The sequence below is a fragment of the Methylobacterium sp. 391_Methyba4 genome, from assembly GCF_029691625.1.
Lineage (GTDB): Bacteria > Pseudomonadota > Alphaproteobacteria > Rhizobiales > Beijerinckiaceae > Methylobacterium > Methylobacterium fujisawaense.
Genome location: NZ_CP121475.1, coordinates 3484181 through 4310000, shown reverse-complemented (window position 1 = coordinate 4310000; position 825820 = coordinate 3484181). Strand labels below are relative to the sequence as shown.

At 68.1% G+C, this 825820-nt stretch carries 762 protein-coding genes, 2 tRNA genes, 1 other RNA gene, 19 pseudogenes, 4 riboswitches and 2 other annotated features (1 of these 790 only partly in view); of the genes and pseudogenes, 386 read left to right on the top strand and 398 right to left on the bottom strand.

What is annotated here, in order from left to right:
* Positions 1–267: 267 nt before the first annotated feature.
* From P9K36_RS20255 to P9K36_RS20245, 3 genes are all read left to right on the top strand, one after another.
* Positions 268–963, top strand: a complete 696-nt coding sequence (locus P9K36_RS20255; RefSeq protein WP_043354572.1) for a response regulator transcription factor — start codon at positions 268–270, stop codon at positions 961–963.
* Positions 960–2468, top strand: coding sequence for an ATP-binding protein (locus P9K36_RS20250; RefSeq protein ID WP_278305876.1), 1509 nt, complete (start codon positions 960–962; stop codon positions 2466–2468). The genes P9K36_RS20255 and P9K36_RS20250 overlap by 4 nt, the downstream gene beginning before the upstream one ends.
* 74 nt (positions 2469–2542) lie before the next feature.
* A complete protein-coding gene (locus tag P9K36_RS20245; protein WP_043758827.1) occupies positions 2543–3328 on the top strand; it encodes a 3-hydroxybutyrate dehydrogenase in 786 nt (261 codons plus the stop codon).
* 173 nt (positions 3329–3501) lie between these two features.
* Here P9K36_RS20245 and P9K36_RS20240 read toward each other — a convergent pair whose 3' ends face one another.
* Together P9K36_RS20240 and meaB are read right to left on the bottom strand one after the other, a co-directional pair.
* On the bottom strand, positions 3502–3879 hold the full coding sequence (locus P9K36_RS20240) for a CsbD family protein (RefSeq protein ID WP_043354576.1): 378 nt from the start codon (positions 3877–3879) through the stop codon (positions 3502–3504).
* Positions 3880–4023: 144 nt separating this feature from the next.
* Positions 4024–5010 carry a methylmalonyl Co-A mutase-associated GTPase MeaB gene (meaB, locus tag P9K36_RS20235; protein WP_043387707.1) on the bottom strand — a complete coding sequence of 329 codons (987 nt, stop codon included), beginning with the start codon at positions 5008–5010 and terminating at the stop codon, positions 4024–4026.
* 190 nt (positions 5011–5200) lie between these two features.
* Here meaB and P9K36_RS20230 point away from each other — a divergent pair, with 190 nt between their 5' ends.
* Positions 5201–6229, top strand: a complete 1029-nt coding sequence (locus tag P9K36_RS20230) for an alpha/beta hydrolase (protein ID WP_043354580.1) — start codon at positions 5201–5203, stop codon at positions 6227–6229.
* An 11-nt stretch (positions 6230–6240) separates the two neighbouring features.
* Here the strand turns inward: P9K36_RS20230 and P9K36_RS20225 are convergent, their stop codons facing one another.
* Positions 6241–7125 (bottom strand): transglutaminase family protein, encoded by an 885-nt coding sequence (locus tag P9K36_RS20225; protein WP_278305875.1) that lies wholly within the window; start codon positions 7123–7125, stop codon positions 6241–6243.
* 250 nt (positions 7126–7375) lie between these two features.
* Here P9K36_RS20225 and P9K36_RS20220 point away from each other — a divergent pair, with 250 nt between their 5' ends.
* The 3 genes from P9K36_RS20220 to P9K36_RS20210 all read left to right on the top strand — a co-directional run bounded on the left by P9K36_RS20220 (position 7376) and on the right by P9K36_RS20210 (position 9466).
* The gene (locus tag P9K36_RS20220; protein ID WP_043387705.1) at positions 7376–7711 is read left to right on the top strand and encodes a hypothetical protein; all 336 of its coding nucleotides are present in this window, start codon (positions 7376–7378) and stop codon (positions 7709–7711) included.
* Positions 7712–7780: 69 nt separating this feature from the next.
* The gene (locus P9K36_RS20215) at positions 7781–8293 is read left to right on the top strand and encodes a DUF533 domain-containing protein (protein ID WP_043387704.1); all 513 of its coding nucleotides are present in this window, start codon (positions 7781–7783) and stop codon (positions 8291–8293) included.
* Positions 8294–8455: 162 nt separating this feature from the next.
* Positions 8456–9466: an esterase gene (locus tag P9K36_RS20210; protein WP_278305874.1), complete on the top strand. Its 1011-nt coding sequence runs from the start codon at positions 8456–8458 to the stop codon at positions 9464–9466.
* A 174-nt stretch (positions 9467–9640) separates the two neighbouring features.
* Here P9K36_RS20210 and P9K36_RS20205 read toward each other — a convergent pair whose 3' ends face one another.
* On the bottom strand, positions 9641–10822 hold the full coding sequence (locus P9K36_RS20205) for a pyridoxal phosphate-dependent aminotransferase (RefSeq protein WP_043354409.1): 1182 nt from the start codon (positions 10820–10822) through the stop codon (positions 9641–9643).
* A gap of 23 nt (positions 10823–10845) precedes the next feature.
* Positions 10846–11037: a hypothetical protein gene (locus P9K36_RS20200; RefSeq protein WP_043354407.1), complete on the bottom strand. Its 192-nt coding sequence runs from the start codon at positions 11035–11037 to the stop codon at positions 10846–10848.
* 249 nt (positions 11038–11286) lie between these two features.
* On the opposite strand from P9K36_RS20200, the gene P9K36_RS20195 reads away from it, so the two are divergent.
* Positions 11287–11520, top strand: coding sequence for a hypothetical protein (locus tag P9K36_RS20195; protein WP_236952712.1), 234 nt, complete (start codon positions 11287–11289; stop codon positions 11518–11520).
* Between the two features lie 6 nt (positions 11521–11526).
* Here the strand turns inward: P9K36_RS20195 and P9K36_RS20190 are convergent, their stop codons facing one another.
* Positions 11527–12924: an ATP-binding protein gene (locus P9K36_RS20190; protein WP_043354403.1), complete on the bottom strand. Its 1398-nt coding sequence runs from the start codon at positions 12922–12924 to the stop codon at positions 11527–11529.
* A 279-nt stretch (positions 12925–13203) separates the two neighbouring features.
* Here P9K36_RS20190 and P9K36_RS20185 point away from each other — a divergent pair, with 279 nt between their 5' ends.
* From P9K36_RS20185 to P9K36_RS20170, 4 genes are read left to right on the top strand one after another with little or no spacing between them, the layout of a single operon-like run.
* The gene (locus tag P9K36_RS20185) at positions 13204–13527 is read left to right on the top strand and encodes an XdhC family protein (RefSeq protein ID WP_043354401.1); all 324 of its coding nucleotides are present in this window, start codon (positions 13204–13206) and stop codon (positions 13525–13527) included.
* Positions 13527–14228: an XdhC family protein gene (locus P9K36_RS20180; RefSeq protein ID WP_043354399.1), complete on the top strand. Its 702-nt coding sequence runs from the start codon at positions 13527–13529 to the stop codon at positions 14226–14228. The genes P9K36_RS20185 and P9K36_RS20180 overlap by 1 nt, the downstream gene beginning before the upstream one ends.
* Complete coding sequence (locus P9K36_RS20175) at positions 14225–15268, top strand: molybdopterin-binding protein (protein ID WP_278305873.1); 1044 nt, start codon at positions 14225–14227, stop codon at positions 15266–15268. The genes P9K36_RS20180 and P9K36_RS20175 overlap by 4 nt, the downstream gene beginning before the upstream one ends.
* Positions 15269–15288: 20 nt before the next feature.
* Positions 15289–15888, top strand: coding sequence for a nucleotidyltransferase family protein (locus P9K36_RS20170; protein WP_278305872.1), 600 nt, complete (start codon positions 15289–15291; stop codon positions 15886–15888).
* A 76-nt stretch (positions 15889–15964) separates the two neighbouring features.
* Here P9K36_RS20170 and P9K36_RS20165 read toward each other — a convergent pair whose 3' ends face one another.
* Both P9K36_RS20165 and P9K36_RS20160 read right to left on the bottom strand, forming a co-directional pair.
* Positions 15965–16171 (bottom strand): DUF2256 domain-containing protein, encoded by a 207-nt coding sequence (locus P9K36_RS20165; RefSeq protein WP_278305871.1) that lies wholly within the window; start codon positions 16169–16171, stop codon positions 15965–15967.
* 16 nt (positions 16172–16187) lie between these two features.
* A complete protein-coding gene (locus tag P9K36_RS20160; RefSeq protein WP_278305870.1) occupies positions 16188–17381 on the bottom strand; it encodes an OpgC domain-containing protein in 1194 nt (397 codons plus the stop codon).
* A gap of 284 nt (positions 17382–17665) precedes the next feature.
* Between P9K36_RS20160 and P9K36_RS20155 the strand changes: the two genes are divergently transcribed.
* Positions 17666–18613, top strand: coding sequence for an NAD(P)-dependent oxidoreductase (locus tag P9K36_RS20155; RefSeq protein ID WP_278305869.1), 948 nt, complete (start codon positions 17666–17668; stop codon positions 18611–18613).
* A gap of 325 nt (positions 18614–18938) precedes the next feature.
* Here the strand turns inward: P9K36_RS20155 and ettA are convergent, their stop codons facing one another.
* From ettA to P9K36_RS20135, 4 genes are all read right to left on the bottom strand, one after another.
* Entirely contained in the window at positions 18939–20591 is a 1653-nt protein-coding gene (gene ettA, locus P9K36_RS20150) for an energy-dependent translational throttle protein EttA (protein WP_043354390.1), read from the bottom strand.
* A 182-nt stretch (positions 20592–20773) separates the two neighbouring features.
* A complete protein-coding gene (locus P9K36_RS20145) occupies positions 20774–21076 on the bottom strand; it encodes a hypothetical protein (RefSeq protein ID WP_278305868.1) in 303 nt (100 codons plus the stop codon).
* An 8-nt stretch (positions 21077–21084) separates the two neighbouring features.
* The gene (locus P9K36_RS20140; RefSeq protein WP_078947301.1) at positions 21085–21966 is read right to left on the bottom strand and encodes a DNA/RNA non-specific endonuclease; all 882 of its coding nucleotides are present in this window, start codon (positions 21964–21966) and stop codon (positions 21085–21087) included.
* Positions 21966–22220 (bottom strand): hypothetical protein, encoded by a 255-nt coding sequence (locus tag P9K36_RS20135; protein ID WP_043387694.1) that lies wholly within the window; start codon positions 22218–22220, stop codon positions 21966–21968. Before P9K36_RS20135 ends, P9K36_RS20140 begins: the two co-directional genes overlap by 1 nt.
* Before the next feature lie 202 nt (positions 22221–22422).
* Here P9K36_RS20135 and dxs point away from each other — a divergent pair, with 202 nt between their 5' ends.
* From dxs to dxr, 15 genes are all read left to right on the top strand, one after another.
* A complete protein-coding gene (gene dxs / locus P9K36_RS20130; protein WP_278305867.1) occupies positions 22423–24402 on the top strand; it encodes a 1-deoxy-D-xylulose-5-phosphate synthase in 1980 nt (659 codons plus the stop codon).
* 312 nt (positions 24403–24714) lie between these two features.
* The gene (locus P9K36_RS20125; protein ID WP_043382776.1) at positions 24715–25464 is read left to right on the top strand and encodes a pyridoxine 5'-phosphate synthase; all 750 of its coding nucleotides are present in this window, start codon (positions 24715–24717) and stop codon (positions 25462–25464) included.
* Positions 25461–25871 (top strand): holo-ACP synthase, encoded by a 411-nt coding sequence (gene acpS, locus P9K36_RS20120; RefSeq protein ID WP_043382779.1) that lies wholly within the window; start codon positions 25461–25463, stop codon positions 25869–25871. The genes P9K36_RS20125 and acpS overlap by 4 nt, the downstream gene beginning before the upstream one ends.
* 191 nt (positions 25872–26062) lie before the next feature.
* Positions 26063–26848: a signal peptidase I gene (gene lepB / locus P9K36_RS20115; protein WP_091955302.1), complete on the top strand. Its 786-nt coding sequence runs from the start codon at positions 26063–26065 to the stop codon at positions 26846–26848.
* Entirely contained in the window at positions 26845–27624 is a 780-nt protein-coding gene (gene rnc / locus P9K36_RS20110) for a ribonuclease III (RefSeq protein WP_078947126.1), read from the top strand. Before lepB ends, rnc begins: the two co-directional genes overlap by 4 nt.
* 47 nt (positions 27625–27671) lie before the next feature.
* Positions 27672–28619: a GTPase Era gene (gene era, locus P9K36_RS20105; RefSeq protein ID WP_085987654.1), complete on the top strand. Its 948-nt coding sequence runs from the start codon at positions 27672–27674 to the stop codon at positions 28617–28619.
* A 149-nt stretch (positions 28620–28768) separates the two neighbouring features.
* The gene (locus P9K36_RS20100; RefSeq protein ID WP_043351191.1) at positions 28769–29674 is read left to right on the top strand and encodes a class I SAM-dependent methyltransferase; all 906 of its coding nucleotides are present in this window, start codon (positions 28769–28771) and stop codon (positions 29672–29674) included.
* Complete coding sequence (locus P9K36_RS20095; protein ID WP_278305866.1) at positions 29671–30411, top strand: 16S rRNA pseudouridine(516) synthase; 741 nt, start codon at positions 29671–29673, stop codon at positions 30409–30411. The genes P9K36_RS20100 and P9K36_RS20095 overlap by 4 nt, the downstream gene beginning before the upstream one ends.
* Positions 30412–30676: 265 nt before the next feature.
* Positions 30677–31744 (top strand): 30S ribosomal protein S2, encoded by a 1068-nt coding sequence (locus P9K36_RS20090; protein WP_012320390.1) that lies wholly within the window; start codon positions 30677–30679, stop codon positions 31742–31744.
* Positions 31745–31862: 118 nt separating this feature from the next.
* Complete coding sequence (tsf, locus tag P9K36_RS20085; RefSeq protein WP_043382788.1) at positions 31863–32789, top strand: translation elongation factor Ts; 927 nt, start codon at positions 31863–31865, stop codon at positions 32787–32789.
* 115 nt (positions 32790–32904) lie between these two features.
* Positions 32905–33048, top strand: coding sequence for a hypothetical protein (locus P9K36_RS20080; RefSeq protein WP_158498464.1), 144 nt, complete (start codon positions 32905–32907; stop codon positions 33046–33048).
* 198 nt (positions 33049–33246) lie between these two features.
* Positions 33247–33969 (top strand): UMP kinase, encoded by a 723-nt coding sequence (pyrH, locus tag P9K36_RS20075; RefSeq protein ID WP_043351203.1) that lies wholly within the window; start codon positions 33247–33249, stop codon positions 33967–33969.
* Positions 33970–34084: 115 nt separating this feature from the next.
* Positions 34085–34648, top strand: coding sequence for a ribosome recycling factor (frr, locus tag P9K36_RS20070; protein WP_043351205.1), 564 nt, complete (start codon positions 34085–34087; stop codon positions 34646–34648).
* Between the two features lie 20 nt (positions 34649–34668).
* The gene (locus P9K36_RS20065; protein ID WP_278305865.1) at positions 34669–35526 is read left to right on the top strand and encodes a phosphatidate cytidylyltransferase; all 858 of its coding nucleotides are present in this window, start codon (positions 34669–34671) and stop codon (positions 35524–35526) included.
* Positions 35527–35545: 19 nt separating this feature from the next.
* Positions 35546–36724 carry a 1-deoxy-D-xylulose-5-phosphate reductoisomerase gene (gene dxr, locus P9K36_RS20060; protein ID WP_278305864.1) on the top strand — a complete coding sequence of 393 codons (1179 nt, stop codon included), beginning with the start codon at positions 35546–35548 and terminating at the stop codon, positions 36722–36724.
* Between the two features lie 9 nt (positions 36725–36733).
* On the opposite strand, the gene P9K36_RS20055 is transcribed toward dxr, so the two are convergent.
* Positions 36734–37372, bottom strand: coding sequence for a TetR/AcrR family transcriptional regulator (locus tag P9K36_RS20055; RefSeq protein WP_278305863.1), 639 nt, complete (start codon positions 37370–37372; stop codon positions 36734–36736).
* A gap of 138 nt (positions 37373–37510) precedes the next feature.
* Between P9K36_RS20055 and P9K36_RS20050 the strand changes: the two genes are divergently transcribed.
* The 9 genes from P9K36_RS20050 (at position 37511) to lpxB (ending at position 49246) form a co-directional block, all read left to right on the top strand.
* Positions 37511–38752: an HlyD family secretion protein gene (locus P9K36_RS20050; protein ID WP_278305862.1), complete on the top strand. Its 1242-nt coding sequence runs from the start codon at positions 37511–37513 to the stop codon at positions 38750–38752.
* 8 nt (positions 38753–38760) lie between these two features.
* Positions 38761–40371, top strand: a complete 1611-nt coding sequence (locus P9K36_RS20045) for a DHA2 family efflux MFS transporter permease subunit (RefSeq protein ID WP_043758796.1) — start codon at positions 38761–38763, stop codon at positions 40369–40371.
* Between the two features lie 166 nt (positions 40372–40537).
* Entirely contained in the window at positions 40538–41692 is a 1155-nt protein-coding gene (locus P9K36_RS20040) for an RIP metalloprotease (RefSeq protein WP_278305861.1), read from the top strand.
* Positions 41693–42112: 420 nt separating this feature from the next.
* A complete protein-coding gene (gene bamA / locus P9K36_RS20035; RefSeq protein ID WP_053609505.1) occupies positions 42113–44683 on the top strand; it encodes an outer membrane protein assembly factor BamA in 2571 nt (856 codons plus the stop codon).
* Positions 44684–44733: 50 nt separating this feature from the next.
* Positions 44734–45795, top strand: a complete 1062-nt coding sequence (gene lpxD / locus P9K36_RS20030; RefSeq protein ID WP_278305860.1) for a UDP-3-O-(3-hydroxymyristoyl)glucosamine N-acyltransferase — start codon at positions 44734–44736, stop codon at positions 45793–45795.
* A 109-nt stretch (positions 45796–45904) separates the two neighbouring features.
* Positions 45905–46381, top strand: a complete 477-nt coding sequence (gene fabZ, locus P9K36_RS20025) for a 3-hydroxyacyl-ACP dehydratase FabZ (protein ID WP_043351216.1) — start codon at positions 45905–45907, stop codon at positions 46379–46381.
* On the top strand, positions 46378–47196 hold the full coding sequence (lpxA, locus tag P9K36_RS20020; protein ID WP_043351218.1) for an acyl-ACP--UDP-N-acetylglucosamine O-acyltransferase: 819 nt from the start codon (positions 46378–46380) through the stop codon (positions 47194–47196). Before fabZ ends, lpxA begins: the two co-directional genes overlap by 4 nt.
* An 11-nt stretch (positions 47197–47207) precedes the next feature.
* Positions 47208–48071, top strand: a complete 864-nt coding sequence (lpxI, locus tag P9K36_RS20015; protein ID WP_278305859.1) for a UDP-2,3-diacylglucosamine diphosphatase LpxI — start codon at positions 47208–47210, stop codon at positions 48069–48071.
* Positions 48068–49246 (top strand): lipid-A-disaccharide synthase, encoded by a 1179-nt coding sequence (gene lpxB, locus P9K36_RS20010; RefSeq protein WP_278305858.1) that lies wholly within the window; start codon positions 48068–48070, stop codon positions 49244–49246. Before lpxI ends, lpxB begins: the two co-directional genes overlap by 4 nt.
* 9 nt (positions 49247–49255) lie before the next feature.
* On the opposite strand, the gene P9K36_RS20005 is transcribed toward lpxB, so the two are convergent.
* Both P9K36_RS20005 and P9K36_RS20000 read right to left on the bottom strand, forming a co-directional pair.
* Positions 49256–49930: a peptidase inhibitor family I36 protein gene (locus P9K36_RS20005; RefSeq protein ID WP_278305857.1), complete on the bottom strand. Its 675-nt coding sequence runs from the start codon at positions 49928–49930 to the stop codon at positions 49256–49258.
* Positions 49931–49952: 22 nt separating this feature from the next.
* Positions 49953–50585 (bottom strand): 2OG-Fe(II) oxygenase, encoded by a 633-nt coding sequence (locus tag P9K36_RS20000; RefSeq protein ID WP_043382815.1) that lies wholly within the window; start codon positions 50583–50585, stop codon positions 49953–49955.
* Positions 50586–50875: 290 nt separating this feature from the next.
* Here P9K36_RS20000 and P9K36_RS19995 point away from each other — a divergent pair, with 290 nt between their 5' ends.
* Both P9K36_RS19995 and P9K36_RS19990 read left to right on the top strand, forming a co-directional pair.
* Positions 50876–51193: a hypothetical protein gene (locus P9K36_RS19995; RefSeq protein WP_043758785.1), complete on the top strand. Its 318-nt coding sequence runs from the start codon at positions 50876–50878 to the stop codon at positions 51191–51193.
* 149 nt (positions 51194–51342) lie between these two features.
* Complete coding sequence (locus tag P9K36_RS19990; RefSeq protein WP_278305856.1) at positions 51343–53454, top strand: ABC transporter ATP-binding protein/permease; 2112 nt, start codon at positions 51343–51345, stop codon at positions 53452–53454.
* Positions 53455–53659: 205 nt separating this feature from the next.
* Here P9K36_RS19990 and eda read toward each other — a convergent pair whose 3' ends face one another.
* The 3 genes from eda to P9K36_RS19975 form a co-directional block, all read right to left on the bottom strand.
* Positions 53660–54295, bottom strand: coding sequence for a bifunctional 4-hydroxy-2-oxoglutarate aldolase/2-dehydro-3-deoxy-phosphogluconate aldolase (eda, locus tag P9K36_RS19985; protein WP_187294345.1), 636 nt, complete (start codon positions 54293–54295; stop codon positions 53660–53662).
* Positions 54296–54317: 22 nt separating this feature from the next.
* Positions 54318–56144, bottom strand: a complete 1827-nt coding sequence (gene edd / locus P9K36_RS19980; protein WP_278305855.1) for a phosphogluconate dehydratase — start codon at positions 56142–56144, stop codon at positions 54318–54320.
* Positions 56145–56483: 339 nt separating this feature from the next.
* On the bottom strand, positions 56484–57605 hold the full coding sequence (locus tag P9K36_RS19975; protein WP_278305854.1) for a type II asparaginase: 1122 nt from the start codon (positions 57603–57605) through the stop codon (positions 56484–56486).
* Between the two features lie 170 nt (positions 57606–57775).
* Between P9K36_RS19975 and P9K36_RS19970 the strand changes: the two genes are divergently transcribed.
* Positions 57776–57994: a hypothetical protein gene (locus P9K36_RS19970; RefSeq protein ID WP_043350951.1), complete on the top strand. Its 219-nt coding sequence runs from the start codon at positions 57776–57778 to the stop codon at positions 57992–57994.
* A 103-nt stretch (positions 57995–58097) separates the two neighbouring features.
* Here the strand turns inward: P9K36_RS19970 and P9K36_RS19965 are convergent, their stop codons facing one another.
* From P9K36_RS19965 to P9K36_RS19935, 7 genes are all read right to left on the bottom strand, one after another.
* The gene (locus P9K36_RS19965; RefSeq protein ID WP_278305853.1) at positions 58098–59417 is read right to left on the bottom strand and encodes an MFS transporter; all 1320 of its coding nucleotides are present in this window, start codon (positions 59415–59417) and stop codon (positions 58098–58100) included.
* A 147-nt stretch (positions 59418–59564) separates the two neighbouring features.
* A complete protein-coding gene (locus P9K36_RS19960) occupies positions 59565–60965 on the bottom strand; it encodes a sigma-54 dependent transcriptional regulator (RefSeq protein ID WP_043758779.1) in 1401 nt (466 codons plus the stop codon).
* Complete coding sequence (locus P9K36_RS19955) at positions 60950–62413, bottom strand: ATP-binding protein (protein WP_278305852.1); 1464 nt, start codon at positions 62411–62413, stop codon at positions 60950–60952. The genes P9K36_RS19960 and P9K36_RS19955 overlap by 16 nt, the downstream gene beginning before the upstream one ends.
* A gap of 590 nt (positions 62414–63003) precedes the next feature.
* The gene (locus P9K36_RS19950) at positions 63004–63357 is read right to left on the bottom strand and encodes a hypothetical protein (RefSeq protein ID WP_278305851.1); all 354 of its coding nucleotides are present in this window, start codon (positions 63355–63357) and stop codon (positions 63004–63006) included.
* A 72-nt stretch (positions 63358–63429) separates the two neighbouring features.
* The gene (locus P9K36_RS19945; RefSeq protein ID WP_182591793.1) at positions 63430–64215 is read right to left on the bottom strand and encodes a YfdX family protein; all 786 of its coding nucleotides are present in this window, start codon (positions 64213–64215) and stop codon (positions 63430–63432) included.
* Positions 64216–64406: 191 nt separating this feature from the next.
* Positions 64407–64730 carry a phosphotyrosine protein phosphatase gene (locus P9K36_RS19940; RefSeq protein ID WP_278305849.1) on the bottom strand — a complete coding sequence of 108 codons (324 nt, stop codon included), beginning with the start codon at positions 64728–64730 and terminating at the stop codon, positions 64407–64409.
* Entirely contained in the window at positions 64727–65704 is a 978-nt protein-coding gene (locus P9K36_RS19935; protein ID WP_278305848.1) for an ATP-binding cassette domain-containing protein, read from the bottom strand. The genes P9K36_RS19940 and P9K36_RS19935 overlap by 4 nt, the downstream gene beginning before the upstream one ends.
* Before the next feature lie 509 nt (positions 65705–66213).
* Between P9K36_RS19935 and P9K36_RS19930 the strand changes: the two genes are divergently transcribed.
* Positions 66214–66555, top strand: coding sequence for an Hpt domain-containing protein (locus P9K36_RS19930; protein WP_043354763.1), 342 nt, complete (start codon positions 66214–66216; stop codon positions 66553–66555).
* 21 nt (positions 66556–66576) lie between these two features.
* Here P9K36_RS19930 and P9K36_RS19925 read toward each other — a convergent pair whose 3' ends face one another.
* The 5 genes from P9K36_RS19925 to P9K36_RS19905 form a co-directional block, all read right to left on the bottom strand.
* Positions 66577–67818, bottom strand: coding sequence for a PAS domain-containing sensor histidine kinase (locus P9K36_RS19925; RefSeq protein WP_053609494.1), 1242 nt, complete (start codon positions 67816–67818; stop codon positions 66577–66579).
* A gap of 265 nt (positions 67819–68083) precedes the next feature.
* Positions 68084–69715, bottom strand: coding sequence for an AarF/UbiB family protein (locus P9K36_RS19920; RefSeq protein WP_043382852.1), 1632 nt, complete (start codon positions 69713–69715; stop codon positions 68084–68086).
* Between the two features lie 543 nt (positions 69716–70258).
* Entirely contained in the window at positions 70259–70960 is a 702-nt protein-coding gene (locus tag P9K36_RS19915; protein ID WP_278305847.1) for a substrate-binding domain-containing protein, read from the bottom strand.
* Between the two features lie 134 nt (positions 70961–71094).
* A complete protein-coding gene (locus P9K36_RS19910; protein WP_278305846.1) occupies positions 71095–71925 on the bottom strand; it encodes an NAD(P)-dependent oxidoreductase in 831 nt (276 codons plus the stop codon).
* A 355-nt stretch (positions 71926–72280) separates the two neighbouring features.
* Positions 72281–73588, bottom strand: a complete 1308-nt coding sequence (locus P9K36_RS19905) for an alpha-hydroxy acid oxidase (RefSeq protein ID WP_278305845.1) — start codon at positions 73586–73588, stop codon at positions 72281–72283.
* Positions 73589–73811: 223 nt separating this feature from the next.
* On the opposite strand from P9K36_RS19905, the gene P9K36_RS19900 reads away from it, so the two are divergent.
* From P9K36_RS19900 to P9K36_RS19890, 3 genes are all read left to right on the top strand, one after another.
* Positions 73812–74852, top strand: a complete 1041-nt coding sequence (locus P9K36_RS19900) for a LacI family DNA-binding transcriptional regulator (RefSeq protein WP_278305844.1) — start codon at positions 73812–73814, stop codon at positions 74850–74852.
* A gap of 86 nt (positions 74853–74938) precedes the next feature.
* Entirely contained in the window at positions 74939–75610 is a 672-nt protein-coding gene (locus tag P9K36_RS19895) for an aspartate/glutamate racemase family protein (RefSeq protein WP_278305843.1), read from the top strand.
* Positions 75611–75613: 3 nt separating this feature from the next.
* Positions 75614–76411, top strand: coding sequence for a TIM barrel protein (locus P9K36_RS19890; protein ID WP_278305842.1), 798 nt, complete (start codon positions 75614–75616; stop codon positions 76409–76411).
* Positions 76412–76427: 16 nt separating this feature from the next.
* Here the strand turns inward: P9K36_RS19890 and P9K36_RS19885 are convergent, their stop codons facing one another.
* The 3 genes from P9K36_RS19885 to P9K36_RS19875 all read right to left on the bottom strand — a co-directional run bounded on the left by P9K36_RS19885 (position 76428) and on the right by P9K36_RS19875 (position 81297).
* Positions 76428–78431: a TonB-dependent siderophore receptor gene (locus P9K36_RS19885; RefSeq protein WP_278305841.1), complete on the bottom strand. Its 2004-nt coding sequence runs from the start codon at positions 78429–78431 to the stop codon at positions 76428–76430.
* Between the two features lie 618 nt (positions 78432–79049).
* On the bottom strand, positions 79050–80087 hold the full coding sequence (locus P9K36_RS19880) for a hydroxyacid dehydrogenase (RefSeq protein WP_278305839.1): 1038 nt from the start codon (positions 80085–80087) through the stop codon (positions 79050–79052).
* 4 nt (positions 80088–80091) lie between these two features.
* Positions 80092–81297 carry an amino acid aminotransferase gene (locus P9K36_RS19875; protein WP_043761359.1) on the bottom strand — a complete coding sequence of 402 codons (1206 nt, stop codon included), beginning with the start codon at positions 81295–81297 and terminating at the stop codon, positions 80092–80094.
* A gap of 202 nt (positions 81298–81499) precedes the next feature.
* Here P9K36_RS19875 and P9K36_RS19870 point away from each other — a divergent pair, with 202 nt between their 5' ends.
* The 3 genes from P9K36_RS19870 to P9K36_RS19860 all read left to right on the top strand — a co-directional run bounded on the left by P9K36_RS19870 (position 81500) and on the right by P9K36_RS19860 (position 84101).
* Positions 81500–82636 carry a branched-chain amino acid ABC transporter substrate-binding protein gene (locus P9K36_RS19870; protein ID WP_278305838.1) on the top strand — a complete coding sequence of 379 codons (1137 nt, stop codon included), beginning with the start codon at positions 81500–81502 and terminating at the stop codon, positions 82634–82636.
* A gap of 224 nt (positions 82637–82860) precedes the next feature.
* Positions 82861–83136, top strand: a complete 276-nt coding sequence (gene infA / locus P9K36_RS19865; protein ID WP_012320343.1) for a translation initiation factor IF-1 — start codon at positions 82861–82863, stop codon at positions 83134–83136.
* Positions 83133–84101: a DMT family transporter gene (locus P9K36_RS19860; protein WP_052083654.1), complete on the top strand. Its 969-nt coding sequence runs from the start codon at positions 83133–83135 to the stop codon at positions 84099–84101. Before infA ends, P9K36_RS19860 begins: the two co-directional genes overlap by 4 nt.
* Here the strand turns inward: P9K36_RS19860 and P9K36_RS19855 are convergent.
* Positions 84071–84373, bottom strand: a complete 303-nt coding sequence (locus P9K36_RS19855) for a hypothetical protein (protein ID WP_043382873.1) — start codon at positions 84371–84373, stop codon at positions 84071–84073. The two genes, P9K36_RS19860 and P9K36_RS19855, sit on opposite strands and share 31 nt — an antisense overlap.
* A gap of 159 nt (positions 84374–84532) precedes the next feature.
* Between P9K36_RS19855 and P9K36_RS19850 the strand changes: the two genes are divergently transcribed.
* Entirely contained in the window at positions 84533–85138 is a 606-nt protein-coding gene (locus P9K36_RS19850; RefSeq protein WP_043758763.1) for a sulfite oxidase-like oxidoreductase, read from the top strand.
* Entirely contained in the window at positions 85113–85862 is a 750-nt protein-coding gene (locus P9K36_RS19845) for an FAD-binding oxidoreductase (RefSeq protein WP_278305836.1), read from the top strand. The genes P9K36_RS19850 and P9K36_RS19845 overlap by 26 nt, the downstream gene beginning before the upstream one ends.
* Positions 85863–85994: 132 nt before the next feature.
* Here the strand turns inward: P9K36_RS19845 and P9K36_RS19840 are convergent, their stop codons facing one another.
* Complete coding sequence (locus P9K36_RS19840; protein WP_043346728.1) at positions 85995–87092, bottom strand: calcium:proton antiporter; 1098 nt, start codon at positions 87090–87092, stop codon at positions 85995–85997.
* A gap of 349 nt (positions 87093–87441) precedes the next feature.
* Between P9K36_RS19840 and P9K36_RS19835 the strand changes: the two genes are divergently transcribed.
* Positions 87442–89193, top strand: a complete 1752-nt coding sequence (locus P9K36_RS19835) for a DEAD/DEAH box helicase (RefSeq protein WP_043382876.1) — start codon at positions 87442–87444, stop codon at positions 89191–89193.
* Positions 89194–89246: 53 nt separating this feature from the next.
* Here P9K36_RS19835 and P9K36_RS19830 read toward each other — a convergent pair whose 3' ends face one another.
* Positions 89247–90134: a hypothetical protein gene (locus P9K36_RS19830; protein WP_043382878.1), complete on the bottom strand. Its 888-nt coding sequence runs from the start codon at positions 90132–90134 to the stop codon at positions 89247–89249.
* 277 nt (positions 90135–90411) lie between these two features.
* Here P9K36_RS19830 and P9K36_RS19825 point away from each other — a divergent pair, with 277 nt between their 5' ends.
* The 7 genes from P9K36_RS19825 (at position 90412) to P9K36_RS19795 (ending at position 95808) form a co-directional block, all read left to right on the top strand.
* Positions 90412–91893, top strand: coding sequence for an ATP-binding protein (locus P9K36_RS19825; protein WP_278307311.1), 1482 nt, complete (start codon positions 90412–90414; stop codon positions 91891–91893).
* Positions 91890–92564: a response regulator transcription factor gene (locus P9K36_RS19820; RefSeq protein WP_043346723.1), complete on the top strand. Its 675-nt coding sequence runs from the start codon at positions 91890–91892 to the stop codon at positions 92562–92564. The genes P9K36_RS19825 and P9K36_RS19820 overlap by 4 nt, the downstream gene beginning before the upstream one ends.
* Before the next feature lie 3 nt (positions 92565–92567).
* Positions 92568–93266, top strand: a complete 699-nt coding sequence (locus tag P9K36_RS19815) for a TenA family protein (RefSeq protein ID WP_170861868.1) — start codon at positions 92568–92570, stop codon at positions 93264–93266.
* 16 nt (positions 93267–93282) lie between these two features.
* A complete protein-coding gene (locus P9K36_RS19810) occupies positions 93283–94092 on the top strand; it encodes a DJ-1/PfpI family protein (protein WP_278305835.1) in 810 nt (269 codons plus the stop codon).
* Between the two features lie 114 nt (positions 94093–94206).
* The gene (locus P9K36_RS19805) at positions 94207–94668 is read left to right on the top strand and encodes a TerB family tellurite resistance protein (protein WP_043346719.1); all 462 of its coding nucleotides are present in this window, start codon (positions 94207–94209) and stop codon (positions 94666–94668) included.
* Between the two features lie 15 nt (positions 94669–94683).
* On the top strand, positions 94684–95088 hold the full coding sequence (locus P9K36_RS19800; RefSeq protein ID WP_278305834.1) for a CidA/LrgA family protein: 405 nt from the start codon (positions 94684–94686) through the stop codon (positions 95086–95088).
* A 3-nt stretch (positions 95089–95091) separates the two neighbouring features.
* Positions 95092–95808, top strand: a complete 717-nt coding sequence (locus tag P9K36_RS19795) for an LrgB family protein (RefSeq protein WP_278305833.1) — start codon at positions 95092–95094, stop codon at positions 95806–95808.
* Between the two features lie 4 nt (positions 95809–95812).
* Here P9K36_RS19795 and P9K36_RS19790 read toward each other — a convergent pair whose 3' ends face one another.
* Positions 95813–96910, bottom strand: coding sequence for an NAD(P)/FAD-dependent oxidoreductase (locus P9K36_RS19790; RefSeq protein ID WP_043346712.1), 1098 nt, complete (start codon positions 96908–96910; stop codon positions 95813–95815).
* A 312-nt stretch (positions 96911–97222) separates the two neighbouring features.
* On the opposite strand from P9K36_RS19790, the gene P9K36_RS19785 reads away from it, so the two are divergent.
* Positions 97223–97630, top strand: a complete 408-nt coding sequence (locus P9K36_RS19785; protein ID WP_043346732.1) for a MucR family transcriptional regulator — start codon at positions 97223–97225, stop codon at positions 97628–97630.
* Between the two features lie 39 nt (positions 97631–97669).
* Here the strand turns inward: P9K36_RS19785 and P9K36_RS19780 are convergent, their stop codons facing one another.
* The 3 genes from P9K36_RS19780 to P9K36_RS19770 all read right to left on the bottom strand — a co-directional run bounded on the left by P9K36_RS19780 (position 97670) and on the right by P9K36_RS19770 (position 102003).
* Entirely contained in the window at positions 97670–100342 is a 2673-nt protein-coding gene (locus P9K36_RS19780) for a glucosidase (protein ID WP_278305832.1), read from the bottom strand.
* A gap of 103 nt (positions 100343–100445) precedes the next feature.
* Positions 100446–101228: a fumarylacetoacetate hydrolase family protein gene (locus P9K36_RS19775; protein WP_278305831.1), complete on the bottom strand. Its 783-nt coding sequence runs from the start codon at positions 101226–101228 to the stop codon at positions 100446–100448.
* Positions 101229–101337: 109 nt separating this feature from the next.
* Positions 101338–102003 (bottom strand): HAD-IA family hydrolase, encoded by a 666-nt coding sequence (locus tag P9K36_RS19770; RefSeq protein ID WP_278305830.1) that lies wholly within the window; start codon positions 102001–102003, stop codon positions 101338–101340.
* 210 nt (positions 102004–102213) lie between these two features.
* On the opposite strand from P9K36_RS19770, the gene trpA reads away from it, so the two are divergent.
* From trpA to P9K36_RS19750, 4 genes are all read left to right on the top strand, one after another.
* Complete coding sequence (gene trpA / locus P9K36_RS19765; protein WP_278305829.1) at positions 102214–103053, top strand: tryptophan synthase subunit alpha; 840 nt, start codon at positions 102214–102216, stop codon at positions 103051–103053.
* A gap of 80 nt (positions 103054–103133) precedes the next feature.
* On the top strand, positions 103134–104030 hold the full coding sequence (accD, locus tag P9K36_RS19760; protein WP_043346702.1) for an acetyl-CoA carboxylase, carboxyltransferase subunit beta: 897 nt from the start codon (positions 103134–103136) through the stop codon (positions 104028–104030).
* A 7-nt stretch (positions 104031–104037) separates the two neighbouring features.
* A complete protein-coding gene (locus P9K36_RS19755; protein ID WP_278305828.1) occupies positions 104038–105363 on the top strand; it encodes a folylpolyglutamate synthase/dihydrofolate synthase family protein in 1326 nt (441 codons plus the stop codon).
* A gap of 233 nt (positions 105364–105596) precedes the next feature.
* Entirely contained in the window at positions 105597–106496 is a 900-nt protein-coding gene (locus P9K36_RS19750; RefSeq protein WP_043346698.1) for an outer membrane beta-barrel protein, read from the top strand.
* Positions 106497–106616: 120 nt separating this feature from the next.
* On the opposite strand, the gene trxA is transcribed toward P9K36_RS19750, so the two are convergent.
* Together trxA and addA are read right to left on the bottom strand one after the other, a co-directional pair.
* On the bottom strand, positions 106617–106940 hold the full coding sequence (gene trxA / locus P9K36_RS19745; protein WP_010682902.1) for a thioredoxin: 324 nt from the start codon (positions 106938–106940) through the stop codon (positions 106617–106619).
* A 204-nt stretch (positions 106941–107144) separates the two neighbouring features.
* Positions 107145–110642, bottom strand: a complete 3498-nt coding sequence (gene addA / locus P9K36_RS19740) for a double-strand break repair helicase AddA (protein ID WP_278305827.1) — start codon at positions 110640–110642, stop codon at positions 107145–107147.
* Between the two features lie 115 nt (positions 110643–110757).
* Here addA and minC (P9K36_RS19735) point away from each other — a divergent pair, with 115 nt between their 5' ends.
* The 5 genes from minC (P9K36_RS19735) to P9K36_RS19715 all read left to right on the top strand — a co-directional run bounded on the left by minC (P9K36_RS19735) (position 110758) and on the right by P9K36_RS19715 (position 114669).
* Complete coding sequence (gene minC / locus P9K36_RS19735) at positions 110758–111522, top strand: septum site-determining protein MinC (protein WP_278305826.1); 765 nt, start codon at positions 110758–110760, stop codon at positions 111520–111522.
* A 198-nt stretch (positions 111523–111720) separates the two neighbouring features.
* Positions 111721–112449 carry a septum site-determining protein MinC gene (gene minC, locus P9K36_RS19730; protein WP_043382925.1) on the top strand — a complete coding sequence of 243 codons (729 nt, stop codon included), beginning with the start codon at positions 111721–111723 and terminating at the stop codon, positions 112447–112449.
* Between the two features lie 13 nt (positions 112450–112462).
* Entirely contained in the window at positions 112463–113278 is an 816-nt protein-coding gene (gene minD, locus P9K36_RS19725) for a septum site-determining protein MinD (RefSeq protein ID WP_043346690.1), read from the top strand.
* Positions 113275–113616, top strand: coding sequence for a cell division topological specificity factor MinE (gene minE, locus P9K36_RS19720; protein WP_043346685.1), 342 nt, complete (start codon positions 113275–113277; stop codon positions 113614–113616). The genes minD and minE overlap by 4 nt, the downstream gene beginning before the upstream one ends.
* 168 nt (positions 113617–113784) lie before the next feature.
* Positions 113785–114669, top strand: a complete 885-nt coding sequence (locus tag P9K36_RS19715) for an alpha/beta hydrolase (RefSeq protein WP_043382924.1) — start codon at positions 113785–113787, stop codon at positions 114667–114669.
* Here P9K36_RS19715 and P9K36_RS19710 read toward each other — a convergent pair.
* Both P9K36_RS19710 and P9K36_RS19705 read right to left on the bottom strand, forming a co-directional pair.
* Entirely contained in the window at positions 114659–116095 is a 1437-nt protein-coding gene (locus tag P9K36_RS19710) for a cytochrome P450 (RefSeq protein ID WP_278305825.1), read from the bottom strand. The genes P9K36_RS19715 and P9K36_RS19710 overlap by 11 nt on opposite strands.
* A gap of 77 nt (positions 116096–116172) precedes the next feature.
* Entirely contained in the window at positions 116173–118821 is a 2649-nt protein-coding gene (locus P9K36_RS19705; RefSeq protein WP_043758745.1) for an ABC transporter ATP-binding protein, read from the bottom strand.
* Between the two features lie 429 nt (positions 118822–119250).
* On the opposite strand from P9K36_RS19705, the gene typA reads away from it, so the two are divergent.
* Positions 119251–121074 (top strand): translational GTPase TypA, encoded by a 1824-nt coding sequence (gene typA / locus P9K36_RS19700; RefSeq protein WP_043346753.1) that lies wholly within the window; start codon positions 119251–119253, stop codon positions 121072–121074.
* A gap of 422 nt (positions 121075–121496) precedes the next feature.
* Here the strand turns inward: typA and P9K36_RS19695 are convergent, their stop codons facing one another.
* From P9K36_RS19695 to cysK, 5 genes are all read right to left on the bottom strand, one after another.
* Entirely contained in the window at positions 121497–121655 is a 159-nt protein-coding gene (locus P9K36_RS19695; protein ID WP_164706369.1) for a hypothetical protein, read from the bottom strand.
* Positions 121652–121966 (bottom strand): hypothetical protein, encoded by a 315-nt coding sequence (locus P9K36_RS19690; RefSeq protein ID WP_043346756.1) that lies wholly within the window; start codon positions 121964–121966, stop codon positions 121652–121654. Before P9K36_RS19690 ends, P9K36_RS19695 begins: the two co-directional genes overlap by 4 nt.
* Positions 121966–122145 (bottom strand): hypothetical protein, encoded by a 180-nt coding sequence (locus P9K36_RS19685; RefSeq protein WP_053609473.1) that lies wholly within the window; start codon positions 122143–122145, stop codon positions 121966–121968. The genes P9K36_RS19690 and P9K36_RS19685 overlap by 1 nt, the downstream gene beginning before the upstream one ends.
* Before the next feature lie 91 nt (positions 122146–122236).
* The gene (locus P9K36_RS19680; protein WP_278305824.1) at positions 122237–122734 is read right to left on the bottom strand and encodes a hypothetical protein; all 498 of its coding nucleotides are present in this window, start codon (positions 122732–122734) and stop codon (positions 122237–122239) included.
* Positions 122735–123038: 304 nt separating this feature from the next.
* Positions 123039–124013 (bottom strand): cysteine synthase A, encoded by a 975-nt coding sequence (cysK, locus tag P9K36_RS19675; protein ID WP_278305823.1) that lies wholly within the window; start codon positions 124011–124013, stop codon positions 123039–123041.
* A 338-nt stretch (positions 124014–124351) separates the two neighbouring features.
* On the opposite strand from cysK, the gene P9K36_RS19670 reads away from it, so the two are divergent.
* Positions 124352–125242, top strand: coding sequence for a TAXI family TRAP transporter solute-binding subunit (locus P9K36_RS19670; RefSeq protein ID WP_278305822.1), 891 nt, complete (start codon positions 124352–124354; stop codon positions 125240–125242).
* A 12-nt stretch (positions 125243–125254) separates the two neighbouring features.
* Here the strand turns inward: P9K36_RS19670 and P9K36_RS19665 are convergent, their stop codons facing one another.
* Positions 125255–125788: a GcrA family cell cycle regulator gene (locus P9K36_RS19665; protein ID WP_083683818.1), complete on the bottom strand. Its 534-nt coding sequence runs from the start codon at positions 125786–125788 to the stop codon at positions 125255–125257.
* 438 nt (positions 125789–126226) lie between these two features.
* Between P9K36_RS19665 and P9K36_RS19660 the strand changes: the two genes are divergently transcribed.
* Positions 126227–127414, top strand: coding sequence for a patatin-like phospholipase family protein (locus P9K36_RS19660; RefSeq protein ID WP_043382908.1), 1188 nt, complete (start codon positions 126227–126229; stop codon positions 127412–127414).
* A 97-nt stretch (positions 127415–127511) separates the two neighbouring features.
* Here P9K36_RS19660 and P9K36_RS19655 read toward each other — a convergent pair whose 3' ends face one another.
* The 3 genes from P9K36_RS19655 to P9K36_RS19640 all read right to left on the bottom strand — a co-directional run bounded on the left by P9K36_RS19655 (position 127512) and on the right by P9K36_RS19640 (position 129780).
* Positions 127512–127640, bottom strand: coding sequence for a hypothetical protein (locus P9K36_RS19655; RefSeq protein WP_043354815.1), 129 nt, complete (start codon positions 127638–127640; stop codon positions 127512–127514).
* 95 nt (positions 127641–127735) lie between these two features.
* Positions 127736–129148, bottom strand: a complete 1413-nt coding sequence (pyk, locus tag P9K36_RS19650; RefSeq protein ID WP_278305821.1) for a pyruvate kinase — start codon at positions 129146–129148, stop codon at positions 127736–127738.
* A gap of 296 nt (positions 129149–129444) precedes the next feature.
* On the bottom strand, positions 129445–129780 hold the full coding sequence (locus P9K36_RS19640) for an SRPBCC family protein (RefSeq protein ID WP_278305819.1): 336 nt from the start codon (positions 129778–129780) through the stop codon (positions 129445–129447).
* Positions 129781–129914: 134 nt separating this feature from the next.
* Here P9K36_RS19640 and P9K36_RS19635 point away from each other — a divergent pair, with 134 nt between their 5' ends.
* On the top strand, positions 129915–131210 hold the full coding sequence (locus P9K36_RS19635) for a lytic murein transglycosylase (protein ID WP_278305818.1): 1296 nt from the start codon (positions 129915–129917) through the stop codon (positions 131208–131210).
* Between the two features lie 7 nt (positions 131211–131217).
* Here the strand turns inward: P9K36_RS19635 and P9K36_RS19630 are convergent, their stop codons facing one another.
* The 9 genes from P9K36_RS19630 to P9K36_RS19590 all read right to left on the bottom strand — a co-directional run bounded on the left by P9K36_RS19630 (position 131218) and on the right by P9K36_RS19590 (position 140342).
* Positions 131218–132006 carry an aldolase gene (locus P9K36_RS19630; RefSeq protein ID WP_075380688.1) on the bottom strand — a complete coding sequence of 263 codons (789 nt, stop codon included), beginning with the start codon at positions 132004–132006 and terminating at the stop codon, positions 131218–131220.
* A gap of 94 nt (positions 132007–132100) precedes the next feature.
* Complete coding sequence (locus P9K36_RS19625; RefSeq protein WP_278305817.1) at positions 132101–133117, bottom strand: biotin-dependent carboxyltransferase family protein; 1017 nt, start codon at positions 133115–133117, stop codon at positions 132101–132103.
* Complete coding sequence (locus tag P9K36_RS19620) at positions 133117–133848, bottom strand: allophanate hydrolase subunit 1 (RefSeq protein ID WP_043354799.1); 732 nt, start codon at positions 133846–133848, stop codon at positions 133117–133119. The genes P9K36_RS19625 and P9K36_RS19620 overlap by 1 nt, the downstream gene beginning before the upstream one ends.
* Complete coding sequence (locus tag P9K36_RS19615; protein ID WP_278305816.1) at positions 133845–134606, bottom strand: 5-oxoprolinase subunit PxpA; 762 nt, start codon at positions 134604–134606, stop codon at positions 133845–133847. Before P9K36_RS19615 ends, P9K36_RS19620 begins: the two co-directional genes overlap by 4 nt.
* A 28-nt stretch (positions 134607–134634) precedes the next feature.
* Positions 134635–135906 carry an MFS transporter gene (locus P9K36_RS19610; protein WP_053609469.1) on the bottom strand — a complete coding sequence of 424 codons (1272 nt, stop codon included), beginning with the start codon at positions 135904–135906 and terminating at the stop codon, positions 134635–134637.
* Between the two features lie 43 nt (positions 135907–135949).
* On the bottom strand, positions 135950–136765 hold the full coding sequence (locus P9K36_RS19605; RefSeq protein ID WP_179697003.1) for a putative hydro-lyase: 816 nt from the start codon (positions 136763–136765) through the stop codon (positions 135950–135952).
* 165 nt (positions 136766–136930) lie between these two features.
* On the bottom strand, positions 136931–137824 hold the full coding sequence (locus tag P9K36_RS19600; protein ID WP_043382889.1) for a LysR family transcriptional regulator: 894 nt from the start codon (positions 137822–137824) through the stop codon (positions 136931–136933).
* Between the two features lie 504 nt (positions 137825–138328).
* The gene (locus tag P9K36_RS19595; protein WP_043758726.1) at positions 138329–139195 is read right to left on the bottom strand and encodes a porin family protein; all 867 of its coding nucleotides are present in this window, start codon (positions 139193–139195) and stop codon (positions 138329–138331) included.
* A 586-nt stretch (positions 139196–139781) separates the two neighbouring features.
* The gene (locus P9K36_RS19590; protein WP_278305815.1) at positions 139782–140342 is read right to left on the bottom strand and encodes a hypothetical protein; all 561 of its coding nucleotides are present in this window, start codon (positions 140340–140342) and stop codon (positions 139782–139784) included.
* 466 nt (positions 140343–140808) lie between these two features.
* Here P9K36_RS19590 and P9K36_RS19585 point away from each other — a divergent pair, with 466 nt between their 5' ends.
* Positions 140809–141510, top strand: coding sequence for a GntR family transcriptional regulator (locus tag P9K36_RS19585; RefSeq protein ID WP_043389194.1), 702 nt, complete (start codon positions 140809–140811; stop codon positions 141508–141510).
* 10 nt (positions 141511–141520) lie between these two features.
* Here P9K36_RS19585 and P9K36_RS19580 read toward each other — a convergent pair whose 3' ends face one another.
* On the bottom strand, positions 141521–141937 hold the full coding sequence (locus tag P9K36_RS19580; protein ID WP_043389197.1) for a nuclear transport factor 2 family protein: 417 nt from the start codon (positions 141935–141937) through the stop codon (positions 141521–141523).
* 197 nt (positions 141938–142134) lie between these two features.
* On the opposite strand from P9K36_RS19580, the gene P9K36_RS19575 reads away from it, so the two are divergent.
* Genes P9K36_RS19575 through P9K36_RS19560 form a run of 4 tightly spaced genes read left to right on the top strand, consistent with a single transcriptional unit; the run spans position 142135 to position 147570 of the window.
* Positions 142135–143316, top strand: a complete 1182-nt coding sequence (locus P9K36_RS19575) for an ABC transporter substrate-binding protein (RefSeq protein WP_278305814.1) — start codon at positions 142135–142137, stop codon at positions 143314–143316.
* Positions 143317–143324: 8 nt separating this feature from the next.
* The gene (locus P9K36_RS19570) at positions 143325–144194 is read left to right on the top strand and encodes a branched-chain amino acid ABC transporter permease (protein ID WP_043348786.1); all 870 of its coding nucleotides are present in this window, start codon (positions 143325–143327) and stop codon (positions 144192–144194) included.
* 4 nt (positions 144195–144198) lie between these two features.
* Entirely contained in the window at positions 144199–146667 is a 2469-nt protein-coding gene (locus tag P9K36_RS19565) for a branched-chain amino acid ABC transporter ATP-binding protein/permease (RefSeq protein WP_278305813.1), read from the top strand.
* A 12-nt stretch (positions 146668–146679) separates the two neighbouring features.
* Complete coding sequence (locus P9K36_RS19560; RefSeq protein ID WP_278305812.1) at positions 146680–147570, top strand: polysaccharide deacetylase family protein; 891 nt, start codon at positions 146680–146682, stop codon at positions 147568–147570.
* A 27-nt stretch (positions 147571–147597) separates the two neighbouring features.
* On the opposite strand, the gene P9K36_RS19555 is transcribed toward P9K36_RS19560, so the two are convergent.
* From P9K36_RS19555 to solA, 5 genes are all read right to left on the bottom strand, one after another.
* A complete protein-coding gene (locus P9K36_RS19555) occupies positions 147598–148377 on the bottom strand; it encodes an amino acid ABC transporter ATP-binding protein (RefSeq protein WP_274926905.1) in 780 nt (259 codons plus the stop codon).
* A 4-nt stretch (positions 148378–148381) separates the two neighbouring features.
* Complete coding sequence (locus P9K36_RS19550; protein ID WP_043389208.1) at positions 148382–149233, bottom strand: amino acid ABC transporter permease; 852 nt, start codon at positions 149231–149233, stop codon at positions 148382–148384.
* Entirely contained in the window at positions 149230–149979 is a 750-nt protein-coding gene (locus tag P9K36_RS19545; protein WP_278305811.1) for an amino acid ABC transporter permease, read from the bottom strand. The genes P9K36_RS19550 and P9K36_RS19545 overlap by 4 nt, the downstream gene beginning before the upstream one ends.
* Positions 149980–150016: 37 nt before the next feature.
* Positions 150017–150859 (bottom strand): transporter substrate-binding domain-containing protein, encoded by an 843-nt coding sequence (locus P9K36_RS19540; RefSeq protein WP_043348808.1) that lies wholly within the window; start codon positions 150857–150859, stop codon positions 150017–150019.
* A gap of 71 nt (positions 150860–150930) precedes the next feature.
* Positions 150931–152094, bottom strand: a complete 1164-nt coding sequence (gene solA, locus P9K36_RS19535; protein ID WP_278305810.1) for an N-methyl-L-tryptophan oxidase — start codon at positions 152092–152094, stop codon at positions 150931–150933.
* Between the two features lie 203 nt (positions 152095–152297).
* Here solA and P9K36_RS19530 point away from each other — a divergent pair, with 203 nt between their 5' ends.
* On the top strand, positions 152298–153254 hold the full coding sequence (locus P9K36_RS19530; protein ID WP_278305809.1) for a GlxA family transcriptional regulator: 957 nt from the start codon (positions 152298–152300) through the stop codon (positions 153252–153254).
* Positions 153255–153278: 24 nt separating this feature from the next.
* Here the strand turns inward: P9K36_RS19530 and eutC are convergent, their stop codons facing one another.
* The 13 genes from eutC to uraH all read right to left on the bottom strand — a co-directional run bounded on the left by eutC (position 153279) and on the right by uraH (position 165569).
* A complete protein-coding gene (gene eutC / locus P9K36_RS19525) occupies positions 153279–154064 on the bottom strand; it encodes an ethanolamine ammonia-lyase subunit EutC (protein ID WP_278307310.1) in 786 nt (261 codons plus the stop codon).
* 5 nt (positions 154065–154069) lie between these two features.
* A complete protein-coding gene (locus P9K36_RS19520) occupies positions 154070–155473 on the bottom strand; it encodes an ethanolamine ammonia-lyase subunit EutB (protein WP_278305808.1) in 1404 nt (467 codons plus the stop codon).
* 140 nt (positions 155474–155613) lie between these two features.
* Entirely contained in the window at positions 155614–156318 is a 705-nt protein-coding gene (locus tag P9K36_RS19515) for a L,D-transpeptidase (RefSeq protein ID WP_043385757.1), read from the bottom strand.
* Positions 156319–156633: 315 nt separating this feature from the next.
* Complete coding sequence (locus P9K36_RS19510; RefSeq protein ID WP_278305807.1) at positions 156634–157395, bottom strand: SDR family NAD(P)-dependent oxidoreductase; 762 nt, start codon at positions 157393–157395, stop codon at positions 156634–156636.
* Between the two features lie 21 nt (positions 157396–157416).
* A complete protein-coding gene (locus tag P9K36_RS19505; RefSeq protein WP_053610608.1) occupies positions 157417–158409 on the bottom strand; it encodes an acetamidase/formamidase family protein in 993 nt (330 codons plus the stop codon).
* 33 nt (positions 158410–158442) lie between these two features.
* On the bottom strand, positions 158443–159153 hold the full coding sequence (locus P9K36_RS19500; protein WP_043385765.1) for an ABC transporter ATP-binding protein: 711 nt from the start codon (positions 159151–159153) through the stop codon (positions 158443–158445).
* The gene (locus P9K36_RS19495; protein ID WP_278305805.1) at positions 159146–159892 is read right to left on the bottom strand and encodes an ABC transporter ATP-binding protein; all 747 of its coding nucleotides are present in this window, start codon (positions 159890–159892) and stop codon (positions 159146–159148) included. The genes P9K36_RS19500 and P9K36_RS19495 overlap by 8 nt, the downstream gene beginning before the upstream one ends.
* Entirely contained in the window at positions 159889–160947 is a 1059-nt protein-coding gene (locus P9K36_RS19490; RefSeq protein WP_043385856.1) for a branched-chain amino acid ABC transporter permease, read from the bottom strand. Before P9K36_RS19490 ends, P9K36_RS19495 begins: the two co-directional genes overlap by 4 nt.
* 10 nt (positions 160948–160957) lie before the next feature.
* Complete coding sequence (locus P9K36_RS19485) at positions 160958–161830, bottom strand: branched-chain amino acid ABC transporter permease (protein WP_043356373.1); 873 nt, start codon at positions 161828–161830, stop codon at positions 160958–160960.
* Between the two features lie 62 nt (positions 161831–161892).
* Positions 161893–163140, bottom strand: coding sequence for an urea ABC transporter substrate-binding protein (locus P9K36_RS19480; protein ID WP_278305804.1), 1248 nt, complete (start codon positions 163138–163140; stop codon positions 161893–161895).
* A gap of 34 nt (positions 163141–163174) precedes the next feature.
* On the bottom strand, positions 163175–163816 hold the full coding sequence (locus tag P9K36_RS19475) for an ANTAR domain-containing protein (protein ID WP_278305803.1): 642 nt from the start codon (positions 163814–163816) through the stop codon (positions 163175–163177).
* A complete protein-coding gene (locus P9K36_RS19470; protein WP_278305802.1) occupies positions 163813–164967 on the bottom strand; it encodes a transporter substrate-binding domain-containing protein in 1155 nt (384 codons plus the stop codon). The genes P9K36_RS19475 and P9K36_RS19470 overlap by 4 nt, the downstream gene beginning before the upstream one ends.
* Before the next feature lie 248 nt (positions 164968–165215).
* The gene (gene uraH / locus P9K36_RS19465) at positions 165216–165569 is read right to left on the bottom strand and encodes a hydroxyisourate hydrolase (RefSeq protein WP_053610606.1); all 354 of its coding nucleotides are present in this window, start codon (positions 165567–165569) and stop codon (positions 165216–165218) included.
* 339 nt (positions 165570–165908) lie between these two features.
* Between uraH and P9K36_RS19460 the strand changes: the two genes are divergently transcribed.
* The 6 genes from P9K36_RS19460 to P9K36_RS19435 all read left to right on the top strand — a co-directional run bounded on the left by P9K36_RS19460 (position 165909) and on the right by P9K36_RS19435 (position 172194).
* Entirely contained in the window at positions 165909–166526 is a 618-nt protein-coding gene (locus P9K36_RS19460) for a glutathione S-transferase (RefSeq protein WP_278305801.1), read from the top strand.
* Between the two features lie 56 nt (positions 166527–166582).
* Entirely contained in the window at positions 166583–168646 is a 2064-nt protein-coding gene (locus P9K36_RS19455) for a pyridoxamine 5'-phosphate oxidase family protein (RefSeq protein ID WP_278305800.1), read from the top strand.
* Positions 168647–168767: 121 nt separating this feature from the next.
* The gene (locus tag P9K36_RS19450) at positions 168768–169232 is read left to right on the top strand and encodes a nuclear transport factor 2 family protein (protein WP_278305799.1); all 465 of its coding nucleotides are present in this window, start codon (positions 168768–168770) and stop codon (positions 169230–169232) included.
* A gap of 79 nt (positions 169233–169311) precedes the next feature.
* Positions 169312–170202 carry a LysR family transcriptional regulator gene (locus tag P9K36_RS19445; RefSeq protein WP_043356396.1) on the top strand — a complete coding sequence of 297 codons (891 nt, stop codon included), beginning with the start codon at positions 169312–169314 and terminating at the stop codon, positions 170200–170202.
* 280 nt (positions 170203–170482) lie between these two features.
* A complete protein-coding gene (locus tag P9K36_RS19440) occupies positions 170483–171631 on the top strand; it encodes an acyl-CoA dehydrogenase family protein (protein ID WP_278305798.1) in 1149 nt (382 codons plus the stop codon).
* Between the two features lie 8 nt (positions 171632–171639).
* Positions 171640–172194: a cytochrome b gene (locus P9K36_RS19435; RefSeq protein ID WP_278307309.1), complete on the top strand. Its 555-nt coding sequence runs from the start codon at positions 171640–171642 to the stop codon at positions 172192–172194.
* Positions 172195–172221: 27 nt separating this feature from the next.
* Here P9K36_RS19435 and P9K36_RS19430 read toward each other — a convergent pair whose 3' ends face one another.
* The 3 genes from P9K36_RS19430 to P9K36_RS19420 form a co-directional block, all read right to left on the bottom strand.
* The gene (locus tag P9K36_RS19430; RefSeq protein WP_278305797.1) at positions 172222–173712 is read right to left on the bottom strand and encodes an HWE histidine kinase domain-containing protein; all 1491 of its coding nucleotides are present in this window, start codon (positions 173710–173712) and stop codon (positions 172222–172224) included.
* A gap of 147 nt (positions 173713–173859) precedes the next feature.
* Positions 173860–175200 carry an LLM class flavin-dependent oxidoreductase gene (locus P9K36_RS19425; protein ID WP_075381964.1) on the bottom strand — a complete coding sequence of 447 codons (1341 nt, stop codon included), beginning with the start codon at positions 175198–175200 and terminating at the stop codon, positions 173860–173862.
* A gap of 162 nt (positions 175201–175362) precedes the next feature.
* On the bottom strand, positions 175363–175890 hold the full coding sequence (locus P9K36_RS19420; protein ID WP_236952971.1) for a DUF4188 domain-containing protein: 528 nt from the start codon (positions 175888–175890) through the stop codon (positions 175363–175365).
* A gap of 848 nt (positions 175891–176738) precedes the next feature.
* On the opposite strand from P9K36_RS19420, the gene P9K36_RS19415 reads away from it, so the two are divergent.
* From P9K36_RS19415 to P9K36_RS19405, 3 genes are all read left to right on the top strand, one after another.
* Positions 176739–177719: an aliphatic sulfonate ABC transporter substrate-binding protein gene (locus P9K36_RS19415; protein ID WP_278305796.1), complete on the top strand. Its 981-nt coding sequence runs from the start codon at positions 176739–176741 to the stop codon at positions 177717–177719.
* 8 nt (positions 177720–177727) lie between these two features.
* Positions 177728–178507 (top strand): ABC transporter permease, encoded by a 780-nt coding sequence (locus P9K36_RS19410; protein WP_236952970.1) that lies wholly within the window; start codon positions 177728–177730, stop codon positions 178505–178507.
* Positions 178508–178604: 97 nt separating this feature from the next.
* Positions 178605–179387, top strand: a complete 783-nt coding sequence (locus tag P9K36_RS19405; protein ID WP_075380667.1) for an ABC transporter ATP-binding protein — start codon at positions 178605–178607, stop codon at positions 179385–179387.
* A 42-nt stretch (positions 179388–179429) separates the two neighbouring features.
* On the opposite strand, the gene P9K36_RS19400 is transcribed toward P9K36_RS19405, so the two are convergent.
* From P9K36_RS19400 to P9K36_RS19390, 3 genes are all read right to left on the bottom strand, one after another.
* Positions 179430–182600, bottom strand: coding sequence for an efflux RND transporter permease subunit (locus tag P9K36_RS19400; RefSeq protein WP_278305795.1), 3171 nt, complete (start codon positions 182598–182600; stop codon positions 179430–179432).
* A complete protein-coding gene (locus tag P9K36_RS19395) occupies positions 182593–183702 on the bottom strand; it encodes an efflux RND transporter periplasmic adaptor subunit (protein WP_278305794.1) in 1110 nt (369 codons plus the stop codon). Before P9K36_RS19395 ends, P9K36_RS19400 begins: the two co-directional genes overlap by 8 nt.
* Positions 183703–183895: 193 nt before the next feature.
* The gene (locus P9K36_RS19390; protein ID WP_043351879.1) at positions 183896–184294 is read right to left on the bottom strand and encodes a hypothetical protein; all 399 of its coding nucleotides are present in this window, start codon (positions 184292–184294) and stop codon (positions 183896–183898) included.
* A 436-nt stretch (positions 184295–184730) separates the two neighbouring features.
* Between P9K36_RS19390 and P9K36_RS19385 the strand changes: the two genes are divergently transcribed.
* Together P9K36_RS19385 and P9K36_RS19380 are read left to right on the top strand one after the other, a co-directional pair.
* Positions 184731–186062, top strand: coding sequence for an O-antigen ligase family protein (locus tag P9K36_RS19385; RefSeq protein ID WP_278305793.1), 1332 nt, complete (start codon positions 184731–184733; stop codon positions 186060–186062).
* A 276-nt stretch (positions 186063–186338) separates the two neighbouring features.
* Positions 186339–186893: a glycosyl transferase gene (locus tag P9K36_RS19380; protein ID WP_278305792.1), complete on the top strand. Its 555-nt coding sequence runs from the start codon at positions 186339–186341 to the stop codon at positions 186891–186893.
* A 336-nt stretch (positions 186894–187229) separates the two neighbouring features.
* Here the strand turns inward: P9K36_RS19380 and P9K36_RS19375 are convergent, their stop codons facing one another.
* Positions 187230–187757 carry a hypothetical protein gene (locus P9K36_RS19375; protein WP_278305791.1) on the bottom strand — a complete coding sequence of 176 codons (528 nt, stop codon included), beginning with the start codon at positions 187755–187757 and terminating at the stop codon, positions 187230–187232.
* The gene (locus P9K36_RS19370; RefSeq protein ID WP_278305790.1) at positions 187754–189898 is read right to left on the bottom strand and encodes a M48 family metallopeptidase; all 2145 of its coding nucleotides are present in this window, start codon (positions 189896–189898) and stop codon (positions 187754–187756) included. The genes P9K36_RS19375 and P9K36_RS19370 overlap by 4 nt, the downstream gene beginning before the upstream one ends.
* 1101 nt (positions 189899–190999) lie before the next feature.
* Between P9K36_RS19370 and P9K36_RS19365 the strand changes: the two genes are divergently transcribed.
* The gene (locus P9K36_RS19365; RefSeq protein ID WP_124262975.1) at positions 191000–191332 is read left to right on the top strand and encodes a hypothetical protein; all 333 of its coding nucleotides are present in this window, start codon (positions 191000–191002) and stop codon (positions 191330–191332) included.
* Between the two features lie 770 nt (positions 191333–192102).
* Here the strand turns inward: P9K36_RS19365 and P9K36_RS19360 are convergent.
* Complete coding sequence (locus P9K36_RS19360; protein ID WP_278305789.1) at positions 192103–192336, bottom strand: hypothetical protein; 234 nt, start codon at positions 192334–192336, stop codon at positions 192103–192105.
* Between the two features lie 264 nt (positions 192337–192600).
* The gene (locus tag P9K36_RS19355; RefSeq protein ID WP_043350348.1) at positions 192601–192966 is read right to left on the bottom strand and encodes a hypothetical protein; all 366 of its coding nucleotides are present in this window, start codon (positions 192964–192966) and stop codon (positions 192601–192603) included.
* A gap of 444 nt (positions 192967–193410) precedes the next feature.
* On the opposite strand from P9K36_RS19355, the gene P9K36_RS19350 reads away from it, so the two are divergent.
* The 4 genes from P9K36_RS19350 to P9K36_RS19335 all read left to right on the top strand — a co-directional run bounded on the left by P9K36_RS19350 (position 193411) and on the right by P9K36_RS19335 (position 196760).
* Positions 193411–194730, top strand: a complete 1320-nt coding sequence (locus tag P9K36_RS19350; RefSeq protein ID WP_278305788.1) for a cation:proton antiporter — start codon at positions 193411–193413, stop codon at positions 194728–194730.
* A 109-nt stretch (positions 194731–194839) separates the two neighbouring features.
* Entirely contained in the window at positions 194840–195019 is a 180-nt protein-coding gene (locus P9K36_RS19345) for a hypothetical protein (RefSeq protein WP_043758682.1), read from the top strand.
* A gap of 3 nt (positions 195020–195022) precedes the next feature.
* Entirely contained in the window at positions 195023–196240 is a 1218-nt protein-coding gene (locus P9K36_RS19340) for an acetate/propionate family kinase (RefSeq protein ID WP_278305787.1), read from the top strand.
* Between the two features lie 16 nt (positions 196241–196256).
* Positions 196257–196760: a hypothetical protein gene (locus P9K36_RS19335; protein WP_075380660.1), complete on the top strand. Its 504-nt coding sequence runs from the start codon at positions 196257–196259 to the stop codon at positions 196758–196760.
* A gap of 334 nt (positions 196761–197094) precedes the next feature.
* Here P9K36_RS19335 and ppk2 read toward each other — a convergent pair whose 3' ends face one another.
* From ppk2 to P9K36_RS19315, 4 genes are all read right to left on the bottom strand, one after another.
* Positions 197095–197937 (bottom strand): polyphosphate kinase 2, encoded by an 843-nt coding sequence (gene ppk2, locus P9K36_RS19330; RefSeq protein ID WP_278305786.1) that lies wholly within the window; start codon positions 197935–197937, stop codon positions 197095–197097.
* Positions 197938–197980: 43 nt separating this feature from the next.
* A complete protein-coding gene (locus P9K36_RS19325) occupies positions 197981–201163 on the bottom strand; it encodes a multidrug efflux RND transporter permease subunit (RefSeq protein WP_278305785.1) in 3183 nt (1060 codons plus the stop codon).
* 4 nt (positions 201164–201167) lie between these two features.
* Positions 201168–202286: an efflux RND transporter periplasmic adaptor subunit gene (locus tag P9K36_RS19320; protein WP_043385813.1), complete on the bottom strand. Its 1119-nt coding sequence runs from the start codon at positions 202284–202286 to the stop codon at positions 201168–201170.
* A 216-nt stretch (positions 202287–202502) separates the two neighbouring features.
* Positions 202503–203117, bottom strand: a complete 615-nt coding sequence (locus tag P9K36_RS19315; protein ID WP_347568042.1) for a hypothetical protein — start codon at positions 203115–203117, stop codon at positions 202503–202505.
* A 611-nt stretch (positions 203118–203728) separates the two neighbouring features.
* Between P9K36_RS19315 and P9K36_RS19310 the strand changes: the two genes are divergently transcribed.
* Positions 203729–204118 (top strand): hypothetical protein, encoded by a 390-nt coding sequence (locus P9K36_RS19310; RefSeq protein WP_274926927.1) that lies wholly within the window; start codon positions 203729–203731, stop codon positions 204116–204118.
* 339 nt (positions 204119–204457) lie between these two features.
* Here P9K36_RS19310 and P9K36_RS19305 read toward each other — a convergent pair whose 3' ends face one another.
* Positions 204458–204733 (bottom strand): hypothetical protein, encoded by a 276-nt coding sequence (locus tag P9K36_RS19305; RefSeq protein ID WP_179696978.1) that lies wholly within the window; start codon positions 204731–204733, stop codon positions 204458–204460.
* A 312-nt stretch (positions 204734–205045) separates the two neighbouring features.
* Positions 205046–205720 (bottom strand): Crp/Fnr family transcriptional regulator, encoded by a 675-nt coding sequence (locus tag P9K36_RS19300; protein ID WP_043350376.1) that lies wholly within the window; start codon positions 205718–205720, stop codon positions 205046–205048.
* Between the two features lie 185 nt (positions 205721–205905).
* Here P9K36_RS19300 and P9K36_RS19295 point away from each other — a divergent pair, with 185 nt between their 5' ends.
* Positions 205906–206706: a pentapeptide repeat-containing protein gene (locus P9K36_RS19295; RefSeq protein WP_278305784.1), complete on the top strand. Its 801-nt coding sequence runs from the start codon at positions 205906–205908 to the stop codon at positions 206704–206706.
* Between the two features lie 88 nt (positions 206707–206794).
* Here P9K36_RS19295 and P9K36_RS19290 read toward each other — a convergent pair whose 3' ends face one another.
* Positions 206795–207679 carry an MBL fold metallo-hydrolase gene (locus P9K36_RS19290; protein ID WP_278305783.1) on the bottom strand — a complete coding sequence of 295 codons (885 nt, stop codon included), beginning with the start codon at positions 207677–207679 and terminating at the stop codon, positions 206795–206797.
* A 140-nt stretch (positions 207680–207819) separates the two neighbouring features.
* The gene (locus tag P9K36_RS19285; RefSeq protein ID WP_278307308.1) at positions 207820–208605 is read right to left on the bottom strand and encodes a sulfite exporter TauE/SafE family protein; all 786 of its coding nucleotides are present in this window, start codon (positions 208603–208605) and stop codon (positions 207820–207822) included.
* Positions 208606–208820: 215 nt separating this feature from the next.
* Here P9K36_RS19285 and P9K36_RS19280 point away from each other — a divergent pair, with 215 nt between their 5' ends.
* Positions 208821–210503 carry a bifunctional protein tyrosine phosphatase family protein/NAD(P)/FAD-dependent oxidoreductase gene (locus P9K36_RS19280; RefSeq protein WP_278307307.1) on the top strand — a complete coding sequence of 561 codons (1683 nt, stop codon included), beginning with the start codon at positions 208821–208823 and terminating at the stop codon, positions 210501–210503.
* A 42-nt stretch (positions 210504–210545) separates the two neighbouring features.
* Here the strand turns inward: P9K36_RS19280 and P9K36_RS19275 are convergent, their stop codons facing one another.
* The 4 genes and pseudogenes from P9K36_RS19275 to P9K36_RS19260 form a co-directional block, all read right to left on the bottom strand.
* Complete coding sequence (locus P9K36_RS19275; protein ID WP_278305782.1) at positions 210546–210992, bottom strand: YeeE/YedE family protein; 447 nt, start codon at positions 210990–210992, stop codon at positions 210546–210548.
* Positions 210989–211408 carry a YeeE/YedE thiosulfate transporter family protein gene (locus tag P9K36_RS19270; protein ID WP_278305781.1) on the bottom strand — a complete coding sequence of 140 codons (420 nt, stop codon included), beginning with the start codon at positions 211406–211408 and terminating at the stop codon, positions 210989–210991. The genes P9K36_RS19275 and P9K36_RS19270 overlap by 4 nt, the downstream gene beginning before the upstream one ends.
* Positions 211409–211521: 113 nt before the next feature.
* Positions 211522–211794, bottom strand: a pseudogene (locus P9K36_RS19265) (metalloregulator ArsR/SmtB family transcription factor); the annotation flags it as partial.
* Positions 211794–212447 (bottom strand): peroxiredoxin, encoded by a 654-nt coding sequence (locus P9K36_RS19260; RefSeq protein WP_278305780.1) that lies wholly within the window; start codon positions 212445–212447, stop codon positions 211794–211796. The pseudogene P9K36_RS19265 and the gene P9K36_RS19260, both read right to left, overlap by 1 nt.
* 420 nt (positions 212448–212867) lie before the next feature.
* Between P9K36_RS19260 and P9K36_RS19255 the strand changes: the two genes are divergently transcribed.
* On the top strand, positions 212868–213419 hold the full coding sequence (locus P9K36_RS19255; protein WP_081948727.1) for a sigma-70 family RNA polymerase sigma factor: 552 nt from the start codon (positions 212868–212870) through the stop codon (positions 213417–213419).
* Positions 213416–214111: an anti-sigma factor gene (locus P9K36_RS19250; RefSeq protein ID WP_278305779.1), complete on the top strand. Its 696-nt coding sequence runs from the start codon at positions 213416–213418 to the stop codon at positions 214109–214111. Before P9K36_RS19255 ends, P9K36_RS19250 begins: the two co-directional genes overlap by 4 nt.
* Positions 214112–214202: 91 nt before the next feature.
* On the opposite strand, the gene P9K36_RS19245 is transcribed toward P9K36_RS19250, so the two are convergent.
* The 6 genes from P9K36_RS19245 to P9K36_RS19220 form a co-directional block, all read right to left on the bottom strand.
* Positions 214203–214742 carry a fasciclin domain-containing protein gene (locus P9K36_RS19245; RefSeq protein WP_085987645.1) on the bottom strand — a complete coding sequence of 180 codons (540 nt, stop codon included), beginning with the start codon at positions 214740–214742 and terminating at the stop codon, positions 214203–214205.
* A 344-nt stretch (positions 214743–215086) separates the two neighbouring features.
* Positions 215087–215395 carry an SCP2 sterol-binding domain-containing protein gene (locus P9K36_RS19240; RefSeq protein ID WP_051044774.1) on the bottom strand — a complete coding sequence of 103 codons (309 nt, stop codon included), beginning with the start codon at positions 215393–215395 and terminating at the stop codon, positions 215087–215089.
* A 49-nt stretch (positions 215396–215444) separates the two neighbouring features.
* Positions 215445–217235, bottom strand: a complete 1791-nt coding sequence (locus tag P9K36_RS19235; RefSeq protein WP_278305778.1) for an acyl-CoA dehydrogenase C-terminal domain-containing protein — start codon at positions 217233–217235, stop codon at positions 215445–215447.
* Between the two features lie 5 nt (positions 217236–217240).
* Positions 217241–219562, bottom strand: coding sequence for a 3-hydroxyacyl-CoA dehydrogenase/enoyl-CoA hydratase family protein (locus P9K36_RS19230; protein WP_278305777.1), 2322 nt, complete (start codon positions 219560–219562; stop codon positions 217241–217243).
* Positions 219562–220698 (bottom strand): thiolase family protein, encoded by a 1137-nt coding sequence (locus tag P9K36_RS19225; RefSeq protein ID WP_278305776.1) that lies wholly within the window; start codon positions 220696–220698, stop codon positions 219562–219564. The genes P9K36_RS19230 and P9K36_RS19225 overlap by 1 nt, the downstream gene beginning before the upstream one ends.
* Positions 220699–220894: 196 nt before the next feature.
* On the bottom strand, positions 220895–221311 hold the full coding sequence (locus tag P9K36_RS19220; protein ID WP_078947327.1) for a MerR family DNA-binding transcriptional regulator: 417 nt from the start codon (positions 221309–221311) through the stop codon (positions 220895–220897).
* Between the two features lie 821 nt (positions 221312–222132).
* On the opposite strand from P9K36_RS19220, the gene P9K36_RS19215 reads away from it, so the two are divergent.
* The gene (locus tag P9K36_RS19215; protein WP_278305775.1) at positions 222133–223452 is read left to right on the top strand and encodes an outer membrane protein transport protein; all 1320 of its coding nucleotides are present in this window, start codon (positions 222133–222135) and stop codon (positions 223450–223452) included.
* Between the two features lie 794 nt (positions 223453–224246).
* On the top strand, positions 224247–224531 hold the full coding sequence (locus P9K36_RS19210) for a hypothetical protein (protein ID WP_278305774.1): 285 nt from the start codon (positions 224247–224249) through the stop codon (positions 224529–224531).
* A gap of 119 nt (positions 224532–224650) precedes the next feature.
* Here the strand turns inward: P9K36_RS19210 and P9K36_RS19205 are convergent, their stop codons facing one another.
* From P9K36_RS19205 to P9K36_RS19190, 4 genes are all read right to left on the bottom strand, one after another.
* Entirely contained in the window at positions 224651–224854 is a 204-nt protein-coding gene (locus P9K36_RS19205; RefSeq protein ID WP_278305773.1) for a hypothetical protein, read from the bottom strand.
* An 894-nt stretch (positions 224855–225748) separates the two neighbouring features.
* Complete coding sequence (locus P9K36_RS19200; protein WP_215490494.1) at positions 225749–225904, bottom strand: hypothetical protein; 156 nt, start codon at positions 225902–225904, stop codon at positions 225749–225751.
* A 470-nt stretch (positions 225905–226374) separates the two neighbouring features.
* A complete protein-coding gene (locus tag P9K36_RS19195) occupies positions 226375–228360 on the bottom strand; it encodes a hypothetical protein (protein ID WP_278305772.1) in 1986 nt (661 codons plus the stop codon).
* Between the two features lie 870 nt (positions 228361–229230).
* Entirely contained in the window at positions 229231–230490 is a 1260-nt protein-coding gene (locus P9K36_RS19190; RefSeq protein ID WP_278305771.1) for an O-antigen ligase family protein, read from the bottom strand.
* Between the two features lie 2632 nt (positions 230491–233122).
* Here P9K36_RS19190 and P9K36_RS19185 point away from each other — a divergent pair.
* From P9K36_RS19185 to P9K36_RS31045, 4 genes and pseudogenes are all read left to right on the top strand, one after another.
* The gene (locus P9K36_RS19185) at positions 233123–233875 is read left to right on the top strand and encodes an IS5 family transposase (RefSeq protein WP_278307306.1); all 753 of its coding nucleotides are present in this window, start codon (positions 233123–233125) and stop codon (positions 233873–233875) included.
* A 167-nt stretch (positions 233876–234042) separates the two neighbouring features.
* Positions 234043–234779, top strand: a pseudogene (locus P9K36_RS19180) (IS5 family transposase).
* 95 nt (positions 234780–234874) lie between these two features.
* A complete protein-coding gene (locus tag P9K36_RS31050; RefSeq protein WP_347568041.1) occupies positions 234875–235300 on the top strand; it encodes an IS5 family transposase in 426 nt (141 codons plus the stop codon).
* Positions 235204–235629: pseudogene (locus P9K36_RS31045) on the top strand (IS5 family transposase); the annotation flags it as partial. The gene P9K36_RS31050 and the pseudogene P9K36_RS31045, both read left to right, overlap by 97 nt.
* 168 nt (positions 235630–235797) lie before the next feature.
* Here P9K36_RS31045 and P9K36_RS19170 read toward each other — a convergent pair.
* Both P9K36_RS19170 and P9K36_RS19165 read right to left on the bottom strand, forming a co-directional pair.
* The gene (locus tag P9K36_RS19170; protein ID WP_278305769.1) at positions 235798–236877 is read right to left on the bottom strand and encodes an SDR family oxidoreductase; all 1080 of its coding nucleotides are present in this window, start codon (positions 236875–236877) and stop codon (positions 235798–235800) included.
* A gap of 136 nt (positions 236878–237013) precedes the next feature.
* Positions 237014–237682 carry a sugar transferase gene (locus P9K36_RS19165; protein ID WP_278305768.1) on the bottom strand — a complete coding sequence of 223 codons (669 nt, stop codon included), beginning with the start codon at positions 237680–237682 and terminating at the stop codon, positions 237014–237016.
* A gap of 1292 nt (positions 237683–238974) precedes the next feature.
* Here P9K36_RS19165 and P9K36_RS19160 point away from each other — a divergent pair.
* From P9K36_RS19160 to P9K36_RS19135, 6 genes are all read left to right on the top strand, one after another.
* Positions 238975–239937, top strand: a complete 963-nt coding sequence (locus P9K36_RS19160; protein WP_278305767.1) for a WecB/TagA/CpsF family glycosyltransferase — start codon at positions 238975–238977, stop codon at positions 239935–239937.
* A gap of 117 nt (positions 239938–240054) precedes the next feature.
* Positions 240055–241218, top strand: coding sequence for a glycosyltransferase (locus P9K36_RS19155; protein ID WP_278305766.1), 1164 nt, complete (start codon positions 240055–240057; stop codon positions 241216–241218).
* Between the two features lie 65 nt (positions 241219–241283).
* Positions 241284–242282 (top strand): glycosyltransferase family 2 protein, encoded by a 999-nt coding sequence (locus P9K36_RS19150; RefSeq protein WP_278305765.1) that lies wholly within the window; start codon positions 241284–241286, stop codon positions 242280–242282.
* Positions 242283–242647: 365 nt separating this feature from the next.
* A complete protein-coding gene (locus tag P9K36_RS19145; protein ID WP_278305764.1) occupies positions 242648–245071 on the top strand; it encodes a sialidase family protein in 2424 nt (807 codons plus the stop codon).
* 271 nt (positions 245072–245342) lie between these two features.
* Entirely contained in the window at positions 245343–246836 is a 1494-nt protein-coding gene (locus tag P9K36_RS19140; protein ID WP_347568058.1) for a UbiA family prenyltransferase, read from the top strand.
* A 1-nt stretch (position 246837) separates the two neighbouring features.
* Entirely contained in the window at positions 246838–247260 is a 423-nt protein-coding gene (locus tag P9K36_RS19135; RefSeq protein WP_179696963.1) for a GtrA family protein, read from the top strand.
* 429 nt (positions 247261–247689) lie between these two features.
* On the opposite strand, the gene P9K36_RS19130 is transcribed toward P9K36_RS19135, so the two are convergent.
* Positions 247690–247851 (bottom strand): hypothetical protein, encoded by a 162-nt coding sequence (locus P9K36_RS19130; RefSeq protein ID WP_159020337.1) that lies wholly within the window; start codon positions 247849–247851, stop codon positions 247690–247692.
* A gap of 623 nt (positions 247852–248474) precedes the next feature.
* Here P9K36_RS19130 and P9K36_RS19125 point away from each other — a divergent pair.
* Positions 248475–249632: a DegT/DnrJ/EryC1/StrS aminotransferase family protein gene (locus P9K36_RS19125; RefSeq protein WP_278305763.1), complete on the top strand. Its 1158-nt coding sequence runs from the start codon at positions 248475–248477 to the stop codon at positions 249630–249632.
* A 352-nt stretch (positions 249633–249984) separates the two neighbouring features.
* On the opposite strand, the gene P9K36_RS19120 is transcribed toward P9K36_RS19125, so the two are convergent.
* Positions 249985–251502 carry a GNVR domain-containing protein gene (locus P9K36_RS19120; RefSeq protein WP_179696961.1) on the bottom strand — a complete coding sequence of 506 codons (1518 nt, stop codon included), beginning with the start codon at positions 251500–251502 and terminating at the stop codon, positions 249985–249987.
* Positions 251503–251792: 290 nt separating this feature from the next.
* On the opposite strand from P9K36_RS19120, the gene P9K36_RS19115 reads away from it, so the two are divergent.
* Positions 251793–253079, top strand: a complete 1287-nt coding sequence (locus P9K36_RS19115) for a hypothetical protein (RefSeq protein WP_278305762.1) — start codon at positions 251793–251795, stop codon at positions 253077–253079.
* A gap of 245 nt (positions 253080–253324) precedes the next feature.
* A pseudogene (locus P9K36_RS19110) lies at positions 253325–253519 on the top strand (IS3 family transposase); the annotation flags it as partial.
* Between the two features lie 13 nt (positions 253520–253532).
* Here the strand turns inward: P9K36_RS19110 and P9K36_RS19105 are convergent.
* The 11 genes from P9K36_RS19105 to P9K36_RS19055 form a co-directional block, all read right to left on the bottom strand.
* On the bottom strand, positions 253533–253790 hold the full coding sequence (locus P9K36_RS19105) for a Rieske (2Fe-2S) protein (protein WP_347568057.1): 258 nt from the start codon (positions 253788–253790) through the stop codon (positions 253533–253535).
* Positions 253791–253851: 61 nt separating this feature from the next.
* Entirely contained in the window at positions 253852–254556 is a 705-nt protein-coding gene (locus tag P9K36_RS19100) for an ABC transporter ATP-binding protein (protein ID WP_278305761.1), read from the bottom strand.
* A complete protein-coding gene (locus P9K36_RS19095; RefSeq protein ID WP_278305760.1) occupies positions 254549–255370 on the bottom strand; it encodes an ABC transporter ATP-binding protein in 822 nt (273 codons plus the stop codon). The genes P9K36_RS19100 and P9K36_RS19095 overlap by 8 nt, the downstream gene beginning before the upstream one ends.
* Positions 255367–256401 (bottom strand): branched-chain amino acid ABC transporter permease, encoded by a 1035-nt coding sequence (locus tag P9K36_RS19090; RefSeq protein WP_278305759.1) that lies wholly within the window; start codon positions 256399–256401, stop codon positions 255367–255369. Before P9K36_RS19090 ends, P9K36_RS19095 begins: the two co-directional genes overlap by 4 nt.
* On the bottom strand, positions 256398–257270 hold the full coding sequence (locus tag P9K36_RS19085; protein ID WP_278305758.1) for a branched-chain amino acid ABC transporter permease: 873 nt from the start codon (positions 257268–257270) through the stop codon (positions 256398–256400). The genes P9K36_RS19090 and P9K36_RS19085 overlap by 4 nt, the downstream gene beginning before the upstream one ends.
* A gap of 397 nt (positions 257271–257667) precedes the next feature.
* Positions 257668–258816, bottom strand: coding sequence for an ABC transporter substrate-binding protein (locus tag P9K36_RS19080; RefSeq protein ID WP_278305757.1), 1149 nt, complete (start codon positions 258814–258816; stop codon positions 257668–257670).
* 34 nt (positions 258817–258850) lie between these two features.
* Positions 258851–260050 (bottom strand): 2Fe-2S iron-sulfur cluster-binding protein, encoded by a 1200-nt coding sequence (locus tag P9K36_RS19075; RefSeq protein ID WP_278305756.1) that lies wholly within the window; start codon positions 260048–260050, stop codon positions 258851–258853.
* The gene (locus P9K36_RS19070) at positions 260047–260916 is read right to left on the bottom strand and encodes an FAD binding domain-containing protein (protein WP_278305755.1); all 870 of its coding nucleotides are present in this window, start codon (positions 260914–260916) and stop codon (positions 260047–260049) included. The genes P9K36_RS19075 and P9K36_RS19070 overlap by 4 nt, the downstream gene beginning before the upstream one ends.
* Complete coding sequence (locus P9K36_RS19065) at positions 260913–263267, bottom strand: xanthine dehydrogenase family protein molybdopterin-binding subunit (RefSeq protein WP_278305754.1); 2355 nt, start codon at positions 263265–263267, stop codon at positions 260913–260915. The genes P9K36_RS19070 and P9K36_RS19065 overlap by 4 nt, the downstream gene beginning before the upstream one ends.
* The gene (locus P9K36_RS19060) at positions 263264–264133 is read right to left on the bottom strand and encodes an alpha/beta hydrolase (RefSeq protein WP_278305753.1); all 870 of its coding nucleotides are present in this window, start codon (positions 264131–264133) and stop codon (positions 263264–263266) included. The genes P9K36_RS19065 and P9K36_RS19060 overlap by 4 nt, the downstream gene beginning before the upstream one ends.
* Before the next feature lie 10 nt (positions 264134–264143).
* The gene (locus tag P9K36_RS19055; RefSeq protein WP_278305752.1) at positions 264144–265427 is read right to left on the bottom strand and encodes an amidohydrolase/deacetylase family metallohydrolase; all 1284 of its coding nucleotides are present in this window, start codon (positions 265425–265427) and stop codon (positions 264144–264146) included.
* Between the two features lie 121 nt (positions 265428–265548).
* Between P9K36_RS19055 and P9K36_RS19050 the strand changes: the two genes are divergently transcribed.
* The 10 genes from P9K36_RS19050 (at position 265549) to P9K36_RS19005 (ending at position 275382) form a co-directional block, all read left to right on the top strand.
* Positions 265549–266067, top strand: coding sequence for a MarR family transcriptional regulator (locus P9K36_RS19050; protein WP_053610081.1), 519 nt, complete (start codon positions 265549–265551; stop codon positions 266065–266067).
* 343 nt (positions 266068–266410) lie between these two features.
* Positions 266411–267175, top strand: coding sequence for a GntR family transcriptional regulator (locus tag P9K36_RS19045; protein ID WP_278305751.1), 765 nt, complete (start codon positions 266411–266413; stop codon positions 267173–267175).
* Positions 267172–267942, top strand: a complete 771-nt coding sequence (locus tag P9K36_RS19040) for an ABC transporter ATP-binding protein (protein ID WP_278305750.1) — start codon at positions 267172–267174, stop codon at positions 267940–267942. The genes P9K36_RS19045 and P9K36_RS19040 overlap by 4 nt, the downstream gene beginning before the upstream one ends.
* Positions 267933–268748, top strand: a complete 816-nt coding sequence (locus tag P9K36_RS19035) for an ABC transporter permease (RefSeq protein ID WP_053610078.1) — start codon at positions 267933–267935, stop codon at positions 268746–268748. The genes P9K36_RS19040 and P9K36_RS19035 overlap by 10 nt, the downstream gene beginning before the upstream one ends.
* Positions 268749–268812: 64 nt before the next feature.
* Positions 268813–269793: an ABC transporter substrate-binding protein gene (locus P9K36_RS19030; protein WP_043354698.1), complete on the top strand. Its 981-nt coding sequence runs from the start codon at positions 268813–268815 to the stop codon at positions 269791–269793.
* Between the two features lie 31 nt (positions 269794–269824).
* Positions 269825–270841: a zinc-binding dehydrogenase gene (locus tag P9K36_RS19025; protein ID WP_053610076.1), complete on the top strand. Its 1017-nt coding sequence runs from the start codon at positions 269825–269827 to the stop codon at positions 270839–270841.
* 65 nt (positions 270842–270906) lie between these two features.
* The gene (locus P9K36_RS19020; RefSeq protein WP_278305749.1) at positions 270907–271326 is read left to right on the top strand and encodes a PaaI family thioesterase; all 420 of its coding nucleotides are present in this window, start codon (positions 270907–270909) and stop codon (positions 271324–271326) included.
* Complete coding sequence (locus tag P9K36_RS19015; RefSeq protein ID WP_278305748.1) at positions 271323–272135, top strand: VOC family protein; 813 nt, start codon at positions 271323–271325, stop codon at positions 272133–272135. Before P9K36_RS19020 ends, P9K36_RS19015 begins: the two co-directional genes overlap by 4 nt.
* Positions 272132–273655: a class I adenylate-forming enzyme family protein gene (locus P9K36_RS19010; RefSeq protein WP_278305747.1), complete on the top strand. Its 1524-nt coding sequence runs from the start codon at positions 272132–272134 to the stop codon at positions 273653–273655. The genes P9K36_RS19015 and P9K36_RS19010 overlap by 4 nt, the downstream gene beginning before the upstream one ends.
* A 131-nt stretch (positions 273656–273786) precedes the next feature.
* On the top strand, positions 273787–275382 hold the full coding sequence (locus P9K36_RS19005; RefSeq protein WP_278305746.1) for an ABC transporter substrate-binding protein: 1596 nt from the start codon (positions 273787–273789) through the stop codon (positions 275380–275382).
* 71 nt (positions 275383–275453) lie between these two features.
* Here the strand turns inward: P9K36_RS19005 and P9K36_RS19000 are convergent, their stop codons facing one another.
* From P9K36_RS19000 to P9K36_RS18980, 5 genes are read right to left on the bottom strand one after another with little or no spacing between them, the layout of a single operon-like run.
* On the bottom strand, positions 275454–275867 hold the full coding sequence (locus P9K36_RS19000) for a VOC family protein (RefSeq protein ID WP_043357614.1): 414 nt from the start codon (positions 275865–275867) through the stop codon (positions 275454–275456).
* 38 nt (positions 275868–275905) lie between these two features.
* On the bottom strand, positions 275906–276940 hold the full coding sequence (locus tag P9K36_RS18995; protein ID WP_278305745.1) for a biotin-dependent carboxyltransferase family protein: 1035 nt from the start codon (positions 276938–276940) through the stop codon (positions 275906–275908).
* The gene (gene pxpB / locus P9K36_RS18990; protein WP_278305744.1) at positions 276933–277667 is read right to left on the bottom strand and encodes a 5-oxoprolinase subunit PxpB; all 735 of its coding nucleotides are present in this window, start codon (positions 277665–277667) and stop codon (positions 276933–276935) included. Before pxpB ends, P9K36_RS18995 begins: the two co-directional genes overlap by 8 nt.
* Entirely contained in the window at positions 277660–278433 is a 774-nt protein-coding gene (locus P9K36_RS18985) for a 5-oxoprolinase subunit PxpA (RefSeq protein WP_278305743.1), read from the bottom strand. The genes pxpB and P9K36_RS18985 overlap by 8 nt, the downstream gene beginning before the upstream one ends.
* 27 nt (positions 278434–278460) lie before the next feature.
* On the bottom strand, positions 278461–279717 hold the full coding sequence (locus P9K36_RS18980) for a Zn-dependent hydrolase (protein ID WP_278305742.1): 1257 nt from the start codon (positions 279715–279717) through the stop codon (positions 278461–278463).
* A 428-nt stretch (positions 279718–280145) separates the two neighbouring features.
* On the opposite strand from P9K36_RS18980, the gene P9K36_RS18975 reads away from it, so the two are divergent.
* The 6 genes from P9K36_RS18975 (at position 280146) to P9K36_RS18950 (ending at position 285183) form a co-directional block, all read left to right on the top strand.
* A complete protein-coding gene (locus P9K36_RS18975; protein ID WP_043357597.1) occupies positions 280146–280952 on the top strand; it encodes an amino acid ABC transporter ATP-binding protein in 807 nt (268 codons plus the stop codon).
* Between the two features lie 34 nt (positions 280953–280986).
* On the top strand, positions 280987–281670 hold the full coding sequence (locus tag P9K36_RS18970) for an amino acid ABC transporter permease (protein ID WP_043758610.1): 684 nt from the start codon (positions 280987–280989) through the stop codon (positions 281668–281670).
* A gap of 66 nt (positions 281671–281736) precedes the next feature.
* The gene (locus P9K36_RS18965; RefSeq protein WP_043758608.1) at positions 281737–282546 is read left to right on the top strand and encodes a transporter substrate-binding domain-containing protein; all 810 of its coding nucleotides are present in this window, start codon (positions 281737–281739) and stop codon (positions 282544–282546) included.
* Positions 282547–282617: 71 nt separating this feature from the next.
* Positions 282618–283298, top strand: coding sequence for a GntR family transcriptional regulator (locus tag P9K36_RS18960; RefSeq protein WP_075380619.1), 681 nt, complete (start codon positions 282618–282620; stop codon positions 283296–283298).
* A 37-nt stretch (positions 283299–283335) separates the two neighbouring features.
* Positions 283336–284502, top strand: a complete 1167-nt coding sequence (locus P9K36_RS18955; protein ID WP_278305741.1) for a Xaa-Pro peptidase family protein — start codon at positions 283336–283338, stop codon at positions 284500–284502.
* 543 nt (positions 284503–285045) lie between these two features.
* Positions 285046–285183: a hypothetical protein gene (locus tag P9K36_RS18950; RefSeq protein ID WP_170867468.1), complete on the top strand. Its 138-nt coding sequence runs from the start codon at positions 285046–285048 to the stop codon at positions 285181–285183.
* Positions 285184–285578: 395 nt separating this feature from the next.
* On the opposite strand, the gene P9K36_RS18945 is transcribed toward P9K36_RS18950, so the two are convergent.
* From P9K36_RS18945 to P9K36_RS18930, 4 genes and pseudogenes are all read right to left on the bottom strand, one after another.
* Complete coding sequence (locus tag P9K36_RS18945; RefSeq protein WP_043347259.1) at positions 285579–285761, bottom strand: hypothetical protein; 183 nt, start codon at positions 285759–285761, stop codon at positions 285579–285581.
* Between the two features lie 27 nt (positions 285762–285788).
* Positions 285789–286490 (bottom strand): GntR family transcriptional regulator, encoded by a 702-nt coding sequence (locus P9K36_RS18940; RefSeq protein WP_051044669.1) that lies wholly within the window; start codon positions 286488–286490, stop codon positions 285789–285791.
* A gap of 287 nt (positions 286491–286777) precedes the next feature.
* Positions 286778–287998: an oxalate/formate MFS antiporter gene (gene oxlT / locus P9K36_RS18935; protein ID WP_043347292.1), complete on the bottom strand. Its 1221-nt coding sequence runs from the start codon at positions 287996–287998 to the stop codon at positions 286778–286780.
* 349 nt (positions 287999–288347) lie between these two features.
* Positions 288348–288746: pseudogene (locus tag P9K36_RS18930) on the bottom strand (pirin family protein); the annotation flags it as partial.
* Between the two features lie 214 nt (positions 288747–288960).
* On the opposite strand from P9K36_RS18930, the gene P9K36_RS18925 reads away from it, so the two are divergent.
* Together P9K36_RS18925 and P9K36_RS18920 are read left to right on the top strand one after the other, a co-directional pair.
* The gene (locus P9K36_RS18925) at positions 288961–289596 is read left to right on the top strand and encodes an NAD(P)H-binding protein (protein WP_278305740.1); all 636 of its coding nucleotides are present in this window, start codon (positions 288961–288963) and stop codon (positions 289594–289596) included.
* A 99-nt stretch (positions 289597–289695) separates the two neighbouring features.
* Positions 289696–291126 (top strand): carotenoid oxygenase family protein, encoded by a 1431-nt coding sequence (locus P9K36_RS18920; RefSeq protein ID WP_278305739.1) that lies wholly within the window; start codon positions 289696–289698, stop codon positions 291124–291126.
* A gap of 253 nt (positions 291127–291379) precedes the next feature.
* On the opposite strand, the gene P9K36_RS18915 is transcribed toward P9K36_RS18920, so the two are convergent.
* Together P9K36_RS18915 and P9K36_RS18910 are read right to left on the bottom strand one after the other, a co-directional pair.
* Entirely contained in the window at positions 291380–292108 is a 729-nt protein-coding gene (locus P9K36_RS18915; protein WP_278305738.1) for an SDR family NAD(P)-dependent oxidoreductase, read from the bottom strand.
* A complete protein-coding gene (locus P9K36_RS18910) occupies positions 292105–292740 on the bottom strand; it encodes a DUF938 domain-containing protein (RefSeq protein WP_278305737.1) in 636 nt (211 codons plus the stop codon). The genes P9K36_RS18915 and P9K36_RS18910 overlap by 4 nt, the downstream gene beginning before the upstream one ends.
* Positions 292741–293229: 489 nt before the next feature.
* Between P9K36_RS18910 and P9K36_RS18905 the strand changes: the two genes are divergently transcribed.
* Entirely contained in the window at positions 293230–294204 is a 975-nt protein-coding gene (locus P9K36_RS18905; protein ID WP_278305736.1) for a formylglycine-generating enzyme family protein, read from the top strand.
* Positions 294201–295685: pseudogene (locus tag P9K36_RS18900) on the top strand (sulfatase-like hydrolase/transferase); the annotation flags it as partial. The gene P9K36_RS18905 and the pseudogene P9K36_RS18900, both read left to right, overlap by 4 nt.
* 1029 nt (positions 295686–296714) lie before the next feature.
* Here P9K36_RS18900 and P9K36_RS18895 read toward each other — a convergent pair.
* Positions 296715–297880 (bottom strand): IS3 family transposase gene (locus P9K36_RS18895; RefSeq protein WP_089231777.1). Its coding sequence is split into 2 segments (ribosomal slippage): positions 296715–297616 and positions 297616–297880, totalling 1167 coding nucleotides; the frame shifts between segments, so codons are not numbered across the junction.
* A 389-nt stretch (positions 297881–298269) separates the two neighbouring features.
* Between P9K36_RS18895 and P9K36_RS18890 the strand changes: the two genes are divergently transcribed.
* Positions 298270–298830, top strand: coding sequence for a metallophosphoesterase family protein (locus tag P9K36_RS18890; protein WP_278305735.1), 561 nt, complete (start codon positions 298270–298272; stop codon positions 298828–298830).
* Positions 298817–299098 (top strand): hypothetical protein, encoded by a 282-nt coding sequence (locus tag P9K36_RS18885; RefSeq protein ID WP_278305734.1) that lies wholly within the window; start codon positions 298817–298819, stop codon positions 299096–299098. Before P9K36_RS18890 ends, P9K36_RS18885 begins: the two co-directional genes overlap by 14 nt.
* A gap of 41 nt (positions 299099–299139) precedes the next feature.
* Here the strand turns inward: P9K36_RS18885 and P9K36_RS18880 are convergent, their stop codons facing one another.
* The 8 genes from P9K36_RS18880 to P9K36_RS18845 all read right to left on the bottom strand — a co-directional run bounded on the left by P9K36_RS18880 (position 299140) and on the right by P9K36_RS18845 (position 303698).
* Positions 299140–299622 carry a hypothetical protein gene (locus tag P9K36_RS18880; RefSeq protein ID WP_278305733.1) on the bottom strand — a complete coding sequence of 161 codons (483 nt, stop codon included), beginning with the start codon at positions 299620–299622 and terminating at the stop codon, positions 299140–299142.
* A 101-nt stretch (positions 299623–299723) separates the two neighbouring features.
* Positions 299724–300233: a hypothetical protein gene (locus tag P9K36_RS18875; RefSeq protein ID WP_278305732.1), complete on the bottom strand. Its 510-nt coding sequence runs from the start codon at positions 300231–300233 to the stop codon at positions 299724–299726.
* Positions 300234–300470: 237 nt separating this feature from the next.
* Positions 300471–301127, bottom strand: coding sequence for a hypothetical protein (locus P9K36_RS18870; protein ID WP_278305731.1), 657 nt, complete (start codon positions 301125–301127; stop codon positions 300471–300473).
* A gap of 66 nt (positions 301128–301193) precedes the next feature.
* A complete protein-coding gene (locus P9K36_RS18865) occupies positions 301194–301385 on the bottom strand; it encodes a hypothetical protein (protein WP_278305730.1) in 192 nt (63 codons plus the stop codon).
* On the bottom strand, positions 301369–302235 hold the full coding sequence (locus P9K36_RS18860; RefSeq protein WP_278305729.1) for an HIRAN domain-containing protein: 867 nt from the start codon (positions 302233–302235) through the stop codon (positions 301369–301371). The genes P9K36_RS18865 and P9K36_RS18860 overlap by 17 nt, the downstream gene beginning before the upstream one ends.
* Positions 302232–302471, bottom strand: a complete 240-nt coding sequence (locus P9K36_RS18855) for a hypothetical protein (RefSeq protein WP_278305728.1) — start codon at positions 302469–302471, stop codon at positions 302232–302234. Before P9K36_RS18855 ends, P9K36_RS18860 begins: the two co-directional genes overlap by 4 nt.
* A complete protein-coding gene (locus P9K36_RS18850) occupies positions 302468–303325 on the bottom strand; it encodes a hypothetical protein (protein ID WP_278305727.1) in 858 nt (285 codons plus the stop codon). Before P9K36_RS18850 ends, P9K36_RS18855 begins: the two co-directional genes overlap by 4 nt.
* A 91-nt stretch (positions 303326–303416) precedes the next feature.
* Positions 303417–303698, bottom strand: coding sequence for a hypothetical protein (locus P9K36_RS18845; protein ID WP_278305726.1), 282 nt, complete (start codon positions 303696–303698; stop codon positions 303417–303419).
* 215 nt (positions 303699–303913) lie between these two features.
* Here P9K36_RS18845 and P9K36_RS18840 point away from each other — a divergent pair, with 215 nt between their 5' ends.
* The 3 genes from P9K36_RS18840 (at position 303914) to P9K36_RS18830 (ending at position 305518) form a co-directional block, all read left to right on the top strand.
* The gene (locus P9K36_RS18840) at positions 303914–304135 is read left to right on the top strand and encodes a hypothetical protein (protein WP_278305725.1); all 222 of its coding nucleotides are present in this window, start codon (positions 303914–303916) and stop codon (positions 304133–304135) included.
* A gap of 39 nt (positions 304136–304174) precedes the next feature.
* Positions 304175–304798: a hypothetical protein gene (locus P9K36_RS18835; protein ID WP_278305724.1), complete on the top strand. Its 624-nt coding sequence runs from the start codon at positions 304175–304177 to the stop codon at positions 304796–304798.
* Between the two features lie 72 nt (positions 304799–304870).
* Complete coding sequence (locus P9K36_RS18830; protein WP_278305723.1) at positions 304871–305518, top strand: hypothetical protein; 648 nt, start codon at positions 304871–304873, stop codon at positions 305516–305518.
* Positions 305519–305657: 139 nt separating this feature from the next.
* Here the strand turns inward: P9K36_RS18830 and P9K36_RS18825 are convergent, their stop codons facing one another.
* Both P9K36_RS18825 and P9K36_RS18820 read right to left on the bottom strand, forming a co-directional pair.
* Positions 305658–306011, bottom strand: coding sequence for a response regulator receiver protein (locus P9K36_RS18825; RefSeq protein ID WP_278305722.1), 354 nt, complete (start codon positions 306009–306011; stop codon positions 305658–305660).
* 176 nt (positions 306012–306187) lie between these two features.
* Complete coding sequence (locus tag P9K36_RS18820; protein ID WP_278305721.1) at positions 306188–306538, bottom strand: hypothetical protein; 351 nt, start codon at positions 306536–306538, stop codon at positions 306188–306190.
* A gap of 119 nt (positions 306539–306657) precedes the next feature.
* Between P9K36_RS18820 and P9K36_RS18815 the strand changes: the two genes are divergently transcribed.
* From P9K36_RS18815 to P9K36_RS18765, 11 genes are all read left to right on the top strand, one after another.
* On the top strand, positions 306658–306792 hold the full coding sequence (locus P9K36_RS18815) for a hypothetical protein (RefSeq protein ID WP_278305720.1): 135 nt from the start codon (positions 306658–306660) through the stop codon (positions 306790–306792).
* A gap of 6 nt (positions 306793–306798) precedes the next feature.
* On the top strand, positions 306799–306954 hold the full coding sequence (locus P9K36_RS18810; RefSeq protein ID WP_278305719.1) for a hypothetical protein: 156 nt from the start codon (positions 306799–306801) through the stop codon (positions 306952–306954).
* 670 nt (positions 306955–307624) lie between these two features.
* Positions 307625–309016 carry a sodium:solute symporter family protein gene (locus P9K36_RS18805; RefSeq protein WP_278305718.1) on the top strand — a complete coding sequence of 464 codons (1392 nt, stop codon included), beginning with the start codon at positions 307625–307627 and terminating at the stop codon, positions 309014–309016.
* A 60-nt stretch (positions 309017–309076) separates the two neighbouring features.
* Positions 309077–309934, top strand: coding sequence for an AraC family transcriptional regulator (locus P9K36_RS18800; RefSeq protein ID WP_029357547.1), 858 nt, complete (start codon positions 309077–309079; stop codon positions 309932–309934).
* A 128-nt stretch (positions 309935–310062) separates the two neighbouring features.
* A complete protein-coding gene (locus tag P9K36_RS18795) occupies positions 310063–313038 on the top strand; it encodes a molybdopterin cofactor-binding domain-containing protein (RefSeq protein ID WP_278305717.1) in 2976 nt (991 codons plus the stop codon).
* Positions 313035–313898, top strand: coding sequence for an FAD binding domain-containing protein (locus P9K36_RS18790; RefSeq protein WP_070999602.1), 864 nt, complete (start codon positions 313035–313037; stop codon positions 313896–313898). Before P9K36_RS18795 ends, P9K36_RS18790 begins: the two co-directional genes overlap by 4 nt.
* The gene (locus P9K36_RS18785; protein ID WP_278305716.1) at positions 313886–314419 is read left to right on the top strand and encodes a (2Fe-2S)-binding protein; all 534 of its coding nucleotides are present in this window, start codon (positions 313886–313888) and stop codon (positions 314417–314419) included. The genes P9K36_RS18790 and P9K36_RS18785 overlap by 13 nt, the downstream gene beginning before the upstream one ends.
* Positions 314412–315971 (top strand): AMP-binding protein, encoded by a 1560-nt coding sequence (locus P9K36_RS18780; protein WP_029357552.1) that lies wholly within the window; start codon positions 314412–314414, stop codon positions 315969–315971. The genes P9K36_RS18785 and P9K36_RS18780 overlap by 8 nt, the downstream gene beginning before the upstream one ends.
* A 35-nt stretch (positions 315972–316006) precedes the next feature.
* Positions 316007–316813, top strand: a complete 807-nt coding sequence (locus P9K36_RS18775) for an enoyl-CoA hydratase-related protein (RefSeq protein WP_029357553.1) — start codon at positions 316007–316009, stop codon at positions 316811–316813.
* Between the two features lie 175 nt (positions 316814–316988).
* Positions 316989–318338 carry an MFS transporter gene (locus P9K36_RS18770; protein WP_091861417.1) on the top strand — a complete coding sequence of 450 codons (1350 nt, stop codon included), beginning with the start codon at positions 316989–316991 and terminating at the stop codon, positions 318336–318338.
* A 31-nt stretch (positions 318339–318369) separates the two neighbouring features.
* Positions 318370–318837: a TIGR02444 family protein gene (locus P9K36_RS18765; RefSeq protein WP_029357555.1), complete on the top strand. Its 468-nt coding sequence runs from the start codon at positions 318370–318372 to the stop codon at positions 318835–318837.
* 7 nt (positions 318838–318844) lie between these two features.
* On the opposite strand, the gene P9K36_RS18760 is transcribed toward P9K36_RS18765, so the two are convergent.
* Positions 318845–319417 carry a UbiX family flavin prenyltransferase gene (locus P9K36_RS18760; RefSeq protein ID WP_029357556.1) on the bottom strand — a complete coding sequence of 191 codons (573 nt, stop codon included), beginning with the start codon at positions 319415–319417 and terminating at the stop codon, positions 318845–318847.
* 108 nt (positions 319418–319525) lie between these two features.
* Positions 319526–320449, bottom strand: coding sequence for a LysR family transcriptional regulator (locus P9K36_RS18755; protein ID WP_278305715.1), 924 nt, complete (start codon positions 320447–320449; stop codon positions 319526–319528).
* 176 nt (positions 320450–320625) lie between these two features.
* On the opposite strand from P9K36_RS18755, the gene P9K36_RS18750 reads away from it, so the two are divergent.
* The 7 genes from P9K36_RS18750 (at position 320626) to P9K36_RS18720 (ending at position 328423) form a co-directional block, all read left to right on the top strand.
* Complete coding sequence (locus tag P9K36_RS18750; RefSeq protein WP_029357558.1) at positions 320626–322011, top strand: UbiD family decarboxylase; 1386 nt, start codon at positions 320626–320628, stop codon at positions 322009–322011.
* 4 nt (positions 322012–322015) lie between these two features.
* The gene (locus P9K36_RS18745) at positions 322016–323722 is read left to right on the top strand and encodes a GMC oxidoreductase (protein ID WP_029357559.1); all 1707 of its coding nucleotides are present in this window, start codon (positions 322016–322018) and stop codon (positions 323720–323722) included.
* Positions 323719–324513: an alpha/beta hydrolase gene (locus P9K36_RS18740; protein ID WP_179698146.1), complete on the top strand. Its 795-nt coding sequence runs from the start codon at positions 323719–323721 to the stop codon at positions 324511–324513. Before P9K36_RS18745 ends, P9K36_RS18740 begins: the two co-directional genes overlap by 4 nt.
* 815 nt (positions 324514–325328) lie before the next feature.
* Positions 325329–326177: a metal-dependent phosphohydrolase gene (locus P9K36_RS18735; protein ID WP_278305713.1), complete on the top strand. Its 849-nt coding sequence runs from the start codon at positions 325329–325331 to the stop codon at positions 326175–326177.
* A 265-nt stretch (positions 326178–326442) separates the two neighbouring features.
* Positions 326443–327321, top strand: a complete 879-nt coding sequence (locus tag P9K36_RS18730; RefSeq protein ID WP_278305712.1) for a universal stress protein — start codon at positions 326443–326445, stop codon at positions 327319–327321.
* A 413-nt stretch (positions 327322–327734) separates the two neighbouring features.
* Positions 327735–328151 (top strand): BA14K family protein, encoded by a 417-nt coding sequence (locus P9K36_RS18725; protein WP_172685424.1) that lies wholly within the window; start codon positions 327735–327737, stop codon positions 328149–328151.
* Positions 328152–328234: 83 nt separating this feature from the next.
* Positions 328235–328423 (top strand): hypothetical protein, encoded by a 189-nt coding sequence (locus P9K36_RS18720; protein WP_278305711.1) that lies wholly within the window; start codon positions 328235–328237, stop codon positions 328421–328423.
* 71 nt (positions 328424–328494) lie between these two features.
* Here the strand turns inward: P9K36_RS18720 and P9K36_RS18715 are convergent, their stop codons facing one another.
* Positions 328495–328674 carry a hypothetical protein gene (locus P9K36_RS18715; RefSeq protein WP_172685422.1) on the bottom strand — a complete coding sequence of 60 codons (180 nt, stop codon included), beginning with the start codon at positions 328672–328674 and terminating at the stop codon, positions 328495–328497.
* Between the two features lie 544 nt (positions 328675–329218).
* On the opposite strand from P9K36_RS18715, the gene P9K36_RS18710 reads away from it, so the two are divergent.
* From P9K36_RS18710 to P9K36_RS18650, 13 genes are all read left to right on the top strand, one after another.
* Positions 329219–330447, top strand: a protein-coding gene (locus P9K36_RS18710; protein ID WP_278305710.1) for an IS3 family transposase whose coding sequence is annotated in 2 segments (ribosomal slippage) — positions 329219–329507 and positions 329507–330447 — 1230 coding nt in all. Because the reading frame shifts where the segments join, the coding sequence is not laid out codon by codon here.
* Positions 329500–329616 (top strand) — a sequence feature (AL1L pseudoknot). (Overlaps the previous gene by 117 nt.)
* Positions 330448–330964: 517 nt before the next feature.
* Positions 330965–331408, top strand: coding sequence for a hypothetical protein (locus P9K36_RS18705; RefSeq protein WP_172685421.1), 444 nt, complete (start codon positions 330965–330967; stop codon positions 331406–331408).
* 138 nt (positions 331409–331546) lie between these two features.
* Positions 331547–332065 (top strand): PRC-barrel domain-containing protein, encoded by a 519-nt coding sequence (locus tag P9K36_RS18700; RefSeq protein ID WP_172685420.1) that lies wholly within the window; start codon positions 331547–331549, stop codon positions 332063–332065.
* A 242-nt stretch (positions 332066–332307) separates the two neighbouring features.
* Positions 332308–332544, top strand: coding sequence for an Rmf/CrpP family protein (locus P9K36_RS18695; RefSeq protein WP_244619851.1), 237 nt, complete (start codon positions 332308–332310; stop codon positions 332542–332544).
* A 207-nt stretch (positions 332545–332751) separates the two neighbouring features.
* Entirely contained in the window at positions 332752–333051 is a 300-nt protein-coding gene (locus P9K36_RS18690; protein WP_278305709.1) for a hypothetical protein, read from the top strand.
* Between the two features lie 118 nt (positions 333052–333169).
* Entirely contained in the window at positions 333170–335233 is a 2064-nt protein-coding gene (locus tag P9K36_RS18685; protein WP_278305708.1) for an ATP-binding protein, read from the top strand.
* Between the two features lie 17 nt (positions 335234–335250).
* Positions 335251–335916: a response regulator transcription factor gene (locus P9K36_RS18680; RefSeq protein ID WP_278305707.1), complete on the top strand. Its 666-nt coding sequence runs from the start codon at positions 335251–335253 to the stop codon at positions 335914–335916.
* Between the two features lie 95 nt (positions 335917–336011).
* On the top strand, positions 336012–336233 hold the full coding sequence (locus P9K36_RS18675) for a hypothetical protein (protein ID WP_053611008.1): 222 nt from the start codon (positions 336012–336014) through the stop codon (positions 336231–336233).
* Positions 336234–336762: 529 nt separating this feature from the next.
* Entirely contained in the window at positions 336763–337962 is a 1200-nt protein-coding gene (gene nhaA, locus P9K36_RS18670) for a Na+/H+ antiporter NhaA (protein WP_278305706.1), read from the top strand.
* A gap of 66 nt (positions 337963–338028) precedes the next feature.
* Positions 338029–338205 carry a hypothetical protein gene (locus P9K36_RS18665; RefSeq protein WP_278305705.1) on the top strand — a complete coding sequence of 59 codons (177 nt, stop codon included), beginning with the start codon at positions 338029–338031 and terminating at the stop codon, positions 338203–338205.
* Between the two features lie 28 nt (positions 338206–338233).
* Complete coding sequence (locus tag P9K36_RS18660) at positions 338234–339004, top strand: potassium channel family protein (RefSeq protein ID WP_278305704.1); 771 nt, start codon at positions 338234–338236, stop codon at positions 339002–339004.
* A 480-nt stretch (positions 339005–339484) separates the two neighbouring features.
* A complete protein-coding gene (locus tag P9K36_RS18655; RefSeq protein WP_172685415.1) occupies positions 339485–339919 on the top strand; it encodes a BA14K family protein in 435 nt (144 codons plus the stop codon).
* Between the two features lie 112 nt (positions 339920–340031).
* A complete protein-coding gene (locus P9K36_RS18650; RefSeq protein ID WP_172685414.1) occupies positions 340032–341237 on the top strand; it encodes a DUF2252 family protein in 1206 nt (401 codons plus the stop codon).
* Between the two features lie 111 nt (positions 341238–341348).
* Here P9K36_RS18650 and P9K36_RS18645 read toward each other — a convergent pair whose 3' ends face one another.
* The 4 genes from P9K36_RS18645 to P9K36_RS18630 all read right to left on the bottom strand — a co-directional run bounded on the left by P9K36_RS18645 (position 341349) and on the right by P9K36_RS18630 (position 344454).
* Positions 341349–342647, bottom strand: coding sequence for a DUF2254 domain-containing protein (locus P9K36_RS18645; protein ID WP_278305703.1), 1299 nt, complete (start codon positions 342645–342647; stop codon positions 341349–341351).
* The gene (locus tag P9K36_RS18640) at positions 342644–343609 is read right to left on the bottom strand and encodes a mechanosensitive ion channel family protein (protein WP_172685412.1); all 966 of its coding nucleotides are present in this window, start codon (positions 343607–343609) and stop codon (positions 342644–342646) included. The genes P9K36_RS18645 and P9K36_RS18640 overlap by 4 nt, the downstream gene beginning before the upstream one ends.
* A 108-nt stretch (positions 343610–343717) precedes the next feature.
* The gene (locus tag P9K36_RS18635; protein ID WP_172685411.1) at positions 343718–343969 is read right to left on the bottom strand and encodes a hypothetical protein; all 252 of its coding nucleotides are present in this window, start codon (positions 343967–343969) and stop codon (positions 343718–343720) included.
* A gap of 26 nt (positions 343970–343995) precedes the next feature.
* Positions 343996–344454 (bottom strand): PRC-barrel domain-containing protein, encoded by a 459-nt coding sequence (locus P9K36_RS18630; RefSeq protein WP_244619850.1) that lies wholly within the window; start codon positions 344452–344454, stop codon positions 343996–343998.
* A 381-nt stretch (positions 344455–344835) separates the two neighbouring features.
* Here P9K36_RS18630 and P9K36_RS18625 point away from each other — a divergent pair, with 381 nt between their 5' ends.
* From P9K36_RS18625 to P9K36_RS18590, 8 genes are all read left to right on the top strand, one after another.
* A complete protein-coding gene (locus tag P9K36_RS18625; protein ID WP_244537393.1) occupies positions 344836–345390 on the top strand; it encodes a fasciclin domain-containing protein in 555 nt (184 codons plus the stop codon).
* A 193-nt stretch (positions 345391–345583) separates the two neighbouring features.
* Entirely contained in the window at positions 345584–345919 is a 336-nt protein-coding gene (locus tag P9K36_RS18620; RefSeq protein ID WP_278305702.1) for a hypothetical protein, read from the top strand.
* 95 nt (positions 345920–346014) lie between these two features.
* Entirely contained in the window at positions 346015–346548 is a 534-nt protein-coding gene (locus P9K36_RS18615) for a YetF domain-containing protein (protein ID WP_172685410.1), read from the top strand.
* Positions 346548–347615 carry an endonuclease/exonuclease/phosphatase family protein gene (locus P9K36_RS18610; protein ID WP_278305701.1) on the top strand — a complete coding sequence of 356 codons (1068 nt, stop codon included), beginning with the start codon at positions 346548–346550 and terminating at the stop codon, positions 347613–347615. Before P9K36_RS18615 ends, P9K36_RS18610 begins: the two co-directional genes overlap by 1 nt.
* 55 nt (positions 347616–347670) lie before the next feature.
* Positions 347671–348942: a sodium:proton antiporter gene (locus P9K36_RS18605; RefSeq protein ID WP_172685408.1), complete on the top strand. Its 1272-nt coding sequence runs from the start codon at positions 347671–347673 to the stop codon at positions 348940–348942.
* A gap of 57 nt (positions 348943–348999) precedes the next feature.
* Positions 349000–349911 carry a cation diffusion facilitator family transporter gene (locus tag P9K36_RS18600; protein ID WP_172685407.1) on the top strand — a complete coding sequence of 304 codons (912 nt, stop codon included), beginning with the start codon at positions 349000–349002 and terminating at the stop codon, positions 349909–349911.
* Positions 349908–350783 carry a YihY/virulence factor BrkB family protein gene (locus tag P9K36_RS18595; protein ID WP_172685406.1) on the top strand — a complete coding sequence of 292 codons (876 nt, stop codon included), beginning with the start codon at positions 349908–349910 and terminating at the stop codon, positions 350781–350783. Before P9K36_RS18600 ends, P9K36_RS18595 begins: the two co-directional genes overlap by 4 nt.
* Positions 350784–351721: 938 nt before the next feature.
* On the top strand, positions 351722–352723 hold the full coding sequence (locus tag P9K36_RS18590; protein WP_278305700.1) for an HWE histidine kinase domain-containing protein: 1002 nt from the start codon (positions 351722–351724) through the stop codon (positions 352721–352723).
* Positions 352724–353068: 345 nt separating this feature from the next.
* Here P9K36_RS18590 and P9K36_RS18585 read toward each other — a convergent pair whose 3' ends face one another.
* Positions 353069–353704 (bottom strand): glutathione S-transferase N-terminal domain-containing protein, encoded by a 636-nt coding sequence (locus P9K36_RS18585; protein ID WP_172685405.1) that lies wholly within the window; start codon positions 353702–353704, stop codon positions 353069–353071.
* A gap of 41 nt (positions 353705–353745) precedes the next feature.
* On the bottom strand, positions 353746–353955 hold the full coding sequence (locus P9K36_RS18580; RefSeq protein ID WP_092045644.1) for a hypothetical protein: 210 nt from the start codon (positions 353953–353955) through the stop codon (positions 353746–353748).
* 218 nt (positions 353956–354173) lie between these two features.
* Between P9K36_RS18580 and P9K36_RS18575 the strand changes: the two genes are divergently transcribed.
* From P9K36_RS18575 to P9K36_RS18565, 3 genes are read left to right on the top strand one after another with little or no spacing between them, the layout of a single operon-like run.
* Entirely contained in the window at positions 354174–355298 is a 1125-nt protein-coding gene (locus P9K36_RS18575) for an ATP-binding protein (RefSeq protein WP_172685404.1), read from the top strand.
* The gene (locus P9K36_RS18570) at positions 355282–355707 is read left to right on the top strand and encodes a response regulator (RefSeq protein ID WP_092045648.1); all 426 of its coding nucleotides are present in this window, start codon (positions 355282–355284) and stop codon (positions 355705–355707) included. The genes P9K36_RS18575 and P9K36_RS18570 overlap by 17 nt, the downstream gene beginning before the upstream one ends.
* 8 nt (positions 355708–355715) lie before the next feature.
* The gene (locus P9K36_RS18565) at positions 355716–356882 is read left to right on the top strand and encodes a hybrid sensor histidine kinase/response regulator (RefSeq protein WP_172685403.1); all 1167 of its coding nucleotides are present in this window, start codon (positions 355716–355718) and stop codon (positions 356880–356882) included.
* Positions 356883–357326: 444 nt separating this feature from the next.
* On the opposite strand, the gene P9K36_RS18560 is transcribed toward P9K36_RS18565, so the two are convergent.
* Positions 357327–357557 (bottom strand): hypothetical protein, encoded by a 231-nt coding sequence (locus P9K36_RS18560; RefSeq protein WP_172685402.1) that lies wholly within the window; start codon positions 357555–357557, stop codon positions 357327–357329.
* A 271-nt stretch (positions 357558–357828) separates the two neighbouring features.
* Between P9K36_RS18560 and P9K36_RS18555 the strand changes: the two genes are divergently transcribed.
* From P9K36_RS18555 to P9K36_RS18540, 4 genes are all read left to right on the top strand, one after another.
* Positions 357829–357966: a hypothetical protein gene (locus tag P9K36_RS18555; protein ID WP_172685401.1), complete on the top strand. Its 138-nt coding sequence runs from the start codon at positions 357829–357831 to the stop codon at positions 357964–357966.
* 237 nt (positions 357967–358203) lie between these two features.
* Positions 358204–359025, top strand: coding sequence for a helix-turn-helix domain-containing protein (locus P9K36_RS18550; protein ID WP_172685400.1), 822 nt, complete (start codon positions 358204–358206; stop codon positions 359023–359025).
* Positions 359022–362207 carry a PAS domain S-box protein gene (locus P9K36_RS18545; RefSeq protein ID WP_278305699.1) on the top strand — a complete coding sequence of 1062 codons (3186 nt, stop codon included), beginning with the start codon at positions 359022–359024 and terminating at the stop codon, positions 362205–362207. The genes P9K36_RS18550 and P9K36_RS18545 overlap by 4 nt, the downstream gene beginning before the upstream one ends.
* A 72-nt stretch (positions 362208–362279) precedes the next feature.
* Positions 362280–364721, top strand: coding sequence for a PAS domain-containing protein (locus P9K36_RS18540; protein ID WP_278305698.1), 2442 nt, complete (start codon positions 362280–362282; stop codon positions 364719–364721).
* 173 nt (positions 364722–364894) lie between these two features.
* On the opposite strand, the gene P9K36_RS18535 is transcribed toward P9K36_RS18540, so the two are convergent.
* From P9K36_RS18535 to P9K36_RS18480, 12 genes and pseudogenes are all read right to left on the bottom strand, one after another.
* A complete protein-coding gene (locus P9K36_RS18535) occupies positions 364895–365326 on the bottom strand; it encodes a hypothetical protein (RefSeq protein WP_172685397.1) in 432 nt (143 codons plus the stop codon).
* Between the two features lie 371 nt (positions 365327–365697).
* Positions 365698–366228 carry an AAA family ATPase gene (locus P9K36_RS18530; protein ID WP_278305697.1) on the bottom strand — a complete coding sequence of 177 codons (531 nt, stop codon included), beginning with the start codon at positions 366226–366228 and terminating at the stop codon, positions 365698–365700.
* Between the two features lie 11 nt (positions 366229–366239).
* A pseudogene (locus tag P9K36_RS18525) lies at positions 366240–367205 on the bottom strand (hypothetical protein).
* Entirely contained in the window at positions 367183–367998 is an 816-nt protein-coding gene (locus P9K36_RS18520; RefSeq protein ID WP_278305696.1) for an ABC transporter ATP-binding protein, read from the bottom strand. Before P9K36_RS18520 ends, P9K36_RS18525 begins: the two are co-directional and overlap by 23 nt.
* Complete coding sequence (locus P9K36_RS18515) at positions 367995–369041, bottom strand: iron ABC transporter permease (protein WP_278305695.1); 1047 nt, start codon at positions 369039–369041, stop codon at positions 367995–367997. Before P9K36_RS18515 ends, P9K36_RS18520 begins: the two co-directional genes overlap by 4 nt.
* Entirely contained in the window at positions 369038–369871 is an 834-nt protein-coding gene (locus P9K36_RS18510) for an ABC transporter substrate-binding protein (protein WP_278305694.1), read from the bottom strand. Before P9K36_RS18510 ends, P9K36_RS18515 begins: the two co-directional genes overlap by 4 nt.
* Before the next feature lie 8 nt (positions 369872–369879).
* Positions 369880–371850, bottom strand: coding sequence for a TonB-dependent receptor (locus tag P9K36_RS18505; protein ID WP_278305693.1), 1971 nt, complete (start codon positions 371848–371850; stop codon positions 369880–369882).
* 118 nt (positions 371851–371968) lie between these two features.
* Positions 371969–372178, bottom strand: a riboswitch (cobalamin riboswitch).
* A 97-nt stretch (positions 372179–372275) separates the two neighbouring features.
* A complete protein-coding gene (locus P9K36_RS18500) occupies positions 372276–373340 on the bottom strand; it encodes a HoxN/HupN/NixA family nickel/cobalt transporter (RefSeq protein ID WP_278305692.1) in 1065 nt (354 codons plus the stop codon).
* A gap of 348 nt (positions 373341–373688) precedes the next feature.
* Positions 373689–375815, bottom strand: a complete 2127-nt coding sequence (locus P9K36_RS18495) for a TonB-dependent receptor (RefSeq protein WP_278305691.1) — start codon at positions 375813–375815, stop codon at positions 373689–373691.
* A gap of 137 nt (positions 375816–375952) precedes the next feature.
* Positions 375953–376152, bottom strand: a riboswitch (cobalamin riboswitch).
* 210 nt (positions 376153–376362) lie between these two features.
* Complete coding sequence (locus tag P9K36_RS18490; protein ID WP_278307303.1) at positions 376363–377082, bottom strand: cytochrome c biogenesis protein CcdA; 720 nt, start codon at positions 377080–377082, stop codon at positions 376363–376365.
* A 7-nt stretch (positions 377083–377089) separates the two neighbouring features.
* Entirely contained in the window at positions 377090–377479 is a 390-nt protein-coding gene (locus P9K36_RS18485; protein WP_278305690.1) for a thioredoxin family protein, read from the bottom strand.
* Positions 377480–377522: 43 nt separating this feature from the next.
* Positions 377523–378323, bottom strand: coding sequence for a pentapeptide repeat-containing protein (locus tag P9K36_RS18480; protein WP_278307302.1), 801 nt, complete (start codon positions 378321–378323; stop codon positions 377523–377525).
* 186 nt (positions 378324–378509) lie between these two features.
* On the opposite strand from P9K36_RS18480, the gene P9K36_RS18475 reads away from it, so the two are divergent.
* Positions 378510–379184, top strand: a complete 675-nt coding sequence (locus P9K36_RS18475; protein ID WP_278305689.1) for a Crp/Fnr family transcriptional regulator — start codon at positions 378510–378512, stop codon at positions 379182–379184.
* 443 nt (positions 379185–379627) lie between these two features.
* On the opposite strand, the gene P9K36_RS18470 is transcribed toward P9K36_RS18475, so the two are convergent.
* Complete coding sequence (locus P9K36_RS18470; protein ID WP_043388075.1) at positions 379628–380821, bottom strand: IS91 family transposase; 1194 nt, start codon at positions 380819–380821, stop codon at positions 379628–379630.
* 4 nt (positions 380822–380825) lie between these two features.
* On the bottom strand, positions 380826–381731 hold the full coding sequence (locus P9K36_RS18465; RefSeq protein ID WP_179696864.1) for a tyrosine-type recombinase/integrase: 906 nt from the start codon (positions 381729–381731) through the stop codon (positions 380826–380828).
* A gap of 328 nt (positions 381732–382059) precedes the next feature.
* Between P9K36_RS18465 and P9K36_RS18460 the strand changes: the two genes are divergently transcribed.
* The gene (locus P9K36_RS18460) at positions 382060–382545 is read left to right on the top strand and encodes a GNAT family N-acetyltransferase (RefSeq protein ID WP_278305688.1); all 486 of its coding nucleotides are present in this window, start codon (positions 382060–382062) and stop codon (positions 382543–382545) included.
* A gap of 275 nt (positions 382546–382820) precedes the next feature.
* Positions 382821–383474, top strand: a complete 654-nt coding sequence (locus tag P9K36_RS18455) for a hypothetical protein (protein WP_278305687.1) — start codon at positions 382821–382823, stop codon at positions 383472–383474.
* Between the two features lie 273 nt (positions 383475–383747).
* Here the strand turns inward: P9K36_RS18455 and P9K36_RS18450 are convergent.
* The 3 genes and pseudogenes from P9K36_RS18450 to P9K36_RS18440 form a co-directional block, all read right to left on the bottom strand.
* Positions 383748–383861 (bottom strand): annotated as a pseudogene (locus P9K36_RS18450) (short-chain dehydrogenase/reductase); the annotation flags it as partial.
* A 1131-nt stretch (positions 383862–384992) separates the two neighbouring features.
* Positions 384993–385349, bottom strand: coding sequence for a hypothetical protein (locus P9K36_RS18445; protein WP_278305686.1), 357 nt, complete (start codon positions 385347–385349; stop codon positions 384993–384995).
* 683 nt (positions 385350–386032) lie between these two features.
* Positions 386033–387466 carry a hypothetical protein gene (locus P9K36_RS18440; RefSeq protein ID WP_278305685.1) on the bottom strand — a complete coding sequence of 478 codons (1434 nt, stop codon included), beginning with the start codon at positions 387464–387466 and terminating at the stop codon, positions 386033–386035.
* 597 nt (positions 387467–388063) lie between these two features.
* On the opposite strand from P9K36_RS18440, the gene P9K36_RS18435 reads away from it, so the two are divergent.
* Entirely contained in the window at positions 388064–388387 is a 324-nt protein-coding gene (locus tag P9K36_RS18435; RefSeq protein ID WP_063111186.1) for a metalloregulator ArsR/SmtB family transcription factor, read from the top strand.
* Positions 388388–388392: 5 nt separating this feature from the next.
* On the opposite strand, the gene P9K36_RS18430 is transcribed toward P9K36_RS18435, so the two are convergent.
* Entirely contained in the window at positions 388393–389709 is a 1317-nt protein-coding gene (locus P9K36_RS18430; protein WP_278305684.1) for an ATP-binding protein, read from the bottom strand.
* On the bottom strand, positions 389706–390368 hold the full coding sequence (locus P9K36_RS18425) for a response regulator (RefSeq protein WP_278305683.1): 663 nt from the start codon (positions 390366–390368) through the stop codon (positions 389706–389708). Before P9K36_RS18425 ends, P9K36_RS18430 begins: the two co-directional genes overlap by 4 nt.
* Positions 390369–390465: 97 nt before the next feature.
* Between P9K36_RS18425 and dsbD the strand changes: the two genes are divergently transcribed.
* From dsbD to P9K36_RS18380, 9 genes are all read left to right on the top strand, one after another.
* Positions 390466–392247 (top strand): protein-disulfide reductase DsbD, encoded by a 1782-nt coding sequence (dsbD, locus tag P9K36_RS18420; protein WP_278305682.1) that lies wholly within the window; start codon positions 390466–390468, stop codon positions 392245–392247.
* A 34-nt stretch (positions 392248–392281) separates the two neighbouring features.
* Positions 392282–392899, top strand: a complete 618-nt coding sequence (locus tag P9K36_RS18415; RefSeq protein ID WP_278305681.1) for a DsbA family protein — start codon at positions 392282–392284, stop codon at positions 392897–392899.
* A complete protein-coding gene (locus P9K36_RS18410; RefSeq protein ID WP_278305680.1) occupies positions 392899–393705 on the top strand; it encodes a L,D-transpeptidase in 807 nt (268 codons plus the stop codon). Before P9K36_RS18415 ends, P9K36_RS18410 begins: the two co-directional genes overlap by 1 nt.
* Complete coding sequence (locus P9K36_RS18405; RefSeq protein ID WP_278305679.1) at positions 393689–394156, top strand: DsrE family protein; 468 nt, start codon at positions 393689–393691, stop codon at positions 394154–394156. Before P9K36_RS18410 ends, P9K36_RS18405 begins: the two co-directional genes overlap by 17 nt.
* A gap of 207 nt (positions 394157–394363) precedes the next feature.
* Positions 394364–394789 carry a YeeE/YedE family protein gene (locus P9K36_RS18400; protein ID WP_278305678.1) on the top strand — a complete coding sequence of 142 codons (426 nt, stop codon included), beginning with the start codon at positions 394364–394366 and terminating at the stop codon, positions 394787–394789.
* Between the two features lie 3 nt (positions 394790–394792).
* The gene (locus tag P9K36_RS18395; protein ID WP_278305677.1) at positions 394793–395242 is read left to right on the top strand and encodes a DUF6691 family protein; all 450 of its coding nucleotides are present in this window, start codon (positions 394793–394795) and stop codon (positions 395240–395242) included.
* Complete coding sequence (locus P9K36_RS18390) at positions 395239–396048, top strand: sulfite exporter TauE/SafE family protein (protein ID WP_278305676.1); 810 nt, start codon at positions 395239–395241, stop codon at positions 396046–396048. The genes P9K36_RS18395 and P9K36_RS18390 overlap by 4 nt, the downstream gene beginning before the upstream one ends.
* Positions 396049–396068: 20 nt before the next feature.
* Positions 396069–396980: an MBL fold metallo-hydrolase gene (locus P9K36_RS18385; RefSeq protein ID WP_278305675.1), complete on the top strand. Its 912-nt coding sequence runs from the start codon at positions 396069–396071 to the stop codon at positions 396978–396980.
* Positions 396977–397378, top strand: a complete 402-nt coding sequence (locus tag P9K36_RS18380) for a rhodanese-like domain-containing protein (RefSeq protein WP_278305674.1) — start codon at positions 396977–396979, stop codon at positions 397376–397378. The genes P9K36_RS18385 and P9K36_RS18380 overlap by 4 nt, the downstream gene beginning before the upstream one ends.
* Positions 397379–397482: 104 nt before the next feature.
* Here the strand turns inward: P9K36_RS18380 and P9K36_RS18375 are convergent.
* A pseudogene (locus P9K36_RS18375) lies at positions 397483–397668 on the bottom strand (helix-turn-helix domain-containing protein); the annotation flags it as partial.
* A 600-nt stretch (positions 397669–398268) separates the two neighbouring features.
* On the opposite strand from P9K36_RS18375, the gene P9K36_RS18370 reads away from it, so the two are divergent.
* The 4 genes from P9K36_RS18370 to P9K36_RS18355 are packed head-to-tail and all read left to right on the top strand — an operon-like array spanning position 398269 to position 400826.
* Complete coding sequence (locus P9K36_RS18370) at positions 398269–399069, top strand: pentapeptide repeat-containing protein (protein WP_278305673.1); 801 nt, start codon at positions 398269–398271, stop codon at positions 399067–399069.
* Positions 399070–399113: 44 nt separating this feature from the next.
* Positions 399114–399503, top strand: a complete 390-nt coding sequence (locus P9K36_RS18365; protein ID WP_278305672.1) for a thioredoxin family protein — start codon at positions 399114–399116, stop codon at positions 399501–399503.
* A gap of 7 nt (positions 399504–399510) precedes the next feature.
* Positions 399511–400230: a cytochrome c biogenesis protein CcdA gene (locus P9K36_RS18360; protein WP_278305671.1), complete on the top strand. Its 720-nt coding sequence runs from the start codon at positions 399511–399513 to the stop codon at positions 400228–400230.
* Positions 400231–400262: 32 nt separating this feature from the next.
* Positions 400263–400826, top strand: coding sequence for a hypothetical protein (locus P9K36_RS18355; protein WP_278305669.1), 564 nt, complete (start codon positions 400263–400265; stop codon positions 400824–400826).
* Positions 400827–400854: 28 nt separating this feature from the next.
* Here P9K36_RS18355 and P9K36_RS18350 read toward each other — a convergent pair whose 3' ends face one another.
* The 10 genes from P9K36_RS18350 to P9K36_RS18305 form a co-directional block, all read right to left on the bottom strand.
* Positions 400855–401316, bottom strand: coding sequence for a DsrE family protein (locus tag P9K36_RS18350; RefSeq protein WP_278305668.1), 462 nt, complete (start codon positions 401314–401316; stop codon positions 400855–400857).
* Between the two features lie 63 nt (positions 401317–401379).
* Positions 401380–402330, bottom strand: a complete 951-nt coding sequence (locus P9K36_RS18345) for an MBL fold metallo-hydrolase (protein WP_347568040.1) — start codon at positions 402328–402330, stop codon at positions 401380–401382.
* Entirely contained in the window at positions 402327–403004 is a 678-nt protein-coding gene (locus tag P9K36_RS18340) for a cytochrome c (protein ID WP_278305666.1), read from the bottom strand. The genes P9K36_RS18345 and P9K36_RS18340 overlap by 4 nt, the downstream gene beginning before the upstream one ends.
* Positions 402988–404295, bottom strand: a complete 1308-nt coding sequence (soxC, locus tag P9K36_RS18335; protein ID WP_278305665.1) for a sulfite dehydrogenase — start codon at positions 404293–404295, stop codon at positions 402988–402990. Before soxC ends, P9K36_RS18340 begins: the two co-directional genes overlap by 17 nt.
* A 53-nt stretch (positions 404296–404348) precedes the next feature.
* On the bottom strand, positions 404349–406028 hold the full coding sequence (gene soxB / locus P9K36_RS18330; protein WP_278305664.1) for a thiosulfohydrolase SoxB: 1680 nt from the start codon (positions 406026–406028) through the stop codon (positions 404349–404351).
* A 15-nt stretch (positions 406029–406043) separates the two neighbouring features.
* Positions 406044–406907 carry a sulfur oxidation c-type cytochrome SoxA gene (gene soxA / locus P9K36_RS18325; protein WP_043378806.1) on the bottom strand — a complete coding sequence of 288 codons (864 nt, stop codon included), beginning with the start codon at positions 406905–406907 and terminating at the stop codon, positions 406044–406046.
* 59 nt (positions 406908–406966) lie between these two features.
* On the bottom strand, positions 406967–407296 hold the full coding sequence (soxZ, locus tag P9K36_RS18320) for a thiosulfate oxidation carrier complex protein SoxZ (RefSeq protein ID WP_043378809.1): 330 nt from the start codon (positions 407294–407296) through the stop codon (positions 406967–406969).
* A gap of 39 nt (positions 407297–407335) precedes the next feature.
* The gene (soxY, locus tag P9K36_RS18315; protein WP_010682138.1) at positions 407336–407806 is read right to left on the bottom strand and encodes a thiosulfate oxidation carrier protein SoxY; all 471 of its coding nucleotides are present in this window, start codon (positions 407804–407806) and stop codon (positions 407336–407338) included.
* A gap of 27 nt (positions 407807–407833) precedes the next feature.
* Complete coding sequence (gene soxX, locus P9K36_RS18310; protein ID WP_278305663.1) at positions 407834–408310, bottom strand: sulfur oxidation c-type cytochrome SoxX; 477 nt, start codon at positions 408308–408310, stop codon at positions 407834–407836.
* Positions 408311–408477: 167 nt separating this feature from the next.
* Entirely contained in the window at positions 408478–409053 is a 576-nt protein-coding gene (locus P9K36_RS18305) for a thioredoxin family protein (RefSeq protein WP_278305662.1), read from the bottom strand.
* 241 nt (positions 409054–409294) lie between these two features.
* Here P9K36_RS18305 and P9K36_RS18300 point away from each other — a divergent pair, with 241 nt between their 5' ends.
* Together P9K36_RS18300 and P9K36_RS18295 are read left to right on the top strand one after the other, a co-directional pair.
* Positions 409295–409636, top strand: coding sequence for a thioredoxin family protein (locus P9K36_RS18300; RefSeq protein WP_278305661.1), 342 nt, complete (start codon positions 409295–409297; stop codon positions 409634–409636).
* A gap of 33 nt (positions 409637–409669) precedes the next feature.
* Positions 409670–410026: a metalloregulator ArsR/SmtB family transcription factor gene (locus tag P9K36_RS18295; protein ID WP_043379005.1), complete on the top strand. Its 357-nt coding sequence runs from the start codon at positions 409670–409672 to the stop codon at positions 410024–410026.
* 13 nt (positions 410027–410039) lie between these two features.
* Here the strand turns inward: P9K36_RS18295 and P9K36_RS18290 are convergent, their stop codons facing one another.
* From P9K36_RS18290 to P9K36_RS18275, 4 genes are all read right to left on the bottom strand, one after another.
* A complete protein-coding gene (locus P9K36_RS18290; RefSeq protein WP_278305660.1) occupies positions 410040–411083 on the bottom strand; it encodes a YeeE/YedE family protein in 1044 nt (347 codons plus the stop codon).
* Positions 411084–411116: 33 nt separating this feature from the next.
* On the bottom strand, positions 411117–412016 hold the full coding sequence (locus tag P9K36_RS18285) for an MBL fold metallo-hydrolase (protein WP_278305659.1): 900 nt from the start codon (positions 412014–412016) through the stop codon (positions 411117–411119).
* Between the two features lie 37 nt (positions 412017–412053).
* The gene (locus P9K36_RS18280) at positions 412054–412266 is read right to left on the bottom strand and encodes a DUF2892 domain-containing protein (protein WP_278305658.1); all 213 of its coding nucleotides are present in this window, start codon (positions 412264–412266) and stop codon (positions 412054–412056) included.
* Between the two features lie 74 nt (positions 412267–412340).
* Positions 412341–413126 carry a sulfite exporter TauE/SafE family protein gene (locus P9K36_RS18275; RefSeq protein ID WP_278305657.1) on the bottom strand — a complete coding sequence of 262 codons (786 nt, stop codon included), beginning with the start codon at positions 413124–413126 and terminating at the stop codon, positions 412341–412343.
* 211 nt (positions 413127–413337) lie between these two features.
* Here P9K36_RS18275 and P9K36_RS18270 point away from each other — a divergent pair, with 211 nt between their 5' ends.
* Positions 413338–415014, top strand: a complete 1677-nt coding sequence (locus tag P9K36_RS18270) for a bifunctional protein tyrosine phosphatase family protein/NAD(P)/FAD-dependent oxidoreductase (RefSeq protein ID WP_278305656.1) — start codon at positions 413338–413340, stop codon at positions 415012–415014.
* Positions 415015–415266: 252 nt separating this feature from the next.
* Here the strand turns inward: P9K36_RS18270 and P9K36_RS18265 are convergent.
* The 3 genes and pseudogenes from P9K36_RS18265 to P9K36_RS18255 all read right to left on the bottom strand — a co-directional run.
* Positions 415267–415365, bottom strand: a pseudogene (locus P9K36_RS18265) (YeeE/YedE family protein); the annotation flags it as partial.
* A 61-nt stretch (positions 415366–415426) separates the two neighbouring features.
* On the bottom strand, positions 415427–415813 hold the full coding sequence (locus tag P9K36_RS18260; protein ID WP_278305655.1) for a metalloregulator ArsR/SmtB family transcription factor: 387 nt from the start codon (positions 415811–415813) through the stop codon (positions 415427–415429).
* Positions 415813–416376, bottom strand: coding sequence for a peroxiredoxin (locus P9K36_RS18255; protein WP_278307301.1), 564 nt, complete (start codon positions 416374–416376; stop codon positions 415813–415815). Before P9K36_RS18255 ends, P9K36_RS18260 begins: the two co-directional genes overlap by 1 nt.
* A gap of 325 nt (positions 416377–416701) precedes the next feature.
* On the opposite strand from P9K36_RS18255, the gene P9K36_RS18250 reads away from it, so the two are divergent.
* The 8 genes and pseudogenes from P9K36_RS18250 to P9K36_RS18215 all read left to right on the top strand — a co-directional run.
* Entirely contained in the window at positions 416702–418126 is a 1425-nt protein-coding gene (locus tag P9K36_RS18250) for a cytochrome ubiquinol oxidase subunit I (protein ID WP_278305654.1), read from the top strand.
* 12 nt (positions 418127–418138) lie between these two features.
* The gene (gene cydB, locus P9K36_RS18245) at positions 418139–419149 is read left to right on the top strand and encodes a cytochrome d ubiquinol oxidase subunit II (RefSeq protein WP_278305653.1); all 1011 of its coding nucleotides are present in this window, start codon (positions 418139–418141) and stop codon (positions 419147–419149) included.
* Positions 419149–419247, top strand: coding sequence for a DUF2474 family protein (locus tag P9K36_RS18240; protein ID WP_278305652.1), 99 nt, complete (start codon positions 419149–419151; stop codon positions 419245–419247). Before cydB ends, P9K36_RS18240 begins: the two co-directional genes overlap by 1 nt.
* A gap of 345 nt (positions 419248–419592) precedes the next feature.
* The gene (locus P9K36_RS18235) at positions 419593–420339 is read left to right on the top strand and encodes a c-type cytochrome (protein ID WP_278305651.1); all 747 of its coding nucleotides are present in this window, start codon (positions 419593–419595) and stop codon (positions 420337–420339) included.
* Positions 420336–421268 carry a c-type cytochrome gene (locus P9K36_RS18230; protein ID WP_278305650.1) on the top strand — a complete coding sequence of 311 codons (933 nt, stop codon included), beginning with the start codon at positions 420336–420338 and terminating at the stop codon, positions 421266–421268. The genes P9K36_RS18235 and P9K36_RS18230 overlap by 4 nt, the downstream gene beginning before the upstream one ends.
* Before the next feature lie 30 nt (positions 421269–421298).
* A complete protein-coding gene (locus P9K36_RS18225; protein WP_278305649.1) occupies positions 421299–422069 on the top strand; it encodes a transcriptional initiation protein Tat in 771 nt (256 codons plus the stop codon).
* A 17-nt stretch (positions 422070–422086) separates the two neighbouring features.
* Positions 422087–422290, top strand: coding sequence for a hypothetical protein (locus P9K36_RS18220; protein ID WP_278305648.1), 204 nt, complete (start codon positions 422087–422089; stop codon positions 422288–422290).
* A 213-nt stretch (positions 422291–422503) separates the two neighbouring features.
* Positions 422504–423076: pseudogene (locus tag P9K36_RS18215) on the top strand (DUF4113 domain-containing protein); the annotation flags it as partial.
* 188 nt (positions 423077–423264) lie between these two features.
* Here the strand turns inward: P9K36_RS18215 and P9K36_RS18210 are convergent.
* Entirely contained in the window at positions 423265–423678 is a 414-nt protein-coding gene (locus P9K36_RS18210) for a hypothetical protein (protein ID WP_278305647.1), read from the bottom strand.
* Between the two features lie 663 nt (positions 423679–424341).
* Here P9K36_RS18210 and P9K36_RS18205 point away from each other — a divergent pair.
* Positions 424342–425223: a hypothetical protein gene (locus P9K36_RS18205; RefSeq protein ID WP_278305646.1), complete on the top strand. Its 882-nt coding sequence runs from the start codon at positions 424342–424344 to the stop codon at positions 425221–425223.
* Positions 425178–425738: a hypothetical protein gene (locus P9K36_RS18200; RefSeq protein WP_278307337.1), complete on the top strand. Its 561-nt coding sequence runs from the start codon at positions 425178–425180 to the stop codon at positions 425736–425738. Before P9K36_RS18205 ends, P9K36_RS18200 begins: the two co-directional genes overlap by 46 nt.
* Positions 425739–425746: 8 nt before the next feature.
* Here the strand turns inward: P9K36_RS18200 and P9K36_RS18195 are convergent, their stop codons facing one another.
* From P9K36_RS18195 to P9K36_RS18175, 5 genes are all read right to left on the bottom strand, one after another.
* A complete protein-coding gene (locus tag P9K36_RS18195) occupies positions 425747–426169 on the bottom strand; it encodes a hypothetical protein (protein WP_278305645.1) in 423 nt (140 codons plus the stop codon).
* 351 nt (positions 426170–426520) lie between these two features.
* Positions 426521–426763, bottom strand: a complete 243-nt coding sequence (locus tag P9K36_RS18190) for a hypothetical protein (protein ID WP_278305644.1) — start codon at positions 426761–426763, stop codon at positions 426521–426523.
* A gap of 11 nt (positions 426764–426774) precedes the next feature.
* On the bottom strand, positions 426775–428427 hold the full coding sequence (locus tag P9K36_RS18185) for an AAA family ATPase (protein ID WP_278305643.1): 1653 nt from the start codon (positions 428425–428427) through the stop codon (positions 426775–426777).
* A gap of 82 nt (positions 428428–428509) precedes the next feature.
* Positions 428510–429046 carry a hypothetical protein gene (locus P9K36_RS18180; RefSeq protein ID WP_278305642.1) on the bottom strand — a complete coding sequence of 179 codons (537 nt, stop codon included), beginning with the start codon at positions 429044–429046 and terminating at the stop codon, positions 428510–428512.
* 79 nt (positions 429047–429125) lie between these two features.
* Positions 429126–429722 (bottom strand): hypothetical protein, encoded by a 597-nt coding sequence (locus tag P9K36_RS18175; RefSeq protein ID WP_278305641.1) that lies wholly within the window; start codon positions 429720–429722, stop codon positions 429126–429128.
* A 502-nt stretch (positions 429723–430224) separates the two neighbouring features.
* Here P9K36_RS18175 and P9K36_RS18170 point away from each other — a divergent pair.
* From P9K36_RS18170 to P9K36_RS18140, 7 genes are all read left to right on the top strand, one after another.
* Positions 430225–430845: a hypothetical protein gene (locus P9K36_RS18170; RefSeq protein WP_278305640.1), complete on the top strand. Its 621-nt coding sequence runs from the start codon at positions 430225–430227 to the stop codon at positions 430843–430845.
* Positions 430838–431131, top strand: a complete 294-nt coding sequence (locus tag P9K36_RS18165) for a hypothetical protein (RefSeq protein ID WP_278305639.1) — start codon at positions 430838–430840, stop codon at positions 431129–431131. The genes P9K36_RS18170 and P9K36_RS18165 overlap by 8 nt, the downstream gene beginning before the upstream one ends.
* Before the next feature lie 11 nt (positions 431132–431142).
* Entirely contained in the window at positions 431143–431463 is a 321-nt protein-coding gene (locus P9K36_RS18160) for a hypothetical protein (protein WP_278305638.1), read from the top strand.
* Entirely contained in the window at positions 431460–431801 is a 342-nt protein-coding gene (locus tag P9K36_RS18155; protein ID WP_278305637.1) for a hypothetical protein, read from the top strand. The genes P9K36_RS18160 and P9K36_RS18155 overlap by 4 nt, the downstream gene beginning before the upstream one ends.
* A gap of 104 nt (positions 431802–431905) precedes the next feature.
* Entirely contained in the window at positions 431906–432169 is a 264-nt protein-coding gene (locus tag P9K36_RS18150; protein WP_278305636.1) for a hypothetical protein, read from the top strand.
* Positions 432166–432360 carry a hypothetical protein gene (locus P9K36_RS18145; protein WP_278305635.1) on the top strand — a complete coding sequence of 65 codons (195 nt, stop codon included), beginning with the start codon at positions 432166–432168 and terminating at the stop codon, positions 432358–432360. Before P9K36_RS18150 ends, P9K36_RS18145 begins: the two co-directional genes overlap by 4 nt.
* Positions 432360–432572: a hypothetical protein gene (locus P9K36_RS18140; RefSeq protein WP_278305634.1), complete on the top strand. Its 213-nt coding sequence runs from the start codon at positions 432360–432362 to the stop codon at positions 432570–432572. The genes P9K36_RS18145 and P9K36_RS18140 overlap by 1 nt, the downstream gene beginning before the upstream one ends.
* 90 nt (positions 432573–432662) lie before the next feature.
* On the opposite strand, the gene P9K36_RS18135 is transcribed toward P9K36_RS18140, so the two are convergent.
* A complete protein-coding gene (locus P9K36_RS18135) occupies positions 432663–433076 on the bottom strand; it encodes a hypothetical protein (protein ID WP_278305633.1) in 414 nt (137 codons plus the stop codon).
* A 223-nt stretch (positions 433077–433299) separates the two neighbouring features.
* On the opposite strand from P9K36_RS18135, the gene P9K36_RS18130 reads away from it, so the two are divergent.
* Both P9K36_RS18130 and P9K36_RS18125 read left to right on the top strand, forming a co-directional pair.
* Positions 433300–433785 carry a hypothetical protein gene (locus tag P9K36_RS18130; protein ID WP_278305632.1) on the top strand — a complete coding sequence of 162 codons (486 nt, stop codon included), beginning with the start codon at positions 433300–433302 and terminating at the stop codon, positions 433783–433785.
* Between the two features lie 402 nt (positions 433786–434187).
* Positions 434188–434349: a hypothetical protein gene (locus P9K36_RS18125; protein WP_278305631.1), complete on the top strand. Its 162-nt coding sequence runs from the start codon at positions 434188–434190 to the stop codon at positions 434347–434349.
* 429 nt (positions 434350–434778) lie between these two features.
* On the opposite strand, the gene P9K36_RS18120 is transcribed toward P9K36_RS18125, so the two are convergent.
* The 3 genes from P9K36_RS18120 to thiC form a co-directional block, all read right to left on the bottom strand.
* Positions 434779–434853 (bottom strand) — tRNA-Gly (locus tag P9K36_RS18120).
* Between the two features lie 527 nt (positions 434854–435380).
* Positions 435381–435719: a hypothetical protein gene (locus tag P9K36_RS18115; protein WP_043758460.1), complete on the bottom strand. Its 339-nt coding sequence runs from the start codon at positions 435717–435719 to the stop codon at positions 435381–435383.
* A gap of 764 nt (positions 435720–436483) precedes the next feature.
* Positions 436484–438370 carry a phosphomethylpyrimidine synthase ThiC gene (gene thiC / locus P9K36_RS18110; RefSeq protein ID WP_043352437.1) on the bottom strand — a complete coding sequence of 629 codons (1887 nt, stop codon included), beginning with the start codon at positions 438368–438370 and terminating at the stop codon, positions 436484–436486.
* Between the two features lie 71 nt (positions 438371–438441).
* Positions 438442–438547, bottom strand: a riboswitch (TPP riboswitch).
* Positions 438548–438666: 119 nt separating this feature from the next.
* Between thiC and P9K36_RS18105 the strand changes: the two genes are divergently transcribed.
* The 3 genes and pseudogenes from P9K36_RS18105 (at position 438667) to P9K36_RS18095 (ending at position 441067) form a co-directional block, all read left to right on the top strand.
* Positions 438667–439497, top strand: a complete 831-nt coding sequence (locus P9K36_RS18105) for an alpha/beta hydrolase (RefSeq protein ID WP_043378682.1) — start codon at positions 438667–438669, stop codon at positions 439495–439497.
* A 13-nt stretch (positions 439498–439510) separates the two neighbouring features.
* Positions 439511–439889: pseudogene (locus tag P9K36_RS18100) on the top strand (restriction endonuclease).
* 107 nt (positions 439890–439996) lie between these two features.
* On the top strand, positions 439997–441067 hold the full coding sequence (locus P9K36_RS18095; RefSeq protein WP_278305630.1) for an acyltransferase family protein: 1071 nt from the start codon (positions 439997–439999) through the stop codon (positions 441065–441067).
* Between the two features lie 11 nt (positions 441068–441078).
* On the opposite strand, the gene P9K36_RS18090 is transcribed toward P9K36_RS18095, so the two are convergent.
* Positions 441079–441588: a hypothetical protein gene (locus P9K36_RS18090; RefSeq protein WP_278305629.1), complete on the bottom strand. Its 510-nt coding sequence runs from the start codon at positions 441586–441588 to the stop codon at positions 441079–441081.
* A gap of 64 nt (positions 441589–441652) precedes the next feature.
* On the bottom strand, positions 441653–441922 hold the full coding sequence (locus P9K36_RS18085) for a hypothetical protein (protein ID WP_278305628.1): 270 nt from the start codon (positions 441920–441922) through the stop codon (positions 441653–441655).
* 184 nt (positions 441923–442106) lie between these two features.
* On the opposite strand from P9K36_RS18085, the gene P9K36_RS18080 reads away from it, so the two are divergent.
* The 3 genes from P9K36_RS18080 (at position 442107) to P9K36_RS18070 (ending at position 446626) form a co-directional block, all read left to right on the top strand.
* A complete protein-coding gene (locus P9K36_RS18080; RefSeq protein WP_043378674.1) occupies positions 442107–442490 on the top strand; it encodes a hypothetical protein in 384 nt (127 codons plus the stop codon).
* 140 nt (positions 442491–442630) lie between these two features.
* Positions 442631–444823: a transglycosylase domain-containing protein gene (locus P9K36_RS18075; RefSeq protein ID WP_278305627.1), complete on the top strand. Its 2193-nt coding sequence runs from the start codon at positions 442631–442633 to the stop codon at positions 444821–444823.
* 252 nt (positions 444824–445075) lie between these two features.
* The gene (locus tag P9K36_RS18070; RefSeq protein WP_075380536.1) at positions 445076–446626 is read left to right on the top strand and encodes a sensor domain-containing diguanylate cyclase; all 1551 of its coding nucleotides are present in this window, start codon (positions 445076–445078) and stop codon (positions 446624–446626) included.
* 13 nt (positions 446627–446639) lie between these two features.
* Here P9K36_RS18070 and P9K36_RS18065 read toward each other — a convergent pair whose 3' ends face one another.
* Positions 446640–447479 (bottom strand): aldo/keto reductase, encoded by an 840-nt coding sequence (locus P9K36_RS18065; RefSeq protein ID WP_075380535.1) that lies wholly within the window; start codon positions 447477–447479, stop codon positions 446640–446642.
* 281 nt (positions 447480–447760) lie between these two features.
* Between P9K36_RS18065 and P9K36_RS18060 the strand changes: the two genes are divergently transcribed.
* From P9K36_RS18060 to P9K36_RS18050, 3 genes are read left to right on the top strand one after another with little or no spacing between them, the layout of a single operon-like run.
* Complete coding sequence (locus P9K36_RS18060) at positions 447761–448834, top strand: adenylate/guanylate cyclase domain-containing protein (RefSeq protein ID WP_043378663.1); 1074 nt, start codon at positions 447761–447763, stop codon at positions 448832–448834.
* Positions 448834–449037 carry a hypothetical protein gene (locus tag P9K36_RS18055; protein ID WP_043378658.1) on the top strand — a complete coding sequence of 68 codons (204 nt, stop codon included), beginning with the start codon at positions 448834–448836 and terminating at the stop codon, positions 449035–449037. Before P9K36_RS18060 ends, P9K36_RS18055 begins: the two co-directional genes overlap by 1 nt.
* Positions 449034–449540 carry a YaiI/YqxD family protein gene (locus P9K36_RS18050; RefSeq protein ID WP_278305626.1) on the top strand — a complete coding sequence of 169 codons (507 nt, stop codon included), beginning with the start codon at positions 449034–449036 and terminating at the stop codon, positions 449538–449540. The genes P9K36_RS18055 and P9K36_RS18050 overlap by 4 nt, the downstream gene beginning before the upstream one ends.
* A gap of 31 nt (positions 449541–449571) precedes the next feature.
* On the opposite strand, the gene P9K36_RS18045 is transcribed toward P9K36_RS18050, so the two are convergent.
* The 7 genes from P9K36_RS18045 to P9K36_RS18015 all read right to left on the bottom strand — a co-directional run bounded on the left by P9K36_RS18045 (position 449572) and on the right by P9K36_RS18015 (position 453864).
* A complete protein-coding gene (locus P9K36_RS18045) occupies positions 449572–449832 on the bottom strand; it encodes a BrnA antitoxin family protein (protein WP_043378655.1) in 261 nt (86 codons plus the stop codon).
* A gap of 6 nt (positions 449833–449838) precedes the next feature.
* The gene (locus tag P9K36_RS18040; RefSeq protein WP_278305625.1) at positions 449839–450168 is read right to left on the bottom strand and encodes a hypothetical protein; all 330 of its coding nucleotides are present in this window, start codon (positions 450166–450168) and stop codon (positions 449839–449841) included.
* Between the two features lie 299 nt (positions 450169–450467).
* On the bottom strand, positions 450468–451463 hold the full coding sequence (locus P9K36_RS18035; protein ID WP_043354908.1) for an energy transducer TonB: 996 nt from the start codon (positions 451461–451463) through the stop codon (positions 450468–450470).
* 4 nt (positions 451464–451467) lie between these two features.
* Entirely contained in the window at positions 451468–451950 is a 483-nt protein-coding gene (locus tag P9K36_RS18030) for an ExbD/TolR family protein (protein ID WP_278305624.1), read from the bottom strand.
* A gap of 53 nt (positions 451951–452003) precedes the next feature.
* Positions 452004–452693 (bottom strand): MotA/TolQ/ExbB proton channel family protein, encoded by a 690-nt coding sequence (locus P9K36_RS18025; protein WP_043354911.1) that lies wholly within the window; start codon positions 452691–452693, stop codon positions 452004–452006.
* Between the two features lie 132 nt (positions 452694–452825).
* Positions 452826–453299 carry a hypothetical protein gene (locus P9K36_RS18020; RefSeq protein ID WP_043354914.1) on the bottom strand — a complete coding sequence of 158 codons (474 nt, stop codon included), beginning with the start codon at positions 453297–453299 and terminating at the stop codon, positions 452826–452828.
* 73 nt (positions 453300–453372) lie between these two features.
* A complete protein-coding gene (locus tag P9K36_RS18015; RefSeq protein ID WP_170861845.1) occupies positions 453373–453864 on the bottom strand; it encodes a hypothetical protein in 492 nt (163 codons plus the stop codon).
* A 407-nt stretch (positions 453865–454271) separates the two neighbouring features.
* Between P9K36_RS18015 and P9K36_RS18010 the strand changes: the two genes are divergently transcribed.
* Both P9K36_RS18010 and P9K36_RS18005 read left to right on the top strand, forming a co-directional pair.
* Positions 454272–454700 (top strand): Hsp20 family protein, encoded by a 429-nt coding sequence (locus tag P9K36_RS18010; protein ID WP_012320108.1) that lies wholly within the window; start codon positions 454272–454274, stop codon positions 454698–454700.
* 98 nt (positions 454701–454798) lie between these two features.
* A complete protein-coding gene (locus tag P9K36_RS18005; RefSeq protein WP_043354930.1) occupies positions 454799–455083 on the top strand; it encodes a DUF1150 domain-containing protein in 285 nt (94 codons plus the stop codon).
* 21 nt (positions 455084–455104) lie between these two features.
* Here the strand turns inward: P9K36_RS18005 and P9K36_RS18000 are convergent, their stop codons facing one another.
* Positions 455105–455872, bottom strand: a complete 768-nt coding sequence (locus tag P9K36_RS18000; RefSeq protein ID WP_278305623.1) for an alpha/beta hydrolase — start codon at positions 455870–455872, stop codon at positions 455105–455107.
* A gap of 107 nt (positions 455873–455979) precedes the next feature.
* On the opposite strand from P9K36_RS18000, the gene P9K36_RS17995 reads away from it, so the two are divergent.
* The 3 genes from P9K36_RS17995 to moeB all read left to right on the top strand — a co-directional run bounded on the left by P9K36_RS17995 (position 455980) and on the right by moeB (position 458885).
* The gene (locus P9K36_RS17995) at positions 455980–457266 is read left to right on the top strand and encodes a glycosyltransferase family 4 protein (protein ID WP_236961350.1); all 1287 of its coding nucleotides are present in this window, start codon (positions 455980–455982) and stop codon (positions 457264–457266) included.
* 208 nt (positions 457267–457474) lie between these two features.
* Positions 457475–457996: a translation initiation factor IF-3 gene (gene infC, locus P9K36_RS17990; protein ID WP_020092802.1), complete on the top strand. Its 522-nt coding sequence runs from the start codon at positions 457475–457477 to the stop codon at positions 457994–457996.
* Positions 457997–458099: 103 nt separating this feature from the next.
* On the top strand, positions 458100–458885 hold the full coding sequence (gene moeB / locus P9K36_RS17985; protein ID WP_278305622.1) for a molybdopterin-synthase adenylyltransferase MoeB: 786 nt from the start codon (positions 458100–458102) through the stop codon (positions 458883–458885).
* On the opposite strand, the gene P9K36_RS17980 is transcribed toward moeB, so the two are convergent.
* From P9K36_RS17980 to rpmI, 5 genes are all read right to left on the bottom strand, one after another.
* A complete protein-coding gene (locus P9K36_RS17980) occupies positions 458874–459755 on the bottom strand; it encodes a DUF1186 domain-containing protein (protein WP_278305621.1) in 882 nt (293 codons plus the stop codon). The genes moeB and P9K36_RS17980 overlap by 12 nt on opposite strands.
* Before the next feature lie 9 nt (positions 459756–459764).
* The gene (gene pheT, locus P9K36_RS17975) at positions 459765–462185 is read right to left on the bottom strand and encodes a phenylalanine--tRNA ligase subunit beta (protein WP_278305620.1); all 2421 of its coding nucleotides are present in this window, start codon (positions 462183–462185) and stop codon (positions 459765–459767) included.
* Positions 462186–462283: 98 nt separating this feature from the next.
* Positions 462284–463366 carry a phenylalanine--tRNA ligase subunit alpha gene (pheS, locus tag P9K36_RS17970; protein WP_043355813.1) on the bottom strand — a complete coding sequence of 361 codons (1083 nt, stop codon included), beginning with the start codon at positions 463364–463366 and terminating at the stop codon, positions 462284–462286.
* Positions 463367–463522: 156 nt separating this feature from the next.
* Positions 463523–463900, bottom strand: coding sequence for a 50S ribosomal protein L20 (rplT, locus tag P9K36_RS17965; RefSeq protein WP_043355811.1), 378 nt, complete (start codon positions 463898–463900; stop codon positions 463523–463525).
* Positions 463901–463951: 51 nt separating this feature from the next.
* Positions 463952–464155 (bottom strand): 50S ribosomal protein L35, encoded by a 204-nt coding sequence (gene rpmI / locus P9K36_RS17960; protein WP_007561407.1) that lies wholly within the window; start codon positions 464153–464155, stop codon positions 463952–463954.
* Between the two features lie 645 nt (positions 464156–464800).
* Between rpmI and P9K36_RS17955 the strand changes: the two genes are divergently transcribed.
* From P9K36_RS17955 to dapE, 3 genes are all read left to right on the top strand, one after another.
* Entirely contained in the window at positions 464801–465931 is a 1131-nt protein-coding gene (locus P9K36_RS17955) for a glycosyltransferase family 4 protein (protein ID WP_043378628.1), read from the top strand.
* 148 nt (positions 465932–466079) lie between these two features.
* A complete protein-coding gene (locus P9K36_RS17950) occupies positions 466080–468425 on the top strand; it encodes an amylo-alpha-1,6-glucosidase (RefSeq protein WP_278305619.1) in 2346 nt (781 codons plus the stop codon).
* An 82-nt stretch (positions 468426–468507) separates the two neighbouring features.
* Positions 468508–469686: a succinyl-diaminopimelate desuccinylase gene (gene dapE, locus P9K36_RS17945; RefSeq protein WP_278305618.1), complete on the top strand. Its 1179-nt coding sequence runs from the start codon at positions 468508–468510 to the stop codon at positions 469684–469686.
* Here dapE and truA read toward each other — a convergent pair.
* From truA to recR, 4 genes are all read right to left on the bottom strand, one after another.
* Positions 469668–470429: a tRNA pseudouridine(38-40) synthase TruA gene (truA, locus tag P9K36_RS17940; RefSeq protein WP_043758419.1), complete on the bottom strand. Its 762-nt coding sequence runs from the start codon at positions 470427–470429 to the stop codon at positions 469668–469670. The two genes, dapE and truA, sit on opposite strands and share 19 nt — an antisense overlap.
* Positions 470429–471358, bottom strand: coding sequence for a methionyl-tRNA formyltransferase (gene fmt / locus P9K36_RS17935; protein ID WP_278305616.1), 930 nt, complete (start codon positions 471356–471358; stop codon positions 470429–470431). Before fmt ends, truA begins: the two co-directional genes overlap by 1 nt.
* A gap of 7 nt (positions 471359–471365) precedes the next feature.
* Positions 471366–471881 (bottom strand): peptide deformylase, encoded by a 516-nt coding sequence (gene def / locus P9K36_RS17930; RefSeq protein WP_278305615.1) that lies wholly within the window; start codon positions 471879–471881, stop codon positions 471366–471368.
* 104 nt (positions 471882–471985) lie between these two features.
* Complete coding sequence (gene recR, locus P9K36_RS17925; protein WP_053611458.1) at positions 471986–472591, bottom strand: recombination mediator RecR; 606 nt, start codon at positions 472589–472591, stop codon at positions 471986–471988.
* 403 nt (positions 472592–472994) lie between these two features.
* On the opposite strand from recR, the gene P9K36_RS17920 reads away from it, so the two are divergent.
* Positions 472995–474614, top strand: coding sequence for a phosphoenolpyruvate carboxykinase (locus P9K36_RS17920; RefSeq protein ID WP_043378606.1), 1620 nt, complete (start codon positions 472995–472997; stop codon positions 474612–474614).
* Between the two features lie 214 nt (positions 474615–474828).
* On the opposite strand, the gene P9K36_RS17915 is transcribed toward P9K36_RS17920, so the two are convergent.
* From P9K36_RS17915 to P9K36_RS17900, 4 genes are all read right to left on the bottom strand, one after another.
* On the bottom strand, positions 474829–475152 hold the full coding sequence (locus tag P9K36_RS17915) for a YbaB/EbfC family nucleoid-associated protein (RefSeq protein ID WP_043347589.1): 324 nt from the start codon (positions 475150–475152) through the stop codon (positions 474829–474831).
* A gap of 73 nt (positions 475153–475225) precedes the next feature.
* Positions 475226–477091, bottom strand: coding sequence for a DNA polymerase III subunit gamma/tau (locus P9K36_RS17910; RefSeq protein WP_053611459.1), 1866 nt, complete (start codon positions 477089–477091; stop codon positions 475226–475228).
* 35 nt (positions 477092–477126) lie between these two features.
* Positions 477127–477225: signal recognition particle sRNA small type (gene ffs, locus P9K36_RS17905), an RNA gene on the bottom strand.
* 41 nt (positions 477226–477266) lie between these two features.
* Positions 477267–477527: a PepSY domain-containing protein gene (locus P9K36_RS17900; protein WP_043347585.1), complete on the bottom strand. Its 261-nt coding sequence runs from the start codon at positions 477525–477527 to the stop codon at positions 477267–477269.
* A 146-nt stretch (positions 477528–477673) separates the two neighbouring features.
* On the opposite strand from P9K36_RS17900, the gene P9K36_RS17895 reads away from it, so the two are divergent.
* Together P9K36_RS17895 and P9K36_RS17890 are read left to right on the top strand one after the other, a co-directional pair.
* A complete protein-coding gene (locus tag P9K36_RS17895; protein WP_278305614.1) occupies positions 477674–479212 on the top strand; it encodes a YifB family Mg chelatase-like AAA ATPase in 1539 nt (512 codons plus the stop codon).
* The gene (locus P9K36_RS17890) at positions 479209–480966 is read left to right on the top strand and encodes a bifunctional protein-serine/threonine kinase/phosphatase (protein ID WP_278305613.1); all 1758 of its coding nucleotides are present in this window, start codon (positions 479209–479211) and stop codon (positions 480964–480966) included. The genes P9K36_RS17895 and P9K36_RS17890 overlap by 4 nt, the downstream gene beginning before the upstream one ends.
* Before the next feature lie 10 nt (positions 480967–480976).
* On the opposite strand, the gene P9K36_RS17885 is transcribed toward P9K36_RS17890, so the two are convergent.
* From P9K36_RS17885 to P9K36_RS17865, 5 genes are all read right to left on the bottom strand, one after another.
* Positions 480977–481696, bottom strand: coding sequence for a glutathione S-transferase (locus tag P9K36_RS17885; protein ID WP_043347579.1), 720 nt, complete (start codon positions 481694–481696; stop codon positions 480977–480979).
* Positions 481697–481743: 47 nt separating this feature from the next.
* A complete protein-coding gene (locus P9K36_RS17880; RefSeq protein ID WP_043347577.1) occupies positions 481744–482193 on the bottom strand; it encodes a hypothetical protein in 450 nt (149 codons plus the stop codon).
* A 135-nt stretch (positions 482194–482328) separates the two neighbouring features.
* Positions 482329–482703 carry a hypothetical protein gene (locus P9K36_RS17875; protein WP_043378588.1) on the bottom strand — a complete coding sequence of 125 codons (375 nt, stop codon included), beginning with the start codon at positions 482701–482703 and terminating at the stop codon, positions 482329–482331.
* Positions 482704–482743: 40 nt separating this feature from the next.
* Complete coding sequence (locus P9K36_RS17870) at positions 482744–484633, bottom strand: methylmalonyl-CoA mutase family protein (RefSeq protein ID WP_278305611.1); 1890 nt, start codon at positions 484631–484633, stop codon at positions 482744–482746.
* Between the two features lie 303 nt (positions 484634–484936).
* Positions 484937–485740, bottom strand: coding sequence for an undecaprenyl-diphosphate phosphatase (locus tag P9K36_RS17865; protein WP_274927026.1), 804 nt, complete (start codon positions 485738–485740; stop codon positions 484937–484939).
* A 253-nt stretch (positions 485741–485993) separates the two neighbouring features.
* Between P9K36_RS17865 and P9K36_RS17860 the strand changes: the two genes are divergently transcribed.
* From P9K36_RS17860 to P9K36_RS17850, 3 genes are all read left to right on the top strand, one after another.
* Positions 485994–486686: a glutathione S-transferase family protein gene (locus tag P9K36_RS17860; protein ID WP_043347569.1), complete on the top strand. Its 693-nt coding sequence runs from the start codon at positions 485994–485996 to the stop codon at positions 486684–486686.
* A gap of 77 nt (positions 486687–486763) precedes the next feature.
* Positions 486764–487861, top strand: a complete 1098-nt coding sequence (gene queG / locus P9K36_RS17855; RefSeq protein ID WP_278307300.1) for a tRNA epoxyqueuosine(34) reductase QueG — start codon at positions 486764–486766, stop codon at positions 487859–487861.
* Positions 487858–488721: an SDR family oxidoreductase gene (locus P9K36_RS17850; RefSeq protein ID WP_043378582.1), complete on the top strand. Its 864-nt coding sequence runs from the start codon at positions 487858–487860 to the stop codon at positions 488719–488721. Before queG ends, P9K36_RS17850 begins: the two co-directional genes overlap by 4 nt.
* Here the strand turns inward: P9K36_RS17850 and P9K36_RS17845 are convergent, their stop codons facing one another.
* Genes P9K36_RS17845 through P9K36_RS17835 form a run of 3 tightly spaced genes read right to left on the bottom strand, consistent with a single transcriptional unit; the run spans position 488722 to position 490525 of the window.
* The gene (locus P9K36_RS17845; protein ID WP_051044682.1) at positions 488722–489546 is read right to left on the bottom strand and encodes a metal ABC transporter permease; all 825 of its coding nucleotides are present in this window, start codon (positions 489544–489546) and stop codon (positions 488722–488724) included.
* A 47-nt stretch (positions 489547–489593) separates the two neighbouring features.
* The gene (locus P9K36_RS17840; RefSeq protein WP_043378579.1) at positions 489594–490394 is read right to left on the bottom strand and encodes an ABC transporter ATP-binding protein; all 801 of its coding nucleotides are present in this window, start codon (positions 490392–490394) and stop codon (positions 489594–489596) included.
* Positions 490391–490525: a hypothetical protein gene (locus P9K36_RS17835; protein ID WP_278305610.1), complete on the bottom strand. Its 135-nt coding sequence runs from the start codon at positions 490523–490525 to the stop codon at positions 490391–490393. The genes P9K36_RS17840 and P9K36_RS17835 overlap by 4 nt, the downstream gene beginning before the upstream one ends.
* Positions 490526–490649: 124 nt before the next feature.
* Between P9K36_RS17835 and P9K36_RS17830 the strand changes: the two genes are divergently transcribed.
* Positions 490650–491135 carry a transcriptional repressor gene (locus tag P9K36_RS17830; RefSeq protein WP_043347562.1) on the top strand — a complete coding sequence of 162 codons (486 nt, stop codon included), beginning with the start codon at positions 490650–490652 and terminating at the stop codon, positions 491133–491135.
* A gap of 112 nt (positions 491136–491247) precedes the next feature.
* Here the strand turns inward: P9K36_RS17830 and P9K36_RS17825 are convergent, their stop codons facing one another.
* Both P9K36_RS17825 and P9K36_RS17820 read right to left on the bottom strand, forming a co-directional pair.
* Entirely contained in the window at positions 491248–492753 is a 1506-nt protein-coding gene (locus P9K36_RS17825) for an undecaprenyl-phosphate glucose phosphotransferase (protein WP_043378576.1), read from the bottom strand.
* 334 nt (positions 492754–493087) lie between these two features.
* Entirely contained in the window at positions 493088–493438 is a 351-nt protein-coding gene (locus tag P9K36_RS17820) for an antibiotic biosynthesis monooxygenase (protein ID WP_179696906.1), read from the bottom strand.
* A 383-nt stretch (positions 493439–493821) separates the two neighbouring features.
* Here P9K36_RS17820 and P9K36_RS17815 point away from each other — a divergent pair, with 383 nt between their 5' ends.
* On the top strand, positions 493822–494229 hold the full coding sequence (locus P9K36_RS17815; RefSeq protein WP_043345276.1) for a helix-turn-helix transcriptional regulator: 408 nt from the start codon (positions 493822–493824) through the stop codon (positions 494227–494229).
* A gap of 59 nt (positions 494230–494288) precedes the next feature.
* On the opposite strand, the gene P9K36_RS17810 is transcribed toward P9K36_RS17815, so the two are convergent.
* Genes P9K36_RS17810 through cbiE form a run of 4 tightly spaced genes read right to left on the bottom strand, consistent with a single transcriptional unit; the run spans position 494289 to position 497999 of the window.
* A complete protein-coding gene (locus P9K36_RS17810) occupies positions 494289–495608 on the bottom strand; it encodes a cobyrinate a,c-diamide synthase (RefSeq protein WP_278305608.1) in 1320 nt (439 codons plus the stop codon).
* A complete protein-coding gene (gene cobM / locus P9K36_RS17805) occupies positions 495605–496381 on the bottom strand; it encodes a precorrin-4 C(11)-methyltransferase (protein WP_179696904.1) in 777 nt (258 codons plus the stop codon). The genes P9K36_RS17810 and cobM overlap by 4 nt, the downstream gene beginning before the upstream one ends.
* A complete protein-coding gene (locus P9K36_RS17800) occupies positions 496378–496800 on the bottom strand; it encodes a cobalamin biosynthesis protein (protein WP_278305607.1) in 423 nt (140 codons plus the stop codon). The genes cobM and P9K36_RS17800 overlap by 4 nt, the downstream gene beginning before the upstream one ends.
* Positions 496779–497999: a precorrin-6y C5,15-methyltransferase (decarboxylating) subunit CbiE gene (gene cbiE / locus P9K36_RS17795; RefSeq protein WP_278307299.1), complete on the bottom strand. Its 1221-nt coding sequence runs from the start codon at positions 497997–497999 to the stop codon at positions 496779–496781. Before cbiE ends, P9K36_RS17800 begins: the two co-directional genes overlap by 22 nt.
* Before the next feature lie 43 nt (positions 498000–498042).
* Here cbiE and P9K36_RS17790 point away from each other — a divergent pair, with 43 nt between their 5' ends.
* On the top strand, positions 498043–498810 hold the full coding sequence (locus P9K36_RS17790; RefSeq protein WP_278305606.1) for a cobalt-precorrin-6A reductase: 768 nt from the start codon (positions 498043–498045) through the stop codon (positions 498808–498810).
* On the opposite strand, the gene cobJ is transcribed toward P9K36_RS17790, so the two are convergent.
* From cobJ to P9K36_RS17745, 9 genes are all read right to left on the bottom strand, one after another.
* Positions 498777–499538, bottom strand: a complete 762-nt coding sequence (gene cobJ / locus P9K36_RS17785) for a precorrin-3B C(17)-methyltransferase (protein ID WP_043345289.1) — start codon at positions 499536–499538, stop codon at positions 498777–498779. The genes P9K36_RS17790 and cobJ overlap by 34 nt on opposite strands.
* Positions 499535–500314: a precorrin-2 C(20)-methyltransferase gene (locus P9K36_RS17780; RefSeq protein WP_043758383.1), complete on the bottom strand. Its 780-nt coding sequence runs from the start codon at positions 500312–500314 to the stop codon at positions 499535–499537. The genes cobJ and P9K36_RS17780 overlap by 4 nt, the downstream gene beginning before the upstream one ends.
* Positions 500314–500886 carry a precorrin-8X methylmutase gene (locus P9K36_RS17775; RefSeq protein WP_278307298.1) on the bottom strand — a complete coding sequence of 191 codons (573 nt, stop codon included), beginning with the start codon at positions 500884–500886 and terminating at the stop codon, positions 500314–500316. The genes P9K36_RS17780 and P9K36_RS17775 overlap by 1 nt, the downstream gene beginning before the upstream one ends.
* Before the next feature lie 116 nt (positions 500887–501002).
* Positions 501003–502343, bottom strand: coding sequence for a precorrin-3B synthase (gene cobG / locus P9K36_RS17770; RefSeq protein WP_278305605.1), 1341 nt, complete (start codon positions 502341–502343; stop codon positions 501003–501005).
* The gene (cobN, locus tag P9K36_RS17765; protein ID WP_278305604.1) at positions 502340–505732 is read right to left on the bottom strand and encodes a cobaltochelatase subunit CobN; all 3393 of its coding nucleotides are present in this window, start codon (positions 505730–505732) and stop codon (positions 502340–502342) included. The genes cobG and cobN overlap by 4 nt, the downstream gene beginning before the upstream one ends.
* A gap of 71 nt (positions 505733–505803) precedes the next feature.
* Positions 505804–506838, bottom strand: a complete 1035-nt coding sequence (gene cobW, locus P9K36_RS17760) for a cobalamin biosynthesis protein CobW (RefSeq protein ID WP_278305603.1) — start codon at positions 506836–506838, stop codon at positions 505804–505806.
* Complete coding sequence (locus P9K36_RS17755) at positions 506835–507236, bottom strand: DUF1636 domain-containing protein (RefSeq protein ID WP_278305602.1); 402 nt, start codon at positions 507234–507236, stop codon at positions 506835–506837. Before P9K36_RS17755 ends, cobW begins: the two co-directional genes overlap by 4 nt.
* Positions 507229–507966, bottom strand: coding sequence for a CbtA family protein (locus P9K36_RS17750; protein ID WP_278305601.1), 738 nt, complete (start codon positions 507964–507966; stop codon positions 507229–507231). Before P9K36_RS17750 ends, P9K36_RS17755 begins: the two co-directional genes overlap by 8 nt.
* 16 nt (positions 507967–507982) lie before the next feature.
* Positions 507983–508165: a CbtB domain-containing protein gene (locus P9K36_RS17745; protein WP_278305600.1), complete on the bottom strand. Its 183-nt coding sequence runs from the start codon at positions 508163–508165 to the stop codon at positions 507983–507985.
* Positions 508166–508200: 35 nt separating this feature from the next.
* Positions 508201–508394: riboswitch (cobalamin riboswitch) on the bottom strand.
* Between the two features lie 166 nt (positions 508395–508560).
* Here P9K36_RS17745 and P9K36_RS17740 point away from each other — a divergent pair.
* A complete protein-coding gene (locus P9K36_RS17740) occupies positions 508561–509919 on the top strand; it encodes a discoidin domain-containing protein (protein WP_278305599.1) in 1359 nt (452 codons plus the stop codon).
* 63 nt (positions 509920–509982) lie between these two features.
* On the opposite strand, the gene P9K36_RS17735 is transcribed toward P9K36_RS17740, so the two are convergent.
* From P9K36_RS17735 to secG, 4 genes are all read right to left on the bottom strand, one after another.
* Positions 509983–511530 carry a peptidase S10 gene (locus P9K36_RS17735; protein ID WP_278307297.1) on the bottom strand — a complete coding sequence of 516 codons (1548 nt, stop codon included), beginning with the start codon at positions 511528–511530 and terminating at the stop codon, positions 509983–509985.
* Between the two features lie 47 nt (positions 511531–511577).
* Complete coding sequence (locus tag P9K36_RS17730) at positions 511578–512030, bottom strand: DNA polymerase III subunit chi (protein ID WP_043758368.1); 453 nt, start codon at positions 512028–512030, stop codon at positions 511578–511580.
* A gap of 57 nt (positions 512031–512087) precedes the next feature.
* Positions 512088–513716 (bottom strand): CTP synthase, encoded by a 1629-nt coding sequence (locus tag P9K36_RS17725; RefSeq protein WP_043348836.1) that lies wholly within the window; start codon positions 513714–513716, stop codon positions 512088–512090.
* 156 nt (positions 513717–513872) lie between these two features.
* A complete protein-coding gene (gene secG, locus P9K36_RS17720; protein WP_043348833.1) occupies positions 513873–514292 on the bottom strand; it encodes a preprotein translocase subunit SecG in 420 nt (139 codons plus the stop codon).
* A 308-nt stretch (positions 514293–514600) separates the two neighbouring features.
* On the opposite strand from secG, the gene P9K36_RS17715 reads away from it, so the two are divergent.
* Positions 514601–515047: a nuclear transport factor 2 family protein gene (locus P9K36_RS17715; RefSeq protein ID WP_278305598.1), complete on the top strand. Its 447-nt coding sequence runs from the start codon at positions 514601–514603 to the stop codon at positions 515045–515047.
* A gap of 144 nt (positions 515048–515191) precedes the next feature.
* Here P9K36_RS17715 and tpiA read toward each other — a convergent pair whose 3' ends face one another.
* Positions 515192–515953 (bottom strand): triose-phosphate isomerase, encoded by a 762-nt coding sequence (gene tpiA / locus P9K36_RS17710; protein WP_043348827.1) that lies wholly within the window; start codon positions 515951–515953, stop codon positions 515192–515194.
* A 187-nt stretch (positions 515954–516140) separates the two neighbouring features.
* Here tpiA and P9K36_RS17705 point away from each other — a divergent pair, with 187 nt between their 5' ends.
* The 7 genes from P9K36_RS17705 (at position 516141) to glp (ending at position 523972) form a co-directional block, all read left to right on the top strand.
* Entirely contained in the window at positions 516141–518042 is a 1902-nt protein-coding gene (locus P9K36_RS17705) for a peptidylprolyl isomerase (RefSeq protein ID WP_278305597.1), read from the top strand.
* Between the two features lie 3 nt (positions 518043–518045).
* Positions 518046–519569 (top strand): anthranilate synthase component I, encoded by a 1524-nt coding sequence (gene trpE / locus P9K36_RS17700; RefSeq protein WP_043758359.1) that lies wholly within the window; start codon positions 518046–518048, stop codon positions 519567–519569.
* Between the two features lie 110 nt (positions 519570–519679).
* Complete coding sequence (locus tag P9K36_RS17695; protein WP_043761266.1) at positions 519680–520294, top strand: aminodeoxychorismate/anthranilate synthase component II; 615 nt, start codon at positions 519680–519682, stop codon at positions 520292–520294.
* A gap of 35 nt (positions 520295–520329) precedes the next feature.
* Positions 520330–521367, top strand: a complete 1038-nt coding sequence (gene trpD, locus P9K36_RS17690; RefSeq protein WP_043378524.1) for an anthranilate phosphoribosyltransferase — start codon at positions 520330–520332, stop codon at positions 521365–521367.
* Positions 521364–522251, top strand: coding sequence for an indole-3-glycerol phosphate synthase TrpC (trpC, locus tag P9K36_RS17685; RefSeq protein ID WP_043378522.1), 888 nt, complete (start codon positions 521364–521366; stop codon positions 522249–522251). Before trpD ends, trpC begins: the two co-directional genes overlap by 4 nt.
* Before the next feature lie 3 nt (positions 522252–522254).
* Entirely contained in the window at positions 522255–522746 is a 492-nt protein-coding gene (gene moaC, locus P9K36_RS17680) for a cyclic pyranopterin monophosphate synthase MoaC (protein WP_043351646.1), read from the top strand.
* Positions 522743–523972 carry a gephyrin-like molybdotransferase Glp gene (gene glp, locus P9K36_RS17675; RefSeq protein ID WP_075380510.1) on the top strand — a complete coding sequence of 410 codons (1230 nt, stop codon included), beginning with the start codon at positions 522743–522745 and terminating at the stop codon, positions 523970–523972. Before moaC ends, glp begins: the two co-directional genes overlap by 4 nt.
* 3 nt (positions 523973–523975) lie before the next feature.
* Here glp and P9K36_RS17670 read toward each other — a convergent pair whose 3' ends face one another.
* Entirely contained in the window at positions 523976–525763 is a 1788-nt protein-coding gene (locus P9K36_RS17670; protein ID WP_278305596.1) for a hypothetical protein, read from the bottom strand.
* A 191-nt stretch (positions 525764–525954) separates the two neighbouring features.
* Between P9K36_RS17670 and P9K36_RS17665 the strand changes: the two genes are divergently transcribed.
* The 3 genes from P9K36_RS17665 (at position 525955) to P9K36_RS17655 (ending at position 529396) form a co-directional block, all read left to right on the top strand.
* Complete coding sequence (locus P9K36_RS17665) at positions 525955–527457, top strand: NAD(P)/FAD-dependent oxidoreductase (RefSeq protein ID WP_278305595.1); 1503 nt, start codon at positions 525955–525957, stop codon at positions 527455–527457.
* Positions 527458–527571: 114 nt separating this feature from the next.
* The gene (locus tag P9K36_RS17660) at positions 527572–528855 is read left to right on the top strand and encodes a PQQ-dependent sugar dehydrogenase (protein WP_278305594.1); all 1284 of its coding nucleotides are present in this window, start codon (positions 527572–527574) and stop codon (positions 528853–528855) included.
* Between the two features lie 223 nt (positions 528856–529078).
* Positions 529079–529396, top strand: coding sequence for a cytochrome c (locus tag P9K36_RS17655; RefSeq protein WP_043351655.1), 318 nt, complete (start codon positions 529079–529081; stop codon positions 529394–529396).
* A gap of 158 nt (positions 529397–529554) precedes the next feature.
* On the opposite strand, the gene lepA is transcribed toward P9K36_RS17655, so the two are convergent.
* The 3 genes from lepA to P9K36_RS17640 form a co-directional block, all read right to left on the bottom strand.
* On the bottom strand, positions 529555–531357 hold the full coding sequence (gene lepA, locus P9K36_RS17650; protein WP_278305593.1) for a translation elongation factor 4: 1803 nt from the start codon (positions 531355–531357) through the stop codon (positions 529555–529557).
* Between the two features lie 373 nt (positions 531358–531730).
* A complete protein-coding gene (locus P9K36_RS17645; RefSeq protein ID WP_236952957.1) occupies positions 531731–531967 on the bottom strand; it encodes a hypothetical protein in 237 nt (78 codons plus the stop codon).
* Between the two features lie 25 nt (positions 531968–531992).
* The gene (locus P9K36_RS17640) at positions 531993–532778 is read right to left on the bottom strand and encodes a DUF2470 domain-containing protein (RefSeq protein WP_278305592.1); all 786 of its coding nucleotides are present in this window, start codon (positions 532776–532778) and stop codon (positions 531993–531995) included.
* Positions 532779–533082: 304 nt separating this feature from the next.
* Here P9K36_RS17640 and P9K36_RS17635 point away from each other — a divergent pair, with 304 nt between their 5' ends.
* From P9K36_RS17635 to P9K36_RS17620, 4 genes are all read left to right on the top strand, one after another.
* Positions 533083–533793, top strand: coding sequence for a response regulator transcription factor (locus P9K36_RS17635; RefSeq protein ID WP_020094607.1), 711 nt, complete (start codon positions 533083–533085; stop codon positions 533791–533793).
* 71 nt (positions 533794–533864) lie between these two features.
* Positions 533865–535619, top strand: coding sequence for a sensor histidine kinase (locus P9K36_RS17630; RefSeq protein WP_051975922.1), 1755 nt, complete (start codon positions 533865–533867; stop codon positions 535617–535619).
* Entirely contained in the window at positions 535619–536059 is a 441-nt protein-coding gene (locus P9K36_RS17625) for an aldolase (RefSeq protein WP_182591691.1), read from the top strand. The genes P9K36_RS17630 and P9K36_RS17625 overlap by 1 nt, the downstream gene beginning before the upstream one ends.
* Before the next feature lie 175 nt (positions 536060–536234).
* Entirely contained in the window at positions 536235–536636 is a 402-nt protein-coding gene (locus P9K36_RS17620) for a PTS sugar transporter subunit IIA (RefSeq protein ID WP_043351658.1), read from the top strand.
* Positions 536637–536645: 9 nt separating this feature from the next.
* Here the strand turns inward: P9K36_RS17620 and P9K36_RS17615 are convergent, their stop codons facing one another.
* The 7 genes from P9K36_RS17615 to P9K36_RS17585 all read right to left on the bottom strand — a co-directional run bounded on the left by P9K36_RS17615 (position 536646) and on the right by P9K36_RS17585 (position 546296).
* Positions 536646–537533: a DMT family transporter gene (locus tag P9K36_RS17615; protein WP_278305591.1), complete on the bottom strand. Its 888-nt coding sequence runs from the start codon at positions 537531–537533 to the stop codon at positions 536646–536648.
* Positions 537534–537747: 214 nt separating this feature from the next.
* Entirely contained in the window at positions 537748–539061 is a 1314-nt protein-coding gene (gene hslU, locus P9K36_RS17610) for an ATP-dependent protease ATPase subunit HslU (protein ID WP_043351661.1), read from the bottom strand.
* Positions 539062–539162: 101 nt separating this feature from the next.
* Positions 539163–540659 carry a SulP family inorganic anion transporter gene (locus P9K36_RS17605; protein WP_278305590.1) on the bottom strand — a complete coding sequence of 499 codons (1497 nt, stop codon included), beginning with the start codon at positions 540657–540659 and terminating at the stop codon, positions 539163–539165.
* A 60-nt stretch (positions 540660–540719) separates the two neighbouring features.
* Positions 540720–540775 (bottom strand) — a sequence feature (sul1 is cis-regulatory element that is thought to sense ions involved in sulfur or methionine metabolism; They are found in Alphaproteobacteria).
* Positions 540776–540839: 64 nt separating this feature from the next.
* Complete coding sequence (locus P9K36_RS17600) at positions 540840–542510, bottom strand: methyl-accepting chemotaxis protein (protein WP_278305589.1); 1671 nt, start codon at positions 542508–542510, stop codon at positions 540840–540842.
* 135 nt (positions 542511–542645) lie between these two features.
* Positions 542646–544334: a CHASE3 domain-containing protein gene (locus tag P9K36_RS17595; RefSeq protein ID WP_091994680.1), complete on the bottom strand. Its 1689-nt coding sequence runs from the start codon at positions 544332–544334 to the stop codon at positions 542646–542648.
* Between the two features lie 496 nt (positions 544335–544830).
* Positions 544831–545358: an ATP-dependent protease subunit HslV gene (hslV, locus tag P9K36_RS17590; RefSeq protein ID WP_043351688.1), complete on the bottom strand. Its 528-nt coding sequence runs from the start codon at positions 545356–545358 to the stop codon at positions 544831–544833.
* Between the two features lie 128 nt (positions 545359–545486).
* The gene (locus P9K36_RS17585) at positions 545487–546296 is read right to left on the bottom strand and encodes a GDSL-type esterase/lipase family protein (protein WP_043378491.1); all 810 of its coding nucleotides are present in this window, start codon (positions 546294–546296) and stop codon (positions 545487–545489) included.
* A gap of 289 nt (positions 546297–546585) precedes the next feature.
* Between P9K36_RS17585 and P9K36_RS17580 the strand changes: the two genes are divergently transcribed.
* The 3 genes from P9K36_RS17580 to P9K36_RS17570 all read left to right on the top strand — a co-directional run bounded on the left by P9K36_RS17580 (position 546586) and on the right by P9K36_RS17570 (position 548551).
* Positions 546586–547824: an MSMEG_0565 family glycosyltransferase gene (locus P9K36_RS17580; protein WP_043351689.1), complete on the top strand. Its 1239-nt coding sequence runs from the start codon at positions 546586–546588 to the stop codon at positions 547822–547824.
* Positions 547817–548095 carry an MSMEG_0570 family nitrogen starvation response protein gene (locus tag P9K36_RS17575; protein WP_278305588.1) on the top strand — a complete coding sequence of 93 codons (279 nt, stop codon included), beginning with the start codon at positions 547817–547819 and terminating at the stop codon, positions 548093–548095. The genes P9K36_RS17580 and P9K36_RS17575 overlap by 8 nt, the downstream gene beginning before the upstream one ends.
* A 156-nt stretch (positions 548096–548251) precedes the next feature.
* Positions 548252–548551, top strand: coding sequence for a hypothetical protein (locus P9K36_RS17570; RefSeq protein ID WP_078947409.1), 300 nt, complete (start codon positions 548252–548254; stop codon positions 548549–548551).
* A gap of 260 nt (positions 548552–548811) precedes the next feature.
* On the opposite strand, the gene P9K36_RS17565 is transcribed toward P9K36_RS17570, so the two are convergent.
* Both P9K36_RS17565 and selB read right to left on the bottom strand, forming a co-directional pair.
* Positions 548812–549840, bottom strand: coding sequence for an IS110-like element ISMmg2 family transposase (locus P9K36_RS17565; RefSeq protein WP_043758515.1), 1029 nt, complete (start codon positions 549838–549840; stop codon positions 548812–548814).
* A 139-nt stretch (positions 549841–549979) separates the two neighbouring features.
* On the bottom strand, positions 549980–551917 hold the full coding sequence (selB, locus tag P9K36_RS17560) for a selenocysteine-specific translation elongation factor (RefSeq protein WP_278307296.1): 1938 nt from the start codon (positions 551915–551917) through the stop codon (positions 549980–549982).
* Positions 551918–552277: 360 nt separating this feature from the next.
* Here selB and P9K36_RS17555 point away from each other — a divergent pair, with 360 nt between their 5' ends.
* From P9K36_RS17555 to P9K36_RS17515, 9 genes are all read left to right on the top strand, one after another.
* The gene (locus P9K36_RS17555) at positions 552278–553795 is read left to right on the top strand and encodes a CYTH and CHAD domain-containing protein (protein WP_278305587.1); all 1518 of its coding nucleotides are present in this window, start codon (positions 552278–552280) and stop codon (positions 553793–553795) included.
* Positions 553796–554462: 667 nt separating this feature from the next.
* Entirely contained in the window at positions 554463–554924 is a 462-nt protein-coding gene (locus tag P9K36_RS17550) for a tellurite resistance TerB family protein (RefSeq protein WP_278305586.1), read from the top strand.
* A 116-nt stretch (positions 554925–555040) separates the two neighbouring features.
* On the top strand, positions 555041–556297 hold the full coding sequence (locus P9K36_RS17545) for a Zn-dependent hydrolase (RefSeq protein WP_278307295.1): 1257 nt from the start codon (positions 555041–555043) through the stop codon (positions 556295–556297).
* Positions 556298–556484: 187 nt separating this feature from the next.
* A complete protein-coding gene (locus P9K36_RS17540; RefSeq protein WP_043378480.1) occupies positions 556485–557768 on the top strand; it encodes a beta-ketoacyl-ACP synthase in 1284 nt (427 codons plus the stop codon).
* Positions 557765–558532, top strand: a complete 768-nt coding sequence (locus tag P9K36_RS17535; RefSeq protein ID WP_111473831.1) for an SDR family NAD(P)-dependent oxidoreductase — start codon at positions 557765–557767, stop codon at positions 558530–558532. The genes P9K36_RS17540 and P9K36_RS17535 overlap by 4 nt, the downstream gene beginning before the upstream one ends.
* Positions 558533–558535: 3 nt before the next feature.
* Complete coding sequence (locus P9K36_RS17530) at positions 558536–558853, top strand: SH3 domain-containing protein (protein ID WP_278305585.1); 318 nt, start codon at positions 558536–558538, stop codon at positions 558851–558853.
* An 11-nt stretch (positions 558854–558864) separates the two neighbouring features.
* Complete coding sequence (locus tag P9K36_RS17525; RefSeq protein WP_043352778.1) at positions 558865–559887, top strand: zinc-binding dehydrogenase; 1023 nt, start codon at positions 558865–558867, stop codon at positions 559885–559887.
* Positions 559888–560026: 139 nt separating this feature from the next.
* On the top strand, positions 560027–561043 hold the full coding sequence (locus tag P9K36_RS17520; protein WP_278305584.1) for a lipid A biosynthesis lauroyl acyltransferase: 1017 nt from the start codon (positions 560027–560029) through the stop codon (positions 561041–561043).
* A 7-nt stretch (positions 561044–561050) separates the two neighbouring features.
* A complete protein-coding gene (locus P9K36_RS17515) occupies positions 561051–561818 on the top strand; it encodes a DUF1223 domain-containing protein (protein WP_051975901.1) in 768 nt (255 codons plus the stop codon).
* 20 nt (positions 561819–561838) lie between these two features.
* Here P9K36_RS17515 and P9K36_RS17510 read toward each other — a convergent pair whose 3' ends face one another.
* Positions 561839–562060: a hypothetical protein gene (locus P9K36_RS17510; protein ID WP_075380498.1), complete on the bottom strand. Its 222-nt coding sequence runs from the start codon at positions 562058–562060 to the stop codon at positions 561839–561841.
* Positions 562061–562303: 243 nt separating this feature from the next.
* Here P9K36_RS17510 and P9K36_RS17505 point away from each other — a divergent pair, with 243 nt between their 5' ends.
* The 5 genes from P9K36_RS17505 (at position 562304) to P9K36_RS17485 (ending at position 568729) form a co-directional block, all read left to right on the top strand.
* The gene (locus P9K36_RS17505; protein ID WP_043352785.1) at positions 562304–563020 is read left to right on the top strand and encodes a DUF1194 domain-containing protein; all 717 of its coding nucleotides are present in this window, start codon (positions 562304–562306) and stop codon (positions 563018–563020) included.
* Between the two features lie 32 nt (positions 563021–563052).
* A complete protein-coding gene (locus tag P9K36_RS17500) occupies positions 563053–564561 on the top strand; it encodes a M81 family metallopeptidase (protein WP_278305583.1) in 1509 nt (502 codons plus the stop codon).
* A gap of 120 nt (positions 564562–564681) precedes the next feature.
* Positions 564682–565752 carry a malate/lactate/ureidoglycolate dehydrogenase gene (locus P9K36_RS17495; RefSeq protein WP_043758305.1) on the top strand — a complete coding sequence of 357 codons (1071 nt, stop codon included), beginning with the start codon at positions 564682–564684 and terminating at the stop codon, positions 565750–565752.
* A gap of 107 nt (positions 565753–565859) precedes the next feature.
* Complete coding sequence (locus P9K36_RS17490; protein ID WP_278305582.1) at positions 565860–567170, top strand: MFS transporter; 1311 nt, start codon at positions 565860–565862, stop codon at positions 567168–567170.
* 35 nt (positions 567171–567205) lie between these two features.
* Positions 567206–568729 (top strand): altronate dehydratase family protein, encoded by a 1524-nt coding sequence (locus P9K36_RS17485; protein ID WP_278305581.1) that lies wholly within the window; start codon positions 567206–567208, stop codon positions 568727–568729.
* Positions 568730–568780: 51 nt separating this feature from the next.
* Here the strand turns inward: P9K36_RS17485 and P9K36_RS17480 are convergent, their stop codons facing one another.
* Positions 568781–569827, bottom strand: a complete 1047-nt coding sequence (locus P9K36_RS17480) for a saccharopine dehydrogenase NADP-binding domain-containing protein (protein WP_278305580.1) — start codon at positions 569825–569827, stop codon at positions 568781–568783.
* Positions 569828–569968: 141 nt separating this feature from the next.
* Between P9K36_RS17480 and P9K36_RS17475 the strand changes: the two genes are divergently transcribed.
* Positions 569969–570781: a hypothetical protein gene (locus P9K36_RS17475; protein WP_278305579.1), complete on the top strand. Its 813-nt coding sequence runs from the start codon at positions 569969–569971 to the stop codon at positions 570779–570781.
* A gap of 37 nt (positions 570782–570818) precedes the next feature.
* Here the strand turns inward: P9K36_RS17475 and P9K36_RS17470 are convergent, their stop codons facing one another.
* Positions 570819–572738, bottom strand: coding sequence for a hypothetical protein (locus P9K36_RS17470; protein WP_278305578.1), 1920 nt, complete (start codon positions 572736–572738; stop codon positions 570819–570821).
* A 405-nt stretch (positions 572739–573143) separates the two neighbouring features.
* Between P9K36_RS17470 and putA the strand changes: the two genes are divergently transcribed.
* Positions 573144–576830 carry a trifunctional transcriptional regulator/proline dehydrogenase/L-glutamate gamma-semialdehyde dehydrogenase gene (putA, locus tag P9K36_RS17465; RefSeq protein WP_278305577.1) on the top strand — a complete coding sequence of 1229 codons (3687 nt, stop codon included), beginning with the start codon at positions 573144–573146 and terminating at the stop codon, positions 576828–576830.
* Positions 576831–576846: 16 nt separating this feature from the next.
* Here putA and P9K36_RS17460 read toward each other — a convergent pair whose 3' ends face one another.
* The 3 genes from P9K36_RS17460 to P9K36_RS17450 form a co-directional block, all read right to left on the bottom strand.
* Positions 576847–578439: an ABC transporter substrate-binding protein gene (locus tag P9K36_RS17460; protein ID WP_278305575.1), complete on the bottom strand. Its 1593-nt coding sequence runs from the start codon at positions 578437–578439 to the stop codon at positions 576847–576849.
* Positions 578440–578601: 162 nt separating this feature from the next.
* A complete protein-coding gene (locus P9K36_RS17455; protein ID WP_043352813.1) occupies positions 578602–578895 on the bottom strand; it encodes a DUF2218 domain-containing protein in 294 nt (97 codons plus the stop codon).
* Between the two features lie 258 nt (positions 578896–579153).
* Positions 579154–580602 carry an FAD-binding oxidoreductase gene (locus tag P9K36_RS17450; protein WP_278305574.1) on the bottom strand — a complete coding sequence of 483 codons (1449 nt, stop codon included), beginning with the start codon at positions 580600–580602 and terminating at the stop codon, positions 579154–579156.
* Positions 580603–580739: 137 nt separating this feature from the next.
* On the opposite strand from P9K36_RS17450, the gene P9K36_RS17445 reads away from it, so the two are divergent.
* The 8 genes from P9K36_RS17445 (at position 580740) to P9K36_RS17410 (ending at position 586415) form a co-directional block, all read left to right on the top strand.
* Positions 580740–581435, top strand: coding sequence for a fumarylacetoacetate hydrolase family protein (locus P9K36_RS17445; RefSeq protein ID WP_278305573.1), 696 nt, complete (start codon positions 580740–580742; stop codon positions 581433–581435).
* A 13-nt stretch (positions 581436–581448) separates the two neighbouring features.
* On the top strand, positions 581449–581913 hold the full coding sequence (locus P9K36_RS17440; protein ID WP_043378448.1) for an NUDIX domain-containing protein: 465 nt from the start codon (positions 581449–581451) through the stop codon (positions 581911–581913).
* A gap of 108 nt (positions 581914–582021) precedes the next feature.
* A tRNA-Gly gene (locus tag P9K36_RS17435) sits at positions 582022–582096 on the top strand.
* A gap of 1155 nt (positions 582097–583251) precedes the next feature.
* Positions 583252–583590, top strand: a complete 339-nt coding sequence (locus P9K36_RS17430) for a hypothetical protein (protein ID WP_051975900.1) — start codon at positions 583252–583254, stop codon at positions 583588–583590.
* Positions 583587–583961 (top strand): helix-turn-helix transcriptional regulator, encoded by a 375-nt coding sequence (locus P9K36_RS17425; protein ID WP_043378444.1) that lies wholly within the window; start codon positions 583587–583589, stop codon positions 583959–583961. Before P9K36_RS17430 ends, P9K36_RS17425 begins: the two co-directional genes overlap by 4 nt.
* A gap of 3 nt (positions 583962–583964) precedes the next feature.
* Positions 583965–584978, top strand: a complete 1014-nt coding sequence (locus P9K36_RS17420; protein WP_081948541.1) for an ImmA/IrrE family metallo-endopeptidase — start codon at positions 583965–583967, stop codon at positions 584976–584978.
* A complete protein-coding gene (locus P9K36_RS17415; RefSeq protein ID WP_043378441.1) occupies positions 584975–585661 on the top strand; it encodes a C1 family peptidase in 687 nt (228 codons plus the stop codon). The genes P9K36_RS17420 and P9K36_RS17415 overlap by 4 nt, the downstream gene beginning before the upstream one ends.
* Entirely contained in the window at positions 585633–586415 is a 783-nt protein-coding gene (locus P9K36_RS17410; protein WP_043378438.1) for a hypothetical protein, read from the top strand. The genes P9K36_RS17415 and P9K36_RS17410 overlap by 29 nt, the downstream gene beginning before the upstream one ends.
* Positions 586416–586517: 102 nt before the next feature.
* Here the strand turns inward: P9K36_RS17410 and P9K36_RS17405 are convergent, their stop codons facing one another.
* From P9K36_RS17405 to P9K36_RS17395, 3 genes are all read right to left on the bottom strand, one after another.
* The gene (locus P9K36_RS17405; protein WP_230365902.1) at positions 586518–587084 is read right to left on the bottom strand and encodes a uracil-DNA glycosylase; all 567 of its coding nucleotides are present in this window, start codon (positions 587082–587084) and stop codon (positions 586518–586520) included.
* Between the two features lie 107 nt (positions 587085–587191).
* The gene (locus P9K36_RS17400) at positions 587192–588346 is read right to left on the bottom strand and encodes a nucleoside triphosphate pyrophosphohydrolase family protein (RefSeq protein ID WP_230365903.1); all 1155 of its coding nucleotides are present in this window, start codon (positions 588344–588346) and stop codon (positions 587192–587194) included.
* A gap of 173 nt (positions 588347–588519) precedes the next feature.
* Positions 588520–588762 carry a helix-turn-helix transcriptional regulator gene (locus tag P9K36_RS17395; RefSeq protein ID WP_043378430.1) on the bottom strand — a complete coding sequence of 81 codons (243 nt, stop codon included), beginning with the start codon at positions 588760–588762 and terminating at the stop codon, positions 588520–588522.
* A 122-nt stretch (positions 588763–588884) separates the two neighbouring features.
* Between P9K36_RS17395 and P9K36_RS17390 the strand changes: the two genes are divergently transcribed.
* The 5 genes from P9K36_RS17390 (at position 588885) to P9K36_RS17370 (ending at position 596169) form a co-directional block, all read left to right on the top strand.
* On the top strand, positions 588885–589400 hold the full coding sequence (locus tag P9K36_RS17390) for a metallophosphoesterase family protein (protein ID WP_043378427.1): 516 nt from the start codon (positions 588885–588887) through the stop codon (positions 589398–589400).
* Between the two features lie 149 nt (positions 589401–589549).
* Positions 589550–590572 carry an IS110 family transposase gene (locus P9K36_RS17385; RefSeq protein ID WP_043378424.1) on the top strand — a complete coding sequence of 341 codons (1023 nt, stop codon included), beginning with the start codon at positions 589550–589552 and terminating at the stop codon, positions 590570–590572.
* 1043 nt (positions 590573–591615) lie between these two features.
* Positions 591616–592536: a restriction endonuclease gene (locus P9K36_RS17380; protein WP_043378421.1), complete on the top strand. Its 921-nt coding sequence runs from the start codon at positions 591616–591618 to the stop codon at positions 592534–592536.
* Positions 592537–592589: 53 nt separating this feature from the next.
* On the top strand, positions 592590–594374 hold the full coding sequence (locus P9K36_RS17375) for an AAA family ATPase (protein WP_043378416.1): 1785 nt from the start codon (positions 592590–592592) through the stop codon (positions 594372–594374).
* The gene (locus tag P9K36_RS17370) at positions 594340–596169 is read left to right on the top strand and encodes an ATP-dependent helicase (RefSeq protein ID WP_043378413.1); all 1830 of its coding nucleotides are present in this window, start codon (positions 594340–594342) and stop codon (positions 596167–596169) included. Before P9K36_RS17375 ends, P9K36_RS17370 begins: the two co-directional genes overlap by 35 nt.
* Positions 596170–596495: 326 nt before the next feature.
* Here the strand turns inward: P9K36_RS17370 and P9K36_RS17365 are convergent, their stop codons facing one another.
* Together P9K36_RS17365 and P9K36_RS17360 are read right to left on the bottom strand one after the other, a co-directional pair.
* The gene (locus tag P9K36_RS17365; RefSeq protein WP_230365904.1) at positions 596496–596900 is read right to left on the bottom strand and encodes a TetR/AcrR family transcriptional regulator C-terminal domain-containing protein; all 405 of its coding nucleotides are present in this window, start codon (positions 596898–596900) and stop codon (positions 596496–596498) included.
* Between the two features lie 509 nt (positions 596901–597409).
* On the bottom strand, positions 597410–597988 hold the full coding sequence (locus P9K36_RS17360) for a helix-turn-helix transcriptional regulator (RefSeq protein ID WP_179239979.1): 579 nt from the start codon (positions 597986–597988) through the stop codon (positions 597410–597412).
* Between P9K36_RS17360 and P9K36_RS17355 the strand changes: the two genes are divergently transcribed.
* From P9K36_RS17355 to P9K36_RS17320, 8 genes are all read left to right on the top strand, one after another.
* Positions 597972–598400 (top strand): hypothetical protein, encoded by a 429-nt coding sequence (locus P9K36_RS17355; RefSeq protein WP_043378410.1) that lies wholly within the window; start codon positions 597972–597974, stop codon positions 598398–598400. The genes P9K36_RS17360 and P9K36_RS17355 overlap by 17 nt on opposite strands.
* Before the next feature lie 163 nt (positions 598401–598563).
* Positions 598564–599298 (top strand): hypothetical protein, encoded by a 735-nt coding sequence (locus P9K36_RS17350; RefSeq protein ID WP_043378406.1) that lies wholly within the window; start codon positions 598564–598566, stop codon positions 599296–599298.
* The gene (locus tag P9K36_RS17345; RefSeq protein ID WP_051975897.1) at positions 599295–601340 is read left to right on the top strand and encodes an AAA family ATPase; all 2046 of its coding nucleotides are present in this window, start codon (positions 599295–599297) and stop codon (positions 601338–601340) included. The genes P9K36_RS17350 and P9K36_RS17345 overlap by 4 nt, the downstream gene beginning before the upstream one ends.
* Positions 601341–601612: 272 nt before the next feature.
* Positions 601613–602380, top strand: a complete 768-nt coding sequence (locus P9K36_RS17340) for a hypothetical protein (RefSeq protein ID WP_139239451.1) — start codon at positions 601613–601615, stop codon at positions 602378–602380.
* Between the two features lie 166 nt (positions 602381–602546).
* Positions 602547–602849, top strand: a complete 303-nt coding sequence (locus P9K36_RS17335; RefSeq protein ID WP_139239450.1) for a hypothetical protein — start codon at positions 602547–602549, stop codon at positions 602847–602849.
* A gap of 161 nt (positions 602850–603010) precedes the next feature.
* On the top strand, positions 603011–604417 hold the full coding sequence (locus P9K36_RS17330; RefSeq protein ID WP_081948537.1) for a tyrosine-type recombinase/integrase: 1407 nt from the start codon (positions 603011–603013) through the stop codon (positions 604415–604417).
* Positions 604414–605169 (top strand): tyrosine-type recombinase/integrase, encoded by a 756-nt coding sequence (locus P9K36_RS17325; protein WP_158713260.1) that lies wholly within the window; start codon positions 604414–604416, stop codon positions 605167–605169. Before P9K36_RS17330 ends, P9K36_RS17325 begins: the two co-directional genes overlap by 4 nt.
* A gap of 328 nt (positions 605170–605497) precedes the next feature.
* The gene (locus P9K36_RS17320) at positions 605498–605818 is read left to right on the top strand and encodes a DUF6634 family protein (RefSeq protein ID WP_081948535.1); all 321 of its coding nucleotides are present in this window, start codon (positions 605498–605500) and stop codon (positions 605816–605818) included.
* A 1417-nt stretch (positions 605819–607235) separates the two neighbouring features.
* On the opposite strand, the gene P9K36_RS17315 is transcribed toward P9K36_RS17320, so the two are convergent.
* Together P9K36_RS17315 and P9K36_RS17310 are read right to left on the bottom strand one after the other, a co-directional pair.
* Positions 607236–607622: a hypothetical protein gene (locus tag P9K36_RS17315; RefSeq protein ID WP_043378397.1), complete on the bottom strand. Its 387-nt coding sequence runs from the start codon at positions 607620–607622 to the stop codon at positions 607236–607238.
* 107 nt (positions 607623–607729) lie between these two features.
* Positions 607730–608275 (bottom strand): peroxidase-related enzyme, encoded by a 546-nt coding sequence (locus P9K36_RS17310; protein ID WP_043378394.1) that lies wholly within the window; start codon positions 608273–608275, stop codon positions 607730–607732.
* Positions 608276–608371: 96 nt separating this feature from the next.
* Here P9K36_RS17310 and P9K36_RS17305 point away from each other — a divergent pair, with 96 nt between their 5' ends.
* Positions 608372–609190, top strand: a complete 819-nt coding sequence (locus P9K36_RS17305) for an AraC family transcriptional regulator (protein ID WP_043378391.1) — start codon at positions 608372–608374, stop codon at positions 609188–609190.
* A 205-nt stretch (positions 609191–609395) separates the two neighbouring features.
* Here P9K36_RS17305 and P9K36_RS17300 read toward each other — a convergent pair whose 3' ends face one another.
* The 10 genes and pseudogenes from P9K36_RS17300 to P9K36_RS17255 form a co-directional block, all read right to left on the bottom strand.
* Complete coding sequence (locus P9K36_RS17300) at positions 609396–609950, bottom strand: GNAT family N-acetyltransferase (RefSeq protein WP_051975895.1); 555 nt, start codon at positions 609948–609950, stop codon at positions 609396–609398.
* Between the two features lie 599 nt (positions 609951–610549).
* On the bottom strand, positions 610550–611221 hold the full coding sequence (locus tag P9K36_RS17295) for a helix-turn-helix domain-containing protein (protein WP_081948533.1): 672 nt from the start codon (positions 611219–611221) through the stop codon (positions 610550–610552).
* Positions 611222–611554: 333 nt separating this feature from the next.
* A complete protein-coding gene (locus P9K36_RS17290; protein ID WP_043378388.1) occupies positions 611555–612055 on the bottom strand; it encodes a hypothetical protein in 501 nt (166 codons plus the stop codon).
* 201 nt (positions 612056–612256) lie between these two features.
* Positions 612257–613425 (bottom strand): IS3 family transposase gene (locus tag P9K36_RS17285; RefSeq protein ID WP_089231281.1). Its coding sequence is split into 2 segments (ribosomal slippage): positions 612257–613158 and positions 613158–613425, totalling 1170 coding nucleotides; the frame shifts between segments, so codons are not numbered across the junction.
* A complete protein-coding gene (locus P9K36_RS17280) occupies positions 613394–613747 on the bottom strand; it encodes an ABC transporter substrate-binding protein (protein ID WP_043378379.1) in 354 nt (117 codons plus the stop codon). Before P9K36_RS17280 ends, P9K36_RS17285 begins: the two co-directional genes overlap by 32 nt.
* A 53-nt stretch (positions 613748–613800) precedes the next feature.
* Positions 613801–614496: pseudogene (locus tag P9K36_RS17275) on the bottom strand (glutathione binding-like protein).
* Positions 614493–615215 (bottom strand): glutathione S-transferase family protein, encoded by a 723-nt coding sequence (locus tag P9K36_RS17270; protein WP_051975893.1) that lies wholly within the window; start codon positions 615213–615215, stop codon positions 614493–614495. The pseudogene P9K36_RS17275 and the gene P9K36_RS17270 overlap by 4 nt, the downstream one beginning before the upstream one ends.
* Before the next feature lie 22 nt (positions 615216–615237).
* Positions 615238–615813, bottom strand: a complete 576-nt coding sequence (locus P9K36_RS17265) for a carboxymuconolactone decarboxylase family protein (RefSeq protein WP_043378376.1) — start codon at positions 615811–615813, stop codon at positions 615238–615240.
* 18 nt (positions 615814–615831) lie between these two features.
* Complete coding sequence (locus P9K36_RS17260) at positions 615832–616764, bottom strand: C-terminal binding protein (protein WP_043378923.1); 933 nt, start codon at positions 616762–616764, stop codon at positions 615832–615834.
* 2 nt (positions 616765–616766) lie between these two features.
* Positions 616767–617633, bottom strand: a complete 867-nt coding sequence (locus P9K36_RS17255; RefSeq protein WP_043378372.1) for an alpha/beta hydrolase — start codon at positions 617631–617633, stop codon at positions 616767–616769.
* 306 nt (positions 617634–617939) lie between these two features.
* Between P9K36_RS17255 and P9K36_RS17250 the strand changes: the two genes are divergently transcribed.
* The 3 genes from P9K36_RS17250 (at position 617940) to P9K36_RS17240 (ending at position 621008) form a co-directional block, all read left to right on the top strand.
* On the top strand, positions 617940–618851 hold the full coding sequence (locus P9K36_RS17250; protein WP_043378370.1) for a LysR family transcriptional regulator: 912 nt from the start codon (positions 617940–617942) through the stop codon (positions 618849–618851).
* 1061 nt (positions 618852–619912) lie between these two features.
* A complete protein-coding gene (locus tag P9K36_RS17245; protein ID WP_230365928.1) occupies positions 619913–620359 on the top strand; it encodes a chlorite dismutase family protein in 447 nt (148 codons plus the stop codon).
* Positions 620346–621008 carry a sigma-70 family RNA polymerase sigma factor gene (locus P9K36_RS17240; protein WP_230365905.1) on the top strand — a complete coding sequence of 221 codons (663 nt, stop codon included), beginning with the start codon at positions 620346–620348 and terminating at the stop codon, positions 621006–621008. The genes P9K36_RS17245 and P9K36_RS17240 overlap by 14 nt, the downstream gene beginning before the upstream one ends.
* 261 nt (positions 621009–621269) lie before the next feature.
* Here P9K36_RS17240 and P9K36_RS17235 read toward each other — a convergent pair whose 3' ends face one another.
* Positions 621270–621533: a hypothetical protein gene (locus P9K36_RS17235; RefSeq protein ID WP_043378358.1), complete on the bottom strand. Its 264-nt coding sequence runs from the start codon at positions 621531–621533 to the stop codon at positions 621270–621272.
* 232 nt (positions 621534–621765) lie between these two features.
* On the opposite strand from P9K36_RS17235, the gene P9K36_RS17230 reads away from it, so the two are divergent.
* Both P9K36_RS17230 and P9K36_RS17225 read left to right on the top strand, forming a co-directional pair.
* Positions 621766–623703 carry an amylo-alpha-1,6-glucosidase gene (locus P9K36_RS17230; RefSeq protein ID WP_051975920.1) on the top strand — a complete coding sequence of 646 codons (1938 nt, stop codon included), beginning with the start codon at positions 621766–621768 and terminating at the stop codon, positions 623701–623703.
* Between the two features lie 11 nt (positions 623704–623714).
* The gene (locus P9K36_RS17225) at positions 623715–626426 is read left to right on the top strand and encodes a glucosidase (RefSeq protein ID WP_043378355.1); all 2712 of its coding nucleotides are present in this window, start codon (positions 623715–623717) and stop codon (positions 626424–626426) included.
* Positions 626427–626664: 238 nt separating this feature from the next.
* Here the strand turns inward: P9K36_RS17225 and P9K36_RS17220 are convergent, their stop codons facing one another.
* From P9K36_RS17220 to P9K36_RS17165, 12 genes are all read right to left on the bottom strand, one after another.
* The gene (locus P9K36_RS17220; protein ID WP_043378352.1) at positions 626665–627906 is read right to left on the bottom strand and encodes a cytochrome P450; all 1242 of its coding nucleotides are present in this window, start codon (positions 627904–627906) and stop codon (positions 626665–626667) included.
* The gene (locus tag P9K36_RS17215; RefSeq protein ID WP_043378349.1) at positions 627899–629224 is read right to left on the bottom strand and encodes an FAD-dependent oxidoreductase; all 1326 of its coding nucleotides are present in this window, start codon (positions 629222–629224) and stop codon (positions 627899–627901) included. Before P9K36_RS17215 ends, P9K36_RS17220 begins: the two co-directional genes overlap by 8 nt.
* Positions 629221–629436 carry a ferredoxin gene (locus P9K36_RS17210; protein ID WP_043378346.1) on the bottom strand — a complete coding sequence of 72 codons (216 nt, stop codon included), beginning with the start codon at positions 629434–629436 and terminating at the stop codon, positions 629221–629223. The genes P9K36_RS17215 and P9K36_RS17210 overlap by 4 nt, the downstream gene beginning before the upstream one ends.
* A gap of 71 nt (positions 629437–629507) precedes the next feature.
* Positions 629508–631163 (bottom strand): patatin-like phospholipase family protein, encoded by a 1656-nt coding sequence (locus tag P9K36_RS17205; protein WP_210274612.1) that lies wholly within the window; start codon positions 631161–631163, stop codon positions 629508–629510.
* Positions 631164–631402: 239 nt separating this feature from the next.
* Positions 631403–632635 (bottom strand): pyridoxal phosphate-dependent aminotransferase, encoded by a 1233-nt coding sequence (locus tag P9K36_RS17200; protein WP_230365906.1) that lies wholly within the window; start codon positions 632633–632635, stop codon positions 631403–631405.
* Positions 632632–633330, bottom strand: a complete 699-nt coding sequence (locus P9K36_RS17195; RefSeq protein WP_043378343.1) for a glycosyltransferase family 2 protein — start codon at positions 633328–633330, stop codon at positions 632632–632634. The genes P9K36_RS17200 and P9K36_RS17195 overlap by 4 nt, the downstream gene beginning before the upstream one ends.
* Positions 633331–633333: 3 nt before the next feature.
* A complete protein-coding gene (locus P9K36_RS17190) occupies positions 633334–634386 on the bottom strand; it encodes a radical SAM protein (RefSeq protein ID WP_043378338.1) in 1053 nt (350 codons plus the stop codon).
* Positions 634383–635741 (bottom strand): glycosyltransferase 87 family protein, encoded by a 1359-nt coding sequence (locus P9K36_RS17185; RefSeq protein ID WP_043378335.1) that lies wholly within the window; start codon positions 635739–635741, stop codon positions 634383–634385. The genes P9K36_RS17190 and P9K36_RS17185 overlap by 4 nt, the downstream gene beginning before the upstream one ends.
* Positions 635738–636481, bottom strand: coding sequence for a DUF2064 domain-containing protein (locus P9K36_RS17180; protein WP_043378332.1), 744 nt, complete (start codon positions 636479–636481; stop codon positions 635738–635740). Before P9K36_RS17180 ends, P9K36_RS17185 begins: the two co-directional genes overlap by 4 nt.
* Positions 636482–636500: 19 nt before the next feature.
* Positions 636501–637031, bottom strand: coding sequence for a hypothetical protein (locus P9K36_RS17175; protein ID WP_043378331.1), 531 nt, complete (start codon positions 637029–637031; stop codon positions 636501–636503).
* A complete protein-coding gene (locus P9K36_RS17170; RefSeq protein ID WP_043378328.1) occupies positions 637028–637801 on the bottom strand; it encodes a molybdopterin-dependent oxidoreductase in 774 nt (257 codons plus the stop codon). The genes P9K36_RS17175 and P9K36_RS17170 overlap by 4 nt, the downstream gene beginning before the upstream one ends.
* Positions 637798–638400, bottom strand: coding sequence for a cytochrome b/b6 domain-containing protein (locus tag P9K36_RS17165; protein WP_230365908.1), 603 nt, complete (start codon positions 638398–638400; stop codon positions 637798–637800). Before P9K36_RS17165 ends, P9K36_RS17170 begins: the two co-directional genes overlap by 4 nt.
* A gap of 249 nt (positions 638401–638649) precedes the next feature.
* On the opposite strand from P9K36_RS17165, the gene P9K36_RS17160 reads away from it, so the two are divergent.
* Both P9K36_RS17160 and P9K36_RS17155 read left to right on the top strand, forming a co-directional pair.
* A complete protein-coding gene (locus tag P9K36_RS17160; protein ID WP_043378325.1) occupies positions 638650–639636 on the top strand; it encodes a helix-turn-helix domain-containing protein in 987 nt (328 codons plus the stop codon).
* 485 nt (positions 639637–640121) lie between these two features.
* Entirely contained in the window at positions 640122–641393 is a 1272-nt protein-coding gene (locus P9K36_RS17155) for a nucleotide disphospho-sugar-binding domain-containing protein (protein WP_043378323.1), read from the top strand.
* An 88-nt stretch (positions 641394–641481) separates the two neighbouring features.
* On the opposite strand, the gene tnpA is transcribed toward P9K36_RS17155, so the two are convergent.
* Entirely contained in the window at positions 641482–641889 is a 408-nt protein-coding gene (tnpA, locus tag P9K36_RS17150; protein ID WP_043378321.1) for an IS200/IS605 family transposase, read from the bottom strand.
* Between tnpA and P9K36_RS17145 the strand changes: the two genes are divergently transcribed.
* Both P9K36_RS17145 and P9K36_RS17140 read left to right on the top strand, forming a co-directional pair.
* Positions 641842–642999, top strand: a complete 1158-nt coding sequence (locus tag P9K36_RS17145) for a transposase (protein WP_308445284.1) — start codon at positions 641842–641844, stop codon at positions 642997–642999. The genes tnpA and P9K36_RS17145 overlap by 48 nt on opposite strands.
* A gap of 362 nt (positions 643000–643361) precedes the next feature.
* Entirely contained in the window at positions 643362–646373 is a 3012-nt protein-coding gene (locus P9K36_RS17140; protein ID WP_143739264.1) for a bifunctional diguanylate cyclase/phosphodiesterase, read from the top strand.
* A 66-nt stretch (positions 646374–646439) separates the two neighbouring features.
* On the opposite strand, the gene P9K36_RS17135 is transcribed toward P9K36_RS17140, so the two are convergent.
* Entirely contained in the window at positions 646440–646772 is a 333-nt protein-coding gene (locus P9K36_RS17135) for a hypothetical protein (RefSeq protein WP_043378319.1), read from the bottom strand.
* A gap of 226 nt (positions 646773–646998) precedes the next feature.
* On the opposite strand from P9K36_RS17135, the gene P9K36_RS17130 reads away from it, so the two are divergent.
* A complete protein-coding gene (locus P9K36_RS17130) occupies positions 646999–647874 on the top strand; it encodes a cytochrome P460 family protein (protein WP_051975888.1) in 876 nt (291 codons plus the stop codon).
* 36 nt (positions 647875–647910) lie between these two features.
* A complete protein-coding gene (locus P9K36_RS17125; protein ID WP_051975887.1) occupies positions 647911–648507 on the top strand; it encodes a cytochrome P460 family protein in 597 nt (198 codons plus the stop codon).
* 473 nt (positions 648508–648980) lie between these two features.
* Here P9K36_RS17125 and P9K36_RS17120 read toward each other — a convergent pair whose 3' ends face one another.
* The 5 genes from P9K36_RS17120 to P9K36_RS17100 form a co-directional block, all read right to left on the bottom strand.
* On the bottom strand, positions 648981–649892 hold the full coding sequence (locus P9K36_RS17120) for an AraC family transcriptional regulator (protein ID WP_139239449.1): 912 nt from the start codon (positions 649890–649892) through the stop codon (positions 648981–648983).
* Entirely contained in the window at positions 649889–650029 is a 141-nt protein-coding gene (locus P9K36_RS17115) for a hypothetical protein (RefSeq protein WP_158713259.1), read from the bottom strand. The genes P9K36_RS17120 and P9K36_RS17115 overlap by 4 nt, the downstream gene beginning before the upstream one ends.
* Positions 650030–650372: 343 nt before the next feature.
* Complete coding sequence (locus tag P9K36_RS17110) at positions 650373–650924, bottom strand: peroxidase-related enzyme (RefSeq protein ID WP_043378316.1); 552 nt, start codon at positions 650922–650924, stop codon at positions 650373–650375.
* Positions 650925–650969: 45 nt separating this feature from the next.
* The gene (locus P9K36_RS17105) at positions 650970–651497 is read right to left on the bottom strand and encodes a DUF417 family protein (RefSeq protein WP_043378313.1); all 528 of its coding nucleotides are present in this window, start codon (positions 651495–651497) and stop codon (positions 650970–650972) included.
* 79 nt (positions 651498–651576) lie between these two features.
* Complete coding sequence (locus tag P9K36_RS17100; RefSeq protein WP_043378310.1) at positions 651577–651885, bottom strand: hypothetical protein; 309 nt, start codon at positions 651883–651885, stop codon at positions 651577–651579.
* A 168-nt stretch (positions 651886–652053) separates the two neighbouring features.
* On the opposite strand from P9K36_RS17100, the gene P9K36_RS17095 reads away from it, so the two are divergent.
* Positions 652054–652569: a MarR family winged helix-turn-helix transcriptional regulator gene (locus P9K36_RS17095; RefSeq protein ID WP_081948528.1), complete on the top strand. Its 516-nt coding sequence runs from the start codon at positions 652054–652056 to the stop codon at positions 652567–652569.
* A 450-nt stretch (positions 652570–653019) separates the two neighbouring features.
* On the opposite strand, the gene P9K36_RS17090 is transcribed toward P9K36_RS17095, so the two are convergent.
* The 11 genes from P9K36_RS17090 to P9K36_RS17040 form a co-directional block, all read right to left on the bottom strand.
* Complete coding sequence (locus P9K36_RS17090) at positions 653020–653379, bottom strand: hypothetical protein (RefSeq protein WP_179696548.1); 360 nt, start codon at positions 653377–653379, stop codon at positions 653020–653022.
* 488 nt (positions 653380–653867) lie between these two features.
* Positions 653868–654236, bottom strand: a complete 369-nt coding sequence (locus P9K36_RS17085; RefSeq protein WP_059408428.1) for a cupin domain-containing protein — start codon at positions 654234–654236, stop codon at positions 653868–653870.
* 1070 nt (positions 654237–655306) lie between these two features.
* Positions 655307–656398 carry a hypothetical protein gene (locus P9K36_RS17080; protein WP_139239620.1) on the bottom strand — a complete coding sequence of 364 codons (1092 nt, stop codon included), beginning with the start codon at positions 656396–656398 and terminating at the stop codon, positions 655307–655309.
* Entirely contained in the window at positions 656391–657443 is a 1053-nt protein-coding gene (locus P9K36_RS17075; protein ID WP_179696867.1) for an AAA family ATPase, read from the bottom strand. Before P9K36_RS17075 ends, P9K36_RS17080 begins: the two co-directional genes overlap by 8 nt.
* Before the next feature lies 1 nt (position 657444).
* Entirely contained in the window at positions 657445–659679 is a 2235-nt protein-coding gene (locus tag P9K36_RS17070) for a DDE-type integrase/transposase/recombinase (protein WP_081948797.1), read from the bottom strand.
* Complete coding sequence (locus P9K36_RS17065) at positions 659676–660491, bottom strand: hypothetical protein (protein ID WP_139239581.1); 816 nt, start codon at positions 660489–660491, stop codon at positions 659676–659678. Before P9K36_RS17065 ends, P9K36_RS17070 begins: the two co-directional genes overlap by 4 nt.
* A 700-nt stretch (positions 660492–661191) precedes the next feature.
* Positions 661192–661770 (bottom strand): ABC transporter C-terminal domain-containing protein, encoded by a 579-nt coding sequence (locus tag P9K36_RS17060; RefSeq protein WP_139239580.1) that lies wholly within the window; start codon positions 661768–661770, stop codon positions 661192–661194.
* A 1862-nt stretch (positions 661771–663632) separates the two neighbouring features.
* Positions 663633–664103, bottom strand: coding sequence for a hypothetical protein (locus P9K36_RS17055; RefSeq protein ID WP_139239579.1), 471 nt, complete (start codon positions 664101–664103; stop codon positions 663633–663635).
* Between the two features lie 236 nt (positions 664104–664339).
* A protein-coding gene (locus tag P9K36_RS17050; protein ID WP_089231740.1) for an IS3-like element ISMex11 family transposase occupies positions 664340–665439 on the bottom strand; the annotation gives its coding sequence in 2 pieces (ribosomal slippage) (positions 664340–665187 and positions 665187–665439; 1101 coding nt in all).
* A gap of 130 nt (positions 665440–665569) precedes the next feature.
* Entirely contained in the window at positions 665570–668698 is a 3129-nt protein-coding gene (locus P9K36_RS17045; protein ID WP_043387813.1) for a multidrug efflux RND transporter permease subunit, read from the bottom strand.
* A 41-nt stretch (positions 668699–668739) separates the two neighbouring features.
* Positions 668740–669039: an HlyD family secretion protein gene (locus P9K36_RS17040; RefSeq protein ID WP_278305571.1), complete on the bottom strand. Its 300-nt coding sequence runs from the start codon at positions 669037–669039 to the stop codon at positions 668740–668742.
* 117 nt (positions 669040–669156) lie between these two features.
* Between P9K36_RS17040 and istA the strand changes: the two genes are divergently transcribed.
* The 6 genes and pseudogenes from istA to P9K36_RS17010 all read left to right on the top strand — a co-directional run.
* The gene (gene istA, locus P9K36_RS17035; RefSeq protein ID WP_278305570.1) at positions 669157–670656 is read left to right on the top strand and encodes an IS21-like element ISMdi27 family transposase; all 1500 of its coding nucleotides are present in this window, start codon (positions 669157–669159) and stop codon (positions 670654–670656) included.
* Positions 670653–671387 (top strand): IS21-like element ISMdi27 family helper ATPase IstB, encoded by a 735-nt coding sequence (gene istB, locus P9K36_RS17030; protein ID WP_278305569.1) that lies wholly within the window; start codon positions 670653–670655, stop codon positions 671385–671387. The genes istA and istB overlap by 4 nt, the downstream gene beginning before the upstream one ends.
* 148 nt (positions 671388–671535) lie before the next feature.
* Positions 671536–672303 carry a hypothetical protein gene (locus P9K36_RS17025; RefSeq protein WP_278305568.1) on the top strand — a complete coding sequence of 256 codons (768 nt, stop codon included), beginning with the start codon at positions 671536–671538 and terminating at the stop codon, positions 672301–672303.
* Positions 672304–672350: 47 nt separating this feature from the next.
* A pseudogene (locus tag P9K36_RS17020) lies at positions 672351–672656 on the top strand (helix-turn-helix domain-containing protein); the annotation flags it as partial.
* A gap of 62 nt (positions 672657–672718) precedes the next feature.
* A protein-coding gene (locus P9K36_RS17015; RefSeq protein WP_089231777.1) for an IS3 family transposase occupies positions 672719–673884 on the top strand; the annotation gives its coding sequence in 2 pieces (ribosomal slippage) (positions 672719–672983 and positions 672983–673884; 1167 coding nt in all).
* Between the two features lie 34 nt (positions 673885–673918).
* Positions 673919–674959: pseudogene (locus P9K36_RS17010) on the top strand (DUF3734 domain-containing protein); the annotation flags it as partial.
* Positions 674960–675146: 187 nt separating this feature from the next.
* On the opposite strand, the gene P9K36_RS17005 reads toward P9K36_RS17010, so the two are convergent.
* The 4 genes from P9K36_RS17005 to P9K36_RS16990 form a co-directional block, all read right to left on the bottom strand.
* On the bottom strand, positions 675147–675539 hold the full coding sequence (locus P9K36_RS17005; protein WP_043388069.1) for a HepT-like ribonuclease domain-containing protein: 393 nt from the start codon (positions 675537–675539) through the stop codon (positions 675147–675149).
* Complete coding sequence (locus P9K36_RS17000) at positions 675539–675763, bottom strand: nucleotidyltransferase domain-containing protein (RefSeq protein ID WP_051976313.1); 225 nt, start codon at positions 675761–675763, stop codon at positions 675539–675541. Before P9K36_RS17000 ends, P9K36_RS17005 begins: the two co-directional genes overlap by 1 nt.
* Positions 675764–676015: 252 nt before the next feature.
* On the bottom strand, positions 676016–676273 hold the full coding sequence (locus P9K36_RS16995; protein ID WP_043388070.1) for a hypothetical protein: 258 nt from the start codon (positions 676271–676273) through the stop codon (positions 676016–676018).
* Between the two features lie 37 nt (positions 676274–676310).
* Complete coding sequence (locus P9K36_RS16990) at positions 676311–676472, bottom strand: hypothetical protein (RefSeq protein WP_158713320.1); 162 nt, start codon at positions 676470–676472, stop codon at positions 676311–676313.
* 343 nt (positions 676473–676815) lie between these two features.
* On the opposite strand from P9K36_RS16990, the gene P9K36_RS16985 reads away from it, so the two are divergent.
* The 7 genes from P9K36_RS16985 to P9K36_RS16955 all read left to right on the top strand — a co-directional run bounded on the left by P9K36_RS16985 (position 676816) and on the right by P9K36_RS16955 (position 682539).
* On the top strand, positions 676816–677493 hold the full coding sequence (locus P9K36_RS16985; RefSeq protein WP_043388071.1) for a glutathione S-transferase N-terminal domain-containing protein: 678 nt from the start codon (positions 676816–676818) through the stop codon (positions 677491–677493).
* A 276-nt stretch (positions 677494–677769) separates the two neighbouring features.
* The gene (locus P9K36_RS16980; protein WP_043388072.1) at positions 677770–678450 is read left to right on the top strand and encodes a DUF1223 domain-containing protein; all 681 of its coding nucleotides are present in this window, start codon (positions 677770–677772) and stop codon (positions 678448–678450) included.
* A gap of 146 nt (positions 678451–678596) precedes the next feature.
* The gene (locus P9K36_RS16975) at positions 678597–678722 is read left to right on the top strand and encodes a hypothetical protein (RefSeq protein WP_278305567.1); all 126 of its coding nucleotides are present in this window, start codon (positions 678597–678599) and stop codon (positions 678720–678722) included.
* An 11-nt stretch (positions 678723–678733) separates the two neighbouring features.
* Positions 678734–679153, top strand: coding sequence for a sigma-70 family RNA polymerase sigma factor (locus tag P9K36_RS16970; RefSeq protein WP_238232137.1), 420 nt, complete (start codon positions 678734–678736; stop codon positions 679151–679153).
* Entirely contained in the window at positions 679153–679806 is a 654-nt protein-coding gene (locus tag P9K36_RS16965; RefSeq protein ID WP_043388073.1) for an NrsF family protein, read from the top strand. Before P9K36_RS16970 ends, P9K36_RS16965 begins: the two co-directional genes overlap by 1 nt.
* Before the next feature lie 629 nt (positions 679807–680435).
* Positions 680436–681341 carry a tyrosine-type recombinase/integrase gene (locus tag P9K36_RS16960; RefSeq protein ID WP_043388074.1) on the top strand — a complete coding sequence of 302 codons (906 nt, stop codon included), beginning with the start codon at positions 680436–680438 and terminating at the stop codon, positions 681339–681341.
* 4 nt (positions 681342–681345) lie between these two features.
* Positions 681346–682539 (top strand): IS91 family transposase, encoded by a 1194-nt coding sequence (locus tag P9K36_RS16955; protein ID WP_043388075.1) that lies wholly within the window; start codon positions 681346–681348, stop codon positions 682537–682539.
* Between the two features lie 650 nt (positions 682540–683189).
* Here P9K36_RS16955 and P9K36_RS16950 read toward each other — a convergent pair.
* Together P9K36_RS16950 and P9K36_RS16945 are read right to left on the bottom strand one after the other, a co-directional pair.
* Positions 683190–684650 carry a M48 family metalloprotease gene (locus tag P9K36_RS16950; protein ID WP_059410299.1) on the bottom strand — a complete coding sequence of 487 codons (1461 nt, stop codon included), beginning with the start codon at positions 684648–684650 and terminating at the stop codon, positions 683190–683192.
* Positions 684651–684668: 18 nt separating this feature from the next.
* Complete coding sequence (locus P9K36_RS16945) at positions 684669–685238, bottom strand: LemA family protein (protein WP_059410300.1); 570 nt, start codon at positions 685236–685238, stop codon at positions 684669–684671.
* 147 nt (positions 685239–685385) lie between these two features.
* Between P9K36_RS16945 and P9K36_RS16940 the strand changes: the two genes are divergently transcribed.
* From P9K36_RS16940 to P9K36_RS16920, 5 genes are all read left to right on the top strand, one after another.
* Positions 685386–686054 (top strand): PspA/IM30 family protein, encoded by a 669-nt coding sequence (locus tag P9K36_RS16940; protein WP_059410301.1) that lies wholly within the window; start codon positions 685386–685388, stop codon positions 686052–686054.
* Positions 686054–686323: a hypothetical protein gene (locus P9K36_RS16935; RefSeq protein WP_143739342.1), complete on the top strand. Its 270-nt coding sequence runs from the start codon at positions 686054–686056 to the stop codon at positions 686321–686323. The genes P9K36_RS16940 and P9K36_RS16935 overlap by 1 nt, the downstream gene beginning before the upstream one ends.
* Before the next feature lie 80 nt (positions 686324–686403).
* Positions 686404–686928: a hypothetical protein gene (locus P9K36_RS16930; protein WP_059410302.1), complete on the top strand. Its 525-nt coding sequence runs from the start codon at positions 686404–686406 to the stop codon at positions 686926–686928.
* A gap of 486 nt (positions 686929–687414) precedes the next feature.
* A protein-coding gene (locus P9K36_RS16925) for an IS3 family transposase (RefSeq protein ID WP_089231777.1) occupies positions 687415–688580 on the top strand; the annotation gives its coding sequence in 2 pieces (ribosomal slippage) (positions 687415–687679 and positions 687679–688580; 1167 coding nt in all).
* A gap of 148 nt (positions 688581–688728) precedes the next feature.
* Entirely contained in the window at positions 688729–689235 is a 507-nt protein-coding gene (locus P9K36_RS16920; protein ID WP_043388180.1) for a DUF417 family protein, read from the top strand.
* A gap of 109 nt (positions 689236–689344) precedes the next feature.
* On the opposite strand, the gene P9K36_RS16915 is transcribed toward P9K36_RS16920, so the two are convergent.
* Entirely contained in the window at positions 689345–690319 is a 975-nt protein-coding gene (locus tag P9K36_RS16915) for a helix-turn-helix domain-containing protein (protein ID WP_043388181.1), read from the bottom strand.
* Between the two features lie 367 nt (positions 690320–690686).
* On the opposite strand from P9K36_RS16915, the gene P9K36_RS16910 reads away from it, so the two are divergent.
* The 4 genes from P9K36_RS16910 to P9K36_RS16895 all read left to right on the top strand — a co-directional run bounded on the left by P9K36_RS16910 (position 690687) and on the right by P9K36_RS16895 (position 694909).
* Complete coding sequence (locus P9K36_RS16910) at positions 690687–691274, top strand: cytochrome P460 family protein (protein ID WP_081948857.1); 588 nt, start codon at positions 690687–690689, stop codon at positions 691272–691274.
* A gap of 29 nt (positions 691275–691303) precedes the next feature.
* On the top strand, positions 691304–691879 hold the full coding sequence (locus tag P9K36_RS16905) for a cytochrome P460 family protein (RefSeq protein WP_081948859.1): 576 nt from the start codon (positions 691304–691306) through the stop codon (positions 691877–691879).
* Between the two features lie 335 nt (positions 691880–692214).
* Positions 692215–693087 carry an alpha/beta hydrolase gene (locus tag P9K36_RS16900; RefSeq protein WP_230367017.1) on the top strand — a complete coding sequence of 291 codons (873 nt, stop codon included), beginning with the start codon at positions 692215–692217 and terminating at the stop codon, positions 693085–693087.
* 505 nt (positions 693088–693592) lie between these two features.
* Positions 693593–694909, top strand: coding sequence for a nucleotide disphospho-sugar-binding domain-containing protein (locus P9K36_RS16895; RefSeq protein WP_043388184.1), 1317 nt, complete (start codon positions 693593–693595; stop codon positions 694907–694909).
* A 650-nt stretch (positions 694910–695559) separates the two neighbouring features.
* On the opposite strand, the gene P9K36_RS16890 is transcribed toward P9K36_RS16895, so the two are convergent.
* Positions 695560–696725 (bottom strand): IS3 family transposase gene (locus P9K36_RS16890; RefSeq protein WP_089231777.1). Its coding sequence is split into 2 segments (ribosomal slippage): positions 695560–696461 and positions 696461–696725, totalling 1167 coding nucleotides; the frame shifts between segments, so codons are not numbered across the junction.
* 355 nt (positions 696726–697080) lie between these two features.
* On the opposite strand from P9K36_RS16890, the gene P9K36_RS16885 reads away from it, so the two are divergent.
* Positions 697081–698361 (top strand): IS66 family transposase, encoded by a 1281-nt coding sequence (locus tag P9K36_RS16885; protein ID WP_043387809.1) that lies wholly within the window; start codon positions 697081–697083, stop codon positions 698359–698361.
* Between the two features lie 25 nt (positions 698362–698386).
* On the opposite strand, the gene P9K36_RS16880 is transcribed toward P9K36_RS16885, so the two are convergent.
* Positions 698387–699646, bottom strand: coding sequence for a GGDEF domain-containing protein (locus P9K36_RS16880; protein ID WP_081948803.1), 1260 nt, complete (start codon positions 699644–699646; stop codon positions 698387–698389).
* A gap of 442 nt (positions 699647–700088) precedes the next feature.
* Between P9K36_RS16880 and P9K36_RS16875 the strand changes: the two genes are divergently transcribed.
* Complete coding sequence (locus P9K36_RS16875) at positions 700089–701816, top strand: methyl-accepting chemotaxis protein (protein ID WP_230366879.1); 1728 nt, start codon at positions 700089–700091, stop codon at positions 701814–701816.
* Between the two features lie 67 nt (positions 701817–701883).
* On the opposite strand, the gene P9K36_RS16870 is transcribed toward P9K36_RS16875, so the two are convergent.
* Complete coding sequence (locus P9K36_RS16870) at positions 701884–702231, bottom strand: hypothetical protein (RefSeq protein WP_051976286.1); 348 nt, start codon at positions 702229–702231, stop codon at positions 701884–701886.
* 732 nt (positions 702232–702963) lie between these two features.
* Between P9K36_RS16870 and P9K36_RS16865 the strand changes: the two genes are divergently transcribed.
* Positions 702964–705729, top strand: a complete 2766-nt coding sequence (locus tag P9K36_RS16865) for an EAL domain-containing protein (RefSeq protein ID WP_179240068.1) — start codon at positions 702964–702966, stop codon at positions 705727–705729.
* Between the two features lie 363 nt (positions 705730–706092).
* Here P9K36_RS16865 and P9K36_RS16860 read toward each other — a convergent pair whose 3' ends face one another.
* Together P9K36_RS16860 and P9K36_RS16855 are read right to left on the bottom strand one after the other, a co-directional pair.
* Positions 706093–706410 (bottom strand): hypothetical protein, encoded by a 318-nt coding sequence (locus tag P9K36_RS16860; RefSeq protein ID WP_139239583.1) that lies wholly within the window; start codon positions 706408–706410, stop codon positions 706093–706095.
* Positions 706411–706618: 208 nt separating this feature from the next.
* Positions 706619–706780, bottom strand: a complete 162-nt coding sequence (locus P9K36_RS16855) for a hypothetical protein (RefSeq protein WP_158713310.1) — start codon at positions 706778–706780, stop codon at positions 706619–706621.
* Between the two features lie 443 nt (positions 706781–707223).
* Here P9K36_RS16855 and P9K36_RS16850 point away from each other — a divergent pair, with 443 nt between their 5' ends.
* Entirely contained in the window at positions 707224–707496 is a 273-nt protein-coding gene (locus P9K36_RS16850; protein ID WP_139239584.1) for a hypothetical protein, read from the top strand.
* Between the two features lie 1378 nt (positions 707497–708874).
* Positions 708875–709333: a MucR family transcriptional regulator gene (locus tag P9K36_RS16845; RefSeq protein WP_230366880.1), complete on the top strand. Its 459-nt coding sequence runs from the start codon at positions 708875–708877 to the stop codon at positions 709331–709333.
* 450 nt (positions 709334–709783) lie between these two features.
* On the opposite strand, the pseudogene P9K36_RS16840 reads toward P9K36_RS16845, so the two are convergent.
* Positions 709784–710124, bottom strand: a pseudogene (locus P9K36_RS16840) (transposase); the annotation flags it as partial.
* A gap of 183 nt (positions 710125–710307) precedes the next feature.
* On the opposite strand from P9K36_RS16840, the gene P9K36_RS16835 reads away from it, so the two are divergent.
* Entirely contained in the window at positions 710308–710601 is a 294-nt protein-coding gene (locus P9K36_RS16835) for a hypothetical protein (RefSeq protein ID WP_043387824.1), read from the top strand.
* 327 nt (positions 710602–710928) lie between these two features.
* Here the strand turns inward: P9K36_RS16835 and P9K36_RS16830 are convergent, their stop codons facing one another.
* Positions 710929–711861 (bottom strand): AraC family transcriptional regulator, encoded by a 933-nt coding sequence (locus P9K36_RS16830; RefSeq protein WP_230366881.1) that lies wholly within the window; start codon positions 711859–711861, stop codon positions 710929–710931.
* 6 nt (positions 711862–711867) lie between these two features.
* Here P9K36_RS16830 and P9K36_RS16825 point away from each other — a divergent pair, with 6 nt between their 5' ends.
* The 3 genes and pseudogenes from P9K36_RS16825 (at position 711868) to P9K36_RS16815 (ending at position 713019) form a co-directional block, all read left to right on the top strand.
* Positions 711868–712413, top strand: a complete 546-nt coding sequence (locus tag P9K36_RS16825) for a peroxidase-related enzyme (protein ID WP_043387826.1) — start codon at positions 711868–711870, stop codon at positions 712411–712413.
* A gap of 166 nt (positions 712414–712579) precedes the next feature.
* Positions 712580–712726, top strand: a pseudogene (locus P9K36_RS16820) (MarR family transcriptional regulator); the annotation flags it as partial.
* Between the two features lie 152 nt (positions 712727–712878).
* Positions 712879–713019, top strand: coding sequence for a hypothetical protein (locus P9K36_RS16815; RefSeq protein WP_158713311.1), 141 nt, complete (start codon positions 712879–712881; stop codon positions 713017–713019).
* A gap of 759 nt (positions 713020–713778) precedes the next feature.
* On the opposite strand, the gene P9K36_RS16810 is transcribed toward P9K36_RS16815, so the two are convergent.
* Entirely contained in the window at positions 713779–714849 is a 1071-nt protein-coding gene (locus tag P9K36_RS16810) for an IS630 family transposase (RefSeq protein WP_170867530.1), read from the bottom strand.
* A 32-nt stretch (positions 714850–714881) separates the two neighbouring features.
* On the opposite strand from P9K36_RS16810, the pseudogene P9K36_RS16805 reads away from it, so the two are divergent.
* Positions 714882–715237: pseudogene (locus P9K36_RS16805) on the top strand (hypothetical protein); the annotation flags it as partial.
* An 87-nt stretch (positions 715238–715324) separates the two neighbouring features.
* On the opposite strand, the gene P9K36_RS16800 reads toward P9K36_RS16805, so the two are convergent.
* From P9K36_RS16800 to P9K36_RS16790, 3 genes are all read right to left on the bottom strand, one after another.
* A complete protein-coding gene (locus P9K36_RS16800; RefSeq protein ID WP_043388257.1) occupies positions 715325–715651 on the bottom strand; it encodes a DUF6634 family protein in 327 nt (108 codons plus the stop codon).
* A gap of 139 nt (positions 715652–715790) precedes the next feature.
* Positions 715791–715997 carry a hypothetical protein gene (locus P9K36_RS16795; protein WP_043388259.1) on the bottom strand — a complete coding sequence of 69 codons (207 nt, stop codon included), beginning with the start codon at positions 715995–715997 and terminating at the stop codon, positions 715791–715793.
* Positions 715997–718147 carry an AAA family ATPase gene (locus tag P9K36_RS16790; RefSeq protein WP_051976328.1) on the bottom strand — a complete coding sequence of 717 codons (2151 nt, stop codon included), beginning with the start codon at positions 718145–718147 and terminating at the stop codon, positions 715997–715999. Before P9K36_RS16790 ends, P9K36_RS16795 begins: the two co-directional genes overlap by 1 nt.
* A gap of 859 nt (positions 718148–719006) precedes the next feature.
* On the opposite strand from P9K36_RS16790, the gene P9K36_RS16785 reads away from it, so the two are divergent.
* Positions 719007–719336 carry a hypothetical protein gene (locus P9K36_RS16785; protein WP_139239616.1) on the top strand — a complete coding sequence of 110 codons (330 nt, stop codon included), beginning with the start codon at positions 719007–719009 and terminating at the stop codon, positions 719334–719336.
* A 911-nt stretch (positions 719337–720247) separates the two neighbouring features.
* Here the strand turns inward: P9K36_RS16785 and P9K36_RS16780 are convergent.
* On the bottom strand, positions 720248–720457 hold the full coding sequence (locus tag P9K36_RS16780; protein WP_043388260.1) for a hypothetical protein: 210 nt from the start codon (positions 720455–720457) through the stop codon (positions 720248–720250).
* 1063 nt (positions 720458–721520) lie between these two features.
* Here P9K36_RS16780 and P9K36_RS16775 point away from each other — a divergent pair.
* From P9K36_RS16775 to P9K36_RS16760, 4 genes are read left to right on the top strand one after another with little or no spacing between them, the layout of a single operon-like run.
* On the top strand, positions 721521–722237 hold the full coding sequence (locus tag P9K36_RS16775; RefSeq protein WP_206407131.1) for a hypothetical protein: 717 nt from the start codon (positions 721521–721523) through the stop codon (positions 722235–722237).
* Positions 722234–724444 carry a hypothetical protein gene (locus tag P9K36_RS16770; RefSeq protein ID WP_278305564.1) on the top strand — a complete coding sequence of 737 codons (2211 nt, stop codon included), beginning with the start codon at positions 722234–722236 and terminating at the stop codon, positions 724442–724444. Before P9K36_RS16775 ends, P9K36_RS16770 begins: the two co-directional genes overlap by 4 nt.
* The gene (locus P9K36_RS16765; protein WP_278305563.1) at positions 724441–725547 is read left to right on the top strand and encodes a TniB family NTP-binding protein; all 1107 of its coding nucleotides are present in this window, start codon (positions 724441–724443) and stop codon (positions 725545–725547) included. Before P9K36_RS16770 ends, P9K36_RS16765 begins: the two co-directional genes overlap by 4 nt.
* Complete coding sequence (locus P9K36_RS16760) at positions 725544–727433, top strand: TniQ family protein (RefSeq protein WP_278305562.1); 1890 nt, start codon at positions 725544–725546, stop codon at positions 727431–727433. Before P9K36_RS16765 ends, P9K36_RS16760 begins: the two co-directional genes overlap by 4 nt.
* A gap of 30 nt (positions 727434–727463) precedes the next feature.
* On the opposite strand, the gene P9K36_RS16755 is transcribed toward P9K36_RS16760, so the two are convergent.
* Both P9K36_RS16755 and P9K36_RS16750 read right to left on the bottom strand, forming a co-directional pair.
* On the bottom strand, positions 727464–729953 hold the full coding sequence (locus tag P9K36_RS16755) for an ATP-binding protein (RefSeq protein ID WP_278305561.1): 2490 nt from the start codon (positions 729951–729953) through the stop codon (positions 727464–727466).
* 221 nt (positions 729954–730174) lie between these two features.
* Positions 730175–730735 (bottom strand): hypothetical protein, encoded by a 561-nt coding sequence (locus P9K36_RS16750; RefSeq protein ID WP_278305560.1) that lies wholly within the window; start codon positions 730733–730735, stop codon positions 730175–730177.
* A 1552-nt stretch (positions 730736–732287) separates the two neighbouring features.
* On the opposite strand from P9K36_RS16750, the pseudogene P9K36_RS16745 reads away from it, so the two are divergent.
* Together P9K36_RS16745 and P9K36_RS16740 are read left to right on the top strand one after the other, a co-directional pair.
* Positions 732288–732479 (top strand): annotated as a pseudogene (locus P9K36_RS16745) (cytochrome b); the annotation flags it as partial.
* A 146-nt stretch (positions 732480–732625) separates the two neighbouring features.
* The gene (locus P9K36_RS16740; protein ID WP_278307336.1) at positions 732626–732757 is read left to right on the top strand and encodes a hypothetical protein; all 132 of its coding nucleotides are present in this window, start codon (positions 732626–732628) and stop codon (positions 732755–732757) included.
* 204 nt (positions 732758–732961) lie between these two features.
* On the opposite strand, the gene P9K36_RS16735 is transcribed toward P9K36_RS16740, so the two are convergent.
* From P9K36_RS16735 to P9K36_RS16705, 7 genes are all read right to left on the bottom strand, one after another.
* The gene (locus P9K36_RS16735; RefSeq protein ID WP_278305559.1) at positions 732962–734659 is read right to left on the bottom strand and encodes a methyl-accepting chemotaxis protein; all 1698 of its coding nucleotides are present in this window, start codon (positions 734657–734659) and stop codon (positions 732962–732964) included.
* A gap of 423 nt (positions 734660–735082) precedes the next feature.
* Positions 735083–735697: a glutathione S-transferase N-terminal domain-containing protein gene (locus tag P9K36_RS16730; RefSeq protein ID WP_278305558.1), complete on the bottom strand. Its 615-nt coding sequence runs from the start codon at positions 735695–735697 to the stop codon at positions 735083–735085.
* Between the two features lie 43 nt (positions 735698–735740).
* Entirely contained in the window at positions 735741–736412 is a 672-nt protein-coding gene (locus tag P9K36_RS16725) for an SDR family oxidoreductase (RefSeq protein WP_278305557.1), read from the bottom strand.
* 27 nt (positions 736413–736439) lie between these two features.
* The gene (locus tag P9K36_RS16720; protein WP_278305556.1) at positions 736440–737156 is read right to left on the bottom strand and encodes an SDR family oxidoreductase; all 717 of its coding nucleotides are present in this window, start codon (positions 737154–737156) and stop codon (positions 736440–736442) included.
* A gap of 14 nt (positions 737157–737170) precedes the next feature.
* On the bottom strand, positions 737171–737845 hold the full coding sequence (locus P9K36_RS16715; protein ID WP_278305555.1) for a peroxiredoxin-like family protein: 675 nt from the start codon (positions 737843–737845) through the stop codon (positions 737171–737173).
* Positions 737846–737946: 101 nt separating this feature from the next.
* Positions 737947–738519 (bottom strand): carboxymuconolactone decarboxylase family protein, encoded by a 573-nt coding sequence (locus P9K36_RS16710; protein ID WP_278305554.1) that lies wholly within the window; start codon positions 738517–738519, stop codon positions 737947–737949.
* Between the two features lie 131 nt (positions 738520–738650).
* Positions 738651–739556 (bottom strand): LysR family transcriptional regulator, encoded by a 906-nt coding sequence (locus P9K36_RS16705; protein ID WP_278305553.1) that lies wholly within the window; start codon positions 739554–739556, stop codon positions 738651–738653.
* A 100-nt stretch (positions 739557–739656) separates the two neighbouring features.
* On the opposite strand from P9K36_RS16705, the gene P9K36_RS16700 reads away from it, so the two are divergent.
* The 5 genes from P9K36_RS16700 (at position 739657) to P9K36_RS16680 (ending at position 749087) form a co-directional block, all read left to right on the top strand.
* Entirely contained in the window at positions 739657–740760 is a 1104-nt protein-coding gene (locus P9K36_RS16700; protein WP_278307294.1) for an alkene reductase, read from the top strand.
* A 3263-nt stretch (positions 740761–744023) separates the two neighbouring features.
* On the top strand, positions 744024–745343 hold the full coding sequence (locus P9K36_RS16695) for a hypothetical protein (RefSeq protein ID WP_043388023.1): 1320 nt from the start codon (positions 744024–744026) through the stop codon (positions 745341–745343).
* 10 nt (positions 745344–745353) lie between these two features.
* On the top strand, positions 745354–746832 hold the full coding sequence (locus P9K36_RS16690) for a hypothetical protein (protein ID WP_051976312.1): 1479 nt from the start codon (positions 745354–745356) through the stop codon (positions 746830–746832).
* Between the two features lie 83 nt (positions 746833–746915).
* On the top strand, positions 746916–748406 hold the full coding sequence (locus tag P9K36_RS16685) for a glycosyltransferase (protein WP_043388022.1): 1491 nt from the start codon (positions 746916–746918) through the stop codon (positions 748404–748406).
* Between the two features lie 9 nt (positions 748407–748415).
* On the top strand, positions 748416–749087 hold the full coding sequence (locus tag P9K36_RS16680) for a hypothetical protein (protein ID WP_043388021.1): 672 nt from the start codon (positions 748416–748418) through the stop codon (positions 749085–749087).
* On the opposite strand, the gene P9K36_RS16675 is transcribed toward P9K36_RS16680, so the two are convergent.
* From P9K36_RS16675 to P9K36_RS16630, 10 genes are all read right to left on the bottom strand, one after another.
* Positions 749077–750876 carry a CHAT domain-containing protein gene (locus tag P9K36_RS16675; protein ID WP_278305552.1) on the bottom strand — a complete coding sequence of 600 codons (1800 nt, stop codon included), beginning with the start codon at positions 750874–750876 and terminating at the stop codon, positions 749077–749079. The two genes, P9K36_RS16680 and P9K36_RS16675, sit on opposite strands and share 11 nt — an antisense overlap.
* Positions 750877–750880: 4 nt before the next feature.
* Positions 750881–751198, bottom strand: a complete 318-nt coding sequence (locus P9K36_RS16670) for a hypothetical protein (protein ID WP_170867536.1) — start codon at positions 751196–751198, stop codon at positions 750881–750883.
* 1100 nt (positions 751199–752298) lie between these two features.
* Entirely contained in the window at positions 752299–753123 is an 825-nt protein-coding gene (locus P9K36_RS16665; RefSeq protein WP_043388016.1) for a helix-turn-helix domain-containing protein, read from the bottom strand.
* Entirely contained in the window at positions 753120–754436 is a 1317-nt protein-coding gene (locus tag P9K36_RS16660; RefSeq protein ID WP_059409799.1) for a site-specific integrase, read from the bottom strand. Before P9K36_RS16660 ends, P9K36_RS16665 begins: the two co-directional genes overlap by 4 nt.
* A 376-nt stretch (positions 754437–754812) precedes the next feature.
* Positions 754813–755805: a DUF808 domain-containing protein gene (locus P9K36_RS16655; protein WP_278305551.1), complete on the bottom strand. Its 993-nt coding sequence runs from the start codon at positions 755803–755805 to the stop codon at positions 754813–754815.
* Between the two features lie 84 nt (positions 755806–755889).
* Positions 755890–756555: a response regulator transcription factor gene (locus tag P9K36_RS16650; protein WP_043346486.1), complete on the bottom strand. Its 666-nt coding sequence runs from the start codon at positions 756553–756555 to the stop codon at positions 755890–755892.
* Positions 756556–756568: 13 nt separating this feature from the next.
* A complete protein-coding gene (locus P9K36_RS16645; RefSeq protein ID WP_278305550.1) occupies positions 756569–758647 on the bottom strand; it encodes an ATP-binding protein in 2079 nt (692 codons plus the stop codon).
* Positions 758648–758811: 164 nt separating this feature from the next.
* The gene (locus P9K36_RS16640; protein ID WP_278305549.1) at positions 758812–759036 is read right to left on the bottom strand and encodes an Rmf/CrpP family protein; all 225 of its coding nucleotides are present in this window, start codon (positions 759034–759036) and stop codon (positions 758812–758814) included.
* Positions 759037–759365: 329 nt separating this feature from the next.
* Entirely contained in the window at positions 759366–759563 is a 198-nt protein-coding gene (locus P9K36_RS16635; protein ID WP_278305548.1) for a hypothetical protein, read from the bottom strand.
* A 986-nt stretch (positions 759564–760549) separates the two neighbouring features.
* Complete coding sequence (locus P9K36_RS16630; protein WP_278305547.1) at positions 760550–760870, bottom strand: hypothetical protein; 321 nt, start codon at positions 760868–760870, stop codon at positions 760550–760552.
* Between the two features lie 624 nt (positions 760871–761494).
* Here P9K36_RS16630 and P9K36_RS16625 point away from each other — a divergent pair.
* Entirely contained in the window at positions 761495–762637 is a 1143-nt protein-coding gene (locus tag P9K36_RS16625; RefSeq protein ID WP_278305546.1) for a hypothetical protein, read from the top strand.
* A gap of 554 nt (positions 762638–763191) precedes the next feature.
* Here the strand turns inward: P9K36_RS16625 and P9K36_RS16620 are convergent.
* The 3 genes from P9K36_RS16620 to P9K36_RS16610 form a co-directional block, all read right to left on the bottom strand.
* Entirely contained in the window at positions 763192–764409 is a 1218-nt protein-coding gene (locus P9K36_RS16620; RefSeq protein ID WP_043346491.1) for a flagellin, read from the bottom strand.
* 259 nt (positions 764410–764668) lie between these two features.
* Positions 764669–766096 (bottom strand): hypothetical protein, encoded by a 1428-nt coding sequence (locus P9K36_RS16615; RefSeq protein ID WP_278305544.1) that lies wholly within the window; start codon positions 766094–766096, stop codon positions 764669–764671.
* Between the two features lie 147 nt (positions 766097–766243).
* Positions 766244–767521 carry a hypothetical protein gene (locus tag P9K36_RS16610; RefSeq protein WP_278305543.1) on the bottom strand — a complete coding sequence of 426 codons (1278 nt, stop codon included), beginning with the start codon at positions 767519–767521 and terminating at the stop codon, positions 766244–766246.
* Positions 767522–767782: 261 nt separating this feature from the next.
* Here P9K36_RS16610 and P9K36_RS16605 point away from each other — a divergent pair, with 261 nt between their 5' ends.
* Both P9K36_RS16605 and P9K36_RS16600 read left to right on the top strand, forming a co-directional pair.
* Positions 767783–768733 carry an SGNH/GDSL hydrolase family protein gene (locus P9K36_RS16605; RefSeq protein ID WP_278305542.1) on the top strand — a complete coding sequence of 317 codons (951 nt, stop codon included), beginning with the start codon at positions 767783–767785 and terminating at the stop codon, positions 768731–768733.
* Positions 768734–768816: 83 nt separating this feature from the next.
* A complete protein-coding gene (locus tag P9K36_RS16600) occupies positions 768817–769074 on the top strand; it encodes a hypothetical protein (protein WP_278305541.1) in 258 nt (85 codons plus the stop codon).
* Between the two features lie 101 nt (positions 769075–769175).
* Here the strand turns inward: P9K36_RS16600 and P9K36_RS16595 are convergent, their stop codons facing one another.
* Positions 769176–770795 carry a methyl-accepting chemotaxis protein gene (locus P9K36_RS16595; protein WP_278305540.1) on the bottom strand — a complete coding sequence of 540 codons (1620 nt, stop codon included), beginning with the start codon at positions 770793–770795 and terminating at the stop codon, positions 769176–769178.
* 336 nt (positions 770796–771131) lie between these two features.
* Between P9K36_RS16595 and P9K36_RS16590 the strand changes: the two genes are divergently transcribed.
* Entirely contained in the window at positions 771132–773465 is a 2334-nt protein-coding gene (locus P9K36_RS16590; protein WP_179696851.1) for an EAL domain-containing protein, read from the top strand.
* Positions 773466–773472: 7 nt separating this feature from the next.
* Here P9K36_RS16590 and P9K36_RS16585 read toward each other — a convergent pair whose 3' ends face one another.
* Together P9K36_RS16585 and P9K36_RS16580 are read right to left on the bottom strand one after the other, a co-directional pair.
* Complete coding sequence (locus P9K36_RS16585) at positions 773473–775239, bottom strand: thioesterase family protein (RefSeq protein ID WP_347568039.1); 1767 nt, start codon at positions 775237–775239, stop codon at positions 773473–773475.
* A 281-nt stretch (positions 775240–775520) separates the two neighbouring features.
* Complete coding sequence (locus tag P9K36_RS16580) at positions 775521–776402, bottom strand: LysR family transcriptional regulator (protein WP_278305538.1); 882 nt, start codon at positions 776400–776402, stop codon at positions 775521–775523.
* Between the two features lie 173 nt (positions 776403–776575).
* Between P9K36_RS16580 and P9K36_RS16575 the strand changes: the two genes are divergently transcribed.
* From P9K36_RS16575 to P9K36_RS16550, 6 genes are all read left to right on the top strand, one after another.
* Entirely contained in the window at positions 776576–777886 is a 1311-nt protein-coding gene (locus P9K36_RS16575) for a dicarboxylate/amino acid:cation symporter (RefSeq protein WP_043758232.1), read from the top strand.
* A 51-nt stretch (positions 777887–777937) separates the two neighbouring features.
* Positions 777938–778777: a bifunctional allantoicase/(S)-ureidoglycine aminohydrolase gene (locus tag P9K36_RS16570; protein WP_278305537.1), complete on the top strand. Its 840-nt coding sequence runs from the start codon at positions 777938–777940 to the stop codon at positions 778775–778777.
* Entirely contained in the window at positions 778774–779286 is a 513-nt protein-coding gene (locus tag P9K36_RS16565) for an ureidoglycolate lyase (protein ID WP_278305536.1), read from the top strand. The genes P9K36_RS16570 and P9K36_RS16565 overlap by 4 nt, the downstream gene beginning before the upstream one ends.
* A 257-nt stretch (positions 779287–779543) precedes the next feature.
* Positions 779544–780578: a TRAP transporter substrate-binding protein gene (locus tag P9K36_RS16560; protein WP_053610830.1), complete on the top strand. Its 1035-nt coding sequence runs from the start codon at positions 779544–779546 to the stop codon at positions 780576–780578.
* A complete protein-coding gene (locus P9K36_RS16555; protein ID WP_278305535.1) occupies positions 780578–782215 on the top strand; it encodes an acyl-CoA synthetase in 1638 nt (545 codons plus the stop codon). Before P9K36_RS16560 ends, P9K36_RS16555 begins: the two co-directional genes overlap by 1 nt.
* 348 nt (positions 782216–782563) lie before the next feature.
* The gene (locus P9K36_RS16550) at positions 782564–782728 is read left to right on the top strand and encodes a hypothetical protein (protein ID WP_167337807.1); all 165 of its coding nucleotides are present in this window, start codon (positions 782564–782566) and stop codon (positions 782726–782728) included.
* 15 nt (positions 782729–782743) lie between these two features.
* Here P9K36_RS16550 and tkt read toward each other — a convergent pair whose 3' ends face one another.
* From tkt to P9K36_RS16495, 11 genes are all read right to left on the bottom strand, one after another.
* Positions 782744–784738 carry a transketolase gene (tkt, locus tag P9K36_RS16545; protein WP_278305533.1) on the bottom strand — a complete coding sequence of 665 codons (1995 nt, stop codon included), beginning with the start codon at positions 784736–784738 and terminating at the stop codon, positions 782744–782746.
* Positions 784739–784895: 157 nt separating this feature from the next.
* Positions 784896–786788 (bottom strand): TRAP transporter large permease subunit, encoded by a 1893-nt coding sequence (locus P9K36_RS16540; RefSeq protein ID WP_278305532.1) that lies wholly within the window; start codon positions 786786–786788, stop codon positions 784896–784898.
* Positions 786789–786925: 137 nt separating this feature from the next.
* Entirely contained in the window at positions 786926–787942 is a 1017-nt protein-coding gene (locus P9K36_RS16535; RefSeq protein WP_043353067.1) for a TRAP transporter substrate-binding protein, read from the bottom strand.
* A 131-nt stretch (positions 787943–788073) separates the two neighbouring features.
* Entirely contained in the window at positions 788074–788961 is an 888-nt protein-coding gene (locus P9K36_RS16530; protein ID WP_278305531.1) for an NAD(P)-dependent oxidoreductase, read from the bottom strand.
* The gene (locus P9K36_RS16525) at positions 788952–789974 is read right to left on the bottom strand and encodes a transketolase family protein (protein WP_278305530.1); all 1023 of its coding nucleotides are present in this window, start codon (positions 789972–789974) and stop codon (positions 788952–788954) included. Before P9K36_RS16525 ends, P9K36_RS16530 begins: the two co-directional genes overlap by 10 nt.
* A complete protein-coding gene (locus tag P9K36_RS16520) occupies positions 789971–790834 on the bottom strand; it encodes a transketolase (protein ID WP_051044879.1) in 864 nt (287 codons plus the stop codon). Before P9K36_RS16520 ends, P9K36_RS16525 begins: the two co-directional genes overlap by 4 nt.
* Before the next feature lie 10 nt (positions 790835–790844).
* Positions 790845–791594, bottom strand: a complete 750-nt coding sequence (locus P9K36_RS16515; RefSeq protein ID WP_043387592.1) for a glucose 1-dehydrogenase — start codon at positions 791592–791594, stop codon at positions 790845–790847.
* 225 nt (positions 791595–791819) lie between these two features.
* Positions 791820–792716 (bottom strand): LysR substrate-binding domain-containing protein, encoded by an 897-nt coding sequence (locus P9K36_RS16510; RefSeq protein ID WP_278305529.1) that lies wholly within the window; start codon positions 792714–792716, stop codon positions 791820–791822.
* A gap of 108 nt (positions 792717–792824) precedes the next feature.
* Positions 792825–793055, bottom strand: a complete 231-nt coding sequence (locus P9K36_RS16505) for a hypothetical protein (protein ID WP_043387596.1) — start codon at positions 793053–793055, stop codon at positions 792825–792827.
* Between the two features lie 398 nt (positions 793056–793453).
* A complete protein-coding gene (locus P9K36_RS16500; protein ID WP_164706378.1) occupies positions 793454–793594 on the bottom strand; it encodes a hypothetical protein in 141 nt (46 codons plus the stop codon).
* A gap of 660 nt (positions 793595–794254) precedes the next feature.
* A complete protein-coding gene (locus P9K36_RS16495) occupies positions 794255–795472 on the bottom strand; it encodes a flagellin (protein ID WP_278305528.1) in 1218 nt (405 codons plus the stop codon).
* 220 nt (positions 795473–795692) lie between these two features.
* Between P9K36_RS16495 and P9K36_RS16490 the strand changes: the two genes are divergently transcribed.
* Both P9K36_RS16490 and P9K36_RS16485 read left to right on the top strand, forming a co-directional pair.
* A complete protein-coding gene (locus P9K36_RS16490) occupies positions 795693–796403 on the top strand; it encodes a hypothetical protein (protein WP_236952954.1) in 711 nt (236 codons plus the stop codon).
* 83 nt (positions 796404–796486) lie between these two features.
* Positions 796487–797284: a glycosyltransferase family A protein gene (locus P9K36_RS16485; protein ID WP_043758202.1), complete on the top strand. Its 798-nt coding sequence runs from the start codon at positions 796487–796489 to the stop codon at positions 797282–797284.
* A 93-nt stretch (positions 797285–797377) separates the two neighbouring features.
* Here the strand turns inward: P9K36_RS16485 and P9K36_RS16480 are convergent, their stop codons facing one another.
* Both P9K36_RS16480 and P9K36_RS16475 read right to left on the bottom strand, forming a co-directional pair.
* The gene (locus P9K36_RS16480) at positions 797378–798589 is read right to left on the bottom strand and encodes a hypothetical protein (RefSeq protein ID WP_278305527.1); all 1212 of its coding nucleotides are present in this window, start codon (positions 798587–798589) and stop codon (positions 797378–797380) included.
* 197 nt (positions 798590–798786) lie between these two features.
* Entirely contained in the window at positions 798787–801105 is a 2319-nt protein-coding gene (locus P9K36_RS16475; RefSeq protein ID WP_278305526.1) for a Tex family protein, read from the bottom strand.
* A 285-nt stretch (positions 801106–801390) separates the two neighbouring features.
* On the opposite strand from P9K36_RS16475, the gene P9K36_RS16470 reads away from it, so the two are divergent.
* Positions 801391–801591, top strand: coding sequence for a hypothetical protein (locus P9K36_RS16470; protein ID WP_043352604.1), 201 nt, complete (start codon positions 801391–801393; stop codon positions 801589–801591).
* Positions 801592–801630: 39 nt separating this feature from the next.
* Here P9K36_RS16470 and P9K36_RS16465 read toward each other — a convergent pair whose 3' ends face one another.
* The 3 genes from P9K36_RS16465 to P9K36_RS16455 all read right to left on the bottom strand — a co-directional run bounded on the left by P9K36_RS16465 (position 801631) and on the right by P9K36_RS16455 (position 805741).
* Entirely contained in the window at positions 801631–801798 is a 168-nt protein-coding gene (locus P9K36_RS16465; RefSeq protein WP_278305525.1) for a hypothetical protein, read from the bottom strand.
* Positions 801799–801956: 158 nt separating this feature from the next.
* A complete protein-coding gene (gene mdoH / locus P9K36_RS16460) occupies positions 801957–804050 on the bottom strand; it encodes a glucans biosynthesis glucosyltransferase MdoH (protein ID WP_278307293.1) in 2094 nt (697 codons plus the stop codon).
* A 122-nt stretch (positions 804051–804172) separates the two neighbouring features.
* On the bottom strand, positions 804173–805741 hold the full coding sequence (locus P9K36_RS16455; RefSeq protein WP_278305524.1) for a glucan biosynthesis protein D: 1569 nt from the start codon (positions 805739–805741) through the stop codon (positions 804173–804175).
* Positions 805742–805896: 155 nt separating this feature from the next.
* Here P9K36_RS16455 and P9K36_RS16450 point away from each other — a divergent pair, with 155 nt between their 5' ends.
* The 3 genes from P9K36_RS16450 (at position 805897) to P9K36_RS16440 (ending at position 807433) form a co-directional block, all read left to right on the top strand.
* A complete protein-coding gene (locus P9K36_RS16450; protein ID WP_043380150.1) occupies positions 805897–806493 on the top strand; it encodes an HPF/RaiA family ribosome-associated protein in 597 nt (198 codons plus the stop codon).
* Between the two features lie 143 nt (positions 806494–806636).
* The gene (ptsN, locus tag P9K36_RS16445) at positions 806637–807104 is read left to right on the top strand and encodes a PTS IIA-like nitrogen regulatory protein PtsN (protein ID WP_043351295.1); all 468 of its coding nucleotides are present in this window, start codon (positions 806637–806639) and stop codon (positions 807102–807104) included.
* 2 nt (positions 807105–807106) lie between these two features.
* Positions 807107–807433 (top strand): hypothetical protein, encoded by a 327-nt coding sequence (locus tag P9K36_RS16440; protein WP_043351297.1) that lies wholly within the window; start codon positions 807107–807109, stop codon positions 807431–807433.
* Positions 807434–807536: 103 nt separating this feature from the next.
* On the opposite strand, the gene P9K36_RS16435 is transcribed toward P9K36_RS16440, so the two are convergent.
* The 3 genes from P9K36_RS16435 to ftsE all read right to left on the bottom strand — a co-directional run bounded on the left by P9K36_RS16435 (position 807537) and on the right by ftsE (position 810123).
* The gene (locus P9K36_RS16435) at positions 807537–808313 is read right to left on the bottom strand and encodes a YdcF family protein (RefSeq protein ID WP_278307292.1); all 777 of its coding nucleotides are present in this window, start codon (positions 808311–808313) and stop codon (positions 807537–807539) included.
* Between the two features lie 152 nt (positions 808314–808465).
* The gene (locus tag P9K36_RS16430) at positions 808466–809434 is read right to left on the bottom strand and encodes an ABC transporter permease (protein ID WP_278305523.1); all 969 of its coding nucleotides are present in this window, start codon (positions 809432–809434) and stop codon (positions 808466–808468) included.
* Complete coding sequence (gene ftsE / locus P9K36_RS16425) at positions 809431–810123, bottom strand: cell division ATP-binding protein FtsE (RefSeq protein WP_043380143.1); 693 nt, start codon at positions 810121–810123, stop codon at positions 809431–809433. Before ftsE ends, P9K36_RS16430 begins: the two co-directional genes overlap by 4 nt.
* A 182-nt stretch (positions 810124–810305) precedes the next feature.
* Here ftsE and P9K36_RS16420 point away from each other — a divergent pair, with 182 nt between their 5' ends.
* The gene (locus P9K36_RS16420) at positions 810306–811073 is read left to right on the top strand and encodes a zinc-ribbon domain-containing protein (protein WP_278307291.1); all 768 of its coding nucleotides are present in this window, start codon (positions 810306–810308) and stop codon (positions 811071–811073) included.
* Positions 811074–811226: 153 nt separating this feature from the next.
* Entirely contained in the window at positions 811227–812177 is a 951-nt protein-coding gene (locus P9K36_RS16415) for a helix-turn-helix domain-containing protein (protein ID WP_043380137.1), read from the top strand.
* 5 nt (positions 812178–812182) lie between these two features.
* Here the strand turns inward: P9K36_RS16415 and P9K36_RS16410 are convergent, their stop codons facing one another.
* The 3 genes from P9K36_RS16410 to P9K36_RS16400 form a co-directional block, all read right to left on the bottom strand.
* Positions 812183–813355, bottom strand: a complete 1173-nt coding sequence (locus P9K36_RS16410) for a glycosyltransferase (RefSeq protein ID WP_081948580.1) — start codon at positions 813353–813355, stop codon at positions 812183–812185.
* Positions 813356–813458: 103 nt separating this feature from the next.
* Entirely contained in the window at positions 813459–813866 is a 408-nt protein-coding gene (locus P9K36_RS16405; protein ID WP_043380135.1) for a thioredoxin family protein, read from the bottom strand.
* A gap of 122 nt (positions 813867–813988) precedes the next feature.
* Positions 813989–814303: a hypothetical protein gene (locus P9K36_RS16400; protein ID WP_278305522.1), complete on the bottom strand. Its 315-nt coding sequence runs from the start codon at positions 814301–814303 to the stop codon at positions 813989–813991.
* A 263-nt stretch (positions 814304–814566) separates the two neighbouring features.
* Here P9K36_RS16400 and P9K36_RS16395 point away from each other — a divergent pair, with 263 nt between their 5' ends.
* Together P9K36_RS16395 and P9K36_RS16390 are read left to right on the top strand one after the other, a co-directional pair.
* Complete coding sequence (locus P9K36_RS16395) at positions 814567–815241, top strand: TetR/AcrR family transcriptional regulator (protein ID WP_043380129.1); 675 nt, start codon at positions 814567–814569, stop codon at positions 815239–815241.
* Positions 815242–815298: 57 nt separating this feature from the next.
* On the top strand, positions 815299–815760 hold the full coding sequence (locus tag P9K36_RS16390; protein ID WP_043351315.1) for a DUF2852 domain-containing protein: 462 nt from the start codon (positions 815299–815301) through the stop codon (positions 815758–815760).
* Between the two features lie 85 nt (positions 815761–815845).
* On the opposite strand, the gene P9K36_RS16385 is transcribed toward P9K36_RS16390, so the two are convergent.
* Positions 815846–817537 carry a methyl-accepting chemotaxis protein gene (locus P9K36_RS16385; protein WP_278305521.1) on the bottom strand — a complete coding sequence of 564 codons (1692 nt, stop codon included), beginning with the start codon at positions 817535–817537 and terminating at the stop codon, positions 815846–815848.
* A 522-nt stretch (positions 817538–818059) separates the two neighbouring features.
* Between P9K36_RS16385 and upp the strand changes: the two genes are divergently transcribed.
* The 4 genes from upp (at position 818060) to P9K36_RS16365 (ending at position 821681) form a co-directional block, all read left to right on the top strand.
* A complete protein-coding gene (upp, locus tag P9K36_RS16380) occupies positions 818060–818695 on the top strand; it encodes a uracil phosphoribosyltransferase (RefSeq protein WP_043351319.1) in 636 nt (211 codons plus the stop codon).
* Between the two features lie 177 nt (positions 818696–818872).
* Entirely contained in the window at positions 818873–820114 is a 1242-nt protein-coding gene (locus tag P9K36_RS16375; RefSeq protein WP_278305520.1) for an ABC transporter substrate-binding protein, read from the top strand.
* 132 nt (positions 820115–820246) lie between these two features.
* Positions 820247–821260 carry an NAD(P)H-quinone oxidoreductase gene (locus tag P9K36_RS16370; RefSeq protein WP_278305519.1) on the top strand — a complete coding sequence of 338 codons (1014 nt, stop codon included), beginning with the start codon at positions 820247–820249 and terminating at the stop codon, positions 821258–821260.
* A 115-nt stretch (positions 821261–821375) separates the two neighbouring features.
* Positions 821376–821681 carry a hypothetical protein gene (locus P9K36_RS16365; protein ID WP_043351325.1) on the top strand — a complete coding sequence of 102 codons (306 nt, stop codon included), beginning with the start codon at positions 821376–821378 and terminating at the stop codon, positions 821679–821681.
* A 45-nt stretch (positions 821682–821726) separates the two neighbouring features.
* On the opposite strand, the gene P9K36_RS16360 is transcribed toward P9K36_RS16365, so the two are convergent.
* The 5 genes from P9K36_RS16360 to P9K36_RS16340 form a co-directional block, all read right to left on the bottom strand.
* A complete protein-coding gene (locus P9K36_RS16360; RefSeq protein ID WP_278305518.1) occupies positions 821727–822608 on the bottom strand; it encodes a 3-hydroxybutyryl-CoA dehydrogenase in 882 nt (293 codons plus the stop codon).
* Positions 822609–822791: 183 nt separating this feature from the next.
* Complete coding sequence (locus tag P9K36_RS16355; RefSeq protein WP_043351329.1) at positions 822792–823745, bottom strand: FAD-binding protein; 954 nt, start codon at positions 823743–823745, stop codon at positions 822792–822794.
* Between the two features lie 67 nt (positions 823746–823812).
* On the bottom strand, positions 823813–824562 hold the full coding sequence (locus P9K36_RS16350; protein WP_278307290.1) for an electron transfer flavoprotein subunit beta/FixA family protein: 750 nt from the start codon (positions 824560–824562) through the stop codon (positions 823813–823815).
* A 169-nt stretch (positions 824563–824731) separates the two neighbouring features.
* Positions 824732–825304, bottom strand: coding sequence for a cob(I)yrinic acid a,c-diamide adenosyltransferase (locus P9K36_RS16345; RefSeq protein WP_274927076.1), 573 nt, complete (start codon positions 825302–825304; stop codon positions 824732–824734).
* 13 nt (positions 825305–825317) lie between these two features.
* Positions 825318–825820: the 3' portion of an acyloxyacyl hydrolase gene (locus tag P9K36_RS16340; protein WP_244447782.1), read on the bottom strand. The gene runs 73 nt beyond the window's last position; 503 of the gene's 576 nt are visible here — the last part of the coding sequence; the start codon falls outside the window, past its right edge — the gene reads right to left on this strand; the stop codon is at positions 825318–825320.

Sequence of the window (825820 nt, the reverse complement as noted above, 5' to 3'; positions counted from 1 at the left end):
CCGACGACGCCTTACCGCGAAGTCATCTCCCCGCGATCATCCGGTAATCGATCGCCTGCAATCATCCTCACACCGCGCATGGTCCACGGCCCACGCGGACGAAGCCGGTGACGGATCTCGCGCCCTCCGAGTCGTCCGCGCCCCGCTTCGGAACGGGCCGAGGTCCGCGACCTCGGCCCGTTCAGCCCGAGAGGGGAGGGGAGCGACTTGACCATGTTGATGGAGATACGTTCCCCCGACCCACGCGGCGCGCTATGGAACGGGGCCATGCGACTGCTCATCATCGAGGACGATCAGGAGGCTGCGGCCTATCTCGTCAAGGCCTTCCGTGAGACCGGCCATGTCGCCGACAGCGCGCATGACGGCCTCGACGGTTACGCGCTGGCCCGCGAGGGTGACTACGACGTGCTGATCGTCGACCGGATGCTGCCGAAGCTCGATGGCCTGTCGCTGATCCGGTCGTTGCGCGAGCAGAACGTCGCGACCCCGACGCTGATCCTGTCGGCACTCGGGCAGGTCGACGACCGGGTGAAGGGGCTGCGCGCCGGGGGCGACGATTATCTGCCGAAGCCCTATGCCTTCTCGGAACTGCTGGCTCGCACCGAGGCGCTGGCCCGGCGGCAGGCCGGCTCGGGAGCCGCCGAGGAGACGCGCTACCGGATCGGCGACCTAGAACTCGACCGTCTGTCCCATCGGGTGACCCGGGCCGGCCGCGAGATCCCGTTGCAGCCCCGCGAATTCCGTCTTCTCGAATACCTGATGCGGCATGCGGGCCAGGTCGTGACACGCACGATGCTGCTGGAGCATGTCTGGGACTATCACTTCGATCCGCAGACCAACGTCATCGACGTTCACGTCTCGCGCCTGCGCAGCAAGCTCGACAAGGGGTTCGCGTCCCCGATCATCCATACGGTTCGGGGTGCCGGCTATGTCCTGCGCTTCGAGGAGGGCGCCTCCGGGTGAGCGCGGTTCCGGCTGACGCGCTGGTCGCCCGCGAGACGGGGGCTGCGCGCTTCCAGAAGCTGTTCCGCACCACCGCCTTCAAGCTGTCGCTGGCCTATCTGGCGATCTTCGCCCTCTGCGCATTCCTGGCGCTGGGCTACGTCGCTTGGAATGCCCGCGCGGTACTCGACGACCAGATCGTCTCGACGATCGATGCCGAGATCAACGGCCTGTCGGAACAATACAATGCCGGCGGTCTACGGCGGCTGATCAGCGTGGTGGAGCGGCGCTCGCGCGAGCCGGGGGCCTCGCTCTACCTCGTGACGACGGCCGGCGGCGACCATGTGGTCGGCAATGTCGGCTACGTGCCCGCCGCCGTGCTGGCGACCCCAGGTCAGACCGAAACGCGCTACGGCCGCAACGAGTCCGATGCCGAGGCGCATCAGGCGATCGTGCGGGTCTTCACCCTGCCGGGCGGATTCCGGCTGCTCGTCGGGCGCGACACCGAAGAGCGCGACCGTCTGCGGGCGGTGATCGGGCGCGCCTTCCTCACCTCGCTCGCCGCCGTCGTGCTCCTCGGCGTGATCGGCGGCTGGCTGGCAGCGAGCCGGGTGCTGCGCCGGGTCGATGCCATGACCCAGACCACCCGCGCGATCATGGCGGGCGATCTCGACGACCGGCTCCCTGTGGCGGGAAACGGCGACGAACTCGACCGCCTCGCGTCGAGCCTCAACCTGATGCTGGAGCGGATCGGCGAGCTGATGCGCGGCATGCGGGAGGTCTCCGACAACATCGCCCACGACCTCAAGACGCCGTTGACCCGCCTGCGCAACCGCGCCGACGAGGCCCTGCGCCGGGCCTCGACGACGGAGGAATTGCGCGCGGCGCTGGAAGCCGTGATCGACGAAGGCGACGGATTGATCCGGGTGTTCAATGCCCTTCTGATGATCGCGCGGCTCGAAGCCGGGTCTGCCCGGGAGATGCTGGGACCGCTGGATATCGGCCAGACGGTGCGGAGCGTCGGCGAACTCTACGAGGCGGTCGCCGAGGATCAGGGGCTGACGCTCGCGGTGCGCGCGCAGGACGCCCTCACCATCGCGGGCAACCGCGAGCTGATCGGGCAAGCCCTCGCCAACCTCATCGACAACGCCCTGAAATACGGGGCCGAATCCGCCGGAGCGGAGGCCAGCGTGACGCTGGAGGCATGGCGCGACGGCGAGACGATCCGCCTTGCCGTGTCCGATCATGGACCGGGCATCCCCGAAGCGGAGCGGGCCCGCGTCCTCGGTCGCTTCGTGCGCCTGGAGGATGCCCGTTCGCGACCGGGCTTCGGGCTGGGCCTCAGCCTCGTCAACGCCGTGGTGCGCCTGCATCACGGGACCCTGCGGCTCTTCGACAACGCCCCAGGGCTGCGGGTCGAGATCGGCCTTCCGGCTTCACCGCGCCCGCAGACGGAAGCCGGTGACATCCTGCCCGCACCGGCATCGGGCGACCCTGTGCCGGCGTCCCCGTCCCGCGCTAGTTAGGTCGCGACCTGTCCCGCTGCGACCGCGCCGTCTTCCCATTCGCTCGGCAGCGCGCCCGAGTTCCAGGAGGCTCCATGACCCTCAAGACCAAGACCGCCCTCGTCACCGGCTCGACCAGCGGCATCGGACTTGCCATCGCGCGCGCCCTTGCGGCCGAGGGAGCCAACGTCGTGCTCAACGGGTTCGGGGACGCGACCGCCATCGAGGAAACGCGGGCCGGGATCGAAAGCGCCTACGGGGTCAAGGTCCACTATTCGTCCGCCGACATGAGCAAGCCCGAGGCGATCAACGCCATGGTGCGCGAGGCGGAGGGCGCTTTCGGATCCGTCGACGTGCTGGTCAACAATGCCGGGATCCAGTTCGTATCGCCGATCGAGGACTTTCCGGCCGACAAGTGGGAGCAGATCATCGCGATCAACCTGTCCTCGGCCTTCCACACGATGCATGCGGCAATTCCCGGGATGAAGGCACGCGGCTGGGGCCGGATCATCAACACCGCTTCGGCCCATTCGCTGGTGGCCTCGCCGTTCAAGTCGGCCTACGTGGCGGCCAAGCACGGGATCGCGGGCCTGAGCAAGGCGGCGGCATTGGAACTCGCGCCCCACAAGATCACGGTGAACTGCATTTCGCCCGGTTACGTCTGGACGCCCCTCGTGGAGTCGCAGATTCCCGACACGATGAAGGCCCGCGGTCTGACCAAGGAGCAGGTGATCGAAGACGTGATGCTGAAGGCGCAGCCGACCAAGGAATTCGTCACCGTTGATCAGGTCGCCGCACTGGCGGTGTTCCTGTGCTCCGATGCGGCGAGCCAGATCACCGGCGCCAATATCAGCATGGATGGCGGCTGGACCGCGCAGTAGCGGCGTCCACTGCTGCGTTCCGGAAGGCAGGGCCCGTCACCCGGGGGCTGACACCTTCCGTATCGACACCCTCGGTATCATGGGCGTTCCGCAGCCGTCAGATCAGCCGCGACGATCGGGCGGAGCCTGTGGGATGGCGGCCCCGCCCGGCTTCAGGTGGGGCCGCTCCTCGGTCAGCGGCGGCCGTGGACCAGCAGGGCGAGGCCGTAGCCCACCGCGCCGGCGATCAGCAGGGCGACCAGGGGATTCTCTTCCACGCGGGCGCCGACGGCGGCACGCCCGTCGCGGAGGTAGGAACCGCTCCGCTCATAGGCCTCACCCGCGATGTCGCCGGCGCGGTCATACGCGTCGCTGGCGACGTCGCCGGCCCGGTCGGCGATGTCGCGCGCCTTGTCCTTCACCTGGCCGTAGACGTTCTGCGCCTCGCCCTGGGCCTCGCGGAACCGACCCTCGACCGAGTCGCGGTTCGAGCCCGCGAAATCTCCGGCCGCGCCCTGAACCTTGCCGACGGCCTCCTTGGCGCCGCCGACGATCCGATCCGTATCCACCATGGCACTCTCCTGGACGTGAGCGCGGCGCCGCGACGCGGGCGTCGCTCGTTACGCCGTCGTCCACCGAACGCGCGAGATGGCGTTTGTGCCCCCGGCCGCCATGAAATTATGCGCGGCCAGCGTTTCCGCGGTAGACGGGATAGGTCAGAGGCCGATCAGCTCGGCGATGGCCGCGGCGCCGGCGGCGGGGGATGTCTCGCCCCGCGCCACACCCGCCTCCGCCTCGGCCGTGCGGCGCCGGACCTCCGGGGACCCGACGAGGCGCTGGTGCAGACGCTCGTCCACTAGCGCCCACATCCACTTCACGTCCTGGGTCCGGCGCTTCGCCTGGATCTCTCCGGTGGCGGTGAGCTTCTCCCGGTGGTCGACGATCTTCGCCCACAGCGCGTCGAGACGCAGATTGTGGAAGCCCGAGATCGTCACCACCGGCGGCGTCCAGGTGGCGGAGGCCGGGGTGAGGATGTGCAACGCCGCACGGTATTCCGAAGCCGCTGCATTGGCCCGCTGCTCGGCCTCGCCAACATCGGCCTTGTTGACCGCGATCATGTCGGCGAGTTCGAGGATGCCCTTCTTGATGCCCTGGAGCTCGTCGCCCGCTCCGGGCAGCATCAGCACCAGGAAGAAGTCGGTCAGGTCGGCCACCGCCGTCTCCGACTGGCCAACGCCGACCGTCTCGACGAGGATCACGTCGAAGCCCGCGGCCTCGCAGAGAAGCATGGTCTCGCGAGTCTTGGCCGCCACGCCGCCGAGCGTTCCGGAGGACGGGGAGGGGCGGATGAAGGCGTTGGGATCGTGCGACAGCCGCGCCATCCGGGTCTTGTCGCCCAGGATCGAGCCGCCGGTCCGGGAAGAGGACGGATCGACCGCCAGCACCGCCACCTTGTGGCCGGCCTCGGTCAGGTTCGAGCCCAGGGCGTCGATGGTGGTCGACTTGCCGACGCCGGGCACGCCGGTGATCCCGACGCGGATCGCCCGACCGGTTTCGGGCAGAACCGAATCGATGAGATCCGCCGCCAGGGCCCGGTGATCGGCACGCTTGGACTCGGCCAGCGTGATGGCCCGGGCCAGCGCGGCGCGGTCGCCGCGCAGCAGGCGCTCGCGAAGGCTCTGAATGTCGATGGACGGCGTCATGGTCCCTTCATGGCTGCGGCGACGGCTGCCGTCGAGGGGGAGGGCACCGGCACCGGGGGATGGGCCGGCTGTGGCCCGTCCACCACAAGCCCGGTCATGCCCGCTATTCACGCCGACCTGCCGTGATCGTGCCCCGCGATGGTCACGATCCTGGGCGACGGAGGGCACCCCGCCCGAGCGCAACCGGATCATGTCGAGCCAGATCGTCTCACGTCGCGTCCTTCTCCGGTTCGGAGCTCTCGCGGGCGCCGCGGGTCTCGCCCCGTCGCTCGGCGCCTGCGTCACCGACGATCTCGGGACCGGCGCGGCCTTGCCCGAAAAGCAATCGGCCCTCGACGTCATGCCGGTGTTGCTGGTCGCCACGACCCGCAAGCCCGTGGGCAATCCGCCCCGGCCGCCGTATTTCAGCAGCGACCGCGGCCGCGGCCTGAGCTTCGCGGAGGTGCGCCTGTCGCCGCCCGACCGCTCGCTCCTCGGCAAGGTCTCGTCCGTCATCACCGGCGACTGGACGATCGGCGCGGTGCCGAAATTCGAGACGGGATCCGGTGCCGCCACAGCCTTCTCGCAGGCGGCCCTCGGGCGGGACGTGCTGATCTACGTCCACGGCTACCGCGAATCGTTCGAATCGGCCGCGATCAGCGCGGCCAGGCTCTCGGACGGCATCCGCTTCGGCGGCGTCTCCGGCCTGTTCACGTGGCCGTCGGCGGCTGCGACCCTCGATTACAATTACGATCGCGAGAGCGCCCTCTGGTCGCGCGACGCCTTCGAGGACCTGCTCAAGGCGCTGGCCGCCTCGCCGAGCGGCGGCCGCATCAACATCGTCGCGCACTCGATGGGCACGCTCCTCACGCTCGAGACCCTGCGCTTGCTCCGCGCCGAGGCCGGCGAGGCCGCGATGGCGCGGATCGGAGCCGTGGTGCTGGCCGCACCCGACATCGATTTCGACCTGTTCTCCAACGGCGTCGCCCGCCTTGGACCCGATGTCTCGAAGATCACGGTGATCTCCTCCACCAACGACCGGGCGCTCGAACTCTCCGCCGCCCTGGCGGGGGGCGTGCGGGCGGGCGCGGCCGATCGCGCCAAGCTCGAGGCACTCGGCGTGCGCGTCGCCGACGCCTCCGATTACGGCGGCGGCCTGATCAACCACGACCTGTTCCTCTCGAATCCGGATGTGCAGGGGGTGGTCAAGCGCGCCATAGCCCGGGGCGCCGGGGTGTAGGCGCGCCGCGCTCACCCCATCCGGGTCGTCATGCTCTGCGGCGGCAGGGGTTCCTCCGGCAGGATCGGCGCGTCGCCGGAGGCGTCCAGATGGTCGATCCGGTCGGCCCAGACCCGGAAGCCCACGAGGGGATTCGGTCCGAACGTGTGGGTCAGCGGCACATCCGCGGCGTCGCGGCCGTAGGCGACCATGACCCGGCCGATCCGCGGGGCGTTGTTGCGCGGGTCGAACACGTGCCAGCGCCCGCCGAGATAGACCTCCATCCAGGCGGCGAAATCGCCCGTCGGGTGCGGCTCGGGCTCGCCGATGAAGCTGACATAACCGGTGCAGTAGCGGGTCGGGATGTTCAGCGCGCGACAGAAGGCCACGGCCAGGTGGGTGAAGTCCCGGCAGACGCCGCGGCGACCCGCATAGGCATCCTGCGCCGTGCGGTCGCCGTGAGCGAATTCGTAGCCGAACGCGATGTGGTCGTGCACGAAATCGCAGACCGCCTGCACCCGGCTCCAGCCGGGCTCGGTATGGCCGAACAAGCGCCACGCCTCGTCGGCCAGCAGATCCGATTCGCAGTACCGGCTGGGCAGCAGGAACACGATGGTTTCGGCCGGCAGGTCCTCGATCGCGTGCTGCTTGGCCTCCGGGTGCACCGGGTCCGGGCGCCCGTCATCGTCGATCACTGCGTCCGTGCCGATCGTGAAGCTCCCGGCCGGCGCGCTCAGCCGCGCGCACAGGTTGCCGAAACCGTCGCGATAGAGGTCGACCGGCACGGGCGGCTCGGTGCGCAGCGTGTCGGGGGCCTCCAGGGCGCCCGCCCGGGTGGGATGCACGTTCAGCATGACCACCATCGGTACGGGATAGGGGAAGGCGTAGCGCATCTCGCAGCCGAGCCTGATCCGCATCCGCGGTGATCCTTCTTCGCGTCCGAGTTTCATCGCCACCGCTGCCCCGCAGGATCCGCGCCATGGCTTTCGGGCCGGTGGAGGCGGGATGGGCTTGGCGGCCGTCCGGTTCACCCCTACAGCATCCGCGCGCGGCGCTCATGGCTGCCGGGGGGAGCATCCGTGGTTCTTCCCGGGGCAGCGCGTCGCACCCGTGGGTCAGCCTGCTGAATGGGCGCGCCTGAGGACGGTTACGAGAAGGATGCCGGCCATGTTCACGCTCGAGATCGACGGCACCGCCGTTGCGGTGATCAACAGCGACGAGGCGTCCGCCAAGGACCTCTTCACCTGTGACGGATTCAAGGAAGACATCCGGACCATGACGACGGGCGGCAAGCCGCTCTGGAACGGCACGTCGCCGCTCAAGGTCCGGGCGGCCACCGAGGACGAGGTCGAGATCTTCGAGGACGCGCTGGCAGAGGACGACGGCGAGGGCGATTTCGTCGACGATCCCCATCACACCGAGACCGATTCGGACGACGCCGATGAGGCCGACATCGTCTTCTTGGTGGATATCGACGAGGACGAGGATGAGGCCGATGCCTGAGCGCGGCTGAACCCGAGCGCCTCCCGGGTTGTTTCCGATCCGAATCGGATTCAATCCCGGGAGGTTGGCATGGCTGACAGCAGACGGATCGTCGACGCACTGGTGCGTTCCAGGAGCGGCGGTCTAGCCGCCGGCGCGGCCCTCGGAGGCTTGGCGCTGATCGGCAGCCTCGCCTACCGGGCCTTGCGCGGTGCCCCACCGCCCGAGTCGGGCGGCCCGGACTTCACCGAGATCGATGAGGACGAAGCCCGGCTGATGCTGCGAGCCATGGTGGCGGCCACGACGGCCGACGGCATGGTCGACGCGGCCGAGCGGAAGCGCCTCGATACGGCCGTCGCGGATGCGGGCCTCGATCCCGACGGGCGATCCTGGCTCGATCGGGAGCTCGCGGATCCCGCCGACGTCGACGAGATCGCCGAGCGGGTCGCAAGCCCCGATGCGGCGGCGCGGATCTTCGCGGCGGCGCGGCTCGCCATCGATCCCGATACGCTCCAGGAGCGTCAATTCCTGAAGATGCTGGCCGAGGCCCTCGATCTTCCCGCCGACGCGATCGACCGGGTCGAGCGCAACATCGCGGCCTGACCGGCAACCGGACGGGCGCGGGGAACTCCCATTGCCGCCGAGCTTCATGCTAGGCTTCCGGTCGGGAACGGGTCCGGACTGGCCCTTCGCGGGAGGACGGGACATTTCATGTCGGGACTGTCAGTGCCTGCGCGCGGGCGCGTCTGGCGGAGCGCCTGTGCCTTGGTCGGTGCGATGCTGATCGGCGGCGGAATCGCCCGTGCCGCCGAACCGGCCGCCGGCCCCCTGACCATTGCCGAGCAGGGCAGTTTCTTCGTCGGCGGCCGTGACGTTCAGTCCGACACGCTGTCGACGCTGCCGGCCTACGCACCCTCCGGCACGATCAGCGTCGACCAGATCTATGTCCGCTATCAGGTTCCGGTGACGACCGGACGGCCGCCTCTGGTGCTGATCCACGGCTGCTGCCTCACCGGCAAGACCTGGGAGACGACGCCGGACGGACGCATGGGCTGGGACGAGTACTTCGTCCGGCGCGGCTTCCCGACCTACGTGATCGATCAGGCCTGGCGCGGTCGCTCGGCGGCGAGCCCGGCCCAGATCAACGCGGTGAAGATGGGGCGGGCCGACCCGAACGCGCTGCCGCCGGTCTTCTTGGCCGGGCGCGAGCCGGCCTGGGCGATCTTCCGGTTCGGGCCGGAATACCCGAAGGTGTTTCCCGACATGCAGTTCCCCCTGGAGGCCCAGGGCGAGTTCTGGAAGCAGATGGTCCCGGACTGGTCGGCCGCCCTCCCGGTGCCGAACCCCACTGTGCCGGCCCTGTCGGAACTGGCCAAGAAGCTCAAAGGTGCGGTGCTGATCTCCCACTCTCAATCGGGGATCTACCCGTTCCAGACCGCGTCCCTCGACCGGTCGGGCATCCGCGCCATCGTCGCCATCGAGCCGGCCGCGTGCCCGGACCCGGCGAAGGACGATCTCGCGCCCTACAGGGACCTGCCGATCCTCGTCCTCTTCGGCGATTACGTCGACGCCTCGCCCCGCTGGGCGCCGCGGCTCAAGCAGTGCCGCAGCTTCGTGGCGGCGGCGAATGCCGCGGGCGGCCGGGCGGAGCTGATCCTGCTGCCGGAGATCGGCATCCACGGCAATTCGCACATGCTGATGCAGGACAAGAACAGCCTCGATATCGCCGATTGGCTGGCGGGCTGGATCGACAAGCGGGCCCCCGGCAAGTCGTAGGGAAGCCCGGTCGGACACCCGGTCGATCCTACCCGTCGCCGCGCCTGCGGCAGCGGGCCTCGAAGGCGGGTTTCAGGAATCATCGAGGGATCCGGAAGCGCCTTCGGGCCTCCCCCGCGCTCCGGCACCTCAGGGTGAGGGCGCGACGAAGGGCTTTTCCGACCCGACGGAAAGTCAGGCCGGCTTCTGCTCGCTGAGGAACGTGCCCATCCGGTCCAATGCACGTCGGATGTTCTCGGCCGAGTTGGCATAGGACAGACGGATGTAGCCCTCGCCGTGGACGCCGAAATCCGGGCCGCCGATCACCGCGACGCCCGCTTCTTCCAGAAGGGCCGACGCCAGCGCCTTCGCCTTCCAGCCGGTCCGGGAGATATTCGGGAAGGCGTAGAACGCGCCCTTGGGCGCGATGCACGACACGCCCGGCAAGGCGTTCAGACCGTCCACCACGATCGTCCGGCGCCGGTCGAATTCGGCGACCATCTCGGTCACGCAGTCCTGGGGGCCGTCCAGCGCCGCGATGCCGGCCCACTGGGTCGCCGCGTTGACGCAGGAATGCGCGTTGACGGCGAGCTTGCGGGCCGCGTCGTAGAGCGGCTTCGGCCAGACCGACCAGCCGAGGCGCCAACCGGTCATCGCGTAGGTCTTCGACGCGCCGTCGAGGTAGACGAGCCGGTCGCGGATCTCGGGATACTTGAGCAGCGAGTGATGGGTCTCGCCGTCGTAGGTCATGGTGCCGTAGATCTCGTCCGACAGCACGGCGACGTCGGGGTGCTCGGCCAGGCCCTTCACCAGGGCGTCGATCTCGGCTTTCGGTGTCACGCCGCCCGTCGGGTTGGCGGGTGAGTTGACGATCAGCAGCCGGGTCTTCGGCGTGATCAGCGCCAGGGTCTCGGTCGCCGAGAAGGCGAAACCGTTCTCCTCGCGGATCGGCACGGGGACCGGCGTCGCGCCCGTGAACTCGATCATCGAGCGGTAGATCGGGAAGCCGGGGTCCGGATACAGGATCTCGGTTCCGGGCGCGCCGAACATCAGGATCGCCATGAACATGGTGACCTTGCCGCCGGGCACGATCATCACGGATTCGGGGGAGACCTCGACGCCGTGGCGGCGATGGATGTCGCGGGCCACCGCCTCGCGCAGCGGCGGAATGCCCACCGCCGGCGTGTAGCCGTGGTGGCCGTCGCGCAGGGCCTTGATGCCCGCCTCGACCACGTGCGCGGGGGTCGGCATGTCCGGCTGGCCGATACCGAGGTTGATCACGTCCCGGCCCTGCGCGGCGAGGGCTTGGGCGCGGGCCAGCACCGCGAAGGCGTTTTCCTCGCCGATACGCGAGAAGGCCGGAACCACCTGCAGCATCGCGCCCTCCGGGCGGTGGGATCTCAGTGCTTGGACCGCTCGGAGAGCTTCATCGCACCGAACGACATCGCCACCGCGATCGCGCCCAGGATCACGAAGGTCTTCACGGAGGCGTAGAACAGGTCCGGGTTGATGCCTTCGTCGGTGTAGAGCACGAGCCCGATGGCCGCGAGCGGCAGCGAGAGCAGGATGAAGAGCGGGACGAGCGGGTTCATGTGCGGCACTCGAAATCCGGCGCGCGGCTGACCGCGGCCCTGGGAAAACGACCCTGCATATCACCGTGCTGCGAAGGTTGGGACCCCGGAATCGGCAGTTTTTCGCCGGCTCGTCCGAACGCTCATGGATGTGCAATCATTTGGCGCGAGAGTATCGCCTCTCAAAGGCGGGCATGTATGCGTCGGGCATCGGTCAGTGGGAATGGGAAGGGCACGGGGGCTTCGGACCCCGCGACCTCCGGCGTCGACATGCTGGTCCTCCATATCGGGAAGCTGCTGCGCCACCCCGCCTACCGGCGTGAATCGATCGTGAGCGCCCTCCTGCTGCGCCACTTGCCGCACGATGCCGGCTACGCGTGGCACGGCGAGGCGAGCCTGCGCACCCGGCTCGTCGGCGCCGGCCTCGACGAGGCCAGCCTCGATCATCTCATCCGGAATGTGCAGGCCGAGCACCTGCGCCTGCGCCGGCCCGCCGATGCCTGATCCGGCCTAGGCCGGAACCCGGACGGTGGCCCGCAGACCCCCCAGGGGGCTGTCGTGCAGGGTGATGTCGCCGCCATGGGCGCGGGCGATGTCCCGCGCGATCGAGAGGCCCAGCCCGGAGCCGCCGGCGTCCTGGCGGGCGTCGTCGAGCCGCAGGAACGGCTTGAACACGTCCTCGCGGCTCTCGGCCGGAATGCCCGGCCCGTCGTCGTCGATGGAGACGAAGAAGGTCCGGGCCTCCAGTCGGCCGGAGATCGCCACCGTCTCGCCGTAGCGCACGGCGTTGGCCGCGAGGTTGAACAGGCAACGCCGGAAGGCGCCCGGACGGACCGTGACCTCGGGCGTGCCGACGAGCTCCACGGCGGAGACATGGGCGCCGAGGCGCTCCACGTCGGTCCGCAGGTCCTCCAGCAGGGCGCGCATGTCCGTGGGCGTCGCGGGCTCGGCCGAGTCGCCCCGCGCGAAGGCGAGGTAGCCCTCCAGCATCCGGCTCATCTCATCCACGTCGCGGCTGAGATCCTCGATCTCGCTGGTCTGCTCGACCAGTGCCAGGGACAGGCGGAAGCGGGTGAGGATGGTGCGCAGGTCGTGGCTGACGCCGTTCAGCATCGTCGTGCGCTGCTCCATCGCCCGCTCGATCCGCCGCTTCATCTCGATGAAGGCGTGACCGGCTTGGCGCACCTCGCGGGCGCCGCGCGGGCGGAACTCGATCTCCCGGCCCTTGCCGAAGCCCTCCGCCACCGCGGCGAGGCGGAGGATGGGCTTGATCTGGTTGCGCAGGAACAGGATCGCGACGCCGAGCAGCACCAGCGATGAGCCGATCATCCAGACGAGGAAGATGTGCGAATTCGACGCGTAGGCTTGGCTGCGCCGCGCGGTGATGCGCATCACGCCGTCGGGAATTGCCACCCGGATCTCGATCAGGTTGGAGCGGCCGACCGTGTCGATCCAGAAGGGCCGGCGGATCTGGCGCTTGATCTCGTCCGAGAGGGCCTCGTCGAGGATCGAGAAGAACGGGCGCGGGCCCGGCGGCGGGAGCTTGGCCCCCTTGAGGATGTCGAGGTCGAGGTTCAGCCGTTCCCCGGCGATGCGCGAGAGGGTCTCGGCATCCTTGTCCTGCGGGTAGCTCTCGTAGATGTCGATCAAGGCGGCCACGTCTGCGGTCACCGCCGCCGACAGGCGCTTGGTCACGAGCTGCCAGTGCCGCTCCATGAAGGTGTAGGCGATCACCGACTGGAGCAGGACGACCGGCGCGATGATGATGATCAGCGAACGGGCGTAGAGGCCTTTCGGCAGGACGTCGCCGATCGCCCGGCTGATGCGCCGCCACAGGCGGTGCGGCGCGGAGCGCGGCGGCGGATCCTTGCGCAGCCTGCGCGCCAGAGCGGGATCGGGGGCGTTCACGTCACCCGGAGCACGCGCCGCTCCCTCCCGCGAAAGCAGGGACGGGTCGTCTGGCATGAACTCCGTTCGACGGTGGCGGACATGGTCTGAGCGGGGACGCTTGGCCGGCCTGTTATCGCATCCGCGCCGGGATCGGCCAAGGCGCGCGCACGACGGCCACAGGCCCGGTGCCCCGGGCGGTGGGCATGGTGTGCGAGTCGGAGGGCGCCTTGCACGGCGGCGCGTGGGCCATACCTGTGGGAAGCGGGGGCCACCCGCCGGCCGAAAGTCCACGAGGCCATGCTCAGCACCGATACAGACATCCTCTCCGCCGCCCAGTCCTGGCGGCGCGACGGTCGCGCCGTGGCGCTTGCCACCGTGATCGAGACCTGGGGCTCGGCGCCCCGGCCCGTGGGCAGCCACCTCGCGGTCGACGGCGACGGCAACTTCCTCGGCTCCGTCTCGGGAGGCTGCGTCGAGGGCGCGGTCATCACCGAGGCCCTCGAGGTGATCGAGGCCGGCACGCCGCGCGTCCTCGAATTCGGCGTCGCGGACGAGACGGCCTGGCGGGCCGGCCTGTCCTGCGGCGGGCGGATCCGGGTCTTCGTCGAGCGGGTCGACTGATGCGCAGCGACATCCTTGCGGCGCTGAACGACGAGCGCGCGGCCCGCCGCGCCGCGATCCTCGTCACCGACATCGCCGACGGCGCGCAGCGCCTCGTGCGCGAGTCGGACCTCGCCGTCGACCCCCTGGCCGACGTCCTGGCGAAACACCTTGCGTCCGGCAAGAGCGGCCTCGTCGAGGCTGACGGGCGGACCCTGTTCCTCACCGTGCAGGTGCCGCCGGTGCGGCTCGTGGTCGTCGGCGCCGTCCACATTTCGCAGGCCATGGCGCCGATGGCGGCCGGGCTCGACCTCGCGCTCACGGTGATCGACCCCCGCACCGCATTCGCCACGCCGGAGCGTTTCCCGGGCATCGCGCTGGTCGCCGAGTGGCCGGACGCCGCCCTCGGCACAACCGTCCCGGTGCTGGATCGCTACTGCGCCCTCGCAGCCCTGACCCACGATCCCAAGATCGACGATCCTGCGCTGAAGGCGGCCCTGGCGGCCGAGTGCTTCTACGTGGGCGCCCTCGGCTCCCGGAAGACCCACGCGGCCCGCGTCGCGCGGCTCACCGAGGCGGGGTTCACGCCCGCGCAGATCGGCCGGATCCACGCGCCGATCGGGCTCCCGATCGGCGCCGTCAGTCCCGCCGAGATCGCGCTGGCCGTGCTCGCCGAGGTGGTGGCGTGCCTGCGCCGCGCGCCCCGTCCGGAGGTCGCGTGAGGTTCGGGACCGTCCCGCTCGCCGAGGCGGGCGGACTGATCAGCGCGCATACGGTCCGGCGGGCTGACATCACCCTGCGCAAGGGGGCGGTGATCGGCCCGGAGGAGGCCGCCGGTCTCGCGCGGACCGGCCTCTCGGAGATCGTGGTGGCCGCCCTCGATCCAGGCGATGTCGGCGAGGACGACGCGGCCGCGCGGCTCGCCGGCTGTCTTCGCGGGGCGAACCTGCGTGTCGAGTCGCCGTTCACCGGCCGCTGCAACCTGTTCGCCGAGAGGCCCGGGGTGCTGACGCTCGACCCGACCCGGATCGAGGCCGTCAACGCCGTCGACGAGGCGGTGACGGTGGCGACGCTGCCGCGCTTCCGGCCGGTGATCGAGGGCGAAATGATCGCCACCGTGAAGATCATCCCCTACGCCGTGCCGGGCGCCGTGCTGGCCCGCGCCTGTGCAGCGGCCGGAGCCGACGCGCTGGCGGTGGCGACCTATCGCCGCCGCCGTGTGGGCGTGGTCTCGACGCGGCTGCCGAGCCTCAAGGAGGCCACCATCGACAAGACGCTCCGGGTTCTGGCCGAGCGTCTCGCCCCCACGGGCGCCGCGATCGTCGCCGAAGCCCGGATCCCCCACACCGACGACGCCGTGGCCGCTGCGGTGACCAATCTCATCGACGGAGCCGGGGCGGACCTCGTGGTTGTGTTCGGTGCCTCGGCCATCGCCGACCGCCGCGACGTCATCCCGGCCGGAATCGAGGCGGCCGGCGGGCATGTCGCCCACCTCGGCATGCCGGTCGATCCCGGCAACTTGCTCCTTGTCGGTGCCCGGGGCGACGTGCCGGTGGTCGGCGCCCCGGGCTGCGCGCGCTCGCCGAAGGAGAACGGATTCGACTGGATTCTGCACCGTCTGCTCGCAGATCTGGCCGTAACCCGCGCCGACATCGTCGCCCTCGGTGTCGGCGGTCTGTTGATGGAGATCGTCTCGCGTCCGCAGCCCCGCGCCGGCGGCGCGGTGACGGGGGACGCGCGCGATCCGGCGACAGACGATTGAGGCGGGAGAGGATCTCGGGGATGTCGGAGGTCGGCACGGTTCTGCTCGCCGCGGGCCTCGGCAGCCGGTTCGGCTCCGCGCCGAAGCTGCTCGCCCCCCTCGACGGCAAGCCGCTGGTGCGCCACGCGGCGGAGGCCGCCCTCGAGGCTGGTCCCCGCCCTGTGGTGGTCGTGCTGGGCGCCCACGCGGAGGCGGTCCGCGCGACGCTGGTCGGGCTGGACCTGATCCGGATCGACAATCCGGATTACCGTACCGGCTTGGCATCCTCGCTGCGCGCCGGTCTCGCGGCGTTGCCACCCCGCTGCATGGGCGCCGTGATCGTGCTGGGCGACATGCCGCGGGTCACGGCCGCCCATATCGACCGTCTCGTGAGCGCCTTCACGGAGGCCGCGGCGACTCCTGCTGCCGTGGTGCCGGTGCAGGACGGGCGGCGCGGCAATCCCGTCCTGCTCAACCTGCGTCGTCTCGGGGAGGAGATCGGCCGCCTCGCCGGCGACCACGGGGCCGGACCGCTGCTCAGGGGGCGGCCCGACGTGCTGGAGATCCCAGGCGATACGGCCACCGCCCTCGACATCGACACGCCGGCCGGGCTTGCCGCCCTGAGCCGTGGTCCGGCCTGAGCCATCGGTGCCCTCGGTGTGGGACGGATCGCGCCGACGGCCGTCCGTGCCTGCGGTCGATCCGGCGGCGCGCCGCCTATCCCTGTCGCGCGGTCGTGGGTCGGGTTTCTGCGCTCGCCCCGACGGTGCGCCCGCGCCCTGCCTTGGCCTCGGCCCGGCATCGGTCGGAGCAGTAGAGGACCTCGTCCCAGACGCGCGCCCACTTCTTGCGCCACGCGAACGGGCGGCCGCACTGGGCACAGACCTTCTCGGGCAGGTCACCCTTGCGGCGCATCGGCGGCATCGTCTCTCCTCGCGTCCTATCCCGGCCGGCGCAGGTCCTGGCCCGGAGCGGCGGCACCGCGGCGGCGCGCATCCAGGAGGTGCGCCAATCCGAGCATGACCGCGAGCCCGCCGAGATTGACCGCGATCTGCAGCGGCCATGTGGCGTCGAAGGTCCGATAGAGAATGCGGCCGATGAGCGCCGCCAGGCATCCGGCTGCGAAGATCTCGAGCGAGTGCCGGCCGCAGGCATCGATCAGGCGCAGCCGCCGCCACCGGCTGAGACGCGCCACCGCGGGTATGCTGAACAGCAGGTAGGCCAGGGCCAGCATGTTGATCAGGCGCAGGGGGCCGACATGGCTCTTGTCGGGGGCCCCGATCGACAGCGGCCGGAGGTCCGGCAGCCCCCATTCCGCCCAGGAGCCGCCCTGGAAGAAGGCGAAGGCGAGATAGGCCGAGGCCATGGCGACGGCCCAGCCACGCCACGGCAGCAATCCGTCCTGGCCCTGGACCCAGACGGCGAGGGCCGCTCCGAGCACGAACAGGAATTGCCACGCGAAGGGATTGAAGTACCAGCCCTCATCGACCGCCGCGGCGTTCGGCAGGTTCAGCTGATGATCGACGTTGGCGGCAATCCACAGGGTCGCCGACAGCGCCAGGACGCTCCAGATCCCGCGCCGCATCCCGAGATAGATCAGCGGAAATAGCGCCAGAAGGAGAATGTAGAGCGGCAGAATATCGAGGTAATTCGGGAGCGCGTTCAGCGCGAGGCCGCGCAGCAGGCCCGGCAGCAGCCCCATCTGCAGCAGGGGCGCGACGCCGAACCGCGGCGTGAGACCGGTGATGTCCATCCAGATCCGGACGATGACCAGGGTCGCCAAAAGCAGCCCCGCCTGGAACAGGTAGATGCGCAGACAGCGCTGCGCGATGCGCACCAGCGCCGTCCGGACGCCGGCTCGGCGGAAGAGTCCGCCATAGGCGATCATCGAGGAATAGCCGGCGAGCAGAACGAAGATCTCGGCCGCATCCGAGAATCCGAAATTGTGCAGCGTCAGCAGGGCCGGCGCGTTGCGCGGGATGTGGTCGACGAAGATCGTCAGCAGCGCCAGCCCGCGCACCACGTCGACCCGCGCGTCACGGACGGGCTTCGTGGGCCGCGTTCCGGCTTCCGGCGCGGGGATCGTCCGCTGCTTCGTGGCAGCGGGCCGCTCAAGATCGTCGACGCGCGTCACTCAGTTCATCACCGCGGCGGTCTCCGACCGGATGTGGGATACGGCAGAGTCCGCAGTGCAACAATAGCGCGCCTGCGGTGCGCGGCTGCGCCGATCACGCGCCTGTGTTCGGCCCGGCGCAGGGATCCGTCGCCCTGATGGTCCGACGCTCCGCGGAGCGCCTCGAGCCTCTCGCATCGCGGCTGAGCCCGGTATAGAGGCGGTGGGCGATCCCGGCTTCTCGCCCGCCATCGGGAGGGCCAAGGCCCGGGGCGCGCTATAGGGCAAGGTTCAGGGCAACGGCCATGCGCGTCCTCGTCACCGGAGCCGGAGACTATCTCGGCCGCCGCCTGCTCGAGGCGCTGCACAGGGGACTCCCGCCCGGCAGCTCCATCCTCGGCCTGGATCGGGCTCTGCAACCGCCCCTCGGCGGCGTGTCGCTGAGAGCCGTCGATCCGTTCGATGCCCACGAACTCGCCGAGACGATCGCCGCCTTCGACCCCACCATCGTGTTCCACTTGGCGGCGCTGGCGTCCGTGGCCCAGTCGAGCGAGACACCGTCCTATGCCTGGCGGGCCGAACTGCTCGGCACGCTGAACCTGGCCGAGGCGGTGGCGAAGACCCGCGCGGCCCTGGTGTTCCTCAGCTCGACCGTCGTCTACGGGGAGGCGTTCCGCGAGCAGGCACGTCCGGACGAGACCGTGACGCCGCGTCCCGACACCATCGCGGGCCGAACCAAGAACGCCTGCGAGTACATCCTGCGCGATGTCCTGGCGAATGCCGGCGTCAAGCATCTGGTGCTGCGACCATCGAACTACATCGGTGCGGGTCAGAGTGAGACGTTCGTGGTCGCCTCCTTCGCGGGGCAGATCGCCCGTATCGAGCGAGGCTTGGTGCCCCCGAGCCTGGAGGTTGGCGACCTCTCCGCCGGGCGCGATTTCGTCGACGTGGCCGATGTCACCGCGGCGTGCCTGCGCGTGATCGGACAGATCGACGACCTTCCGAATGGCGGAATCTTCAACGTGGGATCGGGGGTCGTGACGCCGGTCGCCGAGATCCTGGAGATGTTCCGCGGCATGACGGGCGCGCGCTTCACCCTTTGGGTCTCGCCCGATCGGGTCCGGGCGGCGGGCGTGCGCAGCGAGGGCTGTGATTCCACGGCCTTCGCAACCGCCACCGGATGGACTCCAGCCATCCCGCTCTCGCGGAGCCTGTCCACCATTCTGTCGGAGGCCCGGGCTCAACTCGGATGAGGGCATATCGGGCGGCCGTCGATGCCGTCCCGGTCCCCGGGGTGGCACGCTCCGGCTCTGCAAGCGCTCCGGGAGCCCGCGCATCCGCCTTTCCCCCCGGGCGCAGGGGGGCACGACATCCGATCTCCCGGTCGCTCCGGCAATCTGCATCGCCGGAGCGCCGCAGAGGCTTTGAACCGAGGTCAGGGACCGCGCGACCGGCCGATGGATTCCTCTTGGCCGTGTTCAGAGCGTACCCGGGCGAGGTCCAGGGCTGGACCTCGCCCGTCAACGGCTATTCGGTTCCGGTCTCGCCGTTACGGCCCCGGAACGACGGGGCCGGTCCTCAGCGCGAGAACCGCTTGTACTTGATCTTCTTCGGCATGATCGAATCCGCTCCGAGTCGGCGCACCTTGTCGGCTTCGTATTCGGAGAAGTTGCCCTCGAACCATTCCACGTGGCTGTCGCCCTCGAAGGCGAGGATGTGCGTCGCGATGCGGTTCAGGAACCAGCGATCGTGGCTGATGATGACGGCGCAGCCGGCGTAGTCCTCCAGCGCGTCTTCGAGGGCGCGCAGGGTCTCCATGTCGAGGTCGTTGGTCGGCTCGTCGAGGAGCAGCACATTGGCGCCGCCCTTCAGGGTCCGCGCGAGGTGCACCCGGTTGCGCTCGCCGCCCGAGAGCGTGCCGACCTTCTTCTGCTGGTCGGGCCCCTTGAAGGCGAAGGCCGCGCAATAGGCACGCGAATTGATTTCGCGCTTGTTGAAATAGATGATGTCGTTGCCGCCCGAGACCTCCTGCCAGACCGTGGCGTTCGGATCGAGGGCGTCGCGGGACTGGTCGACGTAGCCGAGCTTCACCGTCTCGCCGATGTCGATCTTCCCGTTGTCGGGCTTCTCCTGGCCGGTGATCATCTTGAACAGCGTGGTCTTGCCGGCGCCGTTCGGGCCGATCACCCCGACGATGCCGCCCGGCGGCAGCTTGAATGACAGATCCTCGATCAGCAGCCGGTCGCCGAACGCCTTGCTGAGATGCTCGAACTCGATGACGTTGTTGCCGAGCCGCTCGTCGATCGGAATGACGATCTGGGCCGCGGCATCGATCTTCTGCGCCTGCTTGGCCACCAGCTCCTCGTAGCGGGTGATGCGGGCCTTCGACTTGGACTGGCGCGCCTTCGGGGAGGCAGCGATCCACTCCTGCTCGCGGGCGATGGAGCGCTGCCGGGCCATGTCCTCACGGCCCTCCTGCTCCAGGCGCTTCTGCTTCTGGACCAGCCACGCCGAATAGTTGCCCTCGTACGGGATGCCCTTTCCGCGATCGAGCTCCAGGATCCAGCTCGTGACGTTGTCGAGGAAGTAGCGATCGTGGGTCACGATCAGGATCGCGCCGGGATACTGGCGCAGGTGGCCCTCCAGCCAGTTCACCGTCTCGGCGTCGAGGTGGTTGGTCGGCTCGTCGAGGAGGAGCAGTTCCGGCTCCCACAGGAGGAGGCGGCACAGGGCGATGCGGCGCCGCTCGCCGCCCGACAGGGTGGCCACCGGCTGCTCGTCGCTCGGGCAGCCCAGGGCCTCCATGGCCTGATCGACCTTCGAATCGAGCTCCCAGAGGCCCAGCGACTCGATCCGGTCCTGGAGCTCGGTCATCTCGTCGGCCGTCTCCTCCGAGTAGTTCATGGCGAGTTCGTTGTAGCGGTCGAGCATGGCCTGCTTCTCGGCCACGCCCTCCATCACGTTCTCGCGGACGGTCTTGTTCGGATCGAGCTGGGGCTCCTGCGGCAGATAGCCGACGCGCGCACCCTGCGCGACCCAGCCGTCACCGGTGTATTCCTTGTCGAGGCCCGCCATGATCTTGAGCAGCGTCGACTTGCCGGCGCCGTTGATGCCCAGGACGCCGATCTTGGCGTCCGGGTAGAACGACAGGTTGACGTTATCCAGGACCTTCTTGCCGCCGGTATAGGCCTTGGTCAGGCCCCGCATGTGGTAGATAAATTCGCGAGCCATCGCGGATCGTCCTCGGCGCGTTGTTCGGGACTGCGCGGATCGTGCCAGCGGCACGGGTCAGGCACGGGGCATCAGTCCCCGTCCTGGACGCGCGTCCCTAAAATATAGGAATGACCCTGTCGGAGTATCAGGCCCGCCGGGAAGCGGCAAGGACGGCCCGGCCGTCGCGGGGTGCCGATCTCTCAGGCGAACGGGTTCATCACCGATCGCGGCGGCGCGTCCGGCGCCTCCGCCACCGCTTCGGGCAGATCGGAGGCCTCCAGGGTCTTCACGATCGCGTCCAGCGTCTTCCGGAGAAGCCGGGCCTGCTCCAGCCCGGCCCTGTCGCGGGTGATGTCGAGGGATCCGTGCAGGGCGATCCGGTCCGTGCCGTTCTCGAAGCTCAAGCTGCCGATGGTGCGCACGCCGGCATCGTCCGCGAAGGGCGTGAAGGCTTTCGGATCTTCCGTCGCGCCTCCGGAGGCGCGTTGCGTGTCCTTGGGCATGGGTCCTCTCAGAAGAACGAACGCAGCAGGTCGCGCAGGAATTTCCGCGCCGCTCGGGCCAGCTCGCGCTCCAGCCATTCCTGCCAGGTCTGCTCGTGCCGGGGCCGGCGCTCGTCCGCGCGGGCGGAGGCCTGGGGATCCGGGAGGCTCATCGCGGTCGCGCGAGCCGCTTGCGGCAGGCCGGGAAAGACGTCGATGCCGGATTCCCGGCGCAGATCGTCGATCGACAGCACGCGCCAATCCTTCGAATCGTCGTTCCGGGCGAGGTATGCTCCGGCCTCGCCGCTGGCCGGATCGTAGAGGGCCTTGAACAAGTGGGTCGGGACGAGCACGCCGCCCTTGATCTGCTGCACCGCGTCGCCGGAGAAGATCACCCCGGTGACCACGAAGAGCGCACCGCGCCGGCTGGTCAGGCGCCGGGTGCCTTCCTCGATATCGGCCCAGAGCCCCCGGTTCAGGACCCGGTTCTGCGGCGTGATGTTGGCGAGGCTGAACGACTCGGCCTGGGCGCTTGCCGTCGGCATGTCGCCGGCCGGCGCGAGATGGCCCCGGTCGAACCCACTGCGGACATAATCCTCAAGGGCGGCGCGCTGGTCTTCCGGCAGGCGCGCCTCTTCGTGGAAGGAATCGTCGCGTGCCACCGCGCGGGCCGCGGCGATGCTGGCGCGGGTGAGGTGCTCGGCGGCGTAGAGGGGCGTGCGGGTCACGCCGGAATGCAGCACCGCGAAGGCCTCGAAGCACAGGGGGGTCGCCCGAACGGCGAGCTTCGGATTGGTGAGGACGGGCATCCGCCCATCGGCGAACAGCCCCGGACAGGCATCCTGGGCGCCGACCGGAACCGATCCGAGCGCGAGAACCAGGGCCGTGGCGATGAGAGCCGGCGCGCGCATCACCAGCAGACGCGGACCCGGCGCACACCCTCCGGGGTCGGGCGATCCCGCCAGGCGCAGGGCCGGCCGAGGGTGCCGTTGAACGGGCGGACATCGCGGTCCGGGCCGCCCGGGGCGACCCGGGCCGGGCACTTGCCCAGGAAGTTGCACGCGAAGTCGAGATTGCCGTCCAGCGGCCGCGCCGCGGCGTAAGCTTGGCCGTAAACCGTAATCGCGAGCGCGAGCAGGATTGTGCACAGACGAGCCGGATTCAAAGGCGAACCTCTTGTGGCGTTAAGGGCACGTGATTCAAAAAAGCGACGGCCCGACATTGATCGCGCCGCCGTTCATCCGTACCTGGCACTATCATGACAGCGGCGGACGGGCGGGTTCTAGCATGAACGCGTGCTCCCGGGGTGCTGGCGTTGCGGTTGCCACGGGCCCGTGACGGAGCCGTCGCCATATTCGAACGAACGGATGCGACCATTGGCACTCTCCCCTGAGCAATCGGCGTTGCTGGACCGTGTCCCGAATCCTGCGGCGCTGCGGCGTCTTCCGGAATCGGATCTTCCGGCTGTTGCGGAGGCGGTGCGCGCCGAGATGATCGACGCGGTGTCGATCACCGGCGGCCATCTGGGCTCGGGGCTCGGCGTGGTCGAGCTGACGGTGGCGCTGCACCACGTGTTCGACACCCCCGACGACCGCATCGTCTGGGACGTCGGCCACCAGTGCTACCCGCACAAGATCCTGACCGAGCGCCGCGACCGCATCCGGACCCTGCGCCAGGGCGGGGGGCTGTCGGGCTTCACCAAGCGCAGCGAGAGCGTCTACGACCCGTTCGGCGCCGCCCATTCCTCGACCTCGATCTCGGCGGCGCTGGGCATGGCGGTCGCGCGCGACCTCGACAACGCCACCGCCAAGGTGAAGGGCCGCCCGCAGAAGCGCCGCAACGCCATCGCGGTGATCGGCGACGGCTCGATGTCGGCCGGCATGGCCTACGAGGCGCTCAACAATGCCGGCGCCCTGCACTCGCGCCTGATCGTCATCCTCAACGACAACGACATGTCGATCGCCCCGCCGGTGGGCGCCATGTCGGCCTATCTGGCGCGGCTGGCCTCGGGGGGCGCCTACCAGTCCCTGCGCGAGACCGCCAAGCAGCTCGGCAAGCTGCTGCCGAAGGCGCTCTACCAGCGCGCCGCGGCGGCCGAGGAATACGCCCGCTCGCTGGTGGTCGGCGGCGGCACGATGTTCGAGGAGATGGGCTTCCACTATGTCGGCCCGGTGGACGGGCACAATCTCGACCACCTGCTGCCGGTGCTCAAGAACGTCCGCGACGCCGAGCACGGCCCGATCCTGCTGCACGTCGTCACCCAGAAGGGCAAGGGCTACGCGCCGGCCGAGGCGAGCGCCGACCGCTACCACGGCGTGGTCAAGTTCGACGTGATCTCGGGCGTGCAGGCCAAGGCCAAGCCGAACGCGCCGGCCTACACGCGGGTGTTCGGCGAGAGCCTGATCAAGGCGGCGGATGCCGACGACAAGGTGGTGGCGATCACCGCCGCCATGCCGGGCGGCACGGGCATCGATCTTTTTGGGAAAGCCCACCCCGAAAAAACCTTCGACGTGGGCATCGCCGAGCAGCACGCGGTGACGTTCGCGGGCGGGCTGGCCACCGAGGGCTACCGGCCGTTCGTGGCGATCTACTCGACGTTCCTGCAGCGGGCCTACGACCAGGTGGTGCACGACGTGGCGCTGCAGAACCTGCCGGTGCGGTTCTGCCTGGACCGGGCGGGTCTGGTGGGCGCGGACGGGGCGACGCATGCCGGCGCGTTCGACCTGGCGTATCTGTGCTGCCTGCCGAACATGACCGTGATGGCGGCCTCCGACGAGGCCGAGCTGGTGCACATGGTGGCCACCGCCCACGCGCATGATTCGGGCCCGATCGCCCTGCGCTACCCGCGCGGCGAGGGCGTGGGCGTCGAGCTGCCGGAGCGGGGCGAGGTGCTGGCGATCGGCAAGGGCCGGGTGGTGCGCCGGGACGCGGAGGCGCGGGTGGCGATCCTCAGCCTGGGCACGCGGCTGGCCGAGGCCTCGAAGGCGGCGGACACGCTGTCCGAGCAGGGCGTGGCGGTGACGGTGGCGGATGCGCGGTTCGCCAAGCCGCTGGACGAGGCGCTGATCCTGGATCTGGCGCGGGACCACGAGGTCCTGCTGACGATCGAGGAGGGCTCGCGGGGCGGGTTCGGCGCGATGGTGCTGCACCTGCTGTCGGAGACGGGCGCGCTGGACGCGGGCGGGGTCCGGGTGCGGACGCTGACGCTGCCGGACACCTACCAGGACCACGACAGCCCCGAGAAGATGTACGCCGAGGCCGGCCTCGACGCCAAAGCCATCGTCAAGGCCGCCCTCGATGCCCTGCCCGAGCGGAAGGACGGCCGGTCGCGCCTGCGCCTCGCCTGAGCGGGAGGGCCCTTCGGCCCCTTCGATGACCGGGCGGGACGCCTGTCGGGAAGGCCCGCCCAGGGATCTTGGTCCCTCGGCGCCGCCAATCCCGGCGGCGCCAGATCCCCGGAGTGACGATCCTCGTCCCCCGGATCGCCGTCTTCCGCGATGACGGGCGCGCCAGCCGATCGGTAAGTGTCGCGGCCCCGGCCGTCTTGCCGGCGCGCGCGATCCTCCGCATATCGCCGGCACGGGGTGAGGGCGCGCCGCGCCTTCCGAACCCTGCCGGTAAGCCTGTCGCATCGCGCCGACACGGGGACGAACGAGCGGATGACCTCCGAAAAGCTGCGCCTCGGCGTCAACATCGATCACGTCGCGACCGTCCGCAACGCCCGCGGCGGCGATTACCCGGACCCGGTGCGGGCGGCGCTGCTCGCCGTCGAGGCGGGCGCCGACGGCATCACCGCGCATCTGCGCGAGGACCGGCGCCATATCCGCGACACCGACATCGCCGCGCTGAAGCGCGGACTGTCCGTGCCGCTCAATTTCGAGATGGCGGCCACCGACGAAATGGTGGCGATCGCGCTGGCCACGCGGCCCCATGCCGCCTGCCTCGTCCCGGAGAAGCGCGAGGAGCGCACCACCGAGGGCGGGCTCGACATCGTCGGCGGCCGGGAGCACCTCGCGCCGCGCATCCGGACCCTCGCGGAAGCCGGTATCCGCGTCTCGCTGTTCGTCGAGCCGGAGCCCGCGGTGATGGACGCCGCCCATGCCCTGGGGGCGCCGGTGGTCGAGTTGCACACGGGCAGCTACTGCGAGGCCGCGCTTGAGGACGATGACGGCCGCACGGCCCACGAACTCGCCCGCCTCCGGCGCGCAGCCGAGCACGGGGCCGGCCTCGGCTTGGAGATCCATGCGGGTCACGGGCTGACCCTCGGCAGCGTCGGGCCGGTGGCGGCGCTGCCGCAGATCCGGGAGCTCAATATCGGCCATTCGCTGATCGCCGACGCGATCTTCGTGGGGCTCGACCAAGCGGTGCGCGACATGCGGGCCGCCATGGATCGGGCCCGGCTCGCATGATCGTCGGGATTGGGTCGGATCTCTGCGACATCCGTCGGATCGCCCGGACCCTGGAGCGGCACGGCGCGCGCTTCACCCACCGGGTCTTCACCGAGGGCGAGCGGGCCCGCTGCGACCGGCGGGCCGCCCGTGCCGAGGGCTACGCCCGGCGCTTCGCCGCCAAGGAGGCCTGCGCCAAGGCGCTGGGGACGGGTTTCAGCGCCGGCGTGTTCTGGCGTGACATGGAGGTGGTGAACCTGCCCTCCGGACAGCCGACCCTCCGGCTGGCGGGCGGTGCGGCCGCGCGGCTCGCGGACCTTCTGCCGGCCGGACACGCGGCGCGCCTGCATGTGAGCCTCACGGACGATCCACCGATGGCACAAGCCTTCGTGATCATTGAAGCCCTGCCGGTCTCTGTCGCCGGTTGAGGCGGCCATCGCGGATTAGCCGGCCCCGGTCGCGCGTTGCGGGGGGCTCGCGCATGGTCTAGACCGCCGCTCACAGCGGACACGATTGCGGCGCATTCCTCGGGCCAACCGCACATCAGCAAGCCGCGCGCGGCGGGGCTGCGCCCCGCTGGCGGCAGGTGACGAACCTCAACCAAAGACGGAACGCGCGCGTGGATTACGACGGCAAGCCGCTCAGGAAACCCGCCGAGACCGGCACCTGGGCCAGCATCCGCGAGACGCTGAAGGTCGGCATCCAGGCGCTGCTGATCGCCCTGGTGGTGCGGACGCTGCTGTTCCAGCCGTTCAACATCCCCTCAGGGTCGCTGGTGCCGACCCTGCTGATCGGCGATTACCTGTTCGTATCGAAATATTCCTACGGATACTCCAAGTACTCGCTGCCGCTGTCGGAATACATTCCGATTCAGGCCGAGGGCCGGATCTGGGGCGCCGATCCGAAGCGCGGCGACATCGCGGTGTTCAAGCTGCCCAAGGACAATTCGACCGACTACATCAAGCGCGTGATCGGCCTGCCGGGCGACAAGATCCAGATGATCGACGGCGTGCTCAACATCAACGGCAAGGCGGTCAAGCGCGAGCGGATCGCCGATTACGAGACGACCGATCCCTACGGGCAGCCCACCAAGGTGCCGCAATATATGGAGACCCTGCCCAATGGCGTGGCCCACCGGGTGATCGAGCGCGACGGCGACAATGGTTTCTGGGACAAGACCGAGCTGTACACGGTCCCGCCCGGTCACTTTTTCATGATGGGCGACAACCGCGACAACTCCACCGATTCGCGCGACCTCGCCAATGTCGGCTACGTGCCCTTCGCCAATCTGGTCGGTCGCGCCGAGATGATCTTCTTCTCGATCGACGAGGGGACCCCGGCGTGGCAGGTCTGGAACTGGCCGGCCCACGTGCGCTGGTCGCGCCTGTTCACGACGATCCATTGACCGGTTCGGACTTGGACGACGCCGCGCAGCCCCGGGCCAACGCCCGATCCCGTCGGGCCCACAAGCCGCGGCCGCCCCTGAACGCGCTCGAGGAGCGGATCGGGCACAGCTTCGCCGATCAGGACCTGCTCACCCGTGCCCTGACCCATACCAGCAAGTCCAGCGGTCGGGGCGGCAGCTACCAGCGCCTGGAATTCCTCGGCGACCGGGTGCTCGGGCTCGCGGTCGCCGATCGCCTTTACGGCGCCTTTCCGGAGGCCGATGAGGGCGATCTCTCCCGGCGGCTCGCCGCCCTGGTCCGACGTGAGACCTGCGCGGTTGTGGCCGCGTCCTGGGAGGTCGGACCGCACCTGATCCTCGGCCAGGGCGAGGTGATGGGTGGCGGCCGGCGCAATCAGACGATCCTCGCCGACGTCTGCGAGGCGATCCTGGGGGCGATCTACCTCGACGCCGGCTTCGACGCCGCCCGGGCGGTGGTCGAGGCGCATTTCCGCCCGGGCGAGCCGACGGCTGCGGCACGGGGCCGTGACGCCAAATCGGCCTTGCAAGAATGGGCGATGGGCCGCAGCCTGCCGATCCCCACCTATGCGGTGGTCGAACGCACGGGTCCCGACCACGCGCCCCGGTTCCGCATCGCCGTCCAGGTCGAGGGCCTCGAGCCCGGCCTCGGCGACGGCACCTCGAAGCGGATCGCCGAGCAGGCCGCCGCCCGGGCGCTGATGGAGCGAGAGGGAATCGGAGCCTCCGCGGATGCGGGGCCGACGGAGACAGCATGAACACGCACGAACCGGACGATCACGACGCGCAGGACGGCCCCGGCGCCATGCCGGGCCAGGAGCCCGCGCGCGATCCGTCCATGCTCCCGGGCACGCCCGCCGACGCCCGGGCCGGATTCGTCGCGCTGATCGGCGTGCCGAATGCCGGCAAGTCGACCCTGCTCAACAACCTCGTCGGTACCAAGGTCTCGATCGTCTCCCGGAAGGTGCAGACGACCCGGGCGCTGGTGCGGGGCATCCTCATCGAGGGCTCGGCCCAGGTCGTGCTCGTCGACACCCCCGGCATCTTCGCGCCCAAGCGCCGCCTCGACCGGGCGATGGTGCATTCGGCCTGGAGCGGCGCCGCCGATGCCGACGCGGTCTGCCTGCTGGTCGATGCGCGCAAGGGCGTCGATGCGGAGGTGGAGGCCGTGCTCGGGCGGCTCGGCGAGGTGAAGCGCGAGAAGCTGCTGATCCTCAACAAGATCGACCTGATCCCGCGCGAGCGCCTGCTCGACCTTGCCGCCAAGCTCAACGCCGCGGCGCCCTTCGCCGAGACCTTCATGATCTCGGCGCTGAACGGCGACGGCGTGGACGATCTGCGCCGCGCTCTCGCGGCCCGGATGCCGCCGGGCCCCTGGCTCTATCCGGAGGATCAGGTCTCGGACGCGCCGCTGCGCATGCTCGCCGCCGAGATCACCCGCGAGAAGATCTACGACCGGCTTCACGAGGAACTGCCCTATCGCTCGACGGTGGAAACCGACCAGTGGCAGATCCGGCCCGACGGGTCGGTTCGGATCGAGCAGACGATCTTCGTCGAGCGGGAGAGCCAGCGCTCCATCGTGCTCGGCAAGGGCGGCCAGACCATCCGGTCGATCGGGCAGGCGGCCCGCGTCGAGATCGCCGAGGCGGCCGACGCCAAGGTCCATCTGTTCCTGCACGTGAAGGTGCGGGAGAACTGGGCCGACGATCCGGCCCGCTACCGCGAGATGGGCCTCGAATTCCCGCGCGGCTGACGACGGGGCCGCGCCCGGGAGGCTGGGCTTCCCGGCCGGTTCCGGTATAAACGCGGTGTTCCCCCGGATGAACCGAGTCGGGCGCGGGCTTGCCCCGCTCCGCCGCGGATTCGCGTTCCGGCGTTGGCTCTCCAGATCCCGAACCGTTCATGCGCCATGCCGTCTACGGCCTGCCGCCGGCCGACCTCGCTGAGGTTCCCGGCGACGCCGTCCAGCTTTCCCCCATGATCCCCGGCGCCGCACGGCTTGAGGATCTGTCCGAGAACAGCCTCGACGCGGCCACGGTGCTCGCGCCGCCCGGAACGGTCGAGCGGCGCTACGTGCTGGCCCAGGTGCTGCGCGCCCTCGGGCCGGGCGGGCGCATGGTCGCCCTGGCCCCGAAGGACCGGGGCGGCACCCGTCTCGCCAAGGAACTCACGACCTTCGGCTGCGCCGCCGCCGACCAGCCGCGCCGGCATCACCGGATCTGCACGGCGGAGCGCCCGACAGAGCCGGCCGGACTCGCCGAGGCGATCGACGAGGGCGGTCCGCGCCATGTCGACAACCTCGCCCTGTGCACGCAGCCCGGAATCTTCTCGTGGGACCGGCTGGATGCCGGCACGGCGCTGCTCCTGGCGAATCTGCCGGCCTTCAAGGGCCGCGGCGCCGATTTCGGCTGCGGCCTCGGGATCCTGTCCCGAGCGGTGCTGGGCTCGGACGCGGTCACCGCCCTGACGCTGGTAGAGATCGACCGCCGGGCCGTCGAGATGGCCCGGCGCAACGTCGCCGACCCGCGGGCCACGATCCACTGGGCGGATGTCCGGACGCCCGGCGTGGTGCCGGACCAGCTCGACTTCATCGTCACCAATCCGCCGTTTCACGAGGCCGGAACCGAGGACCCGTCCCTCGGCCGCGCATTCATCGCCCGGGCATCCGAGGTTCTGCGGCCGGGCGGCACGCTCTGGCTCGTGGCCAACGCGCATCTGCCTTACGAGGCGCCCCTGCGCGCGGCGTTCCGGAGCGTCTCCGTCGCCGTGCAGGCGAACGGCTTCCGCGTCTACGAGGCGCGCCGGTGAGCGCAGCCAAGTCCGTCCGGCTCGACAAGCTCCTCGCCAATCTCGGCTACGGCTCGCGCCGCGAGATCCAGACCCTCGCCCGCGCCGGCGCGATCCGCCTCGATGGCGCGGATCTGGACGATGCCGGCGACCGGATCGCCCTCGACCCGGATCTGCCGGACCGGCTGACGATCGACGGCGCGCCCGTCGATCCGCTGCCCGGCCTGTGTCTGATGCTGCACAAGCCGCTCGGCGTGACCTGCTCGCACAAGGAGGCCGGTCCGCTGGTCTACGGGCTTCTGCCGGAGCGCTGGCGCCGCCGTGACCCGCCGCTCTCGACCGTCGGGCGGCTCGACAAGGAGACCTCGGGCCTCCTGCTGCTGACCGACGATGGCGCTCTGCTGCACCGGATCATCAGCCCGAAGGCGCAGGTGGCCAAGCGCTACCGTGTCACCCTCGACCGGCCGCTGAGCGGCGGGGAGGCGGCGGTCTTCGCCGCCGGCACGCTGATGCTCGAGGGTGAGGACCGCCCGCTGCTGCCGGTGCACCTCGACGTCGCCGATACCACGCATTGTGCGGTGACGCTGACGGAGGGCCGCTACCATCAGGTCCGCCGGATGTTCGCCGCCGTCGGCAACCACGTCACGGCCCTGCACCGGGATCGGGTCGGCGGCCTCGACCTGCCGGCGGATCTGGCGGCGGGGGATTACCGGGTGATGACCGCCGGGGACGTGGCGGCGGTGTTTGCGGCTGCGTGAGCCGTCCCGTGTTCGAGGGCGACCAGCGCGGCGACCGGGCAAGATTGACGCAAGACTGACGATTGCGCCGACGACGGCCGGGGCCTGGATGCCGATCGCGCGGCCCCCGTTCCGCGCCTTGCCTTCGCACCCGGCCTCTGCTAAGCGCCGGCCCATCCCACACGCGGAGCCGGCCTCATGCCTGAATGAGGCGTTTCCGGTGGTCGTCCGAGATCTCGGACGGCCGCATCCCTCCGCGGCGGATATAACCGGAGAGTACACAGACATGGCCGTCGATTTCTCTATGCGTCAGCTCCTCGAGGCGGGGGCGCATTTCGGTCACCAGGCGCACCGCTGGAACCCGAAGATGCAGCCCTACATCTTCGGAACGCGCAACAACATCCACATCATCGATCTGGCCCAGACCGTGCCGGCGATGCACCAGGCGCTGCAGGCGGTGAGCGACACCGTCGCCAAGGGCGGCCGCGTGCTGTTCGTCGGCACCAAGCGCCAGGCGGCCGACACGATCGCCGAGGCGGCCAAGCGCTCGGCCCAGTACTACGTCAACTCCCGCTGGCTGGGCGGCATGCTCACCAACTGGAAGACGATCTCGGGTTCGATCTCGCGCCTGCGCAAGGTCACCGAGACGCTGGAGACCGGCGGCCCGGGCCTGACCAAGAAGGAGCGCCTGATGCTCTCCCGTGAGAAGGAGAAGCTCGAGAAGGCGCTCGGCGGCATCAAGGACATGGGCGGCGTCCCCGACCTGCTGTTCGTGATCGACACCAACAAGGAGCAGCTGGCGATCAAGGAGGCGAACCGCCTCGGCATCCCGGTGGCCGCCATCGTCGACACGAACTGCAACCCGGACGGCATCAGCTACATCGTCCCGGCCAACGACGATGCGGGCCGCGCCATCGCGCTCTACTGCGACCTGATCGCCAAGGCCGCCATCGACGGCATCTCGCGCGCCCAGGGCTCGTCGGGCATGGATCTCGGCGCCTCCGAGGAGCCGATGGCCGAGGAGCTGCCCGCCAACGACGACGCGGCCGTCACGGTCGAGTCCGACGCCCTCGACCCGGCCGACGTGGCGATGCTCGCCGAGTCGACCGAGCATTTCGAGCTGCTCGCCGCCCCGCGCGGCGCGCCGGACGACCTGACCAAGCTCAACGGCGCCGGCCCGCAGATCGTCCAGAAGCTGAACGACGCCGGCATCTACCACTACTGGCAGCTCGCCGCGATGACCCCCGAGGACGTTGCCAAGGTCGACGCCGACCTGAAGCTCAACGGCCGCATCGACCGCGATTCGTGGGTCTCGCAGGCCCGTGGCTTCGTCGAGGCCGCCGCCGCAGCCTGATCCATCGGGACTCCGCGGCGGCACCGTCATCGGGCCGTCGCGGTTCCAGGCATACCGGGCCCGGCCGCTCACCCGCGCGCCGGGCCTCTCGCATCCAGACCACACGAAAGGGACCGCCATGGCCAACATCACCGCCGCGATGGTGAAGGAGCTCCGGGAGAAGACCGGCGCCGGCATGATGGACTGCAAGGGCGCGCTCAACGAGACGCAGGGCGACATCGAGGCCGCCGTCGACTGGCTGCGCAAGAAGGGTCTCGCCAAGGCCGCCAAGAAGGCCGGCCGCGTCGCCGCCGAGGGCCTCGTGGCCGTCGAGTCCGCCGGCCACCACGCCGCCGTGGTCGAGGTGAACTCCGAGACCGACTTCGTCGCCCGCAACGACGCCTTCCAGGCCTTCGTCCGCGAGGCCGCCAAGATCGCGCTCAACACCGACGGCACGCTGGAGGGTCTGCAGGCCGCCCATTTCCCGGGCGCCACCGAGACCGTCTCCGAGAAGCTGCAGAACCTGATCGCCACGATCGGCGAGAACATGAACCTGCGGCGCGTGGCCAAGCTCGAGGTCAAGAAGGGCGTGATCGCCTCCTACGTGCACAACCAGATCTCCGAGGGGCTCGGCAAGATCGGTGTGCTCGTGGCTCTCGAGTCCGAGGGCGACGTCGAGGCGCTCTCGGCCCTCGGTCGCCAGATCGCCATGCATGTCGCGGCGACCAACCCGGTGGCGCTCGACGCCTCGGGCGTCGACACCGCCACGGTGGAGCGCGAGTCGAACATCCTGCGCGAGAAGAACGCCGGCAAGCCGGACCACGTCCTCGCCAAGATCATCGAGAGCGGCCTGAAGAGCTACTACAAGGAGGTCACCCTCCTGGAGCAGCCCTTCGTGCACGACGGCTCGAAGACGGTGAGCCAGGTTCTCAAGGAGGCCGGCTCGAAGGTCGGCGGTCCGGTCACCCTGACGGGCTTCGTGCGCTACGCCCTCGGCGAGGGCATCGAGAAGGAAGAGGGGCCGGACTTCGCCACCGAGGTCGCCCAGCAGGCCGGCCGCGCCTGATCATCGTCCGCGATCGCCCGGCGCGCCGGGCCGCAGAGAGACGAGCCCCGTCCGGCGCGAGCCGGGCGGGGCTTCGCATTTTCGGGCGCGCCAAAGCGTTCCACGCCGGACCGTGTTGCGGCGCACACGCCGTTTCGCGGCGCTGCGCTATGTCGTGCCCATGCCTTTGAAACCCTTCTCCTACCTGATGATCGGCGTGTTCGCCTCAGGTCTCGTTATGACCGTTCTCGGCGCCGTCGGCGTCCTGACCGGCAGCTGAAAACCGGGTGCCGGCCTGATCCACGATCAGGCCGGCGCCTCGCCCGTTGACGGATGGTCCTACCGGGATTGGGCCATCTCTCCCGTATGATTCGACCGATGTGCCCCGCCGGATCGGCCCGAACCCCTCGACGTAACTCCCGCGCCTGACGTAGAAGCCTCCCGGTTTGCGCGACGCGGGATGGAGCCGGGAAACCCGATGCCGGATACGACGCCGTTTCGCCGGATATTGCTGAAGCTATCGGGCGAGGCCCTTGCAGCCCCTGACGGGTACTGGTTGCATCCGCCGACCCTGGCGGGGCTCGCCGAGGACATCGCCCGTACCATCGAGGCCGGCGCCGAGATCGCCATCGTGGTCGGCGGCGGCAACATGATCCGCGGAGCGCGGATCTCGGCGGCCGGCTGGATCGATCGGGCCACCGGGGATTCGCTGGGGATGATGGCCACCGTCATGAATTCCCTGGCTATCGAGACCGCCCTGAACGCCGCGGGCGTCCAGGCCCGCACCATGTCGGCGGTGTCGATGCCGACCATCTGCGAGACCTACGCCCGCCAGCCGGCCTTGCACCACCTCGACAAGGGGCAGGTGGTCGTCCTCGCGGGCGGCACCGGGAACCCGTTCTTCACCACCGACACCGCCGCCGTCCTGCGCGCCGCCGAATTGCGCTGCGACGCGGTTCTGAAGGCGACGCAGGTCGACGGCGTTTACACGGCCGATCCCAAGAAGGATCCGAGCGCGACCCGCTACGACCGCATCACCCATGACGAGGCCATCGCCCGCGATCTCAAGGTGATGGACACGGCGGCCTTCGCGCTGGCCCGGGAGAGCCGGCTGTCGATCCTCGTCGGATCGCTCCATCCGCCGAGCTCGATTGCCGGCATCCTGTCGGGCGAGGCCCCCTCGACCCTCGTGGCTCCCTGACGACGCGGCTGTGATGCCGCCGCGACCGTTTGCGGCCCTGAAAAAATTCGTCCATTGAGGCCGCGATTGCCCGCGCCGGGCTCAAGATACCGTCAGACGTCTCGGGACGACCACCATGGCCACACCGGAATTCGATCTCAACGACCTCAAGCGCCGGATGCAGGGCGCCGTGTCCTCGCTCTCGAAGGATCTCGGCTCGCTGCGCACCGGGCGCGCCACGCCGTCGCTCCTGGATCCGATCCAGGTGGATGCCTACGGATCGATGATGCCGATGGCGCAGGTCGCCACCGTCAGCGTGCCGGAGCCCCGGCTCCTGTCGATCTCGGTCTGGGACCGCAGCATGGTCACCGCCGTCGAGAAGGCGATCCGCGAATCCGATCTCGGACTCAACCCGCAGACCGAGGGGCAGACCATCCGGCTCCGCATCCCCGAGATGAACGAGCAGCGCCGCAAGGAGATGGTCAAGGTCGCCCACAAGTACACTGAGGAGGCCCGCGTCGCCGTGCGCCACGTCCGCCGGGACGGCCTCGATCATCTGAAGAAGCTCCTGAAGGACAGCGCCATCTCGGAGGACGACGAGAAGCGCCAGGCCGCCGACGTGCAGAAGGCGACCGACCAGTTCATCGCCGAGATCGACGGCGTGCTGGCCTCCAAGGAGAAGGAGATCATGCAGGTCTGAGGCGAAGGGACGGGACGCGCGTGACCGCCGCCGCCGCACCGGCCGCGCGTCCCTCGGGACGGCGCGAGCTGTGGCTGCGCGTCGCCTCGGGCCTCGTGCTCGGGGCCGGCGTGCTGGCCGCACTCGTCTATGGGGGCTGGCCCTTCGCGGGGATCTGGCTCGCCGCCGGCATCATCGGATTCGGCGAGTGGATGGTGATGAGCCGCACCGAGCCCCGCGAGGTTCTGATCGCATTGGGCGCTGCGACGCTGGGCGCCCTGCTGCTCTGCCAGCGCGGCGGTGCCCCGACACCGGCCTGCATCGCTGTCCTTGTACTCGGCGCCGCGGCTTGCGCCACGGTGGCGCGGACGCCTGGGGGCCGGTTCCGCGCGTTCGCCGGTGTGCTCGGCGCGGCGGCGATCGCGGCGGTGCCCGTGGCCCTGCGCGACGATCCCGCCATCGGTCTCGTCGGTCCGGCCTGGATGTTTGCGGTGGTCTGGTCCACCGACATTGCTGCCTATTTTGCCGGCCGGAAGATCGGCGGCCCGAAGCTGATGCCCCGGGTCTCGCCCAACAAGACGTGGTCGGGGGCCCTCGGCGGCCTGGTCGGCGCGGTCGCGGCCGGGACGCTGGTCCCGGTGGTCGCCGACCTTGCCGGGATGCCTCTGCCCAGCGCCGCCTCCCTGCCGGTTGTGGCAGGCGTCAGCGCGCTCGCCTCCGTCCTGAGTCAGGCGGGGGACCTGATCGAATCCGGTCTCAAGCGCCATTTCGGCGTGAAGGATTCCGGAAAGATCATCCCGGGCCATGGTGGCGTCATGGACCGGCTCGACGGATTCTTCGCGGTCGCCGTGCTGGCGGCCCTCTATCTCGCCCTGCGCGGGGGCGGTCTGATCGCGTGACGATGAGGGAGTTGAACCCGTGACCCAGGTCGTCACCGTCTTCGGCGCCACCGGCTCGATCGGCCGTTCCACCGCCGACCTCCTCGCCCAGCATGCCGACCGGTTCCGGGCCGGCGCCCTGGTGGGGGGCAAGGATCCCGTCGCCCTGGCCAAGGTCGCGCGGGAGCTGAATGCGTCCTTCGCGGCACTGGCCGATGAATCCGCCGGCCCGGCCCTCGCCGAGGCCCTGTCGGGCTCCGGCATCCCGAGCGGGGCGGGGGAGGCCGCCGTCATGGAGGCGGCCGCCCGCGACGCCGACATCGTCGTGGCGGCGGTGAGCGGGGCGGCGGGGCTGAAATCGACCCACGCCGCCCTTCGGCTGGGCCGCAAGGTCGCGCTCGCCAACAAGGAAAGCCTCGTCTGCGCCGGCGACGCCTTCATGCGCGACGCTGCCCGCTACGGCGCCACGATCCTGCCGATGGATTCCGAGCACGACGCCCTGAGCCAGGCGCTGGCCGGCCGGCCGCTCGCCGACGTCCGCACCATGATGATCACGGCCTCGGGCGGCCCGTTCCGGACCTGGACCCGCGAGCGCATCGCCGCCGCCTCCGCGGCCGAAGCGGCCGCTCATCCGACCTGGTCGATGGGCATGAAGATCAACATCGATTCGGCGAGCCTGATGAACAAGGGCCTCGAACTGATCGAGGCGCACCATCTGTTCGGGATCGAGCCCGAGCGCCTGGACGTCGTGGTGCATCCGCAATCGGTGATCCACGGCCTGGTCTACTGGCTCGACGGGGCGGTGACCGCCGAGCTGGCGCTGCCCGACATGCGCGTGCCGATCTCGCACTGCCTCGGGCTCGGGAACCGGCTCGCCATCGAGCGCGGTCGGCCCCTCGACCTCGTGACGCTGGGCTCGCTCACCTTCGAGGCGGCGGACGAGGCGCGTTTCCCCTGCCTGCGGATCGCCCGGGCGGCGCTGGCCGCCGGCGGCGCGGCGCCGACCGTGATGAACGCGGCCAACGAGATCGCGGTGGCGGCCTTCATTGCCGGCCGGATCGGCTTCTACGGGATCAGCGATCTGGTCGAGCGCGCCTGCACGCACTTCGCCGGCTCATACCGCACCGCGCCGGCCGACGTGGACGAGGCGCTCGCCATCGACGCCCACGTCCGGATCTGGAGCGCCGAGGCCCTGCCGGAGCTGCGCGCCGCCGGCTGAACCTTCGCCTCAGCGCGCCGGGCCGTAGCCGGCCAGGAACACCCGCACCGCCTCGTCGATCTGATGGCGCATCTCGGCCTCGCCGGCGATGCCGCCTGCCGCGAACAGCAGGCGCGTCAGCAGACCGGCCTGGCAGAGGTGCAGGAAGTGTCGGGCCGCGAGTTCGGTGTCGGCGATGGTCAGGCGTCCCGCCTGGACCTGCGCGTCGAGATAGCGGGAGAGGCGGTCGACGCCGCAGGCCGGACCGGCCTGATAATAGACCTGCCCGAAGCGGGGAAACTTCTCGCTCGCACCGATCACCATGCGGACCAGCGAGACATGCTCCGGCCGGCACATCTCGGTCAGGAAGCTCACCCCCAGCCGCGTGAGCACGCCCGGCACGTCGGGATCATCCGCATCGAGCGTGAACAGGGCTTCGGCGAGGCTGGCCTTCTCCTGCGTCGTCAGCGCCTCGAACAGCCCCTCCTTGCTCTCGAAATAGACGTAGAGCGTGCCCTTCGAGACGCCGGCCGCGCGGGCAATCTCGCCCATGCTGGCACCGTCGAACCCCGCCGACAGGAACACAATCCGCGCACCCTCGAGGATCTGCTGCCGCTTGTCGCCCTCGTGCTGGGCCTGACCTCGCTCCAGAACCGCACCCTGAGCCATCGTCCCGCTCCGCGCCCGTGGCGCCGCCACGCTTGACCGAACCGTTCGGTCAACATAATCTGCGGCTTCTGCGGAGGCACGTCAAGCCGTGCCTCGTTATTGACCGAACCGTTCGGTCATTGAGGTCGAGGCGCTGATATGTCCCTTCGCGAGGACGCGGATCGGCTCAATTCCAGTCTCGAGGCCGGAATCGAGGCCAGAGACGAGGAGCGCGCGGAGCACCCTGCGCAGGCCTCAGTCACGGCACCTCTGCCGAAGCCCGTGCCGGACGAGGCGGTCCCGGCGCGCAAGCGTCCCGTCAGGCGGCTCCTCCTGCTCGGCCTCCTGACGGCCGCCCTGGGCGGCGGAGCCTATGAAGGGTGGCAGTGGTGGACCGTCGGGCGGTTCTTCGTCTCCACCGACGATGCCTACGTCCAGGCCGACATCTCCGTCCTCGCGGCCAAGATCCCGGGCTACCTCCAGTCGGTCCCGGTGGTGAACGGCCTCGCGGTGAAGAAGGGCGACGTCATCGCCCAACTCGACGACGGCGACTATCGCCTCGCGCTCCAGGCCGCGCAGGACAAGCTCGCCACGCAGGAGAGCACCATCGCGCGGATCGCCCGGCAAGCCGAGGCGGCCCAGGCGCAGGTCGCACAGGCCGCCGCGCAGCTCGACGCGAGCCGCGCCGACGCCGTTCGCGCCCAGGCCGATTTCACCCGGTCGATGCAGATGCAGGCGGATTACGTCGCCAAGTCGCGCATCGACCAGACGCGCGCCGACCGCGACCGCACCGAGGCCTCCGTCAAGGCCATGGAGGCCGGCCTCGTCGCGGCCCGCGCCAATGTCGACGTCCTCCACGCGCAGAAGCGCGAGGCGGAGAGCCTCGCGGCGGAACTCCGCACCACCGTCGACCGGGCCCGCCGCGACCTCGACTTCACGGTGATCCGCGCGCCCTTCGACGGGGTCGTCGGCAACAAGGCCGTGGAGGCCGGCGCCTATGTCGGGCCCGGCACGCGGATCGCCGCGCTCGTCCCGCTCCAGAGCGTCCGGATCGACGCGAACTTCAAGGAGACCCAGGTCGAGCGCATGCGTCCCGGCCAGCCCGTGACCGTCACGGTCGACGCCTATCCGGACCGCGAGATCCACGCCGTGGTGGAATCGTTCTCGCCGGCCTCCGGCTCGGTGTTCAGCCTGCTGCCGCCCGACAACGCCACGGGCAACTTCACCAAGATCGTTCAGCGCCTGCCCGTCCGGGTGAGGGTGCCCGAGGAGGTCGCCCGCGAGGGCCTGCTGCGGCCGGGCCTGTCGGCGGTGGTGCGGGTCGATACCCGCACCGGCGCGGACCGCTCCGTCCTCGACCGCGCCTCCGCGCCGCGGCCGGTCAACACCGCGAGCCGCTGAGACCCGCGATGGCCGCCAGTGCCGCCACCTCCGCGGGCGATGCCGCCGCCCCGACGCGCGGCGTGACGGCCCGCGCCGCCGAGCCGCCCCTCGACCGCCGCCGCATGGTGGCGTTCGTCTGCATGGTCTTCGGGATGTTCATGGCGATCCTGGACATCCAGATCGTCTCGGCCTCCCTGAACGAGATCCAGGCCGGCCTCTCGGCCTCCGGCGACGAGATCCCCTGGGTCCAGACCAGCTACCTGATCGCCGAGGTCATCTCGATCCCGCTCTCCGGCACCCTGTCACGGGTGCTCTCGACGCGCTGGATGTTCGCCATCTCGGCGGGCGGCTTCACCCTGATGAGCCTGATGTGCGCCACCTCCTCGTCGATCGGCGAGATGATCGTCTGGCGGGCGCTCCAGGGCTTCATAGGCGGCGGCATGATCCCCACCGTGTTCGCGGCGGCCTTCACGATCTTCCCGCCCTCGAAGCGGACCATCGTGTCGCCGATGATCGGGCTCGTGGCGACGCTGGCGCCGACGATCGGCCCGACGGTGGGCGGCTATCTCACCGATCTCATGTCGTGGCACTGGCTGTTCCTGATCAACGTCGTGCCGGGCATCTTCGTGACCGTCTCGACCTGGATCCTGGTCGATTTCGACGAGCCGAATTACGGCCTGATCAAATCGTTCGACTGGGCCGGTCTCGCCTTCATGGCCGGCTTCCTCGGCTGCCTGGAATACGTGCTGGAGGAGGGGCCGAACCACGATTGGCTGCAGGACGAGGCGGTGTTCGCCTGCGCGGTCATCTGCGGGACGTCGGCGCTGCTGTTCTTCTGGCGGGTCTTCACGGCGAAGCAGCCGATCGTCGATCTGAGGGCCTTCTCGGACCGGAACTTCGCCAGCGGGTGCGTGGCGAGCTTCGTGCTGGGCATCGGGCTCTACGGGCTGACCTACATCTATCCGGTCTATCTGGCCCGGGTGCGCGGCTACTCGGCGCTGATGATCGGCGAGACGATGTTCGTCTCAGGCCTGTGCATGTTCGCCACCGCCCCCATCGCCGGCCGGCTTTCGGGCAAGGTCGATCCCCGCATCATGATGGGCATCGGCTTCGTCGGCTTCGCCTGCGGCACGTGGATCGTCACCGGCCTGACCAAGGACTGGGACTTCTACGAGCTGCTCCTGCCCCAGATCCTGCGTGGCTGCTCGCTGATGCTGTGCATGATCCCGATCAACAACATCGCGCTCGGAACGCTGCCGCCGGCGCGGATGAAGAACGCGTCGGGGCTGTTCAACCTGACCCGTAACCTCGGTGGCGCGGTCGGCCTCGCGCTGATCAACACGATCCTCAATGACCGGTGGGACCTCCATCTCGCGCGGCTGCACGAGCGCTTCACCTGGGCGAACACGGCCGCCCTGGAGCGCCTTGACACGATGCAGCGCGGCTTCGAGGCCTATGGAAGCGCCGCGTCGGGCATGGCGCTGAAGGCGATGACCAACACCGTGCGGATCCAGGGCCTGGTCATGGCCTTCGAGGATGTATTCCTGGCGCTGACGGTCCTGTTCCTGGCGATGGCCTGCGCCGTTCCCATGATCCGGCGGCCCCAGGCCGGTGCGGGCGGCGGGGCCGGCCACTGACGGGCTGCTCCGATCCCGGGCGGTCGGCGGGTGCGGAATCTGACCGCGCGTGCGACCTTCCGCAGCCGCCCCGCAGGATTGCGTTGGCGGTCGGACCCGCCGATCTGCTAGACAGGGCGGATGGCCGGCCCGAGAAGCCGGCGCCGAGACGGCCAGGATACGGCGTATGGACTTCCTCAACGCGATGGGCGGAACCGCCGGCGGCTTCTTCGGCGCAGTGATTCCGTTCCTATTCGTGCTCACCGTCGTGGTGTTCGTGCACGAGATGGGCCACTTCCTGGTCGGGCGCTGGTGCGGGGTCGGGGTTCACGCCTTCTCGCTCGGCTTCGGCCCCGAGCTGTTCGGCTTCAACGACCGCCGCGGCACCCGCTGGAAGCTCTGCGCCATCCCCCTCGGCGGCTACGTGAAGTTCCACGGCGACGTGAACGGCGCCAGCATGCCCGATCCCGAGGCCGTCGCCCGGATGAGCCCGCAGGAGCGGGCGATCAGCTTCCCGACCCAGCCCGTGTCCAAGCGCGCGGCGATCGTCGCCGCCGGCCCTGTGGCGAACTTCATCCTGGCGATCCTGCTCTTCGCCGGCGCGATCTGGCTGGGCGGCCGCTACGAGTTGCCCGCCCGGGTCTCGTCGGTGGAGCCGAACAGCGTCGCCGCCCAGGCCGGCTTCCAGCCCGGCGACGTGATCACCGCCATCGACGGCGAGAAGATCGGCGACTTCAACGCCATGTACCGCACGGTGACCGGCAGCGCCGGGACGCCGCTGACCTTCACGGTGGAGCGCAACGACCAGCCCATCACGATCCACGCGACGCCCGCCACCTTCGAGGAGAAGACGCCGTTCGGCCGCCACCGGATCGGCCGGCTCGGCATCCGGTCGCCCGCGGGCTCGGAGGCCCGCCTCGTGACTTACGGGGCGCTCGATTCGCTCAATCTCGGCGTGAAGGAGACCTACTTCGTCGTCGAGCGCACCTTCTCGTATCTCGGCAAGCTCGTCACCGGCCGGGAATCCGCCGACCAGCTCTCGGGTCCGATCGGCATCGCCCGCGTCTCCGGCGAGGTCGCCAAGACCGGCGGCGTCGGCGGTCTGGTCGGGCTCATCGCGCTGCTCTCCGTCTCGATCGGCCTGCTCAACCTGTTCCCCGTGCCGTTGCTCGATGGCGGACACCTGCTGTTCTACGCCTTCGAGGTGGTGCGCGGCCGTCCGCTCAGCGAGCGGGCCCAGGAGATCGGATTCCGTATCGGTCTCGCCCTGGTGCTGATGCTGATGCTGTTCGCCGCCTGGAACGACATCCTCAATCTCGGCGCCTCCTGGCGGAACACCTGATTGGGGGCCGGCGGGATCCTGTGATTCCGCCGGATCTCCACCGGAAAGGCTGCCCCAATCCCGCCGCGGTCTCGCCCGGACGCCGCCCGGATGGCACCGCTCCGACGGGGTGAAACCGGGTTAAGATCCTGTTCACGGGATCGCGATCGGGTCTGAAAACCTCCGACAGTCCAGACATTTACGTGGCGTTCACCACGATCTGCGGTTTGTCTTCATGCTGACCGCACCGTTAAGTGGCGCGAAGGCCACGACCCCCCAAAATCCCCTGACGATGGCCTCCCGCGCGTTTGCTTGGCTGGGGAATCCCGGTAAGAGCTACGCTTGGACCGAAGCCACGCTTGGACCAGGTGACGGGACGGCCGATCAACGGTCGCCTGTGACGGGCTAACCCCCGCGACCAGAACAGAAACGGGCGATTGCATGATGTCGTTGACGGGGAAGCCCCGACGTAAGTCGGTGCGGAAAACCATCGTCCTAGTCACTGCGGGTCTTGGCGTTGTCCTGAGCGGGGCCGCCCAGGCGCAGCAGATCGTCGTCCAGGGCAACCAGCGCGTCGATGCCGACACGATCCGGTCCTACGTGACCGGGACGGCGTCCGGCTCCGCCGAGGAGGCCCGCCGCAACCTGCTCGCGAGCGGGATGTTCTCCGACGTGAAGGTCGCCCAGTCGGGTGGCCGCACGGTGGTGACGGTCCGCGAGAACAACCTGATCAACCGCGTTGTCTTCGAGGGCAACAAGAAGGTCGAGAAGGCGACCCTTGAGGGGATCGTCGAGGCCAAGGCCCGCGGCCCGTACAGCGAGGCGATCATCAACGCCGACCTCGCCCGCATCCGCGACGTCTACAAGCGCTTCGGGCGCGGCACCGCCAAGGTGACCTACCGGACGGTCGACCTGCCCAACGGCCGCGTCGACGTGATCTACCAGATCGACGAGGGCGATAAGACCGGCATCCTCTCGATCAACTTCGTCGGCAACAACGCCTACTCGGAGCGGACGCTGAAGGGGCTGATGAGCTCCTCGGAGATGAACTTCCTGTCGTTCATCAAGACCTCCGACGTCTACGATCCCGACCGCATCACCAACGACCTCGACCAGGTCCGCCGCTACTACCTGAAGAACGGCTACGCCGACTTCCAGGTGGTCAGCGCCGACGCGCGCTACGTCGAGGGCGACAAGTCCGGCTACGTCATCACCATCACGGTGAACGAGGGCGAGCAGTACAAGGTCGGCGCGGTCCAGGTGGATTCGCGTCTGCCGGGCCTCGACACCACGAAGCTCGACACCGACATCGCCACCTCCGTGGGCGACATCTACAACGCCGACGACGTCGAGAAGACGCTCAACAACGTCACCCGCGAGGTCAATCGCGCCGGCTATCCGTTCGCGCAGGTCCGCCCGACCGGCCAGCGCGATCCGGCCAGCCATCAGGTCTCCCTGGGCTTCGTGGTCGAGGACGGCCCGCACGTCTACGTCGAGCGCATCAACATCCGCGGCAACACCCGCACCCGCGACTACGTCATCCGTCGCGAACTCGATATCGCCGAGGGCGACGCCTACAACCGCGTGCTGACCGACCGCGCCGAGCGGCGCCTGAACGGTCTCGGCTTCTTCAAGAAGGTCCGCTTCTCCAACGAGCCGGGCTCGGCCCCGGACCGCGTGGTCATCAACATCGACGTTGAGGATCAGCCCACGGGTTCGTTCTCGGTGGCGGGCGGCTACTCCACCCAGGACGGCATCATCGGCGAGGTCTCGGTCTCCGAGTCGAACTTCCTCGGCCGCGGCCAGTACGTCCGCTTGGCCGGTACGGGTGGCCAGTACTCGCGCGGCGTCGACTTCTCGTTCACCGAGCCGTACTTCCTCGGCTACCGGCTGGCAGCGGGCTTCGACGCCTTCTACAAGTACTCCGACCTGACCCGGTACTCGCGCTACGAGACCACGGTGTATGGCGGCCAGCTCCGCCTCGGCCTGCCGATCACCGAGGAGTTCGGCATCACGCTGCGCTACTCGCTGTACAACACCGAGCTGAAGGTCCCGAACACCCTCAAGCGGCCGTACAACGACTGCTCGATCCCGATCCCGGGCTACACCGCCACCTACGCGGCGGGCACGATCGACCCGAATACGGGCCGGAACATCGGCGGCCAGTCGATCTACCCGAACTGCGCGTATGACGGCGAAGCCTCGATCGCCATCAAGGGTTCGCAGGGCAACACGCTGACCTCGCTGGCCGGCCTGACGCTCGCCTACTCGACCCTCGACGTGATCGGCGCGCCCCGCAACGGCCTCTACGCCGAGCTGAAGCCCGACGTCGCCGGCCTGGGTGGCGACTCCAAGTTCTTCCGCGTGACGGCCGATGCGCGGTACTACAAGGAGATCTTCGAGGACGTCGTCGGCTTCATCCGCTTCCAGGGCGGCCACATCTCGTCGCTCAACAACGACCCGCTGCGGGTGACCGACCAGTTCTTCCTCGGCCCGTCGCTGGTCCGCGGCTTCGCACCGAACGGCATTGGTCCGCGCGACGTCGGCATCGCCGATGCCCGTTCGAACGCGATCGGCGGCTCGACCTATGTGGGCGGTACCCTCGAGGTGCAGTTCCCGCTGCCGGCCGTGCCGCGCGATCTGGGTCTGAAGGGCGCTCTGTTCGCCGATGCCGGCACGCTGTTCGGCTATCACGGCCAGCGGAACTTCAACGTGAACGGCGACGCCTTCATCAACGGCATCTCGCCGACGACCGGGAAGTGCAACTTCAACGCCTTCACGATCGGCGTGGAGCCGGAATGCGTGAACGTCCGCGACACGGCGGCGATCCGCTCCTCGATCGGTGCGTCCATCCTGTGGAACTCGCCGCTCGGCCCGATCCGGTTCGACTACGCCTACGCTCTGACGAAGGACGAGGGTGAGAAGGTGTTCGTCCCGGCCCTCGGGAAGTACGGCCATATCGGCAAGGATCAGACCCAGGCGTTCCGCTTCTCCGGCGGCTCGCGCTTCTGATAAAAATTGCACGCGCCGGCCGGATTGTCCCGGCCGGCGCGTTATTGAGCATGTCAGATCCCATCTTCTTCACCGCCGCCGCCGATGGCCTCACCCTGGCCGAGATCGCGGCAGCCGCCGGCGCCAGCCTCCCCGACGGAGCGGATCCGGAACGCCGGTTCAGCGGCGCGGCCTCCCTGGAGAGCGCCGGTCCGGAGCACCTCGCCTACATGGACAATGCCCGCTACGGCGACGCGCTCGCCGCGACGCGGGCGGGGGTGTGTCTGGTCTCCCCCCGGTTCGCGGCGCGTTGTCCCGCGACCACCGTCGCCCTCGTCAGCCGCGATCCCTACCGCGCCTATGCGGCCCTGCTCGGCCGTCTGCATCCCGATGCCCTGCGTCCCGGCTCCCAGTTCGCCGTCCGCGGCGTCGCGTCCGGCGCCCATGTCCATCCGGAAGCCCGGCTCGAGGACGGCGTCACGGTCGATCCCGGCGCGGTCGTCGGGCCGGGTGCCGAGATCGGCGCAGGAACGGTGATCGGACCGAATGCCGTGATCGGTCCCGGCGTCCGCGTCGGGCGGGACTGTGCGATCGGCGCCGGCACCACGCTCAGCCACGCCCTCCTCGGGAACCGGGTGATCATCCACCCGGGTGCGCGCCTCGGGCAGGACGGGTTCGGCTTCGCCATGGGCGCCAGCCACCTCAAGGTCCCGCAGGTCGGGCGGGTGATCGTTCAGGACGATGTCGAGATCGGCGCCAACACCACGATCGACCGGGGCGCCTCGCGCGACACGGTGATCGGGGAGGGGACCAAGATCGATAATCTCGTGCAGATCGCCCACAACGTCGTGATCGGGCGGCACTGCGTCATCGTGTCGGGCGTCGGCATCTCGGGCTCGACCACCCTGGAGGATTACGTCGTCCTCGGCGGTCAGGTCGGCGTCGTCGGCCACTTGCGCATCGGCCGCGGTGCGCAGATCGCCGGCTCGTCCAACGTCAACCGCGACGTGCCGCCGGGCAGCCGCTGGGGCGGAACGCCCGCCAAGCCGGTCCGGGCCTGGTTCCGGGAGTTGACGACGCTGGCCCGCCTCGCCGAGCGCGGCGGCAAGGACCTGAGCGGCGAGGACACCTGACCGGGAAGGCCTTGCGCTTCCGGCGATTTCTTCCGAAGAGGGCGTTCGGCCCGCCAAGGGCGGCCGGATTGCAAGCCGCCCCGGGCGGCAAGTCGAGGTGCGGATTTCGATGAGTGAGGCGGCGCGCGAGACCGGCACCGAGCTGGGCATAGCCGATATCCAGACGTTGCTGGAATTGCTGCCACACCGTTACCCGTTCCTGATGGTGGATCGCATCGTCGAGATCGACCGGGACGAGTCCTGTGTCGGCATCAAGAACGTCACGGCGAACGAGCCGCAGTTCATGGGACACTTCCCGGACATGCCGGTCTTCCCGGGCGTGCTCCTGATCGAGGGCATGGCGCAGACGGCGGGCGCGATCTGCTGCCGCCACATCCGGGCGGACGGACGGAACACCAAGCAGGTGTTCTTCATGACCATCGACAAGTGCAAGTTCCGCAAGCCCGTCACCCCCGGCGACCAGGTGCGCTTCCACATGACGAAGCTGAATCAGCGCCGGACCATGTGGTGGTTCCGCGGCGAGGCCCGGGTCGACGGCAACCTCGTCGCCGAGGCCGAGATCAGCGCCATGCTGGTGACGGAGTGACCGCGCCGTTCATCCATGCGAGCGCCGTGATCGAGTCCGGCGCCCGGATCGGCGACGGGGCCCGGATCGGCCCCTTCTGCCATGTCGGCCCCGAGGTCGTGCTCGGGCCGGATTGCGAACTCATCAGTCACGTCGTCCTGGCGGGCCGCACCACGATCGGCCCCCGCACCCGGATCTTCCCCTTCGCGTCGATCGGCCACCAGCCGCAGGACCTGAAGTACCGGGGCGAGGCCTCGACCCTGACGATCGGCGCCGATTGCCTGATCCGCGAGGGCGTCACGATGAACCCGGGCACCAGCGGCGGCGGCCTGGAGACCGTGGTCGGCGATCACTGCACCTTCCTGGCGAATTCGCATGTCGGCCACGACTGCCGGGTCGGCGCGCATGTGATCTTCTCCAACAACGTGATGCTGGCGGGCCATTGCAGCGTCGGCGACTACGCGATCCTGGGTGGCGGCGCCGCCGTGATCCAGTTCGCGCGCGTCGGTGCGCACGCCTTCGTGGGCGGCCTGTCGGGCCTGGAGAACGACTGCATCCCGTACGGTATGGTGCTCGGCAACCGGGCCTACCTGTCGGGGCTCAACATCATCGGGCTGCAGCGCCGCGGCTTCGCCCGCGACGACATCCACGCCCTGCGGCGCGCCTACCGCCTGCTCTTCGCGCCCGAGGGCACGCTGATGGAGCGGGTGGAGGACGTGGCCGCGACCTTCGAATCCCACGCGGCGGTCCGCGAGATCCTCGACTTCATCCGCCTCGGCGGCAAGCGCTCGATCTGCACGCCGCGCGAGATCCCGACGCCCATCAGCGCCGCCTGAGCGGCCGGGCCGTGACCGAGGCCGATCCGCACCCCGAGGGGGCCCTGGTCCTGATCGCCGGGGCCGGCCGGCTGCCGGAACTCGTCGCCGAGTCGCTGCGCCGGGCGCGCCGGCCCTTCCGCGTGATCGCCCTGCGCGGTTTCACGGGGGCGACCCTGCGGGCCAGTGCCGACGCCACGGTCGACCTGCTCGACCTCGCCGCCACCCTGAAGCTTCTGCGGCGCTGGGGGCCGGCGGTCGTGGTACCGGCCGGCGGCGTCTCACGGCCGAGCCCGGCCGCGATCCTCAATGCCGGAGCCGCCCTGCGCAACCGGGAGGCCCTGCGGGCGATCGCCGGCGGGGGCGACGACCGCCTCCTGCGCGCCGCCGTCACGCTGGTGGAAGAGGATGGCCACAGGGTCGTGGGCGTCCACGAGGCCGCGCCGGACCTGCTCTGCCCGGAGGGCCCCATCGGGCGCCAGATTCCGGATGCCGAGGCGGCCGCCTCGATCCGCGCCGGGCGCGGGGTCCTCGACGCCCTCTCGCCCTACGATCTGGGACAGGCTGTGGCCCTGGCCGGCGACCGGATCCTGGCCGTGGAGGGGCCGGAGGGCACCGATCGCATGCTGGCACGGGCGCGGGCCCTGGGGCGCCGTCCGTTCGGGTTCGGCCGGGCGATGCCCGCCACCGTGCTGGTGAAGGCCCCCAAGGTCGGCCAGGACCGCCGCATCGATCTCCCGGCCATCGGACCGCGCACCGTGCGCAACGCGGCCCAGGCAGGCTGCGTCGGCCTGGCGCTGGAGGCCGGCGGGACCCTGGTCATCGACCGGGTGGCCACGGCCGCGGAAGCCGACCGCCTCGGTCTCTTCGTCGTCGGCTACGGAGGGACGGCGTGACCGGCCGGCCCCGGACCATCTGGCTCGTGGCCGGCGAGGATTCCGGCGATCAGCTCGGCGTCAAGCTGATGCGGGCCCTGCGCGAGGCGGCGCCCGACGTGGTCTTCGGCGGCGTCGGCGGCGAGGCCATGGCAGAGGCGGGGTTCGCATCCCTGTTCCCCATCGATGACGTGGCGGTGATGGGCTATCTGCCGGTCCTCGCCCGGGCCCGGACCCTGCTCCGGCGCATCCGCGAAACCGTCTCGGCGGCGGTCGACGCCCGGCCGGACGTGCTGGTGATCATCGACAGTCCGGGTTTCACCCACGCGGTGGCGCGGCGGGTGCGCAAGGTGGCCCCCGGCATCCCGATCATCGATTACGTGTCGCCGAGCGTCTGGGCGTGGCGGCCCTGGCGGGCGAAGGGGATGCGACCGTTCATCGACCACGTTCTGGCCCTGCTGCCCTTCGAGCCGGACGCGCATCTGCGGCTCGGCGGGCCGCCCTGCACCTATGTCGGACACCCGCTGATCGAGCGCCTTCCGGAACTTCGGCCCACCGCATCCGAGCAGCAGCGGCGCGAGTCCGTTCCCTACAGCCTCGTGCTGCTGCCGGGGTCCCGCCGGTCCGAGATCGAGCGGCTGATGCCGGTCTTCGGTGCGGCGCTGGCGCGGGTGGCGGAAGGCCTCGCGGTCGAGGCGGTGCTGCCCGCCGTGACGCGTCACAGGGCGCTGATCGAGCGGTTTTCCGCGGACTGGACGGTGCCCGTCCGCATCGTCACCGGCGAGGCGCCGAAATACGCCGCCTTCCGGGAGGCCCGGGCGGCGCTCGCCGCCTCCGGCACGGTCACGCTGGAACTCGCCCTCGCGGGCGTCCCGATGGTCGTCGCCTACAAGGTCTCGCGGGCGGAGGAATTCATCGCCCGCCGGCTGATCCAGGTCCCGAGCATCGTGCTGCCGAACCTGATCCTGGCCGAGAACGCCATGCCGGAATTCGTCCAGGCCGAGTGCACGCCGGAGCGCCTGGCAGGCGCCGTGCGGTCGCTCCTGGCAGGCGGTGCGGGCCGCGACGCACAGCTCGCTGCCCTCGCCCGGATCGACGGGCTGATGCGGCTCGCCGCGAATGACACGCCGAGCCGGGCCGCCGCGCGCATCGTCCTGCGCGCCGCAGAGCGCCACGCGTCCGATCCGAGGGCGTGACGGGGCCGCTCAGCCGGCGCGGCGACTGCAGCGGGTGTAGGTCGATGTCCCGCGATTACTCGACCACGTCAGGTGCTCGCCATCCACCAGCAGGCGGACCTGCGACGACCAGCGCCGGCCACGGTCGCTGCACTCGGCGGCGGCGACCCAGGCGCTGCCGACCCGTCGCATGTCGTGGAAGAGGCAGATCGTGCGGCCGGCGCGGGCGCGATCCTGCGTGATCGTGGCCGGGATGTAGCCCCGGCGCCGGGATCGGGTCCCGCAGGCTTCGGGGGTCGGCCCCCAGACGCCGACATACTCGGCCGCCACGGGGGCCGGGGCGGGGTGCGGCGCCGGACGGGCATTCGCCGCGGCGCCCGGCATCGCGGTGGCCGCCTGGGGCGGCGGCGGCGCCGTGGGCGCCGCCATGGCGGTCTGGCCGGGCGGATCTTCCGCAGGAACAACCGGGTCGGGCGCGTCGAGCATCACGACCCGCCGCGCCGTGGCGCGCGGACCGGCGGCGCCCCCCGCGGAGGGGCTGGCCTCCGGCGCCGTCGGGCGAAACGGCAGGTCCTCGGTCAGGTAGGCCGCGCTGTAGGCGAACAGGCCGACCCAGCCGAGGACGAGGAGCGCCGGCAGGGCGAAGCGACGCCAGGAGCCGGAACGCGCCCCGCCGCCCGGATCCGCCAGCACGACCGCACCCATGGTCCGCCCCCTTCTCGTTCGATCAGCGGCCGAAGATACCCTTCAGGAACTGCGCCGTACGGTTGCGCTTGCGCTTGCGCTCCAATTCCGATGCGTCCCTGAGCCACGCGACCTGCACGACCCGACGCTCGCCCTCGAAGGGCTCGTGGCCGTGCCAGGAATTCTCCGCCCGCAGGAAGGCGAACATCGTGCCCATGGTGGGCGGCACCTCGACCGCGAAGGGCTCGTAGTTGCGCCCGTCGTAGAGCACCCGCAGGCGCCCCGCGGCCGGGGCGTCCCAGGCGTCGTTCATGTAGACGAGCAGCGTCAGCACCTTCGACGGCCCGTCGGTGTGGATCGAGCCGTATTTGAGCTGGCTGCGCCGCATGATCGTGGTCAGACGCGGGCAGGAGACGAGGTCGATGCCGAACTTCTCCCCGAGGATCTTGGAGAAGGCGTCGCTCTCCAGCTCGTCGATCAGCGCCTTGAACCGGCCCTTCAGGGCGACCTCGTCGACCGTGAGGTAGCCGGGCTTGGCGATCTCGGGGAAGTCGCGGCGGATGTCGTCGATCGCGTCGGGCTTCAGGACGTTGCTGCCGAGCGTGTAGGCGTAGGGCTCGTGGGAAACGGGCGCGGCGCGCACGGCGGAAATGTCGAGGATCGAGAGAGCGGACATCGCTGGGTCCCTTGACTCCGGCGCCGGTCGGCCGGCACGCCGGGCGCCGGAGACGCGTGCCGGAGGGCCGGTCGAGCCATCGTGCCCGGGTCGCCGCGCAGGCGTCCACGATCACAAATCTAAAGCGGCTTTCGGCAATCCCGGAATCTCCTAATCCGCCGATTGCGGCGGTCCGACGGCGAAAGCGGCCCGGTGGCGCATTCCGGTGACAGTCTCGGGCGGTCCGCTTGTGCAGGATGGTGCCAGACCCGCGGGCTTTCTTCCCGGGTGCGTACCGGAACCCGTTCCCGATGAGGCCGTGGGCCCTCGCCTTGCTGTTCAGCCACCTCGCCGTCGTTGCGGTCGGGTTGGAGGCCCGTGCGCAGTCGCGGCCGCCCCGCGGCTCGATGACGGCTCGCATGACCTGCTCCGAGGCCATGGCCCTGGTGAGGAACGAGGGTGACGTCATCATCGCCGCCGGGTCGGCCCCGGAGCGTTTCGTGAGCAATCCCGGCCAATGCAGCGCCTCCGAGATCGCCGAGCTGCGCTTCGCCCCCACGCGCGACAACCCGCAATGCCCGATCGGCTATCATTGCCGCGAGCCGGGCTTCGAGGAGTGGAACTGGTAGCCGCGCCGACCGCGTAAATCGCCGCACCGTCGGAACGTGACCAAAGTTTCACGCGACAGCCTGGGGCAAGTGCCACTATCTGGCCATCAGCCGGGGTCAAGGCCGCCGGTGGCGTCCCCAGTGGGCGCGCACGGATGGGGGATCGACGCGTGGCAGCACTCAGGACCGGACTGGGAATCCAGGCCGTGCTCACGGCTCTGGCCGCGCTGATCCTGCTGGCATTTCCCGGTATTCCGAGCCCGCCGCTCTATGTCTCGCTCGCCGGCTTCGCCATGGCGGGCATCCTGATCGCCGCGAACGGCATCTCGGCCTACCTGAAGGTCTTCGTCTCGGTTTACGGCGTCGGCTACCTGCTGCTGGCCGGATCGAAGACGATCGCCGCCATGGGCCTGCTGCCGCCGGTGATCGCGGCGCTTCTGCCGCCCGCCTTCGCCGCCACCGGTGCGGTGGTCTTCGCCGCCATCGTGCTCGGCATCTCGCATCTCGAGCCGATCCGGGCGATCACCAACATCGCCGACCCGTATTTCGCCAACCGCGACAAGCCCACCAAGGAGATCGGCCTGTTCCGCTGGTTCGGCACCACGGAGGGCCGGATCGGCCGCAACCTCGTGGCCCTGTCGATCTTCGTGAACTTCGCCGACGTTGCGCTGACGTTGCGGTTCAACTTCTTCTACCGCGACATCTACAACTCGCTTCAGGAATACGACGCGAACGCCTTCTGGTATCAGCTGCTCTGGGTGTTCGTGCCGCTGGCCACGCTGAACATCGCCATCGGCATGTTCGACCTGTTCGTGGATTCCTCGCTGCTGATCCGCTGGCGCACGTGGCTGACGCACAGCCTGTACGAGCGCTGGCTCGGCAACGGCACCCATTACCGGATCCCGTTCACCGACGAGGAGGCCGACAACCCGGACCAGCGCATCCAGGCCGACGTCAACAGCTTCATCGTGCAGACCACGACGCTGTCGATCCGGTTGCTGAGCCAGGCCGCGCAGCTCGTCTCGTTCATCGTGATCCTCTGGACCCTGTCGCGGGACTTCGTGGTGCCGTTCACCGACACGGTGATCCCGGGCTTCCTGGTCTGGCTGGTGATCGCCTACGCGGTGGTCGGCACGTGGCTCACCCACCTCATCGGCCGGCCGCTCATCGGGCTCGACTTCCGGCAGGAGCGGGTCGAGGCCGATTTCCGCTTCGCGCTGGCCCGTAACCGCATCTACTCCGAGCAGATCGCCCTGCTGCGCGGCGAGCGGGCGGAGGCCTCGCGGCTCTCGACGCTCTTCCACAGCGTCATCGACAACTACGTCGGGATCATCTTCCGCCGCATCAAGCTGATCGCCTTCACGTTCAGCTACCGGCAGGCGAGCGTGATCTTCCCGATGGTGCTGGCGGCCCCGTCCTTCTTCGCCAAGAAGATCACGCTGGGCGCCCTCCAGCAGACCTCGCAGGCCTTCAGCCAGGTGCAGAGTTCGCTGTCGTTCTTCGTGGATTCCTACACGACGCTGGCCGCCTACAAGGCCAACACCAACCGTCTCGGATCCTTCCGCCGGGCCATGACCAAGGCCGAGGCCCTCGAGGCCGCAGGCTACGGCTTGATCCAGGGCAACGAGAGCACGGGCGACGTCACCGCGCGCGGACTCGTCCTCGCCCTGCCGGACGGGCGCCCGATCGTGACCGCTGAAACGCTGACCCTGCCGCGGGGCGGCGCGACCCTGGTCACGGGTCCCTCCGGCTCGGGCAAGTCGACCCTGTTCCGCGCGATCGCGGGGATCTGGCCGTTCGGCAAGGGCCGGGTCGACGTGCCCGCCGGGCAGTCGGCGCTGGTGCTGCCGCAGCGGCCTTACATCCCCCAGGGGACACTGCGTGGCGCCGTGGTCTACCCGAACACGACCGATCAGTTCTCGGACGTGGCGATCAAGGATGCGCTGACGGCCGCCCAGCTGCCGCACTTGGTCGACCACCTCGACCAGACCGACACCTGGGAGCGGCGGCTGTCGGGGGGCGAGCAGCAGCGGCTGGCCATCGCCCGTGCGCTTCTGTCCAAGCCGGAATGGCTGTTCCTCGACGAGGCGACGGCCTCGCTCGACGAACCCTCCGAGGCGGCCCTCTACCGGATGCTGCGCGAGCGCCTGCCCGGGACGACGATCGTGTCGATCGGCCACCGCTCGACGCTGGACGCGTTCCACGAGCGGCGCATCACGCTGGAGCCGGAGGGCGGTGTGTTCGTGCCGCGGGCGCGGCGGGAGGCGTTGCCGGCGGAGTAGCGGGCGGCGCCGCAGCGCGCCTTCGGCGGCAGAGGGCTGCGAGCCTAAACGTCGCCGCCGGACGCCAGCGTCTCCGGGACAAGCGCGATCTTCATCCGCCGCACCGGCTGGCGGCGACATCTATCGGGATCGGCAGGAGACGCCGTATACGCCGCGGCTCTCCCTCCCCCGCGAGGGAGGAGGGACGCCCTTCGGATGCGGCGATTTAGCGGTGAGTTCCTGTCCGCAGCCCCGCAGCGGCCCGGGCTGCCTGCTCGATCGCCGCCGGATCGGGCGTGCCGGGCTTCACCACCCAGCTGCCGCCGACGCAGAGCACGGACGGGAGCGCCAGCCAGTCGGGGGCGGTCGCCTCGGTGATCCCACCCGTCGGGCAGAACCGCACCGCGCCGAACACCGCCGCGTGCGCCTTCAGCGCCTTGATCCCGCCCGCGGCCTCGGCCGGGAAGAACTTGAACCGGTCGAGCCCGTGATCGAGCCCGCGCATGATGTCGGCCGCCGTGGCGACGCCCGGCAGATAGGGGACGCCGTTGGCCTTGGCGGCGTCGGTCAGCGGGTCGGTGAGCCCCGGCGAGACGATGAACTCCGCCCCCGCCCCCAGGGCGTTCTCCAGGTCGCGGGGGTTGAGCACCGTCCCGGCGCCCACAACCGCGCCCTCGACCCGGGTCATCTCCCGGATGATATCGAGGGCGGCCGGAGTGCGCAGGGTGACCTCCAGGGCGGTCAGGCCGCCCTTCACCAGGGCTTCGGCGATGGGCCGGGCCTGAGCCACGTCGTCGATCACCAGGACCGGAATGACGGGCACGGAGCGCATCAGCGCGTCGATGCTGGTCAGATCATTCATGGTCGGCACCTCCTCTACGAACTCAGAGACCGGCGGCGGCGAGCATCGCCGAGGCGCCCCGCTCCGCCGTATCGGCCCCCTGGCGCATGAACGCGAACAATTCCCGACCGGTGCCCTGCGCCGGCTCCGGAGCCTCGGCCTCCGGCCGGGCGGCCAGCTCTGCCTCGTCGACCAGCACCTCCAGCAGCCCGTCCGCCGCGCTCAAGCGGACGATGTCGCCGTCGCGGATCCGCCCGATCGGACCGCCGCCCAGCGCCTCGGGGCTCAGGTGGATCGCGGCCGGAACCTTGCCCGAAGCCCCCGACATGCGCCCGTCGGTCACCAGCGCGACCTTGTGGCCGCGGTCCTGCAGCACGCCCAGCGGCGGGGTGAGCTTGTGCAGCTCCGGCATGCCGTTGGCCTTCGGGCCCTGGAAGCGGACCACCACCACGACGTCCCGCTCCAGCTCGCCGGCCTTGAAGGCTTTGAGCACATCGTCCTGGTCCGAAAAGACCCGGGCCGGTGCCTCGATGGTCCGGCGGTGCTCCTCCACGGCGCTGGTCTTGAACGTCGCCCGGCCGAGATTGCCCTTCACCAGCCGCATGCCGCCATCCGGCTGGAACGGGTTCGCGGGCCGGCGGAGCATCGCGTCGTCGAGGCTCTCCGGCACGGCGTCCTCGAAGACCAACTCCTCGCCGGCGAGCTTCGGGTCGCGGGCGTGGTCGCGCAGCGACTGGCCCGCCACTGTGAGGATGTCGTCGTGCAGCAGGCCGGCATCTAGCAGCGCGGCCATGACGAAGCTCATGCCGCCGGCCGCGTGGAAGTGGTTCACGTCGCCGGAGCCGTTCGGATAGACGCGGGCGATCAGCGGAACCGCGCTGGAGAGGCGATCGATATCCGCCCAGTCGATCACGATGCCGGCGGCGCGGGCGATGGCCGGCAGATGGATCGCGTGGTTGGTCGAGCCGCCGGTGGCGAGCAGGCCGACCGCGGCGTTCACGATCGCCTTCTCGTCGACGCACAGGCCGAGCGGCCGGTAATCGTTGCCGGCTGCGCCGATCTCGGTGAGCCGGTGGATCGCCGCCCGGGTCACGGCCTGGCGCAGCTTGGTGCCGGGATTGATGAAGGACGCGCCGGGCATGTGCAGGCCCATCATGTCCATCATCATCTGGTTCGAGTTGGCGGTGCCGTAGAACGTGCAGGTCCCGGCGCCGTGGTAGGAGGCCGACTCGGATTCGAGCAGTTCCGCGCGGCCGACCTTGCCCTCGGCGTAGAGCTGGCGGATCCGCTGCTTCTCCTTGTTGGCGAGGCCGGAGGGCATGGGCCCGGCCGGGATCAGGATCGTCGGCAGGTGGCCGAAGCGCAACGCGCCGATCAGCAGGCCCGGCACGATCTTGTCGCAGATGCCGAGGAGCGCAGCGCCGTCGAACATGCCGTGGCTCAGGGCCACCGCGGTGGACAGGGCGATCGTATCCCGGGAGAACAGCGACAGCTCCATGCCGGTCTGCCCCTGGGTGACGCCATCGCACATGGCCGGCGTCCCACCCGCCACCTGCGCGGTGGCCCCGCGCTCCCGGGCGAACAGCTTGATCTGGTCCGGATAGCGCCCGTAGGGCTGATGAGCCGAGAGCATGTCGTTGTAGGCGGTGACGATGCCGATGTTCATCACCGTCCGCTCGTCGCGGATCGCCGCCTTGTCCTCGCCGGAGGCCGCGAAGCCGTGGGCGAGGTTGCCGCAGGCGAGCTTGCCGCGCCGGACCCCCGAATCGCGCTCACGGGCGATCAGGTCGAGATAGGCGCGCCGGGTCTCGCGGGAGCGCGCCACGACGCGCTCGGTGACCGCCGCGACCTCGGGATGAAGCTCGGTCATTCTCGTTCCTCCAGGCTCGGTGCCGACGGGCGCGGGGCTGAGGCCGTGATTCGGGCTCGGTCCGGCGGCCGCGTCGGTGGCTGGTATCTAAGGAGTGCACCGCGGGATGTAACCCGGGCGGCGCGCGGGAGCGCCCGGCCATTTCGCGAGCCGGCGTCCGATTCCCGGCCTCATCCTGAGGCGCCGGGGCGCTCCAGGCATCGGGCGGCTCGCCGGAGCGCTCCTGCGAGGCGACGTCGCCGCACCTCAGAATGAGGCGCGGCTGATGGGACCGCCCGGGTTGCAGCGGCGCCGGAATCCGCGCCTGCGACCCGGGCGGCACGCGTCCGTCGCCGACCCTCAATACTCCCAGAAGATGCGCTGCAACTCCTTGGTGTCGGTCGTCTTGGTAAGCGCCACGGCCGCCAGGACCTTGGCCTTGGCGGGGTTCAGGTCGTGGGCGACCACCCAGTCGTACTTGTCGTCGGGCTGCTCGGCGTTGCGCAGGACGAATCCGTCCGGCACCCGTGAGGAACGGATCACGAGCGTCCCCTTGGAGCGGATGTCCTTGAGCTTGTCGACGAGGTAGCCGGGGACCGAGCCGTTGCCGGTGCCGGCGTTGACGATCGCCTTGGCGCCCGCCTGGACCTCGGCATCGTAAACGCCCGGGATCATGTTGCCCGAGCCGTAGACGATGCCGACCAGCGGCAGGCTGTCGATCTGGTCGATGTCGAATTCGGAGCTCATGTTGTGCCGCTTCGTGAGCGAGCGGAAGAAGTAGGTCTTGCCCTCGACGACCATGCCGAGCGGGCCCCATTGGCTGTAGAAGGCGCTGGGCACGATGTTGGTCCGCTTGTTCACGTCGCGGCCGGACTGGATGTAGTCGTTCATCGTCACGGTGACGCCCTGGCCGACCGCCTCCTTGCTGGCGGCGACCGTGACGGCGTCGAGCAGGTTGAGGGCACCGTCCGCCGAAATCGCCGTGCCCGGCCGCATCGAGCCGACCACCACGATCGGCTTGTCGCTCTTCACCACGAGGTCGAGGAAGAACGCGGTCTCCTCCAGGGTGTCGGTCCCGTGGGTGATGACGACGCCGTCGACGTCATCCTGCTTCAGAAGCTGGGACACGCGCTTGCCGAGCTGGACGAGCTGGGCGTCGGTGAAGCTCTCGGAGGCGATCTGGAAGACCTGCTCGCCGCGGACATTGGCGATGGTGTTCACCTGCGGCACGGCCGCGATCAGCTTGTCGACCGGCACCTTCGCGGCCGTGTACGTGGCGCTGTTGGCGGCATCGGCGCCGGCGCCGGCGATCGTGCCGCCGGTGGCGAGGATCACGACGTTCGGCTTCTTCACCGCTGCGGCGGTGCCGGACTCGGGCATCTCGCGGGCGCCGAGGGGAGCCGCCCCGAATCCGCCGGCCAGGGCCAGGGCGAAGATCGCTCCGCACAGGGGTAGGGCCGCACCGCTTCGGCAGGAGAACATCGGAAATCCTCGATGGTGGACGGGAGGACGAGTCGGACTCGACGCGGGGATGGTAGCCGCGCCTCGGTCCGAGGCAAGGATCATGCAGGGCTCGGAGATGCAGGGCGCGGCGGATCGTTACGCCCGCTCGGGCGTTAGTCGGGGTTGTTGTCCGCTCGGAGGTAAGCCCCATGCTGAATCTCGCCGGCCTGCTCGAGGAACTCGAGCGGAGCGAGCCCGCACGGGCCGCGATGTCGATCCTTGAGGCGTCCCTCGCCCGCCGCTCGGTAGAAGAGCAGGGGGCCTTCTGGCGCGCCGTCGACATCTACTACGTCTCGCGGAAGGCCCCGCCGGAGGCGACCGACCCGGCTACGGCGACGGCTGCGCCGGAGCTGGCCGCGGTGTCGTAAGGCCCGGCCGACAGGAACGGCGCCGCTTCGGGCTTCGCCTGCGGCGCCAGGCATCGACACGGACGGTAGAAGCCGTCGTGGCTTCGGGGGCGAAGCGCCGCGTTCAGGCGCGCACCGGCACAGCCGGGGTCCTGTCCCCGCCGCTCTCGGGCTCGCTGCCCGCGCGCACCGCGCCACGGGTCTCGGGCATCAGTGCGAAGTACAGGACGAAGCCGAGCGCCGCGATGGCCGCCAGCGCCAGGAAGGCGGTGGAATAGCCGGCGGACACGATGATGACGCCGGCGAGCGTGGCGCTCAACGAGGCGCCAATTCCCTGAGCCGTGGCCACGGCGCCCTGGGCCGCGTTGAACCGGCCGCCGCCGCGGGTCAGGTCGGCCACCACGATCGGGAACAGCGCGCCGTAGACGCCGGCGCCGATCCCGTCGAGGAGCTGCACGCCCACCAGCCAGAACGGGTTGTCCGACAGGGTGTAGAGCACGCCGCGCAGCGCCAGGATCCCGAAAGCGGTCAGGAAGATCGGCTTTCGGCCGATCACGTCGGCCTTGGCGCCCACGAAGATCGCCACCGGCACCATCACGCATTGCGCCGCTACGATGCAGACCGCGATCAGCGACGTCGCGTGGTCCTTGCCCGACAGGTGCGTCAGGAGCTGGCCCACCGAGGTCAGCATTGCCGCGTTGGCGAGGTGGAAGATCGCGCAAAGCACCGCGAACAGGAGCAGCGCCCGGTTCTGCAGCAGGGTGGCGAGGCCCGAGGGCTTCTCCTGCGCCTGCTCCTCCTCCTCGGTCATGCCCCGGGCGAGGTCGTTGTCGATGGCGTCGGCCGGCACCATCAGCATGGCGCCGATCGAGAGCGCCGCCAGGATGCCCATCAGCCAGAACACGACCACGGGCCCGAAGAAATAGGCCAGTCCGCCCGCCAGCGCCGCGGAGACCGCGTTGCCGGCGTGGTTGAAGCCTTCGTTGCGGCCGATCCGCTTGGCGAACATTTTCGGGCCGACGAGGCCGAGGGTGATCGCGGCGAGCGCCGGAGGGAAGATCGTGCCGGCGACGTGGGCGATCGATTGGGTGGCGGTGACGAGGTAGAAGTTGGTGATGAACGGCAGGACGAGGCAGCTTGCCGTCACTGCGATGGCACCGCCGATCACCACCGCGCGCTTGTGGTTGGTGGCGTCGATCAGCGCCCCGGCCGGCGTCTGCGCTACGAGGCCAAGGATCCCCGCAATGGTCATCACGAGGCCGGTGGTGGCCTCGTTCCAGCCCTGGTCGGGACCGCGCACGGCGATCAGGTAGATGGCGAGGTAGGGGCCGAGGCCGTCACGCACGTCCGCGAGGAAAAAGTTGAGCGCGTCGAGGCCGCGCAAAGCCTTCGCGGAGGTGGTCCGGCTGCCGCGCGCGCCCGCGCCTGTCTCGATCCTGTCCATCCCGCCGCGATCCCCCGATCGACGAATGGCCCGGTCCCCATCCGGGCCGCGCCGTCGCATGCGGGGCTCGACGCCCGCGCGTGCCAACGGTTCCCGGCCGCGGCAGTCCTCACGCCGGATGTGAACGCTTCTCCGGTCCCAGAGGCGTCAGCTCGGGTCGATGTCCCGCGCAGCGTCCGGATTCCCGACAGCTTCTGTCGTCTCTTCCGACAGATCAGCCCCTGGCGCAGCGAGGCCATAGCGCTCGATCTTGGCGTAGAGGAGCTGCCGCTGGATGCCGAGGCGGCGGGCGGCGCGGGCGCGGTTGCCGTCGGCTTCGCGGAGCGCGGCGGCGATCATGGTCCGCTCCAGGCGGGCGACGGCGCCGGGCAGATCCCCGGCCAGCCAGCTGTCCGCCGTATCGCCGCCACGCCGGTCGGTCCGCATCGCCGGCAGGTCGATCGCCTCGGCCGCGATGGCGCCACCGCGCACCAGCATGGCCGCCCGCTCCACGACGTTGCGCAACTCCCGGACGTTGCCGGGCCATTCGTAGGCCAGCAGGCGCGAGGCGGCTCCACCGCTGAGGCGCTTGCCCGAGGGCACGAGGAAATGCTCGGCCAGGGGCACGATGTCGGCGAGGCGCTCACGCAGGGGCGGCAGGGTGATCGGCACGACGTTCAGCCGGTAGAACAGGTCGGCCCGGAACCGACCCTCGGCGACCAGCTGCGGCAGATCGCGATGCGTCGCCGCCACGAGGCGGACATCGACCCGGGTGGACCGACCCCCCAGCGGGGTCACGACGCAATCCTGGATCACCCGCAGGATCTTGGCCTGCATCGCCGCCGGCATGTCGCCGATCTCATCCAGGAACAGGGTGCCGCCCTCGGCCTCGTGGAAGGCGCCGGCGCGGTCCGCGATCGCGCCCGCGAAGGCCCCCCGGACATGGCCGAACAGCGCGCTCTCCAGGGCATCGGCCGGGATCGCCGCGCAGTTCACCGGGATGAACGGCCGCGCGCGGCGCCGCGAGAAGGCGTGCAGGGCCCGGGCGACCTCTTCCTTGCCGGTGCCGGTCTCGCCCTGGATCAGGATCGTCGACGCGCTGTCGGCGACGAGGCCGATGGTCTTCTGGATCTTCCGCATGCCCGCGCTCGATCCGATCAGAACCGGATGCTCCGGCGGCGGGGCGGCGCTGCCCGGATCGAACCGGGCCTCGCGCAGCATCGCGTCGAGCACCGCGGCGAGGTCCGCGCGGCCGATCGGCTTGGTGAGGTGGTCGTGCGCGCCGAGGCGCATCGCCTCGATGGTGTTGGCCGGGCTCGCGAAGGCGGTCAGCACCGTCACGGGCGGGGGCTCCGGCAGGGCACGGATCCGCTCCAGCGTGGCCATGCCGTCGAGGTCGCCGGGCATGCGCAGGTCGAGGAGCACCGCCGCCACCGGCCCCTCGTGCAGCCGCGCCAGCGCCTCCGAGCCGGACGCGACCGGGACCGGTGTATGTCCGAGATCGGTCACCGTCTCGGCGAGCCCGTCGCGCAGGGCTCTATCGTCGTCGACGATCAGGATGGTTGCCATGGCAGATCCAGGACAAAGGTGGTCTCGGGGGCGTCCGCGACCAGCCTGGCCTCGCCGCGATGCGCCAGGGCGATCTCGCGGACGATCGCGAGGCCGAGGCCGGTGCCGTCGGGCCGGCTGGTGACGAAGGGCTCGAACAGGCTGGCGCGAATCGCCGGATCGATGCCGGCGCCGGTATCGGCGACGCTGAGGCGCAGCCGCAAGGCGCCGTCGGCCGTGAGCCGTTCGGCCCCGAGGCGGATCCGGCCGCCCGGCGGCGCGTGCTGCAGGGCGTTTAGCAGCAGGTTGTCGAGGGCCCGGGCGATCTGCGCCCGGTCGAGATGCGGATGGTCCGTGGCGGGCAGTCCGTCGGCGGCGATCGCGATCCGAACGGAGCGCGCGTGCGCCAGATCCTCGTGCAGGTGCGCGCATTCCGCCAGGAGGGGCGCCACCGGCGTGGGAGTCCGGTTGAGCGCCCGCGCCTGCGTCAGGTTGAGGAGGTCGCGCAGCAAAGTGTCGACCCGGGCGATCTGGCCGAGCACCGTCTCGAGGGCGGAGGCGGCGCGGTGCGGATCGCCGCTGACCAGGGCGTTCTCGGCCTTCAGCCGCATCGCCGCGATGGGATTGCGGATCTCATGGGCGATGCTCGCTGCCAGCCGGCCGACCGCAGCCAAGCGCTCGGTCGCCACGATGCGGGATTGCGCCTCCCGCAGCCGACCGCCTGCGGCGTTGAGGGCGTCCACCAGCCGGTCGAGCTCCCGCTCGCCGGTGCGGTCGAGATGCGGCAGATCCTCGCCGTCCGGGCGCGGCGCTGCGAGTGCCGCTTCCAGGCGGGCGATCCGCCCGGAGAAGCCGTACAGGAACCAGCCCAGGAAGGCCGCCGATCCGAGCACGGTCGCGGCCAGGAAGCCGAGCCCGGCGAGGAAGCGCGTGTAGGTCGGGCCGTCGTTGACATGCGCCCGCGCCATCGCCCACGCGGTGAGGCCGGCCTCCGGCCCGTGAAGAGGGCAGGCCTGAAGCATCAGCACCTGGGTCCGGCTCGGCCGGCGGTCCGAGACCGCGTGGTCGACGCGCAGGGCCTGGGCGTTCAATGCCGCGATGGCGTCGTGCTCGGCCGCCGGAAGGTCGGTCTTCGGTCCGGTCCCCTCGTAGGTCGGATAGGCGTAGGCCACGGACTTGCCCGAGGCGCTCCAGATCCCGCCCTCGATGCCGGGGAAGCGCGCCAGCGCGGCGGACACGGTGCCGACGCGGTCGCCCTCTGTGATTCCGCGGCCGCGGGCGCGGACCAGGGCGGCGTAGCGGTCGATGATCTCGCGGCAGGCGCGCCCGACCGCGAGATCGGCCTGCGCCACCTGGACGCCGGTCGATTGATTGTACACGCCGAACATCAGGTAGGCGGTCGCAGCCGCGGAGGCGAGCAGCAGGACCCAGAGCGCGAGCAGCCGGGCGCGCAGGCTGTAGGCCGTCACGACGAAGTCCGACCGGGCATGGCGCTGGCTCCTGCGGCGGCGCCGTGCGCGCCCGGACCCATCCCTAAGCCAAGGCCCGGCCCGGTGACCACTCGAAGACCGCACGCGGGCCGCGATGCCGAGTGCCCCCGCGCGCGAGCCGTCCCGAGCCAGGCCCGGGACCGCCGGGAGAGGAGCACCGCGTCCGGTGTTCCTCTCGGTAGCAAGACAGTCAGTCGTCGACGGGAACGCGACCGCTCACTTGCGGTTCGTGATCAGGCTGTCGACGTTCTTGTTGGCTTCCTTATTCTCCTTCCGCTGCATCGCCACCTCGTGCTTGGTGTCCTTCATCGAAATCTCATCACGCTTGCCCTGGGGCATCTCCTTCGGGGCCGCCAGAGCGGGCGTGATAGACCAGATGCAAGCCAGGCAAAGAGCAGCGCGTGCCCTAGTCTTGAACATGATGCCTCCTCCATTCAATCGATAGCGAAGGACGTCTTGGTGATGTCGCTGGTTCCTCAAGCGTGGATCACGGACGTGCGATCCGTTGCGGCGTCCGTAGCAGCGTCGACCTGGCGCGTGCAGGCGGGCGTCGCGCGGATGCCGTCGTCTCAGGGCGGACCCGACGGGTTGACCGGCAGCGCGTCGCTTCCGAGCTGCAGGCAGGTCAGCATCGCCACGTAGGATGGGGCGCCGCCGATCTGGCTCTCCACGGCACAGGTCCGGCGCTCCGCCACGTCGAACGTGGCCCAGCGCCTGATCAGGGTGCGCCGCGCGGCAGCCTCGTCGGACAGGCAACCCCGGTAGCTTGCCCGATCGACGGCGCTGGATCCCGCCCGGTGCTCCGGCGCGCAGATCGCCCGGATATTGAAGTCCGGAACCCCCGACGCCCGCGCGGACGCCGTCAGGGTTCCGCCGAGGAGCAGTTCGAGTCCCAGGACGGCCGAGATCCAGAATCGCCGCACGCGACCCTCCCGTGTTCGTGCCGACCGGGCCGCGCCTGAGATCCATCGGGCGCGGCCGTCCTCAGCGGTCGGTCACTGGCCGGTCTTGGCACCCGCGGTCGTGCCGGTGGCCTGCGGCACGCCCTTGTCGGCCGCGGCGGCGGTCGCCTTCTGGGGCACCGCGACCGCATCGATGACGTCGAAGCGCATGTTGTCCTGGGCTGTCTTCAGAGCCGCATTCGCTTCGTAATACTTGCCCTGTCCGATCAGCGCCGCCGCCTGGTCGACATTTGCGATGGTCGTGTTCAGCGGCAGGACTGCCATCGTGAAATTGACGTCGACATGGGCGAGCTTGAGCTTCTCCAAGGCGCCTTTCTGGTCACCCTGTGCGAGGTTCTTGTTCGCCTCGGTCACCGCCGAGGCCTTGGTGGGCGTGGCCACGAAATCGTCGCCCAAGGTCAGCTGCGCGTCGACAGGCACCCAGGCGACCTGCTCCTTGGAAGCCGGCTTGGCTCCGGCCTTGTCCCCCGGCGCGGTCGCCTTGTGAGCGGCCATGTCGGCCGGCGACTTGAGCTCGGCCTCGGCCTTGGTGAACACCGCGTCGTCGGACTTGGCCTTCGCGAAGGCCGCCTGAGCCTTGGCGATCATGTCCTTGGCCTGGCCGGGATTGGCCTCGAAGATCGCGAGGCGGGTAAGCTGGAGATCCCTGAAGCCCTGCGCGCCGTCCTTCGAGAGCTTGCCGACATCCTTGTCGATCGCGGTCTGGCTCGCGCTGACCTGCGTGCCGTTGTGCTGGGCCGCCTGCTCCGCCGCGTAGGCCGTTCCGCCGACGATTGTGGTGAGCACGAGGGCCGCAACCATGGATTTATGGTAGGACATAATGAAATATCCCTCTATTGCCGGAGACAAGGCCTTCATCTGCATTGGCCTTATTCATTCCGTGTTCAGATAATAGACCGGCGATGATTTGGTGGCATGTCCGCAAGATTAAAAAACGGCAATGCGGCTGCCGGCATCGGACGGCGATGGCGATCCCTCGGCGGCGTCGCGGGTTCCTCCGCGGCGCGCGCTCAGCGCGGCAGGAAGCGGCCCGCGCGCGCTTCCAGCAGGCGGACCAACGCGGGCGCCATGAACGCGTAGGCGTCGGGGATATCGAGGCAGACGAGGCGGACCCCGCGCAGATGTGCCCCGAAGGGCCGCATCAGCTTGCGCCGGTGCGCGGGCTCCATGACGACGACGATCTCGGCCCAGGCAAGATGGTCGACGTCCACCGGCTCGTCGGCGTCGGGCGACACGCCGGCGCTGGCCGTCTCGATCCCAGGGACGCGCGCGAAGATCTGCTCTGCAGTCGGGCTGCGGGCGCGCGCCCGGCCACAGACGAACAGGATCCTCACACGCCCTCCGCCAGGACGGATTGCCGCTCGAACAGGGCCCGATACGCCCCGTTCGGGCGACGCTTCAGGGTGGCGTGGGGGCCGTCCTCGACGATGCGGCCGCGGTCGAAGACGAGGATGCGGTCGAGGGCCCGCACCGTCGACAGCCGATGGGCGATGACGATGGCGGTGCGCCCGCGCATCAGTCGGATCATGGCCTCCTGCACCAGCGCCTCGGATACCAAATCCAAACTCGAGGTCGCCTCGTCGAGGATCAGGATCGGCGCATCCGCCAGGAAGGCGCGGGTGAGCGCCACGCGCTGGCGCTCGCCGCCCGAGAGCTTGACCCCGCGCTCGCCTGCCAGCGTGGCGTAGCCCTTGGGCAGCCGCCCGATGAAGGCGTGCGCGTTCGCGAGATGCGCCGCCCGCTCGATCTCCTGCGCCGAGGTGCCGGGGCGGGCATAGGCGATGTTCTCGGCCAGGGAGCGGTGGAACAGCACCGGTTCCTGGGGCACGATGGCGACCTGAGCCCGCAGGCTCGCTTGGCTCGCCGACGCCACGTCCTGTCCGTCGATCGCCCACATGCCGCGGGAGATCTTCCGGACCGTGGAGCCCGAGAAGGTGTTGGCGTGCCACTCCGGGGAGAAGCGCTGGACCCGGCCGAAGCCGTTGCGGACGATGTCGCTCATGGTGTGCAGCGAGAGCGGCACCACCAGGCTCCACGCGACGTGCCGCAGCACCGCGGTGGCGAGGCCGAGCCCGGTCATCGCCAGGAAGGCGGGCCACGCCGCCTCCAGTGCTGCGCGGCGCTCGCTTCCGGAAAGGGCATCGACCAAGCGGCCGGCGTAGAGCGGCAGCAACACTTCCGCCAGGGTGGCGAGCGTGATCGCGCCGGTGAGATCGGCGACGAGGGGCCAGCGCCTGTGCCAGCTGCGGACGACGAAGGCCAGGACGCGACGGACCGCGTCCGCCTGCCGGGGCGAGGACAGAGACATGCATGTGCCCGACGCGGGCAGGCGTCGGCTCCGAGCGACGCGGGCGCACCCTCGCGAAGGATGCGCGCCGGCGAAATGAGACGGTCGTGTATTCAGGAGCGCCGGGCAGCGTGGCCGGGCGAAAGCCGGAAGCGGCTAGCCGACCCGCACGGGGGCGCGGTCAAGTCCTGCGGGGAGGACGGCAAACACAGCACTCATGCAGCTCCCTCCCGATGCCAGCGCGACAGTCTCCCGAGGCTAGGAGAGCCCGAACTGATTCGCAACGCGCGGCGCACGGTCGTGCCAATGTGGGTTGCGCCGCGCCCGGAGCGCTTCTCAGTCGACTGGGCGGCCGCCTCGCGCCGACCGGCGCGCCGGGACCCGTCCCGATGAGGGCGCCAACCGGTCACGCTTTGTTGAAAAGCTGACGCAGGCCGGTGTAAACATGTCTGTGCAAGTCTGGCCTCTGGCCAACGACCTGGTTGCGCGCTTCTTGATTGCTGCGACGCATCCGCAATTGGAGACGGACGGTGTCGCACTCCCTGGTGGACCGGGACGCGCTCGATGAACTCACGGCCGTCATCGGCGCGGAGAAGCTCGTCGGCCTCCTCGACCGGTTCGTCGTCAGTCTCACCACCGCCTTCGAGGGGCCGGATCGCGCCAATGACGATTACGGCCGCGAGGCGCATACGCTGGTCTCGATGTCGGGCATGCTCGGCTGCGCCGAGCTGTCCCGGGCCTGCCGCGGCCTCGAGGAATCCGCCAAGGCCGGCGACGATCTGACAGGATCGCTGATCGACCTCAGAACCCTGCGCGACCGGACGATCGCGGCCCTCCGGGACCTGCGGGCGCAGACCCGGCTCAGCGCCTAGCGCCGGGCACCAAAGTCCGGATCAGGCCGCCATCACGGCGTCGAGGGGCGCCTCGAAGGTCAGCACCGCGCCCTCGCGGGGATAGCTCAGGTGGGCGGTCCCGCCGAAGCTGTGGGCGAGGCTGCGGGCGATGAGCCGGGTGCCGAAGCCCGTCCGGGTCGGAGGCGTGACGGGCGGTCCGCCGCTCTCCTCCCACCGGAACCGGAGCGTCTGTCCGCCCGCCGCCTCCGCGACGTTCCAGGTGATGCGGACCCAGCCTGCGGCCACCGACAGCGCGCCGTACTTGGCCGCGTTGGTCCCGAGCTCGTGCAGCATCAGCGCCAGGGTCATGCCGTGCCGCGGGCCGAGCGTCAGATCGGGGCCGGCGATGCGGAAGCGGCCCGCCACGCCGTCCCCGTGGAGGGACACGGCCCCCTCGACCAGGCCCGTCAATGAAGCCCGGGCGAAGGAGCCCTGCAGCAGGACGTCGTGGGCCTTGGCCAGGGCCAGAAGCCGCGCGGCCAAGGCCTCGCCGGCCGCCTCCAGCGAGGGCGCGTTGCGCATCGTCTGCGTGGCAACGGCCTGGACCATGGCCATCGTGTTCTTCATCCGATGGGCGAGTTCCTGCATCAGCAGCGTCTGGTTCGCCTCGGTCAGCTTCAACTCGGTGATATCGCGTGACACGGCCAGGATGCGCTCGGGCCGGTCCGGTGCCGCGCCGATCGGCGTGACGGCCACGTCCCACCACCGGATCGTGCCGCCGGTCTCCGACTGGGCCTGAAACCGGCTCGGGCGTCCGATCCGCGCCCGGTCCAGGGCCGCGGCCACGGCCTCCCGATCCTCGGCGCGCGTCCAGGCCTCGATCCAGGGCCGGCCGATCGCCTCCGCTTCGTCCGCGGCGGCGGACAGGGCCGGGCCGTCCTCGCTGGCGGTGATCAGGCACCCGTCACGATCCAGCAGTTCCAGGAAATCGTTTGTGGCTTGCTGTGACCCCGACGGGAGCAGCCGGTCGGTGGCGCGTGGTGCCATCGCCGAGCCGAGCCCGGAAGATCCCCGGAATGTCGGCCTGTGCGGCGTCGCAATCCATTCGGCCGCCAGGCGCCCGGCTTCGACACGGCTCGCCGCTTCGACGATCCGACCGAGCCGCCGGCTCCTCTGCCGTTCCCGGTCCGCCTGCGTTGTGGCCTGGGAGAGCAAGTGGCGCAGGCGGATGTTCTCCGCTTCGAGCGTCTCGACGTGGCACTCCACCCCGTCGATCCGCGGCCGTACGATGTCCGCATCCATCGCCCGCCTTCCCCCCTCGTCGTCGCGACGGGGCGCCCGTGCAAGGCGCACCGCCGGAGGTCTCCCGATCACGCGGCGCGGCGACGCGAAGTCGGAGCCTGAGCGGCACTGGCGGTCTGAACCGCTTCTGGTGCCGTCTGGCCACTCGCAGCCAAGCGAATCGCTGGACGTGTCACGCTAGCATGGCGCGCGGGATAATCAAACGAGTACGGTATTCGGTCGCAGGTGAGACGGTTTTGATCGCCGAGTGCAGGCGCGAAGACGGTTACTTATTTCGCATCAGCAGCACGAGCCAGCCGATCCCCAGGATGAAAATAATTAATCCGATCGAGACGAAGACGGGGGTGCCGAGGTCGATCAGCCGGGGCGCGAGCTGGGTGGCGAAGGCCGCCACCACCAGGGCCACGGCGACCCGCGCGGCGGCGCGCTCGATGCCGCGGGTGACCTTGTCGAGGCCCTTCACCTCGATCTCGACGGTGACGCGCCCCTGCTTGAGGCGCACCAGCATCAGGTGGATCAGGGTCGGCAGCTCCGAGGCGGCGCCATACAGACCCACGCCCAGAGCCTCGGCCTTCTGCTTGAGGGCCGAGAGCGAGAACTGCGTCTGCATGCTGGCGCGCACCGTGGGACCGGCGGCGGCGAACAGGTCGAAGTTCGGGTCGAGGTGGCGCATCACGCCGTCGGCGGTCACCAGCCCCTTGAACAGGATGGCGAGGTCGGTGGGCATGGCGAGGTCGTTCTCGCGGGCCATGTTCATGAAGTCGGTGAGCACCAGTCCGAGATTCAGCGGAATTGATGAGTGGCTCTCCACGAAGGACTGGGCCGAGACCTGGAGGCGGGTCAGGTCCGGGTTGCTGGTGCCGGTCCAGTCGAGGAGCACGGCCATGAGGCCGTCGGCATCCTGCTTGAGCATGGCGCCGATCAGCACGAGCAGCTGCGAGCGCCGCCGCTGCGACAGCCGGCCGATGATGCCGAAATCGATGAAGCCGATCTTGTTGCCGGGCAGGGCCAGCATATTGCCGGGGTGCGGATCGGCGTGGAACACGCCCTCGATCAGTGCCATCTGCAGGAACGCGTCGGTGCCCTTCTGGGCGAGCAGCTTCTTGTCGATGCCCGCCGCGCGCAGGGCCGCCTCGTCGTTGGGCGGGATGCCGTGGATGAAGTCCTGCACCAGCACGCGCTCGGAGCAGTATTCCCAGTGGATCTTCGGGAAGACGATGTCGTCGCGGTCCTCGAAGATCTGGGCCAGCAGCTCGCAGTTGCGGGCCTCGTTCAAGAGATCGAGCTCGCCGTTCAGCCCGTCGGCCAAATGGCGCATCTGCTCCCGCGGCTGGTAGCGGGCCATGTCGGGCCACTCGTTCTCGACGATGCGGGCGCCGTGCGCCATCAGACGCAGGTCCGCCTCGATGATCTTGCGCAGGTTCGGTCGCAGCACCTTGACGATCACGTCCTCGCCGGAGTGCAGCCGCGCCCGGTAGACCTGGGCGATCGAGGCCGAGGCGATGGGGTTGGTGTCGAACTCGGCGAAGACCTCGAAGGGCGAGCCGCCGAGATCGAGTTCGAGCTGCGGGCCGATCTGCTCCCACGTCACCGGGACGACCTGGCTGTGGAGCTTCTGCAGTTCCTCGGTCCAGGCCGGCGACAGGAGATCCGGCCGGCTGGCGAGGACCTGCCCGAACTTGATGAAGGTCGGCCCGAGCGCCTCGATCGCCCGGCGCAGCCGCTCGGGCTCGGACAGGCGGGTGACGTCGACCCGGGGCTGACGGCGCGGCACCAGCGGCAGGTAGCGCAGGCCGAGCCGGTCCACGACGCGGGTGACGCCGAAGCCGATCAGGATCGTGGCGATCTCGGACAGCCGCTGACGGTCGCGGGCGGCAACGAAGGCTGTCTTCAGCATGAGTGGGGCGATCCGGTCGGACGGGATTGGGCGTCCGGACAGCACGAGCATAAGGACTTTTTTGCGGTCGCGAACCCCGGGAAGCCCGTCGCGGCCGAGAGAGCCGTCGCCGCAGGCGTCAGGCGGGGGCGCGTTCCCGAACCTGCCGCCCGTGCCGGATGCGGACGATCAGGAGAGCCGCGCCGTCCGCGACAGGGTCGATCCCGTGCGCGTGCGAGTGGGGGCGCACGGGCGGTCCGACGTCCCACTGTCCAGGCGCCGTTCGGGGATGGGATGCCGGCATCCGGAACGCGTCGAACAGGCCGTCGCGGTGGCGCCCGCCGCGCAGGCCTCGGCGACGCTGTCCTGATCGCGTCGGACCGGGTCGCGCGCGCAGTCACTCGCATGCCTTTCGCGGCCCGTATCGGCTGCGCTTCGGTTCCAGGCTCCATGGCCTCGGGATGGCCCCGGGCAGCGAGACGTTCATCCGGCCCCCCTGCGCTCCGGGGCAGGGTGTGCCGACAATGATCAAGAGCTTGACCGGATCCGGCCGCGTCGTGTGTTTCAGAAGGCGGGCTCCAGCCCGCTCGCCCGGTACGCCGCAGCCGCCGCCGGCGTCGTCAGGCCGGCCAGGAACCGGGCGGCGCCGGCCCGGTCGGTCGCATCGCGCAGGATCGCGGCCGCGAAGGTCGTCACCTCCTGCACCGGCTCGGGGAAGGGGCCGACCACCACGATCCCCGGCACCACCATCAGCTCGCTGATCTGCTGGACCGCGATGTCCGCCTCACCGGAGACGAGCTTCTCGGCGGTGAACCCCTGCGGGATGATGGTCGCCCGAGCGTTGACCGCGTCGGCGAGGCCGAGCCGCGGCAGCAGGCCGGCGAAGTAGATCCCGCTGGCCCCCGCACGGGAATAAGCCACGGACCGCGCCTCCACGAGGGTGCGTTTCAGCGCCTCGACGCTCGTGATGTCCGGATGAGGAGCGCCCGCCTTGACGGCGATGCCGTAACGCGAGCGCACGACATCGACCCGACTCTCCGGCTCCACGCGGCCTTCCGCGATCAGCCGGTCCATGGCGTCCGACAGAACCACCACCGCGTCGGCCGCCTCACCCTCGGCGAGCGCCTTCATGATCACGGTGGTCGGCGCCCAGTGGATCGCCGTCCGGCCACCCGCAGCCTCGCAGGCCGGGATGACATGCGCGTCGAAGGCGCCGCGCACCACCAGGGCGCATTTCAGCCGTGTCACCGTCTGCGCGTCTGCCATGTCGTGTTCCATCGGGTTGCGTGGGCGACTGTCGATCCATCGATCGGATGGCCGCTCCCGGACGCTCCGCGCCCGGACTTCATCAGGATGCGGCGTCCGGATGGGCGTGCCGTCGCCCGGAAGCCTGGGCGCCGTCACCGTGGTGGCGCCGCCCGTGAATAATCGATCCCCGCGAACCCGCCACCCTGGTAGCGCTCGACCACCGGGTCGCCGCTGGTCTTGCCTTCCAGGGCCGCGGCGTAGGAATCCGCGCTGTCTTGCGGGGTCCAGCCGATCACGGCGCGCCCGTCCCGCCGCCACCATGTCATGCGGCTGTTGTTGGACGCGGCCCAGATCACCACCGAACCGGCCGGTCCGAGGCTCGGCGCCAGGGTGGCGCGGGCGATCAGCCGGGTCAGGTCGGCGTAGGACAGCCAGGTCGCCAGCATCCTGGCGTCTGTGGGCTCCGGGAAGCACGAGCCGATCCGCAGGAAGACGCTCTCCACCCCGTGCTTGTCGCGGTAGAGGCCGCCCATCAGCTCGCCGTAGGCCTTGGACAGGCCGTAGAAGCCGTCCGGCGCGAGACTGCAATCGTCGTCCAGCACCGCGGAGCGCGGGTGGAACCCGATGGCGTGGTTCGAGGAGGCGAAGATCATCCGCGCGCCCTCGCGGCGGGCCGCCTCGTAGACGTGGTAGAGGCCGCGGATATTGGGGCCGATCACCGTCTCGAACGGATGCTCCACCGAGATCCCCCCAAAGTGGAGGATCGTGCCGCAGCCCTCGGCCAGCCGCAGGATCGCCGGCCCGTCTTCCAGGTCGGCAAGCTGGAAGCGCGCCCCCGCGGGCAGGGAGTCGGGGAAGGGGGCGCGGTCGGTAAGCCGGAGGGCCCACCCCTGTTCGCCGAGGGCGCGGGTCAGCACGCGCCCGAGCGCGCCCGAAGCTCCGGTCAGGAGGACGGGTTTCTGCGGGACGGTCTCGGTGGTCATGGGATGCGGCTCCGGAGAGCGCTCTCGGCCGACGGTGTCCCCGGTGCGGCGTGGGAGAACGCGCGATCGATAGGGATAGACAGCTGCGCGCGGTGGCGGGGCCACGATACACGGCAGCGATCCTGTTCTCACCTCGCGACGCGCAGCGCCCCTCTCCCGTGCGGGAAAGCAGATCCGCGCGCCGCTCGGAGCCCGTCCGGTCACGCGGCCCGTTCGGAGCGGACCGTGTCCCGGATGTAGGGTTTTGTCCCGCACGCCGTGACGGTCGGCTGCAATCGGGTACGGCGATGCGAGCGGCGAGGGTGGCGGTGAGCCCCGCGGCTGCACGACGCTCATGGCCAACGGCGCCCCTGCCTCAGCCCCGCCGCGGGACGCGGCGGAGGAAATCGGGGTTGAGCTCCGACAGGCGGTTCACGCCGATCAGCGCCATGTCGCGGTCGAGCTCCTCCTTGAGGATCCGCATGGCGAGTTCGACGCCCGCCACCCCGCCCAGCGCCGCGGCGAACATGAAGGGCCGGCCGAGCAGGACGAAGTCGGCGCCGAGCGCCAGGGCCTTCATCACGTCGGTGCCCCGGCGGATGCCGCTGTCGACGATGATCTTCAGGCCGCCTTTCCGGGCGGCGATCTCCGGCAGCACGTCGAGGGGGGCTACGGCGTAGTCGAGCTGGCGGCCGCCATGGGTCGAGAGGATCACGCCGTCGACGCCGCACGACCGGGCGATCTCGACATCCTCCGGCGCCAGGAGCCCCTTCACCAGCAGGTTGCCGGACCAGCGCTTGCGGATCGCCTCCAGGTTCTTCCACGAGAGCTGGTCGCGGGCGATGGTGTTGCGCACCGCCCCCTGCGACATCATCGGCGGTCCGCGCGTCGCCTCGGTGTTCTCGAAATGCGGCGCCCCGTGCTGAAGGAAGGTCCGGGCGACGGTGCCCAGGAGCCAGCGCGGGTGCGTGGCGCTCTGCCACGCCACCTTGGGCGTCACCTTGATCGGCATGGAGAAGCCGCTGCGGGTGTTGTGCTCCCGGTTGCCCAGCGTCGGCGTATCGGCGGTGACCACGAAGGTCCGGTAGCCCGTGGCCTCGACCCGGTCGAGCAGACGGTCGATCCGGTTCTGATCCCCCGGCAGGTAGCCCTGGAACCAAGCCTGCGGGTTCTGGGCGTACACGTCCTCCAGCTTGATCAGCGAGGACGCGCTCAGACACATCGGCAGGTTCATCCGCCGCGCCGCCTCGGCCAGGACGAGGTCGCCCCGGTAGGCGATGAAGGCGGCGCCACCCAGCGGACCGATGCCGAAGGGCGCCGCGTAGGTCTGGCCGAACAGCGTCGTGGCGGTGTCGCGCCCAGAGGTGTCCCGCATCAGCCGGGGCAGAAGGGCGTAATCGGCATAGGCACCGCGGCTCTGCGCCAGGGCCGATCCGGTCTCGACCCCGCCGGCCACGTATTGAAAGATCATCGGCGGCAGGCGTTTGCGTGCGTGCCGCTCGAAATCGTCGAGGGCCAGCAGGTCGCGGAACCGGTAGGGCGTGGCCGCGTCGCTGCGCTTCAGGCTGGTGACGATCGCCTGCGGGGCGGCGATGCCCGCCGCCGTCGCGTCGGCGCCGCCGATGGTTGGCGCCGCGCGCTCGGGCGTTCTTAACTCGGACGCTGGCCGGTCGAGCGTCGCCATCGGATCCTCCTCCGGGCCGCCCCGATACACGGCTGTCTTGAAAGCGCTTTCAGATAGTCAGGAGGCAAGAGGGGTGTCAATATACTGCCGGTTTGCGGGTCCGGCCGCGTCACGCATCGACGCGATGCGGATATGCCGTCGATCCGGGACGATGCGCATCGCGCTGACCGTCGATGCTGGCTGAGGGAAGCAGACGATTTCGACGCGGGAGCTGACCGGGGCTTTGCCTGGAGACATTCTCGACCCGCCATCCCGGGGCCCGGTGGCGCGGGATGTCGCCCGCCGCGCCGGTGTTTCCACTGCCACCGTCTCCCGGGTGCTCAACGGCTTCGCCGGGGTCCGGGCCGACAAGCGGGAGGCCGTGATACGCGCCGCGCAGGACCTCGGCTTCGTCGCCAACGGGGCGGCCCGGGCGCTCTCGACGCGCCGGTTCATGGCGGTCGGCGCCGTCGTGCCCAACATCGAGAACGAAGCCTTCGTGCGTGTCCTGTCGAGCTTCCAGGACCGGCTGCGGCAGGCGGGCTACACCCTGGTCGCCGCCAATGCCGGCTACGACCTGGAGGACGAGTTGCGGGAGGCGACCTTCCTGCTGGAGCGCGGCGTCGACGGGCTGATGCTGGTCGGCGACATCCACCATCCGGACCTCCATGCCCGGATTGCCCGCGCCGGGATCCCGATGGTGCAGACCTTCAGCCTGTCCCGGGAGCGCCCCTGCGTGGGCTTCGACAACGCCGCCCCGGCGGCCCGGGCGGCCAACTACCTGATGGATCTCGGGCATCGCCGGATCGGGGTGATCTCGGGCTTGCGCAAGGACAACGATCGCGGCGGCGCCCGGGTGACGGGCATCGCGGCGGCGCTCGCTGCCCGCGGCCTCGGTCTCGCACCGGAGCACGACATCGAGATCTCCTACGGGATCGGCGGCGGCCGCGACGGATTCCGCCAGATGCTGGCCGGCGGAGAGCCGCCGACCGCGATCATCTGCGGCACCGACCAGATCGCCTTTGGGGCGATGATCGAGGCCCGGGCGCGGGGGCTCTCCATCCCCGGAGACCTGTCGGTGATCGGCCACAACGATTCCGACTTCGCGCCCTTCCTGGACCCGCCGCTCACGACGATCCGCATCCACTCCGCCGAGATCGGGCACGCCGCCGGCGACCACCTGATCGCTCGGATCCAGGGCAAGCCGGTGGTGCGCCTCACCGAGATCGACGCCGCGTTGATCCTGCGCGCCAGCACCGCTCCGCCCGGGCGTCGCGGAACCTGACCTGCGCTATCTTGCTACCCATTTGAAATCGCTTACAACACCACGACCGGCCGCGGGCCGGCGCTTCGACCAGCCCGGGACACGGCATGGCTCCCCGCATCGTTCTCCTGCACGCGACACCGGTCGCCATGGCACCGATCCAGACCGCCTTCGCGGAGAACTGGCCGGAGGCCGAGACGGTCAATCTGCTCGACGATGGTCTCTCGCTGGATCGGGCGAAGGAGCCGGCCGCGATCTCGGAGGCCATGATCGAGCGCTTCGTGCGGTTCGGCCGCTACGGCCACGACATGGGCGCCGACGGCATCCTGATCACCTGCTCGGCTTTCGGGCCGGCCATCGACCGGCTGATGGAGGCCGTGCCGGTGCCGGTGCTCAAGCCGAACGAGGCGATGTTCCGTGCCGCCATCGCCCGGGGCGAGCGCATCGGCATGCTGGCGACCTTCGGCCCCTCGGTCGGCACGATGACGGACGAGTTCGAGGAATTCGTTGCCGAGACCGGACGTCCGGCGAGCCTGCGGACGATCCTGGTGGACGACGCGATGGCGCGTCTGCGCGCCGGTGACTCCGAGACCCACAACCGTCTGGTCGCCGAGCGGGCACCGGAGCTTGCCGATTGCGACGCGCTCATGCTGGCGCATTTCTCCACCTCCCGGGCGGCCGAGGCGGTGCGCAAGGCCGTGGACGTCCCGGTCCTGACCGCGCCCCATGCCGCGGTGGACCGGATGCGGGCGATGGTCGAGACCGGCGGGAGCGCCTGAACCATGAAGCTCGGTGCCTTCCAGGACCGTCTCAGCGGCCATTGCGGTTTCCTGTTCACGGAGCTGCCGCTCTCCGAACGCTTCGCGGCGGCGGCCCGGGCGGGGTTCCGTGCCGTCGAGCATCCCAACCTGTTCGCGACGCCGGCCCGGGAGGTCGCGGACTGGCTGGAGCGGGCGGGCGTGCCGCTGGTCCAGACCGGCTTCCCGGCGGGGGACGCCGCCAAGGGCGAGAAGGGCTTCGCGGCGCTGCCCGACCGGGTCGCGTACTACCGCTCCACCATCGAGCCGACCCTCGACTACGTCGCGCAGATCGGCTGCCGGATGGTCCACCCGATGGCGGGCGTCCGTCCCGCGGGGGTCGAGCGGGCGCGGCTCTGGGACACCTACCTCGACAACCTCGCCTTCGCGGCCGATGCCGCCGGGGCGCGCGGCATGACGGTGATCGTGGAGCCGATCGGCCCCGGCTCGATCGCCGACTACGTGATCGACGACCCGCTGGTGGCGGTCGAGGCGATCCGGGCGATCGGCCGCGACAACGTCAAGCTGCTGTTCGACGCCTATCACTGCGCCTGCCTGGGCCACGATCCGGCGGCGCTGATCCGGGCGCACGCGCCGCTCATCGCCCATGTCCAGATCGCCGACGATCCCGGGCGGCACGAGCCCGGGACCGGCACGATCGCCTTCGACCCGATCTTCGCCGCGCTGGAGGCGGTCGGCTATTCCGGCTTCGTCGGCTGCGAGTACCACCCCGCCGCCGGCACCGAGGCGGGGCTCGGCTGGATGCGGGCGGCGGCGGTCTAGGGTTCGGGCCGGATCCTCAGAACCGGGCGGCGACGCCGCCGATGATCGTGCGGGGCTGCCCCGGCGTCGCGTAGCGGTTCTGGAACGCGCGGTCGTAGAACGTCGCGTCGAACACGTTGTCGATGTTGAGGTAGATCCGTACGCCCGGCGCGATCTGATAGTACGAGATCAGGTTGACCAGCGTGTATTGCGGCAGGTTGAAGGTCGAAAGCGCCGTTCCCGCGGCGCGCCGGCCGACGAAGTCGAGGCCGCCGCCGAGCCCGAGCCCCTTCAGGTCGCCGCTCTGGAACTCGTAGACGGTCTGGAACGCGAGGCTGTTGGCGGGCACGTTGGCGATGCGCGTGCCGACCGGCAGGGTGTTGTCGCGGGCGACGGTGGCGTCGACCCGCGTGTAGGTCCCGATCACGCGCCAGCCCGGGGCCAGGTAGCCGGCGGCGGTCAGGTCGAAGCCGCGGCTGCGGACCGTGCCGGTGGCCACGCTGAAATTCGGGTCGACCGGATCGGTGCTCAGGATGTTGGAGCGCCGGATCTCGAACAGGGCGGCGGTGGCATCGAGACGGCCGTCGAGGAGGCTGACCTTCGCGCCGGCCTCGTAGCCCTCGCCCGCCTCGAACGCGAAGGGCCGGCCGCTGCGATCCGTGCCGATATTGGGCCGGAAGGAGCGCGCGTAGTTGCCGTAGACCGCCACCGTGTCGGTCAGGTCGTAGAGCAGGCCGAAGCGCGGCGTCGCCACCAGGCCCTGCAGGCCGGTGGTGACCTTGGTCAGGTTGTTCGTCGAGACCAGCCCGAGGTCCTCGACCCTGACGCCCACCAGGGCGTGGAGACGGGGCGTGAGGTCGATCTGGTCCTGCACGTAGCCGGCGTAGCTCTCGGTCTTCTGCAGGAAATTCGTGACCCGCGCGGTGATCGGCGGCAGCGGCTGGCCGTAACGGGGCGCGAGCAGATCGAGGAGGAACGGGTTCGTCGCCACATTCGAGCGGTCGAACACCTCGCGATAGCGATAGAGCTCGTATTCCAGCCCGAGCAGAAGCGTGTGGCGGAACGGGCCGGTGTCGAACTTGCCCGCGAGGTTCACCTGCAGGTCGAGGTCGGACCACGTCAGGTCCCGCCATTCCAGCGTCCGCCGCTGGGTCCGGCCATCCGGTAGCAGGCCGATGGCGCCGACGCCGTAGCCCGACAGGTTCCCGCCGAGCACCTGGGCCCCGGCATTCAGCACCCAGTCCTGGTCGAACCGGTGCTCGACCCGCAGCTGGCCGAGGGCGTTGTCGACATGGGCCGGGGGCAGGCCCGGCTCGCCGATGAAGCGGCTGCGCGGCAGGGCGCGCAGGTTGCCCCCCAACGGGACGACGCCGCGGTCGAAAGTCTGCGCCGTGCTGATGAAGTCACCCTCCAGGGTGATGGTCGTGTCCGCGTTCGGCTTCCAGGCGATGACCGGGGCGAGGGCGTAGCGGTCGCTGGTGACGAAGTCCCGGAAGCTGCCGTTGTCCTCGACGGCGCCGGTGACGCGCGCCAGAACCTGCCCGCTCTCGTCGAGGGCGCCCGTGGCGTCGAAGGTGCTCCGCTTTGCGCCGAAGCTGCCGTACTGCGTGCCGACCGTGAGGGAGCGCGCCGCGAGGGGTTGCTTGGTCACGATGTTGAAGGTGCCGCCGGGGTCGCCGCGGCCGTACAGGAAGGCCGACGGTCCTTTCAGCACCTCGATGCGCTCGATGGAGACGATGTCGGGGCTGTTCGGGTAGCCGCGGTTGATCGGGAACCCGTTGCGGTAATACTCGCCGGTGGCCAAACCGCGGATCGTGAATTCGGTCAGGCCGAGGCCGCCGAAATTGTTGCCGCGGCCGACGCCCGCGAGGTCGAGGGCCGTGTCGATCCGCGTGGCCGCCGCGTCCTCCAGCACCTCCTGCGGCACCGCCACGATGGTCTGGGGCACCTCGCGCACGGGCGTGTCGGTCCGCGTGGCGCTCACCGCCCGCGTGGCCCGGTAGCCGTCGATGCGGGACGGCCCGTCGCCGGTCCCGGCCACCGAGAGTTCCTCGAGCTGGACCTCCTGGGAGTTGTCAACGATAGGTTGTGCCCAGCCGGAAGTCGGAAGAAATACTGGAGCGAGGAGGAGAGAGATTCGGGCCGCGTGCCTGGAAACGCCGCGCGATGCCCGCGTGCAAGATCTTGCACAGTTACGCCATACCACGATGTCGACCGTTCTGTTTCGAATGGCGCCAGATACGGTGCAGAAACATTCACGGTCAAGCTTGATTGCGAAAGGTTTCGCAAAGCTAGATTTCGAATAATTACAATCTGAGCGGGATCGACAGTTCGGCCGGGCTGGCGGAGCGCACGGCGTACGGTTGAGCAGCTCCGTTGTTGCCTCGAACTTCCGGTGCTCGTGTGTGGACGAGCGAGCGGTGGATGTATCGGAGCCGTTCGGCCCCATCATCTCGGGCCGCTTCGCCGAGCCCGGGATCCAGCCCCATCGAGGCGAGAAGATCTCGCACGGACCCCGGCTTCGGATCGCCCGCCTCCCGCATGCCCCTGCGGCGCCGGGATCGCCTTCGACCCGGGATGACGGCGCGACGCCGCGGCTGAGCCGGCGTCCAACATCGACGCGGAGGCGAAGCCTCTTCAGCCCCGCACCGGCTCGCGGTCAGGCGCCGCCGAGCAGCCGCGCCCGACGCTCCAGCACGGCGGGCCAGATCTCCGGGTTGACGAGCCGCGGCGGCGTCTCGCCCCGGAGCAGGCCGATGATCTGCTCCGCGCCCCAGGCCGCTACGGTGCGCCGCGCCTCGTGGGTGACGCCGGCGGTGTGGTAGGTCGCCACCACGGTGTCGAGCTGCAGCAGGACCGAATCGAGGGGCGGCGGCTCCGGCGTCCAGACATCGAGGCCCGCCCCCGCGAGGTGTCCGGCGGTGAGCGCTGCGGCGAGCGCCGCCTCGTTATGGATACCGCCCCGGGCCGTGGTGATGAACAGCGCCCCCGGCTTCATCGCCGCGAAGGCCCGGGCGTCGAAGCTGCCCCGGGTCGTGTCGTCGAGGGGGCAGTGCAGGGAGACGATGTCGGACTCGGCGAGCAGCCGCGCCCGGTCCACCGGCTCTGCGCCGCGGGACCGGATCTCGGCGTCCGGGAGCAGGGGATCGTGGGCGAGGACCCGCATGTCGAAGCCGCGGGCCAGCTTGGCGACCGCCCGGCCGGTATGCCCGATCCCGATCAGGCCCAGGGTCGCGCCGCCGATCTCGTGGCCCATGAGCGATTCGCGGGTGAAGCCGCGCGCGGTCCGGAGCAGGCGGTCCGAGACGCAGATCTTGCGCGAGACGGCGAGCATCAGGCCGATCGCCAGCTCCGCCACCGAGCGGGCATTGCCGCCCACTTGGTTGACCACCGCGACGCCGGCCCGGGTGCAGGCGGCGGCATCCACCGTGTCGAAGCCCGCCCCGCCCGACGAGACCGCCAGAAGGTTCGGGCATTCGGCCAGCAGGGCGTCGCTCACGTGCCAGCGGAGCGGCAGCTCGTTCCGCGCCGGAGAGACGTGGAAGACGTGGGCCTGCGCCAGAAGCGTCCGGAGCTTGTCCTCCGGGCCCTGCAGGTCGCCCACCTGCAGGTCGATATCGGGCTCGGCCCTCAGGCGTTCGTCGAAGGCCGGATCGATCCAGACGTTGAACCGGAAAACGCGCTTGAGGGCCGCCACATGTTCAGCCCTTCACCACCGCGTCGATCGCATCGATGACGTGGTCGATGTTATGGGTGTTGACCGCGGCCACGCAGATCCGGCCCGTCTCCAGGGCGTAGACCTCGTGCTCCTCGCGCAGGCGGGTGGCCTCCGCGGGGCTGAGACCCGTGTAGGAGAACATGCCCTTCTGCGTCTTGATGGCGTCGAAGCCGCGCTCGGGGTGGCGCTGCTGCAGGCTGTCGGCCATCCGCTCACGCATGGCGCGGATCCGGTCCCGCATCTCGCCGAGCTCCCGCTCCCAGTCGGCGCGCAGCTCCGGATCGGTGAGCACGATCTCGACGATCGCGGCGCCGTGGGTGTGCGGGTTCGAGTAGCTCGCCCGGACGAGGCGCTTGGCGAAGGACTCGACCTTGGCCTTCGCGGCCGGATTCTCCGCCACGATGGTGAGCGCACCGACGCGCTCGCCGTAGAGCGAGAACGACTTCGAGAACGAGGAGGCGACGAGGAACTCCTGGCCCGACTCGGCGAAGAGGCGCACCGGCTCGGCATCGGCATCGAGGCCGTTGCCGAAGCCCTGATAGGCGATGTCGAGGAACGGGATCAGGCCGCGCTCCGCCATCAGGGGCACGAGGTCGCGCCACTCGTCGAGGCTGAGATCGGCGCCGGTCGGGTTGTGGCAGCAGGCGTGCAGCACCACGATCGACCCCTTCGGCAGATCCTGGAGATAGGCCTTCATGGCCGGATAGTCGGCGCCGCCGGTCTCGGCCGAGAAGTAGGGATAGTCGACCACGGTGAAGCCGGCCTGGGTGAACAGGGCCTTGTGGTTCTCCCAGCTCGGGTTGCTCACCGCCACGGTGGCGTTCGGGAAGAGCTTGGCCAGAACGTCCGCGCCGGTCTTCAGGGCGCCGGTGCCGCCGATGCTCTGGAGCGTCGCCGCCCGGTTCTGGGACAGGATCGGGGCGCCCTTCCCGAACAGCAGCTCCTGGACCGCGTCGCGGAACGGCTTGGTGCCCTCGATCGGACGATAGGTCTTCGGCAGGCCCTTCTCGATCCAGCGCTTCTCGGCGGTCTGCACGGCGCGCAGGCGCGGCACCTTGCCGTCCGCATCCGTGTACACGCCGACGACGAGGTTGAGCTTCTTCGGGCTCGGGTCGGCGTTGAAGGCCTCGAACAGGCGCATGATCGGGTCGAGCGGCGCGTCCTGGATGCCGGCGAACAGCGAGGTCATGATCGTCAATCGTCCCAGAGGGTCTCGGCCGGCGACGCGTGGAGGGGCGCCGGCACGCCCGGCGACGGGCCGGGCCGACGCCCTTATTCCGCACATCGCGCCCGCCCGCCAGCGCTTCTGCGCGCATCAGCGTCCCGATCCGTTCAACGATCCGGTGACGCTGCTCTTCCGGATGGGGCTCCGACGGCCCTAGAGTGCCGCCATGATGCGTCGCCTCATCCCGATCCTCGCCGGTCTCCTCGCGGCTAGCCCGGTCGTCGCGCAGGCTCCGGTCCGGATCGGGCTTTCGGCCCCGCTGACCGGGCCGGACGCCGCCTTCGGCCAGGGACTGCGGCAGGGGGCCGAGCAGGCGGTGGCCGATCTCAATCGCGCCGCCGGCGGGCGCCCGCGCTGGGTCCTGGTCCCCGCCGACGACGGCGGCGAGGCCCGGCAGGCCGCCGCGAACGCCAGGAAGTTCGCCGCCGACGGCGTGCGCCTCGTGGTCGGGCCGCTCGAATCCGGGGCGGTCGCGGCCGCGGCGCCCGTCTACGAGGAGGCCGGGGCCGTCATGGTGGCGCCCGCGGCGGCCTACGGGCCGCTCACCGGCCGGGGCCTGTGGAACCTGTTCCGCCTGGGCCCGAGCGACGCCCAGCAGGGCCGGGCGGCCGGAGCCTACCTGGCGAAGGCCTTCGCGGGGCGCCGGGTCGGGATCCTCAGCGACCGCTCCACCTTCGGCCGGGGCCTCGCCGACGCGGTGGCGGCGCGTCTGAAGGAGGCCGGCACGCCGGAGGTGCTGTTCGACGGCTTCGCCCGGGGCAGCCGCGATCTCTCCGACCTCGTCGCCCGGCTGAGGGCGGCGCGGCTCGATGCGGTGTATTTCGGCGGGCTCGCGCCCGATGCCGCCACCCTGCTCCGCGCTTTGCGCGCGGCCGGCCTCGGCACGACCCTGGTGGCGAGCGATGGCATCCTCGACCCGAGCTTCGCCGCGGCGGCCGGCGCAGACGGGGACGGGACCGTGATGACCCTGGCGCCCGATCCACCGCGCCTGCCCGAACCGCGCGGCGCCCGCCCGGCGCCGCGGAGTCCCGAGGCCGAGAGCGTCGCGGCTGGGGCCTACGCGGCCGTGGAGCTCCTGACCCAGGCGACCGAGCGCGCCCGGGCGGCCGATCCGAAGACTGGCCGCATCGCCGACGGCCGCAAAGTGGCCGAGGCCCTACGGGCGGGGCCGTCGCGGACGCTGCTCGGATCGGTGGCCTTCGATGCCCGGGGCGACCGCTCCGCAGCGCCGATCGCCCTCCGGATCTGGCGCCGGACCGCGGATGGGCGCCTCGACTATGCCGGCAACGACGCGGAGCCCTGAAAGCCGGCGATGAAAACCGGCGAAACGTGTCGATGACGGAACGGGTTCGGCGTCCGTGACTTGCGGCGGGTTCCCGCGGGGACTACATGCGGGCGGTGCTGCTGAGCTGGCGCGGGCGGTCCACCGGATCGGATCCGCGCCCTGCGGCGTTTCCCGAGCTCGATGACAGCTGAACACGCATTGCCGGAACGCCTGCTGCCGGACGGTCCGACTGGAGAAGGTGCATGGCGAAAGAAGAATTGATGCAGTTCGACGGTCTCGTGATCGAGATCCTGCCGGACGCACGCTACCGCGTGCAGCTCGACCAGGGCCACGAGATCGTGGCCTACACGGCCGGCAAGATGAAGAAGAACCGCATCAAGACGCTGGCCGGCGACCGGGTCACGGTCGAGATGTCGCCCTACGACCTCGAGAAGGGGCGCCTCGTGTTCCGCCACAAGGATGAGCGCTCGTCCGGCCCCCGTCCGCCCGTGCGGGGCGGCCAGTTCCGCCGCCGGTGAGGATCCGGGGCGCGAGCCGGGCTTCCCCGGCCGCGTCCGCCTACCTGCTGCTGACCGTCACGGCGCTCCTCTGGGCCGGCAACGCCGTCACCAGCCGCTGGGCGCCCGGCCACGTCTCGCCCCAGGTCATCACGACGCTTCGCTGGGCGGTCGCCTGCCTGGTCCTCATGCCCTTGGCCGGCACCCGGCTCCTGGCCGCTTGGCCGGAGCTTCGGCCCCACTGGCTGCGCATCCTGCTGATGGGCGGCCTGGGCTACACGGCCTTCAACTGTCTGTTCTATGCGGCCGGCGTTCATACCGGCGCGATCAACCTCGCCCTGTTCCAGGGGTCGATCCCGGTCCTGGTGATCGTCCTGAACCGGCTCGCCTACCGGGTGCCGGTCACGCCTGGGCAGGTGCTCGGCGTCGTTCTGACGCTGATCGGCGCGGGACTCGCCGCCACCCATGGCGATTGGTCGGTGCTGACGAACCTCGCCTTCAACCGCGGCGACGTGCTCGTCTTCGCGGCCTGCCTGCTCTACGCGGGCTACACGGTCGTCCTGCCGACGCGCCCGAAGGTGCCGGCGCTCGTGTTCTTCGCCGCGATGGCCATCGCGGCGTTCGTCACATCCCTGCCGCCCCTGGCCGTCGAGTGGGCGACGGGGCACGCCGTCTGGCCCAACCGCGCGGGCTGGATCATGGTCGCCTTCGTCGGCCTCGGGCCGTCGCTTCTGGCGCAGCTCTTCTTCATGCGCGGCGTCGAGCAGATCGGCCCGAACCGCGCCGGCCTGTTCGTCAACCTCGTGCCGATCTTCGGCGCGATCTTCGCCGTCCTGCTGGTCGGCGAGCCGTTCGGGGCGACGCAAGCGCTCGCCCTGGCCCTGGTGTTGGCCGGGATCGCCTGCGCCGAGCGCCTGAAACCGGCGCTCGCCGCGGAGGCGACTCCGGAAGCCGCTTATTCGCAGACGCGGACGCGGCGGATGTAGACGTCGCCGTAGGGATCGATGGTCCGGCGGCGCTCGAAGTGGCAGACCGGGCCGTAATCCTCCTCGACGTAGACCGGCGGCGGGGCGCGGTAGACCGGGCGGCCCGGATAGTAGCCGTTGTTGGCCGACGCGATGGCGCCGCCGACCGCCAGGCCGCCGAGCACGCCGAGGGCGGCCGCGCCGCCGGCACCGATCCCGTCGCGGGCCTGGGCGGCCGGTGCGAGGGTGGCGAGGCTCCCGACGACCAGGCTCGTCGCGAGAAGGTACTTCATGACATCCCCCTGAAAGCAGGCGATTCGCGCCGATCGATCGGCACAGTCCTGCTAGCACACCCGAGCTTTGGGGCGTTTGTTCGGCCGCACATGCCGGCTTGACGCGAGGTGCTCCGCCGCACCAAACCCGGGGGGAGAGCGAGAGGGGCGGCGACCGGCATGGTGACACGGGGCTTCGTCGGACGCAGGCAGCCGCCGGAAACGGGCGCGCGCCTGCCGCCGGGTCAGTATCTCACCGAGGATTTCCCGATCCTCCAGATCGGCCCCAACCCGACCGTTGACCTGGCCACCTGGACGTTCACGCTGCGCGCGGGGTCGCGGCCGATCAAGGCGTGGAGCTGGGCGGAATTCGAGGCGCTGCCTCGCACCACCTGGAAGGGCGACATCCACTGCGTCACCAAGTGGTCGAAGTTCGACACGACCTGGGAAGGCGTCAGCTTCGACGACCTGCTGGCGGATGCCGGGATCGAGGCGCCGACGAACTTCCTGCTCGCGGAATCCCACGACGACTACACCACGAACGTGCCGGTGGCCGACCTCGTGGGCGGTCGCGCCCTGGTGGCGACGCGCTACGAGGGCCAGCCGATCCATCCCGATCACGGCGGCCCGGCGCGGCTTTTCGTGCCGCACCTCTACTTCTGGAAGAGTGCCAAATGGGTGAAGGGCCTGCGCTTCACCCAGGTGGACACGGCCGGCTTCTGGGAGCTGCGCGGCTACCACATGTACGGGGATCCTTGGCGTGAGCAGCGCTACATCGGTGATTGAGTCGGTGATCGAGCCCGTCGTCTTCCGCTGGCACGAGGCGGAGATCACCGCGCTCTCGCCGGTCACGCCGCACGTGAGGAGCGTCCGTCTGCGCTGCAGCCTCGCCGAGGCTTACCGGGCCGGGCAGCACGTCGATGTCCGCCTCACCGCCGAGGACGGCTACCAGGCGCAGCGCAGCTACTCCATCGCCTCGGCCCAGGACGGCAGCGGCACACTGGAGCTGATGATCGAGGCCCTGCCGGACGGCGAAGTCTCGGGCTGGTTCTCGCACTTGGCCGAAGTCGGCGACCGGGTCGAGCTGCGCGGGCCGATCGGCGGCTCGTTCTCCTGGGACGGCCCCGATGGCGGGCCGCTGCTCCTGGGCGGCGGCGGGTCGGGCGTGGTGCCGCTCCTGGCGATGCTGCGGCGGCGGGCGCAGGGCTGGCGGCAGATCCCGGCGGCGCTGATCTATTCGGCCCGCACCCGGGCGGAGGCCATCGCGGTGGCCGAGCTGGAGCGGCTCGCGGAAGCCGATCCCAACTTCTCCCTGCATCTTGCGACGACGCGCGAGCCCGGCGGCAAGCGGATCGACGCGCCCCTCGTCGCCGATGCCCTCGCGCGGATCGGGGCGCCCGGGAAGGTCTTCCTCTGCGGCTCCAACCGGTTCGTGGCCGCAGCCTCGGACCTGATCCTGGCGGGGGGCGTCGCGCCGGGCCTGATCCGCACCGAGCGCTTCGGCGCCTGAGCGCCGGGGGCCCGCGCCGGCATGGCGGGCGAAGGCGGAGTCGATCGGGTCCCCGTCTTCAGGACCTGACGGAGCCCGTCACGGAGTGCGTAGAGGAAAGGCCGTCGGTGACGAACCCGATCCCCGCGAGGATCACGGGCTGAAGATCAGCACGAGGTAGACGAAGAACAGCACGAGATGCACCGCGCCCTCCAGCACGGTGGTGCGCGAACCCGAGAAGGTCTGCGCGCTGAGGATCAGCGTGACGGCGAGGAGGGTCATCTCGGTGGGCTTGAGGCCAAGCACCACGGTCTGGCCGGTGAGCAGCCCGATGGTCAGGATCGCCGGCACGGTGAGGCCCACCGTCGAGGTGGCCGCGCCGAGGCACAGATTGATCGCCCGCTGGAGTTCGTTGCGGGCCACCGCCTTCAACGCCGAGATCCCCTCCGGGGTGAAGACGATGGCGGCGATCAGCACGCCGCCCAGCGCCGAGGGCGCGCCGAGGGCCGCGATGCCGTGGTCGAGGATCACCGCGAGGCTCTTGGCGAGGATCACGATCGGCAGGACGTTGGCGAGCAGCAGCCCGATATGCTTGGCGATGCCGCCCCCCGAGATCGAGTCGGCGCCGTGGGGCGCCTCGGCGCTCTCGCGGGCTTCCGCATCGATGAAGAAGTCGCTGTGACGGCCGGTCTGGATCAGCAGAAACACGCCGTAGAGCGCGAGGGTGAACACCGAGAACGTCACCGCCTGCAGGATCGTCAGGGTGCCGTCGCTGGTGGAGCTGGTGAAGTTCGGGATGATCAGCGCGATGGTGGTGAGCGGGATGATCACCGACAGGAAGGCCGAGGCGCCCTGAAGGTTGTAGCGCTGCTGGTGATGGCGCAGGCCGCCGACCAGGAGGCCCAGCCCGACCACGCCGTTCAGCACGATCATCAGGACCGCGAACATCGTATCGCGCCCCAGCGTCGGCGCGTCCTTGGCCGACAGCATCACGGCGGAGATCAGCGCCACCTCGATGATGACGATCGAGAGGGTCAGCACCAGGGTGCCCAGGGGCTCGCCCAGACGGTGGGCCAGCTCCTCGGCCTCGTGCACCACCCCGAAGGCCGCCCAGACGATCACCGCGAGCAGCCACGCGAACAGGCCGCCGGCGAAGAGCGGCCGCGACAGGTCTCCGAGCCAGTCCTTGCCGAACCACGCGAAGGCCAGAACCGTCGCCCAGGCTACCGCCACCCGCAGGGCTGCCATCATGATGAACGTGTACTCCGGTCGGGGCGCGTCGCGGCTGCGACAGGCGAAACTTGACCGTGCCTTAGCAGGTCGCCGCACCAGAGTCGGCCCTTCGTCCCGGCCTCGTCACGGCTTCGCACCGCTCGCAAGGACGCGGTCCACGGCAAGTCGTCCGGTGGAAGGTTCGAGCACCCCGCAACCGGCGCGTCCCGGATTGAGCGCCTGCAACCGCCCCATGCTGCGGCGGGAGTGGTCAGGCGGCTCGCGACGCGTTACCGTCTCGACACCCGAATAAAGTCCGGCGCCTGATTCCCCCGCCGCGCGATGGCGCGCTGCCGGGCGCGGCACGGCCGTTGAGAGTTTCCGAAGCTTGCCTTTCCCGACCCTGCCCGCCCCCCTCGCGCGGGCCCTGAGCGACCGCGGCTATGCCGATCCGACCCCGGTCCAGGCCGCCGTGCTTGAGGCCGCCGCCGGCTCCCGCGACCTCCTCGTCTCGGCCCAGACCGGCTCCGGCAAGACCGTGGCCTACGGCCTCGCCATGGCCAGTATCCTAATTGGGGAGGCCGACCAGCTGCCACCTCCGGCGGCGCCCCTGGCCCTCGTGATCGCCCCGACCCGGGAACTCGCCCTGCAGGTGCAGCGCGAGCTGTCCTGGCTGTACGGACCCGCCGGCGGCCGCGTCGCGGCCTGCGTCGGCGGTATGGACCCGCGCCGGGAAAGCCGGATGCTGGCGGAGGGCACCCACATCGTGGTGGGCACGCCGGGGCGCCTGCGCGATCACCTCGAGCGCCGCAACCTCGACCCGACGGCCCTGCGGGCCGTGGTCCTCGACGAGGCCGACGAGATGCTCGATCTCGGCTTCCGGGAGGATATCGAGTTCATCCTCTCGGCGACGCCGCCGGAGCGGGCCACCTACCTGTTCTCCGCGACCCTGCCGAAGGCGATCGAGACGCTGGCCGAGCGCTACCAGCACGGCGCGCTCCGTCTGGCGATCAAGGGCGAAACCAAGGGACATGCCGACATCGCCTACCGGGCGGTGCGGATCATGCCGCGGGAGACCGAGCACGTCGTGCTCAACCTCCTGCGCGAGGCCGATGCCGCGACCGCGATCGTCTTCTGCAACACCCGCAACGCCGTCCGCCATCTCCAGGCCAGCCTGACCGAGCGGGGTTTCTCCGTGGTGGCGCTGTCGGGCGAACTTGGCCAGGGCGAGCGCAATGCCGCGCTCCAGGCCCTGCGCGACGGCCGCGCCCGGGTCTGCGTCGCCACCGACGTGGCCGCCCGCGGCATCGACCTGCCGTCCCTGAGCCTCGTCATCCACGCGGACCTGCCGCACGATGCCGAGGTGCTCCAGCACCGCAGCGGCCGTACCGGTCGCGCCGGCCGCAAAGGCACCTCGGTGCTGCTCATCCCCAATTCCCGGCGACGCCGCGCCGAGCAGATGTTCGCCATTGCCAAGGTGAGCCCCGAATGGTCGGGGCCGCCCTCGGCCGACGAGATCCGGCGCCTCGACGGCGAGCGCATGCTCTCGGATCCGCTCTTCGCCGAGCCGCCCGCCGAGGAGGATGTCGCGCTCGCCGAGACGCTGCTCGCCGGCAAGAGCCCGGAGGAACTGGCTGCCCTGCTGGCCCGCGTCTACCGCACCCGCCTGCCGGCTCCCGAAGAGGTCAGCGATCCCGGAGAGGGCCGCGCTCCCCGGGGCGAGCGGCCGCCCTACGACCCGATGGATCCGGAGCGGATCGCCGCCATGGGGCCGGCCGTCTGGTTCCGCCTCAACCTCGGCCGCCGCGACAACGCCGACCCGCGCCGTCTGCTGCCGATGCTGACCCGGCGGGGCGGCATCGGGCGCCAGGAGATCGGTGCGATCCGGATCTTCGACCGCGAGACCAAGTTCGAGGTGCGGGGCAACGCGGCGGCACGCTTTGCCGAAGCGTTCGCCCGGAACGGCTCGCCGGATATCCAGGTCGAGGCGCTGGTGGGCGATGCGGGGCCGGATGAGCGCAGGGACCGACCGGGTGGTCCGAAGGGTTTTGCGAGCCCGCGCGCCGGGAAGCACCAGCGCAAGGTGGATCGCACCGGGCCGAAGAGCGATAAGGCCGGGCGCCATTCCGGACGGGCCTGAGCGCCGGATCGGAAGACTTGTCCGGCCCCCATGCGCGGGGCCGGAGCCTCGGGTCAGAACACGTTCTTCACGGCGTTGCCGAGAGCGTCGACGCTTTCCTTCAGCTTCCGACCGGCCGGTGCGAGGGACGGGAGCTTGATCCCGAGCACCTCGGTGTCCTCCGCCTCGGCGGGTTCTGCCTGAGCCACGGTCGCGGGCGCAGTGCCGGTGGCCTTCTCGGCCGCCCGCGCCGGCGCAGGCGCCTTGCGGGTCGCCACCGCCTTCGAGGCGGGCTTCTCGGGGCGCTCGATCTTCTGGGCGCGCTCGACCTTCTCGGCGCGCTCGACCGGCGCCGGGCGCTCGGTCCGCTCGGTCGCGGGAGCCGGATTCGGCACGGCCGGTTCAACGAGTTCGCGGGCCCGGACCGTCTCGGACGCGCGGGGCGTCTGGAGCGATGCCGTGCGGGTCGACGCCAGCGGCGCGACCTCCCGCGTGGCCGCCACCGGCATAACGGGGGTCGGGACCGGGATGCGCTGCGTCGGCGGGACCGGTGCCGCGGCGACCTTGGCGGGCTGTGAGGCGGCCGAGGGCGGGGCGGCGGGGGCCTTCGCGGGCGTCACGATGGGCGAGAAGGCCTCGGGCAGCGCGACCATCCGCAGGGCCGGCGCCTCGGGCTTGGCGGGCACCGCCGCCGCCGGCGCTGCCTGGACGGAGCCCTTGATCACGGGCAGCCCGTCCTTCAGCTCTGGCCAATCGGCGGCCTGCTTGGACGCGACGATCCGCACCGGCGTCGGCGCCGCGAGGCCGGCCATCACCGTCGAGGCGGCAACGCCGAAGCCCACCAGCGCGCCCGCGCCGGCTACGCCGAACAGCACGACCTTGAGGTTCAGCGACGGCCCGGGCTTGGCCGACGGCCTCCGGTCGGGCCGGGTCTCGGACGGGTCGAGGTTGAGATCGATCATGGTCCGGGGTCTCTGACTCGATACACGCCGCGCGCGACCGGGCTCCCCATGACCGGCCGCCACTCTTCGAGGATTCGAAGCTGGTTCGACTCTGTTGGCGATAGAGAAGCTGCAATACGGCGCAATGATGTCGGCCCGAATTGCCAGCCCAGCCAGTCGTGATCCGGCTATCCACAACATAACGCGCCGCCGCTTAAGAATCGGTATTCGGACCGCCCGTGCCGATGCGCGCGTCGGGGTCCGCGCGGCCATGGCCCGGTCGGCCGCGGGGCGCGGCATGGACTTCGCCGGCACGGTCGCTATGCGTCACGGTGTGGATACGAGCCCGACCCTGACCCCGAGAACCGCGGTACCCGCCGCGCCGATCAGACCCCGCGCCGGCCTTTGGCCCTGGTCCGGCTGGTCGACGCGCGCGCGGCTCGTCGCGGTGGTGCTGCTCATCGATGCCTTCGCGGCTTTGATCTCCTGCGCGGTCATCGTGCTGAACGCCCGGTCGGCGGTGCGCGTCGAGACCCGCGCCTCCCTCGCCACCGTCGAGTCGCTGGTGGCCGACACGATCCGCCTGTCCGACACGGCCTCCCCCGACACGCTGCTCCAGACGCTCGACCTCCGCTTCAAGGTCCTGCGGCATGTCCGGGTCGCGGTGCTCGATGCGGATGGCGACCAGATCGGCCGGCCGTTGCCGCCGACCCGCGCGGACCGGGAGGCACCCCACTGGTTCGCCGACCTGATCATGCCGCCGATCGAGCGCCACGCCCTGCCGATCGTCGTCGACGGGCGTCGCCTCGGGACGGCGCAGATCACCACGCAGCCGATGGACGAGATCGACGAGATCTGGGGCTATGCCCGTGCGCTCTCGCTGACCACCCTGGCGATCAACGCCGCGATGCTGATCGCCCTCTACATCGCCCTGGGCCGGATCCTCGCGCCGCTGCGGCGGCTCGGCGCCGGCCTGACCCAGCTGGAGCATCACGACTACACGGCCCGCCTGGAGCCGCCCGGTGCCCGGGAGCTGGCGGTGATCGCCGAGCGGTTCAACAAGGTCGCCGAGGCCCTGGGCGAGGTCCGGGCCGCCAACGGCCGCCTCAACCGCCAGCTTCTGACCGCCCAGGACGACGAGCGCCGCCGGACAGCCCTGGAGCTGCACGACGAGTTCGGCCCCTGCCTGTTCGCCCTGGAGGCCAACGCCGCCTCGATCGGCCGTATCGCCTCCGGCTCCGCCGAGCCCAGCCGCGAGAAGCTCGCCGCCCGGGCGGCCGAAATCAGCGCCATCGTCGGCCAGGTCCAGACGGTCAACCGGGAGCTTCTGAACCGCCTGCGGCCGCACGGACTCGGGCAGGCGCCGCTCGCGACTTGCCTGGACCTGCTCCTGCGCGGCTTCGGGCAGCGCCACCCCGGCCTCAGCTTCGTGGGCCGGTTCGACGGTCTGGCCAAGGGCTACGGCGACCTCGTGGACCTCACGGTGTTCCGCTGCGTGCAGGAGAGCGCCACCAACGCCGTGCGGCACGGCGCCGCGACCCGGGTGGAGGCCGAGGCGACCGAGGCCGAGGGCCGGCTCGACCTCACCATCCGCGACAACGGCACCGGAATCCCCCCGGAACACGGCACCGGGCTCGGTCTGTCGGGGATGCGCGAGCGCGTGGAGGCCCTCGGCGGCACCTTCGCCCTTGACAATGCCGGCCCCGGGGCGATCGTCCGGATCATGATCCCCGTTCCGCCTGACCGGGGCGACGAGACCAGCACCGCGCCGAGCGCATGAACGCCATCGCATCCCAGATCGACGCCGCCGCCACGCGCCTGCCGGTTCTCGTCATCGATGATCACCCCATCGTCCTGCAGGGCTGTCGACGCGTCCTGGAGGATTCCGGCGTGGAGACCATCGCGGAGGCGACCACCGTCGTCGGCGGCTACCGGATCTTCCACCGGCTCCGTCCGCCGGTGGTGATCTGCGACCTGACCTTCCAGGGCAGCGGCATGGCTGGCCTCGGCCTGATCCGGCGCATCCGGGCGGTGGCGCCCGAGACGCGCATCCTCGTCTTCAGCATGCACAACGACCCGGTGATCGTCGCCCGCGCCCTCGAGGCGGGGGCCCTCGGCTACGTCCTCAAGGATCACGCCTCCGCCGAACTGTTCGAGGCCTTCGCCAAGGTGCGTATCGGCGAGGTCTACCTCGACCGGCGGCTGGCCACCGAGGTGGCGATGCTGCGCGCCGACGCCCGCCGCGCACCGGAATCGCAGCTGACCCCCCGCGAGCAGCAGATCCTGGCGCGCCTCGCCCAGGGCCGCTCCTACGGCGCCATCGCGGCCGACCTGTCGGTGAGCTACAAGACCGTGACGAATGCCTGCTCGCAGATGCGCCAGAAGCTCGGCGTGCGCACCCTCGCCGAGCTGATCCACGTCGCCGTCACCCACGCGCAGCGGCAGGGCTAGGGCGTGGCGTCTCTCGGACTGGCCGAGGCGGGCGCGCCGGTCTCGTTCTCGCAGGAGGCCTGGGCGCGCAACGCCGCCGCCTACGAGACCATCCGGTCGATGCCGTTCAATGCCGAGCTCGCCGCCGGCACGCTGCCGCAGGGTCGGTTCCGGCACTACATCGTGCAGGACGCGCACTACCTGATCGGCTTCGGCCGGGCGCTGAGCCTCGCCGCCGCGAAGGCGCCGGATCCCGACGCGATCGTGCAGTTCTCCCGGGCCGCGCAGGAAGCGATCGTCGTCGAGCGCGCGCTCCATGGCGGCTTCTTCCGCGACTACGGCATCGGCCCGGAGACCTTCGCGGCCACGCCCCTGACGCCGGCCTGCGATCATTACGTCTGCTACCTGCTCGCCACCGCCTATGCCGAGCCCTTCGCGGTGGTCTGTGCCGCGCTGCTGCCCTGCTTCTGGATCTACAAGGCGGTGGGCGACGACATCTTCGCCCGCGCCGCGCCCGGCAACCCGTACCGCGCCTGGATCGACACCTATGCGGGGGCTGACTTTGCCGAGGCGGTGGCGGCCATGATCGCCGCCACGGATCGGGCCGCGCGGGACGCGTCGGCGGCCGAGCGCGCGCGGATGCATCAGGCCTTCACGCAGGCCACCCGGCTGGAATGGCAGTTCTGGGACAGCGCCTACCGCGACGCGGCCTGGTCCCTGTGACCGGCCCGGCGCGCCCGTGACCGCGCCGGAGGCTCGCCGCCGGGATCTCGTCGCCGCGGCACTCGCCGCCGCCCTGGTCTGGCCGCTCCGTCCGGCGCAGGCCGCCGGCTCTGCAGACGCGCCGGACCCGATTTCGCCGGAGCCGATCCCGCTGGACCGCCCCGTCCGGATCGCCATGCTGCTCTATCCGGGCCTGACCGCCCTCGATCTCGTGGGCCCGCAGACCTTCCTGGCCGGCCTCGCTCCGGGCAGCCTCCACCTCGTCGGTGCGGAGACCGGTCCCGTCACGAGCGATACCGGCCTCGCCCTGGTGGCGACCCACAGCTTCGCGACCTGCCCGGCGGATCTCGACGTCCTGTTCGTGCCCGGAGGCGACGGCACGCCCGCCCAGATGGGCCATGCGGCGCTCCTCGCCTTCCTGCGCGACCGCGCCGCCCGGGCCGGCTGGGTCGTCAGCGTCTGCACCGGATCGCTGATCCTGGGGGCGGCCGGCCTCCTGCGGGGCTACCGCGCGACGTCGCACTGGAGCGTGCGCGACGCTGTGCTGCCGCTCCTCGGCGCCGAACCGGTGGCGGAGCGCGTCGTGTTCGACCGCAACCGCGTCACCGCGGCCGGGGTCTCGGCGGGGCTCGACCTCGGGCTGGCGCTCGCCGCCCGCCTGCGCGGGGCCGACTACGCCCGCACCGCGCAGCTCGTCGCCGAATACGCTCCGGCACCGCCGTTCCGGGCCGGCACACCGGCGGAGGCCGGTCCGGCCGTGGTCCGGGCCGCCGAGTCGATTCTCGCGCCGCTGGTGACGGGGGCCGAGGCCGTGGCGCGCCGTTGAGGGCCGCGCTGGCGATGCAACTTCGCCACGGTCGGGCGCCACGTGCGGCGCCGTGCTTGACGGAGCGACGCCGGGGACCGAACTGTTGCGCTGCACGATCCCCCCGGAGCCGCCATGTCCCTGATCGCACGCCTGCGCGCCTACGCGGCCGAGGCTCTCGGCGTCGGCAACCCCGAGACCGTGGACGAGACGCATCTCGCGGCCACGGCGCTCCTCGTCCACGTCGCCCGCGTCGACGGCATTCTGGCGCCGGCCGAGAGCGAGCGTCTGTCGCGCCTCGTCCAGGGTCATTACGCCGACGGGCCGGATGCGGCACGGGCCCTGATCGAGCGGGCCGCCGCCATGGACTCGGAGGTGCGCGACGTGGCGAGCCTCGTGGAGATGATCCCCCACGAGGCCGACCGGGCCGAGCGCGAAGAGCTGCTGACCATGGCGTGGTCGGTCGCTGCGGCGGACGGCAACGTTGACGAGTTCGAGGAGGCCCTGGTCGAGCGCCTCGGCCGCCTGCTCGGCTTCGACGAGGCCGCCATCTCGGCCGCCCGGCGGAGCGGTCAGCAGGGTGTCGCGGCCGCCTAGCCCTCGCGTCCCGCCATGATCGCCAGTCTGGCGCTGATCCTGCTCGCCCATCTGCTGGGCGAGGTCCTGGCGCGCGGCGCGGGCGTGCCGGTGCCGGGGCCGGTGATCGGCATGGGCTTGATGTTCGCGTTCCTGCTGCTGCGCGACAGCGCGGGGCTCGGCCTGTCGCGCTTCCTGCCGAAGCCGCTCACCGATGGGACGCTCGAAACGACGGCGCGCGGCCTGCTGATGAACCTGTCGCTCCTGTTCGTTCCGGCGGGGGTCGGCGTCGTCGGCCGCCTCGACCTGCTCCGGGCCCAGGGTGCCAAGCTCGCCCTCGTGCTGATCGTCTCGACGGCGCTGTCGCTGCTGGTGACCGTCCTGGTCTTCCGTGCCGTGGCCGCCCGGGTCGAACGGCGTCGACCCGACGGAGAGCCCTGACGCATGGGCGGCGATTTCTCGCTCTGGGTCTATCTCGCCAAGACGCCGCTCCTGTGGCTGACGGTGACGCTGACCGCCTACGTCCTGGCGGACCGGATCGCCGCGGCCACGGGCCGGCACCCGATCGCCAACCCCGTGCTCATCACCGTGGCCCTGGTCGGTGCGGTCCTGGCCATCACGGACACGCCCTACGGGACCTATTTCGAGGGCGCGCAATTCGTCCACTTCCTGCTCGGACCCGCCACCGTGGTTCTGGCCATGCCCCTCTACGAGCGGCGTGCCACGGTCCTGCGCGCCCTCGCGCCGATGCTCGCGGCCCTCGCCGCCGGCTCGGCCACCACGCTCGCCGTGGTCATCGCCCTCGCGCGGCTCCTCGACATCCCGCAGCCGGTCCTCGTCTCGCTGGCCCCGAAATCCGTGACGTCGGGGGTGGCGATGGGTATCGCGGAAGCGCTGGGCGGCGATCCGACGCTCACGGCCATCCTGGTGATCCTCACCGGCATCATCGGGGCGATCCTGGTCACGCCGATGATGAACCTCCTGCGCATCCGCGACATGCGCGCCCGCGGCTTCGCGGCCGGGCTCGCGGCCCACGGCATCGGAACGGCGCGCGCCTTCCAGGTCAGCGAGGTGGCCGGGACCTTCGCGGGCATCGCCATGGGGCTCAACGCCTTCGTGACGGCGATCCTCGCCCCCCTGGCGCTGCACCTGCTGTTCTGAGGCCTCAGGCGTCCAGACGGTCGGCCACCGCCTCGGCGAGCGAGAGGCTGGAGGTCAGCCCCGGGCTCTCGATCCCGAACAGGTGCACGATCCCGGGCAATCCGTGCTCCGCCGGGCCGTCGATCCGGAAGTCGGCCGCCGCCTCGCCCGGCCCCGTCAGCTTGGGGCGCAGGCCCGCATAGTCCGGATACAGCGCCCCGTCCGGCAGACCGGGCCAGTACCGCCGGATCGCGCCGTAGAAGGCCTCGGCGCGCCGGGGATCGACCCGGTAATCGAACCCGTCCACCCATTCCACGTCGGGCCCGAAGCGGGTGCGTCCGGCGAGGTCGAGGGTCAGGTGGATGCCGAGGCCGCCGTCGATCCGCGGCGCCGGGTAGATCAGCCGCGAGAAGGCCGGCTTGCCGGTGCAGCCGAAATAGTTGCCGCGGGCGAGGCGCAGCCTCGGGACGCGCTCGGCCGGGTAGCCCTCCGTGCGGGCGGCCAGGGCCGGGGCGCCGAAGCTCGCGGCATTGACGACCGCGTCGAAGGCCATCGTCCCCGGCTCGGCACCGCCGAACGCGGCCTGCCACTGCCCGTCCCGCTGCGTCAGGCCCTCCACCGGGGTGCGCAGGGCGAGGGCGCCGCCGTGGTCCTCGATCTCGCCGAGCAGGGCGAGCATCAGCGCATGGCTGTCCACGATGCCGGTGCGCGGCGAATGCAGCGCCACCGTGCAGGTGAGATTGGGCTCCAGGCGCCGGGCCGCATCGCCGTCGAGCAGCTCCAGGCCCGCCACGCCGTTGGCCTCGCCCTGCCGGCGGATCGCCGCGATGGTCTCGGCCTCGGCATCGTCGGACGCGACGATCAGCTTGCCGCAGGCGCGATGCGGGACACCATGACTCGCGCAAAAGTTGTATAGTCGATGCGAGCCCGCGACGCAGTGATGCGCGCGTTCCGAGCCGCTTGGATAGTACATGCCCGCATGGATCACCTCTGAGCTTCGGGCCGACACGCCGGTTCCGAAGGCCTCCTCGGCTTCCGCCACCACGATGGCGTGTCCGCGCAGCGCGAGCGCCCGCCCGATGGCGAGACCGACGACGCCGGCTCCGACGACCAGGACCTCCATGTTTTCGGGCTCTCCATCGCGCCCCGACGGGCAGGTGAGTCTTCAATACCGCACTTCAATCGGAACCACGACGCGTCCGTTGATTCGTCATTGACCCTAAATCTCAATCCTAAGTAGAAATATCGGCGTCATCAATGCGCGTCTCGGTTGTGGTGACGGTGATCTGGCGCATAATGGGTCACTCACCGCCTCCGGCCGGGGCCGAAACCGTCTCACGAACATAGATCCGGCCGTCGGCGGCGAAGCATCCGACGGAAGCCACGAGAGCTACAACCGAACACAACCGAACAACGTCGAACCGAGGTGATGACCATGCCGACGACATCGCCGAGCGTCGAACTCGCCGCAAAGATCCTGAGCGCCTACGTCACGCGCAACAGCGTCCCGGCGGGAACGCTCCCCGACCTGCTCTCCGAGGTTCACCGCTCCATCACCGCCCTGGACCAGCCGGTCGAGCCGCAGGTGAAGCGCCCGACCGAAGCACAGATCCGCGCCTCGATCCGGCCGGACACGCTCATCAGCTTCGAGGACGGCAAGCCCTACAAGGCCCTGCGGCGGCATCTGACGATGCGCGGCCTCACGCCCGAGGCCTACAGGGCCAAGTGGGGCCTGCCGGTCGATTACCCGCTGGTCTCGGCGGTCTACAGCGCTCGCCGCTCGACGATCTCCCGCCAGATCGGGCAGGGGCAGCGCCTGCGGATGCAGCAGGCCGCGGAATAGCCGGCGCGATCCCTCGCCGGTGCCGGCGAGGGGCGACCGTCACGTCCAGTCCGGGGCCGGGACCTCGGCGCCCGCGGTCGCCACCTCCTGGATCAGCAGGGCCACGAGCCCCGACCATCCGGTCTGGTGCGCGGCGCCGACCCCGCGACCCGTGTCGCCGTGGTAATATTCGTAGAACAGGACCAGATCGCGGAAATGCGGATCCTCCTGTTCGATCCGGCTGTCCCCGTAGACGGGCCGTCGCCCGTCCGGGCCGCGGGTCGAGAGTCCGATCAGACGCCGTGACAGGTGGGCGGCGATCTCGCGCAGCGAATAGGTCCGTCCGGAACCGGTCGGTGCCTCGACCCGGAAATCCGGGCCGTAATAGTCGTGGAAGCGGTTCAACCCGGCGATCAGCAGGTAATTGACCGGCATCCAGACCGGGCCCCGCCAGTTCGAGTTGCCGCCGAACAGGCGCGAGCGCGACTCCGCCGGCTCGTAGGCGAGGCCCAGGTCGCTGCCGTTCCAGGCGAAGCAGAACGGCGCGTCCGCATAGACGCGGGAGACGGCCCGCAACCCGTGCTTCGAGAGGAACTCGTTCGGATCGAGGGCGCGCTGCAGCAATGCCTTCAGCCGGTGCCCGCGCAGCAGCGACAGCAGCGCGGTCTGGCCCTCGCCGGGTTCGTTCCAGCGCGAGACCAGGGTCGCAAGGTCCGGGCGGTTCTTCAGGAAGAACAGCATCCGGTCGCGCAGCGATGGAAGCCGCTCCAGATCGCAGGCATTGATGACCGCCACCGCGAAGATCGGGATCAGACCGACCATGGTCCGGGCCCGGATCGGGAGGCGCTGTCCGTCACGGGTCTCGATCACGTCGTAGAAGAAGCCGTCCGGCTCGTCCCAGACACCGGCGCCGGTGGCAGCCGCGATGAGGAGGAAGTGCTCGAAGAACTTCTCGGCCATGTCCTCGTAGGTCGGGTCCTCGAGGGCCAGCTCGATGGCGATCCGCATCAGGTTGAGAGCGTAGGTCGCCATCCAGGCCGTCGCGTCGGACTGGGTCAGCGAGGCGCCGTCGCCCACCGGCTTCGACCGGTCGAAGATGCCGATGTTGTCGAGGCCGAGGAAGCCGCCCTGGAACAGGTTGCGGTCGTCGGAATCCTTGCGGTTCACCCACCACGTGAAGTTCAGGGTGAGCTTGTTGAAGATCCGCTTCAGGAAAGCGTGGTCCGGCGTGCCGGTCAGCGCCCGGTCCAGCTCGAAGACCCGCCAGGCGGCCAGCGCGTGGACCGGCGGATTGGCGTCTCCGAAGCCCCATTCGTAAGCCGGCAGCGCGGCGTTCGGATGGGTGTAGGCCTCGTCGACCAGGAGCAGGAGCTGGTTCTTCGCGAAATCGGGATCGATCAGCCCGAACACGATCGCCTGGAGGGCCAGATCCCAGGAGGCGAACCACGGATACTCCCAGGCATCCGGCATCGAGATGATGTCGTTGGCCCGCAGATGGGCCCAGTCGCTGTTGCGGCCGTGCCGCCGCTCCGGCGCCGGTGCGGGCTGCGCCGGGTCGCCGGTGAGCCATTCGCGCACGTCGTAGTGGTAGAGCTGCTTCGACCAGAGCATGCCGGCGAGGGCCTGCCGTTGCACGAGCCGCATCTCGGGATCGGCGATCGGCGCCTGAAGCGCCCCGTAGAAGTCGTCGGCCTCCGCCTCCCGGTCGGCGAAGACGGCGTCGAAATCCGCGAAGGGCTCGCCCGGCGCGGTCTCGGGGCGCAGGCGCAGGCGCAGGATCCGCGTCTCCCCGGGGCCGAGATGGAGATCGTAGCGGACGGCGCACTTGGTGCCCGACAGGGCGTTGGCGGCGGCCCGGTTTCCGCCCGCGACGCATCGGTCGATCCCGTCCTTGTAGAAGCCCTCGGCCGAACCGGTGCCGAACAGCCGATGCGTGTTCGTCTCGTTCTCGGTGAACAGCAACTCGCCCGCGCCCTCGGCGAAGAAGCGCAGGCCCGGCATCTCGGGATGGCGCGCCCAGACCGAGCCATCCGAACCGGCCATCAGCTCCGGCTTCTGGACGCCCTGCTTCCAGGACCATGTGTTGCGGGCCCAGAGCTGAGGCAGGAGCGTCAGGTCGGCGGGGTCCGGACCGCGATTGGTGGCGGTGACCCGCATCAGGATGTCGTCCGGCGACGCCTTGGCGTAGGCGATCGCGACGTCGAAATAGCGGCCGGCGTCGAACAGGCCGGTGTCGAGGAGCTCGTATTCCGGGTCGTCGAGACCGCGCCGCGCATTCTCCTCGACCAGCCGCTCATACGGAAAGGCCGCCTGCGGGTACTTGTACAGCATCCGCATGAAGGCGTGGGTCGGGATACCGTCGAGGTAATAGTAGAGTTCCTTGACGTCCTCGCCGTGGTTGCCTTCCTGATTGGTCAGGCCGAACAGGCGTTCCTTGAGGATCGGGTCCCGCCCGTTCCACAGGGCGAGGGACAGGCACCAGTTCAGATGCCGGTCGCCGAAGCCGCCGATCCCGTCCTCGCCCCAGCGGTAGGCGCGGGATCGGGCGTGGTCGTGGGGCAGGTAGTCCCAGGCGTCGCCGCCCGGGCTGTAATCCTCCCGCACGGTGCCCCATTGCCGGTCGCTGAGATACGGTCCCCAGCGGCGCCAGGCCGGATCGGAGCGGGCCTCCACGAGACGGCGTCCCTCGGCGGTCTCGAAAAGGTTGCGCGGCACGCCGTTGGGCTTGGTCATAGGCTCGCTGCTCCTGCCCCCGCGGTCGCATCAACCGATAGTGCCGCGCCGCCGGCAGAGAAAGTCCGGGCCCGCGCCGCGGCCCGATCCGCGCGGGATCGGGTCACACGATGCGGATCGACAGGTCCGGCAGGCCCTCGATCGAGCCCGCGAGCATGTCTCCCCGCACCACCGGCCCGACATTCTCGGGCGTGCCGGAATAGACGATGTCGCCGGCCTTGAGCTCGAAGGCCTTCGACAGTTCGGCGATCTGCTCGGCCACCGACCAGATCATATCCGACAGGTCCGCGTCCTGCCGGAGCGTGCCGTTGACGGAAAGCCGGATGCGCCCGCGCCCCGGATGCCCGACCCGTGCGACGGGCAGGATCGGCGTGATCGGCGCGGAGTGGTCGAAGCTCTTGCCGATCTCCCAGGGCTTCTTCTGGTTGCCCATGCCGCGCTGGAGATCCCGGCGGGTCATGTCGAGGCCGGTGGCGTAGCCGTAGACGTGATCGAGCGCCTGTCCGACAGGGATGTCCCGGCCGCCCGATTTCAGCACGGCGACCAGCTCGATCTCGTGGTGATAGTTCTGCGTCAGCGACGGATAGGGATGGTCGGCCAGGCCGTTCGCGACCACCTGCACGGCGTCTGCGGGCTTCTGGAAGAAGAATGGCGGCTCGCGGGACGGGTCGGAGCCCATCTCGCGGGCATGGGCCGCGTAGTTGCGGCCGATGCAGTAGATCCGCCGGACCGGGAAGACCTGCGCCTCGCCCAGGATCGGAATGGTGACCTGTGGCAGCGCGAACAGCGTGCCCGGCTGCGCCTCCCCTGCAGCGGCCTGACCGAGGGTCCCGGCACCGCCCACGGCGACCGCCCCGAGCACGTGACGCCTGTTGATCGTGGCCATGACCTTCGTCCTTCTGCCCGGCTGCGTGCTGCCGCGGACCGCACAATTCGGTCGGCGATACGATGGGGCTGCCCCGGCCGCCAGCGGATGCGGGCCTGGTCGGGGATCCTCAGCCGGCCCGTGTCACCCGGATCCCGCTCCGGTCTGCCGCGACGCGTAGCTGGGTGTAGTCCGCGATCGCGGGATGGCCGGTCGTCACCGGCTCGTGATGGGTCGCGGTGACCACCACGATGCCTGCGCCCGCGGCTTCGGCCGCCCGGATGCCGGCCGGGGCGTCCTCGAAGACGAGGCACTCCGACGCCGCGGCACCGAGGCGTTCGGCCCCCAGCAGAAAGCAATCCGGCGCGGGCTTGCCCTGCGCCACGTCCTCGGCGGCGACCAGGAGGTCGGGGACCGGCATGCCGGCCGCCGCGAGCCGGCGCTCGGCGAGCCGCCTGGGCGCCGATGTGACGATCGCCCAGCGCTCGCGCGGCAGCGCCTCCAGGAACGACCGCGCGCCCGGGATCGCGATGATGTCGCCGACATCCTCCATCTCGGCCTCGGTGATCGCGGCGGCCTCGGCTTCGGGATCGACGCCGGGCAGGTTCAGCCGCCGGATCGTCTCCACCGAGCGCACCCCGTGGATCGTCGGCAGGAAGGCGGCCACGTTGAGGCCGTGCGCCTCGGCCCAGCGCGACCAGATCCGCTCCGCCGACGCAATCGAGCTGATGATCGTCCCGTCCATGTCGAACAGGAGCGCGGCCAGGGGACGGGTCGGGAAAAATGTCTCGGGCATGGGGGACCGCTAGGCCGCCGCCGCCGCCCCGGCAACCGACCCGCGCGCATGGCCGCGTCACGCGGGCTGGCGAGCCTCCGGGGCCGACTCGGCGCGCGAGCGGCGCGCTGTCGCGGGAGCCCGGCCCGCTTCACGGGCCGATGCCTTTGGTGTAGCGCGGGTGCAACCCCGGGCCGTCGGCGGCCCTGCAACCGCGAATATCATCCGACCATGCCGAGCCGCATCGACGCCACCTTTGCCCGCGCCCGCGCGGAGAACCGGTCCGTCCTCGTCACCTACGTGATGTCGGGCGATCCCGATCCCGAGACCTCGCTGGAGGTGCTGTCGGCGCTCCCGGGTGCCGGCGCCGACATCCTGGAATTCGGCCTGCCGTTCACCGACCCGATGGCGGACGGCCCTGCGATCCAGGCCGCCGGCCTGCGGGCCCTGAAGGCGGGCCAGACGCTCGCGGGCACCCTCGACCTCGTGCGCCGCTTCCGCGCGGGCAACGACACCACGCCGATCGTGCTGATGGGCTACTACAACCCGATCCACACCTACGGCGTCGACCGCTTCCTCGACGACGCGGTGGCGGCCGGCGTCGACGGGCTCATCGTCGTCGATCTCCCGCCCGAGGAAGATTCCGAGCTGTGCCTGCCGGCCCTCGGCAAGGGCCTCGCCTTCATCCGGCTCGCCACGCCCACCACCGACGAGCGGCGCCTGCCGGCGGTCCTCGCGAACACGGCGGGCTTCGTCTACTACGTGTCCATCACCGGCATCACCGGCACGGCGACGCCGGATTTCGGCAAGGTCTCCGAGGCGGTCGCCCGCATCCGCCGCCACACCGAGCTGCCCGTGGTCGTCGGCTTCGGCGTCAGGACCGGCGCCCATGCGACGGCGATCGCCAAGGGCGCGGACGGCGTCGTGGTCGGCTCCGCCCTCGTGGACGCCCTGGTGCGCTCCCTCGACGGCGAGGGCCGGCCTCAAGCCGGAACCGTTGTGGCGGTGACGGAGCTGGTGCGGGAACTCGCCGCGGGCGTGCGGGCGGCGGGCGTCGGACGGGCCACCTGACGGCCGGATCGGGGACCCCTGGCGGCGGCGTGCGCCGCACCTGATATCTGCGCGGGCTTGAAGCGGACGGACGCAAGTCGATGGTCGAACCGATGAACTGGATCTCGGAGGTGGTGCGCCCCCGGATCAAGACCCTGTTCAAGCGCGAGACGCCCGAGAACCTCTGGGTCAAGTGCCCAGATACGGGGCAGATGGTGTTCCACAAGGAGGTGGAGGCCAACCACTGGGTCATTCCCGGCTCCGAGCATCACCTGAAGATGGGCGCCCAGGCGCGCCTGAAGATGATGTTCGACGAGGGCACCTGGATCGACGTGGCGCTGCCGGAGGTCGCCACGGACCCGCTGAAGTTCCGCGACGAGAAGCGTTACGTTGACCGGCTCAAGGAAGCCCGGGCCAAGACCGGCCTGCAGGATGCGTTCAAGATCGGGTTCGGCCGGGTCGGCGGCCTGCCGATGACGCTCGCGGCGCAGGAATTCGGCTTCATGGCGGGCTCCCTCGGCATGGCGGCGGGCGAGGCCTTCGTGCGCGGCGCCGAGACGGCGCTGGAGAAGCGCACGCCCTACGTGCTGTTCGCGGCGTCGGGCGGTGCGCGGATGCAGGAGGGAATCCTGTCCCTGATGCAGATGCCGCGGACCACGGTGGCGGTGCGCCGGCTCAACGCGGCGCGGCTCCCCTACATCGTGGTGCTGACGAACCCGACCACCGGCGGCGTCACCGCCTCCTACGCCATGCTGGGCGACGTCCACCTCGCCGAGCCGGGCGCCCTGATCTGCTTCGCGGGACCCCGGGTGATCGAGCAGACCATCCGGGAGAAGCTGCCGGACGGCTTCCAGCGGGCGGAGTACCTGCGCGAGCACGGCATGGTCGATCAGGTGGTCCACCGGCACCAGCTCAAGGAGACGATCACGCGTCTCTGCAGCCTCCTGACCCAAGCGCCCCAGGCCGCCGCGCCGGCGGCACCCTCCGAGGCGGCCTGACCCGGCGATGGCCTCGTCCGATGCCCTGATGGCGCGTTTCCTGGCGCTCCACCCCCGCACCATCGACCTGTCCCTGGGCCGGATCGAGCGGCTGCTCGCGCGGCTCAACCATCCCGAGCATCGCCTGCCGCCGGTGATCCACGTCGCCGGGACCAACGGCAAGGGCTCGACCATCGCGTTCATGCGGTCGATCCTGGAAGCCGGCGGGCTGGCTGCGCATGTCTACACCTCGCCGCACCTCGTCCGTTTCCACGAACGGATACGCATCGGCGGGATCGGCGGCGGCCACTTCGTGGACGAGGATCGTCTCGCCGACGCGTTCGCCCGCTGCGAGACGGCCAATGCCGGCGAGCCGATCACGATGTTCGAGATCACCACGGCCGCGGCCTTCCTGCTGTTCTCCGAGAGCCCGGCCGACGTGCTGCTCCTGGAGGTCGGCCTCGGCGGCCGGCTCGACGCCACCAACGTGATCGACCGGCCGGCCTGCGCGGTGGTCACGCCGATCGGCCGCGACCACGCCGAGTATCTCGGCGACACGGTCGAATCGGTCGCGACCGAGAAGGCCGGGATCTTCAAGCGCGGCTGCCCGGCGGTGATCGCCGCCCAGGATTACGCCGAGGCCGATGCCGTCCTCTGCCGGCGTGCGGAAGCCGTCGGCGCCGGGCCGGTGTTCGTCGGCAACCAGGACTTCTCCGTGCACGAGGAGCGCGGCCGCCTCGTCTATCAGGACGAGACCGACCTGTTCGATCTGCCGCGGCCGCGCCTCGCCGGGCGCCACCAGCTGGTCAATGCCGGCACGGCGATCACCGCGCTGCGCGCCGCCGGATTCGGCGATATCGGCACGGCGGCCCTGGAGCGGGGCCTCACCGAAGTCGATTGGCCGGGGCGTCTGCAGCGTCTCGGCCGCGGCCGTCTGGCCGCCCAGCTCGATCCCGGCACCGAGCTGTGGCTCGATGGCGGCCACAACATCGACGGCGGCCGGATCCTCGCGGCCGCCATGGCGGATCTCGGCGAGAAGAGCGACGTGCCGCTCGTCCTCGTGGTCGGCCTCCTCGGCACGAAGGACGCCGACGGGTTCCTGCGCAATTTCGTCGGACTCGCCCGCGCCCTCGTGGCCGTCCCGATCACTGGGACCATGGCCGCGCGCCCGGCCGAAGAGGTCGCGCGGATCGGCGAGGAGGTGGGTCTCTCCACCTACGCGGCGCCGAGCATCGAGGCAGCCCTCGCCCTGGTGCGGGACATCGCCTTCGAGCGCCCCCCGCGAATCCTGATCTGCGGATCCCTCTACTTGGCCGGCATGGTTCTCGCCGCCAACGACACGCCGCCGGTCTGAGTCGTCTCCAGTGCGGCCGACCTGCGCGCGGCCGCCGTATCAAGTGGCGGGAACGCCGGACATCTGTGAAGTCCGGATTTTGCATTCGAAAATCCGTCGAATCGCCGCAATCGCGCGGACGGAAACCCGTCCACGGCCACGCTTTCCTCCCGCTGTGGCAGCTAAGCTACATCCTCCCGGGGCTCGATCGCATAATTTCATCGGCGATCGGGCTTATGCTGGGGATCACAGTAATGAAGAAGCTTCTCACGTCTCTCGCGGCTTTCACCGCACTCACCGCTGCCGCTTCGGCCGCCGACCTGCCGCGCCGCGCTGCGCCGCCGCCGGTGTTCACGCCCGTTCCGGTGTTCACCTGGACCGGTGCCTACTTCGGTATCAACGCCGGCTACGCGTTCGACGCCAGCAGCAACTCGACCCGCGGCTTCGTGCAGACGCCCGGCAACCCGGTCGCTCTCGTCCCGGGCGGTCTCGTTCCCTACCAGGCCCTGCTGCCGAACGGCTCGTCGCTGATCTACAGCAACGACAGCCGCGAAGGTTTCTCGGGCGGTGGCCAGATCGGCTACAACTGGCAGCTGACCCCGGGCTCCGGCGCCGTGATCGGCTTCGAGGCTGACGCCCAGTACCTCGACTTCGGCCGTCGCGCTCGCTTCGCCACCAATGCCGTGGCGATCAATCCGGGCTTCATCCCGGTCAACGGCACGCTCAACACCATCGACTTCTTCGGCACCGTCCGCGGTCGTCTCGGTTGGGCCTTCGACCGGACCCTGGTGTACGCCACCGGCGGTTTCGCCTACGCCACCGGCACGGATGACGGCGCTCGCGTCGGCCTGCAGAACTTCGCTGGCCGCCGGAACGACTTCAAGACCGGCTGGACCGTCGGCGGCGGTGTCGAGTACGCCCTGCCCACCGACTCGTTCCTGAACTTCTTCCGCTCCTCGGCCGTCACGCTGAAGGTCGAAGGTCTGTACGTGAACCTCGACAACAACAACGGCCGCGCCCAGGCGCCGCTGGTTGGTGCTGCGATCTCCCCGGTCGGCCTCGTGCCGGTGTACTCGCTCTCCGGCATCAGCCGGAACGAGAACGCCTTCGCCGTCGTCCGCGCCGGCCTGAACTACAAGTTCGGCTCGTACTAAGACCTGATACCGGATCCCGGGCTCGACCCCGGGATCCACCAACAATCTTGGGCTCGAAACCGAGAAAGCCCGGCCTCGCGGCCGGGCTTTCTTTTTTATCGTCTAGGTCTTGGGAGTGGCTCAGGCGGTCTGGGCGCCGATCCAGCGCGACAGGTCGCCCTTCGGGGCCGCGCCGACCTTCTGGTCCACACGCTCGCCGTTCTTGAACAGCAGCAGCGTCGGGATCGAGCGGATGCCGTACTGGGCGGCGATCTGCGGATTCTCGTCGACATTGACCTTGGCGATCTTCACCTTGCCCTGCAGGTCGGTGGCGATCTCCTCGAGCGCCGGACCGATCTGACGGCACGGGCCGCACCACTCCGCCCAGAAATCCACCACGACGGGCTCGGCGGACTTGAGAACGTCCTGCTCGAAGCTCGCGTCGGTTACCTTCACCGTCGCCATAACGTTACCTTTCGGAAGCCGCCGTCCGTCGGACGGCGTCGAACGGGCAGGGGCCCGTGCGGTCCCGCCAGAATTGGCGACGCCCCGGCGCGCGGTCAAGAAGTCCGGCTGCCCCGGCCCGGCGGCCGTCGCGGTGGGCGCACCACAGATGTGCGGTGCCGCATGCCGGTCGCCGTGTTCGCCCGGACGGCCGGAACGGACCATTCACGCCTCGATGCCGACCCGGTCCAGTGCCGCCGCAACGTCGTCGGGGCCGAGGGTGCGGATCACCGGGCCCGAGGTCCAGACGAGGATCGGCTGGATCGTCCGGCCCGGATAGATCTGCGCGAGAAGGCGCGCATAGAGGGCGATCTGGCCGGCCTCCGCCGCGGGGAGGGGGGCGTCGGGTTCGGGCGGGCGGCCGGTCTTGAAATCCGCGATGCGGACGACGTCCGCCGTCACCGCGAGGCGATCGACGCGTCCCTGAACCGCGCGCTCCGCGCCGGCCGCCCGGACACGCCCCGACAGGGCCACCTCGGCGCGGGCATCCGGACTGAAGAGAGGCGCGAGATCCGGGTCATCGATGATTCGAAGGACCGACCGGACGATCGCGTGCGGGGCCGCGCGCGGGAGGCCGGGCGCCCGGGACCGCACGAAGGCGAGCCCGGCCGCTTCCCGGCGGGCGGGCTCCACGCGGGGCAGGTGCTGGAGCAGGGCGTGGATCAGGATCCCGCGCCGCCGGGCCTGCGCGTCCGCGAGGCGCGGCGGCGGTACGCGCGCGCCGTCCGCCGCCTGGAGTGCGCCGGACGGGCTCAGGGCCTCGACCTCCGGTTCCGGCGGGACCGGGCTGCGCAGCCAGTCCGGCTCCGGCTCCGGAGACCGCGTAGCTGCGGAGGCCGCCGCCGCCGGGGCCGGCATCTGCGGGGCGCCATCCTGCCAGAACGTCGCGGGTCCGTAGGACAGGTCCAGCGTCCGGCCGGCCCCGAGCGCCGCTTGCAGGCCGGCATGGATCATCCGGCACCACGCCGCCTCGCTCTCGCGCTCGTGGCCGCGGAAGGGCGCGACGATGAGGCGGTCGGCGGCGCGGGTCATGGCGACGTAGAGCAGGCGGTTGTGCTCCTGCCGGGCCTTCGCGAGCAGGGCCGCCCGCGCGGCGTCGGTGGCGGCGCAATCCTGGGTCCGCCCGCCCGACCAGACCGGCGGCAGGGCGATCTCCGTCGCCGGGAGCGGCAGGAGGGGCGGATCGTTGCGGCCCAGGGGCTCGCAGCCGTCGAGGATCACCACGACCGGCGCCTCCAGACCCTTCGCGCCGTGGACCGTCATCACCCGGACCTCGTCGCGGCCCGATTCGAGGTCGCGTTTGACGGTGTGACCGGCCTCGGCACCGACGTAGCGGGCGAGGAAGCCGCCGAGGGACGGCGCGTCCTCGCCGGTCTCGGCCTGGGCGGCGGCTGCGAGGAACACGTCGATGGCGTCCCCCGCCTCGCCGCCGAGACGGGCCACAAGCTTCGCCCGGCCCCCCTGCGGCCCGAGAAGCCGCGCGTAGAAGCCGAACGGGCCGTGGAGCCCGGCCAGCGCGATCCACCCCGACAGGGCCTCGAGCCCGCGCCTTGCGGCCGGGTCGCCGGACGCGGCATGGCGGTGCAGGGCGTCCTCCAGAGTCTCTGCGAGGTCGCGGCGGGTGGCGATCCGCACGAGGTCGTCGTCGGTCAGCCCGACGAGCGGCGTCTTGAGGGCGGTGGCGAGGGTCAGGTCGTCGGCCGGCAGGAGACCCGCCCGCCCGGCGGCGACCAGATCGGCGACCGCGATATGGGCGGAGACCTCCAGCCGGTCCTGCCCGGCGACCGGAACGCCCAGTCCCTTCAGGGCGCGGATCACCTCCTCGAAGGCGGGCCCGCGCTTCCGGACCAGGATCAGGACGTCCCCGGGGCGCCAGATCCGACCGGTGGCGTCCCCCGTCGCGGTCCAAGTCCGCACCGCCTGCGCAACCCGGCGGGCTGTGACGATCGCCGGGGCGCTGGTCTCCGGCGCGTCGACGGGAGCGGTCCAGGCATCCGGCTCGGCGGCGGGCTCCGGCTCGGCGATCGGCCACAGCTCCACGGCGCCGTGCGCCCCGGGCCGGGCGCTGGCATGCACGGTCGTGCGCACCGTGTCCTCGAAGGACAGGCCGTCATTGTGCGCATCGATGGCGAAGACCGCGTCGACGGCGCGCAGCACGAGGTCGGTCGAGCGGAACGACAGGGTGAGCGGCACGTCCTCGAAAGTCAGCCCGGCCGAGCGCGATTCCGCGATCCAGGATGCGCGGGTCAGGGCGAATTCCCGCGGCTCCGCACCCTGGAAGCCGTAGATCGACTGCTTGGGATCGCCCACCGCGAAGCGCGTGCGGCTGCCGGTCCGAGCGCCCTCGCCGGCGGCGAATTCCTGCGTGATCGCCCGCAGGATCGCCCATTGCTCCGGATTCGTATCCTGCGCCTCGTCGACCAGGACGTGGTCGATCCCGCGATCGAGCTTGTAGAGGACCCATCCGGCCCCGACCCGCCCGAGCAGATCCAGCGCCTTGTGGATCAGGTCGTCGAAATCGAGGGCGCCGAGGCGCGCCTTCTGGGCCTCCACGCGGCGGTGGATCTCGGCGGCGATCCGGAACAGGGCCTGCGTCCGGGCATGGGCCCGGGCGGCGCGCAGGCGGTCGAACAGCGGCTCCAGCCGATCCCGCTCGGCGAGCAACGCCGCCTTGGCATCGGCCGGCACGCTCTTGGTCCCGAGGCTGCTGTCGGCCTTGGGCTCGTCCTTCTGGGTGAAGAAGACTGCGCGGTAGAGGGCCAGCGCCTCGGACCGGTCGGGAAGATCCGCGGAGCCGGCCCGTTCGGCCTCGGCGGCCGCCAGGGCGTCGGCGAGCTTCTCGTCGTTGGCCTTGCCGGTGCGGAGTGCCGCGATCAGCGCTTCCCGATCCTCCGGACGGCACCCGGGGCCGCCGTCCAGGATCCCGGCCTCGATCCGTTCGGCGGAATCCTCCGGCGCCAGGCCCAGCGCCCCGTGCAGCCGCCCGAAGGCCTTCTCGAGGCCTGCCGCGTCGCCGATGAAGCTCCGGGCCCGCATGGCCGACCGGATCGCGGACCGCAGGGTGTCGCCCGTCGCCTCGGGGGTGATCCGCGCCAGGGCGGCGCTGAGGGGCGTGTCGCCGTTCGCCACGGCATCGGCCAGCACGTTGGCCATCTCGATGTCGAACAGCTCCTGGGCCTTGGTCTCGTCGAGCACCACGAAGCGGGCCGGCACGTTCGCCTCGAAGGGGAACATGTGCAGCAGCCGCTCGCACAGGGCGTGCAGGGTCTCGATCTTGAGGCCGCCCGGCGTCTCCACCGCCCGGGCGAAGAGGCGGCGCGCCAGCCGCAGGCGATCGGGCCCGGCGCGCTCGCCGGTGAGGTCCACGAGTTCGGCGGCGAGGGTCTCGTCGTCGAGCGTCACCCAGCGGCCGAGGAGCCGGAAGACGCGGATCGCCATGTTGGCCGCGGCGGCCTTGGTGAAGGTCAGGCAGAGGATCCGCCCGGGCGGGGCACCGTCGAGGAGCAGCCGCACCACCCGGTCGGTGAGGACCTTGGTCTTGCCGGCGCCGGCATTGGCCGAGACCCAGGCGGAGGCGCGCGGATCGGCCGCCCGCCGCTGGTTGGCGCGAGTGAGGTCATCGACGACGAAAGGGGCGGGGGCGTGCGAAGTGGCGCTGCTCAACGGTCCGGTCCGGCTCGGCTGCCGGGTCTCTCTACAACAGAAACGCGCTCGCGGGCCCGCCAAGGCGTCACAGCAGGCATTGCGGGATTGCCCCCGGCGCGGCGGCGTCCCATGGATGCGGACGATCCTGTCCGCGACACCGAACACGCCCGTGACCCAGCCGACATCCGAGCCGGCGCGCCCGCCGATCCGCTTCCGCGGCCGCTCCTTCATGGCCACCGTCCTGGCGCCGATACCCCCGGTGGCCGAGTGGTTCGGCGACCTGGACGCCCTCAATCGCCGCGCCCCGAACTTCTTCGCCGGCCGGCCCGTGATCCTCGACCTGTCCGGATTGCGGCTCACCCGCGAGGATCTCGACGGGCTGCTCGCCGAACTGGCTGCGCGCAACATCGCCGTCCTGGGGATCGAGGGCGCGGCGCCGTCGCTCCTGGGGGCGGGCGCCCCGCCGGCCCTCGCGGGTGGCCGGCCCGCGGGCGAGGTCGCCACGCCGGACGAATCCGCCTCGGACGCGTCCGCGTCGACCGAGCCCCAGCCCAAGGAGACGGCCCGCTCGCTGATCCTCGACGCCCCCGTGCGCTCCGGCCAGACCGTGCTGAATCTCGAGGGCGACGTCACGGTCCTGGGCGCCGTCGCCTCGGGCGCCGAGGTCATCGCTGGCGGCTCGATCCACGTCTACGGCGCCCTGCGCGGCCGCGCGATCGCCGGCGCGGCCGGAAACCCGACGGCGCGGATCTGGTGCCGCCGGTTCGAGCCGGAGCTGGTGGCGATCGACGGCCTCTACCGCGCCGCGGACGACCTCGACCCGGCCTTCAGAGGGCAGGCCGTCGAGGTGCGGCTGCTGGAGGATGCGATCAAGCTCAACCTGTTCGAGCGGGGTTGAGCGGCGTTTCCCCGCCGACGTTCGGGCCGTCGGTCGAAGGACGGGGCGCCTGACTCCGCTCGCGGTCGGGCCGTGAAAGCGTCCTCCGCTGCTCCGATACAAGGATCCCGGCAGAATTTGCCGACCGGATCAGAAACTTAACCCTTCGGTAACCATACCCGCCGTCAATGGTCCGGTAAGGACTCTTAACGGGCGGACATGAGCGAGACCCACCCCGAGCCGATCGATCCGGAGACCGCCCCCGCGGCGGCTCCTTCCGCGCCCCGGCCGCTCAGCCTGCGCGGACGGGCCTTCAAGGCCCTGGCCCTCTCCCCCGAGCCGCCGCTTCCCGAGTGGCTCGCGGGCCTCGACGCGGCGCTCAAGCGCTCGCCGACCCTGCTGAAAGGCCGGGCCGTCATCCTGGATTGCGCCCAGCTCAAGCCCGAGCCGGACGCCCTCGAAATGTTAATGAACGAACTCAAGGCCCGCGGCATCGCGGTCCTGGGCATCGAGGGCGCCGACACGGTCCTGGACGGCCTGCCGCCGCTTCTCGTCAAGGGACACCCGTCCGAGAAGGTCGAGATCCCGAGCGTCCCGGCCGAGCCGGAGCCGCAGGTGGTCACCTCGATCACCGTCGAGGGCTCTGTCCGCTCCGGCCAGAGCGTCATCAATCCCACCGGCGACGTGACCGTGATGGGTTCGGTCTCCTCGGGGGCCGAGATCCTGGCCGGTGGTTCCATCCACGTCTACGGCGCCCTGCGCGGTCGCGCGATCGCCGGAGCCGCGCGCAACCCGCGCGCACGAATCTACTGCCGCAAATTCGAACCCGAGTTGCTGGGGATCGACCGCCTCGTGCGGACGGCGGAGGACATGGGCACGGCCCTGCGCGGCAAGGCCGCCCAGGTCTGGCTCGATGGCGGCAACATCCGAATGGCAAGCCTGGATTAAGGGAGATCGACGCGTGGCAAAGGTTCTCGTCGTCACATCGGGCAAGGGCGGCGTCGGCAAGACGACGACGACCGCAGCCCTCGGAGCGGCCCTCGCCCAGGGCGGGCAGAGCGTGTGCGTCGTCGACTTCGACGTCGGCCTGCGCAACCTCGACCTCGTCATGGGCGCCGAGCGCCGGGTCGTCTACGACCTCATCAACGTGGTCAACGGCGACGCCAAGCTCCCGCAGGCGCTCATCAAGGACAAGCGGCTGGAGACCCTGCACCTGCTGCCGGCCTCCCAGACCCGCGACAAGGACGCGCTCACCGACGCGGGCGTCGCCCGGGTGATGGACGAGCTGCGCGACAAGTTCGACTGGGTCATCTGCGACTCCCCGGCCGGCATCGAGCGCGGCGCCCAGCTCGCCATGCACCACGCCGACGTGGCGGTGGTCGTGACCAACCCCGAGGTCTCCTCGGTGCGCGACTCCGACCGGATCATCGGCCTCCTCGATTCCAAGACCGCCAAGGCGGAGAAGGGCGAGGACATGGAGAAGCACCTGATCCTCACCCGCTACGACCCGATGCGGGCCGACCGCGGCGACATGCTCAAGACCGAGGACGTGCTCGACATCCTGTCGATCCCGCTGCTCGCGATCATCCCGGAGAGCCAGGAGGTGCTGCGCGCCTCGAACCTCGGCTGCCCGGTGACCCTCAACAACCCGCTCTGCGCCCCGGCGCGGGCCTATGCCGATGCGGCCCGCCGGCTCAAGGGCGAGACCGTTCCGATGAGCCTGCCGGTCGAGCGCAAGTCCTTCCTCGACAAGCTGTTCATGCGGAGGGCGGCGTGAGCATCCTCGGACTGTTCCAGAAGCGCAGCTCCGGCGCGGTCGCCCGCGACCGCCTGCAGCTGATCCTCGCCCACGAGCGCGCGGAGTCGGGTCGCCCCGACCTCGTGATCCAGCTCCGGGAGGAGATCCTGGCGGTGATCGCCAACCATGTCGCGGTCGAGCCCGACAAGGTGAAGGTCACCCTGGAGCGCGGCGAGGGCGTCTCGACCCTCGGCCTCGACATCGAGCTTCCGCTCGGTGCCTCGGCCAAGCTCGACGCCAAGCTGGCGGCCAAGCTCGCCGAGGTCGCGGCCAACAAGGGGTCGGCCAAGCCGGCCTCCTCCAAGAAGGCCGCTTGAGCCGGGCGGGGACCATCCCCGCCGGCACGGTAGACCGCAAGCCGCGCCCGGCCCGCCGGGTGCGGCTTCGTCGTGCCGGTCCCCTGTCGATCCGCGACCTCGGCTCTCGACCGGGCGCGCCGTCGCACCATGTCGCAAATCTCGGGGGAGATTGGTGAAAGGGTAGCCATGCCGAGCGCCGCGACGGATGACGGGATCCGGCTCCACTACGAGGAGAGCGGTCGGGGTACGCCGCTGATCTTCGTGCATGAATTCGCCGGCGACCATCGCAGCTACGAGGCGCAACTGCGCCATTTCGGAAGGCGCTACCACGCGATCGCGTTCAACGCCCGCGGCTACCCGCCTTCCGACGTCCCGGAGGCCGTCTCCGCCTACTCGCAGGCCCGTGCCGCCGACGACATCCTGGCCATCCTCGACCATCTCGGCGCGCCGAAGGCCCATGTCGCCGGCATCTCGATGGGCGCCTTCGCAACCCTGCATTTCGGCCTCCGGCATCCCGACCGCGCGCTGTCGCTCTGTCTCGGCGGCTGTGGCTACGGCGCCGAACCCGAGCGGCAGGCGATGTTCCGCGCCGAGGCCGACGCCACCGCGGCGATGCTGCGTCGCGACGGCATGGCCGCTTTCGCCGAGCGCTACGCCGTCGGGCCGACGCGGGTGCAGTTCGAGGCCAAGGATCCGCGCGGACATGCCGAATTCAAGCGGATGCTCGCAGAACACTCGGCCCTCGGCTCGGCCAACACCCAGGCCGGCGTGCAGAAGGGCCGCCCGTCGCTCTACGATCTCACGGACGCCTTGCGCCGCATGACCGTTCCAACCCTGATCGTCGCCGGCGACGAGGACTGGCCCTGCCTCGCCCCGAGCCTCATGCTGAAGCAGGTGATCCCGTCGGCGGCCCTCGCGGTCCTGCCCAATACCGGCCACGCCCTCTCCGTCGAGGAGCCGGATGCCTACAACCGACTCCTCGACGAATTCCTGGCGCAGGTGGAGAGCGGCCGCTGGCCGATGCGCGATCCCCGGGCGATCTCGGCGACGATCACCGGGATCAAGGGCTGACCGGATCCCGGGGGATCAGACGGAATCGCGTCGGCCGGTCCGGCTGCGTCGTCACCACCGCCTGGGGCAGGACCGGTTCGCGCTCGTCGAGCACGAGCCGGAACCGCGCCAGCAGACGCGCCAGGGACAGGACGGCCTCGCTCAGGGCGAACTGCGCGCCGATGCAGACCCGGGGGCCTGCTCCGAAGGGCAGGTAGGCGAAGCGCCGCGGCGCGGGGGCGCCCGGCAGGAAGCGGCCCGGATCGAACGCGTCCGGATCCGACCACAGCGTCCGGTGCCGATGGAGCACCCAGGGGCTGACCATGACGATGTCGCTCGCCTTCACCGCATGCCCGGCAACCGAATCGGGACCGAGCGCCCGCCGGACGACCACGAACGCCGCGGGATACAGGCGCAGCGTCTCGTCGATCACCGCGCGGGTGAGCGGCAGGCGCCCGTCGCTCTGGCAGCCGGTGGGATCGGTCAGGTCGGCGCTGCGCGCCTCGGCGGCGACCCGCTCCTGCATCTCCGGGGCGAGGGCCAGCAGGTAGGCCGCCCAGAACAGCGTGCCGGCCGTGGTCTCGTGGCCGGCCAGGATCATGGTGGCGACCTGGTCGCGCAATTCGTCGGCGGTGAAGGCGGCCCCCGTATCCGGATTGCGCGCCGCCGCGAGCAGGTCGAGGAGGTCGCCCGCGTGCGGCCTGTCCCGCTCGGCGTCCCGGCGCGCCGCGATGATCCGGTCGAGGAACGGGATCCAGCGGCGGCGGAACCGCGCGCGGGACCAGTCGAGGGGCACCGGCCAGCCCGGGGGGATCACGATGTCGAGGAGATGCGGCCGGCCCATCCGCTCGGCATATTCGGCGATGAACCGGCGCAGCTCCGCGCCGTGCTCGTCCATGCCCACCGAGAACATGGCGCGCCCGGCGATCTCGAGGGCGAGCCTGTAGAACGACGTGAACAGATCGACCGGCCCCGTCGCAGCCTCGGCGGCGATCCGATCCATCCCGTCCGCCACGGCGGCGTCGATATGGGGCACCAGCCCGTCGATGGCCCGTGGCGTGAAGGCGGGCGCAAGGGTCCGACGCTGGTGCCGCCAGGCCGAACCCTCGCTGATCAGGAGTCCGTCGCCGAGGATCGGGCGCAGGATGCGGGTCGTTCCGGTGGTGCGGGCGTAGTTCGCCTGATTCTCGACCAGAACCCGCCGGATCGCCTCCGGGTCGCTCAGGACGAAGCTCGACCGTCCGAGAAGCCCCCGGCGGGTGACCGGCTCCTCGAAGGCGCGCCGGGGGAACCCCTCCAGCGCGTTGTCGCGAATCGAGCGCAGGTAGGCGGCGAGCGGCAGCTCCCGCTCCGGTGGCGCACGGTGCGGCGGCACCACGCGCGGCAGGCCGGCAAGGCTCGGGGTCGTCCGGTCCGGTCTCGCGCTCGCGTCCGAAAGTATGGGCATGTGGCGCCATCCTGTGCCGAAGACGGGCAAGCCTGTAAACCGCCGCCCGCACGCCGCGCGGACCGGTCACGCCTACGTCATTCCGCGGCCGTCCGCAGGCGCGTTTCGGCACTTCCGAGCGCCAATCGCGCGGGGAAGCGGGCCGGATCCGAGTCCGTCGAGAGGCTGGCCACCAGGCTGGCCCGGGGCAGGGTGGCCTCCGTCACGTCGAGCAGCGTCCCGACGCCGCGCTCCAGATGCTCGTCCACCCGGTCGACCACGAGGATCTCCGGCTCGCGCAGGATCGCCCGGGCGAGGCCAATTCGCACCCGGACCCGCTCCGGCAGGAGCTGCCCGCGATTTCCGACCTCCTTCTCGAGGCCGCGCCGCTGGATCGGCCGCTCCAGGTCGAATTCCCGGAACACCGCGCGGGCTTCCCGCTGGATCAGCGTCTCGCCGTGCATCCGCACCGTGTCGATGCGGCCGAACAACAGGTTGTCCAGCACGGTGCTGCGCGGGTTGATCCGGTTCGGATCGTAGGATTCGACGTCGTATCCGTCGTCGCCGTGCATGAAGCCCTGCACGACACCCCGTGCGCCGACGATCCGCTTGGTCAGCGGTTGATTGAGGAGGCCGAAGCGCATCCGCGGCTCGACATAGGCCAGGGCCAGCGCCAGGAAGGCCACGCTGTCGGCTTCGCTGAGGCGCCCCGCCGCGGGCAGGCGACCGAGGCGGCGCAGGTAATCCGGCAGCGCGTCCGGGGTGATCAGCGAGAACCGCCGGAACAGCGGGTGGCCCGGCGGCACGTCGGCGAAAATGTCCTTCAGGTTGCTGGCGATGGCGACGCCCATCCGGTCGAGTTCGTCGAGGAGCTTCACCTTCTCCAGCGCCTCGCGGAACATGGGCACGCCGGCGAGACGGCGCGGATCCGTCAGCGACGTATCCCGGGGGACGCCGAACAGCAGGTTCTCCGCCACGGTCGCCTGATCGTTGTAGCGGCCCCGGGCGAACGGGATCACGAGGTCGGCGAGGCCCTTCTGGGCGAAATGCTCCCGTAGGTGCTCCCGCGCCGCGATCATCCGCTGGCCCACCGGCGTGTCGTGGGCCACCGAACTGAGGGCGCCGAGCCCGAACCTGTAGAGATCGTCGCCGAGGTCGAGCCGGCCGAGCAGGTCGAGCAGACGATCGTCGAGATCCAGGGCGTCGCGAACCCCGAGGCGTCCGAAATCGATCCAGGGATCGTCGACGCTGTCGCAGGGATTGCCGGTCTTCACCGCCTCGTTGATCCGCGTCTTGCTGAGATCGAGGACGTGCGTGCGCAGCGGCTGGACGCGCAGCCCGTACAGGACATTGTCGCGCAGCGTTCCCGGGAACAGCACGGGTTGGATGCCGGCATACGCGATGCGGTGCGCGTGATCCCGTCGCGGCAGGGTGGACAGGTCGTGATCGCCGATCCGGATCGTGCCCCCGGGCGGTAGCTGCAGCCCGGCCAGGACCCGGGCGAATTCCTGCGCCACCGGGCCGGCCGGCACCAGGGCAAGCCGCCCCGGCAGGCGGATCTCGGCGTCGCCGACCTCGATCGGGGCCCCCCCCTGCGGATCGCGCAGGGACAGGCCTTCGAGACGCAGCGGGCTGCCGAGGCGTGGCGGCGGCAGCTCGGCTTCGCGCTCCACCGGCCGCAGGCGGTGCGGGCCGAAATGGGCCGCCACGGTCTCGTACTTGACCTCGACGTCGAGGCGCTGCTGATCCCAGTCGATCAGCTCCTTGAGGGGCGGGGGCAGATCGCGATAGGCGGCGAGCACCGCCACGAGCTGGCCGATGTCGAGCTCTCCCTTCAGGGCGAAGTACCCGCCGATCGCGTAAAACAGGAACGGCGTCACCTGCGCGAGCAGGTTGTTGAGGTACTTTACCGCGAACTTGCGGCGGTAGATTTTCAGCCGCAGGTCGTAGAGGTCGTAGAGCCGTCCGCCGATCTCGGCCCGCTCCCAGCGGCCGGTGTCGTTGAGCATCACCGCCTGCAGCCCGTCGAGCACTTCGGCGACGCGTCCGGCCAGGGCCCGGGAGGCGATCTGGCGCTGCCGGCTCAGGCGGATGATCTCCCGTCGCAGCCGCGGAATCACGATCATCTGCACGGCGACCATGCCGCCGGCCGCGATGCCGAGCCAGATGTTCTGCATCATGATGAAGGCCAGCGCGGTGGCGGCCTGGCAGCCCTGGAACACCGGCACCACGATGGCGTCGCCGATGAAGGCGCCGATCGGCTCGACCTCGTCGCGAATGATCGTCGCCGTCTCGGAGGATTTCACCTCCCGCTGCGTCTCCGGCGAGAAGCGCAGCATCAGCGCGAAGAGCTGGAAGCGCAGGCGGCGCAGCATCCGCTCGCCGAGCATGCCCTTCTGCAGGTTGATCCAGAACTTGAACGCGCCGTTGATCAGGACGAGGCCGAGGAACAGGCTCGACAGGCTCAGGAGCAGCTCGAAGCGGTCGAGCTGGAAGCCCTCGAACAGGTGCGTCGTGCCGCCGCCGAGCGCCGCGGGCCAGTCCACGGTGAGTTCGAGGAATGGGGCGGTCGCCTCGCCATGCGCGTAGGCCTTGCCGGTGATCGCGTCGTTGACGATGCGCTTCGGCAGGTCGAGGGAGGCGAAGTAGAACGGGAGCGACGCCAGCACGACGGCGCAGATCCTGAGCTGATTGCCCTTCGAATAGCGCCAGATGTACGGGAACAGCCGCGGCTCAAGCGCGCGCATCGTGTCCTTCCGACGAAAGCCCGCCCTGGCGGCCCGAGGGCCGAATCGCCGCAGTCGGACGCTTGACCCTGGTCGATACGCTACCCGAGGGATCCGGTTTCATCCAATACACCCCGATACGGACGGCGGCGCGCCGGTCGCGGCGTGATCGCGCCGTCATATAGGGTATCCTGCGATGCGGGGGGCATGCAGATCTGCCCTGCAACGGCGGCTCGCGCCGGGCCCAGCCGCAGGCGTGGCGTCGGTGCCGCAGTCGGGAGCCGCCCCCAGCAATCCGGCCCGCGCGGTGCGCCCATGACGTCAGCGGCCTTGCTCAAGAGCGCGCGTCCTTATATTGCGACGCAACCACCACGACTCCGTACCTGAACCGGCGCGGACGGCCGCGCCGCGCGGCCGCCAGGGAGCCGGCACAACCCGTTTCGGGCCGCCATGAATCTGCGCAACATCGCCATCATCGCTCACGTCGACCACGGCAAGACGACGCTCGTCGACAAGCTGCTGGCCCAGTCCGGCACCTTCCGCGAGAATCAGCGGGTCGAGGAGCGGGCGATGGACTCGAACGACCTCGAGAAGGAGCGTGGCATCACGATCCTCGCCAAGGCGACGTCGGTCGTCTGGAAGGACACCCGCGTCAATATCGTCGACACCCCCGGCCACGCCGATTTCGGCGGCGAGGTCGAGCGTATCCTGTCGATGGTCGACGGCGTGATCGTGCTGGTGGATGCGGCCGAAGGGCCGATGCCGCAGACCAAGTTCGTGGTCGGCAAGGCGCTCAAGATCGGCCTGCGTCCGATCGTGGCGATCAACAAGGTCGACCGGCCGGACGCCCGGATCAACGAGGTGGTGAACGAGGTGTTCGACCTGTTCGCGGCCCTCGACGCCACCGACGAACAGCTCGACTTCCCGATCCTCTACGGGTCGGGCCGTAACGGCTGGATGGCCGACAGCCCGGAGGCCGACCCGTCGGTCGGCCTGGAGCCGCTGTTCGACCTCGTGCTGAAGCACGTGCCGCCGGCCAAGACCGAGGATGGGCCGTTCCGGATGCTCGGCACCCTGCTGGAGGCCAACCCGTTCCTCGGCCGGATCATCACCGGCCGGATCGCCTCGGGCTCGGTGAAGCCGAACCAGTCGATCAAGGTCCTCGACCGCACCGGCAAGGTCGTCGAGACCGGCCGCGTGTCGAAGATCCTCGCCTTCCGCGGCCTTGAGCGTGCGCCCATCGACGTGGGCGAGGCGGGCGACATCGTGTCGATCGCCGGCCTCATGAAGGGCACCGTGGCCGATACCTTCTGCGACCCGCAGGTCGACACCCCGATCCAGGCGCAGCCGATCGATCCGCCGACGGTGACGATGTCGTTCATCGTCAACGACAGCCCGCTCGCGGGCACCGAGGGCGACAAGGTCACGAGCCGCATGATCCGCGACCGCCTGTTCAAGGAGGCCGAGGGCAACGTCACGCTCAAGATCGAGGAGGCGGCCGACAAGGACTCGTTCTACGTCTCGGGCCGCGGCGAGCTGCAGCTCTCGATCCTGATCGAGACCATGCGCCGCGAGGGCTTCGAGATCGCCGTCTCGCGGCCGCGCGTCGTGTTCGAGCGCGACGAGGCCGGCGGGCTCCTGGAGCCGATCGAGGAGGTCGTGATCGACGTCGACGAGGAGCATTCCGGCGTCGTCGTGCAGAAGATGTCCGAGCGGAAGGCCGAGATGCTGGAGATGCGGCCGTCGGGCGGCAATCGCCTGCGCCTCGTCTTCCACGCCCCGACCCGTGGCCTGATCGGCTACCAGGGCGAGCTGCTCACCGACACCCGCGGCACCGCGATCATGAACCGGCTGTTCAAGGCCTACGAGCCCTACAAGGGCGAGATGCCGGGCCGGCGCAACGGCGTGCTGATCTCCAACGACCAGGGCGAGGCTGTCGCCTACGCGATGTGGAATCTGGAGGACCGCGGCCCGATGATGATCGAGCCGGGCTGGAAGGTGTACCAGGGCATGATCGTCGGCGAGCACAACCGCGAGAACGACCTCGAGGTGAACGTGCTCAAGGGCAAGAAGCTCACCAACATCCGCACCACGTCGAAGGACGAGGCCGTGCGCCTCACCCCGCCGATCCGTATGACCCTGGAGCGCTCGCTGGCCTGGATCCAGGACGACGAACTCGTCGAGGTGACGCCGAAGTCGATCCGCCTGCGTAAGGCGATCCTCGACCCGAACGACCGCAAGCGGGCGGAGCGCTCCAAGGAAAACGCCGCCTGAGCTGAACGACCGGCAACCGGGCACTCAGGCCCGGTTGCTGATGCAGCCCTTATGTCCGGCTGATCTCGGGCCCATCGAACCCTTATGCCGGGGACAATACCTCGGTGCGGCGGACCCGAGAGGCCCGCGTGAACCCCGTGACACCGATGTCCGTCGCGTTGAATCCAATCCCGTCGCTCCCGCCTGCCGCTTCTGCGCCGCCCTCCTATCTCGTCGGTCAAGACGGCGAGGGGCATTGGGTGGCCGTGGAGGCTGGTGGGCGTGCCGGAGGCATCTTCCGCAGCCGTCAGGATGCGATCCGCTACGCCTGCCTCGAGACCGGCTGCCGCCCCGGCGACGTGCCGCTGGCGGCCGGACCGATCCCTCTCCGCCTTTCCTGAGCCGCGAGCAGCCGCACCGCGTCGCGGTGCGGCTCTGTCGCGTCAGCTGCCGCCGGGATCGGTCTCGTCGTTCTGCGTGCCTCCGGAGGGCGTGCCCAGGCCGGGCTTGCCCTCGGTCTTCTCGTTCGGGTCCTTCACCGCGTCGGGGGCGACGTTCTTCGGCTTCTCCGGCTGCGGATCGGTCTCGCGGCGCTCGGTCATTCCTGGGTCTCCTGCTCGGCGCGTGAATGGCCGCCCGCGACTTTGGTGCCGGCGGCCGGGCCCCGCGAGGCTTTCTGGTCCGAATGGCCGCCGGAAGAACCGCCGATGGCGGGCGGCGCGCGTCCGGGCTCGCCGGTCGAACCCCAGCCCTCCTTCGGCTCGCTCCGTGGCGTTCCACCGGATCCCATGTCGGTGATCGCCGCCTGCTCGGGTGTTTGGTGACCACCCCCGGCCGGCGGGGTTCCGCGCGACCCGACCGCGTCGTCAGGCTTGCGGGTGACCGTCTCGGACTCGCTCGTCGCTCGGCTCATCAGCGCTTCCCGTCGTCCTGACCGACGGCGGCGGTGGCACGGTCGATGGCTTCGCCAAGGTCGGTGCCGCTCCTGGCCTGGTCTTCCATCTGGCCGAGCTTCTCGCGCGAGGTCCCGATCTCACTGGCCTTGTCGGCTTCAGGACTTTCCCGCGGCGTCTGTCCGGTCTGCTCTGTCATGGCTCGCCTCGCTGCCTCTTCGAGGGACAACGGAGGCGGCGCAGGAGAGTTGCGGGGGCCGAGGCGATCGACCGCCGGCGGTCCCCTGATGTCAGGGGCCGACGATCCGCGGCAGGACGGCCTCAGTCAGGCGACGCACGGAATCCTCGGCAGCCCCGCGATCCGCCGCGCGGGCCTCGATCGTCAGCAGATCGCCACCCCGGAGGATGACGGCGGTCGCGCCCGCACCGCGTTCCAGCGCGTAGACACTCAGCCAGCCGATCGCCGGGCCGGCCGGCAGGGCCGAGAGTCGGCAATCCGGGTTCCGCCGAACGCAGAGCGTTTCGAGCGCGCCGAGGGACGTCCTGCCGGAGCGCACCCGCTCTTCCGTCCCGTCGGTCAGGCGCCCGAGCTGCAGCTCGATCGTCGGCGCACCCCTGCAGGACGAACAATTCACGCCGAGATGAAGCGGTGCCGCCTGCGCGGCGGCCTCCGGCCCGAGGGCGGTTCTGGAAGCTTCGGCCAGCCCGGTCAGGTCATGCAGCGCGAAGCCCTGCGCGAGCGCGGCCTGAGCCCAGAGGCTGAGCATAAGAATAAGGAGACCGCGCATCAGAGAATCGCCACCCGATCGACGGGTCTGGCGTTACCGGAAAGGCTTTTCCGGATCTAGATGCGGCGCTTTTCGGAGCGGCGCGAACTATACCAATTGATCTGTAGTGTTTATAGGCAAAATGGCCTGAAATGAATCTTACAAAGATCAGTTTCACTATTCGAGAGTTCTCTTGGTGTGGTGGTCCCATTCAGGCGGTGCGCCAAATCCGGCCTCTGTGGGGTATATGTCTCGCGCCGAACGGTGCCGGCGCGATTCCCGGGACACCCGTGTTGGAGCGGCCCGAGGGCCGCTCCGATAGCGCCTAACCGATGCCGTCGAACAGGGCCGACGAGATGTAGCGCTCGGCGAAGGAGCAGGCGACGGTCACGATGCGCTTGCCCTGGAATTCGGGCCGCTTGGCCAGCTCCAGCGCCGCGGCGACGTTGCCGCCGGTGGAGATGCCGCCGGGGATGCCTTCCAGGCGGGCGAGGGCCCGGGCGGTCTCGAAGGCGGCCTGATTGGTGACCTTCAGGACGCCGTCGAGGATGTCGGTGTGAAGGTTGTCCGGAATGAAGCCGGCGCCGATACCCTGGATCTTGTGCGGGCCGGGCTGGCCGCCGGAGATCACCGGGGAATCCTCCGGCTCCACGGCGAAGACCTTCAGGTTCGGCAGGCGCGGCTTCAGCACCTCGCCGACGCCCGTCACGGTACCGCCGGTGCCGACGCCGGCCACGAACGCGTCGAGCTGGCCGCCGGTGTCGCTCCAGATCTCCTCGGCGGTGGTCTTCCGGTGAATCTCGGGGTTGGCGGGGTTCGAGAATTGCTGTGGCATCACGGCGCCCGGGATCTCCTTCAGGAGTTCCTCGGCCTTCGCGATCGCGCCCTTCATGCCCTGTGCGCCGGGGGTGAGCGCCAGCTCCGCTCCCAGGAAGGCGAGCATCTTGCGCCGCTCCAGCGACATGGTCTCGGGCATCACCAGGATGAGCCGGTAGCCGCGGGCGGCGGCCGTGAAGGCGAGGGCGATGCCGGTGTTGCCCGAGGTCGGCTCGACCAGCGTGCCGCCAGGCTGGAGCTTGCCGGAGGTCTCCAGCGCGTCGATCATGTTGACGCCGATGCGGTCCTTGACGCTGGCGATCGGGTTGAAGAATTCGAGCTTGAGCAGGATCTCGGCATCGACCCCGTGCTCCTTGGGCAGCCGGTTGAGGCGCACCAGCGGGGTGTTTCCGATCGTCTCGGTGATCGAGCCGTAGACCCGGCCGTGGCCGACCTTCGCCGGTGCGTTGATGGTATCGGCCATCGGGGAACTCCTGCGCGTGTTGAGGGATCTGACAGATCTCGGGTCCGGGACGGGCCGCGCCAAGGGATCGCTCACGCGAGGCCGGCCCGGCCGGTTCCGGACGGGAGGCTGCGATATCGCGTTGCCGCGGCCGGAGCAATCGGGCTAAGTGCCCTTACCGAAAGTTCTTTTCATTATTTCCAAGGCATTCGGCCCCGGATGGAAGGCGTTTATCGATTGGTCCGAGCCTGATGGAATTTCATTCTCCAGCCCCCGTCGAGACGACCGGCGGGATCGGCGTGTCCTCCACATCTGGAGGGCTGGGACGTTCCCGAAGGCTGACTCGTCGGACCGCTCTGTTGGCCGGCTTCGGGGTGATCCTGGCGCGGCCGACCTGGGGGAGCGAGGTGGTCCGCCTCGTGCTCGCCACCGCGACGCCGGGCGGCGGCTTTCCAGCCTTCGGCGAGACGCTTGCCCACGCCATCGCGGCCGTCGACCCGACTTTGGCGATCGAGCGGCGTGCCACCGGCGGGTCGGCCGAGAATGTCGGCCTCCTCCGCACCGGCCGGGTCGATCTCGGCCTCGTACAGGGCGCATACGCCTATCCGGCCCTCGCCGAAGGCGGCGACCTGACCGTTCTGGCCCCGATGTACCCGACGCCGGGCCTGTTCGTGGTTCCGGCCGGCAGTGCGATCCGCTCCGTGTCGGATCTGCGCGGGCGCAGGGTCGTGCTCGGCACCCATAATTCGGGGCTCACCGTCATGGGTCGGAGCGCCCTCAGCGCCTCGGGTCTCGATCCCGAGCGGGACATCAGCCCGATCCTGCTCGACCGGGCCGGCGACGGTCCGGCCCTGGTGCGGGAGGGCCGCGCCGACGCGCTCTGGGGCGGCGGGCTCGACTGGCCGGGCTTCCATGCTCTGGCCGCCGATCCGGGCGGAGCCCGCTTCTTCGGGCCGTCCGAGGCGGGGATCGCGCGCCTCGCGCAGCCGGGCGCGGCGACGCGGCGCCTGACAGTTCCGGCGGGCAGCTTCGCCGGCCAGACGGACCCGATCGAGACGGTCGGATCCTGGAGCTTCGTGCTCGCGCGGCCCGGACTCCGCGAGGACGCGGCCTATCGCGTCGCGGCGGCGCTGGCGCGCACGGACTTGCCCACCGCCCAGCCGAAGAACCTCGTCGGCCTCGTCCCGGCGGACAGGATCAATCCCGGGACCGCCCGCCTCCTCCGCGAAGCGGGCGTGAGCCTGCGCTGAGTCCGCCGGGCTTCAGCGGAAGGAGGCGACGCGGCGGTCGCGTTTCCGCTCGGCTGCCGGCTGGTAGGCGATCTCGGCGTGGTGGGTGCAATAGGGCAGCCCAGTGATCGACCGGGCGCCGCAGAACCGGAATTCCGGGGTCGTCGGATCGCCGAGCGGCCAGCGGCACATGGATTCCCGCAGGTCCATGATGGTCACGCGTTGCGAGACCGCCAGAGCCACAGGCTCCGGAGCCGGCACGGGCGCGGGCGCGGGAAATTCGGGGGCCGGACGATGGGCGAGGATCGCCACCGGCTCGGGCGCCTGTGTCTCGACCACCGCGATGGCGGTCTCGATCTCGACGGTCTTCGATGGCGGCGCGGCGGCGGGAGCCTCCTCGCCACCCCGGGCACGCCCGGCCAGACCGAGGCGATGGACCTTGCCGATCACCGCATTGCGGGTGACGCCGCCGAGCTGCGCCGCGATCTTGCTGGCGCTCTGCCCGTCTTCCCACAACCGGCGCAGCAGCGCCACGCGATCATCCGTCCAGCCGAGAACCGGTTCCATCATCCCCTCCGCCCCCTGCGGCTCGGCTGCGTTCCCGAAAGCGAGGCCGTGTGTTCAGGCCGCCGGACGCCTTATCTCGGCCGACCGTGTCGCCGCGCAGACCGCGCCCTCGCGCGCCGGCTGCCGCACCGCGTGCGACACCCTGTCTCGCCAGGCCACGGGGGAACCCTAGCGCGGCGTTCGCGAGCGTTGCAAGGGCGGCCGGTCCCCCGATGCGGGCCGCCGCGGCGCCTGTCCACCGGCAATGGCGGCGGCCGATGGCCCCTCGGCCGTGCGATCGAGGCGGCCACGCTTGTGCCCGGATCCCGTGGAAACGTGACCCCTCCGCAACAGCGCGGCCATATCGTCCTGCTCAGCCGGCTATGGTGGAACAGGCTGTACGGCCAAGCTCGTTCCGTGTGGCAGAGTGGGCGCGTTACGCGGTTCAAGGAAGCGACGATGGGTTTTCGTCAGGTCAGCCTGCGCATGGCAGTGGCGTTCGGGCTGGCGGGGCAGGTCGCGGCGTGCGGCAGCGTCCCGCGGACTCCGTACAGCGCCGAGCAGGCCGCGCTGGCGACCATCCCCGGCGTCCCCGGTGCGCGCGTCTTCGCCGACGCGTCGGTGGACACGATCGCGGCGCTCGCCGCCAATCCGGAGCGTCGCCTCAAGGGCTTCACGTATCTGGCCCTGTCGGGCGGCGGGGGTGACGGCGCCTACGGGGCGGGCGTGCTCAACGGCTGGACAGCCTCCGGCAAGCGCCCGGAATTCACCCTGGTGTCCGGTGTCTCGACCGGCGCGCTGATCGCCCCCTTCGCCTTTCTGGGACCGGCCTACGATCCCTATCTGACCGAGTTCTACACCAGCGGCGTGGCGGGTGAGCTGGTGGCCTCGCCCAACCTGGCAAACGTGCTGTTCGGCTCCGGATTGTTCGGTGACGGACGCCTGCGCAGCCTGATCGACCGCTACGTCACGGCGGATCTCCTCAAGGCGGTTGCAGAGGAGCATGCCAAGGGGCGGCGCCTCCTCGTGGTGACGACGAACCTCGATTCCCAGCGGGCGGTGATCTGGAACATGGGCGCCATCGCGGCGAGCGGCGTGCCGAACGCCCGGGAGCTGTTCCGCGACGTGTTGGCAGCCTCGGCCAGCATTCCGGCGGTGTTCCCGCCCCAGTTCATCGACGTTTCGGCCGGCGACACGCGTTTCCAGGAGATGCATGTGGACGGCTCGGTGGTGACGCCGGTCTTCACCCTGCCGCAGAGCCTCCTGTTGCGCGACGGACGGATCCGTACGGGCGGCAAGGCCGAGATCTACGTAGTGATCAACGGCCGTCTCGAGCCGGATTTCGAGGTCACGAAGGACAACACGCTCTCGATCGTCGAGCGCTCATTCACGACGGCGAGCCGGGCGCGCTCCCGGGCCACGCTCACCGCGACCTACGCGCTCGCGCGTGCCAACGGCATCGGCTTCAACCTGACATATATTGACGAGAACGGCCCCAAGGCGTCGGCTGCCAAGGGCTTCGACACCGCCTACATGCGCGCGCTCTACGATGCGGGCCTCGAGAAGGGCCGGAGCGGCACCTTCTGGCAGCATACGGTTCCGGCTTCGCCGGTCCTCAGAGAGACCGCGAGCGTCGTGGCGCACTGATCTAACGGGGTTTTGCCGCGCGCCCGGCAGGGCGCGCGGTGGACGATGTCAGGTCCCGGAGCCGGATTGCCGGCGCAGGCCCGGTCCTGCCGACCTCTTATTTGCCCAGGATCTTCGTCACGAGGCGGCCGAGCGGGGTCGCCGAGCTGGCGTTCCGGTCGTCGCGGTACACGGGACGGTTCTCGTTGCCGAGGATCTTGGTGACGATGCGTCCGATCAGGTTCATGGCTCGGCCCTCCGTTATCGCGCCCAAATGGCGCAGCTTCCTATCAACGGGTGAGATGTGGGCCGCGTTCCAGATCACGCTCCCGATCGGCCGGCTCAGATCTGCATCAGGCGGATGTTGTTGGTGTTGCCGGCCGAATGGAACGGGATGCCGGCGGTGACCACGATGATGTCGTTCGGCTTGGCGAAGCCCTCGTCCTGCGCATGGTGGCGGGCCTTCGTGGTCATTTCCTCGTAGCTGTCGACATCCTCCGTCAGGACGCTGTGCGCACCCCAGAGCAGGCTCAACCGCCGCGAGGTTGCGACGTTCGGGGTCAAGGCCAGGATCGCAGCGGCCGGACGCTTGCGCGCCACCCGTGCCGCCGTGGTCCCGCTCGCCGTGTAGGCGACGATCGCGGCGGCGCGCACGGCCTCGGCGAGATCGGCCGTGGCGGTCGCCACCGCATGCGGCGGCGTCTCCTCCTCGCCCGGCTCCGAGGCCGCGATGATCGAGTGATAGAGCTTGTGCCCCTCCACGCTGCGGATGATCCGGTCCATCATCGCCACCGCCTCGACCGGGTAGCGGCCGGTCGCCGATTCCGCCGAGAGCATCACCGCGTCGGCGCCGTCATAGATGGCGGTGGCGACGTCCGACGCCTCGGCCCGGGTCGGCGCCGGGGCGTTGACCATGGAATCGAGCATCTGGGTCGCCACGACCACGGGCTTCACGGCCAGCCGGCAGGCTCGGATCAGCTCCTTCTGGCGCGCCGGCACATCCTCGTGCGGGATCTCGACACCGAGATCGCCGCGGGCAACCATCACGGCATCGGAGAGCCGGATGATGTCGTCGATCCGGTCTAGCGCCTGCGGCTTCTCGATCTTCGACATGATGCCGGCGCGGTCGCCGATGATGCCCCGCGCCTCGATCACGTCGGAGGGCTTCTGGACGAAAGACAGGGCGACCCAGTCGACGCCGAGATCCAGCCCGAAAGCGAGGTCGGCCCGGTCCTTCTCGGTCAGCGGCGAGAGATCCAGCAGGGTGCCCGGCAGGTTCACGCCCTTGCGGTTCGAGATCGGTCCGCCGGTGATCACCTCGGCGGTGATCGCGGTTGGCTCTGGCCCTGTGACCCGCACCCGCACCCGCCCGTCGTCGATGAGGAGTTCCTGGCCCGGCACGACGGCGTCGAAGATCTCCGGGTGGTGCAGCGGGATCGCCTGCTTGTCACCCTCGGCGCCCTCGAGGACGAAGCGCACCGTCTCCCCGGCCTGAAGATCGAGCCGGCCGCCCTGCAGCGTGCCGATCCGGATCTTCGGTCCCTGGAGATCCTGCAGGATGCCGATCGGCCGGCCCACCTCCTTCTCCAGGTCGCGGATCGCCGCGTGGACCTTGGCGTGATCCGCCTGGACGCCGTGGCTGAAGTTCAACCGGAACGTGTCGACGCCGGCGAGGAACAGGGCGCGGAGCTGGTCCGGCGTGGAGCTGGCGGGACCGACGGTGGCGACGATCTTGGCGTGGCGGTGACGGCGCATTCGGGTCTCGCCCTCCTGGGGCTGTCTCTGGGAATCGAGCCGGGCGCTCGGTCGCGCCGCCGCCGCACATAACAGTGCCCGGCACCGCCGCGGCTCCGGCCAGGCGATGTTTGGCGCGGCGGACTGATTCGGCCGGCGCCTATCTGGCCGTCTCCCGGGCGATCCCGGCAAGCCCGGCGTCGAACACGCCCGTGATGTCGGCGACCGCGTCGGCGTCGCTCATGCCCTCGGCGTCGAAGGTCGCGCTCCAGATCACCGTGGACCCTTCACCGTTGGGGCGGACCGCCAGTGTCGCGTTAGGCGCGCACCGGCAGGGGGCCCTGGATGAAGCTGTAGCTGTAGCTCATGCCGGTCTCGTCGCGCGCGGTCTCGACTTCCGCGATCGTGCCCAGGCCGCCCTTGACGACGAGGCCGCGGATCTGCGCGCGGATGCCGTCGTCGTCGTCCTCGCCCGACAGGATGCAGCGCTGAACCTGCGGGTGCCAGTTCTGGATCGCGCAGAAATCGCCGATCAGGGCCCAGACGGCAGCCGGCGGGGCCGGGATGTCGCGGCTGCGGGTGACTTCCAGGGCACTGGCTGGTCCGGCGGCCAGAAGGGCCGTACCGATCGCCGTGAGATAAGCACGTTGCACGGTTCGGTCTCCTGGCGTTCGGACTGTCATGACGCGACTTGGGGCGGAGCCGCCGTCACGGCGAGTCCCCGCTGAAGGTGCCGTCGCGGGCTCGGTGTGCTACGTCGCGCGCATCTGGATCACCGGAGATGCCCATGGACGATCGCGCTGCGCCGATGCGGCCCGCGACCTGGAGCGGCCCCCTGCGGACGGTCCTGACGACCGGAGCCTCACTTCTGATCGGTCTGGTGGCGCCGACGCTCGCCGCCGCGGGGCCGGACCAATCCCCGCCGGCCACGCCCCAGCCCTTCGAGACCTGCCGGGCCGATCTGATCGCCTGGGTCACGGCGCGGGCCGTGCCGCAGAGCCTCGCCGAGGCGCAGCTCGCCACCCTGACGCCCGATCCGGACGTGCTCGCCGCAACGCAGAGCCAGGGGGAGTTCGTCCGGCCGATCTGGGACTACATCGAGGCCAGTGTCACGCCGGCCCGCATCGAGGCCGGTCAGCGCAAGCTCGCCGAGCACGCCGACACGCTCGCGGCCATCGAGGCCCGGTACGGGGTCGACCGCCACATCCTGGTGGCGTTCTGGGGCGTGGAATCGAGCTACGGCGCCGTGCTGGACAATCCGGCGGTGGTGAAACCGGTCGTCCGCTCGCTGGCGACGCTCGGCTGCAGCGATCCCAATCGCTCCACCTACTGGCGCGACGAACTGACGGCAGCGCTCCAGATCCTGGCCTGGAACCAGGCGCCCCTCGACCGGATGCAAGCGGGGCTCACCGGATCCTGGGCCGGCGCCATGGGGCACACGCAGTTCATGCCCAGCGTCTACCAGCGCGAGGCGGTGGATTTCGACGGCGACGGACGACGCGACATCTGGACCTCGGTGCCGGATGCGCTCGCGTCGACGGCTCATTACCTCATCACCCACGGCTGGAAGCCCGGGGCGGGCTGGGGCGCCGAGGCGGCGCTGCCCGAGAATTTCGATGCGGCCCTCGCCGACGAGACGACGGTCCGCACCATCGCGGCATGGCGGGCGCTCGGCGTGAAGCCTGCGCGTGACCGCGCGATGCCGGACGAGGCCGAGGCGACCCTGATCCTGCCCGCCGGAATCCGCGGCCCCGCCTTCCTGCTGCAGCCGAACTTCGCGGTGATCCTGCGCTACAACACGGCCCTGGCCTACGCGCTCACCGTCGCGCTCCTGTCGGATCGCCTGAGCGGCGACCCGGGCCTGGTGCACGACTGGCCGCGGGGCGACCGGCCGCTCACCGCCGACGAGCGGCGCGATCTGCAGACCCGGCTCACGGAGCGCGGCTTCGCCACCGGCGGGGTCGACGGCAAGATCGGCCCCAAGACGCGGGCGGCGCTGCGCGCCTTCCAGGGGTCGATCGGATTGCCGGCGGACGGCTATGCCGACGCCACGCTGCTGGACCGGGTCCGGGCGACGCCCTGAGTGGCGTCTACGCCAGGAAGGCGGGCTCGTCCCGGGCCAGCACCCGCTTGACGCTCTCCAGGTGCAGCCGCGCACTCTCGGCGCGTCCCGCCGCCTCCTGGGCCGCCACGTGCCTGACGATCGCCTCGGGCACGGTCTTGAGCGTGCGCCCCGTGCTCATGGCCAGGACCTGCGCCTGCGCGGCGCGCTCCAGATAGTAGAGATCGTCCCAGGCCTCCGCGATGGTCTCGCCCAGCACCATCACGCCGTGGTTCTTCAGGAACACCACGTCCGCCTCGCCGGCGCTCTCGGCGATCCGCCGGCCCTCGGACGCGTCGAGCGCCAGCCCGTTGTAATCCTCGTCCACGGCGATCCGGCCGTAGAAGCGCAGGGCCGTCTGGCCCGCCCATAGCAGCGGCTCGCCCTCCAGCATGGCGAGGGCCGTCGAATAGGGCATGTGGGTGTGGAACGCCGCCCGGGCGCGGGGCTTCAGCCGGTGCAACTCGGCATGGATGTGGAAGGCGGTGGCCTCGGGCTGACCTTCGCCCTCGACGACGTTGCCGTGGAAGTCGCAGAGCAGAAGGCTCGACGCGGTGACCTCCGCGAAGGCGAGGCCGTAGGGATTGACCAGGAACAGGTCGGGCCGCTCCGGCAGCACCGCCGAGAAGTGGTTGCAGATCCCCTCTTCCAGACCGTTCCGGGCGGCCCAGCGCAGGCAGGCGGCGAGGTCGATCCGGGCGCGACGCACGCTGTCGGCGTTCAGGGGCTCGTTGCTGCGGGCGGGCGGGCTTCCCGGGGCGGTAACGGCGTGCGCCATGCGTGCGGGCTTTCCTGTGTCTCGGGATCGGGCCGGGGACTCGGCCGGTGCCGCACTCTATCTACTTGCGTCCCTGAGCGCAGCCGATCTGCGCTCAGCTGCGGCCGTCGGTGACGCCACCGACGAGGTTGAGGCCGAGCAAGAAGTCCGACGCAAAATCCGTGCGGATGACCGGCTCGCGGGGCACCGCCTCGCGCAGGAGATCGCGCTCGGCGCGCCGCGCCGCGACCGCTTCCTCCACCGACACGCGCCGGAACGACAGGCGCGCCCCGCCCCGGACCTGCGCCAGCCGCCCGAGATCCGGTCCGATGACCGTGGCGATCTTCGGGTAGCCGCCGGTGGATTGCCGATCGGCCATCAGGATGATCGGCAGGCCGTTGCCGGGGACCTGGATCGCCCCCATGGCGACGCCGTCGGAGACGATGTCGTGCCCCTTGGCGTGCTTGAGCGGCGTGCCGTCGACGAAGCAGGCCATCCGGTCGCCCCGCGGCGAGACCGTCCAGGGACCTGCCAGGAAGGCCTCGATCTGGTCGGGGGCGAAATAATCGTCCTGCGGGCCCAGCACCACCCGGATCGCCCGGCCGTCGCGGTCGAGCCAGGGGGCGACGAGCCGCTGCGGCGCCCCGTCCAGGGTCCGGCCCTCGGCGACGGGCAGGCGGTCGCCCGCAGCGAGGCCGCGCCCGTCGAGGCCGCCGAGCCCCGAGCGGGTATGGGTCGCCGCCGATCCGAGGACCGGCGCCACGTCGAGCCGCCCAGCGACCGCCAGATAGCCCCAGGCGCCCGCATCGCCGGCCCGCACGACGAGCCTCTGGCCGGGTTCCAGGGTGAGCGCGACCGTATCGGGCAACGGCACCCCGTCCAGCGCGACGCGGAAACCCGGCGCGAGCAGGACGATCCCGACGGGTTCGTCCTCCGCCGAGACGGTGACGCCGCCGGTGGAGATCTCGACGGCGGTGGCGTCGAGGGCGTTCGATGCCGCCCGGTTGGCGGCGGCGTGCATCAGCGGGTCCATGGGACCCGCGGCCGTGATGCCGTAGCGCAGGTAGCCGTGCCGGCCCCCGTCCTGCAGGGTTACGCCGGGTCCGGCGGACTCGATGACGAGGGCGGGCATCAGTGGGGCTCCCCGCGCCGGGCCACCGGCTCGCCTGCCGCCTCCCGGGCCGTCAGGGCGTCGAAGGTCGCGGAATCCACCGGCTCGAAGCGGATCTGGTCACCCGCGGCGACGAAGAAGCTCGGGTCGCGCTCGGGCGCGTAGAGACGGGCCGGCGTCGCGCCGAGCACGTACCAGCCGGTCGGCATCGGCACGGTCGCCACGGCGGCGAGACCCCCGCCGATCATGACGGCGTTGCGCGGATGCGGCGGCCGCGGGCTCGCGCGCCGGGGCACCGCCAGGGCCTCCGGCAGGCCGCCGAGATAGGCGAAGCCCGGCGCGAAGCCGTACATGTAGACCCGGAAGGTCGTGGCGGAATGGGTCGACACCACCGCCTCCGGCGACAGCCCGCTGCGCTCGGCGACCTGCGCGATGTCCTCGCCATGCGGAGAAGCGTAGCAGCAGGGCAGGGTCCACAGGGTCGGACTGGACGCGCGCGCGGTCGCGCCCGACACCAGCGCCCGGACCCGTTCGGCGAGCGTCGCGCGGTCGAGCACCAGCGGATCATAGTGCAGCATCAGGGAGCGGTAGGTCGGCACGCGCTCCCGCAGCCCCTCGGGCGGATCCGCCCCGAGGGCGTCGTCCAGCGCCAGGACCCGGTCGCTGATCGCCGGGTCGACCGTGCTGCCGAACTCGACCACGAGGGCCGCCTCGCCGGCGTCGAGAAGCCGGGGCTCCGCGACCGCGCTCACGGCCGGAACGGCGCCAGCGTGACGCCCGCGCCCTCCAGTCGGGTCCGCACCGCGCGGGCCGTGGCGACGGCGTGGGCGGAATCGCCGTGGACGCAGATCGAGCGGATCGGCGTCGGCAGCGTCCGGCCGTCCGCCGTGAAGATCGCGCCCGCCTCGACCATGCGCAGGACCCGGTCGGCCGCCTCGCCGGCATCGGTGATCATCGCGCCGGGCTGGCTGCGCGGGATCAGGAGCCCGGTCGGCGTGTAGCCGCGATCGGCGAAGATCTCCTGATGCACGTCGAGGCCGCAGGCTTCGCCCGCCGGCACCTGGGCGGTCAGCGCGATGGCGAGCAGCGCGAGGTCGCGGTCCACGGCACGGACGGCCCGGGCGATGGCGTCGGCCACCGGCCGCTCCTCGGCGGCGACGTTGGCCAGCGCCCCGTGCGCCTTCACGTAGGTGATGCGGTGGCCGGCATAGGCGGCCAGCGCCTGGGCGGCGCCGATCTGGTAGGCGACGAGCCGCTCGATCTCGTCCGGGCTGAACGGCATCCGCCGCCGCCCGAAGCCCCAGAGGTCGGGGAAGCCCGGATGGGCGCCGACCGCGACGCCGCGCGCCTTCGCCAGCGCGAAGGTCCGGGCCATGATCTCGGGGTCGCCCGCATGGAGGCCGCAGGCGACGTTGGCCGAGGTGACGATCCCGAGGATCGCCGCGTCGTCGCCGCAGGCATAGGCGCCGTAGCCCTCGCCGAGGTCGGAATTCAGGTCCACGCTGGTCATCGCCGCCGCTCCGCGTGCCGATCGGGTCTCATAGGGCCGCAACGGGCTCCGGCTCGCTCGGATCCGCGCTGCAAGAATCGAGCGCGCGGCCCGCCGTCTCGGGCAACAGAAGCGCCGCGACGATCACGAGGCAATAGGCGCCCGCCGCCACGACGCCGATGGCGATGCCGAGTGTCAGCGAGCCGCTGAGATGGCCCACCACGGCCGGGCAGATCGCGCCCGTGGCGCGCCCGAAATTGTAGCAGAAGCCCTGTGCGGAGCCGCGGATCCGGCTCGGGAACAGCTCGCTCAGGAAGGCGCCCATCCCGGAGAAGACGCCGGAGAGGAAGAAGCCGAGGGGGAAGCCGAGGACCAGCATCACCGGATCGGTGATCGGAATCAGCGTGTAGGCCAGGACGAGGAGACCGGCGCAGAAGCCGAACAGGATGAAGCCCAGGCGGCGCCCGATGCGGTCGGAGAGCCAGGCGCTGGTCAAATACCCGACGAACGATCCGAAGATCAGCATCAGCAGGTAGCCGCTGGTGTTCAGGACCGAGAGGTTGCGCTCGGTCTTCAGGTAGGTCGGAAGCCACGTGGTCACCGCGTAGTAGCCGCCCTGCATGCCGGTCGCCAGCAGGCTCGCCAGCACGGTCCGGCCGATCAGCGGCCGGGAGAAGATGTCGAGGAAGCTGCCCGTATCGCCGACGTCGCGCATGGCGGCGCGCGTCTGCCGGTAGACTTCCGGATCCTCGATGTTGCGGCGGATCCAGAAGATCAGCACCGAGGGGAGGGCGCCGAGCCAGAACAGGATCCGCCACGCCACGGCGGGCTCCGCCAGGGCGAACACGGCCCAGAAGGCGATCGCCGCGCAGGCCCAGCCGACCGCCCAGCTCGACTGGACGAGGCCCACCGCCTTGCCGCGATAGCGGGCCTGGATCGTCTCGGCGATCAGCACGGAGCCCACCGACCACTCGCCGCCGAAGCCGAAGCCCTGCAGCGCGCGGGTGACGAGCAGTTGCTCGTAGGAGTGCGTGAAGCCGCTGAGCACCGTGAACAGGGTGAACCACGCGACGGTGGCCTGCAGGACGACCACCCGGCCGTAGCGGTCCGCCAGGATCCCGGCCGCCCAGCCGCCGATGGCCGAGGTTACCAGCGCGGCGGTGGCGATGTTGCCGGCCTCGACCTTGGTCAGGCCCCAGACCACGACCAGCGTCGGGATCAGGAAGGTATAGACCATGTAGTCGAACGCATCGACGCCGTAGCCCGCGAAGGCCGCGCCCAGCACTCGGCGCTCCGCCGGACTCGTGTCTTTCACCCACATGGCGCAACTCCTTGGCGGACAGGCCGTCATGCGGCCGGGAAGGTCACAGGAACGGCAGGTCGCGGTTGAGGAGGTCGGTGATCAGCATGTGACCGGGCGCGTGGGTGATGCAGAGCGGCAGCCGCGCCGCCATCGCCACCGCCTGGGGGGTGACTCCACAGGCCCAGAAGACCGGGAGCTCGTCGGGCTCGATCGGGACCGGATCGCCGAAATCCGGCTGCGCGATGTCGCGGATACCGATCAGGCTCGGGTCGCCGAGATGGATCGGCGCTCCGTGGACCGCCGGCATCCGGGCCGTGACCTGCACGGCCTTGATGGCGTCCGCCGCCTTCATCGGCCGCATGGAGACCACCAGGGGGCCGTGGAACGGACCTGAGGGCCGTGTGGCGATCGAGGTCCGGTACATCGCGACGTTGCGGCCGAGGGCGACGTGGCGGAGCGGGATGCCCGCCGCGATCAGGCCGGCCTCGAACGAGAAGGAGCAGCCGAGGACGAAGGTGACGAGGTCGTCCCGCCACACGCCGGTCAGGTCGGGCAGCTCCGCCACGAGTTCGCCGCCCTCGTAGACGCGATAGCCGGAAACGTCGGTGGCAAGGTCGAGATCGGCGCCGAGCGTCGGAAGCGTGCGGGCGCCGGGCTGCGAGACGCCGAGGATCGGGCAGGGCTTCGGGTTCTGCTGGCAGAAGCGGTGGAAATCCTCCGCCATGGCCCGCGGCAGGATCATCAGGTTGCCCTGCGCGTGGGCGGGGACGAGACCCGAGGTGTGGCCCCGGAACCGACCCGCGCGGATCGCGCGCCGCGCTTCCGCCGCATCGGCGAAGACAGGTGCTGCGCCGTCGGCGCCCAGGTGCTGGCTCACCGCGATGATCTCCCTGGCTGGTTGTCGAGCGCCGGGCCGGCATCGTCGGCAGCCCGGATTCCGCAAGACCCCGATCGCTTCAGCGATTCATGTCCTGCAGCAACGATCCCATCGCGCCGCAGGGCACGCCAATCGTGATTGCGAATGAGGCGCGATAAACCAGTCTTATCGGCCGGCGGCCCAGGTTTCGGCCACGTCCTGGGCGAGGCGGGCCGCATCCGCCACGAAATGGTGGGCCGGCCGCTTCATGTGCATCGCCGTGAAGGTCAGCTCCGAGAGCAGCGGCTCGGCCGGCAGGACGCGGAGGGTGCCGGCGCGGATCTCGGCCTCGACCACCGCCGGCGGGATCACGCAGATCCCGAGGCCCTCGATGCCCATCTTCACGATGGTGGCGAGCGAGGCGCTGGTGTGGATCTGGCTCGGCAGGAGGTTCTCCTGCAGGACGAGGTCGCGCAGCTCGACATAGGGGCTGGTGTTGCGCGGGTAGGTGATGAGCGGATGGTGCAGGAGCGCGCCGAGGCTCAGGGGCGCGTCGCCCGGCAGCAGGCCCGGCGCGGCGATCCACGCGACCGGGGTGCTGAACAGGGCACGGTTGACGAAGCTCGGCAGGGTGATTGGTCCCACGAGGAGTGCCAGATCGATCTCGTCGGCGACGAGGGCGGCCTGCATGTTCGGCGAGATGTCCACGGTGATGTCGACGCCGATCCCGGGATGGGCGGCGCGCATGCGCTCGATGAAGCGCGACAGCCACAGATGGACGATCGTCTCGGACACACCGAGCCGCAGAGTGCCCCGCGTCCGTCCGGTCTCGTGCAGGGCCGCGCTCATCTCGTCCTGCAGAGCCAGGAACCGCTCCGCGAAACCCAGGAGGAGACGCCCCCGCTCCGTCAGGGCGACGTCCCGGCTTCGGCGCTCGAACAGCGTGCCGTATTCATGCTCCAGGGCCGCGATGCGCTGGGAGACGGCCGGCTGGGTCGTGTTCACCTTCTCGCTGGCGCGGCGAAAGCTGGAGAGTTTCGCAACCCAGTAAAACACCTCCAAGCTGCGGAAATCCGCCATCCCGCGATTGTCCCGCTCCGCCGTCGTGGCCGATCATATCGCGCCCTCGCGCGCTGGCATGCAAGTTGTCGGCTGTCGCGTGTCGGCGCGGGATCCTCCCTTCCCGCCGCGAGGTCCGCCCGCCCGCCCGGATGACAGGGGCGCGGTTCAGGGCGACGGAAAATCCGAAAGCCTGGCGCTCCTGTGGCGCTTCGGGCGGCATCGATTAGCGCAGGCGCGAAGCCTGAGGGCCTCGTGAAACCCCTTCCAGAAGCACCGACAAGAGCCCGACATCGCGAGCGGAATGCTCAGGTGTGGGCGCAACGGTTTCGGGTGGCCCCACACATGCGGAAACCCCGGGAGCGGAATGCTCCCGGGGTTTTGTCGACCTCGCGACCAGGTTGATCGGGCTGGGATGCAAGGGTCGAGCGAGGGGCATCGCCATCCCGCGGCGACCGGCATGCAGAGGACCAGTCCCATGCCAAGTCTCCGCGAGGGGCGATGGCCCCTCGAGTCACGCTCGGCTTAGTACGAGCCGAACTTGTAGTTCAGGCCGGCGCGGACGACGGCGAACTCGGTCTTGGCGGCGGCGCCGTTGAGGTAGGCGGTGCCGTTCGGGGGCAGGAGGTTGCCGTAGAAGACGCCGCCGGCGGAGTTCTTCTGGCGGTCGAGGCTGACGTACAGGCCTTCGACCTTCAGGGTGACGGCCGAGGAGCGGAAGAAGTTCAGGAAGGAGTCGGTGGGCAGGGCGTACTCGACGCCGCCGCCGGCGGCCCAGCCGGTGCGGAAGCTGTCGCGGAAGCGGTTGCCGGAGAAGTTCTGGTCGTCCTGGCCGGATCCGTAGGCGAAGCCGCCGGTGCCGTACACGAGGGTGCGGTCGAAGGCGTAGCCGAGGCGGCCGCGGACGGTGCCGAAGTAGTCGAGGCCGTTGCCGCTGGTGGCGACGAAGGCGGGCGGGTTGGAGAAGGCGACGCCGGGGAAGCCCAGGAAGCTGTAGTTCTGGGTGGCGTTGGCGCGGCGGGCGAAGTCGACGTACTGGGCGTCGGCCTCGAAGCCGATCACCACGCCCGAGCCCGGCGTGAACTGGTAGTTGTAGCCGATCTGGGCGCCGCCCGAGAAGCCGTCGTTGTTGTTGCGGTTGTTGACGCTGACGACGCCCGAGGTGCCGGGGGAGTTGATCAGCGAGCCGCCCGGCAGGGCGTAGCTGGTGGTGTTGCGGCTGTTGGCGTCGAAGCCGTAGCCGGCGTTCACACCGACGTAGAAGCCGGTCCAGGTGAACACCGGCACCGGCGTGAACACCGGCGGCGGCGCAGCGCGGCGCGGCAGGTCGGCGGCGGACGCCGCGGCCGTGAGAGCGGTGAATGCAGCCAGAGAGGCCAGGATCTTGGTCATGTCCGTGTTGGTTCCGTTAGCAGCGTCTGCTGATCTCGACGTATCAGGCGCGCGATCGGGAAGATGTAGCTCGCCGGCAACACTTAGAAATTCGCGCGCGTCCCGATCTCGGCATCCTTAACGGTTCTATACCGCAGAAATGTTACTCAAAGACGAACAGGAAGATCTATCGTCGTCTACGGGTTGTCCTCCGGGCCGCGGCGCGCGGGATTGCGCCGGCCTGCGTTTGGTCGGCGTGCCTGACCAAGCAGCCTGGAGGTCTGCGGCGAAGATTTTTGACGAAGACCTGCGCGGTGGCGCCCGGACGCACGTCGCCGGTGTCGCCCAGGGTCAGCCGCACGCCGTCCGTCCGCGGTCCGGCGCGACGGCCCCTCTCGTACGTCTTGAGGTACGCGGACGGATCGAAAGCTGATCGATACGGTACGGCCACTTTGCGATTGCAGCTTTCGGGATCGGATCTCGCGGCGGCGTCGCGGGCCGCGGATGCGGCCGATCGCCGGCCGGCGGCGCCTCGACCCTGTCCTGCGGTCTCCGAAGCGCTGGGATAGAGGTGGGCGCCCCGCGATGACGATGCGCCGGGGTCGACTTACCGGCGCGGGGGCTGCGGTTCGAAGTCCAAACCGCATCTCTTCTCGACAGAGGCCTGCTCCAATGCCTTCACCGCTCCCTTGCGGCGCGTGAGTTCGGCGGTCTGATGGTTGTCGCCATCGATGAAGAGAAGGGCCGGCAGGACGATGACTGCACCGACTGTCGTGGCGACTTGGTCGCCGCGGCGCTTTTCATCCTGCGGCCCAGCCGCCTGTGCCGCCCGCGCGGAGACCCGTCCCGCCTCTTCGCGGATCTGCGCACAGGTTAAATGGCTGAGCCGAATCGGCGAAACCGACGTCGCCGCGACCTTCTCGTTGTGTATTTCTGCGGGGATCCTTAAGATACGGTCCAGATATCGGCTATGGCGTCGTCTGCAAAAATCGGCCGTTATCAAATTCCGGGGACGCAAAGGACCAATTTTGAAATAGAAATTTATGTCGAATAACGTTCTGGCCGGGTCGATCTCTCGCGATCGTGTGACCGATCGCACGGGTGGCACCGGGACGGCTGGACCGATGACGGATGACCTCCAGACGATGTTCGGGCCTCCGAGCGGCATTCCCGCGGCTCCTCGCCGGTTGCGACCCGGACTGTCGTTGCGCGGACCTCGATGGGCGGTCAGGCTCGTCGAACACGGCGCGTGTCGAGGGGGCATATCCGGGGACGAATCGGAACGCCCCGGGCTTCGCCGTCGACCCGCCCGACGTGCGATCGGCCCGCCCCTGCCGCTCCGTGATCGTCCGCGGCTCGATCCGGGCCGCCGGCGGGCGGGCGCCGCCTGCGGGATCGGACCTGAGCGCCGGACGACCCGTTCCGCCCGGATCCCCTCCGCGTTCGGCGCAGCCCACCGCGGTCCCGCTGCCACCGATCCGGTGGCGCTGGCGTGACCGTTGCACCTGAAGGTCTCCATCGGCAAAGACCCTGCCGCGATACGTCTGCGAACGCATCGAAGCGTCTCGCGACCGAGAATGGACCATGACGCACCAATGCGCAGAGGTATCGGCGATCGGCCGCGGACGGCATCGATGAAGGCGGCCGACGAAGGCGATCGCGTGGGCGCCATCTGCCAAGCCCTGCGCCGGGCCATCGTGGAACGCGCGCTGGCCCCCGGCGACCGCCTGCCCGAGGATGCCCTCGGCGAACGGTTCGGCGTGAGCCGCACCATCGCCCGGCAGGCCCTTTTGCGGCTGGCCGGGGAAGGCCTGGTCGACCTTCGCCGCAATCGCATCGCCGTCGTGGCGACGCCGAGTTGGGAGGAGGCGCGTGACACCTTCGACGTGCGTCTCGGCCTGGAGCGGCTCGTGGTGCGCCGCCTCGCCGGACAGCTCAGCCCCGAGCAGCGTCAGATTCTGCTGGATCAGATCGCCCGCGAGGAGGCCGCCCGGGGCGGGCCCGAGGCGCTCTCGATCCGGCTCGCGACCGAATTCCACCTGATGCTCGCCGAGATGACCGGCAGCGCCGTGCTGACCCGGTACGTCGCCGAACTCGGCTATCGCTGCGCCCTGATCCTGTCCCTCTACAGCAGGCCGCATTCCTCGGACTGCGCCGTGAGCGAGCACCGCGACATCGTCGCCGCCCTGGTCGCGGGTGATGCCGAACGCGCCGCCGCGCTCATGGACCACCACCTCGATGCGGTCGCCGAGCGGGCGCGCATCGTGCCCCCGACCCCGCGCGAGCGCGATCTCGGACGCCTGTTGGCGCCCTACGTCGCGGGCGGCGGAGCCTGAGCCTTCGGCGTCAGGCCGTGAGGCCGTGCTTCGTCAGCAGACGCTCTGCGCTGTCGTTCCAGACCTCCATCCCGACGATCAGGCCGTCGCGCACGGTGAAGCGGTCGACGTAGCGGTTGCCCTCGAAGGGCGTGCCGTCCGGCCAGGCGCCGTAGAGCGTCCCGAGGCTGTAGACCGTCGTGACGCCGTCGCCCGGGACCACGTCCAGCCGCTCCATCCGCTTCTTCACCCAGGCGTAGCGCCCGGCATTGAAGGCCGTGACCTCGGACGGATGGTTGAAGACCCGCGCGCCGGTGAACACGATCCGGGTGCCCGGCGCCATGTAGCGGGCGGCCGTCTCGGGATCCGGGACCATCGAGGCCTCGAGATAGGCGGTGACGTTGGCGGCGTCGCGCGCGGTCGCCGCGCTGTGGGTCACATCGGTCATGGCAGGCCTCCTGTCGGCCCTAACGTGCCGCAAAAGGCCGGTCCGTGCATGCAGGAAGTGTATGCACTTTGACACGCGATTGAGCACATTATGCCTCCGAAGGTGCACGCACGCGGCACCGGGAGCGGCCGAGCACTGGAATCTCGCTGGCATGGAGGTTGCGGTCTTCTGGGGCGACCCGCCCTCGGAGACACGCCATGGCCTCCTTCCTGCCCCCGACCCTGCGCCGCTTCGCGGTGACGACGAGCGCGCTGCTCGGCCTCGCGATCTCGACCGCGCAGGCGGCCGACACCGTCAAGATCGGCCTCGTGACCGCCCTGAGCGGCCAGTCCGCGAAATCCGGCGAGGCGATCTCCCGCGGGATCGGGCTCGCCATCGACGAGATCAACGCCAAGGGCGGCGTCCTCGGGCGTCCGCTCGAGCTGGTGGCCCGCGACGACGAGGCCAACCCGTCCAAGGGCGTGCTGGCGACCCGAGAGCTGATCCAGCGGGTCGGCGTCGTCGCGGTGGTCGGGGGCCTCGACACGCCGGTCTCGATGGCGATCGTGCCCATCGCCAACCAGATGAAGGTGCCGTTCATCGGCCCCTGGGCGGCCGGCACCGGCATCACCCGCAACGGTGCCGCCGACAATTACGCCTTCCGGGTCTCGGCGGTCGATGCCCTCGTCGACGAGGCGCTGGTCGCCTACGCGGTGAAGACCTACGGGGCGAAGAAGCCCGGCATGATCCTCGTCAACAACGCCTGGGGCGAGTCGAACCAGAAGGGCCTCAAGGACGCCCTGCAGGCGGCCAACCTCCCGGCGGCGGGCATCGAGAAATACGAGGCCAACGACGTCGACATGGTGCCCCAGCTGTCCCGGCTGAAGGAGGCCGGCGCCGACACGCTGTTCCTCGTCGGCAATGTCGGCCCCTCGGCCCAGGTGGTGAAGTCCCTCGACCGGATGGGCTGGTCGGTGCCGGTCGTCTCGCATTGGGGGCCGGCAGGCGGCCGCTTCGACGAACTCGCCGGCCCGAGCGCCGCCAAGGTCCACTTCATCCAGACCTTCACCTTCGCGGGCAACACGTCGCCGAAGGCGAATACGGTGCTGGACGCGCTCAAGGCCAAGTACCCGGCGATCAAGTCGATGGCCGACGTCACCCCCGCCGTCGGCATCGCCAACGCCTACGACGCCACGCACCTGCTGGCGCTCGCCATCGAGGCCGCGGGTTCCACCGAGGGCCCGAAGGTCCGCGACGGCTTCTACAAGATCGGCACCTATCCGGGCCTGATCAAAACCTACGACAAGCCCTTCGCCCCCGGCCAGCACGACGCACTCGGCCCGAACGACTACGTGTTCACCCGCTTCAAGGACGGTGAGATCGTCGCGGTGACCAACTGAGCCCCGCGATGCTGACCTCCATCCTCGTCAGCGGCCTCGGCCTCGGCAGCATGTACGGGCTCGTGGCGCTCGGCTTCCACGTGACCTACGCGGTGTCGGGGACCGTGAACTTCGCGCAGGGCAGCGTCGTCACCCTGGGCGCGGTCCTGGCCTATGCGCTGGGCGTCACCCTCGGCTGGCCGATGCCGGCCGCGATCGTCCTGGCGCTCGCCGGCTGCGCCCTGTTCGGCCTCGTGGTCGAGCGGGCGCTGGTCCGCCCGTTCGTGGCGCGCGGCTCGGACGCGTGGCTCCTGGCGACGGTGGCGGGCGGCATCGTCCTCGACAACACCGTGCTGTTCACCTTCGGCAAGGAGCCGCGCAGCCTGCCCTCGCCGCTGGCGACGAAACCCGTTGAGATCCTCGGGACCGGCATCTACCCGTTGCAGCTCGTGATCCCGGTGGTCGGGATCGCCCTGGCCTTCGCGATCCGCACGGTGTTCCGCCGGACCGATCTCGGCCGTGTCCTCCTCGCCGTGGCGCAGAACGCCGATGCCGCCCGCCTGATGGGGATCGACGTGCGCCGCACCGTGGCCTGCGCCTTCGCGCTCTCGGCGGTGCTGGCCGGCATCGCGGGCCTGCTGATCGCGCCGCTCTTCTCGGTGTCGGCCGAGCTCGGCACGCTGTTCGGCATCAAGGCCTTCGCGGTGGCGATCCTCGGCGGCATCGGCTCCGCCACCGGGGTGATCCTGGCGGGGCTGCTCTACGGCCTCGTCGAGGCCGGCGTCACCGCCACCCTCGGCTCGACCTACACGCAGCTCGTGGTGTTCTCGGTGATCATCCTGGCCCTCACCCTGCGCCCCGACGGCCTGCTCGGCCGCGCCGCGGTCAACAAGGTCTGACGCGATGCCGTACCTGCGCTCGGCTCCGGCGATGCGGCTCGGCATCGCCGGCCTCACCGCCGCCGCGCTCGGCCTCGTCGCGCTGACCGCCGGCTACAGCCACTTCGTGATCGCCCTCGTGGCGCTGACGACGGTGGCGGGGGTCGGCCTCAACGTGCTCCTCGGCCTGACCGGGCTGATCTCGTTCGGCCATGCCGGCTTCTACGCGATCGGCGCCTACGCGAGCGCGATCCTGACGCTCCACGGCGTCAGCTTCTGGCTGGCACTCCCGGCGGCGGCGCTGATCGCGGCGCTCGTCGGGGGCCTCGTGGCGGTGCCGGCGATGCGGGTGAAGGGCCCCTACCTCGCCATGCTGACGATCGCCTTCGGGTTCATCGTCGAGCACGGCCTGATCGAGGGCGGCGAGCTGTCCGGCGGCCAGAACGGCTTGGTCGTCACGGACGCGCCGACGCTCCTCGGCGAGCCGGTGAGTGCGGCTGGGCTCGCGGTGCTGGCGGTGCTCGCGGCCGGCGCGAGTCTCGCCGGGTTCGACCTCCTCGCCCGCAGCCGCCTCGGCCGGGCGATGCGCGCCGTGCGCGACGCCGACGTCGCCGCGGCGGCTTTGGGCTTCGATCCGGTCCGGGTGAAGACCCAGGCCTTCGCGATCTCCGCCGCCCTGACCGGCCTCGCGGGGGCCGTCCTGCCGCCGCTGATGCTGTTCATCGCGCCGAGCTCGTTCCCGTTCTCGCAGTCGATCCTGTTCGTCCTGTCGGTGATCGTCGGCGGTGCCGGCACGGTGCTCGGCCCGCTCCTCGGGGCGCTCGTCACCGTGCTGCTGCCGGAGGCGCTGTCCGGCCTCGCCGAGTACCGCCTGCTGTTCTTCGGGGTCGCGACCCTGGCGGTGCTCTGGCTGGTGCCCTCGGGGCTGGTCGGCAGCCTTGCCCGGCTGCTGCCCCGAGGCCGGGACGCGCCGGCCGCCGGGGACAGCGAAGAGGTGTCGCTTCCCGGCACGACGGCGCGCGATCCCCTGGTCCTCGAGGGCATCGGCATCCGTTTCGGCGGCATAACGGCTGCGGAGGGAGTCGACCTCACCGCCCAGCCGGCGGCGGTCACCAGCGTGATCGGCCCGAACGGGGCTGGCAAGACCACCGTGCTGAACATGATCTCGGGCTTCTACCGCCCGACCGCCGGGGTGATCCGCCTGGGCGGACGCGACCTCGCCGGACGGCCGGCGCACGTCGTCGCCCGCGCCGGCATCGCGCGCACCTACCAGACCACGCGCCTGTTCGGCTCGCTCCCGGTGGTCGACAACGTCGCCCTCGGTTTCGCGCCGGGCCGGCTGTGGCGCCGCGCGCAGGCGCAGGACCGCGCGACGGCCGCGTCGCTCCTCGCGTTCGTCGGCTACCGGGGCGCCCTCGACCGCTTGGCCGCCGAACTGCCCCATGTCGACCGGCGGCTCGTGGAGATCGCCCGGGCGCTCGCCGGCGGCCCCACGGTGCTGCTTCTCGACGAGCCCGCCGCCGGCCTGTCGCGGGCCGACACCGACCGGCTGGCCGGCCTGATCCGCCGGATCGCCGACAGCGGCGTCGCGGTCGTCCTGGTCGAGCACGACATGCCGCTGGTGATGGGCATCTCCGACCACATCCTCGTCATGGATGCCGGGCGCCCGATCGCACGCGGCACGCCCGCCGAGATCCGGCGCGACCCGGCCGTCCTGCGCGCCTATCTCGGCGGCGCCGACACGCCCGCCCGGCCGCGAAGCACGCCGTGGCAGGGGCCGGCGGATGCCGTCCTCTCCGTCCTCGACCTGACGGCCGGCTACGGCGCCGCGCCCGTCCTCGAGGGCATCCATCTCGACGTGCGGCCGGGCGAGACCGTCGCCCTGCTGGGCGCCAACGGCGCCGGTAAGTCCACGGCCATGCGGGCTCTCGCGGGACTGCTGCGCCCGGTGGCGGGATCGATCGTGTTCGACGACCGGCGCGTCGAGGCGCTGCCCGCGCACCGGATCGCCCGCAGCGGCCTCGTCCTGGTGCCGGAGGGCCGACAGGTCTTCCCGGAGCTCAGCGTCGTCGAGAACATCCGCCTCGGCGCCTTCGGACGCGGGACGCCGATCGACCCGGCCGAGGTCGAGCGCCTGCTCGACCGGTTCCCGCGGCTGCGGGACCGGGCGGCGAGCCGGGCGGGCCTGCTCTCCGGCGGCGAGCAGCAGATGCTGGCCATCGCCCGCGGGTTGATGGCGCATCCGCGCATCCTGCTCCTGGACGAGCCGTCGCTGGGCCTCGCCCCGGCGATGATCAACGCCCTCTACGCCACCGTGGCCGAACTGCGCGACGAGGGCGTCACCATCCTGATCGTCGACCAGATGGCCGCGCTCGCCCTCACGGTCGCCGACCGCGGCTACGTGCTGGAGCAGGGCCGGGTCGTCGCGCGCGGAACCGCCGCGGCGCTGTCGGCGGACAAGGGGCTGGAAGCGGCCTATCTCGGTGCGGCGTAACAGGGTCTCCACATGGACACGAATGCGGGCCACGGCCGCTACAGCTACAGCGCCCTCCCGGACCGGCCGGTCTACGACTGGCCCGAGGGCAAGCGCCTCGCCGTCTATGTCGGGCTGAACCTGGAGACCTTCGCGTTCGGCGAGGGCCTCGGCGCCGAGCTGGCGCCGGGCGGCCCGCAGCCGGACGTGCTCAACTACGCGTGGCGCGACTGGGGCAATCGGGTCGGCGCGTGGCGGATCGCCGAGATGCTGGACGCGCTCGCAATGCCCGCGAGCGTGCTGGTCAACAGCAACCTCTACCGGGACTGCCCCGGGCTGATCGAGGCGTTCCGCGCCCGCGGCGACGAGATCGTCGGCCACGGGCGGACCAACGCGGAGCGGCAGGGCACCCTCGACGAGGCCGCCGAGCGGGCCCTGATCGCCGAGACGACGGCGGTGATCGCCGCGCAGGAAGGCCGCCCGCCTTCCGGCTGGCTCGGCCCCTGGATCTCGCAGTCGCGGGTGACGCCCGACCTGCTCGCCGAGGCAGGCTACCGCTACCTGCTGGACTGGGACCACGACGATCAGCCCACGTGGTTCGCGACCCGCAACGGCGGCCGGATCCTGACGGTGCCGTACCCGCAGGAACTCAACGACATACCCGCCATCGTCGCCCGCAAGGAGACGGGCCGCCAGTTCGCGGACGCCATCGTCGACGCCTTCGACGAGATGTTGGAGCAGGCGCAGGCCGCGCCCCTGGTGATGGGCATCGCGCTCCACCCCTACATCGTCGGGCGCCCGCACCGGCTGCGGCCCCTGCGGCGGGCGCTCCAGCACATCGCCGACCACCGCGGCGACATCTGGCTCACCACCGCCGGGGCGATCGCCAACCACATCGTCGCGCAGGAGGCCGGGCCGCGCTGACGCGGCCCCAGTCCGGGCCGGGGGGCCTCAGAGCACCTGCGACAGGAACCGGCGCGTGCGCTCGTCCTGGGCGGAGGCGAAGAAGGTCGCGGGCGGGCCGTGCTCGACTATGACGCCGCGGTCGGTGAAGTAGATGTGGTCGGCGACGTCGCGGGCGAAGTTCATCTCGTGCGTGACGAGCATGCAGGTCATGCCCTCCTCGGCGAGTTCCCGGATCGTCACCAGCACCTCTTTGACCGTCTCCGGATCGAGGGCGGCGGTGACCTCGTCGAACAGCATCACGTCCGGCCGCATCGCCAGCGAGCGGGCGATGGCCACGCGCTGCTGCTGGCCGCCGGACAGCTCGCCGGGATAGGCGTTCTCCTTGCCGGCCAGCCGGACCTTGGCGAGGAGCGCCCGCGCCCGCGCCTCGACCTCGCGCTTCTCCTGACCGAGGACGTGGATGGGAGCCATCATCACGTTCTGCAGCGCGGTCTTGTGCGGGAACAGGTTGTATTGCTGGAACACCATGCCGACCTTGCGGCGCAGCGCCAGCTTGTCGAGCCGCGGATCGGTGACGTCGATCCCCTCGACCTCGATCGAGCCCGCGGTGACCGGCACCAGCGCGTTGATGCAGCGGATCAGCGTCGACTTGCCCGAGCCCGAGGGGCCGATGATGCAGACGACCTCGCCCTTGCGGACGTCGAAGCTGATCCCCTTCAGCACCTCGAACGTCCCGAAGGACTTGTGCACGTCGGCGATGCGGACGATCGGCTGATCGGGCGTCCAATTCGGGGACGGGGTGGCGGCCGGGGTCGCGCGCATCATGGTCTCAGCGGGTCTCGAAGCGGCGTTCCAGAGCGGCGGTGAACCGGTCGATCGGGTAGCAGTAGAGGAAGAAGCAGAGCAGGGCGAAGCCGTAGAGCGGGGCGAACAGCTCGGGGCGGCCGCCCTCGGCGGCGTGCACCTGTGCGGTCAGCGTCAGCATCTCGGTGACGCCGACGATCGACGCCTGCACCGTCGCCATCGCGATCAGCGAATAGACGTTCATCCAGGGCGGCAGCATCCGCTTTGCGCACTGGGGCAGGATGATGCGCCACATCGTCTGCCGCCGGGTGAAGGCCAGGGATTCGGCGGCCTCCCACTGGGTGTTCGGCACCGAGCGCACCGCGCCGCGGACGATCTCGGCGACGTTGGCCATGACCGGCAGGCTGAAGCCGAAGGTCGCCTTCACCCAGTCGGGCAGCGGCACGCGGAGGCCGAACACCGTGATCTGGAACGGCACGAGGAACATCACGAAGAACAGCAGCACCAGCCAGGGCACGTTGCGGAAGACCTGCGTGGCGCACCACGCGAGGCGGGGCAGGATCCGCCCCTCCGCCAGCATGGCCAGCCCGAGCCCGATGCCCGCCACCGTGCCGATCGCCATTGCCATCAGCGAGATCGCGACGTTGAAGGCGAAGCCCGTGAGCAGGAGCGGCGCCCACTTGATCACGACCTCCAGCGGCGACAGCGCGGCGGCCCCGCCCTGCGCCCAGGCCGGGACGGCGACGAGGGCGAGCCCGGCGAGCAGCCAGAGATGGGCCGGGCGCAGGCGCGACGCTGCGCGGTCCTTCGGGAGCGCGAACGGCAGGAGGACCGGCAGGTCCCCCGGTCGCCGACCCTGCGAATCTGGGGCGCTCATCGGCCGTATCCCGGGATGCGCAGGGCGCGCTCCCAGCGGTGCATGATCCAGACGAGCACGCCGACGAGGACCGCGTAGGTCGCCAGCAGCACCAGCATCATCTCCAGGACGTTCTGCGACTCGGACCAGATCTGCTTGACCGCGTACAGAGTCTCCGGGACCGCGATGGCGTAGGCCAACGTGGTGGTCTTCAGGAGATTGATGAGGTTGTTGTTCAGGGCCGGCAGGCACACGCGCAGGGCCAGCGGCAGGACGACGTACCGGTAGGCCTTGAAGCGGGTATAGCCCAGGGCCTCGGCGGCCTCGACCGTGGTCCGGGGCACGGCCTCGATGCCGGAGCGGAAGATCTCGACGTTGAACGCGCCCGCGAACAGCGACAGCGAGATGATCGCCCACTGGACGTTGTTGAGGATCGGCGCGCGCAGGCCGTCGGCCGAGCGGATGTCCGGGAGCAGCGTCCCGAGGCCGAAGTAGAAGAAGAAGATCTGCACGAGCGGCGGCGTGTTGCGGAACACCACCACGAAGCCGTTGACCAGCGCCCGCAGGACGCGCGACGGCCCGCTCTGCAGGAGCGCCCCGACGGCGCCGATGACGAGGCTCGCCAGGATGGTGCTGATCCCGAGGAGCAGCGTCATCCGCAGGCCGGCCACGTACCGGTCCCAGTCGTAGGGATCGTAGAAGATTGTGAAGTTGAAGCCCGTGGTCTCGTAGAGCTGCTGGAACCACGCCTGGATCGTGGCGATCATCGCGGGTGAACGCCCGGCTTCGTCGTGCAGGCGCGCATCAGTTGGTCGCGTTCTTGTACTTCTCGTACATCGCCTTCGAGTAAGCGGTCGGCTCGATGCCCCACTTCTTCTCCTCGTTGACGATGAAGCCGGTCTTCATCCAGTCCTTGGTGGCGTCCTCGACCGCGGCCTGGAGCGTGGTGTTGCCCTGCGCCACCGCCATCATCCACGGGGCGTCGAGGATGCCCTTGAGCGGCAGCGCGTAGTTGGCCTTCCAGTCGTCGTCGAGCAGTTTACCCTGCAGCATGCTCTGGTCGTAAACGTAGCCGATGCAGTTGCCCTGCTTGAGCGCGAAGAGCGGCTTCTCGGATCCGTCGAAGGCGACGATCTCCGCCCCGTAGGTCCGCGCGACGTCCTTGTTGTACCAAGCCCCCGAGGTGGCGCAGACCGGCTTGCCCTTGAGCTGCGCCCAGTCGGTGATCCCGGACGACTTGGGCAGTAGGACGTTCACGAAGTCGGAATAGTAGTTCGGGTCGATCGCCTGGACGACGCGGCGGCGCTCCGGCTTGTCCGACAGGGTGGCGATCAGCAGATCGACCTTGCCCTGCTGCAGGAACTCGATCCGGTTGGCCGAGACGACCGGCACGAGTTCGAGCTTCACGCCCAGGCGCTTGGCGAGGTCGGCGGCGAGGTCGGGCTCGAGGCCGATGATCGTCCCGCTCGGGTCGCGGAAGCCGAACGGCTTGTAATCCGCCTTCACGCCGACGATCAGCGTCCCGCGCTTCTTGATCGCGTCGACGCCGTCGGCGGCCGTGGCCCGGCCGGGCAGCGCGACGGCCGAGAACGCCGCGAGCGCGGCCAGCGCACCGGTGGTCAGAAGGGTGCGGATCGTGAGGCGCATCGGATCTTTCCTGCTCGGGTCAACCGATCTTGGCATGGTTTCTAGCAATCCACGAGCCATTAGCCGGCGCATCAACTGAAACGTGCCAAGGCGAAGGGCGTGAGATCGACCGTGCCGCCGGTCCCGGCCAGTTCTGCCGCGACGGCCTCGCCGATGCCGGCCGAGTGCTTGAAGCCGTGCCCCGAACAGGCGGAGACCACCGTGACCCGGTCCATCGCGGGATGCCGGTCGATGATGAAGCCGCGGTCGGGGGTCACCGTGTAGACGCAGGCCGCGGCCCGGACGACCTCCGGGGTCGCGCCGGCCAGCCGGTTCGCGACGCGCAGCCGGTACATCTCGGCGGATTCGGACAAGTCGACGCGGTGCTCCACCCCGTCTGCACTGGTAATGGTGTCGTACTGCTCCGTTGCGACTTTGATGGACCCGTCGAGCGGCGGGAAGCCGTAGAGGTATTCGGTGTCGCCCGTCCCGTACATCCAGATGAAGACCGGCGAATGCGGCCCGTAGGCGGTCTCGTCCGCCAGCGCGTACCAATGCAGGAGCTGACGGCGGACGGTCAGGAGCCGGTCGAATGGGCTCCCGAGCAGCGGGGCCGTCCAGGCGCCCGCGGCCACGACGGCGCGGTCGGCCAGGATGGTCCCCTCCGCGGTGTCGATACGGACGCCGCTCCCGTCCTGCTGCAGCCCGACCACCGCACAGTTCGTGCGGATCTCGGCCCCCGCGGCCCCCGCGCGGCCGAGCTGCGCCGCGAGGCAGCGCTCCGGGAACACGTAGCCGCCGCCCGGCTCGTAATAAGCCTTCTCGTCGCCCGCGAGGTTGAGGAATTGCGGGAACCGGCGGGCCACCGCCGCACCGTCGAGCACCTCGTGGGCGATGCCGGCCCCCTGTGCCGCGCTGATCGAGCGTCCGACGAAATCCGGCTTCCCGTGATGGGACGAAGTGCCGTGGCCGGGTGCCATGACGAGGGCCCCGCAGGCATTTAGCAGGGCCTCGCCGGTCTCGGCCTCCAGCTCGCGCCAGATGCGGTGCGAGGCGGTGACGAAGGGAACGTAGTCGGCGCCCTCACCGACCGCCTGCCGGGTGATCCGCGTCTCGCCGTGGCTGGACCCGAGCGCGTGGGGCGGCGCGAAGCGGTCGAGCCCGATGACCGCGGCGCCCCGCTTCGCCAGCTGGTAGAGCGCGGCGCTGCCCATCGCGCCGAGTCCCAGAACGGCGACGTCGTAACGGCGGCTCACGGCCGGCACTCCTGGAGGCTGCCGGGACGGGACGCCGCCGCAGCGCGGAACGGGGGCAAGTCGGCAGGTCGAGGCATCCGGAGGCGGTCTCGCGCGGCACGGGAAGACGACACACAGGATGATGGATGCCAAGCATCGCGTTTGACCAAGACGGACGGTTTCTTGCACGGCTGAGCCGTGTGAGGCCGGAGAGCGCTGGCGGAATGGCTGCAGAGACCGCGGATTCACCGCAGGAGATCGGCTTCATCCTCGTGCCTGGCTTCGCGCTGATGTCCTTCGCCTCGGGCTGCGAGCCGTTCCGCGCGGCCAACGATCTCGCCGGGCGGCCGCTCTACCGGCTGCGCTACTTCGGCGAGGCGGAGGGCCGGGTCGCCGCCTCGTCGGGCGCGGAGGTCCCCACCGAGGCGCTGCCGCGCCAGCGCGGCCATCTCCATACCCTCTTCGTCTGCGCGGGCGGCGAGCCGACCGGGTGGGACAGGCCCGAGATCCACGCGACCCTACGGCGGATGGCTCGGCTCGGCGTGCGCATCGGCGGCATCTCGGGCGGTCCCTACCTGATGGCCGCGGCGGGCCTGCTGGCCGATCACGCGTTCACGCTGCACTGGGAATATGCCGGCGCCACGGTCGAGACCTTCCCGGACGCGCGCCTGAACCGGGCGCGCTACGTCGCCGACGGCGATCGCCTGACCTGCGGCGGCGGCGTCGCGCCCCTGGAGATGGCCCACGCCTTGATCGCCGAGCGCATGGGTGAGGCCTTCGCCCGCCGCGTCTCCGACTGGTTCCTCCACACCGCCATCGGCGCCGCCGACGACCCGCAGCGGGCCTCCGCGGTCGAGCGCTATGGAATTCACCATCCGGCCCTGCTGACGGTGCTGGAGACGATGGAGAAAACGGTGGAGGCGCCGCTCGGCCGCCTCGACATGGCGCGCCTCGCGGCGATCAGCCCGCGTCACCTCGACCGGCTGTTCCTCGAGAAGCTCGGCTTGAGCTTCTCGGCCCAGTACAAGGCCATCCGCCTCGCCCATGGACGGCGTCTGCTGCGCCAGAGCCCGCTCCGGATCGGTGAGATCGCAACCGCCTGCGGGTTCGCGAGCGCGGCCCATTTTGCCCGCTGCTACCGGTCCCAGTTCGGCTGCAGCCCGTCCGCGGAGCGAGCGTGACGACCGTTCGGGCAATCCGAGCGGTCAGTCCCGGGCGTCCGGGAGAGCCTTCGGATCGGCGGGATCCTCCCGGCGCAGCGCGACGCCGCTGGTGCCCTGGGCCAGCATCGCCCGCAGCAGCGCCTCCATCTGCCCGGCGGCCGCCTCGACCGAAAGGCCGCCCTCCCGGATGTTCGAGATGCAGTTGCGCCGGGAATCGGCCAGCCCCGGCTCCGGGCCGAACGTCACGTAGCAGCCGAGGCTGTCCGAGGCCGACAGGCCCGGCCGCTCCCCGATCAGAACCACGACGCAACGCGCCCCCAGCCGCGCCCCGATGGGATCGCCGATCGCCACCCGCCCCTGGCTCGCGACGACCACCGGGGCGAGGCTCCAGCCCGCCCGGCGCACCCGCGCCGCGAGCGCCGCGGCGGCGGGGACCGCGTTCAGCGCGACCGCCGTGGCCGAGAGCCCGTCCGCGATCACGATGGCGACGTCGAAGCCCGGCCCGTGCCCGTCGAGCACCGTGGCGGATTCCGGAGCGAGGCTGCGGCCCCGGTCCGGCCGGCGCAGGTACTCCGTCCGGTCGGACACGGTGGAGCGGACCTCCACCGATTCCAGGCCCTGGGCCCGCAGCGCTGCGCCGATCGCGGCCGCGTCGAGGGGCGTCCAGACCGCCTCGCGGGCGCGGGCATGGTCGAGGCCGAAGGCGAGCGCCGCGCCGGTGGGAAGGCCGGCGCCGTGCGCGCCCAGGGCGATGCGGGCCTGGGTCAGCCCGCGCAGATCGCGCAGCGTCGGGGTGCCCGCGTGGGCCGGCTTGGCCGGCTCGGTCAGGTCGCTCACGCGGCCCGCCCGGGCAGGAGCCGGGAGGCCGCGGCGAGGGCCGGGGGCAACTCACCCGTGGCGCTGGTGAGCCGGCCCTGCGCGTCCGTGATGCGCACGTCCCGGAGCCACGCCTCGAATTCCGGGGCCGGCGGACGGCCCAGGGTCTCGCGGGCGAAGACCGCGTCGTGGTGGGACAGCGACTGGTAGTTCAGCATCACGTCGTCCGCCCCCGGCACGGTGATGACGAAGCTGACGCCGGCCGCGCAGAGCAGGGTCAGGAGCGCGTCCATGTCCTCGCCGTCGGCATCGGCATGGTTGGTGTAGCAGACGTCCACGCCCATCGGCAGGCCGAGCAGCTTGCCGCAGAAGTGGTCCTCCAGCCCGGCCCGGATGATCTGCTTGCCGTTGTAGAGGTATTCGGGACCGATGAAGCCCACGACCGTGTTGACGAGGAGCGGGTCGAACTCGCGCGCCACCGCGTAGGCGCGCGCCTCCATGGTCTGCTGGTCGACGCCCCAATGGGCGTCGGCCGAGAGGGCCGAGCCCTGGCCGGTCTCGAAATACATGACCTGGCCGCCCGCCGGGCAGCGGCCCAGCGCCCGCGCCGCCTCGGAGGCCTCGCGCAGGACGGCGAGGTCGACGCCGAAGCCGGCATTGGCCTTCTGCGAGCCCGCCACCGACTGGAACACGAGGTCGACGGGCGCGCCTTTCGCCATGGCCTCGATCGCCACGGTGACGTGGCCGAGGCAGCAATGCTGGGTCGGCACGTCGAGGCGCAGCCGCAGGGTCTCCAGAAGCTCGACGATGCGGATGTAGTCCGGCAGGGAATCGGTGGCCGGGTTCACCCCGATGACCGCGTCGCCCGAGCCCATCAGCAGGCCGTCGAGGGCCGAGATCAGGATGCCCTCGGACGAATCGGTCGGATGGTTCGGCTGGTTGCGGGTGGCGAGGCGTCCGGGCAGGCCGATCGTGGAGCGGAAGCGCGTCACGACCGGCCGCTTGGCGGCCACCGCGACGAGGTCCTGCAGCCGGCAGATCTTCGAGACCGCCGCGACCATCTCGGGCGTGAGGCCGGGCGCGAGGGCGGCGAGCGCCCGCGCGTCGGCGGCGGGTGAGAGCAGCCACTCGCGGAAGGCGCCGACCGTGAGGGACGAGACCGGCGCGAAGGCCGCCGCGTCGTGCCGGCGGGCGATCAGGTCGGAGACCTCGTCCTCCTCCGAGGGGATCAGCTCCTCGGCCAGGAAGGTCTTCAGCGGCAGGTCCGCCAGCGCGATCTGCGCGGCCAGGCGCTCGACCGGCCCGTCGGCGCAGAGGCCGGCGAGCTGGTCGCCCGACCGCTCCGGCGTCGCCTTGGCGAGGAGGCGGCGCAGGTCGGGGAAGGTGAAGCGTGTGCCTTCGATCGTCGTCGCGTAGGCCATGGCGGGCGCTCCCGGCGCGCTGTCGGACGTCAGGGAACCCGATCCTGCAGCATGTCGAGGCCGCCGGGGAGCGGGAACGGCACCGCCATCGGCGAAACTGACGCGTTCCGTCCGGGATCGCGCGCGGCGGATGCCCGCCCTCAGGCCGGGAGCACGACCACCTTCGTCTTGACGGGCGTCTGCGCGTAGAGATGGATCATGTCCTGGCTGAGCAGGCCGACGCAGCCGCTGGTGATGCCCGTGCCGATCGATTCGGCGTCGCTGCTGGCGTAGATCGTGTAGAGCGTATAGGCGCCGTTCTGGTAGAGGTGGAGCGTGCGGGCGCCGAGCGGGTTGTCGAGTCCGCCGGGCATGCCGCGGGCGTATTTCGCCGCCTCGGGCTGGCGCCGGATCATCTCCTTGGGCGGGGTCCAGGTCGCCCATTCGGACTTGCGACCGACATACGCGTTGCCGTTCCACAGGAAGCCCTGACGGCCGACATTGGCGCCGTAGCGCGTGGCAGCGCCGTCGCCCTCGATGCGGTAGACGTAATAGTTGGCGGGATCGACGACGATCGTGCCGGGCGCCTCCGACGAGGCGTACTGGACGGTCCGCCGATAGTATTTCGGGTTGACCTTGCTGATGTCGACCGCCGGGATCGGGAACTTCTCGTTCGGCATCGGCCCGTAGGTCTTCGCCGCCTCGGCCATGAGCAAGGTGTCGGTCGTCCCGCACCCGCCGAGCGAGAGGGCGCCGATTCCGAGAGCCGAGCCGGCCAGGAACGACCGGCGGCTGAGAAGCCCCGCGTCGGGTCCGGGGCGCCCGCGCTCGTCGAGCCCGCCGGCCATGCGATCGTCCGTCATCATCGCCCTGGACTTCCCTGTCCTGCAGCCCGGCGCGACCGCGCAACGTGCCTCCGTCGCGCGAAAGGCCAAGCTTGAGAGTGCCGCGTGCCAGCGCGCCTGGCAAGCTTGTCTCTACAGAGCCGAGAGCAGGCGAATTGCGTCGCAAGTGTGGTCGATATCCGCGATCTCCAGACTTCGTCGCCGAACATCCGATGCGCATGGGCCTGCAGCGCGTGTCCTTCGGGACGGTGTCCCGATCCCGCCTGCCGACGCGCGGCAGGCCGGTCCCGTCGCCGGTTCAGGCTTCCGGATGTCGCCTGAGGGCGTTCGAAAGCCTCAGAACTGCACGCCGCGGGTCAGGCTTCCATCCACAACGAGATTGGTGCCGGTGATGAAGCTCGCGGCAGGGCTCGCCAGGAAGACGGCCGCGCGGGCCACCTCCTCCGGACGCGCCATCCGGCCGGTCGGGTTCAGCCGGAGCGCCTCGGCGAACAGCGCCGGGTTGCCGGTCTCGATCTGGTGCCAGACGCCGCCCGCGAAATAGGTGTTGCCGGGCGAGACCGAGTTGGCGCGGATGTTTCGGGGCGCGAGCTGGAAAGCGAGGCCCTGCGCATAGTGGATCAGCGCCGCCTTGAAGGCGCCGTAGGGTCCGGCCGCGAAGTCGATCTCGCGCCCGGAGACGCTGGAGATGACGACGATCGCGCCGGCCTCGGAGCGTTCGAGGAACGGCATCGCCGCCTCGACCGCCGTGACGGTGCCCATCATGTCGACCGTGAAGCCGCTGCGCCACGCCGCCTCGTCGCTTCCGACGGCCAGCGCGCTCACGTTCGGCACCACGATATCGAGGCCGCCGAGCTCCCCTGCGGCCTCGGCGACCCAGCCGCGCAGGGCGGCGGGATCGGCGACGTCGAGGGCGCGCCCGGTCGCCGCCACGCCCTTGGCGCGCAGGGCGTCGCCCTTGGCGGCGACCTCCGCGGCGTTGCGGGCGCAGAGGGCGACCGCCGCCCCCTCGTCGGCAAGCAGGTCGACGATCGCCGCGCCGATGCCCTTGGTGCCGCCGGTCACCAGCGCCCGGCGGCCTCTGAGCCCGAGATCCATGCCATCCTCCTCCGTCGCCGATCAGGCGTGGGCGATCGCCTTCGTGATCGAGGCGCCGAGCGTGTACTTCGGATCGACCATGTTGCCGAGCCGCACGCGCCCGCACTGCGTGAGCAGCATGTAGGCGTCGATCTCGTCGAAGCCGAAATCGGCGGCGAGCCAGCGGACCAGCTCCCGGTAGGCGATGCGCGCGGCGTCCTCCATCGGCCGGGCTGAGCCGATCGTCATGTAGAAGTCGGCGGTCTCCAGCCGCGGCCAGCGGAAGGTCCAGCCCTTGATCAGGTCGATCTGCACCGTCGTGTGGGTCGGGTGCTCCACCGCGACGCCGCAGAGCTCGCCGTCGCCCTGCGCGGCGTGGCAGTCGCCGAGATAAAGGAGCGCGCCCTCGGTATTCACCGGCAGGTAGATCACCGCGCCGACGCCGACGTCGGGCAGGTCCATGTTGCCGCCGTAATAGTCCGGCTGAAGCGAGGAGATCGCCTCGATCTCCGGCGAGGTGCCGATCGTGCCGATGAACGGCTGGTAGGGCAGCGTGATCCGGTCGTTCCAGCGCACGCCGTTCTCGGCCGTCACCTCGAGCTTGCGCACCCGCTCGGGCAGGGACGGGTTGAGGAGCGCCGTGTCGCCGGTGGCGACGAGGCCGCCGAATTCCGGCATGATCAGCGTCGTGCCGCAGGGCTGCGGGCCGCGCGGCCGGATCGAGCGGATCGCCACCGCGAGGCAGTCGCCCTTCTCGGCGCCGTTGACGTAGATCGGCCCGTTCTGCGGGTTGAGGTAGGGGAAGTTCAGGATCTGCGTCGGGCTGTCGGTCTCGTGGCGGATCTTGCCCTCGAAGGCGTCGTGGGTCTCGACGGTGACCACGGCGCCCGGATCGACGGTGAGGACCGGCTCGGCGAAGGGCCCGTAGACGTAGTGGTAGCGGCCCTGCTCGGCCTCCGTGATCGTGTGCTCCTGGCCGGACTTGCCGCCGGCGACACCCTTGCGGGCCATGATGGACTGGTCGAGCCACTGCATGGTCGTCTCTCCCTTGGTTGACGGATTGAGGTGTCAGACGGCGAGGTGGCGCCGGACGAGGTCGCGGTCGTCGAGGTCCCGGGCCGTCAGCTCCGCGACGATCCGGCCCTTGTCCATGACGTAGCTGCGCTGGGCCATGGCGCGGATCAGGTCGAGGTTCTGCTCCACGAACACGATCGTGACCCCGGTACGGCGGTTGAGATCGACCAGGGTGCGGCCGATCTGCTGCACCACCGAGGGCTGGATGCCCTCGGACGGCTCGTCGAGGAGGATCAGGGCGGGTCCGCCGACGAGGACGCGGCCGATGGCGAGCTGCTGCTGCTGGCCGCCGGAGAGGGTTCCGGCTCGCTGCCCGCGCCGCTCCCGCAGGATCGGGAACGGCCCGAAGGCGCGCTCGTAATCCGGCCGCTCGCCCTTCGGCAGCAGGGACGCGCCGACCGTCAGGTTGTCGGCGACGCTCATGCGCGGGAAGACGTCGCGGCCCTGGGGCACGTAGCCGATGCCGAGGCGGGCGCGCCGGTGGGCGGCGAGGCCCTCGACCGCGGCGCCCCGGAAGGCGATGCCGCCCCCGGAGGCGGGCAGCAGCCCGACGAGGCTGCGCATCAGTGTCGACTTGCCGACGCCGTTGCGGCCAATCACCGCCACGATCTCACCGGGCTGGACCGCGAGGTCGACCCCCTGCAGCACGGGCTTGCCGCCGTAGCCGGCCCGCAGGCCGGTGGTCGCGAGAAGCGGCTCAGGCATCGGCGACACTCCGCAGGGGTGGCGCATCCGACTCGCCGAGGTAGATCGCCGCCACCCGCTCGTCCGCGATGATCGCGTCGGTGGTGCCCTGGGCGAAGATGCGCCCGACATGGAGCACGGTCACCCGCTGGGCGATCTGCCGGACGAAGGCCATGTCGTGCTCGATGGCCAGCACCGCGACGCCGTCGCGGTTGAGGGCCTGTACCATCGCGCCGGTGGCGAAGGTCTCGTCCGGCGACATCCCGGCGGTGGGTTCGTCGAGGAGGAGCAGGCGCGGCTTGAGGCTGATCGCCATGCCGATCTCCAGCCACTGCTTCTGCCCGTGGCTGAGATTGCCGGCCCGTTCGGAGGCCGCCGCGCTGAGGTTGAGGAAGGCGAGCAGCCGGCGGATCTCGGCGCCGAGCGAGGCCCCCTCGAGATGATGCTGGAGCGCAATCTCCAGGTTGTGGGCGACCGACAGGCTCGGGAAGATGCCCGGGACCTGGAACTTGACGCTCATGCCCCGGCGGATCCGCGCGAAGGGCTTGAGCGTGGTGATGTCCTCGCCGGCGTAGAGGATCTGCCCCCGCTCCGGCGTGTATTCGCCCAGCAGCAGGCGGAAGAAGGTGCTCTTGCCGGCGCCGTTCGGCCCGATCAGGCAGTGGATCTCCCCCGCCGCGAGGGCGAAGTTCACGTCGTTGGTGACGTGGAGGCCGCCGAAATGCTTGCTGAGAGCGCGGGTCTCGAGGAGCGGAGTCATCGGCCGGCCTCCCGGCGGCGCAGGCGGCCGAGCCCGCGCATGGCTGCCACCACCAAGCCGTCGGGCGCCGCCAGCACCACCACGACGAGGAGCAGGCCCATCACCACGAGGGCGTACTGGCTGCCGTAGATCGTCAGCGCCTGGAAGCCGCCGAGGACCACGAGCGTGCCGATCAGCGTGGCCGTCAGGTCGCCGCGGCCGCCGACCGCGACCCAGATCACCGGCAGCGCGGCGGCGGTGAGGCCCATGCTGGAGGGCGTGATGTACTGGCCCCAGGCGGTGTAGAGGGTGCCGCTCAGCCCCGCGAGGGCCGAGCCGATCACGAAGGCGGCGAGCTGGTAACGCCGGACGTCGTAGCCCAGCATCTCGGCCCGTTCCGGGTTCTCGCGGATCGCCACCAGCACGTTGCCGAACCGGGCGTTCACCAAGATGCGCAGCGCGAGGTAGACGACGATCAGCAGACCCAGGAGGCCGTAATAGAGGGCGACGTCGGGAAACAGCACGATTTCGCCGTCGAACCACGGCACGGTCAGGGGCGGCATGCCGCTCATGCCGTTGTAGCCGTTGAGGCGCGCCGCCCCGATCTTCCATTCCGGGCCGGCGGTCTGCGCCATGAAGCGCTCCAGGGCGAGCGTCACCGAGAGGGTGATGATGCCGAGAAACACGCCGCCGATCCGGCCGAAGAACAGGAAATAGCCGAGGAGCGCCGCCATGACGGCCGAGAGGGCCACCGCCAGCACCAGGGCCGCCAGGGTGAAACCGTAGGCGGCGCCGACATTGAGGGTGAGCACCCCGTAGGCGTAGCCGGAGAGGCCGAAGAAGGCGGTCTGGCCGAAGCTCAGCGCGCCGCCATAGCCCCAGATCAGGCACAGGCCGAGCGCCATGAACACCCAGCAGAAGAAGTAGGCGGTGTTGCCGACCGTGTAGCCGTCCGCGAACCACGGATAGGCGATGGCGGCGGCGATCACGATCGCGAACGCGGTCCAGAAGGCCGGCCCGCGTCCCAGGGTCTGCGGGCCTTCGAGGCGCCGGAGCAGGGTCATCGCCAGACTCATCACCATGGCCTCACGCCCGCTCGCGCAGGATCAGGCCCGAAATGCCCCGCGGCAGCACCCGGATCACCAGGATCACCGCGACGAGGAGCCCGATCTGCCCGAAGAGCTGGCCCTGCCACGTGGTGAGCAGTGCCCGCACCGTGCCGAGCACGAGCGCCGCCGGCGCCGTGCCGAGGAAGATGTCGGCGCCGCCGACCACCACGGTAACGAAGGCCTCCATGATGAAGGTCGTGCCCATGGTCGGCACGATGGTCATGGTCGGCGCGTAGAGCCCGCCCGCGAGGCCCGCCAGCGCCGCGCCGAGGCCGAAGGTCAGGGCGTAGACGGTGCGCGTGTCGACGCCGAGGGCCTCGGCCATGTGCGGCACCTGGATGGTGGCCCGCGCCAGGGTGCCGAAGCGGGTGGCGTTGAAGGCGAGGTAGAGCCCGGCCAGCACCGCGACGGCGGCGACCATCAGGACCACGCGATAGGTCGAGTAGGAGTAGCCGCCGACCGCGAAGCTGCCGAGCGGCGTGCCGATCCCCGGCATGCTGGAGCCCAGCAGGATCAGCGTGCCCTGCGTCGCCGCGAGGCTGATGCCCCAGGTTGCCACGATCGTGTCCAGGGGCCGGCCGTAGAGGTGGCGGATGACGAGGCGCTCCATCACCATGCCGACGGCGCCGGCCGCGAGCGCCCCCGCGAGGATGCCGAGGGGCAGGGGCAGCCCGGCCCGCGTCGTCGCCGCGGTCACGTAGGCCCCGCACATGATGAGTTCGCCGTGCGCGAGGTTGATCACGCCCATCATGCCGAACACCACCGCGAGGCCGCAGGCGGAGAGCACCAGGAACGAGAACGCGTCGCCGATCTGGTAGAGGAACGTGAAGGCGTGGGTCAGCAGATCCATCCAGGAGGCCCGATCATGACGGAGGGGGCCGGGGCGCACGGGCCCCGGCGGTATCGTGCGCCTCAGGGCTTGGGCGGGTTGCTCGGCGTGTACTGCGCCATCGGATCCTTCTGCGTCAGGTCGCAGCCGGCCTTCCCGAGCCAGTAGGGCTGGATGTTGTCCCAGGTCTTCGGGAACGAGATCGCGTGCTTCTCGTCGACCTTGGCGAGGGAGATCGTGTGTGAGGCGTGCTGGCTCTTGGGGTCGATGCAGACCTTGCCCTCCGGCGCGTCCACGCAGACGTCGCCGGCCGCGATGACCTTGCGCAGGTCGGCCCGCTTGGTCGAGCCGTTCGCCCGCTCCACCATCTGCTTGTAGAGGTAGACCGCGAGGTAGGAGTTCTCGGCCTCCTGGTTGACGTAGGGCTCGTTCGGGAACTTCGCCTTCCACTTGGCGAGGAAGGCCTTGCTCGACGGGCTGTCGACCTCTTCGATGTAGTTCGTGGTCACGTACATGTTGGCGAGGCTCGGGGGCTGGAAGCGCTTGTGCTCGTAGCCCTGGCCGATATTGACCGAGGACCCCATCGGGATCTTCAGGTTCGCGGCCGCCGCCTGCTCGTAATAGGAGGCCTGCGCGGTGCCGACGAGCAGCGTCATCAGGATGTCGGGTTTGGCCTTCTGGATGTTCTGGATCGTCTGCGAGAACTGCGACACGCCGAGGGGGATGAATTCCTCCCCGACCATCTCGCCGCCGTTCTCCTTGACGATGTTGCGCACCCACTCGGCCGAGATCTGACCGAAATTGTAGTCGGCCGCGATCGTGTAGGCCCGCTTGCCGAACTTCTCCATCATCCACGGGATCAGCGTCGAGAATTGCTGCTCCGGCACCGCGCCCGTGATGACCATGTGGCCGTCGCAGACGCCGCCCTCGTACTGATTGTTGTAGAAGGCGAAGCCGTCGAGCTGGTCGACGATCGGCCTGTAGGCTTCGCGGGACGCGCTGGAGAAGCCCGCGAAGACGGCGTTGACCTTGTCGCGCTGGAGCACGCGGCGCATGAATTCCTGATAGCGCGTGTTGTCCGACTGCGTGTCGTAGATCACGAGTTCCAGCTTGCGCCCGGCGATGCCGCCGGCGGCGTTGATCTCGTCCGCGGCGAGTTGGATTCCGTGGACCTTGCCGATCGTGGCGAGGGCGAAGTCGCCGGACTGGTCCTCGAGGACGCCGAGCTTGATCGGGTCGGCGGCGCGGGCCGCGGGGGCGGCCAAAGGTGTGCTCAGGAGCAGGGCGGCCGCGAGGGCGGACAGGCGGGATCCGCGGGGCGTTCTCGGCATCAGGGCATCCTCGTCTTCGGGGGGCGAAAGAACTTCAGGAGCGGGCCAGTCGCGGCGCCACGGTGGGCGCCACGGGGGACGGCCGGGCGCGGATGAGCGCTTCGCAGTACGCTTCGAGGGGTTGGCGGGCGCGCATCGCTTCGCGGCGCAGGGCCTCGTAGGCCGCGTCGTCGTCGAGGCCGTGCTCCTGCATCAGCCGCAGGATCGCCTTGACGACGTGGCGCCGGCCGCGCCGCCGCTCCTCGTGGCGGGCCAGCCGTTCCTCAAGCACGCGCCGTCGGTTGTGCTCGTTCACCGCGAGGAACAGAGCGGCGTAGACCGAGGCACCGTGGATCGGCTTGCGCAGCAGCCCGGTGGCGCCGAGCTGGAGCAGCCCCTTGAGCCGGCTGGGCGCCTCGGCGCCGACGAGCCCGACCACGGGCACCGGTGGCAGATCGGAGACGGCGCTCGCCGCGATGCCCGGCAGCGGCAGGTCGCCGTCCACGATGACGATGTGGCGCTCGGGGTCGAGGCTCTCGAAATCGAGCCAGGGCGCTTCGCCGGCCGGGACGACCGAGGCGACCGTGAGCCCCAGCTTCAACAGGGTGCCGGCGAGAACCTCGGTGGCGGTGCCCGGCGGCGCGATCAGCAGGGCCTGCGCGCCACTGAAGTTCTGGATCAGGCGGGGATTCGTCATGGCACCACCCGCAGGCGCGGACGCCGGCTCACCGGCACGACGCGCGGGTCGCTGCGTACGAGATAGGGATCCGGCGCCACCGGCTCGTCCGCCTGCGCCACGATGCTGAAGCGGGCCGCCGCCGTCGAGAGGCCGATCCGGGGCGTCAGACAGGCATGGAGCGTGGTCTCGTCGAGACGGACCGGCCCCTGCGGCGCGTCGAACGCGTCCATGCAGGCGGTCCTGCGCACCGTCGCGGCGTCCTCCGTCCCGGCCCGCGCCAGCGCCCGCGCCAGGAGATGGACCGCGATGTAGGAGGATTCGGTATCGGCCGACGCGGTCGGCCCGTCCGGAAAGCGCGCCGCATAGGCGGCCGTGAAGGCTCGGTTTCGGGGAGAGTCGATCGACGTGAAGTAGACGCTCGACGACAGGTGACCGTCGACCGCCTCCGGCCCGATCGCCTCCAATTCCGGCTCGGCGAGGCTGCAGCTCGCCACCGGCAACGTCCGCGGCTGGTCGATGCCGCGCGCGCGGCAGGCGCTCCGGAAATCGCGGAAGAAGCGATACGCCGACGTCCCGATCAGGGTGTTGAAGACGAAGTCCGGCTTCGCGTCCAGAATCGCCTCGATCACCTGCCCGAGGGCGGTCTCGCCCACTGCGAGATAGCGTTCACCCGTGACCTGGCCGCCCGCGATCGCCAGCGTCTCGCGCAGGATCCGGTTGTTCTCCCATGCCCAGATGTAGTTGGATCCGACGCAGAAGGCGGTACGGCCGCCCCGGGCGAGCAGGTATCGGACCAGGGGGACGATGTGCTGATTCGGTGCGGCGCCGGTGTAGATCACATTCGCCGACGTCTCGAAGCCTTCGTAATGCGATGGATACCAGAGCAATCCATCCCGCTTCTCGAAGATCGGGATGATCTCCTTGCGGCTCGACGAGGTGTAGCAGCCGACGACGTGGCGGATGCCCGCGCCGAGGAGCTGTTCGGCGCCGGCGACGTATCCGGCGAGGGCGCCCTGCGGGTCGCAGATCACCGGCTCGAGGATGATGTCGCCCTGCGCGTTCACCTCCTCGACCGCCAGCCGTGCGCCGTTGAGCATGGCCCGCCCCACGAGGCCGTAGGGACCGTCCGTGGAGAACAGGATGCCGATGCTGTGATGGCTGAGGCCCATGCAATCCTTCAGAACGCAAAAAGCCCGCCAGTGCGTGAGCACTGCGGGCGGCATCGCCGGGAAAGGTCGAGACATTGTGGCGCGAAACTGGGCAGCTTTGCCCCGCGCCTGAAAACTAGGCTCTTCGGTTATGAAGCCCGTGTCAAGGCCCGCGCGGTCCTTTCGGAGGTTGCGTCCCGCCCCTCTCTGCGCGGCCTTCGACGCGGCTCTTCAGCCCTGCCACCCGTTCCTTCCGGCGCGGGACCACGTCAGCTTCCGCGATAGGTCGCGTAGCTCCACGGCGTGACGAGCAAGGGGACGTGATAGCGCCCGTCCGGGTCGCAGACCCCGAATCGGACGGGGATGACATCGAGAAAGGGTGGCGATCCGTCCAGGCCCGTCCGGGCGAAATACGCGCCGACGTGGAAGAGCAATTCGTAGGTGCCGGCCGACAGGGTCGCCTCGTCCAGCAGGGGACCGTCGGTCCGCCCGTCGGCATTGGTGACGGCCGAGGCGATAGGCTCCGCCGTCCCGTCGGCGGCGAGGCGGCGCAGTTCGATGACCACGCCGGCAGCCGGCCTGCCCGAGGTGGTGTCCAGCACGTGCGTCGAGAGGTGGCCCATGGCGAGAATCCTATCGACGACCCGTCCGCGGGCCCGGCGGAGGCGAAGGCGGGTGAGACGAGCACGCGGATCCCGCAGGTGCAACCCGAAAAGAGGACGTCATCCCTCCAATCGCTCCTCACGTCCCCGAACCTTCGCGCGCGGCATCGGCGCGCCGGCACGGATCCGAGGACTGGTCGCGATCCCGGCTCTCGTGCGAGGCCGGCGACAGGCGCCGATGATTATTCCGATTTCCGGAATGATGTGCTGCGCAGAACGCGCATTCCGCCGAAGCCGCGACGGCAGCATTCTACCGTCGCGGCGCGGGGCAGTCCCGGCCCCCGACGGAGAACCGCCACCATGAAGCTCTACCATCATCCCCTCTCGGGCCACGCGCACCGGGCTCGCCTGTTCCTGTCCCTGGTCGGCGCGCCGCATGAGCTGGTCGAGGTCGACCTGAAGGCGGGCGAGCACAGGACGCCGGCCTTTCGCGCGATGAACCCGTTCGGTCAGGTACCGGTGCTGGACGACGACGGCGTGATCGTCTCCGATTCCAACGCCATCCTGGTCTACGTCGCGAAACGGCTCGGCCGGTCCGATTGGCTGCCCGAGGATCCGCAGGGCGCGGCGGCGGTCCAGCGCTGGCTGTCGGTCGCGGCGGGTGAACTCGCCTACGGACCGGCCGCCGCCCGGCTGATCACGGTCTTCGGCGCCAAGTTCAATCCGGAGGAGGTGATCGCCCGGGCGCACACGCTTCTGGCGCGGCTCGAGGCGCATCTCGATGGGCGGGACTGGCTCGCGGCCGAGCGGCCGACCATCGCGGATGTGGCACTCTACAGCTACCTGGCCCGGGCCCCGGAGGGCAACGTGGATCTGTCGAGCTATGCGAACGTCGAGGCGTTCCTGCGCCGGGTCGAAAGCCTGCCGGGCTTCGTCCCTCTCGCGAAGACACCCGCCGGCCTCACGGCCGCGGGGTGATCGGCAGGCCTGGATGCCACCGCATCCGGGAGCGGAATCGAGCGGAGGGCGCGAAGATGGATGACGGTCAGACCCTTGCGAAGCTGCCGACATGGCATGCCGGCGAAAAGTCCATTCAGGAGACGGTCGGCGCCGCCGAACGGATGGAAATGATCGGACAGAGGGTGGTGCGGGACTTCATGCCCGATCAGCACCGCGCCTTCTATGCGCAGATTCCCTTCGTCGTTCTCGGCAGCGTCGACCGGCGCGGCGATGCCTGGGCCACGCTTCTCGCCGGCGGCCCGGGCTTCATCACCTCACCGACACCGACGGCCCTCGACATCGCCGTGCGGCCCGACCCGGGCGATCCCGCGGCTGAGGGTACGGGGGAGGGCGACGCGATCGGTCTCCTCGGGATCGAGCTGCACAGCCGTCGACGGAACCGCGTCAACGGGATCGTCCGGTCCACGGCCGGCGGGATCCTGCACTTCGACGTCGATCAGAGCTTCGGAAACTGTCCGCAGTACATCCAGCTCCGCGACATGACCGTCCTCGGGGATCTTCGCGCGCCCGTCGCTGCCCCGGTCGAGGAGCGCGCGGATCTCGACGAGGCGGCGCGGTCCCTGATCGCGGCGGCCGACACGTTCTTCGTGGCGTCGTATGCCGACCGCGAGGGCCGGCGCCAGGTCGACGTCTCGCATCGCGGCGGCAAGGCGGGCTTCGTCCGTGTCGCTGCGGACGGTACGCTCACGATCCCCGACTTCGCCGGCAACCTGTTTTTCGCCACCCTCGGCAACATCCACCTCAACGGCAGGGCAGGGCTGGTCTTCACCGATTTCGCGACGGGTGATCTTCTCCACCTGACCGGCGACGCCGCCGTGATCCTGGATTCGCCCGAGCTCGCCGCCTTCCAGGGCGCCGAGCGTCTCTGGAGCTTCCGGCCGCGCCGGGTCATCCGTCGGCGGGGCGCCCTCCCGCTGCGGTGGTCGTTCCAGGCGGACGGATGGTCGCCGAACGCGCTGATGACCGGCGACTGGGTGGAGGCCGCCGATCGCGTCCGGGCGACCGAGCGTGCCGCGCATTGGCGGCCCTTCCGGGTGACGAAGATCACCGACGAGAGCCGCTCCATCCGGTCCTTCCATCTGGCTCCGGACGACGGAGTCGGACGGCTCCCGCACCGTGCGGGCCAGCATCTCCCGATCCGCGTGACGCTGCCCGGAGCGGACGCGCCGGTGATCCGCACCTACACGCTCTCGGTCGCGCCCTCCGACCCGACCTACCGCATCAGCGTGAAGCGCGACGGCATCGTCTCGCAGCACCTGCACGACCGCCTCCAGGTTGGGGACATCATCGAGGCGCGGGCGCCGGGCGGAGATTTTTCCCTCGATGCCCACGCGGCGCGCCCCGCGGTGCTGCTGGCCGGCGGCGTCGGGATAACGCCGCTCCTGGCGATGCTCCGGCACGTGGTCTACGAGGGCCTGCGCACCCGCAACATCCGACCGACCACGCTCTTCTACGCCGCACGTGCGCCGTCCGATCGCGCCTTCGACGCGGAATTGTCCGAGGTGGCCGCAGCGGCGCAGGGCTCCGTCCGGATCGTGCGCGTCCTGAGCGACGTCTCCGACGCCCGGGCCGGCGTCGATTACGAGGCCGCGGGCCGGATCGACATGGCGCTGCTCACGCGCTTCCTGGCTTTCGCCGATTACGACTTCTACCTGTGCGGGCCGCCGACCTTCACGCAGGCGCTCTATGACGGGTTGCGCGGCTACACCGTGTCGGACGACAGGATCCACGCGGAGGCGTTCGGCCCCTCCGCGCTGGTCCGGACGGCGGGGTCGGAGGGCGCCGCGCCGCCCCGCCCGCCACCCTCAACGAAACCGGTGCCCGTCGCCTTCCTCGACACCGGCAAGGAGGCGCGCTGGACCCCCGAGTCCGGTAGCCTCCTCGACCTCGCCGAAGCCCGCGGCCTCGCACCCGCCTTCAGTTGCCGGGAAGGCAGTTGCGGGACCTGCCGCACAAAGCTGCTCGCCGGCGCCGTAACCTATCGCAAGGAACCGAGCGCCGCCGTAACTGAGGACGAAGTGCTGATCTGCTCGGCCGTGCCCGCCGAAGGCACGGACCGGGTGCAGCTCGCGCTGTGACGCCCGGCACGCTTCACCCGACTCCGTTTTCCACCTTCCGGGATCGTCGGCGGCCGATCATTGTGCGCGGCGTCGATATCGGGCCCGGGCCCCGCAACCTCGCGCACCCCAGGAGTACACCATGTCCCGTCCCCCGCTGCCGCCCTTCGATGAGCAGAGCGCGATCGCGAAGGTCCGCCTCGCCGAGGATGGCTGGAACGGCCGCGACCCGGCCAAGGTCGCCCTGGCCTACACGACCGATACCCGCTGGCGGAATCGCGCCGAGTTCCTGAACGGAGGCGCGGAGGTGGAGGCTTTCCTGACCCGCAAGTGGAACCGGGAGCTCGACTACCGCCTCATCAAGGAGCTCTGGGCCTTCACCGGCAACCGGATCGCCGTGCGCTACGCCTACGAGTACCACGACGACAGCGGCCACTGGTTCCGGGCCTACGGCAACGAGAACTGGGAATTCGCCGAGGACGGGCTGATGCGCTACCGGCACAGCAGCATCAACGAGCTGCCCATCGCGGAAGCGGACCGCAAGTTTCACTGGCCCCTCGGACGCCGGCCGGACGATCATCCGGGCCTGAGCCATTTCGGGTTCTGATCACCGGCCCGGCGGGTGAGGGGAGCCTGGACCGGGCGTCGGCGGCGCGGTCCGTTTCGCGAAGCCCAGGAGCGAGGCCTTGGATCGTTGGCAAACCATGCGCGTCTTCGCCAAGGTCGCCGAGACGGGGAGCTTCGCGCAGACCGCACGCCTTCTGCACATGAGCCCGCCGGCCGTCACGCGTGCTGTGGCGGCCCTCGAGGAGACCATCGGCGCCCGGCTCCTGATCCGGACGACCCGCTCCGTGAAGCTCACGGAGGCGGGCAGCCGCTACTACGAGGATTGCCGGCGGATCCTGGCCGACATCGCCGAGGCGGAGTCGGCGGCGGCCGGCTCCAATGCGACCCCCTCGGGGACGCTCGCGGTCACGGCCTCCGTGCTGTTCGGGAAGATGCACGTCCTCCCGATCGTGACCCACTACCTCGACACCTACCCGACCATGTCGGCGCGGACCCTGTTCGTCGATCGGCCCGTCAACATCGTCGAGGAAGGGATCGATGTCGCGATCCGGATCGGCCGCTTGACCGATTCCGGGTTGACGGCGGCTCGGGTCGGGTCGGTCCGCCATGTCATCTGCGGCGCCCCGGCCTATTTCGCGCGCCACGGCGTGCCGACGACGCCGGCGGATCTGAAGCGGCACCGGATCGCGGTCTCCACCGGCGCCTGGGCGTCGCCGGAATGGCGGTTCGCGGGGAACGAGCGGGTGGTCGTCCATCCCACCCTTCAGAGCAACACCAACGAGGTTCCGATCGCCGCCGCCCGGTCAGGCTGGGGGCTGACGCGGGTCCTGCACTACCAGATTGGCCCGGATCTGCTCGAAGGCCGCCTCAGGATCGTGCTCGACGAGTACGAGGAGGCGCCGATACCCGTCCACGTGCTGTATCCCGAAGGCCGGCGCGCACCCGCGAAGGTGCGGACCTTCGTCGACCTCGCGGTGTCGCAGCTGCGCGCCAACCGGACTTTGAACTGAACCATCGCGGCGCAGCCGCCGGCCCGGCCGAATGCGGTCGCATTGGTCGCAGCCCCGGATGAGGAAAGGGTGGTTCACTCTCAGGTTAGCTTTCTATGATCTTCCGCATCCAGTGCGGGTAGGAGGCGAGACGTGACGACATCCGAGCGCTCGACCCTGTGCGGCTGCGCTCCTGTAACGGGCCGCGCGGATCGCGATGCTAGGCGCTCAGCGTGCACGGATCGGCGGTGCGGTCTGCGCACTCCGCCGCGCCCGGCCGCGACTTGAAGGGGAAAGACGCATGGACCAGTGGACCCGTCTGGACCCGATCTACGATTCCGAGGCGGCTGCCCGAACCATTGCCGCCGCCGCCGCGGCGCGCGCGGATGCCCAGGACCATGACGGCGGCTTCCCGCAGGACGATGTTGCCGATCTCGCGCGGCTCGGGCTGCTCGCCGCCCCGGTCCCGGTGGAACAGGGTGGGGCCGGCCTGGGGACGGAGCCGGGAGCCGGCGCCCTGGCCGAGGTTCTGCGGTTGGTCGGCTACGGCAGCCTCGCCCTCGGCCGACTCTACGAGGGACACGTCAACGCCATCCAACTCATTGCCCGGTACGGCACGCCCGACCAGCGAAGCCGCCTGTTCGCCGACGCGCGCGCCGGTCATCTGTTCGGAGTCTGGAATACGGAGCCGGCCGAGGGCGGCTTGCGGGTCGAGGCGCGCGATACCGACGGACAACTCCTCGGCGTGAAGACCTTCGCGTCGGGCGCCGGCTACGTCACCCGCGCCCTCGTGACCGCCCGGCATCCGGACCGGGCCGGCGTGGCGATGATGGTGGTGCCGCTCGAGGCCGGCACCCGGGCCGATCTCTCGGCCTGGCGCGCGCAGGGCATGCGCGCTTCGGCGACCGGCACGGTCGATTTCACCGGTCTCGCCGTCAATGCCGGCGACATCCTGGGCCAGCCCGACGATTATTTCCAGCAGCCGGCCTTCTCGGGCGGCGCGTGGCGTTTCACGGCGGTCCAGCTCGGCGGCATCGAAGCCGTGTTCGATGCTTGGCGCGGCCACCTGAACCGGACCGGCCGGGGCGGCGACCCGCACCAATTGGCCCGCCTCGGCGAGGGAGCCATCGCGGTCGAGGGGGCGCGGCTCTGGATCGAGCGCGGCGCGCAGGTCGCATCGGACGCCGGGATGCCGCCCGCACGCGTGGTCGCCTACATCAACCTGGTCCGCCTCGCGGTCGAGCGTGCCGGCCTCGATGTCCTCCAGCTGGCCCAGCGCTCGGTCGGCTTGCAGGGATTCATGCGCGGCCATAGGCTGGAGCGGCTCGCGCGCGACCTCGCCACCTATCTGCGCCAGCCCGGACCGGATCATGCGCTCACCGCCGCGGCGTCCGAGATCCTGCAAGCCGACGCCATGGCCGGAGACCTGTGGACCGAGACCGCGGCATGACCAGTTCGATGAACCGCGAAGCCGCGCCGCAGAGTGTCTGGCTGGACACCCCGCACCGCTACGGCCGCATCAGCCGCGGCTTCCACTGGCTGATGGCCGCCCTCTTCGCGTGGCAATTCACGGGCGCGCTGCTCTACGTTGCGATCGGTGACACTGCGCTCACGCGCCTCGTCGGCGGGAGCCACTTCACCCTTGGCTTCACGCTGTTCGTGCTCGTGCTCCTGCGCGGAGCCTGGGGACTCGCGAATCTCCACCGGCGCCCGTCGCATCCGGGCGCTCCGGGGCGCGCCGCCTTGGCCGGTCATGGCCTGATCTATCTGCTGATGATCCTCGTCCCCAGCCTCGCGCTGCTGCGCCAGTACGGTTCGGGCAAGCCCTTCGCGCCCTACGGTCTCCCCCTGATGCCGGAGCGGGACACGAAGATCGCCTGGATGATGCTTCCCGCCGATCTGTTCCATTACTGGCTGGGCTTCACGCTCCTGGCGGTCGTCCTCGGCCATGCCGCGATGGCCTTCCTGCATCGCAGGTTCTGGAACGAGGCCGTCCTGACGCGCATGACGTGAACGGCGGCGCGCCGGCGCTCGAGGTCCTCAGGCCGTCGGGTCCTCCGCTGCGGCCGGTCTCCGGTCGGGCAACGGCGCGTCCAGGGTGAAGACGACGCCGCGGGGGCGGTACTCGATTTCCGCCGAGCCTCCCATCTCGGCGGCCAGCGCCCGCTCGATCAGGCGCGTGCCGAAGCCGCCGCGGGCCGGCGCCGTCACCGCAGGTCCGCCGATTTCCTCCCAACGGAACCAGAGGTGGGCTGGCCTCGCCCCATCCACCACGTCCCAGTTCAGGATCACCCGTCCCCTGTCGTTCGACAGGGCGCCGTACTTGACCGCGTTGGTCGCCAGCTCGTGCAGAGCCATCGTGAAGGCGAGGGTCAGGCGCGGCGTCAGCCACACCTCCGGGCCGTTGATCAGGAACCTCTGCCCCGCGCCGCCGCGGAACGGCTGCAATGTGCCCTCCACGATCACGGTCAGCGTGGCGCCGATCCAGCTCTCGCGGGTCAGAACGTCGTGGGCGGCCGAGAGCGATTGCAGCCGTGCGTCGAGGGTCTTGTGCGCTTCCTCCACGGAGGCCGCGTTGCGCAGAGTCTGGTGCGCGATGGACTGCATGGTCGCCATCGAGTTCTTCACCCGGTGGTTCAGCTCGTCGGCCAGGAGGGTGCGGTGCTCCTCTGCGCGCTTGCGCTCGGTCACGTCGATGGAGACGCCGGCCATGCTCAGCGGCTGGCCGACCGCGTCGTAGAAGGTCTGGCCGCGGATCTGCAGCCAGCGCAGCTCGCCACGCGGCGTGCGCGCCCGGTACTCGATGTCGTAGTCGCTGTGCTCGCGGATCGAGGTCTGCACCGCCGCCTGCATGCGCGGGCGGTCCTCGGGATCGATCGCCGCGATCAGATCCTCGTAGCTGAAGGGGTCGTCGGCCGCCCGTCCGAAATTCTCCTTGCAGGTTTCGGAGGCCACCAGGCGCATGTCGGCGAGATCGAGGGTCCAGGAGCCGAAGCGTCCGGCCTTCAGGATGAAGCGCAGCCGCTCTTCGCTGCGGGTGAGGTCGCTGGTGCGACGCTCCACCTCCAGCTCCAGCGCCAGCCGGTCGCGATGCATCCGCGCAAGCTTGTCCCGCTCCAGGGTCACGTCGAACTGCGACGCGAAGAAATAGGTCAACTCACCGTCGCGATCGAAGACCGGCGAGATCAGGAGCCGATTCCAGAAAAGCTCACCGCTCTTCTTGTGGTTCAACAGCTCGATCTCGATCGGCACCCGGCGCGCGATGGCCGCTCTGATCTTGGCGATATCGGCGCGGTTGGTCTCGGGCCCCTGCAGGAACCGACAGTTCCGCCCGATGATCTCGTCATGGGCGTAACCGGTCAGCGTGGAGAAGGCGGCATTGACGAAGACGATGGGATTGTCCGGCTGATTGGGATCGGTGATCAGCATCGGCATCCGCGTCGCCCGAACGGCGGATACGAACGGGTCGGAACTCGCGCCGATGCGCGCAAACTCCGCTTCGAAGCGGGTGCGTTCCTGCTGATCCGTCAATGCCCCGTCGCCCCTGCCACGACCTGCACATGGCGGCCTTCGACCGTGATGGCTCCTCGTATCACAGGGATTATCGCTTGTGCGCAATCATCTTAATGGCCAAGACGCCGCAGGCCGGTCGCTGCACGCGGCGACCGGCCGCCTACCCTAGGTCCTGGCTGGATGAGGCCCGAATCCTGCCGGCGGGCGCGAGCCGAGATGGTCCCGCAGGGTTCGGCCCTCGTACTCGGTGCGGAACAGGCCGCGCCGGCGAAGCTCCGGCAGGACCAGCGTGATGAAATCCTCGAGGCCGCCGGGCAGCGTCGGGGGCATGATGTTGAAGCCGTCCGCCCCGCCAGCCCGGAACCGCTCCTCCATCTCGTCCGCGATCTGGGCGGCCGTGCCGATGATCTGCGAGTGGCCGCGGGCGCCCGCGATGCGCAGGTAGAGCTGACGCAGGGTCAGACCTTCGCGACGGGCGAGATCGACCATCAGCTGCTGGCGGGACTTGATGCCGTCCGTCTCGGGCAATTCCGGGACGGGCCCGTCGGGATCGTAGCCCGACAGGTCGTGGCCGCCGATCATGCGTCCGAGCAGCGCGAGGCCGACGACGGGATCGATCAGGTCCTGCAGGGCTTCGAATTTCGCCCGCGCCTCGGCCTCGCTGCGGCCGACGACGGGAAACAGGCCCGGCATCACCTTCAGATCGTCCGGGGCGCGGCCGAACCGCGCCATCCGCTCCTTCAGGTCGCCGTAGAAGGCCACCGCCTCCTCCAGCGTCTGATTGGCCGTGAACACGATCTCGGCGGTGCGCGCTGCCAGATCCTTGCCGGGCCCGGAGGAGCCGGCCTGCACCAGCACGGGCTGTCCCTGCGGCGTGCGCGAGATGTTGAGCGGCCCGCGCACCTCGAAATGGCTGCCGCGGTGGTTCAACGGGCGGAAGCCATCCGGCTTCGAGAATTGCCCGCTGGCGCGGTCGATGATCACCGCGCCATCGTCCCAGGTGTTCCAGAGGCCGAGGACCACGTCCACGAACTCCTCCGCGCGCTCGTAGCGGTCGGCGTGGCGGGCGATCCGGTCGCCGCCGAAATTCGCCGCCTCGGCGTCGGTCGCGGAGGTGACGAGATTCCAGCCGGCCCGTCCGCCGCTGAGGTGGTCGAGGGACGCGAACCGGCGCGCGACGTTGTAGGGCTCGTTGAAGCTGGTGGAGGTGGTGGCGACGAGACCGATCCGACTCGTCACCGCCGCGAGTGCCGACAGGAGCGTCACCGGCTCGAAATGGGTGGAGCGCGCGGTGCGCTCGCTGGATCGGAGATCGAGGTCGCGGATGCCGGTGCCATCTTCGAGGAAGATGAGATCGAACTTGGCGGCTTCGGCCCGCTGCGCCCAGCCGACATAGCGCTCGAGGACCAGACCGCCGTCGGCTTCGCTGGAGGAATGGCGCCAGCCCGCAACATGGTGGCCGGTCGCGTAGAAGAATGCGCCGAGGCGCAGGGTGCCCTGTCTCATCGAACCGACCGTCATCGAGGCTGATCTGCTCCGTGCCGCGTGAGCGGGCCGGAGTCTAGCCGACCCACCCGTGCAAGCGAACCCAGCGTTGTACGCGCGACGCTCATCCCGCTTCCGCTGGGACGGTACCGGCCGGCACCGGGGCACGGCCCATGGCGCGCGTCAGCGGGACACGGACGTTTCCGGCGCATTCCCCGAGGGAAGGTCGTGCAGATCGGACGTGGCATGCCGCGCGTGCCGCGTCGCCAGGGAGCCGCGCGCCTCCTGCATCGGCATGAAGGCCGAGAAACCGACCGCGCCCGGGACGGCGTTGTAGATCGCCTCCATGCCGCCGCGCATGTGGTAGGTCTCGTGCCAGATGCCGACGCCGCGCGTGTCCCGCAGGAAATCCCGCCACCAGATCCGATGGGGCTCGGATTTCGCCCAGGCGACCATGCTGTCGATGTCGCGCCAGTACCAGCGCATGCCCAGATGCAGCGGGCGCAGGCTGAAGATGATGTTGTTCTCGTAGTGCAGCAGGCCGTCCGGGCGTTCCGCGCCGACCGTGGCGATCCGCGGTCCGAAGCCGAGGAGAGTCCTGACGCCGGCGAGCGTCCGGACTTTCATGCCGAGATAGATCACGACGAGATCCGGATAGCCCGAGAAGTCCGGGACCCGCTCGTGCCGGTTCGCGCCCATGCTCGTCCCCATGATCGCGCCTGTATCGCCGCGTGAATCGCCCGAACCCGTAAACCGATAATATTCACCGGCCTTTCTGCAAATCAATATTCGCGCATGAAGGGTCGGCACATCTCGTGATCGAGCGATGAATGACGAAGGCCGATCCCGACGCCATGTACCGGGCCCCCGGGGGGACGACGCAGCCGGCTCTGCAATCGACGATGCGGGAGGGTCGCATCCAATCCGACGTCGGTTCAGGCCGGGGCACGCCGGCTGCCGGACGTCCGCCCGGGATTCCGCGTGGCGCAGACCGGCCGCGATGAACCGGGATGCGCGACCGCCAAGCGGCTCGACACCCTTGCGCGCCGCACACGTCCCCGATCGCGCCGAACGGCCCCCGTCGTCGGACGCAGGGCGTGTCGCTGGCCTGAATGGGCGCCCAGAAGGGTCGGAGAACCGCAGTGGCATCGCCGCTCCGTTCAAGCGCAAAATATTCTCGTGTTGTCGCAAAATGACGAACATTCTTGCTTTCATCCATCAAAGTAGAGAAAGCCGTTTCGTTGACTCCTTGGCCGACCGACAGGATCTTGTATTCACTGTCACGGTAAGGGCAGCGCAGGGAAGATGAAGACGCATGGGCGGTCCGGTCATGTCCCCGGGACGAACAGGGACGCCGTCCGGATCGGGTGGACGGTTCGCGCTCGAACCTCGCCGCGGTCCGAAAGACCCGTCCGGCTGATCTGCCGCCGCTGCTGAATCCCCGAACGCGGCCGCCTCGAAGGAACCGGCTCGGATCGCACCGCGAACCGGGACCTGTGCTACGGCGCCGCAGACCGAACGCCTCCCGCCGCACCCACTTCAGACGCCAGGCCCGATTCATGATCCCGAACCGCCGATCCCTCCTGGCCGCCGGCCTCGCCCTGGCGTGCCTGGGCAGCCTCTTGTCGCGCGAGGCCCGGGCCGAGGATCCGAAGGAGGTCCGCCTGGACTGGGCGACCTACAATCCGGTCGGCCTGCTCCTGAAGGAGAAGGGCTTCCTCGAGGAGGCGCTGGCGCCGCGGGGCATCAAGGTCCGCTGGGTCCAGTCGCTCGGCTCCAACAAGGCGCTCGAATTCCTGAACGCCGGCGCCATCGATTTCGGCTCGGCGGCCGGCGCCGCAGCCCTCGTGGCGCGGATCAACGGCAATCCGATCAAGGCGATCTACGCCTATTCGCGCCCGGAATGGACGGCGCTCGTCACCCGCAAGGACAGCGGCATCGCCAAGCCCGCCGATCTCAAGGGCAAGCGCGTCGCCGTCACCCGGGGCACCGATCCGCACATCTTCCTGATCCGCGCGCTCCAGAGCGCCGGCCTCACCGAGCGCGACGCCAAGCTCGTGCTGCTGCAGCATCCGGACGGCCGGACCGCCCTCGATCGCGGCGACGTCGATGCCTGGGCCGGCCTCGATCCGATGATGGCCGCCGCCGAGATCGAGAACGGCGACGTGCTGTTCTACCGGGATGCCGCCGCAAACACCTGGGGCCTGCTGGACGTCCGGGAGGAGTTCGCGACGGCCCATCCCGACCTCGTCCGGACGGTGATCGCCGCCTACGAGCGGGCCCGCGCCTACGCGCTCGCCAACCCCCAGGCCCTCGCCGCGTCCCTCGTTGCGGCCACGAAGCTGCCCGAGCCGGTGATCGCCCGTCAGCTCGAGCGGACCGACCTGTCCCAGCCGGCGATCGGCGCAGCCCAGGCCCAGTCGATCAAGGCGGCCGGAACAGCCCTGCAGCAGGCGGGCGTGATCCCGGCGGGTACCGACGTGGCCGCGGCCGTCGACGGCCTGCTCTACGCGCGCTTCAATCCCGTCGCCGGACAGTGAGCGGCAGCGTGCCGCTGCTGCGGCGGGGCGGCCGCGCGGGTTTGGGGCTTCTGTTGCCGCTCGTCGCGGCGATCGGTTGGGAGATCGCGGTGGCGACGGGCGCGGCCTCCGGACGGCTGCTCCCGCCGCCGAGCCGGATCGGCGCGACCCTCTGGGAGCTCGCGGTGTCGGGCGATCTCTGGCTTCACGTCGAGGCGACCCTCGTGCGGGTCGGCCTCGGCTTCCTGTGCGGAGCGGCGGCCGGGATCATCGCGGGTGCCCTCGTCGCGACGATCCCGCTGCTGCGCTGGCTCGTCGATCCAAGCCTGCAGGCCCTGCGCGCCGTCCCGTCTCTGGCCTGGGTGCCGCTCTTCATCCTGTGGTTCGGCATCCTGGAGACGCCGAAGGTGCTGTTGATCGCCGTGGGCGTGTTCTTCCCCGTCTATGTCGGCGTCTCGGGGGCGATCGCCTCGGTGGACCGCAAGCTGGTCGAGGTCGGGCGGATCTTCCGCCTGTCCCGCCTTGCTCTCGCCCGCCGGATCCTGTTGCCGGCCGTGCTGCCGGCGACCCTCGTCGGGCTGCGCACGGGGCTCGGTCTCGGCTTCCTGTTCGTCGTGGCGGCGGAACTGATGGGCGCCTCCGAGGGCCTCGGCTATCTGCTCGTGGACGGCCAGCAGTTCAGCAAGCCGGATCAGATCGTGGCGGCGATCATCGCCTTTGCCCTCGTGGGCAAGGCGGCCGACATGGCCCTGCTGACGCTGACACGGCCCCTGACCCGATGGCAGGATACCGTGCGGGACAGCCTGTGACCGCAGGATTGGGGCTGACGCGCGGCGCGGAACCGGGGACGGTCCCGCGCCGCGGTTCCAATCCGATCCCCATCCCGCGACCGCGCGAGAGACGCCCGTGCTGACCGTCGACGACCTCTCCAAGACCTATGCCGACGGCACGCGGGCCCTGTCGGGCATCGACCTGTCGGTCCAGCAGGGCGAGATCGTCGCGCTGATCGGCGGCTCGGGCTGCGGAAAGACGACGCTGCTCCGGCTGATCGCGGGGCTCGATCAGGCGAGCCAAGGCGCCGTGCAGGTCGACGGCGAGACGATCCGCGCGCCCCATCCGAGCGTCGGCGTCGTGTTCCAGGAGCCGCGGCTGCTGCCCTGGCTCGACGTGGCCGGCAATGTCGGCTTCGGCCTCGCCGACCTCCCGCGGTTCGAGCGCCGGGCGCGCGTGACCCATGCTCTGGAGCGGGTCGGCCTCGCCGAGCACGGTGGCCGCTGGCCCCGGGAACTGTCCGGAGGCCAGCAGCAGCGCGTGGCCATCGCCCGGGCCTTCGTGGCGCGGCCGCGGGTCCTGCTCCTCGACGAGCCGTTCTCCGCCCTCGACGCCTTCACCCGGAAGGGATTGCACGAGCAGCTCCTCGATCTCTGGGCCGAGTCGAAGCCGACGATCCTGATCGTCACGCACGACGTCGGAGAGGCCGTCACCCTGGCCGACCGGGTGGTGGTGATGCGGCCGCGGCCGGGACGCCTGGACGAGACCGTGCCGATCGGGCTCGCCCGGCCGCGCGAACCGGTGGCGGCGACCTACGAGGACGCCGTGCGCCGCGTGCTGGCCGCCCTCGATCACTCCCTGCGCCCGGCCTCGGCCAACCGGCCGGCCGCCCCCGAGACCCGCGCGAGCTGGTGGTAGGACCAGCGGCGACCTGCGGCGCGAGGCCGGATCGGCCCGCCGTCAGGACCCGATCGCGGTCAGCTCCAGATCCGCGGGATCCACGCGCCGGAACCGGGCGAAGCGGAGCGCCAGCACCGGCAGGATCAGCAGGTTCAGCACCGTCGAGGTGACGAGGCCGCCGAGGATCACGAGCGCCATCGGGCCCTCGATCTCACGGCCGGGCTCGCCGGCGCCGAGCGCCAGCGGCAGCAGGCCGAGACCCGTGACCAGGGAGGTCATCAGGATCGGCACCATCCGGTCCGCGGCGCCCTCCGCCGCCGTGGCCGCGTCCCAGGATCGCCCGTCCCGGGTGACCATCTGCTCGTAATGGGCGATCAGCATCACGCTGTTGCGCAGCGAGATGCCCGACAGGGTCACGAACCCGACGATCGAGCCGAGCGACAAGACCCCGCCGGTCAGCGCCGCCGCGGCCACGCCGCCCACGAAGGCGAAGGGCAGGTTGACGAGCACCAGCAGCAGGTTCGCCGCCGAACCGGTCACGATGGCGAGGAGCACCACGATCCCGAAGCCGGCGAGCCCGGCATGGACGAGGAGGTCGCGGCGGGCGGCCGCCTGGGCCTCGGCGGCGCCCGAGAAGGTCACGTAGACCCCCTCGGGCAGCCGAACCTCGCGGGCGATCTTGCGCTTGGCCGCCGCCACGAATCCCGCCAGATCGCGGTCGGCGACGTTGGCGGTCACCGCCTGCACGCGCTGTGCTCCGAGATGCTGCACTTGGTATCGGCCGGCGCTCTCGTAGACGTCGGCGACCTGCGACAGGCGGACATAGCGCCCGCCGGGGGCCCGCAGGGGCAGGTCCCCCACCGCGCTGAGGCGATCCCGCACGCGTGCGTCGAGGATCACCAGCACGTTGAACACGGCGTTGCCGCGATAGGTCTGGCCCACCGTGTCGCCCTGGTAGGCGGTGCGCACCGCCTCCAGCACCTCCACGGGATCGAGGCCCCAATGCCGCAGATCCACCGGGCGCAGCGCCACCGTGACCTGCGGCAGCCCGGCGGGCGAGGCCTGCTGGACGTCCCGGGCACCCTTCACCTCCGAGAGTTCCTGCGCGACCGAGCGGGCCGCCGCTTCGATCCGGTCGAGATCGCTGCCGATCACGTTGACCACGACCGGTGCGGTGAAGCCCGAGACGGTCTCCTCGATGCGCTCGGTGAGGAACGTCTTGAGCGAGAAGGCCGCCCCCGGGAAGCCGGCGATCAGCGTCCGGATGCCGGCCTCGACGCGGCGCTGGGCAGCCCCGTCGAGGCCGGGCTCCAGATCGATGTGGATCTCGCTGTAATGCGGCCCGGCGGTATCCTCGGCGGCCTCGGCGCGCCCGATCTGCGCCGCCACGGCGCGCACGCCGGGGATCTCCTTCAGATCGCCGGTGATCAGGGTCCCGAGCCGCTGCGATTCCTGCAGGGAGGTGCCGGGAATGGCCACCATGTGCAGGATCATGTGTCCCTCCTTCAGGTTGGGGAGGAACACCGCTCCGAGGGTCGGCAGGATGGCGGCCCCCGCAAGGGTCACCAGCAGCGCGCCGGCCATGGCGATCCGCGGCATCCGCCCGATGCCGGCGAGCAGCCGCAGATAGGCCGCCCGGCTCCAGCGCACCACCGGCGGGTCGGGCGGAGCGGCGCCCGCATGGCGCGTCAAACGACTGCCGAGGAGCAGGATCGCGAGGGCCGGCGTGACCGTGAGCGCGACCAGAAGCGAGGCGACGACCGCCGCGATGTAGGCCAGCGCCAGCGGACCGAACAGCCGGCCGGCGACGCCGGTCAACGCGAGGATGGGCAGGAACATCAGGATCACCGCGAGCGTCGCGTAGGCGACCGACGTCCGCACCTCGAGCATCGCGGCCAGAACCACGCGGGGGATGCTGCGCCGTCCGCCCCGCGCCTCCCGCAGGCGGCGGGAGACGTTCTCGACGCCGATTACCGCGTCGTCGACCACCTCCCCGATGGCAAGGGCCAGCCCGCCCAGCGTCATGGTGTTGAGGCTCTCGCCCCAGGCTTGGAGAACGAGCGCGGCGGTGATCAGCGACAGCGGGATTGCCGCTGCACTGATCACCGCCGCCCGCCAATCCGCCAGGAAGACGAGGAGTACGATCATCACCAGCACGCCGCCCAGCGCCAGCGCCTGGATCACGTTGCCCGTGGCGACATCCACGAAGTTCGCAGGCCGGAACAGGTCCGCCCGCAGGCTCACGCCCTCGCGCTTCAGAACCGGGCGCAGCTCGTCCAGGGCCGCCTCCAGGCGGGCCGTCACGGCGCGCGTGTCGACGCCCACCTGGGCGCCGACCATCAGCAGCACGCCGGGCTTGCCGTCCACGAGCGCCGCGCTGATCGCCGGCTCCGGGGCGGCCGTGACGGTGGCCACATCCGAGAGCACGACGCTCGCCCCGCCGTCGTTGTGCAGCACGATCTGTCCGAGCGCCTCCGGCGTGAGGGACTGCCCCTCCGTCCGGAGCAGGACACGCTGGTTCGGCGTGTCGACGAAGCCCGCCCCGCGCACGCCGGTCCCCTTTCGGGCGGCCGCCAGGACGTCGTTGAGGCCGATCTGGAAGCGGATCAGGTCGTCGGAGCGGACCTGAACCTGCAGGGCGCGCACGCCGCCGCCATAGAGCGAGACCTGGGCGATGCCGGGCACCGCCTGGAGCCGCCGGCGCACGGTCCATTCCGCGATCTGGCGCAGGTCCATGGCGTCGCGGGCCTCGGCGGTCAGCCCGACGAGGAGGACGGTGAGCGTCGAAGAAGTGAGCGGGGTCATGGCGGGGGCTGTCACGCCGTCGGGCATGCGGCCGGCCAGTGCCGCCAGACGCTCGTTGACCCGCTGGCGGATCCGGTCGACGTCGCTGCCGGGCCTGAACGCCGCGGTGATCACCGACAGGCCCTGGATCGAGGTGGAGCGCAGGGTCTCCAGGCCCGGCAGGCCGCCGACTGCCACCTCGACGGGCTGCGTGACCAGCACCTCGACCTGTTCGGAATCGAGGCCCGGTGCTTCGGTCTGGATCGTCACCGTCGGCGGCGCGAACTCGGGGAAGACATCGTACCGGGCCCCCGCGAGGGCGTAGAGCCCGAAGATCAGGACCGCGCAGGCCAGCGCGAGGACCACCCGCGGCAGGCGGACGGCGAAGCCCACGAGTGCGGCCTGCAAACCGCCGCCGCGGCCGGCTGCAGGGGAGGGCTCAGTCATCGTCGTCGCCCACGACGCGGATGCGGCTCTTCATCTCCTCCGAGAGGAGCGCCTGCGCCCCCCGCAGCACGATCTCGCTGCCGTCCGGCAGGTCCTCGACGACGAAGGCATCGGCCGACATCGGGGCATCCGGCCGGACCGGATGGCGCACGTAGGCGCCGTCGCCGGTGCCGCGATACACCCAGGTGCCGCCCTCTCCGTGGACGACGGCATCCTCCGGCACGAGGACGCCCTTGACCGCGCGGGACGCCGGCAGGAACGCCATCGTGCTGGTGCCGGGCAGGAGGCCGCTGTCGCCGGAGACCAGGTAGAAGAAGCTCTGCCCCTGGATCCGCGGATCGGTCCGCGTCGCGGGCGAGACCGGCCGGAGGGCAACCCGCGCGCTCTGGGGCGGCACCTCGGCGAAGGCGGCCTGCGGCGCTTCGGGAAGCGTCTCCCCGGGCGGTAAGGTGACCTGCATGAGGAAATCGGTCCGCTCGATCAGGCGCGTCACCAGCGGAGACCGCTCGATGATCGCCTTGCCGAGCACCGAACCCCATTCCTGGCGCGCCGTGGCGGCGAGCGTCCGCAACTGCGACTCCGCCACCGTCATCGACGCCTGATCGGTCAGGAGCGTGCCCTCGGCGGTTTCGATCTGCGCCACCGCCACCACGCCGGCGCCGAGGTTACGGGCCCGGCGGGCAGCACTGGCCGAGACTTCGACACGGGCGCGCGCCGTCTGGAGCGCCGCGACGGCGCCCGCGTAGCTGTTGGTGAGTTCGGTGATCCGGGCGAGGTCGAGGACGCTGCCGTAGGCGGTCAGTTCCTGCCGGTGAAGCACGGCCGGCCGTGACTCGGCCACGAGCCCGATCCGCGCGCGCTCGGCTGCCGTCAGCCGCACCACCGTCCGTCCATCCTCGACGGCGGTGCGCGGCGCCGGAAGCTGTGCCGCTGCAGGTGGACCATCGCGCCAATCGGGGACGAGCGCCGTTGCCCGCGCCCGCATCTCCGCGATGATCGGGCCCGCATCCGCCCGCAGCCTTTCGCCCGGTGGCGTGACGGCGAGACCGGCCGCGGCGAGCACCATCCCTCCGATGAGCAGCATCGCCCGGCGACCACCCACGTCGCGCTCCTCCCCTAACCTCGATTGCCGAATCTACCCGGTTTTGATGCCAGATACACCCGAACTTGGCCGGTTCAAACCGGTTCGCTCGATCGGGAGCCAGGGTTCGCCGCGGCCGGAAGACAGGAACGAAAAAGCCCGCCTCGACACTGCGAAGCGGGCTTCCATAGAGCGGGAAAGGGTACGGTTCGGATCAGCAGCCGTCGTCGGAGACCGGAGCGGTCTGCCTGTCAGCAGCGGCCTTGTTCATGGCGCCCACCGTGCCGGGCGAGGCGGGCTGCTGGCCACCAGCCAGATTTGCGGCAGCCGGGTCCGTCGACTTCGACTTCGCGCCCGCATCGGTCGGGGCCTGCCGATCCGCGGTCTGCGTCGCGCCGGCGTTGTTCATGGCGCCGACCGTGCCGGGCGAGGCGGGCTGCTGGCCGCCGGCCAGATTCTTGCTCGACTTGTCGACATCGGAGCTGTTCGGGTTGGAAGCCTGCTGATCAGGGGTCTTCGATTTTGTGGTTCCAGTGCTGCACGGGGCCGCGAAAGCGGGACCGGCAGCGACGGCCAGAAGCGCAACCGCGCCCGCCAGACGTGAGACCTTCATCAAACGCTCCTCCAAGATTCAACGAACGTCCAAGTGCCTAATCGTCCCATGAGTTCCGTGCCGATTGTCTAAGATCTTCGAAGCGGTCGGGTCCGATCGGGACATCTGCGCGTTTGACGTGCCCCGAGCTGGTGAAAACAGACCTTTGTCGCAGGGGGGCGCGCATGGGTCGCCCCTGCCGGGCCCGGGTGCGGCATCGTAACTCGGGCGGTGCCGCCGGAGCGTGATCCGGCGTCGGTTCGGTCGATCGGAGGCGTCCGCCGCGCGAGCCGCCCCTACCTCGTTTGGTCGAGTTCAGCGCCCGCATCGGTCGGGCTAGCGTCGGATCGCGAGGGGCCGAGTCCGCGGCTGCGTCGGGCCGTAGAGGGCTCGCGCGTCCGAGATGGCACCGCCTCATCCGGGGACCCGAGATCGAACGATGGCGTTTCCACGCGACTTGGCCACCCTCGAAACCGGACATGCGGCGGGCGTGGCGTGGTCACCGTTCGGCCCGTCCGGCGTCGGTCCTCGCTGGAACGGCGCGGCGCGCGACGAAGGCGCGACCGATGCCATGCCGAAGCTCGGCGTCGCCGCCATCCCGTGGATCGCCCTGTTCGTCTTCGCGCCCGTGATCGGCGAGCAGATCAAGCTGCCGGGTCTCGAAAGGCTGATCTGGGCCTGTGCCGATCTCGGCGCCCTGGTGTTCCTGGTCCTGCGCCGCGACCTTGCCGCGACCCTGTTCGGAAGTCGGTTGCTGCTGCTGACTTGGCCGCTCCTGGCGATCGTGTCGGCTCTGTGGTCCCTGACACCCGGCCTCTCGGCCTATTACGGATTGCAATTGCTCGCGACCATCGTGGCCGGCATTGCGCTGCGCACCACGATGGGTCTGTCGCGCATAATCCGGATTGTCTTCCTGGGTCTTCTGTTCGCTCAGATCCTGTCGGCCATCCTCACGGTCGCGGCCCCGAGCCTCACACGCGGGATGAACGGCGACTGGGCCGGTATCTATTCACATAAGAACGTTCTGGGCTCCATGGCGAGCTTGCAAATCCTGTGCGCAGCCTGCCTGTTCCTCCAGGGTTGGAACCGACTCCTCACCGCTGTGGGGTTCGGCCTCGCGTTGGCGCTTCTCGTGGCAACCCACTCGGCCACGGCGCTGGTGGCGGCGATGGTGGGACTGGCGCCCCTTGCCGCGATCTTCGCGTGGCGGCAGGGCAAGCACGTGACGGGCTTCTGCCTCGGCCTCGTCATCGCACTCGCGGGCATTGGCATTGTCGTGCTCGCCGCGCGAGGCGCAGACATCTCGGCGAGCCTGCTCTCCGACCTCGGCAAGGACAAGACGCTGACGGGCCGTACGATCCTCTGGCAGTTCGGACTCGATCAATTCTGGCGCGAGCCGCTGATCGGTGTCGGATACAGAGCTTACTGGGACAGCCCGCTCACAACGGCCGCATATCTGCATTTCGTGACCAAGCAAAAGCTTTGGTTTTTCCACAACAACTTCATCGACGCCATCGTCGCGTTCGGCATCGTCGGTCTCATCGTCTTTACGGTGGCGTTCCTCGATATGGGGCGCCGGGTTATAGCGCACTTCGCGCGCTCGTCCGGATATGTGGAGGCTTGGCCGATCCTGTTCATGAGCCAGCTCTGCGTCCTCATCTGCCTGGAATGCCCGCTCTTCATCAATCACGGTCTGCACCAACTCCTGTTCGCGGCGCTCTTGCCGGTCATGGGGTCAGGAGACGTCGCGGGGCGGATGATTCATGGGCGCGCGGCCTTTCGGGCTTGAGCCGTGTCTGGCTGAGGCGGCGGGGCCTGGACGCGGGCACGAACTCCGACGGCCCCCCGTCTTGTGAGCCGGCACCACACAGAGGTGAACACGATGTATTGTTTTGGAATTTCCTTGCGTCGTTTTCCGGAACGGCACGCGTACATCTCCCGTCATCTCGCCGCAGCCTGGGGGCCGGATTTCGAGGTTGCCGGGTACGAGGGAGCGGTCCCGGATCCGCGCGTTCCGCCCCCGCCTCATCTGTCGTCTGGGCAGATCGGCTGTGCGATGTCCCACATGGCCGCCTACGAACGCCTGATTGCCCGCGATCTGCCCTATGCGCTCATCGTCGAGGATGACGTCGTCCTGCCGCCGCAGATCCACGGGATCGTGGCTGGCATCGAGGCCGCCCTTCGGCCGGGCGATGTCGTCTTGATGTTCAACTGGCCGAAGAACATCGGCGTTTTCAGTACCGTCGATGCGGTGCAGATCGGCAGTCACCGCCTGTGCTTGCCCATGCAGATGACCGGTCTCGGCTCCACGGCAGCCTATGTGATCACGCGGGAGGCCGCCGAGGGGATCCTGCGCGTCAATCGACCCGTCGTGGTCACGTCAGACAACTGGAACTATTTCTTCGAGAACGGCGCACTCACCCGCGGTCGCGTGATTTCACCGAATGTTGTCGCCTTGAAGCCGTTCGAGTCCACGATTTTCGTGTCCGGCTCGAAGCTCGGCGCATTCTTGAAGAGCAATGCCCTATTCAAACCCCTGCTTGCTGCGCGGCGCAGGGTCCTGACGGAAAAGATGCCCGTCAACATGACCTTCACGAACGAGATTTCACCCTTCGCGTGAGATGAGCCGTACCCGAGCCCGGATCAGGCGGAGGGACAATTGTACGCTGTCTTTGCGATTTTGAGATTGGCTGCGCAGGCTGCCCGTCCGTCGGGAATATTCCAATAAATTCATTTTATGTGCGTTAATACTGGATGACCATACGTCTCAACCAGGGCCTGCCCGAGGCGGTTGCTCCACCTGTCCGCCGTGATACGCGGCGGAAGCGTCCGCTCGACGCTTGCAGCCGGAGGCCGCCATCCGCCGCGGCGAAGACCAGCATCCTGTCCCGTCGACGGCTTGCGCAACGGCAGCCCCCCTGATCGCCCGATGTGGTTCGGCCCAGCGGTTTGCCAGTCACATGGCGACCCGGAAGGCCGCGCGCCCGTTGCGGATGATCGACACCAACGCTCCGACGATACAGGCCAAGAGAGCTCCATCGATCACGAGAAGGGTGATGGTCCGATTCCATAACCGGTCGAGACCGAGATTTGTGGTGACGATGTCGGGCCGCGCCGGGTCGGCCATCACCACGAGGTCGAAATTGGCGGCCTGCGGGCCGGAGAAGACGTAGTTCACCCGCCGTGTCGTGCTGCCCCGAGGCGTGGATAGCGTCAGTGTTGCATTGCAGATGTGGATGACGAGCTTGGCGTTACACTTGCCATCTGCCACCCGTGCGCGCGGAACAGGCTGCGCCGTGTCGCGGACCTGCCAGTCCGAGATCAAGACAGGCGCCGTGTAGAGCGCGCTGGCTGCCAGGATGCCGCTGAACAGGACGAGGCCGAACAGCACTCCGAAGATCACGGTCCAGCTGGTGCGCTCCGATGGCAGCCGCAGGGTTTCCTCGGCCTCTGTCTTGGCAGGGGGAGTCATGGCGATCCTCAAGCAGGATGGGTTTCGAGAGGGACGGCGGGGGTCGCGATCGGCGCACGTTCGGACAGAAGGCGGCGAGCCTGATGGGCCGCTTGATAGCGGGCGATCAGATCGGCGAAATCCTGCGGCTTCATCTTGCGCGGCAGCCCGACCGTGAGGGTCACGATGCGGCGCTTGGGGTCGAGCTTCACCGCGTGCCGGCCCGGTGCCCGCTCCGGCCAGTCGGCGCCGGGCAGCAGCAACAGCCGTATTGCGATCCCGCCGCGGCTCAGCGTCATGTCGAGATCCGCGATGGCCGCCCAGGGTATCACGCGGTCGAGGCCCGGCGCCGTCAGCCCGGTCGGACTCAGGATCAAGGTGATCGGCTCCCCCCGCGCCAGCACGAAGGCGCCGGCAACGCAGAAAACAGCGGCAAGGGCCAGCATCACGACCAGAAGTACGCGGGCCTCGTAAGGCGACAGGCCGGGGATGCGGACCAGCGCGAGCGGCAGCGCCGCGGCGGCGAAGAAGCCGCCGCTCACCGCGAGCACGAGGCCACGGGCACGGTGGCTGGCGCGCAGCACCCGATCCTCGGGACCGACTTCCGCGGCGGTGGCCTCCAGATGGGCGCGCGCGGCTGCCTCGCGCGCCTGGACTGCGCCAAGGAAGTCCTGCGTTGCGGCCCGGCACAGGCCGGACGGATCGGTGAAATAGGCTGCGAGCTGTTCGCGGGCGCGAGCCGGAGGCGGGGCTCCAGCGGCCGTCAGCAGGTCCGCATTGACCGCCAGGCCGAGGGCCGCGATGCGCTCGCGGGTCGGCGGATGGGTGTCGGTCGGGTGGGCCTGTCCGTCTTCGAGACGCGCTGCCGGGTCGTCGAGGCCGCGCGCCATCGCCCGGTCGAGAGCCGCCGCCACGAGATCGGAGGAAGCCGCGGCCGGCGCAGCGGCAGCGGTCTCCAGAACGTCCACGATGCCCGGACGCACGGCGCCGGAGCGGAGGAGCGCCCGGGCAGAGGCGGCGGACGAGGTCGCAGCCGCGCCGGCTGCATCGGCGGCGAATTCGCGCTTTCGGCTCCAATGGCGCACGGCAAGGTGAAAGCGCTCCATCACGAACAGGCCGAGCCGCACCGACGGTCCGAGCAGGCCGAGACCGCCGCGCTCGCGCTCCAGGAGCGCGTCGAGGGAACGCCCGACGCCCGTGTAGATCGGCAGGAAGCGCTGACTGTAGGCGGTGTCGCCGCCGGCATAGTGAGCGAGTTCGTGCCCGATGATCGCCGCCGTCTCGTCCACGCGCATCAGGGCGAGATAGGGAAGCGGTACGTAGAGGATCCGGCCCTCGAGACGCGTGCCGCCCGGTTCGAGTACAGCCGGACCCGCGCTGACGAAGAAGCCCTCGGTGAGGCCGACGACCAGGGCCTCGGGCTTGAGCGCGCCCATCCGATCGGCAATCGCTTCGACGAGGCGCCAGAGACCCGGAGCTTCGGCCGGCGCGATCTGGCGCCCGAGGATCGGCAGAGGCTCGGGCTCGAAGGCAACGAGCGCTTGGCGCAGGCCGATCAGTGCGCCCCCCGCGGCGATGATCGTGCCGCCGGCCGCAGCGGCCGCGAGGCCCAGGAGCTTTGCGCCTCCGCCGGTGAAGCCGCCCTGGATGAGCAAGCCTGCCTCGAAGAGAACGATGGCGACGAAGCCTGCGGTCGCCGCGACGATCTGAGCGGCGAGCACGACGGGGAGCAGCCGCCGCACCAGCGAAAAGCCATGAACCAGCGTCTGGCGGGAGGTGCGTCCGACCTGCCCGAGCACACCGCCGACGACCAGGACGAGCAGGGAGAGCGTTGCCGCGATGCCGCCACCGAGGACCGCCACCGGCGGCAGCGTGCGGCGCCAATCCATCACCGCAGCGAGGGTGCCGGCTTCGTCGCGGGCCTCGCGCGCCTTCACCACGGCGTAGGGGCCGCCATAGAGGTGGCCGTCGTGGCGGAATTGCAGGCGGAAATCGGGGCGCCCGTCCCGGGGAGCGCGGGCCTCCAGATCCGCCACAGCCGCGGCGAGCCGGTCATGCTCGGTCGCGAATTCCCTCCAATCGTCGGTTCCGCGCTGGCCCTGCCAGAGTCCGAGCAGCAGGATTGCGAGGGGCAGCAACACGGTGGCCGCGATGAGGCTCGCGAGGATGCGCATACGCGAGCGCTCTGGCAGGGACGTTTCCTCGGCGATGGCTCGCTCCTGAAGTGTCGTCGGCACGATGGCCGTGCGCCCAGCCAATAGGCTGGCCACGCGGATGATCAGTCAACGTGGAGACCGAGATTGGACCAGATATAACCATGATGAGAGGCAATAAAGATTGGGCGCAATCGATCTGATATCCGACATGGGTTCGGGATTTCTACCCAATCCATGAATCGCGTCAATAGAATGCTGCCGGGTTCAGTCGGATCTGCCGGCGCGTCCCGCCGGTGCGCGTCGGCGAACCTGGCTGCGGGCAAGGCCGTGATGAGCGCCGTCCAATCTCGCGCGTCTCGCGCTCCGGGCTCAGCTCCGGCTGTCGCAGATCCATTCGGCGCGGTCGGCCGGCGCGGTCATCGGAGACATCGGATGCATTCCGAGCGGTCGGTCGGCCTGTCGGTCGGCCTGTCGTTCGGCCGATGTCGCGGGGCGCATGCTGCCGGCTCGTCTGAATCCGACGGGTGGGCGGCGGCGCAGTATATTGAGAGAGATCAATGCTCAGCTGTGGTATTATGATCAAGGATGCCGCGATTGCGAGTTGCGACCCGGCGCGGCTGTTCAAGCGATCTGCGTCGCAGGGCGCTCAGGCCAGCTTCTCGCACGAGACCCGTCTTCTTCCGCCGCGAGGAGAAACCTTGATCATGGCGCCGAGCCGACACAGGCCCCCTCCGGAGTATCTGCCCGCACCCAGCCATTCCGCCGCGGCAGCGCAATGCGACGTGTCGATCCAGCGCAGCCCAGGGTGAGGCCGGGGCGGGGAAGCGCGCGGGGTGCACGGGCACGGCGCATGTGCGCCTCATCCCGCAGGCGCAGTTGCAGAGATCGCGGCGCTTCGCGCCGAAGACCTGCACGTCGATCGTCTAACAGAAGACTCTCCTGATACGGGGAGAGCGGCCCGGCTTCGAACGGCTCTCGGCCGGTTCGTTCGAACCGTCGATGGCACGCGTGCAGACGGGTTCGGGATATGCAATCGATGCAGTCTCGACGAATAAAATTCGGTGCCGATCAGCACGAGAGTATTTGGATCGGTTGCAGATATAATAATCGGAGGGGTCCGTGACAGGCAAAATTGCATCACCTTCAGCCGATATCGATCAGGCCGTCGTGCAGTCCAAAGCCGCCCGCGTCGGTGCCGACGTCTTAGCCCTGTATCGCCAGCTTGCCGCGACGCTTCGACAGAAAGGCCGGTCCGAGGCAGCCGCCATGGCCCACCTCTCTGATCCCACCGCGCGTGCGGCGCACCGGTGCGCCTTTCAGCTCTACGGTACCGCAGCCTCCGAACTCGACGATGTCATCGCGGATCTCCTCGCCAGCCTCGAACGGCCGTTCACGGAGGTCTCGACGGGTCCGATCCTGACCGTTGTGGTTGGTGACGGGACGGGCCCGTAGATCGTGATCGCAGTAGCGTAGAAAGCAGGCCGCTGGCAGAGGCTGCGGTTTGGACGCGCGTCAGGTCGGCCAGGGCCTGGGCAGACGCCGCGGACAGGCCGGTCTCAAGCCGTGGGCGCAGAATGGTCTGGGTCTCGATGCTCGGCTCTGCGATCTGCAGGCGCGTTGCACTGGACAGGACATCTTGCAGACGGTGTGGTGTCTCGAGATTTTCAGCGGAAAAGTTCTACCCCCGGTGGGATCTGTTCTTGGGTTATCGGAACTCGTCGGTGCGCTATCGATCGGGCCTGCATTCAGGGGTGCTGCGTCTGAAGCAAACGCCATCCCTGCGCAGGGCCACGCCGCCTGATCGCGACCCGTCGCGCGCTGGTTGCGGGCGTGTGGGCGATCACGGTGCGACCGACTTCAATGCGAAGGCGGGCGCGGGAAAGCCGGCTCGTGCCGGGGCCCTGAAGGCTTTGAAGACGGGACATGATCGGGCCTGTTGCCGCCAAGGCGTGCGCGACGCTCAAGCGCAACCCCGAGGGGCAGGCTCTCGATACAGGGCCGACGGGGCCGTCTCGATCACCCCCCGATAGCGGTGCGTCATCTCGAATGGTGCCGAACGGCGTTGTGTCCGTGCTTGGCGATCGGGCTCAGCCGCTTGGGTGTGATGGCCGCTTCATTGCGCCGGTCCTATGCGCGCCCGGCATCTGACGACGTTCGATGTGCCGCAAAGTCCTGGTCGGCACAGATCATCGCCCTGGGGCGGTGCCCATCCTCCGCAGGGCTCAGGCGCAGACGTCGTGGAAAAGATAGAAGCCGAGGCGGCTATTCGCCTCCTGGGCCGCCTTGGACTGGAAACTGACCGGCCCATCCGTCTTGCTGCGGACCGTGTAGCCGAATGCCCAACTCTCCGCGTCGAGGAAACTCGGCACCGGACGGTCCTCGCGCACGGCGCAGCACAGGCCAAGCTTATGCTTGCGGCAAAACACGTTGTAGGCGTCGCGCAGTTGCTCTCGCATCGGCAGGGCCCTCCCTCAGGATTGCCCTTTTGGCGGAACACCGGCGTCCCAGTCTTTGATCTAGCGCAACGATCGACCTTTCGCCTCCCGGGCCGCCGGGAGGATCCGCCGGATCCGCGTGCTTCGGCTCATGGGCCTCCCATACGGGCTACGCTTCCCTGTCGTCCGAAGTCGCGCCCTGCTTTCGCCGGACAGAAGATCGATTGCACGCGCTCGGTCGAGCGGGCCGCGCCGATGGGCATCGAGAACCGATCCATCCCCGTCTCACAACGGTGGAATGGCCCGAATGGTGTCTCGCGTACCCTGCATGGTCAGCACAGGGCCGACTTGGCTGAGAGTGGACACAGGAATGCCGATCTCTCCGCCTCCCAACAAGCGCCGGCGGGCGACGATCGCCAGGAGCGTGGTTCCGTCCTGCCCGACCCTGACTTCGCGGACGCGCCCGACGCGCACACCCTGATCGGCATAGAGATGCCGCCCGCGCAGCGTAGGCATCAGAGACGCGGCGTTTTCCTGGATCACGGAATTTCCGCGGTCCATGAGCGGCGAGCGAAGCTCCTGGGCGCTTGCCGTGCGCGCAAGCGCGATCAGAGCCAGCAGGCATATCCGGCCGGTATGATGTCGCGACATCTGACGCGCCTTCCTGGCTACGGGCAGACAGCGTTCCGACGCAGGCCCGGTGAGGCATCCGGATCGATCCGGGCTGCCCTCCCGCCATCTCGGCGGGGTCTGACCTCAGAGTGTCCGTCCTCCCGCCGTCGAAAACGCGGTCGATCCGAATTTTTCCGCACCGCGCTTGAAGCGGCACATTGCCAAATGAAAGGATTCAAGCGGAGCCGGAATATCGATCGCGACTGGCTTATGAGGCTGATGAAAGAAACTTATTATCGTGTTTCACGCGAAATTTTTTAAGTCCAGTTCCTGCGCTGTCATTTTCAAATTGCGAAACAATTTTTCTCGCGCCTTGACCTAGATCAAATCATGTCCTCAATAAATACGCTTTCCGGAATGTCAAAACCGTAATCCGACAACGGTCACCGCCGCAAGACAACGGCGGCTCCATCGGTTTTGTTGATGTACCAGACCATCGCGATCCTGTTCGCATTCGTCTTCGCCTACAGCCTCGTGGCGGTCCCGCTGGAGCGCAGTCCACTGGCCGGCGCCGTGATTTTCGCCGCCTTCGGTTTCGCTGCGGGGCCGGCCGGGTTGAGCATCATCACGGTGAACGCCGAGGCCCATCTTCTTCAACGGTTGGCCGAGTTCACGCTGGCCCTCGTGCTGTTCACGGATGCCGCCAAAGCCGACCTCGGCGTGCTGCGACGCTCATACGCGATCCCCGGCCGTCTCCTGCTCATCGGATTGCCGCTCACAATCCTGTTCGGTTTCCTGGTCGGTATCATTCTGTTCCCGGAATTGGGCTTCCTCGAATGCGCCCTTCTCGCGACGATCCTGGCGCCGACGGATGCGGCCCTCGGAAAGGCAGTGGTCACGAATCCGGACCTCCCGGGCCCGGTGCGCGAAGGGCTGAATGTGGAGAGCGGCCTGAATGACGGCATCTGCGTCCCGGTCCTTCTGATCTTCCTGACGCTCGCCGCGGGATCCGATCCGGGGCGGCCCCCGCTGGATCTTACGGTCCACCATTTCGGCACGGAGATCGGTGTCGGCCTCGTCGTAGGCGGCGGGTTGGCCGTTCTGGGCGTCGGGGCCCTGCGCTATGCCGGCAATCGCGGCTGGATCGGCTCGGCTTGGCGGCAACTCCCCGCGGTGGCGCTCGCGCTTACGGCGTTCGCGGCCGCGCAGGCTCTGGGCGGCAGCGGCTTCATTGCATCCTTCGTCGGCGGCCTCGTCGCCGGTGGCATGGCGCGGCACCGCGTGGTCAAGCACGAGCTGCTCTGCGCGGCCGAGGGGGCCGGCGACGTCCTGGCCCTGTCGACCTGGGTGCTCTTCGGGGCCGTCGTGATCGCGCAGGTCCCGCAGCGGCTGACCTGGGCGGTCATCGTCTACGCGGTCTTGAGCCTCACCGTGATCCGCATGCTTCCGGTCTGGCTGGCTCTGACGGGCACGGGCCTGAAGACGGACGGCAAGCTGTTCATCGGCTGGTTCGGTCCGAGAGGGCTCGCCAGCGTGGTCTTCGCCGTCATCGTGCTCGCGGCCGATCTTCCGGGACGTCAGGCCCTGACGACGACGGTCGCGGCCACCATCATCCTCAGCATCCTCGCGCACGGCTTGACCGCGAACGCGCTCTCCGCAGCCTTCGCGCGCCGCGCCACCGCCGCCGATCCGGCGCAAGCCGGCAAGGCTCCTTCGGCCGGTCCTGAGACGGCCCCTGAACGGAGCGTTGCGCGCCGACAGGGGCCACATGCTGTCTCGGCCGATCAAGCGGGCGACCGCTGACGCCATACACTGCGGTGCGCTTCGGAGAGCGAGCGCGCCTGATCCTTGATCTCGCTCAAGGGGGCGCTGGCGAAGCGGCGTACTGTCTCTCCCGCCAGGAGAATTCACGATGCCGACTTTGGCTCCCGCACGGCCATCGTCTGACACGCGCCGCCACGAGAAGGACGATCGGCTGATCGCGGCCGCGCAGGCGCTGCCGGAGCTTCGGGTGGCGGTCGCCCATCCCTGCGCCGTGGCCTCCCTGTTCGTCGCCGGGCAGCGGGCGGCGCGTCTGATGCCCGAGGTCTAGCCGATGACCCCGGTCCTGCTCGTGCTGAACGCGGGCTCGTCGAGCCTCAAGTTCCAAGTCTTCATCCTCGGCGATGGCGAAGAGCCGCAGCGTATCTTCCGGGGCCTGTTCGAGGGGCTCCGTGAAGCGCCCCATCTGCGGATCCGTGATCGGACCGGCACGACGGTGGCCGACGAGGACTTCGGCAGCGACGGGGCGTTCGGCCACGAGGACGCGCTCCTGCACGTGGCCGCCTGGATGCGCGCGCACAGTGGCGGCTTCGAGCTGGTCGCCGTCGGGCACCGGATCGTCCATGGCGGGATGACCTATTGCGAGCCCGTGCGCGTGACTGCGGAGGTCCTGGAGGCCCTGGAGCGCCTCGTGCCGCTGGCTCCCCTCCACCAGCCGCACAATCTCGAGCCGATCCGCATCTTCCGGCGGCGCTTCCCCGATCTGCCCCAGGTCGCCTGCTTCGACACGGCCTTCCATGCCGGTCAACCGGAGATCGCCCGGCTTTTCGCCCTGCCGCACGCGATGATGGAGGGTGGCGTGCGCCGCTACGGCTTCCACGGCCTGTCCTACGCCTACATCGCCTCCGTGCTGGCGGAGTATGATCCCGCCCTGGCGGCTGGACGCGTGGTCGTGGCCCATCTCGGCAACGGCGCCAGCCTGTGTGCGCTGAACCGCGGCGCCAGCGTCGCCACCACGATGGGCTTCTCCGCCCTCGACGGGCTGCCCATGGGGACGCGCTGCGGCAGCCTCGATGCCGGCATCGTGTTCTACATGCTCCGCGAGATGAAGCTCGGCCCGGACGAGGCGGAGCGCATGCTCTACACGCAGTCGGGCCTGCTCGGCGTGTCGGGGATCTCGAACGACATGCGCACGCTGCGCCGCGTCGCGGCGCGCGAGCCCGATGCCCGCCGAGCCATCGACCTGTTCGTCTACCGGATCGGTCGTGAACTCGGCTCCCTCGTCGCCGCACTGGGCGGCATCGACGCCCTCATCTTCACGGCCGGCATCGGCGAGAACGACGCCGCCACCCGTGCGGAGGTCCTGCGGGGTGCCGCCTGGGCGGGATTCGAACTTGACGACGCGGCCAACGCCTCCGGCGGCCCCCGCGTGACCCGAGGTCCCGGGCCGACCGCCTGGGTCATTCCGACGGACGAGGAACTGATGATCGCGCGCGCCACGCGCGCCGTGTTGTCTCGGCCCAGGAGCAGCCGGCCGCAGCCGGCGCTTTGAACAACGGGAGCTTGCCATGGACGCCGTGAGAACCAGGTCGCCGGCCGATCTCGAACTCGCCGACGAGACCTTCATGTCGGCCGCCGAACTCGGTGCCTACACGGCCAAGTTGAAGGCCGCCAAAGCCATGAAGGCGCTGAAGGCCGAGGACCAAGCGAGCCAGGCGCGGGCCGAGCTGATCAAGACTCTGTCCAAGACCATCGAGCTCACGCCCGAGAAGGTCCAGGAGATCACGCGGCCTCTCCTGCACAAGCTCCGGGTCGCGGCCGAGCAGGGCAAGAACGAGTTGCTGGTCATGCGTTTTCCGAACGCGATGTGCACCGACAGCGGGCGAGCCATCAACAATGCCGAGGCGGACTGGCCCGACACCCTGACCGGGCGGCCCCGGCAGGCATACGAGTTCTGGCGCGAGCGACTGCGCCCCCTCGGCTATGGCTTGTCGGCGATGATCGTCGACTGGCCCGACGGCATGCCGGGCGATGTTGGTTTCTTCCTGACCTGGGAAAAACTCCACGTGTGATTCAGGACGCCCCGGGATGGCGATCATGACCGAGCAGCGGACACAGACCGCCACCTCATCGGGTGAACGACCTGCGCTCCCGGATCTCTTCGCGTTGCTGAGCGCTGGCCGAGGTCACGGCGAAGCGGGTGACGATCCTGGCCGCGCGGGTTCTCTCCGTCGAGGAGCTGAACGGCGATTAGATCGACGCGGAGATCCTACAGCTCCAGACGCAGCGGGATGCGACGCGTGACGAGGCGATGCGGGCCCGTTTCGATGTCTCGATCGCCCGGCTCGAAGAGTTCAAGGCCGGGCCCGGCTTTGAAGGGTCGATGTCCGGGCGCGCGGCCTTACCTCAGTGCAGTTCCGGAACGAAATGCCCCTTGGTGAGAGTGTCGTCGTAGGCCTTGTCCTTGAGGCGCTTCGGCAAGATCACGGCCTCGCGCTTGACTTCCTCGTAGGGGATCAGGCTCAGCAGATGGGCGATGCAGTTGAGACGGGCGCGCCGCTTCTCATCTGAGCGGACGATATGCCAGGGCGCCTCATCGATATCGGTCGCCGCCAACATCTCGTCCCGGGCGATCGAGTAGTCGTACCAGCGACTGTAGGACTCGAGGTCCATGGGACTGAGCTTCCACTGCCGGAGAGGGTCATCGATCCGGGCCAGGAAGCGGCGCTTCTGCTCCTTCCGGCCGACTTCGAGCCAGAACTTGATCAGCTGCGTTCCGCCGCCCACGATGAAGCGCTCGATCCGCGGGCACAGATCGAGGAAGCGGCGATATTCAGCGTCGCTGCAGAACCCCATGACGCGCTCGACGCCCGCGCGGTTGTACCAGCTCCGGTCGAAGATCACGATCTCGCCGGCCGCCGGGAAGTGCTCGATGTAGCGCTGAATGAACATCTGGGTCTTCTGCCGGTCGGAGGGGGCCGGCAGCGCGGCCACGCGAAACACCCGCGGGCTCACCCGCTCGGTGAGCGCCTTGATCGTGCCGCCCTTGCCGGCAGCGTCACGTCCCTCGAAGACCACGACGATGCGCGCGCCGGATTTCCGGACCCAGTCCTGCAGATGGCAGAGCTGCACCTGCAGCGCGCGGAGTTCCCGCTCGTACGCCTTGCGCTTGAGCTTGGGCTGCGCCAGCCCCGCGTCGGTGGCTTCGTCGTCGGTCTCGGGCTCCTGTGCCCGCGTCGCATCGTCCATCACCGCCCAGCCTCCTCATCCTGCCCGGCTCGACCGCGCACGGTCACTCGGCCGGCATGTGCTCCTGCGTTCCGGCCGGCTCCGCCGCCGCGTCGTGCCGCGTCCCGTTCCCGCCCAGAAGGCCCCAGGCCCGCTCACGCAGGCTCTGGAACAGCACGTAGAGGGGCGGGATCACGAAGATCCCGATGAAGGACGCGGCGATCATTCCGCCGAACACGGGCGTCCCCACGTTGCGCCGCGCGAGTTGCGAGGCGCCGGCGGCGATGACCAGCGGAAACAGGCCGAGGATGAAGGCGAAGGAGGTCATCATCACGGGCCGGAAACGCAGGCGCGCGCCCTCGGTCGCCGCCTCGTGGAGCGGCACGCCCCGATCGCGCTGCTCCTTGGCGAACTCGACGATCAGGATGCCGTTCTTGGCTGCGAGACCGATCAGCACCACCATGCCGATCTGCGCGTAGAGGTCGAGGGTGAGCCCGCCCCACACCATCGCCGCGTAGGCGCCCAGGATCCCGACGGTGACCGACAGCAGCACCGGGACGGGGATCGTCCAGCTCTCGTAGAGGCCGACCAGGAACAGGAATGCGAACAGGACGGCGAAGCCGAGGATGATCGCGGTCTTGCCCTCGGCCCGCTTCTCCTGGAACGCCGTGTCGGTCCACTCGCCCGCGAACCCCGCCGGCAAGGTGCGGCCCGCGACCGCCTCCATGGCGGCGAGCGCCTGGCCCGACGAGATGCCCGGCGCCGGAGAGCCCTGCACGGTGACCGCCCGCAGGTTGTTGTAGCGGATCAGCGCCGGCGGCCCGACCACGATCCGCGCTTCCGCGAGGGAGCGCAGCGGCACCATCTCGCCGTCCTTGTTGCGCACGTTGATGCGGTAGATGTCGTCGATCCGCGTGCGATCGGCGGCCTCGGCCTGGACCTGCACCTGCCACGTGCGGCCGAACAGGTTGATGTCGTTGACGTAATAGCCGCCCAGCGAGGCCTGCAGCGCCTGGAACACGTTCTCCAGCGGCACCCCGAGGATCTGGACCTTGTTGCGGTCGATGTCGAGAAACACCGAGGGGTTCGTGGCCGAGAACGTGCTGAAGACGCGGTTGAGCTTCGGCTCGTCATTCGCCGCCACGATCAGCCCGCGCACGACCTGGGCGAGGTCCTTCGGATCGCCGCCGCGCAGGTCCTCCAGGACGTAGGCGAAGCCGCCGCCGGTGCCGAGGCCGATGACGGGAGGCGGCGCCAGGGGCACCACGGTCCCGCCCGGGATGTCCCGGAAGTGACGGCCGAGCCGGGCGATCACGGCCGCCGCCCCGTCCGCAGCGCCGGTGCGTTCCTCGAACGGCTTGAGGGTCACGACCAGGAAGGCCGCGTTGCCCTGCGAATAGTTGTCGATGAAGTTGAGGCCGATCACCGATGTCGTGTCGGCGACCACGTGCTCCTGCCGCAGGATCGCCTCGGCATGCGCCACCACCTCGGCGGTGCGTCCCACCGCGGCGCCCTCGGGCAGCTGCACCACGACGAAGAAGGCGCCCTGATCGTCCTCGGGCAGAAAGCCGGTGGGGGTCATCTTGGCCAGCTGCAGCGCGCCGTAGGCGGCCGCGCCGGCGAGTACGAGCCCGATCACCGAGAAGCGCACGATCCGCGCCACCACGGCACCGTAGCCGTCGCGCACCCGGTCGATCGCCCGCATGACGACGCCCATGATCCCGCGGCGGGGACCCTGATGCGGCCGCAGAAGCACGCCGCACAAAGCCGGCGACAGGGTCAGCGCGTTGACGGCCGAGATCAGCATCGCGACCGCGACGGCGACCGCGAATTGTCGGAAGAGCTCGCCGGAGATGCCGGGGACGAAGGCGACCGGCACGAAGACCGAGAGCAGCACCAGGGTGATGGCGATGATCGGCGCCGTGATCTCGGCCATCGCCCGCTTGGTGGCCTCCCGCGGGGAGAGATCGGGATGCTCCTCCATCACGCGCTCGACGTTCTCGACGACCACGATGGCGTCGTCGACGACGATGCCGATGGCCAGCACCAGGGCGAGGAGCGAGACGGAGTTCGTCGAGTAGCCCACCGCCTTCAGGGCGATGAAGGTCCCGATCAGGCTCACCGGCACGGCGAGCGTCGGGATGAGCGTCGCGCGCAGGCTGCCGAGGAACAGGAACACCACCACGACGACGAGCACGAAGGCTTCGATCAGGGTCTTGCGGACCTCGCGTACCGTCTCGGTGATGAAGGTGGTCGGGTCGTAGGTGACCTTCCAGGCGAGCCCCTCGGGGAAGGACTTGGCCAACGCGCCGACCCGGGCCTGGACTTCCTTCAGGGTCGCGAGGGCGTTCGCGCCGGGGGACTGGTAGATCGCCACCACCGTGGCGGGGCTCCCGTTCAGCCGTGTCTCGCGGTCGAGATTGGCGGCGCCGAGCTCGATGCGGGCGACGTCCCCGAGCCGCAGCACGGACCCGTCCGGATTCGTGCGCAGGATGACGTTGCGGAACTGCTCCGCGGAGTTCAGGCGCCCCTGCGTCTGGATGCTGAGCTGGAGCTGCTGCTCGTCCGAAATCGGGCGTGCGCCGATCCGGCCCACGGGAGCCTGCACGTTCTGCGTGCGGATCGCTGCGATCACATCGCCCGTGGTCAGGTTGAGACCGGTGAGCTGGTCGGTCCGCACCCAGGCCCGCATCGCGTAATCCTGCGGCCCCCACAGGGTCGCGTCGCCGACGCCGGGCGTGCTCTTGATGCGGTCGAGCAGGTTGATCGTCACGTAATTCGAGATGAAGAGTGGGTCCTGCATACCCTTGGGCGAGTAGACCGCCAGCACGCCCAGCAGCGCGGAAGATTTCTTCTTGACCGTGACGCCCTGCTTGCGGACGTCCTCGGGCAACTTGGCCAAGGCGATCTGAACCCGGTTGTTGACGTTGACGGCGTTGATGTCCGGATCGGTGCCGAGTTCGAAGGACCCGGTGAGCGTGTAGCTGCCGTCGTTGCCGCTGACGCTCTTCATGTAGATCATCTTGTCGACGCCCACGACCTGAGACTCGATGGGCTGTGCGACGGTCGATTCCACCACCTCGGCGGAGGCGCCGGGATAGGTCGTCGTCACCGAGACCTGGGGCGGCACGATGTCGGGGTACTGGGCCACCGGGATGGTGAACAGAGCCAGCGCTCCGGCGATCGACGTGACGATCGCGATCACCACCGAGAGGCGCGGCCGGTCGACGAAGATCGCCGAGACCATGGCGTCAGATCCTGCCGGCCGACTGGGCGATCGGGTTCGCCTGCACGGTGATTCCGGGCCGCACCCGCTGCAGGCCGTCGACGATGACGAGCTCCCCGGCCGACAGGCCCTCGTCGATGACGGCATCCGGGCCGGTACCGGCGGAACCGAGTTTGACGCGCCGGGTCACGGCCCGCCCGTCCTCGACGACGAAGACGTAGACCCCGCCCTGGTCGGCGATGAGCGCCGCTTGCGGGACGACGATCTTCTGCTCGGGCTCCCCAATCTGAAGGGCGACCTGGACCAGCTGCCCGTCGCGCAGCACGCCCGCCGGGTTCGGCATGACGGCGCGCACCAGGACCGTGTCGGTCGTGCGGTCGACGCTGATGTTGACGAAATCGACCCGTCCCACCTGACCGTATTCCGATCCGTCCTGAAATCGGATCCGGATGCCGACCTTGCTGCGGTCGGGGCTTTTCGCGCCCTGCTGGTAGCGCAGGAACTCGCGCTGGCTCACCGGGAAGGTGACGTAGATCGGGTCCTGGCTGACGATCGTGGTCAGCACGCCGCTGTCGGGCCCGACGACGTTGCCCTTCGTCACGCTCGTTCGGCCGATCTGGCCGGCGATGGGGGCGGTGATATCGGTGTAGCCGAGGTTGATGCGGGCGGTCTGGAGATTGGCCTCGTCGCCCGTCACGGCGCCCTTCGCCTGATCGAGGGCGGCCCGTGCTTGATCGCGGGCAACGACGGTCCCCGAATTCCGGTCGAGCAGCTCCTGTGCCCTCTGCAGTTGGATGGCGGCCAGAGCCTGCGCCGCCCTGCCGCGCTCCAGGGCGCCTTCGGCTTGCCTGACGGCGGCCACGAACAGATCGCGCTCGATCCGGTACAGAGGGGCCCCTGCCTTCACCGGATCGCCCTCCTTGAACAGGACCGCCTCGAGATAGCCGGTCACGCGGGCGCGCACCTCGACGCGCCCCACCGCCTCGACCCGGCCGACGAAGTCCAGCGCCCTGTCCAAGGCCTTGCGCTGCGCCGTCACCGTTCCGACCGCCAGCGCGGCAGGGGGCTCTCCCTCGCCACGCGCCGAGGGGCCGGGACCGGTGATCAGCAGGGCAACCAGCACGAGAAGGGGGACGCGGACCATCGCAAAGCCTTGCCGCACCGTCTCACGGCTGCGGGGTGGTATTCTGGCAGCTTTCCGCGGGATCGCTTGATCGAGCAGGACGCGTCCGAGCCGAAGCTGCGGCCTCCCCCAGCGCGTTTCGGTCCGTGACCGACGCTCCCGCATGAAACGCCCCGTGCCAGGGTGAGCGTGGTCGTGCGCGCTGGCCGCGTGACGGCTGCTGCGACATCCGGCGCTTTAGCCCCGTCCGGCCTTGTCCTGATCCGGCAGGTCCAGGTGACTCCCGTCGCGAAACAAGAGCGCCTGCAACCGCCCAGGGCCGAGCACGCGGCTAAGCTCTCGAAACGTGAAATACGGGATCAGGGCGACGGTCATGATCAGGACGACGGACGCCCAGCCGAGGACGCCCCCGCCGCCGATCATCGGCACGCTATCGACCAGCGTCTTTCCCCGCCAGAGCCCGATTGCCATATCCTCAAGCGCGTAGAAACAGACCATCAGCAACGCGAAGAGGCCGGACCGGGTCAGGATCGGATAGAGCAGTGGACCGCTCCGAACGGCTGTCCGGGTGTCGAAATGCTCGGCAATCAGCATGATCTTCGCCAAGATCCACGCATTGAGGAAGGCCAGCCCATAAAATCTATAGACGATGCCGTGACGCGACAGGACGGCATGCTCGTGCAGGATCAGAATGCCAAATATGACCCATAAATAAACAAATATACCGATAAAACTCTTTAGTTCTGCTAAAATTCTTGTTCCGATGCCTTTCATTCGATTGCGGCGGTTGGATTTCGGATGATTTGATCCGTCGGCATCGCCTTCCGAAATGCGAGGGTGTGAAGTGATCATGGTTCGATCCAGCGACCGAGCGTCAGGCTATTGTCGGCGCCTTCGGGCGATGTGTCGTCCTTTCAAGGTGTTTCACGGTGAAGCCCGTCCGATGGCTCGCGTCTCGATCTATGCCTGACGCGGAACGGACGCGCGGCTGGATGCGACACCCGCCGGACAATTTTCGACAGGGTTCCTGTCTGGCCGCTCCGCGGTATTGGCCAAGCTCCATGTTGAATTTGACGCAGTGCGAGCCTGTTCAGGATTGCAGACATTCGCGTGGGCGGCTTGATCGGGTGAGACGTCGTGAATTCGAGGGAGCACCCGATTCATGGCGTGTCTGCTTTCCGGCTCCGATCGCGATCGTATGCCGGCCGATGTGGTTCGACCGCGCCATCCCGGCGTTCGGCAGCGCCGCTCGGCAAGGCGTTGCCGGGGTCTGACGGGTGCGTTGAACCTGTCGGAACGGCGCCGCGGACCGGTCTTGCCCCCGCAACATCCGGGCGCTGCTGGAAGGGCGCCGACACCAAAACATCAATATTGTCCCAAATCATCAAGCATCAAATTCGGCTTGTCTCTATGTAAACATTCGTACTGATCGTGGCATTTGCTGCAAGGCTTCGGAGGGCGTCATGATTGCTCGTCGGTCACCTGCGCTGTCGGCCTTGTCCGGAGCCATGCTTGCGGCCGTAAGCTGCTTCGCCTGCTTTCCGGCATCTGCCCAACCGCTCATCGTCAGGGTCAATCCGCGTCTGGCCCAGCAAGGTGTCCTCATGTTCGGCAACGAACCCGGCACGATCCAAACGCTTTTCGAGACAGGGCCGCGGTATAGCGATCCGAGCGGTGTGCGCGTCGGCCGGGGCAGTCAAATTCCGGGATGGCTGGAACTCGGATCGTTCCAGAACGTCGCGATGCCCGGCCTGAACCCGGTCGGCTACTACGGCTATTACATCTCTCCCGATGATCGCGCGGTCATCGTCGACCTGGATTCGCGTCAGGTCGTACAGGTCCTCCGTCGGTGAATAGAGGGACATGCCGGGATCCGCGGCGCCTGGAACTTCCCTGACGGGTCAAGTCGGGCGGCGCGCCGTCGAAACTCCCGGGGATGGGGCCACCAAGCCATTTCCAGCGCGACGAGGGCGCGAGCCGGAACAGGGGCCCGACCGACGGGATCGTTCGGCCGCCCGACCTCGCCGGATGCCCGGTCTTCGAGACGGGAAGCCGCTCTCCGCCCTGGGCCAAGGGTGGCCGATAGCGATCCCGGATCGGCGCGCCGGTTCGATCGCATTGTGACGCCCGCCCATCGCGAGGCAAAGGTCAAGCTTCGTCCGGCGACCCGAATTCGGGTGTCTCTCACAGGATCAGTGCAAGCGCTGACTGTGACGATGATAGAGATTGAACAGCAGCAAACCACATATCGCCGCTGCATTCACGAAGAGGGCCCAGCCATAGCTGCTGATATGGGGCGCCACAGGATACTCGATCGCGCCGAGGCCCAGCAGCAGGCCGAAGCCTGCTATGGCTGAAAAAATACCAGCGAATACAATCATATCCGCCTCCAAAAGTATTTTTTCCTCACGCTTCACCGTTCGAAGCGATTTCATTAAACTATTATCAGGGCGGACGAGCATACTCAAGAGGTGTTTATCCGGTTCCACGAGGCGGCGCGCGCCCAGGGATTGCAGACATGCGAGCAGGGCCAAGCTGTCGCGACGCTTATGAAGTCTTCAATCCACCTTTTCTCGGTCCCGCCCGTCGCGATCGGGGCGCGTGCGACGTTCAACCTGCGCCAATGATCGCACTGGCCGATACGAGGCCCCGCCACGCGTTGGCGCGTGACGGTCACATCCCGTGCCGGGCCAGCGCGAGGAAGTCATCGGATGGGACTGGAAGCGGCCGGTCCGTCCCGCAGGGCCCGCCTGCCAGGCGGATCCGAATGGCCCGGCAGGTCACCGCCGGCCGGCCGCTGCCAAGCTGGTTCGGTCGACGATCTCGACGGCACCTCGCCGCAACGCGATCAGACCGGCCTCGGCCCATTGGGCCAGGATGCGGCTCACCACCTCACGTACGCTACCGATGTCGTCCGCGAGCTTCTGGTGGGTTACCGCGGCCACGCCCTGCGGACCGGCTTCGGACAGAAGCCGCTGGGCGAGCCGCTGTTTGAGCGGCGAGAACGCGACCTCGTCGATCAGCGTGAACAGGCCGGTCATCAGCCGCGTGTAGTCGCCGAGAACAAAGCTTCGGAAGGCTGCGCTTTCACCCATCAGGTGTTGGAAGGTGCCGACCGGAAGGGCTGCGAGTTCGGTTCTCTCCTCGGCCACGCTCTGGGCCGGGAAAGTACCGCCGGACAGGAGGCACTGCGTCGTCAGCGCACAGGTGCCGCCCGGCCCGACCTTGTAGATCAGAACCTCACGCCCGCTCTCCGACATGCGAAAGATACGCGTCCGTCCTTCGAGACACATCAGGTAGTGGGCGCACTCGCCATGGAGTTCGTAGGCCGTCGCGCCGGCCTCGAGCACCGGGAATTGCACGGTGCCCCGCGCGATCTGAAGATGCGCGGAACTGAGCGCCTGAATCGGAGGAAAGCGCGCGATCCAGCGCTCGAGCTTCTGCGCGTCCGTCATGGCTGGCGTCGTTCTCCGGCCGTGACGACGGGCTGATCGTCCGGCACGTGGTGCGTGTTTCTCCCGCCACGTCGGACTTGTGTGACCGGGGTCACCGACCGGGCGCGGCGGCTCGGGATAGCATTGCGGCACACTGAACACGATATGGACGCCAGCGTTGCGTGGCGTCTGCCGGGAGTGAACCGATGCGCCGTCTCGCCTTCAGCTTCATGATCGCTGCCCTTGCCGCCGGCCCTGCCGCGGCCGAACAGGATCTGCTGCTCGGAGCCGACATGGCCTCCCCCGCGATGACGAAGGCCGAGATGGGCCGCGCTGACATCGAGGCGATGATCAGGGCCTCGGACGGCAAGCCCCTCGACCTGCACGACAAGGCGTTGTCGGGCCTCGACCTGTCCGGGCTGAGCCTCCGGGGCGCCAACCTGCGGACGGCGCGCCTGAACGGCACCAATCTCCGCGGGGCAGATCTCAGCGGGGCGAACCTCGAACAGGCGTGGTTCCTGAAGGCCGATCTCTCCGGCGCGAAACTCGCCGACGCGAGGATGTTCGGCATCACCGCCCGGGATGCCAACCTGAGCGGCGCCGATCTCAGCCGATCCACGCCGATCGGCGACTTCAAAGGCGCCAATATGAGCGGTGCGATGCTGGTTGACCTCAAGGGCGGCGCCGACATCAGGAACCAGTCCATGGGACTGATGCGGGCGGTGTTCACTTCCGTGAACCTCTCGGGGGCGAACCTCAAAGGGGCCGACCTGGGGCGGTCGCGCCTGGAATATGCTGACCTCAAGGATGCCGACCTGACCGACGTGGTGCTGATGGGCTCGGACCTGTCCGGTGCGAACCTGACCGGTGCCACGGTCGCCGGCGCGGACTTCAAGAACGTCGATGTCAGCGGCGCCAAACTGCTCGACCTCAAGGGCGAGGCCAGCGCCAAAGGCTGGGCCCAACGCGTGAATGCCGACCGCGCCGTCACCCGGGTTTCTCCGTGAAGCTCCGATCGGCGGCCGCTCCGGCCGGCTCCGTGGATCGAGACATCGGAGGCCGTTGGCCGTCCGGGCTCACGAGCCCGACGCGAAGTTACAGACCGGCCTCGGCCCCGCCCTTCAGCTTGACCGGGATGGTCAGGTAGCGGACGCCGTTTGCCTCCGCCGGGGGGAACTTGCCGGCGCGGATGTTCACTTGGATCGACGGCAGCAGCAGGCGCGGCGCCGCAAGCGTGGCGTCGCGGGCGGTTCGCATCGCGGTGAACTCCGCCTCGGTCACACCCTCCTTCACGTGGACATTGCGTGCGCGCTGCTCGCCCACCGTGGTCTCCCAGGCGTACACGTCGCGCCCGGGCGCCTTGTAGTCGTGGCACAGATGCAAGACCGTCTCGGGTGGTAGCGCGAGGAGCTTGCGGATCGAGCGGTAGAGGGCGTGTACGTCGCCGCCGGGGAAATCCGCACGCGCGGTGCCGAAATCGGGCATGAACAGCGTGTCGCCGACGAAGACATGGTTGCCGATGCGATAGCAGATATCGGCCGGCGTGTGGCCGGGCGTGTAGAGCACCTCGACGGCGAGATTGCCGATGTGGAAGGTTTCCCCGTCGGCAAAGAGGCAATCGAAATCACTGCCATCGGTTTTCAGGTCCGTGGCATTGAAGACCGGACGGAAGATTTTCTGCACGTCCTTGATGTGCTCGCCGATGCCGATCCGCGCGCCGGTCTTCGCCTTCACAAAGGGCGAGCCGGACAGATGATCGGCATGGGCGTGGGTCTCCAGCGTCCAGACCACCGAGAAGCCCGCCTCCTCGGCCGCCTTCAGCATCGCCGTGACGGAGCGCGAGTCGACGCTGCCGCCATTGTGGTCGTAGTCGAGCACGGGATCGATGAAGGCGGCCTGTTTGGTCTCGGGATCGGCCACGATGTAGCTCACCGTATTGGTGGGCTCATCGAAGAAGGCGCGGATGACGGGTTCGGTCATGTGATCTCTCCTGTCGGTGTCGGGCGTCCCGGGATTGACGCGTGGCGGATCTGGCTGCGGCAGATGCGGATCTCAGCGGACGTGGCGGCCGGGCTGGCGCCCGCCAGCCCGGCCCCGCGCAAGTCGCGCGCCCGCAGCGCTCACGGAGCTGCGGCGAAGGCACTGCCATTGCGGTAGAGCATGAAGCCGGCGACGCCGAAGATCACGGTGGCAAAGACTGTATTCAGCGCGCCCTTGTAGCCGGCGAGTCGGTTGGCAAGGCGCATGCCGAGGACGCCGCCGGCAAGGCCACCGGCTATGAACTCGCCCGCGACCGCCCAATCGACCAGGCCCGACAGGGCGTAATTCAGCGCGGTCGCGAGGCCGAAGGCGCCGACCGCGAGCAGCGAGGTGCCGACCGCTGTGATGAGCGGCATGCCGGTCGCGAAGACGAGGCCCGGCACGATCAGAAACCCGCCTCCGATCCCAAAGTATCCCGATAGCATGCCGACCGCAAAGGCGACGGCCACCACTCTTCCGCTCGGTGTCGGGCCGCAGCCGACCGGCTCGGCCGAGCCCTCCTGTCGTGTCCGGCCCCGCAGCATGTGGATGCCGACGACCACCATCAGAAGCGCAAAGAGGAACAGCGGGCGCTGTCCGTCCACGGCCTTGCCCAGGGATGACCCGACGAGGGCGCCCAGGATGCCGACGAGGGCGAAGACAAGGGCGCAGCGCCAGCGCACGTTGCCGGCCCTGGTGTGCCCGATGAGCGTCAGGAACGCGTTGGCTGCGACCGCGAGCGCCCCTGTCCCGATGGCGAGGTGCGGTTGGGCAATGCCCACCACGTAAAGCAGCAGCGGCGTTGCCAGGATCGAGCCGCCGCCGCCGATCAGCCCGAGCGTAAATCCGACCCCTGCGCCGGAAAGAACAGCAGGAAGAGCACTTATCGGCAGTGTCTCTCCGATCTTCCGCTAAACCGACATCCGACGGGCGGCACGGCAGGACGCGCCCTGAGCCGTCGTTCATTTCACATAAGAATATATCAATAGGCCTGAGCCTGAGTCTCTCCGCGCATATGATGACCCGTTGCCGCTGCTGTCAATATGTGATCTTATCGATTCAGCCTAACATATAAGCATAATATAGAATGACGGATGCGACGATGGAACCAAAGCGCTTGACGCCGGATCTGTCGGTCTCGGGGCAGATCTTTCCTGGCGATCTCGTGCGTATCGCGCAGGCTGGCTTCCGGGCCGTAATCTGCAATCGCCCGGACGGAGAGGGCGTGGATCAGCCGAATTTCGCGGAGATCGAGGCGTCTGCTCACGCCGCGGGGCTCGAGGCCCACGATCTGCCGGTCGTGTCCGGCAAGGTCTCCGACGAGAACGCGGCGGCATTCGGCGTCGCGCGCGCGGCGCTGCCCAAGCCTCTCCTCGCCTATTGCCGCACGGGAATGCGTTCGGCGACGCTGTGGTCGTTCGACGAGGCGGCCCGCGGCCGTCCTCTGCCGGAGATCGTGTCAACGGCGAAGGCAGCCGGCTACGACCTGTCCGGCGTTGTCGGGCGCATCGCCGCGGGCGGCCGCATCCGGAAGGCATCGGCCGATCTGTTCCACAGCGTGGTCGTCATCGGCGGTGGGGCCGGCGGCATCGCCGTGGCGGCCAGTCTCAAGGCGCGCAAGCCCGATCTCGACATCGCGCTGATCGAGCCCGCCGATGTGCACTATTACCAGTCAGGCTGGACCATGGTCGGCGGCGGAATCTTTTCGCCCGCCGTCACAGCCAGGACCATGGCCTCGCTGATTCCCACAGGCGTATGCTGGATCAAGGACGCTGTGGCTGCCTTCGAGCCGGATCGGAACACCGTGATCCTGGAGGGGCACCAAACTGTGCGCTACGATCGACTCGTCGTCGCGCCCGGTCTGACGCTCGATTGGGCCGGTGTCGCGGGGTTGACCGAAACCCTCGGGCGGAACGGCGTCACCTCCAATTACCGCTACGATCTGGCGCCCTACACCTGGGAACTCGTACAGACCCTGCGCGCCGGCCGCGCCCTGTTCACGCAGCCGCCCATGCCGATCAAATGCGCCGGCGCCCCGCAGAAGGCGATGTATCTCTCGGCCGATCACTGGCTACGCCAGGGCCGGCTCAAAGATATCGACGTCGAATTCTACACGGTCAGTCCGGCGCTGTTCGGCGTCGAGGATTATGTCCCCGCATTGATGACTTATGTGAATCGTTACGATGTGCGCCTGAACTTTCGCCATACGCTGACGCGGATCGACGGCCCCGCCAAGCGCGCGTGGTTCTCCCGCCAGACCGAGATCGGCATCTGCGAGACGATCGAGACCGATTTCGACATGATCCACGTCGTGCCGCCGCAACAGGCGCCCGATTTCATTCGCGCGTCCCCGCTCGCCGACGCGGCCGGCTGGATCGCCGTTGATCCCGCGAGCCTGCGCCACGCGCGCTTTCCCGCGATCTACGCCTTGGGCGATGCGATCGGCGCTTCCAATGCCAAGACGGCCGCCGCCGCGCGCAAACAGGCCCCGGTCGTAGCCCACAATCTCCTCGTCGAGATGGGGCATCTGCGCGGGGCCGAAGTCGCCTACGACGGCTACGGGTCGTGCCCCCTGACGGTTGAGCGCGGAAAGATTCTGCTCGCGGAATTTGGATATGGCGGAACGCTGATGCCGAGCTTCCCCGCTTGGCTGATCGACGGCACGAAGCCGAGCCGCGTGGCGTGGCTGCTCAAGGAACGGATGCTGCCCCCGCTGTACTGGAAGGCTATGCTGAATGGCCGAGAGTGGATGGCGAAACCGCAGCGAGCCGAACGGACCGCCTGATCGGGGAGGCCGGTGCCCGCCTACGGGCTGGCGCCTCCGCCCTCAGCGGCTCACCGTGATCGGTCCCGTCGAGCGCGGGGCGGTGAACCGAAAGAGCAGCATCCCGGCGAGCATCGCCGCAACGAACAGCGCGACCTCCGGCAGGCCGAGTGTTAGACCGGCCAGGGCCGGGCCGGGGCAGAAGCCGGCGAGTCCCCAGCCGATCCCGAACAGGACGGCGCCCCCGAGCAGGCGGGCATCGACGCTCCGGTTCGCCGGTATCTCGAACCGGTCCGCGAGGGCAGGCCGGGGCATCCGGGCCTTGACCGCGTAGCCGAGGGCCGAGACGCCGACGGCCCCGGCCAGGACGAAGGCGAGGCTGGGATCCCAGGCCCCCGCGACATCGAGGAAGCCCAGCACGCGTGTGGGGTCCATCATGCCCGACAGGGCGAGCCCCGCTCCGAAGAGCAGGCCGCTCGCGAAGGCTGCGAGGAGGCGCGGGGTGTTCATCGGACCAGGCCGTGCCGAACGAGGAAGACGGTGATGATCGCGGCGGCCATGAACGTCGCGACTGCTGCGAGGGAACGCGGCGAGAGCCGCGCGAGGCCGCAAACCCCGTGGCCGCTGGTGCACCCCGACCCCAGACGCGTCCCGAACCCGACCAGAAGCCCGGCCCCGACAAGCATCGGCCAGGAGGCATCGATGCGGATTTGCGGCCAATGGCCCGCCGTCGCTCTGAACAGGGCAGGGCCGGCGAAGAGGCCCACCAGAAAGGCCACCCGCCAAGCCCAGTCCCGAGAGCCCGGGCCGAGCAATCCGCCGACGATGCCGCTGATCCCCGCGATACGGCCATTGGCGAGGAGCAGCAGGGCCGCCGAGGCGCCGATCAGGGCACCACCGGCGAGGGGGGCGAGAAAGGCATTCATGGCGCGTCTCCGATCTGGCCGAACATCGCGGCCTGCCCGAGGGCCCGTTCGCGCGCGTCGGGGCCGCGCGCCGCCAGGCGCCGCTGCGGCCGGTTGACGATCAAGATATCCTCGATCGCATCGAGGAGCGCACGCGTGCGGGCCTCCGTCAGGCTGTAGAATACGACCTTGTGCGCGCGCCGTGTGGTGACGATCCCGGCGTTGCGCAATTCGCCGAGCTGCTGCGACAGGGTCGGCTGACGGATGCCGAGGCGCTGCTCGATGTCCGAAACCGAGCGCTCGCCGTCCGTCAGCAGGTAGAGGATGCGCAGCCGGTTGGGGTTTGCGACGAGCTTGAGCAACTCGGCGGCCGCGCTCGCCTTGGTCTCGTCCGTGCCGGGTGCCATCAGACGCTTTCCAACCTGTAATACCAGTCGGTCCCGCAGTCGCCGATCTCTTCGCTCGTCATCGGTGGATTCGCGAGCACCGGCTCGCCCGGTTGCCATCCCTCGGGCGTCGAGACGTCGGCCGCGTCGGAGGCCTGAAGCGCCCTTACAAGCCGCAGGATCTCGGCGACGCTGCGCCCTACCGTCAGCGGGTAGGTCACGAGGGCGCGCACGATCCCCTCCGGATCGATGACGAACGTGGTGCGTACCGTGGCGCTCGACGCCGCTCCCGCCGGCAGCATTCCATAGGCACGGACGATGCCCATGGCCGGATCCTCGACGATCGGGAACGGCATCCGCACACCGAAACGCTGCTCGATGCTCTGTTGCCACGCCAAGTGCGACGACAGGCTGTCGACGGAGAGGGCGAGGAGGTCGCAATCCAGGGCCTGGAAAGCCTCGTGGGCCCGGGCGAAAGCCACGAACTCGCTGGTGCAGACCGGCGTGAAGTCCGCGGGATGCGAGAAGAACACCAGCCAGCGGCCCCGATAGGACGAGAGCGTGCGCGGGCCCATCGTGGTGCGGGCCCGGAAGTTCGGTGCGCCGTCCCCGATAATGGGCGGGCCGGCGGGGTGAGGCGCAGCGGTGACGCCACTGTCGATATCGATAGCCATGAAGCGACCTGAGGGAAGCGCGGCTCTGACCGCTAACGGGTCGAACCGGTCAATCTCGATTTTATATGGATCACTGCTTCAGACAACGCGAAATATGGATTGACGCACGGGCGATGCCGGGAGGGCCATGGCTCAGTGTCCCGCGCCGCGTCTTGGGACGATTCGAGGCTTGCGCGAATTTGCGCCGCGAACCGGCCTTCAGCGAAGATCGATCTCTCTCCGCCCCTGGGTGGCCACGCCGGCACCGGGCGAACAAGCACGCCGACGCCCTGTGACCTGGACCGGCGGCCGGATCGTCCGTCTGTGGCGCCCCCTCCGGCCGCATGCGAGGGGGATCGTCAGAGTCCCGAGGCTTGGTCTAAGAGCATCATCCGGGAGGGCGTCCGATGGCAGGCGCCTCGAACTATGCGGGGGCCCATGTTGGCCGACGACGCCACGCTGCGCCGGCTGCTTGCAGGAATCGCTCGAGGTGAGGCGGACCGGCTCGCTGAACTCTACGATGTCTCAAGCCCGAAACTTTACGGGCTGATCCTGCGTATCCAACGCGACCGCGGCTTGGCCGAGGACGTACTCCAGGACGTCTACATGCGGATCTGGCAGGCAGCGGGCAGCTATCGGCCGGAAGCCGGGCCGCCGCTGCCCTGGCTTATTACCATCGCACGGAACCGCGCCATCGATAGCGTACGCCGGAAGGCGGAGGTGCAGGGGCCGGAATTGGACAGCGGCGAGGATTGGGTGGACCTGCTGATCGATCCGCACGACGAGGCGGGCGCATTTCAAGACCGCAATGCCCTCGTGGCATGTCTCGGCCGACTCGAACCGTCGCACCGGGATTGCGTCGTGCTGGCCTATTGTGAGGGGCGCTCGCGTGAGGAACTGGCCGCACGGTTCGATCGTCCCGTGAACACGATCAAGACCTGGCTCCACCGGGCGCTCGCCGCCTTGAAGACCTGCCTGGAGACGGTGTCGTGAGCGGTACGAGGGCGCCAGACCCCGACGATCCCGATCTGCGTGCGGCCGAGTACGTCCTCGGAACGCTCGACGCGCAGGAGCGTGCGGCCATGGAGGGCGAGGTCGCGCGCGATCCGGTCGCACGGGCACGGATCCAGGCTTGGGAACGCCGCCTCGGCCCGCTCGCGATGGTGATCCCCGTCGAGACACCGCCGCCGCATGTCCGCGCTGCACTCTTGCGGAGGCTTCCGGCGGCGGGACGCGCGGAGTTGCATCAAATCGAAGCCCTGCGCTCCCAGCTTCGGCGGTGGCGGGTTGCCGCGGGCGGGGCCGGGCTGCTGGCGGCTGGCCTCGCTCTGGTCCTGACGCTCGGACCCTGGCAGAGGCCGTCGGATGGCCGCTATCTGGCCGTGGTGCAGGGCGGGGGTACGCTCCCGGCGCTGATCGTGCGCGTCGACACGCGCACCGGCGTCGCGATGGTGCGGCCCGTCAGCGCCGAGGCACCCGCGGATCGAAGCCTGGAAGTGTGGTATGTCGGTGCCCAGGGGCCGCGGCCGCTCGGCCTTGTCGGCACGGCGGCGAGCCAGATGAAGCTGCCGGCGGGGGCCGCTCCGGATGGCGTGATCGCAGTCTCGGTGGAGCCGCCCGGCGGCTCGCCCACCGGCCAGCCGACAGGTCCGGTGGTCTACACCGGCAAGCTCATCGCGGACTGACGCGATCTCGGCAGCCGCAGCGGTCAACGTTTGCGATAAATCGGCGTCGGCAGCCGGATCAGGGCCGCCGACGCCGGACCGTCCGGGTGGATCAGGGCATCAGCACCGCATTGACGACGTGGATGACGCCGTTCGATTGCATGACGTTCGGAATGGTCACCGTGGCGGTGTTGCCCTTCACGTCGGTCACATAGACCTTCTTGCCCTGCACCTCGACGGCGAGAGGCTCGCCCGCCACCGTGGTGAGCGTGCCCTGTCCGCCGCCCTTCTTGGCGAGCGCCATCAGATCCTTGGCGGTGTAGACACCCGGGACCACGTGGTAGGTCAGGATCTTCGTCAGCGTCGCCTTGTTCTGCGGCTGGACGAGGTTCTCCACCGTGCCCGGCGGCAGCTTGGCGAAGGCCGCGTTCGTGGGGGCGAACACCGTGAACGGACCCGGACCGTTCAGCGTGTCGACCAGGCCGGCGGCCTTCACGGCGGCGACCAGCGTGGTGTGATCCTTCGAGTTGACCGCGTTCTCGACGATGGTCTTCTGGGCGTACATCGGCGCGCCGCCGACCATCGGGTTCTTGGCGTAGGCTGCGCTGCTCGCTCCGAGACCGAGCGCGAGGGCCAGAGCAAGCGCCTTCATGCGGTGGCTGTTCGCTGTGGGCATCGTTTTTCCTTCCATCCGACCCCGACGCAGGGGTAGCACCCGCCCTTACGGGGGCGCCGGACGGAAAGTTTCGTAGCGGTCGCAGACCGGCGCCGGTCGGCTCGGCGGCGCTCCCCCTTAATGGGAGCATGGCCATCGTCGTGTCGGCGATGGGCCCCCGGAGCCGCCGGCCTTCACGCGGGTCTCGATGTCGCCACCGCGACCCAAGCGGCGGGCACCTGCACCGCCACGGCTCATTCTTCGGACGGTCTCGCGGATCCTCCGGTGGCGCCTCCCGCGATGGCCGGGTGTGGATGAGGGGGGCGCACCCGCAGGGACGGCTACTGATCGAGCAGACCGGCGAGCTTCAGCGCCACGCCCTGCGAGCCCTGCACCTTCAGGCGGCCGGTCGAGAAGGCCATCATCGGGCTGAGCCGGCCCTCCACGAGCTTGAGCAGATTGTCGGAACTCAAGCGCATCACGGCATCGGCCTCGCCCTCTTCGGCGATCGACACGGCGACCGTGCCGCCGGTCGCATCGAGCAGGATGCCGCCGCCATCGGTGAGGTCGAACCGCACCCGGTATCCGAGCGCGCTCAAGGCCCCCGACCGTTCCTCGATCGAGTCGACCAGCAAGCCGAGATCCGCCATCCGTTCCACTCCATCAGTCGCATGAGGATTCCCCGGAGGTCCGGGGCGGTCAGAACATCGCCTCGTCGAGGGCCATCATCGCGCCCTTGCCGGACTTGATCGCCGCCAGCAGGCCGGCCACCTGGGGCAGGATGCGCTCGATGAAGAAGCGGGCGGTGGCGAGCTTGGCCTCGTAGAAGTCCCGCTCCGGCGTTCCGTCGGCCAGCGCCGCCTGCGCCACCTTGGCGGCGCGCACCCACATGAAGCCGAGCGCCACCAGGCCGAACAGCCGCAGGTAATCGGTCGCGGCGGCGCCGGCCTCGTCCGGATCTTTGAGGCCCCGTTGCGCGATGTGGGCGGTGGCGAGCTGGAGCGCACCGAACGCCTTGGACACGGGCAGGGCGAGGGGCGCCAGGGCATCGTCCTCCAGCGCCGCGTCGAGGAAGGCGAGGACCGGGTGGAAGAAGCCGCGCAGCAGCCGGCCGGCATGGGCCGGGAGCTTGCGGCCGACGAGGTCGAGGGCCTGCACGCCGTTGGTGCCCTCGTAGATCATCGAGATCCGGGCATCGCGGACATACTGCTCCATGCCGTGGTCCCGGATGAAGCCGTGGCCGCCGTAGACCTGCAGGCCGATGCTGGCCGCCTCGAAGCCGAGATCGGTGAACAGCGCCTTCACCACCGGCGTCATCAGGGCCGAGAAATCCTCCGCCCGCCGCCGTTCGGACGGATCGGGATGGCGCTCCATCACGTCGAGGCTCCGGGCGACCCAGCCGCCGAGCGCCCGGGCGCCCTCGTTGTAGGCGCGGATCGTCATCAGCATGCGCCGCACGTCCGGGTGTACGATGATCGGGTCTGCGGCCAGGTCCGGCCGCTTGGCACCGGAGAGCGCGCGCCCCTGCAGGCGCTCGCGGGCATAGGCGACGGCGCCCTGGTAGGCCGCCTCGCCGGCGCCCAGCCCCTGGATTCCCACCGACAGGCGCTCGCTGTTCATCATCGTGAACATCGCGCGCATGCCCTTGTGCGGCTCGCCGACGAGCCAGCCGACGGCGTCGTCGAAGGAGAGCTGGCAGGTGGCCGAGGCCTTGATGCCCATCTTATGCTCGAGGGCGCTGCAGGTGACGCCGTTGCGCGCCCCCGGCGTCCCGTCCGGCGCGGGCAGGAATTTCGGCACCAGGAACAGGCTTATGCCCTTCACGCCCTTGGGGGCATCGGGCAGCCGCGCGAGGACGAGGTGCACGATGTTCTCGGTGAGGTCGTGATCGCCCGCCGAGATGAAGATCTTCGAGCCGGTGATCCGGTAGGAGCCGTCGTCCTGCGGCACCGCGCGGGTCCGCAGCAGGCCGAGATCCGTGCCGCAATGGGCCTCGGTCAGGCACATGGTGCCCGACCACGTGCCGTCGACGATCTTGGGCAAGTAGGCCGCCTTCAGCGCCTCCGACGCATGACCGGCGATCGCCTTGTAGGCACCGTGGCTCAAGCCCGGATAGAGCCCGAAGGACAGGTTGGTCGAGCAGATCATCTCCTCGACGAGCTTGTTGATCCTCTCCGGCAGGCCCTGGCCGCCATAGGCGGGGTCGGAGCCCATCGCGGTCCAACCGCCCGCGCGGAACGCCGCGTAGGCCTCGGGAAAACCCTTCGGCGTCCGGACGACGCCGTTCTCCAGGCGGCAGCCCTCCGCGTCACCGGAGGCGTTGAGCGGCAGGAGCCGCTCGGTGCAGAACTTCGCCGCCTCCTCGAGGATGGCGTCGGCGACGTCGGGCGTGATCTCCTCCAGGCCGGGCAGCGGCTCGGAACCCGGATCGGCGTGCAGTTCGTGGAGCACGAAGCGCATGTCGCGCAGCGGGGCCTTGTAGGTCTGCATGATCGTCAGTTCCTCACCGGCCGGCCGGTCTCGAGCACGCTCTCGAACCGGTCGAGGGTTGCCTCGGTGCGGACGAGGCGCATGAAGCTGTCGCGCTCGAGTTCGAGGATGGCATCCTCAGCCAGGGTATCGAGGATGTCGGCCTCTCCTCCGGACAGGACGGAGGCGAGTTCGCCCGCCACCACGAGATCGTGCTTCGTGGCGATGCCGCGCCGCGCGAAGCCCTCGGCGGCCATGCGCAGGGCGAGGCCGCCCGCGGAACCCGGCAGGGTCAGAGGCACGGGCTTCGGCGGCGCATAGCCTGCGACCAGGGACAGCGCTCTGGCCTTGGCATCGGCGAGCAGCCGGTCGCGATTCATGGTGATGCCGTCGTCGGGGCGCAGGAACAGGAGGTCCCGCGCCTCCTCGGCCGACTTCGCCACGGTTGCGGTCGAGACCGACTCGAACACCCTGGCGACGGCCGGCATCGGCCCCTTCGGCAGCGTGCCGGAGGCCTGCCAGCGGCCCAGCATCTCCGTGCAGCCGCCCCAGGCCGGCACGAGGCCGACGCCGCACTCCACGAGGCCGATATAGCTCTCCGCATGGGCCTGGACGGCATCGCTGTGCAGCAGGATCTCGCAGCCGCCGCCGAGCGCCATGCCGGAGGGTGCGCTCACCACCGGAAACGGCGCGTATTTGAGCTGCCGATAGGTCTGCTGGCCGAGATGGACCAGCTTCTCGATCTCCCCCCACGCCGCGATATTGGCGGCGAACAGGGCCAGCCCGAGATTGGCGCCGACCGAGAAGTTCGTGCCCTCGTTGTAGACGACCAGCGCCTTGTAGCGGTCCTTCACGAGCTTGATCGTCTTGCCGAGCAGGACCATGACCTGCTCGTCCAGGGCGTTGCTCTGCGACGTGAACTCGAAGCACACCACGCCGTCGCCGATGTCCCACAGGGCCGCCGAGCCGTTCGTCAGGAGCGGCTCTCGGCCGAGCTTGATGTCTGCGAGCCGCAGCACGCCGTCGGGCCGGACGATGTCGCGGTAGCCGCCCCCGGGCTGGAGCACCTGCCGGCGGCCGTTCTCGACCCGGTAGAAGCTGCGGCCGTCGAGACCCGCGAGGAGCGGCGGGACCGGCCGACCGTCGCGGGCGAGGCGATCGGCCAAGTAGGCGCCGCCGATCCGGTCGATCAGCTCGAACGGTCCCCATGTCCAATTGTAGCCGAGGCGCATCGCCTCATCGATCGCCGCGACGTCGTCGCTCGCCTCGCCGACGAGGCCGGCGGCGTACGACAGGGTCGCGCCGATGACGCGCCACGCGTAGGCGCCCGCCCGGCCGGGCAGGTCGAGCACGGCACGGGGGCCTTTCGCGTCCTTCAGCTCCGGCAGGTCCGCCTTCCGGGCGGGCCGGTAGGCGCCGCTCGCGAGATCGATGGCCTCCTTGGTCTTCTGCCCGCCCGTGCGGTTCAGGCGGTAGAATCCGCCCTTGCCCTTACGGCCGGTGAAGCCCGCGGCGATCAGCCGGCTGACGAGCGGCATCTCGCGGTAGGAGTCGTGGAAGGCGTCCTCCGGCGGCAACGCCGCGCGCAGGCTCGCGGTGGTGTGCGGGATCAGGTCGAGGCCGACGAGATCGACGAGGCCGAACACGCCGGTCTTCGGGATGCCGAAGGGGCGTCCCATGATGGCGTCGGCCTCCTCGACCGGGACGCCGAGGTCGTCGGCGGCCGCGATGGCGTTCTGGATCCACGTGATGCCCAGACGGTTGGCGATGAAGCCCGGTCGATCCTTGCAGCGCACGACGCTCTTGCCGAGCCGGCGGTCGGCGAAGTCGGCGACCGTCTCGGCGAGGGCCGGATCGGTCTGCGGGCCGGTCACCAGTTCGAGCAGCCGCATGTAGCGCGGCGGGTTGAAGAAGTGGGTGATCAGGAAGTCGCGCCGGAAGGATTCGGGCATGCCGTCGACCAGCGCATCGAGCGGGATCGTCGAGGTGTTCGACGAGACCGCCGTGCCGGGCCGGCGCACGGCGTCGATCCGCCGATAGAGCGCCCGCTTCGCGTCGAGGCGCTCGATGACCACCTCGATGATCCAGTCGACTTCGGCGAGGCGGTCGAGATGGTCCTCGACGTTGCAGGCCTCGACGCGCTTGGCAGCCCGCGGGGTCATGAACGCCGCCGGCTCGGTCTTGAGCATCCGGGCGATGGCAGCCGCCGCAAGACCGTTTCGGTCGGTTGCGCCCTCCGGCACGATGTCCATGAGCAGGACCGGCACGCCGGCATTGGCCACATGGGCGGCGATGCCGGAGCCCATCACTCCGGCGCCGATGACGGCGACTTTGCGGATCCCGCTCATCAGACACGCTCCAGAAGGGTGGCGATGCCCTGGCCGCCGCCGATGCACTGAGTCGCCAGCGCGAAGCGTGCGCCCTCGCGGTCGAGCAGCGCCGCTGCCTTGCCGACGATGCGCGCCCCCGTCGCACCGAGCGGATGGCCCAGCGCGATCGCGCCGCCGTCGATATTGACCGTCTCCGCGCGCAGGCCGAGTTCCCGGATGCAGGCGAGCGCTTGGCTGGCGAAGGCCTCGTTCAGCTCGACGACGCCCACCGCGTCGACGGCGATGCCGGCGCGGGCCAGCGCCTTCCGGGATGCGGCTACCGGACCGATGCCCATGATCTCCGGCTCGCAGCCCGAGACGCCGATCGCGGCGATCCGGGCGAGCGGCTTCAGCCCGTGGCGGTGGGCATAGGTCTCGCTGCAGACGAGGACCGCCGAGGCACCGTCCGTCAGCGGCGACGAGGTGCCGGCCGTGACGCTGCCGTCCTGCTGGAAGGCTGGCTTGAGGGCGGCGAGCCCGTCGGCGCTGGCCTCCGGCCGGATGCAGCCGTCCGTCTCGACCGTGCCGGCCTTTGTGGCGATCGGGACGATCTCGGCGGCGAGCCGTCCGGCGGCCTGGGCCGCGGCGGCCTTGCGGTGGCTCGTCACCGCGAAGGCCTCCTGGTCGGCCCGGCTGATCTGCCAGCGGCGCGCCACGTTCTCGGCGGTGTCGCCCATGCCCATGTAGGCGCCAGGGCGCGCCGCATGAAGCGCCGGGTTGGGCATCGGGTTGAAGCCCATCATCGGCACGCGGCTCATGCTCTCCACGCCCGCGCAGATGAAGGCCTCGCCGGCGCCGAGCTGGATCTGCCCGGCGGCGATGTGCACCGACTGCATCGAGGAGCCGCAGAAGCGGTTCACCGTGACGCCGCCGACGCTGAGATCGAGATCGGCCAGCATGCCGATCAGGCGGGCCACGTTGAACCCCTGCTCGCCCTCCGGGAAGGCACAGCCGACGATCAGGTCCTCGATGGTGTTCGACGAGATGCCGGCCTCGGCGACGAGCCGGCGCACGACCTGCGCGGCGAGGTCGTCGGGGCGGACCCGGGCCAGGGCGCCCTTCTTGGCGAGCGTGAAGGGCGAGCGGGCGTAGCCCACGATAACCGCGTTGGTCATGCTGTCCTCTCGGGACGATCACGAAGGATCTGCGACACGGGCGGCCCGCCGACCCGGACGTGCCCTGACCCGGCGCGCACAAGTCCGGCGTGGGAGCACGCACGAGAACGGGGAAGGCGATTGTGAGACGCGCGGGCCGATTCCGGCCGCGCGGCCTCGGCCCGCGGAACCGGTCGCCCTGACGACGCGGTATGCCCTAGCGGGCGCGGCGTGATTTCGCCGGCGCCTCGGATGAGGCCAGAGCCGCGAGGGCGTCCTGGGCCTGCTGCTCGATGGCGCGCAGCTCGGCCAGCGTCTCGACGAGGGCTTGCTCCTGATCGACGAGGCTGCCGATCCGGGTCTGGATCCGCTTCAGCAGGGCGCGCAGCTGTTCCTGCTGGGTCGGATCGGCGTCGTAGAGGTCGAGATATTCCTTGATCTCGCGCAGTGAGAACCCGAGCCGCTTGCCGCGCAGGATCAGGATCAGTCGCGCCCGGTCGCGATGCGTATAGACCCGCGTGTTCCCGGCCCGCTGAGGCGTCAGGAGACCCTTGTCCTCGTAGAAGCGGACCGTTCTCGCCGTCACCCCCAGGTCCTTGGCGAGCTGGGTCACGGTGTACAGCGTATCGGACACAGGTGACCTTCTCTTCGGAGAATTCACCGTATTCCCGGTGCGCGCGAGCGGTCAACGTCGTGCCGATACTCGGATGTTGATGGGCCCCGCATCGGCCCGCCGGCGCTCGTCCTCCACGCGCTCCGTCTCCGACAGCCTGCCGACCCCGGTCTTGGGCAGGGTCGTGCGGATCTCGATCGCCCATCGCCGGAAGCGTCTCCGGAGCGTCGTCGCAAAGCGTCCGTCGATGGCGCGGACCCTGAGCGTCGGCTTCGCCGGCCCATTTCCTTATGCCCTGCTGGGTTCCCACCTTCCCCTCCCTTCACCGGCCTCGCTCTCTCGCGGAGCGTGCATGATCGACCGGGCCAGGATTAACGTATAGGTTAGCCTCTATCCCAAAGCGTCAGCCGGTCGCAAGCGGTTCAGACGATGCCGCGAGGGCCGCTGTGACTCTCGGCGAAGCTTTGTATTCGCGCCGCCGCACCCGAAGCCCTGTGCCGTACAAGGCGGCCCATCGGCGTCCTCGACGCGGTCCGCCGCTCGCCATCCAGCGCCTCCGCCTCGCGGCGTGAAACCGATTTGTCACACCAGCGCCTTCCCTGCGCCGGCCGGACGCCGGAGTTCATCAGCGCACCGCTTCGCGCTTGCATTTTCTTGCCGCTTTCGGCAGCGTCCTGACCTATTGGGAAGGGGTAATGCCTGCGCGTACCGGCAGTATCGTGACAGTGGCGGCCGCGCAAAGTGTCGGTGTCGCCGATGGTTCTGGCGGCACAGAATTCAGAAAACATGACATCCGCCGGAAACCGGAAGTGGATGCGCGGTAAATCTTGGGGAGGATGGGGATGAGATTTCGGTTTCTGGTGGCGGCCGGAACGGCGTCACTCTGTGCGTCTTTCGCCACGATTGCCGAGGTTCAGGCTGGGGCGTTCGGTCTGCGTGAGCAGAGCACGCAGGCGCAGGGGCTGGCGTTTGCGGGCGCGGCCTCGGGATCGGGCGGCGTGTCGTCGATGTTCTGGAACCCCGCGACCATCACGATGAACCCGGGTTTCGTCGCGGAGCAGAACTTCACCTATATCGGCCTGTCCTCGGAGATCCGCCCGGCGCCGGGCACCAATCCGGGCTTCGCGCGGCTGGGCGGCTCGGGCGAGCTCGGTCAGGGCGCCCTCGTGCCGGCGGGCGCGACCTCGTACCAGCTGAACGACCGCCTGTGGCTCGGCCTCTCGACCGGCGCGCCCTTCGGGCTCGTGACCAAGCCCAACCAGGTCTGGGCCGGGGAGGTCTACGGACGCTCGTCGCGGATCTTCTCCCTGGCGATCAACCCGGTGATCGGCTTCAAGGTCAACGAATGGCTGTCGATCGCGGCCGGGCCGAACATCGAGTATTTCCGCCTGACCCTGCGGCAGGCGCTGCCGGTCCCGGGCCTTCTGCCGACCGCCTATCCGAGCTCCTTCCTCAAGGGGGAATCCTGGGGGGTGGGCTTCACCGCGGGCGCCACGCTGACGCCCCGCGACGGGACCGTGCTGGGCATCGGCTACCGCTCCTCGGTGCACCACGACATCGACGGCTCGATCGGCGTGCCGCTGCTCGCCCTGGCCCCGCTCGCCGGCCAGGTCCGGGCGAGGCTGAACACCCCCGACAAACTGAGCGTCGGCCTGACCCAGGCGGTCTCGCCGGTGGCGCGGGTGAACCTCGGCTTCGAGTGGGACAACTGGTCGAGGCTCGGGACCATCGGGATCGTCTCGAAGACCCTCGGCCTGCCGGTGAACACCCTGCCGCTCAACTACAAGGACGGGTTCACCTACGCGATCGGCGCCGAGTACGACGCCTCGCCGAACCTGACGCTGCGCACGGGCTTCGCCTACGAGACATCACCGATCGACTTCCGGAACCGCTCGGTGCGGCTGCCGGACGGGGACCGCTACATCGCCTCGGTGGGCGCCAGCTACCGCTGGAGCCGGCAGCTGACGCTGAACCTCGCCTATTCGCACTTCTTCCTGGACCGGTCGCGGATCCTGGCGGGCCTCGGCCGCGACTACAACGTCGGCAACATCGCCTTCGCGGGGGTGGTGGATTCCAGCGCCGACATCGTCTCGGTGGGCTTCCGCTACGTGTTCGGCGCGCCGCCGGCCCCCGCCCCCGCGCCCCTCGTGCGGAAATGGTGATGCGCCTGCGCGGGGCGCCCGGGCGACGCTCGCACTCGAGGACGGCCGCGATCCGCGCTTCGACCTCACGGTCGACCGAGACATCCTGAAGCGGTCAGGCGGCGACGGCGAGGCTGCCGCCGGGGCCGCCTGGCACTACGAGGTGATCCCAGTCAACGCGGCGAACCGTCGGTTAAACGGACCTCGGTCCCGTTAGAGGCTGGTCGCGATGGGCCTCAGAAGGCGATGTCGGCAGTCGGAGCGACGGCCGAGGCGTTCTTGTGGGCGAGCTTGTCGGAGCGGGCTGCGATGCGGCGGCGGCCCCTGATTCGGCTGAAGGGGGCCTCAAGCATTCGCGGGAACAGGGCCCATCGTGCCGGACCGTCCGCATGCGGCAGCGCGCACCCGGAATGTCTGGCGTGATCCTGCTCTTGCGTTGGTCAGCGCACAGCCAGACGGTATCGTGGCCCGAGCCGAGGGCCGGGCCTCTCATCCGGCTTGCCGCCGCGGCCAGTGCCGCCACGGCGATTGTCACGTTGCGGACGTTGCCGGGCGTCAGCGAGAGGGTGCTGGGGCAGCCGCCGACATCGGTTGGTGCATGGAACTTGGTGATCCGGCCACCATCGCCGCCCTGCTGGCAATCCAGCGTGCGGTGTAGAACATTACCAAACGGGCCCTGGCTCACCTATTCGCCGTGCCGCAGCCCGCCGGCGTCGAAAGCAAGCTGGCCTTCGACGACCTCGCCATTCAGGCCGCAAAGACCCGGACGCCGTACACCCGCCCCGGCGCCGGGGTCGCGGATTTCCGCGCCGGCCTTGGACGCGGTCGTCGCGCTCGACCTGGTCCTCGCAAAGGGACGCATCACGTATGAGGATGGATGCTCGCCAGTCAGCCAGAAAGACCGGCATTTTATCGAGGACCGCAATGAGGCCGCTGACGCGGTGCTGCACAGTCTCGCGGACAGTATTCTGATGCTTCTGCGCGGTCACGGCCTTGGCCGTGACCGTCTCGCACCAGGTGACGGCGACCTCCTTCCGGAGCTGGGCGACCTTCGCGCGGAGCGCGACGGACTTGTCGAATGCGTTCTGAGGGGGCGCTGACAGAGGACAGCCGCCATCGCGCGAGTGGCAGCAGATGGGATGCACAGGATCTGCTCGGGGTCGAGATCGGCTTAGATGATGCGCTGCTCCGCGGCGTTCGCCGTGAGGACGCGTGTGCGTCAGGCCAGCGCCGTCAGGTTCGAGATGATGGCGTTGGCGCTGTGCACGAGGCTCGTCATCGTCAGCGGTGTGATCCCGACGATCAGTTGCGCGCAGGATGGCGTCAAAGAGTGACGGCGTTTGCGCACCCCAGCACGCTCTTGTTCTTTCTCCCTTAGCTTGAAGAGGCGCTGGTTGGCATTCGTGAAGAGCAACGTCGTCATTTCAAGCGAGCCGCGTTGGGGGGCAGCCGCCCTGATATCGAGGCGGCGATGACCCGAGATCTAAAGTGCCGCCGCGCCGCGTTTCTGCTCGGGAAGGGCCAGATCGATTTTGCACAACCGGCGGCAGCGGACGAGCACGACGCCTTGATCCCGAGATTGTTTTCGCCCGCCCTCGCCGATGGAGACCGTGTCGTCCTCGGAGTCGAGGCCTGCCCGCGCGACAGGCATATGCGATCTTTACCCAGTACATGGCAATATTTGTTAGTGGTAAAATCTCCCCAATGGCACCGGATGTGGCCGAAAATTCATCGTCTGGCTTTATCGGGAATGTGCGCTTGTGAGCGACTCAATATCAGGTATATATTCTAGACGCATTGCGATCACACGAATTCGGGCGCGATCATTGCCCAAAATCGATCCGTGAATATATTGGTTGCCCGGGTATCATGGAATCAGCTATGGCTACCAACGGGAAACTTCTCGTACTTATTTCATCAACAATAATTTATTTCGCGCCGATATCGGAAGCGATTGCCGATATCGGAGTGGCGGACGCCAAAATAACTGGCGGAGAACTTTGGATTATAGGCTATTCCGACGAGAAAGAGGCTGATATCAGTCTAGATGGCCGTTTTTCCCGTCAGATCGACCATCGGGGATATTTTGAATTCCGCGTGATCTATCATCCAGCGACGTGCATCGCGACCCTGCGCACGACGCGACAAGAGCGTAAGATCGTGGTGGCCAATTGCGGCGAGCAAGGACCAGCGGGACCTCCAGGACCGCCCGGGGCCGCTGCCGCGACCGGCCACAGTAACAGGGTCGAACAGGGCGACAGGATGGACGGCACCAAGCCGTCCGAGTTTAGCGGAACAGCAACATCCAGAACGGCCATCATCGGCCCTCCCGGGCCACCAGGGCCGAGCGGGCCGCCAGGATCCGCCGGCCCGCCGGGTCCCATGGGCCCACCGGGACCCGCTGGCCCGCCGGGGCCTGCTGGCCCACGAGGGCCTGCCGGGCCTGGAGGTCCGGCAGGCAGGGCAGGTCCACCGGGGCGGCCTGCAGCTATGCGACCCACAGTAGCGAGGACGGCGCCCCTTCGTCCGGCTCCCACGAACGCTCCCAACCGACAGGGCGGGAGCGCTCCCAGTTTTGGCGACGATCTCGAAACGAGTGATGGTGTGAGCCCGGGCGACAGGTACTGATCTCTGCACGATCAAGATCCGCCCATGCCGATGCCGGAGCGGATTGCGTAGCCCTGCTCCTCAAAGGACGTCGACTCCTTCCAGCTCCGAACGAGCGGCCGAACAGGAGCGGGCCATCGATCCTCCTTGCGGGGCGCTCACATGTTCCCGGCTGGCGGAAGTGGAATGCGGGCTTAGAGGCCTTGTTGACCATGCAGCCTTGCCGGCAGGCCCTCCACTTTCCGGGCCTCGAACTGCAGGCGATCCGAAGCCGCAGCCGTTCGATGGCTCCCGAGGCGGCGGTTCAAATTTCGCGCTCATACGCACCGGCTCAATTCATGTTGGCCCGTGGCTATAGGAGGCCGAACTGTCAGCGGGATCGGAGCCGGCGCGAGCTTTGTCGACCGACCAGACGACGTCCGTCTCGGAAACGAAAATTGGTCGTCCAACTTCTTTCTCCCTGAGCCATCGCGTAAATCCTGAAAAACCGCTTGTATGGAAAATCATCGGCCGGTCTAACGCTCGAAACGCTTTCATCAACGTCTCCGCCTCAGATTCGCTGATCTCCTTTTTGAGTGCAAGAGTTAGAAGCTCCATTCTGTCAGCCACCTTCTTCGGAGAGTAGCCTTTCACAGACGTGAGTTCACGGGTGCAATTCATCGAGTATCCGGCGCGAGACGTCGGAACCGGAACATCACCACACACGTATAGGGCACGCCCGGAAAACACCGCGAGAGGTCGCTCGTCGGGCGCAGTAAAAAGCACGGCATCCGGCGGAGCTTTCTCGCGGACCACCTGGAGCCAGGATGGCATCTCATTGGGTTCAGGCGCGACTTCCAACGCATAAATGTTCAAGGGGTTCGCGAAGCGCAAATCGGGATTGGTCCAGCGAGGAAATTCGTAGACAACGCACGACAAAAACAGAACGATCAAGACGCCCGCGAGGACAAATGACCGCGATCCGATGCCCGCCCACCGTGAAATTTCAGCTGCGACCACAGGTGCCGAAAATAATAAAGCTGTGAAGAGAAATTTATATCCGACGCCGTCGCGAACCGCGATTACAACGTAGGCAAATTGCAGGCCAAATGACACAACGATGAAGAATGATTGCGACCAAGACAGCCTTTTTCGTCGAAATATTACCATCAAAAGCAATATTGAGTCAATCGCACAATAGATCCATCCCCATCTGACGAATTGAAGGGGAAAGTCACGAAGCTGCATGACGCTGAACGGAGGGACTTCAGAATCTCGTCCCAGAAAGAGACCATATAGAACAACCAAGCCAAAACTCGCGATCCAAAGTAAATTAATAAGGCAAATCCTTATAAAAGCCCACCTATCGAACGATTTCATACCACGGATCTGTTGCAGAATTTCATAGGCAATCAACGCAGCGAAAACGGCCATGCACGAGGGCAGAAACAAAGGATAGACCAAACAGCTTGCTAAAGAAGATAGAGTCGCGAGGATGAGAAATGAAAGCCTCTTGAACTCTAGATAGGCCAATACGGCAAAGACCATCAAGGCAAATGAAGACAGCCCGAAGACCATCGTGTCCATATTCTGTATCTTTTCCATCATCGGCGTTATTCGCGCGTCTCCCAATGCATGATACTCTCTTCTAAATATGCCTAGTATAATATCAGGCAGACCTGCAGCTAGAAGTGCCACTGCAGTGCTTGCGGCTATGATCAGCGGGGCGCGACGCCGTCCAAGAAATAATACTGAACATTCGACGAGTAAGACAAACATCGATATGAAATGGAGTATGTTTACCGGTAGAAAAAGCCTTGTCGGTGAAATTTGGATTAGATTAGAAATGGCCCCTAGCTGCGCCCATCCAACCCAGCCATAATTTAGCCGAAAGCCCGCCATCTCGAACTCTTCGGGCAATCGAGGTAGCCGATTGAGTTGCTGTATAGCCGCAACCTGCATCATGTTATGCCAACCGTAATCCGTTCGGAATGTCTGACTCAGAACGGTGACGATGATCGGGATCGTCAACGCGCAAGCTAAAAGCGCAGGGTATCCGATGCCACGGGGGCTGAGTCTCGGGCGACAGTAAAAAAGAAGAATTGTAGCTACGAATACGTTCAATAAGCATGCTAAGTAGGAAAATTGCTTGAAGTCTAATCCGACTGATATTGCAATCGGGAGCTCTAGAGACAAAAGTCCGGGAGATAGCACGAAAGCTGCTAAGACTCTCAATCGTATCGGAATTACCTCAGCCAGCAGGGCAACGAATAAAAGTCCCGGGGCTATCGCCAACGATCCAGCAAGGAGCACATTCACAGCTTCTGTCGCCATCGCCGCCATGATGCCTTCCGAACGGACTGCGCTTACAGCGAAATATTATAAGCAAAAGGCACGAAAGCGCAAATTCGTACAATGGCCGTGCCGAGTACTCAATTCAGTGGACATGACGCGCGTTATGTCGATACTGATGAAATAGTCAACGTAATCGCGGTGAAGGGAATTCAAGGAAAGTAAGTTTGCGAAATTGTATTATGATCAGATCTATCATATGGATTTATCGGAACGCATTAGAATTTCAAAGTTTTAGCTGGATAAATTCGATAATCGTGAGCGTATCTCAGCACAAAGAAACTCAAACGAAAAATCATGGGTCAGGTCCTTCCACTTTAGAGGCGAAACGTCTGATCAGGGCGTGACGGAGAGGAAAGCCAAAACTACTCTCTGAAACGAACTCGCCGAAGCGGTTTTTCTCGGTGGCGGACTACCCGAGGCGAGTGACCTGACTCTCCCGATCCCCGTAATGGGCTAGGCGCGGACATGTGTTGCGCGCCAGCTCCTGTCGGCTCCAAATGAGCGAAAGCGCGCTCGGTGTTGGTTCGAACGTATGAGCTGCCGCCGCTCGAGACAGGTCAGATGCGAAGGAAGCGCTAGGTTCGATGGTGCTTGCGACGCTTTCGGGAACGCTTTTTAGCTTCACTTGGGTCCAACTTGGGGTCATCAAGCCAAGACACCTCGATACAGGCCACGCTGGTCGTCAGTGTAGAGAGACGAGTTTGACTATGGTATATTGGATCTAATACGCGTCATAAAATCATATCAAGGCTAGTCGCTCTCTACAAGTAGACTAACTCAAGGCGCGCCGTGGAATTAATACTCGATTAGCCGATGTAATTTTTCCGATTTACACCATTTTTTGCCTAAGTAATGATTCTAACAAATAAAGCTGACTTTCTCAGTGGAAGTACCATATCGATGTTGCGCGCACTCATAATTAACCGTGTTCATCATAGAGATGACAACGACAATCAGAAACTGAAGAATGTGGTCCCGGGCGAGCAGTGTGGATTCTGTGAAATTGTGGCCCGCCAAAAAGACAAATGAAGCCATGTAAAAAGCGCCTGCTTTGTTATTAGATTCCGAATGGCTCAAAAGTTTCGCAACGGGCTTGACGATGAGGAAATATAAGGTAATCGCCAGCCCTGGAAGGCCTATCTGCGACGCGATATCTAAATAGCCATTATGCCCCTGAGAGGCAATTTCGAACCAGCTTCCTCCTTTCGCGTAATCATAAACTGGGCTTGCGGATCCAATGTACCAGAAAGATCCATATCCGGCACCAAATCGCCAATGATCTGAGATATAAGCTATCAATACTCTCCAAATTTGTGAACGACCAGTCAATGTGTCATCTCGATCTAGAGGTTCTAATAACAATTCTCCATACCACAGCAGGATGACCACTACACAAAACGTGCCCGTCATTGCAACTGCGAAAGCAAGCGGCCAATCCCTATGATTGGTGGCGCGAAACGCGTGGCCCAAAAGGAGAGCCAGTAAAACGAGTGCGGTAGAAGTCTTGGATCCTGTTTTGATCAAAAATGTGAATGCAGCTATGATAAAGATCCAATTCAAAACGCGCAGACGCTTTGTCTCCCGAAAATACAGAATGATCACGGTTATCGCGCAGATTGCACCCATGAAATTTTTCTCGGGATAGATGCCACGCCAATCACCAATGAGAGCAGCATCCCGACCCGCCTCGGGCTGATGAATGCCAATGTTCGGGACGAGCAAGACAGTCGCGTAGCTTGCCAGGATTACCAGCATTAATACAATACGGACGTGCGAAATAGTCTTTGCGGCACCTAGCGACTTGACAGCGATAGCAACTGAAAGAGCCACAATCGTCGTCAAGGCCAAACGGCGGGTCGCGATTGACGGATCGATAGCCCAGACGATACTCAGCCAACAGTACGCCAATACAACGCGAATGTCTGCTGCAAGTGCGGACAAGCCTCGAAAATCGCGATGAATGCCAGCTCCGACCATCGTAGATAATAATATAAAAGCATATGCTAGTTGTCGGATGGGATTTCCCTCGGTCATTGATGTGGTGCCCGCGCTCATCCCGTCCTGGGTAATTGGTGCACTAACGACCATTACGCAAAGTGCAAGAAAAGCGATCGACACGAGGCTATCATGACCAGATGATTTCGAACTGCCGTCGACGACACTGAGTGAAACTGTCCGCATGGATCTATTTCCATCCGATGAGAGTGAAATCACTCCGCTTTTAAACAGCGAAATTGAAGTAAATCTCATTGCGGAAGCTCCGCGTTGAAGGCCCCGCTTCACCTTTGATGCTGACAGGCAATAATTGATGTCTCATGTTGTTGAGATCTCCTGACATCTAACTAATTCCCATTTTCGCGCCTTCGATGGTATTTTATTCGATTAAGTGATCGACGCCTCAAGATGTGCGCAATGTCATTCTGAAATCAATCGATGATCGGATGCTGGTGCAGGAAAAAGCTCAGAATGAATTAAACCTATATGCTTATTCGGCGGGTGCCGATCCTTCTAAATCGGCATGGCTTATTGCATTTACTGAAAGGATCGTATTGATAAGAAACTTAGCACAATGTGATATTCAAATTCATCCATCGCTAATGCACCTCGTTAATTGAGCTGAAGACCCCTTTGCTGGGGACAGGAAGGTAACCAACCGTCAGCACGCGATGCCGAAACAATTGGAATCTATTTCACGTCAAGCGACACCGAGGGCGCCTCAGTTCAATGCATCGAACATATAAGGCACCTGTTGAGAAGATGGTCCATGTTAGCCCGCGCCTTAGTCGCATCTCCCTTGAGAGCCATTTGCGTGCCAAAACGTCGGCATCCGTTTTGATTTGCACGTTCATACGAAAGCAGTAGATTTCCAAGAATCTGACATTTCGATCAGCCTCTCGTACCCTGATTCGGCAAGCGTATCACCGCCGTACTACCTATACTGGAGATCGCTCAACGAGCAATCTTGCTTCGGCTAGATCCCGTTTACGAGGGCCCGAAATGGCATCGAAGCTATGGCGCATCGCCTCTTTCAGTCTTACGATCTGTCTGAGCGCAGGTTTGGGTGGATGTCTGAGCTTGACGGTTTCGGATTCCAGCGCTCCGATGCTGTCCGCGGATCCCGGGCCGGTGTCTGAGCTCGATGACGATGGACTGGTCGAGGCGCCCCGTCCACGTCAGAGCGGCAATGGCGTTGACCCGATAACCGTCCTCGCTCATCGCACACATGATCGAATGCACGTTACATCCGTGGCCGCGAGGGAAGGCCTGACGGCCTTCGCGGGTGCCGCGTCAACAAGCGAGCGGAACTCGGCAGTTTCGCGAAGGCGTGTCCAAGCCACGCAACGGCAAGTCAGCAATGCCGAGATCGCAAAGCGAGATCGTCAGGCGGAGGTCCTCATTCGGCAATCTGTTCGATCCATCTGCCAGGGATGTCAGGACTGAATGTGCGATACCGGTGTACCGTGCGCCGGTGTCAGCGATGACAACAGAGCGGAGATCGATTTTCGGTGAGCGTAGGCAGCCAGAGACGTACCTCGAACGGCCACGCAGATGACACAGTTCACGCTCGGACCGCTATGTATCACAGGGTGGGTTGGATGTTCATATGACTGGGGCGTCGCCGCCGTCGAAGGAGACTCCAAGTGGAGCTGAGACGCTCGGCGCCACCAGATGCCGATAAATTCTTCATCCGCGGGGCGCCGCTGCGATCAATCCGCAACGCCGTCGGGTGAGCCGACCGACAAGGCACTTCTGGCGAGCTGGCTCGCAATTGAACAACATCGTCCATTCGCGCGCCAGCCAGCCTTTCCGTTGACTTTAAGCGCTTCGTGCTCACGGACGTGGGACTTTCCTCAAAATCTTGCGGGCGGGAAGAATACCATCTGCTTTGACAATCGTTTAGGCAAGTCAAAGCAGCTGAAGCGCTAAGTCAAGCGGCGGGACATGCAGAAAGGCGAAAACTCGACTGATCTCGGTCGACTAAAAATTTCCGTCGGCCCGGTATCGACAACGAGGATTAGATATGCGTAATTAACCAACGCCTGAACAATAGAGTGTACGGATTTGCGCCAAGCTCAGCCCGCTCTTGAATTTCAGCGCAGCACGCACGGATCAAGGTCTCGATTGACTCGGGCCGTCGATGGTTTGATCATTGCGGCTCTATGCGTTGCGTCGGGGCTGCTGCTCTGCGCGAGCATCATATATTTGGTGGTATATCACATATCTCCAGTTATTGCTCCGATAAATGCTCACAGATCAATAGTGGTATGGCGTCGCTTTGGCTCGCTCGTGATTCAAGAAATGCGATCTTGGCGGTGACCGATTTGGAAAAGGGAGACGACTATTATTGGTTTCCTAGGCTGATACACGCGAATGCGGAAATCTTTTAAAACTTTCGTCAAACAATCCCAACTTGGTCGGATTGTTGCTGAACATCAATCCGAATTAAACGCTGTCGGCCCGCTCCCCGCAGACCAAGTGAGCAAAATGATCAAAGCTATGTGTTGATGATTGAGCGGCGGCATCAATTGCTAGCCATAGCCCGTCCGATTGTCAATTCAACCCGTAAGACTCCAGCGTGATTCGAAATCGATGCAAAATTTTTTCTATCCTGGCCATTATTTATTGAATACGTCAGAATAAATAGGACATCGCGTCAGTTATAATTCCATAGACGGCGACTCGACGGCCAAGAGCGTGAAAGCGCGAGACAAAACCGCGGTGAGCGGGTTGGGCGCGTACGGATACTCCTATACCCGACGATCTTTGGGTTGAGGTCGAGCCGCCTCTGTCAACCAAGCCTGAGATGCCGCAAGGTAGGAGGCCGCGCGTCTCGGATTGGGCGGCGCTGTCGGGCAGCATCCGCGTCCTGTGCGACGGCAAGCAGGGGAAGCGTCTGCAGCGTTCTGAGGTGGGCTGCAGCGGCAAGACGAGTTGGCGGCGGCGGCTGGGCGCGTGGCAAGTGGCTGGGATCTGGACGGCTCTGCACCGCGCGATGCTGGAGCAGCTTCAGGATGCCGCTGCGCTCGACTGGGCGCGCGCAGCCCTCGACAGTGCCAACCTGCCGGCAAAAAAAGGGCTGAGCGTCGGGCCCGAACTCGACCGACTGTGGGAGCAATGTCTGAAGAGCCACCTCGTCGTGAATGCCAGGGGTATGCCGCTTGGCCTGACCTTCACCGGTGCCTGCTGTCACGACAGCCGAATGCTGGGTGCGACCCTCGACGCGGCGCCGTGCGTGCGCACCGGATGGCGTGGGCGCCCGCGAGGCACACCAAACGAACTGCGGGCAGACAAGGGCTACGATCATCTTTGCCGCCGCCGCGAGGGTTGGACCCGCGGCATCACACCATGGATCGCTCGGCGGGGCATCGAGAGCAGCCAGCATTTCGGAGGCCATCGCTGGAGCGTGGAGCGAACTGTGGCCTGGCTCGCCCCCGTCCGCCGACTGAGTATTGGCTACGCGCAACGCGCTGATATCCATCTCGCCTTGCCGACGCTCGCCTAAGCCCTCATCTGCAGGACACTGTTCGCCCGCTTTACGGTGTGAATCGAACCAAGGCTTTGCAGGGTTTGTCGTTTTGTGATTCCAGGCGGCCGTTTTGCGGCCTGGAGGTGGCGATGGCGGACCTGTTCTGACTTTCGGATAAGTAGTGGGCGGTGATCGACCCGTTCATGCCCAAGGATCAGCCCGGACCCGAGCGGAAGGACTACCGGCAGATCATCTCGGGGATCCTACACATGCTGACATCGGGCTGTCGTTGGCGCTATTGCCCGGCCGCCTACCACGGTCTACAACCGCTTCAAGCGCTTCAAGCGCTTCAACCGCTTCAACCGCTTCAACCGCTTCAACCGCTGGTCGCGGCGCGGCTTCTGGAAAGCCATGCTCGCCGCGCATGCCACGGCCGGATGGGCAGGCGATGCAGCCGCCCTCGACAGCAGCTACGTCCGGGCCCACCGCTTGGCCCATGGCGGCAGAGGGGGCGACGGCGCAGGCTATCCGCCCGTTGCGCGGCGGCCAGACGACCAAGATCCACGCTCTCACCGATGTCCTGGGTCGCCCTGGCGTCCTGCTGCTGACACCCGGCAACGCCAGCGACGTGACCACCGCTTCGACGGTCTTGGCCGAAGCGCGTGGCCGGATCCAGCGTCTGGCCGTCGACAAGGGCTCCGATGCCGACTGGCTGCGCGCTGACCTGCGCAAGAGCCAAATCACGCCGGTCATCCCGGGTAAGCGAGGCCGCAAGCGGAGGATCCGCCATGACGGGCCCCGCTATCGGGAGCGCTGGCGGATCGAGGCGACCTTCAACCGCCTCAAAGACTTCCGCCGCATCGCCACCCGCTACGACAAATTCGCCCGCAAGTGCGCCTCGGCCCTCGCTCTGGCCGCCATCATCGCCTTCTGGTACTGATCGAGTCCACACCCCAGGTAGGAAACTCATACAACCAATTGCTGTTACTCGCGTTTTCTTCCTTCGATTGGGGTTTCCGGCGCAGGAGGATCGCGATGGCACGGTTGTTCTGGCTCTCCGATGAAGCCTGGGGGCGGATCGAGCCGCACCTACCGCACGGCCAACCGGGCAAGCCCCGGGTCGACGACAGACGGGTGATCAGCGGCATTCTGCACGTGCTGAAGGTCGGCTGCCGCTGGCAGGACACGCCCTCCGCTTACGGTCCGCACACGACGGTCTACAACCGCTACAACAGATGGTGTCAGCGCGGGATCTGGCAGCGGCTGTTTGCCAAAATCGCAGCCACAGGCCCCGTGCCAGATGAGTTGATGCTCGACGCCTCCCACGTGAAGGCCCACCGCTCGGCTGCCGGCGGAAAAGGGGGGCCTGGAGCCAAGCGATCGGCCGCTCGTGGGGCGGGTTCACGAGTAAAATCCATTGCTTGGCCGATGATCGTGGCCGACCGGTCGCGTTCGCCCTGACGCCCGGCAACGTGGCCGACATCACCATGGCGCTGCCCCTGCTGTGCGCTGTGGTGCCGCCCAAGCGTCTGATCGCCGACAAAGCCTACGACGCGCAGAGCTTGAGGGATTGGCTGAAGAACCACCGGGTGATCGCCACCATCCCGTCCACGGCCACCCGGACGGTACCCTATAAGCATAGCCGGATCGCCTACCGGCGGCGCAATCGGATCGAGCGGCTGTTTGGTCACCTCAAAAACTGGCGGCGCGTCGCGACCCGTTACGATCGCTTGGCCTGCAACTATCTCGCCGCCGTCGCGCTCGTTTCCTGTGTCATCGCATGGACCTGAATGAGTCCCCTACCTAGTCTCTGACTCTAAGGCTGTTCATTCGAAACGCTTTGGCATCAGGCACTGATGACCCGTGGCCGCGCTCGAGCAAATGACGTTTCTAACCATAAGGATTTGGCTCGGGAAAGTGGCTCCTGAGCAGTTGATTCCAGGCCGCCTCTGATCGCATCAGCGCGCCGAAACGCGCGTTCGGTTTGGGCCCGCTGATCCGACTAAACCTGTCTTTCCGCTAACATGCCGATTTGCGAATCCAAGACCGGTGCCCTTCGCCGCCAACAGGGAACGATACCATTCGACCGTATGGCAACACAGTGCATTACCGGCACGCCCATCCCGGAGCGCCTCCTGGATATCCGACACGGCGCTCCCGATCGACCGATGTGCCCGAAATGCGAGCCGCTCTTCAGCTTTGGCAAAACTGACACGATAGTTTCGACGATCCTCACCGACGTCCACGAAGGAGACGGCGGGCGCAGACTTGCTTGCTAACCAGACCTGATAAGCTATTTCTGAGATCTGCAGGTTCTCATAACCTATGTTGAACACTTGACCGGCAATGGCCGCATCGGGCGCATCCAGGGCAAACAAAATAGCTCGCGCGACGTCATCGACGTGGATGAGAGGCCGCCATTGTGCGCCATTTCCCGCTATACTGATACGGCCAAGCTCATAAGCATCAAGAGCCATCTTGTTGACGACTAAGTCGAAGCGCATCCGCGGCGACAGGCCGAAGACGGTGCCGTTACGCAAGGATACGGTGGAAAAAACCGAGCTATTACGACTCAATACGGCTTCTTCGGCTCTTGCACATGTCTCTGCATAGAGTGTGAGCGGCCGAAGCGCGAATTCCTCATCGACGTCGCTTCCAATATGTTCACCATAGACTGCGCAGGAACTTGCGAAGATATAGCGTTTGACCCCGGACCGTTCAGCAAGAACCACCGACGCTATTCGCCCTCGCTCATTGATCGATCGCGTGAGTTCTAAATCAAGGTCGCCAGACGGATCATTCGACAATGCAGCCATATCGACCACAAAATCGCAATGATCGAAAACTTCTGGCGGAAAGTGGCGGATGTCACATTGTAAAATCTCCAAAGCGGAATGATCACGAAGGCAACGCAACGACTGATGCCCAAAAAAGAACGCGTCGATTGCGCGAACGCGGTAGCCACTTTTGAGAAGCTGTGCGACGAGGACAGAACCAATATATCCGCCGGCTCCGGTAACAGCGACCGTCCTCTGCATCGTGAACACCCCGCTCGAAGCTCTCGGATTTCATGACGCAGAGGCGCCAATGGGTGTAGACAATCCCAACAAAGATAGCATCCGGTCAGCTTTTGGATGCCATCCGAAATATATCGCTCGCGTAATGATTGTGCTCTCAGTAAGCATCTAATTTGAATACAAGGCACATTAGGACTGTTTTCAGAACAATTTTGAGATCAAGCATAAGGCTGGCATTTGAGACATACCAAAGATCAAGAGCAACGCGCTTTTCCATATCCGTAGCACAGGGCGTTGCGCCTCGTGATCCGTTAATCTGTGCCCAGCCTGTGATGCCAGGGCGCACATGAAACCGAGAATTGTAATTTGGTATTATTTTACTGTAATAGATATCGTGGGAAACTGCGTGTGGCCTGGGACCGACGATTGCCATTTGACACTTGATAACATTTAACAACTGCGGGAGTTCATCGAGACTGCTGCGCCTCAAAAACTTCCCAATTCGAGTTACCCGGGCGTCGCTGCGACTCGCTTGTAGGACGATGGGCCCGTTTTCTTGGACGTACATCGTACGAAACTTATATATATTGAACTTACGGCCATTCAATCCGGTGCGTTCTTGCCTGAATAAGATAGGTCCAGGACTGTCGAGTGATACCAAAACGGCGATCAACATGAAGAGTGGCATAAGAAGGAGGATGGCAGCTGCCGCAACAGCCATATCGATTGCGACATGTGCGCCGTGCCGAATATTGGATGTGTGGTCAGCTCCCGCTCGAGCTCCAGGATCTGAGGTCACAAGCAACCCGTTTTCAGCAGAACTCATCGCTTAAGCCTCCTCGATCTATTCCAAATAATCGATTGAGTAAAAGCGGCGTGCCGGATGCGAATCTCCGACTTTATTTCCTCCTCCTTGATTGGGACTATAGAAAAAAGTTTTGCGCAAACACTGCACCCTTCACAGTAATAGAAATATCTAATATTGTTTTAAGATTAGTTTTATTGCGTTATTGTGTGATTGCGATTCTCGATCTTGCACCACACGGTCTCGCGTGTTCTCTCACGACAAAGACGCATTGACTTTCGTCGGTTGAAGTCTGCAGCTCGGCGCTTTTGCAGTTCTGAAATTCCGTACGAATGACTTTGCTACTCGACGCGTCCGCAGACCTCGCTAAGGCAAGGGTCTGCGGCGCACGCTAACAGGCAGCCCGCTCTTAAATTCATGGCTGCTGCCTGAACTCAGTGCACGACCTAAGCATCGTATCTGAATGCTCTATATCGACTCTCGCTGCGCTTGGCAATAGCGTTAATTTGCATTTACAAGTCGGATATACTGACAGCGGGCGCGGCTTCTGGTAGTAAAAAGATCGATTTACAAATGTCTCCCGGATTGCAATTCGACGTCGACGCAGAAACGAGCAACATGTTGATAAATGATTTTGATCGATAAAATCCTAAGCAATATTTATCGCTGCTTTGATGATGCGAGATCTTCCTAAGAGCGGTCCGCAAAATTAAGACCTAATCGTCGCGATAGCTCAAAAGATGGGAAAGTAGATATCGCTTTCTAACCGCGTTGGATTGGGGAGGGCCCGCCCTCCGCAGGTTTTCGATGAGATTCGCCCGAGCCTGATGAATGGGTGGAGTCGCATCGCGCCGTTCCAGTCGTCGAAAGCAAGCTTCAACGCAGGTCGTGCAGTGGACCTGTGCCTCGGCCAGAGGGGCTCAATTGCTCTGCCTTCAGCGTCAAAGGGGCAAATTCTATGCGTGAATTTTTCCAGCCATGCTCGATGAGGTGAAAACGGTTTCTCGTCCGAGGGGCCGTTGATTTTTCTCGTCAGCCGAGCGGTCCAGTGCCGGCAATGCGGCCACTGGTGCTGTTCGGATTGTATTGGCTTGCTGCTTTCATGGGCAAGACCGCTATTTTCGAGCCTGAATTTGAAGCGGTTCCCACCGATTCAATCGACACTTGCCATAGATGCGGAAGCGCGCCTCGAAACCGCTATTCCTGTGCGTCGAATTCGGTATTGCGTTCCGTGACGCGGCTGGATATAGGTTAACGAACTGTTAAGATGCCGTGTTGGCCCTACACCCGTATGATATAGGAGGGATGTAGAGATGTCGCATTTTGGCCGGCTGTCGACATACTTCGAATGGACAGGTGCTGTTCAGTGGCGGCACCGCGTGGTCGGGGTTGTGCGGCCAGAGGGTAAAGTCTCTGGCCCTCGTGACGACAACACTCTCCAGCCACGGCCGGTTTACGGTGCGCTATTTGATGAGTCGAGCCCGCAAACGTCCCTGATCCGTGTCGGCGGGATTCCCACCGCACTGCTATCGCGCAAACAACTGGCACGGCGCATGGATGAGGATTGCCGTTTGGCATCTTTGGGGCATCTTGTTGAGCCCAGAATAATCGTTGCATCCAATGGATCGGTAATTGCCAGATTTCATCTTGATAAGACTTTCCGAAGACTTATTTCGAAAGCCTCAATCGTCGATGCCGATGGTGCATCGCTGGTCTTTGCGTCGCGCTTGTTTTGTCGAAGGCCGCTGCCCGAGCGGGTAGCGACGACTGATCTCATCCACGACTGCGCCGATCTAGCATCCCAAAAGTGCATACGTTTTTACTTCCTCGGCGGAAAGCCTGAGGTTGCTTTGCGGGCATCGCAGAAGTTGAAGCTGATTTTTCCGGATCTGCAGGTGGTGGGATGCCGCGACGGATATTTTAATCGCGCCGACGAGGATGAGATCTGTTCTGAGATACTGAGCACCGGAGCGCAGGTCTTATGGCTCGGTCTAGGCAGTCCGATGCAAGAAGAGATTGCCTGCTCCTGGCAGAAGAAATTGGGCGGTTTGGCCTGGATCAGAACCTGCGGCGGGCTCTTCGATCACATCGCGGAGGATGTTCGGCGAGCGCCACTATGGATGCAGGATATCGGTCTGGAATGGCTATACAGGATATATCAAGAGCCGAGACGATTGCTTTTCCGGTATCTATGGTCCAATCCCGTCGCACTATTTTATCTTTTGACCAGAACGTCAGACGAGCCGATCTATCGTGAATCAGTGGCACTGAAATGATAAAATACTTTATTCATGGCCGAATATTGACTGTGGACGACGCGCAGAAGAACCGGGCCCATGCCCAAGTGCCGGGCTAGGTGACAATCAATGAGACGGATTGGGATGTGCGCTGCGGTGACGTTGACGGAGCCGATCCAGCGTTCCGTACCGAAAGCCTCGATACGGTCGCAGCCGACCGTGTACTTCTTTGCCAACCATTCCTCATCCGGTGGTGTCGGCGAGCTGTGGAGCGATCTGGCAGCTGGATTGGCGGCTAAGGGATTTCGGACACGTCTCATCGCGCTTTGGCCGAGTGCCGACACATCGATGGCTGGCGATGAACACGTCGCTTGGCACCACGTGGTCTCTGAGAAGCCACGATCGACACTCCGTCTTCTCTGTTTGATCAGAGATCTTGTTCTGCTCTTGAGGAAGGATACGCCAGATTGTGTCGTGACGGCGATGCCTGCCGCAAACCTATTGGTGCCCGTGGCGGCTTTGCTTTCCTACAGGCGCATTCGAGCTATCACATCACATCATACACCTGCGAATACGTTGAAATGGCCTATGAACTGGCTTGATCGATATGCATCTATGCTGCCGAATGTCTCGGCGTCGGTCAGTGTCTCGAAGACGGTCGCGACGTCGTATCACTTGAAGCGGGGCTGGCTGCGATCAAAGCAGCGGGTCATCAGCAACGCGCTTTCTCCCGCGATCGAGCAGCATCTTTCGGAATTGTCCCGGATGAGGCAACCGCGCATCGGGGGTGATGCCCCCTTTCGCGTTATAAGCCTCGGCCGCCTCTCAGCGCAAAAGAATTACGACGTCTTGATCAAAGCGGCGTTGTACATGCCAAACGTGATTGTGAGCATCATAGGGCATGGATCTGAGGAGACGAGACTGCGTTCACTGGCTGACCGCCTCGGTGTAACGGATCGGGTAAAATTTCTCGGACTCATGGGCCGCAAAGATGCACTTCGCGTGCTCGCGGCGGCCGATGTCTTCGTGCAGATGAGTCGCTTCGAAGGCCATAGCCTTGCACTCATCGAAGCGGCCAAACTTGGGTTGCCGCTTGTCGTTTCGAATATTCCAGTTCAATTGGAATTTATCACTGACGAAATCGGTCGACACTGCGGCATTTCAGTTGATCTCGACGATGCGCGTGGCTTAGCCCGCTCGATTGACCGATTGTCTTTCGATCGTGAATATTATGAGGATATGGCTTTGCGATCAAGACGTATCGCGGCAGCACTTTCATTCGATAAAACCATGTCACTCTATGAGGATCTTGTGTCTTAACGTCGGTTTTCGCCCGAGGAATGGGTAACGTTCGTCCGAAAGAGTCCTTCGATGCGGAACTGGCAATGAAGCTCACAATCGGGATTAAAGTTTTTAATGAGGCCGCCCGGATCGGGCGGGCGATCGAAACTGCGCTTGAGGCAGCCGCTCTGTACGGTGGTGAAGTCTTGATCGCTGATAGCGGATCCACGGACGGTACGCTGGAGATTGCGTTGCGGTACGACGTAAAGATCGTCCAATTGGCGAATCCAGCCGAACGCTCGTGCGGCGCTGGTGCCCAACTCGCGTATATGTTCGCCCGCGGAGAGTTCTTCTACCTTCTCGACGGCGATATGGAGATCGACCCTTCATTCCTGCCGCGTGCGATACCATTTTTGGAGACGCATTCGGATTTCGCCGGGGTCGGGGGCCGTGTCGAAGAGGCGAATGTCGAGAACCACGAATTCCGCACACGGAAAATCAATGCGGAAAGGAGATGCGCTTATTACCCTCGTCTGATCGATCGTCTCGATTGTGGGGGGCTTTACCGCGTCTCCGCGGTAAAGCAGAGCGGGTATTTCGCAGACCGAAATTTGAAATCATTCGAAGAATTTGAGCTCGCTTCGCGATTGATTGCGGATGGCTGGAAACTCACCCGGCTCGATGTTCCTGCCGTCGTGCATTATGGGCATACGTCCGAAAGCTATAAGCTCCTGCGGGCTCGATTTCTATCTGGCTACGCGAACGGCGTCGGCCAAGTTTCTCGGGCAATCCTCGCCCGGCCTCGCGGTCGGCAAGCGCTTTCTAAACTTACGCAGTTCTGGACATGCGCTGTCGTCGTGATCTGGTGGGCCGCAATTCTCACATTGACGATGTTGGCAGTCTCAGACTGGCATTACCTCGCGTACCTTCTCGTGGCGATTGTCCTACCCGTGCTGTTTCTCATGCTGCGGCGCGGCTCAGTGCAAGCCGGGCTATATTCGTTCGTGGCGTGGAACACGGTTGCAATCGGCTTTTTTGCGGGGTTCGCCGCATCGCGCCGATCGCCGACGGAACGATTGGAGGCGGTCATCATCAGGGGTTGAATAAATGGCAAGTCACGGTTGCTGATCTTGAGGAAATTCGGGCTTGATGTCTCATTCGCTCAAGACGTGAATTTAAAATCTAGGAATTTGTCTCGATAGCTGTGTTTTAGTGCTTAAGGTTGTATTTTGAAGATCGAGAAAAGGGAAGCCGAGGCTGATTGTGGGCGTCCTGACCATAACTGAATCAGGGGTAGGCCAATTGTTCGCTTTGGTTCAATTCGCGATGCGGCCGAACACCGCGATGCTCTCCGGAAGGCGCGGGTGCGGATCGATCGGCGACCGACAGGTCTGGCAAATCCCTGTGTGGTGCCGGGATTGGGTCAGTTGGCGGTCCGTTGCTGCACGAGGGTTCATGGTTGCAGCCAATGTTGGTTGAGTTGATGCTGGCTAAACTCGGTCTTGCGGACCCGAAGATGACCGGGCGATCTGCGGTCGCGCATCGCATGTGGAGGCTTCGTCGGCCGTTCGATCAGGGACGCTCGTCGATGATGCGCCTGTCGCTGTCCGTGTCGTTACGCGGTTTCGCCCTGTTGCTTTGGGGGGTCGTGGTGCTGCCCGTCGCTCGTGCGGAGACCTATCTCTGGCGGTCGGTGAAGATCGGCGGCGGTGGATTCATAACCGGATACTCATCTGATGCCAGCGGGTCGACGCGCGTCGTCAGAGCGGATGTGTACGGAGCTTATATCTGGAGCGACACGGCCAATCGGTGGGTCCAATTGGTGACCACCGCGTCGATGCCGTCGACGTTTCACGTTCAGAACGGGCTCAATGAGGGGGTGTACGAGGTCGTCGTTGCCCCGTCCGACGCGCGCCGGATCTATCTGGCTCTGAAGGGAAGGGTCCTTACCTCGCGGGATGGAGGGCGGTCATTCGCCGCCTCATCGACAGCTCCGTTCGAGCATGGATTCGATCCAAATAGCGAGCTCCGCAATTACGGGCCGTTCATTTCGGTCGACCCTGTGCGCCCGGACTTCGCGCTCTTCGGAACCCCGGCCGATGGTCTCTGGCGCACCGAGGACGGAGGCGTGACGTGGTCACGCATCCCGACCGTGCCTCCGGCGATGGATCTACGCCCGGCGCAGGACGGCCATCAGAGCCCCGGCATCATCACGTGGTTTGAGAAGCCGGGCGGCCAAGTCGCAGGGCGCGTGTGGGCGATGTCGGCAGGAAACGGCCTTTTCGCCTCGTCCGACGGCGGCCGAAGCTTTTCCCGCCTGGCATCCGACGGGCAGGGCGGGCCGTCGCTTCTCACGCAGGGCGCCTTCGCGCGCGACGGGACCTTCTTTGGTGTCGATCGCGAGACACGAATGGCTTGGCGTTATCGCGGGGGTGGATGGCAGAGCCTTACATCCAACGGAGGCCTGCCGAGCCTGCCCTTCGCAGCCGTGGCGATCGACCCGGACGATTCACGCATCCTCGTCATCGATGAAAGCGGGACGGTGTTCCGATCGAATGACGGAGGACGGTTGTGGACACGACTGGCGCATGAGTCCCGGGTCGGGTCCGGCGACCCGCCATGGCTTCGCGTCAGCAATGCGTCCTACTTCGCTATGAGCCGTATCATGTTCGATCCTGTGAAGAAGGATCGGCTCTGGGCTGGCGCAGGCATGGGCGTGTTCTACGCCGACCTCTCCGACTCTTCGCGGACAGTGACGTGGGTCAGCCAGACACGGGGGATCGAGGAGCTCGTCGCGAACGACGTCAACCAAGCCCCAGGGCAGGCCCCCCTGTTTGCGGTCTGGGATTTCGGTATTCACGTCAAGCGGGACCTGACGGCGTACTCAACGACATACGGTCCGAAAGAGCGTGTGCTGATCGCAGCACAGCAAGTGGCGCTGACACCCGCCAATCCGCGATTCGTTGTGACGAATGCGTCCGATACCCGAATGTCCTGCTGCTCGGAAGACGGCGACGCCGTGCTGGCCGGGTACAGCTTGGATGGCGGCGACAGCTGGACCAAATTCGCCGCGCTTCCGACCCCGCCTGGGACCCGTCCCGAGGACCCCTGGCGCATGGCGTTCGGTACGATCGCGGTCTCGGCCGGCGACACCAACAACATCGTCTGGGAGCCGACCTATAACCGCGCTCCGTTCTACACGAAAGATCTCGGCCGAAGCTGGCGACGGGTGGTACTGAGCGGCGAGTCCCTTCCGTTCACGGGCTCACATCCGCACATATACCTGTCGCGGAAGACACTCACGGCGGACGGCACGCGGCCCGGCGTCTTCTATCTCGTTCACAGCGGGGAGGGGGCGAATCAGCGGCTCCAAGGGCTTTGGCGGACGGGCGACGGTGGCGAGACTTGGCGCCAAGTCTTTAAGGGTGAGATCGCGCCGAACACCGGGTACGCCGCGAAGCTCCGCGCCGTGCCAGGTCGACCGGGCGAGCTCTTCTTCACGTCGGGCATCCCGTACGCAACGGGGACGCCCCTGAGGCGCAGCCGCGACGGCGGGGAAACCTGGACCTCGATCCGCGGTATCAGCCAAGTGGATGATATCGCTTTTGGTCGACCTGATCAGGCAGGTTATCCTACAATTTTCTTATCCGGTCGGCTGAATGGCGAATATGGATTCTGGCGATCGATTGATGAAGGTGAGAATTGGACGAAGATAGGGGCTTTCCCCGTCGGCAGCTTGGATCAGGTCACTGTTCTCGGCGCCGACACCGATCATTTCGGCCGTGTCTACGTGGGTTACATGGGGTCCGGTTTCCTGGTCGGGGAACCGGCCGACTGCAAAGCGAAGCCCTACGCATTCGGAGAGGACGCAGAATGCTTTTCGCTGCGCTGAGACCCGCGATGGCGGCCTCTCCGGTCGCCGCGTGGCCCCGAAGAACGGCGCTGTGGCGACTCCGGCAATGAGTCTTCGGCTGGGAAATTGTCATCTCGGTCGTGACCTGACCAGCCGGATATGGATCACGGCAATTCAGCAGTCGTGATTGAGGTGGCCCTGTTTAAATCGGTAGCGGAGCTTTCGGTCTGTGATGATGCGATCTGTTCTGCACGATATCACCCGCCGCATTCAGTATGGCCGGTCTCCGAGCTTGGGGGCCGGGTCCTTGCTGTCAGGGCACATCGCTTCGGGGGTCGAGGCCGTTCGGCACCCGGCTTGGCCGAAACTCGGGTCTCGCGAGGTTCCCCTCATCCTCGATCTCGACGGAACGCTCCTGCGGACGGATGTCCTGTACGAGAAGGCGCTTGCGTTGGTGCGGGCCGATCCGCTGAACGTCCTGCGCATGCTCTACTGGGCGATGGGCGGCCGCGCCCACCTGAAGCGGCGCATGGCTCAGGCTGTCACGCTCGACATCGAGGCGCTGCCGGAAAACCCCGAGCTGGTCGCCTTCGCAGAGGCCGAGGCCAAGGGAGGCCGGCCGATTCACATGTCGACCGCCACCGACAATGTGACGGCCTCCCAGATCGCCCGCCGCTTCCCGTTCATCAGCAGCGTCATCGCCAGCGACGGGCAGACGAATCTGAAAGGGGCCGCCAAAGCGGCTGAGCTTGCCCGCCGTTTCCCGCTCGGCTTCGACTATGCGGGCGACAGCCGCGCCGATCTGCCGGTGTGGCATGCCGCCCGGCAGGCGATCGTGGTCGGCGCCTCCCCGGGGGTGGAGCGCGCGGCCGGCAGAGCAGCCGACGTCGCCGGCGTCTTCCGGCGCCCGCCCTACGGTCGCCTGCTCCTCAAGAGCATGCGGTCCCATCAATGGGCCAAGAATGCGCTTATTCTCGTGCCAGCAGTCCTGGCCAACCGCTTCCTCGACCCGTCCGCCCTCGGGTCGCTCGCGATCAGCTTCGTGGCGCTCTGCCTGATCGCCTCGGCGACCTACATCCTCAACGACATCTGGGACGTGGCGGACGATCGTCGGCATTGGTCGAAGAAGAACCGTCCTCTCGCCAGCGGCCAGTTTCCGATCGTCTACGGCCTCGCCGCCGTGCCGGCCGGCCTGGGAGCCGGATTCCTGCTCGGCGCACTGGCTGGCCCGAAGGTGGTTCTCACGCTGGCAGCCTATACCGGGCTGACGCTCGCCTACTCGTTCTATCTCAAGCGGGTGGTCCTGCTTGACGCCTTGACGCTCGCCAGCCTCTTCACGATTCGGTTGGCGGTGGGCACCGCCGCTGTGGAGGCCATCGCCTCGCCGTGGCTGTTCGTGTTCTCGATGTTCCTGTTCACCTCACTGGCCTTGGCGAAGCGCCACACAGAGATCGCCCGTGCCACGGCGCGCGGCGCGGCTCAGATCAACGGACGCGGCTACGTGGCAGTGGATTTGCCCCTCGTGCTGGCCGCCGGTGTCGCCGCGGGCACGTCCGCGCTCCTGATCTTGGTGTTCTACGTGATCGACGACGCGTTCAAGCAGACCTTCTATGGCGATGTGGCATGGCTCTGGGGCTTCCCCCTGGCGCTGTCGATCATCCTGGGGCGAATCTGGGTCGCGTGCCAGCGCGGCACGCTGCAGGATGATCCGGTTGTCTTCGCGCTGACGGACCGGCTGGCGTTGACGGCCGGCAGTGCGCTCGCGATGTGCTTCGTGCTGGCTTGGGCGGGCTTTTCGGTCTGAGATGATGCGGCTCTACCTGCAGGACCTCATCCGCCTTGATCAGCGCGTCCGATTTCTGCTCGCGGGCGGCTTCGCCTCGGGCGTGAGTTGGGCATCACGCTTCCTGTTCAACACCGTAATGCCGTTCGCGCTTGCGGTCGCCACAGCGACCGCGCTCGGCATGGTGATCGGCTTCCTGATCTACCGCAGCTTCGTCTTCCCGGGCTCGTCGCGATCCCTTGCCGCGCAACTCGGGGGGTTCCTCCTGGTCAATCTGATCGGGGGACTCGTCACCGTGGCGGTGGCGATTGTCGCACGCGATGGGCTGTTGATGCCGCTCGGCCTTACAGAGATCGCGGCGCCTGCCGCGCACGCGATCGGTATCATGGCCGGTGCCGTCGCCAACTATGTTGGACACAAGTCGGTCACCTTCAGGACGGCCTGAATGCTCCTTCGTGAGCGCTGATCATGCCCCTGTGCCGCTTTCCCGCGCGCGGCGTAAAACGGACTGTCGCGCATCCGCGGATCATCCCCTCGAGCCTTGCCGCGCACGTTCGTCGGCTGGAGCGGCGCGAGACCCACCGAAGCCGCGCCAGTTAGGCCGAATCGCGCCGCCTGGAGTCCTCCGTTCCGGAAGGCCGGGGATGCAGCGGCTCACCCGAGCCAGACGCCGCGATTTCGCGATCGCTGAGGTGTCGGCAACGTCGTGTCGAACGGTGGTCCGAGCGGCTTCGGCTGGTGCGGTCGTCTTGATCCTGGAACCGCGCGCTTATCCCCGGAACCGGCGGTCGATTCGTTGCCGCGCAGCCGGGTTGTACTGCGCGTCGCGAGCGATCAGGATGTCGAGCGGTCGGTTCGCCAGCAACCGATCCCGTTAAGCCGCGCCCCGCTGGCGCATAAGCCAGCATCCAGCGAGCAGAGCGGCACAATTGCCAGAGATGAAGACCGCGAGGATCGAGAAAACCAAGCCGCTGCCGATCGTGGAGATGAACGCAACGAGAGCCGCTGCGAAAGCCGAGGCGATGATAAAGACCATGTCTGGGCATCCTCGCTTGGAGCAATCGCCAGCTCACGCCGATCGCGAACTCTCCTCGTCAATCGTTACAGAAGCGTAAACAGTAATTTGCCAGCGCAGCACCTCGGGAAGGCCGACCACCGGACCCCTATCGCGACGACGCTCATGAACGGTGAACTGGACCGCGTCGCGCCTCAGCCGATGCAACCGAGGACGGCGCCGAGCTCGGCCCCCGGTCTCAACGACGTCCCCACTGGCACGGCAATCGGGATCTCCTGTCCGCAGCTTGGACTTGAGCAAGGCAGCAGCGATCGCGTCGCGCGAGAAACCCGATCGCATCTGCGGGGAACCGCGCAGGCAACGGGGGCCTTCATTGAGCCGGCGCGTGTTTGGGCCCTGCGCCGCGGGTGCGCCGTATGCTCAGGGGGCCGCGACCCTTGGCGACCGGACCAAAGGCGCAAAGCGGCCTCGGCCGTGTCGGCCCGCGCGAGCCTGACGCGCGTCGCGTCGACAGACATCAGAGCAGATCAGACGATCGGACGGCCGTCTCGTGGGCGGCTTGATCTGTTATACCGCGCGGTATTCCGACTGCCCGGACGGTGTATACTGATACCGAACAACCCTCCTTCAGCGAGGTCAGCTGAATGGCTGTCCCATTTTATCGACACGCCCTCCCGGCTTGCTACGCTGAACGTGTCGCGTCGGTTCTCGCGAGTCCCTTTCTCACGAGCGGTCCGCGGTGCCAGGAGGTCGAAACGACGCTGCGCCGCTTCTTCGGGGTCGGGAGCGCCAAGCTGACGTCAAGCTGGACGCAGGGCGCGGTCGCGACTTTGCTCGCCCTCGATATCGGACCGGGCGACGAGGTCATCGTTCCTGCCATGACATTCGCCGCGACAGCCAATGTCGTCCGGCAAGTTGGAGCGACACCGATTTTCGTGGACGTTGATGCGCGAACATTGCTCATGGACCTGACCCAGGCAGGGCAGGCGGTGACCACGAGGACCAGAGCCGTCATCCCGGTTCACCTGTATGGCCAGATGGTGGATATACCGTCGCTCAGGGCCGTGATCCCCGAGTCGGTCAAAATCATTGAAGACGCGGCGCACTGCTTCGAAGGCACGCGAGACGGCCGGCGTCCGGGCCAGCTCGGCGATGCGGCGATCTTCTCGTTCTACGCGACCAAGAATGTGACCTGTGGCGAAGGCGGCGCCGTCGTCACAAACGATTTGGCTCTGGCGGATGCCTTGGCTCAGACCGTTCAACACGGCATGTCGGCGAGCGCGGCCCGGCGTTTCGAGGGGCACACCTACCGCCATTGGGACATCGCCCGCTTGGGGACGAAGGCCAACCTCCCGGATTTGCTCGCGGTCCTTCTGGAGCCGCAGATCGCTGAGATCGACCTGCAACTGCAGATCCGGGAGCGTCTCTGCAGACGGTATGAGGCTGCACTCGCGGGCACGCCCTTCAGATGGCCGACCATCGACGCCGACGCTGTCTCGGCGCGGCATCTGTTCCCGATCCACGTTCCGGGCGGGGCGCGAGATGCCGTCTTGAATGCTTTCGGCGAGGCCGGGATCGGTGCGACCGTGAACTATCGCTGTGTTCCCTCGCTGAGCCTGTACCGCACCGCGCAAGCGCAGCTTCGTTTTCCCATCTCCTGGCACTGGGGCGAAGGTACGCTCTCGCTTCCGCTATACCCGAGCCTGCGTGAGGATGAGCAGGACGAAGTCATCGCGGCCCTGCGGCGTTCCATTGCGACAACGGGCTTATCGGGCGCCGAGCCTGCACCGATCGCGTCCTGATCACACCTCGGTGTCTCGCATGCCTCGGTTGTGCCCCAGCTGTTCGGCAACGGTGTCGGATGGCCAGGACAAGTCGGGCGTTCACGCCCGATGGCCAATGCAAAGCCGCAGCGTACCTCGCTGAACGGGCGCTCGCCCCGCGTTTTCGGTCGGCAGAATCGATGCGGGCTTCTTCCTGCGGCCCGGTTGCGTCCCTGTCCGATCAGGCTGCCGAGATCGCGCGGTCGCGTCGTATGCGCGACCGAATGCCCGGGGAGCGCAACGTGCAAGGATGTCCATCGGCATCTTCGCGGAAAGGCCCGAGTGAGCGTCGCCGTCGCGGCAGCGGCATCACCCAGGATTGAGCAGCGCTCTAAGATCCTGACTGCGTCCGTGCGCGGCGCTTGAGGTCGGCCATCGCGAAATAGGCCGACGCCTTCCGGAGAAGCTCATTGGCCTGCGCGCCGGGTGTCGAGGCGTGTGCAGCGGTGAAGCGACCGGGAGCGGCCGGCGCGTCCGGGGCCGTCGCGTCGGACACCGGTCGCGGGCCGTACATTTCGAGCATCAGGGACGCCGATGCACCCAGGATCAGACCGAACACGACGCCGAGCCCGAGGAATTGAGCCCCGTTGGGAAAAACGGCCCGGAGCGGAGTCGTCGCCGACTGAATCACACGGATGTTCGTCAGCTTTGCCGATCTGAGATCGGCATTGATTTGCTCCTCGGTGGTCCGCTTCGCGTAGAGTTCAGCATTCAAGGTCGCCTGGGCGACGTCGCGTTTCAGCCTCTCGAATTCGGTCTGTTTGCTCACAAGCGTCGTCAGGTCTCGGTTGACGGTGCTGATCTCCTGCTCCTGCTGCTTGACGAGATCGAGAAGGCCGGCGATCTCGGAATTGACCTTCAGCAGCGCCACCATCGAGTCCTGATAGACGCGCACCATCAACAAAGGCGGGTCGCCCGCGCCGGCCGTGTTCTCTGAAGGGCCGCGTGACGGCGACCGACCTTTCTCGTCACCGCCGAGATTTTCGACCAGATTCGACACGAACGGAGATTGTGTCACCGGCTTGAGAAGTCGCAGCTGTGCGACAAGCGCCCCCTTTTGACCCTGCTTATCGACCAGCGAGCTGCGCGTCGCCGTCAGAGCCGCCGCGATGTCGCTGGCACGATGCAAAAGCAGGCTTCGCTCATCCTCCACGGAGTACATTCGTTCCCGGCGGGAGAAATGCTCCAACAGTCGCGAGCGCATCTCCACTTCTTCGTTGAATCGCTTTTTCTGCTCGCGAAAGAAATCGATGGCGCCCGGCGTATCGGCGAGACGGATCTGGCGCTCGATAAATGATTCGGCGACGGCGTTCACGAACGCCGCCGTCAGACGTGGATCCGTGTATTGAAACGAGATTTTCAGGACCTCGGAATTGGGTTCAGTCCGCACCGTGAGGCGTCGGCTCAGGACGGAAGCGACCAGATCGATATCGGAGATGCCTGAGTCCTTACCCCCAGCGTTCTCCGGGACTGCCCCCTCTGTGTCACGCCGGCCATGGACGATCTGCCTCAGCCATCCTCCCAATCCGGGAAGGCGGGATTGGCCGACGCCTTTGAATTTATCGAGCCCGACGCGATTGATTGCGCCGCGAACGACATCCTCACTTTCCGCGATTCGAGCTTGAGAGGTGATCAACTCAAGCTGTTTCCGGCTACCATCGGAAATATTTTCCGAAGCTTGACTGACAAGAAGCGATGTCGATGCTTCATAGACCGGTGCGATCAACAAATAAGCCGATAAAAACAGGGCAATACCGGCTCCCACCGCCAGGACCATCAATGCCTTATGTTTCCACATGCATCGCAACACCGTGCCTATCGAAGGCTTCATGTCTTGATCGTGCAGCATATACGACATCCTGCTGGCGTGCGCCCTATTTATATTCGAGCCGCGGATTTATCGGCTAAACTAAAAAACGCACAAATTACTGCGATCGTTACTCCATTTTAAGGGCTTGATATTTTCTACGATCAGGCGTTCAGTCAAAAGTCGGCGCTTAATCGCTAGTGCTCAAGGATATCGTGACCTTAGCAGGATTCATGCCTGAATTGCAACAACGCTCTTTATTCGCCCTTCGAGGCGAGACGTATTATATTTGAATTGGTGCTGGAATGCTCGTTTGGAAACGAAATCTTTCCATGAAGATCGCCGTTGCACAGGCCGTGCAAATCATCGCGCCCTACATGCTTGCCGTGTCCGGCCCATTGGTGCTGTCAGCGACACAATTCGTTCTGTCAGTCGTTCTTGTCCATCTGATGAGCCCGAAGGACTTTGGCACTTTTTCGTTCCTTATGGTGACATCACAATTTCTGATGAGCTTTTCCGGCGCCTTTCTGTGTGCTCCCCTTCCCGTCGTGATGGCGAGAGCCAGTAACACACGCGATGCCGCTACTGTCGAGTGTTTGTTTGGTGTGAATATTATTATCGGACTATTAGTTTTTGTGGTGATTACCGCGCTCAGTGCTGCTCTCGGGATTGAAATACTACCTTCAGCCCTATTCGGAGGATTTGCAAGCCTGACAATGCTGCGCTGGTTCGGTCGCGCCTACGCGTATGCAATCGGCCTGCCGCAACGTGCCACCCTGTCCGATATCGTATCCGGCGTCGTCCTCGGCGTCGGCATCGGGTTGATCGCGTGGCAGGGCAGCGCTTCCCCCCTCTTCGCTTACGGATTTCTGATGCTCAGTGCCGCCGGCGGCCTGCTGGCGTTCGGGCCTCGCCATCTCGCGGAACACCTTCGATTGCCACGCCTCGAAGAATTGTCGCGCTATGGTGCCGTCTGGAAAGAGCATTCGAGCTGGTCGCTGCTCGGACTGGTCACGACGGAGGCCACCGGCAACGCACATGCTTATTTCGTGACCCTGATCTCGGGTGCCGTCGCCTTTGCGGCGCTCGCGGCGAGCGCACTCCTGATCCGGCCGGCCATCATCCTTATGAACGCCCTCGGAGAATTCGAGAGACCGCGTCTCGCAAGGCTCGTCGCCCAACAGCGATGGAGCGACGTCGATCGCACGCTGTCCCTGTTTCGATTCATTCTCATGAGCGGCTGGTTCGCAACCTTGGGCCTCGGCGTCATCGTCGCCTATTTCGCGCCCTCGCTTCTGTTTTCGAAAGACTACGATCTGCTTTATGTTCAGAAGGCATTTGTCCTGTGGTTGGCGATCATGGGCCTCCGCCTTGTCCGCACCCCGGAAAGCATCTTACTGCAAGCCGCAGGGCAGTTCCGGGTGCTGGCTTTCTCAAGCGTCTACTCGTCGGTAATCTCAATTATCCTCGTCGTTGTCATGGTCTGGGTGGTGGGGCCACTGTACTCGATGGTCGGCGTTCTCGCAGGCGAGGCGATCTTCACGCTGGCTGTATGGCGCGTCGCGCGTGCTTGGCGCTGGAAGGGCAGGCAGGCGTCTCCGCACGTGCAGTTGCCGTGAACGCGTGCAGTCTTCGCGATCACCGCCGCAGACGGCTCATCGTGGCCAGCCGGACGCGCCCGGGCGGCACGGGTCGCGCCAGTCTGCGCCGCTGACGGTCGCCGCGCCCGGCACGTCGCCTGCCCCGACCCCGGTTCACCATTCCGAGGGCGGTCTGCAACTGAACTGTGGACTCACCTCGGAGACCCGGAGAGCGCTTTCCGTGAACGCGGAGGCCGTCCTTACTTGGGTCTGGTGCCGCGGCGGTGCGTCTTGCTCAGACGAGCGGACGGTCTCGCCGCGCGGCGGCCGCCGATCTCGGCGTCAGGCTCCCGACCGTGCGCAACGGAATCGACGGCCGGCGTGATCGCGAGATGGACGCGGCACCCGCAGAGCGGCTGGAGGGCATGGCTGCCGCGCTGAGGCGCCTGCGCCGCGGGAACGCCGTGCAGCGTCGGGACGGCTCGAGACACATCATTTCATCCTGAGCCATAGCCCGTCCGATGCCGACTCGATCTCGAACAGGCGAAGGGCACGAAACGACCAGCCCGGTGAGACGGAGCCATCTCGGAGATCGAAAGAGGCAAGATGCCGGGGGCAGTGCAGCCGTCCACCGACGCACTGGCCGAGAGACAAGTCTGCCCCCTCGTGCGGGCAGGCCCGCTCGGCGGCTACGATCCGCTCGCCATCGCGCACGAGAAGCAGATGGTATACTCGGACGGTGATCGCCACCGAGTTCCGCCCGGCGAGAAGGTCGTGCGGGCCGAGGCAAATCCGCTCTGGCCCGTCCGTCTCAGCCACCGAGATAGGCGTCCCGCACGTGGGGATCGGCGATGAGGTCCTGCCCGCGCCCCGCGAGGACGATGCGGCCGGTTTCGAGCAGGTAGGCGTAATCGCAGAGTTCTAGGGCCGCGAACGCATTCTGCTCGACGAGCAGCACGGTCGTGCCGGCATCGCGGATCGCCCCGATCACCGAGAACATCCGCTCGACGATGTTGGGGGCGAGCCCCAGGGAAGGCTCGTCGAACAGCACGAGCTTCGGGCGCCCCATCAGCGCGCGGCCGATCGCCAGCATCTGCTGCTCGCCGCCCGACAGCGTGCCGGCCGCCTGGTCGCGGCGCTCCGCGAGGCGCGGAAACTCCCCATAGATGCGCGTCAGGTCCGCCGCGACCGCCGCCCAATCGCGGCGGAGATAGGCGCCCATGGCGAGGTTCTCGGCGACCGTCATCTGCGGGAAGACGCGCCGGCCCTCCGGACAATGGGCGATGCCCGCCGCCAGGATCCGGCGGGGCTCCGCCCCCGCGATGTCCCGGCCGGCGAACCGGATCGCGCCGGAGCGCGGCGCGACGAGGCCGGAGATCGCCCGGAGCGTCGTGGACTTGCCGGCCCCGTTCGCACCGACGAGGGCCACGAGTTGGCCCTCGCGCACGTCGATCGTGAGCCCTTTCAGCGCCGTGACGTGGCCGTAGCCGCAGACGAGGTCGCGGATCTCAAGCATGGACCGCCTCCTGCGCGGCAGCGGCGGCTGCGGCCTGCCGGGCCGCGCTGCCCTGGCCGAGATAGGCCTCGATCACCGCCGGGTCGCTGCGGATCCGATCCGGCGGTCCCTCGGCGATCAGGCGGCCGTAATTGAGGACGACGATGCGGTCGGAGACCTCCATCACCATCGGCATGTCGTGCTCGACGAGCAGGATGGTGACGCCGCGCTCCCGGATCTGCCGGATCAGGCGCACGAAGACCCGCGTCTCGGAAGCGTTCATCCCCGAGACCGGCTCGTCGAGGAGCAGCATGGCGGGCTCGGTGGCGAGCGCCAGCGCCACGCCGACGAGGCGCTGCTCGCCGTAGGCCAGGGCGCCGGCCTTCTCCTGCGCCCGGCCGGCGAGCCCGACCCAGTCGAGCAGCGCCGCGGCGCGGGCGCGCAGCTGCCTCTCGCCGGCCCCCGCGCGGCCGAGGAGCGCGTCGAGAACGGGCGCGCGGCCCGCCGCGGCGCCCATCTGGTGCAGGCCGATCATCACGTTGTCGAACACCGTATCGTCCGGGAAGACGCTGGTGCGCTGGAAGGTGCGGGCGAGTCCGAGCCGCGTGATCGCGTGCGGCGGCAGGCCCTTCAGCGACGTGCCGCGGAAGCGGACATCGCCCTGGCTGGGCTTGAGGAAGCCCGTCATCACGTTGAAGGCCGTGGTCTTGCCAGCCCCGTTCGGGCCGATCAGGCTGACGATCTCGCCGGCCTGGACGTCGAAATGCAGGTCGGCGATGGCGACGAGGCCGCCGAAGCGGACGCCGACATGCTCGACCGAGAGGATCGCGCTCATCGCTGCACCGCCGGGTTGGCTTCGAGGACCGGGATCGACCGGACCTGCCGGCGGCCGACCAGCGCTGACAGTCCCGGCACGATGCCCCGCGGCATCACGAACAGGATCACGATCAGCACGAGGCCGTAGACGATCCACTGCGCCTCCGGCGCCATGACCGGGCGGAGCGCCACCGGCAGCAGACCGAAGATCAGGCCGCCGACGACCGGGCCCATCAGGCTGCCCTTGCCGCCCGCCACCACCATGATGACCATGGTGACCGTGGTGGCGAACAGGAACACGTCGGGATCGATGATCCGCAGGTAATGCGCGTAGAGGCTGCCGGCCGCGCCGGCCATCGCCGCCGAAATCACGGCCGCGACGGTCAGCGTGCGGGTGGCGTTGATGCCCACCGAGAGCGCCAGGGACTCGTTCTCCTTGAGGCCCCGCATCGCCCGGCCGAAGCGCGAGCCGACGAGGCGGGCGATGATCAGCCAGCACAGCGTGCCGACGGCCAGCACGAGGTAGTAGTTCTGGAGCTTGGTCTTCAGGGTCCACATCCCGAGGCCGGGCAGACCGAGGGTGATGGCCGGGATGTTGGTGAGCGCCAGCGGTCCCTGCGTCAGCTCGACCCAGTTGAGGGCCACGAGCCGTACGACCTCGGCGAACGAGATCGTGACGATCACGAAGTAGGCGCCCCGCACCCGGAAGGAGAGCCGCCCGATCAGGTAGCCGCAGCCGCCCGCCGCCACCGTCGCCAGCAGGAGGCCGGCCACCGCCGGCCACGGCTCGTGGACCGCGCGGATGCCGAACCCGAGATCGACGTCGAAGCCGAGGCTCGTCAGCGCGCTGACATAGGCGCCGATGCCGAAGAACGCGATGTGGCCGAGGCTGAGCTGCCCGGTGAAGCCGAGGAGCAGGTTCAGGCTCATGGCGCCGATCGTCAGGATGCCCGTCACGATCAGCGCGTTGAGGAGGTAGGGGTTGGCGCCGAGACCCAGGGGCAGGGCGACGAGGCCGGCGAGCAGGGCGAGGGGGAGAAGCCGGCTCATCCGATGCGCTCCGCCTTCGCGAACAGCCCGGTCGGCCTGTAGAGCAGGACCGCGATGATGATCAGGAAGCCCATCGCGTCCCGGTAGCCGGAGGAGACGTAGCCGGCGCCCAGTTCCTCGGCGAGCGCCAGGATGAAGCCGCCGATCGCCGCGCCGGTGACGTTGCCGAGCCCGCCCAGGATGACGATGGCGAAGGCCTTCAGCTCGGCGAGGCCGCCCATCTGCGGGAACACCACGTAGACGGGACCGAGGAGCGCGCCGGCGGCCGCCGCCAGCGACGAGCCCAGCGCGAAGGTCGCGGTGTAGATCCGGCGGACGTCGACGCCCATCAGCGCCGCCGTGTCGGCATCCTGGAAGGCGGCGCGCATCGCGAGCCCGAGCTTGGTCCGGTTGATCAGCGCGTAGGTGAGGGCGATCAGGGTCAGCGCCGCGCCGAGCACGAACAGCCGCAGCCACGATACCGAGACCGGGCCGATCTGCAGCGGCGCCTCGGGGAAGGGCGCGGGGATCGCCTTGGCGACGCCGCCGAAGGTCCAGAGCGTGCCCGATTGCAGGATGATCCCGGCGCCGATCATCACCAGCATGGTGGTGTCGATGTCCGAGCCCCGGAACGGGCGCAGGAGCACAAGCTCGATCGCGGCCCCGAGCAGGAGCCCCCCGAGGATCGCCACCGGCAGCGCCAGGAAGAAGTTCAGCCCGAGGGCGGCGACGGCGAGGTACATCACGTAGGCGCCGACCGTGTAGAGCGCGCCGTGGGTGAAGTTCACGACGTTCATGATCCCGAAGATCAGCGTCAGGCCGATCCCCAACAGCGCGTAGGTACCGCCGAGGATGAGCGCGTTGACGAGGTGCTGGACCAGTTCGTTCATGGGCTTCTCCTGGCAGGTTGCGTGCCGGACGACCGGCGCCTCGCTGCGTGCGGGGACACGCGGGTTGCCAATTCGGGAGCCGGCACCGCGCGTCTCCCTCTCCCGCAGCGACGATGGTCACACATCTTCGTTTTGCACCGACGCGGGCCGGAGAGCGCGACAGGCCCCCTCTCCCGTGCGGGAGAGGGTTGGGGTGAGGGATGAGAACTCTTCGGATCGAGAGCGCGATCGATGCGCGACAGGACGCGCCTCGTTCTGAAAGCTCTCGTCCCTCACCCTATCCCTCTCCCGCTCGGGAGAGGGGACCCGCGCTCGGTCCTGAAACCGCGTGGCCGAACCCGATGTGTGATTCTGTAAGCCCCCGCCGAGGGGGGAGGGACGGCGCGCGGCGGCAGCCCTACAGTGCCGGCACCATCACCTTCCCGTCCTTGATCTCGATGAGGTAGACGTCGGGCTTGCTCTGCCCGCTCTCCTTCCCGGCGGGGCCGGCCTTGGCGAAGCGGATCGGACCGTTGAGCCCGACGAAGTCGACCGACCAGAAGGCCTTGGTGATCGCGGCCGGATCGGCCGAGCCCGCCTTCTCGATGGCGTGGGCGATCGCGCGGATGCCGTCGTAGCCGCGGAAGCTCTCGGTCACGCCGGCGAAGTCGAAGCCGCGCTTCTTCCACGCGGCGATGAAGGCCTCGGTGGCCTTCGGGTCCGGCGTCCTGTCGGGCGACCAGGGCAGGAACGTCGTGAGGTGCATCGTGCCGTCGGCGGCCGCGCCGGCCTGGGCGATGATCTGGTCCGGGTTCTGCGATCCGCCGGTGGTGATAACCCGCTTCTTCAGGCCGAGCGCCGCCATCTGCTTGAACAGCAGCACGAGCTGATCGACGGAGCTCGTGATCATGATCGTGTCGGAATCCGAGGCCTTCAGCTTGGCGAGCTGCGCGCTCATGTCCTGCGCGCCCTGGTCCATGGTCTCGACAAGGCCGACCGCGACGCCCTTGTCCTTGAGCATCTTGCCGAAATCGGTCGCTGCGCCGCGGCCGAAATCGTTGTTGAGGACGAGGAAATCGACCTTCTTCAGCCCGAGGCGGCCGACCATCGGCGCGAAGGTCTCGGCCTCCAGCGACGAGGGCGGCGAGATCCGGAACACGTAAGGGTTGCCGGAGGTCGTGATCTTGCCGGACGAGGAGGTCTCGACCAGCATCGGCGTCTCGTAATCCGCGAGCTTGGGCATCACGGCGAGCGTCAGGCTGGAGCCCCAGGCGCCCATCATCACCGGGGTCTTGTCGCTGGTGATCAGCTTCTCGGCGACCGCGGCGGCCTCGGTCGGGTTGCTCTTGTTGTCTTCGATCACGAGTTCCAGCGTCTTGCCGAGGACGCCGCCCTTGGCGTTGATCTCGTCGGCGGCGATCTTGGCGCCGTTCACCACGTAGGTGCCCGAGGCCGCGAACGGCCCGGTCAGGGGCTCGTTGACGCCGATGCGGATCGCGTCCGCCCGGGCGCCCGTCGCCGTCAGCGCCAGCAGGATCGCGGTCGTGAGGGTGAACCTGCTGGGCATTCGCGTGTCTCCGGTGCGTTGAGGCGGGGTGGGATCAGGCGCGGCCGAACCACGCCGCGAGGCGCGCGCGGGCGAGGCCGAGGAGCAGGCGGAGCGGCTTGAGGCCGGCGGGGGCCGGGGCCGCGACGCCCGAGAGCCGGGCATCGAGATTGCGGGCGAACTCCGCCGCGATGCGGCCGGCGAGGTCGCGCACGAGGCCGGGGCGGCCGAACTGGGCGAGTGGCCCGGTCAGGGTGTAGCCGACGTCGAGTGCGACCCGGGCGGTGCCCGGCGCCGGTCCAGCCTCGACCCGGTAGCGGATCCGGCCCTCGGTGACCGAGCGGCCGCCGGAGTCGGTTCCGGCGCCGTGGACCGAGCCGGTCCGCGCCGCCTCCTGCCGCGTGAGGCGGGCGCGACCGCGGAACGTCACGGCGATCGGTCCGATCCGCGCCTGCAGGCCGCCCTCCACGGCGTCGGGCGCGGGCCGCGCCGTCAGGACCGCGCCGGGCAGGCAGGCGGCGACCGCGTCGATATCGCCCAGCAGCGCGAAGACGGCCTCCGGCGGATGCGCGAGGTCGACCGCCTGCGTGAAGCTGTGAGCCGGCTCAAAGGTGTCGGACAGATCCGCCACCGCGGCGGGCGCGACCGGGGCGAGGGGCTTGGCCGGCGGAGTCAGGGGCTTGACCATCGCCTTGCCGACCCGCGCGCCGACCGGGCCGAGGGCGCGCGCCGCACCGGTCTCCGGGAGGATTCCGCGCCCGCGCCGGTCCGCGATCACCGCCATCACGGCCCGGACGATGCCGGCATAGCCGGTGCAGCGGCAGAGATTGCCCGACAGGCCGACGCGGATCCGCCGCTCGTCGGCCTCGGGCAGCCGCAGGACCAGATCGCGGGCGGCCACAAGCATCCCGGGCGTGCAGTAGCCACACTGGAGCGCATGCTCGCGGTTGAAGGCGGCCCGCAGCTCGCCCGCGATCGCGTCCGTGTCGAGGCCCTCGATCGTGGTGACGGCGGCGCCCGCGCAGGCGCCCGCGAAGGTCAGGCAGGCGCGGGCGGGCTCGCCGTCGAGCAGCACCGTGCAGGCGCCGCAGATGCCGTGCTCGCAGCCCAGATGCGTGCCGGTGAGGTCGAGCCCGTCGCGCAGCACGTCGCCGAGATGGCTGCGTGGCTCGGCCGCGACCCGGACGGCGCGGCCGTTCACCGTCAGCGCGAGGGCCATGCGGGACGCCCCGGGTTCGGCCAGCGCGGCGCTCATGCGGCCTCCGGAAGGGGCTTGGCGTGGGGAACGGGCCCGGCCGCCGCCACCGCGCGGGCGAGGACGGTGACGTGGATGTGCCGCTCGACCGCGTCGGCCATGCCGGCCTCCCGCAGGGCCTGATCCGCGACCCGGGGATCGAAGCGCGCGGCGAAGTCGGCGCCGATGCGGCCGCCGAAGAGCGGGCGAGCATCGGCCAGGAGCACGGGCGGCCCCTCGACCGCGCCGATCACGGCCCGGCCCCGGCCCGCGCCCGGTTCGAGGCGCACGGCTCCGATGGCATGGGCGAACTCGCCGATCTTCGCACAGTGCTTGAAGTAGCCCCAGGCGGCGCCCGCCGGCAGCGCCGGCACGCGCACGGCGACGAGGATCTCGCCCGCGCCGAGCGCCACTTCGAGGGCGCCGGTGACGAAGCGCTCCACCGGCAGGGTGCGGCGGCCGTTCCGGCCCGCGATCTCGACCTCGGCACCGAGGGCCGTCAGGGCGCTGACCCAATCGGCGGCCGGATCGGCGTGGACGAGGCTGCCGCCGACCGTGCCGCGGTTGCGCACCGGCCGGTAGGCGATCGCCGACGCCACCCGCTGCAGGGCGCCGCCGGTGACGTCGGCAACGCGCCCGTCCTCGATGTCGGCATGGGTCACGCAGGCCCCGAGGACGAGCGTGTCGCCCTCGACCCGGGCTTCCCGGAGCTCGGGGATGCCGGTGATGTCGAGGATGAGATCCGGCTCGACGAGGCGCAGGTTTAGCATCGGCCCGAGGGACTGCCCTCCCGCGATCAGCTTCACGTTGCAGGTGGCCTGTGCGAGGCGGTCCAAGAGCGCGGCGAGGCTGCCCGGCCGCTCCCAGGCGAAGGGTGCGGGCTTCATGCGGCCTCCCGCGCGGTGTCGGCGGGCGCGCGGGCGGCGAGCACGGCCTCCACGATGCGTCGGGGGGTGACGGGGGAATGCAGCATCTCGACGCCCAGCGGCGCCAGCGCGTCGTTGACGGCGTTGGCCAGCGCCGCCGGGGGCGCGATGGCGCCGCCCTCGCCGATGCCCTTCTGGCCGAAGCGCGTGTAGGGCGAGGGCGTCTCCATGTGGTCGATGCGCGCCAACGGCACGTCGGCGGCGCCGGGCAGGAGGTAGTCGGCGAAGGTCGAGGCGAGCGGCTGGCCGCGCCCGTCGAAGCGCACCTCCTCGAACAGTGCCGTGCCGATCCCCTGGGCGAGGCCGCCGTAGATCTGGCCGTCGACCACGAGGGGATTCACCAGCGTGCCGCCGTCCTCGACGATGACGTAGTCGAGGATCTCCACCGCTCCGAGATCGGGATCGACCGCCACCACGGCCGCGTGCGCCGCGTACGAGAAGGTGCCGGAATCGCGCACCGGCTTGTAGCCGGCGGTGACTTCGAGGCCGCCGGGATCGGTGTCGGGCGCGAGATCCTGCGGGCGCCGGTACCAGGTGCGGGCGATGGCCTTGAGCGGGACGTCGCCCGTGGGGCTGACGACGTGGCCGCCTTCGAAGCGGCACGCCTCGGGCCGCGCCTGGAGCAGGTGGGCGCCGATCCGCACGGCGCGGGCGCGCAGTTCCTCGCAGGCCGCCGCGACCGCGCCGCCGGCCATCACCATCACGCGCGAGCCCCAGGAGCCGGTGGAGTAGGGTGTCATCGCCGTGTCGCCGTGGACGAGGCGGGTACGCGCCACCGGCACGCCCAGGATCTCGTGGGCGACCTGGGCGAGGGTCGTCTCCAGACCCTGGCCGTGGGAATGGGCGCCGATCCGCAGCTCCAGGCCGCCGTCCGGGGTCAGGCGGGCGCTGGCCTGCTCGTGGCCGGGCACCATCGGGATCCCCCAGCCGGAATAGACCGAGGTGCCGTGCGCCGCCTGCTCGCAGTAGATCGCGAGGCCGAGGCCGATCCGGCGCCCGTCCGGCTCGCCCTGACGTTGGCGGGCGCGGACCGCCTCCACGTCGACGGCCATCAGCGCCCGGGCCAGGGCCTCCGGGTAGTCGCCGCTGTCGAAGTGCTTCTTCGTGATGTTGTCGAACGGCATCTGCTCGGGCCGCACGAGGTTCTTCTCGCGCACCGCCTCGGGCGGGATCCCGGCCGCGCGGGCGACGGCGTCGAGGACGAGCTCCAGGGCGAAGCAGACGCCGGTGCGCGCCACCCCCCGGTACGGCAGGATCGGGCACTTGTTGGTCGCCACCGACCACGTGCGGCAGCGATAGGCCGGAAAGTCGTAGGGCCCTGGCAGGATGCTGGCGACCTGCGCGGCCTCCAGGCATGCCGAGAACGGGTAGGCCGAGTAGGCGCCGGAATCGACGGTGGCCTCGCAGTCGATGCCGCGCAGGGTCCCGTCCCGCTCCGCGTAGGCGGTGATGCGGTAATGGTGCTCACGGCAATTGGCGTTGGCGGTCAGGTGCTCGCGGCGGTCCTCCAGCCAGCGGACCGGGTGGCCGCAGCGGAGCGCGAGCCACGCCAGCGCCACGTCCTCGGCAAGCAGGATGGCCTTGTAGCCGAAACCGCCGCCGACATCCGGCGAGACGATGCGAATGCGGCCCTGCTCGATCCCGAGGCACTCCGAGAGGCCGTTGCGCACGATGTGCGGCATCTGGCTCGCGGTGTGGACGACGAGCTGGTCGAGGCGGTGATCGAGCTGCACGACGGTGCCGCGGCCCTCGATCGGCGCCATGCATTGCCGCCCCGTCGAGATGGTGCGGCTGACCCGGATCGGCGCGTCGAGGGCACTCTCGATGCCGACGTCGACCAGGGTCTCCAGGAAGACGTTGTCGCCCCAGTGCTCGTGGACGAGGGCGGAGCCCGGCTCGCGCGCGGCCAGCATGTCGTGGATTGCAGGCAATTCCTCCAGGTCGAGCACCACGGAGGCGGCGATGTCCTCGGCCTCCGCGCGGGTCGGGGCGACGCACATCGCCACCAACTCGCCCACCTGCCGGACCTTGCCGGTGGCGAGCACCGGCTGCTCAGAGACCTTGAAGCCGGGCAGCCCTGAGACGGCCCGGATCGGCAGCACCCCGTCGAGGTCCGCGGCGGTGAAGACGCGGTCGCGGCAGGCTTCCGGCACGTGGATGGCGCGGATCCGGGCATGCGCCATCGGACTGCGCACGAAGGCGACGTCCTGCAGGCCCGGCAACCGGAGGTCGCCGACATACTGGCCGCGCCCGCGCATCAGGCGGTCGTCCTCCTTGCGGGGCAGGGAGGCCCCGACGCCCTCGCGGCTCATCGGGCGCCTCCGAGAAGGTCCTGCGCGGCCCGGACCAGGAGGCCGTCGGGCCGGCGGAATCCGTCGAGGATCGAGAAGTGGTCGGCGCCCGGCACAGGCAGCAGGGCGCCCGGCGCGTGGGCGGCGCTGCGCAGGGCGTGGAGGTTGCGTGCGTCGTGGACGAGGGCGGGCAACTCCCGGCTGCCGTAGGCGATCGTCATGGGCTTCGGCGTGACCGCCAGCCGCAGGGGCGACAGCGTCTCGATCTCGACCTCGGTCAGCCCGAGCTTCTCGTTCAGGTAGGTCTCGCGGATCGGCGCGAGGTCGTAGACGCCGGAGATCGCCAGGACCGCGGACACGGCGGGATGTCCGAGGTGGAGAGCGGCGAGGTGCGCCCCCGCGGACCAGCCGGCAAGGATCGTCGGGCCGCCGATCCCGCGCGCCGGTCCGTGCACGGCGAGCCAGTCGAGGGCGGCACCGATCTCGGCGACGATGCCGGTGAGGCTCGCCTCGGGTGCCAGCGTGTAGCCCGGCATCGCCACGGACCAGCCGGCCGCGTTCAGGCCCTCAGCGAAGCAGGCGAAATCGGCCCGGGCGTTGCGCTGCCAGTAGCCGCCGTGGACGAAGACGAGGCAGGGCGCCCCCGTCTCCGTCGCCGGGTAGAGGTCGAAGCCCCTGCGCGCTCCGGCGGCGTAGGGGATGTCGAGCCCGTCCGGATGCGCGGCCCGGTAGGTCGCGGAGGCCGCGTTGCGGGCGGCGACCTGCGCGGCGCTGTCGGGCACGCCCGCGTTGTTGTCGTAGCAGGCGCCCCGGGCCGCCGCGTCCAGGCTGTCCCAGCGGTGGCGCGGATCCGGCGGTGTCGGGTCGTCGAGGACGAAGGCGGGCATCGGCGCCGCCTCAGGCCGCGATCGCCTGGGGCAGGATCGGCGAGTCGGCCTCGAATCGCTTCCCCGCGCGCAGGCAGAAGGCCGGGCGCAGCAGGCGGTCGGCGATCACCCGCGTGTCCTCGTTGTCGCGCAGCAGGAAGCGGCCGCGATCGTCGTGCAGCACCGAGACGTCGGCCGCGTATCCGACCTTGAGGGCGCCGATCCGGTCGCCCATGCGCAGCATCTCGGCCGGATGCGACGTCACCATCGGCACCACGTCCTCCAGCGGGATGCCGAGCGCCATCATCGAGCTCATCGCCTGGGTCAGGCTGAAGCGGGCCTGCCCGAGGAAGGGATGGTTCTCGTCGTCGTGGTGCTCGTCCGGGGTGCCGGCGGGCTTCTTCACCTCGGGGACCTCGGTGTTGTAGCCGTGCATGTCGGCGCCCAGCGTGTAGGGGATCACGCCCGCCGGCAGCGAGGCGCGGGCGACGCGGTAGGAGAAGTGGCTGCCGTGGCCGACATCGACCTTCAGCCCGGCCTCCATGGCTCGGCGGATGATGTGGTGGACCTCGCCCTGCTCGTTAATGAAGCCGCCCGGGTGGCGGGTGAAGGGATGGGCCAGCACGTCGCCGGGCCGCAGCAGGGGGATCACCCGCTCGACGATGGTGTCGGCATCCTCGCCGTTGGCGCCGGATTCCGGCAGGCCCCAGAGCTGGCCGAAATGCACGTAGAGCGGCAGGTCGGCGCGCCGGCTGATCTCGGCGGCCATCTCCATCACCTTGATGCCCCAGCGGGCGAAGCCACCGATCTCGGCATGGCCTTTGATGCCGCGCACGAGGTCGCGGTTCTCGGTGGCCGACTTCACCGTCGCGTCGATGTCGACGCCGTCCGGGCTGTAGAGGTTCGGGTAGAAATGCCCCTCCAGGCCACCGACGAGGTAGGCCGACAGGAAGGCGAGCACCTGCGTCTGCGACCGCTCGGCGATGAAGTGGCGGAAGCCCGGCAGGGTCATGCAGGACGGGCCGCCCTGGTCCACCACCGTCGTGACGCCCGAGCGCACGCCGACCATGTCGGGGTTCAGGCCGAACCGGCCGGTGACGTACTGGTAGACGTGGGCGTGGGTGTCGATCATGCCGGGCAGGACGAGCTTGCCCGTGACGTCGATGACCTCGGCGGCGGCCGAGGGCAGGATCGTCTCCGCCACGGCGGCGATGCGCCCGTCCTGCACCGCGACGTCGCGGATGCCGTCGATGCCGGAGGCCGGGCAGATGACCCGCCCGCCCCGCAGAACCAGATCGTAGCGGCGATTGTCCATGTCGACCTCGTGGTCCCGGCCGGCGCGCGCCGGCCTCGCCCTTGCCAAAAGCGAAGCATGCTTCGTATTTCGGCAAAGCACGCGGCGTGCCAAGACTGGAACCGTTCTGCGGAGTCGGACGATGGATGAGGGCCTGGACGCCGGATTCGCGGCGGGGTCGGCAAAGGCGAACGGGGCGGCGGACACGCGGCACTGGCCCCTGGGCGAGCGCCCGGGCTTCCTCGCCCGCCGCATGCACCAGATCCACGTCAGCCTTTTCGCGGAAAGCTGTGCCGCGTTTCGCGTCACTCCGCTGCAGTACAGCCTGCTGTCGCTGCTGCGGGACCTGGAGGAGGCCGATCAGACGACCCTCGCGAGCGCGGTCGCCCTCGACCGGACGACGACGACCGGCGCCCTGAAACGCCTCGCGGCGCGCGGCCTGGTGAGCCGCTCGACCTCGCCCCTCGACCGCCGCGCGCAGGTCTGTCGGCTGACCGAAGCGGGGGCCGCGCTCCACAGCGCGATGGAGCCGGCGGCGCGGGCCGCGCACGCCCTGACCGTCGAGGCCCTTACCCCGGCGGAGCAGGACACCCTGACCCGGCTCCTGCGCCGCGTCATCGCGGGGCACGAGCACCGGCGCGGCCAGCCCGACATCGTGTAGGGCGCGGCGCCTGCCTAAAGAAGACACAGATTGTTCTGCGTCGAAGAGTTTCGAAAGGTTCCTTATCCCAATACCTTCGTGAAAATTGGACGGGTATTTCATTTACAGAGCGCGCGCCGGTTGCGCATAAATACGGCATGACATGCCCACAGGGCGTGCTGAGCTGATCACCCGGCGCATCTGAGCTTCCCAGCCCGTGGCGAATGCCGGCATCCGACAATCGTTCTGCTCAACAATGCCCAATGGGCGCGGCCGGGCGGACGCTTGGTTGGCACATGTCCTGCGTGCGGTGAGCTGCTCACAGCATGCTGTGGGATCCTCAATGCCCGAACAGCGAGGGGCCATGACGACGCGCGATGACAGGTCCCGGCCGGCTCGCTCGATGGGGACGGTGCTCGCCGTCCCCGACGTCACGCGCAAGGGCAATCAGGCCTACGACCTGATGCGGCGCGAGATCGTCGCCTGCCGCCTCCTGCCCGGCACGCGCTTCACCGAGGCCGAGGTGATGGAGCGGTTCGAGATCGGGAAGGCGAGCTGCCGGATCGCGCTGCAGCGCCTGGCCCAGGAAGGCTTCGTCAGCTCGATGCCGCGGCACGGCTACCGGGTCAGCCCGGTGACCGTGAAGGATGTCGACGAGGTCTTCGCCCTCCGGATGGAGCTCGAGCCCCTCGCGGCCCGGGGCGCCGCCGGCCGCGTGAACCGGGCGCATCTGGAGCGCCTCGAGCAGGCCTGCCGCCGCAAGATCACGGTGGAGATGGGCAACCAGATCGACTTCTTCCTGGAGGCCAACCGGGGCTTCCACCTCGCGATCGCCGCCGCGGCCGGGAACGGACGCCTGTATCGGACCCTGTCGGGCCTCCTCGATGAGATGACCCGCCTCGTCGCCCTCGGCTTCGGCGTGCAGGGGGTCAGGCCGAACATCGAGAACGACCACACCGCGATGATCGAGCATCTCGTGGCGGGGGATGCCGACAGCGCCGCCCTGGTGGCGCGCCGCCACGTCGAGACGTTCCGCGACATGACCCTGGAGAAGGTCATCGCCAGCCTGCGCGACACCGCGGTGGTGGCGCCGGTGCGGACGTCCCGGGCCGAGGGGGGCGAGCCGTGAACGCCGTCGAACTCGACCACGTCAGCAAGTGGTTCGACCGGCGCGAGGGCGGGCCGCTCCACGTCCTGGACGCCATCGACATCGCGATCCCGCAGCACGCGATCGTCGCGATCCTGGGCGCGTCGGGCTGCGGCAAGAGCACCCTCCTGAACATGATCGCCGGGCTGGTCGAGCCCGATCAGGGTGCCGTCCTCCTGAACGGCATCCCGTCGCACGCCTTCCGCGACTGGCGGGCGATGACCTACATGTTCCAGGAGGACCGGCTGCTGCCCTGGCGCACGGCCGCCCAGAATGTCGCCTTCGGGCTCGAGGCCGGACGCATGGGCCAGGCGGAGCGGGCGCGGCGGGTCGACGAGACCCTGCGGCTCGTCGGGCTCGAGGCCTTCCGCGACGCCTACCCGCACGAATTGTCGGGGGGCATGCGCAGCCGCGTGGCGCTCGCGCGCAGCCTCGTCACCGAGCCCCGGATCCTGCTCCTCGACGAGCCGTTCTCGAAGCTCGATCCCGAGATCCGCGCGCAGATGCACGCGGAGCTGCTGCGCATCGCCGACCTGCGGGCGATGACCCTGGTCTTCGTCACGCACGACGTCGAGGAGGCGGTGGTGTTGGCGAGCCAGGTGGTCGTTCTGCACCCGCGTCCGGGCCGGATCGGTGCGGTCCGGGCGATCGACCTGCCGTATCCCCGCGACCCCCTCTCGGCGGAGGTCGCCGAGGAGGTCCGGCGCCTGCGCATCAGCCTCTCCGCCGCGAGCGCGCGATGCTCGTGAAGACCCCGCCGCGCCTGATCCGGCAGACACGGACGTCCGGCGCCGGACGCCGGGCGGGCGTGCTCCTCCAGAGGCTCGCCCTCCTCGCCCTGGCGCTGGCCGCGTGGCAGCTCGGATCGCTGCACGCGCCGAGCTTCGTCCTGCCGAGCCCCGCGCGGGTCTGGCACGCCTGGCTCGGCCTCGTCGCCACGCCGAGTTTCGCCGCCGATCTCGGCATCACGCTGGGCCGGATCGGCGCGGGCCTCGCCTTCGCGGCCCTGGTGGGGCTGCCGCTCGGCCTGCTGCTCGGCGCGAGCCCTCGCCTAGGCCGGTTCTTCGAGCCGGTGCTGACGGTGACCAACACCGTCTCGTCGGCGATCTGGGCGATCTTCGCGCTGATCTGGTTCGGTCTGTCGAACTGGACCACGATCTTCGTGGTGTTCATGACCGCGATGCCGTTGATCCTGACCAACGTCTGGCAGGGCACGCGCACGGTCAGCGCCGAGCATCTCGAACTCGCCCGCACCTTCCGCATGCCGCGCCACAAGGTGCTGACCAAGATCTACCTGCCGACGATCCTGCCCGCCTTCTTCTCGGGCGCGCGTCTCGCCATCGGCTTCGGGGCGCGGGTCGTGCTCGTGGCGGAGTCGCTGGGGGCGAGCAGCGGCATCGGCTACCGCCTGCGGCAGGCGGCGGACCTCGTCCAAACCGATCAGGTCTTCGCCTGGACCCTCACCCTGGTCGCCCTGATGATCGGACTCGAGACGCTCGTCCTGAAGCCGGCCGAGCAGCGCCTGTTCGCCTGGAAGAAGGTGGCGCAGCCGTGACGGCCGAAGCCACGCGGGGAAACGCCCGTCGCACGTCCTCTCTTTGCACCCCCTGGAGAACGCCTTGAAACGGATCCGCGTCCTCGCCGTCGCCGCGCTCTGCGCGGTCGGCCTGCCCGCCCTCGCGCGCGCCGAGACGGTGCGCATCGGCTACTGGAGCTCCGGCATCAGCCTCGGCTTCGGCGCCGTGCTGGAGGCCGGCAAGTTCATGGAGAAGGAGGGGCTGACGGCCGAATACGTCAAGTTTCCGGACGTGAACGCGCCCACCAAGGCCATGGCCGCCGGGGCGATCGATTTCGCGATCGCGGCGAGCGCGGGAACGGCGCTGAGCGTGACCGCCGACGGCCTGCCGATGAGCATCGTCCTGGCGACGCAGGTGGCCGACCTCGACTTCGTCGTCCTTGAGGACTCGCCGATCAAGACGATGGCCGACCTTAGGGCCAAGAAGATCGGCACCTCGCCCGCGGGCAGCGGCACCGCCGCCATCGCGGCGGCGATCCTGGAGACCAATCACGGCCTGAAGCCCGCCGATTACCAGGCTGTGCCCGGCAACGATTCCCGGCTGGCGCAATTCCTCGTCCAGAAGGACATCGACGCGGCGGCCCTGCGCACCGTGACCCTCGCGCTCCTGCCGGACGTCAAGCTGCGCCGTCTGGGCACCTTCCGGGAGGAGTGGAAGCGCCTCACCCAGCAGGACGCGCCGCCGGTCCTCGGCGTCGGCCTGATGCGCAACGCCTGGATGACCCAGAATCCGGACGCGCCCGCCAAGGTCGTGGCCGCGATGCGCAAGGCCTACGCGTTCGGCCAGGCCGACAAGCCCGGGGTGGCCAAGATCCTGAAGGCCGCCGCGAACCTGAGCGATGCCGACGCCGCCGCCTACGCGGGTCTCTGGGACGGCATCTACACGGTCAGCCTGGAGCCTGCCGACATCGCCTCGCTGAAGCGCGAATTCGACGTGTTCAAGGCGGTCGGCGCCGTCCAGGGCAGCCTGCCGGATACCGCCCTGGTTCCCGGCCCCTACGAGCGGTCGAAGACGATCCCGTAGCCTTTCCGACCTGCAGAAGAGGGTTTTCCCGATGGCTGAGACGATGAAGGCGCTCGTGCTGGAGGCGCACGGCGACATCGACACGCTGAAGGTGGTGAACGACTATCCGAAGCCGTCCCCCGGCCCGGGCGAGGTTCTGATCCGCGTCGGCGCGTCCTCATTCAACTACCACGACGTATTCACCGTGAAGGGCATGCCCGGCATCAAGGTACCGATGCCGGTGGTGATCGGCCTCGACATGGCCGGACAGATCGTCGAGCTCGGCGAGGGCGTCGCGGAGTGGCGCGTCGGCGACCGGGTGCTGGTCAACCCACTCAACAAGGCCAAGGGCCTTATGGGCGAGATGCTCGACGGCGGCATGGCCGAGTATTGCCGGGTCTCGACGGGCCAGCTGATCGCGATGCCGCCGGACGTGAGCTACGCGGACGCCGCCTCCCTGCCGGTGGCCTACGGAACGGCCCACCGCATGCTGATCACCCACAACACCGTGAAGGCCGGCGACAAGGTCCTGATCCTGGGCGCCAGCGGCGGCGTCGGCACCGGCTGCGTGATGCTGGCCAAGCAGCTCGGCGCCGAGGTGATCGCCTGCGCGGGCAGCGCGGAGAAGATGGCGGCGCTGACGGCGCTCGGCGCCGACCACGTCGTCAACTACCGCGAGACCGACTTCTCCAAGTGGGCGATCCAGCAGTACGGCAAGCCGCAGCGCCGGACCTACGAGGGCGGGGTCGACGTGGTGATCAACTTCACCGGCGGCGACACCTGGGTGCCCTCGCTCAAGTGCTTGAAGCGCGGCGGCACGCTGCTCGTCTGCGGGGCGACCGCGGGACACGATCCCAAGGAGGATCTCCGCTACATCTGGAGCTTCGAGCTCAAGGTGATCGGCTCGAACAGCTTCTACGACGACGACCTGTCGGCCCTGATGGACATGATCCAGGCCGGCACGCTGAAGCCGACCATCGACAAGGTCCTGCCCCTGGAAGAGGCCGCCGAGGGCCTACGGATGATCCGCGACCGCGAGGTCATGGGCAAGATCGTCGTCACCCCCTGACACCGTCTGAGGCCGGTCCGCCGCGCGTTGTCGCCCCCAGCCCCGCCCGAGGAGATCCCGAAGCCATGTCCGACACCCCCCTCAGCAAGGAGCAGGTCGAGGCGCTGCTGCTGCGCGGCGCGTTCCACCAGTGGCTCGGCCTCTCCGTCGTCGCCGTCGGCGAGGGCACGATCGAGCTGAAGGCGACGTGGCGGCCCGAATGGGTCGTCAACGCCGAGCGCGGCTACGTCCACGGCGGCATCCTGGCGACGCTCGTCGACCTCACTGCCGACTGGGCGCTGGTCTCCAAGACCGGCCGGGGCGTCCCCACGGTGGACCTGCGGGTCGATTATCACCGCGCTGCGATGCAGGGCGATCTCACCTGCCGCGGCACGGTGGTGAAGTTCGGCAACCAGCTCTCGGTGGCCGAGGCGCAGATCCTCGACGATGCGGGACGCCTGCTCGCGAGCGGCCGCGGCGTCTACATGACGGCGCCGGCGAAATGACGGGGCCGACCCCCGCCGCCCCGGCGGACGGGGCCCTCGACCATGTGGTGGTCAACGTCCTGCGGCGGATGGACGAGGCGGCGGACCTGTTCGCCGCCCTCGGCTTCTCACTGACACCCCGCGGCCACCACTCGCTGGGCTCGATCAACCACCTGATGATGACGGCAGGCCCCTACCTGGAGCTTGTCGGCGTGCCCGAAATGGGGCCGCAGCGGCAGGACGTTCTGGACAGCCCGTTCGGCCTGAATGGGCTCGTGGTGGCGAGCCAGGACGCCGACGCGACCCATGCGCGGCTGGCGGCAGCGGGGCTCGCGGCCGGTCCGCCCGTCGCCTTCTCGCGCCCGGTGACCGTCGACGGCCGCACGGAACAGGCCCAATTCCGCACGGTGCGGGTGCCGGCACACCGGTTTCCGGCGGGTCGCCTCTACCATTGCGAGCACCTGACTCCGGATCTCGTCTGGCGCCCCGAATGGCTCGACCATCCGAACGGCTTTTCGGGGATCGACGCGCTGACGATCGAGAGCCCGGCGCCGGAGGCCGACGCTTCCCTCTACGCGGCCGCGATCGGCGCTCCGGCCGAGGCCGTGGGCGCCGGCTTCACCATCCGGGTCGGGGAGACGCGGATCGTGATCGTGCCGGGGCCGGCCGCCCGTTTCGCCGCCCTCGGCCTGCACTTTCGCGGCCTCGACGCCCTCGAAGCCCGCTCGGCCGTCCTCCCGGAGGCGACTTGGGTCCGGCACGGGCCGGACGCGGCCGATCTGACGCTGCCGGCCTTCGACCTCCATCTCGCGTGCCGGGCGGCCCTATGACGTGCGCGACCACGGGTGCGACCAATCTCGGCGACCTCGTTGACCGGTCCGGGCCGCCGGACCGGCCACTCATCATCGGCGTCGCCCCCGAGGGCGGGCCCGAGGTGATGACCCGCGCCGGCCTCGATGCCAGGGCCGACGCCTTCGCCCGCGGCCTCGTACGCGGCGGGATCTCCCGCGGCGCGCGGGTCGCGATCCTCTCGGCCAACCGGCCCGACACCGTCGCGGCGCTGCTCGGCGCGATGCGGGCCGGCGTGGTCCCGGTCCCGGTCAATCACAAGTTCCCGCCGGCCACGATCGCGGCCGTGCTCGCCGATTGCGGGGCGCGGCTCGTGCTCTGCGACCGCCCGCGCCGGGCGATGCTGGCGGGGCTCGACCCCGATATCCGGATCGCCGGGTTCGACGATGACGGGCCGGAGGGTTTTGCGGCCTGGCTCGATCCCGGACCCTTCGTGCCGATCGTGCCGGAGCCCGGCGAGGCGGCCCTGTTCCTCTACACGTCCGGCTCCACGGGCCGGCCGAAGGGCGTGCGGCTGAGCCATGCGAGCCACCTCTGGGTGGCGCGGACCCGCGCCGCGGAGACGAACCTGCGCGACGACCGGCTGCTCGTCGCGGCCCCGCTCTACCACATGAACGCGCTGGCCCTGGCGCTCCTCGTCTGCGCGGCTGGCGCCACGATGGTGCTGCTGCCGCAATTCGAGGCGCGGGCCTACATTGCGGCGATCGATCGCCATCGCTGCACGTGGCTCACCGCCGTGCCGCCGATGATCGCCATGATGCTGCGGGAGCCGGATCTCCTGGCGGAGGCCGACCTCACCGGCGTGCGGACGGTGCGGATGGGCTCGGCGCCCGTCAACGATGCCCTGGCCCGGCAGATCCGCGCACTCCTGCCGAACGCCCGCATCCTCAACGCCTACGGGACCACCGAGGGCGGCCCGGTCGTGTTCGGCGACCATCCGGACGGCCTGCCGACGCCGGTCGCGTCGGTCGGCGCGCCGCATCCCCAGGTCTCGGTGCGCCTCGTCGGGCCAGACGGGCCGGCGACCGGCGTTCTGCAGATGCGCAGCCCCGCGATCATGCTCGGCTACCACAACCGGCCGGACGTGCCCGTTCCGATCACCGCGGACGGATTCTACGACACCGGCGACGTGTTCCGCCGCGACGCCGACGGGTTCTTTTACTTCCTCGGACGCACCGACGACATGTTCGTCTCGGGCGGCGAGAACATCTTCCCCGGCGAGGTCGAGCTGGTGCTGGAGCGCCACCCCGACGTGCTTCAGGCCTGCGTGGTGCCTGTGGAGGACTCCATCAAGGGTACCAAGCCCGTCGCCTTCGTGGTCCGCCGGCCCGGCGCCACCGTCGATGAGGCCGCCCTCAAGGCGCACGCGCTCGCCCACGCGCCGGCCTACCAGCACCCGCGCCGGGTCTGGTTCGTCGAGGCGCTGCCCCTCGCCTCGACCAATAAGATCGACCGCGCGGCCCTGCGCCGGCGCGCCGAAGAGGCCGTCCGCGCCCCGTGACCGGCCCGGGCGGAACGGCGCTTGCAGGTTGTGTTCCCGCGGCATGCGCGCCCGCAGAAGGCTGCCTCGCGAAGCGCCGCCCGGCGCAACCGTCCCCGCCCGCCTGATCCGGAAAGCCAGGAGTGACCTCCATGCTGCGACGAACCTTCCTCGGCGGTGCCGCCGCCGCGGCCGCCGTCCCCTTCCTGCCGGCCCGCCCGGCCCTGGCCCAGGGCGGCCGGGCGAGCGTCCTGCGCTTCGTGCCGCAATCCGACCTGACCATCGTCGATCCGGTGACGACCACCGCCTACGTCACCCGCAACCACGCGCTTATGGTGTTCGACCAGCTCTACGGCCTCGACGCGCAGTTCACGCCGCAGCCGCAGATGGTGGAGGGGCACACGGTCGAGGATGACGGTCGGCGCTGGATTTTCCGGCTGCGCGAAGGACTGAAGTTCCACGACGGCGAGCCGGTGCGGGGCCGTGACTGCATCGCGTCGATCCGGCGCTGGGCGCAGCGCGACAGCCTCGGGCAGGCCCTGATGGCCCGCACCGACGCCCTGGAGGCCCCGGACGACCGGACCTTCGTCATTCGCCTGAAGCGCCCCTATGGGCTGATGCTCGAGACCCTGGCGAAGCTCGGTCCACCGGTGCTCGTCATCATGCCCGAGCGTCTCGCCGCCACCGACCCGGCCCAGCAGATACCCGAGCTGATCGGCTCCGGGCCGTTCCGGTTCAACACCAAGGAGCGGCTGGTCGGCGCCCGCGTGGTCTACGACCGCAACCCGGATTACCGGCCCCGCGACGACGGTCCGGTGTCCTGGGTGGCGGGGCCGAAGCGGGTCCATTTCGAGCGGGTCGAGTGGCAGGTCATGCCGGATCCCGGAACCGCGGCCGCTGCCCTCCAGAACGGCGAGGTCGACTGGTGGGAGAACCCGATCAGCGATCTCGTGCCGACGCTCCAGGCCAGCCCGCAGATCGCCACGCAGCTCGCCTCGCCGCTCGGAAATCTCGGCACCGGCGTCATGAACCACCTCTATCCGCCCTTCGACAAGCCCGCGGTCCGTCGCGTGGTCCTCGAGGCCCTGTCGCAGGCGGACTTCATGGCGGCGGCGGCCGGTGACGATCCCAAGTTGTGGCGCAAGGATGTCGGCCTGTTCACGCCGGGGACCGCCATGGCCACTGATGCCGGGCTCGACGTGCTCACCCGGCCGCGCGATCTCGCCAAGGCGAAGCGCGACCTCGTGGCGGCGGGCTATAAGGGCGAGCGCGTCGTGCTCATGTCGACGAGCGAGAACCCCGTGCTCGGCGCCCTCGGCGAGATCATGCACGACCTGCTCCAGCGGCTCGGGATGAACGTGCAATACGTCGTGTCCGACTGGGGCACGCTGGTCACGCGCCGCGCCAGCAAGGCGCCCCCGGACCAGGGCGGCTGGAACATCTTCAACACGACCTGGACCGGCCTCGACATGGCCGACCCGGTCGTGGAGCAGGTCCTGCGCTGCGGAGGCCCCAAGGGCTTCTTCGGCTGGCCGGACCTGCCCGAGCTGGAAAGCCTGCGCGAGGCCTGGATCGAGGCGCCGGATCAGGCGGCGCGGAAGACGATCGCGGCCCGGATGCAGACCCTGGCGATGCGCGACGTGCCGTACCTGCCGACCGGCCAGTATTTCTACCGGACGGCCTTCCGGCGCGATCTACGGGATGTGGTCGACGGCCAGTTCGTCTTCTGGAACGCCCGCCGCGTCTGACGGGCGGTGCGCCCCGGCCGCCCGTCGCCGCTCCGGCGACGGGCCGTTGCCACGGGGAGGGCGCTTGAGCCTCAGTGCGCGAAGACGGCGGCCAGATCCCGGAAGCCCTTGATCTCGATCGGATTGCCGCTCGGGTCGAAGAAGAACATCGTGCGCTGCTCGCCGGGCTCCCCGGCGAAGCGGACGACCGGCGGGATGTCGAAGGCGATGCCGGCCGCCTCGATGCGGCCGGCGAGTGCCTCCCAGGCCTCGAGCGGCAGCACGACGCCCAGATGCGGCATCATCACGGTGTGATTGCCGACCTTCCCGCTCCGGGTGGTGGTGAAGGGCTCGCCCAGATGCAGCGAGAGCTGATGGCCGAAGAAGTCGAAATCGACCCAGGTCTCGGTGCTGCGGCCCTCCTGGCAGCCGAGGACGCCGCCGTAGAAGCGGCGGGCCGCGTCGAGATCGGTGACGTGGTAGGCGAGATGGAACGGCGTGAGCATCGACGGTCTCTTGCTTCGCAGGGGAGGGGGTGGCGCTGTCAGGGCGCCGGATCCGGGGCGCGCGCCGAGACGACGCCGCCGACGAGGTTGCAGGACAGCAGGAACGCGCTGTCGAGAGCGCCGCCGCCGGCCGGCACCAGCGCCGCCAGCCGCGCGTCCAGGCTGCGCCGCGCCGCGCGGGCGATGGCCTGGGCCTCCGCGACGGCAACGGCCGCGAACCGGATCGTCTCGCCCGGCCGCACCTGCGCGAGGCGACCGAGATCCGCCGAGATCACCGTGGCGATCTTCGGGTAGCCGCCGGTGGTGTGCCGGTCGGCGAGCAGGATCAGCGGCCGCCCGTGGCCGGGTACCTGGATGGAGCCGTTCACGATCCCGTCCGAGACGATGTTGAAGCCGTCCGCGTGGGCGATCGGCGGCCCATCGAGGTGGCAGCCCATCCGGTCCGCCCGCGCCGTGAGGGTGTAGGGTTCGGACAGGAAGGTCCGCAGGCCCTCATCGGTGAAGCCGTCGGCCTGCGGCCCGAGCACCACACGGATCGGACCGCCGAAGGTCGGCCGGTGGGCCGGCGGCAGGGTCAGCGGGCGGTCGCGGGGCGCGGGCGCCGCGAGGGGCAGCAGGTCGCCCGCGGCCAGGGGGTTGCCGTCGAGGCCGCCGAGACGGGTGCGGGTGTGCGTCGCGACGCTGCCGAGCATCGGCGCGACGGCGAAGCCCCCGGCGACCGCCAGGCAGGCGCGCAGGCCCTCCCGCGGGGCGCCGAGGATGAGTCGATCCCCCCGCCGCAGGTCGTGAGCGGTGAACGGATCGAGGGCGCGGCCGTTCAGGCTCATCGCGAAGGGTGCCCCGGCGAGGGCGACGCGGCAGACCTCCGTCTCGCAGACGAGGGTCGGACCGACCATCGTCATTTCTATTACCGCGGCGTCGAGCGGGTTGCCGACGAGGCCGTTGGCGAGCGCCAGAAGGTCTGGATCCATCGCCCCGGACCCCGAGATGCCGTAGCGCAGGTAGCCCGGCCGCCCACCATCCTGCAGGGTCGCGGAAACACCGGGGGCGATGACGTGCAGTCCCTCAGGCATCGATCCGCTCCAGGGTCGCGACGGTCTCGCCGGCGCGGGCGGCCTCGCTGAGGGCGTCGAACGCGGCGCGGTCGATCGGCTCGAACCGGATCAGGTCGCCGGCCGCGAACAGGAACGGTTCGGCCCGGGCCGGATCGTAGGAGCGCGCGGGCGTGCGGCCGATGAGCTGCCAGCCGCTCGGCAGCTCCAGGGGCGGCGAGACGCCGGTCTGGTTGCCGCCGATCGAGACGCTGCCCGCCGGGGTCCTGGGCCGCGGATCGGTGCGCCGGCTCGCGTGGAGCCGGGGATCGAGGCCGCCCAGATAGGCGAAGCCGGGGGCGAACCCGATCATGTAGACGCGGTAGTCGCGGCCGGCATGGAGGGCGATCATCGCCTCCGGGGTGAGCCCGGCCCCGGCGGCGAGGTCGGCGAGGTCGGCGCCGTGCGCGCCGCCGTAATGGACCGGCACCCGCCAGCGGCGCAGCGATCCCGTCGCCCCGTCCGGGGGCGGCCAGTGCGCGGCGATCAGCGCCGCGAGATCGGCCCGGGGTAGCAGGTCCGGATCGTAGAGGACGAGGAGCGAGCGGTAGGTCGGCACGGTCTCCAGGAGCCCCGGGCGCCCGGCACCGCGGAGCGCCGCGTCGAGGGCGATGACCTGCGCGTTGATCGCGGGGTCGACCGCGCGGCCGAGCTCCACCGTGAGCGCCCGGTCGCCGCTATCGAGGAGGCGGTAGCCGGGCTCAGACACCGAGCACCTCGGCCATCGGCCGCAGGGCGATCCCCTTGGCGGCGCAGTCGTCGCGCAGGCGGTGCGCCATGGCGACGGCGCCGGGCGTGTCGCCGTGGACGCAGACCGTGTCGATCCGCGTCGGGATGCGCCGCCCGGACAGGCAGGTGATCGCCCCGTCCTCTAGCATCCGCGCCACGCGCTCCGACACGGAATCGGGGTCGTGCAGCACCGCGCCTGGGACTTTGCGCGAGACCAGGGTGCCGTCATCCGCGTATGCCCGGTCGGCGTAGATCTCCCGCGCGATCGGCAGCCCGAGCTTTTCGCCGGCCTTCTCGGTCTCCAGGCCGGGCATGACCACGAAGATCAGGTCGCGGTCGAGGGTGCGGATCGCCCGGGCTACCGCCAGGGCGAGGTCGGCATCCTCGTTGGCCATGTTGCCCATCGCCCCGTGGGTCTTCACGTGGCGCACCGGGCAGCCGGCATCCTGCGCCAGGGCCAGGAGGGCGCCGACTTGGTAAAGGACCGCCTTCTCGATGTCGGCCGGGCGCTCGCCCTGGATCGGCCGCCGGCCGAAGCCCCAGAGGTCGAGGAAGCTCGGATGGGCGCCGGCCTGCACGCCGTTCGCGGCCGCGCGGCTCAGGGTCTCGTGCATCACCAGAGGGTCGCCGGCGTGGAAGCCGCAGGCGATGTTGGCCGAGGTCGCCACGGTCAGCATCTCGGCGTCGTCGCCCAAGCGGTAGACGCCGAAGCCCTCGCCCATGTCGCAGTTCAGATCGACGATCATCGGTGCATCCTTTCTTGCGCGCAGGGTTCAGGCTTCCGCGACGAGGTGGGCCACCAGGGTCGCGGCCGCGCAGAGATCCTCGATCCGCATCGCCTCGTCGGGGTTGTGGCTGCCGTTCTGGTTGCGGATGAAGATCATCGTGCTCGGCACGCCCTGGCCGGCCAGCGTCGCGGTGTCGTGCCCGGCCCCGCTGGCCATCGTGCGAAAGGGCATCCCGAGCCGGCGCGCGTGGCCCGACAGGGCCTCGACGAGTGCCGCGCTCATCCGCGCCGGGGTGCTGCCGGTGCGCTCGCCGAGGACGAAGCGCACGCCGCGGGCGGCCTCGATGGCGGCGACGCGCTCGGCGAGCGCCGCCTCGACCCGGTCCAGCACGACGGGCTCGGTGCTGCGCACGTCGAGGCAGAAGCGGACCTCGCCGGGGATCTTGGCGAAGGCGTGCTGGACCGGGTCGGTGGCGACCTCGCCCAGCGTGATCGTGACCGGGCAGCCCTCCGCCTCCAGTGTTCCCCAGAGGGCATCCAGGCCGGTGATCAGGTCGGCGAGGGCGAAGACGGCGTCGCTGCGCGCGCTCCGCGCCACGGCGCCGGAATGGCCGTAGCGGCCGAAACAGGCGGCCTTGCGATAGCGGAAGCTGCCGCTGATCGCCGTGACGAACCCCACCGGGCTCCCGGCTGCCTCCAGCGCCGGTCCCTGCTCGATATGCATCTCCACGAAGCCGTGGATCCGCGCCGGATCGAGGAGCCGCTCGCCCCGCGCCACCGCCTCCGGACGCAGGCCGAGGTCGGCCATGTGGTCCCGCAGGCTCCGGCCGGTATCGGCGCGGGACAGATCGAGAACCTCCGGCGGCAGCAGGCCGAAGGCAGCCCGGCTGCCGACATAGGAGGCCGGGAACCAGACGCTCTCCTCGGCCCTGAACACCGCCACCGTCACGGGACGCGCCGGCACGAGGCCCGCCCGGCGCAGGGCCTCCACGGTCGCGAGGCCGCCGATCACGCCCGCCGCCCCGTCGAAATTGCCCCCGTGGGGCACCGTGTCGACGTGCGAGCCGACCATCCAGGGCGCCAGGGTCGGGTCGCGTCCCGCCATCGTCAGGAACAGGTTGCCGGCCGCGTCGGTCTCGGCGGTGAGCCCCAGCGCCAGCCCGGTGGCCCGCATCAGGGCGTGTGCGCGCTCCTCGCCAGCGCCGTAGGCTGCACGCGTCACGCCGGGTGCGTCCTGGCTGAAGCCGAGGAGCTCGGCGAAGAGCGCCGCGCAGAAATCCGGGTCGATCGCGAGGCCGGTCATGCCGGCTGACCGGTGCGCACGTCGTCCAGCCGCCGTTCCCCGACGTCGGGTTCGGCGCGGATCGCGGGAGCGCGGCCGTTGCCGCCCCGGGATTCCGCGGCCGGAGCCCGCCGCGGCGCCGGACCGATCCGGTCGATCGGCTGAACAATGAGGCACGCGCCCGGCGCGCTCGCGCAGGGAATACCGGGATCCATGGGCTTGATGACCATGTTGGAGGCAGCCATGCTCAAAAATACCGCTTGAATGCCGGCGGTATACCGGCTCTGCTAAGGCATGGTATCGGATTTGGCAACGTAAAACCGCGCCAAAATCGAAATAAAATCCCCACATTGAGAGATTTGATGAGCAAAAATGTAGTATCATAGCGCGAATAACGCGCAGATATAATTAATCATTCGGCGCATGATCGCATAACATCAGGTTTGACGATGGCTCAGATCGAGACGACCGCGCCCCCGCTCCTGAAGATCAGGAAGCTGCACAAGAGTTACGGCGCCAACGAGGTCCTGAAGGGCATCTCCCTCGACATCCACGAGGGTGAGGTCGTGTCGATCATCGGCGCGAGCGGCTCGGGCAAGAGCACGTTCCTGCGCTGCCTGAATCTCATGGAGACGCCGACATCCGGCTTCATGGATTTCGAGCGCTTCGCCTTCGACTACGAGCAGGGCGCCCGCCGCCAGCCGACGCCGCAGCAGCTCTGCGAATTGCGCACTCGGATCGGCATGGTCTTTCAGAGCTACAATCTCTGGCCGCACATGACCGTGCTGGAGAACGTCATCGAGGCGCCGATCCGGGTGCGGCGGATGCCGCGCCGTCAGGCCGTCGCGGAGGCGGAGGCGCTGCTCCAGCGCATCGGCCTCTACGAGAAGCGGCACGCCTACCCGTCGAAGCTCTCCGGCGGGCAGCAGCAGCGCGTGGCGATCGTGCGCGCCCTGGCGATGGCGCCCAAGGTGATGCTGTTCGACGAGGTCACCTCGGCCCTCGATCCGGAGCTGGTGGGCGAGGTGCTGGCGCTGATCAGCTCCCTCGCGGCGGACGGAATGACGATGCTGCTCGTCACCCACGAGATGGCCTTCGCCCGGGATGTCGGCACCCGCACCCTGTTCTTCGACGGCGGCGTGATCGCCGAGGACGGTCCGCCCGACGACATCATCGGCGCGCCCCGGAGCGAGCGGCTGCGCCAGTTCCTCCGGCGCGTGCTGCACCAGCCCGCCGCGCTCGGACAGACAGCGTGAGCCGCCGGCCCATCACCGGGGAGATCGGACAGCGATGAGCGTCGCGACGTTGCAGGAATGGTGGCTCACCCTCTCGGACGAGGTCGTCACCTACGGCCCCGGCTTCCTCTCGGCGACCCTGGTAGTGCTCGGCGTCACGGTGGCGAGCATCCTGGTGAGCTGGGTCTGCGGCCTGCTCGGTGCGCTGGGCAAGCGCTCGTCCTTCGCGCCCTTCCGAGCGCTCGCGAGCTTCTACGTCTGGTTCATTCGCGGCACGCCGACCCTGATCCAGGTCTTCATCGTGTATTTCGGCATGCCGCAGATAGGGGTGAAGCTTTCGCCGATCACGGCCGGCATCATCGCGCTGGGGGTCAGCAGCGGCGCCTACGTGGCCGAGACGATCCGGGCCGGGCTCGCGGCTATCCCCCGGGGTCAGGTCGAGTCGGCGCTCGCCCTGGGCATGAACCCGCGGATCATGATGGTGCGGATCGTCCTGCCGCAGGTGTTCCGCATGATCCTGCCGTCGCTGACCAACGAGGCGATCTCGGCGGTCAAGAACACCTCGCTCCTGTCGACGATCACGGTCGTGGAGCTGACGCTCTACGCGCAGCTCATGATTGCCACGACCTTCCGGCCGTTCGACTTCTACATCGCGGCGGCGCTGATCTACCTCGGCCTCACGTCGATCCTGTCGCAGCTCTCGGCCTATTTCGAGCGGCGCTACGCCCGCCTCTCCTGAGCCTCCCCCGCCGCGGGACGGGCCGCGGCCGACACTTCCCGCCCCGTCTCGAGACCGGAGATCACCATGAACCGTCGCCACGTCCTAGCCCTCGTCTCCCTCTGTGCCAGCCTCGGCGCCGGCCTGCTCGCCGCCCCCGCGACCCGCGCGGCCGAGGGCAAGCTGGAGCTGATCGAGCCCGGAAAGCTGATCGTGGCGACGGACAGCACCTTCGCGCCGTTCAGCATGCGCACGCCGAGCGGCGAGCTCGACGGGCTGGAAGTCCGGGTGATGCGCGAGGTCTGCCGGCGGATCGGGCTCGCGTACAGTCCGGTCAACATCAAGTTCGACGCCCTGCTGGTGGGCCTGATGGCCGATCAGTACGACATCACCAGCGAATCGATGGACATCACCCCCACCCGGCAGAAGCAGGTCGCCTTCGCGGACGGCTGGCTCGAATCCGGCGCGCGGATCGTCACCCGCAAGGATACCGGCATCAAGGGGCCGGAGGATCTCAAGGGCCGCAATGTCGGCGCGCTCTCGGCCTCGACCTTCGGCAAGCTCGCCGAGGAGCACGGCGCCACCCTGAAGAGCTACAAGACCGCCGCGGACGCCATGCAGGACCTCGTCGGCGGCAACATCGACGCGGTGATCAACGATGCGGTGGCCGGCAACTACGCCATCAAGGCACGCAAGCTCCCCCTGGTGATGATCGAGACCCCGCTCAGCACGGTCCAGAAGGGCTTCGCCATCAAGAAGGGCAAGCCGAACCTGCACGCCGCGGTCAACAAGGCCCTGGCCGAGATGGTCGCCGACGGTACCTACGCCAAACTCATCACGCCGTTGATCGGCTATGACCCGGCCCCGAAAGCGCCGATCCGCACGCCCGCCATGTAGGCGGGCGCGAGGCCGGCGCCGGAGAAGAAGAAAACGGGGAGCAGCCTGGCCGGCTGCTCCGGGAGGACGCGATGAAAACCCTCGACGCCGCGTCGTACACGACGGCGCTCAATGCCCGGCGCGAGCAGAGCCTCGGCCAGATGGCCTACGACCGGCTGCTCGACATGCTCGTCCGCCGCGACCTTCCGGCCGGCACCGTGCTGCACGAGCGCCGCCTCGCCGAGATGCTCGACATCTCCCGGACCCCGACCCGCGAGGCGATGTCACGGCTGGAGACCGAGGGGCTGATCGAACGGCAGCCCGGGGGGATGCTCGTGGTCAAGGAATTCTCCCTGCGCGAACTGGTGGAGATCCTGCATGTCCGCCGTCTGCTGGAGCGGGAGAGCGTCATGCTGGCCACCGGCCGGATCGCCGACGCGGTGCTGGCGGATCTGCAGCGGCAGATGGAGGCGCTGCTGGCGGCGGGCGACCCGGACGCGCCGGGCAACTGGGAGGTCGACCGGCGCTTCCACGACCTGATCGCGGATCACAGCCACAACGCGATCCTCGCCAAGACGATCAAGGATCTGCGGCTCAAGACGCAGATGTTCAACCTGAGCCGGATGCCCGAGCGGTTCGAGGCGGTCCATCGCGAGCACCTCGCGGTGGTCGCCGCCCTTCGGGCGAAGGACGCGGCGGCGGCGGCGGACGCCATCGCGGCCCATCTCGAGAATTTCAAGCAGGGCATCATCCGTCGCCTGAGCGAAGTCTGAGTGGAGCCTGAGCGGAGTTTGGGGCGAGGGCGGCGCGATGCACGAATTCACAGGCCTGCGCGGCCGCGAGGCGGCCTTTCCGGAGGCGGAGTTCGCCGCCCGGCAGGCGGCGGCCCGGGCCGCCATCGCGGCGGCCGGCCACGACGCCCTCGTGGTGACCGGCCCGGAGACGATCTACTGGCTGACCGGCCGCCAGACGGCGGGCTACTTCGCCTTCCAGGCCCTCCTCGTACCGATGGAGGGGAACCCGGCCCTCCTGGTCCGGCAGCTCGAACTACCGGGCGCGGCCGCCAACACTTGGCTCGACGACATCCAGGCCTATCCGGACGGCGCCGACCCGGCCGAGGCCCTGGCGGCCCTCGTGCGCGGGCGCGGGCTCACCAGGCCGGCCCTGGAGCGGGACGGCTGGTTCGTCTCGCCCTTGCTCGCGGGGCGGATCGACGCCGCGCTCGGAAGCGGGCCGCTGCCCGACGGCTCCGGCCTCCTCGCCCCCTTGCGGGCCGTGAAGTCGGCGGCCGAGCTGGAGGCGATCCGGGCCGCCGCTCGATACGCGCAGGCCGGGCTCGCCGCAGGACTCGACGCCTGCGCGGCGGGCACCGACGAGAATGCCGTCGTCGCCGCCATGCTGGGGGCCGCGATCGCAGCCGGGTCCGAAGCCGTGGCGATGGAGCCCCTGGTCGCCTCGGGCCCGCGCAGCGGGCTGCCGCACATGACGTGGCGCCGCCGCCGGCTGGAGCCGGGCGACGCCGTCTTCCTCGAACTCGCCGGCAGTCACGCCCGGTACCACGCAGCGCTGATGCGCAGCGTCTGGATCGGTCCGCCGCCGGCCGAGGCGTTGCGGATGATGGATTGCGCCCTGCGCGCCCTCGACGCGGCGCTCGCGGCGATCCGCCCCGGCCATCCCTGCGCTGCCCCGCACGCGGCGGCACAGGCCATCATCGATGCGGCGGGCTACGGTCCGGCCTTCCGCAAGCGGATCGGCTACTCCATGGGTGTCGCCTTCGCCCCGGACTGGGGGGAGGGCGGCCTGCTCTCGCTCTTCACCGGACAGGACCGGCCCATCGAGCCCGGCATGGTTTTCCACCTGCCGGCGACCCTGCGCTCTTACGGAGCCTGGACGGTCGGCGCCTCGGAGACCGTGATCGTCACCGCCAACGGGGTCGAGCCCCTGTCCGACCTCCCCCGCACCCTGTCGCTGCGGTGAGGCTCACCCCATCATCGCTTTCTGTAGGGGCATAACGTGAGGTCGGACCGTCTGCAGCGTCAGCGACCGAACTGACCCTGATCCAGCATGGCGTAGGCTGGCCGAACGTGTAACGGCCGCTTCGGAGAAGATCGGTCGAAAAGGCGGGCAACCTCGTATCAATCCATGCCGGCCGCGCAGACTGCCGCGAACAGATCCCGAAAACGGCTGTCCGTCGGCCGTTCCGCAACGTCGACTTGGGGTAGATTGGTACGAAAATTCCGCGTGTTATACTTTCACAGTGATGCGACTGACCGCCAAGTGAGGCGGGAATGAAAGCAGATGATCGGATTATCGCAAGTCGAATAGAGCTCCTGTTGTCGCCTCGACAGGCCGCCTTTGCGTCACCCCGACTTGACGCTTCGCATGACGGCACTCGGCAGACGCCCCTCATCCCGATCTGCTCATGCAATCTCTGCATATCGGGCTTGAGGTATGTGGCATACCAGGCAAGGCGTGCAGTGCGATATCGCTTCTTGCGCACCGCACAACAGGACGCCGCCGATGACCCTGCTCGCCGCTCTCGCTCTCCTCCCCGTTGCCGCCATCGCCAACTTCGCAGTCGTTGTCGCGCTCGCCAATCACTTCGACGGCGACAAGCCGGCCGCGGGTTTCACCGGCCCGGTCCCGACACTGGCCTGAGTCATGACGGGCCGCGTCACGCGGCCTCGCTTGAGGATGTCCCGGAATTCGATTCGGCCGGCAGGTGAGGCTCCGGGATTGCTCCGCCCACCTGCGTGACCGCCTCAGCGAAAGCCCGGGGCGTCAACGGACGGGAGGCTGCCCGTGCACGGAAGCCGCCTCAATCCTGGTCTTTCACGTCTATCCCCGACGAAGCAGCGTTGGCTTGAACTCAGGCGCGGAGACGCCGTCCGCTTCAGGGCATGTCTGTCCCGTAAGCGGTGTGACGGACATCTCACTCCGCAGACGCCGGAAGGCCCTTCAGACGTATCGGGAGCAGACCGATCGACCGTCGGAGGCACTGGGCTGGTTCGCTGCCGCACGCGAAGAGGCCGATCCTGCTTGCGCTGTGTCTGTCATTCGGCAAGCACGAAGGCGAGCCCGAGGATCGCCACAAGCACCGCTCCGCCCGCGAGTTCCTCACGCGGCTCTTCTGCAAAACGCGGCGACCGGCTTGCGCTGGCAACGCCCGCTCCGACGAGGCCGATGATCAGGAAGCCGAGGCCGAGCAGGTCGGTGGTCTGAACGGACGGTAGCATGGGTCGATCCTCCGTCAGAGATGTCCCTTATTCTTCTGGCCACGCCCAATGTGCTTCGACGTGGGCGATCAAACCAAGTGCATGATCGCGAACGAGGACCGCAGCCTGATCGGCGTCGCGTTCCTGCAGCGCGGTGATGATGGCGGCATGCTCGCGCATCGAGACTTCATACCGCCCCGACCGATGGAGGAAGGCCGATCGAACCGCCCGCATGTGGATGAACAGGTTGGTCGTCATCTCGACCATCAATCCACAGCCGCCGAGACGGATGATCATCTGGTGAAAATCGAGGTTGGCTTCCTCATAAGCGGTCAAATGAACAGGCAATGCCGAGGGATCGAAATCCTGGAAGACTTTGCTCAGGTCGCGGAGATCGGCGTCCGTGGCGTGCGTGGCGGCGGCATGAGCTGCCGAGCCCTCCAGCGCGGCCCAGACCCTGATCATCTCGATGACTTCGCGCTTGGTCTTGCGCGTCACGAAGAGTCCGCGGCGTGGCACCGTGCTTACGAAGCCCTCCCGTTCCAGAAGCGTCAGGGCTTCTCGGACTGGCGTTCGGCTGATGCCGAGATCTTGCGCAATCTGGTGTTCGTTCAGCCGGATCTGTGCCGATCCGTCGTAGAGATCCATCGCGAGGATCGATCGCTTGATGCGGTCGTAGGCCTGCTCACGCAGGCTCACAGTCTGTCCGATCGAGATTAGACCCAAAGAGGTCTCAGGTGGCTGCAGCACAGTCGAGCTCCGAGAGCGCCGAAAAATCGATCTTGGCATCAAATCCGAGGAACGCGCCGGAGCGCACCTGGGAGGCCGCTTGAAAACGGGGGCCTGGAAAGCGGTGCCTGACGCGATGGTGGCTGGAGGCCCGAGTGTTCCGGGCTGTCTGCGACGCGCATGCGTCCCGGAGATGTGATAGGCATGCGGGTGCCGCAACTTGGCCGGTCAGCACGACCCCGGCTCCGGAATTCCGGAGCCGGGGCCTTGAGGCTTTCGCCGGGCCTCGGCGTGGCCGAGCCCGACGTTCAGGCGTGAGCCAGCGCCAGCTTTGGAGCCGCCGCGTCGTTGTTTGCCTTGTGGTGCTGCTTGAGCATCGGCCGCAGCACCGCGATCGCCAGCAAGGCGGCGATCAGGTCCATGCTCGCCACCGTGTACAGGACCGTGGCCCAGGTGCCGGTCGCCTGCATGATCAGGTTGCCCACCGGCACGAACAGCGCCGCGAAGCCTTTGGCGCAGTAGAGCACGCCGTAGATTTTGCCGATGTGCTTGGAGCCGAACGTGTCGGCAGCGGTGGCGCTGAACAGCGAGTAGACCTCGCCCCAGGCCAGGAACACCACCCCGGACAGGATGACGAAGGCCCAAGGATTGGAACCGAAATAGCCCAGTGCCACGATGCCGATACCCTCCATCGCGAACGCGATGAACATGGTCTTCTCCCGTCCGATCCGGTCCGAGATGAAGCCGAAGAGCGGGCGCGAGATGCCGTTCATGATCCGGTCGAGCATCAGCGCAAAGGGCAGCGCCGCCATGGCAAAGAAGTACAGGTTGACCTGGAAGTTCTTCACCCCGAGATCCTGCGCGATCACGCCGAGCTGGGCCACCGCCATCAGGCCGCCCGTCACCGTGCAGGTGAACATCAGCAGCATCACATAGAAGACGGGGGTGCGCAGCGCCTCGGCCAGCGTGTAGTCGCGCCGCGACTGAAGGACCTTGGTGGAGAATGGCACCTGGTTCTTGAGTGGCGCGCGCATGGCGATGGCGGCGGCCATGATGATCGCGCCCTGGATCAGACCGAAGATGAAGAAGGCCTGGGCGTAATTGCCGCCGTCGATCATCTTGGCGATCGGCAGGATGGTGAGTGCGGAGCCGGCGCCGTAGCCGCCCGCCGTGAGGCCGACCGCCAGGCCGCGCTTGTCGGGGAACCACTTGAGCGCGTTGTTGACGCAGGTGGCGTAGACGCAGCCGACGCCGATACCGCCGGCCACGGAGCCGAGATAGAAGCCGCTCAAGCTCGTGGCGTAGGAGTTGATGACCCAGGCCAGGCCCGTCATCAGACCGCCGAACATGACGACGCGGCTGGGACCGTACTTGTCGATGAAGTACCCCTCGATCGGGGTCAGCCAGGTCTGGACGACGACGAAGATCGTGAAGGCGACCTGGATCGCGGCGCGGTCCCAGTTGAAGGTCTTCTGGATCTCGGGGACGAACAGCGTCCAGGCATACTGGATGTTGGCCGCTGCAACCATGCAGATCACGCCAAGCACAATTTGTAGCCATCGATTGGTGTTGGGTGTTGCCGTACCCGGCACGGCATCTGGCATGGCCATGAGCTTCCTCCCTCGTCCCTGCGCTGACATTCGGCGACGTGCTGTAGTATTGGCGTGCACGTCGGCGGGTTGCTTGCCCGTGCCGGAACCATCTCGCGGGTTCCGAGATTGACTTGGCAGCATGCATTATTCTGTGTGCCAGGATCATATGGCAAGCGAAATAATTCATTTTTTGTTGTCGACAGCGCGGGATGAAAAGTCGGTTCTGCGCGTGCATCCCGATCGGAGATCGCGACCCGTCACCGTGATCCGCGAAGGTCGACGTCGCGTCCTCGTGGCTCACCGGCAGAGCGAACCCAGTCTGGATCCTGAACAGGCTGTTCGGCCCGCCGCGCGCCGTCGCCGTAATGTGCTCCGAATGGGCGACTCCGCGGCCCGCTACCATCCAGTCCACTGCGCCCGGACGTATGACTCGATCGGCCCCGGGGCGGGTCCGGCGATGGACGTCGCCGCGGCAGAGGCCGGTCACGGTGGCGAGACCGATCTGCGGATGCGGCCAGACATCGATACCCTGGCCCGTCAGACGTGCGGCGGGGCCGGCTTGGTGGAAGACACGGCATGCCCGAACCGTCCGGCGATCCGGCGCCGGCACGGCGCGTCGAATCTCGAAGCCGCCGAGATCCCTTGCACGGAGACTGATGAGCGTCTCGGTCGCGTCGACGCCCACCCCATTGTGGCAACGCGGTTCCAGAGCTTGCTCCCGCTCATGGCGTCATACTCTCGGTCTGGTTCGGCCGCCCACGATCGTTGCCAAAGGCCCGTGAACAAGCGCGATTCCCCCTTCGGGCCACTCAGACCCGACAGGCCCCGGTCAAGGGGCCACATAGCGCGACTTCCCGCCATGCGGTCTTGTCGAACACCACGGTGGTGAGGAACCAAGCATGGCACATGTTCTCGTCATAGGCGCCAGCAAGGGCATCGGCCTGGAGACCACAAAGGCGGCTCTGGCGGCCGGGCATCGTGTGCGCGCCTTCGCGCGGTCCGCAGCCGGCATCGGTCTTCCGGATCCGAGCTTGGAACGGTTCACGGGCGACGCGGTGAATGCGGCCGATGTCGCCGCCGCCCTCGATGGCGTGGATGTCGTGGTGCAGGCGCTGGGCGTACCGACCAGGGATCTCATCAGGCCCGTCCGCTTGTTCTCGGAAGCGACCAACCTTCTCGTGCCCGCAATGGAGACCGCCGGGGTGAAACGGCTGATCGCCGTCACCGGTTTCGGTGCGGGCGACAGCCGGGATGCGATCGGACTTCTCCAGCAACTGCCATTCCGTTTGGTGTTCGGACGCGCCTACGACGACAAGGACGCGCAGGAGATGCGCATCCGCAGGAGCAGCCTCGATTGGACGCTCGTCAGGCCCGGCGTCCTGACGCCCGGCGCCGCGACAGGCCGTTACAAGGTCCTGACCGAGCCCGCGTCCTGGCGAAACGGCCTGATCTCTCGAGCCGACGTGGCAGGGTACATCGTCGCCCAGATCGACCATCCGTCTCACGAGCGGAAAGCCGTCGTCCTGGTCCGGTAGGCCGGAGGTCGCAGACTTGCCCGCTCCGCATCGTCGGAGCCGGGTCGCCCTCGATATGAAGGCATCTCTGCCCATGACGCACCCAAGGGATTGCTCCCGATGCCAAATCCCATTCGATCCGCCGTCCGCGCTGCCCTCGAAGGCGGCGTCGAACTGGTGGCTGCCTACAACCGGGCGCGGCTGCCAAAGACCCCGAACCCCTTCGTGATCGGCATCCACGAGCCGATGCGGGAGGAGCTGACGCTGCAGGACCTCGCCGTGATCGGCTCGATACCGACCCAGCTCGACGGTCGGTACCTCAAGATGGGCGCGAACCCCGTGCGGCCCGCGTCGGGCGGTCACAACTGGTTTCTCGGCGACGGCATGGTGCACGGTCTCGCCATCAAGGATGGCAAAGCCTTGTGGTACCGCAATCGGTGGATCGGCTCGCGCACGGCCGCCGCCGCCCTCGGTCGGCCCGCCGCACCCGGCCCGCGTCGGGGCGCAAACGACACCGTCAACACCAACGTCGTCGATATCGGGGGCCGCGCCTTCGCGGTCGTCGAAGCAGGCAGCTTCCCTGTCGAACTCTCCGACACCCTGGAGACGCAACGCTACAATCCGTTCGAGGGCACGCTCGCTGGATCCTTCACCGGTCATCCGCACCGCGATCCGATCACCGGCGAGACCCACGCGATCGCCTATGACGGGCGTGTCTGGGACGCCATACGCCACGTCATCGTCTCGGCGGCCGGCAAGGTGGTCCGCGACGTACCGATCGCGGTCCAGCACGGTCCCTGCGTCCACGACTGCGCGATCACGGCACGCTTCGTGATCGTGCTCGACCTTCCCGTCACCTTCTCGATGCGGGCCGTGCTCGCCGGCCACCGCTTCCCGTTTCGTTGGAACAGCGCTCACCGCGCCCGGGTCGGGCTGCTTCCACGGCACGGGCGCGCCACCGACATCGTGTGGTGCGACGTCGAGCCGTGCTTCGTCTTCCATGCCGTCAACGCCTTCGACGGTGAGGATGGGCGCGTGATCCTCGACGTGATCGCCTATCCGACGATGTTCGCCTCGGAGGGCGGCGAACTCGACACGCTGGGTCGGCTTGAGCGCTGGACCGTGGACCCCACGACGCAACGCGTCGAGCGTCGCGTGATCGACCAGGCCGCGCAGGAGTTTCCCCGCATCGACGAGCGCCACTTCGGGCAGAGATATCGGTATGCCTACACGGTGTCCGTACCCGCGGACGGCAATCCGCAGCTTGCCGGCGCGACGACGCTCTACAAGCATGATCTTGAGACGGGTGAGCGCCGCGTGCACGCGTTCGGCGAGCATCACGTCCCGGGCGAGTTCGTGTTCGTGCCTGCAAGCGAAGATGCTGGTGAGGACGAAGGCTGGCTGATGGGCTTCGTGATCGACACGGCGCATGAAACGACGGACTTTGCGATCCTCGATGCTCGTTCGTTCGAGGCGCCCCCCTTGGCGATTGTCCGGCTCGGGCATCGGATCCCGCCAGGTTTCCACGGAAACTGGTTTCCGACGCCCTGAGCGGGACAGGCCGCACACAGGCAAGGCTTGCAGGTCCGACCGACGGCGCGAGCCAGCGTCGATGTCCCCCGACGAGACAGTGCCGACGATAACCGAGGGACCCCGGCCGCTTCAGGGTACGAAGGACTTCGCCTCACAAAACCGAACTGGGCTCATTCTGGATGCGAATATGCTGGCCACGCGAAGACCAGACGTTGGCCTCTGCCGATCCCCCAGGCATAAACCGTATGACGCGCGTCAGCGGGTGCCGCGCCTAGGCTGGGATACGCGTGCCGTCCCAGGCGAAGACGCCTCCGGTATCCTTTACTTCGAGGTCGCCGAGCACGCGCAGGAGATGAGCCGCACTCTCATCGGGCTGAAAGACACCCTCGGCACTCGGGTCGGGCCGGAAGGGCCGCGACAGGTTGGAGGCGACTGTGCCCGGATGCAGGCCGACGATGATTGCGTCCGGTCGGCTGCGGGCCACCTCGATCGAGAGGGTCCGTAGGATCTGGTTCAAAGCCGCCTTCGAGGCGCGATAGGCGTACCAGCCCCCGAGCCGATTATCTTCGATGGATCCGACCCGCGCCGACAACGCCGCGAACACGCACCGTCCCTCCCGCGCCAGCAACGGCACGAAATGCTTGGCGACGAGCGCAGGGCCGATCGTGTTGATTGAAAGGACGGCGGCCATGGCGGCGGGATCGAGCGTCTTGAGCGCCTTCTCGGGCAAGACGCCCTCCTGATGGAGGATGCCGGTCGCGACGATGATCAGACCGGCTGATCCGGCCTCACCGACCTTGGCCGCGGCCGTCGCGATTGACGCCTCGTCGCCCAGGTCGATCGGGTGGGTGCGGACGCCGCGCGGGACTGACGGCTGCGAGCGGGAGAGCGCGAAGATCGGCGCATAGGCCTCACTTGCGGCGAGTCGGGAGACCAGGGCTTGGCCGATGCCGCCGGAAGCGCCGATCACGACCGCGCTGGTCGAGGTCGATGAGGTCATAGCGATGCCTCCCGGACAGGCGCAGGGGATTGGCCTGTCTTACGGAAGATCAGGCTCAGATTGTTGGCCGGCATCGCGACGCGCTCGAAAAGGTGTAGCCCCTGCGTCCCGGCGGCAGCCGCGACGGCCTCGATGTCACGCACACCCCAGGACGCGTTCCTCGCTCGCAAGCTGTCATCGAACGCTGTGTTGCTCGGCGCGGTGTGGGAACCATTCTCTCGGAACGGACCGTAAAGATAGAGAACGCCCCCCGCCGGAAGCGTTGCGCCCGCGCCCGCCATCAACCCGGTGGTGGCGTCCCAGGGCGCGATATGGATCATGTTGATCGCGACGAGCGCATCGGCCCGCGCCACCGGCCATGGCGGACGGGCCGCATCGATCGCGAGCGGCGAACGAATGTTGGACAGGCCCGAGGCCCGCGCATGGGCGCCGATGCTGCGGCGCGCCGCTTCGTCTGGATCGCTGGGCTGCCAATCGAGCGCGGGCATCGCATTGGCGAAGTGAACGGCGTGCTCACCAGACCCGCTTGCGATCTCGAGAACGAGGCCGTCGGGCGGCATGACGCGCTTCAGGACTTCGACGATGGGTCCGGCGTTGCGAGCCACGGCCGGCGAAAACAGAGCGTCTGACATGGAGCGCCTTTAGCGCCTTTCCGTAAGGGCCGCACGGCTTACCCGCACGGCGCGCCCGTTCTCCGCCGATCATGCGCGGCACCCGAAACTGCTATCGTAACACGAGGCAGCCCGCCGGATTGGGCCGAGATCTGAACGGCGGCTTTTGGGCGCCCCAGCGGGCTAGACAGACGTCCCATATCGGCCTGTGCCGCCCCTGAACGGGCCGTCGAAAGGGGCTCTTTCGATCGGGGCTGAAGCGAAGAGTATCCGGAGAACCGGTATCTCGGCCTACGGGTGCGGACCGTGGCGCGCAGGCTCAGGGAAACTTCCATCAGATCTAGCCGGATGGGACAGTGCGCTTCCGAGCCGAAACTGATCCCCTGTCCCATTCGGTCAAGCTGCCGTGCGCAGACTTGATACGTTGCTGCACGCCTTCAGCAGGCATTCTCGTTGGTCCGCGTTGAGGCGCGCGCGATGCCGAGAGCTCCCATCCTCCACCGGTTCGCCATGTCGTCAGATCCCTCGCCGGACATGGTCTTTGTGCCTGGAGGGACGTTCCGGATGGGTTCGGACCGGCACTATCCGGAAGAGGCCCCGGTCCATCGAGTCTGCATAGACGGCTTCTGGATCGACCGCACGCCGGTCACCAATGCCGATTTCCGGACCTTCGTGCGCGCCACCGGCTACGTGACGATGGCCGAGCGCCGGCCCGACCCGAAGGACTACCCCGGCGCGTTGCCGCACATGCTGAAGCCCGGCTCGCTCGTGTTCAAGCCGCCCAGGGGCGCGGTCGAACTGCACGATTGGAGCGCATGGTGGCGCTTTAGATTCGGCGTGCATTGGCGGCGGCCTTACGGGCCGGGCTCCTCGATCGCCGGCCTTGACGATCACCCGGTGGTGCACGTCGCCTACGCCGACGCTGATGCCTACGCAGCCTGGGCGGGCAAGGTCCTCCCGACCGAGGCTGAGTGGGAATACGCCGCGCGCGGCGGTCTCGACGGGGCCGAATTCGCCTGGGGCGACAAGCTCACGCCGGGCGGCCGGCACATGGCCAATACCTGGCAAGGCGCCTTCCCGCACGAGAATCTCGCCCTGGACGGCTACGAGCGCACCTCGCCGGTGACCGCGTTCCCGCCCAACGGCTACGGCCTGCACGACATGATCGGCAATGTCTGGGAGTGGACGACCGACTGGTACGCGCCAAGGCATGAGGGCGATGCGCCCAAGGCTTGCTGTATCCCGATGAATCCGCGCGGTGGATGCGTGGAAGGCAGCTACGACCCTGGTCAGCCGGAGATCAACATTCCCCGGAAGGTGATCAAGGGCGGTTCACACTTGTGCTCGCCGAACTACTGCCAACGCTACCGTCCGGCGGCGCGACATGCCGAGGCAGTCGACACTTCGACGAGCCATCTTGGCTTTCGTTGCGTCGTCAGATCCGGGCATCGAACGCAATCGGCCTCAGCGGGAGGACTGCGATGATCAAGAAAAGCGAGCCCTCTGAGACAGCGCCGAATATTGATTTTTCGACGACCCCCGAAGGCGCAACGTTCCGTCCAACCCGCCGTGCCCTGCTCTCCGGAACGGCCGCTCTGGCTATGACAGGAACCGCTGTCCACGCGCAGCTCCGTGGAAGCCCAGGGGCGCCGAATGCCGTCGAGTTCCCGAACAGCCGTGTGTTGCCGACGCCAACGCCGCAATTCAGCGGCACGATCATGCCGACGGCAAAGGATAGCGTTGCCGCTTGGCCGCCCGCGGTTGCTGCCCCGGAGGGCGCGCCCAATGTACTTCTGATCCTGACCGACGACGTCGGTTTCGGCGCGCCGTCGACCTTCGGCGGCCTCATCCCGACCCCCGCGCTCGACAAGATCGCTGCGGCCGGTCTTCGATACACGGCCTTCCACACCACGGCTCTTTGCTCGCCCACGCGTGCAGCCATGCTCACGGGCCGCAACCATCACTCGGCAGGGACCGGAAATATCTCGGAAATGTCTTCGGGCTTTCCCGGATACAACTCGATTATTCCGCCGGAGAAAGCCACGGTGGCGCAGACGCTGCGTCTGAACGGTTATTCCACCGCCTGGTTCGGAAAGAACCACAATATCCCTGCGTGGGAAGCCAATCCCGTCGGCCCGTTCGGCAATTGGCCTGTCGGCATGGGCTTCGACTATTTCTTCGGGTTCGTCGGCGGCGATACGAGCCAATGGCAGCCGGGCAACCTCTTCCGCAACACAACACCGATCCATCCTTACGTCGGACGGAAGGATTGGAATCTCGGGACCGCGATGGCCGACGATGCCATCAGCCACATCAGGACACTTGCGGCGGTCACGCCCAACCGTCCCTGGTTCATCCACTACGCGCCAGGCGGCACGCACGCGCCGCACCAGCCGCCGAAAGACTGGATCGAGACGTTCAAGGGCAAGTTCGACGCCGGTTGGGAAACGCTTGCCCGTCAGATCTTCGACAATCAGAAGACGCTGGGCGTGATACCGGCGAACGCGCGATTGCCGCCGTGGCCGGATTTCCTGAAGCGGTGGGATAGCCTGACGATCGACGAGAAGAGGCTCTTCACGCGGCAGGTGGAGGTCTATGCGGCCTATCTCGCCTACACCGACCACGAGATCGGCCGCGTCATCCAGGCGGTCGAAGATCTCGGACAGTTCGACAATACGCTGATCATCTACGTCAGCGGCGATAACGGCAGCAGTGCCGAAGGCTCCATGAACGGCACGCCGAATGAGGTCGCCTATTTCAATCTTCAGTCATTCACGGTCGAGCAGCAGTTGCCGTTGATCGAAGCCTGGGGCAGCGACCGCACCTATAATCACATGGCCGTGCCATGGACGTTCGCATTCAATACGCCTTATCGCTGGACCAAACAGGTGGCGTCGCACTTCGGCGGCACACGCAATGGTATGGCAATCTCCTGGCCAAAGCGTATCGCCGATAAGGGCGGAATACGAATGCAGTTTCATCACGTGATTGATATCGTGCCAACGCTGCTCGAAGCGATCGGCATTCCACCTCCCACCATGGTGAACGGGATTGCACAAGCGCCGGTGGAAGGCACCAGTGTTGTGTACACCTGGGACAAGCCCAACGCGGATGCGCCGTCCCATCGCAAGACCCAGTATTTCGAAATCTTCGGCAACCGCGCGATCTACCACGACGGATGGGTCGCGTGCACGACACCCATAGCCACGCCGTGGAATCCGGGCGCCCCGGTTCCCGATGATGCGATCAACGGCTACAATTGGGAGCTGTACAATCTCGCGCAGGATCCCACAGAGTTGAACGACCTTGCGAAACACGAGCCTGAGCGACTGCGTGTCATGCAGGAGCTCTGGCTTGTGGAAGCGACCCGCTATCAAGTGCTTCCTGTAAACAATTCGGTGATCACGGGTATGATCACGCCACGACCGGGCCCGGCCGCCGGCCGCAAGCAATTTATCTATACAGCGCCGGTCTTCGGCATTCAGGCGAATTCGGCGCCCAATATCCTCAATCGCTCATATCGAATTTCGGCCGACATTGAGGTGCCGCAGGGCGGGGCCAACGGGATGCTGATTACCCAAGGCGGCCGCTTTGCCGGCTGGGGCCTGTACCTGCGCGAGGGCAAGCCTGTGTTTACAATGAACCTGCTGGGCATGGAGCGACCGAAATGGGAAGCCGCGGTCGCGCTGTTGCCCGGTCGGCACACCCTTGTCTTCGACTGGCAGATGGACGCGAACGGCGCCCCGTTCTCGCGAGGCGGATCGGGTACGCTTTCCGTCGACGGCCAGGAAGTGGCACGGCGTTCCCTGCCGCGTACGCTGCCCTTCACCTTTGCCTGGGATGAAACCCTGGATGTCGGTCTCGATACCGGTACGCCTGTCGATGACTCTGACTATCAGGTTCCGTTCAACTTCACCGGCAAGCTGAATCGGATCATTGTCGATCTCGGGGAGTCGAGCGTTGATCGGCCCCCACGAGGTGGTCCAAGGTCAAAGTTAGTGCAGGGTTGGTCGCTGGACCACGGCGAGCTTGGCCGGTGCAGCCGGCCTAGCGGCTATAGCTGGCACGAACACCTCTGGCGCTGGCGGCCGGTAGCCCAATGCGCCATGCGGCCGAACCGTATTGTAGTGCCGTCGCCAGCCCTCGATCATGATCTGCGCCTCCTTGAGCGTGTAAAAAATCTCGCCATTCAGCAGCTCGTTGCGTATCTGTGCGTTGAAGCTCTCGACATATCCGTTCTCCCACGGCGAACCAGGGGTGATGTAGGCCGTCCTTGCGCCAACGGCCGCAATCCAGGACTGCACCGACTTGGCGATGAACTCCGGACCATTGTCTGACCGAATGTGCGCCGGCACGCCGCGCAGGATGAACAGGTCGGACAGCACATCGATCACGTCGGCCGCCTTGAGCTTGCGATCCACTCGGATGGCCAGGCACTCGCGGCTGAACTCGTCGAGGACGTTGAGCATCCGGAACTTGCGCCCGTCGTGGGTGCGCGTCTCGACGAAGTCGTAGGACCAGACGTGATTGCGGTGCTCCGGGCGCAGCCGGATACAGGAACCATCCCCGTCCCACAGCCGTGCGCGCTTGGGCTGGCGGGCCGGGACCTTCAGCCCCTCCTGCCGCCATAGGCGCTCGACCCGCTTGTCGTTGACCAGCCAGCCGTCCGCCCGCAGTAGGGCGGCGACCTTCCGATAGCCGTAGCGCCCGTAGCTACGGGCAAATTCGATCAGCTCGGCGACGAGCGCCGCCTCGTCATCTTTGCCCCGCGGCGCCTTGCGCTGTGTCGAGCGATGCTGCCCGAGTGCCTTGCAGGCCCGACGCTCGGAGACCTTCAGCACGGTCCGGACATGCTCGATGCAGGCGCGTCGGCGCGCGGGGCTGGTCAGTTTCCCCGGGCGGCTTCCTGCAGGATCAGCTTGTCCAGGGTGAGATCGGCGATGGCTTTTCTGAGCCGCTGGTTCTCCGTCTCCAGATCCTTCATCCGCCGGACCTGATCCGACTTCAGGCCGCCGTACTCACGCCGCCAGCGGTAGTAGGTCACCTCACTCACGCCGATCGCGCGGATCGCCTCCGCCACGCTCTGGCCTTGCCCGACCAGCACGTCCGCCTGCCGCAGCTTGGCGACGATCTCCTCAGGCTTGGGTCGCTTCCTCGACATCGATCCGTCCTCCAGGCTCAAAGCCATACCAAAGGGCGGACCACTTCATTGGGGGCGGATCAGCTACGCGCCTCGGGCCCGGAGCCGACCTCGACACCGTGCTGCGGTGGATCACCCGGACGTGCCCGCGCCCGAAACCGTGGGGCAAGAGGGGGCCCTCGCAGTACGTGCCCTGGTGCCGGGCAGCCTACGAGGACCTGCGTGCCGGTCGGCCGCCGGACCGCATCACAGGATCCCAGGGTCCAGGGATGTCTTAACCCGCCCCGTGCTAGATCATCTCCACCCCAGCCCAAGAGGCCGACGTGAAACGAATAGCCCGCCCCCGCTCACCGACGAGACCCATCCCCGGGGCGTGACCGCGCGCGGCAGCCCCTCACGGAGGCTGCCCCATGACGACATTTTTCACTTCCGATTCGCACTTCGGCCACGCCGGGGTCCTGCATATGAGCAGGCGCCCGTTCTCCTCCATCGAGGAGCACGACGAAGCCTTGGTGGCCGCCTGGAACGCGGTCGTCGGCCCGAAGGACGAGGTCTGGCACCTCGGGGACTTCGCCCTCGGGGCGAGCCCGGAGCGTTGCGCCGCGCTGTTCCGCAGGCTGCGCGGCCGCAAGCTCCTCGTCCGGGGCAACCACGACCGGAAGCGGGTCATGGACCTCGGCTGGCACGAGCAACACGACCTCGTCAGCCGCAAGGTCGAGGGCATCCGGGTCGTCGCCTGCCATTACCCCATGAGGGCGTGGCCCGGCGCCTGGCGCGGGTCGATCCACCTGTTCGGTCACACGCACGGCTCGCTGCCGGACACCTCGCAGTCGTGCGACGTGGGCGTCGACAGGTGGTCGTACGCCCCGGTGACGCTCGGCCAGATCCGTGAGCGCCTCGCCGCGACGCCGGACGTTCCCGAGGAGCGGCGGCTCGGTCAAGCTGGGGAGGACGACGATGCCGAGGGGTGAGACCGAGATCCCGGACGACTGCGTGACATGCATCCGGTGCGGCTGGGTCAGCTACGCCGTCACGAAGTCCGACGCCGAAGCGCACGTCGAGAAGCACAACCTGTGGCGGCTGGAGGACCCAAGCCGCCTGCGGCATTGGCCGACCCCGGCGGTGCTCGACAGCTACCGCTGCAGGGGATGCGGGCAATGGGGGCCGTACCGGCGGACCGTCGCCGGGGACTGCCCGACGGGGGCGACGCTCAACGCGGTCGTCTGCGAGCACGTCTGAAACGCAGAGGGCCCCGGCGTCACCGCCGGGGCCCTTCACATTCAGGCCGGGCTATTGCCCTCGTCGCGCGCCTTCATTGCCGCGAGGTTGGCGGGTGTGGTTCCGAGCCAAGCGGCCCTGGCGATCCGGTATGTCTTGTCGAAGATGGGCCGTTCCCTGATTACGTGATGGAGATGTTGCATCAACCTTGCGGTGTCCGCATTCTCATGCAGGATTGCCGCGAGGTTGATCATCGCATCACCCGGGATACGACGCATGGCAGCACAGTCATCATCGCCCTTCATGATGCCGTAGCCATAGCCGAAGCGGCCGGATGCGTCCGGCCAGATCGCATAGACGCGGTCTGCCGCGTCGAACGTTTCCAAGAGAAAGTAGGCCTGGGTATCCGCATCGTAGTTCTTCATGGTGTCGCGGGTTTTTTCTGCCGCGTCGATGAGCTCCAGGAGTCTCATGTCCGAGAGCCTGTGCTCCTTTTGCTTCGAATTTGGCTTCTTCATCTCGGTCCTCGTCAGCAGGCCGCCCATGCGGCCGTCGAGGAGACCCTGCCCATCTGAACGACGCTGCTGGAGTCGAGAGATGGTCGACGGTTAACAGGGCGGTTAATCGTCCACAGGCACGTGCGGGCTCACCCGCGCGACGGGTGGCGCTCTCTCTCCGCCCTGGTTTTCCACTCCGCCTCGGCTGCGACGAGCTGATCGTGCAGTTCGCGGGCCTCTGCGGCACGAGGGTGGGCCATGTCGAGGAACGGCCGCACGCGCGCCGCTGCGCCGGCGAATCCGCCAGCCCGGACACCTGCGATTTGCGCCCGTTCGTCGAGGCTCGTTGGCTCGGGCCCGTAGCCCCAGCGCGTCAGCGTGCGCGGTCGGTTGTACGTCTCGCTCGCGCCGGCGATGGCCTCTTCCATGGCACGGATTCTCGCCGCGTCCCTGGCGGCCTGCATCAGCACGGGGTCGGTCTCCGCCACGGCCTTGGCGAGCGCGGCGGCCTGATCGGCCAGGACCTCCTGCACGGGGGCGTCCTCGGGCGGAGCGGGCGGGGATTCGGGGAGCGGCGGCGGGGCGGCGTGGAGCGCGCGGCAGGCTCCGCGGGCGACGGGCGGCAGGCGGGGCGTGAACGGGACGGGGGCGGTCGTCATGCGCGGCGGCTCCTCTTCTCGGCTTCGATGGCACGGCGGTGCGCAGCGGCCGCCGCGGCGGCGGTCGTCATGATCAGGTGGGCGTGGGCCCAGGCGGTCAGGGACTTCTTCACGAGGGCCTTCGTTGGGAAGGCTCGCTTACTCCAAGCGGCGCGGGCCGCTTCTTGCTGGGATGCCTGGAAACGGTCCGCCCGCTGGGGCGATGCACGATGACGTGCTCGACCGGGGGACGGGTCATCACGCCGACGCGCGCAGCGCCTTGGCATTGGCTTCCCACGCGAGCAGGACCGCCTCCAGCCACGTCTTGGGGACGATGGGGTCGCCGTCCTCCGAGTACCAGCACTCCGTCAAACCGACGAGGCGCCCGGTCAGGCGCTCGGTGACGACGGCGTGGTCGCCATCGTCCGCCTCATAGGAGTTCGGGTTCCGCGGGTCGTCGCGGCCGGAGACGGTCACACGGCAACCGTAGCGCCGGGCGAGGTCGTTGGCGCCGTGCTCGCGCATGCCCCAATCGTCCACCTCGGCCTCGGCCTCCGCGCGGTCGAGTGAGTGTTCGAGCGCCTCGATGCCGGCAGAGACGGCGTCCTGCGTCTGCGGCACCGACTGGACAAACGCCCTGATGGCGGCTTCACCCTCCGGCAACAGGCGGACGACGTTCCCGGGCGCGAGCTCGATCTCCTTGCGGGGAGCGAAGTCTACCCTGGCGGGCTCCTCGGTCCTCGGCACGATCTCGTAGCCGAAGGTTCGCAGCCCCTCGATCAGCATGGTCGCCTCGGTGCGGGCGTTGAAGCGGATGCGCGGGTCGAGGCGCTCGGTCTTCGGCCACCGGTTGGCGTGGTCGAGGCTGGACGCGATGAAGTCGAGGGGCGTGACGGGCTTGCTCTTGCTGCTCACGGCGATGCTCATGATGAGGGGTTGTTCGGAACAGGCGCCCCTGCCGCCGGGCGCGCGACGGGGCGGTCAGGCCTTGCCGAGGGCGGCCTTGATCAGGCCGAGGGCCGCCTCGACGGCGGCGCCCCCCTCGGCCTTCACGGCGAGCATCCGGAAGGAGCCCGCCTCGTCATCGCGCTGGACCGCCATGACGGCGAGCCGGGATTCCTGATTGCGCGCCGGGACGCGGGCCGGGCGGCGGGGCTTACCAGGAGCGGGCATAGGACCCTCCGGTGTCGGGCTCGGCGTAGAACTCGCGGAAGCCGAGCGTGCCCTTCAGCTTGGGCAGCTTCCCGCCCCGCTTCGGCTTCCGGTCCCACTCCAGGAGCGCCTCCCGGAATTCCGGGGTCACATCCACGGTGTAGTCCCAGCGCCCAAGCGCGATGCCGACCGACGCCGCGATGCGCACGACCGTCGACCGGGAGCACCGGAGGACGTCCGCTAGGTCGTCGACGTCCGTCCGCCCCTGCGCGTTCGGCTCCGGCAGCATCGGCTCGCTCGGCACATGACGGAGGACATCGACCGCGGTGCGGAGGCGCTGGCGACGCTGCTGCCGGAGGGTCAGCCTGTTTTGTTCGGCGCGGTCCCGGAGAATTCGGTCGCGTTCGATCTCCGCGTCCGACCGGCACATAGCTGCGTCCGCCAGGTGCTGGATGAAGCGTCCGTGGATCGTCTCGGCCGCCGGCCCGACGACGAGGGCCCGCAGGCTCCAGGCCTCGCCGTCGCCCGGGTGGTGGACGTAAGCCCGGGCGGCCGCGCCGGCGTCGAGTAGCGGCGCGATGCGCAAGGCGGTGTAGCGAGGCAGGTGCCCGAGCATCCTGGAGTTGCGCCACCACACCTGCACGGCGTTCTCGTCGTGGGGATTCGCGGGCTCGCGGACGAGATGGAGGCGGTCGCCCGGCAGCGGCAGGACGCGCTCCCCGGTGAGCTCGTCGACCTTGCCGTAGTCGTAGAACTGAAGGCCGGCGATCTCGCTCGCGAACCACGGCTCGGCCGCGAGCAGCGCAGCGGTCTTAACGGCGACGTCCGTGCCTTCGAGGCCGGTCAGGTCGGGATAGGCTTCGTCGGTCATGGCTTCTCCCCCTCGTTGGGGTCGACCCAGGCCAGCGCAGCCTCCACCTCTGCGATGGCGCGCCGAACCGCGGAGAGGACGACCGCCTCGGCGGTGGCGACGCGGATCTGCAGGCGCTTGTCCGCCCAGCGGCTTGACCCGGCGCGAGCCTTGGCGGCGGTCAGCACGGCGGCGTAGCGGGCCCGGGTCTCCCTGGCGTCGAGCGCGGCGAGCTCGTCGACGAATCGCGAGGTCATGCGGCCCTCCCGGCACGCATGAGAACGGACGCGTCCCGGTCGGCGCGGATGAACGCGACCGCCAGGTCCGTGGACAGGTCGGCCATGCGAGCGAGCTCGACGGCGCGGACGAGATCCTCGACGTCCAGCCGGTCGATGCCCTGCAGCGTCCGCGCCCGCCCCGGGACGGGCGATGGCGCCGCGGCGGGAACCGCGGGGACCGGCAGCGCCACGACGTTGACCGGGGGCTCCTCCGGAACGGTCGCGACGGCGGCGGCGACATCTTGCTTCCGACGCTTGCGGGGCGCGCCAGCTTCCACGAGCCCAAGGCGGAGCAGATGCAACCGCACGCCCGTCGGCGTAACGCCGTACTCGGCGGCGAGGTCTGCCACGTGGCCGACACGCTTCCAGTCGGCCCGGATGGTCTCGTCCCCGGGGACGCGACGAGCGCCGCCGCAGCGCGGCGCGACGGATTCTGTGACCGGTGCGGCCGCCTCCATGTCCTGCTCCTGTTCCTGGGGGGTTGGGGTGGCGCTGATGCCGGCCGCCGCCAGCGCCTGCCGGGCGCGCTTCGTCTGATAGGCCAGCCGCATCTTCTCGGCCCCGCTCACGCGGGGGTAGTCCGTGATGCCGCGCTCGCGCAGGAACTTGAGCACCGTGGTGTAGGGCACCCCGTGTTTCTCTGCGGCCCGGCTGACGGCGCCGAGCGCGAACACGTCGGCGATGGCGGCCTCCTCCTGCTCGGGCGTGGTGGTGCGGTGCCGGGTGCGGACGATGATCCCCGCCTTGGCGCGCTGCTCGTCGCGTCCGGCCTCCGCGATCTTGCTGATGGCGTTAGCCGTCAGGAACGGCCACCGGCCCAAACAGGCGTCCATGCCGTAGCCTTCGAGGATCTGCAGCGCCTTCGCCGGCGAGGGACGCTCGTAGGCCAGCAGGTCGACGCTGGAGTTCTCGCTCGGCCCCGGCTCATGCCTCGGCCCCGAATGTGACTTCGGCCTCGATGAGCGTCAGGCCGTCCCGGTCGTAGAGCGCCACCGGCTCGGGCCCGCGGGGGACGTAGCGGACCTCGCGGACCAGCCCGAGGCCCTCCAGAATTCGCGCGGCCGGCCCGCGGCGGTTGCGGACGACGTCATTGACGTACGCCGCGCTCAGGCCGTGCGCGGCCGCCCACGCCATCTGGCCGCCCGCCTCTACGCAGGCCGCGCGGAGGCGGGCAACGACTTCTTCTTCTGTCAGCGATGCGGCCATTCCCAGTCTCCGGCGCGGTCAACTAAGTAGAGGGTATGCGTCATCCGCTGAAAAGCAAGATGCCATATTCCTTCGACATTCGAAGGATCGTAATTCGTAATTTGCAAATTGCACGTTACGAATTGGGTCGAAGAAAAATTCTTGGAAGACCTTTCATTGTGCTTGGTCGAGTGCTTCAATCTGGCAATTCGCTGATTGCCAGGAGCCCCGACACCGTGTTCACGATCCTCCTCTTCCTCGTCAGCGTCGGCCTCGTCGCCGCTGCGGCCGCCTCAGCGGCCCACCGCCCGCTCCCCCTCGACGTGGCGCTCCCCGTCGGCGCGCTGGGCCTCGCCTGGCGCAGCGCCGGCGAGCGCAACACCCGCAACGGCAAGCGCACCCTGTGGCGCGCCGAGGGCGATACGACGCGCTACAGCCGGGCCTACGCCGCCGACTGAGAGGGCCTGCGCGCGGTCGGGTTCTCGTGGGACGGTGGCGTGCCGGTCTGCTGGGAATCTGTCCCGGCGCCGGTTCCCTACACCGTCGAGGAAGCCTGCGCGGCCGCCGAGGCTTGCGCGGATTCGACGGACCGCGCTCGTGCCCGCGAGAAGCTGGCCGCCGCCGAGGCCGAATGGGCCGCCAACGGCGCCGCCCGGGCGGAGGCAATCGATGCGCTCCGGGCGTGCCTCCGGACGCGGGCTTGGGCCTGGAACCGGCGGAAGCGCGAGCTTGCCCAGTCCCTGCTCGGCGACCGCCCTTCGGACCGGGATGCCCGCCTCGCCCGAGAGCTCGTCGGCGAAGTCGAGTACCTCGTGGAGACCATTACCGCCCGCCTCGGCCAGGAGAGGGTGACGGAGTGGTGGGAGCGCGCCGCCGTCCCTGAGGTCCGCACCGCGGCGCACGAGGCCTGCCGAGTCCTCAGCGAGATGGACGGCGACTGGGCGACTGTCCGGAATTCGCGGGGCTGGTCGGCGGCGCACTCCCACGCGGGCCACGTCCTAGCGAGCCTGCCGGAGCTCGGTCAGTCCGAGGCGAGCCACGCCCTCCGCGCGGTCTGGGCGCACAGGCGGCAGATCTCACCCGAGCTCCGGGAACGCGTGTTCGGCTCGGCGGAGGCCTAGCCCGCCCCGCTTCTCGTTTTCGTCCCTCCGCCGACAATCACCCCGTAGCCTTGAACAGGAATCCTCATCCCCATGCGCAAGTTCGCCCGCCTCCTCGCCGCCACCCTCGCCGCCATGCTGGCAGTCCCGAAGGCCGTCTGGGACGGCTCGAAGTGGGTCATGAAGGCGCTCTTCGCCCCGCCGGAGCCCGCCGGCCTCGCCATCGAGGACGCCTTCGAGGGCGTCGCCGCCCAGGCCGCCGCGCCCGTGACACCGTCACAGCCGGCGGCGCGTGACACCTTCACGCCCGCTCCGGCGCCCAAGCCCGAGGCTGCCCCGAAGCCGGCCGCGACGGCGCAGGTCGTCGAGCTCGACCCGGTCCTCGCGAAGGGCAAGATCGCCTACGCCTACGCGTGTGCCCTGACGACGCTAGACGAGGAGCCCTCCACCGCCGGGCTCAACGAAGCCGAGGCCGCATGGCTCTCCAGCCTGAATACCGCTGAGATGATGCACATCTGGCGCGGCGGCCCCATGCAAGCCGGCGCGCACATGCTGGGCATCAAGACCATCCCCGGGCTGCCCCTGTGCCCGACCCTGGCGGAGTACCGGCATGTTTTGGGGAGCGCGGCGAGGATCACCCCCCGCCAGCGCGAGGAGATCGCCGAGTACAACGCCACCTTAGACCGCGCCTTCGCCGACATGATCGACGACCCGGCGTTCGAACTGAAGTGCGGCATCTAACGAGCCGCCCCGAACAGCAAGAGGCCCGCCCCGGGACGCCGGGGCGGGCCTTTCTTTTTGTGCCGTCACCACTCGGAGACGCTTGATACTTGCTCCGTGCGCACACGGTAGCATGACAGTGTGCGCACAGATGCTGACGCTATGCCGACCGGGCGGCGCGAAGGATGAGACCCTCGGCCTTGAGGGCGCGCCGGTGCATCTGGGCGGTCTCGGCCTTGGCGGTGGCGGTCTCCTGCCGGGAGGCGGCGAGCGCCTGCTGCAGGGCGGCGACTTGCTGGCGGAGGGCGGCCGCCTCGTCGACAGAGGCCTGGAGGGCGGCGCGCTGCCGGGTGACCGCAGCCATCGCACGACCGGCAGCGGTCTGGTTCCGGCAGGCCTGCTCGTAGTCGGCATCCGCCTGCCGCTGCCTGGCATCCGCGAGGCTCGTCGCCAGGACGCCCGCCAGGCCCATGCCGACGCTGTCGAGGTCGGAGGTGATCTGGTGGGCGCGCATGGGTCTCTCCGTCGTCCGGTGTGACCCCACGATCGGGGGTGCGGGACTCGCCGTCGAGAGGGAGTCAACCGTTATCCCTGGCCGTGACACCGCCGCAGGCCCGGTTTCCGTAATGAGGTTAGCGCCCCGTTACTTCTTGGATGTGTAACGCCGAATCTGGAATGACGCCGTCCGCCCTAGACGAGGCGCAACCGCTGGGCCACGGCCTGATGCGCAGCTTCGCGGGAGACCTGTCCGTCCTGCAGCTTGGCGGCCCGGACATGGGCGATGGCGCGCCGCATGATGTCCTCGACGTCCACGGACATGCCTGCGACGCTGCCCCGGCGGACGCAGTGCCCCACGAAGTCCGCCGCATGCAGGGCCTCCGCCATGGCGGAGGCGACCGCGGCGTCGACCACGCGCGGGTCCGGCAGGCCAGCTTTCTTCCGGTTGGCACGCTCGACGCGCTTCCGCTCAGCCGGTGTCAGCGGGATGTGCTTGGCGAAGTTGTCGTCGGGCTTCGGGAAGGTTTCGATGCGGTCGAACATGGCGGACTCCTAAGGGGGGAGATTCAGCCCGGCCGCGGCATTCGACAAGGACGGTGTCACGCGGCGTGACACCGTCCAAGGAGGTTGGCCGTAGCAGAAGCTATCCGCAGGCTACCCCGATGCTCAGAATCAACCTCGAAATCGACGTTGGCGCGTTCGAACGCGAGGTCGACACCCACATGCTGAAGGCGTTCCGACCGACCGTCGTAGAGGCCCTGAACGCCGCCGGCGAGGCTGACGTGGACACCGTCTAGGACGGGATGCTGAAGGCGTTCGACTGGCCGAAGCCGCTTCCTCTGACGGAAGACGACTCCTCCAAAGCGACTGTCCGGACCGATGGACGCAACTCGAGCATCCTGATGAACATCCGCGAACGGGCTGGATTTTATGTCCGCACCAAAAGCGGCAGGTGGTGAGCCATCCGCCCATGCACGAGCACTCAGGCGGCTTACACCGGCTGGCCCACTCCACGCCGGAGTGCTGTCGCGCGCGGAAGCAGACTTTCAGCTTTGCGCCCATTGCTGCCACTCAGCCGAACCGGGCAGCAACCTGAAAGCAGACGTTCTATCGGCAGCTGAGCGATGGCCTGGTTGTCGATGTATCCGACGGTGCATCGCCGTAGGGAGGCTTCGCAGGTGCCTTCACGAATTAAGCTCCGAGGCGCACAATCCCCCGGTGGACCTTTGACGACACCATCGTTGAGGTCAGCCTCGCCCTCGTGCCGTCACCAACGGCCTACGCCCTTTCGTGTCCCAAGCTAAGCTGATTTTGCTCAACTGCCGCGAAAGACCGCTATCGGGATGCGCCAACTCCGCCCGAGATGGCAGACATGGGTCACTGAGACTATGTTAGCTTTTTAGGCTAGAAAGATGCGTTTTATATTAATTATAGTGCTGAATCAGATAATCTGATGGCGCCGATCAAATCAGAATATTTGTCCGCTTCCTCTTCAAAATCTAATTTTCCCCGCAATGGCCGTTGCTTCTCGTTCCTGCGAGGAAAGCTGCGGCCCCGAATGATTTCGGAGGAAACATGCTGGGGTCCCTTGGCGCTCAGGCGCTACGGCATCGCCGTTAGGCCGCACCCATGCAGCCAAACTGGATCGTTCTCTCCCTGACCCTGGCCTACATGGCGGCGATGGGGCTGATCAGTTTCTCTGTGCGACGCCATGCGAGGAGCGCGGGAAGCTTTACCTCCGGCGGCACGCGCTATCCGGCGTTCCTGATCGGCTTTCTGCTGATGTCGGAATTCATCGGGACTGCGACGAGCGTCGGTACCACACAGACGGCCTACAGAGTCGGCGTGTCGGCAGCCTGGAACGTCCTCGCCCTCGCCGTCGGATTCGTTCTTTACGCCATCCTGCTCGCGCCCCGCTTCAAGGAACTCGGCGAGAATACGATCTCCGGGGCGTTGAATAAGGCCTACGGTCGTCCGACCAAGCTCGCGACCTCAATCATCATGATCTTCGCTCTTCAGATCGTCGCAGTCTCGACCTATGCGGGCGGCGGTACGATCCTGGCAGGCCTCCTTAACGTCGATCGGACCAGTGCCATCGTCATCACGGGTATCGTCGCGACGCTCTATGTCAGTGTCGGGGGGATGCGCTCGGTCATCTACACGAATGTCCTCCATGCCGTCGTGAAGTATCTTGGCATCCTCGCGGCCGTCGCCTTCGGATTGTCTCAGGTCGGCGGCCTCGCGAACCTGCGGGTCCGCGTGCCCGAAGCGATGTTCGCGGTCGATACGGTCGGCTGGTCGCAGATCTTCGCGTGGATGGTCGCCGGCATCGGCGCGGTCTTCTCGACGCAATACGTAATCCAGGCCATCAATACCGTGCAGGACGGGCGCACGGCGAGGCAGGCCAGCTTTTATTGTGCCTTCCTGCTCGTGCCGTTCGGCATCGGCGCCGCCCTGGTCGGTGTCTGCGCGGCGGCGCTGCTGCCGGGAATCCCCGCGATCCAGGCTTTGCCGGGCCTGATCGCCCGGATGGACGATCTACTGGCCGCCATCGTGGTGGCGGGATTGGCGGGGTCCCTGTTCGGCACGATCTCGGCCCTCAGCATCGGCGCCGCCACCCTGCTGTTCAAGGATTTCTATCATCCCCGCCGTCTGAGCGAGGATGGGACATCGTCCCTGCGGTTCGTCCGCAGCATGACGGTGCTCGTGGGTCTGATCCCGATTCCCCTGGCGATCTTCGCGCCGGATATCCTGAAGGTGACCTTCCTCGCGAAATCCCTGCGGGCGACGCTGGCGGTCCTGGTCGTCTTTGCCTTCTACGCTCCGCGCTTCGGCACCCCGCGGGCCGCCGTCGTCAGCATCCTGGTTTCCCTCGTCCTGACGATCGGCTGGTTCCTCGCCGGCGATCCCGGGGGAATCGATAACGCCTATGTGGCCTTCGTCATTCCCCTGGCGGTGATGGGTACCGCCGAACTCCGCAAGAGGACCACGCTCCGGAACGAACCGGTTGCGGCGCCCTGACGGGACGGTGGGCCCGGCGGCGATCTAGCTGCCACCCGCGGACCATGCTAAATAGTGCAGATGTCCGAGGCTCTTGAGATCGCCCATGGCGCCTTCGGCCGCGTCGCGCTCCTCGACATGGACCGCAGCCTCGTCCGTCACGCGCACCCGCATTGCCATGTGCTCCTGAAGGTCGAGGGAGACGACACGCAGTTCCTCGTCGGCGATCAGGTTGTCGCGCTCACCGACGATCAGGCTGTCCTGATCAACGCCTGGGAGACCCACGCCTACCTGCACGATCCCCAGCGGGCCAAGGCGATGATCCTGGCTCTGTACATCGAGCCCGACTGGCTCGGCGCGTTCCGGCGGAATTGGGCTGCGAGCGGGGCGCCCGGTTTCTTCGGACAACCGTCGGGCGCCGTCACACCAACGATTCGCCGGCTCGCCCACGACCTCGCCGCCGAGATGGTCTACGCGCCGCTTTCCTCCCACATCCAGGACGAGTTGCTGTCGAACCTGATGGTCGCCGTGATCGAGCGGTTCACGGCCTGGCGCGAGGAGCCCCTCTCCCTCCGCGCCGCCGCCCGGCGCAACGCTGGCGACTGGCGCATCCGACGCACCATCGCGCGGGTGCGGGCGGAGCCCGGCGCCATGCTGGGCACCGAGGCGCTGGCACGCGAGGCGGGCCTCTCCCGCGCCCAGTTCTACCGCCTGTTCGAGCAATCCACCGGGGCCCCGCCGCATGTCTTCCTGAACGCGATCCGGATCGAGCAGGCCGTCGAGGCCATCGTGAGTAGCGAGGAGCCCATCACCGCGATCGGCATGCGCCTCGGCTTCGCCGCGCCCGCACATTTCTCGCGCTTCTTCCGGGACCACGTCAGCGTACCCCCGAGCATCTTCCGCGGTATCGTCCGGCGGGGCGGGCAGCCCGCTGCCTGACGGCGCCGTCATCAAAGAATGAGACGTTTCGGTAAGTCGCGAGACGCCTCGGCATCGCCGCACCCACACGGAGCCGCCATTCTCCCCGAGATACGGACCCCATCGAGAGGTCCGGCGGAGGAAACGGCTTGGGCATCGTGTCATCGAGCTATGTCGGACGGTCCGTGGAGCGCGTCGAGGACGCCGCCCTGCTCTCCGGGCTCGGCCGCTACATCGACGACCTCGGCACGCGGCCCGGCACGCTGCACGCGGCAATCCTGCGCTCGCCCCACGCCCATGCGGACATCCTTGGCATCGACGTCCAGGTGGCCAAGGCGCTGCCCGGCGTCACCGCCGTGGTCACGGGCCGGGACCTCGACGCCGTCACGACCGGCCTCGTCCCGGCCTTGCGGGCGGCCGTCGATGCCCGCGCCATCGCGGTGGACCGGGTGCGTTATGTCGGCGAGCCCGTCGCCATCGTCGTCGCCCGCGACCGCTACCTCGCGGAGGATGGCTGTGACCTGATCGAGGTGCAGTACCGGGTCCGCCCGGCGGTGGTCGACCCGCTGTCGGCCCTCGCCCCCGACAGCGAGATCCTGCACGAGGGCGTCGGCGCCAATTGCGTCAGCGACCGCCGCTTCCGCTACGGCGACCCCGAGGCGGCCTTCGCGGACAGCCCGCACAGCCTGTCCGTGACCGTGCGCTACCCGCGCAACACCGGCTCGCCGATGGAGACCTACGGCGTCGTCGCCTCCTACGATCCCACCGAAGATTCCTACGACGTGCTGGCGAACTTCCAGGGGCCGTTCAGCATCCACGCGGTGGTGGCCCGGGCGCTGAAGGTGCCGGGCAACCGCCTGCGCCTGCGCACGCCCCCCGATTCCGGCGGCAGCTTCGGAGTGAAGCAGGGCGTCGCGCCCTACGCCGTGCTGATCGCCGCCACGGCGCGCCTCGTGGGCCAGCCGGTGAAGTGGATCGAGGACCGGCTGGAGCACCTCTCGGCCTCCGTCTCCGCCACGAACCGGGTCACGACCCTCCGGGCCGCCTTCGACGCGGATGGGCGCGTCACCGCGCTCGACTGGGATCAGGTCGAGGATTGCGGCGCCTACCTGCGGGCGCCCGAACCCGCCACGCTCTACCGGATGCACGGCAACCTCACCGGCGCCTACGCCATCCGCAACGTCGCCGTGCGCAACCGGGTGGTGCTGACCAACAAGACGCCGACCGGCCTCGTGCGCGGCTTCGGCGGGCCGCAGGTGTACTATCCGCTCGAACGGCTGATGCAGCGCATCGCGCTGACGCTGGGCCTCGATCCCTTCGCGGTGATCCGCCGGAATCTGATTCCGGCCGACGCCTTTCCCTATCGCACCGCGACCGGCGCCCTCTACGATTCCGGCGATTACCAGCGCGCCCTCGATGAAGCCGCCCGGGACGGCGGGCTCGATGAGCTGAAGCGGCGGCGGGACGCCGCCCGCGCCGAGGGCCGCCTCTATGGGATCGGCCTCACGGCGGCGGTCGAGCCCAGCGTCTCCAACATGGGCTACATCACCACCGTGCTGACGGCGGAGGAACGCGCCAAGGCCGGGCCCAAGAACGGCGCGCAATCGACCGCCACCATCACCCTCGATCCCGTCGGCTCGGTGACGGTGCAGGTCGCCTCGGTGCCGCAGGGCCAGGGGCACCGGACGGTGCTCGCCCAGGTGGTGGCCGACGTGCTCGGCCTCCCGATGGAGCAGGTCCGGGTCACGGCCGACCTCGACACCGCCAAGGATGCGTGGTCCATCGCCTCGGGGAACTACGCGAGCCGCTTCGCCGCCGCCGTGGCGGGGGTCGCGCACCTCGCCGCCACCCGCCTGCGCGACAGGCTCGCGCGGATCGCGGCGGCGCAGCTGAACCTGCGTCCCGAGGATTTGCTCTTCGCGGGCGGTCGCATCGCCTCGCGATTGAACCCGGATGCGGGCCTGCCCTTCGCGCGGGTGGCCGCCACGAGCCACTGGTCGCCGGGCCTCGTGCCCGAGGATCTCGGCGCGGTGATCCGCGAGACGGTGTTCTGGACACCCCCGGAACTGACGGCGCCGGACGCCGAGGACCACATCAACTCCTCCCTCTGCCACGGCTTCATCTTCGACATCTGCGGCCTGGAGATCGACCGGGTCACCGGCAAGATCATCATCGATCGCTACGTCTCGATGCACGATTGCGGGCGCATCCTGCACCCGGGCATGGTCGAGGGGCAGGTGCGCGGCGGCTTCGCGCAGGCGCTCGGCGCGGCGGTCTTCGAGGAACTCTCCTACGGCGACGATGGCGCCTTCCTGTCCGGAACCTTCGCCGATTACCTGCTGCCCACCGCGACCGAGGTGCCGGATCTACGCATCCTGCACGTCGAGAGTCCGTCGCCCTTCACGCCGCTCGGCGCCAAGGGAGTCGGCGAGGGCAACTGCATGTCGACTCCGGTCTGCCTCGCCAACGCGGTGGCCGACGCCCTCGGGCTTGAGGCCATCGACCTGCCCCTGACCCCCGCCAAGCTCGCTGCCCTCGCGGCGGGCGGGGAGGAACGAGCGCCCCCCGCCGGCCACTCTGCCCCGAAGCCCGCCACGAAGACGGGCGACCGCACCTTGCGTGGGGAGGGCTCGGCCACCGTCACGGCTCCGCCGGAGACGGTCTGGGCGATGCTCCTCGACCCGGACGTGCTCGCCTCCGTCATCCCCGGTTCGCACGGGGTGCGGAAGCTTTCCGGCACACGGTTCCAGGCCGACGTCACCCTCGGCGTCGGCCCGGTGAAGGGCCGCTACAAGGCCGAGGTCACCCTCAGCGATCTCGATGAGCCCCGGGCGGTGACGCTCACCGGCACGGTGACGGGTGGCCTCGGCAGCGGCGGTGGAACCGGCCGCCTGACCCTGGAGCCCGACGGCGCCGGGGGGACGCGGATCGCCTACGTCTACGAGGCGGCGGTGGGCGGCAAGGTCGCGGCGGTGGGCGGGCGCCTCCTCGACGGGGCCGCGCGGGTGATCATCGGCGGATTCTTCACCGCCCTGGCTCGGCGAGCCGGCGGGTCCGGCGAGCGCAGGCTCCGCCTCCCGGCCGCCCTGCGACGGCTCCTCGCACGCCTGGGAGTGTCCGCATGAAGCCCGCGCCCTTCGCCTATCTGCGCGCGACGTCCCTGGACGACGCCTTGGAAGCCCTGCGCCAGCACGGCCCCGAGGCTCGGATCATCGCGGGCGGCCAGTCCCTGATGCCGATGCTCAACATGCGGCTGACGAAGCCCGCCGTGCTCGTCGACGTGATGCGCATTCCCGCTCTCAAAGAGCCCCGTCTCGACAAGGGGGCTCTCGTCATCCCGGCGGGCGTGCGGCAGGCGATCCTGCTCGACCGGCCGGGGCTCGCCCGGGACCTGCCGCTGCTGGCCGCCGCCCTGCCGTGGGTCGGGCACATCCAGACCCGGGCACGGGGGACGCTGTGCGGCTCCGTCGCCCATGCCGACCCGAGCGCGGAAATCCCCCTCTGCCTCGTGGCGCTGCAGGGCGAGATTCACCTGCGCAGCCGCCGGAAAGTCCGGCGCGTGGCGGCCGAGGACTTCTTCACCGGCATGATGGTCACCGACCGGGCCGACGATGAGATGATCGAGGCCATCGCCTATCCCCTCCGCCGGGAGGGCGCCGGCACCGCCTTCGCCGAGGTGGGGCGTCGGCACGGCGACTACGCCATCGTCGCCTGCGCGGCGGTCGTGGACGGCACCCGGATGCGGCTCGCCGTCGGCGGCGTCGCCGACCGGCCCACCGCCCGTGACTTCCCCCATCTCGCCGGCTCGGCGCTGGACGATGCCCTCAACGCCTTCGCCTGGGACCTCGGCGCGGGGGACGATCTCCACGGCACCGCCCGCTACCGCCGCGACCTCGTGCGGAGTCTCGGCCGCCGGGTGCTGGAGGAAGCGGCCAGGGCCGCAAGAGGCGACACCCATCAGGAGGCCGTGCCATGCCACAGCTAGACGCGAAGGGCCGTCACACGATGGCCTTCACCCTCAACGGGCGCGAGACCACGGTCGAGGTCGAGACCCGCACCCTGCTGACCGACGCCCTGCGCCACGGGCTCGGGGCCACGGGCACGCATGTCGGATGCGAGCACGGCGTCTGCGGCGCCTGCACGGTGTCCATCGACGGGGTGCCCGCCCGGGCCTGCCTGACGCTGGCCGTGGGGGTCGAGGGTTGCGCCGTGCGGACCGTCGAGGGTCTGGCTCCCGAGCCAGGCCGGCTCGGAGTGCTGCAGGCGGCCTTCCGGCGGCGGCACGCCCTGCAATGCGGCTTCTGCACCGCCGGCATCCTGATGTCGCTCGATGCCTATCTCGTGCTGCGGCCGAACCCGTCGCGCCGGGAGATCACGGAAGTGATCGGCGGCCATCTCTGCCGCTGCACCGGCTACGCGCCGATCATCGAGGCCGCCCTGGAGGCGGCTGCGGAACTCAGGGGCGACATCCCGGCCCCGTCATCCCCGGAGGCCGCCCATGCTTGATCTCGGCACCAGCTTCCTTGCGAGCGTCTCCCGCGATCCCCGCGCCCTGGCCCTCGTCGACGGGGAGACCCGGCTGACCTACACGGAGTGGTTCGCGGTGATCTCCGCGACCGTCGCGGGGCTCGACCGGCTCGGGCTGAAGCCCGGCGACCACCTCGTCACGGTCCTTCAGAACCGGCACGAGGCGGCGACCCTGCACTGGGCCTGCCAGTTCGCGGGTATCGTGATCACGCCGATCAACTGGCGGGCCAAGGCCGAGGAGATCGATTTCGCGATCGAGAACGCGCAAGCCCGCGCCATCGCCTACGAACCGGTCTCGACCGGGAGCCTGCGGGATAGCGCGGCGTCGCAGCGGATCCCGCGCATCGCCGTCGGCACGCCACCCGGCCCCGGCGAGACCGCCTTCGCCGACCTCACCGCCACCGAAGGCCCCCCGGCGACGCCCCGGGTCGACGCGGAAGCGATCTCGCTGATGCTCTACACCTCCGGCACCACCGCCAAGCCCAAGGGGGTGCCACGGCGACACCGGGCGGAGCGGGCGGCGGCGCTCGCCCACGTGGCGCAGAACCTCTACGGGCGTGGCGAGCGGACGCTCGGCGTCATGCCGCTCTACCACACGATGGGCGTGCGCTCGCTCCTTGCCATGTCGCTGATCGGCGGGACCTTCGTCTGCCTGCCGCGCTTCGACGTGGCCGGGGCGCTGCGGCTGATCGCGGCCGAGCGGATCACCAACCTCTACCTCGTGCCGACCCTCTATCACGACCTCGTGCACCACCGGGATTTCCCGGCGACCGACACGACCTCCGTGCGCAAGCTCGGCTTCGCCGGGGCGCCGATGACGGACGGCCTGCTCGCCCGCCTGACCGAGGCGTTCCGGCCGGACCTGTTCGTCAACCATTACGGCTCGTCGGAGGTCTACACCTTCACGATCAACCACGAGGCGGCGGTGAAACCCGGCTCGGCCGGGCGGGCGGGCCTCAACACCATGGTGCGCGTCGTGCCCATGGGGGGCGACCCGGACCGGACCGCCGCGCCGGGCGAGGAGGGCGAGATCGCCGTCATCGCCAAGGGCGACGAAGCCTTCGAGGGCTACTGGCATCGCCCCGAGGCCGACGCCAAGGCCTTTCGCGACGGCTGGTACTTCACCGGCGACACCGGCTTCGCCGACGCCGATGGCGACCTCTACGTCACCGGCCGGGTCGACGACATGATCATCACCGGGGGCGAGAACGTCTCGCCCGTCGAGATCGAGAGTCGCCTGTCCCTGCATCCGGCCGTGTCCGAGGTCGCCGTCGTGGGCCTGCCCGACGAGCGCTGGGGCCGGATCGTGGCGGCCTTCATCAAGCGGAGCGGCAGCACCGACGAAGCGGCGCTCGACGCCCATTGCCGTGCGGGCGGCCTGCCGAGTCACAAGCTGCCGCGCCGCTACGTCTTCGTGGACGAGATCCCGAAATCGCCGGTCGGCAAGCTGCTGCGCCGTCAGCTCGTGGCCGGCGAGTACGTGCCCGAGGGCGAGGCCGAGCCCCGCGCCGAAGGCCACGAGGCCGCCTGACACCCCCCAACGAATTTCAGCGAGAGCCCTGCCCCATGACGAGTGACACCCCCACCATCGACCCGCGCCTGACGAACCTCGACGGCTTCCGCGTCGAGATCGATGCCGAGCGCGAGCGTGCCGACGTGATCCTGGCGCGGCCGCCGATGAATGTCATCGCGATGCCCCAGCGCGACGAGATCCGGAAGGTGTTCGAGGCGCTGGACGAGGATCCCCGCGTGCGGGTCATCGTCCTGCGGGCGGAGGGCGAGCACTTCTCGTCGGGGGGCTACATCAAGGGCTTCCTCGACGCCTCGCCCGAACACGTCTCGAAGCTCGCCTGGAACATGGCGGCGCCGGCCCGCTGCTCGAAGCCCGTCATCGCCGCCAACCGTGGCTACACGTTCGGGGTCGGCTTCGAGATCTCGCTGGCCTGCGACTTCCGCATCGTCTCCGAGACCTGCCGCTACGCGCTTCCCGAACAGAAGCTCGGCCAGATCCCCGGTTCCGGCGGCTCGGCCCGGCTCCAGAAGATCGTCGGTATCACGCGGACGAAGGACATCGTGATGCGCTCGAAGCGCATCCCCGGCCGGCAGGCCCTCGACTGGGGCATCGCCACCGAATGCGTGCCCGACGCGGACCTGGAAAAGGCCACCGACGCCCTCGTGGAGGAGCTGCGCGCCTTCTCGCCCATCGCCCAGCGCACCGCCAAGAAGCTCCTCAACGACACCGAGGACGCGAGCCTGTCCATCGCCATCGAGCTCGAGGGACACTGCTACAGCCGCCTGCGGCAGGCCGACGACTTCCGTGAGGGCGTCGAGGCGTTTCACGCCAAGCGCGCCCCGCGTTTCACCGGCTCCTAAACCCACCACGCCGGGGGGGGCTGCAGGGCAGCTCCCCCCACCCCCGTGACCCCCACGGCACCGCTTCGATCCCGCCCCGGCGGGACACGATGGCGCGCGCCCTGATGGCCCCCGTCCCGACCCAGAGCCCGAACCGGCCCACCGCGGCAACGACCGCATCCCCCGGAGGAACCCCATGCAGACCGCCGCAACCTTCGCATCCGATCCCCCCGCTCACGCCAAGCCCACGGGCCGGCAAACGGCGACGGCCGCCATGGCCTCGCTGTTCGGCTGGGGGCTCGATCTCTTCGACCTGTTCATCCTGCTCTACGTGGCGCCCGTCGTCGGCGCCCTGTTCTTTCCGGCCGACAAGCCGATGCTGTCGCTGGCGGGAGCCTATGCCTCCTTCGCGGTCACGCTGCTGATCCGGCCCCTCGGCTCGGCCCTGTTCGGCTCCTATGCGGACCGGTTCGGCCGGCGCCGCGCGCTCATGGTGGCGGTGACCGGGGTCGGCCTGTCGACGGCGGTCTTCGGCCTCCTGCCGACGGTCGGCCAGATCGGATGGCTCGCCACCGCGATCTTCCTGATCTTCCGCCTCGTCCAGGGCATCTTCGTCGGCGGCGTGGTCGCGGCGTCTCACACGATCGGGACGGAATCCGTCCCGGAGCGGTGGCGGGGGCTGATGTCCGGGGCGGTCGGCGGTGGCGGCTCGGCCATCGGCGGCCTGCTTGCCTCCCTGGTCTTCTACGTCGTCTCGCTCATGGCGCCGGGAGAAGCCTTCACCGACTGGGGCTGGCGACTGATGTTCTTCTCGGGTCTCCTGACCTCGGTGATCGGCCTGATCCTCTTCCGCAATCTCGAGGAATCCCCGATCTTCAAGAATCTCCAGGCCCGGAAGGCGGCGCTCCGGGCAGGCGCTCCGGCGGAGGCCTCGCCGATCCGCTCCCTGTTCTCACCGTCCAACCGGGGAAGCTTCGCGGTCGCGACTCTCATCTCTTTCGGCGGCGGCGCGGCCTACTACCTCACGTCCGGCTACCTGCCGACCCTCCTCAAGCTCGTGAACGGCGTGCCGAACGCCACCGCCTCGATGATCCTGATCGGCGCCAACGTCGCGGCGGCGATCGGCGCCTGCGGCATGGGCGAACTAAGCCAGCATATCGGGCGCAGACGGTCGTTCCTCGTCATGGGCGTCGTCCGCCTGCTCGCCTTTCCCGCCCTGTTCCTGACCATGGCGAACACGACGAGCCTCGTTGGGGTCGCGGCCTGCGCCTTCCTGCTGGCGCTCATCGCCAACGCCAGCTACGGGCCGCTGTTGATCTTCCTCAACGAAAAGTTCCCGACGGCGGTGCGGGCCACGGGGACGGGCCTGACCTGGAACATCGGCTTCGCGCTGGGTGGAATGCTGCCGACGCTCGTCTCCCTCGTCGCCGACGGGCCGACGCAGATCCCGATGGTGCTGGCCGTCGTCATGACCGGCGTCACCCTGGTCTATCTCGTCGGTGCCTTCCTGACCGACGAGACGCAGGGCAATCTCGACCGGGCCTGACGATACGGTTCTGCGCGGGCGGAGGCCTCCCATGACGAGTGATCCCCTCTGGACCTTCGCCTGCGCGTTCTACGGCCGGCCCGGCGTCGCCGCGGCCTGCCTCGCGCTCCAGGACGAGGGCGGCGCCGATGTGCCCCTGCTCCTGTACCTGATCTGGTGCGGGAGGACCGGACGAAGGCTGGACGCCTCGGCGCTCGCCGGAGCGGAAGCCCGGATCGGCCCCTGGCGTGGGCAGGTGATCAGTCCCTTACGGGCGATCCGCCGGGCGATGCGGTCGGACATCCTTTCGGGCCAGACGACGGAGGCGCTCCGGGAGCGGATCAAGCTCGCGGAGATTGAGGCGGAGCGCCTCGCCCTCGCGGCTCTCTTCGAGGCCGCGCCGGTCCCGGATATGCCGGCGAGTTCGGGCGGCGAGGCCCTGGCCCTCTATGCCGCGCATCTCGGCCGGACCTGGCCGGAGGCACCGCTGCGGGTTCTCGCGACGGCGCTGGAGGGCTGAGCGCCGGTCAGCCTTCTCCGCTCCGCCAACGCCGGACGCCGGGTGCGTCGATGTCGAACAGGTCGAGAACCCGCCCGATCGTATGGTCCACCATGTCGGCGAGGCTCTCCGGACGCGCGTAGAAGGCCGGAACCGGCGGGGCGATGATCGCCCCCATTTCCGAGAGCGCCGTCATGGTGCGGAGGTGGCCGGTGTGGAGGGGAGTCTCCCGCACCATCAGGACGAGGCGGCGGCGCTCCTTCAGGGTCACGTCGGCGGCCCGCGTCAGCAGGCCGGATGTGACGCCGGTCGCGATCTCGGCCTGACTCCGCATGGAGCAGGGCGCCACGACCATGCCGCGGGTCCGGAAGGATCCGGAGGCGATCGAGGCGCCGATATCCCCCTGGGCGTAGGTCTTGGCGGCCAGGGCGCGGACGTCGGCGACCTTGAGGTCGGTCTCATGGGCCAGCGTCACCTCGGCCGAGCGCGACATCACGAGATGGGCCGGGATCGCGAGGTCGCGCAGGATTTCCAGGAGACGGATCCCATAGATCACCCCCGAAGCACCCGAGATGCCGACCACGAGGGGCAGCGGTGTCATCGTTCCTCCCGGCCGCAACGGGCGCGGCGACGTTGCCGGTGACAGTATCGGGGTGTGCTCGCCCGTGTCGAATAACGTCGGCTGATCGCTGCCATCAGTCCGGGGGGCTCAACCGGTGATGATATGGGCCTGGAGTGCGGCCGCCGCCGCGTTCAACTCCTCCTCAAGGATGCCGATGAGGAGCTGCGCCGCGTGGCTGAGCGGTTTCTGCGGATGGTGGATGATCACCAATTCGCGGGCGATGCGCGGCGCGACGATGCGGTAGGCCTTGAGGGACCCGTCGGCGAGCTGTCGGCTGATGGCGATGCTCGGCAGCACAGTGAAACGCGTCGAGCGCGCCACGAAGTCCGCGATCGCGGGGGGCAGGTCGAGTTCGAGCTTCGGGCACAGGGTCACGTCCGCGGCGGCGACACGGCGGTCGAGTTCGACGCGCAGGCCGTGGCGGGTCGACGGCAGGATCAGGTCGAGGGCGGCGAGGTCCGCCATCCGGAGGGGCAGGGGCACCGGCAACGGTGTGTCGCGCCCGCCGACCACGACCATTTCCTCGTCGAGGAGGGGTGCCATGACGAGGCCGAGGCGGCGGGCCGGCCGGTTGATCACCGCGAGGTCGAGGGCGCCGCTGCCGACGCCCTCGATGAAGGTGCTGCTGTAGCCATCGGCCAGCGACAGCTCGACCTCTGGGTAGGCCGCCGCGAAGCGAGCGAGGACGCTGGGGATCACGCTCATCGACAGGGACGACAGGATGCCCGCCGTGACGCGGCCCGACACGGTTTGGGACAGGCGCGCCATGGCCGCCCGGGCCTCGGCGACATCCCGCTGGATCGGGTGGACCAGCCGGTGCAGCGTCCGGCCGGCGGCTGTCGGTACCATGGCCTTCGGCTGGCGGTCGAACAGGCGCTGGCCGAGTTCCCGTTCCAGCTTGGCGATCTGCATGCTGAGCGCGGGCTGGACGACGTTCATCCGCTGCGCGGCGCGGGTGACGCTGCCCTCCTCGAACAGGGCGACGAAGTAGGAGATCTGACGGAGATCCATACACGGGACCCGGGCGACACGAGCAACGCGCCAGAGGACCATGTGCGGGCCGGTCGGCGCAATTCAAACCGGCTGATGGGCGGCATCACCAATCGTTATTTTTCCCGCCTGCGGGAAGAGCTTAACGCTTCCTCCCCTGGCAAGCTTGGTTCAGACGACCCCGCCGTGAGGACAGCATGAACGCGCCCACTCCCGTTCGTTCCCTCCGCGACTGGCTCGATCGGCTGTCCGGGGATGGGCGCCTCGCCATCGCGCGGCCGGGAATCGGCTTGCGCCACGAGGCGGCGGCGGTGGCGAACCGCCTCGACGGCCGGCAGGCCAGCCTGTTTCCGCAGCCCGGGGGGCATCCGGGCACCATCGTCTCGGGCCTCGTGTCGAGCCGGGCCTGGATGGCGGAAGCCCTCGGCACCACGCAGGATCGCCTCGTCGCCCATTTCCAGCAGGCCGCCGCCCAGCCGCTCCCCTGGCACGAACGCCACTCCGCCCCCGCGCAGGAGGTCGTCCACCGGGAGGGACTCGACATCCTGAAGCTCCTGCCGGTGCCGACTCTAAACGAGCACGACAGCGGCCCCTACATCTCGGCGGGCCTGATGATCTCCCGGGACCCGGAGACCGGCCTGCAGAACGTCGCCATCCTGCGCTGCCAGATCAGCGGTCCGGACAGGATCGGCGTGCTGGTCCTGCCCCGGCATACCGACAATTTCTACCGCAAGGCCGAGGCCCAGGGCCGGGGCCTCGAAGTCGCCCTCGTGGTCGGCGTCGATCCCGCCTGCCTCCTCGCATCCCAGGCCATCGTGCCCCTCGGCCACGACGAGTTGGAGATCGCCGGGGCGCTCACCGGCCAACCCCTCGACGTGGTCAAGTGCCTGACGAACGGCGTGCGCGTTCCGGCGAACGCAGAGATCGTGATCGAGGGCCACCTCCTGCCTGAAATCCGCGAGCCCGAAGGGCCGTTCGGGGAGTTTCCGCAATATTACGGGGAGCGGGCCAAGCGGCACGTCATGCGGGTCGATGCGGTAACGCACCGGCGCGACCCGATCTTCCACATGATCGTCGGGGGCGGTCTGGAGCATCTGTTGCTGGGGGCGATCCCCCGCGAGGCCACGATCCTCGCGACGCTCCAGCGCAGCTTCCCCGGTGTCGAGGACGTGCATCTGTCCCTGGGGGGAGTCGGCCGTTACCACCTCTACGTCCGCCTGCGGAAGACGCAGGAGGGCGAGGCCAAGAACGTGCTGCTCGGGGCCTTCGCCGCCCACTACGACATCAAGCACGCCGTCGTGGTCGATACGGATGTCGACATCCACGCCCCGCAGGAAGTCGAATGGGCGATCTCGACGCGGTTCCAGGCGGACCGAGACCTCGTCGTCATCCCTCACGCCCAGGGCTCGAAGCTCGATCCCTCGGGCCGCGAGGGGGTCGGCGCGAAGATGGGTCTCGACGCGACCGTTCCCCTCGACGCGCCCCCCATGAAATTCAAGCGCATCCGTGTTCCCGGCGAGGCCGAGGTCGATCTCGACGCGGTGCTCGCGTCCGGCGCCGACTGGCGCGCGGCGATCGGCTGATCCCGTGAACGCCTTGCCCGAAACGGTCGACGTGTTGATCGTCGGCGGGGGCTCTGCCGGCTGCGTGATGGCCCACCGGCTCTCCGCCGACCCGCGGCGCCGGGTGCTCCTCGTCGAAGCCGGCATCGATACACCGCCGGGCCGGGTGCCGGCGGAGATCCTCGACAGCTATCCGATGCCGCTGTTCCATGGCGACACCTACATCTGGCCGGGGCTCGACGCGGCGGTCACCCGCGACTCCCGCGGTCGCATGCGGCGGCGGGCCTACGAGCAGGGCCGGGTGATGGGCGGCTCGTCCAGCATCAACGTCCAGGCGGCCAACCGCGGGCTGCCCCGCGATTACGAGGCCTGGGCCGCGCTCGGCGCCGAGGGCTGGGCCTGGGACGACGTGCTGCCGTATTTCCGCAGGCTCGAGACCGACCTCGATTGCGGCGGTCCGCTGCACGGCCATGATGGGCCGCTCCCGATCCGGCGCATCCTGGAGCCCGCATGGCCCCCCTTCGCCCATGCGGTCGCCCGCGCCTTCGATGCGACGGGGCTGCCCCGGCGCGTCGATCAGAACGGCGAGTTCGAGGACGGGATCTTCCCGCCGGCCTTCTCCAACCGGGACGACGCGCGGGTCTCGGCCGCCGCCGCGTATCTGGACGTGGGGACGCGGGCCCGGCCGAACCTCACCATCGCCGCCGGCCTCGAGGTCCGTTCGCTGGTGATGGACGGGCGCCGCGCGACCGGGGCCGTGCTGCGGCGGGGCGACGGATCCGAGCAGCAAGTGAGCGCCGCCTCCGTGGTCCTGTGCGCCGGCGCTCTTCAATCGCCGGTGCTGCTCCTGCGTGCCGGGATCGGCCCGGGCGATGCGCTCTCCGCCTGCGGGATACCCGTCCGGCTGGCCCGTTCGGGCGTCGGCGAGAACCTGCGGGACCATCCCGCTTTGACGATGGCCCAGGTCCTTCCCCGCTCGCTCCGGCTACCCGAGACCTTCCGGCGCGCGAGCTTGCTGGCCCTGCGCTATACGTCCGGCCATCCCGGAGGCGGCGCATCCGATATGTATCTCACCGCCTCCGCCCGTGCCGGCTGGCACGCCCTCGGCGGACGCCTCGCGCTCTACTTCCTCTGGGTGAACCAGCCGCACTCGGTCGGGCGCCTGCGTCTCGATCCGGCGAACCCATCCGGCCCGCCCGACATCGACCTCGGCCTGCTCTCGGACCGCCGCGATCTCGAACGCCTCGCCTCGGGGATTCGGCTGCTCAGCGACCTCGTGGTCTCGCCCACCCTGAACCCCCGCTCAGACGACCTCTTCCCCGCGAACTATTCGCCGCTGATCCGCCGGTTGAGCGCCGTCTCCCCTCGCAACCGGCGGCTCACCGGCCTCCTCGCCCCCGTGTTCGATGCACCGGCCATGCTGCGCGCCCCGCTGCTGCGCGCCGTCCTAGGCGGCCACGCTTGGGCGACAGTGCTCCAGGACGATGGCGCTCTCGACGACTTTGTCCGGGACAACGTCTTCGGGGTCTGGCATGCGAGCGGTACGTGCCGCATGGGCCGGGCCGACGATCCCGGCGCGGTGGTCGATCCGGGGGGGCGCGTCATCGGAACCGAGAACCTGTCCGTCGCCGACGCATCGGTGATGCCCCGCCTTCCTAGCGCAAACACGAACGTCCCGACCTTGATGATTGCGGAAAAGATCGCGGAGAGGATGATGGTGGAGATGGGATGATCCCTCTCGACACATTCGGCACCTTTGCGGTGGCCGACCTACGGCTGGAATACCGTTTCGTCGGTCCGCAGCCGGACTTGGCGCCGACGCTGGTGTTGCTTCATGAGGGTCTCGGTTCTGCCACGCAGTGGGGCCCGCTGCCGGAAATTCTGGTCGAGACGACCGGATGCGGTGTCCTGGCCTTCTCGCGGCAGGGTTACGGGGCCTCAAGCCCGGTGCCTCTGCCCCGCCGGGCCGACTTTCTCGAACAGGAAGCTTGCACCATACTTCCCCAGGTCTTCGACCTCGCGGGACTGCGAAGCGGCCTGCTGATCGGCCATTCCGATGGCGCCTCGATCGCGGCCCTCGCGTTGGCGGAGGGCGACACCCGCGTGCGGGGCGGCGTCCTCATCGCGCCCCATTTCTTCGTCGAGGAGGCGACGCTGGCCGGGGCCCGACGGGCCCGGGACGCCTACGACAAGGGCGATCTGAAGGTCCGTCTCGGTCGTCGGCATACCGATGTCGAGGGCGCCTTTCGCGGCTGGAACGACGCTTGGTTGGATCCGGCTCGGCGCGGATGGACAATCGAGACAGCCCTCACGCGATGGACCGTCCCGGCACTCATCATCCAGGGAACGAAGGATGCTTACGGAACCAAGGCCCAGATTGCTGCCGCTCGCAGACTTTGCCCCGCCGGTCTGCTGACTGTTTATGAGATGCCGAATGTTGGGCATCACCCACATCGCGAAGCGTTGGCAGAAACTGCCGACGTCATCGCCCGCTTCGTCACCCATGTCTTGAGCAGAGATTAAGTCTTCCCAAGACAAGGTCTGATTGGCCTTGACACACACACTGTCGCGAGGCCGGGTGCCGGCCCCTGTCCCGTGGGGAGGGGCAGGAGGCGGTGTTAGGTTCGTTGACAGGGTTATTTGGACTCACCTGCCTCCCAGGCCTCACCCAGATCGAGCTTTCCGGATCCGGGCGAGGACCAAGCCCAGCCGTGGTACTGGGCCCGTTCGCCCACGTTGCCGCCCGACAGCTTTCGGCGAATTCACGTCCTCGACGGAATGACCGGATTGGATCGGGTAAGACGCTGTCCGTTTTTCCAGCAAGCCCCCTCCAGAGCGGACCGGCCGCTTTCGGCCAGTGTCGGTCTCACCGGTAGGCCCGTCGGGATGACTGGGGTGGGTGGAAAGCTGCCAGTCTGCTTCCGGATACAGAAATAAAAAGGCGGACATCCGGGGTTAGGCAGGAGTTGGCTGCAAGCTAAATAGTTACTTCGGCGGAACTATTGTTAAGCCGACCGCTTCCTGACAATCTAAAGCAGTCGTTCCTGATCGACCGCCGCCCCTTTTGATGGAGGTAGCTAGACCCTGAGGGCCACATGCTCCTGGTTCTTCGGGAGTACCCAGCACAAGCGAGACGATCCTGGCGAAGGCGCTCGTAGTCAGTCGTTCCGCAGCCTCTGAAGGGCGAAAGAGGGGCGGCCTTTAAACGCAACATCAGGTTCGGATGGTCAGGGATCCCTGGATGGGTTTCCGTCAGCCGACGCAGACATAGGTCATCAATGACCGGCGGGCGCGAGGCCAGCCTCGTCGGCGTTCCGCGCGGACGCGAGGTGCCGCCCATGTTCGACACGACGAAAGTAGTCGCCAACGCCCTGGGCGAACACCTCGCGCTTACGTACCAGCGCACATTCGGAAGCCGCGAGCCACGCTACGCCGAGATCATCGAGGCTTCCGCGCGGCTCACGATCGAGCGCATTGTCGGCAGCGACGCGCTCTACCACGACGGCGACCACACGATCCTCGTCACCCTCGTCGCCCAGGACATCCTGCGCGGACGTTTCCTCCAGCGGGGCGTCACGCCCGAGGATTGGCTGCATATGATCCTGGCCGCCCTCTATCACGACATCGGCTACGTGCGCGGCGTCTGCGCGGGGGACAGGGCCAACGCCTTCGTCATCGACGCCCAGGGCACGACGGTAGGCCTGCCGCGCGGCGCCTCGGACGCCGCCCTGACACCCCACCACATCGAGCGCTCCAAGCTCGCGGTGCAGGAGCGCTTCGGCACGCACAACATCGTCGACGCTGGCCGCGTGATACGGGCCATCGAGCTGACGCGCTTCCCGGTGCCCGAGGACGACGAGCACCGGGAGACCGGAACGGAGGCGGGCCTCCTGCGGGCAGCCGACCTGATCGGGCAGCTGGGCGACCCCCTCTACCCGCGCAAGCTCAACGCCCTGTTCCACGAATTCGTAGAGGCCGGGCTCGACGGCCAGCTCGGCTACGACAGCCCGGCCGACCTCGCGGAGCGCTACCCGGCGTTCTTCTGGGGCAAGGTCGAGCCGGTGATCGGCGATGCGGTCCGTTTCCTGGACCTGACGGTGGAAGGGCGTGTCTGGATGGCCAACCTCTACGCCCACGTGTTCGCGGCCGAGCACGACCGCCGTCGAATGGGTCCCCATCCCGGTTGAACGCGGGAAGGCGGCGGTGGCACGCCACGCATATTTAGTTGAAGCATGCACGGGTGACCGGCTCGGCGAGTAGCCGCAAGCCACCCCGGCTTCCGCCAGCATGCGTGTAGGGTTTCCCCCGACAATGGGCCGGGTTTGCACGGACTCGATGCGCGAGTTGGAGAGATTACGTTGTCGTCAACCGTTCAACTCGCAGCCGGCGACGTCCTCGCCCCAACACCAGTGAAGGATCACGTCTCCGACTGCGGCGACCAAGCGTCGACCGATGCCCGGCATCAGTGCGGACGACGGCCGATCAGAGCCGGTCGACTACCTCACGGAGGTCATCATGACGCTTTCCAACATCGTGGTCAGCCTCGATGCCAGCGCCTCCACCCCGGGAAGAGTGCGGCTGGCCTGCAACCTCGCCAGAAGCTTCGACGCGACCCTGACCGGCGTGGCCGCGCAGGATCCCCTGCCCATCTCGATCTACGGGAAGGGATCGTACCTGGACAGCAACATCATCGAGATCGCCGCCGCCAGCGCAAGGGACGAGATCTCGAAGCAGCAGGCGGTCTTCCATGAGATGACCAGCGGTTACAACAAAGCCCAGCTGCGCGTGTACGACAGAGAGCCGCTGGGGTGCGTGATCGAGGAATGCGCGCGCGGCGACCTGCTGGTCGCGCGAGGCCTCGACGACGGCGATTCCGGTGAGATCGTCGAGGCGCTCAGCCCGGCCGAGATCATCCTGCGTGCGGGTCGCCCCGTGCTCGTCACGCCTTCGGAAGCGGATGACCTGTCCCTCGGGTGCGCCATCATCGCATGGAAGGACACGCGCGAGGCCAGGCGTGCCGTCGCGGATGCGCTGCCGCTGCTGCGGAGGGCGGAACGCGTGCTTCTCCTGACTATTGCGTCGGCGGAGGCGAACACGAACGCCGAGGCGACCGAGGCCTACCTGAAGGGCCACGACGTGCAGTGCGAGCGTGTTGAGCTTCCCGAGACGGCAAACGTCGCGCAGGCGGTGGCCGGTCTTGCCCGAGACGAGGCGGCAGGTCTCGTGGTGGCGGGGGCCTACGGGCACTCGAAGATGCGCGAGCTCGTGTTCGGCAGCGTGACCCACGAGCTTCTCACGTCGCTTCGTACCCCCTGCCTGTATAGCCATTGAATGTCACCCATCGGTCGGAGCGTTTGCGCTGTTTTCGAGCGTCGACCGCCGGCACGGCCGTCATGCCTGACCCGCGCCCGTAGAGACCGACACAATCCGAGTTTGCCGAAGGAGGGCACGGCAAACGGTTCCCGAAGAGGTGAGCCGAAATAGGACCACAGGTCCCGAGCCCTTGAAAAGTCTGGAGAGGAAACGCGACGGCCGCCCGCTCATTCGGGGCGGGCGGCTACGAAACCCAGGGACGATGCACAAACAGACACGGCGGCAAGTCGCCGGAACGCGCCCGTGCCCTTCATTGCGGTGCGGGCTCTGAAACGGATGAAACACGGGCTTCGAGAAGGCCCGATCCGAACGCGACTGCCACGCTATCCGCTCTCAACTTCAGTCCTGCCAACCTAAGGAGCTCCTCCAACATGAAGCTTACGCTTGTCCTCGCCGCTACGGTTTCGGCGCTCCTGATCGCTCAGCCCGCCGCCGCCAAGCCGTTCGGAAGCTCGGTCGAGGCATTGTCCGCCGGAGCCCTCCCGACGAGCTACGCCCAGTACCGCCGCTTCGGTCCTCGGCACCATCGCTACGGCCGCCATTACGGCTACCGGCGCGGCTACGGCTACCGCAGGGGGCCTGGTGTGGGTGCGGCCGTCGGCGCCGGTATCGGTGGCCTGGCCGCCGGGGCGCTCATCGGCGGCGCCATCGCCAACTCGCAGGCACAGGCCGCCCGGGGCGCGGCGGATGCCGAGGCGGTCGCCGCCTGTGCCCGCCGGTTCCGCTCCTACGATGCGGCGAGCGGCACGTACCTAGGCAACGACGGCGCACGCCATTCCTGCCCCTGACCTTCCGGACCGCTCTCACGAGGGTCGCACCTCCGGCGGCACGACGCGGCCGCCATCCGAAAACACGTTCACCCAAGGATATCATGCGCCTGCGCATCCTCGTGCCGCTCGCCGGCCTGCTGGCACTCGCCGCATGCAAGGACGAGAAGGCGGAGACGCCACCGACCAATCCGGTGGCTCGTCCTACCACACCGGTACCGGCCAACCCTGCTTCCCCCGTCGTGCCGGCACCGGCCACCAAGCCCCCTGCCGAGAAGCCCGCTAGCCAGTAAGCCGCAGCATCACCTGAGGCGGTGGCGCTCCCGGCACCCACGTGACGCGGAGGCGCCGGCGTCTCAGGACTTCAGCCGACGACCTCCAGCGCGCCGGAAACGAGGTTGGAGGCCATCAGCAGGCAGAACGCGGCGAGCATGGCCGTCGCGACGATGCCGAGGACGAGGTCGGACGTGCGGGGCTCGCCCGGACCCTGGCCGTTCAACGCGACGTGTCTGACGCGGCGGGTTCGGATCAAGGGTTGCGGCATGGCCGGCCTCCGTCCTGTGTCGTTCTAATGATCGGGAAATGGATGCCTTAGGCGGCCGCTCGCGGTCGACGCCTTGGGCGGGTTAGGACGTTAGGGCGATCAGGAGCCCTAGGACGCACACCAGGCCCGGAGCCCACAGCCACCAGCGCGGACCGCCCAAACCATGGCGGGGCCGCGGTTCTCGTTCGCGGGGCTGGGAAGCTCGCTTGGCCAGCGCCGCCACTTGCGGCAACACGAGGGCGCCACCTCAACCGAGCCTGCCGGCGGTACGTCAATGCGACGGCGGAACGACATCGTTCGAGTATCGCGTGCCTGCGCTGCCAGGGGCAAGCTCGCCTGAGGCATGGTCGTCGGCAAGCTCGGGCACGCTCAAGCCGCCACCGAACCGTGCCAGGTCCTCGACAGAGTTCTTCCGCGCCGACAACGGGACCGTCCAGACCGCTCCCGCGGGTGCGGTTGGTCTCGGCAAGTCAACCGTTCGGCCACGCCAATCCTGAATCGCGCCGGGATTTTCGGAGGCTCCAACTCTTGAGAGACTGGAGCCATGACGAAGCATACCCCACCCTTTTCCCCTGAGGTTCGCGAGCGGGCAGTCCGGCTGGCCCGGGAGCATGAGAGCGAGCACGGTTCGCAATGGGCCGCGATCCAGTCGATCGCGGCCAAAATCGGTTGCTCTGGCGAGACGCTGCGCAAGTGGGTCCGCCAGGCCGAGCGCGACCGGGGCGTGCGGGCCGGACCGACGACGGATGAGCGCGAGCGGATCAAGGCGCTAGAGCGGGAGAACCGCGAGCTCCGGCAGGCCAACGAGATCCTGAGAAAGGCATCGGCGTATTTTGCCCAGGCGGAGCTCGACCGCCGGTTCCGGTCATGATCGCCTTCATCGACGATCATCGTGCGCTCTACGGGGTCGAGCCGATCTGCAAGGTTCTGCCGATCGCCCCGTCGACGTACCACGCCCATGCCGCGCGACGAGCCGATCCCGGGAGGCTGCCGGCTCGAGCCAAGCGGGACGCGGCACTCATGGTCGAGATCCGGCGCGTGTACGAGGCGAACTTCCGGGTCTACGGCGTGCGCAAGGTCTGGCGGCAGCTCGCCCGCGAAGGGATCGTTGTGGCGCGCTGCAGGGTGGCCCGGCTGATGCGAACGATGGGCTTGGCTGGCGTCGTCCGGGGGCGGAGGGTTCGCACCACCGTTCCCGATCCGGCGGCGGCCTGCCCGCTCGACCGGGTCAATCGGCAGTTCAGGGCCGAATGCCCGAACCGGCTATGGGTGGCGGATTTTACCTACATCGCCACCTGGGGCGGCTTCGTCTATGCGGCCTTCGTGATCGACGTCTGCGCCCGCCGGATCGTGGGCTGGCGTGTGTCGCGCTCGGCCCGGGCCGACTTCGTGCTCGATGCCTTGGAGCAGGCCCTGCACGAGCGCCGCCCCTTCGCCGGCAGCGGCCTCGTCTGTCACTCGGATCGCGGATCGCAATATGTGAGCATCCGCTACACCGAGCGCCTGGCCGAGGCGGGCGTCGAACCCTCCGTCGGCAGTGTTGGCGACTCGTACGATAACGCTCTCGCCGAGACGGTGATCGGCCTGTTCAAGGCGGAGGTCATCCATCGACGCGGGCCGTGGCGCTCGTTCGAGGCGGTCGAGTTTGCCACGCTCGAATGGGTGGATTGGTTTAATCACCGTCGGCTGCTCGAACCGATCGGCCACATCCCTCCCGCCGAGGCGGAGGCACGCTATTATGCCCAAGCCGAGGTCCAAGCCTTGGCCGCCTGAGCCAAACCAAACGGCCTCCGGAAAACCCGGCGCGGTTCAATCCCGTGCGAGCCGCGCCGTCCGTGCCAGTGCCATCCTCATGCTGCCTCCTGTCGCTCGCGTCGATGTCCACGCGCGGGACCCATGCGACTGCGCCGTTCGGGAATCGCGGCCGTGCCGCGTGCGGGTCACCCGTTCCGCCCGTCTCGCACAAGCTCCAGGGACCGTGCTTAAGCCTTCGTGAAACGGCAAGCGCCGCGCCGGGGCCGCGACGGGGGCTCCCCTCTGCGCTGTCAGGGTTGTCCCGACAGGCCTGCGGTCTTCTCCGACTGCAAGCCCGTGCCTCGCGCCACAGATCTTCGGTGAGCGGGATGGGCACCGCCGCCTGAACGCAGGCAGGGACCGAAGCAGGCGACACCGGCGACCGAAAGGCGGTCACCGATCCCCACCGTCCCGTGGGCACGCCTAACCATCGAGATCGTGCCGCGGCTCAACATCCAGCTGCGGACGGACCTAAGGCCATCAGGGAGCCGAGTTTATGAAACGCCTTTCGATCGCCCTCGCGGCAGTATCCAGCCTCGTTCTGTTCTCGCCGTCGAGCGAGGCGCGGCCGTACGGCCGGGGACATGGCTTCGTCGGCCATCACCACGGCTTCCACGGACATCGAGGGCTGGGCTTCCGGGGCCACCATCGCGGCTACAGGGGTCATTACCGGGGCTTCCGTGGCCATCGTCACGGCTTCCGGGGCCACTATCGCGGATACCGCGGCATCGGCTTTCGTCCAGCGCGCTTCGGCTACGGTCACCACTACGGTCGCTACGGCTACCGTGGCCTGGGCCTCGCCACGGGCCTGGGCTTCGGGCTCGCCGCCGCGGCCGCCCGACCTGCCTATTACGGGGCGTCCTACGGCTACGGCTACCCCTACGCCCCGGTCGGCTACCGCTACGGCTACGGCGTGCGCCGACCCTACTGCGGCTACTGAGCAGCGGGCGGAGAGAGGCGATAGTCGCTCGATACAAGACGAGGCCTCGCTCCGCCACACGAACGAACCCGGCCGGCATCGCTTGGTCCACTGACCTTTAGTGCCGGGCCGTCCACGCATAAATCCGAGGTACAAGCCATGAAGAATGCAATCATCAGCGCCATCGCCGCCAGCGCCATGCTCGCGATGCCCGCCCTCGCACAGGACAAGCAGGCGGCCCAGCCCGCGAACGATCCGGCGAAGCCGATGGCGACCCCGCCGGCCGGCACCGCGATGCCGGCGACCCCGAACGGCGGGGCCATGGCCGCTGGCTCCGGCGGAATGACGATGGCCGACACGGCGACCGCCAAGATCAAGTTCGTCACGGCCAAGCCGGCCGATGTCACGTCCTCGAAGCTCGTGGGCAAGAACCTTTACAACAACAAGAACGAGACCGTCGGCGAGATCGAGGACCTCGTCATCGACAACGGCAAGACGGTGACCGGCGTCATCGTCAGCGTCGGTGGCTTCCTCGGCATGGGCGAGCGCTACGTGCTTGTCGACCCGTCGTCGATCGTCCTCCACCGCACCGGCGGGTCGCTGAAGGCGATGGTCGATGCCGACAAGGACACGATCAAGAACGCGCCCGAGTTCAAGTACGACAAGAAGAACACCTGATCGCCTCTCGGCGAGGGCTCGGGCATCGAGCCCTCGCTCCGGCATGGTCCCACGTGAGCCTCGGTTCGGGTCGGCGGCGGCGCAACGGTCAAGCTCCACGACGACACCGATGTGTCAGGGCGATCCTGACACGTGTCGGTGAAAACGGTGCTTCCGAGCAAATTGCTTGCCTGACAAAAGAACACAGGCGCTACTCGGCATGGCTGAACAGAAGATTCAGGCAGGCTGGAAAGTTCGCGCCCATGCTCATGGACATCATCAAGCTCGGTGCCCGCGCGCGGGTAGTCGGACGGCCGCGGGATGCTTGTCCATATCCTGGCGATTCCCGCGAGCGCCGGGCCTGGTTCGAGGGCTACGACGGTTCCTGCTGGGAAGCGGCGTCTCGCATGCCGCATCCGGCTCGGCTGCTCCCGGACATCGATGCGCCGGGGATGGGGGACGCCGTCGTATCCCAACCGCCGCCGCTGGCCTCGGCCTGATACTCTGAGTGGAACGGCAACGGCAGCCGAGCCAGCTCGGATGCTGCTCTTCCGATACGCCGGACCCGCTGTCGGTGCTTTCCCCGACATGCCCGACGCCACGGCGCCGGATACATCCTCCCCGACAAGCCCGGTCGCCAAGGCGTGACCCGGCCGTGGGTCGGCCAGGCTCCCCGAGACCGGGCGAACGATGGGGAGGTCGAGAAGATGCGACGCAAGTCCCTGGACGCGTTGAGGAACCGTTCCCTAGGTCGGCTCGAACGGGTCGTGACCGTTCTGGTGGAGGCACAGCTCACCCGCGGAGCGGCTCCGCCGGACCTGATCGGCCGGCTGCGTCGCATGGAGCGTACCGTGCGGGATGAGAAGGGCGATCCCCAGACCCTGCAAGTCATCGAGTCGGGACGTCGGCTTCTGGGCGACACGGATGAGCTCGCCCAGCCCGGAAACGCACCTTCGGCGGCGCCGGACGTTTTCCTGGATAAACCGGACCCGCCCCCGGCAGGATGATCTTAGAGAACCGGGTTCCAGCGCCGGTCCGGGGGTCGTGACGCCGACAGGCGTGCAGGTCCTTCATGAGCGGGACGGACAACGCGTCCGACGAGATAACCCTGCACGAGCGAGCGCCATGACCGGACGCAGTTCAGCAACCGGCGCTCGGCCGACCGGTGACCATCTGGGCCGAGGGAGCGGCCGCACCTTCGTCGCCCTCGCCTTCGCGGCCGCCATCCCGGTCCTGCTGCTCAGCGGCTGGGTCGCCACCCTGATGGCGCAGCAGCAGCGCAACCTCACCAGGAATGCCGCCGTCGCCAGTGCGACCCGCGTGGCCGAGCGCGTCGCCTCCGACATCGCCGCGCAGGTCGCGGTCCTGCAGACCGAGGCGGCTTCGGCCAGCCTCGACCGGCCGGACCTCGCCGCCTTCTACTCGGAGGCCGAGCGGCTCCGGCAGGCCCATGCCCTCTGGGAGACCGTCGAACTGTCCAATCCGGATGGCGTGCAGGTCGTCAACCTTCTCCGCACCCTCGACAAGGAACTGGGGCCCACCGCCGACCGCAAGAGCTTCGACGCGGTCGTGAGAACGATGCGTCCCGTGGTGGGCGGCATCGGGCCGGTCGGTTCGATCTCCGGCAAGCGCCTCGTCGCCCTGCGGGTGCCGGTAATCCGGGACGGCAAGCTGCGCTACGTCCTGTCGGTAGGCCTCGCCACCAACGCCGTCAGCTCGATCCTGCGCGACGCAGGCGCTCCGGAGGGTTGGGTCGGAGCCATCGTGGACGCGAACGGCAACACCATCGCGCGCACCCGTGCCGAGGAAGAGGAGCTCGGCCATCCGGCGAACGCCGCCCTTCAGGCCGCGATCCGACGCGCGCCGCAGGGCTTCTACACTGCGTCTACGTTGGAGGGATCGAACGTGGAGGTGGTCTACCGCACGCTGAAGGACACGGGCGGGTGGTCCGTGCATTTTGGCTTGCCGGCCGCCACGCTGAATGGGCCTGTCTCACGCTCCTACCTTGTTCTGGGCGGAGGGAGCCTCGTCAGCATTGGCCTCGGCCTCGCGCTGGTCTGGCTGGTAGGCCGCGACATGGCACAGCGCCGGGCCGGCGAGCAGGCGCGGTTCGCGCTTGCCCTGCGGTCGAGCGAGGAGCAGGGCGCCGTGGCCGTGGAGGCCGCGGAACTCGGGACGCTGCGGTGGGATACCGCGAACGGGCGAGTGACCGGCTCCGCCCGGGCGGCACACCTCCTCGGATGGGACGCATCCGGTTCACATAGCAATGAGAGTGAGGCGGACGCGCGAAAGGTCCTGGACGTGGTCCACGCCGACGACCGGCAGCGGCTTGCCGATGCCCTCCTGCAATGCCTCGCGAGCGGCAGGCCGCTCGACGTCGAGTTCCGGGTCGCCGCCCCGGGGCAGGATGCGCGGTGGGTCCGCATGACCGGCCGCGTGCCGCAGTTGGAGAAGGAGCCCCCCGCAGGCCTGATCTACGGCGTCGTGGCGGACATCGAGCCGCGCAAGCGCGCGGAGGCCGAGCGGCTGGACCTGTTGCGCCGCCTGGGCGAGGCGCAGGAGAACGAGCAGCGTCGGATCGCGCGCGAACTCCACGACCAGGTCGGGCAGACGGTCACCGGCTTGTCGCTTGGGCTCAAGAGCCTCGAACGCCTCCTCACAGGCGGCGTGGCCGATCAAGCCGGCCGCCACGTACAATGGCTGCAGTCGCTGGCCGGCGAGATCGGGCGCGACATCCACCGTGCCGCCGTCGACCTCCGTCCCACGGCCCTCGACGACGTCGGTCTGAGCGAGGCTCTCGCCACCCTGTTGCGCCAATGGACCTTGCGCCACGACATCCGGTCGGACTTCCAGGTCCTGGGCGAGACCGTCCGCCTCCCGGCGGCGGTCGAGACGGCCATCTACCGCATCGTGCAGGAGGCGCTCACCAACGTCCTCAAGCACGCCCGGGCCTCGACGGTCAGCGTGTCCTTGGAGCAGCGTGCGGAGGAGGTGCGGGTCATCATCGAGGATGACGGCGTGGGCTTCGACGGCGAGGCTGAGCCCACGCCGGCCGCCAAGCCGCGGCTGGGGCTCTCAGGCATCCGCGAGCGCTTGTCCCTGCTGCGGGGAAGCCTCACGCTTGAGACATCGCCGGGCTCCGGGACCACGCTGTTCGTCCGCGTGCCGTACCCTCAGCAACTCGCATGAAGATGAAGGAACGCTCCATGGACCGCATCCGCGTCTTCCTCGCCGACGACCACCCCATCGTCCTCGCCGGCATCCGGACGCTCCTGAACGCCGATCCCGAGATCGAGCTCGCCGGCGAGGCGACGAATGGCGGCGAGGCCCTTCCCTTGATCCGTACCCTCGTCCCCGACGTCGCGGTGCTCGACGTCTCCATGCCGGGCCTCAACGGCCTCGAACTGACGCAGCGGGTCGCCGCCGAATGCCCGGCGACCCGGGTGCTGGTGCTGACGGTCCACGAGGATGCCGCCTACGTCCAGCCCCTGCTGAAGGCCGGTGCGCGCGGCTACCTCCTCAAGCGCTCGGCGGCTGACGACCTGCTCCGAGCGGTCCGCGCCGTCGCGGCAGGCGGGGTCTATCTCGACCCATCGGTCGCCGGCCAGGCCCTGGCCGACCCGTCTGCATCGGCCGGCGGGGCTGGACCGGGCGAGGATGGCGAGGCCTTGAGCCCCCGGGAGACGGAGACCCTGCGCCTGATCGCGCAGGGCTTCAGCAACAAGGAGATCGCGCGGCGCATCGACGTCAGCGTGAAGTCCGTCGAGACGTACAAGGCGCGGGCGGCCGAGAAGCTGGGCCTGCGGACGAGGGCGGAGATCATCCGCTACGGTGCCGCGCACGGCTGGCTCGACGCGCTCACGCTGCGATGATGCCTACGAATGCCATCCCGTCGCCCGAGGGCGGCAGGTCGATGCGCGGAACGTCCGCGCGTCGTGCGTGAGGAACGGATGCCGGACGAGGACCCATGCAGGACAGCGTCGCACCCCTCGTCCGCGAGGCCACGGTACTCGACGACATCGCCGACGCCCTGGTCCGACACGCGACAGTGCATGGGTGCGCGGGCGACCGGGCCGTCGCCTGCAGGCTGCGGCGCATGGGTCGGGAGCTGCGCATCAAGGCGATGCTCCGGCGCGGCCACGCTGCGGCGATCCTGGGACATGAGTTGCCGGCGGCCGGTGTGCGGTAGCTGGTCGACGGCCCTGTGAGCCCGCGACAGCCGAGCACGGTTTCATTGCAGTAGGCCGGAAGGATCCCGCAGGCTCCGCACCGGATCCGAAGCGCGACCACGCCGATGTTGTTGTTCCCCCGGGCACCTGCACACCCTCGCGCCCGAGACGGACGTCGCGGTGCTGACGGCCGGTGGCTTCCGGGATAGCGAATTCTTCTTCGCGGCCTTCACGTGACGCGGCTGGACTGGATGGGCCTGAGCGTCGGGGGCTAGGGAAAGCCGGCATCCGGCCCATAGCGGTCGACGGCCTGGGAGAGCTCCGCGCACAGGCAGGAGAGAAGCTTCCCGCGAGAAATCGAAGCGTGGGCTTGCGGGCAGGCTCCCGAACCTTCCCGGGCAAGCCTTTCTCCGTCCGCCTAGGGATCCTTCGAGGCGCGGGTTGTCCCCGTCAGGGATAGATGCGATAGGCCCAGTAGGGTGTGCGGTCCGTCAGTCGGACCGGCAGGTCGAGCGCTGGTCGGGCCGCCAGCGCTGGAGCCCCGTGCCCGTGTCGTCGCAATCCCATGCCATTTCGCGACGTCGCCGCCCCGTGTCGGCGCTTCGCGAAATCCTCGTCAGCGAAGCAGGCGGCGGCCTCGTCCTCATGGCGAGCGCCGCGCTGGCGCTCGCCGTCGCCAACTCCCAATTGTCGGACACCTACTTCGCCGCACTCAAGTTCCACATAGGGCCGCTCTCGGTCCTGCACTGGATCAACGACGCCCTGATGGCGGTGTTCTTCCTGCTCGTCGGGCTGGAGATCAAGCGCGAGGTGCTCGACGGACGCCTGCGCACTTGGCCCGACCGGATCCTGCCGGGGCTCGCCGCGCTGGGCGGCATGGCCGCGCCGGCCTTCGTCTACGCCGCCGTGAACTGGAACTCCCCCGAGACGCTGCGGGGCTGGGCCATCCCGGCCGCCACCGACATCGCCTTTGCCCTCGGCGTGCTGGCGCTGCTCGGCTCGCGCGTGCCGGTTTCCCTCAAGATCTTCCTGACGGCGCTCGCCATCATCGACGACCTTGGCGCCGTGATGATCATCGCGCTATTCTACACCGCCGACCTGTCGCTCCCGATGCTGGGCGGAGCCGCGGCGACGCTCGCCGTGCTCTACGGGCTCAACAAGGCCGGCGTGGCGCGGCTGTGGCCCTACCTCACCCTCGGCATCATCCTCTGGGTGTTCGTCCTCGCCTCGGGCATCCACGCGACCATCGCCGGCGTGCTGCTGGCCCTGACCATCCCGCTGCGCCTCAGCGTCGGCAAGCCGGACGATCCGACCTCGCCCCTGCACATCCTGGAGCACGCGGTCCATCCCTGGTCGGCCTACCTGATCCTGCCGGTCTTCGGCTTCGCCAACGCCGGCGTGTCGCTCGCGGGGATCACGCCGCGGATGCTCCTCGACCCGGTGACGCTCGGCGTGGCGCTGGGCCTGTTCGTGGGCAAGCAGGTCGGCGTGTTCGGCCTCGTCATCGCCGCCGTGCGGCTCGGGCTGGCGCAGCGCCCGGCCCATGCCGGGTGGTGGCAGGTCTACGGCGTCTCGCTCCTGTGCGGCGTCGGCTTCACCATGAGCCTGTTCATCGGCCTGCTCGCCTTCGCGAACGCGCCCGAGCTTGAGGCCGAGACCAAGGTCGGCGTGCTGATGGGCTCGCTAGCCTGCATGGTCGCCGGGGCACTGGTGCTGCGGTTCGCCCCGGCCCGCCCGTTCCCGCGCTGAGCCGGGACCAGGCCGTTCGACTGGGCCGCCAATACCACCCGACATCCCCGAACCAGGTGAAGCATCATGCCTCGTCAGTTCCCGCGGCGTCGTCCCGGCGCCATCGAGGGCCGTCTGTCCGATCTCATCCTCGCCCTCACCGGGGTCCTGCTCCTCGGGATGGGGATGCTGATGCTGCTGTCCTGGCTGTCGGGGGATGCCGAGGGCGCGATGGCCGGATACGGCATCACCCGGGATTCCTGAGATCCGACCCCTTCCGGCCCGACGACCGATGACGAAATTCACCGCGACGCTGCGCGAACTCTACGAGGAGGACACCGGGCGCGCGCGCCGCTTCCGCTACGCCATGCTCGTGTTCGACGTAGCGACCATCGCCTTCGTGGTCGTCACCTCGTTCCTGCTGCTGAGTCCCTGGATCGTCGCCTGCGACGTGGCGGTTGGCCTGTGCGTGCTCCTCGACTTCGCCGTCCGCCTGCTCGTCAGCCGCGCACCGCTGCGCGACTTCGGTCACCTCAGCACCTGGACGGACCTCGTGGCGGTGGCCTCGTTCCTCGCACCCCTGCTGGTGGAGGGGGTCGGCTTCCTGCGCATCCTGCGGACGCTGCGCATGCTGCGCACCTACCACCTGTTGGAGCGGCTGCGGCAGGACAGCAGGCTGTTCCGCCGCAACGAGGACGCGATCCTGGCCGCGACCAATCTCGTGGTCTTCGTGTTCACAATGACCGGCATCGTCTACGCCACGCAGCACGACCACAACCCGGCTATCCAGACGCCGGTCGACGCCCTGTACTTCACGGTCACGTCGCTTACGACCACGGGCTACGGCGACATCACCTTGCCGGGGCCGAGCGGCCGGTTGCTGTCGGTCTTCGTGATGATCTGCGGCGTGACGCTGTTCTTCCGCCTCGCGCAGGTGGTGTTCCGCCCCTACAAGGTGCGCTTACCCTGCACCGCCTGCGGTCTGCAGCGCCACGAGCCGGACGCCGTTCACTGCAAGGCGTGCGGCAACCTCCTGAACATCCCCGACGAAGGAGTGTGCTAACCGACGAGGGCGACGTCGCGGAAGCGCCGGCAACGGTCCCGAAGAGCCGCGAGATCCCCCCTTCTGGGTGGGCGGCGGCATCCCGGTGACGCTCGTTCCATTGCTGTCCGAAACTGAGGTTCAGCCCACCATTCTTGGCGGTCATGGAGATCTCGGCTGCCGCTCGACCGAAGCGTTTCGCGCATGCCGCCGCCTGCATCATGCTCGGCGCCGTCCTGTACCGCCCGTCCGTGATGGTCGACGTGGGGCGGCTTCCCACCGGGGGAAGATCGAGGACCGCATCGAAGTCTCCACACGGTCCCCGACGTCGTACGCAGCCAACGCGGAACCGGATGCGCGGAACGTCCGGGATGGGCGGATGTTTCTGGACCTCCGACCGCTGCGGGCATCCGGCCCTTGTCCCCTGCCGGTCCAACCGCCCCGATCTTCGGCCGTACCGGTGCCGGACTGCATCCGAGGCCCTTCAGGAACCTGGTCCCTATGAAGCTCTCGCTTACCCTCGCCGCCGCCGTCGCAGCGTCCCTGCTCGGACAACCGGCGGTCGCCGGGGCCGCCACCGCCCCCATCGAGGCACTCTCCGCCGGTACCCTGCCGACCAGCTACGTCCAGTTCAGGCGCTTCGGGCATCGGCACCACGGCTTCCGCCGGGGTCATGGCTTCCGACGCGGTTACGGCTACCGTCGGGGCTACGGCTATCGCCGCGGACCGGGCGTCGGCGCGGCCGTCGGTGCAGGCGTGGCGGGCCTTGCCGCGGGCGCCATCATCGGGGGCGCCATCGCCAACTCCCAGGCCCAGGCGGCACAGGGCGCGGCGAACTCCGAGGCCGTGGCCGCTTGCGCCCGCCGGTTCCGGTCCTACGACGCGTCGAGCGGAACATACCTCGGCAACGACGGCGACCGGCACACCTGTCCGTAGGCTGGCGACGCTCGCGGGCCGCTTCCGGGTCCGCGGGCATTCCCCACCGCGTCGATGCCCCCCTGGCCGTCGCGCCGGTCCGCTCCACCCCGGTGAACGGGACGATCAACCAATGTCGAAATACAGGGTCTACGGACCGGAGGGGCGACCCGCGGCACTGGAGCGGCGCCGCCTACGCAAGATGGCGCGGTCGGCCCACGGGTACGTCCGCGGCAACACGCGGCACTTCTATCGATGGCTCGACGAGATGCCCGATCTCGTCTTGCCCGAGACGCAGCCGATCTGGATTTGCGGCGATTGCCACGTGGAAAACCTCGGTGCCCTTGCAGGCTGCGGCGGCGAGGTCGCGGTCCAGATCCGCGACTTCGACCAGACTGTCGTCGGCCATCCCGGCCACGACCTGCTCCGGCTCTGCCTGTCGCTGGCCTCCGCCGCCCGATCCTCGGACCTGCCCGGCACGGTGACCGCGCAGATGGTCGAGGCGGTCGTCCGAAACTATGCCCTCGCCCTCGCCCGGGGGCGCCGCGACGAAATACCGACGGCGCCCAAGCTGATCGAGGCGACCCAGCGCTGCGCCTTCGACCGCACCTGGAAGCACCTCGCCAAGGACCGCCTCAAGCATCGCCGGCCGACCATTGACCATGGGAAGAAGTTCTGGCCGCTCGCTCCCGAGGAACATGCATCCATCGTCGCCATGTTCGCACAGCCGGCGATGCGCGACCTCGTCCTCAAGCTCCATCGGCGCGGTTCCGAGGCGGAGATCGAGGTCGTCGATGCGGCCTACTGGGTGAAGGGGTGCAGTTCCCTCGAACTGCTGCGCTACGCGGCCATCATCGGAATTCATGACGGCTCAGGGGAACCGCGCTACGCCCTGTTCGACATCAAGGAGGCCGAGGCTTCGGTGGCGCCGGCGGCGAGACCGGATGCGATGCCGAACGACCCGGCCGAGCGTGTGGTGGCCGGTGCACGGGCGCTTTCTCCGATCCTTGGAGAGCGCATGGCGGCCGGCCGGATCATGGACCGCCCGGTCTTCGTCCGCGAGTTGCTGCCCCAGGACCTCAAGATCGAGGTCGACCAGTTCGCCTCCAAGCCCGCCGTGGCGGTCGCTGGCTATCTCGCCTACGTCGTGGGCGACAGCCACGCCAACCTCATGGGGGCCGAGACGCGTAAGACGTGGCGTAAGGAGGTCCGCCGCCGGGGCACCCGGGAGGTCGATGCGCCAGATTGGCTATGGAACGGCCTCGTGGCGATGGTCGGACGCCACGAGGCGGGATACCTCGACCATTGCTGCGGGCATGATCTCGTCTACCGACACTGATGGCGGTCCCAGAGACCCGGGAGCCGTGCCCTCACGGGAGGTACAGCATGACCCGTCTCGCTCTCGCCCTGACCATTTGCCCGGCCCCCATTGCCGCGGTTCGAGGCCGGCTTAAACGAATCCACCCTGCTCGTGCATGGCCACGAATTGTGCGTGGCGCTGACGAAGGTCGTCCAAGTCGTGGGAATCGGCCACGTCCCGCTCGGCTGCCGCTTGGACGAGGTCGGCGTGACGGCGCAACTCCCTCAGGCGCGTCGTGAGGCGCTCGACCTCGGCGACGCGCGTCAGCACATCGAGCATCCGTCCGAGGACGAGCACCGACCCGGCGGAGTTCTGCCGGATCATGTGGAACATGGCGTCGCACAGTCCGTCATAATCGGTCACGGGATGGACGAGGACGGCGCGCCCTTCGCGTACGACCGCGCCCGTCGGGAGGTGGCGCGGGGCGATCCTGCACAGGGCGTCGCCGAGATGGTCCACGACACTGCCGGCCGTGAACGGGTCGTTGATCCCGGGCGACAGGGCACGGACGGCGATCTCGACCAGTTGCCGGATTGAGTATTCGATATCCTGGAGCGAGGCGGGTCGGCGCCCGAGGGTGACAGCGTTCGTGATAGCCTCGTCGGCGCCGTCGACGCCCGCCGACAGGAACGCGATGGGGAAGCCGCGTGGCACGTAGTCGCCGGGGCGAACCCGCAGGGCAACGGTGACGCCGCGCTCCTCCGCCCAATCGGCCAGGGTGTCCGCATCGATGGCCTGCAGATAACCGCCCCCGGTGGTAGCAACGGCGCTGCCGGTCGGCTCGTTGGAAGGCCTCGCCGCATCCGCCGCGTCGAGGGTACGGGCCTCGATGGCCTTAAAGAGATCTTGCTGGACGGCGTCGACCACGGTCTCGATGTTGATGCTCGTGGCGATGTGGTGGACGAACCAGACCAGGGTCCCGACCGCGACCAGCGCCAGGACGAGCGCGCCGGTGATGGCGAGGTGAGGGACGAACGGATCTTCGTCGACGGTACGGACCGTCCGGAGGACCATCAAGGAATAGGCGAAAGTCCCGAGAAAAATGCCGAGCACCGTTTGGTTTCGGGCATCGCGGATGAAGTTGCGCAGGAGCCGCGGGCCCATCTGGCCGGAGGCCAGGGTCAGGGCCGCGATGGTGATGGAGAAGGTCGTGCCGGCGACCCCGATGTTGGAGGAGGCGATGGCGCTGAGGAGGCCACGGGCTCCCTCAGCGCCGCCCGAGTAGCCCCAGTTCGTGTTCGGGGAGGATGCGTCGTAGCCGGCGACGTGGGCCGTCTCCAGCCAGACACCGAACTGGGCCAGCAGGACGCAGCCGAGCACGATCAGGGCCGGACGCAGCCAGAACAGGTCGCCGAGGATCTCGACCCAGGCTTGCAGCCGCGCCTTCACGCCCGGTCCTCCGCACGGCGGCTGACGGCATCATCCTCCCGCAGCACGCGCCAGCGGGCTCGCGGTGGGCCCTTCCCGGCGGGCCAGCCCTCGCGCTGGCTCGTCCTGTCGCCGTCTGTCTCCTCGGTCTGGTCGTGAAACAGCACCTGGCTTGTCGGGTACGGCAGGTCGATGCCGGCCTCGGTCAGGGCCTCCTTCACGTTCGAGATGGCGTGGTCGAGCGCATCGACCGCGTCGCGCCGCCGGGGCGGATCGATCCAGAACCGCGCCGTCATGTCGACGCCGGCCGCGCCGAGACCGGTCACCAGCGCCTCCGGTGGTGGATCAGCGAGAACGCCTTCCGTACCGCGCAAAGCCTCGACGATGACGCGGCGCGCCTCCCTCATGTCGTCGCCGTTGCCGATGGTCAGCGGAAAGGCGAGGCGGCGCTTGTCATGGGCGGTGATGACGGTGATCTTGTCGACGAACAGGGTGGCGTTCGGGATCAGCACCCGCTGGTTGTCGTAGGTGCGCAGCACGGTGGCGCGCACCCAAACATCCTCCACCGTGCCCTCGTGCGAGCCCGCCCGGATCTGGTCGCCGATGACGAAGGGCCGGGTGAGCAGGATGAGAATGCCCGCGAGCAGGTTCTGCAGCACGTCCCGGAAGGCGAAGCCGATGGCCACGCCGCCGATGCCCAGCAGGTTAAACAGGTCGGCCGCCGAAACCGAGGGGAAGGCCACCGAGGCCGCCACCAGGAACGAGACCAGGATGGTGACGCCCCCGGCGATGCGCCCCAGCACTGAGGCCGAGCCCGGAGATGCGTCGCGCAGTTCCGCGGCCCGGCGCACGGCGGCGCGGACGCCCCGGGCGACGAGCAGGCCGAGGCCGAACAGGACGAGGGCGATGGCGAGCCCGGGTAGGAGGGCCGCCGCTGAGCGACCGAGCCCTTCCAGGCGACCGAGCGCTTCCGTGAAGATCATGCGTGACACCGATACATGAGAAAGCCGCCAGGTGGCTGGGAGGCCACCCGGCGGCGCTTGATCAACGGCCCGAGGGCACACAGCCCTCGGGATGCAGGCGAGGCCGCGTCAGCGGCGCGGACCGCCGGTCGTGCCGCCGTACTGCTGCCCGCGGGCGCCGCGCGACGGCATGGCCGCGTTGCCGCGGCTGGCCGAGCCCTGCCGCATCCGGTGGCGCCGGTGCATGCGCACCTGGACCAGATCGGCGTTGGCCGGGGCCGTGACGCCGGAGGCGGTCATCGGCAGTGCCGAGGACGGCAGGGTCGAGGCGCCGAGGCCGAGGCCGGCCAGCAGCGCAGAGGCGAGAATGGTGTGCTTCATGATGGTATCTCCTTCGTCGTGCGGGATCAGCTCTTCTTCTTGGAGTAGGTGAACTTCGGCGCGTTCTTCAGCGTGTCCTTGTCGGTGTCAGCGTGGACCGCCCACTTGCCGTCCTTGTCGCTGATGGACAGCGTCGACGGGTCGAGCACCACGTAGCTCTCGCCCATGCCGAGGAAACCGCCGACGCTGACGACGACACCGGTCACGGTCTTGCCGTTCTCGATCACGAGGTCCTCGACCTCGCCGACGTTCTCGTTCTTGTTGTTGTAGACGGTGGTGCCAACGAGCTTGGACGACATGACGTCGGCAGGCTTCACGGTCACGTACTTGAGCTTCACCGTGGCGGTGTCGGCCATCTTCATCCCCATGTCGGAGGATGCGGGCATCGCGGTGCCGGGAGCCGTGGTCGTGGGCGTCGTCTGGGCGAGCGCCGGGACCGAGAGGCAGGCGAGCGCGAGGGCGACGGTGATCGTGCGATAGGACAAGTATGTCTCCGAGGTGGGGCTTCGTGGGTGCAGCGCGGATCGCCCGTCAAAGGGGCCAGGCTCTCGCCCTCCCAGGCTGCACGATTCGGAACCCTAACGCCCGCGTTCAGGAAACGTTCAGAAAAACCGGCCCGGCAAAAGTGCTGTTGACAGTTTGCGTGTATGAATGGGTTGAGAAAAGGCCACGTCTAAAGATCGCCGCTTATAGAGCCGCACTGCGCTTGCATAGTCGCAGATGAGAGCCGGCCTAAATCCTCGTCTTATGATGGGAATTTCATGAATTTATCGTAATAATTATTTTGAAACTCTGTCCCTGTCCGGCCCGTATTGACGGCACGAGCCTCGATGATCGAGCCTTGATAACGTCGACAGGACTTTTTGATGATGCGGACCACACTGACCGCCGCCCTTCTCGCCTCCGGCCTGGCCTTCGCGGCGCCGGCCTTCGCCGAGACAGCCCCCATGGTCGGCGGCGCCCCGATGATGGCCGACAAGACCATCGTCGAGAACGCCTCGAAGGCCAGCAATCTCACGACCCTGGTCGCCGCCGTGAAGGCCGCCGGGCTCGCCGACACGCTCAGCGGCAAGGGCCCGTTCACGGTGTTCGCGCCGACGAACGCGGCCTTCAAGAAGCTGCCGGCCGGAACGGTCGACTCGCTCCTGAAGCCCGACATGAAGAAGACGCTGACGGCCGTGCTCACCTACCACGTCGTGCCGGGCAAGCTCGACGCCAAGGAGTTGATGGCCAAGGCGAAGATGGGCGGTGAAGCCGCGAACCTGAAGACCGTCGAGGGCCAGGTGCTGACCGTGAAGATGGACGGCGACCGGCTGGCGCTGATCGACCAGAAGGGCGGGGGCGCCTTCGTCGAGCAGGCGGACGTCAACCAGTCGAACGGCGTCGTGCACGTCATCGACAGCGTCCTGATGCCGAAGTAACCCGACACCTCCGCCAGCCTGCACCCAAGCAACGGGGCGGGCTGGCCCCGGCGACGACGGGCGGGACCGGCGGACCCGCCGCCCCGGACGCCGTCGCCGGTCGGCGCCGTAGGGCACCGGACAGGAACCAAGGGGGCGGTGAAAGCTTCAGATCAGGACCCTTGATGCTAATGCATCCGACAGGACGGTCCCTATGGATACCTCCGATCCCTCCCGGTGCGCCTCCGGTCGCGTCGCCATACGCATCGCCGGATCCTGCCTGCTCGTCGTAGGCATGTCGCTCGCCGGTCCCGCGGCCGCGCAATCCGCCGCCAGCTCAATCGACCAGCCGACGCCCGGAACTCTGCCCCCCGGAACGTCGACGGTCAAAGGCGCCGGGAACGCGCGTCACGAGGGCAACGGCCAGGTCGCGCCGCCGAGCGCGATCCAGTCCTCGACCGACGTCATGCAGTCCGATGGCTCGGTACAGGGCAAGGGCCAAGGCGGCAGGAAGGACCCGATCAAGCACCTGCCCAAGGACATGCGTTGACCGCCGGCTGATCGCATCGTTCGAGGGCTTCCCCGTTCGGAATCCCGCAAGTCGAGACCCATCCCTCCGGGGAACACTCCTGGAGGTCACCTACGATGTTCTTCGACACCTGGTCCGGCCTGTTCAGGGTCATCGTCGTCGGGCCACTGGCCTACGTCGCCCTCATCCTGTTCCTCAGGATCTCGGGCAAGCGTACCCTGACCAAGCTGAACGCCTTCGACCTCGTCGTGACCGTGGCACTCGGCTCGACGCTGTCCTCCATCGTCCTGACCAAGTCGGTGGCGCTGCTGGAAGGGGTCCTCGCGCTGGCGACCCTCATCGGACTGCAGTACCTGATCACCTGGTCAAGCGTACGCTCGGCGCGGGTCAGGTCGCTGGTCAAGGCCGAGCCGACGTTGCTCGCTCATAGGGGAGACTTGATCGAGGGTGCGATGCGTCGCCAGCGCCTGACGCGGGACGACGTGCTCTCGGCCCTACGCTCGGAGGGACTGGATGACCTTTCGCAGGCGGCTGCCGTCGTGCTTGAGACCGATGGCTCGATCAGCGTGCTCAAGTCGCTATCCGAGCGCGCCGACGGTTTGACCGGGGTCCCGTCGCCCGTCGTCGGCCGACCGATGCCTGTCGGCTGATGAGGTCCCTCGTTCGCTACGCGCTCGTCCTCGTCGCTCTGGCCCTTTCGGCCGCGAGCCTCGTTCCGCTGGTCCCGACCGAATGGTGGGCGGTGCGGCTGCTCGATTTCCCGCGCCTGCCGCTCTCCTTCGCGTTGGCCGCGGTCTGTTTCGCCCTGGTCCCCTTTTTCCGGCAAAACCCCGGGACGACCGCGACGGCGCTCGCCCTGATCGCCTGCGCGCTCGTGGTCGATCTCTGGATCCTGTGGCCATACCTGCCCGGGTCGACGCAACGGATCGAGGCTTGCCCGGTCGAGCGCAAGCTCTCGGTGCTGGTCGCGAACGTGCAGTTGGGCAACCGGAACGCCCGACCGCTGGTCGAGGCCGTCGAGCGTGAGCAGCCCGACTTGTTCCTGGCGATGGAGACGGATGCGTGGTGGGACGAGGCCCTGACGCCGTTGCGCGCCTCGATGCCCCACGGCCTGCAGCGCATCACGGGATCGTACTACGGCATCCACCTCCTCTCGCGCCTACCCCTGGTGAACGGTGAGGTACGCTACCTCGCCGGTCAGGACACGCCGGCCGTGGTGACCGGCGTCACCCTGCGCAGCGGTGAGGTGGTCGACTTCGTAGGCCTCCACCCGAGGCCGCCGCAGCCCTGGCAGTCGGCCCGCGGGCGCGACGCCCAGCTCTACGCGGCGGCGGTCGTGCTGCGTGAACGTGTTGAGCCGGGCATCATCGCCGGCGACCTCAACGCCACTCCCTGGGAGACCGCGGTCGAGCGCATGATGAGGCTGTCCGGGCTGATCGACCCCCGCCGAGACCGCGGCTACGTTGCCACTTGGAACGCCCATTCGTCCCTGTGGCGGTGGCCGCTCGACCATGTCTTCCACGAAGGGGGCTTCAAGACGGTGTCGGTCGAGCGCCTCGACGCCTTCGGCTCGGACCACTTCCCCTATCTCGTGCGCCTCTGCCGCCGGTCCGGCGAAGGCCCGGCGGCGGAGTTGTCGCGGGAGGGCGGCGACGTCGCCGCGGCCAACGCCGTGCTCTCCGCGGCAGGCGCGACCGAACGCGTGAAACCGCGTTGAGCCATCTCATCGGAAAGCCCCCCGCGCCCTCCCGCGGCCTGGGCGGGGGAAGCCCGTGATCTCCATCTTCGACCTTGCCGCGCTCCTGCTGACCCTGTCGGCGACCTTCGGTTTCCTCAACCGTCGCTTCCTGCGGATGCCGCACACCATCGGCCTGCTCGTGATGGGACTGCTGGCATCGCTGGCGCTCGTCCTCGTCGACCTCGCCTTCCCGAGGCAGCATCTCTACCAGGACCTCACGCGGGTGCTCGATCAGGTCGATTTCACCGCCGTCGTGATGAACGGCATGCTGGCCTTCCTGTTGTTCGCCGGCGCTATGAGCCTCGACCTTCGCCTGCTGCGCGACCGAGCCTTGTCGGTGGCGACCCTGTCTCTCCTCGGGACCCTGATCTCGACGGCGCTGGTCGGCGGTGCCTTCTGGGCCATGGCGCAGGTCCTCGGCAGTCCAGTGCCATTCGCCTGGGCGCTGGTATTCGGGGCGCTCATCAGTCCGACCGATCCGGTCGCGGTCCTGGCCACGCTCAAGAACGTGAACGTGCCCGAAGCCCTCGAAATCGAGATGCAGGGCGAGGCCCTGTTCAACGACGGCATCGGCATCGTGCTGTTCACCGTCCTCGTCGCCTACGCCGCGGGGTCGGGCGGCGAGGCGACCAGCGCCGGCGGGATCGCGGCCCTGCTCCTGCACGAGGCCGGCGGCGGCTTGGTCCTGGGGGTGGTGACGGGCTACCTCGCCTACCGCGCGATGCGCGCCATCGACGACTTCCCGGTCGAGGTGCTGATTACCCTGGCCCTCGTCACCGGCACCTACGCGCTCGCCCAGAAGCTCGGGGCCAGCGGCCCGCTGGCCGTGGTCGCGGCCGGGCTGCTGATAGGCGAGCGCGCCCCGCGCTACGCGATGAGCGACAACACCCAGAAATACGTCTCGGCGCTCTGGACTTTGATCGACGAGGTGCTGAACTCGGTCCTCTTCCTGCTGATCGGACTGGAGGTCCTCGTCCTGCGCTTTCAGGTCGCCGGGCTGACGCTGGCCGCCTGCGCCGTTCCCATCGTGCTGGTCGCCCGCCTCGTCGCGGTGTCGGCCCCGGTCCTGCTGTTCCGATGGGGCGGCAACCTCTGCCTCGGCAACGTGCCGTTCCTGACCTGGGCGGGGGTACGGGGCGGCATCTCCGTGGCGCTGGCTCTCTCGATCCCGGAGAGCGACGCCAAGCCTGCGATCCTGGCGGCAACCTACGCGGTGGTGCTGTTCACCATCGTCGTACAGGGCTCCACATTGAGCATGGTGGCACGCCGGACGCTCAAGGAACTGCCAGAGCAGGAGCCCGCCTGACGACGTCGGCGCCGAGTTGCCTTACCCCTGCCAGCCCGCCTTTCAGGAGCAGCACCCATGAAACGGGACGGCTCGACCACCGTCGTCTACGCCGCGCTCGGGGGCAACCTCGCCATCGCCGTGACCAAGTTCGGCGCCGCGCTCTACACCGGGTCGAGCGCTATGTTCACCGAGGCCCTGCACTCGCTCGTCGACACGGTCGACCAGGGCCTGCTGCTTTACGGCATGCACCGGGCGAAGCGACCGCCGGACGAAGCCCACCCGTTCGGCTACGGCCTCGAACTGTACTTCTGGTCCTTCGTCGTCGCCCTGTTGATCTTCAGCCTCGGCGGCGCTTTCGCCATTTATCAGGGCGTCGAGAAGATCCGGCACCCCGAGCCGATCCAGGACGCCTGGGTGAACTTCACCGTGCTTGGGCTAGCAGTCCTGTTCGAGGGCTACTCCTTCGGCGTGGCGTGGCGGGAGATGCGCCGGCGGCACGCCGACGTCGGGATGTGGTCCGCGCTTCGCCGGTCCAAGGACCCGAGCACCTTCACCGTCATCCTGGAGGACGGCGCGGCCCTGATCGGCCTGGGCGTCGCCGCCATCGGCGTCGCGGTGTCCGTAGGGCTTGACGAGCCCCGTGCGGACGGCGTGGCCTCCTTCGCCATCGGCGTGCTGCTCGTCGGCGTCGCGGTGGTGCTCGCCCGTGAGACGCGCAGCCTGCTCATCGGCGAGGGCGCCTCGGCGGCGTTCCTGGCCCGGGCCCGCGACTGCGTCGGCCGGGACGAGCGGATCGCTTGCATCCAGGACGTGCGCAGCCTGCAGATCGGGACCAACAGCGTGGTCCTGGCGATGGTCCTGTCATTCCGCGACGGGACCACCGCCGAGGAGCGGGACGACGCCTTCGACACGGCGTACGGACGTCTGAAATCGGCCCTACCCAGCCTCACCTACGTGTACCTGATGCCGTCCCGGGGCGGGCCGTGAGGGAATCGTGCGTACCGCCCGGTCGGGCAATTCTCGCGGTCATCCGCCACGCGGCGCTGGCGGCGAACGAACACGGCATCGGCTTCATGGCGGCGGGCGTTGCGTTCTGGAGCGCGCTGGCCCTGTTCCCCGCCGTGGCCCTGCTGGTCTGGCTCGCGCACCAGCTCCTCGGGGTCGCTGACATACGCGATGCCGTCCTCATGGTGACCGACGTCATGCCCGAAAGCGCCGGGGACATCGTCGCGCGGGCACTCCGGGCGGCGTCCGACACTGGTCCGGCGGACCGTGGTGCCGATCTCGCTAGGCCAGTCGGGCCGGCATTCGGGCTCGTCGTCAGTCTGTGGAGCGTCATTGTGGCAATGCAGGCGCTGTTCCACGCGCTCGACATGACATTCGAGACGGAACGGCGGCGGTCCTGGTTGCGCCTGACGGCGGTGAGCTTGGCGTTCTCCATTGGGGCGCTGGCAGTCATGGCCTGCGCGCTGGCAGCGACGATCGCCATGACGCATGCACTCGCACCTTTCGATGGCACGTTGCCCGGGGCATTGGTGCGCTGGTCGACGGCCTTCGTCACCTTCCTCCTGACGGTCGCGACCTTGTACCGGGTCGCCCCGTCCGGCGGTCGGAAGGGCTTGCCGTTCTTAACCGTGGGCGGCGTGGCTGCGGCCGCCGCCCTCGTGGCGGAGTGCAGCCTGTTCTCCTGGGTGGTCGGCCACTTCTCCACGCTCGACGTCACCTACGGGTCGCTCAGCACGGTGGCGGCTTTCCTTCTCTGGCTATGGGTGTCCGTCGTCATCGTCCTGGCGGGGGCGGAACTCGACGTGGCCATCCATCGCGAGACAGGTCGGTACGGAGCTGTCAGTCCGGAGTGACGGGATAGCTCTGACGGCTCGATGGACCGTGCCTCGACTCCCTCGGCCCCGCCCGGCGACGATTACCTTTATCGCGTCATGCCAGCCCAGGGGTTGTGGAAGGTGAGGGCCGAAGCCAGCGGTGCCGACGATAACCCTATCCGACCAACCAGTAACTAGGCCGGCGCTTCGACGACGGATGTCCCGCCACGGCCGGTTGCCTATAGGGGCCGGCGAAGCGGGGGTGGAAACCTGCGCTCTACCCGCGCAAGCTAAACGCACTTTTCCACGAGTTCGCCGAGGCTGGACTCGATGGCCGGCTCGGCTACGACAGCGCGGCCGACCTCGCTAAGCGCTACCCGGCGTTCTTCTGGGGCAGGGTCCAGCCGGTGATCGGCGATGCGGCCCATTTCCTCGACCTGACTGAGGGAGGGCGTGTCTGGATGGCCAACCTCTATGCCCACGTGTTCGCCGCCGAGCACGGCCGCCGTCGAATGGGTTCATATCGCGGCTGAGTGCGAGAAGGCGACGGTCGCACACCACGCACATACCCGTCCGGCAGCGGCGAGGGAACCTGCCGCGGCCGCATAACGAACGGCGGGCAAGGCCGCACATCATATACCTCCCTGTGGCTCCTGCGTATTCGGCCTATCCGGACCTTTTCCGAGGATGGCGGCAACCTCGATCCTGGAGCACTTTCTTCCCTCGTAGTTAGGACCATTAACGGCAAAGTCTTTCCGAAAGCAGCGGCCCCGGAAATTTCGCTAATTACGGGATGAAGGCGTCGAGGGTCTGTGTCGTCGTTCTTTCACAACACGGCCGACGAATGACGCCGGCTTGCGACACCTCATCCGCTGACGAAACCGTCCCAGGCGCAGCAAGTTGACCAGTTTGCGGTATCCCTCGGCGCGTTCAGGCCAGGGCTCACATCCGTGATGTCGGGGACGTGGGGGATGCCGGTGCGGAACGACGAACACGGCCCGGGCAGTATCGCCCCCGGGTTGCTCCAGGCGGCGGTCGAGGCGTCCGGCGAGGCCATCCTGATCACCTCGGCCGAGCTCGACGAGCCGGGCCCCCGCATCGAGTACGCCAATCCCGCCTTCACCGACATGACCGGCTACGAGTTAGCGGAGGTCCTGGGACGCTCGCCACGTTTCCTGCAGGGACCGAGGACTGACCGCGCCGTGCTCGACCGGCTCCGCGCGTCGCTCCAGGCCGGCGAGCCCGCGCGGGGCGAGGCGGTCAACTACCGCAAGGACGGTTCGACCTACATGGTCGAGTGGCTCATCACGCCGGTGCGCTGCGGCGACGGCCAGATCACGCATTGGGTCTCGGCCCAGCGTAACGTCACCGACCGCCGTGGCTTCGAGAATCGCCAATCCCTGATGGTTCGCGAGCTCCATCATCGGGTGAAAAACACTCTCGCGACGGTCCAGGCCGTACTGAACGCGACCCTACGCTCGTCCGTCACGATGGACGAGTTCTCAAGCGCCTTCGGCGGCCGCATCATGTCGCTGGCCCGGACGCACTCACTGATCACCGAGGACCAAGCGCAGGTTGCATCGTTTGAGGGGCTCCTGCGGGCCGAGCTCGACCCCTACGCCGACGGCGGGCGGATCTCACTCCGAGGACCGCCCCTGCTTCTTCCTTCCGACCTCGCCGTGCCTGTCAGCATGGCGCTGCACGAACTCACCACCAACGCCCTCCGGCACGGTGCCCTGGCGCATCCAGACGGGAGGGTCAAGGTAACCTGGGCGGCCGAGGTCGAGGAGACGGGTCCCTGGCTGGCCTGGACGTGGAACGAGCATGACGGGCCGCCGCCGACCCTGCCGACCCGCGAGGGTTTCGGCACCCGGCTCCTCAAGAAAATCCTGACCGCACAGGTCGCGGCCGAGGTCGACATCAGGTTCGATGCCGACGGATTGCGCATCCATGTCAGGGTCCCGCTCGGACGCGGCTGAAGGACTTCCAGTCGGCACGATGCCGCGATCGACGCTTCCCGCGCGGGGCCGACCGCTACTTGCACTGAGCCGCTGGTTCGGCATGAAGCGTTAAAGAGGCGACCGTATCGCGGTCGCGCCTCGTGGGCGTTGGGTCGGCGTTCCGGGTCGACAATCCGCCCGTGTCCCGCGGTTCAGGGGACAAATCCGGCGATGTGGGTGCGCAGTCGCCAGTTCCCCGGCCGCATCGTCGATGTGAGCAACTCAAAAATCTTCTCAAACCCGGTCTACGACGACACCAGCGACTTCCCGTTCACCCAGGAAACTATTGCCGCCCCTGCTTCCAGGCCGCCGAGTTTCCGCGCCTCAGGTCTTCGGGACCTCCATGCCGCGTCGGACGGCAGGCCGCTCGCCGACCCGGGCCAACCACGCATGTACGTTCGGGACGTCGCCGAGCGTGCCAGCGAGTGGTTCCTTCAGGAACGACGTGGCCGCCACGGTCCAGGCGTAGCAGGCGATGTCGGCGATGGAGTAGTCCGCGCCCGCGAGGTAGGCCTCCTCGCCGAGCCGCTTGTCCATGACGTGCAGCAGGCGGTCGGCCTCGTCGGTGAACCGCTTGATCGCGAGCGGCGCCTTCTCGTCGGAGCGTACCGCGAAGAAGCCGAGCTGGCCCAGCATCGGACCCAGCCCGCCCATCTGCCAGTGCAGCCACTCCAGGGCCTTATAGCGGGCAGGCCCAGAGGGTGCGAGGAAGTGCCCGGTCTTCTCGGCGAGATACGTAAGGATCGCCCCGCTCTCAAAGACGGATAAGGGACCGCCCTCCGCCTCGTTGTCGACGATGGCCGGGATCTTGTTGTTGGGCGAGACCTTCAGGAAGTCGGGGGCGAACTGCTCGTCCTTTCCGATGTTCACCGGCAGCACCGTGTAGGGTAGCCCGCACTCCTCAAGCATGATCGGGATCTTGCGACCGTTCGGGGTCGACCAAGTATAAAGCGTGATCATGCGCGTGCCTTTCGCTTTGCGGCCTCCGGCGGTCCCGGTCCCTATCGAAGGGTCGCGGATTCGCCGGGCTTCAGATGGGGGTCGCCACCGTCGGGGCCTCCGAGGGACACGTGATCGTTCAGGCGTCCCAGGTGCTCGAACACGTGCTCGAAGGCATCGGTCACGGCGCGCTCGAAGGAGCCGTCGCCCTTGCCCTGTGCGTCCTTGAGGGCCGCCAACAGCGCTCGGTGCTTCTCGGTATCCGCCGACATCGTCTAATTCCTCCCTACCGGTTGCAGGCCCGGCTCTGGGAGCCAATTTTCCTGGGGCAAGGCGGTTCCCGGCGGTCATGCGGTCCACGGCTTTCGGATCCCAGAAGACTTGCCCGCCTGCGCGGCTTGGCGGCCCGGGCACGCTCCGGTGACGCGCATCTCGTCTGGGGGTATGCGGGACCGACCGCATTCCGAGCCCATCGTTAGGAGACCCGCGCGTGGAGCGTGCCGCGAACCTCACCACGGACGACTTCCGCGCCCTCGCCGACGCCCTGCCCCAGATGGCCTGGGTCGCCGAGCCGAACGGCGACATCATCTGGTACAACCAGCGCTGGTACGACTACACCGGCACCACCCTCGAACAGATGCGGGGCTGGGGCTGGCGCGACGTCCACCACCCCGACAACGTCGAGCGCGTCGTGGAACGCATCAGCGAGGCGTTCCAGACCGGCGAGCCGTGGAAGGACACCTTCCCGCTCCGGGGCGCCGACGGCGAGTACCGCTGGTTCCTGTCGCTGGCACAACCCCATCGCGGGCCGGACGGGGCCATCCTGCGCTGGTTCGGGACCAACACCGATATCACCGAGCGCAAGGGCCTGGAGCGCCGGCTCGCCCGCCACGCCATCGACCTGCGCCGATCCAACGAGGAACTGGAGCAGTTCGCCTACGTCGCCTCGCACGACCTCAAGGCGCCGCTGCGCGGCATCGAGAACCTCGTCGGCTGGATCGAGGAGGACCTGGAGGGTTCGCTGACCGGCGACGTCCAGACCAACATGGAGTTGCTCAAGAGCCGGGTGCGGCGGCTCGACAGCCTGCTCGACGACCTCCTGGCCTACTCCAGGGCGGGACGGGCCGACGCGGCGATGGACACGGTCGACACGAAGGCGCTCGTCGAGGAACTCGGCGTCCTGGTCAGCCCTCCCGAAGGCTTCGCGATCACGGCGGACGATTCCTTGCCGACGTTACCGGCGGCCCGGGCTCCGCTGACCCAGGCCTTGCAGAACCTGATCGGCAACGCCATCAAGCATCACGACCGCCCGGCCGAGGGGCATATCCGGGTCGAGGCCAAGCCTGCAGGGGACGCGTTCGAGTTCGTCGTGACCGACGACGGGCCGGGCATACCCGAGCAGTTCCGCGAGCGCGTCTTCGGCATGTTCCAGACGCTCAAGCCCCGCGACGAGGTCGAGGGCAGCGGCATGGGCTTGGCCATCGTGCGCAAGCTGGTCGACCGCCAGGGTGGCAAGGTCTGGCTCTCCGACGGGGCCGACGGGCGCGGCTTGGCGGTGCATTTCACGTGGCCGCGAGACGGCCGGAAGGGACAGGCGGATGGGCTCGACGGTTAACATCCTGCTGGTCGACGACGACGAGGTGGACGTTCAGGGGCTCAAGCGCGCCTTCAAGAAGAGCAAGATCGGCAACCCGATCACGGTCGCCCGCGACGGCGTCGAGGCCCTGGAGATCCTGCGCGGCGAGAACGGACATACCAAGCTGCCGAGGCCTCACCTGATCCTGCTCGACCTGAACATGCCGCGCATGAACGGCATCGAGTTCCTGGAGGCGATCCGCGCTGACCAGGACCTGCGTTCGGCGGTGGTGTTCATGATCACCACGTCGAAGGCCGACGAGGACCGGATGCGGGCCTACGGCCACAACGTCGCCGGCTACATCGTCAAGCGCGACCCGGCCAACACCTTCATGGAAGCGGTGGCACTCCTGGAACACTACTGGAAGGTGGTCGAGTTTCCTGCATAGTCCCCATCGTGACGAACCCGACCCGCATCCTGCTGATCGATGACGACGCGGTCGACCGCGCGGCCGTGCGGCGGGCGCTCGCCAAGTCCGGCCTCGCCCACACCCTGACGGAGGCGGCCGGAGGCGAGGAGGGCGAGCGCCTCGCCTCCCAGAAAACGTTCGACTGCATCCTGCTCGACTATCGCCTGCCGGGCATCGACACGTTCGCGCTCCTGAAGACCCTGCTGGCGGCCGAGGGCGAGGCGCGGGCGGTGCTGATGCTGACCGGCGAGGCCGACCCGGACCTGGCGACGCGGCTGATGCGGACCGGCGCGCTGGACTACATCGACAAGGCCGAGGTCACGCCTTCCGGCCTGGCGCGGGCGATCCGCTTCGCCGAGGCCCGGCGCGCCTTCCAGGCGGAACTCGCCGAAGCCCGCCGCGAGGCGGAGGCGAAGTCGCTCGAACTCGATACGCTGAACCGGCAGAAATCGCTGCTGTTCTCGATCATCGCCCACGACCTGCGCAACCCGTTCCAGGCGTTGCTCGGCCTGTCGGAAGTGCTCGGAAAGGCTGTCGCGGCGCGCGACCCCGCCTCCATCGAGCGCCGCGCCAAGGGAATCCACGAGGCGGCGACGCAGGCCTACGCCCTGCTGGAGAGCCTGTTCTCCTGGGCGAGCCTGCAGATGGATACGATGGCGGTCACCCTCACCGACGTCGACCTCGGCACCCTGGCAGGAGACGTCCTGAAGGGAGCCGCCGAGGCCGCCTCGGACAAGGGGCTGAGCTTGGAAGCGTCCTGCGACCGCACGGTGGTGCGGGCGCAGCGGGACATGCTCGCCACGGTGTTGCGCAACCTCGTCAGCAACGCGATCAAGTTCACGCTGCCCGGCGGCACCATCAGGGTCGCCGCCCAGCGTGAGGGCGACGTGGTCGAGATCTCCGTCGCGGATACCGGCGTCGGCATGCCGCCGGGCAGGGTGGACGACCTGTTCAGGCTGGACCGGCGGACGACGACGAACGGGACGGCGGGCGAGCGCGGGAGCGGCCTGGGCCTGCTGCTGTGCCGGGACCTCGTCGAGCGCCAGGGTGGCGTGCTCGAAGTCAGGAGCGCCATAGACCGGGGGACGACCTTCCTGTTCAGGCTGCCCTCATCCCGCACCGTGCACCTCGTATCGACCGCCACGGCATCCTGACGGTCCGATCAGGGCAGGAGTCGGAAGTCGGGTTTCCTGGCGTCGCGCCTCGTTGCGGACATGCGAAACGCAGCCACGCGCGTCCCGTCAGCATTACCGTCCGATCAGGTCCTTGGGAGGCTTGTCGTGGCGCCCTTGGGCGGAACGTCCTCGGTCGAGGTCATAGCCAGCAGCGGACTATCGAAGGTCAAGACATTGCCCGAGTACAGCCCCTGATGCGCGTTGAAGATCTAGAGGCTGCTAATAAGCAGGACAAGTAGGCAGAGCGCATTGACCCGGTGAGTAACGCGTATCACGACTGGATGCCGGAACATTCAGCGACGATGCTCGACTTCGCCGAGATCCGGCGCGGAGCGTGCCATGTAGGTACGAGGCAAGCGGCACATTACCTGAATAAAAAGAAGCGGAGACCCGAAGGTCGCTCCGCCTCCTTCGAGCGACCGCTTACATGCGGTTCATCATCATCTTTCGCTTCATCATCCGACGCTTCATCATCTTCTTATGCATCATGCGCTTCTTCATCATCATGCGCTCGCTGCTGCTCATGCGGACCTGGGTGAAGCCGGCCGGGGCGGCCTGAAGGCCATTCGGTCCCATCGGGGCCGCCGATGCGGCGCCGCCGAGCGCGAGGCTGCCCAGGAAGGTGGCCGCGAGTGCGAGGGTCGTGATTTTCATCTAGCTTCTCCTGCACGGGAACAGCTTTCCCGATTGATTAGGAGAAGGCGATAACATTCGTCTAAGTTCCTCTCAAATTTGATAAATTTCTCCTCAAGCAGGAGGAGGCATGGCTCCACAGCGCGCGAAATTTCGGTCTCACGCGTATTCAGCATCGGATCTTCGAGGACCTGTACGGAGCGTAGGGCGCGCGGGTTTCACGGGCCTGGGAAAACCCGGCGGAACGCGTGGTGCGGCCGGGCATTTCCGGTTTTCTCGAACGGAGAAGATCATGACCGAGAAGAAGGGGCACGGCAGCGCGACGGCCAGGAAGGCCAATGCCAAGGCCAGCCACGAGGGCAAGTCCAATCCACGCAAGTCCTCCTCGGCCCAGGCCGAACTCGGGAAGAAGGGAGGAAAGAGCAAGTAGAGGGCCATCTCGCGGCATCGGGCATTGATGAACGAATTGATCATTCCCGCGCAGCTGAGCGACGTCGTGGCGGCTGCCCGGTGCGCGCGACGCCGCTTGCGACCGCACGCCAGAACCGCGTGCACCTGTCAAATCGCCGTGTCTGTCCACGATGCCGCTATTGTCGTGTTGTGAACAGACGGTCGCCATGACAAGTGGAGGGCCGGGTGCAGCCCTGGCCCGCCGGTCGTCGTCTTCATGTCTTCGCGCAATCTCATCCCGGTCGAGGGCAACCTGCTCCTCGACGCCCTCGACGCGCGGGACGGCGCGCTCCTGGCCCCGCATCTCGTGAGGGCCGAGTGCGCTCGCGGGACGATCCTGTTCGAGGTCGGCGACGACGTCTCGCAGGTCACCTTTCCCCTTGATCGCACCGTTACCACCCTGGTCGTGCCGCTGGCCGGGGACCGTACCGTCGAGACGGCCACGGTGGGACACGAGGGCGCCATCGGGGGCGTCGTCAGCCAAGGCTACCTGCCGGCCTTCACCCGGTGCGTCGTCCAGATCGAGGGCGCGGTCCTGCGCATGGACGCCGACCGGCTGCGTGAGGCGAAGGGTTCATCCCCGGCCTTGAACGACCTGTTCGTGCGCTACGCCGACTGCCTGCTCGCGCAGGTGCTTCAGTCGGTCGCCTGCAACGCCGCCCATCCCATCGAGCAGCGCGTCGTGCGCTGGCTGCTGGCGCTGCAGGACCGGCTCGGCACCGACGCGCTGCCGGTGACCCAGACCGTCCTGGCGGCCATGCTCGGCGTCGGACGCAGCTACGTCAGCGGCGTGCTGGGCACCCTCCAGGACCAAGGGTTGATCGTGGTCGGCCGGGGACGCATCCACCTGCTCGACCGCGGGCGCGCCGAGGCGGCCTGCTGCGAATGCCATGGCCGCGTCAGGCGGCATTTCATGTCCGTCATGGGCGCCGTCTCGACGGAGGGTGGCGAGATCCTCGCGGTGGACGTGACCCCGGATGCCGCTCCTGCGCAGCGCCTCGACCCCCTTGCGCACGGCTCGCGGGAGGCGGCCCGATGACCGGGACCGCACCGCTGCCCCACGAGACGCTCGACCGTGAACGACTGGACGCACTCGCGTCCTACGAGATCCTCGACACGCCGGCCGAGCCCGGCTTCGACGACGTCGTCGACCTCGCCCGCTTGGTGTGCGGGACGTCAGTCGCCCTCGTCAGCCTGGTGGCCGGCGACCGGCAATGGTTCAAGGCAAGGGTCGGCTTCGAGCCCTGCCAGACGCCCCTGGACCAATCCGTCTGCGCACACGCCCTGGCACAATCGGACGTCCTGGTGATCCCGGACCTGACGCGGGACGAGCGAACGCGCGACAACCGCCTCGTCACGGAAGCCCCGTTCCTGCGCTTCTACGCCGGGGCGCCGCTGGAGACGCCCGATGGCGAGCGGCTGGGCACTCTGTGCGTGATCGACCATGCGCCCAGGCCGGAGGGACTGACGCCCGACCAATCCTCGGCGCTGCGCAAGCTTGCCGGCCAGGTCATGGCGCAACTGGAGCTGCGCAGGGCGCTGAGGTCCCGCGACGCCGCCATCGACGAGCAGCGCCTCACGATCCTGCGGCACGACGCGCTGGCCGAGGCACAGGCCGCGGTTTCGTTGGCGGGTGGCGACCTCGACGCCATCCTCGACGCCGTGCTCGCCGGCGCGATCAAGGCGGTCCCGCGGGCGGAGGGCGGCGCCATCGAGACGCGCGAGGGCGAGGAGCTCGTCTATCGCACGGTCCGGGGCTGCCTAGCCGGACACGAGGGATTGCGGCTGCCGCTTCGCGGAAGCCTTTCCGGCCACTGCCTGCTCACCGGGGAAGCCGTGTCGTGTCCCGACGCGCTGCTCGACGGACGGGTGAAGCGCGATCTGGTCGCGCCGCTCGGGATGCGCTCGGCCATGTACGTCCCGGTCTCGCGTGGCGGCACCGCCATCGGCGTGCTGAAGCTGCAGTCAGGCGCGACCGACGCCTTCTCCGACGGTGACTTAGAAGCGGTGCGCCTGTTCGCGGGCACCGTCGCCGCCGGCTTCGCGGAGGCAGGAGAGGTTGATGCGTGGCGCAGCGTCCGCGCCAGCCGAGACCGTTACGAGGCAGTGTTCAACAGCGCCATCGACTACGCCATCATCGTCATGGGGCTCGACGGTCGCGTCGACGACTGGAACGAGGGCGCCACCCGCATTCTCGGCTGGTCGCCGGCGGAGATGGTCGAGCGGCCGGCCGACGTGTTCTTCACGCCCGAGGACCGGGCCAACGGCATCGCGGCCAAGGAGATGCGGGCCGCGCTGGAGCACGGGCGCGGAATCGACGAACGCTGGCACCTCCGCAAGGACGGCACCCGGTTCTGGGCCAACGGCGAGATGATGGCGCTGCGCGACGAAGCCGGGGAAGCCATCGGCTTCCTCAAGATCCTGCGCGACCGCACCGAGCAGCGCAACGCCGCCGCACGCCTCCAGGACAGCGAGGCGTTCCTGCGCAGCGTGCTCGATTCCTCCGCCGACTGCATCAAGGTGCTCGACCTCGACGCCCGGATCGGGTTCATGAACGCGGGCGGCCAGCGCGTCATGGAGGTCGACGACTTCGACGGCGTCGCCGGAATGGACTGGACCGCCTTCTGGGACGAGGCAGGCAAGGCCGAGGCCCGGGCGGCCGTGGACGCGGCCTCGGCGGGTGGCGTCGGGCGCTTCACCGGCCCCGCTTGCACCATGAAGGGTACGCCGAAATGGTGGGACGTGCAGGTCACCCCGATCCGGGACGTGGACGGCGCGGTGGCGCGGCTGCTCGCCGTCTCGCGCGACGTGACCGCCAACCGGCAGGCCGAGCAGGCCCTCGTCGCGAGCGAGACCCGCTACCGCGACCTCTACGACAGCATCGACGCCGGCTTCTGCGTCATCGAGGTGAAGCTCGACCCGGCCGAGCGCCCGCTCGACTACCGCTTCATCGAGGTGAATCCGTCCTTCGAGCGCCAGTCCGGCCTCCGGGACGTCCACGGCAAGTGGATGCGGGACCTCGCCGGAGGCCATGAGGCGCACTGGTTCGAGATCTACGACCGCATCGCGCGCGGCGGCGTCCCCGAGCGTTTCGAGCTCGTGGCGAGCGCGCTGGGAAACCGGTGGTTCGATGTCTACGCCTATCCCTTCGGTGAGCCCGGCTCGCGGCAGGTCGCGGTGCTGTTCAACGACATCACCGCCCGCAAGCGAACGGAGGATGCGCTCCGGGCGAGCGAGGCCAGCCAGCGTTCGATCCTGGAGACGGTGCCGGTCGGCATCCTGCTCGCTGAGGCGCCGACAGGGCAGATCGTCGGCGGCAACGCCCGGATCGAGGAGATCCTCGGGCATCCGGTCCTTCGCGTGCGGGACGTCGCCGCATACGGCGAATGGACCTCCTTCCACGCGGACGGCGAACCCGTCCGCCCGGAGGAATATCCGCTGGCCCGGGTCATCACGGGGGATGTCGAGCGCTCACAGTTGCAGGTGCGCTACCGCCGCCCGGACGGCACCGACGTCTGGATCGACATCGCCGCGGCGGCCATCCGGGGTGCGGACGGGGCGTTGACGGGCGCCGTCGCCGCGGTGTCCGACATCGACGCGCGCAGGCGGGCCGAGGAGCAGCGCGACCTGCTCAACCACGAGCTCAGCCACCGCATGAAGAACCTGCTGGCGATGGTCCAGGCCATCGCCGCGAACACCCTGCGGGGCGCCACCGACGTCGACGCGGCGAAGGAGGTGCTGGCCGACCGTCTGATCATCTTGGGCAAGGCCCACGACCTCCTGCTCGGAGGCGCCGCCGAGCACGCCGCCATCGAGCCGGTGGTCCGTGGCGGCGTCGGGCTCCAGGACGACGGCTCCGGACGGATCGTCTATCGGGGACCGGCGGTCGAGATCGGCGGCAGGGCCGCCCTCGCCCTGGCGCTGATGACGCACGAGCTCGCGACCAACGCAGCCAAGTACGGCGCGCTCTCGACGCCGGACGGGCGCGTCGACGTCGAATGGTCCCTGGCCGGAGAAGACGCGGACCCGGTCCTCGCCATCTCCTGGTGCGAGCGGGATGGTCCGCCTGTCGTGCCCCCGTCCCGCAAGGGGTTCGGCTCACGCCTGATCGAGCGCGGCCTCGTCAGCGCCGTCGATGGCAGGATCGCCCTCACCTACCCGCCCGAGGGCGTGCGCTGCGTCGTCGAGGCACCGCTACGCAATTTCCAGGACGTGCATTGACCTCGCGCTGCAACGACGGCCGGGGCGCTTCGTTGACGTGCGGCCGTCCTGCCGGACGGGGTGGAACGATGAATGCCGGTTGAGTCCGTGTCGCGTCCGAACGAGTTCCCGCAGGCCGGTGGCGAGATGGGTGCGCTGGTCCGCGCCCACGACTGGTCGCGCACGCCGTTGGGCCCGATCACGGGCTGGCCCGCCTCCCTCAAGGTCACGCTGAACCTCGTCCTCGCTTCGCCCGAGAGCATGTTCCTGGCCTGGGGACCGGACCTGACGTTCTTCTTCAACGACACCTACCGGCCGATCCTGGGGCCGCGGCTGTCCTGGGCGCTCGGCGCCCCGATGCCGGAACTCTGGTCGGACGTCTGGGCGCAAGTCCGGCCGTCGGTCGAGCTGGCCCTCTCGGGGACCGCGAGCCGGTTCGACGACCTGCCCCTCACCATGGCCCGGCACGGTGTCGGGGAGGAGACGTGGTGGTCGTTCTCCCACTCGCCGGTCCGCGACGAGCACGACGCCGTTGTCGGCCTGTTCTGCGTCGTGACCGAGACCACGCAGCGCGTCCTGACCGAGCGGACGCTCCGCGCGCGCGAGGCCGAGCTCCTGCTCATCACCGACAGCCTGCCGCTCCTCATCGCCTTCATCGACCGCGGCCTTGTCTACCGCTTCGCGAATCGGGCCTACGAGGACTGGTTCGCGATGGCGCCGGAGGACGTCGTCGGGCGGCATGTCCGCGACCTGCTCGACGAGGCCGGCTACGCCTCGCGGAAAGACGCCTTCGCCAAGGCGCTCTCCGGCGAACCGGCGCGTCTCGAACTCGACTGGCCCTGCGTCGACGGCAGTCCGCGCGTCGCCGACATCCGCTACCTGCCGCGCCGGGCCGAGGACGGGACGGTCGACGGCTTCTACGTGTTCGTGCTCGACGTCACCGACCGCAAGCAGGTCGAACGGATGCTGCGCGAGACGAACGAGGACCTCGAACGAAGGGTCGCGGAACGGACGCAGCAGCTCGACCAGGTCTGGCGCCACTCACGGGACATGCTGTGCGTGGCCGACTTCGGGGCACGCTTCGTGAGCCTGAACCCCGCCTGGACCGCCACCCTCGGCTGGTCGGCCGAGGAGATGATGGCGCCTTCCTTCCTCGACCTGGTGCATCCGGACGACCGCGACGCCACGGCGACGGCGATGTCCGGGCTGGAGCGAGGCGAGAGCGTCGTCGGCTTCGAGAACCGCTACCGCCACAAGAACGGCGATTATCGCTGGCTGGCCTGGAACGCGGTGCCCCGGGACGGGCTGATCTACAGCGTGGTCCGCGACGTGACCTTCGATAAGAGCCAGGCAGCCGCCCTCGCGACCGCCGAGACGGCCCTGCGCCAGGCCCAGAAACTGGAGGCCATCGGGCAGCTCACCGGCGGCGTGGCGCACGACTTCAACAACCTGCTCACGGTGATCAAGTCCTCGACCGATCTGCTCAAGCGGCCCGAACTTCCGGACGCGCGCCGCCTGCGATACGTCGGGGCCATCTCCGACACCGTCGACCGGGCCGCCAAGCTGACGGCGCAGCTGCTCGCCTTCGCCCGCAGGCAGGCCCTCAAGCCCGAGGTGTTCGAGGTCGGCCGCAGCCTGGGCGCGATCGGCGACATGATCGGCACCCTCACGGGCTCAGGCATCGCTGTCGATGTCCGGGTGGCCGGCGCAGCGTGCTACGTCGACGCCGACCCGAGCCAGTTCGACACGGCCATCATCAACATGGCCGTCAACGCCCGCGACGCCATGAGCGGGGAAGGCGACTTGGTGATTGCGACGGCAGAGGCCGCCGGCGTCCCTGCCATCCGCGGGCATAGTCCCGTGCCCGGGTCCTATGTCGCCATTGCCATCACCGATACCGGCGCCGGCATCGCACAGGCCGACATCGAGCGCATCTTCGAGCCGTTCTTTACTACCAAGGGGGTCGGCCATGGCACCGGCCTGGGCTTGAGCCAGGTCTTCGGCTTCGCCAAGCAGTCAGGTGGCGACGTCGCGGTAGAGAGCGAGCTCGGCCGGGGCACTACGTTCACCCTGTACCTGCCCAGGGTCGAGGCGCCTCTTGTTACGGGCGACGTCGACGTCGAGCCGGAGGCGCTCGTGGATGGCCACGACACCTGCGTCCTAGTGGTAGAAGACAACGCCGAGGTCGGGACGTTCGCCACCCAGTCTCTGGCCGAGCTCGGCTACGGGACGGTCTGGGCGGCGAACGCGGCCGAGGCGCTGGTCGAGCTGGCGAGGGACGCCGGTCGCTTCGACGTGGTGTTCTCCGACGTGGTCATGCCCGGCATGGACGGGATCGAGCTCGGTCGCGAGATCCGCAGGCTCTACCTCAACCTTCCGGTGGTGCTGACCTCGGGCTACAGCCACGTGCTCGCGCAGAAGGGCACGTCGGGCTTCCAGCTGATCCACAAACCCTACTCCATCGAGGAGTTGTCCCGAGTCCTGCGCAGGGCGGCGAGCCGACGCTGGCACCGTAGGATCACGCCGGAGGTATGACGGCGGCCAGCGTTGAGTCGGATATAGGCCCACGTACGTTTAGTCGAGGACGGCTCGAAGATTTTACACCCGGGTCTTCCAATGCGGAAAGAGGCGGCCGACGGACTGTCGGTCGCCTCTCTCGTTTCCGCCGTGACGGTCGGGCTGCTGGCCACCGTCAGGTCGGCGATGCCTCAGTATCCGTAGCCGTAAGCCGGATAGCCATACCCGTAGGCCGGTGCGTAGCCGTAGCCGCCGTAGTACCCAACCGGGCGGCCGTAGCCGTACCCGTAGCCGCCGTACGAGTTCGCGACGATGGCACCGGCGGCGAGACCCGCGATGCCGAGGCCGATGGCGGCGCCTGGGCCGATGCCGCGACGGTAGCCGTAACCACGTCCGTAGCCGCGGTAACCGCCGTAGCCACCCCGGAACCCGACGCCACGATAGCCATAGCCCCGGTAACCGCCGTAGCCGCCCCGGAACCCGATGCCGCGGTATCCGCCGCCGTAGCCGTAGCCGCCGTGGCCGTAGCCACCGCCGTAGCCCCACCCGCGTGCTTCGGCGGGGGCCGATGCCAGGACGCCGAGGCCGAGCAAGGCAGTGGAAGCGAGTGCGATCTTCCGCATTCGAGATCTCATGTCGTTTGGGATGTGTTTTAAACAGACCGGGCCTTGTTCCGTTCCGAGGTGACGTGCGGCCCGTGAGGGTATCCCGAACGTATGTCCGCTTCCGGGAACCGCGCGGCCGCGCGCAAACGACTGAGTTGGGTCGATAGGAGGCCGTCCGCTTTTTTTGGCAGACCTACTCTGAAGCAGCCATTCCGCATACGGCCATACTACGTCACGCTGGATCACCGGCGCGTGCAGGACCAGACATTCGGCTTCGCGCCCATTGCCGCCGCCCGTCCGAGCGCGACAGCATCCGATAAGCGGACGTTCGAGTAGCACCACTGCGATGGCGTTGTGGCCGATTTGCAGTCCACCACGGTGGGCACCCTTCAAAGCTCGATGAACTCGACCTGATGCGATGGGAGGAAGCGCCACCAAGCGTCCGGCGAGTGGAACGCGTCGTAGGCTAATCGCAGAATGGTCTCTAACTGACGATGTGACGGGTCGACCCCACCGCGGGCCTCGTTGCGGGCCAGGAGCATCTCCCAGGACAGGTCAAACACTTTCCATTCTACCGAGAGACCGTATCGCTCGATGACCTGAAGCTCAGCCTCGAACACCTCCCGGTTAAGGTGGGTGTCCGCCATCACCACGCTGAACCCAGCCGCCAGGGCTGCGTCGAGGGCGGCGACCTTCACGCCGTGGAGGAGCCGGCGAGCTCCCTCGTCCCAGCCCGTCCGCCGGACCTGCCAGTAGACCTGGCGGTCCGGCGGCCAGAATGTCTGGCGTAGGTCGTCCAGGGTGAGAGTCACCCAGCCCTGAAGCGGATCGTAGCGGCGCGCGTAAGTCGTTTTGCCCGCGCCGGGGCATCCGATCAGCCCCACCACCCTTTGCCGGCGCTTGGGTGCCTCAACGTCCATGGAGCGCGGGTCTAAGCATGGTTGGCGGCATCCTCGTCTTCATCGAGTTCGGGGTCGGCCTCGACGGTCTCGCCGCGAAGGTAGCGCGCCTGAACGTCGGCGACGCGGCGGGCGGCCTGGGCGTGGCGGTTGGACACGAGGCTGTCCGGGCCGAGGACCCCGCCGCGCTTGGCCGCGAGCAGTTCCGGGTCTCCTCAGCGGTCGAGGAGGACCTGGAAGGCGTCGTGCCGGGCGACGTCGAAGGCGATGCGCTGCCCCATCATATCCTTGTAGGGGTGAGCCGGATGAATGCCGGCGCAGGGGACCCAGCCCGCCGGAATCGGGGTGGTCGCCGCATGCGTGCGGCCGCCGCGCAGGAGCTTAGGCAGGACATGGGTGTGAGGCCCCTCCGGGCTGGTGCCGCGGGGGCCTGGGATCGGGGCGTAGACCTCGATGCGGCCGATCCGGGCGAGGAAGACCCGGTGGGGGCTCAGCGCGACGAGTTGGCGGCCGATGGGGCTCGCAGGGTCGAACAGGGGAAGCCCGACGCCGGACCTGAGACGCGCGATGGCCTCCGGGTCGCTCGTGCGCACGCAGGCATCGACCGCCAAGAGGCCGAGACCCAGATCGAACAGGACGGCGTCGCGGTCCCGTTCGCGGGCGGCGTCCCGGTCCGGGCCGAGCTCCGTCACCACGCCGCGCCGGCTCATCGCGCAACTCGCCTCGGGCAGGCACAGAGCGACAGCGTGGTTCCAGCCGGTGGCGATGGCGGTCTCGTAGGCCACCGGACGCAGGTCGGGACTGGGAGCAAGCGCGATGGCGCCCAGCTCTGTCGACAGGCCCATGCGCCCGTCCGGCAGCGGCGACGTGGCCTCGTCGGCATCGCGCATGAACTCGGCGATGGCCCCGAAGCTGCCGAGGCTCCAGGCGGTGCCGGGATCCGCCAACGCCTCGCGCAGCAGGGTCGTGACCGCGTCAGCCCGTGATGGTGACGTCATCGCGTTCCTCCGTCTGAGCCCCGGACCGCGCCCAGGGCAGGATGTATCGGGATCCGTCAGAAGCCCAGCCCCGCTCGGCCGTGACCCCGAACGCCCTGGCGAGTAGGACGTCGGTCAGAGCTTCCTCCGGGGTATCGTCGGCCAAGAGGCGGCCACCGGTCAGCACGACGATGCGGTCGCAGAACCGGGACGCGAGCGTCAGGTCGTGCAGCACGGCGACGACACCGGTTCCGTCCTGCGCGGTGCGCCGGAGCAGCGCCATGGCGTCGATCTGGTGCGCCGGGTCGAGGGCCGTGACCGGCTCGTCGACGAGAAGCCAAGGCGCCTCGACCGCCAGAGCCCGGGCGAGCAGCGCGCGCATGCGCTCGCCCGAGGAAAGGGTCGGCTCGGCTCGGGCCGCGAGGTGGAGGATGTCAGTGCGCGCCATTGCCCGCGCGACCGCGGCATCGTCGACTTCGGTGGGGGATGCGAAGGCTCGGCGGTGCGGCAGCCGGCCGAGCGCCACGATCTCGCGAACCGTCATCGGCCAGCCGACCCCCGCACCCTGGAACAGGGCGGCGATGCGGCGGGCTCGCTCCTCGCGGCCCATGTCGGCTAGCGGACGGGCTTCGAGGGTGACCCGCCCCCGGTTCGGGTTGATCAGCCCCGCCAGGACGCGAAGGAGCGTGGTCTTGCCGGCTCCGTTCGGGCCGACCAGCCCGACGAAGCGGCCCGGCTGAAAGGTCAGATCGATGTCCGAGAGGATGGCCCGGCCATCCAACGTAACGTGGGCTTCGTGCAGACCGAGGCTCATGCCCGCCTCCCGCGACCGCGTAGGAGCAGCACGATCAGGAACGGCGCCCCGACCAGAGCGGTCACCACGCCGAGCTTGAGTTCCGGCCGGGTGGCGAGCAGGCGCACGCCGATATCCGCGGCAAGTACCAGGACCGCCCCCGCGAGGCCGCTCGGCAGCAGGCAGGCGCCGGGGCGGGCGCCGACGAGCGGCCGCATCAGGTGCGGCACGACGAGACCGACGAAGCCGATGGCGCCGGAAACCGCGACCCCGCTGCCGACGGCCAGGGCCGCACCGGTGACGAGACGCAGGCGCACGGAGACTAGGCCGACCCCGAGGCTCGCGGCGGTGTCCTCGCCGAGCGTCAGGGCGTCGAGGGCGGAGCCGGTCGACAGCATCAGGGTCCAGCCGACAGCCATCAGCGGTAGGCACAGAAGCACGTGGTCCAGACTACGGTCGCTGAGAGAACCCATCAGCCAGAACACGATCTCCAGGGCCGCATAGGGGTTCGGCGAGAGGTTCAGTGCCAGCGCGGTCAGTGCCCCGGCCAAGCTCGACAACCCGACTCCTGCGAGTATCAGCCCGAGGGTACTGCTGCCGCGGGCGGCGAGCGCGTTCAGAAGGAGCGCGGCAATACCGGCACCGGCGATGCCGCCGAGCGGCAGGGCAAGGCTCATGGTGGCGGCGAAATCGCCGTAGAAGACGATGACGGCACCGAGCGCCGCCGCGGAGGAGATGCCGAGGATGCCGGGGTCCGCGAGCGGGTTGCGCAGGTAGCCCTGCATCGCGGCGCCGGTCAGGCCGAGGCTGAAGCCGACCAGGGCTCCGAGCAGGGCGCGTGGAACACGAAGCTCCCACAGGACCAGGGCCGGCAGCGTCGGGCGGCCGGCGACGAGGTCAGCGAAGGCGGCGGGCACGTCGAAGGGCGCGTAACCGATGGCGATGGAGGCGAGCGTCAGCGCAAGTGTGGTGAGCCCGAGGACGGCGATGACGGTTCGCCGGGCACGCGCCGTACCGAGGCGCCGGGATGCCGTGGAGTTGAGCGCGGAAATGGGGGCGTTCATGGTCCGGGCGCCCGTTCATTCGCAGCCTCGGCGAGGCGCGCCACGACCTCGGCCACCTGCGGTCCCGGACACGTCCAGAAGCGGTTCGGGATGTCGACCGTCCGGTGTGCCCGCGAGAGGGCCCTGAAGACGGGATGGTGCAGGAGCGTGTCGGCCAGGGAAGGCCAGCCCGGCGCTCCTTCATCGACGACGATCAGGTCCGGGTTCGCCAGCGCCGCTGCTTCGAGGGGCACCTGCCCCAGGCGGTCACGCCCGATCTCGGCCGAGACGTTGACGAGGCCGGCGGCGCGGATCAGCGCGTCCCCGAGCCCGCCGGGTGCCACCGTGAAGGCGTTCGGACGCATCACCAGGGCGCGTAGAGGCCGCTTGGCCGGCACGATGGCGGCAAGACGCGCATCGAGCGCCGCCACCATCGCCTCGCCCCGTTCGGGATGGCCGAGCGCCGCCGCGACCTGCCGGATCTGTGCGCGGACGCCGTCGAGGTCGGCCGGCACGCCGAGTTCGAGCACGGGGGCGCCGACGCGCTTGAGCATGCCCACCGTCGTGCGGGTGGTGAAGGCACCGGCGATGACGAGATCGGGCTTCAAGGCCACGACCTCCTCGGTGAGCCCCCGCGTCACCGGCAGCCCGACCGCCTCGGTCGCGACCGTCGACCCGCGCGAGTCGCGTGCGAGGTAGGTGACCGCCAGCACCTGGTCGCGGTCGGCCAGCCGCAGGACGAGCTCGTCGGCGCACAGGTTCATCGAGACCACCCGCACGGGTGCCGCCGCCGCGCCGATGGGTACGGCGGACATCATGGCCGCGAAGGTGATTACGAGGCGCGACGGCATCGGCGACCTCAGAACGACGTCACGCGGACGCCGCCGTAGACAGCGAGCCCCGGGCCCTGGAAGCCAGTCGGGTTCTGGTAGCGCTTGTCGAACAGGTTATCGATCCGCCCGAATACCGTCAGGGTCTCGCTCCAGGCGTAGTTGACCGACAGGTTCACTAGCGTGAAGCCGGGGGCCTTCAGGCGAGGCACGGAGAAGTCCCGGTTGCCGTCCACGAACGACCCCAGCACGATGAGCGTGCCGGTTATGGTCAGGCCCGGCATCAGGTTCCAGATCGCGGTGGCGCTGACCTTGTTGCGAGGCCGACGCAGCAGCTCCTGGTGGGCGATCTCGTCCTTCGTCACCGTGGTGGTCCAGTCGAGCCGCCCGCTCCAGAACTCGTTGAAGCGCAGGGCGACGAAGCTCTCGGTGCCGTAGGCAGTCGCCTGACCGACGTTCACGTTGGTGGAGAAGGTCGGGTAGTAGGCCGTCTGGATCAGGTTCTTGAAGTCGGTCTGATAGTAGGTCGCGCCCACGGTCATGAACCCGTCGAACAGCGGCTGCTCGAAGCCGCCGTCGAACCCGAAGCTTTCCTCCGGCCGTAGGTTCGGGTTTCCGAAGAAGCGGAAGCCCGGATAGTCCTGGTAGAGCTGGCTCAGGGTCGGCGGTTTGAAGCCGGTCCCGACGCTGCCCTTCAGGCGGGTGTCGGTGGCGGGCACGATGTAGCTCGGCGCCACCCGAAAGGTGGTCGCGCCGCCGAACTGGTCGTTCGAGTCGTGGCGGATGTTGGCGACCAGCGCGGCGCCCGCGAAGGGTGTCGTCTGAAGCTCGGCGAAGCCGGCGGTGTTGCCGTTGGACCGGTCGATGCCGGTCGTCTCGAAGCGCTCGTCCTCGCGCTGTGCCCCAAACAGGACGAGGTTGCCGGGTGAGACCTGCCAGTCGCCGCGGTAATCGAACCGGGTCCGCTCGCCGAGGTAGGTGGTGGGTGTCGGCGGCGCGAGCGGGTCGAGCGGGCCGGCGAATAGCCGGTCGAACTTCGAGTAGTTCGCCCCGAAGACGTTGTGGAAGCCGGGCACCGGGGTCCACTCGGCCTCGCCCCTCATGATCAGTTGCTGCTGGTCGTTGAGGTTCCGGTACGGCAGCGGCACGTACGGGAAGCCGCCGTCGGCCTGGTCGAGGTAGGCGCTGTCGGAGAAGCGCAGGACGTAGTTGAGGCGGAACTCGTCGGTGAGTTGCGCCCCGAGCTTGGTCGAGACCGTCTTGATGTCGGTGAAGGCGGTCCGCAACGGCACCCCGCGGGGCAGCAGCTCGAACGGGGTAATCTGGAGGGCCGATTGCCGGATGTGGCCGACCGACACCGAGTAGTCGAAGATGCCCTCCGACCCGGAGATGTTGCCGAACTGGTTGAAGGTGCCGAACGAGCCGCCTTCGACCGTCGCCGTTGCCCGAGTTGGCCCTTCGCCACGCTTGGTCACGACGGAGATGACGCCGCCGATGGCGTCGGCCCCGTAGAGGCCGCTCTGGGGCCCGCGCAGCACTTCGATCCGCGAGAGGTCGTAGGTCTGCAACTGGCTGAAGTCGAAGGCGCGGTTCGGGGTCGAGGGGTCGTTGACGTCGATGCCGTCAATCTGAACCTTCACGTGGTTCGAGTTGGTGCCGCGGATGAAGACCGAGGTCTGGCCGCCGGCGCCGCCGGTCTGCACGACGTTGAGGCCCGGCACCTGCTGCAGAGCATCCGGCACCGTCCGGCGCTGCTGCTCCTGAAGCAGGCGGTCGGTGAGCACGGTGACACTCGATCCTGTGTTGGCAATCGGCGTCGGCACGCCGGTAGCCGACACGGAGATCTCGGACAGCGAGACCGCGGCCTGCGCGCCTCCCTGAGCATCGGCGAAGGGCGCGGCGACCTGCTGCGAGCGGGCGGGAATGGAGACGAGCAGCGCGGATGCGGCGCAGGACAACGCCAGCGTGCGCCGGAGCGCGGAGGAAACGGGACTGGACACGGGACGGCCTCGGGGGACGGCTGTGGCACGTCACCGCGAACGAGGCCTCGGCGGTCGCGTCCTCCAAGGAACCACGACGCCGCGACACCTCCCAGGACACCCCGCCCGGCAAGCTCCGCGTGTGACCACGGCTGACGGCAGGTCTCCTGGCTCGCGGGTCGTCGCCCTCTCATCGTCTTCCCGGGCGAGGCCGCCCAGTGACGTGGTGATGAAGGACTCGCCGCTTACAGTTGCGGGGGCAGCCGCGGCATCGGTCGAGCCCTCACGGGCGTGACCTCACCGCGTTCCCTTTTGATCCCCGAGGGGAACCGTCACGCTCAAGCTAAGCTGCCGTGTGTCTATCCGTCAATGTATGGAAACACATTGTACAGATGTGTGGCGTCCGGGACGGATCGGTCTTTGTCCCGTCTGATACCCGGGAACGGTCAAGGAGCATCCGCCGGTCTGACCTCGATACGGTCGAATCCACCGAGGCGATAGACGAGGAACGAAAGGAGCCACGCCGCCGCGAATAGGCCCACGATGCCGAAGCCCAGCACGCCGAAATGGTCGTTGATCGCGGCGACCCGCTGCCAGAACCAGCCCTGGAGGTTGAGCTTGTCTGCCAGGAGGTTCAGCGCCTCCAACGTGCCGACCACCAGCGCGACCGCCACCGACACCAGAGTGATGGTGAGGTTGTAGAACAGCTTCCGCATGGGCTGGACGTAGGCCCAGCTGTAGGCGCCGAGCATCAGCACGCCGTCGGTTGCGTCGACCAGCGTCATCCCGGCGGTAAACAGCGCCGGGAAGACCAGGATCGTCCAGAGGTCGGTACCCTGGCTCGCCTGGGCGGCCGAGAGCCCGAAGAGGCTCACCTCCGTGGCGGTGTCGAAGCCGAGCGCGAAGAGCAGGCCCAGCGGATACATGTGCCAGGAGCGCGTCACGAGGCGGAACAGCGGCCGCAGGATCCGGGCGAGAACGCCTTGATTGGCGAGCAGCATGTCGAGGTCAGCCTCGACGTAGCGGCCGGTGCGCCGCACCTGTCGAAACGCGCGCCAGACGCCCACCAAGACCACGAGATTCACGATACCGATGAGGATCAGGAAGGCGGCCGAGACGCCGGTGCCGATCAGGCCGCCGAGTTCCCGGTAGCCTTCCGAGGCCGTGATCAGGCTGGTCGCGGCCAGCGCCACCGCGGCCGCGGCCACCACCACGACGGTGGAATGGCCGAGGGCGAACCAGAAGCCGACCGAGACCGGCCGCTGGCCGGCCTGCATCAGCTTGCGGGTGACGTTGTCGATGGCGGCGATGTGGTCGGGATCGACCGCGTGGCGCAGCCCGAAGACGTAGGCCAGCAGCGCGGTCGAGAGCAGGGCCGGCTGCCCGGCGAACAGGCTGTAGGCCCACGACCAAGCGGCGATGTTAGCCGCGATCAGGACAAGGTAGAGCAGCGTGACCCTGCTTCTGATGGAGCGAGGCCTCGCCTCTCGATTGCGACTGGGGCCGACCATCACTTCGCTTCAGATGACTGCATCACCGTCCCTGAGCCACAGGCGCGACTTGCCGACAATGGAAGGGGCCTTCAAAAGGTCGCCACCGAGGCTCCCCCTCGCTTGCACAAGACGATGCCGACGAACTCTGCCTTGGAAACCGTTCGCCGGCGATGGTCGAACGAGCGCCCTTTTTCCGGGAACACCAGGGAAAGCCTGCAACGAAAAATGGCCTGTGGTGCGCTACGCCCTGACATTCGGGAGCAAGTAGAACGAGAGTTGCACTGGCGTACGCGTCATGAACTTGGCTGATGCGCTCGCTCAAGATCTGGACGTTCGTGAAGTCGCCAGCGCCTCGAACCTTCGGCATCAGAACCGCCCGGCGATGGTGAGGCGCACGGCCGTGGGCTCGACAGGGTGAAAGACGCGGTCGATCAGCCCCTCGGCCGGCTCGCCAGGTAGGCGGGATACGTAGGCGTACGTGATCTGGTCGGACTTGCTGTTGGTCAGGTTCAGTACGTCCAACGAGACGCTGATGCCGTTCTCGAAGTTGTAGCCGACCCGGCCGTTGAGGAGCGCCGTCGGGCGCGAACGGATCGAGTTGTCCTCGATCAGCGGGCGCGGGCCGAAGTAGCGGAACCGCAACGAACCGAACCAGCCGAGGGGCTCGCCGAAGGTCACGCCCGCCGAAGCGATGGTCGTGGGGGCTTCCGGCACCCGGTTGCCGACCGGATCGTAGTCCGAGAACCGGGCGTTGGTGATCGTGAGGTCCCCCTCCAGCGAGAGCCAGGGCGTCACCGCATAGCGGTTGGTCCATTCCACACCGAAGCGCCGGGTCGGGCGGCTCGGCTCCGTGGTGCCGGTGTCGCCCTGGAACAGGTTCTCCGAGGCGAAGTCGAGCCGGAACAGGGCGACCGCCGTCTCCAGTCCGGCGATTGAGCGGTTGCGCAGGCCAATCTCGTAGCCCGTTGACGGCACGAGGAAGGGCGAGCGCGTGGTGTTGAAGAGGGACGATGTCGGATCGACGGTGGCGGTCACGCCGCGCACGTCGTTCGAGTGGAAGCCGCCGCCGTAGTTCACGTAGAGCTCGGTGTCGAACCAGGGCCCCAGCACAAGGCCGAGCTTCGGGTTGACGATGGCATCCCGCGCCTTGCCGGAGTTGGCCGGCGTGTCGGAGACGACGCTCGCGTAGTAGCCGTCGGCACGGAAGCCGACGCTGGTGCGCAGCCAGTCGGTCCAGCGCACACGGTTGTCGAAATAGAAGGCCCCGCTCGTCTCCAGCACCCGGTCGTCGAGCACGCCGGAGCGGTACTGGCGGTTCGTCGTGTTAAATAGGCCAACGCGGATCGAGTCCGTGCGGGTCTGGACGCCGATCTCGTTCTCCATGGGCAGGCCGAACAGGTCGCCCTGGAAGATGTGCAGGGCCTCGCCGCCGCCGATGATGCGCTGGTCGAGCTGGTGGAACTGGTCGCCGTTGACCGGGTCGTTGAGGAAGTAGGTGAAGTCGTTGAATAGGTTGAGCTGCGAGCGGATCACGTAGGCCGAGGCCCGGGTGATGCCGGTGTCGTCCGTCGCGCTGAACTTGCCCGAAATCGAGAAGCGGGACGTATCGCCCCCGTCGGTCGGGTTGATCGTGCCGTAGCGGCTGATCAGCCCTTCCGTGACCGCCCGCTCGGGGATCTGGTTGGTGGCCGTCCACTTCGCCGCGTAAGCCATGCCGGTGACGGAGAAGCCGTCCAGCGCCGTGCCCTGGCTGTAGCGGGCCACGCCGTTGATCTTGCGCAGGACGTCCGGGACGACCCAAGGGCCGTTGTAGACTTGCGCCTCGCCGGCCAGGAGGAGGTTGCCCTCGCCGAGCGGGACGGTGGTGATCGAGAGCGCCCGCTTGTAGCCGAAGCTGCCGATAGAGGTGAGGGCGACGTTCTTGGGAGTGCTGTCGAGATAGTCGATGCGCACCGAGCCGGCCGAGGCGAAGTCGCCGTCGCGGACGAAGTACGGCCCCTTGTGGAACTCCACCGCCCCGACGAGTTCGGGGATCAGGAAGTTGATGTCGGCATAGCCCTGGCCATGGGCGTGGGTCCGCATGTTGAGCGGCATGCCATCCAGAAAAAGGGCTATATCGGTGCCGTGGTCCAGGTTGAACCCGCGAAGGAAGAACTGGTTGGCTTTGCCCTCGCCGGAGTGCTGGGTGACGATCAGGCCTGGCACAGATTCCAGCACCTCGCCGGGTCGGGTGACCGGCCGGCTGTTGACCTGCGCGCCCGTGATGACGCCGGAGCTGGCGGAAGCCACGGGCGTGCTGATGCCGCCGATGCCGGTCGTGCCGCCCACATAGCCCGCGCTCGCAGCCGGACCGATCTGCGGGGACGCGGCTGAGGCGGTCTCGGCGGTGACAGAAATCTCCTCCAGCGTCGTCTCGCCGGTCGCCGCGCTCGGGGCGGATCGGTCCTGGGCTGAGGCTGCGGATGCGAGCGCAGCGAGGCCGGACAAGGTCAATAGTATTCGGGTGGGTGGGCGACGGGACACGGGACCTAGGGCGACGGCAGTGGCACGTCACCGCGAATGAGGTCTCCGCGCTTAGCAATAGCCCGGCGCTTCGACACCCGTCAGGACACCCCGCCCGACGCGTTTCGCGTGTGACCACGGCTGACGGCAGGTCTCCTGGCTCGCGGGTCACCGCCCTCGCACCGTCTTCCCGGATGAGGCCCATCCAGTGACGCGGTGGTGCTGAGCTCGCCGCTTACAGTTGCGGGGGCAGCCGCGGCTTCGGGGCTGGGCCCTTCACCACGTTCCCTTTTGATCCCCGAGGGGAACCGTCGAGCGAAGCTTAGCATTCGGGCTTCGCCGACCGTCAAGGCTTAACGGCCGTTTTACGTCTGAGTGGTGACCTTCATCCCTGGGGTGTGTCGAAACGGCGACGTGGACGCGCCCTCTACGGCCATCGGCGAGCGCGGCATGATCGTCGAAGATGGGTGGGTTTCTGCCGGTCTGCTTCTGTGCGACACGGGCACCCGAGCGGACATCACCTCAACGACCTAGACGGTCAGAGGCGAGTGGTCAGGTCCGTCAACCAATTTGGCGAGGCGTTGACGAGAATGGTCTCCGCAGCCTTGTCGTAGCCCGTGGCGATCATCAGGCCGGTGGCCACGAGGATGGCGCCCAGAGTGACCTTCAGGCCCTTGCCGAGCCCCATCATCCGGTTGCGCCAGCGCATCAGCATCTCGCGGGACAGCGTCCCGAGGAGCAGAAGCGGAAGTCCGGCGCCCAGGCCAAATAGGAGCATCGTCAGAGCGACGGTGCCGAGGTCGCGTCCCTGCGAGGCCAGCAGCGAGGCCGCCCCGAGGGTCGGTCCGACGCAGGGGCTCCAGACCGCGCCGAGCAGCAGCCCGACCCCGAACTGTCCCAGAAGTCCGGCAGTCGAGAAGCCACCGAACCGGCTATCGGTCCAGTTGCTCACCGGGCCGGCGGCGACAGCAAGCCGGGCCTGGGCGGCCGGAACCATCAGGACGAGCCCGATCAGGACCAGCATGATGGCCGCCACGGTGCGGAAGACATCGACATCTAGGCCGAGGGCGAACCCTACGGTCGCCACGAACAGCCCGATGGCCACGAAGGATAGCGCGAGGCCGGCAGCCAGGGCGGCGGGGCCGAGCCTGTGCTCCGATGCGGCCGCGCCCAGGACCAGCGGCAGCAAGGGCAACACGCAGGGGGACAGCACCGAGAGGATGCCGGCCAAGAACGCGAGGCCGAACGTCGTGGCCATCATCGACCTACAACGCCTTCTCGACAGCGCCCTCGATCCACTCCGGCCGGGTGTCACCGACCGAACGACCCGTCTCCTTCTCGCCCTTGAAGGTGATCAGGGTGCTCTGTGTCGTCACGCCGAACCGCTTCAGCACGTCCTTGCGGCTGTCGAAGTCGACGTCGAACACCTGCAGGTCCTTGAACCGGGGCTGGGCTTCCAGCTTAGCGAGGATTGGCTTCTGCGCCGCGCAGACGGTGCACCACGGCGCGGTGACATGGACGAGGATCGGCTTGCCGGCCTTCTGCGCCGCCTCGAAGGCATCAGGCGTGAAGACGGCCTCGGCTGCATTCGCAGCGGTACCAAACAGCAGGGGAGCGGTAGCCAGCGCGCCGAGCAGGAAGCGACGGGTGGTCATAGGCTGTCTATGTCCTTGTGATGGGTGGAGGCGAACGGGCGGCTCAATTGGTTGCGTGTGTGACGGCGCGGTCTACGTTCACGCGCTCGGCCCAATCCTTGGCCTCGGACTGACCCTTGAGGTCGATGAGCCGGGCGCCGCTGACGTCGACGTTCTTGAAATCGGCTCCGGTGACCGTAGCGCCCGTCAGGTTGGCGCCTGATAGGTCCGATCCCATCAGCACCACGTCGGTGAGGTCGGCATCCTTCAAGTTGGCGTATTCGAGCCGAGACCGGCCGAGGTTAGCGCCCTTCAGGTTGGCGCCGGAGAGGTTCACCGACACGAACACGGCCCGCATCAGGCCCATGGACTGGTTCTTGATGTCGGCGCCGCCTTTAAGGTCGATCAGCGTCGCGCCGCTCATGTTGGCACCTTTGAAGTCGCCAATGGGCATGGCGCGACTGAGGTCGGCGCCGCTGAGGTTGGCGTCGCGGGCGGTGATGCCGAACATTTTCGTGTCCGCGAGCTTGGCGCCGGACAGGTCGGCCTTCAGGAGCCATGCCTGTTCGAGGTTCGCGCCGGTGAGGTCCGCCCCACGCAGATTGGTGTTGTTCAGGCGCGCGGTCCGCAGGTTGGCCCCCCGCAGGCTTAACCCGGAGAGATCGAGGCCGGACAGGGATTTGTCGCGGAGGTCGACCGGCTTGCCGTCCGCAGCCTTGATCAGCGCCTCGACGTCGGCACGGCTCATGTCGGCCTTGGTCATTGCGGGTGAGGACATGTCTGCCCCGAGTAGGAGATCCTGTTCGGCCACGGCAGGGCCGGCGGCGAGGACGGCGAGCATGAAGCTCAGGGCGAGGCGGCGCATCGGTTCACTCCCGGCGGGCACCGCGCGGGGCGGGCGCCCGTATCGTGTTCGTTGTGATGCGATGCTATGCCGGGCCGCTGCACCCGGTCGGTGACCCAGGTCACACAAGTCCGGAGCGGCGGGAGAAAAACGCAACGCGAGCCGGACGATCAGCCCGTCGTCATGGCCGGGGGGACCACGCCAGCCATGACGGACGCCCAGAAGGTCGAGCGATGGATCGACCGGTTTCCGCTGCTCCAAGCTCTCAGCCCGGCGCACCTCCAGATCGCCCGGGGAACCGTGCATTTTCCGGTGCTGAACGCGGGCGCCACCGCCTACGAACTTGATGGCGAGTGCGCCAACTACCTGATGTGCGTGGAGGGCCGCACGCGTGTTTTTCGCATGTCGGAGGGCGGGCGCGAGGTGCTGATCTACAAGGTTGGCCCGGGCGGAACCTGCGCCCTGACTACACAGTGTCTCTTGTCCGGCGGCACGTTCCCGGCACAGAGCGTGGCGGAGGAGCGGACCGAACTGGCCGCTCTTCCTGTAACCACATTCCAGCACCTACTAGGCGAGAGCGCTGCGTTCCGCAGCTTCGTCATGGATGACTACACGCGGCTGATGTCCGGCCTGTTCACGCTGATCGACGAGGTCGCATTCGCGCCGTTGAAGCAGCGCCTCGCCCAACGGCTCCTGGCCGAAGCCAATCCGCGGGGTGTTGCCGCAGTGACCCATCAGAAGCTCGCGGACGACGTTGGCAGCGTCCGCGAGGTGGTAAGCCGCCTTCTGGGGCAATGGGCCGAGGCGGGTCTGATCGAACTTCGTCGAGGCGAAGTCGAGATCGTCGACCGCACGAGCTTGGAGGCCGCAGGTCGAAGCTGACCCACGGCATGCCGGCGTCTGCTTTCGAGGCCGAAGCAAATCCCACTTTTCGACCGGGTTGGGTCAATAGGAGGCCGTCTGCTTTTGAGGCGTATGTGCTTCGAAGCAGACCGGCGGCTTTCGTGAAGAGTTTCGGGCGCCGGCAGGCGTACGAAAGTCTCCGAGGAACGAACCCGCGGGGACCGAGGCAGTCGGCTATGGGGATTGAGCGATCCGGCCTGATGGCGCGGGCGAGCGCGATGGCCGGCGAGGGGCTCGGCGGAGATGGCGGGGTGATCCGCCGGGACAGGCCGACGGCCAGCACGGGGTGGTCGGAGCGATGGCCGGCGGGTCTCGGTCTGGATCGGGCGGCCGGAAGTGCGGGTCGAGGCGGTCGGGGCGCAACGCTCCTCCGGCCGCGGCTCGAAGGCCGGCGGCATGATGGTGGCTGACGACGTGCCGGGTCACGGTGCTCTCATCCCGGTCAGGGCGGACGCGGTCGGCGGACCGCGCGGTTGCAGGAAGCGGCCGAAGGTCTCGACGACCGTCATGCGGCCGCCGCAGCACCGGCAGGGTGAGCGCCAGTCGGGCGGCGCCGTGGGCTCGGGCGGGATGACCGGCGGCGGGACGGCGAGCAGCGCTCGGATACGGGTGAGGTTGGCCCGGCGGCCGGCGCTGGCGAGCAGACCGTAGTGGCGGATGCGGTGGAAGCCCTTGGGTAGGACGTGCAGCAGGAAGCGCCGGATAAACTCGTGCGGGCCCAGCGTCAGGGTGCCGTAGCGCTCAGGCCCGTCGCGACGGTAGTCCTTGATGCGGAAGGTGACGCCGGCCTCATCGAAGCTCATCAGCCGGCTGTTCGAGATCGCCACACGGTGGGTGTAGCGCGACAGGTAGGCCAGCACCGCCGCGGGACCGGCGAACGGGGCTTTGGCGTAGACGACCCAGCGCTTCGTCCGGGCCGGGGACAGATGGCGCAGGAAGGCGCGGCGCTCGGCCAGGGGCGCTAGGCCGCCAAAGAAGACGAGCCGTCCGGCCGCGTGCAGCGCGCTCAGCCCGACCAGGAACAGGCGGCGGAACAGCTTGCCCAGCACCCGCACCGGCAGGAGGAAGGCCGGCCGCGACGACACCCACCGTGCACCATCAGGCGAGAGGCCGCCGCCGGGCACGATCATGTGGACGTGGGGATGATGCGTCAGCGCCGAGCCCCAGGTGTGCAGCACGGCGGTCAGGCCGATGCGGGCGCCGAGGTGCCTGGGATCGGCAGCGATGGTCAGCATCGTCTCCGACGCCGCGCGGAACAGCAGGTCGTAGACGGCGGCCTTGTTCTGGAGGGCGATGTCGGCGACCTGCGTCGGCAGGGTGAACACGACGTGGAAGTAGCCCACCGGCAGCAGGTCGGCCTCGCGCTCGGCCAGCCATGTGCGGGCCGCCGCCCCTTGGCATTTGGGGCAGTGCCGGTTGCGGCAGGAGTTGTAGGCGATCCGCCGGTGGCCGCAGTCGCCGCAGCCCTCGACGTGGCCGCCGAGCGCGGCGGTGCGGCAGTGCTCGATCGCCGCCATGACCTTGAGCTGCCGCAGGCTCAGGTGGCCGGCCTGGGCCGCCCGGTAGGCCGGCCCAGCAGCGCGGAAGACGTCGGCGACCTCGATCGCGGCGCGCACCGTCTCAGCCGGGCGCGATCTCTCCCGTCTTGAACAGACCCAGCTTGTCCAGCGGACTGGTCACGGTGCGTACCGTGCGGGTGGCGACCTTGGTGTAGAACGCCGTGTTCTCCAGCTTGGCGTGCCCGAGCAAGACCTGGATCACCCGGATGTCGATGCCGTCCTCCAAGAGGTGGGTGGCGAAGCTGTGGCGCAGGGTGTGCGGGCCGACCCGCTTGGCGATATCGGCCGCCCGGGCCGCCTCGACCACGATGCGGTGGAGGTGGCGGGTGCTGATCGGCTTCATCGGATGCTGGCCCGGGAACAGCCAGCCGTCACGCTGCATGACGCCCTGCTGGCGTCCGACCTTCCACCACTGGCGCAGCAGGGTGAGCAGGTCCGCCGGGAGCAGCGCGTTGCGGTATCGTCCGCCCTTGCCGCGCTCGACCCGGATGAGCATGCGCGCGCTGTCGATGTCGATGACTTTGAGCGCTGCGACCTCGGCCACGCGCAGGCCGGCGCCATAGGCCACCGACAGAGCAGCCTGATGCTTGAGGCAGGTGGTGGCGTCGAGCAGCCGGGTGACCTCGTCGCGGCTGAGCACCACCGGCAGCGTGCGCGGATAGGCGAGCCGGACGAGCTGGCGCGCGAGGTCGGGCCGGTCGAGGGTGTGGGTGAAGAAGAAGCGCAATGCCGAGACGATGGCGTTGAGGGTCGGCACCGGCACGCCGGCCTCGCGCTGCTCGACCTGGAAGCGGCGCAGGTCCTGCGCGGTGGCCGTGTCGGGCCGGCGCCCGAGGAAGGTGGCGAGGCGGCCGACGTCGCGGATGTAGTTGCGCTGGGTCTCGTGCGAGAACCGGCGCAGGCTCATGTCGTCGATCAGGCGCTGGCGCAGGGGGCTGACCGCGCTGGCGGGGAGAAGATCGTGCATCGTGGGGCTCCTCGGATGAAGGAGCCTCGATGCTCGACCCGCCTCCGACGGGCCTCAAACGATGCGCGACGGTCCCGACCCTACCGCGCCCTCACCACACGCACCCTCCCGCGCAGCGGGTTCGTTCTACGGCCATCTCCTGCCGGATCCGGAGACCCTCCGCGCGTCTCAGATGGGTGGTTTTAAGACCGTCCGCTTCTGGACGGCCAGAGCATCACAGCGGACGTAGACGCTGGTCCTCTCTGGACCCGTAGCCGCGCCGCCCCTTGGCCGTTAAGCTTCCTCTATGAGCACCGAAGCGCGAGCCCTTTCCTCGAAGATTGTTCGCTTGAGCGGCACCGATGCTGCCGCCTTCCGCGGACTACGACTCGAAGGGCTTCATGAGCATCCAGAAGCGTTCGGCGCATCCTGGGAAGATGAAGCCAGACAATCGGAAGCGGAATTTGCGGCTAGGCTAGATAGCGGTGTTGTGTTTGGGGCAAAAACTGAAGATGCCGCGCGCCTTGATGTGATTGTCGGGATACATCGCCCTACGGCAGCCAAAATAAAGCATAAGGCAGTTATATGGGGCATGTACGTCCGTGCGGAAGCTCGTCGGTTCGGTCTGGGCGCAGCACTACTGAGAGCGGCTATTGAGCATGCCACCCTGTCGGTAGAAGAGCTCACCTTAAGTGTGGGGGCTGAAAACAAGGGCGCTCTTGATCTTTACAAATCCGCAGGGTTTCGAAAATATGGGCTCGAACTTAGAGCGTTGAAGATTGGCAATATTTACTACGATGAGGTGTTGATGTCGCTTTCGCTATCAGAAATCTGAACCTCCGCTTTGCGCCGAAGTTGCCGAACGAGCGACAGCGGTCCGCTTTGAAGAAGCGCCGACATCGCTCCCGTCGGCTGTATCGGGTCGCTGTCGGACCGGCCGCCTCGGGTGGATCGCTGCCGGTCCACTCGGGAGCGGCAAGCCGTGGAAACGGTAGTTGTCTTGCCTCCCACTTCAGATCCATAGCGGGCATCGAAGCTACCTTAGGATGGCATGGTGACCCGATCGAAAGGCATCTGCCGTAGCAACGTCGTCGGGTGCCACCGGATGCAATGATGGACACAGAGACGGTTTGGGTGCCGGGATTGGCGACGTTCGCCCGGACCTATGCAGTCCCACCTATTTCAGTTGGACTGCCCCTCGAAGTTCGAACTCGTGTGGGCTGGCAGCTTCTCTATGCCTTCCTCGCCTTCGCCGCTGGCCTAGTCAGCATCCTCGTCATCATCGTAGCGATCTGGCTGGCGGCTTCGTATCCAGCAGAATGGGTCACCTGGGTGGTTGCTCTAAGCTGCCTGCCGCCCTCCTTTGTCGGAGGGATCTCCGGTCCCGCTATCGCTTGGAATTGTCTTAAGGACGCTGCTCGATCAGACCCTGTCCTGATCGTTCGCGCGGATGGCTTGGAGGATCGACGTGCACGGGCGATGATCCCGTGGGCTGCAGTTTCCGAGGCCCGCATGGTCTATTCCTATGCGATCGGCGGCCTGAACCACGTCCATCTTACGCTTCGGATGCCGGTCCCTGCCCAGCATAACCCGTTCCGCCCGGGAACGATGGGCTATCTATCGCGCAGGCGGCCAGATGCATTGCAGGTCCCTGTGATCCTGCTCGACGTAAAAGCCTACACGCTCGCGCAAATCGTCGCTGCCCTCGTCAAGCGGCATGGGGGAGAGGTTACGGTCGTCGGTGGTCCGATGCTGCCAGGCTAAAATCGAAGGCGTCCGTCCTCGTCCTCGGGCCGAAGTTGCCGGACGGCTAACGAACGGCCGCTTTGGAGAAGCGACGAAGGCGGTCCGGGCGACCGGGTTGGGTCGATAGGGGTCTGTCCGCTTTTCTGGCTGCCCATCTCCGAACCGGCCGTTCCGCTTACGGCCAGTGCCGGCCATGCCGGCATGTCCTACTGAACAATTGAGTTGGGTGGTTTATCTGCCAGTCCGCCTCCACTCAAACATGAAACAGAATCAGACGTTCGCAGATTCGTGTCAGGCCGCCGCCCAGGCGACCGCATCAGCGCCGGCCGGCAGGCGCATCGGGGAAGTCGGATAGGTTGCCGCGCCCCAGACCGCCTCGGCCACGTCTGAGGCCCGGGTCAGCTCTTCCGTCACCTGTGCCCAGCTTGTCAGCAGGATATTGCAGTGGAGCAACACGTGCCGACGATACCGAGGGACTAGATGCAGAACCCAGAGCGGAAGCGCCTTTTCATACAGAAGTCGGCCTCCGAGGCTGTCTCGAAGAAGCTCAGCCATCGCGCCTCGCAGAATTCTTTTAACCGTCCACCTCTTTCCGACTCGGTGCCCCATAGCCGCTGTTGTAGAACGTCGAGCAAGATTTTTAGGTGTAGGTGATGGCGAAGAAGCCCATCAAGCCACGGGTGCAGACCGAATTCCTCCCAGGCCAACTAGACATGGTTGACTGGATGGGGGATTGAGATGGCTGAAGAATGGGTCAGCCGCTGATGACCACGAGACTGCAGACGACATCGATCAGCATGCGTACATTGGTCCGTTACGCGCGACCAGATATCAACTTCCGCTGCTGCGAGCTCCGCGCTTGCCCGCCATTGTTCAGATGCGCGTTTTGGCTACAGCTATTTGGGGATCTACTTGGCACGGTCGCGCAGCCCGTGAGCTTGGAGTCGACCAGAAGCAACTTCGACGCTGGGAGGAGACGGATCCGAACACTATGCAGTTTCGAGGAACGCCGCCCTCCAAACATATTGAGAGGCTGCGCGAAGTAGCCGAGAGCTATAGGGAAGGAATTAAGCTAGCTCTATCTTCGAGCGACCCACCCCTTGACGCTTCTCCAGAAGCGCACCCGGTCAAAGAACGCGGCGTCACACCCTTTCGCTAACGTGAAGCATCAGACGCTGCCTGTGCTGTCCGCGATTTCTGACACCGAGGGTCACGAAAATTCGTTGGCGTGGCAGCAGTAGTCAGGATTTCCTGGCAGCGACCTCAGCGTTCGTCTGACGCTCGTCCGTCCCAAGCAATGTGATGTGTCAGGGTTTGCTGACATGTTCATTCCGGCGCTCAAAATTGCACAGCAGCTTATGTCAGGAGTTCGTGACATTAGATATGCGCAACTGTCGGCTCCCGTCTGGGACAAAAATTGCACCAGTGACAGCGATTGCTGACGGGCCTACCTACGCGCCGAGGCGAGCGAAGCCTTTCAGGCCTTCCAAGTTAGCCGGGGGCGAGCCATTAGCGGGGCCTTGGCTTCGCTATGCTTCACACTCGGCGCTCTACAAACGTCTCTATCGCCTGCCCCAGGACGTCCGCGAGCCCATAGGAGATGCCTTCGTAGGACTTCAGCTCTCGCACGCGCGCGCGAAGGCCGGCTCGAAGGGTTAGGTCTGATAGGGCTGTCGCGACGGCGGCGTCCACGAGCCGGGGCTCTGGGATGCCCTCCGCCTTCCTACGGGCACGCTCGGCCCGCTTCCGCTCGGCGGCATCCCGGCGTTCGCGTGCGGTGCGCGCCGAACCGGTCTCAGGCGCGCCAGCATCGGGCTCGGGATCATCGAGGGGGATGTCTTCCGGCATCTCCTCGACGAGGCCGGCAAGGACGAAGGCGGTCTCGTTGAACATGGGCTGGCTCCTCGGGGAGATCATGCCAGCCAGCCCGGCAAGGCACAGCACCATACGAAGAAGGCCCCCCGCCCGGGTGGGACGGAGGGCCTTCACGATGAGGTGCATCGTCAGCCCGCGAGAGCCTGCCAGCATATTGCCAGGGTGCGCGGCAATAGACAACGTCTATGATGCGTGGGCGGCTGCACGCTGGCGTGATGCGAGTGCCTTGAGCTCCGCCATGCGCGCATCCGCGGCTGCGGCGCCGGCGGGGTCGCGCATGGCCCGGGCTTGGGCTGCGAGCCTGCCGAGCAGCCCCTTCCTCTCTATTGGCAGGGCAGGCACCTCGGGGGCGTCCTCAGGGCGTCCATCATCTAAGACGTCCAGGGACACAGGGGGGGGTCTGGGAGGGTACGTGACGGGCCTCAGCGGAGCGGGGTCTGAGGGGGCATCAGCGGGTGGTAGGGACCGCGCGAGGAACGCGAGGGATGGACGGGGGCGAGAGGGTGCGAGGGAGGGGGGCGGTTCGGGAGAAGGGGCCGGTTCAGGCTCGGGCGCCGGCCGGAGGGCCAAGAGGAAGGCCGGCACCGGCACGACCGCAGGAGGCGGAGGGGGCTCTACAGGGGCCGGAGAGAAGGCCACCGGCTCCGCAGGAGGGGCAACGACAGAGGGACGGGGAGAACCCGGACGGGGCGGGAGAGGCCTCACGACAGGATGGAAGCGGACCTCGGGGGGGGGGAGAGCCCCGGTTCGGAAGAGGAGGCCACGGGTCCGGAGGAGGGCGCCACCGGCTCCGCCTTGGGGGTCACCAGGGTCCCCACGGAGACCTCCACCCGACCCCGGCCTCCCATATATCGGACGTTTTTGATCGACACCTCATCTGACCCCATCTTCGACAGTGCCGACACGGTCACGGACAGGACCTCGGACATGATGGCGGTGACCTGCCCCTCCTTCGAGTTGGGGGCGATGACCGAGTCGTGCACGGGCAGGACCGGGATGCCTGCCACGGAGCATGCCTTCATGACCCGGTGCATCATGCCGGCGTCGATGCCCATGAGCCGCACACCGGCGTCAGACCCGATGTCGTCCCGGATGGCCGGGTTCGCATCCAAGACCTTCTCGACGATGTGCGCGGTCTCCTTGTACCCGTAAACCCACTCCGGGCTTCCGTCCGACTTCAGGACGTGCCGCTTCTCCATGAGCGAACCGATGGCCAGGGGGATGGTCTTGGCGTTGATGGCCCGGTTCAGGACGGCCTTGCCGACGGAGCGCTCGTAGCCACGCAGGGCGTAGGGGTCGTGCTGGAGCACGTGGCCGCGGAGGGCGTAGAGCAGCGTGGGATGCAGCGCCGCAAAATCCGGCTCGATGACGAACTCACCGTTTATGAGGAGCTCACCGCGCCGCTCCTTGGGTAGGTTCTGCCACCACCCGTACCAGCGGCCGTGCATGTCCCATGAGCCTCGGCCATAGACCCTGTAGACCTCGGGCGTCGGCGTCGGCTGGACGCAAGTCCAGGTCTCCCGGCCATCGCGGACCTTGCGGGCGTGTATGTGGTGCCGGGTGTGCCGCCAGTCGGAATCCGAGGCGTCGGGCGAGACCTCGACGTGCACGCCAGCGAGGAACGCGTTGACCTCGGCGACCTCCGCCACGAGGCGCTCCGTCTCGGCCGTGTCCTGGAAGTCCAGTAGCTTGCCGTCCTCGCCCTTCATGACGATGGGCGAGCGCCGGCCGAGGTACGAGACCGGCGCGTGGCCGATCAGGTCGATGAGGCGGTCGGACGGGCGGATGCGAGACTGGAGCCCGTGGCTCAGGTGTGAGCCCGGCTTGGACCGCCGCTCCTCGATCATGCCCATTTGGGTCAGGGTCGCCACCGCGCCAAGGACGCTGGCGTAAGTGTAGTCGGTGCCTTCGTAGCGACCGGCGGCGGCGTAGAAGTCGCGTGACCGCGAGTAGCTGATCCAGCGGTTGTCGCAGTCCGCGGCGATGGCGAGCGCGGCGAGCATGCTCTCCGTGGCGCGACCGAGCTTCTTGGTGTGGGCCTTGGGCAGACCGACGGCGGCGATGAAGTCGCTCGGCACCTGGAAGACGAAACTCAAGGCGCGTGCCTTCGCCGATTCATGGTCCTGCTCTCGCATGGGGCTCTCGCGGTGGACCGCTGCCCCGGGGCACCTCTGACCCGAAGACGCGGCGAACCCCTATCGTCCGCCGCGCTTTCGCTAATATCCAGAGGCGCTTAGCGCGTCACAAAGAACGCTTTCTTCGATCCTGGCGCGAGAGGAAATCACCCAGCCAGACGGTACCAGGGAGGCCCGCCAGGGCCTCTCAATTTAAAAAGGCGACCTCGGCATCATTCAGGCCGTCCGATCCAAAGAGATCAGCCCTCAGGTGCCCTCCAGCCGGGTGCGACAAAAGCGCATCTAGGGAAACATGCTTGTGAATAGGGCAATCTGCCAGGGTGTGGAACTTTGCTTCAACGGATGCGATGCGTGCACCACGGTTAGTACGCCCCCTCGTGGCTGCCCTAGGAGCCCAATCCATGGTCTCGAAAGGCCGCTCTTCGGCAGCATACGAGGAAGGGCTTCGCTATGCCCAGGGGAGGACTTTCATCGCATTTCGAGACCCTAGTCGGACGGGTATTCTCACCGGCAGGTGCCGATCTGGTGATACGGAGCGCATAAGCTATATTAGGGTTAGCTAAAAAAGCTGGGACGACCGTTTCTGGAGCGGGGCCGATGGACGCCATCACGCCGAACGAACTGCTGCGCCTTCAGGACAAGGCCGGCGACGCGGCACGTCTGCTCCGCCTCCTCGCCAACGAGAAGCGCCTGATGATCCTGTGCCTGCTCGTCGCCCGCGGTGAGATGGACGTGACGAGCCTCGCCGAGGCGGTGGAGCTAAGCCAGTCGGCCCTGTCCCAGCATCTCGCCAAGCTCCGCGAGGACGGGCTCGTCGCCTATCGTCGCGAGAGTCAGACGCTCTATTACCGGCTTGAGGACCCCCGCGCCGCCCGCGTGCTGGCGACGCTCAAGGACATCTTCTGCCCGGAACTTGGCTGATCGCGTCAGGCGCGGACGATCTCCGCCTCAAGCCCCGGGCGGTCCGGCCGATTGCGCAGCCGCAGGCTCAGCCCGCTCCTGCGGGACGCGATCTCGGCGATGGCGAGGCCGAGACCGCTCCCGGTCGCGCTCTTGTGGCGCCCGCGGAAGAACCTCGTGGTCACATGGGGCAGTTCCTCGGCGGGAATCCCCGGCCCCTCGTCGCGCACGAGGATACCCTCTCCACCGGCACGCGCGAGCCATTCCACCGTGCCGGCTTCCATGTGCTGCACGGCGTTCTCGTGCAGGTTGCGGACCGCCAGGCGCAGGCTCTCGGGATCGGCCCGCAGGGTGTAGCCGCGCAGCCCCGGGTCGATCATGGTCCGCACCCCGGGCGGCACCCGCATCCCGTCTACGGTCTCGGCCACCAACGCGCCCACATCGACCTCCGCCAAGGCCGGCGCTTCCCCGGCGGCGTCGAGCCGGGCCGCGTCGAGCAGTTGCCGGACGAGACGGGTGGTGCGGTCCACTGCGGCCAGGATCTGGCGCAGCGCCGCCTTCGCCACGTCCGGGTCGGTGGTGGCCATGGCGACCTGGGCCTGGGTCTTCAGCCCGGCCAGCGGCGTTCGCAACTCGTGCGCCGCGAAGGCCGTCACCTCCCGCTCGTGCCGGCGCGCCGCCTCGACCTTGAGGAACAGCCCGTTCAGGGCGTCGGCCAAGGGCCGGACCTCGGCGGGGGCCCGGCCGGCGTCGATGGCGCTCATGTCGTCGGCGTCGCGGCCCGCGAGGTCGCGGGCGATCCGGCGCAGGGGGCGCAGGCCCCGCCCGAGGCTCGCCCAGATCAGCATCCCGAGGAACGGCACGACGAGCAGCGCGGGGGTGACGAGGCCCATGATGAGGTCGGTGACGAGGCGCTCGCGCAGGCCCAGCCGGTCGCCGACCATGACGCGCACGCCCTTCTTGGCGTCCTCTACCGTGAACACCCGCCAGGTCTCGCCGTCGACCTCGCGCTCCGAGAAGCCGGCGGGCGCGTCGGTCAGCCGCCGCTCCGGGGCCCCGCTCGACCGCGCGACCATGCGCCCGTCGAGCGACCAGATCTGGCAGGAGAGTTGCCGCTCGTAGGCCGTGGGCGCCGGGAAGGTGGCCGGCGTCCCGTCGGGGGCCGTCCCGCCGACCGCGCCCACCAGTGAGCCGACCATGCGCGCGGCTTCCTGCAGGCGATTGTCGAGGACCTGCTCAACCTCGCGCTTGGAGCCGAGGTAGATCCAGGCGACAGCGCTGAGCCAGATCAGCCCGGTCGCGAGGAGCAGGATGGCGAAGAGCCTGACGCGCAGGGATGTCATGCCGGCGCCCTCATCCGGTAGCCGAGCCCGCGCACCGTCTCGATGGCATGCTTGCCGATCTTGGCGCGCAGGTTGTGGACGTGGACCTCGACGGCGTTGCTCTCGACCTCCTCCTGCCAGCCGTAGAGACGCTCCTCCAATTCGGCCTTGGAGCGGAGGACGTCCGGGCGCTCTATGAGCGCCGCCAGCACCATGACCTCGCGCCGGGACAGGCCGACCGGTACGCCGTCCACCGTGACAGCGAGGCTGCCGGGATCGAGCCGGATGCCGCCGTGCTCCAGGAGCGCGGCGGCCCGCCCCGAGGCCCGGCGGACGACGGCGCGGATGCGGGCGGAAAGTTCGTCGAGGTCGAAGGGCTTGCCGAGATAGTCGTCAGCGCCGCCGTCGAGCCCGGCGATCCGGTCGGCCACCGCGTCGAGGGCGGTCAACAGGACGACGGGCGTGCGGTCCCTCCGGCGGCGCAGGCCGCGCAGCACGTCGAGGCCGGAGCCGTCGGGCAGCATCAGGTCGAGCACGATGGCCGAGAACGCGCTCGTGGCCAGCGCCGCCTCGGCATCGGCGCAGGTCCCGACGCAATCGACCGTCGCCCCGCCGAGGCCGAGCCCCGCCCTGAGCCCTTCCGAGAGGATGGGGTCGTCCTCGACGACGAGGATGCGCATGCGTGTCTCCCCTGACCATCCCTCATCCTGCGGGCCTGGCTTAAGCCTGGCTTAAGCTGCGTTTCGGACCCGCGGCGGGCCGATCCGGACCCCGCCCATGCCGACACCCCTCGTCCACCTCATCATCGCCGCCCTGGTCTGGGCTGGCGCCGCGCCCTGGTCGCCGGGATGGTCCCAGGACGCCCCCGCGCGGCAGACGCCTTTCACCCTCGTCGCGACCCGCGACGCGCACCTCGCGCTGCACCTGCGCTGGACCATCGCGCCCGGCACCTACCTCTACCGGGACAGGATCCGCGCCGAGGCCGGTGCCGGCGCGGAGCTTCCCGTCAGCACGCCGCCTGCGCAGACAAAGGACGACCCCAACTTCGGGCCGACCGAGGTCTACCACGACTCGGTGGAGGCCATCGTGCCCGGCGCAGCGCTGGCCGGCCTGCGGGAGGTCCGGGTGACCTACCAAGGCTGCGCCGAGCGGGGCATCTGCTACCCGCCGGTCACGAAGCGGCTGGACCTCGCCTCCCTGGTGAGCGTCGGAGCTTCCCAAGGCAACGAAGTCACCCCTGCCGCAGAGCCCGCAGGCGGAACGGTCGCCGCGCGCCCCCATGAGGATGTCTTCCCCGCGGGACCGGCCGCCCTCCTCGTCGGCAACATCGTCGGCGTCCTGGCGGGCATGTTCGGGCTCGGCCTCCTGCTGGCGTTCACCCCCTGCGTGCTGCCGATGGTGCCGATCCTGTCGGGCATGATCGTCCGCTCGGGCCAGGGCCTCACGCCGGGACGGGGCCTCGCGCTGTCCGGAAGCTACGTCCTCGCCATGGCGTCGGCCTATGCCAGCCTGGGCGTCGCGGCGGCGTGGCTCGGCCGCAACCTGCAGGTCGCGCTCCAGACCCCGCTCGCCCTCGGCCTGATGGCCGCCGCCTTCGTCGCGCTGGCACTGTCGATGTTCGGACTGTTCGAGCTGCAGGCGCCGCGCTGGTGGCGGGACCGCTTCGGCGCCCCGGCGGCGCAGGGGGGATCGGTCGCCGGCGCCGCGTTCCTCGGCTTCAGCTCGGCCCTCATCGTCGGTCCCTGCGTGACGCCGCCCCTGGCCGCCGCGCTGCTCTACGTCGCCCAGACGGGGGACGTCCTGCGCGGGGCGATGGCCCTCTTCGCCCTCGGCCTCGGGATGGGCGCGCCGCTGGTGCTCGTCGGCGCGTTCGGCGCCGGCATCCTGCCCCGGTCCGGCCCGTGGCTGGTGCGGGCGAAGCAAGCTTTCGGCCTCGTGTTCCTGGCGCTTGCGGTATCGCTCGTGACACGCCTGCTGCCGAACGGGTTGTCCCTCCTGCTCTGGGCGGCGCTCGCCATCTGTACCGGCATGGCGCTCGCGGTGATGACTACGAACGGTCGCCCGTCACGTGCCGGTCGCGCGGCGGGCTTAGTGGCCGTCGCCTATGGCGGCCTCCTCTTCCTCGGGGCTGCCACGGGCGCGGACGACCCGCTGCGGCCCCTTGCCGGCCTCGCCCCGTCGCACCCGGGCCACATCGCCGAGGCGCGGACGGTCTCCACGCTCCCCGCCTTCGAGGCGGCCCTCCTGGCGGCCCGAGCCGAGGGCAAGCCGGTGCTGGTCGAGGTCGCCGCCGACTGGTGCACCGTCTGCAAGACGAACGAGCGGACGGTCCTCGCGGATTCCGGCATCCGGGCGAGGCTCAAGGGCGTCTCGGTCATCAGGGCCGACGTCACCCGTGACGACGCCGACACCCGCGCCTTGATGCGCCGCTTCGAGGTGGTCGGCCCGCCGACCCTCATCCTGATGCGCCCCGATGGCGGCGAGGTCCGGGAGGCCCGCACCGAGGGCGAGCTCACGGTCGAGGACCTGAAACGCCGTCTCACCCTCGTCGGCGCCTGAGCCATCCCCCTTCGACACATCCAAGGAGACCGTCATGGACCGCAGGACCCTGCTCGCCCTTTTGCCCGCCGCAGCCCTCGCACGGCTGGCCGTTGGCCCCGCCCGCGCCGAAGGCATCGACGCCAACGCCATCCTCAACGACCCGGAGGTGCCGGTCTCGGGCAACCCGAAGGGCGACCTGACCATCGTCGCCTTCCTCGATTACAACTGCCCCTTCTGCAAGAAGGCCGAGCCCGACCTGCTCCGGCTGGTGAAAACGGACGGTCGCATCCGCCTGGTCCACAAGGACTGGCCGATCCTCGGCGACGCCTCCGTCTACGGCGCCCAGCTCGCCCTCGCGGCGAAGTACCAGGGCCGCTACGACGACGTGCATCGCGCGCTGATGGGCATCCCCGGCCGCAAGATCCCGAAGGAGCGGATGCTGGAGGCGGTTTCCGCTTCCGGCATAGATATGGCCCGCCTGGAGGCGGACCGCACGTCCCATCAGGGTGAGATCGCCGCCCTGCTCCAACGCAACCTCGACCAGGCGGACGCCCTCGGTCTGCAGGGTACGCCGGTCTTCCTGATCGGCCCGCTGAAGGTCGCGGCCGCCCTCGACTATGACGGCTTCAAGCAGGCGGTCGCACAGGCGCGCGCCAAGGGTCGCTCGTGATGCGGCCGGTTGTGCGCCTCCCGGTGCTTCTCGCACTCGCCGCGGCGCTCGGGGCCTGTTCGGCATCGATGGGCGCCCCCGGCCCGGTCGCGGAGGCAGGGCCGCGCCTTTCGGCCGATGCCGTCCGTCGCTACGCGGCCATCACCGACGAGCCGTTCCCGGTCGATGCGGTCGAGCCGCGCGACCTGAAGGCCCGCAACGTCCGCCAGGTCGTCGAATATCCGACCAGGCAGCCACCCGGCACCCTGGTGGTCGACCCCTATCGGCGCTTCCTCTACCTCGTCATGGAGGGCGGCAAGGCGATGCGCTACGGGGTCGGGGTGGGCAAGGCCGGCTTCGAGTTCACCGGGGAGGCGACGGTCGCCCGCAAGGCGTCATGGCCGCGCTGGACGCCGACCCCCGACATGCTTCGGCGTGATCCGAAGCGGAACGGGCGCTGGGCCGGTGGGATGCCGGGCGGCGCGCGCAATCCCCTCGGGGCCCGCGCGCTCTACCTGTTCAAGGACGGCAAGGACACGCTTTACCGCATCCACGGCACCACCGAGCCCTGGAGCATCGGCGAGGCGGTGTCCTCAGGGTGCATCCGCATGCTGAACCAGGACGTCATCGACCTGCACCGCCGCGTGCCCACCGGCACGAAGGTCGTCGTGCTCGGGTCGCGGGGCATCGCCCAGGCCGCGCGGCCGGCCGCGCCGGAGACCACCGGCAGCCTCGACCGTGCGCGCCTCGACGACCTTTCCCGCGGCGCCTCGGAGGCGCCCGACCCCCTGACGGACGACGGAATGGCGGATGACGACGGTCTTTAGAAGCCTGATGCTCGCGGTCGTCCTCGCGACGATGGGCATCGGGACGGTCCGTGCCGGCTCGGAGGCGCCGGCCGGCTACTACGCCGACCAGAAGGTGGTCTACCACAACGGTGGAGGCGGCCCGGACGGAGTAGCCTACTTCAAGCGCCTGCTCGCTAACCTGCGCAACCACGTCGAGGCCGTGGGCAAGGCGCATGTCGAGATCCGCGTGGTGAGCCTCGGCGAAGGGATCGGGCTTTTCCAGTCGGCCGCGAACGACGAGGAACTCGCCGGCCGCATCGACGCCCTCAAGGGGATGGGCGTGCGGTTCCTGGTCTGCGCCAACACCCTGCGGGAGCGGAAGATTGACCGCGGTACCCTGTACGGCGTCGGCGAGGACGACCTCGTGCCGAGCGGCGTCGCCGAACTGGCGCGCCTGCAGGGCATGGGGTTCGCTTACATCCATCCCTGAAGCCTAACCCCGCTTCGGCAATCGACCGCGAAGCCCCGCTGGTGCGCCGCCGCACCTGACCCTGTGGTGCATGTCCGCCGGACCATCTTACCGCTTGCTATTACATTAGATGATACTAATTAAGTGACATCTAATGTGCTGCGTGGGGCATCGGTCCCCGCGGCCGGACCGGGCACTAACCCGGACCGCAATCCGGGACAGATCGAGATGGAAGGCTTCACCCCCGTCAGCGCAATTGTCGGCGGAGCGATGATCGGCGCGTCCGCCTCGTTGCTGCTGCTGCTCAACGGACGCATCGCCGGCATCAGCGGCATCCTCGGCGGCCTCCTAGCCCCGCCCTCGCGCGAAACCGGCTGGCGGGCCGCCTTCGTGGCAGGCCTCGTCCTGGCGCCGCTCGCCTATGCCAGCCTGGGGGGCAGGCTTCCGCCAGTGACGGTCGGGGCGTCGTTCCCGCTGCTGATCCTCGCGGGCTCGCTGGTCGGCTTCGGCGCGCGCCTCGGAGCCGGGTGCACCAGCGGCCACGGCGTCTGCGGCATCGGCCGCGGCTCGCCCCGCTCGCTGGCCGCGACCGGCACCTTCATGGCCGTCGCCGTCGTGACCGTCCTCGTCGTGCGCCATCTCGTCGGAGCCTGAGCCATGGCCAAGACCGCCTCCGCCTTCGCCGTGGGCCTCCTGTTCGGCCTCGGCCTCCTCGTCTCGGGCATGGCCGACCCGGCCAAGGTCCTCGCCTTCCTCGACGTGACCGGCCGCTGGGACCCCAGCCTCGCCCTCGTCATGGCGGGCGCCGTCGCGGTCTCGGCCGCAGGCTACCGCTTGGCGCGGTGGCGCGGTCGGCCAATTCTTGCGCCAAAGCTCGACGTCCCGGCCCGGCGCGACCTCGACGGACGCCTGATCGCCGGGGCCGCGATCTTCGGCCTCGGTTGGGGCTTGGTCGGCCTCTGCCCCGGGCCCGCCCTCACCATCCTGACGATTGCCCCGACGGAGGCCGCGACCTTCGTGGCGGCGATGGTCGCCGGCATGCTGCTGTTCCGCCTGGTGCCGGCGGCGCGCCCGAAGCCGACGGCCGTGCCGGGAGCCGACGCATGATGCCCGGCCCCCTCACATCCGGCCTCGCCGCCGGCTCGGGCGGGGTCGTGGGCGTGATCCTTGGCCTCGTCGGCGGGGGCGGCTCGATCCTCGCGGTCCCGCTCCTGACCTACGTGGTCGGGGTGTCCTCGCCCCACGTGGCCATCGGGACCAGCGCCCTGGCGGTCTCGGTCAGCGCGGCGGGCAACCTCGTCCCGCAATGGCGGGCCGGGAACGTGAAGTGGCGCTGCGCGGCGGCGTTCTCGCTCGCCGGTGTTTTCGGCGCTCTCGTCGGCTCCGCGGCGGCCAAGGCGGTCGACGGGAAGAGCCTGCTCGCCCTGTTCGGGGTCGTCATGCTCGTGGTCGGCGGCCTGATGCTGCGCAAGCGGCGCGGCGAGGGCGACCCGGACGTGCGCCTGACCAAGGCCAGCGCCCCGGTGCTCCTGCCCTGGCTCCTCGGCATCGGCCTCGCGGTCGGCCTGTTCTCCGGCTTCTTCGGCATCGGCGGGGGGTTCCTGATCGTGCCGGGACTGATGCTGGCGACGTCGATGCCGCTGCCCATGGCCATCGGCACTTCCCTGGTCGCGGTCAGCGCCTTCGGAGCCGCGACCGCAGCGAGCTACGCCGCCTCCGGCCTGATCGACTGGCCGCTCGCCGGGCTGTTCATCCTGGGGGGCGTGCTCGGGGGCCTCCTTGGATCGAGGCTCGGCCAGCGCCTCGCCGGGCGCAAGCGCGCCCTGACCGTCACCTTCGCCGGCCTCGTCATCCTGGTCGGCCTGTACGTCGTCGCCCGCGGGGCCCTGCCGCTCCTCGGCCTGAACGCCTGATCCCGGAAAGGAGGAGATCCATGTCGAACCAGACCGTCGGAGCCCTGCGCGGGCATCCCATCGTGACCGGCTTCCACGACGAGCCGACCGGCAGCATCCAGTACGTCGTCGCGGACCCCGGGACGAAGCGCTGCGCCATCATCGACCCGGTGCTCGACTTCGACCCGAAGTCCGGCGCGACCGCGACCCGGTCCGCCGACGCCCTGCTCGCGCACATCGAGCTGGAGGGCTACGTCTTGGAGTGGATCCTCGACACCCATCCGCACGCCGACCACTTCTCGGCGGCCGGCTACCTCCACGACCGGACGGGCGTCCCGACCGCCATCGGCGAGAAGGTCGTCGACGTGCAGCGGCTCTGGAAGGGGCTGTACGACCTGCCGGAGTCGTTCCGCACGGACGGTTCGCAGTGGTCCCGGCTCTTCGCCGACGGCGAGCGCTTCCGGATCGGCGACCTCGACGTCGAGGTCATGTTCACGCCGGGCCACACCATGGCCTCCATCGCCTACCGGGTCGGCGACGCCGCCTTCATCCACGACACCCTGTTCATGCCGGACAGCGGCTCGGCGCGGGCCGACTTCCCCGGGGGCAACGCGCACGCGCTGTGGCGCAGCATCCGGCGCATCATGGCCCTGCCGGACGACACGCGGCTGTTCACAGGTCACGACTACCGCCCGGGCGGCCGGGCGGCGGCCTGGGAAAGCACCGTCGCCCGGCAGCGGAGCGAGAACCCGCACCTCGTCGAGACACCGACCGAGGAGGCGTTCGTGGCGATGCGCGAGGCACGCGACCGCGCGCTGCCGATGCCGAAGCTCATCCTGCATTCCCTGCAGGTGAACATCCGCGGCGGGCGCCTGCCCGAGCCCGAGGCGAACGGCCGCCGCTACCTGAAGATCCCGCTCGACGCCCTCGACGGCGCGGCGTGGGGCGAATGACGGAGACAAGCATAACCACGATCAGCGCGACAGACCTGGTGGCGCAGGCCAGCCGGGAGGTGGAGACCCTGTCGGCCGATGAGGCGCTGGCGCGCCTGGGACAGCCGGACACGGTGCTCGTCGACGTGCGCGAGGGCGAGGAGTTGGCCAAGACCGGCAGGATCGCCGGCGCCGTCCACGTGCCCCGAGGGTTCGTGGAGTTCCACGTCGATCCCGCGAGCCCGACCCACCGGGCCGAGCTCGGCGGGGGCAAACGCCTGGTGCTCTACTGCGGCTCCGGCAACCGCTCGGCCCTGGCCGCCAAGTCGCTCAACGACATGGGCCTCGGGCCGGTCGCCCATGTCGCGGGCGGTTTCCCTGCGCTGGCGAAGGCAGGCGGCACCATCGGTCCGGCTTGATCGGAACTGGCTAGCCGACAGGCCGCAAGTCCCTTGCGACCGGCGGCCTCCAGGTTTGGGCGGTCGACGATTTCGACCGCTCCGCGCCGGACCTCGATCAGGCCGGCCTCGGCCCATTGCCCCAGGATGCGGCTCACGACCTCGCGCACGCTGCCGATGTCGTCCGCGAGCTTCTGATGGGTTACCGAGGCCACCCCACGCGGGTCCGCCTCGGCCAGAAGCCGTTGCGCGAGGCGCTGCTTGAGCGGGGCAAACGCGACCTCGTCGATCAGCGTGAATAGGCCGGACATCAACCGCGTATAGTCATCCATGACGAAGCTGCGGAACGCGGCGCTCTCGCCCATCAGGTGTTGGAACGTGCTCACCGGCAGAGCCGCCAGTTCGGTCCGCTCCTCGGCGATGCTTTGCGCCGGAAGGTTGCCGCCGGAGAGGAGGCACTGTGTGGTCAGGGCGCAGGTGCCGCCCGGCCCGACTTTGTAGATCAGCACCTCGCGCCCGCCTTCAGACATCCGGAAGATGCGCGTACGGCCATCCAGACACATCAGGTAGTTGGCGCACTCGCCATCGAGTTCGTAGGCGATGGCGCCCGCGTCCAGTACCGGAAGATGCACAGTTCCCCGGGCGATCTGGAGATGCGCTGGGCTGAGCGCCTGCAGGAGCGGAAACCGGTCGATCCATCGCTCGACCTTCTGGGCATCCGTCATGGCTGTCGTCGTCCCCCCAGCCATGACGACGGGCTGATCGTCCGGCTCGCGTTGCGTTTTTCTCCCGCCGCGCCGGACTTGTGTGACCTGGGTCACCGACCGGGTGCAGCGGCCCGGCATAGCATCGCATCACAACGAACACGATAAGGGCGCCCACCCCGCGCGGTGCCCGCCGGGAGTGAACCGATGCGCCGCCTCGCCCTGAGCTTCATGCTCGCCGTCCTCGCCGCCGGCCCCGCCTCGGCCGAACAGGACCTGCTGCTCGGGGCGGACATGTCCTCGCCCGCCATGACCAAGGCCGAGATGAGCCGCGTCGACGTCGAGGCGATGATCAAGGCTGCGGACGGCAAGCCGGTCGACCTGCACGACAAGTCCCTGTCTGGCCTCGACCTCTCCGGGCTGAACCTCCGGGGCGCAAACCTGCGGACCGCCCGCCTGAACAAGGTCAATTTGCGCGGCGCCGACCTCAGCGGCGCGAACCTCGAACAGGCATGGCTGCTGAAGGCCGACCTGTCCGGCGCCAAGCTCGTGGACACGAAAATGTTCGGCATCACCGCCCGCGACGCCAAACTCAGCGGCGCGGACCTCAGCCGATCCATGCCCATTGGCGACTTCAAGGGCGCCAACATGAGCGGCGCCACGCTGGTCGACCTCAGGGGCGGCGCCGACATCAAGAACCAGTCCATGGGCCTGATGCGGGCCGTGTTCGTGTCGGTGAACCTCTCCGGCGCCAACCTGAAGGGCGCTAACCTCGGCCGGTCGCGGCTCGAATACGCCAACCTCAAGGATGCCGATCTGACCGACGTGGTGTTGCTGGGCTCGGACCTGTCTGGGGCCAATTTGACCGGCGCCACGGTCAAGGGCGCGGACTTCAAGAACGTCGACGTCAGCGGTGCCCGGCTCATCGACCTCAAGGGTCAGTCCGAGGCCAAGGACTGGGCCGAGCGCGTGAACGTAGACCGCGCCGTCACCCAGGCAACCAATTGAGCCGCCCGTTCGCCTCGACCCATCATCAAGGAGACAGACAGCCAATGACCACCCGTCGCTTCCTGCTCGGCGCCCTGGCCGCCGCTCCCCTGCTGTTCGGTACCGCTGCGAATGCCGCGGAGGCCGTCTTCACCCCCGACGCGTTCGAGGCGGCGCAGAAGGCGGGGAAGCCGATCCTCGTCCATGTCACCGCGCCATGGTGCACCGTCTGCGCGGCGCAGAAGCCGATCCTCGTCAAGCTGGAAGCCCAACCCCGGTTCAAGGATCTCCAGGTGTTCGACGTCGATTTCGACAGCCGCAAAGACGTGCTGAAGCGGTTCGGTGTGACGACGCAGAGCACCCTGATCACCTTCAAGGGTGAGAAGGAGACGGGGCGCTCGGTCGGCGACACCCAGCCCGAGTGGATCGAGGGCGCCGTCGAGAAGGCGTTGTAGGTCGGCCATGGCCACGACGTTCGGCCTCGCGTTCCTGGCCGGCATCCTCTCGGTGCTGTCCCCCTGCGTGCTACCCTTGCTGCCGCTGGTCCTGGGCGCGGCGGCATCGGAGCATAGGCTCGGTCCCGCCGCCCTGGCTGCCGGCCTCGCGCTGTCCTTCGTAGCCATCGGGCTGTTCGTAGCGACCGTAGGGTTCGCCCTCGGCCTCGACGTCGATGTCTTCCGCACCGTGGCAGCCATCATGCTGGTCCTGATCGGGCTCGTCCTGATGGTTCCGGCCGCCCAGACCCGTCTCGCCGTCGCCACCGGCCCGGTGAGCAACTGGACCGAGAGCCGGTTCGGTGGCTTCTCGACCACCGGGCTTCTGGGCCAGTTCGGTGTCGGGCTGCTGCTCGGGGCGGTCTGGAGCCCTTGCGTCGGGCCGACCCTCGGGGCCGCGTCCCTCCTCGCATCGCAGGGGCGAGACCTGGGTTCGGTGGCGGCGACGATGCTTCTGTTCGGACTAGGTGCCGCCCTGCCGCTCCTGCTCCTCGGCACGCTGTCCCGCGAGGTGCTGATACGCTGGCGCGACCGGATGATGGGGCTCGGCAAGGGGCTGAAGGTGGCCCTGGGCGCCATCCTCGTGGCCACCAGCCTGATGATCGTCACGGGCTACGACAAGGCCGTGGAGACCGTCTTGGTCAACGCCTCGCCGGCTTGGCTCACCAACCTGACGACCCGCCTGTGACCTTGATAGTATCTGCCTCCCGAGCCTGCCCCATGCGACCCTACCGTCTCCGAACCTGCCTGCTCTACGCTGCCATCCTCCTCGGGATTGCAGGGCCGGCGCAGGCTTGGGAAATGGTCGGCACGAAGCAGCTTGAGCTACGCACCCGCGACGGTGCCACCATCCCAATCGGCACCGTGACGTTCACCCCGGAGCCGGACGCCACTCGCTTCGCCGTCGCCCTCGATCGGACGAAGTTCAAGGACTTCTTCCTGTCGATGCGCGAGTTCAAATGCGTCGAGGGGCCCGAGGTTCAGTGCTACGTACCCTATCCCTACGCGAATCCGGGAACGGTCCGCCCGGGCGATTATGCGTGGCTGGAGCACGCCCTGCTCTTTCTGTACAAGGCGCCGGCCGACTACGGAGCCAAGTTGAGCAACGGCCTCTACTACGCTCTTCAGAAAACGGAGGACGGGCTGGTTGGAAGGCCGATGGCGGTGGACCTCAACGACATCGCGGCCCCGCCCCAGGATCCCTCCGTGCCCCCGTTCGATCAGGCTGCCCGTGCGGACATTGTTTCAGGCGCCCGTTGGATCGAGGCGCTCGTCATTCGCTGAGACGAGCTCGCCGCCCCACCGGACCCAGTCAAACGCGCAGGTAGCTCCATCCTGCTTCCTGAAGGGTCACGAGACGGACCGCCCCCGCCGGAACGATGCCGACGTGGGGCAGCAATCCCAGCGAATGCCCCTCAGCCTTCTCCATGGCCTTGATGGTGTTGCCGCAGGCCGAGAGGACGATCCCCGGTACGCTCTCGCTGATGGAGTGGATCCTCGCCGTCACGGGCGATGTGTCGGCCCGCAGCATGTGCAGGCCTGGGCCATAGGCGACGATCTCGACTTCGAGTTCTTCGGCCTGCTCGCTGTATTCGCGCGCGAGGTTGACCGCATTGTTGAGGGCGAGATCGAACACGCCGCTCTCGCGGGAACTGACCTGCATCGCGACCCGGTGGGTCTTCGGACCGGTTGCCGGAGCCGCCGTGGCCCTGCTCGCCCCGAGCCCAGCCAGCAGCGCGGCCAATCCGGAAACGCTCCTGCGCGACAGCATCATTTCGTCCCCTCCGTTGTCGAACGATCCTGATCCGAAACGCGCGCTCCTCTTGGAACCGTCTCGTCAGGTCTGCACGAATCGATAGCTGTCGCCGGCAAGCTCGACATGTCCGACGCCCGAGCCCGGGAGATGAAAGCCGACGAGCGTCATCCGTTCGGTCGCCAACCGGTCCAGCAGGGTCAGGCGGGTGCGGGAAGCGAGGTCGCGGTCGAGATCGCTTCCGAACGCCCAGGCGGGACGCCGGAACGACAGGACGCCATGGCTTAGGGCATCCCCGCCGATCAGTACCTGCTCCCGTCCCGCTTCGACGAGTACGGAGGCGTGGCCGGGTGTATGCCCCGGCGTCGCGACGTAGGTGAGGCCGGGAGCGATGCTCTCGCCGGGCTTACGGCGCTCCAGCTTCGACTCAAGACGGCGCAGGGTCCGGCGCGAGCCCACGGAGAGACCCTTCAGCCAGTCGGGCACCAAGTTCTCGACGTCGTCGCGAGTCCAAAAATCCCATTCCGCCGCCGGCACCACGTAGCGGGCATTGGGAAACCGTTCGCTGTCGTCGAAATCGTCGATCGCGCCCCAGAGATGATCGGGATGGGCGTGCGTGAACACGACCTGGGTGATCGCCTCGCGCGAAATGTTCCGGCTCTCCAATGTCTCTCCGAGCTTGCCCGCCGTCGGCTGAAATGAGTTGCCCGAGCCAGCATCGATCAGGATGATCTCCGAACCAATCCGCACGAGGCTCGCGTTCGTCGGGATTGGGGCGGCTTCCGCGCGCTGGCCCTCGACCTTGAAGACAGTCTCCACCTCCTCGCGCGGCGTATTGGGCAGCATGAACGCGAGGGAGGAGGACAGCGTGCCGTCGCTCGCCGTCTCTACCGAGGTACCGCCGACCTTCAGTGCTGCCGCCGTGTTCGCGGCCGCGCGGCCGGTCGGCCACGCCCCCGCGAGGCCCGCCGCGAGCCCCGCCATGAAGAGACGCCTGTCGCAGCGCGATTTGGGGACAGAGGCGCCGGTCGTCATTGGACCGGAGGCGCCTTCTTCGCGGAGTCGGCAGCCTTGTCGGGCGTCACGTCGAGGATACGCGCATGGCTCGTGATGGTCGCCTCTTTGGGCAGGCAGTTGGTCATGCAGGGCTTGGCTGTCCAGAACTTCTTCTCCGCCGTCTCGCGGTCGTCCATGAAGAAGTTCTTCTCGTTCGGCAGGCGGATGCTGGCTAGGTTCTTCTCGTTCACCTCGAAATCCTGATCCTTCAGAATGTCGTTGAGATAGAGGAGATAGGCTGTGACCGAGTAGGTCTCGTCCGGCGTCAGGGTCTGGGCCGCGCCGAACGGCATCGCCCGGTGCACGAAGTCGAAGACGGTCGAGACGTAGGGCCAGTAGGACCCGATGGTCTTGACCGGGTTCTCCGACTTCAAGGTCCCGGATCCGCCGGCGAGTTCCGGCCACCGGCCCGCGCCTTCGCCGAACTCGCCGTGGCAGCTGGCGCAGCGCTCCTGGAAGATGGTCTCACCGAGTGCCGCCGTGCCCTTGCCGACCGGAAGCCCCTGGCCGTCCGGCCGCACGTCGATGTCCCAGCCCTTGATTTCCTCGGGCGTTGCCGCGCGGCCGATGTTCAGGCGCTCGGCCGCCACCGGCGTCGCGGCGAGGAGGATGGCCGAAAGGGCGGCCGGAATGAGGTTACGCGACCTCGACATTCTCGATCTCCCCGGTGGGCAGCACGTGCCAGGTCTGGATGCCGTTGTTGTGGTAGATCGAGTTCAGGCCGCGATGCTGGCGCAGCGCCGCCTTGGTCGGCTGCACATAGCCGGTCTCGTCCCTGGCGCGGGACTGGAGCAGCAGCGGCTCACCGTTCCAGTCGAACTCGTAATAAAAACGCGTCAGCGCCTTATCGAGGACCGGACCGTCGAGGCGGGCGGCGCGCCAGTTGCGACCGCCATCGAGGGAGACGTCCACGCCATTGATCGCCCCGCGTCCCGACCACGCGAGGCCCGAGAGCACGGTGAAGCCCTTGCCGTGAATGGGCGCCTGCGGGCTCGGGTTGGTGATCACGGACTTCGCGTCCATGGCCCAGGTGAAGCGCCGCGCCTGTCCGTCCGGCATGAGGGCCGTGTACTTCGAGGTCTCCTCGCGGGTGTGCCAGGGCTCGTCGCCAACCTTGATCCGGCGCAGCCACTTCACCCACATATTGCCCTGCCAGCCGGGCAGGACGAGGCGCAGGGGATAGCCGTGCTCGGGATAGAGCGCCTCGCCGTTCATGGCGTAGGCGACGATGGCGTCGTCGAGCGCCTTCTCGATCGGCACCGAGCGGGTCATGGCCGACGCGTCGGCCCCCTCCGGCAGCAGCCACTTGGCGTTCGTCTTGAGACCCGCCTCTTCGAGCAGGCGCTTGAGCGGCACGCCCGTGTACATGACGCAGTGGATCATGCCGTGGGTGAACTGGCAGCCGTTGAGCTGCGCGCCCTTCCACTCCATGCCGGAATTGGCCGCGCATTCGAGGAAGGCGATCCGGTTGACGCGGGGGAAGCGCTTGATGTCCTCCAGCGTCAGCATCAGCGGCTTCTCGACGAGGCCGTGGATCATCAACCGGTGCTCGGACGGGTCGATCTCGGCAATGCCGCCATGGTGGCGCTCGAAGCCGAGGCCGTTGGGGGTGATGATCCCCTCAAGCTGGTGCAGCGGCGTGAAGCTCACCGAGCTCTGGCGAGAGGCGGTCAGCCATTCAACGTCGCGGCGGATCACGTCCGCCTCGAACTTCGAGGGGTGGCCATAGGGCCGGCTCACGACACCGTCACCGAGGGATTGCGACCATTCCGGCACGTTCGGCGGCAGGTTCTTCGCCTCCGGCGCGGCGGCGGCCGCACGGCCCGCGAAAGCCCCGGTTCCCACCCCGGCGCCGACCGCTCCGCCCAGAGCGAGGCTGGTGCGCAGGAAGGATCGGCGGGAGGTCGGCCCGGACGGATCGGGGCGCGGCTTCGGTTCAGACATCGGTCTCTCCGAACTGTTTCAAGTATGGCAATGTGTGAATATCTTGAAGACGACTAGGCGCCACGGACGGTGACCTGCGCGGGCGTCGGGTTCACCGTTCCCTTGGCCTTGATATGCGAGGCGACGACGTCCCAGATCGGCGGACCCTCGGTCCCCTCGTTGACGCTCGCCCAGCCCGCCACGGTGTAGCTGCTGCCGGCCTCGATGGGTTTGCCGGTGCGCAGCAGGGTGAGGTCGGAGATGCGGCTGCCAGCCGGACGGGCAACGTCGATGGCGTAGGACACGCCCCCCACCCGCACCATGTCGCCCCCCTGCTGGTAGTAGGGATCGGCGTTGAAGAGGTTGTCGGCCACGTCCTCCAGCACCTCCTTCAGCCGGGCGCCGGTCATGGGCATCCGGTAGGCCGCCGGGTAGGTGATGGCGGTGGCGTTGTAGACGTCCTCGTGGGTGATCGCTTGTCCGGGCAGGAGGGTCGTGCCCCAGCGGAAGCCAGGCGAGAGGGCGATGTCGGCCTCGCGCTCGGACAGGAGCGCATCGCAGATCAGGTCATCGAGGGTGCCGTTGAAATTGCCGCGCCGGTAGAGCAGGGCCTCGGTCCGCCCGAGTTCCTGGCTCAGCATCGTCTCGTGGGGTGCACGGATCGCCTGGATCTTGGCCGCCATCGCCTTCTGCGGGGCGATGACATCGGAGAAGATCGGGATGAGCTTCGAGCGGTAGCCCTTCACGGCGCCGTCCCGCACGTCGAGGTCGACACGGGTGAGGAACTTGCCGTGGCTGCCCGAGGCGATGAGCAGGGTGTTGCCGACCTTCACCGCCTGCGGCAGCGCATCGTGCGTGTGGCCGGTCAGGACGACGTCGATTCCCTTCACCCGCGAGGCGAGTTTGCGGTCGACGTCGAAGCCGTTGTGGGAGAGCAGCACGACAAGGTCGGCGCCCTCTTTCCGGGCCTTGTCGACGCTCGCCTGGACATCCTCCTCACGAATGCCGAAGGACCAGTTCGGAATCATCCAACGCGGGTTGGCGATGGGCGTGTAGGGGAAGGCTTGCCCGATTACCGCGACCTTCGCGCCGCCGCGCTCGAACATCTTCGTGGATTCGAAAGCCGGCTCGTTCCACTCGGCGTCGCGGACGTTTTGGCCGAGGAACGGGCAGCCGAGCCCGTCCACGATCTCCTTCACCCGCTCGGTGCCGAGGGTGAACTCCCAGTGGCCGGTCATGGCGTCGGGCTTCAGCAGCGCCATGCAGTCGACCATGTCCTGGCCCTTGCTCACCATCGAGGTGTAGCTGTTCTGCCAAGTGTCGCCGCCATCAAGGAACAGAACCTTGTCGCCGCGCTCGGCTCGGATCGCGTCGAGCACCGTGGCGATGCGGCTGAGGCCACCCATCCGGCCGTAGCTGCGGGCCAAGGCGACGTAGTCCTCCGGCGTCAGCGCATAGGCCAGCGGCGAGCCGCCGGGGATGCCGTAGAGGTCGAGGGTGGCGCGTCCGGTGACGTGGGGCACCTGACCGCGTGCCTCGCCCACCCCGAGATTGGTCGAGGGCTCGCGGAACAGCACGGGCCGCAACTGCGCGTGGATGTCGGTCAGGTGGACCAGGGTGACGTTGCCCATCGGCTCGAAGGCCAGAAGGTCGTCCTGGGTCAGGCGCTGCTGGGCGAAGGCGCGGGTCCAGCCCGTCGGCACCAGGGCCGCTGTGGCGGCGGCGATCTGCAGGAAGTTGCGGCGTGAGGTCATGGGACGATCCGACCCTTAGTTGCGCACGGCAGGCGTCTCGACCGGAAGGCCGAGGCCGCGCCACGCGACGTAGGTCTCCAGGGCGAGGAACTCGTCGGAGAGCGGCTTGAACGGCGTGGCCCGGACGTCCTGCATGCAGCCCTCCATGCGCTCGTGCAGCGGCACCAGCCGCTGGTCGCGCAGGCGGTAGACGGGGAAGCCGTTGCTCTGCCCCTGGCTGAGAAAATCGGCCCGAAGGTATTTGCCGTGGTTCTTCTCGTGGCAGCTCGCGCAGGCGAGATCGAGCTGGCCGTTCCGCTGGTAGTAGAGCGACTTACCGCGCTCGAACCAGGGCGTCATCGGCCCGTCCACCTTCACGGCGACCGGCATCCCCCGGGACTGATTGCGGATGTAGGTGGTCATCGCGGTGAGTTCGGGCGAGCCGAAGGCGTAAGGCTCGGCCTTCAAGGCGCCGCTGCGGCAGATGTTGATTCGCTGCTCCAGATTGACCGGCTTACCGAGCTTCTCGTTCCATTTGGGATAGGCCGCCGCGACGCCCTTCATCGAGGTCGAGGCCTCGTTGTGGCAGCTCGCGCAGGACTTGCCGGCCGCGCCATCGACCTTCGACCAGAGTTCCTCGCCCTGCTCGACGGCGAGGAAACCCGGATTGTTGAAGTCGTCGGCCTGCATCTCCTGCGTTTCCTTGGAACGGAAATACAGGCCCGAGACGACTTCCTCGAACGGAGAATCCGGGTTCTGGGGCTTCATGCCGTGCGCCTGCCACGCCGGGCGCTCGGACGGCTCTTTCGCGGCGGGCGCCGACGGCATGTCCTGCGCGTGTGGCGCGACGGCCAACGCGACGAACGCGAGCGCTGTAAAGGCGAGAGTTGGGCGGACCATGGTGAGGGCTCCGGCGCGGCAGGGAGAGGCGCTCCGGGACGAACGGCCCCGGGCGCGCGTCAGGCGACCTTGATCTGCTCGGTGGCCTGGATCTTCGATCCATCGTCATCGACCCAGGTAAAAGTCAGCGCTCCGGATTCTTCGGGCTTGATCTTGAACTGGAAATAGGGATTGGCGGAGACTGCGCTCTCGATATCGGCGCTGAAGATCGTCTTGCCGTTCAGGTCACAAGTGAACTTGTTCAGGATCTTGCGCGGGATCGTCTTCCCGTCCTTGTCCTTGCGCTGACCGGACTCCATCGTGTGGGAGACGAGCGTCTTCACCTCGATGACGCCGCCCTTGGCGACTTCCTTCTTGTCCAGTTTGATCCGCGGCTTCACGTCGGCCATGTGGTCCTCCCGTCCTCGTTCGATGCTGTCGCGTGTGAATTAGCCGCCGCAGCCGCCGATGGTGACCTTCACCTGGCGGACGTCGCTGAAGACGGAGCCGTCGTTCATGCGGGCGACCGCGATGACGTTCTGGGTCTCTGCGAGACGGATCCGGGTGTTCGCCTCCGCGACGCTCGACGGCGTGAAGTGGAAGCTGATGACGCCGGGGTTCGGGTTGCCCTCGGCGACGATCATCACCTCCTCGACGTAGCTTTCCGCCGTCATCGGCCCGTCGACGCTCACCGTCATCGGCACGGTGTTGCCGTTCTCGGCGATCTCGGGGAGTTCGAGCTTGACCCTGCCCTTCACCGGCTCTTTGCCGCGGGTGAAGGCCTTGATGGCCTCATCGGTCGCGGGCTTCGCCGCCAAGGCCGGGCCGGCGCGGAAAGCGAAGGCGGTGGCCACCATGGCGCCGGTGCCGAAGGCCAGGGCTTGGCGGCGGCTCAGTGCGGGAATCTTGGCAGAGGTCATGGGAAGCGGCTCCTTCAGCCCGCGAGATCACTTCAAGGTCGTTAGGTAGGCGACGACGTCCTCGACCTGCTGCGCGGTCAGGATCGGCTTGCCCTGGAATTCGGCGCGCACGCGGTGGAGGCCGTCGATCCGGTAGAAGGCCGGCATCACGGTCGCCTCGGTGAAGACGTGCTTTGGGTTGACGACGATCATCCGCAGGTGGGCTTCGTCCCACCGGCCCGCGACGCCGTCGAGGGAAGGCCCGACCTCGCCGTGGAAGGATTCGCCCTTGAGCGACGAGACCTGATGGCAGCCGAGGCAATTGCCCTGGCGCCGGTTCACGACGACCTTCGCGCCGGCCGCCGCATCTCCCGGCTTGTCGGTGAGCGGTGCGGGGATCGCATCGCTGCCATCGACGGCGACGATCTTGAACGGAGCGAGCCCGGTGGAAGCCGTTTCGGCTCCGGCGGCGGTCGCGAGGACGCATAGTCCCGCGAGCGCAAAGGCTGTGATCGGCCTGCGCATCTGGCGTTTCCTCGGTGCGCCGTCTTTGCGGCGAATGCGGTCTACTTGGACCGCTCGCCATGCCGGCGGGCAAACCCATCGACATATGCGAATTATTGCAAGTTTGACGCGGATCGCTGTCAAGTCAAGCTGGAATTGCGAGGCCGCTGACTCTCGGAGCCCGACTGTCAGCCCCGCTGCGCCGTCTCCGGTGAGCGCAGGTAATCCTGCAGGGTCGTCCGCTCGTCGGCGCGCTCGGCCACGAAGCCGAACATCCGGCGGAACTCCTCCGGCGGCACGTAGCCCCGCATTCGCAAGACCTCGCGCTGCTGGGGCGCCTTGCCCGCGAGTCCCGTTTCTTCAGCCGGAAAGAACTGAACGGTCGGCGTGGACCGGATGCCGTACTTCTCAGCGAAAGCCTTCTCGGGAAGGATCTGCCCGTCAAAATCGGTGACCTCCCGCGAACCGATGAAGTTCAGTTGCAGGATCTCGAAACGCTCACGGATGAAGGCGCTCGTCGCCGGATCTGCGAAGTTCACGAGATGGATCTGCTTGCAGAAGGGACAGCCCTTCAGCTCCCAGAGGATGGCGAGGCGCTTACCGTGCTCCCGCGCGGCCTTCAGATCGTCAGGGAGATCGAGGAAGCTTTCGATAAACCAGGGCTCCCGGTAGAGGCCGTCATCGCCCTGGATCGCCTGGGCCATGGTTTTGGAGGGCAGGCCGAGCACGAGGGCACTTGCCAGGAACCGGCGCCGGGTCGACATGGCATCCCCTCCAAATATTCTAGTTCCTGCATGTGTAGAGTGATTGTCCTGCTCCTGGCAATCCGGTCGTCCTGACATCCGGCCGCAACTGCAGCCGCACGGATGACGGCGGCTCCGCGCCGAGGGCGATCACGATCCCGGCGGCTGCGCCGTTGCCCCTCGAACACATTCGTCTTTTGCTATATCAAGATCGGTGGTCCTGGGCTTGGGAAGGCCGATGCGGGGAACGAGGCGAGCGGTCATGGCGGGGGCGTGGGGGTTCGCTCTATGGCCCGGCCTCGTCGAGGCCGCCGAGCTGATCAAGTTCGAGCGGCGCGGCTGCCCGTGGTGCAAGGCGTGGGACAAGGAGATCGGGCCGATCTACCCGAAGACGGATATCGGGAAGCGGGCGCCGTTGCGCCGTGTCGATCTCGACGCAGGTCTCCCTCCCGGACTCACGTTCAAGCGCCCGATCCGCTACACACCGACATTCGTCCTCGTCGAAGACGGGTCCGAGCTCGACCGGATCGAGGGCTATCCGGGTGAGGGTTTCTTCTGGGGGCAGGCCGAGCGGTTGCTCGAACGGCTCCCCGGATCCCCGTGACGGGCTTCGGGAGGCGAGGAAAAGGGTGAGATGATGCCGTTGCAACAGGCGCAACCGGTGACGAGCGTCGAGGCCCCGGGCAGCCTCGACCTGGATCTGTTGCTGGCCAATGCCCGCGATGCCAGCGAGCTGCTCAAAGCCCTCGGGCACGAGGCAAGGTTGGTCATCCTCTGCCTGCTGGTCGAGGGCGAGCGCTCGGTTTCGGAATTGGAGCAATTGCTGAATTTGCGGCAACCGGCCGTGTCCCAACAACTGGCGCGGTTACGGGCCGACGATCTCGTTGAGGCCCGCCGCGACGGGAAGAACATCTACTATGCGCTGGCTCGGCCGGAGGTTCGCGAGATCATCGCCGCCCTGCACCGGGCGTTCTGCAACGGACGGACACCGTAAGCTGCGAAGCCCCTCAGGTGTGCCGGTCGACGAGGTAGTAGAGCCCGGCGCGAGCCCCAACGAGGATCGCACCGAGGGCGAGAATCGAGCCGACCGAGAGTGTGGAGAGCCCGCTCAATCCCTGGCCGATGGTGCAGCCCAGCGCCGTGACGCCGCCGGTGCCCATCAGGAAGGCGCCGAGCAGGTGGCGCTTGACCTCGCGGGCATCGTCGGGCGCCTCCCAATGAAATTCCCCCGCGGCGCGCGCCGCCGCGAAGGACCCGAGCACGACGCCGAGGACGGAGGCCACGCCGAAATCGATCCGCGTGCCGCTCGCGAGCATGGCATAGATGAGCGTATCACCGACCGGCCGCGCGAAGCTGAAGGAGCCGACCGCCCGAATTTCGAACTCGTCGAAGCCCGCGCTCCCATTCGTCCACCACCCGGCGACAATGACGAGCCCGATGGTGATGGCGCCGATGAGGAGCCGGTGGGTCCGACGGAAGTCTTTGCCCGTCACGGCCACGAGGCAGAGGCCCATGCCTACGACAACGCTGAAGGCCACGCGGCCGGTCCGATCCAGCCTGAACAAGGCCCCGAGCCGCTGGCTGCCGAGATCGAGGCTCAGCGGTTCGGTGATCGTCACGCGGAGGAGGGCGGTCACGCCGCTGATCGCCATATATGCTGAGAGGCCGAGCACGAGGAGGACGAGGAGGGCGCGCAAATCTCCTCCGCCGAGCCGCAACAACGCGCCGAAGCTGCAGGTGCCGACGAGCGCCATGCCGAAGCCGAACATCGTCCCGCCGAGGATCATCGCGCCCCATTCGAGGCGAGGTCCCGCATAGATCGACCGGGCGAGGTCGAGACCGAATTCGGATTCCAGAAGCTGCGTGCCCACCACGGCGATGCCGGTGGCCATCAGCCACGCCCGGGCACGGCGCGTGTCGCGCGCGTAGACCGCATCTTCGATGGCGCCCAACGTGCAGAACCGCCCCCGACGCGCGACCATTCCGAGTACGGCACCCAGCACAAGGCCGAGTGCCGCCCGGACAAGATGCGCAGGCAGGAGATCCATCATCGACTCAGGTACGCCCAATACCGATGAGCCCTGTCAAACACCCAGTTCCGCTCCGCCTTTCAGTTTGACCGGAATGGTCAGGTAACGAACGCCATTCGCCTCGGCCGGGGGGAACTTGCCGGCGCGGATATTGACCTGGATCGACGGCAGCAGGAGGCGCGGCGCAGCGAGGGTCGCGTCCCGGGCGGTGCGCATGGCGGTGAACTCCTCCTCGCTCACGCCCTCCTTCACATGAACGTTGCGCTCGCGCTGCTCGCCGACCGTGGTCTCCCAAGCGTACACCTCGCGGCCCGGCGCCTTGTAGTCGTGGCAGAGGTGAAGCACCGTTTCCGGCGGCAGGGCCAGCAGCCTGCGGATCGAGCGGTAGAGGGTACGCACGTCGCCCCCGGGAAAGTCGGCCCGCGCCGTGCCGAAATCCGGCATGAATAGCGTGTCGCCGACGAAGACGTGGCCGCCGATGCGGTAGCAGATGTCGGCGGGCGTATGACCCGGCGTGTACAGCACCGCGACGGCGAGGTTGCCGATGGCAAACGTCTCGCCATCCACGAACAGGTGGTCGAAATCGCTGCCATCGGTCTTCAGGTCGGTGGCGTTGAAGACCGGACGGAAGATCTTCTGGACCTCCTTGATGTGCTCGCCGATGCCGATCTTCGCGCCGGTCTTGGCCTTCACGTAGGGCGAGCCGGAGAGGTGGTCGGCGTGGGCGTGGGTCTCCAGCGTCCAGACCACCGTGTAGCCCGCCTCATCGGCGGCCTTCAGCATCGCCTCGACGGAGCGGGTGTCGACGCTACCGCCGTTGTGATCGTAGTCGAGCACCGGATCGATGAAGGCAGCCTGCTTCGTCTCGGGATCGGCCACGATGTAGCTCACCGTGTTGGTGGGCTCGTCGAAGAAGGCTTGGATGACGGGTTCGGAGCCACGGGCTTCGGTCATTGCTTGTCTCCTATCGGTCGTCCTTGGACGGGTGGCGTCAAGCGCCGGGAAGCCGGCGTCGGCAGGTGTTGATCCCTAGGATCGTGTAGGCGGGGCAGAACCCGACGAGGGCGGTCAACGCCATCACGGCGCCGATGCCGACGGCGGCAAGGGCCCAGACTCCGGCGAGCATCGTGTAGCTCAGGCCTGCGATCAGGAGGCCGGCGACAAGGCGCAGGATGCGGTCGGTGCTGCCGACATTGAGGGTCATGGCGGTTGTCCTGAAAGGTGCCGTACGGTGGTCACCGAAGCGGGTGCGGCACCGGGCGCCCGCCCCAGCGACGGTCAAGGCGTCGCGGCGAAGGCGCCGGCGTTGCGGTAGAGCATGTAGCCGGCGACACCGAAGATGACGGTGGCGAACACCGTGTTGAGCACGCCCTTGTAGCCAGAGAGCCGGCTGGCCAGCCGCATACCCAGGAAACCGCCGACGAGGCCGCCGGCGATGAATTCCCCGGCGACGGCCCAATCGACCATGCCGGACAGGGCGTAGTTCATCGCCGTGGCGAGCCCGAAGGCGCCGACGGCGAGCAGCGAGGTCCCGACCGCGGTGATCAGCGGCATGCCGGTGGCGAAGACGAGGCCCGGCACGATCAGAAATCCGCCGCCGATCCCGAAGAAGCCCGACAGGACGCCGACCGCGAAGGCGACGGCTACGACTTTTCCACTCGGCACAGGCCCGCAGCCGACAGGCTCCGATGTTCCGCCCCGTCCCTTGCGACCTCGCAGCATGTGGATGCCGACGACGACCATCAGCATCGCGAAGAGGAAGAGCAGGCGCTGGCCGTCGACCGCTTTGCCGAACGTCGAGCCGACGAGGGCGCCCAGGATGCCGACTCCGGCGAACACGGCGGCGCAGCGCCAACGCACGTTGCCGGATCTGGCGTGCCCGACGAGGGTCAGGAACGCGTTGGCCGCGACCGCCAGCGCGCCGGTTCCGATGGCGAGATGCGGCTGGGCCATGCCGACCACGTACAGCAGAAGCGGCGTCGCCAGGATCGAGCCGCCGCCGCCGATGAGTCCGAGCGTGAAGCCGACCCCTGAGCCGGACAGGATGGCGGGAAGCGCATTCATCGGCGGTGACCTCCGCGTCCAAGAGCCTAGTCGACGACCGGTCGAGCCGGTCGGCGGCCAGCAGGCCCGATCACGATCCTATCACTTTATAATAATACAAAATGATAGGCGCTTGCTCGACTTTGTGATCGGTCCGCTTGCGGTCGAAGTCAAGGCATGATTTATATAAATCGTACGTCAAAATATATATCTACCAAATGAGGATTCGGCCATGGACGTCAAACGCCTCTCCCCCGACCTGTCGGTCGCCGCTCAGCTCGCTCCCTCCGATCTCGCGGCGGCGGCCGAGTCGGGCTTCCGGGCGGTGATCTGCAACCGCCCCGATGGCGAGGGCGGCGACCAGCCGGGCTTCTCGGAGTTGGAGGCCGCCGCGCGTGCGGCCGGCCTGGAGGCGCGGTACCTACCCGTCACGTCGGGCAAGGTGACGGATGGGGATGTGATGGCCTTCCGCGACGAGCTCGCGGCCCTGCCGAAGCCGGTGCTCGCCTTCTGCCGTACCGGGACCCGCTCCGCGACGCTATGGGCGCTCGGCGAGGCGGCAGCTGCGCGGCCGCTTCCGGACATCCTGGCTGCCACCAAGGTGGCGGGATACGACCTGAGCGGTGTCGTCCGGCGCATCGCCGCAGGCGGCCGGCTTCCTACCGAGCACGCCGACCAGTTCCACAGTGTGGTCGTCGTCGGCGGCGGAGCTGGCGGCATCGCCGTCGCAGCGAGCCTGAAGGCGCGCAAACCCGACCTCGACATCGCCGTCATCGATCCGGCGGACGTGCACTATTACCAGCCGGGCTGGACGATGGTCGGCGGCGGAGTGTTCGAGCCCGCCGCCACGGCCAGGACCATGGCTTCCCTGATCCCGGACGGGGTGCGCTGGATCAAGGCGGCGGTCGCCGCCTTCGAGCCCGAGCGCAAGGCGGTGATCCTGGAGGGGTGCCGGGTGGTGCGCTACGACCGCCTCGTTGTCGCGCCCGGCCTCAAGCTGAATTGGGCCGGCATCGAGGGGCTCGCCGAGACTCTCGGGCGGAACGGGGTCACCTCGAACTACCGCTACGACCTCGCACCCTACACCTGGGATCTCGTGCGGAACCTGCGCGGGGGCCGCGCCGTGTTCACGCAGCCGCCGATGCCGATCAAGTGCGCCGGCGCCCCGCAGAAGGCGATGTACCTTTCCGCCGACCACTGGCTGCGGCAGGGGCGGCTCGGGGACATCGCGGTCGAGCTCTACAATGCCGGTCCGGTCCTGTTCGGCGTGAAGGAGTACGTCCCGGCCCTGATGGCATACGTGAAGCGCTACGACGCGAACCTGAATTTCAATCACACCCTGACCCGGATTGACGGTCCGGCGCGGCGCGCGTGGTTCTCGCGCAAGACGGAGGACGGCAGCAGCGAGACGGTTGAGACCGGCTTCGACATGATCCATGTCGTGCCGCCGCAGCAGGCGCCCGACTTCGTCCGCGTCTCGCCCCTGGCTGACGCCGCCGGCTGGGTCGATGTGGACCCCGGCACCCTGCGCCACCGTCGCTTCCCTGAAGTCTACGCGCTCGGCGACGCCTGCAACGCGCCCAACGCCAAGACCGCCGCCGCCGCGCGCAAGCAGGCGCCCGTGGTGGCCCACAACCTCCTCGTCGAGATAGGTCACCTTCGCGGCGCCGAGGTCGCCTACGACGGCTACGGCTCGTGCCCGCTTACGGTCGAGCGAGGTAAGATCCTGCTCGCGGAATTCGGCTATGGAGGCAAACTCATGCCGAGCTTCCCCGCATGGCTGATCGACGGGACGAAGCCGAGCCACCTCGCATGGCTCCTGAAGGAGCGGATGCTGCCCCCGATCTACTGGAAGGCCATGCTCAAGGGACGCGAATGGATGGCTAAGCCGGAGAAGGCAGCCGCCTGAAGCTAAGCGGCGCCGGCTTTGTCCCGGCGCCGCTCGCTGTGCATCGACGATGCGGGCTCAATCGCATGCCCTCAGCCGACAGCTAGGGTTCCGGACCGTGAGGCACGTGTTCGGAGCGGCGCGGCAGCCCCGGCAAGGCCACTGGGCTGAGGCTCGGGTTACCGTCGCGGCACCTTTGTGCCCCGATAGGCCGGGCACGCGACTGTTCGCTCCGGCCAGCCCGCGCCGTTGGCTACCGGCGAGGTCGCGAGCCACCTTGCCGACTGGCGTCGCCGCCACGAACAGGGCGATTTGCGGAAGGCCTAGGGAAAGCCCGGCGCGCGCTGGTCCGGGACAGAGGCCAGCCAGGCCCAACAGATGCAGGACTGGGCAGCGCCGGCGAGCGGCGCGAGGAACGGGGCGACAGCGTCCATCAAGGTTCTCCGACCTGACCGAACATCGCCGCCTGACCGAGCGCCCGCGCTCGCGCATGCGGGCTGCGCGCGGGCAAGCTTCTCCGCGGTCGGCCCGCGATCAGGATGTCGTCGAACGCGTCGAGGAGGGCCTGCATGCGTGCGTCGCTCAGGCTGTAGAACACCACTTTGTGTTCGCGCCGCGTGGCCACGACCTCGGCGTTGCGCAGCTCCCCGAGCTGCTGCGACAGCGTCGGTTGGCGGATGCCGAGCTGCTGCTCGATCTCCGAGACGGACCGCTCTCCCTCTGCCAGGAGATACAGGATGCGCAGCCGGTTCGGGTTGGCGGCGACCTTGAGCAGGTCGGCGACCAGGATCGCCGTCGCCTCGTCCGTGCCGGAGGCCATCACAGGCTTCCCAAGCGATAGTACCAGTCCTGCCCCGCAGCGCCTGGCTGGGCGATCTCGTCGCTCGTCAGAGGCGGGTTCACGAGCACCTGGTCGCCGGGTCGCCATCCCTCCGGCGTCGAGACGTCCGACGCGTCGCAGGCTTGGAGCGCCTGCACCAGCCGAAGGATCTCGGCGATGCTGCGGCCCACCGTCAGCGGGTAGGCGACCAGCGCCCGCACGATGCCTTCCGGATCGATGACGAACGTGGTCCGGACGGTGGCGCTCGACGTCGAGCCAGCCGGCAGCATGCCGTAGGCCCGGGCGATGCCCATGGCGGGATCCTCGACGATGGGGAAGGGCACCCGCACGCCGAAACGCTGCTCGATGCTGTGCTTCCAGGCCAGGTGGGAGAAAAGGCTGTCGACGGACAGAGCGAGCAGGTCGCAGTCGATGTCCCGAAAGGCATCGTAGGCCTTGGCGAACGCGACGAACTCGCTGGTGCAGACGGGGGTGAAGTCGGCCGGGTGGGAGAAGAACACCAGCCAGCGTCCGCGATACGAGGCGAGCGTCCGCGGGCCCATCGTCGTCCGCGCGCGGAAGTTCGGCGCGACGTCGCCGATGATCGGCGGGCAGGCGGGCGGCGGCACGGGCGGATCGTTGTCGGTTTCGATATTCATGGAACAACGCTCGTCGTTAAAATAGTGTCGTTAGCAAAGTGCCGCTCGCTGCGACGCCGGTCAATATGCAATTTCATATATAATGGGTCTTCGCATCATAAATTTGTATTGACACACCCGAACTGCGGCATATGAAGGCGGGGCGACGTTCCGGCGGCATGTCTGGTTCGGTGCGGTCCATGGCGGGCCTCCCGGACGTCCCCATTCCCGCCAGGGGCAGGGCCCACGGATGCTTGCCGACCACCTCCCGAGCGCGCTCGACCTCGCGCGCAGCCAGTTCGCCTTCACGGTCGTCTGGCACTTCCTCTTCCCGGCCTTCACCATCGGCCTTGCGAGCTATCTCGCGGTGCTGGAGGCGTTCTGGCTCGCGACCGACAGGCCGGTCTACCTCGATACCTACCGCTACTGGCTGAAGGTGTTCGCGGTGGCCTTCGCCATGGGCGTCGTGTCCGGCCTGGTGATGAGCTACCAATTCGGCACCAACTGGTCGGTCTTCTCGGACAAGACCGCCCCGGTGCTCGGGCCGCTGCTCGGCTACGAGGTGCTCACCGCCTTCTTCCTTGAGGCGGGCTTCCTTGGGGTGATGCTGTTCGGCATGGAGCGGGTCGGCCCACGCCTGCACTTCCTGGCGACCTGCCTCGTCGCGGGCGGCACGCTGCTCTCGGCCTTCTGGATCCTGTCCGCCAATTCGTGGATGCAGACGCCTGCGGGCTTCTCGCTCGATGCCGACGGCCGCTTCGTGCCGGAGAGCTGGACGGCGGTGATCTTCAACCCGTCCTTCCCGTACCGCTTCGCCCACACCGTGACGGCCGCCTACCTGACGACGGCGATGATCGTCGGCGCGGTCGGCGCGTGGCACCTGCTGCGCGACCGGACCAATCCCCGCGCCCGGCTGATGTTCTCCATGGCCATGTGGATGGCGGCTCTCGTCGCCCCGGTACAAATGGTGCTCGGCGATCTCCACGGCGGGAACAGCTACCACCACCAGCCCGCCAAGGTGGCGGCGATGGAGGGCCACTTCGACAGCGTGACCCGCGCGCCCTCGATCCTGTTCGGCTGGCCCGACGCGCAGGCCGGCGAGACGAAGTACGAGATCGGCATTCCCGGCCTCGCGAGCCTCTATCTCGCGCATAATCTCGACGCGACGGTCACGGGGCTGAAGGATCTGCCGCGCGACACGTGGCCGACCAACCTGCCGCTGGTGTTCTGGGCCTTCCGGGTGATGGTCGGGCTCGGGCTGCTGATGATCGGCCTCGGGCTGTGGTCCCTCTTCCTGCGGTACAAGGGCCGCCTGTTCGAGACGCCCTGGCTGCACCGCTTCGCCGTGGCGATGGGGCCCTCGGGGCTGATCGCGGTGACGGCGGGCTGGGTGGTGACGGAAGCCGGCCGCCAGCCCTTCACAGTCTACGGCCTGCTGCGCACCGCCGACAGCGTGTCGCCCATCGCGGCGCCCGCCGTGGCCGCCTCGCTAGCGGCCTTCGCGTTGGTTTACTTCGCGGTGTTCGGGGCGGGCATCTGGTACCTGTTCCATCTGTTCAACCAGACCCCGCGCTCGCACGAATCTGGCCCGCCCGTCGGCCAGCCGGTGCGCACGGCGGGCATCACACCCGCGCCCGCCCTGGCAGGTGATTCCCACCTGCAACCGGCCGAGTGAGGAGTGCCCCCGATGGAACTCGATCTCACCCTCATCTGGGCGATCCTCATCGCCACCGCCGTGTTCCTCTACGTGGCGATGGATGGGTTCGATCTCGGCCTCGGCATCCTGTTCCCGGCGGTGCGGGGCAAGGCCGAGCGGGACGTGATGGTGAACTCCGTCGCCCCCGTCTGGGACGGCAACGAGACCTGGCTCGTCCTCGGCGGCGGCGGGTTGTTCGCGGTGTTTCCGCTGGCCTACGCCACGATCCTGCCCGCCCTGTACATGCCGCTGATCCTGATGCTGCTCGCCCTAGTGTTCCGGGGCGTAGCCTTCGAGATGCGCTTCCGCATGGTGACGCCGCGCGGCCAGCTCTGGTGGGACCGGGCGTTTTCCTGGGGCAGCTACGTCGCCGCCTTCTGTCAGGGCATCGCGCTGGGTGCTTTCGTCCAGGGCATCAGAATCGAAGGCCGCGCCTATGCCGGCGGCTGGTGGGACTGGCTGACGCCGTTCTCGGTGCTGACCGGCCTCGCCCTCGTGGTGGGTTACGGTCTGCTTGGGGCGTGCTGGCTGATCTGGAAGACCAACGGCGAATTGCAGATCCAGGCGTACAACCTCGCGAAGCCCTTGGCGGTGGCGACGCTGGTCCTCATCGCCGTGGTCTCGGCGACGATGCTCGCGATCAGCGTGCCCTTCCGCGCCCGCTGGCTCGGCCTGCCCGGCCTGTTCATCGGCGCACCGGTGCCGATCCTGGTCGGGCTCCTGGCATGGCGCTTCGCCCATGCCCTGGCGCGGCGGGAGGAGGTCACGCCCTTCCTCTGCGCGCTGGGCGTCTTCCTGCTGGCCTATCTCGGGCTCGGCATCAGCATGTGGCCCTACATCGTGCCGCCGAGCGTCACGATCTGGCAGGCGGCGACGCATCCGAAGTCGCAGGCCTTCCTGCTCTACGGGGCGGCGGTGCTGGTGCCGCTCGTCCTGGCTTACACGGCCTACGTGTACTGGCTTTTCCGCGGCAAGGTCACGGCGGAAGCGGGGTACCACTGATGCGCAGGCTCGGCTGGTTTATCCTGATCTGGGCGATGAGCGTGGCGAGCCTCACCGCCGTCGCCCTGCCGCTGCGGTGCCTGCTCAAGGGGGTGTGAAAGGTCTCGCTCGGCCCATTCCAACAGTAATCCTGCACGCCACCCCTCAGAACGCAACGGTCCTTGGTTGGCACCCTTGCGCGATTGGGCCGAGTCCTACCTTTGCCATAGCGAGGCCGAAGCCTCTGCCGATTCAGCAGCTGTCGCGCTTCCGGAGAAGGTCGAGCGGAGGTTGGCGCGTTCGACCAGAGGAATGTTCGTGCCGTCGTTCTCGGAGTGCATCTTCCGGCCCGGGGTGCCGGCGCACCGCCGTGATTAGGTCAAGTTGTGCTGAGTGACTATTCCTTGTTCGGCGGGGGCCAGCCGCCTTAAGCTTGGCTTAAGCAGGACGGCTAGGATGGCAGCATGTATGCACCGCCGTTCAAAATTTCTCACATTGCCTTTTCTACGCTCGTCGCTGTGCTTCCGATGAGTCGTAGGTTGCCTCTGACGGCGAGCAGGAGTGTCCGCATCGCATTCGGCGGACTGTTGATGTGTGTTGCTGTCTGCCCGGCACACGCCATGAACGGTGGCGAAATCGCCCGGAACGGAACGCAGGCCGGCGTGCCGGCCTGTGCCTCGTGCCACGGGGATGCCGGGGGCGGAAGTGCCGAGGGCGGGTTTCCCCGTCTTTCAGGCCTCGCGGAGGGCTACCTCGCACACGAGCTCCACAGCTTCGCCGACGGCAGCCGGGACAATGAGATAATGGGTCCGATCGCCCAAGGCCTGACACCGGAGGAGCGGCGGGCGTTGGCCGTCTTTTATGCCGGGCTCCGCGCCCTGCCGCCCGACGGGACAGCGCAGCCGGACGACACGGCATCCGACCGCGGCCGAATCCTGGCGCAGATTGGTGAGTGGACGAAGGCACTGCCCGCTTGCGCACAATGCCACGGCCCAGCTGGGCAGGGCGTCGGCGAAGCCTTTCCGGCGCTGAACGGCCAGCCAGCCGCCTATCTCGTGGCGCAGCTCTCCGCCTGGAAAGCCGGGACACGCCGCAATGATCCTCTCGGGCTGATGAAGGGGATTGCCGACCGGCTGAGCGATGACGACGCCACCGCCGTCGCCGCCTACTACGCCGCTCTCCCTGCCACGGCGATCGGAGGGGGCCGATGAACCCCATAATGCGCTTCACCGGACGGTCCGCGGCCTGTCTCGCGCTAGCAACGGTGATGGGGGGCCTCGCGGCCCTGACGCCCCTCGGTCCCGTAGGGGCCGAGACAACCGCGCCACCATTCGTGCCCCAGCCCAATTCCGTCATCCCCGACGATGATTTCGGCCAGGTCATTCGCCTGGGCGAGCGCATCTTTCGCGACACGGGCGCCGAGGCGCGGGCCTTCGTCGGAAACGATCTGCGCTGCACGAACTGTCATCTCGACCGGGGCCGCCTCGGCCATTCCGCCCCCCTCTGGGCAGCCTATCTCGTCTACCCGGCCTACCGGGCGAAGAACGGACACGTGAATACCTTCGCCGAGCGGCTTCAGGGCTGCTTCCGCTACAGCATGAACGGCAAGGCGCCCCCACTGGGCGATCCCGTCCTGGTCGCGCTGGAGACCTATGCCGCCTTCCTCGCTCACGGGGCTCCCGTAGGCATGAAGCTTCCCGGGCAAGGGTACCCGAAGCTTGCCAAGCCCCAGGGCCTCGATCGAGCCCATGGGCGAGAAGTCTACGCCGCGAAATGCGCCCTCTGTCACGGTGGCGACGGTGCCGGGCAGGCGAGCCCGGACGGGACGGTCGTGTTCCCGCCACTGTGGGGAGCCCGCTCCTACAATTGGGGCGCGGGGATGAGTTCGGTCGTCAACGCGGCAGGCTTCATCAAGGCCAATATGCCGCTGAGCCAGGGCAACAGCCTCACCGATGCCGAAGCCTGGGACGTCGCCGCCTATATCGACAGTCGCGAGCGACCGCAGGACCCACGCTTCACCGGCGATCTCGCGGCGACCCGCAAGGCCCATCACGACAGCCCTTACGATTTCTACGGGCAGACCGTGGACGGCGTGACGCTCGGCGAGGCGGCACCGCCCGCCGGGACCGTGCCGCGCTGAACCGCAACTGCATCCCCTGAGAGGACAGTCATGACCCTCGAACGCCGCAGCCTGCTCGCCCTCGGTGCCGGTCTCGCCGCTGGCTTGGCGGAGGCACGCCCCGCCGGAGCGACCACCAACGCCGACCTACCCGATGGCAGCCGAACCCTCCGGGACCTCACAGATCGTCTGGCGAAGGCCCCGCGTCGGCGGGATTTCAAGACCGTGACGATGATCCTCGACCGGCCGGATCTCTGGGATCACGAGGCCCTCTCGGAGGTGATCGCCTACAAGGGTGGCCCCCGCCAGGTCTGGGACAACACCGACATCGGCGGGCCCTGGCTGAACCTCATACGCAATGCCCTGAACAATCAGGTCTGGTCATTCAAGCATCCCGATTTTCTGGCCACCTCGGCGACCCACGGATCGGCGAATGTCGCTCTCTACGACCAAGCGATGTGGGACAAGTATCAACTCACCAAGCTCGCGGGCGAGGCGTTCAAGACCAATACGCTGATCGTGCCGAAGAAAGCGGCTCAGGCCTATGCCGCGAACTACCAGGACCCGGCGGGGATGTTCTCGCCGGAGAACAACACCATTCCGGCGCTGATGGCCCGTGGCGTCGTATTCCTCTCGTGTCACAACGCAATCTGGGAACAGGCGGGGACGCTCATCCGGCGCGATCTGAACCCGGACAAGCTCTCGCATGATGCGCTGGCGGCGGAGCTGACGAACCATCTCATTCCGGGCGTGGTCCTGACCCCCGGCGCCGTCGGCACGCTGCCTGAATTGCAGCAGGCCGGCTTTCATTACGCGAAGTGAGGCCGATAGTGCAGCGCATGAGCGCCCGCCTTCTCGTCGGGATCCTCGTCCTCGGCGCGGTAACGGAGGTCGAGGCCGCCGACCGGACGAAACGATCGGCGGAGGCGGCCTATCTTGAGGAGGCCTTCGCCCACGATCTCTGCACTCGCGACGACCGCGCCTTGCGCAAGCTCAACCGCGCCCTGTCCCGCAGCCCGAAGGCCTCGCCGGTCCGCCGATGAGGCGAACCGGCCCAGCGTAACGATGGTGCGCGGTCCTCATGGCCGGTATTGGCCGAAACCATAGCGGGCGAAGACCGCTCGCGCGTCGTCACCCAGGAAATTCAATTAGAGCTTAGCCTCGGCCGGATGCGCGGCCTCCTTCACGACCGCTCCAGCATAGATGCCGGTGGCGCTCTGCTCGTCCGGGATGTCGATGCGCTCGGTCGGCAATCCAACCTGCTCTTGGTCGCCCCGACCCGGAAGGGCTGTGCCGTGACCCGCAGCTTCTCCGACCGCGTCGGGGACCTCGCGACCGTGGAGCAGGCGGTCGCCTCCCACGTCGCGAGGCTCGTCGAGAGCTTCGCGTCAGCGGCTTCGGGACCAACCACGTGACGGTGTTCTTCCATACCTCCGAGCATGACAGAGACCGGCCGCAGCGGTCGGTCTCGTCGATGGTCACCCTCCCGGAAGCATCAAACGACACTCTCGTGCTCGTGAAGGCCTGCCTGCACGGGGTTCGGAAGACCTGGAGGGACGGCTACCGCTATTTCAAGGCCGGGGTCGTCGCTACGGACCTGCTGGCCCTAGCGGGTACGCAGCGGGCGTTCCCGGGGCTGGGGCAACTCGACCGAGAGCACGGAGCTGCTCTGATGGGCTCTCTTTGCCCGCAATAGCCGGTTTGGGCGGGGAGCCGTCGTCCCGGGCAGCGCTAGGTTCGTCCCGGAGCGGCAGTGGTCAACCAAATTCGACATGCGCGCGCCGCGCTGTACTGCCCGGATCGATGAACTTCCGACCGTGGCAGCCTAGATCGACCACCTTCTGAACTCGGCCGGCCTCCCTACGGTCGTCGCCATTCCGCCGGCCAGCTCCAAGCAACCTACCTGGTACTTTAGCAGGTTGGCCATAACAGGGTGCCGTAGCCGAGCGGCAGGCTCTCGACCAAGGGGGAAAAACAAAGAGGGCGACACGATTTGAAGCTTCACTTAGGACGCTCGTCAAACTCGGTTGCTAATGCGAAAGATTGCGAATCCAATGTCGTTTTCGCGGCGTCGCTCCTCAATAACCTCCTCGTGTTCAGGTCTGGGCAGTATCCGCTCCCAATCCATCTCTAGGACGTCGTGGTGCGCCCAAACCCATTCGCGCGGCTTCAGAATGACGCCGCCGCCAGGAAATAGCTTGTAAGCCCAGATGTGTATGACGTCCGGCGGTTCGTGCTCGAAAGTGCCTTCTGAGTGCACGGCCCGCACGTAGATTCCAGGGGCCCACCCTTTGCGCCGGGCCCGGAAGCCCATTCGTATCCAGTCAGAAACGGTCTCGAAAGAGCCCTCAGCCGGCGGGCGCGATCCCGTGTCTGGTTCGTAGTTCACTAGTTCGGGCCATGGCCAGTCATCCGGCTTATCGTCGGTCATTGCGCTCTCCTCGGTCAGGCCACCCAAGCGGTCGTCGAGGAAACACTGCACGCGTCACGGCGCTCGCCCGAGTCCCAATAGGCCTCTCGGTTAATAAGACCCGTGGCGATCCCCAGGGAGTTGCGCGCATTCGAGCTGACGCTGAGACCGCTCTACATCGCGGAACAGATTGACTTCCACCGGAGCGGCCTCTCGGCGGTGAAGCAGGTCCGGGCGGACGCGGTCATCGCCAATGTCGTCGCCTGGGTCGCCCGACGGCTCACTTGCCGAGCCTACGGGAAAGCGAAGGCCGAGTATTGCCCTCGGGCTTCCTCATCATGCCCCCCGCCGAGAGCTTTATTTCCCCAGTCGACAGCCCAAGGCGTCTCGCCGCGGCAGTTCGATGGGAAGCCGCGCCCAATGACCAAGACCAACGGCAAGGCATAGTGCATTACGCCTACGACTGCGTCCGCCCGCCGTCCCAGGCATTCCTTCCGGGTCTGTGACCCCTGCACCTAATCGGTAGCAAACGCAGATTCGCTACGTTTCATGGCCGGCTCCCACCTCAGGGCCGGCCCTTTCTGTTGGGGTACCCGCTGGGGATGACGCCCGGCGGACGGATCACCCGGCGTTCCCACCGGACCTCGGCTCCCCCATGCTGGGCGCAGGGGTGACAACATGTGGGTGGCAGTACGGCAGCGATTTCGGGCCTTCCACGAGGACCTGAACCTCACGCGCGAGCAGCTAGAAGACGGCATCGGCAAAGCGGTCCGCGTGACCCAGGACCTGGAGCGCGCCTACAACGGGCGCGTTTCGGACCAGCCGCCGCTGCTCATCGTTGGCTCCTGGGGCAAGAGGACCCAGGTCCGCCCAAGCGCTGACATCGACATTATGGTTCAGTTCGCCTCGGCGGTCCTCCAACGCTTCGAGGCTCGGACCGGGAACCGCCAGTCGCAGCTACTCCAAGAGGTGAAGACCTTCCTCTTGGATGCCTACCCGCAGACGGACATGCGAGGTGACGGGCAGGTGGTGATGGTCCAATTCAATACCATCACTGTCGAAGTGATCCCCGTCTTCGACCTTCCCGGCGGGCGGTACCTCATGCCAGACACCAATGACGGGGGACAATGGAAGACCGTCGATCCGGCTGCGCAGATCGCCATGATCGAGGACATCGATACCCGGACGAATGGCAACACTCGCGCCTTGACGAAGATGATGAAGATGTGGAAGCGTGAGAAAAATGTCCCGCTCAAGTCATATGTCATCGAGCTCCTGGTTGCAGAATTCATGAGCACCTATCAGTACGCGCAACAGGACTACTACTACTACGACTGGTTCGTGCGGGACTTCCTTCGGGCGCTCGTCGGGAGGGCGAGCTCGGGCTTGCTGATCCCCGGCACGGGGGAATGGATTTGGCTTGGGGCCGACTGGCTCCCGAAGGCGAAGGCTGCTCTGGCTGTCGCTGAGACAGCGTGCGAGTGGGAGCGGCTCGATTACGATGTTACTGCGGGGCAGGAATGGCAGACGATCTTCGGGGCAAGGATACCGATACACGTACTGTGAGTGTCCAGCGGCGCATCGAGGTCGCGAAGGAGGCTATGAGGCAGTCCGAGTCCTGTCTGTGGACGTCGACGTCGCTCTTCATCTGGCTCCGGCAGGTCCGTCGACAGCGGCAGTTCTTCATCGCAGCCCCCATCGTGCTTGGCGCACTTGCGAGCTTTACGGTGCTGCAGGATGTCGTCCCGGCGTGGGTGGTCGCCACACTCTCGCTCGGGGCTAGCTTGTTTCCGGCCCTTTCAGACGGCCTCAACATTCAGACGAGCGTCAACGAGATCGCCCGGCTGGCAGCGGAATTCAAAGCGCTTCAGGACCGCTTTCGCCGGGTAGCTAACATCACCGCGTTGGGGACTGCTGAGGAGGCCGAGGCCGCTTTGGCCGAGCTGATGGACAGGATGGACGTCGTTCGAAGCGCATCCGTGACACCACCCGAAAAGTATTTCGAGAAAGCCAGATCGAAGATCGAGGGCGGCCATTACGACTTTCAGGTGGACCTGAAGGCCATAGAAGCCGCTACATAGGCCCACGTTCAATCTCCCGTGCTTAGGTCGCCCATCCCTCGGCGGGGGCATTCGGGTGCCGTGAACTCGGCAGGCAAGCGCAGCGCCTCGGGACGGCGCATGCTCTGCGTGATCACGAACGAAGCGCTCGCTCCGCCCGGCCACGACCACTGCCCCCCGAAGCCCGGGGATGGCCCCCTGTTCGACGTGCCCAGCCCGACGACGCGGGAGAGCACCTTGCCGGTACGGGCATCCTGGAGGCCGCAGGTTACGGTCACGCGCCAGCCGCCGGGCGGCGCCGGATCGGCGTCGACGTAGCCGTAGCGTTCCCGGCCGAGCCCGGCGGGGACGACGAGGGCATACCGCCAACCGGAATCGGGCTGAGGCCAGAGCTCGACGGCGGCGGCCCGGGCGGCCGGGATGATCAGCGCGAAGGCGACGAGAGTACGCATGGGGACACTCCGAGGGGACGGGGACGGCCCAGCACGAACCGTCGGGAAGGAAGGACACGAGGGCGGCTGCAGCGATGGGCGAGCCGTCCGGGAGGAGGAAGGCGGAGGCGCGGTACGGGTCGAAGCGGACCCCGACCGCGCCGTCGGGGACGGCCCCGGATTCGGCGAGGTCGCCCCGGGCGAATGCGACCACCTCGCGCTGACGGCGGGCCCGGATGCGGGCGACGCCGGCGGCCGAGACGCGGAACGACACGTCCCGGAGTGCCAGGAAGGCCGCATGCCTGACGACGCGGCCGTCCTCGCGGATCGACCATGGCGCCGTCCGCCGGGTTAGGCACCGATAGACGTCCGTCACCGGCGTTCCCGGCGCGCCTCCGGGAGGGATGCGCACCGGCTGGCGAACTTCACGACGAGGTTGCCGAGGACGAGCCCCTCGGCGACCGTCACCTCTCCGTCGGCGACGCATCGGGCGAGATGGCCGAGGTACTCGTCGAGCACCGGGCCGACGCGGTAGTCGACCGCGCCGGAGAGCCGGTACCCCTTGGGGGCATCCCGGAAGAAGTCGAAGACGGGGGCGTGCGCTTGCCTGTTCATGCTCGCCTCCCTCAGTTCGCCGGGCCGGCAAGGCGGCCGTCTACGGCGCACTCGACGAGGGCCTGGAGCGTGCGGACCGACCCGCCGCGCCAGTGCTCCCCGACCATGTCGAGCTCACCGGGCGTCAGGTCGGGCAGCCAACGGTCGTCGAGGCCCCGCTCGCGACGGAGCTCGTTGACCACGCTGCGGGCGAGAACGGGCAGTGAGGCGAGCGACGGCGCAGGCATGTCCACGACGCGGAATCGCGACAGGAGCGCCGGATCGAGGTTTGCCGTGTCGTTCGCCGTGGCGATGTACGAGACAGCCGACAAGTCCGTGGCGCACTCCAGGTAGGGGTCGTGGTAGGCGCGCGCGGTCTCGGGCTCGGCGAGCGCCAAAATTCCGTCCGTCAGCCGCCCGTTGTCCGCTCTCGTCCCCGCACGGGAGATCTCGTCGAGTACGACGAGCACCGATGCGGACCCGGCGCGCTTGATGGCTTGCAGCGGAACGGATGCGCGGCCCGTCCCCCACATTCGACTGGTCCCGATCACAGACCCGTCTGAGACGGACGCGCACCCGTAGACCGTTACGTCCAGGCCGAGCTCCTCGCCCAATCGCCGCGCGAACCGGGACTTTCCCGTTCCGGGGCCGCCGCGAAGGAGGAGGCGGGGAAGTCGCACGTAGGGACGGCCCGCGACCGGCGCGAGGATGCTCGCTACGATGCCGGCGGCGTCGGGGAACTCGGCAGCCAGGACGCGCTGCACGCGCGCGAGATCCGGCACCGGAACGAGCGGCAGCCGCTTGCCCGCGATGGGGGCGAACTCGGAACGGGGATTCGAGGCGTTCGTCGTCTTGTTCTCACCGTCCTTGGCGTTGCCAGGCAGGTGACCGACTGAAGCGACCACGACGAGCCCGGGACCCTCGGGCTCCGGGGCGGCCTGTTCGGCTTCGGCGGCCTGCTTACGGATCTTCGCTAGGGTCGCCACCGGCTCCGGCCGGGCTTGCACGGCCTCGACGACCGCGTCACGGATCTGCCCCCGCGCGAGCAGGGCCATTGTCGCAATGGCATCCATCCCGCGGTCTCGCCACTGGCCGAGGACGTCGGTCAGGCCGTCGTAACCCCTGTTCCAGCGCAGGCGATAGAAACCGTCGTCGAGCTCGGCGCCGATTGCAGTTGCGTGAAGCTCGACGAAACCGTCGCCCGGCTGCGCCCGACGCGCGTACATCCAGAGCAGGTCCGGCATGGCATCGACCGCGGCCGAGTTTCCCAGCATCGCGAGATGGAGGGTGACCCGGCCGTTGAGCTGGTCGAGCGGGCTCGACACGCCAGCGTGCCAGTCGACTTCGAAATCCTCAGCCGGGCGCTTGTCGAGCAACCGGCCGAGCTCCAGCCAAACCACGGCTAGGCGCTGTTGGAAGACCTCATGGTCAGGCTCCCAGGCGTCCTGCTTGCAGTTGATCAGCGTCGCGCAGGACTTCCAGAGAGCGATAAGCAGGTACACCATCGCCCATGACCCACCGACGTCTTCGCAGAGCGTCTTCCGGTCCTGCGCAATAAGCGCCGACCAAGTGTAGGCGAGGTAGCAATACAGGTCCCGGTGCGCGCTACCGCCGTACGGGGCGGCGCCACAAAGGAGTTCGCGCAAAGTCGGGGGGAACCCAAAGGCGGGGACGCGGTCGGTCATCGGTCACTCCAGCGTGGGAGATTAGGTCCGCAGCGCCGGTCGAGTGACCTGACGCCAAGCCCACCTGTTTAAGCGGTACACATCAAGAATCGGTTTCCTCGTCCCGGCCGCGGGCCTGTGCCTGCACGCGGGCGACCCGCATTGTGTGGAGGAGATCCACGGCCTGCAGCAGGCGCGCCTGCGCCTCGGCGATGAACTCCTCGCGCGTCGGCGCGGATCGGGCTACCGGGCCTCCCTTCTTCAGCGCGTCGCTGTCATGGGCCCGCGCCAGACCGCACAGGAAATCGCCGACCGCGCGCGGGTTGGGCTGCCGGTACGCGGCCCCGAGGAACCGGAGCGCCCACGGCGGCAGGCCATACCGCCAGACCCGGTCCTTGGAGCAGGACCGGCGGTTGAGCCCCGTCGCGACGGACAGGGGGCCGCTCCACTCCGAACCCCACAGGGCCTCGGCCGCCTCGTCGACGGCCTCCTTCAGGGCGTCCGCGATGTCGATATGGGCGAGCTCCCGGCCGCGCACGGTCGGGACGCGCGCGTAGTAGACGAGCGGCGCGCCGTCGATCGTGCCGACGGCGATGCCCCCATCCGTAGGCTGGCTGACGGGTTTCAGGTCTATGCGCATGACGTGCCTCGATTCGTGCAAAAGGGCGGCCCCGGCCGGGACCGCCCCTGGATGGTCGGTGGTGTCGTGGACCGGGCCGTTACTCGCCCCGGCGGTGTTCGTGGAGCTGGTGCTGCAGGAGCTTAAGCTGGGCTTCGAGGAGCCTCGCTTGATGCGGGTGGCCTGCCTTGCCGCAGTACCCTCGCGGGGGCAGGTCGTCTGGGAAGAATGCCCACTCGCATGGGTAGTCGGCGAGGCGGATGCTGTCCGGACCGCCGGCCGACGTGGCCGCCATCCAGGCCGTGTAAACGTCGTCAAACCACTCGCGGTCGCCGCAGTCGTACGTCCCGACGTTGCACTTCCAGGCACCGCCGGGGCGAGTGCCGGGGGTGTCGGCGAGGGTGTCATGGTGGTGGTCCCGGGTCGCCTGCGGGCGGGGGCCGCTATCGTGCCAGCGCCAGAACATGCACCCGTCACCGAGGCACATGGCGGCCTTCGATGGCTCAATGGTGACGCTGTTAACTTCACGCAGGCTCGCCCGGTTGCAGGACGCGGGCGCGGTGGCGAGGCGGTTCGCGCCGTCGATGCCCGGGTAGACGGGCGAGACTTCCTGCTGGAGGACGCGCGCATCCGGGCACCAGACATCTTTGGCCTGGGCTATCGTCAGCAGGGATGTGTCGAGGTTGTCTTGGCGCATGGCGCTCGATCCTTCTGGCCTCTGCCACCGCGCGAAAGCCGGTGACAATGTCCATTATGGTGGACACAGAACGGAAAGCAAGGGCCCGAAATGTAGAAGGCCCCGGACGATGACGGGGCCTTGTCTACCCTCCCGCAAGCGGGGAGGAAGGTCATCTGCGAAAACGAGTGTCATGCCGCCTGATCTGCCCTCCCGCGGACGGGAGGAGACTTTCCAAGACCGGGCTTTAAGAGTTCCCGCAAGGTCTGCGCCCCCGCGAACGGGAGCAACCGGCGATTGCGAAACCCTGGTTGACACCGAGTGGTCTGCCCTCCCACCGGGAGGACGCCGCGCCTTAGCGGTCGGTACAGAATTGGGGACGCCGCTCGTCTCGTCAATGGCTCTCGACTACGCGAATCGCGGTTTCCACATAGAATCCGTGATGGGCATTGCGCCCGCATGAGGGCTCCCGTTGCCGACCAGGGCGACGGGGGCCCTCGCGATTCCTGGGGGACGCCTGACCATGCCGACTGTCTGGTACAAGCGCGCATACGACCGCGCCGACCTCGACCCCGCAACGTTTGAGGCGCTCCCAGGCGCGATCCCGCCGGGCATCTACTGCGCGGACGAGGCGGCCTACCGGGCACTCCTCGCCGGCGCCCGCGAGAAGGGGGTGAGGATCGAGCCGGCATTCGGCGGCCCCTGCCTCGGCGGGCTCACAGTGTCGGTTGCCACGCCCGAGCAGGCCGCAGCCTTACAGGCCGCGCCGGTCTCGACCGCTGAGGAAGTGCTCGCCGATGATCTGGCCACCTTCGACGCCGCGGCCCGGCGGGTCAACGACATCATCAAGGGGATGACCCAGCGCGAGTACGAGGCCGCACGGGCGGTGAAGGGGGAACTCGTCAGCCCCGACGGGCACATCGACTTCTCCTTCGTCGAACACCAGCAGGATGCCCTCGAAGCCTCGGTGCGCCGGATGGTGCGGGGAGCCATGAAGGGCATGAGCGGCGAGGAATGGGGGCGCCGCTTCATGGGGCATGCCCAGGCCGGGATGAACCGCCAGCAGCGCCGGGCGGCCGCTGCGCGGGCACGGAGGCGCACTCGCGACGCGGACCTGCCAGCCTGCGGGTCGTTCCATGGCTGAGCCCTTCGCCCGCCTCGGTGACGACGTCATCGTCGCCGACTTCGACTGGCGGAACCCCTCGATGTGGTGGACCGGCTCCTGGCTGTTCCACGACGTGAAGCGGGACCGCCCCCTGTTCATCGTCCGCAAGAGCGACGTCGGGGATGACCCGAGCATCGAGCTCCTCTGCGCGCTGCTCCTGGCGTTCTCCGCCGGCGAGCGGGCCGGCCGGGACGCCGGCGTGACCGAGGGGCGCGCCGAACTAGCCGGGGACATCCGCGCGCTGATCGGCGCCGCGGCAGCGTGAGGGGGAGAGCGATGCGCTTCTATACTGAGACGCCCCTTCGCCTCGCGCCGCCCAGGGGCATAGCCATCTATCATCCGGAGGAGCGGCCCCGGCCGCCGTTCCCCGCCGCCCCGATGGAGGCCATGCGGCGGAAGCTCGCCGCCGCCGTCGACGCCGAGGTCCGCCGGATACTGGCTTTGTGGGTGTCCGAGTGCGAGCCGGAGCTCGCCTGGGGACCCGAGGGCCTGCTCGGACTGACGTTCGCCGGAGACCCGGGACCGGCGCGCATCATCGTACCGTCCCGCTTGTCGACGGCGGAGGGCTGCGTCGCGGCCTTGAAGGAGGCGGCATGACCGAGCGCGAGACCCTGACGCTCACCCGACTGGCCCCCGTGTTCGAGGCGCACGCCGTCCCGGACGCGGACCGCCGGCTCCTTAACCGGGTGCTCGATGCCCTCATGGAAGAGGACTGCTCCCACGCCACGGCCGCCGAGTGCGTCCGCCACGGCGTGCTGGCCGGTGACGTCTACGAGGAGGTCCTGGCGTCGTGGCGGGGCAGCCACCGGGGAATCCGCGTGTGGTTCCGGCAGGCCCGGTCCTACGAGCAGGTCGCCCCGACGGCGAAGGGGCGGTCCCTGCTGCGCGACCTCGCGGAGGTCAACCCGGACTGGCAGGACAGGAGCTCGGCATGACAGAGAGCCTCTACCCCATCCATTCGGCATCCATCGACGCCAAGGCGGTCCGCGCGCTCAGGGACGCAGGTTGCGAGAGCGTCGTCATCGGCATCCCGTAGGACATGATCTTTCCCCACGGGGAGCAGGCTAGGGCGAACCATGGACAGGGCCTGATCCGCCTCATGCAGCGGGGCGGCATCGACGCCAACGAGGCCGTCAACATTCTGACGGGCCAGGGCAACCGGAACCGCCTCTCCCCGGCCGAAGCCAACAGGAAGCTCGCAGGCATGATCTCACTGTGGCGCGCCCGCCAGTCAGAGAGGCTCGACGGGATGCGGCATGCCGAGGCCATCGAGGCTGCCTTGCGAGAAGGGACACCGGCATGAACGAGGACGACGACGTGATGGCGCAGACCTGGTGCTGCCTTACGTGTTCGACCCGGCTCCGCTTCGGCCAACTCCGCATCCAGGACGGCGCGGTCAGGTGCCCACGGTGCGAGAGCGTCGCGCTCCATCCGGCCGGCGGGGAGACTGTTGTGTTGGAGGAGTACGCCGGCCCGGTCGGGACGCTGAACTGATGAGCGACGCCTTCTTCCTCTACCTGCTCTGGCGCACGCTGCCGGACGGCGGCAACCCGGGGCCCGCGCCGCCGCTGATGACAGACGGGCAGAGCATGGCGGTCGGCAACGTTGTCGCGCTGCCCCTGTTGCCCCTCTACGCCAAAGCGGCGTGGCGCGCCGGTCAGCGCGTAGGCGACCACCTGTTCGGTAAGCCCCCATGCGAGGGGTGAACCGGCAGCCGCTCCGACCGGTCCGCCCGGCATGCCCACGGTTCCCCGCCGGATGCGGGAGGCGGTCGTGTGGGGGAGGGGCGTCCGGAGCTACGAGGACCTGGCGCGCTCGTACGCGGCGCGGAAAGCATCCTTGGCGGCGGCGTCCACCCGCTCGACCGCATCGGGGTGCGTGGACCGACCATCGCCGTACATCGCCCACATCATGTAGCCGGTGTCGTAGTCCTTCACCCGGAACTTCAGGCTGCGCAGGGTGACGCTCTTCTTGCCCTGGCTGATGAGCATCAGCAGTCCGCGCCCCTTCACCACGCCGAAGTGGCATCCGCCACGGCCCCGTTTGTCTTGCCATACCACCCGGATGACGTCGTACTCATGCGAGACCCGGCGCATGAACGCATCCCACGTCTCGCCTGTAGCAAGCACCTCGTCCGTGGTCTCGTTCGCCTCCCGGACAAACTCCCGGAGCTTCTTCGATGGCCAGTTCGTCATATCCGTGATGTCCATGGCAGCCCTCTCGCAATCGTCCCCCATCGTGGCGGGCAACTGTTAGGGCGTAGTTGAGCCGGCCCGCCCGATTGCCGATGTGGCGACCGAGACGTTGCAAGGGTCCGTAGCATTCGAGCGAACCCGGTCAGCCGGGGCGAACCAAGGCGAACCTTGGCTTTGAGTGATTCGGTTTCAGGTAATCTGGGTCGTCCAGGGTGCTCTCCATCGACGGAGGAAGCACATGTTGAGAGACGGCGACGCTACATTCCAGACGACTGACTTCCTGGAGCGCATCGGGAAGGTCAAGGCGCGGCAGGCCGCGGCCGACGACGCCCTCCGCTCCGAGTTCGACATCTACGAACGGGAGGCCGCGGAGCACACGCTCGAACTCGTCTACCGGCACCTCTACATGCTGAGGCAGAGCGTACAGGTCATGCACGACATGCCCGACGAGGAGATCATCCCAATCCTGCGGGCGAAGGTCCGGGACCACGGGGGGGCACAGAAGTTCTGCGCTGCTGTCCGCCGCTTCGCCGGTCTGGAGCTCGACCCAGACTGGATCGAGGAGCTCATCGGGGAGGACGAGGCAGACTGCCCGGCCGCGTCGGTCTCGCCGCTCCTGAAGTCGGCGCTGGTCGGACTCAGCGCCGGCATGAACGTCAATTCGGCAAACATCTCGCGGCGCGCCGCAGGGATGCTCGACGCAGAGATGGGCGGGGAGCGATAAGTCGGCATGCCGGTTTGGCTCCCGCGCGACATCCTCTCACTGCCGGTGCCATCGTCCCATGCGACGGACGAACTCCGGCAGTACAGGATCAAGGTCCAGAGTTGGCGCTTCACGGCGCGAATCGAGCTGGAATCCGACCGGCATTGGCAACGCGCGCCACTCACCGATTGGGCTCGCGAGGAACTGGCGCATCGCCTGTATGAGGCCTGGAAGGTCCGGCATCGGGGACACCATTTCGCGACGGTCGTTCAGCTCTGGCGCCCCGCAGACCCGAGGCCTTGGCTCCTGTCTGAGGATTCTCCCCTTCCATACGGCGGGCCATACATCGAAGCTCGCGGGGGGAGGCCCGGACGAGTGACGATGACCCGGCATCAGAGGCTAGTGCTTCTGCAGGACGGTGGAGTGAGGGCAGTGACCGTCAAGCGCCGAGAAACCCTCTGGAGTTGGCTCGTCACGCCGCTTGCCAAGCCGCTGGGCGAGGAGGCCATCCGTGCCGAGCAGTCCCTGCTGCGCAGGGAGCTCGGCATGACGCTTGAGGACGTCGAGGCCCTGAAGGACCTCTAGCCCGCGAACCGCCCGCAGGGCCTTGTCGTCGGTCGCGCGATGAGGAGCTCTCGCCGGTACGCGAGGCAGACGTCGGCCACGCCAGGTTCGCCCGTGTAGCGCGTCGCCGGCCCCGGCCCTTTGATGCGGGCGTGGTGCCGGCAGGTCGTGCATCGCCCCGCCGGGTCCTCCCGCCTGAATCCTTGGACGTCCTCGGGCACGGCATGGGGCCGCGTCCTGGATAGCGAGGTCAGGCTAAGGTAGGCGTTGGCGGGCATGGCGGCCTCCGGGATGGTGACTGCCTATCCTTCGCGCGAGGGGGGCGGAGTTCGACATGGCGGACCCACGCCGAATCAGCGCGCGACCGCTTTGCTGAGCCCGACCGTTGTATCAAAGTTGTATCACGCCCTCATGAGGGCAGCTATCCACAGGCTAAGTCGCTGAGGATAATGGAGCGGGCGATCGGGATCGAACCGACGACATTCAGCTTGGGAAGCTGACGTTCTACCACTGAACTACGCCCGCCCACATGACTGGTCCGGATCCGGCGTTGACGACGGTCGATCCGACCGGTCCCAAGCCCTCATGTGCGCCGACCGTTTAGCAGTTCGACGGCGATGGCGTCAAACGCATGGGAACCTCTCATAGCGGCTACGAGGCCCGAAAAATCTCACGCGACCTGACCGCGGCACGTGAAAGGATCACGGTTCCGAAGGTGATATTCCTTGCGCTGCCCGGCGAAGGCTCGACGGGTTCGGTAACGCCTTGCGATCCGGTGGAGGCGCTGACCCGGATCCCCGACTTCGCGGCCCGGCATCCGACCCCTGCATGGCCATGCGCGCGAATCAGCGCGATTTCTGTGTGCCCTGGACGGCAGTGAGCTCGTCGTCTCGAAGCCGGTCGATCGGAATCCCGGCCCCGGCGCCGCCTGTCGAGAACAGCCTCCTCGTCGCGTGGCGGCTTGCTCTGGTGGCTCTCCCGTCCCTGGCGCGGTCCAGCCCGGGCCCCGCCCGCTGCGTCGGGCCGCTGGCTGCGCGTCTGACCGACGGTATTCAGGCGACGCGGGAGAGGCTGCCGGTCTGTGCCCCCTGCGTGCCGCGTGCGGAATCGTAGGCACGATTGCGCAGAGCGGTTTCGCTGGGGAGTTGATCGATCACGTTGCCGGACGCGGGGTCAACCACCTGGAAGACGATCGTGCTCGTGTCCGGGTCCTGAATGTAGCGCGCCTTACCCCCGGTTGCGCCTATGTCGAGCTTCACCGCGGGTTCGAGGGGCGCGGATGTGCTCTGGGGCACCGGGGCCTCCTGCGTCACGGCGGCGGCGGCCGTCGCGCCGAGGGCGTCGAGGCCCTGCGGCCCCGGCGTCGGGGGTGTCAGCGGACGGATCTCCATGGCCAGTCTCCTGCGATCCTGTGATCGAAGGATTGAGACGGGCGGCTGCCTAACCAGCGGTTAACGGCAGCAGGCGATCCACCGGATGGTGGCTCGCGGTCCGAGATGCGATGAACATCCCGTTAGCGTTGCGACACAAATCCGTGCGGCTTTCTCCCCGAGAGGCGGCTCGTCGCGCATCTGATCCGTTCACCCGCGACCGTACCCCGGGCCATTCCGTGTCGTCCGGAGGGCGGTCGGGGCAGATATTTTCCGATGCTCGCCATCGCGATGCGGGCGCTCGCCGTGCAGGAGACCGGAGACAATCAGGGAAGCGTGACCCGTTTGTCCGCAGGCCTCGCTGCAAGATCGTTGGGCGGCTCAATGCCATCCTCGGGCGCGGACCGGTCGATGTCGGACGCGCCGGCATCATCGTGATCGCATGCGCAGCCGAAGTGCTGCATCCGGTGCCCATTTTCAGGATCGGGATACCCGCTTGCTCAGCAAGGCCGCGTCGGGCGCCTACGGGGCACCTGACAGGAAGCGCCTGCGACTGGAAGCGCTCCGCTCTGTCCAGGGGGATCAGAGAAGGATTTGCGCCCCGATCATCGAACTGAGCAACCCGCGCGCCGTCGGCATCGCCGCGGATCAGATGCGTGCGGCGATGCGCGGTACCAAGGGCGCCCGACCCGGAGCGGTCCTCGACATCGAGGCCCCGTGTGGTGGAACGCCGGGGCGGAACGGCGGCACGCCCGCATCCGGATCGGACCGGGCGTGCCTTGGCCTCACTCGGCGGCGTCGACGTAGAGCTTGCCGCCCTCGGCCAGGAACTCCTCCGACTTGGCCCGCATGCCGGCTTCGGCCTCGGCCTTGGACATCGCGGGCGACGCGCCCACGACTTCGCCGGCTTCCTCCATCGCCAGCACCTCGGCGCGCAGATCCTGGGTGATCTTCATCGAGCAGAATTTCGGCCCGCACATCGAGCAGAAATGCGCGACCTTGTGGGCGTCCTTCGGCAGGGTCTCGTCGTGGTAGCGGCGGGCCGTATCCGGATCGAGGCCCAGGTTGAACTGGTCCTCCCAGCGGAAGTCGAACCGGGCGCGGCTGAGCGCGTCGTCGCGCAGCTGCGCGGCCGGGTGGCCCTTGGCGAGGTCGGCGGCGTGGGCAGCGATCTTGTAGGTGATCACGCCGGTCTTCACGTCGTCCCGGTCGGGCAGGCCGAGATGCTCCTTCGGGGTGACGTAGCAGAGCATCGCGGTGCCGAACCAGCCGATCATCGCGGCGCCGATGCCCGAGGTGATATGGTCGTAGCCGGGGGCGATGTCGGTAGTCAGCGGGCCGAGGGTGTAGAACGGCGCCTCGCCGCACTCCTTCAGCTGCTTCTCCATGTTGACCTTGATCTTGTGCATCGGCACGTGGCCGGGGCCCTCGATCATCACCTGGCAGCCCTTGTCCCAGGCGACCTTGGTCAGCTCGCCCAGCGTCTCCAGCTCGCCGAACTGCGCGGCGTCGTTGGCGTCGGCGATCGAGCCCGGGCGCAGGCCGTCGCCCAGCGAGAACGACACGTCGTAGGCCCGCATGATGTCGCAGATCTCGTCGAACCGCTCGTAGAGGAACGATTCGCGGTGTCCGGCCAGGCACCAGCGCGCCATGATCGAGCCACCGCGGGAGACGATGCCGGTGACGCGCCGGGCGGTCAGCGGCACGTGGGCGAGACGCACCCCGGCATGGATGGTGAAGTAGTCGATGCCCTGCTCGGCCTGCTCGATCAGCGTGTCCTTGAAGACCTCCCAGTCGAGCTTGAGCGGGTCGCCGCCGACCTTCTCCAGCGCCTGATAGATCGGCACCGTGCCGATCGGGACCGGGCTGTTGCGGATGATCCACGAGCGAATGTTGTGGATGTTGCGGCCGGTGGACAGGTCCATGACCGTGTCGGCGCCCCAGCGGATCGACCAGACGAGCTTCTCGACCTCGTCGGCGGCCGAGGAGGTCACGGCCGAGTTGCCGATATTGGCGTTGATCTTGACCAGGAAGTTCCGGCCGATCGCCATCGGCTCCAGCTCGGTGTGGTTGATGTTGGCCGGGATGATCGCCCGGCCGCGGGCGATCTCGTCGCGCACGAATTCGGGGGTGATGAAGGGCGGGACCGAGGCCCCGAAGCTCTGGCCGTCGGCGAGTGCGGCCTCGGCGCCCGCGAGCATCTTCTCGCGGCAGACGTTCTCGCGATGGGCAACGTAGATCATCTCCTCGGTGATGATCCCCGCGCGGGCGAACTCGTACTGGGTCACCCTCTGGCCCGGGGCCGCCTTGCGGATGGTCCGCTCGGCAGGGCAGGGGGCCACGAGCTTGTCGCCCGCGAAGCCGTTATCCTCGGGCTTCACCGCGCGCGGCGCGACGGCCGCATAGCCGCGGGCCGCGATCCAAGGCTCGCGCACGCCGGGGAGGCCGGCATTGAGGTCGATCCGCGCGTCGGTCTCGGTGTAGGGCCCCGACGGGTCGTAGACCCGCACCGGTTCCTCCTTCGGATCGGAGAGGACGATCTCGCGGTAGGGGACGCGGATGTCCGGCCGTCCGGCCGGGCTCGCATAGGCCTTGCGCGATCCGGTCACCGGACCCGTGGTCACGGTCTCCGGGCTGCCTTTCACATCCTTGGGGAGAACGGGTGCGTTCATCGTGGGCCTCTCCTCGTGCTGGAGCAGTCCGGTCCACGCGATGGCCGAGATGAGATGGGGCCGCGCGACATGCGACCGCAGGTTCCCGTCCCTCCGCCGGTATGAGCCGGATCAGGTTCAAGGGTCAGGGCAGCGTGCCCAATCTCAGCCCCCTGCGGGGCTCCCCTCGGAACGGTTCCAGACTCAGGCGCGCGGACGGCTTTGTCAATGCTGACCGGGCGCCCTAGAAAACACATCCCGAAAACCGTTCGATCGAACGCATCCGCTTCTCAACCCCACGGCCTCCCCCGCATCGCATGCGACTCCTCGCCGGCCTCCTGCTCGCCGTGCTCCTGCTCTGCGGGTTGGCCTGCGCCGCGCTCGCCCTCGGACAGCGCCGCTTCCTCTATCCGGGCGCCTTCAGCCCGCCGACACCCTGGCCGGTGCCGCCCGGGGTCGCGACGATCACGGTCGCGACCTCGGATGGCGAGACCCTGCACGGACTGTGGCGGCCGCCGCGGCCGGGCTGCGGCGTCATCGTCAGTTTCCACGGCAATGGATCCCGCCCGGAACCGCACGCGGAGCGCTTCGCCGCGGAGCCGTGGCGGGCGCGCGGCTGGGGTCTGCTGACCGTGGCCTATCGCGGCTATCCCGGCTCGACCGGCAGCCCCAGCGAAGACGGCCTGATCCGCGACGGCCTGGCGGCCGTGAACGCCGCGCGGGCACAGGCGCCCGATGCGCCGATCCTGCTGCACGGCCATTCGCTGGGGGCGGCCGTCGCGGTCGCAGTCGCCGAACGGGTGCCGACGATCGGGCTTTACCTGGAGGCCCCGTTCGACTCGATGATCCACACCGTGCGGCTGCATGTCCCGCTAGTCCCCATCTGGCTCCTGCGCGACACATACCGCTCGGACACGCGCATCCGTGGCGGAACTGCGCCGGTTCTGATCGTGCAGGGACGCGACGACACGGTGGTGCCGCTCAAGTTGGCGCAAGGCCTCGCCGCAGCAGCCGGCCCGCGGGCGCGGATCGCCGTGATCCCGGGCGACCACGTGTCCATCCTGGGGGGCCGGGACCGAGAGGCCGAGGCGATGTTCAGAGAGCGTGTCGGTCCGACCTGCCCGCAGCCGGTCGATCAGCAAGGATAGGAGAGGGGGGCGCGTGGTCGGACGGCGCTCGCAGCGCTGGAGCGCCGAGGATCCGGACGCACCGGGTGCGCGCGCAGGGCCGGCCCGAGCCGGTCTGCCCGCTCTGTGAGCGCCCGATTCCGCATCGCGCTCGCTCCAGCCTCCATCACCTCACCCCGAAGCTCAAGGGCGGAACCCATCGCGGTACCGTCCGCCTGCACCAGATCTGCCACTCGGCGATCCATGCACGCTACAGTGAGGCCGAGATCGCCAAGCGCCTGGCCGATCTCGAAGCCCTGCGGACCGATCCGGAGATAGCCCGCTTCCTCGCCTGGGTGCGCGGCCGGCCGGACGATTTTCACGCCGCGACGCGCATGACCCGCGCGCGGCGGTCGGCGCGGCGCAAGGTCTGACCGCCGGCGTTTACCGACCGTTCGTCACATCCGCAGGTTGCGGCGATCACGTTCATCGCCGTCAACCCAAACCGGTCCAGGATCCCTCCGATCGCGAGGGTGGGACGATGGCCGGGGTCGGGGATACGGGTGATCGGCTCGCCTGGGTCGATATCGCCAAGGGGATCTGCATCCTCCTGGTGGTCATGATGCATTCCGTCACGGGCACCGGCGACGCCATGGGCGGAGAAGGTTTCCTCCATCCGGTCGTGGCCTTCGCGAAGCCGTTCCGGATTCCGGACTTCTTCCTTCTGTCCGGCCTGTTCATGGGGCGGGTGATCGACCGCGACTGGCGCCTGTTCTCCGACCGCCGGGTGGTCCATTTCGCCTATTTCTACCTGCTCTGGCTCGTGATCCAGTCGGCCGCCAGATACGGCAAGATCGCCGGCGATGACGGCCCCACGGCCTTCGCGGCGCATCTCGCCCATGCCCTGATCGAACCCTACTCGACGCTGTGGTTCATCTATCTGCTCGCGGTGTTCTCGGTCGTCACCAAGGCTCTGCGCCGCGTGCCCGACGCCGTGCTGCTCGCCGGTGCCGCCGTGCTGCAGATTGCCGACATCCGCAGCGAGTCGACCCTCATCGAGGAGTTCTGCGCCCGATATGTCTTCTTCGTCGCCGGCTATCTGTTCGCCGGCCGCATCTTCGCCCTCGCGGACGCGGCCCGGCACCGGGTCCGGCTCGCCCTGTGCGGCCTCGCCGCATGGGCGTTCGTGGAAGGTTGGCTCGCGCTGACTCCGTCGGGCCTTCCGAATCACCCGACCTTCGCCAGCCTGCCGCTGGTGAGCCTCGCCCTCGGCGCCGCCGGTGCGCTCGCGATCGTGGTGGCGGCGTCGCTCCTTGGCCGCGTCGGGGGGCCGATCGCCGAGGCGGTCCGAACCTGCGGGCAGCGCTCGATCGTGATCTATCTCGCCTTTTCGCTACCCATGGCGGCGACCCGGGAGATCCTCGTGCGCACCGGAGCCATCGCCGATATCGGACTTGCAAGCCTCATCGTCATGACCGTGGCGGTGCTGCTGCCGCTGGTCCTGGAGTGGCTGGTTCGCGGCACGGCGCTCGATCTGCTGTTCGTGAGGCCGCGCTGGTGCCGGCTCGTGGGGTCGGAGTCCCGGACCCGCCCGGTCCTGCAGGCGACCTGAGACGGGCGGCTTCAGCCCTCGAAGGCGATGCCGATCCGGCGGCTGCGCCGCCATGCAACGGCCGCCGCGCGCGGCTCGGCGCCGGCGCTCACGCGGAGCGGGAAGCGGTCCGGCACCACATGATCGCCGTCGACCTCGATCTGGGCGCCGACCTCGGTCGCGTCCCAGACCAGGCAACTGACTTCGCCGCCGTCGAGCAGGACCGCGCCGAAGGTGAAGGCGTTCTTCCGGAAGACGCCGCGGCGATTCTCCCTCATCGACTCCCCCATCCGCACCCGCGGGTCCGCGGAGACGATCTCCGCGGTCCGGGACGATGCCGGATGGGGGTTAACAGGGCAAATACGATCCCTTGCCTGCGCTCTCAGATCGAGATCAATAGTCGTCCGGATCATCCCTGTAGCGGCGCGGCCCAGGCTCATAATCGTCGTCGTACGGGCGGCGTGCGCGCGGCCGGTCGTAGTCGCGGCCATAGCGATAGGCGTCGCGCCGGTCGTCGTAATCGTCGCTCCGGTACCCGCCACCGCCGTATCCGCCACCGCCGTAGCCGCCACCGCCAGAGCCGCCCGCAGTGATGCGCGGTGCGTATCAGCAGCTCTTCGCCTGGCCCGGTGCGGGATCGCCGAAGGTCTGGCTGTTGCAGGGCACGGCGCCGCCCTGAGGAAACGGCCGACCGTTGGTCCGGCCGGGCACGCCGTAATAGACGTTGGTCGCGTAGGGCATCCGGCAGACGCCGCCTTCCTGGGCGCAGCCGACCAGATTCACCGTGTCGAGCTGATAGGCCCGGGCCGGCGCGGGCATCACCGTGCCGGCTCCCAGCATGATGGCTCCGAAGGCCAGAGCGATCCGAATCTGCACGTCCCCGATTCCCCATTGCGTCGCGGTCCGCGTGCCGAATAATCCGGTCGGCGGCTTCCGGCCAGCGGCCGCGCTCGCTATGGCGTCGCGCACGGATCTGTGCGGGCTGTTTTGGCACCGCCATGACGATGATCGGGCGGAGCCACCCGTGGACGAACGGGATAGGGCGCCCCAGGAGGCCTTGATGAGGGATGCGTCCGCGCAGGAGCTTCTGTTGCTCAGCGCGCTGCAGGAATGCCGGATCCAGCTCGACGCGGCGCGCAAGGACGAGGCGGCCCGCGCCGCCGTCCGGGAGGAGCTGGAGGCTGCCCTTCGCCGCGAGGCGGCGCTCTCGGCGGTGGTCGCCGAGGAGCGCGAGCGGACGGAGGCCGTCCGTCTCGTGCTTCAGGCGCTGCTGATGAGCATCGGCTGGTTCGGCCTGCGCCGACGCCTGTTCCGGTCGCGCATCGCCCGGCTGGGCCGTGAGACGCCGGACTCAGGTCCGCAATCGGCCCGCCATTCCGTGCTGCTCGCGGAGGCCCGACGGGTGCTCGGCGCGCCGGTCGTCCAGCCTCCTGCCCAACGCTAGGGCGTATCGGCGCGCGGGATGGGGAACGGGCGCCGAACGCTTCGATAACGGCCCCTTAAACCGCCGCATTTAGCGTGCGGAAACCGTTCTGCGGCGCGCCCGACAGACGCGCTGCGGCGGAACATTCGTAGACGGGATGCATGGCCAAGGGTCGGGGCAGGATTGAGCCGAACTTCGACGTGCCCGAGGGGCGTGTCCGGGATCGCGGCGAACTCGATCTGCGCCTGTCCCGGGAGGACCGTCCCGGGGGGGCAGGAGACGGCGTGGCGAAGCGATCGGGCGGCGGAGGAGCGCGGCAGCCGAACAAGGCGCCGGCGCGGACCACCGGGCGGGCGAAGGCCTCGGGTCGCGGCCGACGCCGGCGGTCCTGGCTCGGCCGCATCGTCTACGGCACCGTCGTCCTCGGTCTCTGGGGGGTGATCGGGCTTGCCGGGCTCATCGCCTACCACGCGTCGCAATTGCCGCCGATCGACCAGCTCGCGGTGCCGAAGCGGCCGCCCAACATCGCCATCCTGGCGAGCGACGGCTCGCTGCTCGCCAATCGCGGCGAGACCGGCGGCCGGGTGGTCTCGATCAAGGAGCTGCCGCCCTACCTGCCGCGCGCCTTCGTGGCGATCGAGGATCGGCGCTTCTACCAGCATTTCGGCGTGGATCCGGTCGGCATCCTGCGCGCCATCGGTCAGAACCTGACCCGGCGCGGCGTCGCACAGGGCGGCTCGACCCTGACGCAGCAGCTCGCCAAGAATCTGTTCCTGACGCAGGAGCGGACCGCCTCGCGCAAGATCCAGGAGGCGATCCTCGCGCTTTGGCTGGAGCACAAGTACACCAAGGACGAGATCCTCGAGCTCTACCTGAACCGTGTCTATTTCGGCGCCGGCGCCTACGGCGTCGAGGCGGCCGCGCAGCGCTATTTCGGCAAGCCCGCCAAGGAGGTGAGCCTTGCGCAGGCCGCGATGCTCGGCGGCCTCGTTCAGGCGCCGTCGCGGCTCGCTCCGAACCGCAACCTCCCGGCCGCCCAGGCCCGCGCCGCCCAGGTGCTCGCCGCGATGCAGGAACTCGGCTTCGCCGCGCCGCAGGACGTGAAGGTGGCGCTCGCCCAGCCGGCGAAGCCCACCAATGCCCGCGGCGGCGGTTCGGCCAATTACGTCGCAGACCTCGTGATGGACGTGCTCGACGACTACGTCGGCAAGTTCGACACCGACATCACGGTCCAGACGACCGTCGATCCCGTCCTCCAGGCCGCCGCCGAGAAGGTGCTCACCGACGAGCTCAACGCCAAGGGCGCGCGCTTCAATGTCGGCCAGGGCGCGCTGGTCTCGATGCGGCCCGACGGCGCGATCCGGGCGCTGATCGGCGGGCGCGACTACGCCCAGAGCCAGTTCAACCGTGCCACGACCGCGAAGCGCCAGCCCGGCTCCTCGTTCAAGCCCTTCGTGTACCTCGCTGCCGTGGAGCACGGCGCCACGCCCGACACGGTCCGCGAGGACGCGCCGGTCCGGATCGGCAACTGGGCCCCGGAGAACTACTCGCACCGGTACGAGGGGCCTGTCACCCTGCGGACGGCGCTCGCCCATTCGCTCAATACCGTCGCGGTGCGGCTCGGCCAGGAGGTCGGCCCGAAGACCGTGGTGCAGACCGCCCAGCGGCTCGGCATCACCTCGCCGCTCCAGGCCAACGGCTCCATCGCCCTGGGCACGTCCGAAGTGACGCTGCTGGAGATGGTCGGCGCCTACGGGGCCTTCGCCAACGGCGGCACCGGCGTGATCCCCTACGTGGTGACCGCCGTGAAGAGCCAGGGCGGCAAGGTCTTGTACAAGCGCTCCGACAACGGTCTCGGCCGGGTCATCGATGCCAATGCCGACGGCATGATGAATGCGATGATGCACGAGGTCTTCGTCAGCGGCACCGGCAAGAAGGCGGACATCCCGGGCTGGGACCTGGCGGGCAAGAGCGGCACCACGCAGGACTACCGCGATGCTTGGTTTATCGGCTTCTCGGGCAGCCTCGTCACCGGGGTCTGGCTCGGCAACGACGACGGCGAGCTGACCAAGAAGGTCACCGGCGGCAATCTGCCGGCGGAGATCTGGAAGTCGTATATGACCCAGGCGCTGAAGGGGCAGACTCCGGTCCCGCTCCCCGGCCTCAACCGCTGGCGCAGGCAGCCGGAGACGACCGCCTCGGTGGCGAGTGCCGCGGCGCCTGCACCGGGCGGGCTCCTCGGGCAGATTCTGGGCGAACCGGAGGCACCCGCGCCGCGCCAGTCCGCCCCGGCGCGGCGCGCTCAGAAGGATGACCGCAACTTCATCGAAAAGCTGTTCGGGATCGGCGACTGACCCCGCCGATCGGTGACGGCCCGGCGCTCGCCACCCCATCGCGGGCCTGATCGACGGTGCTCGAAATCCGGCTGACCGCTGACTTGACGCGGCAGCACTTACAGACCTGGTGCCGATTGATCTATATTGGCGCAAATCGGACGCTTCTTAATTCCTAAAATAACTCCTTTTTCAATATTCGGGACTCAGAATTCGGGTCGATAGCAAGTCCGCTCTCCGGTTGCCGGGGCCGGCGGCAACCCGATCGAGCCCATGGTCCCGCGCGCGACTGCCACAGCGATCCGAGTCCACCTCGCCGATCGCGCCTCGCGTCTGATCGCGCTGGGGGGCACGTGCCTGCTGCTCTGCCTGACGCTGCTCGGGGTCTATCTCTGCCTCGATCTGCGCGATGTCGCTTGGCACAATGCGCGCCGCAACGCTGCGAACCTTCTGGCCGTGATCGAGGAGGGGGTCGGCCACAGCCTGCGGGTTTACGATCTCTCCCTGCAGAGTTCCGCGCGCTTGGCGCACCGCGCGGATATCATAATTCTGGACCCGGAACTCAGACGCTTGGCCGTGTTCGACACCGCCGTCGCGGGCTCCGGTCTCGGCCCGATCACCGTCACGGATGCGGCGGGTGATGTCCAACTGACGAGCGATCCCAACCTGCAGAACCGGCCCAACCTGAGCACGCTGCCGGAATTCCAGATCCATAAGTCCAATCCCGATGCGGGTCTGATCCTTACTGGACCGACTCAGTCCCGTCTGACCGGGGAGAGCATTATCCGCATGACCCGGCGGATCCAGACGGCAGACGGTTCCTTCGCGGGGATCGTGTACGGATCGATCAGACTCGCGCATTTCCGGGCGCTCTTCGACCGGCTGCGCTTCGATGACGGTATCGCCCTGAACGTGTTCCATCGGGACGGGACGCTCCTGATCCGCGCGCCGGCCCGGCCGCAACTGCTCGGGCAGAGCATCCGTGCAAGTCCGGCCCATGCGTTCTATCAGGCGCATGCCCGCGGCGAGTTTCAGGGACGGTCGGCCTTGGACGGCGTTGACCGGGTCTACAGCTTCGCGAATCTCGACGACCTGCCGCTGATCGTGACGGTGGCTACGGATGTCGACAGCATCCGTGAGGTCTGGATCTATAAGGCGGCGATCGTCGGTATCCTGATCCTCAGTCTCTGCGTCCTCACCTTCGGGCTGACGGTTCTGCTTCACCGGGAGGTGGGTCGCCGGGCGGCCGCGGAGGCCTCCACGCGCGAAGCGAATGCTGCACTCGCGGTGCTCGCCCGGACCGACGGCTTAACCGGGCTGCCGAACCGGCGCAGCTACGACGAACACTTCGCCGTGGAGTGGACCCGTGCCGCGCGACTGCGGACTCCTTTGGCCCTGATGATCGTCGATGCCGACCACTTCAAGCAGTTCAACGACCGCTTCGGCCACCAGCGCGGCGACGAGGTGCTCAAGGCGGTGGCGCTGTGTCTGCAGCAGACGCTCGATACCGGCGGGCTGAGCTTCCGGATCGGCGGCGAGGAATTCGTCGCGCTGCTGCCGGGACTCGATGCGACGGCGGCGGGGGCGGCGGCGGAGCGCATCCGCCGCGCGGTGGTGAGCCTCGGGATCCCCCATGCTCCGGACGTCGGCGGCAGCGCCACGGTCAGCATCGGCGTGGCCTCCGCCGATCCGGCCAGCGGGGATCCGCCCGATGGCCTCTTCACGGCGGCGGACGCGGCCCTCTATGCCGCCAAGAAGGCCGGCCGCAATCGGGTGCGGGCCGCACCGCCGCGCGCACCCCCGACCCTCGCGATGCGGGCCTGAGCCGGCCCGCGGCTCAGAGCATGGGCAGGATCCGGGGGCGTGGCCCCCGAGGGAAATGCGCGTCGATCAGGGCAATCTCGGCCGCACCGAGATGCAGGTCCGCCGCGCCAGCATTCTCGATGGCCCGGTCCGGGCGACCGGTCTTCGGAATCGTAAAGGTGCCGGGCAGCCGGGTCAGGAAGGCGAGGGCCACGGCGTAGGGCGTCGTCCCATGGCTCTGCGCGATGCCCGCCAGGACGCGGCCGCCAGCACTGGCCGGATCGGGAAAGTCGCCGCTGCCGAAGGGCGAGTAGCCGACCATCGCGACGCCGTGCTTCTCGCACCAGGGCAGCACGGCATGCTCGATGGCCCGCTCGTTCAGGTGGTAGAGGACCTGATTGCAGGCGATCCGGTCCGGCCCCGCAATGGCGAGGGCGCGGTCGAGATCCTCGACGTCGAAATTGCTGACACCCCAGGACAGAATCTTGCCCGCCCGGCGCAGATCCTCGAAGCCCGCGATCGTCTCCTCGAGGGGGTGCTGGCCCGGCCAGTGCAGCAGATAGCTGTCCAGCCGATCCGTCCGCAGGCGTCGGAGCGAAGCCTCGCAGGCCCGCGCCACGCCGCGGCGCGTCGCGTTGCCAGGGACCACCTTCGAAACGAGGAAGACCTCCTCGCGGCAATCCGCGATGGCGGCGGCGACGATTGCCTCCGCGTCGCCGTACATCTCCGCGGTGTCGATATGGGTCATGCCGGCGTCGATTCCGGCCCGCAACGCGCGGATCGCATCCGTCCGGTCCGAACTGTCGATGTGCCACGTGCCCTGGCCGATGACCGGGACCGAGACGCGCATCGCGCCGAAGCTCCTGGCATACATGGCAGCGCTCCCTTTTCGCTGTCACAGGGGTTGCTGACGGCGATCCGGTCGGGATCGGGCCGCCGACGTGTCATGGGTCCGCCGTTCAACTCCCCGGCACGCCTTACTCGCGCCATCTTGGGGCGTTGAGCAATGGCTGGCGGCCTTCCGCGACGCTAAACTTTAGGCCCAGGCTCGAGGTCAGGCGGCGCGGGTATGCCGAGCCTGCGCCTCCCGCAGGGCGCCGCCGCGCCCGGCCACGCGACACCCGGTCCGTCAGTGGCCATGCTGGAGATGTGTCGATGCTGCCGGCCCATCGGATATTCTGGGGTCTGATCCTGCTGGCGGCGGCCGGCGCGGGGCTGCTCTACAACATCATCTTCGCGGCTGGCGCCTCTCCCCTCGCCGGATTCACCTACGGCCTCTGCATGGGTGCCACGGTGCTGGCTTTCGACCGCGGGCTGATCCTGGCCGGCCTGCAGACGCGGATCCGCCGCCTGCCGGCGTGGCTCTACGTGCTGGCCGCGGAACTCGCCTACGTCCTGATGATCATGGCGGGCAACGCCCTCGGCGGCTTGGTCGTCTGGGCCTTCGCCCTGACGCCGGACGATCTGACGACCGCGACCCGGATGACCGCGCGGGTCCTCGCCTACGCCTTGGCCGTGTCCGGCCTCCTCGTCTTCGTGATCCGGATGCGCGATCTGATCGGCGGCGAGGTGTTCGTGAACTTCATGATCGGCCGCTACCACAAGCCGGTGGCGGAGGAGCGGATCTTCCTGTTCCTCGACGTCGTCGGCTCCACCGCCTTCGCGGAGGCGCACGGGGACCTGCGCGCCCAGGAGTATCTCGGGGCCGTGTTCGCGACGCTGGCCGAGCCGGTGCGGCGCAACGGCGGCTCCGTGGACGACTATGTCGGCGATCTCGCCATGGTGACCTGGCCGATGGCCCGCGGCCTCAAGGACGCGCGCTGCATCACCTGCCTGTTCGACGTGCTCGACCGGATCGAGGCGGATGCCGCGGCCTGGACCACCCGATTCGGGACGGTGCCGCGGCTGCGGGCGGCGCTGCATGGCGGCTCGGTGGTCACGGCCGAAGTCGGAGTCGACCGCCACAAGATCGCGTATTTCGGCGACGCCGTGAACGTCACGTCGCGGATCGAGGCCCTGTGCCGCCCGCTCGGGGTCGGCATCCTGATCTCGCAGGATCTCCTCGGCCGTCTTCCGCGCCTGCCAGCCGGCGTCCGGGCGCGCTCTCTCGGCGCCCATGCCCTCCGCGGCCGCGGCGCGCCGTTGTCCGTGGCGACGCTGGAGCGTGGTCCTGCCGAGAGTGCCGCCGTGGCGGATCTGGCGCCGCGCCGCGCTGCGGTCGCCCGCTGATGGCCCGTGTCAGCGCCGCCCGCGCCAACACCCTGATCGCCGTCAAGATGGCGCTCCGTTTTGGCCTGCCGCTGATCGGGGTCGTGGTCTTCGGCCGCGCCATCGTGCTGTCGGTCGGCGGCGATATCGAGCGCTGGCAGTTCGGCCTGGGTGTGCTCCTGATCCTGGCGGGCTTCATCTCGAAGGTCGTGCCCCGGTCATGAACGCTGCCACGAGCGACCCGACGCGTGCCACCCCGACCGGCCCGGCGATCTATCTCGACGCCGATGCATGCCCGGTAAAGGACGAGACCTACCGGGTGGCCGCACGCTACGGCCTCACCGTCCACGTCGTCGCCAACAGCGTGCTGAACCTCCCGCGCGAGCCCTGGATCGAGCGCGTGGTGGTCGGTTCGGAACTCGACGCCGCCGATGACTGGATCGCCGCGCGGGCGGGGCCCGGGAGCATCGTGCTCACCGCCGACGTTCCGCTGGCTGCGCGCTGCGTGAAAGCCGGCGCCACGGTTCTGGCCTTCACCGGTAAGCCGTTCAGCGAGTCCGGGATCGGCCTCGCGCTCGCCACACGCGACCTGATGCAATCGTTGCGCGAAGCCGGAACCATCACGGGCGGGCCGAAGCCGTTCTCGCGCGCAGACCGATCGGCCTTTCTGTCCGCCCTTGACCGGGCGGTGAACCGGATCCTGCGTGACCGGCCGAAGCCGGGCTGAGACCCGGCCGCCCTCCGATCAAATGGACGATTCAGGCGTCGTCCGCCGGTACGAGGCTTCTGAGCGCCTCGTTGATGCGGTCCTGCCAGCCCGGCCCGTCCTTCTGGAAATGCGCGAGCACGGCGCTGTCGAGACGCAAGCTCACCACCTCCCGCGAGCCGGGGATCGTCGTCGGCCGTGCGGCCGGTTGCGGCGGCGGGGCAGCCGGCTTCGGGGTCGTGGCGGCCCGGAAAGCCGCTTCGGCGGTCGCGCGCGGATCGGTGAAGCGGCGGCGGTTGCGGTCCTCGGCCATCGACCCCTAATCCTTCGCGGTCGTCTTCTTCGGTGCCGCCTTCTTCACGGCCTTCTTCGCGGAGCTTTTGGCGGCCGCCTTGGCTTCCTTCTCGGCCGCCTTGGCCTGCGCGTCTGCGGCCTCCTTGGCGAGGCGCAGCGAGCGCAGCCGAAGCGTCCGCTCATCCACAGCCTTGATGGCCGCGTGATGCTCCGCCATCGCCTGGGCGCCTTCGCGCGCCATGCGCTCCGCACGTTCCGCACGCTCGGCGCGATTCTCGGCACGCGTCTTCGCTTCCGCTTCCGCGTCGCGGACGGCATTCACCTCGTCGAGGTCAAACTCAGTCTCGTCGCTCATCCTGTCCCTTTCACCCCGGCTCGACGGATCCGACCCGACGCATCCTGCGCGAGACGGTGTCTGAGCGGGTCCGGCCTGTTCGACGGGCGGAGGGCAAGGCCGGATCATTCGCCCTCCCGCATCGCCGTCAGGCGCGCAAGGAGAGCAGCTTCGCGAAGGCTTTAGCATGCCCGCGACGCCGATGGCGAATCCGGATCGACGGTCGGGACTGACCGCGCACACCCTTCGTGCGGGTCCACCTGTCCATGCGGCCCGGGTCTGCGTTCTGACGAAGGATTTCGGCCCCGATCGTCGTTCGATCAGCGCACGCCGAACCGAAGCGGGATGGAGACCGTCAGGTTCGACAGCGTGACACCGGGCGGCGCCGCCGGCATGCTGCCGCGCACCGCCGCGAGGGCGGCGCTGTCGATCTGGCCGATCCCGCTTGAGCGGGCCAGGCCCGCGCCCGTCACCTGGCCCGAGCGCATCACGGTGAAGCGCACCACCGCGGTCCCGCCCCCGGTTCCGACGGCCGCGTTCACGTTCATCCGGCTGTGGATCGCTGCGCTGATCGCGCCCTGCCATTGCCGCATGGCGCTCGGATCGTTGCCTGCGGCGGCCCGGCCGACCGCATTCTGACGCGAGGCCGAGGCCGAACTCCGCTCGGCGCCCGCCCGGGCCTTGGCCTCACGCGCCTTCGCCTCGCGCGCGGCCTTGGCTTTCGCCTCGCGGATCTCCTCCAGGCGCTCCTGACGCGCCTCTTCGCGCTTCTGCTCGCGGAGCTTCTCCTCGCGGATCTTCCGCAGCTTGGCCTCCCGTTCCGCCTTGAGCTTGGCGGGGTCGGGTGTGGGCTTCGGCGGTTCCTCGGTCTTGGCGACTTCGGTGGGCGGCGCCGCCAGCGGCTCGGCCGCCTCCGACGTGGAGGTGATCACTTGGTTCTGCGCCTCGACCGGCTGCGCCTCCGCCGGCGCTTCGACCGGCTGGGTATCCTCCGGCTTGACCTCGGTCATCTCGGTGGGCGGCGGGGGCTGGACGGCCTCGTCGGGCGGCGCGTCCACCGGCTTCGTCTCCGGCGGGGCCTCCTGGCTCATCTGCTGCTCCGCCGGAGCTTCGGTGGTCGCATCCGTCATGAGCGGCGCGAGGTCGACGGTGATTTGCTGCTCGCCGGGCGGCGCGGGCGGGGCCAGCCGCAGGAACATCATCGCGGCCAACGCAAGCGCATGCAGCCCGAGGGCGACCAGGAAGGCGGCGACCAGCCCGGACGGGCGGCGCTCGCCGGCCCCGACCGGCAGATCCGTCGACGTGAAGGTGCTCATCGGTTCAGCGCGCGGTCCCTGCGGAGGCGGCCGGAGCGGCGGCCGCTGCCGGAGCGGCGCCGCCGGGCGACTGCGCGATCAGCGACACCTTGGTGAAGCCGGCCTGGCCGACGAGGCCCATCACCTCCATCACCTTGCCGTAGGGCACGTCACGGTCGCCGCGCACGAGGATGACCTGATCCTTGTCGGCAGCCGCCATCTCGCGCAGGCGCGGCACGATGCTGTCCATCGTGAACACCTCCTTGGCGATGGACGGGTTGCCGTCCTTGTCGACCGTCACCTCCGCGGGCTTCTTCGACTGCGCGACTTTGGGAGCCGCCGTCTTCGGCAGCTGGACCGGCACGCCGGTGGTCATCAGCGGTGCGGCGACCATGAAGATGATCAGAAGCACGAGCATCACGTCGACCATCGGCGTGACGTTGATGTCGGACATCGGCATGTCGTCGAGGTCGTCGTCGTCGCTCGCGCGAAGGGATCCCATCGCCATGGGGCGTCTCCGGTACCGTTACGTTCGGTTCTGTGCGGGCGGGCGCGGCGGCTCTATTCGGCAGCCGCCCGATGGGCGCCGGCGCGGTCGCGCGCGAGACGGTTGCCCAGAACCGAGATGTAGGACGAGAAGGTGCTCTGGATGCCGCTCACGTCGCTCGACAGCTTGTTGTAGGCCATCACCGCCGGGATCGCGACGACGAGACCGATCGCCGTGGCGAAGAGCGCCTCCGCGATGCCCGGGGCCACCACGGCCAGCGACGTGTCCTGGCTGCGGGCGATGGACGAGAACGAGTTCATGATGCCCCAGACGGTGCCGAACAGCCCGACGAACGGGGCCGTGGAGCCCGAAGTCGCCAGCAGCGACAGGCCGGTGCGCAGGCGCTTCACTTCGAGGGTGAGGGCGCCCTTCATAGCCCGCTCGATCCGGTCGCGGCGCTCGGCCCGGGTCTCGGAGGAATCCTGATCGCGCCACGCGTCGATGGCCGCCTTCACCACGTGGCCGGCGATGCCGCGATGCTCGCCGTCGAGGCTGCCCCCGGAGCGGACCAGCGTGGCGAAGGCCTTGGCCTGACGCCGAGCGGCGGCCAGCCGGATGATCTTCTCGAACACCACCGTCCAGCAGGCGATCGAGGCGATCACCAGCAAGATCATCACGCCCTTCACGATCGGGTCGGCCTGCAGGAACAGACCGAGGAAGGAGAAGTCGTGGGCCGCCTCGATCGGCGCTTGTGTCGGGTCCATCGCGGGCTCCTGGCGTCTTGGTCTCACGCGGCCTTGCGCCGCCGTCATCTCGGGGTGCGGCGAAAGCCGCAGGCCGCTCGGCGACCCTCGCCGCCGGGCGGTTTGGTCTGATCGACCGTCAAACCATCCGCATCAGCGGTCGAACGGGAGGCCGGCCTTGCTGTCGGTCTCAGTCCGCTCGAGGCAGGCCTCGCGCGCGGAATCACCGCCGTCGCAGGCCAGGACGTCGTTCAACAGGACGCGCCCGACCTTGTTGCAGGCGATGCCGGGGAAGTCGAAGATCTTGACGGTGGTCTTCTTCGGCGGCAGCGGACCGAGCTCCACCGCGACACGCTTCTGCGCGACGCCCTCCGGGTCGAAGGCGAAGAGATCCACCTTGTAGGATTTCAGGCCGGGCCCCTTGTTGTCGATCACCATGGTGATCCGGCAGGCCTCGCCCGCAGTCTCGACCTTGTTGAGCTGCAGCTTGATCGGAGCGGACTTCTCGGCGGCATCCTGCGCCAGGGCCGATACCACGAGGAGCGCCGAGAGCGCGAAGCAGGCCGCCGTGTCGAGGGCGATACGCCCGATCCGCCGACGGTACAGGGGCGCGCGCAGGGCAATCACCGTGACCAAGTCCTTTTCAAGTGTGTGCCGGCCGGCGTTTCGCGCCGCGCCGGCCGGGCGGGTTGGGGCCGGATCAGTGAAGCACCGCGCCGGCGGGGCACGAGGCCGGGGCGAGGCGTTGGGCCGCCGCATCCAGCGGCCCGACGGCCGCGCGGACCGCCGCCACGAGGCGGGGCGCCGCCTCCCGTCCGGTAATCTCGGCGGCGGCTGCCTCCAGATCCGTCCAGAGGCGCTGACGCCCGCGGTTGATCAGCGTCACCAAGGCGCATTCGTGACCGGTCACGCGGCAGCAACTCGCCGGCATGAACGACCAGTCGCCGTCGCGCTCCGCCCGCAGCGCCCGGATGATCGCGACCACACAGGCGACGAAGCGGCAGCCTTCGGTCGGCCCGAGCAGCTGCTCGGCGCCGTCGAAGGCCGCGTTCCAGCAGGCGACGTCGCTGGTCATGTAGCCGGCGGCCACGAAACGGGCCACCGACAAGGCCAGGATATCAGCCTCATCGCCGCAGATATCGGCGACGCGCCGCATCGCCGCATGATCAGTCCGGGTCAGGGGCGCGCTCATGGACTGCGGTGCCTCGCGTCGCAGGACAACTTGCATAGACCGACCGTCATGGTCGGATCATCTTCTTTCGCGGCAGTATCCAGGCCGGCCGCCCGGATCAAGGCCCAGCGAGAAAATCAGAGCAGTTCCAAACTGTTAGAGGAAAGCGTGGCCGTTCACGTCTTTGCCTATGCGTCCCGGTAATTTTTGCCTAATCATCCTGGATTGGATCGGACCACGCCGTCCTGACGAAACCCGCGGCCTCCCTTGATGGCCCGGACGGCCTTGGCCATATCTCGTGGTTGCCGGCGACGTCTCGTCCGGCGGAGCGCTACCTCGGTGGGCTCCCTGTCGACGAGGTGCTCAGGCATCCCGGGATTGCGGCGGATCCCGGGGTCGGAGGCCTCGCTTTCTGGATGATGGCCGCGATGACCCGATCTTCGCCCTTCGGGCACCCGTTCCTGCTCGGCTTCGACGAGATCGAACAGGCTCTCGACCGGGTCTCAAAGGCCGCCAATGACGGCTATCCACCCTACAACATCGAGCGGCTGCCCCGCACCGAGAGCGAGCCCGAGCGCCTGCGCATCACGCTGGCGGTCGCCGGCTTCACCCGCGACCAGTTGGACGTCATGCTGGAGGAGAGCCAGCTCGTCGTGCGCGGTCGCCAGGTCGACGAGCGCGAGAGGCACTTTCTTCACCGCGGCATTGCGGCGCGCCAGTTCCAGCGGGCCTTCCTCCTCGCCGACGGCATGGAGGTCCTCGGGGCCGACCTCGCCAACGGCCTGCTGTCGATCGATCTGGTCCGTCCGGAACCGGATCGCATCGTGCGCAAGATCGATATCGGCGCCCGCGGCTGAGACCGATTGATTGGACGGCGCGGATCCCCACATCAGCGGGGAGCCGCCGAAGCCTTCAGGATCGGCGGCGGACGCTCTGCCACCCCAGGAGGGCTTTGATGACCAATCTGAACCCGTCTCCGTTGACCCCGGCCGATCTTGACCCGGCCGATTTCGCGCCCGCCGATCTCGCGGCCTTGGGCGAGGGTCACATCGCCTATGTCCGGCCCATCCGGTCCGACGAGGTCCGCCGTTTCTTCCCACAGGCGCCCGAGCTGCTGCCCGGCCTCGATCTGTTTGCCCTCCTCTCGGCGAGTGGCGCTCCGATCATGCTCGCCGATTCGCGGGACGTCGTCCTGGCGAACGCAGTCGCGCAGGACCTGCAGCCGGTCAGCCTCCACTGACCGCTCCGGCCGAGGAACCGGTCAGGCGATCTCGTCCACTGCGGCGACCAGGCGCGCGATGTCCTGCGGCCGCGACAGGCGGTGATCTCCGTCGGCGATGAGCGTCAGCACGGTGCCCTCGGCCGGCAGCCGGCCGAGGATCTTCAGGGCGTGGGTGTAAGGCACATCGGTGTCCCGCATGCCCTGGAGGATGTGGACCGGGCAGGCCGGATCGACCGTGTCGCCGAGCATGCAATGGCGCCGCCCGTCGTCGATGAGGTTCAGGGTGATCGGGTCCGGTTCCGACCCGTAGTCGCTGGGCCTTCGCAGGATGCCGTCCCGGATCAGCATGGCGCGGGCCGCCTCGCCGAGGCGGTTCCAGATCAGCTCTTCGGTGAAATCCAGGGCCGGGGCGATGAGCACGAGACCGGCGGTCGCCTGACCTCCGTTCGCCCGGTCGCGGGCGGCCAGGCAGGCGATCCACCCCCCCATCGACGAGCCGATGAGAATCGGCGCCTCCGTGGCGTAGGCGGCCAGGACGGCCTGCGCGTCCTCGAGCCACGAAGAGATCGTGCATTCCGTGAAGGTGCCGCTCGAGGCCCCATGCGCGGCATAATCGAAGCGGATGAGCGTGCGGCCTCTCTGCGAGGCCCAGGCATCCAGCGCCGTCGCCTTGGTGGCCGTCATGTCGGAGCGGAATCCGCCGAGCCAGACGACCGGTGGACCGCCCCCCTGACGCACCCGCACGGCGATGCGCCGGGCGGCCTCGCCCGTGCCGACGGTGAGGAACTCGGGGGCCATATCCGACATCGTTCTCTCCGATATCCATGTCTCGACGTGGAAGAAGTCCGGACCTGAACGGTTTGGCTTCAACTCTCGTTTACCGGACCGTAAAGCCCGGCGGCGATGCTGGATCAATGGTAGCGAGCATTTGGCAGATACCGGTCGGGGGCCTGCGCGTCCTCGCCGATGGACCGCGGACGGGCGAAGGTACACACGCCTTGTCGGGTTTTCCCGCGGAAGTCGGGGCCCTTGCGGGCGCTCGCGTCCTGCAGATCATTCCCGAACTCGACGCCGGGGGCGCCGAGCGCACGACCGTCGATGTCGCGGGCGGCCTCGCGGCCGTGGGCGCTCGCGCGCTGGTGGCGACCGAGGGTGGACGGCTCGTCGGGGAATTGCAGGCCAAGGGCGGCCACTGGCTTCGCTTCCCGGCCGCCGCGAAGAATCCGGCGCTGATGGCCGTGAACGTCCTGCGGCTTATGGCCCTCTGCCGCCGCGAGCAGGTGCAGATCATCCATGCCCGCTCCCGTGCGCCCGCTTGGGTCGCCCTCGGAGCGGCGCGCCGGCTCGGCCTGCCGTTCGTCACCACCTATCACGGCAGCTATTCCGGCCGGACCAACGTCAAGGTTCTGTACAATTCGGTGATGGCCCGCGGCGACGTGGTCATCGCCAACTCGCACTACACCGCAGACCTGATCCACCGGCTGCATGCCGAGCAGGCTGGCGACCGCGTGCGGGTCATCCACCGCGGCACGGATCTCGGCGTGTTCAACCCGGTCGCCGTCGGCGCCGTACGGGTCGAGGCGCTGCGCCGGAGCTGGAACGTCGCGCCGCACGAGCGCGTGATCCTGCTGGCCGCCCGCCTCACGGCCTGGAAGGGCCATCGGGTGCTGATCGAGGCGGCCGCGCAGATGCGCGACCGCGGCGTTCCCGATCTGGCCGTGGTCCTGGCGGGAGACCCTCAAGGACGCGCCTCCTACGAGCGCGAACTCGATGCGCTGATCGCCGCCCGCGGGCTCGAGGGTATCGTCCGGCGGGTCGGTCACTGCACCGACATGCCGGCCGCCTTCCGGGCCGCCTCGGTGGTGGCGGTGCCGTCCGTTGAGCCGGAGGCCTTCGGCCGTTCGGCCGTGGAGGCGCAGGCGCTCGGTACACCGGTGGTGGTGTCCGATCTCGGGGCCGTACCGGAAACCGTACTGGCGCCGCCGGAGACGCCAGCGGGCCAGCGCACCGGATGGCGCGTCCCGGCCGGCGACGCGGCCGCGCTCGCTGCATCCCTGACCGAGGCCCTTTCCCTCGGCGCCAGCGCCCGCGACGCCCTCGGACGGCGGAGCCGTGCGCATGTCGCGGCGCATTTCTCCCTCGAGCGGATGGTCGGCGACACGTTGGCGGTCTATGCGGGGCTGCTCGGCCGCTTGCCCTGAGCGGCCGGCTGACCCGGAAAGCGGACCGAGACGCCGTGGCCGATTATTTTCGGCACCGCGGCTTCAGGCGGTTGACTCTGGTCGCGGTTCCACCAACGTTGTATGTCCGGAAGAGACCGGGGCGGCAGGCGGCCAGGAGATCCTTCTGGGAACCGCCGTTTCGCCGTTGCAGCAGGAGACCTAAGCCATTCGTAGACCGATGAGAGCCATGCCGGCCCCGCAGAAGGACGGGCCGCGCGCCAACCGCGACATTCGCGGTGTGCGGGAAGTGCAGCTGATCGACGATACCGGGCAGAACCGCGGCGTCGTCCCCTTCTTCGACGCCCTCAATCTGGCTGAGGAAGCCGGTCTCGATCTCGTGGAGATCGCGCCGAACTCCGTGCCGCCCGTCTGCAAGCTGCTCGATTACGGGCGCTTCCGCTTCAACGAGCAGAAGAAGCAGAACGAGGCCCGCAAGCGCCAGAAGACCGTCGAGGTGAAGGAGATCAAGCTCCGCCCCGGCATCGACAAGCACGACTACGACACCAAGATGAAGTCGGTGCACCGCTTCTTCGAGGAAGGCGACAAGGTCAAGGTGACCCTGCGCTTCCGTGGTCGTGAGATGGCTCACCAAGATATCGGTCTGCGCCTCCTGGAGCGCGTGAAGAGCGAGACGGCGGAGATCGCCAAGGTCGAGAGCGAGCCGATGCTCGAAGGCCGCCAGATGATCATGATCCTGGCGCCGCGCTGAGCGGTACCGATCCCGAGACGCGAGACCCGCGCCGCCTCCTCACCGGGGCGGCGTTGTCTTTTCAGCGCTTCCGATTGGTGGCGCCGCGGATTAAGGGGCAGCCATGGCCCTCGCTCCCGATGAGATCGAACGTTACGCCCGCCACCTCGTCCTCGCCGAGGTCGGCGGCCCCGGCCAGGCCCGGATCAAGGCCGCCCGGATCCTGGTCGTCGGGGCCGGGGGGCTCGGCGCGTCGCTGATCCAGTATCTCGCCGCCGCCGGAATCGGGACGATCGGAATCGTCGACGACGACGCGGTTTCCCTTTCGAACCTCCAGCGGCAGGTAATCCACGGGACCCCCGATCTCGGCCGGCCGAAGGTCGAGAGCGCCGCCGACGCGGTGGCGCGGCTCAACCCGCACGTGACCGTCGTCCCGCATCCGGTCCGGATCGATCCGGACAACGCCGTCGACCTGATCGCCGGCTACGACCTTGTGGCCGACGGATCCGACAATTTCGCCACGCGCTACGCGGTGTCGGATGCCTGTTTCCGCGCGCGCCGCCCGCTGGTGACGGCGGCGCTCGGCCGCTTCGACGGGACGCTGACCACGATCCGCGCCCACGAGACCGGGCCGGACGGGACGCCGAACCCGACCTATCGCTGCCTCTTCCCGAACCCGCCGCCGCCCGGCAGCGTGCCGGCCTGCGCGGAGGCCGGCGTGCTGGGAGCCCTGGCCGGAGTGATGGGCTCGTTGATGGCCATGGAGCTGCTCCGCGCGGTGGCGGGCTTCGGAGAGCCCCTGGTCGGGCGCCTCCTGATGGTCGATGCCCGCGCCATGCGGTTCGAGACGTTGAGCTACGGCTGGGATCCCGACAACCCGCTCAGCGGCACCGGCGCCTCAGCGGCCTAGGGAACCCGGCGGCATCCACGGGCCCTCGACGGTCTCGGCGCCGAGGCAGCACTTCTTGAACTTCTTCCCGGACCCGCAGGGACACGGATCGTTGCGGCCGACGTTCTTGAGCGGATTGCGCTGCGGCTCCCCCGCGCCCTCCTCGGCCCAGTCGAGGGCTTCCACCGGCTCGTCGAGGTAGCCGTACTGGTAGGGGCCGAGCCGGTCGCGGTCGTCCGGATTGGCCTCGGCCTTGCGCAGAGCGTCCTTGAACCACCCGGCGTCGCTGATCTCGTCGGTGAGGCGTCCGTCGGCACGGGCCGCAGCCGCCCGAGGTGCGAGGTCCCGGAAGCCGAGATGGGCGATCGTCTCCTCCCAACCGACCCAGGCCGGCGCCTCTTCCACGGCCGCCTGGGCGTCGTCGAACCGGACCAGCAGGTCGTGCATCGCGGCCCGGTCGATCCGGCCCTCCAGGGTCAGGAAGGTGCAGGCGCTGAGCAGCGCCATGCGCACGTAATCGTCCACCGTGCTGTCCAGGATCAGACGGAACAGCGGCTGCGGATCGCCGTCGAACAGGCTCGCCAGGATCTTGGCAAGGGTCGCCGTGATGGCATCGCCGAGGATGGCGTCGAGGGTTTCCTCGTCGTGCCGGAGCAGCCTCAGCAGCGGTGCCAGGGCGCGCGTATCCCGGGCATGGGCCAGGACGTGCAGGCCCCAGAAGAGAAGGTTCGTCTCCTCCGGCGTCAGCTCGCGTCCGTCGGCCGCGCCCTCTAGCAGCGGCAGCGTCGCCTCCGCGACGGCGGACGGGTGCTTGAGCGCTTCCCGCAACGCCGCCTTCGGTCGGTATTCGGCCGCCGCGAGGTCTTCGATCAGCAGGGCGATCCGGTCCATGGTGGCGCCTCAGGTCCGAAGGGTCGCGCCGGTTTTGCGGGACACCTCGGCGACGATCCTGGCGCTCACCGCCTCGATCTCCGCGTCGGTGAGGGTCCGCTCGACGGGCTGCAGGCGCACCGCGATCGCCACCGACTTCGCGCCGTCCGGCACGCCGGGTCCCTCGTACAGATCGAACACGTCGACGCCGGTGACGAGCTTGCGCTCGGCGTTCTGTGCGGCCTTCACGAGGTCACCCGCCGGCACGTCGCGGCCGACCACGAAGGCGAAGTCCCGCGACAGCGGCTGGAGCTCCGACAGCACCAGGGCGGCCTTGGCCTTGGTCGGCTTGTGCTTGGGCAGGGGCAGGGCGTCGAGGACGATCTCGAAGGCCACGAGGGTGCCCTTCAGGTCGAGGGCCTGGAGCGTCCGCGGATGCACCTCGCCGAACCAGCCGATCTCGGTCTTCGGACCGAAGCGCAGGGTGCCCGAGCGGCCGGGATGAAGCCAGGACGGGCCGCCGGCGGTGATCTGAAGGCCGCCGGTCGGAACGCCGAGGCTGCCCAGCAGGGCCAGGGCGTCGGCCTTGGCGTCGAAGGCGTCGACGGGCCCGGCCGTGCCGTGCCAGTGGCGCCCGGCGCCCGACAGACCGGCACTGCCGCGCCGGACCGCCGCCGCCCGGATCGTCTGGCCCTCCGGCGCATCGGAGGCGAAGCACTGGCCGACCTCGAACAGGGCCGCGTCCGGATAACCCCGGTCGGCATTTCGCTGCGCAGCCCGCAGGAGCCCCGGCAGCAGGCTCGGCCGCATGTCCGACAGTTCCGCGGCAATGGGATTGGCCAGGACCAGATCGGCACCGCCGCCGCCGAACAGTTCGGCATCGCCATGCGGGACGAACGACCACGTGACCGCCTCCATGAGGCCCCGGCTCGCCAGGGCCCGCTTCGCGGTGCGGGTCCGCTTCTGCATCACCGTCAGCAGCGGACGGCCGATCCCTTCGAGCGGGGGCAGCGGCTTGGCCTCGATCCGGTCCAGCCCGGCGATGCGCACGACCTCCTCGACGAGGTCGGCCTTGCCTTCGACATCGGGCCGCCAGGACGGCGTCAGCACCTTCACCCGGTCGCCGGTCCCCGAGATGTGGAAGCCCAAAGTCTCCAGGATCACCTTCATCTCGACACGCGGCACGTCGAGGCCGGCCAGGCGGCGGACCTCGGTCCACGGGAAGTCGATGATCCGCTCGGATTCGGGAGGCTCGCCGACGATATGCGCCTCGGTCGGCGTACCGCCGCACAGGTCCACCACCAAGCGCGTCGCGAGATCGAGGCCCGGCAGCGTGAAGGCTGGATCGACACCCCGCTCGAACCGGTAGCGCGCGTCGGTGATGAGGCCGAGGCGGCGGCCCGTCTGGGCGATGTTGGCCGGGTCCCAGAGCGCCGATTCGATCAGCACATCCGTGGTGCCGGCGTCGCAGCCGGAGTCCTGGCCGCCCATGATGCCGGCGATGGATTCGACGCCGTTTCGGTCTGCGATCACCACCATGTCGTCGGTGAGCGCGTGGGTCCGACCGTCGAGGGCGAGCAGGCTCTCGCCCTCGCGCGCACGGCGCACGGTGAGCGGCCCGGCGACCTTGGCGGCGTCGAAGACGTGGAGCGGGCGACCGCGATCGAAGGTCACGTAGTTGGTGATGTCGACGAGCGCATTGATCGGGCGCAGGCCGATGGCCCGCAGCCGGGCCTGCATCCAGCCCGGCGACGGCCCGTTCGTGACCCCGCGGACGAGCCGCAGGGCGAAGAGCGGGGCGAGGTGTCGGTCGGCCGGCTCGAAGGCCAGCTCCACCGCGACCGGGCAGGGGCCCTCGCCGCGCACGCCCGGCAGCGTCTCGCGCTTGAGCGTGCCGAGGCCGGCGGCCGCGAGATCGCGGGCGATACCGTGGACCGAGGTGCAGTCCGGCCGGTTCGGCGTCAGGTTGATCTCGATGACCGGATCGTCGAGCCCGGCATAGAGGGCGTAGGCCTGGCCGATCGGTGCGTCGGTCGGGAGCTCCATGATGCCGTCATGGTCGTCGCCGAGGCCGAGCTCGGCGCCCGAGCACAGCATGCCGTGGCTCTCCACACCGCGGATCGTGCCCACCGACAGGGTGATGTTCTTGCCCGGGACGTAGGTGCCCGGCGGCGCGAAGACCGAGACGAGACCGGCCCGGGCGTTCGGCGCTCCGCAGACCACCTGCACGGGTGCGCCCGCGCCCGTCTCGACGGAGCAGACCCGCAGCCGGTCGGCGTTCGGGTGCTGCTCGGCCGTCAGGATCTTCGCGATCACGTAGGGCTTCAGCGCGGCGGCCTTGTCCTCGATTCCCTCCACCTCCAGGCCGATCCGCGTCAGCGTCTCGGCGACGGTGTCGAGGGTGGCCTCGGTGTCGAGGTGGTCCTTGAGCCAGGAGAGAGTGAATTTCATGATGGACCTTCGAGAGCCCGATATCGGCTCGACCGTCGGAGGAACAGGATGGCGGGGCCGTCACCGGAGCCGGAGGGCCCCGGTGAGGCCGGTGCGGCTCAGCCCGTGAGGCCGCCCACGAGGCTCGGAACGTCGAGCGGGCGGAAGCCGTAATGGTCGAGCCAGCGGACGTCGGCCTCGAAGAACGGCCGCAGGTCCGGCATGCCGTATTTCAGCATGGCGATTCGGTCGATGCCGACACCGAAGGCGAAGCCCTGCACGGCATCCGGGTCGAGCCCGCAATTGCGCAGCACGTTCGGATGCACCATCCCACAGCCCAGGATCTCCAGCCAGTCGTCGCCCTCGCCGAAGCGGATCTCGCCGCCCTTGCGCGAGCACTGGATGTCGACCTCCGCGGAGGGCTCGGTGAAGGGGAAGAAGGACGGGCGGAAGCGCATCTTCACGCCCTCCACCTCGAAGAACGCCTTGCAGAACTCCTCCAGCACCCATTTCAGGTTGGCGATGTTGGCCGCCTTGTCGATCACCAGCCCTTCGACCTGATGGAACATCGGCGTGTGGGTCTGATCGGAATCGTGCCGGTAGGTCCGGCCCGGGATGATCACCCGGATCGGCGGGGTTTGCGCCCGCATGGTGCGGATCTGGACCGGCGAGGTGTGGGTGCGAAGCACCTTGCGCTTCCCGTCGCGGTCCGGTGCCAGGAAGAAGGTGTCGTGCATCTCGCGGGCCGGGTGCCCGGGCGGGAAGTTGAGCGCGGTGAAGTTCAGCTCGTCCGTCTCGATGTCCGGACCCTCGGCCACCGCGAAGCCCATATCGGCGAAGATCGCGGTGATCTCGTCGATCACCTGGGAGATCGGATGGATCCGGCCGCGCACCTCGGGGGCCTCGCGGACCGGCAAGGTCACGTCGACCCGCTCGGAGGCGAGGCGGGCCTCCAGCGCGGCCTCGGCGAGGGCAGTCTTGCGCGCGGTGACGGCGCCCTGGACCCGGTCGCGCAGGCCGTTGATGAGCGGGCCACGCTCCTTACGCTCCTCCGGCGTCATCGCACCGAGGGTCTTCAGCAGATCCGAGACACTGCCCTTCTTGCCGAGCGCGGCGACGCGGACCGCGTCGAGGGCCGCCTCGTCGGACGCCGCGCTCACCTGGGCCAGGAGATCGCGTTCGAGGGTATCGAGATCGGTCATCGCTGTCTTCGAGCAGGGTTGGCGGAGTCGGCCGTCGGGCCGTGCTCTCGCGCGTTGTGCGCCCGCACGCAAGCGCGGGGCAGGGGACCTCGTAAACGACGAAGGCGCGGCTCCCCGGGGAACCGCGCCTTCCGTACGTCTCGCCTCAGGCCTGGATCAGGCGGCCTTGGCGGTGGTCTGCGGCAGTGCGGCCTTCGCCTTCTCGACGACGGCGGCGAAGCTCGCCGGCTCGTGGATCGCGAGCTCCGACAGGGCCTTGCGGTCGACGACGATGCCGGACTTCGCCAGACCGTCGATGAAGCGCGAGTAGGTCAGGCCGTGCTCGCGGACCGCCGCGTTGAGACGCTGGATCCAGAGGGCGCGGAACGTGCGCTTCTTGTTCTTGCGGTCGCGGTAGGCATACTGCATGCCCTTCTCGACCGCCTGCTTGGCGATCCGGATCGTATTCTTGCGCCGGCCGTAATAGCCCTTGGCGGCCTTCAGAACTTTCTTGTGCTTCGCGTGACTGGTCACGCCGCGCTTGACGCGGGCCATCGGTTATCTCCTGGATTCGACGAAAGACAGTGGCAACGGGTGTTGAAGGACTTACCGCGCGTTCGGCAGGAAGTACTTCTTCACGTTGGCGGCATCGCCCTCGAACAGGGTCGTGGTGCCGCGCAGGTTGCGGATCTGCTTGGTCGTCCGCTTGATCATCCCGTGGCGCTTGCCGGCCTGGGCGTACATCACCTTGCCGGTGCCGGTGATCTTGAAGCGCTTCTTCGCGCCCGATTTCGTCTTCAACTTGGGCATTTGGCTCTCCGTTGCGCGAAATAATCCCGGACCGCCCCGCAAGGGTCGGATGGGGTTCGCGCGCTGATGCTTCTGGTGGAGCAGCACGAGCCGCCACGGCAGCCCTATCGGCCGGGCGGTTCGACGCGGTGCGGCTTATGACAGAAAGCTGACGCGGCGGCAACGCCCGTGAGGCGGGACGCGGGCCGGGGGGCGGAGGGCCCTGGACATCCGCGTCGCCGGTCCGGGGCGCAGCGGGCGAGCCCGGGATCCAGAAGCGCCGACACAGCCGTTTCGGGCGCCCGGTCCGCATCCAGGTCCGGGATCTGCTGCGCCGTCCCGAAGTACGGGTTTGTCGGGTCCGGGCGCAACCTGATCCCGATAGCCGGCGTTCGTGATCCTGAGGCGCATGGAGGCGATGCGCGTGTCCGGACCGGAGACGGGCCAACCCCGCGCGACTGCCCGCCAGCAGCGGAAGGGGCGCCAGTGACCATGTCGCGGCCGCTGATTCGGAGGAATTCGGGGACAGCGAGCGCGCTGCACAAAACGGTGAGCGACAACGGGGGTCGCCAGGAACCATAACCTTGGCCGTCTGTTTCATTCATGTCCCGCTCAGGCCGGCAGGGTTAGACCCCCCGTCAAATTCGGCCAACCAGGAGACACTTCGTGCGCATTGCCCAGATCGCTCCGTTGTCGGAGGCCGTCCCTCCGAAGTTCTACGGCGGCACCGAGCGCGTCGTCAGCTGGATTACAGAAGAACTGGTCCGCCAGGGTCACGAAGTCACGCTCTTCGCAAGCGGTGACTCCGAGACGTCTGCCAAGCTCGCAGCCTGCACGCCCGAGGGCCTGCGCCTGCTCGGCTACCGGGATCACACCGCCAGTCACCTGGCGATGCTGCATCAGGTGCACCGCCGCGCGCACGAATTCGACATCCTGCACTTCCACATCGACCTGCTTCAGTATCCGATGTTCGAGGATCTGAACCACAAGTGCATCACCACGATGCACGGTCGCCTCGACGTGCCGGACTTCATGCCGGTCTACCGCACCTTCACGGGCATGCCGCTGGTCTCGATCTCCGACAACCAGCGCCTGCCCATGCCGCCGACCTCCAATTGGCTGGCGACGATCCATCACGGCCTGCCGGCCGAGAACTGTCCGTATTACCCGGACGCCAAGGGCGGCTACCTCGCCTTCCTCGGCCGCATCTCGCCCGAGAAGCGCCCCGACCGCGCGATCGAGATGGCGATCCGCTCCGGCACGCCCCTCAAGATCGCCGCGAAGGTCGACAAGGCGGACCAGGATTACTGGGACGAGGTCATCGAGCCGATGATCCATCACCCGCTCGTGGAGTATATCGGCGAGATCAACGAGGAGCAGAAGAAGGACTTCCTCGGTAACGCCCTGGCGCTCGCCTTCCCGATCGACTGGCCGGAGCCCTTCGGTCTCGTGATGATCGAGGCCATGTCGGCCGGCACCCCGGTGATCGCCTTCCGCAACGGCTCCGTGCCGGAGGTGATCAAGGACGGCGTCGGCGGCGTTCTCTGCGAGAACATGGACGATGCCGTCGCGGCCGTCGCCAAGGTCAAGACCATGAGCCGCGCTGGCGTGCGCCGCCACTTCGAGAGCGCCTTCACCGCCGAGTGCATGGTGAAGAAGTACGTCGCTGCCTACGAGGACCTGCTCGGCCGTGGCGCCGACGTGATCAAGCTGCCGAAGTCCGGCTACAAGGCGCAATACGGCGAGGTGAACGGCTCCGCACGGCCGGCGATCCCGGTCGCCGCCATGCCGGCCTGAAATCCGGCCCCGGGCTTGCGAGGCAGGTCCGGCTCGGCCTAGCGTCTTAAAGGCGACTCATCCGTAGGATGAACAGGGGCTGCCGCATCGAATGGATGCGGCAGCCCTCTCGATTCGCACCTCTCACTTGCACCCGGAGATGCCCTGCATGGCGGCGGACAACACGGCAGCGGCCCACGATGCGAAGGCCCGGACCGCGGAGAGCGCCGGAAGCGTGGCGCACGGTTTCCAGGACGCGGACGACGTCCTGCCGACCTATCACATCGAGGCGCACACCTCGCTTGTGGAGCGGCCCCTCCGCTCGCTGAAGTTCGGCGAGGCCTTCGGCGTTCTCGATTCCTACGGCGATATCGGCGTCCAGCCCGGCCCGGAGGGCCTGTATTTCCAGGACACGCGTTACCTGTCGCGTCTGGAAGTGACGGTGGAGGGTCAGCGCCCGCTGATGCTCTCCTCGGTGATGCAGGACGACAACGGCGCGCTCAGCGTCGACATGACGACGCCCGACATCCGTCTCGATGCCCATGACGAGACCTCGATCCCGCGCGAGACGATCGCCATCGAGCGCACCAAGTTCCTGTTCCGCGGAGCCTGCTACGACCGGATCGGTCTGCGCTCCTACGATTCGAAGCACCGCCGCCTGCGCATCGTCGTGACGTTCGACGCGGATTTCCGCGACCTGTTCGAAGTCCGCGGGACCGATCGCCAGGAGCGCGGCAAGCGCGGCGTCCTGGTGGCAAGCGATCGGGAGGTGCAGTTCCGCTATGTCGGCCTGGACGAGATCGTCCGGACGACGGCGCTGCATTTCGGCCCGAAGCCCAACTTGATCGAACCCGGCAAGGTGGTTTTCGATGTCTCGCTCCCGCCGGAGGGCCGGGCCTCGCTGTTCATCCGCGTGACCTTCGAGGCGCACCGGGCCTTCACCAAGCCGCCGACCGACACGATGGTCGGGGAGGACGCGGCCGCCAAACTGACCCTCGCGGCCAATGCCGGTGGCGCCCGGCGCGAGCCGAAGGATCTCGCCGAGGGCACGATCTTCGCCCGCGCCTATCGCGACTCGCGGCGCGATCTCCGGAGCCTCACAGCCGGGATCACCACGATCATCTCGTCGAACGACCAGTTCAACGAGGGCCTGTGCCGGGCCACGGCCGACCTCTACATGCTGGCGAGCCGCACCCCGGAGGGCATCTACCCCTTCGCCGGCATCCCCTGGTACTCCACGGTGTTCGGGCGCGACGGCATCATCACGGCGATGATGGCGCTCTGGATCGACCCGAAATTCGCCCGGGGCGTGCTGCGCTACCTCGCCTCGACGCAGGCCAAGGCGGTCGATCCGGCCGCCGACGCCCAGCCCGGCAAGGTGCTGCACGAGACCCGGCGCGGCGAGATGGCGATGCTCGGCGAGGTGCCGTTCCGGCATTATTACGGCACCATCGACGGCACCCCGCTCTTCGTGATGCTGGCCTGGGAGTACTACGCCGTCACGGGCGATCTGGACACCGTTCGGGCGATCTGGCCCGCGCTGGAACTCGCCCTGGAATGGATGGACCGTTACGGTGACCGGGACGGCGACGGCTTCGTCGAGTACGCCCGCGACACCGACAAGGGCCTGGAGAATCAGGGCTGGAAGGACAGCCACGATTCGATCTTCCACACCGACGGTCACCTGGCCAAGGGCCCGATCGCCCTCTGCGAGGTGCAGGGCTACGTCTACGCGGCCAAGAACGGAATGGCGAAGCTCTCGGCTCTGCTGGGGCACGACCCGATGGCCGAGCGTCTCACGCAGGAAGCCGTGGCGCTTCGCGAGAACTTCGACGCGGCGTTCTGGAACGAGGAGATCGGCACCTACGCCCTGGCCCTGGACGGCGCGAAGAAGCAATGCGCGGTGCGCTCGTCCAACGCGGGCCACGCCCTGTTCACCGGCATCGCCAAGCCGGAGAGGGCGTCACGGGTCGCCGAGACCCTGCTCGGCAAGGACGGCTTCAACGGCTGGGGGGTGCGCACCATCGCCAAGGGCGAGGCGCGCTACAATCCGATGTCCTACCACAACGGCTCGATCTGGCCGCACGACAACGCGCTGATCGCGATGGGTCTGGCGCGCTACGACCGCAAGCACGAGGCCGCCCGCATCTTCCAGGGCATGTTCGACACCTCGCTCTACCAGGACCAGAAGCGCCTGCCGGAACTGTTCTGCGGCTTCATGCGCCGCAAGCAGCGCGGGCCGGTCTCCTATCCGGTGGCCTGCAGCCCGCAGGCCTGGGCGGCGGCGGCGCCCTTCGCCTTCCTGGCGGCCTGCCTCGGTCTCGAACTCGACCACGAGCGCAACCGCGTCCGGCTCAAGAACCCGATCCTCCCGGCCTTCCTCGACGGTGTGACGCTCTACAACGTCAAGCTCGGCGGTTCGCGCCTGGATCTCCGCTTCCAGCGCTACGACGACGATGTCACCGTCTCGGTGCAGCGTCGCCACGGCGACGTACAGGTGGTGGTGACCAAGTAGGGCCGGGCACACGGGAGTTCCGGGGCGGCCCGCTTCGGGGTAAGCGGGCCGCGCGGCACGTCACGCCGCCGAGGACGGGTTCATGCCGGCTGATCATCACGCCCCCGACGCGGCCCTGCGCCTCGCACAGGCCCTGATCCGGTGCCCGTCCGTGACCCCGGAGGATCGGGGCGCCCTCGACGTGGTCGCCGACGCGCTCCGGCCTGCCGGCTTCGCCGTCGAGCGGCCGGTCTTCTCGGAGCCCGGCTATCCCGACACGCCGAATCTCTACGCGCGCATCGGACGGGACGGTCCCTGCCTCGTCTTCGCCGGCCATACCGATGTCGTTCCGGAAGGCGAGGGCGCGTGGCGCCACGAACCCTACGCGGGCGAGGTGGCCGACGGGATGCTGTACGGCCGGGGCGCCGCCGACATGAAGGGCGGCGTCGCCTGCATGCTGGCGGCGACGCTCGCCTTCCTGGAGCGGCGGGGCGACGGCTTCGCCGGATCCATCGCCTTCCTGATCACCGGCGACGAGGAGGGGCCCGCGGTCAACGGCACCGTGAAGCTGCTCGACTGGGCGCGCGCGCGGGGCGAGCGGTTCGACCATTGCGTGCTCGGGGAACCGACCAATCCTGGCCGGCTCGGAGAAATGATGAAGATCGGCCGGCGCGGGTCGCTGACCGGCAAGCTCACCGTGATGGGGCGGCAGGGCCACGTCGCCTACCCCCATAAGGCCGAGAACCCGATCCCGGGCCTGCTGCGCCTCGCCTCGGCGCTGGTCGGCGAGCCGCTGGATCGTGGGACCGCGCATTTCGATGCTTCGAACCTGGAATTCACCACGATCGACGTGGGCAACCCGGCCAGCAACGTGATCCCGGCGACCGCGCGGGCGACCTTCAACGTCCGCTTCAACGACGACTGGACGGCCGAGACTCTCGGGGCCGAGATCCGCAGGCGCCTGGAGCAGGCGGCCGGGAACGCGGTGCGCTTCAGCCTCGACCTTCAGCCTTCGAACGCTCCGGCCTTCCTCACCAGGCCGGATGCCTTCGTGGATCTCGTCTCCGAGGCGATCCGGGCGGAGACCGGCTTGACGCCCACGCTCTCGACCACCGGCGGCACCTCCGATGCGCGGTTCATCAAGGATGCCTGCCCGGTGATCGAGTTCGGGCTCGTCGGTGAGACCATGCACCAGGTCGACGAATGCGTGGCCGTCGCCGATCTGGAGCGGCTCACGGCGATCTACGAGCGGGTGCTCGAGGCTTATTTCCCGAACGCGTAGTCGACGCCCACGAAGGTCAGCCCCGCGGCTGGAGCGAGCGGTCCGCACCGGCGCTTCTCGCCCGAAGCGAGGATCTCGGCCACGTCGTCCGCCGAGAGGCGTCCGCAGCCTGCGAGCATCAGCGTGCCCACCATCGCCCGCACCTGATGGTGCAGGAAGGAGCGCGCCGCGGTCGCCACCACGATCTCGTCGTGCAACGCCATCGGAGCCCGGGCGACGTCGAGCTGCTCCAGCGTGCGGATCGGGCTGTTCGCCTGGCACTCGGCGGCCCGGAAGGCCGAGAAGTCGTGGCGGCCGACGAGGCGCTGGGCGGCGGCGTGCATGAGACCGACATCGAGGGGCCACGGCACGTGCCAGACATGGGCCCGCGTCAGCGCCGCGGGGCTGCGCCGGTTGAGGATGCGGTAGCGGTAGTGCCGGCGGATCGCCGAGTGGCGGGCGTCGAAGCTCTCCGGCACGATCTCTGCGGACAGGACCGCCACCGGCTGTGGCCGGAGATGCGCGTTCAGCGCGTCCCGTACCGTGTCGGTCCGCCAGTCCTTGGCGAGGTCGAGATGGGCGACTTGATGAATGGCATGCACGCCGGCATCGGTCCGGCCCGCGCAGGTGAGTCGGACATGCTCTCCCGAGAAGCGCGTGACCGCCGTCTCGATCGCGCCCTGGACGGTGAGGTCGTCGGCCTGCCGCTGCCAGCCGCAGAACGGGCTGCCGTCGTACTCGATGACGAGCTTGTAGCGGGGCATCAGCCGAGGCGGGCGCCGGGCGTCAGGCGGGCGCCGCGGACGAACTCGGCCCCGCTCGCGCTGCCGCCCTTCCCGGCGCGTCGCAGCTCCATGAGCCGCACGGCGCCGTCGCCGCACGCGACGGTGCAATCGGTGTCGCACAGCGTGCCGGGCGTGCCCGCACCCTCTGCCGGGGCGGCTCGCAGCACCTTCACGCGCTCAGGTCCCTTGCCGAGATCGACCTCGAAGAAGGCGCCGGGGAAGGGCGACAGCCCATTGATCCGATTGGCGATTTCACCGGCCGACCGGGACCAGTCGATCCGCGCCTCATCGTTGGTGATCTTGTGCGCGTAGACGACGCCGTCCTCCGGCTGGGGTGTGAACGTCAGCGTGCCCGCAGCGAGCCGGACAAGGGCCTGCGCCATCAGGTCGGCGCCGAGGGGCATCAACGCGTCGTGCAGCTCGCCCGCAATCATACCTGGCGCGATGGGTATTCTCGCCTCCAGGGCCACGGGGCCGGTGTCGAGGCCCGCCTCCATCCGCATCACGCCGACGCCGCTCTCCGCATCGCCCGCCATCACGGCGCGCTGGATCGGCGCCGCGCCGCGCCAGCGCGGCAGCAGGGAGCCGTGCAGATTCAGGCAGCCGTGCTTCGGTGCGTCGAGGATCGCCTGCGGCAGGAGCATCCCGTAGGCCACCACGACGGCGACGTCGGCCCGGTGCGCCGCGAAGGTCTCGGCCGCTTCGGGCGTGCGCAGCGTCGCGGGCGTCAGGACCGGCACGCCGAGGGTGTCGGCGAGGGCGTGGACCGGGGAGGGGCGCAGGCTCATGCCGCGGCCCGCCTTCGCCGGCGCACGGGTATAGACCGCCACGATGTCGTGCCCGTCCTGCGCGAGCCGCGCGAGCGTCGGCACAGCGAAGTCCGGCGTGCCCATGAAGACGACGCGCATGGCCGGGTCAGGCCGCGTCGCGCTTGGCCGCCTTGATGAACTTCTTGATCACCCGGTCGCGCTTCAGCTTCGACAGATGGTCGATGAACAGCACGCCGTTCAGATGGTCGATCTCGTGCTGGATGCAGGTCGAGAGCAGGCCGTCGGCCTCGATCTCCTGCTCGTTGCCGTCGATGTCGCGGAACCTCACGCGCACCCGGTCCGGACGCTCGACTTCGGCGTAATAGTCCGGGATCGACAGGCAGCCCTCGTCGTAGACCCGCCTTTCCTCCGAGGACCAGACGATCTCGGGGTTGATGAAGACCCGGGCGTCGCGAACGCCTTCCTCCTTCGACGTGTCGATCGTGACCACGCGCTTGGCCACGCCGATCTGGATCGCGGCCAGCCCGACGCCGGGGGCATCGTACATCGTCTCGAACATGTCGGCGACGAGGGTGCGGATCTCGCCGGTGATCGGGCCGACCGGTTCGGAACCCAGGCGCAGGACGGGATCGGGGAGGATGACGAGCGGGCGGATGGTCATGGCGGAAACCGGCAGGGAAGGCGCCGGGACGGGTCCAGGCTCAGCGTCGAATAGGATGCGGCCGAAGACCGGTCAAATACCGGCTCGATCCGCGTGATCGCCCGTCAGAAGGCCGTGCGGCTGCGGATCGCCGCCGACAGGGTGCCCTCGTCGAGATAGTCGAGTTCGCCGCCGACCGGTACACCGTGCGCGAGGCGCGTGACCTTCACGTCGCAGTGCCGGATCGACTCGGTGACGTAGTGGGCGGTGGTCTGGCCGTCGACGGTGGCGTTGAGAGCCAGGATGACCTCCGTCACCTCGGGCCGGGCCACGCGCTCCACGAGGCTCGCGAGGTTCAGGTGCTCCGGCCGCACGCCGTCCAGCGCCGAGAGGACGCCGCCGAGCACGTGGTAGCGCGCCTTCACGGCGCCCGAGCGCTCCAGGGCCCAGAGATCGGAGACATCTTCCACCACCACGAGCGTCGTCGGGTCGCGCTCCGCGTCGCGACAGATCGTGCAGGGGTCGGACGTATCGACGTTGCCGCAGCTCGAGCACACGATGATGCGGTCGGCCGCCACCCGCATGGCGTCGGCGAGGGGGCCGAGCAGCGTGTCGCGCTTCTTGATCAGCTGGAGGGCGGCCCGCCGCGCCGAGCGCGGTCCGAGGCCGGGCATGCGGGCCAGCAGCTGGATCAGGCGTTCGATCTCGGGGCCGGCGACGGCTTGGGGCATCGTGCCTCTTGATGAGGAAGGGGCTGTCAGGTCCGGATGGGCATAGACGCCGCCGGGCAGCGCGCAAGGGTGTACGCGTGCGTGTCCGGCATATGGGTATTCCAGAGCCGCTCCGCCGATAGCGTTACGCTGTGCGATGAACGGAACTGCTTACAGACTTGGGTTCCTGAGTCCACAACTGTGCTCTAATCTGTTTGTCCACGTTGCGGGCCCCTGGCGGAGCCCATAATGACAGCGAAGCTTCGCCGCCTACTCGATGGAGAGACGGGAAGCAGCCGGGAACGGAGATCCTGCGTGCGGCGGTCCTGTACGACCGCACGGACGTCTCCCGGGCAAACCCGGACGGCGGAGCCGTCCGGCACAATCGCGTCGACGGTTGAACAGGGGCCCGGGAGATACGATCTTGACCAACATCGGTGATCACAACGCGGCCCACGGCGCCGAGGCGACCGGCTTCCGCGACCTCAAGGCCGTCCACTGGAATTTCGAGGCGCCGCGTCTCTACGAGGAGGCGCTGGCCCGCAAGGAAGCCCAGCTCGCCCGCGGCGGCGCCCTCGTGGCCACCACCGGCAGCCACACCGGCCGCTCGCCCAAGGACAAGTTCGTGGTCCGGGACGCCGGGACCGAGAGCGAAGTCTGGTGGGACAACAACGGCGCCATCACGCCCGAGCAGTTCGAGACTTTGCGCCAGGATTTCCTGAAGCACGCCGAGGGCAAGGAGCTGTTCGCCCAGGACCTCTACGGCGGCGCCGATCCGGCCTACCGGGTCAAGGCCCGGGTGTTCACCGAGTTCGCGTGGCACTCGCTGTTCATCCGTAACCTGCTGATCCGGCCGGACCGCTCCGAGATCGCGTCCTACGTGCCCGACATGACGATCATCGACCTGCCGAGCTTCCAGGCGGATCCCGCCCGGCACGGCTGCCGGTCGAAGACCGTGATCGCCATCGACTTCTCGAAGAAGCTCGTCCTGATCGGCGGCTCCGCCTACGCGGGCGAGATGAAGAAGTCGGTCTTCACCTATCTGAACTACATCCTGCCCGGTCAGGGCGTGATGCCGATGCATTGCTCGGCCAACGCGGCCCTCGACGCGGAGGGCGGCTCGGCGATCTTCTTCGGCCTCTCGGGCACCGGCAAGACGACGCTGTCGAACGATTCCTCCCGCCAGCTCCTGGGTGACGACGAGCACGGCTGGTCGAATTCCGGCATCTTCAACTTCGAAGGCGGCTGCTACGCCAAGACCATCCGCCTCTCGCGCAACGCCGAGCCGGAGATCTACGCCACCACCGAACGCTTCGGCACGGTGATGGAGAACGTCGTGATCGATCCCGCCACCCGCGCGCCGGATTTCGACGATTCCTCGCTCACCGAGAACACCCGCTGCGCCTATCCGCTCGATTTCATCGCGAATGCCAGCGCCACCGGCCGGGCCGGGCATCCCAAGAACATCGTGATGCTGACCTGCGACGCCTTCGGGGTGATGCCGCCGATCGCCAAGCTCACCGGCGCCGAGGCGATGTACCACTTCCTCTCGGGCTACACCGCCAAGGTGGCCGGCACCGAGCGCGGCCTGACCGGGCCGGAGGCGACCTTCTCGACCTGCTTCGGTGCGCCGTTCATGCCGCGGCACCCGAGCACCTACGGCAACCTGCTGCGCGACCTCATCGCCAAGCACAGTGTCGATTGCTGGCTCGTCAACACGGGCTGGACCGGTGGCGGCGTCGGTACCGGCCGGCGCATGCCGATCCGGGTCACGCGCCGTCTGCTGAGTGCGGCGCTGGACGGCTCCTTGGCCCAGGCCGAGTTCCGCCGCGACCCGTATTTCGGCTTCGCGGTGCCGGTCTCCGTGCCGGGCGTCGAGCCGCACATCCTGACCCCGGTGAAGACCTGGGCCAACAAGGGGGCCTTCGTCGAGACGGCGGCGCGTCTGGTGAAGATGTTCGACGACAACTTCAAGCGGTTCGAGACCCATGTCGATGCCGACGTGCGTGCCGCCGGGCCGTCCGCTCAGGCGATCGCGGCCTGAAAACGCAATCGGGCGGCCCGATGGGCCGCCCGCCTTCATCGGGCCGGAGCGACCCACGCATGTCCGAACCTCGCCGGCCTCCCGAGGTGCCGCAAGGTCGTTGAGGCCGCCGAAGAGACCTTCAGCCGGCCGCGCGAGCCCCGAAAGTCTCCGCGATGGCGCGACCGCATTGAAGGATGCGGATCGGGGACGGGATGAACGGCAATAGACCGACCTAGAACGGCAGCTTCATCCCGGGCGGCAGGGGCAGATCCTTGGTCAATTCCGCCATGCGCTGCTGCATGGTCGCCTCGGCCTTGCCGCGGGCGTCGTTGCAGGCCGCCACGATCAGATCCTCGAGGATCTCGCGCTCGTCCGCCACCATCAGGGACGGGTCGATGCTGACGCCCGTCATCTGGCCCTTGGCCGTCATCGTCACCCGGACAGATCCCCCGCCGGAGGCGCCGGTGACCTCGATCCCGTCCATCTCGGACTGCAGGTTGGCCATCTTCTCCTGCATGGCCTGAGCCTGCTTCATGATGCCCATCAGGTCGCGCATGCGGCTCTCTTTCCGTTTCCTCGTCTGATCTGGGTACGATGCGGCTCCGGCGCCACCGTCGGTCGGGCGCGCCTCAGGCGTCGTCGTCCTCGGCCTCGCCGACCGGCGCGGCATCGCCGTCCGCGAGAACGTCCGGCTCGGCGGAGGGCAGGGCCTCGGGCGCGGTCTCGCGCACATCGACGATCTCAGCCCCGGGGAAGCGTGTCAGCACCTCGCGCACGAAGGGGTCGGCCGCGGCGTTCTCGCGGCGCGTCTCGGTCGCCGCCCGAGCGGCTGCATCGAGGGTCGGCGCACCCTCTTCCTTCGACAGGGCCACCGACCAGCGCCGTCCGGTCCATCGGTCGATGGCGGCGGCGATATCGGTGGCAAGGCTCGGGCGGCCGCCCGGGGCGAGGCGGAACTCGATCCGACCTTCCTCGAAGCGCACCAGATGCACGTCGCGCTCCAGCGCGGTGCGCAGCAGGATATCCCGATTGGCGTCGGCCAGAGCGATCAGGTCTTCGAATCGCCCAAGGCGCGGCGCCGGGGGGGCTGCGGGCACCGGTCTCGGAGACGGCACGCTCATGGCGGTGGGCGCTGTCATAGGCGCCGGCTCCGCCGTCGCCGTCCGGGGTGCGGCGGCCAGCGCCGCGGAGCCGCCGCCACGCAGGTCGGGGATCGGCGGCAGCGGCGGCCGCGCCGGCACGGGAGGGGGCTCGTGCGCGGGCGCAGCGGCCGCCTCGGCCTTGAGCTGGCGCAAGGCCTCGTCGGGGGTGGGCAGGTCGGCCGCGTAGGCGAGGCGCACGATCGCCATCTCGGCCGCCGCGAGGGGCCGGGGTGCGGCCTGAACCTCGGGGATCGCCTTCAGCAGGATCTGCCACGCCCGCGACAGGGCGCGGATCGAGAGCTTCTCGGCGAATTCCGCCCCGCGGACGCGCTCCGTCTCGCTGAGCGTGGGGTCGGCGGCCGTCTCCGGAACCACCTTGAGCCGGGTGACGAGATGCGTGAACGCCGCGAGATCGGAGAGGACCACCGACGGGTCTGCGCCGGAATCGTATTGCGCCCGCAATTCCGCGAAGGCGGCCGGGACCGAGCCGCGCATCACCGCCTCAAACAGGTCGAGGATCCGGGCGCGATCGGCGAGGCCCAGCATGTCGCGCACGCTCTGCGCGGTGATCGTGCCGGCGCCGTGGGCGATGGCCTGGTCGAGGAGCGAGAGCGCGTCGCGCACGGAGCCTTCCGCGGCGCGGACGATGGCCCCGAGAGCCTCGTCCTCGACGGAGACGCCCTCGGCCGCGCAGACCTTCGCGAGATGCGCATGCAGGGTCGGCGCCTCGACCCGGCGCAGGTCGAACCGCTGGCAGCGGGACAGGATCGTCACCGGAACCTTGCGGATCTCCGTGGTCGCGAACACGAACTTGGCGTGGGGCGGCGGCTCCTCCAGCGTCTTCAGGAAGGCGTTGAACGCCTTCTCGGAGAGCATGTGGACCTCGTCGACGATGTAGACCTTGTAGCGCGCCGAGACCGGCCCGTAGCGAATGCCGTCGATGATCGCCCGGACGTCGTCGATGCCGGTATGCGAGGCGGCATCCATCTCCAGCACGTCCATGTGCCGGGATTCCATGATCGCCGCGCAGTGGAGGCCGAGTTCCGGCATCGACACGGTCGGGCCGGTGTCGGGCTGGCCGGCGCGGGCATAGTTGAGGCCGCGGGCCAAGATGCGGGCCGTGGTGGTCTTGCCGACGCCGCGGACGCCGGTGAGCATCCAGGCCTGCGGGATGCGGTTGGCCGCAAACCCGTTGGCGAGGGTGCGCACCATGGCATCCTGGCCGATCAGGTCGCCGAAATTGGTGGGGCGATACTTACGCGCGAGCACCCGGTAGGGCGTCGCCGCGACGGCGGGCGCTGGAAACCCGGGCAGGCCCGGCTCGTCGTCAGGCGTGCCGGTCGTAGCGTCCATGCCGTGTCGGGATCGAGCTTCCGCGCGCGGGAATGAGGTGGGAGGCTGGACGAAGACCCGCTCGGTCTCGTTAGGGCTGCTTCCTTCCGGACCTGACCCGGTTGGCGAGTGAAACGTCCCTCGCCAACCCCCCGACGGCTATATGGCCGTGCCGTTCGCCGAACGCAAGCGCCGCCTACTCGGCCTTGCGCTTCACGATGGCCAGGGTCTTCGGATCGAGATGCAGATCGAACTGCTTGCCGTTCGCGTCAATCGCATCGTCGACCTCGATCATGCCGTCGTCGAGCTCGATCTCCTTCCACTTGGTGAAGCCCTCCTGCTTCAGCATCGCCTCGACCTTGGCCTGCTGGTCGGGAGGAAGCTTCTCGTCGGCATGGGCTGCGAGGCCGGTGCCGGCGATCAGGGTCAGGGCGAGGAGGGGCGTGGTCAGACGCATGGCTTTCTCCAGTCCGTCGAGGGTTTCCGGCTTTGAACAGGAATGCGGCACCGGAGTTCCGTCGCGGCAGCGGTCCCCTTGAGCCGCTCCCGAATCTGCCGCACATCTTGGCCGCACCGGAATATGGCGGCGAGGGCAGTACATCGATGGTCACCCGCGTCGCCACCGTCGCCTTCGAGGGCATCGAGGCGCGGGCGGTGGACGTGCAGGTCCAGATCATCCCGGGCTCGGTGGTGTTCACCATCGTGGGCCTGCCCGACAAGGCGGTGGCGGAGTCCCGCGAGCGGGTTCGCGGCGCGCTCATCGCCTCCGGACTGGCGCTGCCCGCCAAGCGCATCACCGTCAATCTCGCGCCCGCCGACCTGCCCAAGGAGGGCTCGCACTACGACCTGCCGATCGCGCTCGGCGTCATGGCGGCGATCGGCGCGATCCCGGTCGACGCGCTCGCCGGCTACTGCGTGCTCGGCGAACTCGCCCTCGACGGCAGCATCACGGCGGTCAGCGGCGTGCTGCCGGCCGCCATGGCGGCGGGGGAGCGGGGGCTCGGGCTGATCTGCCCGGCCTCCACCGGTCCGGAGGCGGCCTGGGCCGGAGGCGAGCTGGATGTGCTCGCGCCGCGCTCGCTCATCCAGCTCGCCAATCACTTCAAGGGCAGCCAGGTCATGGCCCGGCCGGAGCCTGCCGTCGCCGCGCTGGCGGGACCGCTCCCGGATCTCGCCGACATCAAGGGCCAGGAGGGCGCCAAGCGTGCCCTGGAGATCGCGGCGGCCGGCGGCCACAACCTCTTGATGAACGGGCCCCCCGGCTCGGGCAAATCCATGCTGGCGGCGCGCCTGCCCTCGATTCTGCCGCCGCTCAGTCCGCGCGAACTCCTCGACATCTCCATGGTTCAGTCGGTGGCGGGCGAGCTCAAGGATGGGGCCCTGTCGAATCGCCGGCCGTTCCGGCAGCCGCACCATTCGGCCTCGATGGCGGCACTGGTGGGCGGCGGGCTCGGGGCGCGGCCGGGAGAGGTATCCCTCGCCCATGGGGGAGTCCTGTTCCTGGACGAGCTGCCCGAATTCTCGCCCCAGGTTCTCGACAGCCTGCGTCAGCCGATGGAATCCGGCGCGGTCATGATCGCCCGCGCCAACCACCGGGTCACCTACCCGGCGCGCTTCCAACTCGTCGCCGCGATGAATCCCTGTCGCTGCGGCCAGGGCCTCGAGCCGGGCTACGCCTGCCGCCGCGGCCCGAACGAGCGCTGCATGGCGCAGTATCAGGCGCGCATCTCCGGCCCGTTGCTGGACCGCATCGACCTGCGCATCGAAGTGTCGGCGGTCACGGCCGCCGACTTGATCCTGCCGGCCCCGGCAGAGGGCTCCCGCGAGGCCGCGGCCCGGGTCTCGGCGGCCCGCGCGCTGCAGGGGAGCCGCTATGCCGCGCGGGGCCTGCCGGAGTCCACCACCAACGCGACCTGTCCGGCCAACCTCATCGAAGAGGTCGCGAGCCCCGACGCGGACGGCACGGCGCTGATCCGGCAGGCGGCCGAGACCATGCGCCTCTCCGCACGCGGCTTTCACCGCACGCTGCGTGTCGCCCGGACCCTGGCCGATCTCGACGGCGAGACACAGGTGCGCCGGCTCCATCTCGCGGAGGCCCTCTCGTACCGCGGGCGCGGCGCGGGCGCGGCAGCCGCCGCTTGAGCACCGGATCGGACGTCTCCGGCGATCTGACGGTCACGATCGGCCAGTACAGCAGCGCCGGCCGCAAGGCGGCCAACCAGGACTTCAACGGCATATTGGTGCCGGTTCAACCCGCTCTGGGTCTGAAGGGGATCGCGGTGGCGCTCGCCGACGGGATCAGCAGCAGCGCGGTGGGCGCGGCGGCGAGCGAGACCGCGGTCAAGAGCTTCCTAAGCGACTATTACGCCACGCCGGACACGTGGTCGGTGAAGACCTCGGCCCAGCGCGTGATCGCGGCGGCGAATTCCTGGCTCTACGCCCAGACCCGGCGCGGCGCCGATCCGAATGATGCCGACCGGGGCTACGTCACCACCTTCGACGCCCTCGTCCTGAAATCGCGCATGGCCCACCTCTTCCACGTGGGCGATGCCCGGATCTGGCGCGTGTCCGGCCGGTCCCTCGAAGAGCTCACCGAGGACCACCGCGTCGTCGTCTCCGCAGCGGAATCCTATCTCGGCCGCGCCCTCGGGGCGAATGCCCGTGTGGAGATCGACTACCACGTCGTCGGCATCGAGGCCGGCGACACCTTCGTGCTGACGACGGATGGCGTCCACGAGCATGTCCGGCCCCGCGACGTGGTTGCGGCGATCGCGCAAGCCGCGACCCTCGACGCGGCGGCGCGGGCGATCGTCGAGGCAGCTCTGGCCGCCGGCAGTCAGGACAACCTGACGATCCAGATCGTGCGGGTCGAGACCGTACCGGCCGGCGCGCCGGCGGATCTCCTCGGGGAGGCCGAAGGGCTGGACCCCGCGCCCCTCCTCGACCCGCCCGCCGAACTCGACGGCTTCCGTCTGGTACGGATCCTCCATTCCGGCCCCCGCAGCCGCGTCTATCTCGCCGTCGAGGCGGAGACGGGTGCCCAGGCCGCCCTGAAGGTGCTGTCCCTGGACCTGCGGGACGACCCGGCCCAGCGGATGCGGTTCGTGATGGAGGAGTGGATCGCGCGGCGGATCGACAATCCTCACGTGCTCAAGGCGCATCCCCGGGCCGGCCGCCGCAGCCACCTCTACACGGTCATGCGCTACGTGGAGGGCCAGACCCTGACCCAGTGGATGCGAGACCACGCGACCCCCGATCTGGAAACGGTGCGCGGCCTCGTCGAGCAGCTCGCCCGGGGCGTGCAGGCGTTTCACCGGCGGGAGATGGTCCATCAGGATCTACGGCCCGACAACGTCCTGATCGATACCGCAGGGACCGTCCAGATCATCGATTTCGGAGCCACGACGGTCGCGGGCGTCGTCGAGGGCGATCCGCGGATCGATCCTGCGGAGATCCTCGGCACGGTCCAGTACACGGCGCCCGAATGCTTCCTCGGCGCGCCGGCCAATGCCGGGTCCGACATCTTCGCGGTCGGCGTCATCACCTACCAGATGTTGACGGGACGGCTGCCGTACGGAGACGCCGTTCCGCGGGCGCGCACGCGCGCGGCGCAACGGCGGCTTCGCTACACGTCGGCTCTCACGGTGCGTCCGCTGCTTCCCGTCTGGGTCGACGGGGCGCTTCGCAAGGCTGTTCATCCCGATCCGCTGCGGCGCTACACGGCCTTGTCCGCCTTCGTCCACGACCTGCGGCATCCCAATCCGGCCTTCACGGACGGACGGCGGGCGTCTCTGCTGGAGCGCGATCCGCTGCTGTTCTGGCGCCTGCTGTCGCTGGTGCTGGGGCTCGTCGTGCTGACGCTCGCGGCGATCCTGATTGCCGGGCCGCGGCGGTGAGGCCTGCGCCTCAGGGATCGAGTTCGGGATAGCGGCGAAAGATGCCGTCCTCGTTGAACGGGATCCGGCGGTCGCTGGCGAGATAGGCGGCAATCCGCGGTCGCCGGGCCACGGTCTCGTGGAGCCGCGCCACGTTTGGGTTGGGGCGCAGGGCTGCGGCGGTGGCTTTGGGAAAGGCGTAGCGCAGGCCGTCGACGAGCTGGAACAGCGACAGGTCCGCGTAGGACAGATCCGCGCCGACGAGCCGGCCGCCGCCATTCCCCGCCAGAACGCGCTCGAAATAGCCGAAGAATTTCGGGATGCGCTCGGTGCGGAATTCCGCGGCCCGGCGCAGGGCCTCGGGCTTCTGATCCGCGTAATACAGGCCGACACCCAAGGGATGGTGCGTGTCGTGCGCCTCGTCGACCGCGTCCGCGATGGTGAGCTGGAGCTGATGGGTCCAGATCCGGTCGCGCTCCGACGCGCCGACGAGGCCGAGCCGCGGCCCGAGATAGAGCAGGATCGCGGCACTCTGCCCGATGACGGTGTCACCATCGCGCAGGAAGGGCGGCGCCAGGGGCGGCCGCGGGTTGCCGGGATCGGACAGGCGGTCGAGCATGGGGCCGATCCCGCCATCCTCGTCATCCTGGCGGGTGACGTCGATGTAGTCGGCGCCGGCTTCCTCGAGGGCGAGGCGGACGAACTCGCCACGCCCCTGGATCATCGGCCAGTAATGCAGTTCGTAAGGCATCGCCGTCTCCGCCTCGGGGAAGACACGGACGCCCGGACGGTTCCCGCTCAGTTGCCCTCGGCCGAGTCCTCTGCCGAGGCCTTCTCCACCGGAGGCTCGGCGCTGGCGACGGCCTTGCGGGCGAACATCGGCTGGAGCCGCTCGGCGAGTTGCTGGTCGAGATGCTTGACGTAGGCGCCCTTGAAATAACGCTCGCCCGTCTTTGCGCCGTACAGGCGGTCATGAGCCTGGATCATCGCGGCGACTTCCGGGCGGCAGAGGAAGCCGGTGATGCCGACGGCCTCGTACCAGCGGCCCGCCCGCGCCTCGGCGGTGGCCTTCGGGTTCGACAGCACCGTGTCGGCGAAGCATTCGGTGGCGGCCTGCCGCAGCGGCGCCAGCACCTTCTCGGCCTCCGCCGTGTTCACTTTCGACGCAGCCGGAAGCCGGTGAGGACGCGCCTCGGCCCCCGAGACGAGAGCGAGGACAGCGAAGGTGGCGAGGATCGAAGTCTTCATGCGGGCGGCCTCGTCGGGTGTCCGAACGGTGTTCAGGTCTCGCTCATGATTGCGTCGGGATCGGGGCTTTCGGCACGGTCGAGCTGCCCGATTCAGGGCGAGATCCGGACTGTTTCGCGACGGCCACACGCGGCCTCAGCCGCGCCGCTCGGCGTTCCAGTGACCGCGGCAGGAGAGGGCGCCGGACGCGACCCAGGTGCCGGTTCCGAATCCGTTCCGGTCAAGCCGCCCCCGTACGTCGGCAGTGGCGGCCCCGTTCGAGATGGATCCCCGGATCGCCCCGTTCCGGGTCACCCCGCCCTCGACCACGAAGGCGGTCCCGATGAAGCGCGCCCGTCCGTTCTCGATCCGCACCGGATAGCGATAGGCGCGGTCGCAGCTCCCGGTCTCGGTGATGATCTCGACGCTCCAGGTGCCGTCGAACCGGTCGGGCGGGGCCGCTTGGCGCGGCGCGGCGGCGGCGGGACTCATGCCGGCGAGGAACAGGGCGAGAGCGAAGCGAGACGTCATCGGATCCGGGACGAGGCGGGTTCGCGAGGATTGGCGCCTTTCAGCGTGGGGTCTGCGGCGCAGGACCCCGCATGGCCGCGCGCAAGGCCGCGTTGAGGAGGGCGAGCAGGTCGCAGCCGACATGCAGGAAGGCGGCCACGCCCGCCTGCTTCAGCGGCTCGGCGAGGTCCGTCGGCTTGCCCGCGAGGTAGATCGGACCGGCGCCGGCCTTCGCCAGGGCTTCCGCCGTCGCGACGGCGTGCTCGGCGTAGATCGCGTCGGTGGAGCAGATGCAGGCCAAGCTGGCACCGGAGTCCCGGAACGCCGCCGCCACCGCCTCGGCGTCGGAAAAGCCCTCGTTCGACAGCGCCTCGATCCCGCCCGCCGCGAAGGCGTTGGCCGCGAAGGTCGCACGGGCGTTGAACGACGCCACAGGGCCGAGATTGGCGAGGAACACCGCCGGCCGGCGGCCCGTCTTGGCGAGACAGGCATCCGAGGCGTCCCGCAGGGCCTCGTAGGGCTCCGCGAGGCGCAGGGACGGCAGCGCGTCGCAGGCGACGGCCGAACCCGCGCCGAAATTGGACCCGCGCGGCCCGGCCACGGGCGGCACGTCGAGGACGGCCGCGGGCTTCTCGGAAAGGTTGGGGAATTCGCTCGCGCCCGTGAGCGGTTCACGGCGGTTCGCCACGGCCTTGGCCCGGGCCTCGCGGGTCAGCTCGATCCGCCGCTGCAGCTTGCCGACGCTGAGCGAGGCGACGATGCCGCCCTCCGCCTCGATCGCCTGGAACGCCGCCCAGCCCGCCTCGGCGAGTTCGGCGGTCAGGGCCTCGAAACCCCCGGCGCCGGCCGCGGGGTCGCTGACGCGCGCGAGATGCGATTCCTCGATGAGCACGATCTGGCTGTTGCGCGCGACGCGCCGGGCGAAGGCGTCCGGCAATCCGAGGGCCTGGGTGTAGGGCAGCACCGCGACGCTGTCCGCGCCGCCCATGCCGGCCGAGGCGGCCGCCATGCCTGTGCGGAGGATGTTCACGAAGGGATCGCGCTTGGTCATCATCCGCCACGCGGTCTCGGCATGGAGCCGCAGCGGCTTGGGATCGAGCCCGCAGGCCTGCTCGACCCGGGCCCAGAGGCGTCGCATCGCGCGGAACTTCGCGACCGTGACGAACTCGTCGGCATCGGCCGTCAGAAGCATCGCGATGCGGTCACGGGCTGTGGAGAGGTCGTGACCGGCATCCTCCAGGGCGCGCAGATAGGCGACGGCGGTGGCGAGCACAGCACCGAGTTCCGCCGCCTCTCCGGCACCGCCCTCGTGATAGGGCCGTCCGTCGGCCAGGAAGGCTCGGCCGGTGAAACCCGCCGCTTCCAGCTCCGCGACGGTCTCGGTGAGACGGGGGGCGATGTCCTTCCAGACCGCCCCGAGGCTTCCGGTCGCCGCCAGAACGCCGACCGGATCGATGCCGAGATCGAGGTCGCAGGTCGAGAGATCCTCGCCCCGGCGCTGCGCCAGCGCGCTCACCAGCCGGGCCACTTCGAGGCCGCGCCCGCCGGCGTCGATCCGCAGGGCGATCAGGGGCAGCATCACGCCCTTCAGCGCCGCGTCGAGGTCTTCGACGCTCGCGGCGGTCAGGCCGTAGCCGCGGGCGCCCGCCGCGCCCGCAAAGGCCAGGACGAGGGCGTCGGCCCCGCCTTCGAGGTCGATGAGCGCCTGTGCGTTGGCGGCGGCGAGATCGGGGTGATCGACCCGTTGCGCGATGCGCCAGGGGCCCGGCTCACGCACCGGCTGGGCCGCCGGGGCGGCAGGTCCGTAGAGGGGTTCGATCCGCAGGCCGTCGGCCGTGTGCGACACCAGCCGCTTCTCGAAATCGGCGCCCTTGAGGACGCCTTCGACGAGGCCGAGCCAGCGCGCCCGGTCTGCGGGCTCGAAGAGGTCGGCGAGCGGTGTGTCTTCCATCGGAACGTCCCAGAGCGCGGCGTCTTCTGCACCGCTTCCATGCGTTTGCCTCGCACGCCGCTCCGCCGCTGGCAATCGCCCGATGGTTGAGGAAAGCTGAAGCCGCCCATCACCGATTTTTGATGGTCCCGGCGGCGCGACGGGGAGCCCGGAAACCGGACATGCCGACCCGGCAGGCTTCGGCAAAGCCAGCATTTCCGGATTGCGGGCCCGTCTACGGCGCCCGGACCGACGACCGGACGGATCACGCCGCCGAGGCGGATCCGCCGATCCGGTCGTCCGGGCCCGAGAGGGACCGGCCCGTTAGCCCAGGATGATCAGGCCGGCGAAGCCGAGGGCGCCGACGATGATCCGCCACCACGCGAACAGCCAGAAGCCGTGGCGGGAGACGTAGTCGAGAAGCACCCGCACCACGAACAGCGCCGAGACGAACGACACGACGAAGCCGATCACGATCAGGCCGACATCGTTGCTCGAAAGGTACTTGTAATTGTCGAGCAGGTCCTTGGCGAAGGCGCCCGCCATCGTCGGCATCGCCAGGTAGAACGAGAACTCGGTGGCCGAGCGCTTGTCGGCGCCCATCAGCATCGCGCCCACGATGGTGGCGCCCGAGCGCGACACGCCGGGGATCATGGCGAGGCACTGGAAGATGCCGATCTTCAGGTCCATCGGCAGGGTGAAGTCGTAGACGTCTTTCTTCTTCACCTCGAGGTCGGTGTCGTCGATGACGAGCAGCACCAGGCCGCCGGCCACCAGGGTCGCGCACACGATCCACGGATTGAACAGGTAGGCTTTGATCAGCTTGGAGAAGAGGCCGCCGATGATCGCCGCCGGCAGGAACGCCACCAGGATGCCGAGCACGAACCGGCGCGCCTTCGGATCGGACGGCACCGCCGTGGCGATCGCCAGCAGGCGGCGGAAATACACCAGCAGGATCGCCAGGATCGCGCCGAGCTGGATCAGCACCTCAAAGGTGTTGTTGGGCGAGTGGAAGCCGATGAAGTGGCCGACCAGCAACTGGTGGCCGGTCGACGAGACCGGGATGAATTCGGTCGCCCCCTCCACAAGGGCGAGCAGCACTGCCTTGCCGATGCTTGCCGGATCCATCGTGACGCCTTGTGCCGTGGGCGCTGCGGCCCCCGTCGAGCCGCCGCCTGCCACGCGAAATGGTTGAACCCGAGGCTTCGCCCATTAGGGTTGACGAGCGGTTACCGGGCCGGGCCGGGCGTGTTAAGGGCTCGGAAACGGTCGGGCAATAACGCTCGGTCCGAAGTCCTGCGCGCCGAACACCTGCGCATCAGGGCCCTCGACGAGCGCGGGACAGGCCGCGTTGGCAGACCGAACGTCCTCCACGGCCTCGATGGCAACCCTCTACCACTTCCCCTTCTGCGCGAATTCCCGGTTCATCCGTCTCGTACTCGCCGAGATGGGCATGGAGCCGACGCTGTTCGAGGAACGGCCCTGGGAACGGCGCGACGACTTCCTGCTGATCAATCCGGCGGGCGTCACACCCGTGCTGCTGGAGCAGAACGGGCTCGTCGTCCCCGGCGCCGGCGTCATCGCCGAGTATCTCGACGAGACCCGCGGCCTCGGGCTCTCGGGGCGGCGCATGCTGCCGGAGGACACCGTCGAGCGCGTCGAGGTCCGGCGCCTGCTCGACTGGTTCCTGGTCAAGTTCGAGTCCGAGGTGACGGCCTACCTCGTGAACGAGAAGATCTCGAAGCGCTTCATGTCGGCCCATGAGGGCGGCGGCCCGCCCGACATGAACGCGATCCGCGCCGCGCGCTCCAACGTGCGCTACCACCTCAAGTACATCGGCTACCTGATCGCCAGGCGGCGATGGATCGCCGGCGACAACCTGACCTATGCCGATCTGGCGGCGGCCGCCCATCTCTCCTGCGTCGACTACCTGGGCGACGTGCCCTGGGACGAGGACGAGATGGCCCGGAACTGGTACGCACGGGTCAAGTCGCGGCCCTCGTTCCGCGCTTTGCTCGCCGACCGCGTGCCCGGCATGGCACCGGCCGCCCATTACGCGGATCTGGATTTCTGACCGCCCGACGAACCTATTTCGGCGCCGATCTCCGCCGCCTCGTCGAGACCCGGGCCCGGGCGCTCGGCTTCTGCGGCCTGCGCGTCACCCGTCCCGACAGGCTCCCGGACCTTCCGGGCCGCCTGTCGACCTGGCTCGCCGAGGGCGCGCACGGCACCATGGAGTGGATGGCGGAGCGGGCCGACCAGCGGGCGAGCCCGGTGGACTTGTGGCCCGGCCTGCGCAGCATCCTGGTGCTCGCGATGAGCTACCGGCCCGAGCACGATCCCCTGGACCTCGTGGCCCGGCCGGATCGCGGGGCCATCGCCGCTTATGCACAGCGGCGGGATTATCACGAGGTTTTGAAGGGTCGTCTGAAAGAATTGGGGGGGTATCTCTCCGCCAAGGGCGACGTGCGCGTGAAGGTTTTCTGCGACACCGCCCCCGTCATGGAAAAGACCCTCGCCGAGGCGGCCGGCCTCGGCTGGCAGGGCAAGCACACGGTGCTGATCTCCCGCGGGCACGGCAACTGGCTGCTCCTCGGGGCGATCTACACGAGCGCGGAATTCGAGCCCGATCCGCCGGAGCGCGACCATTGCGGCTCCTGCCGCGCCTGCCTGGACATCTGCCCGACCGACGCCTTTCCGGCCCCCTACAGGCTCGATGCCCGCCGGTGCATCTCGTATCTCACGATCGAGCATGCCGGTCCGATCCCTGCCGCGTTCCGGCCGGCGATCGGAAACCGGGTCTTCGGTTGCGACGACTGCCTCGCCGTCTGTCCCTGGAACAAGTTCGCCCGTAGGGCGGCGGAGAACCGGCTCGCCGCACGCGCGGATCTGGCGGCCCCGGCGCTGGCGGATCTCGCCGGTCTCGACGATGCGGCGTTCCGGTCGTTCTTCGCCGGCACGCCGGTGAAGCGCACGGGGCGCGACCGCTTCCTGCGCAACGTCATGATCGCGATCGGCAATTCCGGCGATCCCGATCTGGCGGGCGCGGCCGTCGCGGCGCTCGATGACGCGTCTCCCCTGGTGCGCGGCATGGCGGTCTGGGCCTGCGGCCGGCTGCTCGCGCCGGATGCCCTGCACGCGCTCTGCCGCCTTCATGGCGACCGCGAGACCGACGCTCATGTCCGCGACGAGTGGACGGCCGCCGCCGCCTTGACGGAATCGCCCGTGGGCGAGACATCCGCCCCATGAATCTCTTCGTCTTCGGGCTCGGTTTCACCGGCCGCCGTTTCGCCGAACGGGCGCGAGCGCGTTTCGGGACCGTCCGCGCCAGCGTCACGGATCCCGCGGCCGCCGACCGCGTCGCGGCGGAGACCGGGTTCGCCATGCGCGCCTTCGGGCCGGAGGCCGACGATCCCCGGATCGCCGCGGATCTCGCCGACACGGACGTGCTGCTGGCCTCGGCCCCCCCCGGCGAGGCCGGCGACCCGGTTCTCGCCCGCTACGGGGACGCCATCGCGGCGAGCCGGATCGGCTGGATCGGCTATCTCTCGACGATCGGCGTCTACGGAGACCAGGGCGGCGCGTGGATCGACGAGGCGACACCCGCGGCGCCACGCAGCGCCCGGTCGAAGGTGCGCCTTGAGGCCGAGGCGGCGTGGCTCGCACTCGGCGCCGAGACCGGGAAGGCCGTGCAGGTCTTCCGGCTCTCGGGCATCTACGGCCCCGGGCGCAACCCGATCGTGAAACTGCGCGAGGGTCGTTCGCAGCGGATCGTGAAGGCCGGGCAGGTCTTCAACCGCATCCATGTCGACGACATCGCCACGACGCTGCTGGCCTCCATCGACCGCCCGCGTCCGGGGGCGATCTACAACGTCACGGATGACGAGCCGACCGCGCCCCAGACGGTGACCGAGCACGCCGCCTCCCTCACCGGCCTGCCGCTGCCGCCCGAGATCGATTTCGAGACCGCCGACCTGTCGCCGATGGCGCGCAGCTTCTACGGCGAGAACAAGCGCGTGCGGAACCGGCTGATCCGCGAGGAGCTCGGCGTGGCCCTCGCTTATCCGACCTACCGCGAAGGTCTCGCGGCCCTGAAGGACCAGCCCTGATCAGGCTTCGAGGTGACGCGGCCGCACGAGGCGGCGCAGCAGGCCGCCGCGCGGCCCCACCATCATCGAGGCGACATAGAGGGCCCCCGCCGCCAGAACGATGGCCGGGCCGCTCGGCAGGTCGTACTGGTACGACAGGCTGAGCCCCGAGACGCTCGCGAGGGCGGCGATCAGCATCGAGACCGGGATCAGTCCGGCCAGGTCGCGGGCCCAGAACCGGGCCGCCACTGCGGGCAGCAGCATCAGGCCGACCGCCAGCAGGGTCCCGAGGGCCTGGAACCCGCCGACGAGGTTGACCACCACGAGCGCCAGGAACGCGAGGTGCACGGGACCGCCGCTGCGGCTGACACTCCGCAGGAACAGCGGGTCGACGCATTCCATCACGAGCGGCCGGTAGATCACGGCGAGCGCCAGCAGGGTCAGCGTGCTGATGCCGCCGAGCAGCCAGAGGGCGGAATCGTCCAGGGCCAGGACCGAGCCGAACAGGAAGTGCATGAGGTCGATCTGCGATCCGCGCAGGGAGACCAGCAGCACGCCGGCGGCGAGCGAGATGAGGTAGAAGGCCGCGAGGTTGGCGTCCTCCCGGATCGTGGTCGCCCGGGTGACGGCGCCCGCGAGCAGGGCCACCGCGAGGCCGGCGACGAGGCCGCCCAGCGTCATCGCCGGCAGGGACAGGCCGGCGACCAGAAAGCCGACCGCAGCCCCCGGCAGGATCGCGTGGCTCATCGCGTCGCTCATGAGGCTCATGCGGCGCAGCGTCAGGAAGACGCCGATGGGCGGTGCCGACACCGACAGGGCGAGGCAACCCGCCAGCGCCCGGCGCATGAAGCCGAATTCGACGAACGGCGCAAACAGAGACCCGAACGGATCGGTCACGCGGCGTCCTCGTGATGGTGATGCGCTGCCCGGCCGTGATCGTGCGCCGGCTCCGCGGGCTTCCGCGGTCCTTCACAGATCGCCGCGCCCTCGTCCCAGGCCTCGGACAGGTTGCGGGCGCGGGCCAGATTCTCGGCGGTCAGGACCCGCGCGGTCGGCCCCCAGGCCACGGGCTCCCGGGCGAGCAGCAGCGTCGTCGGGAAATGCGCGCGGACCTGCGCGAGGTCGTGCAGGGCGGCGATCACGGTCCGCCCCTCCTTGTGCCAGGTCGCAATCAGCACCAGCAGATCGTCGACCGTCCGCGCATCGATCCCGGTGAACGGCTCGTCGAGGAGCACGACGGGGCAATCCTGCAGGATCAGCCGGGCGAACAGCGCGCGCCGGAACTGACCACCCGACAGGGTGCCGATCGGCCGCGCCGCGAAGCCCTCAAGACCGACCGCCGCCAGCGCGGCCTCGATGGCCGGCCGCCGCCGGACGAGGCTGCGCCACGCTCCCGCCTGCCGCCAGAGACCCATCCCGGCGAGATCCATGACGGTGAGCGGAAAGCTCCGGTCGATCTCGTCCGCCTGCGGCATGTAGGCCAGGGCGCCCGCACGTTCGATGCGGCCGTCGAGGCAGCGTATCTCTCCGGCCATGCCCTTCAGCAGCGTCGACTTGCCGGCGCCGTTCGGTCCGACCAGCGCGAGCAGGTCGCCCGCTCGCACGGTCCCGTCGAGGTGGTGGACCGCTGGATGCCGGTCGTAACCGAGGGTGAGGCCGACGAGGCGGATCGGATCCGGATTCCGGCCGCTCATGCCGAAAGCGCCCAGGCGATGGTCAGCCAGACCAGCGCCGCGAGCGTCGCGGCGAGCGCCAGCCGCAGTACGATCCCGCTCTGGAACAGCGATCGTCGGGCCGCGCGTCTCGGGCTGGGAATAGTCGGCAAGGAATCCTCGTCGCGCACTGACACCGGCGCGGGCACCACGCAGAGCTACTGGTGCGGTCCTGGGCCGCGGTGATACACTGTAACAAACCCGCGGGACAACCTGCGGATCATGTTTGGAGCAATCATGCACCGTCACGAGGGTCACGACGCGTGCCACGCCGGCACCGGTGACATTCTCGCGCGGGCCGAGGCCCTCTGTCGCGAGCGCGGTCTGCAGTTCACGCCCCTGCGCCGCGAGGTGCTGGAGGCCGTGGCCGAGGCCGGGAAGGCTCAGGGCGCCTACGACATCGCCGAGCGGCTGAGCGCGCCGGGCAAGCGTGTGGCCCCGGTCTCGGTCTACCGCGCCCTCGATTTCCTGATGGATCAGGGGCTGGTCCATCGGATCGCGAGCCGCAACGCCTTCATCCCCTGCGCGCACGGCCACGCGCCCGGGGAGGGGGTAATTTTTCTGATCTGCCGGACGTGCGGCGGCGTCGACGAGGCCTCGTCGGAGGAGGTCGAGGGCAGCCTCGGGCGCACTCTGGAGCGGGCCGGATTCACGCCGACCCACAGCATCCTGGAGGTCGAGGGCGATTGCGGCACCTGTCGTCAGCGGAAGCTGGCACCCTGAGCCGCGAGACCGAGTTGCCTGGTCCAGCCCGTCCGCGCTGGCGGCGGGGAGCAATCCAGGAGCGTGCCACGCCTGCGGGCATGGCGCCTCCCGACCGCCTCGCGCCCGCGCCTTAGAACGCGTTCTGGTATGCGCGGCGCGAAATGACCGTCTGGATCATGATCTGGATATCGAACCAGATCGACCAGTTGTCGATGTAGTGCAGGTCACAGGCGACGCGCTGCTCCATGGCGAGGTCGGTCTGGGTCTCCCCCCGGTAGCCGTTGACCTGAGCCCAACCCGTGATCCCAGGCTTCACGTTGTGGCGGCGTGCATAGAGGGCGATCCGCCGCTCGAAGCTCCGGTCGTGGGCCAGCGCATGCGGGCGGGGACCCACCAGCGACATCTCCCCGCGCAGGACGTTGATCAGCTGGGGCAGCTCGTCGAGATTGGTCCGGCGCAGAATCGCGCCGACCCGGGTGATCCGACTGTCGTTGCGGGTCGCCTGCCGGAAGGCGGCATTCGCATCCGTGCGCATCGACCGGAACTTGAAGACGCCGAACGGCTGCTGATTGAAACCGTAGCGCTTCTGCCGGAAGAAGACCGGGCCGGGGCTGTCGAGCTTGATCGCAACGGCGATGGCCGCCAGCAGCGGGGACAGCGACACCAGGGCGATGGTCGCCAAGGTCAGATCGAGGAGGCGCTTCAGCATCACCTCGCCCAGATTGAGCGGCCGACGACCGATATTGATCCCCGAGACTCCGCCGACCCGGGCGACCTGCAGATCGGGAAAGCGATCGAGGACGGCGCCGGGGCGCAGATGCAGGGCCGAGGGCACCCTCAGGAACGCGTCGATGCACCGCTCGACCTCCGCGGTGTCGGCCCACGGCACGAGCACGAAGACGTCGTCCGGCCGGAGGAATCGCACCACCGACACCGCGAGGTCGAGATCCTCCTGCAGCTGGTCGTATCGGGTGGCCACGTCGGCGCCGGGATCGACCCGTCGCAGGTAGCTGGTCCCGATGATCCGCGAGCCGAGATGATCGGCTTCCTTGCCGGCGTAGAAGCGCGCGATGTCCTCCTCGTAGCCGACGAGGTGGATCCGGCTGGCCGTGGCCGAGCCGGCACTGAGCCGCGCCCGCACGAGGCGCCGCACCGATGCCCGGGCCGCGATCAGGACCGGAAGGCCCACGGCGAACGTCCCGAACGAGATCAGGCGCGAATAATCGTTGGTCGTCTTGGTCATGAAGCTCACGACCAGCACGGCGGCCCAGGCGACCAGCCAGAGGGAGGCCACGCGTTGAACGCCCGGCTTCTGCGCCATGACGTTCTCGAGGCTGTACTCCTCGCGCAGGACGTTCGCGGCGATGATCACCAGTCCCAGCAGCGCCGACAGGCGCAGGCCGCGAACGCTGCTCGCCCAGAATGCGCTGTCCTGGGCGAGGGCGTGGTAGGCGAACTCGACGCCCAGGGCCACCATCACGATCGCCACGAGATCGGTCGCGGCGAGCGTCGTCGACAGGGCGATCCGCGCCAGGGCACGACCGCGCCGGGGCAGCAGCGCCGACCATACGTTGCGTCGGCGCTCTGCCGAGGTGGGCAGCGCCTGAAACGTCTCCGGAAGCCGATCGTGAAACATCTGACCCGCAACGTCCCGTCTTAGTCGGACTCTGTACCAGTCTGAGACACGAAAGGTTTCGGCGCCGCCTGGTGACGGTGACGGAGCAAGCCGCGGGCCCGGCAGGTTCGCATTCGCTGTCACGGAGGGAGGCTGCGACCTAGAGCGCGCGCGCAGGCGTTGCAATACATGATTAATGCTGAGCGCCGGCATGACGCATGCGGCGGCCGCCAATGTTGGAGTTCGGCCGTCATCGAACGCGTCGTTTCAATTCAGGCGCGTTTCTTCGTCCGAAGTTTCAACCGGCCCTGCGCCCGCCCCGCATGCGGAACGGGCGAGGACTCTCGGTTGAGCTTTAAGACGTCGCCTCCGCCTCCGCCTCCGCGTCGGCGGGTCTGGCGACGGTCTGGATCGTCTCGAAACCCTCGAACTGGGGATGACCGAGATACAGGGGTTTGGTCGAAGGCACGCGACCGTGCGCCTTGCGGAACTGCTCGGATCGGGTCCAAGCTTCGAAATCAGCGTGCGACCGCCAGATCGTGTGCGAGGCGTACAGGACGTGGTCTTCGTGCTCGGGGCCGCGCAGGAGGTGGAATTCCACGAAGCCGGGCATCTCGCCGAGATGGCTGTCGCGGCCGAGCCAGACGGCCTCGAAGTCGGCCGTCGCGTCCTTGACGACCTTGAAGCGATTCATCGCGATGAACATGCGTCTCTCCTGCGCGCTACCAATCCTACAAGCATCGGCGGTCCTAAGGGGAACACCTGCGCGGCGACAAGGCGCACCACTTAAGCTGCCCAATCATCGCCATCGACATTTCCGCAACAATGTTGCAAAGATGTGTGTACTTAAACTAGAAGCTGTAACCTTTGACTTGCGAAGCTTGACAACTTGGTGTCCAACTGCGGTGCACGCCACCTGTGTCGGGATCAGGGCTATAGCCGCATGAGCGGCAGGGATGACCGGCCACACGGCGTGCACGACATGCGACTTAGGGGCGGGCGGTGAAGCGGCGCGATAGCGAGGCGAAAACACCGCATTCGCAGGAGGATGCATCCCACTCCATGGAGAAGGATTCCCCTGGGCAAACGATGCCGAAGCAGACCACCGACGTCGATCGTCTCGTCGGGATTCGCATCACAGCCCTGCGCAAGGCGCGGGGTATGAGCCAGACCGCTCTCGGCAATGCGGTTGGGGTGACCTTTCAGCAGGTCCAGAAATACGAGAAGGGGCAGAACCGGGTCGGCGCCGGCCGGTTGCGGGAGATCGCGCGCCTTCTCGAAGTTCCGGTTTCCGCGTTCTTCGAGGAGACCGAGCCCCGCGAGAACGCCCAGGAGGACGTGTTCGGCTTCCTCAGCGCCCACGGTGCCATCGAGCTTCTGCGCGCCTACGCCCAGATCGAGGATGAGCAGATGCGCCGCGATGTGCTGGCGCTGGTCCGCAGCGCCGCGCGCCTCGCGCAGAACCGCACGGCGGCGCCGGCGGCGGATCCGGCCTGACAGGCGGGCTGGCGGGCCTCGCCCGGCGCGCCCCGGAGGCGGCTGCATCCGGGACGGTTTCAGGGTGCGTCAGCCGCGATCAGATGGAAGAAGCTGCCGGTGACGGGGCCGACCCGATGTCCGGCAAACCCCAGGTCCACACCCTCCGCATCCGAAACGCGGGCGAGCGCTGATGCCTCCGGTGCGATCGGCGAGAGCTCGGTGGCGTAGTGGAACTCGTGGCCGATGAGGCGCGCCCCGTCTTCTCCGAGCATGCCGGATCCGCAGAGCCGCGCGACGCGATAGCCGAGATGCAACTTGCGGCGGTGATAGGACGTCGCCACCGGGAGGAGGCCCGCCATGGGATGGGTGGTGCCGTCGGCGTCCTGAAGCGTCTGCCCGAGGACCATGTAGCCGCCGCACTCTCCGTGGACGGGGCGTGTCCTGGCGAAGTCGCGCAGCCCGTCCAGGAAACGGGTGGCGCCGGCGATCCGGCCCGCATGGAGTTCGGGATAGCCCCCCGGCAGCCAGCAGACGTCGCAATCCTCCGGTGGGCCTTCGTCGGCGAGGGGTGAGAAGGGGATGAGTTCGGCACCGGCCAACCGCCAGCCGGTCGCGAGATGCGGATAGAGGAAGCTGAACGCCGCGTCCCGAGCGACCGCCACGCGTTGTCCGGGCGGCCGCGGCAGCCGGCCGCCGGAGGCCGGCACGGTGCCGCCCGCACTGGCCGTGACGGCGTCGAGGTCGATACCGGCTTCCGCGAGGTCGGCCAGCCGGTCGAGGCGGGCGGTGAGATCCGCGGTCTCGCCGGCCTGGACGAGCCCGAGATGGCGTTCGGGCAGGACCAGCTGCGCGTCGCGCATCAGGGCGCCGAGCACCGGCAATCCAGCGCGTTCCATGCCGGCTTCGACGAGCCGGCGATGGCGGTCGCTCGCCACCTTGTTGAGGATGACCCCGGCGATCCGCACCCGGGGATCGTAGAGCGTGCAGCCCAGCGCTACTGCAGCCGCCGATTGCGCCGCGCCCGACACGTCCACCACGAGCACGACCGGCCAGCCGTAGCGCGCCGCGATGTCGGCATTCGCCCCGGTCCGGTTCTCGGCTGCCCGGACGCCGTCGAACAGGCCCATAGAGCCCTCGGCGATCACCAGATCCGCCGCCGCCGCCGTCTCGCCCGCGAGCGTGTCGAGGAGGGGCGTCGCCATCGCGAAGCTGTCGAGGTTGAAGCTCGGATGGCCGGTGGCGGCTTGGTGAAAGGCCGGGTCGATGTAGTCCGGACCGCATTTCGCGCCGCGGATCCGCAGGCCGCGCCGGGTGAGGGCGCGCATCAGAGCGAGGGTCACGGTCGTCTTGCCGGAGCTGGAGCGCGGCGCCGCGACGAGGAGGCCGGGGGCGCTCACGACGGCTGGCCCACGGTGCCGCCGGGCCGGTATCGCCGGTCGTAATCGGGCGCGTAGAGCGCGCTCTCGCGGAAGCCCGCGGCGCCGAGGGCGGGCCCGACCAGGATCAGGGCGGTGCGCTCCAGGCCGGCCGCCGCGACGAGGCCGGGCAGCGTAGCGAGATCGCCGACCAGCGCCCGCTCGTCGGGCCAGGAAGCCCGGAACACAGCCGCCGCCGGGCAGGACGGTCCGTAGAACGGGATCAGTTCCGCGGCGACCGCCTCGACCACATGAATCGACAGGTGGATCGCCAGGGTCGCCCCGGTGGCCGCATAGGCCGACAGGGTTTCCCGCTCGGGCATGGCGCTCGCGCGGCCTGAGGTCCGGGTCAGGACCACGGTCTGCGCCACGCCGGGGACCGTCAATTCGCGGCGCAGCAGGGCGGCTGCGGCAGCGAAGGCCGGGACGCCCGGCGTAACCGTGTAGGGAATCGCCAGCGCGTCGAGCCGGCGCATCTGCTCGGCCAGCGCGCTCCAGATCGACAGGTCCCCGGAATGGAGGCGTGCCACGTCCTGTCCGGCCGTGTGCGCCGTCCGGATCTCCGCCATGATGGCGTCGAGGTCGAGGGGGGCCGTGTCGACGATCCGGGCGCCGGGCGGACACCAGCCCAGGATCTCGGGGGCCACGAGCGATCCGGCGTAGAGGCAGACGGGACAGGCCGCGATGCGGTCGCGCCCGCGCACCGTGATCAGGTCGGCCGCGCCGGGTCCGGCGCCGATGAAATGAACGGTCATGTGTCCCGTGTCGTGTCGCATCGGACGGCCAGGGCGCAAGTGGCGCCGGCGCTCGTGATCCGCGGCAGGGCGAGGCGGCTCTGCGGCCCGGCGCTGGCCAGGGCCGTCGCCTCGGCCAGCGAGCCGACGCCGCGCAGCTGTTCGATCCGCGCCGAGCGGGTGACGATCTCGGCGTCGCGCGCCTGCAGCGCGGCGGCTGCCACGGGCTGGGGCGAGAGGCCGAACCGTGCCGTCGCCGCGCGGATCGCCGGCTCTGCGGCCCGGTCGGCCGCCGTGGCGACGGCCGTCAGGCTCGACCGGTCGGCACCGAGCGCCGCGAGCGCGCGCTCGATCAGCGCCGCGATCTCGTCGGCGTCGGTCCCCCGACGGAAGCCGATTCCGGCGACCAGCAATCCGGTCACGGCTTGGTCCAGGCCCATTGGGTCACCGGCATGGCGGTGCGCCAGCCATGCATCCCGCCGACCGGGCTCGCCCGCTCGACACCGTAGCGACGCAGGCTTCCGCCCTGCGCCGCGAAGGCCGCAAGCAGCGCGGCCTCGCCTTCGAGGGTGACGGCATTGGCCACGCAGCGACCACCGCTCCGGAGGGCCGCAAGCACCGCAGACAGGACCCCGGGCTCGGAGACGCCGCCACCGATGAAGACCGCATCCGGCGTCGGTAGGCCCTCGAGTGCCCCGGGGGCGGTGCCGACGACGACGGAGAGGTCCGGCGTCCCCAGGGCGACGGCGTTGCGACGGATGCGCTCGGCCCGGTCCGGGCGTCCCTCGATCGCCGTGGCGCGCAGGCTCCAGTGACGGAGCATCCACTCGATCGCGATCGAGCCTGCGCCGGCGCCGACATCCCAGAGATGCAGGCCCGGATGCGGACGGAGCGCCGATAGGGTCAGAGCCCGGATCTCGGCCTTGGTGAGCTGGCCGTCATTCTCGAACAGGCCGTCGTCGAGGCCCGGGGCGAGGGGAAGGGCGTGACCGGGCCCCGCCACCGCGATCGCCACCGTGTTCAGCGCGTCGATGTCGGCGCGGTCGAACGCGTCCGCGCGGGTCGTACCGACCCGTTCATTCGGGCCGCCCATCGCTTCCAGCACCGTCAGCGTCGACGCGCCGAAGCCCCGCGCGCAAAGCAATGCGGCGAGCGCGCCGGGGGTCGTGCCGTCCCAGGACAGCACGAGCACCCGCGCCCCCGGCTGGAGATGCGGCACGATCCGGGTCAGCGCGCGGCCATGGAGCGTGACCAGCGCGCATTCGGCCAGCGGCCAGCCGAGCCGCGCACAGGCGAGGCTGAAGGCCGAGGGCTGCGGGAAGGCGCGGATCTCGGCCGCCGGCACCATCCGGGCGATCTCGGCGCCGATGCCATAGTGGAAGGGGTCGCCGGTGGCGAGGAGGCAGGTCGGCTGCCCCCGCCGCGCGAGAATCTCCGGATAGGCCTCGTGGATCGGGCTCGGCCAGGGCCGCGTCTCCGCATCGAGCGGACCCGCGAGGGCGAGATGGCGTCGGCCGCCATAGACCACGCGGGCGGCATCGAGCGCGGCGGCGGCGGCCGGCGTCAATCCGGCCCGCCCGTCCTCGCCGATGCCGACGATCGACAGCCAGGGTAAGCTCGACAGCGCCTCAGGGCTCATGGACAAGGCTTCCATGGACACGGCGTTCCCGACGAGCGGCACGATGCGGATTCTGATCCTCGGCGGGACCGGCGAGGCGAGCACCCTGGTCCGGTCGCTCGCTGGTCGGGCGGATCTGTCCGTGACGCTCTCGCTGGCCGGCCGGACGGCCGCGCCGAAGCCCGAGCCCGTGCCGACCCGGATCGGCGGATTCGGCGGGATCGAGGGCCTCGCCGACTACCTGAAAGCCGACGCGATCGATTGCCTGATCGACGCGACCCATCCCTTCGCCGCGACGATGTCGCACCATGCGGCGTGCGCAGCCGCCCTGACGGCTGTGCCGCTCCTCGCGATCCGCAGACCGGCCTGGACGCGCGAGCCGGGCGACCTCTGGATCGAGGTCGACCGGATGGATGAGGCGGTCGCCGCCCTCGGATCCGCGCCGCGGCGCGTGTTCCTGACGATCGGCCGGCAGGAGGCCGGGGTCTTCGCGGCGGCCCCCCAACACACCTATCTGGCGCGCACGGTCGAGCCGTTGGGCGGAATCCTGCCGGTGCCGCACCTCACCGCCCTGGAAGCCCGCGGGCCCTTCGATGTCGCGTCGGAGGCTGCGCTCATGCGCACGAGCGGCATCGAGATTCTCGTCAGCAAGAATGCCGGCGGGGCGGCGACCTACGGCAAGATCGCGGCGGCGCGCACCCTCGGAATCCCCGTCGTCATGGTGCGCCGGCCGGGCAAGCCCGACGTGCCGAGCGTCCCGGACGCTGCGGGCGCCCTCCGCTGGCTGGAGGCGGGCGATCACGCCGGTTCCTCAACCTTGCGGGCCGTGTAGACGAAGGGTGTCCGGCCGGCGCGCGGGATCAGCCGCGTCGTCGAGGCGCCCAGGATGACCATCGTGGCCATGTCGGCCGGCACGTCGCGCGCCTCGGCGAGGGTCGCGACCCGGATCGCCTCGTCCGGCCGGCTGATGGCGCGGGCGAACATCACCGGCGTGTGGGGCGCGCGGATCCCGGACGCGATCTCCAGAGCCGCCCCGAGCTGCCAGGGCCTGGCGGCGGAGATCGGATTATAGAGCGCGATCACGAAGTCGGCGCGCAGCACCGCCTCCAGCCGCGCGGTCACCACCGGCCAGGGCTTCAGGTTGTCCGAGAGCGACAGCGCGCAGAAATCGCCGCCGAGGGGCGCGCCCAGCCGGGCAGCGGCGGCCAGCATGGCGGTGACGCCCGGCTCCACGGTGATCGCGAGGTCGCGCCAGTCAGGCTCGCCCTGCTCCACCGCCTCGAACACTGCCGCCGCCATGGCGAAGACCCCCGGATCGCCGCCGGAGACGACCGCGACCCGTCGTCCGGAGGCGGCGAGCTGCAGCGCGTGGCGCGCCCGGTCGACCTCCACCCGATTGTCGCTGGCATGCCGGACCAGGCCGGGTCGCTCGGGCACACGGGCGACATAGGGGAAGTAGCCGACGACATCCTCCGCCGCATCCAGCGCCCGGCGGGCGGACTCGGTCAGCAACGCGGCATCGCCCGGGCCGAGGCCGACGACGGCAAGGCTTCCGCTCACGGCCGCCGTCCCTCTCCGGGCAGAAGGACCATGGAGAAGTAGGGTGCGTCGTCGTCGGCCTTGTCGGCCAGCATCACCACCCGCTCGCCCGCCATGGTGCCGCGCTCCACGTAGACCGCACGGGCGAGCAGCCCGGCGGCCGACAGAGCGGCGCGCACCTTCGGCAGATGGCGCCCAAGCTTCATCACGACGGCGGCGTCGGTGCCGCGCAGGCGCTCCGTCAGGGCTTCGAGCGAGAGGGTCGCCGGCAGGACGGTGAGGACGTCGTCGCCCCAGGTGATCGGCGTGCCGGCCCGAGTCCAGCAACCCGACATCCCGGTGACGCCCGGAATCACCTCCACGGGGAAGCGGTCCTTCAGGCGCCGCCACAGGTGCATGAACGAGCCGTAGAAGAACGGGTCGCCCTCCGACAGGATCGCGACGTCGCGCCCGGCGCCGAGGTGGTCGGCGAGTTTACCGGCCGCCTCGTCGTAGAAGCCCGCCAGCGCGGTGACGTATTCCGGATGCTCGGGGTGAATCTCGGTGGTGTAGGGATAGGCCAGTGCCATCTCGCGGGCCGGATCGCGCAGGATCGCGTCCGCGATGGTGCGGGCGTTGCCCCGCCGGCCGCGCTTGCAGAAATGCACCAGCACCGGCGCGCGCATCAGGATGCGCTGCGCCTTCACGGTCAGCAGATCCGGATCGCCCGGGCCCATGCCGACCCCGTAGAGCGTTCCCGTCATCGCCGCCGCGGACAGCTCCTCGGTCGGGCCGTCGAGGCGTTCGAAACCGTCCATCACTCGACCTCGCTGGCGAGCGCGTTGATAGCGGCGGCCGTCATGGCGCTGCCGCCGCGCCGCCCGTGCACGACCACAAACGGCACGCGGCCGTCCCGGGCCAGCGCCTCCTTCGATTCGGCTGCGCCGACGAAACCCACCGGGATGCCGATCACCGCGGCCGGAGGTGCGACGCCGGCGTCGAGCAGCTCCAGAAGGCGGAACAGGGCGGTCGGCGCGTTGCCCACCGCCACGACGCTGCCCGGCAGGCGTTCGCGCCACAGCTCCATGGCGGCTGCGGACCGCGTTGTGCCGAGGCTCCGGGCGAGCTCCGGCACGCGGGGATCGCCGAGCGTGCAGACCACGTCGTTATCGGCGGGCAGCCGTGCCCGGGTGACGCCGTCGGCGACCATGCGGACATCGCACAGGATCGGCGCGCCGGCCTTCAGGGCCGCGATGCCCGCTTCGGCGAAGCCCGGCGACATCTCCACGTCGGTCGGCAGGTCGGTCATCCCGCAGGCGTGAATCATGCGCACGACGACGCGCTCGGCGGCGCCCGACCAGCGTCCGAGATCCGCCTCGGCGCGGATCATCGCGAAGGAGCGCGCGTAGATCGCGCCGCCGTCGCGGATATAATCATAGCGGGACGGGGATTCGTGGGCCGCGGCCGGCTCCGATCCTGTCTGGCGCAGGGCGTTCTGGCTCGCGCTCATGCCGGTCTCCTGGTCCTCCCGCTGTCCGTCCAGGTCGTCTCCGGCGCGAAGGCGGCGGACAGCCCGACGATCTTGGCTCTTCCTAACCGCTCCAGCACGGCCTCGATAGGGAGATGCATCGCCGGCTCATCGGCGGTGGCACCGCCGATCACCACGCCGTACAGACCATCGCGACCGACGAGGGTCAGGTCGGCCGGGCCCGGTCGGGCGCATCCCTTGGCGCATCCCGAGACGTGCGCGGCGCGGCCCGACGCCGCCAGGGGAGCGAACGCCGCCGCGAGGCGCGCCGCATCGGTGAGGGTCCGGGTCGACCCGGAGGCGCAGCCCGGGGCACCCGTGCAGGCATCGATCGCCCGCCGCGGGTCGTCGGCGGCAACGATGAAGTCCACCGACAGGGCCTCTCGCACCGCCGCTGCCGGGACGTCCGGGGGGCCCAGGAGCATGAAGCCGCGGGTCGGCGAGAGTCGAAGCTCGTCCGCGCCGAGCGTGACCGCGGCATCCGCGAGCCTGTCGAGGGCGTCGGCCGTACAGCGACCGAAGGGCGCATCGATGGCGAGGATCTGAAGGTCCTGTCCGCCTCGTGGCTGCCGGGCTTGGCCGGGCCATACGCTTTCGCCTCCGCGCGCTGCGACGCGTGGTCGCTCTCCGGTCCGCAGCGCCTCCGTCAGCGTCGCCCTTTCGTCTTCCGACAGATCGCGCATCCGGCGCCGGCCGGTCCGCGCGAAGGCGGTGAGCACGGCGGCCACCACGTCGGGCGCTTCCCGTTCCCCGCAGGTCAGAAGATCCTGTCGCCCCTCGCCGCAAGCGATCGTGATCGCAACGCGGCCGGGTGCGTCAGCGATCACGGCGCAATCGGCCTCCGCGGTCACCCGATCGACGCGTCCCTCGATCACGACCAGGGTCTTGGCCGGCAGGCCGGGAATCGTCAGCCCCGCCGCTTCGACGGCACGGGCCAGTCCCGGCACGTCGATGGCCTCCTCCGGATCGCAGCCCGCCAGCGGGCTCGTGAGTGTCAAGCGCTGAGGCCCGCCATCGGCCCGCACGTCGCCGAGGCCCTGGGCCGAGAGCCACGCGGCAAGGGAAGCCTGCGTCGCCTCGGTGACGCCCCGGATCTGGAGATTGGCCCGCGCGGTGAGATCCAGGTGCCCGTTCCCGAAGCGTCGGGCGCCTTCCGCCACGGCGCGGGCCTGACCGAGCGTCAGGACGCCCAGGGGCGGGTGTACCCGCGCCAGCAAGCCGTCGCCCGTGGGCATCGGCCGGGTCAGGCCGGGGCACCAGCCCCGACGGCTGGCCGCCTCGGGCAGCGCACGTCCATGCAGGCGCGGAGCGACGCTCATTCGGCGGCCTCGTGCAGCAAGGCGTCGGCCGGAAGAGCGTTGCGCCGGCTGTGCCAGAGTCCCCGGTCCCGGGCGGCGTCGAACCGTTCCAGGATCGCCCGGGTGGCCGCGGGGTTGGCGGCCCGCAGGCGCTCGAACACCTCGGTATCGGCGATCCAGGCGGCGTAAAGCGTCTCGAAGCCGGCATCGGACACCGCATCGCTGGCGGCGGCGAGGACGAAAACCGCATCGAGCCCCTGAGCCAGTTCCTGCGCGCCGCGATAGCCGTGACGGAGCTGGGCGGCGATCCAGCGGGGATCGGCGAGGCGGCCTCGGATCAGGCGGGCCGCGTCCTCCCGGGCGGTTCGGGCTTTCGGTCGCTCCGGCTGCGAGACGTCGAGGCTGTAGAGCGCGGGGCTTGCCCCCTCCAAGGCAGCGGCGGCCGCGAAGCCGCCCATCGCGTCCACAGCGGCATCCCCGTCGAACAGATCGCGCTCGGCCACGTCGAAGGCGTGGAGATAGGCGTCGGCTCCCGCCACCCGGGCGGAGAAGTCCGCATCCGGCGCCTCGCGGTCGCCATAGGCGTGCGTGCTGGCCGCAAGATAGGCGCGACCGAGATCGGCGCGGCCATCCCATGTGCCGTCGAGGGCCGTCGCGGCGGTACCGGCGCCGTAGCGGCCCGGCGCGGCGCCGTAGACCCGCACGGCCGTCTCGCCCCGTCGGCGGGCCGCCGCCAGCGGGTTCTCGTCGTCGGCCTCGTCCCTGTCGGCTACGGCGCGGGTCGCCCGGTCGAGCAGCGCCAGGGTCTCCGGGAACGTGTCGCGGAACGCCCCGGAGACCCGCACGGTGACGTCGATCCGGGGCCGGTCGAGCATGGCCAGCGGAAGGATCTCGAAACCGGTGACGCGGGTGCTGGCATGGTCCCAGACCGGCCGCACGCCCATGAGGGCGAGGGCATGCGCCACATCCTCGCCGCCGGTGCGCAGTGTCGGCGAGGCCCAGAGATCCATGACGATCCGGGCCGGATAGGCACCCTCGTCCTGAAGGTAGCGGGTCACCACGGCGGCGGCGGCCCTCTCACCGAGGAGCGCGGCGGCGCGGCTCGGGATGGCCCGCGGGTCCAGGGTCGCGAGGTTGCGTCCGGTGGGGAGCACGTCGCTGCGCCCGCGGGACGGCGAGCCGGAGGGCCCCGGCCGGACGAATCGGGCGTCGAGGGCTGCGAGCAGCCCGGCCCGCTCGGCGGCCGCGCTTGCCAGCACCGCCTCCGCGGCCTCGCCCGGGGCTCGGGCGAAGACGTGGAGACCGTCGCGGAAGACGGTCTCGCCGAGGTCGCAGAGATGCGCGTCCAGCCGGGTCAGCGCCTCGTCCATCGGCGTGTCCGGGCCGATGCCGGCGCCGTCCAGCAATCCGGCGGCCTCGGCCTCCTCGAGGATGGCGCGGGCCACCAGTTCGGCGCGGCGGGGATCGAGCACGCTCGCGGCGGCGTATTCCTCCACCAACTCGCGCAGGCGTGCGGCCTCCGGCTTCAGCGCGTGGACGGCGACGTCCGGCGTCAGGTGACCGAGCGCGACGCCGCCGAGGCGCCGCTTGACCGGCGCGGCCTCGCCCGGATCATCGACGATGAAGGGATAGACCACCGGCAGGCCGCCGACGCACAGTGCCGGCAAGCAGGTGGGGGACAGGGCCACGGCTTTGCCGGGCAGCCACTCGGTTGTCCCGTGCGTACCGAGCTGCACCAGAACGTCGAAGTGCTGCTGCAGGCCGAGATGGAACGCCAGATAGGCATGGGTCGGAGCCCGGTCGAGATCGTGGTAGCCGGCCTTGCGATCGGGATCGCGCCCGCGGTCCGGTTGAAGGAAGACGGCGAGCCGACCGCGGTCACGGATCGCCCCATCGCCGATGCGATCCGGAGCGGCGCTCCGATCGGATGCGGTCGTGCCCGTCAGCATCCGGAACCGGAAGGCGCCGTCGACGCAGGCCGGATCCGATTCGGCCTCGCCCCAGACGGCGGTGATCGAGGCGCGGGTCTCTTCGGGAAGGGTGTTCCACCAGGCCTGGTAGGCGGGGAGGGGCACGCGGAACGCGGCCGGACCCTCCGTGAGATCCGCCATCAGCGTGCCGGCTTCCGGAAGCGCCCCCGTCGCGTAGCCCGCGGCGGCGAGGTCGGCGGCGATGGCGCGGGCGCTCTCGGGCGTGTCGAGACCGACGGCGAAACCGGCCCGGCCGCCCCGGGCCGGATAGTCGGACAGGACCAGGGCCACGCGGCGCGCCGGCCGGGGCAGGGCGGCCAGCCGCAGCCATCCCGCGGCCCGGTCTGCCAGGGCGGCAATGCCTGCGGGGTAGGGCACCGCCCGCCGCTGGGTGAAGCCGGCGACCTCCGGGCTTTCCTCCTTGAAGGAGATCGGAAAGCCCGAGAGCCGGCCGTCGAATTCCGGCAGCGCGATCTGCATGGCGAGATCGGATGCGCCGAGGCCGCGGGCCGACGCCTCCCAGGCCGCGCGCGGTGACCCTACCGTGAACGCCTGAATGACCGGGCAGCCGGCGCCGTCGAGAACGAAGTCGGTGCCGTCCTCACGCGCGGAGAACGCCGTGGCTGCGATGACGAGGTCGGGTCTGCGCGCCCGCACCGCATCGGCGACCGCCGCGGCGGCCTCGGGCTCCTTCAGGCTCGACACGACCATCGGCAGCGCCCCGATCCCGCGGGCGCGCAGCGCGGCTGAGAGTGCGACGAACGGCTCGGTGTCGCCGCCGAGCACGGCGGAGCGATAGATCAGAAGCAGGGCCAGCGGATGGGCAGGCGACGGCGCGCCGTCGAGCGGGATCGCCGTTTCAGCTGCGGCAATGGCTGTTTCGAGGGGAAGAGCGCCGCAACCCGGACACCAGGGAAAGCCGCGGGGCAGGGGCTGCGGAGGCTCGACCGCCCCCTCGGCGCCCAGCCGGATGGCCAGGGATCGCAGCATCCGCCGGAGATTGCCGGGACCGCCGGCACGGAAATAGGCGTCGAGTTCCCCGGCGAGGGCGGGATCGGTGGAGAACGGCGCGAGACGGGGGTCCGGCCGGTCGTCGCCCGGCAGGACCGCGAGCACGACGCCGTGCGCCCGCGCGGTTTCGGCGCAGCGCTCGATCCCGTAGCGCCAGTAATCCAGTCCGCCCAGGCAACGGATCACCACGACCTTGGCGTGCGCCACGACGCGTTCGACGTAGAGGTCGACCGACAGCGGATGCCGCAGCTTGGCGAGCTTCGCGAGCCGGAGACTCGGCAGACCGGGCTCTGCGGCGTGGGCCTGGCCGACCGCCGCGAGGTCGCTGTCGGTGAACGACAGCACAACCAGATCGCCGGGCTCCTGCCCGAGATCCACCGCCGCCTCACCCTCGTCGAGCGAGACGGTATCGATGCGCACGAGATGCATCGACGGCCCCTAGACCGCGGCCGCGCGCACCGGCGCGCCGCCGTCAGCCGCGCAGGCGCGCGCGGCGGCCGTCATCCCGCGAGGGCCGCAGCGACGGCGCGCTGGTCGAACCCCTTGAGGCCGATCACCACGAGGTTGCCGTCCCGGGCCTCTCCGGACTTCCACGGCCGGTCGAAATGGTGGGCCACGCGCCGGCCGACCCCCTGCACCACGAGGCGCATCGCCTTGCCCTCGACCTCGGCGAAACCCTTGATCCGCAGGACGCCCGGGATCTCGGCTGCCTTCTCGACCCGGGCCGCCAGATCGCCCGCCGTGATCGCGGGGCGGACGGGCAGCGCCACGGTCTCGAAGTCGTCGTGGTCGTGATCCTCGCCCTCGCCGTGATGCGACGGGCGGGAATCGAGATCGTCCTCGGCGGCCGCCGCGAGGCCGAGCAGCACCCGCGGGTCGATGACGCCGTTCTCGGTCTCCACCACCTTCACGGCCCGGGGCAGGTGGCTTTCCACCTCGGCACGTACCCGAGCGCGGGTCGGGGCATCGATGAGGTCGGCCTTGTTGAGGACCACGAGGTCGGCGCAGAGGAGTTGGTCCTCGAAGACCTCTTCCAGCGGATTGTCGTGATCGACCGATTGGTCCGCGGCCCGCTGGGCGGCCAGTGCCTCCGGATCGTCCGCGAAGACGCCGGCGGCGACGGCCGGGCCGTCGACCACTGCGACGACCCCGTCGACGGTGACCCGCGAGCGGATCGCCGGCCACTGGAACGCCTGAACCAACGGCTTCGGCAGCGCGAGGCCCGAGGTCTCGATCAGGATGTGCTCCGGCGGCTCGGCGCGGCCGAGGAGAGTCTCCAGCGCCGGAACGAAATCGTCCGCGACCGTGCAGCAGATGCAGCCATTCGGCAGCTCGACGATAGCTTCTTCGGTGCAGCCTTCGACCCCGCAGGCGGCGAGGAAGGACTTGTCGAAGCCGACGTCGCCGAACTCGTTGACCAGAATGGCGAGGCGGCGCCCCCTGGCGTTCTCGACCACGTGGCGGACCAATGTCGTCTTGCCGGCTCCGAGGAAGCCCGTGACGATGGTGCAGGGGATCTTGTTCACGATGGTCATTCCGCGGCCTCCAGGGTGCCGGCGGGGAGCGGGCGGGGTTCAGGGAACGGGGGGATGCGGGCGATCACGCCCTTGCGGAAGGCCTCCGGACGCTCGCGCCAGGGCACGATGCCGTCCGAGGTCGCCGCATAGGCCGCGAGTCCGGCGAGGATGGTCTCCGCCGAGGCGGCCGGATCCATGTCGCCGTAGACGTAGGTCCAGCGGTCGGCCGAGGCGACCGCCACGGTGCAGGGCCGCTTGCAGACCGACAGGCATTCCACCGCCTCGACCCGCAGGTCCGGGGTGCCGGCGCTCCGGGCCTGAAGCGCCTCCAGAAGGCGTGATCCGGCGCGCGGTCCATCCGGATCGTCGTCCGGACGGCGGCAGGTCGTGCAGACGTACAGGACGGTCTCAGGCACGGGCCGTTCCCCGTTGCGTGTCGCGGGAAAACGCCTGCCACGCCCAGCCGAGCCCCAACCCGATCAGGATCCAGAAGACGAAGCTGATCGCCAGCGACCGGGCGGCGAACTGTGCGGCCAGTGCGGCCGGAAGCTCCGACGCGCCCTCCGGTGCCTGCGGGGCGCCGACGACGTGGGGGGTTATGATCAGGACGAGGCCACCCAGGATCGTGATCAGAGCACGGCGGATCGTGATCAGGTAGAGTCCCATTCCGGTCGCCGCCGCGGTCATCACCCACCAGGCCTGCCGCGCGGCCAGCGGTGCAGCGGCGCTGCCGGGCAGTTCCGGCGGCAGGCCGAGGCCCGGCGCGAGGGCGACGCTGGCGAAGCCCGCCACCGCGAAGGCGAGACCGACCTGCGGCGTCGGCTCGCGGCCGCAGGCGAGCATCACCGCGCCGAGCAGCAGGGCGTAGCCGACGCCGCCGACGAGGGTCGCAAGACCGGTGAAGGCCATCCGCGGCAGTCCGGGGCCGGGCTGCCATTCCGGTGCCGCGTCGGGTGCGGCGTGGTCATGCCCGGCATGGGCGAGCACGATCGGAAGGGCCTTCGCGGCCTGATGCGAGGGTTCCTGCTGCTCGTAGCGCTCGGCCGCGACGATCAGCGGCGAGGTCAGCGTGAGTTCGAGGCCCGTCACAACGGCAGCCGCGAAGAAGCCGGCGGCCAGGGCCGCCGACAGAAGCCGAATGATCATCCCTGCGCCGAGGGCGTCAGTGACAGGGGAAGTTCTGGGTATGGCGGAAGTCGTGCGCCGCGTTGTGGAACGCGATCGCCGGCGAGAAACCCGCCATGAACAGCAGGCCGAGGCCCAGCATGGCCGCGAGCGCGACGGCGACCGGACGCTCCGACGAGCGGGTACCGGCGGCGACGGGGGCGAGGGTCTGAGCGATCATCGTCGAGTGTCTCCAGCCGCCCCACCGGCGGCATTGCGGGATCCTGTTGCGACGGCAGGTCTCCTGGCTCGCGGCTCGGCGCGCCCACCGCCTTCCCGGATCGCTCCGGTGGCGCTTGGCAGGCGCTCGCCGCTCACAGTTGCGGGGGCAGCCGCGGAATCGGGGCGAAGCCCCTCACCGCATTCCCTTTTCACCCCGTTGCCGGGGCACCGTCACCGGCACGTTGTAGACGCATGCCGGCGACGACACAACGGAGCGGCGCCAGATCCGTTCGGATTCCCGTGCGTCCCTTCGCGGGTGGCCGGGCTTGACGTCCGCGCCCCGATGCGGGCACCGCCGCACCGGATGCCCGGCCGGCCCGGCATGGGCGCCTCCGCTCAGTTCTCGGAGACCCGATGGCCCTCGCAGACGATCCGAGCCCGGTCCTCGTCGATCTCGCCACCGGCCGCGCCCCCCGGATCGTACAGGACGAAGGCACCGCCTGGCTCGAGATCGATCTGGACGGTCGCTTTCCGATCCGCGCGGTCGCGCTGCGACCCGTACAGGATGCTGTCGCGCCCGAGGTCGGCGATGTGGCCGTCGAGGTCTCGCAGGACGGCGTCACGTGGTCCGCGCCCGACATCGTCGGCTGGACCGCCAAGCCGGGCGCCCTCGTGGCCGCCATCGGAGCCGACGAGCTGGTCTGGGCGCGTCTCGTGCGGATCGCGGTGCCGGATCCGGCGCTCGTCGCAGGCGTCGACATCCGCGCCGATGAAGCCGCCATCGACCTCATCGCCCTGCGGGCGCTCCTCGGGCTCGACATCACGCTCCTGAACGAGAAGCCCGACGCTAACGTCTACGTCACCTACAATCTCGAAGCCGCGCCTGGCCGGGCAAGCCGCAACCTCGTCGGCCTGTCGCTGTTCGAGAACGGCGCCTTCGGCAATTGCCTCGTGCAATACATCATCGCCGTCTCGATCGCGAAGGCGCTCAACCTGAAATACATCAAGGTCCCGAAGGTCGACCGCAGCAAGGTGATCTTTCTGACCGAGAGGCTGACCTGCGACGGCATCACGTTCATTCCGCCGGACGAGCCGCTTCCGCCGGACGGCTACTTCCTGTCCGGCTTGTATTTCGATCCGACGCAGTTCGAGCGGGTGACGGCGCTGCAGGGCCCGATCGACTCGCGCGCGATCGTTCAGGATGTGATCCGGCCCCTGTTCAACGGCCTGCCGCGGACATTTGCGGCCAAGCCCGACGATCAACTCCTGATCCATATCCGGTCGGGCGACATCTTCAGCACCTGGGTCGACCCGCACTATCCGCAGCCGCCCTTCGCCTTCTACCGGATGGTCATCGACCGGCTGCAGGCCGAGGGCCGCATCCGTTCCGTCAAGCTCGTCTTCGAGAACCGGCTGAACCCGGTCATTGCAGAAGTGGAAGCCTATGCGGCGCAGCGCGGCCTACCCGTGGAGATCCAGAGCGAATCGCTGATCTCCGATGTCGCCGCTCTGGTGAACGGCCGCTACCTCGTCTTCGGGCTCGGAACCTTTGGGCCGGCGATCTGCCACCTCTCGGAGCGCGTCGAGCAGGTGTTCTACTTCGCGTCCAATTGGCCGCAGGGCTTCCAGTCGATTCCCACGATCGGGAAAGTGGTCGAGGTTCGTGATCGCGAAGGCCGGTACATGAAAGTCGGCGAGTGGCAGAATACCGACGCTCAGCGCCGGAGCATGGTGGAGTACCCGGCCGAAGCTCTCGCCTTCGACGATGTCTGATCGGTCGCGCCGGTCACGATCCGACCGGCGACGACCCCGCTGCCTGCATCCCGGACGAACACGTCACGGTGCGGTCCTGAGACGTTCCGCGGGTGCGCCGGCCGAACGCGCCGAGCCGCCATCGCGGACCTTCAGGGCGTCCGTGTACATCCGTTCGACATCCGCCTTGAAGGCGGCGCGGGAATCCGGTCGCGTGTAGAACATGTGGCCGCCAGGGTAGACTGCGAGGCTCAGGCGACCGGCGCTGTAGGCCGGGACCTGCGCCAGCAGGAGCTTCGAGGCGAAATACGGGGTTACGAGATCGGTGAATCCGTGCGCCACGAGGACACGCAGGTGCCCGTCGAGGGCCAGGGTTCCCTGAATGTTCGACAGCACCTCCGGTGCCTGTCGTCCCGAGCCCCAGCTCCAGCCCCGATTGACCGCATTGTTCAGGAGCTCGTAGCGCATGTTGGCCACAGGCCATTTCAGCGTGCGCGCGTAGAGATCGAGCATCGCGCTGGTCAGCGGCGCCTGGAGCGCGGTGAGCTGCGGATCCTCGAAGCTCGATTGCGCGGCGGCCGGATTCGGGTCCCAGCCGGTGATGCCGGTATCGTAGGCGCTCGTCACGCGACCTTCGGCACGATCGATCTCCCGCTGGACGCTTCGGGTCGAGAGGCGCGCCGCCTGTGCGCGGACCAGGGCGGGATCGAGCCCGACGAGCGGGGCGACCTTCTCGGTCATCCGCGCAACCGCCGCGGAATCGCTCGGCCCCTTCAGGAGATCCGCCAGATAGGCACCGGATGCGTAAGCTTCGGCATCCCCCAGCAAGGCCGGCGTGGGTACCGTCCCGGCCCGCTCCAGCGCGCCGGCCGCCAGCGACGGCAACTTCAGCACGTAGCCCCAGGGATTGGCCCGCGGGGTCTCCAGCCACCCGAAGTCGAGCACCGGCGAGAGCAGCACCATGCCCGACAGGCCGACGCCGATCTCTTCCTGGAGCTTCTCCGTGATCAGCGGGCCGCGGAACCCGCCATAGCTCTCGCCGACGAAGAACTTCGGGCTCGCTAGACGATCGTTGTTGCGCAGGTAGCGGGCGATGGCTGCCGAGAGGGTCGCGGCGTCGGACTCGATCGACCAGTAGGCCTTGCCGTTGCCGTCCGCGGCCCGGCTGTAGCCGGTACCGACGGGGTCGATGAAGACGAGATCGGTGAAGCCGAGCCACGTCCCGTCGTTGGGCGTGAGCGTGACCGGCTGCGACGGGCTGATGCTGTCGCCGCCGACGGGCAGCCGCCAGGGGCCGATCGCCCCGATGTTGAGGTAGGCCGACGCGGCGCCCGGGCCGCCATTGACCGCGAAGGTCACCGGGCGCTCCTGGCCGTCCTTGGACGCCACCGTATAGGCCACGAAGGCGATCTCGGCCTGCAGCTTGCCGGCCTCGTCGACGAGCGGCAGGCTGCCGGCCGTGGCGGTGAAGTCGAGGACCCTGCCGTCAGGCAGCGTGACGCTCTGCTTCGTGACGGAATCCGGCGGCAGGCGTCGTCCGTCCGGCCCGCGCGGTGCCGGCTTGCTCTCCGCGGGCGGATGTCCGTGCGGCGCCTCCTCTGCCCAGCCGGCCGAGGGCAGGGCGATGAGCATGCCGAAGGCGAGCACGGCGCGCGCGAGACGTCTGTTAAGGGCCACCATCACGCCTTCTTGTTCCAGCGTCCGGAATCGTCCTGCTGCCAGTAGGCGACTGTGTGGCCCGCCTCCTTGGCCTGCTTCCACTGCTCGCGCGCCCTCAGAAGGGCGTCCTGATCGGTCCCGTCGAACAGGATACAGATCCGCTCATACGCGCCGGCATCGGGCGGCAGGTCGGCGCCCTCGACGAGGAAGCGGATCGAGGCCGCGTTCGGGTTCACGTCCCGAAGTGTCAGCACCACCGGCTGGCTCGCCGCGTCGGGCTCGCGATCGGTCCCGTGCGGCAGGAAGCTCTCGTCGGAATAGGTCCAGAGGTGGTCGTCCAGCGCCTGCAGACGCTCCTCGCTGGCGGCCTGGATCGCGGCCTGCCAGCCGCGGTCCAGCGAGCGCTCGACGAGGCTCGGCAGCACCCGTTCCAGGGGTTGCCGCTGCATATGGTAGAAGAGGATCTCGGTCACGATGCCGAGGATATAGGGCTCCGGCCCGCCGCGCGAGCAGCGGCGCGCCGCCGCGGCTCAGACCAGCCGGCTCTGTTCGATCGCGGCGCCGACGAAGCCCTTGAACAGCGGGTGCGGCTCGAAGGGGCGCGACTTCAGCTCCGGGTGGAACTGCACGCCGATGAACCACGGATGCCCGACATGCTCCACGGTCTCGGGCAGGAGGCCGTCGGGGGAGACGCCGGAGAAGCGCAGGCCCTTGGCCTCCAGCCGCTCGCGATAGGCCATGTTGACCTCGTAGCGGTGGCGGTGGCGCTCCGAGATCTGCTCGGACCCGTAGATCTGGGCGATCTTGGATGTGGGATCGAGCTTCGCCTCATAGGCACCGAGCCGCATCGTGCCGCCGAGATCGCCGGCCGCAGCCCGCCGCTCCAGCTCGTTGCCGCGCAGCCACTCGGTGAGCAGGCCAACCACCGGCTCGGACGTCTCGCCGAACTCCGTGGAATTGGCGTCCGGCATTCCCGCGAGCGAGCGGGCGGCCTCGATGACGGCCATCTGCATCCCGAAGCAGATCCCGAGATAGGGGATGCGCTTCTCGCGGGCGTAGCGGGCCGCGCGGATCTTGCCCTCGGCGCCGCGCTGGCCGAACCCGCCCGGCACCAGGATCCCGTTCAGGCCCTCCAGGAACGGCGCGGGATCCTCGCGCTCGAACACCTCGGCCTCGATCCATTCGAGGTTGACCTTGACCCGATGGCTGATGCCGCCGTGGGTCAGCGCCTCGGTCAGCGACTTGTAGGCGTCTTTGAGCCCCGTGTACTTGCCAACGATGGCGATGGAGACCTCGCCCTCGGGGTTGCGCACGCGCTCGGAGATCGTCCGCCAGCGGCCAAGATCCGGCTCCTCGCCGTGCTCCAGGCCGAAGTGGCCGAGCACCTCGCGGTCGAGGCCCGCTGTCCGGTAGGAGAGCGGCACCTCGTAGATCGACGCCACGTCCCGCGCCTCGATCACCGCGGTCTCGCGGACGTTGCAGAACAGCGCGAGCTTGCGGCGCTCATCGACCGGGATGTCCCGGTCGCAGCGGCAGAGCAGGATGTCGGGCTGGATGCCGATGGAGCGCAGCTCCTTCACGGAATGCTGCGTCGGCTTGGTCTTCAGCTCGCCCGCGGACGGGATGTAGGGCAAGAGCGTCAGGTGGACGTAGCAGCAGGTGCCGCGGGGCAGTTCCTGGCCGAGCTGGCGGATCGCCTCGAAGAACGGCAGCCCTTCGATGTCGCCCACGGTGCCGCCGATCTCGACGAGCACGAAATCGAACGCGTCGTTGCCGTCGAGAACGAAGTCCTTGATCGCGTTGGTGACGTGCGGAATCACCTGGATCGTGGCGCCGAGATAGTCGCCGCGGCGTTCCTTGGCGATGATGTCCTGGTAGATCCGGCCCGTGGTGATGTTGTCGGCCCGGCTCGCCGGGACCCCGGTGAAGCGCTCGTAATGCCCGAGGTCGAGATCGGTCTCGGCGCCGTCGTCGGTGACGAACACCTCGCCGTGCTGAGTCGGGCTCATCGTGCCCGGATCAACGTTCAGATAGGGGTCGAGCTTGCGCATCCGGACCCGGTAGCCGCGGGCCTGCAGCACCGCCGCCAGGGCTGCGGAGGCGAGCCCCTTGCCGAGGGAGGAGACCACGCCGCCGGTGATGAAAACGTACCGCGTCATGGGCCTCGGTCCATAAAGAAGCTGCTGCCGTTTGCCAAACGACCCGTGCCCCGGCCCGCGCATGGGCTGGGGATCATGGAACGCATGGCACGGACCGGCTGAGTGCCGGCCCGTCGGAGATGGAATGAGACGCTGCGCCGTTCCGAGCGCAGCCCGTCAGCGGGATTGCGGCGCGTCCGGGACCGCCGGCTGGGCGGGCGCGGCCGGCTGGGCCGGCGCCGTGGCGGGCACCCGGTCCTGTTGCTGGCGGAGCGTGTCGAGCAGGTTGTCGGCGCCGGTCGGCTGCTTGGCGGGCTGGCCCGACGTCTGCGGCGCGCCGGTATCGAGGATTGATTTCGGCGCCGCGGAGCGATGCGACAGGATGGCGAGCGCCAGGCTGGTGGTGAAGAACAGGGCCGCCAGGATCGCCGTGGCCCGGGTCAGGGCGTTGGCCTGGCCACGGCCGGTCATGAACCCCGCGACGCCGCCGCCGCCCCCGCCGCCGAGCCCGAGGCCGCCCTCGGAGCGCTGAAGCAGCACGACGCCGATCAGCGCGAGGACGATGATGAGGTGGACGACGATCAGGACGGTCTGCATCGGTGTTCCGGGATCTTCTTCAGCGCCGCGCGCCGGCAGCGGGCACCGGGAGACGAACGCACGAGGGCCGGAGCCCGCCGCCGCTTCCGATGCTCCCCGGCACGCATGCGTGCAGCGGAAGCCTCGTGGGCGACTTTGCGGGCGGACCGGCCGGAATTGGGCGACGGCATACACCACCGGCCGCCCGCCGCCAACCTGACGCGCGCGGCCGGCTGTCGGCGGCGCCCCTCGCCTTCGGCCGCGCCGCGTGGTTTCTGCACGGGAGAGAGCGGCCGACCGAACGCGCCGCCCCGTCCGGGAGGCCAACCATGTCCCTGTCACGCCGGGTGGCGCTCGTTGCCGCCATCGCCGCGCCCGTTCTGATCCGCGCCGTCCCCGGCACGGCCGCCGGGCCCGACGCCGCCGCCGTGGAGCAGGCCATCGACGCTCTGACCCAAGCCCTGCTGGCCGCGGACGGGCCGGCCCTCGACGCCCTGGTCCTCGACGGTCTGAGCTACGGACATTCCAGCGGTCAGGTGCAGGACAAGGCGGCGTTCGTCGAAACGCTCACCAGCAAGCGCTCGGCCTTCCCGAGCATCACCCTGTCGGACCGCTCCGTCTCGGTGGTCGGCGACGACGCCGTCGCCCGACATGTCTTCACGGGCGAAGTCGTCTCGGGCGGCAAGACGGCGCCGGTGCATATCGGCGTGATGCAGGTCTGGCACCGGGATCACGGCCGCTGGCGGCTGCTCGCGCGTCAGGCCTTCAAGATCTGACAGCGCCTCCGTGCGATCGCCGCTCCGCCCGCGTCGGAGGAGCAGTCCGGTGCCGCCCCACTCAGGCCCTGCAAAGACTGAACTCTCTTTGCAACGCGTGACGACGGCAAGCGCCACGAGCGCATCGAACCGTCAGAGGCGCGCTCAGGCGTAGGCGGCGCAGATCCCCAGGAAATCCGCGGCCACGAGACTCGCGCCGCCCACCAGGGCGCCGTCGACGTTGTCCACCGACAGAAGTTCGCGGGCATTTCCGGGCTTCACCGAGCCGCCATAAAGGATGCGGATCTTGTGCGCCTCGTCGCCCACGAGCTTGTCGAGCATCTCGCGCAGGGATGCGTGGACTTCAGCGATGTCGCGCGGAGTCGGTGTCCGGCCCGAGCCGATCGCCCAGACCGGCTCGTAGGCGATCACCGTGTCGGCCGCCGTGGCGCCCTTCGGCAGGCCGATGGCGAGCTGCGCCCGGACGATGTCGAGGGCGCGGCCCTGCTCGCGCTCCTCGATGGTCTCGCCAACGCAGATGATGCCGCACAAGCCGGCACGCCGGGCACCCAGCGCCTTGGCGTGGACGCCGTCATCGGTCTCGTGGTGGTAGGCCCGACGCTCGGAATGACCGACGATCACGTATTGCGCGCCGAGATCGGCGAGCATCTCGGCCGAGATCGAGCCGGTGAAGGCGCCGCTGGGGCGGGCATGGAGGTTCTGGCCGCCGATGGCGATGGGCGAGCCGGCGGCGGCCGCCACGCAGGAGCCGATCAGCGTCGCGGGCGGGCAGATCAGCACGTCGATGCGGGCCGCGAGGTCGGGCGAGAGCCCGTCGCGAATCGCTTCGACCACCTGGATGGATGCCCGGGTCCCGTTCATCTTCCAGTTGCCGGCGACAAGCGGCCTGCGCCCCGATTGCGTCATTCCTGCCCTCGCTCCGCCGCGGCGTTTCCCGAAGTTGCCGGGGCCTACCAGAGCGAGCTTGAGCGCGCAAACGCGCCGAAGCGCCTGAGTCTTTGCCTGTGGACGCGAATGGTCTATCGCGGTCGGCTCTCAGGAACAGCGCCGGCCCGGCGACGGGACGGCTGCCGAAGGTACTCGATCACAGACCATGCTTCAGGGCATCCGCAACGCCAGCCAGCACTGGCTCGGCAAGATCGTCTTGACGATCATCTTCACGCTGCTGATCGCCGGCGTCGGGATCTTCGGCGTCGAGGAGTTCTTCCGCGGCGGCGCGAGCAACAAGGTGGCGACCGTTGGCAGCACGCCGATCACCGCCGAGCAGGTGCGCCAAGCCTATCAGAACCAGCTGCAGCGCTATCAGACGCAGTTGAAGCGTCCCCTCACACCCGATCAGGCGCGGATGCTCGGCCTCGACCGGCAGGTGATGTCCCAGCTGATCACCGAGGCCGCCCTCGATCAGAAGACCCACGATCTCGGCCTCGTCGTGCCGGATTCCGCGGTGATCAAGGCGATCCACGAGGAGAAGAGCTTCCAGAACGCGCAGGGCCAGTTCGAGCCGCAGCTCTTCTACCAGACCCTGCAGCGGGCGGGTCTCAACGAGGGCATGTTCGTGCGCGAGCAGCGCTCCGTGATCGCCCGTCTGCAACTCGCCGAGGCGGTGTCGTCGGACCTGCATGTGCCGGTCGCCATGCGGGAGGCGGTCCACCGCTACACCACCGAGCGCCGTGCCGCCGCCTACCTGATGCTGACGCCCTCGGTCGCCGGGCAGATCCCCGAGCCGACCGACGACGAGTTGAAGACCTGGTACGAGGCCAACAAGTCCGGTTTCCGGGCGCCGGAATTCCGCGCGGTCAACCTCCTTGTGGTCGAACCCGAGGCGATGGCGAAGCCGGACGCGATCACCGAGGCCGACGCCCGCGCCGCCTACGCGCTCAACAAGGATCGTTACGGCGCACCCGAGAAACGCACCATCCAGCAGATCGTCTTCCCCGATCCGGCCGCCGCCGAGGCGGCCCGCAAGGCGATCACCGACGGCGCCAAGACGTTCGAGGCGGTGGCGACGGAGCGCGGCACCGACGACAAGGATCTGACCCTCGGAACGCTGACGAAGAGCGAGCTGTTCGACAAGGCGGTGGCCGACGCGGCCTTCGCGCTGCCGGAGGGCGGTGTGAGCCAGCCCGTCCAGGGCCGCTTCGGCACGGTGTTGTTGCGGGTCACCAAGATCGAAGCCGGGACGGTGAAGCCCTTCGAGACCGTGGAGGGTGAGATCCGCAAGGGCCTCGCCCTGGCCCGCGCCCGCGACGCGATGGAGACCACCCGCGACGCGATCGAGGATCAGCGGGCCGGTGCAAAGCCCCTCGCCGACATCGCGGCGGAGCGTGGCCTCAAGATCGTCAGCGTCAAGGCCGTGGACGTGAACGGCAAGGGATCGGACGGGCAGCGGGTCGCCGACATCCCCGATCCGGACACCACTGTGCCGGCCCTGTTCCGCGCCGAGATCGGCGGCGACAACGAGCCTCTGCGCACCAAGACCGGCGGCTATGTCTGGTACGACGTCACCGGAATCGATGCCGCCCACGACAAGCCCCTCGACGAGGTCAAGGACGGCGTGAAGGCCGGCTGGACCGCGACCGAGATCGCCAAGCGCCTTCAGGCCAAGGGCCGCGAGCTGGTCGAGAAGATCAACAAGGGCGAGACCATGGAGGCCGCAGCGCAGGAGGTCGGCGTCAACCTGCAGGAGGCCCAGGATCTCGCACGCAATCAAGCCAAGGACATGCTCAAGCCGGATGACGTGAACCTGATCTTCGCGACCCCGGTCGGCAAGGCCGGTACGGCGGCGGCCGGAGATTCGCGCGCGGTGTTCAAGGTCACGGCGGCGACGGTTCCGGCCTTCGTTGCCGACAGCCCCAGCGACAAGCAGATCACGCAGAGCTTCCAGGCCGCCCTCGCCGACGACGTCCTGTCTCAGTACATCAGCGAGGTTCAGAAGAACGCGGGCGTCAAGGTCGATCCGGCGGCCCTGCGCCGCGCCATCGGCGGCGAGTATTGAGGCATGGCCGAAGCGCCCGATTATGCGGCCTTCGCGGCGCGCTACGAGGCCAGGCAGCCGAGCCTCGTCGCGGTCAGCCTCGTCGCGGATCTGGAGACGCCGGTCGCGGCGTTCCTCAAGCTGCGCGCCGGCCATTCCGGTCCGGCCTTCCTCCTCGAATCGGTCGAGGGTGGTGCCGTGCGCGGCCGATACTCCATGATCGGCCTCGACCCGGACCTGATCTGGCGCTGCCGGGATGGCGCGCCCGCGATCGCGCGCGGTGCCGACCTCACCCGGTTTGAGCCGGATGACCGGGCACCGCTGGCGAGCCTGCGGGCGCTGATCGCCGAGAGCGCCATCGGCGAAGAAGCCGACGGCCAGGATCTGCCGCCGATGGCGGCCGGTCTATTTGGCTATCTCGGCTACGACATGGTCCGCGCCATGGAGCGGCTGCCGGAGCCGAACCCGGATCCCCTCGGCGTGCCGGACGCCATCCTGATGCGTCCGCGGGTCATGGTGGTTTTCGATTCCATCCGCGACCTGATCACCGTCGTATCGCCGGTGAGGCCCACGGCCGGGACGACGGCCCGGGCCGCCTATGAGGAGGCGCTTCAGCGTCTCGACCGGGTCGCCGCTGCCCTGGAAGGTCCCTTGCCGATCGAGGCGCGGGTGGACCTGTCGGCGGTCGCCCATCCCGAGCCGGTCTCCAACACGTCGCCGGACGCGTTCGCCGCCATGGTGGCGCGCGCCAAGGAGTACATCGTCGCGGGCGACGTGTTCCAGGTGGTGCTGTCCCAGCGCTTCTCGGCGCCGTTCACCCTGCCGGCCTTCAGCCTGTACCGCTCCCTCCGGCGCACGAATCCGGCGCCGTTCCTGTGCTATCTCGATTTCGAGACGTTCCAGATCGTCTGCTCGTCGCCGGAGATCCTCGTCCGGGTGCGCGAGGGGACCGTCACGGTTCGCCCGATCGCCGGAACCCGCCGCCGCGGCGCAACCCCGGCCGAGGATGCCGCGCTCGCCGAGGAACTCCTTGCCGATCCGAAGGAGCGGGCCGAGCACCTCATGCTGCTCGATCTCGGCCGCAACGATGCCGGCCGGGTCTCGCGGATCGGCAGCGTCCGGGTAACCGACTCGTTCTTCATCGAGCGCTACAGCCAGGTCATGCACATCGTGTCGAATGTCGAGGGCGACCTCGATCCACGCCACGATCCCCTCGACGCGCTGGCGGCGGGCTTCCCGGCCGGGACGGTCTCGGGGGCGCCGAAGGTGCGGGCCATGGAAATCATCGACGAGCTGGAGCGCGAGAAGCGCGGGCCGTATGCGGGCTGCATCGGCTATTTCGGCGCCCGGGGCGAGATGGACACCTGCATCGTCCTGCGCACCGCGGTGGTGAAGGATGGTCAGATGCACGTCCAGGCCGGGGCAGGGATCGTGTACGACTCGGATCCTGCCTCCGAGCAGCAGGAATGCGTCAACAAGGCCAAGGCGCTGTTCCGCGCCGCCGAGGAGGCGGTGCGGTTCGCCGCGCAGGCGAAACGGGGGCAGTAGGCGGGGCCGCGAACCGGTTCCGCGCCCGACCCGATTGCCGAACGACGGGGATGGTTGACCGCGCGGATGCGAGCGGTCACATCGCCTGCATGCCCGAGCGTGCCGCCGCGATGCCCAACGTCCTCGTCATCGACAACTACGATTCCTTCACCTGGAATCTCGTGCACCTGATCGGTCCGCTCTGCGGGACCGTCGATGTCGTGCGCAACGACGCGCTCACGATCCCCGACATCCGCGCCAGGGCGCCGGACGCGATCGTGCTGTCGCCCGGGCCATGCACGCCCACGGAGGCGGGTATCTGCCTCGACGTGGTCCGTGATCTGTCCGAGGAGATCCCGATTTTCGGCGTGTGCCTGGGTCTCCAGGCCATCGGACAAGCGTTCGGCGGCGATGTCGTGCGGGCGCCCCTGCCGCTCCACGGCAAGGTATCGACGATCCGGCACGGAGCCCGCGGCCTGTTCCGCGGCCTGAACGACAGCTTCGAGGCGACCCGCTACCACTCCCTCGTGGTCGATCGTGCGACCTGCCCGGCCGCGTTGCGGGTCACCGCGGAGGCGGACGGCCTGATCATGGGGCTCGAGCATGCCGAGCGTCCGCTCCATGGCGTCCAGTTCCATCCCGAGAGCATCCGGTCGCAGCACGGCACGGAGATCGTGAAGAACTTCCTCGATCTTGCCACGGCCTGGAATACGGCGCGTGACAGGACGCGTGCCGACGTGCATTGACGCCGGGAGGCCGGGGCGGCCCTCCGTCAGAAGCCATGGATCGTTTCAGACCCCATCTCGCGAAGGTCGCCGGGGGCCTCGCCCTCGACCGTGCCGAGGCCCGTGCCGCCTTCGACGACCTGTTGTCGGGCGAGGTGACGCCGGTCCAGGCCGGCGCCTTCCTCACCGCCCTCAAGGTGCGCGGCGAGACCGTCGACGAGATCGTCGGCGCCGCCGAGGCCATGCGGCAACGCATGACGCGCGTCGCGGCGCCGGCGAACGCCATCGACGTCGTCGGCACCGGCGGCGATCATTCCGGCAGCGTCAACGTCTCGACGCTGGCCGCCATCCTGGTGGCCGCTTGCGGCGTGCCGGTGGCCAAGCACGGCAACCGCGCCGCGACCTCCCGGTCGGGCGCGGCCGACGTGCTCGCGGCTTTGGGCGTCCGTCTGGGCCTCGATCCGGCCGGGCAGGTGCGCTGCCTCGACGAGGCCGGCCTTTGCTTCCTGTTCGCCCAGGCCCATCACCCGGCGATGCGACACGTGGCGGCGGTTCGCTCCGAACTGCCTGTCCGGACGATCTTCAATCTGCTGGGCCCGCTCAGCAACCCGGCCGGCGTCGGCTATCAGCTCTTCGGCGTCGCCCAGGAGGCGCTGGCCGAGCCGCTGACGCGCGTCCTTTCGGAACTCGGCAGCCGCCGGGTCTGGACCGTCCACGGATCCGACGGGCTCGACGAGATCACCGTCACGGGTCCGACGCGGGTGGTGGCCCTCGATCACGGCAGGCTGTCTCGCTTCACCATCGACCCGCGGGAATTCGGGCTGGCGCTGCGCGCCCCCGAGGAACTGCGCGGCGGCGATCCGGCCGACAATGCCCGGGCGCTTGAGGCCGTCCTGGCCGGCGCCCGCAACGCCTACCGGGATATCGCGGTTCTCAATGCGGGGGCTGCCCTCGTCGTCGCGGGTGCCGCGCAGGCCCTGGCGGACGGCGTCGCGCGGGCGCAGGATGCCGTCGATTCCGGGGCGGCCCGGGCGACGCTCGCCCGCCTTGTCCGGGCTTCGAACGACCACTCCAACGGGGAGGAGGGCCGATGAGCTCGCTGACGCACGACGCGACCCAGCAGACCGGCGCCGAGGCGCCGCCCGAGCGGCCGAACGTCCTCGCGCGGATCGAGGCCTACAAGCGCCGCGAGATCGCCGAAGCGAAGCTGCGCGTTCCGCTCGCCAAGCTGGAACGCCGGGTCGCGCAGGCGGAGCCGGTGCGCGGTTTTGCGGCGGCGATCCGCGCCCACCTCGCCGAGGACCGCCCGGCGCTCATCGCCGAGGTGAAGAAGGCCTCGCCTTCCAAGGGTCTGATCCGCGCCGATTTCGATCCGGCCACCCTGGCCGCTGCCTACGAGGCCGGCGGCGCGACCTGCCTGTCGGTGCTCACCGACGAGCCCTCGTTCCAGGGCCGGCCCGAATACCTGACGGCGGCGCGCGAAGCCTGCGGGCTTCCGGTGCTGCGCAAGGACTTCCTGTTCGAGCCCTATCAGGTCTACGAAGCGCGGGCCTGGGGCGCCGACTGCATTCTGGTCATCATGGCCTGCCTCGACGACGACGAGGCCGTGGCCCTGGTGGAGACGGCGAATCTCCTCGGCATGGATGTCTTGGTCGAGGTGCATGACGCGGCCGAGCTGACCCGGGCGATCCCCCTCGGTACGGCCCTGATCGGTATCAACAACCGCAATCTCAAGACCTTCGAGGTGTCGTTCGAGACCGCGATCGGGCTCGCGCCGGGCATACCGGCCGATCGCATCGCCGTGGCCGAGAGCGGGATCGGCGACCATGCCGACGTGGTGCGTCTCCGGGACAACGGCCTCGGCGTGGTGCTGGTCGGCGAGAGCCTGATGCGGCAGCCGGACGTCGCGAAGGCGGCCCGGACCCTGCTGTTCGGCGATGCGGAGACCAAGGGCGGCAAGCCGCGGAAGAAGGCTTAAGCGATGGAGCCGGGCTCGACGCTGACCCATCTCGACACCAGCGGCGCGGCCAACATGGTCGACGTCACCGACAAGCCCGCTACCGACCGGACCGCCCGGGCGGAAGGCCAGATCGTGATGAGGCCCGAAACCCTGGCGCTGATCCGCGAGGGCGACGCCAAGAAGGGGGACGTGATCGGCACGGCGCGACTCGCCGGCATCATGGCGGCCAAGCGCACCCACGAGTTGATCCCCCTCTGTCACCCGCTGCTGCTGTCGAAGGTCCGGGTCGAGTGCGAGCCCGACGCGGCGCTGCCGGGCCTGCGCATCGCCGCCGAAGTCCGGGTGCAGGGTCCGACGGGTGTCGAGATGGAGGCCCTGACCGCGGTCTCGGTGGCCTGCCTGACGGTCTACGACATGGTGAAAGCGGTCGATCGCGGCATGCGCATCGAGGGCATACGCCTCATCGCAAAGGACGGCGGTCGCTCGGGCGCGTATCGGGCCCCGCAGGAATGAGCGACCTGATCCCGGTCGCCGAGGCGCTGGCGCGCGTTCTCGCGAGCGTCGCCGGTCCGGTCGAACCCGAAACCGTGCCGCTGGCGCAGGCTGCCGGCCGGACGCTCGCCGCGGATGTCGGCGCCTCCCGCACACAGCCGCCGTTCCCGGCCTCGGCCATGGACGGCTACGCCGTGCGCAGCGCCGACGCCTCAGAGGTGGGGGCATCTCTGCGGATGATCGGCACCAGTGCGGCCGGACACGGCTTCTCGGGACGCATCGGCGCAGGCGAGACGGTGCGGATCTTCACCGGCGCGCCGGTTCCGGAGGGTGCGGATGCGATCCTGATCCAGGAGAATGCGTCCGCGGAGGATGGGACGGTGCGCGTCCTCGAGCCGGTCGAACCGATGCGGTTCATCCGTCGGGCGGGCCTCGATTTCACCGCGGGCGAAACCCTGATCCCGGCCGGCATGAGCCTCGACGCCCGGCGCTTGGCGCTGGCCGCGGCGGCTGGCCATCCGCGCCTCTCCGTGCGGCGGAGGCCGCGGGTTGCGATCCTCGCCACCGGTGATGAGTTGGTGGAGCCCGGGGCGACGCCCGGCTGGGACCAGATCGTCGCTTCGAACAGCCTCGCGCTCGCGGCCCTCGCGGCGGAGGCGGGTGCCGACATCATCGATCTCGGCATCGCGGCCGACGACCACGCCGCCCTGGCGGATGCGTTCCGTCGGGCCCGCGAGGCGCGGGCCGACCTGCTCGTGACCCTCGGGGGCGCCTCCGTCGGCGACCACGATCTGGTTCAGAGCGCGCTCGCCAAGGAGGGACTGGAACTCGGGTTCTGGCGGGTCGCCCTCCGTCCGGGCAAGCCGCTGATGCACGGCCGCCTCGGCGACATGCTGGTGATCGGATTGCCGGGCAATCCGGTCTCGTCGATCGTCTGCGGGCTGCTGTTCGTGGTCCCGGCCATCCGTGCGCTCCAGGGGGATCCGCAGGCGGGCGCCGACCGCAGCGAGCCGGCGAGGCTCGGCCGCGACCTTTCGGCGAATGACGGCCGCGCCGACTACATGCGCGCGAGCCTCACCGTGGAACCTGGCCAGCTGCCGATCGCGACCGCCGAGCAGCGTCAGGATTCCTCCATGCTGGGCGTTCTCGGACGCTCGGAGGCCCTGCTCATCCGCGCGCCGCACGCGCCGGCCGCGACCGCCGGCGATCTTTGCCGGATCATCCGTCTCGATCGTCGCCTGTTCTGACGCTCAGGGCATCACGCGCCACGCCTTGATAGGGCCGGGCAGGTCCAGCGGCATCAGGCGGGCGCTCCGGACCTTGCCCTGGGCAAGTCGCGTGGCGAAGGCCGTCTCGCCCTGGAGATCGTCGGCCGGCCGGGCCGGGCAGGCGACGAGGTATTGAACGCCGAACTCCGTCAGCACCCGGTCGAGGTCGGCCTCGGTACCGCCCAGCCCTTCGATTGCGGCCGTGAGTCCGGGGATCGCCCGATGATACGGCGCGGCCACGATCTTATGCGGTGTCCGCAACAGGATCGACGGTCCCAGGACGATCGGCGCCAGCACGGTGCCCTCCGGCAGGGCCGCGAGGGGGCGCACGGCGGCATCGCTGAGGCAGGCTGTGACCTCGGCCGCATCCGGCGCGGTGCGCAGGTCCGGCGCCAACGCTCCCAACAGGAGCGCCGGGATCATCCAGAGGCAACTGATCATTCCGGCGCCGAGGAGCGCGATCTGCCAGCGTGGGCCATCGGCAGGCGGGCCTGCGGTGCGCGCCAGCGCCCGATCGAGGATGATGCCCGCCACCAGCGGCACGAAGCCGGAGGCGATGTAGAGGCCGCGGAACTGAACGATGCCGAGGATCAGCCCGGGCCACAGGAACAGCGCCATCACCGACCAAGCCCGACGCTCCGGCCCGCGCCAAGCCATCCCGGTTGCGGTGAAGGTCGCGAGGATCACGACGGGATAGAAGACCAGCGCCTCCCACTGGCCGCGCGCCACGAATTTCGTCAGTGGCGCCATCTCGTTGACGGTCAGCAGCCAATGGATCCGCACGAGAGGCGGCATGTCCGGGAAGGGGCCGCCGAGGCAGGCCGGGAAGGCGGCGACGAACCCGACCAGAAGGACGCATCCGGCCAAGCCTGCGAGGGCGAGCCGGGCGCGGATCGTCGCGAGGCGCTCTCCCGCGACGGCGACTCCGGTGGCGAAGACGAGGCCGCCCACGGTCAGCCAGAGCCACGGTGGCGAGAGCGCGTCGCAATGCGAGACACCCCAGAGGGAAGGCGCTGTCTGCACGGCGAACAATGCGGGCGCGGCGGCCCCGAGCCCGAGGCCAAAGCCCGCCAGCGGGGCACGGGCGGGCGCTCCGCGCAGGCACCAGTCGCCCGTGAGATACAGGGCAGCCAGCGCTACGAAGGGCAGCCCCTCAAGCCCGATCGCCAGGGAGACGGCGGCCAGAATCCCACCGATCACGCCCCGCTTCAGATCGCCGCCGATCATGCAGAAGGCGAGGCCGAGGATCGCGATGATCTGCAGATTGTGATGATCGACCCGGCCTGCCTGGAACTGGATCGTGACACCGAAGGTCTGCGTCGCCGCCACCAGGGCCAGGAGCGCGGCCCGGCTCCCGAAGCTGTGCCGGACGCCGCGATACAGAACCCAGCCGTAGAGCCCGAACAGCACCATGGGCCAGAAGGCGGCTGTGAGGCCTTCCGCCAGCGCGCGACCTGTCAGGGGCGTGAGTCCCAGGATCATCGCCGCGATGGGTGCGTCCACGAGGCGCGACCAGTGGCTGGGCGTGCCGGCCGGGGCCAGGAACCGGTACTGGACGTTGTCGAACCAGCCCTGTCCGGCCAGCAGGTCGCGGACTTCCACGAGGCGCATGGCGTCGTCGGTATCCGGAACCCGCAGGTGCCGGATCGTCTCCCACACCGCGTGGGGCGCGTTCATCGTCGCGATGCAGAGGGCGGCGAGTACCCACAGGAGCGTGCGGGTCTCGATCCGCCGGCGCGGTCGGGAGGGCAGGGGCGCCGGAGCCGGCATGGTTGGATCACCCGGGCGGGCGGTCGATGCCCTCGCCGTCATGCTGGCGCGGTTCGGCTTAACGCGCGGTCAAGGGACATCGGCGGCGCGTTCCCGCCGCCGCGCCAGCGATTCCTTAACCACGACCCGGCATCCTGCCGTCCGGTCGGCGTCCTGCGCGTCGCGCGCCGCACCAATCGCCGGAGCATGGGATGAGCCACCACACCGAGACGCTGGTGATCGGCGCGGGGCCCGCGGGTCTGACCGCCGCCTACCTGCTGTCGAAGAAGGGGCGCTCCGTCACCGTCCTGGAGCGGGATCCGGCGCAGGTCGGCGGGATCTCGCGGACCGTTTCCCACAACGGCTACCTGTTCGATATCGGCGGCCACCGCTTCTTCTCGAAGTCGCAGGCCGTGGTCGATCTCTGGGACGAGATCCTTCCCAACGACTTCATCGAGCGGCCGCGCCTGTCCCGGATCTACTATCGCGGTCGGTACTACGCCTACCCGCTCAAGGCCTTCGAGGCGCTCCGCAACCTCGGCGTCTTCACCAGTGCCGCCTGCGTCGCCTCCTACCTCTATGCCCGCCTGCGGCCGGTCGAGGAGCCGAAGACCTTCCACGCCTGGGTGCGCAACCAGTTCGGCGAGCGCCTGTTCGCGATCTTCTTCAAGACCTACACCGAGAAGGTGTGGGGCATGTCCTGCGACGCGATCTCGGCCGACTGGGCGGCGCAGCGCATCAAGGGGCTCGACCTCGGCGCGGCGATCCGCGACGGCATCAAGCGCTCCCTGGGCCTGCGCAAGCGGGCCCCGGCCGGCGGACCCGTCATCAAGACGCTGATCGAGTCGTTCCGCTATCCGCGCCGGGGACCCGGCATGATGTGGGAGGCCGCCGCCGCCAAGATCGAGGCCCAGGGCGGCCACCTGCGCCTCGACCGCAGCGTCGATTCCCTCAGCTACGATGCCGGGACCGGCATCTGGACGGTGGCGGCCCGCCGCGCCGACGGCAGCCGCGAGACCTTCACGGCCCGCAACGTCATCTCGTCCGCGCCGGTCCGTGAGCTGGTCGACGCGATCCGCCCGCGGCCGCTCAGCACCTTCAACTCCCGGGCGCTGAAGTACCGCGATTTCCTGACGGTGGCGCTCATCGCCAAGTCCGACAAGAACTTCCCGGACAACTGGATCTACATCCACGACCCGTCGGTGAAGGTCGGCCGGGTGCAGAACTTCCGCTCGTGGTCCCCCGAGATGGTGCCGGACGCGGACCATACCTGCCTGGGCCTCGAATATTTCTGCTTCGAGGGCGACGGCCTCTGGAACGCTGACGATGCCGAGCTGGTGGAGCTCGCCAAGCGCGAGATCGGTCAGATCGGCCTCATCGACCCGGCCGACGTGGTCGATGCCTGCGTGGTCCGCCAGCCGAAGGCCTACCCGGTCTACGACGAGGAGTATGCCGGCCACGTCGTCACCGTGCGGCGGGAGCTGGAGCGGGATTTCCCGACCCTGCACCTCGTCGGCCGCAACGGCATGCACAAGTACAACAACCAGGACCACGCGATGATGACCGCGATGCTGACCGTGGAAAACATTCTCTGCGGCCGGCGCCGGCACGACGTCTGGCGGGTCAACGAGGATGCCGAGTACACCGAGGCTGGCGTGTCGGGGGCCGAGGCGGCGCTGGGCAGCGAGCGTCTCGTGCCGCGGAAGGTCGCCTGACGCGCAACAGCACCGGGCCCGCGTCACCGACGCGGCTTGCCGGTCTCTCCCGCGCCCCTATCGTTCCCTTCCGGTAATGCCCTGAACCGAGGGCCGCCGGGAGGATTTGTTTCAATGCGATCTCTGCTTCTCGCCGCGCTCGTCGCGGGCGTGGCCATGCCGGCGGCCGTTCTGCCCGCCCTGGCGCAGGGCGCCGCCCCTGCCGAGACCAAGGCCAAGACCGACGATCTGGAGAAGCTCGAGGGCTTCCACAGCACGGACACGCATGCCGCCGCCGAAATCCCGCAGACCGGCCGGCGCGCCGACGCAATCCGCAAGAACCTGTCGAAGATCAAGCTGCCGGACGGCTTCAAGATCGATCTCTATGCCGTGGTGCCGGATGCCCGCGCCATCGCGGTCGGCCCGAATGCCGGTGTGCTGTTCGTCGGCACGCGCAAGAGCAAGATCTTCACGGTTACCGACCGCGACAAGGACCGGGTCGCCGACGAGGTCCGGCCCTTCGCGCCGGGCATCGCGTTCAAGATCCCCAACGGCGTCTGCTTCTCGAAGGACGGCGTGCTCACCGTGGTGGAGCAGAACCGCGTCCTGGCCTTCCCGGCCGCCGAGTTCTTCTACGAGAATCCGGACGTCGCCGCCGGGGTGCTGGTCAAGCAGGGCGCGCTGATCCCGGCCTCCGAGGAGAGCTTCAACCACACCGCCCGGGTCTGCCGGGTCGGGCCGGATGGCAAGACCTACATCGCGCTGGGCCAGCCCTATAACGTGCCGCCGCCCGAGAAGATGGATCTCTACAAGAAGACCGGCATCGGCGGCATCATCCGCATCGATGCCGACGGCAAGAACCGCGAGGTCTACGCCACCGGCATCCGCAACTCGGTGGGGATGGACTTCAACACCGACAAGTCCCTCTGGTTCACCGACAACCAAGTGGACGGCATGGGCGACGACAAGCCGCCGGGCGAGCTGAACCGCGCCACCAAGGCCGGCGAGAATTTCGGGTTCCCGTGGTTCGGCGGCGGTGCGGTCCGCACGGTGGAGTACAAGGATCAGACCCCGCCGGCTGACGCCGTCGCGCCGCAGGCCGAGCTGCCCCCGCACGCGGCCGATCTCGGCATGACCTTCTACAACGGCAAGCAGTTCCCGGCCTCCTACAAGGGCGGGATCTTCATCGCCGAGCACGGGTCTTGGAACCGCACCGAGCCGGTGGGCGCCCGGGTGATGTTCGCCAAGCTCGGCGCCGACGGGAAGGTGGAATCGGTGAAGCCCTTCGCCGAGGGCTGGCTCACCGGCGACGGCGAGTATCTCGGCCGCCCGGTGGACGTGGCGGTGATGCTCGACGGCTCGCTGCTGGTCTCGGACGATTCCGCCGGGGCGATCTATCGAATCTCCTACGAGAAGTAGTGTCTTGTGACGGGGCGCCCCTCACCGAGAGGGACGCCCCGTCGCGCACGGGCGCGACGCACCCCCTCTCCCGTCCGGGAGAGGGTCGGGGTGAGGGGTGCGCCGTCTCCGGAAAGATCCGATCCCTCACCCTGTCCCTCTCCCGAACGGGAGAGGGGACCCGCGCCCCGTCCGGAAGCGCGGGTGCCAGTCTCCACCGGTCCGAGAGTTCGAGCCCGCCCCGATGATCCGCTTGCTTCTCCTCCTTGCCGCCACGCTCGTCCCGCTCTCGGCCGAGGCCGGCGACGCCGCTGCGGGCAAGAAGCGCGCGACCGCCTGCCAGACCTGCCACGGGATGGACGGGCTCTCGAAGCTGCCGGAGGCGCCGAACCTCGCGGGTCAGGTCGAGCCCTACCTCGTGAAGGCGCTCACCGAGTACCGCGACGGCAAGCGGCAGAACGAGATCATGAACGTGGTCGCGAAGGAGCTGTCGGACGCGGATATCGCCAATCTGGCGGCGTATTATGCGGGGATCCAGATCGACGTGCTGCCGCCGGGGTAGACGCTCTTTTTGCGCCCCGCAGCGTCGCTGCGCTCGCAAAGACGGAAAAGGCCGGTTCCGATTTCAGAACCGGCCATCACGTTCGAACGCACAAGCAAGATCGGCTCTCGCGTCTTCCTCGTGACAGATGACGGAAAGCGCCTCACCAACGCGGCGCCTCAATCGTCCATCTTCAGCGCCGCGATGAACGCTTCCTGCGGGATCTCGACGCGCCCGAACTGGCGCATCTTCTTCTTGCCTTCCTTCTGCTTGTCCAGAAGCTTGCGCTTGCGCGAGATGTCGCCGCCGTAGCACTTGGCGGTGACGTCCTTGGACAGAGCCTTGATCGTCTCGCGGGCGATGATCTTGCCGCCGATCGCCGCCTGGACGGGGATCTGGAACAGGTGGCGGGGAATCAGGTCCTTCAGCTTCTCGCACATGGCCCGGCCGCGCGATTCGGCGCGGGTGCGGTGGACCAGCATCGACAGGGCGTCCACCGGCTCGGCATTCACCAGGATCGACATCTTTACGAGGTCGCCCTCGCGGTAATCCGAGACGTGGTAATCGAAGGAGGCGTAGCCCTTCGAGATCGACTTCAGCCGGTCGTAGAAATCGAACACCACCTCGTTCAGCGGCAGATCGTAGACCACCATGGCGCGCTTGCCGACGTAGTTGAGGTCGATCTGGACGCCCCGGCGGTCCTGGCAGAGCTTCAGAACGCCGCCGAGATACTCGTCGGGCGTCAGGATCGTGGCGCGGATCCAGGGCTCCTCGATCGATTCGATCTTCATGATGTCCGGCATGTCGGCCGGGTTGTGCAGCTCCTTCACTTCCCCGTCGCGCATCTTCAGGCGGTAGACCACCGAAGGCGCGGTCGAGATCAGGTCGAGGTTGAACTCGCGCTCAAGCCGCTCCTGGATGATCTCCAGGTGCAGGAGCCCGAGGAAGCCACAGCGGAAGCCGAAGCCGAGGGCGGCCGAAGACTCCATCTCGTAGGAGAAGGAGGCGTCGTTGAGCCGCAGCCGGCCCATGGCCGAGCGGAGATTCTCGAACTCGGCTGCGTCCACCGGGAACAGGCCGCAGAACACCACCGCCTGGACTTCCTTGAAGCCCGGCAGCATCTCGGTGGTCTGGCGCTTGTCCTCGGTGATGGTGTCGCCGACGCGGGTGTCGGCCACCTCCTTGATCGAGCCGGTGAAGAAGCCGACCTCGCCCGGGCCGAGAGCGTCGATATCGGCCATCTTGGGCCGGAACACGCCGATCCGGTCGACGCCGTACACGGCGTCGGCGCCCATCATGCGGATGGTCATGCCCTTCTTGAGGGTGCCGTCGATGATCCGCACCAGCACGACGACGCCGAGATAGGCGTCGTACCAGCTGTCCACAAGGAGCGCCTTCAGCGGCGCGTCGCTCCTGCCCTTCGGCGGCGGCAGGCGGGTGACGATCGCCTCCAGCACCGCCTCGATGTTCAGCCCGGTCTTGGCCGAGATCGGCACCGCGTCGGAGGCATCGAGGCCGATCACCTCCTCGATCTGCTCCTTCACCCGGTCCGGCTCGGCCGCCGGCAGGTCGACCTTGTTGAGGACGGGCACGATCTCGTGGTTGGCGTCGAGCGCCTGATAGACGTTGGCGAGGGTCTGCGCCTCCACGCCCTGCGAGGCGTCGACCACGAGGAGGGACCCCTCGCAGGCGGCGAGCGAGCGCGACACCTCGTAGGCGAAGTCCACGTGGCCGGGCGTGTCCATCAGGTTCAGGACGTAATCCTTGCCGTCCTGCGCCTTGTATTCCAGGCGCACGGTCTGCGCCTTGATGGTGATGCCGCGCTCCTTCTCGATATCCATCGAGTCGAGCATCTGCTCGCTCATGTCGCGGAGCGCGACGGTGCCGGTGGCCTGGATCAGCCGGTCGGCCAAGGTCGATTTGCCGTGGTCGATATGTGCGACGATCGAGAAATTGCGGATGGATTCGATCGGGGCTGTCATCGGCATTCCGTTCGGGCGCACGCCGGCGCGCACCCTCTGACGTCGGGACGTATTCGAAAAGATCGGCTCCCGCGCGAGATAGCAGCGCCGCGGGAAGGCGCCAAGCGCGGCCTAAGCGCCTGAGGACCGGCGCCGACGCGATGAGGGTCCCGTCCCGTCATTTCGAGCGGGCGCAGAAAGGCCCGAATACCAGGTCCGTACCGGCTGGCGCCGTCGGATCCCGCCGGGTGTCCCGGTCGCGGGCTGCGCGTCGCGGTCCCGGGATGACGGAGGGCATGGACCCGGTCGTCCGGTCCGCGGACAAACGACGGGGGCCGACGCGTGCCGGCCCCCGGGTGAACGACGGGACTGTCGCCGACGATCGTCCGTCCGATCAGCGACCGCGGTCGCGGATCAGGCGCTCGATCTCGGCCTCGCCATGGGAGCGCGCCTTGGCCTCGGTCGGATGTTTCCGATCCGAGCGCTGGTGCAGCTTGCCGTGCTTGCGGATGCTCCACTGGAACAGGGAGCCGCTCTCGCCGACCGGCTCCACATCGAGGCTGAAGGGGTAGGTATCAGTCTGGGTATCGCTCATCGCCCCGATATGGGGCACGCAGCGACTTTTCGCCATGCCTGATCGTGAAGTCCTTGCGCGTTCACGCGTCCGCACCGGTCGCGCGCGCCCGCGCGGCCATGGCAACGAGACTTTTGCGCAGCGCACCCATGTCGGTGACGCGCTCCGGATAGGGGGCCCGGACGGTGCGATCGCCCGCCATCAGGTCCATGCCCTCGGGGTCGAGGCCGGTGAGCCGCCAGGGCAGCCCGGCCTCGCCGCCCGCGCCCGCGGCGTAGAGCCCCAACGCGTCCGCATGGTCGGCGTTCATATGCTCCACGGCGCCGCGCTCGCCGGCCACAATCGGCTGCGCGTCCGAGAGATCGAGGAGGAGCTGGTCCCGGGTCAGCGTCGCGGCCTTGGCGAAGCCGCCGTTGAGATGGCCGGCATCCGGCGCGAGGGCGAAGAAGCCGAAATCGGGGAAATCGGCGTAGAGCTTGGCCTTCGGGTGGCGGGCCAGGAACCGCTCGCGCGCCCGCGCCTCAGGTGTCTGGACGGCGCGGCCGACCACCGTCAGCCGGGGATGGGCGAGGGGATCGCCCTTGCCGCCCTGCGCGAACAGCAGCGAGCAGCGCGGCTCGGCGAGCAGGTTGCGGGTATGGGCCGACAGCCGCGACAGCAGCATCAGCGGCGTGCCGTCCACGTCGGTGGCGATGGTGACGAGGGACGCGAAGGGCGTGCCGTCCGGATCCAGGGTCGCGAGGGCACCCGAACGGATGCTGCGCAGGAGCATCCGCGACAGGCCGATCGCGTCGAACGGTGCCGCCTCGGCGGGCAGCGGACGGGCCGGTCCGCCGGGACCCGGACCCGTGTCCATCGTCTCGCCCATCCGCGATTCCTCCCCGATCCGAATTGCCGCCGCATTCCGCCGCCATGTTAGCGATCTGCCGCAGCGCGCGCGAGGCGTCCGAACCGCGTCAGATGGGCCGCGGCGTGCCGCTGTTACGGCCAAGCTATGACCGCCGCTCGCTTTTTCCGATCGGTCGTACTAAAGCACCTGTCCCTTTGCGTGTGCCGGGCTGCGCCGAAACTGCCCGGTTCGCGTTTTCGTCTGCCCCTCGTGGGCCGGGATGCGGCGCGGCCTGTGCGTAGAGCCGGGACCGCGCCTGAGCCCGTTCAGTCAGGGACCGCGCATGCCGACCATCGCCCTCGTCGACGACGACCGGAACATCCTCACCTCTGTGTCGATCGCGCTGGAGACCGAAGGTTACCGCATCCAGACCTACACGGACGGCGCCTCCGCCCTGGACGGTCTGCGCCATTCGCCGCCCGATCTCGCGATCTTCGACATCAAGATGCCGCGCATGGACGGGATGGAGCTTCTCCGACGCCTGCGGCAGAAATCCGACCTTCCCGTGATCTTCCTGACCTCGAAGGACGAGGAGATCGACGAGCTGTTCGGCCTCAAGATGGGCGCGGACGACTTCATCCATAAGCCGTTCTCGCAGCGGCTCCTCGTGGAGCGGGTCAAGGCGGTGCTCCGGCGCTTCGCCAAGGAGGCCCCCGGCAGCACGCCCCGGGGTGAGGCCGAGGTGGCGGCCCGGTCGCTGGAGCGCGGCGCGCTGATGATGGATCCCGAGCGCCACACCTGCACGTGGAAGGGCGAGCCGGTGACCCTGACGGTCACGGAGTTCCTGATTCTCCAGGCGCTCGCGCAGCGCCCCGGCGTGGTGAAGAGCCGCAACGCCCTGATGGACGCGGCCTACGACGATCAGGTCTATGTCGATGACCGGACCATCGACAGCCACATCAAGCGGCTGCGCAAGAAGTTCAAGGTCACCGACCAGAGCTTCGACATGATCGAGACGCTCTACGGCGTCGGCTACCGCTTCAAGGAGGCGTGATCTCCAGGATCCGCCCCGTGACCGCCCGGACCACCCAGCCCCAGACCGAGGATGCCCCGCCCCGCGCCTCCCTGGCCCAGATTCTGTCCCGACCGCTCGGCCTGCCCCGTGCCGTGTGGGACGCGATCGGCCAGCGCGCCTCGTCGAGCCTGACGCGCCGCATCGTCGTCCTCAACCTCGTCGGGCTGATCGCGCTGCTCGTCGGGTTCCTCTACCTGAACCAGTTCCGCCAGGGCCTGATCCAGGCCCGGATCCAGAGCCTCGCCATCCAGGGCGAGATCATCGCGGGGGCGATCGCCGCCTCCGCGTCGGTGGACACCGACACGATCCGCATCGATCCCGACAAGCTGCTCCAGCAGCAGGCCGGCGAGGCGGCGGAGGAGGAATCGCAGCCGCTCGCCTTCTCGCTCAACCCCGAGAAAGTGGCGCCGCTCCTTTCGCGCCTCGTGACGCCGACGGGCAACCGCGCCCGGGTCTACGATCAGGAGGGCGGCCTCCTGTTCGACACCCGCACCCTGTTCAAGCGCGGCGACGCCAGCCGGCCCGATCCGCTGGAGCCCAAGCCCCACAAGCCCGGGATGCTCGAATCCGCCTTCGAGACGATCCAGGCGAAGCTCGGCGGCCTGTTCCGCAGCCGGACCGAGACCGCCGAGGAGACCGGGCCGGTGAACGGCCACTCCCTCCGGGAGGTCCAGGCGGCGCTCGGCGGCAACCGCGGCAGCCTCGTGCGCCGCAACAAGCTCGGCGAGACCACCGTGTCGGTGGCGGTGCCGATTCACCGGGCCGGCTCGGTCCGCGGCGCCCTGCTGATCTCGACCCAGGGCGACGCCATCGACCGGGTCATCGCCTCGGAGCGGTTCGGCCTGCTCCAGGTCTTCCTCGTCGCCTCGGCGGTGATGGTGGTGCTGTCGTTCCTGCTGGCCGGCGCCATCGCGGGGCCGGTGCGCCGCCTCGCCGAGGCCGCCGAGAAGGTCCGGATGGGCATCAAGACCCGCGAGGAGATCCCCGATTTCACCGAGCGTACCGACGAGATCGGCCATCTGTCCGGCGCCCTGCGCGACATGACCCAGGCGCTCTACCGGCGGATCGACGCCATCGAGAGCTTCGCGGCCGATGTCAGCCACGAGCTGAAGAACCCGCTCACGTCGCTGCGCAGCGCGGTGGAGACCCTGCCGCTCGCCAAGACCGACGAATCCCGCGGCCGCCTGATGGCGATCATCCAGCACGACGTGAAGCGCCTCGACCGGCTGATCAGCGACATCGCGGACGCCTCGCGGCTCGATGCGGAACTCGCGCGCGCCGAAGCCCGGCGCGTGGATCTCCGGCGGCTTCTCACCACCGTCGTCTCCGTGGCCAACGAGCGGCGGCGCCCGAAGGACTGCCTGATCCAGCTCGACGTTGAATCGATCGGATCGGAGCAGGATGCGCCGTTCACGATCATCGGCCACGACAGCCGGCTCGGCCAGGTGGTCAACAACCTCCTCGACAACGCCCGTTCGTTCTCGCCGAGCGACGCGAAGGTCCGGGTGGTGCTGCGCCGGGTGCGCGGTGAGGTGGAGATGATCTGCGAGGACGAGGGTCCGGGCATCCCGGAGCATGCCCTGGAGCGGATCTTCGAGCGCTTCTACACCGACCGGCCCGAGCAGGGCTTCGGCCAGAATTCAGGGCTCGGCCTGTCGATCTCCCGCCAGATCGTCCAGGCCCATCGCGGCACGATCCGCGCCGAGAACCGGCCCGGCGCCCCGGATGAGGATGGCGAGCCCACCGTGCGCGGCGCCCGCTTCGTGGTCCGCCTGCCGGCGGCCCCGCGGCAACTCCACGCCTGATGCTCACCCTTCACGGCGCTTGTATCGCGCTGTGCGAGACCGGGATCCTGATTCGCGGCCCGTCGGGCGCCGGCAAATCCAGTCTCGCGCTCCTGCTCGCCGACGCGGCCGACGGGGCCTTCGTGGCCGACGACCGCGTCGTCTGTACGGTGCGCGAAGGGCGACTCGTGGCCTGTCCCCATCCGAGCCTCGCCGGACAGGTCGAGATCCGGGGGCAGGGGATCCTGCCCGTGGCCGAGCTCGGCATCCCATTCCGCCCGGAGGTGGTTCTGGACCTCGCCGTCGATCTCGTGGAGACGGCACCGCGCCTGCCGGAGCCCCCCGAGGCGGCGGCGCTCCTCGGCCTGACCCTGCCGCGCCTCGTTCTCGACCGGGGCGTGCGCGCCGCCGGCCTCGCGCCGCTGCTCATCCGTGCGGCACTGCGAAAGCATCGGCCGTGACTTCGCAGCCGCACAGGCGGTTCGATTCGCCTAAGACTGGTATACCCCCATGGCGCAGCCGCTGCGGCCGTGGCATGATCGCGGAAATGTCCGGGCAAAAAAGTCGCGTTCGCCTTGTGGGGGGCTGTGCGATGCACAACATGGCGGCATTCACAGGACGTTGGAACACGTGTCGATGATTGGCATGGTGCTCGTAACTCACGGGCTACTGGCGACCGAGTTCAAGGCCGCTCTGGAGCACGTGGTCGGCCCGCAGGATCAGATCGAGACGATCACGATCGGGCCGGAAGACGATATGGAATTGCGACGGCGGGACATCATGTCCGCGGTCTGTCGGGTGAATACCGGTGAGGGCGTGGTCGTGCTCACCGACATGTTCGGCGGCACGCCGTCGAACCTCGCCCTGTCCTGCATGAACGGCGGCTCGGTGGAGGTCGTGGCGGGCATCAACCTGCCGATGCTGATCAAGCTGGCCAGCGTCCGCGACGAGGAGAAGCTCGGCGACGCCGTGCTTCACGCCCAGGAAGCGGGCCGCAAATACATCAACGTCGCCTCGCGGGTTCTGGCGGGGAAGTAGTCTTCACGATCAGGCTTCCAGTACGGCCGCGGTCGGGGCCGTCCGCCGCGTGCTCACGGTGATTCCCACGGAGGCCGCGATCACCAGTCCGATCGCCAGCCATTGGATGGGACTGATTCGCTCCCCCAGGAGAACGAGGCCGGCGCAGGCCGCCACGGCGGGTTCCAGGCTCATCAGGACGCCGAAGCTCTTCCGGTCGAGCCGGCGCAGGGCGAACATCTCCAGGGAATAGGGCAGGGCACTCGACATCACCGCCACGCCAAGGCCTGCGGCCAGGATGCCGGGGCTGAGCAGGGCAGGTCCGGCCTCCGACAGGCCGAAGGGCGCCACCACGATGGCCGCCGTGAACATGCCGAGGGACACGGCCTGGCCGCCGTCGATCCGCCCCGCGCGCTGTCCGAACAGGATGTAGAGCGCCCAGCACAGGGCCGCGCCGAGATCGAGCAGGATCCCGATCGGATCGAGTCCGTCCTGACCGGAGATCGGCAGGAGCAGCGCGAGTCCGGCGACCGCCACGCCGATCCACAGGAAATCCGACCGGCGGCGCGACGCGATCAGAGCGACGGCCAGCGGCCCGACGAACTCGATGGCCACGGCCGGTCCGAGGGGCAGCCGTGCCAGGGCGAGATAGAACAGGAGGTTCATCAGCCCGAGGGCCGTCCCGTAGAGGGCGATCCAGCCGGCCTCGCGCGCCGGGAGACTGCGCCGCCACGGCCGCCAGACGGCAACGAGGATCAGGGCCGAGAAGCCGACCCGCAGGGCGGACGTCCCGGATGCACCGACCGCCGGAAACAGGCTCTTGGCGAAGGTCGCTCCGCTCTGGAGGGAGACCATGCCGGTCACCAGCGCGGCGACCGAGAGCATCGTGTCGCCGAGGCCGAATCTTATGCGTGACACGCGTCGACATTCCCCAGCACCGCGCCCCGGCGCGGGCCTAGCAGACGCGGCGGCCGCGAAGGGCCGCGCCGGGCCGCATGGCTCACGCCACCCTCAATCATGACTGGAGGTTCCGGGACCGCGTCGCGAAGCCCGGGCTCGCCTCTGGCGCTCCGGCGCGGCGCTCCGGAATGACGGCGTGGCCGCAAACCGGAGCGCGGATGACGTCCAGGTCCTAGAGGATGAACCGACTCAGATCGGCGTTGGACGCCAGGTCCTGAACCCGCTCGCGCACATAGGCCGCGTCGATCGGCACCGTCTCGCCGGAGCGGTCTGTGGCGGTGAAGGAGATCTCGTCGATCACCCGTTCGAGAACCGTCTGAAGCCGGCGGGCACCGATGTTCTCCACCGAGGAATTCACCTCGACCGCGACCCGGGCGAGCGCGTCCACCGCGTCGTCCGTGAAGGACAGGGTCACGCCCTCCGTTTCCATCAGCGCGACCGTCTGCTTGATCAGGCTCGCCTCGGTGGCGGTGAGAATCTGCTTGAAGTCGTCCACCGTCAGCGGCTGCAACTCCACGCGGATCGGCAGGCGGCCCTGCAGCTCGGGCAGGAGGTCGGACGGCTTCGAGACGTGGAAGGCGCCCGAGGCGATGAACAGGACGTGGTCCGTCTTCACCGGGCCGTGCTTGGTGGCGACCGTGGTGCCTTCGATCAACGGCAGAAGGTCGCGCTGTACGCCCTCGCGGGACACGTCGCCGGAGGACCGGCCCTCGCGGGCACAGATCTTGTCGATCTCGTCGAGGAACACGATGCCGTTGTTCTCGACCTCGCCGATCGCCTCGCGGACCAGCGCCTCGTCGTCGACGAGCTTATCGGATTCCTCGGCCATCAGGGGCGCATAGGCGTCCCGGACCAGGATCCGGCGCGGCTTGCCGCGCTGGCCGCCGAGTGCCTTGCCGAGCATGTCGCCGATGTTGATCGCGCCCATGGAGGCCCCCGGTACACCGGGAATCTCGAACATCGGCATACCCGTGGGGGCGCCGGAGGTCAGCTCCAGCTCCACCTCCTTGTCGTCGAGCTCGCTGTTGCGGAGCTTGCGCCGGAAGCTGTCACGGGTGGCCTGGCTGGCGGTCGGCCCGACGAGGGCGTCGAGGAGGCGGTTCTCGGCCGCGGCTTCGGCCTTGGCCTTCACGCCCTCGCGCTTTACCTGCCGGGTCAGGCCGATCGCCACTTCGACGAGATCACGGATGATCTGCTCGACATCGCGGCCGACATAGCCGACCTCGGTGAACTTGGTGGCCTCGACCTTGAGGAACGGGGCGTTGGCGAGCCGGGCGAGGCGGCGGGCGATCTCGGTCTTTCCGCACCCGGTCGGCCCGATCATCAGGATGTTCTTGGGCGCGACCTCCTCGCGGAGCGGACCGATCAGCTGCTGGCGTCGCCAGCGATTGCGCAGCGCGATCGCCACGGCGCGCTTGGCGTCGTGTTGCCCGACGATGAAGCGATCGAGTTCGGACACGATCTCGCGCGGAGAGAACGTCGTCACCGCTGTGCCATCCCTGTTCCCGGCCCGAAATCGGCCCCGCGCCGGGAATGGGGTCCCACGCGGCCCCGCGCAAGGGGGCGCCGCGTGGGCCGATAGCCGCCTCAATGCGCTGCCGGCACCGCTGCGACGCCGGGCTTGTCGTGCTGGCCGAACCGCTCGACGAGGGTCGAGCTGGCGGCGTTGAGGCCGACGACCTCGACGAGGCGCCCGCGGGCGCGGGCCTTCAGCACCACCCGGTCGAGGGCTGCGACGGCCGAGATGTCCCAGAAATGCGCCGCGTTGACGTCGATCACGAGACGCTCGACCGGCTCCAGCACGTCGATCGCCTCGGTGAACGTGCCGGCGGAGGCGAAGAACACCTGCCCGGTGATGGCGTAGGTGCGGGTCCGGCCATCGGCCGAGAGGCTGGAGGTGATCCGGTTGAGACGGGAGACCTTGCCGGCGAAGAACACGCCCGAGAGCAGCACGCCGACCAGCACGCCGATGGCGAGATCCTTCGTGGCCACGACGACCAGGACGGTGGCCAGCATCACCGCGGAGGATGGCAGCGGGTTGGTCCGCAGGCGGGCCAGGGAACGCCAGGAGAAGGTGTTGATCGAGACCATGATCATCACGGCGGTCAGGGCCGCCACGGGCACCACGGCGAGCAGATCCTGCAGCGCCACGAGGAGCAGCAGCAGGAAGGCGCCGGCCACCAGCGTCGAGAGGCGGCCGCGGGCGCCCGAGGAGACGTTGATCACCGACTGGCCGATCATCGCGCAGCCGCCCATGCCGCCGAACACCGCGGAGGCCATGTTGGCCACGCCCTGGCCCATGCATTCGCGGTTCTTGTCGCTGCCCGTGTCGGTCAGGTCATCAACGATCTGCGCGGTGAGCAGGCTCTCCAGCAGGCCGACCGCGGCCAACGTCGCCGCGTAGGGCAGAAGGATCCGCAGGGTCTCGAAGGTGAGGGGCACGTCCGGCAGGGCGAAGCTCGGCAGCGCCGAGGGCAGGGCGCCGAGATGGGCGACCGTGCGGACGTCGAGGTGGAAGATCGCGGTGATCGCCGTCAGCACCGCGATGGCGATGAGCGGGGCGGGAATCGCGCGGGTGATCCGCGGCACGCCGTAGATGATCGCCAAGCCCAGGGCGATGAGCCCGTAGGTCGCCGGCGTGACGCCGGTCAGTTCGGGCATCTGCGCCAGGAAGATCAGGATCGCCAGGGCGTTGACGAAGCCGGTCATCACCGACTGCGAGACGAACCGCATCAGCCGGCCCAACCGGAGGAGGCCGGCCAGGATCTGGATCACGCCCATCAGGATGGTGGCGGCGAAGAGGTACTGCACCCCGTGGTCGCGCACGAGCTCGACCATCACGACGGCGGTGGCGGCGGTGGCGGCCGAGATCATGGCGGGGCGGCCGCCCGCGAAGGCGATGGTGCAGGCGATGACCACGGAGGCGTAGAGACCGACCTTCGGGTCGACGCCGGCGATGACCGAGAAGCCGATGGCCTCGGGGATCAGCGCGAGGGCGACGACGATCCCCGAGAGGGTGTCGCCGCGGATGTTGGATGTCCACGACCGGAGAAACCCGGTCTGTCCGGGTGAGCTGAGTGACATGCTTGATTCCGCACGAGCGGCGTGCCCGCGTCGCTGGCGGGTCATGGCGCGTCTCGAATGCGTGGTCCGGCGGATCGGCGGCCGGAAGAGCCACCCGGGCTTTCACCGGGTCCTTGCGAATGCGCGGACCCTAGGGGCCTGCGCGCTGCAATGCAACATCCGCGCGCAGCGGCGGGACCGTCAGGCCGCCCGGACCTGCGCCACGAAGCCCGCCACCTCGCTCCCCAGCCCGTTGGAGCGGCGGGCGATGTCGGCGGCGGCCGCCAGCACCTCCGCGGCGCTCGCGCCGGTCTCGCGGGCTGCACCCAGGACCAGCGCCATGGTCTCGGTGACGGAGCGGGTGCCGCTCGCGGCCTCCGAGACGCTGCGGGCGATTTCCTGCGTGGCCAATTGCTGCTCCTCGACGGCCGCGGCCACACCGAGGGCGATGCCGTGGACCTGCTCGATCGTGCCGCCGATCTCCTCGATCGCGGCGACGGCCTCGTGGGTCGCCGCCCGCATGGCGGCGATCTGCCCGGCGATCTCTTCGGTGGCCTTGGCGGTCTGGGTGGCCAGATCCTTGACCTCGGTGGCGACGACCGCGAAGCCGCGCCCGGCCTCGCCGGCGCGGGCGGCCTCGATCGTCGCGTTGAGCGCCAGCAGGTTGGTCTGGCCGGCAATCGTGGAGATGAGGGAGACGACCTGCCCGATGCCCTCGGCGCTGCGGGCGAGGGCCTGGACGCTCGTCCGGGTCCGCCGCGTCGCTTCGACGGCCCCCTCGGCCGCGGTGGAGGTCTGCGTGACCTGAACGCCGATCTCGCTCGCCGTCGCGGCGAGTTCCTCGGTGGCGGCGGCGACGGCCTCGACGTTGTAGGCGGTGGTCTCGGCGGCGCGGGTCACGGCCTGGGACTGCGTGCCGGCGTGATCGGCGTTGCCCGCCATGGTGGCGGCGGCGCGCTCCAAGCCGGCTGCCGCTCCGGCCAGGTGATCGACCAGCCCGCCGAGGTTGCTTTGGAACTGATCGGCGAGCCCGGCCATCTCGGAACGCTTGCGCGCCGCCGTATCGACCCGCATCCGCTCGTGCTCGTGCCGCAGGGTCTCGGCCTCGCGCATCGTGTCGCTGAAGACCTGCATGCTGGTCCAGATCGCCCCGATCTCGTCGCGCCCCGGCTTGATCGCGGGCAGGGTCAGGTCGCCGCGCGAGAGGCGCTGGATCGCCTCCGAGACCGCCCGCAGCGGCCGGGCGATCTGCCGCTGCCCGATGAGCAGGCCCAGGGCGCAGCAGATCGCGGTTCCGGCCAGCGCGAGGCCGAGGAGGAGCAGAGTCCGCGCCTGGAACAGCGCCTGGGTGTCCGACTTGATCGCCGCCATCTCGGTCCGGCCCTGCTTCACCAGGGCATCGATGCTCGCCTGGAAGACCTTACGGTTGGCGCGGTTGGCGTCGTTGAATCCGAGTTCGGCGGCCGCCTTGGGGCCGGTCGTGTCGCCAGCCTCCGCGAGGGCGCTGCGCAGGGCCCGGAACGCCTCGGCATTGCGCACCATGGCGTCGAAGAGCGGGCGCTCGGCCTCGGTGACCCGCGGCGCCCAGTCCGCCCGGAGCGCGTCCATCTCGGCCAGACCCTTGCGGATGCCGGCGGTGTACTTGGCCGCCTCCGTGCGGTCGGCGGAGGCGTAGACGCCCCGCGAATCCATGGTCACTTCGGCGGCGAGGCGGTTGAAGTTGGCGGCGTCGAGCGCCCGGATCGAGGCGTTCTCGACGCTCGTGAGGGAATGCTCGAAGCTTCTCAGCGTCGCGACGCTGACCCCGGCCACGATCAGCGTCGTCAGGCTGCACGCGCCGACGAAGCCCAGAAGTTTTCCGCCGATTTTCATTGAGATCCAACCGCAGAGGCTCGATTGGCGCTAAAATGCCGGTTATTCGTCAAAGCTGCGTAAACTAATCGCCGTCGGCATTATTTGTTTTGACGAACGGGCCTCCGTCGCCGGAAGCCCGCTGCGCGGCACTGCTCACGCCGCGCGGACGCTCACGAGGAACCGGTCGACCTCGGCGGTCAGCTTCTCCGATTGCCGCGAAAGCTCGGACGCCGCGTCGAGCACCTGGCCGGCCGCCATGCCGGTCTCCTCGGCGGCGCCCGCAACACCCGAGATGTTGCTCGTCACCTCGCCGGCGCCGACCGCCGCCTGCGCGACATTCCGGACGATCTCCTGCGTGGCCGCGCCCTGTTGCTCGACTGCGGCGGCGATCGAGGTGGCGACGCCACTGATCTCCCGGATCCGCTCGGTGATGCCGCCGATCGACGTCACGGCCTGACCGGTCACCGCCTGGATCTGCGCGATCTGGCCGGAAATCTCGTGGGTCGCCTTCGCGGTCTGCTCGGCCAGCGCCTTCACCTCGGCGGCGACGACGGCGAAACCCTTGCCGGCGGCACCGGCGCGGGCGGCCTCGATGGTGGCGTTCAGCGCCAGCAGGTTGGTCTGGCCGGCGATGTTCGAGATCAGGCCGACCACGTCGCCGATCCGCGATACGGAATTGCTCAGCTCCTGGACCAGGGCGCCGGTCTGGTCGGCGTCCGAGACGGCGCGCTGCGCCAGATGGGCCGAACCGTCCACCTGCCGGCCGATTTCCTGGACCGAGGAGCCCAGCTGCTCGGCCGCCGCCGCCACCGTGTTCACGTTGGTGGCCGCCTCTTCGGCGGCTGCCGCCACCGTGGTCGACTGGCTCGACGTCTCGGAGGCGGTCGCCGACATGGTCCGCGCGGTCGCCTGCAGCTCCGTGGCCGAGGACGACACCATCCCGACGATCCCGCCCACGGCGCGATCGAAGCTGTCGGCCAGCTCGATCATGGTCCGCCGCCGCTCGGCGGCCGCCGCGGTGTCGGCGATCTGCTTGATCTCGGCATCTTCGGCCGCCTTCCTGGCGACCATGGTCTTGATTCCCTCCACGGCCCGCCCGACCGCGCCGATCTCGTCGCCGCGTCGGGCCTCCGCGATCTCGGCCTCGATCTCACCCCGGGCCATCCGCTGGAGCACCGCGACGAGCCGGCCAAGCGGGCGGGTCAGCATCGCGAAGACCAGGAACGCCAGAAGCGCTGCGATGAGGACGCTGGCCACGCTGCCGAGAAGACTGGCGAGATAGGCCGCGCTGAACGAGCGTCCCTGTTCGTCGCTGCGGGCCGCGAGGAGCTCCCGCTCGGCCTGGTCCGCGTCGGCAAGCTTCGCGCGCAGGGCGTCCATGGACGCCTTCCCGGCCCCGCTCGCCTCGATCTGGCGCGCCGCGTCGAGCTGGCCCGCCTCGACGAGGGCGATCTCGTTCCGGGCGATGTCGTTCGACCAGGTCGCGGCCAAGCTGTTCACGGCCGCCAGGCGCGCCTGCTGCGCTGCGTTGTCCACCGTGAGCGCCTGCGCGGTCTCCAGCGCCGCCTTGTAGGCCTTCTGGCCGTTGCGGAACGGCTCCAGAAATTTCGGGTCGCCCGAGAGCAGATAGCCGCGGAGCCCCGTTTCCTGGTTCAGCATCGACTGCGTCACGCCGTCGAGCGCAGAGATGACCTGGTAGGTATGCTCCGTAAGATGATTGACCCGCTCGATCGACGTTAGATGACTGTATCCGATCGCGCTGATCCCAACCGTGACCGCCGCTAAGCTGCCGAAGGCGGCGGTCAGTTTCGTCACGATGCGGACGTCATTAATCGATCGCATAGTTCAGCCCTCAGCGCGCATGTTGCGCGACGAATTTTGCTTATTATGGGCCGACTATGCATTTTATAGCGTAAAAATTCCCTTACCTATGCAGTCGTCATCGTAATTTTTGGCTGGAACGGCGCCGCGAAAGGGCGGCTGCGGCGCTCAAATTTCAGTGATGGATCCGAGGGCTATCGTACTCGATAGATGAGATGCACAAGATTTAACGGATTTGACCGTTTTGACATCACTCGGTTAATTGAACGAGGAATTGCCATTGCCGAATATCGGATTGTGAAGATTTCCCGTCGCCGGCTGAGGTCACTTCTCATCCCCAAAGCACGCGAATACGACCCGCATCGCAAAGTCCGCTGCGTGCGCGATGAGGATGCGCCGCGTAGCCCGCCCCGGCGGGGCATGAGCGCCCCGACGATCCGGATGCGGGCGGCCACGGTGCGAGAAGCGGCGTCGATCGTACGGTGTCGACGCCGGCTCAGGCCGCAGCCGCGGGAGGTCAGGCTTCGAGGGTCTCGATCACCAGATTGCCGTTCGTGTAGACGCAGATCTCCGCGGCGATCCCCATGGCGCGCCGGACGATCGCCTCTGCATCGAGGTCTCCGTCTTCCAGCGCGCGGGCGGCCGCCAGGGCGTAATTGCCGCCCGAGCCGATAGCCATGACGCCGCTTTCCGGTTCCAGAACGTCGCCCGAGCCCGACAGAAGCAGGCTGACATCGCGGTCGGCGACCAGCATCATCGCCTCGAGGCGGCGGAGGTAGCGATCCGTCCGCCAATCCTTGGTGAGTTCGACGCAGGCCCGCGTCAGCTGACCGGGATATTGCTCAAGCTTGGCTTCGAGGCGTTCGAACAGAGTGAAGGCGTCCGCCGTGGCGCCGGCGAAGCCGCCGATCACCGCGCCCTTGGCCAGGCGCCGGACCTTGCGGGCATTCCCCTTCACGATGGTCTGGCCCAGGCTGACCTGACCGTCGCCGCCGATGACGACACGGCCGCCCTTGCGCACCATCAGGATCGTGGTCGCGTGCATCTGGGGCACCGCGCCCCGGTCTTCATACCTGAATGCATCCTGGCTCAAGGTTCGGCTCCGCTCTCGATCGCGCCGAGATGGGGAGCTTCGCCGGCCGAGTCCAGCCGGAAGGGGCGGTGGGGCGCCCTCTATTCGGCCACAGGCTCGAAGCTCCGCACAGGACCCGCATCCTGCAGGATCGATTGCGCCGCGGCCTCGGCCAGGAGGGCGTAGCCGCGATCGGCCATGTGGAGCCCGTCGGCGGCGAAGAGCTGCTTGGTGGTCAGCTTACCCTCGCGCACCCAGCCGTGCATGAGATCGGCGCGGCGGATCACCGGAACGTCGAGGTCGTCGCCGATGCTGCGGACCGCGTCACGGAAGCGGGAGGCGCCCGGCGTGGCTTCCAGCTTCGGGCACCATTGCGGCTCCATCAGCACCACGTCGATCCCGGCCTCGCGGATCCGACGGATGGCCGACACGGTGGCCTCGCGGAAATGTTCGACCGAGACCCCGCGCAGCGGATCGTTGCTCCCCGTCTGCCAGATCACGAGCTGCGGTTCGGCCGCGATGACGTCCCGGTCGAGCCGCGCCAGCATGTCGTCGACGTGCTCGCCGCCGATCCCGCGATTGATGACCGCGACGTCGATTCCGTGCAGCTTCTTGCGGAGGTCGATCTGGAGGCGGGCCGGGTAGGCGTTGGCCGGGCTCGACGCGCCGATACCCTGCGTCGAGGACGAGCCGAAGGCCACGATCTTCAGCGGTGCGCCGATGGCGATCTGACGGGCGACGTGCGGCAGGTCCGGACTCTCACGCAGGTCGAGACCCAGCATGTCGAGCGATTCGGGCAGGAGGTCCGCATAGGCCAGAACCGCCGTCGGCAGGACCAGCAAGGCGCTGAGCAAGCCCAGACGGCGCAGCAGTTTGCGGGCGGGGAAGGCAGTGTTCAGCGACTTGGACACGGGACCGACGGCTCCGGCTCACGTGAGCGTTAGATACAGTCTGACACACGGTGCTGAAAAGAGCGGTTCCGTGCCGAGCTTGAAAACACACTGAATTCGTAACGCAAAATTAGGCGGCTTTTGGGGCTGGCGACCGGCCGGCCCCCGAAACGGCGCCGACGCGACGTTTCGGCAGGATGCTGCAGCATCCGGCATGAACCATGCGACCGGTGCTGGGCGCATCTCCGTGAGGGCGGCGGAGCGCGTGGTCAGGGTTTCGGGCGCGATCCCCGACCGGCTTGAGGCCTCCATGAACCGTCCCCCGGTCGGCCGCTTGCGCATCGCGATCCTCACGCACTCGACCCATCCGCGCGGCGGCGTGGCCCACGCTCTGGCTCTCGGAGAGGCCCTGTGCCGGCTCGGCCACGAGGCGGTCGTCCACGCCCCCGATCCGACCGGACGCGGCTTCTTCCGCGCGGCGCGATGTCCGGCGATCTCGGTCGCGGCTAAGCCGGTGGGCGGATCGGCTGCCGCGCTGGTCGGTGCCCGGATCGCCGACTACCTCGCCCATTTCTCCACCCCCGCCGCCTGCGACTTCGATGTGTTTCACGCTCAATGCTGCATCAGCGGCAACGCCCTCGCCACGTTGACCCGCCGCCGCCTCATCCCGGGCTTCGTGCGTACCGTCCACCACATCGACGCGTCTACGGATGCGCAGCTTGCGCAGTGGGAGGAGCGGGCTATCCTCGATGCCGGGCGCCTGCTCTGCCTCAGCCGGACCTGGGCGGCGACGCTGGCCGTGGAATACGGCGCCCGAGCCGAGGTGGTCGGCACCGGCGTGGATAGCGCGACCTACACGCCCGATCCCGGACCGGAGGACGAGGCCCTCCGTCGAAGCCTCGGTCTCGGCGGCGGCCCGGTCTTCCTCAGCGTCGGCGGGTTCGAGGCGCGCAAGAACACGTTGGCGGTGATCGAGGCCTTCGCGGCCCTGCGCCGCGCCCATCCCGGCGCGCAGCTCGTCGTGGCCGGGGGTGCCTCGCTGCTCGACCATGCGGGATACGAGGCCCGCTGCTGCGCCGCCCTCGAGCGCGAGGGGCTCGCGGTCGGTACCGGCCGTCCGGTGATCCGAACCGGCCCGGTGGACCAGGCAGACATGCCGAGCCTCTACCGGATCGCCGATACCCTGGTGTTTCCCTCGCTCATGGAAGGCTACGGCCTGTGCGTCCTGGAGGCCATGGCCTGCGGCACGCCGGTGATCGTCTCCGCCCGTCCGCCCTTCACCGAGTATCTCGCCCCCGGCGAGGCCCTGTCGGTGAACCCGGAGGACACGGGCGCCATCGCGGCGGCCATGGAGGCGAGTCTCGAACCGGGCCGGCGGGGGCGCCTGCGCAATGCCGGCCGGGAGGTCGCCCGGGCCCATGTCTGGGATGCCTGCGCCGCGCGCCACCTGCCGACCTACGCGGAACTGGCGCCCCGGGACGCGCCGGTGCTGCCGGCCGCGACGGGGGCCGCGGCCTGGAACACCCTTCGGATCCCCCGCGATGCCTGAGATGCGTTTCCATATCCGCTGGCCGGATGGCACCCGCGAGGCCTGCTACGCGCCCTCGCTGGTGATCAAGGAGCACCTCGCGGTCGGGCAGGACTATCCCGTCGCGGAATTCGTCGCCCTGAGCCGCCTTGCCCTGGGCATCGCCAGCGCGCGCGTCCGCGCCCGCTACGGGTTTCCCTGCGGCCGCGCCGAGGCGCAGCTCGCCCGGATTGAGGAAGCCGCGCGCCGGCAGGCGCCGGGAACCGTGTACGTCGAATCCTTCGAGGTCTGACGCCGGGCTTCGATCGGCCCGGCCGCAGGGCTTCGGACCCCAGGGGGACGGGAGCGCCGTCCGCGACGAACGACCTTGCGGCGAGGCGACGCAGGACGGGTGCGTGTCCCCGGCGTGTTGTCCGCAGGATCGATGGGACGAGGACAGGCGTCGGCGATGATGACCCGGATTGCGGCGGCCCTGGTCCTGGCCGCGTCACCCGCCGCGGCGCAGACGCGGCCGTCCAGCACGGCCATGACCTGCCAGCAGACGATCCGCCTCGTTCAGGCCCGGGGCGCCCTGGTCCTGGGGACCGGCGGCATGACCTACGACCGGTTCGTCCGCGACCGGTCGTTCTGCGAGCCCACCGAGATCGCCAAGCGCGCCTTCCGTCCGACTCGCGACAACCCGAACTGCCTGATCGGCTACACCTGCTACGAGCCGGGGGCCGGCGACTGGTTCGGCGCTGACTACTAGTCCTGTGTGGATGGCTCCCGCATTGCAAGTGGCGAATTGAGCTTCTGACGGGTTGGTCGGGTGCAGTCTTGTGTCCGGCCTGTCGATGCAGTCGTTCATGTTGACCGCTGGCCCTGATGGGATCCGCGAGCTGGGTCCCACTCTGCTTTGCGGGCTATGACGCCCTGGACTAGCGGCGGGGTGTCCCGGCTCCCGGTCTGACCGGTTCGCCATCAACTCTCATCGTCCTCGCAACCTGGAAACGTCTCCTCTGCGTGCTGTCAGGCGGCCGTGGCCGCCGGTGCGCGGTAGGTGCCGCCGCGGGTCATGATCGCCCAGGCGACCCGCGCCGTGCGATTGGCCGCCGCAACGGTCACCACGCGCACCGGCTTACGCTGCAGCAGCGCCGGCAGCCGCGGGTCGACCGAGGTCGGTGTCGTCTTCGCACGCCGGATCAGAGAGGTCATGCCGACCACGAGCAGCCGGCGCAGGTAGCGGTCGCCCATGCGCGAGATCCGGCCCAGGCGCTCCTTGCCGCCACTGCAGTTCTGCAGCGGTGTCAGGCCCAACGAGGCCGCGAACTGCCGACCGGAGCGGAAGCGTTCGGGCTCGCTCACCGAGGCGGCCAACGCGGTTGCCGACACGATGCCGACACCCGGGATCGTCGCCAGGCGCTGCGACAGGTCGCTGTCCCGATGCCAGGCGAGCAACTCCTTCTCCAGTCGGGTGAGCTGGATCTGCACGGCACCGATCTGATCGGCCAGCCCGGTCACCACGCGCTGGGCGAGCGGCGGCACCTCGGCCGCGTCTCCGGCCGAGAGCCGGGCCGCCAGTTCGAGCGCGTGCCGCAGGCCCCGCGCCATCTCGATCCCGAACTCGGCGAGCAGGCCGCGGATCATGTTCACCAACTGCGTGCGTTGCTTGACCAGCAGGTCGCGCGTCCGGTGCAGCGCCAGCGCCGCCTGCTGCTCGGTCGACTTCACCGGCACGAAGCGCATGCTCGGGCGCGTGACCGCCTCACAGATTGCAGCGGCATCGTTCGCATCGGTCTTGCCGCGCTTCACATACGGCTTCACGTAAGCCGGCGGCATCAGCCGCACGTCGTGGCCCAGGCTCATGAGCTCCCGGGCCCAGTGATGCGCCGTGCCGCACGCCTCCATGCCGACCAGGCAGCGCGGCAGCTTGGCGAAGAACGGCACGACCTGCGCCCGCCTCAGAGCCTTGCGCACGACGACGTGCCCAGCTGCGTCGACGGCGTGGACCTGGAAGATGCTCTTGGCCAGATCGATGCCGACGGTGGTGATCTCCATGGGGATGGCTCCTGCATGAGCGTGGCTGCTGCTTCGGCAGCGACCACATCTTGGCACCGAGATGCCGTCAGTCGGAGCGGGAGCCATCCACCCCATCTGCTTACTGGTCCGCGGCGTCGTTGGAGCGCCCCGGCGGCCGTCAGCCCGCGTCCGGTGCGGCGCGCGCGGGTTCGAGGGCCACGATCACCCGGCGATCCCCCGCCCGGCGGGTGAAGCCCGTCGCGTCGAGGTGCTCCAGCAGGGGGATCGAGAACTTGCGCGAGATTCCCAGCGTGGCGCCCGCTTCCCGGGCCAGGAAGCCCATGTCCGGCGTCCCGGCCTCGGGGAAGGCCTCCACGAGGCGGGTCTTGGCGGTGGCGACCGCCTCCCGGTGGAACAGGACGGCGCGGCGCTGGACCCGGTCGACGGCGCGGATCACCGTGCCGGCGCCCACGAGGTAGGTGAGCGCTTCGCGCCGCCGCACGTCGCGTCCGATGGCCTCCGCCTCGTCGGGCGGGCTGAGTCCGGCGCGGCGGAAGACCTGCTCCAGCCGGCGGGCGGCCTCGCTCTCGTTGCGGGCCGGGTCGAACTCGGCTCGCCGCCACAGGGCGCCCGCCTGGGCGACAGCGCCCGCGGCCGCGAGGTCGCGCAGCACCGCACCGGTCACCGTCTCGGGCAGCGCCAGGGCACGGGCGAGCCGCTCCAGGGCGATCCCGTGATCCATCGGGTTGTCGCGGTGATGGTGGGCGAGGGCCGCCAGCGTGCCGCTGCGCAGTGCCGCGAAGGCTGCGGCGCCGATGTAGCGGTCGCCGATCGCGCGGGCGCCCGCTTCGGAGAGAATCTGCCGGGCACGCTCCGGCGCGATGCCGGCGATCCGGGCGAGTTCGGTGAGGGGTGCCCCGGCCGCGCCCAGCTGACCGAGGCGGACTGTGATCGCCTCTCCGGCATGGCCTGCCGCGAGTGCGGCCAGGTCCGCCATGACCCGCGGGTCGTGGCGCCGACGGCGGCGGCTCGCCGGATCGAGGATCCGCCCGCCCGCCACCGTGACGGAGGGCGAGTCGAGCCGCAGCACGAAAGGCTCCCGTGCCGGCACGGCGACCGGTTCGCCGAGATGGAGTTGGGCCTGGGTGCTGGCGCCGGGCTCCAGGGCATCACGGTCGAGCAGGCGCAGCCGCGCCTCGACCTCGGTGGTCCCGAACAGAAGGCGACAGGCCGAGCCGCCCGCCAGGGCGTCCGCACCGGCCGCCGCGGTGATCGCCACGTCGAGCCACGCGCTCGGGGCGAGCAGGCCCGGCGGCGACAAAGCCTGCCCGCGGGCGACCTCGTCGAGGTCGATCCCGCGCAGGGCGACCGCGGTGCGGCGCCCGGGCTCGGCGCGCTCCACCGCACGTCCGTGAATCTGGAGGCCACGCACCACCGCCGTGCGGCCGCCGGGCGCGATCTCCACCGTGTCGCCGACGGCGAGCGGTCCGCGCCGCAGCGTCCCGGTGACGACGGTGCCGAATCCCGGCCGGGAGAAGACCCGGTCCACCGGAAGATACGGGAAGCCGTCGTCGCGGCCGGGCTCCGTCTCGTCCAGCAGCCCCGACAGGGCGGCCGACAGCTCCGGCAGGCCGGCGCCGGTGACGGTCGACGTCGCGATGACCGGACCGGCCGCGATCCCCGCGCGGGCGGCGGCGGCGGCGATCTCGGCCGCGCGGGCCGCCACGGTCTCGGGCGTCGCCAGGTCCGCCTTGGTCAGAGCCAGCACGCCGCGGCGCACGCCGATGAGGCGGGCGATCTCCAGATGCTCCACCGTCTGCGGCTTGATGCCCTCGTGCGCGTCCACCGCCAGCAGGACGGCCCGCATGCCGGTGGCGCCGGAAATCATGGCGCGGACGAACCGCTCGTGGCCCGGCAGATCCACGAGGTCGATCTCACCGCGATCGGACGCCAGCAGCGCGAAGCCCGGCACGATGGATACGCCGCGGGCGCGCTCCTCCTTCAGCCGGTCGGTATCGACGCCCGTGAGCGCCCGGACGAGGGCCGTCTTGCCGTGATCGACGTGCCCGATCACGCCGACGAGGAGTGTCTTCAATGCAGTCACCGACCGGACCATCTCCGCGGTGCCGCCGTCCACCCGGGGCGCACCGCTCGCGCGAAAGGAGAATCCGCCGCGCCGGCGCGTTGCGGCGCCGTTGGCCGCCGGACGGTCGGGGCGGGGGCGTGCGCGGCAGATGGATTGTGGACAATTTGTCTTGCCACGTCGTGCCGTTCCGGGAAAGCGCGTTTTTAACGCAGTGCAGCATGGGGCTTCCGTGCCGGAGTGCCGCGCTCTCTGCTTGACGCCGGGAGGCCTGCCGCCTTTGGTGGATCGGGTGCGTCGGACGGTCACGCCCCGATGCCGATGCCGCGCGGGCCGATGCAACCCAGGGGCATCTGTGCATCGTTAGGCGAGGCAGGTCATCAAGAGGAGCGTATGAGCGACACCGAGAGCCACGCCGCCGAGGAACCCCGCGAGGTCGAGTTGAAGCTCGACTGCGCCGGTCCGGACCTGACGGCGCTCGCGTCCCACCCCCGGCTGAAGCACGCGGCGACAGCCGAGCCCGAACGGTTGGTCACCACCTATTACGACACCCCCGACGGCGCGCTTCGCGAGGCCGGCTTGACCCTCCGGGTGCGCGCCAAGGGCGGCCGGCACGTCCAGACCGTGAAGGCCGGGAGCGGCGGCGTCGGCCTGTTCGACCGGGCCGAGTGGGAAACCGAGATCGCCGGGGAAGCGCCCGACCCGGCCGCCTGGGCCGACACGGCGGCGGAGCGGATCCTGCGCAAGGCCGACGCCCCTCTGGAGCGGGTCTTCTCCACCGTCGTGATGCGCCGGGAGATCCCGGTGGAGCAGGGCACGTCCCGGATTCTCGTCACCCTGGACGAGGGCCAGGTCGAGACTGCGCGGGGCCATGCACCGCTCTGCGAAGTCGAGCTGGAACTCCAGGACGGCGCCCCGGCCGATCTGTTCGTCCTGGCCCAGTCCCTCGCCGAGAGCGTGCCGCTGCGCCTCGGCGTGCGCGCGAAGAGCGCGGTCGGCTACGCCCTGCTCGACGGGCGCGGCCCGGCGGTGGTGAAGGCCGAGCCGGTGGACCTGCCGGAGGGAGCGAGTGCCGGGGACGTCTTCCGTCACGTGGCGCGCGCCTGCCTGCGCCACATGCGCCTCAACGAGACCGCCTTCCTGGAGGGGGGGCGCCCGCCCGAGGCCCTGCACCAGATCCGCGTCTCCCTGCGGCGCCTGCGCTCGGCGCTGTCGCTGTTCGGCCCGATGCTGCAGGCCGATCCCCGGGCCGCGGGCTTCAACGATTCGATCAAGCAGGTCACCGAGCCATTCGGTCACGCCCGCAACCTCGACGTGTTCCTCAGCGACACGCTTCCGGATCTCGCCAAGCAGCGGCCCGACGAGCCCGGTCTCGACGCGCTGCGCCAGCGGGCCGAAGCGGAGCGCGCCGTCGCTTACGAGGCGGTGATGGCGACCCTGGAAAGCCCGCGATGGCGCGCGCTCATCATCGACCTGGCCGGCTGGGTCGAGGCGGGGTCCTGGGCCGACGGGCCCGACGCCGCCGTCGACGGGCGTCACTTCGCGGCGCAGGTGCTCGATAAGGCGCGGTCGCGGCTGAAGAAGCGCGGGCGCGGTCTCCGACACCTCGACCCGCATACCCGCCATCGGGCCCGGATCGCCGCCAAGAAGCTGCGCTACGGCGCCGAGTTCTTCGCCGATCTCTACCGGAAGAAGAAAGCAGTCCGCCGGCAGGAAAAGTTCGGCGCCGCGCTTTCGGACCTGCAGGACCATCTCGGCGCACTCAACGATCTGGAGACGGCCCGGTCGATGACCGAGAGCCTGTCCGGCCCGCCGATGCCGGGACCGGACGACCCCGGGGCTCAGAAGCTGCTCGACGCCGCCGCGGAGGCCCGGTCCGACCTCCTCGACGTCAAGCCGTTCTGGCGCTGACGCGATCCGGGCCGCACTGCGGGCCGGAGCCGGGTCTGCGCGGCGCCCCTCGTGAGGGCGGTGCCGCGCAGGCCATCCTGACCTGCGCGCCCGACATCTCGTCGTCTCCGGGGGGCGTCTGATCCGGAGAGGCGGATTCGGGATCGTCGAGAACTCTGACCGTCGGGGGAGCCCGGCGCCGCAACGGCGACCCGCGTCGACGGGGCGAGCGCCCGAACCGTACCGGAGGCCGAACGGGTCGATCCGCGTCGCGCCGAGCCACGGAACGCGCTTTTTGACGGACGGAGCGCCGACCGACCCGGGGCGTTTATCGGCGCGGGATACAGATCCGGCGCCCGCCGGCCCGGTCGATAGCGGCGGAGTATTGCCCGGGGGAGACCGCCGCCGGCTCGAAGCGCGGGCCTGGGGGGCACCCGAACTTCGTTCCGGCGGCGTGACGACGTGCACGGCTTCCGCGGAGGGGGAATCGCTGAAGCCGCATTTCGCCGGCCGCGCTTTGGAACGCGGTCGACCGAAAAACTCGCATGGCCATGTTGCCGAAGGATGTCTGGTCTCGGGATCCGACCCCTTTTATGGGCTGACCTTCGGGGATGGGTTTCCTCCGCGCCGCCGTCTGCTATCCCTCCCGATCACTCCCGACGTCCGACCCTGCCGCCGACAGTCCCGAATGAGCCTTCTGCGCGATCTCTTCGGCCATGTCGGCCGTACCGTGACGGCCTATGCCGGTGACAAGGCGCTGATGCTCGCGGCGGTCTCGGCCGCGGCCAACGTCATCGTCGCCGACGGCGAGGTCGCCGGTCCGGAATTCGATGCGGCTCTGCTCGGCCTGAAGGCCGACCCGGTCCTGATGAAGGGCTACGACGCTTTGATGCTGGAGACCGAACTCTACGAGGGCATCGCCCGGGCGCGGACCCGGCTCGGCCGGGCCGAGAATCTGCGCCATGTGGCGGCGGTCGTCGAGCGCCCCGCGAACCAGCGCGAGAACGTCTTCCTGATCGCCGCGGACGTCGCCGATCAGGACGGGATCAGCAACATCGAGGCGAGCGCCCTCGGCGAGATCGCCGTAGCCCTGCGGGTCGACGCGATCGGACTGCTCCGCGCGAATCCGGTCCGGCGCCCGCCGGTCTGACAGATCCGGTTGGCATCGCGGTTGCTCGGCGCGGACGCGCTGCCCAGCCGGCCGCGCCCGCCTATAAAGACCCCGTCGCACGGCGACCCGCCGTGAAAGGAACCGGCATGGCCGAGATGAGCCTCAGCAAGACCCACAACCTGCGCGCCGATGGTGCGCGACTCTGGGCGACGATCCTGGAGACCGCGGCGTTCGGCGGCACGCCGGCCGGCGGCATCAACCGCCTGACGCTCTCGGCCGAGGACGGCCAGGTCCGCGACTGGTTCCGGGAGGCCTGCGAGGCGGCCGGGCTGACGGTGTCGGTCGATGCGCTGGGCACCCAATACGCCCTGCGGCCGGGCCGGGACATGGCCCGCAAGCCGATCGCCTTCGGCTCGCATCTCGACACCCAGCCCACCGGCGGCAAGTTCGACGGCGTCCTCGGCGTCCTGGCGGGCCTCGAGGTGATGCGCAGCCTGAACGATGCCGGGATCGAGACCGACGCGCCGCTGCTCGTGGTCAACTGGACCAATGAGGAAGGCTCGCGCTTCGCCCCCGCCATGATGGCCTCGGCGGCCTATGCGGGAGACTTCACCACCGACGAGATCCTGGCCAAGCGCGACGCCGCCGGCACGACGGTGGCGGAAGCCCTCGACGCCATCGGCTATCGCGGGGTCGAGGCCGTCGGCACGCGGGAGATCGGCGCTTTCGTAGAATTGCATATCGAGCAGGGCCCGATCCTGGAAGCCGAAGGCAAGACCATCGGCGTGGTCGAGGGCGGCCAGGGCATCATGTGGTTCGACGGCGTCATCACCGGCTTCGAGAGCCATGCCGGCACCACGCCGATGCCGCGCCGCCGGGACGCGCTGCTCGCCCTCTCCGAGTTCGCCCTCGCGGCCGAGCGGATCGCCCTGGCGCACGCGCCCTCTGCCGTGGCCACGATCGGCGAGGCCGCGATCCTGGCGCCGTCCCGCAACGTCGTGCCGGGCCGGGTCGCCTTCACGGTGGATGTGCGAGACCCGCGCTCGGCGACCCTCGACGCCATGGAGGCGGCCCTGGCCGAGGCGGCCGCCGAGATCGCCGGACGCCGTCGCCTGGAGATCGCGCTGACGCGGATCTGGCGGAAGGAGCCGGTGCCGTTCGATCCCGCCATCGTGGCGGCGATCGATGCGGCCGCCGAGAGCCTGGGGCATGCGCGGCGCCGGATCATTTCGGGCGCCGGCCACGATGCCTGCAACCTCGCCGCCAAGGTGCCCGCCGCGATGATCTTCGTGCCGTGCAAGGACGGGATCAGCCACAACGAGGCCGAATCCGCCACACAGGCCGACTGCGCGGCCGGCGCCGACGTGCTGCTGCAGACCGTGCTCCGTCTCGCCAACGCCCCGCGCACCTAGAAACCTGCAGCCTGGTGGTTCCGGCCGCACAGGAGAGGCGGCGCGCCGAGTCTCGGACGTCGCCGATCCGAGACCGCGTTGCCATCGTCCCGGCCTCGCCTCCGGCGCCTCGGAATGATGGCAGCGCGGCCGCAAGCCCCTCGGTCCGGAGGTGTACCGCGGCGGAAAATCCCGTAAGGACCGCTCCATGAGCGCGCGATCCTACCGCGACGCCAAGGGCCGGCCGCTCGTCGCGGTTACCGGCATCGGCGTCGTTTCCTCCCTCGGTCGGGGACAGGCCGATACCTGGACGGCCATGACCGAGGGCCGGTCCGGCATTCATGCCATCGCGCGGTTTCCCACCGACGGTCTGCGCACGCGCATCGCCGGGACGGTAGACTTCCTCGACACCGATCCCCTCGTCGCGCCGCTCCTGTCGGAGCGGTTCGCTGCCGTCGCCGCCGAGGAAGCGGTGGCGCAGGCCGGGATCGGCACCAGCGGCGATTTCCCGGGCGCGCTGTTCATCGCGGTCCCGCCGGTGGAGATGGAATGGCCCCAGCGGCAGGCCCTGGCCGAGGCCGCGGGCGGCGACGGTCCGGTCGACTATGCCGGCCTGCTGCGGGCTGCCGCGACGCGCCGCTTCGATCCCTGGCACGACCTGTTCATCTTCGGCACAGTCGCCGACCGCATCGCCGACCGTTTCGGCACCAAGGGCTCGCCGATCTCGCTCTCCACCGCCTGCTCGTCGGGGGCCACGGCGATCCAGCTCGGCGTCGAGGCGATCCGGCGCGGCGAGACCGCGGCGGCGCTCTGCATCGGCACCGACGGGTCGGTGAACCCGGAATCGCTGATCCGCTTCTCGCTGCTCTCGGCGCTCTCCACCCGCAACGATGCGCCGGAAGCGGCCTCGAAGCCGTTCTCGAAGGACCGGGACGGCTTCGTGATGGGCGAGGGCGCGGCCGCTCTGGTTCTTGAGGACGCCGAGGCCGCGATCGCCCGGGGCGCCGCGATCCTCGGCTACGTCCTCGGCTGCGGCGAGAAGGGCGACGGCTTCCACCGCACCCGCTCCAGTCCCGACGGCGCGCCGATCATCGCGGCGATCCGGGCCAGCCTGGAGGATGCCGGCGTCGCGGCCGAGGCGATCGACACAGTGAACGCGCACGGCACCTCGACGCCGGAGAACGACAAGATGGAGGCCCTGGGCCTGGGGGCCGTGTTCGGCGCCCGCGCGGCCAGCCTGCCGGTGACCTCGAACAAGTCGATGATCGGCCACACCCTGACCGCGGCGGGCGCCATCGAGGCCGCGGTCTCGCTGCTGACCATCCGCCACGGCCGGATCCCGCCGACCATCAACCACCGGGTGCCGGACCCCACCATCGCCCTCGACATCGTCGAGACCGCCCGCGACCTGCCGGTGCGCACGGTGCTGTCGAACTCGTTCGGCTTCGGCGGCCAGAACACCTGCCTGGTCTTCGGCGCGGAGCCCGCGTGAGCGCCGCACCTGCCCAGAGCCGCGTCCTCGTGACCGGCGGCGCGTCCGGAATCGGCGCCGCGATCGTCCGCGCCCTGGCCGAGGCCGGGCTGAGCGTCGACTTCACCTATCGCGCCTCCGCCGAGGCCGCGCAGGCCTTGCTGGCCGACCTGCGTGCGGCGCATCCGGACCGGGCCTTCGCGGCCCATTCCGTCGATCTCGGCGATCGGGGGGCGCTGGAGGCGTTCTGCGAGATCGCGGAAGCGGCGGGCTATTACGGCCTCGTCCACAATGCCGGCCAGTCCTGTGACGCCCTCGCGGCGATGCTCGATCAGGAGCGTGCCGAGGCGGCCATGCAGGTCAACTTCTTCTCGTTGACGCGGCTCGCCAAGTCGCTCGTCCGGGAGATGACCCGGGCGCGGTCGGGCCGCATCGTGGCGATCGGGTCCGTCGCCGCCCTGCGGGCGAATGCCGGCAACGCGGCCTACGCGGCCACCAAGGGCGCGCTCATCGCCTATTGCCGCACGCTGGCGATCGAAACCGCCAAGCGCGGTGTGACCGTCAACGTGATCGCCCCGGGCTTCGTCGACACCGCCATGATGGAGCGCTACGCCGCCTACCGGGACGGGATGGAGCGCCAGATTCCCGCCGGCCGGTTCGGGCGGCCCGAGGATGTCGCGGCGCTGACAGCCTTTTTGATGGGCGAGGGGGCCGCCTACATCACGGGGGCCGTGCTGCCCGTCGATGGCGGCCTGACCGCCATGATGGGTGTCCACCGGTCCTGACCGGTGGCCCCGCCGAACCGGACCATCCTGACGATGCGCGCCAGCTTCGCCCTATTCGCCGCCTTCTGCTGTGCGGCCGTCCTGATCCCGGGCCACGCCCGGGCGGAGCCGCAGGTCTACCGGATCTCCGGCCTGCCGCCGGGCGAGCCGCTCAGCATCCGCGCCGAGCCGGACCCCTCCGCCGAGCAGATCGGCGAGATCCGCACGCGCGCCCTGGTCTTCGGCTGCACAAATGACACGCCGAGCCGCACCACGTGGTGCCGGGTGAAGGCCGGACGGGTCCTGGGCTGGGCGCGGCGGCGATATCTGGCGCCGGAGTGATGAGAGAGACGATGAAAGCCCTGCAGCTGTTCGGCGACCGCGACCTGCGCCTGACCGAGATCGAGCCGCCGCCCGCACCGGGCGCCGACGAGGTCCGGATCCGCATCCGCGCCGTCGGCCTCAATTTCATCGATGTCTGGGGCTTCCGCGGCATGGCCTTCGCCAAGCGGAAGATGCCGCTGATCGTCGGCGCGGAAGCGGCCGGGATCGTCGAGTCGGTCGGAGCGGGGGTCACCGGCCTCGCGGCCGGGGACCGGGTCGTGCCCTACGGGGCCATGACCTGCGGCCGATGCCGGGCCTGCCGCGAGGGGCGCGACAACCTCTGCGAGGACGTGTCCGGGGTGATGGGCTTCCATCTCGACGGCTTCGCCCGGGAATTGGTCACCCTGCCGGCCCGCCTCGTCGTGAAGGTGCCGGACGGGGTCAGCGACACCGACGCCGCCTGTGCGGGCATCGCCTTCGGCACGGTCCAGCACATGCTGTTCGACAATGCCCGGCTGGAGCCCGGCGAGAGCGTGCTGGTCCATGCCGGCGGCTCGGGCATCGGCACCGGGGCGATCCGCATGGCCAAGGCGATCGGCTGCACCGTCTACACGACCGTCGGTGATGACGAGAAAGGCCGCAAGGCCGCGGAACTCGGCGCCGACCACGTCATCAACTACCGCACCGAGCGCTTCGAGGGCGAGGTCCGCCGGCTGACGAAGCGCAAGGGCGTCGACGTGGTGTTCGAGCATGTCGGCGCCGACACCTGGAACGGCTCCCTGCTCTGTCTGAAGCGCGGCGGCCGCCTCGTGACCTGCGGGTCGACCTCGGGTGTCTCGACCACCATGAACCTGATGCAGCTGTTTCAGCAGCAATACCGCATCACCGGCTCCTTCGGCTGCTCGCTCGCCAATATCGGTCAGTCGCTCGCGAAGATGGAAGCCGGCATCCGGCCGGTCGTCGACACGGTGTACCCGCTCGCCGATTTCGCGCAGGGTCTGGAGCGGCTCGAATCGCGCCGGGTGTTCGGCAAGATCCTCGTCAGCCTGTAGCGCCGACGGCGGCGCGCCCGTCGGGCGCTGCAATGTCTCCGGGTGTCGCGATCAGCATTTCGCGCCGCGAGAGACTTGGCGTAAACGTCGCCGTACGGGTCGCTGGGGGGCCGCCCGGACCGTATCCCTGGAATCGATTGTGCTGCGTCTCGCCCTCCTGCTGAAACGATCGTACCCGCGCCTCGCGGGCTTCGCCATGGTCCCGGTGATCCGGGCCCTGGTCCTTCTGGCGCGCCTCCTCGGGCCGGTGCGGTCCACGGCATTCGCGGCGCTGCTGCTGCGCACCCTCGGACCGCTCCTGCCGGCGCACCGCACCGCGATGGCGAATCTGCGGGCGGCGTTCCCCGACTTGCCGGACGCAGAGCGGAGACGGATCGCCCTGGAGGCCTGGGACAATCTCGGGCGGACGGGGGCCGAGTACGCCCATCTCGACACCCTGTTCGATTACGATCCCGCCGCGACGGGCCCGACGCGGACCGAGGTGTCGGGCATCGAGCACTTCTACGCCCTGCGCGACGACGGCGAGCCAGGTCTCATCTTCTCGGCGCATCTGGCGAATTGGGAGCTGCCGGCGATCTGCGCGGCCCGGTTCGGCCTGGACGCCACCGCGGTCTTCCGCCCGCCCAACAATCCGGCCGCGGCGCGCCTGGTCCAGGAGGTCCGGCGCAAGACGATGGGCGGCTTGGCCGCATCTACGCCGGGGGCCGTCTTCGCCATGCGCGACGTGGTCGAGAATGGCGGCCATCTGGGCCAGCTCATCGATCAGCATTTCACCCGCGGCGTCGTGGTGAACTTCCTCGGCCGGCCCTGCCTCGCCAACCCGCTGCTCGCCAAGCTCGCCCGCCATTACGACTGCCCGGTCCATGGCGTGCGCGTCGTGCGCCTGCCGGAGGGCCGCTTCCGCCTGGAACTGACCCCGCCCCTCGACCTGCCCCGGGCCGCCGACGGGACCATCGACGTGGCCGGCGCCATGCAGGCGATGACAGCCGTCGTGGAGGGCTGGGTGCGCGAGAATCCCGGACAGTGGCTGTGGATGCATCGCCGCTGGCGGCCCGACATGCTGCCGAGGGCGAGAGTGACGCCGGCGCTATCTCAACCGACGGTAGAGGCTTCTCAAGCCAACGTGATTTCACCTTCGGCCTCCCAGACGGTCTGATGGATCGATGACGCCCCGGCCCCGCGCCCCGATCCGCGACCGCCGCGCGCTCCGCGCCGCCGTGTTGGCCTGCGCGGCGCTCGCCGCCATGCCGGCGCGGGCCGAGCCGGTCCGCGCCGTGGTGGAATTGTTCACCAGCCAGGGATGCGGCGCCTGCCGGGCCGCGGATCCGGTTCTGCGCGATCTGGCCCGCAAGCCCGGCGTCGTCGCCCTGACCCTGCCGGTGACCTACTGGGACTATCTCGGCTGGAAGGACACGCTGGCGCTGCGGCCGTTGACCGAACGCCAGCGGGCCTACGCCCGGGGCCGGGGGGCGCGGCAGGTCTTCACACCGCAAGTGGTGGTTGACGGCAACGGGTTCGCCGTGGGCTCCGACCGGCCGGCCCTGGACCGGCTGATCCGCGAGGCCTGCCAGCACGGCGGGCTACCGGTCCCGGTGCGGGGGGAGATGAAGGGCGACCGGATCCTGGTGGAGGTCGGGGCGGCCCCGGAGGCCAAGACCGAGATCCGCGGCGATGTCTGGCTCGTGCCGGTGCTGCGCAGCCGCGCCATCGCGATCCAGGCCGGGGAGAATGGCGGCCGGACGGCGACCTACGTGAACGTCGTGCGGGGTATGCAGCGCCTCGGCCACTGGACGGGCCAGCCAATCAGTTTCGAGGTGCCCGATGCCCAGGCCCACATCGCCGACGCGGACAGCTGGGTCGTCCTCCTCCAGGGCGCGGCCGATGGCAGGCCGGGCCGCATCTTCGGCGCCGCGAAGGGACCCGGGCTGTAGCGCCCGGGTGCCGGCTACGCCTATTTCAGCGAGATCGGGTCGATCTGTCGGCGGCCCTCGCGCTCGTGGCGCGCCCGGGACTCGCGCGCCAGCGCCGCGAGCCGGCCGTCGAGCCGGTCGGACAGGCGGCCCACCAGCCCGATCGCGCCGTCGATCATCCGGCTGACGAGCGCGACGGTACCGGTGACGGCTCCGACGATCCCGCTCTCGATGGCGCGACCGATTCGGCGAACAAGCTTCATGTCGACGGACTCTGGAAAGGCGGCGCCATCAGCGCCTCGGTCCGCGGCAGGTAGGGCAGCGCGTTGGGAGCGTGATGCGGCGGAAAGCGGCGCAGATCCGCGTGCCGGGGGCGGAACTTTTCCGCGACGCGGCCCCCATTTGCGCAGTGCGGCCGGACGGCCTGAACCGGCGGGGTGGCAGGCTCGTTGCAGAGGTGTGAGCGTCCGCCGTTCCGCACAGGCGCTTGCCATCGAGGGTCGACCATGCGGCGACGCCCGTTTTTGTCCGGGATGCTTGCCGCCCTGTCGCTGGCCGGTCGCCGCGCCCATGCGGCCGATCCAGGGGTGGACCTCCTCCTCGTCCTGGCGGCGGACGTGTCGCTCAGCATCAGCGCGGCCCGGTTCGAACTCGAGCGCAGGGGCTACGCGGAGGCCTTCGCGGATCCGCGCGTGCTCCGCGCCATCGGCGAGGGCCCGACCGGCCGCATCGGCGTCGCCCTGTTCGACTGGGCCGGCCCCGGCGAGCAGCAGGTGGCGGTCGACTGGATGGTGATCGGCTCGGCCGGCGATGCGGCCGCCTTCGCCGCCCGTCTGCTGACCGTACCGCGCCCGTTCTATGGCCGCACCGCCATCGGCTCGGCGATCGCCTTCGCCACCGATCTGCTGGCGCGGGCGCCGTTCCGCGCCGACCGGCGGGTGATCGACATCTCGGGCGACGGCACCGGCAATGCCGGGCGCTCCATCGCGGAGGCCCGGGACGCCGCCGTGGCATCCGGCATCACGGTGAACGGCATCGTGATCCTCAGCGATCCCGAGGGGATGCCGGACTTTCTGAAGGAACACACCAACCCGTCGGGCGGTCTGGCGGCGTATTACCGGGCCGTCGTCATCGGCGGCGAGGGCGCCTTCGTGATGACCGCCGAGAGCTTCGCGGCCTTCGGCCGCGCGCTCATCGCCAAGCTCGTGCGCGAGATCGCCTGATCGTCACCCGGATCCCAGAGGACCCACCATCGATGCGCCTCGCCGTCCTCCAGTTCACGCACGAGACCGTGACGTTCCTGCCGAACGACACGACCCGGGACGACTTCATCTATCCCGGTTCGCCGGCCGCCGGAGACGCGCTGCTCGCCACCGATCCCAAGGGCTACATGGGCGGCTTCGTGCAGGTGGCGCGGGAATACGACGGCGTCGCGCTGGTCGGCATCACCTCGCCGCTCTGGCCGCGCACCGGCACCGCCTCCGGCTGGATCACTGCGGACGCCTACGCGCATTTCCTCGGACGGATGATCTCGGAGTTGCGGGAGACGGGTCCGTTCGACGGCGTCTACCTCGCGCTGCACGGCGCGATGGCGGTGCGCGGCGTTCCCCGGCCCGAGGCCGACATCGCCCGGCAGGTCCGCGCGGCGGTGGGCGACGCGGCGGTTCTCGTCGGGACCTTCGATCTGCACGGGAACGAGGATCAGGCCTTCCTCGACCATGCCGACCTGGCCTTCGCGGTGAAGTATTTCCCGCATTACGACGGCCACCTCCAGGGCCAGCGGGCCGCCCGGATGCTGGTCCGCGCCGTGCGCGGCGATTACCGGCCGGCGCATCGGACCCTCAAGGTGCCGATCCTGTCACCCACCGTGGTCCAATGGACCGGTGCCACGCCCTGGGCCGACCTCGTGCAGCGCGCCCTCGTCTGGGAGGCGCGCGAGCCGGACGTGTTCGTCAACGTCTTCTTCGGCTTCCCGTGGGGCGATGCTCCGGATGGCGGGATGACCGTGCAGGCGATCACCAACGGCGATCCGGACCTCGCCGACCGCGCGGCGCGGGACGTCGCGGATTTCGCGTGGCGGCAGCGGCGTTCGCTGCTCGAGGCGACGCGGATCCATACGATCGCCGACGGCGTGCGCCTCGCCCGGGCGGCGGTCGCGGAGGGCGCCGTTCCGGTCGTCCTCGCCGACCACAGCGACCGGTCCGGCCGGGCGACCTGGCTGCTGGGCGAGATCCTCCGGCAAGGTCTCACCCGCACCCTGGTCGCCACCGTCGCATCGCCCGCGGTCCTGGCGGCGGCGCGGGAGATCGCGGTGGGCGACCCGTTCGACGCACCGGTCGGCGGCGGCGGCGACCCGTCCGCGGGCGATCCGGTGCGGATCACCGGAACCGTGCTGCGCGTCGTCGCGGCACCGGAGCCCGGTGTCGCCGGCAGCGGCGGTGGCGGCGGAACCTGGATCTGCGTCGCCTTCGGAGGCGGCAACGTGCTCGTCCTGAGCCCGCAGCTCGCGCAGATCGTCGACCCGGAGGAGCTGTGGCGTCTCGGCCTGGAGCCGGCCGATTTCGACGTCGTGGCGATCAAGTCGCGGGTGCATTTCCGGCGCGGCTTCGACGACAGCGGCTACGCCCGCACGATCCTGCTGGTGGAGCCCCCGGAGCCGTTCCTCGGGACGGTGCGGCTCGATCATCTCCCCTACGCGCAGATGCGGGCGGCCCACTTCTATCCCTACGGCGATCCGCCCGGCCCGGTCCCGTCGGATCGTTGACCGAGCCCTCGGGGACGACAGGTGGCGTCTCCCGTCACCCCCGGGTGCTCGCCCTGCACGTCCGAGACCGCTAGGTTCATCCCGCACGCGCTCGGTGAAGCGCGGCGAGGGAGGGACGGAATGCGGATTTCGGCCGACAGGCTGTCCGCCTATGTGCGGGACATCTTCGTGCGCGAGGGCTGCGCCGAGCCGGAGGCCGAACGGATCGGCCGGTTCCTGGTGGCGGCCAACCTCACCGGCCACGACAGCCACGGGGTCGTCCGGGTGACCCGCTACGTCGAATGGCTGCGCGCGGGCGAGGTCGAGGCCGGCCGCACGCCCGAGATCGTCACCGACGCGCCGAACTTCGCCCTCGTGGACGCCCATTACGGATTCGGCCAGACGGCCGGCCCCGTCGCCGTCGATCTCGGGATCGCCAAGGCGCGGGAGAACGGTGTCGCGATCATTGCCCTGCGGCATGCCGGGCATATCGGCCGGATCGGCGAGTGGGCCGAGCGGGCGGCGGCCGCGGGGCTCGTCTCGGTGCATTTCGTCAACGTGGCGGGCAGCCTCCTCGTGGCGCCTTTCGGCTCGGTGGAGCGCCGGTTCTCGACAGCGCCGTTCGCCGCCGGCTTCCCGGTTCCGGATTCCGAGCCGATCATCCTCGACTTCGCCACCTCGCTGGTGGCCGAGGGCAAGGTGCTCGTCGCGTCCCGGGGCGGCAAGCCGCTGCCGGAAGGCGCGCTGATCGAGCCCGACGGCCGCCTGAGCGCCGATCCGGCGACGCTGTTCGGACCGCTGGAGGGCGTCGAACGCGACAACCAGCGCGGCGCCGGGGCGATCCGGGCCTTCGGCGAGCACAAGGGATCCGGCCTCGCGCTGATGTGTGAGCTGCTCGCCGGCGCGCTCACCGGCTCCGGAACCGCCGGCCCCGGGCAGCGGCGGATCTGCAACGGCATGCTGTCGATCTACGTCACGCCCGCCGCCCTCGGCACCGAGGATGTGCTCGCCGCCGAGACACGGGCCTATCTCGATTTCTTCAAGAGCGCCAAGCCGATGCCCGGCGCCGAGGTTCTGCTGCCGGGCGAGCCGGAGCGGCGGATGCGCGCCGAACGCCTCGCCGAGGGCGTGCCGCTGCCCGAGCCCGTCTGGGAAACCCTCCTGGCCGCCGGCCGGCCGCACGGCCTCGACGGGAACGCCTACCGCGACTGAGCCGGACAAGGCCCGGCGCGACACCACGATCGGCGGCGACCCCCGGCCAAAACGGGGGCGCCGCACGGCCCGGGGACGCCATCCCCGGCATTCGGGAGGAGAACGCGATGCCTCGTTTGCGCTGGCTCATGATCGGCCTCTGCATGGCCGCCAACGCCATCAATTACATCGACCGCGCCAATCTCGCGGTCGCGGCGCCGTCCATGTCCAAGGAACTGGGGCTCGACGCCACCGATATGGGCCTGATCCTATCGGGCTTCTTCTGGACCTACGCGATCATGCAGCTGCCCTTCGGTTACGTGGCCGACCGGGTCGGCGCGCGGCTCTCCCTGGTGGTCGCGGTGGTCTGGTGGTCGGCCTGCACGGCGCTGACCGCGGCCGGACGGGGCTTCCTGTCGCTGCTCGGCCTGCGCATGCTGCTCGGCATCGGCGAGGCCGGGGCCTATCCGTCCTTTGCCAAGGTCGCGGCCTCGTGGTTTCCCCGCGGCGAGCGCAGCTTCGCCAGCAGCATCTTCGACAGCGGCTCCCGGGTGGGCTCGGCGCTGGCGATCCCGCTGGTCTCCTGGGTGATCGCGACGCTCGGCTGGCGGGAATCCTTCATCGTCACCGGCGTGCTGGGCTTCGTCTGGGCGGTGTTCTGGATGTGGCTCTACCGCGAGCCGGAGAACCACCCGAAGGTCTCGCCGGAGGAACTGGCCCGGCTCCGAGCCGCGCAGGACCGGCCGAAGACCGTCGATGCCGCCGACGCCCAGAATCAGGTGCCGTGGCTGTCGCTGTTCCGGTACCGCACCGTCTGGGGGATGATGGCAGGATTCTTCTGCCTGAACTTCGTGATCTACTTCTTCATCACGTGGTTTCCGACCTATCTGGTCAAGGCGCGCGGCTTCTCACTGGCCGAACTCGGCACGCTGGGCAGCCTGCCGGCCCTGGCGTCGATCCCCGCGGGCTGGCTCGGCGGCTTCGCGTCGGACGCGCTCTACCGCCGCGGCTGGAGCCTCACGGCGGCCCGCAAGACCTGCCTCGTCGGCGGCATGCTGATGTCGTCGGTGATCACGCTGTCGATCATCGCCCCGAACGTCTACGTGGCTCTGCTGTGCTTCGCGGTCGCCTATGGCAGCCTCGCCTTCACGGCGGCGTCGATCTGGGCGCTGCCCGGCGACGTGGCGCCGACCCCGGCCCACGTGGCCTCGATCGGGGGCATCCAGAACTTCGCCTCGAACGTCGCGGGGATCGTGACCACGACCTTCACGGGCATCATGCTCACCGTCACCCAGGGCTCGTTCGTGATCCCCCTCATCGTCGCCGGCGGGTTCTGCCTGCTGGGCGCCTTCATCTACCTGTTCGTGGTCGGCGAGATCGCGCCGCTGCCGGTCCGCGACGCCCGCGTCCCGGCCCTGCGCCCCGAGGCGGCGCGGTGACGGCGACCGGCCCCACCGAATCCCAGGAGAGACCGATGTCCACCTATCCCGTGATCACCCTCCGGCCGGCCGACGGCGTGGCCGTGGCGCGCGGCGCCATCGAGCCGGGCACCCCGGTCGCCGACGGCGTGACGGCCGCGGAGCGGATCCCGGCCGGCCACAAGGTCGCGGTCAGGGAGCACCGCAGCGGCGAGCCGGTGACCAAGTACGGCCAGATCATCGGCTTCGCGAAGGAGGACATCGCGGCCGGCCGGCACGTCCACGTCCACAATCTCGGGATGGGGGAATTCGCCCGGGACTACGCGTTCGGCGTCGACGCCAAGCCGACGCGGCTCGTCACGCCGGCGGCGACCTTCCAGGGCATCCGCCGCCCCGACGGGCGCGTAGCCACCCGCAACTACGTCGGCATCCTCACCTCGGTGAATTGCAGCGCGCACGTGGCCGACCTGATCGCCGACGCGTTCCGCCGCCACCCGATCCTCGGCCTCGACCCGCTCGCTCCCTATCCCAACGTCGACGGCGTCGTGGCGCTGACCCACAAGACCGGCTGCGGCATGGCGATGGGCGAGCCGCTGCGTCTCCTGCGGCGGACGCTCGCGGGCTACGCGCGGCACGTCAACTTCTCGCACATCGTGATGATCGGGCTCGGCTGCGAGGTGAACCAGATCGGCGCGTTCCTGGAGGAACAGGGGCTCGGCGACCGGATCCGCAGCATGAACATCCAGAGCCTCGGGGGCACGCGGAAGACCGTCGAGGCCGGCATCGACTTCGTGAAGGGGATCCTGGCCGAGGCGAACGTGGTTCACCGTGAGCCGGTGCCGGCGAGCGAACTGATCGTCGCCCTGCAATGCGGCGGCTCGGACGGGTATTCCGGCGTCTCGGCGAATCCGGCTCTGGGGATCGCCAGCGACCTCGTGGTGCAGAACGGCGGCACGGTGATCCTGTCGGAGACCACCGAGACCTACGGGGCCGAGCACCTGTTCACCCGCCGTGCCGTCAGCCCGGAGGTGGGCCAGAAGCTCGTCGACCTGATGCACTGGTGGGAGGACTACACCCGCAAGGAGGGATCGGAGATCGACGCGAACCCGTCGCCGGGCAACAAGGCCGGCGGCCTGACCACGATCCTGGAGAAGTCACTGGGCGCCATGGCGAAGGCCGGCAGCACCAACCTCGTCGACGTGCTGCGCTACGCCGATCCCGTCACCGCCAAGGGCTTCGTGTTCATGGACACGCCCGGCTACGATCCGGTCTCGGCCACCGGGCAGGTGGCGGGCGGGGCGAATCTCGTCTGCTTCACCACCGGGCGCGGCAGCGTATTCGGCTGCAAGCCGTCGCCGTCGATCAAGATCGCCACGAACTCGGCCATGTACCGGCGGCTCGAGGAGGACATGGACGTCAATTGCGGCACGATCCTCGACGGCGAAGAGAGCGTGGAGCAGGCCGGGCGCCGGATCTTCGACCTGGTCCTCCGGGTCGCGAGCGGGGAGCGGACGAAGAGCGAGCAGTTCGATTTCGGCTCCTCGGAATTCGCCCCCTGGCAGATCGGTGCAACCGTGTGAGCCCCGGGCGGCTCGTATTGGATCGAGCGCTGGGCCAGTCCGGAGCGCCGGTCAGAGATCCGTCCGCGTCACATGCGGAAAACCCAGGATGAAGTCGGCGCCGAAGGCGGTGACGGGCGTGTGGAAGCCCGGCGCGACCTGTCCCGCGGTGACGCGCCGGGCGATCTCCAGGGCGGTCCAGACCGTCAGCGTGTAGCCCTCGGCGGTCTCCATCCGGCTCGCCGCGCGGCGGCCGGCGCCGTCCCAGGCTTCCGCCAGGAAGGTGCTGCGGGCTTTCTCCCGCGCGGCGGCGGTCGGGCCGGCGGGCAGCCGGTCGATGCCGCGGTTGATCAGGCGCTGCGCGGTGCCGCCGGCGATGATCCGCCGAATTCCGGCGGGCAGACCGGCCGCCGCCGCCATGGCGGGGAAGGCCTCGAAGTAGACGTCGATGTTCGGCACCCCGGTCGAGTACCACGCGCTGGACACGTCGCCCCAGCCGAGCCCCACGGTCCGGCGCGGGCCGGCGCCGAAATCGGCGGTGCCGCGGGGCGGGCTCGGCAGCTCGACGATGCGTCCGTCCCGGCGCACCCGCGTCCCCCAGGCGATGCCCTCCACCATGGTGCGGGCGGTGCCGCGGCTGAAGCCGCCGAACCCGCCGATGGAGATGCGCAGATGCGTCGCGCCGGGCAGGCGCCCGGCCACGTGGGCAGCGAGGCAATCGCTCGGCACCACATCGAAGCCGGCGGCCGGCAGGAGGACAAGGCCGGCCGCCTTCGCCGCCGCATCCTGCGCGGCGAGCGCCTCCAGCACCGCGATCTCGCCGGTGATGTCGACGTAATGCGCGCCCGCGGCGAGGCAGGCTTCCACCATCGGTCGCGCCGTCTTCGAGAACGGGCCGGCCGCGTGGATCACCGCCGCCACACCTGCGAGCGCGGCGCGCAGGCCGTCGGCATCGTCGAGGCGTGCGACCCGCATCTCCAGACCGAGCCGGGAAGCAAGCGGCCGCAGCGTGTGCGCGTCGCGCCCCGCCAGGATCGGATGCAGGCCCTGCCCGACGGCCTGCGCGGCCAGGAGCTGGCCGGTATAGCCGGTGGCGCCGTAGATCAGGATCGCGGTCATGCGGGGCTTCTGCCACCGCTTCCGCAGGTGTCAAAGCGCGCGCCGCACGGCGTTCGCCGATGGTAGGGACGGACGCATCGAAGCGCGACACGGCGGGCGGCCCCGGATGTCGGACCCGCCGCCATCGGGAGAAGCGGCACCATGTTCAAGCGAACCGTCCGGCCGAGCGCATGGCGAGCCTGCGGCAGGGCTGCGGGTTGGACCGCGGTTCTCCTGGCTTTGACCACACCCGCCTGGGCCGCCGACGGACCCGTGGTCCTGAAGGCGCCGGCCGACCTGATCCCCGGCCTCGCGGCCATGCCGCAGATCGCTGCGCCGGCCGACGACGCCGGGCGGCGGATCAATGCGGCGGTGAAGCGCCTCGACACGAAGGCCCTCGCGGCGGCGCGGGACTGCAAGGCGCAGGATGGGAAGAACGGCTCCTGGGAGCGGACCGTCGAGACCCCGATGCGCGGCCCGCGTTTCCTGAGCTTCGTGATCTCCGACAGTATGTATTGCGGAGGCGCGCATCCGAACTCCAGCACGATGTCGATCGTCTACGACCTCACGACCGGCGCCCCCGTGGATTGGACCACCCTGCTGCCCGCATCCCTGACCGGCACGCTCGCCCTCGCCGAGGGCGCGGGCGGCACCAAGATGGTGACGCTCGCCTCCAAGACGCTGCACGAACTCTACCTCGCGGGCTATCGGCCGAGGACGGGCGATCCGAAGTCCGTCGATGCGGACAAGGAATGCCGCGAGGCGGTCACCGAGACCTACGACGGCCAGCCACCGGCCATGATGGCGTGGCTCGACGCCAAGGCCGGAGGCCTCGCGGTGCAGTTCGACCTGGCGCACGTCGTCCAGGCCTGCGCCGACCCGGTGGTGATCCCCACCGCCACCCTGCGCCGCAAGGGCGCCCAGCCCCTCCTCACCGAGGCGATCGAGGCCGCCCACGCCCAAGCCATGAAGTGACGGGATCGCGCGACAGACCGTTTCGCGTCCCGCGGCCTCAGGTCGGGCCGGGCGGTGCGGCCGGCCGGTCCGCGAGCGCCGCCAGGACCCGCCGGCCATAGGCGGTGGTCGCGAGGCTGGCTCGGAGTTCGCGAGACAGGGCGTCCGGGCCGAGGTGGCAATCGAGATCGGGCCGCGCTGCGAACCCGTCGAGTTCTTCGCGGATGAGCACGGCGAAGTCGGCGGGATCCAGCAACCCCTCGGCGGCATCGAGGACACCGTGTTCCTCGAGGAAGCCTCCGCCCAGGCTGATCACGCCGTCCCTGTACCGGATCAGCGCAAAATAGACGCCGAACCCGATCATGGCCCGGTCCCGCCAGCCCGTCGCGGCGATGTAGGTCTGCATCATCACCGTGGTGGAGTAGTCCTCGTGCTCCCCGTCGCGCTGGGCGAGATAGTCGCGAAACACGTCGTGGGCCGCCGGATCGAGATGGAGCAGCGCCTGCATCGCCGGCGCCAGCGCTCCCTGGTCGTCCTCGGGGCCCCAGATCTGCCGGTACAGGTTCCTGGCGGCCACGAGTGCGGGCTGGACTTCGAGATAGGTTGTCAGGAGCTCACGCAGCACGGGCGCCACCGCGATGCGCTCGCGCGCGATCCGCGCGAAGAAGGCCGGCTCCGTCATCGCCTTCCCGCCGACCCTGAAGGTCAGCGCGAGGGCGTCGCTCCGCAGAAGGGAGGCGAGATCCGTCCGGATCTGGCCTGTGAGCCAGCCCAACGATTCCGCGATGGCCGCAGCCGAGAAATCCGCCACGGTGACCACCGGTAGCGAGCGCGCCAGGAAGCGCCCGACCGCAGACGCGCTCGGCCCCGCCGACGCCTGAGGGCGATACCCGTCCTCGTCCTGCGCGATCAGCCGCGCGGGCCCCGAATCGGCGCACCAGGGTCGCGGAATGAAGACTGCGTCGCTGTAGAAGCGGATCTCGACCCTCTCGGCATCGGCCACGTCGCCGAATGTGGAAACGGCCTTGGCGCCCGCATAGCGGCCGAACGCGAAAACGGGCGAGCGGGCGCCGTCCAGGCCGATGCGCTGGAACTCCGTGTTCCGATCCCAGAAGAACCCGTACTTGACCCAGAGCGCCCGCTCGTCCGGTTCCCAGGCCACCTCCGTCATGACGCGGTGCGGCTCGGGGCCCGGGCGCGCGACGAGGGTCGCGACGTGGGCGACGGGTTCGGTCGTCCAGAGTTCGACGGCCTGTGCGCGGTGTCGGGGATCGTCCCCCACCGCATCCGCTGCCGCTTCGGATTCCCTGGGCGAAGGATCGAGGCGCGGCGTGACTGCGTAGCGGCCGCTCGGGCTGAACCAATACGGTTTCACCGCGTCCGGAAGCGGATCGTAGCGCACCGACCCGTCGGTTCGCTCCAGGCGGCAAAGCCCGTAGGACGACCCGCCCGGCCCACATCGGAGGCCGATGAAGGCCAGCCTTCCCTCCGGATCCTCGAACAGATCGCCGTGAATCGTCAGGATGGCCGGTCCACCCGGTCGCGGCGGATAAGCCTCCTCGGCGGAAAGACGTCCGATCGGACCGTCGGACGGCCAGGTGATCCCCCGCCCATCCAGCAGGATTTCGAGATCCGCCGCCCGCAGGACGACGAGGCGGTGGAGGTATTGGATCTCGTCACTCGGAACATGGCTCACATAGGCTGCGATCAGCTCGGCATCGCGCGTGACGAACAGCCTACGGGCACTGGAATCCCCGCGCGGCAGGCGCCGCCGCACGACATCCCGGCGCGAGCGCCACGCGATCAGGCAGAGTTCCCCGTCTTCGGACAGGCAGATCAGCCTCTCATCGCCGACAAGGGCGGCGGCGCGGATCGAAGCCCGCGGAAAGGGCATGACCATCTGCCACGCACCCTTGTCTTCGATGGCTGCGACCGTGTTGTAGCGTCGTTCGGTGCCGGTGATCTCCAAACGCGGCATGCGGCGTCCTCATCGAGACGTGGGACTCTGACCTGAGCGGTCCGCAACCAAGGGCGGACAATCCGAAGGTGCAAAACGATTGAATGCCCTAATATATCTCAATATAGTCTAATGTAATTCGCGGCTAGCGGACCAATAGACGGCCAAAACATACGACAAGACCTTATGTGGGCGGAAGCCTATGGATTGACCTAGTTCATCGCCGGGGCATCCCTGCATACGGGATCCGATCTCGCGCAGGCGCAGGCTTCGCTCCTGAAAGGTGAGGCCGCGTGACCGTGACCGCCCGGGACGGGCCGGTCGGTCCAAGCCTTTCCGTCGGCACCCCGGCTTCGACGCGGCGCCCGGATTGTGTAGCCTGAGGTCGTAACGGCGCGGCATCGTGCCGTGTCGGAGGGACGGATCATGTCCGGGACCGGCGTCGTCGAAGCTGCGGCCGTCGGGGTGAGCGCTGCCTCCCGCTGGCTCGCCGCCGACCTGCCGGACCGGTCGCCCCTGAGGCAGGCCGTGACCGCGGCCTTTCGGCGCCCCGAGAGGGAGTGTGTGGCGGCGCTCCTCGATCAGGCCCGCCTGTCGCCCGAGGCCGCCCGGCGCGTCGCCGAACATGCGGGACACCTGGTTGAAACCCTGCGTCGGCAGGGGCACCGCGGCGGCGTCGAAGGGCTGATCCACGAATATGCGCTGTCGAGCCAGGAGGGCGTGGCGCTGATGTGCCTCGCCGAGGCGCTGCTGCGAATCCCCGACACGGCGACGCGGGACGCGCTGATCCGCGACAAGATCGCGGGCGGCGACTGGGCAGCCCATCTCGGGCACAGCCCGTCGCCTTTCGTGAACGCGGCGACCTGGGGCCTGCTCGTCACCGGCAAGCTCGCCGCGACCCGGGACGAGGCCGGTCTGTCCGCCGCGCTCACCCGCCTGATCGCCCGCGGCGGTGAGCCGGTGATCCGCACCGGTGTCGATCTCTGCATGCGGATGATGGGCGAGCAATTCGTGGCCGGGCGGACGATCGCCGAGGCCCTGCGGCATGCCGGGTGGCGCGAGGCCAAGGGCTTCACCTACTCGTACGACATGCTCGGCGAGGCTGCCGTGACCGCCGAGGATGCGGAACGCTACCGGCGCGCCTACGCGGAGGCGATCCGGGCGATCGGGGCGGCCTCCGCCGGCCGCGGCGTGCTCCTCGGACCCGGCATCTCGATCAAGCTGTCGGCGCTCCATCCCCGCTACGTGCGGTCGCAGCGCGACCGTGTTCTGGCCGAACTCCATCCCCGTGTGCGGGACCTCGCCCGCCTCGCCAAGAGCTACGGGATGGGCCTGAACATCGACGCCGAGGAGGCCGATCGCCTCGACCTGTCTCTCGATATCCTGGAGCGGCTCGCCCTCGATCCGGACCTCGCTGGCTGGGACGGGCTCGGCTTCGTGGTCCAGGCTTACGGCAAGCGGTGTCCCTTCGTCATCGACGTGCTGATCGATCTCGCCCGCCGAAGCCGTCGGCGGCTGATGGTGCGTCTGGTCAAGGGCGCCTATTGGGACAGCGAGATCAAGCGGGCGCAGGTGGACGGTCTGGCGGATTTCCCGGTCTTCACCCGGAAGCTTCACACCGACGTCTCGTATCTCGCCTGCGCGCGTCGGCTCCTCGCGGCTCCGGACGCGGTCTTCCCGCAATTCGCCACCCACAACGCCCAGACCCTGGCGAGCATCGTCGAGATGGGAGGCCCGAATTTTCGGCTCGGCCAGTACGAGTTCCAGTGCCTGCACGGCATGGGCGAGCCGCTCTACGAGGCCGTGGTCGCCGGAGAGCGCCTGCGCCGCCCCTGCCGGATCTACGCGCCGGTGGGCACGCACGAGACCCTGCTCGCCTATCTCGTCCGGCGGCTTCTGGAGAACGGGGCGAATACCTCCTTCGTCAACCAAGTCGCCGACGCGGCCGTGCCGATCGCGGCGTTGATCGCCGACCCCGTCACCGCCGTGGAGGCCATGCCGAGCCCCGGGGCGCCGCATCCGCGGATCGCGGCTCCCCGGGACCTGTACGGTTCGCACCGCGCGAACGCCGCCGGTCTCGACCTCGCCGACGAGGCCGCCCTCGCCGATCTCTCGGAGGGGTTGCTGGCGAGCGAGCGCACCGTCTGGCGGGCGGTGCCGTCGGGCGAGGACGACGCGGCGGCCGACGAGCCCGTGCGCAATCCCGCCGACCACCGGGACGTCGTCGGCTTCGGCCGGGCGGCGACGGCTGCGGCTGTCGCGGGCGCATTGGCCCGGGCGGAAGCGGCCGCCGCCGGCTGGGCGGCGACGCCGGCGGCCGCGCGCGCCGCCTGCCTGCGGCGGGCCGCCGACGCCTTCGAGGCGCAGATGCCGGCGCTGATCGGGCTCATCGTGCGGGAGGCAGGCAAGACCTACGCGAACGCCGTGGCGGAGATCCGCGAGGCGGTCGATTTCCTGCGCTACGACGCCGCCGAGGCCGAGCGAATCCTCGGCGACGCGCACGAGCCGCTCGGCCCGGTCGCCTGCATCGCGCCGTGGAATTTCCCCCTGGCGATCTTCGTCGGGCAGGCCGCGGCCGCCCTCGCGGCGGGGAACACGGTCCTGACCAAGCCCGCGGAGGAGACGCCCCTGATCGCCGCTGCGGCGATCCGCGTGCTCCACGCGGCCGGGATCCCGGCGGATGCCCTTCACCTGCTGCCGGGGGACGGCCGTGTCGGCGCCGCCCTGGTCGAGGATGCGCGCGTGCAGGGCGTGATGTTCACCGGCTCGACCGCGGTGGCCAAGGCCATCCAGCGCGCACTCGCGGGGCGGCTGAACCGCTTCGGCGATCCGGTGCCCTTCGTCGCCGAGACCGGCGGCCAGAACGCCCTCGTGGTCGATTCCTCCGCGCTCGCCGAGCAGGTGGTGGCCGACGTGATCGCCTCGGCCTTCGATTCCGCTGGCCAGCGTTGCTCGGCGCTGCGGATCCTGTGCCTGCAGGAGGAGATCGCCGACCGGACGCTGCACATGCTCAAGGGCGCCCTGCGGGAGCTGCAGGTCGGCGACCCGCGGTGCCTCGCCGTCGATGTCGGACCGGTCATCACCGCCGACGCCGCCGCCCGCCTCGTCGATCATGTGGCGAGCCTGCGCGCGCGGGGGTTTCCCGTGGAGCAGTTGCCCCTGCCGCCCGAGGCCGGCGCCGGGACCTTCGTACCGCCGACGCTGATCGAGATCGGGGCGGTCGCCGATGTCGAGCAGGAGGTGTTCGGCCCGGTGCTGCATGTGCTGCGCTACCGTCGGGATACCCTCGACAGGCTCCTCGCGGCGATCGATGCCACCGGCTACGGGCTGACCTTCGGGCTGCACAGCCGCGTCGACGAGACCATCGACCACGTCCTCGGCCGCGTGCGGGCCGGCAACCGTTACGTGAACCGCAACATCATCGGCGCGGTGGTGGGCGTGCAGCCCTTCGGCGGCTCGGGCCTGTCGGGGACGGGCCCCAAGGCCGGGGGCCCGCTGGCCCTCGGCCGGCTGGTGCGGAGACCGCCCGCCGACGCCTGCGACGGGCTGCCCGCCGACGACGCGGCGCTGCGCCCCTACACGGCCTGGCTGCGGTCGCGCCATCGCCACGACCTCGCGGAAAGGCTCGAAACCGTCCGCTATCCCGGATCCGCCCCGATCGCGCTGGCCGGACCGGTGGGTGAGCGCAATCTGTACGCCCTGCGTCCGCGCGGGCGCGTCGCCGCCATCGCGGCGACGGAGACGGCGCTCCTGCTCCAGCTCGGGGCGATCCTCGGCACCGGCAACGCGGCGGTCATCGTCGCCGCCGGCGGCAGCGATGCGGCCCTGGACGGTCTGCCGGCGGTGTGCGCGGCCCGGATCGCCTGGGCTCCGGATCTCGACCGCGCGGGCGACGTCCAGGGCGTCCTGTTCGCGGGCGATGCGACGGCCCTGCGGGATCTCAACGCCGCTATCGCGGTCCGCGACGGAGCCATCCTGCCGCTCCAGGCCCGCGAGCCGGAGGCGCTGGCGGCCGGCGATCTCTACGATCCGGCGGGCTTGGTCGAAGAAATCTCCACAGCGATCAACACCGCAGCGGCCGGCGGCAATGCCAGCCTGATGAGCGTCGGGTGACCCGGCGGCTGCGCGCTCAGGCCGACCGGCGCAGGTTCCAGAACAGCGGCAGCCCGGTCAGCATGCCTTCGAGGTCGCGCCGGTAGGCGGTCGGCTGGAAATACTGGCCGCAGGGGAGATAGGCGCCGACCTCCAGGGCGCGCGCCTGGATCCGCGCCGCGAGGGCCTTCTGGGCGGCGAGGTCCGGCGCGGCGAACCACGCGCTGCGCATCTCCTCCAGGGGGGCGTCCGTGAGCCAACTCGGGACGCCCGCGCGGCCGTTCCCGCGGGCGGCCAGATGGTAGGCCGGCGAGAGATGGTCCAGCCCGCCGGAGAAGATCCCGAACATCGACCAGCCGCCCTGATCCAGGGGCTTCGCGTTCAGGATCCGCTGGTTCACGGTCCCCCAATCGGTGGCGACGACGTCGAGGTTCATCCCGAGCTTGCGGCAGGCATCGGCCATCACCTCGCAGATCGCGTTGATCCGCGGCACGTCGGTCCCGGAGAGCAGCACCACCCGCTCGCCCTTGTAGCCCGCCTCGGCGAGCGCCCGCTTCGCTGCGGCGAGGTCGCGAGGGCCGGTGAGCACCGCCATGCCGGCCGACGACGCCATCGGACCACCCGCGGTGAAGATCCCGACGGGCCCGCGGCGGATCGCCGGGTCGCTGCCGGCGACCGCGTCCATCATCTCGGTCTGGTCGACGGCCGAGAGCAGCGCGCGGCTGATCGCGGGATTGTCGAAGGGCGGCAGGGTGTGGTTGAGGCGGATCTGTCCGATCAGTCCGGCGGTCTCCACCAGATCCACCCGCACGGCCGGCTGGCGCATCAGGTCGGGCACGAGATCGACGAGGGGCTGCTCCCACCAGTCGATCTCGCCCGAGCGCAGGGCGCCGGCCGCGGTCGAGCCGTCGGGGATCGTGCGCCACTCGATGCGGTCGAAATGCGCGATCCGCGGTCCGGCGGTGAAGCTCGCCGTCCCGTCCGGACGGGGTCGGTACTCCTCGAACCGGCGGTAGACGTTGAGCGAGCCCGGAACCCGTTCGGCGGCGACGAACCGATACGGGCCGCTGCCGACGATCTCCGGCACCGCCTGCGTCGCCGGCGTCGCGCTCAGGCGCTCCGGCATGATCACCGGGACATAGGAGGTCGGCTTGGCGAGGGCGTCCGGCAGGAGCGGGAAGGGCCGTTTAAGGCGGAACTGCACCACGGTGTCGGTGGGCGCCGAGAGGTCGTCCACCGTGTCGAACAGCGCCCCACCGTAGGCGTCCCGCTGCGACCAGCGCCTGAGGCTCGCCACAACGTCGCGGCCGAGGACCGGCGTGCCGTCATGGAAGCGCAGGCCGTCCCGCAGGGTCAGGCGCCAGGTGAGGCCGTCGGCCGTGACCTCGTGGCCCGCGACCATCTGCGGCTGGGCCCGATAGGCGGCATCCAGGCTGTAGAGTGTGTCGAACACCATCAGCGCATGGGTGCGCGTGACGTAGTTCGTGGTGATGATCGGGTCGAGAAGCGCCAGATCCGCGTAGGGCACGAAGCGCAGCGTCGTCGCGGAGGCCGCCCGCACCAGGGCCGGACGGGCGAGCGTCCCGGCCACCAGCGCTCCGGCGCCTGTCAGCAGGGTGCGTCGCTTCATGGATCGATCCCGGTCTCGGCGGCGACCGATCTGGCCGCAAGCCGGACTCGCGTGCAAGTGGTGCGCCACCTGGTGCGCCACCGCTGCGGGCCGTTCCGGATCGCGAGACCCCGCCCGGGCCAGGGGCCGGACGGGTCGAACGTGACCGCGCTGCGCGGTCTCTCAGGCGGCGCGCGACCAGCGGATGTCGCCGAGGCTCTCGCGGAAGGCGAAGCGGGCGAGGTGGTCGGCCACGACGTTCTCCAGCCGGGTGAGGTTCACCGGGTCGGAGCTGTCGATGCGCATCACCAGGGCGTCGGGCTCGGCATCGAAGGTGCAGACGCGGTCCTCGCCGAACGGCACGGTGCCGTGCACGGGCGTCGCCTCGACCTTGAACTTGTGGCTCCAGTGCCGGCAGAGCTGCTGCAGGTAGCGGCTCGCCTCGTTGGTCTGCACGCGGGCCTGAGAGGTGGGCATTCCGTCGGTCTCCAAAGAGATATGAAAACAGCCTGTCGGTGACGGTTCGTCGCTCGATCTCGCATCTGCGAAATAGGAAGGCCTCTGAGCAATTGCCATGCCTGGCGCCGAAGGACCCGTCTTTGTCGTCTACGGTGAAGGTCTGTCCGAAGCGTTAGCAGCGGCTTAACGCAGCGGGCCACCCCGGCGGATGACGGCGCGGCGTTGCTGTCCTGCACCCGGCTCCGCGCCGAATTATGGCGCGATGCACAAAATTCCTCAGCGCGCCGTCGAAGCGTCGCGGTCGCCCCGGATGATGACTTTGCCGGGGTTAAGCAGGTCCTTGGGGTCGAGGGCGGCCTTGAGGCGCCGCATGAGGTCGAGCCCGACCGGATCGCCGTAGCGGGCGAGTTCCTCGCGCTTGATCAGGCCGACCCCGTGCTCGGCGGCGATGGAACCGCCGAGGTCGTGCACGATGTCGTGAACGATCCGGTTGAACCGGCCCCATTCGGCCAGGAACTCCGCCGCCGCCATGCCGGGCGGCTGGGACAGGTTGAAATGGATGTTGCCGTCGCCGAAATGGCCGAATCCGCAGGGTCGCAGGCCGGGCATCACCGCCGTGCAGGCCGCGCCTGCCTGCTCCAAGAACGCGGGGAGCCGCGACAGCGGTACCGACACGTCGTGCTTGATCGACGCGCCTTCGCGGGTCTGCGCTTCGGGAACGCCCTCTCGCAGACGCCAGAGCGCGGCGTTCTGGGCGCCGCTGGTGCCGATCGTGGCGTCCGCGATCACCCCGTCCGCCAGGGCCTGCCCGAGGGCGGATTCCAGTTCGGCCTGCGTGTCGGCATCCGGGCGCGCGGACGCGACCTCGATCAGCGCGTAGGCGCCGTGCGCGCCGTCCAGCGGCCGCACCGTCCCCGGGACGTGGCGCAGCACGATCTCCAGGGCGAAGGGCGGGAGGTATTCGAAGGCCGTCAGGTCGCGGTCCATCCGCGCCCGCAGGAACACGAACAGGTCGAGGGCGGCCCTGGCCGAATCGAGCCCCACGAAGGCGACGCTCGTGGAGCGCGGCCGCGGGAACAGCTTCAGCACGGCCGCGGTGACGATGCCCAGCGTGCCTTCGGAGCCGATGAAGAGCTGCTTCAGGTCATAGCCGGCATTGTCCTTGCGCAGGGACTTGAGCCCGTTCCAGACCCGTCCGTCCGCGAGCACGACCTCGAGCCCCAGGACGAGGTCGCGGGCGTTGCCGTAGGCGAGGACCGCGATCCCGCCGGCATTGGTGCTGACGCCGCCGCCGATCCGGGCCGAGCCCCGGGACGCATAGGAGAGCGGAAACAGCATGCCGGCCGCCTCGGCCGCGTCCTGCACGTCCTGCAGGATCATCCCGGCCTCCACCGTGATGGTGGCATCCACCGGATCGACCGCCCGCAGCCGGGTCATGCGCTCCAGGGACAGCACCACGCCTCCTTGCGGCACCCCGGCGCCCGTCAGGCCGGTATTGCCGCCGAGCGGCACGACCGCGATGCCGGCCTGCGTGCAGGCGCGGACCGCGAAGGCGACCTCCTCGGTGCTCCCGGGCCGCAGCACGGCGAGGGCCGATCCGGTGAACAGGCGCCGGCTCTCGGTCAGGTAGGGCGCCAGGGCGTCCGGATCGGTCAGCACGTGCCGCGCGCCGAGCCCGTCCCGCAGGGCGGTCAGCAGGGTGTCGAGGGCGGCTGTCGGGGTCATCGCAAAGATTCTGTAGGCCAGAGGCGGGGGTACGCAAGCTCCGGTATGGCGCGCGCCGGTGCGGACCTTACAACGATGATGTAGGGCCCGGGCGTCGTCGCGCCGGGCCGTCCGGACGATCCACCGCAGAGGCAGAGATGCTCTCCGTCATCCAGAACCCGCAACGCATCGCGCTCCCCATCGTGGGCAGCAGCGACCTGTTTCCCGTACGCCGCGTCTACTGCGTCGGCCGCAACTACGCCGCCCATGCCCGCGAGATGGGGGCGGACCCCGACCGGGAGCCGCCGTTCTTCTTCATGAAGCCCGCGGACGCCCTGCAGATCGTCGGTTCCGAGCCGACGCCTCACGCCTACCCCCCGAAGACCGGCAACTACCATTTCGAGGTCGAGATGGTGGCGGCCCTCGCCAGCGGCGGCAGCGACATCCCGGCGGAGATCGCCCTCGACCACGTCTACGGCTACGCGGTCGGCCTCGATATGACCCGGCGCGACGTCCAGGACGAGGCCAAGAAGATGTCGCGGCCCTGGGACACCGCCAAGGCGGCCGACGGGTCCGGCCCGATCGGCGCTTTGCATCCGGTCTCCGTTTTCGGCCACCCGGCGCGGGGCGCGATCACGCTGTCGGTGGACGGCGAGATTCGTCAGAAGGGCGACCTGGCCGACATGATCTGGTCCGTCGCCGAGCAGATCGCCTACCTGTCGGGTTACTTCGCCCTGCAACCGGGCGACCTGATCTTCACCGGCACGCCCGCCGGCGTCGGCCCGGTCCAGCGCGGACAGCGCATGGTCGCGGCGATCGCCGGGCTCGGCGAGATCACCCTCGACGTCGTCTGAGCCGCGCACCCGCATGCTCCTCGACCGGCCGCTCCTGCGGCGCCTGTTCCACCTCGGGGCTCTCGCGTCCCGGGGCATGACCCTCGGCGTGCGCGGCGTCGCCCTGGACGGGGCGGGACGTGTGGCCCTCGTGCGCCACACCTATGTCAGCGGCTGGCACCTGCCCGGCGGCGGTGTGGAGCGCGGCGAGGCCGTGCGCGACGCGATGGTGCGGGAATTCCGCGAGGAGGCCGAGATCGTGCCCCAGGGGGAGCCGCGCCTGCACGCCCTCTACCGGAATGTGGTGGCCGCCCCCCGCGATCACGTCGCATTGTTCGTCCTGCCGGCCTTCACGGTGCTGCGCCCCAAGGCGCCGGACCGGGAGGTCGCCGAATGCGCCTTCTTCGCGCTGGACGCATTGCCCGAGGGCACCACCCGGGGTACCCGCGCCCGGCTCCGCGAGATCCACGAAGGCCTCCCGCCGGACCCGAATTGGTAAATCGTCACGGTTCGCGAAAAGGGCGCTTGCGTCGTCCGCCGGAATGGTGTTTAGAGAGCCGCGCCGGGGGCCGCCGGCACGAAAGTCCAGGCGGCGCGGCACTAGTGAGCGGGTGTAGCTCAGGGGTAGAGCACAACCTTGCCAAGGTTGGGGTCGAGGGTTCGAATCCCTTCGCCCGCTCCAAAACTTCAATTATTGCAAGTACTTGCAGGATCGTTGCAACACCTCACCCCGGCGTTGCAGCTTTCCAGGCAGCACCAAGGCGGCACCGGGTATGCCACGCTGCGGGACCCGCGTGTGGGTCCGCTCCCGAAGGAATGGGCAAGCGACGGCTCACTCCGATTTTCCGGTTTCGGCCGCGCTGGATCTCCCGACGCCTTAGGCGCCTTCGTAGCTCGATCTCGACCTAGGTGCGGGACACGGGACCTGCGCATTCCTTCCGACCTGCTCAGAAATCCACTGCCTTCGGTCCAGGCGGGTGTGCCGCTCGTCGATCGGCGATATCCAGGGTCGGAGGCGTTCGACGTTCCAGACGTCGTCCGCGGCTATGCCGATCCAGGGTACGCTGGTTCCTTCGGTGCTCCGCGGTCCATGCGGGCGCCTCCTCCGCCCGACGGCGAACGCGGTTCAAAAGTGGGCCGGTGCTTCCTATGCACTCGACACGGGCACATCGGCGGCCGAGATCGCGCGCCGGGCGCGGTCACTCGGTGGGACATCGAGGAGGTCCTGCCGTTCTTACGCGCACGAGGTCGCCGTCGGCCCACGAAAAAATCGAAACACCCTTTTGATGGGGGTGCCTTCTCGGCTCACGTGCGGATCGGGTCGATCCACCAACGGGCCGAAGCGTCGCACGGCGTCCTTCGCCCGCATCCGGATCTCGCATCGCGTATCGACCTGCCGCTCGTCGCGAGGCGGGCCGGGTGTGCGATGCGTCGCCTGAGGCAGCACCGTCGACCGAGATCGGTCGTCGTGCCATCGCCGCGGTCAGCAGGGCGGGACACGGCGCGACCAGTTGCAGGGCCGCGTGGCGTTCTAGTCCCGAGGCCGGATGATCGCGGGTTCGGCACGTCGGGTGACTGATCCGTTCGGGCTTGGGTCCGGCGTCTTCCTTGTCCGTAACTTCCTCGGCAACCTATCGCGAGGCCATGGAAGGTACGGATCGGCGTCGTGCCACCGGTCCGAAATCGGATGCGGCATTTCCGATACGCTTGGCCGCGATCGGTCGTCCAACGCTTTTGCAGGGCGTCCGCAGCCGTTTCAGGTCGCATCCTGATCGCCGCTTGCATGTCGAAAAATTCGACATTATTGTTCTTGGAAAGTCACGGATTTCGACAGGCCATGACGCTCGCCACGTTCCCCGCTCCATCCGTGTCGTCCTTCCCGACGGCCGAAGTCGAGAAGTGCCTACGCGACGAGCTGATCGAGGCGGTCAAATCGGAGGCGGCCGTGAAAGGCGACGCCCTGCCGCCCACGCCGGCGGCGATCGCCACGACGAAGTTTCAGATCGACTCCCTGGTGGTCGTCTCGCTGCTCACGGCGGTCGAAAGTGTCGTCGGCTGCAACCTGCCGGATACCGTCGTACGCGCGGGTGGCTTCACGTCGGTGGAGCAGGCGTTGGAACAGCTTGTTCCACGGATCGAGAAGCACTGGGCCAAGATCAACGGAGTGAAGACGTGAACCAAGCCTCGAGCCCTCCGGGCAGCGACGAGGAGGAACGCAGGAAGCTGGGCGATCGGCTGAAAGAGGCCAGGAAGTATCTCGGTCTGAAGCAGGAGGAGGTGGCGAACTACCTCAAGATCCCGCGCACTGCCTTGACCGATATCGAGAGTGGCCAGCGCCGTGTGGAAGCCATCGAGCTGACGCGTTTGGCCAGACTCTACCGCCAACCTGTGGGCTACTTCACCGGAGAAGACGAGGCCTCCTCACAACTGCCGATCGACGTCGCCCACTTGGCGCGGCAGGCGGCGGCGCTCTCGGAGAAGGACAGAGAGGAGCTCGGTCGCTTCGCGGAGTACCTGCGGGTCAGAGCGCGGCCGGATCGAGGCTGAGCGATGGTCGCGACAACCTACGCAGGAGCGGTCCGGGCCGGTACACAGGCCGCCGCGCGGCTTCATCGGGATCTCGGCATACGATCACGGGTCGAAGCGCATGGGGGCAATGTCGACGTATTCGGATCGATCGGAGCGCTCGACCTGCCACTCCTTCTGCGTCCTCTGCAGGGACTCCTCGGAGCCTATCTGAACGATCCGGCTCCGGGAATCCTCGTGACCACACAGCGCGCCATGAGCATCCAGCGCTTCACGGCAGCCCACGAGCTCGGGCACTTCTCCCTTGGGCACGAGCCCAGTCTCGACGACGAGGGAATTCTGCGGCGCATGCCGATGGCTGGTGAGAGGGCGCCGAAATTCCAGGAGGTCGAAGCGGATGCCTTCGCGGTCGAGTTCATGATGCCGCGTTGGCTCTTCTTCGCACACGCATCGCGTCAGGGCTGGACGGCGAGGGACTTCGTCCGACCCGATCGCGTCTACCAGCTTTCTCTGCGTCTGGGCGCCAGCTACGCGGCGACCTGCTACACGCTCGCGAGGCATCGTCTGATCACCTCCGGACACGTCGACGCGCTCCTCGAGACGAAACCGCGGGAACTCAAGGCCGAGCTTCTGGATCCCTACCGCCCAGACGACTATCGAGGCGACGTCTGGCTTCTCACGGAACGCGACGCCGGAACCCGCATCGATGGAAGCCGCAACGACATCTTCGTGCTCCGCCTGAAGGAGCACAGCGGCGGCGGATATCTGTGGGACATCGATCAGCTCAAAGACAGCGGCTTCGCGATCGTCGGGGACGAATTGTCGGAGCCACCCGAAGACAGCGTCGGCGACAACGTGCTTCGGCGCGTCACGGCCGCGCCGCCGGACGACTTCCGCGGACTGATCGAACTCGCCGAGTTTCGGCCCTGGGATCCCGACGCGCTCCTAACCAAATTGGACGTCGAGATGGACCTGACCGGCCCCGAGGAGGAAGGCCTCTCTCGTGCCGAGCGGCGGAGCTTGCTTGAGGCGGCATGAGCGGCGTCGAGGTTTTCGTAGACCTGCGGCCGCGCTTCGGTCATGCGCGCGATCAGGGCCCCCGGCCGACCTGTCTCGCGTTTGCTGCGAGCGACACCCATGCCGGGGTTCGGCCCGGATGGCTCCCCCTTTCGTCCGAGTACGCGTTTCATCGGGCTCAGACGCGCATGGGTTTCGGTCCGGATGAAGGAGCGACGCTGGCGTCCATGCTGGACGTACTGCGTGAGGACGGGCAGCCGGAGGAGGGCGGTTGGCCCTACCTTCCGGCGACGCCGGTCGATGCTGCGTCCTGGGTCCCGCCGGGCGACGTCGGCCTTCTGTTCAGACGCGGATCCGAACGTCGCCCGGTCGCCTTCGACATCATCGTGGGCGAGATCGAGCGCGGCCAGCCGGTCATCGTCCTGATCCAGCTTTCCCGCTCCTTCTTTCGACCGGATGCGGACGGCATGATCCATCCCGCCACCGGCGAAACGCCGGAGCCGCAGCGCCGTCACGCCGTGGTCGCCGTCGGCCACGGAAAGGCCGGCGGCCATCGTGCGATCCTGGTGCGGAACAGCTGGGGCGCGAAGTGGGGCAAGCGAGGCCACGCTTGGCTCACCGAGACGTTTATCGCCCCGCGCATCTACGCTGCCGCGAAACTGACGGAGGATGTCGTTGTATCTCCCGATCCCCCAGCAGCCTGACTGCATCAGCGCTTGGCGCGAGGCCGTACGGATGGTCGAAGCGCAGCCGAGCCACTGCGCCTACAACGTCGTCCTCGACATCGCGGACCCGACGAGGAACACGACGCTGCAGGATCCAGGCGTCGCTCTGGTCGATGACTTCCTCCGCCAACAGGGTCAACAGGCGGTCGGGACCGTGGCGAACACGATCTTCCCTGCCAGTCTTTACCACCGATACGGTGCCCCGGCCTTCTTCGACGTCTTCCAGGAACGGGTGTTGAGAAGGGTTCGGCGCAACGAGCGGTGGTCTGGCTACTACTTCGAGCGGATGATCGACGTTTCGGTGCCGGAAGGGAAGAGCCCGAATCAGCTTTGGGATATCGTCGGACGGATCAACGACAAAAAAGTCAAATCCCTCAACAAATTCGAGCTTCCATTGTTCGATGCGGCACGCGACGTCGACAATTCACCCTACGGAGGACAATGTCTCAGCTTCCTGAGTTTCAAGGTGGTGCCCGGAGCGAAGAACAGCGGAAAGAAGCTTGGGCTTACGGCGATGTATCGTAACCACTTCTACGTTGAAAAATTGCTCGGAAACCTCATCGGCCTTGGGCGTCTGATGGATTTCGTCTGCCGTGAGACGGGCCTCGATCTCGGCGAACTCACGATCGTCTCCACGCGTGCTGAGGTCGATTTGCCGAAGGGCACCCGTCGCAACGACATCAAGACCCTTCTAAGCCGAGTCCGGGATGCCGGCCAGAAATACGCGGCCTGACCGATGCCGGATCGAGGGGGCGCCGCGACCACGTTCGTCCCGTCGCCGCCGATCGTCTCGGACGGAGTCGCCGGAGCCCTTCCGCAAGGCCCGCATGCGTGTTCAGAAGGGCAGGCTCGCAGGCGTCGGCCGCTCCTTGGTCGTCTGGGCGACACCGTAGAGCGAATGCACGCCAGAGATGAACTCCGCCTGTCCGCCGTAGCTCGGGTGGCGGACGACTGAGAGCGGGATGTCGATACCAGAAAGAGCCAGAGCCGCATCGCGCCCGATCGCGACGATGCGCTTGGGCGCGACCATCGCGATCAAGGCCTCCATGAGGCACCACGTGGCGTCGCGCTCGGCGCGGGTGTGGCATCGGTTCGAGAACGGGTTCTTCGGCTCGTGTGGGTGGAGCGGGAAGACGTTCCATAGGATCGCAGGCTCGCCTATCCGGGCGAGAACACGCCAGATGATCGCCGCGGTGCGCTCGGCGACGACGGGACCGCGGGTGGCGCGCTTGAGGTCGATGCCGCCCATAAGGGCGCCGGCCGGCTCGAGATGGACCTCGTCCGTCAGGGGCAATCCGGTCCGGCGGCCGCCGCGATATCCGAGGTCGCGGGCGATCCAGATCGTATCGACGTTGGCGTCGAGCGCCGCTTCCAGGCAGCGCGTGAGATTGCGTCGACGCACGGTGGCGGCATCGGCGCGATCATGTTCCGGGCAGACGTCTCCGTACGGATTGAAGACCGAGGGCAGCCGAACTTCGGCGAGCGCTGCAGCGAAGGATGCGGGCGTTCTCAAAGCAGGTGCTCGATCGAGAGGCGGTGGTTGACCATGTCGATGTGGATACGCCCGCGCCGATGTTCGCGCAGGAAGCGGAAAGCCGCATAGCCCTGAAGAATGGCTTCTTCCCACATCCAAAGCGGGCAGCGCTCCGCCTCGTAGCCCGCCGCGAACTGGCGGACGTGCTTCAGGAGGTCGAACGGGATGTCGCCGGGCCGAGCGCCGGCGAACAATTCCAGGTCCACTGCCTGCCCGAAGATCCAGGTCGTGATCCCCTCCTCGATCAGGATCGCCCGTGCGCCGTCCTGCGCTTCGTCCACTTTCGGCGCGCTCTTGCGCTTCACCCGGAGCAGGGCCCGGACGACCGGCGACCAGCCGAGCACGGCGACGTAGGCGTAGTGGAAGACGTCGTGGAAGCGGTAGTCGTCCTGAAGCATGGCGTTGTCCGTCAGCCGGTCGCCGATGTTGATGCCGTTGCAACGCTGGTAGACGAATTTGCGCTCGCGGACGTCGCGCTCGAAGATGTCGACGTACAGGTCTCGCGGCAGCTGCTCCGCCGGATCGGACTGCGCATCGAGGGGCACCGGATAGATGCGCTCGTGCGGCCACCTGTCGAAGATCTTCTCCAGGTTCTTCACTGCCGCCGCCTCGAGCGTCACTCCCGCTTCGGTGGCGGCCTCGACCAGGGACCGTGTGATCGATCTCAACCGATCCGCAAGCAGATCGCCTTGTCCGAGCCGCTCCTCGTGCTGGTCGGCGAGCAGCACACCGACCTCGCTGGCAAGCTGGAGAAGCGTCCTTTCGAAAGCCGCGTTCGGCGCGTCCTGATGCGGCATGATCGCGGGCTGGAGGGATGCGAAGGTCGCCGCACCGGTCTGGGTCGGGCTTGCGAAGATCTCCTCCAATCGGAGTCCGCCGCGTGAAGCGACCGCGGTCACGTACCAGAGGACATCGCCGAGTTCTTCGACGACGGCGCTGGCGTATCCGAGATACGAGGCCCGATCACGTTGCTTCTTTTTGACTTCGCTGAGAAGGCTGCCCGTTTCCCCGAAGAGCCCGAGCAGAGGGAACGCCAGCGAGCCACCGTCGCTTCGCTGGTCGGTGGACGAGGCGAGCGAGGCGTAGCCTGCGATCGTGAGAGGTGAGAATTCATCCATCGGCGCAGTCATGGAGAGGATCCTAGCCGTGCGGCCGTAGCCTGTCGCCAGCTACAATGACGGAATCCGCGATGGGCGCTGGTGCCGTCGCAGCGACCGTCGCAATCGATACGATCGCTGCAAACCCGAGCCGCCCTTCGCCGGCCTGGGGTTCCTCGACGAGGATTGGTCGGGCTGAACCGACGTCAGGGGGAGATCGCGCGAACTGCCTTCAGGACCACCGTCGCGTCGATTTCCAACGCGTCCGCGATCTCGAGAAACTCGACCAGATCGATCCGCCTTCCCCCTCCTTCGATCGCGGCGACGACCGATTGATATCGGCCAAGTCGCGAGGCGAGCTCGCTTTGAGTCAGGCCTGATCGCTCACGAGCTTCGACGAGCAGTTCGATCAATCTTCGATGACGTGCGCTTCTGAGGGTCTTGGGCATTGGCCCGTCGGCGGGATCGAGAAAGCCGACCAGCCAGCTAGACCGGATGGAAGATTATCAGAAAATCTGGTTTTCTAAGTGGGCGCCGATCGCGACTCAGCAGGCGCATGGGGGAGGGAGCCATGACCCTCTGGTTCACGGCAGATCACCATTTCGGCCACGCCAACATCATCCGCTTCTGCCATCGTCCATTCGCCGACGTGGCCGAGATGGACGAGGCGATGATCGAACGCTGGAACGCCGTCGTCGAGGACCGCGACGAAGTCTGGCATCTGGGCGACTTCGCCTACCGCTGTGGTCCCAATCGGCAGGCGGAGATCTTCGGTCGCCTACACGGTCGGGCGATCCATCTGGTGCGCGGCAACCACGACCGTGGAAGAACCCTGGCGCTGCCTTGGGCTTCGGTGCAGCACTACGCCGAGATCGACGCGAATGGCCGCCTGCTGGTCCTGTTCCATTACGCATTGCGCGGGTGGAGGGGATCCCGCCGCGGATCTCTGGCTTTGCATGGACATAGCCACGGAGCCTTGCCGAACCTGCCAGCCACCTGCGACGTCGGAGTGGACGTTTGGAATTTCAGGCCGGTTTCGTTGCCCGAAATTCTCCGGAAGATCGAATCCGCTTCGCCACCTTCGTGAGGCGGCGCGGGTGCACGTGGAGCCGCTCTCCGGCCGATCTCGCGGTCGAAGCGGGTCCTTGCCGTTCCCGGGAGCGTTGGGGTGGACGCCCCCTGACGGCATCGGCGTGCCAGAGTGGAGGTGTTGTGACACCACTGCAGGAGGCGTCCATGGGCGAGGTTAGCACGGTCGGAATCGATCTGGCCAAATCGGTTTTCCAAGTTCACGGCTCCGGTCCGAGTGGCGCAGTCGTGTTCCGCAAGAAGCTGCGGCGTGATCAGGTGCTGGCGTTCTTCTCGACACTTCCGCGATGCGTGGTCGCGATGGAGGCGTGCGCCAGTGCTCATTACTGGGCGCGCGAGATAGCCGTGGCAGGTCACGACACGCGGCTCATCCCACCAGCCTACGTGAAGCCGTTTGTGAAGCGGCAGAAGAACGACATGGCCGACGCGGAAGCGATTTGCGAGGCGGCGCAGCGCCCGACGATGCGGTTCGTCCAGGGCAAGAGCGCGCAGGCTCAAGCTGCGGCAGTGGTGTTCCGTACGCGCGACCTGCTCGTGCGTCAGCGGACCCAGTTGATCAACGCGCTGCGCGGGCACCTCACCGAGTTTGGATACGTCGTTCGCCAGGGGGCCGGGCACGTTGGCCAGCTCGTCGCGATCGTCCGCGACCCCACATCTGACGTTCCGGCCGAGGCACGGCCGGTCCTGGCCGTCATCGCGGACAGCCTGCAAGCGCTCCAAGCGCAGATCGCGCGCCTCGACCGCGCGATCGCCCAGCGTGCGAAGGACGATGCCGTGGCTAAGCGGCTGATGACGGTACCGGGTATCGGCCCGGTGGTCGCGACCGCACTGGTGGCACTGGCACCGGCCGCCAGTACCTTCCGCCGCGGGCGCGACTTTGCGGCCTGGCTCGGCCTCGTCCCGCGGCAGCACTCCAGCGGCGGCAAGGAGCGGCTGGGGCGAACGACTAAGATGGGCGAGCGCAGCTTGCGACGGTTGCTGATCCTGGGCGCGAGTTCTGCGACCAAGGTCGCGGCGCGCGCTCCCGACAAAGCTGGGGCGTGGTTGGCCGGTATGCTGTCGCGCAAGCCGCGCATGCTGATCACCGTCGCCCTGGCGAACAAGATGGCGAGGATCGTCTGGGCGTTGATGGCCCGCGGCGGCTCCTACAGAGCTCCGGCCACGGCGTGACCGCCACGGCCTGAGGCGTCAGGGAGGCAGGGAAGGTCAGGCGAGAGGTATGGCGCAACGGTCAGAAGACGGGGTCGGGAAAACCAGTGAACGTCCAAGCGCCTCGAGCGCGCCAAAGCGACTTGGACCCGATCCGCGATCTCCATACAGGCCAGCAGCCGTGAGGATGGCTGCATCGAAAGGCCGGACACACGGAAGCACCTGAACCTGCGCGCACAGATCTCTCAAACACCCCCTTGAATCCGATGGGGCGTCCACACACGGACGTTCAGGCGCATCTTGCCAACTCGCGTAGCCGGCGCATCCAGCGAGTTCGTTGGCGCAGTATGCTAGTTTGTCGCCGCGAGGTCGGGTCCATTGTGATGAGGCGCTGGCACACGAGATCGAAGTGGCAGGTGTCGCGAACTCCGAGCTGCATTGGCCGTATAGCGCGAACTGAACACCTTTCGTCATCGGTGCGGGCCGAATTCGGAGCCTGTGCCACTCCGCCGTGTCTCGCGATTTCTGCCCCCTCATCGCGAGACGTCGGGCAGGGACCGGGCCGGAAATCTTTTCGGAGGCTGACAGCGCCCGGTCCGTTGTCGGATTTTGACAATCCGCTTTCCCGACTTCCGCTGGTAGCCGGGCCGGCCGATGAACTGCGCGGTACCGAACGCGTGGCCCTGCCGCTCGCGCGATCTCATGCGAGGCGAGGCAGTCCGAAGGCAGGTTCGGAGCGGCTCATGCATTCCACGCAGAAATCCGGAGAGCGGTAGAACGCGCCTCGCTCGACCAGGCTTCCGGGATGTACGTCGGAGCGGGCGCCGCCCGTCGGGAGGCGGAAGCGACACTCCTTGTGCACCGCTCGCGTCGGAGGCTCGCTTCGGGGTCTCGAACCCTTTGCGCCGCAAGCTCGTCAGGTTACGCGGTGTGCCACCCGAATCCGCGTCTGCGGCCGAAGCGCGTCGCCCGGCCGTTCGCACAGGCTCGGACGCAGCAAGGAGGTCCCGCGAACAGCGCGGAACGGAGCAGGGCTGCACACGAACATGCGGATAGTCGAACGGATGGAGCAGCTTCGACCAATCGAACTAATTCTCGTCGACGAGCTGTTCGGCATGAGCTCGGGCTACGTGGTTGATTTTACCAACAACACTTTCGCGGATTTCTTCAACCGGGAGGTCGGGGTCGATATCGATGATGGCGCCTACGCGATCTATGGCGGCAGCAAGGGTAAACGCCTCCGCGCATTCTTGACGGTCGGGCAACCGCGGGCGATCGTAAGAGCACTGGCCGCGTTATGGGAATACTGTGAGACGAAGCGAGTCGCTAGCCAGCAGATCGAGATGGCCGTCGATGCACATCGGCGTCTAAGCCTAATCGTGGAGCGATTGGGCGGACCTCTACTTCCAGATTACGAAATCGTTCGGAGCGGCGTCGATCCGAATCCGCCGAACACTCGGAAAGCACTACGTTCGAACGAGCAGGAGTTGCGACGACTTGAGGAGCGCTTTCTTGCTCTTCACGAATTGTCGGATGATCCTCAGGCCCGAGGGCGCCATTTCGAGCGGCTACTTACGGACCTCTACAACGCATGGGACATGGATGCGCGCGGAGGTTTCACCGTTGTCGGCGAGCAGATCGACGGTTCGTTCCAGTTGAATGGCAACACGTATCTGCTCGAGGCGAAGTGGCACCGCGTGAAGACCGACGCCAGTACTTTGCGCGGTTTTCAAGGTAAGGTGAACGAACGTCCGAAATGGACGCGCGGTCTTTTCGTTAGCTTCGCGGGATTCACCGAAGTCGGTCTGCAGGCGTTCACAGTCAGGAAGATCATTCTCGCAGACGGAATGGATATCTACGAAGCGCTGGCCCGGCGCCTCTCGATCCCGGATATCATCGCAGCAAAGATCAGGCACGCGTCGGAAACCCGAAGGTATTTCAAGCGGGTCCGTGGTCTTTTCCTATTGTGGAAGCGACTGCTCTAGGTTACTGATCTTACTCTTGAATTATTTCACTTTAGAGAATCGGATCTAAGCGGATGCTGTTGAGTAATTTCAGCATAAGAAATTTCAGAAATTTTCTACAGGTCGATATCCCTCTCTCGGGAAACATCGTTATCCTGGGGGAAAACCGCATCGGAAAGAGCAATCTCCTGTTCGCGATACGCTTGGTTCTCGATCCTACGCTTCCGGACTCGGCGCGTCAGCTCAAGATGTCGGACTTCTGGGATGGTGCGGCGCCCGACTACGGCAGTCCGATCGAAATCCATCTGGATTTCGCGGAATTCACGACCGATTTCGGTCTGCTCGCCTTATTGACGGAGTATCGTGTCGCCGGCGATCCGACGATTGCGCGACTCAGCTACATCTTCCGGAAGAAGGCCGACGTCGCTGGAATTCCGCAGTCGAGCGACGACTTCGAATTTGTCGTGTTCGGCGGCGGCGAGGAGTCCCGGCCGGTGCCCAGCAAGGTTCGACGCCGGATCGCAATCGACGTGCTCGACGCGTTGCGCGATGCCGAAGGGCATCTCGGCACATGGAGAGGTTCGCCACTGCGCCCCCTTCTTGAGGACGCGATTTCGAGCGTGACCCGCGAGGATCTCGCCGCGGTCGCGGCCGATCTCGACAAGGCCACGAAGACGCTGGAGGCGTTTCCGACGATCAAGGTGCTGGAGAACGAGCTGCGCGCCGGCATCCTTCATCTCTCCGGCGAAGCGCATGATATCGATCCACGTCTGGGATTCGCGCCGTCCGACCCGCTGCGACTGTTCCGGGCGATCGCGATGTTCATCGACGGCGGCAAGCGCGGCATCGCGGAGGCGAGTCTTGGATCAGCCAACGTCGCCCTGCTGGCGTTGAAGCTGGCCGAATTCGCATGGCGCCGGAGGAAGAACGAGCGCAACTTCTCCCTGCTGTGCATCGAGGAACCGGAGGCGCACCTTCACCCGCAGCTGCAGCGGTCCGTCTTCAAGAAGCTGTTCGCTTCTGCGGATGCCGCACAGGCATTGATCGTCACCAGCCATTCCCCGACGCTCGCCGCGGTCACGCCGCTGCGGTCGATCATCCAGCTGAAAGGACGGAACCGGTCGACGCAGGCATTCTCCCTTGCCAACCTGCCGGTGACGTCCGACGAGTTGGACGATCTCGAGAACTACCTCGATGCCACGCGAGCGGAGCTGCTCTTCGCCCGCGGCGTGATATTCGTCGAAGGCGACGCCGAGGAGGCGCTGGTTCCCGTGTTCGCCTCGGCTCTCGGACAAGTATTGGATGATCTCGGCATCACGGTGTGCAACGTCGCCGGCACGAACTTCGGTCCATACGTCAAGCTCGCCGAAGCTCTGGGCATGCCCTACGCGGTGATTACCGACTGGGATCCTTTGGATGGTGCCAAACAACCGCTCGGAAAAAAGCGTGTGATCGATCTCTGGAGCGATGTGCTGAAGGTGCGTGGGCAGCCGCCCATCCATCCCGCGCAGCGGACAGCGTGGGAGGCGCTCCAGTTCGTGTCGTTCGCATCGACCTGGGCCGGTGCCGGCATCTTTCTCAACGAGCAGACATTTGAAGTCTCCGTCGCGAATACGCCGTCGCTGCTGAAGCCTCTCCTCGACATCCTCGATGAGCAGGGCTTCGGATCCACCCGAAGCACCCGCATAGCGAACTGGAGGGCAGGCTCGGCCCCCGTCGACGCGTCGCAGCTGCTGGCCATGGTGGCGGACATCGGTAAAGGCCGGCTGAGCGCGAAGCTCGCGAAAAAGGCGGTTGGTCTGGCTCCACCCGACTACATCACCGATGCAATCCGCTTCGTGGCCGGCCGTGTCCAGTAGTCGGTTGCTTCTTCAGGCGCTCGAGGAACTCGCCGCGAATCCGGAGCAGTCGGCGGCCGTACGCGAGACCGGGCATTGCGTGGTGCTGGCGGGCCCAGGCAGCGGAAAGACCAAGACGCTGACTACCGCAATGGCGCGCGCGCTGGCGGAGGACGTGGTTGAACCACGCGGCGTGGCATGCATCACCTACAACAACGAATGCGCGATTGAGCTCGAAATGCGGCTGGCGCGCCTCGGCATGGAAGCTGGCGACCGCGTCTTCGTCGGTACGGTTCACGGCTTTGCGCTTAGCCAGGTGATCGCGCCGTACGCCCGATGCGTGCCGATCGGACTGCCCGCCGATTTCCGGGTCGCGAAGCGCGCCGAGATGCGCGCGTCGGTGGAAGCCGCCTACGCGGTCGCGATCGCCGGCACGGACGACCCTCATCGCCGATGGAGCTTCGCCTCGGAGAAGCGTCGTCGGGACGTGGATCGCACCCGACCGGAGTGGCGGGGACGCAATCCGGAGCTCGCGATGTTCATCGAAGCATACGAGTTCAAGCTTCGGCAGCAAGGCTTGATCGATTTCGATGACATGCCACTACTGGCCTATCGCATGATCAAGGAGCATGACTGGATACGCGACGCGCTTCGCGCCCGCTTTCCCATCCTGTTCGTCGACGAATATCAGGATCTCGGCCATGCACTGCACGAGCTCGTTCTCCTGTCGTGCTTCGGCGGAGGCATCCGATTGTTCGCGGTCGGCGACGCGGACCAGTCGATATATGGTTTCACGGGAGCGAACCCGGAACTGCTCGAGGGCCTGACCGAACGACCGGATGTGCGAACGATCAGATTGCGCTTCAACTATCGGTCCGGCAGGAAGATCGTCCGCGCCTCCCTAGGCGCGTTGGGCGAGGAGCGCGATTACCGGGAACGTGCAGGCGCGCCCGAAGGCGAGCTCACCTTCTGGTCGACGACCCAGGGCCTCGATATGCAAGCGCGGGCGATCGCCGAGACGGTTGTTCCCAAGCTCGTGGAAAAAGGCATTCCGCTCGACGAAATCGCCGTGCTGTACCGAGCCGCATACCTCGGCGACAAAGTCGCGGACGCCCTGAAGCAAGCCGACATTCCCTTCGTGCGGACGGATGGAAATGCGCTCGTACGACGTAGCTCGCGTCTCGCTCGCTTCATCGAGGACTGTGCGCGCTGGGTCGTCGGGGGCTGGCGGGATGCGGACCCGCGATACAGTCGTCTGATCTATCGAGCATCGCTGCTCGTCTTCGGCAGGCACGCCACCGCCGATGAAGAGCGATTTCTGTCGGAGCAACTCATCGGCTTCCTTCAATCGACGATAGGACATGTCGACGGCACGCATGCTTGGCTGCAACGCTTCGATCGCGAGCTGATATCCTCTTGGCGGTCAATTGGCCGTAATTCGGAGCAGGAGTGGGATGTCTGCGTCGAGATGATCGCCAACACCGATCCGGCTTCGAGTCTCGATATGCCGCTCGGCCATTTCGCCGGCCGCGTGGGCGGAACCGGTCGCGTCAATCTGAGCACGTTGCACAGCGTCAAGGGAAGGGAGTTCGATGCCGTAGTCATGTATGGCGTGAATGCACGAGACTTTCCCAGTGAACGCGACAAAAGGACCGCCGGAGCCCTGCGTGAGACTCGCCGCCTGTTCTATGTGGGAGTTACCCGACCACGGAAAGAGCTTGGGTTGATATTTCAAGAAAATCAACAATCACCCTGGGTGAACGAACTATACCAGAGGAGTAAAGCCGATGACTCGGACGCGGGAGTTGGTCTCTGAAGGATCTGACGAATTGTACCGGTCCTCACCGTTCCGATCGGCTGTCTGGATTCCTGCCGAAAGCATGAGCTGCACCGGACCGGCCTCCGGATTGTCTCGCCGCGCCTGAGGCCGCGCGAGCAACGGGCAACGAACTCCGCCGACAGCCCAGACCTCGACCGCGCCGCGTACCCTGCATGCCGCCCCGCGTGCAGAGGCCGAGATCACCACGAACGCCGACCTTTAACGTTTGTCGACACGGCTCGGGTCGATTTGTTCGCGCGAAGCTTGAAACCCGTCGATACGGGCTGGCGGTCAGATCGGAACCGGCTCACGAACGCGACTGTTCACGTCGGTTCCGCCTGGGACGGAACTCCGGCTCGTCGCGGCCGTCCCTGTCGCTGCGGGCGAACGCCCGCGAGAAAGAGCGCGACGGCTGCCCGACAGCGCTTCTCCTGCGCCTCCGGGTCGCCCTGGATGCCGTACAGCGCCTGCTTGGAACTGCGTCCGGGCACAAGGTTGAGGAACAGGTCCGCGGCGATCTCGACGTCGTCGACGGCGATCTGGCCCCGTGCGGCCATGACCTCCAGGAGCGGTGCAACCGCGCGCACGCCACCCAACCATCCTTCCTCGTAGGCGAGCCGCGCGAGGTTGGGAAACTGCAGCGCTTGCGCGACGATGTAGTGCGTGAGCGTGGCCGATCCTGGATCCTGGCTGCAGGCGAGCAGGAACCGGCTCAATTTGTCCAGCACAGCCTTCGCCTCCTGCGGTGCCGCCTTGAGAGCCTGCACTTCGGCCGCAGACGCGATACTTCGGCCTCAAAGGAACATAGCGTTTTCTTTCATATTCACTTTCCGATGCTCGCCGCGGCGGTTGCCCAGCCGGCACGAAATGCGCGGCGTTGATCGGCCGCCGCGCGCGGGATCATGGACGTCCTGCCGTCCTGCACGCACGAAGTCGCCTCCGGTTTATGAAAGGATCGGAGTTGGCCCACAGCGGCGCTGCCCCAGCGTGCGTGCGGATGGGCGGAGGCTCACCGGAGGATCAAAGCGGCGGCTCTCGGCGAATGCCGCCCCCATCCGGAGCTCGCTCGGGGCCCCGCGCGCCCGCCAACCGCGAGGCGGGCACGGTACGAGGGATGTCGTCTGGGGCTGCACCTCAGGCCGAAGCTCCTCGACTGGCCGCTCGCGCAGCCTCAGGCGACACGAGACAGTTCAGAGAGCGGTGAGAAAATTCCGGTGCATTCCACACCGAAATCACCTCAGCCCTTCATCTCGTCGAACCGCGGCTTCGATCCGTGGGCGAACTTCGAAGTTTTGAAAAGCTTGATGCCGACACCGTCGGCGTCGGCGTTCCGGAATTCTATGCCGCCGGCCGAAAGCGTGGCAACCAAACGCTCGAGGGTTTCGGGCTTCGGTGTGCTGGTACCGAGTTCCAGTCCGGCGATACTTCTCTTGGCGACGCCGGAGCGGACGGCGAGCTCCTTCTGTGTCCAGCCGAGCATCGCCCTGGCGCCTCGGATCTGCGAAGCTTCCACTTTGGCCGCGGAAGATACTTGACGCGGACGCATCTCTGGTGCAGCCTGCGAATCGCTGGAAGACGGAGCCGGAACGCCAATTGCGGAAGGCGTCTGTCCAGAAGACCTGATCTTTGGCCGACCTGCAAGTCCGTCGAAATGGGTCCACGCCGTTGCTACGGCGATTCCTTCGATGCTTGTCGAAGACGACGCGCTTCCTTGGCGCCGCAGGCGAGAGGAAGCGACGGCACCCCGAAACTTGGCAGCCTTGTTCCTCCGCTCCTTCGGCGGATCGGGAGATTGTGCCATGTCGAAGTCGTACACCGGATCTGGTGACGCCATCGTCGGCGGCATCCATGACAGCCTGTGTCGCAGCATCCGCATCGCGGGCGAGCGCATCCGATTGGCCCGCGAACTCGAGATCGTCGCGAGATCGCGCGACGACGTCCTGTCCGTCCTTCCCAGGGGGTTGGAGGACATCCAATCCTACAGGAAGCTCGCCGACCACGGCTTGGCGCACGCAACAGTCCGGCGCGCCCAAGGAACTGTGATCGTCCTGGCGGCGGCCGGTCGCGTCTGGCGGCGGCCGGATCTGAGACGTCGGCTGATCGCGGTCAAGCGCGACGCCCGCCGTATCGGCCGACGCGTCGTGCTCGTCACGGGAAGGGGCTTGCTCCGCTTGGCCGGGTGCAGACGCGACCCGCGAAGCCTCTCGCCGTCCCGTTCCCTGGACTGACCCTTTCGTCGTCCTTCGAGCGGCTTGCTTCGATCCTGGCGCGCGAACGCTATCGAACCTTTCCGGACCCGACAGGTGCCTCATGCGGAACGAGAACGTCGTCGTGTTCCCGACCGGACGACCGATGCCACGACTCACGAACGACCGAGGAAGAGTCGCGACCATGGCACGGAAGCTGGCGTCCGCACTTCGGCGCCGGCAGTCCGTATCCGGGCGCCAGCCTCTCTCCATCGAACTTCGCGATCTGACCGGCGTGGCCGACGAGACGGTGGACATGTTGTCGGCTCTCGCCCGAAGCCGGGTCCTCACGCCTGCCACGGCGGCGAGACTAGCGATGCGTCATGCTTTCGAGATCGGGCGCCCCTGGTCGGAAGCCGCCGGTGCGCACGACGCGCGGCCTCACGGCCAGCGATTCATTTTCGCCGGTGACGTGTTCGGGCGCTTCGCGATCAGAATCGAGGACCGGGCGAGCTGTGCCTGGGTGGCTCGGAGCGGGTTCGCCGATCTCGACCTGCTGTGCGGTCTGTGCCCTCCAGAAAGCGGTACGCTTCAGCTGGTGCACAGCCTGGATCCGAACGGCCGTCCTACGATCGATGTGAGCATGGCACGACTTCGGCTCGACGATCAGAGGCGCGCAGACCACGGACAGGATCCATCCGAGAAGCGGCAGGTTGTTTGGGTGGGCGGGCTGCCTCTCTCGGCACAGCGCCGGGCCCTGGCCGTCGCCGGCATCGAGGACGCGCTGCGGCACGGCGGAACGCAGGTTCGAACCGCCGCGCCGTGGTCATGCAACTTTCCAGCCGGGGAGGTGGAGCGCGCACGCGAAGCCCGCCGTCACCTCTTTCTCATCGGAATCGCGTGTCCCGGACTCGTCGGAACGACCGGGGGAACGAGATGAGCGGCCAGGGTCCGATCCCGTCCCTCGGCCGTTCGAAGGGCACGCAGCGGCCCGCGGAAGGCGGGCCGACGACAAGCGTCGCCTTCGCGGAAGATCGCCCGTCAGGCATCCTCGCGATGCTTCGGCTTCTCGACTCTAGCCGTCGAGCGGTCGATGTCGACCCGGACGAGGCCGAGCCGGGTGCCTCTTCGTCCCACCTACCCGACGACCCGGCCGAAATCGCAGCGGCGATCCTGTTCGGTCGCGCCATCGAGCGGGACCCCGCGATACTGGATCGGATCCGGGAGCGCTCGCCGGTACTCATCGTGGATTGCCCCGACGACAGCTGGCTCGAACCGATGACGAACGTCCTCGTACGAGGTTTCGGGTCCGGATCCACGCTATGGAAGCGAACGCCCGGCATGCAGCGAAGTGCCGGCCAGGCGGTGGTCGTGAAGGGGCGGTCCGACGACGTTCGGATCAGAGCCGAGACGCCGGGCGTCGACGTCGGACGAGCGTTTCGGAACTTCCAAGCCTTGATCTGCGTCGCGGCCCCCGGCCGATCACGGCTGCCCTTCGAAGTGGAACGATCGTGGGAGGAGCGGATCCCGCTCGGCCCGCTCGAGCCCGACGATTTGACCATGATTGCAGCCCGGATCGTCGGGTCGGATCCGAAGACGACCGTTCCTGCTTCGATCGCGGCGCGGGTCGACGCGACGGATCTCCGGATCGCGCTGCATGCCTCCCGGGGAGCGGACGGGTCCATCGACCGGCTCAGGGCGATCGTGGAACGCAGAGTTTCGAAGCCGCCGGCCGCTCCTACGCCGCGTCTGTCGCATCTATCGGGTTACGGCGCTGCGGCCGAATGGGGGATCGCTGCAGCGGCAGATCTGGCGGCGTTCGGCAGAGGTGAGCTGCCCTGGGCGGATTGCGAGCCCGGTGCGCTACTGAGCGGCCCGCCGGGCGTCGGCAAGACCATTTTCGCATCGGCACTGGCGAGAGAAGCGGATGTACCTTTCATCGCAGGTTCGTTGGCACAGTGGCAGGCGGAAGGCGAAGCGCACCTTGGGACCACGCTAAAGGCGATGATCGGCTTCTTCCGCGAGGCGCGAAAAATGGCGCCTTGCGTCGCGCTCGTCGACGAGCTCGACTCTTTCGGAGATCGCCGCAAACTCGCGGATTACAACCGCAGCTACGGGGTCCAGGTCATCAACGGCTTCCTGGAATGTCTCGACGGCGATGGCGGCCGGGCCGGCGTGCTGATGATCGGCGCGACCAACGACGCCACTCAGATCGATCCCGCGATCCTGAGAGCGGGACGATTCGATCGGGTGATCGCGATCGCCCGGCCCGCCCTCGAGGAACTGCCCGCCATCCTGCGCCACCATCTCGGATCGGATCTCGTCGCCTCCGATCTTCGGCCCATTGCCCGAAAGGCGTTGGGCGGAACCGGCGCCGACTGCGCCGCCTGGGTGCGGCGCGCCAGAGGCCGGGCCCGCCGCGCCGGACGGCCTCTCGTCGAGAACGATATCCTCGTGGAGATCGCAGGCTCAGCCGGACGCGCACGAGTCGAGGACGAGAGACGGGTGGCGATCCACGAATGCGGGCATGCCGTAGCCGCGCGGTCGCTCGGCCTGTCGATCGGCGATCTGGTCCTGCGCTCGCCCGGACACGGGGGGGGCGGCTACATGGGCTTTGCGCCCCCCGGGGTCGTGACCCGACACGTGCTCCGGAACATGCTCATCGTTCTCATGGCGGGACGTGCGGCCGAGATACTCGCGTTCGGCGACCCTTCCGCCGGAGCCGAGGCGGATCTCCTCGCCGCAACGACGCTCGCGCGCGACATGCACGTCCGCTGGGGTTTGGACCGGCGGCTGTCGGCGGATGGCGGACGCATGGTCGACCCTGCGGTGGGGACTCTCGTCGAGAGGGCGCTGCGGTCGGCGGCGAAGTCCGCGCTGGCCCTCCTGGGGACCCGACGTGAACGACTCCTGGAACTGGCCGAGATGCTCGAATCGCGAAGGTCGCTCGCCTCGGTCGAAGTCGAGGAGTTTCTCCGCTGACGTTCCGATGATCGGCGACGCGACCCGCCGGTCCTCGATGCGGTCGACGACCGGAGGTGCGTCGCCGACCGGTCGGTCCTTCCGATCCAAGTAGCGCGATCGTCGCGACGAACCGATCGCGACTCCCAACATGATGTGCAGGAGGAATCGCGATGCTGGAGAAACGTCCGCGTCCGTTCCGAGGAATGATGGCCGGCACACGGGACGAAGGGTACGTCTCACTCGAGTTCGTCTCATCGGGCGTCGCGCTCCATGCATGTCCGATATGGTCGATGGATCGTCTGCTGGACCTTCCTGCAATGCTTGGTCCCGGCTTGTACATCCTGGTCGGGATGCCGGCACCGCAATCGACGAAGCTCAGAGCTGTAGTCGGCGAATCGGGCATGCTTCAAGAGCGTCTCGCCGCACACGCCGCTGACCCGACGCTCGATTTCGTTTGGGACGCGTGCGTCGCGACCGGGCCGCGCATCATGAACGAGACCGTTCGACTGATCCTCCAGCGCGCGTTCGTCGACGAGATCGCCAACCATGGTTTCGCGACGATTGCGAACAGGCAGGACGCGGAGAGGTTCACGGCCACGGAACACGACATCGCCACGGCGGCGCAGGTGACCGAAGATCTACGCCCGCTCCTCGACATGGCGATGCCGGGACTCGTCGCGGCGGTCGAACCGGTGAAGGCGCCGATCGGCGCGCGTGTGGTCATGGCCCCGCGCGGCCTCGATCCCCTCGGTCTCGTCCGAACCACACATACGATGCGTTGGCGGGGCGCGCTGGCGACCGCGACGATGCGCGGCGGTGAAACCGTGCTTCTGCCCGGCTCGCGGATCGTCGCGGACGTATGCGCGAACACGCAGTGGTTGCGGGAGAAGCGGATCGAACTGATCGGATCCGGCGTCCTCGTGCCCGGCGACGACGCGCGGTACCTCACCGTCGCCGCCTTCGTCACTTTCCGCAGCGCACGCGAAGCGACCGCCTTCGTCACCGGCGGGGCGTCCGCGTCCGCGCGTCTCACCTGGATGCCGATCGATGAACTCTGAAGCTCCCGGCCCGGATCCGGACGCGTTCGGAGGCGACCGGCCTCGGGCCGCAGACCGCGGCCAGCGGCATGAGCGTCCAAGCCGCGGCCGGATCGACGACCGTGCGGATCCTCTTCGACGCCTCGTCGGAAGGCCGGCGGTCGATCAATGGGCCGACGACGAGATCGTGACCCTCGAAGAGGCGCGCGCTCTGTTCTTCCCGAACGGCCCGCTGACGGTCAAATCGCTTCGTTCGGCGGTCCGTCTCGGTCAACTCGCATCCGCTTCGATCGCAGGCAGGCTCTACACGACGCCTTCGGCGGTCCGCTCGCTTCTCGAGCCGCAGCTTCGTCGGGATGCGAAGGACACGTGCGGATCGGCCGAAAGCATGGACGACCGAAGGAGCCCGCGATCGGATCGAGAGGCGGAGGTGCCGTCCGTCGCCCGCCGCCGGGGTCGCAAGCCGAAGCTGCTCCATCGATCCTGGTAAGTCGCGCTGAATCTCTACCGCCGGCTTTTAGAAGTGAGACTATGGTCTCATCAACCAGACTCCAAAGCGAGGTCCGGCGGAGGGAATAGAAGATCTTCCCGTTAACATCTCGAGAACGACTGCACCTTGATGTTCCGCTGACCGAAGCAAGGGATCGGGCCATGGCTGGAAGAAGGAAACAGGCGGGTGCGCGGCTCTGGTTGCGCAAGCGCGACGAACAGGATTCTTCAACGTGGATGTGGTATATCATCGACGGAAAAAATCAGCTCAGTCTGGGCCTGTTCTGGGATCCGCATGACCCCGACGGTACGAAGGCTGATCTTCTGCTTTCCGAGTACAAGGTGGACAAAGCGAAAGGGCCGCGAACGGCGGCGGCGCCATCCAATGCGGATGAGATTCCCCTCGACGACATCCTCGACCACATGGAGGCGTCCAACCCTGAAAAGGCGGGCGCGACGGATGCAGAGATCCGCAATCGCACGAACCTCCTGTTCTGCATTTCCGAACTTCGAAAATACTGGAGCGGAAAGTACCTGTCCGATGTCACGGCGCAATCCAGTGTTGAATACCGCAACATCAGAACGGGTGTGCGCTGGAAGAATCAGACGAAGGAGTCCGATTCTTCCAAGATCCGCGTAACCGGAACACAGTCGGCTCGCAGAGAGCTCGAGGTTTTGAACTCGGCGATCCAGCGCTATGCGCGCGAGAAGAACCTAACCGCGATCAGACAGGCCGAGCTTCCGCCGAAAGCTCAGCCTAGGGACGAGTGGTTGACCTACGACGAGGTCGCCCGCCTCCTCCTAGCGTGCCGTGGGCGTCGTTGGGATCCCGAGGCGGACGACTGGATTCGCGACGCTCGCGGCCGTCTCGTCATCAAGGATCCCTACACACGGCGCCGACGTGCCGGGATCGCCCGTTTCATATTGCTGGCAGCTTGGACCGGAACACGGCACGACTCGGTGCTCCGATTGCGCTGGAAGAAAAACGACTCGGCCGGATACGTTTCAGGCGATCTGAGGACATTGTTTCGCAGAGGTGATCGCGAGGCCGATACCTCGAAAAGCCGCAATCCTTGCAGAATCCCAACATCGCTTCAGGCACATATACGTCGTTGGCAGGAGAACGACGACAAGCGCGATCTTCTGAACATCGTCCATCAGCAAAATGGTACAGGTTACAATGCGTACATTCAAATAACCTTCAAGCAGATCGTCAAAGACGCCGGACTGGACCCCGAGCGCATCACCCCTCATACTCTCCGGCACACTTGCGCGCACTGGATGAAAAACGAGGGGGTGCCGATCTGGGTTGCGGCGGACTACCTCTCGATGACGGTGGAAACTCTCGAGAACGTCTACGGTTCGCATACGCTCGACTCCCACGAGTTGGTCGTGGACGCATTCGCTCATCGAAAGCGGCAGGTGTCGCCGGACCGCCGGAGCAATGCATCCGCAGCTCCCGTCACATTACGGGTGCCGAGCGACCCCGGCAGATCCAATGGTCGTGGTGACAGATGGACGCGCGATTGGCGCATGTCCAAGCGACCGAACCGGCGACGTACGCCATGATCCCGTCGTTCGCGGCTCTGCCGTTCGACAGGGCGACCGCTCTGGCGCTGATCGATCCTGTCGTCCATGCACGACCGGACGTTCCTCCCTCAGCGCAACGCTGTCTTGCGGCTGCTCTGGCCGTCTCCATAGGAACAGGGGCAGGACCGGACGAGCTATGCGCCGTCCACCCTCACGATCTCGGGACAGAAGCCGGCATCGCGACGATCGTGGTCGGTGCGCGCCGCTCGATCCACGGCCGGGACGCCGCCAGAACGGTTCCGCTGCTCAAGCCCGTCCGGAACGTTCTGGAAGCGTACATGCGCGACCGCCGGAAATATGCGACCGGCGGGAACGGCCTGTTCATGTTGTCGGCGAAGCAACCACTTGGCGCGGCCGATCTCAGGACTGCGATCGCGCGCTGCGCTCGGGACAGGTCGCTCGGAAAGGGTGCGCAGATCCGGTCGGCGCGGCTCACCTTCGCCGCGGCACTCATGCGGGCCCAGGCGACCGAGGATCTCGTCGCCTACCTGACTGCGCGCGGCGGACGGGCCCGACGCTCGAGAGAGGAGTTCTATCTGCGGCAGAGGTCGCCGCACTTCGTACTGCGCCTGCTCAATCGGCATCACGTCTTCGGCGCCCGTTACGACGAAGTCGCAGGTTCGGCGGCGGCTCGGTCGGTCGGCGAAGCTCCGGTATCTCGGTCCGGGGACGATCCGGATTCCGTTCCGGCTCCCGGGCTGTCGACCTGGAAGGTCGGGACTCAACGATGAAAGGCGATCTCCGGCGAGGCGGTCGGTTTCGAAGCCGCCCGGAAGTCCGTGTCGCCGAAGGCGATCGGCAGTCGCACGCCGGGATCCGGCGCTGGCTTCGGACGGGACCGCTCGGTGACGTCGTTCGAGCCGCGATCAAAGGAATCGCGCCCGTGCGAGTTTCGGGCGCGCGCGGGAGGATCGGGGCCCAGTTGCCGCACGATCCGTCCCGACGACGGCCGACGATGGCCGATGTCGCATCGCCGCGTTCGGAGGCGCGATCCTGCCGACCTCGATGCGCTCTGTCGCCCCCCATCCGACCACGGTGTCGGAACGAAGGACATCGATCATGTCGGTCCTGCACAAGGGTCCTGGCCCTTTTCCCGAACTCGCCCGCATCGCTGCCCGCCATCGTCGGTTGGCGGAGGATCTCGAACGCATCGCCGGCGGCCACCATCCCGGTGCCGACGATTTGAGGGATGCGCCACTCCTGATGGAATGGAGGCTTCGCTTGGCTCCCGCGCCACACCTCGTCGGCATCGTGCTCGGTCATCCTGTCATACCGGACGGAGAACTCTGCAGAACCAGCGAACTGTTCACGCTCGAACCGGACTTGGGTTACGCGCGCACGAGGTCGAGGTTCTACAGGCTGGGAGAAAGGGCCAACTGAACTCCGCTAGGCGGCGCGACGATCGTGGCTGCAGGTCGCTCCTGGCCGGTTCTCCTGCCGGCCTTGCCGGCGGCTTCCGGAAGCCGGCTGTTTGCATCTCGGGTCGGACGCCTGGGGATCCCGATTCCCTTCTCCGTGCGGGCCCACGTCGCCTGCGAACGCGTGGGCAGCCCAGCGTGGTCGGCTCGGCCGAGACCGTTGCCGATCGGAAGCCGGACGGCGCCGCGCCCGGCACCCGCCGCCGAATCGCGAATTGCGCGAACGAGGCTCCGGGCACGACGTCCGACGCGAAGTGGCGATTGCTGCCGCATAGAATGGCCGGCGCTTCATGAGGCTTCGATGGTTCCGTCGCGGATGAGATACGGGGAGGCGGCGCACGCTCAGGTTGGGCGCCCCGTCCGATCGGGCCGCATGGGGCTTAAGTGCCGTCGCCCGTCCGCCCGGCCGCGCCACTCCTTCGGATCGCGCGGCCGGACGTCGATCGGACGCGGGCCGAGGTTGCCGGCCCGCGTACGCACGAACGGGGCATCCAATTGCCAAAACCATTGCCAAAACCCATTTTTCGGCTCGGTTCCGCTCTGCGTGATCGCGATCTACCTCATGGGGCCAACCTCGCTCGACTCCGGCGCCGCACATCGCGGCCCCGCCTGGAGCGGCGGTCGAAGTGCGGCCTCCGCTCCTTCCGGTTCCTTCCGGTGCCCTCCCGTGCCACGGTATCGATTGCCTGGCAATGGATTGCCCTGTTCCTTTTGGCCGTCCAGACCTGATGGAACGGTGCACCAAACCCGCCGGCCTCGGCCCGATGCACGATCGCGCAATAGTCTCGGTCGATCGTTCCTTTGTGACGGCCGCGAAGTCTGCCTCCGAACGTACTACCTCAGATTGCGGAGCGCCCGAATGAGGGCGCGAGGTCGGAAGCGGATCGAGTGCCGGAAGTTCGGCATTTAGCTTCGCGTTCGGCGTACCGTCGTCCGATGAAGTTCTCGTGGAAGGGACATGGTGGCTTCCGAGTAAGGTCGCTCTCCGGCGCGGCTACCGGCCGGAAATCAATGCTTGGTATCCGTAGCGAGGGGCTGCTTCCGACCAGGCTTTCGGATGGTCTGATTGCCGGCAATCTGATTGGCGCCGGGACGACCGAGAATGGCCGAAAGCCGCTGATCCGCTTTGCCGTAAGTACGCCGGAGAAGCGGGCAGTCGGGCGCCTGCACCCGCTTGCACGATCGACAGCGGATCCCCGCGGTATGTGCAGCACAAAGACAACGCACCGACGCGCCTCGATGAGCCGCGCGTCCATGGTGGTCGTCATGTCCGGCTCCTCTCCGCCTGCGCATCGGCCTAACCCACCGGAGGATGATCCAGGCGAATGAAATGGCGGCCGAGCCTGCGTCCAGCCGCCTCAGGACTGGTCATCCGGAGCTCAAGCGTCGGCGAGAACCGGAGCGCGGTCCTCGGTCTCGGGCGCGTTCAGGACGAACGTCACCAGCAGCACCGCCGCGCCATTCGCCCAGTAGTAGATCGCGTCGAGGCCCTCGAAGCCAAGCACGAACGGCGCGACGATGAAGGTGGCGCCGACCAAGCGATCGACCGCCACATGCAGCCAGTAGGGCAGCACGCGGATGACGCCGGTCTTGTGGTCAGTGAGGAAGGTCAGCGCGAAAGCGGCGACGCCAGTCGCGACCGACAGCCACAGCGCCAGCGGGTTGGTCTTGCCCAGTCCCAGCAGGAACGGGGTGATTATCAGGCTCAGCGCCACCGGATAGTCGAGGTAAGCGTGGACGGTCTTGGTGACGAAACGGAAGTTCATGACACTCTCCTGTTGGCTTTGCGAACGCTCGTCATGGCGAGGCCGCAGTTGATGGACGTCGAGGGAGTCGGACGCGGCGGCTAGTAAGACGCCGCGTCCGCCGTGGGTCAGGCCGCCAGCGCGACGTCGACCTTGGGGAAGTCGATGTCGGTCAGCGCGACGTTGTTGGTGAAGTTGGTGAGGACATTGATCGCCACATTGGCGATCACCTCGACGAGCCGGCCATCGTCGAGGCCGGCCGAACGGGCGGCGGCGATGTCGGCGTCGCTCACGTGGCCCTTCGCCTCCGCCACGCGCTGGGCGAAGGCGGCGACCGCGTTGTCGAGCGCGTCCTGCGCCTTGCCGTGGCGGGCGGCATGGACGCCTTCGGGCGTCAGGCCCGCGCCCTTGCCCATCAGCGTGTGGGCGGACAGGCAGTAGTGGCAGCCGTTGGCCTGTGCGACGGCAAGCGCGATGATCTCGCGCTGCTTGGCCGTCAGCGCGCCCTTGGCGAGCGCGTCGGAGAAGCCGAGATAGCCGTTCAGCACGGCGGGCGACTGCGCGAAGGTGGTGAACAGGTTCGGCACCATGCCGATCTTGGCCTTCACGGCCGAGAGCGTCGCCTGGACTTCGGCGGCGGCATGGGCGGTGTCGATGGGAGCGATACGGGGCATCGGCGAGATCCTCGTCTTGGTTTGTGCGGCTTGCACGCCCGCTCTATGCCGAACGACGCGGTAGCGTAGGTCCCGAGAACGTTGCCGATCGTCCCGATGGATCACCTCGCCGCCCTCTTCGCCCACGCCACGCCCACCGCGCGGACCTTCTTCACGGGCAACCTATGCCAGGCGGTAGAATTCGCCGAAGGCGGCCATCTGCACTTCCTCAACGCCGGCACGCTGACGCTCGCGCAACGTGGCGAGCCCGACCTTATGCTCTCAGAGCCGACGCTGCTGTTCTTCCCGCGCAGCCGCACCCACCGCTTTCTCGTCGACCCCGAGCGTGGCGCCGACCTTGCCTGCGCTGCCGTCGACCTCGGCGGCGAAGCGGGTAGCCCGATCGGCGAGGGGCTGCCGGCGTTCGTGGTGCTGCCGCTCGCCAGCCATCCCGCGCTCGGGCCGACCTGCGACCTGATCGTCGACGAGGCCTTCGCGGAGGGCGACGGCCGGCAGACGGCGCTCGACCGGCTGTTCGATTACCTGCTGATACTGATCGTGCGGCACGTGGTGAGGAGCGGTCTCGTCGACGGCGGCGTCCTCGCGGGGCTCGCCGACACCCGGCTGGCGCGTGCGCTCACCGCGCTGCACGAGGCGCCGGGCAAGCCTTGGTCGCTCGAGAACCTCGCCGAGGTGGCCGGCATGTCGCGCACCCGTTTCGCGGAGCGCTTCCGCGTCGTTGTCGGCCGGACACCGATCGACTATCTCACGCTCTGGCGGATGACAGTGGCGCGCCAGCGCCTCGCCAAGGGCAAGTCTGTCAAGAGCGTGGCCGCGGAGGTCGGCTACGACAGCCCCGCTGCGTTTTCGCGGGTGTTCTCCCGCATCGTCGGGCACTCACCGCGCGAACAACAGGACAGCGCATCTCCTGAGTAAGCCTGCTTTGATGCATCCGCCCTCCGGGAGCGGTCGGGCGGAAATCCACCCGTCCAAGGCGTTCAGCTACCCCTTGACGTCAGCAGGAGCTGGCCGATTCGGTCCGCCCGCTTCGGAGAAGGGCCGCCGGAACAGCGAACGCTCCGCTTCCGACCCAAGTCAGGCGAACACGCCGCCGCCCATTGAGCGCCGTTGCGTCTGAGGGTCAGCCCGCCCGCGTGATCGGCCGGGCGAAACGTTGCTCCAGCACCTCTACCCCCCATTGCTGTCCGGGCCGCTCCTCTACAAGCCGGAAGCCGTGCGACTCGTACAGGTGACGGGCGGCATGTAGGCCCTGGAACGTCCAAAGGTGGACGGCGTCGAAGGCCCGCAGCTCGCAGAAGCCCACAGCGGCGGTCAACAGCCTTCTGCCGACGCCGCCACCGCGCAATCCGTCATCGACGATGAACCAGCGCAGATGCGCGATGCCCGCGCCGATGTCCTCGCCGTCGATGGCCACCGTGCCGACGATCTGCCCCCGGCGAACCGCGAGCCAGAGGCCGTTGCAGGGATGATCGAGTCGATCTGCGAAATCGGCCAGACCTGCGGCGATGCGTGCCTCGAACGCGCGTCCGAACCCCGCAATCCTCGCGTAGTGCTGGGCGTGCATCTCCGTGCAGCGCGCGAGAGCACCGCTCTGGTAGCCGGCCACGAGGGTCACTTCGGGCGGATGCGTCGAGACCTCGGGCGCCCCATCCGTCTGTCGCAGATCGTGCGTCATCGTTCAGCTTAGTCCCCCGGGCGGTGCGCCGACATCATGTTATCCAACCCTCGCCATTCCTGGTCTGGAGTCCTCCGCGACCCGACCGATCCGCCTGTCATGGGTGAAGGCATCCGATGAACGAACAACCGCGCCGGCGCTTCTCGGCGGTCTCCCGAGCCTGCGGGCTGGATCGTCCAATAACGCCGTGCTCTTGGCTGTGGCCCAACCAGGCGATCACGGCTTGAGCCGCCGGGCGCCGGCAGATCGATCGAGATTGCGGCGCAAGAAGCGGGATGCGCGACCCCGTGGACGCGGTGCAGACCGGATGGCCTTCCGCGACTGAACCGTCCCGCCAAGTCCACTTCCGTGAACCGCAGCATGACCGCGTCCGAGCAGACGATTCTGCTCGCCCTATCCGTACGTTGGGGCGGATCGTTCTTCCTCACGCGCGTCGCGCTCTCGGTGCTGCCGCCGACGACCCGCTCCGCCCGAGGCGGGAACCTCCGGCCGAGCCGTTGCGGAGAACGGCGGCTGCGCCTTTCTCGTATGCCATCGTGAACCCCGATCGTTGCTGTGGCTGCATTCTCCGGGACCTGGTCGCGCAATGCCGGTGCTGCTCAGCCGCGCGTCCTGGCCTGCTCGCCGAATCGGGGCGATGCCGTCATCCGGGGGAAGGCGCGCTCGACGATGTCACCCACGCGGTCGGGCGCGCAGATCGGTCCGAGCACCTCACGATAGAGCGGATCGGAGATCACCGTGGCCGACCCGACCAGGGTCGCCACGAACTGGAACATCAGGAGGTCGAGGTCCACCTCGACCATCCATCCTGCGGCCTGCGCCTGCCGCAAAGTTGCCCTCTGCTTCTCGGCGAACCGCATCATCTTGGCCTTAAGGCCCGGGCTCGCGCATCGGACGACCTCCGGGTTCCGGACCGCGTTGTAGTGTGCGGGGTGTTCGTTGGCCCATTGCAGATAGGCGCTGGCGAGCGAGCGAAGCTGTTCGACCGGATCACCGCCCGATGCGGCCATCGCCGACTCAGTCGCCGCGATCAGCCTGTCCACGCCGTCCTCCGCCAGCGCGGCGAGGAGGTCCGTCCGGGTCTGGAAGTGTCTGCCGGGTGCAGCGTGCGAGACGCCGAGGTCGCGGGCGAGCGCCCGCAGACTCAGCGCCTCGATTCCCTCCGCACCTATCACCTCGGCCGCCCGTTCGAGCAGCGCATCGCGCAGGTTACCGTGATGGTAACGCCGCGCGCCGGATGGGCAGCAGGATTCGCGATCCAATGTTGACACAGCCTACAAAGGCTCCCAGTTGTGTGTTGTCGCTGACAACATAGCGGGTCGCGGCGCCGTGGCAATGATCCGAGGAGATCATCGTGTCGTCCCTTCCTCAAAGCACCGAAGTCCTTATCTGCGGCGCCGGCCCCGTTGGCCTCACGCTCGCTCTCGGCCTCGCGAAGAGGGGGCGTCAGGAGCATCGTCGTCGATCAGAAGCGGGAGCTGGACACTCACTCCCGCGCAATCGCGCTGTTTCCACGGACGCTGGAAATCTTTCGGTCGCTCGGCGTGGTCGAGGATTTGATCGTCAGCGGCGAGCAGTCGTCCCACCTCCGGCTGCGCCGCGCGTCAGACCGCAAGACCCTCATCGACTTCGACTTCGGAACCTACGACCCGATCACGCAGTGTAACTACTTGCTCGCCATCCCTCAGAACCGCACGGAGCGCGTCCTCTTCGAGCACGCCCAGCGCAACGACAGGATCGAGCTGCGTATGGGATGCTCGTTCGTTCGATTCGAGGACGATGAGGCCGGCGGGTGCGTGCATGTTCGTCTTCGCGAAGGGGAAGGCGTCGAGAGCGTCGTCGAGGCGCGATTCCTCGTGGGGGCGGACGGTTCCCACAGCAGCGTTCGGCAGCAGCTCGGCTGGGAGTTGCAGGGTAAGACCTACGCGACTCGAGCCGTCCTTGCCGATGTCGAGGTGAGCGAGGAGGCGGACACCGCGGACGGGTGGCTCGCCGAGCCCGATCGCCCGTCGCTCCTTATGTCGATCCGGTATGCGCCGCGGATATGGCGCTTGATCGAGCAGGGCATTCCCGACACGCTGACGGACGCCGAGCTCGCCGATCACGCGCGAGAGCTGACAGAGGTTCTGTTCGGCGAGGGGGCCTGGCGGAAGACGGTGTGGACCTCGGCCTACCGCAAGCACGAGCGCGTGGCGCCTCATTTCCGGAGCGGGCGCGTGCTGCTGGCGGGGGACGCCGCGCACCTCAACAGCCCGGCCGGCGGGCAAGGTCTGAACACGGGCATCCGCGATTGGACTTGCTTCAGTTTAGTGGAGAGCGGTGTGGTGGGCGATGCCCCTTTCGAATTGGGTGGGGCTGGTGAAGCCGAGCGCCGAGTGACGGCGTCGGGGATTGTAGAAGCCATCGATGTAACGGGCCAGCGCGTCGATGGCCTCGGCTCGCGTCTGGAAGGCGGTGCGCCAGACCAGTTCGCTCTTCAGCGTCTTGAAGAACGTCTCGACCATCGCGTTGTCAAAGCAATTCCCCTTGCCAGACATCGAAATCACGATGCCATGTCCTCGTAGTTCCGCCTGATACTCATTCGCACAGTACTGACTGCCGCGGTCGGAATGATGCAGCAAACCTGGTCCGGGCTGCCGGACGACGAGGGCACGTCGCAGCGCAGTCAGCGCGAGCTCCTTGTGAAGACGGTCGCCCACCGCCCAGCCCACGACCCGTCGAGAGTACAGGTCGAGGACCACCGCCAGGTACAGCCAGCCCTCCCGCGTCCAGATGTAGGAGATGTCGCTCCCCCACTTCCGATCCGGCCCAGCCGCCGTGAAGTCCTGGTCGAGGTGGTTGGGCGCGATCGGGAAGGCGTGGCCGCTGTCCGTCGTGCGTCGGAAGCGGCGCGGCTGGCGGGCCTTGAGCCCGTTCTCCCGCATCAGCCGGGCCACGCGTCGCCGGCCTGCCGCCAAGCCCTGCTCGCGCAACTCATGCGTCATGCGCGGGCTGCCATACGTCTCGTGCGAGAGCGTGAAGGCGGAGCGAACATGGGCAAGCAGCACGAGGTCCTCGCGCTGCCGTGCCGAAGCCGGACGATTCTTCCAGGCAAAGTAGCCGCTCGGACTGACGTCGAGGACCTTGCACAGGCGCGCGACCGGGAAGTCCTTCTTCGCCGCGTCGACGAGGCGGAACCTCATCGACTTCCCTCTTTGGCGAAAAAAGCCGTGGCCCGCTTCAGGATCTCCCGCTCCTGGCGCAGCACCTCGTTCTCGCGGCGCAGGCGCTTGAGCTCGGCGGCCATGTCCTCCTGCCGTTCCGCCGGCGGGTGGTCCATCTCCCGCTCACGTCGGCCGTCGATCCAGTTGCGCAGCGTCGAGAGCCCGACGCCTAGATCGGCGGCGACTTCCCGGCGGGACCGCCCGCTCGTCTGCGCCAGTCGCACCGCCTCGGCACGAAACTCAGGGGTAAAGGTTTGCTTCCGGTCTGACATCGGAACCCTCCTCCTTCAGGAAAAGAGCTCTCCACTTTTGCGAGGCAAGTCCAATGTCGGGCTTGTTCTGGTGGTCGGCGCCGACGATCCGGATGGCGACCCCGGGCAACAGCGCCGCCGCCTCCTCCGCGGTCATGCGGGCGGCCAGCTCCGAGCCCGCGCCCGACTTGTCCGCGTAGACGCTCGATCGGTCGCCGAGCACACCGATCTTGACGACGCCGTCGGAGAAGGCCTCCGCGGCCGGAGCACCGGTCGGGACGAGGGCCGCCGCGAGCGCGCGGAACGCGGCGGCGCGGCCGCGCGCGCCGAACCGTCCGGTCATGGTCGTCCTCCCCGTGTCGTGACGCTCGGGCTTCGGAAGCGTGGTCGCGGCGCTCAGCCGCCGCGGCGTCCCTGGCCGAACAGGATGGCCTTCGACTCCTCGGTGACGGTCGGAGTCGAGTTGACGGCCTTACCGGCCGCGTAGGCGCGCTGCACGGAGGGGCGCACCGCCAGGGCATCGAGCCAACGGCGGACGTTCGGGTACTCCTCGATCCGCTGACCCTGCCGTTCCCACAGCAGGCATCACGGGTAGGCCGCCATGTCGGCGATGCCGTATGCGTCGCCTACGATGAAGGGGCGATCGGCCAATCGCTCGTCGAGGACCCCGTAGAGGCGCGACGTCTCCTTGACGTAGCGTTCTATCGCATAGGGAATGCGCTCGGGCGCGTAGTGGCTGAAATGGTGATTCTGGCCGAGCATGGGGCCGAGCCCGCCCATCTGCCACATCAGCCATTCCAGCGTGGTCTTGCGGCTGCGCCGGTCGTCGGGCATCAGGCCGCCGAGCTTCTCGGCGAGGTAGATCAGGATCGCGCCGGACTCGAAGACCGGAACGGGCTCGCCGCCGTCGGCCGGCGCGTGATCGACGATGGCCGGCATGCGGCCGTTCGGGGAGATGCGCAGAAAGTCGGGTTCGAACTGCCGGCCCTCGCTGATGTTGACCGGCACGATCCGGTAGGCCGCTCCAGCCTCCTCCAGCGCCAGCAGGATCTTGTAGCCGTTCGGGGTCGTCCAGAAATGCACGTCGATCATGGCGGAGAATCCGATCCTTCGTTGGAGAGGTGGGCGCGAGCCGCCCTCGCAGCCAGGCCGTCGAAGAGGGCGAGCGACCGGTCGCGCCAGGCCGCGACCGGGTCGTCCGCCGCCAGGAGTCCGCGCGGCGACGAGCATCGAGCCCACTGGAACGCGGCGAATACGATGTAGTCGGCAAAGTTCGGGCGCTCGCCCCCCAGGAAGGGTTGCGACCGGATGGTCGCGCGGAGCGGCTCGAGGGAGGCCCGGAAGGCGGGCAGGGCCTGATCGGCGCCCGCCGCGACCGCCTCGAGCGTCGCCCCGAACCGCGCCTCCCGCGTGCGCCTGAAGTATTCTTGGTCGCGCTCGTGCAGGATGGTCCAGACGTCCAGCACGATCTGGCGCCCGATCCCGGGAATCACGACCCCGTCGCACCAGTTCCTGACGAACACGATCCCGGCTCGGGCCTCGCGCGGACCCAGCAGGGACGGCCGGTCGGGATACTTGGCGTCGAGATGACAGGCGATCGACCAGGAATCGACGATCACCGCGCCTTCGTCCACTAGGACGGGAACGCGATCCTGGCCCGAGAAGGCGATGGTCGCCTTGTCGGTGAAGCGCCACGGCACCGTGTCAGCCGAGAGGCCCTTGTGCGCAAGCGCCAGACGCACGCGCCAGACGAACGGACTGAACCGGACGCGCTCGTCGGCCGCCGCGAGATCGTAGAGCTTCAGCGCCATCGGACCCGTTCCACCGCGCCATTCAGGCCGCGTCGGCCTGCTGGACGGGTTCGGGCTTGCTCCACGCGTAGGCCTCGAACGCCGCGTCGAGGGGCGTGGCCGCGACGTGATCGATGTCGTTGCCGAGCACCTCGTACCCGATGGCGACGATCGCCTCGATCAGGTTCTCCCGCGTGTAGCCCGCCGCTTCGAAGCGATCGAGCTCGGCCTGCCCGACTTGGCCGCGAGTCCGGGTCATGGCGGCGGCGAAGCTGCGCAGCGTCTCGAGCTTCGGGTCGGCCAGCGGGTCGCCGTGGCGCAGCGCGGACAGGATTGCCCCGGGAATCCTCTCGCGCGTGGCGATCGGCGAGTGCACCGCCATGCAGTGATGGCACTCGTTCTCGTAGTCGATCGCCCGCAGGACGATCTGGCGTTCGAGCACGGACAGGGTGCGCCTGGCAAAGGTCGCGCCGGTCTGCCGATAGATTTCGTACATAACCGGCGACTCGGCCATGATCCCGTGCAGGTTCGGCAGGAAGCCGTAGCGCTCGAGCGAGTCGGCCGCGATCGGCTTCGACCGCTCGGGCGCGGTCCCGGGGGTGTGGATGGTCAGGTCCATGACGGTGCCTTCCTGCGATCAGTGGACGGGATTGAGGGCTGGCTCGCCGCGCAGCGCCGGGGCCACCTCCTCGGCGGTGCGCCTCTGGAGATCGACCAGCGATTCCTCCGAGTAGAAGGCGAGGTGCGGCGTCACGATGAGGTTGGGAACGGTCCCGATCCAAGTCTCCGCCGTCGGCGGCTCGGTCTCGAGGACATCAAGCGCGGCGCCGCCTAATCGCCCCGATGCCAGCGCCGCGCACACTGCGGGAAGGTCGACGAGGCCGCCGCGGGAGGTGTTGACGAGGAGGGCCCCGGGCTTCAGCCGCGCCAAGCTCTCGGCGTTGACGACGTGGTGCGTCTCGGCCTCCAGCGGCACGTGGAGCGAGAGGATGTCGGCCGCCTCCCAGGCCTCGTCGCGTTCGACGCGGCGGGCCCCCAGCCCCGCGATCGGGTCCTGAGGGACGAACGGGTCGCACACGAGGATGTCCAGGCCCAGGGCGCGCGCGATGCGCCCGAACCCGAGCAGGACGAGCGTGCGTCCGCGGAGGCGGTGGAGAGGCGCGACGGCGGCCACGTTCCACACGCCCGCGCGGGTCTGGTCGATCCCGCGGACCAGCCCGCGGGCGAGCGCCAGCATCAGCGCCAGGGTGTGATCGGCGACTTCTTCGATGCAGTAGTCCGGGACATTGGTCACCCGGATGCCCTTGTCCCGCGTCGTGGGCAGCGGGATCGTGTCCACGCCGATGCCGTAGCGCGCGATGATCGCGCAGCGCTCCAGTTGCTGGACGAGGGTCGGCGGAAGCCTCGCGTAGCAGTTCAGCAGAGCGTCGGCATCGCGGCAGACCTCCAGCAGAGCTTGCGGGTCCGTGGACGGCGCGACGACCAGATCGGCCAAGCCGTCGAGGATTGCGCGTTCGGGCTCCAGGTTCGGGAATACGTGGTCGGTGACGACGACCTTCCGCCTTGTCATGGTCAGCCCCGCCACGGCTCGAGAATGGCAAGGAGTTCCGCGTTGACGCGGTCGGGCCGCTCCTCTGGAGGCAGGTGCCCGCATTGCGGAATGGCGACGCCGCGCACGTCTCCGGCCATGCCCTGCCACACGGCCAGGACGTCGAAGGTCCGGCCCACGAGGTCGAAGTCGGCGCCCCAGATCGCGAGGGTCGGGCACGCGATCAGCCGGTCGGCGTCGGCCTCGTCCTGCGCGAGGTCGACCGGTCCTGCCCGGTAGTCCGCGAAGGCGCCGCGGAAGGCGCCGGGCCGAGAATAGGCGCGGACGTACTCCGCCACCGCCTCCTCGCCGATCGCACCCGGCGCGTAGGACCAGCTATCGAAGAAGTGCCGCAGGAACATCTCCTCGCGCCCTGCGACCAGCGCCTCCGGAAGATGCGGCACCTGCTGGAAGTAGAAGAACCAATAGAGCTTGGCGAGCCGCGCGTCCGTGGCCTGGAAGACCACGCGCGTCGGTATGTTGTCGATCACGACGAGGCGGTCGATGGCCTCCGGGTAGTCCTTGGCGAACCGTGTCGCGACACGGGCGCCGCGGTCGTGACCGACGAGGGCGGCACGCCCGATGCCGCAATGCGCCATCAGGGCCCGGACGTCTCCCGCCATCGACCGCTTGTCGTATCCCGTATCGGGCTTGTCGGTCGCGCCATAGCCGCGCAGATCCGGAGCGATGATTCGATACCGCTCGGCCAGGACGGGCCACTGATGGCGCCGCGCGAAATGCGTCTCCGGATAGCCGTGCAGAAGCAGCACGGCCGGGCCCGCACCCGCGTCGAGGTAGTGCATCCGGATGCCGTTGACCTGGGCCGTATGGTGCCGTGCATCCGGAGTCATGAGGGTCTCCCCTTTGCAACCAGCGTGCGGACAACCGGGAGTCGTGAGAAGAGGTGACGCGGGAATAGGATCTATACGCGACCTGTATGAGTACGTGCTGGAAGATCCTGGGCGCTCGTGGCGACGGGGACCGTGGCGACGGGGACCGTGGCGGCGCGAGCGAGCGGCGCGTGCCGAAGGATGCGTCGGTCTCGCGGGCGTCGTCGCCCGCCGGAATCCACCGCCTCGATCGGCAGTCATCGGTGACCGGTCCGCCGCGGTCGGCTACGGGGTGTCGGAGCTCCGGACGATACGGGGACGGTATGGATGAACGACCTGATCACGGCCATGCGGACCTACGTGCGGGTCGTGGAGGCCGGCAGCTTCACCGCCGTGGCGGCCGAGCTCTGTACCACCCAGCCGACGATCAGCCGGCAAGTGGCTTCGCTGGAACAGCATCTCGGCACGCGGCTCATCACCCGCACGACCCGCGCGCTCGCCGTGACGGAGGACGGTCGCGTCTTCTACGAACACGCCCTGCGGTCGCTCGAGACGCTGGCCGAGGCCGAAGCCGCGGTCGGCAGGCGCAAGGGCCGGCCGTCCGGAACGCTGCGACTCACCGTGCCGGTCGTGTTCGGGCGTCTGCACGTCGTGCCGCGCCTTGCGCTGTTCGCGGAGCGCTACCCGGACATCCGCGTCGATCTCATCATGAACGACGCCTTCTCCGACCTGGTCGAGGAGGCGATCGACCTCGCGATCCGGGTCGGCGAGATCACCGATCCGGGCCTCGTCGCGAAACGGATCGGGATCACGCGGCGCGTCACGGTCGCCGCCCCGGCCTATCTCGCGAAATGCGGCGAACCCACGTGCCCGGGCGACCTCGCCGCCCATGACTGCATCGTCTACACGCGTCTCGTCGCCGGCCACCGCTGGTCGTTCACGAGCCCGGATGGACCCGTCTCAGTCGACGTCGCGGGTCGTTTCCGGGTCAACAATTCGGAAGGGGTGCGCGAGGGCGTCATCGCGGGCCTCGGCATCGGCGTCGTGCCGATCTGGGCGTTCCGCGACGAGATCGAGACGGGACGGGTGAAGATCATCCTCCCCGCTCACCGGCCGATGCCGTTGCCGATGCAGGCCGTCTACCCGTCGCGCCGGTTCGTTCCGCTCAAGGTGCGGGCAGCCATCGACTACCTGAGAAGAGAATTTCTGCAGGACGCACGGATCTCTGGCGCCGGTTGAGAGCGTTCGAAGGGCTTGGCCTTACCTCGGCTCGAAGGGAAAGTTTCCGCAACTGGTCGATCATCGGTCGTTTGAATGAGCGACGAGAGTCGGGATGTCGTACAAGTGCCCGACTCGCGGATCCACGCGTTTGCGGCGGTCCTCGTCGTGTGCACGGTCGGGGACCATGCCGATGGCCGATTCGCGAGGACGTATCCGCGGAAGGCCGATGAGCGGGTCGTCGACCGATCTTTCGACGCCGGCGTCTTCGCGAACCTTCCACCGTCGATCCTACGGAACGGGACCAGGATCGCGGTGGTCGAAGTCTGCGTCGACGGGCGGAGCGAGCGCGCGGACCTTAGCCGATCCGATAAGCCATGACCTGATGCGCTCCCTTCATGGGCGCGTACGGCCCGGTGCGTCCCATCCGGCGTTGCACCGGGTGACGAGCCCACGAGTTTCTTGGCTATCCGGATTGCGGTGTGGAATGCATCAGGTGCTCCTATCGGTCTCCCGGCTGTTTCACCCCCTCAAGCAGCCCACTCGGCCGGGTGACAAGTCCCGGTCGAGGGCGCAGTCCCAGACGACGCGCCGCGTACACTGCCCGCCTCGCCGCAGGCAAGGGCCCGATCATCGCCGCTGCGGATCGGCACGAAACACAGGATCTGGCCCACCCGATAGAAATGGTGCCTCGACAAATGAAACCTTCTCCGACCTATCCTTCTCGCCACGTTCTTGCCGACACGAACGCGGCGTTTGATATTCGTCGGAGATGGAACACACCTTTGCTCAACGTGGAGGGTTTGCATCAGCGGCCCTATGAAGCGTCAACTGCACGAGATCTCACGGTCTCCGAAAATCCTCGTCCTTCAGGGCGGGGAAGATGTTGACTGCCTTCGACTGTGTAACGCGGCGAGCCTTGCAAGCGAAGCGGCCTTTACCGAGAGGATGGCGGAATGATCGACCTGATCGAGTTCGCGGGTGGCGATGCAGGCCCTTGGCGGGTGACGCGCGCGGAGTCGCCGCTTGGGGAGCGTCTGCCCAGCGCAACCCGCCTTTCCGTCAGCCTTCCGATCGGCAACATGGGACAGCGGACCGGTCCTTCGACCGGCACGATCTGGCGCTTGCGCGGGGTGGTGAGCAATCTGCGCTATACAACCAGCAACGAGGCGCAGCGGCTACGCGCCGTGCAGCCACCTCTCGATCGACCTTCGGCGACGCGGGCCGCCCTGATCCCGATCAGGAAGTCGGCGCGCTGGTGGGAGCTGGCTCAGGACGAGCGCCGGGCGATCTTCGAGGAAACCTCGCACCACACGAGCATCGGCCTCGGCTACCTGCCGGCGATCGCACGGCGACTCCACCACAGTCGTGACCTCGGCGAGCCGTTCGATTTCCTGACGTGGTTCGAGTTCCCGCCGGAGCACGAGGTAGCCTTCGAGGCGCTCGTCGCAGCGCTACGCGCTACCCGCGAGTGGACCTTCGTCGAGCGCGAGGTCGACATCAGGTTGACCCGTGATGCGCCAGGCTGATCCGGTGATGACGGCCGATCTGGAACCGAGCGACGACCTGCTGCTTCCGCGGCTTCGGCTCGGCGAGGAGGCCGCTTTCCGGATCCTCGTGCGGCGCTATCACGTGCGGCTCGTGGCGATCGCCCGTGGCGCACACCTGACGCGGGAGGCGGCGGAGGAGGCGGTGCAGGAGGCCTGGATCGCGGTGATGCGCAACATCGCGGGATTCGAGGCGCGCTCGTCGCTGCGCACGTGGCTGACCGGGATCGTCCTGAACATCGCGCGCAAGGCCTCGGTCTCCGCCAGGCGCACCGCGACCTTCGCGGAACTCACGCCACGGCATGACGAGGACGAGGGATCCGGTTTCGACGCCGATGCCTTCCTCGCCGACGGCCACTGGCGTGAGGCGCCCTGGCACTGGAGCGAGATCGACTTGGAGCGCGGGCTCGCGGGGCGGCAGGTCTGGCAAGCGGTCGAGGCGGCCATCGCCGCTCTGCCGCCGGACGAGGCCGCCGTGATCCGGCATCGCGACATCGAGGGTTTCGGCCCGCGCGAGACGGAGGAGTTGCTCGGCCTCGGCGAGGCGCGTCAGCGCGTGCTGCTCGATCGAGCGAGGCTGAAGATCCGACGGGTGTTCGAGGCGTTGACCCGCGACGCGGCGCGAGCGTGACGAGCGGAACGGGCGAGGATGATCGGATGCGGTGTCGAGAGGCGGCGGAGCAGGCAGGCGCGTTCGTGGACGCGGAGGTGTCCGGACGCGTTCGATGGCGCATCCGGCTTCATCTCGCGACCTGCAGGAATTGCCGGCGTTTCGTGCGGCAGATCGCGCTCACGCGCGACGCTCTCGGCCGGCTCCCGCCTCCGCCCCTCGACGCCGCCCGCGAGGACGAACTCGTGGCGGCCCTGCGGGAGGCATCGCGGTGAGCGCCGGTCAGCAACCGGTACAGATCGAGGTCGCGATCAGGTTGTGCAGAGCGCGACTCTTCCGGTCGAGCGCCGCGGTGGTCCCACTGCGCCCGTCGAGGGCCGAGCCCCCCGGCTTCGTCGTACCGTTCGACGTCACTTGGCGGAACAGCGCCTGTGGCATCGTCGATGCCGAGCCGACCGCGGCCGGCAAATGGTCGACCGGCGCGGCACTGACCGGGAACGCAGCGAAGGTGATGAGAGCGATGGCGGCGAAAGCGGGGCGGGTCATGATCTTTGTCCCTACGTGGTTTGGAGCGGGAAGCGTTCAGACGAAGGCGACGACCATCAGGCTGAAGAAGGCCGCGATCGCGCCGACGATCGGAGGAAGGGCGCGGGCTGGATCGAACATCGAGGTTCTCCGCGGCGCGTCGATCGCGCCATGATCCTGAGTGCCTGCAGGAGGCCGGATCCGCGTGCGGCTGCGCACGCCGGATGCCGCGCGGACGGAGCGGGACACCGGGATGCCTGACGCGATACCCCTGCCGGGCGAGGCGTTCGAGTGGCTGGAGGCCGACGGGCTCGGCGGTTTCGCCTCGGGCACCGTTTCGGGCGTCCGGACACGCCGCTACCACGCGCTCCTGCTCACGGCGGCGAATCCGCCGACCGGGCGGACGGTGCTCGTCAACGGCATCGAGGCCTGGATCGAGACCGCGGCCGGACACACCGATCTCAGCGCCCAGCGCTACCTGCCGGACGTGATCCATCCGCGCGGTTTTGAGCGAATTACGAGCTTCACTCACGAGCCCTGGCCGTCATGGACATTCGGCCTGCCGGATGGCACCGAGATCACCCAGGAGATCTTGGTTGATCCCGATGCCTGCGACACGCTGCTGCGATGGCGGCGGATCTCAGGCGCTGGTCCTTGCACGCTCGTCGTCGTCCCGCTGCTCTCGGGACGGGACTATCACAGCCTGCAAACCGCAAATCCCGCTTTCGACTTCAAGCCACAAATCGGCGGCGCGGAGACCGGAACCTGCGTCACGTGGCATCCCTATCCGGATCGACCGGCGATCTCCGCCCTGACCACGGGCACCTATCGACATGAACCGGACTGGTATCGCCAGTTCCTCTACGCGGCGGAGCGGGCGCGGGGACTCGACTGCGTCGAGGATCTCGCCGCGCCCGGCAGCTTTCGCTTCGATCTCGCGGGGCCCGAGCCCGGGCTGATGCTGCTACGCGCTGGCGAGAGCGGGCCGGTCCGCGTCCGAGCCTTGGCTGACCGGATGATCGCCGCGGCGCGCGCGACGCGGGCCGGTCCGGATCTTCGCCGAAGTGCCCTGAGCTACCGGGTTGATCGAGGACGGGGCAGTACCCTGGTGGCAGGCTTCCCCTGGTTTACGGATTGGGGGCGTGACACCTTCATCGCGCTGCGCGGCCTGCTGCTGGCGACCGGCGAACTCGACACCGCGGAGAGCATCCTCAGAGCCTGGGCGGGCGTCGTCAGCGAGGGCATGATGCCCAACCGTTTCCCGGATTCCGGCGAGGTACCGGAATACAATTCCGTCGACGCCTCGCTCTGGTACGTGGTCAGCGTGTACGACTTCTTGGCAGCCTGCAGGCTGGTTGGGCGCTCCGTCCAGTCCGAGCCAGCTCTGCGTACAGCCTGCCTCGCGATCCTCGATGGCTACGCTGCCGGTACCCGTTTCGGCATCCGGGCCGATGCGGATGGTCTGATCGCGGCCGGTCAGCCCGGATGGCAACTCACGTGGATGGACGCCAAGGTCGGCGATTGGGTGGTCACGCCCCGTATCGGCAAGCCGGTCGAGATCCAGGCCCTCTGGATCAACGCCCTCCACATCGCGGCGACGCTGTGGGAGCCGCGCTTCTCCGAGGCCGAGACCGCGGCGCGAGCGAGCTTCGCGCAGAAATTTCCAAACCCGGTGGGTGGCTTATTCGACGTCGTCGATGTCGACCACGTCCCCGGCACGCACGATGCGGCGGTGCGTCCGAACCAGATCTTCTGCGTCGGCGGTCTCCCGTTTCCGCTCCTGACTGGGGAGCTCGCCAAATCCGTCGTCGATGCGGTCGAGCACAGGCTTCTGACGCCGCTCGGCCTGCGCACCCTGTCGCCGGACGATCCCGCCTATGCCGGTCATTACGGGGGCGACGCGCGGACGCGAGACGGTGCGTACCACCAGGGCACGGTCTGGCCCTGGCTGCTCGGTCCCTTCGTCGACGCGTGGCTCTCGGTCCGCGGCCGCAGCGAGGCGGCCCTGACGGAGGGGCGGGCTCGCTTTCTGCCGCCGCTGGAGCAGCACCTCGGCGAGGCCGGCCTCGGTCATGTCAGCGAAGTCGCCGACGGCGATGCGCCCTATCGACCCGGCGGCTGCCCGTTCCAGGCCTGGTCGCTTGGCGAATATATCCGCCTGCGCCGGATGCTCGGCCTCAAAGCGTTCTGAGGGAGACCGCAATGCCTGAGGGCCCGAACGCATCCCACCTGTTCGAGACCGAGGAAGGACGCCGTCTTCGGGCCTGTGCCGCGGACGGGTGGCACCGCTGGGGACCGTATCTCGCCGAGCGGCAATGGGGGACGGTCCGCGAGGATTACAGCCGGGACGGCACCGCCTGGGACTACCTGCCCCATGATCACGCGCGCTCGCGGGCCTACCGCTGGGGCGAGGACGGCATCGCCGGGTTCAGCGACGACAAGCAGCTCTGGTGTCTCGCGCTGGCCCTCTGGAACGGGCGGGACCCAATCCTCAAGGAGCGGATGTTCGGCTTGACCAACGAGGAGGGCAACCACGGCGAAGACATGAAGGAACTCTACTGGCTCCTCGACGGCACGCCGACGCACTCGTACATGCGGATGCTCTACAGGTACCCGCACGCGGCGTTTCCCTACGCCGAGCTCGTGGCCGAGAACCGACGGCGCAAGGGCCGCGACATGCCCGAGTACGAGCTCGCCGACACCGGTGTACTGGCGGAGAACCGCTGCTTCGACGTCACGGTCGAGTACGCCAAGGCCGCCCCCGACGACGTGCTGATGCGGGTCTCGGTCGTCAATCGCGGGCCGGAAGCGGCCGAAATCCACGTCCTGCCCCATCTGTGGTCGCGCAACACGTGGTCGTGGCGCGAGGATCCGAAGCGGCCGCTCCTCCGGCTCGTCGAGGGGCCAAGCGTCGAGGCGACCCGCGCCGCGGGTCCCTGTCGGCTGTTCAGGGCCCTACAGCCGGCCGAGTTCCTGTTCTGCGAGAACGAGACCAACACTGCTCGCCTGTTCGGCGTGAGCGGATCGTACCACCCCAAGGACGCGATCAACGACGATGTGGTGGCGGGAACCCGCACGCGGGTGAACCCGCTCCACGAGGGCACCAAGTGCGCGGCGCTGAGCCGCCACACGCTGATGGCCGGCGAGACGATCGTCTTGCGCTACCGGTTGTCCCCGGCCGACGCGCCGGGTCTCGACGACGCGGGTTTCGAGGCGGTGTTCGCGCGTCGGGTCGCGGAGGCCGACGCCTTCTACGCCGCCCTTCAACGCGACATGACGGACCCCGACGCACGCCTCGTCCAGCGCCAGGCCCTGGCCGGCATGCTCTGGTCGAAGCAATTCTACCACTTCGACGTGCGCCGCTGGCTGATGGGCGATCCGACGCAGCCGGAGCCCCCAGCGGAGCGGCGACACGGACGCGACAGCGAGTGGGCGCACCTCAACAACGCCGACATCGTCTCGATGCCCGACACCTGGGAATACCCCTGGTACGCGGCCTGGGACCTCGCCTTCCACTGCGTGACCTTCGCGCTGATTGACCCAGAATTCGCCAAGGGCCAACTCGTGCTGCTGACGCGCGAGTGGTACATGCACCCCAACGGCCAGCTGCCGGCCTACGAGTGGGCCTTCGGCGACGTGAACCCGCCGGTTCATGCCTGGGCGGCGTTGCGCGTCTACCAGATGGACGCCGCGCTCACCGGGCGACCCGACCGGACATTCCTGGAGCGGGTGTTCCACAAGCTGATGCTGAACTTCACCTGGTGGGTGAACCGGAAGGACGCGGACGGGCGCAACGTCTTCCAGGGCGGCTTCCTCGGACTGGATAACATCGGCATCTTCGACCGCTCGGCGCCGCTGCCCACCGGCGGCACCATCGACCAGGCCGACGGCACCGCCTGGATGGCGATGTACACGCTCAACCTGATGCGGATCGCCCTTGAACTGGCCGCCGAGGACCCGGTCTACGAGGACATCGCGACCAAGTTCTTCGAGCACTTCCTCTACATTGCCGAGGCGATGACCGACATCGGCGGCAGCGGGGTCGGCCTCTGGGATGAGGCGGATGAATTCTTCTACGACGTGCTGAACCTGCCCGACGGCAAGATGCTGCCGTTGCGCGTCCGCTCGCTGGTCGGGTTGATCCCGCTTTGCGCCGTCGAGGTGCTCGACATTTCCTTGCGCGACCGATTCCCCGGCTTCGCGCGCCGGGCCGAGTGGATGCTGCGTAACCGTCCCGACCTCGCCGCCTTGGTCTCGCACTGGAGCCAAGGCGAGGGTGAGGGACCGCCGCCCGGCCCGGGCGGCGACCGGATGCTGCTCTCGCTGCTGCGCCGGCACCGCATGAAGGCGCTTCTGGCGCGGATGCTCGACGAGACCGAGCTCTTCTCCGACCACGGTATTCGCTCTCTGTCGAAGGCGCATGCCGAGCACCCGTTCGTTCTCGATTGGAGCGGTGCCCGCTACTCCGTCGACTACGAACCAGCGGAATCGACGACCGCCACGTTCGGGGGCAACTCGAATTGGCGCGGTCCGGTCTGGATGCCGATTAACATCCTCCTCATCGAGGCGCTCGACCGCTTCGGGACGTTCTATGGCGACGACACCCGCTTCGAGTGCCCGACCGGCTCCGGCCGTTATCTCAGCCTGCCCGAGATCGCCGACGAGTTGAGCGAGCGCCTCTGCAGGCTATTCCTGCGCGGGCCAGATGGACGCCGGCCGGTGCTCGCCTCCTATGGCGCTCTCGCCGACGATCCGCATGTGTGCGACTGCATCCCGTTTCACGAGTACTTCCACGGCGATACCGGCGCAGGGCTCGGCGCGATGCATCAGACGGGCTGGACAGGCCTCGTAGCACTGCTCCTGAGGCCCGGGCGCCTCACCGCACTGCCGATCACCCGCGCCATCCCGTCCTGACGATCGGGCCCCCCGGCTCCGGTGTCTTATCCTGCGGGGGAGACACCGCGTCGCTGAAGTCGTCCATCGCCGGCTGGTTCGGCGCGCAGATGAAGGAGGACCGCTCCCGGCTCCTCGATCCAGACGTAACGACGAGCAGCATCCAGACCGACGCAAGTCCAGAGCTGACGTACCCCGCTCCGCAAGACGACCGCGCTTGGCTCTCGCCATCGTCTCATAACCGTTCGCGCCTGTAGGATCACGCGATCCCCGCTATGGCGATGCCGAGGTGCTGTGGACCGCGGAGGGAAGCGCCCGGTCGGTAAGGCGGCGGGTCGTCCAGGAGCCTCGGTGCGATGAGGCGCCGGCAGAGCGTGACAAGGGCGATCTCGGCCTCGATCCGCGCGAGGGGCGCGCCCACGCAGTAATGGAGGCCACCGCCGAACCCGAAATGCTGGTTGTCCGTCCGGTCCGGATCGAACCGGTCCGGTTGCTCGAACCGCGCCGGGTCGCGGTTTCCGGCCGCAAAGAGCAGCACCACCGACGATCCCGGCGGGATCGTCGTTCCCGCCACCGCGATGGCGCCGAGCGCCTTGCGGGTGCGGAAATGGACGGGGGGCTCGTAGCGCAGCATCTCCTCGATCACGCGGGGTGCCCGCTCGGGGTCGGCCTTCAGCTTTCGCAGCTCCTCCGGATGCCTGAGCAGTGTGAGCATGCTGTTGGTGATGAGATTCACCGTCGTCTCGTGACCCGCGACGAGGAGCAGGATCGCCGTCGAGATCAGGTCTATGTCGCCCATGGCCGCGCTGCCCCGGCCACCGTGGGCGGCGAGCCCGCTGAGCATGTCGTCGGCCGGATGGCGGCGCTTCTCGCGGATCAGCCGACGCATGTAGTCGGAGATCGCGTCGAAGGTTGCGGCGATCTCCCGCCGCCCCGCCTCGTCGTGGCGCACGTCGGGCTCCAGGGCCGTCGCGAGGCGGATCGCCCAGACGTGGAATTGCGCCTCATCGGCCTCGGGCACGCCGAGCAGCTCGCAGATGACGGCCACCGGCAGCGGATAGGACAGGTCCTCCACCAAGCAGACAGTGTCGCGGCCGTGGCACTTGTCGATCAGGGCATCCACGAGCTTCGCAACCTTGGCGTGAGATTCCCGCACCCGGGCGATCGTGAACTCCTTCATCACGAAACCGCGCAGGGTGTCGTGGTCGGGCGGATCGCGGAAGATCAGCGGGCGATGGCCGTTGACCACCCGATTCCGGATCGGGTTGAGGATCCAGTCCTTCAGAGGGTTGCCCGTTCTGGGTCGCCGCGAGGGCGGCAGGTCTTCCGAGCTCAGCCGGGGATCGAAAATCAGGCTCTTCAGCGCGGCATGGGTGCTGACGACGTAGCTGCCGTCCGCCTGCCGGGACACGGGCGTCTCGCGCAAGCGCGCGTAGAGGGGATAGGGGTTCGCCCTGTTTCTCGGATCGAGAACCTGCGCGAACAGCGTCTCGTCAGGCATGGGCCGTCTCCAGAGCCGTAACCGATCGGCCGGAGGATCGCCGCGGGCTGGGAAAGCCGGGCTCCAGGGTCTCGATCCGCGGCTGGTCGGTGGCGCCGAGGATCGGCGGGAAGGCCGCCCCGTCAGCCACGGCCTCGGCATAGGCGGGAAGCCAGCGTGCCTGATCGAAGGAGAGGGCCGCGACGGTTCGCCCGGCCCGGCCATAGACGGCGAGGAACCGGTGCGAGGCCCGCGATCCCTGGACGATCGCGAGCGCCTCCGCCCCCTCGGTCAGGCCGGCGAGCTTGATGTTGAGACCGAACTGGCTCGACCAGAAGGAAGGCACGTGCTGGTATTCGACCTGGCCCGTGGGCGGAGCAAGCATGTTCGCCGCCGCGTGCCGGGCCTGGTCCACCGCGTTGCCCCAATGCTCGACGGTCACCAAGCGGCCGCCGGTGAGTGGGTTCGGCCAGCGCGCGACATCGCCGGCCGCGTAGATGGCGGGATCGGGCTCCCCCGTCGTGGTCAGGGCGCGGCAGGCCGCGTCGCAGGTCAGGCCTCCCGGGTCGGCGACGAGGGCGGCCGCGGCGAGCCAACCCGTGTCGCGCGTCGCGCCGAGGGCGACGATGACGAGATCCGTCGCGATGTCCGCGCCACCCGCCAAGTGGGCGCGGCGGACTTGTCCATCCTCGCCGGAGAAGGCCACCACCTTGACGTTCGGGCGGAGGTCCACTCCGGAAGCCCGCATCCGCCCGGCGAGTGTGGCCCCGATCACCGTCCCGAGGAGGCGGGCGAGCGGCGTCGGGTTGGGATCGACGAGCGTCACCGCCAGGCCGAGATCGCGGCAGCAGGAGGCGGCCTCGCAGCCGATCAGGCCGGCGCCGACGATGAGGACGCGGCTCGGCCGCAGCGCCAGCGCGCTCCGCAGGGAGCGGGCATCCTCCAGGGTCCGGATCGTGAAGATCCCGGCGAGATCGGCGCCTTCTCCGGGCCATGGCCGCGCCCTGGCGCCGGTGGCGATCAGGAGCGTCTCGTAGGGAAGCGTCGCGCCGTCGGCGAGGCGCACCACCCGGCGGTCCCGGTCCAGGGCGACGGCCGGCAGGCCGAGCCGCCACTGCGCGCGCAGACGGGTGAGTTGCGGAAGTGCGGTCGCGTCGGGGTGAAGCTCGCCCGCCAGGACGTGCTTGGACAGAGGCGGCCGGTCGTAGGGCCGGTGCGGCTCGTCCCCGACCAGGGTCAGAGGGCCGTCATAGCCGCCGTCCCGCAACGCCTCCGCGCCCCGCAGGCCGGCGAGGGAGGCGCCTACCACGACGATGCCCGGTCGCTGCCCGTCCGTCACGGCTCGTCACCCTCGGCGAGTCCGGCGGGCTCGATCGCGATGGCCCGGACGGGGCAGGCCTGCTGCGCCCGCTCGACCTGCGACCTCTTCGCCTCGGGCGGCGCCGGATCGTAGAACAGGATCTCGTGACCGCGCACCTCGAAATGCTCAGGGGCGGCGTAGCAGCACTGCGCGTAGCTCTGGCAGCGGTTGAGATCGACCACGACACGCATTCAGGGGCTCCGAAGAGATGTGCGGATGACCGGTCGGTCGGGATCTGCGCCTGCCCGAACATCGGAGCGGCTCATGTCCAGGCTCCCAGGCGGCCCGACTCCAGCGCTTCCCGGGCGCAGCGATAGCCGAGTTCGGCCGTCGTCTCGAAGCTCGACCACGCCCGCAGATCGACCCCGGCCAAGGAGGGCTTGAGCAGGACCGCAGCCCGGGTGACGGCCGCCATGGTCTGGGCGTCGCTCGACACCATCGCGGAGCGCAGGAGCAGGTGCGCGATGCCGGGGAGCTGGTCCGAGATGCCGAGGAGGCGCCGGAACGCCTGCGCGCTCCGGCCCTGCCGCGGCATGACCTGGAAGGCGGCGTCGCTGCCGACATCCACGGCGAGAACCGGCCCGCGGTCGAGATCGGCCATCACGTCGGCAGGCAGGTTGTTCATCATGCCGCCGTCCACGAGGATGCCGTCCGCACTCGCCACCGGGGGCAGCAGGCCGGGAATGGCGATGCTGGCGCGGATCGCCCGGTCGAGGGGGCCCGCCCAGTGGACCATTGCGGTGCCGGTCGTGAGGTTCGAGGACACGCAGAAGAACGGGCGCCAGAGATCCTCGACGCGGGCATCGCCGAACCGCTCGGCCAACCCCGCATCCACCTTGGCCCCGCGCGTCAGGGCGTGGAACGGCAGGGTGTAGTCGTCGAGGGGGTTGCGTCCGACGAAGGAAGCCACCGTGTGGGTCTCGATCGCGTCGAGGCTCCAGTCAAGGGCGACGCTGGCGGCCAGGATCGAGCCCATGCTGGTGCCGCCGACGAGATCGATGTCGAGCCCGGCCTCGCCGAGCGCCCGCAGAACGCCGAGATGGGCGAGGCCGCGGGCGCCGCCGCCGCCGAGGACGAGGGCGCGGGCATGGCCGGACGCGATCCGGGCAAGCCGGGCGAAGTCGCCACCGTGGTTCTCGCGAACCTGGAGCCGCAGGGAGAAGGGCAGCGCGGCGACGTCGGGATGCAGAGGGCGCGGCAGGCGCGCCTCGGCGGGCTGCGCCACGGCGAGGTCCATGCGGATCCAGTCGGAGCGGATCGAAGCGAGATAGTCCGCGGCGCCGGGCCGTGGCGGCGCGCCTGGCTCGGCCAGCAACAGGACGTGGTCGGCGTGGCGCAGGCAGAGCCGGCACCAGGGGCAGTCGATCTGGTGGGCGACGAAGACCGTGCGGTCGTGCGTTTGCTCGTAGCGGTGGAACCACGCCTCGTCGGCCTCGGGGGGCCATTCGGAGAGGCAGCCGGTCCGCCCCGGCAGCGCGGCATCGAGGGCCTGCGCCAGCCGCTCGCCGAAGGCCGTCGCCTTGAGGCCCTCGGTCACCGCCAGGACGGCGAAGCTCCGCGGCGCATGGCTCAGGGTCACGCCCGTATGGGCGGTGCGCAGCCGCGCGGCCAGGATCCGGGCGAAATAGAGCAGCGTCCCGGGATGGGCGGCGATCAGATCCTCGAACGACGCGCGGGAGAGCCGCAGGAGGTGCGTATCGCGCAGGGCCGTTGCCGTGACCGAGCGCGGCTCGCCGGTGAGCAGGGCGAGTTCGCCCACGGTATCCGGAGGGGCGAGTCGGATGAGGCGGCGCACGCTGCCGTCGCGCGGGTCGCGGATCGAGAGGCCGACCGCGCCGCTCACGAGCGTGTAGAGGGCGTCGGCCTCGTCCCCCTCCTCGAACAGCGTCCGCCCTCCGGCGACGGCGACGGAGGTCATCCGCGCCCGGATCGCGACGTCGGCGTCTCCGTCGAGGGGGGCAAGAAACGGAATCTCCGTGCGCCCCGAAGCCCGGGCGGCAGGGACGGGCGCCACGTCGCAGGCGCCGAGGCGTTCGGCCTCCGTGGGTGGTGCGGATAGGCCGCCGAGCCCGGTGAGCCTCGGGGAAGCGGCTGGGGCCGCGCCCGGAGGAACGGAACCGGGGTGCTCGATGCTCCGGTCGCGTCCGATCTCGGCACTCATCGGCCGGCGCGCCGCTGCAGATGATCCCCGAGGATCCCGAGCGCCGCGCCGCTGCCGACGCGACCGAGGCCGAGGCGCAGGCGGTCCGTGGGGACCGGCGCCAGCGCCGAGTGCCACAACGCGGAGGGCAGCACGAGGACGCCGTCCTCGGACGCGAGAGCCTTCGAGAACTCGGTCGCACCCTCTCGCCCACGGAAGCGGGGGCAGGCGAAGGCGAGATTCGTCGGTTCTTCCGGATCGAACAGGTTCGGGTAGCGATCGAGCAGAGCACGCAGACGGTGGTGGTTGCGCCGCCCGATCGCGCGGGCGCGGCCGGTCAGGCGCTGCTCGGCCCGCAGCGCGACCTGCGCCAGGATCTCGCTCGGTCCGGCGAGGCAGCTCGACAGCAGGCTCTTGACCGCGAGGACGCGGTCGAGCGCCCCGCGGTCGCGACAGGCGGCCCAGCCGACGCGCAGGCCCGGAAGCCCGAAGCCCTTCGACAACCCGTTGATGGAGATCCCGCGCTCGTACACGTCGACGACGGGTGGGACGGCTCGGCCCGGGTCGAGGTCCGTCTGGCGATAGACCTCGTCGTTGACGAGCCAGAGCCCGTGTCGGCGACAGAGGTCGACCAGCCTCTCCAGAGTCGTTCGATCCAGCGACGCGCCGGTCGGGCTGTTGGGAAAATTCATCAGCACCAGCCGCGTGTTCGGCCGGATGGCGGCGACCAGCCCGTCGAGATCGAGGGTCCAGGCCGGTTCCGGTCGGAGGGCGACGCCATCGGCCGCGCACAGCCGCGACACGACGAGCTCCGAGGGTTGGTAGATCGGCACCACCACCACCGCGTGATCGGCCGGACCGAGCAGCGCACTCAGCACGCAGGCCACTGCTTCCTGCGCCCCTGCGCTGACCAGCACGTCGTCGGCAGCGAGCCGGCGGTAGCAGCCGGCGATCGTGGCGCGCAGCCAGGAGGCGCCGCGCGGGTCGGCGTAGCCGAGGTCGGCCCTCCGCCAGCGCCGACGATCCTCCGGGCCGGCAAGGCGCAGCAAGGCGGCGAGCGACAGCGGCTCCGAGTCCGAGGCGGCGAGGTCGTGATGCGCGCAGGCCGACCAGCGATCCAGGTACGCCGCCAGCGCGAACGACCCTGCGGGCGCGATCCCGTGGTCCGTATCGGGGCCGGGCGCCTCCGTCCGGGCGCCGGCCCAAAGGCCCGGTGCAGCGTCGTCCTTGAGCGCCATCGCCGGCCTCACGCGCGCCGCTCCGAGCCGGCGGCGACGCGCAGGTAGGTCGCGCCGATCCGAGCGGCGGCCCGCATCGTCCCACCGAGCGAACCCGCGACCTTCGAGGATCCGCCCAACCGGCGCCGGTAGGGCATAGGCACCTCGCGGATGCGCAGGCCGGCTCGCGCGGCCTGCATCTGCATCTCGATGTTCCAGCCGTAGGTCGGCTCGCGCAGGGCGAGGGCCCGCAGCACGGCGCGGTCGATGGCGCGGTAGGCGCACATGTCGGTGTATCGGACGCCGTAGCGTAGGCCGATGCCGAGGCCGGCGAGCCGGCCGGCGAGCACTTGGTGCCAGAGCATCGATCCGGGCTCGCGGCTGCCCAGCGTGCGCGAGGCGAGGACGAGGTCGTGGCGGCCGGCGAGCACCGGCCCGGCGATCCGGTCGATCAGGTCGCCGCGATCCGCGCCGTCGCCGTCGAGATAGACGATCACGCGCGAGGCCGGATCGGCCGCGGCCGCCCCGAGCGCGCAGGCCCGGCCGTAGCCGCGTCCGGCCTCGATCACCCGGGCGCCCGCGGCCCGGGCGACGTCCTGCGTCCCGTCGGTCGAGCCGCTGTCGGCGACGACGACGTCCGCCGCGTAGGCCGGCGGGATCTCGCGGATCACCGCGCCGATCGCTTCGGCCTCGTTCAGGGTCGGGATGACGATGCTGACCGGATGCATCGCTCAGAGACTCCAGCGCAGGCCGCAGTTCCGGCACGGGGCGGGCGGCACGTCGGAGAGGAGCGACGTCCGGAAGTCGCGATAGGCCGCGCCGTTCCAGATCTCCCGGAGCGTGGCCTGCGTGGCGTCGCCCAGCGTGTAGTTGGAATAGCCGCGCACCGAGAACGGCGCGATGCAGCAGGGCAGCGCCCGACCGTGGGCGGTGACGTACATCAGGGACCAGGGTCGCCGACAGGTGGCCCAGGCGCGGTCCTCCTGACGCTTCAGGCTGATTCCGGGCTCGGTCGCGCCCGAGGCGTCGAGCGTCACCCCTAGCGAACGGCCGATGGCCTCGGCCTCGGCGATGGCGGCGGCCTCCGCCGCCTGGGTGCTCTCGAACAGCGACAGGTCGGCGCGGGCCATACCGTACCCGGCCTCGTCGAAGACGAGGCGCTGCAGGTGCACCTCGGTCACGCCCATCTCGGCGGCGAGCCGCACGAAGGTCGGGAGCTGGTCCACGGTCTCCTTGAGGCCCGTGAGCCAGAGCGAGACCCGGGGGGTCGCGGCGCCGGTCGCCTTCTGGAACGCGACGAACTTGCCGACGTCGCGCACGATGCGGTCGAAGAAGTCCTTGCCCCGCACCCGGCGGTACGAGGCCCGGTCGGCGGCATCGAGGGAGACGCGCAGCTCGTCGAGCCCGGTATCGATCAGCTCCTGAAAGCGCCTCGGCTGCATCAGGGTGCCGTTGGTGTTGAACAGGACGTAGGTGCCGCGGTCCTTGAGGTAGCGGACCATCCGCGGCAGGTCCTTCACCAGCATCGGCTCGCCGACCCCGTGGAGCACGACCCGGGCGACGTCCGGAACCTGGTCGACGATCCGGCTGAACAGCGCCCAGCTCATGTCGGCCGGGGGCTCCAGGGTCTCGAAGGTGCGCGGGCAGGTCTCGCACAGCAGGTTGCAGCGGTTCGTGACCTCCAGATAGAGGCAGACCGGCGGCGCCAAGGCCTCGGAGGCGCGGTCGGGGCCGACCGCCTCGAAGTAGCGGCGCGGGTCCTTCACTGCGGCTGAGGCCGTCATGGTGCGGTTCCTTCCGGGAGAGCGGAGAGGGGTGCGGTGCAGGCCTGCCGCAGGGAGCGGGCGGCTAGGAAGAGGGCCGGGACGAAGACCAGCGACGGCCACAGGAAGCGGTCGTCGAACGGGTCGATCAGGAACAGGATCGGCGCCGAGCCGAGCCAGATCAGGGCCGGGGCCGGCGCGACCACCGCGGGCAGCGCCAGCCAGGGATAGTACCAAGCGTAGTGTGGGCTCGCCGCGCAGGTGGTGAGGGCTGCGAGGAGCCCGGCATCGCGGCACAGCGCGACCGCGTCGGGCGCGGTCTGCCGGTTCGGGCCGAAGGCGATCCGGAGCGCGAGGGCGGCGAGCGTCAGTCCGGCGCAGACCAGGTAGGTCCGCAGCAGGCTCGGGGGGCTGAGCCCGAGATGCCCGAGACCGGCGAGCAGCCAGTAGCCCACGCCGGTGTCGTAGCCCTCCTCGGCCCCGTAGCCGCCGGCGAAACCGAACACGTTCGGGCCGGCAGCGAGGTAGGGCAGGTACAGGACGGCGATCACGGCCACCCCGGCGAGCATAGGCCGCCACAGCCGGCCTCCACGGACGAAGGCGGGCGCGACCGCGACAGGCAGAACCTTCACCAGCGTCGCCGCGCCCAGGAGCGCGCCCGCGAGCCCGTACCGACGACGGGTGCGGGCCAGCAACGCGATGCCGAGGAGGCCGATCGCCACGGCATCGACGTGCCCGTCGCGCGCGAAGGACCACAGGGCCAGCGGATTCCAGGCGTAGATCAGGATGCGGGCCGAAGGCAAGCCGGCGCCGCGCAGAACCGCGAGCATGGCCAGCATGCCCAGGGCCTCGAAACCCAACATCGCCAGCTTCATCCCGGTGACGCTGTGCGATACCTGCCCGACGGCGGCGAAGACCAGCTGCGCCGCGGGCGGGTAAATCGTACGAGCGTAGTCCTTGCGGTTGATCAGCGGGTAGACCGCCGGGTCGCGCAGCCGCTCGAGGGCGGGGTCGGCCGGGATGTAGCGGTAGGGGTTGATTCCGGCGGCCTGGACCTGCCCGTCCCAGACGTAGCGGTAGATGTCGGTCGACAGGAACGGCAGCGCCGGCAGCAAAGCGGCCCGCAGCAGCACGGCGATGCCGAGGATCGTCCATAGGGCCGCGCGCGGCAGCCGCTCCCGCAACACGAGGCGCACGGCGAGGAGGTAGACCGCGAGGCCGACCGCGACCACGCCGATGAAGGCGTTGGATTGGGGCGCCGCGCCGACGGTGTCGGCGCCCGGCACCTGGATCGCCAGCGCGCCGACAGTGACGGCCAGAAGCAGGAGGCCGAGGGCCGCGAGCCGATGAGCGGGGCTGGCGAGAAGCCGGATCATGCCGGCACCAACTCCGACGCGCGCGCGAGCCGCGCCAGGACCGAGCGCGTCGCCGGGGCCGCGTAGCCGGTCCTGTCGGCGGCGAGCCGCGCGAGCGAGGCCGCGTCGTCGACGTCGTACCAGGGCTCCAGCTCGACGAGATCGAGGCCGATCTCGCGCGCCCGGGCGCGGGTCGCTTCGGCGACGGTGTCGGTGCTCCAGGCGATGTCGGCGAACAGGCGGGCATGGGCCTGCTTGAGGCCGAGGATGTAGTAGCCGCCGTCGTCGCAGGCGCCGAACACGCCCCGCTCGCCCGGTTCGAGCAGGATCCGGGCCGCCTGGATCAGGAGCCGCGTCGGCAGGGTCGGGATGTCGGAGCTCAGCACGCAGGCCGCCGCGTGACCGTGCGCCAGCATGCCCTGGACGGCCTGCAGCAGGCAACGGCCGAAGCCCTCGACCTGCGCCGCGGTTGTGACGCTTCCATCCGCCAGGACGAGGTCGGTTCCCCGCGCAAGATGGGGGATCACCAGAGCCTCCGCGCCCGGCGGCGCGAAAGCCGCGTAGGCGGCAATCGGCGCGGCGCGGGCCGCCTCTTGGATGTTGGCGGTCGTGTCGCGCAGGAAGGCGGCGCTCAGAGCCGCTGCGTCGTCGAGGGTCAGCGGCGGGCACAGCCGCGTCTTGGAGCGCCCGCTTCGCGGCGCTTTCGCCATCACCCCGATCGCGCAGGTGGGGGCCGGTCCGGAGGTCGGTCCTCGTGCCATGTAGAAGGCTCCCGCGTGGTCAATGGAAGGGGCGGACGATCCCGAGGCGGATCGTCTCGTCCGGCGGTATCTCGGTGGCGGAACCGGGCGTGAAGGTCGGCAGCGCGCGCAGGCGCTCGGGCGTCAGGCCCATGAGGGCGACGTGCTCGCCCAGGAGCGCCACCGCCTCCACCGGCACGGCCACGAGCCGGGACCCGAATCCGCTCCAGGCGACCGCTCGCAGGCCTAGCCAGCCCAGCCCCAACGCACCGTCGAGGCGCACGGCCATCTCGCCCGCGCCGTCGCCGCGGCGCACGAGCCCCGTGACGCGGCCGAGGACGGACTGGGACTCCTCCGGCCGGAGCAGGAGGCGGCCGGCGAGGTCGCCGACGCGCACCGGCTGCGGAAACCGGTCCGCCGCGCGACCCGCCATCTCGGGCGCGGTCATGCCGGGCTTCGGCATGTGGTCGGGGGCCGGGGAGGGGCCCGGCGTCTGCGCCTGCGCCGATGCGGAGAGCGCCAGCGTGAGCAGGCAGGTGCCGACGGCGCACCGGATCGCGCGGACGCTCATAGGCCTGCGAACCAGCCGAAGCCGCGGCTCTCCCAGTATCCGCCGGGGTAGGTGTTGGTGACTTCGATGACCGTGATCCACTTCGGATTCTTGTAGCCGAGCTTGACCGCCATGCGCAGGCGCAGCGGGTATCCATACGGGTCAGGCAATTCTTCGCGGGCGTATCTGGTCGCGAGCAGTGTCTGGGGGTGCAGCGCGGTCGCCATGTCGATGCTGCTCGGGTAGTCGTCCGCCGTCTTGAAGGCGACGTACTTGGCGGTGAGGTCGGCGCCGACGCGCTCCAGGAACGCCCGGAGCGGTACGCCCGACCACTGCCCGATGTAGTCCCAGCCCTCGACGCAGACGTGGCGAATGATGATCTCGCGCTCGGGCAGCTCCGCGATCCGGCGGCGCGTCCAGGGCCGCTTGTCGGAGATCAACCCGGCGAGTTCCAGCCGCCACGCGTCGCCGTCGATCGGCTTGACGTCCTCGACGTCGTAGTAGGCGTTGAAGCGCGGCGGCTTCAGCACCTGGGACCCCGGATACTCGGGCGCGAGCTTTCGGGGATCGAAAAGGGCGGCCTGGACGCCGTCGTTGAAGTCGGACATGGCACGGAGCGCCCGCCCGACCGCGCTCGTGTCCGTCACGTCGCAGCCGGTCAACATCGTGAGCGCGCCGAGCGACAGGCCGCCCCGCAGGAGGCCGCGACGCTCGATCCTCCGGACCAAAGCGCGGTGGTCGTCGAGGATGCCGGGATCCGGCACCTTGAGGGGGCGGAACGGCGACCTCATCGCGTCGCCTCCCGCGCCGTGGCAGGGAGGGCCGGGCGGCGTACGGGGCCGCCGGTCAGCATCGCCCACAGCGTTCGCGGCACGAGCAGGGACAGCACGACGTGAACGACGAGGAAGCCGACCAGCACCGCCATGCCGGCGAAGTGGACGAGGCGCGCGCCCTGGAACCCGCCGAGCAGCGCGACGAGCCCGGAGAACTGGACCGGCTTCCAGATGGCCAGGCCGCTGACGACCTGGCCGATGCCGGCCAGGATGGCGACGATGTAGAGGATCTTCTGGACGGCGTTGTAGGTCGTGAGGTCCTCGTGCGCGAGCTTGAGCCGCAACGTGTCGCGGACGGTCTGCACGATTTCGCGCGGACGGATCGGCAGGAGGCGCTCGCGCAGGCGCCCGGTCGCGACGCCGTAGACGAGATAGGCGGCGCCGTTGGCGACCAGCACCCACATGGCGGCGAAGTGCCAGAGCAGGCTCTCGGCCGCCCAGGATCCGATCCGGGCCGACTTGGGGAAATAGATGCCGTGGATGATGACGGAATCGTCGTAGATGCCCCAGCCGGACCCGATCAGCACCACCATCGCCGCGGCGTTCGTCCAGTGCATGACCCGTACCGGCCAGGGATGCAGCCGGCGAGGCACAGCTGTGGACTGCGTCGGCGCAGTTCCAGGGTTGCCTCTCAACACGGACATGAACCGTGATCGCGTGGAAGGACGTCGAGCATCCCAGCGTGGCTTATGCTGCGTGCGTGCTTCACGGGTGTGGTTTGTTGTATCATGCTACAACTCCTAATTCATTTCGTCTTCCGGCACGATATCGTTTAAATCCGTTGCGCTTTGATTCGGTCGGCACACATGTCAGATCATGTATTAGTCAAATTACTATCGACTTTGACGGTGAGGGTTCATGCCTTCGCATTCTGCGAGATTCAATCGGGGTGGCGATTGCGGAAGCAGGGCATCGCTGACGCCCTGCTCGTCCATTATGTCTTGTCAGGCACCGGGACTATCGTCGTCGGCGACCAGGAGCCCGTGGCCTTCGGGCCGAACAGCATGGTGATTCCGCCGCGCGGCGTTCCTCACTCCCTCGGTTTCGCCGGGGCCATGCACACGGTTACAGCTCGAGATGCGCTCAGGGTGCTTCCCGACGGCCTCGTCGCGCTGACGGCCGGCGACGGCAGTCGCGACATCCTCGTGGCTTGCGGCGCGATCTCGGCCAGTTACGCCGGCGCGCTCGGCCTCTTCGACCGCCTGCAGGGCGCATTGATCGAGGACCTGTCGGGCAACGACCGACTGCGGCACGCCTTCGCCTTCATGATCGAGGAGTTGGTCCAGCCCGGACTCGGCACGCAGGAGGTGACGAGCGCGCTGATGAGGCAGTGCCTCGCCATTCTGCTGCGGGTTCACCTGAAGGAGCGGGGTACCAGTTCGCCAATCTTCGCGGCGCTGCGGGATCCGCGGCTCATGCGCGCCGTCGCGGCGGTCCTCGACGCACCCGGCGCCTCCCACACGGTCGATAGTCTCGCTGCACTCTGCGGGATGAGCCGGTCCGCGTTCGCCGAGCGGTTCTCCGCCATCTTCGGCGAGGGGCCCATCGAGTACCTGCACCGGGTCCGCCTGCGCCTCGCGGCACAGTTGCTGACGACGTCGCCCATGCCCGTGAAGGTCATCGCCGCAAGTGTGGGCTACACCAGTCGAAGCTACTTCTCGCATGCCTTCAAGGCGGCCTACGGCGTCGATCCGAGCGCATACCGCGGTCGATGCGCGGACGCGGCCAAGGCCATCGAACCCGGATCCAACGCGACCTTCGACTCCGCACAGGATGTCACGGGCGAAGATTGAGCGCGCGCTGGCCTGGAGAACCGGCAGCCCATGCGACGACGACATCGAGCCTACCATCTTCGCGATTTCCCGCTCGATTTTGCGGATCGAAGGCAGGCATGGAAGCGGACTGGCGTGCGTTATCGTCCAAAACAGGTGCTGCGCCGCATATCCCGTGTCGACAATTTCAGATCGGTCGCAGTCCTATGGCGAGCGGCACCGTTGCGACGTGCGCGGCGGCCGCACGTGCATGAGGCGCCACATTCGAGGTGATCGCCTGACATGCGATGGAACAAGGCTTGTTTCACGTGCCGTCCGACCAGCGACGGACGCGGTGCGGCTTCCTGGTTCCCCCGCAGGAGCGAGTTCGCATCACCTTGGCCGAACTTCGCAACGCCGATTGCGAAGGCGCCAGCCGATACTTGCGGAACCGCTGGTAACGGACCGAGCGACACACGCGAAATAAATGTGACTAACCCTGATCGAGGATTGCGCCGGATGTCGGCATGAAAGTTTTGATTGCAGCCAGCCCCCTTACGGGCCACGTCAACCCCCTGTTGGCTGTGGGACGACTGCTGGCCAGGCGCGGCGACACCGTCTTGGTGGTGACCGATCCTTCGTTTCGGCAGAAGGTCGAATCTTCGGGTTTGCGCCTCACAGCTTACGAAGACAGGGGTGCGGCGACCTATCTGGAGCCGCACCTGCCGCCTGGACCGGTGCGGTGGACGCACGAATTCGAGCACCGCTTCATCGAACCGATGGCGACGCAAGCCGCGGTTCTGCGCGAGACGATCCGGACGGAGGCTCCGGATGTGATCGTGGCAGGCAGCCTGTTTCTTGGGATCTTGCCGCTTCTTCTCGATGCGACGACGTGCCGGCCTCCGATCATCGTACTCAACATCAGCTTTCTGTTCCTCGACCGTCCCGACGATGCGCCGGTCGGCATGGGGCTGCTCCCGGCCCGGGACGACATCGAGCGTGCTCGCTACGCCGCATTGAAGGTGGGTCTCGATGCCTCATTCGTCCGACCGGTTCGCGCCCTCACCGACGCCCGCCTGGCCCGGCTCGGCGCGCGACCTTTGCCAGCCTCGTTGACCCAATCGCTCGCGATACTGCCCGACGCATTCCTGCAGCCGAGCGTCCGCGAGTTCGAGTACGATTTCGGTACGTTTCCTCCAGGACTGCGTTTTGTCGGGCTGCTGCCGACCACGCCGATGGCGGTCGCGGTACCGGAATGGTGGCCGGATCTGGAGAGCGGCAAGAGCATCATCCTAGTGACACAAGGCACGCTCGCAAACGCTGATTTCAGCGAACTACTTGAGCCGACGCTCCAGGCGCTTGAGGGGCGCGACGATCTTCTCATCGTTGCAACAACTGGCGGGAGATCCGTAGAGGAGATACACTGTGAAATACCGGCTAATGGCCGGGTCGCCACCTTTCTGCCTTTCGACGTGCTTCTCCCCAAAATCGATCTCCTGGTAACCAACGGGGGCTACGGAAGCGTCTCACAAGCTCTCGCCGCTGGCGTTCCGATTGTCTCCGCCGGCTTGACCGAGGACAAGGCCGAGGTCGGAGCCCGGATCGAGTGGTCGGGCGTCGGCTTGAATCTTGCGACGAACCGCCCGACCGTGGACGCCTTGCGTTGGGCCGTCGAGAGGGTGCTCACGGAGCAGCGGTTTCGCGAACGTGCTCGTGTGATGGCACGGGCCTTCGCCGATCTGGACCCAGGGCGCGAGATCCTAGCTGCCATCGACGCTCTCACCCACGTGTCGGGGTAGAGTTTCGACTTTCGCTCTTAGCGGAACGCGCGCCAATCCCTCTTCTTTCAGGGAGAGGTTGTAGGCGCGCTCGCGGCGACAGCCGCGATCAGCGACCTTGGTTCTCGATGTACTGCTTCAGGATCGAGAGCGGGGCGCCGCCCACCGACCCGGCGAAGTAGCTCGGTGTCCACAGCACGCCTCGGCTCTTCCTGACAGACCAGAACGAGGCGATCTCGGGGAACTCCTTCTTCAGCAGGCGGCTCGACACTCCCTTCAAGCTGTTGACCAGTTCCGAGAGCCGAACCTTCGGCGGATAGAACACCAGCAGGTGAACGTGGTCCCGCTCGCCGTTGAACTCGCGCAACTCGACCTCGAAGTCCGCACACACGCTGGCGAAGATCGCTTGGAGCCGGTCGAGGTGCGCACGGGTCAGCACCTTGCCCCGCCGCTTCGTCGTGAACACTAGGTGGGCGTGCAGGGTGAAGACGACGTGCCGCCCGGTGCGAAGCTCCATAGACCAAACCGTCTCGATGCCCTATGTCAAGGGCGTGACCACCCTTACAGACCAAACGGTTCTGAAGACCTTCAGCTTCCGCGTCAAGGACGCGACGAGCGGCTGATCGCGCTCGGCGATGCGGTCAATACGGTCTGGAACTACTTTAACGAGATCAGCATGCGCTCGGCACAGCGTGGTCCGATCTGGGCGGCCAAGAAGCAGCTTCGCGTTCTGACCAAGGGCAGTGGCAAGCTGCTCGGCCTTCCGTCGCAGGTCGTGCAAGAGATGATCAACCAGTACGTCATAAAACGGAAGGCTGCGCGCCGTCCGAAGCTTCGCTGGCGTGCGAGCCGTGGGCCCAGGCGGGCGCTCGGGTGGGTGCCGTTCACGAACCAAGACATCGCCCTCGACGGAACAACCGTGCTCCTGCGTGGCCAGCGCTTCCGCCTGTGGCTGCACCGCGCCGTCGAGGGGCGGATCAAGTCGGGCAACTTCAGCCAAGACGCGCGCGGCCGTTGGTACTGCAACCTCGTGTGCGAGGTGCCCCGTTCGCAGGGGCGCGGGCGCGATGACATCGGCGTCGATCTCGGGCTCAAGTCCGTCGCCAAGTGCTCGGACGGCACAGGACTTGAGCAGGCGCAGTTCTATCGCTGCCTCGAACCCAAGCTCGCCGAAGCGCAGCGCAAGAGGCGCAAGCGGCAGGTCAAATCGATTCACGCCAAGATCGCCAATCGGCGGAAGGATGTGCTTCACAAATTCTCTCGGGCGCTCGTGGATCGCGCCCGCAAGATCACGGTCGGCGACGTGTCGGCCTCGGCTATGACGAAGACCCGGATGGCGAAGAGCGTGCTCGACGCCGGATGGTCTACGCTACGCGGCATGCTCCGGTACAAATGCGATCACGCAGGGGTCGCCTACGCCGAGGTGAACGAAGCCAACACGACACGGACCTGTTCGTTCTGTGGGCGCCTCAGTGGACCCACGGGGCTGGCCGGTCTCAGCATCAGGCGGTGGACGTGCGGCGAGTGCGGATCAGAACATGAGCGCGACCAGAATGCCGCGCGGAATATCGCTCGTCTCGGATGTGAGACGCCGTGCCCGTCCGGGCATGGAAGCCCCGGCTTTTAAGTCGGGGAGACATCACGAAGGTGCATCATGACAGCGCGATGACGCCTTCACATAACGTCATGCAGGTGATCGAGAGCCCGTTCGATTCCTCGCACCGGTCGAAAAGCGCCGTCGGTTGGATCTGCAGCCCCGAATGTGGCGTGCACGATCGATGCACCTTCCACGCCTGACGTCGACGAACGGAAATCGGGACGGCCGCGCTGTCCCGATCCGGGCGGGCGAGCGGGAAAGAGCTTTCGGACGCTGTGAAGGCCGGGCAAGGACTGCACGGCTATCCAGAGTGTAAATCATCAAGATTCATGTTCCGCGTTCCGGTTTCAAACGTCGAATGTCTGTAACAGACCCGTGTTCAGGAGCTCCAGGTGCGGATTTTCGCACGCACGCATGACTTGAGAGATATCGCTAGCCGGCTTATCGCTGCGGTTTTTGTCACCGATCCAATCGGTTATTCAGAAATATTTAGCGAATTCGGCCAACGGTCATTCGCCCGCATCCGCCAGAACGCTCTTCGCGCCATGTCGCCTCAGACCAAGCAACGACCGCCTGGACTCGCGGGCAGTGCTGCCCACATCCTGAGCCAACGTTGGCATGCCGCTCGGAAGCCGGGTATGGCGTTGCCGCCTTACGAAGAGATCGCTCTCGGCTCGCTCGGTCGTTTCGCCGATGGCACGGTGCTGGTGCGCCTCGACGGGCCAGATCTCGTCCACCTGCAAACGGCATCAGCCGTCGCTACATGGCTCGAAGGGACGCCCCGTCATGCCGCCGGACACCAGCGGAGCGACTGCGCGCGGCTCTTGGATCAAATCGTGCGACGCGCCCTCCGGACCGGCCAGCCAGAGCGGCAGGTTGCAAGCCGCGTCGAGAACGGCATCGTCGAGGTTCACGAGATCCTCGCGTTGCCCCTGCACACGCACTGGGGCTTCCCGGTCGCCCTCGTCCACGTCAGCGAACCCCAGACCCGATCCAGTCTCATCGAACAAGTCTACCAGTCGACCCGGGAAGGGGTTCTCGCCCTCGCGCCCGTGCGCGACGCGGACGGACAGCTGTGTGATCTGCAGATCGTCACCCTGAACGCCGGCGCCGCGCAGCTGATGCGCCGGTCGTTGGACAGCCTGTTGTGGCAGCATCTTTCCGAAGTCTACATGGGTCATCACGCGCAGGAGATCACAGCTCGCCTGTTCCGTGTCGTCGAGAACGGCGGAAGCGACAATTTCGAGCTGGAATTCATCGGGGACGATGCGGAATCCTACCTCAAGATCGCCGTAGCCCCACTCGGCGACCTGCTCGTAGTCACCCTCGTCGACATCACGGAGCTGCGCACCCGCGAAGCCTCCTTCCGGATGTTGTTCGAGGCCAACCCGGTTCCGATGTGGGTCTTGGACGCCGGATCCTTGCGCTTCCTCGACGTCAACACCGCCGCCGTCGAGCACTACGGCTACAGCCGCGACCGCTTCCTGGCGATGACAGCCCACGACATCCGACCGGAGGCGGACCGTGCCGAACTGCAGATCGTCTTCGCGAACCGGACGAAGCCCTACGATGGCGAGCGGATCTGGCGTCATTGCAAGGCGGATGGATCGGTGATCCAGATCCTGCCTTACGTGCGTCCGCTCATGCTGCGGGGCCGGCCGGCCGTGCTCGCTGCGAGCATCGACGTCACCGAGCGCCAGCTCGCCGAGGCGGAACTGCGCCGCACGCGCAGCTTCCTCGACACGGTGATCGAGAACATCCCCGCGATGCTCTACGTGCAGGATGCGGTTGATCACCGCCTCCTGCTCGTCAACCGTGCCTGCGAGGCCCTGCTCGGCGTGCCGCGCGACGAACTGATCGGAGGGCCGTCGCATGCTCTGTTTCAGCACACGACGGCCCGGGCCGTGCTGGATCAGGACGCGGCGCTGTTTCGCGCCAGCGGTCGGGACGCGATCGTCGAGGAGCGTCAATTCGAGACGCGCGGCAACGGTACGCGCCTCCTGCACGTCAAGAAGCTCGCCGTGAGCGACGAGGAAGGGCGACCGCAGTACCTGCTCGGGATCGCCGAGGACGTGACGGAGCGCCGCGCCGTTGAGGCGCGGATCGCTCACATGGCACACCACGACCCGCTCACCGACCTGCCGAACCGTGCCTGCTTCCGCGAACGTCTGAGCGACGCGCTCGAGCGACAGCATCGTCATGCCGAGCCGGCGGCCGTGCTCTGCCTCGATCTCGACGGGTTCAAGGCAGTCAACGACACGCTGGGACACGCAGCCGGCGACGCGCTGCTGCGCGCGGTGGCGGATCGCCTCCGGCACTGCGTGCGCGAGGAGGACTTGGTCGCCCGCTTCGGCGGTGACGAGTTCGCCATCCTGCAGGCGAGCGCGCCGTCGCCTGAAGCTGCGGGCCAGCTCGCCGCGCGCCTGGTCGAGTGCTTGGCGCAGCCGTTCTCCATCATCGGTCAGAAGGTGGTGATCGGAGCGAGCCTCGGTATCGCGATGCTGCCGGGCGACGGGACCACGCCGGACCTTCTGCTCAACAACGCCGACCTCGCGCTGTATCAGGCCAAAGCGGAGCGACGCGGCACGTTCCGGTTCTTCGAGCCGGAGATGAACGCCCGCATCCAGGCGCGTCGTACGCTGGAGCGCGAGCTGCGCGAGGCGCTGAACACCGGCGCCTTGGAGCTGTTCTACCAGCCGCTCCTGAACCTGCGGGAGAACCGCATCAACGCCTGCGAGGCGCTGCTGCGCTGGCGCCATCCCGAGCGTGGCTTCGTCTCGCCGGCCGAGTTCATCCCGATCGCCGAGGAGACCGGCCTGATCGCGCCGATCGGCGAATGGGTCCTGCGCGAAGCGTGCCGGGAGGCGGCAACCTGGCCGGGCGAGATCAAGGTCGCGGTCAATCTCTCGCCCGTGCAGTTCCGTCAGCAGAGCCTCGTCCCGGCCGTCGTGTCGGCCCTGGCGAACGCCGGGCTCGATCCCAGCCGACTGGAGCTGGAGATCACGGAGTCGGTGCTGCTCGCCGACAGCGACGCCAACCTGGCGGTCCTACACCGGCTGCGCAACCTCGGCGTGCGCATCGCCATGGACGATTTCGGGACGGGCTACTCCTCCTTGAGCTATCTCCGGACGTTTCCCTTCGACAAGATCAAGATCGATCAGTCCTTTGTGCGCGAGCTCGGTGTCAACCGCCACTGCGCGGCGATCGTGCGGGCGGTGGCCGGACTCGGTGCCGATCTGGGCATCACGACAGTGGCCGAAGGTGTCGAGACCGCGGCGCAGCGCGATCACCTGCAGCATGAGGGTTGCGACGAGATGCAGGGCTACCTGTTCAGCCGTCCGCTGCCGGTCGCCGATCTGCGGCAGCTGATCGCGGCGACTGAACAGGCCGCGCGAGCCGCCTGACGATCGCGCGCGCAACCCGGTTCGGACGAGGGCCGCATATGAACCTGCAGCCTCGTCGCACGTCGCTCAGGCTGTGCGCACGCGTTCAGGAAAGGCTGGTATCGCGCTCCGCGGGATGTGAGAGCCCTGATTCGCTGCCCGGCGTCCGCTCGCACCGCGCCCGCTCGGACCCCCGTTGGAGGCGGCCGCCGCTCGCATCGTCCCGATGCGCCCGGCGATGGTCTGCTCGGCCGCACTCGCGATGGCACGGGCGATCTCCTGGCCGACCTGATCCTGGTCGTCGGCGGCAGCGGCGACGGCGCGCGCCGTGCCACTCGACTGCGCGATCGTCGCCGCGATACCGCCGACCGCGTCCGTTGTGCTTTGCGCTGCGGCATGGATCGCGTCGACCTGACCCATGCTCCGGATCGTGAACGTCGCCTCTTTTTCGTGAACGCAATCGCGCGTCGGCGCGGGCACCCTTACGCGTCGCCTGCGAACCGGGCGTGATCTTGCAGAGGGCTGGTCGTGTGCCTCATATCTCGGGCTGGCCCGGCAACCGGCCAGGAACACGCGCGCGTGCCGAACCGTCGAGCTTCGCCCTGACGCGCCGTTCGGGCCATGCCGCAATCCGGAGGATCCGAAAATGTTCTTCATGTCTCGTCATCGCTGGACGCTGCTTCGGACGGCCGGGGCTGTCGCCCTGATGGTCGGCTGTGGCGGGATCCAGAGCTCCGAGGCGCAGACCACGCCGCCGCCCGCGGCCGGTACGGCGCGGTCGGGGCAAGTACCGCCGCCCCAGCCGAGCGGCGAACCGCAGCCCCGACAGACCCAGTCGCAGGAGCGCACCCCGGAGCAGCTTAGGCAGACGCCACCCCCGCAGCAAAGCGGCGCAGCCCGGCAGAACCAGCCGCAGGAGCGGGCTGCGGCCGCGGCCGAATCCGGTCGTCCGCCGGCCCAGCCGTACACGGTCGACGGCAGGCGGACCCCGTACGTCGCCGAGTACCTGCCGGACGGCCGGCTGGTGCGCCCGATCGGCTGGCGCGAGTGGCCGTTCATCGGCACGCCGCTGACGCCGAACCGGCTCAACCTACCGGAGGCGCCATTCCCGGAGTTTCACATCGTCTATGTCGAGCCGACTGCTTGGGAGCACTTCAAACGGACGGGAGAGTTCCGCGAAGGTACTGTGATCGTCAAGGAGCTCGTGCGCCAGCAGATCAACAGCACGACGGACCCGGCAAACGGCGCGATCACGGAATCGAGCGGCAAAGGCTATTTCATGGCAGAGTATGCCGGTCTCGAGGCGGCTGTGAAGGACTCGCGTCGCTTCGCGAACGAACCGGGTCAATGGGCCTACTTCTCCTTCGGTCACGTGCCCGAGGCACAATACGCCTCGGCGACCGAGGTAAAGGCCGTCGAGACCTGCAATGCCTGCCATGCTGCAAACGCCGGCCGGGATTTCGTATTCATTCAGCACTACCCGGTGCTGCGTGGCTTGCTGGAGCGCGTCGGCAAGAACTAGGGGCCCAAGCGCTCGGCGTTGTCAGTGGAGGATCATATGTTCCGTCGCCGTCTTCCCTCGGCTACTCTTCTTCTAACCTGCGGAGCGACGCTCGCCGCGGCGACAGGCTTGCTCGCCCAACAGGTACGGTCCGCGAACGTTGCAGAAACCCCGAGGGCGTCGGTTGGGCTGGTCGACGTCGCCGGCACCATGCGTCTACCTCTCGACTATCGAGCGGCTTACCAGTTCCTCGGCACCTGGGCTGTCGCCTCCGATACCGTGCCAGGCTCGAAGGAGATGCATACGGTCTACGTCTCTCCGGGCGCGATCGACGAGTATCGAGCCAACGGCCGGTTCAAAAATGGCACCGTCTTGGTGAAGGAGGTGTTCAACGCCGAGAGCGAGGACATGACCACCGGCCGGGTGAGTCGGGCCGCCGGTCTAGCCGGTTGGTTCATGATGGTGAAAGACGATCGCGGCAGCTACCCGGGCAATCCGCTTTGGGGTGACGGGTGGGGCTGGGCATGGTTCGACAAAGGGAGCCCGGACAAGACCAAGACGCTCGACTATCGCCAGGAATGTCTGGGCTGCCACACCCCGGCGCAAGCCACCGACTGGCTGTACGTCAAAGGTTACCCAGTCCTTGCCCGCTGAGGCCACGCTGCTGCTCGATCAAGCTGGATGGCACATCACGACGAAGCTCGCGGTTGTTGTCATCATCCTAGCGCCATTGCCCTCGACCTCTGCTGCGACGCCTGCAACGGGCTCGTCGACTGATCCCCGCGCATCACCTCCATCAGCCTGAGCGAATGGGCCAGGCGCTCTGTTCACTAAGAGGTCCGAACAACCTGCCGCCGCGTGATCTCGTAAGTTTCATCTTTCTTATTTATTGGCAGGGGGCATTTATTGTCTTCGATTGATAAAACAAAAAATATCTAGTTAATGTATATCATAATTACAATATCGATATATCACGGGACAAAAGTAATTATTTAATGTATCAAATTAACTAAAGCAATATGCAATACTCGTTGCTGGAATTTATCCAGACGTGCATGCAAAGTCCTCTCCGAAAAAATTGAGAATCCTGCTGCAGCCGTCGCTTCGGTGTGGAGTGTCAGAAAAATTCACGAGAGCCGCTCCCGTCGATATGCACTCGGCGTACAACCAATCTGCTTGCGAAACCTGGTCGCGAAGTGCTGCGAGGAGTGGAATCCGCACGCAAAGGCGACCTCGGTGATCGAGCGGCGCGGATCGAGCAGCATTTCGCACGCGCGTTCGATACGACGGCGCATGAGCCAACGGTGGGGAGGCAAACCCGTTGCCTTGGCAACAAGAGTCGTGAGCTTGCGTGGAGATAGCTGCGCCGCGCGAGCCACGTCCACCAGCCTGATATCGTCGGCCCAACGCGATTCCATGTACTCGATCGCCCTTCCGACGGCGGGATCGAAACGGCTACGGCGCGGACCGAGGGATTCCCAACGGACTGCGCCGTTCATGGACGAGTGCTGCCGAAGAAGATGGACCGCAACCTCCAGTCCCAACGTATCGATGCGAAGACGCGATAAAGGTCGAGCCATGCGCATTTCAGCCAGCATCTCGACTTCAAGGCGACGAAGTTGCCAGTCAGGAACGGCTCTGGGGTCAATCGATCCTGTTGGCGCAGCAGACGAAACTGAATCCCCGGACTCGACTATATCGCCAAGCGACGGTTCAGGTACGTAGATATTCAGGGTGCGAAATCCGCCGATCGGAAGCCGCGGGTGTTCATCTAGACACACCAAGTAAATGCTACTTAGTGATTTTTGAGTATGAAATTGATAATTATCGTCTTGCAAAATGTCGCAGTCGAATGTGCAGAACCGAAGTGTCAAGTCATGGTGCTCGCGGTTCGGCTCGGCCCAAGGCTTCCAAGCCTCATCGTCGTTGCGCGTCTGGAACGCCACGGATTCGGTGTACTCTGCTCGTCCCTTCGGCCGCTTGACTGGTTGGCTATCCCGGCCTTGTGCCAAAAGGGCGATGATCGCCGGCGTGTTCACGAGCAGTCCCCCCTCCGATCCGGGCGCCCATAGTTCAGCGCACGCGGCACGAAGCCGAGCGCCTGTTCGACGTCGGCGAGCACCACCTTCGAAGCTCCGGAGCAGAGGTCGGTAGTATGGACGGTGAACTGGATCATAACGGGGTCTTCCGGCGATCTTGGGCGGGGGCGTGGATCGCCCGGAACGGCCGCTAGTGCACAGACGCCAACGAACGCACCACGTGCCTGTCCGTTAACTTGCTGCTATCGATGCGAAAACGGCGCTGCCTTGTGTACGCTTTGTCGGCGTCAGAGCACTAGCTGGACCTCGTCATACGATCGGAGAACGCAGCGCGTCGGGCTGGAGCGCTCTCCGCCGAAATGAATGACGGTCCGGTTAAAGAGAGTGCGTCGAAACGGAGCTCATGCGCCCCACGGCGGTGATCCGCACTCCCACGACGGAGCCAGAGCCCATGTGCCGAGGCTCCGGCTCCGCTCGACGTCAGCCCGCGATGCGCGTGGCAGGCCCGATATGCGGGAAGTCGACCTCGGTCTTGAACACCTCGTTGACGTAGTTGGTCAGCACGTTGACCGCGACATGAAGCACGATCTCGACGATCTGCGCGTCCGTGTAACCGACCCTGCGCAAAGCCGCGAGGTCGTCCTCAGCGACATCGGCGCGGGTGACCGCGATCTTGCGGGCGAAGTTGACCGCCACATCCGCGCGGGCGTCGGTCGAGCGGCCTGTGCGGTTGGCCGCGATCTCCGCCTCATCCAGCTTGCGGTGCTTGGCGAGCGCCGTGTGGGCGGCGTTGCAGTAGTCGCAGCCGTTGACGTTCGCAATGGCCAGCGCGATGCGCTCGCGCGTCGCGGGATCGAGCGTACCCCGTGCGAGAGCACCGGAGAAGGCCAGCACGCCTTCCAGGCCGGCCGAGCTCTGCGCGAGGACCTTGTGAAGGTTCGGTACGACACCGAGCTGCGTTCTCACACCCTCAAGCAGATCTTTGACGCTACCGGTCGCCGTGACCGGGTCGATGGAAGCGATGCGTTGCATGGTGGGTCTCCTCATTAATGGTCGGTATCCGAGGCCGGCGACAAATCAGTCGCGACGGTGACGGATCGCCTTGAGCGAGTCGGCGGCAATCCAAAGCGAAATGGCGAGCAGGCCGACATCCTTGAGGAGGAACTGACCGATCGACACCGAGATGGCGGGGAAGCCGAGCTCCGGCGCGGCGACACCGGGCGTCGACGCCATAAAGCTCAGGGTCGTGACGAAGAGGCCGGCCGACAGGAGACCGCCGAGCGCGGAGAGCTTGGGGTTGACGAGCCGCGCGGCGACGAGGGCGCCGATGCTGAGTTCGAGCACGCCGAGGAAAGCCGAGAAGCCACGCACGCTGAAGATGCTGTAGAACCAGCTCAACAGCGGGCTGTTGCCGACCAGCGGAACCAGTCCTTCCGCTTCATAGGCTGTAAACTTCATTCCCCCGAACCAAGCGTAGATGACGGCGAGCGAACCGTAGAGCGCCGCTCGGGTCAGGTGATCCCCGTACCGCTCGATCGCAGTCAAAGCCGGACCGACTTCGACAAAGGCGCCGCTTCGGCCGGAAACAAGAGAGTGATTGGACATGGGAATCGAGCTTTCTATTGCGAAGTTGTGCCGGCGGAGACGAGATGCACCTTCGCCGTCCAGGAGAGGGTACGACGCATCACCGCGCCGGAACTTCAAAGCGGGCGCCCCGGACGTCGATGGCTCGCGTCGGGTTCCGAGCCGTCGATGCCGTGGTCGCAGGCTGTCCGGAAGAGGCGGTGTAGGCGGTGGTCCGACCGTTGCTGCGCAACGGGGCAGGGCCCGCGCCGTTCGGGGCGGCGGGCGTGATCTCCCGGGGGTCGATCTCCGGCGCGACGAATTCGTGGCCCCAGGCGGTGAAGGTGCGGCTCTGCTGGGCCGCGGCCGGCAGCGTGGTGGCGGTCAAGGCAAACGCGACCGTGAACGCTGACATCGTGCGCATGAACATCTTGGATCTCCGTCGAGCCTGAGCGGGTCTCTGCCGCGATTGATTCGAGGCGGCGAATGGCGCCGCTCGTTGAACAAGTTTTATATAAAACCATTTTCGTCCGCGGCACGTGCGCCGGCGCACATGATGTGATATCAAACTTCTTGGAGGTCCGGCTCGGCGGCTCGCATGAGCGCTCGCTCGATCTATATCCTAGAACCAGCTTCCGTTTGGAACCACGACGTGCCCTCGTCCTTCAAGCTGACCCCCGTCGCGGCTGCAGCCATCGAGCAGGCATGCATCTGCGTCGCCGTCCAGCGCGCCGCCCGCGTGATCGGGCGCGAGTTCGACGCGGCGTTCCGAGCCGTCGGTCTTTCGAACTGGCAGTTCACACTTCTCACCGTGCTCGCCTGTGCTGACGGACCGACGATGCGTGAATTGGCCGATGAGCTTGCCCTCGATAAAAGCACGCTCACGGCCAACATCAAGCTGCTCGAGCGGCGTGGGTTGATCACGATCGAACCCGATCCGGACGATCGGCGTGCCCGGCGCGTTCACCTAACAGAGGTGGGCCGTGCCCGTCTCGACGAAACCGTTCCACTGTGGGAGCACATGCAGGCGGAGTGTTTGGCTCGTCTCGGCGAGGCAAATGCGGGCTCGCTTCGCCGAGCATTGGCGAAGTTGGCGGACCGTGATCAAGTCTGAACCCAAGTAGGCCGTCCGTATGGTCGTTGTCGATACTTGCATGAGTCGGGCTGTACGCGTCGAGAAGCTGACACGCTTGTCCCGCGGCGATGGCTGCGACCAGCTCCCCGAAGCGATCCCATTCGATCTATGTCGAGGGCGAGTGCGGAACGAACCGTGTGTTCGGAATCGACGATGATGGACCGTGCAGCACTCCGCAGCCGATGCCCGGCGATCGTCGGCTCTACGCCACGAGCCGACCCATCGAACAGCGAAACCGGCAGCGTGTCCTCGAGCGCACGAATTCGACGGCTCACTACGGACGCCGGCGATCCGAGTACCTCGGCGGCGCACCGAATGCTTCCAAGCTCGTTGACCTGAAGCGCGATATGCAACGATACGAGATCAATCGGGGTGGCTTCAAGCCGGCCTCCCGATCGCACGGTGCTTCCAGCCCGACGAGCCAAAGCGTCATCCGATCCGAGCGGGGCTCAGCCCCACGTCCTCCGCGGACCGGCCGGCTCGATTTGGCAGGTCGCTATCGCCGGCGGCCGGCATTAGGGCGAAAATCCGTGCGGGAAAGCCCGCGCTCTGCTTCATCTTTGGCCAACTCGCGACCGGCAGACAGCCGCACATGTGCACCTGATCGAGATTGACCGTCAGCTCGACCTGCCGGCGGGGCAATCCGAGAGCGTAGGCTTCCAAGAACACGGCGCCTCCGCTGACGATCACGTCCGGGTCGGTATCGGTGGTGTCATACCCGGAAGCGGTGATGTCTCGTTCCTCATGCACGTAGGCAGGAACGTCGCGGCTCCAGCCGGGAAGTGGCACATGCCGGCCACATGCCGGTTCAGCATGCCCTCCTGGCTGGGCCAGCGACGCGACCAGTCGGTCCGCGGCGCGACGAAGGCGCCCGCCGGCATGGGTCCGTTGTGTCCTTCCCAGGCTCGGACATCCTCAAGCCTCGCACGGTAATCCGGATCGGTTACCGTGTGCTCGCCGATGATCGACACGACGAGCGGAAAGACCAGCTCTGCACCGCTATCCGATGCAGGAAGCGGGGGACCCGCACGAACTGAGCTGGCGGGTCGACATGCGCGCCCCACTGGCCCTGCAATCGCCACTCCTCGGCAAGGAAGCCGTGTTTCTTGCTGCCCACGCCGGGATCTTGGTGGTAGATCACCGTCCGCTGCGCCGGGGCGAAGCTCGAGCGGTGGAGAATGTCCACGTCGAAGGCATGCGCCAGGTCCCCCAGCGCGCCGCACGCAGTTGCGGCAGCAGCGCCCAGAGATCCTCGACCGAATGCGGGTCGTGCCCCATCAGGCGACCCGGCCGAGCTCGCGAATGGTGTGCTCATTCTCGACGTTGCCGGTGTTCAGCGTGGTGTTCGGCTCCAACAGCACGACATGGCACTCGTCGGTGAGCGCCTCCGGCAAGTGCTCGGTCCCGTGAGGGACGATGATGAACTCGCCCGGATCGAGATCAAGCGCCGGCCGGTCGCGGAAGCTCATTCGCAACCGACCCTCGACGACGAGGAAGAGTTCGTCCTCCTGGTCGTGCTGGTGCCAGTGAAAGGAACCCCTAAACTTGGCGAGCTTGACCTGAAAGTCGCCCAGGTCGCCGGCGATCTTGGGGCTCCAGTGGTCCGAGAACGTGCTGAACGCCTTCGCGAGGTTGACCTTGTCCATGATGTCGCTCCTTGCTGTGGAGGGCTCTTGTTGCAGCCCCACGCGGCCGCGAGCGCAGCCCGGATGGCCTCGAACTGGTCGGCGAGCGCGGACGATTGGGCCTGGAAGACGCCATCCAACACTGCCGTGCCGACCGTGAACGCGACGGCCCCCGCGCATAGGGCCTCTATCACCCGCTCGGGCCGATCGATCAAGCCCGCGACGACCACCGGTTCGGCACGGTGTCGAGGCCGCGTTGCCCGCCTTGCGCAGCAGGCTCTAGGACGTGAACGCCGAGGACGCTCCGTGCACCTTGTCGCGCAGCATCGGAGCGGCGAGCGCGTCACGAGGTGGCATCGCCCCCCCTTCAAGCCTCGACCCGGATCGCGGCGGGTCCGGCCTCGAACCGGCCGACGATGGCGGCCTGTGCGAAGCCCGTGTCGGGCTCGGAATAAATTGGCACCGAAATAATCTGAGCTCTCAAGCGATCTCACCGCCGACGACACTCTTATTCTGTCACCGAATGCCGGCGAATTGACACCAAAAAGCAGTTCGAACAAATATTCTGACACTGGATCGACCGCACGATAGCTCCTCATTGACAGGGTGAAAGCCAGCTTTATTGAACCGACCGATAGACACCGAGCGCAGAACGGTTAAACAGCTGTAGCTACGCACGCTCTAGCCAGATTTCGGACATATGGATTCGGCGCGGCGAGCCTGTTCACATCACGACTCCGCACCTGATGTTGCAGCAGTTGAGAGACTGATTTCGAGGGAGTGGGACATGGAAAGGGCATCACCCGCGCAGCCGCCCCGCCGTAGCACTCGCGCGGAACCCTCAAATCAAAATACGAGCAAGCTTAATATTTTCGACGACGCATCCGGCCGTCCACAATGCAACATGATCTCTCAACTTGCGCGGGAAGATCTGTTTTTCAAGGCATTGTACCACCCAGGAGTGAGACTCCTGCTGGAATTCATCTCGGATGATTACAAGACGATGCGCGACATCGAACGAGAGATATTAGGAAAAGACGAAGCCGAGTCCTGCCTCAGGAGAGTCGCAGAACTCGAAATTGTTGAAAAAATCAAGACTGAAATGGGCCCGGCATATCGATTACGCCCACGGGCAATGATTCCGGTTCACGATTGGCTGGGACGCCTCTCAGGAAACTCTGGTATTTAAAGGAAATTGATCGCCAAGATTCCGAAGAAAAATCAGGCCTGACCCTGCGAACAACCATGTAGTTTTTCTCGTCAATTCCCATAATTCTAAAGATACGCCTCTCCATCGATCGCTTAAGCTTTCCGGAAGGGAGCAATTTTACTCGACAACGTACTTCCATGAACGCCGCAAACCAGCCCAATTTAATGCTACATTCTTCATGAGACCGGACTATATCTGCGATTATGCCATCGAGACAAGAGGGATATTCGAGCGCAAGCTCAAGGCCGCGGAAAGTTGCAAATGCCCCATGTGGCAAGATACGGCCTGCGACAATGAAGGATAGACTGGCGAGAACCGAGAAGAAGGCGAGTTGCTCGCGGGCAGTTGAATGCGCAATTATGGCCGGCAACTGCGTGAGGGCGTTCGCGTCGCGACGCAGCACGCCGACCATTAGCTTGGCCAACTCCTGTTTCCTCTCTGAGGCGTACCGGGGCGCGACCATACGCAAATCGATAGCGCAGTTTTGACACAGATAGACACTCTCGATTCCTACCCAAGAAAGCGACTTCTGACATGTAGGACAGATTTGAACAAAACATTCCCCAGTGTCCGGATCGCATGGAAGGCAGGCGACTTGCCAGTGCGCCCTGATCCAGGGAATACCATCCGATTTGAGCATGCCGGGTGCCACTCGCCGCCGATGTGGCTCGATGACGTCCAAGCCAGCGTCCTGACCGAAAAGCTCAAAGCCGTTCTTACCTTCGGCAAATGCATCATTTGCAAGCTTTTGCAGCTCGAGACCCGCAAGGTCCGCAAACGTCTCGAGTTGGTATCTGCGAAGCGGGACAGAAGCTAAGCTATTCGCGTCTACCTGCAGGCCAAAACGCAGAAGCATCTCGACCGATATACGTTTTATCCGAGCGTAGCGCACGACTACACTTCTTAGGTCCTCCCCAGGTTGTGCTTGTACGGTTCGACGCAGCCGCGCCGCTGAAGGAGGCACGTCACTCATCGTAAAGCGTCCTTCCTTTGCGTCGCTTCCTATCGTCCAAATTGATGCGCATTGCGTCCTCGACCGACAGCGGAATATTGGGAAGTTGGAAATCTTTGACCCAAGGATTTACGCCATTCATTGTAGGATCGTCGCCATGAAGTAGATCGAAAGCTTGATTTAAATGCTTGATAGACAACGTCGAAGGCATCGTTCCCTCAGCGCAATCGGCGAATGCCAAATCAGTCGCAGCGCGAGTGAGCAGGGTGAGCCGCCCAAGACGGCCGCGCGTTGCAAAAAATGTCGACTGTAACCAATCCTTCGTCGACAATCCCGGCTTCTGCAAGAACGGTAGCTTGTCTTCAAATTTTTTAATTACACTAGCGAACGCAATTTGTTCTTTCCGCGCACGGAACGGCAGCGGCTTTAAGAGTACTCTTGGACCCGCACGTTCCTTAACTGCCTCATGTCGCGAGAACAATTCCTCTAGGAGCGGAGAACCGGTGATTGCGATCGGAAACGTTGCTGCATTCTGCATGGTTATGAGCATACTTCTGGCTGCATCGACTGCCGCAGAAGATCCACTTCTGAACAAATTCTGGTACTCGTCGAGCGCGACAAGCGTGACGTTGTTGTCATTGGAAATATCTATAGCGCGCTGAATCGCGTCACGCTCACGTAGGGGCGGCTCATACCTGCGGCCCCGTGCGCTCACACGCAAATCCTCGAAGAGGCGCAACCATCGGGTCGCAACACCTAGCGGTGTTTCCCCGGCAGAAAGCTCGAGGTAAACGATCAAATGGCCGTTGCCTTCGATGAGCCGCTGAAGCCCCTTTCCGACCTGTGTGCCAGTAAGTTCTTCGATGTGACGTTTTAGAATTTCGCTTTTGCCGCAACGTGAATATCCGCGTATATATCCTACGGATCCTTCCCTGCGCCGATTCGGAGCGAACGTGAGGTGCTGGAGAGCCTGTGCGGCGATCTTGATCGCATCATGCCGTATAAAGATCCTGTCTATGTAATCCAGCCGCTTCTTGTGCGGAAGCTCGTGAGGGAATATTGCCACCTCAATCCTCCTCACCGAGGAGATCGCTCATATCTATTTCATCGGCAGGCATGTCATCGTAGATATCGACGATGTCCTCATCATCCGTATTTATTGCATTTATATTTTCTTCGCAGACCGCCTGGCTTTTATCTTGCGCCGCCAATTGGCCGAACAGATCAAGCGCAGTGCCGTCACGAACCAGACGCGTCAAAGCATGTTTACATACGCCGTCGACCATCACGCCGGTAAATCGTGCAGCGGTAACTGCACCGCGAGATGAACCAAGCTTCGAGGCTTTGTCGGTTTTGATGCCCATGCATCCAATCGACCGGCGGAACAGCGCCGAAAATCCATCCTCATAGTCGATCTTCGATTGCGGATTCTTTTTCTTCTGGCGAAGAAGCGCCTGTACAACTTCGTCCTGCCAAACAGTCCTGCCGTGTGCTGCCGCTGCGGTACAGGGAACAGCAATCTCTGAGGGAGTATCAGTATTAGGAACGGACACGAATATAACGCCGACGTCTCGTAGTGAAATTCTGCCAATCAGCGGAGTCATAGAGTTTTTGCGAACTCCGAAATTACCCGACGTACGGCGGATGCTCTGAAGCTCCGGGGATTGATAATGCTTGTTGCGCCACTGTATCCCCTCCCGGCCAGCGTTCACCTTTACCTCAATGGAGGCAAGAACGTCTACGCGAGCTTGTTCATCAGGAGTCAGAAGCCTAGGCTTATAGTTTCGCAGACCTCGCAGCCAGCGTTGCTCCGGGGTTTCCCAATCAAGACCTCTTTGGGGTCTGCGAGCGTAAACAGTGATAAAATATTCGTGCAGAAGCGCAACGAAATCATCTAGTTCAATAGCTGCCTCCTTCGCGGGGTTTGCAGCACCCCTGTCACGAGGGCTTGATCCGGTTCTTCCTTTAAGCCAAGAGACGAAATCATTCTCGAGCGTTCCAAAAAATCGTTCAATGTATGGTTTATCGTCTGGAAATCTGGGTCGCGCCAGCTCGAAGCCAATTCCAACTCTGCGGAGAGATCTCGCCATCTGTCTGCCGACGTACTCCCGTGCGCGATCGAACCGGACCTTGGTAGGCTTGCCATGTGCGAGCAGTGAGCCGCTGATATGCGGGAAGCGTTGAGCCACGTAGGTCTTTTCCTGAACGCCATGAGCAATGCACATCAAAGAAGGCAGCAGACCAGTACCTTCGAAAGACGGGTAGAATCCAACGGGATAGCCCGAGTAAACGTCTATCGCTAAAGTTATGTCCAATCTGCCTAACGCCGATTTTGACAACATTTGCCCGAGTTCTGTGCTTCCTAAAATGGGGATGAGGTCGATCGAGTGATGGTCAAGCTCCCAATGCTGATTGATACGTGTTGGCCGGACGAGTTTTCCGACGGCACCGAATTCCAAGTCCGCCGCATGTTTACCCTTTGTAGCTGCAAGCCGTATCCATCCGTCGTAACGATTGAACTCTGAAGTCACAGTTGTTGTTCTTACTGGCGGTATTTGGAGACTCTCCTCCAAATTTATTTCTTTAATTTTGGTGTTTACTTGACCGCGGATAATACCTGGCCGCAAGGCATGAGGTAGAGTGTCGGCTTGTTCACGAATGATCGTGGCAATAAGGTCCAGCACACGTTGGGATATTTTACGGTTGTATGGACGTTGGTAGTTGCCGTGGACGTTCGCCATCGGAGAGCCCTTCTTAAGCTCCGATCTCTGCAACCAACGCAAAATGCTGCGGGCCGATCGCATGGCCGGTGGATGAACGTCCTTTGGTAGAGCAGCATCTACGATTTCGCGAACAATCAATGCATTCGTTTCGTTTCGCGCGAACCTCTCACCTCGTTCTTCGGCGTCTCGGATCCTGCGCGCAAACTCTTCGACATATAAATCCTTCAATCCTGCAACTTCTCGCGCTTTTTTAGGAAGCGCCTCAAATTTCTCGTCATGCCTATACGACTCAGGCTCTGCATTTAGTCCGGCGATGTTTTTTCTACCAGGCCTTTTTATTTCGCCGAGCGCAATTTTGTGAATATATTCGGTCGGCAGCAGCTCAATCAGCCGAGGAGGGCCGGTTTCGGATTTGAAAATAAGTGGCGCACACCCTTCATCTTTATGAAGGAAACTAAACGGCCTTCCTTCGTAGATAATGAAAGCCCCGACCTCAAGATCGTCAGGTACAATATGATCTATGGTGACCGGCTCGATTGAGTCTTCGCTGCTCAGGTCCGCTTCCATGACGTCCGTCATACCTCGTCCCTCCGTCTGCCGGTGAGGAAGACAAGGCTCTCGTCTCTAGGGATTTCGTGGAGATCGATCCCGAGGAGGCCCTCACTTACACGCGCCAGAACCGTCCCCCGCGGGTCCTCTGCTTCACGCAGAACAGCGGACGCGGCATCCAGCGTCGTGGCGTTTTCGGCTGCGATAATATGTTCCCGGAGGCGGCGCCAATCCCCCTCACTAATCGGACGTCCGCCATGTGAGACCAGTTCGTCCACTACCTCCGGTGCAGCCATGTTGGCGATATGAAGGTCTAAGACCAATTTCCATTGTAGGCCGCAGCGTGTGTAGGCTTGCCGCACGGCACGGAGGCGAGCGCGCACAAGTGCGGCTTTCTCCCATTTCCGGATGCCCGACTCGTCGTAGCGGTCGGCCGGTTTCGGTGGCCACAGATCACAAGCACGCTTATTCTCAAGTCGGAACCTTGTTCCACCTAAAATGCTTAGAAAGTCCGGAGTGTACTCGAAGGAATTGCCTTCGGTACCCGTAACGCGGATGGTTTCAGGCTGGGCGTAGAATGCGTCAACGGCGGAGTGAACGTCCATCAGCATGCTGCAACGCTCTTCGGTCACAGACTCGAAGACGGTGTGGTTCATCATCTTCCACGAGTAGAACCCGCCAACTTTCCTTGAGCCACCTTGAGTGATGATCCGCCGTACGGGTTCGCCAGTTGGATATCTGAATACCTCTACGCCCGGACCAAGGCTTTCCCAGACTTTTTCGGGTCCAGATTTATGCAGTATTCTTTTGTCAGCGCTCCTAAATACACGAGGTTGAAACATGACATCTCCTCCGATAAACTAAACCTCTCCTTCTGCGATCGGCAGTTCAGTCGCTTGGCCCGATAAATATGCTTATTTCTACAGGGAAAATTTTTCGTCTACTGCTGCCAATCCACACTCAGCCGCGCGCCATCTGCTCGCCGTGCTGTGCCTGCTGCCGTTATTGCCCGCGCCCCGGAACGGCTTGAGGAACGGCTACGGACCAACACGACGCGAGCTCGATGCATGAGGGAGTCGATGACACCTCTTGGCGGGGGCCGGTCCGGCACCCACTTCGCCGCGCTCGATATCCAAGGTTGGGAGCCGGATGGACGGGCCTTCCAACCTGCTGAGCTGTTTGCCCGCGGAACACAGGGGCGCGTGCTGAAAGCCGTCGACCGCCCAGTACCGACCGATCCCACAGGGGAGAGGCTTGCCTTTGACGTCAAAAATGCCAAAGTCTCAGCGCTCGGCCCGTGCCTCTGCTTGCTACAGCGGCATGGTACCTGCAGAGTGTCGGTCGAAGTCCCTGCTTGCCACAGGGGCTTCGAAACAGACGAATCGAAAGTGTCTGGAGGTGCGAAGCTGGTTGCTAGCCTGAGATTCGCACCTGGAAGGCGCGGCCCAAAAGGCCGCGCCTTCGCTTTGCGCTATTGCGCACCACCTTTCCGGCGGCCTCCCAGCTGTAAGCCGGTGAATTCATGCTTCCTCCGCTGCACAGTCATGCTGGCACGATTGCCAAACCTGGCGACTCGGAGTCAGTTGGCGCTCCTTTGATGGACCACCTCTGATCTACCCGACTAAATGACACGAGCTGAGACCGATGGAGAGCCGTCTTGCACTTCGCAAGCACGGATATCGAGACGGTCCCATCTTCAGCGAATCGAGAATTGATCTCCGCAGATGTGACGCTTGAAGGATACGCTGCTTCGATCATCTCGACGACCAGAAGCACGGCTTTTTGACGCGCTGGACACAGTTGGCGCGTCAATTCAGCCAGCTTGTCTCTATCAACCAACCGCTTCTTGTCAGTGGGTGCAGTCGTAGTATTTTTTCCCTTTATCGGCCGACTTCGCTGCTCAGAAGGACCACCTCGCATGTCGCCATTGATGGGTATGAGAGGTAAATGCCCTTGTCGCTCCTGATGTGGAACGGCCGCGGTCTCGAAAAATTCCATGGCTTCGAGCGTTCTCATACGCAGTACTGCGACTGCTCGCTTAGAAGCGATCTGCTGAACCTGCTGCTCCATGGCAGCGATTTCAGCCTCAAGCTGCTCAATCTCTCGACGTCGTTTCGACATCTGGGTTCGCTCCCTCAGGCGGAGACGAAGAGCAATCCTCGGCATTTTGTAGAGCATTGGACAGCGGTGGCAAGTGGCTTGGATGGACATGGACGATTGATCTCCGCTGCCCTCCAAAAGCTCCGGACACATTCGGATCGGCCCCGCTCCGGAACAATCAGCTGATTATCCGTACTCAAGGACGCGAGCTAGGACTTCAAAGCTGTCTTGGGTCCACAGTCCGATCTTGGATTCAAGGAACGTCGGACGGTTGTGCTTGGTGCGATTGGCTTCTCGATATCGAGAGTGACCAAGCCCTGGCATACAAGAGCAAGGATTGCATCGACTGGGTCGACTCGTGACGTCGAGATGCATGCGAGCAACTCCGCCAACTTGAGGCCATTCGGCGCAGCATCTAGCTTTCCTAAAATTCTCACTCTGTCTCCGATAGATACGATGCTCTTTCGAGTGGCCCATATTGCTCTTGCATTACTCGCTCTTGGCTCCCGCAGAATCGTCGATCTGCTGATTCTTATCTGGTCTTTCGCTTGGTTTGAGTCAGTGCTGTTGGTGTGGTCCCGAACGAGGGAAACACGCATCTGCCCGCCCAAAATGGTAACGATCAAGTTCAGCACTTCGTGGGGGAGCGGCTCGGACTCGGCTTCGAATGCTATCACAGACGGATCAAGGGATAGTTGGACAAGGGCATCACGGTGCCAGCGCTGATTATATCTGATCGGCCGCATGTTTTTTATCGATACAAAACTGTGACGACTCGCTTTCCGTCCAAATTCGTTCCTTAGTTCAGCTGGGGAGATTGGGTCCATCTTGATTGCCTCCATGCCTGCTCAGCTCGCACCGGCAACGCACGGATCGGCGAGACATTAACTCATCGCGGCGGCAATCATCGCGAGCCAGCTGCCATCATTAACATCCGACATCCGGCGGCATTGCCTCCGATCGGCCCCGAAATACCAGCATGGATACAGTATAGACAAAATGGCGCACCACCAAATGAACGCTTCTGGCGGATCTGTGAATCATGGGGATGCCCGTCACCGGTTGTTACTGTAACCGCTTGAGCCGTCTGATGTAATGAGCGACTTGTCCACGCTGCTCGGGATCGGTGCTATCGGAGGCGCAACGGGCAAATCGGAGTGGGAGCCCGCAGAATTTTTCGCTGCGCCTTCTCGGCCATCTTCTGGCGGATCCAGACCGAAGCAAGCGGCGCGCTGTGGGAGTCGAGCCTGGACCTTGGCGATGGACCGCCCAGCTCTCCATCTATTGAGCCCGCGCTTGCGTTTGGAAGCGGCTCCTCAGCCTCTCAGGAGTACGGCTCGCAAGGCGGCGCGGTTTCTCTCGACGGAACCAGCGGGCTCGCTCCGGAGAATGGGGCCAGTGGTTGCGAAATGACGGAGTTTGCAGCTGAAACCGAGACGATCGTTAGGCTCATGGCCGATCACTTGGTGGGTGTGCCACCACGGTGCGCGTGATCGCTGATGGCAAGGCCTCGCGACAGCCTTGATTGTGCCGGCGCAGGGTATGAGTGGCCGCTTGCGTTCCCGCTGCTCGATCAGCTTCCGGGCATGCTTAGGTAGGCTGTCGGCAATCGCGACCATGACAGCTACTTCTTCCGCGAGCACGTCTGGAGCAAGGACGCTCGGCCCGCGATCCCGCCGCCGAGGAATGAGTCTCCCGCCGCTTGCCCGAAATGACGCCTCAACGGCTGCAACCGGGTTGAGCAACTCTCAGCTCAACTGAAGGACCGACGTGCGGCGGCCAGCCGCTGGGGGAAGACGGCTACCAGCTTGGACGGTGCGTCCGTCTTCCCGTTGACCTCGAGACGTCGCGGGCGTTCGCGTGCGATCGACGACTGCGAGATGCTAACTTTCACCAGTAGTACTTCTGCTCATCTTGACATATTGGTGCTCTAACCAGCGGCGCATACTCGCAATCAATTCGGATTTTCGGCCACTTATAGCTGCGCGCGCAAGCATGTCGTCGAACACGATATCAAAAGCGTCCTTTCCCGCACCTCCTTCCGGCGAAATGGGTGCGCCGATATGCAACTCGAGAGTCAGCAAGAGGTCGACGAGATAGGCGATTTCGGGCGGTGGCCCTTCGCTGACCCATCGGCTCACGCTGCGAGTTGAACTGCCGACCTCCTCCGCGAATGCTGCATCCGTTCGCCCTAGCTCACGGAGGCGCGAACGGAATTCCGCGCCGGTCATATTCGTCAGATGACTCTTGGAACGCCCGACCACGCAGGTTCCTTCGATCGCAGGTGCATCGCAGCCACCTGCGAAGGTGCCTCGCTTGGAGCATAACATCATTCCTTCGTGGATGTTTGTCACTCCGCGTCGGCACTTGTGCGGGCTCGCTCGGGAGCTGGTGCAACGGCTCGCCTCCGCGCTCAGCTGGTATGAGGCTACGTGTGGGGCAAAGCCCGAGTGGGCGCAGCCAGCCAACTGGCGGATCAGTCGCGCGAGCTGACGTCCCCCCATCGCTTTGGTCCGGCGTGAGTGCGAGTTTTCCGGTTTTGTGAGGGTCCCCCGGATTTTGGTCCGGCCGAAAGGTGAGCCTCCGGATCTCATTCGGCGGCCTGCAGGGCCGCCGCCAGGGCGAATTCCTGGGGTGTCAGCCACCCCAGGGCGGTGTGAGGACGGCTCTCGTTGTACTGCCGCCGCCACGTCTCGATCTTGCTCCTGGCGTCGGCCAACGACAAGAACCAGTTCGCGTTCAGGCACTCGTCGCGCAGGCGGCCGTTGAACGACTCGACCAGCGCGTTGTCGGTCGGCTTGCCAGGGCGCGAGAAGTCCAACGTGACGCCGTTCTCGTAGGCCCAGCGGTCGAGTGCTTTCGAGACGAACTCAGGCCCATTATCGACCTGGATCGCGCACGGTGCTCCGCGCAGCATTGCCAAGCGGGCGACGACCGCCACGACCTGCTCGCCCTTGTTGCCTTGGTCGACCTCAATCGCCAGGGCCTCGCGCGTGAACGCATCGACGACCGTCAGAGCTCGCAGCCGGCGGCCATCGAACAGCGCGTCGGAGACGAAGTCCATCGACCAGCGTTCGTTCGGCCGGAGCGCGGCCGGCTGACGCTCACGGTGTGCCGCACTGACGTGCCGGCGGGGCCGCTTGAGCCGCAGGCTAAGGCCCTCATCCCTGTAGAGGCGGTGGACCCTTTTGTGATTCACCCGCCAACCTTCCCGGCGCAGCAGGATGTAGATCCTGAAGTAGCCGTAGCGCACCCGGCTCTTGGCCAGATCGCAGATGCGCATCCGCAGTGGTGCCTGATCGGGCTTGGTCGAGCGGTAGCGGACGCCCGACCGGCCGACGCCGAGCGCGGCGCAGCCGCGCCGCTCGCTCACCCCGTGCGCCTCCTGAACCTGGTGCACGAGTTCGCGTCGCCGAGCAGGCGTCAGAGCTTTTTTGCGAGCACGTCCTGCAAGATGTGCTTGTCGAGGCTCAGATCGGCCACGAGTTGCTTGAGCTTGCGGTTCTCGTCCTCAAGCTGCTTCAGCCGCCTCAGCTCGCCTGTGCCCAAGCCGCCGTAGAGCTTCTTCCAGCGGTAAAACGTCTGCTCGGAGATGCCCATCCGACGCAGCACCTCCGCGACCGGTGTCCCGGTCTCGGCCTGCTTCAGCGCGAAGGCGATCTGCTCCTCGGTGAACCTGCTCTTCTTCACGGCTCTGCTCCTCCCCTCAGGGTCTCACAAAACCGGAAAACTCGCACTCACGCCGGACCAAAGCGATGGGGGGACGTCAGCCGCTTCATTGCGGAAGCGCTTCGTATAATTCGAGCTGATACGGCTGCCACTAAGCGGCGTCGGCAAGCTCTGGCTTGCTTGTCCTCTGTCCCCGCGAGAGGAACCGCATCACAACCACGAAGAAAATCGGAACCATGAACACGGCGAGCACAGTCGCGGTAATCATGCCGCCTAGTACACCTGTGCCAAGGGCCTGTTGACTCTTAGCGCTCGCGCCGGAGGCGATCACCAGCGGCACCACGCCGAGGATGAAGGCCAGCGACGTCATCACGATCGGCCGGAAGCGTAGTTCCGCCGCCTCGAGCGTCGCCGCGATCAACGGCTTGCCTTGCGCGCGCAGGTCCTTGGCGAACTCGATGATCAGGATCGCGTTCTTGGCTGACAGACCGATGATGGTGATCAGGCCCACCGTGAAGTAGACGTCGTTCGGCAGCCCGCGCAGGTAGGCGGCCGCCACAGAGCCGACGATGCCGAGCGGCACCACCAGCATGACGGCGAACGGGATCGACCAGCTCTCGTAGAGTGCGGCGAGACACAGGAACACGAACAGGATCGAGAGCCCGAGCAGGAATGCGGCCTGGGAGCCGGCAAGCTTCTCCTGCAGCGACTGACCCGTCCACTCGTAGCCGAAGCCGCCCGGCAGTTCGCTCGTCAACCGTTCCATCTCGGCGAGCGCGTCGCCGCTGGTGTAGCCCTGTGCCGGGCTGCCAGTAATGCGAACGGCCGGGTAGCCATTGAAGCCGATCACCTGGGTTGGACCGACAACCCAGGTGACCCGAGCAAACGAGGCGAACGGCACCATGGCACCGCTGCTGTTGCGGGCGCTATACGTCAGCAGATCCTCCGGCCTGACCCGCTTATCCTCACGTGCCTGGACGACCACGCGCTGCATACGGCCGCGATTGAGGAAGTCGTTGACGTAGCTGGATCCGAGCTGTGCCGAGAGCGTGGTGTTGATATCGGCAAACGTCACACCGAGGGCGGCTGCCTTCTCGCGGTCGATGTCGAGCCGGATCTGTGGGGCTGGCGGCAGACCCTCGACTGTCACCTCGCGCAGGATCGGCGAGCGGCTAGCGGCCGCCAAAAGCTGATCCTTGGCAGCCATCAGCGCCTCGTAGCCACGCTGCGAGCGGTCCTGCAGACGGAAGCTGAAGCCGCTCGTCGTGCCGAGATTGGCGATCGGCGGTGGGGCGAGCGCGGACACCTCCGCGTCACGCAAGCCTACGAAAGTCTCATTGCTCCGGTCGATGATGGCCGCGGAACTCTGATCGGCATCGCGCTCCGACCAGTCCTTCAGGGTGACGAAGGCCTGTGCCGTCATCGCGCCTTGACCGAAAAAGCTGAAGCCCGTGATGAACGTGAGCTTGTCGACGCCCGGCGTTCCGGCGAGCTGTTCCTCCACCGAGCGGACAACATCGAGCGTCCGATTCGCACTCGCGTCCGAAGGTGCCAGAACGTCGGCCATGACGAAGCCCTGGTCGTCGATTGGCACGAAGCCCGCAGGCAGCCGCCAAAGGGCGTAGCCGAGGCCGCCCAGCAATGCCAAGTAGAGCAGCATGAAGCGGCCCGAGCGCGCCACCATCCAGCGCGTCGTGGTGCCGTAGCGGCGCGTCAGCCAGTCCAGGCTGCGGTTGAACCAGCCGAAAACGCCCTCCTTGGCGTGACCGTGCCCCTTAGCGATCGGCTTCAGCATCGTGGCACACAGAGCCGGGGTGAGCGACAGCGCCAAGAAGGCGGAGAAGCCGATCGACACGACCATGGCGGCCGAGAACTGCTGGTACATGATGCCGACCGAGCCGGGAAAGAACGCCATCGGCACGAACACCGCCATCAAGACGAGCGTGATGCCGATCACGGCGCCCGTGATCTGACCCATGGCCTTCTCGGTGGCCGCTCTCGGCGAGAGGCCCTCCTCGGCCATGATGCGCTCGACGTTCTCGACCACCACGATGGCGTCATCCACGAGGATGCCGATGGCCAGCACCATGCCGAACATGGTGAGCACGTTGATCGAGAAGCCCATCAGGAGAAGGGAGACGCAGGTGCCGAGCAGCGCGATCGGCACCACGATGGTCGGGATCAGCGTGTAGCGGAAGTTCTGCAGGAACAGGAACATGACGACGAAGACGAGCACCACCGCCTCGGCGAGCGTCAGCAGCACCTTCTTGACCGACGCCGTGATCACCGGCGTGACATCGTAGGAGATCTCGTACTTGAGGCCCGGCGGGAAGAAGCGGGCGAGCTGCTCCATCTTGGCCTTCACCGCCTTGCCGGTGGCGAGCGCATTGCCGGTCGGCGCGAGCTGCACGGCGATGGCGGCCGCGGGCTTGCCGTTCAGGCGGGTTGAGAAGGCGTAGGATAGGCCGCCGACTTCCAGTCGTGCGACGTCGCGCAGGCGCACGGTGGAGCCGTTCGGGTTGGCGCGCAGCACGATTGAGCCGAAATCCTCGGGCGACTCGAGCTGGCCCTTCACCAGCACCATGTTCTGCGTGCGCTGAGCTCTCGGGCTCGGTTGCACGCCGAGCAAGCCCGAGGCGACCTGCGCGTTCTGCGCCTTGATCGCGTCCTCGACATCCTGCGCGGTCAGGTTGACGCCGAGCATCTTGTCCGGATCGAGCCAGACCCGCATCGCACGTTCGGTCGAGAACAGGCGCGCCCGGCCGACACCAAGGAGACGCCGCAGCTCCGGCAGCACGTTGCGGGTGGCGACATCGCCAAGGCCGACCTCGTCGAGGCTGCCGTCGCTGGAGGTGAGCGTCACGAACTGTAGGATGGCGCTGCTCGCCTCGACGATGAGGATGCCTTGCTCGCGGACCGCCTCCGGCAGGCGTGGTTCGATGCGCTTGATACGGTTCTGGACATCGACGGCGGCCAGCGCGATGTCGGTTCCGGGCTGGAAGTTGACGATGATCTCGACCTCGCCGGTGGTGTCGCTCGTCGACTCGTAGTTGAGGACGTTGGCGGCCCCATTCAGCTCCTCCTCGATCAGCCGGGTGACACTGAAGTAGAGGTTCTGGGTCGAGGCTCCGGGGTAGACGGTCGAGATCGAGATCGAGGGTGGCGCGATCACCGGATACTGCGCGACCGGTAGGAACGGCAGCGCGAGCAGTCCGCCTAGGCAGATGAAGATCGCCACCACCCAGGCGAAGATCGGACGCGCGATGAAGAAGCCGGGCATGGCGGCAGGCCTCCGGAGGGAGCGGGGCGCTTGGAAAGGGATCAGTTCGGTCGGGCTTGCGCCGCCGCCTGCTTGGCTGGCAACCACGGCACGGGTTGCACCACACTGCCGGGCGTGAACTTCTGGAAGCCCTCGACGACGACGCGATAGCCGGGCTTCAGCCCGTCCTCGACCACGATCTCGTTGCCGAGCGTGCGGCCGACACGCACCGGCTGCAGTACGGCGCGGCCCTCGTCGTTGACGACGTAGACCTCGCTGCCGCCGGCATTGTTGCGCTGGATCGCCTGCTGCGGCAGCACGATGGCATCGGCGTCGATACCCTCCTCGATTTGCACGCGCATGTTGTGTTTCGGCGTGCAACTTTGACCCCCTGATGCGGGGGATCGGCGTCCAATTCTGACCCCCTGAAACTTGCTCTCGCAGACTGCCCTCCGGGACGACCGGACGGGTGGTGGGGGATGAAGGGCGTGGACACGATTGCGCGCATCCGGCGCGAGTTCTTCATTCGCGGCCGGTCGATCAAGGATATCGTCCGCGACCTGCACGTCTCCCGCAACACCGTGCGCAAGGTCATCCGCTCGGGAGCCACCAGCTTCGCCTACGAGCGCGAGGTGCAGCCGCTGCCCAAGCTGGGACCATGGCGGGACGACCTCGACCGGATGCTGGCCACGAACGCCAGCCGGCCGCCGCGCGAGCGGCTGACCCTGATCCGGGTGTTCGAGGCGCTGCGCGGTCTCGGCTACGAGGGCGGCTACGACGCGGTGCGCCGCTACGCCAAGGGCTGGAAGCGGGAGCGCACTGCCATCACGGCGCCCGCCTTCGTGCCGCTCTCCTTCGCCCCGGGCGAGGCCTACCAGTTCGACTGGAGCCACGAGATCGTGCTGATCGGCGGCGTGACCACGACGGTCAAGGTCGCCCACGTCCGGCTCTGCCACTCGCGCATGTTGTTCGTGCGGGCCTACCCGCGTGAGAGCCAGGAGATGGTCTTCGACGCCCATGACCGGGCGTTCGCCTTCTTCCGCGGTGCCTGCCAGCGCGGGATCTACGACAACATGAAGACCGCGGTGGAGACGATCTTCGTCGGGCGCGAGCGCGCCTACAATCGCCGCTTCCTGCAGATGTGCTCGCACTATCTCGTCGAGCCGGTGGCCTGCACGCCGGCCTCGGGCTGGGAGAAGGGGCAGGTCGAGAACCAGGTCGGGCTGGTGCGCGAGCGCCTGTTCACCCCGCGCATCCGGGTGAAGAGCTACGACGAACTGAACGCCATGCTGCTCGACGGGGTGATCGCCTACGCCAAGGCCCATCCTCATCCCGAGGAGCGCGAGCGCAGCGTCTGGGAGCGGTTCGAGGCCGAGCGGGCGGCGCTGGTGCCCTATGCCGGCTGCTTCGACGGCTTCCACGCCGTGCCGGCCGCCGTCTCCTCGACCTGCCTCGTGCGCTTCGACAACAACAAGTACTCGGTGGCCGCCTCGGCCATTGGCCGTCCGGTCGAGGTGCGCGCCTACGCCGAGCGTGTCGAGATCCGCCAGGACGGCCGCATCGTTGCCGAGCATGCCCGCGCCTTCGGCCGTGGCCAGACGGTGTTCGATCCCTGGCACTACGTTCCCGTGCTCGCCCGCAAACCCGGCGCGCTGCGCAACGGGGCGCCGTTCAAGGACTGGGTTCTGCCCGCCGCCCTCGACCGGATCCGGCGCAAGCTTGCCGGCAGCGCCGACGGCGACCGCCAGATGGTCGAGATCCTCACCGCCGTGCTCGGCGATGGCCTGCCCGCGGTCGAAGCCGCCTGTGCCGAGGCGCTGCGCGAAGGCGTCCACTCGGCCGACGTCGTCCTCAACATCCTGGCTCGCCAGCGCGAGCCTGCTGCCGCCGTCACCCTCCCGACGCCCGAGGGTCTGCGGCTGCGCCACGAACCCGTTGCCGACTGCGCCCGCTACGACAGCCTGAGGAGAGCCCGATGATGGAACGCCAGCAGATCCTCGCCACGATGGGCGAGCTGAAGTTGTTCGGGATGAAGGCGGCCTACGACGAGATCATCAAGGTCGCAGTCAAGCGCACCCACGAGCCGCAGCAGATCGTCGGCGACCTGCTCCAGGCCGAGATCAGCGAGAAGCAGGCCCGCTCGATCCGCTACCAGATGACGATCGCCAAGCTGCCCCTGGCCAAGGACCTCGCCGAGTTCGCCTTCGCCGGCACGCCGATCAACGAGATGCTGGTGCGCGATCTCGCCGGCGGCGAGTTCCTGGCCCACCAGCGCAACGTCGTGCTGGTCGGCGGCACCGGCACCGGCAAGACGCATCTGGCCATCGCGATGGCCCGGGCCTGCATCCGGGACGGGGCCCGGGCTCGGTTCTACAACGTGGTCGACCTCGTCAACCGGCTCGAAGCGGAGGCGCGGGCCGGCCGGCAGGGCCGCATCGCCGACCACCTCGCCCGCCTCGACCTCGTGGTGCTGGACGAACTCGGCTACCTGCCGTTCGCGCAGTCGGGCGGGCAGTTGCTGTTCCACCTGATCAGCAAGCTCTACGAGACCACCTCGATCGTGGTCACCACCAACCTCGCCTTCGGGGAATGGCCGGCGGTGTTTGCCGGCGACGCCAAGATGACGACCGCGCTGCTCGACCGGCTCACACACCACTGCGAGATCGTCGAGACCGGCAACGAGAGCTGGCGCTTCAAGAACCGCGCCTGAGGTCGGCTACCCGTCGCGCCTTCTGGATCCCTGATCAGCCCGGCTGCGCCACCTCGATCCGCTCCGCCGGGCTGACCAGGGGCGTCACGACACATCCATCCAGGGGGTCAATTTTGGACGCCGATCCGGGGTCAACATTCCACGCTGTTTGACACTCCTGATCAACTCGGTGGCCAACACGGCGCTGCCGGCGCCCCTGTTCGTCCTGTCCGGGCTTCTGCTCGGGCTTCTGCTCGCCGCCGCCATGCTCAGCGCCGCGCGGATATACGTCCTGGCGCTGTTCGAGCGGCGCGTGTTCGCGAGGATTGTCGCGGAAATCACCCTGCGTGCCCTCCACGCCAGAAACCCGCACTTCGACGACGCAGGGCGCCGCGACCTGTTCAACCGCTTCTTCGATCTTATGACGGTCCAGAAAGCGGTCCCGCATCTTCTGGTCGGCGGCTTGGCGATCCTTCTACAAGCCGGGATCGGCCTCGTCCTGACAAGTTTCTATCATCCGTTCTTTCTCGCCTTCAATCTCGTCGCCGCCGCCGTCCTGCTCGGCATCGGGTTCATCTGGGCGGGGCCGGCGGTCCGGTCCGGCGCGGCGCTGAGCCATGCGAAGCACGAGACGGCGCGTTGGCTGGAGAGCGTCGGCACCTCGAACGGCTTCTACAAGCACGGTGGTCGGCTATCGGCCGCGATGGCGCGTTCCGACGCGATGACCGCCGCCTACCTGCGGGCGCATCGCCGCCACTTCCGCCACACCTTCGCGCAGACCATCGGATTCCTCGTGGTCTACGCGGTCGCCAGTGCCGCCCTGCTGGCCATGGGCGGATGGCTCATCCTGCAGGGGCAATTGTCGCTCGGGCAACTCGTGGCGGCGGAACTCGTCTTGTCGGGGGCCTTCTACGGCATCTCGCAACTAGTGCAGTGACGCGGACAGAGGATTCACGCGTCCGATGAGACGTGCGAGTCTGGGCCATGGCTCAGACGGTCTGTGTGCTTCTCGATGCGAGCGATGCGGCACGACTGGTTGCGATCGCCAGCGACCGCTCCCGCCCGCTCAAACATACCCAGCGTGCCCGCATCGTCCTGCTCTCGGCCGAGCGCTTTTGTGTCCAGGACGTCGCCCGGCGGGCGGGCGTCAGCCGCCCGGCCGTGTGGCGCTGGCAGCGGCGCTACGCCGAGGCTGGCGTCGAAGGTCTGCTGCGCGACAAGACGCGCCCGCCCGGCACGCCGCCCCATTCAACCGAGACGGTGGCCGAGGTACTGGCGCTGACCTGCTCGTGATCCGCCCCCAATGAAGTGGTCCGCCCTTTGGTATGGCTTTGAGCCTGGAGGACGGATCGATGTCGAGGAAGCGACCCAAGCCTGAGGAGATCGTCGCCAAGCTGCGGCAGGCGGACGTGCTGGTCGGGCAAGGCCAGAGCGTGGCGGAGGCGATCCGCGCGATCGGCGTGAGTGAGGTGACCTACTACCGCTGGCGGCGTGAGTACGGCGGCCTGAAGTCGGATCAGGTCCGGCGGATGAAGGATCTGGAGACGGAGAACCAGCGGCTCAGAAAAGCCATCGCCGATCTCACCCTGGACAAGCTGATCCTGCAGGAAGCCGCCCGGGGAAACTGACCAGCCCCGCGCGCCGACGCGCCTGCATCGAGCATGTCCGGACCGTGCTGAAGGTCTCCGAGCGTCGGGCCTGCAAGGCACTCGGGCAGCATCGCTCGACACAGCGCAAGGCGCCGCGGGGCAAAGATGACGAGGCGGCGCTCGTCGCCGAGCTGATCGAATTTGCCCGTAGCTACGGGCGCTACGGCTATCGGAAGGTCGCCGCCCTACTGCGGGCGGACGGCTGGCTGGTCAACGACAAGCGGGTCGAGCGCCTATGGCGGCAGGAGGGGCTGAAGGTCCCGGCCCGCCAGCCCAAGCGCGCACGGCTGTGGGACGGGGATGGTTCCTGTATCCGGCTGCGCCCGGAGCACCGCAATCACGTCTGGTCCTACGACTTCGTCGAGACGCGCACCCACGACGGGCGCAAGTTCCGGATGCTCAACGTCCTCGACGAGTTCAGCCGCGAGTGCCTGGCCATCCGAGTGGATCGCAAGCTCAAGGCGGCCGACGTGATCGATGTGCTGTCCGACCTGTTCATCCTGCGCGGCGTGCCGGCGCACATTCGGTCAGACAATGGTCCGGAGTTCATCGCCAAGTCGGTGCAGTCCTGGATTGCGGCCGTTGGCGCAAGGACGGCCTACATCACCCCTGGTTCGCCGTGGGAGAACGGATATGTCGAGAGCTTCAACGCACAGATACGCAACGAGCTGCTGAATGGCGAGATTTTTTACACGCTCAAGGAGGCGCAGATCATGATCGAGGGCTGGCGACGGCACTACAATACGGTTCGGCCGCATGGCGCATTGGGCTACCGGCCGCCAGCGCCAGAGGTGTTCGTGCCAGCTATAGCCGCTAGGCCGGCTGCACCGGCCAAGCTCGCCGTGGTCCAGCGACCAACCCTGCACTAACTTTGACCTTGGACCACCTCGTGGGGGCCGATCATACCGCGCCTTGCACGAGGCTGGAGTCGATCCCGACTGGGTCATCGGCACCTCCATCGGTGCCATCAACGGTGTGTTGATCGCCGGCAACTCACACGGGCAGCGCCTCGAACGCCTCCGCACGTTCTGGCGCCGCATCGAGCACGGTGCCCTGCGCGAACAGCTATCGGCTTGGCCTGGCTTCGGTCCAATGACCGTCCATTGGTCCACGATCATGCAGGGGGTGGCAGGATTTTTCACCCCCAACCCCTTCGCGCTGGCAAACCCTCACTGGCCGCTCGCACCTGAGTCGGTCGGCTACTACACCATGGCGGCCCTGCGTGAGACGCTTGCTGACCTCGTCGATTTGAAGCAGCTCAACGGCGGCGGCTGCAGGCTGACGGTCGGCGCTGCGCATGTGTGTACCGGCCAGATGCGCTACTTCGACAGCCGCGATGAAGTTCTGGACCTCCGTCATGTCTTGGCATCCGGAGCGTTGCCACCGTCCTTCCCACCTGTGCGTATCGGTGACGATCTGTACTGGGACGGGGGCATTCTTTCGAACACGCCCGTTGAAGCGGTGTTCGATGACAACCCGCGGCGCGATGGGATCATCTTCGTCGTGCATATGTGGAACCCGTCCGGCCCTGAACCTCGGACCATCTGGGAGGTGGTCAACCGTCAGAAGGATCTCCAATACGCCAGCCGCGCTCACAGCCACATCGCCCGTCAGAAGCAGACGCACCGGCTCCGCCACGTCATTGCGGAACTCGCCCGCCGGCTTCCCGCAGAGGTCGCGGCCGAGCCGGAGATCAAGGCACTGACGGCGTATGGCTGCCTGACCCGCATGCACGTGGTGCGGCTACTCGCACCGCGGCTTGAGGCAGAAGACCATATGCGCGACATCGATTTCAGCCCGAACGGGATACGAGCGCGTGAGGAGGCCGGTTACCTGCACGCGCGGCGTGTGCTCGCTGAGGCGCCGTGGAGACGAGAGGTCGACCCTCTTGAAGGCTTCGTACTGCATGAGGCTGAGGCAGATCAGGCTGCGGTCACCCGATGAGGCGCCTGTGAGAGGAGAATTTGTGGAACGAATGACGAACGACGCGCAGGCGCAAATCCGATCGGAAGGCGCATCGCAACGACTGGTCGCCTCAACCGTGACGCGCCTCTCGCTCGAGCTTTCGTGTGCATGTCTGTCCGATTGGAAGGCGCCCTTTGCGAGGACCGTCTTTCAAACGTCAGAGCTATCATACTCCGTATGTCGAGCCGCTAGTTGCAAGGCTAGGATTGGATGTGGCAAGCTTTTCCTGATCAAAAACAATGATTAGGTCGGGAAACTCCCAGACGGCCGCAAGCCAAAGCCGCGCCATGTCGACCCGGAAGTATTGATGCGTGAAGATGTTCCTGATACCGGCCATGCCCGCCCCATCGATTTCGCCGTGTCTAATATTCAAATCCTCAAGTGACTTCTTCACGACCTCTCTCAGCTCGGTCACAGCCTCCTTGAGGGCGCGGTACCTATCCCAATCGGTCGTCGGCATCAGCTCGAAGCCATCCTGGGTCGGATTTGAGGCGTACCGCACAGCGCCACGTGCCGCGTCCGGAAGGTCTTCGAGAAGCAGTTCGAGGTCGCGCGGCATCAGAACACCGCCACGGCATCGCGTTCCGCCGACGCTGCGAAGCGAGGATACAGATTTAGCCATTCCGCCAGATAGACCGGATGACCTAGGATCTCGGCTAGGTCGCTTTTTAGTCTTACGAAGCCCGTGAGCGACATGCAGGTATCCGATGATACTTCGATCAGGTTGTCGATGTCGCTATCGGTCCGGTTCTCGCCGCGGGCCGTAGAGCCGAAAATGGACATCCTGGTGATGCCCCGGGCGTCGAGGGCCGCTTCCGCGCGCGGAGAGCGGAGATCACTTCCACGAGGATTAGTGGGCGCTGCCGGTCCCCGGAAGCCAAATGATCTTCGACGAGCCGTCTTAAGGTCAAAGCACCCACATTCAGACGTAGAAGAACGTGAGCGTATCGAGTCGATCAATGAATTCGGCCGCTTACCAGTAGGGCATGCCAAACTCAGGTTCCCTTCACACGGGAGGCGTCGCGGTGCGGGCCGTCAGCAGCCGGTACAGATCGAGGTCACGATGAGCCGGTGGAGCTCGCCGCTCTTGCGGTCGAGGTCCGGCGTGGTCCCGCTGCGCCCGTCGAGGGTAAGGCCGGCCGGCTTCGTGGTTCCGTTCATAGTCACGTGGCGAAGCTGCGCCTTCGGCAGTGCAGCGGTTGCGACGACTCTCGGCGCGTCGATCGGCGCGGCTCGAACCGGGAGGGTGGCGATGGTGAAAAGGGCGATGACAGCAAGGGCGGAGCGGATCATGGCGGTGTTCCTCGACACGGTGCTTGGCAGAGGATGTTCAGGCGTAGGCGACGATCATCAGGCCGAAGAAGGCGGCCAGGGTGCCGATCACCGGGGCGAGTGCGTAGAGTGGGTTGGGCATCGGAGGTCTCCGCGGCGCGACGATCGCGCCATGTCCATGAGTGCCGGCGGAGCGATGGATCCGCGTGTGGCCGCGCACATGAGCCTGTCGACGGATCAATCCGGGCCTGCCATAAATCATGCGGTGCTGGTGCCCGGCGGGGACGCGGGATGGCTGTAGGCCGAACCTCGTTGCAGCTGTCTGTAGGGCGACGGACCGGGCAAACAGTCTGAAGTATCAGCATCCACGCCTGTGACGGGAGCTTGCTTCGAGCGCTGGCGATCTTAAGGATGATTCCGAAGGAACGGCCACCCGTGCCGCGTGCGGCCCAAACCCGATGCTTTCGCTTCCGCGAGAGGTCTGGCACAACCTGGTGACTGCCTGCGCTGCCCCGATCCAACCGGATTGCACACGCTCAGGCCCTCGCTGCCCGAGGCACGTGATGCTCAAGTTCTACTTCAACCTGTCTCCGAATCCGAGCAAGGTCGCGCTCCTGCTGGAGGAGCTCGGTCTGGACTATGAACCCGTGCCGGTGGATACCCGCCGCGGCCAGCAGTTCGAGCCTGCCTTCCTCGCCGTGAACCCGAATGGAAAGGTGCCCGCCATCGTCGACGGCGAGGTCACGGTCTTCGACAGCAACGCGATCCTGCTCTACCTCGCCGAGAAGGCCGGCCGCTTTCTACCCGCCGGTGCAACCGAGCGGGGACCGCTTCTGTCGTGGCTGATGTTCGTGGCCACCGGGATCGGTCCGTTTTCAGGGCAGGCCGTGCATTTCCGGCACTTCGCGCCGGAGCCGGTGCCGTATGCCCGTGAGCGCTATGCCTACGAGGCACGCCGCCACTACGGCGTGTTGGAAAGCCACTTGGCAGGTCGCCGGTACATGGTCGGCGACACCTACACCATCGTCGACATGGGCGTTTGGGGTTGGGCACGGATGCTGCCGTTCGTGCTCGGCGAGGATGCTTGGGACAAGCTGCCGAACGTGAAGCGACTTCACGACGAGATCGCCGCGCGTCCGGCTGCGCAGAGAGCGCTCGGGTTGAAGGACCGCTTCAGTTTCAAAGCCGAGATGGACGATGAGGCGCGCGCTCACATGTTCAAGCACATCGCCGAAGGGTGAAATGAAGAGTTAGGCACCGTCGTCATAGCTGGACGGTGCCACGTCGGTCGAACAGAAAATGCCGCTCACTTCATCATGCCGAGTGACGGCTCTTCCTGTCCGACCCGGAGCATCAGAGGCCAGACGCATCAAATCAACACTTCATCGATGACACGGAGTACAACGACGCGGCATCATTTTCATACTTTACGGCTACGAAGGCGAGTAACCGCGACCCAGGGCGCGGCGAACGGATGAGAAGCTTCCATGCATCGCTCGCAACTCGGAGCCTCGACAATGCGATACGCCGCAACCCTTCTCGCCCCCGTGCTCCTGTCGTCCGTCTTGGGGCCTGCCGGCGCGGCTGAGCGCCCGGTGGTCGTCGAGCTGTTCACTTCGCAGAGTTGCTCGTCGTGTCCGCCCGCCGAGGCGCTGCTCGGTCGGCTTGCTCACGAGGGTGCGGACGTGCTGCCGCTCGCGTTCCACGTGACCTACTGGAACCACCTGGATTGGCGTGACGCCTATTCCCTGCCGGCCGCGACGGCGCGTCAGAGCGCCTACGCGGCGCGGTTGCGTGGTCCGAGCTATACGCCTCAGGCCGTCGTCGATGGTCACCTGGACGTTCTCGGCTCCGACGAGGCGGCGTTGCGCGCCGCCGTCGCACGCGCACGCGCTTGGCGATCGGTCCCCGTCTTCCTGGTGCGGGATGGCGGCGGCTTGGCGGTGAAACTCGGAGCCGCGAGCGGTTCCGGATCGGTCGTGCTGGTCGGGTTCGACCCGAGTCACACGACGCGGGTTGCGCGGGGCGAGAATGCCGGTCGCACGATCGAGCAGGCCAACATCGTGCGTTCGCTGCGCGAGATCGGCCGATGGTCGGGTGCCGCGATGACGCTCAGCACTCCCCTACCGGCAGGCGAGACCGCGGCGGTGCTGGTCCAAGCACCTGACGGGACCATCCTCGGCGCCGCACGCCTTTAGTCGGACGGCGACACTCGAACCGGCCGTCGCCCGGTGATCCCCGCCGTTTCTCCACCTGACGGAGAGCTTTTCGCATCGCTCCTCGTCATTACCTCTGCTGTCGATGAGAGCGTAGGCGGGCCGGGGCAAAAATCGGCGGGAGTCGGATGGCGCTCGAAGAGGATCTCGCCCGCTTGCTGGCGGCAGCGCAAGCCGGCGACGCGGCGGCCTACCGGATTCTCCCGAAGGCATGCCTGACGGTGGTGGCGGGCATTGCCCGGCGCAGGGGGTGAGGGGCGAGGCAGTGGACGATGTCGTGCAGGACGCGCTCATGACGGTGCATCGGGCGAGAGCGGGCTATGACCCCCGCCGACCCTTCCTGCCGTGGCTGCACGCGATTGCCCGACGCCGGGGGATCGACCGATTGAGGCGGGCGGGCCGCGGTCCGCAGGAGGTCCACGATCCCCTGGCCTATTGCGCCGAGGTCGATCCCGGCCCCGCTACCGGCACGGCGCCGGGGGCGGGCGGGCGAAGCATGGCACTGGCTCGCGCAGTCGCCGCCCTGGCGGAGTGCCAACGTCAGGCGATCGAGAATCTCGGCCTGCGCGAGTTGTCGCTGGACGACACCGCGCGACTCATCGGCCGCAGCAAGGGAGCGCTGAAGGTCAACCTGCACCGAGCCATCGAGGCTCTGCGCGCCAGCCTGATCCAGGAGAAGGAGTGATGGTCACGCTCAGCCCTCACGACAAGCTTGTCGCGGACCTCGCTGAAGGATTGAAACCCGTGCGGCCGCTGCCTGCGCCGTGCGTTCGTGCCGTGTTCTGGTTCGGGGGGGCGATGCTCGTCGGACTGATCCTAGCAACACGGATGGATGCGGGCGATTTTCTGATCCGGATGCGCGCACCGAACCTGATGCTCGCCGCGCTCGGGGCCATGTCGACGGCGGTGACTGCATCCCTCGCCGCCTTCGCCACCGCCGTGCCGGGACGCTCCGGCGCTTGGGCGCTGCTGCCGCTGCCCGCCGTCGTCCTGTGGATCGGCGCGAGCGGCCTGGGCTGCCTGTACGTTCGGATTGTTCCCGGCACCGGCATCTCCGGGCCCCACGACATGACGATGTGCCTCGGTGTCCTGGTCTGTGTGTCTGTGCCGCTTTCGGCGCTGATGGTCGTCATGGTGCGCCGGGCCTGCCCGCTTCGGCCGAACCTGACGGCGGCGTTGGGGGGCCTGGCCGTCGCCGCGGTCGCCGCGACGATGCTGATGCCGTTCCACTCCTACGACGCCACCGCGACGGATCTCGCCTTGCACGCCGCCGTCCTGCTCGGCGTGATCGGACTCAACAGGATCCTGGCCGGTCCCCTGCTCGCAGGACGAGGCTGATGCTGCGAGGCCTGATGTGCGAGCGCAGGAAGTTTGTCGGCAGGAGCGGGTAGTGTGTCGGCCTGGGCGCGCGAAGTTTGTCGGCGCGCGCCCAGACCCGTCTGATCATCGAGTTCCGGCCCCGAATGCGTGAGCGGGTTTCTTTGCGCCCGAGGCCACTAGCCCGCGCCGGACAAGCGCGACCGTCTTGCGGCCGTCTACGACCCGGCCAGCGTCGAGGCGTTCGAGGGTCACTGCATCAGAGTCTATTTGCTTGGCTTAAGTATCTGGGCGTTGGCTTCCGTGACCCTGGCCCGCAGGCCATACCTCAGGGCGGACCACTCCAGTGGGGGCGGATCAGGTCGGATTAAGGAGCACGCATACCGTCTGAGCTCTGGCGAGGACTCGCACGCCTCACCCCATGCGTGAATCCTACCTCCGCGTCAGTGCACTCGGATGGGCGCCAAGCCGAATGTCCGATTCTGCGCGCGATGGCGATCCGGCATGACGTCGTCTGGCCGAAGAACGAACCCGCTGCGCGGGAGGGTGCGTGTGGTGAGGGCGCGGTAGGGTCGGGACCGTCGCGTATCGTTTGAGGCCCGTCGGAGGCGGGCCGAGCATCGCGGCTCCTTCATCCGAGGAGCCCCACGATGCACGATCTTCTCCCCGCCAGCGCGGTCAGCCCCCTGCGCCAGCGCCTGATCGATGACATGAGCCTGCGCCGGTTCTCGCACGAGACCCAGCGCAACTACATCCGCGACGTCGGCCGCCTCGCCACCTTCCTCGGGCGCCGGCCCGACACGACCACCGCGGAGGACCTGCGCCGCTTCCAGGTCGAGCAGCGCGAGGCCGGCGTGCCGGTGCCGACCCTCAACGCCATCGTCTCGGCATTGCGCTTCTTCTTCACCCACACCCTCGACCGGCCCGACCTCGCGCGGCGGCTCGTCCGGCTCGCCTATCCGCTCACGCTGCCGGTGGTGCTCAGCCGCGACGAGGTCACCCGGCTGCTCGACGCCACCACCTGCCTCAAGCATCAGGCTGCTCTGTCGGTGGCCTACGGCGCCGGCCTGCGCGTGGCCGAGGTCGCAGCGCTCAAAGTCATCGACATCGACAGCGCGCGCATGCTCATCCGGGTCGAGCGCGGCAAGGGCGGACGATACCGCAACGCGCTGCTCCCGGCGGACCTGCTCACCCTGCTGCGCCAGTGGTGGAAGGTCGGACGCCAGCAGGGCGTCATGCAGCGTGACGGCTGGCTGTTCCCGGGCCAGCATCCGATGAAGCCGATCAGCACCCGCCACCTCCACCGCATCGTGGTCGAGGCGGCCCGGGCGGCCGATATCGCCAAGCGGGTCGGCCCGCACACCCTGCGCCACAGCTTCGCCACCCACCTCTTGGAGGACGGCATCGACATCCGGGTGATCCAGGTCTTGCTCGGGCACGCCAAGCTGGAGAACACGGCGTTCTACACCAAGGTCGCCACCCGCACGGTACGCACCGTGACCAGTCCGCTGGACAAGCTGGGTCTGTTCAAGACGGGAGAGATCGCGCCCGGCTGAGACGGTGCGCGCCGCGATCGAGGTCGCCGACGTCTTCCGCGCTGCTGGGCCGGCCTACCGGGCGGCCCAGGCCGGCCACCTGAGCCTGCGGCAGCTCAAGGTCATGGCGGCGATCGAGCACTGCCGCACCGCCGCGCTCGGCGGCCACGTCGAGGGCTGCGGCGACTGCGGCCACCGGCGGATCGCCTACAACTCCTGCCGCAACCGGCACTGCCCCAAATGCCAAGGGGCGGCGGCCCGCACATGGCTGGCCGAGCGCGAGGCCGACCTGCTGCCGGTGGGCTACTTCCACGTCGTGTTCACCCTGCCGACGCAGGTCGCCGACATCGCCCTCCAGAACAAGGCCGCCGTCTACGACCTGCTGTTCCGCGCGGCGTCGGAGACGATGCTGACCATCGCTGCCGATCCCAGGCACCTCGGCGCCCGCATCGGCCTGACCGCCGTGCTGCACACCTGGGGCTCGGCGCTGACGCATCATCCCCACGTCCACATGATCGTGCCCGGCGGCGGCCTCTCGCCTGATGGTGCACGGTGGGTGTCGTCGCGGCCGGCCTTCCTCCTGCCGGTGCGGGTGCTGGGCAAGCTGTTCCGCCGCCTGTTCCTGGTCGGGCTGAGCGCGCTGCACGCGGCCGGACGGCTCGTCTTCTTTGGCGGCCTAGCGCCCCTGGCCGAGCGCCGCGCCTTCCTGCGCCATCTGTCCCCGGCCCGGACGAAGCGCTGGGTCGTCTACGCCAAAGCCCCGTTCGCCGGTCCCGCGGCGGTGCTGGCCTACCTGTCGCGCTACACCCACCGTGTGGCGATCTCGAACAGCCGGCTGATGAGCTTCGATGAGGCCGGCGTCACCTTCCGCATCAAGGACTACCGTCGCGACGGGCCTGAGCGCTACGGCACCCTGACGCTGGGCCCGCACGAGTTTATCCGGCGCTTCCTGCTGCACGTCCTACCCAAGGGCTTCCACCGCATCCGCCACTACGGTCTGCTCGCCAGCGCCGGCCGCCGGGCCAACCTCACCCGTATCCGAGCGCTGCTCGCCGTCCCGCCGCCGGTCATCCCGCCCGAGCCCACGGCGCCGCCCGACTGGCGCTCACCCTGCCGGTGCTGCGGCGGCCGCATGACGGTCGTCGAGACCTTCGGCCGCTTCCTGCAACCGCGCGGTCCGCCGACCGCGTCCGCCCTGACCGGGATGAGAGCACCGTGACCCGGCACGTCGTCAGCCACCATCATGCCGCCGGCCTTCGAGCCGCGGCCGGAGGAGCGTTGCGCCCCGACCGCCTCGACCCGCACTTCCGGCCGCCCGATCCAGACCGAGACCCGCCGGCCATCGCTCCGACCACCCCGTGCTGGCCGTCGGCCTGTCCCGGCGGATCACCCCGCCATCTCCGCCGAGCCCCTCGCCGGCCATCGCGCTCGCCCGCGCCATCAGGCCGGATCGCTCAATCCCCATAGCCGACTGCCTCGGTCTCCGCGGGTTCGTTCCTCGGAGACTTTCGTACGCCTGCCGGCGCCCGAAACTCTTCACGAAAGCCGACTGGCTGATTTCGGCACCGCGAGGCGCTAAACCGGACATCGCAGCATTCTTGCTACAGGCGTCTGTGACGCGCGTTTTGCCGACGTTTGAATAGCCGACACGGTTCTCCGACGCGGTTGCAATCGTTTTGGTCGACCGAGCATGCGTGGTCAGTGATCGTCGGGAAAACGTTCGTTTTTTGTACATAACGGTCGAAACAGCTGAATGACCGCTCCGGGTGGTTTCCTGCCTGTCCGCTTACGAGGACCGACGCAACCAAACCGGACCTGCAAACAGATCGTGCTGTTTGGCTGGTCGTGCGCTCGACCGTGCTGGATGAGTTAACGACCAACTTCTTTGTTCCGAATGATCTTAGTCGATGCAAAGGTGCCATCCGGTGCGTCGGCCATCATAGTCAACATCGCGCCAAACGGCCCAGCATGCTCGCTTTGTACGGAGAGGAACGCGCTCAACTCTTTCGGATCGCACTTTCGAGCCAGATGTGGAACGTTAGCCATTGAGGCGATCGCCCCAATATTGCAGGCCATACCCTTGGCTGCAGCCGCGAGGAACACGTTGAAGGGCTGCGGATCGAAGATCTCGATCAATACGGCTGGGCGGTCGAGGCGCTTGGCGTTGCAACACAGGATTGCTGCCACCGCCAAGATGACGCCGTAGCTCATGTTGCGGGTCAGGCCGAGCCAATTCCTTGTGTCGTCGGTGGCAACGCGACGGAGGGCGCTCATCGCTCGGAACGCCTCGCGCCGGCCGGGGCTGACAAATGCGTCGCACAGATGGTCGGCCGGTCGGCGCAGTGCATCCGGGCGCGTGTCGCGCCGCGCAGGTGCAATGAGTGCCATCGACCCGGTCATCGCGATGATCGCATTCACGCGCTCATCCATCCTCGGGTGTGTCGCCAGTCCGCCCTCGGCCGCGCCGTCGATCATCATCGCGTCTTGACCGGACGGAAGCCCAGCAATCGCGCTGTGGCCGTGCACCTTCCGCAAGGCCGAGATGAGGGCGGCCGGGTTTTGCGTAGCCTCCACGGCGACTGCGTCGGCGATAAACTCCCGGGATGAGGAGATCAGAAGCCGAACGAGCCGGCCCGCCTTCAGCGCCGACTGGGCGACGAAGCTGACGATCAGCACGAACACGAGGATCGGCGGAAACCACAACGTCAGGATCGGGAGACCCACGAGTTCCTTAAGCGGAGTGGTTTCCTTCATCCGCGGCGTAATCAACAGATCGAGCAGGCGCAGGCACACGTTGGCGGCCGCCATCAGGCGGATGTCGCCATTGCGGATGTGCGCGAGTTCGTGCGCGACCACTCCCGCCAGTTCGTCGTCGTCGAGACCATCGATGAGCCCACGGGTCACCACGACGACCGCGTCCTTGCGTCGGATGCCGCAGGCGAACGCATTCAGCGCACTTGAACGGATCACGCCGACATAAGGTACCGGCAATCCCATACTGAGCGCCAGCGGTTCGACGATGCGGCACAGGCGCGGCTCGTCCTGCTCGTCGACGAACGTGAACGCCATGACCCTGCGCACTGCGTGAACGTGCCAGAGCAGTAGCGCAACGAACAGGATGATGCCGGCGAGCGTCACCAGAACCAGGTAGCGGCTCGCGTAGCCGACCCAGGTGAAGACCGGCGCATGCTCTGGATCGAGGGCGGCAAGCGGCAAGTAGAGCGCTAGTACGGCTCCAACATGGAAAGCGGCGAGAAAGCCGGCGAACAGGACCAGCGAACGCCGGTCATTCGCGGCGATCCAGCCGAACAGGCCGTTGACGCGCAGCATATGGATCTCGCAGGCAAGTCAGAACTTGAAGGCGACAGGTTCGTCGATGAGGACGCGCTCGATGCCAAGGTCGAATGGCTTGCGCAGCTGCATCTTCCAGAGCCGCGCGATGAGGCTGCCGGGGAACTGACGCAGCGTCGCCCCATACTCGCCGACAGAGAGGTTGTAGAAGCGGCGCGACGCCGTGATGCGGTTCTCGGCGGCGACAAACTCGTCGCGCAGCGCCGTGAAGTGGCTCGATGCCTTCAACTCGGGATAGCGCTCGGCCGCCCCGATCAGGGCATTGATGGTCTGTGTTAGGTTCTTCTCAGCCTCAAGGCGTGCCTCGGGCTGGATCGCCGCGAGGGCGGCGGTGCGGGCCTGGATGACGCTGAGCAGGACATCGTGCTCGTGCTTGGCATAGCCTCTGACCGTCTCGACCAGCCCGGGGATCAGGTTCTGCCGGTGCTTGAGGTGCGCATCGATGTCGGCGAAAGCCGTCTCGCAACGCTGATCAAGCGCCACGAGCCGGTTCCGTGTCGCTACGACGATGTAGAACGGAGCGGCGGCCAGCGCGATGGCCAGCAGGACGAGACTGGTATCAATCATAAGGGCAAGCCTCTCCCCAACACACGTGCCAGGATAGAGGCGCCGGGTATAGAAACTGTTTATCTCACCGATAATTACTGTTCGGTATTAATTTAAATTCAATGGGCGACAGGCGATCCTGCTTCATGGATGCTGTTGAGGTGAGCCATGTCTGAATCCATCTTTTCACGGATATCGCGGATTTTATCGGCCTCTGTCGAGGACGCGATCGACAGGCTGGAAGCCGCAGGTGGCCCGGCTGTGATGCGCGAAGCCGTCCGTGAAGCGGAGCGGGCCATCGATCAGGCGAAGGCGGAACTCGAAAGCATCACGGTGCGTCGGCTGCAGGCAGCGCGCCAGCAACAGCTGCTCGCGAAACGCATCGAGGATCTGGGTGGTAAAGCCGCCTTCGCCGTCGATGAGGGCCGAGAGGATCTCGCCGAGGCGGCCCTGTCCCGGCAGATCGACTTTGAGACCCAAGCCAGGGCGCTCGATGATGTGCAGGCGCAGGTTCGGGTTGAGGAGGCAGAACTGGAGGCCGGCCTCGCGGCACTGGTGGCGCGCAAGGGGCAGATGGAGGAAGCGCTTGCCGCCTTCGAGGTCTCCAAAGGCGAGGCGGGGAATGGCTCCGGTTCCATGCGTCGTGAACACACGCCCGGTCAGCGGCTCGACGTTGCGGAGAAGGCGTTCGAGCGCGCCATGAAGGGTGTGGGCGGCGTCGGCTTCACACCGGCTGAAGCAGGGACGATCCACCGGGTTGCGGAGATCGACGCATTGCAGAAGAGCGCGGCCGTCGCCCAGCGGCTGGCTGCGCTCAAGGCAGGGCGGGCAGCCTGATGATCCGCAAGCCGACCGAAGTCTGGGGACGCGAGAGCGCAGTCGTCACCGGGGCACGATCCGCGGCCGTCGCCGGTGCTGCGGCGGCCAGAGCTGGCACGTACTATATGCGCGGCCTGATCTGCTGGAGTTTTGCCCTGCTTTGGGGCTTCGCGGCGCTAGCCGGCGGCCTCCTCGCTGGCAGCCTGCCGACGTTGCTCGGCGTCGGCGCCATGGCAGCCTTCATGGCTTGGTCCGGCAAACGGTTGTTCGCTAAAGCGCGGGGCTAACGTCCCGTCCTCGCTGAAATGTTTAAGTCCCGCTTACGCACCACAGCTGCACGCATCGCACAGCTATCGGAGGCAGACAGATGGTTCGGACCCTCCTGTTCCTTGCCGCCCTAACGTTCACGCTCGTAGGTCCTCTGGTGTACGCAGGACCACAGCTCGCGAGCGATCTGCAAGTCGGCGGACGCTGGGTACTGGTCGACGACCTGGCGATCAAGGAGTCGAAATGCACGCGCTGGTACTATCTCGTGTCGACGTGCCACATCGAGTACGTTGCTCGACGTGATCCAAGCCGCGTCGGCGGGACGCTCAACTATCTCGTGTTTGGCAGTTGGTCCGGTGAACGTGCACGCCTGCTGCGCGCGACCATGGATCCTAGTCGGATCGGGACCACGCTCGGGATAGAGCACATGCAGCAGCGGATCATCTCGTTTGGCGCTTTTGTGTTGATGCTGACCGCCTTCCTGCTGACGATCATCCGATCCGGCTTTTCAATCTCGCGGACAAGCAAGCCTCCTGTAGCCGACCTGAAGGTTGAGGAGCCTGCGCTGGCCACTGGCGTCCGAGCCTTTGGCCGAAGGCAGGACGGACGTGCCAAGCTAACGTGATTGCAAGCCCCTGCGACAAGCTGAGGAGAGCAGGCTCGGGTGAAGCCTCTTGGGTCCGAACCGTAGATCCGACGGTTTGAAGGTGGAGTCAGCCACGACTCGTCGTGCTGAAGTGGGTCGCTATAGGGATCCTACTGGTTGGTCGGCCCATAAAATTGCAGAGCGTAAGGCCTGAGTCGATCTAACATTGACGCACCACGAAGGATGCTCCCGCCACCTGATCGCTCGAAATCTGCTATTCTGCATTCGAGCAATCGCAGTCATCCGCGGCCATAGATTCCGAAGTCCGCTTTTAGCCGGATGAAGCACGAGCCTGGGTGACCGGTTTGGGTCGGCAGCGGATCCTTAAGGGCCGATCCGCACGTCCCCGAAGGTCTCACGGACGCGATCCAGAATGCCCACGTCTTCCGTCTCGACCTCACACTGATCCGCCCCCAATGAAGTGGTCCGCCCTTTGGTATGGCTTTGAGCCTGGAGGACGGATCGATGTCGAGGAAGCGACCCAAGCCTGAGGAGATCGTCGCCAAGCTGCGGCAGGCGGACGTGCTGGTCGGGCAAGGCCAGAGCGTGGCGGAGGCGATCCGCGCGATCGGCGTGAGTGAGGTGACCTACTACCGCTGGCGGCGTGAGTACGGCGGCCTGAAGTCGGATCAGGTCCGGCGGATGAAGGATCTGGAGACGGAGAACCAGCGGCTCAGAAAAGCCATCGCCGATCTCACCCTGGACAAGCTGATCCTGCAGGAAGCCGCCCGGGGAAACTGACCAGCCCCGCGCGCCGACGCGCCTGCATCGAGCATGTCCGGACCGTGCTGAAGGTCTCCGAGCGTCGGGCCTGCAAGGCACTCGGGCAGCATCGCTCGACACAGCGCAAGGCGCCGCGGGGCAAAGATGACGAGGCGGCGCTCGTCGCCGAGCTGATCGAATTTGCCCGTAGCTACGGGCGCTACGGCTATCGGAAGGTCGCCGCCCTACTGCGGGCGGACGGCTGGCTGGTCAACGACAAGCGGGTCGAGCGCCTATGGCGGCAGGAGGGGCTGAAGGTCCCGGCCCGCCAGCCCAAGCGCGCACGGCTGTGGGACGGGGATGGTTCCTGTATCCGGCTGCGCCCGGAGCACCGCAATCACGTCTGGTCCTACGACTTCGTCGAGACGCGCACCCACGACGGGCGCAAGTTCCGGATGCTCAACGTCCTCGACGAGTTCAGCCGCGAGTGCCTGGCCATCCGAGTGGATCGCAAGCTCAAGGCGGCCGACGTGATCGATGTGCTGTCCGACCTGTTCATCCTGCGCGGCGTGCCGGCGCACATTCGGTCAGACAATGGTCCGGAGTTCATCGCCAAGTCGGTGCAGTCCTGGATTGCGGCCGTTGGCGCAAGGACGGCCTACATCACCCCTGGTTCGCCGTGGGAGAACGGATATGTCGAGAGCTTCAACGCACAGATACGCAACGAGCTGCTGAATGGCGAGATTTTTTACACGCTCAAGGAGGCGCAGATCATGATCGAGGGCTGGCGACGGCACTACAATACGGTTCGGCCGCATGGCGCATTGGGCTACCGGCCGCCAGCGCCAGAGGTGTTCGTGCCAGCTATAGCCGCTAGGCCGGCTGCACCGGCCAAGCTCGCCGTGGTCCAGCGACCAACCCTGCACTAACTTTGACCTTGGACCACCTCGTGGGGGCCGATCAGCCTAGTCACTCCATCACCCCTCCACCTGTCGAACAGGTCCGACCGACGACAGCAATCGCGCGCTGCGTTCCCGCACACCTGTCTCGTGCAACATGACCCGAAAGGATTTCGCCATGACTACCACCACTCCGCATCAGTCCTGGTTCGTGACCGCCGAAGGCCCCGCCGGATTGAGATCCAGTCTCTCGCCGCTGCGCTGGTCGCTGGTCGTCATCTTTCTCTGGTTCGGCTTCATGAAGTTCACGGCCTATGAGGCTGGCGGGATTGCCCCGTTCGTGGCGAATAGCCCCATCATGGGCTGGTTGCACGACGTCTTCGGCATTCAGGGAACAAGCCGTGTGATCGGCATCTTGGAGCTGTCGACCGCGATCGCGCTCGCAGTCGGCGCCTTCGTTCCAGTGGTTTCGGCCCTGGGTGCCGCGATGTCGATCACGACGTACCTGATAACACTGACGTTCTTTGTGACCACCCCCGGCGTGGCCGAGCACACCGCCGGTGGATTTCCCGCAATCTCCGCGATGCCCGGACAGTTCCTCCTCAAGGATCTCGTCCTGCTGGCGGCGTCGATAACGCTGCTGCTGGCATCCGTGCGACGGCCCGACGGTCGGCCGCGCGGCTGACGTCACGATCTCGATCCACCTTACGATCGTCGGATCGGTGAAACGACAGACGATAGGGGGCAGCCTCGCTACGGTTGCCCCCGCACAGATCTACTGTCCAACCCCGATCTTATGGATCGGGGTTGTAAACTTCGCCTTCTTGTATCGCCTTTCGATTTCGATACTCGCTCGGATCGATCAGGTACGTCTTCTTGAAGGCTCTCGAGAAGCTGCTGCGGTTCCGATACCCGACAGCTTGAGCGATCTGATCGATCGGCAGTACGTTCGTGGACAGAAGTGCCGCCGCGTGTCGTATGCGCAGCTGCCTGAGCGTCGACATCGGCGAAGTGCCGAAGGCCTTGGTGAAGCGAGCCAGGAAGGCGGATCTGCTCAGACCGGCGACATGGGCGAGGGACGATACGGTATGGTCCGCCGCTGGTCGCGCGGCCATTTCGGAGAAGGCCCGCGAGATCTGCGGATCGCTGAGCAACGAGAACCGCTCCGCCCAAACTTGCTGCGAGACGAGCGATCTCCGGAATATCGCAATGAGAACAAGCTTGAGCAGGCCTGCGGCCATTGCTCCGGTGCCGACCTCCTGTGCGGCGAGCTCGTCGACCGCCTCACGAAATTTGTGGTCGATTTGATCGATTTCGTCGAAGTATTCGACGATGGGCACCCGAAGCGTGTCGAAGACGTCGATCGATGTGCCATACAGCGCCCGAAAGTAACCGCAGACGAGGACGAGGTGGGCCGCACTCGGGCCGGCTGTGAAGCGTCGGACCGATCCGGGCGCCGAACTCAGAGGCCCCCGGTTGACGGTTCGCATGGGTAATGCGCCGGGGGTTTCGAGGGCGAACGCCGTGTGCCTCGGAAGAATGACGAGGGTGTGCGGCCGAAGATCGATGGGCGCACTCCTGCTCGTGATGAGCGTGCCTCGACCGGCTATGTTGTAATGGATGCTCGGTGCATCGGTGCCGGCCAACTCGAGGCGCCAGCCGGATGCGACGAGGCACTCCACCAACTTGACGAAGCTCACTTCAAGTACGTCGATGGCCGCATCGACGGTGTGTCGTGAAATCGTAGCTGGCACAATAGGAACTTTCAATTCTCCGTACCTAGATCAGGTGCAGCTCGTGTGCGTGAACACAGGTCCGTGTCAAGCAATCGATGGTCAATTCGTCGCCCCGTTCACAGGACAGGTGGGATGTGCGGTCCTATCGACATCCGAAGCAACCTCGGCGGCTTCGCCGTGGCTACAGGAAACCTCGTGATGTGCGATCAGGGCGCGCCCATGTGGGATGCTCGCGGTCCGCCATCAACCCTCGTCGCAACGGTGACGACAGAGGTGCGAGACGTTCTGCAACCAATTCCGGACCTTCGGCACGCTCCATTTCGGTAGGCTCGCAGATGGGCGCTCAATCGCACGCTACGTTGCGGCGCCTCAAGGCGGTTGAGAGAGGGGATGACGTTCGATGTCCAGGTTTGCATTCCTCCGGGTTGCTGCTGCATCGGTGGCGGTGTCAGGATTAATGTCGAATCCGAGCCCATCGATTGCGCAACAATCGAGCTGCTACAAAGCGGAGTACACGTCGGATGGGGAGCTGGTCCTTCCGAAGCACTTCGAGCGATGGATCTATGTCGGCTCGCCTCTTACACCGAATGCACTCAATAACGGGCACGCCGGCTTCCCAGAGTATCACAACGTCTACATCGAGCCGTGCTCCTACGATGAATATAAGAGGACCGGAAGTTTTCCGGAGGGCACCATCCTCTTCAAGGAACTTCAGTTGACTCTACCTAAAGAAGAGGCCGACGGGTCGCGCGTCGAGCCATCTGGGCGTGGCTTTTTTCCGGGCAAGCTCAACGGAGCCGACGTGACGGTCAAAGACACAGCGCGGTATACCTCGACCGGCGGATGGGGTTACTTCAACTTCAATCACCACGAGCCGAAAGCGGCAACTGCAACGGTGCGCCCGAAAAGCGAATGCGCCTACTGCCACATGGCCTCAGCAAAGAAAGATGAAGTCTGGACACAGTTCTATCCGCGATTGGACGATTAGTTAGATCGTATACTGTGTGGAGATACGATATGTATCGTCGCTATCTGCTCCATGTCTCTGGCGCATTGACGCTGCTGGCCACGTCGGCGGGATTGCTGAGTCAGCCTTCCGCTCAGCCGATAGACCAAAAGAAGCCGCAGCTTGTGGATGAATCCGGCAATATCCGCGTGCCGAGCGACTACCGGGAACGCTACCGGTTCCTCGGTTCCTGGGCGGTCGCATCGGAGAATGGCCGGGGTTCGAAGGAGATGCACGTGGTCTACGCATCACCCGGTGCTGCGCAGACCTATCGCAACGAGGGTTCGTTTCCAGACGGCGCTACCCTGGTCAAAGAAGTTTATGAAACCAGCACCGGTGAATTTACGACCGGGACGGTAAGTCGTGCGGATCATCTCAAAGGTTGGTTCGTCATGGTGCGCGACGCCGGAAATACTCACCAAGACAACCCACTTTGGGGCGAAGGTTGGGGCTGGTCGTGGTTCGATGCGGGTCAGCCCGACAAAGCCACGACAGTCAGCTATCGAGACGAATGTTTAGGGTGTCACGTTCCTGCTCGATCGACGAACTGGATCTATGTCGACGGATACCCATCATTGAGAAAATGATGCGCGGCAGCTTCCGGAGTGACAGGCAGGGTTTACAGAGACCCGGTTTGGCTCGGTGAACCTTGAAGCGGCGTGTGGTGCCTGCGGCCGCTCCGCCGAGCCTTGTGGTTGGCTCGATCGGACAGGCACGCGGGCATCGAGCGGTTCCAGCCAGGACTTCGCACGCCCGCTCCGAAAGGCTGCGTGCGTCATGACGGATATCGCTCGACGCACAGCATCCGCGGCTGAGAAGCCACCCGTACTCGAGAGGTACAACGATGTTCAGAGCGCTTGCACCCCTTCTCGCGACAACGGCGCTGATTGCTTCTCCAACTGCGTCGGCCGAGACGGCCTCAATGACATCCGTCGACACAACCTATCGTACGGTTGCGGTCGACGGCGTTACAATCTTCTATCGAGAAGCCGGCCCGAAGGACGCTCCGACAATCCTTCTGCTTCACGGCTTTCCATCATCTTCGGCCATGTTCGAGACGCTGATCCCTCGTCTCGCAGACCGCTTCCATCTGGTGGCACCCGATTATCCGGGCTTCGGCCTGAGCGAGGCGCCACCGCCGGAGCGATATGCCTACACGTTCGACCATGTCGCCGGCACGATCGACCAGTTTGCGGAAAAGATCGGCCTGAACCGGTACAGCCTCTTCCTTCAGGATTATGGCGGCCCCATAGGCATGAGGCTGGCTCTTGCACATCCCGAACGTGTGCAGGCGCTGATCATCCAGAATGCTGTCTCTCATGAGGATGGGCTTGGACCGCTCTGGGCAACCCGTCGGGCATTCTGGCACGACCGCGCCTCCCATGAGGACGCGGTGATCGATAGCTTCCTCTCCCTGGAGACGACGAAGCAGCGTCATCTCGGAACCAGCCCGCATCCAAAGCGATACGACCCGCATCTGTGGCTCGACGAGTTCGCCCATCTGTCCCGGCCAGGTCAACGACAGATCCAGTCCGATCTGTTTTATGACTATCGTACCAACGTCGCCTCCTATCCGATGTGGCAGACTTGGCTCCGGCAGAAGCGGCCTCCAACCCTCGTCGTCTGGGGGCGATACGATCCGTCCTTCGCGATCGGCGGTGCCGAAGCCTACAGGAAAGACCTTCCGGACGCAGAAATCCACATTCTCGATGCGGGACACTTCGCGCTTGATGAGCGCGTCGACGAGATTGCAGCGTTAGTCCGAAACTTCATGGCCAAGCAAAACCTCGATTGAAATGGCGAGGCTTGACTGCAAGGCCGTCATCGCAGTTTCGATTTGATAATGAGCATTGCGCGAGCGACTCTCTTTTCGTGATTCCCAGGTCTTGCGTCTGTTTGCATTGCGCGAGAGAATTACCCAGAAGGTGGGTGGCCTTATCGATGTCTGTTGCGGACACTCGCAGTTCTGTCACTCCGTCGATCTGTCGTCTCCGCTGCCGGTCGCAGTGATATGTACTCTATTCGATGTGTCCGAAGCAGACGAGTCGCAGCTTCCACGTAGCCGATGAGGTATCCATAAAGCCTGTATCTCGATGAGGCTTCCATCTGAGACTAGCTGGTCACGCACCTGAGCCGAAACACCAGCGCGTTCGGGATCGTTCAGTCCAAAATAGCAGCAATCGACGTGCACGCTGCGGTCGCGTATTCCTTGCGAGCTGCGGTCGATATATTCGGAACAGCTACACTTCGTTCGCGACGCCGAGTGAGTGTTCTCAATTCCAAAGCTACGGAGTTTCAAGATGAAAGTCCTGATCGCGGCCTCGGCTTTGACAGGGCATGTCAATCCGCTGCTGGCCATCGGAAACCTCCTGCGCGCCCGCGGCGACGACGTGCTGTTCACAACGGCCGAGACGTTTCGGACCCGGATCGAGGCAGCAGGTCTGCGTTTCGTCCCGTGCAATGATGGTGGAGCCGCCGCCTACCTCGACGTCAGCCTGCCGCCGGGACCGGAACGCTGGCGGCATGAATTCGAGCGGCGCTTCATCGACGGCATGCCTGGCCAAGCAGCCGGCTTGCGGAGGCTGATCGCAGATCATCGGCCTGATATCGTGATCGCCGGCAGCCTTTTCCTTGGCGTGCTGCCCTTGCTCCTCGACAGGCAACCCCGGCCGCCGATCGCCGTCCTGAACGTCAGCTTCCTCTTCCTCGATCGGCCTGATCACGCGCCGGTGGGGGCCGGCCTGCCGCCGGCAGGAGACGAAGCCGAGCGGATGCGCTACTCCGCCTTGAAGGCGGGGACGGATGCCGCCTTCGTCAATCCCGTGCGCGCCCACACGGACGGCCTGCTCGCCGGACTCGGGCTTCCGCCCCTGCCGGCTTCCCTGCCTCACTCGATCGTCGTGCTGCCGGATCTCTTCCTCCAGCCGACGGTCCCCGCCTTCGAGTACGACTTCGGTGCGCTCCCGTCCGGCCTACGCTTCGTCGGCCTCTTGCCCAACCCGCACGCCGACATACCGGTGCCGACTTGGTGGCCCGAGCTCGACGCGTGGCGCGAGGAGGGCGGCCACGTCGTGCTGGTCACGCAGGGCACACTCGCCAATGCGGACTTCGGGGCTCTGGTCGAGCCGACACTGACCGCGCTCGCCGACCGGGACGACCTGCTCGTTGTCGCGACCACTGGCGGGCGGCCCTTGGACGTCTTGCGGGGACCGCTTCCCGCCAATGCCCGGGTCGCGAGCTTCCTGCCGTTCGACCTGCTGCTGCCGAAGGTAGACTTACTTGTGACCAACGGCGGCTATGGCAGTGTCTCGCAGGCGCTGGCCGTGGGCGTGCCGATCGTCTCGGCGGGGCGGACGGAGGACAAAGCCGAGGTCGGCGCGCGCATCGGCTGGTCGGGGGTTGGTATCGACCTCACGACGGACGCGCCTACCGTTGAGACCTTGCGCACGGCCGCCCTACGCGTGTTGAACGAACCGAGCTTCCGGGTCCGGGCCGGCGAGGTAGCCGAGGCGTTCGGAAGCCTTGACAGCGGCGACGAGATCCTCGCGGCGCTCGATGCCCTCGTCAAGGGTGGCGCTCTCGTGCCAGCATCGCCGAAACGGGTTCTTTGCAGATGAGACCTGCATGACCGGGCAATCGGCGTGTCCAGCAGGGCAAAGTCCACGCTCACTGCATCTGTAAGCCGTGTCTTATACCTTCTTGGCGCTGCACTACCAGGCGATCTGGCTGCGGGCCTAAGGCAAACTGCAGTCCGAAGTTGCGGCGCTGGGGGATCGCCGCAGCCGCTACGGGACGACGGCACGGCTGCTGATGCCTGAGCTTCTGGACCGCCTGAGTACGCGCTCGGAAACGCTGCCGCTCATCCGCTATGACTTCTTCCAAGAGCTGAGCGACCTGCGGCGCACGGTGAAGGCCGTGCGCCTGTCGCGGCGGATCAGCCGGACCACTCCTTCAGTAACGTGGTCGAGGTGGAGATGTATCCCGGCCCCAGCGGACCTTCCGGTAGCGACCATGTCTGTTTCAAAGCCCCGCCCGCTCTCAAGCAGACCGCCCGCTTTCCACCCTACCCGGTTGTAGGCCCCGCCCTCACCGGCAGCCTGGAAGAAGGCCTTCCCAGAGCGCACATCGGATCCCAAGGGCCACGGAGGCACTGCGCCGCTCCATATCGTGCCCTTATGCGAATGGGCCGCCGCCGCAGCCTTCACGGTGAGCGTCCGCTATGGAGGCGCGTCGTGATCGGCCCCCACGAGGTGGTCCAAGGTCAAAGTTAGTGCAGGGTTGGTCGCTGGACCACGGCGAGCTTGGCCGGTGCAGCCGGCCTAGCGGCTATAGCTGGCACGAACACCTCTGGCGCTGGCGGCCGGTAGCCCAATGCGCCATGCGGCCGAACCGTATTGTAGTGCCGTCGCCAGCCCTCGATCATGATCTGCGCCTCCTTGAGCGTGTAAAAAATCTCGCCATTCAGCAGCTCGTTGCGTATCTGTGCGTTGAAGCTCTCGACATATCCGTTCTCCCACGGCGAACCAGGGGTGATGTAGGCCGTCCTTGCGCCAACGGCCGCAATCCAGGACTGCACCGACTTGGCGATGAACTCCGGACCATTGTCTGACCGAATGTGCGCCGGCACGCCGCGCAGGATGAACAGGTCGGACAGCACATCGATCACGTCGGCCGCCTTGAGCTTGCGATCCACTCGGATGGCCAGGCACTCGCGGCTGAACTCGTCGAGGACGTTGAGCATCCGGAACTTGCGCCCGTCGTGGGTGCGCGTCTCGACGAAGTCGTAGGACCAGACGTGATTGCGGTGCTCCGGGCGCAGCCGGATACAGGAACCATCCCCGTCCCACAGCCGTGCGCGCTTGGGCTGGCGGGCCGGGACCTTCAGCCCCTCCTGCCGCCATAGGCGCTCGACCCGCTTGTCGTTGACCAGCCAGCCGTCCGCCCGCAGTAGGGCGGCGACCTTCCGATAGCCGTAGCGCCCGTAGCTACGGGCAAATTCGATCAGCTCGGCGACGAGCGCCGCCTCGTCATCTTTGCCCCGCGGCGCCTTGCGCTGTGTCGAGCGATGCTGCCCGAGTGCCTTGCAGGCCCGACGCTCGGAGACCTTCAGCACGGTCCGGACATGCTCGATGCAGGCGCGTCGGCGCGCGGGGCTGGTCAGTTTCCCCGGGCGGCTTCCTGCAGGATCAGCTTGTCCAGGGTGAGATCGGCGATGGCTTTTCTGAGCCGCTGGTTCTCCGTCTCCAGATCCTTCATCCGCCGGACCTGATCCGACTTCAGGCCGCCGTACTCACGCCGCCAGCGGTAGTAGGTCACCTCACTCACGCCGATCGCGCGGATCGCCTCCGCCACGCTCTGGCCTTGCCCGACCAGCACGTCCGCCTGCCGCAGCTTGGCGACGATCTCCTCAGGCTTGGGTCGCTTCCTCGACATCGATCCGTCCTCCAGGCTCAAAGCCATACCAAAGGGCGGACCACTTCATTGGGGGCGGATCAGTCGGCGGCTCGTTAGATGGCCGGAATGGGCGCAAAGCTGAACGACCGGTTCTGCGTGCGCTGGCGCTCTCACGTGACGTAGTCTAACTGAAAGCGACTGAGCCGCATTTGTTGTTTAGTCCAGAGAAGTGGACCTTCGTTGCGGCTCGTCCAATCGTCTCAAAATGCTCTTTCCGCGGACTTGTAATTACCCACGGGGTGGATCGGTCGGCGGCGGAACGCCCGCGGCTGCGCCGCTTGCCGGGACGAGCTTGCCTCTTGCGCGGGTCGGATTTCGCTGATTCCCTGGCGGGATGGGCCGCAGCGAACTGGAACGGCTGAGCCGCGAGGAGCTGATCGAGCTGGTGCTGCGGCTGCAGCGGCCAGAGAAGACCTCGCGCACCTCATCCAAGCCGCCCGCGACGGATCGCAAGGAGCAGCGGGAGCATTCTAAGCCCGGCGGCGCCAAGCCCGGTCACGAGGGTCACAGCCGGGTGCTGAGCGATGATCCCGATACGATCGTCCAGCATCGTCCCGAGGCGTGCGCGTGCTGCGGCGCCAGCCTGCACGCCGCACTTCCGGCAGAGATCGTCAGCGTCTCTGAGCAAATCGAGCTGCCTGAGGTGGCGCCGATTGTGACGCAGCACCAGCGCCTTGCCGTTTGTTGTCCGAGCTGCGGGACGCGCGTGATCGCGCCACCGCCCGAAGCGGCGCGCGGCACGCCCTTCGGTCCGCGGCTGCATGCGGTGGCGACGTACCTCAAGACCTTTCAGGCGCTCTCGTACGAACGGCTGCAGGCGGCGCTCTCCGATCTGTTCGGCCTCACCCTCAGCCAGGGCGGGCTGATGAACCTGCTCCGGCGCGCGCAGGACCGCTTCCGTGCCGGTCGCGACGCGGCCATCGCGACCCTGCGCAAGGCTGAGGTCGTCGCCTGCGACGAGACTGGCGTGCGCATCGAGGGCTCGAACGCTTACCACTGGCTGTTCCACTCGGCGCAAGCCGTGGTGCACACCGCCTCCCCGACGCGCGGCGCTGTCGTGGTGCGCGAGATGATGGACGGGCACCGACCGGCGGTGTGGATCTCCGACCGCTACACCGCCCAACAGGGCCACGCGGATGAGCACCAGACCTGCCTGGCGCATCTGGCCCGCGATGTCGCCTATGGCGTCGAGGCCAGCGACGATCCCGTGCCCTGGCGCCTGCAACTCTGGTTGCAGCGCGTGTTCGCCCTGGCCGAGCGCGTCACCGACTTGGCTGCCGCGACGCTCTCGGCCAAGCGCCGCAGCCTGGATCGGCAACTGGGTGCCATCCTCGCCACGTCGAGCCGCTGTGATCTGAGCCGCGACCTGCAGGCCAAGATCAGCCGCGCCCGCGATCAGCTCCTGGTCTTCCTCGCCTATCCCGGAAAGGTCGAGCCGACCAACAACGGCTCCGAGCGGCTGCTGCGTCCGGCTGTCGTGCAGCGGAAGGTCACCAACGGCTACCGGGCCATGTGGGCGGCCGAGGGCGAGGCCGCCATTCGCACCGTCGTCGACACCGCGCGCCTCACAGGCAGCAGTCCCTTCGGCGCCATCCTCAAAACCATCGGCGCCTGAGCCCAGCCATCACAGGCCTGGGTAATTACGCGGACTTTGAGCCTGGCCTGTACGGACTGCGTTCCCGCGCAGTAAAAGCAGGCACGCAGTCTCGTCTCGCTATCAGCGCACAATCCGGGATGCGCCCTTGGCCATCAGCGGACTGCCCGGCTGGCATCTTGGCCATGGCCACTTGGTCCCTCCCCCCATTCTTGGCGGTGTAGAGTGCCATATCGGCGCAGTGCATCAGAATCTCGTATCCGCCCACACCGCACGCTTGTGCGATCCCGATGCTGACACTGACTCGCAGCTCAGGGAACTCGGCGACGAAAAGTTGCGCAAAGGTTCGGCGGAGTTCCTCGGCCCGGGCAAGGGCCTCCTCGGGGGAGGCATCCGGCAAAAGGCAGGCGAATTCCTCGCCGCCGAGGCGCCCCAGCAGCGCGTCCTGCGGCAGCAGGGAGGTGGCCATGGCGCAGAAGCTCACCAGCACCGCATCGCCGACCGCGTGGCCATAGCTGTCATTGACGGCCTTGAACCGGTCGAGATCAATAAGCAATAGTACACTATCTCGATGCTCAGCCAGTATAGACTCGGCGGCTTTCGCGAAGGCGCGTCGATTGTGTACGCCCGTAAGCGCATCGGTAGAGGCGGCGATGCGCTGCTCGCGCTCGGCCCGCTCCTTCACAAGCGCCAAGAAGGTGAAGGCCGAGGCGATCGAGAACAGCATGGTCACGAAGCACAGGATCGCCACCCAGGGTGTGGCGATCGGGTTGGATCCGAGTTGTGGTGCCGTCAGGGTCGGCGGGATCCGGACGAAGTAGACTGCACCATGAAGGCCTAGCACAGTGAAAGCCGGAACTCGGGAGGCGAGCCGCTCCGCGCGGCCGCGCCAGATCTCCACGGCGGCCGAACTGCAGTAGAGTGTCGCCACGGCCGAACCATATAGGATCCGCAGCGTAACTGACGCGTAGAAGGCCGGAACCAGGCAGAGGACACACCAGAATATCGCGCCGACGAACGCAACGCCTAGGCGGATCGAACGACCCTCGAAGGAGCGGACGCCGCTCCAGATCAATCCATAAGCGGCCTGAACGAGCACGTTGGCCAGCCCGATGGAAAGCAGGTCAGGGACTTGGTCGCGTAGAGCGATGCCGACGGAACCGATGGCGCCAATGAGATGTGCCGCTCCCCAGAGGCTCAGAGAGCGGGATCCCTGCGACTCACGCCCCGCTACCAGAAGTAACGTGCCAACCAGGAAAGTTGTCGCAGAGCTGGCGATCAGCAAGGTGGCCGGATCAAGGTACATGGAAGTCGCCAACACTTAGTCTGAACAGGTGCGCGTCTATGCACTTCATTTCACTTCCGAGCCGATGAGATCGCTGACGCTCCGCTTCAACTATCAGTATAGCATGTCTTGATTGTGGCAGTAGACCGGCTCGCTCCGAAGCGCTGCATCGCGGAGGTGGACGTTTGCCGCTGCTCAGCCGACCGCCTCGCTGATCCATAATGAGTCTGGGCAGTATGTTTCCGCCTGATCTGGTTTGGATGGCCTGCGCGCCAAGTGCAAATCCGAAGCAGCCCTATGCGATTGAAGGATATTGCTCGGTACCTTGAGTATGATGGCTCTTAATATTGACTTTAATATTCATTCTTTGCAATCGCTGTTTGGCAATCATAACGATATGGGCGTTTTAATTCATAATGTGTCGAGGCGATTTTGCCAGCTATCCTTAAGGGTAGCGCAACGGATGCCGGTGCAGGGACCGGCGCATCAACTCGGTATTTGGCAGTTCCTGATGCGTATCTCCCTGGCCCATAAACTCGTGGCCGTGATCAGCCTGCTCGGCCTCGTCGCCGCCGGCATCTCCGGCTTTGCCCTCCGCCAAGCCGATCAGGAGCAGCAGCGCGCAGCAGCGACCGAAGCGGCCTGGAACGCCGGCCTGCAGGCGCGGACCTTGGCCCAGGCCATCGAGCACGCAGTGGTGCAGGCCACCGCGGTCTACACCGCCGAAGACACCCAGGAGGCCAAAGCCCGGCTCGCCGGGCTCCAGAGCGCCCTCACCGATGTGGAACAGGCGCGCGGTCCCTTTCTCACTGCCATGGACGCGCAACTCTCGCCCGAGCGCAAGCGCAAGCTCGACCTCGCAGTGAAGGAGTTCATCGCCTATCAGACCGAAACAGCCGAAATGGGCCTGACCCTCTCGCCCAAGGCCGCCCTGATCCAGGCCACCGACGAAGCCACGGTGAAGAACCGTGAGCGCATGGTCGCTGAGATCAGCAATCTCGGACGCGAGATGCTGGCCCACCTCGACGCGCAGCGCGCAGCTGTCGCGGAGGAGCGCCATCGGGCCACACTGACCCTTCTGGTCGCGCCGGCCGTCGCTCTGCTTCTGGGTCTCGGTGTCGCCTTCTGGGTTCTCGCAACCCAGATCCAACGACCTCTGCACCGGCTCAAGGCCGCCATGCAGGCGCTCGCTGCCGAGAAGCTCGACGACCAAGTCCCCTTCACGCGTCGCGCCGACGAGATTGGCGAGATGGCGCGCGCGATCGAGGCCTTTCAGGTCGCGCTGATCGAGAAGCGGGATCTCGACGCTGGCGCGGAGAAGCGAGCGGCTCAGGACGCAGTCCGAGCCCAGGTCCTGGCCGAGGCCACGCACGCCTTTGAGCTCGAGACCAAGCGAGCCGTAGCGAGCTTGGCGTGCTCGGCTCAGGCGATGCAGGCCACGGCCGATGCCCTGTCCGGCACCGCCGGGGACACGACGGCGCAGGCTACGCGCGTGGCGGTCGCATCGAGCCAGTCGGTCGAGGTGGTCAACAGCATCGCCGGTGCCGCGGAACAGCTGTCGAGCTCAGCCCGGGCCATCGAGGAGCAGGTACGGCACACGAGCGAGATCGCGGCCGCGGCCCTGGACGATGCGCGCGGCCTGGAGACGACCGTGGTGAGCCTGTCGCAGGCCGCCGGCGAGATCGGAGCCGTGGTGACGCTGATCCGCAGCGTGGCCGCGCAGACCAACCTGCTGGCCCTCAACGCGACCATCGAGGCGGCGCGCGCCGGCGCTGCGGGCCGCGGCTTCGCGGTGGTGGCGGCTGAAGTGAAGGAACTCGCGACGCAGACCGCATCCGCGACGGACCGCATCACCAGCCAGGTCGCGGCGATCCAAGCCGCCGCCGACGGGACGGTCGATGCGATCGGCTCGATCGGTGGCACCATCGCGGAAATGAGCAAGACGGCCTCCGACGTGGCCGCGGCCGCTGAACAGCAGGGACACGCCAGCCAGGAGATCGCCCGCGCTATCGCGGGTGCTGCGGCCGAAGCCCGGACCGTATCCAACAGCATCGGCGGTGTGCAAGAGGCGGCCGCCTCGAACGCGGCACAAGCTGATCAGGTCCGAAGTGGCGCCTCGCAGGTCAACACAGGCACCGCCAGCCTGCAGGCTGCTATCGACACCTTCCTCGACCGGGTTCATGCGGCGTGAGGCGGGTCACGCGCATTCTCGGCAGACCAGGCGCCCCAAGCGAGCCTGAGCACGTCGCGCCGATGATCTAACCCGCGCGTCGTATGAACGCTGCGTATCGCGCTCCAACCTCAGGGTTTGCGGGCCTGCCAGCCTTGTCGGGGGCCAGTTTCTTCGCCTTGCGCTTGCCGACCTTCAGCGCCGCGTCCGCATCCTCGTCGCCGGCCCGCTCGGACAAGGCAAAGTTGTGCAGGTCCGGCAGCGCATCCTGCCCCACAGGAGAGGTCTCAGTCATAGCGTAAAAGGCGGCTCGAACGATCTCCTTCTTGTTCGCCTCAGGGTACCGTTCCCGTATGGCGGCGCGCAAAGCCTTCGGCTTCATCCCCGGCGTCGCGATGCTGCGCAGCGTCGCCGCGATCTCCTCGATGGAGGCCATGCCTTCCTCCTCTCTCAACGAACGCGTCACCTGCCTCTTAACACATGTGACGTTTCGATGACACGGACACACGCCCGGCTTCTTACCTGCGGTGGCTTGTTCACGCCGGCGTGAAGTCATAGCAGATCGACACGTTCCTTCCCGAGACCGGAACGCACTCAGGGCGCTCCTCTCAAAGGAGAGCGCCCGTTTTTGCCTCGCCGTATCGAGACCTCCGCGCGAGCGGCGAACCGTACGGTCCTCGCCGCTCACTGTTCCCGAAGCTGGTCGGCACGCTGGCAAGCATCGACACTTTCTCCAGTTTGCCAACTAGTCGCGAGATTGAGGACTGGATCATAGCCCGGAGACGGCCCCCAACAGCGCGCTGGCTCAAAACCGGTTGACGGCATGCCACTCACTCGCAAATTTCTGACGGCTCCTTCTATTGCATATCTCATCCTCTCATTGCTTCAGCGCTGGCAGGTAAATCGGTCTTATACCCGAACCGGCCTCGGCAGGTGTGTCGGAATTGAGTAAGTATTGATCTCTTCCGATCGCCATTGAAGCGCCGCATCTCACGGCGGCTTCCCGATTTTAATCCAATCTCAACCGCCGCGTTGCATTGGTGATCTTATCTGTCTGTGCGATCTCCCCGGCGACATGTCGATCCAGGCTCAACATCGCCCATCCGACGCGTCGGGCAGCGCAGCTCACATCCTAAGCGAGCGTTGGTCTGCTGCTCGAAAGCCGGGTATGGCGCTGCCTCGCTACGAGGACGTTGCCCTTGGCACGCTCGGACGGTTCGCCGATAGCACCGCCATCGTGCGTCTCGATGGCGATGAACTCTCCATCGTGCGCATCGCACCACACGTCGCAGTTTGGCTGCATGGGGCGGCCGATGGTCAGTCCCCGCGGGAGCGCAGCGACTGCACACGGGTCCTGCGCCAAGTCGTGCACCGGGCCCTGCAAACCGGCCGGCCCGCGCAGGAGGCGGCCAGCCGCGTCGAGAACGGCGTCGTCGAAGTACATCAGATCCTGGTGTTGCCCCTGGAAACGCACTGGGGCTTTCCCGTCGCGCTCGTCCATGTCGGCGAACCCGAGAGCCGATCCAGCCTCGTCGAACAGGTCTATCACTCGACTACCGAGGGGATCCTCGCGTTGATCCCCGTGCGTGATGTCGATGGTGCCCTGCAGGATCTCCAGATCGTCGCTTTGAATGCCGGCGCTGCCACGTTGATGCGCCAGCCGGCCAGCGCCCTGTTGTGGCAGCACCTCTCAGCGATCCGGCTCGGAAGCCGGGCGGAGGATATCGTCACCCGCCTGCACGCTGTCGTCGAGACTGGCGGCCGTATCGATTTCGAGCTGGATTATGTCGTCGATCAGAGGGAGTTGTTCCTCAAAGTCGCGGCCTCAACCTTGGGCGACCTGCTCGTGATCACGCTGGTCGACATCACGGAGTTGCGCACCCGCGAGGCGTCATTCCGGATGATGTTCGAGGCCAATCCGTTGCCGATGTGGGTCTGTGACGCTGCCTCGTTGCGGTTCCTCGACGTCAACGCCGCCGCGGTCGAGCATTACGGCTACAGCCGCGAGCGCTTCCTCACGATGACGGCTCTCGACATCCGGCCCGAGGCGGACCACGCCGCGGTCCAGGCGGTCCTGACGAACCGCGTGAGCCCCTACGACGGCGAGCAGATCTGGCGTCATATCAAGGCGGATGGATCCTCGATCGAGATCCTGCCGTACATACGTTCGCTGATCCTCAGGGGGCAGCCGGCCGTGCTGGTGGCTTCCATCGACGTCACCCAGCGCCGACTCGCCGAAGCGGAGCTGCGAAAAACGCGCAGTTTTCTCGACACAGTCGTCGAGAACATTCCCGCGATGGTGTACGTGCAAGACGCAGTCGCACACCGTCTCCTCCTGCTGAATCGGTCCGGAGAGGAACTGCTCGGCGTGCCGCGGACGGAGCTGATCGGCGAAACCGCCCATGAGCTGTTTCTGGCTGCCGAGAAAGGGCCTGCCGCTTCTCGCGAAGAGCGCGTTCTCCTAACGTCTGATGGCGGCGCTCTCGTCGAAGAGCGCGAGATCAACACACCCGCCAACGGAAAACGCCTCCTCCACATCAAGCAGCTGTCCGTCGCGGATGAGGCGGGACGGCCGCAATACCTGCTCGGGATCGCCGAGGACGTCACTGAGCGGCGCGCCGTCGAAGCGCGGATCGCCCACATGGCGCACCACGACCCGCTGACCGACCTGCCGAACCGAGCCTATTTCCGCGAGCGCCTGTGCGCCGTCCTGGAGCGACAGCAGCGCCGTCCGGACCAGTCCGCGGTGCTTTGCCTTGATCTCAACGGCTTCAAGGGGATCAACGATACGCTCGGGCACGCGGCCGGCGACGCGGTGCTGCGGGTGGTCGCCGAGCGCCTCAGGGCCTGCGTGCGCGCGGAGGACATGGTCGCCCGCCTGGGCGGCGACGAGTTCGCGATCCTGCAGGAGAGCGCGTCATCGCCCGAGGCGGCGGGCCACCTCGCGGCGCGCCTCGTCGAGCACCTGGCCCGACCGTTCACCGTCCTCGGGCAGGAGGTGGTGATCGGCGCCAGTCTGGGCATCGCCGTTCTGCCGGGCGACGGAACCACCCCCGATCTCCTGCTCAACAACGCCGATCTCGCGCTGTACCAGGCCAAGGCGGAGCGACGCGGCACGTTCCGGTTCTTCGAGGCGGGGATGAACGCGCGGGTCCAGGCGCGCCGTGCGTTGGAGCGCGCGCTGCGGGAAGCGCTGAACACGGGTGCCTTGGAGCTGTACTACCAGCCGCTCATGAACCTGCGAGAGAACCGCATCATCGCCTGCGAGGCGCTGCTGCGCTGGCGTCATCCCGAACGCGGCTTCATCTCGCCGGCCGAGTTCATCCCGATCGCCGAGGAGACGGGTCTGATCGCACCGATCGGCGAGTGGGTCCTGCGCGAAGCGTGCCGGGAAGCGTCCACCTGGCCGGGCGAGATCAAGGTCGCGGTCAACCTCTCGCCGCTGCAGTTCCGGCAGCCGGGCCTCGTCCCCGCCGTCGTGTCGGCGCTGGCGAATGCGGGGCTCGATCCGAAGCGCTTGGAGCTGGAGATCACCGAGTCGGTGCTGCTCGTCGACAGCGACGCCAACCTGGCGGTCCTTCACCGTTTGCGCGACCTCGGTGTGCGCATCGCCATGGATGATTTCGGCACCGGGTACTCGTCGTTGAGCTACCTGCGGGCGTTCCCATTCGACAAGATCAAGATCGACCAGTCCTTCGTGCGCGAGCTCGGCGCTAACCGTCACTGCGCGGCGATCGTGCGGGCGGTAGCCGGTCTCGGCGCCGCTCTCGGGATCACAACGGTGGCCGAAGGTGTCGAGACCGCCGAGCAGCGCGATCATCTCCAGCAGGAAGGCTGCGACGAGATGCAAGGCTACCTGTTCAGCCGCCCGCTGCCGGTCGCCGATCTCGCGCGATTGCTCGCCCAGCCTGAGGAAACCGCGCAGGCGGCTTGACGCACTCTGATGCGCGGCAACAGCTGTGCAGTCGGGGTGTGGACGGGACGACTGTCTGGTCCCGCCAACAAGGACTTAGCGCGACCGTGCCGCTCGAGTGCCGCTCGTTTTCTTTTCTGATCAGCCATGGTCTTGCTTTGAGCCCCACGGCGGCTTCAACGCCGACCGCTAAGCGCGCGGCATTCGGTCTACGGTAGCTTTCGTCGTCGAACATCCTGCGCGTGTCGAACGCTTCACCATCACGAGCAGAGGCCCTCGCGGAGCTGCGGGATGTAACGGTCCGCCGCTCTCCGCAGAAGGGCAGAGCTGGTGAAGAGTGGTTGACCCCGATCAAGCGGGTTATTTAGCTCCAGCCTGGTATATTCAACTGAGGCGCTCGACTGTCGCATCGCGAGAGCCTGCCCTCTTGCCGTCGACGTGTGGCGTGTCTCCCGACGCAATGCGTCGCTTGGTCAAGCAGGCGCCAATCTCCTGCGCAGCTTCAGCATAAAGTTTGGCGCGCTGTCCTAACATATTCCGCGTACTGATAGTCCGATTGCTGCTCATCTTCGCGCGCGCCTTATCAGATTTGGATTGCAGCTTGTTGATCAGCTTCTCGTATGCTCCTTCAATCTTGGTGGAAATCTCATCGGCTTCCCGAGCCAAGCGATCTAATTTCTGCGCCATGAGGTTCGCCTCCATCTTCCATACTGGAATCCGATCACCCTCTACGCGCGGCGGCCTTGATGCAGGTCAACGCATCCAGTGCGTCGAACGTTGAATTGCTCAGCGACCGCAGACCGGAATCAGCGACATCATCACGGCCGCGCCGAATGAGCACGCCTCGGAGCGCACCTTCGCGAAGCGGTCCGGAGCCTGACAACGAAGGGTCTCGATCATGGCCATGAACTCACATCCCGCTCACGAGCATCACATGCTTGCGGCGACGCACCATGCCGCGGCGGCTCATCATCACCACGAAGCCGCTCATCACCATGCTCACGGCAACGCGGAAGAGGCGAAGCGCCACTCCACCAGCGCGCACGAGCATGCCGAACACGCGCATCGCCATACGGCCAACGCGCACAAGCATTCCAGCAAATGATTAGAGAGGCAGGACGCGACTTTCGAACGGCGCCCTGCCCAAGGCCGCGCGGACAGATCGTCGGTCGCCCCCGATGCGATCAGCGGCCCGGCTCTATACTGCCCTGAACCGGGCCGCTTACGAACTTTTTCGCAACAAGGGATCGTAGGATCTACTCGGTATGAGCCTCAACCTGCTGCGGGGTGTGATCGTCGCCCGTTGGCTTTGGGCGGTACGATCCTATTGGTGAGACGTTGCGACAAGAAGCTGGCGGTCGGATATCTTGCCCTTAGCCGCGGCGCGATGGCACGAAATGCTGGCTGCGACGGCAGCAACAACGCATGCACGCAGATGCTGGGTGGTGAACATAGGATCTCCTTGAGCGTCACCTCAGCACTCGGTGTCGAACAGCCGCCGCAGAATGGCCGAGCATGAGCAACGTCGTCTCCTTTCCAAACGACCGAAGCCGCAGCGGTTATGGCAGACAAGCGATCGTCGTGACCGTTACCGATCACGACAGGTCGATGCTCACGACCATTGCGATCTTCGCGCCGTCCAAACCGGTGTGCTTACTCGTACCGATCGAGCCCGTGCGGCGGATGCGCGCCATCGCCGCGCTACGCTACGCGCTTACCAGGCTCGAAACGCCCAAAACCGACCCTGAACTCGATCCTGAGCTCGGATCCGACGGGACACTGCTCTGACGCAGCGGCGACTGGACGAAATAACTCTGACCTGACGACAGCGCGTGTCAACCATCCACTTTGAACCGAAGATGCTTTGTCATCCGCTAGTTCTTCATGAGCTTCGGCTGCGGCCGTCAAATGCTCGTGCGTACGACCCCGCGATTCGACGAAGTGTGGTTCACACGGGTTCGGCTGCCTCGCGGCCCCGGCCCCCGTTCGGCCCAAACCTCATTTGGTACGGCGGAACGGCCACCAAGAACGGGGCTGATTGATCGCTTGGCACTGGCTAGCCGAGGTTTTGGCCGGCGGCCGCCGCAGGTTCTAAGCGCGGGATGCGACCACGCGAGGGCCGCCGCTGCCGTCCGTGACGCGGCGCACCGGGAAGTAGGCGGCCTTTCTCGACGCGTTCGGCTATGTCCGGGCGGTCGCGCTTGCGGCGAGCAGCGAAGTCGCCGGCTGAAGTGCCGCCGCAGTTCCGGGCTCTAACCGTAATATTATTACAGCTAGTGGCGCGCCGGCCCAACGTAGCCGTTGATTCAGATCAAAACGCAACTGAGCGCGGGGTGCATCTTGCCTTTCCTAAGCAGGGAGCAGGCTCATGCTGCTTACGAGGTGCCCAGCATGCCGACAACGGCTCCGATCCTCTGCGAGGATATGTGAGAAGTGCGGCGTCCTGACGGGCGTCACGCGCCGCAGTAGCCACGATCCGCCCATTCACGACTGGGTCGGCGTCGGCGTTATAATCCTCATCGCGGGCATATACTTGATCGCACTTCACGCCGTGGTCTATGAGGCGGCGCGCCCGCGACAGCTGCTGCCAGCGCTTACCGCCGAGTGATTACCCTTCTGATCGACGCTCCGGTCAGAAAGAAAACCCGGTCGATCGGGGGAGATCGCCGGGCGGAGTTCCAAGGTTCACATGCTGAGACGGTTCCCAGCGCGGTTGAGCTAGCCTCGATCGCGCGCGATGGCAATCGACTGTCTGCTTACAGCGTGACACTTCCGACAGGATCGTCTCGTGCGGGGGAAAGGTCGTTTCACGGCGGCGCCACATGAAATAGCTACGCTACAACGGTGAGGATTGCGAGTGCGATTGGCGCCGCCAGAACGATGCTCGTATTCCAGCGTGGTCATGTTCGCACGGCAACGATGAGCGAACATTCATCGATTTCAGTGACATCCCTCAATATTCTTAACGCAGTGACATCATAGATGGCAGCGCAACGCCCTGAGGTTGCGCAGAGGAGCTACCTCTTAGCCGAATGCTGACCGAAGTTGCAGATCATTATGCCGGTGAGATGGCAGGTCGATTGCGTGCAACTGAATGTATAGACTTGCTTTTGCGCCTTTCCTATTCCATCCCGCAAAAATCGAGGGGTACACAGGAACGAACGCCGTGAGCGAAGAAGCACAGCAAGCTGGTCTCAACCTCACCGGTCTGGCCGCCGACATCGTCTCAGCCTATGTCTCGAACAACCCTGTGCCGCCTACCGAGCTGCCGGCTCTGATTGCACAGGTGCATTCGGCAGTCGCCAACCTGGGTACAGCCACCGCAGTAGGAGCTGCAGCTTCAGACGCTGAGGTCGCGAAGCCGACGCCCGCCCAGATCCGCAAGTCGATCCGGGATGATGGGATCGTGAGCTTCATCGACGGCAAGGTCTACAAGACGCTCAAGCGCCACCTCACCGCTCATGGGTTTGATCCCCGCGCTTATCGCGAGCGTTACGGCCTCCCGGCCGATTATCCGATGGTCGCGCCGAGCTACGCCGCACAGCGTTCAGTTCTCGCGAGGGCTAGCGGGCTCGGGTCGCATGGTGGACTTGTCAATCAGCGCAAGGCACGGAAGAGCGCCTGATCGGCAGTCAAGCGTGGCGCGCGAGATTGTTCGCGCCTTATTGGCCCTGGAAGGGCAGCACTTGCGCAATCATGCTGGCGACTTCAGGGCATACCGGTCGGCCGAAGGTATCAGCACAGCTTAGCCGAATGATGCGAGCGCCAGAAGTCTCAATCGGAGCACTCTCGATCGGATTTTTAGTTCGACGCTTGGCAGCTCCGATCCAGCGCACCACCCAGTGTTCTCGCCCGCGGCGTAAGGCCGGCGGTTGCTCGCATTTGGACCCGCGCCGGGTCGAGTGGCAGCCATCGCGCTTGATTAGAGACATGGGCGAAGCTCTCCCATGGAGTCTCGGATGCTATCCGTAGCTTCACTGTAAGCTGTGCTGTCTTCTTCGATAGGCCTTGATCTATATCAACCCCTGCGCGGGCTGTGAGCCGGGGCTGGCCGAGGTCGTAGCTAGGTGCGGCGATCGTCGATGAAGGCGATCATGGCCGGAACCGGCAGTCGAGCTCCGCCTGGGTAAAATACGCGCCTGCCTTCCTCAGGATCTCATTGGCTTGCTGCAGTTCGCGCTTCTCTCGCTCGAGCGCCTTAATCCGCTCGCGCTCGTCCGTCGTCGGCCTGCCCCGTACGCCCCGGTCACGTTCGTCCTGTCTCACCCAGTTGAGCAGTGTCTAACCCGAGCAGCCAATCTTGGCGGCGGTCGAGCGGATCGCGCCGTACGGCGAGGCGTGCTCGCCCTGGTGCCCCAGTACCATCCGCACCGCATGCTCGCGGACGTCGGAGGAAAATGGTGGAGTATGCTTCATAATGGCTCCGGTCTCTCAAGAGTGGGAGCTTCCGAAAATCCCGGCGCGGTTCACGATGATGCAATCGGCGGTCGGCCTACCGTGAGCGCTGTGCCGCTCTGGTGCGCGGACGCACCCGCGGAGGGTAACCGGGAGCGAGGCCTGTGCGAGTTCCGAGCAATCGCGAATGCAAGGAGGTCTCCCATGACCAAGCCTACCGCCGCTATCGCCGCTACGCTCCTCCTCACCCTCGGCCTGCAGGGCAACGCCGTGGCCCGTGGGCGCCTCGCCATATCCGCGCCATCGGAGCCGGCCGTGCAGACCGGGGTGATACCGCCTCCCGCCGCCGGCCCGCTGTTCCGGCAGATCATCCGTTCGGGTGTCACGAAGCCGGCCGGTGCCGCCCTCGATGCACGCCTTGGCACCAAGCCCTCCCTCGACGCCGAGAGCCGCAGGCTCAATCACCTGATCCGCACGGCCGTCTGCACCGGCTGCTGAACCACCTACAGCCTCGCTGGAGGTCAACGATGATCCGCGCGCTCCCCGTTCCCGCCTATGCAGGTCCCTCGCTCATCCCCATCGGGCCCGCGGTTCCTCCCTTTGAGTGGGTGCTCCCTGCGGCGGCGTTCGTGCTGCTCTGCGTGTGGAACCGATCAAGCGCAGCCTCGATGACGCGGCAACTCAGCCCGGACGTGCTCCCGATCTGATCATATGGGCCGGGCTTGCGCGCCGACAGGCTCACCGAGGCGTTCGTGAGCGACCTGTTAATTCGGTCAGATGCGGGGCTGTCGAAGGGGCAACAGGCTCCGATGTTCGCGCCAGCGTTCACGCATCGTCTGAGTGTTCGCCCTTCGACCTGAAGGCACGCGGGCTCTCGCCCGTCACCCGTGCGAACACGCGGCTGAACGCGGCGGCGCTATCGTAGCCAGCCTCGGCGGCGACGCGCTTGACCGGCCGCCCCTTGGCGAGGCTGCCTCGCGCGATCATCATGCGCCAGCGCGTGAGGTACTCGATCGGTGTCTGACCGACGACCTCCTTGAACGCCGCGGCGAAGCGCGTGCGCGACATGCCGACGACCTCGGCGAGGTCGTCCAGCGTCCACGCCTTGCGCGGCCGATCATGAATCGCGGTCAAGGCGCGCGAGAGGCGGGGGTCGGCCAGCCCCGCGAGCACGCCGCCCTGGATCAGGCCCCGGGTCATCACGTCGCGCACGACGACGATCAGCAGGTAGGCGAACAAGCTGTCGAGCGCGGCTTGGCGACCATCTCCCTCGCCGAACGCCTCAGCAATCAGGAGCGCGCAGGTCGGCACCAGCACCGGGTGGCGGCTCAGCGGCATGACGATCAATTCGGGGAGGCCATGCGCGATGGGATTGCCGAACCTGCCGCCGAGGTCGACAGTGGCGCAGGCCAGATCCGCCCCGCGTTCGGCATCAGCCACGAACCGGTGCGGGCGCCCACGGGGTAGGAAGAGGAGCGTCGGCTCGTCGATGACGAGATCGTCCTGCCCCGCCAGCACAAGCCGCAGCGCACCGGCCTGCATCAAATGAAGGTGGCCTGCATCGCCAAAATCCTCGGTCTGGCAGAGGTTGCCCGTGAAGAAGGTCCGCGCCGTGGGGGCGGCGTGAGCGAACAGCGCCGCGAAATGGTCCATCTCGACCTCGCCAATGGGACGATCGGCAATGATCCTGACACCTTCGATGCTGCGTAGTCGCTCATAGAGCTGTGGTGCAACCCGCACGGACGTAGTGAAGGACATCTTCCAATGCCCCGCATCACCCCCATCGACCCCGCCCATGCCGATCCCGCCGTCCAGTCGACGCTCTCGGCTGTAAAGGGCAAGATCGGCATGGTGCCGAACCTCTTCACGATATTCGCGCGGTCGCCCGCCGCGCTGAACGGCTACCTGGCCTTCTCCGACGCGTTGACCCACGGTGCCCTGACCGCCAAGCAGCGCGAAATCATCGCGCTGACTGTCGGGCAGGCAAACGGCTGTCATTACTGCCTCTCGGCCCACACCTTGATGGGCAAGGGCGCGGGCCTGACGCCCGAGGACATCCTGGCCGCGCGCCACGGAAAGGCGCAGGACCCGGTCGACAACGCGGTCGCTGCTCTCGCCCGTCGCGTAGTCGAGGCGCGCGGCCAAGTCAGCGATGCCGATCTCGCGAGCGCCCGCTCGGCCGGCCTCGACGACGCCCGCATCGTCGAGGTGATCGCCGGCGTCGCGCTGAACGTGCTCACCAACTTCACCAACAACGTGGCTCAGACCGACATCGACTTCCCGAAAATCGAAGTCGCGCTCTCGGCCTAACGCCCACCGAAGGGGCGCGATGCGCAAGGATCGCGCCCCTTCGGTAAGGCCGCGCCAAGCACGGCGAATTGCGCCAGCAAGCCGGCGCCGATCCCCGACAGCGCGGCCGGTCCGACCATCAGCGCGACACCCAGGCTTCTGCGAGCGGCAGGCCTTCGACGCCGTCCACCTGTGGACATTCCAGGGCCCTCACGCCGCCCGTCACCTATACGAGTCGCACGGCTTCCGGCTTGTAGAGGAGCGGCCCGGACGGCAATGGGAGGCCGAGGTGCTGGAGCAACGTTTCGCGCGGCCGATCACGCGGGCGGATTGATCCTCGGACACAACGGCGCTCGATGGGCGGCGCCGTGTTCGCTTGGTTGCACGGGCTGCGTAGAGGGATGGGCGGAAAGGGGGCGTGCCAGGTCCGTGAAGGGCTGTCGGATTGTCTTACCCTGATCTCCGGGTTTGGGATCGAGGAACAACATGGCCGAGGAGATCAGTATCGGGCCGCTGACGGTGCAGTTCCTATGCTCCAAGTACGCGATGAACGGTCGCCTCGATTTGTTCGAGATGACCGCTCCGCCACACGGCCACATGCCCGTCGCTCACTATCGCCGCGCCTGAGACGGAACCGTCTACAGCCTGACCGTCACCGTCAATGCCGCGAGGCGAGCCGCATGCGCTCCGTCCGAGCTAGACCCTGTTCATGCTACGCAGCACCGCGCACAGTTTTGAAAACCGCAACGGCGCGGTGGCGACCTGCCTGTCGACCCTGATGCCGGGCGTGCTTGGGCAGGGATATTTCCGGGCGCTAGCCGCGCTGGTCGCCGAGGGGCCGCTTACGGGACGTTGTAATGGCCGACTGAATGGCCGGGTTGGGCGCAATCCCGAATGTCTGGTTTCGGGCGTTAGGCCAATACCGGCTGATGGCGCATGTAGTAAGCAATTCCGGCTCCACACAATCGCATGACGTCGTGGCCATCTGTTCGGGCCGAGACCGCGCTCAGGGGGGGCTCGGCGAGCCGTCCCAAGCGAAGACGCCGCCGGTGTCGCTGAGCACAGGTCATCCAGCACGCGCAGGAGATGCGCTGCGCTCTCCTCGGGTGACAGAGGCCGATGGCCGTCGACTCCGGCCGGAAGGGCCGCGACAAGCCGGACGTGACCATGCCTGGATGCATGCCGACTACAATCGCCTTCGGTCGGCTGCTTGCGACCTTGATCGCGAGCGTTCGCAGGATCTGAATCAGCGCCGACTTCGAGGTCCGGTAGGGGTACCAGCCGCCCTGTCGGTTGTCGCCGATCGATCCGACCCGCGCCGACAGGGGCGCGAAAACGCATCGCTCCCGCCGCGCCAGCAAGGGCACGAATGTCTAGTGCACTGACTCAGACGGATGGTTCAGGGGATCGGCCGACGGCTTCGAGGATATCGGTGGCGGGCTTTGTCCAGACGAAGGGTCTGGCGCGCTGGTTGTGCTCGGCGATGTAGCGTTTGATCGCCGCCTGCAGATCGACGACGCCGGTGAAGGAGCCTCGCCGCAGCCGACGACGGGTCAGCGCTGAGAAGAAGCCCTCGACCGCGTTGAGCCACGAGGCCGAAGTCGGGGTGAAGTGGAACGTCCAGCGCGGGTGCCGGGCGAGCCAGGCGCGCACCTTCGGATGTTTGTGGGTAGCGACGTTGTCGAGGATCGCGTGGATCGCCTTGCCGGACGGGACAGCAGATTCGACGGCGTTGAGGAACCGGATGAACTCACCGTTCCGGTGGCGCTGCATGCAGCGGCCGAGCACGGTGCCCGCCAGGACGTCGAGGGCCGCAAAGAGCGTCGTGGTGCCGTGACGGGTATAGTCGTGGGTCTGGGCGGCAGGATGGCCGGGGGCAGGCGGACGGTCGGGGCGCGTCCGCTCCAGCGCCTGGATCTGGCTCTTCTCGTCGATGGACAGCACCACCGCGTGGGCGGGTGGGGCCATGTAGAGGCCGACGACATCTTCGACCTTGGCGGCGAAAGCGGGGTCGCGCGAGCGCTTGAACGTGCGCAGCCGATGCGGCTGGAGGCGGTGAGCCTCCCAGATCCGCTGCACGGCACGCAACGAGATCCCGACCGCGCGGGCCACGGCCCGGCCGGTCCAGTGGGTGACCTCGCCCGGCGGCTCCGAGCAGGTCAGCGCCAGTACCTCGGCCACCGTCTCGGTTGAATGGGGCGGCGTGCCGGGCGGGCGCGTCTTGTCGCGCAGCAGACCTTCGACGCCAGCCTCGGCGTAGCGCCGCTGCCAGCGCCACACGGCCGGGCGGCTGACGCCCGCCCGCCGGGCGACGTCCTGGACACAAAAGCGCTCGGCCGAGAGCAGGACGATGCGGGCACGCTGGGTATGTTTGAGCGGGCGGGAGCGGTCGCTGGCGATCGCAACCAGTCGTGCCGCATCGCTCGCATCGAGAAGCACACAGACCGTCTGAGCCATGGCCCAGACTCGCACGTCTCATCGGACGCGTGAATCCTCTGTCCGCGTCACTGCACTAGCGACGGACACGGCTGGATCAGGTTGACACGATCTGGCTAAGCCATCTCCACGCCGACTATGCCGGCGGTCTCCTGACGCCGAGCCGCCGCGCACGTTTCGCCAACGCCGAACTCGTGCTTCAGGACGGGGCGACATCGTCCACTCGCGGCTGCTGCAGATGCCGCATCCGGACTGGACGGTGATCTGGGACACCGACCCGGCGCAGGCAATCGCGACGCGGCGGAAGATCCTCGACCGTGCGGCGACGGAGGGTTTGAGCGTTACCGGCATTCGCCTCGCCGCTCGCGATAGTATCGAGCGGGCGGACGCCGACCACGCGCTGCGTTAGAATCCCTTGGTCCTCGATTCGACGCGCTCGCTAAAGCCGAACCGGTATCCGCTCCGACGGAGAGCGCCTCGGGAATCCCGGAGGGGATTAGTCCCCATCGGACGATGGCGATTCCAGCCGATAGAACCTCGACAGGGTGCGGGCGTAGCCTCTTTCGGGATCGTAGGTCAGGAGCTCGCTCGTCCAGATCTCGCCGTCCCTGAGCAGCGGATGGCCGAGGACGATTCCGACGAGATGGGGGACGGGGTACGCGATCACCCGCCACTCCCACAGTCTCGGCGCATCGCGCAGTTCATCCTGACCCGGGTGCCGGCCGCGGGCGATGCGATCGAGGTCGTCGGCGATGGCACGGTACTTCCGCGCGATCTCCGCGAGATGGGGAAAGGGGCCGGGCCCTTGGTTCAGGACAGACATGGACATGCTCCGCCGCCCCGGCGCGCGATGTGGCCGGTTCGAGTGTGAGATTCGGGGTTGGCTTGTGGTGGATGACAGTCGGAGGCGTGGTCGGGCGGGGCGGGGGAACGAACGTCCTCGCCGCGACACGCCTCCGATCTTAGACTCGCAGGTCTTTCAAGGCGTCGCGGCTGGATTGGGTGTGACGCTTCAGAGCCTCGAACGCAGTGCGTCGTCTAAGGATCTCGGCCAAGCCTTCGATGACAGCCTCACGGTCGCCGTCGAGGATCGCGCAGAGGCCTTCGATGGCCTCGGCCAGCGGCTGCAGGTCGCCGATCTCGAATGCCTCAGGAGGAAGCGCGAACATCAGGCCGCCCCCATGTCGAGTGCCGGTACCGGCGTTCCGGCCGAGCTCGCAGGCGCCGAGTGATCCAGCATGATCCGGTCGATGTCTTGAGCGGAGAGGTAGCCGACCTCGGCAAGTTCCGAGGCGATCGCCCGCAGCGCCGTCGTTTGCGTTTCCAGGACAGCACGGGCCCGCGCGTAAGCCCTCCGCAGCCGATCGGAAGCGGTCTCGACGAGCCCGCCTACGAGGAAGATATGCCGTTCGGCCGGGTCGACGTAGTAGGGTCCGAGCTTGCCGAGCCCGAACTGCAGGTCGATGCCGTGGGCGAGCGCCGTTGACTGGGCGAGATCCGATCCCGGGCCGAAGCCGCTGCCGATCGAGACGCCACCGAGTTCGATCTCTTCGGCCACGCGTCCGGCGAGCATCGTCGCGAGGGTCGCCTCGAGCTGCGGCAGCGTCGAAGCACCGTCGACTGGGTACTCGAACTGGGCCTGGCCACCACCGTCGTGGAGCGACAGGTCTACGAGCGCTCCGCAGCCGAGCGACCGGCCGACGATCGCGTGACCCGCCTCGTGGATGGCGGAGCGTCGTCGCGCGTCTGGGGACATCGCGAGCCGCCCCTGACGGATCTCTGCCAGGATGTCGTCGAGGCCGATCTGGCGCCCGGCACGGCGCGCCGCCCCCCTGGCTCGACGCACGAACGCCTCAACATCGGCTCCGGTCTTGCCGCGCGCGGCGAGCGCGAGCGGCATCAAAGAATCTCCGGCCAGCGCCTCGGCGCCGAGATGATGCCGGAAGATCTTCAATAAGCTCGTGGTGTTCGGCCGCTCGATCGCGATCTCGCGATCGAGGCGCCCCGCCCGCTTCACGGCTGGATCGATGTTCTGCGGGTGGTTCGTGGCAGCGACGACGACCACGCCCGGGCGCTCTTCGACGCCGGCGAGCAATTCGAGGAACAGGTTCACCACCTGGGTCCAGTACTGGACGTGCTCGCCGCGGATCTGTGCGCGGTCGGAGATGCCGTCGAGCTCGTCGATGAACAGAATGCAAGGCGCCTGGGTCCGGGCTTGGGCGAACACTCTGCGGATCGCCTGCAGGGTACCGGAGAGGTAATCCGATGCGTTCCACTCCGCGACCGAGGTCGCCACCAGCGGAACCCGAGCGGACTTCGCCAGGGCGCGGGCGAAGCTGGTCTTGCCGACGCCCGGCGGGCCCGACAGCAGCAAACCCCGATTGTCGATCTCGGCCCAGGCGAGGCGACCGAGACGATAGGCTTGCAGGTCAGCAGCAACTGCCAGGCCCCAATCCTTGGCTGCACCATACCCGTCAAGTTCCTCGAGTGTCGGACCCGTTTGAAGGTAGTGGGCTTTGGCTGCGATTACCCGGGCGATTGCATCGATACAGGCATCGGGTGAGGCAGCACCCCGGAATGCGATCGGCAAATCGGCGATGTCGAGGGTGCGAACCAGCTCGGGATCAATCTGCCGTGCTGGGCTTTCCCCGGTGACCGCTTCGATGATGAGGTCGAGCGTGCTCTGATCCAAGCCGGGGAGCGCGATGCGATGCTCGGCAGCGCGCAGGAAATCGCGCGGCAGTTGGCGGATCGGATCGGGTGCGCATCCAACGATGGGAACCCGCGCATGGAGCGCCGAGGCCACCATGAGGTTGCCAGTATCGGGTCTGTGCTCCTTTTGCGAGCCGTCGCGGACGAGCAGGCCGGCCTGCGTCGGTTTCAGAGCGACCGCTCTGTTGCCGCTCAGATCCATCACCCGGACGCCGGGTCGGAAGGCGCATTTTTCAAGGACGTCCCGCACCGGTTCGACGAGATCCGGCATGTGCGTGGTGATGACAACGACCGGGGCTTCGCGCCGCAGACGACGAACGAGGCCGTCCTCGGCCTCGATGGCACGAGCGACCAGCACGGCCACCGCGGCGAGGTCTGCCGGGATGGGCACGTGCTCGGCCTTTTTCTCGCCCTCGGTCTGGGCGAGGATGAGTTCGACCGGATCGTCGCTACTGTCGTCACAATCGGGATCCGAGCTGAATTCGCGTTTGAACTTAGTGTTCTTGCGCTCTTCCTGTGCCAGGGTTCGAAGGAACGCACGGGCAAGCGCATCAGACGGCTTAGCGTCTGGATGCTGGTCGTTCAGCTTCGTTAAGGTCGGCAACATGACGAAATCTCCCGCGGCCGGGCAGCGGCGCCGGCCGTCAGCGTGATGGCTGGATTGGTTGCAGCGACGCGGCTGGCTCGATGGGATCGGAGCGCTCGGCGGGCGTCGGCATCAGGAGATCGCCTCAAACCAGGCGACGAACGTTTATAGAACAAAAAATGAACAAAAACAGCGCCGACCGGCACATATCCACAAGGGAGGCATCGCTTAAGGAGCGACAAATATGGTGTCGTTACGTCCCATTCGTACAAACGTCAGGCTCTTCGGGGACCTGAAAGAATGGCGTCGGAGACCAATACGGTGGCAACGCGTGGTGGGTGCGTGCCGAACTCAGAAGCACGTAGTCGCATGCTGCGGGCAGGTGACCTGCCACGAGCGCATCCCTCCGCGTTACGGAATGGCCCGGTCAGTGTGAGCGGTTTGTCGCGCACCTCAAGTAGTGGCGCCGGATTTCACCAAGCGCGCCATAGATTGGACCCGAGATTTCGGGCAGAGCAAGACCAATATTCCCAGCTGAGCAGCGACTTTGGCAATCTGTCTGAAACGGATAATTTTCCCTACACACCAAGAAGAGTTGTGACACGCGCCGAAATAGGCGGGTCAAGCTGTCTGGCATCTGCTGCACTTACGCTTCCATTTGGGCATCGCGCAAAACGTGTTCGCGGCATCGCTGGTAGGACCGATCGCACACCGGGCACCAGCGGCAGTTTGGAGGCCGTCTGGCTTGGAGGGAGTTCGAAATCAACTGCCAGCGCGATATAGTGGAAGGAACACTCATGCCTCGGTGGGCTCGCGGCAACGGCGCCGGTGCCGCACGGCTGATGCATCTGCTGCGGCTTGCCTCCTCGCGCGAGATCGAATGACAGGGGAAGAGTTTAAGGCTCGCCTACGTCTGCTGCGCCGGACCCAGACCGGTTTCGCGGCTGAGTTGGGCGTGGCGCTCCGTACGGTTCACTACTGGGCGCATCGTGGCCCCCCCTCGGAGGTCAGCTACCTTCTGGACATGTTGACCAGCTTGGAACTCCCATTTGGCCCTGACGCAGCTGCCTCTGATGGCTACATCTCTTCAGCATTATTTACGGACAAGGTCGTGAAGGTCATTAATCGACTAAGCAAGGAGTCGGAAAAATTAGGCCGCGGAACTGAATTCGAGCAGGCAATCACAATTTGGATCAAAGAAAACAGCTAAAGGAAGAACGCATTAAAAGGAATCCTATTAGCTGGCTAAATATTATATGAATGCACATCTTCATTAAAAGATTCACAATAAAAATCTGTTCGGTCCAAGTTTTGCTCGAGATACCCGCAATACCACCGAAAAGATATCATATTGCGCCTGCAAATATTGCCTCTATCATGCGGCAAGCCTCGTTGAGACGAATGGAAACGACTTCCCCGAGCGCGGTTTGGATTGCGCGGTTTGATAGAGGGATATTCCAAACGGCTGACGACTGCAGAGTACCGGATTGCGCTTCCAGCGATCTTGTCGCACACCCGATGCTGCATTCGAGGGTCAATGACATGTCATCAGCATATTTGTCAGACCGACCATACATTAAAACGACAAAAAATACCGGTCAGATGCCGGGATTTCGATCCTTCAAAACATCAGCGCCGATCTTATATCCTGCGCGGTGGCACCACGATCTCTTGATACAACTAACTCTTAATCCATACGTGACGGGAATAAGTCCTTGCAGCACCAAATGGCCTAACGGCGGCTTAAATCTCTTCATAGATTGCGGCGGAGAGATTTTTCAATTGACTGCCATGCGCGATGAAGATTTCAACCAGCTTCAATTCTTAGACAGTCATCTATTTGTGAAACGGTCCGTCGTTTTATCCGAACCGTCACTGTCTAACGCTAGAGCCATCTGGTCAACCAGGCGAACACCAATTTCGCCCAGTAACAGGCTGCGCGTTCTCGAGCGGCTGGCTGCACACCCCAGTGGATTGCCCATATCCCAACTAACGAATTGTATCCAGAATTCCTCAGCCGATCCGATCGATACTATCCTGGCGCTTGTATGCCTTGGGCTTTCGATTTTGGACTTGGGATTGATGCTATGCCCTGACACAATAATCCGTCTGAACAGCCTTTCAGATCGCGATGGCAACCGGCGGCCGCAAAATAGCTTCGAGCATATCGGCGGTCTTCTCGCCAAAGTTAAAGCGGACCAGGCGCCCGTGCTGGACGACGGCCGTTAAGGGAAAGCCCAGGCTGAAGTTCGGCGCCCGAGTGATTCGCGTCGCGCCAGAAAACTGCACCCGAAGTGCCGGTTCAAGCGTCCTCTGTACGAGGCGAATCACCCCCGAAACCGAACAATTTTATCGGCCGAAAAATCGGTCCCCTGTACCCGCGCACTCGACACTCACGCGACATCCTAACAGATGTCGAAGGAATGCTCACGGGTGCACTCAGCCCACTGACGAAACCACATCTGAAGGAATGAAACACGAAATTTGATGTTTTGATCCTTCGGTACAAAGGAATAATGTTCGACCAGCTCGAAAATCCGTTCCTTATGGTCGACTCGACATATTTATTTTTGTGAAACCGTTGACTTCGACACACTTATGTGGCAGCCGACCAAGATGACGATGGTCTGCCGAGTGCGCTATAGCTGCAGACGCAAGCAATAAGCTGTTGCGTTTCTCGTTCCTTTGTATGAACGATTAAGCGAATCGGATTGGGGCCAAGGTCGCGGTCTTTACCAAGACGTCGACACTGAGCTTACCAGCCACGAAGCGGAGAGCACTCGATGGCGTGAACTGAGCATATATGGAAAAGGCGCCCGAGATGTCTCGAGCGCCTCCGTTCCACTGGCCGTCCGCAAAGCCTGGCAGCGACGTCGGGCGGCCAGAAAACCGAAACCACCAGATTCTCAAGGAATCTCGCAGCGTTCGTGCCTGCATAATGCCTGCGACCGACATCGGCCGCAAGCGCATTGTGTCGACGGCTGAAATGCTGCGCGTTCCTCGCCCAGGAGGCGAGTTACATGCGCGCATTCTCCACCGCATTTGAGCCCCATGAGATTGATCGGACGGAAAGCGACGTCCTGTGGCGCTCACAATTCGAACTTCAAAGGCACTTCGCTGGTAATCACCAGCACAGTGCAAGCCTCGACTCGTCGGTCCGGCCAAAATTTCAAAGGCCCGCGAGCATCCGTTCGCCGTAGGGCACGTGAGCCAACCTGATCCCACAGGTTTGCCTCCAGAGCGACTAATCGAAATCTGCCGGCCTCTACCGGCCAATCACGACACTGCAAGCGTTTGAGGCCCCTGCATCGTCGGGTCGATCGCGCATGTCTGCGATTCAACCCTTCGAGGCCGGAAAACAATCACCCGTCCCTAAACGGAAGGTTCATCCGACGTGTCGCCCGCCCCAGCAACCTTTGGCACAGCAGAACCGGCTCACCGCTGGCGCGAGCCCTTGCGTTCGATTGCCTCGCGTCGCCCGTCGGAGAAGCCCAGCCGCACCTCCGCTCGTCCGGTCATCGTCACAACCGAAAATCCCCGCGAAATCCTTTGCGAGAGCGAGCTTGAAGCCAAGGCGGCCTTTCTCCTGATGGCACGGCCCGATTGCACGTCAATTCAGGAGCAGCCCGATCCGGTCTCGTACCTCGATTACGAGGGAAAGCCGCGTAAGCACACTTTCGACTTCCTCATGATCCGTCGATCTGGGCAGCGCATCGCCATTGCCGTGAAGCCGTTGAAGCTCGCGATCAAGCGCGATCTCCAAGGGCTTCTGAAGCACATCGCCCGGCAGATGGACCCGGCGTTCGCGAGCGGCATCCTCCTCCTGACCGACGCGAATATCTCACCTGCCGTATTCCAGAACAGCAGGCTGATCCACGACGCACGCCGCCTTCCAGATCCGGAGATCGACGACCGCGTCCGCGCCGTCATCGCCACCCTCAAAGGCACCACGACCATCGATTGTATCGTTGCAACTGCGGGCCTCAATGGACACGACCAGGGCTTCTATGCCGTCGTCCGCGCAATTGGGAGCGGGGCGCTGGTAACGACCCGGAATGGGCTGATCGATCCAGGTATGTCTGTGCGCCGGGCTGCCGGAGGGACTTCATGAGCTCTCTGGCGCTTTCCGTCGGCCGCATCGCATACGGCAAGTTCGACCGCATCCGGAACGGCGCAGTGGCTTACACCTGCGTCGAGACGAACGAGGCCGGGCACCGCCTCCGGCGCGTCGACGACCCGAGCATGTTCGAGTCCTTCTCTCATCTCGAGATGGCGCAGATCGAAAGGTCACGTGCGTACCATTACGACAGGGATTGGTTCAACGAGGGCAAGGTCAAGGCGCGGCAGCGCAGCGGTGTCGAGAACTTCGCTGACATCCCCAAACGCGAACAGCCCAAGATCCTTTGGAAGAACGAGTACGTCGACCGCTTCATGCGCATGGTGTCGAAGGGCGAGGCCGATCGGTCGAACGCCGGCATGAAGGCGGCCATCGCCAAGATCGCCGTGGAGGTCAATCAGCTCGACTGCGCCACGATCGTCCGCCGAACCGACGAGAAGCGCAAGAAGGGTAAGCCGGTCCCGCTGCGCAAGGACGGCACCCCACGTAAGATCCGCTCGGGTACCGCGACGGTGCTGAGGGAGCCGCCCTCCTACCGCACGCTTCAGCGTTGGCTGGCGATCATGGAGGAGTGCGACTGGGCTCCCGAAGCGCTGCGCGACAAGTACAGGAATTGCGGCGACCGCACCGCGCGATTGGAGCCCGAGGCACACGAGAGCTTAGTCGAGACAGCACAGAAGTTCGCCACGCAGGCAAGGCCATCTCGCGCCATGCTGTACGACAAACTCGAAGCGCTGATCGGTGACAAGAACGCAGAGCGTGCCGTCGTCGGGCTCAATGCACTGGCTGTGCCGAGCAGGCGGCGCTTGTACGCCGAGATCAAGTCCCTCGATGCTTTTGAGGTTTACGCAGGCCGATACACGCTGGACGCAGCCTGCAAGAAGTTTGCAGCGGTCGAGGATGGACCAGCTGCCACGCGGATCGGCGAGCGCATTGAAATGGATGAGTGGCAGGTCAGCTTGCAAACGCTGCTGATCAAGTCTCGGGTGTGGAAGCACCTCGATCCCAAGACCCGTGAGGCTGTCGGACGCGCCCGTTGGTGGCTTTACGTCGCCATCGATCGGGCCAGTCGTTGCGTCCTTGGCATGCGCCTCGTCGAGACCCCGTGCGCCTCAGAGGCCGTCGCCACCGTCCGTATGATCATCAGCGACAAGTCGCAGCTATCAGAGGATAGCGACGCGCGGTCGAAGTGGCTCATGTCAACGGGCATTGGGACCATCGTCACCGACTGGGGTTCGGCATTCCGCGCCGAGGAAACTCGGCGCGCCGCACGGGCAATGGGCGCCACATTCGGCCATCCACCGGTCGGGAAACCACATCTGCGCGGTGTCGTCGAGAGGATCTTCTCAACGATCGAAACCCGGTTCACGGGCTACTTCACCGGTCGGACCTTCTCCAACGTCGTGCAGAAGGGCGACTACGATTCTGCGGCGAACGCGAGCGTCCCGCTCGATGTCCTCGCGCGCGGCCTCGTTCGCTTTGTAGTGGACGATTACCATAATAGGCCTCACGCCAACCTGGGCGGCGAGACGCCTTACAACGCGTGGCTCCGACTGCAACGGACGAATGGACGTCTTCCGGTCCCAGACACCCATACACAAAGGGCGGTCTTCGGCATCGAGACGACCTGTACGCTCGACAATTCAGGCGTCACGTTGCTCGGGTTGCGGTACCAGAATCGCGAAATCTTCGAGTGGTTCACCCACAAGGGCGTCACCGATGTACAAGCCAGGGTTGATCCGGAGGACATCGGTTATGTCTCGATCAAGCTTGGCGAGGATTGGGTAGCAGTCCCCTGTCTTAAGAGCGAGTTTCGTGGCACTCCGCTTGGCGTCTGGGAAGAAACGGCGGTCGACCTGCGGGCGCGCTTCACCAATCAGGCGCTCTTGTCCCGCCCTATTGTGCTCGCGGCCGTGCGCGACTTCTCCGCGATTGCCCGCGAATGCCAGCGCGAAGCCGGAATATCGGATGCATTGGATACGCCCGATTCTCTGCGTCGAGCACGCGAGGCGCTGGGCTACGGCTTTTCGCTGCCGGAGTGGGACGAGGTTGAACCGCTCGCCGGAGATGATCTTCTCGACGGGGTCATTCCGGTGACCGGCTCCGGCAACGATGCCGGCGAAGCAATCCCGACGCGGCCTGGAGACCCGGAACCGGCCCCGTCGTGGCGCATGAGTGGCCGGAATGGGGATACCCGATGAGCGACGTCTTCGGCTCGGGCCCCGAGGCACTGCGGGATCTGCTCGATGCCATGTCGCCAGCGGAGCGTGAGCGCCTCCACGTGATGGAGTTGGTCAAGTCACGCATCCTGAAGACGCCGGACCGGGACGACGAGACCGCCGAGATTTTCAGGAAACTCCTGGCGGATCTCGTCACGCGAATCGACGCCTCACGTGACCTGGGGCCCGGCAATCGAAGCGAGACACGCGCGCTGGTGCTGACCGGCAGGACGGGCGCCGGTAAGAGCTCGATGCTCTCACGCACGATCTCGGATCATCCCGCCTTCCCCGGGTTCGGCGTGCCCGCCTCCGGATGCCGAGCGGTTTCCGTGTTGACGCCCTCGCCTTGCAACCCAAAGGCGCTGGCCCTTGAGATCCTGCGCGTGCTCGGCTTTCCCATGGCGGCCGAACGTCCCGTGCCGGCAATCTGGAATCGGGTGCGCGATCGGCTCGAATTTCTTGGCAAGGTGGTTCTGCACCTCGACGAAATCCACAATGTGCTTGAGACCGCCAACAAGCGCGAGTTGATCCAGATCCGGACCCTTCTGAAGGGGTTCCTTGTATCGCCGACATGGCCGGTGGTGCTCGTGCTGTCCGGGCTGCCGGAGGTGATCCCCTTCTTCGAGGGGCTGAATGAACCCGAGGAAGACGGCACGCCTAACGCCGACACCAAGGGTGAGGTTCGCCGCCGTGCGGTATTCGTTGGCCTGCGCTCCCTGATGCTGCCGCTGGATGCCGCGATGACTGCGGCGGCGGTCACCGACATGGCCGGCGTGGCCGGGATGGGCGTCTCAGCGGACATCGAGGTCACGCTCGTGCCCCGCCTAATCCACGCGGCCCTGTACGAGCTCGGGACGACGATGCAAATCGCGCACGAGGCCATCGGACAGGCCTTCGACGCCAAGCCGCGGGCGACCACGCTCGGCATCGAGCATTTCAAGCTCGCCTACCGGGCCCGTACGGGCTGCTCGGACGCCGCCAACCCGTTCGTGGTGCCGAACTGGCGGAAGGTGGACTGCACACTGATCCTCCAGGCGACCGGCGATGCGTTCCCCGCCGCGCGCCGAGCGAAGGTCTTGCGATGAGGCTGGATCCGAGCTTCCCCCACACGCCCGGCGAGACCCCGGCGAGCTTCGTCTCCCGGCTGGCCCGCATCAACGGCTTGGCCTCGGGGCGGGAGCTCTGCAAGGACCTCGGCATCTCCTACGACGGCCTCGTCGCCGGGAAAACCGATTCTATCAGGCGCATCTGCGAGCTCACGGGGAGCGAGGTCGAGCCGCTCCTTTGCGAGGCGCGATCCCGGGACGGCAACCGATACCGCGTCCGGGGGCAGGCTCTCGTCGTCGCGAGCTTCGTGGGTGCGAACGTCCGCATCTGTCCGGCCTGTCTCGCCGAGGACGGTCGCACCACCCGGAACCGCACTCCGGGTTTCCTCGCCGCCTACGGGCGGACCGCTTGGACGGTCACGCATCTCCGCACCTGCCCGGACCACGAGGTTGCCCTGATCGACCTGCCAGGCACCTCCAGGGCCACCGTCCAGGATTTCGCGTCCGTCGTCGCGCCGTGGATTGATCGAGGGAGCAGCACGCGTTTGCAACCTCGTCAAAGGTCCCCCTCTGCCTTCGAGGCGTACCTCCTGGATCGGCTTGAAGGCCGTTCGATTGGCTGCTGGCTGGACGAGATGCCGTTCTACGCGGCCGCCAGGACCTGCGAGATGCTCGGTGCCGCAGCCATTTTCGGGCGGAAGGCGCGGCTCAAAACGCTCGGCACCGGCGACTGGGCCGCAGCGGGAGCGGAGGGGTTTGCCGCGATCTCGTCCGACTCGACAGCGCTCGATGAATTCCTGGCCAACCTTATCTCGACCTACCCGGGCGATAGGGCCACGCCCGTCGGGCCGATGGCTTGGTTTGGTCGCTTCTACGAGTGGCTGGACTACGTGACGACGGATCCCGCCTATGACCCGATACGAACCGCAATGGTTCGCTGCATCGCCGAGCGGGCATCCTTCAACCCGAACGAGCGAATGTTCGGCAAGCCAGTACCGTATCGCAAGGTGCACTCGCTGCGTTCTGCGGCACATGAGACCGGGCTTGATGCCAAGCGTCTCAGGAGGGCGCTCAATCACGCCGGGCACCTTGCACCGGGGCACGAGGGACTTCTTGATCATGAGGTCACATTCGACGCTTGCGCCGCGTCCGACCTGCTCCGATTGCTAGGGACGGTCCGTACGTTAGCTGACGTCGCCTCAGACCTGGACATATCCTGGATGCAGGCACGGCAGCTTCAACGCGCGGGCCATCTCCAAGTGCTGGACAAGGCGGTCACCGGAACATCGAGCCCTTGCTTCACCGCCGCGGAGGTCAAGGCCTTTCTGGCCAAGCTCCTCACTGGGGCTGAGGGAGTGGCGGTCGTGCCGAAGGGCGCCTGCGATCTTCGAGCGGCCTCCAAGCGGGCTCAGTGCAGCGTGGAGGACGTGGTGGGCTTGGTCGCCGGCGGGACCCTTGGCTGGGTGGGACACCTGGCCGGAGCGAACGGGCTCCGCTCCATCCTGATCGACGTCGCGGAGATCCGCGGGAGGGTGAGGCGCCCTGAACTGCAAGGCTACACCCGTCGTGAGGTCGAGCTGATGCTGGGCGTTCCAACCCGTACCGTGAAGGTCCTCATCGACAGAGGTTTCCTCCGCGCGAGCGTCCAGCGCCATCCTACCGTGCCGAGGGATATCGTGGTGATCGCCTCGGAAGAGGTTGGCCGGTTCCGTTCCCGGTACCTACGCATGTCAGATGTCGCCGGGCTGCTGGGCATTTCGGTGCCTTCGGTTCCGCGCTTGCTTCAGGATCGCGGGATCGAGCCGGCGCTATCCAAGGACGAATTCTACGCGACTTTCTTCGAGCGCAGGCTGATCAAGGCTTTGAAGGAAATAGGTGTCAAGCAGCGAAGTGCCGACCGCCACTCAGGTACTCAGGCTGAATGAGACATTCGCGGAGCTGGCAAGCCCTCCCTCTCATCGACGCTCCTGTACTTGGCGTGATCTGGCACTTGACCCGCGCCCTGGCGCTGCGTTTCGTTCAAAGCGCCGCCTAGGTGGCCGCTCAGTGGCGGACAAGCCTTTCACGTGTCGCCGCGCCTCCACGAGTTGCGAATAGGCTGGTGTCGATGGGATAGTGATCCGGGCGGCATCCATTTTGAGCACGTACCGCAAGAAAACGTCCCGGAGCTCGATGAAGCTGGCAGCTTGCACACGCCGACGGAGATCGTCCCTGACGGAGATGTCGTTGATGCCGGTCGTGAGCCCCATCTGCTCAACATAGACCGTCGACGACAGGACGAGTTCAATATGGGCTATTCCGCTCTCCTTGATCGTGATCTTGTCTGCCATCCCGACCTGCTTGAGGTTCGGGTCGAGCGCCTCAATCAGGCGGCGGTCGTAGAGTCGGCGTATGGCGTGCAGCACCAATTCCTGCGCAACGCCGCACCCCTCGAAATAGTCGCATAGGTCGGCCACAAGCCAGTGCGCGGCCTCGATGCTGTCGTCACGGTTGGTGTTCAAGCGCTGGCGTAGCACCCAGAGAATGTAAAACGCCAGCATTGGCGAGCCCGGCCGTTGCGGATTAGTTTCGAACACATTGGAAATGAACTCGTTCTCAGTCTCGGTGAAGCGGTCGTACTCCCCCTTGACCAGGGCACGATGCGTTCGGAACCGGTCGGTGGTGACGCTCGGCCCTCCGAATTTCGACTTGATAATTTCGTCGATCTTCACCTCGGGTGACAGGAAGATCCGCTCAGCCAGCTTCAGCATGCGACGGATATCGAAGTTGCCCAACCGTCCGATCAAGCCTGATACGTAGTCGTTCTCGACGAAGACCTTCTCTACCGCCTCGGCCAGCATCTGAAGGTTGTTGACCTCTACTTGGAACCCTTTGCGCGAAAAATATGACTTAGCGGCCTTTGGCTCTGCCTTGAGCTTCCCCTTCAGGAAGGCGACCCGGCGCGAGATGATCTCTTTGGCCTCCGGAACGGGCAAGTAGAAGCTCTTCGATGCATAGCTCTGCAACGCCCCTGCCTTGGACAGGCGCCACACGGTGCGATCTGTGATGGGCACGATATTGAACACCGGTGCCGCGCTCTCCAGCGAGTGGGCAAGTTGGTACACTGCGTCCTGCACCTCGACCGGAAACTGGTCGGTGTTATCAAAGATGAGACAGGGTAGCTTGCCGTGGCCGCGCGCCGCCCAGTCTAGCAGAAGACGCACATAAGTGTCCGGCTGCGTCTCGCGCCGGTTCTCCATGTGTTCTCCGAACTGTATCTTGAACTCGTCCTTGTCGCGTTCGTAGAGAGGCTTTCGCGCTCCGGTCGTCCAGCGCTTATATTCCTTGAAAAAGATGCCCTGGAGGTCATCGTAGGTCGGCGGGTCGTTGGCGCAGACCCCGGTCTCCAAGCGGTCGCGGAGCTGCAGAATTGCCCAGGACACGATGCGCTCAGGATCGCCGTGGTACTCGGCGAGGTCCACACGGGCGACGACGCAGCGCTCGCGAACGCTGAGAGGCAGGATCTGGTCAAAGAATCGGTCTACGAACGTCGATTTGCCGGATCCCTTATTGCCGATGAGCAGCACTGTCTCCGATCTGCCCGAGACCATCGCACGTTCCAGCTCCGCCTGAAGCGCCCCTCCGCTTCCCGTGCTAATGGCAGAGATATTGTTCAAGACTTTCTGTATTATTTTCTGCAGCTCAAGATCCGCTTTTCGGCTCTCGCCAGTCTCAACGAAACAGTCCCGCAGCATTTCTCGATCTTGGTCGTCCGAGAGACGAGAAAAGAACTGAGAGAACAGCAGAGAAGCGTCATGCGCGAGCGGGTCACGGGTGCGCATCCGCGCCTCGCTAGGCGGGAACACGTAGAAGTGCTGCTCGGCATCCCCGACCTTTCGCCCCTCGGCCTCATCGAGATGAGAAAGGTGGCGCCTCTCGACGACGGCAAGCGGACCCAGGAGCTCAGCAAACAGCCCGAAGTCCTCGATCACCGAGTTTAGATTGGGAAACAGAATGCCCCTGCACTCAAGAGGTGGCCGGCCATCCGTTCGCGTTCCCTTGAAGAAGAGCCAAGTTTCCCCATCGGTCACGACGGCCATGGGGGCGCCTTTCTCCCCCGCGTAGCCCAACGCTTGCCGCATCCCGGCAAGCAGAGGCTTTACAACCGGTCCAGCAAGGCTGACCACGGTCACGCGGTCGGCCTTCGTCGCCGGAGTGAGCAGGCCCGCTTTCTTGGCTTCGATGATGAGCGCATTGCGGCGCTCGCCGACCGTCAGGAGGTAATCGATGTACCCCGATTCGGTCGGTGGCTCCGTGAACACCGCCTCGTGCTTCCAGCCCAGCACCTCGAACAGGATGCGGTCGAGCGCCTTCAGACGCGTGTCGCTCTCGTTCGGTCCTTCGGCCAAGGCAGACCGGATGTTGGCCTCCAGCGCCTTAAGCCTCTCGAAGGCGCTATCGGTCATGTGTCCCATGCATCTCGCCCAACGCTTCGCCCGCCGCCTCTCGCTTCCTCGTCAGCTGCTCAAGGGCGAAGACGGAGCAAGGATGCCAAGCCTACGCTGACGCTGCAATGTGCAATCAGGTGCACTTCATGCGATTGGCATGTGCCACGCCGTACGCCTGCACACCCGCAGTCGGCGGTGACCAGTTGATCGACCAACAGCCTTATTGGGGCTCGGCCATCTCAAGGCCGTGGGTAGATCTGCCGATAGTTCGCATGGGGCATACCGAGCTTGTCGAGCTCGGTAGCAGGGCTGATGTAGGGCGAGATCGCCGTCAGCTCGGCGGCCAACTCATCTTCACGATCCATGTCCTCCGGCAGTGGGCCGTCATCGAGGTCCATCGTGTTAAACGCGACGACGATGTCGACGTCGCCTATGTCCGCCGATCCTCGCTCCAGGCTTCCATAAAGCTCTATGGACTTAATACGGACGCGCGAGTTCTCGTCAGCGTTCGCTCGATCAACCCAATCGAGTACCCGTTCGACGAGCTCCAAGCCCTCCTCTCGCGAGATGCGGGGGAGGTCTAGGTGGTTTGCCAAGCCCATTCCCTGATGCGTCGGGCACAGGCGCTCGGCGTCGATCCAACCCTCCTCGATCAGCGAACGATGAACCTCGTCGGCCTTGGCATCGGACAGGTTCAGTTCGTCGCGCACGTAGGTCCGCGTCATCCTGCGAAGGACGAACTTGGGCGCTGCGCCGGACAAATCGTACTCGGTGTCGGCTTCGTTGAAGGCCTTGAACATGTCTCGGACCCGGCGAGGGTCCAACGTGGCGATCTTAGGCGGCAAGATCATGGTGCGCGGCTCCTGAGCGCTCGGTTTCTACCCCACCATCTCCCACACGCCGGCTTCGCCCGCTGACGTAGGCGAGGCAGCGACCGACGAACAAGGGCTTGGAGCTACCGAGGCATCTGGTCCGCGCAGTGAACACCCTGGAAAGGCGGTGGTTTCAGCCCCCGACGATGCCAATGCGCCCGGCCGACAAACATTGACGCCCGTGGCCGACGTACCCGGCGCCATGCTCGATTTCGTGGGTTAGCTGGACCAATGACTTAGCTGGATCGACGCCGACAAACTTCGGCTATCAGCACACCTGAGCGCGGGGGATGATCCCCCCAACGTCGAAGCCTCCCGCTCCGCCTCGATCCGGCGTACCAGCCACACACTCTCTTCTCGGCGGTTTTCGGTTCCGGAGCGTTCCACTGCGAGGATGGGGTTCCAAGCCGTAGACCGACTGCATCGCTCGAAGGGGCTCCCTTGTTCGCGGTCGGAGCGGCCACGTAGGCTATCGACATCGAAGGACATGGATTGCGCGAAAAGGTGCGTGGATGATGTCGGCCAGGGCATCGAAACGAAGACGATCGATTTCCTTCGCGAACAGATGGCACGCGCAGGATCCGGCGGGTCGTCGGCAGTGAGGCGATGCTGATGACGGTCGCAAGAGCACGCACCGATCGTCAGGTCATCTCGGTCGACGGGGCTTCGGCCGGGCTCCCAGACCGTCGAGGGCGTCGCAGTTCGCCTAACCCTAGGCATAGTCCCGGATCATCGTGGCAGGGCTCGGGGAAAGCCTGATGCGGCTCTGGCCGGGCCCGATGTAGAAGATTGTCGCGACGGTCACCTTCCGAATTCGGGGCCGGGGTCCGGATCTCGCTTTTCGGCGGGTTTAATTCTACGGCGGCCGAGCCAAGTCAGGTGCCGTTTCGGGTCGTGCGCCTTGAGGACACCCGTCGAGATGTCCCCTACGCGTCATGGGAAGTGAAACCGTTCCGCTTGCCCTGGCATCCGCGTGGTCGCAGCCGAAGGCGATGGCTGCGGCGCCGATGCCGTTACAGGCGAGGAGGGCGTCGCGCTCGCGCGCGAAAGCAAAGCTTCGTCTCGAAGAGCACGCGCAGGGCCGAGCGCGCGTCCTGCTCGCCGCCGCGTGCGGTGTCGTGGTCGATGCTGCCATGGGGATCAGGGGTTCGACCTGATCCTGCTGTCGGAGGTCGTATACTGCCCCCGATGCCGGTGATGTCGTGCGCTTGGTGTATCGGGTCCGGAGTTGCCTGCAGCCGGGCGGCAGCGTCGTCTTGGTGCATTGGATGGGCGAGACGCACTACCCGCTCACCGGTGACGAGGCGGCGGAACTCTTCATCGGCGGCGCCAGCGCATTCGCGCGCGTCTCCGACCAGACCGGGACGGACCAATACCGGCTCGACGTCCTGGTCGGCCAAGAAGGGCAATCACGCCGGCGGCAGGTTGGCTCGAGACGCCGCGCCGCTACGGCCGGGTCAGCCGCGGCTTCCACTGGCTTATGGCGACCCTGTTCGCATGGCAGTTCGCGGGCGCGCTGCCGTATGTCGGCACCGGCGAAAACGTCCTCACGCGTTTCGTCGGAGGCAGCCACTTCACCCTTGGCTTCACCCTGTTCGTACTCGTGGTCCTGCGCTGGGCCTGGGGGCTGGCGAACCTGGTGCGCCGCCCACCGCCTCGGGGACGCCTGGGACGGGCTGCCGTGGCCGGTGACCTCCTCATCTACGCGCCGATGATGGTCGTGCCGGGGCTCCCGCTGAAGCGCCCATACGGGTCGATCAAGCCGTTCAGGCCCTACGGCATCCGCTCATGCGAGGGCGCGACGAGAGGATCGCCTGGATGGTCGTCCCCGGCGACCTGTTCCATCGTTGGCTCACCTTCGCGCTGCTCGCGATGGTGGACGGCCACGCGGGTATTGCCTTCCTTCACCAGGAGCTCCGGCACGAGGACGTGCCGGCGCGGATGGGCTGAGGCCAGGGGTCGGCCGTTGTCTCGATCCTCTCGATGAGCGAGTGCGTTCGGTCGCCACGACAGCACGCTGAAGCCGCAGGCACGGATGTTCACGGCCCACAAATCGAAATCGACGCCGGCTTCGTGGGACTCTGCCGAATCGGGATGGAGCCGCCCTCGACCGGGCCGGCACCTCCCGCCGGCAGGACGTGGATTCCGGCGATGTCAGGCCGTCCGCACGGTCGCGAGGAAGCGGGCGACCTCGCCCGAGAGGGTCTCGGACTGGCGCGACAGCTCGGAGGCGGAGGCCAACACCTGGGCCGCCGCCGCGCCCGTCTCCTCGGCCGTCCCGGCGACGCCGGCGATGTTGCCCGTCACCTCGGCGGTGCCCGCCGCAGCCTGGCCGACGTTGCGGACGATCTCCTGCGTCGCCGCGCCCTGCTCCTCGACGGCTGCCGCGATGGCGGTGGCAACGCCGTTGATCTGCCGGATGCGCTCCGTGATGGAGCCGATGGCCGAGACCGCATGCGCTGTCGAGGCCTGGATGCCGGCGATCTGCCCGGAGATCTCCTCGGTCGCACGCGCGGTCTGATTGGCGAGCTCCTTCACCTCGGCGGCCACGACCGCGAAGCCACGGCCGGACTCGCCTGCGCGGGCCGCCTCGATGGTGGCGTTCAACGCCAGCAGATTGGTCTGGCCCGCGATGTTCTGGATCAACCCGACCACGTCGCCGATGCGCGACACGGCGGCACTGAGCTCCTGCACCGACATGCCCGTCCGATCGGCTTCGGTCACGGCCCTTTGGGCGAGGTCCGCGGAGCCGGCGACCTGGCGCCCGATCTCCTGCACCGACGAGCCGAGTTCCTCGGAGGCCGCAGCGACCGTCGTGACGTTCGAGGCCGCCTCCTCGGCCGCGGCGGCGACGGCCGTCGACTGGGACGCGGTCTCGGCGGCGGCGGAGGACATGGTCCGGGCGGTTGCCTGCAGCTCCGTGGCGGCGGACGAGACCGTGCCGACGATGCCACCGACCGCGCGTTCGAAGCCGTCGGCCAGCTCCACCATGGTACGCCGCCGTTCCGCGGCGGCCGCCTCGTCGGCGATTCGTTGCACCTCGGCCTCCTCCGCCGCCTTTTGCGCGACCATGGCCTTGATGCCCCGGACCGCACGGCCGACCGCGCCGATCTCGTCGCCGCGCGCGGCTTCCGGGATGACGGCGTCGGTCTCGCCCCGAGCCATCCGCTCCAGGACGCCGACTAGGCCGTTCAGCGGGCGCGTGATCCCGAACACGGCGATAGCGCCGAGCAGTCCGAAGGCGGCCGTCAGGCCAAGTACGGCGACGAGGGTGAGGGTTTGCGTAGCCGCGGCGGCGACCTCGGCGGCCTGCCGCTTCTCCTCCTTTAGGGCGTCGACGTTCGCGTCCACGCGCTTCCGGGTCGCCTCCACGGCCTCGCGCCGAGCCGCCCTGCCGTCGCCGTTCGACAAGGCGGTCGCCGCCGTCACTTCGTTCCTCAGCACCATGTCGACCGCGGCCTTCGAGGTCGCGAGGAAGCGGTCCGCCAGCTCCTTAAGCTTCTCGTTGACGATGCGCCGCTCGGGCGTGTCCGACAGCTGCACCAGGTGGTCGACGGCTTCACGAGCCGCGCGCTCGTCCTCGGCGTGCTGACCGCGCAGCACCTGCCGGTTCGGACCGTCACCCTCGATGATGAGATTCTTCTCACGGATGGTGGCCTCGTCGATGGCCACCGCGAGTTGAAGGGACAGGATCGCGCGCTGGGCACTGCGGTCGACGATCTCCTGCGTATTGGCGTCGAGGCGGGTCAGGCTGCCCCGGGCAAGGAGGATCATGCCCGCCGAGACGGCGACGAGCACGAGGGAGGGTATCGCGAGCTTCGCGAGGAGCCTCAGGTTGTCGAGGAACTTCATCGGACACGACGGCTAGGGATCGGGGCGGTGGCCCGACGCGATCCCGCACGTGGGGCGCGCCATTAAGCCCGCGATAGGGTTAGCAACCCGTGAAGTGGTCGAGTTCCTGCCTTCATGCCGGCCCCGGGGGATTGTTGCCCGTCGCGTACGCAGGCCTCCGCGGGGATCTCGGAGCCGGCGATGCGCCCGAAGAGTTTGGTCTATGCCAGCGTCTGGTCCGCCAGGACCGCTTCTGGCCGGCCGACTCGATCGCCGCAGTCGCGGCATCACTCTGGCTGACATCGCCTCCGAAAAACGACGATCGCCGCTCGAAACGGCCTTGCTTCCGTCAACGAGCCGTGTCGCCATCTCGGGTGCCGGATAATCGGTATTTCGGCACGATTCCGACATGCTCGTCCGATGCGCTCGGATCTCCACCCTCGATCAGAGCCTGCCGATAGCGCGCTGCACTGCAGGGCGAGCTTCGACCGCAGCATACCAGCGCTCCACGTGGGGCGTTTCGGCTAGATCCACGTTCGCGAACTCCCGCCGCCAGACCCAGCCGAATTTGGCGATGTCGGCGATCGAGTACGTACCGGCGAGGTACTCGGCTTCGGCCAGGCGACCGTCGAGCACGTTGAGCGTCCGTCTGGCCTCGCCGTGGAAGCGCTCGATGGCGGCGGGGATCGGCTCGGGGGCGAGCTTCTGGAAGTAGCCCGACTGGCCGAAGGCGGGCCCTAGTCCGGCGGCGTGGAAGAACAGCCATTCGAACGCGCGCACCCGCGCATCGCCCTCGCGCGCCAGAAACCGACCGGACTTCTCGGCTAGGTAGACCAAGATCGCGGCGGACTCGGTGATGGTGAGCGGCTCGCCCCCCGGCCCCTCGCTGTCGACGATCACCGGCACCTTGCCGTTCGGGTTGAGCGTCTGGAACCAGGAAGCCTTCTGCTCGCCCTGGCGGATGTTGACGGGATGGTAGACGTAGTCCACCCCGAGTTCTTCGAGCAGGATGGGAACCTTGACGCTATTGGGCGTGGCGAAGGCGTAGAGGTCGATCATGGCCCGTGTTCCGTCTTGAGGAGAGGCGCGAGCAGCGGCTGCGTCAGTGGACCCAGCCGCCGGTGAACGGGAAGACCTGCCCGACGAGGAAATCGCTCTCCGGGCCGGCGAGCGTCAGCAGGAAGGTCGCGGCCTCGCGCGCCGTGGCGAGCCGGCCTGCCGGCACGCCCCGCATCCGCTCCTGGAACTCGCTCGTCGTCTGGTAGGCGGGCGGGAAGTAGGTCGGGTTCTCCACGAAGGTCTGCGCGGTGGCGTTCACCTGCACATTGTGGGGGGCGGCTTCCATCGCCACGCTCCGAACGTAGCCGTGCTGGGCCGCGCGCGCGGCAGAATAGACCGCCCGGCGCGGCACCCCGCGCAGGGCCGCCCCCGCGCCCACCACGACGATCTTGCCGGAGTGCCGCGCGATCATCTGCGGTAGAACCGCGCGCACGAGTCGGTGCAGGGGGCGCACCATGCGATCGAGCATCAGGTCCAGTTCTGCGTCGTCGCTCTCGATCGCGAGCCGCCCCAGCGCCGGGGCGGCGAGGTTGGCCACGAGCACGTCGACGTGGCCGGCCTGCGCGATCAGCTCGGCGGCAGCCTGCGGCGCGGTGAGATCGCGCCGGTCGACCAGCACCTCGGCACCGGCCTCCCGGAAGACGACGGCGATCTCTGGTCCGATCAGCTCGTCGCAGTCGGTCACCACCACGCGTCGTCCGGAGAGCCTTTGCATGATTGTCGTCCTCCCATAGGGCAATGCTCAGATCGCGGCCTTGCCGATCGAGGCGCCGCCGTCGACGAACAGGGTCTGGCCGGTGATGAAGGCCGCGTCCTCAGAGAGCAGGAAGGCTATGGCGGCCGCGATCTCGTCCGGCTTGGCGAAGCGGCGCATCGGCACCGCGGCGAGGTAGCGCGCCTCGCCTCCGCTGCCCGGCGGATTGCCGGCGCGGAACAGCTCGGTCTCGGTGGGACCGGGGGCGACCGCATTGACGGTGATGCCGGTCGCGGCCAGTTCCAGCGCCCACCCGCGGGTGAAGCTCACGAGCCCCGCCTTGGCCGCGGCGTAGGCGGTACGCTCGGGCACGCCGAGCACGGTCAGGCTAGCGATGTTGACGACCCGCCCCCAGCCCCGCTCCCTCATGCCCGGCAGCGCCGCCTGCGCGGTCTGCACGGTGGTGCGCAGGTTGAGATCGAGCACAGCGGCGAGGTCGCTCAGGTCTACCGCGCCGATCGGCGCCGGTCTTACCAGGCCGACATTGTTGACCACCGCATCGATTGCATGGTCGGCGAGCACGCGGTCGAGCGCCGCCTGGGTCGCTGCGGCATCGGCGAGGTCGACCTCCACCACCCTGCCTGGAAAGTCGGGCGCGGCATTGCGGGCGAGACCGACCACCGCTTCCCCCGTCGCCGCGAGGCGGTGGGAAAGCGCGAGGCCGATGCCCTTGGTGGCGCCGGTGATGAGAATGGTGCGCGGCATCGGCCCGGCTCCCTTCAAGCAGCTTGAAGCCGCGCCGCGCGCAGCGCCGGGATCAGCGCTTCGGGCTCCGGACGCTGCGTGTAGTCGGGATTGACCTCGGCGTAGGCGACGCGGCCGTCCTGCCCGATGGCGAAGCGGCCCGGCATCGGCAGCGTCCAGCTCTCGTCGCCGTTGACGAGCGGCAGGTTGTTGCCGAGCTGTTTGTAGAGAACGACGAGGTAATCAGGCAGCGCGAACTTCAGACCGAACGCCTGGGCGACCTGATTGCCGGGATCCGACAGGATCGGGAAGCCGAGCTTGTTCTCGCGTTGCGAGCGGCGGCTGTTCGCCGGCTTCTGCGGCGAGACGGCGACGAGCGTCGCGCCCTCGGCCTCGAAGGCGGGCCGCGCCGCTTCGAGCGCCTGGAGCTCGAGGTTGCAGTAGGGACACCAGACGCCGCGGTAGAAGCTCAGCACCAGCGGGCCTTTGGCCAGGAGTTCGGTCGAGGAGACCGGCGCGCCGTCGGGGTCGTCGAGAGTGAACGCAGGGGCCTTGTCGCCGACCGTGAGCGCACGTCCGGCCGCGCCCGATGCGATCAGCTCGGCAGAGGCGCGCTCCATGATCGGATGGACGAAGGCGGGGGCGTTGAACGGCGGCCTACCGGAGCGGAAGTCGGCCTTGAACGCATCGAGACGGGCTTGAAGCGACATGGGTGTTCTCCGGGAAGAATGTGCCGACCCCGAAAGGGGGAGCCGGGGTCGGCGCCGGGGTCGAACCGGCGAGGGCGGGAGGCCGGCTGGCAGGGGACGGGTCAGGCCGCGACGCGGCTGGAGCCGGGCTTGGTCCACTCGGCGCCCTTCATGAAGGGGTCGAGCTGAGTGTGGACGATGTGGTTGGTGTAGTTCGAGAGCAGCTTCGTGCCCGCGCCCAGCACCACCTCCAGCACGTTCTGCTGCGTGTAGCCGGCCGCCAGGAACGCTTCGACAGCGGCGTCGCCGACGAAGCCGCGCTCGCGCACCACCAGGCCCGTGAACACGTGCAGCGCTTCCAATTTCGCGTCGGGGATCTCGGTCCCGTTGCGGATCGCCTGCACGATCGGGTCGGCGATCTTGCCCATCTGCGCCAGCTTGGTGTGGCCGGCCATGCAGTAGTGGCACTCGTTCTCGTAGTTCGAGGTCAGGTAGACGACCTGCTGCTCGGTGGGCGTCAGCGTGGTCTTGGAGAACAGGTCCCACAGCGCGGAGTAGCCGGCGAGCAGCTCGGGGCTGGTCGCCATGTTGGCCTGCAGGTTGGGCACGAAGCCGAACGCCTTCTTGACGCCCTCGAGCGTCGCCTTCGAGGCGTCGGGGGCGCTCTCGGCGGTGTGGACGGGGAACGTGGTCATGACGAGTCCTTCCGGCGGTGTCTCGGGGCTGGGCGTCCATCGCCCGGCACGACCGCTAGCTAAGCCCCTCGTCTGACGGCGATAACGCCGTGCGTCGGACTAGAGTCCATTCCAGCTCGGCATGAATGACTTCAACGCGGCGTGAGTTCGGGATCGCGCTCGAAGGCGGCGACGAGAAAATCCACGAAGGCGCGCAGCTTGCCGGGCGGGCGGCGCCCGTCGGGGTGGAGAGCGTGGATAGGTGTCCGCTCGCCGGGCCAGGCGGCGAGCACCTCGACGAGCCGACCCTTCGCGAGGTCCGACGAGAACAGCCAGCGCGGCGCCTGCGCCAGCCCCAGTGCCATGAGAGCGGCCATACGGACATGCTCGGCGTCGTTGGTGCGCAGGATCCCCTTCGGCCAGTGTTCGACCCGGTCCTCGCCAACGCGGAAGCTCCAGGGGCGTACCTGACGCTGGAACACGAATCCGATGCAGGCGTGGCGATCGAGGTCGTGCGGGCCCGCCGGCGAACCATGCGCATCGAGATAGGCGGGCGACGCGACAGTGACGCGCTGGGTGACCGCAATCTTCCGGGCGACCAGCGCGGAGTCGGCGAGCTCGCCGATGCGGATCGCGAGGTCGACGCCGTCCTCGACCAGGTCGACGAAGCGATCGGAGACCAACGTCTCCACCTGTACGTCGGGATAGCGCGCATGGAAGGCGGGGATGAGCGGCACGATCTGCATCCGTCCGAACCCCGCCGACAGGCTGACGCGCAAAAGCCCCGACGGCCGGCTCTGCCCGGCGCCGACAAGTGACTCGGCCGCCTCGAGATCCGACAGGAGCTTCACCCCGGCCTCGTAGAAGGCCTGCCCCGCTTCCGTCAGCGTCAGGCTTCGCGAGGTGCGGTGCATCAGCTGCGCGCCGAGGTGCTGTTCCAGAGCGGCCACCTGCTTCGACACCGCCGGCTGGCCGATGTTCGCCTCGCGCGCGACCGCGGAGAAGCTGCCGCTCTCCGCCACGCGCACGAACAACCTGATCGCCTCCAGCCGGTCCATCTCTCATCCTCCGGGAATAGGTGGAATGCCAGTAGGCCGCCTTCCGGGCCAGTCCTTTTCCGCCGAGATGGGCTGCAACGCTTTACCGTTGGAGCCTGTCATGTCGCCACTGTTCGCGCCTGCTTGCGTCGGACCTTACGTCCTCGACCATCGCGTCGTGATGGCCCCGCTCACCCGGATGCGCGCGGGGCCAGGTGAGGTGCCGACCGCCCTGATGGCGAGCTATTATGCCCAGCGCGCCACGCCCGGCGGCCTCCTGATCAGCGAGGCCACGCCCGTCTCCCCGACCGGCTTCGGCTACGCGCATACGCCCGGCATCTTCACTAAGACGCAGGTCGCTGGTTGGCGGCCGATCACCGAGGCGGTGCATGCGCGCGGCGGGCGCATCTTCCTCCAGCTTTGGCATGTCGGCCGGCAGTCGCATCCCGATCTGCAGCCCGGCGGCGTGCTGCCGGTCGCGCCCTCGGCGCTTCCTGCGGGCGGGACGGCGGTGACCGCCACGGGGCCGAAGCCACACCCGGTTCCGCGCGCGCTGGAACTGGACGAGATCGCGGGCGTGGTCGCCGATTTCCGCCAGGGCGCGGCCTACGCGCTCGCCGCCGGCTTCGACGGCGTCGAAATCCACGGCGCCAACGGCTACCTGCCCGATCAATTCCTGCAGGACGGCTCGAACAAGCGCACCGACGCCTATGGCGGTCCGATCGCCAACCGTGCCCGATTCCTTCTGGAGATCACGGAAGCGGCTGCCGCCGTCTGGGGCGGCGACCGCGTCGGCGTCCGGATCTCCCCCTCCGGCGAATACGGCGCGATGTCGGATAGCGACCCGAGCGCCACCTTCGGCCATGTCGCCGAGGCGCTGAATGCGTTCGGCCTCGCCTATCTGCACGTCGTCGAGCCGCGCATCCGCGGCAACGACACGGTCGACGCGGGCGCGCCCCCGGTCGCAACGCAGGAGCTGCGCCGCATCTTCAAAGGACCGATCGTCGCCGCCGGCGGCTTCGACAAGGCGAGCGCCGAGGCCGTCGTCGCCGCCGGCGAGGCTGACCTCGTCGCGTTCGGACGGCGGTTCATCTCCAACCCTGACCTCGTGCGCCGCTTGCGCGAAGATCTGCCGCTCAGCCCCTACGACCGCTCGACCTTCTGCGGCGGCGATTGGCGCGGTTACACCGACTATCCGCCCTACACCGCACAGCGCGCCGCCTAGTCTTGGGAGCGGGACCGCGCCGGCCGTCGGGCGTATGGACGGTTCGCCTGGACGACCGACGCGGCGGCGGCGCCGCGGCAGGATCGCATCGTCAGGATGGTCATGGGGTCGCTCGGCCGGCTGCCTCCGCGGACCGACGCCCCTGGCACGCGGACGCATGGCGCCGAGCGCTCCGGCGTGACCCGCGGCGCGGTGCCGATCGCCCCAGCCGCTCGACGACGACATCGAACTTCCACGGCGTCGCGTCCGAGTAGACTATCAGCGGCTGCGGCAGGCCGAATGACACGCAACACCGGCCGGGTGGCCAGTCCACTGCAGGAACTCGTCGGCGGTAGGTATCGCCGCCCGGGACCAGCAGGATCACCGCGTCCTTCCATTGTAGGGACAGCGTCATCGATCATCCGTTGCCTTGTCTGGCTTGCCGACGGCCCGGGCCATCCGGGGCGTGGTCGACCGCCCGTTCGAGGAGCCGGAGCGGGACATTCTTGCCTTCATCACGACCACGAAGACCGATCCGAAGCCGTACCGGTGGGTGAAGTCGGCCGATGCCATTCCGACCGGCGTCGAGCGCTTCCGTCTTCGAGCGTTCGACGTCGAACCCGACGACACACCTCCGTCGGAAACGTCAGGAGCAGGACACCAGTCGATGTGCTTCGACGAATCGAGGCAGCCTCGGAACTGTCGAACTCGCCAACGGCCCTTTGGCGACGCGATCGAGCGGGATCTCATACGCAGCGGCCTACGGTCGGCCCAGCGATAGGGTCGACTTGACCGAGCAATACAAGCAGGGATGCCGCCGCCCTCGCGCCGCCGTGAGGAGCTATCCAGTAGCGAAGGTCCGGTCTTCCGATCGGAACGCTCCGTCTGAAAGTCCGTTCGCCCAACCGGGCGCGTATCGAGAAGCTGGAGAACCCGGTCGCGCTTGTGACCGCCCCATCTGCGCTGCGGGATGCATCGTAATAGTGTTTCACCAGGTCGACCAGTTCGGAAAAACTCGTGCCTGCTGGTGCGGTCGCAGGCCAGCAGGTCTTGTATCCGATTACGTCGAATGCAACCGGACGGCGCAAGCGGCCCTGGCCGGTCCGTACGATTGCCTCGAGCGGCCAGACTCTTCGACTCGATCGTTCCGGGGCGGCCGGGGCGACCCGGTTCATGCACGGGATGTCGTCCGCCATGTCTGCCGCGCGTAGGAGCTCCAACTCCCACGGTCCGCGCACGAACCGATCGTGCACGATGGGTCCATCGCCTCTCCAACCGATTCCGAGCAAGTGCTCGCCGACCTCGATATCCATGACGTGTTGACACTCGTCCGCTTTGGCCCCGAATGGTGTGTTCCATCGGATCCCTCCACGCCGCGATATCGAGTCTGGTTCCGCAACGTAGTATTGAATCGAGAAGCCTTGAAAACGGACGGCCCGTTTCTTCATCGGCGTCTGTGGGCCGTCGCATCCGTGCAGGGCGAGAATACGCAAGGCAGCTTCGCGCAGCACCCTGCGGGCCACCCCGGTGGGCGCTTCGAGGCGGTTGACATGAATGGTCGACATGCGGGTCTCCGGACGGGACCCTTCTTCAGATCACCTGGTTCTCCGAAAACGTCAAAGCCTCCTGTGTACGGCCGTTCCAACCATGGACGGATCCGTCACGATCCGACCCGTTGGCCAAGGGGGCGGATCAGCTTCCGCATCGACGACACTGCTGCGGAGTGCCTTGGCGGCGAACCGGTGGCTTGCGGCGTTCCGCACCGGCCGAATTCCACCGAACACCGACTACCCGAGCTCGACGCGACGTCGCGGGCCAGGTTCCATGCCGACATAAGGAGCATGCAACCACAGTCAGATCCCCGGTTGCCCGTGTGCGTTGTCCTGCGCTGCGTAGACCCCCGCCAGCGTCGTCAGCTTGGCGGCGTCCGTGCGCGCGTCCGACCCGAAGGGCTTCGAGTCCAGCGCACAACCCAGCCTTTCGGCTGGAGGACTGTTCATGCTCGCCGAGCGCGTGCGCGGCGAGCGTCGGCGTCTCGGCACATCCGCCGGGATGCGGTCCGGCTGCACCGGCAGCTTCTCGGCCCGCGCGCCGTTTTAAACCAGTGCACCTTCCGCGGGGAGGCACGTCGGCGGCGGAACCCGAGAGCGGCCAAAGAGCGACCGGCAAATCCGAGACCAATCGGCCAAACAGCGCTGTGCCGCTCCTAAACCTACTTCGTCGTGCTAGGCATGGAAGGCGCGGTGGCTCTCATCGAAGGCGGCCTGGAAAGGTCGGAAAGATCGTTGCGTCGCCATCATCAGAGAGGACAGCCGTCCGGGATCCGAGAGCTCTGCTGCAAAGTGGTTGCGAAGACTGTCGGCACGATGATCGGGCAGGGCGGAGACCCGAGACTCGCAGCGGGCAGGTTCGAGAAGCATGTGCGTGAGTACTCCGCCGATGTGGATCTTGCCATGCTCGTCGCCTTGGCGGGTGCGGACGAACTACCGGAAAACGGAGGTCAGAAGACCCGTGGCCCGAAACCGTCGCCGCACAGCGGGAACGCCGAAGCGTCGGTGCGGATCGGCTTCCTCCGCTCCTTCCCGACTCCTTCCCGTTCCGCCCCGCGCTGCCCGATCGATCGCCTGGCAATGGATTTGAGCGTTCCTTCGAAGGGTTAGGACGCGGAAGGCTGCGGCGGAGATCATCGGCCCCGTTCCGGGAATCCGCCGCCGCAACCGGAGAGGACGGCCGTTCCTTCGATCATGGGAAGCGGCACCGCTCCGAGCGCGACTCTGGGTTGAGGGGCGCCCGCCGACGGGAAATGGGGATCGGATTGTCGGGGGGCCGGAAGTTCGCGAACTCGGCAGGCCGGGCGATGCGTACCCGGGCCGGTCCATCGGAGCGATGCGAGATCGTAAGTCCAAGCCGTTCGACCCGACCGACGCCCGTTGATCCGAATGGAAGCCGATTCCGCCCACGCGACGGCCCGATGCCGAAGCCGGCACGATGGCGGCCGGCGACGGTACGACCCCTGCGCCGGCGTCCGGCGGCCGAGCGCGCCGTGCGGGGGATCGTGTCGGCGTGCCAGCACCGGCTCTCGCCGCGGATCCGCCCTCCGGCGGGTGAAAGACCACGTCGTCGGGCCGCTCGTCTGCGGACCGGGGAACCCCCGCATGAACCCGTCGTTTGTGTCGGGCTCCGCGATCCTGCATCGCACGTGCGCGCGGACCTCGCGGGGTCGCAGGACCGGGTGTCGTCGCGGTGCAACCGCCAAGCTTGACGGGTGGAGGGGAGGGGACGCCATGCCCTACCGGACGATCGCGGGCGCGGGAACGCGCTACGCTCTCCTCGCATTCGATGCAGAAGGGCGCGAGAGGACGGACGATCCCGATGCCGCCGACGGATCGTTTTCCCGGAAGGTGCTCAACGATATCGCGTCCGAGCGGCCCACCGACATCTTCATCCTATGTCACGGCTGGAAGGGCGACATCCCCGCGTCGCTTGATCAATACGATCGGTGGATTGCCGCCATGGACCGCAGTCCGGATCGGAGCGAGGCCGAAGAACGCAGACCCAAGTTCAAGCCGTTCCGCATCGGTGTCCACTGGCCGAGTCAACCGTGGGGGGACGAGGAACTCGGTTCAGGCGCCGGAGCGTTCGACGGCTCGGCGGATCCGATCGCACTCTACGTCGACAGGTTCGGCGACCGTCCGGGACTGAGGGAACGGATCGCGACCGTATTCCGCGCAGCGGCGCTCGATCCGGCCGCCGACCGGTTGCCGCCGGATGCCGATTCGGCCTACCGCGACATCGACGGCCTGCTCACGGAAATGGGCTCGTCCGGCGTCGCCGCTCCCCCCGGAGGCGATCGCGAACCGTTCGACCCTCAGGTCTACTTCGAGGCTTCGCTCGAGGAGGAGAGTTTCGGATTCGGTTCCCGAAGTCTCGGCGGGATTCTCGCTCCGTTGCGGCAGCTGTCGTTCTGGAAGATGAAATCGAGGGCCCAGATCGTCGGCGAGGGCGGGATGCACGCGCTTCTACGCGAGCTTCAGTCGTCGAGCGCCGGCACCACGGCGCGGGTACACCTGATGGGTCACAGCTTCGGCTGCATCGTGGTTTCCGGCATGCTCTGTGGACGCGGCACGGCCGATTCCAGCGCGAAGAGCGTCGCCTCGCTCGCTCTGATCCAGGGAGCCCTCTCGCACTGGTCCTATTGCGGAGAGATTCCGGACGCCGTCGGACGTCAAGGATATTTCCGGGGGTTGCTCGACGACCGGCTCGTAAAGGGCCCGATCGTGACGACCCGCAGCATCTACGACACGGCGGTGGGCCGGTACTATCCGCTCGCCGCGGGCGTCGCCAATCAGATCGAATTCGCGGCCGGGGAACCGCCTCGCTACGGCGCCTTGGGTGCGTTCGGTGCCCAAGGCCTCGACCCCGAGGCGATCGCGCTCGCGATGAAGCCGGCAAACGAGTCGTACGGTCTGGAACAGGGCCGGATCTACAACGTCGAGGCCAGCCGATACATCCGCAACGGCGACGGTGCCTCGGGGGCTCACAACGACATAGATGGGCCGGAAGTCGCCCATCTGATCTGGGCGGCGGCTCTGGCCGGGAAGTGAAACGAAGGACATGCCCGGTTTCGACGCGGACGGCACCGACCAGGACGAGCTTCATGCCAACGGCGTGGAAGCGGAGACCGGACGTCCTCTACCGCCGCCCGAGAACGGCTCCGGCGCGCGGATCGTCGATATCGCCGGCGGATCGATGGCGCGGTTCGAGGACGAGACGGTCGCCGGCAGGCACGCGGCCTCGGATTGCGGGGTCGACACGTTCGGAACCGACTCGTCCGTCGAAAATCCCGAAGAGCTCGATCAGGCCGGGTGGGGCATAGTCTTCCCCGCGGAGGTGGATGCCGAACCCTACAAGGAGGCTCTTCATCCACTCCTCGACCTGCGCAGAAGTCAGGCTGGCGATCTTTTCCGCGTCTTCGAGAAGGATGCGGGCATCCGTCCCGGGGAGGAGGCCACGGCGTGGCTGGCGAGGCAAGGCGAAGGTCCGGGACTCGCGGCCGTCGATCCGAGTCGCGGAGTGCCGTACTATCTTCTGATCGTCGCTTCGCCCGAAGACGTTCCGATGTCGTTCCAGTACCTGCTGGATGTCTTCTGGGCTGTCGGAAGATTGCATTTCGACAATATGGAGAATTATCGACGCTACGCAGAAGCTCTCGCTCAATACGAGAAGGGAGAACTGATCTTTCAAAAGAGCAGGCGGTCCGTTCTCTTTTCTACCGCGCATGAGTTCGACCGGGCCACTGCGATGTTCACGCGCGACGTGGCGAAGCCGTTTCGCGACGGCTCCGGATCGGCCGGGCCGCTGGGCAAGAGGCAAGGGTTTGCCTTGACCTCCCTCTTGGAGCGCGACGCCAGAAAATCGAGTCTGCTGGCCGCTCTCGGAGGCGCCGAGGGACCTCCGTCCCTTCTCTTCTCGGGCACGCACGGAATGACGTTCGGCAAGGACGATCCGCGTCAGAGGGACTGCCAGGGAGCTCTCGTCTGCGACGATTGGGAAGGATATGGCGCCGTCACGGAGGACGATTGGCTCTCCGCCGGGGATCTGCCGGCGAGCCTTCGGCTGAACGGCATGATGCACTTTCTGTTTGCGTGCTACGGCGCCGGCTGGGAGGCCGTCGACACCTTCCGCGATGGACCCGACGGTCGCGGTCGTCAGATCGCGGACAAGCCCGCGATGGCCAGGCTGCCGCAGGCCATGCTGAGCCGCGGAGCGTTGTCCGTGATAGCGCACGTGGACCGCGCGTGGTCGTATTCCTTTCGCACGCCCCTAGGTCGTCCTCAAAGCCACCCGATACGGGACGTGCTGACCAGGCTCATGCAAGGCAAGCGGATCGGAAACGCCATCGATCAGTTCAACGCGCAGTGGTCCGCGTTGACGATACCCATTGCCGAGATCATGAGGAACTCGGCCGGCGATCCTGCCACGAGAAGTAGGCTGGCAAAACTGTGGATAATCCGGGACGACGTCAGAAACTACGCCGTGCTGGGCGATCCGGCGGCGCGCATAAGGATGGACCTGCTGTCGGCGGAGCCTTGACGATTGGCTCCGCATCGGCGAGATCCACGTCCGCTGCCACGCCCTCGACGACCTGAGGCTAAGCAGGTCCGGCGGATCGAGGAATGGCGCTTCGGGTTCTGACGCAGGTCAACTACTCGGCTGGAGAAAACGCCGAAGGTGACAGCGGCCTTGCATTCACCGCGGAACTCCTCGGGGCGCTCGTGCGTGCCGATCGCGACCTGCATTTCTATGTGCTGATCCCCGAGCGCGCTGCGGCCAGCTGGACGGAAGCGCTGGGGGACGATCGCATCACCTGCATTCCGGTACCTTTGCTGCCACGCATGCACGGCGGCGATTTTCAGTTCGATCCGGCGGAACTCTACAAGCGCTTCGATTTCCGGCGGTACGACGTCGACGTGCTGTTTCTCAACCAACCCGAGACGGCGCCTGCCTTCCTGCAGTTCATGAACCGGCAGACGTTCCACAACGTCCCCGCCGTCGGATACATCCATTGGTTCGACGTAAGACGGCCATCCACGCCGAAGCACGACCTCCATCGTCCGGCGCTGCTCGCGACTCTGGCGGGGTTGGGATCGATGTCGCTGGTCGGTTGCAATTCCGAATACGGGCGGAAGCAGATCCTGGCGAAGGCTCGTACCTGGTTCAACGACGACTTCGTTGAATTGCTGGACCAGAGAATGAGAATCCTTCCACCGGCAGTGGACGTGCGAGGGCTCGTCCCGCGAGGAGGACGCACTTCCGACACTCCCGCGCGCATCCTGGTCAACCATCGCCTGCTGAAGTACACGGGCGTGCGCGCTCTCGTCTCGGACGTCCTCCCGCGGCTCTGGGAAAGGCGACAGGATTTCCATGTACACCTGACCAACCCGACCAGGGTGCGTCTGCCTGGTACGATGACGCGTGCGGCTTGGCTGACCGTCGAAACGCTCCCACGTAGCCGCTATCGGGAGGCGCTCCGTACGAGCGATCTGGTTCTCGCGCCGCACCGCTCGACTCATTGGTCCATCTCCACGCTCGAGGCGATCTGCGGCGGATGCGTTCCGCTGATGAACGTGGAGAGCTTCCTACTCGAGATGATGGAGCCGATTCTCTCGGGTCTGGCCCCCTCGGTACGTCGCCACGTCGAGGTCCGATGGTTCTACTTCCGCAGCGAACTCACGAACCGCCTTTGCGATCTTCTCGACAGGCTGCCGGAGGAGGCGGAAGTCGCTCGCGAGGTCGCACGTCGCGCTCGCGAAGTCTATTCGTGGGAAGCCTGGACCGGACGGTGGCTGGACGTATTCCGGGCCGCGGAAGGCGGCATACCTGTCATGTCGGACAGAAACCCATCCCTGCTGCGTGTGAAGGATCTTCTCGAACTCAACGGAGAAATCTCCAAAGAGGCCATCCTGCGCGAGTTCTCATGGGCCCCCAAGCAGCGTGCACTCGCCTGGACGTCGTTGCGCAAGAGCATCCAGATGTTCGCCCCCGACGATGCGTCCGCTCCCGAAGCCGTGTTCGGACGCGTTCCGACGCGCGTGCGCCTAGCCGGCATTCGGCCGCAGTCCGCCACGAGCCTCGCGCCACTGGAGGCGTCGCGCGAAAGCGGTTAGTATCCCGCCATGTTCGACCAGGGCATAGCGCAATTTCTCGGCCTCGGCCTTCAGCCGACGCTTCGGCTCTGCCTCCCGCGGTTCCGCCAGGGAGTGGTGGGCGCACGGGATGGGGATCCGTTCCGGTATCCGAGCAACGCGTACGCCGAACGCGACGTGCGCTCGGCGCTGCATGTCCATAGCCTAGCCTCGGAGGCCGGTGCGGCTGTCGGGTTCATCTCGCCGGACGATCTCGCCACGGATCTTGCATCGTCGGAGCCGGACGCGGCGACGTCGGTGGTGTTCGGCAGCCGAAGCAATTCCGCTCTCGACGAAGTTCTCGGCTCGACGGGACTGCAGTTCATCTTCGATTTCGACTTCGGCTCCCAATGGGCGATCCGGCTCGCCGACGGCGCTCGATACGCATTGGACGATCCGTCGAAGCTGAGCCGCGACGAATACTCCGCCAGAATCGATTACGGCGTGGTCGCGGGCTGCCGGTCGGCCGGCGGCCGTTCCAGGTCGGTATTCATGGTGGCCGGTCTGGGTGGAAGAGCCACCGAGGGTTGCGGGTTGTATCTGCAACGTCGGTGGCGGTGGCTGGCCGATCAGGTCGGAGACCGCGCCTTCGCGGCGGTGCTGCGCTTCGATCCACCCGTCGATCCCGCGTCGTCGACCCTCGAGAGGCTGGTCATCCACTGACGAGCAGTGGTTCGCGGCTCACGACCACCCTCGTAACTTCGCTGGTGCCCTGTCGCGTCTCCAGCACGAACTGGAAGCCGCCTGCTCCGAACCGGCGCACGATTTCATCCCGCTTGTCGAAGAGATACCGCCCAGCTGCGAGCGTGCTCGAACTCCACATGCCTGCAATGACGAGCAGGACCCGGTCGTTTTGGGGGTCCACGATCTTCTCGACGAGAGCGTAGTCGCTCGCATTCGGGGTGGGCGCGGCGGCCAGTGCCGGGTTGGCGACGTCGTAGAAGATTCCCTCCCGCCGGTCGATCAGGCGCCATGGCCCGCACTCGGTAAATTCGAAAGCGAAGTCGCGGCTGTACTGGGGAAGCTTCGACCGCGAGAAATCGTGCGATCGGCTTCCGACGAGCACGTAGTGAGTGAACTCCTTCGCCTCGAAGGATGCGTCGACCACGTGGCCGGGTATGATCCGGGCGCGGCGCGCAAGATCTTCGGATTTCGGCAGAAATCTTCCGACGAGTTGAATCAGCGGCTCGACCGCCTGCACGTCGTTGGCGGCGATGGTCGGCCCGCGATACCGGTAGGCTTCGTCATCGGCTTCCGGCGGCGGCGCACCCGGTTGGCCCTCGGGCGAGCCGAGCTTGAACCGCGGCAACGAGAAGGCGAACCGGGAGGTCTCTTGATCGGCGCTCAGCAACGTCGACGTCCTGATGATCTCCTCTTCGCTCGGCCGAGCGATGTTAGCGAAGACTCCGCCCCCGTCGCCGAACCGACCGCGCAAGCGCGTGTAGAGGGCCGCAGTCCCGCGTTCCCAATCCGCATGCGCCGCCAAGGCTGCGGCAGCCTCGCCATAGGCATCGAAAACGTCAATGGTACCGTCCGCGACGACTCCTAGAAACCGCCCGAGGAAGGCGAGCCCCGAGGAAACCGTGACGGGACGCTGCATCGCCACGACGGAGCCGACGTGTCCACCGATCATGAGACGCTGTGCGACGCCCCCGAGCGAGTTCTTCGCGGTCACGGCGCCCGATTTGCACGAGCATAGGACTACCAGACATCCACGATGAACACCGAGTTCGTGCGCCACGTCCTCGCCGACCCATCTGCTTGCGGCGCCGCTCTCGTCCTCGAGCACCATGAAACCGTCCCTTTCGGCGGTGGCGCTGCCGCCGTGGGCGACGATCACCACTGCGTCATAGGCATCCCGCTCGCCGAGAGCGCGCCTCAGCGAGCCGCGTGTGGCATGCGGAACCATGTTGCAGGTCGCCTGAGGTATCGCGTCGATCGCCTTCCGCAGTTCGCCGACTACCCGATCGTGGTCGAAATCGGGGTGATCGGTCGGGTTCGCGACCGCGACCAGGAAATGCCGGAAGCCGTGCGATCTGGCATCCTGGGTCGAACCGTCGTTGATCCAGCGAAATGGGATCCTCTCGCCTCCGGCGAGGTACCGATCCCCGTCGTGCAAAATCTCGAACGGAAGCAAGTGCATTTCCGGGGAAGCCGTACTGAACGCCAGAAGAACACGACTTGCGGCTCGCGCGCGTTCGAGCGCGGTCGGCATTGTCCTTCCAGGTCGGCCTGCAAGGAGCAGGTCGTAGAGCTGACGACCGAGCTCCATCGGCGACGCACGTTCCGCGCTTTGCCAAGCCTGGAGGATGGACGAGACTTGTTCCGGCAAGGGCCAAGAGAACGAGCCGAATCCGCTCGCCCCGACCGGAGAGTCTTGGATGTTCGAGAGGCCGCCTGTCGAAGCGAGCCGGTCGACGTTCGTCGCGATGAGCGTCGTGGTTTTCGTCAAGCGATCAGTCCCGGCTGCTCGTCTGAGACCAGGAAACGCTGAACCGCTCCTTGAGAGCGGCGATCCCCTCCGCCCGCACCCTCTCGCCGTCGTATCCCAACTGGCGGTAGAAGTTGGGCCGGAGTTGGAAATCCGCAGCCCGCCGGATGACGCTGGCCTGCTCGCCCAAACGCTGGAAGCGCGAAGCGAGCTTCAAGGCTGTATCCCAGTCGTCCGCGGCCATGGCAGTTCTGATCGCGGCCAGCTTGGTGTCCGACGAAAGCGTCTTAGGTGCTTTGCCCTTCGACGACGCCACGGCATCTCGTCTCTGATCCGTTGTCACGATATCGGCTCCTGAGCCTTCCGGCAGGCGGTCGGCGAAAGATCGGTGTCGGGAACGAACCGGTCGGATGCACTCATCGTCCCGGGTTCAGATAGAGTCGTCGTGCCGACTCGTCGATGCAAGCCCGTTGCAACCGAACCAGTGCGCGCAGGCTCCGGTTCGACGGAGGTCGCCAGCCTCCGTAAGCGGATTGCGAAAGGAGGCCGCGGTCAAGCGCGAGTCTCGGCAGCGGTCGCCGGTAGTTGGCTCGGCCGAGAACGATAGGCGATCATATCGTCGACGCTTAGAGTGGCCCGAGCGCCCGGACACCGACGGTGCAGTCGAAGATTGCGGGGCACGGTCAGACGAGGACTGGCGAATGACGCCCGACCCGGTAGCGGCCGAGCACCGCGCATTCGTGACAGCCGGGTTCGCAGCAAGCGCCGATGCGGGCTTCGCTTCTCGCAAACCGAGAGTCCTGCGCGGGGCCGGAGCGATAACCCACACGGTCGCGTCTCAGGTCGCCGAAGACTGGAGGCGACCGGACGGCGGGAAGGCGCGCGTCGTTCGCCCCTGTGGCACACCGGCACGTTTGAGCCGCAGCGCAGGACGCCGAAACTCGGCTGAATGTTCAAGGCCATTACGCAAAAGGGCCGTGGCCGGCCGCCGCCCCGCCCGCCCAGTCGACGTCCCAATCCACCTGTCGGCGATCACGTCCGGATCGTCCGTATGAGAGTGGACAAAACGAAGAGGCGACCGCTTGCGAATCGGCGCCGAAGCACGCGCCTTGGGCGACACTGCCTAAGCGGTTGCGGGCTCGACCGGAATCCCATGAAGGTTGCGGTCGCGATCGGCGCCGATCCTGACCCCACCGAAAACCCGGATTCGTTGAACTTGTAGGAGATCGGGGATCGACTCCGCCAGGGGCACGCTTTGGTGTTGAATTGGACTTACGCCCGACGTTGGCGCCCGAAGCCGCGCTGATTCACATAGACCCACTTGCTCCTGCCCGACTTCGGTTTCCGTCATCGTCTCGATCGCGCTCAGCTGGTCCGGACCGACATTCCGACCAGACCGGTTCAACGCCATCATACAACGGAGATCTGTAAACGAGCGTTCGTTCAAATCGAACGACCCGGGTCCCGACGTCGGTTCCGCCATCCCTCGAGTTCGGACTTGAGATAGCGCACGCGGGCTCCGATCCTGTGGAACGGCGGGCCGTTGCCCGTCAGCCGCCACTTGTCCAAGGAGCTTTTGCTGACACCCAGGAAGCGACTTGCCGCGCGGACGTCCATGCCTTCCACGTCGCCGGTCGAAACGACCCCCGGCGCACCGACGTCGCACGGCGTCTGCCTGCCGGTCGCTGTCGGGCCGCCCTCGTCGCCGGGGCGCGGCGAGGGCGGTTCCGACCGGGCGACGTGGATCGAGAAGTACACATGGCCGTCCGGCGACGTGCACGTTCCGGCGGCCCAATCGATGGACGAGGATGCCCATACGTCGGCAGGCACCTCCCTGAAGCCGTCGACCGGTCTGGGACCGCCCCTTGCATGGACGGCCAGGACGTCGCCGACGATCAGAGCCGAATGGCGGCTGATCAGCGCCGACCAGAAGGCGTCGACGAGGCCGGCGCACAGCATCGCCGATGCGGACGGCGACGTTCGCGATGCCGCGGATCGGAAAAGTGCGGGATGCGAGCTCACGCACACGCGGTAGCCGTCACCCGGCCCCATGTCGTCGTCGACCGGATCCCGGGCGAGCACCTCGATCAGTCCGGCGGACCAGTCCGCCCGAACGAGCATGTGATCCGGCGCGTCGACCGCCAACGCGCGCTCCAACTCCGCATCCAGCTCGAGATCGCGAGCGCACGGCTCCTGCATCCGGCGCAGAGTGAACGGAGCGAGATGCAGCGGGATCCAGTGCGGACGAATCTTGGTCGGGTATCTCACGACCGTTCTCCGCCATCGGCCGCGTTCGACCGTTCTCCACCGAACGCGTCGCGTGTCGGCGCGCCCAGCGCCGCTGCGAAGTCGGTCATGCATGGGCCGGCCGCTCTGGCCGCGACGTCGTGCTGGACGTGGGCGTAGATCAGCGTGGACCGAAGGTTGGCGTGTCCCAGCAGGGCTCCGGCCAGGGGGATGCTCAATCCCTGGGAGATCGCGTTCGATCCGAAGGTGTGCCGCAGGAGGTGCGGGAACAGCCTGTCGAGTCCGGCGAGGCGCATGATCAGTGGCAGGTACCTTTTCGTACCCGTAAACCAGCCGTCGCCTCTTTTCGCCGGGAAGACGTAGGCGGAGTCGGCTGTCTCCTTCAGCTTCCGCAGGAACGCCACCGCCGGGGGCGTGAGAGGCCGTTTGGTCTCGCTCTTGGAAGTCTCGAGTTCCAGGCTTTCATGTTCCAGCCTGACCTCGCTCCATTTCAACGCGGCTCCTTCGTTCCTCCTCAGGCCGGTCAGCAGCCAGAGACGGATCTGGTCCGTTGCGACGCGCGGGACGCCGTGACTCGTCTCCGCCTCGACGAGTGCTCGCCCGAGGCGCTGCACGTGCGCAGTCGTCAGGTAGTCCTTGCGCTCGTTGTCCACCTTGTTGACCCGCGCGTTCGCGACGGGATTCGCCTTCATGAGATTGTTGTCGACTGCGAACGTGCAGACCGCCGATAGATCGCGGACCACCTTTCGCGCGGCACCGCGTCCGCCGCGGACGACCGCTCCCCTGCCGGTCCGCTCCTCAGTCTTCGCGGCTGTCGCTCCGGAGCCGACCTTCCTGAAGAGCGACTCGACGTGCGTCTTGTCGAGTTCGACGAGCCGGAGCTGGCCCAGGACCGGTACGACGTGGTTGCGCAGCCGCGCCATTGTGTACTTTGCGGTCTCCTCCGTCATGTCCTCGCCCTTGCGGCGTCCTTTCAAGCGGACGAGGCCTTCCGACCCGTATAGGTCGATCAGTTCGTGCACGAACAGGCAGTTCTTCGCCGCGACCCGCTCGGCTGCCGGATCCTCGCCCTTCCGGGCAAGCACGAGCTTCTCCGCCGCTTCGCTCCGCGCTTGGCTCACACTCATGCTGCGCACGTCGCCGAGCTTCATCTTCTTGGAAGGAAAGCCGCGGCCTCCGAGACGATAGTGGATGTAGAAGGATTTCGCGCCGGTCGGCTCGATCCGCAACCCGAACCCGGGCTGATCGAGATCCCAGATGAAATAGGAGGTGGGCTTTGCGGCCGCCTTTTCGATGGTCCTGAGCGTCAGGCGAACGGCGTTCCTTCGCTTCATGGTCTTGCTCCTTCAGGACGCACGCAGGCAGCACCGTGTCGGAAACGGGCGGCTACGCCATGAAACGGCGCAAAGCGAATGCAGTCAATACTGCAACGACTTGCAATGATGAATGAAAACTTTTGAAATCGGCGGAAACACAGGGAAACGACTTCATACATCCTTGCCAAGGTTGGGGTCGAGGGTTCGAATCCCTTCGCCCGCTCCAGTTTTCCCAACCATACGATCGACTTACAAGGCCGCAGCTCTGCGGCCTTTGTCGTTTCTGGGTCCTGCAGAAGCATCCTCGACCGCCGGGCCATGGGGCTCCGGAGGAGGCCGAGCAATACGGTGACCGTCGGGACCACCGTACCGCTTGGCCTCGACGTTTCTCGGATCAGGCAGTCTGCTTCCGCAGGGCCGACAGGGCGTGCCACGTCGGCGCCAGCACGAAGCTCGTGAGCGGAATCAGCAGGCCGCCGACCACCAGCCCGATCAGGCCCGACGCGAGGGCGGTGACCAGCCATTCGACGAAGCCCTTGGCGAACGGCAGGCGCGCGGACGCTGCCGTCGCCGCGTCGTGGGCGGCGTGGTCGGGCCATGCCAGGCCGTAGGTCTCCAGACCGTGCATCAGGATCCCGCCGCCGACCCAGATCATGGCCGCCGTACCGACGACGGCCAGAAGTCCGAGCAGGATCGGCATGCCTTTGACGACGCAGCGGCCGAGCCCGCGGACGAGGCTTCCGAGCGGCGGCCCGGCCGTGCTGCGGGCCAGAGCCAAGCCCGCGTCGTCAGCCTTCACGATCACAGCGACCACGCCGTAGACGCCCACGGTGATGCCCAGAGCAACGATGGCCAGAACGGCCGCCCGCATCCAGAAGCTGCCCTCCGGCAAGGCCGCGAGGGTGATGGCCATGATCTCGGCCGAGAGGATGAAGTCGGTCTTGATGGCGCTCGCCACGCGGCGCTCTTCTCCGGCCGCAGCGCCACCGGCGCCGTCCGCGTGGTCCGCCGCGTCGCCGTGGGCGCGATGGGGAAAGAGGCCCTCGTAGACCTTCTCGGTGCCTTCGTAGCAGAGATACGCACCGCCCAGCATCAGGAGCGGCGTGATCGCCCAGGGCGCGAAGGCGCTCAGCGCCAGGGCGCCCGGGAGCAGGAACAGGAGCTTGTTGCGGAGCGATCCGACGGCGATCTTGCCGACGATGGGCAGCTCGCGCTCCGCCGCGAAGCCGACGACGTAGCGGGGCGTGACCGCCGCATCGTCGATGACGACACCGGCCGCTTTGGTTCCGGCTTTCGCGGCCTGGCCTGCCACGTCGTCGAGGGACGCCGCCGCACTCCTGACCATGAAGGCGACATCGTCCAGCAGGGCAATCAATCCGACGCTCACACGTCTCCCCTCATCCGTATTCGGTCCGCCAGACAGACGAACCGCGCCGCGATTTGATCCGTCGCGCTCAAAGAATCGCGGCTCCTAGCGCAGGGCCAGGGCATCGAGCCATCCGTGCGCGGCCGCGTAACGGATGATCTCCGCACGCGTGCGCAGGCCGAGCTTTTCGGCGGCCCGCGCCTTGTAGGTCTCCACGGACTTGACGCTGAGATCGAAGCGGCGCGCGATCTCCTTGTTGCTGAAGCCCTGGGCGATCAGGCGAAGGACGTCCGTCTCGCGCGGGCTCAGCGCGTCTGCGGCAGGCTCGGCCACCGAGATCCGGGAGTCTGCTGCAGGATGCGCCAGGGCATGGCTCGCCACCGAAGGGTCGAGATAGACGCCGCCTGCGGCGACGGCGCGGACCGCGCGGAGCAGATCCTCCGCGGCCGAGCGTTTGAGCAGGTATCCCCGGGCGCCGGCCTTGAGCAGCGGCTGGACGTAGGCCGCATCCTCATGGACCGTCAGAACCAGCACGCGCGTTCGCGGGCACGCATCCGCCACGCGCTCGGTGAGCTCGAGCCCGTTGAGACCGGGCATCGAAACGTCGACCACGGCGACGTCGGGGTCGGCTGCATGGATCATCGGCAGCGCCTCGCTGCCGTTCGTCGCCTCGCCCACCAGCTCGATCTCGGGGTCGGCGTTCAGGAGCGTCCGGATCCCGGCGAGGACGATGGGGTGGTCGTCGGCCAGGGCGACGCGGATGCGATCCATCGGGCGCTTCTCCTCAGGGTTCGGGATGATGCGGTACGGGAATGGTCACGAACAGGGTTGTGCCGACATCCGGGGACGATTCCAGCGTGAGTGTCCCACCGAGAAGGGACAGGCGCTCGCGGATCCCGGACAGTCCCAGCCGCAGCTTGGCCTGTCCATCGCTGCCGGAACGGTCTCGGAGGTCCTCGGCGTTGAAGCCGACGCCGTCATCCTCGATGACGACCCGCATCTCGGCGGTGCGCTTCTCCACCGACACGCTGACGCTCGCGGCGCGGGCATGCTTGAGTACGTTGGTGAGGGCCTCCTGCACGATCCGGTAGACGGCCGTCTCGATGGCGGCCGGCAGACGGGTCGCCTCGTTCAGGCATTCCAGATCGGCGCGGATCCCGTGCCGCTGGCTCCAGTCGCGCAGCAGGGTCGCGAGCGCCTCGCGCAGGCCGAGATCGTCGAGGGCGGTCGGCCTCAGGTCGACGGCAGCCCGATGGATGTCGCGTCCGATCTCCCCGGCGAGCGCTTGCAGCCACTCCATCTGCCTTCCGGCTTCGGCTAGGGCACCGCGGGCCAGGAGCCGCTCCATGCTCTTGAGGCCCAGCGACAGGCCGGTCACCGTCTGGCCGACCTGATCGTGGAGTTCCCGCGCGATCCGGCGCTGCTCGTTCTCCTGCGCCTCGCCGAGGCGGCGGAGCAGCGCGGACCGTTCGGCCTCGGCGCGCTTGCGCGGCTCGATATCCGAGACCACGCCGTAGATCAGCCCATCCGGGGTGTCCTCGTGAAGCTGTGGCACGCGACCGGCCACGCGGACCCAGCGCGGTTCCCGATCGAGCCGGTTCACGCGGAACTCGACGTCGAGCGGCGTACCTTCCGCGAGGCTCCGGCGCAGGGCTTCGCTCAGGCGCCCGCGATCCTCCGGCTCGACCGCCTGCAGGACGGTATCGGCGTCCACGGCGCTGTCGCGCCCTTCCGCGGCCGCCCGCCACCCCAGAAGCTCGGCCGCGCGCGCAGAACCCGTGACCCGGCGCGCGACGGTGTCCCAGCGCAACGTGCCGAGTTCCGCGGCCTCGGCGGCGACCGCGCCCTGCTCCTCGCTGGACCGGAGGGCGAGGGAGAACCGGGCCTGCTCGCCCGCACGGCGCTGCGCCATATCGCGGCCCACCAATCCGACCAGCGCCAAGGCGAGGCCGATGCTGACGAAGCTGCCGCCGCCCAGCACGACATACGACCGTGACACCGGGGCGTTGAGGGTGGCGACCGGCATCCCGAAATGCACCGACCAGCCGCCGGTGTGCTTCAGCGTCCGGTAGACCACCTCGACATTCGCGCCCTCCAGCGTCGGGCCGGTGTAGAATCCGTTGGGCGCGTGCCGGATCGCCGCCTGCAAGGCGGGATTCGCCGGGTGGCCGAGTTCCTCGACCTCGGCCCGGGTCCGGGCGATGGTGTTCCCGTCCGCATCCACGATGGTACCGACCCAGCCCTCGGGGGCACCGGCATCCCGCAGGATCGAGCTCACCGCGTTTGTGGCAAGCCGGACCGACAGCACGTAGCGCAGGATCCCGTCGCGGATGACCGGGACGCGAAGGGCGACGAGGCGCTTGCCGGAGATCAGGCCGGCCGGACCGATGCCGCCGATCACCGGCTGACGCGTCCGCACGACGGCGTCGAAGCTCTGCCGGTCCGAAGTCGGTCCCAGTTCCTCTTCGAGGGAGCGGAGCAGGTTGACGATCTGAGCGCCGTCCGGACCGGCGAGTTCCACCGTCTCCCAGAGCGGATGCGCCTGCCTCAGCCGCTCGGCCTCGGCGTAGAAGGCCGCGAGATCCGGTCGGTCGAGGGTGGCGGAGGCGGCCTCCGCTTCGAGAACCGCGATCTGGGCCGCAATGTCCGAGGCGACGCGCTCGGCCACACGGGTCGCGCTGGCGACCGCAGCGCTCCGGGCGAGGTCGCGCTGCTGCTGCGCCATGAGCGTGGCGACCCAGCCGCTCAGCAGCAGGACCGGTATGGCCGCCGCGAGGGCGAGGGCGATGAAGGTCCGGCGGCTGCCGCGGCTCAGCGGGGGCTCAGACCCGTGGATGGCGACGTCGCGGGGTCGGATGTTCATGGGCCCGGACGCGGGCACGCAGCGCGCCAACCCGAACCCGACCTCCAACGCTCAGGCGGCTCGGCCTTCCTGTCTCGCCGTCCCGAGCGCATCGCCACCCGTCTCCCGAGTCCCCGTCCCGGCCCCTGTGCCACGCGCTCTGTCGCGGAAAAGTCGCCCCGCGATCAAGCCGGCGGGAGTGCGTCCGAAGCGAGGATGGTGTCGCACAGCGCCGATCCGGGCAGCATCCGGGCCGGATGCGGCATCCGCGTCGCAACGGCCCAGGAGGAGCCGTCATAGCCTTCGAACCACGCGCGGCGCTCGCGCGACTCGCCGGGATACGGACAGGCATCGCGGGGCCGACCGACGGAACGCGCGCGGGCCCCCTGTTTGACGATGTCCATGAGCATGGGCGCTGATTTCTCCGGCTGCTCGGGATGATGTCCCGCACCGTGAGAAGCGCGCAGTTTGAACGGTCGAGCAAGCTGTTTCAGGTCGCGATGCTGCTCTCACCGACGCGTGTCGGGGTTATCCCGACACGCTGTGCAGACGATCATCGGTTGACCATTGCGCGAAAGCGGCACCCGAGCGGCAAATCATGCGACCGTTGAGCGTCGACGCCTGTCGGGACGCCCGCGGTTCCTTGCTGGATCCTGCGCAGGGTTCACCCGGACAGCCTTCATCGCCCGCGGATCCGGGAGGCTGCCGCACGTCGGCTTCCCGGATCCTGAGCGGCTTCCTAGAAGCCGCAGCCGTAGCCGGCCGGCGCGTAACGGTAGCAGTAGGGACGGCTGTAGACCGGCCGATAGAGGTTCGGCCCGGCACCCGCCGCCGCAAGGCCGAGGCCGGTGGCGAAACCCGGCCCGCGGTACCCACGGGGACCGCCGTAGCCGTATGCGTGCGGCCGGTAGCCATAGGCGGAGGGGCGGAAGGTCACACCCCGATAACCGCGATACCGTCTGTGGTGCGGACGGAACCGGTGGATGTGGTGCCGGTGGAGTCGGTGATGGTGCAATCCGTGGCGTCGCCCTCTCCAGGCGCCATGGCCCAGATGGTGGTGCCCGTGATGGAGGCCGGGGCCATGACCGTAGGGCCGCGCTTCGCTCGACGGTGCAAACAGAACGAGGCTCGAAAGCGTTGTCAGGGTGATCGCAAGACGTTTCATGGGCTGAACTCCACGGAAGAGGAACGACGACCGTGCGGCCACGGTCGGACGGGGAACCGAGCCTTCGCCGCCGTCGAACGCGGCGGCGTGCCCCGAAGGCGGCGGACGAAGATCGAAGTCTCCGGCCACTGTCCCGCCGTCCCATCTGTGGTCCGCTGGCCCGATCAGCAGTCGGAGAGATCGGAAGGCGTGTCAGGGTCGGCCCGACATGCTTGCGCTGAAGGCTTGGCTTAGCTTGGCGGTAGGGAGCCCCGGTCGACGGGGCTGCGGGCGCCTTGCCGCATGGTCGCGCCAGGGGGAACGGCATGAAGTTGGCGGTGGGCCTGCCCGTGCGGCGCGCGCGGAACTGGTATCGGCGTTGCGGGCGCGTGGGATCCCCGCTGAAGATCACGCGGGAGCGGCACGGTCCGCAGGCCGGCCGGACGCGTACGCTGGAAGACTGGGCGCGATTCGGAGGCGGCCTGCTCGCGTCCGATCTGTCCGAGGTCCCGCGCGCGCACAGTCCGGTCTGGACCGAGAGACGGTGGCACGGCCTGGACTGGCCTCAGGCCAACGGACCCTCGGCGTAGCCGGGCGTTTAGAATTGGGAGAAGCCTGCGGATGGCCGGAACCCAGGGAGAGCCGTCACCGAGGCGGATGCCCCGCGTGCTCGGCCGCCGGACGACCTCGTAACCCCATGTGCGGCGGCGCGGCCGGGCCGACGTCGGAGACCCGCGGCCTCCGCGAAGCCGGCGCCTCGACCAATCGCGCTGACGCCTTCATCCTCCACGAAGATCATGGCGCGCCCGATCGTGCATCTTGTGACGCGTCTCTCCTCTCCGCCGCAACGCTCCGACCAGCATCAGCAAGCCCTGCACGGCGGCGAGCAGCAGGGTCAGGGCCATGAACGGCAGGAAGGCGATCAACACCCAACCCGTCATCATCAGCCCGTACAGCAGCTCGCCGATATCGTGACCGGCGACCGGGCAGGGATACGTGTTTGCCTCGTTGACTTGGCAGCCGGTGAGGCTGGTCAGCGCGGCACCGGCGGCGAAGGGCAAAGCCGGCAGCCACGCGACGACCATCAGGATCAGGATCACGCGCATACGCCGGCGGGACCGGTCCGGCCGTCCAGTCTCAAGGGCGCTCATCGGACATCCTCCTTCGGGCGGGGGCGGATCGGTCGGTGCCCGCCTGCACCGGTCGCGCCCCATGCGAGTTCCCGTGGCCGCGGCGGTGGCGGGTCGTCGCGCCGGCCGTGACGGGCAGCGCCAGGGTTTCCCCGACCGTCGTAGTCTGCCTAACGCTGTTCTTGCCGATCACCACGGCTGCGCCGTGGGCGGTGTCGGCCAAGGCCGCCGGATCGGGTGCTGCCCCGGCTGGTCGTATTCGGCTCTGGCCGATCAGGCCGAACGGAGTGATCGCGGTGCGGGCGGCGGACGTCCGGGCAGATCCCGGTTCGGCTCTCGGCAAGAACGTCCTCCTGCCCCGGGTCGCGGCCCGAGCTCATGATCCTCGACACGGGGTGCAACCGGTTCGGGCGCACGACAGGATTATCCGCCGCGGGATCAGGACACAATGTCACACCGTGGATGCACGGATTGGCGCTGCTGTTCAGCCGGCGCTGGCTCGCCGCCCATTGAGGGCGCGTGGATTGAAGCGTTGCCCGGAAGGGCCGAGCATGTGAGCGGGATCGCTCAGATATCGTCCCGCGGAGGACCGGCATGCGGCAGGCTTTGCAACGTCCCCGCGGCGACGCTCAGGCGCGCGGTCACGGCGCAAGATCGGGTCTGGCTGTCCTGAGCGCGGGTTTCGCTGTGGCCGGGCTCCTCGGACCGGCTAAGTTCGCGAACGCCGAGGACGGCCCGAGCTATCTGGAGGACCGGCGTGGCGTGTTCCTGCCTTTCCTGAATGCACCGCAACCCGGCGACGCCATCGCGCAGTCGCCGCGGCTCGGGCTCTCCTTCGGCGGCGCGCCCCGGCCCGTGTTGGTGGATACCGGCTCGACCGGCATCGTGGTCTCGGCCAGCCGCATCCCCGACAACGCGACGCTGCCCAGCCAGCCTGGGCGCATCACCTACACGAGCTCCGGTCGCATCATGATCGGCCGCTGGATACGCGTCTCGGTAATCCTGTGGGGCCGCGACGGCGAGAACGTGGCGACGCGGCCGATCCCGGTCCTCGCGGTCGACCGCATCGCCTGCACCGCGCAGGCCCGCCACTGCACCCCGGAAGAGGCGCCGGAGCACGTGGCCATGCTGGGCATCGGATTTGGCCGCGAGGACGACAGCCAGAGCCAGAGCACGCCCGACACCAATCCCCTGCTCAATGCGGAGCCGTCCGGCCCCGGTGCGATCCGGCGCGGCTACGTGCTCACCGCCCGAGGCGTCCATGTCGGCCTGACGCGCGCAAACACCCAAGGCCGCTACCGCTTCGTCAAGCTCGATCCCCACCCGCGCGTGCCGGGCGACTGGCTGGGCGTGCCCGTGTGCATTTCCGTCGACGGTCGGGAGCCGGGCGCCTGCGGCCGGGCACTGCTCGACACCGGCGTCACCGCCATGTTCCTGACCCTGCCGCCCGCGGAGCTGGCCACCAGCCTTCAGACCGACGCGACCGGTCACAGTGCGCTCCTTCCCGGAACGCGACTGCGTTTTCGCTTCGGCGCCGCCGCCGCTTACACGGTCACCGTCGGCGACCACGCCACGGGACTCGCACCGGAGCGCATCGTTCTGAACACCACGCGCCCGCAACCCTTCGTCAATACGGGGCTGCACGTCCTGAACGGTTTCGATGTCCTGTTCGACGCCGACCGCGGATATTACGGCTTCCGCGCCCGCGGCGCGGTCCTGGACGCCGATCAACCGTGAGCCGACACCACGACGCCCGGGCACAACGGCAGCCTCGCCCCGATGCTTTCCGGGGCATGCAAGATCGCTTTGGCGCGCCAGCGTCTTCAGGACTTGGCCGCGCAGATCAGGTGGCCGGGCGGCGACCTCGCCTGCCCGCCGTAGGGAAGATGATCCCTTCTCTGCGCCCCAGTCACAGGGCTTGTTCGAAGCCGGGCGAGCCGACGGACGAGAAATCCGTCGGGTTGTCCGATCTCTAAGCCGTAATGCATCCTGGAGACGATCGGGTCCCTGCCGCTGAAAGCGTAATCGACACGATTCCCGCATCCTCGGGGACCGCACCCATGGATCCGCCCCGGTCCAGGCTGGCGGGCTGTCGAATGGTTTCGAGAACGCGCTTGCCGAAGCGCGTCGGAATTCGGGGCGTGGCGCAGCCTCTCACGCCGTATCGGCTGCGGCCCGCGATGCCATCGGCGTTCGAAAGGAATCCGTCGTTGTCCGACGCTTCTCATGCAAACGGCCGGAGCGTCGCTCCGGCCGTCATGGCGATGATGTGACGAAGGCTTAGCGCAGGATTAGCGCAGGAGCTGGAGGACGCCCTGCTGCGCGGAGTTGGCCAGGGACAGGGCGGAGATGCCCATCGACTGCCGGGTCGACAGCGCCTGGGAGTTGGCCGCTTCCTGGTTGAGATCGGCGTTGGTCAGGTTGGCCGAGCCGGTCTGCAGCACGTTGATCAGCTGCTTGGAGAAGTCCTGCCGGTTCTGCACGACCGACAGGTTCGAGCCGAGCGCGCTCGCCGCGGAGTTCAGCGTGTTGCCGGCGCTCGTCAGGGTCGACAGGGTCTTGTTGACGTCGGAGTTCAACAGGAAGTTGCCGAGGCCGTTCTGGCTGGACGTGCTGTTCGAGTTGGTGATCGACGACAGGCCCAGGCCGCTGGACGTGGCATCCACCGAGGCGACGTTCAGGTTCGAGCTGCCGGTGTCGTTGAACTTGATGTTCATGTCATTGCCCTTGCCGGCAATGAGGTTGACGCCGTTGTAGCTGGCATCGCCGGCGAGCTGCGTGATCTGGTTGAGCAGGTTGTTGTACTGGCTCGCCAGAGAGGCGCGCTGCGACACGCCGGAGATCGAGAGGTCGCTGGAGACGACGGTGGTGGCGGCGGTGCCGTAGGTCGAGGCGGTGGTGCTCGATCCGGTGAAGCCGAGCGCCGTCTGGCTGCCGGAGTTCTGAAACTCCACATCGGCCTGGGCGTTCAGGACGATCTTCGTGCCGGTGCTGTCGGCCGAGAAGATCGCGCCTGCGCCGAACGAGCCGCTGGACGAGGTCGACGCCGAGCTGACGGCGGCGTTCAGGGCCGCGACGGTGGCGCTGATGCTCGACGAGGCGGCGATGGTGGCCGACACGGAGGTGCCGTTGATAGTCAGGAGCACCGTCTGGGAGGCGGTGCTGGCGCTGTAGGCGTTGGCGGCGGTTCCGGTGGTGGAGAGCTGGGTCGAGAGGGCCTGGTTGGCGATGGACTTGGCCTGATCGACCAGCTTCTGGATCGAGGTGATGCCCTGGTTGGCGGCCTGGATCGTCTGGACGCCGTTGGAGATGCCGTCGAGCAGGGTGTTCAGGTTCGAGGACCGGGCGTCGAGGGACTGGGAGGTGAAGAAGTTGGTCGGGTTGTCGAGGGCGGAGTTGACCGTCTTGCCGGTGGCGAGGCGGTTCTGCGTGGTCGCCATCAGCTGGGCGGTATCCTGCAGGGAGAGCAGGTTCTGGCGTGTCGCGGCCGACAGGGTGATGGAAGACATGGATCGCTAACTTTCCAACCGGAGCAACCCGATTCTCGGGGATCGCTTAAGAATACCGCTTAAGGTTAAATACGGATTAACTGCGCGAGTATTTTCATCGCCCCGCCGCTCCTTCCGAAACCCTGTGCCGGCGCTAGGCTCATCTGCCCGCTGCAGCACAGGCCGGTATCGGCCGATTGGAGACTTGATCACGCGCGGTCGCTCATGCCGCCTGATATCTCAGCGGTCGGACCGGTACGGCGAGCCGCGCGAAGGGAAGTCAATCGAGTGCGTAGCCGAGCAGGCCCTCGGTCGTATGCCCTTCACAGCCCGCGAGGGTCGATACGAAGTGATCGCGACCGCCGGCATTGCAGCGGTAGATGGGGTGGCTGCCGGGCCTGGGGGCCTCGTAGACGTAGCCGGTCTGCCCCAGCGGGGTCTGCCCCTCGCAGCGCACGTCCCGGCTGAGGAAGTGATCCTGTCCCGCCACGCAACTCATCAGTCTTGCGGTCCCGGGGGCCGAAAGCGTCAAGACGCTGCCGACGCTGCCCTCGGCCCTGTAGGCGGGCGCGACATAGCCCGTCGTGACCCAATGTCCGGCGGGACCAATGGCGCGCCGCAAGGGGAGACGGTCGGCACCGCGGGTCGCGCGCGCCTCGGCGATCCGCCACGTGCCCGGGTAAGGGTCGCCGCCCGAGAAGAAGACGGTGATGTCCGGCAGGAAGGGCGTGAGGCTCCCCGTACCGTCCCGCCGGAAGCCCGGACTGTGATTGAGATAGAAGCCGGTCACGTCGGAGTTCAGATAGCCGAGCGGCGTCCAACGTGCCGGTGACCCGCTCAACAGGACCTTCAAGGGCATCTTGAACAGGCCCATCTGGTAGGTCTCGCGGTCGGGGTTGCGGGCCGGATCCTTGCAGGCCACTTGATGACACACGCGGCCCGGAAGCCCAGTGATGACGTAGACGTCTCCCGTCTTGGCATCGTACGCGAAATCGGAGTTCGGATTGATGGTCGCTCCATCGGTCGTCCCGTTGGGGATTCGCACCGGCGCCCCGAAATGGATGCCGTCCGCGGTGTGACGGACGTAGAGATCGCCGAAGCCGGCAACGCCCTGTGGTCCGGTGAGGTCCGTCGTGAAAACGAAGAGACCGGACTTGCCGTCCGTGAACGACGCCGGCTGACCGGTGCCGTAATTGCCCTGCGCCACCGCCGGGTTGAGCGGCCTGATGACCGGTTCAGGATAGTCGACCCACGTCACCTTGTCGTTCGAGAATGCGAGACCGGTCTGATTGTTGTTCCCAGGCTGGTTGTCCGCGCCCGAATAGTACATCGCATAGGTGTAGGTCTGGCCGTCCCCGGGGTTGACGAAGCGGCCCTGGATCACGCTGGGATCACAGACGTATTGGCGGTTCCAGGAGCCGGGCGTCGGCTTGAACACGATCCGGGCCGGCGAGAAGCCGGTCTGCGGGTCGTAGGATCGATGGAAGATGACATCGGTCTGGCCCTGACCGCACCACCAGAAATCGGTGACGCCGTTCTCCGAGATGATGCTGGGCGCGTAATTGTAGCCGGCCGGATTCGCCTCGTTGACGAAGAGGGGCTGCGCGTCGGGTCCCTTCCAGTCGGCCTCGACCTGGGCCGGCAGGCCGAGCGACGCCAGCACCAGGGCGAAAAGGGCGCCGATGAGCAGGGCAGAACCGGGCTTCACTCTCACGATCTCCCGCGATGCGCGCCGTCCGTTTCAACGCCGGCCGGAGCACCTGTCCCGAGACTGGCGACCTGAATAAGGCGGCCCTGCTGCCGACGGCCTGAACGCCTGGATCGCGCGTGGGTCGGCATCCGACCGGGGCCGACCCTACGGGTCCTGCGCAGGGGCGACGGGGCGCCGGCAGTTCGGACGGAGGGCGCGACCCAGGAGCGATTGCCGGCCCAAAATCATCTCGAAGAAATCGTATTCTCCGGGCCTGAAATTGGCTTTCAGGAACTGGAAGTGCATGTGAAACGGCCGAAGACGCAAGCGCTTGTAGTCACATTCCGGTATCCGGTCCTTGACCCCAGCCGATCGAATCAATGGATTGTGGGCGAGAAAGGCCGGTCTCTCGAGACCAATGTCGAAAATGGGGTTGAACCCGTAACAGTTGAGCCAATCCTGCGGCGCCTGATAGTCGCACCAGACGATGCGGTCGCTGTAGACGAGCGACGCGATGCGTGCGCGGATCCCCACGGCTTCCTTCGGCAACGCGACGAAGGGAAGTCCCGAGCCCAGCGTGACCAGGGACAGGCGGGGTAGGGGCCGATCGTCCGTACCGAGGCGCGCGAGGATCCGGGCGGCGACCTCCACGGCCATGGCAGCGCCGAGGGAATGACCGACGATCATGACCTCATCGGGCGCCTCCGCCGGTTGCGCACGCCATTGTGCCAGTTCCGTCAGGATTCGCTCGCTGAAGAGCGCGATTCGCGCCTCGTAATCCGGTCGCCGGCCCGTGGCATGCTGCCAGAAGAAGATGCGGATGCTCAGGATATGCCAGAAGAACAGCCGGCCCAGCGCCTTGCGGATGGCGTAGAGACCCGCGCCCGCGGCCACGGCGCAGATCAGCGCCGCCCCGACCGTTTCCATGGGCGATAACGGTTTCAGGACGGCGAAGAGCGCCGTGCCGGCCGAGATCAGCAGGGCCGGGACGACGAAGACGACGAAGAACGGAAAAGCGCTCAGCAGGGTGTAGGGCCATCCGAAGCGCGCCGTCTTGAAAAACAACCCCTGTGCGAGCCCCGAAACGACGCTTCGCGCCAGCAGCGCCAGCTGGCGGAGCACGGGCCGGGAGAGATCCGCGTGGACAATGTCGCTCCAGATCAAGGTCTCGCAACAGACGGCGGCGCCGTCGCCATCGGCCGGCGGGCCGACCGTCCAGGTCCGGCTGAGACCGTCGGCGCTGGTCCGGATCTCCGAGACCGCGCGCGGCATGGTTCCGAACCGGGCCGTATGCCGGCCGAGTTCCCGTTTGAAGAACGCAGGAAACCGGATCCCGCTGCGGGCGTCGAAGCCATGAATGAAGAAAACGTGCCGTCGCCCGACCGGTGCCGGATGAAGGTCTCTCAACTTGAATGGGGTGAACGATAAGTAGCCGCGGACCATAGGATCGGACAAGGACCTGAGCACGCGAAAGCATTGTGGCGGTCGACGGCGCCGATGGGCGCGCGCTCCATTGCACGACCGAGCGGGCTCCTCAACAGCCCGCCGCCGAAGACGGTTCCGCCGCGAGCCATCATTCATCATCCGGACGTCCTGGGGATCTCCCTCCCATGACAAGGGGGGCGAGGTCAAAAGGCGCTGGCAGGCTGGAGAAAGACTGGACTTGTGAAAACTGAACCTCCTACGGTGCGGGACGCGGGGGCAGTGTTCAAGATTCGCATGCGCTTTTCGGGGGCCTTGAGGGCGTTTCGCACCGGCGCCCTCCGACGTCACGGGCTCGGCCACATCCAGGCTGGCTTCGATGCTGCGCCGAGCGGCTGCATTGTTCTGGTCGGGGACGTGCATGCGGCGCTCATGCCGCGACCGATCGTTCCGCGCCCGGTCCTGAACGCGGGCATCGCCGGAGCGACGGCGCGCTCCTGTGGCCGCGCCCTCGATCTGTTGCGCGCGCCCCTGCCGGCTCTGCTCGCCGTCCTGATCATCGGGACCAACGACATCCGCGCCCGCTCGGCGCTGTCGAAGGCGGCGACCGACGACTTCTTCGGGCAGACAGACCGCATCGTCGATCGCCTCCAGGCCTGGACCCTCGATACGCTCGTGGCGGCGTTGCCCCCGACCCCTGCCGCGAAGGCATCGGAACGCGACCCTGCCGCGGTCGAAGTCTATTCGGATTGCCTCCGCGCTGTCTGCGTGCGCCGCGGCGTCTCGTTCTTCGATCCGTTTGCGGGATTGCGCGGCGCCCGTTTCGGCTTGGCCGAGGATGACGCCTTCGTCGATGGCACCTACCTTCGGGATTACACGGCCGTCGCCGCCCGCATCGCCAGCCATGTCCGGACGCACTTCAAATCCGAGCCCTACCTGGACAGCGCGCTCCCGGGTTTCGATGAGGAATATTACAGGAGCTGGTACGCCGACACGTGTCGGTATCCCCACGGGCTGGCGCGGCACTACCTCGATCTGGGATGGCGCGAGGGGCGAGACCCGAGCGGACAGTTCAGCACCGACGGCTATCTCGAAGCCAACGCCGACGTCCGCGCCGCAGGCGTCAATCCGCTGGTCCACTTTCTTGAAGTCGGCTTCGCGCAAGGTCGGTCGGGTTGGCAGAAGCCGCACCCGCGTCCGACCCGCTCCCCCCACGGCGACCCGGACGCCTGAACCGAAGACGGCCCGACAGCCCGGGACGCGCTCGTGACGGCAACCGTCGCAAAGCTGCCGCAGATTGGCGGCCAGATGCTTCCATGCGCCTCCTCCTCGCCGCCCCTTTCCTCGTCCTCATCGCCACGGGCGCAGCAGCCGGCGATACGCGCCTGGACGGAGCCGTGGTTGCGGGCAGTTTCGGAATGGGGGGGTCGGACTATTACGGCGATGTCCGCAGTCGCATGCCGTTCACCCGCGACGCGCCGCCCAGTCCGGTCGGGATAACCGACATCGAGCGCGTCCGGGCCGCACGCCGGCGTGCGGATGCCGGCGCCCGCCGGCCGGCCCATCGCTGCTGAACCGCCCCGGGCCTGACACTCGGTCCCACTCGGTCCGTACGAAGCGAAGGGCCGGGTCGGCAGAACCGGGACTGGACGATCCGGCCAAGGGGCGCGCCGCCTCAGTTCCGGTAGCGTTCGGCGAGGGCCATGAGGGCCTGGGCGAGTTCGGTGAGGTTGGCGGAGGCGGCCTCGACCTGCCGGGTGCCGGCCGCGGTCTGCTGGCTGGCCTGGCGGATGTTCTGGAGCGCGCCCATCACCTGCTCGATGCCGAGCTGCTGCTGGTTGGTCGAGGCGACGATCTGCTGGAAGGTCTGGACGTTCTCCTCCACCCGGGCGGTGATCTCCTCGATGGTCCGCTGCGTCGTGTCCGAGCGCGTCTTGCCGGCGGCGGCGCGCTTGACCGCCTCCTCGGTGAGCATCACCGAGGTGTTGATGCCCCGCTGGATCTCGCCCAGGATCCCCCGCACCTGGCCGGTGGCCGCCTTGGCCTGATCGGCCAGGAGCTTCATCTCGGAGGCGACCACCGCGAAGCTGCGCCCGCTCTCGCCGGCCGCCGCCGCCTCGATGGCGGCGTTGAGCGCCAGCAGGTGCGTGCGCTCCGAGATGTCGTTGACCGTCTCGATGATGTCGCCGATCGTCTGGGTCTTCTCCGACAGGCTGACGATGTTGCCGGCCACCGCCTCCGCCTGCTCGCGGATCGCCTCCATGGCCTTGGCGGTGTCGGACACGGCGCGCAGGCCCTGGCGGGAGGTCTGCGCGGTCGCCTGGGCGGTGGCGATCACCTCGGTGGCCCGCTTGCTGATCTGCGCGCCCGAATGGGTGATCTCGTCGACCGTCGCCGCCGTCTCCTGCACCGCCGCGAATTGCTGCTCCACCGAGGCCGCCTGCTCCTGCGCCGAGGCGCGGATCTCCGCCGCCGCCGCGTTCAGGTCCGCCGTCGCCGCCCGGTTGGTCCGCGCCAGATCCGACAGACCCGCAACCATCGTGTTCAGCGTCGCTGAAAGTCGGCCCACTTCACCACCGGCGCGAACAGCCAACTGGCTGGACAGGTCGCCCTCGCCGACGCGGCCGACGAAGGCCATCACGCGCACCAGCGGCTGGACGATGAGGCGGTTGATGGCGATTCCGATCCCCAGGCAGATTAGCAGGGTGATGAGCGTTCCGCCCCACAGGGCGATGCTCTCGTTGCGCTCGCCCCGGGCCACGCGCTCGGCCAGAGCCGTCCGTACCACCTCTTCGAGGCCTTCGATGGCCGACAGCTTTTCGCGGAAGGTGTCGAACAGCTGCTTGCCCTGACCCTCGGCTTCGATGCGGACCGCCTCGGCCCGTTTCGCCGGATCGGCCGCCATGCGGATGGCCGCCTCGCCGACCTCGGTCTGCCAGCTGCGAGCCGCCGCCACTGCGGCGGCGAGCAGGCGTGTCCGCTCTGCATCCTGACCGACGAGGCCCCTCAGCCGGTCGATCGCCTCGTCCAGCGTCCGACGGCCGGCTCGGTACGGTTCCAGGCTGCCGTCGCGCCCCGTGATCAGGTAGCCGCGCAACCCGGTTTCCTGGTTGAGCATGGCCGCGCGGAAGCTGTCGAGGGCGCGAACCAGCTGGTTTGACCGGCTTCGCGCGTCGGTCGCGTCCCGCAATTGATCGCCCGTAACCAGGACCGCACCGCTGCTGAGGACCGAGACCAGCGCGATGATCCCGATGGCACCGCCCAATATGCGGTTGAGACCCAGCGATTGGGGCATGGTCTGCTTCATCCTGCTCGGAGCTGCGGACGGCGCCGGATGGGCCGCGATCGAGGCATCGGGGCCTCTTAGCGCCGTCGCCCGGTCGATGCGAGGGACGGCCCTCCGTCCCGCTCCCGGCAAGTGGCGCAACAACGGTCGCCTGGCTCAGACACCGCCGCCTGGGCGCCGTGATCACCGGAGGGGCGGCTGCCGAACTCCAGACCGGAATTTACGAATTGTTCACCATCGAGCAAGTTGAACTTGTGCGGGCGAACGAATTCGTATGCATCTAAGCGCTGATATCCGGAGTTCTTGATCGTAACGGTTTTGCAACGAGCATTTGTGTCGCGGGAGATGCTGATTTCTTTCCTGATCGATACCGATCGCAAGGCTGATCCACTCGACGCGAACCTCAGGGCACGCGCGCGGATCGAGCAGCTCGACGTCGCCCTTCGTCTGGTGCCCTTCACGATTCTCGTGAGCCTGAGTGTCGTACAGGTCATCGTCTACCTGTTCTGGCAGCCCGGGAACCGCGCCTATCTCGCGGGCCTGGAAGCCCTCGTCCTGCCGCTGGCGGTCGTCTCACTCCGGCAGTGCTGGCGCTGGCGCTCGCAGCCCAAGCCGCTCGAGGTGCCATCCTCCTTCGTCAAGCGGCTCGTCCTCGCCGCGCAGATCTATGGCCTTCTCCTGGCCTCCATCCCGGTGATGCTGTTCGCCGGGGCCGATCCGAATGGGCGGCTCCTGATTGCCTCCAGCATGGCGGGCCTGATCGCGACGGGGATGAGCGCGGCGGTGCTGCCCCGAGTCGCCATCGGATATGCCGGCCTGATCATCGTCGGTTCGTTCATCGCCCTCGCGGCGACGGGCGAGGCCTTCTACATCTATGTCGGCGTTCTGCTGTTCTTCTATGCGAGCTTCATCTGCTTCACGATCCTGCACCTCAGCCGCCTGCTCACGATGCGCGTCATCGCGCAGATCGAGCTGGAGCGGCAGCAGGAATTCACCCATCTCCTGCTCAACGAGTTCGAGGAGAGTGCCAGCGATTGGCTCTGGGAGACGGATGCCGACCTGCGGCTGCAGCACGTCTCGCCGCGCCTGATCGAGGTCGCCGGTTCCTCCGAGCGACAGCTCATGGGCCTGCCGCTGGAACGCCTGCTGCTTCCGCCGCTGGCGCCGCCCAAGAGCCATTCGAGCACGGCTCTCTGGAGCTGCATCGCGGAGCGGCGCGTCTTCCGGAATCTCCACCTGCAACTCGACATTGCCGGTGAGCGGCGAACCTGGTGCCTCTCCGGAAAGCCGACCTTCAACCGGGCCGGCGTGTTCTCAGGCTATCGCGGCGTCGGCTCCGATGTGACCGAGAAGCGGCGCTCCGAGGAGCGCCTGTCCTATCTCGCCCTGCACGATTCCCTGACCGATCTCCCCAACCGGGTTCTGTTCCACCAGCTTCAGGAGACGGCCCGGGCACGACTCGCGCAGGGCGACCGGTTCGCCGTGCTCGCCCTCGACCTCGACGAGTTCAAGAGCGTCAACGACACGTTCGGCCACGCCGTCGGCGACAAGCTCCTTACAGCCGTGGCCGAGCGGCTGCGGGGCTTCGAGAGCGCCGACGTGCAACTCGCCCGCCTCGCGGGTGACGAGTTCGCGGTGCTCGCGGCCGGGCGGAGCGCCCGGGACCTGCACGCCATCGAGTCCCTGGCGAGCGGCATCGTCGAGGCGCTCGCCTCGCCATTCACCGTCGACGGCATTCGGCTGACCGTCAGCGTCAGCATCGGGATCGCCATCGCGCCACAGGACGGATGCCAGGAGATCATGCGGCGGGCCGATCTCGCTCTCTACCGCATGAAGAGCGAGGGGCGGAACGGTTACCGGTTCTACGAAGCCGAGATGGACGAGCGGATCGAGGCGCGGCGCGCCCTGACGTCCGATCTGCGCGGCGCGCTCGATCGGAACGAGTTCGTCCTCTACTTCCAGCCGATCGTGTCGGCCAAGGAGTGCCGCGTGGGTGGTTTCGAAGCGCTCCTGCGGTGGAAGCATCCCGCACGGGGCTTCGTCTCGCCGGGCGACTTCATTCCGCTCGCCGAGGAGACCGGCGTCATCATCCCCCTCGGGGAATGGATCCTCCGAGAGGCCTGCCGGATCGCCGCCGGCTGGCCGGAGGATGTCCGGATCGCCGTCAACCTCTCCCCCCGCCAGTTCCGGCATTCGGATCTGCCGCACCTCGTGCGCTCTGCCTTGCGGACGAGTGGACTGGCCGCCGCCCGCCTGGAACTGGAGGTCACCGAGTCGGTGTTCCTGGAGGCGACGCCGGCGATCAACGCCACCCTGTCCAGGCTGCGTGAGATGGGCGTGCGCCTGTCCCTGGACGATTTCGGGACCGGCTATTCCAGTCTCAGCTATCTGCGCCGGATCGCCTTCGACAAGATCAAGATCGACCAGAGCTTCGTCCGCGACCTGCCGCACGAGGGCAGCGCCGCCGCGATCGTGCGGGCCATCATCGACATGGCGACGCGCCTGGACATGACGATCACGGCGGAAGGGGTCGAGACGGACGCGCAGCGGATCTGCCTGCTCGACCAGGGATGCCACGAATTCCAGGGCTATCTCTTCAGCAAGCCGCTGCCGGCCGAGCAGGCGGCGGTTCTCGCGCGCAGCCGCAAGTTGCTTCCGACCGCCGTCCAGGCGGCGTGAGGCGCCGTCAGGCGCCGAGGGGCGCCACGCCGGCCGGGCTGGGCTCGCCCGTGACCGCGTGGGGCGACACCTTCGGCCAGTAGGGCAGGAAGCCCTCGACGATGGTGCGCGGGATATCGAGGGGCCGGTAGTGGACGGTATCCACGAACATCAGCGACTGCTCGCCGCGGCCGAGCAGGCCGTTGACCTCGCTGTGGATCTCGTGCGCCAAGGTCACGAATTTCCGGTTGTGGCTCGCGATGGAGATCCGGACGGTGACGGGCTCGAACTCCATGGCCTCCCGCCGGAAGTCGTGATGGAAGGACTTCGTCAGGATGTAGAAATCCGTCGATTTCAGGTCGAAATCCGGCATGCAGACGTTGAAGAACAATTCGCGCGCCTTGCCGACCCAGCGCACGTAATTGGCGAAATAGACGTTTCCGACCGAATTCGTATCGTCATAGGTTGGAATCAGGCGCAGGACGAACCAGTGGCCGTCGAAGCCGTGGGAGGCGACGGTGTCGGGCCGGTCGAGCGCGACGGGCACCGGCGCCGCCCGCGGCGCCCGCTCCGCCGCCGGGATCAACGTGTCGGCCGGCTGCGTTGCGCGCCATCCGAGGATCTGTACGATCATCGGCAGGGCACCGATCAGCCCGATGAGCGGCGCGATGGCCAGGAGCGCCCAACTCGGCGCCAGATAGCCGGTGACGAAGATCAGGCACGCCGTCGCCCCGATCATGGCGTTGAGGACCGAGTCGTACCGCCGCGTCGCGCCGAGCGTCTCGCAGACGAGACAGGCCGCCGCGCCGACGAGGAGCGTGGCGAACGGCATCATCAGGTAGAGGAGCGAGAGATTCGCCCAGATCGCCGCCGCCGCCGTGGCGAGCGCCGCGCCCAGGATCCAGACCGGTGAGGACACGAGTCCCGCCGGCACGAAGGCGAGAAGCGGCGAATTGCTGCGCGCCGTGACCGAGGTCCCGAGCCACCGCGTGGCGTTGTAGAAGCTGTCGATCGTGGTGGCGGCCGCGATCGCCGTCCAGACCACGAAGGCGGCTGTCGCACCCGCCACGGATTCCCGCCCGATCGCCTGCGCCACGGCCGCATAGGCCCCCGGCAGCCCGTCCGACGAGACGACCGGCACGCCGAGCCCCGCCCGCGCGGCGAGCAGGGCATTGAGCGTCAGCAGTCCGAGGAACAGGACGGCGCCGGTGACATAGGCCACCCGCACGGATCCCCCCGAACGCCGGATCTCGAGGGCGCGCTGCCAATGCTGGATGTCCATCCACGGGCCGAGCAGGAAGCCGACCAGGGAGGGCACGACCAGACCGTAGAAGCGCTCGTCGAAGGCGTGGACCGGGACCGTCCAGCCGTCCGGATGCCGGGGCAGGTCAACCAAGAGCAGCGCGCAGGCCGACAGTCCGAGGACCAGGGCGACGCCGTGGATCGTCCGGAGGCCGCGCAGCGGAACCGCATGCGCGATCGAGCAGGCGATGAGGATCAGGGCGACCAGGCCGACCACGGAGTCGCGGCCGAACAGCGGAAGCCACGCATAGGCGGCGAAGCCGAAGATCGTGATGGCGACGGCGAAGAACTGGGCCCCGAGGAACAGGAGGGCGTAGGGACCCTGCACGGACGCGACAATCGTGTCGATGCGCCGCCGGGGAGCGCCGAGCAGCCATCCGAACAGGCCAAGGCCCGTGGCATTCGGCAGAGCGAAGGCAAGAAACCCGAGCCATCCATACGTGAGGGTCACGTGGATCGCGTAGAAAAATCCGAGCCCCCAGAACCACGACAAAGCAATCGTCGGCGCCCAGGTCGCTGAGCGAATGAATTGGGAAGGCATTGTGGCCGCGAGCGCTCCGTACCGAGTGTTGCAATAGCGTATCAGACTCGTTTCGGGAATATGTCCGGCAAAAAAGAAGGCGAATATAAGATCTTACCTGCACGAAAATGCATCGACCTGTCGACAAGCCGCGGCTGCGGCTCAGCGCGGGCACATTTCCGCTCGCCGCGTCCCGATAGACACGCGTTTGGGCCTTGGGCGCATGACCCGTCGCGGATTCCCAGGCGATTTGCCTAATCGGCGGGCTTCGGGCCGCTGCGAACCAGATCGACGAAATTGGCGATCAGCGGAGCCTTCGGGGCCATCCACAACGCGAAGACGTCGGCGCGGATGGGCGGCCCTTCGAGGGGCCTGTAGACCACGTCCGCATGCGCCAGACGGGCGACGAATTCCGGGATGATGGCGATGCCGAGCCCCGATGCCACCAAACTCGTCAACGAGGCCGCCTCGACGGCCTGATAAGTGATGGAGGGGACGAACCCGGCCTCTGCGCAGCAATCCCACAGGTAGTTGGCGAACAGGGAATCCGAGAGCCGCAGGAAGACGAATCGCTCGTCGCGAAGGTCGGAGAGGCGGAGCGCGCCCGTCGCCAAGCGGTGGCCCCTCGGCAGGACGACCCGTACGGTTTCGGTCCACGCGCAGACGCGGACCAGATCGGCATCCTCCGGGGGGCACCGCAGGAAGCTCAGGTCGGTCTGACCGGACTTCAGCATCGCGATCTGCCGATCCGGCGACATCTCATGGATCCGGAGATCGACCGCCGGATAGGTGCGGGCGAAGTCCCGGAGCGCCGGGCCGAGCGGGCCGGCCAACATCGAGCCGGTCAGGCCGATGTTGATGATGCCGGCGGTGCCCGCGCCGATGGCACGGGCCCGTTCCACCGCTTCGCCGGCCCGCTCCAGAATGGCGAGCGCCTGGACGTGGAAATCGTGGCCGGCCCGGGTCAGCGTCACCCGCCGCGTGGTCCGCTCGAACAGGGCAGTGCCGATCTCATCCTCCAGGTCGCGGATCTGCTGGCTGAGGGGTGGTTGCGCCACGCCGAGGCTCTCTGCGGCGGCCGTGAAGCTCAGATATTTGGCGACAGCCACGAAATAGCGGAGATGCCGGAGTTCCATCCCGCCATCTATATGCCATGCCTATCAATTGGAATGAAAAAGATATTTGACGTCTAGATCGGCCGGAACGATTTTGCAGCTCGGCAAATCGAAACGATGCTGCGCGTCACGATCGCCCCGCGCGCCGCCATCGGGCTTCGGTCGCCAGTCCGAGGCTGCCCAGGGGAATTGCGATGCAGCGCGTGTTCGGGTCGCTTTTCGGGCAGGTGGTCGCGGCCCTGGTCCTCGGCGTCCTCGTCGGGCGGCTGTGGCCGGACTTTGCAGTCAGCCTGAAGCCCCTCGGCGACGTCTTCATCAAGCTCATCAAGATGGTCGTCGCGCCGCTGGTGTTCGGTGTCGTGGTGCATGGCATCGTCGGCGCCGGCGATCTGCGGAAGGTCGGGCGCGTCGGCCTCAAATCCCTGATCTACTTCGAGGTGGTGACGACCATCGCGCTCGCGCTCGGGCTGGTCCTCGCCTACGTCTTCGCGCCCGGCCAGGGCATGAACGTCGACCTGGCGAAGCTGGATGCCAATTCGCTCTCCAGCTACACCGATCGGGTCGGACAGGTCACGGGAACCGTCGATTTCTTGATGAAGCTGGTACCGACGACCTTCGTCGACGCCTTCGCGAAGGGCGACATCCTCCAGGTTTTGCTTCTCGCGATCCTGTTCGGGTCCGGCCTCTCGCTCCTCGGCGAGCGCGGCAAGCCCCTGGCCGACAGCCTGGAGCGCATCACCGAAGTCCTGTTCCGGATCATCGGCTTCATCGTGCGGCTCGCGCCGCTCGGCGTGCTCGGCGCCGTCGCGTTCACGGTCGGCAAGTACGGCGTCGGATCCCTGAAGCAGCTCAGCATGCTGGTCGTGCTGTTCTACGGGGGCGTCGCGGCCTTCGTGATCGTCGTGCTCGGCGGCATCATGCGGCTCGCGGGCTTCAGCATCTTCAAGCTGCTCGCCTATCTGCGCGAGGAACTGACCGTCGTGGCCGGCACCGCATCCTCCGACTGCGTGCTGCCGCAGGTCATGCGCAAGATGGAGCGGCTCGGCATCAAGGAATCGACCGTCGGCCTCGTGATCCCGACCGGCTACTCCTTCAACCTGGATGCCTTCTCGCTCTACCTGACCCTGGCCACGGTGTTCATCGCGCAGGCGACCAACACCGACCTGTCCTTCGGTCATCTGATGCTGATCCTCGGCATCGCCCTTCTGACGTCCAAGGGCGCCCACGGCGTGCCCGGCTCGGCGATCGTGGTCCTCGCCGCGACGCTGTCGGCGGTCCCGGAGATCCCGGTGATCGGTCTGGTCCTCGTCCTGTCGGTCGACTGGTTCGTCGGCATCGCCCGTGCCCTCGGAAACCTCATCGGCAATTGCGTGGCGACCGTCGTCATCGCAGCCTGGGAGGGTGACATCGATCGCGCCCAGGCTCACCGGGTTCTCAACGGCGAGGACACGGCCGACACCGCGGCGATCCTCGAGGCCCCCGTCGCGCAGCCGCACACCGCGTGACCGATCCGGGGCAGCCGATTACAGCTTGAAGCCGAATCCTGGAGACCGACCATGAGCGCTGGAGCCTACAACCCCCCGTGCGGCGGCCTGCCCGGTCAGACGGCGCTGATGACCGGCCGCGCCGTGTTCACCGAGGCCTACGCGGTCATCCCCCACGGGGTGATGAGCGACATCGTCACGAGCCTCCTGCCGGGCTGGGGCGGGACCCGGGCCTGGATCCTGGCACGGCCGCTCTCGGGCTTCGCCGAAACCTTCGCCCAGTACCTCATGGAGGTCGCCCCGGGCGGCGGCAGCGAGACTCCCGAGCCGGAGGCTCAGGCGCAGGGCGTGCTGTTCGTGGTCGCGGGCACGGCGAGCCTCACCCTCGACGGCGCCCGGCACGCCCTGCGGCCGGGCAGCTACGCCTATCTCTCCCCCGGCGCGGCCTGGTCCCTGCGCAACGACGGCGACGGGCCCGTGCGCTTCCACTGGATCCGCAAGGCCTACCAGCCGGCGGCGGGGCTGGACGCGCCGCCCTCGTTCGTGACGCACGAATCGGCGGTCGAGCCGACCGGCATGGTCGGCACCGACGGCGCCTGGGCGACCACCCGCTTCGTGGGCTCCGACGATCTGCGCCACGACATGCACGTGAACATCGTCAGCCTGCGGCCGGGCGCCTCGATTCCGTTTGAGGAGACCCACGTGATGGAGCACGGGCTGTTCGTGCTGGAGGGCAAGGCGGTCTACCGGCTCAACCGCGACTGGGTCGAGGTCGCGGCGGGCGACTTCATGTGGCTGCGCGCCTTCTGCCCGCAGGCCTGCTACTCGGGCGGGCCCGGCCCGTTCCGCTACCTCCTCTACAAGGACGTCAACCGCCATCCGGCGCTCGCGCCGCGCGGACTCGGCCGTTGAGCGCGGACGCGCGCAGGATCGTCGCCCAGCCTCTGACCGCGGCGGCCTTCGCCCCGTTCGGCACGGTCATCGACGCGGCTGCCGTGGCGCCGCGGCCGATGAATGCCGGGATGGCCCGCCGCTTCCACGATCTCGCCGAGATCGAGGTCGTGGGGGAGGGCGCGCGCGTGGTGATCGGCTTGGTGGAGGCGCAGCCCTATCCGCTGCCGCTGCGCCTCGGCCTGGTGGAGCGGCATCCGCTCGGCGCGCAGGCGTTCCTGCCGCTGAGCGCGGCGCCGTTCCTGGTCGTGGTCTGCCCGGACGAAGAGGGCCGGCCCGGTCGGCCGCAGGCCTTCGTCACCGCGCCCCGCCAGGGAATCTGCTACGCGCGCAACACGTGGCACGGGGTGCTCACGCCCTACGGTCAGCCACAGGATTTCGTCGTGGTCGACCGCAGCGGCCCAGGCGTAAACCTCGAGGAACACACCTTCGCCGAGCCCTGGACGGTCCATCTGCCCGGCCTGGACTGAAGGCGGACGCAGACCGCGCCCGTGGCGCGCCGAAACGACGGCGATTCCGTCGCGCAGGCGGTCTCGCGCGGTCGGGACCGCTTTTGGCGGCGCTCGGCGTGTCAGGGGCGCCCAGATGCAATCAATCCCGGGGGTGGGGCCGCGAAAGTCCGTTGACTGGCACCGGTCAGCGGCTATCGAGGCCGCAACGATGGAGTCCGCACCAACGCGGACCCGAGGAAACGCCGGGCCTGCGGGCCCGCACCGGAAAGGCCGCCATGTCCCTGTCCCGCACGCCCCTGTCCCGCCGGCGATTCCTGGCGACCGGCTCGACGGCGCTCATCGCCGGCACCGTGGCGGCGCCGCACGTGGCGCGGGCGCAGAAGGCGGAGTTCACCTACAAATACGCCAACAACCTTCCCGACACGCACCCGATGAACATCCGCGCCCGCGAGATGGCGGAGGCGCTCCGCACCGAGACCGGCGGCCGGTTCGACCTCAAGATCTTCCCGACGAGCCAGCTCGGCTCCGACACCGACACGTTGAGCCAGCTTCGCTCGGGCAGCGTCGAGTTCTTCACGATGTCGCCGCTGATCCTCTCGACCCTGGTCCCGAACGCGTCGATCAACGGCATCGGCTACGCCTTCCCGAGCTACGACGCCGTCTGGCCGGCCATGGACGGCGAGCTCGGCGCCTGGGTCCGCCAGCAGATCGCCAAGTCCGGCCTCGTCGCCATGGAGAAGATCTGGGACAACGGCTACCGCCAGACCACTTCGTCGACCCGGCCGATCGCCACGCCCGACGATTTCAAGGGTTTCCGGATCCGCGTCCCGGTCTCGCCGCTCTGGACCTCGATGTTCAAAGCCTTCGACGCCGCGCCCGCCTCGATCAACCTCAACGAGACCTACTCGGCCCTGCAGACCAAGATCGTCGAGGGCCAGGAAAACCCGCTCGCGGTCATCTCCACCACGAAGTTCTACGAGGTGCAAAAGTACTGCTCGCTCACCAACCACATGTGGGACGGGTACTGGTTCCTGGCGAACCGCCGCGCCTGGGAGCGCCTGCCGCCGGATCTGCGCGAGACGGTGGCCCGCCACATCAACGCCGCCGGGATGAAGGAGCGGGCCGACGTCGCCCAGCTCAACGCCAACCTGCAGGCGGAGCTCTCGAAGAACGGCATGGTCTTCAACAAGCCCGATCCGGAGCCCTTCCGCGACAAGCTGCGCAAGGCCGGCTTCTACGCCGAGTGGAAGGGGCGGTACGGCGACGAGGGCTGGTCGCTGCTGGAGAAGGCCTGCGGGAAGCTTACCTGATGAGCGCCGCGGGGGCGCCGCGCGGCGGGGTCGCGCCGTGCTCCCGGCGGGTGATGAACCTCGCGCACTTCCTGCGCCGGGCCGCGCGCCGCTTCCCGGATGCGGTGGGGCTCGCCTGGGGCGCGCGCAGTTGGACCTGGGCCGAGCTCGACGCCCGGGTCGACGCCATGGCGGCGGCGCTCGCCGCCCGCGGCGTGACCAAGGGCGACCGCGTCCTGGTCCAGGCGCGCAACAGCAACCAGCTGTTCGAGTCGATGTTCGTCTGCTTCCGGCTCGGCGCCGTCTGGGTGCCGACCAACTTCCGGCAGACGCCGTCGGAGGTCGCGTATCTCGCGAGCGCCAGCGGTGCCTCCGCGCTCATCTGCGGGGCCGGCTTTCCGGACCATGCCGCCGCCGTGCGCGCGGCCTGCCCGGACCTGAACCGCGTCGTCGAGATCGGCGGCACGGCCTTCGGGGCGGATTACGACGCGCTGGTCGCCGAACATCTGGGCCGCGCCGCGCCCGTTTCCGGCGTCGAGCACGACGATCCGTGCTGGTTCTTCTTCACGTCCGGCACGACCGGCCGGCCGAAGGCGGCGGTGCTCACACACGGCCAGATGGCCTTCGTCGTCACCAACCACCTCTGCGACCTGATGCCGGGCACCACCGAGGCCGACGCGTCCCTGGTCGTGGCCCCCCTCTCGCACGGCGCCGGCATCCACCAGCTCGCGCAGGTCGCGGCCGGTACGAAGACGGTGCTCACCGCCGGCGAGCGGCTGGATCCCGAAGAAGTCTGGGCGCTCGTTGAGCGTTGGCGCATCGCGAACCTCTTCACCGTGCCGACCATCGTGAAGCTGCTGACCGAACATCCGGCCGTGGCGGAGCACGATCATTCCAGCCTGCGGCACGTGATCTACGCGGGCGCACCGATGTACAGGGCGGATCAGCAGCACGCGCTGCGTGTGCTCGGCCCGGTGCTGGTGCAGTATTTCGGCCTCGGCGAGGTGACCGGCAACATCACCGTGCTGCCGCCCCGCCTGCACGCGGCCGAGGACGGCCCCGATGTGAAGGTCGGCACCTGCGGCGTCGAACGCACGGGCATGCAGGTCCAGATCCAGGACACGGAGGGGCGCGAATTGCCGCCCGGTGAGACCGGCGAGATCTGCGTCTGCGGCCCGGCCGTCTTCGCGGGCTACTACGACAACCCGGAGGCCAACGCGGCGGCGTTCCGCGACGGCTGGTTCCGGACCGGGGACCTCGGCCATTGCGACGCGGAAGGCTTCCTGTTCATCACCGGCCGTGCCTCGGACATGTACATCTCGGGCGGCTCGAACGTGTATCCGCGCGAGATCGAGGAGAAACTCCTGACGCATCCGGCGATCTCCGAGGCCGCAATCCTCGGCGTGCCTGACCGCGCCTGGGGCGAAGTCGGTGTTGCGGTCTGCGTCGCGCGTCCCGGGGCGTCGGTGGAAGAGGGGGAATTGATCGCGTGGCTGTCCGCCGCGGTCGCCCGCTACAAGCTGCCCCGGCGAGTGTTCTTCTGGGAATCCCTTCCGAAATCCGGCTACGGCAAGGTGACGAAGCGCGCGATCCGCGCGGAACTCGAGTCGCGCGGTGATCTGCCCCTCGAAAAGCCGGCCCAGGCGTCGGATCGGTAGACGTCTGGCGGACGGCTCTCACGGCGTCGTCGCGCGCGCGGCGACGCAGATCGGCGTCGCGGGAGATCGGCGGCCGTGGCACCGCTGGATCGCTGCGCTGCCCGCGGAGACGTCCAGACCCCCCACAGTGCAGCTTGCGCATTGAGCGGTTGGGCAGACCGCACTGCACACGTCGCCGAGATCGCCACACCGTCCTGATTCCGGCGTCTGTTAACGTCCCATCCCGAAAGCATGTTTTCGCTGCATGACAGCCCGAACGCGCAGCCTCTGACACGCGCTCGCAAACCGGCTCATATTGCATCGCAACACGCCGGGCGCCCCGCCCGGGCATGACCGGGATCGGGTACGATGACCACCCTCGCGAATCTCGTCGGCTTCCGCACCCAGAGCGGCGCGCCGCTCCTCGCGCAGATCGCCGGGCGCTTTGGCGTCGCGATGCGCCGCGCCGCGGCCGGGCGCTACGCCGAGCAGCGCGACCGCATCGTGCGCACCGGCGGCGCCGGCATGATCTGAGTCCTCAGGCGCGTCTCAGCGCAGGCGCGCCCGTGCAGTCTCCGCCACTGCCTCCGCGGTGATGCCGAAATGGCGGAACAGGTCTTCCGGCGCGCCCGAGGCGCCGAAGCCGGTCATGCCGACGAAGCCGCCATCCTCGCCGATCCAGCGGTCCCAGCCGAAGCGAAGAGCGGCTTCGACCGCCACCCGCACGGTATCGCGCGGAATGACGCTCGCGCGATACGCGGCATCCTGCGCGGCGAAGGCTTCCCAGGAGGGCATGGAGACAACAGCGGTCGGCACACCCTCGGCCTGCAGCATCGCGCGGGCCGTAAGCGCCAGCGCGACCTCCGAGCCGGTCCCGATCAGCGTCACCCGCCGGGGACCCGAGGCCTCCGCCAGAACGTAGGCGCCCCGCGCGCTCCGGTTCTCCTCGATGCCCGGCCCGCGGAGTGCCGGCAGAGCCTGGCGCGAGCAGACGAGCGATGTCGGGCCGGTCCGGTTGGCCAGGGCCATCTCCCAGCATTCGGCGGTCTCGACCGCGTCGGCCGGGCGCAGCACCAGCATGTTGGGGATGGCCCGCAGGGACGCGAGGTACTCGACCGGCTGATGGGTCGGTCCGTTGCGGCCGATGGCGATCGAATCGTGGCTGTAGACGGTGATGACCGGCAGGTTCATCAGCGCCGCCATGCGCAGGGACGGCCGCATATAGTCGGAGAAGACCAGATAGGTCGCGCCCACCGGCACCAGCCCGCGATGGGCCGCGACGCCGTTCATCATCGCGCCCATCGCGTGCTCGCGGATGCCGTAATGCAGGTAGCGGCCCGACCGGTCCTGGGCCGTGAAGGCGTGGAGCGCGCCCTTGTGCTTCGTCGGCCCCTCCAGATCCGGGGCGCCCGAGAACAGTTCGGGCATGCCGTCGGACAGGGCGGCGACGATCTCGGCGGAGACCTCGATGCTGGGCCGCGCCGCCCCGGCCTCGGCGAAGCGGTCGCGCAGCCCGCGGAGCGGCGCATGCCAGCCCTCAGGAAGGCGGGCGTCGGAAACACGGTCGAATTCCGCCCGCACTTCGGCCGGCAGAGCGTCCCGGCGCCTCGTCCAGGCGGTGTAGCCGTCGCGGTTGCGGCCGGAAACGCCGGCCTGCCACGCCGCGGCGACATCGTCGGGCACGGTGAAGGGCGGGTGATCCCACCCCCGGGCGGCCCGCGCCTCGGCGCAGTCACTGGCGAGCACGCGCCCGCCATGGGCGCCGCGCTGGCCCTCGAGGCGCGGCAGGCCCCGCCCGATCACGGTGCGGCAGGCGATCAGGGTCGGGCGCGGGTCGCCCTGGGCGAGCCGGATCGCCGCCGAGACCGCCTCGACGTCGTGCCCGTCGGCGTCGATCACCTGCCAGTCGGCGGCGCGGAAGCGCGCGCGGACGTCCTCCGAGATGGACAGGTCGGTGGCGCCGTCGTCGGTGATGCGGTTGTCGTCCCACAGGAAGGTGAGCTTTCCCAGGCGCAGATGGCCGGCCAGCGAGATCACCTCGTGGGCGATGCCTTCCTGCAGGCAGCCGTCGCCGACCAGGGCGTAGGTGCGGTGATCCACCAGATCGGAGCCGAAGGTCGCCGCGAGCCTGGCCTCGGCCACCGCCATGCCGACGGCGTTGGCGATGCCCTGTCCGAGCGGGCCGGTGGTCGCCTCGATCCCGAGTTCCGGGGCGATTTCCGGATGGCCGTGGGTGTGGGCGCCGAGCTCGCGGAACCGCCGGATCTGCTCCATCGGCAGGCCTTCATAGCCGGCGAGATGGAGGGCCGCGTAGAGCAGCATGGAGCCGTGGCCGTTCGAGAGGACGAAGCGGTCGCGGTCGGGCCAGACCGGGTCGGCGGGGTTGCAGCGCAGATGGCGGGTGAACAGCGCCACGGCGATCTCGGCGCAGCCGAGGGGCGCGCCGGGATGCCCGTCCCCAGCCCGCTCGATGGCGTCGAGGGCGAGGAAGCGGATCGCGTCGGCCATCCGGGCCGTGAGCAGGGCATCGGGCGTGTCGGGCATGGGTCTGGCTCGGGCGGTGCGAATTTTCGGCGCGCGAAGGCCGCCCGGGCGGCACCGCGGCGGCCCGGGATGGATCTCGGTCTGTGTTCTGACCCGCCGTCCCGCGCCGATCCGGCATCCGCCGGGGCGCAGAGCCTTCAGGTTCGCGCAGGCGCCTTCAGAGGAAGCCGATCGAGAACCAGGGGACGAGGATGATGGCGAGGAGGCCGATCAGCAGGGCCACGATGTAGCCGACGATCGGGCGCATCCCGGCATCGGGGTGGATCCGGCTGATCGCGCAGGCCGCGTAGTAGCCGACGCCGAAGGGCGGGGCGAACAGGCCGATGCCCATCGCGAGGATCACCACCATGGCGTAGTGGACCTCGTGGACGCCCACCGCCCGTGCGATCGGGAACAGCAGCGGCCCGAAGAGGACGATGGCCGGGATGCCCTCCAGCACCGAGCCCAGGATGATGAAGGCGACGGCCGAGACGAACAGGAAGCCGAGGGCTCCGCCGGGCAGACTCTTCATCACCTCGGCGAGCGTCTGCGAGAAGCCCGACTGCGTCAGCGCCCAGGCCATGCCGGTGGCCGCCCCGATGATCAGCAGGATCGCCCCCGACAGGGTCGCGGTGGTCACCAGCATCGGGTAGAGCCGCCGCCAGTCGAACTGGCGGTAGATCAGCAGGCCCGCGAGCGCCGCGTAGACGATCCCGATGGTCGAGACCTCGGTGGCGGTTGCGATGCCCTCGACCACGGCGAAGCGGATCACGAAGGGCAGCGCCAGGGCCGGGATCGCCACCAGGAAGGCGCGACCGATGATCCGCCCGGACGGCCGGGCGACGTGGCTCAGGTCCTCCCGGCGGTAGCGCCACCAGACCAGCGCGCACAAAGTCACGGCGAGGACGAGGCCCGGCAGGAGGCCGCCGGTGAACAGGGCGGTGATCGATACGCCGGTGACCGAGCCGATGGTGATCAGCACGATCGAGGGCGGGATCGTCTCGGTCTGTGCGCCCGTGGTGGCGAGAAGGGCCACGAGGTCACCCTCCTTGGCGCCGCGGGCCTTCATCTCCGGGAACAGCACGGGCGCCACCGCCGCCATGTCGGCGGCCTTCGAGCCGGAGATGCCCGAGACGAGGTACATCGCCCCGACCAGCACGTAGTGCAGGCCGCCGCGGACATGGCCGAGCAGCGACGCCAGGAACCCCACCATGGCGCGGGCCATGCCGGTCATCTCGATCAGGAGGCCGAGGAAGACGAAGAGCGGCACCGCGAGCAGGATCAGGTGGCTCATGCCCTCGTCCATGCGGCCGACCACCACCATGGAGGGCGCGTCGGTGGTGAGCGTGATGTAGGCGAAGGTCGAGAGGCCGAACGCGAAGGCGATCGGCACCCCCGAGAAGACCAGGGCGCCGACGCCGAGGACGAAGAACAGCAGCAGGTTGAGATTGCCGAGGTCCCTCAGCCAGGGTTGAAGCGTCAAGAGGCCGGCGGCGACTCCGCCGCCCAGCACGAGCGCCCCCGCGGTCAGCCGCCAATCGGCGGATTCCAGGAGGCGGATCACCGCGACCACGAGCATGAGGCCGAGGCCGATCGGCAGGGCGGCGGCGCGCCACGCGTTGTTCAGCTCCAGCGCCGGCGTCTGGACGAAGGTCTCCTCGCTGGCGAACTCGAAGGCCGGTTCCAGCAGCAGGGCCACGAAGATCAGGCCGGCCACCAGCGCCACCGTCTCCAGGAAGGCGCGCAGGCGCGGGCCGCTCATCGCCACGAAGGCGGTCATGCGCATGTGCTCGGCGCGCCGGAAGGCGACCACGGCGCCCAGCATGGCGAGCCACAGGAACAGGATCGAGGCGAGTTCGTCCGACCAGACGAGGGGTTCGCGGAACACGTAGCGACTCACCACGCCGCCGAGCAGCACCGCGATCTCGGCCAGGACGAGCAGCGCTGCGGGGATCTCCACGAGATAGCCGAGCCCGGCATCGAGCCGGCGTAGCCAGCTTCCGGCGCGCAGGGGCGGACCGGACAACTCTACCCCTGCCGTCGTCTCGACAGCCGCAATATCGATCTGCATGGCGCCCTCCCGTCGGAACCGCTCCCGATGCCGCTGCCGGCGGGAACGTCTCCGAGTGCGTCTTCGCGTGTTTCTTGTGGTGCGTCTCGGCGCGCCTTCGTTCTCCGATACCGTTACCCGATCCGGCGGAAAGCGCGTCAGGTCAGTTTGCCCGACACGTCCTCAAGATGCGACCACGCCACGTCGCCGTACTTGGTTTTCCAGTCCTTGTAGAAGCTCGTCCGCCCCAGGGCCGCGCGGAATTGCGCGCGGTCGACGTCGATGAAGGTGATGCCCTTCGCGGCCAGGCTCTCCCGGAGGGAGACGCTGAGCTTGGCGACGTCGGCCCGCTGGGCGTCGGCCGACCGGTCGAGTTCCCGCGAGACGATGGTGCGCAGATCCTCGGGCAGGCGCTGCCACGCCCGCTTGTTGCCGAGGATCCAGTAGCCGTCCCAGACATGGCCGGTCAGGCTGCAGGATTTCTGCACCTCGTACAGCCGGGTCGTGGCCGTGATGGCGAGCGGGTTCTCCTGGCCCTCGACCACCTTGGTCTGGAGCGAGGAGTACAGCTCGTTGAAATTGATCGGCGCCGCGCCAGCGTCGAAGGCCTTGAACAGCGAGGTGAGCATCGGCGCGGGCGGGACGCGGATCTTGAAGCCCTTCAGATCCTCCGGCGTCCGGATCTCGCGGGTCGAGGAGGTGATCTGCCGGAATCCGTTGTCCCAGACCTTCGACACGGTCAGGATCGGCGTCTTGGCGATCTCGGACCGGACATAGGTGCCGAGGCCTCCGTCCATCGCCGACCAGACGGCGTCGTAATCCTTGAACGCGAAGCCGGTGTTGGGCAGGCTCGCGGCGGGCACGAAGGTGGCGAGGATCGAGGTCGCGAGGTTGAAGAACTCGACGCTGCCGTTGCGGACCTGCGCCAGCAAGTCGGTGTCCGAGCCGAGCTGGTTGGCGGGGAACAGCTTGATCTCCAGGCGGCCGTTGGTGGCCTCGCGGATCCGGTCGAGGGCCTCCTGGGCCCGGATGTTGACCGGATGGGTCGGGTCCTGGCCGCTGGCGAGCTTGTAGGTGAACTCGGCAGCCTGCCCGCGCCGGGTGAGGATGCCGAAGGCCGGTAATGCGGCCGCGCCCACGAGCAGGCTGCGGCGACTGAGACGGGTGTCGCGCATGGTTTCACTCCCTGGGTGGTCCAGGCCGCCCGATCCCCGCCGTTGACCGTCGGTGGAGCGTGCGACCCGCATTGCTGTCCGGGACGGCGGGTGCGGACCCGGCGCCGTCGTCGCGCGCCCTGCGCGGCGCGTCAGGCGCCGTCGCCGTTGAGCAGGCGGTAGGCGCGGATCACCTGGCTGTCGTCGGCGGCGCCGTCGCCGCGCCCGGAGGTCGAGACGAAGAGCTGATGGGCGAGCGCCGCGAGCGGCAGCGCCGTCCTGGCGCCGCGGCCGGCCTCCAGCACGATGCCGAGGTCCTTCACGAAGATGTCGACCGCGCTCGTGACCCGCGGTTCGTCCTCCAGCATCCGGGGGCCGCGGTCCCGCAGCATCCAGCTCGCGGCGGAGGAGCCCGTGAGGATCTCGAGGACCACGTCGCGGTCGACGCCGACGCGCCCGGCGAGGGCCAGCGCCTCGGCGGCGGCGGCGATGTGCACGCCGCACAGGAGCTGATTGACGGCCTTGACGGTGGCGCCCTGTCCGGGCCGCTCGCCGACATGGAAGATCCGGTCGCCCAGGGCCTCCAGCGCCGGTCTCAGCGCGGCCAGCGTCTCCGCGGGCCCCGCCGCCATGATCGTGAGCGTGCCGGCCTGCGCGCCGACGACGCCGCCCGAGACCGGCGCGTCGACGAAGCGGCGGCCGGTCGCCGCCACGCGCTCGGCGAGGTGCTCCACCGCTTTCGGCGGACAGGTGGCCATCAGGACCACGATGCCGTCCGGTTCCATTGCGTCGAGGGCGCCCTGGGCGAACAGCACGTCCTCGGCCTGCGCGGCGTTCACCACCATGAGGAGGAGCGCGTCGGCGCCCTGGGCGACAGCGGCCGGCGTTTCGGCCGCAACCCCTCCGGACGCCGCGAAGGCTGCGCGGCTCTCGGGCCGTAGGTCGTAGCCGCGGACCGCGAAACCTGCCGCGACCAGATTGGTCGCCATCGGCAGGCCCATGGCGCCGAGGCCGACGAGGGCGATGCGGGTCAGAGCCATGCGCGGATGCTCCGCGCCATCGCGGCGGCCGAGATGCCGTAGCGGTCGTGGAGCGTCGGCAAGGCGCCGGCATCGAGGAATTCGTCCGGCAGGCCGATCTGGCGGAAGCCGCGGCCCGGCATCACGCCGTTGCGCATCAGGAGACCGGCCACCGCCTCGCCGAGGCCGCCGATCACGCTGTGGTTCTCGGCCACCACCACGAGCCGGCCGCCGCGCCCGGCCTCGTGCAGGACCGTCGCCGTGTCGAGGGGCTTGATCGTCGGCACGTGGAGTACCGCAACGTCGACCCGGTCGTCGCGCAGGGCCTCGGCGACCTCCAGGGCGCGCATGGTCATCAGGCCCGACGCAATCACCAGGACGTCGCGGCCGTCGCGGATCGTCTTGGCCTTCCCCAACTCGAACCGGTAGCCGTACTCGTCGAGCACCAGAGGCACGTTCCCGCGCAGGAGCCGCAGGTAGACCGGCCCCTTATGGGCCGCCATGGCGGGGACGACCTGCTCGGTTTCGTGGGCGTCGCAGGGGTCGATGATCGTGAGGTTCGGCATCCCGCGGAAGATCGCGAGATCCTCCGTCGCCTGGTGGCTCGGGCCGTAGCCGGTGGTCAGGCCGGGCAGGGCGCAGGCGATCTTGACGTCGAGATTCTCCTCCGCGATCGCGAGGCAGATGAAGTCGTAGGCGCGCCGCGCCGCGAAGACCGCGTAGGTGGTGGCGAAGGGCGTGAACCCCTCACGAGCCAAGCCCGCGGCGGCGCTCATGAGGAGCTGCTCGGCCATCCCCATCTGGTAGAACCGCTCGGGATGGGCCTGCGCGAAGATGTGCAGGTCCGTATATTTCGACAGGTCCGCCGAGAGGCCGACGATGTCGGACCGGGTCTTGGCGAGCTCGACCAGGGCGTGGCCGAAGGGCGCGGCCTTCGTGCGCTGTCCGGGAGCGGCGAGCGAGGCGATCATCGCCGAGGTCTTGGCGCCGCCGCCGGTGCGGGGGGCGGGCTTCTCGTATTTGGAGCGTCTCACCGCACCCTCCCTTCGTCCAGGATCGCCAGGGCCCGCTGCCACTCGTCCGGCTCGACCCGCAGGAAGTGGTTGCGCTCGCGCGCCTCGAGGAACGGCACGCCCTTCGCCATGCGGGTGTCGCAGATGATGATCCGGGGCTGCGGGCCCGGATGGTGGCGCGCGGCGTCGAAGGCCCGGACCAGCGCGTCGATGTCGTTGCCGTCGACCCGCTGCACGAACCAGTTGAAGGCCTCGAACTTCGGCGCCAGCGGCTCGAAATCGAGCACCCCGTGCGAGGCGCCGTCCGCCTGCATGCCGTTCACGTCGACGAGGCCGATCAGGTTGTCGAGCTTGAACGAGCCGGCCGACATCGCCGCCTCCCAGGTCGAGCCCTCGTCGAGTTCGCCGTCGGAGAACAGGTTGTAGATGAAGCTGTTCGAGTTCTTCCGCTTCAGCCCCAGCGCCATGCCGACCGCGATGCCGAGCCCGTGGCCCAGCGACCCGCCGGTGATCTCCATGCCGGGCGTGTAGGCGGCCATGCCGGACATCGGCAGGCGGCTGTCGTCGCCGCCGTAGCTCGTCAGCTCGTCCTCGGGGAGGATCTCCGCCTCGATCAGGGCGGCGTAGAGGGCGATGGCGTAGTGGCCGATCGACAGCAGGAAGCGGTCGCGGCCTTCCCATTCGGGATCCTCGGGCCGGTAGGTCAGCGCGTGGAAGTAGCTCACCGCCAGAACGTCGGCGATGCCGAGCGCCTGGGCGATGTAGCCCTGGCCCTGGACCTCGCCCATGCGCAGGGCGTGGCGGCGGATGCGGTAGGCGCGCTCGCTCAGCGGCACGTTGGAGCCGGCGCGCGGCCGCTCGGTCGGGACGTCGATCGCCATGGCGACCTCCTCAGTGGATCAGCATGCCGCCGTTCACGTCGATCACCGCGCCGGTGATGTACGTGGACAGGTCGGAGGCGAGGAACAGGCAGGCATTGGCGACGTCGTCCGCCACGCCGAGGCGCCCCAGCGGGATGCCCTTGGCGATCTCGACCTTGAGCTCGGGCGTGAGCTTGCCGCCGGTGATGTCGGTCTGGATCAGGCCGGGGGTTACCGAGTTCACCCGCACGCCGTCCGGACCCAGCTCCCGGGCCATGGCCTTGGCGAGGCCCAGCACACCGCCCTTGGCGGCGCTGTAATGCGGGCCGCCGAAGATGCCGCCGCCCCGCTGGGCCGAGACCGACGACATGCACACGATCGCGCCGGAGCCCTGGCCGCGCATCGCCGGGATCACGGCCTGGCTCATGTAGAGCGTACCGCGCAGGTTCACGTCGGTGACCGCGTCGTAGTTCTCCGGCCCGATCTCCATGATCTTCAGGGGCTGGGTGATGCCGGCATTGTTGACCAGCACGTCGATGCGCCCGAGGCGGCCGATAATCTCCTCCGCTGCCGTCGAGCAGGCCGCCCGGTCGGTGACGTTGCAGGCGAGGCCGATATGGCCCGGGCCGATGTCGCGGGCGGCAGCCTCGGCCTGGCCCGCATCGAGGTCGAGAACGGCGACGCGGGCGCCGTGGCTTGCGAAGAGCCGCGCGGTGGCTTTGCCGATGCCGCGGGCGGAGGCCGCCCCAGTGATGATGCACACCCGGTCGTTCAACAGCATGGATCCCTCCCGGCGACCCGCGACAGCGCGGGATCGGACCTGTCGTCGTGACGGAAGGGGCGTCCGGCCGGCGGCTGCGATTCCAGGGACCGAGCCCTTGGATCGAGCGGCCTGCGGCGTCGTCTCCTCCCGCCTGTTTTGTTGCGACGAGAGTGCCGACGCGCTGCCTCCGCGACAAACGCGGAATTTGCACACGCAGGTGAATCCCAGTCACCTGTCGGCGCGTCAGGCGAGGTCGGGGCTCAGCGTGATCCCGAGTTCCTCGGCCAGCCACCGCGCGAAGACCCGCAGCGGCGCGCGCCGGCGCACATCGGCGGGGCAGACGAAATGGTGACCGACGTAGCTGATGTCCTGAGACCGTCCGGCCAGCGGCACGACGAGGCGGCCGGCCGCAACCTCGCGCTCGGCGAGGCGGGTGGATTCCAGGGCGACACCGAGCCCATCGGCGGCAGCAGCCAGGGCCAGGAAGCTCCGATCGAAGCGGATGCCCGCATTCGGCTGCGCGGCAAGCTGATTCCGCTCGAACCAGTGCGTCCAGCGCACCTGCTTGTTGTCGCTTTGGATCAGGGTATGCGCCAGGAGGTCGGCCGGCTCGCGGATCCGGGCGGCCCGCGCGGGATCGCAGAGCGGCGTCACCGTCTCCGGGCCCAGCGGCATGCGCAGCAGACCTTCCCCGCGGGGCGGTCCGTAGACGATGTCGGCGTCGAATTCGTCGGTGATGAAGCGGGCGTAATCCATGCCGGCGGCGAGGCGGACCTCGAAGCCCGGATGGGCACTGAGGAACCGGGCGAGGCGCGGGGCGAGCCACTGCGCGGCGAAGCTCGGCGCGCAGTGCAGCCTGAGCAGCTGCGGCCCGCGATTCGCCACGAGGTCGAAGCCGCGGTTGAGTTCCGCGAAGGCGCGTCCGACATGATCGCACAACGCCTCACCGGCCGGCGTCGGCACGATGCCCTGCCCGACGCGCTCGAACAGAACGACGCCCAGGGCTTCCTCCATCTTGCGGAGGGCGTGACTGACCGCGCTCGGGGACAGGTTCAATTCGCCGGCTGCGGCTTTGAACGAGCGTCGCCGGGCAGCGGCCTCAAAGATCCGGATCGCGGAGAGGGGGACGGGTGGCCTCATCCCGAGCAGAATGGGCTTTGGTCCCCGATCCTGGCAATGGTGCCGATCTCGCGGGCAGGCTACGGCCCGGCGCGCGACGCCGCAGCGGCGCGACGATCAAGTCGACCGTCAGCGATGGATACGCACCGGCGCGACCGCCATCCCATCGGACCGTGCCCGGCCGCCATGACGATCGGTATCCTCGTGAGCGCCGCGCCACGCGATGGAGATGCCCGCGAAAATGGCCGCTGCACTGGCCGCGAGGGGCACGAGGATCAGCGCGGCCAGACCGCTGACCGGCGCGAGAATCGCCGCCGTCGCGAGTCCACCGGCGATCGCCGCCGCAATCAACACGATCATCGGAGCCTCGCCCGATCGACGTGGCCTGGATCATGTGCCGGGCCATGGCAGGATGATCCTGCCGTGAGGATTAAAAATTCGTTACCCGAAGAACTCCGCGATTCGCTGATCTTCCCGACGATCTTGCCCGTCGCGCGCCGATCGTTGCGTCTGAAGACGTCGTGCAGCATCGCCAGCGATGGGCGTCCGAGCCTCCCGGATGAATGGCCGCACGGAGATGTCCGATCGGTCAACGTCCGCACGCGATGCGCGCGTTTGAGGCCATCGACGACATCGCAGCCGAAAGGCCCGCATCAGGCGCCGATTTCGCTTGGAATAGATTTCGCCGATTGCAGAGGGCGCCCGGGCCGACAGAATCCGTGCAGAGGCGGGGGCGGCGAAGGGCTGTGGCTGCGTCCTCAATGACCCTGCGCGATCCAGCCGAGCACTGTGGCGCAGCGCTCGGCCTGCCAGCGGGTCAGACCAGAGGCCACGACCGCGCCATTCCGATAGACCACGAAGGTCCCGTCATCGGTTGCACGGATCTTGATGGACGCCATCAGTGAGCTCCCGACGTCAGCATCTGAAGCTGGACCAGTCCGGCTGGGGTGATCTGCCAGACGGCGACCGTACCCTCCGAGTCTTCGCAATGGTCGACCCGTCGGAGATGACCGGTACTTTCGAGCGCGAGGAGCCGGCTGTGGTCGCCGGGCCAGGACGCGTTCGCCTGTCTGCAGACCGCAATCCGGTGTCCCACAGTCTCGGCTGCTCGGATGAGAAGACGGCGCTCGTGATTCACCAGCATCGGCGCTCCGGCTCGGATCGATCCGTATGAACTGCGTAGAGGCTGGCGCATATGGTCAAGCTTGGCAAGCCTGCAGGCGTATCGCGCTTTGGATCACGCCGATCGGTCCGTCGGCTTCGATGCTGTGCGAGCGCCGGGTTCAGGGTGCCGTGCACGGGCCGACGGAGACCTTCGCCACCTGGAGCGGATGGCGATGGCAGGTGCAACCGGGACCGTGCGGGATCGCGTGATCGCGATGTGGAGCGCGGCCGAAGCCGCGGACATGCCGGGTCCGGGCTCGATGTGCGGTTGGCCGTTGCGAGAGCGGACGGAGCGGATCCGCATCTCGTCCGTCCGGTCAATCCATCCGATCGCGCCCAAACGAAAACGGCCGGCCAGGAACCCTGGCCGGCCATCGTTTCGAACCGCGTGCCGCTTAGCGCAGGAGCTGGAGGACGCCCTGCTGCGCGGAGTTGGCCAGGGACAGGGCGGAGATGCCCATCGACTGCCGGGTCGACAGCGCCTGGGAGTTGGCCGCTTCCTGGTTCAGATCGGCGTTGGTCAGGTTGGCCGAGCCGGTCTGCAGCACGTTGATCAGCTGCTTGGAGAAGTCCTGGCGGTTCTGCACGACCGACAGGTTCGAGCCGAGCGCGCTCGCCGCGGAGCTCAGCGTGTTGCCGGCGCTCGTGAGGGTCGACAGGGTCTTGTTGACGTCCGAGTTCAACAGGAAGTTGCCGAGGCCGTTCTGGCTGGCCGTGCTGTTCGAGTTGGTGATCGACGACAGGCCCAGGCCGCTGGCCGTGGCATCCACCGAGGCGACGTTCAAGGTCGAGCTGCCGGTGTCGTTGAACTTGATGTTCATGTCATTGCCCTTGCCGGCAATGAGGTTGACGCCGTTGTAGCTGGCATCGCCGGCGAGCTGCGTGATCTGGTTGAGCAGGTTGTTGTACTGGCTCGCCAGAGAGGCGCGCTGCGACACGCCGGAGACCGAGAGGTCGCTGGAGACGACGGTGGTGGCGGCGGTGCCGTAGGTCGAGGCGGTGGTGCTCGATCCGGTGAAGCCGAGCGCCGTCTGGCTGCCGGAGTTCTGAAACTCCACGTCGGCCTGGGCGTTCAGGACGATCTTCGTGCCGGTGCTGTCGACCGAGAAGATCGCGCCCGCGCCGAACGAGCCGCTGGACGAGGTCGACGCCGAGCTGACCGCCGAGTTCAGGGCCGCGACGGTGGCGCTGATGCTCGACGAGGCGGCGACGGTGGCCGACACGGAGGTGCCGTTGATGGTCAGGAGCACCGTCTGGGAGGCGGTGCTGGCGCTGTAGGCGTTGGCGGCGGTTCCGGTGGTGGAGAGCTGGGTCGAGAGGGCCTGGTTGGCGATGGACTTGGCCTGATCGACCAGCTTCTGGATCGAGGTGATGCCCTGGTTGGCGGCCTGGATCGACTGGACGCCGTTGGAGATGCCGTCGAGCAGGGTGTTCAGGCTCGAGGACCGGGCGTCGAGGGACTGGGAGGTGAAGAAGTTGGTCGGGTTGTCGAGGGCGGAGTTGACCGTCTTGCCGGTGGCGAGGCGGTTCTGCGTGGTCGCCATCAGCTGGGCGGTATCCTGCAGGGAGAGCAGGTTCTGACGCGTGGCGGCCGACAGGGTGATGGAGGACATGGGTCGTATCTTTCTGATTTGATGCGCCCGTTTCTCGGGCACGCCAGTAATCGCGCTCCAGATGTTTCGTGGGGGTTAATCCGATTGTCGACACTCAAGTCGACCGAAGTGATCCTTAATGAATCGCCATCGAAATCCATTAAGTATTGATGGAAGACGGCGCCGTTCAAGATCCATTAACCATCCGCGGCCATAACCGACGGCGCTCGCCAATTCTGTGGTGCCTGCCCGGCCGGTCTCGATCCGGCGTGGCAGGCGAAGGGAAATGGGGCACACCCTAGTACGGAGCTCAACTGTGATCGCTCAAGCGTCCGGTGATGTTGGCGACCCGGCCCCCTCCGCGCCGACGAAATTTCCCCATGTGGCGATCGCGATCCCCTGCGGGACCATGGTCCACGCGGATTTCGCCGTCAGCCTCGGATCCATGATGCATTCCCTCGGCGAGATGCCGATGTCGATCGTGGTCGGGAAATCATCGATCGTCGCCGACGCGCGAAACCTGGGCCTGGAATACGCGCAGAAACACAATGCGGAATACGTCCTGTTCATCGACAGCGACATGACCTTCCCGAAGGACGCCCTGCTCAAACTGCTGGTGCGGCAGGTCGACATCATCGGCGCGACCTATTCCCGGCGCACGGCGCCCTTCCATTTCCTCGGCGAAATCCTGCCGGAGCAGCCGGCCGACGCCCCCAAGGGCCTGCTGGAGATGGCACGGATCCCCACCGGCTTCCTGCTGATCAAATCGACCGTCTTCGAAAGCCTCAAGCGGCCGTATTTCCGGTTCCGCGTCGATGAGGAGGCCGGGGTGAACATCGGCGAGGACTTCGACTTCAGCGACCGGGTCCGTGCAGCCGGCTACCGGATCTGGTGCGATCCGTATCTGAGCAAGGAGCTCGGACATATCGGCGAACAGTCCTTCAAGCTCTGAGTGACGGCCGGCAATTCGATCGGCCGCGACGCAACTGCGCGCCGCGCTTCCGCGAGCTGCGCTCCAAACGATGAGGCCTGGGAATGCGGATTGCGATCATCACGCCGTCCCGGATGAAACCTTCGACTCTGGCCGGCAAATCCGGCCAGTACTTCCTGGAACACGCGGTCGAGAGCGCGAACAGCCAGGAACTCGACAGGCCGGCGACGATCCATTTCTTCGTCGGGACCGACCCCGAGACCGAGATCCCGGCGCGGCTCGCCGCGCATCCGCAGATCACCTTCGTGCGCGGCGAGCGCAAGGGGCAGATTCCCGCCCTGAACGCGGCCATCCGGGCCGTCGATGAAAGCTGGGACTTCGTCGGCTTCCTGGAGGACGACGACCATTGGCTGCCGCCCTATCTCGGTTTCGCGCTCCGGACCCTGGACAGCTTCGATTTCGTCTCCTCGACCCAGGTCGAGACGGACGAGGCCGGCGAGGTCGTCCGGATCAACGACTTCCCGACGCCGTCGGGCTGGCTGATGCGTCGGTCCACCTTCGCGCAGGTCGGCGCGATCAACCCCGCCTCGAAATGGCATTACGACAACGAATGGCTCGGCCGCCTCGCCGAGACCGGCCTGCGCCGCGCCCACCTCGTCGAGGCGACGGCGCCCGGCACTCTCGAGAACGCCGTTCAGGTCCGCCCGTGGCTCGCCAACGTGCTTCGGTTCGGCGGCCCCAACACGCACCTCGTGCGCCACGGCTTCATCCTGCCGCTGGTGTGCCGTCTGGTGCATCCCGGCTCCGGAACCTCGGATGTCGGACAGGGCGGGACGTCGAAAGTCGAGAGCGACGCCGAGTATCAGCGGCTGATCGACCGCTTCGGCCGCATCCCCTGGTGACAGGGCGGCCCTGTCCGCCGTTCGAACTCCCGCAAGGCCTGGATCGGGGCCCGCCCGCTTCGGAAAGGGCGTGAATGCCCGACCGTGCGCGTCCTAGGCGGGTCGCGTCTGAGCGCGCCCGCGGACGGCCTGCTGGAATGCGGAGAACACCCTGCGCATCTGCGGCAGCTTGTAGGGAAACAGGTCCACGGGATCCATGTCGTGGACGACCATCCCGGTATCCGCCTCGAAGATCAGCAGCCGGCCATCCGAGCTCTCCGCGCAATCGAGGATCAGGTAATCGAGCCCGATCCTTCGGTGGATCTCGGCGAAGGCGGCGCGACGGCGCTGCGCGAACGCGGCGTCGAACGTGGCCATGGCGGTGGCCTCCGCCGTCCGCTTCTCGGCATCCTCGAGCATTCCAGCGTTGAGGTAATGAATCATCCAGTGGTCGCGGATGGCCAGGTGACAAAGGAACGGGACACCGTCGATCAGAACGACCCGGAGCTTTCGGAATAGTCCATCGGGGCCACGATAGTCGCAGAACTGCGTGACGTAGAATCGCTCCGCGGTTGCATGATCCAGGTAGCGCGTCAGATCCTCGGCCCGATCGACCTTCTGGAGGTCGTTGCCGGCATGGGTATCCAGGGGGCGCACCAGCACCGGATAGTCCAGGCCCTCGGGAAGGCGGGACGCCGAGGCGCTCAGCGCCGCCCGGTCCAGGAGGGCGACGGCGGGCGCCAGGATCCCCTCGGCGCCGCGGAGCGCATCCGCGATCCCGTGCCGGGACGTCTTCAGAACCGCGCGCGGGTGGTTGACGATCGGCCGCGACCACCCTTCGGCGGCGGCCGCGACGGCTTCCAAAAGCGGCTCGGCGCCACTCGAATACGCGATGCCCGTGATCAGCACATCGTGCTCCGGCAGGTCGCGCGGCATGTCTTCGCCGGGGCAGAGGAAGAGATAGGTGAGGCTGAAATCGTCGTCGTTCAGCAGGAAATCGATCGGCGTGTTGGCCATGAGATCGCCGGCCGTGACGAGGATGAGCACGCGGACCCGCGCCTGATCCGGGTTCGAACGCAGCGAGAAGAGCCGTTGGCCCTGAAGGATGTCGGTCTGGAGCTGCAGCGCCTCGTCGGTGCGGTGCATCAGCAATAGGATCGTCGCCAGATCCATCGCCGCCCCGGCGTCGATGACGCCGTCGGGCGATCGGGCGAGGATCTCCTGGGCCAGCGCGGCCATGTCCGAAGCTTCGAAGGCGGCTCTGATGAGGCGTGCCGGGCCGATCATCGGGCTCGGATTGTCGATTCCCGCAGCACGCGCTTGCATCACAGACTCCGAGAAGGGGAGCCGCCGCTGCGATGCGGCCGCCGGTATCCGGCCGCAGGGATCGCACAGGGCGGCACGATCCCCGATCTGTGACCGGAGGGAGGTTTACGAAGCGCTAACCATACCGGGGCGCATGCGGGACGTCAGCCGAGGCGCTTCCTGTTCCGCGCCGGCGGTTGCCGCGTGTCTCGCGATGGTCAGCTGCGCCGCGCCGATGCGGCGGCGCGACGGAGCGCTTCCGCCAGCGGTCCGGTCGGCGCGGATTCCGCGGTGGCGTTCGGCCGGGTTCGCGGCGCGTCGATCTTCGATTCGCCCCCGCGTCGGGCGGGCTGAGCCGGGTCAATCGGATCGTCGAGCCGCATCGACAATGCGATGCGCTTGCGCGGCACATCGACCCCGAGGACCAGCACCCGAACGACCTCGCCGATCCGGACGATCTCCGTCGGCGACGCGATCCGGCGCCGCGCCATCGCCGAGATGTGGACGAGCCCGTCCTGATGAACGCCGATATCGACGAACGCACCGAACGCGGCCACGTTGGTCACGACGCCCTCCAGCTGCATGCCGGGCGTGAGATCCCCAATCGTCTCGACACCCTCCTGGAAGCGCGCCGTCTTGAAGGCCGGCCGCGGATCGCGCCCCGGCTTCTCGAGCTCGGCGATGATGTCGCGGACCGTCGGCAGGCCGAAACGCGCGTCGACGAACGGCTCCGGCGCCAGGCGGCCGAGGAGGGCGGCATTGCCGAGCAGGACGTGGATGTCGCTCTTCGTCGCCTGGAGGATGCGGCGGACCACCGGATAGGCTTCCGGGTGGACGCCCGACCCGTCGAGCGGGTCGTCGCCGCCCTGGATGCGGAGGAAGCCGGCGGCGAGCTCGAAGGTCTTCGGGCCGAGCCCCGGGACCTTCTTCAGCGCCGTGCGCGTCCGGAACGGGCCCTGGGCGTCGCGATGGGCGACGATCCGCGCCGCCATCGCGCCGCCGAGGCCGGAAACCTGCGCCAGCAGGGCCGGGGAGGCCGTGTTGACGTCCACCCCGACGGCGTTGACCGCATCCTCCACCACCGCGGAGAGCGAGCGCGACAGCTTCGCCTCGCTCACGTCGTGCTGGTACTGCCCGACGCCGATGGACTTCGGATCGATCTTGACCAGTTCGGCCAGGGGATCCTGAAGGCGCCGGGCGATCGACGCGGCGCCGCGATGGGACACGTCGAGATCGGGCAATTCTCGCGCGGCGATCTCCGAGGCCGAATAGACCGAGGCGCCGGCCTCGGAGACCATGACTTTCGCGAGCGGTAGATCCGGGTTCGACGCGATGATCTCCGCGGCGAGGCGTTCGGTTTCGCGGGAGGCCGTGCCGTTGCCGATGGCCAGAAGCTCTACGTTGTGGAGGCGGCACAGGCGCCCCAACGCCGCCACCGCTTCGCGCCAGCGGCGCTGGGGCTCGTGTGGATAGGTGGTCTCCACCGCGACGACGCGGCCGGTGCGATCCGCCACCGCCACCTTCACGCCGTTCCGATAGCCGGGATCGAGCCCCATCGTGGTGCGGCCGCCCGCCGGAGCGGCCAGGAGCAGGTCCTTCAGGTTTCCCGCGAAGACCGTCACGGCCTCATCCTCGGCCCGCTCGAACAGGCGGTTGCGCAGATCCTGCTTGATGCCCACCCGGATCTTCGTCCGCCAAGCCGCGCGGACGGTTTCGACGAGCCAGGAATCGCCGGGGCGGCCCCGCAGGGCGATGTCGAAGCGGCGGCAGATCGCGGTTTCGAACGGTCCGGGAATCCCGGGCGCGGAATCCTCACCCTCCGCGGTGAAGCCGACCTCGAGAATCTCCTCCCGTTCGCCGCGGAAGATCGCCAGGATGCGGTGAGAGGGCATCCGCTCCAGCCGCTCGCTCCAGGCGAAGTAATCCGAGAATTTCGCGCCCTCGTTCGCCTTGCCCTTTCGGACCTGGGAGACGAGCTGGCCGCCCCGCCAGTAATCCGTGCGCAGGCGCCCGACGAGGTCGGCGTCCTCGGCGAAGCGCTCGATCAAGATCGCACGGGCACCGTCCAGCGCGGCGTCGACATCGGTGATGCCATGGGCGTCCGACAGGTAGCGCGCCGCCACCGTCTCGGGCGCGGTATCGGGCCGGCGCAGGAGAAGCTCGGCCAACGGTTCAAGGCCGGCCTGACGGGCGGCGTGGGCCTTCGAGCGCCGCTTGGGTCGGAACGGCAGATACAGGTCTTCCAAGCGTGCCTTCGTATCGGCGGCCTCGAGGGCTGCTGCGAGAGGCGGCGACATCTTGCCCTGCGCGGTGATGCTCGCGACGATCGTGGCGCGCCGCTCGTTGAGATCGCGCAGATACGAGAGCCGTTCTTCGAGCCGGCGCAACTGCGTGTCGTCGAGGCCGCCCGTATTCTCTTTCCGATAGCGCGCGATAAACGGCACGGTCGCCCCGCCATCGAGGAGCGCGACGGCGGCGGCAACCTGCGCCTCCCCGACACCGAGTTCATCGGCGATCAGCGCGTTGACGGCTTTCATGGAAACTCCGGCGGGAAGCGCAGCAGGGATGCGCCGTCTGCCTGAAACCCCAAGCCGTCGGAAACAAGGCGTCCGTCAGGCCCGTTCGCATGCCGCCGCTTCTGCAGCCGGATCCCGCACGCGCTTCGGCATGGTTTCCAGCCGGCGACGCACCGAACCCGGTGGAAGACTTCGCTGAACCGGACGGGCGGCTCGAAAGCCGTGATGATCATCCCGTGTCGTCATCGGGATGTCACCGGCTGATGCGAGCCTTTCCCTTCGCATGTCCCGGAAAGGCAGGCGCCCGTGCAATTCGAGATCCGTGAGCACAGCCGGTCGCTTTGGTCGTGGGTTCTCGTCAACGAGACCGACGAGCCGGTGCTCGAATCGCGGCGTAGCTTCCCGTCCCGCGCGCAGGCGACGGCGGCGGCGCTCGCCTTTTCCCAGCTGGTTGCGCGGGCCGGGCGGAGTTTGACCGGCGGTCCGCGACCGGTGGGCTTCCTGTAGGGAAGCGATTCCCGGCTTCGGGCCGGACGGCGATTCCTCTCAGGTCGGCCGCGCCCGGTGGCGGAGGAGGCTGGCCACGCTCAAGCAGGCGATCACGCAGCCCACCCCCATCGCGCCGAGGCAGCTGATGGTGCGGACCGGCTCGCCGCGGGCCAGAACGATGGCAAGCGCGAGCGGCAGGAGCAGGCACACGAACAGCAGGGTCATGACCGGATCCGAGTGACGATGGCCGAGTCTAGGATCCGAATGGTTAACCCCTTCTCTCGACACCCGGCCGCGCCCTTGAACCGGTGCCGCGACGGCTGCGCACAGCGCGAGGACGTGATCGCCGAACGCCCCGCCCGAGATCCCGGCGCGAACCGCGATCAGGCTTGGCTGGTCTCGAGACGCACGAGGCGGTCCACGAGGGCCCGGTCGTGAAGCAGGGCCATCCGCTCCTTCTGGGAGAGCCACAGCTGCGCCTCCGCCACCGTCTCGGCCTCGCAGATCTTGGCGGTTGCCAGCGTCTGGTCAGCGTCGATCGCGCCCCGGGGCCGCCGCTGTCCCTTCGGAAGCATCCGGGTGTGGGCGTGGGCAAGGGCGGGATCGGCGTGGATCGCCACGAGGGAATCGGTGTCGTCGTAGCCGCGAGCCGCATTGCGGGTCGCAAGCGCCGCTGCCCGCAGCGCGATCTCCGGCGGCGATGCCTCTTCGGGCGTGGCGAGTAGCATCCGGCGCTTGAGCGCCAGGCCCAGGGTCAATTGTCCGCTCGCCCAGGAAATCGGGATCGCGAGCACCAGACCCAGGATCGTCGGGCTCATCCAGAGGAACAGCGACGTCGCGATCGCGAAGGCCGCGATTCCCGCCACGAGCCCCAAAACCGTGTGCCAGCGGTGACGGCGGACGATGTCCCGCAGCGGGATCGAGCCGTCGTCGCGGCGCTGCGGATTCCAGCCCGTGTCCCGTCCCAGCAGAATACCGATCACCGAGCCGGACTGGATGACCATCGCCACCGGCGCCACCAGCGCGGAGAGCAGGATCTCGACCAGGCTCGACAGGATGAGCCGCCCGGCGCCCCCGCAGGCGCGCCGCACCGGACCATCCAAGAGGGCCAGGATCAGGCCCAGGACCTTGGGCGCAAGCAGAACCGCCATGGTCAGGCCGAACAGCTGGAGCGCGCGGACCGGATCGAATCGCGGGAAAACCGGCGAGAAGCCCGCCCCCCCGAAATAGTCCGGCCGTTCCGTGGCGGTCTGCAGCACAAGCAGGATGCCGACCACCAGCTGCATCAGCCAGAGTGGCGAGGCGAGATAGCCGGCGATGCCGGTGGCGAAGTGCTGGCGGGTCGCGGGATGCAGCCCCGCGGCGCCGATCACTCGCGCATGCTGGAGGTTGCCCTGCGCCCAGCGCCGATCGCGCACCGCGACGTCGATCAGCGACGGCGGGCTCTCCTCGTACGAGCCCGGCAGGCGGTGGAGCATGTACACCGCCCAGCCCGATCGGCGGATCAGGGCCGCCTCCACGAAGTCGTGCGACAGAATATGGCCGCCGAAGGGGGGCTTCCCGGACAGATCCGGCAGGCCACAGGATTCCGCGAAGGCGCGGGTGCGGATGATCGCGTTGTGACCCCAGTAGTTGCCGTCCCGCCCCGACCACGCGGAAAGCCCGGCTGCGATCACGGGGCCGTAGATCCGGGCCGCGAATTGCTGAAGCCGGGCGAACAGGGTGTTGCGGTTGATGATCAGCGGCAGGGTCTGGATGATACCGGCATCCGGATCCGCCTCCATGGCGGAGGCCAGCGCCACGATCGCCGATCCGCTCATCAGGCTGTCGGCATCCAGCACGAGCATGTGCTCGTAGTGGCCACCCCACCGCGTGACGAAGTCGCCGATATTGCCGGCCTTGCGATGGTGATTCTTCGCCCGGTGGCGGTAGTAGAGCCGGGCATTGGGACCCAGGCGGCCGCGCAATTCGAGGAAGGCGCGCTCCTCGGCGATCCAGGCATCGGGCTGGGTCGAATCCGACAGGACGTACCAGTCGAAATGGTCTCCCAGTCCGGTGGCCTCGACCGCCTCGCGCATGGCCTCGACACCCGCGAAGGTGCGGGCTGTCGCCTCGTTGTAGACGGGCATCAGGACCGCGGTCCGCGTGGTCAGGGCCGTCGGAGCCGACATCGGACGCGGCCGCCGCAGCAGCATCCCGAAGCCGAGCACGGCGCTGGTGAAGGCGAGCGCGATCCACGAGAACGTCAGGCAGAACAGGACGACCAGCACGAGCTGGAGCGCAGTCGGATTGCCCGAGACCGACACGGTCTCGACCATCTGCCAGCCGCCGAAGGCGGTCAGCGCCAGCGCGCCGCCGAAGACCAGAATCCGCGCCGGCCAGGGATCACGGCCGGGCCGTGCGGGCCGATGGCCCAGGCCCATGTCCCAATGCGACAGATCTTGGACGGGCATGGTCAGCGGCGCTTCGCGCGGCATGCCGCCTCCGTCATCGGGGCTCGCCTCGGCCACGCGCGCGGCGTCGATCGCGGGCGGCACGGTCATCGTCTCGTCCAATTGCACGGTGCAGGCCGGTCCTTGATGTTGAGGCGGATCGGGGATCACGGTGTCCAGCGGAACAACCACGACTCGCTGACCCGGGCTTGGCCGCGCCGGAGGGCGAGGCGCAGCTCGCTCGCGCGGGCGCTGCCGGGATCGAGTTCGAACAGGATCCGCAACGTCTTGCGCTCGGGATACCGAAACCGGTCCTGCCGTGTGATCGTCCCGGCCGACGCGCTGAGATCGACGTCGATATCGCCGGGCTGAAACAGCGTGTCGCCCTCGAAGTCGACGGCGAAGAGGCGCCGGCTGCCGGTGCTGCCGTGGCCGCAGCGGCTGTCGCGCACCCGTGCGATCTCCGGAGGCAGAGGATCCGGCCAGCCCTTGGACCAATGCTGACGGCACTGGAAGCGCATCTCCACGCCCTTCGCCAGCTTCGCCTTGGGTCGCCAATAGGCGAAGACGTTCTCGTTCAGCTCGGAATCGCTCGGGATCTCAAGCAGGGTGACGGCACCCTCGTTCCAGTCATCCAACGGCTCCAGCCACAAGGACGGGCGCTGTTCCCAATGACGCCGGTCATCCTCGAAGTCATCGTACGCGCGGGCGCGCTGCATGAGGCCGAACCCCTTCGGACCCCGATCCACGAAGGCAGAGACCTGGAGGGCCTCCGGATTGTGAACGGGCCGCCAGATCGGCTCGCCGTAGCCGTTGTGGATCGCCAAGCCCTCCACCGAGAAGGCCGCGGTGCGCAGATCGTCGACGCGGTTCCGGTCGAGGGGTCCGAACAGGTAGCTCCCCTGCATGCCGCCGAGCCCGATATGGTCGAGGTCGGCCCGGGCGAAGACCGTTCCCTCGATCGCCGCCGTGGAGACGTCACGGCCGGGCGTGAGCGTGATCTTGAACGCCGCCGTCGCCGACTCGGAATCGGCGAGGGCATGAACGACGACCGGCTGACCGGGCGCGGGCGTCTCCACGAACAGGGCCCTAAAGAGCGGGAACTCCTCCCCGCGGGAATCGGCCGGCCGCAGGGCCAGCGCGCGGGCGTTGATGCCGAAATCCTGGCCCTCCGCGACGAGCCGGAAAAACGAGGCGCCCTGGAACAGCGCGAAGCTCGATACGTCCTCCGCACCCTCGAACCGGGCCCGGAGGCGGAAGCCCGAGAAGGCGGCGTCGGGTTCGAGATCCGGCAGATCGAGGCCGGGGGCGACGAACGCCGTTTTGTCGTACGCGACGGGCTGAACCAGCCCGTTCTCGATGACGAACAGCGACACCGGCGTCTCGAAGATCGATCCGCGCAGGAGCGGCTCCAGAACGTAGCCCACGTTTCGGTCGGCCCAGAGCGCGCGGCCCTCCGCCGGGTGGATCGCGTCGTACGCCTCCCGGGACAGAGCCTTCAGGACCGCCGGGACGTCGCCGGTCTTCGGCCCCGCATAGGGTGCTGCGGCACGGGCGCGGGCCAAGTCGGTCAGGGTGTTCGCCTCGAAGGCCTCGCCCTTGCCGGGCAGCGCGGGCGCTTTGTCCGGCTCGGCCGAACGGGCCACTGCCGGAAGCAGTCCCGCGGCAGCACCCAGCGTGCCGACCAGCAGGGCGCGGCGTGTCGGTGCGGCGGAAGGCACGGCGTCGATCGTCATGCAGGCAGTCGTCTCACGTCTCGGGAGCCTCCCTGTATACGGACAGGCCGGCTGAACCCAGGGTTAAGCAACCGCCTGAACCGCAAGTGGCTCCGTTGACTTAACCCGAGCCGGCTCTCTAAGTCGGCCGTCTGCATCGAAATGGGGGAGGCAGCATGGGATCGTTGCGAGTCACTGGCCACGGCGTGGATCTCGGAGAGAGCCTGCGCGGCCGCGTCGAGGAGCGGATGTCCGCGATTCAGGCCAAATATCTCGACTCGCACATGCACGATTCCTGCAACGGCCATGTCACGCTCCGGCGTGACGGCACCGCCTTCCGGACGGATTGCGTGCTGCACCTCGTGTCCGGCCTCACGATCGAGGCGAACGGCTTCGCCCACGATGCCCGGGCGAGTTTCGAGCAGACCGCCGAGCGCCTGGAGACGCGGCTGCGCCGCTACAAGCACAAGCTCAAGCAGCACGCCACCGGACCGGGGGACGACGCGGCGATCGAGGCCGCCTATGCGGTGTTCGCCGCCCCGCCGGAGGAGGACGACGAGGACGCCGTCGAGGGTGACGCCCATCCGCCGATCGTCGCCGAAAGCACCAAGACCCTCCAGCGCCGCACCATCGGCGAGGCCGTGACGGCCCTGGACATGACGGGATCCCCGGTGGTCGTGTTCGTCCACGCTGGCACCGGACGCGTCAACGTCGTATATCGGCGCAGCGACGGAGCGATCGGCTGGGTGGACCCACCGAGCGCCGCCGAGTGACGCGATAGGTCGGGAGAAGCGGAGCCGGAACCGGCTGGTTTCCCCACCTATTGATCCAGCAGGGGCGCGGCCGGAACGGTCGACGACGCCCCTGCGACGAGGCCCGCTTCCTCGCGAACGGGTGACGGGGCAACGGTCGTTCGATGCCAGTTCTGGAATTTCTCGACCCCGAGTCGGTCGTGCCGGCCCTGCGCGCCCGCGCCAAGAAGCAGGTGCTGCAGGATCTCGCCGCGCAGGCGGCGCGGCGCCTGCCGGCGCTCGGCGAGCGGCCCGTCTTCGACACCCTTCTCCAGCGCGAGCGGCTCGGATCGACCGGCATCGGTGATGGGGTGGCGATTCCCCACGGCAAGCTGCCCGGACTCGATCGGCTCTTCGGGCTGTTCGCCCGATTCGACCGCCCGGTGGATTTCGACGCCCTCGACGGCCAGCCGGTGGATATCGCCTTTCTGCTCCTCGCGCCCGAAGGGGCAGGGGCCGATCACCTGAAGGCGCTCGCGCAGGTTGCCCGCATTCTCCGCGAGCCGGGCATGCTCACGCATATCCGCGCCGCTCGGGATGCCGGTGCCCTCTACGCCCTTCTGACGCGCTCGACGGCACCGCAGGCGGCCTGATGATGCCGATCTTTCGGACCACCGCCGCTCTGGCCTTCGCGGCCATCGCCTCGACCGCCGCCGCGGCGCAGGGAGAGACGACCTGCGCCCGCGATGTCCTGGTGGCGCAGTCCATGCAGCGCCAAGCCCTCGACCAGCTCGAGCAGGCCGACGGTGACGACGCCAAGAACTGCCGCATCTGGCGCCGTCACGTGGAGACGATGCGCCGCGTGGCGAGCGTGTACGGGCGCTGCCTGTCGGGCACCGAGCGCAGCGAGCGCCTCGCTCAGGTTCAGGGATCAGACCGGGAATTCTCGGCGGCCATCAAGGCACGCTGCAAGGGTCCGTAGACCGCTGCCGAGCGCCTGTGATCCGGACGGTCACGCGCGGTGATCCACGATGGCCTGGGGCCGAACTGTCGGCTCCGACGGGACGGCGCATCCGGGGGCGAGGTCAGTCCACGCCGCGCATCATCAGCGGCTCGGCCACCATCTTCACCGGCTTGCCCCGCCCGATAAGGATCGCGGCGCGCGAGCGCTCGGGGTCCGCCTCGAAGCGCGTACGGACCCAGCTGACCAGGAATTTCATATATTCGGAGGCCAGAAGGCGCGCGGCAGGCGGGTCGTGCCACCAGCGGTCGGCGTCGAATGCCTCCGTCACGACGGGATGCGGCAGGACGCGGTCGCTGTCCTGCAGTGCATGATCGAGTTCGATCAGCGTCCGCGGCATGTGATAATTCGAGGTGACGACCGCGACGGTGCTGAAGCGGTGCGCCCGCATCCAGCGCCGGGTTTCGATCGCGTTTCCGATCGTGTTGCGCGCCCGGTAGTCGAGATCGACACAGCAGGCGATCAGCGCGCGCTGGGTCGGGTTCAGGCGGGCGATCTCGTCGCGGCTGGTCCGTTCGTTGACGCCGGTGATGAGAAGCCGCCGGCCGTAGCCTCCGGCCAGCAGGTCGATCGCATCGCCGATCCGCTGCGCACCGCCGGTCAGCGCCACGATTCCGTCGGCCCGATCAGACGGCGCACGCTCGTGTCGCGCCAGCGCGCCGACGAAGATCAGGAATCCGGCAAACAGCGCCAGCGCGCCCAAACCCGCGCCGAAGCTGCAGGTCCACAGCGCGATCCGCCGCCGGCGGCGCGGGCGCACGACGGCGCGGGGCGGGTGATCCCACACGTGCCAAGCCCAGCCGACGGGGTCGGTAATGAGCGGATCCGATGCGCGCAGCATACGCGTGGTCATCCTCCGGAAGATCGGAGCCGATTGCGGCAACCCGGAGGCCGGCGCCGTCAGCCGTATCAACACCGCGATGATAAAGTTTCCAGATGGTAAACGTGCTATCGAGACTCCCTATTTCCACCTGAACGCGACGTCGCACGCCCTCACGCCAAGAACCGCCGGACGGTCACGCGCGAGACGATGCCGGTGACCAGAGACGCGATCACGCCGATCAGGAGCACGCTGGCATAGCCGCGCACGCCGATATGGAACGCGCCGAACAGAGCCTCGACCTCCTGGCCGGCCGGTCCAGACCGGGCGGCCCTGGCCAGGAAGCCGGCGATGACGAAGGCGACGAGAGCCAGTCCGGCCCCGATCGCGCCACCCCGCAGGCCCAGGCCGAAGAAGCGCCGCTGAAATGCCCGGGCGATGTAGTCGTCGTCGGCACCGACGAAGTGGAGAACCTCCACGACCTCGCGGTTGCTCGCCATGGCGCCGCGGGTCGCGAAGGTCACGGCGAGCCCGGTGGCGATCAGAACGAGCAGCACGAGTCCGATCCCGATCCCCACGAAGGCGTTGGCGGCGGTCGAGAGCCGCTGCAGCCAGAGGGCGTGGTCATCCAGGCTGGCCACACCCGGCAGAGCCTCGACGAGCCGAGTTCGCAGGCGCTTCAGATCCGCAACCTGGCCGCTCGCGAGCTTGAGGGCGATGAGCCGCGGGACCGGGAGGTCCGAGAGGTCGAGCCCGGTCCCGAGCCACGGCTCGAGGAGGCGCTCGGCCTCGGCCTTGCTGAAGACCCGCGTCTCCGCGATCCCCGGTTCGGCCTTGGCGATGCCGTCGGCGCGGGACACGTCGGCATCGACGTCGCGGCCGGGACCGGGCCGGACCTGGATGGTGACCTCTCGGGCCACATCGCCCTGCCATTGGGCGGCATTCGTCGCGACCATCTCGGCGGCCCCAGCGCAGAGCCCCGCCAGGAAGGTCAGGATCGCGATGACGGCCGCCAACGAGCGGCCGGCCGCGGTGTCGGTGGGGACCAGCGGCGCGTTGCGACGCAGGTTGGCCGGCATCGACGGGTCGGGCGGCACGGCCGATCCGCCGGGCTTCGTCCGCGGGATCGCCTGCGTGCTCATTCCTCGATCCGCAGCCGGCCTTCGCCCAGGACCATCCGGCGGGCGTCGACGGCGTCCATGATGCCGAAATCGTGGGTGGCGATGATGACCGAGGTCCCGAGCTTGTTCAGCTCGAGGAAGAGTCGAAGCAGCCGACGCCCGAGGCCCGGATCGACGTTGCCGGTGGGCTCGTCGGCGAGCAGCAGGTCGGGCCGCGCGATCAGCGCCCGGGCGATCGCGGCGCGCTGCTTCTCGCCGCCCGAGAGCAGCGGGGGAAGGGCGTGCATGCGCTCGCCGAGGCCGACCCAGCGCAGCAGCTCCACCACCTCGGCCCGATAACTGGCCTCGGCCCGGCCCTGGACGCGCAGGGGCAGGGCCACGTTCTCGTAGGTGGTGAGGTGGTCGAGGAGCCGGAAATCCTGGAACACCACGCCCATGCGCCGCCGGAGTCCGGTCAACGCCTTGGCTGAGATCCCGCTGACCTCCTCGCCGAAGATCGAGACGAGGCCGCGGGTCGGCCGCACCGAAAGCAGGATGAGGCGCAGCAGCGTCGTCTTCCCGGCTCCGGAGGGACCGGTGAGAAACTGGAAGGAGCGCGGCGCGATGCGGAAGCTCACGTCGGACAGCACTTCCGGCCCGAGCCCGTAGCGCATGCCGACATTCTCGAACTGCACCACCGGCCGCTCAGCGCCGGGCAGCAGGCTTTTCATGCTCGCCTGTAGGTTCAAGGCCGTGCCGTGTCTCGTCTGTCCATGCCTCGGGAATCGCCGGACGGGCGGGCGTTTTCAAGGCCTCCTGAGTTTCACCGCCGCTTAACCCTGTTCAGCGACACTTCCTCAAGCACTTTTAATTTCCGCCCCGGCTGCGGCCGATCGATGCGAGTATGCGGCGTATGCTGATCGCCTGCCCGAGCTGCGCGAGCGAATATCGCATCGATGCCAGCAAGGTCGGCATGGAGGGCCGCTCGGTCCGCTGTGCCGCCTGTCGCGAGACGTGGTTCATCACGCCGGCCGATGTTCTCGCCGGCCATGAGGCGGAACTCGCCGCGCGTGCCGAGGCCGATCCGCTCGCCGACGCCGCGTGGGAGGAGGCGACGGCCTCGGTTCGAACGGCGGCCGACGTCCAAGCTCCCACCGTCCCGCGAAAGGCCCGGCGTTCGAAATCCGCCGGGAAGGGCCGTCGCGCGATTCCAGGCCTGTCGCCGTCCCTGGCCTTCGGTCTGGTGCTCCTCGCTTCACTGCCGCTCGCCTGCCTCGCCCGGACGAGCGTGGTCAAAGCCGCGCCGCAGACCGCCTCCTTGTTCGCACGCGTCGGCCTGCCCGTGAACATCCGAGGCATCGAGATCCGCGACGTGGTGGCCTTCACCAACCCTGCCGAGGACGGCCATCCTGCGGAATTGGTGGTGGAAGGCGACCTCGTCGGCGTTGCCCGTAAGGACGCTGCGGTCGCGCCGCTGAGCGTTGAAATTCGCGACGCCGGTGGCCGGACGATCCGCACCTTCTCGGTTGCGCCGCCACGGGCGGTCCTCGCCGCAACCGAGACCGCCCGATTCCGTGCGAGCCTGTCGGCACCACCGTCCGATGGCCGCGCGATCCTGGTGCGTTTCGCCGATGCGTCGGGCGCCCGGCCGGACGCGCGGGTGGCAGCGTCCGAGCGTTGATCGCTCCCGGCGTCGCTCCGCGGCGAGACCATTCGGCTTATCGGCGTCATCTATTTAAGGTTGCGCCGCGACCTCAGATCTGCAATTTGCTTCGTTGAGGTTCCAACGCGCGAAGGCGCGCAGGCTGTTGTTGGCGCCCGGGGCAGACCCGCTTTGAGTGTCCGCGAGACGGTTCCCATCGTCATCCAGACGACCGACACGGTCGAGCAGAAGCGCGCCTTCGATTACTGGCGCAGCACAGCTTTGGCCCGGGTGGACGCGACGATGCTCGCGCCCGATGTGCCGTTCACGGCGGGCCGCAGGCTCGCGGTCTCCACGCACGGCGTGGTCCTGCACACCCTCAGCGGTCCGATCGGGGTCGAGCGCACGGCGCACCATGTGCGCCAGGACGGGCGCGACGACATCGCGATCGCGTTTCTCGTTCAGGGGGGCGGCTTCGTCGAGCAGGGTAACAGCGGCGCCCTGCTGAGCGCCGGCGACATCACGGTCCATGCCATGGATCAACCGTTCGCGATCGGCAGCCGCGACGCCTACGAGGAGATCCGCCTACAGGTGCCCCGTGCCGCCTTCCTGGCGCAAGTGGGCAACGTGCCGGCCTTTGTCGGGCGCAAGCTCCGGGCCACGCCGCTCAGCGGCCTGTTCGCGACCTATCTTCGGTCGTTCTCGGAGACGGTCGGCGGCATGACGGAGGCGGAGGCCGGCATCGCGCTGGAGGGCGTGTTGCATCTTCTGCGCGCGCTCGCCGACGGTCAGGGCGACCAGGGGGACAACGATCTCTCCGGCGAAGCCGTCCGGTCTCTGGCCCTCGCCCATATCGAGCGCCGGCTGCACGATCCCGCCTTCGGGCCCGAATCGCTTCCGGCCGCCCTGCGGGTCTCGCGCAGCCGGCTCTACGCGGCCTTCACGGGCGACGAGGGCGTGGCGGCAAAGATCCGCGACGCGCGTCTCGACCGCGCCTACCGGCGGCTGCGGTCGCGTACGAGCGGAACCCGGATCGGATCCGTGATGGCCAATTGCGGCTTCACCGATGCGGCCGCCTTCAGCCGCGCCTTCCGCCGCCGGTTCGGCATGGCCCCACGGGACGTCTTGGAAGGCCGTTTCTGAGGATATCAGATCCGGCTGCCCCGCGGATCCGCGACCGGCCGGCCGGAGGCCGCTGAACCCGCGATCCGCCGCGCGAAGCCCAGGAGGCCGAAACCGAGGCGGAGTGCGGCGATGCCGAGCCGCGCGATCCGGATCTGGCCGGGCAACTGCCGCGGACCGATCGGACGATAGGCGAGATGCGGGCTGAGCCGCTCAGCCTCGGCGATGGCCTGGCCAAGGGGGAGCGCAGCGATCCGCCGCGCTTCCACGGGGGCGATCCCGATGGCCCGCGCCCAGGCCTCGTTCCGGGCGAGCAGTCCGCGATCGTGCATCCGACGGAACCGCCGGCGCCAGGCGTAGCGCCGCACGGCGCGCGGGAAGGTCTCCATCCGGGCGTCGCAGAGCGCGTCGGGCTCCTCGCAACGGGAGCGGATCGTGTCGGCGACACCGCCCGGAGCCCGCCCGGCGAGTCGCGCCGAGATGGTCACGCACACATCGGTGGCGTGACGGACCCGCAAGCCGTGTTCGAGCAGGCGCGCGATGAAGGCACCGTCCTCCCCGAGGGGGATCTCGGGCATGCCGCCGACCGCAAGGTAGGCGCTCCGGGTCACCGCCAGGGTCGCCCCGATCGCTGTCCGATGACACGGCCAGGGATCGTGCGGGTCGGGGTCGATCCGCGCCTCGGCCTCGGTGATGAGGGCGTCGTAGAGATCCTCCAGGCGCCCGCGGGCAGGAAGCGAGGGCGGCAGCAGCGCCGCCTCAGCGGCATCGAGCTCGACCCGGCCGGCCACCGCGTCGGCCCCCGCCCGGATCGCCGCGCGATTGCGGGCGACCCAATTGGGCGGGACCCGGCTGTCGGCGTCGGTGGACAGGATGATCCCCGCATTCCCCGCATCACCCAGCCAGGCCGCGGCGGCATCCATGGCCCTGCGCCGGGCCCAGCCGGCATGGGCGCCGGAAAAGTTCTCGCTCAGCACCCGGACCCGGATCGACAGCGTCGGCACCAATGCCGACACGAGGGCCTCCGTACCGTCCGTGCAGTTGTTCAGGAACAGCACCAGCCCGAGGCGGCCGGGTTCCAGACCCTCCTGGGCGTCGATCGCCTTCAGGCAGGCGGCGATCCGCTCCTCCTCGTTTCGCACGGGTACGGCCACGATCGCATCGGGACACGGATCGTCTGACAGGAGGGCGCTCGACACCGGTGAAGTTCTCCGCCGGACCCGTCGCGCGGGCCCGCATCGGGCTTATGTCGGAGCTTCCCTGAACGGGACCGGACAGGCCGGCCTCGCAGGACGCGGCCGATCAGAGGGTCTTCTCCACGAGGCCCTCGATCCATTCCGGCTGAGTCTCGCCGACCGAGCGTCCGACCTCGGTCGCTCCCTTGTAGGCGATCAGCGTGCTCTGCATCCGGACGTTCAGGCGCCTCAGCAGATCCTTCTGGCTGTCGAAGTCGATGTCGAAGATCTGGAGGTCCTTGAAGCGCGACTCGGCCGCGAGCTTCGCGAGGATTGGCTTCTGCGTGCGGCAGATCGGGCACCAGGGGGCGCTGACCGCGACCAGGACCGGCTTTCCGGCTTTCTGCGCAGCCTCGAAGGCCGCATCCGAGAACGGGAGCGTCTCGGCCGCCATGGCCGGGGCCGGCATTCCGAGCAGGATGGGGGAGGTGAGGGCGAGGCCGGCCAGCGCGAGGACGTGACGGCGGTTCTTCATGGCGTGCTTTCCTCCCGGCCTGCTGATGGACCGGATTGCGGTGTTTGAGGAATGCTACGCCGCGCGCCCGGGCGCGTCGCGAGATCCTGGGCGGCCCGAAGATCGAAAGCGCCCGCGCACGATCACATTGTCGAGACGCCGGTCGACGGCGCTCCGGACGACCGGTCTTCCTCGGCCAGCGCCGCGATGTCGTCGGCATCCACCGCGTCGATGGGGCGCCGGATCCGCAACGCCCGCGTGGGCACGCCGGCGCGCATCACCAGCACGATGGTCTCCATGTCGGGACAGCCTGGATCGGTGCAGGCGATCTCGTTCACCGCCAGGGTATCGTCCTCCCCGAGGCGCAGGGCCAACCGCAGGTCCTGCTTCAGGCGCGACGCGATCTCGGCACGCTCTGCCGAGCGGGCGCGCCACGCCTTGAGGCTTACAAAGGCCATGCGCGATGCTCGTCGTCCTGCACTGGAAGCCCCGGCATTCGCCGCCGTCCGGGGGGATCGTCGATCCCTCTGGATTTTCCGATGTAATAGTGTTGCATGCTCGGGAGGTGGTCAAGCGTGGTGCGGGGCGGCCCGAAACAACCGTCGCGTTCGGCCGTCATACCGAAGGGCGGTCCTGGAGACACAGTCTCTGGCCGCCTTGGACTCGACAGCGGCGCTGGGGTCCTGTGAGGTGCAACAGGCGCGCGAAGGATGATGAGATCTTGCGACCCTGGCGGGACGGGCCGGACGACCGGCGCAGCTACCATCACGGCAATCTGAAGGAGGCCCTCCTGGAGGCCGCGCGCCGGTTCATCGCCGAGCGCGGGATTGGCGGCTTCACCCTGGTGGAAGCCGCGCGCCTCGTCGGCGTCACCCCGGCCGCGCTGTATCGCCATTTCCGGGGCCGGGAGGCGCTTCTGGAGGAGCTGGCCGGGCGCGGTTTCGCGGAACTCGCCGCCCGTCTGGCGCGGGCCCTGACGTCGCGCGGGACGCCGTTGGAGCGGTTCACGCGGATGGGTGAGACCTATCTCGCCTTCGCCGAGGAAGAGCCGGCCTACTATGCGGCGATCTTCGAGACGCGCGGCTTCCCCACCGGTGGCGCCGACCTCGACACGGCGGCGAGCGATGCCGTAGCGTCGCGGCCGAGCCCTTTCGATCTCTTGGTCGAGGCGCTGCAGGCGACATTCTCGGACGGATTCGGGGGCGTGGCACCCCGCTTCATCGCCCTGGAGGTGTGGGCCTTGGCCCACGGCCTCGCGACCCTGTCGGCCGCCGGACATCTGCCGCGCGGACCGGGATTTCCGGACAAGTACGAGTTGCTGCGGGCCGGGGTCCTGGCGCTCGTTCACGGAGCCTCCCGACAGACCGAGCGCGAGGGCGGTCTCGGACGACCTTGAAAGGCACCTCCGGGACCCGCATGTTAACCGCGTTCACATGAACAGCGGAGCACAGCCGTGACCTCTCAAACCTCTTCACCCTGGGCGACCGGCAAGCTCTGCCGGACTGGCCCGTTCCCGCGCCGGTCGCTGGAGATTGGCGCAATCGTCGTCGGTTTCATCTACTGGTGGCCGGTCGGCCTCGCGTTGGTGGCCTGGAAGCTTGCAGGTTATCCGGCCTTCGCTGAAATGCGCGACGCGGCGCGGCGCGCGGCTTCCGAGTTCGAGGGGGGACGCCCCGCCTCGCGCTTCGCCCGGGCGTTCGAGGCCGCCAACCGACGCGACAGCAGCGGCAATGCCGCCTTCGACGCGTACCGTCGCACCGAGCTCGACCGTCTGGAGGCGCAGCGGCGTGCCCTCGAGGAAGAGAGCCGCGCCTTCTCCGAGTTCGTGGAGGAGCTGAAGCGCGCCCGGGATCGTGAGCAGTTCGATGCCTTCATGGCCAAGCGCCGGGCCGAGGGCGGGGATCGCTCCGTCTGATCCTGCATCTGTGGGCGTCCGGGCTCAGGGGCCCGGACGCGCCGTCCCGGTGGTTCAAGCGCCGGCGTGACGCCTATCCGACGATTCAGGCCGCGCGGACGGTTTCCAGGAACCGTGCCACCTCGGCGTTCAGGTGCTCGGATCGCTCCGAGAGCCGCGACGCTTCGACCAGAACCTGACCGGCCGCCGCGCCGGTCTTTTCGGCTGCATCGGCGACGCTGACGATGTTGCTGGTCACCTCGCTCGTGCCGGCCGCGGCTTGGCCGACGTTGCGAACGATCTCGTGGGTGGCGGCGCCCTGCTCCTCCACCGCGGCGGCGATCGAGGTCGCGACTCCGTTGATCTCGCGGATCCGCGCCGTGATGGCGCCGATGGCCGATACGGCCTCCCCCGTCGAAGCCTGCACCCGCGTGATCTGACTCGAAATCTCCTCCGTGGCGCGGGCGGTCTGCTCGGCCAGTGCCTTGACCTCCGTGGCGACGACTGCGAAGCCGCGTCCGGCGACACCCGCCCGAGCCGCCTCGATCGTGGCGTTCAACGCCAGAAGGTTCGTTTGGCCGGCGATGGTCGAGATCAAACCGACGATGTCGCCGATCCGCGACACGGCCTCGCTCAACTTCTGGACAAGCGCACCGGTCTGATCCGCCTCGTCCACGGCACCCCGCGCCAAGTTGGCCGAGCCATCGACCTGCCGGCCGATCTCCTGCACGGAGGTGCCGAGTTCCTCGGCGGCCGCCGCGACGGTGCTGACGTTGCTCGCCGCCTGCTCGGCCGCCGCAGCGACCGTCGTGGATTGCTCGGCGGTCACCGCCGCAGTGGCCGTCATCGACCGGGCCGTGGTCTGCAGCCCGATGGCCGAGGCCGAGACCTCCGCGATGATTCCACCGACGGTCTCCGCGAAGCGATCGGCAAGCTGGCGCATCCCGAGCCTGCGCTGGGCCTCCGCATGCTGTCGCGCTGCCTCCGCTTCGGCCTCGAGCTGATGGGTGCGGAGCAGATTGTCCTTGAACACTTGGACCGCCGCCGCCATGGCGCCGATCTCGTCGCGCCGGTGCTTGAACGGGATGTCCGCGCGAGCGTCGCCCTCGGCCAATTTGGTCATCGCACCCGTCATCGCGGCGATCGGGCGCGAAACATGACGCAGGCCGAAGATCGCCGCGCCCAGAGCCGACACAAGGGCAAGGGCGATTCCTACATATGCGGCCACCGACGCAGTGTTGACCCTGGCTATCGCGGTATCGGCGTTCCGGGCCGCGGCCTCCTCGTCATGGGCCACCAGACGCGCGAGGGCCGCACGGGCGGTATCGTACATTCCGACGACGTCGGGGTTCACCAGGAGGGCGCGGGCCTCCCGTTCCTGGCCCGATTCGAGCAAGCGAAGCGCCTCGTGATCCGCTTGCTCGAATCGGCTCCATGAGGCCGTGAAGGCATCGTAGAGCTTCCGTTCCTCAGCCGTGCTGATCAGGGGCTCGTAGGCGCGACGGGCTCGCAACAACTGGGCGTGCGTCTCCGCGAGGTTGGCCGCGTTGGTCATCCGATGCTGAGGCGTGTCCGACAGCAGGATGAGGCGGTATTGCTTGATGCGCACCTCGGATGCCGCCATCTCGATGGCGCCCACTTTCTCAAGCGAGGGGATCCAGTTTTTAGCAAGGGTCGTCGCCGCTTCACCGATGTCGCTGAGCTGATGCAGGGACAGGCCACCCTGAGCCGCCGATATTAATGCGAGCCCTCCGAAGAGGATTCCAAGCATTGCTGTGATTGACGTGGTCAGACGCATAAACGGGGCCGATCGGATCGGAGGATCGAAGGGTCGCATCGGAAGCAAGGATGCTCGTGATCCGATTTAGAGCTTTAATGAATCTGAGCAAGTCACGGCGATGGCGTGCAATCTGAAACAAAACTCCGCAATATGGCACAAGATATTATTTTACTATTGTCGCATGTATTGTAAATGTAGCTATTTTACTATTATAGAGTGGATTACAATCCGCTGACGTATTGATATAAAAATGAATGACCATGATAAAAGATCTGTTATGAGGGCCGGCGGCCGCGATTTTTAAGCCCCATGATCCGCGGCTTTCAACCCGGCACTCGTTGGATAGGCATTCCGCGGCTCGCCTGAGTGTTCCGATCGCCGCGGCGACCGGTCGCCCGCGCCGAACTTGTCTTTGCGCCGCGCGCTCCGCAGTGCCTCCGAGCGTCCTCGACACATGGGCCGTCGCCGGGCCGCAGCGTCGAGTTGCGCCTCGGCGCGAGCTCCGGCATTGATCCTCCCTTACTATTGGAGGGGGGGCGAATGCCGACGGGTCGGGTCACCGTGGTCGATCACCCGCTTGTGCAACACAAGCTGACGCATCTTCGTGACAAGAACCGCTCGACCAAGGGCTTCCGTCAGATCCTGAACGAAATCGGCATGCTCCTCGCCTACGAGGTGACGCGCGACCTGCCGCTGGAACCGGTGACGATCGAGACGCCGCTCCAGCCGATGGAGGGGCGGCAGATCCAGGGCAAGAAGCTGGTCCTGGCGCCGATCCTGCGGGCCGGGGTCGGCTTCCTCGATGGTATGCTGTCGCTGGTTCCGTCGGCCCGCGTCGCCCATATCGGGCTGTACCGGGATCCCGAGACGCTGGAGGCGGTCGAATACTACTTCAAGGCGCCGTCCGATCTCGCCGACAGGACCGTTCTGGTCCTCGATCCGATGTTGGCGACGGCCAATTCGGCCATCGCGGCCCTCGACCGGCTCAAGGCGCGTGGTGCCTCCGATCTGCGCTTCGTCTGCCTGCTGGCGGCTCCGGAGGGCCTCGCCAAGTTCCAGGCCGCCCATCCCGACGTGCCGGTCTGGACCGCGGCGATCGACAGCCATCTGAACGACCATGGCTATATCGTCCCCGGCCTCGGCGATGCCGGCGACCGGATGTACGGCACCCGGTAGGATCCAAACTCAGCCGTCGTCGCGGTCGGATCGCGATTTCAGATGTGCGCGCGGCAGACGGATCATCTGTCACGGCTTTCCGTATCTGCACATTGTATTCACGCGCCTGAATAGAGCACAATCCTGCCTCGGATCCGATGCGGCGCTAAAAGCCGCACGGGCCGCAGGAGGAAGCCCATGCCGATGGAACGCAGCGTTTCGAGTCGTGTCCTGGCCCTGCTCGCAGTGGCCGGAGTGCTGGGGTCGACGCAGGCACGCGCCGCCGACCCGATCCGGATCGGGGTCATCGCCGAGGCGCAGTCGGTCGTCGGCGCCTCGATCCCGCAGGCCGTCCAGCTCGCCGCCGACGAGATCAACGCCAACGGCGGGATCGACGGGCGCCAGATCCAGATCGTCAGTTACGACGACAAGTCCTCCGCCTCCGACGCGGTCCGGGCCTTCCAGCGGGCGGTCTCCGAGGACAAGGTCAACCTCGTCATCGCCAGCTACATCTCCGAGGTGGTGCTGGCACTGATGCCCTGGGCGGCGCGGCTCAAGACGCCGATGATCACGCCCGGTGCCGCCTCCAACGAGATCAGCCTCGCGGTCCACAAGGACTACGCGCGCAACAAGTACACCTTCCACGGGTACCTCACCTCGGCGGCCCTGGCGCAGTCGATCTGCGATTCCACGAAAGACATGCTGATCGATCTGATGAAGGTGAAGACGGCCGCGATCATGAGCGAGGACGCGGCTTGGACCCGTCCCCTCGATGTCGGTTACGAGAAGTGCCTGCCCGAGATCGGTGTGAAGGTCGTCGACCATATCCGCTTCTCGCCGGACACGGGGGACTTCACGCCGATCTACAACAAGATCGAGGCGGCCAAGCCCGACCTGATCGTCACCGGCATCTCGCATGTCGGCGTGCAGCCGACCGTGCAGTGGCAGAACCAGCAGGTTCCCCTCGCCATGACGGGGATGAACTCGCAGGCGACCTCCTCGACCTTCTGGGCGAACACCAACGGCGCCACGCAGGGCGTGATCTTCCAGAGCATCGCGGTGCCGGGCGCGGCGATCACCGACAAGTCGCTCGCCTTCAGCGACGCGTTCAAGAAGCGCTTCGGCAGCGATCCGTCCTACGCAGGCTACATGGCCTACGATCAGGTCTACTACGCGGCGGATGCGGTGAAGCGCGCCGGCTCGACCGAGGCCGACAAGCTCGTCGAGGCCCTGGAGAAGACCGACTGGGTCGGCACCGTGGGGCGGACGCAGTTCTACGGCAAGGACGACCCGTTCACGCACTCGATCAAATACGGTCCCGGCTTCGTCACCGGACTGATGGCGCAGTGGCAGGACGGCAAGCAGGTCGCGGTCTGGCCGAAGAGCCTGGCGCAGGGCGCGATCGTCTTGCCGGCGGCGGTCAAGGCGGCCGCCCGCTAGCTTGCCGTTCGGACCGGCAACGGATGCGTGCGGCGCCTTCGGCTTGCCAAGCGCGCCCGTTGCCGCAAGTAGAGCCGTACCGCGTCGGCGTGAGCGCGGCTGAGATCACGTGCGCGCAAAGGATTATCGTTGATGGCCAGCACCGACCTGCCCGGGACCATGCGTCAGATCCGCTTCGCGGGTTCCGGGGGCCCGGAGGTGATCAGCGTCGAGACCGCCCCCGTGCCGCATGCGGGACCCGGACAGGTCCTGATCGAAGTGGTGGCGGCCGGCGTGAACCGCCCCGATGTCGCGCAGCGCGCGGGGGTCTATCCGCCGCCGCCCGGCGCCACCGAGATTCCCGGCCTCGAAGTCGCCGGTCGTGTGGTCGCGATCGGGAGCGAGGTCACGGGTCTGTCGCTCGGCGATGAGGTCTGCGCCCTGGTGATCAGCGGCGGCTATGCGGAGTATGCGGTGGCCGAGGCGGCCCATTGTCTGCCGCGTCCGAAGGTGGTCTCGCTCGTCGATGCCGGCGGCCTGCCGGAGACCTTCTTCACGGTCTATTCGAACGTCGTCCAGCGCGGACGGCTCGCGCCCGGCGAGAGCTTCCTCGTGCATGGCGGATCGAGCGGCATCGGTGCCACGGCGATCCAGATCGCCAAGCATGTCGGCGCGCGGGTCTTCGCCACGGCGGGCTCGGCCGAGAAGTGCCGGTTTTGCGAAGATCTGGGGGCGGATGCCGCGATCAACTACAAGGAGGCGGACTTCGCCGAGGAGGTGAAGCGCCTCACCGACGGACGTGGCGTCGACGTGATCCTCGATATGATCGGTGCGAGCTATCTGGCCCGGAACCTGAAGTCGCTGGCTCCGGACGGCCGGCTCGTGATGATCGCCCTGATGGGCGGCTACAAGGTCGATGGCCTGAACATCACGCCGATCATGCGCAACCGCCTGACCTTTACCGGCTCGACGCTCCGGCCGCGCGGGAAGGCCGACAAGGCAGCGATCGCCGAGGGGCTGCGCCGGGATATCTGGCCCGAGCTCGATGCCGGGCGCATCCGCTCCGTCACCCATGCCACGTTCCCGCTGGAGCAGGCGCGGGAGGCGCACGAACTCATGGAGTCGAGCGCGCATCTCGGCAAGATCCTTCTGACGACCGGGCGGTGACACCGCGATCCGGCAGGAACCTGCCTCGGCGGCCCCGCGTTGGCGGCCGGTAACGAGATCGTGTCGCACAGCGCCCGTTTCGGCGTGTGGCGTCCCGCCGAGGAAGGTCCTGCAGATGGTCGAGAGATTGAATCCCAACGAGAGCCGTCAGGGCGAGCGCGGCAAACCGATGCTCTGGGTCCTGGTGGGGAGCCTCGTTCTGCTGGCGATCGCCACCGTGGGTCTCCTCACGTGGAACGGCGCCAATTCGCCGAAGGATTACGCCAGCCAGAGCCAGGACGCGTCCCGCAAGGAGGTGACGGGTTCGGTGAACGGGCAGTCGGGCGCCGCGTCGCCGACCAACAGCACGGGCGTGCCGGGCGGTAACCCGTCCTATCCGCAGCCCGCGCAGCCGGGGGCTAACGGCAACGCGCCGAAATAACACCGACCCGGGACGGCTTCTCCAGCCGTCCCGCGGCCTGACGGCTCAGCGGGTCGGGATCGGCGTCGGCCCGCGGTAATCGTAGAACCCGCGTTTGGCCTTACGGCCGAGCCAGCCGGCCTCGACATACTTCACGAGCAGAGGGCACGGGCGGTATTTCGAATCCGCCAAGCCTTCGTAGAGCACCTGCATGACCGACAGGCAGGTGTCGAGGCCGATGAAGTCCGCGAGCTGAAGCGGGCCCATCGGATGGTTTGCGCCCAGCCTCATGGCCGTGTCGATCGATTCGACCGATCCGACACCCTCATAGAGCGTGTAGATCGCCTCGTTGATCATCGGCAGCAGGATGCGGTTGACGATGAAGGCCGGGAAATCCTCCGACATCGTCGAAGTCTTGCCGAGCTTGGCGATGAACGCCTTGGCGGATTCGTAGGTCGTATCCTCGGTGGCGATGCCCCGGATCAGCTCGACGAGCTGCATCACCGGCACCGGATTCATGAAGTGGATGCCGATGAACTTCTCCGGCCGGTCCGTCGCCGCCGCCAGCCGGGTTATGGAGATCGACGACGTGTTCGTCGCAACGAACGTCTCCGGACGCAGCGATCCGCATAGGCTGCTGAAGATCTCGCGCTTCGTGGCCTCGTTCTCGGTCGCGGCTTCGATCACGAGGTCGCACGGCTCGAGGGCGGCGAAGTCCCGGGCGGATACGATCCGCGACCGAACCTGAGCGCTGTCGTCCTCCGACAGCGTGCCTTTCGAAACGAGGCGGCCCAGGCTGCCCTCGATGACCGTCAGACCATTCTCGAGCCGGGCGGGATCGCGATCGTTCAGCAGGACGTCAAGGCCGGCGGTGGCGCAGACCTGCGCGATGCCGCTTCCCATCTGGCCTGCGCCGATGATGCCGACCCGCTTGATCTCCATATGCATGTGCCGACCTGTGCCCCCAATGCGGATGCCGATACACGGCCGCCCGGTTCGACCGAGGGCACGAGCGCGACGGCACCGCGCGAAGTCTCGCCGTCGCAGCGTTCTAGACCAATCTTCGATCCGGAAGGAACCCGCGAATCCGCCTTCGGCGACAATACTCGCGGGTTGCCAGATTCCGTTCCGTTATTGACCCTTGGCTTTGCCGATCTCGGATTGCAGCTCCGGCACGACCTGAAAGAGATCGCCCACGAGCCCGTAATCGGCCACTTGGAAGATCGGTGCGTCCTCATCCTTGTTGATGGCGACGATGACCTTCGAGTCCTTCATGCCGGCGAGGTGCTGGATCGCCCCCGAGATGCCCACCGCGACATAGAGGTCCGGCGCCACGACCTTGCCGGTCTGCCCCACCTGCCAGTCGTTCGGCGCGTAGCCCGCATCGACGGCGGCCCGAGAGGCGCCGACGGCGGCTCCGAGCGAGTCGGCCAGCGGCTCGATCAGCTCGTGGAACTTCTCGGACGAGCCGAGCGAGCGGCCGCCGGACACGATGATCCGCGCCGAGGCCAGCTCCGGGCGATCCGACTTGGCGATCTCCTCGCCCTTGAAGGTCGAGCCGCCGGCCTCGGGCGCGCCTGCCGACACGGCCTCGACCGGGGCGGCCGCGCCACCCTCCGCCGCAGCCTTGAAGGCGGCCGTCCGCACGGTGATCACCTTCTTGCCCGCCGGCGCCTGAACGGTCTGGATCGCGTTCCCGGCATAGATCGGCCGATCGAACGTGTCGGGCGCAACCACCTTGATGATGTCGGAGACCTGCGCGACGTCGAGCAGGGCCGCCACCCGGGGCAGCACGTTCTTGCCGGTCGTCGAAGCCGAGGCGATGATCGTGTCGTAGGGCTCGGCAATCGACGCGATCAGCGCCGCGACCGGCTCGGCGAGATCGTGGTCGTAGACGCCGTCCTCGGCGTTCAGGACCTTCTCGACGCCGTCGAGCTTGGCCGCCGCCGCGGCCACGGCCTGCGATCCCGAACCCAGGACCAGAGCGTGGATCGGGGCGCCGATCTCCTTGGCGGCCGAGAGCGCCTTCAGCGTCCCGTCCTTGATCTGACCGTTGCCGTGCTCGACGAAAAGGAGTGTCGTCATGGTCTGCTGGTGCCCTTGAGGGTTGTGGCGCGGGGCTCGACCGTGGCTCGGGAGCCCCGCCTGCGGATCAGATGACGCCGGCTTCGACCTTGAGCTTCTGCACCAGCTCGGCCGCGGAGCCGACCTTGACGCCGGCCGAGCGGCCCGGCGGCTCGGCGGTCTTCAGCACCGCGAGCCGCGGCGTCACGTCGACGCCGAGCGCGTCGGGCGTCAGCTCCTCCAGCGGCTTCTTCTTCGCCTTCATGATGTTCGGCAGCGACGCGTAGCGCGGCTCGTTGAGGCGCAGATCCGTCGTCACGATGGCCGGCAGCCTGAGGCTGACGGTCTGCAGGCCGCCGTCGACCTCGCGGGTCACGTCGAGGCTGCCCTCGCCCGGCTCGATCTTGTACGCGAAGGTGCCCTGCGGCCAGCCGAGCAGCGCACCGAGCATCTGCCCGGTCTGGTTCGAGTCGTCGTCGATCGCCTGCTTGCCGAGGATGACGAGCTGCGGGCTCTCCTTCTCGACGACGGCCTTCAGAAGCTTCGCCACCGCCAGCGGTTCGCAGGTCACGTCCGTCTTGACCAGGATCGCACGGTCGGCGCCCATGGCCAGCGCGGTGCGCAGCGTCTCCTGCGCCTGCTGCGGGCCGATCGACACCGCCACGATCTCGGTGACCGTGCCCTTCTCCTTGAGCCGGATCGCCTCCTCGACGGCGATCTCGTCGAAGGGATTCATCGACATCTTCACGTTGGCGAGCTCGACCCCGGAGCCGTCGGCCTTCACGCGTATCTTGACGTTGTAGTCAACAACCCGCTTGACGGGCACCAGCACCTTCATGGCGGTCACGATCCTTCCCCGGAGGATTCTTGTCGTCGTGCAGGCCACTTCCACGGCGCGCAAGGCGCAGCGTGGCGGGGGCACGCAAGGCGCGCGGACCGTAACGGCCACATTTCCGCCTTGTCAACGCGGCGCCGTGGCGGCCCGGCGAAAACCCCTCGGCCCGGGCTCAACGATTGGCGCCGGGCACCCAGAGCACGTCGTCGGCGCCGTCGGCATTGGCGGCCCGGCTCGCCACGAACAGGAAGTCGGAGAGGCGGTTGAGGTAGCGCAGCGCCTCCGGCGACACCGACTCGTCCTCCCGGGCGGCGAGGCTGACCGCCAGGCGCTCGGCGCGGCGGCAGACGGTGCGGGCGAGGTGCAGGGCCGCCGCGGCCGGCGATCCACCGGGAAGCACGAAGGATTTCAGCGGTGGGATCGCCTCGTTCAGGCCGTCGATGTCGCGCTCCAGCCGCTCGACCTGGCTCGCGACGATCCGCAGCGGCTCGTAGGGGAGGGGCTCCGGGCTCGGCGGCGTCGCGAGGTCGGCCCCGAGGTCGAACAGGTCGTTCTGGATCGCCCCGAGCATCTGGTCGAGCGGCCCCTGCGTGTGCAGGCGCGCCAGTCCGATGCAGGCATTGGTCTCGTCGACGGTCCCGTAGGTCTCGACCCGCAGATCCGCCTTCGAGCGACGCTGTCCGTCCGCCAGGGCGGTCGTGCCCTTGTCGCCGGTCCTCGTGTAGATGCGGTTGAGCTTGACCAAAGGGTTTGATGCCTCAGAACGTGTAGCCGATCTTGCCGCCGTAATTCGTCAGGCCGCGATTATTCGCGCAGAGCCCGGCATTCGACATGTGCTCGATCGTCGCCATGATGCTCCAATGTTCCGTGATACGGAAGCCGAGAGCCGCCGCCTCGCGGAACATGGGTGAGCACCCGAGCGTGTTGAAGCCGTAGGGCGTCTCCGCCTTCGGGCCGGTCCAGCCGTTATGGGCCACGCCGCCGAAGAACCCGTCGAGGAAGACGCGGCGGTTGAAGGTCTCGGGAAAGACTTCGAGGGTCCAGGTCGCGCCGAGATAGGCGTAGCTGGTCCGGCCGCCGGTGTTGTAGCTGCCGCCGACGGTCGGCCGCGGCACGAAAGCCTGCCAGAACGGATCGGCGCTGAGGATCGGCTTGGCGAAGAGGATCTCGCCGTTGACGTTTGCCTTGCTGAACCCGGGGAGCTTGCCTTCTGCGCTGCCCGGGTCCTGCACCGCGCCGCCGATCCGGATCTCGGACACGA

What these genes read in the sequence shown, in the direction of transcription:
- P9K36_RS20255 (WP_043354572.1), top strand. Translation starts at nt 268, where the DNA reads ATGCGACTGCTCATCATCGAGGACGATCAGGAGGCTGCGGCCTATCTC.
- P9K36_RS20245 (WP_043758827.1), top strand. Translation starts at nt 2,543, where the DNA reads ATGACCCTCAAGACCAAGACCGCCCTCGTCACCGGCTCGACCAGCGGC.
- P9K36_RS20240 (WP_043354576.1), bottom strand. Translation starts at nt 3,879, where the DNA reads ATGGTGGATACGGATCGGATCGTCGGCGGCGCCAAGGAGGCCGTCGGC.
- meaB (WP_043387707.1), bottom strand. Translation starts at nt 5,010, where the DNA reads ATGACGCCGTCCATCGACATTCAGAGCCTTCGCGAGCGCCTGCTGCGC.
- P9K36_RS20230 (WP_043354580.1), top strand. Translation starts at nt 5,201, where the DNA reads ATGTCGAGCCAGATCGTCTCACGTCGCGTCCTTCTCCGGTTCGGAGCT.
- P9K36_RS20225 (WP_278305875.1), bottom strand. Translation starts at nt 7,125, where the DNA reads ATGCGGATCAGGCTCGGCTGCGAGATGCGCTACGCCTTCCCCTATCCC.
- P9K36_RS20220 (WP_043387705.1), top strand. Translation starts at nt 7,376, where the DNA reads ATGTTCACGCTCGAGATCGACGGCACCGCCGTTGCGGTGATCAACAGC.
- P9K36_RS20215 (WP_043387704.1), top strand. Translation starts at nt 7,781, where the DNA reads ATGGCTGACAGCAGACGGATCGTCGACGCACTGGTGCGTTCCAGGAGC.
- P9K36_RS20205 (WP_043354409.1), bottom strand. Translation starts at nt 10,822, where the DNA reads ATGCTGCAGGTGGTTCCGGCCTTCTCGCGTATCGGCGAGGAAAACGCC.
- P9K36_RS20200 (WP_043354407.1), bottom strand. Translation starts at nt 11,037, where the DNA reads ATGAACCCGCTCGTCCCGCTCTTCATCCTGCTCTCGCTGCCGCTCGCG.
- P9K36_RS20195 (WP_236952712.1), top strand. Translation starts at nt 11,287, where the DNA reads ATGCTGGTCCTCCATATCGGGAAGCTGCTGCGCCACCCCGCCTACCGG.
- P9K36_RS20185 (WP_043354401.1), top strand. Translation starts at nt 13,204, where the DNA reads ATGCTCAGCACCGATACAGACATCCTCTCCGCCGCCCAGTCCTGGCGG.
- P9K36_RS20180 (WP_043354399.1), top strand. Translation starts at nt 13,527, where the DNA reads ATGCGCAGCGACATCCTTGCGGCGCTGAACGACGAGCGCGCGGCCCGC.
- P9K36_RS20170 (WP_278305872.1), top strand. Translation starts at nt 15,289, where the DNA reads ATGTCGGAGGTCGGCACGGTTCTGCTCGCCGCGGGCCTCGGCAGCCGG.
- P9K36_RS20165 (WP_278305871.1), bottom strand. Translation starts at nt 16,171, where the DNA reads ATGCCGCCGATGCGCCGCAAGGGTGACCTGCCCGAGAAGGTCTGTGCC.
- P9K36_RS20155 (WP_278305869.1), top strand. Translation starts at nt 17,666, where the DNA reads ATGCGCGTCCTCGTCACCGGAGCCGGAGACTATCTCGGCCGCCGCCTG.
- ettA (WP_043354390.1), bottom strand. Translation starts at nt 20,591, where the DNA reads ATGGCTCGCGAATTTATCTACCACATGCGGGGCCTGACCAAGGCCTAT.
- P9K36_RS20145 (WP_278305868.1), bottom strand. Translation starts at nt 21,076, where the DNA reads ATGCCCAAGGACACGCAACGCGCCTCCGGAGGCGCGACGGAAGATCCG.
- P9K36_RS20140 (WP_078947301.1), bottom strand. Translation starts at nt 21,966, where the DNA reads ATGCGCGCGCCGGCTCTCATCGCCACGGCCCTGGTTCTCGCGCTCGGA.
- dxs (WP_278305867.1), top strand. Translation starts at nt 22,423, where the DNA reads ATGCGACCATTGGCACTCTCCCCTGAGCAATCGGCGTTGCTGGACCGT.
- P9K36_RS20125 (WP_043382776.1), top strand. Translation starts at nt 24,715, where the DNA reads ATGACCTCCGAAAAGCTGCGCCTCGGCGTCAACATCGATCACGTCGCG.
- acpS (WP_043382779.1), top strand. Translation starts at nt 25,461, where the DNA reads ATGATCGTCGGGATTGGGTCGGATCTCTGCGACATCCGTCGGATCGCC.
- era (WP_085987654.1), top strand. Translation starts at nt 27,672, where the DNA reads ATGCCGGGCCAGGAGCCCGCGCGCGATCCGTCCATGCTCCCGGGCACG.
- P9K36_RS20100 (WP_043351191.1), top strand. Translation starts at nt 28,769, where the DNA reads ATGCGCCATGCCGTCTACGGCCTGCCGCCGGCCGACCTCGCTGAGGTT.
- P9K36_RS20090 (WP_012320390.1), top strand. Translation starts at nt 30,677, where the DNA reads ATGGCCGTCGATTTCTCTATGCGTCAGCTCCTCGAGGCGGGGGCGCAT.
- tsf (WP_043382788.1), top strand. Translation starts at nt 31,863, where the DNA reads ATGGCCAACATCACCGCCGCGATGGTGAAGGAGCTCCGGGAGAAGACC.
- pyrH (WP_043351203.1), top strand. Translation starts at nt 33,247, where the DNA reads ATGCCGGATACGACGCCGTTTCGCCGGATATTGCTGAAGCTATCGGGC.
- frr (WP_043351205.1), top strand. Translation starts at nt 34,085, where the DNA reads ATGGCCACACCGGAATTCGATCTCAACGACCTCAAGCGCCGGATGCAG.
- P9K36_RS20055 (WP_278305863.1), bottom strand. Translation starts at nt 37,372, where the DNA reads ATGGCTCAGGGTGCGGTTCTGGAGCGAGGTCAGGCCCAGCACGAGGGC.
- P9K36_RS20050 (WP_278305862.1), top strand. Translation starts at nt 37,511, where the DNA reads ATGTCCCTTCGCGAGGACGCGGATCGGCTCAATTCCAGTCTCGAGGCC.
- P9K36_RS20045 (WP_043758796.1), top strand. Translation starts at nt 38,761, where the DNA reads ATGGCCGCCAGTGCCGCCACCTCCGCGGGCGATGCCGCCGCCCCGACG.
- P9K36_RS20040 (WP_278305861.1), top strand. Translation starts at nt 40,538, where the DNA reads ATGGACTTCCTCAACGCGATGGGCGGAACCGCCGGCGGCTTCTTCGGC.
- bamA (WP_053609505.1), top strand. Translation starts at nt 42,113, where the DNA reads ATGATGTCGTTGACGGGGAAGCCCCGACGTAAGTCGGTGCGGAAAACC.
- lpxD (WP_278305860.1), top strand. Translation starts at nt 44,734, where the DNA reads ATGTCAGATCCCATCTTCTTCACCGCCGCCGCCGATGGCCTCACCCTG.
- fabZ (WP_043351216.1), top strand. Translation starts at nt 45,905, where the DNA reads ATGAGTGAGGCGGCGCGCGAGACCGGCACCGAGCTGGGCATAGCCGAT.
- P9K36_RS20005 (WP_278305857.1), bottom strand. Translation starts at nt 49,930, where the DNA reads ATGGGTGCGGTCGTGCTGGCGGATCCGGGCGGCGGGGCGCGTTCCGGC.
- P9K36_RS20000 (WP_043382815.1), bottom strand. Translation starts at nt 50,585, where the DNA reads ATGTCCGCTCTCTCGATCCTCGACATTTCCGCCGTGCGCGCCGCGCCC.
- P9K36_RS19995 (WP_043758785.1), top strand. Translation starts at nt 50,876, where the DNA reads ATGAGGCCGTGGGCCCTCGCCTTGCTGTTCAGCCACCTCGCCGTCGTT.
- eda (WP_187294345.1), bottom strand. Translation starts at nt 54,295, where the DNA reads ATGAATGATCTGACCAGCATCGACGCGCTGATGCGCTCCGTGCCCGTC.
- edd (WP_278305855.1), bottom strand. Translation starts at nt 56,144, where the DNA reads ATGACCGAGCTTCATCCCGAGGTCGCGGCGGTCACCGAGCGCGTCGTG.
- P9K36_RS19975 (WP_278305854.1), bottom strand. Translation starts at nt 57,605, where the DNA reads ATGTTCTCCTGCCGAAGCGGTGCGGCCCTACCCCTGTGCGGAGCGATC.
- P9K36_RS19970 (WP_043350951.1), top strand. Translation starts at nt 57,776, where the DNA reads ATGCTGAATCTCGCCGGCCTGCTCGAGGAACTCGAGCGGAGCGAGCCC.
- P9K36_RS19965 (WP_278305853.1), bottom strand. Translation starts at nt 59,417, where the DNA reads ATGGACAGGATCGAGACAGGCGCGGGCGCGCGCGGCAGCCGGACCACC.
- P9K36_RS19960 (WP_043758779.1), bottom strand. Translation starts at nt 60,965, where the DNA reads ATGGCAACCATCCTGATCGTCGACGACGATAGAGCCCTGCGCGACGGG.
- P9K36_RS19945 (WP_182591793.1), bottom strand. Translation starts at nt 64,215, where the DNA reads ATGTCCTACCATAAATCCATGGTTGCGGCCCTCGTGCTCACCACAATC.
- P9K36_RS19935 (WP_278305848.1), bottom strand. Translation starts at nt 65,704, where the DNA reads ATGTCTCTGTCCTCGCCCCGGCAGGCGGACGCGGTCCGTCGCGTCCTG.
- P9K36_RS19925 (WP_053609494.1), bottom strand. Translation starts at nt 67,818, where the DNA reads ATGGATGCGGACATCGTACGGCCGCGGATCGACGGGGTGGAGTGCCAC.
- P9K36_RS19920 (WP_043382852.1), bottom strand. Translation starts at nt 69,715, where the DNA reads ATGCTGAAGACAGCCTTCGTTGCCGCCCGCGACCGTCAGCGGCTGTCC.
- P9K36_RS19915 (WP_278305847.1), bottom strand. Translation starts at nt 70,960, where the DNA reads ATGGCAGACGCGCAGACGGTGACACGGCTGAAATGCGCCCTGGTGGTG.
- P9K36_RS19910 (WP_278305846.1), bottom strand. Translation starts at nt 71,925, where the DNA reads ATGACCACCGAGACCGTCCCGCAGAAACCCGTCCTCCTGACCGGAGCT.
- P9K36_RS19905 (WP_278305845.1), bottom strand. Translation starts at nt 73,588, where the DNA reads ATGGCGACGCTCGACCGGCCAGCGTCCGAGTTAAGAACGCCCGAGCGC.
- P9K36_RS19895 (WP_278305843.1), top strand. Translation starts at nt 74,939, where the DNA reads ATGGCTCCCCGCATCGTTCTCCTGCACGCGACACCGGTCGCCATGGCA.
- P9K36_RS19890 (WP_278305842.1), top strand. Translation starts at nt 75,614, where the DNA reads ATGAAGCTCGGTGCCTTCCAGGACCGTCTCAGCGGCCATTGCGGTTTC.
- P9K36_RS19875 (WP_043761359.1), bottom strand. Translation starts at nt 81,297, where the DNA reads ATGACCTCGCTGTTCGCCGGCATCCAGGACGCGCCGCTCGACCCGATC.
- P9K36_RS19870 (WP_278305838.1), top strand. Translation starts at nt 81,500, where the DNA reads ATGATGCGTCGCCTCATCCCGATCCTCGCCGGTCTCCTCGCGGCTAGC.
- infA (WP_012320343.1), top strand. Translation starts at nt 82,861, where the DNA reads ATGGCGAAAGAAGAATTGATGCAGTTCGACGGTCTCGTGATCGAGATC.
- P9K36_RS19855 (WP_043382873.1), bottom strand. Translation starts at nt 84,373, where the DNA reads ATGAAGTACCTTCTCGCGACGAGCCTGGTCGTCGGGAGCCTCGCCACC.
- P9K36_RS19850 (WP_043758763.1), top strand. Translation starts at nt 84,533, where the DNA reads ATGGTGACACGGGGCTTCGTCGGACGCAGGCAGCCGCCGGAAACGGGC.
- P9K36_RS19840 (WP_043346728.1), bottom strand. Translation starts at nt 87,092, where the DNA reads ATGATGGCAGCCCTGCGGGTGGCGGTAGCCTGGGCGACGGTTCTGGCC.
- P9K36_RS19830 (WP_043382878.1), bottom strand. Translation starts at nt 90,134, where the DNA reads ATGATCGATCTCAACCTCGACCCGTCCGAGACCCGGCCCGACCGGAGG.
- P9K36_RS19825 (WP_278307311.1), top strand. Translation starts at nt 90,412, where the DNA reads ATGGACTTCGCCGGCACGGTCGCTATGCGTCACGGTGTGGATACGAGC.
- P9K36_RS19820 (WP_043346723.1), top strand. Translation starts at nt 91,890, where the DNA reads ATGAACGCCATCGCATCCCAGATCGACGCCGCCGCCACGCGCCTGCCG.
- P9K36_RS19805 (WP_043346719.1), top strand. Translation starts at nt 94,207, where the DNA reads ATGTCCCTGATCGCACGCCTGCGCGCCTACGCGGCCGAGGCTCTCGGC.
- P9K36_RS19800 (WP_278305834.1), top strand. Translation starts at nt 94,684, where the DNA reads ATGATCGCCAGTCTGGCGCTGATCCTGCTCGCCCATCTGCTGGGCGAG.
- P9K36_RS19795 (WP_278305833.1), top strand. Translation starts at nt 95,092, where the DNA reads ATGGGCGGCGATTTCTCGCTCTGGGTCTATCTCGCCAAGACGCCGCTC.
- P9K36_RS19790 (WP_043346712.1), bottom strand. Translation starts at nt 96,910, where the DNA reads ATGGAGGTCCTGGTCGTCGGAGCCGGCGTCGTCGGTCTCGCCATCGGG.
- P9K36_RS19785 (WP_043346732.1), top strand. Translation starts at nt 97,223, where the DNA reads ATGCCGACGACATCGCCGAGCGTCGAACTCGCCGCAAAGATCCTGAGC.
- P9K36_RS19780 (WP_278305832.1), bottom strand. Translation starts at nt 100,342, where the DNA reads ATGACCAAGCCCAACGGCGTGCCGCGCAACCTTTTCGAGACCGCCGAG.
- P9K36_RS19775 (WP_278305831.1), bottom strand. Translation starts at nt 101,228, where the DNA reads ATGGCCACGATCAACAGGCGTCACGTGCTCGGGGCGGTCGCCGTGGGC.
- P9K36_RS19770 (WP_278305830.1), bottom strand. Translation starts at nt 102,003, where the DNA reads ATGCCCGAGACATTTTTCCCGACCCGTCCCCTGGCCGCGCTCCTGTTC.
- trpA (WP_278305829.1), top strand. Translation starts at nt 102,214, where the DNA reads ATGCCGAGCCGCATCGACGCCACCTTTGCCCGCGCCCGCGCGGAGAAC.
- accD (WP_043346702.1), top strand. Translation starts at nt 103,134, where the DNA reads ATGGTCGAACCGATGAACTGGATCTCGGAGGTGGTGCGCCCCCGGATC.
- P9K36_RS19755 (WP_278305828.1), top strand. Translation starts at nt 104,038, where the DNA reads ATGGCCTCGTCCGATGCCCTGATGGCGCGTTTCCTGGCGCTCCACCCC.
- P9K36_RS19750 (WP_043346698.1), top strand. Translation starts at nt 105,597, where the DNA reads ATGAAGAAGCTTCTCACGTCTCTCGCGGCTTTCACCGCACTCACCGCT.
- trxA (WP_010682902.1), bottom strand. Translation starts at nt 106,940, where the DNA reads ATGGCGACGGTGAAGGTAACCGACGCGAGCTTCGAGCAGGACGTTCTC.
- minC (WP_278305826.1), top strand. Translation starts at nt 110,758, where the DNA reads ATGCGGACGATCCTGTCCGCGACACCGAACACGCCCGTGACCCAGCCG.
- minC (WP_043382925.1), top strand. Translation starts at nt 111,721, where the DNA reads ATGAGCGAGACCCACCCCGAGCCGATCGATCCGGAGACCGCCCCCGCG.
- P9K36_RS19715 (WP_043382924.1), top strand. Translation starts at nt 113,785, where the DNA reads ATGCCGAGCGCCGCGACGGATGACGGGATCCGGCTCCACTACGAGGAG.
- P9K36_RS19710 (WP_278305825.1), bottom strand. Translation starts at nt 116,095, where the DNA reads ATGCCCATACTTTCGGACGCGAGCGCGAGACCGGACCGGACGACCCCG.
- P9K36_RS19705 (WP_043758745.1), bottom strand. Translation starts at nt 118,821, where the DNA reads ATGCGCGCGCTTGAGCCGCGGCTGTTCCCGTACATCTGGCGCTATTCG.
- typA (WP_043346753.1), top strand. Translation starts at nt 119,251, where the DNA reads ATGAATCTGCGCAACATCGCCATCATCGCTCACGTCGACCACGGCAAG.
- P9K36_RS19695 (WP_164706369.1), bottom strand. Translation starts at nt 121,655, where the DNA reads ATGACCGAGCGCCGCGAGACCGATCCGCAGCCGGAGAAGCCGAAGAAC.
- P9K36_RS19690 (WP_043346756.1), bottom strand. Translation starts at nt 121,966, where the DNA reads ATGAGCCGAGCGACGAGCGAGTCCGAGACGGTCACCCGCAAGCCTGAC.
- P9K36_RS19685 (WP_053609473.1), bottom strand. Translation starts at nt 122,145, where the DNA reads ATGACAGAGCAGACCGGACAGACGCCGCGGGAAAGTCCTGAAGCCGAC.
- P9K36_RS19680 (WP_278305824.1), bottom strand. Translation starts at nt 122,734, where the DNA reads ATGCGCGGTCTCCTTATTCTTATGCTCAGCCTCTGGGCTCAGGCCGCG.
- cysK (WP_278305823.1), bottom strand. Translation starts at nt 124,013, where the DNA reads ATGGCCGATACCATCAACGCACCGGCGAAGGTCGGCCACGGCCGGGTC.
- P9K36_RS19665 (WP_083683818.1), bottom strand. Translation starts at nt 125,788, where the DNA reads ATGGAACCGGTTCTCGGCTGGACGGATGATCGCGTGGCGCTGCTGCGC.
- P9K36_RS19660 (WP_043382908.1), top strand. Translation starts at nt 126,227, where the DNA reads ATGGGTTTTCGTCAGGTCAGCCTGCGCATGGCAGTGGCGTTCGGGCTG.
- P9K36_RS19655 (WP_043354815.1), bottom strand. Translation starts at nt 127,640, where the DNA reads ATGAACCTGATCGGACGCATCGTCACCAAGATCCTCGGCAACGAGAAC.
- pyk (WP_278305821.1), bottom strand. Translation starts at nt 129,148, where the DNA reads ATGCGCCGTCACCGCCACGCCAAGATCGTCGCCACCGTCGGTCCCGCC.
- P9K36_RS19635 (WP_278305818.1), top strand. Translation starts at nt 129,915, where the DNA reads ATGGACGATCGCGCTGCGCCGATGCGGCCCGCGACCTGGAGCGGCCCC.
- P9K36_RS19630 (WP_075380688.1), bottom strand. Translation starts at nt 132,006, where the DNA reads ATGGCGCACGCCGTTACCGCCCCGGGAAGCCCGCCCGCCCGCAGCAAC.
- P9K36_RS19625 (WP_278305817.1), bottom strand. Translation starts at nt 133,117, where the DNA reads ATGCCCGCCCTCGTCATCGAGTCCGCCGGACCCGGCGTAACCCTGCAG.
- P9K36_RS19615 (WP_278305816.1), bottom strand. Translation starts at nt 134,606, where the DNA reads ATGACCAGCGTGGACCTGAATTCCGACCTCGGCGAGGGCTACGGCGCC.
- P9K36_RS19610 (WP_053609469.1), bottom strand. Translation starts at nt 135,906, where the DNA reads ATGTGGGTGAAAGACACGAGTCCGGCGGAGCGCCGAGTGCTGGGCGCG.
- P9K36_RS19600 (WP_043382889.1), bottom strand. Translation starts at nt 137,824, where the DNA reads ATGGCGGATTTCCGCAGCTTGGAGGTGTTTTACTGGGTTGCGAAACTC.
- P9K36_RS19595 (WP_043758726.1), bottom strand. Translation starts at nt 139,195, where the DNA reads ATGACCAAGATCCTGGCCTCTCTGGCTGCATTCACCGCTCTCACGGCC.
- P9K36_RS19590 (WP_278305815.1), bottom strand. Translation starts at nt 140,342, where the DNA reads ATGCCGCTCGGAGGCCCGAACATCGTCTGGAGGTCATCCGTCATCGGT.
- P9K36_RS19585 (WP_043389194.1), top strand. Translation starts at nt 140,809, where the DNA reads ATGAAGGCGGCCGACGAAGGCGATCGCGTGGGCGCCATCTGCCAAGCC.
- P9K36_RS19580 (WP_043389197.1), bottom strand. Translation starts at nt 141,937, where the DNA reads ATGACCGATGTGACCCACAGCGCGGCGACCGCGCGCGACGCCGCCAAC.
- P9K36_RS19575 (WP_278305814.1), top strand. Translation starts at nt 142,135, where the DNA reads ATGGCCTCCTTCCTGCCCCCGACCCTGCGCCGCTTCGCGGTGACGACG.
- P9K36_RS19570 (WP_043348786.1), top strand. Translation starts at nt 143,325, where the DNA reads ATGCTGACCTCCATCCTCGTCAGCGGCCTCGGCCTCGGCAGCATGTAC.
- P9K36_RS19565 (WP_278305813.1), top strand. Translation starts at nt 144,199, where the DNA reads ATGCCGTACCTGCGCTCGGCTCCGGCGATGCGGCTCGGCATCGCCGGC.
- P9K36_RS19560 (WP_278305812.1), top strand. Translation starts at nt 146,680, where the DNA reads ATGGACACGAATGCGGGCCACGGCCGCTACAGCTACAGCGCCCTCCCG.
- P9K36_RS19555 (WP_274926905.1), bottom strand. Translation starts at nt 148,377, where the DNA reads ATGATGCGCGCGACCCCGGCCGCCACCCCGTCCCCGAATTGGACGCCC.
- P9K36_RS19550 (WP_043389208.1), bottom strand. Translation starts at nt 149,233, where the DNA reads ATGAGCGCCCCAGATTCGCAGGGTCGGCGACCGGGGGACCTGCCGGTC.
- P9K36_RS19545 (WP_278305811.1), bottom strand. Translation starts at nt 149,979, where the DNA reads ATGATCGCCACGATCCAGGCGTGGTTCCAGCAGCTCTACGAGACCACG.
- P9K36_RS19540 (WP_043348808.1), bottom strand. Translation starts at nt 150,859, where the DNA reads ATGCGCCTCACGATCCGCACCCTTCTGACCACCGGTGCGCTGGCCGCG.
- P9K36_RS19530 (WP_278305809.1), top strand. Translation starts at nt 152,298, where the DNA reads ATGGCTGCAGAGACCGCGGATTCACCGCAGGAGATCGGCTTCATCCTC.
- P9K36_RS19520 (WP_278305808.1), bottom strand. Translation starts at nt 155,473, where the DNA reads ATGGCCTACGCGACGACGATCGAAGGCACACGCTTCACCTTCCCCGAC.
- P9K36_RS19515 (WP_043385757.1), bottom strand. Translation starts at nt 156,318, where the DNA reads ATGATGACGGACGATCGCATGGCCGGCGGGCTCGACGAGCGCGGGCGC.
- P9K36_RS19510 (WP_278305807.1), bottom strand. Translation starts at nt 157,395, where the DNA reads ATGGATCTCGGGCTCAGAGGCCGCCGGGCGCTGGTGACCGGCGGCACC.
- P9K36_RS19505 (WP_053610608.1), bottom strand. Translation starts at nt 158,409, where the DNA reads ATGCAGTGGCTCGACCAGTCCATCATGGCCCGCAAGGGTGTCGCCGGC.
- P9K36_RS19500 (WP_043385765.1), bottom strand. Translation starts at nt 159,153, where the DNA reads ATGCCTGAGCCGCTTCTCGCGACCACCGGCCTGCGGGCCGGCTACGGC.
- P9K36_RS19495 (WP_278305805.1), bottom strand. Translation starts at nt 159,892, where the DNA reads ATGACTCCGCTCCTCGAGACCCGCGCTCTCAGCAAGCATTTCGGCGGC.
- P9K36_RS19490 (WP_043385856.1), bottom strand. Translation starts at nt 160,947, where the DNA reads ATGAGTCTGGCGATGACCCTGCTCCGGCGCCTCGAAGGCCCGCAGACC.
- P9K36_RS19485 (WP_043356373.1), bottom strand. Translation starts at nt 161,830, where the DNA reads ATGGATCTGCTGACCCACGCCTTCACGTTCCTCTACCAGATCGGCGAC.
- P9K36_RS19480 (WP_278305804.1), bottom strand. Translation starts at nt 163,140, where the DNA reads ATGCCGAGAACGCCCCGCGGATCCCGCCTGTCCGCCCTCGCGGCCGCC.
- P9K36_RS19475 (WP_278305803.1), bottom strand. Translation starts at nt 163,816, where the DNA reads ATGACGAATCCCCGCCTGATCCAGAACTTCAGTGGCGCGCAGGCCCTG.
- P9K36_RS19470 (WP_278305802.1), bottom strand. Translation starts at nt 164,967, where the DNA reads ATGGGCCTCAGCCATCACAGCATCGGCATCCTGTTCTCCACGGACGGT.
- uraH (WP_053610606.1), bottom strand. Translation starts at nt 165,569, where the DNA reads ATGGGCCACCTCTCGACGCACGTGCTGGACACCACCTCGGGCAGGCCG.
- P9K36_RS19460 (WP_278305801.1), top strand. Translation starts at nt 165,909, where the DNA reads ATGAAGCTCTACCATCATCCCCTCTCGGGCCACGCGCACCGGGCTCGC.
- P9K36_RS19455 (WP_278305800.1), top strand. Translation starts at nt 166,583, where the DNA reads ATGGATGACGGTCAGACCCTTGCGAAGCTGCCGACATGGCATGCCGGC.
- P9K36_RS19450 (WP_278305799.1), top strand. Translation starts at nt 168,768, where the DNA reads ATGTCCCGTCCCCCGCTGCCGCCCTTCGATGAGCAGAGCGCGATCGCG.
- P9K36_RS19440 (WP_278305798.1), top strand. Translation starts at nt 170,483, where the DNA reads ATGGACCAGTGGACCCGTCTGGACCCGATCTACGATTCCGAGGCGGCT.
- P9K36_RS19435 (WP_278307309.1), top strand. Translation starts at nt 171,640, where the DNA reads ATGAACCGCGAAGCCGCGCCGCAGAGTGTCTGGCTGGACACCCCGCAC.
- P9K36_RS19425 (WP_075381964.1), bottom strand. Translation starts at nt 175,200, where the DNA reads ATGAGACAGGGCACCCTGCGCCTCGGCGCATTCTTCTACGCGACCGGC.
- P9K36_RS19420 (WP_236952971.1), bottom strand. Translation starts at nt 175,890, where the DNA reads ATGGGGACGAGCATGGGCGCGAACCGGCACGAGCGGGTCCCGGACTTC.
- P9K36_RS19415 (WP_278305796.1), top strand. Translation starts at nt 176,739, where the DNA reads ATGATCCCGAACCGCCGATCCCTCCTGGCCGCCGGCCTCGCCCTGGCG.
- P9K36_RS19400 (WP_278305795.1), bottom strand. Translation starts at nt 182,600, where the DNA reads ATGACTGAGCCCTCCCCTGCAGCCGGCCGCGGCGGCGGTTTGCAGGCC.
- P9K36_RS19390 (WP_043351879.1), bottom strand. Translation starts at nt 184,294, where the DNA reads ATGAAGGTCTCACGTCTGGCGGGCGCGGTTGCGCTTCTGGCCGTCGCT.
- P9K36_RS19380 (WP_278305792.1), top strand. Translation starts at nt 186,339, where the DNA reads ATGGCCGCCTACGAACGCCTGATTGCCCGCGATCTGCCCTATGCGCTC.
- P9K36_RS19370 (WP_278305790.1), bottom strand. Translation starts at nt 189,898, where the DNA reads ATGCGCATCCTCGCGAGCCTCATCGCGGCCACCGTGTTGCTGCCCCTC.
- P9K36_RS19360 (WP_278305789.1), bottom strand. Translation starts at nt 192,336, where the DNA reads ATGCGAGAGCAACTGCGCGACGCCTACAACGTGTTTTGCCGCAAGCAT.
- P9K36_RS19355 (WP_043350348.1), bottom strand. Translation starts at nt 192,966, where the DNA reads ATGTCGCGACATCATACCGGCCGGATATGCCTGCTGGCTCTGATCGCG.
- P9K36_RS19350 (WP_278305788.1), top strand. Translation starts at nt 193,411, where the DNA reads ATGTACCAGACCATCGCGATCCTGTTCGCATTCGTCTTCGCCTACAGC.
- P9K36_RS19345 (WP_043758682.1), top strand. Translation starts at nt 194,840, where the DNA reads ATGCCGACTTTGGCTCCCGCACGGCCATCGTCTGACACGCGCCGCCAC.
- P9K36_RS19340 (WP_278305787.1), top strand. Translation starts at nt 195,023, where the DNA reads ATGACCCCGGTCCTGCTCGTGCTGAACGCGGGCTCGTCGAGCCTCAAG.
- P9K36_RS19335 (WP_075380660.1), top strand. Translation starts at nt 196,257, where the DNA reads ATGGACGCCGTGAGAACCAGGTCGCCGGCCGATCTCGAACTCGCCGAC.
- ppk2 (WP_278305786.1), bottom strand. Translation starts at nt 197,937, where the DNA reads ATGGACGATGCGACGCGGGCACAGGAGCCCGAGACCGACGACGAAGCC.
- P9K36_RS19325 (WP_278305785.1), bottom strand. Translation starts at nt 201,163, where the DNA reads ATGGTCTCGGCGATCTTCGTCGACCGGCCGCGCCTCTCGGTGGTGATC.
- P9K36_RS19320 (WP_043385813.1), bottom strand. Translation starts at nt 202,286, where the DNA reads ATGGTCCGCGTCCCCCTTCTCGTGCTGGTTGCCCTGCTGATCACCGGT.
- P9K36_RS19315 (WP_347568042.1), bottom strand. Translation starts at nt 203,117, where the DNA reads ATGATCACTTCACACCCTCGCATTTCGGAAGGCGATGCCGACGGATCA.
- P9K36_RS19310 (WP_274926927.1), top strand. Translation starts at nt 203,729, where the DNA reads ATGATTGCTCGTCGGTCACCTGCGCTGTCGGCCTTGTCCGGAGCCATG.
- P9K36_RS19300 (WP_043350376.1), bottom strand. Translation starts at nt 205,720, where the DNA reads ATGACGGACGCGCAGAAGCTCGAGCGCTGGATCGCGCGCTTTCCTCCG.
- P9K36_RS19295 (WP_278305784.1), top strand. Translation starts at nt 205,906, where the DNA reads ATGCGCCGTCTCGCCTTCAGCTTCATGATCGCTGCCCTTGCCGCCGGC.
- P9K36_RS19290 (WP_278305783.1), bottom strand. Translation starts at nt 207,679, where the DNA reads ATGACCGAACCCGTCATCCGCGCCTTCTTCGATGAGCCCACCAATACG.
- P9K36_RS19280 (WP_278307307.1), top strand. Translation starts at nt 208,821, where the DNA reads ATGGAACCAAAGCGCTTGACGCCGGATCTGTCGGTCTCGGGGCAGATC.
- P9K36_RS19275 (WP_278305782.1), bottom strand. Translation starts at nt 210,992, where the DNA reads ATGAACACCCCGCGCCTCCTCGCAGCCTTCGCGAGCGGCCTGCTCTTC.
- P9K36_RS19270 (WP_278305781.1), bottom strand. Translation starts at nt 211,408, where the DNA reads ATGAATGCCTTTCTCGCCCCCCTCGCCGGTGGTGCCCTGATCGGCGCC.
- P9K36_RS19260 (WP_278305780.1), bottom strand. Translation starts at nt 212,447, where the DNA reads ATGGCTATCGATATCGACAGTGGCGTCACCGCTGCGCCTCACCCCGCC.
- P9K36_RS19245 (WP_085987645.1), bottom strand. Translation starts at nt 214,742, where the DNA reads ATGAAGGCGCTTGCTCTGGCCCTCGCGCTCGGTCTCGGAGCGAGCAGC.
- P9K36_RS19240 (WP_051044774.1), bottom strand. Translation starts at nt 215,395, where the DNA reads ATGGCGGATCTCGGCTTGCTGGTCGACTCGATCGAGGAACGGTCGGGG.
- P9K36_RS19235 (WP_278305778.1), bottom strand. Translation starts at nt 217,235, where the DNA reads ATGCAGACCTACAAGGCCCCGCTGCGCGACATGCGCTTCGTGCTCCAC.
- P9K36_RS19230 (WP_278305777.1), bottom strand. Translation starts at nt 219,562, where the DNA reads ATGAGCGGGATCCGCAAAGTCGCCGTCATCGGCGCCGGAGTGATGGGC.
- P9K36_RS19225 (WP_278305776.1), bottom strand. Translation starts at nt 220,698, where the DNA reads ATGACCAACGCGGTTATCGTGGGCTACGCCCGCTCGCCCTTCACGCTC.
- P9K36_RS19215 (WP_278305775.1), top strand. Translation starts at nt 222,133, where the DNA reads ATGAGATTTCGGTTTCTGGTGGCGGCCGGAACGGCGTCACTCTGTGCG.
- P9K36_RS19205 (WP_278305773.1), bottom strand. Translation starts at nt 224,854, where the DNA reads ATGACGACGTTGCTCTTCACGAATGCCAACCAGCGCCTCTTCAAGCTA.
- P9K36_RS19195 (WP_278305772.1), bottom strand. Translation starts at nt 228,360, where the DNA reads ATGGCGGCGATGGCGACAGAAGCTGTGAATGTGCTCCTTGCTGGATCG.
- P9K36_RS31050 (WP_347568041.1), top strand. Translation starts at nt 234,875, where the DNA reads ATGGCACGGTTGTTCTGGCTCTCCGATGAAGCCTGGGGGCGGATCGAG.
- P9K36_RS19170 (WP_278305769.1), bottom strand. Translation starts at nt 236,877, where the DNA reads ATGCAGAGGACGGTCGCTGTTACCGGAGCCGGCGGATATATTGGTTCT.
- P9K36_RS19165 (WP_278305768.1), bottom strand. Translation starts at nt 237,682, where the DNA reads ATGAGTTCTGCTGAAAACGGGTTGCTTGTGACCTCAGATCCTGGAGCT.
- P9K36_RS19160 (WP_278305767.1), top strand. Translation starts at nt 238,975, where the DNA reads ATGTCGCATTTTGGCCGGCTGTCGACATACTTCGAATGGACAGGTGCT.
- P9K36_RS19150 (WP_278305765.1), top strand. Translation starts at nt 241,284, where the DNA reads ATGAAGCTCACAATCGGGATTAAAGTTTTTAATGAGGCCGCCCGGATC.
- P9K36_RS19145 (WP_278305764.1), top strand. Translation starts at nt 242,648, where the DNA reads ATGTTGGTTGAGTTGATGCTGGCTAAACTCGGTCTTGCGGACCCGAAG.
- P9K36_RS19135 (WP_179696963.1), top strand. Translation starts at nt 246,838, where the DNA reads ATGATGCGGCTCTACCTGCAGGACCTCATCCGCCTTGATCAGCGCGTC.
- P9K36_RS19130 (WP_159020337.1), bottom strand. Translation starts at nt 247,851, where the DNA reads ATGGTCTTTATCATCGCCTCGGCTTTCGCAGCGGCTCTCGTTGCGTTC.
- P9K36_RS19125 (WP_278305763.1), top strand. Translation starts at nt 248,475, where the DNA reads ATGGCTGTCCCATTTTATCGACACGCCCTCCCGGCTTGCTACGCTGAA.
- P9K36_RS19120 (WP_179696961.1), bottom strand. Translation starts at nt 251,502, where the DNA reads ATGCTGCACGATCAAGACATGAAGCCTTCGATAGGCACGGTGTTGCGA.
- P9K36_RS19115 (WP_278305762.1), top strand. Translation starts at nt 251,793, where the DNA reads ATGAAGATCGCCGTTGCACAGGCCGTGCAAATCATCGCGCCCTACATG.
- P9K36_RS19100 (WP_278305761.1), bottom strand. Translation starts at nt 254,556, where the DNA reads ATGCTTGAGATCCGCGACCTCGTCTGCGGCTACGGCCACGTCACGGCG.
- P9K36_RS19095 (WP_278305760.1), bottom strand. Translation starts at nt 255,370, where the DNA reads ATGAGCGCGATCCTCTCGGTCGAGCATGTCGGCGTCCGCTTCGGCGGC.
- P9K36_RS19090 (WP_278305759.1), bottom strand. Translation starts at nt 256,401, where the DNA reads ATGAGCCGGCTTCTCCCCCTCGCCCTGCTCGCCGGCCTCGTCGCCCTG.
- P9K36_RS19085 (WP_278305758.1), bottom strand. Translation starts at nt 257,270, where the DNA reads ATGAACGAACTGGTCCAGCACCTCGTCAACGCGCTCATCCTCGGCGGT.
- P9K36_RS19080 (WP_278305757.1), bottom strand. Translation starts at nt 258,816, where the DNA reads ATGCCCAGCAGGTTCACCCTCACGACCGCGATCCTGCTGGCGCTGACG.
- P9K36_RS19075 (WP_278305756.1), bottom strand. Translation starts at nt 260,050, where the DNA reads ATGAGCGCCGCGCTGGCCGAACCCGGGGCGTCCCGCATGGCCCTCGCG.
- P9K36_RS19070 (WP_278305755.1), bottom strand. Translation starts at nt 260,916, where the DNA reads ATGAAGCCCGCACCCTTCGCCTGGGAGCGGCCGGGCAGCCTCGCCGCG.
- P9K36_RS19065 (WP_278305754.1), bottom strand. Translation starts at nt 263,267, where the DNA reads ATGAGCCGCGAGGGCGTCGGGGCCTCCCTGCCCCGCAAGGAGGACGAC.
- P9K36_RS19060 (WP_278305753.1), bottom strand. Translation starts at nt 264,133, where the DNA reads ATGCCCGCCTTCGTCCTCGACGACCCGACACCGCCGGATCCGCGCCAC.
- P9K36_RS19055 (WP_278305752.1), bottom strand. Translation starts at nt 265,427, where the DNA reads ATGGACAATCGCCGCTACGATCTGGTTCTGCGGGGCGGGCGGGTCATC.
- P9K36_RS19050 (WP_053610081.1), top strand. Translation starts at nt 265,549, where the DNA reads ATGGATGAGGGCCTGGACGCCGGATTCGCGGCGGGGTCGGCAAAGGCG.
- P9K36_RS19045 (WP_278305751.1), top strand. Translation starts at nt 266,411, where the DNA reads ATGACGACGCGCGATGACAGGTCCCGGCCGGCTCGCTCGATGGGGACG.
- P9K36_RS19035 (WP_053610078.1), top strand. Translation starts at nt 267,933, where the DNA reads ATGCTCGTGAAGACCCCGCCGCGCCTGATCCGGCAGACACGGACGTCC.
- P9K36_RS19025 (WP_053610076.1), top strand. Translation starts at nt 269,825, where the DNA reads ATGGCTGAGACGATGAAGGCGCTCGTGCTGGAGGCGCACGGCGACATC.
- P9K36_RS19020 (WP_278305749.1), top strand. Translation starts at nt 270,907, where the DNA reads ATGTCCGACACCCCCCTCAGCAAGGAGCAGGTCGAGGCGCTGCTGCTG.
- P9K36_RS19015 (WP_278305748.1), top strand. Translation starts at nt 271,323, where the DNA reads ATGACGGGGCCGACCCCCGCCGCCCCGGCGGACGGGGCCCTCGACCAT.
- P9K36_RS19010 (WP_278305747.1), top strand. Translation starts at nt 272,132, where the DNA reads ATGACGTGCGCGACCACGGGTGCGACCAATCTCGGCGACCTCGTTGAC.
- P9K36_RS19005 (WP_278305746.1), top strand. Translation starts at nt 273,787, where the DNA reads ATGCTGCGACGAACCTTCCTCGGCGGTGCCGCCGCCGCGGCCGCCGTC.
- P9K36_RS19000 (WP_043357614.1), bottom strand. Translation starts at nt 275,867, where the DNA reads ATGCTCACGCCGTTCCATCTCGCCTACCACGTCACCGATCTCGACGCG.
- P9K36_RS18995 (WP_278305745.1), bottom strand. Translation starts at nt 276,940, where the DNA reads ATGCCTGAGGGACTGCACGTCATCGCCCCCGGTGTTTCCGCGACCCTG.
- P9K36_RS18985 (WP_278305743.1), bottom strand. Translation starts at nt 278,433, where the DNA reads ATGATCGTCGATCTGAACTGCGACATGGGCGAGGGCTTCGGCGTCTAC.
- P9K36_RS18980 (WP_278305742.1), bottom strand. Translation starts at nt 279,717, where the DNA reads ATGACCGGCCTCGCGATCGACCCGGATTTCTGCGCGGCGCTCTTCGCC.
- P9K36_RS18975 (WP_043357597.1), top strand. Translation starts at nt 280,146, where the DNA reads ATGGCTCAGATCGAGACGACCGCGCCCCCGCTCCTGAAGATCAGGAAG.
- P9K36_RS18970 (WP_043758610.1), top strand. Translation starts at nt 280,987, where the DNA reads ATGAGCGTCGCGACGTTGCAGGAATGGTGGCTCACCCTCTCGGACGAG.
- P9K36_RS18965 (WP_043758608.1), top strand. Translation starts at nt 281,737, where the DNA reads ATGAACCGTCGCCACGTCCTAGCCCTCGTCTCCCTCTGTGCCAGCCTC.
- P9K36_RS18960 (WP_075380619.1), top strand. Translation starts at nt 282,618, where the DNA reads ATGAAAACCCTCGACGCCGCGTCGTACACGACGGCGCTCAATGCCCGG.
- P9K36_RS18955 (WP_278305741.1), top strand. Translation starts at nt 283,336, where the DNA reads ATGCACGAATTCACAGGCCTGCGCGGCCGCGAGGCGGCCTTTCCGGAG.
- P9K36_RS18950 (WP_170867468.1), top strand. Translation starts at nt 285,046, where the DNA reads ATGACCCTGCTCGCCGCTCTCGCTCTCCTCCCCGTTGCCGCCATCGCC.
- P9K36_RS18945 (WP_043347259.1), bottom strand. Translation starts at nt 285,761, where the DNA reads ATGCTACCGTCCGTTCAGACCACCGACCTGCTCGGCCTCGGCTTCCTG.
- oxlT (WP_043347292.1), bottom strand. Translation starts at nt 287,998, where the DNA reads ATGGTTGCAGCGGCCAACATCCAGTATGCCTGGACGCTGTTCGTCCCC.
- P9K36_RS18925 (WP_278305740.1), top strand. Translation starts at nt 288,961, where the DNA reads ATGGCACATGTTCTCGTCATAGGCGCCAGCAAGGGCATCGGCCTGGAG.
- P9K36_RS18920 (WP_278305739.1), top strand. Translation starts at nt 289,696, where the DNA reads ATGCCAAATCCCATTCGATCCGCCGTCCGCGCTGCCCTCGAAGGCGGC.
- P9K36_RS18915 (WP_278305738.1), bottom strand. Translation starts at nt 292,108, where the DNA reads ATGACCTCATCGACCTCGACCAGCGCGGTCGTGATCGGCGCTTCCGGC.
- P9K36_RS18910 (WP_278305737.1), bottom strand. Translation starts at nt 292,740, where the DNA reads ATGTCAGACGCTCTGTTTTCGCCGGCCGTGGCTCGCAACGCCGGACCC.
- P9K36_RS18905 (WP_278305736.1), top strand. Translation starts at nt 293,230, where the DNA reads ATGTCGTCAGATCCCTCGCCGGACATGGTCTTTGTGCCTGGAGGGACG.
- P9K36_RS18890 (WP_278305735.1), top strand. Translation starts at nt 298,270, where the DNA reads ATGACGACATTTTTCACTTCCGATTCGCACTTCGGCCACGCCGGGGTC.
- P9K36_RS18885 (WP_278305734.1), top strand. Translation starts at nt 298,817, where the DNA reads ATGCCGAGGGGTGAGACCGAGATCCCGGACGACTGCGTGACATGCATC.
- P9K36_RS18880 (WP_278305733.1), bottom strand. Translation starts at nt 299,622, where the DNA reads ATGGGCGGCCTGCTGACGAGGACCGAGATGAAGAAGCCAAATTCGAAG.
- P9K36_RS18875 (WP_278305732.1), bottom strand. Translation starts at nt 300,233, where the DNA reads ATGACGACCGCCCCCGTCCCGTTCACGCCCCGCCTGCCGCCCGTCGCC.
- P9K36_RS18865 (WP_278305730.1), bottom strand. Translation starts at nt 301,385, where the DNA reads ATGCCCGCTCCTGGTAAGCCCCGCCGCCCGGCCCGCGTCCCGGCGCGC.
- P9K36_RS18860 (WP_278305729.1), bottom strand. Translation starts at nt 302,235, where the DNA reads ATGACCGACGAAGCCTATCCCGACCTGACCGGCCTCGAAGGCACGGAC.
- P9K36_RS18855 (WP_278305728.1), bottom strand. Translation starts at nt 302,471, where the DNA reads ATGACCTCGCGATTCGTCGACGAGCTCGCCGCGCTCGACGCCAGGGAG.
- P9K36_RS18850 (WP_278305727.1), bottom strand. Translation starts at nt 303,325, where the DNA reads ATGGACGCCTGTTTGGGCCGGTGGCCGTTCCTGACGGCTAACGCCATC.
- P9K36_RS18845 (WP_278305726.1), bottom strand. Translation starts at nt 303,698, where the DNA reads ATGGCCGCATCGCTGACAGAAGAAGAAGTCGTTGCCCGCCTCCGCGCG.
- P9K36_RS18830 (WP_278305723.1), top strand. Translation starts at nt 304,871, where the DNA reads ATGCGCAAGTTCGCCCGCCTCCTCGCCGCCACCCTCGCCGCCATGCTG.
- P9K36_RS18825 (WP_278305722.1), bottom strand. Translation starts at nt 306,011, where the DNA reads ATGCGCGCCCACCAGATCACCTCCGACCTCGACAGCGTCGGCATGGGC.
- P9K36_RS18820 (WP_278305721.1), bottom strand. Translation starts at nt 306,538, where the DNA reads ATGTTCGACCGCATCGAAACCTTCCCGAAGCCCGACGACAACTTCGCC.
- P9K36_RS18815 (WP_278305720.1), top strand. Translation starts at nt 306,658, where the DNA reads ATGCTCAGAATCAACCTCGAAATCGACGTTGGCGCGTTCGAACGCGAG.
- P9K36_RS18810 (WP_278305719.1), top strand. Translation starts at nt 306,799, where the DNA reads ATGCTGAAGGCGTTCGACTGGCCGAAGCCGCTTCCTCTGACGGAAGAC.
- P9K36_RS18805 (WP_278305718.1), top strand. Translation starts at nt 307,625, where the DNA reads ATGCAGCCAAACTGGATCGTTCTCTCCCTGACCCTGGCCTACATGGCG.
- P9K36_RS18800 (WP_029357547.1), top strand. Translation starts at nt 309,077, where the DNA reads ATGTCCGAGGCTCTTGAGATCGCCCATGGCGCCTTCGGCCGCGTCGCG.
- P9K36_RS18790 (WP_070999602.1), top strand. Translation starts at nt 313,035, where the DNA reads ATGAAGCCCGCGCCCTTCGCCTATCTGCGCGCGACGTCCCTGGACGAC.
- P9K36_RS18785 (WP_278305716.1), top strand. Translation starts at nt 313,886, where the DNA reads ATGCCACAGCTAGACGCGAAGGGCCGTCACACGATGGCCTTCACCCTC.
- P9K36_RS18780 (WP_029357552.1), top strand. Translation starts at nt 314,412, where the DNA reads ATGCTTGATCTCGGCACCAGCTTCCTTGCGAGCGTCTCCCGCGATCCC.
- P9K36_RS18775 (WP_029357553.1), top strand. Translation starts at nt 316,007, where the DNA reads ATGACGAGTGACACCCCCACCATCGACCCGCGCCTGACGAACCTCGAC.
- P9K36_RS18770 (WP_091861417.1), top strand. Translation starts at nt 316,989, where the DNA reads ATGCAGACCGCCGCAACCTTCGCATCCGATCCCCCCGCTCACGCCAAG.
- P9K36_RS18765 (WP_029357555.1), top strand. Translation starts at nt 318,370, where the DNA reads ATGACGAGTGATCCCCTCTGGACCTTCGCCTGCGCGTTCTACGGCCGG.
- P9K36_RS18760 (WP_029357556.1), bottom strand. Translation starts at nt 319,417, where the DNA reads ATGACACCGCTGCCCCTCGTGGTCGGCATCTCGGGTGCTTCGGGGGTG.
- P9K36_RS18755 (WP_278305715.1), bottom strand. Translation starts at nt 320,449, where the DNA reads ATGGATCTCCGTCAGATCTCCTACTTCGTCGCCCTGTTCGAGGAGGGC.
- P9K36_RS18750 (WP_029357558.1), top strand. Translation starts at nt 320,626, where the DNA reads ATGAACGCGCCCACTCCCGTTCGTTCCCTCCGCGACTGGCTCGATCGG.
- P9K36_RS18740 (WP_179698146.1), top strand. Translation starts at nt 323,719, where the DNA reads ATGATCCCTCTCGACACATTCGGCACCTTTGCGGTGGCCGACCTACGG.
- P9K36_RS18735 (WP_278305713.1), top strand. Translation starts at nt 325,329, where the DNA reads ATGTTCGACACGACGAAAGTAGTCGCCAACGCCCTGGGCGAACACCTC.
- P9K36_RS18730 (WP_278305712.1), top strand. Translation starts at nt 326,443, where the DNA reads ATGCCCGGCATCAGTGCGGACGACGGCCGATCAGAGCCGGTCGACTAC.
- P9K36_RS18725 (WP_172685424.1), top strand. Translation starts at nt 327,735, where the DNA reads ATGAAGCTTACGCTTGTCCTCGCCGCTACGGTTTCGGCGCTCCTGATC.
- P9K36_RS18720 (WP_278305711.1), top strand. Translation starts at nt 328,235, where the DNA reads ATGCGCCTGCGCATCCTCGTGCCGCTCGCCGGCCTGCTGGCACTCGCC.
- P9K36_RS18715 (WP_172685422.1), bottom strand. Translation starts at nt 328,674, where the DNA reads ATGCCGCAACCCTTGATCCGAACCCGCCGCGTCAGACACGTCGCGTTG.
- P9K36_RS18705 (WP_172685421.1), top strand. Translation starts at nt 330,965, where the DNA reads ATGAAACGCCTTTCGATCGCCCTCGCGGCAGTATCCAGCCTCGTTCTG.
- P9K36_RS18700 (WP_172685420.1), top strand. Translation starts at nt 331,547, where the DNA reads ATGAAGAATGCAATCATCAGCGCCATCGCCGCCAGCGCCATGCTCGCG.
- P9K36_RS18695 (WP_244619851.1), top strand. Translation starts at nt 332,308, where the DNA reads ATGCTCATGGACATCATCAAGCTCGGTGCCCGCGCGCGGGTAGTCGGA.
- P9K36_RS18690 (WP_278305709.1), top strand. Translation starts at nt 332,752, where the DNA reads ATGCGACGCAAGTCCCTGGACGCGTTGAGGAACCGTTCCCTAGGTCGG.
- P9K36_RS18685 (WP_278305708.1), top strand. Translation starts at nt 333,170, where the DNA reads ATGACCGGACGCAGTTCAGCAACCGGCGCTCGGCCGACCGGTGACCAT.
- P9K36_RS18680 (WP_278305707.1), top strand. Translation starts at nt 335,251, where the DNA reads ATGGACCGCATCCGCGTCTTCCTCGCCGACGACCACCCCATCGTCCTC.
- P9K36_RS18675 (WP_053611008.1), top strand. Translation starts at nt 336,012, where the DNA reads ATGCAGGACAGCGTCGCACCCCTCGTCCGCGAGGCCACGGTACTCGAC.
- P9K36_RS18665 (WP_278305705.1), top strand. Translation starts at nt 338,029, where the DNA reads ATGCCTCGTCAGTTCCCGCGGCGTCGTCCCGGCGCCATCGAGGGCCGT.
- P9K36_RS18660 (WP_278305704.1), top strand. Translation starts at nt 338,234, where the DNA reads ATGACGAAATTCACCGCGACGCTGCGCGAACTCTACGAGGAGGACACC.
- P9K36_RS18655 (WP_172685415.1), top strand. Translation starts at nt 339,485, where the DNA reads ATGAAGCTCTCGCTTACCCTCGCCGCCGCCGTCGCAGCGTCCCTGCTC.
- P9K36_RS18650 (WP_172685414.1), top strand. Translation starts at nt 340,032, where the DNA reads ATGTCGAAATACAGGGTCTACGGACCGGAGGGGCGACCCGCGGCACTG.
- P9K36_RS18640 (WP_172685412.1), bottom strand. Translation starts at nt 343,609, where the DNA reads ATGATCTTCACGGAAGCGCTCGGTCGCCTGGAAGGGCTCGGTCGCTCA.
- P9K36_RS18635 (WP_172685411.1), bottom strand. Translation starts at nt 343,969, where the DNA reads ATGAAGCACACCATTCTCGCCTCTGCGCTGCTGGCCGGCCTCGGCCTC.
- P9K36_RS18625 (WP_244537393.1), top strand. Translation starts at nt 344,836, where the DNA reads ATGATGCGGACCACACTGACCGCCGCCCTTCTCGCCTCCGGCCTGGCC.
- P9K36_RS18620 (WP_278305702.1), top strand. Translation starts at nt 345,584, where the DNA reads ATGGATACCTCCGATCCCTCCCGGTGCGCCTCCGGTCGCGTCGCCATA.
- P9K36_RS18615 (WP_172685410.1), top strand. Translation starts at nt 346,015, where the DNA reads ATGTTCTTCGACACCTGGTCCGGCCTGTTCAGGGTCATCGTCGTCGGG.
- P9K36_RS18610 (WP_278305701.1), top strand. Translation starts at nt 346,548, where the DNA reads ATGAGGTCCCTCGTTCGCTACGCGCTCGTCCTCGTCGCTCTGGCCCTT.
- P9K36_RS18600 (WP_172685407.1), top strand. Translation starts at nt 349,000, where the DNA reads ATGAAACGGGACGGCTCGACCACCGTCGTCTACGCCGCGCTCGGGGGC.
- P9K36_RS18585 (WP_172685405.1), bottom strand. Translation starts at nt 353,704, where the DNA reads ATGATCACGCTTTATACTTGGTCGACCCCGAACGGTCGCAAGATCCCG.
- P9K36_RS18580 (WP_092045644.1), bottom strand. Translation starts at nt 353,955, where the DNA reads ATGTCGGCGGATACCGAGAAGCACCGAGCGCTGTTGGCGGCCCTCAAG.
- P9K36_RS18570 (WP_092045648.1), top strand. Translation starts at nt 355,282, where the DNA reads ATGGGCTCGACGGTTAACATCCTGCTGGTCGACGACGACGAGGTGGAC.
- P9K36_RS18560 (WP_172685402.1), bottom strand. Translation starts at nt 357,557, where the DNA reads ATGAAAATCACGACCCTCGCACTCGCGGCCACCTTCCTGGGCAGCCTC.
- P9K36_RS18555 (WP_172685401.1), top strand. Translation starts at nt 357,829, where the DNA reads ATGACCGAGAAGAAGGGGCACGGCAGCGCGACGGCCAGGAAGGCCAAT.
- P9K36_RS18550 (WP_172685400.1), top strand. Translation starts at nt 358,204, where the DNA reads ATGTCTTCGCGCAATCTCATCCCGGTCGAGGGCAACCTGCTCCTCGAC.
- P9K36_RS18545 (WP_278305699.1), top strand. Translation starts at nt 359,022, where the DNA reads ATGACCGGGACCGCACCGCTGCCCCACGAGACGCTCGACCGTGAACGA.
- P9K36_RS18540 (WP_278305698.1), top strand. Translation starts at nt 362,280, where the DNA reads ATGCCGGTTGAGTCCGTGTCGCGTCCGAACGAGTTCCCGCAGGCCGGT.
- P9K36_RS18535 (WP_172685397.1), bottom strand. Translation starts at nt 365,326, where the DNA reads ATGCGGAAGATCGCACTCGCTTCCACTGCCTTGCTCGGCCTCGGCGTC.
- P9K36_RS18530 (WP_278305697.1), bottom strand. Translation starts at nt 366,228, where the DNA reads ATGGACGTTGAGGCACCCAAGCGCCGGCAAAGGGTGGTGGGGCTGATC.
- P9K36_RS18520 (WP_278305696.1), bottom strand. Translation starts at nt 367,998, where the DNA reads ATGAGCCTCGGTCTGCACGAAGCCCACGTTACGTTGGATGGCCGGGCC.
- P9K36_RS18515 (WP_278305695.1), bottom strand. Translation starts at nt 369,041, where the DNA reads ATGAACGCCCCCATTTCCGCGCTCAACTCCACGGCATCCCGGCGCCTC.
- P9K36_RS18510 (WP_278305694.1), bottom strand. Translation starts at nt 369,871, where the DNA reads ATGCCGTCGCGCCTCGTAATCACCTTCGCGGCCATGATGTCCGCCGTA.
- P9K36_RS18500 (WP_278305692.1), bottom strand. Translation starts at nt 373,340, where the DNA reads ATGGTCGGCCCCAGTCGCAATCGAGAGGCGAGGCCTCGCTCCATCAGA.
- P9K36_RS18490 (WP_278307303.1), bottom strand. Translation starts at nt 377,082, where the DNA reads ATGGCCACGACGTTCGGCCTCGCGTTCTTGGCCGGCATCCTCTCGGTG.
- P9K36_RS18485 (WP_278305690.1), bottom strand. Translation starts at nt 377,479, where the DNA reads ATGACCACCCGTCGCTTCCTGCTCGGCGCGCTGGCTACCGCTCCCCTG.
- P9K36_RS18480 (WP_278307302.1), bottom strand. Translation starts at nt 378,323, where the DNA reads ATGCGCCGCCTCGCCCTGAGCTTCATGCTCGCCGTCCTCGCCGCCGGC.
- P9K36_RS18475 (WP_278305689.1), top strand. Translation starts at nt 378,510, where the DNA reads ATGACGGACGCCCAGAAGGTCGAGCGATGGATCGACCGGTTTCCGCTG.
- P9K36_RS18465 (WP_179696864.1), bottom strand. Translation starts at nt 381,731, where the DNA reads ATGCACGATCTTCTCCCCGCCAGCGCGGTCAGCCCCCTGCGCCAGCGC.
- P9K36_RS18455 (WP_278305687.1), top strand. Translation starts at nt 382,821, where the DNA reads ATGATGGACACAGAGACGGTTTGGGTGCCGGGATTGGCGACGTTCGCC.
- P9K36_RS18445 (WP_278305686.1), bottom strand. Translation starts at nt 385,349, where the DNA reads ATGTTCAACGAGACCGCCTTCGTCCTTGCCGGCCTCGTCGAGGAGATG.
- P9K36_RS18440 (WP_278305685.1), bottom strand. Translation starts at nt 387,466, where the DNA reads ATGCGAGAGCAGGACCATGAATCGGCGAAGGCACGCGCCTTGAGTTTC.
- P9K36_RS18435 (WP_063111186.1), top strand. Translation starts at nt 388,064, where the DNA reads ATGGACGCCATCACGCCGAACGAACTGCTGCGCCTTCAGGACAAGGCC.
- P9K36_RS18430 (WP_278305684.1), bottom strand. Translation starts at nt 389,709, where the DNA reads ATGACATCCCTGCGCGTCAGGCTCTTCGCCATCCTGCTCCTCGCGACC.
- P9K36_RS18425 (WP_278305683.1), bottom strand. Translation starts at nt 390,368, where the DNA reads ATGCGCATCCTCGTCGTCGAGGACGACCCCATCCTCTCGGAAGGGCTC.
- dsbD (WP_278305682.1), top strand. Translation starts at nt 390,466, where the DNA reads ATGCCGACACCCCTCGTCCACCTCATCATCGCCGCCCTGGTCTGGGCT.
- P9K36_RS18415 (WP_278305681.1), top strand. Translation starts at nt 392,282, where the DNA reads ATGGACCGCAGGACCCTGCTCGCCCTTTTGCCCGCCGCAGCCCTCGCA.
- P9K36_RS18410 (WP_278305680.1), top strand. Translation starts at nt 392,899, where the DNA reads ATGCGGCCGGTTGTGCGCCTCCCGGTGCTTCTCGCACTCGCCGCGGCG.
- P9K36_RS18405 (WP_278305679.1), top strand. Translation starts at nt 393,689, where the DNA reads ATGACGACGGTCTTTAGAAGCCTGATGCTCGCGGTCGTCCTCGCGACG.
- P9K36_RS18400 (WP_278305678.1), top strand. Translation starts at nt 394,364, where the DNA reads ATGGAAGGCTTCACCCCCGTCAGCGCAATTGTCGGCGGAGCGATGATC.
- P9K36_RS18395 (WP_278305677.1), top strand. Translation starts at nt 394,793, where the DNA reads ATGGCCAAGACCGCCTCCGCCTTCGCCGTGGGCCTCCTGTTCGGCCTC.
- P9K36_RS18390 (WP_278305676.1), top strand. Translation starts at nt 395,239, where the DNA reads ATGATGCCCGGCCCCCTCACATCCGGCCTCGCCGCCGGCTCGGGCGGG.
- P9K36_RS18385 (WP_278305675.1), top strand. Translation starts at nt 396,069, where the DNA reads ATGTCGAACCAGACCGTCGGAGCCCTGCGCGGGCATCCCATCGTGACC.
- P9K36_RS18380 (WP_278305674.1), top strand. Translation starts at nt 396,977, where the DNA reads ATGACGGAGACAAGCATAACCACGATCAGCGCGACAGACCTGGTGGCG.
- P9K36_RS18370 (WP_278305673.1), top strand. Translation starts at nt 398,269, where the DNA reads ATGCGCCGCCTCGCCCTGAGCTTCATGCTCGCCGTCCTCGCCGCCGGC.
- P9K36_RS18365 (WP_278305672.1), top strand. Translation starts at nt 399,114, where the DNA reads ATGACCACCCGTCGCTTCCTGCTCGGCGCCCTGGCCGCCGCTCCCCTG.
- P9K36_RS18360 (WP_278305671.1), top strand. Translation starts at nt 399,511, where the DNA reads ATGGCCACGACGTTCGGCCTCGCGTTCCTGGCCGGCATCCTCTCGGTG.
- P9K36_RS18355 (WP_278305669.1), top strand. Translation starts at nt 400,263, where the DNA reads ATGCGACCCTACCGTCTCCGAACCTGCCTGCTCTACGCTGCCATCCTC.
- P9K36_RS18350 (WP_278305668.1), bottom strand. Translation starts at nt 401,316, where the DNA reads ATGATGCTGTCGCGCAGGAGCGTTTCCGGATTGGCCGCGCTGCTGGCT.
- P9K36_RS18345 (WP_347568040.1), bottom strand. Translation starts at nt 402,330, where the DNA reads ATGACGACCGGCGCCTCTGTCCCCAAATCGCGCTGCGACAGGCGTCTC.
- P9K36_RS18340 (WP_278305666.1), bottom strand. Translation starts at nt 403,004, where the DNA reads ATGTCGAGGTCGCGTAACCTCATTCCGGCCGCCCTTTCGGCCATCCTC.
- soxC (WP_278305665.1), bottom strand. Translation starts at nt 404,295, where the DNA reads ATGTCTGAACCGAAGCCGCGCCCCGATCCGTCCGGGCCGACCTCCCGC.
- soxB (WP_278305664.1), bottom strand. Translation starts at nt 406,028, where the DNA reads ATGACCTCACGCCGCAACTTCCTGCAGATCGCCGCCGCCACAGCGGCC.
- soxA (WP_043378806.1), bottom strand. Translation starts at nt 406,907, where the DNA reads ATGGTCCGCCCAACTCTCGCCTTTACAGCGCTCGCGTTCGTCGCGTTG.
- soxZ (WP_043378809.1), bottom strand. Translation starts at nt 407,296, where the DNA reads ATGGCCGACGTGAAGCCGCGGATCAAACTGGACAAGAAGGAAGTCGCC.
- soxY (WP_010682138.1), bottom strand. Translation starts at nt 407,806, where the DNA reads ATGACCTCTGCCAAGATTCCCGCACTGAGCCGCCGCCAAGCCCTGGCC.
- soxX (WP_278305663.1), bottom strand. Translation starts at nt 408,310, where the DNA reads ATGCGCAGGCCGATCACAGCCTTTGCGCTCGCGGGACTATGCGTCCTC.
- P9K36_RS18305 (WP_278305662.1), bottom strand. Translation starts at nt 409,053, where the DNA reads ATGTCGACCCGGCGCCGGTTCCTGGCAAGTGCCCTCGTGCTCGGCCTG.
- P9K36_RS18300 (WP_278305661.1), top strand. Translation starts at nt 409,295, where the DNA reads ATGGCGGGGGCGTGGGGGTTCGCTCTATGGCCCGGCCTCGTCGAGGCC.
- P9K36_RS18295 (WP_043379005.1), top strand. Translation starts at nt 409,670, where the DNA reads ATGCCGTTGCAACAGGCGCAACCGGTGACGAGCGTCGAGGCCCCGGGC.
- P9K36_RS18290 (WP_278305660.1), bottom strand. Translation starts at nt 411,083, where the DNA reads ATGATGGATCTCCTGCCTGCGCATCTTGTCCGGGCGGCACTCGGCCTT.
- P9K36_RS18285 (WP_278305659.1), bottom strand. Translation starts at nt 412,016, where the DNA reads ATGACCGAAGCCCGTGGCTCCGAACCCGTCATCCAAGCCTTCTTCGAC.
- P9K36_RS18280 (WP_278305658.1), bottom strand. Translation starts at nt 412,266, where the DNA reads ATGACCCTCAATGTCGGCAGCACCGACCGCATCCTGCGCCTTGTCGCC.
- P9K36_RS18275 (WP_278305657.1), bottom strand. Translation starts at nt 413,126, where the DNA reads ATGAATGCGCTTCCCGCCATCCTGTCCGGCTCAGGGGTCGGCTTCACG.
- P9K36_RS18270 (WP_278305656.1), top strand. Translation starts at nt 413,338, where the DNA reads ATGGACGTCAAACGCCTCTCCCCCGACCTGTCGGTCGCCGCTCAGCTC.
- P9K36_RS18260 (WP_278305655.1), bottom strand. Translation starts at nt 415,813, where the DNA reads ATGGCCTCCGGCACGGACGAGGCGACGGCGATCCTGGTCGCCGACCTG.
- P9K36_RS18255 (WP_278307301.1), bottom strand. Translation starts at nt 416,376, where the DNA reads ATGGGCCCGCGGACGCTCGCCTCGTATCGCGGACGCTGGCTGGTGTTC.
- P9K36_RS18250 (WP_278305654.1), top strand. Translation starts at nt 416,702, where the DNA reads ATGCTTGCCGACCACCTCCCGAGCGCGCTCGACCTCGCGCGCAGCCAG.
- cydB (WP_278305653.1), top strand. Translation starts at nt 418,139, where the DNA reads ATGGAACTCGATCTCACCCTCATCTGGGCGATCCTCATCGCCACCGCC.
- P9K36_RS18240 (WP_278305652.1), top strand. Translation starts at nt 419,149, where the DNA reads ATGCGCAGGCTCGGCTGGTTTATCCTGATCTGGGCGATGAGCGTGGCG.
- P9K36_RS18235 (WP_278305651.1), top strand. Translation starts at nt 419,593, where the DNA reads ATGTATGCACCGCCGTTCAAAATTTCTCACATTGCCTTTTCTACGCTC.
- P9K36_RS18230 (WP_278305650.1), top strand. Translation starts at nt 420,336, where the DNA reads ATGAACCCCATAATGCGCTTCACCGGACGGTCCGCGGCCTGTCTCGCG.
- P9K36_RS18225 (WP_278305649.1), top strand. Translation starts at nt 421,299, where the DNA reads ATGACCCTCGAACGCCGCAGCCTGCTCGCCCTCGGTGCCGGTCTCGCC.
- P9K36_RS18220 (WP_278305648.1), top strand. Translation starts at nt 422,087, where the DNA reads ATGAGCGCCCGCCTTCTCGTCGGGATCCTCGTCCTCGGCGCGGTAACG.
- P9K36_RS18210 (WP_278305647.1), bottom strand. Translation starts at nt 423,678, where the DNA reads ATGACCGACGATAAGCCGGATGACTGGCCATGGCCCGAACTAGTGAAC.
- P9K36_RS18200 (WP_278307337.1), top strand. Translation starts at nt 425,178, where the DNA reads ATGGCAGACGATCTTCGGGGCAAGGATACCGATACACGTACTGTGAGT.
- P9K36_RS18195 (WP_278305645.1), bottom strand. Translation starts at nt 426,169, where the DNA reads ATGCGTACTCTCGTCGCCTTCGCGCTGATCATCCCGGCCGCCCGGGCC.
- P9K36_RS18190 (WP_278305644.1), bottom strand. Translation starts at nt 426,763, where the DNA reads ATGAACAGGCAAGCGCACGCCCCCGTCTTCGACTTCTTCCGGGATGCC.
- P9K36_RS18185 (WP_278305643.1), bottom strand. Translation starts at nt 428,427, where the DNA reads ATGACCGACCGCGTCCCCGCCTTTGGGTTCCCCCCGACTTTGCGCGAA.
- P9K36_RS18180 (WP_278305642.1), bottom strand. Translation starts at nt 429,046, where the DNA reads ATGCGCATAGACCTGAAACCCGTCAGCCAGCCTACGGATGGGGGCATC.
- P9K36_RS18175 (WP_278305641.1), bottom strand. Translation starts at nt 429,722, where the DNA reads ATGCGCCAAGACAACCTCGACACATCCCTGCTGACGATAGCCCAGGCC.
- P9K36_RS18170 (WP_278305640.1), top strand. Translation starts at nt 430,225, where the DNA reads ATGCCGACTGTCTGGTACAAGCGCGCATACGACCGCGCCGACCTCGAC.
- P9K36_RS18165 (WP_278305639.1), top strand. Translation starts at nt 430,838, where the DNA reads ATGGCTGAGCCCTTCGCCCGCCTCGGTGACGACGTCATCGTCGCCGAC.
- P9K36_RS18160 (WP_278305638.1), top strand. Translation starts at nt 431,143, where the DNA reads ATGCGCTTCTATACTGAGACGCCCCTTCGCCTCGCGCCGCCCAGGGGC.
- P9K36_RS18155 (WP_278305637.1), top strand. Translation starts at nt 431,460, where the DNA reads ATGACCGAGCGCGAGACCCTGACGCTCACCCGACTGGCCCCCGTGTTC.
- P9K36_RS18150 (WP_278305636.1), top strand. Translation starts at nt 431,906, where the DNA reads ATGATCTTTCCCCACGGGGAGCAGGCTAGGGCGAACCATGGACAGGGC.
- P9K36_RS18145 (WP_278305635.1), top strand. Translation starts at nt 432,166, where the DNA reads ATGAACGAGGACGACGACGTGATGGCGCAGACCTGGTGCTGCCTTACG.
- P9K36_RS18140 (WP_278305634.1), top strand. Translation starts at nt 432,360, where the DNA reads ATGAGCGACGCCTTCTTCCTCTACCTGCTCTGGCGCACGCTGCCGGAC.
- P9K36_RS18135 (WP_278305633.1), bottom strand. Translation starts at nt 433,076, where the DNA reads ATGGACATCACGGATATGACGAACTGGCCATCGAAGAAGCTCCGGGAG.
- P9K36_RS18130 (WP_278305632.1), top strand. Translation starts at nt 433,300, where the DNA reads ATGTTGAGAGACGGCGACGCTACATTCCAGACGACTGACTTCCTGGAG.
- P9K36_RS18115 (WP_043758460.1), bottom strand. Translation starts at nt 435,719, where the DNA reads ATGGAGATCCGTCCGCTGACACCCCCGACGCCGGGGCCGCAGGGCCTC.
- thiC (WP_043352437.1), bottom strand. Translation starts at nt 438,370, where the DNA reads ATGAACGCACCCGTTCTCCCCAAGGATGTGAAAGGCAGCCCGGAGACC.
- P9K36_RS18105 (WP_043378682.1), top strand. Translation starts at nt 438,667, where the DNA reads ATGCGACTCCTCGCCGGCCTCCTGCTCGCCGTGCTCCTGCTCTGCGGG.
- P9K36_RS18095 (WP_278305630.1), top strand. Translation starts at nt 439,997, where the DNA reads ATGGCCGGGGTCGGGGATACGGGTGATCGGCTCGCCTGGGTCGATATC.
- P9K36_RS18080 (WP_043378674.1), top strand. Translation starts at nt 442,107, where the DNA reads ATGAGGGATGCGTCCGCGCAGGAGCTTCTGTTGCTCAGCGCGCTGCAG.
- P9K36_RS18075 (WP_278305627.1), top strand. Translation starts at nt 442,631, where the DNA reads ATGGCCAAGGGTCGGGGCAGGATTGAGCCGAACTTCGACGTGCCCGAG.
- P9K36_RS18070 (WP_075380536.1), top strand. Translation starts at nt 445,076, where the DNA reads ATGGTCCCGCGCGCGACTGCCACAGCGATCCGAGTCCACCTCGCCGAT.
- P9K36_RS18065 (WP_075380535.1), bottom strand. Translation starts at nt 447,479, where the DNA reads ATGTATGCCAGGAGCTTCGGCGCGATGCGCGTCTCGGTCCCGGTCATC.
- P9K36_RS18060 (WP_043378663.1), top strand. Translation starts at nt 447,761, where the DNA reads ATGCTGCCGGCCCATCGGATATTCTGGGGTCTGATCCTGCTGGCGGCG.
- P9K36_RS18055 (WP_043378658.1), top strand. Translation starts at nt 448,834, where the DNA reads ATGGCCCGTGTCAGCGCCGCCCGCGCCAACACCCTGATCGCCGTCAAG.
- P9K36_RS18050 (WP_278305626.1), top strand. Translation starts at nt 449,034, where the DNA reads ATGAACGCTGCCACGAGCGACCCGACGCGTGCCACCCCGACCGGCCCG.
- P9K36_RS18045 (WP_043378655.1), bottom strand. Translation starts at nt 449,832, where the DNA reads ATGGCCGAGGACCGCAACCGCCGCCGCTTCACCGATCCGCGCGCGACC.
- P9K36_RS18040 (WP_278305625.1), bottom strand. Translation starts at nt 450,168, where the DNA reads ATGAGCGACGAGACTGAGTTTGACCTCGACGAGGTGAATGCCGTCCGC.
- P9K36_RS18035 (WP_043354908.1), bottom strand. Translation starts at nt 451,463, where the DNA reads ATGAGCACCTTCACGTCGACGGATCTGCCGGTCGGGGCCGGCGAGCGC.
- P9K36_RS18030 (WP_278305624.1), bottom strand. Translation starts at nt 451,950, where the DNA reads ATGGCGATGGGATCCCTTCGCGCGAGCGACGACGACGACCTCGACGAC.
- P9K36_RS18025 (WP_043354911.1), bottom strand. Translation starts at nt 452,693, where the DNA reads ATGGACCCGACACAAGCGCCGATCGAGGCGGCCCACGACTTCTCCTTC.
- P9K36_RS18015 (WP_170861845.1), bottom strand. Translation starts at nt 453,864, where the DNA reads ATGAGCGCGCCCCTGACCCGGACTGATCATGCGGCGATGCGGCGCGTC.
- P9K36_RS18010 (WP_012320108.1), top strand. Translation starts at nt 454,272, where the DNA reads ATGACCCGATCTTCGCCCTTCGGGCACCCGTTCCTGCTCGGCTTCGAC.
- P9K36_RS18005 (WP_043354930.1), top strand. Translation starts at nt 454,799, where the DNA reads ATGACCAATCTGAACCCGTCTCCGTTGACCCCGGCCGATCTTGACCCG.
- P9K36_RS18000 (WP_278305623.1), bottom strand. Translation starts at nt 455,872, where the DNA reads ATGTCGGATATGGCCCCCGAGTTCCTCACCGTCGGCACGGGCGAGGCC.
- P9K36_RS17995 (WP_236961350.1), top strand. Translation starts at nt 455,980, where the DNA reads ATGGTAGCGAGCATTTGGCAGATACCGGTCGGGGGCCTGCGCGTCCTC.
- infC (WP_020092802.1), top strand. Translation starts at nt 457,475, where the DNA reads ATGCCGGCCCCGCAGAAGGACGGGCCGCGCGCCAACCGCGACATTCGC.
- moeB (WP_278305622.1), top strand. Translation starts at nt 458,100, where the DNA reads ATGGCCCTCGCTCCCGATGAGATCGAACGTTACGCCCGCCACCTCGTC.
- P9K36_RS17980 (WP_278305621.1), bottom strand. Translation starts at nt 459,755, where the DNA reads ATGGACCGGATCGCCCTGCTGATCGAAGACCTCGCGGCGGCCGAATAC.
- pheT (WP_278305620.1), bottom strand. Translation starts at nt 462,185, where the DNA reads ATGAAATTCACTCTCTCCTGGCTCAAGGACCACCTCGACACCGAGGCC.
- pheS (WP_043355813.1), bottom strand. Translation starts at nt 463,366, where the DNA reads ATGACCGATCTCGATACCCTCGAACGCGATCTCCTGGCCCAGGTGAGC.
- rplT (WP_043355811.1), bottom strand. Translation starts at nt 463,900, where the DNA reads ATGGCCCGCGTCAAGCGCGGCGTGACCAGTCACGCGAAGCACAAGAAA.
- rpmI (WP_007561407.1), bottom strand. Translation starts at nt 464,155, where the DNA reads ATGCCCAAGTTGAAGACGAAATCGGGCGCGAAGAAGCGCTTCAAGATC.
- P9K36_RS17950 (WP_278305619.1), top strand. Translation starts at nt 466,080, where the DNA reads ATGGCGGCGGACAACACGGCAGCGGCCCACGATGCGAAGGCCCGGACC.
- dapE (WP_278305618.1), top strand. Translation starts at nt 468,508, where the DNA reads ATGCCGGCTGATCATCACGCCCCCGACGCGGCCCTGCGCCTCGCACAG.
- truA (WP_043758419.1), bottom strand. Translation starts at nt 470,429, where the DNA reads ATGCCCCGCTACAAGCTCGTCATCGAGTACGACGGCAGCCCGTTCTGC.
- fmt (WP_278305616.1), bottom strand. Translation starts at nt 471,358, where the DNA reads ATGCGCGTCGTCTTCATGGGCACGCCGGACTTCGCTGTGCCGACGCTC.
- def (WP_278305615.1), bottom strand. Translation starts at nt 471,881, where the DNA reads ATGACCATCCGCCCGCTCGTCATCCTCCCCGATCCCGTCCTGCGCCTG.
- recR (WP_053611458.1), bottom strand. Translation starts at nt 472,591, where the DNA reads ATGCCCCAAGCCGTCGCCGGCCCCGAGATCGAACGCCTGATCCAGCTG.
- P9K36_RS17915 (WP_043347589.1), bottom strand. Translation starts at nt 475,152, where the DNA reads ATGCGCGACCTGATGGGCATCATGAAGCAGGCTCAGGCCATGCAGGAG.
- P9K36_RS17910 (WP_053611459.1), bottom strand. Translation starts at nt 477,091, where the DNA reads ATGGACGCTACGACCGGCACGCCTGACGACGAGCCGGGCCTGCCCGGG.
- P9K36_RS17900 (WP_043347585.1), bottom strand. Translation starts at nt 477,527, where the DNA reads ATGCGTCTGACCACGCCCCTCCTCGCCCTGACCCTGATCGCCGGCACC.
- P9K36_RS17895 (WP_278305614.1), top strand. Translation starts at nt 477,674, where the DNA reads ATGGTCACCCGCGTCGCCACCGTCGCCTTCGAGGGCATCGAGGCGCGG.
- P9K36_RS17885 (WP_043347579.1), bottom strand. Translation starts at nt 481,696, where the DNA reads ATGCCTTACGAACTGCATTACTGGCCGATGATCCAGGGGCGTGGCGAG.
- P9K36_RS17880 (WP_043347577.1), bottom strand. Translation starts at nt 482,193, where the DNA reads ATGAAGACTTCGATCCTCGCCACCTTCGCTGTCCTCGCTCTCGTCTCG.
- P9K36_RS17875 (WP_043378588.1), bottom strand. Translation starts at nt 482,703, where the DNA reads ATGACGTCTCGCTTCGCTCTCGCCCTGTTCCTCGCCGGCATGAGTCCC.
- P9K36_RS17870 (WP_278305611.1), bottom strand. Translation starts at nt 484,633, where the DNA reads ATGGAAGACACACCGCTCGCCGACCTCTTCGAGCCCGCAGACCGGGCG.
- P9K36_RS17865 (WP_274927026.1), bottom strand. Translation starts at nt 485,740, where the DNA reads ATGGATCCGGCAAGCATCGGCAAGGCAGTGCTGCTCGCCCTTGTGGAG.
- P9K36_RS17860 (WP_043347569.1), top strand. Translation starts at nt 485,994, where the DNA reads ATGGCAACCCTCTACCACTTCCCCTTCTGCGCGAATTCCCGGTTCATC.
- P9K36_RS17850 (WP_043378582.1), top strand. Translation starts at nt 487,858, where the DNA reads ATGAATCTCTTCGTCTTCGGGCTCGGTTTCACCGGCCGCCGTTTCGCC.
- P9K36_RS17845 (WP_051044682.1), bottom strand. Translation starts at nt 489,546, where the DNA reads ATGCGCCGGGCGCTGGCGGGTTGCCTCGCCCTGTCGGTGTCGGCACCG.
- P9K36_RS17840 (WP_043378579.1), bottom strand. Translation starts at nt 490,394, where the DNA reads ATGAGCGGCCGGAATCCGGATCCGATCCGCCTCGTCGGCCTCACCCTC.
- P9K36_RS17830 (WP_043347562.1), top strand. Translation starts at nt 490,650, where the DNA reads ATGCACCGTCACGAGGGTCACGACGCGTGCCACGCCGGCACCGGTGAC.
- P9K36_RS17825 (WP_043378576.1), bottom strand. Translation starts at nt 492,753, where the DNA reads ATGTTTCACGATCGGCTTCCGGAGACGTTTCAGGCGCTGCCCACCTCG.
- P9K36_RS17820 (WP_179696906.1), bottom strand. Translation starts at nt 493,438, where the DNA reads ATGTTCATCGCGATGAATCGCTTCAAGGTCGTCAAGGACGCGACGGCC.
- P9K36_RS17815 (WP_043345276.1), top strand. Translation starts at nt 493,822, where the DNA reads ATGCCGAAGCAGACCACCGACGTCGATCGTCTCGTCGGGATTCGCATC.
- cobM (WP_179696904.1), bottom strand. Translation starts at nt 496,381, where the DNA reads ATGACCGTTCATTTCATCGGCGCCGGACCCGGCGCGGCCGACCTGATC.
- P9K36_RS17800 (WP_278305607.1), bottom strand. Translation starts at nt 496,800, where the DNA reads ATGGGCCTGGACCAAGCCGTGACCGGATTGCTGGTCGCCGGAATCGGC.
- cbiE (WP_278307299.1), bottom strand. Translation starts at nt 497,999, where the DNA reads ATGAGCCCTGAGGCGCTGTCGAGCTTACCCTGGCTGTCGATCGTCGGC.
- P9K36_RS17790 (WP_278305606.1), top strand. Translation starts at nt 498,043, where the DNA reads ATGCGGATTCTGATCCTCGGCGGGACCGGCGAGGCGAGCACCCTGGTC.
- P9K36_RS17780 (WP_043758383.1), bottom strand. Translation starts at nt 500,314, where the DNA reads ATGGACGGTTTCGAACGCCTCGACGGCCCGACCGAGGAGCTGTCCGCG.
- P9K36_RS17775 (WP_278307298.1), bottom strand. Translation starts at nt 500,886, where the DNA reads ATGATCCGCGCCGAGGCGGATCTCGGACGCTGGTCGGGCGCCGCCGAG.
- cobG (WP_278305605.1), bottom strand. Translation starts at nt 502,343, where the DNA reads ATGAGCGTCGCTCCGCGCCTGCATGGACGTGCGCTGCCCGAGGCGGCC.
- cobN (WP_278305604.1), bottom strand. Translation starts at nt 505,732, where the DNA reads ATGCATCTCGTGCGCATCGATACCGTCTCGCTCGACGAGGGTGAGGCG.
- cobW (WP_278305603.1), bottom strand. Translation starts at nt 506,838, where the DNA reads ATGACCATCGTGAACAAGATCCCCTGCACCATCGTCACGGGCTTCCTC.
- P9K36_RS17750 (WP_278305601.1), bottom strand. Translation starts at nt 507,966, where the DNA reads ATGATCATTCGGCTTCTGTCGGCGGCCCTGGCCGCCGGCTTCTTCGCG.
- P9K36_RS17745 (WP_278305600.1), bottom strand. Translation starts at nt 508,165, where the DNA reads ATGATCGCTCAGACCCTCGCCCCCGTCGCCGCCGGTACCCGCTCGTCG.
- P9K36_RS17740 (WP_278305599.1), top strand. Translation starts at nt 508,561, where the DNA reads ATGGCCCTCGCAGACGATCCGAGCCCGGTCCTCGTCGATCTCGCCACC.
- P9K36_RS17735 (WP_278307297.1), bottom strand. Translation starts at nt 511,530, where the DNA reads ATGCTCATCGCCCTGCCCTCGGCCGGCTGGGCAGAGGAGGCGCCGCAC.
- P9K36_RS17725 (WP_043348836.1), bottom strand. Translation starts at nt 513,716, where the DNA reads ATGACGCGGTACGTTTTCATCACCGGCGGCGTGGTCTCCTCCCTCGGC.
- secG (WP_043348833.1), bottom strand. Translation starts at nt 514,292, where the DNA reads ATGCAGACCGTCCTGATCGTCGTCCACCTCATCATCGTCCTCGCGCTG.
- P9K36_RS17715 (WP_278305598.1), top strand. Translation starts at nt 514,601, where the DNA reads ATGTCCCTGTCACGCCGGGTGGCGCTCGTTGCCGCCATCGCCGCGCCC.
- tpiA (WP_043348827.1), bottom strand. Translation starts at nt 515,953, where the DNA reads ATGACGCAATCGGGGCGCAGGCCGCTTGTCGCCGGCAACTGGAAGATG.
- P9K36_RS17705 (WP_278305597.1), top strand. Translation starts at nt 516,141, where the DNA reads ATGCTTCAGGGCATCCGCAACGCCAGCCAGCACTGGCTCGGCAAGATC.
- trpE (WP_043758359.1), top strand. Translation starts at nt 518,046, where the DNA reads ATGGCCGAAGCGCCCGATTATGCGGCCTTCGCGGCGCGCTACGAGGCC.
- P9K36_RS17695 (WP_043761266.1), top strand. Translation starts at nt 519,680, where the DNA reads ATGCCCAACGTCCTCGTCATCGACAACTACGATTCCTTCACCTGGAAT.
- trpD (WP_043378524.1), top strand. Translation starts at nt 520,330, where the DNA reads ATGGATCGTTTCAGACCCCATCTCGCGAAGGTCGCCGGGGGCCTCGCC.
- trpC (WP_043378522.1), top strand. Translation starts at nt 521,364, where the DNA reads ATGAGCTCGCTGACGCACGACGCGACCCAGCAGACCGGCGCCGAGGCG.
- moaC (WP_043351646.1), top strand. Translation starts at nt 522,255, where the DNA reads ATGGAGCCGGGCTCGACGCTGACCCATCTCGACACCAGCGGCGCGGCC.
- glp (WP_075380510.1), top strand. Translation starts at nt 522,743, where the DNA reads ATGAGCGACCTGATCCCGGTCGCCGAGGCGCTGGCGCGCGTTCTCGCG.
- P9K36_RS17670 (WP_278305596.1), bottom strand. Translation starts at nt 525,763, where the DNA reads ATGCCGGCTCCGGCGCCCCTGCCCTCCCGACCGCGCCGGCGGATCGAG.
- P9K36_RS17665 (WP_278305595.1), top strand. Translation starts at nt 525,955, where the DNA reads ATGAGCCACCACACCGAGACGCTGGTGATCGGCGCGGGGCCCGCGGGT.
- P9K36_RS17660 (WP_278305594.1), top strand. Translation starts at nt 527,572, where the DNA reads ATGCGATCTCTGCTTCTCGCCGCGCTCGTCGCGGGCGTGGCCATGCCG.
- P9K36_RS17655 (WP_043351655.1), top strand. Translation starts at nt 529,079, where the DNA reads ATGATCCGCTTGCTTCTCCTCCTTGCCGCCACGCTCGTCCCGCTCTCG.
- lepA (WP_278305593.1), bottom strand. Translation starts at nt 531,357, where the DNA reads ATGACAGCCCCGATCGAATCCATCCGCAATTTCTCGATCGTCGCACAT.
- P9K36_RS17645 (WP_236952957.1), bottom strand. Translation starts at nt 531,967, where the DNA reads ATGGCGAAAAGTCGCTGCGTGCCCCATATCGGGGCGATGAGCGATACC.
- P9K36_RS17640 (WP_278305592.1), bottom strand. Translation starts at nt 532,778, where the DNA reads ATGGGCGAGACGATGGACACGGGTCCGGGTCCCGGCGGACCGGCCCGT.
- P9K36_RS17635 (WP_020094607.1), top strand. Translation starts at nt 533,083, where the DNA reads ATGCCGACCATCGCCCTCGTCGACGACGACCGGAACATCCTCACCTCT.
- P9K36_RS17625 (WP_182591691.1), top strand. Translation starts at nt 535,619, where the DNA reads ATGCTCACCCTTCACGGCGCTTGTATCGCGCTGTGCGAGACCGGGATC.
- P9K36_RS17620 (WP_043351658.1), top strand. Translation starts at nt 536,235, where the DNA reads ATGATTGGCATGGTGCTCGTAACTCACGGGCTACTGGCGACCGAGTTC.
- P9K36_RS17605 (WP_278305590.1), bottom strand. Translation starts at nt 540,659, where the DNA reads ATGTCACTCAGCTCACCCGGACAGACCGGGTTTCTCCGGTCGTGGACA.
- P9K36_RS17600 (WP_278305589.1), bottom strand. Translation starts at nt 542,510, where the DNA reads ATGAAAATCGGCGGAAAACTTCTGGGCTTCGTCGGCGCGTGCAGCCTG.
- P9K36_RS17595 (WP_091994680.1), bottom strand. Translation starts at nt 544,334, where the DNA reads ATGCGATCGATTAATGACGTCCGCATCGTGACGAAACTGACCGCCGCC.
- hslV (WP_043351688.1), bottom strand. Translation starts at nt 545,358, where the DNA reads ATGCACGCGACCACGATCCTGATGGTGCGCAAGGGCGGCCGTGTCGTC.
- P9K36_RS17580 (WP_043351689.1), top strand. Translation starts at nt 546,586, where the DNA reads ATGAACCGTCCCCCGGTCGGCCGCTTGCGCATCGCGATCCTCACGCAC.
- P9K36_RS17575 (WP_278305588.1), top strand. Translation starts at nt 547,817, where the DNA reads ATGCCTGAGATGCGTTTCCATATCCGCTGGCCGGATGGCACCCGCGAG.
- P9K36_RS17570 (WP_078947409.1), top strand. Translation starts at nt 548,252, where the DNA reads ATGATGACCCGGATTGCGGCGGCCCTGGTCCTGGCCGCGTCACCCGCC.
- P9K36_RS17565 (WP_043758515.1), bottom strand. Translation starts at nt 549,840, where the DNA reads ATGGAGATCACCACCGTCGGCATCGATCTGGCCAAGAGCATCTTCCAG.
- selB (WP_278307296.1), bottom strand. Translation starts at nt 551,917, where the DNA reads ATGGTCCGGTCGGTGACTGCATTGAAGACACTCCTCGTCGGCGTGATC.
- P9K36_RS17555 (WP_278305587.1), top strand. Translation starts at nt 552,278, where the DNA reads ATGAGCGACACCGAGAGCCACGCCGCCGAGGAACCCCGCGAGGTCGAG.
- P9K36_RS17550 (WP_278305586.1), top strand. Translation starts at nt 554,463, where the DNA reads ATGAGCCTTCTGCGCGATCTCTTCGGCCATGTCGGCCGTACCGTGACG.
- P9K36_RS17545 (WP_278307295.1), top strand. Translation starts at nt 555,041, where the DNA reads ATGAGCCTCAGCAAGACCCACAACCTGCGCGCCGATGGTGCGCGACTC.
- P9K36_RS17540 (WP_043378480.1), top strand. Translation starts at nt 556,485, where the DNA reads ATGAGCGCGCGATCCTACCGCGACGCCAAGGGCCGGCCGCTCGTCGCG.
- P9K36_RS17525 (WP_043352778.1), top strand. Translation starts at nt 558,865, where the DNA reads ATGAAAGCCCTGCAGCTGTTCGGCGACCGCGACCTGCGCCTGACCGAG.
- P9K36_RS17515 (WP_051975901.1), top strand. Translation starts at nt 561,051, where the DNA reads ATGACGCCCCGGCCCCGCGCCCCGATCCGCGACCGCCGCGCGCTCCGC.
- P9K36_RS17510 (WP_075380498.1), bottom strand. Translation starts at nt 562,060, where the DNA reads ATGAAGCTTGTTCGCCGAATCGGTCGCGCCATCGAGAGCGGGATCGTC.
- P9K36_RS17505 (WP_043352785.1), top strand. Translation starts at nt 562,304, where the DNA reads ATGCGGCGACGCCCGTTTTTGTCCGGGATGCTTGCCGCCCTGTCGCTG.
- P9K36_RS17500 (WP_278305583.1), top strand. Translation starts at nt 563,053, where the DNA reads ATGCGCCTCGCCGTCCTCCAGTTCACGCACGAGACCGTGACGTTCCTG.
- P9K36_RS17495 (WP_043758305.1), top strand. Translation starts at nt 564,682, where the DNA reads ATGCGGATTTCGGCCGACAGGCTGTCCGCCTATGTGCGGGACATCTTC.
- P9K36_RS17490 (WP_278305582.1), top strand. Translation starts at nt 565,860, where the DNA reads ATGCCTCGTTTGCGCTGGCTCATGATCGGCCTCTGCATGGCCGCCAAC.
- P9K36_RS17485 (WP_278305581.1), top strand. Translation starts at nt 567,206, where the DNA reads ATGTCCACCTATCCCGTGATCACCCTCCGGCCGGCCGACGGCGTGGCC.
- P9K36_RS17480 (WP_278305580.1), bottom strand. Translation starts at nt 569,827, where the DNA reads ATGACCGCGATCCTGATCTACGGCGCCACCGGCTATACCGGCCAGCTC.
- P9K36_RS17475 (WP_278305579.1), top strand. Translation starts at nt 569,969, where the DNA reads ATGTTCAAGCGAACCGTCCGGCCGAGCGCATGGCGAGCCTGCGGCAGG.
- P9K36_RS17470 (WP_278305578.1), bottom strand. Translation starts at nt 572,738, where the DNA reads ATGCCGCGTTTGGAGATCACCGGCACCGAACGACGCTACAACACGGTC.
- putA (WP_278305577.1), top strand. Translation starts at nt 573,144, where the DNA reads ATGTCCGGGACCGGCGTCGTCGAAGCTGCGGCCGTCGGGGTGAGCGCT.
- P9K36_RS17460 (WP_278305575.1), bottom strand. Translation starts at nt 578,439, where the DNA reads ATGAAGCGACGCACCCTGCTGACAGGCGCCGGAGCGCTGGTGGCCGGG.
- P9K36_RS17455 (WP_043352813.1), bottom strand. Translation starts at nt 578,895, where the DNA reads ATGCCCACCTCTCAGGCCCGCGTGCAGACCAACGAGGCGAGCCGCTAC.
- P9K36_RS17450 (WP_278305574.1), bottom strand. Translation starts at nt 580,602, where the DNA reads ATGACCCCGACAGCCGCCCTCGACACCCTGCTGACCGCCCTGCGGGAC.
- P9K36_RS17445 (WP_278305573.1), top strand. Translation starts at nt 580,740, where the DNA reads ATGCTCTCCGTCATCCAGAACCCGCAACGCATCGCGCTCCCCATCGTG.
- P9K36_RS17440 (WP_043378448.1), top strand. Translation starts at nt 581,449, where the DNA reads ATGCTCCTCGACCGGCCGCTCCTGCGGCGCCTGTTCCACCTCGGGGCT.
- P9K36_RS17430 (WP_051975900.1), top strand. Translation starts at nt 583,252, where the DNA reads ATGACGCTCGCCACGTTCCCCGCTCCATCCGTGTCGTCCTTCCCGACG.
- P9K36_RS17420 (WP_081948541.1), top strand. Translation starts at nt 583,965, where the DNA reads ATGGTCGCGACAACCTACGCAGGAGCGGTCCGGGCCGGTACACAGGCC.
- P9K36_RS17415 (WP_043378441.1), top strand. Translation starts at nt 584,975, where the DNA reads ATGAGCGGCGTCGAGGTTTTCGTAGACCTGCGGCCGCGCTTCGGTCAT.
- P9K36_RS17400 (WP_230365903.1), bottom strand. Translation starts at nt 588,346, where the DNA reads ATGACTGCGCCGATGGATGAATTCTCACCTCTCACGATCGCAGGCTAC.
- P9K36_RS17395 (WP_043378430.1), bottom strand. Translation starts at nt 588,762, where the DNA reads ATGCCCAAGACCCTCAGAAGCGCACGTCATCGAAGATTGATCGAACTG.
- P9K36_RS17390 (WP_043378427.1), top strand. Translation starts at nt 588,885, where the DNA reads ATGACCCTCTGGTTCACGGCAGATCACCATTTCGGCCACGCCAACATC.
- P9K36_RS17385 (WP_043378424.1), top strand. Translation starts at nt 589,550, where the DNA reads ATGGGCGAGGTTAGCACGGTCGGAATCGATCTGGCCAAATCGGTTTTC.
- P9K36_RS17380 (WP_043378421.1), top strand. Translation starts at nt 591,616, where the DNA reads ATGGAGCAGCTTCGACCAATCGAACTAATTCTCGTCGACGAGCTGTTC.
- P9K36_RS17375 (WP_043378416.1), top strand. Translation starts at nt 592,590, where the DNA reads ATGCTGTTGAGTAATTTCAGCATAAGAAATTTCAGAAATTTTCTACAG.
- P9K36_RS17370 (WP_043378413.1), top strand. Translation starts at nt 594,340, where the DNA reads ATGCAATCCGCTTCGTGGCCGGCCGTGTCCAGTAGTCGGTTGCTTCTT.
- P9K36_RS17355 (WP_043378410.1), top strand. Translation starts at nt 597,972, where the DNA reads ATGTCGAAGTCGTACACCGGATCTGGTGACGCCATCGTCGGCGGCATC.
- P9K36_RS17350 (WP_043378406.1), top strand. Translation starts at nt 598,564, where the DNA reads ATGGCACGGAAGCTGGCGTCCGCACTTCGGCGCCGGCAGTCCGTATCC.
- P9K36_RS17345 (WP_051975897.1), top strand. Translation starts at nt 599,295, where the DNA reads ATGAGCGGCCAGGGTCCGATCCCGTCCCTCGGCCGTTCGAAGGGCACG.
- P9K36_RS17340 (WP_139239451.1), top strand. Translation starts at nt 601,613, where the DNA reads ATGGATCGTCTGCTGGACCTTCCTGCAATGCTTGGTCCCGGCTTGTAC.
- P9K36_RS17330 (WP_081948537.1), top strand. Translation starts at nt 603,011, where the DNA reads ATGGCTGGAAGAAGGAAACAGGCGGGTGCGCGGCTCTGGTTGCGCAAG.
- P9K36_RS17325 (WP_158713260.1), top strand. Translation starts at nt 604,414, where the DNA reads ATGATCCCGTCGTTCGCGGCTCTGCCGTTCGACAGGGCGACCGCTCTG.
- P9K36_RS17320 (WP_081948535.1), top strand. Translation starts at nt 605,498, where the DNA reads ATGTCGGTCCTGCACAAGGGTCCTGGCCCTTTTCCCGAACTCGCCCGC.
- P9K36_RS17315 (WP_043378397.1), bottom strand. Translation starts at nt 607,622, where the DNA reads ATGAACTTCCGTTTCGTCACCAAGACCGTCCACGCTTACCTCGACTAT.
- P9K36_RS17310 (WP_043378394.1), bottom strand. Translation starts at nt 608,275, where the DNA reads ATGCCCCGTATCGCTCCCATCGACACCGCCCATGCCGCCGCCGAAGTC.
- P9K36_RS17305 (WP_043378391.1), top strand. Translation starts at nt 608,372, where the DNA reads ATGGATCACCTCGCCGCCCTCTTCGCCCACGCCACGCCCACCGCGCGG.
- P9K36_RS17300 (WP_051975895.1), bottom strand. Translation starts at nt 609,950, where the DNA reads ATGACGCACGATCTGCGACAGACGGATGGGGCGCCCGAGGTCTCGACG.
- P9K36_RS17280 (WP_043378379.1), bottom strand. Translation starts at nt 613,747, where the DNA reads ATGACCGGACGGTTCGGCGCGCGCGGCCGCGCCGCCGCGTTCCGCGCG.
- P9K36_RS17270 (WP_051975893.1), bottom strand. Translation starts at nt 615,215, where the DNA reads ATGGCGCTGAAGCTCTACGATCTCGCGGCGGCCGACGAGCGCGTCCGG.
- P9K36_RS17265 (WP_043378376.1), bottom strand. Translation starts at nt 615,813, where the DNA reads ATGGACCTGACCATCCACACCCCCGGGACCGCGCCCGAGCGGTCGAAG.
- P9K36_RS17260 (WP_043378923.1), bottom strand. Translation starts at nt 616,764, where the DNA reads ATGACAAGGCGGAAGGTCGTCGTCACCGACCACGTATTCCCGAACCTG.
- P9K36_RS17255 (WP_043378372.1), bottom strand. Translation starts at nt 617,633, where the DNA reads ATGACTCCGGATGCACGGCACCATACGGCCCAGGTCAACGGCATCCGG.
- P9K36_RS17250 (WP_043378370.1), top strand. Translation starts at nt 617,940, where the DNA reads ATGAACGACCTGATCACGGCCATGCGGACCTACGTGCGGGTCGTGGAG.
- P9K36_RS17245 (WP_230365928.1), top strand. Translation starts at nt 619,913, where the DNA reads ATGGGACAGCGGACCGGTCCTTCGACCGGCACGATCTGGCGCTTGCGC.
- P9K36_RS17240 (WP_230365905.1), top strand. Translation starts at nt 620,346, where the DNA reads ATGCGCCAGGCTGATCCGGTGATGACGGCCGATCTGGAACCGAGCGAC.
- P9K36_RS17235 (WP_043378358.1), bottom strand. Translation starts at nt 621,533, where the DNA reads ATGACCCGCCCCGCTTTCGCCGCCATCGCTCTCATCACCTTCGCTGCG.
- P9K36_RS17230 (WP_051975920.1), top strand. Translation starts at nt 621,766, where the DNA reads ATGCCTGACGCGATACCCCTGCCGGGCGAGGCGTTCGAGTGGCTGGAG.
- P9K36_RS17225 (WP_043378355.1), top strand. Translation starts at nt 623,715, where the DNA reads ATGCCTGAGGGCCCGAACGCATCCCACCTGTTCGAGACCGAGGAAGGA.
- P9K36_RS17220 (WP_043378352.1), bottom strand. Translation starts at nt 627,906, where the DNA reads ATGCCTGACGAGACGCTGTTCGCGCAGGTTCTCGATCCGAGAAACAGG.
- P9K36_RS17210 (WP_043378346.1), bottom strand. Translation starts at nt 629,436, where the DNA reads ATGCGTGTCGTGGTCGATCTCAACCGCTGCCAGAGCTACGCGCAGTGC.
- P9K36_RS17205 (WP_210274612.1), bottom strand. Translation starts at nt 631,163, where the DNA reads ATGACCTCCGTCGCCGTCGCCGGAGGGCGGACGCTGTTCGAGGAGGGG.
- P9K36_RS17195 (WP_043378343.1), bottom strand. Translation starts at nt 633,330, where the DNA reads ATGCATCCGGTCAGCATCGTCATCCCGACCCTGAACGAGGCCGAAGCG.
- P9K36_RS17190 (WP_043378338.1), bottom strand. Translation starts at nt 634,386, where the DNA reads ATGACGGCCTCAGCCGCAGTGAAGGACCCGCGCCGCTACTTCGAGGCG.
- P9K36_RS17185 (WP_043378335.1), bottom strand. Translation starts at nt 635,741, where the DNA reads ATGATCCGGCTTCTCGCCAGCCCCGCTCATCGGCTCGCGGCCCTCGGC.
- P9K36_RS17180 (WP_043378332.1), bottom strand. Translation starts at nt 636,481, where the DNA reads ATGGCACGAGGACCGACCTCCGGACCGGCCCCCACCTGCGCGATCGGG.
- P9K36_RS17175 (WP_043378331.1), bottom strand. Translation starts at nt 637,031, where the DNA reads ATGAGCGTCCGCGCGATCCGGTGCGCCGTCGGCACCTGCCTGCTCACG.
- P9K36_RS17170 (WP_043378328.1), bottom strand. Translation starts at nt 637,801, where the DNA reads ATGAGGTCGCCGTTCCGCCCCCTCAAGGTGCCGGATCCCGGCATCCTC.
- P9K36_RS17165 (WP_230365908.1), bottom strand. Translation starts at nt 638,400, where the DNA reads ATGCACTGGACGAACGCCGCGGCGATGGTGGTGCTGATCGGGTCCGGC.
- P9K36_RS17160 (WP_043378325.1), top strand. Translation starts at nt 638,650, where the DNA reads ATGTCAGATCATGTATTAGTCAAATTACTATCGACTTTGACGGTGAGG.
- P9K36_RS17155 (WP_043378323.1), top strand. Translation starts at nt 640,122, where the DNA reads ATGAAAGTTTTGATTGCAGCCAGCCCCCTTACGGGCCACGTCAACCCC.
- tnpA (WP_043378321.1), bottom strand. Translation starts at nt 641,889, where the DNA reads ATGGAGCTTCGCACCGGGCGGCACGTCGTCTTCACCCTGCACGCCCAC.
- P9K36_RS17135 (WP_043378319.1), bottom strand. Translation starts at nt 646,772, where the DNA reads ATGGGTCAGGTCGACGCGATCCATGCCGCAGCGCAAAGCACAACGGAC.
- P9K36_RS17130 (WP_051975888.1), top strand. Translation starts at nt 646,999, where the DNA reads ATGTTCTTCATGTCTCGTCATCGCTGGACGCTGCTTCGGACGGCCGGG.
- P9K36_RS17125 (WP_051975887.1), top strand. Translation starts at nt 647,911, where the DNA reads ATGTTCCGTCGCCGTCTTCCCTCGGCTACTCTTCTTCTAACCTGCGGA.
- P9K36_RS17115 (WP_158713259.1), bottom strand. Translation starts at nt 650,029, where the DNA reads ATGATCCAGTTCACCGTCCATACTACCGACCTCTGCTCCGGAGCTTCG.
- P9K36_RS17110 (WP_043378316.1), bottom strand. Translation starts at nt 650,924, where the DNA reads ATGCAACGCATCGCTTCCATCGACCCGGTCACGGCGACCGGTAGCGTC.
- P9K36_RS17105 (WP_043378313.1), bottom strand. Translation starts at nt 651,497, where the DNA reads ATGTCCAATCACTCTCTTGTTTCCGGCCGAAGCGGCGCCTTTGTCGAA.
- P9K36_RS17100 (WP_043378310.1), bottom strand. Translation starts at nt 651,885, where the DNA reads ATGTTCATGCGCACGATGTCAGCGTTCACGGTCGCGTTTGCCTTGACC.
- P9K36_RS17095 (WP_081948528.1), top strand. Translation starts at nt 652,054, where the DNA reads ATGAGCGCTCGCTCGATCTATATCCTAGAACCAGCTTCCGTTTGGAAC.
- P9K36_RS17085 (WP_059408428.1), bottom strand. Translation starts at nt 654,236, where the DNA reads ATGGACAAGGTCAACCTCGCGAAGGCGTTCAGCACGTTCTCGGACCAC.
- P9K36_RS17080 (WP_139239620.1), bottom strand. Translation starts at nt 656,398, where the DNA reads ATGAGTGACGTGCCTCCTTCAGCGGCGCGGCTGCGTCGAACCGTACAA.
- P9K36_RS17070 (WP_081948797.1), bottom strand. Translation starts at nt 659,679, where the DNA reads ATGACGGACGTCATGGAAGCGGACCTGAGCAGCGAAGACTCAATCGAG.
- P9K36_RS17065 (WP_139239581.1), bottom strand. Translation starts at nt 660,491, where the DNA reads ATGTTTCAACCTCGTGTATTTAGGAGCGCTGACAAAAGAATACTGCAT.
- P9K36_RS17060 (WP_139239580.1), bottom strand. Translation starts at nt 661,770, where the DNA reads ATGTCGAAACGACGTCGAGAGATTGAGCAGCTTGAGGCTGAAATCGCT.
- P9K36_RS17045 (WP_043387813.1), bottom strand. Translation starts at nt 668,698, where the DNA reads ATGCCCGGCTTCTTCATCGCGCGTCCGATCTTCGCCTGGGTGGTGGCG.
- P9K36_RS17040 (WP_278305571.1), bottom strand. Translation starts at nt 669,039, where the DNA reads ATGCGCGTGCAAATCGAGGAGGGTATCGACGCCGATGCCATCGTGCTG.
- istA (WP_278305570.1), top strand. Translation starts at nt 669,157, where the DNA reads ATGAAGGGCGTGGACACGATTGCGCGCATCCGGCGCGAGTTCTTCATT.
- istB (WP_278305569.1), top strand. Translation starts at nt 670,653, where the DNA reads ATGATGGAACGCCAGCAGATCCTCGCCACGATGGGCGAGCTGAAGTTG.
- P9K36_RS17005 (WP_043388069.1), bottom strand. Translation starts at nt 675,539, where the DNA reads ATGCCGCGCGACCTCGAACTGCTTCTCGAAGACCTTCCGGACGCGGCA.
- P9K36_RS17000 (WP_051976313.1), bottom strand. Translation starts at nt 675,763, where the DNA reads ATGTCCATTTTCGGCTCTACGGCCCGCGGCGAGAACCGGACCGATAGC.
- P9K36_RS16995 (WP_043388070.1), bottom strand. Translation starts at nt 676,273, where the DNA reads ATGATCCGCTCCGCCCTTGCTGTCATCGCCCTTTTCACCATCGCCACC.
- P9K36_RS16985 (WP_043388071.1), top strand. Translation starts at nt 676,816, where the DNA reads ATGCTCAAGTTCTACTTCAACCTGTCTCCGAATCCGAGCAAGGTCGCG.
- P9K36_RS16980 (WP_043388072.1), top strand. Translation starts at nt 677,770, where the DNA reads ATGCGATACGCCGCAACCCTTCTCGCCCCCGTGCTCCTGTCGTCCGTC.
- P9K36_RS16975 (WP_278305567.1), top strand. Translation starts at nt 678,597, where the DNA reads ATGGCGCTCGAAGAGGATCTCGCCCGCTTGCTGGCGGCAGCGCAAGCC.
- P9K36_RS16965 (WP_043388073.1), top strand. Translation starts at nt 679,153, where the DNA reads ATGGTCACGCTCAGCCCTCACGACAAGCTTGTCGCGGACCTCGCTGAA.
- P9K36_RS16960 (WP_043388074.1), top strand. Translation starts at nt 680,436, where the DNA reads ATGCACGATCTTCTCCCCGCCAGCGCGGTCAGCCCCCTGCGCCAGCGC.
- P9K36_RS16950 (WP_059410299.1), bottom strand. Translation starts at nt 684,650, where the DNA reads ATGCTGCGCGTCAACGGCCTGTTCGGCTGGATCGCCGCGAATGACCGG.
- P9K36_RS16945 (WP_059410300.1), bottom strand. Translation starts at nt 685,238, where the DNA reads ATGATTGATACCAGTCTCGTCCTGCTGGCCATCGCGCTGGCCGCCGCT.
- P9K36_RS16940 (WP_059410301.1), top strand. Translation starts at nt 685,386, where the DNA reads ATGTCTGAATCCATCTTTTCACGGATATCGCGGATTTTATCGGCCTCT.
- P9K36_RS16935 (WP_143739342.1), top strand. Translation starts at nt 686,054, where the DNA reads ATGATCCGCAAGCCGACCGAAGTCTGGGGACGCGAGAGCGCAGTCGTC.
- P9K36_RS16930 (WP_059410302.1), top strand. Translation starts at nt 686,404, where the DNA reads ATGGTTCGGACCCTCCTGTTCCTTGCCGCCCTAACGTTCACGCTCGTA.
- P9K36_RS16920 (WP_043388180.1), top strand. Translation starts at nt 688,729, where the DNA reads ATGACTACCACCACTCCGCATCAGTCCTGGTTCGTGACCGCCGAAGGC.
- P9K36_RS16910 (WP_081948857.1), top strand. Translation starts at nt 690,687, where the DNA reads ATGTCCAGGTTTGCATTCCTCCGGGTTGCTGCTGCATCGGTGGCGGTG.
- P9K36_RS16905 (WP_081948859.1), top strand. Translation starts at nt 691,304, where the DNA reads ATGTATCGTCGCTATCTGCTCCATGTCTCTGGCGCATTGACGCTGCTG.
- P9K36_RS16900 (WP_230367017.1), top strand. Translation starts at nt 692,215, where the DNA reads ATGACATCCGTCGACACAACCTATCGTACGGTTGCGGTCGACGGCGTT.
- P9K36_RS16895 (WP_043388184.1), top strand. Translation starts at nt 693,593, where the DNA reads ATGAAAGTCCTGATCGCGGCCTCGGCTTTGACAGGGCATGTCAATCCG.
- P9K36_RS16885 (WP_043387809.1), top strand. Translation starts at nt 697,081, where the DNA reads ATGGGCCGCAGCGAACTGGAACGGCTGAGCCGCGAGGAGCTGATCGAG.
- P9K36_RS16880 (WP_081948803.1), bottom strand. Translation starts at nt 699,646, where the DNA reads ATGTACCTTGATCCGGCCACCTTGCTGATCGCCAGCTCTGCGACAACT.
- P9K36_RS16875 (WP_230366879.1), top strand. Translation starts at nt 700,089, where the DNA reads ATGCCGGTGCAGGGACCGGCGCATCAACTCGGTATTTGGCAGTTCCTG.
- P9K36_RS16870 (WP_051976286.1), bottom strand. Translation starts at nt 702,231, where the DNA reads ATGGCCTCCATCGAGGAGATCGCGGCGACGCTGCGCAGCATCGCGACG.
- P9K36_RS16865 (WP_179240068.1), top strand. Translation starts at nt 702,964, where the DNA reads ATGGCGCTGCCTCGCTACGAGGACGTTGCCCTTGGCACGCTCGGACGG.
- P9K36_RS16860 (WP_139239583.1), bottom strand. Translation starts at nt 706,410, where the DNA reads ATGGAGGCGAACCTCATGGCGCAGAAATTAGATCGCTTGGCTCGGGAA.
- P9K36_RS16855 (WP_158713310.1), bottom strand. Translation starts at nt 706,780, where the DNA reads ATGGCGATGCGCGTGTTCGGCATGCTCGTGCGCGCTGGTGGAGTGGCG.
- P9K36_RS16850 (WP_139239584.1), top strand. Translation starts at nt 707,224, where the DNA reads ATGAGCAACGTCGTCTCCTTTCCAAACGACCGAAGCCGCAGCGGTTAT.
- P9K36_RS16835 (WP_043387824.1), top strand. Translation starts at nt 710,308, where the DNA reads ATGACCAAGCCTACCGCCGCTATCGCCGCTACGCTCCTCCTCACCCTC.
- P9K36_RS16830 (WP_230366881.1), bottom strand. Translation starts at nt 711,861, where the DNA reads ATGTCCTTCACTACGTCCGTGCGGGTTGCACCACAGCTCTATGAGCGA.
- P9K36_RS16825 (WP_043387826.1), top strand. Translation starts at nt 711,868, where the DNA reads ATGCCCCGCATCACCCCCATCGACCCCGCCCATGCCGATCCCGCCGTC.
- P9K36_RS16815 (WP_158713311.1), top strand. Translation starts at nt 712,879, where the DNA reads ATGGCCGAGGAGATCAGTATCGGGCCGCTGACGGTGCAGTTCCTATGC.
- P9K36_RS16810 (WP_170867530.1), bottom strand. Translation starts at nt 714,849, where the DNA reads ATGGCTCAGACGGTCTGTGTGCTTCTCGATGCGAGCGATGCGGCACGA.
- P9K36_RS16800 (WP_043388257.1), bottom strand. Translation starts at nt 715,651, where the DNA reads ATGTCTGTCCTGAACCAAGGGCCCGGCCCCTTTCCCCATCTCGCGGAG.
- P9K36_RS16795 (WP_043388259.1), bottom strand. Translation starts at nt 715,997, where the DNA reads ATGTTCGCGCTTCCTCCTGAGGCATTCGAGATCGGCGACCTGCAGCCG.
- P9K36_RS16790 (WP_051976328.1), bottom strand. Translation starts at nt 718,147, where the DNA reads ATGTTGCCGACCTTAACGAAGCTGAACGACCAGCATCCAGACGCTAAG.
- P9K36_RS16785 (WP_139239616.1), top strand. Translation starts at nt 719,007, where the DNA reads ATGACAGGGGAAGAGTTTAAGGCTCGCCTACGTCTGCTGCGCCGGACC.
- P9K36_RS16770 (WP_278305564.1), top strand. Translation starts at nt 722,234, where the DNA reads ATGAGCTCTCTGGCGCTTTCCGTCGGCCGCATCGCATACGGCAAGTTC.
- P9K36_RS16765 (WP_278305563.1), top strand. Translation starts at nt 724,441, where the DNA reads ATGAGCGACGTCTTCGGCTCGGGCCCCGAGGCACTGCGGGATCTGCTC.
- P9K36_RS16760 (WP_278305562.1), top strand. Translation starts at nt 725,544, where the DNA reads ATGAGGCTGGATCCGAGCTTCCCCCACACGCCCGGCGAGACCCCGGCG.
- P9K36_RS16755 (WP_278305561.1), bottom strand. Translation starts at nt 729,953, where the DNA reads ATGACCGATAGCGCCTTCGAGAGGCTTAAGGCGCTGGAGGCCAACATC.
- P9K36_RS16750 (WP_278305560.1), bottom strand. Translation starts at nt 730,735, where the DNA reads ATGTTCAAGGCCTTCAACGAAGCCGACACCGAGTACGATTTGTCCGGC.
- P9K36_RS16740 (WP_278307336.1), top strand. Translation starts at nt 732,626, where the DNA reads ATGGTCGTCCCCGGCGACCTGTTCCATCGTTGGCTCACCTTCGCGCTG.
- P9K36_RS16735 (WP_278305559.1), bottom strand. Translation starts at nt 734,659, where the DNA reads ATGAAGTTCCTCGACAACCTGAGGCTCCTCGCGAAGCTCGCGATACCC.
- P9K36_RS16730 (WP_278305558.1), bottom strand. Translation starts at nt 735,697, where the DNA reads ATGATCGACCTCTACGCCTTCGCCACGCCCAATAGCGTCAAGGTTCCC.
- P9K36_RS16725 (WP_278305557.1), bottom strand. Translation starts at nt 736,412, where the DNA reads ATGCAAAGGCTCTCCGGACGACGCGTGGTGGTGACCGACTGCGACGAG.
- P9K36_RS16720 (WP_278305556.1), bottom strand. Translation starts at nt 737,156, where the DNA reads ATGCCGCGCACCATTCTCATCACCGGCGCCACCAAGGGCATCGGCCTC.
- P9K36_RS16715 (WP_278305555.1), bottom strand. Translation starts at nt 737,845, where the DNA reads ATGTCGCTTCAAGCCCGTCTCGATGCGTTCAAGGCCGACTTCCGCTCC.
- P9K36_RS16710 (WP_278305554.1), bottom strand. Translation starts at nt 738,519, where the DNA reads ATGACCACGTTCCCCGTCCACACCGCCGAGAGCGCCCCCGACGCCTCG.
- P9K36_RS16705 (WP_278305553.1), bottom strand. Translation starts at nt 739,556, where the DNA reads ATGGACCGGCTGGAGGCGATCAGGTTGTTCGTGCGCGTGGCGGAGAGC.
- P9K36_RS16700 (WP_278307294.1), top strand. Translation starts at nt 739,657, where the DNA reads ATGTCGCCACTGTTCGCGCCTGCTTGCGTCGGACCTTACGTCCTCGAC.
- P9K36_RS16695 (WP_043388023.1), top strand. Translation starts at nt 744,024, where the DNA reads ATGCCCTACCGGACGATCGCGGGCGCGGGAACGCGCTACGCTCTCCTC.
- P9K36_RS16690 (WP_051976312.1), top strand. Translation starts at nt 745,354, where the DNA reads ATGCCCGGTTTCGACGCGGACGGCACCGACCAGGACGAGCTTCATGCC.
- P9K36_RS16685 (WP_043388022.1), top strand. Translation starts at nt 746,916, where the DNA reads ATGGCGCTTCGGGTTCTGACGCAGGTCAACTACTCGGCTGGAGAAAAC.
- P9K36_RS16680 (WP_043388021.1), top strand. Translation starts at nt 748,416, where the DNA reads ATGTTCGACCAGGGCATAGCGCAATTTCTCGGCCTCGGCCTTCAGCCG.
- P9K36_RS16660 (WP_059409799.1), bottom strand. Translation starts at nt 754,436, where the DNA reads ATGAAGCGAAGGAACGCCGTTCGCCTGACGCTCAGGACCATCGAAAAG.
- P9K36_RS16650 (WP_043346486.1), bottom strand. Translation starts at nt 756,555, where the DNA reads ATGGATCGCATCCGCGTCGCCCTGGCCGACGACCACCCCATCGTCCTC.
- P9K36_RS16645 (WP_278305550.1), bottom strand. Translation starts at nt 758,647, where the DNA reads ATGAACATCCGACCCCGCGACGTCGCCATCCACGGGTCTGAGCCCCCG.
- P9K36_RS16640 (WP_278305549.1), bottom strand. Translation starts at nt 759,036, where the DNA reads ATGCTCATGGACATCGTCAAACAGGGGGCCCGCGCGCGTTCCGTCGGT.
- P9K36_RS16625 (WP_278305546.1), top strand. Translation starts at nt 761,495, where the DNA reads ATGCGGCAGGCTTTGCAACGTCCCCGCGGCGACGCTCAGGCGCGCGGT.
- P9K36_RS16620 (WP_043346491.1), bottom strand. Translation starts at nt 764,409, where the DNA reads ATGTCTTCCATCACCCTGTCGGCCGCGACACGCCAGAACCTGCTCTCC.
- P9K36_RS16610 (WP_278305543.1), bottom strand. Translation starts at nt 767,521, where the DNA reads ATGGTCCGCGGCTACTTATCGTTCACCCCATTCAAGTTGAGAGACCTT.
- P9K36_RS16600 (WP_278305541.1), top strand. Translation starts at nt 768,817, where the DNA reads ATGCGCCTCCTCCTCGCCGCCCCTTTCCTCGTCCTCATCGCCACGGGC.
- P9K36_RS16595 (WP_278305540.1), bottom strand. Translation starts at nt 770,795, where the DNA reads ATGCCCCAATCGCTGGGTCTCAACCGCATATTGGGCGGTGCCATCGGG.
- P9K36_RS16590 (WP_179696851.1), top strand. Translation starts at nt 771,132, where the DNA reads ATGCTGATTTCTTTCCTGATCGATACCGATCGCAAGGCTGATCCACTC.
- P9K36_RS16580 (WP_278305538.1), bottom strand. Translation starts at nt 776,402, where the DNA reads ATGGAACTCCGGCATCTCCGCTATTTCGTGGCTGTCGCCAAATATCTG.
- P9K36_RS16575 (WP_043758232.1), top strand. Translation starts at nt 776,576, where the DNA reads ATGCAGCGCGTGTTCGGGTCGCTTTTCGGGCAGGTGGTCGCGGCCCTG.
- P9K36_RS16570 (WP_278305537.1), top strand. Translation starts at nt 777,938, where the DNA reads ATGAGCGCTGGAGCCTACAACCCCCCGTGCGGCGGCCTGCCCGGTCAG.
- P9K36_RS16560 (WP_053610830.1), top strand. Translation starts at nt 779,544, where the DNA reads ATGTCCCTGTCCCGCACGCCCCTGTCCCGCCGGCGATTCCTGGCGACC.
- P9K36_RS16555 (WP_278305535.1), top strand. Translation starts at nt 780,578, where the DNA reads ATGAGCGCCGCGGGGGCGCCGCGCGGCGGGGTCGCGCCGTGCTCCCGG.
- P9K36_RS16550 (WP_167337807.1), top strand. Translation starts at nt 782,564, where the DNA reads ATGACCACCCTCGCGAATCTCGTCGGCTTCCGCACCCAGAGCGGCGCG.
- tkt (WP_278305533.1), bottom strand. Translation starts at nt 784,738, where the DNA reads ATGCCCGACACGCCCGATGCCCTGCTCACGGCCCGGATGGCCGACGCG.
- P9K36_RS16540 (WP_278305532.1), bottom strand. Translation starts at nt 786,788, where the DNA reads ATGCAGATCGATATTGCGGCTGTCGAGACGACGGCAGGGGTAGAGTTG.
- P9K36_RS16535 (WP_043353067.1), bottom strand. Translation starts at nt 787,942, where the DNA reads ATGCGCGACACCCGTCTCAGTCGCCGCAGCCTGCTCGTGGGCGCGGCC.
- P9K36_RS16530 (WP_278305531.1), bottom strand. Translation starts at nt 788,961, where the DNA reads ATGGCTCTGACCCGCATCGCCCTCGTCGGCCTCGGCGCCATGGGCCTG.
- P9K36_RS16520 (WP_051044879.1), bottom strand. Translation starts at nt 790,834, where the DNA reads ATGGCGATCGACGTCCCGACCGAGCGGCCGCGCGCCGGCTCCAACGTG.
- P9K36_RS16515 (WP_043387592.1), bottom strand. Translation starts at nt 791,594, where the DNA reads ATGCTGTTGAACGACCGGGTGTGCATCATCACTGGGGCGGCCTCCGCC.
- P9K36_RS16510 (WP_278305529.1), bottom strand. Translation starts at nt 792,716, where the DNA reads ATGAGGCCACCCGTCCCCCTCTCCGCGATCCGGATCTTTGAGGCCGCT.
- P9K36_RS16505 (WP_043387596.1), bottom strand. Translation starts at nt 793,055, where the DNA reads ATGATCGTGTTGATTGCGGCGGCGATCGCCGGTGGACTCGCGACGGCG.
- P9K36_RS16500 (WP_164706378.1), bottom strand. Translation starts at nt 793,594, where the DNA reads ATGGCGTCCATCAAGATCCGTGCAACCGATGACGGGACCTTCGTGGTC.
- P9K36_RS16495 (WP_278305528.1), bottom strand. Translation starts at nt 795,472, where the DNA reads ATGTCCTCCATCACCCTGTCGGCCGCCACGCGTCAGAACCTGCTCTCC.
- P9K36_RS16485 (WP_043758202.1), top strand. Translation starts at nt 796,487, where the DNA reads ATGCGGATTGCGATCATCACGCCGTCCCGGATGAAACCTTCGACTCTG.
- P9K36_RS16480 (WP_278305527.1), bottom strand. Translation starts at nt 798,589, where the DNA reads ATGCAAGCGCGTGCTGCGGGAATCGACAATCCGAGCCCGATGATCGGC.
- P9K36_RS16475 (WP_278305526.1), bottom strand. Translation starts at nt 801,105, where the DNA reads ATGAAAGCCGTCAACGCGCTGATCGCCGATGAACTCGGTGTCGGGGAG.
- P9K36_RS16465 (WP_278305525.1), bottom strand. Translation starts at nt 801,798, where the DNA reads ATGACCCTGCTGTTCGTGTGCCTGCTCCTGCCGCTCGCGCTTGCCATC.
- mdoH (WP_278307293.1), bottom strand. Translation starts at nt 804,050, where the DNA reads ATGCCGCGCGAAGCGCCGCTGACCATGCCCGTCCAAGATCTGTCGCAT.
- P9K36_RS16455 (WP_278305524.1), bottom strand. Translation starts at nt 805,741, where the DNA reads ATGACGATCGACGCCGTGCCTTCCGCCGCACCGACACGCCGCGCCCTG.
- P9K36_RS16450 (WP_043380150.1), top strand. Translation starts at nt 805,897, where the DNA reads ATGGGATCGTTGCGAGTCACTGGCCACGGCGTGGATCTCGGAGAGAGC.
- ptsN (WP_043351295.1), top strand. Translation starts at nt 806,637, where the DNA reads ATGCCAGTTCTGGAATTTCTCGACCCCGAGTCGGTCGTGCCGGCCCTG.
- P9K36_RS16440 (WP_043351297.1), top strand. Translation starts at nt 807,107, where the DNA reads ATGCCGATCTTTCGGACCACCGCCGCTCTGGCCTTCGCGGCCATCGCC.
- P9K36_RS16435 (WP_278307292.1), bottom strand. Translation starts at nt 808,313, where the DNA reads ATGCTGCGCGCATCGGATCCGCTCATTACCGACCCCGTCGGCTGGGCT.
- P9K36_RS16430 (WP_278305523.1), bottom strand. Translation starts at nt 809,434, where the DNA reads ATGAGCACGCAGGCGATCCCGCGGACGAAGCCCGGCGGATCGGCCGTG.
- ftsE (WP_043380143.1), bottom strand. Translation starts at nt 810,123, where the DNA reads ATGAAAAGCCTGCTGCCCGGCGCTGAGCGGCCGGTGGTGCAGTTCGAG.
- P9K36_RS16420 (WP_278307291.1), top strand. Translation starts at nt 810,306, where the DNA reads ATGCTGATCGCCTGCCCGAGCTGCGCGAGCGAATATCGCATCGATGCC.
- P9K36_RS16405 (WP_043380135.1), bottom strand. Translation starts at nt 813,866, where the DNA reads ATGAAGAACCGCCGTCACGTCCTCGCGCTGGCCGGCCTCGCCCTCACC.
- P9K36_RS16400 (WP_278305522.1), bottom strand. Translation starts at nt 814,303, where the DNA reads ATGGCCTTTGTAAGCCTCAAGGCGTGGCGCGCCCGCTCGGCAGAGCGT.
- P9K36_RS16385 (WP_278305521.1), bottom strand. Translation starts at nt 817,537, where the DNA reads ATGCGTCTGACCACGTCAATCACAGCAATGCTTGGAATCCTCTTCGGA.
- upp (WP_043351319.1), top strand. Translation starts at nt 818,060, where the DNA reads ATGCCGACGGGTCGGGTCACCGTGGTCGATCACCCGCTTGTGCAACAC.
- P9K36_RS16375 (WP_278305520.1), top strand. Translation starts at nt 818,873, where the DNA reads ATGCCGATGGAACGCAGCGTTTCGAGTCGTGTCCTGGCCCTGCTCGCA.
- P9K36_RS16370 (WP_278305519.1), top strand. Translation starts at nt 820,247, where the DNA reads ATGGCCAGCACCGACCTGCCCGGGACCATGCGTCAGATCCGCTTCGCG.
- P9K36_RS16365 (WP_043351325.1), top strand. Translation starts at nt 821,376, where the DNA reads ATGGTCGAGAGATTGAATCCCAACGAGAGCCGTCAGGGCGAGCGCGGC.
- P9K36_RS16360 (WP_278305518.1), bottom strand. Translation starts at nt 822,608, where the DNA reads ATGCATATGGAGATCAAGCGGGTCGGCATCATCGGCGCAGGCCAGATG.
- P9K36_RS16355 (WP_043351329.1), bottom strand. Translation starts at nt 823,745, where the DNA reads ATGACGACACTCCTTTTCGTCGAGCACGGCAACGGTCAGATCAAGGAC.
- P9K36_RS16350 (WP_278307290.1), bottom strand. Translation starts at nt 824,562, where the DNA reads ATGAAGGTGCTGGTGCCCGTCAAGCGGGTTGTTGACTACAACGTCAAG.